Below are 922,746 nucleotides of genomic sequence, written 5' to 3'. Positions count from 1 at the left end.
ATTGAGGCATAAGGGATCACTTCAGGATGAAGTAAAGGACACCTCCAGGAAGGAGATGAGAGTCAGAACAGGATGTGATGACGGGTTAGGATGGCCAAAGGAACAACTTCAGGAAGAAGTATAAAGGACAATGCTGACGGAATACAGCAATCAAAGGATGGATGCAGGGAGCAACATAGTAGCTGGATTGCTGCAAGTAAGACCTCAGGGCGCGACGAAAGTCGCGCCCGTTCTTTTTTGTGCTATTCCCAAAGTAATGTATCAAATGACAACGTGTTAAATTTGATTCTTTGAGGATGACTTGCTTTTATTCGCACCTCGCACCTCGCACCTCGCACCTCGCACCTCGCACCTCGCACCTCGCACCTCGCACCTCGCACCTCGCACCTCGCACCTCGCATCTCGCACCTCAATGGTATGGACTCCCCACCTTACTGACATTGTCAGCTACAGTTATAGCGTCAACCAAAAAGGAGCCCATACCATGAATAAGCCTAGCACTATTTGTATTGATCTCGCTAAAAACGTTTTTCAAGTTGCATTGTTTAATCAACATGGAAAATTAAAGTCTAATCAAAAAATGTCTCAAGCTAAAATGGTCACATTTATAGCCCAATATCCCGCATCTATGATTTATATGGAGGCGTGTGGCTCTGCTCATTATTGGGGGAGATATTTTCAAAATAATAAGCATCATGTTCATCTTCTCCCACCTCAAATTGTCAGGATGTATCGAGCGGGTAATAAAAATGATGCAAATGATGCTCTTGCTATTTATGAAGCAGCCCAACGTCCAGACATACACTTTGTTTCAGTCAAAACAACTGAGCAACAAGATATAGCAAGTGTGTTGCATCTCAGAGAAAGTTATATAAAACAAAGAACAGCGATATCAAATCGGATTAGAGGCTTTGCCTTGGAATATGGAATAAAATTCCCGCAAAGCACCACTAAATTACGTGCTTTACTTCCTCTTGAATTGGAAGATCCTAATAATGGATTAACGTCTTCTGCCCGTTTTGTTTTACATCAGCTTCTTAATCAGCTTATTGAACTTGATAAGCCTATTCAGGAGGTTACTGATTATTTAATTGCTTATGCTAAACAGATACCAGCTTGTCAGTTATTAATGACATTAAGAGGTGTTGGCTGGATAGTTGCCAGCGCACTTTATGCTCGAATGGGCGATGCTTCAGCATATAAATGCGGACGCGATGCAAGTGCCAGTATAGGTTTAGTCCCCGCTCATTCAGGTAGTGGTGGTCATAATAAGCTATTAGGTATAAGTAAAAAGGGAGATCGAACATTACGTGCAGTGGTTGTGCATGGGGCAAGATCTGTCGTTAGTAATATCAAAGATAAATCAGATCAACTTAGTTGCTGGCTTCGAGCCTTACTTGAAAGAAATCATTTTAATAAAGTTGTTATAGCATTAGCCAATAAGACCGTCAGGATGGCTTGTGCCATGCTGAAATCAAACCAACCTTACCAAGAAAAGCTGCCTGCTTAGTAGTGCTTAGATAAGGTTGCGATGTAACATGAAGTACAATATCTCACCAATGTAGTTGCAAGAAACCGTGGATAACGTGTAATCAAAGCAGGCAAGGAAAAATCTGAGAGGCACGACGGTGTTGATACACCTTTAACTCGTATAGAATCCTTGCAACGTGAATGAAGCCATACAGGTTCGGGGTAGCTCCCCATAAAGAAACCGAATATACGTGCACTTGCCAACACGCTTTCTCAAACTCTTGCATTACACGGGGAGCCCATATACGTACCTCGCACCTCGCATTATAATAAATGAGCGTTTTTCTACTTATTTTGTAAGAGATCTCTTACAAGCTTGTGGGATAACTTCGTTATTAAGTCTCACTTATGATGACTGATTATTTATAAAATCCAATGATATCATCATCTTAAATTGATATGTTTATTTGTTAAGATTAATATTAAATAATTAATGGAATATTTAATATTGCGTCATTTTTCTGGTGAGGTAAGATATTGTCATCAGCTGGAGCTGACAAGGATTTAGGAATAGCCACGGAATTGGCCGCTCAGGATGAGCATATAGATGATGCGGACTATCATCTAGCGAGGATGCATAGGCTTCTCTGGGATAGAGGGCTATAGATAGGATATCTATTTGTCAGGATGACAATATTCTAGGATGGAATTGGGACAAATTTCATGATGAAGTTAGGATGACTTCTAGTGGAGTAAAGGACTATGTTGGTGCTATTTTTTATAGAGTGAATTTATTAAAACAGTATAAAACGTTCTGTTTTTAGTCCACAAAACCTAACAATAAAAATTTAAATATCTTTGATTATGAAGTTGGTTAATGATGACTAGTATAGATAAAGCAAAAAAAGGGGGGATCAGCATATTCGCGTTGGCAATGTTAAATATCGTTGCTGTTGTGAGTTTGCGTGGTCTTCCAGCAGAAGCTGAATACGGACTGAGCTCCATTTTTTATTATATTTTTGCCGCCGTTGTCTTTTTAATTCCCGTTTCACTCGTCGCCGCTGAACTTGCTACAGGTTGGTCGGAAAAAGGCGGGGTATTTCGCTGGGTGGGCGAAGCATTTGGTCCACGTTTAGCGTTAGTTGCTATTTTCATGTTATGGATCGAAGTTACTGTATGGTTCCCAACCGCACTGACTTTTGGTTCAGTATCACTTGCGTTCATGGGCCCAGATCAGTCATGGGACCAAGCATTATCCCAGAATAAATTCTTCGTATTGGGAATAGTGTTAGCGATTTACTGGTTAGCTACTTTTATCGCTTTACGTGGTACCGCAGCGTTTTCTAAAGTCGCTAAATGGGGCGGTTTAATTGGTACGGTTATTCCTGGTATCGTGTTAATTATTTTAGGTTTCTCTTACCTATTCTTCTCAGGTCGTCCACCACAAGTGCAATTATCTTGGCATGATGTGATTCCTGACTTTTCTAACTTTAATAATGTTGTTTTAGCTGCCAGTATTTTCTTGTTCTATGCCGGTATGGAAATGAACGCTATTCACGTTAAAGAAGTTGATGACGCACCACGTAACTACCCTATTGCGATTGCGATTGCTGCGATTGGTACTGTGTGTGTATTTGTACTAGGTACACTGGCTATCGCTTTTGTTATCCCTCAAAAAGATATCAACTTAACTCAAAGTTTATTAGTCGCTTACGATGATATGTTTGCTTGGGCGGGTATCAGCTGGGCTGCGCCAATTATGGCTGCATGTTTAGCACTTGGTGTACTTGCAGGGGTTGTCGGTTGGGTTGCGGGTCCTTCATCTGCATTGCTTGTTGTTGCTAAAGGCGGTTATTTACCTCGCTTTTTCCAATATACCAATAAACACGGTATGGCAACGCACATCATGATGGTGCAAGCTTTCTTGGTGACCATTATTTCCGTTGTATTTGTAGTATTACCTTCTGTTCAAGCTGCTTATCAAATTCTAAGCCAATTAACAGTCGTACTTTACCTTATCATGTACTTGTTAATGTTCGCTGCCGCTATTCACTTACGTTACAGCCAACCTAACCGTCCACGTCCATACAAAATCCCTGGTGGTGATATGGGTATGTGGATCATCGCTGGTGTCGGTTTCTCTGGTTCACTATTAGCGTTCATCTTCTCTTTTATTCCACCAAGTCAAATTGCGGTGGGCAGCCCTGAAGAATACGTTGGCTTCTTAGTCGTCTTAACAGTGATCTTCGTATTAATTCCATTGTTTATATACAAAGCTCGTCAACCTCACTGGAAAGATCCAGCAGTGACTGACTTTGCACCCTTTACTTGGGAAATTGAAAACGTTCACCCTGGTGTTATTAACCCATCAGACAAAATTACTCATACCTTGAATCAATAGCGTTAAGGATGCGTCAATGTCACAACTAAATGAAAAGCTTGCTGTCGTTATGCAGCAAGCGCTAGACGAAGCAAAAACAAATATGGCAGGCGACAATGCCTCCTATATTCCTTTTTTAGCTTCCGTACCATCAGAATTAACAGGACTGGCTTTCGTTTCTGTTACTGGTGAAGTGATTCAATTACAAGATGCTGATTATAAATTTGCGATTGAGTCTATTTCAAAAATCATGACGCTCGGGTTAGTGCTTGAGCAATCTGGAGCAGATGCATTACACAGTAAAGTCGGTGCAGAACCTACTGGCATGCCATTTAATTCAGTGCTTGCCCTTGAACTACACCAAGGTAAGCCCTTAACCCCCCTCGTCAATGCAGGCGCTATGGCGACAGTGAGTTTAGTTAAGGCGACAGATAAAGAACAACGCTGGCAGCAGATTTTACATTTCCAATCACTGCTCGCAAACAGTGCGATTACGCTCTCTGATGAAGTCAATCAATCTGAGCAAACCACTAATACTCATAACCGTGCTATTGCATTGTTATTAGAGTCATCTGGTCGTATGTACTCAGAGCCACTTGAAGCTTGTGATGTTTATACTCGCCAATGTTCCACCCTATTTAATGCGGTAGAACTAGCAACAGTAGGGGCCACACTGGCTAATGGCGGTAAAAATCCATGTTCAGGTGAACAGTTAATTCAACCTCAAAATATTCCCCATATTCTTGCAGAAATGGCGATGGAAGGTCTTTACGATACCTCTGGCGACTGGGCATATGATGTTGGTCTACCCGGTAAAAGTGGTGTCGGTGGTGGTTTATTAACAGTGATACCCAACATTGGCGCACTCGCAGCATTTTCACCACGACTAGACCCATTTGGCAATAGTATTCGTGGTCAGCAAATGATTAAACATGTTACTCAAGCAATGGCTTGGAACTTATTTAGCAGTAAGCAACATTAAGGTAGGAAGAAAATTATGGCTCTTCATGAAGTAAACCGTCAATCAGGTAATGATCCAATCTTTGGTTCAGAAGCGATTAATAACGTTGCGGCAACTACCAAGCTACCTCAGCAAGAACAAGCACCCAATGTGATCTATCAAATGATTCGCGATGAACTTTATCTCGATGGTAATTCACGTCAAAACCTAGCCACGTTTTGCCAAACATGGGAAGAAGACGAAGTTCATAAATTAATGGATCTATCTATTGATAAGAACATGATAGATAAAGATGAATACCCTCAATCAGCAGAAATAGAAGGACGTTGTGTCCATATTTTAGCGGATTTATGGAATTCACCTGAATCAGTAACAACCGTTGGTACTTCAACAACAGGTTCGAGTGAAGCCTGTATGCTTGGTGGTTTAGCAGCACTTTGGCGTTGGCGTGAAAAGCGTCGTGCGCTAGGTCAACCAACAGATAAACCCAATATGGTTTGTGGTCCTGTTCAAGTATGTTGGGAAAAATTTGCCCGCTACTGGGACGTAGAAATGCGTGAAACTAAAATGGACGAAGGGCATTATTTCATGACCCCTGAAGACATGTTAGAACTTGTTGATGCTAACACCATTATGGTTGTGCCTACTTTTGGCCAAACCTTTACAGGGCTATACGAAACCGTAAAACCATTATCAGATGCACTAGATACTTATGAGCATGATACTGGTAACTCAATTGATATTCACGTTGATGGTGCAAGCGGCGCAATGTTAGCACCTTTCTGTGCACCAAATATTGAACCTTGGGACTTCCGCCTTGAACGCGTGAAATCAATCAGTACTTCTGGCCATAAATTTGGTTTATCACCACTAGGTGTGGGCTGGGTTGTATGGCGCAATAAAGAAGATTTACCTGAAGGCTTAATCTTCCATGTTAACTACCTTGGTGGTGACATGCCTACTTTTGCACTAAACTTCTCTCGCCCTGCGGGTCAAATTATATCTCAATACTATAATTTCCTTCGCTTAGGCTTTGAAGGTTACCAACGTATTCATAATGCAAGCTACGATGTGTGTGAATATTTAGTTAAAGAGCTTAATAAGTTTAATCTATTTGAGTTCTTATTTGATGGTAATCGAGAAAAAGGGATCCCTGCAATTTCATGGCGCTTAAAAGCTGATGTGAATGTACCGTTTACTCTTTATGATGTTGCTGATCGTTTACGTACTCGTGGCTGGTTAGTACCTGCTTATAGCCTGCCTGCAAATGCTCAGGAAATTGTGGTGCAACGTATATTAGTTAAACAAGGTCTAACCGTTGATCTTGCTAATCTATTAATCGCTGACTTTACCCGCTCTATTGAATTTCTTACTTCACATGCAGCCTCTCAATGTACTGCTGAAGATGTAAAAACATTTGATCATAGCGGTCGATAATATTTTCTCATCTCACATATAAACATCATAAAAAAGGTCGGATTTCCGGCCTTTTTTTATTTTTGAAAACACTATCACCATTTTTACTCTCTGGTATGAACACCACTGCATGTTAGTATCAAGTTTAAATTTATTCCCGTGATATTAATATGTTATAGGCTTATTTATGCTAATTCACACCATTGAAATTATCTGTATCGTTGCCTTTGCATTAAGTGCTGTAATAAGTGAAGCTAACATAGGTAAAGATATCGTTAGTGTCATGGTATTAGGTTGGATAACAGCACTTGGTGGCGGTACTGTACGAGATATTATTCTTTCAACAGGACAAGTATTTTGGATTAGGGATCCCTCTTATTTTTGGACGGCACTGATTACTTCTTTTGTCGGCTTTTTCCTCGCGCCCCACCTTCGTAAAATAAAAGCCGAACGTTTGATCGTTGTACTCGATGCCATTGGAATTGCAATGTTTTCCGTACTCGTCACTAAGAATATGGTTGCCGAGCATTATGCAGGTTATGTTGCAGTTACTATGGGAATGATCACCGCAGTCTTTGGTGGTGTATTACGTGATGTTATTCTGGCTCGGCCAACAATGTTCAATAATACTGAATTTTATGCCAGCCCAGTCATTATTGGTTGCTACCTTTATATTCTTCAAATTAAATTTTCAATCAGTCCTAATATTGCCACTCTAACCAGTATTAGCTTTATTATTATTGTAAGAATGTACATTGTGATCAAAAAAATCACCTTCCCTAATTGGTTACTCTTAAAATAATCCATCTATACTATGCTGAAATAGATGGATTATTTGCGCTTTCCTTTCGAGATGACGGATGATAGCCACACTATCGTTGCCATTTTCTACAGATGTAAAATATGCCTAATCTTTCGATTCAGGTTTCTTCAATAATGTGACGTGGACGGGACTTGCTATACCGAACATCAGCGCGCCCCCTGAGTGTCAGGCCACTAAGCTAAGGTTCCCAATAAAAAGTTAATCAACTGAACTACCACTCCGTAGTGTCTATTCAGCATCATATTACTTTTAGACAGACGAAAAAAAACCTGAATCTTTCGATTCAGGTTTCTTCAATAAATGTGAAGTGGACGGGACTTGCTATACCGAACATCAGCGCGCCCCCCGGCGTGACTGGCCGCTAAGCTTCCCAATAAAAAGTTAACCAACTGAACTACCACTTCGCAGTGTCTATTCAGCTTCATTTTACTTTTAGACAGATGAAAAAAAACCTGAATCTTTCGATTCAGGTTTCTTCAATAATGGCGGAGTGGACGGGACTCGAACCCGCGACCCCCGGCGTGACAGGCCGGTATTCTAACCAACTGAACTACCACTCCGCAGTGTCTATTCAGCATAAATGCAACTTGTTGTCTCTACCTTTATAAAAAGATAAAAACGAATTTGAAGCCTGGCGATGTCCTACTCTCACATGGGGAGACCCCACACTACCATCGGCGCTATTACGTTTCACTACTGAGTTCGGCATGGGATCAGGTGGGTCCATAACGCTATGGTCGCCAAGCAAATTCTGGTTTATTTATTGTCTTATGACAATAAATAGCAATCTGGGAAAATCTAACTAGTTGTTCTCAACACGCATTCAAGTGTTTGTAGAGTCCGTCTCTTCTCTTATGAGAAGGAAAACCCCTTGGGTGTTGTATGGTTAAGCCTCACGGGCAATTAGTATCAGTTAGCTCAATGCCTCGCAGCACTTACACACCTGACCTATCAACGTTGTAGTCTTCAACAACCCTTTAGAGACCTTAAAGGTCTAGGGATGACTCATCTTGAGGCTCGCTTCCCGCTTAGATGCTTTCAGCGGTTATCGATTCCGAACTTAGCTACCGGGCAATGCATCTGGCGATACAACCCGAACACCAGCGGTTCGTCCACTCCGGTCCTCTCGTACTAGGAGCAGCCCCTCTCAATCATCCAACGCCCACGGCAGATAGGGACCGAACTGTCTCACGACGTTCTAAACCCAGCTCGCGTACCACTTTAAATGGCGAACAGCCATACCCTTGGGACCGACTTCAGCCCCAGGATGTGATGAGCCGACATCGAGGTGCCAAACACCGCCGTCGATATGAACTCTTGGGCGGTATCAGCCTGTTATCCCCGGAGTACCTTTTATCCGTTGAGCGATGGCCCTTCCATTCAGAACCACCGGATCACTATGACCTGCTTTCGCACCTGCTCGAATTGTCATTCTCGCAGTCAAGCGGGCTTATGCCATTGCACTAACCTCACGATGTCCGACCGTGATTAGCCCACCTTCGTGCTCCTCCGTTACTCTTTGGGAGGAGACCGCCCCAGTCAAACTACCCACCAGGCACTGTCCGTAACCCCGATAAGGGGTCAACGTTAGAACATCAAGCATACAAGGGTGGTATTTCAAGATTGACTCCACAACCACTGGCGCGGTTGCTTCAACGTCTCCCACCTATCCTACACATGTAGGGTCAATGTTCAGTGCCAAGCTATAGTAAAGGTTCACGGGGTCTTTCCGTCTAGCCGCGGGTACACAGCATCTTCACTGCGATTTCAATTTCACTGAGTCTCGGGTGGAGACAGCGTGGCCATCATTACGCCATTCGTGCAGGTCGGAACTTACCCGACAAGGAATTTCGCTACCTTAGGACCGTTATAGTTACGGCCGCCGTTTACCGGGGCTTCGATCAAGAGCTTCGACCGAAGTCTAACCCCATCAATTAACCTTCCGGCACCGGGCAGGCGTCACACCGTATACGTCATCTTTCGATTTTGCACAGTGCTGTGTTTTTAATAAACAGTTGCAGCCACCTGGTATCTGCGACTCCCGGCAGCTTAGAGAGCAAGTCTCATCACCGCTAGGAGCGTACCTTCTCCCGAAGTTACGGTACCATTTTGCCTAGTTCCTTCACCCGAGTTCTCTCAAGCGCCTTGGTATTCTCTACCTGATCACCTGTGTCGGTTTGGGGTACGATTTCTTATAACCTGAAGCTTAGAAGCTTTTCCCGGAAGCATGGCATCAATGACTTCACTACCGTAGTAGCTCGACATCGTATCTCAGCCTTAAGATGAACCGGATTTGCCTAATTCATCAGCCTACATACTTGGACCTGGACAACCGTCGCCAGGCTCACCTAGCCTTCTCCGTCCCTCCATCGCAATTATAAGAAGTACGGGAATATTAACCCGTTTCCCATCGACTACGCCTTTCGGCCTCGCCTTAGGGGTCGACTTACCCTGCCCCGATTAACGTTGGACAGGAACCCTTGATCTTCCGGCGAGGGAGTTTTTCACTCCCTTTATCGTTACTCATGTCAGCATTCGCACTTCTGATACCTCCAGCACACTTTACAATGCACCTTCAACGGCTTACAGAACGCTCCCCTACCCAATGTGAATAAATTCACATTGCCGCAGCTTCGGTGTATAGCTTAGCCCCGTTAAATCTTCCGCGCAGGCCGACTCGACCAGTGAGCTATTACGCTTTCTTTAAATGATGGCTGCTTCTAAGCCAACATCCTGGCTGTCTGAGCCTTCCCACATCGTTTCCCACTTAGCTATAACTTTGGGACCTTAGCTGGCGGTCTGGGTTGTTTCCCTCTTCACGACGGACGTTAGCACCCGCCGTGTGTCTCCCGGATATTACTTACTGGTATTCGGAGTTTGCAAAGGGTTGGTAAGTCGGGATGACCCCCTAGCCTTAACAGTGCTCTACCCCCAGTAGTATTCGTCCGAGGCGCTACCTAAATAGCTTTCGGGGAGAACCAGCTATCTCCGAGTTTGATTGGCCTTTCACCCCTAGCCACAAGTCATCCGCTAATTTTTCAACATTAGTCGGTTCGGTCCTCCAGTAAGTGTTACCTCACCTTCAACCTGCCCATGGCTAGATCACTCGGTTTCGGGTCTAATCCTAGCAACTATGACGCCCAGTTAAGACTCGGTTTCCCTACGGCTCCCCTAAACGGTTAACCTTGCTACTAAAATTAAGTCGCTGACCCATTATACAAAAGGTACGCAGTCACCCAACAAGTGGGCTCCTACTGCTTGTACGTACACGGTTTCAGGTTCTATTTCACTCCCCTCACAGGGGTTCTTTTCGCCTTTCCCTCACGGTACTGGTTCACTATCGGTCAGTCAGGAGTATTTAGCCTTGGAGGATGGTCCCCCCATGTTCAAACAGGATATCACGTGTCCCGTCCTACTCGATTTCACTAATAATGCATTTTTGGTTACGGGGCTATCACCCTGTATCGCGGAACTTTCCAGAACCTTCACCTAACGCAGAACTAGCTTAAGGGCTAATCCGGTTTCGCTCGCCGCTACTACCGGAATCTCGGTTGATTTCTCTTCCTCGGGGTACTTAGATGTTTCAGTTCCCCGGTTTGCCTCATTAACCTATGTATTCAGTTAATGATACTTGCTTATGCAAGTGGGTTTCCCCATTCGGAAATCCCAGACTCAAGAGGCTTTTACTGCCTAATCTGGGCTTATCGCAAGTTAATACGTCCTTCATCGCCTCTGACTGCCAAGGCATCCACCGTGTACGCTTAGTCACTTAACCATACAACCCCAAGAGGTCTTGTATGTTCAAACAACCAAGGTTTGCGTTTAATACTCCGATCAAGAAAATATTAAACATTGGTTTTTCGCCGGACTCATTTATTTGTCTTCACTTTAAAAAGTAAAAACAAAATCAAGACACTTGAATGTGTGTTGTTTTGAGAACTCGTTTTTATTCAAAGAATAAAAACATTTTTTAAAATTAATCTTTCGATTAAATTTACTAGTCAGCTTTCCAGATTGTTAAAGAACATGTAATCATCGTTAGATAACCACTTTCTAATCACATTCATTACTTTGAATGTATTTAGAAAGTGGTGGAGCTATGCGGGATCGAACCGCAGACCTCCTGCGTGCAAGGCAGGCGCTCTCCCAGCTGAGCTATAACCCCAACGATTTAAAAGACTATACCATCACTTTTTCTGGGAGAAAAAGTGGTGGGTCTGAGTGGACTCGAACCACCGACCTCACCCTTATCAGGGGTGCGCTCTAACCACCTGAGCTACAGACCCAAGTCTTTTTACGTTCTACATTTTAACCAAGCAATCTGTGTGGACACTGCATAAAACAGCATAAGTCTTTAGGTAAGGAGGTGATCCAGCCCCAGGTTCCCCTAGGGCTACCTTGTTACGACTTCACCCCAGTCATGAACCACACCGTGGTAAACGCCCTCCCGAAGGTTAAGCTATCTACTTCTGGTGCAGCCCACTCCCATGGTGTGACGGGCGGTGTGTACAAGGCCCGGGAACGTATTCACCGTGACATTCTGATTCACGATTACTAGCGATTCCGACTTCATGGAGTCGAGTTGCAGACTCCAATCCGGACTACGACGTACTTTGTGGGATTCGCTCACTATCGCTAGCTTGCAGCCCTCTGTATACGCCATTGTAGCACGTGTGTAGCCCTACTCGTAAGGGCCATGATGACTTGACGTCGTCCCCACCTTCCTCCGGTTTATCACCGGCAGTCTCCCTGGAGTTCCCACCATTACGTGCTGGCAAACAAGGATAAGGGTTGCGCTCGTTGCGGGACTTAACCCAACATTTCACAACACGAGCTGACGACAGCCATGCAGCACCTGTCTCAGAGTTCCCGAAGGCACTAAGCTATCTCTAGCGAATTCTCTGGATGTCAAGAGTAGGTAAGGTTCTTCGCGTTGCATCGAATTAAACCACATGCTCCACCGCTTGTGCGGGCCCCCGTCAATTCATTTGAGTTTTAATCTTGCGACCGTACTCCCCAGGCGGTCTACTTAACGCGTTAGCTCCGAAAGCCACGGCTCAAGGCCACAACCTTCAAGTAGACATCGTTTACGGCGTGGACTACCAGGGTATCTAATCCTGTTTGCTCCCCACGCTTTCGCATCTGAGCGTCAGTCTTTGTCCAGGGGGCCGCCTTCGCCACCGGTATTCCTTCAGATCTCTACGCATTTCACCGCTACACCTGAAATTCTACCCCCCTCTACAAGACTCTAGTCTGCCAGTTCAAAATGCTGTTCCGAGGTTGAGCCCCGGGCTTTCACATCTTGCTTAACAGACCGCCTGCATGCGCTTTACGCCCAGTAATTCCGATTAACGCTCGCACCCTCCGTATTACCGCGGCTGCTGGCACGGAGTTAGCCGGTGCTTCTTCTGTTGCTAACGTCAAACAGCTAAGCTATTAACTTAACTGCCTTCCTCACAACTGAAAGTACTTTACAACCCGAAGGCCTTCTTCATACACGCGGCATGGCTGCATCAGGGTTTCCCCCATTGTGCAATATTCCCCACTGCTGCCTCCCGTAGGAGTCTGGACCGTGTCTCAGTTCCAGTGTGGCTGATCATCCTCTCAGACCAGCTAGGGATCGTTGCCTTGGTGAGCCATTACCCCACCAACTAGCTAATCCCACCTGGGCTAATCCTGACGCGAGAGGCCCGAAGGTCCCCCTCTTTGCTCCGAAGAGATTATGCGGTATTAGCTATCGTTTCCAATAGTTATCCCCCACATCAGGGTATATTCCCAGGCATTACTCACCCGTCCGCCGCTCGTCAGCAAAGAAAGCAAGCTTTCTTTCTGTTACCGCTCGACTTGCATGTGTTAGGCCTGCCGCCAGCGTTCAATCTGAGCCATGATCAAACTCTTCAATTAAAGTTTTGTTGTTTCTTTCGAAACGGCTCAATGAATACTGACTTCAAAACTACCTTAGTAATTTTAAAGCTATTACCGCTTCCGTTTCTACAAATAGGAACAGAATGGTAATGAATTGACTGTGCCGCTTTCTTATTTTTACTTTTTATAAAAAAGTAAAACAAAAAAGCAATCGAACTATTTCTAGCTCTAGGTCACTCAGTTCATTGATAAATCTTTCGACTTAACTATTCAACGAGTGCCCACACAGATTGCATGGTCAAATTGTTAAAGAACATACTGACTTTCGGTAACCGCTTGCGCCGTCGTCCGTGTCAGTGAGGTCGTATTATAGGGAGATTCTTGTTGCTGACAACCTTATTTTTATCTTTTTCTTTCGTTCGCTCAATCATTAACCCATAACGATAAATTACGACAAATAAAACAGCTTTCATTATAAATAGTGTTTATTTTTGACAAATTCCAATACTAAAAAAACGCCTTAGCACATGCATGCTAAGGCGTTTATTAACAATAATTGATTATTTTAAGCCATCATTTTTTAATTACGCTTGTTTAGCAACAATCTTATCGTCTGCTACTGACAGTACGATTGGTTTACCCGGCATAAATTTACCTGATAACAAATCTTGTGCTAATGGATTTTCAATATATTGCTGTATTGCACGTTTTAATGGACGCGCGCCAAATACAGGATCAAAACCAGCATCAGAAATTAACTCTAACGCACTCTCTTCAACCTCTAACTGGAAATCTTTCTCTGCTAAACGTTTTTCCAAGCGCGCAATTTGAATAGATGCAATATGCTTAATGTTCTCTTTACCCAATGGGTGGAACACAACTGTTTCATCAACTCGGTTAATGAATTCAGGGCGGAAATGTTGACCCACCACTTCCATCACTAATGCTTTGATACCCTCGTAGTCCAAACTACCAAAATGTTCTTGAATACGATCAGAACCCAAGTTAGACGTCATAATGATCACCGTATTGCGGAAATCAACCGTACGACCTTGGCCATCAGTTAAACGTCCATCATCTAATACCTGTAATAGAATATTAAATACATCTGGATGGGCTTTTTCAACTTCATCAAGCAAAATAACGGAATATGGACGACGACGAACCGCTTCAGTTAAATAACCACCTTCTTCATAACCAACATAACCTGGAGGCGCACCAACTAAACGTGCCACTGAGTGTTTTTCCATAAACTCAGACATGTCTATACGCACCATCGCATCTTCACTATCAAACATAAAGTTAGCTAGTGACTTACACAATTCAGTTTTACCTACACCCGTTGGGCCTAAAAATAAGAATGAACCAATTGGACGTTGTGGATCAGACAAACCTGCACGACTACGACGAATTGCGTTAGCTACAGCTTCAACGGCTTCTTCTTGGCCAATAACACGATTATGTAGCTCATCTTCCATGCGCAATAACTTATCACGCTCACCTTCTAGCATCTTAGCAACCGGAATACCTGTCGCTTTAGAAAGTACATCGGCAATTTCAACATCGGTTACTTTATTTTTAAGTAACGTCATATCTTGCATTTCTGCTTGCGCCGCTAAATCTAGTTGCTTTTCAAGTTCAGGAATACGACCGTACTGTAACTCTGACATGCGATTTAGATCACCCGCACGACGAGCAATTTCAACATCAGTACGGGCTTGTTCAAGCTCAGCTTTAATATGTTGAGTACCAGATAAAGAGGCTTTTTCAGCATTCCATACTTCTTCAAGTTCAGAATATTCACGCTCTTTAATATCTAATTCTTCAAGCAAATCACTTAACCGTTTTTGGCTAGCATCATCACTTTCTTTTTCTAATGCTTGCTGTTCAATCTTTAATTGAATAATACGGCGCTCTAAACGATCCATTGATTCAGGTTTAGAGTCAATTTGCATACGAATACTTGACGCTGCTTCATCGATAAGATCAATCGCCTTATCGGGCAATTGTCGATCTGAAATATAGCGGTGAGATAATGTCGCCGCCGCAACAATAGCAGGATCGGTGATCTCTACATGGTGGTGAAGCTCATAACGTTCTTTTAGACCACGTAAAATAGCAATGGTATCTTCAACACTTGGCTCATCCACCAGCACTTTTTGGAAACGACGTTCCAACGCTGCATCTTTTTCTAAATACTGGCGGTATTCATTTAAGGTTGTCGCACCAACGCAGTGAAGTTCACCACGAGCAAGCGCAGGTTTTAGCATATTACCAGCATCCATTGAGCCTTCGCCTTTACCAGCGCCAACCATAGTATGGATTTCATCAATAAACAAAATTACGCGACCGTCTTCTTGAGACAGTTCGTTTAATACTGCTTTTAAACGTTCTTCAAATTCACCACGAAATTTAGCACCTGCAATCAAAGACCCCATATCTAATGATAATACGCGTTTGTCACGTAAGCCTTCTGGCACTTCACCATTAACAATCCGTTGCGCTAAACCTTCAACAATCGCCGTTTTACCCACACCCGGTTCACCAATGATCACGGGGTTATTTTTAGTACGACGTTGCAGAACTTGAATAGTACGACGAATTTCATCATCACGACCAATCACAGGATCTAATCGACCTTGCTCTGCACGTTCTGTTAAATCAATCGTATATTTAGCTAATGCTTGACGGTTTTCTTCTGCGTTTTGATCATCCACTTTTTGTCCACCACGAATTTGATCAATCGCTTTACTTATCTGATCTGCTTTTAAACCAAGTTCACGTAATAAATCCCCTACAGGGCCTTTATCATTATCAACCGCAGCTAAAATAAAGAGTTCTGACGAAATAAATTTATCATTACGTTTTTGTGCAAGCTTGTCACACATGTTTAATAACGTGCCCATGCTATTGGATAGTTGTACTTCACCACCAATACCTGTCACTTTTGGAATACGCTCTAGTATCTCACCCAAACGCGAACGAAGCTGAGTAGAATCTACATTCAAAAGGGTAAGTAAGGGACGTACTGTACTGCCTTCTTGGTTTAATAATGCAACCATAAGATGAGCAGGTTCAATGTACTGATGATCACGCCCTAAAGCTAATGACTGTGCATCAGAAATAGCGGCTTGGAACTTACTGGTAAATCGGTCAAGACGCATAGGTCCCCCAATAATAAATTTAATAACCTGTTACTAGTTATATGGTAGTTCGTAGGGGTTTTTCAAGGCTCTTAAAGCGCAAAATAATGCTGCAAAAAAAGCGGGTATATTGTTAGCCAATATACCCGCTTCTTATTTGTCATTAATACTGAAAAATTAACGCAGCCAAATCAATGAAGCTTGACGTCCAGTGACAGCTTGACGACGATAAGAATAAAACAACTCATCGTTATTAAACGTACAGTATTCACCGCCATAAATAGCGCTAATTCCGTGCTGTTGTAAGCGCTGTCGTGCTAATAAATATAAATTAGCTAGCCACTTATCACCATGAGCAATAAAAGCATCAGCAGCATTAGCGTCAACATCAATAAACTGCTCACGTACTTCACTGCCAACTTCAAACGCTGTCGGGCCGATTGCCGGTCCCATCCAAGCCATAATATCAGCACTAGGACAGGAAAATTTAGCAATGGCATTATCAATCACTCCGGCAGCAAGTCCCCGCCACCCAGCATGAACAGCTGCCACTTCAGTTCCTTGCTTATTACACAATAGAACAGGCAAACAGTCAGCCGTCATGATGGCACAGGCTAAGCCAGGCACACGGGTAAAACTACCATCGGCATCGATAACTTCTGTTAACGGCGTAGTAATATCAATCACAATCGGACTGTGAATTTGATTTAACCATGCTGGCTCTGCCGTTAACCAACAATGCTGTTTCAGTAATTGACGATTTGTTAGTACAGAACTGACATCATCCCCAACATGCAATCCCAAATTGAGTGCATTGTAGGGTGCAGAACTGACACCGCCAAAACGGGTTGTACTTACCGTTAACACATTCTCTGGAGCTGGCCAGTTAGGAATAATGGTTTGCATTAATAAATATCTTCGTTATTTTCAGCGTTGTCTTTACGTAAAATATCAATCATCGCAACCATGTCGTTTGGTAATGGTGCATGCCATTCCATTAACTCACCCGTCATTGGGTGTGATAGACGCAACATACGTGCGTGCAATGCTTGACGATCAAATGAACGTAACGCATGAATAAATTCATCAGATGCATGACGTGGCGGACGAGGACGACCACCGTAGATCACATCACCAATCAGCGGATGACTCATGTATGACATATGCACACGAATTTGGTGAGTACGACCGGTTTCTAGACGTAACACAATACGTGTATGCTCACGAAAACGCTCAGCAACACGGTAATGAGTAATTGCATCTTTACCTAGCTCATGTACTGCCATACAAATACGTTTAGTAGCATGACGCCCAATTGGTTTTTCAATCGTACCGCCGCCCGTCATTTGACCAATAGCAATGGCTTCATATTCACGGGTAATTTTACGTTTTTGTAGTGCGCGCACTAAACGTGTTTGTGCCTGAATAGTTTTAGCTACGACCATTAAGCCAGTCGTGTCTTTATCCAAACGGTGCACAATACCCACACGTGGTACTTCAGCCAATGCTGGGTAATGATATAACAGCGCATTTAGCACTGTGCCATCGGGTGTACCCGCACCAGGGTGAACCACAAAATCACGTGGTTTATTGATCACTAAAATGTCGTCATCTTCATAAACAACATCAAGTGGAAGGTCTTGCGCAATCCAGCGCATTTCATCTTCGATTTCGGCTTGAATAAATAATTCTTCACCACCCATCATTTTTGAACGTGGTTTGTTGTCAATTTTACCGTTTACTGAAACCATGTCCTTTAGAATCCACTCTTTGATACGAGAGCGGGAATAATCGGGATATAATTCAGCAATAACCTGATCAAGGCGCTTGCCTAGTTGGCTTTCGCTAACTGTATTTGTTAATTCTATTTGCTGTGCCATAACGAACTTTTTTAAAAAGCGTGAGACTAATTGCCATACGCTGCGTAAAATGTACCAAGCTTAATAAAACGATGCTTGATGTAAACTAATATAATGTCATTGTATCTGTTAACGGCTCAGTCCGTAATGGATCGAGCAAAATAAAATTTTTATCAAGGAAACTGACGCCGTAATGAAACGCCTGACAATATCAACTTTTCTTGCTGTAGCCTTGCTTTCAGGCTGTTCCAGTACTGAGAAAGTCATTCCTGATGTTCCACCATCAGACTTATATTCTACTGCCCAGCAAGCTTTGCAGAGCGGTAATTGGAATAACGCTATCGAGCGCCTAGAGGCAATGGACTCTCGTTATCCATTTGGTGCTTACTCAGATCAAGTACAATTAGATTTAATCTATGCCTACTACAAAAATGATGATTTGCCATTATCTCAAGCCACAATTGCGCGTTTTTTACGCTTAAATCCAACGCATCCACAAGCGGATTGGGTTTATTATATGCGTGGTCTAACGCACATGGCGCAAGATCGTAGCTTTATGCATGACATGTTCAATATTGATCGTTTTGATCGTGATCCAACCCCTTCACGCCAAGCATTTCGCGATTTTAAATACCTATTAGAACGCTTCCCTGATAGTCAGTATGACGCAGATGCGAAAGCTCGCATGGTTTTTTTAAAAAACCAACTTGCTGAATATGATCTAGCTGTTGCTGATTTTTATGTGCGCCGTGAAGCATGGATTGCAGCGATCAACCGTTGCCAACAAGTACAACGCTTATACCCAGACACAAGTGCTGCACGTAAGTCACTATTACTTGAAAAAACAGCGTATGAGAAATTAAAACTGGATAAAGAAGTCTCTCGCACAGAAGCGATGATCAAACTTAACCCAGTAAAATAAAGACCATCACAATGCAGCAATAAAAAATGGCAGCTCAATGAGCTGCCATTTTTATGAATATGTTAATAATAAATATTTACTTCATTCAATAACGTTAAAACTCCAACCGCATAACTAGCGCACAAAAAACACTCAACAGGTTGAAATAAAACGTATTTACTCCCTAGTTAGCACTAGCCACCAGCAATAAATCTTTCTCCATATTGCCTTAGTTTATCAATAAAGCTCAAGTGTTTTTTAGATACTTTTTTGCAACAAACCTACTTTGGTCACATTTTTTTCGCTAAAAAATCACTAACGACAACAGTGTGACACAGATCACGTTATTAGTTAGTAATTTTAGTAATCTGAAGTTAACCCAACGAAGGGTAGCAAACGAGGAAGATAAATATGACATTAGAAATCACTGGCAAAAACATCGATATCACCCCGGCTATCCGTGAGCGTTTTGAATTTAAATTCGATAAGTTAGAAAAACTTCAAGTACCGCTAATTAAAAAACATATCATGATTAGCAAAGAGCCAAGCAAGCTATTTAAAATTGAGGCCTCTGTTAGCATTGCTGGAGGACAATTAGTCGCTTCTGCAGAGCATGAAGACTTGTTTGGTGCGATTACAGATCTTTACCAAAAACTTGATCGCCAATTGAAGAAACAAGCTCATAAACCAAATGCACGTCGTGCAAGTCATAGCGAAAAACCAGCAGAAGCTGAAGATACAACTGAATATGATGACGAAGTAGAATTTGATGAAGCATAATCGTTAATGATTAAGAGGATTTAAAACAGCCCTGCCAATGCAGGGCTGTTTGCTTTGGGCTTGACAAAAAAAGCCACCCTGCCTAATGTGGACTGCAATGATAAAACGATAATATACCGCTTTCAGGTTTAAGAAAGCCGATCATAATAGGGATCGCTATGACCGATAACACACGCTCTTCATTGGATGAGATTCGCAATAATGTCACTCGCATCGATAATGCATTATTAGCACTTTTGGCTGAACGACGCATACTAAGTCTTGAAGTCGCTAAAAGTAAAATTAATACCGCTAAACCCGTTCGTGATCAAGCACGTGAGCAAGCATTGCTATTACGCTTAATCGACACGGGAAAAGAACATCAACTTGATCCACTATACGTTACTCAAATTTTTCACACCATCATTGAAGACTCGGTTCTCTATCAACAAGCTTACTTACAGCGCTTACTTAATCCAGAAAATGCTTCCCCAACAGCACGAGTCTCTTTTTTAGGTGCCAAAGGATCATATTCACACCTTGCAAGCCGCAATTATTTTAGCCGCAAACAAACCCAATTAGTGGAAATTAGCTGTTCATGTTTTCGAGATATCGTCAATGAAGTAGAAACAGGTCATGCCGATTATGGTGTACTACCAATAGAGAACACCAGCTCTGGCTCAATCAATGAAGTGTATGACTTATTACAACACACCAGTTTATCAATCGTCGGGGAAATAACCCAGCCAATAGAACATTGCTTATTGACTGCTGTTGATACACAAATAGAACAAATAGACACCCTATATTCCCATCCACAACCCCATCAGCAATGCAGCGAATTCCTTCATGGAATGGGAAAAATTAATCAACAATATTGCCCAAGTACTGCCGATGCTATGTTAACGGTTGCTGAGCTAAAACAACCTAATATTGCGGCTATTGGTAATGCATCTAGTGGTGAAATTTACGGTTTGACCCCAATTAAAACCAACATTGCTAACCAACAAGAAAATTTTACCCGTTTTATTGTTGTTGCCCGTAAGCCCGTTAGCGTCAATTCATTAATTCCAGCCAAAACAACATTGATTATGTCAACCGCACAAGCTGCGGGCTCATTAGTTGAATGTTTAGTGGTGCTTCGTAATGCCAAAATAAATATGACTAAACTGGAATCTCGCCCAGTCATTGGTAATCCATGGGAAGAAATGTTCTATGTTGATGTCGAGATCAATTTAAAAGATCCACTAATGCAACAAGTCTTAGAAGACCTCACCCGCTTAACCCGCTTTATTAAAGTCTTAGGCTGCTACCCGAGTGAAAATGTGACCCCGACTGAAGTTGAATTCAGCGAATAATAATACTGAGGAAAGTGCATATTAGCGTCATTAAAAAAGCCCACCTTCATGATTAAACGTGGGCTTTTTAGTAAGTAAGTTCTGAAATTGAACGCTATTTATTTATGTCGAGTTGAATCATTCGCCTGTCTAAGTAGTCCTTGGCTCTCGACTAAAAAATGCTGTGCATAGTCACCAAACCAATGCTCAACCTGTCCAAAAGCTTGTTTAAAGGCCACTTTATCTTGGCGCTCTAACATATCAATTGCTTCACCAAAACGCTGATGGAAACGTTTGATCATCGCTAAGTTCTGAGGTGCTGACATAATAATATCAGCATATAACTGCGCATCTTGAGCAAATAACCGTCCAACCATGGCAAGTTCTAAGCGGTAAATCGGCGAGCTTAGTGACATCAATTGTTCTATTTTTGGGTCTTCTTCGGCTAAATGAACCCCATAAACGAACGAGGTAAAGTGACGTAAAGCTTGAATCAACGTCATCCCCTGATCATGTTCAATCGCACTAATACGGTTTAATGATGCTCCCCAAATCTGAATCTGCTCCAACAACCATTGGTAACTTTCAGGGTTACGGCCATCACAGTAAACAACCACTTGCTTGGCTAAACTTGGAATATCAGGGCCAAACATTGGATGTAAACCAACCACAGGCCCTGAGTGCACTTCTAACATCGCTTGCAGTGGGCCACTTTTAACCGACGTAAGATCAGTGAGAATACAATCATCAGGCAAATTACCTAATTTGGTAATGATTGCTTCTGTCATATGAATTGGGACAGAAACAACCACCATTCCCGCATCATGCAATATCTCATCTGCTCGATCCCAGTCTTGGCTACCGAGTAAACGTACTTGGTAACCAGACAAGGTAAATAGACGTTGGAACAATTGCCCAAGTTGACCATAACCACCAATAATCACAATTGGACGTAATTGCGGATTTAAACATTTAAACCCAGAGTCATTTTCACTGGAATATGATTCCCGCATCGTGCGCCGTAACACATCTTCAATCAGATCAGCAGGTACACCTTTTGACTCTGCTTCTTGACGGCGAGATGCCAACATTGCCGCTTCACGATCAGGGGCATAAATAGGCAATCCATGTTGGCTCTTAACAACACCAACTTGTTCGACTAACGCTAAACGGCGCGCTAATAGCTCCACCATTTGACGATCAACATCGTCTATTTGATCTCTTAATATGCTTAACTCAGCAACCATGACTTTTGACATCCGTATTTATCCAACTGCAACTATAATGCAAAGGGTTATTTAATTCTATTTTGTAGAAACGGCACTAACTCTTGATGGGCTTTTCGTAATACTTGTTCTGTTGTTTCCCAACTAATACACGCATCGGTAATTGAGACCCCGTAAGCCATATCTTGTAATGGTAAATCTGCGCTTTGACTCCCTTCATTAAGGTGACTTTCAATCATTAAACCAATAATTGAACGATTGCCTTCTCGAATTTGATGAATCACATCTGTCGCGACTAAAGGCTGACGCTGATAATCTTTAAGAGAGTTTGCGTGGCTACAGTCTATCATCAGCGATGGCGTCAGACCTGAGGCTGTCATTTCTGTTTCGCACTCAGCCACTGATACAGAATCATAATTGGTTTGTTTACCACCACGTAAAATAACATGACCATCAGGATTACCTTGCGTTGCAAGTAGAGCAACTTGTCCATTAGGATTAATCCCCATGAACTTATGTCCAGATGCTGCCGCTTGCATTGCATTAATAGCCGTCGCTAAGCTGCCATCAGTGCCATTTTTGAATCCGACTGGCATCGATAATCCGCTCGCCATCTCACGGTGTGTTTGTGACTCAGTAGTGCGAGCACCAATAGCAGACCAGCTAAACAAGTCACCTAAATATTGGGGGCTGATCGGATCAAGAGCTTCAGTCGCAACAGGTATTCCCTCTTCAACTAAATCAATCAGTAATTGACGCCCAATATGTAGCCCTTCTTCAATTTCAAACGAACCGTCAAGATAAGGATCGTTAATTAATCCTTTCCAACCCACTGTTGTACGCGGTTTTTCAAAATACACCCGCATCACAATATAAAGCTGGTCATCTAATTCAGCCGCCAAGCGTTTTAACTTTTGAGCATATGCTTTCGCTTGTTCAATATCATGAATCGAGCACGGCCCACATACCACCAATAAGCGATGATCGCGATGATGAATAATATCGGCAATCGTTTGACGTGACTGCTCAATAAATGCCAACGCCGTACTAGATACTGCCATCTTACGTTTCAATTGCGCAGGCGTAATTAATACGGATTCTTCTGCAATATGAATGTTGTTTAAGCCATCTTTTTCCATCAGTGATCTCTGCCAGTTATAAATATTCTATCACCAACATAACAACTGCATCATCACCTTTGCAACAACTTGTAAACATAAAATGCCATTTGTAAACTTTTATTTACAAATGGCATTCTAATTGGTTTCACAACTTTTTATTATGACAGCTATCTCAAACGCTATTGAATTAAAAACGCGGCTCCATTGTCCCATAGCGTTCAAAGCCTTGTTGCCACTTAGTGACATATAAACCTTCTTGATGACGACGATATTCACATACACCCCAATTTACTTTTCCTTGCTCACCTAATTTAAAAAGATGTTCTAAGCTGCAATATTGATCCAATCCTTGTAAGTACCCTTTCTGATAGCTGTCATAATCAAATACCATTGTTGAATCATATTTTTGAGTGATCGTTGCGAGCGTATCACTTGATAATTTTTCACTACCAGAAATACCATTATAAAAGCCTAATTGATGAAAATCGCCATTCAAAACTAATTTCTTTTGCGTCACACATCCCGTCATTAAAGCAGTAATCACAATCGGTAATAAAACTTTATCTATCATTTTCAATTCCTTTTAGAAAAACACATCAACAGCTATACCACATTAAAAACGTGCTTATATTAGCAAATATCGAGAGAAGTTATTATTGAACACTAATGCATATCACATTCATAACATTATCTTAAGAAGCTAAAAATTGAAACCATTACACTGGTTGGCAGCAGAAATAATGCAATCCCTTTTAGTTGAGTCACACATTAGATAACGAGGATATATATGGCGTGGTTTTTACTCTGTGTTGCTGCCCTAATTGGCGGCTATTTTATTTATGGTAGCTTTATTGAAAAAGTCTTTGGTGTAAATGTTAACCGCCAAACTCCCGCTTATACCAAGCAAGATGGAGTCGATTATGTCCCGATGTCTAATAATAAAGTCTACTTGGTGCAGCTATTAAACATTGCGGGGGTCGGTCCTATATTTGGTCCGATTATGGGCGCACTTTACGGCCCGGCGGCAATGTTATGGATTGCTCTAGGCTGTATTTTTGCGGGCGCCGTCCACGATTATTTCTCAGGCATGCTTTCAGTTCGTAACGGTGGCGCATCAGTCCCCACATTAACAGGACGCTACTTGGGTAACGGTGCAAAACATTTTATGAATATCTTTGCTATCGTACTGTTACTGCTTGTGGGGGTTGTATTTGTTTCAGCGCCAGCAGGAATGATCACTAATTTAATTAACGATCAAACTAACTTAAATGTCTCGATGACCACCATGGTCGTGATTATTTTTGGTTACTATATTTTGGCTACAATTGTACCGGTAGATAAAATCATTGGTCGTTTTTATCCTTTCTTTGGTGCGTTACTCATTTTCATGTCTGTTGGATTAATTACTGCAATCGGCATTTCAGATGAACATCAATTATTAGGTGGCTTTGAAATCAATCACATGTTCACTAACATGAACCCTAATGACTTACCATTATGGCCAGCACTGTTTATTACCATTGCATGTGGTGCTATTTCAGGCTTCCATGCCACTCAATCTCCACTAATGGCACGCTGCATTGAAAACGAACAAAATGGTCGATTTATTTTTTATGGTGCCATGATTGGGGAAGGTATTATTGCGCTAATTTGGTGTGCACTAGCGCTATCATTCTTTGGTTCAATTGAAGCACTCTCTGACGCCGTCGCTAACGGTGGTCCCGGTAATGTAGTCTATAGCTCATCGTTTGGCTTGTTAGGCGTTTTTGGTGGCATCATTGCCTTTCTTGGAGTGGTAATTTTGCCGATCACTTCGGGTGATACTGCATTCCGTTCTAGCCGTTTAATTTTGGCTGAATATTTCAATATGGATCAAAAGCCATTACGTAATCGTTTATTAATGGCCATGCCACTGTTTGTATTAGGCGCCATTTTAACCCAAGTCGATTTTGCGATTATTTGGCGTTACTTTGGCTTTGCAAACCAAACCACAGCTGTAATGATGTTATGGACAGCATCGGCTTATCTATTACGACTTGATAAATTACATTGGGTAGCAACCATTCCTGCAATGTTCATGACCACGGTATGTATCTGTTTTATTCTCAATAACGATCAACTGGGCTTTGGCTTGCCAATGGCGGTATCTACCATTATCGCCATGATAGCGACAATCGGTATTACATTGATGATCATTAAAAAATCACAAGGTAAAGGCGTGATTGATTGTGATGAAGAGCAGCCAACAACGTCTCCTTTATCGTCAAAAAGCTAACCTCTGGTAACTAACAGATAGCAATACAAATAAACCAGTGCTTAGCGCTGGTTTTTCTTTACTCAAATTTAAAGTAAAAAAAAGCCCACCATATAGGTGGGCTTTTCGATAAACGTCAGACGCTTATTATTTCTTAGTAAGCTTCTCGCGGATACGTGCTGATTTACCAGAACGCTCACGTAGGTAGTACAACTTGGCACGACGTACTGCACCACGACGTTTAACAGTAATGCTGTCAACTACTGGAGAGTGAGTTTGGAACGCACGCTCAACGCCTTCACCGTTCGACATTTTACGAACAGTAAATGCTGAATGTAGACCACGGTTACGGATTGCGATTACAACGCCTTCAAAAGCCTGTAGACGCTCACGGTCACCTTCTTTTACCTTAACTTGTACAACAACAGTGTCACCTGGTGCGAAAGTCGGTAGGTCTGTTTTTAGTTGCTCTTGCTCAAGAGCTTTAATGATGTTACTCATTTGGTATATACCCTAGAATAAACTGATACTAAATTAATTAAATGCTTGCTTTATATTCGCGGATAAATTCCGCGAGCAAGAATTCCTGATCGTCAGTCAGAGCTAGGTTTTCCAGGAGCTCTGGTCTTCTCAGCCATGTACGGCCTAACGATTGCTTTAATCGCCAGCGACTAATTTCTTTATGATTGCCAGACATTAATACCGCAGGTACTTCATGCCCGTCCAACAATTCAGGTCTTGTATAATGAGGACAATCTAACCAACCATTTGCAAAAGAATCTTCTTCTGCTGACGTAAAATCACCCAGTACACCCGGAACAAACCGAACCACTGCATCAATCAACGTCATGGCAGGTAATTCGCCACCCGTTAACACAAAATCACCGATAGACCATTCTTCGTCTACCTCTTGCTGGATAATGCGCTCATCAACCCCTTCATAGCGACCACAGATAAGAATTAAATTCTCTGTCTGCGCTAACTCCTCAACACCAGCTTGATCCAGCTTACGGCCTTGAGGGGAAAGGTAGATTACTTTAGCCTGACCTTTTGCAGACTTTTTGGCAGTGTGAATGGCATCGCGCAAAGGCTGTACCATCATTAACATACCTGGTCCACCACCATACGGTCGATCATCCACCGTACGATGTTTGTCGTGCGTAAAATCACGAGGATTCCACGTATCAACACTCAAAAGGCCTTTTTTTACCGCCTGGCCTGTTACCCCATAATTGGTAATGGTAGAGAACATTTCAGGAAAAAGACTGATTACTCCAACCCACATATGCTCACTCGCTTAATTACCGGAGGTTAAAACTCAGGATCCCAGTCAACTTCGATCCGCTGAGCAGTGCGATCAATCAACTTGATGACCTGCTCATCGAGGAACGGGATTAAACGTTCCTTCTGTCCGAAAGCATCCTTAAGATTTGCCTTAACAACTAACACGTCGTTTGAACCTGTTTCCAGGATATCAGTGACTTTACCTAGGTCGTAACCTTCAGTAGTGACAACTGACATACCAAACAACTCACGCCAGTAGAATTCTTCATCTGACAATGCGGGTAGTTGATCAGCCAAAACTGCTACTTCAACATTAGTGAAAACTTGTGCATCCTCGCGGATATCCATGCCTTCTAGTTTAGCAACAAGACCTTGACCGTGGCGTTTCCATGATTCAACATGGATTTCCGTCCACTCGCCTTTGATTTTAATCATCCAAGGGGTGTAGGAAAAAATACTTTCAGATTGTTCGGTGTAGGAAAAAACTTTGAGCCAACCCTTGATACCGTAGGTGGCACCCAGTTTACCGACAATAATGTGGTCTTGGTTTTTAATACTCATCGTTTTTCTCTTGTACCTAAGTACTAATTAAGCTACAGCTTTAGCTGCATCTTTGATTAGTTTAGCTACACGATCAGTCGCAGATGCGCCTTGACCTAACCAGTGGTTTACGCGATCTAGATCTAAACGTAAACGCTCTTCTTGACCCTTAGCTAGTGGGTTGAAGAAACCGATTTGCTCGATGTTTGCGCCGTCACGTGGAGCACGTGCGTCAGCAACAACGATTTGATAGAATGGACGCTTCTTAGCGCCGTGACGTGCCAAACGAATGGTTACCATATCGTCCTCTTTGCATTACTGTAAATTAAATGACCCCGCTATAATAACGAGGTCCGTGCCAAAATAAAGCCTCGGAATTTTACCCTTTGGGGCGACGAATGCAACTGCTTTAGTTACTTTTTCACCGTTTAAGTAGAATAAAAGCTTTAAAACCATTAAAAATCAGACTATTAACGGCCTGGGAACATACCGCCACCAGGCATCATGCCTTTTATTTGACGCATCATATTCTTCATTCCACCCTTTTGCATCTTTTTCATCATCTTTTGCATCTGGGTAAATTGCTTCAATAAACGGTTCACATCTTGTACTTGAGTACCAGAACCAGCAGCAATACGCTTCTTACGTGAGCCTTTAATTAACTCAGGTCGAGCACGTTCGCCTTTCGTCATTGAATTGATGATAGCTTCCATTTGCATGAAGATTTTATCGTCAACTTTATCTTTCATATCACCGGGTAATTGCGACATACCAGGAAGTTTGTCGAGCATGCCCATCATGCCGCCCATGTTTTTCATTTGCTGAAGCTGGCTACAGAAATCTTCAAGATCAAACCCTTTTTTATCTTTAAATTTCTTAGCTAATTTTTCTGCTTCTTTTTTATCAACGTTACGTTCTAGATCTTCGATCAACGATAAAACGTCACCCATACCTAAAATACGGGAAGCAACACGGTCAGGATGGAACGGTTCTAAAGCATCTGTTTTTTCACCGACACCTAAAAACTTAATTGGTTTACCTGTAATATGACGTACAGATAATGCCGCACCACCACGTGCATCACCATCAACCTTGGTTAAAATAACACCAGTTAGTGGCAATGCATCATTAAATGCTTTCGCTGTATTGGCCGCATCTTGACCCGTCATGGCATCAACCACGAACAGAGTTTCAACCGGATTTAGCGCTTGATGGATGTCTTTGATCTCACCCATCATTTCTTCATCAACGTGCAAACGGCCTGCGGTATCGACAATCACCACATCATAGAACTTGGTTTTTCCGTGTTCTAGCGCTGCTTTTACAATCGTTAATGGTTTTTGCTCAACGCTTGATGGGAAGAAATCCACACCAACATCGGTTGCCAATGTTTCAAGCTGTTTGATTGCCGCTGGGCGGTAAACATCGGCAGAAACAACCAAAACTTTCTTTTTGTCACGCTCTTTTAAAAGCTTACCTAATTTACCTACACTGGTGGTTTTACCCGCACCTTGTAAACCAGCCATTAAGATAACAGCAGGCGGTTGGCAGCTTAAATCAAGTGCTTCATTGCCTTCGCCCATTACAGATTCTAGTTCAGATTGAACAATCTTAATGAATTCTTGGCCAGGCGTGAGGCTTTTTGATACTTCAGTACCTACTGCACGCTCTTTTACACGCTTAACGAATTCGCGAACAACAGGTAGCGCAACGTCGGCTTCGAGTAATGCCATCCGCACTTCACGCAAGGTATCCTTTATATTGTCATCCGTAAGACGACCACGGCCGCTGACATTTTTAAGCGTTCGCGATAAACGCTCGGTTAAATTTTCGAACATGTGGTGCTACTCGCTCGTTACGCAACTCAATCAAAATTGCAAAATTATCAAAATTACTGCAAGTATACCGCAAAAAAGCTCGGTCTTTCATGTAAACCCACAGCTCTTTTTGGGATTACATTGGCGACGAAGGTTTGAGCAGGGTATAATTGCTGCCTCTAAATATTAAAAATAGCTATTCGTTACTAAGGAGCTCTCTGGTTGACTATGGACATGCTAATTGCCATCCCTGCAGTATGCTTTTATATCATTGCACTGCTGCTTGTTGTCCCAGGACTTGCTAACAATAATGGTATTAAAACTCAACCGGTTTTTATTACCGCCATTATTGCTATTGCCTTACATTTGCTATTACTTAAAGATCTTATTTTTGCCACAACGGGTCAAAACCTCAGTATCCTTAACGTTGCATCACTGATTAGCGTTATTGTTGCCAGTTTAACCACGCTTGCAATGTTAAAAATGCGGATTTGGTTCCTATTACCTGTTGTATACAGCTTTGCTGCGATTAACTTGTTTGCCGCCACTATGTTACCTGGTGCCTTTATTACCCATTTAGAAGCCCAACCGCAAGCTTTAGTGCATATTTCTATCGCATTGTTCTCATATTCAACGCTAATGATCGCAACTTTATATGCGTTACAACTGGCTTGGCTTGATCATAAATTAAAGCATAAAAAAAGCTTACAGATTAATCCTAACATTCCACCATTAATGATGGTAGAGCGCCAACTTTTCAAGATCATTATCGTCGGTTATAGTTTATTAACCGTCACACTGATCAGCGGCTACTTCTTTATTGGCGACATTATTGCCCAAGGTAAAACCCATAAAGCCATTCTATCTTTACTGGCTTGGATAATTTACAGCGTACTGTTATGGGGACATTACCGCCAAGGCTGGCGCGGGCGTAAAGTCGTTTGGTTTAGCCTCGCCGGTGCTTTTTTACTGACATTAGCCTATTTCGGAAGCCGTTTTGTCAAAGAAATTATCATTGGTAGCTAGTTACGCTACAGACACCTAAATTATTGCTACACTTATTTTTATAATAGCTGCTGCTTTATCTATATATTGTTCAGTTATTCAATGACTAACAATATTTGCTTAATCTGTTAAGGACTGCCCCTTTTGGACCAAATTTCCACAGGCTTATTATTTGCTTTACTTGCTCTTATGATCATCATTTCAGCTTACTTTTCAAGTTCTGAAACGGGAATGATGACCCTCAACCGTTATAAGTTACGCCACCTTGCCAGTCAAGGACATAAAGGGGCTCAGCGAGTAGAGAAACTCCTTTCACGTACCGACCGTTTATTAGGCTTAATTCTGATCGGTAATAACCTGGTTAATATTATTGCATCAGCCATTGCGACCATTATTGGCATGCGCCTTTACGGTGATGCTGGCGTCGCTATTGCAACGGCAGTATTGACTATTGTGATCCTTGTTTTTGCTGAAGTAACCCCAAAAACAGTAGCAGCACTGTATCCAGAAAAAGTCTCTTATACTAGCAGCATCTTACTTAACATATTAATGAAATTACTCTACCCATTAGTATGGTTTGTTAATGGCATTACGAATGGCTTCTTGTTTATTCTAGGTGTCAAAAAAGATAACGATACCGCATCAAATATTAACTCTGAAGAGCTGCGTACTATTGTTAATGAAGCGGGTTCACTGATCCCTCGTCGTCACCAAGATATGTTGATTTCTATTCTTGATTTAGAAAATGTCACCGTAGAAGAGTTAATGATTCCCCGCAATGAAATCGCGGCGATCAATGTCAATGATGATTGGAAATCCATTGTGCGCCAGTTAAGCCATTCGGCACATGGCCGTATTGTCTTATATCGCGACAGTATTGATGAGGTGGTTGGTATGTTACGTGTCCGTGAAGCCTACCGCTTAATGATGGATAAGAATGATTTCAGCAAAGAAAACCTACTGCGTGCCGCTGATGAAGTGTATTTCATTCCAGAAGGTACACCGCTCAATATTCAGCTATTAAAGTTTCAACGCAATAAAGAGCGTATCGGTTTGATTGTTGATGAATACGGTGATATTCAAGGTTTAATCACTGTTGAAGATATTCTAGAAGAGATCGTCGGCGAGTTTACCACCTCAATTGCACCTACGCTGGCCGAAGAGATTACCTTACAAAAAGATGGTAGCTTATTAATTGAAGGCAGTGCCAATATTCGCGACCTTAATAAGAGCTTAAACTGGCAATTACCAACAGATGGGCCTCGTACATTAAATGGCTTTATTCTTGAACATTTAGAATATATTCCAGATGAAAAGATCAAAGTTGATATTAACGGTCATAAAATGGAAATCATTGAGGTTGCTGGTAATATGATTAAATTAGTTAAAGTATTGCCGACAAACAATAATCCAGAGAAACAATCTAAAACAGAACAAAAGCTTAACAACCACTGATCGCACTAGTTTCAATTAATAATCAAAGAAATAGTACTTAAAGAAGAAAGCCGCATTATGATTTTATACACAATGCGGCTTTTTTTAGTATTCAATATTTGTGATTATTTTACGTGTAACTGCTGCAACATTGCTTCAGGTAAAGCAAGAGCATCATTTTTATTGACCTCAATACCCGCATTGATAATCGCAGTTGCAATCGCTTTTGCTTCTGTTAACGAATGCATACTATAAGTACCGCATTGGTATTCATTGAGCTCAGGTATCTGCTCTTGAGTCGCGACGGCTAGCACATCGTTCATTGCCGCCAACCAAGCTTGAGCAACAGTTTGTTCGGTTGGTGTGCCAATCAAGCTCATGTAAAAACCGGTACGACATCCCATCGGTGAAATATCAATAATTTCCACGGTGGCTGAATTTAGGTGTTGACGCATAAAGCCTGCATACAAATGCTCTAACGTGTGAATACCACGCTCACTGAGAATATCGGCATTAGGACGACAAAAACGCAAATCAAACACGGTAATCGTATCGCCTTTAGGGGTTTGCATGGTCTTGGCGATCCGAACTGCTGGCGCATGCATTTTAGTGTGATCGACAGTAAAGCTATCAAGTAACGGCATTGCTTACTTCTCCTTGTCTTAAAAATAAATCCTAGCACCTAATTACTGCAGTGCATATTCCAATTAACCTACCACCAACTTTTATTGTTATCGAGCTCTTTGCGGCATTGTTTTAGTTGCCAGCCGTAGTTTTTTGATTGCTGTTCAACCTTACGAGCGACTTTCATTAACCACGGTTTACTTCGATAAGTACCGCGTTTATAACCACCACGGCCATCGTGATAAGCTAAATATTGTCCATACGCATCCCATTTAGAAACACCTAATTGACGTTGTGTTTCATGGGTATACCAACCAATAAATTGTATTGCATCATCAAAACTACTGCGTGAACCACCATGCCCAGTGTGTTTTTGAAAATCAGCCCATGCAGGATCTTGCGCTTGCGCATACCCATACGCACTACTCACCCGTCCCCATGGAATAAATCCAAGCACATAGTCTTTAGGCGGTAATGCATCATGACGGTAACTACTTTCTTGCTTCATGATTGCCATCACAACATTAATCGGCGTACCCCATTTTTGCTGCATATCGACAGCATCTTCATACCAATCAGGGTATTGACGAAAGATGCTGCATAAATTTGATTGGTTACTTGGCGGTGGTGTCGCACAACCACTCACAATCAAAGCCACCACTGTCAGTAATAGTAATCGTACACGTAAGCGCATTTTTTACCTTATATTATTAATCACGAATTTTGATCAAAAAAAAGCTGACACTTAGAAAATGTCAGCTTGATATGATGTCTTATTTGGTTAACATCGGTATTTCTACATCAACATCTGCAAAATAATCTGCTAAGAACTCATCAAATGAAAGTGTGTCACTTTGTTCAATCTGATGTTGTTTAATCACCGATGCCGCCACCTCTTGCTCAAACGTCGCTTGATCATAAAAACGGAATGCTTGTTGTGCTAATTGCTTCGCATGCGCCGTTGCATAATAATCACCAAGAGGACCAATACCTTGATAAGTTTTAATCTGATCAAGTAGCTTAGCTGAAAACGTTAACTGTGGATCTTCGATCCAAGTTAATAAGCGTTGGTGAGTTTGCTGGTATTTATCGTTACCGTATAAACCATCAAGTGTAATCGCAACTTGCTCTAATTCAGCAAAAACACGACGTCCCCAGGCTTTAAGCAGTAGTTCTTCACCATCACAACCAATTTTAAGCAGTAATTCTGGATTACGGCCATCAACAACCACTTTATTCCAATTCTCACGCCAACATGCTAATTCACAATCAGTCATATCAGGCGAGGGTGTTAGTGTTGCCCAGATTAAAAATAGATCAAGAAAACGCACCTGATCTTCATCAATACCAATCGGACTAAATGGGTTCACATCAAGTGAACGCACTTCAATATACTCTACACCGGCACGCTTTAATGCTTCTGATGGTTTTTCACCACTTTTAGCTACACGCTTAGGACGAATAGGCGCATACAACTCATTTTCTATTTGTAATACATTACTGTTGAGTTGCTGACGTTTACCATCAACCATCACTCCTAACTCAGAAAATTCTTCCGATGGGGTGTGAATAGCACTGTTAAGTCCGGTTAAATATTGGTCAATACTATTGAATCCAATTTTCAACGAGCTTTGGGCGTGGTTGGTATAGCCTAAATCACTTAACCGTAATGCAGTTGCATTCTCTAAAAAGTAAGTACCTTTACCTACTTTTTCAAATGATGCTTTTAATGCTTCATTTTGAATAAATGAACCACATAGCGCAGGTGATGAACCAAATAAATACGGAATTAACCATCCAAAACGATAGTAGTTACGAATCAAACCAAAGTACGCATCAGAAACTGAGTCTTGGCGTTGCTGCTCTGTTTGATCGCCAAATAGACTATCCCAAAAAGTATCAGGGAAAGAAAAATTAAAATGCACCCCAGAGATAATTTGCATCACACTACCGTAACGGCGTTTTAAGCCTTCACGGTAAAGGGTTTTCATTTGACCAGTATTTGAACTGCCGTACTGTGCTAATTCAATCTCATCTTGGTCACCAACAAAACATGGCATAGACATCGGCCATAAGCGCTCGCCAGCCATATGGCTTAATGAAAACTTATGAATATCGTCTAATTGTGCAAGTAGATCGTCAACATCACGAGAAACTGGCGTAATGAATTCTAATAAGGATTCAGCAAAATCAGTGGTGATCCACTTATTTGTTAATGCCGAACCTAAAGCTGTAGGATGTGGCAATGAAGAGACTTGTAAATCTTCTGTGATACGCAAAGACTCACGCTCAAGACCACGCCCTAACTGTGTTAATGCTTCAGGATTTTTGGCAACCTGTTGCAACCTTTCGGAAAAAGTCATGAAGGCTATTCTCGTTGTTATCTAATTGAAGAAAACAGGGTAATCATTATTTAGCAGGATTACCATGCTTTATAGTATTAATGATTGTGAAACATATGCACTACACAGTAACAGTCTTTAACTTAATAAAGACTGATACTGTGAGTCTATATTACTGATTAAGTGCTAATTGATGAATAGGTAAATCTAAGGTCTTTAATTGTGGTAATAATGCTTTTGCATCCCCAACAATAACTATTTGATAATCTTTAGGGTTAAACCACTTTTTCGCTAATTTATCCATTTCAGCTTTCGTAATTGTCGCCACAATCTGGTTTCGTTGAGCCACAAAATCTTTGGGTAGATCATAATTAAGTATAGTACCTAATAACGCCGCTTTTTTAGCTGGCGTTTCATAGCTTAATGCATCTTGTTGACCAACAGCTAACCGCATAAATTTCACTTCTTTATCCGTTAAACCCGTCATGCTCATGCGTTTTAATTCCGCCATAAACTCTTTGATCGCGGGCAAGGTTGCATTCGCACGTACTTGCGCATAAAAACTTGCCATACCAATTTCACGTCCACCGGTTAAATACCCGCCAGCACCATAGGTATAGCCTTTATCTTCACGCAAGTTCATATTTAAACGGCTATTAAAATTACCCGCTAAATTGAAATTAGCCAACTGGGTCTTAAATAACTCACCCGTAGCATCATAAGCTAAGCCTTGACGCACAAATCGAATCACCGTTTGTGGCGCATGGGGTTTATTCACTAACCATACAGCTTGTTGTGATAGCTGAGGCAATATTGGCGTCGAGAATACAGGTTTAGGTTGTCCTTTCCATGCAGCTAAAGGTGCTAAATCGGTATTTAACGTTGTTGAGCTAATATCACCAACAACAACAACATCAGCACCATTAGGAGTGTAATAACGCTGATAGAAGTCCTTAACATCTTGTAATGTAATATTATTAATCGATGCTTGAGTCCCTTCTGTCGAACGGCTAAATACCGTGCCTTTAAACAACACATCACGCGTAGCTTGGCTTGCTAACCAGTCAGCACTTTGATGTTCATAAACAATGCTTTCAAGCATCTGTTTCTTTAAGCGTTTAAAATCAGACGCTGTAAAATTAGGCATCAATAGTCGTTGTTCAAACAAAGCCAGTGTTTGAGGTAGATTCTTCGTCAGCGTAGTTAATGAAATTGTAGAGCCATAAAGTCCAGCATTAACAGTAATACTACTGCCTAAGGTATCCAGTTGTGATGCCATCGCTTCCGCAGTTAACTTCTCGGTGCCTTCATTCATCATCGCGGCGGTCAATTGTGCTAATCCCGCTTTACCTTCAGGCTCAACTCGGCGTCCTGCTGGCACCTCTAACTGTAAAGTAATAGTTGGGGTTTCTTTATATTCAGTCCCAATAACATTAATGCCATTGGCTAATTTAAATTCATATAAACTTGGCATCACTGCCTTAACTGGGGTCGATGCTTGTGGCATCACACTACGATCAAAGTTATCTGTTACCGTTCGATAAGCCAGATCTTGTTCTTTGATCTTATGGTGTTGAGATAAATGGCGAGGAGCAGGCGTAAAGTTAGGCTGCGCAGCCTGTAGTTGTAATTGCCCCTTAGGTACCACGCTTAAACTCACGCTTGGCTGCTGGTATAGGTATTTATTGTAAGCAGCCATCACACTATCAGTCGTGACTCGATTAACATTTGCGAGCTCTGTCGGTAAATAGTTAGGGTTACCAAAAAAGGTTTGATAAGCCGCTAATTGTGATACTTTTCCTGCCACACTTTGCAAACCATAAATGGCACTTGCAGCAACGGAGCCTTTAATTTCATTCAGTTGTTGAGAGTTAATACCTTGAGTTTCAATACTATTAACAACAGCCATCACCTTAGTACGCAGTTGCTTTAAATTACCCTGATTACCACTTGGAGCCATAGCATAAACATACATAGTACATGCTAGCTCAGCACAATCTTGAAAAGCGCCGGCATCAACAGCATCACCAGTCTTAACTAATTTTTGATACAGTAAGCTATTAGTACCACTACCAATAATTTGTCCAAGCATATCCAATGACGACTGATCTTTCGCGCCAAGATACGCCGTTGGCCAGCCCATCATAAGCATTGGTTGTTGAATATTATCTTCAAGGGTAATAAAGCGATCATGTGCTAATTTTGCCGGTTGTTTCGGCGCATTTTTAACTTCAGGTCCACGTGGAATCGAGCCAAAATATTGATTAACCCATGCTAATGTTTGGGCTTTATTAATATCACCACCAATGGTGAGCGTTGCATTATTAGGCCCATACCAACGCAAGAAAAAGGCTTTAAGATCATTAACATCAACCCGATCAAGATCTTCTACATAACCAATGGTTTGCCATGAATATGGATGACTACGTGGATATAGTGCCTCGCCCATTTTCTCATAAATCAACCCATAAGGACGATTTTCAAAGTTCTGAGCACGCTCATTTTTAACCGTTGAGCGTTGAATTTCAAATTTACGCTGCGACACCGCATCTAATAAAAAGCCCATACGATCAGACTCTAACCACAGCATTTTTTGGAGTTGATTGGCGGGTACCGTTTCGTAATAATTAGTACGATCACGGTTAGTGCTACCATTAAGAGTACCACCGGCTTCAGTTATTAAACGAAAATGCTGTTGATCGCCAACATGTTTTGAGCCTTGGAACATCATATGTTCAAAGAAATGGGCAAAACCTGACTTTCCTTGCTGTTCACGTGCAGAGCCGACATGATAAGTAACATCGACATTCACCAGTGGATCTGAATCATCAGGCGACAAAATAACGATAAGTCCATTTGCCAATTGATATTTACTGTAAGGAATGACAGCTTTACCTGATACCGCCTTCACTTGCTCAATAAATTTAACGCCTTGCGGTAAATTATTATTTAATGAAGTCTCTTCGCTCCATTGACTACAGCCAGCTAATGAAAGTAATGCTGCACTTAAAACCCACTTTTGCACGTTAATATCTTCCTTACACAGATAATCCGGGAAATAACCCTAGCACAATCACGGCCAAGGCAACATAGCGGATCATTTTCCCAATAAAAATAGCGACAGCACACCACCAAAAACGCATTCGCAACCATCCGGCGGCTAAACATAATGGATCACCAATCAATGGCATCCAGCTTAACAGTAAGCTCCAATAACCGTATTTCTTTAACCATAATAATGCATTATTGCTGTGTTTATTGTCTGCTGTCTTATCTGGCAGTAATAAACCTAACCAATAATTAGTTAAACCACCAAGGGTATTACCAATGGTCACCACGGCCACAATTTGCCAAACAGGATTATCTCCTACCTTTAACGCCGCAATAAGATTAGCCTCAGAGCCGCCAGGTAGTAACGTCGCACTTAAAAACCCCGTCGCAAACAGTACCCATAATCCAAGATCACCGTTCATTAATTCTGTCATTAAGTTGTTATCTCATTAATTAACAATACACATTCCACCATCACTTAATCTATTACGTTTCAATCATACAAACTATTTAACGTTGATAATACCAAGTCGATTAATCGGTTGTTATTTAGTCTTTTATTTCATAGTGCAATAACGATGGCGATGAAAAATGGATTTTAGCCATAAGCCAGCCAGTCACTCAGAAGGGTATTTTTTAAAAGAAAAGGTAATAAAACGATCAAAATGGAGGCATAAAAAAAGCCCAGCCTAAGCTGAGCTTTTAAATGATGGTGCGCGCGGGAGGATTCGAACCTCCGACCGCCTGGTTCGTAGCCAAGTACTCTATCCAGCTGAGCTACGCGCGCACTAATTCTGTTACAACAACAAACATTGAGGTTTATTGCTTTTAAATGATGGTGCGCGCGGGAGGATTCGAACCTCCGACCGCCTGGTTCGTAGCCAAGTACTCTATCCAGCTGAGCTACGCGCGCACTAATTCTGTTACAACAACAAACATTGAGGTTTATTGCTTTTAAATGATGGTGCGCGCGGGAGGATTCGAACCTCCGACCGCCTGGTTCGTAGCCAAGTACTCTATCCAGCTGAGCTACGCGCGCACTAATTCTGTTACAACAACAAACATTGAGGTCTATTGCTTTTAAATGATGGTGCGCGCGGGAGGATTCGAACCTCCGACCGCCTGGTTCGTAGCCAAGTACTCTATCCAGCTGAGCTACGCGCGCACTAATTCTGTTACAACAACAAACATTGAGGTCTATTGCTTTTAAATGATGGTGCGCGCGGGAGGATTCGAACCTCCGACCGCCTGGTTCGTAGCCAAGTACTCTATCCAGCTGAGCTACGCGCGCACTAATTCTGTTACAACAACAGACATTGAGGTCTATTGTTTTTAAATGATGGTGCGCGCGGGAGGATTCGAACCTCCGACCGCCTGGTTCGTAGCCAAGTACTCTATCCAGCTGAGCTACGCGCGCACTAATTCTGTTACAACAACAGACATTGAGGTCTATTGTTTTTAAATGATGGTGCGCGCGGGAGGATTCGAACCTCCGACCGCCTGGTTCGTAGCCAAGTACTCTATCCAGCTGAGCTACGCGCGCACTAATTCTGTTACAACAACAGACATTGAGGTCTATTGCTTTTAAATGATGGTGCGCGCGGGAGGATTCGAACCTCCGACCGCCTGGTTCGTAGCCAAGTACTCTATCCAGCTGAGCTACGCGCGCACTAATTCTGTTACAACAACAAACATTGAGGTCTATTGCTTTTAAATGATGGTGCGCGCGGGAGGATTCGAACCTCCGACCGCCTGGTTCGTAGCCAAGTACTCTATCCAGCTGAGCTACGCGCGCACTAATTCTGTTACAACAACAAACATTGAGGTTTATTGCTTTTAAATGATGGTGCGCGCGGGAGGATTCGAACCTCCGACCGCCTGGTTCGTAGCCAAGTACTCTATCCAGCTGAGCTACGCGCGCACTAATTCTGTTACAACAACAAACATTGAGGTCTATTGCTTTTAAATGATGGTGCGCGCGGGAGGATTCGAACCTCCGACCGCCTGGTTCGTAGCCAAGTACTCTATCCAGCTGAGCTACGCGCGCACTAATTCTGTTACAACAACAAACATTGAGGTCTATTGCTTTTAAATGATGGTGCGCGCGGGAGGATTCGAACCTCCGACCGCCTGGTTCGTAGCCAAGTACTCTATCCAGCTGAGCTACGCGCGCACTAATTCTGTTACAACAACAGACATTGAGGTCTATTGCTTTTAAATGATGGTGCGCGCGGGAGGATTCGAACCTCCGACCGCCTGGTTCGTAGCCAAGTACTCTATCCAGCTGAGCTACGCGCGCACTGGGTTTCTTTTTTGGGAATTCATTCCCAGAAACCATTCCTTTTAGCTATAAAAGGAATTATGCAATCGCCAAATCTTACCTTGCGGTAATTTTTAACAAAAGCAAAGAATGGCGGTGAAGGAGGGATTCGAACCCTCGATACGGGATAAACCGTATACTCCCTTAGCAGGGGAGCGCCTTCAGCCTCTCGGCCACCTCACCACACAAATTGGTATAAGTAACACGTTAATTTATATTATTAACCTATTGCTTAAATAATGGTGCGCGCGGGAGGATTCGAACCTCCGACCGCCTGGTTCGTAGCCAAGTACTCTATCCAGCTGAGCTACGCGCGCACTGGGTGTTTCTTGCTAAAGAAAACACCATATTGATATCAACATCGTTGCCATCAATAAAGAATGGCGGTGAAGGAGGGATTCGAACCCTCGATACGGGATAAACCGTATACTCCCTTAGCAGGGGAGCGCCTTCAGCCTCTCGGCCACCTCACCACACAATTCGGTGCAAGTAACAAGTGATACTAGTCGCTAAAACTAACATGACTCATTGCTTAAATAATGGTGCGCGCGGGAGGATTCGAACCTCCGACCGCCTGGTTCGTAGCCAAGTACTCTATCCAGCTGAGCTACGCGCGCACTGTGCTTCGTTACCGTTGCATTATCCCAAATTAAGATAATTAAATCAATAAGAAAGCGTTCACAATATCCATTAAAAAATAATGGCGGTGAAGGAGGGATTCGAACCCTCGATACGGGATAAACCGTATACTCCCTTAGCAGGGGAGCGCCTTCAGCCTCTCGGCCACCTCACCACGTTGTGGAGGCACATATTACTGTTAGCCCAAAATAAGTCAAACACTTTATTGATAAAAACCAATACTCGCCGCACGAATGAACACTTAGTAAGCAATGCGATAATTAATGCAACGTAACCAGAAAAATATTCACTTTATGGGATTGATCAGGTATTCAAAAATGGGCCCCAAAAACATCGCCTTTGACTCTATTTAATCACGACTTACAGGATGTTACTTTTCTACAGGCACAAAAAAGGCCAGGATAATTATCCTAGCCCTCTTCGAATCAGTAGTTACCAGTACTCGGAGTACCAGCTTCTTTTTCTGCTTGAATTCGCATGTATATTTCTTCACGGTGAACAGATACTTCTTTAGGTGCGTTAACACCAATACGTACCTGATTTCCTTTAACACCAAGAACAGTAACAGTTACTTCGTCACCGATCATTAGAGTTTCACCTACACGACGTGTTAAAATTAGCATTCGAGTGCTCCTTGAGTAATCTCAGTCTTATAAGAATTTAACGTTTTATCCAATAAAATTCACAATTTCGTAAATAGCCGTGGCTCAAGAAACAGCAAGATGCGATAGATTACCGAAACACGGGTTATCGACCACAAATTTTTCATGGATTAAATCAACAGCTGTAAGATGATCATCTTCATTAATCAATAAAGATAAACATTTCTTATCACCCTGATATGTATGCACTGTAATGCCAGCCTCTTGCAGCACCTTTTGAATTGACTCCAAATGTTGCTGAATATCCTTTCCAATCAAGGAAAGTATAGAGACCATACCAATATGGCGCATTTTGCTATCAAACACTAGCCTTAAACGCGCTAAATCATCATTAGAAATGACGATTTGTGATATGTCATCACTAGAATTAGTTGATAAATTCCAAGCTGTCAAACCATATAAGTCCAACTGCTCATTAAGAACAGTTGCTGGTAGTGTAATGTTAACTAAAACCTGCTGCCTTTGGAGCGCAACGCCAATGATGTTTTGATTACTCATTACATCAAAATTCACTAACGTTCCCTGCCCTTCCTCAAATGAAGAAAGAACTCGTAATGGAACGCGATGTTGGCATGCATACTCTACAGACTGTAATTGTAGCACTTTTGCCCCTAGGCGCGCCATGCAAGTCATGTAATCAAAGTGAATAACATCCAAACGAGCCGCACTTGGTACAATTCTTGGATCGGTAGAATACACTCCGTCAACATCTGTGAAGATTTGACATTCGTCGGCATTAAGCGCACTTGCAATAGCAACCGCAGTGGTATCTGACCCGCCACGCCCCAAGGTTGTGATATTGCCATCGATATCACGCCCTTGGAAACCGGCCACGACAACAATGTTGTCTTGGCCAAGTAATGTGGTCATATTCTGGGTTTCAACCTCATGGATTGTGGCATTATTAAAGTTGCTATCAGTATGGATAACAACTTGATCTGCCGTCAATGAGGTCGCACTATAGCCTCGTTTATTCAACGCCATAGCTAATAAGGCAATTGATACTTGTTCACCCGCAGCAAGTAAAACATCTAACTCTCGCGGTGTAGGAATCGCATCAATTTGCTTAGCTAAGCCCAATAGCCGATTAGTTTCACCAGCCATTGCAGACAATACAACAACCACTTGGTGGCCACACTGGCGAGCTTTTATCACTCGCTCAGCAACGGCTTCTATTCGTTCAATACTACCAACTGATGTACCACCAAATTTCTGCACTAATAGTGCCACATTACCTCTCCAGTGATTACAGTTTGTCAGCTAGCCATGGTGCAACAGTTTCTAATGCCGCAGGCAATGCTGCTGCGTCAGTACCACCAGCTTGTGCCATATCAGGACGACCGCCGCCCTTACCACCAACTTGCAATGCAACCAAATTAACTAGCTCACCCGCTTTGACTTTGCCAATTAAATCTTTAGTCACACCAGCGATTAAACCGACTTTACCTTCGCTAACATTACCTAATAACACCACACCACTGCCTAGTTGATTTTTTAACTCATCAACCATGCCACGTAATGCTTTGTTATCAGCGCCGTCAAGTTTCGCAATTAACACTTTAACGCCATTAATTTCTTGCGCTTTATTGATTAAGCTTGCGCCTTCTTGCGCAGCTAACTTGTCTTTTAGTTGCTGAATTTCTTTTTCTAGTTGTTTGCTGTGTGATACTAAGGCATCCACTTTGCTAACAACAGACGCCACGTCAGACTTCACTAAACGTGCAGTTTTCGCAAGCATCATGTCTTCAGTGTGCATTGCCGCAATTGCGCCTACGCCAGTTACCGCTTCAATACGGCGAATACCCGCAGCGATACCACTTTCAGATAAGATCTTAAACAGACCAATATCACCAGTACGGTTAGCGTGAACACCACCACAAAGCTCCGTTGAGAAATCACCCATGCTCAGTACACGTACTTCGTCATCGTATTTCTCACCAAACAATGCCATCGCGCCTTTTGCTTTCGCAGCATCAATGTCCATGATGTTGGTATCAATGCTATGGTTAGCACGAATTTGTTCGTTAACCATATTCTCAACAGCACGTAATTGTTCAGGTTTAACTGCTTCTAGGTTTGAGAAGTCAAAACGAAGGCTATCCGCTTTTACTAATGAACCTTTTTGAGCAACATGATCACCTAAAATAGTACGCAATGCTGCATGCATTAAGTGCGTTGCTGAGTGGTTAAGGCTAATCGCTTGGCGACGCTCAGAGTCAACAGCAGCAGTCAATGATTGACCCACTGTTAATGAACCTTCAACTAATTGACCTTTATGACCCGTTGCAGCACCAAATTTTTGCGTATCAGCAACGTTGAACACCACACCTTCAGCCGTTAATAAACCGCTATCACCACACTGGCCGCCTGATTCTGCATAAAATGGTGTGTTTGATAATACAACCAATGCATCTTCGCCAGCATTAATGGTGTCAACAGCATTACCATCGCGATATAGCGCAACAATCACACCTTCGCCATCCGTCGCGCTGTAACCACAGAACGTCGTTTCAGCATCCACTTTGATAGCGTCATTGTAGTCAACACCAAAGTTACCCGCATCACGAGCACGTTGACGTTGAGCTGCCATTGCTGTTTCAAAACCGTCTTCGTCGATTGAGAAGCCACGCTCACGAGCAACATCGTTAGTTAAATCCGCAGGGAAACCATAGGTATCATAAAGTTTAAATACCGTTTCACCGTCAAGTACATTACCGTCGATGTTATCTAATGCTTCATTAAGAATAGTTAGACCACGATCAAGGGTACGACTAAAGTTATCTTCTTCAATCTTTAATACTTTTTCTACTAGCTCTTGTTGTGCTTTTAGCTCAACGCCAGCCGAACCCATGATCTCAGCCAATGGGCCAACAAGTTTGTAGAAGAATACGCCCTCTGCTCCTAGCTTGTTACCGTGACGCACTGCACGACGAATAATACGGCGTAATACATAACCACGGCCTTCATTTGATGGCATTACACCGTCAGCAATAAGGAAAGCACAAGAACGAATATGGTCAGCAACAACGCGTAGTGATTGATTAGACAAGTCGTCATAACCAATAACCGCAGCTGCTTCTTTAATTAGTGTTTGGAAGATATCGATTTCGTAGTTTGAGTGTACACCCTGCATGATTGCAGCAATACGCTCAATACCCATACCTGTATCAACAGAAGGCTTAGGTAGCGGTTCCATTGTACCGTCAGCTTGACGGTTGAACTGCATAAATACGTTATTCCAGATCTCGATGAAACGGTCACCATCTTCTTCTGGTGTACCTGGACGGCCACCCCAGATGTGATCACCGTGATCATAAAAGATTTCAGTACATGGGCCACAAGGACCAGTGTCGCCCATTTGCCAGAAGTTATCTGAAGCAAAAGGTGCACCTTTGTTGTCACCAATACGTACGATGCGATCCGCTGGAATACCAATTTCTTTATTCCAGATTTCAAACGCTTCATCATCACTTTCATAGATAGTAACAACAAGACGATCTTCAGGAAGCTTTAGCTCTTTGGTTAAAAATTCCCACGCATAACCAATTGCATCATGCTTGAAGTAATCACCGAAGCTGAAGTTACCTAACATTTCAAAGAAAGTATGGTGACGGGCTGTAAAGCCTACATTTTCAAGGTCGTTGTGTTTACCGCCCGCACGCACACAACGCTGAGCGCTTGTCGCACGTGTGTAGTTACGCTTTTCAAGACCTAGAAATGTATCTTTAAACTGGTTCATACCTGCGTTAGTGAACAACAACGTTGGGTCATTCGCAGGTACAAGAGATGAGCTTTCCACGATCTGGTGGCCTTTGCTCTCGAAAAATGCAAGATACGCGCGGCGAATCTCATCAGTGCTCATGTACATTGGCAAATCCTGAATTAATGCTTGGAATAGAAAGACAGAAAAACGCCTCATGACGAATTTCTTCGATAACCGTTCAGCCCTCAAACCACAGGAACAATGAACAATCACCATCTAATAATAAAACTAAGATAAATTTTTTGGGGGCTATTGTAAAACAACGGTAGCTATTACGGGAAATGATATGTGCCGAAATGTATCAAATAATCCCCATTGGAACACCGTCTCGATATTGTTCCCGCATGTAAACTATTCATTTACCCTATGAGCTAATACCTATAATGGCGATAAATTAAGCATTATCGCCATTGTCGTTCCATGTAGCATCGATGTTTTTAAAAAGTGAATGCATTAATATTATTTATTAATTTCTTTTTCTGACAGCCCTTGTACTGAATGCAATAGCGATGCCACGATAGAGTCACTATCGATACTTTCACCATTTAATAACCGTGCCAGAATATCACTTGCAAACTGCTGCGGTGAAATCACAATGTCAGGATTAACACTTTTCACTTTATTTATATTTTTACTTTCGTTTACCAGTGCAACTGTTCGTGCTGAACTGGCTAATTCAATCGCTGATAACACAATAAATGCATTGTCAGCATCATCATCACTCAGTGCCAGTACGGCCTTGGCATTCATCACCCCAGCTTGAGTTAAAATAGCGCCATCACTGTAATCACCAACGACCACATCTAACCCCTCCAACTGATCTTTAGCGACTTGCTGAATACGAGGCGATACGATCACCGTAATAGGTTGCTTACGTTCGGTTAATTGCTTAATGGTATTCACAGCGAGGCTGGATAAACCACAAATTATAAAGTGATTAGTACGATCCATTTTTTTACTATTACCTTTAACTAGTCGTTCAAAACCACTATGAACAACAGGGCCTAACACTGACGTTGCCGATGTGGCAAAGACGGTAATACCAGACACAACCACTGAAATAGTAAATAATCGTGCTGGCTCAGAAACAGGAACTATATCGCCATATCCCACCGTAGACATAGTTTCTATCGCATAATAAAACGCGGTCAATAAACTGGTGATCTTGGGATTAAATCCATCGCCAAAATACAATGCACCATAGGTTGATGTTAATAATAGAGTGATCACACTGATTAACGCAAAGATACTACCGGCGGCAACACTGCTTTTAGAAAAGTATTTACGCACCATAAATAAGAGAATTAACGAGGCAATTCCATAATGAATATTATGCGTTTGCTGAGGATGAATATGATCAGTATAAAAAATATTGATCAACATTAAGATAAAACTGATCATCCACGATATTCGTGCTCTAAAAAATAGACCTACCGAACTCATAACAATAAAAACACCTAACATAAAGTAAGGCGCATTAATCAAAAAGCTCGCATTTATCTGCTCATAATCTCGAACGTTAAACAGCGTTAACAAATCAATCGGTAATCCGTAAATCGTATGAAAAATAAGACCACTATTACCGAGAACAAATAAAGCCACAAAAATATGGCGCAGCGTGTAAAGCCATTTAGTAAACCGTCGAATAATATTCCCGATCCAACGTATTAACGACACGTGTTCTTTCATTACAAATACGCCTACCTACTAAACCTGAGGACTCAATTCAATGACCAATAAAAATAACGCTAACTATCAACTTGGCATATTAAAGCAGAAAACACGCTAAATTTGTCAATTAAATTAGCGTCTATAAATATCATTATTACCTAAATTGAGCCCATAAAAAAACCCAGCACAATGGCTGGGTTTCTATCGACGTATTATATATAGATACGCTAAATAGTCATTTGATTAAAAAGCATCACCGTCTTCAGCATCAAGAGCTGCAACATCTGGTGTTTCTGTTTCAGCAACGGCAGGCGTTAGCAGTAAATCACGTAATTTTTTCTCAATCTCAGCAGCAATTTCAGGGTTTTCAACAAGGTATTTGCAAGAGTTTGCTTTACCTTGACCGATTTTATTGCCTTGGTAGCTATACCAAGCACCTGCTTTTTCAACTAATTTATGCTTAACACCCAGGTCAATTAATTCACCATTACGGTTAAAACCTTGGCCATACAAAATCTGTGTTTCCGCTTGCTTAAACGGTGCCGCAATTTTGTTCTTAACAACTTTTATGCGGGTTTCGTTACCTACAACTTCATCACCATCTTTAATTGCGCCAGTACGACGAATATCAAGACGAACAGAAGCATAGAACTTCAATGCGTTGCCACCCGTTGTCGTTTCTGGGTTACCAAACATTACACCAATTTTCATACGAATTTGGTTAATGAAGATACACATACAGTTAGACTGTTTAAGGTTACCGGTTAATTTACGCATTGCCTGTGACAACATACGTGCTTGTAAGCCCATATGTGAATCACCCATTTCACCTTCAATTTCAGCTTTTGGTGTAAGGGCTGCTACGGAGTCAACAACGATTAAGTCAACCGCACCTGAACGAGCTAGTGCATCAACGATTTCTAATGCTTGCTCACCTGTATCGGGTTGAGAAACAAGAAGTTGGTTAATATCAACACCCAGTTTTTCCGCATAAATTGGATCGAGTGCGTGTTCAGCATCAATAAATGCACACGTCTTACCTGCTTTTTGAGCCGCGGCAATCGTTTCTAAGGTTAAGGTTGTTTTACCTGAAGATTCTGGGCCGTAGATTTCTACGATACGTCCCATTGGTAGACCACCAGCACCGAGTGCAATATCAAGTGATAATGAACCCGTTGAAACAGTTTCGATATCCATAGTACGGTTATCGCCCAATTTCATAATTGAACCTTTACCGAACTGCTTCTCAATCTGGCCTAACGCTGCGGCAAGAGCCTTTTGCTTGTTATCGTCCATTCGACTCTCCAACGGATGCTAAAATAAAGTAACTAAACTGGGTATGAGACTTAGTATACTGTCTATTCATACAGTGTCTAGTTCTGGTTTGTTTTTTTTTGTTAAATACGATTTTTTAAGAATAGGATCACGAATCCATCACCTTATTAATACGACAAATCAAACCTGATAATGCTTCTGCTATCGCTTGTTGTCTAACTTGCTGGCGTGATCCACTGAATAAGCAGCATCGCGTTTGTTGCCAACCCGTCGCATCAGCCCAAGCAAACCATACTGTACCCACAGGCTTATCTTCACTGCCACCATCAGGGCCAGCAATTCCACTGATCGCCACACTAATATCCGCACGTGAAGCAGCTAAAGCGCCGCAAGCCATCTCAAATACAACCGCTTCACTGACTGCCCCAAACTCAATTAGTGCTTGCTCAGTAACGCTTAACATTTGCTTCTTGGCTTCATTGCTATAAGTAATAAATGCGCGATTAAACCATGCAGAGCTTCCCGGAATATCAGTAATAGCAAAAGATACTCCACCACCAGTACAAGACTCGGCGGTGGTTGCCACCCACTGTTTAGCGGTTAGTGCTTCACCAAGTTCATAAGCCAATTGTTCAATATTTACCATGAGTGCCTCCAAGCTGGTCTCTATTTATTGTCTTTAATACATTGATGTATATCAGCTAACTTTACGCCTGTTACTCACCATTGCAAAGATGAGAAAAAAAGTCCAATGGCTACTTTGCCCGATCCACTGATTCACGTATCCTTAGGCTTCATTATTTTATTGGTCGAGCTACGCCAAGTAGTCGACGTTGAACCAGCAAGAGTAGGCAATATCGTGACGATAAAAGGCTTAGAAAAACATACTCCTATGATGCAGCAGTTCCTTCGGATCAAAGCTGAAAACCCTGATATTTTATTGTTCTACCGCATGGGCGACTTCTATGAGATGTTTTTTGATGATGCCAAACGAGCTTCACAATTACTTGATATCTCGCTGACCAAACGTGGCGCAACCAATGGCGAGCCGATTCCAATGGCAGGTGTACCTTACCATGCAGTGGAAGGTTATTTGGCTAAATTGGTTCAACAAGGGGTATCGGTTGCGATCTGTGAGCAGATTGGGGATCCCGCCACCAGCAAAGGTCCTGTAGAGCGTAAAGTTGTCCGTATCGTTACGCCAGGTACCGTCAGTGATGAAGCTTTACTGAACGAACGTCGTGATAACCTTATTGCCGCTATTTATACTGCCAATAATAAATTCGGCTACGCAACGCTTGATATTACCTCTGGCCGCTTTATGTTAACCGAGCCTGCAACTGAAGAAGAAATGCAAGCCGAGCTACAACGCACGAGCCCCGCTGAACTGCTTTATTCTGAAGATTTTACCTATTTACATTTGGTCGAACCGTTCAAAGGTAAACGTCGTCGTCCAATTTGGGAATTTGAATTAGAAACCGCACGCCAACAACTAACATTACAGTTTGGAACGCGTGATTTAGTGGGGTTTGGGGTTGAGAATGCCAACTTAGGCTTATGTGCTGCGGGTTGTTTGATGCAATATGTCAAAGATACCCAACGTACCGCTCTGCCGCATATTCGTGCAATCATCCTTGATACTCAAGATCATGCCGTTATTTTAGATGCCGCAACCCGCCGTAATTTAGAATTAACTCAAAACTTAGCGGGCGGTTTTGATAATACTCTGGCTGAAGTGTTAGATCATACCGCAACCCCAATGGGTAGCCGCTTACTCAAGCGCTGGTTACACCAACCGATTCGCGATCAACACCAATTAAATAGCCGTTTAAATGCCATTGAAGCATTCAAAGACAGTGGCATGTTTGTCGATACGGCAAGTGTCTTACGTCATATGGGTGATTTAGAACGTATTGTCGCTCGATTAGCTTTACGCTCAGCGCGTCCTCGTGATTTAGCGCGTATGCGCACTGCAATGCAATATTTACCTGAATTAGCACAATTATTAGCTGACATTCCACAGCCTCGCATTGGTGAATTAGCACAACACAGTGCGCCAATGGATGATCTATGCCAACTACTCGAGCATGCAATCATCGAAAACCCACCCGTTATTATTCGTGATGGCGGGGTGTTAGCTCCGGGCTATAATGCGGAATTAGATGAATGGCGTGACTTAGCTGATGGTGCTAAACAATATTTAACCGATCTTGAAACCCGTGAACGTGATCGCCACGATATTGATAGTTTAAAAGTGGGCTTTAATCAGGTTCACGGTTTCTTTATTCAGGTCAGCCGTGGTCAAAGCCACTTAGTTCCAGATCACTATATTCGTCGCCAAACCTTAAAAAATGCTGAACGCTATATTATTCCTGAATTAAAAGAGCACGAAGATAAGGTGCTAAATTCAAAATCAAAAGCATTAGCGCTTGAGAAAAAGCTGTGGGAAGAATTATTTGATCAATTGTTACCGCATTTAGAACGGTTACAGTTAGCTGCAAGTGCCTTATCTGAATTAGATGTACTAGCAAACTTAGCTGAACGTGCTGATAGTTTAAATTACTGCCGCCCACAATTGACCACCACCACAGGCATTAATATTACTGCGGGTCGTCACCCGGTGGTTGAGCAAGTATTAAGTGAACCGTTTATTGCTAATCCAATCGCGTTACACCAAGATCGTCGCATGTTGATCATTACCGGTCCAAATATGGGCGGTAAATCAACTTACATGCGCCAAACTGCGTTGATTGCATTAATGGCACATGTCGGATCTTTTGTGCCAGCAGAAGCGGTTACTATCGGTCCACTGGATCGTATCTTTACCCGTATTGGCGCATCAGATGATCTTGCGTCTGGTCGTTCAACCTTTATGGTCGAAATGACAGAAACCGCGAATATTCTCCATAATGCAACCAAACACAGTTTAGTATTAATGGATGAAATTGGCCGAGGCACCAGTACCTATGATGGCTTATCTCTCGCGTGGGCAAGTGCAGAATGGCTAGCAGATAAAATTGCAGCAATGACATTGTTTGCCACTCACTATTTTGAGCTCACTGAATTACCGTCTTTACTTTCAGGCCTCGCCAATGTTCATCTTGATGCGATAGAGCATGGTGACAATATTGCCTTTATGCATAGTGTTCAAGACGGTGCAGCCAGTAAATCTTATGGTTTAGCGGTAGCAAGCCTTGCCGGTGTACCCAAAGCGGTAATCAAACGAGCCAAAATAAAATTAAAGCAATTAGAGGCACTGGGACATCAAAAAGCCCAACCATCAGTAGCAATTGCAGGACAACCACCACGAGAAGAACATCAACTGAGTTTGATTCCAGAGCCAAGCGAAGTCGAAGAAGCATTAACAAATGTTAATCCTGACGAGCTAACGCCGCGCCAAGCATTAGATGAACTGTATCGTTTAAAAGCACTATTACGCTAATATTAAACCGTAATCTATTGAAAACATAACATCAAAAAAGGACGCAAAAGCGTCCTTTTTTATGATTACAATGAGCATTTATTCGCGTAAAAATGTAAATAAAAAGACCGCTAATATTAATACTCACAACGGTGTTGTACTACTATTTCATGATTACAGATTACGACTAACCATAAGATGTCTTAATAAAGCATCTTGATTAAATTTCTTGATTAAAAAGTGACTCAATACTTAACCCTTGATGGGTTAACATATCACGTAAACGACGTAATCCTTCAACCTGAATCTGACGTACTCGCTCACGCGTTAAGCCAATTTCACGACCAACATCTTCTAATGTCGATGCTTCATAACCTAATAAACCAAATCGACGCGCTAATACTTCACGCTGTTTCGGGTTAAGATCTTGTAGCCAATGGACGATTGAATTTTTAATATCGTCATCTTGAGTTGATGTTTCAGGACTACCGCCTTTTTCATCAGGAATAATATCCAGCAAAGCTTTTTCAGAGTCACCACCGATAGGGTTATCGACCGAACTTACACGCTCATTAAGACGTAGCATACGGTTCACATCATCGACAGATTTTTCAAGTTGCTGTGCAATATCTTCAGCGGTTGGCTCATGATCAAGCTTTTGCGCTAATTCACGTGCGGTACGTAAATAAACATTAAGCTCTTTCACAACATGAATCGGTAAGCGAATAGTGCGGGTTTGATTCATGATCGCCCGTTCAATAGTTTGACGGATCCACCATGTCGCATAAGTTGAAAAGCGAAAGCCACGTTCAGGGTCAAATTTTTCAACCGCACGAATCAGCCCTAAATTTCCCTCTTCAACCAGATCAAGTAATGCTAACCCACGATTACTGTATCGACGTGATATTTTTACGACTAAACGAAGATTACTTTCGATCATTCGTTTACGTGCGACTTCATCACCTCGCAATGCACGGCGAGCATACAACACTTCTTCTTCAGCAGTGAGCAAAGGAGAATATCCAATTTCACCTAGATAAAGTTGGGTTGCATCAAGTGCTTTCGCACTTGTCTCATATTTGGAGATATCAACATCTTCTGTCGATGCTGACGTATCAGAATTATTATCAGTTGGCACCACTAAACTATTAAGTTCCATGCTGTCATCTAATGTCAATGATTCAAGTTTTTTGGCTGTGCTGCTTCTACTCATAGCGCCTCCCAGATGGCGAGTTAAAGACATTACAACGTCATGATGTCATCTCTAATTTATACGTTTCTCTCTATTTTTATTATGGCGTACTACTTAGGAAGAAAGCGCATTGGATCGACAGACTTGCCTTTATAGCGAATTTCAAAGTGTAATCTAACGCTTGATGCACCAGAACTACCCATTGTTGCGATTTCCTGGCCAGCTTTAACTGATTGTTGTTCTTTGACTAAGATTTTATCGTTGTGCGCATAAGCACTGAGGTAATCTTCACTGTGCTTAATGATGACTAAGTTACCGTATCCTCGTAGTGCATCACCTGCATACACGACTTTACCTGCTGAGGTTGCTCGAATTGGAGTACCACGAGCAGCGGTAATATCGATACCTTTATTGCCATTATCTGCATTTGAGAACACAGCAATAACTTTTCCTTTCACCGGCCAAGCCCAACCAGAACTTGAAACATGTACGGTAGGTTTTGTTACTACGGGTTTAGTTACTACCGGCTTGGTTGTTACAGGTTTGTTAACTTTTGTTTTTTCAGAGTACTCTTTTGCTTTCGGCTTAGCAACTGGTTTATTGGTTGTTTTTTGCACGACAGGTTTTGGTGTTACTGTTTTCGGTAAGGTCTGGGTTACCGTTTTCGTCGTTGAAGGTATAACCAGAGGCATTACCACAACACTCTTTGACGGGGTTGGGATTGTGCGCGTTGGTACAGTGATATGACTATCCGATGTTGGAATGGCCAATCGTTGTCCCGGATAAATAGTATAGGGATAAGGTAAACGGTTTAGCTTTACGATGTCTTTAACATCGCGCCCCGCCATGTAAGAGATAAAATACAGTGTATCTCCTCTCTGAACGGTGTAATAGCGGCCATGAAAGCTACCACGTTGTAGTTGTGAATAATCTTTACTAAGGTTTGAAACAGGCGCAGGCGTATGACTACTACATGCAGATAGCAGCATCACACACGTGGCTGCTAGCAAAGAAGGTTGAATTATTTTTTTCATCATACGCTCAATACTCATGGTTTACGCCAAATCTCCAGCCACTAACGGCACAAATTTAACAGGTTCGATATCCGTTTCAATAAACTGATCGCCGTTGCGAACAATCAATCTTAACACTTGTTCTGAATAACCTACGGGTAATATTAATCGGCCGCCATCAGCAAGTTGGGTTAAGAGGCTCTGGGGAACCTCACTTGGCGCAGCGGTCACAATAATAGCATCAAATGGGCCTTTACTTTCCCAGCCCTGCCATCCATCACCATGTTTGGTTGAAATATTATACAATTCTAATTGCTTAAAACGTCGTTTTGCTTGCCATTGCAAACCTTTAATTCGCTCAACAGAGTAAACATGATCGGCTAATTGTGCTAATACTGAAGCTTGATAACCTGATCCTGTACCAATTTCTAGCACTGAAGATTGCGCTGTCAATGCTAATAACGACGTCATTTTAGCAACAATATAAGGCTGTGAAATCGTCTGACCACTGCCTATTGGTAACGCATTATTCTCATACGCTTGATAAGAAAATGCCTCATCAACAAAAAACTCTCTCGGTATTGCCGCAATTGCGCGCAACACTCGTTGATCAGTAATACCGCGAGCCATTAATAATGCAATTAAGTTATCAACTTGCCTCTGATAACGCATAGTTATCGGATCTCCACCGTATGCATCCAGCTTTCTAGCCCGGCTATTGCATCATGCGCAGTCAGGTCGACTTGTAACGGAGTAATTGAAACTTCCCCGTGTTCAATCGCAAAAAAATCAGTACCTTCTGCTGCATCTTGGGTATCACCAGGAGGACCTAACCAATATAAGGGATTACCCCGAGGATCAGTTTTCTTTATCATGCTTACGGCACGATGACGCGCACCTAAACGGGTTGTCTTCCACCCTTTTAGTTGTTCAAAAGGTACATCAGGCACATTAACATTAATAATTTTATGCGCTCCAACTAAGGGGTGCATAACCATCTTTTCAATCAGGATTTTAACAACTTGAGCGGCAGTTTCAAAATGGGTCTCACCCACTAATGATACCGCAATCGCAGGCACACCTAAAAAATAGCCCTCAGTTGCCGCGGCAACGGTGCCCGAATACAGCACATCATCACCTAAATTTGCACCGTGATTAATGCCTGTGACCACAATGTCAGGGCGTACATCTAACCATTCAGTAAGTGCAAAATGGACACAGTCAACTGGCGTCCCCTGCACTGCAACCTTATTATCACTTTGCTGACGAATACGTAATGGGTAATCAATGGTTAACGAATTAGAGGCTCCTGATCGATTACGATCAGGAGCTACCACCGTTACTTCACCAAGATCACTAAGGACCTTGGCTAACGTATTTATACCTTCAGCAAAAATACCGTCATCATTGCTGATCAGTATTCTCATCATTCATACCTTCTGATTCTAGTGGCATGATTAACTCACGCACGACCGACGTCGCAAAACTACCAGCAGGTAAAGCAAAAGAAAGAATCACACCATTATCATCAAACTGCCATTGCATATCCTGAGGCAATAATAACAATGGACGACGATCATGACGCATGCGATTATCACGAACCAATGCCACCAGAGCTGGCTCTTGTTCAACAATCGCTAATTCAAATGCTTGTGCATCTGCTGTTGTAGGTAATGCATTATCACCCAATAATGGCCCTGTAATTGCCAGCTCACCGTTAATTACTTGTTGCTGTAATTCAGGAGTAATGGTTTCTGCAATAAAAGTACGATCATCACCCGCGGCTTGCAAGCAATCACCCAGCATGATTTCACGAGTAAGATTTTGCTCAATACGCGCTGATAATACTTGGTTAAACATCCAAGAACGAGCAGCAGATAAGTAAAAACTGCGTTTACTCTTATCACGAACGCGGAATTCATTATTACCCCAAGCGCGTGCTTTAATGACATTATTGCCACCATAGCCAAAACGTTGTTGACCAAAATAGTTAGCAACGCCTTGTTGTTTAACCAGTTCTAAACGCTCAGCCAATGCTTGTGGCTGATCTAAATCAGTTAGACGTAATTGGAACCAGTTACCTTGAAGGTCTCCTGGACGTAATTTTTTATCATGACGAGTGGTTTCAAGCACTTCAATACCGGGATGCTCAGCTTCAAACTGGGTTAAATCAGGATCGGCTTTACCTGGCAAATGAACACTAATCCATTGCTCAGTCACTGCATGGCGATCTTTAAGACCGGCCCAGCTCACATCACGCGATTTCACACCACAGGCTTTGGCTAATTCGTTTACTACATATTTGGTATTTTCGCCCGTTTTGCGAATTTTAACCATTAAGTGCTCGCCAGTACCACTGAAGGTAAAACCTAACTGCTCGTTAACGATAAAATCTTGTGGGTTTGCCTTAATATTTCCTTGGCAAGTTGGCTGTTCATGCAGCCACTTAAAACAATCCATTACGTTTGCAGAGGTGTTATTTGTCGACATGATGTGATTATACCTTTTTAATTAAAACAACTGCTTCACAAGCAATGCCTTCTTTACGTCCAGTAAAACCTAAACGTTCAGAAGTGGTTGCCTTAACATTAATATTGGTGATATCTGTTTCCAGATCATCGGCAATAGCTTGGCACATCGCAATGATGTGTGGTGCCATTTTAGGTGCTTGGGCAATAATTGTGACGTCCAGGTTACCAAGACAATAGCCCATTGCCTTAACCTTGTTGTAGACATCACGCAGTAAAAATCGACTATCTGCACCCGCCCATTCTGCATCGGTATCAGGAAAGTGACGGCCAATATCACCCGCACCAATGGCTCCTAATAACGCATCACAAACAGCATGCAAAGCTACATCACCATCAGAATGTGCAATTAAACCTTGTTCATAAGGAACGGCAACGCCACCAATAATAACTGGACCTGCGCCACCAAATTTATGCACATCAAACCCATGACCAATACGCATTAATGTTGTTCCTTTAATAAAAGTTGAAGATAGAACGCAGCCAACGCCAAATCCTCTGGCTGAGTCACTTTAAAATTATCACTGCGACCCGCAACAAGCAGTGGCATATAACCACAAAATTCAAGCGCTGACGCTTCGTCAGTAATGGTTGCGCCTTGTGCTAAAGCCGTTGTTAACGATTGGCGTAATTGCCCAGCACGAAACATCTGTGGTGTGAGTGCATGCCATAAATTATCACGTTCAACAGTATGAGAAATATGAGCCTGAGCTGACTGTTGATGACCGCGTTTCATGGTATCACGTACAGGTACTGCTAAAATTGCGCCACTGTCACTATTCACAGCGGAGGTTATTAAAGCGCGTAAATCTGCTCGACGAACACATGGTCGCGCAGCATCATGCACTAATACCCATGCATTATCATTGTTAATGGCAGCTAAACCAGCAAACACTGAATCAGCCCGTTCAGCACCACCATTCACCACTGTAATGCGAGGATCTGTAGCTAATGCTAGCTGTGGAAAATAAGGATCATCAGCGCTGATAGCAATCACTACCTGCGTAATTTCAGGTAAATCCAATAATCGATCAACGGTATGTTCTAAAATCGTTTTACCTTCAATATGAAGATATTGCTTTGGGCGATCGGCCGCCATTCGACTACCGACTCCAGCCGCAGGTACTACGGCAATAAATTCTTCAGTCATCATCAACTTCACTCACAACAAAAAAATGCAGTCTTTAGTTATTATCGCCAAGCACGCGAATAAAGGTTTCGCCGGGCTTAATTAAGCCTAAATCATTACGCGCACGTTCTTCCACTGCTTCTTTGCCACCGTGAAGATCTTTAATTTCTGCGTACATTTGTTGATTTCGTTGTTGTAATTCAGTATTCGCTGCTTGCTGTAAAGCAACGCTTTCTTTTACTGCGGTATATTCATTCATACCGTTTTTACCATCCCAAAAGTCGTACTGCAGCCAAGCTAAAAGCACTAGCAGGATAATGATAAACAGACGCATGGTTCCCCTTCAAAATTAGCGTAGATGTCAATGCCACCGAAATACATTCCAATAAACCGCTCGTGACGAGTTATTGGAATGCAGACTGCGAAAACGTAATAATCCCATAATCGGCTTATGGTGACCACTATTATGGTTATAGAGTTGATGTAGTGCTAGTTGAGTGTCAAATTTGCTGTTAAATCAAACAAAAAACATTTTTTAAGCGATATTTATAGCAGCATCACTTTTTAGTAAAAAAAAACCGCCTCCTAAGAGACGGTTCGATTTAGGCTAATTGAGCAAGCTCAATTATAGGCTTAAAAGAATTAAGCTTGGCCTTTAACTTCTTTCAGACCGTTGAAAGCAGCGCGCTCGCCTAGTGCTTCTTCGATACGGATAAGTTGGTTGTACTTAGCAACACGGTCAGAACGGCTCATAGAACCAGTTTTGATTTGACCTGCAGCTGTACCTACCGCTAGATCAGCGATAGTTGCGTCTTCTGTCTCGCCTGAACGGTGAGAGATAACAGCAGTGTAACCAGCATCTTTAGCCATCTTAATTGCAGCTAAAGTTTCAGTTAGAGAACCGATTTGGTTAAGCTTGATTAGGATTGAGTTAGTGATGCCTTTCTCAATACCTTCAGCGAAGATCTTAGTGTTTGTAACGAATAGATCGTCACCTACTAGTTGAATCTTGTCACCTAGTAGTTCAGTTTGGTGCTTGAAGCCAGCCCAATCTGATTCGTCTAGACCATCTTCGATAGAAACGATAGCTGGGAACTTCTCAGTAAGATCTTTCAGGAAGTAGTTAAACTCTTCTGAAGTGAATTGCTTACCTTCACCTTTAAGGTCGTAGATGCCTTGTTCTTTGTTGTAGAACTCAGAAGCAGCACAGTCCATAGCTAGAGTAATATCTGTACCTAGCTCGTAACCTGCAGCTTCAACAGCTTCTTGAATTGCTTTAAGAGCAGCTTCGTTTGACTCAAGGTTTGGAGCGAAACCACCTTCGTCACCAACAGCTGTGCTCATGCCCTTAGACTTAAGAACTTTAGCTAGGCTGTGGAATACTTCAGAACCCATACGTACAGCTTCACGAAGTGACTTAGCACCTACTGGCTGAATCATGAACTCTTGAATATCAACAGTGTTATCTGCGTGCTCACCACCGTTGATGATGTTCATCATTGGTAGAGGCATAGAGAACTGACCAGCAGTACCGTTTAGCTCAGCAATGTGCTCGTATAAAGGCATGCCTTTAGATGCAGCAGCTGCTTTTGCGTTAGCAAGAGAAACAGCTAGGATTGCGTTAGCACCAAAGTTAGACTTGTTTTCAGTACCATCAAGGTCGATCATAAGTTGGTCGATTGCAGCTTGATCAGTCGCGTCTTTACCCATTAGTACTTCAGCGATTGGACCGTTAGCAGCAGCAACTGCCTTAAGAACACCTTTACCAAGGAAACGAGATTTATCGCCATCACGAAGCTCAAGAGCCTCACGAGAACCCGTAGAAGCACCAGACGGCGCAGCAGCCATACCAACGAAACCACCTTCTAGGTGAACTTCAGCTTCAATTGTTGGGTTGCCACGTGAGTCAATGATTTCACGAGCTAGAACTTTAACGATCTTAGACATTGTGTTTCCTCTGCTTTATCTTCAAATTAAAAGCTAAATAAAATAGCTGCAACGGTAGTTGTTGCAGCCATCAGTAATCCTTACTTATCAGAATCACCGCGGTGGTATACACCAGCAGCTTTAACAAAACCTTCAAATAATGGGTGACCATCACGAGGTGTTGATGTGAATTCTGGGTGGAACTGTGCAGCAACGAACCATGGGTGGTTCGGAATTTCAATAATCTCAACGAGCTTCTTATCAGCAGATAGACCTGATACTTTCAGACCAGCCTTCTCTAGCTTTGGTAGCAAGTTGTTATTAACTTCGTAACGGTGACGGTGACGCTCATGGATTGACGCTTGAGCGTACAATTCACGTGCTTTTGAACCGTCTTGAAGATGACATAACTGAGAACCAAGACGCATTGTGCCGCCTAGATCAGATTTTTCAGTACGCTCTTCTACATTACCTTCACTATCAACCCACTCAGTGATAAGACCAACAACTGGGTGTTTAGTTTCAGTGTTAAATTCAGTTGAGTGCGCATCAGCCATGTTCGCTACATTACGAGCAAACTCGATCAACGCTACTTGCATACCTAAACAAATACCTAGGTATGGAATTTTGTTTTCACGTGCATATTGAGCCGTCAGAATTTTACCTTCGATACCACGATGACCAAAGCCACCCGGTACTAAGATTGCATCTAGGTTAGCAAGCACTTCGGTGCCTTTAGACTCAACATCTTGAGAATCAATATATTTGATCTTCACTGAGATACGGTTTTTCAGACCCGCGTGCTTAAGCGCTTCGTTAACTGATTTGTATGCATCAGGTAGTTCAGTATATTTACCAACCAGACCAATAGTTACTTCTGCTGTCGGGTTAGCTTCTTCATAAATAACTTGTTCCCACTCAGATAGATCAGCTTCTGGCGCAGTAATACCAAAACGCTTACATACCAAGTCATCAAGACCTTGAGCTTTAATAAGTTGTGGGATTTTGTAGATTGAATCTACGTCTTTCATTGAGATAACCGCTTTTTCCTGCACATTACAGAACAGAGCAATTTTTGCACGCTCGTTTGCAGGAATAATACGATCACTACGGCAAACCAAAATATCTGGTTGAATACCGATAGAAAGTAATTCTTTTACTGAGTGTTGAGTTGGCTTAGTTTTCACTTCACCAGCAGCAGCAAGGTAAGGCACTAATGTCAAGTGCATAAACATGGTGTTTTCACGGCCGTGTTGTACTGCAAGCTGACGAATAGCTTCCATAAATGGTAGTGATTCAATATCGCCAACTGTGCCACCGACTTCAACAATCGCTATATCATGACCCGCAGCACCAGCAATCACACGCTCTTTAATTTCGTTTGTGATATGTGGAATAACCTGAATCGTTGCACCTAGGTAATCACCACGACGTTCTTTACGTAGTACATCAGCGTACACACGACCAGCAGTAAAGTTATTACGCTTAGTCATTTTGGTACGAATGAAACGCTCGTAGTGACCTAAATCAAGATCAGTCTCTGCACCGTCTTCCGTAACGAATACTTCACCATGCTGAGTAGGGCTCATTGTGCCTGGATCAACGTTAATGTAAGGGTCTAATTTCATCATGGTCACATTAAGACCACGTGCTTCTAGAATAGCTGCCAAAGATGCTGCAGCAATGCCTTTACCTAGAGAGGATACTACTCCGCCCGTAACAAAAATATAATTCGTTGTCATGTTAAACCTGGAAGATTGGTGTAGAGGATAAAGTGTATCTGGACGGGAAATTAGTATACCAGACACCATTTATCGCCACAACGTGAAAAACTATCACACACCCCTAAGATTTTTTTTGTCTCAAATCAAGGAAGTGATATGCGCGTTATTTTCACCCCATTTCGATACTTTTAGCCACTAAATCACTATACCGTTATAGCATATACATCCCAAATGGGAATAGTTATTTATTGCATTCGTGTTGTTTTACTTTATCCCACTCAAGATCTAGCTCAGTTAATGAGCATTGCTCTAGTGACTTACCTTGTTCTAGCACATTTTTTTCAACTTGGCGAAAACGTCGCTCAAATTTTTTATTTGCTTGTTGGAGTGCATGTTCAGGTTTTACCTCGAGATGGCGGCTTAAATTAACCACTGAAAAAAGTAAATCTCCCATCTCTTCAGCTATCTTATGTTGATCTTGTGGCGTTTGAATGACCTCTGCCATCACTTCATCCAACTCTTCCGTCACTTTATCTACCACAGGCCCTAGGCTATCCCAATCAAAACCTTGGCTTGCACAGCGTTGCTGAATTTTATCTGCACGAGTCAATGCCGGTAATGCTAAAGGGATATTAGCGAGCAAACTTTCATCTTGTAATTTTTGTGCTCGTTCTTTGGCTTTTTCAGCTTCCCAATTTTGTTTAACCGCCGCTTCATTATCAAATTGCTTATCACTAAAGACATGCGGATGGCGACGGATTAACTTGTCACTGATCCCCGTAACCACATCATTAAAGTCAAACAAACCCTGTTCCTTGGCAAGCTGACTATAAAAAACCACTTGAAACAATAAATCGCCCAACTCTTCTTTTACATCAGTCCAATTTTTTTGCTCTATCGCATCAGCTACTTCATATGCTTCTTCAATGGTATGAGGCACGATTGAATCAAAGTTTTGTTTTAAATCCCACGGACACCCCGTTTGAGGATCGCGTAATTGACTCATAATGCTTAATAGCTGTTCTATCTGAGGGCGAATTTTATCATCCATATTATCTACTCTTTATAAATGGCGCCATTAGATCACACTAACAGCGCCATAACATTGATAGTTAATAGTAGAAAACTAATTCAATGATTCATAGTCACGATTATTGATTATGGTGACAGTTTCCATGATGGTTTCCGCCATCACTGTCATGATGACGACACTCACTGTTATGACGGTAATTACTGTCTTCATTGTCATAATGATTACAATCGCCATTGTGATGATTATAGTCATCGTTATTATGATGATTGCAATCACCATTATGGTGGTGGTTGTCATCGTTGCTATGATGATTACAGTCGCCATTATGGTGGTGGTTATAGTCGTTATTATCATGATGCTGACAGTTGCGATCATGCTGATGAGCATTATCATTGCTTACAACATATTGAGAACAACGGCCGTCATTACAATCGTGATCAGCCACTGACTCAGCAAATACCGACGTTGAAAATAAGAGACTAACAGCCACGAATACCATTTTTACAGCATGAGTTTTAACAATATTATCAAACGTATATAAGTTCATAATTTATCCTAATAAATGTATATTATTTTGTAATGTCCGATGACAGTTCAATTAAGAACAACCTAGCACTATTTTATTTTCAAATCCTTTAATGCACTGAATACATAAAATAAAAAACATCAATTGTTTAATGGCTTCTGTCGGAACATTCATAAAATCATTATCAGGGATAATAAATAATGCACAGAGTAAGATTATATTTAATATACTTTTCTGTGTTACTACATTGAATATCGTTTTTTTCATTACAACTCTCCAATAGCGCTATATAAATAGAACTATAAATATCACTTCAACAATATCACCTATATCTATAAGTTAGATTGATGATATTAATGTAAATAGCATTACTGAATCGAAAAATAATATAATATTTATTCGAATATACAGTAAGTAACAAACTATTAGGCAATAGGAGGTCGATATATTGATGGTGCTATTGTAATTATCATTTCATCTTGAATAGCTTCAATCGGTGCTAATTGACTCACACTCGCTATTTTCAAAGGCAAAGCAGGTATAATATGTAACACACTACTAATATTAGTATGCGTGACTATTTGGCAGCACTGGCAATGAGAACAGTCTTTACAATTCAAACAGCAGTTATTATTCACCGCAGAAGTTGAAGATGTATCTTTATTCTGTATTGAGGCACTAGATGATAATTCAGTTATGATATGTGGGGTTTGATTTATAAATGCAGCATTCACACTACTGCTTAAAAAAAGCAGAGTGGTAAATAAAATAAACACCAATTTATGTAATTTCAAAAAATACATAACACATCATCATAAGTAAGATGATTAAATATTATCCTGTCACCTTATATGAGTCAATATTTTTAATAATTTTCATTTTTTATAATAATATCTATATTTATCGAATTATAAAATACCAACACACAGTTATATAAAAACAATATCTATTTCAAACAAACTATCATGCTCTTGTTTTGCTTTATTTAAATATAAAAATGGGCAGCTAATGCTACCCATTTTTAATATCTATATTATACAGTTAACCATATAAACGTTTAGCTTGGGCAACATCTTTTACTTGTTCAATTCGATTTAACACCCGTCCTAAAACGTCTAAATCTGTTAATTCAAGTTCAAAGTCCATGATCGACATTTGCTTTTTATAATCAACCCGGCTCTTCATGCCCGCCACTTTAACTTTTTCATTCATCAAGGTATTGGTCAGCTCTTTAAGCAGACCATTACGCTCAGAAGCAGTCACGCGAACAGTAATAGTATAATTACCAATAAAACCACCGCCCCACACCGTATCAATAATACGCTCTGGTGCATGGTGACGTAGTTCTTCTAACTGCTCACAGTCATGACGGTGAACAGAAATACCTCGTCCTTGCGTCACAAAGCCTTGAATATCATCACCAGGAATTGGCTGACAACAACGCGCTAAGTGAGTCATTAAATTATCAACCCCTTCAACAACGACTGAATCACGGCGTGGCTTTTTGGTTGTATGCGACGCTTTTTCACTGGCTTCAGATAGTTTATCAAGCAGTTGTTGATCTTCTTCTTCCGCTGTAGGTTTGTTAATTAGCGCATTAATATGATTGATAATTTGATTGATCCGCAGATCACCACTACCAATACCAGCATACAGCTCTTCTGGCGAATTAACATTAAAGCGTTTACTGGCGTAAGAGTGTGCATCTTTTAGCGTTGCATGGATCTTACTCAGCTCCGCTTCAAGAATTTCTTTACCGGCAATAATATTTTTATCACGATCTTGCTTACGGAACCAAGCATGAACCTTGGCTCGCGCACGACTAGAGGTCACAAAGCCTTGATTAGGGTTTAACCAATCACGAGAAGGGTTAGGTTCTTTTTGCGTGATAATTTCAACCTGATCCCCCATCTGTAAATGGTAAGTAAACGGTACAATTCGACCTTCTACTTTTGCACCAATACAACGGTGCCCCACTTCAGAGTGAATATGATACGCAAAATCTAACGGCGTTGCATTTGATGGCAAATCAACCACGTCCCCTTTTGGGGTAAAGGCATAAACACGATCATCAAACACTTGGCTTCGAAGCTCATCCAGCATTTCGCCAGAATCTGACATTTCTTCTTGCCATACCAGTAACTTACGTAACCAATTTATTTTTTCATCATAAGCAGACTGAGCACCACCAGAAGCTGCAGGGCCTTCCTTGTATTTCCAATGCGCAGCAACCCCTAACTCAGATTCTTCATGCATTTGCTTAGTACGAATCTGAATCTCAATTGTTTTACCTTCAGGGCCCAATACAACCGTATGAATAGATTGGTAGCCGTTAGGTTTAGGATTAGCGACATAATCATCAAATTCTTTAGGTAAATGCCGATATTTGGTGTGCACAACCCCTAACGCGGCATAACAATCTTGCAATTCTTCAGCGACAATGCGTACGGCACGCACATCAAACAGCTCATCAAACTCTAAGCTTTTCTTCTGCATTTTGCGCCAAATGCTGTAGATATGTTTAGGTCGACCTTGCACTTCTGCACGAATATTTGAGGCACGCATTGCGTCCGACAAATCATCAACAAAATGCATGATGTAGCCTTCACGATCAATACGACGTTCGGAAAGCTGTTTGGCAATTTGCTTATAAACTTCGGGATGTTGATAACGGAAAGCGTAATCTTCAATTTCCCATTTTAATTGCCCGATACCCAATCTATTTGCTAACGGTGCATAAATATTGGCACACTCTTGTGCCGCGATACGACGCACCGCATCAGGTTCATTTTTCACTTCACGAAGATTACAAATACGCTCCGCTAGCTTAATAACGACACAACGGAAATCATCAACCATCGATAACAGCATTCGACGAATACTATCAACTTGTGCTGATTGGGCCGCTTCTTCTGCCGTCGATTTAAGTTGGCTAATAGCACACATTTGTTCAACACCTTCTACTAAATGCAGAATAGTGCCGTTGTAATCTTCTTTTACTTGCTCATGGCTATAACAACCCGCTTCAACTAATGGATATAGCATTGCCGATATTAGCGTATCGGCATCCATGCTTAACGTCACCAGAATCTCAACCATTTCACGACCGCGCCATAACAGCAACGGACCATTATCGTGATCGATAACCAGTTCCTGACAACGTAGATAAGTTCCTTCTAAACGTCCAAACGTTTTTGCATCTAAACGTAAACTTTCGACCCATGAGGCGAGCTCAAATATCGTGTTTTGTTTTAGATGTGCTCCACGTACTGCGACCATGTCTCTGTCCTGTTTTCTATTTAATGGCAATAGCAGTAATTGCTATAACTATTTTTTCTGCTTTTTTTGAGCCTTTACAAACAATGCCATAGATTCTAAATGCCCAGTGTGTGGGAACATATCCAACATACCAAGGCGCTCTAATTGATAACCTTTTTGCAATAACACTTGGCTATCACGAGCCAATGTTGCGGGATTACATGATACATAAACCACTTTATTCGGTGCTAGCTTAACCACATGATCCATCACTCCAGCAGCACCTGCACGCGCAGGATCGAGTAAAATTTTATCAAATTGCTCTTGTGCCCACACCAATTTAGTCACATCTTGTTCTAAATTCGCTTGATAGAAAGTGGCATTATATTGCGCATTAGCTTGAGCATTGTCTGTCGCGCGTAAAACCATATCATCAATGCCTTCAACCCCAACCACCGCTTTAGCATATTTTGCTAATGGCAGGCTAAAGTTACCTAGACCACAGAATAAATCTAACACTCTATCTTGTGGCTGAACATCAAGCCATTTAATCGCTTGTGCTACCATTTTAATGTTCACATCACGATTGACTTGAATAAAATCTTTAGGTGAAAACGTCAGTTTAAGATCATCAATTTCATAGTAAGGTTGTTCACCATGAGATTGAATAAGTTGATCGGTTTCTGGCGCTAAAAACAACATCACATTGTGTTGGATAGCAAATGCATCAATAAGTGCACTATCGTCAGCATTAAAAGGCGCAAGATGGCGAATTAACACCACACAACCATTATCAGCATGGGTCAATTCAATATGACCAACAAAACGGCGGCCTTTTAGATTTTGTAATAACTCGCGTAATGACGGTAATAAATCATTCAACGGCTGAGCTAATACTGGACACAGATTAACATTAACAATGTCATTACTTTGCTTTTTGCGGAAACCAAATTGTAACTGACCGTTATTTTCAACACGCACGGCAAAACGAGCACAACGACGATAATGCAACGGCTCACTGATAATTGGTGGCTGCTGAATACAATCAGCTTGATCAATAACAGCAAACTTTTCCATTAGTTCACTCAGCGCTTGTTGTTTAGCTGTCACTTGGCCTTGATGCGATAAATGCTGCAAATTACAACCGCCACACTGGTCATAGATCGCACAATGGGGTTTAATACGGGCATTACTGTCTGAAAGGCGCTTAATCACTTTAGCACGAGCATAATTTTTTTTATCTTCCGTTAACTGTACTACCGCCGTTTCAGTGGGAAGTAAGCCATCAACAAAGACAGATTTGCCCTGTAGATGACCAATACCAGCACCGAGGTGATCTAAGCGGCTAATCGTGATTTCTTTATGTTTGGTGTCAGTTGTACGTTTTTGAGGCTTAAAAAAGCGTGCCATAGTGTTTTGCTCACTGTTCAGACATTGAGTATTTGTTGCATAGCCCTAGTTTATTTAAACTAGGAATATAGATGGGTGCTAATTCTCCCACAGAATCGCTTGCTTGTAATTAAGAGAACCATGACCAAATATGGACTTCGTGCCAGGGTCTTTACCCTGACATTAGCACCAACACTGATAATCGGCCTGTTATTGAGCGCTTTTTTTACCATGAGCCGCTATCAAGATCTTGAACATCAATTGATTTCAACAGGTACCAGTATTATTGAGCCGTTAGCAATTTCGGCTGAATATGGCATGACCGAAAAGAATCGGGAGGCTATTCGACGCCTGATCGGTTACACCCATCGTAAACATTCCGACATTATTCGAAGCATTGCTGTTTTTACGGATCACAATAAAATTTTTGCGACCTCTAACTTTCACCGTAATTTTGCTTCTTTTATGTATCCAGACGATAAGCCAATTCCACGTTTGCTTGATACTCAGCTCAACGATAATACCCTTATTTTACGTACCCCTATTTTAACTGAAGGCCAATTTGGTTCAAATACGAGTGCTAGCTCATTAGGGAAACCATTGGGTTATATCGCCATTGAACTTGATCTCAGTTCATTACGATTACAACAATATCAAGAAGTGTTTACCGCTCTAATGGTATTACTGCTTGGACTTAGCCTATCGTCTTTGTTTGCTTATCGGTTAATGCAAGATGTGACTCGTCCCATTTCTCATATGATCAGTGTCGTTGATAGAATTCGGCGTGGACACCTTGATGTTCGAATCGAAGGTCAACTCCTTGGTGAACTTGATACCCTTAAAAACGGCATCAATGCGATGGCAATTTCACTGTCTGAATATCATATTGAAATGCAACAAAGTATTGATCAGGCCACTTCCGATTTACGTGAAACTCTTGAACAACTTGAAATTCAAAACGTTGAGTTAGATATTGCCAAAAAACGGGCTCAAGAAGCGGCACGGGTTAAGTCTGAATTCTTAGCCAACATGTCACACGAATTACGTACCCCACTTAATGGTGTGATTGGTTTTACTCGTCAAATGTTAAAAACCAAGCTCAACACCAACCAACAAGATTATCTACTGACGATTGAAAACTCGGCCAACAACCTGCTCACTATCATTAATGATATTTTAGACTTCTCAAAACTAGAAGCAGGTAAATTATTATTAGAAAATATACCGTTTGATTTCACTGATGCACTTGATGATGTGATGCGTCTACTTGCGCCAAGTGCCCATGAGAAAGGCTTAGAATTAACCCTTAAAATTGACACTCGTATACCACCAAGCTTAATAGGTGATCCATTGCGTATCCAGCAAGTGGTCACTAACTTAATCGGTAACGCGGTTAAGTTTACTGAAACAGGCAACATTGATGTATCTGTCGAGCTCAAATCTGAGCATGATAATAATATCGAACTGCAATTTATGGTGCGTGATACTGGTATCGGTATTTCAGAACGTCAACAAGCCCAGCTCTTCCAAGCCTTTAGCCAAGCTGATGCGAGTATCTCTCGTCGTTATGGCGGCACCGGTTTAGGGCTAGTGATCACCCAGAAACTGGTCAGCCAAATGGGGGGCCAAGTCAGCTTGACGAGTCGTCTTCACCAAGGTTCGACATTCTGGTTTAGCATTCGCATGCACAAAACAGATTTACCTGTATCACAACTTATTGATACAACATCATTAATGGGTAAAAAATTACTGCTTATCGAGCCCAATATGCAAGCCGCCTCGGTGGTTCAGCAGCGGCTAATTAATGCTGGGGTTCATGTGACTTATCGCTCAACCATGCCGGAAGATATTGAACACCATGATTTTGCATTATTGTGTTTATCGCCATGTGAACAACCACCGATAGCAGTCTTGTTTAATCATATCTTTAAAGCCGAGCAGATTGCCGACAAAGTTCTGGTTTGCTTACCGACAACTGAGCTCGCACTATCAGAAAAACTGACTAATACCGGGGTTGAGATTTGCCTTGGTAAGCCAATTGCTTCACGTAAGCTGTTTGAAGCATTATGCGATAACAACGACGAACATAATGAACCAGAGCTCCCTGCATTAACTACGCCACTGGCGCCAATTCAAGCATTAACGGTCATGGCGGTTGATGATAACCCTGCCAACTTAAAGTTAATTTCAGCCCTGTTAGGTGAACGTGTCGAAACCGTGATCACTGCCACTGGCGGTAAAAAAGCGGTTGAATATGCTCACCAAAAAACATTTGATCTGATCTTTATGGACATTCAAATGCCAGAAATGGACGGCGTGACCGCTTGCCAAGAAATACATAAAACTAACCTCAACCACAATACGCCGATTATTGCCGTCACAGCCCATGCAATGGCTGGTGAACGAGAGCGATTAATCAATGCGGGAATGGATGATTATCTTACCAAGCCTATTGAAGAGCATATTTTGCAGCAAATTTTGGCGAAGTGGATCTCACCAAGTGATCATCAAGGTGTGGCATCAATATCCTCCTCCAATACCACCATTGATATTATTCAAGCGCAGCAAGATACACCATTAACCATTGATAATAGTATTAGTTTTGATTGGTCACTGGCACTTAAACAAGCGGCAGGCAAAGAAGATTTAGCCCGTGACATGCTGCAAATGCTATTGGATTATATGCCTGAGGTGGAATTATTAGTCAATGAAGCGCTGGATGGTAAACAAGTCGAGTTATGGCCTTCAATCCATAAACTTCACGGTAGCTGTGCTTACAGTGGCGTACCACGCTTAAAATACCTCTGCCATACTATTGAGACCGAGCTAAAAGCAAATGCAGCCATGGTAGATATTGAGCCAGAACTATTAGAGCTTATTGATGAAATGGACAATGTGGTTAAAGCTTCTAAGCAATATCGGCATTAATACTACGCTTATCTGATACCATCATATGATCATCAAGAAGATGATAACAAAAAAGCGCTAGTTGATAAGGCTAGCGCTTTTTTATCAGCCATCATTACGATGAGATCAACTTTCAATGATCACGGTTGCTACTGCATAACGACGCTCATCGGCAATAGTCAGATGCACGTGTTGTCCTCCCATTGCGGTCAGTAATAATAATGCCTGACCTGAGAAAGTAACCAATGGCTTACCACGCTCATCGTTAGTCACGCTAAAATCTTGAAAAGATACGCCACACGCAATCCCAGTTCCTAATGCTTTAGAGGCCGCTTCTTTAACCGCAAACCGCTTTGCTACAAACCGAGCGCGTAGCTTTAATCGATAGTATTGTTCAAGTTCAGAGGCTGATAACACCCGCTCAGCAAACCCATCGCCAGTGCGAGTGAGCACTTTTTCAATCCGTTCAATTTCAACGATATCAGTCCCTAAACCTAAAATAGCCATTAACCACGCGCTTCCTGCATTAATGAACGCATATCTGTGACCGCTTTTTCAAGGCCATCAAACATTGCACGTCCCATAATAGAATGACCAATATTAAGTTCATACAGCTCAGGTAACGCGGCGATAGCTTTAACGTTATGATAAGTTAAACCGTGCCCGGCATTGACTTTAATTCCTAGACTCGCAGCATAGGTTGCTGCCACTGCAATTTTTTCAAGCTCTGCGGCTTGAATTTCTTCAGTGGTCGCATCGGCATAATGACCAGTATGTAATTCAATAAATGGCGCACCTGTCGCTAACGCAGCATCAATCTGCCGTTTATCAGCATCAATAAATAACGACACTTTAATACCAACCGCCGCAAGTTTGGCTGTTGCTGCTGTGATTTTCTCACATTGCCCCGCAACATCTAAACCGCCTTCAGTGGTAAGTTCCGCACGTTTTTCAGGTACTAAACACACGTATTCAGGTTGAGTTTCAATTGCAATCGCCACCATTTCATCAGTGACCGCCATTTCTAAGTTCATCCGTGTTTGTAATGTTTCTCGTAAAATTCGAACATCACGATCATTAATATGGCGACGATCTTCACGCAGATGCACCGTAATACCATCAGCACCCGCGCGCTCTGCCACTTCGGCAGCATGAACAGGATCAGGGTAACGTGTACCACGAGCATTACGTAACGTTGCAATATGATCGATATTAACACCCAGTAGAATGTTGTTCATTTTCCGATACTCCTTGTTCGAGGGAGAAACAATTCCCGACTTTTTAATGGCTTTGAACCAAGATACGGCTTTAGTGCTATGCGTGTAAAGCGCTTCGCCGCACGAAGTTGTTCAGGGGTTTCAAAACATCTCGCAGCAAGTGCTTTTAATTCATTACCTCGAAAAGTCAATTGGGTTATTTTCATTGAGGCAATAAAACCACGTTGTTCGCGGTAGTTGTATGTCATCAGATCATCAACGGCTAATCCACTTCCTGCACAATGTAGAAAATCGATACCGTAGCCAAGGTGATGCAATAAAGCGAGTTCAAAACGCCGCAATGCTGGTTCTGGATTATCCGCTTGTGCAAGCTCACGTAACACATTCAAATAATCAAGAAACAACACCGGATAAGGGGTGTGATTTTCTAATACTCGCGCAAGAACTTCATTAACGTACATCGCGGAATATAAAATATAGCTGCGCAGTGGCAAGCCGATACTGATAGGCTCAGCATGGGTAAGGACAGGCATACTTCCTTTACCACTCCATTTCATAAACAATGGCGTGAAAGGTTGTAATGTACCTTTAAGATTAGAACGCTTACGACGCGCGCCTTTAGCAAGTAGGGTAAGACGGCCATAATCCTCGCTAAATACATCGAGGATCAGGCTCGTCTCACTATAATGACGATAATGAAGGACAAAACAACGCTGTAAGCCCTCCATTACTATCCTTATAGATCGTCAATGTAACCTAAGCTGCGCAATGCACGTTCGTCATCTGCCCAACCTGATTTCACTTTAACCCAAAGTTCTAAATACACTTTGCGTTCAAATAGATCTTCCATATCTAAACGGGCTTCACGACCAATAACTTTGATCTTATCGCCGCCTTTACCGATCACCATTTTCTTCTGGCCTTTACGCTCAACCAAAATCAAACCATTGATATCAAAACCATTTGTTTCAGGGTTGAAATCAAAACGCTCAATTTCAACGGTGACTGAATATGGTAATTCTTCACCTGTAAAGCGCATTAGTTTTTCACGAATAATTTCTGACGCCATAAAGCGCTGTGAACGATCCGTTACATACTCTTCAGGGAAGTAGTATTCACATTCAGGTAAATGATCATGAACAATTTTTTCAATTGCCGCAATGTTGGTGCCTTTCTTTGCCGACATAGGAATAACATCAACAAACGGCATTTTTTTCGCTAATTCCTGCAAATGCGGGAATAACTCATGCTTTTCTTTAATGTTGTCGACTTTGTTGATCAACAATACTGTTGGCAGCTCACTTTTCATAAGCTTATTCAGTACCATCTCATCATCAGCCGTCCACGTCGTGCCATCAACAAGGAATAGCACTAATTCAACGTCGGTTAATGAACTGCTAGCAGCACGGTTCATTAAACGGTTAATCACACGTTTTTCTTCAATGTGCAAACCTGGAGTATCAATATAAACAGCTTGATACCCATCACGAGTGTCAACACCCATAATACGGTGACGTGTCGTTTGAGGTTTACGTGAAGTGATAGACAGTTTTTGTCCCACTAAACGGTTAAGCAAGGTTGATTTTCCGACGTTCGGTCGACCAACGATGGCAATAAAGCCACAATGTTGTTTATCTGTCATGATTCCAACTGATTAAGTGCAATTTCTGCTGCTGCCTGCTCTGCCTTGCGCCGACTGCCGCCTTTACCAATTACAGGCTCATCCAAACCTGTGACATCACACTGTACAGTGAACTCTTGGTTATGAGCTTCACCTTGTACCTTAGTTACAGTATATGCAGGTAATGGTAAACGGCGACCTTGTAAGCATTCTTGCAGGCGTGTTTTTGGATCTTTTTGGTTGATGCCTGGTTCAATTGTATCAAGACGTGATTTATACCAAGCCAATACGACTTGACGCACTGTCTCAACATCACTATCTAGATAAACCGCGCCAATGATTGCTTCAACACAGTCAGCCAAAATAGAATCACGACGGAAACCGCCACTTTTCAGTTCGCCTGGGCCCAATAGTAAGTAATCGCCTAGTTCGAACTCACGTCCTAACTCTGCCAAGGTCTTACCACGAACTAGTGTTGCGCGCATTCGGCTCATATCACCTTCATCCACATTAGGAAAACGGTGATATAAGTCATCAGCAACAACAAAACTTAAAATAGAATCGCCTAGAAACTCTAGGCGCTCGTTGTGGGTGCCATTAGCACTGCGATGTGTCAGTGCTAATGTCATCAACTCACAATTATTAAACTGGTAGCCCAGCTTGCGCTGGAGCCTATTCGCTGGAGTTGTCATTTTCTCTCGATTATTTAATGCTACCGATACGATTAAAACGTACGCCGGTAGGGATCCAAGATGGAAGTAAACTATCAGGCTTGCGATCAAAATCAAAGCTCATCCAAATAGCTACCGCCTTGCCGACTAAGTTCGCTTCTGGTACAAAACCCCAGTAACGACTATCAGCACTATTGTCACGGTTGTCACCCATAACAAAATATTCACCTTTTGGTACAATCCACTCACCGATCCCTGGGCGAGGTACGTAAGCCATACGGTTATCACGTCGCGATGGATTGATCAAAATATGATGATTTACATCACCAAGGTGTTCGTTATATTCAATCAGACGTGTCATACCTTGGGTAAATTCACTGTCTTTCATGTTCGTTAATTTCACAGGCTTACAAACAGAAGTGCCTTGTGGCTGAATGCATAGTTTTTTGTCAGCGCTGTAACGAATTAAATCACCTGGTAAACCAACAACACGTTTAATGTAATCAATCTTTGGATTAGGTGGATAACGGAATACAATCACATCACCACGTTTAGGCTCACCAGTATTTAAAAATTTATGATCAAAAACAGGATCACGTAACCCGTAAGCAAATTTTTGAACCAGAATGAAATCACCCACATACAGGGTTGGTAACATTGACTTTGATGGAATCTGGAACGGTTCATAAATAAATGAACGGAAGATCATGATCAATGCAATAACAGGAAACATTGAGCTTGCAGACTCAACCCAACTAGGCTGAGGTGCAACACGTGCAATTACTTCAGCATCAACTTGACTACCGGCTTTTTCAGCTGCGGCTGCAATTTTTAATTGTCGCTTTGGTGCCCATAGAAATTTATCTAGCGCCCAAATAATACCGGTAAAGATCGTCGCTAAGACCAGTATTATTGAAAATGTATTTGCCATGTTATCCCTTAGGTTTAACGCAATTAACCACAACTATTTGTTTATTGTGACTAATTTAAAACTTCTAAGTAAAAGAAAGTGCTATTTAACAGGTTAAATAAGCACTTTCTAATTACATCTAGACTGTTATAAACAAAGAAAGGTTACTACTTATCTTTGCCCACATGAAGAATTGCTAAGAAAGCTTCTTGTGGTAATTCAACATTACCGATTTGCTTCATGCGCTTCTTACCGTCTTTCTGTTTCTGTAGTAGCTTCTTCTTACGGCTAATATCGCCACCATAACATTTTGCGATTACGTTTTTACGCAATTGCTTCACGGTTGAACGTGCAATGATATGAGCACCAATAGCGGCTTGAATAGCAATATCAAACATTTGACGAGGGATAAATTCTTTCATTTTCTCAACAACATCACGACCACGGGTCTGTGAGTTTTCTTTATGAGTAATGATAGCTAACGCATCAACACGCTCGCCGTTCAATAGAATATCGACTCGAACCATGTCTGATTCTTGGTAACGCTGGAAATTGTAATCTAGCGATGCATAACCACGCGAGGTTGATTTCAAACGGTCAAAGAAATCCAGTACCACTTCTGACATCGGAATATCATAAGTTAAGGCTACTTGATTGCCGTGATAAACCATATCAACTTGCGTACCACGCTTTTCAATACATAGGGTAATAACATTACCTAAGTATTCGCTTGGTACCAGAATATTACAGCGAGCAATAGGCTCACCCATAATTTCAATGTCATTGACAGCCGGTAATTTTGACGGACTATCAACATACAACATGGTGCCGTCAGTTTTCTTCACTTCATATACTACTGTTGGTGCAGTAGTAATCAAGTTCAGATCATATTCACGCTCTAGACGCTCTTGAATAATCTCCATGTGGAGCATACCCAAGAAACCACAACGGAAACCAAAACCAAGTGCTGTCGAGCTTTCTGGTTCATAAAACAATGACGCATCGTTTAGGCTTAATTTACCTAACGCATCACGGAAGTTTTCGTAATCATCAGATGATACAGGGAACAAACCTGCGTATACCTGAGGTTTTACTTTTTTAAAGCCAGGTAATGCGGTCTCACAACCGCCTTTAGCTAGCGTTAATGTATCACCAACTGGCGCACCTAGAATGTCTTTAATACCACAAACAACCCAGCCAACTTCGCCAGTATTTAGTTCAGTAGTATCAATTTGTTTTGGTGTAAAGATACCAAGACGATCAACACCCCAGATTTGACCTGTGGTCATCACTTTAATTTTGTCGTTTTTCTTTAGCTTACCGTTTTTAACACGCACCAAAGATACAACACCTAAGTAATTATCAAACCATGAGTCAATAATTAGTGCTTGTAGTGGTGCGTCAGGATCACCCTCAGGTGCAGGAATTGCTTCAACGATTTTTTCTAAAACTTCGTCAACACCAACACCTGTTTTTGCTGAACAACGCACAGCATCAAGCGCATCAATACCAACAATGTCTTCAATTTCTTCGGCTACACGCTCAGGATCGGCAGCAGGAAGGTCGATTTTATTTAAAATCGGCACTACTTCCAAGTCCATTTCCATAGCGGTATAACAGTTAGCTAAAGTCTGAGCTTCTACACCCTGACCCGCATCAACGACCAACAATGCACCTTCACAAGCTGCAAGTGAACGCGATACTTCATACGAGAAGTCAACGTGTCCAGGGGTGTCGATAAAGTTTAATTGATAAGTTTCACCATCTTTAGCCGTGTAATCAAGCGTAACGCTCTGGGCTTTGATAGTAATACCGCGTTCGCGTTCAAGATCCATTGAATCTAAAACCTGTGCAGCCATTTCTCGATCAGAAAGGCCGCCACAGACTTGAATTAGACGGTCGGATAAGGTCGACTTACCATGGTCGATATGTGCGATAATCGAAAAGTTACGAATGTGCTTCATGAATGGCGTGACTGCTCGTGATTAAAATGAATGGGATCTTACGATCAAGTTGACGGATTCTACCGAATTTAAACGCTACTCGCTATCTTTCGATGCGGCATTTATCAGCTTATCTGCTGAAATGGGTAACCCTAGCACTCGAATAAGGCTTGGTTTGTAGGCTGCATCCCCATCGAATTTCTTGGCATAATAGCGTGCAATCATTAATCCTACTGTGGTAGCAACAGCAGCCGACACAATAACACCGAGTTGGTTACTGGCTGCTAAATCAATAAAAATGTATTGCCCAACTAAACTGCCGCCAATTAAAAATAGCAGCGGCAACATATAAACTAATAATGCTGAACTCAACATACTACGCTCAGACAAGCCGATTTCAACCACTTGTCCGAGGGTTATTTTTTCATTGGTCGCAATATTTATCTGATGAGAACGCCCAGGCATGGCTTTTGTCACAATACCTGTGCCGCAACTATCACTCGAAGCACAATGACCACAACTGGTTTGTTGCTGACAACTCACGGTTATATGGCCGGCTTCAACAGCGACAACCGTCGCTAATGTTCTCATCATGATTATTTACTCGTTTGGGTAACCTCAGCTTTAGTATTATCAAAGGTTACATTTTCTGCAATTCGTCGCGCCGTTTCTGGTGGTATATCACCGACAACTGTTATTTCTTTGTTGCCATCAACTCTGGTGGTTAAGGTACGACGTCCTTGACGAACTAATTGTCCTCGCCCAACAAAATTATCCACATCAGAAACATACACAGAGAAACTAAATAAACCATCACTGTACATTCGGCTTTCAACCGCACGTTCAGTTAATAATAATCGATGACGATTACCAGCAATTAATGTGAAACCATTTGGTAACCACTTCACGGCCCATTCAAGTTTTTTCTGTGGCTGTTGTGGCAATTGTACCACAGCTGGCAATTTAACTTGATCAAGCTTACTGAGCATTTCGGCAACTTTAGGGTTCACAACAAATGAGACCACTCTAAATTGCTCAAGTAGGTCACCTTCACGATCCAATAAATCAGCTCGCATCACTAAGTGCGTAGTTTGATCAATCCACAATAAATAAGAATAGCGATTACCATCTTTAGGGGCGACACGAACAACATCACAAGCAACACCCGCTTCACGAGCGCGTCCCATGGCAATAAAATCGTAGAAATTAGCCAGTCGATCTATATTGGCTTTCATTAGCGGCAATATTGGCGCGACCATTTTATTACTTTTAATGGTAAAAGGATCAAGCCCCGGCTCAAAGTAACTAACTTCATCACCCCGTTGAATCACCTCTTGTGGTGGACCACTAAGAAACAACAAGTGCGCGTAACTTTGACCATTCTCTAACGCATGCCGATAACGCAAGGTATCAATGCTATTTTTCTTAACCCAAATGTATGACATCTCATAACTAAGATCTCGGCTGGCTTGGCCCATTTGATGCAACAAAGCCTCTGTTGAAGGTTTAACCGCTTCAGCAGAGGCTTGGAGTGGCAATAATAGGCTGACCAATGCAAGCGCACCGACCAGTATTTTTTTCATTAATCCGCCACTGATTTATTAGGATGTAGCTGTGAATGATCAATACTGCCATCTTCAGCATTGAAGCGAAGCTGCAGTTCATAATCTTGTAACATCGAATTAATTCGACGTCGTTGTTCCATTAACTGTGATTCAGATGGTGTCTGATTATTATCAACCATACTGGTATTTAAGCTCACAGGTTCAGCTTTACCTGTAAATGGAATAGTTTGTAGTACTGGTACATCATTACTGGTTGTCGTTGTAAGGTTGCTACCATTACCGTCATATTGTTGAACGCCAACAATTACCGCTAATGAAACACATGCAGCCACTGCAACCTGACCAAACTGGGATAGCCAAGCGGGTAATGTCCGCTTCGCTTTAAATGGGGTCGGTTGTTCTTCAGTAATCATCGGCTGAGTAACAGTCTCAATATGCGTGATCACAGCACCTGTGTGTGCCGGTTCAGCCTCTAACGCTAACGCGACATTTCCTGCAATATTCCATTGTTTGCATTGCGGTGCATCGCCACGCATAACATCACCAATTAAGTTGAAGTCATGCCAACTTTGCTCGCTATTTTTGTCAACGGTCAGCGCATTGATAATGCTCTGATCCAAATCTTCGCCATCAAGCAATGCCGAAATTTTTTCTTTATCAGCCATTTTTTCCACCGTTTGGTGCAACATAATTATTGTTGCATAAGGGGACGAATACGTTTTTCGACCATCTCTCGAGCACGGAATATACGTGAGCGAACTGTACCTACTGGACATCCCATTACTTCAGCGATTTCCTCATAGCTTAGACCATCCAGTTCACGCAATGAGATCGCTGTTTTAAGATCATCGGGTAATGCTTCAATCGTACTAAAAACAACCCGTCTTAATTCTTCAGACAACATTTGGTTCTCAGGGTTCGAAATTTCTTTAAGCGCATTTCCACTTTCATAATATTCCGCGTCTTCGGCATCGACATCAGATGCAGGCGGACGACGCCCCTGAGCAACTAAATAATTTTTTGCTGTATTAACCGCGATGCGATAAAGCCACGTATAAAATGCACTTTCACCACGAAATGTAGGTAAGGCGCGATATGCTTTAATGAACGCTTCTTGGGCAACATCTGGTACATCACCAGAATTGCTAACGTAACGAGAAACAAGGTTACAAACTTTATTCTGGTACTTAATAACCAGAAGGTTGAATGCTTGCTTATCTCCCCGCTGTACTCGCTCAATTAATACCTGATCAGTTTGCTGCTCGCTCATTCGAGCGTGTACTCCCATGTCTACGGTTAGTAATATTGCATTCATCTCACGATAATTTACCCAATAATGGCGCAAATTCGTTATTGATGCACAATGGTTTATTTAGATTGTCCTGCCACTATAAGCGTTAGTCTCACCGTAAATAAAACACTGACTTATGAAATATTTATGAGCATGAGCACTACTTAAGACCGATGGATAATGGCAAAGTTCCACCGTTAAAAAAATAATTTTATGTTTTGGTTACCGTTAGGTTATTCATTGTAACAAAAACACCAAAAAAACAGATCTAATCACAGCAGTCATTTTACCTGAAATAATAACACTGACGAGGATCTGTGACTGAAAAAAGTAAAAAATCACAAAGACATGAAATAATCACTGTGTTATTTGTTAACAATAATACAGCTAAAGCAGCGTATCTCAGTGATATTTATGCTACCAAAATCCAAACAAACATGCGTTTTAATAACAATTTTGGTAGCATGAAATAAGATTATCACATGGACATGTAATCACTATGAACCAACCTCATCAACACGATAGCGACATTTTAGTCATTGGTAGTGGCGCAGCAGGGTTATCGCTCGCACTCCACTTAGCGCATCTTGGTAAAGTCACAATTTTATGCAAAGGGCCACTCAGTGAAGGAGCAACCTATTATGCTCAAGGAGGTATCGCTGCCGTTTTTGATGAATCAGACAGTATTGCATCCCATGTTGAAGATACCTTAATTGCTGGTGCTCACCTTTGTGACCAAGACGTCGTACAATTTATTGCTGAAAACGCCAAGCAGTGTGTGCAATGGCTGATTGATGGTGGAGTACCCTTTGATCGTGAAGACTCAGATTCAGACGATCACCCACGTTATCACCTAACGCTTGAAGGCGGTCATAGTCATCGTCGTATTCTTCACGCTGCTGACGCCACCGGAATGGCAATGCAAACCTCACTTCAAGAACAAGCCCGCAACCACCCTAACATTACTATCCTTGAACGTCATAATGCACTTGATGTTATCACTGAGAAAAAAATAAATCCGCACTCAAAAACCAACCGAGCACTGGGTGCCTATGTATGGAATCGTGACAAAGAATGTGTTGAAACCCTCGCAGCGAAATTTGTCGTCTTAGCCACAGGTGGTGCATCTAAAGTATATCAATATACCTCAAACCCAGATGTTTCATCGGGTGATGGTATTGCTATGGCATGGCGCGCAGGCTGCCGTGTTGCTAACCTTGAGTTTAATCAATTCCACCCCACGTGTTTATTTCACCCTAAAGCACAAACCTTCTTATTAAGTGAAGCTTTACGTGGCGAAGGCGCTTATTTACGTCGCCCTGATGGCAGTCGTTTTATGCTTGATTTTGATGAACGCGCGGAACTGGCGCCACGGGATGTCGTCGCCCGTGCGATCGACTATGAAATGAAGCGTCTCGGTGCCGATTGTATGTACCTAGATATTAGCCATAAGCCTGCCGATTTTGTCAGAAACCACTTTCCAATGATCGCTGAAAAATTACAAGGCTATGGTATTGATATTACGACTGATATGATTCCAATTGTGCCCGCTGCGCACTATACCTGTGGCGGGGTCATGGTTGATAAATCAGGTAAAACCGATATTGACGGTTTATATGCCATTGGAGAAGTGAGCTATACCGGTCTGCATGGAGCTAACCGTATGGCATCAAACTCCCTACTTGAATGTGTCGTTTATGCATGGTCAGCATCACAGAATATAGAACAACAATTTAATGCCATCTTACAACCGCAACAGTTACCTTGTTGGGATGACAGCCAAGTGACCAATTCAGATGAAGAAGTGGTGATCCAACATAACTGGCATGAATTACGATTATTTATGTGGGATTACGTCGGTATTGTACGCTCAACCAAACGTTTAGAACGCGCAATGCACCGAATTGAATTACTGAAACATGAAATCGATGAGTATTACAGCCATTTCCGGGTTTCAAATAACCTGTTGGAATTACGTAATTTACTACAAGTTGCTGAACTGATTGTTCGGTGTGCGATGGCACGTAAAGAGAGTCGCGGGTTGCATTATACGCTTGATTATCCTGAACTTGATGAACAAGCAACAGCAACAATTTTAGTGCCTAACAATCATTAATCGTTAGCAATCAACTGTTTTTATTATTAATACCTGTGATGCTAATTTCAATATTAGCATCATGGTTTATTGTGGCCGGAGTCAGGTTTTAATAGCCCTAAATGGGTCATCATTTTTAATTGTCGATACTGAGCTGCGTCACAACCGTCATAGCCAATAATTAACCATTGATTTCTATGGTGTGTAATCGACAACACCACCAGCCAGCGCGTAACCAGTTTAACCGCTATCACCTTTCCAGCTTGATCATACCAACGAATATTACCATCACTATAAAGCCGTAAAGGGCCTTGTTGAGCTAAATAATAGTGATAGCTTCGTTGCCATTCAAACAGCAATGCTTCAGCAAACAAGTAACTAAGTGGTAAAAATACGGGCGGGACAATCAATAAGAATAGCACTGCACTGAAGTAAGATAGACTCAGCGCAGTGTTTAGTCGCGGGGATAAGTTAAGCTTTAGATCAACGTAGCTTGCTGTTGTTATGGGCAACAATTTTATCAACCATCATCGCATGAGCTGCGTTATCACTACGCCCATGCTGCATCATCCATTTAAATAAATCAGGATCATCACATGTTAGTAGAGAAATAAAATCACGTTGCTCTTGTTCTGATAAATCATCAAAACACTCTTCAAAAAATGGCATCACCAACACGTCTAATTCAAGCATACCACGACGACATGCCCATTTTACGCGAGCTTTCTCTTCTGCACCTAACATACATAACCTCTATTGCGTGCCTAATGGCTCACTGATAATCGAATACTGTGCGTATTTCCGTTACAAATAGAGTAACAGCCATGCTCAATAACGACCATGCGCTAGCACAAATAATCCTTCAAGATGAGACCTAGCCCACCATAATCGCCCCCCACAAAAACATCCAATTAACCCATCGTGTAACCATGGTTAATTATTTTGTTCAGTTGGTATAACATAGTGTAATCATTACAGCATTTGTGGATACCATTATGAACACTTGGTCAACTCAATACACCTTTACCCCGTTCGCATTAAGCACAACTGATTCGCTACCTGATTTAGCAATGATCAACCTCAGTGATTGGGGAATGGTGACACTCGTTGGCCCTGACAGTAAGTCCTACTTACAAGGTCAGTTAACTTGTGATGTAGTGTCATTAAGCGCCGATAAATCAACCGTTGCCGGTCACTGTGATGCCAAAGGAAAATTACGCACCATTATGCGCGTTTTCCATTACCAAAATGGTTATGGTTTAGTACAACGTCAAAGTGTAATGACAAGCCAACTACCTGAATTAAAAAAATATGCGGTGTTTTCTAAAACAGAAATAACCCAAAGTTCAGCGATTATTTTAGGGCTTACAGGCACCCAAGCTCAAACCACCATTGATAGTCATTTCAATGGCGATGCCGATGTACGTCATAACGATACTGCCACGGCTATAAAAGTCGATAACGCGCGCTGGTTAATTATCACCACCGCGGAACAAGCTGACAGTGTTATCACCAACTTGGCACCAACAGCAACCTTAACAACCACTGAATTGTGGAATCTCTATGATATTAAGGCAGCACAACCTCGCATTGATAACACCACCGAACTTGAATTCATTCCTCAAGCGGTAAACTTACAAGCGGTTGATGGTATTAGCTTTAAAAAAGGCTGCTATACCGGCCAAGAAACGGTTGCGCGTGCTAAGTACCGTGGTATCAATAAACGCGCGATGTATATAGTGACAGGTGCAGCGACCCAATGCCCACAAGCGGGTGACGCATTAGAACGCAGTGTTGGTGAAAATTGGCGTAAAGGAGGTACGGTTATTTGCGGCTATCACTATGCTGATGATCAAGCAATTGCATTAGTGGTGTTACCTAACGATCTCGACGATGACAGTCAGTTCCGCTTTGCTACTACCCCTGACGCACTTTGGCATAAACTCGACTTACCGTATGATCTTAATGCCGAATAATTTGATTAATACCGCAGTAACGCAGTTACTTGATAACGAAGGGGTTGATTACCGCTTGCTGCCACACACGAAGCCGGCAAAGACCATTGCCGAAGCCGCAGCAGAACGCGGGGTTGATCCGCAGCACATGGTGAAATCGATATTACTCAAAGATATGTCAGGTTTTCATGTACTAGCATGTGTTCCAGGGCCACAATCGGTTGATCCTAAAAAGGTACGGGCGCTATTAGGTTGTCAGCGAATGACTTGTACCGATGCCACTGAAGTAGAAAAAGTCACGGGATTAGTCATCGGCACAGTGGCACCTATAGGGCTAAAGCGTCCATTAGTGATTGTTTTTGATGCCACTATAACCGCTATTAAGCATGTTAATATCAGTAGTGGTGATCGAATGGCTGGCATTGAAATCGCGACTGATGATTTATTGATATTATGTGATCCTATGGTCGCTGATATTTGTCGAGAACAGGCTTAATTAGTGACACCTAGACCAACGGTATGAATGAAAATACCGTTGGTTTACTTACTCGGTAAAGGAATAGGCTATGGCTAACCATCACCACCACGATATTAATTGGCGCGGTGTCGACCTTAATTTATTGATTGCCTTTTCTGCATTAATGGACACCCGCAGTGTAACCAAAGCCGCCAATAAATTAGCCATTGGTCAATCAGCAATGAGCCATAATTTATCGCGTTTACGCAATTTATTAAATGACCCTTTATTTGAGCGTCATGGTCATCAAATGCTGCCCACTCAAACCGCTTTAGAACATGCCACTACTGTCGATATGATTTTGTCATTAGTCACCAATGAACTACTGCGACCAAGTACATTTATTCCTGCTGATTTTTGTGGCACCTTTAAAATAGGTCTAACTGATTATGCCGAATTATTATTTGCCCCCGCACTGTATGATGCAATTCATCATCAAGCACCACAATGTCAACTGAGCTTTTTTAATGTCGATCGTCATAGTTATCACACCGATTTTAATCAACATCGAATAGATGTGGTTATCGGTTCAATGACAGATATGGGAAAGGATATTGAACATCAATATTTATATACCGAAGATCATGTGTGCCTTTATGATCAATGCGCAACGGGGCTTAATGATAACGTTACACTCGATCAATACAGTCACCACCCCCATGCACTTGTAAGTCCGGATGGTAAATTAACTACTCAGGTTGATGACCAATTACAACAACAAGGATTTGTGCGTCAAGTCGCAGTGGGATCACATAACTTTCTCACCATTCGACACTTACTAAGCGGTCGCGATTTAATTTGTGTAGTGTCACGTTTGATGGCGCAGCTGGATATTTTCAATGACCAATTAACCCAATGCCTTCCCCCTGTTGCGATAGCTGATTTTGATATTCGATTACTATGGCTACATCGCAACAGTAATCACCCTCGCAATCAATGGTTACGCCACCTTGTTGCCCAAACGGTGATAACCCAAGTCGAACAACTTCGAGCAGGTCAATAAACCAATAAAGAAAAGAGCGCGGCAGAGCATATTTACTCTGCCAATGGCTGTTGTTGCTATACCAATACAATTACTGCGCGCGGCTATTTGGCTCTTGAATTTGATAAAGTTTATGTTCATCGCAAGGTTCATCGCAGTTACACTCTTTATTGACGCCAACATTAGCCAAACCGCCACAACTGCCACTGATAGTTTGACGTTTAACAAACCACCCAATCGCCATTGCTAATATCACCACCAAGAAAATACCTAACGTCAGAAAAAATGTAGTCATCATTTTAATCCTCCAATTTTTCCTAACTGATTAAAACTGGTCGCGAGCATACCGACTTTAGCCACGGCAGGCGCCGATTTTTTAGTGCCACAGCCACAACCACATGCACCTTTTTCACGTTTACAAGCACGACCTTGATCGGCAGTCACTAATGCTTCTTTGCTAATACCACCCGCTAAAAAAGTCGCTAATGATGTTCTCGGCGGTACCCGACTAACACTAAATCCAGCTTGCAACAAACGTGCTAAAGATCGAGTACCAATATTACCCAGAACAATTTCATTGACGTTCAGTGCCGCAAGCTGACGCTGGAGTATTTTTTTATGTTTGCATCCCAGCTCTCGACTACCACTATTTTCAATGCGATCCACCAGCAGACCTTGTTGATCATAAATAGCAAATATTGCCGCTTTACCGAAATGGCCTGCAATCTGATCTCTTGGCGTTAACGCTATCGCTATTAACATACATTATTCCTCTGTGTTTTTAAGGGTGTCGGTTACCAATTCTAATGCCATTCCCATTACTAACGCCTGTGCAACTTTGTGTCGGCCTCGTGCCACAATATTGCCTAATGTTTGTCGAGAAACACCTAACTGTTGAGCTGCTTCAAGTTGCTGTAAACCCAACATATCGACCAATCTTAGCGCCTCTAATTCATCACTGGCTAAAATAAGTCGAGGTAATTGCTTCATCGGAACCCCATTCGGTTTAAAGCAACTATAAGCTGGCCGGCAACGGATCTTTCTTTCAATTTTAGGTCTTGCCATGGTGATGATAACCTCGCTAATGAGGTTTATTATTGGCATATGCCAAAAACCTAGTATTGATCTAGGATCATAAATGATGATCTAAGTGATTTTTTTAATAAAAAACACTAAACAGCTATCAACTTAAAATTTTAAAAATCAGCATAAAATATCGAAACCAACACTAACTTATTATTAACATTACTGATTACAAATCACTCACAATGTTTAAACGGTAATCCACTTACCTTCATTTGCCGCTAACATCGTCAAATAGGTAGCGATCATCATTCATTAACCAGCCTTATGTAACAATCAGTGGTAATAAGAAACACCAAAAAATCATTATAATCAGAACATTATTCTAGATATGTTATTTAAACTTATTCAATTCGCCAACAAATGAAATTTATCGTTAAATTTATGCTAATAATGTCACAGAAGTGTCATAAGAATTAGCGTATACTTATTCGCGTTAATCGCCAGGAAGGTCGGAGTTAAACTGTATTATGCGGATGTTCAAACGCTACTTGCCGAAACTAATTGCCAAGCATGTTAGTCGTATATTTAAAGGAAGAATTTATATTGATGGCCGTGGCGGCTATCATTTTGAGAAAGGAATATTGTTGGTGCCATTAAAAGCACAACAGCATCATTACGATACAGTGAACGAGGTTAACTTAGAAATTAAGCGTCTACGTGAAATTTACTAAGCCAATCCTTTAGAATTAAAGCCTCTCGAATAAAGCCCACTACAGTATGTGGGCTTTAATGTTTTTACGCTATTCATCATCAACAATCGTCGCTAAATAGTCCTCAGCATCCAACAACTCATCCACATCCGCATCTGTATCAATTCGAATTTGAAATAACCACCCATCACCATAGGGATCATTATTGACTAATTCAGGTGCAGCCTCGAGCTCGTCATTAACAGTGATAATCGTGCCCGTACATGGTGCATAAATATCGGATGCTGCTTTTACGGATTCAATAATGGCACATTCTTCTCCGCCATCAATAGCCGCCCCACTGTCAGGAAGGTCAATAAATACCATATCACCAAGTAAGGCTTGAGCATGATCACTAATACCAACGGTATAAATTCCATCACCTTCATCACGTAACCATTCATGCGTATGAGTAAATTTTAATTCTGAGGGCACATAGCTCATTCTCACATCCTTTTTAAGCTCACAATTAATAGGTCGTTATCACTCTATTTACTGTAGGTGAAAAAATATCTTTTGCTCAATTTGAGAACAAAAAAAACCGTAACAAAAAATTTATTACGGTTTAATAAATAATCACTCAGTTCAGTGGCTGATTACAGCTTATTTATAGCGCGCTAATTCAGGTAATTCGCCACTTAATCCTAATGCTCGACGCATGAATTCATCTTTAACGCCTGGGGCATTATTAGCAAATAACATTCCTAAATCACGTACCAGTTTTTTCGCTGGATGAGCGCCATCAAACAAGGATTTAAAACCTTGCATCGCGGTGATCATTTTCGCTGCTTCCGCTTTACGCCAGCGTTCGTAATGACGTAAATTAACCTGCTTACCAATGTCTTTTTCCGCTTGCCACAAACCAATGATCTCTTGCGCTAAGGCCGCTGCATCTAATAAGCCTAAGTTAACCCCTTGCCCAGCTAACGGATGAATCGTGTGGGCTGCATCGCCAACTAACGCGACCCGTTCACGTACAAAATCTTGAGCATAACGCATTTTTAGAGGAAAGGTTTGGCGCTCACCTTCCACGCGACACAAACCCAAACGGTGATCAAAAGCTGTCGTTAAATGCTGATTAAACTCTTCATCACTAACATCACACAGCTGCAATGCTTGCTCAGGTGGTAATGACCACACAATCGAACATAAATCTTTTTCAGCTAAAGGTAAAAAGGCCAACGGACCATCAGGACGAAAAATTTGACGGGCGGTTTGTAAATGAGGCTCATCACAACGGATATTGGCCACTAATGCACTATGACCATAATCCCGCTGTGTCAGAGGAATATCTACATGTTGGCGTAACCATGAATTGGCACCATCAGCACCAACCACTAATTTAGCGGTGAGGTTTTTACCAGAGGCTAAAGTCAGCCATGCTTCCGTTTCCCCAAAAGCAATATTTTGGCAGCGGTCAGGGGCAATGACGGTCACGTTATGTTGTTTGTTAACCTGTTCTAACAATGCTAATTGCACTACTCGATTTTCAACAATATGACCTAAATCCGGTTGTGATAGTCGCTCAGCGTCAAAATCAATATGGGCAAAACTGTCTTGCTCCCACACTTCCATTTTGCTGTAAGGGCTCATTCGGCGACAGCAAATACCTTCCCACACCCCCACGCTACGTAAAATGCGTTCACTAGCACGGCTCAATGCCGATACACGAATATCAGGCAAAGCGGCTAATTCAGGATTCGGCAATTGACCTTCAATCACCGCTATACGTAATTCAGTATCGGCTAACGCTGCGGCCAGTGTTAAACCAACCATTCCACCACCGATAATGGCGACATCAACATTTTGCATCATAGCTATCGTTTTACCTGTCCCATGGCACGGCGTAACAGCGGTGCTTGAAGTGTGTTAGAAAGGCTCATGGTCATCAAGCCCAGATTACGTCCAGCAACCAGTGCGGGATTATCATTTGCAAATAAGCTTACCAGCCCGGCGGTCATGGATACCGTCGCTTGACGATCAGGTAAACGGCGTTCACGGTAACGACCTAATACGGTGGGTAAACCAATATCAGCACCACGCTGAACGCCAGCTGCAATTTCTTCCGCCAGAGTCATCACATCACGTAAACCAAGATTAAACCCTTGTCCAGCAATAGGATGAAGCGTTTGAGCCGCATTACCAATCACCGCAGTACGGTGTGAGACTAGCCGCTGTGATTGACGTAAAATCAAAGGGTAGCAATGACGCTCACCAACCACTGTTAGTGCCCCTAAACGCCAGCCAAACACGGCTTGTAATTCTGCTAAAAATTGCGCATCCGATAATGCCATAATGCGCGCTTGTTGCTGCGGTTCAATGCACCACACCAATGAACTCCGTCCTTGAGCCATCGGCAACAATGCCACAGGACCATATTTAGTAAAGCGTTCAAAAGCTTGGCCTTGATGTGGCTTAGCAGTGGTAATGTTAGCAATAACCGCGACTTGCTCAAAATCATGTTCATCACGACCAATATGCAATAAATCACAACAATGTGACGTCGCACCATCAGCAGCAACCACTAATTTAGTACGTAGCCGTTTTCCAGTATTTAAACGCACCAATGCCTCAGCCTGAGTACGCTCAATATGTTCAACTTTAGCAGGACAAAACAGATCAATCTGAGGACGAGTCGCTAACTGGTGGTGAAAAATTTTACCCGCATCAGCTAGCTCAATCACATAACCTAGCGCATCAACCGCCAATTGTTGTGCTGACAACTCAACCATTCCCGCATGACCACGATCCGACACATGAATATGTTCAATTGCCGTCGCAACCTTTGCTAAGGCAGGCCAAAGCTGAATCGCATCTAATAATCGACTTGAACCATGAGACAACGCAATACTGCGTGCATCATAGCCAGGATGCCCATGCTGATCAGCCGCTACCGCTTCAACAACCGCGATATGTAATTGATGCTGCGTTAATTCATCCAGTGCAATTGCTAGACATGCACCCACCATTGCGCCACCCGCAATAACCACATCATATTGCTTCACATTTTGTCCCTTTCGCCATCGAAATAATTAGTGAAGAGTTGGCATTTCGTCAGCATTATCATCATTGACAAGGCGTTGACCTAATTCAGAATGACAACTCAAGACACACATACGTACATGTTCAAGCACTTGTTCAAATAAAGCCGCTTGATCTTCAAGATCTTCGTCTTCATCAATACCAAGTTGTGAGATCTCTTGTAAATCAGCCAGTGCTTCAGTTATTTCCTCAGATAATTGATTTTTTTGCAAATCCATTAGTCCTAAACCAGAAATAAAACTGTTTACCCACTCAGTTAATGCTTCAGCGCGAGTGGCTAACGGCTCGTCATCATCAGGCATCAATAATGAAAATTCAAATCCACCACCAATCAACTCATCAGCCGTCGTTGTAAATAGCGTCCGTACCATCATTTTGGCGCCGTCTGTCATCGGCTGACCTTCATTGGCGTAATCACAAACAGGACCGACCCAACTTTCATCATCAACAGCTAAACCACCACAAATCATTCCACTGAGTAAACCATGTAATTCAGCAGGCATAGCAGCCAAGCCTTGTTGTTTTAATTCAGCTTCAACAGCTTGGTATGTTGGTAGGGTTATTTCACTCATGGTTTATCACCTTTTTAATTGGCGCGATTTAAAATTAATAGTTTTGTGACCATTACTGAATGAATAGAGATGTCAGTAATTAACGTTACATTTTTGAAATTGTACCAAACAATAATCACACACATGGCTTAGTTAGTATAATAAATAGCGATGAGCGAATGCTGGCACTGTGTTATGCTAACACTTAAGCCTAGTTCGGCAAATGATAACACTGGCGAGAACGTTCAATCCTTAATCAACTCTATGATGAGTGTGATTAATATCTGTTTAGTCAGATGCTATTGAACTGAAACCGAGACATAGCCGCTTGCATCTTAGGTAGGGTTTTTCTATATTGACTCTAGTCGCAAGCGGAATGAATACCCATTCTGGCACGGAGCAAATCGAAGGTTTATGAGTACTCAGGCTGTAGAAATTCAAGTATTGGGCAGAAAGTTAAAAGTGAATTGCCCAATAGGTCAAGAAGATGCATTACGTGCCGCGGCGGCAGATTTTGACCAGCGCTTGAAAGATATGTCTGCGCGTAGTAGTGTATCCGTAGAACAATTATTGATCTTTACTGGTCTCAACATCAGTAACGAGTTGCATTTAGAGCGACAAGAACATAATCGCAATGCTGAATTAATATCCAATAAAATCAATTCACTAGAAGAAAATTTGGATAAAGTATTGCAATATCAGCCAAAGCGTTGATAATGAATTGACCCTGGGGTGTACGTCAGTGAATGAACGTCCCCGAGCCGATAAGCAAATACCCAGGATTGGCTTTTTTATTAACTATTGAGCATGCTCAGCCCGACTGAGAAGCCTACGGTTAATGTTGCTAATCCACCTTGAACATCTGGTTCAAGGGCCTTATTTCGCAACGGCACCTTGGGGACATCCCTTTCGTGTATTTCACTTTATTTGTTAGTATTCTCACTCTACAATCTTTAGACACTCACCGTTCATGGATTGGATACTCAAGTGATAACGCCCCCCATTTCCAACTCACAACCATTACGCCAACAACTACGACAACACATTCGTCACGCTAGGCGTCAGTTATCTTCTCTACAACAACAACATGCTGCTCAACAATTATCCCAACGTTTACAAACCTTACCTTTAATTCAACACAGCCAACATATTGCACTTTATCTCGCGACAGATGGTGAAATAGATCCACAGCCGTTTATTGATTGGTTATGGCAACAAGGAAAATCCGTTTACTTGCCAGTATTGCACCCTTTTAGCAAAGGGCATTTACTGTTTTTGCATTATGACGCAACCACGCCAATGACCACCAATCGTTACCATATTCGTGAGCCTAAATTAGATTTACGTCGAGTTAAACCTATTGCTGAGCTTGATATTATTTGTACCCCATTGGTCGCCTTTGATAGCACAGGCCAACGACTTGGTATGGGGGGGGGATATTATGATAGAACCCTAAGCCAGTGGCACCACTATCGCCAAGGGCCTTATCCAATTGGGATTGGTCATGATTGCCAATATATACCGCAATTACCTAACGAAGAATGGGATGTGCCATTGCCCTTAATTATTACCCCTAACCATCAATTCAGCGAGTGATCACATCCTCAACGCAAACGTTTGGCTTTTGGATAAAAAAACTGAATGTAATTGTATGTTATTCATAAAGTTATATTTTTAGTTTTAAGTTTGCAGCCATTAACCATAGAATCCAACTGACGAAATCACTTCGGTTAGCTATAATCACCTTTCGCATAATTGAGGTCATTACGAGGAGAACGGCATGACACAAGATGAAATGAAAAAAGCAGCGGGTTGGGCAGCACTTGAGTACGTAACGAAAAACAGTATTGTTGGTGTAGGTACTGGTTCAACCGTTAATCACTTCATCGATGCCTTGGCAACTCGTAAAGAAGAGATCAAAGGGGCGGTTTCAAGCTCTGTTGCTTCAACTGAGCGCCTAGAGCAAATTGGCATTAAAGTCTTTGATGCTAACGATGTTGCTAGTCTTGATATTTATGTTGATGGCGCAGATGAAATCAATGCTGAATTTGACATGATCAAAGGTGGCGGCGCCGCATTAACTCGTGAAAAAATTGTCGCGGCTATCGCAGAAAAATTCATCTGTATTGTTGATAACACCAAGCAAGTTGATGTCTTAGGTCAGTTCCCATTACCAGTAGAAGTCATTCCAATGGCGCGATCTTTCATTGGTCGTGAACTGGTAAAACTTGGGGGTGACCCAGTCTACCGTGAGGGTGTGATCACTGATAACGGCAATATCATTCTTGATGTTTACAACATGGCAATTACCGATCCTAAAGCAATGGAAGACAGCATCAACGCCCTACCCGGTGTCGTGACTGTAGGCCTTTTTGCTCATCGTGGCGCTGATGTATTAATTGTTGGCTCACCGGAAGGTACTAAAATCATCCAAAAATAATGATTAGTTCGTTATTTGATTACAAAACGGCAGCTATTGATCGTTCGCGAATCATTAGCTGCCGTTTTTTATTGGCTTTTTTGTAATATTCTTACCCATAGTGGTTAATTTTTGATACTTTATTAAACAGACACCATCAAACATTTAACTATTTAGCTACTGAAAGGCAATATTTACCACAGTCAAACTAAGGCAAGATTGTCATTCTCAGTCGCCACGTTTTTAAGGATAAGAACTTATGGCAACCGTATCACTCAATAAAGAAAAGATAAAAATTCTACTCCTTGAAGGTCTCCATCCTTCAACAGTAGAAGTATTGCAGCAAGCAGGTTATAGCAATATTGATTACCACAAAGGCTCTCTTGAAGGTGAACAACTATTAGAAGCAATCAAAGATGTCCACTTCATCGGTATTCGCTCTCGTACCCAATTAACACCGGAAGTCTTTGCTGCAGCGAAAAAGCTAACCGCTGTCGGTTGTTTCTGTATTGGTACCAATCAAGTTGATCTCAATGAAGCAATGATACGCGGTATCCCTGTTTTTAATGCCCCTTTTTCAAATACTCGCAGTGTTGCTGAACTGGTTCTTGGTGAAATTTTATTACTATTACGTGGTATTCCTGAAAAAAATGCCAAAGCTCATCGTGGTGAATGGTTTAAATCAGCTGATAATGCATTTGAAGCACGAGGCAAAACCCTTGGCATCATTGGCTATGGTCACATTGGAACTCAATTAGGTATTCTTGCGGAAAACTTAGGCATGAGAGTCTGCTTCTACGACATTGAAACCAAACTTTCACTCGGCAATGCGACTCAAGTTAGTTCATTATCTGAATTACTCAATAAATCAGATGTAGTGAGCTTACATGTTCCAGAAACAAAAGGAACAGCAAACCTCATGGGTGTTGAAGAATTCGCACGTATGAAACCCGGTTCTATTTTTATCAATGCCGCTCGTGGCACCGTGGTCGATATAGATGCTCTCTGTAGCGCTTTAGAAAGCAAACACATTGCAGGTGCAGCCATTGATGTATTCCCTGTTGAGCCGCAAACCAATAACAATCCATTTGAATCCCCTCTGATGCAATTTGATAACGTGCTTTTAACTCCACATATTGGTGGTTCTACTCATGAAGCTCAAGAGAATATCGGTATTGAAGTTGCAGGGAAACTGGTGAAATACTCCGATAATGGCTCAACATTATCAGCGGTTGGCTTTCCTGAAGTATCATTGCCAGAACATCACAGTGGTTGTTCTCGCCTTCTTCATATTCACCACAACCGCCCAGGAGTATTAAATCAAATCACCACTATTTTTGCGTCAGAAGGCATAAACATCGCCGCCCAGTTCTTACAAACAGGTGCAGAAGTTGGCTATGTCGTGATTGATGTTGAAACGGAACGTTCAAAAGAAGCATTACAGCAACTAAAATCAATTGAAGGTACGATTCGTGCCCGTATTTTGCACTAGAATCATAATCATTTAAAAATGACAAAGGAGAGCATGGCGCTCTCCTTTTTTATTTATAGCTAGTTTATTTTTATGAACCGCTTATTTTTCAGCTAACTTAAAGATCACATTAACACTGTCTTTAATTACGATACTGTTATCAGTATAGCTTTGATCAACAGATCCTTTACTCATACTGCTATACATCACCGCATCATTACTGCGGCGGTACGGCATTGATTGATTATTCGTATTATAATCAATCTGCCAGACGCCATCGATTTTATTACCAAAACCTTGTGCTAATGAAGCCGCTACTTGCTTAGCGTTCTCAATTGCTTTTTGACGTGCTTGTTGTTGGTATTTTTCAGTATTTGATATTTTCAAATCAATATTGTTTATTTGATTAATCCCATCACCTAACGCGTCATCTAAATACGTATTTAGCTTCGTTAGTTGATGCACCGTCACCTCAATATTACGACTCGCTTTAAAGCCGGCTAGTTCCGGTTTTTGATCTTTTGGATAAGCGTATCGCGCTGACAATGATATGTTGGCGCTATTAATGTCTTTTTTATTCACACCTGCTGCTTGTAAACGCTCAATAAACTTAGTGACAGCTTGATCGACGGCTAACTTAGCATCAACCGCTGTTTTCTTAGTTTCAACCACATTGACAGAAAAAACCGCCATATCCGGTTTAACCGTCACTTCGCCACGGCCCGTTGTTTCTAAATGAGGAAATGGAATATCTGCCGCCATTGCAGCAGTTGAAACAAACGCACTAGCGCCAAGTACTATCGCTAACAATTGTTTTTTCATTATTCATCCTTTTATTGATCGCACAGCAGGGGTATTTATTGATACCAACATTAATAAATATATTGTTGTTTATCTGTAAAATAAGAAGGCTATGCTAACAAAGCCTTTTTATAATGAACACTGTTTTTTAGTTGCAATTCAGAAACCATTCAGTAATGGTACTGTTTTAACATCATCATTAATGCGACGATTAGCGTTAATTAGAATAAAAAAAAGAAGCCCGTAGGCTTCTTTTTTTAGTGTCATATAATTAAAGTTTGAGCGAATTAAGCGCCAACTTTATTTACATGCACATCCATCTGTGGGAACGGAATTTCGATACCTTCTTTATCAAGCTCTTCTTTAATCGCTTGGTTTAGATAGAAATATACAGCCCAGTAATCAGGCGTATTAACCCATGGACGTACCACAAAGTTAACAGAAGAATCAGCAAGTGCAACCACACCAATAGTTGGTTCAGGATCTTTAAGCACGCGGGTATCAGACGTTACAACACGACGTAATACTTCTTTTGTTTTTTGTAAATCAGCATTGTAAGAAACACCAATCACTAAATCGATACGACGAGTATCATTACGAGAGAAGTTAGTAATTGGGTTACCAATAATGTGTGCGTTTGGCACGATAACTGTTTTGTTATCAGGCGTACGTAATTCAGTAGAGAAGATCTGAATCGATTCAACAGCACCAGCAACACCTGCAACTTCAACGTAGTCGCCAGATTTGAATGGGCGGAAACCAACAATCAACACACCTGCTGCAAAGTTTGATAATGACCCTTGAAGTGCAAGACCAATAGCAAGACCTGCGGCACCAATAACCGCAACCACTGATGCAGTTTGAACACCAATACGACTTAATGCTGCAATTAAAACAATAACGAATAGCACATAACGTACTAAGCCATGGATAAACTCAACAACTGCATTGTCCATGTCTTTTTTGCGTAAAATTTTCGCAATTGAACCCGCAATGAGTTTAACAATGATATTACCAATAAATAAAATCAGTAATGCTGAAACAATGTTCACCGCATATTGAACTAATAGATCTTGGTTTTTAGAAATCCAATTGCTTGCATGCATAACACCATTAGTCAGTGAATTATCGGATATATTTTCAACAACCTTGTCAGTAACGCTCTCTGTCATGAAGGTATCTCTCTCAAAGTATAACAATAGTAAAATGTTGCTAATGCGTAAATCATACCGTAACTAGTAAAAAAATAACACCTTTGCAACAAATGTGATATTAGACAATAATCGCTAACAACAATGCTGTGATTAGTATAATTATCAGCATTGAGTATTCTAACATCAAAGAAACGGTGCATTATTAATCCTTTATTAGCCAAATGGCTAGTAAAAAAAATCGAACAATCATAAAAAAATATAAATTATCAACGTATAACGAATAATGCTAACCACTTATTAGATACAAAAAAAGTCCACCGAAGTGGGCTTTTTCACATTTTATCTTGTAACGAAATCGATATTATAGAACGTCGATTGCGTTTAGGTCAGAGAATGCTTTCTCTAGACGCTCAACCATTGATACTTGACCTGCACGTAACCATACGCGTGGATCGTAGTATTTTTTGTTTGGCGCTGACTCACCCGTTGGGTTGCCGATTTGACCTTGTAGGTAATCGTGGTTAGCAGCTTCGTAACGACGGATACCATCCCATGCAGCCCACTGTGTATCAGTATCGATGTTCATTTTAACAACACCGTAACCGATTGACTCTTGGATTTCAGCTTCAGAAGAACCTGAACCACCGTGGAATACGAAGTTTAGAGTGTTAGTCGGTAGACCAAACTTCTCTGAAACGTATGTTTGAGAATCACGTAGGATAGTTGGAGTAAGTACAACGTTACCTGCTTGGTAAACACCGTGTACGTTACCGAAAGATGCAGCGATAGTGAAACGTGGGCTAACTGCGTTTAGTTTCTCGTATGCGTATGCAACGTCTTCTGGAGAAGTGTATAGGTCTGATGCGTCCATGTGAGAGTTATCAACGCCGTCTTCTTCGCCACCAGTACAACCTAATTCGATTTCTAGTGTCATGTTCATCTTAGCCATACGCGCAAGGTATTTAGCTGAGATTTCGATGTTCTCTTCTAGAGACTCTTCAGAAAGGTCTAGCATGTGAGAAGAGAATAGAGGCTTACCAGTTTGTGCGAAGAACTCTTCACCCGCGTCTAGTAGACCGTCGATCCAAGGAAGAAGTTTCTTAGCTGCGTGGTCAGTGTGAAGAATTACAGGAACGCCGTAAGACTCAGCAACTGCGTGAACGTATTTAGCACCAGCGATAGCACCAAGAATTTGAGGGCCTTGACCTTCAAGTTTAAGGCCTTTACCGCCGAAGAATGCAGCACCGCCGTTAGAGAACTGAACGATAACTGGCGCTTTAACTTTAGCAGCAGCTTCAAGAACAGCGTTTACTGAATCAGTACCGATACAGTTAACAGCAGGTAGAGCAAAATTGTTTTCTTTTGCTACAGCAAATACTTTCTGTACGTCGTCGCCAGAAATAACACCAGGTTTTACAAAATCGAAGATCTTAGACATAACAATAGTCCTATATTTTACTTTGTTGTCTGTGGAAAAATTCTTGTGCAAACGTTTGCGATAAGCTTCTATTTTACTGAAACATAACGTCTATCACAAACATTTAAACGCGGAAACTGACACTATTATTACAAATATACCCAGTTTCCACGCCAAATAAATTATGCTTTAGCGCGTGCTTCTAGCATTTCAACAGCAGGCAATTTTTTGCCTTCAACGAACTCAAGGAACGCACCGCCACCAGTAGAGATGTAAGATACTTTGTCTTTGATACCGTACTTGTCGATAGCCGCTAGAGTATCACCACCGCCAGCTACAGAGAAACCTGCAGATTGTGCGATTGCGTTAGCAACAACTTCAGTACCTTTACCGAATTGCTCAATTTCAAATACGCCAACTGGACCATTCCAAAGAATAGTTTTTGCGTTCATGATGATGTCAGCAAGTGCTTGAGCTGAATCAGGACCAAGGTCAAGAACCATATCGTCAGCAGCGATTTCAGTTGATGGTTTGATAGTTGCAACAGCTGAGTCAGAGAACTCTTTCGCACATACAACATCAGTTGCTACTGGAATGTCAGTGTGTGCCATTAGCTCTTTAGCAGTAGGGATAAGGTCTGCTTCGTAAAGTGACTTACCTACATCGTTGCCTTCAGCTGCGATGAATGTGTTAGCAATACCACCACCAACAACGATTTGGTCAGCAATCTTAGATAGTGACTCAAGAACAGTTAGTTTAGTAGATACTTTAGAACCACCAACGATAGCAACCATTGGACGTGCTGGGTTATCCATTGCTTTACCTAGCGCTTCTAGTTCGCCAGCAAGTAATGGACCTGCACATGCTACAGGTGCAAACATACCTACGCCGTAAGTAGATGCTTGTGCACGGTGAGCCGTACCAAATGCATCCATTACGAATACGTCACAAAGTGCAGCGTATTTTTTAGATAGTTCGTCTTCGTTCTTCTTCTCGCCCTTGTTGAAACGTACGTTCTCAAGAACAACAAGCTCGCCTGCGTTTAGCTCAAGACCATCAAGGTAATCTTTTGCTAATTTAACGTCACAATCTAGTGCATCGTTTAAGTAGTTAACTACAGGCTGTAGAGAGAATTCTTCTGCGTATTCGCCTTCCGTTGGACGACCTAGGTGAGAAGTAACCATTACTTTAGCGCCCGCTTCTAGGCAACGCTGAATAGTAGGTAGAGATGCAAGGATACGTGCATCTGAAGTTACTTTACCGTCTTTTACTGGCACGTTTAGGTCAGCACGAATAAATACACGCTTACCAGCTAGATCCAGATCAGTCATCTTGATTACAGACATGTTTTGCCCTCTCAACATTATTTAAAATAAAAGTTCATAAATTTCATGGCCCGGCGTCACTGCCAAACCCAATAATTCTTACTACTTATTTTGTCGGCGTAGCAACAGAATGATCTGTTGCAGCCATTGCTAACGCAGTATCTAACATACGATTTGCAAACCCCCATTCATTATCACACCACACCAACATTTTGATTAAATGCTGCCCACTCACGCGGGTTTGAGTGCCATCAACAATCGCGCTATGGGGATCGTGATTGAAGTCAATCGACACCAAGGGTGCTTCGGTATAAGTCACTATACCCTTTAATGTACAACGAGACGCATTCAATAATGCTTGATTTACGTCATTAACTTTCACGTTTGTTGTAACAGTAACCGTTAAATCCATGGCGGTGACATTTATTGTGGGCACCCTCACAGAAATAGCTTCAAATTTGTCAGAAAACTTCGGAAAAATACGACCGATACCTAAATGTAATTTGGTATCTATTGGAATAATGGATTGGCTAGCAGCACGCGTTCGGCGTAAATCAGGATGATAAGCATCAATAACTTGCTGATCATTCATTGCAGAGTGAATTGAGGTTATAGCACCCGTTTCAATACCGAAACAATCATCCAACACTTGAATGATGGGCACGATGCAATTCGTCGTACAAGAGCCATTAGAAACAATCGTGTGTTGCTGGGTTAACTGTTGATGGTTAACGCCATATATCACAGTAAAGTCAATATCATTGGCAGCAGGATGGGAAAATAACACTTTGTTAGCACCAGCATCAATGTGGGCTAAACCATCAGCACGAGAACCAAACTTACCGGTACAATCAAGAACAATATCGACGTCCAAATCGTGCCAAGGTAACAATTTAAGTTCCGGTTGATGAAGCAGGCGAATTTGATCGCGGTGACCATTTTCATGGGCAATAAAAAGATGCTCCTGATCATGACTGACAGGCTTACCGAATCGTCCATGGCTTGAATCATACTGAAGCAGGTGAGCCATTGCTTCCGGCTCTGCTAATTCATTGATTGCCACGACGTTAATCTGGTGATGTTTACCACTCTCGTACAGTGCACGTAACACACTGCGACCGATGCGGCCGAATCCATTTATTGCGACTTTTAGTGTCATATCCGTGCTACAAAAAAACCAAGCGGCGTTAGTGTATACCAACCAAGTTTGAGAATCACCATAATTGTGACAACTCTCACTGCGTTTAATTAAATATGTTCATAATCAAACATATAATCACATAAATAACCTTAATAAAAAGATAAAATATGAATAATTAACCACCAAAATCTATTATTCATGTAAAAGATTTATCATAAAAATTGGCTTATTTAGGGTGTTTTCTACCAATAACCGCCACCAAACAAAATAAAAATAGCGACAGATTTATCAGATAAATAATGACAAGTACTATGGGATAGAACGATATATAAATATCGTTATGTCTTTGCTGTATCCCCTCTATCAACATGCAACTATTTATACAGCTTATTTATTTTAAAATAACATTGAGCGTATCTATTTGTAGCGGCTATTTTCGCAACACGATAAAAGCAGAGCCTCGTTCTATTAATTGCGACTAACAAAGCAATCAATACAGTTAAGATTGCAAAAATACGCTTAGCCACTCAATGGGATCACACATACTCCTTTACAACCCTGCATTTTAAATAAATAATCGTCACGCGCTGTTGCTCTGCGTTATTAATGAAACATCAAGTAAAAGTAAAACCCTTAGAATATCTTCGTCAATGTTGTCATCCTCTGTGTTTCCCTTAGCTTCATCGTCGCATTTAATAGTTACGCTTATCAGCACTCACATTTTTTATCTTTTGAATATTAAGGGTTACACATGTCGCATAAAGCAACAGGTTTAGTGAAGTGGTTTAGTGAAGAAAAAGGTTTTGGCTTTCTAACTCAAGACACAGGCAATGCTGACGTGTTTGTTCACAGCAGCGGCATTGCTGATAAAACATTAACCAAGCTACCAGAAGGCAAAAAAGTGTCTTTTGATGTAGAGCAAGGTCAAAAAGGCCTACAAGCGATCAACGTTGTGATTCTGTAGTAACTAAAAAATGCTGCTGATACATTAGTAGCATTTTATTTTTATCACACCCTCTTATTTTCAATAACTATAAACAATTAAAATCATAATTAATTTAATATATAAAGTTCAATGTTAATTAGCCAGCATTATAAGTAAAATATAAAAACCATTCATCATCTACTATTCAACAATATTACATATAATCTAACACCTCATCATGTTTTTGTTTAATCATATAATTTAAATTAATGTCATGTTTTTGTTAATGTTATTTGTAATATATTAATATCACCTCAACAACCATATAATATTTTAAAATTATATTTTATGAGGTTCCAATGAAATTCAGGGAAGATATAAACGGTTTAAGAGCAATAGCCGTTATTGCTGTTGTGCTATTTCATTTTAACAGTTCGCTCATACCAGGTGGTTTCGCTGGTGTTGATGTGTTTTTTGTTATATCTGGTTTCTTAATGACTAGCATTATATTTAGAGGACTAGAAAATAATAATTTTTCAGTGCTTTCTTTTTATAAAGCGAGAGCAGTAAGGATCATCCCTGCATTATTAGCAGTTTGTATTACCGTACTTATATTCTGTTGGTTCTTTCTAATGCCATTAAAGCTTGAAGCTTTAGGTCGGCATGTCATTGGTAGCATTAGTTTCTTATCTAATATATTTTATTGGAAAGAATCAGGCTACTTTGACACCTCATCACAAACTAAATGGCTCTTACATACATGGTCATTATCTGTCGAATGGCAGTTTTATATTCTCTACCCTATTGCTTTAATTATTCTCAAAAAAATATTCTCTCTTAACAGCATTAAAAAAATCCTAATTTTAACAACGGTTATCGGGTTAAGTATAAGTATTTATGCATCCTATTACTGGCCATCTCCTGCTTATTTCTTATTACCTACACGCGCATGGGAAATGTTAGCGGGTGGTCTAGTCTTCTTATATCCTATAGAGTTAAGCCAACCTAGAAAAAAACATCTCGAATGGATTGGATTACTTTTAGTTTTACTCTCTTATGTATTTATATCTAAGTCAGATATGTGGCCAGGATACTTAGCTCTAATTCCTGTCGTTGGCGCTGCATTAGTTATCCTTGCAAATAATAGCAACAGCCCTATTACCAGTAATAAAATAATGAAGAATATTGGTTTATGGTCTTATTCTATTTATTTATGGCATTGGCCAGTTGTTGTTATTGGTCATTACTTTAATATTAAATATTGGGCTGTTATCGGTATTCCATTATCAGTATTACTAGGCTTTATTAGTTATACTGTTATAGAAAAAAACAAAGTAAGCCTAAAAGCAATTATCCTACCCTTTATTTTAATTCTAGGGTTAGCATATACCGTCTCATCAAATATTGGTCTGTTTTACAATATTCCGACAATAAATTTAAAGGCGATTACTACAAATACAAAAACAGATCATAATAGCGCTTATACATGGGCTCATATTAGAACTTTAGATAAAAAAGATTTTGTAGAACAAAACAAAGAAAAAGTTTTAGTCATTGGTGATTCTCAAGCTGGAGATTTCACAAACAGTCTTTATGATGCTGATTTAAATAAAAATATTGAGATAGTGTCACGAATTGTTGAAGCAGATTGTGGCTTTTTCTACTTACCACCAGCAGAACAAAATATTGCCTTTAGTCAATCTCCAACGATTAAAGGCAATCAAATGTGGCAAAATAAATGTCGAACATTTATAAAAAATGTCGATAAAGGTGATGTTGTTGAACAAGCTAACGTTATTATTTTAGCGATGTATTGGCGTGATGTTAATATGAATTGGATATTCAAATCGATTCAAAATATTCGCGCTAAAAACCAACATGCAAAAATCTATGTTATTGGCGGCAAATCATTTAATGCTCAAATATCAACGTTAGCCTATGAAGCTTACAATAAAAAATTAGATCTTAGTCGTTATGCAAAAGCAAATATTGCTAGCAATGTTCGTGAAAACCGCGCTGTACAAAACGAACAATTTGAAGCAAAAGCTAAGTTACCTGAATATAACTATAATTTTATTAATATGACCACCATTATGTGTCATAGCGATCGTTGTGATGTTGTCGATAAAGAAGGTAATAGTTTTTACTTTGACAGTCGCCATACAACACGTGCAGGTACAAAATACATCGCTGAACAATTACATAAGCAGCAGTTATTCAATGAAATATTAGCACCTGAAAATCAATAATTATTTCAGTTCGGTTGCTATACAAAACTGCAACGTGGTTTTTATATAAAACATCACAAGGCCGCTAAGTAAATTAGCGGCCTTTTTATATTCATACAATAAGCCAAAGAAAGCTTACAAAAATGTAAACTACAGGCAAACTCAGTGTATAGATCGTTCGGTATTATTCTCGTATCAAAACACACCTGAGGATTTTACAATGACTAATAAACGCTTTGCTATGCTACTAATTCCTGCAGTACTGTTATCAACGTCAGTATTTGCAACCACAACACCAGCATCAACAACACAACCAATCAACACTGCAACGACTCAACAACAAGGTTTTAGCGGTCCAACGGTTGGTTTAAAAACAGTAAAAGCTGTACTTGATGCGGGTATGTTCAGTGATGATACGCCAGTAACATTAACTGGCCACATTACAAGTTCATTAGGTGATGAGCATTATCAATTCACCGATAGTACCGGTTCAATTACAGTAGAAATTGATCATGACAAATGGTTTGGCGCACACGTCACACCACAAACAAAAGTCACCATTCAAGGTGAAATTGATAAAGAGTTTAACCATACTGCAATTGATGTGAATCATGTTCGCGTTGTGGGTTAATCTTCCCTTTACTGTCACTAGGCTGCGAGCTTGTAAAATCTATCGCTTGCAGCCTCATTATTAATAGCGTGTTAATTTCATATAAATCTTGCCGACATAAAGATAAACTTTACTATCATACTGTTTACCAGCATCTAATCTAATGCTGGTTGTATCATTCAGCATTAACAATCCATGTATATACCAAATAACGGACACACGTTATTAAATACTAGAAAATGCCATTATTTAAGTTTTTTAGCGCTGCAACGGCTTATTTAAATATTCATTAATTGTTTTTATCTTATTGTAAGGTTGCCATTATGCAAATACTGCTTGTCGAAGACGATGATAGTTTAAGTCGTTATATTGAAAATGGACTCACAGAAGCGGGACATCATGTGCAGTGTATTGATAATGGGAAATTTGCCCTTTCAATATGCATGTCAGAACAATTTGATATCGCCATTGTTGATCGGATGTTGCCAGGATTAGATGGGTTATCATTTGTAAAAGCACTTCGCGCATCCAAAATTTCAATGCCGGTTATCTTTCTCACCTCATTAGGTGGTATTGATGATCGCGTTGATGGCTTAGAAGCAGGCGGAGATGACTACTTAACTAAACCCTTTGCCTTTTCAGAATTACTAGCTCGCATATCAGCCTTATCTCGTCGCTCATCAACACTCTCTGAAGCAAAACCCAGTGAATTAGTTTATGGCGATCTCAGTCTTAATTTATTTGATCATACCGCGATCCGCCAAGGACAAGTCTTAACTCTGCAACCAAAAGAGTTTCGTATTCTTGAACTCTTTCTGCGTCATCCAGGACGCGTCATTATTCGAACCATGTTATTAGAGCACGTTTGGGATATCTATTTTGATCCCCAAACCAGTGTGGTGGAAACTCACATTAGCCGTTTACGTAATAAGCTTGAAAAACCGTTTGGTGATCAGCTTATTCATACCGTTCGAGGGGCTGGCTACAAGTTAGAACACAAACTTGGGAAAAACGCCTAATGCATCCTTTTATCACGCAACTTCAACAACGATTGCCGACCCCTGTATGGTTACGCAGTTCTGCTATGCAGCAAGGACTGATGTTTATCATGGTGTCAGTGGTGAGTTTAATTTTGATGTCGAGCCTCACTATTGCATATATTGATTATCATCTTGATGAAGTAAATAACAACATTGAACATAACGTTGAAGCCTTTATGCTTGGCACCACCACCGAGATCAACAAAGAGCCCATTGATGAAGATGATGTTATCGACGTTTTGGCAACGGGTTTTATCCTATCCGGTATTCTAGTTGTACTTTGCAGCTCAGCTATCGTGATTTATATGACGCGACGCAACCAAGCAAAAATTGATCGCATTGAAACGGTATTACGCGCCGCCGCTGATGGTGAGTTATCAGCCAGAACCATGATGTCGAGCCAAACAAATGATCTCACTCGTATCGGCTCAACCGTTGACGAAATGTTGTCACGCTTACAAAGTGTAGTAGCTGCAATGAGCGATATATCCTCCAATATTGCTCATGAATTAAAAACCCCGATTACGCGCTTACAATATAATTTACAAACCCTAAGTGAGATGGCTGACGCACACGGTGATAAGCTTGATGATGATTTTTCAGAACAACTACAACTGTCACTCAAAGAATCAAACCGGTTAGCGAATATCTTTGATGCTTTACTGCGTATATCTCAAATTGAATCAGGTAATAGACGCCAACGTTTTGAAACCATAAATGTGGTTGACCTCGTCCACACCATTGCTGAAATTTATACCGATGTTGCTGAAGATGCGAGCATGACCTTGACCCTTAATACTCAAAAAGAGCCTATTTTCATTCAAGGCGATAAAGAGTTACTGATTCAACAATTTGCTAATTTGGTAGAAAATTCACTGCGCTATTGCCCGCAAGCAAGTCAATTAATACTCTCGTGCCACACTGAGCAAGATAATGTAGTGATCACCATGGCAGACAATGGTCCCGGAATTGATGACCAAGAAAAACAGCGCGTATTTGAGCGTCTTTATCGAATTAACAAATCCCGCAATGATGGCGGCTTAGGTATCGGGTTAACCTTAGTTAAAGCAGTGACAGATTTACACCAAGGCGAAATCAAACTTTATGATTGTCATCCCGGACTTGGGGTCGAGATTCGTTATCACTGTTAGTCACTTTTGCTATCGCATAAAAATATGAGATGACAGCACCAAATGAATAAAAATACCGCCTTGAGGCGGTATTTAACAGTATGTCTATTTATGCGTACTAGTAGACTTAACTCATTATTAAACAACATGCCCCTCTTGAAAACGGGTTAACAACGATTGAACATAACTTGGTAGCTCGAAAAAGGCTAAATCTCTAGATCTAAATAATTTGCCTCCTAACTTTTTGGGATGACCTCATTAAGAAGAGAAAACAACTCTTTGTAGTTCAATAATTTTATCAATATCCATCTTTTTACAACCCATATGAAATCGCGTTAGTTCTCCGATTGCTAACCCTGATAGAGTTACAGCTAAATTTAGAAAGGGCTTACTATACTCAGCTGGTCTGAGGTTTGTTAAGGCATCACCACTATATTGAATTGAAACCAGTTGAATACCATTATGGGTATAATCATTTTGTTCAACGATAAGAGGGGAAAGCTTGGTTGAAAGAAAAGCACAGTCTTTGAAGGTTGGTACTGCATCTTCAACCAGTTCAATTAGTTTATCAATACGCTTCGGGAAGTGCATCGAACTATCGTTTTTTATCTCTTGATCATCAACACAGTAAACTACCCACATTGCCCTCAGATAAGCTTCGGTTGCGGGCCTAGCTAAAGCTGCCATTGATGATGGTAGGAACTCTTTATCTAATACACAGATAGAAATACAGTGCTCAATCGCTATATTAAAAAGAGGCACAGCTAAGTTAGCTCGTTTGCTTGAACGGTACTTAAACTTATTTAGTTCTATATGAATCGCATGGAAATATTGAAATATTTCATTGGGTATTTGTTTAGGTAATTCTTGTGTCATTTTAAATCAGCCTTACTGCAAACAAAGTGATAGGGTAATGTCTTGCTTTATGACAGTGTTTTATAAGCAAAAATACAACAGAAAAATCACGCTACAATAATCTAATTAATTTTTAATATTAAGCTGTTAATTGCACTTTATCCCTTTCATTAGGTGAGCTATATATTTGATCCGATACACGAAAAAGTCCAGATACAACAAAGGCCGCATAAGCGACCTTTCAAGTTTGGTACATGTAACGGATGTTATGTTCAATCAGAACACAGAGAATCAACTTAACCCGTATTGTTATATATCTTGTCGCAAGTATTTGTTAACTAAAACAATTCCATTATTAGTTAACCTACCTCCTTTAAGGTCTACCAGCCCAGCACGAACTAAATGAGCTTTTCCCCATTTACGCTTAGGTTCCTCGCCTTGTGATAAAGCTACAAGTTCATCAATATCAGCTTGAGACAAACCGTAAAGACTAGAGATAATTTCACTACTAGTTTTAATTAAAGATTCAGCCTCTTCATCTTTCCCATCAGCTTTTAGTTGAGCTGCTTCTGATACTTTATCTTGCATTATTTCTTGCAGCGAGAGTTTAAACGAAACGTCCCCTACTTTCCCCTCTAATCCAGCTGCACGTTCAAGTAACGCAGTAATAGTCTTTTTAAAAACGACCAGAACTATCAAAGTGACAGATGGCCATACAAGAATACTTACTGTTTGATTAATTTGAGAGTAAAGCTCTAAATCTATCATATTGCTCTTTGCTTGTTATTAGGTTTTCAGGTTGTAAGTATATTTCTACTTGCTGTAAAACAAATTGTTCAAAAGCCGCTTTGTTGAAATCTAAGCCGACAAGAAAACACTGATCAATATCATTCGGATAGAAGCTTCTAGAAGCATCGCCAGTAGGCTCAATTAGACCCAAAACCAGCGGCCCTGAAATATGATACTGTGTACTAAATCCGCCAGGGCCATAATAACCATGAAGTGAAAAACGGAATCTCATCCCTTCTTTAGAAATATTATTCTCGACCCAAAAGCCGAGTTCTTTTAACTTAACTTCTGCATTTCCTAATATTTCATTAATTTCAGGAATATTGCTCTCAAAAGCTTGTTGTTCATCCTCTGAAATAAGCTGACGCTCTTCATTAGTTAGAATGAAGTCTTTGCTCGCTGTAACTAAATGTTTAATTCTTTCCCAATTTTCCATATAACCTCTTTGATACATAACATTGTATTAAACGATCGGAGATCTTCTTCTTTATGCTACCAGATACTTACAAATTTTCGATAGGCATTATGCCCAGAAACAACAAAAGCCGCTTAAGCGACCTTATGACTTAGATTTATTTTAAATCTGGATATTTTTATCAATCCATCTCGCCATAAATCACTTATCAATCTGATAGATCCCAAATACCCCCTAAATCGTCCCTAAAAACGATTTTAAGACCACAAATACCGATCACTCGACACCTAGTATGACTTTTATCTAAAAACGGCTGTATTTAACATATTGCATCTAACATGCACTACGGGATCACCGTTCATACAAAAACACTCCCAAAGTCAGCATTTTAAACGGTTTTGTTAAGCTAAATGAGGCTAAAACTAACGTTATTATATTGTTATTAGTGTTACTTAATTCCAAAATTCCCATTTGAACGTTATTTGGTAGCCACTTATGCAAAAATCAGCTTTTCTACTCAGCTAACATCATCGCCACGAGCCGCATTTGAATATCTTCCTAGCGACCAACTCAATAATATTCAGATGCAAAAAAGGTCGCCTGAGCGACCTTTCTACAATTCATATCATCAAAGATGACTTACCACGCTAAACCACACGCGCTCGCTTTTGCTTTCGCAAGGCTGTAATACTTACGCTTAACAAGGTAATTACCGTCGTTTTTAAGCCCTTCAACACGTAGCCACTTATTTTTGCCAAAACGTGCTTTTACCGGAACACCAACGGCGAAACGCTTACCCGATTGATATTTTGCAACATAAAAACTATCACGAACTTTGAAGATATAGCCATTCTTACCACAAATTCGAGCACTCTCAACACGGCCTTTTTTAGTCGCGCCCCAGTTACCCCAATCATCAGCATGGCTAGGTAGAGAAGTCATCGCGGCTAAACCAAGTAGTAATCCTAAAATAGCTTTTTTCATCACAACACTCTAAAAAGTAAACTTATGAGTTTATTTTAATCATAATCAAAAGAAAGAAAAGAGAAATAATCCAAAAACGTGAAAATTGACAAACGTCAGCAAAATACAACGTTAACAGCATGAGTAAATATTGAAATATAACCAAAAGGTATGGTTTTGAGCCTGTGTGGTTTTTTATGGAAAATGTGATTAAATCAAAACATCAATATTAGGCTCAAACGTAAAAAAGGCTTTGAACAATAAGTTCAAAGCCTTCTTAGAAATATGTTAAAAGGTTAAGGAAAAACCTTAGCGCTAACTTTACTTAGTCATGTTGCCGCTTTTGTACATAGGAGCGAATACAGGCGTGTAAAGTGCAATAATTTTATTAACGATACCAGTCATTTCTTTTTCCTCAATAAACTAAGCTTTTTTAATAGAACAACCATAGCCTAACCATTGACTCTATAAGGCTTGCGGTCGTGTTTCAATGAGGCTAATTATAGATATTTCATTAAACTTTGAAAGTGATAAAAACAGCCATTTCAAATTAGTTTTAATAATGTGAAATACTGTTATATCTCCACTCTATTTATAATGTTTAATCAAAATTATCAGCATAAAAAAAGACCGCAATTAGCGGTCTTTAAAAGCGGTAGTTAATAGGGAAAACTTACCCTAGTAACGCATTGGCATTATTAACAATGTTTTCAACAGTAAAGCCGAACATATTAAATAACTCATCAGCTGGTGCTGACTCACCAAAAGTTGTCATGCCAATGATGCGACCGTTCAAGCCAACATATTTGTACCAGTAATCCGCAATACCCGCTTCAATCGCAATACGTGCGGTGACGTTTGCAGGTAATACAGTTTCACGGTAAGCCGCACTCTGTTTATCAAACAAATCTGTCGCAGGCATTGAAACTAACCGTACTTGGCGACCCGCAGCGGTTAGCTCTGCATATGCTTGCGCTGCAATACCCACTTCAGAACCTGTTGCAATTAAAATAAGCTCAGGTGTAGCAGCACAATCTTTAAGAATATAACCACCTTTAGTGATATTCGCGACTTGCTCAACGTTACGATCCTGCTGATCAAGGTTTTGACGAGAGAAAATCAACGCTGTTGGACCATCTTTACGTTCAATCGCATATTTCCAAGCAACCGCTGATTCAACCTGATCACAAGGACGCCATGTACTCATGTTCGGGGTTAAACGCAGTGATGCGACTTGCTCTACTGGCTGGTGCGTTGGACCATCTTCACCCAAACCAATCGAATCGTGAGTGTATACCTGAATATTTTGCACCTTCATCAGTGCCGCCATACGCAATGCATTACGTGCGTATTCCATAAACATTAAGAAGGTTGCCCCATAAGGAACAAAACCACCGTGTAATGCAATACCGTTAATAATGGCTGTCATACCAAATTCACGCACACCGTAATGAATGTAGTTACCCGATGCATCTGTCGGTGTCAGTGATTTAGAGCCAGACCACATAGTTAAGTTAGATGGCGCTAAATCGGCAGAACCACCCATAAATTCAGGTAATAACTGACCGTACGCTTCTAGCGCATTTTGTGATGCTTTACGTGATGCGATATTGGCTGGGTTAGCTTGCAGATCTGCAATAATACGTGATGTTTCCGCTTCCCAATTCGTTGGTAAGTCACCGTTCATACGACGGCTAAATTCAGCGGCTAGCTCAGGGTAAGCTGCGCTATAAGCGGCAAACTTTTGATCCCATGCGATTTCTTTAGCGTTACCGGCTTCAATGGCATTCCAATTAGCAGCAATATCAGCAGGAATTTCAAATGGGCCGTGGTTCCAACCTAGGAATTCACGCGCTGCTGCAATTTCTTCAGCACCTAATGGCGCACCATGACAATCATGAGAACCGGCTTTATTTGGCGAGCCAAAACCAATGATGGTTTGGCAACAAATAAGGGTTGGTTTAGTGGTTTCAGCTTGTGCTGCAGCAATCGCGGCATTAATCGCATCAGCATCATGGCCATCAACGGTTGAAATAACATGCCAGCCGTAAGCTTCAAAGCGCTTGGCGGTGTCATCGGTAAACCAACCTTCGACTTCACCATCGATTGAAATACCATTGTCATCCCAAAAAGCAATTAACTTACCAATACCTAGAGTGCCTGCTAATGAACATGCTTCGTGAGAGATACCTTCCATCATGCAGCCATCGCCCATAAAGGTGTAGGTGTAGTGATCAACGATCTCATGCCCTTGCTGGTTAAATTGCTCAGCCATGGCTTTTTCTGCCAATGCCATACCAACCGCATTGGTAATACCTTGACCTAAAGGACCTGTCGTGGTCTCAACACCCGGCGCATAACCATATTCTGGATGGCCAGGTGTTTTTGAATGTAATTGACGGAAATTTTTAAGATCATCAATCGATAAATCATAACCTGTTAAATGAAGCAGAGAATAAATCAGCATAGAACCATGACCGTTTGATAATACAAAGCGATCACGATCAGCCCAGTTTGGATTTTGTGGATTATGATTCAAATGATCACGCCACAATACTTCAGCAATATCTGCCATTCCCATCGGCGCGCCCGGATGACCTGAGTTCGCTTGTTGCACACCATCCATACTAAGTGCACGAATTGCATTGGCTAGTTCTTTACGAGACACCGCATTGCTAGAAGACATATCTGCTCCAAATAGTCATAAAATAATAAATTACGAACAAATAGTTACCATTTTTATTAATGATCACTTAATTTCGTTTCAATATTGTCTCAAATAGATGCCATTGACTGCAAACGTTTTCGTTTTTAAAAAAACCAATTTATTCAATAATATGCAATCAGTCTAAATTTAAGTTTTTGTATTTAAAATGGTAACAATAAAAAGCTTCTTCTTTCACCAATGCCGGTTTTCGCTAAATCCTTACAGATTACATTGTTGATTTTATAACTGGTCGGGGTATTATAGACGTCTAGACGGAGGTAGCTCCATACATATAAACGTATGGAATGCAGTGCAGTATCAGTATTACCGCTACCGTTCTACCAAATTTATGAATATAAGTGAGACCATCAATGGCTAAACATCTGTTTACTTCTGAGTCGGTATCAGAAGGTCATCCAGATAAAATTGCAGACCAAATTTCAGACGCAGTCTTGGATGCAATTTTAGAGCAAGATCCAAAAGCACGTGTTGCTTGTGAAACTTACGTAAAAACTGGCATGGTAATGGTCGGTGGCGAAGTAACAACATCAGCTTGGGTTGATATCGAAGAAATCACTCGTGAAACAGTGCGTGAAATCGGTTATGTTCACTCAGACATGGGCTTTGATGCTAATTCTTGCGCTGTTTTAAATACCATTGGTAAGCAATCACCAGATATCAACCAAGGCGTTGATAAAACTGACCCTAAAGAACAGGGCGCTGGCGACCAAGGTATTATGTTTGGTTATGCAACCAACGAAACCAAAGAGTTCATGCCTGCACCAATCACTTATGCACACCGTCTTGTTCAACGTCAAGCGCACGTACGTAAGAATGGCAGCCTACCTTGGTTACGTCCTGATGCTAAATCTCAAGTAACATTTGAATACGATCAAGGTAAGATTGTTGGTATTGATGCCGTTGTATTATCAACCCAACACAGTGATTCAATTTCAACAGCCGATCTTCGTGAAGCGGTAATGGAAGAGATCATCAAGCCAGTATTACCACAAGAGTGGTTACGTAAAGATACTAAATTCTTTATTAACCCAACCGGTCGTTTTGTTATCGGTGGCCCAATGGGTGACTGTGGTTTAACGGGTCGTAAAATTATCGTTGATACCTACGGCGGTGCAGCACGTCACGGCGGCGGTGCATTCTCAGGTAAAGATCCATCAAAAGTTGACCGTTCAGCAGCATACGCAGCACGTTATGTAGCGAAAAATATCGTTGCCGCAGGTATGGCTGAGCGTTGTGAAATTCAACTTTCATACGCTATCGGTGTTGCTGATCCAACATCTATCATGATTGAAACGTTCGGTACTGAAAAAGTACACCAAGATATTATTATTGAAGCGGTTCGCCAGCACTTCGACCTACGCCCATACGGCCTACAAGAAATGCTAAACCTACTTCAGCCTATCTACAAAAAGACGGCTGCATATGGTCACTTTGGTCGCGAAGAATTCCCTTGGGAAAAAACCGACAAAGTAGAAGCGCTACGCGACTTCGCTAAACTTAAATAATAATAAATTTAAGTTTATCAATAATTAAGGGGCGATTATTCGTCCCTTTTTTTATACATAAAATAAAATAATCGTTACCGTTTATATTGCGGTGTATAGTCACCCATGATTATTGAGTGCCAATATAGAAAGTAACAGGGGATATTTTTGGTGATGACTCCGCTACAAAAGCAAGTACTTACTCACGTAGAGTATTGCATTGTTCATGCTAACCAGCGTTTGAATAAACGCCTAACTATGCCTAAGGTTAATTTTAATCAACGCGGTAAAATAGCAGGCACAGCCCACCTACAAAAATGGGAATTACGCTTTAACCCAATATTATTGGCTGAAAACCCTGACGCTTTTATTAATGAAGTTGTTGCTCATGAAGTCGCGCATTTAGTGGTGTTTAAATTATTTGGCCGCGTTCGTCCTCATGGTCGTGAATGGCAAATAATAATGACTGAAGTTTTCAATGTCGCCCCCAAAACCACTCACAACTTTAATGTCAGTTCAGTGGCTGGAACAACCTTTATTTACCACTGCCCATGTAGTGAATACCCACTAACTATTCGCCGCCATAATAAGGTGCTACGAGGCCAAGCCAGCTACCATTGCCGTAAATGTCGCCAACCGCTACAGCTCAAAGCATCGTAATTTGAGTCGTATTTAAACGACCTCGATAATTTTTATTATTCGTTCCTCGCCACACTGATTTTTGCCCTCTCTTCTGTCGTCAACCATGGTAATATCTTTTATTACCCAACAATTACTACAGATGACCGCATCATGAGAATTCCACGAATTTACCACCCACAACCTTTACCTAGCCAAGGTACGGTTATGCTTAGCGACGATGCAGCTAACCATGTTGGCCGTGTAATGCGGATGCAAGTTGGGCAACAAGTATTACTGTTTGATGGCAGTAATGCAGAGTTCCCCGCTGTTATTAGTAGCGCCAGCAAAAAAAGTGTTGAAGTTGAGATTCAAGCGCGTGTGGAACATAGCATTGAATCACCATTAGATATTCACTTAGGCCAAGTGATTTCACGTGGTGATAAAATGGAATTCACCATTCAAAAATCAGTTGAACTGGGTGTGAATACTATTACACCGCTTATTTCAGAGCGTTGTGGCGTTAAACTTAATGCTGAACGCTTTGAAAAGAAACTGGAACAGTGGCAGAAAATCGCAATTGCAGCTTGTGAACAATGTGGTCGTAATGTGGTACCCACCATTCGCCCTGTAATGAAGCTAGAGCAATGGTGCGCTGAAGAATATAATGGTTTAAAACTAAATTTACACCCTCGTGCGCATTATTCAATTAACATCCTCCCTACCCCAGTAACCAAAGTACGGTTATTGATCGGTCCTGAAGGTGGCTTGTCAGCTGAAGAGATCAGCATGACAGAGCAATATAAATTCGACGAAATTTTATTAGGCCCACGTGTGTTACGCACTGAGACTACCGCAATGACAGCCATTACCGCACTGCAAGTTCGCTTTGGTGATCTTGGCTGAGTAATCAGGAGAAAACAATGATCAAGCTAGGTATTGTGATGGACCCTATCGAGTCTATCAATATCAAAAAAGATTCGACCTTTGCCATGATGATGGAAGCTCAACGTCGTGGTTGGGAATTACACTACATGGAAATGAGTGATCTTTCTTTAGAGCAAGGTGTCGCAATTGCACGTACTCGCACTGTAACTGTAAAAAAAGATCCAAACGATTGGTTTGAATTTCATAATGAGCAAGAGATTCCACTCGCGGATCTTGATGCGGTATTAATGCGAAAAGATCCTCCGTTTGATACTGAATACATTTATGCGACTTACATTCTTGAGCGCGCAGAAGATAACGGTGCATTAATCGTTAACAAACCGCAAAGCCTACGTGATTGTAATGAAAAATTATTTACCGCATGGTTCCCAGAACTAACGCCAACCACGATTGTGACCCGTCGTGCCGACAAACTAAAAGCATTCCATAAAGAACACGGTGATGTGATCCTAAAACCGCTTGATGGCATGGGTGGTTCGTCTATCTTCCGCGTAATGAAAAATGATCCTAACGTATCGGTGATAATCGAAACGCTAACCGCAATGGGTCAAAACTACTGTATGGCACAAACATTCGTGCCTGATATCAGTAACGGTGATAAGCGTATTTTAGTGGTTGATGGCGAACCAATGCCATACTGCCTTGCGCGTATTCCAGCTAAAGGTGAAACTCGCGGTAACTTGGCCGCTGGCGGTCGTGGTGAAGCGCGTCCAATTAGCGACACTGATCGTAAAATTGCAGAAACTGTTGCGCCAATTTTAAAACAGAAAGGCTTGATCTTTGTTGGTCTTGATGTGATTGGCGATAAACTCACTGAAATTAACGTAACCAGTCCAACCTGTATTTGTGAAATTGAAGCTGCATTTGATATTTCTATCACAGGTAAATTAATGGATGCGATTGAACGCCGTATTAACGCTAACTAAGATCACCTAAGCGCTAAACATCAGCCATAATCAAACCAAGAACGCAGCGATTATTTTTTATCGCTGCTTTTTATTATCAACACCATCATCGGTGCTGACGTGTATTTAATGGTGTTGTAAATGAACCTGACCAATTATTTTCTAGTGGCAATGCCCACTATGGAAGATCCAAATTTTAAGCATAGTGTCATTTATGTTTGTGAACATAATGATGAAGGTGCAATGGGTATCATCATTAATCAGCCGATTGAAATTTCAATTGTCGACATGCTTGATCAAATTAATATTGAACGTACACAACCATTAATTGACCCGATAAGTATTGAAGCGCCTGTACTTAATGGCGGGCCTGTCGCAGAAGATCGCGGCTTTGTATTACACTCGATTTCAGCTGATTATAACTCCAGTATTACTATCACGCCTCAACTTGCCGTTACCACCTCATTAGATATTTTGGCTCAACTGGGCACCCAGCAAGCACCACAACAGTTTATTGTGGCCCTTGGTTATGCGGGTTGGGATGTCGGTCAACTTGAGCAAGAATTAGCGAATAATAATTGGCTAACCATTGAAGCAGATAGCGATATTATTTTTTCCACTCCGATAGATCAGCGCTGGCAGCAAGCCCTTGCAAAATTGGGTATTAGCCCAGCGAATCTGTCATCAGATATAGGCCATGCATGAGTCAATCTCGCAGCGTATTAAGCTTTGATTACGGCACCAAAAGTATTGGTGTTGCTATCGGTCAAGAACTTACTGGTACTGCCAGTCCCCTCGCCGCTTTAAAAGCCAAAGATGGTATTCCTAATTGGGATGACATTGAAAAGATCCTTAAAGAATGGCAACCCGATTTAATCGTGGTGGGATTACCATTAGATCTTGAAGGTAAAGAACTAGAAACTATCGCACCACGGGCCAAGAAATTTGCTAATCGTATTCATGGTCGATTTGGTTACGCGGTTGAATTGCACGATGAACGTTTAAGTACTGTAGAAGCAAAAGCAGATTTATTTGAACGCGGTGGTTATCGTTCATTAAGTAAAGGTAACATCGATTCACAATCAGCCGTGGTCATTTTGGAAAGCTGGTTTGAGCGTCAATATGGCGCTTAATTTCATCTGATTTAACCTTTAAAAAATCAGCTATAAACCAATAAAAAAGACAAACGAAAATTATCGTTTGTCTTTTTTTTATGCAGTACAGCTTTTGCAAATAAGATCATCACAAAGCTGATCTCTATTTTTGAGCACCACTACTGTCTTACTCAAAGCCCTATGATTACTTGCTTGATCAGCTTGTACAGCTTTTGGATCATTTAAACCCAAAAGCTATTTTAGTAAACGTCATTTATTAGAATAAAAAACAAATAACATTAAAATCAATAAATTAAACAAAAAATACATTACTATCCATTGTGGCGATTAATTTCACCATGATGATCCTTTTGCAAAAGGATCATCATAGGCTTTATTAATTTTCTAATGCCACACCCGATAAGCTATTCAATGAATTAGCATCAGGATCACCCACTTTGATCATCAACCGTAAATCGTTAGCAGAGTCGGCGTGATGAAGTGCATCTTGCTCGCTGATCTTTCCTTCATTAAATAATGCATACAATGATTGATCAAACGTTCTCATTCCAGCTTCAGTCGATTTGGCCATTACACCTTTAATTTCATACAACTCACCGCGTCGAATTAAATCTGCCACTCGTGGTGTATTAAGTAATAACTCATACACACCATGACGCCCCTCTCCATTAGCATCTGCGATTAATTGCTGCGCCAAAATACATTTTAAATTAAGTGATAAATCAAATAAAAATTGATCACGTCGCTCTTTAGGCACTAAATGTAAAATACGTTCTAATGCTTGGTTAGCATTATTGGCATGCAAAGTTGCCATACATAAATGGCCCGTCTCAGCAAAATTCATCGCGTATTCCATGGTTTCACTAGTACGAATTTCACCGATTAAAATCATGTCTGGCGCTTGGCGTAAGGAGTTTTTTAGCGCCACTTCATAACTGGCAGTATCCAGTCCAACTTCGCGCTGAGTCACAATGCATTTGTTGTGCTTGTGAACAAATTCAATCGGATCTTCAACCGTTAAAATATGACCACTTCGATGCTGATTTCGATAACCTGTCATTGCCGCCATCGAGGTTGATTTTCCCGATCCCGTAGCACCAACAATAAGAACTAAACCTCGCTTTGAAAGTGCCAGTCGTTCCATATCTATGGGTAATTTCAAATCACTCATTTGTGGTATTTGGGTTTCAATACGACGAATCACCATTCCAGGTAATTCTTGTTGCCAAAAAGCACTGACACGAAATCGAAGGTCATTACGAACTAAAGCAAAATTAGCTTCTTTGGTGCTAAAAAATTCTTGTCTAAGGTTCGTATCCATAGCTTGATCAAATAGGCTATCAACACCACTTCGATTTAACACTTCACCGACACTATGTAAATTACCATCAATTTTTAATAAGCAAGCTGAAGCAACAGTGATGTATAAATCAGAAGCTTTTTTAGCTACCATTTGCTCAAGAATGTCATCTAACGTCATGTGGTTATTCCTTTAACTTTCTTAAAAATTGCTTTTGCTACGATCCAGAACACGACGTCCTTCTTCAGCTTCGACCATTCCTTGTGCCACCAGCATTTTTACACTTTGCTCCATAGTCTGCATGCCAAGTGAAGAACCGGTTTGAATCATTGAATACATCTGAGCAATTTTATCTTCACGGATTAAATTTCGAATAGCGGGGGTAGCCATCATCACTTCATGACAAGCAACTCGCCCACCAGAAGTACACTTCAATAAATTTTGAGCCACAACCGCGCGTAATGATTCAGATAACATTGAACGTACCATCGATTTATCATGGCCGGGAAAGACGTCAATAATACGATCGACCGTTTTAGCCGCTGAGCTAGTATGCAAGGTGCCTAAAACTAAATGTCCGGTTTCAGCCGCCGTTAATGCCAAACTAATCGTTTCTTGATCGCGCAACTCACCCACCACAATCACATCGGGATCTTCACGTAACGATGACCGCAGGGCATTTTGAAAGCTCAGCGTGTCACGATGCACTTCACGTTGGTTGATCAAACAACTTTTACTGGTATGGACAAATTCAATCGGATCTTCAATCGTCAAAATATGGCGTTGATAGTTGCTATTGATGTAATCTATTAAGGCGGCAATAGTGGTTGATTTACCCGAGCCCGTTGCGCCCGTCACTAACACGAGACCACGGTTAAGCTGGGCAATATCATAAAAAACCTCAGGCACATTCAATGATGCTAAAGTAGGAATATGAATAGGGATGGTACGCAGCACAGCAGAACAACCGCGCGATTGATGAAAAGCGTTAATCCTAAAACGGCCGATATCAGGTAATTCAAAAGAAAAATCGACTTCTAATTTTTCTTCATACTCTCGACGTTGGGCATCGTTCATAATATCAAAAATCAATCGATGCACTTCACTGTGAGTTAAAGCAGGCAAACTGAGCTTTCTTACATCGCCATCAACTCTTATCATTGGTGGAACACCCGCAGAAAGATGCAGATCTGATGCGTTATGCTTTACACTAAAATCGAGTAATTCGGTGATATCCATAAACAACTTTCCTCAAGAATCAATTATGAACAGTATCAAGCAAAATATTACACAGGTCATCAATGAGATGGCACTCGCAACTGAAAAATGCGGCAGAAACATCGATTCGGTGCAATTGTTAGCGGTAAGTAAGACCAAGCCCGTTGTAGCGATCGAACAAGCAATTGACGCAGGTCTGGTTGCTTTTGGTGAAAATTACGTTCAAGAAGGGGTTGATAAAGTCAATTACTTTGCGAGTCACCCCGCCGCGGAGAAATTAGTGTGGCATTTTATTGGTCCAATTCAGTCCAATAAGACTCGTCCCATCGCTGAGCATTTTGATTGGGTGCATTCAATTGATCGCCTTAAAACAGCGACACGCTTAAATGAACAACGACCAGCAACCATGGCACCGTTAAATGTGTTGTTACAAGTTAATACCAGTGGTGAAGCGAGTAAATCTGGTATCAATGCTGATGAAGCAATGGCACTTGCGGCGGAAATTGCCACCATGCCACGATTAGTTTTACGCGGATTAATGTCGATTCCACAACCTGAAACCGATTATGATAGTCAGTTCGCTGCATTTAAAAAACTGGCGGATTTATTAGAACAACTGAAGCCACACCATCCACAGCTAGATACACTATCAATGGGCATGAGTGGTGACATGGAAGCGGCAATTGCAGCTGGCAGCACTATGGTTCGAATTGGCACTGCTCTGTTTGGTGCACGTGATTACGGCAGCCAAGCTTAACAATAATTTTTAGATCTTAACGATAGTCTTCAATTACGGTCAACGACTCAGCCTACTTGTTTGCGCGTCGTACCAACAGCAAAGGATATTACATGGAACAGCGTTCTATCGCCTTTATCGGTGCCGGTAACATGGCCCGTTCAATCATCGCTGGATTAATTGCCAGTGGTTATGACGCGAGTAAAATTACCGCGACAGCGCCAAGCAAAACCCGTCTCGCACCGTTAAGCGCTGATTTTGGTATTCATACCGATAGTGATAACCTACGTGCAGCGCAACAAGCTGATGTCATCGTACTGGCAGTGAAACCACAATTAATGGCTGAAGTGTGTTTGCCATTGCAAGCGGTAGATTTCAGTAATAAATTAGTGATCTCTATTGCTGCAGGTATTAATAGTGCGCGGCTAGCAACCATGCTTGATAGCCAATTACACTTAGTACGCGTAATGCCAAACACACCAGCATTAATTGGTAAAGGCATGAGCGGTTTATATGCAGATGCAACATTAGCGCCGCAAGATCATCAGTTTGCCAGCCAGCTATTACAAGCCGTCGGGGAAATTTGCTGGGTTAAACAAGAAGCAGATATCAATGGTATTATTGCCGCAGCAGGCAGTGCGCCCGCTTACTTCTTCTTGTTTATGGAAGCGATTCAACAGCAAGCGATGGCACAAGGTTTTGATGAACAAACAGCACGACTGCTCGTTCAACAAACCGCATTAGGCGCAGCAGAAATGGTGCAAGCAAATCCTGACACGGATCTGGCTACACTACGTCAGCAAGTGACTTCTAAAGGTGGCACTACAGCAGAAGCGATTAATACGTTCAATCAGCATCATTTAACAGAAATCGTGGCTAAAGCAATGCAAGCTGCTGTTGCTCGTGCTCAAGAAATGGAACAATTGTTTTAAGGTTTAATTATGAATTCACTCGCTTTTTTAATTACCACAGTCTTTGATCTCTACATCATGATTGTGTTGCTACGTGTTTGGTTACAATGGTCACGAGCAGATTTTTATAACCCGTTCTCACAATTTATTGTCAAAGCAACTCAACCAGTTGTGGCACCGCTACGTCGTGTGATCCCATCAGTGGGTTCATTTGATATGGCAACCATCTTGTTTGGTTACCTATTGTGTGTGGCTAAGTTTGTTTTACTGCAATTGGCGCTAACAGGTGGAGCATCAGCATTTAGTCCAATGTTCTTATTCTTTGGTCTATTAGCATTCTTAAAAGCCGCTGGCGGTTTATTATTCTGGGTACTATTAATTCGTGCCATTTTAAGTTGGGTAAGCCAAGGTCGCAGCCCAATGGAATATGTCATGCACCAACTAACAGAACCACTAATGGCACCGATTCGTCGCGTTCTGCCAGCGATGGGTGGTCTTGATTTAAGTATTCTGGTGATCTTCTTAGGCTTGCAGTTTGCTAACTATTTAATGGGTGATTTAATTGGTCCAATTTGGTTCCAGTTATGAGTGATAATGCTGTATTTCGCCAAGGTGATGATGTCGTTATTCGACTTTACATTCAACCTAAAGCCAGCCGTGATCAAATAGTTGGTCTGCATGGTGGTGAAGTTAAAATTGCCATTACAGCCCCCCCGGTTGATGGTAAAGCGAATGCACATTTAGCCAAATACTTAGCCAAGCAATTTAAAGTAGCAAAAGGATTAGTGCACGTGGAAAAAGGCTTTCAAGGTCGCCATAAGCAAATCCGTATCGAAGATCCTAAGCAGATCCCTGAAACTATCGCTAATTTAATGCAATAGCTTTGCTGCCAGTTACTATTGTTAAAAAAGCGAATATCATTCTGATGTTCGCTTTTTTTATATTCAATCATCCCTCATAACATAACCTTGCTGAGTGCTCGACTTTGTTATTATTCCCACAACGGCTATCATAGCGGCCATTAACGAATGAACGTTTTCAAAAGGCATCAATATGAGCAAACTGGTACTGGCAACAGGCAATCAAGGCAAAGTAAAAGAAATGGCTTCCCTACTTGCTGACTTTGGATTTGATGTGGTCGCTCAAAGCGATTTTAATGTTTCAGAAGTAGCAGAAACAGGCACCACGTTTATTGAAAATGCGATCATCAAAGCGCGCCATGCTGCCAAAGAAACTGGTTGTGCTGCGATTGCTGATGATTCAGGACTTGAGGTTGATTTCCTACAAGGTGCGCCGGGTATTTATTCAGCTCGTTTTGCCGGTGAAGGTGCAACGGATGCCGAAAACATTGATAAATTACTTGCAGCAATGGACGGTGTTCCAGAAGCACAACGTAGTGCGCGTTTCCATTGTGTCTTAGTGATGATGCGCCATGAAAATGATCCTACACCGCTAGTGTGTCATGGCTCGTGGGAAGGTAGTATTTTAACTGAACGTCATGGCGACAATGGCTTTGGTTATGATCCGATTTTCTGGGTACCTGAAGATCAATGTGCTTCAGCGCAACTTGACCCAAGTCGTAAAAAGCAACTATCACACCGTGGTAAAGCACTTCAACAACTTTTCAGTGCACTAAAAGGCTAACTCATGCTTGTTCCTCCACCACTCAGCTTATATGTTCACATTCCTTGGTGTGTCCAAAAGTGCCCCTATTGCGACTTTAATTCGCATGCGCTAAAAACTGAATTGCCAGAACTTGATTATATTGATGCGCTCATTGATGATCTCGAAACCGATCTGATGGCATATCAATTAGTGAATGGTCAACGACCACTGCATTCAATTTTTATTGGTGGTGGTACGCCAAGTTTAATTTCTCCCTCTGAAATTGGTCGCTTACTGGCCGCCATTGAAAGCCGTATTCCATTTAGTGACACTATTGAAATCACCATGGAAGCCAATCCAGGTACGGTTGAAGCCGGACGCTTTGATGGTTATCGTCAAGCAGGGGTAAACCGAATTTCAATTGGCATTCAAAGTTTCCAAGACGATAAATTACAACGTTTAGGCCGTATTCATGGCAGCCAAGAAGCAATTAAAGCAATTGAACTGGCAAAATCTGCCGAATTAAACAGTTTTAATACTGATCTGATGCATGGCTTACCTGATCAATCTATTACTGATGCGATCAGCGATCTTAAGCAAGCGATCGCACTCGATCCACCACATTTGTCTTGGTATCAACTTACGATTGAACCCAATACCCTGTATTACTCAAAACCACCGACATTACCTGATGACGATGATTTATGGGATATTTTTGAGCAAGGTCATTCCTTGCTAACTGCTGCGGGTTACCAGCAATATGAAATTTCTGGTTACAGTAAGCCCGGAAAGCAATGCCAACATAATCTTAATTATTGGCGCTTTGGCGATTACTTAGGTATTGGCTGTGGCGCGCATGGAAAAATCAGTTTTGATGATGGGCGTATTATTCGCACCGTAAAGGTCAAACATCCTCGTGGATATTTACAAGCGAATAAGCCTTATTTAAGCGAGCAAATTGCGGTGGCTGATAGCGAACGTCCATTTGAGTTTTTCATGAACAGATTTCGATTATTAGAAGCGTGTCCAAAGCAAGACTTCATTGATCGTACTGGTTTACCGTTGACGACCATTGAAGCCAATATTGATTGGGCAATTGAGCAAAATTATTTACAAGATAATGGCGATCAATGGCAGATCACCGAGCATGGTAAATTATTCTTAAATGATTTATTAGCCGCTTTTGTTGAAGACGATGAATAATTAACCCACTCGTAAATCTTCAATATCTCTCATCAAAATAATCAAAAAAAGCGATCTCATCCTGTGAATCGCTTTTTTTAGTTACCGCTCATCAAAGATCAAAATAACTAAGCTGCTTATTCTAAACTGACACTCCGCCAGTTTTTCAACGCTGGAATCTGTTGTCGAATTTGATTTTCTTTATCAATACGCACTGCCGCAAAATTACATAGCGTCGTATCAATATGTTGACCATGAGATAAAACATATGGCAAATCAGTGGTGATCGTCTGATAGTATTGTGCCAATAATTCAGTTTGTTGCGGGCCTAAATTTACTTTATGAATATCAAAATAAAGCTGACCATTATCTTTAATCGTAAAGGTCTGTGTGTCTTGCTCTAGTATTAATTTTTCATCGGTAAAACTGACATTATTTTGCCACAATGGCTGACACTCGACAGCCATAACGGATGAACTAATGCTCAATCCAAATAACAACCCACAGCCATTTTTTATATATCGTTTAATATTCATAAATAATACTCGCTTCCCTGAAAAAGTGGGTTGCGACATATCATTTCGATATATACCCACTAAAAAATAGAACGTCCAATCCGTGCTGATAACTTTTCTAATGCTGCGGTACCCACCAGAGAATTCCCTGATTGATCCAATTCTGGCGACCACACCGCTATTGTCATTTCTCCCGGTACAATCGCTACAATACCGCCACCAACACCTGATTTACCCGGCATACCAACGCGGTAAGCAAACTCGCCCGCGCCATCATATAACCCGCATGTCGCAAGCAATGCATTTATATGCTTACTTTGAGTTTGGCTAATAATTGGCGTTTTTGCACCTAAAGGCTGACCTTTATTTGCTAAATAAGAAAATGTACGCGCTAAATCGACGCAACTCATTTTTAATGCACAGTAGCTAAAGTAGTTATTTAACACTGGCATGACTTCATTATTGAAGTTACCAAATGACCGCATCAGATAAGCAATCGAAGCATTACGATCACTGTGTTGCATCTCTGAGTTCGCTACAATTTTGTCGTAAACAATCTGTGGGTTACAGGATAATTCACGTACTAATTCAAGCATGCGATATTGCGGCGCACACAAGCGGCTATACAACATGTCAGAAATCACAATCGCGCCGGGATTAATAAATGGATTTCGAGGAATACCATTTTCTAATTCCAACTGAATCATTGAATTAAATGCCTGACCTGAAGGCTCTTTCCCTACTCGCGCCCATAACTCATCGGGTTCATAAAGTGCCATCGCTAATGTCAGTGATAAAACTTTGGAGATTGATTGAATAGAAAAGCTTTCTTGGCTATCGCCAGCTTGAATAATTTCACCATCGTTATAACACACAGCAATGCCTAATTTATTCGCAGGAACTTCAGCTAAAGCTGGAATATAGTTAGCGACTTTCCCTTGACCAATCAATGGTCTAACTTCATCTAAAATGCCATTGAGTAAGGTCTCTGTCGGCTTCATTTATTTCATCTCCAATAACAAAAAAGCCAACAAAAGTTGGCTTTCTAAATAAATAACGCAATCACTGCTGTCACTCTACTCGACGGTCACAGCAATCTCTGCAATTATTCAGTACGCATGTACTTCATATCCCATACGCCATGACCTAGGCGATGACCACGTGCTTCAAACTTAGTTAAAGGACGATCTTCAGGGCGAGCAATGTAAGCACCATCAGTGGCAGTATTTTTGTAGCCAGGTGCCGCATCCATTACTTCAACCATATGCTCTGCGTAGTTTTCCCAATCAGTTGCCATATGGAAAATACCACCAATTTTAAGCTTTTTACGTAGCATTTCAGCAAATTCAGGCTGAACAATACGGCGCTTATGGTGACGTGCTTTATGCCATGGGTCAGGGAAGAACAACTGTACCATATCAAGGCTGCCATCAGGAATCATGTGTTCAAACACTTCCACACCGTCATGACACATTACGCGTAAGTTAGTTAAATTAGCCGCTTCAGCGCCCATCAAACAGTGACCTACACCTGGACTATGAACTTCAATACCCACATAGTTTTTCTCTGGCGCAGCTTGTGCCATTTCAACTAATGATGCACCCATGCCAAAGCCAATTTCTAACACAACTGGCGCTTCACGGTTAAAGACTTGTGTCCAGTCAAGCATTTCAGTGGCGAAATCAATACCCATGGCTGGCCAGTTTTTTTCCATCGCATGTTCTTGACCCTTGGTTAAACGGCCTTCACGACGAACAAAACTACGGATCTTACGAACCATTTTGCCTTCATCGGTAAATTCAGTCAGAGTTACGTCACCTGACTTTTTTGAAACTTCGCTCATGCTAACTATCCAAACAAAAAAAGAAACGGAACGGCATTATCCAAACTTATAGGCTCAATTCAAGTCTATCAAGTGTGACAATCGCCAGTTTATGATGCAATCTTAGTCAATAACGTCATTATAGACGCCATAACATTGATGACTTGCAGTATAAGGGATCGTTCCCACGGACTCCAATTTTCCGCAAGATCATTCCATAATAAAGCGCAAGCTGGCATTTTTTAAGCCCATTAAGTAAAGTGAGTTCACCGTGAGTACAGCTTTTTCCGACGCTATTCTAGCGTGGTATGATAAATTCGGTCGAAAAACCCTTCCATGGCAACATCAAAAGACCCCCTACAAAGTATGGCTATCTGAAATCATGCTGCAACAAACCCAAGTTGCAACAGTGATCCCTTATTTTGAACGTTTTATGGCACGCTTTCCAACGGTGGCAGATCTTGCCGCAGCCGAGCAAGATGAAGTGTTACATTTATGGACGGGCTTGGGCTATTACGCTCGAGCACGCAATCTTCACAAAGCAGCCCAATTAATTGTCGCTGAGCATAATGGCGAATTTCCGACAACGATTGCAGAAGTTGAAGCCCTGCCGGGTATTGGACGCTCAACCGCCGGTGCAGTGTTATCGCTATCATTAAAACAGCACCATTCGATTTTAGATGGCAACGTTAAGCGTACTTTAGCGCGCTGTTATGCGATTGAAGGTTGGCCGGGGAAAAAAACCGTTGAAAATGCGTTGTGGGACATAGCCATTGAAAATACGCCACCGATGGGTGTCGAACGCTATAATCAAGCGATGATGGATATGGGCGCGATGATTTGTACTCGCAGCAAACCTAAATGCGATTTGTGCCCCATTGAGGCCCAATGTATTGCAAAAGCTCAACAGCGTCAGACAGAATTTCCGGGAAAGAAACCTAAAAAAGTAATGCCTGAAAAGCAAACTTGGTTCGCGATTTTACGTTATGGCGACAAAGTATGGCTGGAACAACGCCCACAAGTGGGTATTTGGGGCGGCTTATGGTGCTTCCCGCAACATGATAGTGACGATCTCGATGATCTGTTATTGCAGCAATTAGGTCAGCCGCAAACACTGATCGCCAGCCAACAACAGCTAATAGCATTCAGACACACCTTTAGTCATTATCACCTCGATATTGTGCCCGTTTTATTTACCTTAAACACACTCCCTGATGTGATCCATGAGCGCCAAGGACAATGGTATGATCTCCATGATCCCGCTAAAATAGGCCTTGCAGCGCCAGTGCAAAAGATCCTTGATGGGCTGTTATACCTTTAGCTATAAATAAATTTATCACTAGTTACATTTTCACCTCATAAGATCCGCTTTTATGATGTCATTTTAAAATGTAACTAGTTACTATCTTTACCCCCTAACCTATTATTAATCCATTCTATTATGAAAAAATTAAGCTACTTCTTCGCCACTATTCTAACAAGTTGTTCTTTTTTCGCATCCGCAGCGCAAACGATTGCTATCGTTGGTGCTATGGATGCTGAAATTACCAATTTACTGCCACATATTAAAAACAAGCACACAGTTACTATCGGTCAACATCTGTATTATCAAGGACAAATCGGTAAACATTCGGTTGTTGTCACTCGTTCAGGTGTCGGTAAAGTGAATGCTGCCGTCACAACCACAACGTTAATACGTGAATTTAAAGTCGATAAATTGATCTTTACAGGTATTGCCGGCGCGGCAGCATCTCAACTATCACCAACCGATGTTGTGGTTTCAACCGCATTGGTACAACATGATGTCGATTTAACCGTTTTTGGTAATAAACCCGGTCACATGGATGGATTTGATGATCGCTACTTTTATGCAGATCCACAATTAACCGCTCAAGCATTTGCGGCAGCACAACGGGTTCTTGATAATCAAAAAGTATTTCAAGGAATTATTGCAACAGGTGATCAATTCATTGCTGATAAACAAAAAGTAAAGTTTATTCATAATGAATTCAATGCAATGGCTATTGAAATGGAAGGTGCGGCAGTGGCACAAGTTGCCTTTATGTTTAACAAACCATTTGTTGTTATTCGTACCATTTCAGACAAAGCTGATGGATCAGCACACTTTGACTACCCTAAATTAAAACAAATAACCGCTGATAATTCCGTAGCGATCACCTTAGCTATGCTAGACACTCATTAAACCATACCAACCCAGCAAACCGTGTAATCCACACTGATTACACGGTTGTTATTCCTGTCTCGACCCTAGCCGCTACTGGCCGAGTCTGGTATAACTATTGCTATAAATACAGCAATTATAGATACAGCCATCTCGCTGTAATTTAATAATGAATGCATAAGGAATATTCCATGAGCCGTACTGTTTTTTGTGTCCGTCTACAGCAAGAAGCTGAAGGTCTAGATTTTCAATTGTACCCAGGTGAACTTGGCCAACGCATTTTTGATACGGTATCAAAGCAAGCATGGGCACAATGGCAAGCCAAGCAAACCATGCTAATCAATGAAAAAAAACTCAATATGATGAATCCTGAACATCGTCAATTACTTGAGACAGAAATGGTGAATTTTTTGTTTGAAGGTAAAGATGTAGTGATTGATGGTTATACACCACCAGAAAAATAACATTTAAATCAAATAGATATTCCGCCGTAATCTCAACGGCGGAAAGTACTAAAAATGTAAAAAATCACGCCACAACGAACAAAAAGCCAACACTCAAACATAATAATCGTTTTTTATTAAAAAAAGAGTTGACGAAAAGGCTCAAAACCCTTTTAATAGCGCCCCGTTGCCTTGATAGCTCAGTCGGTAGAGCAGAGGATTGAAAATCCTCGTGTCGGTGGTTCGATTCCGCCTCGAGGCACCATTTCTTCTCTTTTGAAGTTTGGTGTTAAGCAACGATAAAATCTGTTCCCTCTTAGTTCAGTTGGTAGAACGCCGGACTGTTAATCCGTATGTCACTGGTTCAAGTCCAGTAGAGGGAGCCACTATTTATTTCTTGGCTCAATAGAGCGGAGAGATTACAGAATTAATGTGCCGACTTAGCTCAGTAGGTAGAGCAACTGACTTGTAATCAGTAGGTCACCAGTTCGACTCCGGTAGTCGGCACCATTTATTCTCTTACTTTGGTAAGAAATGCAACAATGGCAATTATATTGCTGTGTTTGCCTTGATAGCTCAGTCGGTAGAGCAGAGGATTGAAAATCCTCGTGTCGGTGGTTCGATTCCGCCTCGAGGCACCATATTAAAATTTGATACGATTCGTCGTGTTGAATAGTAAAAGTTAATTCCCTCTTAGTTCAGTTGGTAGAACGCCGGACTGTTAATCCGTATGTCACTGGTTCAAGTCCAGTAGAGGGAGCCAAATTTATTTCTTCACTCAATAGAGTAAAGGAATATAAAAGAATTAATGTGCCGACTTAGCTCAGTAGGTAGAGCAACTGACTTGTAATCAGTAGGTCACCAGTTCGACTCCGGTAGTCGGCACCATTTATTCTCTTACTTCGGTAAGAAATGCAACAATAGCAATTATATTGCTGTGTTTGCCTTGATAGCTCAGTCGGTAGAGCAGAGGATTGAAAATCCTCGTGTCGGTGGTTCGATTCCGCCTCGAGGCACCATATTAAAATTTGATACGATTCGTCGTGTTGAATAGTAAAAGTTAATTCCCTCTTAGTTCAGTTGGTAGAACGCCGGACTGTTAATCCGTATGTCACTGGTTCAAGTCCAGTAGAGGGAGCCAAACAAGAAAACCTTGTCGAAAGACAAGGTTTTTTTTCGTCTGTACTTTAGTGAAACAAACTTTATTGATCAAATCTTTGACTCCCTACTCGATAATTCCCTCTTAGTTCAGTTGGCGGCACTTTATGAGAAGCTTGGCGGACTGCTAATCCGTATGTCACTGGTTCAAGTCCAGTAGAGTGAAGCCAAACAAGAAAACCTTGTCGAAAGACAAGGTTTTTTTTCGTCTGTACTTTAATAAAATTCCCTTCTCGAAAGCTGAGGTACGGACTATCCGCGATCTATTCACAGCGTGATTGAGCCTAAAAGACACCAGCCAAAATAATCAATCCACAACGCGCGAATAGTAGATTCCCTATCTCGTTCGTAACCTCACTGTAGGGAATGACGGGATAGCCCATCATTCACATCTCGAAAGCTGAGGTACAAGGGCTATCCGCGATCTATTCACAGCGTGATTGAGCCTAAAAGACACCAGCCAAAATAATCAATCCACAACGCGCGAATAGTAGATTCCCTATCTCGTTCGTAACCTCACTGTAGGGAATGACGGGATAGCCCATCATTCACATCTCGAAAGCTGAGGTACAAGGGCTATCCGCGATCTATTCACAGCGTGATTGAGCCTAAAAGATGCCAGCCAAAAACAATCACTCTACAACGCGCGAATAGTAGATTCCCTATCTCGTTCGTAACCTCACTGTAGGGAATGACGGGGTAGCCCATCATTCACATCTCGAAAGCTGAGGTACAAGGGCTATCCGCGATCTATTCACTGCGTGATTGAGCCTAAAAGACACCAGCCAAAACAATTAATCTACAACGCGCGAATAGTAGATTCCCTATCTCGTTCGTAACCTCACTGTAGGGAATGACGGGGTTAGTTTGGCATTCATTTAGCCCATTATTCACATACCGAAAGTTGAGGAACAAGGCTATCCGTGATCTACTCACAGCATGATTGAGCCCAAAAGACACCAGCCAAAACAATCAATCCACAACGCGCGAATAGTAGATTCCCTATCTCGTTCGTAACCTCACTGTAGGGAATGACGAGGTAAGACTTGTATGCCACCTCAAAAATGTCGCAGCTTATTATCCGCGATCTATTCACAACGTGATTGAGCCTAAAAGATGCCAGCCAAAACAATCACTCTACAACGCGTGAACAGTAGATTCCCTATCTCGTTCGTAACCTCACTGTAGGGAATGACGGGGTTAGTTTGGCATTCATTTAGCCCATGATTCACATACCGAAAGTTGAGGAACAAGGCTATCCGCGATCTATTCATAACGTGATTGACCCAAAAAGACACCAGCCAAAACAATCAATCCACAACGCGAGTAGATTCCCTATCATCCTTGCGGGTATTTACTATAAAAAATGACGATGATTGCTATCCGCGTAAGCATAAAAATACCAGTCAAAAATAATTAATCGCCGTGTGAGAGAACAATGAGGATCACTTTTGACGGTTTTCAGTATTAATTATTCTTTTTCAAAGACTAAAATTTGTTATTTTTTATGCTTACACTCACTTTTTAACGCTCACTATCGAATTGGTATTAATAGTGTCGATAACTACAAAAACATATAAAACCAAACATTCACGTTCAAAATACCAACAATAAGAACAAAAAAGATAATGTTAGTAACTATTTAAAAAAAAACCATTGACGAAAAGGTCAAAAACCTTTTTAATGCGCTCCGTTGCCTTGATAGCTCAGTCGGTAGAGCAGAGGATTGAAAATCCTCGTGTCGGTGGTTCGATTCCGCCTCGAGGCACCATTTCTTCTCTTTTGAAGTTTGGTGTTAAGCAACAATAAAATCTGTTCCCTCTTAGTTCAGTTGGTAGAACGCCGGACTGTTAATCCGTATGTCACTGGTTCAAGTCCAGTAGAGGGAGCCACTATTTATTTCTTGGCTCAATAGAGCGGAGAGATTACAGAATTAATGTGCCGACTTAGCTCAGTAGGTAGAGCAACTGACTTGTAATCAGTAGGTCACCAGTTCGACTCCGGTAGTCGGCACCATTTATTCTCTTACTTCGGTAAGAAATGCAACAATAGCAATTACATTGCTGTGTTTGCCTTGATAGCTCAGTCGGTAGAGCAGAGGATTGAAAATCCTCGTGTCGGTGGTTCGATTCCGCCTCGAGGCACCATATTAAAATTTGATACGACTCGTCGTGTTGAATAGTAAAAGTTAATTCCCTCTTAGTTCAGTTGGTAGAACGCCGGACTGTTAATCCGTATGTCACTGGTTCAAGTCCAGTAGAGGGAGCCAAATTTATTTCTTCACTCAATAGAGTAAAGGAATATAAAAGAATTAATGTGCCGACTTAGCTCAGTAGGTAGAGCAACTGACTTGTAATCAGTAGGTCACCAGTTCGACTCCGGTAGTCGGCACCATTTATTCTCTTACCTCGGTAAGAAATGCAACAATAGCAATTATATTGCTGTGTTTGCCTTGATAGCTCAGTCGGTAGAGCAGAGGATTGAAAATCCTCGTGTCGGTGGTTCGATTCCGCCTCGAGGCACCATATTAAAGATAATGACTTAGCTCATTATTTAAAAAGAATTTAGTGTGCCGACTTAGCTCAGTAGGTAGAGCAACTGACTTGTAATCAGTAGGTCACCAGTTCGACTCCGGTAGTCGGCACCATCTTTTGAAAACCTCATCTTTGATGAGGTTTTTTTTCGTCTGGAGAAAAGAGGAACGGGTTCGAGGGTTCGAGGGTTCGAGGGTTCGAGGGTTCGAGGGTTCGAGGGTTCGAGGGTTCGAGGGTTCGAGGGTTCGAAATTTTTAACACCAGCAATATTATTGTCAATAATAATCTTGCTACTGCCCTTATTCGTCTCTAAAAAACTCGTCCCTGCTGTTACGCCTATCTTCTGCTCTTCCTCGTCTCTAAAAACCTCGTCCCTGCTATTACGCCTATCTTCAGCTCTTCCTCGTCTCTAAAAAACTCGTCCCTGCTGTTACACCTATCTTCAGCTCTTCCTCGTATCTAAAAACCTCGTCCCTGCTATTACGCCTATCTTCAGCTCTTCCTCGTCTCTAAAAAACTCGTCCCTGCTGTTACCCCTATCTTCAGCTATTCCTCGTCTCTAAAAAACTCGTCCCTGCTGTTACACCTATCTTTTGCCCTTTCTCGTCTCTAAAAAACTCGTCCCTGCTGTTACCCCTATCTTCAGCTCTTCCTCGTCTCTAAAAAACTCGTCCCTGCTGTTACCTCTCTTCTACTCACCCGCAAACATATGTTTAATCCATGTTGCGGGCTGATTATCATGGCACTTCGCTTTTAAATCCCCATTGCGATCCCATGCAGGTAACGCAACATTACCATTACAATCAAACCGCAGACTGCCATTTGATGTTCGCTGATACTTAATCGTCGTAATGTAAGGTGGCCAGCCAATATTTAACGGCACCGGTTGACGGCGAGCAAGATAATCAGCATAAACCCGTAATGCACCACTAGAGCCCGTCAAACGCACAGGGGTGTTATCATCCCTTCCAACCCATACTACGCCAACCTCGCGACCATCAGCCCCAGCAAACCAACTATCACGGTTATTATCCGTTGTTCCCGTTTTACCCGCTAACTTAGCCGAACTAAATTTACTCTGAAGAAAACGGGCAGTGCCTTGGCTAACCACTTTTTTCATATCATAAGTTGTCAACCAAGCTGCTTGCTCAGGAACCACTTGCTCAATCTTAGACTGATGTTGGTACAGGACTCGTCCTCGACTATCAACAACGGCATCCAAGCTGTATAGCGGCGCTTTACGGCCGTTATTGGTAATACTCTGGAACATTTGTGCAACTTCAAACGGTGATAAACTAAATGCGCCTAATAATATTGAGGGTAAGTGTGGAATCTCATCCCGCTTAACCCCCAGTTTAGCCATGGTGTTAATCACCGTTCCTAACCCGACTTTTAAACCTAAATTTACCGTCGGCACATTTAATGAATGCGCTAAAGCATAATATAACGGCACTTGACCACGAAATTTACGATCATAGTTTCTTGGTCGCCACGATGTGCCCTTACTGCCCTTTAGCACAATGGCACTATCATTTAGTGTTGTCGCCAAAGTAAACTTCTGTGGCTGACTCAACGCTGCTAAATAAACAGCAGGCTTAGCAAGCGAGCCTATTTGACGACTGGCATCCAGCGCACGGTTAAATCCAGCGTAGCCAGGACGGCTACCACCAATCAGTGCTCTTACTGCACCATATTGACGATCAACCACTACCATTGCCGTTTCAACGTTGACACCAGCTTTTTTATTTAACCGTGGCACCATCACCGCAATGGTTTTTTCTGCGGCTTGTTGCGACACTGGATCAAGAGTACTGAAAATACGTAATCCTTTACCTGATTTGTAAATATCACCAACATCTTGTTCTAGTTCACGTTGCAATTGTTGAAAATACGCTGGCTGACGACTGGCTATCTTAGGGGTCTTTTGAATACCTAATGGCTCTGATACGGCTTTTTCATATTCAGCACCTGTAAGGTAATTATTTTTCAGCAGTAACATCAACACTAAATCACGACGTTTCATGGTGCGTTCCGGATGACGCCACGGATTAAATTGTGATGGCCCTTTCACCATTCCAACCAACATCGCGAGTTGATCTGGTCGCAGTTCTTCTAACGGACGCCCAAAATAAAAGCGTGCTGCAAGAGGGAAACCATGCACTTCTTTGGCACCATTCTGCCCAAGATAAATTTCATTTAAATAAGCTTCTAAAATCCGATCTTTACTGTAACGATAATCAATAATAACGGCGATATACGCTTCACGTACTTTGCGCCATAAACTACGTTCACGGCTTAAAAATAAATTTTTCGCTAACTGCTGAGTCAGCGTACTGCCCCCTTGCACGGTATGTCCCGCTTTGAGGTTAACCACCACCGCCCGTAAAATTGCCAGCGGTGACACTCCTTCATGCTGATAAAAATCACGATCTTCGGTTGTTAGCAGTGCATCGATTAATAATGGTGGAAATTGATCCCGCGCCATGAAGATCCGTTGCTCATTACCTGTAAGCCCTAACATCCCTAATAGCTTTGGTTCTATCTTGAGGGTTTTTAATGATTTCTTGGTTGTCAGATCGGTAATGGTAGCCAGAGTGCCGCCTGAAAAAGTCAGCATGACATGTTGTTGCGGCTGCGGATCATCAACAAACTTAAAGGGACGACGCATTAATTCAATGCGGGTTGACGATGCAGAATACTCGCCCATACGCTGGGGCGTTGCTACTTTATGATATTGCAATACATTCAATTCATGGCGAACATCACTTAAGGTCATTGCTTGACCCGCATGTAAGGTCAGCACACGACCATAGACAACCGAAGGTAGATCCCAAATTTGGCCATCCATTTTATTGCGTACCACCGTATCTAAATAGATACCAATAACCAATAAAATAGCGATCACAACTAGCATTATTTTAAAACTTAAACGCCCAAGTTTTCGCAGCCATGGATGAGGCGTGGCGTCTTTTTTAGAAGGCTTTTTTTTTGCGGGCGTTTTTTTTGCTGCTGGTTTTTTAGGAGATGCTTTTTTTGCTGCAGGTTTTAACGCCGCTTTTTTTTTCGAAGGCGAGGGAGTTTTCGCGGGTGTTTTTTTAGGTTGCGACAACTTAATCATAATCAATCAACTACCATCATTCCTATATTTAAGCTGGCAGCAATAACACTGCCCAGCATCATTAATGTAAATTTACCGTAACACTATACCTGATTATATATACAGGTATCGAGCTTGTTTATCGTCATTAAAGGTATTTTTTAATTTTGCGGGTTGGAATATGATTTGCAGGATCATCAGGCCATGGATGCTTGGGATAACGCCCTTTCATTTCTTTTTGAACGTCCTTGTATGATCCCGACCAAAAACCCGCTAAATCTTGCGTGATCTGCAATGGTCGTTGCGCTGGTGATAACAACTCCAGCACTAAAGCCACTTTACCGTTAGCGATAGTCGGCGTTGTTGGCTCACCAAACATTTCTTGTAACTTAACCGCCAACACGGGTTGTTGCTGTTCTTGATAACGGATCGTTATATTTGATCCCGTTGGCACTTGATAATGGGTTGGCAATAATTGATCGAGTTGTTGTTTATTATTCCAACCAAGATAAGCTTCTAGTGCCATCGCCATATTGACTTTTTGTAAGCCTTTTAACGTCGTAATCCCGTTTAGATAAGGCAATAACCATTGTTCCGCATTAAAGAGTAAACTCGCCTCGTCTAACGCTGGCAAACCAAGTTCAGGTAACCATTGATTGGCACAACGACCACGAATCAATAATGCATTGGCTTTTTCTGTCCAATGTAAAACACTCAATCCTTTACGTTTAACTGCGTTGAGTAATGCTTCACTGGCTAATGCGGGATCTGGCGTGGCAGCAAGGCTACGCGCGACAATTAATTTGCCACAATAAATTCGATGCTCAGCACTTAAACGGCCTTTTTTATCATCCCAATCGAGCCAATCACATTCAGTAAACAATAACGGTAAGGTTTGTTGTAATACACTGACGTCAGCTGCAATGGCTGAGAAAATACGACTATCACCTTGACGGGTTTTAACAACATCAGCCACCACTAACAATGGTTGAGAAGCAAGGCCTTGGCTACTATCAAGTCCTACCCCTTGACCATTGGCTAACTGATAACGACCATCATCAGTGCGGGACTGCGCAATACGATCAGGAAAACCAACCGCAAGTAAAATAGCCGCCCAATGATTATTAACCTTGAGCGGTGTATTTTTAGATACCGCTAGCGTTGTAAGGTGTTGTTGCGCCCGTTGCAAATAAGCATGACTTCTAGCGAGTTTCTTGGTCTCAAGTAAGTGCAGCTGAAACGCTAAATCTGGATTATCAATCCCACGTGGTGGATCTTCTAATAACGCCACCAGCATTGCTGCTGTCGTTACAATAGTGAGATCTTGTTGCTGATGTGCGCTTTGTTGAGCAAAAGCCAGCATTGCACCATGACGTGGATCTGCGCCTATAGTTTGCATCACTTGCCCACGTGGTGTTTGCTGACCACGTTCATCAATCGCGCCTAATTGCTGCAATAATTGCTGAGACTGTTGCAATGCAATCATTGGTGGCACATCTAGCCATTGTAAGTCTTGTGGATCATGACATCCCCATTGCACCAACTCCATCGCCAGCGCGGTTAAATCACTGCGCAAAATTTCAGGTTGAGGTGTTGCTGGTTGACGTTGTAATAATTCCTCACTGTACATCCGTAAACAAATACCCGCTTCTAAGCGTCCAGCACGACCCGCACGCTGCTCTGCCGATGATTGAGCAATACGTACTTGCTGTAAGCGACTAATCCCTGTTTTTGGCTCCCACTGTGCGATCCGTTCAAAACCACTATCAACCACTAATCGAATTCCCTCAATGGTCAAACTGGTTTCGGCAATATTGGTCGCCAGTACTACTTTGCGTTGACCAATTGGAGTAGGATTAATGGCTTGCTGTTGTTGTTCGATGGGTAACTGACCATACAACGGACAAATATTGATAGGGCTATTGTTATTGGTTGTCGATAAACGTGCAGCCAATGCTTGCGCGAGGCGTTTTATTTCACCAACACCGGGTAAGAACGCTAATACCGAACCGGATTCTTGCGCGAGTAACTGGCTAATCGCAGCCGCCATGTGATCAATTACATCCCGAGGGTCATTAACATGTTGGTAGCGATATTCCACCGGAAAACAACGTCCTTGTGACTCAACATAAGCCGCTGTAGGAAGTAGCTGCGCCAATGCGGTTTGATCTAGAGTGGCTGACATTACCAATAATTGTAAATCATCCCGCAGGGCTTGCTGAACCTCAATCGCTAACGCTAATGCAGTATCGGCATGAATACTGCGCTCATGAAACTCATCAAAAATAATTAGCCCAATTCCAGCCAGTTCGGGATCATGCTGCAACATTCGCGTCATAACGCCTTCCGTCACAATCTCTAACCGTGTTTGGGCACTGACTTTAGTTTCACCACGCACTCGTAAGCCAACAGTTTGACCAACACCTTCACCCAATTGCTGCGCCAAATAACTCGCAATGTTTCTCGCCGCTAACCGTCGCGGCTCCAACATAATAATTCGCCCCTCGATGGTATTTATTTCCAACAACGCCAATGGCAAACGGGTTGATTTACCCGCCCCTGGTGGAGCTTTTAAAATTATTTGAGTATGGTTAGCGAGTGCCGCAAACAAAGTAGCTAAAACGTCATCAATAGGGAGTTGTGACAAGGGCGTCACCTTATGTCATGATCAAAACAGAATCACATTGTAACGAAAGCCTACCGACAACTAAAAATAATAATCCATACTTGAGGCCAAAATGAAATTTGCTCCGCCACTACACGCAGCCACTTTAATTAAACGTTACAAACGCTTCTTAGCTGATATCACATTAGATGATGGTGAGATTAGAACCATTCACTGCGCCAATACTGGTGCGATGACGGGGTGTGCAGAACCTGGGACCACGGTGTGGTATTCAACCTCTGATAATAAAAAACGCAAATACCCTAACAGCTGGGAATTAGCGCAAACAAAGCACAATGATTGGATTTGTGTTAACACCATTCAAGCCAATCATCTGGTTAAAGAAGCGATAGAACAACAACGTATCATTGAACTCAATGGTTACGATAATTTACGTACTGAAGTGAAATACGGTACTGAAAATAGTCGCATTGATTTATTACTTGAATCACAAACTCGTCAGCCCTGCTATATTGAAGTAAAAAGTGTGACTCTGCTGGCTGATAATGGCCAAGGTTATTTTCCAGATGCGGTTACTACTCGTGGTCAAAAACATTTACGCGAACTGACCGAAATGGCACAACAAGGATCACGAGCGATTTTATTTTTTGCGGTGTTACATACGGGAATTAATCAGGTCAATGTTGCGCAGCATATTGATCCAGAATACGCGCGATTATTACACCAAGCTATCAGTGCGGGAGTGGAAATTCTTTGCTATCGAGCAACTATCAATGCTGCTGAAATAAAACTCGAAGACTGTATACAATTTCAGCATTTGACATAAAAAATGCTGTTTTCTTCACATTGACGTAGAATTGAAGTTATACATTAATTGCCACGCAGTAACCTTTCTGGTATAGATACCGCCCAAAATTAACCAGTGACGGTTATTAGGTACATTAGGAGATGCTATATGCCAGAGACCAACGTTAAAAAATCACTAGGCATCCTGGCTATTGCTGGGGTTGAACCTTATCAGGAAAAAGCTGGCGAAGAATACATGGGCGAAGCTCAATTAGAGCATTTCCATAAAATTCTATCAGCATGGCGTAACCAACTTCGCGTTGAAGTTGATCGCACTGTAAACCACATGCAAGATGAAGCCGCTAACTTCCCCGATCCAGTGGATCGTGCCGCACAAGAAGAAGAGTTCAGCCTTGAACTTCGTAATCGTGACCGCGAGCGTAAACTGATCAAGAAAATTGACAAGACAATCAAGCGTATCGAAGAAGATGATTTCGGCTTCTGTGATTCTTGTGGTGTAGAGATCGGCATTCGCCGTCTTGAAGCTCGTCCAACTGCAGATCTTTGCATCGACTGTAAAACACTTGCAGAGATCAAAGAAAAGCAAATGGCTGGCTAATTACGCCTTTAATCAGGTCAAAGCTAATTTTAGAGGGAGCGTAAGCTCCCTCTTTCGTTTACACTAGCGCTCAAAATAACACGCTGTAATTAACCTAATGGTTGTTTACTTACCGATGTCGCACGAGCTCTGCCTTGTAGTCATAACCACGCGTTATAGATAACTAGGCACCAAACTGAATAGTGCTCTCATTGCAGAGAGTCTTATTCAGTTTGGAGGGAATATATCTTGTCATATTTACCCCTGACTCTGGGCGACATTTACATTGCCGTACCAAGTTAGATAATAATCTATTTGGATTTTATAACCGTTCATTAATGTATGACTAACACAAATCAATATGTCGGTCGTTTTGCACCATCGCCCTCAGGGCCATTGCATTTCGGATCGTTAATTGCAGCTCTTGGTAGCTACCTCCAAGCAAAATCTCAGCAAGGGAAATGGATAGTTAGGATCGAAGATCTTGATCCACCTCGCGAAATGCAAGGGGCAGCTGATGATATTCTGCGCACACTGGAAGCCTTTGGTTTTATGTGGGATGGCAATATCATCTACCAAAGTTTACGTCTTGACGCCTATCAGGCTCAGATCGAAACTTGGTTAGCACAAGGGAATGCATATTATTGTCAGTGTAGTCGAAAAGACATTAAACAAACGGGCGGCTATTACCCTGGTACCTGTCGTACCCTCAATCAACGGCACAGCAATGGTGCGGTTCGATTACAAGTAGACACACCAATAACCCATTTCGATGACCGATTACATGGCCGTATCGAATTGCCATTAGCATTGGCGAGTGAAGATTTTATCATTCGTCGCCGCGATGGCTTATTTGCTTATAATCTTGCTGTAGTGCTAGATGATATCGAACAAGGGATCACCGAAGTTGTACGCGGTGCAGATTTAATTGAGCCTACTGGGCGTCAAATTGGTCTGTACCGACAACTAAGATATCCTGAAGTGAGCTATTTGCACTTACCGCTCGCCATTACTGACAATGGCAATAAATTGTCAAAACAAAATCATGCGCCAGCGATTGATAAACACAATCCTCGGCCTGCATTAATGGCAGCGCTACGCTTTTTAGGCTTTTCGCCTCCGACAGAGCTTGTCACAGAAAGCGTAGAACAAATTTTACAGTGGGGCATCACTCATTGGCAGCTCAAGCAGCTACCAAAGACGACTGCTATCACACTAGCATTCTAAAATAGTCTGCCGTGATATATCATACACGGCTGTTTGTTGAACCATGTGCACAAAATGGGGTGTATTATCTTTAATCGAGTAGCCAACTTTTGCCGTAAAGTATTGAATCGCGACAGTAGTACTCGCGTTCCAGAGGAACAAACTTTGCAAGTTTACCAACGCCCAGAGCACGGCATTTCACGAAAAGATATCAGCGAAAATGCGCTGAAAGTACTATATCGTCTAAACAAAGCTGGTTACGACGCTTACCTTGTTGGTGGCGGCGTCCGCGATTTATTGCTCCACAAACAGCCGAAAGACTTCGATATTGCAACCAATGCAACACCTGAAGAAATCAAAAAACTGTTTCGTAACTGTCGTTTAATCGGCCGTCGTTTCCGTCTTGCTCACATCCTATTTGGACGTGACATTATTGAAGTAGCAACCTTTCGAGGCCACCACTCAGACGCGCCAATACAAGTGACACCGCCTAAAGATAAGCAAAAACCACAGCTCTCTTCTCGCAGTGAAGAAGGCATGTTATTACGTGATAATGTTTACGGCACCATCGAAGAAGATGCAGAGCGCCGTGACTTTACTATTAACGCACTTTATTACAGCGTTAAAGACTTCACCGTTACTGACTATGCCAAAGGTATTGAAGATCTCAATAATCGTGTAATTCGATTAATGGGTGATCCAGAAACCCGTTACCGTGAAGATCCTGTACGTATGCTACGAGCGGTACGCTTTGCTGTTAAGCTAGACATGGATATAGATCCTGTTACCGCTGCGCCAATTCGTGAACTCGCAACACTGATGCAAGATATTCCATCTGCGCGTCTGTTTGAAGAAAGCCTTAAGCTACTGCAATCGGGTCAAGGTCTAGAAACTTACCGTATGCTGCGTGAATACAACTTATTCCAGCAGTTATTCCCCATTTTATCTGACCATTTCACGGAGAATAACAGCAGCAAAACAGAGAAAATGATCGAGCATATCCTTGCCTCGACCGATAAACGAATGGCTGAAGATAAACGTGTTAATCCAGCCTTCATTTATGCTGCAATGCTGTGGTATCCAATGATGACCCGTGCAGAAGAAGTCTCTTTTGCCAGTGGCTTATCATTCTATGATGCCTTTATGGTTGCCAGTAACGATATTCTTGACGAACAAGTGCGCTCCATTGCGATTCCACGTCGCCATACCACGACCGTTCGCGATATCTGGCAGCAACAATTGCGCTTTAGTCGTCGTAGCGGTAAACGTGCCTTTAAGACCATGGAACACCCTAAATTCCGTGCCGCTTATGATTTCTTAGAAATGCGTAGCTTGTTTGAAGGCAGCGATATCAAAGAATTAGCACTATGGTGGAATGAGTTCCAAGACGCAGATTACAACCAACGCGGTCAAATGGTAACTCACATCAATGATGGTGGTGCTCGTCGTCCACGTCGTCGTCGCCCACAGCAACCACGTCGTAAAAAACCACAAGTAAAATCATGATTCGCGCTTATATTGCGATTGGTAGTAACTTGGGCGATCCTGTCGCCCAAGCTCAAACTGCTATCAAAGCACTGCAACACCTACCAAATACACAAGTTATTAGCGTATCCTCACTGTACAGCAGTACACCTATGGGACCGCAAAATCAACCTGATTACATAAATGCGGTTGTTGCTATCGACACCACATTAGCTCCGCTTGAGTTGCTTGATCACACTCAAGCAATTGAGCTCGAACAAGGACGTGTTCGCAAAGATGAACGCTGGGGTCCACGGACACTAGATCTCGATATTCTTTTATATGGTGATCTACAGCACCAGTGTGAGCGCTTAACCGTGCCGCACTATGGAATGAAAGTACGGGAGTTCGTACTGTATCCACTTGCCGAAATTAACCCTGCTTTAGTTTTGCCTGATCACACTTCTTTATGCACGTTATTGACTCAGGTTAACCGTAATGGCTTAGCTATTTGGCAAGCATAAATTCATCAGAGCGAGAAAGAAGCTATGAAAAAAATCACCATCAACGATCTCCTAAAATGGAAGCAAGAAGGTCGTAAATTTGCATCAGTAACAGCATACGACGCGAGTTTTTCTCAATTATTTGAGCAGCAGAATATGCCGGTTATGTTAGTCGGTGACTCGTTAGGCATGGTTCTCCAAGGCCGTAACGATACCCTTCCAGTAACCATTGATGACATCGCTTACCATACGCGTAGCGTTCGTGCAGGCAGCCCTAACTCGCTGCTAATGGCTGACATGCCATTCATGACCTTCGCAACCCCAGCACAAGCTTGTGAAAATGCCGCAAAACTAATGCGCGCAGGGGCAAATATGGTCAAAATCGAAGGTGGCGCTTGGGTTGCTGAAACAATTTCAACCCTTACACAACGAGCTGTCCCTGTATGTGCTCACCTTGGTTTAACACCTCAGTCTGTCAATATTTTTGGCGGTTATAAAGTTCAAGGCCGCAATTTGGATCAAGCTGAGACAATGGTTAATGATGCCATTACCCTCGCTAAAGCTGGTGCCCAAATCATCGTATTGGAATGTGTTCCAGCAAGCCTTGCTGAACGTATTACCAAGGCGGTGGATGTGCCTGTAATTGGTATCGGTGCGGGTAATGCGACCGATGGCCAAATACTGGTTATGCACGACATGTTTGGTATTTCTGCAAACTACATGCCGAAGTTCTCTAAGAACTTCCTTGCAGAAACAGGAGATATGCGTGCTGCGGTTACTAAATACATTGAAGATGTTGAGTCTGGTGCATTTCCAGGATCTCAGCATACCTTTGAATAAGGAATAAGAGATGCAAACATTCGCCGATATTGCCCAGTTAAGAGAGCAAATTACGACGTGGCGCCGCGCAGGCCGTCGAATTGCCTTTGTTCCAACCATGGGTAACTTACATGAAGGCCATCTTACGTTAATGCGTAAAGCACGTAAGCATGCTGATGTTGTTGTTGCGAGTATTTTTGTTAATCCAATGCAGTTTGAAAAAACTGAAGATTTAACCAATTATCCACGTACTCTTGAACAAGATATTGCTAAGTTACAACAGCAAAATATGGTGGATGTGGTATTTACTCCAACCCCAGAAATCATGTACCCAGCCGGACTTAATAATCAAACTTACATTGATGTCCCTGGATTATCGACTATTTTAGAAGGCGAATTACGTCCAGGTCATTTCCGTGGCGTAGCAACCATCGTTAATAAACTATTTAATATCGTCCAACCCGATGTAGCTTGTTTTGGCGAGAAAGATTACCAACAATTGGCGCTTATTCGTCAAATGGTGATTGATCTAGCTATGGATATTAAAATTGTTGGCGTACCAACAGTACGTGAAATGGATGGCTTAGCCATGAGTTCACGTAACGGTAACCTTACCGTTGATGAACGCCAACGTGCACCTGTTTTAGCCCGTACAATGCGTTGGATCAGCAGCCAAATGCGTGGTGGTCGTAATGACTATGACGAATTAATTGTTGATGCTAACGATCAACTCCGTGCTGCAGGCCTGCAACCAGATAAAAGCTTTATCCGTGATGCAGTAACCTTATTGCCTATCACTGACACAACCCAACAAGCGGTTATTTTAATGTCAGCACAATTAGGTAAAGCACGTTTAATCGACAACCAAGTAGTAGACTTATCCCCTGCTGTCGCGGTTGAAGAAGACGTCGCTGAAGCTAATTAATAGCTAAAGGCTGACTAAAAAAATACCGCCCGTTAACCATTAACGGGCGGTATTTTTTTAACTATTATTTGTTAGGTAGCTTAAGCTCGTGCTCAATACGCTTATGAACGTAAGCCAATCCCACGAGAAATCAGGTAATAAGCCACACCATAAAGTGCAATAACAAACACACTTAATACCGCAAATGACGTTCCAATACCCACATCAGACACCCCTAAAAAACCATATCTAAAGGCATTAACCATATACACAATCGGATTGACCTTTGACACCACTTGCCACACTTCAGGCAATAGATTAATTGAATAGAACACACCACCAAGATACGTTAATGGGGTTAACACAAAGGTTGGAATAATACTGATATCATCAAAAGTACGTGCAAAAATAGCGTTAATTAATCCACCCAATGAAAACACAATCGATGTCATCACTACCGTTGCAATGATCACCCATAGATGAGCAATATTGAGTGAAACAAACAACAATGACACCACAGAAACAATCAACCCAACACCTAACCCACGCAGCACACCACCGCCAACATAACCGGCAATAATGATATAGTTAGGTACTGGTGCAACGAGTAACTCTTCGATGTTATGTTGAAATTTGGCACTAAAAAAAGAGGAGGCAACATTAGAATAAGAGTTAGTGATCACCGACATCATAATCAGTCCGGGCACAATGTATTCCATGTAGCTAAAGCCTTCCATGTCACCAATGCGCTGCCCAATCAAATTACCAAAGATAATAAAATACAGCGTCATCGTAATCGCGGGTGGTACCAAGGTTTGTACCCAAATTCGAGTAAACCGATGAATTTCTTTGGTAATTAAACTTTTAAATGCAATCCAATATTGTTTTTTCATTCTTTATCACCTGCCATAGCAGAAGGTCGATCTGTATTAACTAGGTTTACAAATAACTCTTCTAAACGGTTACTCTTATTTCGCATTGAACGCACCACAATACCTTGAGTCGTTAAGGTGCTAAAGACGCTGTTTAAGTCATCGCCTTTATTAAGATCGACTTCAAGAGTATTACTGTCTATCAATCGACACTCACCCACCGCAAGAGTTGGTGTAACTGTTGTGGTATCAATATCTAAAATAAAGGTTTCTAATTCAAGCTGGCTCAATAAGGCTTTCATTGAGGTGTGCTCAACTAACTCACCATGATTAATAATACCGATATTGCGACACAACATTTCGGCTTCTTCAAGGTAATGAGTGGTTAAAATGATCGTTACCCCTTCACGATTAATACGCTGGAGAAAGGTCCACATTGAGCGACGTAGTTCAATATCAACCCCAGCGGTAGGCTCGTCTAAAATCAACAACTTTGGCTCATGCATTAATGCTCGAGCAATCATTAATCGACGCTTCATACCACCAGAAAGATTACGAGCACGATCATGACGTTTACCCCACAAATCTAATTGGGTTAAATATTTTTGTGCCCGTTGTTTCGCCAGTGTTCGTTCAACCCCATAAAAACCCGCCTGATTAACAACAATCTGTTCAACGGTTTCAAAAGGGTTAAAATTAAATTCTTGTGGCACTAGGCCAAGCTGATTTTTAGCATCCACTTTTTGAGTATCTAAGTCATAACCAAAAATACTCACGGATCCCGAAGTTTTATTAACCAGCGAGCTAATAATCCCGATGGTGGTCGATTTACCCGCACCGTTAGGCCCAAGCAAAGCAAAAAAGTCTCCTTGCTCGACATTAAGACTCATATTTTTCAGCGCCTTTACGCCGCCTTTGTAAGTTTTGCTTACATTTTTTATTTCTAAAGCGTTCATTATATGCAATCTTTCTGTTAAATATTTATAGGCTAGTGACAAAACACTAACAACTAATCCGATTTGCTATCAGCGCAGCTTGTGTATAGTAAGGAACATATTAATATAAGGCATTATCATGGCAGATATAAAGCAGCTCTTCGCAAACAACCTTTCATGGTCAGAAAACATTAAGGATGAAGATCCGGAATTTTTTTCTCACCTCGCAGAAGCACAACACCCACAATATCTTTGGATTGGCTGTTCTGACAGTCGAGTTCCAGCTGAACGCCTAACCGGTTTAACCTCCGGTGAATTATTTGTACACCGTAATGTTGCCAACCAAGTTATCCATACTGATTTAAATTGCTTATCCGTGGTTCAGTACGCGGTTGATGTACTTAAAGTTAAGCATATTATCATCTGTGGTCACTATGGCTGCGGCGGTGTTACTGCCGCCATCGAAAACCCACCTTTAGGGCTTATCAATAACTGGTTATTACACATTCGCGATCTGTACCTTAAACACCGTTCAGATCTGGGTAGCCTACCGCGTGAAAAGTGGGATGACAAATTGTGTGAGATTAATGTTGCCTCTCAGGTTTATCATCTCGGCAATTCCACTATCATGCAACAAGCATGGGATCGAGGCCAAGATGTCAAAATTCATGGGTGGATTTACGGTACCAGTAACGGCATTTTAAAAGATTTGGGCGTAACTGCGACCAGCCGTGAAAGTCTTGAAATCACTTATCAAGCAGCGATGTCATCGTTATTACCGCCATTTGAAGAGCAAGTAATGCAGCATCAAGCCACGCTAGAAAATAACAAATAACGAATAACAACCATAAAAAAAGCGACCATGATGGTCGCTTTCTTTATTTTATTCTGCGTCTGGAATAACTTTACCAATGAACGGTAAATGACGGTATTTTTGTGCGTAATCGATGCCAACACCAACCACGAACTCATCTGGAATAACAAAGCCGTACCAATCAACTTTCACATCAACTTCACGACGTTCTGGCTTATCTAATAGCGTACAGATGCTGATTGATTTTGGTTCACGTAGCGATAGAATTTCGCACACTTTACTTAAAGTATTACCAGTATCGATAATATCTTCCACCAATAGCACATCTTTGCCTTTGATGTCGTCATCTAAGTCTTTCAAAATACGCACATCACGATTACTTTGCATAGTATTGCCGTAACTTGATGCTGTCATGAAATCCACTTCATGCGGAATATCAATCGCACGTGCTAAATCTGCCATAAAGACAAATGAGCCACGTAGTAAGCCAACCATTACTAGGTCTGTCGAGTCTTTATAATGTTCCGTGATCTGCTTCCCTAGCTCTTTGATGCGTTCCTGGACATCCTGCTCAGAAATCATTACTTCGATTGTGTGCTTCATTTTATTCTCCATCAACGCGACCGCGTTAGCCTACTGAGGCTATATATTCCAAAGGTCGTTATTGTAGCATTCATTCATCTTAAGCGTTATTTAATCAATAGTGTCCAAAATCCGAAACACTTATTGATAGTTCAGTTTGAATCAACTCAGTTGCTGCTGTAGTGTTTATGTATAAAAAATAAACATAAATACGCTAAATACAAACAGGGTTAGGGAATAAATAATTATGGATACGATTACCAAGAAACCACGTACACGCTTATCACCAGAAAAAAGAAAGCAACAACTGCTTGATTACTCAATTGAAGTTTTCTCTCGTCGCGGTATTGGTCGTGCAGGCCATGCTGATATTGCAGAAATGGCAAATGTATCAGTGGCGACTGTTTTTAACTATTTTCCAACACGAGAAGCATTGGTTGAACAAGTCTTAATGGAAGTTTCAACCCAATTTAATGACTTGCTTACCGAATGTATTGGCGCTTCTAATAAAACCTTACATGCGCGTCTTACTTGCATCACAAATAATTTGATTGATACCGTACTAGAGCAACAAGATTGGATTAAAGTATGGTTTGAATGGAGCACATCCGTACGTGAAGAGGTGTGGCCACAATTTATTGAAAGCAACAAAAAGAACCTCAAGCAAGTGCAGCACGCCTTTTCTCAAGCAATCGATAGCGGTGAAATCACGTCTAATCAAACCCCTGAGAACTTAGCCAAAATGCTGCATGGCATGTGTTATGTGATTTACATGCAAGCAAATCAGCACCCAGATCAAGATATTTTACGTGAACAAGCGCAAACTTATCTGCAAGTGCTTACGCAGAAAAACTAACTAAATAGCTAATGCAAACAATCAAGGCTTGCTCTCACAAGCCTTGATTTATTTATGCTTGAGCAAATATAACCACGGAATGTGGAATCACATTCACCGTTACTCGCTGACCGACATTTAATAATAAATTAGAATTAATCACTAATTTATGCCCTTCAAATTCAACGATGTAACGACAACTGTCTCCCATAAACTGCTGTTCAATTATCACCGCACTACCTTCAGTTTCCGGCATCACAGTCAAATGTTGTGGTCGTAATAACCAATCCACATCAGTACCAGTCATCAATGGTGGTTCTGCCGCGCATGTTTGCTCACCAAATGGGGTCAGTAATTGTTGATTTGCTGTCACAGTTGCTGGTAGATATGATCCGACACCTAAAAATTCAGCCACAAAACGACTACTTGGTTGATAGTAAAGTTCAGTCGCCGTTCCAAATTGTTCAATTACGCCATGGTTCATTACCGCCATTTTATCAGCAAAGGCAAACGCTTCTTCTCGACTGTGGGTTACAAAAATAGCGGTAACACCTTGGTCTTTAAATATTTGGCGAATATCACGAATCAAGCTATGGCGCACTTGAGTATCAATATTAGAAAACGGCTCATCCAATAAAATTAAATCCGGTTCATTGGCTAATGCCCGTGCAATCGCAACCCGCTGTTGTTGCCCCCCCGATAACTGGTGTGGATAACGATCATCAAGCTCCGTTAAATGTACCAATTCTAGCATCTGCTTAATCTTGGCTGTCACTCGCGGTTTATCCCAATGGCGCAAACCAAACGCTATATTTTCAGCCACCGTTAAATGAGGAAATAAGGCATAATCTTGAAAGATCATACCGATATTACGTTGCTCTGGAGGTAAACATAATTGCTGATCCACAATGGTACGGTCATTGATTGCCATGCTGCCATTAGCAAGTGGTAATAACCCTGCGATGGCTTTTAATAAGGTTGTTTTGCCACAGCCACTCGCGCCAAGCAAACACACAATTTCACCCCGTTCTACCGCTAACGACAAATCTTGTAAGATTGGCTGTCCATGGTAACAACAACTAAGATCAGCGACGGATAATGCATGTTTCATTAATGTTTTTGCTCCAAAGAACGATTAACCATAACCAGCGGAATCAAGCCTACAATAACTAATAAAATAGCGGGAAAAGCCGCCACTTCTAACTGTTCATCAGAAGCGAAATTAAACACGTAAGTAGCTAAGGTTTCAAAATTAAACGGTCGCAATAAGATTGCCGCATTGAGTTCTTTCATTGATTCAATAAATACCAGCAAACCGGCAATTAAGCATCCTCGACGAATCAAAGGTAAATGCACTTTACGTAACATTGGCGTCGATGCATAACCCATGGTTTTTGCCGCCATATCTAACGAGGGTGGAATTTTCACTAAACTACTTTCAATGCTACCAATCGCTACCGCAGCGAAGCGCACCACAAAGGCAAAGATAATCGCAAACATTGACCCAGAAAAAATCAGCCCAGGACGCCCCAGATCTAAGCTTCGAGCAATATCATTCACTAAATGATCAGCACTGGTTAGAGGGATCATCACGCCAATCGCTAATACGGTACCGGGTACAGCATAACCTAATGACGCTAATCGCATCGGTATAGTGCTGACACTACGACCATCTAAGCGTTGATAAAAATTAACCATTAAAGCAAGACAAACAGCCACCATAGCCGCCGCCAATGACACCATTAAGCTATTAAAACTGTAGGTCTTAAATTGTGCGGTCCAACTTACTGAGAAATAATCAATGGCGTAATAACCTAATTGCAGCATTGGTAAAATAAATGCACATCCAACTAATCCCCAACACCAACCTACCGCCAGCCATTTTTTCCAGCCACTTAATTGATATTTAGTATGGCTGTCATTGCCACATTGTTGTTGAAACATTTTTTGCTTACGACGACTAAAACGCTCGCTACTGATCAGTAAAAAAATAACCATCAACATAATTGCAGAAATTTTAGCGGCAGCATTGAGATTAGAATAGCCAAGCCAAGTATCGTATACCGCTGTCGTGAGGGTATTTAAAGCAAAATAACTCACGGTACCAAAATCACCCAAGGCTTCCATTGCTACTAATGACACACCAACAGCAATCGCAGGCCGCGCTAGTGGTAATGAAATTCGACAAAAACTTTGCCAAGGTGAACAACCTAATAATCGTGCTGATTGAAGCAGGTTATTACTTTGCTCCATGAACGTGGCACGGACTAATAAATACACATACGGATATAACACCAGCGCTAAGACAAAACATGCGCCCCATAATGAGCGTAAGTCAGGGAACCAGTAATCACTAACATGCTGCCAACCAAAAAAGTCACGCAACCAAATTTGAATTGGACCTGCATAATCAAACCAATGGGTGTAAAGGTAGCCGACGATATAACCAGGCATTGCGAGGGGTAAAATAAGTGCCCATTGAAGTATTTTTTCGCCCGGTAAACGGCACATCGCCATTAACCATGCACTTGGAAGCCCAAAAACTAAGGTAAGTAACACCGTACCAACCACCAGCCCAAGGGTATTTAACGCATAGGTAGACATCACTGTATTCATCAAGTGTGAAAACACCTGATCTGAATTACCCATGGCAGTAATAAATATAGCGATAATAGGCAACACTAACAACGAGCCAAACAACCAACTATTAACCCGCCAAAATAAAAACTTTTCTTTCATTTACTACTACTTAGTACGTTTTTCAATATATTTAAGCCCACAACATCAGGCCTCTTTATCAGTAAATTTACTCACTGAAAGTAAGCATGAGAAGCTACCACAACTTATTGCAAAAGAGACTAAGTTAAACTGAAAAATGGGGCTTTACACCCCATTTATTTTGTAACTAATTACAGATCAAACTTCACTTCATCAAGCAATTTAATCGCAGCTTTATGGTATTGTGCAACTTGATCAAGTGATACATCATCAGCTTTAAATTCGCCCCATGATGCGACTAACTCTGAACGCTTAACACCCGCTTTTACTGGGTATTCATAGTTCACTTCAGCGTACATTTGTTGGGCTGTGGTTGCCGTTAAGAATTCCATTAACTTTAGCGCATTATCTTTATTCGGTGCGTATTTCGCCATTGCCATACCGCTGACGTTAACATGAGTACCGTTACCTTGTTGGCCTGGGAAGTTAATTTCAACCGCTTCTGCCCATGCTTTTTGGTTTGGATCGTTAACCATTTTTCCTAGGTAGTAGCTGTTACCAATGGCGATATCACATAAACCTTCTTTCACCGCTTGTACTTGACCACGGTCATTACCTTGAGGCTTACGCGCTAAATTCGCTTTCACACCTTCAAGCCAAGTTTTCGTTGCCGCTTCACCATTGTGGGCAATCATCGCTGAAACAAGTGAAACGTTATATGGGTGCTTTCCTGAACGCGTACAAAGTTTACCTTTCCATTCAGGCTTAGCTAAATCACTGTAATCAAAAGATGCGGGTAATTTACCGATGCGATCTTTTGATGAATAAACATTACGAGAACGCAGTGTTAATGCAAACCACTCATCTTCATTATCACGAAATTGTGCCGGAATATTCGTATCAATAACTTTGCTATCAACAGGCTGAACCAACTTTTTATCCGACAATTCCACTAAACGGCTAATATCGGTTGTCAGTACCACATCCGCAGGACTGTACTCACCTTCTTGCTGAAGTTTTTCAGCAATGCCTTCTTTAGCAAACTTAACGTTAACCTTAATACCCGTCTCTTTGGTGAACTCATTAAACATTGGCTCAACAAGGAATGGCTGGCGGTATGAGTAGACATTGACTTCTTCCGCCGCTGTCGCGATTTGAGGTGCGGTCAAACCGAAGAAAACAGCGGTAGCTAAAAGTTTTTTCATTGCTAAATCCCTTAATGCAAAATGTAATGATAATATTTCTCAATTAGATTAATAAAGGATTATACGTTTTTCACATTCGAACACAATCGAGCTGTAACACTTCATTACAAAAAAACGCCACCGCAAGCGATGACGTTTTTTTACACTTTAACAGCACTTAAATGCAGCCATTATTACTATTTTACACTGACAAATTCAGGATAAGCATCAACACCACAGTCATGTGAGTCCATACCTTCAAGCTCTTCATCTTCACTGACACGAATACCAATAGTGAATTTCAATATTCCCCATACCACTAAACTTGCACCAAATACCCAGCCAAAGATAACTGCAGCACCAAATAACTGAGTCATGAAATCGGCATCTGGATTACTTAACGGCACCATCATTAAGCCAAATAAACCACACACGCCATGAACAGAAATCGCACCGACGGGATCATCAACTTTTACCTTATCAAAGCCAATAATACTAAACACCACTAATGCTCCTGCAACACCACCAATCGCAACTGCAGCTAATGGTGATGGTGATAATGGGTCAGCAGTAATGGCAACCAAGCCGGCCAATGCGCCGTTAAGAATCATAGTAAGGTCAGCTTTACCCCATAAGATTTTACACACCGCAAGAGCAATAATGGCACCAGCAGCAGCGGCGGCATTAGTATTTAAAAATATTTGTCCAACAGCGGTCGCATTCTCAAAATCAGACAGCATTAACTGTGAACCACCGTTAAAGCCAAACCAACCAAACCATAGAATAAATGTACCGACAGTGGCTAAGGGCATGTTTGAACCAGGAATAGGGTGCACTTCACCGTTTTTACCGTATTTACCTTTTCGAGCGCCAAGCAGCAATACACCCGTTAATGCAGCGGCAGCACCTGCCATATGAACGATACCAGAACCAGCAAAGTCACTAAAACCCGCTTCAGAAAGGAAACCACCGCCCCATGTCCAGTAACCTTCAACCGGATAAATAAAGCCAGTTAACACCACTGAAAATAATAAAAATGACCACAACTTCATACGCTCAGCAACCGCACCTGATACTACTGACATTGCGGTAGCAACAAAGACGACCTGAAAAAAGAAATCAGATTCTAAAGAGTGATCTGCGCCTTCAGCTTGAGTACCAATTAATGCGCCAAATGAGGGTAACCAACCACCGCCGCTGTTATCGACATACATGATGTTATAGCCGACTAATAAAAATGTCGTACACGCAATGGCGTATAAACAAAAGTTCTTGGTGAGTATTTCAGTAGTATTTTTTGAACGGACTAAACCTGCTTCTAACATGGCAAAACCTGCTGCCATCCACATCACTAATGCACCTGAAATCAAAAAGAAAAATGTATCGAGTGCGTAGCGTAATTCAATTACTGTCGTTGATAATTCCATGGTAACCTTCCCTTATACCTGATGTTTATGATCCTATATCCATGCTGCGACTAAAGCGCCTCTCTGTCTACTTCTCCTGTTCGAATACGTACGGCATGTTCAAGATCATAAACAAATATTTTGCCATCACCGATTTTTCCTGTTTGCGCAGCCTTGCTGATAGCATCAACAATATCATCCAAATTTTCTGCCTGAGTCGCGATTTCTAATTTTACTTTAGGCAAAAAATCAATTTGGTATTCAGCGCCACGGTATAATTCGGTATGCCCTTTTTGACGCCCAAATCCTTTTACTTCTGATACAGTCATTCCTTCAACACCGACAACGGCCAATGCTTCGCGTACATCATCTAATTTAAATGGCTTAATAATCGCATTAATTATTTTCATGATTTGCTCCTTACTTTCAATGTATTCCCCATTATGATTAAACAACAAACAATCATCGTGCCAATTATTTAACTCACTGTTTAATAAAGAAATTAAAAAACAAATCACCATAAACAAAAAAAGGCCGCACCATATAGGTGCAGCCTTTTCACTGTAATATAGCATCTAACGGCTACTGATAAATAACCTGATTAAAAACGGATCACAAATGCTCGCCAAGCTTCTAATGCTTGTGCTAAATCTTCAAAACCACACACCGACATACTTTCTTCATCATAAAAATGAAAATCTTCTTCAAAATCTTCATCTTCTTCAGAAAACAGACAGTTAGCTTGAACCAAAGCTTCGTTATCTTGTAAGCATAACGTCAGTTCATCACCCGTTAATCGCCATTCTTTAGTGCTATTTTTCAATGCACTAAGTTGATCTATTACCATATCTATTTTTTCGACATCCTTGCCAAGCTCGTCAATGATCCAATGACCTAATACCTCATGGCCCATTGAAAAAATGGCATGATAACTACCGTCCAAGGTATTTTTTTTAAATTCGTAATCCATACCTTTAGTACCCCATCTCTGATCATCTTCGTTGTTAACTGCTACACTGCTCGCAGAATGCGCTTGGCGCCCATTGTCAGGATCTCTCACTAAAATGCAACTCAATACCACCATTGCTCGACAAATCGTTGCCCGTACTATGAAAATCATTAAGCATTCAGTCAATGTAATGGATTGTCATGGGCGCATTATTGGCTCGGGCGACCCACAACGTCTAAACCAATACCATGACGGTGCTATTTTGGCGCTGAATAACCACCATATTATCGAGATAGATCAAGCAACCTCTCAACAACTGCAAGGGGTAAAACCAGGCATCAATCTGCCAATTATGTTTCAGCAACAAGCTATTGGTGTCGTAGGTATTTCAGGGGATCCTGATGACGTGCGTAATTATGGTGAATTGGTCAAAATGACAGCCGAGCTAATTGTTGAGCAAGCCGCTTTAATGACCCAAGTGGAATGGCATAAACGCCACCGAGAAGAGTTGGTGATGCAGCTCATCAATAACGATAACCTTGATGACATGCAGCTAAATACGATTGCTGAGCGATTAGAAATCGAACTCGAACAACCACGGATTGCGACTGTCATTAAAGTGCTACCTCATGATGGTGAAGCTTTTTCTTTAGAAAACTTGCAGCATTTAGTTCATCTGCTGGAATACCCTGAACGGGATAACTTAGTGGCAATTAGTTCAGTTTCTCGCAACGAAGTGGTGGTACTGAAACCAATCACACTTACTAACAAAGGTTGGTCACGGGATCTTGAACAAAAACGGGTTTATAAGCTGCTAAAACGTATTAATAAAGAAGCCAATTACACCATTAAAATTGCGCTAGGCGATTATTTCCCGACAATTCAAGGGCTGGCACAATCTTATTTAACCGCCACTGCAACCATGGAAGCAGCACTTAATCACCATCAACAAACATCACAACAGGTATTTTTTTACCAAGATCATATTCTACCTGTGCTCCTCAATAAAATAACCGCAGAGGCGTGGCGTTACCAACAACTGCAAGCGCCACTTGAAAAATTAAAGCACCATGATCCGCGTGGAATCTTAGTCAAAACCCTAACGGCATTTTTTGATCAAAATTGTGATTTAGCTCAAACCTGCCAAGTGCTACATATTCACCGAAATACACTTCGTTATCGACTTGATAAAATCGAGCAACAAACCAACTTACAAATCAATAAGATAAGCGACATCACTCGCTTGTATTTAGCTATCATTAGTCAATCATAATTAACGTAATTTGTGCAAATGCATAAATTACTAGCAAGCTAACCACACTTTATTTGTTAGTTTGCCTAAAGCTTCTCATTTCAAAATTCACTACAGTGCAGCCATCTTAACTTTTCACTGGAATGGAACAATGGTTGAAGTCTCCACCCTTGGTGCCCTCGCAGCACTGGTCGTCGCTATCGGACTGATCTTAAAACGCGTACCGCCCGCTTATGGCATGATCATTGGTGCTCTGGTGGGCGGCATTGTTGGTGGTATCTCTTTAACCGATACCGTCACCATGATGATTGGTGGCGCTCAAGGTATTGTCACTGCTGTATTACGTATTCTCGCCGCTGGTGTCTTGGCTGGCGTCTTAATTGAATCCGGTGCCGCAACCTCCATTGCAGAAACAATTGTCAAAAAAGTGGGTGAAACGCGCGCGTTATTAGCCCTTGCGATGGCAACCATGATCCTTACTGCGGTTGGCGTCTTTGTGGACGTTGCGGTTATTACTGTTGCCCCAATTGCATTAGCCATTGCCCGTCGTGCCGATCTTTCTAAAATGGCGATCCTATTAGCGATGGTCGGTGGCGGTAAAGCGGGTAACGTTATGTCACCCAATCCTAACTCTATTGCTGCGGCAGATGCGTTTAATGTCCCTCTAACATCCGTCATGGCAGCAGGTGTTATTCCAGGACTGTGTGGAATGTTATTTGCTTACTTTATTGCTAAAAAATTAGTCAATAAAGGCAGTAAAGTCCAAGCCCACGAAGTTATTGATGTTGATTTGAGCCGTTTACCCTCTTTTGCTACCGCCATTGTTGCTCCATTAGTTGCCATTGCATTATTAGCCCTACGTCCTATCGCTGGTATTAATGTCGATCCACTTATCGCCCTTCCATTAGGCGGTTTAATGGGTGCAATTGCCATGAAGCGTTTCCGTGATACCAACCACTTTGCGGTTTCTGGATTAAACCGCATGGCGCCAGTGGCGGTGATGTTACTAGGTACTGGTACTCTCGCGGGCATCATTGCCAATTCAGGCTTAAAAAGTGGCTTAATTGATGTGTTAACAGCATCGGGATTACCCTCTTACTTACTCGCGCCTATCTCTGGTGCCATGATGTCACTAGCCACAGCATCAACCACAGCGGGTACTGCGGTAGCCTCAAGCGTGTTTAGTCATACTATTTTAGAATTAGGTGTCCCAGCCATTGCAGGTGCGGCAATGATCCATGCTGGCGCCACCGTATTTGACCATATGCCTCACGGTAGCTTCTTCCATGCGACAGGCGGCTCAGTTCATATGGATATGCATGAACGTTTAAAACTAATCCCTTATGAAACCGCTGTTGGCTTAATGATTGCTACCGTTTCTACACTTATCTTTGGCGTATTTGGCTTCACTATTTAACAAGGCTGATTGATTATGAAAATTATTATTGCTCCTGACTCATACAAAGAAAGCCTGACCGCAATGGAAGTGGCAACTGCAATTGAAGCAGGATTTCGCCAAGTGATGCCAACGGCTGAATACATTAAATTACCAATGGCTGATGGCGGCGAAGGCACGGTGCAATCATTGGTTGATGCCAGTAACGGCACCATCATAGAGCACGCAGTTACAGGTCCTTTGGGAACCCAAGTTAACGCTTTTTTTGGCCTCATGGGTGACGGTAAAACTGCGGTTATTGAAATGGCAGCGGCATCTGGCTTGCACCTTGTTAGCCCTGACCTGCGTAACCCAATGCTCACGACGAGTTATGGTACTGGCGAATTGATTCTAGCGGCACTGGATCACGGGGTTAACCATATTATTGTTGGTATCGGTGGCAGTGCGACCAATGACGGCGGTATCGGTATGGCGCAAGCACTTGGCGTACAGCTATTAGATAGCAACGGTCAAGCGCTTAAATTTGGTGGTCAAGCATTAGCACAACTGGCAACCATTGATATCACAACGGTCGATCCGCGTCTTGCCAATATAAAACTGGAAGTGGCGTGTGATGTTGATAATCCCCTTTGTGGTGAAAAAGGGGCATCACAGGTGTTTGGCCCTCAAAAAGGAGCTACCCCAGCAATGGTTGCCGCACTTGATCAGCATCTTGCTCACTATGCCGCAATCATAAAACAAGACTTAGGTGTAGATATTAAAAATACAGCAGGAGCAGGTGCTGCTGGCGGTATGGGCGCGGCGTTATTAGGTTTATTTAATGCTCAATTACGCTCAGGCATCGAGATCGTGATCGACGCGGTTAACTTGGGCGATATTGTTCAGGATGCAGATCTAGTGATCACAGGTGAAGGACGTATTGATAGCCAAACTATTCATGGTAAAACGCCGATTGGCGTCGCACGTACAGCCAAGCAATACCATAAACCCGTAATTGGTATTGCAGGTTGTTTAAGCCAAGATTGTGGCGTGGTTTATGATCATGGAATTGACGCGGTATTTAGTGTTGTTCCCGCAGCGATGAGCCTTGAACAAGCCTTTAGCAATGCGGCAATCAATGTTGAATTAACCGCCCGTAATGTAGCAGCAATGTATTGCTTGAACCGCTAATGCATTGGCTCATAAATAATTAAGCAATACTAATAAAAACGCCGCGATTATTCGCGGCGTTTTTCGCTCTTTATTTTTATTCAATAACCGTTACATCAACAATAATGTCAATTAAACCGGTTGCTGAATAATGACTTCATCAGCTTTGTTAGTGTAATCCGCCATGCGATCAAAATTGAGATAACGGTAAGTATCAGCCGCTGTTGCATCAATCTGTTTAGCATAAGTTAGGTATTCATCCATAGTTGGAATACGACCTAAAATAGCCCCGACCGCGGCTAACTCAGCCGAAGATAAATACACATTGGCACCATTACCTAAACGGTTAGGGAAGTTACGGGTCGAGGTCGACATTACCGTAGCTTTATCTTTTACTCGTGCTTGGTTACCCATACACAATGAACATCCCGGTGTTTCAATACGTACTCCAGCACGACCAAAAATACCGTAATAACCTTCTTCGGTAAGCTGGTCTTTATCCATCTTAGTTGGTGGTGCCACCCATAAACGCGTATCTAGTTGGCCACCAAATTTCTCAAGTAACTTACCTGCCGCACGGAAATGACCAATGTTAGTCATACATGAGCCGATAAATACTTCATCAATCGCGGTTCCCGCCACCTCAGACAATAAACGCGCATCATCAGGATCATTCGGCGCACACAGAATTGGCTCTTTAATGTCTGCCAGATCAATCTCGATCACATGCGCATATTCAGCATCTTTATCTGCGGTCATTAACTCAGGATTGGCTAACCATGCTTGCATCGCAGTAATTCGGCGCTCAATGGTACGACGATCACCATAGCCTTTAGCGATCATCCACTTCAGCATTACAATATTTGAGTTTAAATATTCAGTGATCGATTCTGGCGATAATTTAACGGTACAGCCTGCAGCACTTCGCTCTGCCGATGCATCAGAAAGTTCAAACGCTTGCTCAACCGATAAATGCTCAACCCCTTCAATCTCAAGTACACGACCTGAGAATTCATTGATCTTACCCGATTTTTCAACCGTTAATAGCCCTTGCTGAATAGCAAAATAAGGAATCGCATGAACCAGATCTCGCAGGGTAATCCCCGCTTGCATCTCACCTTTAAAACGCACCAAAATAGATTCCGGCATATCAAGCGGCATCACGCCCGTTGCCGCAGCAAATGCCACTAAACCAGAACCCGCAGGGAATGAAATACCTAATGGGAAACGAGTATGTGAATCGCCCCCCGTACCAACAGTATCTGGCAATAACATGCGGTTAAGCCATGAGTGAATAACACCATCTTTAGGACGTAATGCCACTCCACCACGATTCATAATAAAATCAGGCAATGTATGGTGCGTATTAACATCAATCGGTTTTGGATAAGCAGAAGTATGACAGAAAGACTGCATGGTTAGATCGGCAGAAAAACCTAAACAGGCTAAGTCTTTCAGTTCATCACGTGTCATGGGGCCGGTGGTATCTTGCGAACCAACGGTGGTCATCTTAGGCTCACAATAGGTGCCAGGACGAACCCCTTCAACACCACACGCTTTACCGACCATCTTCTGCGCTAGAGTATAACCTTTACCGTTATCTTTAACGGCCACAGGACGACGGAACACATCAGATGCAGGCAAGCCTAACGCTTGACGGGCACGATCGGTTAGGCCACGACCAATGATCAATGGAATTCGCCCACCCGCACGCACTTCATCAATCAAGACCTCGGTTTTTAGTTTAAAGGTTGAGACCAATTCATCGTTATCATGACGACGCACTTCACCTTTAAACGGATAAACGTCAATCACATCGCCCATAGCAAGTTTTGTTACATCAACTTCAATCGGTAATGCACCAGCATCTTCCATAGTATTAAAGAAGATCGGCGCGATCTTACCACCAAGCACGTAGCCACCAGCACGCTTATTAGGTACGTAAGGAATATCATCCCCCATAAACCATAGCACTGAGTTAGTTGCTGATTTTCGTGATGATCCGGTTCCCACGACATCACCAACATACACTAATTGATGACCTTGTTGTTTAAGGGCCTCAATTTGCGTAATCGGACCAATCACTCCCGCTTGATCGGGTGTGATCCCTTCACGCTCAATTTTTAGCATCGCTAATGCATGTAACGGAATATCCGGTCGTGACCACGCATCAGGCGCAGGAGATAAGTCATCAGTATTGGTTTCACCACTGACTTTAAATACGGTAAGAGTGATTTTTTCAGCAAGAGCAGGCTTAGATAAGAACCACTCGGCATCAGCCCATGATTGCATCACTTGCTTGGCAAAAGTATTGCCCGCTTTGGCTTTTTGCTCAACATCATAGAATGAGTCAAACATCAGTAAAGTATGAGATAGCGCACTAACAGCGATAGGGGCAAGCTCAGCATCATCAAGTAATGACACTAGTGGTTCGATATTGTAACCACCTTGCATGGTCCCTAATAACTGCGCGGCCTTGGTTTTGTCAACTAATGGCGATTGTGCTTCACCAGTAGTGATTGCAGCCAGAAAACCCGCTTTTACATAAGCAGCTTCGTCCACACCCGGTGGAATACGGTTTTCTAATAAATCCAGTAGTGCCGCTTCCTCACCTTGCGGCGGGGTTTTTAATAGCTCAATCAGAGCGGCAACCTGTTCAGCATTAAGAGGTTGAGCAACAACCCCCTCTGCCGCACGCTCTTCGACGTGTTTACGGTAGGCTTCAAGCACGACATATTCCTCTTATATTGGCTCGACGATAACGCCGAACATCCTTGGAAGTTAAATGATCTCTCACTGATCAGTCATTGCGATTTAATCTATACCTGACATCTTAACGGCTAATTAGAGATCAAAACTGTTAAATACCATAGCATTTTTAACCTAAAATTAAAATAAGTCGATGTTTTACAACATTCACAGTTTTAATAAATATCGCCTCAGTCACCGCTAAATATTGATAACCCTGCCACTAAATCTCATGTGACAAGTATCAATATTGCTCACTAAAGTTAGCGCTAGCTCATATTGCGCGCCATAAATCACTAAAGTTTTTTCATAAATACGCCGATACATAAGCCTGTATTTTCATTTCACCGACCATCATGACGTAACCACGTATGGTCTGTTCATTTGCTCATAAATATAAGCCGTCTTATGAATTACAAACATTTAAGCATCAAATCAAAACTGATCATCGCCATCACCATGGCGGTACTCGCTTCAACGACCTTAGTCAGTGTCCTTAGTCAAAGCCAAGTTCGCGCAGCCATTACCACTCGAATCTTAGACTTAGAATTGCCCTCGATCTTGTTGCAAATTCGTAATAATGTCGAAAAAGAAGTCACTCAGTTACAATCAGCCGCAGAGCAACTTGCCAATAACAGCTACGTTATCGACAGTGTGTTAGCCACCAAAGCCCCGCAAGATAAAACCCGTTTAGTCAAAGAATTACGTAATATTCAGCATCAATACCAGTTATTAGATGTCTCTATTGCTAACCGTCACAACGGCGATTACTGGAACCAAAATGGTTTTTTACGCCAACTGACCCCTCAACAAGATCAATGGTTTTTTGACGCTATTCAAGCGAACCACACTCGCAGCCTCAGTATCTTTAGAGAAAAAACTGGTGAGGTAAAACTGTTTGTTAACTATCAGCAACCACAGGGTGATACTTTAGCGGGGCTCTCTAAATCTCTTGATGATATGGCAAGTTTTATTAGTCAATTTAAAATTGAACAAACCGGATTTGTCTATTTAGTCGATAGTAAAGGCACCATTAAAATCCATCGTGATAACGACAAAATGTTAGGTCACAATTCAATTACGACCTTATTTGATTCAACCGTGGCCACCACCTTATTAAATAAACAAAGTTTTAGTGTGATAGAAACAAAGAGTAATAATGAAGATGTCTTTTTAGCAGCGAGCTACATTCCCGCCATGGATTGGTATGTGATTGGCGAACTTCCAAAAAAAGAAGCCTTTGCTGCCCTCACGACTATTCGTAATCAAGTTATTTTATTTACCGCCATTATTGCTGCAATCTTTATTGTTATCGCTATTTTTCTCGCCAGCAGTATTACTCGCCCAATTAAAAACCTAGCATTAATGTTTAAGAATCTTGGTGAAGGCGATGGTGATTTACGCCACCGTTTAAACGTTGAAGCTAATGATGAAATTGGACAATTATCATCAGGATTTAATGGCTTTATTGGTAAGATCCACCATTCAGTGATTGACGTTGCAGAAACGGGGAACGCCCTTCGTCAAGCGGCAGAATCAGTGGCATCTCAAGCTCAATTAACCCTTGATAATAGCCATAGCCAACGCGATAGAACCTTATTGGTTGTAACTGCAATCAATGAAATGGGAGCAACGGTTAATGAAATTGCCAGTAATGCCGCCCTCGCCGCCGAATCGACTCAACAAGCCGAACAACAAACCCATGATGGTCAGCAAGTGGTGAGCGAAGCCCGCAATACCATTAATCAACTGTCATCCGATATCGGTCAGGTTAGTGATGTGATTGATTCATTGGCTAATAACACTCAATCTATTGGCAGTATTTTAGATGTGATTCGAGGAATTTCAGAACAAACAAATCTGTTGGCATTAAATGCTGCCATTGAAGCGGCACGAGCGGGAGAACAAGGACGCGGGTTTGCCGTGGTTGCAGATGAAGTTCGCAATCTTGCTAGTCGAACGGCAACTTCGACAGATGAAATTCAAACGATGATTAACCGCTTACAACAAGAAGCATCAAATGCCGTTAGTGCAATAGAGCAAAGTCGTCAGCTATCAGACAATGGCGTCTCAGCATCTGATCAAGCCTCTACCGCTTTAATTTCCATTGCGGATCGTATTAGCTTAATTGCCGATATGAATACTCAGGTCGCAACCGCAACCGAAGAGCAATCAATTGTGGTGCGCGACATTAATTGCAATATTGAAGAGATCAATGAAACCACTCAGTTAACCGCAGAAACAGCAGCGCAACTGGCAGATTCTAGCCAATCATTACGCCAACTTTCACAGCGTTTGGATGATATGGTCGGCACTTTTAAATTGTAATTATCAACCTTACATCGCTATCGGTTTATGCAGCTATAACTAACAAAACTATAGCTAACAAAAAAGCGCCATCAGGCGCTTTTTTATTTACAAAGCATTAAGCAAGAATTACTTGTTACGCTTTACTGCTTTTGCATTTGGCAGGTCAGTGATTGAACCTTCAAATACTTCTGCTGCAAGACCAATTGATTCATGCAATGTTGGGTGAGCGTGAATTGTTAATGCGATATCTTCCGCATCACAACCCATCTCGATCGCTAGACCGATTTCACCTAATAATTCACCACCGTTAGTACCTACGATAGCACCACCGATAACGCGGTGAGTGTCTTTATCGAAGATCATCTTAGTCATACCATCAGCACAATCAGATGCGATAGCACGGCCAGATGCAGCCCATGGGAATGTAGCAACTTCGTAGTTAATGCCTTCAGCTTTCGCTTCTTTCTCAGTCTTACCTACCCACGCCACTTCTGGCTCAGTGTAGGCAATTGAAGGAATAACTTTAGGATCGAAGTAGTGCTTCTTACCTGAAATAACTTCAGCCGCTACGTGACCTTCATGCACACCTTTGTGAGCAAGCATAGGTTGACCAACAACGTCACCAATCGCATGAATGTGAGCAACGTTAGTACGCATTTGCTTATCAACGTGAATAAAGCCACGTTCATCAACATTGATACCTGCTTTCTCAGCATCGATTAGCTGACCATTTGGTACACGACCGATAGCAACAAGCACTGCATCATAACGTGTTGGTTCCGCAGGTGCTTTCTTGCCTTCCATTGAAACGTAGATACCGTCTTCTTTAGCTTCAACTGCTGTCACTTTCGTTTCAAGCATTAGGTTGAATTTCTTCGCAATACGCTTAGTGAAGACTTTAATGATATCTTTATCAGCTGCTGGAATAACTTGATCGAACATCTCAACAACGTCGACATCAGAACCTAGCGCGTGGTAAACCGTACCCATTTCAAGACCAATGATACCGCCGCCCATAATCAGTAACTTTTGAGGTACTTCTTTAAGCTCTAGCGCATCTGTTGAATCCCAAATACGTGGGTCTTCATGTGGAATGAAAGGCAGTTTAATTGGGCGTGAACCCGCAGCGATAATTGCATTGTCAAAAGTAACAGTCGTTTGACCATCAACACCTTCAACAACGATTGAATTAGGGCCAGTAAATTTACCGTAACCGTTAACCACGTTAACTTTACGCATCTTAGCCATACCGCCAAGACCGCCAGTAAGTTGGGTAATTACTTTATCTTTCCATAGACGGATTTTATTAATATCGGTTTGTGGCTCACCGAAAATCACGCCATGTTCAGCCATCGCTTTTGCTTCTTCGATCACTTTCGCTACGTGAAGCAGAGCTTTTGATGGAATACAACCGACGTTAAGACATACGCCGCCAAGAGTATTAAATTTTTCGATTAGAACCGTATCTAGACCTAAGTCTGCACAACGGAATGCCGCAGAATAACCAGCAGGGCCTGAACCCAACACCACTACCTGGGCTTTAATTTCTTTGCTCATCATGACCTCGTTGTAAGTCTTTTATCCCTAACAGGCTATCAGCTACGCTGTACTTTTTAATGCTAAATTCACCGTCAAATTGAGTAACAAGTTTACAGACCTGTTAACAACATGAAAAATAAATTACTGCAGCCTGTGAGCTAAACAACAATTCCATGCCTACTTAAGGTAGGCATGGCGTTGTGGATGTGAAACCTTATAGTACCAAACGACGGATGTCAGATAGACAACCATTTAAGTAAGTAATGAAACGTGCACCTTCAGCACCATCAATCACACGGTGATCGTATGATAGTGATAATGGCAGTTGTAGACGCGGTTCAAACTCTTTACCGTTCCATACTGGCTTCATTTCAGACTTAGATACACCAAGGATACCTACTTCTGGCGCATTCACGATTGGTGTGAACGCAGTACCACCTAAGCCACCTAGGCTTGAGATAGTGAAACAGCCACCTTGCATATCTGATGCAGTTAGCTTACCAGCACGTGCTTTCTTAGAGATAGTCATTAGCTCTTCAGATAGCTCGTAAATACCTTTCTTGTTCACGTCTTTAAATACAGGAACAACCAAGCCATTCGGTGTATCTACCGCGATGCCGATGTTGATGTATTTCTTCAAAATCAAGCTCTCGCCATCATCTGATAGTGAAGAGTTGAATGAAGGGAACGCTTCCAGTGCTTTCGCTGCCGCTTTAAGAATGAACACTAGTGGCGTGATCTTCATGCCAGAGTCTTTCTTCGCTTCGATAGCGTTTTGGTCTTTACGGAATGCTTCAAGCTCAGTGATATCTGCATTATCCCACTGTGTAACGTGTGGAATCATTACCCAGTTACGGTGCAGGTTCGCGCCAGAAATCTTCTTAATACGAGACAGCGGCTTAACTTCAGTGTCACCAAACTTGCTGAAGTCAATCTTCGGCCAAGGTAGTAGACCTAGAGCTGCGCCATCGCCTTTACCTGAAGCCGATGCTGCAGCACCAGATTCAAGACGCTTAAGTGCATCTTTAACGAAGCTTTGAACGTCTTCTTTCAGAACGCGGTTCTTACGGCCTGTACCTTTAACTTTCGCAAGGTTAACGCCAAACTCACGTGCTAGACGACGAACAACAGGTGATGCATGTGCATAATCGTTGTTTTCTTCAAAATCGCCCGTTGTTGCAGCAGCTGGAGCTGATGCAACAGGTGCCGCTGTAGGTGCAGGTGCTGCCGCTTGAACAGGAGCCGCCGCAACTGCAACCGGTGCTGCGCCAGCAACTTCAAAGATCATGATTAGCGAGCCAGTAGAAACCTTGTCGCCAGCAGCGATTTTGATTTCTTTGATAGTACCTGCAAACGGTGCTGGTACTTCCATTGATGCTTTGTCGCCTTCAACAGTAATTAGAGATTGCTCTTCTTCTACTGTATCGCCAACCGCAACCATGATTTCAGTGACTTCAACTTCATCACCGCCGATATCAGGCACGTGAACTTCTTTTGCTGCTGCAACAGCAGGTGCCGCTGCTACAGGTGCTACTGCTTGAGCAGGAGCCGCTACTGGCGCTGAACCAGCAACTTCAAAAATCATCACTAGTGAGCCAGTTGAAACTTTATCACCTGTTGCGATTTTAATTTCTTTTAGTACACCAGCGAACGGTGCAGGTACTTCCATTGATGCTTTATCGCCTTCAACGGTAAGTAGTGATTGCTCTTCTTCGATGCTGTCGCCGATAGCAACCATGATTTCAGTGACTTCAACTTCATCACCGCCGATATCAGGCACATGTACTTCTTTAAGCTCAGCTGCTGCCGCTGCCACAGGTGCGGCAACTGGTGCTGCTTCTGCTACAGGCGCTGCTACCGCTGCGCCTTCAGCTTCAAAGATCATGATCAATGAACCAGTAGAGACTGAATCACCCACCGCGATTTTAATTTCTTTTACGATACCCGCTTGAGAAGCAGGCACTTCCATTGATGCTTTATCGCCTTCAACAGTGATCAGTGATTGTTCTTCTTCAACCTTGTCGCCAACGCTAACAAGAATCTCAGTTACTTCAACCTCATCCGCACCGATATCAGGTACATTAATTTCGATTGCCATTATATTTGCCTCTTACGCGTATAGCGGGTTGATCTTGTCTGCATCAATGTTGAATTTAGCAATTGCATCTGCAACAACAGAATTCTCAATGTCACCACGTTTTGCCAATTCAGAAAGTGCAGCAACAACAACGTAGCCTGCATTAACTTCAAAGTGACGACGTAGGTTAGCGCGGCTGTCTGAACGACCGAAGCCATCAGTACCTAGTACTTTAAATGACTCAGAAGGCATGAACGCGCGAACTTGTTCTGCGTAGTTCTTCATGTAGTCAGTTGCAGCGATTGCAGGCTCAGAACCCATAACCGTTGTGATGTAAGGTACTTTCTGCTCCGCTTGTGGGTGCAGCATGTTATAACGCTCTACATCTTGACCGTCACGGGTTAATTCGTTGAATGATGTTACTGAGTAAACATCAGATGCAACACCGTAATCATCACTTAGAATTTGAGCCGCAGCGCGCACTTCATTCATGATAGTGCCAGAGCTCATTAGCTGAACTTTATTGCTACCAGCATAAGATTCTAACTTGTAGATACCCTTACGAATGCCTTCTTCAGCGCCTTCAGGCATGCCAGGCATTGCGTAGTTCTCATTCATTACTGTTAAGTAGTAATAAATGTTCTCTTGGCTCTCACCGTACATGCGACGAATACCGTCTTGCATGATAACCGCTAGCTCGTAAGCAAACGTTGGATCGTAAGAGATACAGTTTGGCACTGTGTTAGCCATAATGTGTGAGTGGCCATCTTCGTGCTGTAGACCTTCGCCGTTCAGGGTAGTACGACCTGCAGTAGCACCTAATAGGAAGCCACGAGCTTGTTGGTCACCTGCCATCCACGCCATGTCGCCAACGCGTTGGAAGCCAAACATTGAGTAGTAAATGTAGAACGGAATCATTGGTAGGTTGTTAGTGCTGTATGATGTTGCAGCAGCAACCCAAGATGCCATTGAACCTAATTCGTTGATACCTTCTTGCAGTACCTGACCTGAGTTTGCTTCTTTGTAGTAAGAAACAACGCCACGGTCTTCTGGAGTGTAAGTTTGACCCGCAGGGTTGTAGATACCCACTTGACGGAACAGACCTTCCATACCAAATGTACGCGCTTCATCACAGATGATTGGCACGATGTTCTTACCGATATTCTTATCTTTCAATAGAATATTAAGCGTACGAACGTAAGCCATTGTGGTAGAGATTTCACGCTTTTGCTCAACCAGCAATGGTGCAAACTCTTCTAGCTCAGGTACTTTAAATTCTTGAGTGAACTTAGGGCTACGCTTAGGTGTGTAACCTAATAGTGCTTCACGACGAGCGTGTAGGTAGTTGTACTCTGCAGAGCCTTGTTCAAGCTCTAGGTAAGGCAATGATTTAATTGCTTCATCAGAGATAAGATCTTGTAGACCTAAACGATCACGTAGGTATTGAACATGAGTCATGTCCATTTTCTTCACGCCGTGAGCGATGTTCTTACCTTCTGCTGCTTCACCCATGCCGTAACCTTTAACAGTTTTAGCAAGAATAACAGTCGGCTTACCTTGAGTATCTTTTGCATTAGTAAATGCAGCAAATAGCTTAGATGAATCGTGACCACCACGTTTCAGCTCAAAGATTTGCTCATCTGTCATGTCAGCAACCAGTGCTGCAGTCTCAGGGTATTTACCAAAGAAGTGCTCACGTACATAAGCGCCATCTTTAGATTTAAATGTCTGGTAGTCACCATCGATAGTTTCGTTCATTAACTGAAGTAACTTACCAGTAGTGTCTTTAGCTAGCAGTGAATCCCAGTTGTTACCCCAGATCACTTTAACCACATTCCAGCCAGCACCTTTAAATAGGCCTTCTAGCTCTTGAATGATCTTACCGTTACCCATAACCGGACCATCTAGGCGCTGTAGGTTACAGTTGATAAGGAAACATAGGTTATCTAGCTTCTCACGCGCAGCGAAAGAAATCGCACCACGTGATTCTGGCTCATCCATCTCGCCGTCACCTAGGAACGCGTAAACACGTTGCGCTGAAGTGTCTTTAAGACCACGGCCTTCTAAATATTTAAGGAAACGCGCTTGGTAGATCGCAGAGATAGGACCTAGACCCATAGATACCGTTGGGAACTGCCAGAATTCAGGCATTAACTTAGGGTGTGGGTATGAAGGAATACCTTTGCCATCAACTTCTTGACGGAAGTTATCAAGCTGATCTGCTGTTAAACGGCCTTCAACGAAAGCACGAGAGTAGATTCCTGGAGAGATGTGACCTTGGTAATAAACCAAATCGCCGCCATCCACGTCATTAGGTGCGCGGAAGAAGTGGTTAAAACATACTTCATAGAAAGCCGAAGCAGACTGGTAAGACGCCATGTGGCCGCCTAGGTCTAAATCTTTCTTTGAAGCACGCAATACGATCATGATCGCGTTCCAGCGAATGATAGAACGGATACGACGCTCTAGCGTAGTATCACCTGGGTACGCAGGTTCTTGCGCCGCAGGAATCGTATTAATGTAATTAGTGTTGATGCCTGTTGCCATATCAACACCATCTAAACGTGCTTTATCCAATACTTGCTCTAGTAAGTACTGTGCGCGTTCAACACCTTCTTCACGGACTACTGATTCAAGGGCTTCTAACCAATCTTGAGTTTCCAGTGCATCCACGTCACTCTTCATGACTTCAGACATGCGATCTATCCTTTCGTTATAATCAATCAACTAAACTAACAATGTCGCGACTTGCAAATGGCCTTTGGCTGATAAAGAACCCTAGTCAAGCCCGTCCTTGCGTTGCTGGATTCGGCGAAGAGAGCGTTGACGCCTGCTATCTTCTCGCGATAAATCCAACAAAGTTTCCTCAATGTAAGCCAAATGTGCATGGGATGCTTCACGCGCCTTTTTAGGCTGTTTTGAAACAATCGCCGCAACAATATTGGCCCTATGTTTGCTCACCTTATCCACCACCGCTTGATGACGATTAAGGTATTCAAAATTCTGTAATACGTTCTGTTCCAACAATGGCGCTAAACTACGAATAATGTGCAATAACACCACATTATGTGCCGACTCTGTAACCGCAATAAGGTATTGCATTACCGCAGTTGCTTCGGCGGCTAAATCGCCTTGTTGTTGTGCTTGTTGAATCCGCACATGACAATCTTTAATACGATCAAAGTCATCATCATTACCACGCAGGGCCGCATAATATGCCGCTAATCCCTCTAGCGCATGGCGCGCCTCAACTAAATCTAATTGTGTTTCTGGATGTGCTGCTAATAAATCGAGCAGTGGCTCAGAAAAACTTTCCCATAAATTTTCTGTCACAAATGTGCCGCCACCTTGACGACGCGTCAGTAAATGTTTGGCTTCTAAGCGCTGAATCGCCTCACGAACAGAAGGGCGAGAAACATCAAATTGCTTTGCTAGTTCACGCTCAGGAGGCAGTTGTTGTCCCGGAGATAACGTCCCTTCAACAATCAAACACTCAAGCTCTTTTTCGATAGCCTCACAAAGTTTGGGTTGGCGAATACGTTTATAGGTCATTATGATGAATGCTTCTTATAATCAATCTGCTTCATAACAAAACTAACAATACGGGTAATTGGTATTACCAATTTGCTGACGTGGAAAGTTTACAGAAATAATCGTGAAAGTCCACACTCAACTTGATTGAAATCATAGAACGCGTATTCGTTAACACAACTTAAACACATATAACCACATCAAATAACAATCAATCAGACACTAAGCGACCAACTAAATTCCATTCTGATGCTAAGTAAAACAAGATTTAGATAAAAAGCCTATGATTTATCAGTACTAATTAACCAATCTATTAATAATTCATATTTTACAATTGGGCTTTATAGCCATGCCAATCAAACACTAATCCGGGGTCAGTTTTACGTCCCGGCGCAATAAATTCATGCCCGGTAATTCGCTGGCGTGTAATAGCAGGATATTGCTGCATTATTTTTTGGGTAAGAGTGGCTAATGTTTCATACTGACACGATGTAAAAGGTAAATAGTCACAACCTTCAAGTTCAATGCCAATCGAATAATCGTTACATTTATCACGTCCTTCAAAGCAAGAAATTCCCGCATGCCATGCTCGCGCATTAAATGGTACGAACTGAATAATACTCCCATCACGGCGAATCAAACAGTGAGCCGAAACGCGGAACTGATGAATTAATGCGAAATAAGCATGTTCGTTAGGATCAAGCCGCCCCGTAAATAACTGCTCAATGTAAGGTCCACCAAACTCCCCCGGCGGCAAACTAATGTTATGCACCACCAGCAGTGAAATATCATCATCAGGGCGAGTATCACAAAATGGCGATGGCACGTGTTTAACGTCATCAAGCCAGTGATCGCGATTAATGGTTAAAGTCATATCAACCTCAAAGTAAAGAAATAGGTATCGAGTATCGTAGGAAAAACTAAAACTATCTCTCTGTAAATAGTCACGGAAAAAAAGATTCCACACGCCCCCAGCTCTTCCTGCATTCCCTCGCTCCTCGAAAACTATCAACCTCACCTCTGTTTCCCTCGTAACTCTTAACCTCATCCCTCGCTACTCGCCCTTGCTTCCCTCGCCCCTCGAAAACTATCAACCTCATCACTCGCTACTCGTCCCTGCTTCCCTCGCCCCTAACCCCCGACTAACCTCCTCGCCCCTTTCTCCCCTCGAAAACTGAATCTATTCCCTGTATGCTTTTGCTATCACTCGCGGTAATTCACTTACCGGCAAACTCTTGCAATGGATACGACATGACGACTATGGAACAGAAACACGACAGCAGTGCTCGCCTTACTTACCTTAAACAGCAACTACCGCTAGAAATCACTCGCGCCGTTGCTGATACTCTGCGTGAAGATTTAGGTGGTGAGATTGATGCTAGCCGTGATATTACCGCCAATTTAATTGCGGCGGATAGTCACAGCAGCGCCACCATTATTACCCGTGAATATGGCGTTTTTTGTGGTCAACTGTGGGCCGATGAAGTGTTTGCCCAATTGGGCGGTGAAGTGGTGATTGAGTGGCAGGTTGCCGATGGTGAGGTAGTCAAACCCAATCAAGTGTTATGTACTCTAAGTGGGCCATCACGAGTATTGCTCACTGGTGAGCGTAATGCGATGAACTTTATTCAAACCTTATCAGGTTGCGCCACTCTTACCGCCGAATATGTCAACCAACTGGTCGGCACCAATACCCGTTTATTAGATACCCGAAAAACTGTTCCCGGCTTGCGCAGCGCCCTCAAATATGCGGTCAGTTGTGGTGGCGGTTTTAACCACCGCATTGGCGTGTTTGATGCCTATTTGATCAAAGAAAATCACATCATGGCTTGCGGTGGCATTGAAAAAGCAATCGCCACGGCCAAACAATTAAACCCCGGCAAACCGGTAGAAATAGAAACCGAATCGCTCGCCGAATTAGAACAAGCAATTGCCGCTGGCGCGGATATTATTATGCTGGATAATTTTTCATTAGAGATGATGCGTGAAGCGGTAAAAATTAACGCCGGCCGCGCGGCTTTGGAAAACTCTGGTGATATTACTCTGAATAATATTCGCGAATGTGCGTTAACGGGTGTAGATTATATTTCAGTCGGTGCGCTAACCAAGCATGTGCGAGCAATGGATTTGTCGATGCGGTTTAGGTAGTCTGCGAGGAAGAGCAGGTAATAGAGGGGCGAGGTTTCTAGCCCTCGAGGTGCGAGGAAGAGCTGTTTTTATCTCGCCACTCGTCTCGCCCCTGCTTCCCCTCGCCCCTGCTTCCCCTCGTCCCTGCTTTCCCTTTGCCCTACTTTTCCTGCTCTCCCTCGCCCCTTATTCACCTCACAACCTGCCTCGTTTCTGCGCCCCAACTCCAGCCCTATTTTGCAACCGCTGCAACAATCACATAAATAATTCAAACTGCACCGAGCAATACCACCCCTGTTATTCAATCAAGCACTTAAGCCTTTTATTCTAGTTCCACAGCACTACCCCTTTGTCCACATTGGACGACTTAAAACCTTCAAGGAATGGAATATGAAAAAGCAACAAGGCTTTACCCTTATTGAACTGATGATCGTGGTAGCGGTGATCGGTGTGTTATCGGCAATTGCAATTCCTAAATATCAACAATATGTAGAAAAAGGAGCTATTGCAGCGGCTCTATCATCAGCAACAGCTTTAAAAACTAATTATGAAGATTATCTTGCAGTCAGCGGAGCTGCACCAACAACATCAGCTGCAATTGGAGCAACAAAATTTAGCCTTGGAACTGTAACAGTAACCTCTGGTGCAATAGCAGTAGCTGTTACTGAAGGTGGCGGTAAAGGAGCAGGAGTTACTCTAACTAGAGCGGATAATGCTTGGACATGTGCCGTTAGTGCATCAAGTGCAACTATAAAATTAAATGGCTGTACAACTAACGAAACTAGTAGCTAATGCAAACAAACCTCGCCTCGATCCTGTTCCAAGCTGAGTTAATCAGCGCCGAACAAGAGCAACAAATTGTCGAGTCGGTGACGGCGGAAGGGATTAATGTCCCGACCGCCATTACTCGTCTAGGAATCATGGCGGATGATGAACTAGCACGTTCATTATCACACCTGTTCAATCTTGATCGGGTTGATGTCCACCACTATGACTTTCAAGGTTGCTGTCAAAGTGTCTACCAACGTGAACTGGTGTTACGCCATCGCGTGCTGCCGCTTGCGCAAGACAATAGCACCCTTTTCGTCGGCCTTAGCGATCCTACCAATGTCGAGGCGCAAGATGAATTTCGCTTCGCTATTGGTAAGAACGTTGAAGCACTATTATTAGACAACAAACAACTTGAATCGGCGATTCGCCGAGTTTACGGTAGTGATATCGGTGATGTTGGTAACAGCCGCCAAATCAGTGATGAAGATTTAGGTAACTTAATTGATATCAACGATATTGAACTTGATGAAGCCACCGATTTAAGCCAAGACAGCGCTCCGGTTACTCGTTATATCAACCAAGTATTAATGGATGCTCTGCGCCGTAAAGCATCCGACATTCACTTTGAACCCTATGAAACCAGCTATCGAATTCGGTTTCGTTGTGATGGTATTTTGCATCAGCATTTAACACCACCAGCCAGTTTATCGCGGCGGTTATCAACCCGTTTAAAGGTAATGTCCAAGCTCAATATTGCCGAACGTCGTCAACCACAAGATGGCCGCATCAAACTTAAATTATCCGATTCACTGGCAATTGATCTGCGAGTTTCTACCCTACCAACCTTGTGGGGCGAAAAAGTAGTACTGCGTATTTTAGACAGTTCCAGTGCCAGCTTAAACATTGATATTTTAGGGTATAGCGACGCTCAAAAGCAGGCTTATTTAACCGCGCTGCAACGCCCGCAAGGGATGATTTTAATGACTGGCCCCACTGGTAGTGGCAAAACCGTGTCGCTCTATACCGGTTTAAGTATTTTAAACACTGACGAGCGCAATATTTCTACCGCCGAAGATCCGGTTGAGATCAACCTCCAAGGTATCAACCAAGTTCAAATCAATAATCAGGCTGGACTTGGATTTGCTGAAGCATTGCGATCGTTTCTACGTCAAGACCCAGATGTAGTAATGGTCGGTGAAATTCGTGATCTTGAAACCGCCGAAATTGCGGTTAAAGCGGCGCAAACTGGGCACTTGGTGTTATCAACCCTGCACACCAACTCAGCTGCGGAAACCATTACCCGTTTAACCAACATGGGCGTCGAAGATTTTAACCTTGCCTCATCACTGAGTTTAATTATTGCGCAGCGGTTAGCACGTCGATTATGCAGTCACTGTAAGCAACCGCATCTACTTGATGACTTAACTTGTGAACGCTTAAAACTGCCACTTAACACTAGTGTTTATCAAGCCCATAAAGAAGGCTGTGATGATTGCAACAAAGGCTATGTTGGCCGAGTGGGTATTTATGAAGTGATGCAATTTAGCCGTGAAATTGCTGAAGCATTAATGCAAAACGCCACCAGCTTACAATTAGAAGATATTGCTGCCAGCCAAGGCATGCAACGACTACGCGAATCAGGAGTAGATAAATTAGTTGAAGGCATTACTAGCCTTGTCGAATTACAACGGGTACTACAACTCTAATAACATCACTCGACTTTACTTCCCATCACTGTATTTTTAAAAAGGATCTCTTATGGTTGCTGCCACTAAAATTCGTTACTACCAATGGCGGGGCATCAATCAAGCCGGACGTAAAGTCTCAGGCGTCACAATGGGATTTCAAGAACAAGAAGTCCGTCATCAGCTCACCGAGCAAATGATCAATATTAAAAAGATCAAACGCACCTCTCCCGGCACCTTAGATCGACTTCGTAACCAAATGAAGCCCGAAGATGTCACCATGGTGACACGTCAATTATCGACCATGGTTGAATCAGGCGTTCCTGTAGTACAAGCATTAACCTTAATGGCTAACAGTCACCACAAAGCAGAAATGCGCGCTACCCTAATTCAGGTGACCAACCAAGTTGAAGCCGGATCATCATTAGCCAAAGCAATGCGCTCTAGCTCGCCATTGTTTGATAAATTTTATTGTGACTTGGTCGATACGGGTGAGCAAACCGGTCACCTTGGGCAAGTATTTGGCCGCATTGCGGTGTATCGCGAAAAAGCCGAAGCAATGCGTAAAAAAATCATCAAAGCGATGATCTACCCTTCGATGGTCTCTATCACCGCCATCTTAGTTACAGTGTTAATGCTGGTGTTTGTTATTCCACAGTTTGCGGCTATTTTCAGTGGCTTTGGCGCAGAACTGCCATGGTTTACGCGCCAAGTCATGAAGGCTTCAGACTTTCTCATTGATTATGGTTATTATCTTGGCGGTGGCATTGTGCTGACCATCATCATCTACCGTTATTGCTATCGCCAGTATTATGGTTTTCATTATCGTGTCGATAAACTGAGCCTAAAGCTACCTATTGTTGGTGGAGTATTACTTAAAGCGACCATTTCTCGTTTTGCTCGCACTCTCGCCACCACCTTTAATGCTGGTATCCCACTGTTAACTGGCATTCAATCGGCGGGAAAAACCAGTAATAATCTTTATATCGAACAAGCGATTGATGAAGTTTATAACAGTACCGCCGCCGGTATGCCATTATACTTAGCCCTGCGTCAAGCCGATGTTTTTCCAGAATTAATGCTGCAAATGGTGATGATTGGTGAAGAATCGGGGGCACTTGATGATATGCTCAATAAAATGGCACAGTTATACGAAGATGATGTTGATAATACTGTCGATAATCTGGGCCAAATTATGGAACCGTTTATTATCATTATTCTTGGTATCATTATCGGTGGTTTATTAGTCGCGATGTACATGCCTATCTTTACGCTAATGAGCGTTATAGGGTAATTACACTCTAATCAATAGCCGTGACATTAACGTTATCAAATGTATTTTTTAAGAGAGTATTGCATGGCTGTACTGAGTTATTACCCGTGGCTGTATCCACTGTTTGCTACGATTTTGGGTTTATTGATTGGTAGTTTTTTAAATGTGGTTATTTATCGGCTACCGATCATGATGGAACGTCAGTGGCGTCAAGAATGCCATGATTGCTTTCCTGAACTTGATGTGCCACTTCAAAATGATCCAACGCCATTTAATCTCAGCGTTCCCCGTTCTCGTTGCCCTCACTGCAACCATGCCATTAGTGCACTAGAAAATATTCCGCTTATTAGCTGGTTAGTATTAAAAGGCAAATGCCGCGAGTGCCATGCGCCAATCAGTAAGCGCTATCCCGCAATTGAACTTCTGACCGCGATTATTAGCTTAACCGTTGCGCTCATGTTGCCGCCAACATGGTGGGCTGTTGCTGTTTTAGGCGCAAGCTTTGCTCTGATCGCGCTGACCTTTATTGATATCGACAAAATGCTACTGCCGGATCAAATCACGCTACCATTGATGTGGACGGGAATTTTATTGGCTTTAAGTGGTATCAGTCCGGTTTCATTAACTGATTCTATTATTGGCGCAATGGCGGGGTATTTATCGCTGTGGTCGGTATTTTGGGCGTTTAAATTACTGACCAAAAAAGATGGCATGGGCTATGGTGATTTTAAACTACTGGCGGCGATTGGCGCATGGGTAGGCTGGTCATTATTGCCATTTGTGGTGCTACTGTCTTCTCTAGTGGGCGCAATATGCGGCATTATCATGCTACGTATCAAGCAGGAAGATCAACAAACCCCGTTCTCTTTTGGACCATACCTTGCTGTCGCTGGCTGGATTGCTATGCTATGGGGCCAACCAATTTTAAATTGGTATGTTGGCTCTTATTTAGGATTCTGATTGATGACAATTGTAATTGGTTTAACTGGTGGTATTGGCAGTGGTAAAACAACCGTTGCCAATATGTTTGCTGACTATGGCATCGATTTAATTGATGCCGATATTATCGCCCGTGAAGTAGTGGCAGTCGGCAGTGTCGGTTTAGCCCGCATCACGGAAAAATTCGGTAATCACATACTGCTTAGCGATGGCAACCTTGATCGTAGCCAATTAAGAACCGCTATTTTTAGTGATCCACAACTCAAAAACTGGCTCAATCAACTGCTTCACCCGTTGATACGTGAAAAGATGTTAGCTGATATAGAGCGTGCTACATCGCCGTATTGTCTGCTGATTGTGCCGTTAATGATCGAGAATAACCTGCAAACCCTAACCGATCGATTACTGGTGGTTGACGTTGACCAACAAACACAGATAATGCGTACCCAGCAGCGAGACAATGTATCGCTTGAGCAAATAAAAAATATTCTTGCAGCGCAAGCTTCGCGCCAACAACGGCTCGATGCTGCCGATGATATCATTTGTAATAACGGTGATAATCAGGCACTGTTGACGCAAGTTGCTCAGCTACATCTGCATTATCTTGCTCTAGCGCAAGCAGCAAAATAACGCTTAGCGCGCATTCATTATTTTTTGGCTTCCACTGGTTTCCGTTATGCAAATACATCGCTATGAACACCCTCTCAATGAAAAAGTGCGTATTTACCTACGCCTAGAACACTTACTCAAACAATTACATGACAGCAGCGACCTTAGCGACCCATGGCAATATACGATTTTCTTTAATGCCTTATTTGATCTGTTAGAGTTAATAGAACAAATTCCGGTTAAAACTGATCTTGCGAAAGCGCTCGATAAGCAAAGCACTAAATTAAAAGCATGGTTAGACTATGACGGTGTTGATCCAACCGCGATTCAATCATTACTCGATAACATGAGTCATGCTCAGAAAAACTTATTAGCTGCACCACGTTTGGGCCAAAGCCTACGTGAAGATCGTTTTCTAAGCTCGATTCGTCAACGTTTCTCAATTCCTGGTGGCACTTGTAGTTTTGATCTGCCAGCGCTGCACTTTTGGCGTCAAATGCCATTAGAAGAACGTCAACAAACGACTCAAGCATGGCTTGACCAATTAGCTGAAGTCGATGAAGCACTCAAGCTATGGCTACACTTAGTCCGTCAATCAGCACAATACCAACCACAATCAGCACATAATGGTTTTTTCCAAAATGATGCAAGCCTATCGTGTTTACTTCGTATTGAAATCGATGCAAGCTATGGTGTTTATCCTGTAGTATCAGGTCATCGCAGCCACTTCTCTATTCGCTTTTCTCCTTATGAAGAAGGCTCGACAGTGGCAAGTAATATCGACTTTAAACTAGCTATTTGCTGAGGTAACTATGTCACAATCTCAACCGACAGTGGTGAAATGCCCAACCTGTAAAACGGATGTAGTGTGGGGCGAACAAAGTCCATACCGTCCATTTTGCTGTAAACGCTGCCAATTGATCGATCTTGGTGAGTGGGCAGATGAAGAGAAATCCATTGCAGGTGCACCTGATATGTCAGATGCCGATGGTTGGTCAGAAGATACCTACTAACTCTTCATTCAGCGACAAAGTAACGGATAACTGATTAAGGGCGAGCCAATGTCGACATTAGCTCGCCCTTTTTAATAACAATATTTTTCTTGTCTGATTTTATGTAGGTACGATCTTATGTCAAAAGAAGTTATGCCTAAAAAACGTGTTTGGATCGCAGCAGGGATCATTTTAAATTCAACCCAAGATCACATCTTTATTACTCGTCGCCACGCCAATGCTCATCAAGGTGGATTATGGGAATTTGCAGGCGGCAAAGTAGAAGCCAATGAGACTGCTGAACAAGCGGTTATTCGTGAACTTAACGAGGAAGTAGGGATTCAAGTCACTACGCTAACGCCATTGATTAGCCTTGCTCATGATTACCCTGATAAAGCCTTACAGTTTGATTTTTTCGCCATCACAGCATTCACAGGTGAAGCATGTGGTAATGAAGGCCAAGCCGGATTGTGGGTCGCCATTGACGATCTTGAGCAATACCCATTCCCTGAGGCTAATGCGGCGGTATTGGCGAAGATAGTTGAGGTTTATGGGGGATAATTTATTCCGTCATCCCGGAAATTGAGGTACGAAATTATCCGGGATCTACTCACAATGAGCTTGAGCCTAACAGATACCAAAAATAATATTAACTCTACGGCGTATGAATAGTAGATTCCCTATCTCGTTCGTAACCTCACTGTAGGGAATGACGGTAGGTTTCTTACACTAAAAATTACAGCCATAAAAAAAGGTCGCTCAAAAGCGACCTTTTTTATTACAGCTTAACGGCGATCTTAGTCGATCTTACCGTGACACTGCTTGTATTTCTTACCAGAACCACATGGACAAGGCTCATTACGGCCGACTTTACGCTCTTCGCGTTCAAACGTACCTTGATGGCCATCGTCTTCTGCTTGAGATGATTCATCAACAATCTGATTGTCAGCATTTTGATGTTGGAATTGTTGACGACGCGCTAGCATTTCTGCCATTTGACGACGTTCTTCTTCCATGCGATCAACTTCTTCCTGCTGCTGTACTCGTACCTTACTTAGGATAGAAACAACATCACTCTTTAAGTTATCAAGCATCTCTTCAAACAGTTCAAACGACTCACGCTTGTACTCTTGCTTAGGGTTCTTTTGTGCATAACCACGTAGGTGAATACCTTGACGAAGATGATCCATCGCCGCTAGGTGTTCTTTCCATAACGTATCGAGGTTTTGCAGCATAACCGTTTTCTCAAAGTTACGTAGCACTTCAGCGCCAACAACTTGTTCTTTTTCACGGTATAGCTCAAATGCTTTTTCGATGATACGTTCACGCAACGCTTCTTCATAAAGCTTATCTTCAGTGTCTAACCAATGTTTGATTGGTAGCTCTAAATCAAAGTCTTCTTTTAGACGCGCTTCTAGTCCGTCGATATCCCACATTTCTTCTAGCGATTGCTGCGGAATGTAGTTATCAATGATGGCATTCAACACGTCTTCACGGTTGTGCTCAATCATTTCACTGATATCGTTCGCATTCATCAACTCATCACGTAGTTCATACACTACCTGACGCTGATCGTTAGCCACATCATCAAATTCAAGTAATTGCTTACGAATATCGAAGTTACGTCCTTCAACTTTACGTTGCGCGTTTTCGATAGCTTTTGATACCCATGGGTGCTCAATCGCTTCGCCTTCTTCCATACCCAGCTTCTTCATCATGCCTGAAACACGATCAGAGGCGAAGATACGCATTAGGCCATCTTCCATTGAAAGATAGAAACGAGAAGAACCTGCATCACCCTGACGACCAGCACGACCACGTAACTGATTATCGATACGGCGTGATTCATGACGCTCAGTACCAAGAATGTGTAAACCACCCGATGCTAATACGGCATCGTGTTTGATTTGCCAATCAGCACGAATTTTAGCAATTTGCTCAGCCGTTGGATCAGTTAGCTTCTCAACATCTGATTTCCATGAACCACCCAACATGATATCGGTACCACGACCGGCCATGTTAGTTGCGATAGTTACCGCACTTGGCGCACCCGCTTCAGCGATGATGTCTGCTTCTTTTTCGTGGAATTTCGCATTCAATACGTTGTGCTTGATACCGGCTTTTTTCAGTGCGTTTGATAATAGCTCTGATTTTTCAATCGACACAGTACCGACAAGACATGGCTGACCGTTTTTAACACGCTCGGTAATATCTTCACTGATCGCGGCAAATTTTTCAGCTTCAGTCATGTAGACTAAATCGCCGTTATCAATACGTGCCATTGGACGGTTAGTCGGTAGCACTACTGTATCTAGATTATAAATAGACTGGAATTCAAACGCTTCAGTATCCGCTGTACCTGTCATACCAGATAATTTTTCGTATAAACGGAAATAGTTCTGGAAGGTAATCGATGCCAAGGTTTGGTTTTCGTTTTGAATCTTAACGCCTTCTTTCGCTTCAACAGCTTGGTGAAGACCTTCAGACCAACGACGACCTGGCATAGTACGGCCAGTATGCTCATCGACAATGACAACTTCATCGTCTTGCACAATATAATCGACGTCTTTTTCAAACAACACGTGTGCACGTAAACCGGCATTAACATGATGTAGTAAACTAATATTAGCTGGAGAATAAAGGGTATCGTTCTCTGCCATAATATCGTTGGTAATCAACAATTCTTCAATGAATTCTTGACCCGTTTCGGTAAAGTGCGCTTGCTTTGATTTTTCGTCAACGGTGTAGTGACCTTCACCACGGTAATCGGCGCTGTCTTCTTTATCTTGACGTACCAATAACGGGATTAGCTTGTTCACTTTGATGTACATTTCTGAGCTATCTTCAGCAGGACCTGAGATAATCAGCGGTGTACGCGCTTCATCGATTAGGATGGAGTCAACTTCATCGACAACCGCGAAGAAGCGTTCACGTTGAACACGATCTTCAGGGCGGAATGCCATGTTGTCACGTAGGTAATCAAAACCAAATTCGTTGTTAGTACCGTAAAGTACATCGGCGGCGTAAGCTTCTTTTTTCGCTTGCGGTGACATATTTGGTACGTTAACGCCAACAGTCATGCCGAGGAATTCAAATAATTCACGGTTAGTTTCGGCATCACGCGCGGCTAGGTAGTCGTTCACTGTTACGATGTGAACACCTTTACCGGTAAGAGCGTTAAGGTATGACGGCAATGTTGCAGTAAGAGTTTTACCCTCACCAGTACGCATTTCAGCAATTTTGCAGTCATTTAGAACCATGCCACCCAGTAGCTGGACGTCAAAGTGACGCATGCCATAGACACGGCTTGATGCTTCGCGAACAGTCGCAAAGGCTTCTGGTAGTAGTTGATCTAGCGTTTCGCCTTGATCTAAACGCTCACGAAATTCAGCTGTTTTTGCTTGCAGCTCATGATCTTGTAGGCTTTCAAACTGAGGTTCTAGCTTATTGATTTGATCAACAATTTTGCGCATACGACGCAGAGTGCGGTCGTTACGGCTACCGATAACTTTAGTCAGTAGTTTTGATAACATGGTGATGCCGTTTTCTCTTTGTTATATCAGCGTTTCTATTGCTGAATCGCTTAATTCGGGTTTCATTCCTTGGGGGACCTAAGCCATCCCTATCCCACAGGAATCGTCACAACGGTGACTAAGAGGTTAATCCTAAAACGTGTAATATTGATATTGTGTCGCGATAGTCGCTTTTCAAGGGCTAACATTACTATCCTAGCAAAAAGCATCACGCTCAATGCTAAACTAATACAATTTATTGCCGCTTCAGTACAAAAAATCCAATGCTTGCTGTTGCCAGGCAGACATATCATTCAACATATACTAACCTATATGCCTGATATGATAAGTCATATTAGTGTCATCGCCTATGATAAAAGCCACAGCAAATGTTTTTATCTTTGAAAAATTAAGATCATATCCGCAAAAGTGACATTTTTATTCTGTTGCATATTCAGGAACTAAAATCATGAGAGATCATCGTCCACAAACCGCAGCACATCTACTTGATAGTGATGGTCTAACATCGATTCAACAACGGGCGGCGGCGTTAAGTAAACTTGATAGCGCAGTAAAAGCCCATCTCAATTGTGCCGAACATTGCCGCGTCAGTAATTACCGCCAAGGGGTACTGATCATTGAAACGGCATCTGCGGCGTGGTCAATGCGACTCAATTATGAACGTTACCAATTAATAACCAAATTACGTGAAAAACTATTACCTAAATTGCAAGATATTGAAGTAAAAGTAAATCCAACCCTTGCAGCAGTCGCTATTCGTAAGCAAGACAAAATTCCTGATATTATTCAAAAGCCAATCAGTGATGTGGCTGCACAACATTTATTAGCCACCGCTGAAAATGCACCGAATAAAGTCAAAGCTTGCCTTGAACGGTTAGCAAAGTTGGCGAAAAAGAAAACCAGCTAAATCACAAATAGCAGATACAAAAACGCCGAACAAATATGCTCGGCGTTTTTTAATACAAGGTAATTGCGTGATTTACGCCAATACCATACCCGGTTGAGCAAAAGTGACTGGCACTTCACGCTCATCTTCAAAGGTTGACCACTCATAGGCTTCTTGATCAGCCAATACTGCACGCAGTAGTTGGTTGTTCAGCGCATGACCTGATTTATAAGCGCGCATTTCACCAATGATATTATGACCACACATGTAAAGGTCACCAATGGCATCCAATACTTTGTGAGTGACAAGTTCATTGTCAAAACGCAAACCGTCATCGTTCAGGATACGGTAGTCATCCAGTACAATTGCGTTATCAAAGCTACCACCAAGACACAAGTTTTGTGACTGAAGGTATTCGATATCGCGCATAAAACCGAAAGTACGTGCACGGCTAATCTTTTTAACAAAAGACTGGCTTGAAAAATCTAACACTAGACGCTGCTGATCTGAATCAATCGCAGGGTGGTTAAAGTCGATAGCAAAATCGAGACGGAAACCGTTATAAGGTACGAGTTCCGCCCACTTGTCGCCATCTTCAATGCGAACAGGCTTTTTAATACGTAAAAAACGCTTTGGCGAATTTAGCGTATCAATACCTGCTGATTGAAGCAGGTAAATAAATGGGCTTGCGCTACCATCCATAATAGGAATTTCAGGTGCATCAACTTCGATAATCACATTATCGATACCCATACCGGCTAGTGCAGCATTCAAGTGCTCAACAGTTGAAATGCGCACGCCTTGTTCATTCACAAGAGCGGTACATAACATGGTATCGCGCACTGAGTCTGCATTTGCAGGGAAATCCACAGGTGGATTAAGGTCAGTACGGCGATAAATCACGCCAGTATTTGCGGCTGCAGGACGCAGGATAAGCGTCACTTTACGTCCAGAGTGGAGGCCCACACCAGTCGTCTGCACAATGCTTTTAAGTGTACGTTGTCTGATCATCTGCTTTATATCTCAACGGTTAAACAAACTTTTGCTTGCAAACTTATTAGGTGAATAGAAACTATTCTCAACACCGAATTGGTGAATTGAACACTTATCATACCATAACCTAAAAAATATCCAAAATAATTCACTGCGGATACAAAAGAGCATCTTTTGTGGTGAAACAAAAGATGCAACTCTTACTCAGCTAAATTAGCCGCCACAATCAATATGTTGGCTATTTTAGTCCGCTTGCTTACGCAAGAATGCAGGGATATCTAAGTAGTCATGATCCGCACCCTGAGCTTTAGCTTGTTGAGTTTCAACAGGCTTCTCTTCAGCGATTGCAGCAGGTTTTTCCTGTGCAACAGCAGGGGCTGGTTTTGATGACGTTACTAATGTGATATCAGGCTTACACTCTTTACCAATGCCTGTTGCCACTACGGTTACACGTAGCTCATCAGTCATATCTGGGTCAAGTGATGTACCGATAACCACAGTTGCGTTATCAGAAGCGAATGCTTTCACTGTGTTACCCACAGTTTCGAATTCGTCTAGACGCATGTCCATACCAGCAGTAATGTTAACTAAAACACCACGTGCGCCAGCAAGATCGATATCTTCTAGTAATGGGCTAGAAATTGCCATTTCAGCAGCTTCTTCAGCACGGTCATCACCAGCAGCAACACCACTACCCATCATTGCATGACCCATTTCCGACATTACGGTACGTACGTCCGCAAAGTCGACGTTGATCATGCCTGGGCGAGTGATTAGCTCAGCAATACCTTGAACCGCATTCTTAAGTACGTCGTTTGCTTTCGCAAAGGCATCAAGTAATGTGATACCACGACCAAGTACTTTAAGTAGCTTTTCGTTAGGAATAGTAATTAATGAATCAACATGCTTAGAAAGCTCATCAATACCTTGCTCTGCAAATGCCATACGCTTCTTACCTTCGAAGCTAAATGGTTTAGTCACAACAGCAACAGTAAGAATACCAAGCTCTTTCGCTACTTCAGCAATGATTGGTGCAGCACCAGTACCGGTACCACCACCCATGCCCGCTGCAATGAAGATCATGTCAGAGCCTTCAAGCTCTTTCTTGATTGCTTCACGATCTTCTAGCGCTGAATCACGGCCCACTTGTGGGTTTGCACCCGCACCCAAACCTTTAGTGATATCACCACCGATTTGAATAACAGTACTTACGCTTGTTTTACGAAGAGCTTGTGCATCAGTGTTAACACTAATGAACTGCACGCCTTCAATAGACTCACGTACCATGTGATCGACTGCATTACCGCCGCCGCCGCCAACGCCAATGACCTTAATTACAGCTTCATCAGACATTTCCATCATCGGTTCAAACATTTGTTCTCTCCGTTATCCTGTTCGCATCAGGTTTAAAAATTCTTTTCGAACCAACCACTGATTCGTGAAAATAGCCCAGTTACCGAGCGTTTCGGTTCTTGTGCATTTTCATCAAATGATTGACTATCCTTTCCGTAGTGCAGTAATCCTACTGCAGTAGCATAGGGTGGAGCCTGAACATAGTCAGTCAATCCACTCAGATCAAGAGGCTGACCAATACGTACTTGATTGCGGAAAACCCGCTCAGCACATTCAGTTAAACCTTCCATTTGCGCAGCGCCCCCGGTAAGGACGATGCCCGCTGCTAGGTGGTGTTTAACACCAGCCTCTCGCAATTGATCTTGTACGGTTAGTAATTTTTGATTTACTAACCCTAGCAATTCACTATATCGAGGCTCTATTACTTCTGCTAGTGTTTGACTTTGCAAGCTTCTAGATGGACGACCACCAACACTCGGTACATCAACCTTAGCATCTTTGCTCACCAATTCACTCAGTGCACAACCGTATTTCACTTTAATATCTTCAGCGTCACCCGGCGGTGTACCAAACGCATAAGCAATATCACTAGTCACAACATTACCAGCATAGGGAATTACTTCCGCATGACGTAATGCGCCACCAGACCAAATGGCAAGATCCATTGTACCGCCGCCGATATCGACCACGCATACGCCGAGCTCACGCTCATCTGGGGTCAGTACAGCATGGCTTGCTGCTAATCCTGAGAAAATCAGATGATCAACAGTTAAACCACAACGCTCTACTGCTTTAACGATGTTGCGTGCCATGTCGTTATGACAAGTGATCAAATGAACACTTGCTTCCATACGAACACCTGATAAACCAACTGGGTTTTTAATGCCCTCTTGGTAATCAATCGCAAATTCCTGAGGAATTACATGCAACGTACGTTGCTCATCGCTTATTTTTACTGATTTCGCCGTATGAATAACATTATCGACGTCATCTTGAGTCACTTCTTTATCAGAAATAGGCACCATGCCTTTTTCTGTTTGGCAACTAATATGTTTACCTGATAGCGATAAACACACGGAACCAATTTGGCAATCAGCCATGAGTTCAGCCTGATCAACAGCACGCTGAACTGACTTTACTACTGACTCGAGGTCATTAACCCCACCTTTATCCATTCCGCGTGATGGGCTGCTACCCACACCAATGACATTAACATTGCCATCAGGTAGGACCTCCCCAACCAAAGCGCAAACTTTGGAAGTGCCGATATCAAGACCAACTATGAGTTTTTTATCTGCAGCCTTAGTCATCAGTGCACGCTCTTATTTTTTATCCGGCGCATGTTTATCATACTCCGGCATTGTTTTCCAACCCACAGCTGCGCCAGTATCATAACGCAAATCTACATAATCAATCGGCTTACCCTGCTTTAATAACTCAGGATAAATCTCGATAAAACGTTTTATACGTTGCATTCGAGCGTCATGCCCCAATTCAAGTCTAATGCCGTTTGTTAATACCACGCGCCAAGCACGACGTTCATTAAATGATAATGACGCAATCCCAAAACCCGCTTTTTTCAGTACCGGACGCATTTCACGCAATCCAGCTAAAACTTCTTCGCTACTGCCTTTTGGGCCAATCAGGTTGGTTAACCCTAATCCTGCCACTTGCAATGCTGGTGCTTTAAAAACAGCCCCTGCACGATTAACTAAATAGGTTCCGTTCCATTCAGCGACAGGTTGATTTTCAACCAAAAACACTTTAATGGTATTCGGCCATTGTTTACGTACAGCAGCTTGAGCAACCCAAGGCAATGCCTCGACGGATGCTTGAATACTATTTACATCTTGGGTCATAAAACTACCCAGATGATGAAGATGTAAAATTGACTGTCTGACATCATCTTTAGTCAGATAATGTAGCTGCCCTTGAATGACTAAATTTGACAAGGGTAATCGGTTTGCATCTGTCATCCAGTCTTTGGTAGCACTGACAAGCCAAACCGTAAAACCAATGACAAAGAGAAAAAACGCTAATCCGCCCCAACGCTTCAAACCACGAGGAGAGGATGATATATGCTCTTTATTTACGACTTGTTCAGTCATCGCGTGTCTATTTACCTTACCATTTAAGCCAAACCATTCCATAAAGGTATTTTATGATGGTGCGCTCAGTCAGGTATAACGAGCAAAGTTAAACGATTATACCGAGCAACTCGACCCACTCCAACACTCATAAGGCGTTTTCCGAGCATAACCTGACAATAAATTTATCTATTTGTCGAGAAATCGCAAAAAATAGCGATCACTGGCACTGGAATTACCCTTTTACAGCCAGTGATCGGTGTTTATGCTCTCGATCAAAGCAAAAAATACCAATTAAGCATCTTGACGCATAGCTGGAATATTCAGCTGTAATTCAGCCAATTGGCGGGCTATTTTGCCAACATCACCCGCGCCTTGTGTCAGAACCAAATCATCATTTTGGATAATATTGGCTAATACTGCAGGCAAATGCTCTGCTTGTGGCACAAAGATAGGATCAATTTTCGCGCGTGAACGGATTGTACGACACAACGAACGACTATCAGCACCAGCAATCGGGGTTTCACCCGCAGCATACACATCCAGCATCACTAGCACATCGACTTGCTCTAATACATTAGCAAAATCATCGTATAAATCACGGGTACGACTGTAGCGGTGGGGCTGAAATATCATCACTAAACGCTTATCAGGCCAACCTGCACGTGCAGCTTGAATAGTAACATCCACTTCGCTTGGATGATGACCATAATCATCCACCAGCATCACGTTACCATTACCCGTTTCAAACTCACCTAAGTGATCAAAACGACGCCCTGTGCCTTCAAATTCAACTAAAGCGCGCATGATAGCATCATCACTGACACCTTCTTCAGTTGCCACTGCAATTGCAGCCGTTGCATTCAATGCGTTGTGTTTACCTGGAATATTAAGCGTAATATTCAATGCCGGCTTATCATTACGCAATACCGTAAAATGACCTTGTTGGCCCGTTTGAGTATAGTTAACTAAGCGCACATCGGCATCTTCAGCAAAACCATAAGTCAACATTGGACGACCAACACGTGGTAATAATTCACGTACCACTGGATCATCAATACACATTACCGCTAAACCATAAAATGGCAGGTTATGGAGGAAATCAATAAAGGTTTGTTTTAACACTTCAAAGTCGCCACCATAAGTATCCATATGATCAGCTTCAATGTTAGTGACTACACACACCATTGGTTGTAAGTGTAAAAATGACGCATCGCTTTCATCAGCTTCAGCGATTAAATACCGACTACAACCTAAACGCGCATTAGTTCCAGCACTTTTAACTAAACCGCCGTTAACAAACGTTGGATCAAGACCCGCTTCAGAATAAATCTGTGTCGTCAGTGCGGTGGTAGTGGTTTTGCCATGCGTTCCCGCAATCGCAATACCATGACGGTAACGCATTAACTCAGCCAGCATTTCAGCACGGCGCACAACAGGAATACGTAACTCTGTTGCGGCTAATAATTCTGGATTTTGTTTGTTGATAGCCGTTGATGCCACAACCACACTGGCGCCAGTGACATTTTCAGGCGCATGACCAAAAAAGATTTCCGCGCCTTTTGCGGTTAGACGATTGGTCACGGCATTGGGTGCGATATCAGAACCACTAATACGGTAACCTTCGTTAACCAATACTTCTGCGATGCCGCTCATGCCAGCACCACCAATACCAACAAAGTGAATTCGTTCGACTCGGCGCATCTCAGGCACCATAGTTCGAATCTTTGCTAATTGCTGGTTATCCAGTTTACTCATCACTTTGTTCCTGTTTAATTCTTTGCTAGTGATTTAATCACATCGGCAACACGTTGGTCTGCGTCAATGATAGCAGCATTACGCGCCGCACAAGCCATGTGCTCAAGCGCAATACGATTTAATAAATTAATTTGTTGGGCTAAGCCATCAACCGTCAATTGCGGTTGTTCAATCATTTTAGCGGCACCACATGCGACTAAATGTTCGGCATTTAAAGCTTGTTGGCGATCTTTGTGCATAAACGGAATAAAAATAGCGCCAACACCCGCTGCCGATAATTCTGATACCGTTAGCGCACCAGAGCGGCAAACAACCAAATCAGCCCAGCCATAAGCAGCGGCAACATCGTCAATAAATTCAGTCACTTTATGGGGTGTTTGACAATGCTTCACATAAGCTTCTTGTGTCGATTGCTGACTGCCTTTACCCGCTTGATGCCAAATGGTGACGTTATCCCCTAGAATCCCTGCTACTTCTGGCATGGTCTGGTTTAAAATACGTGCCCCTTGACTACCACCCATCACCAATACGCGAATTGTCCCAGTGCGTTCAGCAAAGCGTTGTTTAGGTGCAGGCAATAATGTTACATCTTCACGAACCGGATTACCGACCACTTGCTTATCTTTGAAAGCACCGGGAAAAGCTTGCAGCACTTTGCTGGCAATTTTAGCCAACCACTGATTGGTTAGCCCAGCTACGGCATTTTGCTCATGCAATACCACTGGAATACCCAGTGACCATGCAGCAACACCACCAGGTCCACTGACATACCCCCCCATACCAAGCACTACATCCGGTTGCCATGCTTTGATATATTTACGCGCTTGAATAATCGCTTTAATAATTTTAAATGGCGCACCTAATAACGATACAATACCGCTACCACGTAATCCTTTTACTTTAATAAAATCGATATCAATACCGTGTTTAGGCACTAAATCCGCTTCCATACGATCGGCGGTACCCAACCAGCGAATTTCCCATCCTTGTTGCTGCAATCGACGTGCAACTGCTAGCCCAGGAAAGACGTGACCGCCAGTACCACCCGCCATCACCAATAAACGTTTATTCTTTGTCATTAGAATGCTTTTTATCTTGTTCTAGTTGTGAATTATCAGCAGTTGCAAGCACTTGAGAATCTAAAGAGACTTGTTCAACTGCTACTTCCATATTATCGAGTGCTTCATCATCAACCTCTGCAGGTTGCTCTGATGCAAATTTAGCAGCGACCCGCTGTTCAAAATCAATTCGAATCAAAATCGCCACCGCAGCAGCCATGATAAAGAGACTTGAACCACCATAACTGATCAGGGGCAAGGTTAAGCCTTTGGTCGGTACGATACCCGCAGCGGCACCAACGTTAACCAAGGTTTGAAACGCAAACCAAATACCAAAGCCAAACGCCAAATAACCACCAAATAAAAGCCCGCTTTCTAGACATTTACGTCCAATAGCAATCGCTTTAAACACTAATGCAAACAATAATGTTAAAACAACGATTACTCCAGCTAAGCCTAATTCTTCGGCTAAAACAGCAAATACAAAGTCAGTATGTGCTTCTGGTAAGTAAGCCAGTTTTTGAATCGAGTTACCCAGTCCTTGCCCAAACCATTCTCCACGACCAAATGCCATTAATGATTGGGTTAGCTGATAACCACTACCATAAGGATCTTGCCATGGATTTAAAAACGAGGTTACCCGTCGCATACGGTAAGGTTCAAAGGCTATCAACATCCCAATGCCAACTAAGGCAGTTGCGAGCATGACTAAGAATTGCCATAACCGCGCACCCGCAATAAATAGCATCCCGATGGTACCGACAAACATGACCACGAACGAACCTAAGTCAGGCTGTTGTAGCAACAGAAAGCCCATAATACCCAGTACGATTAATGGCTTAGCAAAACCGATAAAACTGCCACGGACTTGGTTATATTGACGAACTAAATAGCCCGCAAGAAACACAAATAATGACAGTTTGGCAACTTCCGCCGGTTGCAAATTAAACACCCCTAATGGTATCCAACGAGCAGCACCATTAACCGAGTGGCCGATAGCCAATACTACAATCAATAAAAAGATTGAAATCAATAGCATTGGCACACTGTACTTTTCCCATTTAGCTAATGGGATCCGCATAACAAACGCAGCGATCACTATCGAACAGACTAAAAAGAAGCCATGACGAAGTGCGAAAAAGAAAGGAACACCCGTAAGACGAGTAGCGACAGGTATGGATGCTGACGTTACCATTACTAACCCTGTCATCATCAGGGCTATTGCTATCCACACCAATTGGCGGTCATACAGAATCGGTTTAGCGGGTTTTAAAAACCAACCGCAAACTACCGATAATCCGTTACGGGCCATTTTAAACATTACATTTTTCCTGAGATTGAATCTTGTAGCCGAATGGCTTGTTCAACGAAAGCATCACCGCGTGCCATAAAGTTGGCAAATTGATCCCAACTGGCACACGCCGGTGATAATAAAACCATATCGCCAGCTTGTACGGTAGCTGCTGCGCGATCCATTGCCTCACTCATGGTGTCGACATTTATCGCGTTTTCAACTAAATCACTGAATAAATGTCCATCACGACCAAAACAATAAAGTTGTACATTTAAGTCAGCCAGAATCGGTTTAAGTTCACTGAAATCAGCGCCTTTACCGTCACCACCCATTAATAAATGCAGTTTACCTGCCAATTGCAAGCCCGTTAATGCTGCAACGGTACTAGCAAGGTTGGTTGCCTTTGAATCATTAACCCATTTAACACCGTGGCAATTCACTGCCAACTGACATCGATGAGCTAATCCAGTATAACGGCGCATTGTTTGGCAAGCGGCAGTGCGATCAATACCGACCGCATCGGCTAATGCTAATGCTGCTAAACAGTTCGCCACATTATGACGGCCAACTAACGCAATTTCGCTGACAGCCATTAATGGCTCACCCGCAATCGCTAACCATTCCGCGCCATCAACAGTAACCAATCCATAATCAGCATTATCAAAACCAAAGCTGGTCATATTGCCGTTAAAATCAGGCTTGGTAGCAAGATCGTCACGGTTATACACCGCCAATTTAGCATGATCAAAAATACGCATTTTGGCATTGCTATAATCAGCTAAACCACCCGGATAACGATCCATATGATCTTCCGACAAGTTGAGATATACCGCAGCATCAACAACCAAGGATGACGTAGTTTCTAACTGAAAACTGGATAACTCAAGCACGTACAGATCGTGATTTTGAGCCAACATATCTAAAGCCGCAAAACCAATATTGCCACCAACACCGACATTAACACCGGCTTCTTTAGCCATTTCACCGACTAAACTGGTGACGGTACTTTTACCGTTAGAGCCTGTGATCGCAACCACGGGTTTATTCACCGCACGCGCAAATAACTCAATATCACCCACAATCTCAATATTTGATTGCGCGGCTAACAATAACTCTGGCGTTGCTAATGCAATCCCTGGGCTGGCAACGATTAAATCAGCATCAAGTAGCCATTGTAGGTTCCATTGACCCGCGCACACATCGACACCCGCAGGTAATTGTTCTTGGCCTGGCGGATTATCACGGGTATCAATTACTTTAATATCCAGCAATTGTGGTAATCGTACTAAATGATTCACCACCGATAGACCTGTCATACCAAGTCCAATCACAACAACCTTGTTAATACCTACCAAGCCATTCATGTTAACGCACCTTCAATGTAGCTAACGCAATCAATACCAGCATCAGTGTAATGATCCAGAAACGGACAATAACCCGTGGTTCTGGCCAACCTTTTAATTCGTAGTGGTGGTGAATCGGTGCCATACGGAAAATACGTTGTCCGCGTAGCTTAAACGAACCAACTTGTAAAATAACCGATACTGTTTCCATCACGAACACACCGCCCATGATCACCAATAGAAACTCTTGGCGAACTAACACCGCAATAGTACCTAATGCGCCGCCTAATGCTAATGAGCCTACATCGCCCATAAACACTTGAGCTGGGTAAGTGTTAAACCATAAGAAACCTAAACCAGCACCAACAATAGCAGTACAAAGAATAACTAACTCACCCGCATTACTTAAATAAGGAATATGTAAGTATTCTGCGTAGTTGTAGTTACCGGTTGCCCATGCAATAAAGGCAAAGCCCGCCGCAACCATCACGGTTGGCATAATAGCTAAGCCATCAAGACCATCGGTTAAGTTAACCGCGTTACTGGTACCAACAATGACAAAATACGTCAGAACAATGTAAGACAGACCCAATTGTGGCATCACATCTTTAAAGAAAGGCACCACTAATTGGGTTGCAGCGGTATCTTTACCGTAAGCATAAAGCACAAAAGCCACCACAAGTGCGATGGCTGATTGCCAAAAATATTTCCAACGCGCAATTAAGCCATCGGTATTTTTACGCACAACTTTGCGGTAATCATCAACAAAACCAATTGCGCCATAACCCAACATCACAGCCAATACAGCCCATACGTAAGGGTTACTAAGATCACACCACAATAATACGGTTAACGTAATTGCAGCTAAAATCATCAGTCCGCCCATGGTTGGCGTACCGCGTTTACTAAAATGCGATTCAGGGCCATCATTACGTACAATCTGACCGATTTGCAGCATCTGCAAACGTGCGATCATGCGTGGACCTAACCATAACGAAAATAATAACGCCGTTAAAATACTCATGATGGCGCGGAACGTCAGGTATTCAAACAGACGGAAAAAGGGGATTGAGGACTGAAAGTGGTCAGCTAACCAGTAAATCATTATTTATCTTCCTGCAATGCAATAATAACATCTTCCATTCGAGAGCTACGCGCGCCTTTGGCAAGCACAGTCACTTGAGGAGTATGGGATTGGCTAATTTGTTGGTGTAATTGTTGTTTAAGTTCGTCGATCAATGCGGCTTTATCACTAAAGTGCTGACCGTTATTCAGTTCACTGACCACAGCACTGGCACGACCAAAAGTCATCACGCCATCAAACTGTTTATCACGTGCATATTCACCCACTTCACGGTGTAAGCTTTCGCTTTCTTCACCAAGTTCGGCCATATCACCCAAAATAAAGTAACGCTTACCGCTGAAACTGTGCAGCACATCAATCGCCGCTTTCACAGAAGCAACACTGGCATTATAAGTATCATCAATTAACCGTAACCCAGACGGCAGCGTGGTGATAGCTAAGCGACCTTTAACATTAACAACGCGCTCTAATCCTTGCTTTACATCAGCAAGCGTCGCACCTAATGCCATAGTCAATGCGGCGGCTGCCAGTGCATTGCTAACATTGTGAGTGCCCGCTAACGTTAAACTAATATCAATCGCGCCCATTGGGGTTTGCATTGTAAAACAAGCCAACCCCTGAGAGTTAATGTTTATATTCGCGGCAAAATAATCAGCATTGGCTTGTGTCGCCGAGAAGTTACTTACACTGTGGTTTGCCAGTGATGGTTGCCACATTGTGAGCTGATTAGAATCAAGGTTAATAACCGCCTGCCCTTGTGCCGTCAATCCTTCAAAAATCTCACCTTTCGCTTTAGCAACACCTTCTAATGAGCCAAACCCTTCAAGATGCGCTGCCGCAAGGTTATTGATCAATGCCACGTCAGGTTTAACTAAAGCGGTGGTATAAGCAATTTCACCTAAATGATTAGCACCAAGCTCAATCACGGCATAATTATCCGCAGCTGTTAAACGTAATAATGTTAACGGCACGCCAATATCATTGTTAAAATTACCGGCAGTAGCCAGCACTTGTCCTTTAGTGGCTAAAATTGCCGCCGCCATTTCTTTAACGGTGGTTTTACCACAACTGCCTGTTAGCGCCAGTGTTTTTAAACCGTGTTCAGCGGTCATTTTAGCTTTAAGCCATGCCCCTAATTGGCCAAGTGCTTGATGGGTATCAGCAACAACCAATTGTGGAATATCGACAGCTAACGGTTTACTGACCAATAATGCTTTCGCCCCATTATCAACGGCATTTTGACAAAAATCATGAGCATCAAAACGCTCGCCAATTAAGGCAATAAAAAGGGTATTATTATCAATGGTACGAGTATCTGTTGATACTGCTGCAATCTCAGCATCCGCGCCAATAAGTTCAGCATTGAGTACTGACTGTAAATGACTTAGTTGAACCTTTATCATGCCTGTTCTCTAAATAATGCGGCCACAGTTTCGCGGTCTGAATAGTGGATCGTGCGATCAGCTAAAATTTGGTAATCTTCATGGCCTTTTCCAGCCACTAAAATAATATCATTTGCTGCTGCCTGTTGAATTGCATAAGCACATGCTTGAGCCCGATCATGAATCACTGTTGCCGTCGCCGCAGCAGTTAATCCGGCTTGCATATCCAACATGATTTGCTGTGGATCTTCACTACGAGGATTATCATCAACAAGAATAATATGATCGGCATATTGTTCTGCAATCGCGGCCATCATTGGGCGCTTACCGGTATCACGATCACCACCACAACCAAATAAACACCACAGTTTGCCTTCACAATGCACCCGTAAAGCTTGCAGGGCTTTTTCTAGTGCGTCTGGCGTATGGGCATAATCAACCACCATCATCGCTTTATCGCCAAGCGGTGATTGAAACACTTCCATTCGCCCAATAACCGCTTGTAAACGCGGAGCTACGGCTAATAATTCAGGCAATGAATGGCCACTAACTAACAATGTCGCCAATGCTAATAATAAATTGGTCGCATTAAATGAGCCGACTAATGGCGCAGTAAATGTGCCGTTACCCCAGCTAGACTCAAAGCTAATGGTGACACCTTTAGTGCTAAAATCGACTGCGGTTGCCCATAACTTTGATCCACCATGGAATGCCACAGCTTCAGCATTCATCGCAACTGCAACCGCTTGAGGTAAATCTGCAAGCCATTGTTGACCGACTACATCGTCAGCATTGATAACCGCAACACCACTGTCATGTTCGGTAAATAAACTTTTTTTCGCCGCCGCGTAATGTGCCATATCACCATGATAATCAAGATGATCTCGACTAAGATTGGTAAAGATACTCGCCACAAAATGTAATGCACTAACTCGACCTTGCACTAAGCCATGTGACGACACTTCCATCGCTGCAAAATTAGCGCCTTGTGCGACCAATTCAGCTAATGTCTGCTGAATTTCAATCGCACTACCCGTAGTATTGGCTGCTGGGCGTAGATCCGTTAACAAACCATTGCCTGTCGTACCCATCACACCAGCGCGATAACCAACTAAGTCAGCCCATTGTGCTAATAATTGGCTAATGGTGGTTTTACCGTTAGTGCCGGTTACTGCATACAACTTAAGCTTGTTATTCGGTTCAGCATAAAAGCGCCCAGCAATGGCTGATAACTTATGACCAAGATTATGCAAATAGATAATAATGATCCCATTGTTAAATAGGATCTCACCGTCAGTGGCAACATCATCCGCTTCTGCAATAATCGCGCTCGCACCAGCGGCAATCGCGTTATCTATAAAGCGACGGCCATCAACGGTATGACCATTAACCGCAGCAAATAAGCACCCAGTGGTAACTTGGCGGCTATCTAATGTCATTGCGGTTAATGCCAACTGTAAATATTCAGCTGGCACCTTATTGGCTGTTAGCCAAGGCGCTAATACCGCGCCTAATTGTACTTCCTGTTTAACCAATGCCATGACTCACACTCATTTATCTATTTTTAGCGTATCCGCATCTGGCGGCACGTTTAGAATTTGTAATGCACCACCAAGTACTTTTGATAAAATTGGCGCAGCAACCGCACCGCCATAGAATTTATCGCCTTTAGGTTCATTAACCATCACTACAATCGCTAACCGTGGATGACTAATAGGTGCCACGCCAACGGTATAAGAGAAGTAATCATTACCATAGCCACCAGCAATCGCTTTTTTCGCAGTACCGGTTTTAACACCAACACGGTAACCAGGAATGGCCGCTCGCCAACCACCACCACCACCCGCTTTATCAGTCACAGATTCAATCATTAACAGAATTTTCTTAGCGATTTTAGGATCAAGCACTTGCTCTCCCGGCACCACTTTTTCTGTTTTTAGAATCGATAACGGGCGTTTAATACCATAAGCACCGAGCGTGGTGTAAGCATGCAGTAATTGAATTGGTGTTAATGAAATACCGTAACCATACGCTAAAGTGGCACGACCAATGTCAGACCAACGATAACGATTCGGGAAGTGGCCCGTTGTTTCACCAATCAAGTTAATCCCTGACGGCTCATCAAAACCAACTTTACGGTACGTATCAAGAATATCTTCGACAGGCATCGCTAGCGAGAGTTTACTCACACCGATATTACTCGATTTTTGTAAAATACGCTGGACGGTCGCTAGTGGTTCAATGCGTGATACGTCAGTGATCACTTTGCTGCCAACACGGAAATGCTTACTTTGCGGAATCTTAATTAGCGTATGTTCGTTCACAACCCCATTTTTAAGGGCGGTATATACCACAAATGGCTTCACCGTTGAGCCGGGCTCAAAAGTATCAGTGATCACGCGGTTACGCATTTTATACGGCTGACGATCATTGCGATCATTAGGGTTAAATGACGGCGCATTGACCATCGCTAGAATCTCACCAGTACGCACATCTGAAATCGCAATACTGACTGAAGTGGCTGGAATATCCATTACCCCTTCTTTTGCAGCACGGTAAGCGATCGCTTGAATACGCTGATCAATACTTAGCTCAAGCGGTTTACCCGGTTGACGACTTTGTTGGGAGATATTTTCGACAACACGGCCATAGCGATCTTTACGCACAGTACGGCGACCCGGTTCACCCGTTAGCCAACCATCATAGGTTTTTTCGATACCATCAAGTCCATGACCATCAATACCTGTAAAACCAATTAATTGTGCACTCACTTCACCTGATGGGTAAAAACGACGTGATTCTGCTTTTAGACCAATACCCGGCAATTTCAGTTTTTTAACGTAATTTGCCATCGGCGGGCTAACTTGACGAGCAAGATAGATAAAACGACGGGTCTTATTTTTTTCTAAGCGGCGTAATAATTTTGCGCGGTCAAGGTCGAGTACATCGGCCAGCGCGTTCCAACGGTTGGTTTCACTTAAACCACCATGTTTAAATATTTCGACGGGATTGGCAAAGACGGCTTGTACGGGCACACTAACGGCAAGTTGCTCACCGTTACGATCTGAAATAATACCGCGTGCAGAAGGCATTAATTGTACTCGTAATGAACGTGCATCACCCTCTTGAATCAGACGGCCAGGTTCTAATACCTGAATGTAAGCAGCACGTGCAATTAAGCCAAAGAAACCTAATAGAATAAAGCCACAGACGACGATAAAGCGCCATTTTAGAAATGGCGTACTCTTAGGACTAACCTGCGTCTTTTTATTTGAACGGTTAAATAATTTCATCTTTTAATGTATAACAATTTCATTATCGACAGATGGACGTTGCATTTTGAGCTCAGTTTCAGCTAATCGTTCAATGCGACTGTGTTCTGCAAGTGAGTTTTCTTCAAGTATTTGATTTCGCCATTCAACATCATAGGTTTCACGTTGCATTAATAGCTTTTCTTGCTGCGCAATTAATTGACGTGACTCATGAGTAATGTAGACAACAGACAAGGCAGAAATGAGGATAGTGAAGGCTAGAATCAGCGGTACCAACCCGACCGTGACGAGGTCTCGTCCGATCAGGCTAGCCAGATTCATTGAAGATTCTGTTGTTTTCATAGACGCTCGGCCAAACGTAGCACTGAACTACGAGCGCGCGTGTTATAACCAAGTTCATTTTGTGATGGTTTAATCGCTTTACCGATAGGTTTCATATCCGCACAACCCAGTGCTTTAATTTGATCTTCGGTTAATGGTAAGCCAGCAGGAACATCTGGACCTTTGCTTTGCTTACGAATAAAGCGTTTTACCATGCGATCTTCCAATGAATGGAAACTGATCACGGATAAACGACCACCCGATGCAAGAGTATGCATTGCACCATGTAAAGCGGTGTCAATTTCTTCTAATTCACTGTTAATGTAAATTCGAATCGCTTGGAAACTGCGGGTTGCAGGATGCTTATGTTTGTCTCTAAATGGTGATACTTCAGCAATCAGACTCGCTAATTCACGCGTACGTGTTAACGGCTCTTTATCTGGGTTTTCACGATAATCAACAATACCGCGGGCAATACGTTTAGCGAAACGTTCTTCACCAAACTCTTTTAATACCCATGCAATATCATCAGCATCCGCTTCTGCTAGCCATTCAGCCGCAGACATACCTGATGTTGGATCCATACGCATATCCAGTGGGCCGTCACGCATGAAGCTAAAACCACGTTCAGCATCATCAAGTTGCGGTGACGAAACACCTAAATCAAGTAATACACCGTCAACACGACCAATCAGATCACGTTCTTGCATGTATTTTTCCATACCCGAAAATGGACCATGGATAATTTCAAAACGTGGATCATCAATTTTTTGCGCTTCTGCAATCGCTTGAGGATCGCGATCAATACCGTACAGGCGACCGTTCTCACCTAGTTTTGAAAGAATTAAACGGCTATGACCGCCGCGACCGAAAGTACCATCGATATAGATACCGTCGGGTTTAATCGCTAACCCGTCTACTGATTCATTAAGTAAAACGGAAACGTGCTCAAATTGCTCAGACATAAATATAATTTCAGCTAAAGTGAAAGCTCACTAAGGCGCGGGGAACATTCCGGCGCATCCTCAGCCTGAAGGTCGATATCATGTTCAATTTGCTGTTGCCATAAAGGCGCAGACCAGATTTCAAATTTATTTAACTGGCCAACGACCACTATTTTATTCGCTAACTGAGCATATTGTCTTAACGTCGGTGGAATTAATATCCTTCCCTGCGCATCCAGTTCACATTCGCTAGCATGGCCAAGCAACAATCGTTGTAAGCGGCGCTCTGCGGGGTGAAGGCTAGATAGACGTACTAATTTAGCTTCAATTCGTTCCCATTCATCGATGGGATATAGCAACAAGCAACAAAACTGGTGATCGATAGTACAAACAAAGTGTCCCTGACATTGTTCAATTAATGCAGCCCGGTAACGCTTCGGCATTGCCCAGCGACCTTTGTCATCAATAACAATGTTAGTGGCACCTCTTAACATTTGGGGATCTCGGTTAAATTACACGATAAAAAGAGTACGTTAATCACTCACTTTAGCAGAATAACAACAAAGATAATAAGACAACACCACTTTTCCCCACAAATTCCCACACAAAGTGTACGTATGAGACAAAAACGATGTCAAGCAATTGGCAGTAATTCAGACACACTTCTAACAGTGGTCGAGTAAACCTGATTGCGAAATGTAATTTTGGCGGAAAAAAAACGAAAAAAAGGTGGTGCTTGTAATCAAACACCACCTTCTCTAAATGTAGGGAGTCGGTCGATAAGCCGGGTTTTGTTCCGCTTTCGCGGCGGCAATCATTCGTCTAGGTCTGCAATCGCTCACAGACTCAAGCAACCTACCCGTCCCCAACGCGGGCCGCGCCATTAGGGACCTATTTGGTCTTGCTCCGGGTGGAGTTTACCCTGCCACAAACTATTACTAGCCGCGCGGTGCGCTCTTACCGCACCCTTTCACCCTTACCTGTGCACCATTGCAAGCAATGGGCCATCGGCGGTTTGCTCTCTGCTGCACTTGTCGTGGGCTTGCGCCCCCCAGACGTTATCTGGCACCCTGCCCTGTGGAGCCCGGACTTTCCTCCCCTCCATTGATTTCCCGAAGGTTACCAACGAAGCAGCGATTACCTGACCAACTCCGCGGCGAATTGTATAAGACAACGCTCACAGTTACCAGTGAAAAAATCACCAAAATTACAGCTTGAACAAAAAACCAACGGCTGATTTTTAATTCGTAGATAAAAACCACGCTATATCACACAGTAAGTAAACTGCCGCCTGCAAATATCCGCTTATTCTAGATTTTCAAGGCCCCACTTATACAATGCATTTTTCTTCCCGCCATGAATTTCAGCCGCCAAAGCTGCTGCTTTTTTAAGAGGCAACTCTTTTGCAAGCAAGGTCAGTGTACGTAAAACCTCAACTGATAATTCGTCTTTCTGAGCGCGATGCCCTGCAACTAAGACCACCATCTCACCACGAACACGATTACTGTCTTCTGCAATCCAATCGATCAACTCGCCAAGAGGCGCGCCATGGATAGTTTCATAAGTTTTTGTTAACTCACGCGCTAATACTACTTGGCGATCAGGGCCAAGCACGGCTAACATATCACTTAGGGAATCATTAATACGATGTGGCGATTCATAAAAGATCAATGTTCGCGCATCATCAGCTAATGCTTGAAAACAATCGCGGCGACCTTTACTTTTCGGAGGAAGAAAACCTTCAAAGCTAAAACGGTCAGAAGGTAAACCAGAACCACTCAAGGCTGTAATTACAGCACATGGACCAGGTAATGGCACAACTTTAACACCCGCATGACGACAGCGATTAACAAGATGATACCCTGGATCACTGATCAGCGGCGTACCAGCATCGGACACAAGCGCAATGCTAGTACCTGCCTGAAGTTTCTCAATCAAAAAGTCAGCTTTTTGCTGTTCATTATGATCGTGAAGCGCAAAGGTGCGGGTCGAGATAGAGAAATGGGACAACAATCGCGATGTATGACGTGTATCTTCAGCAGCAATTAAATCTACGTTTGCTAATACGTCTAATGCGCGCTGCGTTATATCAGCAAGATTACCGATAGGTGTTGGTACGATGTACAAAGTTGCGACATCTACCATGCCTGAATTGCTCTCACTCATTTGTCTAAGATCTCATCTGCAATTAATATCAAGAGTAATTTGTCACAGTTGAATAAATTCAATGCCCAATTTTACCCATAAGCGTAAAAGTGTATCACGACTGATGGCGCCTGTAGCCCTTGCTGTTGCTTTAGCAGGGTGTAGCACGCCAAACCTGTACAATAATCAGGTGCCATTAACGGATATCACTGCGGTAGCCGCTCAAAGCTCAGCCGCCTATTTAAGTAAAGCCAATACCAGTGATGGCGCAGAGCGTACTAACTGGGAGATCATGGCCGTTAAAGCAATGATCCTCGAAAATAAATGGCAACAAGCCGATCAATGGATTGCTAAATTATCACAGCAATCTATGAGCCCAACTCAAATTGCGGAATGGCAACTCGCGCGTGCAATGGTACGTGAGCACCAAGGGCAACCACAAGCGGCACTGAACAGTTTAAACTTTCAGCCATCGTGGTCACTAACCAAGAGCCAGTATCAACGTTATTACATGCTACGCGCTAACTTATTGGAACAATTGAATCATCCGTTCCAAGCCGCACGCGAGCGTACAAAACTTGATTTCTATTTAGATCACTCACAAAAAGCCGCTAACTGGCAGCAAGTTTGGCATGACCTATCAGGTTATACCAATGCTCAATTAGGCAGTGTTAAGCTAACGGATAACGACAGTGTGCTCAAAGGTTGGGTTGAACTCGCGATGTTGAAAAACAGTGCGACATTGCCACCAATGCAACTGAAACAAGCCATCGAACAATGGTTATATCGTCATCCTAGCCATCCAGCAAACCAATATTTACCGGCCGATTTAAAAGCGTTAATCGAAATGAAAGCCGTTAAGCTGGATAATATTGCTTTGTTATTGCCACTTTCAGGCCGTTTTGCCGCACAAGGTAAAGCGGTTCGCGATGGTTTTATCAATGCTATGATGGATGATAAAAGTCGTGATACAAATAATGAGCTCAATATTTATGATACTGAAGCTCAATCAATACCTACTATCATGGCACAACTACAACAAAACGGTACTCAGTTTGTTGTAGGGCCATTACGCAAAAATGTTATTACTGCATTCCAGCAAGATAATACTAGCCATATCAACATGCTAGCATTAAACATGCCACCACAAATCAGTAATAATAAGCCTAATGCTTGTTATTTTGCGCTATCGCCAGAACAAGAAGCCCAACAAGCGGCTGAACGTATTTATGCTCAAGGTCACCGTAACCCTACTGTATTAGTACCTTCCAATAGCTATGGTCAACGCGTTGCACAAGCATTTAGCCAACAATGGGCTCAGCTTGATGGTCAACCAGCGTTAACGGTTAGCTTTGGTAATCAGGCGCAAATACCACAACAAATAAGAAGTGCTTTTGGTCGTGGTGCAGGCAGTCATGCTGATGCAATCTATATGGTCGCAAGCCGCAATGAATTGATGATGCTAAAACCGTTCATTGAAGCTGCTATGCCGCCAACGGGTGATCCAGCACAGATCTATGCGAGCTCACGCAGTAACCCAGACAGCCATAACACTAACCGTGAATTACGCGGTATTGAAATTAGCGACATTCCATTACTGATCAATCCACATTCAGCTTATATGGAACGCTTTAATCAATTGTGGCCAAATCAAGGCAACACCAGTATCCGTTTACATGCCTTTGGTATGGATGCTTACGCAATCGCCAAGCAATTACCTGAGATGCGTGCTAATCACCATCACAGTATTCAAGGTGAAACAGGACAACTGGCGGTAAATAACCAATGTGTTGTGCAACGACAAATTGATTGGGGTAAATTCAGTAGTGAAGGCATTACTCCACTATCAACCACTCAAATGCCAGCAGCCACTATCTCTGATATGCCAGATAGCATAGACCTGATCAGTGGTGATACGCCTGCCCAGTAAGCGTCAGATTGGCCAAGCCTATGAACTAATGGCGGAACAATATTTGTGCCGCCATCATCTGACCCCTATCGCTCGAAATTTTAGCTGTCGTAGCGGTGAGATTGATTTAATCATGCAACAAGGTAAGTGTTTGGTGTTTATTGAAGTAAAATACCGAACGCAATCTCATTATGGTTCTGCAGTTGAAGCGGTTAATTGGCATAAACAACAAAAGCTCAAACGAGCGGCTTTTTTTTGGATGCACAAAAATGGCTTCTCAATTGAGCATTGTCAATTTCGTTTTGATGTCATTGCCATCCAAGGTCACCACCACCATATTGAGTGGTTTACTAATATATTAGTTGAAGGTTAGTCATGCTAGATAGCATTCGAGAAAGTTTTACCGAAAGTATTCAAACCCAAATTGCAGCAGCGGAAGCTTTACCTGATGCGATTTCAAAAGCCGCTCAAGTGATGGTTCAAAGCTTATTAAATGGCAATAAGATTTTAAGTTGTGGTAATGGTGGCTCTGCAGCCAATGCTCAACAACTCGCATCATGCTTAATCAACCGTTTTGAAATTGAACGTCCAAGCCTGCCTGCCCTTGCATTAACCGCAGATACTACCGTTTTAACGGCCATTGCTAACGATTATCACCACGATGAAGTTTTTTCAAAACAAGTTCGTGCGTTAGGCCAAGCGGGAGATATTTTATTAGTGCTATCAACCAGTGGTAACAGTAAAAATATCATCAAAGCCATGGAAGCGGCACTCGCACGAGATATGAACATCATCGCCTTAACAGGTAAAGATGGCGGTGAAATGGCGGGATTATTAGGCGTGCAAGATGTTGAAATTCGTATTCCATCCCAACGCACGGTGCGGATTCAAGAAGGTCACTTATTAACGATTCATTGTTTATGCGATTTGATTGATCAAGTTTTATTTCCACATAACGAAGGCTAATCAATGAAGTGGTTATTGACGTTACTCGTTATATCTAGTCTATCGCTATCAGGATGTTCGGTTTTTTCAACCAATGATCCGCGAAATAACACTCAACATTGGCAAGATCAAAAAATAGACATGGATATTGCTGGTATTGCTCATACTCGTGAATACACCAAGCAATTGAGCATAGATAGCGTAGCCTTAAATGGCACGGTATTGGTGGTTGGTCAAGCGACATCACAGCCGCTTAAACAAGCCTTTATCAATCAAGTACGCCATATTCCTGATGTTGATCGTGTTTATGATCAAATCCAAGTACGTCCCTTGTTAACAATGGCAAACATCAGTGAAGATGCTTGGCTAACCACTAAAGTAAAGTCGCAACTGATTGCTAGTAAGCAACTAACCAATGTAGTTATCAAGGTGATCACGGAAAATAAACGGGTATTTTTATTAGGTTATGTCGCTCCAGAACAAGCCACAATAGCAACCAATGTTGCGCGTAATGTCTCAGGGGTTGAACATGTTATTACCCTGTTTGAAAAACCGTTAACGCACTAATCCCCTTGTTGATTATCAAGCGAAAAAAAACGCAGCCACTGGCTGCGTTTTTTGTTGTAGCTGATTGCCAATATTATTTGACAACACGTAAGCTTGGACGACCACGTGGACGTGGTGGCTCATCATCAGGTTCATCACCTTCAGCCGCTTCAGTAACGACTGCAAATGGTGACACTGAAGGAGCAACAACATCATCACTGCTCTCGTCTTCTAACGCTTGCTCATCATCATAGATAGCAGTATCAGTATCATATGCTGCTTCTGGCTCGAACATAGTTCCTGCACCGTTTTCACGCGCATAAATAGCCAACACAGCATACATAGGTACGATAACTGAGTGTGGACGACCACTGAAACGCGCACTAAAGCTTACCGCTTCATTGCTCAGTTCTAAGTTGCCCACCGCCATTGGAGCGATGTTAAGGATGATTTGACCATCACTCACAAACTCCATTGGCACCTTAACCCCAGGTAAAGTCGCATCAACGACTAAATGTGGCGTTAGGTCATTATCAACCAACCAATCATAAAACGCGCGCAACAAATAAGGGCGGCGCGGCGTCATATTTTCGATATCCATAATTACTGGCCAGCTAAACGCATTTCACGTTCAGCTTCAGTTAAAGAAGCAAGGAATGAATCACGTTCAAATACGCGCGTCATGTATGCTTTCACTTCTTTAGCACCAGTACCACTTAGCTCAATACCCATTTCAGGTAAACGCCATAGTAGTGGAGCAAGGTAGCAATCAACTAAGCTAAATTCATCACTCATAAAGAATGGGTATTCAGCAAATACAGGTGCTAACGCTAATAACTCTTCACGTAATTGCTTACGTGCTTTATCGGCTTCATCAGCAGTACCTGAGTTAATCTTATTCGCTAGTGAGTACCAGTTACGTTCAACACGGTACATCATTAAACGACTATTACCACGGGCAACAGGATAAACAGGCATTAGAGGTGGGTGAGGGAAACGCTCATCCAAGTACTCCATGATAATGTTAGCTTGGTATAGCGCTAATTCGCGATCAACCAATGTTGGAACTGAACTGTATGGGTTCAGTTCTAACAGATCTTCCGGCAGGCTCATTGGATCAACCAGCTCAATTTCAACACTAACGCCTTTTTCAGCTAGTACGATACGCACCTGATGGCTGTAGATGTCTGAAGCATCAGAATACAGAGTCATCACAGAGCGTTTATTGGCAGCAACAGCCATCAACCCCTCCAGTATATTTAATACACAAAAAGCAATGGAGGCTTGAGCCCCCATTGCGAGATTCTTAACCCACTAGATTACCTTATCAGTGGACATCACGCCAATATTCTTTCTTCAACAACACAGTTAATACTAAGAATATAACAATAAATCCCATCACCCACAGCCCTAATCGCTGTCGTTCCAACTTCATTGGCTCAGCGGAATAATCTAAAAAATTCACCAAATCACGTACCGCAGTATCGTATTGTTGTGAATTTAAGCGGCCACTGCCATCGGTTTCAATGCCCATCAAAACTTGAGTTGGACTGCCATCGATCATTTGAGTTTCATAGATTCTACGCGGTACCCCTTGTAATTCTTCTAATACATGGGGCATTCCAACACTAGGAAAAAGGCTATTATTCACTCCAAACGGACGCTCAGGATCAGCATAAAATGAATGTAAATAAGTATATAACCAATCAGTTCCTCGCACCCTTGCCACCATAGTCAAATCAGGTGTAGGCGCACCAAAAGAAGCTGCAGCGTATTGTTTTGACATTGCATTTGTCATTAAATCGCCAATTTTTGCATTCGGGTTAAACATTAAATTTTGCTGCATAAGATCCAAAGGGATCCCTAAATCTGTAGCAACCCTTTCATAACGTTGATATTGAGTCGAATGACAACCTGCACAATAATTGATAAACAATTGCGCACCACGTTGTAAAGACGCTTGATCGGTTAAATCATTATTTGCAGCTTGTAAATTGGCGCTTCCACCACCAGCAATAGCACTGGTCGACAGCCACAGCAGTAATGCTACAATCCATTGTTTCATTTGAAGTTCACCCTCTTCGGTAGCGGTTGAGTCGCTTCATTTTTACTGTAGAAAAACAACACAATAAAAAACATAAAATAGGTAAAACTAAACATCTGCGCTAATACTGTAAATAATGGAGTAACAGGCAACGCCCCTAAAATGCCCAACGCAATAAAACTCACCGTAAACTGAGCCAAATTAATCAAATGCCATTTACTGCGATAACGGAACGAGCGCACTCGACAACGATCAAACCATGGTAACAAGAACAGAAAGATGATCGCAGCCCCCATCGCTGCAACCCCAAGTAGCTTATCAGGCACAGCGCGTAAAATGGCATAAAACGGAGTGAAGTACCAAACAGGAGCAATATGCTCAGGCGTTTTCATCGGGTTAGCCGCTTCAAAATTTGGCGCTTCTAAAAAATAGCCGCCCATTTCAGGTGCAAAAAAGATCACATAACTAAAGAACAGTGCAAATATAGCGACGCCAATCAAATCTTTTACCGTCCCATACGGATGAAAGGGGATCGAATCAATAATATCGTATTTTTTAGTATAGTCTTCATGAAACGTAAACTGGGTCTGATAATCATCGCCTTGGCTACCTTTCGGTAACTTAGTATCAATGCCATCAGGATTATTTGAGCCTACCTCATGCAACGCCAGCACATGTAATACCACCAGCAATAACAACACTAACGGTAATGCAATAACATGCAATGCAAAGAAACGGTTAAGGGTTGCGCCAGAAATAACATAATCACCACGAATCCATAAGGTGAGATCATCGCCGATCACAGGGATCGCACCAAACAAGGAAATGATAACCTGTGCCCCCCAATAAGACATCTGCCCCCACGGTAGCAAATACCCCATAAAAGCTTCAGCCATTAGCACTAAAAAGATCAACATTCCAAACAACCATAATAGCTCGCGTGGTTTTTGATAAGATCCATAAATTAGGCCACGGAACATATGTAAATAGATCACCACAAAAAATGCGGATGCGCCGGTCGAATGCATATAGCGTAATAGCCACCCATACTCAACGTCACGCATGATGTACTCAATGGAGGCAAATGCACCATCGGCTGACGGTACGTAATTCATGGTTAGCCAAATTCCCGTAATAATCTGATTCACCAGTACTAGCATCGCTAAAGAACCAAACACATACCAAAAGTTAAAGTTCTTTGGCATTGGATATTGAGACAAATGCTTACGGTATGCATTGGTTACAGGTAATCGTTTATCGATCCAATCAACTAAGCCCGCCATTATGCCGTCTCCTTATCAAGCCCAATCAAAATGGTGTCATCGTTCAAAAATTGATGTGGCGGCACCACCAAATTAAGTGGAGCTGGAACGCCTGCAAATACTCGCCCTGCCATATCAAAGGTTGAACCATGACATGGACAAAAAAAGCCAGCGGCAATACCACTGACTTGATCACTAAAGCTATTGGGTAAATACGTTGGCGAACACCCAAGATGAGTACAGATACCGACAGCTAAAAATATTTCAGGCTTTAATGAACGATAAGCATTTTGGGCATAATTCGGCTGCTGTGGTTCATCTGAATCGGGATCTCGAAGTTGATTATCATGGGTGGTTAACTGTTGTAAGGCGGCCTTACTGCGGCGCACAATCCACACAGGCTTTCCTCGCCATTCAACACGAATCATTTGTCCATCAACTAATTTACTAATGTTGACTTTAACTGGAGCACCAGCCGCTTTCGCTTTTTCACTGGGGTTCCATGATTTAATAAATGGGATTGCAATTGCAACCGCACCAATACCGCCAACAACCGATGTTGTCGCCGTTAAAAAGCGACGTCTTCCATTATTTATTCGCACATTGCTCATCCATTTTCTCCAATAGCTCCTGCTTGGATTTTTTATTGGTTCTTTTTTTATATCCCTGATATTTAACTTGAGGCCTAACTAAAAAGAATACAGTAACAATTTTGCTACAGTTTTAAATTATCGCCAACATCTAAAGAATAAGTAAAGGTCAACATATTCACAAGTTCAAGCCCTTGTTTAGCAACAAATGTTGGATATAGGGTGTTTTTCGTTATTATGCATGGGTGTTTATAGGAAAACAGCAGGTGCGAGGTGCGAGGTGCGAGGTGCGAGGTGCGAGGTGCGAGGTGCGAGGTGCGAGGTGCGAGGTGCGAGGTGCGAGGTGCGAGGTGCGAGGTGCGAGAATATTCTATTGAAGATAAGAAACAATACTTTCATAGAAAATAATCAAAAAAAAAGCCCAACCCGAGGGCTGAGCTTTTCTGTACACAGTAAACCAGATATAAAATCTGGAAGCGTAATATTAACGCTTAGAGAACTGTGGACGACGACGTGCTTTACGTAGACCAACTTTCTTACGCTCAACGCAACGAGCGTCGCGAGTAACGTAGCCAGCTGCACGTAGAGCAGGACGTAGAGTTTCATCGTATTCCATAAGAGCACGAGTGATACCGTGACGGATAGCACCAGATTGACCAGTGATACCACCACCTTTAACAGTGATGTATAGGTCAAAATTCTCAGTCATACCTACAAGCTCAAGAGGCTGAAGAACTACCATGCGCGCTGTTGGGCGGCTGAAGTACTCTTCGATGCTACGCTTGTTGATTACGATGTTGCCAGTACCCGGTTTGATGAAAACGCGAGCTGCTGAGCTTTTACGGCGACCAGTGCCGTAGTATTGATTCTCTGCCATTGTCATAATTCCCAATTAGATGTCTAGTACTTTAGGCTGTTGTGCAGCATGGTTGTGCTCAGTACCTGCGTAAACTTTAAGCTTACGGAACATAGCACGGCCTAGAGGACCTTTTGGAAGCATGCCTTTAACAGCAGTTTCAATAACCATTTCTGGTTTCTTAGCAATTAGCTTATCAAAGCTGATTGACTTAAGGCCGCCGATGAAGCCAGTGTGGTGGTGGTACATTTTATCTGTACGCTTTGCACCAGTTACTGCTACTTTCTCAGCATTGATAACTACAATGTAGTCACCAGTGTCAACGTGTGGAGTGTACTCCGGCTTGTGCTTGCCACGTAGACGAGAAGCGATTTCAGTTGATAGACGACCTAGAGTTTTACCTTCAGCGTCAACAACATACCAGTCACGTTTTACAGTTTCTGGTTTAGCAACGAAAGTTTTCATGCTAATTAATACCCATTATTTAAATAGTTTCACTTACTAGAACCATCGAATGATGATTCCTCTGTTAAGAGCCCAGTCATCACCCCTTCGAGTGGGTGGCACTCCTGGCTTTCGCCATACAGGTACGGTGGGTCGCAAGATTATAGAGAAGGGTGCGGAAAAAATCACCTTTTTTCCCAAAAAAATTGTTTTTTTTTCATATCGACGCTCATTAATTGCTAATTAGGCCAATAAATCACAATTTAAAGTGTGTTAATTACCCTTTAGATATGACGAATCTTAAAAAAACGAATTTCCCTTTATTCATCGACCAAATGAGGTCGAGCTAAATATTGTTCACTTTGCATTTCAATTAGCCGCGAACAACAGCGTTTAAATTCAAACAGTAATCGTCCGTTAGTATAAAGCTCAGTTAAAGGCACTTCCGCGGAGATAATTAAGGTGACATGGCGTTCATAAAACTCATCCACCATCGCAATAAAGCGCCGAGCGGCATCTTGGTGCTCAGTCATCACGCGAACATCAGCAACTAACACTGTGTGGTACAGCTGAGCGATTTCAATATAATCATTTTGACTGCGCGCCGTTTGGCATAATTGATAAAAACTAAATTGCACGATGCCATTCGCCTCACGTTGAGCCGTGATTGAGCGCTGATTAATAACAATTGTTTTCTCACTATAACGAGGCTCAAAACTTAGCTGTTCAAAATAATCCGCTAAATTTTGATTAGCTTGCGGCCCTAACGGTGAATAATATATTGCCGCTTGCGCCAATGACCGTAAGCGATAATCAATCCCCGCATCAACATTAACCACCTCACAATGTTGCTCAATAAGTGCAATCGCAGGTAAAAATCGTGCACGTTGCAAACCATTTCGATATAACTCATGGGGAGCGATGTTCGACGTTGCGACTAAAGTAATGCCGCGTTGAAATAAGGCTTCAAGTAACGTTGCCAAAATCATCGCATCGGTAATATCACTGACAAAAAATTCATCAAAACAAATAATATCGGTTTGTTGTTTAAAATTATCCGCCACATGATCCAATGGATTCTCAATGCCATCAAGTTGTTGCAGCTGTTGATGAACCCGATACATAAAACGGTGAAAATGAATTCGCATTTTTCGTTGGGTTGGCAAACACTCAAAAAAGGTATCAACTAAATAGGTTTTTCCACGTCCGACTCCACCCCAAAAATACAGCCCTCTAACTGGCACGATATCTGCTTTAGTCTTTGGTGTTAACAATGTTGACGATAGCAATAATGCTTTGGTTGCAGAAGATAATCGTTGCCATCGCGTCGTAATGGGTAATGGTGCAACAGGTTCCAGCAACCGATGATATAAATCATCCAGATGCGTAACGGCATTGGCTTGGGCTGGGTCTGCAAAAAAATCAATACGTTGCAGATCGGCATGGTATTGCGTGAGCGGTGTCAGCGTCGTCATTTGATGAGATCCCTTTTCATCTATTACTGGAATAATCACAGCATACGTCATCACAATATATGATTGAATCAGTATCATGCGTAACTAGCTCAAGGTATAGTAGTAGCGTTATTACGCTCGAACAAACAGCGACTTGACTGAAAAACACGTATTAACACTAAAATCACAAGGAGTTATCATGGTTATGAGTTGGATTATTGCAATTGCTATTTTTATTGCGGGAATCTTTGTTGGTTCCATTATAAGTCGGTTAACAAACAAAAACCAAAATCAGCACTCGTCATTAAAAAAAGATCTCGATAAATCAAAATATGAATTAGAGCAATATCGCCAAGAACTTGTCGACCATTTTGCTCGTAGCGCTGAGTTACTCGACAATGTATCTAAAGATTACGGTAAGCTCTATGAGCACATGGCCAAGACATCAGCGGAGTTGATGCCTAATTTACCGACCCAAGACAATCCATTTGCACAACGAATCACCACCTTAGAGCCAGTGGAAAACGACACCCCCATTGAAGATGAAGTAATGGATCACCAACCGCGTGACTACGCCAATGGTGCAACCGGCTTGTTTAGTGATAAGCCAACCACCATTAAAGATAACGATATGGCGGCATCAGCACAGTCAGCAAAAGCAAGCTAGTCGTCACTTATACGATCAATACTTCGCTTCAAAAGCATAATTTGGGGAACTTAATTCCAGTTAACAAGTCATAATTTAACTTGTTAACTCGGAGTTAAATCATGCGTAAAAAAAACCTTTTCGTTATTAGTGCATTAGCGTTAACTGTTAGTACGCTTATGGCACCACTGACAGCGAATGCTGCTCTTCCTATCACGGTAAGTAATCAATCTGTGCCTAGTCTTGCGCCCATGCTTGAGCAAGTCACACCAGCCGTTGTCAGTATCGCCATAGAAGGTAAACAAGTTTCAAAGCAACATGTACCAGACGCTTATCGTTTTTTCTTCGGCCCTGATTTCCCAACTGAGCAAGTTCAAGAACGTCCTTTTCGAGGGCTAGGATCTGGCGTTATTATTGATGCTAATAAAGGCTATATTGTTACTAATCAACATGTCATCAATAACGCTGATAAAATCATGGTTCAACTATATGATGGCCATGAAGTTACCGCAAAACTGATTGGCAGTGATAAATCATCTGATATTGCTTTACTGCAAATCGACACGCAAAAAAAATTAACCGCAATTAAATTAGCGAATTCCGACAAATTACGTGTGGGTGATTTTGCGATTGCGATTGGTAACCCTTTTGGTCTTGGACAAACAGTGACTTCTGGGATTGTGTCCGCTTTAGGTCGTAGTGGCTTAAACCTTGAAAATATAGAAAACTTTATTCAAACCGATGCTGCAATTAATAGTGGTAACTCTGGCGGCGCACTGATTAATCTCAATGGTGAATTAATCGGTATTAATACAGCGATCCTTGCGCCTGATAAAGGCAACGTCGGTATTGGTTTTGCCATTCCATCCAATATGGTAAATAACCTTACAGCGCAAATCATTAAATTTGGTCAAGTTCGCCGTGGTACCTTGGGTGTACAAGGACGTGAACTAACCGCAGAATTAGCACAAACATTTGGCTATGACACCAATCAAGGTGCCTTTGTAAACCAAGTAATGCCAAATTCTGCCGCCCAAAAAGCAGGCTTAAAAGCAGGCGACATTATTATTGCAGTAAATGGCGATCCTATTCGTTCATTCAGTGAATTACGAGCAAAAGTAGCGACATTGGGCGCGGGTAAAACCCTCACTTTAAAAGCTATGCGTAACGGTAAATTACAACAATTCACGGTCACGTTAAGTGCCAGTGCTGACAACCTTGTTAATGCTGATGATCTTCACTCAAGCTTAAGTGGTGCGCAATTTAGTAACACCACCGTTAATGGTAAAGCGCACGGCGTTGAAGTTACACAATTAACAAAGGGCTCATTGGCTGCGCGTTCAGGGTTATTAAAAGGTGATATTATTATTGGTCTTAACCGCCTTGTTATTAATAATCTGGGTCAATTACGTAAAGCATTGGCGCATCCACCCAAGGTTATCGCACTTGAAATTCAACGCGGCAATAATGTGCTGTATCTTATTATTCGTTAATTTTAACGTATCAATACGCGTGAAGGTCTGATTGTGGGACGAATTTAACAACGGCATCAATGCCAATAGTTGGTCTCACCTAAGAGGGGTGCTATTCTGTTAGCACCTTTTTATTTCTCATTTTATAAGGACTGTTAATGCTAGCATTTCTTGGTCGTTCAATTTTTCTCGGCCTTATCACTGCTATTATTGTTCTGATTGCAGTCCCTGATTTACGTCCGACGACGCCAGTGTCCTTATCATTACCCGATAACAACTCAACCCCGCTTTCTTTTAATTATGCTGTGCGACGAGCGTCACCTGCCGTAGTTAATATTTATAATCGTCGCTATGACAACAGTAATAGCCAAGAACGAGAATTGCGCACCCAAGGCCTTGGCTCCGGTGTCATCATGAGTGATAAAGGCTATATCGTTACTAACTATCATGTTGTGGCACATGCAGATCAAATCATTGTTGCGCTACAAGACGGTCGAGTACTGAATGCACAATTAATTGGCTTAGACCAACTAACGGATCTGGCTGTATTAAAAATCAATGCCGATAACCTACCCGTTATTCCGGTTAATTCACACTATAAAGCTGCTGTTGGTGATGTGGTATTGGCAATTGGTAATCCCTATAATCTTGGTCAAACAACCACCTTTGGTATTATCTCCGCCACGGGCCGTTCTGGCATGAGTTTTTATGGACCACAAGATTTTTTACAAACAGACGCGGCGATAAATAAAGGTAATTCAGGCGGAGCACTGGTTAACACTGACGGCGAGTTAGTGGGCATTAACACCGCTTCTTTTCAGCAAGCTACCGACATTGAAACCTATGGTATTTCATTTGCGATTCCCTACCAGTTAACAATTAAGATCATGCAAAAACTGATTGCTGATGGTCGAGTTATTCGAGGTTGGATTGGCATTCAAGGACGTGAAATCAACCCACTAATGGCGCGACTTTATGATGTAGCGAAAGTGAATGGCATTATTGTTGATGGCATGGATCCAACTGGCCCAGCATCAAAAGCAGGGTTTAAGAAAAATGATATTGTGATTGAGATAGCAGGTAAAGAAGTCACTAATGTGCAAAGTGTGCGTGATATCGTCACGGATATTCGCCCTGGCACCCATATTGAAGTGAAGATTCTACGTAACGGTAAGCCAATGATGATCCCGGTTACGGTTGCCAATCGACCTCCACTAGCGAACCCTCCCAAATAATAACAAATAACAGTCACAAAAAAGCCTCGCACGGTGCGAGGCTTTTTTATTGCTTGAAACCAATATCACTTATTCAGAGATACGTTCGATATTCATTCCTAGCGCACTGAATTTTTGCTCGATAAACTCGTAACCACGATCGATATGGTAAATACGATCAACAATGGTTTCGCCTTTAGCAATACTGCCCGCAATCACAAGACTTGCAGATGCACGTAGGTCAGTTGCCATCACTTGTGCGCCACTCAATCCATTAGTGTCACCACAAATCACGGTATTACCTTCGATTTCAGCGTGAGCACCCATACGAATTAATTCAGGAATATGCATGAAACGGTTTTCAAAAATCGTTTCAGTAATGATGCCTGTGCCTTTGGCCATTAAGTTTAATAGCGAAAATTGCGCTTGCATGTCGGTTGGGAACCCCGGATGCGGTGCAGTGCGAATATTCACCGCTTTAAGCTCACGATCTGTCATATCTAGACTGATCCAATCATCGCCAGTTTCAACTAATGCACCCGCTTCTTCTAGTTTTGCTAATACCGCTTCAAGAAGTTCAGGCTTAGTGTTGCGACAAACAATCTTACCACCAGAAACAGCAGCAGCGACTAAGAAAGTACCGGTTTCGATACGGTCTGCAACCACTTCATGATAACCGCCAGCAAGACGATCAACACCTTCGATGGTGATGGTTGCCGTGCCTGCGCCTGTAATTTTCGCACCGATAGCATTAAGGAATGCTGCAGTATCTTCAATTTCAGGTTCACGAGCTGCGTTTTCAATCACGGTTGTACCTTCTGCTAACGTTGCCGCAGACATAATAGTAACCGTTGCACCCACACTGACTTTATCCATCACGATATGGGCACCTTTAAGACGACCATCGACAGATGCTTTTACATAACCTTCATCAAGTGTGATTGTTGCACCAAGTTGCTCAAGACCCACAATATGCAAATCAACTGGGCGCGCACCAATAGCACAACCACCAGGTAATGATACTTGACCTTGACCAAAACGAGCCACTAGTGGACCTAATGCCCAAATAGAAGCACGCATTGTTTTTACAAGATCATACGGCGCACAATACTCATTAACATCACTTGCATCGATATTAACAGATGAGCCATTACGCGAAACTTTCACGCCTAAACGTGACAGTAATTCCATCGTAGTATCAATATCACGTAGCTGAGGAACATTGGCAATTTCTACCGGACCGTCAGCAAGTAACGCGGCAAATAAAATCGGTAAGGCTGCATTCTTTGCGCCAGAAATAGCCACTTCACCGCTTAATGGGCCGCTGCCCTGAATACGAAACTTTTGCATCATTTAGCTCTCTATAACGACATTAATTTTTTATCACGCGCCCACTCTTCAGGCGTATATGTTTTAATACTTAACGCGTGAATGTCGTTTGCTGCAATACGATCCATTAATGGACCATAAATTGTTTGTTGTTTCTTTACACGGCTCATGCCGTCAAATAGTGTACCCACTGCGATCACTTGGTAGTGGCTACCTTCACCTTTAACGATGATTTCATCAACGTCTAAAGCGCTTTCTAGAATTTGTTTAATCTCAGAGATTTCCACAAGCTATCCTCTCTACAGCTTACTCCATGCAAGCTGTTAACATTGGTTCGATATGGCTTAAGCGAAACAGCGTTTTAAGCTGTTGAGGTACATTGTGCAACATAACGCGACTCCCTGCTTGCTTAAGGTGCTGGCACAAATGCAGTAACATCACCATACCAGCAGAGTCTACTCGAGATAAATCAGCAAGATCGAGCACGAGCTGCTCATTATGTGGCATCCATTCGCTTCTTTGACGCCAAAAAGCTGGCACTGTGTCACGATCTAACGACCCTGACAAGCGGTATTGCCCTTCAGCGACAACCTGCCAACAAATCTTATCAGCAGTCATGGTTATTTGTTCTCAATTTGGATCGGTTTCGCCGCCAAATCACGTAAACTTTGTGTCACCGCATCAATACCTTTAGTACGTAGCTGTCCACTCCATTCACTTTGCTTAGTAGAGAGCATACTGACACCTTCAGCAACCATGTCAAATCCCTGCCATTCTTTGGTTTTTTTATTCAATCGTAATTTAAAATCAAGGCGAATAGGCGGGCGCTGAGGATCAATAATATCAACGCGAACCGAAATAATACTGCGATCAGCTGGAACGGGCTTAGGTGATTCAAGTTCGATTTTTTGGTCGGTATATTGAGTCAAAACCTGTGCGTACGATGCCACTAAATAATCAGTGAAAGCCGCTGTGAACGCATCACGTTGCTCTGCGGTTGTATTACGTAGATTAGAACCTAACACTTTGTAAGCTGCATAACGGGTATTAATATACGGCAATAATTCTTGCTTAACGATCACCCGTAGTTGTTCTGGGTTTGCTTGAATTTTTGCTTGTTCCGCTTTTAAAGTACCAAATAAATGCGCGGATACTTTGTCCATCATTTTATAAGGATTGCTCTGATCAATCGTTGCTGCTTGAGCTAGCATTGGCACGGCCAGTAAACACAACATTAAGCCACGTACAAATTTCATGGTGGTTCTCCTCATTACTTCTTATCGCCGCCAAGGCTATACAGCACTTGACCAATCATATCTTCTAATACTAACGCAGATTTAGTGTCTTCAATTAAGTCACCGTTATGTAGCATTTCAGTGTCAGTATCAACAAATCCAGGACTAATACCTAAGTATTGTTCACCTAATAGACCTGAAGTCAGAATAGATGCAGAACTGGTTTCAGGGAAATAACCAAACTTTTTATTAACGTCTAAAGTAACAATTGGCACATACGTCTGTTCATCAAGGGTAATCGACGTTACTTCACCTACAGTAACCCCTCCCACCTTAACGGGAGAACGTACTTTTAAACCGCCAATATTGTCAAAATGGGCTTTCAAAGTATAAGTTTCAGCACTACCAAAACTTTGTACGTTAGCCACTTTAAACGCCAACACTAATAAAGCACTAATGCCGGCTAGCATAAACACACCAACCCACAATTCTAATCGTTTATTTTGTTGCATTGTTTTTATCCATGTAATTTATGCCGTCGTATGCATGCGGCTAAGTGAATGTTTAGCTACCAAACATTAATGCTGTTAACACAAAATCAAGTCCAAGTACCGCCAGTGATGAATTCACCACTGTACGGGTTGTTGCACGGCTGATCCCTTCCGACGTCGGTACGGCATCATAACCATTAAAGACTGCAATCCATGTAATCACGATAGCAAATACGATTGATTTGATAATGCTATTACCAATATCAGTACTGAAATCAACCGATGATTGCATCACCGACCAGAAACTGCCGTAGTCAATGCCCTTCCAATCAACACCAACAAGTTGTGCGCCCCATAAACCAATAAGCGAGAACATCAACGCCAACAATGGCATCGAGATAACCCCCGCCCAAAATCGCGGTGCAATCACGCGGCGTAGAGGATCAACCGCCATCATTTCCATGCTTGATAGTTGTTCGGTGGTTTTCATCAACCCAATTTCAGCCGTTAACGCAGAGCCCGCACGACCAGCAAATAACAACGCCGTTACCACCGGGCCTAATTCTCGCAATAATGATAATGCGACCATTTGACCAAGGCTGGTTTCAGCGCCGTAACCAGCAAGAACTAAATATCCTTGCAGGCTTAATACCATGCCGATAAATAATCCTGACACGAGAATAATCGCCATCGATAGCACGCCAACTGAATACAATTGTCGAATCAATAGCGGCAACATTTTTATCGGCTGAGGCTTACACACTAATGCCCCATATAACATCAAGCTTGCACGACCACATGCTTGGCACTTTTCAATAGTCGCTCGTCCCAATCGGGAAATAGCATTAATTATCATTTTTTGCTCATATTATCGGTTGTCATTTACTGATGTTAGCAACAGCCTTGATACGGCTTACTCACCAAATAAATCATCACTTAATGATTGTGCAGGAAATTGAAACGGTACTGGACCATCCGCATCACCATCTAAAAATTGGCGCACTTGAGGGTTAGTATCTGCGCGTAATTGATCCGGTGTACCACAACCTATGATCTTCGCGCCTGAAAGAATATAGACATGATCTGCAATACTCATTACCTCTGGCACATCATGCGAGACAATCACCGACGTAATATTTAACGCTTGGTTAAGATCGCGGATTAACTTAACTAACACGCCCATGGTAATTGGATCTTGGCCAACAAACGGTTCATCGTACATCATCAAATCAGGATCAAGTGCAATTGCGCGCGCCAATGCTGCTCGTCGAGCCATGCCACCTGATAACTCATTTGGCATTAATTGAGCCGCCCCTCGCAAACCCACAGCTTCTAATTTCAATAGCACTAAGGTGTGCAATAAATCTTCAGGTAATTGAGTATGCTCACGCAATGGAAAGGCAACATTTTCAAACACAGTCATATCGGTAAATAAAGCACCCGATTGAAACAGCATACTCATTCGTTTACGCGCTTGATAAAGTTCACTGCGACGTAATGTGGGTATATTCCATTGATCAAACCATACCTCACCATTATCTGGCGCAATCTGACCACCAATCAAACGTAATAAGGTCGTTTTGCCGATCCCTGACGGCCCCATAATAGCGGTGACTTTTCCACGCGGGATATCAAGACTAATATTATCAAAAATACGTCGATCACCACGGGAAAAGCTCAGATTTTTAATCGAAACCAGTACATCATCATTGAGCATTATGTTTATGTTACCTCTCGCTAACTCGTTTGCGTAAGCGATGAATATTGATGTTATTTGACATAATAGCGTTTCATGCCACTTGATAATAAACAACTTAAAAACAATCAGTAGACATTATAAAAATAGAGCGTTGATGATAGGAGGAATTAAACGTCAACTCAACCTAAGCGCTGTATTATCACGCGTTAATGATGAATTTTTATCAAAAATAATATATTTACGATAAAACTGACACTAACGGCATAATTCCATTCTAAAACAAATCAACCTCATTATCATTCACCTAAAATAAAACATCGTTTTAATAGTGTAAATAGATAAGCCACTTTTTCTAACCTTAATCGGTTCTGATTCAGCAGCAGTTAATCAAGCCATCCCCCTAAAACCACCTCAGATGATAATTAGTATTGGCTTATGCTTCCCTTTTGCATGAGTTAACGTCAAAATTGGCAACTCAAATTGTAAATATTTCATCAATTGACTAAAAATCGCTTTTTTAGCGGGTCGTACTAAAAAGGAATTAACATGCTAGAAGCCATTGTGTTGCTCTGTATCGGATTAGCTTTACTGGTTTGGAGTGCAGATAGATTGGTATATGGTGCAGCTGCATTAGCGAAAAACTTCGGTGTTGCACCACTGGTTATTGGTATGACTATTCTGGCAATGGGATCTTCTGCGCCAGAAATGATGGTTTCAGCCACCGCTGCACTGGCCGATAAAACAGATACCGCGGTAGGTAATGTACTGGGATCAAACATTGCCAATATTGCGTTAATTCTCGGTATTACGGCAATCATAAAGCCCCTCTGCATTAGTTCGACTATTATTCGCCGCGAATTACCCATAATGCTGGGTGTTACGGTTATTGCTGGCGCGATTTTATGGGATAATTATTTAAGCCGTCACGAAGGCATTATTCTTGCGGTTCTATTTGCTATTTTCTTAGTGGTGATGCTTAAAATCAGCCGCGACAGTAAAAGTGATCCATTAGTAGAAGAGCAACAGTCAGAAATTCCAACTGGCGTCACTAATACCAAGGCCATTATCTGGGTATTTATTGGCTTAGGCATACTTCTATACTCTTCAGATATGGTAGTGGGGTCAGCAGTTACTATCGCTAAATACTACGGTATGAGTGACTTAGTTATTGGTTTAACCATCATTGCTGTTGGCACCAGTTTGCCTGAGCTTGCCGCATCTGTCGCGAGCGTATTTAAAGGCGAAGATGACATGGCGGTGGGTAATATTATTGGCTCAAATATCTTTAATATTCTTGCGGTAATGGGCATTCCAGGGTTACTGAACCCATCAGCATTAAGCCCACTAGCTATGAGCCGTGATTTTTATGTTATGTTGGCTATTTCCATTCTATTACTACTAATGGCTCTCGGTAAACGCCGCCTGATTAATCGCATTGAAGGTGGAATATTAGTGATTTGCTTTATTGCTTATCAAGCATTTTTATTTCTTAATATCGCCGCATAACAGGAGCTTTCTCTGATGTCTGGTCAATTTGATTTTTGCAGCCATGGTAAAAAAGTACTCGATACTGAATTACAAGCACTTGAAAAAATCCGTTGTTACATTGATAACAGCTTTACCCTTGCCTGTGAGTTAATTCTGCACTGCCAAGGTAAAGTGATCGTAATGGGAATGGGTAAATCAGGTCATATTGGACGGAAAATAGCCGCAACATTGGCCAGCACAGGGACCCCTGCATTCTTTGTTCATCCGGGCGAAGCAAGCCATGGTGATTTGGGAATGATCAAAAAAAATGATGTCGTGATTGCAATTTCAAACTCAGGTGAAGCCGCAGAAATTCTTGCATTACTGCCCGTTATCAAACGTCTAGGCATTGCCATGATCAGCATGACAGGCAAACCTGAATCAAGTATGGCTAAAATGGCGCAAGTGAATCTTCAAGTCACGGTAGATAAAGAAGCCTGCCCCTTGAATCTCGCACCGACCTCAAGTACAACGGCTACCCTTGTTATGGGAGATGCGGTCGCAATTTCAGTAATGGAAGCCCGCGGGTTTACTGCTGACGATTTTGCACTATCTCATCCCGGTGGTGCGTTAGGACGTAAATTATTGCTTCGTATTGCAGATGTCATGCACAGTGGTGAGTTACTACCTATGATTGAAGAGCATGCCAGTATTAAAGATGCGCTATTGGAAATATCACACAAAGGCTTAGGAATGACGGCAATTGTTGATCATAACCAACAATTACGTGGTATTTTTACTGACGGTGATTTACGCCGTTTGTTGGATAATCATATTGATATTCACAACACCAGTATTGGTCATGTGATGTCAACCAATCCACAAACGATTTCACCACAGCTATTAGCCGCAGAAGGGCTAAAATTAATGGAAGATAACAAAATTAATGGCTTATTGGTGACAGAAAATAACCAATTAGTTGGCGCACTCAATATGCATGATTTACTTAAAGCCGGTGTCCTGTAGCACTATTATATCTCTGTAAATCATCGGTAACACCAAAGAAAATAAAGGCTTAAGTCTATGACTTTTAAAAAGCTATTCTATGTACTGTTAATGATTATATGTGCATGGCTCGGCTACTATCTACTTGAACAACATTGGAAACAAGATGTTCAAGTTAAACCTAATGACGAAAAACCAATGTTTATTGGTAATAAAGTCAGTAATACCAGCTTTGATTTGAAGGGTACTCGTCAATATCAAATTGATGCTGACCATCTTGAGCATTTTAATGTTAGTGGTGAAACCACATTTACTAAACCTGTTTTGTGGGTCTTTAAGCAAGGGCTAAATGCAGAATGGCGAGTCAGTGCTAACAATGCCAAACTAGAACAAGATAAAATTTTACACTTACAAGGTAATGTTCGTATTTTCAATCTATTACCTGATTCAGATGTTCAAGTCATTAAAACAGATAGTTTACGCTTAAATTTAGTCAATAAAGACTTTAGTACCGATGATCATGTCACCATCAATGGTCCTGTTTTCCAAAATCAAGGCGATGGCATGAAAGGCAACATGGATCGAAATGTGGCAACTCTTCTAAAAAATGTAAAAGGTAGATATGAACCGACTAAAAATTAATACTCTACTATGCTTGTTGTGTATCAGTGCACCAACATGGGCAATGAAAAGTGATACCAAGCAACCCATTTATATTGATTCAGACAGTCAACAAGTTGATATGCCGAATAATATTGTTACGTTTATCGGCAATGTGAAGTTACGCCAAGGAACAATTGATATTCGTGCGAACAAAGTAGTTGTAACGCGACCAAACACTAAGTCGCAACAACAAACAATCATGGCATATGGACAACCAGCAACATTCCATCAAGTGATGGACGATGGTAAACCTCTTGATGGCGAAGCGCTTAAAATGCGTTATGAAACCGCCACTGAACGCCTAAAAATGACCGGCAAAGCAGAACTTAATCAAGATGGGAGTAATATTAAAGGTAATATCATTACTTACAATATTCGCGACCAACGTTTGGTAGCAGAAAGCGGTAACCAAGAGCGTGTCACCACCGTGATCTTACCAAGTCAATTAAACAATAATAAGAAATAAACATTATTTATGGCTATTCTAAAAGCTGAACACCTTGCAAAAAGTTACAACGGTCGCAAAGTCGTTTCCGATGTGAGCCTTGAGGTTGAATCAGGAAAAATTGTTGGTTTACTTGGTCCCAATGGTGCAGGTAAAACCACCTCATTTTATATGATCGTTGGCTTAGTTGGCCGCGATGAAGGCACAATTACCATTGATGGTGAAGACATCAGCCTTCAACCGATGCACAATCGTTCACGAATGGGTATTGGTTATTTACCCCAAGAAGCATCGATTTTTCGTCGTCTGACGGTTTATGACAACTTAATGGCTGTTTTAGAGACGCGTAAAGAGCTCACCAAAGAAGGCCGTCAAGATAAGGCCGAAGAACTGTTAGATGAGTTTAATATTCAACATATTCGCGATAGTTTAGGACAAGCATTATCAGGTGGTGAACGACGCCGAGTTGAAATTGCACGTGCATTAGCAGCAAACCCTAAGTTTATTCTGCTTGATGAACCGTTTGCAGGTGTCGATCCAATTTCAGTTATTGATATCAAAAAGATCATTAAACATTTACGAGATCGTGGATTAGGGGTATTAATTACCGATCATAACGTTCGCGAAACATTGGATGTTTGTGAACACGCTTATATTGTAAGCCAAGGCCATCTGATCGCTAATGGTACTCCAGATCATGTACTCAATCATGAGCATGTTAAGCGGGTTTATCTCGGTGATCAGTTCCGTCTATAGCATTCACCATTGGCTATTGATTACAGATAATAACAACAATAACAATAAGGTGTATCAACGTTAATGAAAACTTCGCTCCAACTTAAGCTCGGTCAACAGTTAGCAATGACGCCTCAATTGCAGCAAGCTATTCGCTTGTTGCAACTCTCGACATTGGAACTCCAACAAGAGATCCAAGAAGCGCTTGATGGTAACCCTCTCCTAGAGCTCGATGAAACCAATGAAGCGGATGAAATAAACACTAACAATGAAACCTCAACCGCAGAAGCCAGCACCAATGACGCGAGTGAAAATCTCGACGATATAGAGAGTTTTGATACCGCTGAAGTACTTGAATCCCGTGAATTACCCACTGAACTTCCGGTTGATAGTACTTGGGATGATATTTACAGTGCAGGAACAGGCAGCGCGGGCATTGCTATTGATGATGACATTCCAATTTATCAAGGTGAAACTACTGAATCATTACAAGACTATTTAATGTGGCAAGTACATTTAACCCCATTTAGCGAAACGGATCTCGCGATAGCAACAGCGATCATTGATGCAGTTAATGACAAAGGTTATCTCAGTTGTAGTACTGCTGAAATTTTAGAAAACTTTGAAGATGAAGATCTCGATGTTGAGCTTGATGAGGTAGAGGCGGTACTTAAACGCGTACAGCAATTTGACCCTTTAGGGGTTGCTTCTCGCAACTTACAAGAATGTTTACTGCTTCAACTCGCCACTTATCCAGCACAAACTCAATGGCTTGCCGAAGCTAAAATACTGTTGAGTGAGCACATTAATTTATTAGGTAATCGCGATTATCGACAATTGATGCGCGAAACCAAACTCAAAGAACCTGAACTTAAAGCGGTTATGGAGCTGATTCACAGCTTAAACCCTCGTCCAGGTAATCATGTCGTTTCAACCGAAACTGAATACGTTATTCCCGATGTCTCTGTCTTTAAAGATAATGGCAAATGGGTTGTTAGTATCAATCCTGACAGTATTCCTCGTATTAAAGTCAATCAGCAATACGCCGCATTAAGCAATAACACTCGCAATAGCGCTGATGGTCAATTTATACGTACTCACCTTCAAGATGCCAAATGGCTGATTAAAAGCCTTGAAAGCCGCAATGAAACCTTGTTGAAAGTCGCTCGTTGTATTGTCGAGCAGCAACAAGATTTTTTTGAATTTGGTGAAGAAGCGATGAAGCCGATGGTCCTCAATGACATCGCACTCGCGGTTGAAATGCACGAATCCACCATATCTCGAGTTACGACGCAAAAATATATGCATACACCTCGAGGTATTTTTGAATTGAAATACTTCTTCTCAAGTCATGTCAGTACGGATAATGGCGGTGAATGTTCATCGACAGCTATTCGCGCACTGGTGAAGAAACTTGTTGCTGCTGAAAATCAGGTTAAACCCCTGAGTGACAGCAAAATTGCGACTTTATTGGCTGAACAAGGGATCATGGTTGCACGACGAACTATCGCCAAATACCGTGAATCGTTGGGAATTCCGCCATCAAATCAGCGAAAATGTCTGATCTAAATCGGATCAGCGCCAACAAAAGGAAGATGTCTATGCAAATCAATATTACCGGACACCATGTTGATGTAACCGATTCATTACGAGAATATGTCAGTACTAAGTTTGACAAACTAGAGCGTTTTTTCGATAAAATCAATACCGTTCAAGTGATCTTAAATGTCGAAAAGCTCCAACAAATAGCCGAAGCAACCCTGCATATTAATTCAGGAGAAATTCACGCTAAAGCTGATTCTGAAAATATGTATGCCGCGATTGACGAATTGACTGATAAACTGGTCCGTCAATTAAACAAACACAAAGATAAACTCAATAGTCACTAATCATGCAACTGAGTAACGTATTGAGCCTGGACTGCACCAAAAGTGCAGTCCCTTGCTCCAGTAAAAAACGCGCGCTTGAGCTCATCAGTGAGATCGCCGCAACACATCTTGATCAAAATCCGCAGCCATTATTTGAATGTATGCTCAATCGTGAAAAATTGGGTACCACAGGTATTGGTAACGGGATTGCAATTCCTCACGGCCGAATCAGTAACAGTGATCATGCGATTGCAGTGCTTATTCAATGCCAAGAGCCGATAGATTTTGATGCTATAGATGGTCAACCTATTGACCTGTTATTTGCACTTCTGGTACCAGAAGAACAATGTAAAGAGCATTTATCGACCCTTGCTAGCATGGCTGAAAAACTGGGCAATAAGAAAATTTGCAAACAGTTACGCAATGCAACAACCGATCAAGAATTATATAACATACTGATTAATGAAGAATAAATCAGCATCTCTCCACACACAAAAGGTAGCTTAACCATGAGGTTAATGGTTGTTAGCGGCCGTTCAGGTTCAGGTAAATCTGTCGCGCTTCGCGTGTTAGAAGATTTAGGTTATTACTGCGTTGATAACCTTCCCGTACACCTACTGCCGCAATTTGTAAATGATATTGCCAATAACGAACAAGATATTGCGGTTAGCATCGATATTCGTAATATGCCGCCACATCAGGGTGAACTTGACGCTATTTTCAAAAATTTACCCAATGATGTTGATATCAACGTTATTTTCCTCGATGCCGATGATAAAGAACTGGTTAAACGTTTCAGTGAAACACGTCGTTTACACCCACTCTCGCGCCATAACATGAGCCTTGAACAAGCCATTCAATCAGAAGCGGTATTGCTTGGCGAGCTGAAAGAACATGCTGACTTAGTGATTGATACCACTAAGAGCTCTATTCATGATTTAAGCGAAACAGTGCGGGCACGAGTACTTGGTCGTGAAGCTCGTGAATTAGTGTTAGTTTTTGAATCGTTCGGCTTTAAACATGGTCTGCCTTCTGATGCTGACTATGTGTTTGATGTGCGTTTTTTGCCAAACCCACACTGGGTGCCAGAGCTTAAACCTCAGACTGGCCTTGATCAGCCCGTTAAAGATTTTTTAGCCGCTCACGCTGAAGTCAATAAACTAAACTACCAGCTACGAAATTTCCTTGAAACATGGTTACCAATGCTAGAGAAAAATAATCGCAGTTATGTCACCGTTGCCATTGGTTGTACTGGCGGGCAACATCGCTCGGTGTATATCGCGCAACAATTGGCTGATTATTTTACTCAACAAGGTCAACAAGTGCAGGTACGTCATCGCACGCTGGAAAATTATAAATGACCATTAGCCGCGAATTATTTATTCGTAACCGTCTCGGGCTTCATGCTCGAGCGGCAATCAAATTAGTTGAGTTAGCACAAAGTTTCACAGCCATCGTTACAATCACTAATGGTGATAACAGCGCAACGGCAGACAGTGTGATGGGCTTACTCATGCTGGACTCCGCTCAAGGTCAAAAGATCATGGTTAGCGCAGAAGGCCAAGATGCAGAATCAGCATTAATCGCCATTTCAACCTTAATTGAAGCTGGGTTTGATGAAGAAAGTTAATTGGCTAAATTAAAAGCCATAAATTACCACTGTTAAATCTTTTGTTCTTAGTGGTGTTAATCATTTTTAACACGTGATACTTTGCTCTTAACTGCGTTTTTTAGCCGCGATTAGTAGCCAACACTCATGAAATGTAGAGATATCACAATTATAATCATGCGTAATACCAATACTTCATCAGTTTATGCGCTAATTAAATAGTAATCAGCACAAGACAAAGACTCACTGATTACGTTAAAATTCAGCTTATTGCGCCATCAAATATAAGTGGGCCTAATACCTATGGCGGATGTATTAGAACAAGATCAAACCCATCACACACTCCAAGAAGTCAATAAAGCGCTCGAAAATGGCATGTTTGTTCATGTTCGCCGGTTACTCCAAGACATGGAGCCGGAGGATATTGCACACCTGTTAGAAGCCTCGCCACCGAAAGAACGTCAAGTCTTATGGCAATTGACGGATCCGGAAGAGCAAGGTGAGATCCTTGATGAACTCTCTGAAGATGTAAAAGATGGCATCGTCTCGCAAATGGAACCAGAAAAGCTGGCAGCCGTTACCGAGGGGATGGAAAGCGATGATGTCGCCTACGTACTTCGTAGCCTCTCTGATGAGCGTTATCAAGAAGTATTGGCACAAATGGATGCCACCGATCGTCATCGTATCGAAAAAGCACTCGCCTATCCGGAAGATACTGCCGGTGGGATGATGAGTACCGATTTTATCACCATTCGAGGTGACGTAACCGCCGATGTGGTACTACGTTATTTACGTATGCGTGGTGAACTACCAGAAGCCACTGATGCTTTGTATGTGGTTGATGAAAATCAAATTCTGATTGGTCATTTGTCACTATCAACGCTCATCACCACTCAGCCTGACATTGAAATTAAAGATGTTATGCAAGACGCTGATGAAGCGATTGCCGTCGATATGGCAGACAGTGAAATAGCCAATATATTTGAACGTCGAAATTGGTTGTCAGCACCTGTCGTTGATACCAATAATCATCTGTTAGGTCGTATCACTATCGATGACGTGGTTGACTTGATCCGTGAAGAAGCGGAACACTCAATGATGACCATGGCGGGTATGGATGACGATGAAGATACCTTTGCACCAGTATTAAAGTCAGCCAAGAGCCGCAGTATTTGGCTTGGGGTTAATGTACTGACAGCGTTAGCAGCCGCATCTGTATCCAATATGTTTGAACACACTTTACAACAGATGGCGACCGTTGCGGTACTAATGACAATTGTTCCATCAATGGGTGGTGTGGCGGGTAACCAAACCGTAGCACTGGTTATTCGAGGCCTTGCTGTCGGTCACATTGGTGATACCAACACCCGTTGGCTACTGAGTAAAGAAGCCCGTGTCGGATTAATTAATGGCTTAGTATGGGCATTAATTATTGGCTTAGTGGTCTTTATTTGGAAAGGGAGCTTAATACTCGGCGCGATCATGGCCGGCGCAATGCTAGCAAACTTATTTGTTGCCGGCGTTGCTGGCGTATTAATTCCAATTGGTCTTAAAAAACTAAAAATTGACCCAGCACTTGCTGGCGGTATGGCACTGACAACCTGTACTGATATTGTTGGTTTAATGGTGTTCTTAGGTCTAGCGACCATTTTTATTACACCTTAATTAGTGATAATTGATTGATAAAAAAAGTCCAAATCAAGTGATTGATTTGGACTTTTTTATTGCGCATAAATTACGTCATTAACAACGATTACTCACCCGCAATCTTCATCGAATCTAACAGCATAGAACCCGTTAGAATCTGACTTCGTGTTTCAGTATCACTGCCAATAGCAACAATATTTTGCATCATGTCTTTAAGATTACCTGCGATGGTAATTTCAGAGACAGGATATTGAATTTGACCATTCTCAACCCAGAAGCCCGCAGCACCACGAGAATAATCACCCGTGATAATGTTCACTCCTTGGCCCATCAATTCAGTCACTAACAAACCGCGATCCATCTTTTTCAGCATTTGCTCAAAGCTTTCGCCTGTTGATGAAACCAACCAGTTATGAATGCCACCAGCATGACCTGTTGGCTGCATTTTCATCTTACGAGCAGCATAGCTGGTCAATAAGTATGTTTGCAGTGCGCCACCAGTGATAATTTCACGATCATAGGTCGCAAGACCTTCGCTATCAAACGGGGTACTTGCCATACCACGTAAAATATGAGGACGTTCACTAATATTTAGCCACTCTGGGAAAATTTGCTCACCCAGTTTATCTAATAAAAATGATGATTTACGGTATAAATTCGCACCGCTAATTCCCATCACTAAATGACCAAAAAGACCGGTAGCAACATCTGCAGCAAACATCACTGGCGCTTCACGAGTAGTGAGTTTTTGTGGATCAATACGACTTACGGTACGTTCTGCAGCATGACGACCCACACGTTCTGGGGTCCACATATCAGAGGCTAAACGTGAAGTGGTATAACTATAATCACGCTCCATATTGCCGTCTTTGCCTTCACTGATCACACAGCAACTAATGCTATGGCGACTAGAAGCATAACTGGCTAACATGCCATGACTATTACCGTAAACACGTACGCCGTAATGGCTATCGTAACTGGCACCATCGCTTTGTTTTACGCGAGGATCAAAGGCAAGCGCCGCTTCTTCTGCTGCAATTGCAATTGCAGCAGCACGATCAGGCTCTGGCTCATCAGGGTGAAATAAGTCTAAATCAGGAATATTACGCGCCATCAATTCCGCAGGGCCTGGGCCTGCAAACGGATCTTCAGAAGTGTAATTTGCAATATCTAAAGCAGCAGCAACCGTTTGAGCAATAGCCGCTTCACTTAAATCAGAAGTTGATGCGCTACCTTTACGGTGACCGCGATACACAGTAATGCCAAGTGCACCGTCACTATTAAATTCAACGTTTTCAACTTCGCACATACGAGTAGAAACACTGATACCTGTTGTTTTGTTAATGGCTACTTCGGCTGCATCAGCCTGTTTACCAGCAACTTCAAGCGCTTTTGCTACTGCGGCTTCAAGTTCAACACGCTGTTGAGCGACCTGTTCTCTTACGTCCATACAATCACTTAAGGTTAGGGTTTAGCTTATTAGTTATAGAATAATGTAATTTACGCCCAAAATCGTTATTAAACTGATAAAATAGAACTATTGATACAATGAGTGAGCCCATTTATGAGCCGTAAAAACAAAAAAGCCCCTTGGGATGAAGAAGAAGAAATCATCTGGGTAAGTAAATCCGAGATGAAACGCGACATGGAAGAGTTGCAAAAAATTGGCGAGGCGCTAGTTGAATTAACACCTAACGCTCTTGCGAAAGTGCCATTAGATGAAGAAATGATGGCCGCAATAAAAGACGCACAACGCTTTAGTAAAGAAGCGCGTCGTCGTCAGTTGCAGTTTATTGGTAAGCAGATGCGTCATATGGATCTTGAACCAATTCAAGCAGCACTCGACAAATTAAATAATAAGCACTCTCAGCACACCGTTGCTCTTAAAAAGCTTGAAATTAAGCGTGACAAGTTGATTGAGAATGGTGACAGCATGCTAAATGCTATTTTGGTTGATCATCCCGATGCTGATCGCCAACACCTACGCCAGTTAATGCGCCAAGCAACAAAAGAAAAGGCCCAAGAAAAACCGGGCAAAGCATACCGTGAGATTTTCCAATATCTAAAATCTCTCTACCTTGCTGATTAATCTCGTCGATTAAGATACTGATGAATAAAAAATGCCAGCATTTCTGCTGGCATTTTATTTTGTTGAAACACGCTTATTATAAAAAGCTGTGTTGCAATAGAAACTTACTCAGTACCACCTACGGTCATTGAATCAATCTTCAGTGTTGGTTGACCAACGCCTACAGGCACGCTCTGACCCGCCTTACCACAAACACCAACCCCACGATCAATATCAAGGTCATTACCGACCATAGACACTTGTTGCATCGCTTCAATACCACTGCCAATTAAGGTTGCACCTTTAATTGGGCGAGTAACTTTGCCGTTCTCAATCAAATATGCTTCAGAAGCCGAGAACACAAATTTACCTGAAGTAATATCAACCTGACCACCACCAAAGTTTGGTGCGTAGATACCATTTTTCACACTGGCGATAATTTCTTCAGGTGTATGCTCACCTGGCAGCATATAAGTATTGGTCATACGCGGCATCGGTAAATGAGCATAAGATTCACGACGGCCATTACCTGTCGGAGCAACACCCATTAAACGCGCATTAAGCTTATCTTGCATATAGCCTTTTAGCTTACCACCTTCAACGAGTACATTATGTTGCGCAGGCGTACCTTCATCATCGATATTAATTGAGCCACGACGATCAACTAATGTGCCGTCATCAACAATAGTACATAACGATGACGTCACTTGTTGGCCTATTTGCCCGGCAAACATTGATGAACCTTTACGGTTAAAGTCACCTTCTAAACCGTGGCCTACAGCCTCATGCAACAACACGCCAGGCCAGCCTGCACCCAAGACAATCGGCATCGTTCCCGCTGGCGCGGCATCAGCTTCAAGATTCACTAATGCTTGGCGAATAGCTTCATCAGCAAAGAAAATCGCTTGGCTTTTACCCGTGGCATCTTCTGTTAAAAATTGTTCATAACCATAACGACCACCGCCACCGGCACTACCACGTTCACGCTTATCGCCTTTCTCAACCAAAACCGTAATGGATAATCGTACTAATGGACGAATATCCGCCGCATAAGTGCCATCAAGCGCTGCAACTAAGACTTCTTCATAAACGCCATTAATACTGGCAGAGACTTCGGTCACTAACGGCTCTTTGGTACGAATATAGCGATCAATTTCTTCAAGTAAGGCTATCTTTTGAAATTTATCAAAACTGCCCAATGGATTAATCGGAGAATAAATACCAGACGATGCCATTGGCGTGAATGTTTGTACTTTGCCATCACCACCTTGACGCACAATGCCACGAGCAGCTTTTGCACTTTGAGTTAATGCTAATAGATTAATTTGATCTGAATAAGCAAAGCCTGTTTTCTCACCCGCAACAGCACGAACACCGACACCACGATCAATATTAAACGAGCCATCTTTGATGATACTGTCTTCTAAAACTAACGACTCATGCCAGCATGACTGAAAATATATATCAGCATAATCAACATCACGGGTAGCAATTAAGCCAAGAATATTATGCAATTCATCACGACCAAGACCAGATTGGTCTAGCATGGTACTTTCTACAGTGTTAAGGGTCATTAATTTGCTCTTAGTTATTGAATATGACTGAACACCAATCGGGCATGATCAGCCACTGGCATATTGGTACGGATCTTATGTGCTAATTGTAAATCAACATTTGCCGTCAGAACACCCGTTCCTTGTTGTTGACACGCAACCACTTGACCCCAAGGATCAACAATCATTGAGTGCCCCCAGGTTTCTCGCGTTTCATTATGCTCGCCCCACTGCGCTGCTGCTACAACCCAACACTGAGTTTCAATGGCACGGGCTCGCACTAATACTTCCCAGTGAGCACGTCCAGTTAACTTAGTGAACGCTGCTGGAATCACTATAATATCAGCACATTGCTGACGTAATTGACTGTATAACTGTGGAAAGCGAATATCATAACAAATGGATAATCCTAGCTTACCAAAAGGCGTATCAATGACTTTAATTTCATCGCCAGCTTTAAAGGTATCAGACTCACGGTAACTATGGTGTTTATCGGCAACATCTACGTCAAACATGTGCATTTTATTATAGTGCGCATGTAACTTACCTTGATCATCAAATAAGATAGCAGTAGTCGTAATGCTACCATCGGCTTGAAGAATAGGCATCGAGCCAATCAGTAGCCAAATACCTAATTGTTGAGAATATTGAGACAATTGCTGCTGTAGCGGGCCATTACCGAGTGGTTCAGCCCAACGTTGATAATCGGCTTTGCTACCAAAAACGACACTATTTTCAGGAGTAACAACTAATTTAGCCCCTTGAAGTTGCAACCCTTGCATAAACTTTTTTAGCTGGCTCAGGTTACGCTCAGGATCAGTGCCTGAATTCATTTGTACTACACCAATTTTGGTCATGGCAATCTCCCTGAACTATTCTGAAATACATCAGATTTATCAAACGTCATAACGCTCGTGACAAGCACAACTTAAACACGCTTGTGCTTACAAGCACTTACTCTTTAAAACTATTAGTCTCTGGTATTTTATATTCACCTTCCAGACGAGAACGCTCGACAACCTTTGGCGATGCTATTGGCCCTGTGACTTGGTAATTCACTTGAGTAATAACATCTAATACAGGTGATAACACGGTTGATATTGCAAACACATACAATGCGACTTGTGGTGCCACTGCAAATGCGGTCATCACAGGTAATCCCGAGGTGAAATCAGGAATAAATTTAACGTTAGCATTTACCTTTTCATCAATCAGATTCACTTTACCGTTGATATACATATCACCCGCTAACGCCTGCATCTTAATATTATCGCTATCAAAAATACCGTCTTTAATGGTGCCGTTACCACGAATATAATTAAAGGCTAAGCCATTATCAAATACCCCCGAAAAATCGAGTTTCATTTTTCGAATAATTGAATCTAGACTAAATAACCCTAATAGTCGTCCTGCACCACCGACACCACTGACGATACCTTTTCCAATGTCCGTCTTCACCGTACCATTTAATGTTGTACGATCAATACCCCAAGGCGTACCTTGCCAGTTAACTATGACATGCGTATTAAATGGCGCATTTTGCACACCACCAGAAATACCAAATCGATCAAGTAAATCGGTACTGTTAGTGCCACTAATAACAGCATCAAGTTTAGTGTGATTCTGATGTTGACGTATACTCCAGTCACCAGAAGCCATTAATTTCACATTTCCCGATTGAATCTTAAGCTGCTGCAATTGTAGTTGCTTATTATGCTTACTTAAGGTCGCAGTGACCGATCCCAAGCGATAACCTTGTAACCAAGCATCAGCAATCGACAAATCTATCGCAGGTATGGCAGCCATGATGCTGCTATCGTTCGCGGTAACTACCGTTGATTGTGGTTTTGCCGTTAAGATAGGGCTTAATAATTCCGCGGGCGGTTGCTGATTTAATTGAGGAAGATTAAGGTGTAACGATTTTAAAATAACATTTAGTGGCTGATTTTTTATCCATGAGATATAACCATTCGCTTCTTGTGACGCTAACTTAATTGACCACCCACGAGCATGCGTTGCAACAGTATCAACCTGATGCCAGTTAAGCCCACCTAAAGTTAATTGACCAATTTTAGCCATCACTCGTGTCGGCAATGGTACTGAAAAAGTAGGGCTATTCGTCGTCGATGTTGCCGATGTTCTCATCTCACTATCACGTAATCGTTTTGCTATAGCTAACCACTGATCGGCATTAAACTCACGGCTGTTAATCTGTACTAACTGCCCTTGGAGTGATGACGTTAATAAGTTCTTAGCACCGACAGTAAGATTGCTGGCGGTAATTTTAGGCACTGATGCCAGTAAAGAAATCTGGCCTTGATAAGCAATATTTGGCAGATCAGCGTTAACCTTTAATTGATTTTTATCACCCTCAACCTTTACCGTAAGCGCTGATGCGGTATGTTTTCGTTGCTGTAATGGGTAAGGAAGCTGGCTACTAACATCAGTCAATGGCACCTTAACACCTACCGTATAGTGAAAACCTTGAGGCTTAATATCAACCCCAACTAAACCTTGCCAATCACTACTACCGCTTAGGTTATCTAATAACGTTGCGGGTAAATAATCGTGTAACTTAGCCAATTGCCATTGCCCACCGACATTAACATTAACTTTATAATCAGCCGATTTTTCAACGTTATCACCATCAAATCCAAAGGTGATCGGTTGTTGGTAAAGTATCCCTTTCAGCCCTTGTGCTTTTATTGCACTATTATTAAAAATCAAACTACCAGTGACATTTTCAATCGCTAAATGAGGCGTCGTTAATGTAATCGGGTTATGGTTAAAATACACCTTACCGCTAGCATCAACATTGCTACCATTAAACGGAATATCCAAATTAAGCTTGGCAGTAACAGGGCCAGTCACATCAATAGCAGTCAGTGCACTACCAACAGAATTGGCTAAAGGACTCTTCAACATATATTGATGAACTTGAGGCCCTGTCGCAGCAAGATCTATTGCCAGTTTAAGATGCCCATTAGGCGCTAAATCTGCCTTTCCAATTACTTTAGAGCTACTCGCACCTAGGGTCTTCACATGATTAGCGTCAAGGTACATTTTGTCATTTTCAAATAACAACTTAAGTTGAAGATCGCGCAGCAGAGGCCATTCAGGATCAAAACTAAACTTAGCCTGTGTTAACGGTACAAATGCTTGAAAAACACCATCATGATGCTGATAAGGAAAGGCATTAAGAGCGCCATACCATAAAATACGAGCAGACTTTACCTTTCCGCCTTTAATTGCGGTTGATAAATAATCAGTCAAGCTATCGCCTAAGGCTGGGCGAGGTAAATAACGCCAAGTTTGACCCGCATCAACCACATTGGCTTCACCAAATAAAGATAACCATGGCGAACCTGTAGCTGGAATATCAACGCGAGCTTGTCCAGCAAAGGTTAAGTCAGGTGTAGCCACGGCAAGTTGATCACTCCATAACGTTGTTTGCTGTCCATCTCGATGCCAATACGCCTGCACTTGAGCTTGGTTAATTTTTAAAGGCTTAGCGAATACTTTTTCATAAGCAAAACTATCTGCCGCAACATCCAGTGTGATCTTCCCTTGCTGACCATTACCAGCAATAGCAGCATTTAAATGATTAATACCGGGAATCCATTGCCAGGGTTTAACACTTAATTGCTGCATCTTAAACGAAAAACGCGGAACTTCATTTGCTTCACCCGCAACGCGAATATGCGTTAACAATCCACTCGGTTTAAGATGTTGAACTGCATTTACTAGCTTATTGGTTGGTGGTAAAAAATTAATTAATGGTAATAATCGTTGCAGCGCAATATTACTTAATGCCAGTTTCCATTGTTTTAATTGGTCATGCTCACCAAAACGTAGTTGACCTGCAATATCAAACGTTGGCCATACGACATCATCGGTATAAATAACAAATTGTTCAGTATCAACACGCCATGTTCTTGAGCCATCAGCCAATCGAATTGGCCTTAATGCCACCAGCCCATGTTTAATTCTAACCTGATGTTGTTGATGACCAACTTGCCAATCAATAATACTATTATCAACTTTAGCTTTACCGGTTGTAATCTGACCGTTATTGAGGCTCAGCCACGCTTCAACCCCAATTTCGCTATTTGTAATATTTGCCACGCCAGCCAGTTGTTTATTCAGCCACGGTGTTACGGATACATGCTTGCCTTTGACATACAAAGAACCAGATAAACTATCAAGCCCCCCTTGCTCTGAGATATTTGCTTTAACTGCTAGTTGCCCCAGATCGGTATTAGTAAAATTAATTGTCCCTTGTGCTAGATGGCGACCATCCACATTTGCCCAATCAAGTTGTTTAATATTTAGTTGTTGTTGAGCGCCAGATGGAGCAATAAAAGACACGGATGAATCAAGGAGTTGAAACTGGCCTAATCGCGTGAAAAACAATTGTTCCAAACGCTGAGCTAAGCTGATATCTGCAACATGAGAGGATGACGACGCAGATTTTATATGGGTAAGATCAAGAGCAACCTGACTTATCGCTACTTGTTTAAAAATGGGCCGTAGATGCAGTGCCGAATGCCAAATATCAAAATAAAATGAAACCTGACCAATATTAGCCAACGGTTGAGAATGTGGTTGAGCAGCAACGGTAACGCCCGTTAATGTGATAGCAGGCCCAGCAGCTTGCCAACGTCCATCAATATGCACTAATTGTAGGGAAATATCCGCCTGCTGTGACACCCAATGGGCTATCGGCTGGCGGTAATCATTAAGATGAGGAAGCAGTAACCTTAGACTAGTGACTAATGATGCTAATAATAACGCTACAATCACTATCAACCATAACCCACCGCGTACAAGACGTACGAGTATTTTCGGCACTATTACTTCCTCATTAATATGTTACATCATAACTACATCAAACTGCTCTTGAGTATAAAGAGGCTCTGGTTTAATTTTCACTTGTTTACCAATAAACACTTCCAACTCAGCAAGCGCATGGTATTCATCACCCGCTAAAGCATCACCGACAGCCGATGAAACATAAACCACGAACCGATCTGCATCATAGGCACGATTAACACGGGTGATTTCACGTAAAATTTCGTAGCACACACTCTCAACTGTTTTCACCGTACCGCGACCTTCACAAGACGGACAAGTATTGCATAGTACATGCTCAATACTCTCACGGGTACGCTTACGGGTCATTTCGACTAACCCTAACTGGGTAAAACCATTGATATTGGTTTTAACGCGATCAAATGACAATGCCTGCTCTAACGCTTGCAATACGCGACGTTGGTGCTCTTCTAGTGCCATATCAATAAAATCGATAATAATAATACCACCTAAATTACGTAATCGTAATTGGCGAGCAATAGCTTTCGTCGCCTCGATATTGGTATTAAAAATGGTTTCATCCAGATTACGACGACCAACAAATGCTCCGGTATTGATATCAATGGTGGTCATGGCCTCCGTCTGATCAATGATCAAATAGCCACCGGATTTCATTTCTACTTTACGATCAAGTGAACGCTGAATTTCAGCTTCGGTGTCATAAAGATCAAAAATAGGCTGATCACCTAAATAATATTCAATATTTTCGGTAACCTCAGGCACAAACTCATCAGTAAATTCTTTGAGTTTATCAAACGCCACTCGCGAATCGACCTGAATATGGTTAATTTCAGTGCCGACAAAATCACGTAAAATACGCTGCGCTAATCCAAGCTCACCATATAGCATTGAACGAGGTTTGTATTTCGCTCGACGCTCGATGACCTTACGCCATAAATGCTTAAGGAATGCCGCATCTTGTGCAACTTCATCCGGATCTGCGCCTTCTGCGGCGGTGCGAATAATAAACCCACCAAGATGATCACAATGCTGTGACACTGCTTTCTTCAATCGATCACGTTCTTTTTCACACGCAATCCGTTGTGATACACCAACATGACTTGCACCAGGCATAAACACTAAATAACGCGATGGTAACGTAATATCGGTGGTTAAACGCGCCCCTTTCGTTCCTAGAGGATCTTTAACCACTTGGACTACGATATCTTGGCCTTGACGGACCAACTCTGAGATATCGCGCACTTTAAATTGTTTTTTTTCATTTTCCGCCACACATTCAGTGTGAGGAACAATGTCTGATGCATGTAAAAAAGCCGCTTTATCTAAACCGATATCAACAAATGCAGCCTGCATTCCCGGTAAAACGCGACTAACACGTCCTTTATAAATATTGCCAACGATGCCTCGCTTTGATTCACGTTCAATGTGAATCTCTTGCAAAACACCCCCTTCAATCATTGCGACCCGTGTTTCACTCGGCGTCACATTTATTAGCAGCTCAGTGCCCATGGTTGCCTCTACTTATAATTTTAAAAAATCTTGTACCATGATGTCGGTTTCCACTAACGGTAACCCCATCACAGCGTAATAGCTGCCGTCGATACGGGTAATAAATTTGCCACCTATGCCCTGAATACCATAGCTTCCGGCTTTGTCTTGCGGTTCACCACTTTGCCAGTATTTTTTAATATCGTTATCAGACAGAGTTTTAAACCACACTTGGGTGGTAACTAAACAGGTTTGGCTATGCGATGGTGTCGCTAAGGTGACAGCTGTCATGACTTGATGTTGCCGTCCTGATAATAACCTCAGCATACGCGCAGCATCCTCAAAATCGACAGGTTTTTCTAGAATTTGTTGATCTACTACAACAATTGTATCAGCCCCCAGTACTGGGATGTCATTATTCGCCGCTTTTACACCAGCAAAAGCTTTATCACGCGATAAGCGTTGAACATATTGAGCAGCTGTTTCTTGAGCTTGATGACATTCTTCAACATCTACCACCACCCGTTCAAAGTTATAACCAAGTTGGGTTAAAAGCTCCATTCGACGTGGCGAACCAGAGGCGAGATAAAGTTGAATAGACATCATAATTATCCTTTTTAAATAATATGTTGATCAGCAATAATTGTTAAATCATTACACCAAAAGAGCAAAGGGGGACACCAATTGGCTCCCCCTATAATATTAATAATAACTAACGAATAGCGAATTTACGTCGAATTCGGCGTAATAATAAGAATAACCACGGCCATAATATAAAGTTTAATAGCACCGCAAAGAATTGCTGTGGATAAAAACTAATATTTGAAACTAAATATTCCGCCCAGAATTCAATTAACTTAGCCGCCAATGACAATAACGCTATCACAATTGCTTGCTGCCATAATGATAAATTACGTAAGACTCTAAAATTAAGCGCAATAATATAAGCAATTACAGACAACATTAAGCCGCGTACACCCAACGTTGAACCTAAGGTTAAATCCCACAGTAGACCGACAACTAACGCAGTACCAACATTAACGCGATGCGGTAATGCTAACACCCAATAACACGTCACAAGCACAACCCATGACGGCCGAAACGGTTCTAACTCTCCCGGCCACGGTACGGCTTGTAACACCAATGCAAATAGAAATGACAGCCAAATCCAAATTCGACCATGTGCTTTATTCGTTGGCATTGTTCACCTTCCTTGGCGCTGGTACCGCTGGCTCCGTTAGATTTACGGCTGGGGCGGTCAGTGTCACAGGATCCGTTGTATTAACGGGTGTCACTGCAGTTGCTATTGGCGCACCTTCAGCAGTTACCGCCGTTTGATCTTTCATTTTTGTGCGATCAGTTGGCCATACCAATAACAAATAACGTAAGCGATCAAACTGGACTGTGGTCTTGGCTGTAATTTGCGCAAATGGGCGTTTATTATCAAAGGTAAATGATGTCACTCGCGCCACAGGATAACCTTCAGGATAACGTCCACCTAAGCCAGAGCTCACCAGTAGATCACCCTTTTTAATATCGGTACTACTTGGTACATGTTCTAATAAAATCTGATGGTTACGTCCACCACCAGTCGCAATAACACGAATATCATTACGCACTACCTGCACAGGAATTGCATTAGTAGGATCAATGAGCAATAACACGCGACTATTATGCGCGCCAACATAAGACACTTGGCCGACAATACCTTTATCATTGATCACCGGTTGGCCTTCATAAACGCCATCGACACGGCCTTTATTTATCATCACTTGATAACTATAAGGATCAGAGTCAACCGCCATTACTTCAGCAACCATTTTACGTTCATCACGCACAAATGGAGAGCCGAGTAAATCTCTTAAACGCTGGTTTTCTTGCTGTAATTGATCGAGTAATAACACATTACTTTTCATGACTAATAAATCACGTTTTAATGCTTTATTTTCAGTCAATAGTCGTTGATGAGAACTGAATTGCCCACGCAGGACATCTAACATTTCACGCGGTAAGTTTGCCGCATATTGCAGCGGTGCGACCGCCGAATTCAATAAATAACGAATATTGGCAAAAGCACCAAGACGACTATCGGCTAGCATTAAGCTAGCCGATAATAATATGGCAAGAAACAGGCGTAATTGCAGAGATGGACCTCTGCCAAATATAGGTTTCATATAACACTATAACCTGTTTAATTAGGATCCTATGATGGTCTTATTCTTCGCTGAAGAGATCGCCACCATGCATATCGATCATTTCAAGCGCTTTACCGCCCCCACGAGCTACACACGTTAATGGATCTTCTGCCACAACAACAGGAATACCTGTTTCTTCAGTAAGAAGACGATCAAGATCGCGTAATAATGCACCACCACCAGTTAATACCATGCCGCGCTCTGAAATATCAGACGCTAACTCTGGAGGACATTGCTCAAGCGCAACCATAACCGCAGATACAATCCCCGTTAACGGCTCTTGCAATGCTTCTAAAATCTCGTTGGAATTCAACGTAAAGCTACGTGGAACACCTTCAGCAAGGTTACGGCCACGGACTTCAATTTCACAGACTTCATCACCAGGATAAGCCGAACCAATTTCGTGCTTAATACGCTCAGCAGTTGCTTCACCAATCAAGCTGCCGTAGTTACGACGTACATAGTTAATAATCGCTTCATCAAAGCGATCACCACCAATACGAACAGATGATGAATACACCACACCGTTTAATGATATAACCGCAACTTCAGTAGTACCACCGCCGATATCGATCACCATTGAGCCCGTTGCTTCAGATACCGGCATACCAGCACCAATTGCCGCCGCCATTGGTTCATCAATAAGGTAAACTTCACGCGCACCGGCGCCTTGCGCTGATTCACGAATAGCACGGCGTTCAACTTGGGTTGAACCACAAGGTACTGCCACTAATACACGTGGACTTGGACGTAAAAAGCTATTGTCATGCACTTGTTTAATAAAGTGCTGCAACATTTTTTCAGTCACGTAAAAATCGGCAATAACGCCATCTTTCATTGGACGAATCGCGGCAATATTACCTGGCGTACGGCCAAGCATTAATTTGGCATCATGGCCTACTGCAGCAACACTTTTGGTTGCCCCCGCGCGATCTTGACGAATAGCCACAACAGAGGGTTCATCAAGAACAATTCCTTGTCCTTTGACATAAATAAGGGTGTTGGCAGTGCCCAAGTCAATAGACAAGTCATTGGAAAACATGCCACGAAGCTTCTTAAACATAGTCTTCAGCTATTCCTGCAAGCGTTAAAAAATCGTAAATTGCGCTCAATGTATCAAGTGCACCTTAGTGAAACAAGACATGGATCGCTAAACCGCGTCCAGACACGCAATTTATTTACTCGATGGGTTGATTGAGACCTTTTTCAGCACGATAAATGATTCTATCATTGCCTCGATAGCTGCCAAAGGTCACCAACCCTGATGGATCCTCGTCACCAATCCCGCGCCAGTTAAATGTTAGCCATGGCTGATTGGTCGTTTTAGTCGTCGAACAACCAATATTCATTGCTGGCTGAGCAGCAATTCTTAACCAAAATCGAAGTTGTTGTTTTAAATAAGTGTCATTTTCTTCTAGTGCGGGCAATACCTTTAAAGAATAATTCTCACCTCGTAAGACTTTGCTGACAATAATCCCTAAATGAGCTTGCTGATGTGGCTTTGAGGTATAAATAATGTGTTTACATGACCACTCACTATTAAATCGTGAACGACTATCATCACTATTCACTTCAAATTGATGGCCATTCCAATACTCAACTTTAAGTGGCATCGTTAACGGCTGATCAAATACGCCATTCACATTTTCTAATACCATGCGACCATAGCGGCTATCAACCGAACCATTAAGTGGTGTAGTTAATTGTTGTGGTTGATTATAGCGTTGTAATAACTGCGTCTTATCCGCAAAATCTGTACATCCCAATGTCGAGCATTCTGAACGAGATTGCACTGATAATCCAAGCCCTACCGTAAACGGACCATCAGCAGTCGTTATCACTGCTGCTGAATGATTACCGTTTTGAGGTAAACGCTTGAACGTCAGCTCACCATCAGTAATGGTTAATTGTGCTTGTTGCCAGTCATGCTGCCAACCATCCACTAAATTAGATTGATCAAGCCGTAAGCTGAGATCATTGGGACTGTTTTTCACATGAAGATCAACCGCAGTTAATTGCAAATTTTCTTTCAATGTCGAATCAAATGCACCGTAATTACGTGTCGGTTTACCCGCTGCATTTTGTGCTTCAATGGTCGCATTGACGTTGAAGGCTTGATCCATATAAGTAAATGGGGATGATTCAGTATGAGCATTGATGATACTACTGTCTTTAATCACCAATTGTTTTGGATAAAAACGTCCAATGGCACGCTGACTGGGGTTTATTGTCATACCGAGATAATTCGAGGATGTCATGGCTAGCTTCACGCTTCCCACTTCACTCCACCGTAAATCCGTAAACAGCAGTGCAGTAGTATCATGATATTGATTATTTTTTTGATAAGTGCGCCCACTTAGCTCACCTTGAACCCCATTTTTGGGCGTTGCAATCCCTGCTATTTTAGCGGTCACTGTTGCAACTGGCGCGTCTTGAGCAAAAAAGTTAGCCGTAATCGGTCGCTGGCAATATTGATCTTGATTAACATCAATGATCGCCGCCTTTTCGTGAATATCACCAGCTTGCCATTGTAAGGGTTTCGCTCGAACAACAAACCCATCACCAGCCGCTCCCAAGCCATTGCCACTATTGATAGTACCTTTAAAACTAGCTCCTGCTTGAGGGCACATCGCAAAGGTCCATGGTCGAGAGTGAATCATCACCGAGCCATCTAATTGAGTCCAATCATCAGCTTGAAATTTTGCGGATGCTCCAATGTCACAGCCTTGCTCACGATTACACTCACGATCGATAATATTCAGCACGACTTTACCTGCATCTGAATATCTTAATTGGCCCAGAGCTATCCCTTTTTTAAACACTAACTGCGCCTCATCTGTTGACCAGGAGCGTTGAGGATTCGCGCGTAATTCAACCTTGCTATTAGCTTGAGTCGCAGGAGCGATGAACTGAGTATTCAATGATAATATTCTTGTACCACTGTAACCCGTCGCAACAGCATTATTATTTTTTTTATCAGCACAAGCCATTGCTTTTACAGTAATATTATAAGGCTTATTAGCGATTATTTTTAAAGGGGTACGACTGATTTCAAACTTAAAAGGCACAATGGTATATTGACCCATTGCCGTCGCTAATGTGTTTGCATTTTGGCGTAAAATTCCATTAACAGCAATGTTGCCTATATAATTTTCACTTTTTAACCATAACCTAGCAACGCCATTAATTACTCTCACATTAATAGGCTCTGAGGCATCATTAGCGTTAGTATTATCATTTTCAGACGAAAACCAATAAGCAAGATTAGGTTTATTTAAACTCGTTGATACAACAATATTGCCATTATAAGTCGAGTCTATTTGATAATTGTTTTTTCGATGCACATTCAATGTGATTGGTAACCTATCACAGCTCAATGTATTTGCTTTTTCAGGGGTAATAACCAAATCATATTCTTTCTCTTGCACACAGGTTCCCCCCGCCCAAATATTACTGTCGGTATCAATTCGTAAATTACGCGCCGTTACTGCACCACGTAAAGTTTGAGGCCGATCGGCAATATCCACCTTATTAGCATAATTTGCAGAGATGTTAATATTGCCGGCAGAATACAAATAACCCACCATCTCAACTGTACTGGATAAGTTAATTGAGGCTTTTATTTCAACATCAGAAACAAAATAATTCGCATCATTATTAGTACCAAATATATACAGTTCATCAGGCGAACCGCCCTTATTAACATTTCCACTTAACGCTGCTTGTTCGACATAAACAATTGCTTGCTGGCCTTTTGCTACCGTAATATTGGCGCCTTGCATCACCAATAATTGTTTTATTTTATAGATACCGCCTTGTAATTGAGTTCGAGTTTTTGAACCTAATTCAACTTTTAAATAATTCCCTGGCGGTAACATTAAAATATTATTATCGCCATAACTCTCAATACATTGATCGCGATATTGCTCTAATTCTGGATCACTACATACAATATCACTCGACGGAATATTATAAGTAGGCATTATTGGCATTTTTTTAGATCTGACTATCAAGCTCGAGTCCACTTCACAGGCCCATTGACTTGATAGATTTTGACATGATTTATCTCTATCTCCTCCTTGATCAATAAAATGGTTAAAACCTAATTGATATTTTTTATTATTTTCAGATTTAAAATAGGGATATTGAAACCCCATCCTTATTAATTGACCATCTAATTTTGTTTTTGAATGCGACTGTGCAACTTGCGGAAAATATTCACAATAGTTCGTCTGATTTGATGCTGTAGCGTTCACTGCAAAAGTTGCGAATAAAGCAGCCCATAGCCAAATTATAAGTTTTGAAATAAGTGTCATCGCGCTAGTCCTTTAACCCATACTTGTTGCTGGCGAACAACTTGATATTGACCACTACCACAGCGACCGATACTGCGTAATTGAATACGACGAGTTGTCTCTGCGCCATACTCATCACACTCAATAGCAACCTTACAGCCATCAAAATCTACCAACGAAATTTGAGTCGGTACATCCTCACAAGCCAACATTTGCTGAGGATTTCCAATCGGAAATAAGGCATTTAAGCTAATTTCAATACCGCTATGCGCAACGAACCATGCGCGAGTGCCCAATACTTCTTGCGTTGTTGTAACGACTTGAGATGCATTTATTTTGATCATCGCAGCAGCCATCATCGACATGACTGTAATAATAAAAATTGCGACAACCAAAGCACTACCAGATTGTGAGATTAATGAAACAGAAGATTTACGGCGCATTCATCACCTGTACAGTATGGTTATAGCGGCTCGATTCACCATTACGAATAAAGGTAAATTGCCACGCAACTAAGGCACTGCGTGCAAGGGCGGCATGATCCAATTCAAATAAAGACAAGCTCCCATCAATATATTGAGCTAACACAATGGCTGCTGATTCAGTACCAACGTTGTCAATCGTAGTGCGTGTTAGGCTATTATTTTCAATACAAAAGCGTACAGTTTGAATATAAGTATAAAAACGTGATGCCAATGAACCACTCGCAAAACGATATTGCCCATCAAGTTCAAATAACCATTGATTAGCCGCTGTTCCTTTATTTATCGCGGTTACCGTAGCAATCTGCTCACTACCTGATTCAAAATCGAGCCATTTATGTGGGTTAATAGTCACCATCATTCCCACTTGAAATTGGGGAGCTGTTGTCTGTGTCATAAAAGCGGTAATGGTAGTAATGTCAGTTAAGGTTGGATTACTATAATCACCACTGTATTGAATGGGCCTAAACGATAAGCATCGTCCATTAGCAGTAAGTTGCAGACTATTGGGGACGGCATTACGTAATTCTCGCGTTAAACGTTCAACGGCAAATCGCGCTTGAGATTGTAATTGTTCACGATCACGAGTGTGTAAATAACCTTCAGTACCCAAACTCACAAAGCGGCCAATACCCAGCGTGATAATGCTCATCACCACTATCACCATCACTAATTCAATTAAGGTAAATCCTTGCGATCGCCCTAATAACATTAATAATTACCTCGATAAGCAGCAAACTGATAACGCCCATAACGACCACTATCAACCACCATATTAATACGCTTATAATTATGCGGAGTAGCCGCAATAGCCGACAGAGAGTCAGGAGTATTCGTTAAGCTGCTATCGTAAAAAACAGCTATTGTCACCGTAAAATGACTGTAATCGGCGGCAATTGAATCACCAACGGCATTACTTAACGCCACGCCATTACCGTCCTCACATACTGCTGATTTTCCCTGCCAACAACCGATATAATCATCAACCGTAATAAACTGCTGCCGTTCATAATTAGGTTTTAAATCTAAAACACACGGGTTTGTAATCGCCTTTCCTTGCAAATCCTGAGTATCATCACAACGGATCTGCTCACCATTATCATCACTATTTATATCAAATTTACGCGATAAAATTTCCGTCATCATTGCATTAGCAAGTGCCGCTGCACGTGCTTGGTAATGAGATTGGGCTGATAGAGTAATTTGCGGAAATAAAAATCGGCTTAAAACAACCATCGCAACAGCAAAAATAACCAATGTGATGATCATTTCAATCAGTGTAAATCCACGTTGAACTTGGCCACAATGACGTTTCATCAACACGCTCCACTGTGAATATAACCTTCTGAGTTAATACACAATTGTGCTTGGTTATTATTAGTTGCCGTAAAAGTGATCTCACACTCAGCCCCCACCAAACACTGACGCTGACCTTGTATATTCACGGGCTGACCTAATAAGTTAAAACGCAAAATATAATTGGGAAGAATAGTGATTTGTTCTGTAGTCGCGATCAGATAATTAGTGCTATTTTTTCGCGTCGCACAACCAAATAACGATTCGGTAATAGTTAAGGTAGCGCATGTTAATTGCTGTTGCTGCATGGCGCTAATTTGAATTTGACGCGCAATGGTAATCGCTTGATCACGCATTAACTCAGCACTAAAGTTTGATTTAGAAGCATAGCGACTGACAGCGGTAACGGAAATAATCGCCAATACAATAATCACCATCACCAATTCAATCAAGGTGAACCCTTGTTGTCGCGCCACAGCGTTAACCTTTGCTCAATAGTATTTAATGATGCTATTTCAAATAAAAATAACATCATTAAATAGCGCTCCGCAGAGCGCTAGTTATTAATTAGCTGAAGAATCACACCCTGAGCCAAATGTAACCTTTGTAGAAGCCGCTGATGATGGACTTGTTGCTTGGGTATAAGTTACAACACACTGAGTGGCATTAGCTGCTGTACTTTCATATGAATAAGCAATGCTAGCACCATTACCAGTAGTTATTTTTATAACTTTCCAGTCTTCTGCAAGACCAGTAACTGCCGAAGTCAATGCAGCCGATGTTGCCGCCGGATAGCCATAAACAATATCAATATTATCCACAGAACCTGAGACTGCAGCTTCTTTACCTTGAATAGCAGCCTTACCGTAAGTAATACCTGCTGCACCTTCAATCGCACCTTTTAAGCCTTGCAATGAAGACGCACGCGCATCATCTTGAAGGTTCAAAAATTTAGGAGCCGCAGTAACGGCTAAAATACCTAAAATAACAATCACAACCACGAGTTCAATTAATGTAAAACCGTTTTGACGTTTCATAATGTCATCCTTTTCCCTGTGTATTCACTTCAACTCGACCTTGAGTCGGTATGTAAGTAAATGAATGCCCTGCAATCACATTAATTGCATTCAAGCACTAAATATTCGATATAATAAATAGTTTTATTTTCATTCGTTATTGAAGCTAATGACCAATATTAAATTATGCTCAATCAAAATAATGACCGTCGAAAATAACCACCAATGGTAACAATAGCGGTTTTTTACTAAAAAAATCATATTTACAAACAACAACTCAATGGACATTAATAACTAAATAACAATAACTAACACAATCAGTAATGGGTGTTTAACTGCATTAATTATAATTATTTATAGTAATATAAATAATTACTAAAATACGCGATTAGTTTCGCATCCAGATAAAATATTACAATTTATTATTTGTAAGAAATTAATAACTAACTAAGTGATAATACCAATTTATATAACCATTATTCTTTTACAGAATACCAATGAACGTTAATTTCCCTATCAACTAAATTAACTGTTAATATATTTATTAATTATCAAAATAATAATTCAAGCAATTATTACAACAATATTAAAAAGCTGTTATTTATTCGCTATTATCCAGCATTAGCAACATCTAACATTCCCCACATCGGTAAAAAGATACCAAGGGCAAGTAATAACACCATGGCTGATACCACCACTAATAACAGCGGTTCGATACGGGCAGTTAACGTCGCTAAGTCATAATCAACTTCACGGTCATAAAAATCAGCAGCTTCTAATAATAATTCGTCAATTTGCCCAGTCTCTTCACCAACGGCAATCATCTGTAGTACTAATGGCGTAAAAATATCAGTATTAGCCGCGGTTATTGCAATGCTACTGCCACTTTCAATGCCTAATTTCATGTCTAATAACCGCTGCTCTAAAAAGCGATTATCTAATGCTTCTGCGGCCATTTTTAAGGCTTGATTTAATGGAACACCAGCACGCATCATTAGCGCAAAAGTACGAGAAAATCGAGCCATCAAAGCACGGTTAATAATAGTTCCGATAATAGGCGTTTTTAATCGCCACAGATCCCATTGCCGTTGTCCTTGGGGTGTATTACGCCACAACCTTATTCCAACCCACATTGCGCCAATGCCAATAACCATCAATGGCCAATAATAAACAAACAGATTTGAGGTCAATATTAATACTTGAGTCGGCCAAGGTAAATCAACCCCAAACCGAGCAAACATACCGGCAAATTGGGGAATAACTTGAGTATTTAACACCACCATTGCCAGCCCAATCGCAATCATAACAAACATCGGATAGCGAATTGCAGATTTAATCTGGCGCCGAGTATCCATTTCTTGTTGATAGTAATTCGCCAACTGCAATAGGGTTTGATCTAACCGTCCTGTATTTTCACCAACATGGATCATCGACACAAATAAATCAGAAAATACCCGTGGATGTTGCTGCATTGCCGCAGACAGCGAATGACCATTGGTCAGTTCAGTTGTCACATCAGCTAAAGTTGAGCGTAATAATAAATGACTGGCACTTTGCTCTAAGCCTTTAAATGCACGTAACAATGGTACTCCAGCTTTGGTTAAGCTATAGAGCTGGCGACAGAAAATCACCAGAACTTCAATGGGTAACTGCCGTTGCCATAACCCATCAAACGTTAATGATGGACGATGATGTGTTGCCAGTTTAATTTCTAATGGGATAATTCCTTGGCGTAATAATTGATCGGTTGCCGCCGATTGAGTTAAAGCTTCGACCTGTCCGCGTAAAATCGTCCCTTGAGCACCACGACCACGATAATTAAATCGTTTCATTTATATATCACCCAATATAGCCATCATAAAAATCCCCTTCCGCTAATGTCATCACTTCATCTAAGCTAGTGATACCCGCGTAAGCTAAGGCTAAGGCTGACTCAACCAATGGCTTATAACCAGCACTTTGTCGTGCGATTTGACTAAATAGAACCGCATTATTATTGCGTAATGCATCCATCATAGATTGGTCAAATTCTAATAATTCAAATACCCCAACACGACCTTTATAACCGGTAAAGTTACAACTTTGACAACCTAAACCTAAGTTAAAATGGTGTAATCGCTCATTAAAATCACGCGCTTGTAACCAACTTTTCTGCTCGTTTTCCAAGACTGCCTCTTGTGTACAATCTGGACATACACGGCGTACTAAGCGTTGTGCTAATACGGCTCTTACTGCACTCGCAACTAGGTATCCTGGCGCCTGCATATCAATCATTCGCAATGCACTATCAATCGCATTATTGGTGTGTAAAGTCGAAAGCACTAAGTGGCCTGTTAATGCCGCACGTAAACCAATTTCAACGGTTTCCTGATCACGCATTTCACCCACTAAAATCACATCAGGATCTTGGCGTAAAAAAGTTCGTAAAATCGAAGAAAAAGTCAGCCCAATTTTATTATTAACTTGTACTTGATTAACGCGCGACAACCGATATTCAACCGGATCTTCTGCGGTAATTAATTTTTTACCCGGTTTATTGAGCTCATTAAGCGCACCGTATAAGGTCGTCGTTTTTCCTGATCCTGTTGGCCCGGTAACTAAAATCATGCCATGCGGACGCTTTAACTGGCGCCGAAGCCGTAACAGAAGATCATCAGGCATACCAATATGATCTAAATCGAGAATTCCAGCGGATTGATCAAGTAATCGCATCACTACCGATTCACCGTATTGCACCGGCATTGTTGAGAGACGAATATCAATCGAATGATCGCGAATTTTTATATTAAAACGTCCATCTTGAGGTAATCGTTTTTCTGATATATCCAGCCCACTCATTAACTTAAGCCGTAATACTAATGCCGCAGCAACACTATTTTCATTAAGTAATGTTTCATGCAAAATGCCATCGATCCGCTGCCGAATACGAAGTACGTCTTCATCTGGCTCAATATGAATATCTGACGCCCCGACTTGCAGGGCATCTTCAAATAAGGAATTGATCAGCTTAACCACTGTCATTTCATCATTATCACTATCATCAAATCCAAACCCATAATGAGTCTGAGTTTGATGCTCAGCATTTAGTTGCTCAGCAAACGACGCAATTTCTTTAGTTCGGCGATAATAACGATCAAAAGCCGTAATTAACTGTCGTTCAGGCACAATAACAAACTCAACCTGATACTGTTGTAATTGGTTAAGTAAGGCTTCCTGCATAGCAAGATCGGCAGGATCACTCATTGCGATACGTAACACATCACCACGACGACCAATCACCAACGCACGTAAACGTCGCGCATGCACTTCTGATAATAAATTCACGGCGTCGCTATCAATAACAAGCCGAGTTAAATCGACCAACGGAATATCAAGCTGTCGTGCTAAAAACTGCAACATTTGTTGTTCGCTAAGGAACCCCATACCAATTAAGGTATCACCTAATTTACGGCCCGTAAGTTGCTGCTGTTGAAGAGCTTGGTCCAGTTGTTGCTGCGCAATAATATGATCATCAACCAACAGATCACCTAGTCGTTTACGTAAGCGTATTTGCATCTGTTAGCGCCTTTTTATTTGTAATGCCATAATTCGTTGCTGAATAAATTGTTGTGATGCTGCAGAAAGACCACCATGTACCGCGCCTTGACGATAAGAGGTCAACGCTGCCATAAATTGCTGACTTCGTTCTTGTGCAATCGCAAGCCCTAACCACCAGCGGCCATCCGCCGCATCATGTAATACTAATTGTTGGTAACTACTAAGCGCTAAAGCGGTATTTTGTAACTGCTGAGCCAAAGCGGCTCGCATCGCCAAAAAAGCTACTGTATCAACATGTTGCGGTTGTTCTAATACCGTTAATGCCGCTTGTGGTTGTTGCTCGTTAACCAATAGCTTGGCTAAAGTTAAGCGTAATTCAGTATTGTGAGGTTGGCGTTGTAACCCTTGTTGTAACATTGCTACAGCTTGACGGTTATCACCACGTCCATAATATAACGCGGCTAATTTTTGACGAGCAACAACCCATTCAGGACGATACTTTAACGCGGCTTCAAGATGCACAATCGCTTGGCGACTATTGGCTTGGCGTAATACTTTTTCAGCTTTGTTATATTCAACCATTGCCAGTTGTGCGGGGGTTAATGCTACCGTTTCAATCGATAATCGACTTACTTTACGCTTAGGCGTTACCGCTACATCTTTTGAGGATGGAGAAACCGTTGTCTTTATCGTTACTTGTTGCTCGGCTAATGCTTGGTGATAACCGCTGTCATAGCCTTGTTCGTAGGAACTTGCGAGCTCTTGTTTAATATCAAGAGCATCAAGAGCGGGTTCAGCGACGGGCATTGTCGCCAAAAGTGCTGACTCAGCATTCGTTAATATTGGCGACGATGATATTGGCACCTCTTGTGATATCTGTTCTGGTATTGATAACTCTGGTTTATTCGAGACTTGTTTTTTTATTGGAACTGGTCGCATAGGTAAAGTCGATACCACAGGTACAGTAGCGACAGGGAAAACAGAGGGAAGGAGTACTGGCGTAACGATGGATCGCTGCCAATAGATAGTGCCACCAGCAAATAACAAAATGACCGCCATTAAAAGAATAGCGCGACCATAGCGACCACGCTTATTGGGTAACGGTGTGATCGTTGCAGCCTGTAGCTGCTTAGGTTCTGCATGAGATTGTTGTGCCAAAGCACTCAAACGGCGGTTTAGCTCACTCATAAATATTTCCATCCTAACCAGCGCCACCACATACAACTTGATTGACGTGCAGCAACAGTATCAGTAATCGCTATATTAATATCTTGTCGACAAAGAGAATGACGCTGTTGACTATAAGCCGCTAATAATGATTTGTGTGCTAATTGATTAATCAACCTTGGAATACCACCACTGGCAAACCAAATCGCTCGTGCTTGAGCGATGGAAAATAACCCAGTACAACGCCCAGACAATAGCAATCGATGCTCAATATAAGCGACAGCTTCAGCTTCATTTAATGGTAATAACGTCGCTCGTAACGTAATTCTTTGTTGTAGCTGACGTAGTTGATGATGGGCTAAACGTTGATCTAATTCAGGCTGACCAATTAATACAATATGAAGTAGTTTTTCAAATTCAGTCTCAAGGTTGCCTAATAAACGAATCATTTCTAATGCGTCATCAGTCAATGCTTGAGCTTCATCAATAACGACAACCACCGCATGACCATTAGCTTTACGCTGCAACAATTGATCATGAATATCAACCGTTAGTCGATGGCGATCACCATCAAATTTAAGCCCTAATTCAGAGGCTAATGCTACTTGTAGCGTCATTCCACATTGAGCAGGCGTTGGCAAATACACTAAATCAAATTGTGAAGGCAGACGATTGATTAGCATGCGACAAATAAGAGTTTTCCCCGTCCCAACCTCACCGGATAACTGCATTATTCCATCCCCCATTGCCAACCCAGCTAATAGGGTATCAATAGCTGTTAAATGGGACGGCAAAGCATGAAATAAAGCAGTATTAGGGGTAAGTAAAAATGGCGCTGAATGAAGACCAAAGTGCGATAAATACATAGGTTACTTATCTTCTGGAAACCATTCATTAACCAATGAACGTGAACGTTCAATCTCTTGTTGCCACGTTTGATCGCTGACAACTGTTGGTTTCAATAAAATAACTAATTCTGTTTTTTGCTTCACTTTATTAATGTTACGAAACAAATTACCCACCACTGGAATATCACCTAATAGTGGTACTTTTGAAACTTGATCTGTCATTGCGGTTTTCATCAAGCCACCAATCACAACCACATCACCACTACGTGCATGAATAATTGAATCAGATTCACGAATAGTACTTTTCGCTAATGGTAGTTGGTAAACCCCAAATTTAGCGCCAAGATCGACCGCTTTGATCTCGTTTTTAATATCAACCACCGCCGGATGAACATGCAATAACACCCCACCTTGATCATCTATTTGAGGGGTGACATCTAATGAAATCCCTGAGAAAAAGGGCGTTAATTCAATATCAGGTGCCGCAGTGCTGTTATCACCAGAAACATTACTGCTAGATACATTGGTGACAAAATATTCATCACCACCCACTTTGATCACCGCTTTTTGATTATTTGCCGCCGTCACTCGTGGGCTTGATAGCACATTAAGATCCCCCTGAGTTTCAAGAAAACTTAATACTGAAGTAAAGTTACCATCACTGATCGTAATATTGGTTTGGCCACCAAGCAGATTTGAAACCGCATTACCGCCCGGTAATGCAGCAATGGCAGAGGCATCAATGATAGGTGTTGAACCAACCACAATATTGGTTCCGCCAATACTGCGACTGATATTCTGCCAATTAATTCCTTGCTGATAGCTGTCATTCAACGTTACTTCCATGATCTTGGCTTCAAGTACCACTTGTCGAATTAAACGTTGTTGTGAAATACCCAAAAATTGTTTTACTTCACGTAATTCATTGGGAAAAGCACGCACAGAAATCAAGCCTGCCTGTGGCGAGACCATCACATTTCGACCATCACCATGACCAATCATACCCCGTACAACTTTTTCTAGCTGTTGCCAAAAGTCACTTTCAGAGGTGGTTTTTATGGTTGTTCCACCTGTAGTAGTACTGAGATCTTGATTTAAAATGGCATCATTATTGTCAACATCTACGCTGGTATTGTTTTCATTTGCTATTGAACCGGTCGTAATTGAGGTTAAGGACACCCCTTGACGCTGCAACTGTAAATAATCAACAGCAATAATATCGGTGCGCAGTGTGGCAGGAAAAACCTGAATAATATTACCTTTACGGGTAATGCTATACCCATAAACATCATCAACAACATTGAGCACTTCATCTAACGTGACATCTTTTAACTGCAAGCTAATCAAGCCACTAACATTTGGATGGATCACTATATTAAATGGTGTGCCTTGCACTAAACTCGAAAAGAATACGTTGGCATCGACATTACGGGCATTCACTCGAAATCGTTTTTCTAATGCATGCGTAGGCAGCACTTGATCGGTATCGAGTGCGGGCATTAAATCAGCATTGACCGCGTCAGGTAATGCAAGCAGTGGTCGACTGGCGGCATCATTAGCTGCTTGGTTAAGTGTTTGTTGTATAGCAACTGGAGCTTGGTGCCCCATTTGGGTAGAGCACCCCATTAATGAAGTGATAACCACACCAAGTATGATTCGTTGCATATTTTTATATCCCTTCATTGCTTAATATCGGTGCTAAATAGCGACAATTGCCACTGTTTTTTATTGCGGGTTAATATCACTGAACTGTCATTAATTCGACTGACTCTATAGCCTGTTATATAACTGCCAACCGCAACTATTTGACCACTTAAAATGGCACGACATTGCGGCTCACAAATAACACTTTGTAATTGAGGTAATGCCGAACGCGAGTGGAGTGATGATGATCGTTGTTGTGGCCATGATAATGGTGCCGTAGGATCTTGCTGCGCGTGTACCTTTATCCCATAAAATAAACAGCAGATAACACATCCTGTTACTGTATATTTACCCACCAATAAAATCCTTACTTTCACCTAATGTATAGAGTTCTAGCTCAATACTAGCCCATGGATATCGTGTTACTTGATAGTTTAAATTGCGCCAATAATACTTCACGGGTAACGCTTCAATCTGGGTTAAATAACGAATTACATCAAAGTATTTCCCTTCAAATGTCATTCGTAATGGATGAATAAAATAGCCTTGATCATTACCATTCATCAGTTGCATCGCAGGTAATGACACCATCGTTTGTAAACGCAAACCATGACTGTGACGTAATACTTGTTCCAGTAAATACGGCATTTTAGTGGGTGAAACTAATCGACCTATCGTCTGTTGTAACTGCAGTTCTAATTGCGCATTTTTACTAGTCAATAAATTGATTTGATTATCAATTTTTTTATTGGGGCTTTGTGTTAATTTTTGCTGTAAACGCTGAATATCATGTTTAACCGTTATAATATTATTGGCCGTAACACGAATAGTATTGGTCTGATTTTGCAATTGCAGCCATTGTGGTTCAAGCACCATAAACACCCCAATGAAGAAAATTGCAATCCAACCAGAAATTGCAATCAGCCATTGTTCACGTGCAGATAAACCACTGAATCGTTGTTGCCATTCACACCAGATAATCTTCATCTAAAGCGCCCCTTGTATACGTTGGGCTTGCAAGGTGAAGGTAACTTGGTTGTCCTTATCTCGGCCAATATTAAGTAACTGAAATCGCCGTTGAGCCAAGGTCGAATAACGATTAAATGTCCCTAACCAACGTGGCACGGCCTCAGGCGAGCGAGCCACACCGTGTAAATCCATAGCTGTACCCGAAATTGAAATACGTTCAATAGCGACATCCTTAGAAGCCGCTTCAGCCAATTGCACTAATACCTGACCATAACCAACCATCAAACTGACATCATGATTCGCAACCGCTTTTAACGTCGCTTGTTTTGCCGTAATTTCCTGTTCTAACGCACTGAGATGTTGCTGCTTTATGGGGCTAACAACATGTAATAAAATTTGTTTTTGAGTTAACATTAATTGCTGTTGAACTGTCGTTAGTTGCGCCTTATTAGCGATAAAGGTGGGTGCTAATTGATGTAATTTAAAACTATAAACAGCACTCGTTAAGCCAATAATAAATATCAGCGTTAACCAACTAAGCAACATATTATTAAGTGTTAACCATTGACGTTTGGGTTGCAGATGTTGTGAATAGAAATTAATTGAAGACGAAAAACCTTGTTGTAATCCTGCCCAAGCAATCCGAGTTCCCGTCGATGATAATAAAGATAATCGAGGTTCAATCGCTTGCACAATAACATTTAAACGCGCATTTAACGCCAGTGCTAATTGCTGACTATCATCATTATCACAACTAATTAATAACTGACTGATCGGGTTATCACGCAGTTGAGCGCTCAAAAAATCCAATGAACGTTGTAGTTCTAATGCTAGGCTATCAAGTTGTAATGCTTGGATATCTGAATCAACAGCGGCCACTAGAGGCACAGCAAAGCCACGTAATTGACGTTGAAAAATGAGTTTCTGTTGACTAAATGCAGTTAATTGTAAATCACCATTACCATAGCGATGCACCACTAATTGGCTTAAGTGTTGGGCTGTAAATTCACCCCAAACAACACTTTCAACCGTCATGCAACCGACATCACAACCAACAGATTGACACGCAAAGACAATTTTATTCACTTGTTGGCGTGTAGTAACAACAACCTGAATCCGATCGTTGTTTAAACTATCAAACCCATCCGCAACAATATCATCAGGTGATTCATTGACTAAATCTTTAACCAAATAAGGTAAAGCTAAAATTAATTCATCATCACTTAAATTAGGTTTATCAATCAATAAACTTTGGTATAAACCACGGCCTAAAATAATGGCGATTTGACTGCCTGCCAATTGGTGGCGAGTAATCAGTATTTCAATTGCGCTCGACCACTCAGTCACTGCTTCAATTGATACCGAATCAATAATGACATCGCTACCATCCCCTGCAACCAAAACAACCGCATCAGAAAATAGAGCAAGAGCAACATTTAATGCGGAGGGTTTACGTAAAAAAAACGGAGCAAGAGCGCGCAGAATCATGATAAAAGTAAGCCAAAAATTAGAGCCGAATAACAGCCCGCACTTTAGGTAAAGACTTACTGCTTCACAATAATAATGTATGAAATGTCAGATCTGTATCACCTTAAATGATAACTTTCATATTAACTGATTCACGATAATGATTATTAAGCTTAATTAGTGGTTACTATTGACTCCTCTGCAGCAAAAAGTCGTCCTTGTGCAGCAACGACACCAAGTTGTTGTAATACTCGCCATTCCTTATTCGTTTCCACACCGACCGCGATAACTTTTGCATCACTGTTGGCACAGGCTCCTAGCATACTTCGAACGAATAATTGATTTTCTTGGCGTTGATGAATATCTCGCACTAAACCACGGTGTAATTTAATGTAATCAGCTTGAATGTCTTTTATATAGTAAGTACTAACAATGGTTCTGCCCGCTTGCGAAACAACAAGTTTACAACCAAGCCCGGTTAACACGCGTAATACAGGTCGAATGGCATCAAGATGTTTAACCAACATACTTTCTGATACTTCAAACAATAATCGATTTAATACTGGCCGTGGTAATTGCAACAATTCATCTCGTAGCCATTTGACAAATTGTTTGTCCCGTAAACTGATAGTGGTGACATTGACCGCATAGCTGTTCTCTGCCGATTGTTGTTTGAGTAGCAATAGAGTTTGAGCAATCACCGCCCTATCAAAACGAATCGAATAACCCACTTGTTCAACGGCCGACATAAAATGTGATGCTTTGATGATATCCCCATTGTCATCGATAATTCGAGCTAACAAAGCGTAGCTCATTAGCTGATTATCCTCAGCCATAATAATCGGCTGCTGATACAATAATGGCCCGCCTTGGGTTAGCGTTTTATCTATCAATGTTCGCCAGCGCACATTACCGCGTGATTTATCCCATTGATGATCTTTATTAAAGCTATTCCAACTGTTGGCGCCTTGTAACTGCGAACTGCGCAAAGCGGTATCAACTTCATCCATGATCCGTCCACGGCGATCACCACCATGGAAGTATGTCACGCCAATATGACACCAATTATCTTTTTCCATTGGCGATGGCGGAGACAAACGCTCCACAGCATTTAATAATTGGTTGGTAAATATTTTAATTTCTTTGGCTGGTTGCTGCGGAATAAGGATTGCAAACTCAGCATCAAAATAACGCGCAAGGACGGTGTCAGGAAAACGCTGAATAAAATTTGATAAAATAACGCTGATTTCCTGTAACAACTCATCAGCAATGGTTTTTCCTTGCTCGGTACACATTTCCTCCCAGTCACTTAAACGCAATAAAATCACGGCGCCATGGCTGTCTTGGTCTTGTACCATTGATTGCAATCGACTATCAAATAACACCCGATTAGCCGTCCCCGTTAATTGATCTAAAAAAGTATGGGTACGAATAAAAGTATCAAATCGACTTCGTTCTTGACGGGCATCTTTAAGTTCTCCAATTAATTGGTCAAGCGCTAAACTTGCTGTTGCTGGCCATTCATAATCATTGCCTTCAGCATATTGCTCAACCCGGCCCGCCAAAATCATTCGCCCACGCTCTTCTAATAACTCAGAGCCATAAAGCTGGGTTCGCAACCAATGCACCCCACGTATTAAGCCAACAATAACAATCAACATCGCCAGAGAAATGGAAGACATTGCCCCCAAAGAATAGGTAAATTCACTATAGAGAGGGATCGCCGCAATCGTGACTTGATAACCGGGGTGTGATGGCAGTTGATATTGATGATGGTAAATAATATTCGGGTCAGGCACTATTTGATTGCCATTAAAATCAAATACTGTTTTATTAGCATCGCTAATTGATAACGAGACCACATTACTCGCTTGTAATAGCGTCGGTAGCCAACGAGGTAATGCTTGAGCTCCTTGAGGGTCAGTTAATTCTTGATCAATAACCGTCACTACCCCATCAAGATAATGCACTAATGAATCTTGACCGAGTTTACGGAAACTCAATGCACCACCAATAAAAATCACTAAAATCGCGCAAATCACGATCATGGTAACAAAGGCAACTAAGCGATTTGTTAACTTCATCCTTGAGGCTTTTCTCATAGCATCCTTACTTTACATATGCCATTCATATCATTAGGTAATAATCAAACGATCTTAATCATTTTTTCCTTGCTAAGCATACGCTACATTAGACCTGTTAATCGATTATTAATATTGTAATAAAGGAATAATACTTTTATGGACTGGATCACCTGTGCCAATAGCTTTATTACCGTGGTAGAACATGGTTCATTAGCGCAAGCCGCAAACAAACTCAATACCTCAAGTTCTGCCCTCTCAAAACGATTATCTTGGCTAGAAAAACAATTAGGAGTACAACTATTAAAACGCACTACTCGCCACTTAACCGTAACAGAAGCAGGTCAATTGTTTTACCAACGTAGCGCTTTGTTAGTCAATGACTGGCAACAAATGCTAGCAGAAACCACCGCAACTTATGGCGAAGTTGGCGGTATTTTGCGTTTAGGCGCCCCCCTTGCTACGGGCAGCCGCTTATTGGTGAGCTATCTGGCTGAGTTTAGCCACAGTTACCCTAATATAAAGATTGAGCTCCACACGGTAACGCCAGGGCAATTACCTGATCTAAACCTCGATGTCTTCATTAGCCGAGAGATCACTGAATTTAACTCCTCCAGCTATATCGCCACCAAATTACTTAGCTACAGTAATGGGTTTTATGCTGCGCCTACGTACCTTGAAAATAATCCTAAAATCACCTCGCCAGAACAACTATGCCAACATAATTACCTACTGTTTGGCGAACAAGATCACCAACAAGATCATATTTTTGAACATAATCAACGACTTTTATTACAAGGTAATTTCATTACCACCAACCCAGAAGCATTAGTTGCAGGGGCGGTTGCTGGCATGGGGTTAATTTTAACGAGTAGACAAACAATAAAACGCGAGTTAGATAATGGCTTGTTGGTTCCGGTACTACCAACGTTAAAGCAACCAACCAATGCCATTTACGCATATTACCCAAAGCTAAATTATCATCATGTTAAAACGAAATTATTTATCGATTTTATCAAACAAAAAGCAACTACAATGGAACCTATTCATTGATCACTTTTTCAAATAGCCCGCTTTTATTGTTATCTTTAACGATGAATTATTTCATCAGGATCATTTTTTAATGATTCAAATAACACCATTTGATTACCGCTTAATACTTGAATCTTTTTATTTTGAGGCAATTGATAAACATTCAATGAGGGTAATTGTGCGGTTTTAACACCAATCCAATTCGAGAAAATCGACATAAAATTAAAAGCACTAATTTGCTTATTCAACATTATATGCTGGTGAATATCACTGGCAATTTCAATTAGTGGTACTTCATAATTTTGTTTATATAAATCACCATGCACTAATTGTGTCTTTCCTTTAATAGCGCTGACATTATTTAAACCATGATCAGAAAAATACATTAACGAATAACTATCTTGAGTTGCTTTTAAATCATTTACTATTGTTTTAATAATGGTATCTGTTTGATTATAAGTAGATAAATAACAAGAAAGATCTTTATCTTTTAAGTTATAACTGTCTTTTTTAATCCGATCACAAAAATTCTCATGTGACCCCATAATATGCACCACGATTAATTTAGATCCATCATAAGGTTGATCTAATGCACGTTTGAATAACGGTAATAAAGCGTAATCGCTAGTGTTATTGGTTAGGAAGTTACCTTTTTTCAAAAAATGTTTTTCTGATGCATGGACAGCTATTGCTGAAACAGCGGTATCATACTTACCGATAAACCCTTGATTTGATAACCATATCGTTTTCATTTTAGCAGCATTGGCTAAGGTAATTATATTATTAACAGGGTGCAAATCTAAACCACGACTAATACCTAATGTGCGTGGTAATGATACCGCGGTATGAGATGCTGTCGACAAATAACCATTCACAAATACACCCGGAGTTGTCGCTAAAAAAGGCGTGGTATTAAGTGGATAACCATAACTCGACATATAATCTTTGCGCATACTTTCACCTATGATTAAGACATAAGTTTTATAACGCGGTTTCATTTTTAAAATAGTCCAATTAGCACTTTGATGAATACTATTTTTCAATGCATCTATTTGCTTAATATAGTGTTCTGTACTTTTATAACAATGACTTATAAATAAACTAAGTGATGAAAAATAAAAACAAACACATCCAATTATAAATACTGATTTACGCCACTTAAATTGAAATTCAACCCGTATTAAATAATAACCAAAGGCCATTAACAACGTTATATTTAGAAGCCATACTTTTATTGGAATAGCGAATAAAAATTCAATACTTTCACGTTTATTAGTTTCAAGTAGTGATGCAATAATACCAATATTAGGGCGACCATAAATATAACCCGTTTGAAAATATAATGTAGCAATCAAACCTATTGGAAAAATAAGTGACCATTTCAGCCATCGTTTCGATGACAAAAAAATCAATGCTAGAAATAAGCATCCGCCGACGATTATTATTTTATTCTCATATCCAACACCGATTGTAAGTAATAAAGCGAATAATAATGTAATAACGGCATTCAAATATTTCATAAACATAATAAGGAAAACAAATAAAGACAGAGGGAATATTTTAACGTAGGTGTGATACTTTTAACACACAAAAAAACCCAGCAAGTATGCTGGGTTAATAAATATAAGTAAGCGAAATATCATCGCTTATTATTTAACCTTGGATTTGTATACGATTCCTCTAGAACGGAATATCGTCATCAAAATCCATTGGTGGCTCATTGTATTGTTGCTGTGGTTGCTGTGGAGCTGACTGTTGTGGTGCAGACTGATGTTGCTGAGGCTGCTGTGGTGCATAATTTTGCTGTGGCGCAGCAGCTGGTTGTTGAGGTTGACCCCAATTACCTTGGTTCTGCTGTTGTTGTTGGCCACCCATTGGTGCACCTTGGCCGCCATTACGGCCGCCTAGCATTTGCATTACACCGTTAAAACCTTGCACAACCACTTCAGTAGTGTATTGATCTTGGCCTTGTTGATTCTGCCATTTACGTGTTTGTAATTGGCCTTCGATGTACACTTGTGAACCTTTACGTAGGTATTCACCTGCGACTTCTGCTAATTTGCCAAACAATGCTACACGGTGCCATTCTGTTTTTTCACGTTGCTCACCGGTAGACTTATCACGCCAAGACTCAGAGGTTGCAATAGTAATGTTAGCTACTGCACCACCGCTAGGCATGTAACGAATTTCTGGATCATTTCCTAAGTTACCGATTAAAATAACTTTATTTACGCCACGACTGGCCATAGTTCACTCCAAAGCTGATAGCGACGGTTCTAGGTATTCATAGCCGCTTAGTGAAAGTTTATACTCAATCGCGCAGTTTATCATGTCAGCAAGGTCAAGGCATAGCGCCAAAGTATGTCAAGGGGCGCAATTATCCATGTCACATAGGATATATATAACAGTAAAAACATAACCAATATCTATGTGATGTTATCTATATCATCATTTAAACGAGTAAAACTGTCATTTTTATGACACTTACCAATCATTTTAAATATATGATGGTTGGTAAATAAGAGTATTACTAATTGTTGTTATATAAATATTCGCTAATTTTATTTTAATAAAATGGCAAATTTATTGACAAACACATTAGAGTTGACGTTTGTTATATTAAAAACAAATCAATACGGCATAAATATAATAGTATTAGAAATAATATTGCAACTTTATAAATAATAAATCGTCATCAATATAAGTATTATTACTGGCATTAACAATTAAAGGTTATACATCTTATAATTATTATATTTTGTGAGTCTGGCTATGATATTAAGTTGCTTTATTGTTTAAAATCTCTAACATTATGCACAATTTATTTTAGCGTTAACAAAACAATAACGATTATTGTTTTGTTAATTCTCAAAAACGAAATTAGCAGATAGATTTCAATCTGCACTTGGCACATTATCAATTACATTAAATCTAGGACACACTATGATCAAGAAATGTCTATTTCCAGCAGCAGGCTACGGTACACGTTTTCTTCCAGCAACAAAATCAATGCCAAAAGAAATGATGCCAGTCGTAAACAAACCATTGATTGAATACGGTGTTGAGGAAGCGATCCAAGCTGGCATGAACGGTATGTGTATCGTTACTGGTCGTGGTAAGAATACCTTGATGGACCACTTTGATAAGAACTACGAGCTAGAACATCAAATCAGTGGTACAAACAAAGAAGATCTATTGTTTGATATCCGTCGTGTGATTGATTCAGCTAACTTCACTTATATTCGCCAAGGTGAAATGAAAGGCCTAGGTCACGCTATCCTTATGGGTCGTGAGTTAGTAGGTAACGAACCTTTCGCTGTTGTACTTGCAGATGACCTTTGTGTAAACGAAGAGCAAGGTGTATTGGCTCAAATGGCGGCGCTTTATAAGCAATTCCGTTGTTCAATCGTTGCTGTTGAAGAAGTGCCAGAAGAAGATACTCATAAATACGGTGTTATCGCAGGCCAAATGATTCGTGATGATCTATTCCGTGTTGATAACATGGTAGAAAAACCAGAACCAGGTACAGCACCAAGCAACCTTGCTATTATCGGTCGTTACATTCTAACACCTGATATTTTTGATATCATTGAAGAAACAGAACCAGGTAAAGGCGGTGAGATCCAAATCACTGATGCCCTACTAAAACAAGCACAATCTGGTTGTGTACTTGCATTTAAATTTAAAGGTAAGCGTTTTGACTGTGGTAGCGTAGATGGTTACATCGAAGCAACAAACTACTGCTACGAAAACATTTACAAAAAAGACCAATCTTCTGAGCTAGCAAAGCAACAAACTAGCAAAAAGTAAGTTATCTATACCTTTAAAAAATCCCGCTATGTAGCGGGATTTTTTTTATCGCTACTGTGTTTTTATTCAGTATCTTTTGCTCATTAAATCCGGCTATGAAATACTACTCACTTACAATCAAGCAAAACAATAGTGATGGGTATGGATTACATAGAAGTACAGGGTGCGCGCACCCATAATCTCAAAAATATCAATATTTCCATTCCTCGCGACAAGCTCGTTGTTATCACGGGCTTATCTGGTTCGGGAAAATCATCTTTAGCATTTGATACTTTATATGCTGAAGGTCAACGGCGCTATGTCGAATCACTGTCGGCTTATGCTCGTCAATTTCTATCGTTAATGGAAAAACCTGACGTTGATCATATTGAAGGCTTATCACCCGCCATCTCGATTGAACAAAAATCAACCTCACATAACCCTCGTTCTACCGTCGGTACAATCACTGAAATATATGATTATCTACGCTTGCTCTATGCCCGTGTAGGAGAGCCTCGCTGCCCAACCCACAATGTTACTCTGGCTGCACAAACCGTCAGTCAAATGGTTGATCAGGTACTTACTATGGACGAAGGCAGCAAACTGATGCTGCTTGCGCCAATAGTAAAAGAGCGCAAAGGCGAACATGTCAAAACTCTCGCCAATCTTGCCGCTCAAGGTTACATTCGAGCGCGAATTGATGGTGATGTGTGTGATCTTTCCGATCCACCAACGTTAGAACTCCATAAAAAACACACCATTGAAGTGGTTGTTGATCGATTTAAAGTGCGTGATGATCTGCAATTACGTTTAGCTGAATCGTTTGAAACAGCATTGGAGCTTTCTGGTGGCACCGTAATTATAGCCCCCATGACAGCTGACGATACTTCAGAACAGGTCTTTTCAGCTAATTTTGCCTGTCCACATTGTGGCTACAGTATGCAAGAGCTTGAGCCGCGATTATTTTCGTTTAATAACCCAGCGGGGGCTTGTGGCACTTGTGATGGTTTAGGAGTTCAACAATATTTTGATCCTGAACGCGTGGTCCAAAATGGTGAACTCAGTTTAGCGGGTGGTGCAATTCGTGGCTGGGATAAACGTAATTTTTACTACTTCCAAATGCTCAAATCATTAGCTGAACATTTTAAGTTTGATGTTGAAGCACCTTTCGATACTTTACCTAAAAAAATTCAAACACTGATTTTAAATGGCTCCGGCACCACAGATATTGAATTTAAATATATTAATGATCGTGGTGATATTACCGTTCGTCGACATCCATTTGAAGGTATTTTAAATAATATGGAACGCCGTTACCACGAAACAGAATCTAATTCTGTTCGTGAAGAACTGGCTAAATTTGTATCGACTAAGCCTTGTGCTAGCTGCCATGGTTCTCGCCTACGCCAAGAAGCACGTCACGTTTTTATTGGTGAAACCAACCTACCTCATATTTGTGACATGAGCATTAGTGAAGCATCCGCTTTCTTTGATAGCTTAACATTAACAGGCCAACGGGCTCAGATTGCTGCTAAAATTCTCAAAGAAATCAATGAACGTTTAAGTTTCTTAATCAATGTAGGTCTCAACTACCTCAGTTTATCTCGCAGTGCTGATACCCTTTCAGGGGGTGAAGCTCAGCGTATTCGACTCGCAAGCCAAATTGGTGCGGGTTTAATGGGCGTGATGTATGTCTTGGATGAACCCTCAATTGGTCTCCACCAGCGTGATAATGAACGGTTATTAAAAACCCTAATTCATCTACGTGATCTTGGTAATACCGTGATTGTGGTTGAGCACGATGAAGACGCTATTCGAGCGGCTGATTATGTGATTGATATCGGTCCAGGTGCTGGTGTTCATGGCGGCGAAATTATTGCCGAAGGTAGTGTTAAAGATATATTAAAGTCCAAAAAATCATTAACAGGACAATATCTTAGCGGTAAAAAATCAATTGCAATTCCAGCACAACGAGTACCATTTGATCCCGCTAAAACAGTCAAGCTTTTAGGGGCCAGCGGTAATAATCTTAAAGATGTTAACGTCGAAATTCCAGTTGGATTACTAACCTGCATTACAGGTGTTTCGGGATCAGGTAAATCAACCTTGATCAATGATACTTTCTTTAAGATCGCCCACCAGCGACTCAATGGTGCCACAACAGGCACACCGGCTCCCTATAAAGAAATTCAAGATCTAGAACATTTTGATAAAGTGATCGATATTGATCAAAGCCCAATAGGTCGTACACCTCGTTCAAATCCAGCTACTTATACGGGTATTTTCACCCCTATTCGTGAGCTATTTGCTGGTACTCAAGAATCCCGTTCTCGAGGTTATAAACCCGGTAGATTTAGCTTTAACGTTCGCGGTGGGCGCTGCGAAGCATGTCAAGGTGATGGTGTTATCAAAGTTGAAATGCACTTTTTACCTGACGTTTATGTCCCATGCGATGCGTGTAAAGGTAAACGCTATAATCGTGAAACGCTAGAAGTACGCTATAAAGGCAAAAGTATTGATGAAGTTTTACAGCTCACCGTTGAAGATGCACATCAGTTCTTTGAACCCGTTCCAGCAATTGCACGAAAATTGAAGACATTAATCGATGTCGGCTTATCGTATATTCGTCTCGGACAAGCAGCAACAACCTTATCAGGTGGTGAAGCACAGCGGGTTAAACTAGCTAAAGAGTTATCTAAACGTGATACAGGTAAAACCCTCTATATTTTAGATGAACCCACAACAGGCTTACACTTCCACGATATTCAGCAGTTGCTAACGGTACTCCATAAACTACGTGATCGTGGCAATACCATCGTTGTTATCGAACATAATCTCGATGTAATAAAAACCGCTGATTGGGTCATAGATCTCGGTCCAGAAGGCGGTAATGGCGGTGGTGAAATTATTGCAACAGGTACTCCCGAACAAGTTGCACTTGTTGCTGGATCCCATACTGCGAGGTTTCTTAAGCCTCTACTTAACATCTAATTATAAAGTGTAATTAAGCCCTATCAAACAGGTTGGCAATAGTCAGCCTGTTTGTTTTTTTACTCAGGACTCACCATGACAGTGTTACAACTTCAAGGTACGAAATTAGAACAGAAACGGATTTCTAAGCCTTTATCTTTAGTGCGATTATTCTTAGCCAGCGTTGGTATATTTTTTATCGTTGCAATGCACTACTTTCAGCACAACCCTGGCGGTTCAGGACTTGAGCTATCTTTTAATGCCAGTGCATGGATTCCATTTAGCTTTGCCATTAGTTGCGGTTTATTAGAAATTTGTCGTCAAAAAATTTGGCGTTACTCTCGTATGACGTTAATTTTATTTGGTAGCTGTCTACTTCTGTCACTTCCCGTTTTTTATGCTAATGCCGATGGCTTTGGCACTTCAAACCGCTTACTCACCCTCTGGGCTGGTTTTTTATTTTTCATTAGCTTACAACAGTTTGTTTTTACTCATAATCAACGCCAACGACTCTTGTGGTTTATCACGATTGCAGTATTGATCGAAGCGGCTTTTGGATGGTATCAATTTTTAGGATTATCTGCGCACAACCGTTTTGGTTATGACGTTATTGCTAACCGCCCTTACGGTATCTTCCAACAACCCAATGTGATGGCAAGCTTCTTAGCGACAGGGCTTGTTATTGCCGCTTATCTATTAGCACGCTTACCCCGCTATCGAGGTAAATGGGCCTGGCAACACCTTATCTTACTCGCTGTTCCTGTCGTAACGATTCCACTACTGGTGGTACTAAACTCACGTACAGGTTGGTTGGGTGCAAGCATTGGTTCATTATTAATGCTGCCTTATTTGTTTCGCTTTGCGGCAAAATATCAACAGCGTATGTGGGGCTTAATGTTATTATTAGGCATGGCATTAGCATGGCAATTTAGTTCAACTACCAACAGCTCTTTTTCACAGGATGTTCGTATCACATTAGATAGTCCACGAGAAATACATATACCACAAGCTTATGAAATGTTTACCACTAAGCCCCTAACAGGTTATGGCTATGGTAAATTTGAAGTCACCTACATCACCCAAACCGCATTATGGCATCAGCGAGATCCATCGCATCAAGCTGCGGGGATACCAAGCTTAGATCACCCGCATAATGAATTACTTTTTTGGGCTGTAGAAGGTGGAATTGTACCGTTGCTGGGGTTAATCATTGCAGCATTAGCGGTCATGATTAGCATCAAGAAAGCCCCAAATAGTACTCAGTTAGCGTTAGTTGGCTTATTTTTCCCAATCGTATTACATACGCAACTGGAATATCCGTTTTATCACTCACTTGCCCATTGGATCATGTTTATTATTTTGATCTTCTGGGTCGATAATCTCACCACCAAATACCATCGCTATCAAACTCAATATGTACTTGCACTTAAAGTCAGTGCCATCACAATACCGATAATGGTAACCAGTTTTATGATCACCACCTTATATTCAGGATGGTTACTGACTAAGTTTGAAACAACACGTCCAGTTGATATCAATTATTTAGTCAAAGTGAATAATCCATGGGCATGGCAAGATCGCTTTGAGTGGGATTTACACCACACCCAATTACAAGTTGGGATCGCCACCAATAAACCCCAATTGGTGACAGATTATATTATTTGGGCTAATCAAAAAGCCCTCACTTGGCCACGACCAGCGTTATATCAGAACTTAGTATTAGCATATAACGATCAAGGTAACACTGCTCAAGCTGAGCAAGTGGCGGCAGAAGCACAACAACTATTTCCAAGCCTCACACAACTTAGCGCCGCAACAACCACAACGTCACCAGCAAAGTAACCATGACGAACAACCATCAATGGCGAACGCTATCGCTATTGATGGTTCATCACTACTTTATTTCAATGTGCTTTCAAGGGCTTTAAGGCATAAAGCGACATTTTCACTGCGCGCAGCATAACCCATCAATCCAATCCGCCATGCTTTACCTGCAAGCGAGCCTAATCCTGCACCAATTTCTAGATTATAACGCTCTAATAAAGTCGATCTTACCGCGGCGTCATCGACGCCTTCTGGAATATAAACCGCATTAAGCTGAGGTAGCCTATACTCCTCTGCAACCACAAATTCAATCCCTAGCGCTTCAAGTCCAGCCTTTAATTCAAGATGCGTCCGTTGATGTCGTTGCCAAGCTTGCTCTAACCCTTCGTTATGTAACAACACTAAAGCTTCATGTAGAGCGTATAAACTATTAACAGGCGCAGTATGGTGATAACTACGTTTACCTTCACCACTCCAATACCCCAGCACTAAACTTTGATCTAAAAACCAACTTTGCACTGCTGTTTTACGTTGCTGAATTTTATTTATAGCTTGCTCGGAAAACGTCAGTGGCGATAATCCAGGTACACAAGATAAACACTTCTGACTACCAGAATAAACCGCATCAAGTTGCCACTCATCCACCAGCAACGGTACGCCACCTAAAGATGTTACGGCATCAACAATGGTTAAACAGCCATACTTTCGTGCAATTTCAGCCAAGGTTTTTGCATCAGATAATGCGCCAGTTGACGTTTCTGCATGTACAAAAGCAACAATTTTAATATCAGGATCGGTCTGTAATGCTTGTTCAACCAAAGCAGGAGATACAGGCTCGCCCCATGCATTATCAACCATAATGGCTATACCGCCACAGCGTTCAACGTTCTCTCGCATACGATCGCCAAATACACCATTACGGCAAACTAATACTTTATCTCCCGCCTCAACCAAATTAACAAAACAGGCTTCCATACCCGCACTACCTGGCGCTGACACCGCAATCGTAAACGTATTTTTCGTTTGAAATGCATATTGTAGTAGCTGCTTGAGCTCATCCATCATTTTAATAAATAGCGGATCAAGGTGACCAATTGTCGGTCGGCTTAGTGCTTGTAATACTTGTGGATAGATATCAGAGGGCCCCGGTCCCATAAGTGTTCTTTGAGGCGGTATAAAACTGGTGATAGGCATAGATTCAACTCCATTAAATCATGATTATTATCAATAGGGTGATGGAAAGATTAATCGTTATTACAGAGTATTAGAGCAATGCCAAAGCTGCAAGTAACGACCTGAGATCCTGTTAGTTATACCTACTTTTTGTTAACTATCGAGAAATTATCATTTAACAATTGACAACTAAGGGCGATTTCCTATTCAATAACAACAGTGATTATTCACGACAGAAGAGGTGCGTTACCTAGGTAGCAAAATTGAAGGGCCCAACCCTAAATCAATTTTGTGAGGGAGAGTAGCGCCGAGATATCACCTGTTTGGGGCAGATGATATCGGCTATGAGAGTTGAATCTCTCAGGCTGTCATCTAAGTCAGGTTGACTATGATGGGGAGCTTCTGGGTAGCCGCACCAGCGTTACTGCCTATTACCTCCTCGACAATGGACGTCGGGAATTCTTCCGAAGCAAAAAGTCTACTTTGCAGTATTTACGATATAAGGGAGAACACCGTAATGAGCATGCTTTCGACCACCACAACCAACCCAGTGATTGTGGCCAAATTTGGTGGCACCAGTGTCGCCAACTATGCCGCGATGTGTCGCAGTGCCAATATTGTTATTGCCAATCCACACACCAAAATAGTGTTAATAAGTGCTTGCTCAGGCGTGACCAATGTACTGGTCGCCTTAGCCAAAGGCATTAGTGATACCACTTTACGCCAACAACATTTACAGCAATTAACCGATACTCACCAACAAATACTGGATCAGCTTCAACATCCACATACGGTTAGTGGTGCTATTGATACTTTGTTTGATGATATTGCCTCCGCCTCAGCACAGGCTGCGATAGCATCATCACCACAACTTACCGATAAATTAGTCAGTCATGGCGAGCTATTATCAACTTACCTTTTTAGCCAAATTTTAGTTGAGATGAATGCTGCTGCGATACGATTTGATATTCGAGATGTAATGCGAACAGATAATCAATTTGGCAAAGCGATTCCACAGCCAGCACTTATTCGTCAATTAGCTCAACAACATTTAGTGCCACTTATCGATACTCAGATTGTGGTTTCACAAGGCTTTATTGGCCGTGATGAGCTTGGCAATACCACCACACTAGGGCGAGGTGGCAGTGATTATAGTGCAGCATTAATTGCAGAAGCCGTTGATGCGACCACGCTAGAGATCTGGACCGATGTTCCGGGAATGTACACTACCGATCCTCGCATTACAGCTGCAGCAAAACCGATCAAAGAAATCAGCTTTAGTGAAGCCTCTGAAATGGCCAATTTTGGTGCTAAGATCCTCCATCCATCAACACTGGTTCCAGCCATTCGCCACCAAATTCCAGTATTTATTGGTTCATCAACAGCGCCGCAACAAGGTGGAACATGGATCAGAAAAACCGTGAATCAAGCGCCACTCTTTAGAGCACTAGCATTGCGTGGAAATCAGACTATGGTGACACTCACCAGTCTTAATATGTTTCAAGCTTATGGCTTTTTAGCCGAAGTGTTTCGTATTTTGGCAGAACATAAAATCTCGGTCGATTTAATAACCACCTCAGAAGTCAGTGTCTCGTTAACGCTCGATCAAACCGATACTGGCGGTGGTGCCCCAACATTACCTTCCGCTGCCGTTGAACAATTAAATCAATTGTGCCGTGTTGATATTGAACAGGGATTATCGTTAGTGGCGTTGATTGGTAATCATATGAGTGACAGTAAAGGCTCAGCCAAGCATATCTTTGGCGCACTTGATGCGTATAATTTACGCCTTATTTGTTATGGTGCTAGCCCGCATAATCTGTGCTTTTTAGTCCATGAAGCCGATGCTAAATCAGTCATAACAACCCTGCACCAACAACTTTTAGAATAATCACTATCAGCATCAACGAGAAAAAAGATAAAAAAAAGGCGCAATGTTTGCGCCTTTTTTATTTTAACCTAATGATTATTTTACAAATTAGGCCCTAACCACTTTTCAGCTTCGATCAAATCCCAACCTTTGCGATCAGCATAACTTGCTAACTGATCATGCTGGATCTGTGCGACAGCAAAGTAGCGCGCATCTGGGTGTGAGAAATACCAACCAGATACTGCAGCCCCCGGCCACATGGCATAACTTTCGGTCAACACCATGCCAGTATTGGCTTCTGCATCCAATAACTGCCAAATCGCCCCTTTTTCGGTATGTTCAGGACAAGCGGCATACCCAGGAGCTGGACGAATACCTTGGTACTTTTCACGAATCAAATCGTCATTATTAAGATCTTCATCAGCGGCATAACCCCAGATTTGTTTACGTACCATTTGATGCATACACTCAGCAAACGCTTCTGCAAGTCGATCCGCCACCGCCTGAATCATGATCGCATTATAATCGTCACCTTGCGCTTTAAACTGATCAGCAATATCGTATTCACCAATCCCACCCGTCACTGCAAAAGCACCAATCCAATCGGCTTTGCCGCTTTCTTTTGGGGCAATATAATCAGATAAACAATAATTTGGCCCTTTGGGCTTCTTGGTTTGTTGGCGTAAACCATGCAATATCGTTAGTACTTCAGTACGAGTATCATCGGTATATACTTCAATATCATCACCAATATTATTGGCAGGAAATAACCCACACACGCCATTAGCTTTGATCATGCCTGTACGTTCAATGTCATCAAGGATCTTATTAGCGTCGTTAAATAACTTGGTTGCTTCAACCCCAACAACTTCATGGCGTAAAATGGTTGGATATTTACCACTCAATGACCAAGTCATAAAAAAGGGTGTCCAATCGATATATTGGCGTAATTTAGCCACCGGGAAATCGGTAAAAGTATGCACACCCGCTTGTTTTGGTTGCGGCGGCGTATAATTTTCCCAATCAAGCATTACCGCATTTGCACGAGCTTGATCTAAGGTGATTGGAGGCGTTCGTGGCTTTTTACGTGCATGCTGTTCACGTACAACATCATATTCAGCAGCTAGGCGCTCAACAAATGCTGGCTTCTGGTGCTCTGATAATAATGCCGAACAGACACCAACAGCGCGTGAGGCATTAGAGACATACACCACCGGTTGTTGATAATTTTGTTCAATCTTCACTGCAGTATGCGCTTTTGAAGTGGTGGCACCACCTATCAATAATGGCACCTCAAACCCACGTCGCTGCATTTCTTTGGCAACATGTACCATCTCATCAAGTGATGGCGTAATCAAACCACTCAGTCCAATAATATCAACGTTTTGTTCTTGGGCGACCTGCAATATTTTATCGCATGATACCATCACACCTAAATCAATAATTTCATAGTTATTGCATTGAAGTACGACTCCAACAATGTTCTTACCTATATCGTGAACATCGCCTTTTACTGTGGCTAATAAAATTTTACCGTTGGTATATCCCGCTTGTTTTTCGGCGTTGATATAAGGTTCTAAATAGGCAACAGCTTGTTTCATAACGCGAGCGGATTTAACCACTTGAGGCAAGAACATCTTGCCTTCACCAAACAAGTCTCCGACGACATTCATACCCGCCATTAGTGGACCTTCAATCACTTCTAATGGCTTGCTTGCATTGGCTCGCGCAAGTTCAGTGTCTTCAACAATAAACTCAGTAATGCCTTTAACCAGCGCATGTTCTAAGCGCTTTTCAACTGGCCAGCTACGCCATTCTTGCTGAGTCCGATCTTCTTCAATCGCACCGCTATCACGATAGTTAGCGGCAATATCAAGCAAGCGATCGGTACTATCATCACGCCGATTAAGTACCACGTCTTCAACGGCATTACGTAATTCATCAGACAGATCATCATAAATAGCTAACTGACCTGCATTAACGATCCCCATATCCATGCCATTTTTAAAACAATAATATAAAAACACCGCATGGATAGCTTCTCGAACCGGATTATTGCCTCTAAATGAGAACGAGACATTAGACACTCCACCCGAAACCATCGCGTGAGGTAACGTTCGTTTAATATCAGCAACAGCCTCAATAAAATCGACCGCATAGTTATTGTGTTCTTCTATACCTGTCGCAACCGCAAAGATATTGGGATCGAAAATAATATCTTCCGGTGGAAATCCCACTTCATCGACAAGAATATGATAAGCATTAGTACAAATTTCAATTTTACGCTCACGTGTATCAGCTTGGCCTTCTTCATCAAAAGCCATCACAATCACTGCGGCACCATAACGACGTAGCAACTTAGCTTGAGCTATAAAATTCTCTTTACCTTCTTTGAGTGAGATAGAATTAACTATTGGTTTGCCCTGAACACATTTCAGTCCAGCTTCAATGATCTCCCACTTTGATGAATCAACCATAATTGGCACTTTAGCGATCTCAGGCTCAGTCGCACACAAATTAAGAAAGCGCACCATTGCCGCTTTCGCATCCAACATGCCTTCATCCATGTTGATATCAATGATTTGAGCACCAGCTTCAACTTGCTGCCGAGCAACCTCTAGCGCTTCATCATAAAGTTCATCTTTAATTAAGCGTTTAAAACGTGCAGAGCCAGTAACATTGGTTCGCTCACCAACGTTAACAAATAAACTTTCAGCCTCAATGGTCAGCGGTTCTAATCCCGATAACCGACAGGCAATTTTAATCTCAGGTAATACGCGAGGTTTAATATTTTTAGTCACTTGGTACATCTGCCGAATATGCTCCGGTGTCGTACCACAGCAGCCGCCAACCAAGTTTAAAAAACCTTGCTGAGCCCACTCTTTAATATGCTCAGCCATTTCATCAGCTTCAAGATCATATTCACCAAACGCATTAGGCAACCCTGCATTAGGATGAGCGGAAACAGCACACTCTGAAATACGGGATAACTCAGCCACATATTGACGTAACTCATCAGGACCGAGGGCGCAATTTAAGCCAAAGGAAATCGGCTTTACATGGCGCAAAGAATTATAAAAAGCTTCAGTAGTTTGACCTGAAAGCGTACGTCCAGAGGCATCGGTGATGGTTCCTGAAATCATCACCGGAAGCTCATAACCAAGCTCGTCAAAAACCCCTGTGACAGCAAAGGCACACGCTTTAGCATTCAAAGTATCAAAAATAGTTTCGATCAAAATAATATCGACCCCACCTTTAATAAGCGCATGCGTTGACTCGCTATAAGCAATTACCAACTCATCAAAAGTAACATTACGAAACCCAGGATCATTCACATCAGGAGAGATTGAACAAGTGCGGTTAGTAGGGCCTAGCACACCCGCCACAAAACGGGGTTTATTCGGCGTTTGTGCTGTCCACTCATCCGCCGCCTCACGAGCAAGGGTTGCCGCCGCAAAATTAATTTCGGCACTGAGGCTTTCCATATCATAATCAGCCATCGCAATGGTGGTCGCGTTAAAGGTGTTGGTTTCTAAAATATCAGCGCCAGCTTCTAAATATTCCAGATGAATATCTTTAATTAGCTGTGGTTGGGTTAATACTAATAGATCGTTATTCCCTTTAAGATCTGCATGCCAATCATTAAAACGTTGGCCACGGTAATCTTGCTCGTCAAGCTTATAACTTTGAATCATGGTGCCCATACCGCCATCAATGATCAAAATCTGCTGTTCAAGTCGCTTATGCAGTACATCCTTGTCTTTTAACACTACATTATATCCTTATAATCCATTACAGCTTGATAACATCCTATCACAATTCAAATAGGAATCTAGACGTCTAAACATGTACAATGGCAAAATAAGTTAATTAACGGTAGCCATTACTAACTGATGGTTTTACTATCACAAACAATTAAATCTACTCAATAATTTAATCTAGAGGTTTTGCATGTCGGTTTACAACACCCTCTGCTTCCTAGCTGCAGCAGCCATGCTGATAGCTTTTATAAACAGTAAGATAGGTAAGATGCAAACCACCATCGCCATTACGGCTGGTTCACTTATCTTATCGCTACTTATCATTTTTGCAGGTCATAATGGCTGGTTTCATCTTGAAGATATTGCTTCAACCCAAATGGGAAAAATCAACTTTGAAGACTTTCTGTTAAAAGGGATTTTAGGATTTTTGCTCTTTGCAGGTGGGCTTGGTATTAAATTGCCACACCTCAAAGAGCAAAAATGGGAAATCACAACTTTAGCATTAGGCTCTACCCTATTTTCAACCTTTTTTATTGGCTTTAGTTTGTGGGGTATTTGTCAGTTACTGGGGATCCAACTCGATCTTATTTACTGCTTACTGTTTGGTTCTTTGATCTCACCAACCGATCCGATTGCTGTACTTGCTATCGTTAAAAAAATGAATGCACCTCGACGAATTTCGACCCAAATCGAAGGTGAATCATTATTTAATGATGGGTTTGGTTTAGTTATCTTTGTGACGCTATTTACCATCGCCTTTGGCAATCAAAGTCCAACTGTCTTAAGCGTCAGCCAATTATTCATACAAGAAGCAATTGGCGGCATTATTTATGGTTTCATTCTAGGTTTAATCTTCCATTACCTTATCTGCTCGACCAATGACCACTCAATGGAATTATTATTAACCATCGGTATACCAACGGCAGGTTATGCTTTTGCCGAAATCATCCATGTATCTGGTCCACTTGCCATGGTTGTCTCTGGCATAATGATCGGTAACTGGACTCGCTATATTGGATTTTCAAAAGAAAGTGAAGAACACCTTGATCACTTTTGGGAATTAGTTGATGAATTTCTAAACGGTCTATTATTCTTACTTATTGGTATGACCATGCTTGAATTTAGCTTTCACCAAGAAGACTGGATTCTAATGACAATTGCAGTACCACTGGTATTACTAAGCCGTTATTTAAGTGTAAAGCTGCCTTATATTGGCTTTAGCCATTACCGTCAATACAATCCAATGTCAGTTAAAATTCTAACATGGGGTGGTTTACGAGGTGGTCTAGCACTAGCGATGGCAATGGCTGTACCTGCGGGTGTTATTGTTATTCCAGAAAAAGATATAGATGTGAGAGAAATCATCCTAGTCATGACTTACTCTGTAGTGGTGTTCTCTATTTTGATTCAAGGTTCAACTATCACCTCATTAATAGAAAAAGCCAAGCTATGGGAAAGCCAAAATAAACATTAATTTCTGTCTCACTCATAGATAACAAAAAGGCCAGCTAATTAAGCTGGCCTTTTTATTAATCTTTAGTAAAACTGGCTTCTGAAAAGTGCGCCAAATCATAAGGTGTCTGTTGATAAACACAATAGTTAAGCCAATTGCTAAAAAGTAAATGACCATGACTACGCCAACTCGCAACAGGCGTGCAATTAACATCATCATTAGGATAATAATTTACAGGAACCGATGGTTCCATTCCCTGTTCACTGTCACGAACATACTCATGATGTAATGTGTCAACATCATATTCAGGGTGACCGGTGACAAAGACATTACGCTTATCTTTAGTCGCAGCTAAATAAACCCCTGCTTGATCAGATGTCGCTAAAATATCTAAGTCAGTATGCTTATTTAAATAGTCAGCTGAAAAATCAGCATAACGAGAATGAGGGGCAAAAAAAGTATCATCAAAGCCTCGTAACACTGGATGGTGGCAATCATGGATACGATGATGATAAACCCCAGACAATTTTTCTTTACGTGTACGCTTAGGTAAATCATACAACAACTTCAATCCAGCTTGAGCAGCCCAGCAGACAAACAATGTTGAGGTCACATGATCCTTAGCCCAATTCATAATCAGCTGAATTTCTTCCCAATACAGTACATCTTCAAACTGCACTAACCCTAGTGGTGCTCCCGTCACAATCAAACCATCAAAATTACGATCTTTCACCATTTCAAATTGACGATAGAACGTATCTAAATGTTCTTGAGGAGTATTTTTTGTTGGTCGGTTATCAATCCGTAATAACTCAACATCAACTTGTAATGGACTATTAGAAAGTAAGCGTAAAAACTGAGTCTCAGTCTCAATTTTCTTTGGCATCAAGTTTAGTAATAACACTTTCAGTGGTCGAATTCCCTGACTGGCAGCACGCGCTTCCGTCATAACAAAGATATTTTCACTTCTCAAAATATCTGTTGCAGGTAAACGATCCGGTATTTTAATTGGCACTTTGGTTTTCTCCTTACCCCAAAATAGCTTTAGCCGTCTAGATATCTAGTTAAAGCTATAGAAAAAACAATATTGGTGCAAGTAAAATTCAACAACCCCAACCGATACTAAAGTGTGATTTTAATAAATAAATGAAAAATATTAGGAGGAATAAAAATATTGATAGGCTAGAAATGAAAAAACCCAGCCGAAGGCTGGGTTTTAAAGAGGTATTTAGCAATGTCCTACTCTCACATGGGGAGACCCCACACTACCATCGGCGCTACAACGTTTCACTTCTGAGTTCGGCATGGGATCAGGTGGTACCGCTGTGCTATGGTTGCTAAAAAAATAAATGGTGCTAGTACCCAGAGTCGAACTGGGGACCTCACCCTTACCAAGGGTGCGCTCTACCAACTGAGCCATACCAGCACACAAAGCTGTTATGAATCTGCAAGTGCAAATTCTAAAATTTGAAGCCTGGCGATGTCCTACTCTCACATGGGGAGACCCCACACTACCATCGGCGCTATTACGTTTCACTACTGAGTTCGGCATGGGATCAGGTGGGTCCATAACGCTATGGTCGCCAAGCAAATTCTGGTTTATTTATTGTCTTATGACAATAAATAGCAATCTGGGAAAATCTAACTAGTTGTTCTCAACACTGCATTCAAGTGTTTGTAGAGTCCGTCTCTTCTCTTATGAGAAGGAAAACCCCTTGGGTGTTGTATGGTTAAGCCTCACGGGCAATTAGTATCAGTTAGCTCAATGCCTCGCAGCACTTACACACCTGACCTATCAACGTTGTAGTCTTCAACAACCCTTTAGAGACCTTAAAGGTCTAGGGATGACTCATCTTGAGGCTCGCTTCCCGCTTAGATGCTTTCAGCGGTTATCGATTCCGAACTTAGCTACCGGGCAATGCATCTGGCGATACAACCCGAACACCAGCGGTTCGTCCACTCCGGTCCTCTCGTACTAGGAGCAGCCCCTCTCAATCATCCAACGCCCACGGCAGATAGGGACCGAACTGTCTCACGACGTTCTAAACCCAGCTCGCGTACCACTTTAAATGGCGAACAGCCATACCCTTGGGACCGACTTCAGCCCCAGGATGTGATGAGCCGACATCGAGGTGCCAAACACCGCCGTCGATATGAACTCTTGGGCGGTATCAGCCTGTTATCCCCGGAGTACCTTTTATCCGTTGAGCGATGGCCCTTCCATTCAGAACCACCGGATCACTATGACCTGCTTTCGCACCTGCTCGAATTGTCATTCTCGCAGTCAAGCGGGCTTATGCCATTGCACTAACCTCACGATGTCCGACCGTGATTAGCCCACCTTCGTGCTCCTCCGTTACTCTTTGGGAGGAGACCGCCCCAGTCAAACTACCCACCAGGCACTGTCCGTAACCCCGATAAGGGGTCGACGTTAGAACATCAAGCATACAAGGGTGGTATTTCAAGATTGACTCCACAACCACTGGCGCGGTTGCTTCAACGTCTCCCACCTATCCTACACATGTAGGGTCAATGTTCAGTGCCAAGCTATAGTAAAGGTTCACGGGGTCTTTCCGTCTAGCCGCGGGTACACAGCATCTTCACTGCGATTTCAATTTCACTGAGTCTCGGGTGGAGACAGCGTGGCCATCATTACGCCATTCGTGCAGGTCGGAACTTACCCGACAAGGAATTTCGCTACCTTAGGACCGTTATAGTTACGGCCGCCGTTTACCGGGGCTTCGATCAAGAGCTTCGACCGAAGTCTAACCCCATCAATTAACCTTCCGGCACCGGGCAGGCGTCACACCGTATACGTCATCTTTCGATTTTGCACAGTGCTGTGTTTTTAATAAACAGTTGCAGCCACCTGGTATCTGCGACTCCCGGCAGCTTAGAGAGCAAGTCTCATCACCGCTAGGAGCGTACCTTCTCCCGAAGTTACGGTACCATTTTGCCTAGTTCCTTCACCCGAGTTCTCTCAAGCGCCTTGGTATTCTCTACCTGATCACCTGTGTCGGTTTGGGGTACGATTTCTTATAATCTGAAGCTTAGAAGCTTTTCCCGGAAGCATGGCATCAATGACTTCACTACCGTAGTAGCTCGACATCGTATCTCAGCCTTAAGATGGTCCGGATTTGCCTAAACCATCAGCCTACATACTTGGACCTGGACAACCGTCGCCAGGCTCACCTAGCCTTCTCCGTCCCTCCATCGCAATTATAAGAAGTACGGGAATATTAACCCGTTTCCCATCGACTACGCCTTTCGGCCTCGCCTTAGGGGTCGACTTACCCTGCCCCGATTAACGTTGGACAGGAACCCTTGATCTTCCGGCGAGGGAGTTTTTCACTCCCTTTATCGTTACTCATGTCAGCATTCGCACTTCTGATACCTCCAGCACACTTTACAATGCACCTTCAACGGCTTACAGAACGCTCCCCTACCCAATGTGAATAAATTCACATTGCCGCAGCTTCGGTGTATAGCTTAGCCCCGTTAAATCTTCCGCGCAGGCCGACTCGACCAGTGAGCTATTACGCTTTCTTTAAATGATGGCTGCTTCTAAGCCAACATCCTGGCTGTCTGAGCCTTCCCACATCGTTTCCCACTTAGCTATAACTTTGGGACCTTAGCTGGCGGTCTGGGTTGTTTCCCTCTTCACGACGGACGTTAGCACCCGCCGTGTGTCTCCCGGATAGTACTTACTGGTATTCGGAGTTTGCAAAGGGTTGGTAAGTCGGGATGACCCCCTAGCCTTAACAGTGCTCTACCCCCAGTAGTATTCGTCCGAGGCGCTACCTAAATAGCTTTCGGGGAGAACCAGCTATCTCCGAGTTTGATTGGCCTTTCACCCCTAGCCACAAGTCATCCGCTAATTTTTCAACATTAGTCGGTTCGGTCCTCCAGTAAGTGTTACCTCACCTTCAACCTGCCCATGGCTAGATCACTCGGTTTCGGGTCTAATCCTAGCAACTATGACGCCCAGTTAAGACTCGGTTTCCCTACGGCTCCCCTAAACGGTTAACCTTGCTACTAAAATTAAGTCGCTGACCCATTATACAAAAGGTACGCAGTCACCCAACAAGTGGGCTCCTACTGCTTGTACGTACACGGTTTCAGGTTCTATTTCACTCCCCTCACAGGGGTTCTTTTCGCCTTTCCCTCACGGTACTGGTTCACTATCGGTCAGTCAGGAGTATTTAGCCTTGGAGGATGGTCCCCCCATGTTCAAACAGGATATCACGTGTCCCGTCCTACTCGATTTCACTAATAATGCATTTTTGGTTACGGGGCTATCACCCTGTATCGCGGTACTTTCCAGAACCTTCACCTAACGCAGAACTAGCTTAAGGGCTAATCCGGTTTCGCTCGCCGCTACTACCGGAATCTCGGTTGATTTCTCTTCCTCGGGGTACTTAGATGTTTCAGTTCCCCCGGTTTGCCTCATTAACCTATGTATTCAGTTAATGATACTTGCTTATGCAAGTGGGTTTCCCCATTCGGAAATCCCAGACTCAAGTGGCTTTTACTGCCTAATCTGGGCTTATCGCAAGTTAATACGTCCTTCATCGCCTCTGACTGCCAAGGCATCCACCGTGTACGCTTAGTCACTTAACCATACAACCCCAAGAGGTTTCGTATGTTCAAACAACCAAGGTTTGCGTTTAATACTCCGATCAAGAAAATATTAAACATTGGTTTTTCGCCGGACTCATTTATTTGTCTTCACTTTAAAAAGTGAAAGCAAACACAGACACTTGAATGTGTATGTTTTGAGAACTCGTTTTTATTCAGAGAATAAAAACATTTTTTAAAATCAATCTTTCGATTGAATTTACTAGTCAGCTTTCCAGATTGTTAAAGAGCATGCAATTATCTAACGATAACCACTTTCTAATGATTTTCAGCGACAACAATACGGACTTAACAAAGGTATTCTTCATTAAATCTGCGATTCCGTGCAGAAAATTCTTAGAGAGTGGTGGGCGATACCGGGCTCGAACCAGTGACCCCCTCCTTGTAAGGGAGGTGCTCTCCCAACTGAGCTAATCGCCCACGATAGTATCTTATTTATTTTCACTTTTTAAAGTGAAAGCAAATAATATTTCCTTCGTGGAAAGGAAATGGTGGGTCGTGCAGGATTCGAACCTGCGACCAATTGATTAAAAGTCAACTGCTCTACCAACTGAGCTAACGACCCAATTTGCACTTCAAAGAGAAGTGGCGTCCCGTAGGGGAGTCGAACCCCTGTTACCGCCGTGAAAGGGCGGTGTCCTAGGCCTCTAGACGAACGGGACAATGTTCATAACGTAAGTTGTTGGGCAACTTACGTCGGCTCTTTTACATTTCGACCAAGCAATCTGTGTGGACACTGCATAAAACAGAAAAGTCTTTAGGTAAGGAGGTGATCCAGCCCCAGGTTCCCCTAGGGCTACCTTGTTACGACTTCACCCCAGTCATGAACCACACCGTGGTAAACGCCCTCCCGAAGGTTAAGCTATCTACTTCTGGTGCAGCCCACTCCCATGGTGTGACGGGCGGTGTGTACAAGGCCCGGGAACGTATTCACCGTGACATTCTGATTCACGATTACTAGCGATTCCGACTTCATGGAGTCGAGTTGCAGACTCCAATCCGGACTACGACGTACTTTGTGGGATTCGCTCACTATCGCTAGCTTGCAGCCCTCTGTATACGCCATTGTAGCACGTGTGTAGCCCTACTCGTAAGGGCCATGATGACTTGACGTCGTCCCCACCTTCCTCCGGTTTATCACCGGCAGTCTCCCTGGAGTTCCCACCATTACGTGCTGGCAAACAAGGATAAGGGTTGCGCTCGTTGCGGGACTTAACCCAACATTTCACAACACGAGCTGACGACAGCCATGCAGCACCTGTCTCAGAGTTCCCGAAGGCACTAAGCTATCTCTAGCGAATTCTCTGGATGTCAAGAGTAGGTAAGGTTCTTCGCGTTGCATCGAATTAAACCACATGCTCCACCGCTTGTGCGGGCCCCCGTCAATTCATTTGAGTTTTAATCTTGCGACCGTACTCCCCAGGCGGTCTACTTAACGCGTTAGCTCCGAAAGCCACGGCTCAAGGCCACAACCTTCAAGTAGACATCGTTTACGGCGTGGACTACCAGGGTATCTAATCCTGTTTGCTCCCCACGCTTTCGCATCTGAGCGTCAGTCTTTGTCCAGGGGGCCGCCTTCGCCACCGGTATTCCTTCAGATCTCTACGCATTTCACCGCTACACCTGAAATTCTACCCCCCTCTACAAGACTCTAGTCTGCCAGTTCAAAATGCTGTTCCGAGGTTGAGCCCCGGGCTTTCACATCTTGCTTAACAGACCGCCTGCATGCGCTTTACGCCCAGTAATTCCGATTAACGCTCGCACCCTCCGTATTACCGCGGCTGCTGGCACGGAGTTAGCCGGTGCTTCTTCTGTTGCTAACGTCAAACAGCCAAGCTATTAACTTAACTGCCTTCCTCACAACTGAAAGTACTTTACAACCCGAAGGCCTTCTTCATACACGCGGCATGGCTGCATCAGGGTTTCCCCCATTGTGCAATATTCCCCACTGCTGCCTCCCGTAGGAGTCTGGACCGTGTCTCAGTTCCAGTGTGGCTGATCATCCTCTCAGACCAGCTAGGGATCGTCGCCTTGGTGAGCCATTACCCCACCAACTAGCTAATCCCACCTGGGCTAATCCTGACGCGAGAGGCCCGAAGGTCCCCCTCTTTGCTCCGAAGAGATTATGCGGTATTAGCTATCGTTTCCAATAGTTATCCCCCACATCAGGGTATATTCCCAGGCATTACTCACCCGTCCGCCGCTCGTCAGCAAAGAAAGCAAGCTTTCTTTCTGTTACCGCTCGACTTGCATGTGTTAGGCCTGCCGCCAGCGTTCAATCTGAGCCATGATCAAACTCTTCAATTAAAGTTTTGTTGTCTCTTTCGAGACGGCTCAATGAATACTGACTTCAAAACTACTAATGTAATTTTAAAGCTATTACCATTCCAACAGAATGGTAATGAATTGACTGTGCCAAATAACCGTAGTTATTTGTATTGGTCACTCAGTTCATTGATAAATCTTTCGACTTAACTATTCAACGAGTGCCCACACAGATTGCATGGTCAAATTGTTAAAGAACGTTGACTTTCAATGCCTTAGCGCGTTACGCTTCAGCAAGTCAGGTGGCGTATAATACGCTTTTCTGATATTCAGTCAAGACAAAATTTTATTCTTTTTTATCAATCGATTAAAAAGTAAAAACTTTCTGTTGACATCGCTCACATTACAATCAGCAAGAGCGAAATAAAAGCCCGTTCATTGAACGGGCTTTCATAAATTTGAGCCTGGCGATGTCCTACTCTCACATGGGGAGACCCCACACTACCATCGGCGCTATTACGTTTCACTACTGAGTTCGGCATGGGATCAGGTGGGTCCATAACGCTATGGTCGCCAAGCAAATTCTGGTTTATTTATTGTCTTATGGCAATAAATAGCAATCTGGGAAAAATCTGACTAGTTGTTCTCAACACGCATTCAAGCGTTTGTAGAGTCCGTCTCTTCTCTTTAGAGAAGAAAAACCCCTTGGGTGTTGTATGGTTAAGCCTCACGGGCAATTAGTATCAGTTAGCTCAATGCCTCGCAGCACTTACACACCTGACCTATCAACGTTGTAGTCTTCAACAACCCTTTAGAGACCTTAAAGGTCTAGGGATGACTCATCTTGAGGCTCGCTTCCCGCTTAGATGCTTTCAGCGGTTATCGATTCCGAACTTAGCTACCGGGCAATGCATCTGGCGATACAACCCGAACACCAGCGGTTCGTCCACTCCGGTCCTCTCGTACTAGGAGCAGCCCCTCTCAATCATCCAACGCCCACGGCAGATAGGGACCGAACTGTCTCACGACGTTCTAAACCCAGCTCGCGTACCACTTTAAATGGCGAACAGCCATACCCTTGGGACCGACTTCAGCCCCAGGATGTGATGAGCCGACATCGAGGTGCCAAACACCGCCGTCGATATGAACTCTTGGGCGGTATCAGCCTGTTATCCCCGGAGTACCTTTTATCCGTTGAGCGATGGCCCTTCCATTCAGAACCACCGGATCACTATGACCTGCTTTCGCACCTGCTCGAATTGTCATTCTCGCAGTCAAGCGGGCTTATGCCATTGCACTAACCTCACGATGTCCGACCGTGATTAGCCCACCTTCGTGCTCCTCCGTTACTCTTTGGGAGGAGACCGCCCCAGTCAAACTACCCACCAGGCACTGTCCGTAACCCCGATAAGGGGTCGACGTTAGAACATCAAGCATACAAGGGTGGTATTTCAAGATTGACTCCACAACCACTGGCGCGGTTGCTTCAACGTCTCCCACCTATCCTACACATGTAGGGTCAATGTTCAGTGCCAAGCTATAGTAAAGGTTCACGGGGTCTTTCCGTCTAGCCGCGGGTACACAGCATCTTCACTGCGATTTCAATTTCACTGAGTCTCGGGTGGAGACAGCGTGGCCATCATTACGCCATTCGTGCAGGTCGGAACTTACCCGACAAGGAATTTCGCTACCTTAGGACCGTTATAGTTACGGCCGCCGTTTACCGGGGCTTCGATCAAGAGCTTCGACCGAAGTCTAACCCCATCAATTAACCTTCCGGCACCGGGCAGGCGTCACACCGTATACGTCATCTTTCGATTTGGCACAGTGCTGTGTTTTTAATAAACAGTTGCAGCCACCTGGTATCTGCGACTCCCGGCAGCTTAGAGAGCAAGTCTCATCACCGCTAGGAGCGTACCTTCTCCCGAAGTTACGGTACCATTTTGCCTAGTTCCTTCACCCGAGTTCTCTCAAGCGCCTTGGTATTCTCTACCTGATCACCTGTGTCGGTTTGGGGTACGATTTCTTATAATCTGAAGCTTAGAAGCTTTTCCCGGAAGCATGGCATCAATGACTTCACTACCGTAGTAGCTCGACATCGTATCTCAGCCTTAAGATGAACCGGATTTGCCTAATTCATCAGCCTACATACTTGGACCTGGACAACCGTCGCCAGGCTCACCTAGCCTTCTCCGTCCCTCCATCGCAATTATAAGAAGTACGGGAATATTAACCCGTTTCCCATCGACTACGCCTTTCGGCCTCGCCTTAGGGGTCGACTTACCCTGCCCCGATTAACGTTGGACAGGAACCCTTGATCTTCCGGCGAGGGAGTTTTTCACTCCCTTTATCGTTACTCATGTCAGCATTCGCACTTCTGATACCTCCAGCACACTTTACAATGCACCTTCAACGGCTTACAGAACGCTCCCCTACCCAATATGACAAGTCATATTGCCGCAGCTTCGGTGTATAGCTTAGCCCCGTTAAATCTTCCGCGCAGGCCGACTCGACCAGTGAGCTATTACGCTTTCTTTAAATGATGGCTGCTTCTAAGCCAACATCCTGGCTGTCTGAGCCTTCCCACATCGTTTCCCACTTAGCTATAACTTTGGGACCTTAGCTGGCGGTCTGGGTTGTTTCCCTCTTCACGACGGACGTTAGCACCCGCCGTGTGTCTCCCGGATAGTACTTACTGGTATTCGGAGTTTGCAAAGGGTTGGTAAGTCGGGATGACCCCCTAGCCTTAACAGTGCTCTACCCCCAGTAGTATTCGTCCGAGGCGCTACCTAAATAGCTTTCGGGGAGAACCAGCTATCTCCGAGTTTGATTGGCCTTTCACCCCTAGCCACAAGTCATCCGCTAATTTTTCAACATTAGTCGGTTCGGTCCTCCAGTAAGTGTTACCTCACCTTCAACCTGCCCATGGCTAGATCACTCGGTTTCGGGTCTAATCCTAGCAACTATGACGCCCAGTTAAGACTCGGTTTCCCTACGGCTCCCCTAAACGGTTAACCTTGCTACTAAAATTAAGTCGCTGACCCATTATACAAAAGGTACGCAGTCACCCAACAAGTGGGCTCCTACTGCTTGTACGTACACGGTTTCAGGTTCTATTTCACTCCCCTCACAGGGGTTCTTTTCGCCTTTCCCTCACGGTACTGGTTCACTATCGGTCAGTCAGGAGTATTTAGCCTTGGAGGATGGTCCCCCCATGTTCAAACAGGATATCACGTGTCCCGTCCTACTCGATTTCACTAATAATGCATTTTTGGTTACGGGGCTATCACCCTGTATCGCGGTACTTTCCAGAACCTTCACCTAACGCAGAACTAGCTTAAGGGCTAATCCGGTTTCGCTCGCCGCTACTACCGGAATCTCGGTTGATTTCTCTTCCTCGGGGTACTTAGATGTTTCAGTTCCCCCGGTTTGCCTCATTAACCTATGTATTCAGTTAATGATACTTGCTTATGCAAGTGGGTTTCCCCATTCGGAAATCCCAGACTCAAGAGGCTTTTACTGCCTAATCTGGGCTTATCGCAAGTTAATACGTCCTTCATCGCCTCTGACTGCCAAGGCATCCACCGTGTACGCTTAGTCACTTAACCATACAACCCCAAGAGGTCTTGTATGTTCAAACAACCAAGGTTTGCGTTTAATACTCCGATCAAGAAAATATTAAACATTGGTTTTTCGCCGGACTCATTTATTTGTCTTCACTTTAAAAAGTAAAAACAAAATCAAGACACTTGAATGTGTGTTGTTTTGAGAACTCGTTTTTATTCAAAGAATAAAAACATTTTAAAATTAATCTTTCGATTAAATTTACTAGTCAGCTTTCCAGATTGTTAAAGAACATGTAATCATCGTTAGATAACCACTTTCTAATCACATTCATTACTTTGAATGTATTTAGAAAGTGGTGGAGCTATGCGGGATCGAACCGCAGACCTCCTGCGTGCAAGGCAGGCGCTCTCCCAGCTGAGCTATAACCCCAACGATTTAAAAGACTATACCATCACTTTTTCTGGGAGAAAAAGTGGTGGGTCTGAGTGGACTCGAACCACCGACCTCACCCTTATCAGGGGTGCGCTCTAACCACCTGAGCTACAGACCCAAGTCTTTTTACGTTCTACATTTTAACCAGGCAATCTGTGTGGACACTGCATAAAACAGTATAAGTCTTTAGGTAAGGAGGTGATCCAGCCCCAGGTTCCCCTAGGGCTACCTTGTTACGACTTCACCCCAGTCATGAACCACACCGTGGTAAACGCCCTCCCGAAGGTTAAGCTATCTACTTCTGGTGCAGCCCACTCCCATGGTGTGACGGGCGGTGTGTACAAGGCCCGGGAACGTATTCACCGTGACATTCTGATTCACGATTACTAGCGATTCCGACTTCATGGAGTCGAGTTGCAGACTCCAATCCGGACTACGACGTACTTTGTGGGATTCGCTCACTATCGCTAGCTTGCAGCCCTCTGTATACGCCATTGTAGCACGTGTGTAGCCCTACTCGTAAGGGCCATGATGACTTGACGTCGTCCCCACCTTCCTCCGGTTTATCACCGGCAGTCTCCCTGGAGTTCCCACCATTATGTGCTGGCAAACAAGGATAAGGGTTGCGCTCGTTGCGGGACTTAACCCAACATTTCACAACACGAGCTGACGACAGCCATGCAGCACCTGTCTCAGAGTTCCCGAAGGCACTAAGCTATCTCTAGCGAATTCTCTGGATGTCAAGAGTAGGTAAGGTTCTTCGCGTTGCATCGAATTAAACCACATGCTCCACCGCTTGTGCGGGCCCCCGTCAATTCATTTGAGTTTTAATCTTGCGACCGTACTCCCCAGGCGGTCTACTTAACGCGTTAGCTCCGAAAGCCACGGCTCAAGGCCACAACCTTCAAGTAGACATCGTTTACGGCGTGGACTACCAGGGTATCTAATCCTGTTTGCTCCCCACGCTTTCGCATCTGAGCGTCAGTCTTTGTCCAGGGGGCCGCCTTCGCCACCGGTATTCCTTCAGATCTCTACGCATTTCACCGCTACACCTGAAATTCTACCCCCCTCTACAAGACTCTAGTCTGCCAGTTCAAAATGCTGTTCCGAGGTTGAGCCCCGGGCTTTCACATCTTGCTTAACAGACCGCCTGCATGCGCTTTACGCCCAGTAATTCCGATTAACGCTCGCACCCTCCGTATTACCGCGGCTGCTGGCACGGAGTTAGCCGGTGCTTCTTCTGTTGCTAACGTCAAACAGCCAAGCTATTAACTTAACTGCCTTCCTCACAACTGAAAGTACTTTACAACCCGAAGGCCTTCTTCATACACGCGGCATGGCTGCATCAGGGTTTCCCCCATTGTGCAATATTCCCCACTGCTGCCTCCCGTAGGAGTCTGGACCGTGTCTCAGTTCCAGTGTGGCTGATCATCCTCTCAGACCAGCTAGGGATCGTCGCCTTGGTGAGCCATTACCCCACCAACTAGCTAATCCCACCTGGGCTAATCCTGACGCGAGAGGCCCGAAGGTCCCCCTCTTTGCTCCGAAGAGATTATGCGGTATTAGCTATCGTTTCCAATAGTTATCCCCCACATCAGGGTATATTCCCAGGCATTACTCACCCGTCCGCCGCTCGTCAGCAAAGAAAGCAAGCTTTCTTTCTGTTACCGCTCGACTTGCATGTGTTAGGCCTGCCGCCAGCGTTCAATCTGAGCCATGATCAAACTCTTCAATTAAAGTTTTGTTGTTTCTTTCGAAACGGCTCAATGAATACTGACTTCAAAACTACCTTAGTAATTTTAAAGCTATTATCGTTCCAACAGAACGATAATGAATTGACTGTGCCAAATAAACTTCTCTATAAATAGATTGGGTTATTTGTATTGGTCACTCAGTTCATTGATAAATCTTTCGACTTAACTATTTAACGAGTGCCCACACAGATTGCATGGTCAAATTGTTAAAGAACATACTGACTTTCGGTAACCGCTTGCGCCGTTGTCCGTGTCAGTGAGGTCGCATTATAAGGAGATATTTAAAGCTGACAAGCATAATTTTAAAAAATAAATTCGTTTGCTTAGATTAAAACCAGATATGGCATTAATTGGTATTTTTATAATCTATTTGTTATTGATGACAATTTTTAACTCGTTATAAACAGTTGGCAATTAAAGGTATATCTATCGCTATTTGATAAAAATAATCACACCAATGATATTTATAAATGATAATAACTAACAATGAATGTTCAAAACTAGCAACAAAGAAAATTTAATAGTAAGGAGAGAGGAAATATAAATATAAACGAAGTAGCAGTAGCAGTAGCAGTAGCAGTAGCAGTAGCAGTAGCAGTAGCAGATATTATGAAAACAATACTAATAAAAACTCAAAAAAAAAAGCCGAGTCCAAAGGACTCAGCTTTTTTCTTATTTAACGGCTAGTGCTTATTCAGCAGTAGCTTCTTCCTTTGCAGGACGGTCAAGTAACTCGATGTAAGCCATAGGAGCTTTATCACCAGTACGGAAACCGCACTTCATGATACGAGTGTAACCACCAGGACGCGCTGCGAAGCGTGGACCTAGTTCGTTAAATAATTTCGCAACAACTTCGTTATCACGAGTACGAGCGAATGCAAGACGACGGTTAGCAACACTGTCGGTCTTAGCTAGGGTAATCAAAGGCTCAATTACGCGACGTAGCTCTTTTGCTTTAGGCAAGGTAGTCTTAATTAATTCGTGACGTACCAGAGAGCTAGCCATGTTGCTGAACATCGCTTTACGATGACTGCTGTTGCGGTTGAGTTGACGACCACTCTTACGATGGCGCATGACCTAATCCTTCTAACTAGATATCAGTAAACTATTAATCTTCAGCGATTGATGCAGGTGGCCAATTTTCTAGGCGCATACCTAGAGATAGACCACGAGATGCCAATACATCTTTGATTTCTGTCAAAGACTTCTTACCAAGGTTTGGCGTTTTAAGAAGCTCAACCTCAGTACGCTGAACAAGATCACCGATGTAATGGATCGCTTCTGCTTTCAGACAGTTAGCAGAGCGAACAGTTAGTTCAAGATCGTCTACAGGACGCAGTAGGATCGGATCGAACTCCGGCTTCTCTTCTTTCTCTTCAGGAACTCGTACATCGCGAAGATCTACAAACGCATCCAATTGTTCAGCAAGAATTGTTGCTGCACGGCGGATAGCTTCCTCAGGATCAAGTGTACCGTTAGTCTCCATATCGATTACAAGCTTGTCTAGGTCAGTACGTTGTTCTACACGTGCTGCCTCTACCGCGTAAGCGATACGGTCCACTGGGCTGTAAGTAGCATCTACTAACAAACGACCAATTGGACGCTCATCTTCTTCAGTGTGAATACGAGCTGATGCTGGTACGTAGCCACGACCACGTTCTACCTTGATGCGCATGCTTAATTCAGCATTGTCATCAGTTAAATGGCAGATTACGTGTTCTGGGTTCGCAATCTCAACATCACCATCATGGGTGATGTCACCTGCAACAACAGGGCCTGCACCAGATTTGTTCAGAGTAAGAATAACTTCATCTTTACCCTCAACCTTAACGGCTAGACCTTTAAGGTTAAGAAGAATTTCAAGGATATCCTCCTGAACGCCTTCTTTGGTGCTGTACTCATGTAACACACCGTCGATTTCAACTTCTGTTACAGCACAACCTGGCATAGAAGATAATAAAATACGACGAAGAGCGTTTCCTAGAGTGTGGCCGAAACCACGCTCCAACGGCTCTAGAGTTACTTTTGCGTGCGTAGAGCTGACTTGTTCGATGTCAACTAGACGCGGCTTAAGAAATTCTGTTACAGAACCCTGCATTGTGTCCTCTCTTAACTGTAGCCTTACTTAGAGTAAAGCTCGACGATCAGGTGTTCGTTGATGTCGGCAGACAAATCAGAACGTTCTGGAAGACGCTTAAACGTACCTTCCATCTTGCTGCTGTCTACTTCGACCCAAGTCGGTAGTTCACGCTGTGTAGCAACTTCAAGAGCTGCTTTAATGCGTGCTTGGTTCTTAGCTTTCTCACGAATGCTAACAACGTCGTTTGCCGCTACCTTGAAAGAAGGAACGTTTACGACTTGACCGTTAACTAGAATCGCTTTGTGGCTTACCAATTGACGAGATTCAGCGCGAGTTGCACCAAAGCCCATACGGTAAACTACGTTATCTAAACGACCTTCAAGAAGCTGAAGCAAGTTTTCACCTGTGTTACCCTTGATGCGGGCAGCTGTCTTGTAGTAGTTACGGAATTGTTTTTCTAGTACGCCATATGTACGACGAACTTTCTGCTTCTCACGAAGCTGAACGCCGTAATCAGATAGACGACCGCGACGAGCACCATGTTGGCCCGGAGCGTTATCAATCTTACACTTGGTATCAATCGCACGTACACCAGACTTAAGGAATAAGTCAGTGCCTTCGCGACGGCTAAGCTTTAGCTTAGGACCCAAATATCTTGCCATTTTCTTTCTCCAATATTCCTAGAAACTAAACGTTATACGCGACGTTTCTTAGGTGGACGACAACCGTTATGAGGGATCGGAGTCGCATCAACAATGTTAGTGATACGGAAACCCGCTGCGTTTAGAGCGCGGATTGTAGACTCACGACCAGGACCAGGGCCCTTAACCATAACTTCTAGGTTCTTAACGCCATATTCTTTGGCCATTTCACCACAACGCTCAGCAGCAACCTGTGCAGCGAACGGAGTAGATTTACGAGAACCACGGAAACCTGAACCACCTGCAGTTGCCCATGAAAGAGCATTACCTTGACGGTCAGTAATGGTTACGATTGTGTTGTTGAAAGAAGCATGGATGTGCGCAACGCCATCGGCTACTTGCTTGCGTACGCGCTTACGAGCGCGAGTTGGTTGTTTTGCCATTGTACTCTACCTTATCCGACTATTTTTTGATCGGCTTGCGCGGACCCTTACGGGTACGTGCGTTGGTTTTAGTACGCTGTCCACGTAGAGGTAGACTGCGACGGTGACGAAGACCACGGTAACAACCAAGGTCCATAAGACGCTTGATGTTCATGGAAATTTCACGACGAAGATCACCTTCTACAGTGTATTTAGCTACACCATCACGCAGTAGATCGATCTGTTCTTCAGTTAGTTCACTGATCTTAACATCTTCAGCAATACCCGTTTCAGCTAGAATAGCTTGAGAACGAGTCTTACCGATGCCGTAAATCGCAGTTAATGCGATTACAGCGTGTTTCTGATCAGGAATGTTAATGCCTGCAATACGGGCCACTATTCACTCCTAGTACTTTACAAGAATAACCGCTGCAGAGCCCGTTCAGGATACGCAGCGGTGGTACAATTCTTTTGCACATAACAAAAGATGGTTGACTAATTTAGCCAACCTATCTTCAATTTGCAAGAAATATTTCTGCTAATTAGCCTTGGCGTTGTTTATGCTTTGGCTCACTGCAAATCACACGCACAACACCGTTGCGCTTGATAACTTTACAGTTACGGCAGATTTTCTTAACGGAAGCACGAACTTTCATTGCTAAACTCCGTAAATATGGAAAACTAAACTTAGCGGCCGTAGCCTTTCAGATTAGCTTTTTTCAATACTGACTCATACTGTTGAGACATCAAATGTGTCTGAACTTGAGCCATGAAATCCATGATAACAACAACTACGATTAGTAGGGAAGTACCACCAAAATAAAAGCGGACATTCCATGCAATCATCATGAACTCGGGGATCAGACAGATAAAGGTGATATACAACGCACCCGCTAGGGTTAGTCGAGTCATTACTTTATCAATGTACATTGCGGTCTGTTCACCCGGGCGAATACCAGGTATGAATGCTCCAGACTTCTTCAAGTTATCTGCTGTCTCGCGAGGGTTAAACACCAACGCGGTATAGAAGAAACAGAAGAATATAATTGCAGCAGCGTAGAGCATTACATAAAGTGGCTGTCCTGGACTAAGTGCAAGTGAAATATCACTTAACCAGCCAAGACCTTCACTTTGTCCAAACCACTGAGCCAGTGTGCCTGGAAACAGAATAATACTCGATGCGAAAATTGCTGGGATTACACCTGCCATGTTGATTTTCAACGGTAGGTGTGTGCTCTGCGCTGCGAAGACACGACGGCCTTGTTGACGCTTAGCGTAGTTAACGACGATACGACGTTGACCACGTTCCATGAACACTACAAAGTAAATCACAGCAAAAGATATAACCGCAATTAATAGTAGAAGAAGTACGTGCAATTCACCTTGACGCGCTTGCTCTACGGTCTGTCCAATAGCTGGCGGCAAACCAGCAACGATACCAGTGAAAATAATCACAGATATACCGTTACCAATGCCACGCTCGGTAACTTGCTCACCTAACCACATTAAGAACATGGTACCAGTAACCAAACTAACCACGGCAACAAAATAGAAACTAGGACCTGGATTATGTACCAGGCCTGGAATCATACTTGGTAACCCCGTTGCAATACCAATTGCTTGGAAGGTTGCCAATACAAGCGTACCGTATCGGGTGTACTGACTAATCTTACGACGGCCAGCTTCACCTTCTTTCTTCAACTCAGCCAAGGCTGGATGAACTACTGTTAGCAACTGGACAATAATGGACGCAGAAATATACGGCATTATGCCCAGAGCTAAAATAGAAGCACGCGAGAGTGCACCACCAGAGAACATGTTAAACATCTCAATGATGGTACCCTTTTGCTGCTCGAACAGACTGGCAAGTACAGCAGCGTCAATACCAGGAATAGGCACAAAGGATCCAGCTCGGAATATTAATATCGCACCTAATACAAAGAGAAGGCGTGACTTAAGCTCTGCTAGGCCACCTTGTCCACTACGAAAATCTTGTCCTGGTTGTTTAGCCATCTGTACCTCATCCTCGAGTTAATTATTCCTCGATTTTACCGCCAGCAGCTTCGATAGCAGCTAAAGCGCCTTTAGTAACGCGTAGGCCTTTCACTGTTACTGAACGAGCGATATCACCAGAAAGTACAACTTTCACGAACTTAATGTCCTTAGTGATAACATTCGCAGCTTTTAGTGTTTCAAGGCTTACAACATCACCTTCAACTTTCGCTAGCTCAGCTAGACGAACTTCAGCAGTTACTAGGCTCTTACGAGACGTAAAACCGAACTTTGGTAGACGCTGTTTCAAAGGCATTTGACCGCCTTCAAAACCTGGGCGAACAGAACCACCTGAACGTGATTTCTGACCTTTAACACCACGGCCACAAGTTTTACCTAGACCTGAACCGATACCACGGCCTACGCGCTTCGCAGAAGGCTTAGAACCAGCGGCCGGTGATAGAGTATTCAAACGCATACTGATTACTCCTCAACTTTAACCATGTAGTGAACTTTATTGATCATGCCGCGTACGCAAGCAGTATCTTCAAGTTCAACAGTGTGGTTGATGCGACGAAGGCCTAGGCCGCGCAAAGTAGCTTTATGCTTCGGTAAACGACCGATAGAGCTCTTTGTTTGGGTTACTTTAATAGTTTTAGCCATGTCGATTACTCCAGAATTTCTTTAACAGAAAGACCACGTTTTGCCGCGATCATTTCTGGAGAGTTCATTCCACTTAGACCCAAAATTGTTGCGCGAACAACGTTAATTGGATTAGTAGAACCGTATGTTTTTGCTAGTACGTTACGGATACCCGCAACTTCTAGCACTGCACGCATTGCGCCACCGGCGATGATACCAGTACCTTCTGATGCAGGCTGCATGTACACTTGAGAACCAGTGTGACGGCCTTTAACAGCGTGGTGAAGAGTACCTTCGTTGATTGCGATCGTAACCATGTTACGACGTGCTTTTTCCATCGCTTTCTGGATTGCAGCAGGCACTTCACGTGCTTTACCGTAACCGAAACCGATGCGACCGTTACCGTCACCAACTACTGTTAGTGCAGTAAAGCTGAAAATACGACCACCTTTAACCGTTTTTGAAACACGGTTAACAGCGATCAGTTTTTCATTCAAATCTGATTGTGTCTTTTCGTTAGCCATCTTCCGCCTACCTTAGAATTTCAGACCAGCTTCACGAGCAGCTTCTGCTAGTGTCGCGATACGGCCGTGGTATTGGAAACCAGAGCGATCAAATGCAACGTTAGAGATGCCTTTTTCAATCGCGCGCTCAGCAATAGTTTTACCTACAACTGCAGCAGCGTCTTTGTTTCCGGTACTCTTAACTTGCTCACGGATCGCTTTTTCTAAAGTAGAAGCGGCTGCGATAACCTCAGAGCCGTTCGGTGCGATTACCTGAGCGTACACGTGACGTGGAGTACGGTGTACAACTAGGCGAGTTGCGCCCAGTTCAGCAATCTTACGACGTGCTCGGGTCGCACGACGGATACGAGATGCTTTCTTATCCATAGTGTTACCTTACTTCTTCTTAGCTTCTTTAGTACGCACAACTTCGTCGGCGTAACGAACACCTTTACCTTTATAAGGTTCAGGGCTACGGTAAGCGCGAATATCAGCAGCTACCTGACCAACCAACTGCTTATCAGTACCCGTAAGTACGATTTCAGTTTGTGATGGACATTCAGCTTTGATACCTGCTGGAAGTTCGTGCTCAACTGGATGAGAGAAACCTAGAGTTAGACCTACAGCGTTGCCTTTGATAGCAGCACGGTAACCTACACCCTTAAGAGTCAGCTTCTTAGTGAAGCCTTCGGTAACACCAACAACCATGTTGTTAACTAGTGCACGAGCAGTACCTGCTTGTGCCCAAGCTTTATCGAACCCTTCACGAGGACCGAAAGTAACTTTGTTCTCTTCCAAAGTTAGAACTACTGCTGGGTTCATAACACGAACTAATTCGCCTTTTGAACCTTTAACAGTAATTTCCTGACCGTTAAGATTAACTTCTACGCCGGCAGGGAAAACTACTGGTGCTTTTGCAACACGAGACATGTTCTACTCCTATTATGCTACGTAGCAGATAATCTCACCGCCAAGACCCGCTTTGCGTGCAGCGCGGTCGGTCATAAGACCCTTGGAAGTGGAAATAACAGCAATACCAAGGCCACCCATCACTGATGGTAGCGCACCTTTTTTCTTGTAGATGCGTAGACCAGGACGTGAAACACGTTGGATTTGCTCAATAACTGGATTAGCTTCGAAGTACTTAAGTGTAACTTCTAGCTCTGGCTTAACGTCACCTGTTACAGTGTAGTCAGCCACGAAACCTTCTTCTTGTAATAATGCTGCAATTGCAACTTTAAGCTTAGAAGATGGCATTTTTACAGCAACTTTTTTCGCTGCCTGACCGTTACGAAGACGGGTCAGCATATCCGAAATCGGATCTTGCATGCTCATAAGTTAATACTCCGTGATTCTGAATTGCTTACTGGATTACCAGCTTGCTTTACGTAGACCCGGAATCTCGCCTTTCATGCAAGCTTCACGAACCTTGATACGGCTAAGACCGAACTTACGTAGGTAGCCGTGTGGACGTCCAGTCTGGTTACAGCGATTACGCTGACGAGACTTCGCAGAATCACGTGGTAGTGACTGAAGTTTAAGCACTGCATTCCAGCGATCTTCTTCAGACGCATTCACGTCGCTAATTAGAGCTTTTAGCGCAGCACGCTTTTCAGCGAACTTAGCTACTAGCTTGGCACGTTTAGCTTCACGTGCCTTCATTGATTCTTTAGCCATTAGTAACCCTTACTTTTACTTACGGAATGGGAAGTTAAAAGCAGACAGTAGAGCTAGAGCTTCTTCATCAGATTTAGCAGAAGTTGTGATTGTGATGTCTAAACCACGTACACGATCTACTTTATCGAAATCGATTTCTGGGAAGATGATCTGCTCACGAACGCCCATGCTGTAGTTACCACGACCATCGAATGATTTCGGGTTTAAACCACGGAAATCTCGAATACGAGGTACAGCAATTGAAATTAGACGCTCGAAAAAGTCCCACATACGCTCGCCACGTAAGGTTACTTTACAGCCAATAGGGTAGCCCTCACGGATCTTAAAGCCTGCAACTGACTTGCGTGCTACTGTGATTAGCGGCTTCTGACCTGCAATTGCAGTCATGTCAGCAGCAGCGTTTTCTAGCAGCTTCTTGTCGTTGATAGCTTCGCCCACACCCATATTAAGTGTGATCTTTTCGATCCTTGGGACTTGCATGATACTCTTGTATTCGAACTTGCCAGCAAGGTCTTTTACAACAGTCTCTTTGTAGTAATCATGCAGTTTCGCCATAGTACTACTCCAAACTTACTTGATAGTTTCGCCAGTCGATTTAAAGAAACGAACTTTTTTGTCGTCTTCAAATCGGAAGCCTACACGGTCCGCTTTACCTTGACCGTTAACGATAGCAACATTAGACGCATCGATCGCAGCTTCCTGCTCAACGATACCGCCTTGAACACCCATTGCCGGAACCGGCTTCTGGTGTTTCTTAACCATGTTGATACCTTCAACGATAACTTTACCGGTTGCTAGAACCTTAGTTACTTTACCAGTCTTGCCTTTATCTTTACCAGCAAGAATGATAACTTCGTCGTTACGACGGATTTTAGCTGCCATTATAGTCGCTCCTTAAAGTACTTCTGGCGCTAGTGATACAATCTTCATGAATTTCGTATTACGAAGTTCACGAGTCACAGGGCCAAAGATACGGGTACCGATAGGTTGCTCAGTGTTGTCGTTCAACAATACGCAAGCATTACGGTCAAAGCGAATGACAGAGCCATCTTGACGACGAACGCCTTTACGGGTGCGTACAACCACCGCTTTCAGTACATCACCTTTCTTAACTTTACCGCGTGGAATTGCTTCCTTTACAGTAATCTTGATGATGTCACCGATATGTGCATAGCGACGGTGAGAACCACCCAGAACCTTAATACACATTACGCTACGTGCGCCGGAGTTATCCGCAGCATCAAGCATACTTTGCATTTGGATCATGTTAGTGCTCCGCTAATTTAAAACATCTAGACCCAAATCGAGTCGATATGCCTTTTCTTCAAAGGCGGCGAATAATAACACCATTTTCGACCGATGGGTAGATAAAAAAATGAACGGCCCTAAGTTTTTCAGGGCCGCTTACTTAAGTAGTTGTTAGTACGTATTAAATACGTGCTTTCTCAACTACGCGTACCAAAGCCCAAGACTTAGTCTTTGACATTGGACGGCACTCGCGAACTTCAACCATGTCGCCTAGGCCACATTCGTTGTTTTCATCGTGTGCATGAAGCTTAGTCGTGCGTGTGATGTACTTACCGTAAATCGGGTGCTTCACTTTACGCTCGATAGCAACAACAATAGACTTATCGCCTTTGTCGCTAACTACACGACCAAGCTGAGTACGGATTTGATCGCTCATTATGCGCCAGCCTTCTCAGTCAGTACAGTTTTAACACGTGCGATATCACGACGTACAGTTTTAAGATTGTGAGTCTGCTGTAGTTGACCAGTCGCAGCTTGCATGCGCAAGTTAAACTGTTCACGTAGCAAATTCACAAGCTCTGCATTAAGCTCTTCAACGCTTTTAGCGCGTAGATCTAGTGCATTCATCACATCACCGCCTTAATTACGAATGTTGTCTTGATTGGTAGCTTACGTGCAGCAAGATTAAATGCTTCACGAGCTAATGTTTCAGGAACACCACCCATTTCGTATAGAACTTTACCTGGTTGAATCTGTGCAACCCAGTACTCCACACTACCTTTACCTTTACCTTGACGAACTTCAAGAGGCTTAGATGTGATTGGTTTGTCTGGGAATACACGAATCCAGATTTGGCCCTGACGTTTTACATGACGAGTCATAGCACGACGTGCAGCTTCGATCTGACGAGCAGTTAGACGACCACGGCCGACTGCTTTAAGACCAAATGTACCAAAGCTTACATCAGTACCGTTCGCTAAACCGCGGTTACGGCCTTTAAAGGCCTTGCGGAATTTAGTGCGTTTAGGTTGCAGCATCAATAAACTCCTTATTTACGGCTTTTGCGCTGCTTCTTAGGCTTGTCAGCCTTTGGCTCTTCAACCGGCATGCCGCCTAGAACTTCACCTTTGAAGATCCAAACTTTAACGCCGATAACACCGTATTGGGTGTGAGCCGAAGAAGTTGCGTAGTCAATGTCAGCACGAAGAGTGTGTAGAGGCACACGGCCTTCACGGTACCACTCAGTACGTGCAATTTCAGCACCGCCTAGACGGCCGCTTACTTCAACTTTGATACCTTTAGCGCCAAGACGCATAGCGTTTTGAACTGCACGCTTCATCGCGCGACGGAACATTACACGACGCTCTAGTTGAGACGAAATACTGTCTGCTACTAGTTGACCATCTAGTTCTGGTTTACGTACTTCAGCGATGTTGATCTGAGCTGGAACGCCCGCGATCTTCGCAACTGCTGCACGTAGTTTCTCTACGTCTTCGCCTTTCTTACCGATTACTACGCCTGGACGAGCAGTGTGAATAGTCACACGGATGCTCTTCGCAGGACGCTCGATAACGATGCGTGATAGAGATGCTTTTGCTAGTTCCTTAGTAAGGAACTGGCGTACCTTGAAATCGCCGTCTAGGTTGTCAGCGAATTCTTGGCTGTTAGCAAACCAAGTGGTATTCCAAGGCTTACAGATGCCTAAACGAATACCATTAGGATGTACTTTCTGACCCATTGCTTTCTCTCCTAGTCTCTTAGCGGTCTGCTACAACAACAGTGATGTGGCTAGAACGCTTCAAGATGCGATCGGCACGGCCTTTAGCACGAGGCATAATACGCTTCATGGTAGGACCTTCGTCAACGAAGATTTTAGCAACATTAAGATCATCAATGTCTGCGCCTTCGTTGTGTTCTGCGTTAGCGATAGCTGACTCTAGAACTTTCTTGATTAAATCAGCAGCTTTTTTGTTGCTGAAATTAAGAATTTCTAGAGCTTGAGCAACTGGCTTACCGCGCAGTTGATCTGCAACCAAACGAGCTTTTTGCGGCGAAATGCGAGCAAAGCGATGTTTAGCGATAGCTTCCATTACCTACTCCTTAGCGCTTTTTAGCTTTCTTATCCGCAGCATGACCGCGGTAAGTACGTGTTGGTGCAAATTCGCCTAGCTTGTGACCGATCATTTCTTCAGAAACGAAAACAGGAACGTGCTGACGACCATTATGGACAGCGATGGTCAAACCGATCATCTGAGGGATGATCATTGAGCGACGGGACCAAGTCTTAACAGGCTTTTTGTCTCCGCTTTCCAACGCTTTCTCTACCTTCTTCAGCAAGTGTAGGTCAATGAATGGACCTTTCTTGAGAGAACGTGGCATGGCGTATCCTCTTTATAATTACTTATTACGACGACGTACGATGTACTTGTCGGTGCGCTTGTTGCTACGAGTCTTATAACCCTTAGTTGGAACGCCCCAAGGTGTTACTGGATGACGACCGCCTGATGTACGACCTTCACCACCACCATGTGGGTGATCCACTGGGTTCATTACAACACCACGTACAGTTGGACGAACACCGCGCCAGCGTGAAGCACCAGCTTTACCTAGCTCACGTAGCATGTGTTCTGCGTTACCAACTTCACCTAGAGTCGCACGACCGTCAGCAAGAACTTTACGCATTTCACCAGAACGTAGACGTAGAGTCACATAAGTGCCTGCACGTGCAATGATCTGAGCGTATGCACCAGCTGAACGAGCCAGCTGTGCACCTTTACCAGGCTTAAGTTCAACACAGTGTACTGTTGAACCTACTGGGATGTTGCGCATTGGTAAAGTGTTACCAACTTTGATAGCAGCATCTTCGCCAGACTGGATCATATCACCAGCTTGGATACCTTTAGGTGCGATAATGTAGCGGCGCTCACCGTCTGCGTACAGAACTAGAGCAATGTTTGCGCTACGGTTTGGATCGTATTCTAGACGCTCAACTTTCGCTGGGATGCCATCTTTAGTACGTTTAAAGTCAATTAGACGGTAGTGTTGTTTGTTACCACCACCAATATGACGTACTGTGATACGACCGTTATTGTTACGACCACCAGTCTTAGAGTTTTTCTCTAGAAGTGGTGCGTACGGCTTACCCTTATGCAGGTCAGAGTTAACCACTTTAACTACGTGGCGACGACCTGGGGAAGTCGGCTTACATTTTACAATAGCCATTCTTCTTTGCTCCTAGCCTTACTCTGCACTACCAGCGAAGTCGATGTCTTGACCTTCTTTCAAGATAACATACGCTTTCTTCACGTCTGAACGACGGCCTTGGCGCATACCTTGACGTTTGGTCTTACCCTTAGTGATAAGAGTATTTACAGACTTAACTTCAACCTCAAACAGTTTTTCAACTGCTGCTTTGATCTCTCTCTTTGTCGCAGTAATAGCAACTTTAAACACGATAGTATTCGCGTTTTCAGCAGCCATTGATGCTTTTTCAGAGATGTGCGGAGCACGTAGAACTTTTAAAATACGCTCTTCAGTGATCATGCTAGCATCTCCTCGATTGCTTTAACTGCTGCTGCAGTCATTACAATTTTATCGAAAGCGATCAAGCTAACTGGATCGATTGCCGCTGCGTCACGTACGTCTACTTTGTATAGGTTACGTGCTGCAAGGAATAGATTCTCATCTAGTTCGCCAGTTACGATTAGTGCATCAGTTAGCTCAAGCTCTTTAAGCTTAGCAACTAGTGCTTTTGTCTTTGGTGCTTCTAGAGTGAAGTTTTCAACAACGATTAAACGCTCTTGACGAACTAACTCAGAAAGAATGCTCTTCATAGCACCGCGGTACATTTTCTTGTTTACTTTTTGGCTGTGATCCTGAGGACGAGCAGCGAAAGTAACACCACCAGAACGCCATAGCGGACTGCGGATTGTACCTGCACGAGCGCGACCAGTACCCTTCTGGCGCCATGGCTTAGCGCCACCACCAGAAACGTCTGAACGAGTCTTCTGAGCACGTGTACCCTGACGAGCACCTGCTGCAAACGCAACAACTACTTGGTGTACAAGCGCTTCATTGAAATCACGCCCAAAAGTAGTTTCGGAGACAGTTAGCGCGTTAGCGCCTTTGACTACCAATTCCATTACTAACTCCTCGACGTTACGCTTTAACAGCTGGTTTAACGATCACGTTACCGCCTGTAGCACCAGGGACTGCACCTTTAATAAGAAGCAGATTGCGCTCAGCGTCAACACGTACGATCTCTAGGTTTTGAGTCGTTACACGCTCAGCACCCATGTGACCAGCCATTTTCTTGCCTTTAAATACACGACCTGGAGTTTGACATTGGCCAATTGAACCCGGAGCGCGGTGAGACAAGGAGTTACCATGGGTCATATCTTGAGTACGGAAGTTCCAGCGCTTAATAGCACCTTGGAAACCCTTACCTTTAGATGTACCAGTAACGTCTACTTTTTTAATTTCGTTAAAGATTTCAACACTTAGCTCAGCGCCAACTGCGAATTCTTCATTATTTTCTAGACGGAATTCCCAAAGACCGCGACCAGCTTCTACACCTGCTTTCGCAAAGTGACCAGCTTCTGGCTTAGATACGCGGCTAGCTTTCTTAGTTCCAGCTGTTACTTGAATAGCGTTGTAACCGTCAGTTTCTACAGATTTAACCTGAGTAACGCGGTTGTTTTCAACTTCAACAACAGTAACTGGAATAGAAATGCCATCTTCGGTAAAGATGCGGGTCATGCCCACTTTACGACCGATTAGACCAATCATTCTCTTATCTCCCCTTAACCTAGGCTGATCTGTACGTCAACGCCAGCAGCTAGATCTAGACGCATCAGAGCATCAACAGTTTTGTCTGTAGGCTCAACGATGTCGATAAGGCGCTTGTGTGTACGAATTTCGTACTGGTCACGTGCGTCCTTATTAACGTGTGGAGAAATAAGAACAGTGAAGCGCTCTTTGCGAGTAGGAAGAGGGATTGGACCCTTAACCTGTGCGCCAGTACGCTTAGCTGTTTCAACGATTTCCGCAGTAGACTGGTCGATCAAACGATGATCGAAAGCCTTTAGGCGGATACGAATACGTTGGTTCTGCATTAGACAGAGCTCCAAATAAAAATTACACAAACAATATCGCCACTCACGTTCGTAAAGACGAAGGAATGTCGATTGATTTATGTGAACGTAGCATCCCTATCGGATGCATTGTCAGCCAATTTAATGACTGCGAACATAAGTCAGAGTATTCATTATGAAACATACTCGGCATAACCTGTAGTACGTCTCTCCTCAATGCTTATTGGTTCACAACAGCGCTTACAAGACTTTGTCTCTGGCAGTGGTGAGCATTATACAGATCACATTTTTGAAAGCAAGCCTTGATCGATAAATAAACAATCATTCAATTATTAATCTATATTATCAATAACTTAGTGCCTTTACATGTGGCTGTTTAATAGCAAAAATTAACCACTTCTGTTTTTTAGATATAAAAAAAGGAAGCCGAAGCTTCCTTTTTATTCAGTACTTAGTTATGCACTAATTGCTATTAAGCAATGATAGTTGCAACAACACCAGCACCAACTGTACGGCCACCTTCACGGATAGCAAAACGTAGACCTTCATCCATCGCGATAGGTGCGATTAGAGTAACAGTCATAGAGATGTTATCACCAGGCATTACCATTTCAACGCCTTCTGGTAACTCGATAGTACCAGTTACGTCAGTTGTGCGGAAGTAGAACTGTGGACGGTAACCTTTGAAGAAAGGAGTGTGACGACCGCCTTCATCTTTAGAAAGAACATAGATTTCTGAAGTGAAAGTAGTGTGTGGAGTGATTGAACCTGGCTTAGCAAGAACTTGACCACGTTCAACGTCATCACGCTTAGTACCACGTAGAAGAACACCAACGTTCTCACCAGCACGGCCTTCGTCAAGAAGCTTACGGAACATCTCAACACCAGTACATGTAGTAGTGATAGTGTCGTGAATACCGATGATAGCTACTTCGTCACCAACTTTAACGATACCTTGCTCAATACGACCAGTTACAACAGTACCACGGCCTTGGATTGAGAAAACATCTTCGATTGGAAGGATGAATGGTAGATCGATAGCACGCTCTGGCTCTGGGATGTAAGAATCTAGAGCTTCAGCTAGTTCAACAATCTTAGCTTCCCACTCAGCTTCGCCGTTAAGCGCGCCTAGTGCAGAACCCATGATTACTGGGCAATCATCACCTGGGAAATCGTACTCAGAAAGAAGTTCACGAACTTCCATCTCTACTAGTTCAAGTAGTTCTTCATCATCAACCATGTCACACTTATTCATGAATACGATGATGTAAGGAATACCAACTTGACGACCAAGTAGGATGTGCTCACGAGTTTGAGGCATAGGACCGTCAGTTGCAGCAACAACTAGGATACCACCATCCATTTGAGCAGCACCAGTGATCATGTTTTTAACATAATCGGCGTGTCCAGGACAGTCTACGTGTGCGTAGTGACGAGTAGGAGTATCGTATTCTACGTGAGAAGTAGAGATTGTGATACCGCGCTCGCGCTCTTCAGGAGCGTTATCGATAGATGCGAAGTCTTTAGCAACACCACCGTACACTTTTGCAAGTGTAGTACAGATAGCAGCTGTTAGAGTTGTTTTACCGTGGTCAACGTGACCGATTGTACCAACGTTAACATGCGGTTTTAGACGTTCAAATTTTTCTTTAGACACAATTGTGTTCCTTCCTAGTTAAGATACGCCCCCTACTAGGTCGGGGACGGCTCTGAAGTTTGTATTTTATGCGCCAATAGCCATTGACGCAATAATGAAATTAAATACGTTCAGCAATAATTTTATCAGTAACGTTCTTTGGCATTTCAGCGTACTCGCTAAACTCCATAGAATAAGACGCGCGGCCTTGTGTTGCTGATCTTAAATCAGTTGCATATCCGAACATTGCTGATAGTGGAACTTGCGCACGAATAATTTTAATACCCGCGTTGCCTTCTTCCATACCTTCGATCATGCCGCGGCGACGGTTAAGGTCACCAACAACATCACCCATCCAATCTTCTGGCGTGGTAATTTCAACTTTCATCATCGGTTCAAGCAATACTGGAGTTGCATCAAGTGCACCTTGTCGTAATGCCATTGAACCTGCGATTTTAAATGCAATTTCGCTTGAATCAGTGTCGTGGTAAGAACCATCAACTAATGTCGCTTTGACATCAATCATTGGGTAGCCTGCTAGCACGCCACTCTTCATTTGTTCTTCGATACCTGTAGCAACAGCACTAATGTATTCTTTAGGTACGCTGCCACCAACAATTTCATCTACGAATACGAAACCTTCACCCGGTTCTGATGGTTCAAGCTTTAGCCACACATGACCATATTGGCCACGGCCGCCAGTTTCACCAGCTTGACGAATGAATTTACCTTCAACTTTAGTATTACCACGAATAGTTTCACGGTAAGCAACCTGGGGTTTACCCACGTTACAGTTGACGTTAAATTCGCGCTTCATACGATCGACGATGATATCTAGGTGAAGCTCACCCATGCCAGAAATTAGAATCTGACCTGATTCAACATCGGTCTCAACGCGGAAAGATGGGTCTTCTGCAGCTAGTTTATCTAGCGCGATTGTCATCTTATCTTGATCAGCAACAGAACGTGGTTCAACCACAATCTGAATAACCGGTTCAGGGAATTCCATGCGCTCAAGGATCACTTTATGATTTTGATCGCACAAGGTATCGCCTGTCGTTGCAAATTTAAGACCAATGGCTGCCGCAATGTCACCAGCGCGCACTTCTTTGATCTCTTCACGTTTATTCGCATGCATCTGAACAATACGACCTAAACGCTCACGTTTTTCTTTTACAGTGTTGAAAACAGTATCACCTGAATTAACAACACCTGAGTATACGCGCATGAAAGTTAACGTACCTACGAACGGGTCGGTTGCGATTTTGAACGCTAGTGCTGAGAATGGTTCGTCATCACTTGAATGACGCTCAACAGGGTTACCGTGTTCGTCTTCACCAGTAATTGCTTTTACTTCAGTTGGTGAAGGTAGGAAATCAACAACAGCATCGAGTACGGCTTGAACACCTTTGTTCTTAAATGCAGAACCACAAGTTGCCAGCACGATTTCGTTGTTTAGGGTACGTTGACGCAGACCAGCTTTAATTTCAGCTTCAGTCAGTTCACCTTCTTCAAGGTATTTATCCATTAGTTCATCATTAGCTTCTGCTGCTGATTCAACTAAGTTCATGCGCCACTCTTCTGCTAACTCTTGCATGTCAGCAGGAATATCTTCATAGGTAAAACTGGTACCTTGATCAGCATCAGACCAGTTAATGGCCTTCATTTTGATCAGGTCAATTACACCTTTAAATTCATCTTCAGTACCAATATTTAATTGCAGAGGCACTGGTGTTGCACCAAGACGGTGTTTGATCTGCTCGATAACGCGGAAGAAATCTGCGCCCGTGCGATCCATCTTGTTGATAAAAACAATACGAGGAACTTCATATCGATCGGCTTGACGCCATACAGTCTCAGACTGAGGCTCTACACCTGAAGCACCACAGAACACAACAACAGCACCATCAAGTACGCGCAGTGAACGTTCAACTTCAATGGTGAAGTCTACGTGTCCTGGAGTATCAATAATGTTGATTCGGTGCTCGTCGAACTGCTTGTCCATACCACGCCAAAAGGTGGTCGTAGCAGCAGATGTGATAGTGATACCACGTTCTTGCTCCTGCTCCATCCAATCCATAGTAGCAGCGCCGTCGTGTACTTCACCAATCTTGTGAGATAGACCTGTATAAAACAGGATGCGCTCGGTAGTGGTTGTTTTACCGGCGTCAACGTGAGCACAGATACCGATATTACGGTAGCGCTCGATAGGCGTTTTGCGAGCCACGGTTGTATCCTCTTACTAAGGTGAACCTTAGAAAATGGTTTAGGCACAGCAGGAAAACCTGCTGTGCCCAAGCGGTATTACCAGCTATATTACCAGCGGTAATGTGCGAACGCTTTGTTCGCATCTGCCATACGGTGAACGTCTTCACGTTTCTTAACAGCAGAACCTTTGTTGTCAGCTGCATCTAGCATTTCGCCTGCAAGACGCTGAGCCATAGATTTTTCACCACGCTTACGCGCAGCTTCAACTAACCAACGCATAGCTAGTGCATTACGACGTACTGGACGTACTTCTACAGGCACCTGGTAAGTTGAACCACCCACACGGCGAGATTTAACTTCTACCGCTGGACGTACATTTTCAAGAGCTTTTTCGAATACAGATAAGTGTTCTTCACCAGAACGCTCAGCCATAGTTTCTAGTGCAGAGTAAACAATTTTTTCTGCAGTAGATTTCTTTCCGTCAACCATTAGGATGTTAACGAATTTTGCCAGCAATTCTGATTTGAATTTAGGATCTGGAAGGATCTTACGCTGACCGATTACGCGACGACGTGGCATGGATTATCTCCGTTGTCTTCTTCAGGTTATCCAAAACTTTTCAGTTTCTTCAAAATTAAATAATTTTAGTGTTTGGCCTTACTTAACGGAATCCATTAAGACTTAGGACGCTTCACACCGTACTTAGAACGACCTTGTTTACGGTCATTAACGCCTGCACAGTCAAGTGCACCACGAACAGTGTGGTAACGAACACCCGGTAAGTCTTTAACACGACCACCGCGGATAAGAACAACTGAGTGCTCCTGAAGGTTGTGACCTTCACCGCCGATGTATGATGTTACTTCAAAACCGTTTGTTAGACGAACACGACAAACTTTACGTAATGCTGAGTTCGGTTTTTTAGGTGTAGTAGTGTAAACACGAGTACATACACCACGTTTCTGTGGGCACGCTTCTAGTGCTGGCACGTTGCTTTTTACAACTTGCTTAGCACGTGGCTTACGTACCAACTGGTTAATAGTTGCCATTAAATAGCTCCTGATTGTTACTTTCGTAAGGTGAAAAATCTGCCTCCCAACAACAGGAGGACGCGAAATTTTAGGCATCGCACCTAAAGGTGTCAAGATCTAACCAACGATCAATTAAGTGATCATTTCTTAAACAATCACTTTTTTGTCCATATATTGTTACTAATAATGGCTTGTTACGCCCATTTCATGTGCTTGTCATGTCTTTCAGTAAGCAAAACAAAACCTTTATAATCAATAACATCTAGATCTTTATCACATTTATCTTGCAAACCACGCGCAATAATATCGGCTTCTAGTAAATAAATTTTTACGCCGATATTTTTTATTAAATCAAAGTAAATATTTTCGCTCAAGGCGACAATTACAGCGTCTTCGAGCAATAAGATCTCATCACCAGCGCAAATAAACTGTAAACATTGTGCCAATGAGTGGCTCTGAAATGGTGATCGGGTCACAGTATGTAACATCGGCACCTCAAAATGTGAGAATTTGGTGGCAACAATGCAATCTTGTCACCAGCTCAGAATGGGGACAGATATTTACGTCAATTAATAAATCATCAACGCTTAATCCGCGTTCAATTAATGACTGCTGACAAACATAAATATTTTCGATGTCATACAAAGGTAGCATTTTAAAAGTCGCGATATAATTACGACTTAAAATAGCATTCGGCTGCTGATGTTTAAGCAGTTGTAATACCCCATCACCAAGAAAAAATACATCTAATGCTTCAGTGTAAGCAGAAGCCGCCAATAGCGCATCTAAACCTTCACGACCACAACTGCTACCATGAGGTGGTTGACGAAAAACAAACCCTAAGTTATTCACTCGATTAACCTCAAAATTGAATCACGCGATCTGCACTAAGTAATACTTCAGCTAAACCACCCAATCCAGCCGCTTCAAACCCATAGGCTAAATTATGACTGGGCAATTGATGTTGTTGTGCTTCTTGTTCACCAATAATGCCACGTCGTAATGCTGCAGCCACGCAAGTATGTAATTCAACCTGATGTGTTTGCGCCAACTGCTGCCATGCAGCAACCAGATCAAATTCATCGGATGCGGGTACTGTCAGCCCATTACCATTTAAAACACCATCTTGATAAAAGAATACGCGAGTTAAGGTATGTCCTAGCTCAATAAGTGCACATGAAAATTGATAAGCTGAACGTGCGGCTTGAGTACCATAGGCTGGGCCATTAACAACAATGGCGTAAGTTAAACTCACTTGTCACCATCCTCTGTTTTTCGCTGACGAATATAAAGATAAACAGTGTGCTTTGAGATATTCAATCGATCAGCAACACGGTTAATTGCATCTTTGATGTCAAAAATACCCTTATCAAATAGCTCCATCACTATCTGACGATTTTTAGCATTATTAGATACATTCTTATCTGCGTTTATTTCTTCAATAGTGCGTTCAACGGTTTGATCCACCAATTCATCAACATCACTGGCAAAGTTTACTTTTGATGCTGCTTGTTTGGCTTCATCCGTTGGCATAAACGATTGCAGTATTTGGGTAAATGGCACATCAAGATTAACGTTAATGCACAACAACCCGATAACTTTATTATCACCATTACGAATCGCAATAGTGATTGATTTCATTAAATCACCACCTTTAGCGCGCGTGAAATAAGCACGTGAAAAATTCCGTTCTGAATTTTGAATATCACGTAAAGAGCGTAACGCAAGATCGGTGATCGGTGATCCTACTTTACGACCTGTATTCTGACCATTGGCTATTTTGATGGCCGAGGTATTTAAATCGGCTAAGGAGTGCAGAACAATTTCACAAAATGGCCCAATTAATGCGGCTAAACCGTCAACAACCGCTTCATACGCGCGCAGAATATTATCATCGTGTTCAGAAAAAATTCGTCTGTCAACGATGTCACTATCAACAATTATCTCTGTTCCAAAATTATCTACTGAAATCACGATATCACCTTCCATTTTGCTGCTTATCTACAATGCGATCGCCCTGATCTATCACCACAAGCATTCAATATAATTGATAAAATTTAAAATCTTCTCAGTAAGTTTATCAGATAATTGAACAAAAAAGACCCGACATATGCCGGGTCTGGATCAACAGTTACGCTTTTTTGTCACTAGAAAGTGATAACTTATTGCGTTTTTGTCGCTGTAGTTGTTGTTTTTACTGCTTCAACAACTGGCTGTTGAGCTTGCTTAGCATCTTTGATGCTTAATAATTCTACTTGGAAAACTAGAGTAGAATTAGCAGGAATGCTTGGATTAGCTTGTGCGCCATATGCAAGTTGTGGCGGAATAACAAATTCAAACTTAGAACCAACAGGCATTAATTGTACGCCTTCAGTCCAACCTGGAATCACTTGATTTAGTGGGAAGGTTGCTGGTTGGTTACGTTGGTATGAACTATCAAATACAGTACCGTCAGTTAGCATGCCTTTGTACTGCACTTCAACAGTATCAGTTGCAGCAGGTTTTGCGCCTGTACCTTCTTTCTCAACTTTGTACATCAAACCAGATTTAGTGGTAACTACACCGGCTTCTTTAGCAAATTTAGCGCGGAACTCTTCACCTGCTTTAATGTTCTTTTCAGCGTCAGCTTTTGCTTTCTGCTCAACAATCTTTGCAACACGTTGATCAAGAGATTGTAGTGCTTGTTGAGTTTGCTCTTGTGTCATCAGGCTCTTACCTGCAAACACATCTTCAACCCCCGCAAGTACATCTTGACGGTTCAGGTTAAGGCCAAGTTCTTTTTGTTGATCAAGGTTAGCTGATAGGTATTGTGCTAGTGATGCACCAATAGCATACGCTGCTTTTTGATCTTCAGTTTTAAATTCAACTTTAGCAGCATCCGTTGTTGCAACAGCAGCTGAAGCCGTTGTTTGTTCAACTTTTGCAGGCTCAGCAGGCTTGTTGGTGTCTGCTTTATTATCGTCCTGACAACCCACAGCAAGGAAGATTGTTGCTGCTAATACAGACATCTTTAAAATAGGCTTCATGTATTTCTCCATCAGTCATTGAGGTCATGCCTCACTTTTACACTGTGTTTATTAGTATGAGTATGAAAACAAAATTATATCAATATACTACTACCAGTCTGATTAAGTAACTGTAAATACTTAGCGCTGCAGTTATTTAATCAGATTCATTTCTTCTATCTAGTTACCCTAATAAAGCGGAACCAGAGCTTAATGTACAAGAAATTTTTGTCAGTTAGTCTACTTTTCTCTACCTTTGCCTTAAGCGGTTGTTTTCTATTTAATTCAGAACTCCAACGCTGGCATCTTGCTCAACAAGGTAGCACGAGCTTAAGCCTTAGTCGTGATGGCCGTTTTGCACTTATTAGTACAAACATACAAGGTATCGCGCTATGGGATTTACAGCAAAACAAAAAGTTAGCTGATTTTGGTTCTCAAGATCAATATCACAATAGCGTGATAACAAGTTATATATCTGATAACAATCGTTATGCCATAACCGCAACAACTCAAAATTTTGCCGTATGGGATTTGGGATGGTCACAAGCCCATGGGTTATGGTCAATTGATAACGCAAAAATTCAAGATGTCGCTATTGCCAATAATGGCACTGACGTATTGTTAGCATTAAATAACGGTAAAGCCTTGTTTATTGATCTGACAAATGGTCGACGGCTCGAATTTTTAGCGCATCGAAACAATGTTAATAGTGTTGCCCTTTCTGCCAATGGCCGCTATGCCCTTTCTGGAGGCAATGATCACCACGCCTATTTATGGGATACCCGCAGCGGACAGATTATTTATTCATTTAAGCATAGCAGCCGTGTCAACCAAGTCGCACTGCAACGCGATGGAAAATTCGCTTTTTCTGCTACCGATAATAATGACAATATTATTTGGGATTTAACTACGGGTAACAAAATCACTCAATTAGCGATGAAAGTACGTTATCAAACCCTTTCAAGTGCACGTTTTTCTGATGATGGTCAATTTTTGGTAACGGGATCACCGTCACGCCGAGTCGAATTATGGCGCACAGATAATGGTGAAAATATCAAAAATTGGCGTGCGGAAGTACAGCCAGGGGCTCGACCCGCCACAGCAGTGGTGTATGATGTCGCTATTAGCCCTACAGGTAATGTTGTCGCTGGCTCATCTGCTGGTTACGCTCAAGCCTGGTCAACCGACTGAAAGATATCCCATGAATGAGATACAACAACTACAAAGCCGTCTTGATGAACTCGAGATGAAACTCGCCTTCCAAGAACAGACCATTGATGAATTAAATGATGCACTAACGAAGCAGCAATTTATGATTGATCGAATGGAAGTACAACTTAAGTTTATGGTCGGTAAAGTTAAAGGTATGCAAACCTCTAATATGGCAGATGAATCAGAAGAAACACCTCCACCACATTATTAAATAGAGATTCGAGGTTCGAGGTTCGAGGTTCGAGGTTCGACAAGATAAAAACAAAAAAGGAAGCCGAGGCTTCCTTTTTTTATGATCACAATAAATGTGATTAGTGAGAACAGCCGCAGCCGCCCTTACCTTCGCCACCGCAACAACCTTCGTCGTTACCGTGATCATGGTCGCCGCCACAGCAATCGTCGTCACCGTGATCGCCACAACCGCCTTCACCACCACAACAACCGCCACCTTGGTGTAGGTGACCGTGTTCAATTTCTTCTTCAGTTGCAGCACGTACAGCAACAACTTCAACGTCAAAACCAAGTGTTTGACCAGCAAGCATGTGGTTACCATCAACAACAACTTCGTCGCCGTCAACTTCAGTTACTTCTACAGGGATTGGACCTTGATCAGTATCAGCTAGGAAACGCATACCAACAGTGATTTCATCAACACCTTGGAATACATTTGCAGGAACACGTTGAACCATTTCGTCCATGTGCTCGCCGTAAGCTTCTTCAGGAGCAACAGTGATTTCAAACTTGTCGCCTGCCACGTGGCCTTCAAGCGCTTTTTCCAGACCAGGAATAAGGTTGTTGTGACCGTGTAGGTAATCAAGAGGTACTTCAACTGTTGATTGATCGACAACGATACCTTCTTCAGTTTTCACTTGGTAAGCTAGGCTTACTACTGTGTCTTTAGCGACTTTCATGTTAACTCCAAAATTTAAGCTTGGGGTGATAGTTTTTGTTCCCATATCATACAGGATAATACCATTGAGATGCCATTATCACATTAGTCTGGTTTAAAAATCCCTATCACTTGTTGTTTGGTTGCTGAAGAAAGTTGTTCACTTTCTTTTACTGACTGTGGCAAACGTGTATCAAGGTGATGACACAGTGCACATTCAATATGTTCAATGTCATGTTGTTGCCACCAGCGTAATGTATCTTGTGCTTGGCAATTCGGACACACTGCACCTGCAATAAATCGTTTCTTGATCATTGAATCATTCCTTGATTAATCCCAATCTTGGTGGCGTTGTTGCTCACCACGCATTTCACGATCAAAAATATCTTCCAACTCTTTACGAGCCTCTTTTTGACGTGATGCTAAATTGACATCTTCACTATGCTGAGGCAGTAAATCACGTAATGCTTGGCTATCGATTTTACGAAAATGCGCCTGAGCACGATTCGCTTTATAAGGATGTATACCCAAAGATATGAGGGCTTGGCGACCTAAATCAAGGGCACCTTCAAATGTTTCACGTGAAAAACATTCAACCCCATGACTTAATAACTGATGGGCTTCAACTCGACTACGTGCGCGCGCCATTAATTTCAATCGAGGAAAGTGCTGTTGGCATAACGCGACCACTTCCATCACTTCATTTGGGTCATCCGTACAGATAATCAAGGCTTCAGCATTCTCTGCTCCCGCCGAACGTAATAAATCCAATTGCGTCGCATCACCGTAATAGACCTTATAACCAAATTTACGCAAAAATTGAATTTGACTGGGATCGCGCTCTAATACAGTAACGCGAATTTTATTGGCAAACAGTAGCCGTCCCACCACCTGCCCAAATCGACCAAACCCGGTAATAATGACGCGCGGCTGGCGATCAATGACATCCGAAACTGGTTGCTGTGAATTTTCTGCTTGAAAGCTACGGCGATACCACTGTTTTTGTAGCTGTAAAATTAATGGCGTCGTCATCATCGATAAACTAACAACCACTAATAACAACGGTGCTAACTCACCACTTAATAATCCATCAGCTTTAGCTGCCGTAAACAACACAAAAGCAAACTCTCCACCTTGGCTTAAAATAACCGCCATTTGACTACGCGATTTTTCACCAACGCCAAACAGGCGCGCCAATAGATAAAGAATACCAGTCTTAAGGGTCACTAAGCCAATAACTACCGCAAGGATCTGTAATGGGTATTGTAATAACAACCCCAGATTAACCGCCATGCCAACCGAGATAAAAAACAATCCCAGTAATAATCCTTTGAATGGTTCGATAGCTATTTCAAGTTCATGCCGATATTCACTTTCAGCCAGTAATACACCCGCTAAAAATGCACCAAGTGCCATCGACAAACCGATCATCTGCATTATCAATGCAATACCAATGACTAATAATAACGCGGCCACGTTAAATAACTCACGCACACCACTCATCACCACATAACGAAATAACGGCCGCAACAAAAAGTGGCCAGCAACTAAAAACAGTACAATGCAGCCTAACATCCAAATGCCATCCAGCCAGGTGCCACCAGCATTACCTGCCAGCAATGGTAATAACGCTAACATTGGAATAACCGCGATATCTTGAAACAGCAGTACGGCAAATCCTGATTGACCCGTTTCGCTACCACTTAATTGTTGTTCGTCTATCACCCGTAATGCAATCGCAGTTGACGATAATGCCAACCCCATGCCGATAACAATCGCATCACGCCAACCAAGCTCAGGAAAAAACCATCGCCAGCCAAGAGCAATTGCAGCAATAACCAGCGTCGAGATCACCACTTGGCTGCCACCTAATCCTAAAATTGGCTTACGCATTTGCCATAATTTTTTCGGGTTAAGTTCCAAACCGATAAGGAACAGTAACAACACCACCCCAAACTCAGAAAAGTGCAATATTGCATCCACATCAGAGATTAATCCCAATCCCCATGGTCCAATACCAATGCCAGCAATGAGATACCCCAATACCGAACCGAGACCTAATCGTTGTGCTAACGGTACCGCAATAATGGCTGCCCCTAAAAAAATCACCATCACCACTAAAAAGTCATTATCCATGGCTGGCTCCTGTGGCTAATGGTAATTGCGGATCGTATTGATGAGGGTTGATTAACCACTGCCGATACCATCGTGCGTACTGTTGTCGCTCCAATTCTGGAATTCGCCGAGCCCAATGCACCACTAATGGCGGCAACCATTGCATTCGGCAAAGATCAGCACACAATTCAAACGGCTTTAAAATATCGTCAATACTACATCGGTTATAGCCATCAGGACTGTAAGCTTCCGCAGCACCGCCAGTGGTGATCACTGAGCGCCAATATTTACCTGCCGTCGCTTTGCCATCACCATGGGCAAACCCTTTGGTTAACACTCGATCAAGCCACTCTTTCAATAGTGACGGACAAGAGTACATATACAATGGATGTTGAAATATGATCACATCATGCGCCACTACCCGTGCTCGTTCAGCGACCTCATCAATAAAAAAATCAGGATAAGTGGCATATAAATCATGCACAGTAACATGAGGTAGTTGCTCTATTTCATTGAGTAATGTTTGATTCGCAACGGATTCTTGAGGATCGGGGTGAGCAAAGATAATTAATATTTTTAAATCGGTCATATTGTCCTTTGCACGTCGTTAAATGATCCAAGTAATACTTTGCTAGAGTATTACGGTGCCCAATTGTTAACTATCATACCTAATTGTTACTTAATATGATCATTTAGTTGGCTTTTCTATTTTATACAAACCAGCATCTCCCCCATGTAAGTACCGTGTTAACTCGGTGTCAGGTTAGCCACTGGTTCAAGTTTGGGTTAGACTCCTGAACATAATTCCAGTTTAATTTTGTGGAGCGGGCACGTCCCCGGCGCTATCGATGATTATCTTCTCAGATATCCAACTTCTACGTGGTGGTAAAGTTCTGCTTGAAAATGCCACAGCAACCATTAACCCTGGCGATAAAGTCGGTCTGGTGGGTAAAAATGGGTGTGGTAAATCAACCCTATTCGCATTACTCAAAAATGAACTCAGCTTAGATGGCGGTAATTGTCAGTTTCCAAGTAATTGGGAATTAGCGTGGGTAGCCCAAGAAACTCCAGCACTGGAGCGAGCGGCAATTGAATATGTGATTGATGGTGATCGCGAATACCGCGAACTTGAACGTCAATTAATCGCAGCAGAACTGGCTGATAACGGCAATAAAGTCGCTGAACTGCATGGTAAAATTGATACCATTGGTGGTTATAGTATCAATGCTCGTGCAGCAGAATTATTGAATGGTTTAGGCTTTTCACAACATCAAATGCAGTGGAACTTAACCCAGTTCTCTGGTGGTTGGCGCATGCGTTTAAACCTTGCCCAAGCACTGCTATGTCGTTCTGACCTATTATTACTCGATGAGCCAACCAACCACTTAGATCTTGATGCGGTAATGTGGCTTGAGAAGTGGCTTCAAAGCTACCGTGGCACACTAGTACTGATTTCTCATGACCGCGATTTCTTAGATCCGGTTATCAACCGCATTATTCACGTTGAAAACCAAACCATGAACAGTTACACCGGTAACTATTCCTCGTTTGAAGTTCAACGTGCAGAAAAACTGGTATTGCAACAAGCAATGTTTCAAAAGCAGCAGAAGCAAATGACGCACATGCAGTCATATATCGAACGCTTTCGTTACAAAGCCAGCAAAGCACGCCAAGCGCAAAGCCGTATTAAAGCATTAGAACGGATGGAGAAAGTACTACCAGCGCAGCTTGATAACCCATTTACGTTTGAGTTTAGAGAACCCAGCGCACTGCCAAATCCAATTTTGATGATGGATCATGTCGCTGCTGGTTATGATGATTTACTGATTCTAGAAAAGATCCGCTTAAACTTAGTACCGGGAAGCCGAATTGGATTACTGGGGCGTAATGGTGCCGGTAAATCAACCTTAATTAAAATGCTCGCAGGTGATTTACCCGCTAAAGCCGGTGATATGGCGTTCTCACAAGGGGTTAAAATTGGCTACTTCGCTCAGCATCAATTAGAAACTTTATACCTTGATGACACCCCGGTCCAACACATGGCACGTATCGCGCCAAACTCAACCGAACAACAACTGCGTGATTACTTAGGCAGTTTTGGTTTTATTGGCGATAAAGCACTAGAGAAAGTCGGTCCTTTTTCTGGGGGTGAAAAAGCGCGCTTGGTATTAGCGTTAATTGTTTGGCAACGTCCAAACCTATTGTTACTCGATGAACCGACTAACCACCTTGACTTAGATATGCGTCAAGCACTGACCTTCGCGTTGCAATCTTATGAAGGCGCAATGGTTATTGTTAGTCACGACCGTTACTTACTCCGTGCAACGACCGATGATTTATACTTGGTTCACGATCGCCAAGTAGTGCCTTTTGATGGTGATTTAGGTGATTACCACAAGTGGTTAGGCGAACAGCAACGCAATGAACGTCGTGAGCAGCAAGCAGCAAAACCTGAAACCAATAAAGACAATAGTGCTGCATCACGTAAAGAACAAAAACGTTTAGATGCTGAGTTCCGTAAACAAACCGCACCGATTCGCAAAGAGATCACTAAGCTTGAAAAGCAAATGGATAAGCTTAATGCGATCATCACCGCTGCAGAAACAGCATTAAGTGATAGCACCATTTATGAGCCTGAAAATAAAGCGCAAATGAATGAACAGTTGAAGCTTCAAGGCGATGCTAAATCCGATCTTGAAGACATTGAAGTCGCCTGGATGGAACTACAAGAACAACTAGAAGAAATGGAAAGCCAGCTTAACGCTGAGTGATCATTTAACGCCGTAGTGATAGTTTTATTACTCCGGCGTTTTTATTAAGATCAAGGACATTACATGCAACCATTTAGCGCTGCTACCGGATTAGGTAATCCTCACTTACAAACCTTATTACCTCGCTTTATTCGTCGCCAGCCCCTCTTTACCCCTATCACTCAACGCCTTGAAATGCCTGATGGCGATTTTATCGATCTTGCTTGGACAGAGCAGCCAGACCACACTAACCATCATCAGCCATTGATGATTTTATTACATGGTTTAGAAGGCAGTTTTAACAGCCCTTATGCTAATGGCTTATTGATGGCCGCCAAACAGCAAGGCTGGCTTGGAGTAATGATGCATTTTAGAGGCTGCAGCGGTGAATTAAATCGTCATCCACAAAGCTATCATTCCGGTGACATCAAAGATGTACGCTTCTTCATTCAATGGCTACGGCAGCAATTTCCACAACGCCCATTTATGGCTGTTGGGGTATCTCTGGGTGGTAATGTATTGATTAATTACTTAGCTAACTACCGTGACAATAGCGAACTGATTGCCGCTCAAGCGATTTCACCACCACTTAACCTTGCCTCCTGTTCTGATCGTATTCAGCAAGGGTTCTCACGAGTATATCAACGCTACTTACTAACATCGCTTAAACGCACCATTGCCAAAAAGATTGAACGTCAGCCTCACACTATGCCCATTAATCAGCAACAGTTAGCATCGATTAACAATGTGTGGCAATTCGATCAAGCAGTAACAGCACCATTACATGGCTTCAAAAATGCTAATGACTACTATCAACGTTGCAGTGGCTTACTGCAACTGACAAATATTCGTCGTCCTTTACGAATCATTCATGCTAAAGATGATCCGTTTATGAACAGCGATGTTATTCCATCACAGCCATTACCCGCCAACATTCGTTATGATTTATCAGCCACCGGTGGTCATGTCGGTTTTATCAATGGCAGCTTACTCAAACCACAATTTTGGTTAGAGCACACAGTGCCTGCATGGTTTCAACAACAATTAGATCAACATCAAACAACCCAACCAAATAATGACTGACTTTCTTTCATGCTAATTTTAAGAATATACTGCGGCTATTATTTTATTAGTCATTTAAGAAGTTGTAATGATTATCCCTTGGCAAGACATCGCACCAGAAACACTCACTAACCTTATCGAACAATTTATTTTACGAGAAGGCACTGATTATGGCGAAGTTGAAATCAGCCTCAGTGATAAAGTGGCTTATGTACGACGCCAATTACAATCTGGTGATGCTGTAATTGTTTTCTCTGAATTGCATGAATCAGTAGATATTAAGCTCCGCAATCAAATGTAATCACTACATTATTGTAGCGATAACCATTAAAACTTGGTATCAGTTGCATTTTTATCACTTAATACCGACATTTTAGCAAACATGTAGTAACATTTATCGCTGACCATTATTTGTTATTAAACCTGTGCTAATCACAACAACAAGGTGAGTTATGTCGGTAAAACACCCTATTATTGCTGTCACTGGTTCATCAGGCGCGGGTACGACCACCACCTCTGAAGCCTTCCGCAAAATGTTTAATATGATGGACATCAACGCCGCATGGTTAGAAGGCGATAGTTTTCATCGTTTTACTCGCCCAGAGATGGATTGTGAGATTCGTAAAGCCAAAGAACAAGGTCGTCATATCAGCTATTTCGGTGCAGAAGCCAATGACTTTGAACAGTTAGCCCACTTTTTCGAGCAATATGCTCAAGACGGCAGTGGCAAGTTTCGGCGTTACTTACATACCTTTGATGAAGCCGTACCTTATAATCAAATGCCGGGTACTTTCACGCCTTGGCAACAGTTAGCTGAAAATACTGATGTGTTATTTTATGAAGGGCTACATGGCGGTGTGGTTGATGGTGAAACCAATGTCGCTCAGCATGTTGATTTACTGATTGGGATGGTGCCCATTGTAAACTTAGAGTGGATTCAAAAGATCATTCGCGACACTCGCGACCGCGGTCATTCAAGAGAAGCGGTGATGGAATCAATTGTGCGCTCAATGGATGACTATCTTAATTACATCACACCCCAATTTTCTCGCACCCATATTAATTTTCAACGAGTCCCTACCGTTGATACGTCAAACCCTGTCAGTGCGAAAGGTATTCCAAGTTTAGATGAAAGCTTTGTCGTGATCCGGTTTCGTGGCTTAAAAAATGTCGACTTTCCACATTTATTGGCGATGATTCAAGGCTCATTTATGTCACGCCACAATACCCTTGTGGTTCCTGGTGGGAAAATGAGTTTTGCGATGGAACTGATTATGCGACCGTTGCTTGAACAACTCATTGAAAATGGAAAAATAGCGTAAGCATTATTTCTTGTATGATACTCAGAAGTAAGTATCAGACGTAGCTCTCACTACTCGTTGATAAACGGTTACTGATATCAGCAACCGTCATCGTCATCGAGTTACGCCACAACAATCTCATAGCTGTGACTCATTTCAACACCTTTACCTAGCATCAAACAAACTGAGCAATATTTTTCAAGCGAGTCAGCCACCACCTTACTCACTAGTGCATCATTTAAATCATGGCCAGTAACAACAAAGTGTAAATTGGCATGAGTGAAAATTCGTGGCGCTTGTTCACGACGTTCGGCGAAGATATTCACTTCACAAGCCGTGATCTGCTGTTGTAAATCTTGTAAACCACTAACAACATCCACAGAGCTACATCCCCCGGCAGCCATTAATACCAACTCCATTGGACTTGGCCCTTTTTCACCACCGTTACCATCTAAAACGACACTATGGCCCGATGCTGATTGGCCAACAAACGTCATGTTTTCTACCCATTTTACACGTGACTGCATTTTTATATCCTTGAGCTATATTATTTAAAATTTGATCTTATTTTTGTTGATAATTCCATCGATGTAAACGTTATTTATTTTGTTTAATGCTAATTGTGTTGCATATTTCTATTGCTAGAATTGGAGAGCAAAATCACTTTGAAACGGTGCTTTTGGTAACTAAGTCACAACGATGTGATCATGTGCACACTTATCTCTCATAAATGAGCGGGTCATCGAGATCAATATCAAGAAAAAGCCCCAAAAAAAGGATACACTCTAAACCAGTTTAAGTTAGCTCGCAGCCCATCAGCTGAGTGAATAACTCTGCCAACGCACAGTTTTGTCGAGTTATCTTTACAGAACATATTGTTGGGCAACATATGCAGAGGAAGTTAGTAATATGGTTCCAGGTAAACCGCAAACAGATCCAACTTTAGAGTGGTTTCTTTCCCATTGTCACATTCACAAATATCCATCAAAGAGCACGTTAATTCACGCAGGTGAAAAAGCAGAGACTTTGTACTACATCGTGAAGGGTTCTGTTGCTGTATTAATCAAGGATGAAGAAGGTAAGGAGATGATCCTTTCTTACCTAAACCAGGGCGACTTTATTGGTGAACTCGGCTTGTTCGAAGAAGACCAAGAACGTACAGCTTGGGTTCGCGCAAAAAGCCCTTGTGAAGTTGCAGAAATTTCATTTAAAAAATTCCGTCAATTAATTCAAGTTAACCCAGATATTCTAATGCGTCTATCTGCTCAAATGGCATGTCGTCTACAAGTGACAAGTCAAAAAGTGGGTGATCTTGCGTTCCTTGATGTTACAGGTCGTATTGCACAGACATTACTGAATCTTGCAAAACAACCTGATGCAATGACACACCCTGATGGCATGCAAATTAAGATCACTCGTCAAGAAATTGGTCAGATCGTAGGTTGTTCTCGCGAAACAGTCGGCCGTATTCTTAAAATGCTAGAAGAGCAAAATCTTATTTCTGCTCATGGCAAGACTATTGTGGTTTACGGTACACGCTAATTATTTTAGTCATACCAAAATCACCGATGAAACCGCAGCTTATGCCTGCGGTTTTTTTTTATCACTCCCCAGATGATCACCGTAAAACAATCATTGAACACTCAGGCATTAGTGTTAAATTTTAACTTGTAATAACATCTATTTATGCTACATTTTGCTCACAAATGGATTTTAAATCGATGATGGTCAATATGGATATTGAACGCTTTTCAGTTAACAGTTACACCACGGTACCTGGGATATTAACTAGTCAGCCAACAACCATTGAAATGACAGGGTTTAGTGATAGTCGCTGTTATCTCGAACAACAAACCGGATTACGTCGCTGCCCTGCAGATGAATCAGGTGTTTGGGCTTCACCACTGGATAACTAACCCTTCAACAACAGTGCTTATGCGCTAAGCACTGTTTATTTGGCTTACAATTAACGATCTGTACTTTCAAAAATTTTATTCGCCGAAGCAACCACAAACCCTGAATATAACTCACCATTCGCTTGGGGATGGCGTTTTGCAAATTCATAAAATCCACCAGGGATGTTATGAATACCATCTCGAAAACTGACCCCCACCTTGTCAGCCATGGTTGCTGATTGTTCCAACATCACCTCAGCATTACCTTTTATTTCCCCGCCCGCTTGATTAATAACAAACTGGTTATGGCGCAATAAATGATTAACCTCTTCAAGATTAGAGAACTGTTCTAATTGATTAATACTCACCGTAAAATGGTTAGCGCCAAAACCGTGTGCCGCAACCCACGCTGCATATTCACTTTCAGCCGCTAAAAATTGATAGGTCGCAAAGTCAAGTTGCCATGGACGGCCACGATAAATAAAATCAGGTTGGCGAAAATAATCATCATCAACCTGATCAAGCAAGGCTCGTATCGTATGTTGTAATTCAGCCGAGCACCCCGCTAATTGTAATTCGCTAATAAAGACTTTTGGCAACACCGGGTTTGCATGAATAAAGGATTCGGCATACAGCTTTTTGGCACTAAAATGATATTTTGCTTGCGGTTGGTAACCCAAAGCAATAAATGGCGCAGCCAGTACGGCTAAGCCACACTTCGGTAACCCAAAGCTGCGCAATGCAATATGATCATTAAGTAATGCTGTGTCCTCGGTTAACAACTGCTGTATTTGCACCGCTGAAGGGCATAAGCGGTGACTATAATCGTGCCATAAACCATCAAAAAGTTGGGTAATAGATTCCATAATCAGCCTGCCTATTGAAAGCATTATCACTCATTAAACCTTAGCTCAAGCTTACTCCTGGCGCTAATTGAGACGGTAATTGCACATCATCCCCTTCAACAGACGCCATAGGATAAGCACAATAGTCCGCAGCATAATAAGCACTTGGGCGAAGATTTCCTGATGCGCCTGGGCCACCAAAAGGTGCATCACCACTCGCTCCCGTTAAGGGTCGGTTTCGATTCACAATACCAGCACGAATATGTTCAATAAAATAGAGCCATTGTTGCTCATCGGTTGAAATGAGCCCTGCCGCTAAGCCATAGCGAGTTTGATTGGCACTGACTACCGCTTGAGTAAAATCAACATAACGACTAACGTGTAATAGTGGTCCAAAATATTCTTCATCCGCAAGTTCAGTAATAGCACTAACATCGATAATCGCAGGCGTCACAATTGCGCCTTGTCCCCGCGTTGCCGTTAATAAAGCAACGCCACCAGCATCCAAAAGTTGTTGTTGATGCAATATGATGTGATCCGCCGCCACAGCAGAAATTAATGGCCCCATAAACGGTGCAGGGGTTGCAAAGGGATCACCCACCAGCAATTGTGAAGCGACCGTCACTAAACGGGCTAACAGAGCATCGCCAGCTTTTCCTGTGGCGATATATAATCGCCGTGCACAAGTACAACGCTGTCCAGCACTTAAAAAAGCCGATTGAATGATGGTATATACCGCCGCATCAATGTCACCATACTCTTGGCCGATCACTAATGGATTATTACCTCCCATCTCTAAAGCCAACATAGTTTGCGGTTGCCCCGCAAATTGTTGATGTAACAAATGCCCCGTTTGCGCACTCCCGGTAAACAATACTCCAGCCACTCCCGTTGCCATGGCTAACGCCGCTCCCGTTGTACGTCCACCTTGTACTAAATTAATCACCCCATCAGCAATACCCGCTTGTTGCCATAATTCACACATTCGTTGAGCGGTATTAGGTGTCAGTTCTGAGGGTTTAAATACCACGGTGTTACCCGCTAACAATGCTGGAATAATATGGCCATTAGGTAAGTGTGCGGGGAAGTTATATGGTCCAAATACCGCCATCCCCCCCAAAGGACGATGGCGAACAATCATGGTAGTTTCGGCCTGCTGACGCTGACGAATACCCGTTCGCTCATGATAAGCTTGCGTTGATAACCCAACTTTGGCAATCATCGCCGCGATTTCCGTGGTACTTTCCCATACTGGTTTACCTGTTTCTGCCGCAATAATATGTGCCAATTGTGATTGATGTTGTTGCAGTAATTGAGCAAAGCGTTCAATAACGGCTAAGCGCTCATTAAACGTCGTATTTCGCCAGTTTAAAAACGCTGAATTTGCAGCAGCAACAGCATTCTCAACTTGCTCTACACTCGCAGCATTACCTTGCCAAACCACATCATCATTATAAGGATTGAGTGATTGAAATCGCTCACCATCGCCCACTAGCCATTGATTATTAATCCATAAGCTCATTCGTCTCTCCTTTTATGGTTGGGCTATTAACCTTACTTCATCACCCATTTCCACATTAAGTGCAGCGGCAACCTCAGCGGTCATCATGGCTTGTCCTTGTGCAGTAATCGCAATAGAAGCCACAACCGCTCGAAACCCTGCTAACTGACCATTTGAGATAAGATAATGTTGTTGGCTGCTATGTTCACCAATATTGACCGAATAGCGCTGCGAATGACGCACAGTTTCAATATTACGCACGTCACATTCAACACTAGGACCGGCATCAAAAATATCAACATAACCGCGACAACAAAATCCTTCTTGTTCTAACAGTTGTAACGCGGGACGAGTATTAGTATGTACTTTCCCTATCACCGCTTGTGCTTCTTTGCTAAGTAAATTGACGTAAATCGGTAATTTAGGCATTAAATCAGCAATAAAGCCTTTGCGGCCAATACCGGTTAAATAATCTGCATAAGTAAAATCAATCGAAAAAAAATGTTCTTTCAGCCATTGCCAAAAAGGGGAATTCCCCTGTTCATCAGAGACACCACGCATTTCAGCAAAAGCCACCTTAGCAAATCGCTGTTGATGATCAGCCATCAATAAGAAACGTGACTTTGACAATAAGCGTCCGTTAGTACCTTGACGCCACTCGGGCAATAAAAATAAGCTACACAGCTCAGTTTCCCCAGTGTATTGGTTACCCAATGTCAGTACCTTAACAATGTTGTGTACGCCTAACTGACGCGAAGCATGGGTCACAGTACTTAAATGGTAATTATAAAAAGGCACATCAAGTCCAACCGTCGCTTCAATTGCTGTTGTACCAACTACTTGATTGGTATCACTATCAACGGCGACCAATAGATAACTTTCCTGGCCTGGAGAGGTAACACTGGCATTAAAACTGGCTTGAGAATGTTGGATACGGCGACGAAGTAAATCTTCATTGATGGGTAATGATGTAAAACCATGACCAGAGGCTTCTGCACATTGCATCAGTGCAGGATAATCAGCGGCAGTAATAGGACGAATAATGAGCATAGCATTCCCTCCTAAATATAGACAATGACTCCTGCCATTGTCTCGCTCAACATCAGCGTTAGAATGGGGCTATTGGTGTTAACTAACCCCGTAATAGCAATTCAATCACAGCTCAGCAGAATGCAGTTCATATAACGTTGCAATTGCCGCTTCTAAGCGTTGCATTCCTTCATCGATATCTTTTTTATCAATTACCAATGAAGGCGTAAAGCGCACCACATCAGTGCCCGCAACTAATACCATTAACCCTTCTTTACCTGCGGCAACTAAGATATCTCGTGCTCGGCCTTGCCATTGTGGGCATAACACCGCCCCAAGTAATAACCCTTTACCGCGAATTTCACTAAAAATAGGATAACGATGATTAATCTGCATGAGCCCATCACGGAACCATTGTTCGCGCTGTTTCACGCCAGCTAATACTGCGGGCTGACTAATGGTATTGATCACCGCTTCAGCAACCGCACACGCAAGAGGATTACCGCCATAAGTTGAACCATGGGTCCCCACTTTAAGATGGGCTGCAAATGCCGTTGTTGTCAGCATTGCAGCAACAGGGAAGCCGCCACCTAATGATTTTGCTGTGGTCAAAATATCTGGGGTAACACCAAGACCTTGGTAAGCAAACAAGTCTCCCGTACGGCCATTACCCGTTTGCACTTCATCAAAGATCAACAGCGCATGGTGTTTATCACACAGCTCACGTACCCCTTGCACGAACTCAATCGTTGGGATAATGACCCCACCCTCACCTTGTAAAGGCTCCATCATCACAGCACAGGTTTTATCTGACATTAATTCAGCAATTGCCGCTAAATCATTATAAGGAATATGGGTAACTGCTTGGGGTTTAGGACCAAAACCATCGGAATAAGTACTTTGGCCACCGACCGTCACGGTAAAAAAGGTACGTCCATGAAAACCATGATGAAAGGCGATAATTTGATCTTTATCGGCACCAAAGTTATCAACGGCATAACGACGCGCTAATTTTAATGCGGCTTCATTGGCTTCTGCGCCAGAGTTAGCGAAAAAGACTTTATCAGCAAAAGTGAGTTGGGTCAGTGTGTCAGCTAAGCGCAACGCGGGCTCATTGGTCATCACATTACTTAAATGCCACAATTTTTGTGCTTGCTCTGTTAATGCTTCCACCAGCACCGGATGGCAATGGCCCAAACAACTGACCGCAATCCCCCCCGCGAAATCAATATATTCCCGTTGCTGTTGATCCCATAAGCGCGAGCCTTGTCCACGAACGGGAATAATATCCATCGGCGCATAGCAAGGTACCATGACCTCATTAAACAATGAACGTTGCAGCTTCTCTTCTGTTGCCATCACACTATCCTTCTGTGCTGTATGCCGTATTATTAATAGTATTTACATTTTATTAACCTTTTGCCAAGCAAGTTAATGCTTTTTATTTCAGCAAAAGTGTTAATAAATGAATACACTAGCAATAGTTATGCATTATTTACGGAAGATTATTAACCACTATCATTGACCAACACTCTTTCCTCTAAGGAAATAATTCTTATCAAATGCATAAAATTGCATTTCAACAAAAACGAAACGACTCAAATAACAAAGATAAGCAGTGATAACAACAGAAAAGCGTACTTACTCACGCAGTAATAAGTACGTTAGAAGAACAGTAGAGGAATTAGCGTTGCAGAAAATTAGCCAGCAATTGATGGCCTTGTTCGGTCAAAATGCTTTCTGGATGAAACTGTACCCCTTCAAGTGCCAGCGTTTTATGTCGAATACCCATAATTTCATCAAATTCACCGTTTAATTCTGTCCAAGCGGTGATCTCAAAACAATCAGGTAATGTTGCCGCTTTAACGACCAAGGAATGGTAACGCGTCACTGTTAGAGGATTATTAAGCCCCTTAAAAACACCACAATCAGTATGATAGATAGGTGACGTTTTACCATGCATAACCTGACGAGCACGTACTACATCGCCGCCAAATACTTGCGCAAGTGATTGGTGCCCAAGACACACACCGAGAATCGGTAATTTACCTGCGAAATATTCAATAGCTTGCAAAGAGATACCCGCTTCATTAGGCGTACAGGGACCAGGAGAAATGACTAAATGCGTGGGAGCTAACGCCTCAATTGCCGCAATATCAATTTCATCATTACGCACAACAACGACTTCAGCGCCTAATTCACAAAAGTATTGATAAAGGTTGTAAGTAAAGGAATCGTAGTTATCAATAAGTAACAACATACTACAACTAAGCTCTTATTCTTTTACTGCCAACGGCAGTAATTAACCCGCGATAAAAAAGCAGAGCCTTAGCCCTGCTTTATTATCATTGTTATTGCCTGCACTTATGGGCGAGCAACAAAACCGACTGCATGATAAGCTTTTTTCAACACTTCAGCAGCACGCGCAGATGCTTTATCCGCACCGGCTTTCATCACGCTATCAAGGTAAGCACGATCATGACGAATGCGTTGGTATTCAGCCTGTACAGGCTCAAGCATTGCGACTAATGCTTCACCGACATCTTTCTTAAATGGACCATACATTTCAACACCAGCATACTGCGCTTCAATTTCAGCAAACGTTTTGCCTGTTGCGCCAGAATACAAGCCCATTAGGTTTGAAATACCCGCTTTTTGTTCAATATCATGCGCGATACGAGGCGGCATTTCTGCGTCTGTTTGCGCTTTATTGATTTTCTTTAGAATTGACTTAGGATCTTCAAGTAACGTAATAACGTTCTTACGGTTATCATCTGACTTCGACATTTTCTTAGTCGCATCTTGTAAGCTCATTACGCGTGCACCTACCGTTGGAATATACGGTTCAGGTACTTGGAAAATTGGGCTTTGCTCTGTGCCATAAAGATTATTAAAACGGGTTGCGATATCACGCGCTAATTCTAAATGTTGCTTCTGATCGCTACCTACAGGCACTTGATGAGCGCCATACAATAAAATATCGGCAGCCATCAGTACTGGATAACCAAATAAACCCGCGTTAACGTCATTTGCGTGACGGGCTGATTTATCTTTAAACTGAGTCATGCGGCTTAGCTCACCCATTTGGGTATAGCAGTTTAATAACCAGCCCAGCTGTGCATGCTCAGGTACATGAGATTGTACAAACAAGGTGCTTTTCTTTGGATCAACACCAACGGCTAAACAAATCGCAAGTGCATCGAGAGTTGCTTCATGAAGGGCTTTGGGATCTTGGCGTACAGTAATGGCATGTAAATCAACCACGCAGTACTGACAATCATAATCATCCTGCATCTGTTCCCACTGACGCAGCGCACCAAGGTAGTTGCCGATACTCAATTCACCAGAAGGCTGTACGCCACTTAATACAATGGGTTTACTCATGATCAGGCTGTCCTGTTAATATCTGTAATTGTATTGACGAAAGGTACTAATAACGTGGTTATCAGTACCTAATGTTATTGGTTTTTAGTGTACACCGTAATGTACTAGCAGCCTAGTTTAACCACATCAAGTAATTGCTTGAAGTGATCACAGACAACATCTGGCTGACTATCACTGATAGGTTGACCATAGTTATAACCATAAGTCAGCCCAAGCGAGCGACAACTAGCAGCTTGCGCCGCTAAAATATCGTTACGCGAATCACCCACCATCAGTAATTCAGTGGCTGCAACATGGTGTTTTTCCATCAACCAATGTAATGCGTAAGGATCTGGCTTTTTCAATGGAAAGGTATCACCGCCAATCACATCAACAAAGTAAGCACTCAAACCATGTTCTTCAAGTAAGTGAGGCACAAATTGTGATGGCTTATTCGTCACCACCGCCATCAAAACACCCGCTTGATGTAAATTAGCTAATGTCGTTTTCACATCCGCATATAGCGCACTTTTTTGGTGACCGCCTGCTGCATAATAATGATCAAATAGTTCACGTGCTTGACGCTGTAATTGCGGATCAATCTCAGGATCAATATCGATACTACGGCTTAATGCGCGACCAATTAAAATATCAGCCCCGTTGCCAATCCAAGTCGTCACCTGTTCAACCGTCACACCTTCACGGCCAAGATGACGCATAGTCAAATCAGCCGCATCGGCTAAATCAGGTACGCTATCTAACAACGTACCGTCTAAATCAAACGCTATAAATTTAATATTTTCAATCATGTTTTCAGAAACCATTAACGCTTAGCCTCAGCTAACTGTGCACGCATATTATCAATCGCAATTTTATAATCAGGTTCATTAAAAATAGCAGACCCCGCAACAAACATATCCGCACCTGCTGCTGCGATTTCCGCAATATTATTAACGTTAACACCACCATCCACTTCTAAACGAATATCTCGCCCTGAAGCATCAATACGCTGACGTACTTGACGTAATTTATCTAGCGTACTTGGAATAAATGATTGACCACCAAAACCAGGATTTACAGACATGATCAAAATCATATCCACTTTATCCATAATGTAATCAAGGTGGTGTAGCGGTGTTGCGGGATTAAATACCACCCCGGCTTGGCAACCATGTTCTTTAATCAGTTGCAAACTACGGTCAAGGTGATCGGTCGCTTCAACATGAACAGTGATCATGCTTGCGCCAGCTTTGGCAAAATCAGGAATAATACGATCGACAGGTTTTACCATTAAATGAACATCAATTGGCGCGGTAATACCATAATCGCGTAATGCTTGACAGATAGGCGCACCAAACGTCAGGTTAGGGACAAAGTGATTATCCATAACATCAAAATGCACCACATCAGCACCAGCGGCCAATACGTTTGCTACATCTTCACCTAAGCGGGCAAAATCAGCAGACAAAATAGATGGAGCGATCAAAAAGTCCTTCATGGTTAGCCTCTTTACACTAGCGATAAAAACACAGGCTCGGCGTACCAAGCTCATAAATTGCTGTCAGTCTACCCGATCCCCTAGGTGTTGTCTTAATGGATTTATTTATTACTGTAGTTAGCAATAATTATCAGTGTTACTACCAACATAGGCACTACAATCTAGCTAGCATTTAAATAAAACACTCACAGGAAAGCCGATGAATAAACACAGCAAAGCGGTGTGGCAAGTAATAAAGAGTGTCTTAGCAGCATTGTTTGGCGTGCAATCACAACAACAGCACCAACAAGACTTTCAACATTCAAGTCCATGGTTATTTATTATCATTGGAGGGATTGTTATCGTGCTGCTAGTGATCATATTGATTGCTATCGCGCATCAAGCAATAGCAATCTAAAATCAGGAGGAATTATTCGTTATCGGCAATAAGCGGGGTTTTAAATAACGCCAGTAGTTCATCAACCTTATTGCGGCCGCTGCCATTACGACTAATCGTGCGCTTAACCCTTACTACGGATAAATCAGCACCGGTATATAAACGACGAGTTAACGGCGTATCATGATTAGAAATCAATACTGCTATATCGCGTTCAGTAGCGGCTTTCTCTGCGATATTAGCTAAGGTCGCTTGATCATCCAAACTAAAACCATTACCAGAATAAGAGGTAAAATTAGCCGTAGTTGATAATGGCGCATACGGTGGATCACAATAAATCACACTGCCTTTACGCGCCCGTGAAAATGTCTGGCTGTACCCTTCACAAATAAACGTCGCACGTTTAGCTTTTTCTGAAAAATAATACATTTCAGCTTCAGGGAAATACGGTTTTTTGTAAGAGCCAAAAGGAACGTTAAACCCGCCCTTTTTGTTATAACGACATAAGCCATTAAAACCATGACGATTTAGATAGAGAAAATAAATCGAACGCTGATAAGGATCAGTACTGTTATTAAAGTCTTCTCTAATACTTAAATATGCTGCTTTAGTATTATATTCAGGCGTAAATAATCGACGTACATCTTCAATGTATCGCTCAGGCTCTTGCTTAATAATATTATATAAATTAATTAGATCTGGGTTGATATCCGCCAGCAAATAATGCTCGTAATCAGTATTTAAAAACACCGAACCAGCACCGACAAAAGGCTCAACCAATTTACGCGCAGGCGGTAGGTGTCGTTTAATATCCTCGACCAGAGAGTACTTACCCCCAGCCCACTTCAGGAATGCACGATGCTTTTTCATTAAGCTGACCCACCACCACTTACAAGAATGTCACGAAAGGTCGCGGATTGTACCTCATTTACACCCTGCGCTGATACCAATTCACATAAATAACTACTATTTATGGCTTTATTTTAAGCGATCTATTTCTTGCGTGATCTTACGATAAGATTTTAACCATGGTTTTAGCTGTTGTAATGCAGGTGATAATTGATTTTTTGCAGTGCGTGCCTGACTCGCGGTAGCGTAATCTCCGGTCACAACAATAAACCATGACTGCTGATTACGTACCGTTTGGTAAACTATCGCATCCATTACATTATGGGTTGTAATAAATTCTGCAGCAGCGGCAAGGCTCTGAGTTGCCGCCAGTTGTAACGCATAATGTGTTGGCTTTACGGCAATTAATCGTTGTTTATCTGCGGCTAATTTAAGTGACCAATCTAACTTAGAGACAGGCGATGATGTAACACTAACAGCCGCTGGCGTTTTGATTGCTTCTGTCGCAATGACAGGCGATTTTTCAGTCATTTCTGTAGCTTCTGTAGCTTCTGTAGCTTCTGTAGCTTCTGTAGCTTCTGTAGCTTCTGTAGCTTCTGTAGCTTCTGTAGCTTCTGTAGCTTCTGTAGCTTCTGTAGCTTCTGTAGCTTCTGTAGCTTCTGTAGCTTCTGTAGCTTCTGTAGCTTCTGTAGCTTCTGTAGCTTCTGTAGCTTCTGTAGCTTCTGTAGCTTCTGTAGCTTCTGTAGCAGCAGGATGATCGTCCAACGTGTGATCGTCAATAATGGCATCAATTTGTTGATCAGAGATAACAACCCGCTCTTGACCCTTGATGTCATCTTGACGCCCCACAGTTAACCCCTGTGGATTAACTTGTGGTGGTAATGGCTCTTTATCAATTGTTACCGCCGCAGGCACAGGAGGCTGAGGTGCCGTTATCGTTGCCGATGCAGACTCACTACCAGAGCGGGATGCCATAAAGAAATAACCGCCCGCAATTAAAACAAAGATCACGCCACCAATTACAATCGGTAATAACGGCTTCTTTTTCATATTTGAATTCATGGTTATCCCTTCTGCTTGCGGAAGATTATGTAATACGCCCGGACGAGGAAGCGCCATTAGTAAGCGCTGTTTTAATGAACGCCGACAAGGGGCATCTAATCCATCGGACGTCATTAGCATATCACTAAATAGCATCACTTCTTGCTGACTAAAATCATCAATATCAAGTTCAACAGGAGTAATACCTGAGCCATGAGCGACATGGGCTAAAGTTTGATTCAACTCGCCACTATTGGCAAATAGCACAATATTCAGTTGTCGCTCTGGATGTTGATTGGCATATTGTGCCAATGCCCACAATTCAGCAATTAACGTTGGGCTCAGACACTGGGCGTCATCAATCACCACCATTAATTTATAATGTTGGTTCGCTAATAGATGCTCAACACTCTGACATAAAGAGTCATGTTCATTAAACATAGCGTGGCTAACAAATTGTTGTAGCAGTAAGGTACGATGTTGAACGTCTGTTTGTCCATGCTGACACATCAATAATACTTGATGACAATCGGTGGCGTAATCTTCAAGAAAAGCATGGGCAAGCCAAGTTTTACCTGAGCCAGGAGCACCAGAAAGGTGAATGAGGTGAGAGCTAAACCGAGTAATGAACTGTACTCGAGTCAGCAACTGGATCTGACTTTCCAGATCCAGACTTTTTCGTTTTGTCATGCGAGTTATCAATTGGTTACAGTTTAGCGACCAATTACATCCTGAAGCACATCAAAAGGAACATCAGCCACAACCTCAGCACTGCCAATCGATGTTGGCAACACTAAGCGTAGCTGACCTGACAATACTTTTTTATCACGCATCATATGCTTAATAAAATCGTCAAAAAACATTGTATCAGGAGCAACAACGGGCAAATTTGCTCGTTGATGTAATGCAATAATACGCATTACATCAGCATCACTGATTAATCCCTGCTTTGCGGCAGTATGTGCTGCGAGAATTGTACCTACTGACACCGCTTCGCCATGCAGCCAATTACCGTAGCCCATTTCTGCTTCAATCGCATGACCAAAGGTATGGCCAAGATTAAGTAATGCCCTAACGCCTGATTCTTTTTCGTCGGCAGCAACAACATCGGCTTTAATTTGACAGCAACGGCTAATGGCGTAACACAACGCCTCGTTATCCAGTGCATGTAACCGTTCAATGTTATTCTCTAACCAAACAAAAAAATCATGATCGGCAATAATGCCGTACTTGATGACTTCTGCCAATCCTGCTGCTAACTCTCGTTGCGGCAAGGTATGTAAACAATAATTATCAATAATTACTGCTTTAGGTTGGTAAAAGGCACCAATCATGTTTTTACCCAGACGGTGATTAACCGCAGTTTTTCCACCAACAGATGAATCAACTTGTGCTAACAACGTGGTTGGCACCTGAATAAAATCAACCCCTCGCTGATAACTCGCAGCCGCAAAGCCAACGATATCACCAATTACGCCGCCGCCTAAAGCAACTAAAATCACATCGCGGCCATAATTACCTTCCAGTAAAAATGTCATGATGTGATTAAACGTATCAAGGGTTTTGTATTGTTCACCATCAGGCAGAGAAAGTAGTGCCACTTGGCACGATAATGAACTGATGGTTGCTATTACCTTATCCGCATATAACGGGGCAACAGTATCATTACTGACCACAACTACTTGCTTGCCTGCAGATATCGCAGATGCAAACAACGCCGAGTTGTCGAACAACTCGGCGCCAATTGAAATAGGGTAGCTTCTGTCATCTAAATTGACATTGATCCGTTCCATGGTCAGCTTCTCTTTTTAATGAATTAACGCTCTTCCAACATCTTGATGATTTGGTTAGCAACTACCTTCGCACTCTGATCATCAGTACGAACAACGTAGTCAGCAACCTCTTCATACAATGGGTTACGCTCTGCTGCTAGTTCTTCAAGTACTTCACGAGGTGTGTCAGTTTGAAGTAACGGGCGTTTTTTATCACGTTGAGTACGAGCTAATTGTTTTTCAATAGTCGTCTCTAGATAAACAACAATACCACGAGCAGAAAGGCGATTGCGGTTCTCTTTGTTAATAACAGAGCCGCCACCCGTTGCGAGAACAATACCTTGTTCTTGTGTTAGGTCATCAATTACAGCTTCTTCGCGAACACGGAAACCGTCTTCACCTTCAACATCAAACACCCAACTAATATCAGCGCCAGTACGTTCTTCGATCACAGTATCTGAATCAAAGAATTCCATATGCAGCTGTTGTGCAAGGTGTCTACCAATAGTGCTTTTGCCGGCACCCATAGGGCCAACCAAGAAAATATTTCGTTTTTCAGCCATTTTTAGCAATTTACGCGCGGTTAATAAAACGACACCACCCGCAGGCTCTATGTAATATAAGCCCGAGGCGCCAAGTTCCTCACATATAATTCGTGATAAGACAGAAAATTATCTCAGGACTGACTACTATTTTGCAATAGCTAGTCGACATCAATCGATATTTTATTAAGCCTGTCTTACCCACAGAGGTTGCCATAATGGCTTACCCGAGGTCAGAGGTCAATCGTATTAAGCTCGTAAATATCCTAATAATTGCCGAATAACATGCTCAACACCCATTCAACGGGCAAAGGTAACCAATAGAAATAAAACAACTTTTAGCGAGACTCACCCTGCTGAAGCATTGTTTAGAAGCATTATCAGCAAGGTGATTAGGTAAGTGAAAAATTATTGCATCACAATCTTTGGCGTCACAAAAATCAATAATTCACGTTTTCCAAGTTCTTCCATTTTATGCCTAAATAATGCACCAAGTACTGGAATATCACCAAGAATAGGTACTTTACGAACACTATTGTTGACTTGATTTTGATAAATACCACCTAATACAACTGTTTCACCGTTATTGACTAACACCTGTGTTCCAATACGTTGCGTTTTAATTGCAACCGCCGTACCGACGCCAGTTGGCACTTCTTCACCTTTACTGTCTTGCGTGACTTCTAAATCCAATACCAATTTATTATCGGGCGTGATTTGAGGGGTTACCATCAAGCTCAGCACCGCCTTTTTAAAATCAACCGACACCGCACCACTTGATGATGCTTCAAGATACGGAATTTCGGTACCTTGCTCGATATAAGCCGCTTTTTTATTGGTGGTCATTAAGCGCGGACTGGAAATAATCTCAGCTTTACGCTCTGATTGTAATGCTGATAATTCTAAATCTAACAATACATTACCCAGTTTTGCCACCTGAAAAGCAATACTAGAAGCACCCGCTTGAGTCGCACCTAAGTTCACATTAAGGAAATCATCAACGGTGGTATCATCAAGCAAACCAGAACTACCAAGGTTACCTTCAATTGAACCACCAATGGTAGTATCACCATCAATACTCGACACGCCCCAACGAACACCAAGCTCATCAATATTACCTTCATCAATGGTAACGATACGCGCTTCAATCTGTACTTGTTTGACTGGAATATCAAGTGCAACTACGATGTCTTTAATACTGGCTATATTTTCAGGAGTATCTTTAATTATCAATGCATTAGTACGTTCATCAACATGCAAAGAACCGCGTTCTGACAGCATCCCCACACCATCACTCGATCCACTTAATAACGCCGAAATGTCCGTTGCCTTGGCATAGTTCACTTGAATAAGCTCAGAGCGTAAACTCGCTAATTCTTGTTGTTTGCGTGCAGTTTCCATCACTTGATGTTCATTAGCCGCTAATTCAGCTTTAGGGGCAACTAATAACACAGAGCCACGGACACGTTTATCTAATCCTTTCGCTTGCAGGATAATATCGAGCACTTGCGGCCATGGCACATTATCTAAACGCAACGTAACGTTACCGCTCACCGTATCAGCAACCACCAAGTTAAAATCATTATAATCAGCTATTAACTGTAAGACATTACGCACCGGAATATCTTGAAAGTTTATAGAGATAGGTTTGCCTTTGTACGACACATTACCTTTGTTTGCCGTTGTTGCCGTTTTAGCTTGAGTACGTTTAATTAACGTCACTTCAAGGTTATTGCCTCGAATACGATAATCGTAATCATAACCACCAGTCATATTAAACATAAACCGCGCCCCACGAGGCACATTGCTAGTATCAATGCTATTAACGACCGTAGCAAAATCAATTACATCTAAAGTGTGTATTTGCTCATTGGTTAACTGAGTATCAAAAATATCCAGCTGTAATTGCTTACCTTGACGGCGAATATCAACCAATGACTGCGGCTGTTTTAACTTAACAGTTAATACGCCTCGACCTTTACCATCACGATGAAATTCAATATCTTGAACTTGATTAGTAATGCCACTCGCTGGCGCTGCTGTAACACTGGTTACCGTCAGCAACCCGCAGCACATTAACCATACACTGACGAAAATCTGGCGGCTAAGCCCCCATGTATTCCCTTTCATAACTCATCCTTGATTAATGCTGAACTAAAGCCAGCTTTGCAGGCCGTGTTAGCCAACAACCTTTGCCATCGGGTAATGTTTCTTCTATTTCAATGAGCTTATCACTCACCTTTATTACTTTGCCGCGATTAAGCCCAACAAACTGTCCTGGCTTAATTTTTACTAACTCGCCTTTAGGGGTATAAACCAGCCCCCACAATTGATGCTGATGTCCAATCGCCCCTTTCATCGAAAGTTGCTCTAATGGAAACGTTTCTAACGGCGTTGGCTTGTGATCAGCTAATGGTTGCCAACAACTACTATTCGCTTGTTTCGCCAATAATAGCTCTGGCCTTGGCCGTAAAAATGGCACTCGTTTACTGGTCATTACAAATGATTCAGCGACAAAAATATAAGGATCAGCCAATGGTTTTACTTTTGCTTTAGCATTGGTATGTGTTTTGGCAATAAACTGCTCAATTGAATCAGTGTTAGCCTGACACCCCATTAATCCGAATCCTAACGGTAACAGCCATAATAGTGTTCTCATAAGATCCTCATTACTGTGGGGTTTTAAAACGGTATGTCGTAGCAGAGACTGTTAACGACAACAATTCATCAAAACCTTGCTTATCCACCCGTCCCAACTCAACATTACGCAAGTTAACTATTCGTGGCAGCTGGGCTATCGCTTCAGCAAACTGACCAATCTGTTGATAAGAGCCCGTTAGCTGCATATTTAGCGGCAATTCATAATAAAGGTCATGTTCGATGCGTGATGCCCACTTAATTGACTGGAAGATCAATCCGTTTTTAACACCAATATCGTTAATACTTGCCAGTAAGCTCGCTAATTCTTGCTCTTCTGGTAATTGCTCTATCACCTCTTGATAGCGACGATTAAGCTCCGCAACTTGTTCTTTTACACGAGGTAAAGCAGCCACTTGAGCAGCACGACTGACCAACTGAGACCGCAACGTTATTTCCTGCTGTTTTTGCTGTTCTAACGCCTCAGTTAATGGTGTTAACCAATACCAATAGCCTAACATTGAGAGCAATATTGCCAACACCGCAGCAATTAAACCTTGTGGCAATAATGGCCATTCCGTGATTTCATCAAGCTCTAATTCACGCCAATCAATCATTGTTTTTCTCCACTATTGCAGTAGGAAAGGTCGCCTTTAACGGCTTGTTATTAATTACTGGCGTAGTTAAATCAAAAGAGGCATTGAACTGTGATTTTTGCTGTTTATCTGCACTTTTAGTGGTAACTAAAGAGTGCATCTCAATATTTTGAAACCACGGTGATTGCTCCGCTTTACCTAATAACGCGGCAAGGTGGCCATTGGTATCACCAAAGCCGTCAACTTTGACCCGCTGCGAAGCTAAATTGACGCCATCTAGATATACGCCAGCGGGTACCACTTCGGGTAACTGATTAAGTAACTGCGTGACGCGATTACGCGATAATTGAATATCGACAATCACCTTTAATCGCAACTCAATAGCATCACGCTGTTTATCTAATAACGGTAAGAAAGCCAATCGCTGCTCTAAGCTGTCCAATTCTTGCTGTAACTGATCATTACGGCTTTGCTGCTGCAATTGTTGATTTTCAATGTATTCACCAATTGCGCCATTCCCTATAAAGGCCACCACCACACTGGCCAACAATAACCCGATAAAACGCTGTTTATGTTGTTTGCGCCGCTGCTCTCGCCACGGCAATAGATTGAGTTTATCGATCATGCTAGCCCTCGCAGTGCTAAGCCTGTAGCAACGGCATATTGACTCGACATCGAATGCGGTAATTCAACTTTTTTAGCACAGCTAAAATGCTGAAATGGGCTCACCCAGGTTACATCCAGTCCAATCAAACGTTGCAGCAAAGATTCAGACACCAAACTTTGCCCGCCGCCACAGAGCCATAAACCTTTAATGCCACTACGCGGATGGGTTGAGTTATACAATTGAATTTGGCGCTTTAATTGTTCCGCTAATTGTTTGGTAAATTGTTCTGAATGGTTGCTTCCAAGATCGGTTACTGCTTCTTGATCCTCAAACAAACCCGTACCAAATCGAATTTCACGATGATAAGCCGCACTACCTTGAGGTTTCATACAAAACTCAGTATGACGTTTACCTACATCAACGACGCCCCATTGGTTATAATGGCTGCCCATTTCAGCAAGGTATTCCGCTAACCATAATAAAGCATGAGTTTGCAGCTCCATTACCTTAGGCTTAAAACCTAACTTTAATAATGAGTTTAAACGGTTATCTATAGTCTCTCGGCGAGAAGCAAACACTTGAAATGGTGTCGTCGACGCTGAGTCACTAAAGCGATCACTGATAAGAGGAAAATAATCGAAACACAGCTCTTCCACCGGGAACGGCGAAGCCGCACCCAATGCTTGCACTATGGCGAATTCAGCCTCTTCTTCGCTGAGGTTGGTATCTAATTGAACAACTTTGCTGATCACAGCACTATCAGGTAAGGCTAAGGTAACGGCTTTGGCTTGCCATGGTAATTGCTTTTTAATTTGACGCATTGCTGACAACAGCTCAGCATTATTCACGCTATGCTGATCGTTTATGACAGTTTTAGTCAATTCAACTTCAACAAATGCAGCTAACTCAAACTGCTCTTTTTTTTGTTGTAGCACCACAGCTTTTATACTGTGATTACCAATATCTACCCCAACACTTAATGGGTTCCGAAACATCCGTGTTATGCTCCCATGTGGCGAAAAAACAAACTATTTCGAATAAACACCATCAACGGCATTAATTAATTTTTTGTTATCTTTATACTTGAAGGTAAAAGATAATAGATAATGACCGCCAGAACGATGGCGTAACGGGAAATCTCAAGTGAAGTTCATAAAGCGATTACTAATACTTGCAATAATTTGCATCACTCTTGGAGTGGGTACAATTTTTGGTTTTTATTTATACCTAAAACCAGACCTACCAGATGTTGCTAAATTAAAAAATATAGAACTGCAAACACCATTAAGGGTGTACAGTGCTGATGGTGAACTGATCTCACAGTTTGGTGAGAAACGTCGTATACCATTAACGCTAAAACAAATGCCACCACTACTGGTCGATGGTTTTATTGCGACCGAAGACAGTCGTTTTTATGAGCATCACGGTGTCGATCCGATTGGTATCGCTCGCGCCGCTTTTGTGATGCTAACCTCTGGTCACGCTCGTCAAGGTGCCAGTACGATCACACAACAGCTTGCACGTAACTTTTTCTTATCCAATAAAAAAACCTTCTCTCGTAAAATTCGAGAAGCATTTATTGCGATTCATATCGAGCAAATTTTAACGAAAGATCAAATTCTTGACCTTTATTTGAATAAAATTTACCTCGGTTATCGTGCTTATGGTGTCGGTGCTGCTGCACAGGTTTACTTCGGTAAAAGTGTTGATGAGCTAACATTAAGTGAAATGGCTGTTATTGCCGGCTTACCTAAAGCGCCATCAACCATGAACCCTATTTACTCCATCGATCGCGCGACAACTCGTCGTAATGTGGTTCTTGATCGTATGTTTAAAGAAGGTTACATCACTCAAGCACAAATGGATCAAGCGCGTTCAGAGCCGATTGTTTCCCATTACCATCGCGCTGAAATTCAATTGTATGCACCTTACGTTGCAGAACGAGCACGTGCATGGATGGTTAACCGTTATGGTGAAGATGCTTACACCAAAGGGATGGATGTTTACACCACCATTAACGCCAAGCTACAACATGCAGCTCAGCAATCTGCCGTTGATAACCTGCTAAGTTACGATGAACGTCATGGTTACCGTGGTGCAACTGCGGTGATATGGAAGCCAGGGCAAACACCACTGAATGCCAATCAAATTGTTGAAAAGCTAAGTAGCCAGCCAACTTACGGTGAGTTAATTCCTGCGGTCGTTACTCAGGTTAAGCAACAAACTGCAACAGTAGTGACCAAACAAGGTCAAACCATAACCTTAAATTGGAATGGTATGAAATGGGCGCGTAAGTTCCAGACAAATAGCGCTCAAGGACCAGCACCAACGACAGCGGCTCAAATCTTAACTGCAGGTCAACAAATCTGGGTTCAAAATAAAGCCACAACAGTTGCAGCAACGGCTGACACCGCCGCGGTAACAACTGACCATTGGGTATTGAGCCAAGTACCAGGAGCTAACACCTCGTTTGTTGCAATGTCACCAAACAACGGCGCCATATTGGCGATGGTCGGTGGTTTTAATTACACCCAAAGTAAGTTTAACCGTGCTACACAGTCAATTCGTCAAGTTGGTTCTGGCATCAAGCCCTTTATTTACTCAGCAGCCATTGAAAAAGGAATGACGCTAGCCACGCTAATTAATGATGCGCCGATAACTAAATGGGATAAATGGCAAGGTACCGCATGGCGACCAAAGAATGCTGATGGTCGTTATGGTGGCCCGACCCGTGCTCGCATTGGTCTAGCACGTTCTATCAACGTAATGGCAATTCGTGTATTACGTCTAGCAGGTTTAGATTTCACCATTAACTACCTCACTCGGTTTGGTTTTAAACGAGCTGATCTTCCTCGCGCAGAACCATTAGCGTTAGGTGCTGGTAGTTTAACGCCACTAGAATTAGCCCAAGGTTATTCTGTATTTGCTAACGGTGGTTATGCGGTTAAACCATTCCTTATCAATAAAGTTGATAATAGTAATGGTGAATTGATCTACAGTGCTAATCCTAAAATTGTTTGTGACGATGTTTGCCAAAGTGAAAATCCACAAGCGAAAATGCAAGTAGCACTCGCAACTGCCGCTCAAAATGCGCCAATCCAAAAAGTGCCATCATCGACAGCTGAAAAACCAACATTGGCACAGCTAGAGCAAGTGATCACACCACCTGAAGTACGTTATGCACCTGAAGTGATCAGTGAGCAAAATGCATTTCTTGTTCGTCAAATGTTGACCAGTAACATTTGGGGTGAGCCCGGTCATCCGTATGGAACTGGCTTTAGAGCTCGCGTATTAGATCGACATGATATTGGTGGTAAAACAGGTACAACTAATGATTCGAAAGATGCTTGGTATACCGGTTTTGGGCCTAATATTGTTGCAACTACTTGGGTAGGTTTTGACGATCACCGTCATGCATTAGGTCGTACTAGCTATAATAAAAACCTTGGTAAAAATCAGGTAATGGGGGGTGAATACGGTGGTAATGCCGCACAACCAGCATGGATTAACTTTATGCGTACTGCATTGAAAAATACGCCAGAGCAACCACTACAGGTTCCTGCTGATATCGTTAAAGTCCGTATTGACCGTGCAACGGGTAAACTGTCTGATCGAGATGGTTCAAGATCAATGTATGAGTATTTCATCAAGGGTACTGAGCCAACACAATCAGCTCGCCAAGTAACCTCTGAGCAAAAGTTTGATACTGAAACGGCTGAAGAGCTATTCTAATTACGGTTTCTAACCGCAATCAAAAAGAGCGCCTATTGGCGTAATGCTGATCAGTTAAGCCCAAAATGATCAGTTGAACGATCCTGTAGATGTGTAAAAATCCAAGTGTATTTAATGCACTTGGATTTTTTTATGTTTTTAAGACAAGCACTTGAACAGATACATGCCTTCTCAGCTGATAAATTAAACGGCTTATCAGACTTACTTTGTCCAACACTTATTGACCAATGCCTTCTAGATACAGGTGTTACAACTATTCGAAAACGAAGATTACCAATGGAGTTAATGGTTTGGAGTGTCGTTGGTATGTCACTTTATCGACATTTGTCGATGAGCAAAGTGGTGTCTCAATTAGACATCCTATTACCAGGAAAAAAGCCATTTGTTGCCCCAAGTGCTGTGATTCATGCTCGTAAGAAATTAGGGCATGAACCAGTAGAAGCTGTCTTTAATAAAACACAACAGTTGTGGCATGAGAAAACACCTCATCCGGATTGGCATGGTCTCACATTGCATGCTGTCGATGGTGTTGTCTGGCGTACGCCAGACACAAAAGAAAATGACCAAGCATTTTCAAGAACAGGCAATAAAACAACAACATCCGATTATCCTCAAGTGCGTATGGTTTGCCATATGGAACTAACTAGCCACCTTTTAAATAGCGCTGCATTTGATTCTGTTTCTGTCAGTGAGGTTGATTTAACAGCCCAACTCATTGAAAAAGCGCCAGATCATAGCCTAACGCTGTTTGATCGTGGTTTTTACGCCTTAGGCTTACTGCATAAATGGCAAAGTACGGGGCAAGAAAGGCATTGGCTTATCCCATTACGTAAAGGCGCCCAATACAAAACGTTAAGAAAGCTAGGTAAAGGCCAAGAACTCATAGAGTTAACCTTGTCGCCACAAGCTCGAAAAAAGTGGATTGATGCGCCCGTGACAATGGAAGCACGCTTAGTGACAACCACGATCAAAGGTCGCGAAGTGAAATTATTAACGTCAATGACCGATCCCAAACGTTATATAGGCGCTGATATTGCAGAGCTTTATAGCCACCGTTGGGAGATTGAGCTGGGTTACCGAGAAATGAAACAATATATGTTACAAGGAACGATAACGTTAAGAAGCAAAACGCCAGCGCTAGTGACTCAAGAATTATGGGGAATGTTATTAGCTTATAACTTGTTACGGTTCATGATGTGCCAAATGGCATACTCATTAAAAAGTGTCATGCCGTATCAAATAGGCTTTAAGCAAGCCTCGATATTCTTAACAAGCCAACTTCAACTATTACCAGCGGTTGCAGCTGGTCGGTATCCTGAAATATTGAGATATATACTTGATATGGCAGAAAGCTTTGTACTACCAGAAAGGCAGGAAAGAAGTTATCCAAGGGCAGTAAAGAAAAGGCCTAGTCGCTATGCGACTAGGCCTTCAAGGAAGCGTAAATTATCTTAATTCACATGCATTACGCCTATTGGCGCTCTTTTTTTGCTCAAATATCATGTTTGATAATGAGTATTAACTATTGTTGTTTCTTATTGCTGCACATGCTTTTCAAAAATATCAGGCATTTTAGCCTTTATCACTGCTGCTAATTTCTCATAACGTGATTTTAATGGTGAGCCAGGACGATAAGCTAAGGTTATTAAACGGGTTGGCTGTGGATGCTCAGCTTCGATGTAACACACACCATCACGACAATGTTCTTTCGGGGTTGCTAACTGAGGCAATAAAGTAATCCCACTGCCCGCAGCGACCATATTACGTAGTGTTTCGAGACTGGTCGCTTTAAAACGACCATCATCACGGGCACCAGCAGCAAAACAAAAACCTAATGCTTGATTACGTAAACAGTGGCCATCTTCCAACATTAATAAGGTTTCACCATGTAAGCGTGACATATCAATTTCTTTCTCTTGTGCCCATTGATGTGTTTCAGGCACTGCAAGCATCATAGGTTCATCATACAAAGGCAACTCAATAAACGGCTCGCTCTCTTTGACTGACGCTAAAATCATGCAGTCGAGCTTACCCTCTTCAAGTTGTTGCACTAATTGATGTGTTTGCGCTTCATGTAAAAACAGCTCTAACTCAGGAAAGGCTTCTTTAAGCGTTGGAATAATTTGCGGCAATAAATATGGACCAACCGTTGGAATAAAGCCAATATGTAACGGGCCGGCCATGCTTTCTCCTTGTAAACTAGCAAGTTCGGTCAATATTTTGACCTCAAGCAACACTTTTTGAGCTTGGGCGACTAAACTCAATCCCGCATCGGTAAAAAGTACGCGACGACTGGTTCGTTCTAACAACGACACCCCTAGTTCATCTTCTAATTTACGAATTTGACCACTTAGGGTTGGCTGACTGACGTAACATGCTTCAGCGGCTTTACGAAAATGCTTATGTTCAGATAGGGCGACAAGGTACTCAAGATCTCGAATATTCATTAGCTAAGGTTACCAATAGGAATCAACTATCAAAACCATAGCAGTAAACGATTAGAACTATCAAGAGTAAAATCGCATAATTACTTCATCAATATGGAGAACATATTTACGAAGCTCCGATTGCATTAAATTTATTTATATTTTTTAAGGAATCACATTATGTTCGCATCTAAAGAAGGTCAGCCAGTACCTCAAGTTACTTTCCACACTCGTAAGGGTGATCAATGGGTAGACGTAACAACTAATGAGTTATTTGCTAATAAAACAGTGGTTGTATTTAGCCTGCCAGGCGCATTTACACCAACATGTTCTTCTAGCCACCTACCTCGTTATAACGAGCTAGCATCAGTATTTGCTGACAATGGCGTTGACGACATTCTATGTGTATCGGTTAACGATACGTTCGTAATGAATGCATGGAAAGCAGATCAAGAAGCAGAAAATATCACTTTTATTCCTGATGGTAATGGTGAGTTCACTAACGGCATGGGCATGTTAGTTGAAAAAGACGACCTAGGTTTTGGTGCGCGTTCATGGCGTTACAGCATGCTGGTTAAAAACGGCGTGGTTGAGAAAATGTTCGTTGAAAACGAAGAACCAGGCGACCCATTCAAAGTTTCTGACGCTGATACAATGTTAAACTACATTGCACCTGAGCAAAAACTACAAGAATCAATCACTGTATTCTCAAAGCCTGGTTGCCCTTTCTGTGTTAAAGCAAAACAGAATCTAATCGACAAAGGCCTACAGTATGAAGAAATCATTCTGGGCAAAGACGCAACCACAGTTTCTCTACGTGCAATTACAGGCCGTAGCACTGTGCCTCAAGTCTTCATCGGTGGTAAACACATTGGTGGTAGCGAAGAACTGGAAATTTTCTTAGGCTAAGCAATAGTCATTAGCTACAAAAATGTATGGTCCGCCTCGTTATTGCAAGTGCAAATTTCGATAACGAGGTTGGTTTGCGCTAATGTATTCGGAGTTTAATTGAAGTTAACTTACTTAAACTTCATCTCCACGATAAGCTCCGCGCCAGATAATCCTTAAAAAGCCGAAAGTGTATAATCACTGTTTTTTGTATCAGGTCCTTTATCTGGTGGTTTAACCGTTCTGTTATCTCTCTACACATGCAAATCTGATTAATTTAGTTTTCTAAATGGCAATCCAGTTACCATTACTGACCAAGCGATCCTTGCCAACTTATTAGCTAACGCCACAACTACAACATTAAATGGTTTTCGTTTTAATAATTCTGTTATCCAATCCCCAAAAATAGCTTCAGCTATTTTTGGCCTTGATATCAAAGCTCGTGCTCCATGAATAAATAATGTCCTTAATGACTTATTCCCTCGTTTACTGATACCCAGCAGTGTGGATTTCCCTCCTGTTGAATATTGACGAGGAACTAAGCCTACCCATGCTGCTAAATGTCGTCCATTTTTAAAATCTTTTGGTGATGGTACTTCTGATAAACATGCGCTCGCAATCATCGGTCCAATACCTGGGATAGTTTGTAATAATTCACCCATTTCTGATTCTTTCAAAACTGCTTTTATCTTTTTATCTTGCTCAGCAATCTTTTGATGTAAATATTGATAATGCTCATAAAGAACAGCTAATTCTTGAAGCAAAAGTGGTGGTAAGGTGTGATTTTTATCGGCAAGCCATTGAAATAATTTTCCCATGGCAGCGTGTCCACGAGGAAAATTGATACCAAATTCAAGTAGTAGTGCACCAATGCGACACATCGTTGCTGTTTGTTCTTTAATAAACCCAGAACGGATACGTTGTACTGCAGATAAAATTTGGGATTCTTCAGTTTTGACACTAACAAAACGCATTGAAGGTCTAGCAGAAGCTTCAGCGATAGCATCAGCATCAATGTAGTCATTTTTGTTAGTTTTCACATAGGGTTTAACGTATTGAGGAGGGATTAGTTTGGTGTTATGTCCAAAAGATTGGCACTTTCTTGCTAGCCAGTGAGATCCAGCACAAGATTCCATCGCAACAGTAGTTTTATCAAGTTGAAGCAATATTTTTAATAGTTGAGCACGGTTACATTTTTTGCGATATACCTCACGGCCCGCATAATCGTGCCCAATTAGATGAAATGAAGTTTTGCCTAAATCAATACCAAGTACTTTAATCAACATGATGGTTCGCCTCTCTAGATACTCACAACTAAAGCCTAGCGGCTTTAGAGTGAGGCGGACCATCTAATTAAGCCCTTACTTTACAATAAAGTGAGGGCTTTTTGATATCAATCCATCGCGAATATTGAGCTAAGCAACATTCACCGTTGGAATATGCTGAGCTTGATCAAGCCAGACCTCTAGAGCGACCTCATCACATGCATGTTGACGTGGGCAACGATCACAGTCTTTCATTACTTTCTCTGGTAATAAGGCTTTTGAGGTTGGCGTAAAACCACGTTTCATAAAGAATTCAGGCACTCGAGTTAACACAAATACTTTTTTAATCGCCATTTGAGTGGCTTTATCAAGCAAATGTTCAACAATCGCTTTTCCCTGGCCTTGCTGTTGCCAGCCCGCTTCAACCCCTAAAGATCGTATCTCAGCCAGTCCAGAATCATAGACATACAATGATGCACACCCGGTTACTACACCATGATTTTCAGCCACTGCAAACGAGCCAATATCGCGCACTAACTCATTACGATTACGCGGTAAATTCTCACCTAGTCCCGCCCAATACACCACCATGCCTTCAATAGCATCAAGATCGGTGAGTCGTGCGCCTCGTACTTTAACATTAGGCGAATAACGCTTATCAAGCCGCTTCTCTGCTTGACCAATGGCATAGTCAACTTGGTTTGGTGCAACACCACCTAAAGCACACCGTTTATCTAAACATGATTCAATGGTCAAAATCGGATAGACATCATTTTCAATCACCGTCGAAAATTGTTTCATCTCCTCAAGAGAGAGTTCTTCTAACGCACAGCCTTTGGCAATCGCGGCCACCACAGCCACTCCAACAATATGATGCGCTTCTCGAAAAGGGATCCCTTTCGCCACTAAATAATCGGCTAGTTCGGTCGCATTTGAATAACCTTGCATCGCCGCTTCTAAAGTACGATCTTGATTAATCTTGATCCCTTCAAAACATAATGCAGCTATTTCCATACAATCATGCCAGCTATCTAACGCATCAAATAGCCCTTCTTTATCTTCTTGCATGTCCTTATTGTAAGCCAGCGGTAATGCCTTAACGGTCATCATCATCGCCGCCATCGCGCCATACACTCGGCCACACTTGCCACGAATAAGCTCTAGGGCATCAGGATTTTTCTTTTGCGGCATCAATGATGAACCAGAGGTCACCGCATCATCAAGTTCAATAAAATTAGATTCGCCAGAATTATAGAAAATTAAATCTTCTGCCATTCGTGATAAATGCAACATTGAAATTGATGCGGTGGATAATAATTCCATCACGTGATCACGATCAGACACCGAATCAAGACTATTACGGGTTGCTCGCTGAAAACCAAGGTTATGGGCTAACACTTCACGATCTATCGGATACGCCGTTCCCGCCAGTGCGCCAGAGCCTAACGGACAGGTATCAAGTCGCGTCATTGCATCATTCAACCGGGAATGATCACGCTCTAGCATTTCAACATACGCTAAACACCAATGGGCAAAAGTGACGGGCTGCGCTCGTTGCAAATGGGTATATCCAGGTAATACCGTTGCTTGATGCTGGCGGGCGACGGTAACTAACTGTTGCTGTAATTTATCCAACATCAACAATAATTGCTGACCTTGCTGACGGCACCACAGTTTAAGATCCGTCGCCACCTGATCATTACGTGAACGACCCGTGTGCAGTTTTTTACCCAAATCCCCCACTTTAGCAATCAGCTGTTGCTCCACCCAACTGTGAATATCTTCAGCATCGGAAGCGAGAATTTGTTCAGGATCTTCCATTACCGCTAATTTAAGTTCATTTAGTGCCAATTCAAGCTGTTGTTGCTCTGTTTCAGTAAGTACATTCACTTGGCGCAGGGCTTTTGACCAAGCTATTGAACCGACAATATCTTGCTCTGCGAGTCGATAGTCAAAACGCAACGAATCATTAAATTGCTTAAATCTGATGTCAGCTGCCTGACTAAACCGCCCACCCCATAATGCCATGCTGAATCTCCTATTACTGTCTAAGCGAAGTCATATTGAGAAGCTTACGTTGCAATGAATAGCGTCATCATTACAGCGCAAGCAACAATATTGATTGGATTATTTATTTTTGACTATTAAGCGCACGAATACGGCTAGCCAAAGAATACAAACGAATAAAACCGCCAGCATGACTATGATCATAAACATCATCTTCACCAAACGTAGCAAACTCTTCCGAGTACAAACTATTGCCTGAACGCTTTTGAATAACGGTGGCTTGGCCTTTATATAGTTGAATCACGACTTCACCCGTTACATCTTGTGCCAACGTATCAGCCGCGGCTAACAACGATTGGCACAATGGCGTAAACCAGCGGCCATCATAAATAAGATGCGATGCTTTAAGACCAATGGTTTGACGGAACTCAAACGACTCTTTATCAAGCACTAATTGTTCAACGGCACGCAATGCTTCCATCATGATGGTACCGCCTGGGGTTTCATAGCAACCCCGAGATTTGATTCCTACGAGACGGTTCTCAACAATATCAATCCGTCCAATTCCGTGCTCGGCACCTTTGCTATTGAGATAATTAAGCGCGTTATAAGGCGTCATCGGCTCACCATCAACCGCAACCACTTCACCTTTTTCAACTAAAACAGACACCGTTTCAGCGATATCAGGCGCCTGTTGTGGATCTTTAGTCCACACCCAACATAACTCATTAGGTGCATTCCACGTATTTTCAAGTACACCACCTTCAGTTGAAACGTGCCATGCATTAGCATCACGTGAATAAATTTTTTCTAACGATGCAGTACAAGGAATATTACGCTCAGCCAAATAATCAAGCAGTGCTTCACGGCTACGTAAATTCCATTCACGCCATGGTGCAATCACTGTCAATTGTGGCGCAAGAGCCGCAAATGCCCCTTCAAAGCGCACCTGATCATTTCCTTTACCTGTACAACCATGACATAACGCATCAGCACCAACTTCTAATGCACACTCCACTTGCGCTTTAGCAATAATGGGACGCGCCATTGAAGTGCCCAGTAAATATTTACCTTCGTAAGTTGCTCCCGTTTTAAGGGATGGGTAAATATAATCTTTGACCATCTCTTCTTTTAAATCAGCGATGTAACATGCAGATGCACCAGAGGCGAGTGCTTTGGCTTCAATGCCAACCAACTCTTCTTCACCTTGACCGACATCTGCCACAAACGCGACCACTTCACAGTCATAGTTCTCTTTTAGCCATGGAATAATGGCTGAAGTATCTAAACCACCTGAATAGGCCAATACCACTTTGTTAATCTTGCTCATCTGCTGCTCTCCTTTTCAGCCTTGTCGCGGTCATCCCGTTCAGGCACTATTTTCAAAAATATTAATTCGTCGTAATACATCAATGAACTGTCATCAATACAGGCTAATCACCCATTAATGGCACCGTAAATCGAGTCCCGATACTGTCGCCCGCTAATAAAGCATTAAGCTTGTCGGGATAACGCCAACTGGCGACTTCAATCGAACGGCCTAGCGCTTTAGCCGCTGTAAATGCTGCTCGTACTTTTACGATCATGCCATCGGTGATCACAGCTTGTGCAATTAATGCTTCTGCTTCCGCTTCCGTTAACTGCTTAATTAAATTACCTTTACCATCAAGTACACCCGTCACATCAGACAGCAACACCAACTCACCACCAACAGCCGCAGCAACGGCAACCGCCGCTTGATCAGCATTAACATTCATCATTTCACCCTGAGCATCGAGCCCAATAGAGCTAATGATTGGTACAAAACCTAACTGCATAATTTGACCCACTAAAGCGCCGTTATTTGGTTCAGCATGTCCCACAGCGCCTAACTCTGGATCTAATTGACTAACTGTACATAAACCGCCATCAGCTAAACTTAATCCTACAGCTGCCACGCCAGCTTTAACCGCTTGCCCTTGCAGCATTTTATTGGCAGTACCAGCTAACGCACCGGTAATCAAGCCAATTTGATCACTAGGAGTAACCCGTAACCCTTGTTTTTTAACTGTCGGCAATTGCAATTTTTTCATCAGGTCATCAACAAGATAGCCACCACCATGAACAAATAAGATCGGGCGTTGTGACCGCGATTGGTACGCATTGATGGTTGAAAACAATCGCTCTAAGGTGACATTACATTCCAATGCAGCACCACCAAGTTTAATCACTAAAGGAACTTGATTCATTGTGTTACTCCTACACCAACGCGGTTAATTGAGGGAATCCATTGCGAATATTTATGCATTGAACTGCTTGTGATGAAGCCCCTTTCAATAAATTATCAATCGCGGCAGTTAAAATAATATGCTCACCTTGAACCTGCCAGCCGATATCACAAAAACAGCTACCAACAACATCATCCAACTTAGCGGTATTATGGTTAAGTAGCCGTACCGCATGTTGATCGGTCGGGTTTAGATAGGCTGATGCCATTGCTGCAGTCACTTCTTCTGCGGTTACACCATCGGTTAATTTAGCGGTAATAGTAGCTAAAATACCGCGTTTAAAATTCCCGAGATGAGGCGTGAAAATAATATCGCAATTAAGATGATGGGCAATTTCAGGCTGGTGTCGATGCGTAAACAAGCCATAAGCCTGTAAGCTCACCTCACAAAAACTATTGGTCATGGTGGCTTTACGACCCGCACCCGACACACCACTGACGGCATTTATCACTGGCCATTGATCGCAATCAAGCAGACCTGCAACGAGCAATGGTTTTAACGCTAATTGAGATGCGGTGGGATAGCACCCAGGAACCGCAATTAATTGGGCTTGGCGAATTTGATCATGATTCCATTCAGCTAACCCATAAACAGCACTGTCTAGCAATGCCTCATATTGGTGCTTAAAACCATAATATTGATCATAGAAACCATCCGCTTTCACTCTAAATGCACCTGACAAGTCAAACACCTGACAACCCATATTTAGACATTCAGCTGCAATATCATGACTCACTTCGTGGGCAGTAGCTAACAACACAATATCGATGTTTGCCACTGCCATTCTAATATCTGTTAGCGGCTGCAACGGTAAATCAACCACACCATGCAATTGACCATGCAGCGCACTTAATGGTTTACCTGCATCAACACTAGTGGCTGAAACATACAAACCGCAAAGTGTTAATTGCGGATGACGACTTACTATTTTTGCCAGTTCTGCGCCGGTATACCCACTGGCGCCAACAATAACCGTGTTTAACATCGCTCATTCCATATCATTGTAGTGTTATCGAGCCGTCATCAAATAATTGGAGCTATGGCTAAGTAGTGATGATTGTCATAACGGCTAACAGAGGTGTGCTGTAAACAGCATAGAAAAGGCACGTAAAAGCACCTAAGGCAAAAGACTTAGCGTCGTCGAAGGGAGGAGATAAAGGCAGAGGTATAGATTTGGTTCATGATAATAACTTCCTGCATCGAACAATAAACCCTGAGCGTTCCGTTACTCAAGGATAAATAAACAGCTAACACCATTTATTCATAAATTTGAATTAATATGTTTACTGATTAAATTACATACTGTCAATAGTGCGACGATAAAAAAATATATTTTATTAGCTTTTCATTAACTTTTACAACATTAAACCATAACAGAACTAATTATTTTTAATGGCGTTTTTTTGCCCTATCTCTTTAATAATGAACAAAAATGTGGGCTGACACAGGCAGGAATGAAACAAAATTACAAAATTCAATCAAGATTATGACCAAAATCAATATCGATAGTTTTTATTAGCGATAAATACAATCTCTGTTGACCTGTTACTAACTTCACGGCTAGATTGTGGGGTAAAGGTTAAATTGGATGTAACAAAATTACGAGATGGATACGATATGAACGAGAAATACAGTGCGTTAACAAGTAATGTCAGTATGCTTGGCCATTTGCTGGGTAATACGATCAAAACAGCCTGCGGTGATGAACTCTTAGAAAAAGTTGAAACGATTCGCAAACTTTCTAAATCAGCAGGCACAGGTAATCAAGATGACCGCGAGAAACTGATTGCTGAATTACAAAACCTACCCGATGATCAATTACTTCCTGTAGCTCGAGCTTTTAGTCAATTCCTTAATCTCACCAATATTGCAGAGCAATACCATACGATTTCACGCCAACGTGAAACGACATTATGCAGCCCAGATGCACTCGATGAATTGTTTACTAAATTAGTCCAGCATGATGTTAACCCTGCTGATTCTTTAGTGGCGATTAATGAATTAAATATTGATTTAGTTCTTACCGCGCACCCAACAGAAATTGCACGCCGTACCATGATCCATAAATTGGTACAGATTAATAAATGTTTATCACAATTAGAATTAAGCGAATTATCAACCGCTGAACGTGCACGTGTTGAGCAACGCTTAGAACAACTGATTGCTCAAGCATGGTATTCCGATGTTATTCGCCAGCAACGCCCAACCCCACTTGATGAAGCAAAATGGGGTTATGCCGTGGTTGAAAATTCATTGTGGCAAGCGGTACCAGAGTTTGTACGCCTGTTTGATGAAAAACTGCAACAGCATTTAGATAAGAAACTACCATTAGACGCAGCGCCAGTAACCTTCTCCTCATGGATGGGCGGCGACCGCGATGGGAACCCATTTGTAACGTCTGATGTTACCCATGAAGTTTTACGCCTTTCTCGTTGGAAAGCGGCCGAACTTTATCTTGGTGACGTGCAAGAATTGATCAATGAATTATCAATGATTCAATGTAATGCTGAGGTGCGAGAGCTCGCAGGTGAAGCACATGAACCTTACCGTGCAATTTTAAAACAACTACGTACTAAACTGATTATTACTCGAGACAGCTTAGAAGCACAAATCAACGGTAATGCTCCCCTTTCTAAACATATTATTAATGATGTTGCTGAGCTATGGGATCCACTATTTGCGTGTTACCAGTCATTACATCAATGTGGTATGGCGATCATTGCTGACGGCTTACTGCTTGATTCACTACGTCGTATCAAATGTTTTGGTGTGCATCTGGTTAAACTGGATATTCGTCAAGAAAGCACTCGCCACGAAAATGTTATTTCAGAGCTAACGCGTCACCTTGGTTTAGGTGATTACAGTCAGTGGTGTGAACAAGATAAGATCGCGTTCTTAGTTCGTGAATTATCGTCTAAGCGACCATTACTACCACGAAAGTGGGAACCATCAGCTGACGTTCAAGAAGTACTCGAAACCTGTAAAGCAATTGCAGAACAACCACGTGAAGCATTGGGTGCCTATGTTATTTCAATGGCACGTACAGCATCTGACGTATTAGCCGTTCACTTATTACTGCAAGAAGCAGGTTGTCCATTCCGCATGGATGTGTGTCCATTATTTGAAACACTTGAAGACTTAAACAACGGCGCTGATGTTATTGAACAACTGCTTAATATTGACTGGTACCGTGGTTTTATTCAAAACCATCAGATGGTGATGATTGGCTATTCTGATTCAGCCAAAGATGCAGGTGTAATGTCAGCGGGATGGGCGCAATACAGTGCGATGGAAAAACTGGTCGATGTCTGCGAAAAAGCAGACGTTGAAATTACCTTATTCCATGGCCGTGGCGGTAGTATTGGTCGTGGCGGTGCACCCGCTCATGCGGCATTGTTATCTCAACCACCACGTAGCCTAAAAGGTGGTTTACGTGTAACCGAACAAGGCGAGATGATTCGCTTTAAGCTCGGTTTACCTGAAGTGGCAATTAATAGCCTCAGCCTTTATGCCAGTGCAACGTTAGAAGCAAACTTACTACCACCACCAGCACCGAAACAAGAATGGCGCCATATTATGGACCAACTTTCTCATGTTTCCTGTGAATCGTACCGTAATGTAGTTCGAAACACGCCGGAGTTTATTCCTTATTTCCGCGCCGCAACGCCAGAGTCTGAACTAGGTAAGTTACCGCTGGGCTCTCGCCCTGCAAAACGTAATCCTAATGGTGGCGTTGAAAGTTTACGAGCTATTCCATGGATTTTTGCTTGGAGTCAAAACCGTCTCTTGTTACCAGCATGGTTAGGTGCGGGTGAAGCGATTCAACACTCGATTGATAATGGTGATACTGCACAACTAGAAGAAATGTGCCGTGAATGGCCATTTTTCTCGACTCGCTTAGGTATGCTAGAAATGGTGTACAGCAAAACCAGCTTGGGTATCACAGAGTACTATGATCAACGTTTAACTGATGAAGCTTTATGGCCGCTTGGTAAACAATTACGTTCACAGTTAGTGCAAGATATTAAAGCTGTATTAACCGTTGAAAATAATGATCATTTGATGCAGCAAGACCCATGGGGTGCTGAGTCTATCCGTCTACGTAATATTTATGTTGAACCACTTAACATGTTGCAGGCTGAATTACTTTACCGTACTCGCCAGCAAAAAGAGTTACCAATAGAGCTTGAAGAAGCATTGATGGTAACCATTGCAGGTATTGCAACAGGTATGCGTAATACTGGCTAACCCTCGATAAATAACCATAAGGCTATCTTCGGATAGCCTTTTTTTTTAATCGTTATTTACAATGTTGTTAAAATATATTGTAAATTCTCAACTATGATACAGCATTATATTGCTTATAAAGACTAAGATAGAAAAGTATCAATATGAGAAAAGATGAATATATTTCAATCAAGTTATTATTTTTTTAGCGCTAAATTAACTTAGTGATAGTTCACAAGATAATAAATTGAAACGCCTCAGTAACAGATAATTGAACTAGAAGTATCGATATTGAGTCAATTAATGATATTCTATGCGACCGCAATTAGGCAGTGCAATAGCACGATTATAAATTAAAAACGTCACCTGAAGCGTTACATAATCTAAGCCCTATTGTGTTTTTTTATTTTATATATTTAACGGATAGAAGAGATGTCACTACCACATGTAATTTTAACAGTGCTTAGCACTCGCGAAGCGACTGGTTACGATATAACCAAAGAATTTTCACACAGTATCGGTTATTTTTGGAAAGCGAGCCACCAGCAGGTGTACCGTGAACTCAATAAAATGGCGACGAATGATCAAGTAACCTGCCGTCTTGAACCTCAAGATGGTAAACCTGATCGTAAGGTATATTCGATTACCGATCTTGGCCGTCAGGCACTATTTGAGTGGTTCCAAGAACCAGCACGTAATCCAACCACGCGTGATGAGTTTTCTGCAAAACTATTGATTTGTGGTGTTCACAATTCAGTACCAATGCAGCAGCAACTTGAAGCTTTAATTGATGAATCACATATTTTAATGGGTCATTATCAAGAGCTAGAGCAAATTCATTTTAGCGATTACAAAAACATGGATCGTCAACAACGTCTCGACCGTTTAACCTTGCGCCGCGGGCTTCATAACCGCCAAGCTTGGATATTATGGGCTGAAGAAGTTCTCGCTGAACTGAAAGATATGGACAGTGAAAATAGCGCAATCGCTATTAACTAAATCAATATCAAAAAATAAAGCCGCAGTTTAAACTGCGGCTTTTTATTACTACTAATACGGTATACGCCTACAACATCGTCGCTAAGCGATTGATATCAGATATTAACGCCCCAGCTGTTACATCTCGTCCAGCCCCAGGACCTCGAATCACTAATGGATTCTCGCGATACCATAGGCTTTCAATTGCAAAAATATTATCACAAGGTAGTAAGTTTGCTAATGCATGCTCATGAGGTAATGCTTCTAAGCCAACATATGCTTTACCATGGCGATCTAAACGGGCCACATAACGTAAAACTTTATCTTCACGAGCTGCTCGTGCTAATTTTTCAGCTAATACACCATCAAGTTCTGGTGCTTGCTCAAAAAACGCATCAACCGTTAATTTACGTAAACACGGCGGAACCAATGATTCAACGTGCACTTGCTGTGGGTCAATTTCAAACCCCGATTCACGAGCAAGAATAACCAGCTTACGCATCACATCGCTGCCATCCAGATCATGACGCGGATCGGGCTCAGTTAACCCCTGCTGCCACGCCTGTTCAAGCAATTCAGAAAACGGCTGTCGACCATCAAATTGTTGAAACAACCATGATAATGTGCCAGAAAAAATACCCGAGATAGCTAAAATACGATCGCCACTTTCGCGCAGATCGCGTACGGTATGATTGATAGGTAAACCAGCACCAACCGTCGCGTTATACAACCAATAACGGCTACTTTTAGCAAACGCATCAACCACCGCCTGATACTCTATCGTCGCCGCTGATCCTGCGATTTTATTAGCAGAAATAAGGTGTAATCCACTCGCTGCAATATGTGGGTATAACGCAGCTAACTGATGACTTGCGGTTACATCAACCACAACCACATCATCATAATCAACCGCTGCTAGCTGAGACAATAACTGCGGTAATTGATAATCTGTTGCCTGATCTTGAAACTGCTCTAATGCTGTTTGCGGCGTAATTCCAACACTATTAATCCAACATTGATGCTGACCAACAATGCCAATCAAATTAAATTGCATGCCGTGTCGTAGCTCTAATGCCGCTTTTTCACGACCAAATAACCCCAACCAATGTTTTCCTATATTGCCTTTACCACACAACACAATACCCACGCTTTTTTGCGCTTGAAATAACGCTTGATGGATATCATTGACTAACTTATCCGTTTCAATATCACGTAGCACTGCCACTAAACTTAAACCTGATTCAGCCTCAGTCATAAATTCAACGGGTAAGCCTTTAAGTTGCTGATAGAAACCATGGCAATGATTAGGATTATTCAACACGCCAGCACCAACTGCCGCAACCATTGAAAAGCCTTCTCGTAATCGAAGTTCAGCCGCAACGCCACTATCTTGCAATAGCCCTAGCACGCTATTTACCATTTCTTGGGTATAGGCCAAAATAATTCGCCGCTTACCTTTATCCATAGTTTGAGCCAACGGCTGTAATTGCGCTCGATCTAATAATAACTGCACATCTTGTTGAGTATGTGCCAACGCCATTCCTTGCGGTACATCAAGCTCAATTAAACACACATCATTGAGTGATGAAATAATTTTAGCCCCACGACCAGATGCTAATACCCTTTCAACCCGTGTTGATCCAGATTCAGGTTGATGACTACAACGTAAGGTTAAATCAAGACTACTTTGGGCGACGGGTTGAAGTGTTCGGCTATGTAAAACTGGCGCAGCAAGACGTGCTAATTCATTGGCTTCATCTAATCGTAATAAGGGCAATAGACAAGCATTGGTGACCTTATGAGGATCGGCACTATAAACACCCGCGACATCACTCCAAATTGTTACTCGGTCAACCTTGGCTAAAGCACCAATAATCGTCGCAGAATAATCAGACCCATTACGACCAAGTAACACCGTTTGCTGGTGCTGATTCGCCGCCATAAAACCAGTGATCACTAATCGTTGCTGTTGATATTGCGCTAACAATTGATCCAATAAGGGTGCAGATAAGACTTTATCCACTTCAGGCTGCACCGCATGATCGGCCCGTAAAAATAAACGTGAATCAATATCTATCGCCGCTAATTGGCATTGGTTTAATAAGGCACTTAATAACCGTGCAGACCATAATTCACCATGACCTAAAACCGCATTTTTCACCTCGGCCGTCATGGTTAATTGTCCCCACTGAGCAATTAACGCCAACTCCGCATATAACTGCTGTTGTAGTGGCTCTGCGTCTTGAGGATCAAGTAACTCATTGATCAATTGCTGCTGAAATACTCGAATAGAGAGTAAGGTTTCATGGGCTAAGCGGCCATCAGTGACTAATTGTTCTAGCCATAATAATAATTGATTGGTGGTTTTCCCTGCCGCCGATACCACCACTAAATCATTATAATTAGAATACGCACGTAAAATATCAGCGACACGACGATAACAATCAGCATTGGCAAGGCTACTTCCGCCAAATTTATGTAATTGGCGCAGATCTTTTTTCATCAGCAGCCCTCCTTTGCAATAGCGAACGCCTGTTTAAGATCAGCAATCAAATCTTGTGGGTCTTCTAAACCTACCGATAACCGTAACAAAGAAGTAGAGATCCCAGCGGCTCGTTGCGCTTCATCACTCATGGCACGGTGAGTCATTGAAGCCGGATGAGCAATTAAACTCTCCGTCCCCCCTAATGATTCTGCCAATGAAAACAATTGTAATGTTTTAACAAACAACGCCAGTTGTTGATAACTTCCAGCAAATTCAAAACTCATCATCGAGCCAAAACCACGTTGCTGACGCTTCGCTATCTCATGCCCAGGATGGGTGGGCAAACTTGGATGATAAATAGTGCCAACCAAGGGTTGTTGCTGCAAATAAGCCAGCACTGCTGCCCCATTTTCTTCATGCATCCTCATTCGAGGCGCCAATGTTCGCAATCCACGCAAGGTCAAATATGCATCAAAAGGGGCTCCTGTCGCCCCAATACAATTAGCCCACCAACTTAGATTTTCAGCCGCAGCTTGGTCTTTAGCAATTAAAACACCCCCGATCACATCAGAGTGACCATTAATGTATTTAGTGGTTGAATGCACCACAAAATCAGCCCCAAGCGATAACGGCTGCTGTAATAATGGCGATAGGAAAGTGTTATCAACGGCAACTTGGCAACCAACCACCTGTGCTTGTTGGCAAACCACCGTAATATCAATCACGCGCACTAAAGGATTTGAGGGAGTCTCAAGCCATAACAACGTCGGCTTTTGTGCCAATGCTGCCGCTAAGGCATCAGGATCCGACTGATCTATAAACAGGACCTTAAAGTCCCCTTTTTGAGCGCGGGTATTAAACAATCGATAACTGCCACCATAACAATCATGGGGAGCTATCAATAAATCATCAGGCCCTAAAAGCGCAGACACCAATAAATTCATCGCAGCAGTACCACAACTGGTGACGACGCCCCCCGCGCCGCCTTCCATATCACTCAGAGCATCAGCTAATGTATTTCGAGTTGGATTGCCTGAACGGGAATAATCATATTGCGGTAACTCACCTAGCGCAGGAAAACTGTAGGTGGACGTTAAGTAAATTGGCGGCACAACTGCATTATATTGTGAATCAACGTCAATACCGCTACGAACGGCAATAGTCGCAGGCTGCTTATCACTCATAATAACGTTCCTTGTTATAAGGGGGTGAACCCTGTAAATAAATAATGATGGCTGTTAACAACCTTAACCACATCAAAACAAGACGTCAACACCTCTAGACGTCTATATGTCTTTGCTTATAGCGGTAAATCCCGCTAAAATTCAGTCATTGAAAAAAATAGTCGTGATCTAGCAACTGTTGTCTATCACTGTAGAGGACAAATCAGTGATGTTCACGTAATATCGCCGCCTATCATGACTATGTACTAACAACCGTCATCGCGACATTGTTATCATCATTAATTAAACATCGCTGAGAAGGTAAAACATGGCAAAGTGGAATGGCGAATATATTAGCCCTTATGCAGAACACGGTAAGAAAAATGAACAAGTAAAAAAAATTACAGTGTCTATTCCATTAAAGGTTCTCAAAATTCTTACTGATGAACGTACTCGCCGTCAGGTCAATAACCTGCGCCACGCTACCAACAGTGAACTACTCTGTGAAGCTTTCCTACATGCCTACACAGGACAACCACTACCCACTGATGATGATATTCGTAAAGATCACCCCGACGATCTGCCCGCAGAAGCGAAAGCATTGATGGAAGCGATGGGTATCAGCTACGAAGACATTAATGAATAATATGGACATGAAATAGCAAAAAACCAGCACTTCTGCTGGTTTTTTTATAATTGCCAAATCTCAGCCATAAAAAAAGGGATGCTTGCGCATCCCTTTTTTGTAAATTCATCTGGCAAATAATTACTTGCTAGAAAGCGCACCAAAACGCTTGTTGAATTTGTCCACACGACCGCCAGAGCTAACTTGACGTTGCTTACCAGTGTAGAATGGGTGACACTTATCGCATACATCAAGGTTGATGTCTTTGCTCATAGTAGAGTTAAATACGAAAGTGTTGCCGCAAGAACAACGTGCGTTTACTGCTTTGTATTCTGGGTGGATACCTTGTTTCATGGGGAAACCTCAAGTTAAGGCCGTGTCGCTCTCCCGATCCAAAGCCGGGCACCACACGTGGTTAATAAAATAGTCTGTCGTTAATTTACGACAAATCAGGCGGCGTATAGTAATCAATCATTCCACAGAGATCAACTCAGTCACTGTTTTTTTATCGCTCTTTTATTGATCACTAAAACAGTCAATAATAGTTGCAACATAGCAGTACTTATCCCTTATCACGTGATCTGTTACTATTTAGTACAAGCTCAATTAAAGCGATAAAATATGAACCACCCAATAGCACGCGTTGCTTTACCTGTCCCACTTGATAAAACTTTTGACTATCTCATCAAACCCAACACCACTCCAATTATTGGTGGTCGCGTGCTGGTGTCTTTTGGTCGACAACGATTAGTCGGGATTGTGGTTGCTATCGGGCATGATTCTGATTTTCCTATTCAACAGTTAAAACCTATTCAGCAAGTATTAGATAATCAACCTTTATGGCAACCTGCTTTATTTAGCTTATTAAAATGGGCCAGTAGCTATTATCAATATCCATTAGGTGATGCCCTTGCCAATGCGATGCCTGCATTACTGCGTAAAGGTCGAGAAGCATCAACCACGCCACTAAAGTATTGGCACCTAACTGAAACAGGTCGAGATCAGCCGCTAAATGGCTTAAAACGCGCGCCTAAACAAGCACAAATCCTAAATCTATTACGTCATGGTCCACTCAGTCATGAAAACTTACTCACTCATGACGTCAGCAGCACCACCCTCAAAACTGTCGAGCAAAAAGGTTGGATCAGCGAACAACAACATCAACCACAACAACGTCAGTGGCTGCCACAATTTGAAATTACAGAACAGAAACCACGTTTAAACGAAGAACAAGCATTAGCGATTGCAACGGTAAACAGTAATCCAGGATTTGGTTGTTATCTACTCGATGGTGTTACAGGCTCAGGCAAAACCGAAGTTTATCTTAATTTACTTGAGCCCATTTTAGCGGCGGGTAAACAGGCGTTAATTTTAGTGCCAGAAATTGGCCTAACACCACAAACAATCAATCGTTTTAAGCGCCGTTTTAAGGTGCCATTAGAAACCGTACATTCGGGTTTAAACGATAGCGAACGCATGGCGGCATGGCTTGCTGGACGAGATAATCAAGCTGGAATCATTATTGGCACCCGTTCGGCACTGTTTACACCTTTTGCTAACCTTGGCATTATCATTGTCGATGAAGAACATGATGCTTCATATAAACAACAAGATAGCTTACGTTACCACGCTCGTGATCTAGCCGTAATGCGAGCCAATAAAGAAAATATTCCGATAGTGTTAGGTTCAGCAACGCCAGCACTGGAAACACTGCATAACGCCCAAACAGGCAAATATCACTATCTGACACTCTCTAAACGTGCAGGTAATGCGAGTGCTGCACGTCATGGTGTTATTGATGTCAAAGGCCTGTATTTAAACGCGGGGTTATCAGCACCATTAATTGCAGAAATGCGTAAGCACCTCAATGCGGGCAATCAAGTGATGCTGTTTCTTAATCGGCGTGGATTTTCACCCGCGATGATGTGCCATGAGTGCGGCTGGATCGCAGAGTGTGATCGTTGTGATGCGTATTACACCCTCCATCAGCAATCAGGGGAATTACGGTGTCATCACTGTGCCACTCAGCGGCCGATCATGCACCAATGCCAGCAGTGTGGTTCTACTCAGTTGTTACCTGTTGGTGTGGGTACAGAACAACTTGAAGCCCAATTAGCCGAATTATTCCCTGAATTTAAAACAGTACGTATTGACCGTGATAGTACTCGTCGTAAAGGGGCATTAGAAAACTATTTAGAAGCCATTAAAAATAATGAATATCAAATTTTAATTGGCACCCAAATGCTTGCTAAAGGCCACCACTTTCCCAATGTAACCTTAGTGGCATTAATTGATGTTGATAGTGCATTATTCAGTAATGATTTTCGTGCCTCAGAGCGATTAGCACAGCTGTTTATTCAAGTTGCAGGTCGTGCAGGTCGCGCCAGTAAACCAGGATCAGTATTATTACAAACCCACCATCCAGAACATCAACTGCTACAATCATTACTGCATAAAGGCTATGGCGTTTTTTCTCAGGCTGCATTAACGGAACGTCGTCAAGCATTGTTGCCACCGTTTACTCACTTAGTGTTATTGCGTGCAGAAGCCAATGATAGCGACCTTGTGTGCCAGTTCTTACAACAAGTAAGAGGGATTTTTGAAGCAAGCCCAGTGTATGACCAAGACTGTTGTGTTTTAGGGCCAAATCCAGCTCCCCTTGCTCGTCGTGCTGGACGATTTAGATGGCAATTAATTTTACAAATACCTAATAGAAATAAACTTCAACAAATACTCAGTATTGCTAAGCCTGCAATTCAGCTCTTACCGTTAGCGAAAAAAATTAGGTGGTCGATTGATGTTGAACCGCAAGATTTAACTTAAACTACACAATGCGATGCATCTCACATAGCGAATGTAATTTATGCTATTGAAAGCATGTTTCAGCTTATGCATCCATTCTACAATATGTATATGAATTGACGTTTTTCAGTCAGTTACAATTAGTTGGCGAGCATATCTGAATACATTTTTGCGTCAGATAGCCAACTGTAAATTAGTAAGATATAGCACAAGAGGAAAGCACTATGGCGACAATGAAGGACGTTGCCCAGCTAGCCGGGGTATCAACCGCGACAGTTTCACGCGCGCTCATGAACCCGGAAAAAGTATCGGCCTCAACCAGGAAAAAGGTCGAGCAAGCCGTAATGGAAGCTGGATATTCACCAAACTCACTAGCACGCAATTTACGCCGCAATGAATCGAAAACTATCGTTACCATTGTTCCCGACATCTGTGATCCCTACTTCACAGAAATCATTCGTGGTATTGAAGAAGCGGCAATGGAAAATGGTTATTTAGTGTTGCTCGGTGACAGTGGTCAGCAACAACGTCGTGAAAATTCATTCGCTAATTTAGTCTTTACTAAACAAGCTGATGGTATGTTGCTATTAGGTAATAATTTACCGTTTGACGTCAGTAAACCTGAACAAAAAAATCTGCCGCCATTAGTCATGGCATGTGAATATGCGCCGGAACTTGAATTACCAACAGTGCACATTGATAACTTAACCGCTGCCTTTGATGCGGTGAATTACTTGACTCAAATGGGCCATAAGCGCATTGCTCAAATCACCGGACCTGATAAAGCCGCTTTATCACAATTTCGTCAGCAAGGTTATCAGCAAGCTCTTCGTCGTGGGGGCATCACTCTAAACCCGGCTTACACCATTAAAGGTGATTTTAGTTTTGCTGCAGGTGCTCGTGCAATCACAGCATTACTTGCTTTACCCGAACCACCAACAGCATTATTTTGCCACTCTGATGTCATGGCTATTGGTGCCATGCAACAGGCGAAACGATTAGGTTTACGCGTACCACATGATATTTCTATTGTTGGTTTTGATGATATTCAATTTGCAGAATATTGTGATCCACCATTAACGACGGTCTCACAACCACGGTATGAAATTGGCCGTCAAGCAATGTTAATGTTGCTAGAATTACTCAAAGGTAAAGATGTTCAGGCAGGGTCGCGATTATTAGACGCCAAACTGGTTATTCGTGAAAGTGCAGCGCCACCTAGTCGTTAATTGATCGCCCCCATATTTGACACGTTACTGCACAGAGATCATAAAATCTGGCATCTTTGTTACAATATGGGGTTAATTATCAACGAAACAGCGATAATAACTGGTCAGGATCAATCCAACTTTGTAACATAGCGTCCTATCTATCTACCCAAACTAATTTGTCGATATCGTGGCTACTAAAGATTATGTAAAACGTGGGCGCTCTGCGAAACCAGCGTCACCAAAAGCAAAAGCTAACCCTAAAGGCAAAAAAGTGCCGACAACTGGTTTTCCAACCAAGTGGGCAGCTTTCGCTGTTATTTTAGTGTGTGGGCTGATTACGAGTTTATTTTTCCTTTCTGGTACTGATGTTCCTGAACAGAAACCAGCGATTCCTGCGGCTATTGTTATCAAACCGCAGCAACCTGCAAAAGTTAATACCAATGCCTTACCGCCAAAACCAGAAGAAAAATGGCGTTATATTCAAGAGTTGGAAAATAAAAAAGTCATTGTTCCTGAATTAACCCAGAAAAAAGTCATTGTAAAAGAGAAGCCAGCTAAACCTTACTTATTACAATGCGGTGCTTATCACAGCCAATCTCAAGCAGATGAGCGTAAGGCGATGATTGCGTTTCAGGGCTTAAACAGTCAAATAAAAGTATCAACCAACAATAAAGGTACTTGGTACCGTGTTGTACTTGGTCCTTACAAAAATAAACGCTTAGCAATGAATGATCAGAATAAATTACAACAACATGGTATTAGCCCTTGTGCAATTTGGTTCTGGGAATAATCATCATTAGTATGAATAACAATAAAGGATGCCATCATGGCATCCTTTTTTATTCTCTAAAACTTAACATCACCACGCCCAGCAATTGTTATATACACCTTGAAAACCTGCCTCCCTATCCCCAGATCTAATAGCATTAATGATCCCGGCTAACGTCGGAGCTGAATCAAAGAGGGTTTAACGTGACAACTATTGTATCTGTTCGTCGTAACGACAAAGTCGTAATTGCTGGTGACGGCCAAGTCTCACTTGGCAATACGGTAATGAAAGGCAACGCTCGCAAAGTTCGTCGTCTCTATAATAATAAAGTACTTGCCGGTTTCGCTGGCGGCACCGCGGATGCCTTTACTTTATTTGAACGTTTCGAACGTAAATTAGAAATGCACCAAGGCCATCTATTGAAATCAGCTGTTGAGTTAGCCAAAGATTGGCGTACCGATCGTGCCCTACGTAAGCTTGAAGCTTTATTAGTTGTTGCTGATGAAACCGGCTCATTAATCATTACAGGTAATGGTGATGTCGTACAGCCTGAGCATGATTTAGTGGCGATTGGTTCGGGTGGTAATTTCGCTCAAGCTGCCGCTATTGCATTATTGGAAAATACAGATCTTAGCGCCCGTGAAATTGCTGAAAAAGCGCTAAATATTGCGGGTGATATTTGTGTGTTTACTAACCACAATCACACTATTGAAGAACTAGAAACTAAGTAAGGAAGTTGCAATGTCTGAAATGACTCCTCGCGAAATCGTTCATGAGCTTGATCGTCATATTATCGGTCAAGACAAAGCCAAGCGAGCGGTTGCGATTGCACTGCGTAACCGCTGGCGTCGTATGCAGCTTCCTGAAGAGCTGCGTGTAGAGGTAACCCCTAAAAATATTTTAATGATTGGTCCAACCGGCGTTGGTAAAACAGAAATTGCTCGTCGATTAGCGAAATTGGCAAATGCACCATTCATTAAAGTTGAAGCAACTAAATTTACTGAAGTGGGTTATGTCGGCAAAGAAGTTGAAACGATTATTCGTGATCTAACTGATGTCGCTGTAAAAATGGTACATCAACAAGCGACTGAAAAAGTCCGTGTACATGCTGAAGAATTAGCAGAAGAACGTATTCTTGATGTGTTATTGCCACCAGCACGCGATGCTTGGGGACAAAACGAAGAAGTCGCAACAGAATCAACAACGCGTCAATCTTTCCGTAAAAAATTACGTGAAGGTAAACTTGATGATAAAGAAATCGAGATTGATATTGCAGCCCCACAAATGGGTGTTGAAATCATGGCGCCTCCTGGCATGGAAGAAATGACCAACCAGTTACAAGGCATGTTCCAAAATCTTGCTGGTAACACCAGTAAAAAACGCAAAATGAAAATCAAAGATGCGTTAAAAGCGGCAACAGAAGAAGAAGCAGCTAAACTGGTAAACCAAGAAGAATTAAAAGAACAAGCGATTTTCGCTGTTGAAAACAACGGTATCGTCTTTATTGATGAAATAGATAAGATTTGTAAGCGTGGCGAATCATCCGGCCCTGACGTTTCTCGTGAAGGTGTACAACGTGATTTGTTACCATTAGTTGAAGGCAGTACGGTATCAACGAAGCATGGCATGGTTAAAACAGACCATATTCTGTTTGTAGCATCAGGTGCATTCCAAGTTGCTAAGCCATCAGATTTAATTCCAGAACTACAGGGTCGTTTACCGATCCGTGTTGAATTGGATGCACTGAGCAGCCATGACTTTAAACGTATTCTTACTGAGCCAAAAGCATCGTTAACACAACAATACGTGGCGTTAATGGCAACGGAATCAGTCGATATCGAATTTACGGCTGATGGTATTGAAAGCTTAGCGGAAGCTGCATGGCAGGTAAATGAGCGCACAGAAAATATTGGTGCACGTCGTTTACATACAGTTATGGAACGTCTAATGGAAGAAATTTCTTATGATGCGAGTGAAAAATCTGGCGAGAAATTCCTTATCGATAACGCGTATGTACAAGCACGTTTAGGCGAATTCGTTGCAGATGAAGATTTAAGTCGCTTCATTTTATAATCGAATTAGACTGACGATTAACCTTATAAACGGTGCGTTTTATCGCACCGTTTTTTTTGTTCTTTAACAAACATTGATGGGATAAATTTGCGCCTGACCAAATTTACGCCATAATACCTTTTCAGTATTCACTTTAAGTATCTAATTTATGAACTCACCCTCTTCACTGACAATTTGGTTAGATGCCGCAAGACCAAAAACCTTACCCCTTGCCATCGCCTCTATTGTCTGCGGTAGCGCAGTAGCAAAATGGCACGACAATTTTTCTGCAAGTATTGCAGCTCTTGCGCTATTAACTGCCTTGTTATTACAAATTCTATCTAACCTTGCTAATGATTATGGCGACGCCGTTAAAGGCACAGATAATGATGACCGTTTAGGTCCACAACGGGCAATACAATCAGGCTTAGTCACCGCAGCAACAATGCGTAAGGCGATGATTATTAATATCGTTCTTACCGCAATCAGTGGCTTAACCTTAATTTTAATTGCTTGTAAGAACCCGCACGATATTGTCGGTTTTTTAATCCTTGGTTTGCTGGCGATAGCAGCATCAATTGCCTATACCGTCGGTAATAAGCCTTATGGTTATCGAGGCCTTGGCGATCTATCTGTACTGATATTTTTTGGTTGGCTAGGTGTTGCAGGTACATATTACCTTCAAACGGGACAAATTGATTCATTGATCATGTTACCGGCAACTGCATGTGGTTTATTGGCGGTTGGTGTACTAAATATCAATAACCTACGTGATATTGATAATGATAAAGCGTGTGGTAAACAAACTTTAGTGGTGCGTATGGGGCCGCAATGGGGCCGTAGATATCACCTCGTATTACTCTCTACTAGTGTGATATTTTTCAGCTTATTTGCCCTATTAGAAGTAAAATCTCTTTTTGGATGGCTATTTATTTTAAGCCTACCATTATTGATTAATCATGGTCGACAAGTGTACCGCTCAACCAATGGTGCCGCTTTGCGACCAATGATGGCAACCATGGTGAAGTGTGCGTTAATCACCAACCTATTATTTGCAATTGGTATGGTATTAGCTTAATCACTGATACAAATTGCAATGCGATATCAACTGGTTATAATTTAAACAAACCATTTTTGTTTTCAGCTACCAATAAGAAGCCTGCCCATGGAATATAATACCTCTGAGCTTTGTGATATCTATCTCGATCAAGTTGATGTGGTTGAACCAATGTTCAGCTCTTACGGTGGCCGTAGTTCATTTGGTGGTCAAGTCACGACCATTAAATGCTTTGAAGATAATGGGGTTATTCATGACACCTTATCTCTACCAGGCTCTGGACGGGTATTGTTAATCGATGGTGGTGGCTCATTACGGCGTGCTTTAATTGATATCGATCTCGCTCAATTGGCGGTTGAAAACCAATGGGAAGGATTAATTATTTATGGCAGCGTGCGCCATGTTGATGAACTGGATAGACTCGATCTAGGCATTCAGGCACTAGCAGCAATTCCGGTCGGTGCTGATCAGCAAGCCATTGGTGAAGTTGATGTTGCGGTGAATTTTGGTGGGGTTACTTTCTTACCTGAAGATTATATTTATGCAGACAATACTGGGGTTATTTTATCACCCGAAGCGTTAGACATAGACTAATCAGTCCCTCACAAGACAGTGACCAGACATAAAAAATCGGCTCGGTATATTGCCCATTAAGGGAGCTATACCGAGCCGATAATCGTATTAAAATAAATACGCGATTATTCTACGCTATCCATTTTACCTAGCAACGTACGTACGCGATCTTGCCATACGTTATGCTCGCCACGTAGCTTTTCGTTATCTTGAACAAGACTCTCACGACCAGAACGTAGTTCTTGTGCTTCCATAGCTAGGCTATCATTTTTTTCTTTTAGTTCATCAATTTCCATTTGTAGTAAAGAAATTGAATCCACAGCCATTTGAACTTTGGCTTCCAATTTTTCCAACATTTCTAGAGACATATTGTTCACCTGATCTATGCCCATATATTTACCTTAACAATTCAAGGTAATCTCTACGGACAGGGTTATATATATTTATATCGCTATTCTAACGAGGCATTGGCTTGCTGACATCTACATTTCCATCACATTCGTGCAAATGAATGAAATTCATACAAGTCTGATGTAATTATTGCAAAGTCAGCCAATATCAGCCTTATTTAGGCGCTAAAAACAGCTAAATTCAACGACCTCAGCATATTTCCATTACCTTATATCTTTAATGCCTCGTTTCACATTCCGCTATCAATAATGTGGTATCTATGAACTTTCTCAAATTCTGTTCCACATTACCATGATAATTTACTCCTGCGATTTTATATGCCGCAGTTATCGTGAATAACGATGATTACTACATCTGCCTAATATCACTATCAATGATCTCAAGCCATCAACCCGACAATAAAAAGCCACCAAACGCTCACTTTGGAAAACAATTTACGCTCGAACGCACATTTTTGAGCCGTTATTATTTTAAAAAAAAGTAACTATTGTAAATTACAGCGCATGAAGGATAACGCAATACCCTACATTACCCATCAAAAGGACTGACAATATGACAAGTTCCAAACCTAATGCGCTCGTCGGAGAATGTTTTGCGGAATTTATTGGTACTGGATTACTGATATTTTTTGGCGTTGGCTGTGTCGCTGCCCTGAAATTAACCGGTGCAGATTTTGGTCAATGGGAAGTCAGTATTATGTGGGGACTTGGCGTTGCCATTGCCATTTATGTCACGGCGGGGGTTTCTGGCGCCCATTTAAACCCAGCGGTAACTATTGCGTTAGCCAGTTTTCATGGCTTCAATAAACGAAAAGTCCTGCCTTATATTATGGCGCAGATATTAGGGGCTTTTGCCGCTGCCGCCTTAGTTTATGGGCTATACAGCAACTTATTTACTGACTATGAAGCCAGCCATAATATTGTTCGAGGAACAGTTGCTAGCCTTGATACCGCCTCTATTTTTTCAACATTCCCTCACCCATCATTAAGTTTTGGTGGCGCATTTGCCGTTGAATTTACTATTACCGCTGTATTAATGTTTGCCATTTTAGCTATTGGTGATGATAAAAATGGAGCACCACGTGGTGCTATGGGGCCACTGCTTATTGGCTTATTAATTGCTGTTATTGGCGGTTCTTTAGGTCCACTTACCGGTTTTGCAATGAACCCCGCCCGTGATTTCGGCCCGAAACTACTGACCTTCTTTGCCGGTTGGGACACGGTGGCACTCACTGGTGCTAAAGATATTCCTTACTTTATCGTCCCTATCCTGGCGCCAATTTGTGGTGCACTTTTTGGTGGCTGGGCCTACCCTAAACTGATTGGGATTTATCTACCAGGCAACAAATGTACCCTACCGAATAAATGTGAAGGCAATACTGATACACCTGCAGTTGAAGCATAAAATTTAATCCATCAACACCATAAAGAGGCATTACCTCGCCTCTCAATTAAAACTGACTCTATATAATAAAGATAACGAGGAACTCATCATGACTACTGAACGAAAATATATTGTGGCGTTAGATCAAGGAACAACCAGTTCTCGAGCCGTTGTGCTCGATCACAATGCCAATATCGTTTGTTCGTCACAACGCGAATTCACTCAAATTTATCCTAAAGCTGGTTGGGTTGAACATGATCCTCTTGAAATTTATGCGACCCAAAGTTCAACTATGGTGGAGGCATTAGCTAAAGCGGGTATTCGTAGCGATCAAGTCGCTGCAATCGGTATTACTAACCAACGTGAAACCACCATTGTATGGAATAAAAAAACCGGTAAACCCGTCTATAACGCTATCGTATGGCAATGTCGCCGTACCGCCGATATGTGTGAAGAGTTAAAACAACAAGGCTTAACGGATTATATTCGTGAAGCCACAGGCTTAGTGGTTGATCCGTACTTCTCTGGCACCAAGGTTAAATGGATTCTAGATAACGTTGAAGGCGCACGCGAACAAGCTGAAGCGGGCGAATTATTATTTGGTACTGTCGACACTTGGTTGATCTGGAAAATGACTCAAGGGCGTGTATTTGTTACTGATTACACCAACGCCTCTCGTACCATGCTATTTAATATCAACACATTACAATGGGATGAAAAGTTACTTTCAGCCCTAAATATTCCATTATCAATGATGCCTGAAGTTAAACCCTCATCTGAAGTTTATGGCCAAACCAACATTGGTGGTAAAGGCGGTACCCGTATTCCTATCGCAGGTATTGCGGGCGATCAACAAGCAGCATTATTTGGTCAAATGTGTGTTTCAGCAGGCCAAGCTAAAAATACTTATGGCACCGGTTGTTTCTTATTAATGAATACCGGCAAAGAAAAAGTCACCTCACATAATGGACTATTAACGACTCTCGCTTGTGGCCCTAAAGGTGATGTTGCTTACGCCCTTGAAGGGGCAGTCTTTATGGGTGGCGCTTCCATTCAATGGTTACGTGATGAAGTTAAGCTACTCAGTGATGCTAACGATTCAGAATACTTTGCAGAAAAAGTGGGCAGTGCTAATGGCGTCTATGTTGTACCTGCATTTACTGGTTTAGGTGCACCATATTGGGACCCCTATGCCCGAGGTGCGATTGTCGGACTAACTCGTGGCGTTAATTCTAATCATATTATTCGTGCCACCCTTGAAAGTGTTGCTTACCAAACTCGCGATGTACTTGATGCAATGCAGGCAGATTCAGGCATTAAACTTGATATTTTACGGGTTGATGGTGGCGCTGTTGCCAATAACTTCTTAATGCAATTCCAAGCAGATATTTTAGCAACAGAAGTACATCGTCCAAAAGTTACCGAAGTCACCGCACTTGGTGCGGCGTACTTGGCGGGTCTGGCAATTGGCTTCTGGGATAGCATTGATGAGCTTCAACACAAATCACAATTAGATCGAAGTTTTACCCCATGTGAAGATGATAAAAAACGTAATCGTCGTTACCGTGGCTGGCAACGTGCGGTTGAATGTGCCAAAGGTTGGGCGTTTGACGAAGAAGAGGATGACGACGCGTAAATATCACCTTAATACCCTCTAAGATCAGGCCTGCTTATTTATAGCGGGCCTTTTTTATTTTTATTACAACTACATAATCCTAATTCCGTTGCGTTAGATCATCAATCCACTGCCTAGACAATCTAATTTCCCACCGTGTTGATAAGCCAATTATGCTAGAATTTGCGCAGAATTTTTATATCCTTGAACCTACCGATTTCTATATCTGGAGTTATCATGAAAGGCGATTTAGCAATAGCATTTGCTCGTGTTACCGAAGGCGCAGCCCTTGCCGGCCATAAATGGTTAGGCCGTGGCGATAAAATTGCAGCAGACAATGCCGCAGTTGAAGTTATGCGTACCCTGCTTAACCACACTAATATCAATGGCGAGATTGTTATTGGTGAAGGTGAAATCGATGAAGCACCAATGCTTTATATTGGAGAGCATGTGGGTTGTGGTGGTTGTGCTGTTGATATTGCAGTCGATCCTATCGAAGGTACGCGTATGACAGCAATGGGGCAAAATAATGCCCTCGCTGTACTTGCCGCAGGTGAAAAAGGTAGCCTGTTAAAAGCACCAGATATGTACATGGAAAAATTGGTTGTTGGCCCACAAGCTAAAGGTGTTATCGATCTTGATAAACCCTTAGCTGACAACTTTGCCGCTATTGCTACAGCACTGAACAAACCACTGAGTGAGCTGGTTGTTACTATTCTTGCTAAGCCTCGTCACGATCAACTTATCACTGAAATGCATGCCATGGGTGTGCGTGTATTTGCTTTCCCTGATGGCGATGTTGCAGCATCTATTCTTACATGTATGCCTGAAAGTGATGTTGATGTGATGTATTGCATTGGTGGCGCACCGGAAGGAGTCGTTTCAGCTGCCGCTATTCGCGCATTAGGTGGTGATATGCAAGGCCGTTTACTGCCTCGCCATCAAGTAAAAGGCGACACTGAGGAAAACCGCCGTTTAGGTGAAATAGAAATTCGTCGTTGTGAAGAAATGGGCATTGAACCAAACACACTACTACGCCTTGAAGACATGGCACGCAGTAATGATGTGATCTTTGCTGGTACAGGGATTACTAAAGGTGATTTAGTTGAAGGTATTCAGCGTCAAGGTGATATCGCCACCACTGAAACACTATTGATTAGCGGCAAATGCGGCACCATGCGCCGTATACAATCACGCTATGACTTAAACCGTCAACATGACGCAGTTAAGCAACATACGCTTTAATGTTATCAATGAAAAATGCACTTCGGTGCATTTTTTATCTCTCTTAGCGCACCTTACCTGCCTAACCCTAACCTTATTTTCAGATCACTCACATCATAAATACGCCATTCTTAAACCTAAGAAGTCCTACGTTTAACTCATTATTATATTGTAAAGATATTGCTTTATTTAATAAGCTGATCCCATAATATAACAAGAGCAACAATGATGACTGATTATGAAAACTATTGAAAAAATCCTCTATCACATCAAATATGATGGTCCCGTTACAGCCAAAGTATTAGCTGATAAATTTCAGTTAACCACCATGGGTATTCGTCAACATCTACAATCGATGGAAGAACAAGGCTTAGTGGATGCTTATGATGTAAAAGTCAAAGTCGGCCGCCCAACGCGCCATTGGCAACTTACATCTCAAGGCCACCAACAATTTAGTAATCATCATGGCGAACTTGCCGTACAAACCCTAGAAGCCGTCAGTGATTTATTTGGTCAGCAAGGGCTACAAGCCATCATTGAAAAACGAGAACAACAAACATTAACTCATTACCAAGCAGCCATTGCTGATTGCCCTGATTTAAAAAGTAAACTCGTCGCACTTACAGAGTTACGTCAACATGATGGCTATATGGCTGAGCTTACCAGTGACGAAAACGGCTTTTTATTAATTGAAAATCATTGCCCTATTTGTCTTGCTGCAACTCGCTGCCCATCACTTTGCCACTCTGAGCTGGCTATTTTCCAACAACTATTAGGCGAGCAGACACATATTCAACGTCAAGAACACATTATTACAGGCCAAAGGCGCTGTGCTTATCGAATAACATCCAAATAACGAGGAGGCCACTATGGCTGATTGGATCCCTGCACAAGTTATTGCTAACCGTCACTGGAACCAAGATTTATTCAGTTTATCGCTACGCGCGAACATTGAACCGTTTAAAGCGGGACAATTTACTAAACTTGGCATAATGATCGGTGATAATTTGATCCAACGCGCCTACTCGTTTGTAAACCCACCTCAAGATTCTGACATTGAAATTTATGCCACTCGCGTTGCTGATGGTTTGCTGTCGCCACGCTTGCATGCATTACAAACTGGCGATACCGTTCAAATATCAGCACGGGCCAGTGGCTTTTTTACCCTCGATGAAGTGCCGACGGGTCAGCACTTATGGCTGTTTGCAACCGGAACAGCAATTGGGCCTTATTTGTCAATTTTAGGGCAAAAAGAGGTTTGGCATAAATACCGTAAGATTATTGTGATCCATGCGGTACGTTATGCTGCCGATCTTAGTTATCAAGCTGAAATCAGTGCCCTCAAACAACAATATGGTGATCAGCTTATTGTGCAACCATTTGTTAGCCGCGAACCAGCCCCATTATGTTTGACAGGGCGCATACCACAAGCGATTGCTGATGGATTATTAGAACGTCACGTAGGTTTATACCTGACCCCTGAAAATAGCCAAGTTATGCTCTGTGGTAATCCACAAATGGTACGTGATACTAAAGCGGTACTTGAAGCGAAAGGGTTAACTAAAAACCTGCGTCGTAAACCAGGACAAATTACCATGGAACACTACTGGTAATCCTTATTCTACCCTATATTGCACCTCATTGAGCCTGAAGCGTCAGGCTCAATCTCAACCATAATAAGAACACCATCGCGGCTAGCAACTATCATTATGATAGATCCTAAATCAAGGAATAGCGGATGCACTCACTGCCTGACTTCGACCAACTGGTACAACTGGCTACCACCGATCCCCACCAGTTTGCATTATTACGCCAACGGTTAATTGACCAAACCATTGCCCAAGCCAACCCAAGTATGCAACCTCGATTACAGGCACAACAAAGCCATATCGATCGCCTCATTAACCACGCTAAAAACCCACTCCATCGCAACATTTTGTTGCAGCAAGAATTACAACGTCAATTACAACGTTTCAATCAAGCACTCCAATCACAATCGCCACCACAACAAGCAAAAATACTGCCATTAAAATGACAAAATCATTGGATACCCTTGGTAGCATATTCCGCCAATACGTTACAAAAAAACGACAAAAAACTGCATATATTGAAATATTTTTCTATTTGTAGTTCACTTTTTGTCTCGAAAAGGGTACAACCAAGCACATTAATGATTTTGAACAGTAAAAATTCAGTTCCGACTGGTATATTTTTACGTAGTTAAGTTAATTACGTCATTTAAATTTGGAGAAAAACTATGCGCCATCCTGTAGTTATGGGTAACTGGAAACTAAACGGCAGCAAAGAAATGGTTGTTGCTCTACTAAACGGTCTTAACGCTGAACTTGAAGGTGTTACAGGCGTAGACGTTGCAGTTGCTCCACCAGCACTTTTCATTGATCTTGCAGAGCGTACACTGACTGACGCTGGCAGCGCAATCATCCTAGGTGCTCAAAACTCTGACCTACATAACAGCGGTGCATTCACTGGCGACATGTCTCCAGCTATGCTGAAAGAATTTGGTGCTACTCATATCATCATCGGTCACTCTGAGCGTCGTGAATACCACCACGAGTCAGACGAATTTGTTGCTAAGAAATTCGCATTCCTAAAAGAAAATGGTTTAACACCTGTTCTTTGTATCGGCGAAACTGACGCACAAAACGAAGCTGGCGAAACAATGGCTGTTTGTGCACGTCAAATTGACGCTGTAATCAACACTCAAGGCGTTGAAGCTCTTGAAGGTGCTATCATCGCTTACGAACCAATCTGGGCTATCGGTACTGGTAAAGCAGCTACAGCTGAAGATGCACAACGCATTCACGCAGCAATCCGTGCTCACATTGCAGAGAAATCTGAAGCAGTTGCTAAGAACGTTGTTATCCAATACGGCGGTTCTGTTAAGCCTGAAAATGCTGCAGCTTACTTCGCACAACCAGACATCGATGGTGCTCTAGTTGGCGGTGCAGCACTTGACGCGAAAAGCTTTGCAGCTATCGCTAAAGCAGCAGCTGAAGCAAAAAAATAATCTTTCTTAATGATTGATGAAATCAAGGCCACCTACGGGTGTAATGCATGTGAATTAAGATAATTTACGCTTCCTTGAAGGCCTAGTCGCATAGCGACTAGGCCTTTTCTTTACTGCCCTTGGATAACTTCTTTCCTGCCTTTCTGGTAGTACAAAGCTTTCTGCCATATCAAGTATATATCTCAATATTTCAGGATACCGACCAGCTGCAACCGCTGGTAATAGTTGAAGTTGGCTTGTTAAGAATATCGAGGCTTGCTTAAAGCCTATTTGATACGGCATGACACTTTTTAATGAGTATGCCATTTGGCACATCATGAACCGTAACAAGTTATAAGCTAATAACATTCCCCATAATTCTTGAGTCACTAGCGCTGGCGTTTTGCTTCTTAACGTTATCGTTCCTTGTAACATATATTGTTTCATTTCTCGGTAACCCAGCTCAATCTCCCAACGGTGGCTATAAAGCTCTGCAATATCAGCGCCTATATAACGTTTGGGATCGGTCATTGACGTTAATAATTTCACTTCGCGACCTTTGATCGTGGTTGTCACTAAGCGTGCTTCCATTGTCACGGGCGCATCAATCCACTTTTTTCGAGCTTGTGGCGACAAGGTTAACTCTATGAGTTCTTGGCCTTTACCTAGCTTTCTTAACGTTTTGTATTGGGCGCCTTTACGTAATGGGATAAGCCAATGCCTTTCTTGCCCCGTACTTTGCCATTTATGCAGTAAGCCTAAGGCGTAAAAACCACGATCAAACAGCGTTAGACTATGATCTGGCGCTTTTTCAATGAGTTGGGCTGTTAAATCAACCTCACTGACAGAAACAGAATCAAATGCAGCGCTATTTAAAAGGTGGCTAGTTAGTTCCATATGGCAAACCATACGCACTTGAGGATAATCGGATGTTGTTGTTTTATTGCCTGTTCTTGAAAATGCTTGGTCATTTTCTTTTGTGTCTGGCGTACGCCAGACAACACCATCGACAGCATGCAATGTGAGACCATGCCAATCCGGATGAGGTGTTTTCTCATGCCACAACTGTTGTGTTTTATTAAAGACAGCTTCTACTGGTTCATGCCCTAATTTCTTACGAGCATGAATCACAGCACTTGGGGCAACAAATGGCTTTTTTCCTGGTAATAGGATGTCTAATTGAGACACCACTTTGCTCATCGACAAATGTCGATAAAGTGACATACCAACGACACTCCAAACCATTAACTCCATTGGTAATCTTCGTTTTCGAATAGTTGTAACACCTGTATCTAGAAGGCATTGGTCAATAAGTGTTGGACAAAGTAAGTCTGATAAGCCGTTTAATTTATCAGCTGAGAAGGCATGTATCTGTTCAAGTGCTTGTCTTAAAAACATAAAAAAATCCAAGTGCATTAAATACACTTGGATTTTTACACATCTACAGGATCGTTCAACTGATCATTTTGGGCTTAACTGATCAGCATTACACCTACGGGTGGCCTTTTTATTATCGCAAATAAAGTACAGCATCAAAAAAATCACCCGATAAAAAAAGGCCGATATAAATATCGACCTTAATGATTTCAGTATCTTTATAACGTAATTTTAGAACAGCTTTTCAGCCAACTCATATAAATCGTTACGTACTGGACGACGCATATTTTCAATCGCATCGATAATGTCATGGTGAACCAGTTTTTCGCATTGAATACCAACGCAACGACCGCCTTCACCTTGCTGTAGTAGCTCAACCGCATATGCACCCATACGAGATGCTAATACACGGTCAAATGCATCAGGCTGACCACCACGTTGAATATGGCCTAATACTGTTGCACGAGTCTCACGGCCAGTTTCAGCTTCAATGAATTTAGCCAGTGCGTTAACATCTGTCATTAATTCAGTGATAGCGATAATTGCGTGTTTCTTGCCTTTCGCGATACCTCGATTGATATGCGCAATCAGTTGATCTTTATCAAGACCAGTTTCAGGGGTAATGATGTACTCACAACCACCAGCAATCGCAGACATTAGTGTTAGATCACCACAATGGCGACCCATTACTTCAACAATTGAAATACGCTGATGAGAAGATGACGTATCACGTAGACGGTCAATAGCGTCGATAACAGTGTTCATTGCTGTCATGTAACCGATAGTATAATCAGTACCTGCAACATCATTATCAATCGTACCTGGAATACCAATACAAGGGTAACCCATTTCAGTTAGCTTCTTCGCACCCATGTATGAGCCGTCGCCACCGATAACAACCAATGCATCAATACCGTGCAATTTCAGATTCTCAATCGCTTTTTCACGAATTTCCACTTCACGGAATTCAGGAAAACGAGCTGAACCTAAAAATGTACCGCCTTTGTTAATTACATCGGATACACTTTGACGATCAAGTTTTTCAATGCGGTTATTGTATAGGCCATGGTAGCCATCAAAAATACCGTAAACTTCTAGATCTTCTGTCAACGCTGCACGAACTACGCCGCGAACCGCTGCATTCATACCAGGTGCGTCACCACCACTGGTCAAAACACCAATCTTCTTAATCATGGTTACCCTCTGACTTTGGGAATTGAAAAATCAAATCCAACACGACATACCGAGGTTCCCCTTCTCGATATCACAATCAATACTTATCAGACTGTGTTCGTGAAAACTGAAATTTTCCTACTTATGTAGAAGTATTACAATTTAAATGGAATATTTTGTTGATTCATATCACGCTAGCACATCACTTCCCCGTCATCGATACTTATCATCCGTCATCATGATTATTGTAATAATTTTTTGAATAAACCAATCATAACTAACAATCGCGGGTACCGTTAATGGTTGTAGAAATGTAGACAATAGCTAATATCACGCAGTATAGCTGTTTTATGATAAAAATTAATAACGAAACCTACCATAAAAATACAATCACTGCTTTATTCTGAGGCCATTTCAGAGTAAAGATCTTAAAAAAATCACCGAATAATAAACTTAATATCAAAAACAAAAAAAGCCACAGTAAAGACTATGGCTAATGGATGGCGTCGAACGCTTATCTATTGATGTTTAGTGACTATTTTTAGCCTCTAATCGCATTAAATGCTTTTCAGCTCGTTGTTGCTGTAGTTCAGCATATTTCTGCTTCTGCTCTGGCGTCAAAATATTAAGCATCTTATGACGTTGTTCTAGCATTGCCACACGGCGTTCAACCTGTTGCTGTGACATCTTTTCAGCAATGGCACGTACTGCTGATTCATCAAAATTACTCGCTAATACCAACTTATCTAATTGCTGACGCTCAGCCAACATCGTTTTATGATTCTCTACTCGCTGTGCTTGATGCTCGCTACGATTCGCTTGGCGTAACGTTTTCATTTCTTGTTGTTGGGCAGCAGTAAGATCTAACTGACTAAAAATTTTGCCACCATGATGACCTTTCATCATTCGGCCTTGGTGATCTTGATGATCTTGACCTGCAAATGCAGACATAGAACCCAGTGCTAATGGCAATGCCATTGCGATAACAAGTGTTTTATTAAATATTTTCATCGTTGTTTCTCCAGCACTATCATTGAATAAATTGCCATCGTATATGGCTTGGTAGTTATCATAACGGCTGGAAAGTAAAATGCTGTCTAGCAAATGTAAACTAGCGTAAAGCTAATGCAGCTTAACTTGGCGTACCAGCAAAGATTAGCGATACTAAGCCAACTTGATTGAGTAACCACCTTTGCATTTCAGGACACCATTATGGCAAAAATTCTCTTAGTTGATGACGATATAGAACTAACCGCACTTCTTAAAGATATTCTTGAACTAGAAGGGTTTGAGGTAGAAGAAGCGAATAATGGTCTTGAAGGGCTAGCAAAAATCGACAACAGTATTGATTTAATCTTACTTGATGTGATGATGCCAAAAATGAATGGCACCGAAATGTTACGCCGTTTACGAGAAAAACATACCACTCCGGTGATGATGTTAACCGCTAAAGGTGATGAAATTGATCGCGTACTCGGACTTGAACTTGGTGCTGATGATTATTTACCGAAACCCTTTAGTGATCGTGAATTACTGGCACGTATGCGAGCGGTGCTAAGACGTACTCAACCAAATACCGAAACAAAAGCCAATCACAGTGAATGCCTTACCTATCAAGATCTCACCATTTATCCTGGTCGACAAGAAGTACTATACAATCAACAGCCGATTGAAATGACGGGTACCGAATTCGCACTTCTAAGCTATTTTGTTCAACACCCAGGTAAGATTATTGCAAAAGAAGAGTTAAGCCTTGAAGTACTTGGAAAACGTTTTGCTCAATTTGATCGCGCAATAGATATGCACGTTTCAAATTTACGTAAAAAATTACCCATGCGTAGCGATGGCAAACCGCTAATAAAAACCTTGCGTGGTAAAGGTTATTTATTAATTGAGGCTATCTAATGAAAATCCCCGGGTTTACTCACCTTTATGGGCGTATTTTCGCTATATTCTGGACCACATTATTAGTGGTCGTCATCACTCTCGTCTTGATGTTTCAATATGATCCACGCTCAGTACAAACGATACCTGATCATCAATTAGTGCGTTTTCAATCTCAAGCAGAGCAAATCAATCAACGTTTAAATACCCCCTCGCCATCAAGTCATACTAGCCTTATTACACGAATAAAAACCCTGACGCATCGCCGAGATAACCATCGTAGTCAACTTTATTTTACAACCATTGATGGCGATATTATTGCGCCACAAAAACACACTAAAGCGCTGCGTAATTTTATTACGATTGCCGATAATCCAAGTAAACCTCAACAACGACTTTATGGACGCTGGCTCATTGCGGGTCCATTTGAGATCACCACTGAACAACAATCATTGTATATGTATCGTGGTCAAGTATGGCGCGGCTCTCCGCCCTTCTTCGTTCAAATAATGGATAAACCCTTTAAATTATTATTATTTACGATGTTAGTCAGTACGCCTTTTTTATTATGGCTGGCATGGGCTGTCACCCGTCCAGCACGACGCTTACAACAAGCCGCTGAACGGGTAGCCCGCGGAGAATTTGAAGCGGATCCGACCTTAGAACAAGGGCCTCAAGAGTTTAAACAAGCGGGGGCCAGTTTTAATCAAATGGTTGATGCACTTAACAATATTATTAGCGGTCAACAACGGTTGTTATCTGATATTTCACATGAATTACGCTCCCCCTTAACGCGATTGCGTATGGCGACAGCTTTAGCACAACGCAAACAAGGTCAAAGTAACGAACTATCCCGCATTGATACTGAAGCAGAACGATTAGAAAAAATGATCAGTGAGCTATTAGAGCTATCTCGTATGCAGGTCAATAGTCATCAACAACAACAAATCATCGACAGTCACAGCTTATGGTATGAAATGTTGGAAGATGCCCGCTTTGAAGCAGAACAACACCATAAAACATTAACCTATAATCAACTTCAAGCTTGGCCATTAAAAGGCAACCCAAATTTATTAATCAGTGCCTTAGAAAACGTTATTCGTAATGCAATTAAATATGGCAATAACGTTATTGAAGTTACCTTTACGCCTCAACAACAGCAATTACTGATCACCATTGATGATAATGGTGAAGGTGTGCCTAATGATGAACTTGATGATATTTTTAGGCCCTTTTATCGCGTTTCAACTGCCCGCGATCGTAGTAGTGGTGGAACGGGCTTAGGATTAGCGATAACAGAAAGTGCATTACGGCAGCATAGTGGCAATATCAAAGCAACATCAAGTCCATTAGGTGGTTTACGGATCAGTATGACACTACCGTTAGCCCGTTAAGACACAAGGTTAACCTTACGTATAAAGATGATTGCTTGTTGCCGTTACGCTTGTCACAATATGACCTCTTTTTGCACCAAATGAAGCTGAATAACTATGTTTGATATTGCGTTATATGAACCTGAAATCGCCCCCAACACTGGCAATATTATTCGCCTTAGTGCTAATTGTGGTGCCAACTTACATTTAATTGAGCCACTTGGATTTGATTTAGAAGAAAAGAAATTACGTCGGGCAGGTTTAGACTATCACGATCTAACCCATGTTTACCGCCATAAAAACTTTGATGCATTTATGGAAGCGATGGCGGGACGTCGTATTTTTGCTTGTACGACTAAAACCACTAACTACCATGTTAATGCGAAATTTGGCGAAGGTGATGTGTTACTTTTTGGTCCTGAAACTCGTGGCTTACCCGCTGAATTTATTGCCAGCCTACCATTGGAACAACGACTTCGTATTCCAATGCAACCCGATAGCCGCAGCTTAAATCTTTCAAATGCTGTCGCGATTATTGCGTTTGAAGCATGGCGTCAATTAGATTTTAATGGCTCTATTTAGTATTTTTAATCAATGAGCACCAAAAAGGCGATCATTCGATCGCCTTTTTTATTCATGATATTAATGACTTATAAATTAATCATTATCACTTAGTCAATATGATTAAATACGTCATCACTGCCATTAAACTGTTGATCCATCTCAGTTGCAGGCTTTGCCGTTTTAGGACGACCAACAATAATTGCGGGCACACCAGCAACCGTCGTATGTGGTGGTACTGGTTCTAATACCACCGAGCATGCACCAATTTTAGCCCCAGCACCAACTTCAATGTTACCCAGTACTTTAGCTCCGGCACCGATCATTACCCCTTGACGAATTTTAGGGTGACGATCACCACTTTCTTTACCAGTACCGCCTAACGTCACATCTTGCAAAATCGATACTTCATCTTCAATCACCGTGGTTTCACCGATCACGATTCCAGTCGCATGGTCAAACATGATGCCACAACCGATCTGTGCTGCTGGGTGAACATCAACCTGACAAGCCACGGATATTTGGTTTTGTAAATATACCGCGAGTGCTTTACGGTTTTGCTTCCATAGCCAATTGGCTACGCGATACCCCTGCAAAGCATGACAACCTTTAAGGTAAAGTAATGGAATAGAGTAAGCATTAATGGCGGGATCACGCTCTACAACCGCACGAATATCACAAGCGGCAGCTTCAACAATATTACTATCACTAACGAATGCTTCTTCTATTACCTCACGTACTGCCATTGCTGGCATCGAGGGTGTTGCCAGTTTATTGGCTAAGATATAACTCAATGCTGACGCTAAATTTTCATGCTTAATAATTGTGGCATGATAAAAACTGGCAAGCATAGGTTCTTGTTCGGCTTGTTGTCGTGCTTCTTGCTCGATCTCTAACCATAACTGATATTGCTGACATTCCTTCACGAGTCCCTCGGTTCCACTTCTTTATATTAATCAAACCAATGCCATCATTAATCATCAATTAATCGGCGCTTTAATAGGGTATACGTTACACAATCAAAAATACTGAACGTTATTGTATTTTAGTACAGTTATAAAAAATAACGCGAGCCTAAGCTCGCGTTATTTTATAGATATCAGTTATCACCCTGAACAAGCAACTTTATTCGTACTTTTTCTCACGTGCGAGTAAATCTTTTGCTGCTTCTCGAGCGTCTTTACCAAGATAAAGTACTTGATAAATTTGTTCGGTAATTGGCATTTCAACCTGATGGCGTTGTGCTAATAACCACACTTCTTTGGTATTACGATAACCTTCTACTACTTGACCAATATCTTGCTGAGCTTGTTCAACACTACAGCCATGACCGAGCGCTAAACCAAAGCGGCGATTACGGGACTGATTATCAGTACATGTCAAAACTAAATCACCCAAACCTGCCATTCCCATAAAGGTTTCTGGTTGCGCACCAAGCGCGGCTCCCAAACGGCACATTTCAGCTAAACCACGGGTAATTAACGCCGTACGGGCATTGGCACCAAAGCCAATACCATCAGACATTCCTGCACCAATCGCGATCACATTTTTAACTGCGCCGCCCAGCTGCATTCCAATAAAATCACTGTTGCTATAAACACGGAATGTCTTATCACAATGAATTTTTTGTTGTAAATCAGCCACAAAATCAGTATCAGGTGAAGAAACAGCAATCGCAGTAGGCATACCTGCAGCTAACTCTTTCGCAAAAGTTGGTCCAGACAATACCGCAAGTGGTATTTGATCACCCAACACCTCAACTGCAACATCTTTAAGTAGACGCCCTGTATCAGGTTCTAATCCCTTCGTTGCCCAACAGATACGAGAATCTGGACGCAAGAAAGGTTTAATTTGTGCTAATACGCCACCAAAAACATGGCTTGGTACAACAACTAACACATCACGACTACCTTGAATGGCTGCTTGCAAGTCTGACGTTAAAATTAACGACTCAGGAAAGCTTACCCCAGGAAGAAACGCTTCATTGGCACGATCGATTTCCAATTGCGCCATATGGTGCGGCTCATGGCCCCACAAAATGACATTGGCACCATTTCTGGCTAATGCAATTGCTAATGCTGTCCCGTAAGATCCAGCGCCTAACACTGCCATCGAAATCGTATTATTAACGTTCATTATATTGGTCACTTTTACAAATTAAGCTTCTGAATTAGCAGTATTTGCTTCAGCTTGGTTTTCTAAGTAGTTCATGAATAAAGCATCAAAGTTTACTGGTGCTAGGTTCAATTGTGGGAACGTACCTTTAACCACTAGGCTAGAGATTGTTTCACGTGCATATGGGAATAGGATATTCGGGCAGAACGCACCTAGACAATGTGCTAGTTGTGGCGCTTCCATACCAGCAACAGTGAAAATACCACCTTGTTGTACTTCACATAGGAATGCATTTTCTTCTTCGTTCTTAACCGTTACAGTTAGACGAAGTACCACTTCATATACACCTTCAGCTAATTCACGGCTTTGAGTATCAAGATCCAATTTCACATCAGGATTCCATTCTTTTTGGAAAACGTCTGGTGAATTTGGCGCTTCAAAAGACACATCTTTTAGGAATACGCGTTGAATTTGGAAGTTTTGTTGTGCTTCGGTATTTGCTGCTTCAGCCATTTTTGGAGTCCTTTATAAATACTCGCTACCACGAGTTATTAATTATACTAGCAACTGTGCATTCCACAGGCTGCATCAATTTAGATCGTCATTTCACATTCATAACACTGCAAAATCACATCGAATAAAATTATTTTTTCTTGCTTGCAACAAGCGGTAAGTTAGCTTCATTCCAAGCAATAAGACCGTCTTTTAAAACGTTAACGTTAGTAAAACCATCTTTACTTAGTTGGTTTGCAGTCTCTTGCGCTACTTGACCCGTCTTACATATAACAATAATTGGGGCAGCTTTGTGTTTTTCAAGCTCTGGGGTGTTTTGACGTTGGATTTGACTTGGTAAAATGTGAACTGAACCTACAATATGACCTTTACGGAACTCATCACGGCTACGAATATCAAGGAATACGCCCTCTTCGTTATTGACTAATGCCGTCGCTTCATTAATGCCAATTGTTTTATATTTAGCATTTTTCTCTTTTACCATCATGCTAATTAGTGCGATAACAATACCAATCCAAGCCAATGATAAAACAGGGTTACTTGTTAAAAATTCAATATATTGATGCATTTACTTTACTCTGTTGTCATGGTTCGCTATCGCAAGCCATGATATTACGGTTTAAAAAAATGACTGTGAGTATACCTAGGTTGCTGATCTTGTAACAGCGACCTTGAGTATAAAAGCTTATTGACTGATGACCTATCAATGAAATAGAAAAAAACTGTGATCCAGAGCTTACACTTTAATGAATAAATGCCTATATTCGACGGGGAGTACAAACAAGCAAGCAAAGATTTAGTTGCATCTACTGCTACTGCTTTGATGTGCTTTTGTAGTAAAATCGTGATAATTATTATATCAATTACCTTAAAAGGTATTTAGAACACTGAGCCTATTAAGGTAATTGATGTATTTTATTTAATTCGAAGAGGGACAGGATATGTCTGCGAAGAAACCACTTGCACTTGTTATTTTAGATGGCTGGGGCTACCGCGAAGATAACTCAGATAACGCAATTGCAAACGCTAACACACCCGTAATGGATGCGTTAATGGCGAACAATCCCAATACACTTATCGCAGCGTCAGGCCTAGAAGTAGGTCTACCTGAAGGCCAAATGGGTAACTCTGAAGTGGGTCATACCAATATTGGTGCTGGCCGTGTGGTATATCAAGATCTTACTCGCATTACTAAAGCCATTGGCGATGGTGAATTCTTTGAAAATGAAGCGCTTGTTAATGCTATTGATAAAGCAGTAAATACAGGTAAAGCGGTTCATATTCTAGGCCTTGTTTCTCCAGGTGGCGTACACAGCCACGAAGACCACATTGCAGCAGCAATTGAAATGGCTGCTAACCGTGGTGCAGAGAAAATTTACCTACATGCATTCCTTGATGGTCGTGATACACCACCACGTAGCGCGCAGCACTCACTAGAGCGTTTCGATGCCCTATTTGCAAAACTAGGTAAAGGCCGTACCGCTTCTCTTGTAGGTCGTTACTACGCAATGGATCGTGATAACAACTGGGATCGCGTTGAAGTTGCTTACAACTTACTAACTGCTGCTAAAGGTGAATTTACCTTTACTAACGCAACTGAAGGTCTAGCTGCCGCTTATGAGCGTGGCGAGAATGATGAGTTCGTTAAAGCAACTGAACTACGTGCTGAAGGCCAAGAAGCAGCAATCATGGCTGATGGCGATAGCGTTATCTTCATGAACTACCGTGCTGACCGTGCACGTGAAATCACTCGTACATTTGAGCCTAACTTCACTAGCTTTGCTCGTGCTCAGTTCCCTCAATTAGCTGATTTCGTAATGCTAACGCAATATGCTGCAGACATTGAGCTAACCACAGCTTTCGCACCAGCAAGCCTAGAAAACACATTAGGTGAGTGGCTATCGAAGAAAGGTAAAAAACAGCTACGTATTTCTGAAACAGAAAAATACGCACACGTGACCTTCTTCTTTAATGGCGGTAAAGAAGATGAATTTGACGGTGAATCTCGTTCACTCGTTGCATCACCAAAAGTGGCAACTTACGATCTTCAACCTGAAATGAGCTCACCAGAGCTAACTGAAAAATTAGTTGCTGCAATTAAGAGCGGCGAATTTGACGTTATTATCTGTAACTACCCTAACGGTGATATGGTTGGTCACACTGGCGTTTACGATGCTGCTGTTAAAGCGTGCGAAGCACTTGATAGCTGTATTGGTCAAGTTGTCGCTGCAATCAAAGAAATGGATGGTCAGTTATTAATTACTGCCGATCACGGTAACGCAGAAATGATGGTTAACCCTGAAACCGGTGGTATCCATACAGCACACACTAACTTACCAGTGCCATTAATTTACGTGGGTAATAAAGACCTTGATCTTAAGCCAAACGGTAAGCTATCTGATCTAGCACCAACTATGCTATCGCTAACAGATATCGAAATCCCTGCAGAGATGTCTGGTCAGGTGCTATACAATCTGAAATAATTATCCCATGCGGGATATTATTAATAGACACCTCAACCTAAAAATCCGCGCCAGTGCTTTATGCACTGGCGCTTTTCTATGCGTGGTATTTGCAGCCCCATGTGCAGCATCCAGTCAAAAACAGCTTGATGGCGTAAAACAGGAAATATCACGCCAAAAAAATCAGCTGGATAGTAAACAGCAAAACTATGCTGTATTACAAAAACAACTTAAACAACACGAACTGGATATCGCTCAAACTGCCAATAAAATCCACCAAACTAATGACCAATTGACAACAATAACCCAATCAATTGCCAAGTTAGAACAGCAACAACAGCGACTACAACAACAGCAACTGCAACAAATTGGTGTATTAAAAACGCTAATCAATGCGCAATACCGCCAAGGAAATAATAGTGATCTAGCCAATCTGCTCAGTGGTGAAAATACGGCAAAATTAGACCGTATGACAACCTATGCCGAGTATGTCAGCAAAGCACGCGCATCCGCTATTGATGCACTGGATGCGACCAAAACAGAATTACAACTTAAAATCCATACCCTTGCAGAACAAAAAGCTGAACGCCAACAAGCTCTAGCTGAACTTAACCAGCAAAAACAAAAACTTGATAGCCAACAGCAATCGCGTCAACAAACACTAAATAAAATAAAATCACAGATCCATACCAGTACTGAGGCTCTCGCTGATTTACGAGCGGATGAGCAAAACATGCTCAAGGCAATTGCCAAAGCGAAAGCAGAAGCTATTGCTCGAGCAAAAGCTGAAGCCGCAGCACGCGCAAAAGCTGAAGCCGAAGCTCAAGCCCGTATTGCAGCAGCGAAAGAGGCAAAAGCACGAGCGATTGCAGAAGCACAAGCAAAACAACTCAAAGCACGCTACGCTAAAATGCAAGTACCAATGGATGGATTAGCACGCTATAAAGGTAAACTGCAATGGCCCCTTCGCGGACCCATCATTCACAATTATGGCGCGCCATTACAACGTGAACTGCATTGGAAAGGGATGGTCATCAGTCAACCGATTGGTAGCCAAGTCAAAGCGATATACTCAGGTAAAGTCGTCTTTGCCGATTGGCTGCGTGGTTATGGCTTAATAATTGCCATTGATCACGGTAAAGGTGATATGAGTTTCTATGGTTATAACCAAACGCTACTCAGAAAGATTGGTGATTCAGTGCAAGCTGGGGAGCCGATAGCCTTAGTGGGTGACAGTGGTGGCCAAGAACAACCCGGATTATATTTCCAAATCCGCCGTAAAGGCACGCCCGTCGATCCTCGACCATGGTTAACGCGCTAGATTAAGCGTTTAAACTAAAAAGGTTGGCAATGAGCCAACCTTTTTTTATCACAAACCACGGGTAGTGATCTTTTGTTGTTGTTCTAAATACTGTTGTTCTTGCTCTAAATAATAGTGCTGTAAGGAAGCAACCCGCTGCTGACCTAACTCTGTTGCTAGTGGTCGTACAATATTTAGCATTTGTTGAACACCATGATAAATCACTGTTTGAGTAATTTTAGCCCCTGGTGCTTGAGTGGTTTGATAGCTGATCCAAGATGAAGCAACCAACTTTAGCGTATCAGCTAATACTTTTAGATCAATATCAGCAAGTGCAAGTAGACCAGCATCACGAAAATTAATCATTATCTGGCTAATATTAACCTGTAACTGAGTCTGCACTGCCAAATATTTATCTTGAAGAACAGCATCTCGACGTAAAATATCCGGTAAATTGGCATAGAAGAAACGGTAACGCCACATCAATAAAAATACCGCATCAAGATAACGTAACAAGCTTGCCTCAATCGCCTCTACCACAGCAACAGGTTCAAAACTCACCTTTAAATCAATGGCATATTGGTCAAATATACAATGAATAATTTGCTCTTTATTACGAAAATGATAATACAAATTACCGGGGCTGATCCCTAAATCAGCAGCAATATGATTAGTGGTCACACTAGGTTCACCATCCTCATTAAACAACGCTAATGCTGCATGAATAATTCGATCTCGGGTTTTCATTTCATTATCATCCTTCGCCCTTGCAGTGAATATAATGTTATCATAATTTAGTGTTTATCCACTTAGTGAAGCTATAAAAACCATGCCTTTATTTCATCCTATAAAGAGGGATCATCTTCATTAAGTAAATGATTTATTACTACGGATACACCAACATAATGGTTAACTACGTTGTCATTTTCTCTCCTGTTTAATAAAGGTAGAATATAAACAAGATGACCGTAATAATAACGAAAACATAAGTACTCAAATACATGATGGCAGATATTCGCCAACACTATAACTTCGTGAGATAGATGTAATTCATATGACTAAAAACCATTACGACAAGCAAGCATATAACCCTCAGTTTGAGTGGTCTTTTGTGCACCCGCGTTATTGGGGAACATGGCTCGCAGTGATGATTGCTTCACTATTGAGCTTACTGCCTCATGGTGCACGACGTTCATTAGCGACTGTTTTTGCAAAACAAGCTATCAAACTAAAAAGTGGCGCCAACCATCGCGCGCGCGTCAATCTAAAGATGTGTTTCCCTGAAAAATCAGACGCTGAACGCGAACATATTTTATTGCAAAACCTGATCACTGCCGGCAGCTTTCTGTCTGGATTCGCATCACTATCAGTGCGTAATAAAGCATGGCTTGAACAACATACCGTTATTCGTGGCATGGAAAACCTCACCAGCCTTACAGAGCAGCAGCAAAGTGTCATTTTGTTGGTACCGCATACTTGGGCAATTGATATTCCAGCAGTACTGTTAGCATCGCGCGGATTACCCGTTTCAGCAATGGCAAAAAAACAAAAGAACCCAGTTTCTGATTGGCTTATGCATCGCCAACGGGTGCAATATGGTGGTCGTGTTTATGAGCGAAGTGGTGGTATTAAGCCGTTTATTAAGTCCATTCGAGAAGGTTATTTAGGTTACTACTTACCAGATGAAGACTTAGGTCCAGAGCACAGTGTATTCGTTGATTTCTTTGGTACCACCAAAGCGACAATGGCAGGTCTTGGTCGCTTATCAAAATTAAGCCGCGCTAAAATTGTACCGTTATTTGCAATGTACAACAGTGAAACTGGCATGTATGAATTGGACTTTTATCCTGCACTGCCCTTCCCTGCAGAGACAGAAGAACAAGATGCACGAATGATGAATCAATGTATTGAACAATATGTTAATCAGCGCCCAGAACAATACATGTGGATTTTACGCTTGTTGAAGACGCGTCCGAATAGTAATGAGAAACCTTATGCTAAAAGATAACATAATAGAAAGAAGCGCTAATTTTGTAATTCTTCTGCCGATACTTTGGATTTTTACTGGTTTATTTTATTTTGAAAATGGTAATAAAACATTAGTCTCTTTAACATTGATATCAGCGTTAATATCTTTCATTATATACCGTAATACCATTTTAAAAGAAAACATTAAAAACAAGTATTTATGGATTATGTTTTTACTTTTAATTTTATCTATATCCTTTGATATTTTAAATATAGTAAACCCATTAAATATTCGCTCAATGAGTATAATTTGTGTATTAGCTGCTTTTATGCCTTATCGATTACTATCAAAGAAAACACTATCATTAATTATATTTATCGGAAGTTTATGTTCGTTATTATACGTAATTCATATAACTTTCATATTAAAAACACCTCGCGAATTTTGGCCCATAAATGCAATTCCTTATTCTACCTATATTTGTGTTATTGGCGTACTAGCATTAGTTAACATGTTATATATTAAACATAATGCATTAAAAGCTCTATCTTTAGTCGCTGTTATTTTCAGTATTACTGCTGTCATGTTATCAGAAACAAGAGGAGCTATGATTGCTCTACTACCAACACTTTTAGGAATATCCTTATATTATGTATTTTCTAAAGGTTATAAAAAGAAGACATTAATTTATACGTTAATATTTTCACTTTTAGTCATTGGTATGAGCTTACCTATTTTAAAAGATCGCTTATATGATGCTACAAAAAATGAGCTTATTGCTTTTAATACCGGACATGAAAACACATCTATTGGTATCCGTTTTAATTTATGGAAAGCAGGATTGATCTTAATTAAAGAATCACCGTTCCATGGTATTGATAATAATATGAAAGAAGATATTCAACAATTAGTTAACCAGCACAAAATATACAACAATGATTACTCAAAATTTAGTCATTTTCATAATCAATATATAGATGTAGCTGCAAAATGGGGGCTACAAACTCTTACTGCTTTACTGTTAATTCTGCTCATTCCAGTTTTTAAAATCAATAAAAAAAACACTTACACAAGTGTTAGTTTTATTTCTATAACTTCGATATTAATGATTGCAGGCTTAACAGATCCTCCATTAATTAATACACCGTTGTTTATTATGTTTTTTTCTTTATTTACATTGTTATATGGGTTAAATAAAAAACCCATAAATAATTAATTTATAGCCTCAACTAATTCAATATACTTCTCTGCAATTAATTTTGCAGAGAATCGTTCATAAAGATAACATGGTATTCTTTGTTCATTGCTTAATAATATAACATCCATTTTTTTTGCGATAACTTCTGAATCAAATTTAAAAATTAAATTATCCTTTAAACTATCTATTAATATTTCATTAGGCCCACTAGGGCAATCAGTACTGATTACTGAAGTATGGCAAATCAACGCTTCAACCAAAACATTACCAAAACCTTCATGATTAGAGGTTAAAACTAATACTCTTGCTTTACGCATTATTGAATAAGGATTTAAGCAGAAAGGGAAAAATAACACCTTATGATTAATACCTAACTTTATGGCTTGCTGCTTTAATTCAGCCTCTAAACTACCCTCACCTATAATCACTAAAGGTATATTAGTCTTCATTTTACTCACGCTTTCTAATAACAGCGGAATGTTTTTTTGCATCTCTAATCGCCCCACAAATAAAATATAATCTTGAGGCAATTTATATATCGGTTCTTCTAATGACAATTGTTTGATTTTTTCAATGTCAAAAGGATTATAAATGGTAGAAATAGATAAAGCACTACTATTAGTTTTTGCTTTAACAAAATCACGAATACCATTTGAGACACAAATAACATGTTTAGCTTTAATTTTTTTAGATAACTTTCTTCTGAATTTTAATTTATCAAACCAATTCTTATTATTATAGGTATACTCATCTGAATTATGAATACAATGAATAAGTTTAGGGTTATCTATATATGAAATAATATCATTAGTCTCACCATGAACAGAAAAAACAGCATCAAACTTATCGTTATTCTCTTCTAGTCTCTCAATACAAGATAGAAACTTTTCAACATACTGCTTTGATTTTTTAAAGCTCACTCTTTTTTCAATATCAAGGCTATGATGTAAGATTCCTGAAACTAACTCTAACTCTTGAGCACCATTTAATGTGATTAGCTCGCACTGATGCCCCATGTTAACTAATGTTTCTGCTAATCGAAGAGTTACAACTTGCACGCCTTCGATTTTCAAATCCCGTAAAAAGAAACCAATTCTCATACCAAAGCCTTTAAAATAGTTGCCCGGGCCAAAACTAAATCCAACCAGTCAAACTCATTTACATGAACACAATCATTATCGCTGAAAGGTTTACGATTAAGCAAACGCTGCGAATACTTTCCTAAAGGCTTCCATTCTTCATAATTTTGCATGTTGTGACGATAAACACCAATCACAGGCTTATTGAGTGCCGATGCCATATGTACCACAGCAGTGTCTGGAGTAAAGGTAAAATCAGCAATATCAATAATAGCCAATGACACCTCAAAACTTGCAGAAAAATCAGGTGACAAAACCATATCATCCTTTATTGACGCGACTAAACGCGCAATAAATTTATCCTCTCCAGGCGTCGGGATAATAATCAATAAATCATCAGGAAACTGCTGTCGCCATTTACAGATCAATGTCTTCGCATGCTCAAATGAAAAACGACGATATTTACTTGAGCCAAAAAAATTAATACCAACTACATGTTTAAATTTTTGTTGTGATTGATTAATCAATTGCTGTAAAGCAACTCGCTGCAGACTAAATTCAGCAATAGGTAACAGGCATTGATCATCAATTGGTTGAGATACAAGTTGCTGTGCGGCAGCAATGTATCTATCTTTAAAATGAAGATATTGCGGTGCAACTTCAACATCAAATAAATGATATTGTTGTTTATTAAAGCCAAGATAATGCTTTGCTTTAAACTGAGAGGATAGGCACAAATCTTTATGACTACAATTCGTACCGAGATCGACAAATAGATCAAACTTACCAATATTATTGGCAATTATTTGCTTTCTCTGTGCTTTACTATAAAAAATATAGTCATCAGCAGGAGCGGCTTTCTCTAACCATAACTTTGTCGTGGCGCCAGTTAAAACGGTAATATGAATATCAGGACGATATTGACGTAACACCTTAATGAAGCCACCGCACATAATGGCATCACCTAACTTATTATCCCAACGCAAGAGCAAGACGGATTTGATCTTCGATGATTCAAAATCTATCTCTTGCTCGCGCTTATCGTATACTTTTCGATAAAGATTAAGTTTTAATGCTTTCACTTTATTACGGATTAAGCGCCATCCTGCCTTTATTTTTTTTACACCATTCATATAACAGTTCAGCCGTCGCAAATATATAAATATAAATTATGAATAACAACACTAAAAATCAGTTTGAATCATAATAGCTATCGAGACGTTATATTAACTAACGCACATAAGAAACTAGAATATAATCGTGTTATTAACTTTTTCATTCTTACTTGTGGCTGCATCATTTTTTGCTTACGGCAACCTATCGTAGAATGTTTATCACCACCAGGTTTTACAGGTGCCGGATCAAGTCCATAAATCGCTTGTCGATGTAAATATGTATTACGAATAAACACATCTACAGGTAATATCATTTTTTCACTTGCATCCAAAAATGCCTGTGCACAAGATGGTGTGATAAAATACCCCGTTGTACATTGAGGTACCTTTAAGAATTTAACTAACTTAACCTCATTCTGCTGGACAACCGAATAAAACAATTTTGTTTTCCATGGCTCAAGTCGAATAAAATGGTGCTTATTCGTCCATAATTCAGCCGTCTCAATTAACGCACAAAAATCATCTCGAAGAATAAAATCATCTTCAAGAACAACAACAGGCTTATCAAGTTTAATGACTTGTTGCCAAGCTAAAATATGACTCGCGTAACAGCCTAACTCTCCAGCCAAAGCTTTGCGGCCCCTATGACGAATAAAGCTACTTTCATCATAACGCTGCAACAAGGGATCAAGCCCTAACCGACCATCAACAGCATCAATAATATCATAGCTAATCTCATGTCTCTTGAGTATCGCCTCTGCATTATTTCTTCTGGTTGTTGAAGAAGCGAGACTAATAAGAAGTACTTTCATCATATCCTTTTAAATCACTCATTGTACTTATCAATAGCAAAAAATAGTGGTGACTTTATTATTTGTAATAACTAACTTTTATTTAAAAAAGTAATTATCTACACTATAAAAATTCAGACCAATATTTCATAATGTTTTCGTGTATTGTAACCTATAAAAATATCTACAAGCGCTTATCAACTTCTTCTTACTAAATATTGAGATCTACAATGAAAATAATGGTATTCAGTTCATACATGGATGCATGGAACAGCGTTAGACCTGAAGCTGAAATGATCATTGCAATGGCACAACAAGGCCATCAAGTGACGGTTGTAACTCAAGGTAATGCTGATTATGTAGCCCGCTTTCACGAACAAGGCATTAAAGTTATTGATGGATACCCAACCAAAAAAATATGCTGTGACACCATTAAACTTCTTCGCCATGAGCTTAAACAAAACCAATACGATATCGTTTATGCGACCAATTCACGAACCATTCCAAATGCAGCCTTTGCTTGTATCGGTTTTCCTGCCACAAAACTCGTGACTTACCGAGGAACCGTTGGCGGTTTATATCGCCATGATCCTAGCGCGTATTTAACCCACCTTCATCCACGCGTAAATGGTATTTCATGTGTGGCAGATAAAGTACGAGAGGATGTCGTTAAACAGGTGTGGTTCAATAAAAATAATGTTGTTGCTATTCACAAAGGCCATAATCTGTCCTGGTACCAAACTCAAGCAGCCGATTTAAGCGCCCTAAATATTGCCGCCGATGACTTCGTGATTATTTGTGTTGCTAATGCACGTCCAAGTAAAGGTGTACACGTATTATTAGAAGCAATGCAATATCTAGTAAAAGAGCCCAATATTCATTTATTACTGGCAGGGCGTGGCATTGATACCACAACGAATCAACAACTTGCTCAACAAGCACTTTATCCCAATAATATTCACTTTCTTGGCTACCGCACGGATGTACCGGAATTAATGGCAGCAGCTAATGTACAAATTCAACCCTCAGTCAGTGGTGAAGGACTACCCAAAACAGTCATTGAGGCGATGGCAATGGCCGTGCCCTCAATTGTTACGACGACTGGAGGTAATGCTGAAATCGTAGAGGATGGCATTTCTGGATTTGTAGTTGAAACCCATAACGCCCATGCAATTGCAGATAAAATTAACTACCTTTATCATCATCATAATGAAGCAAAAGCAATGGGGCTCAAAGCTCAGAACTATATTGCTACCACGCTATCCGTTGACAATACAGCAAAGCAACACTTGGCATTTTTTAAACGTCTATTAGCTCAAGAATAGAATAATAATCCTGCTTACTGTTACAGTTGGTAGGATTATTTATTAATAGATATTTTTTTCTGTCGTTGTTGTAATCGACGTTTGTTTTCAATACGTGCTGGAAAAACATATAAACAGCGCTGTAAAAATAATTTACACTGATCAAATGTAGAGTATTGAAGCTCAAAACTAGGATCACAATATTTTTTATAGAGTTGCTGCCATTCTTTAAATTGCCAATGCGCCACTTTACCTTTAGTTCTTGATACACGCGCTTTTTCAGCAAATTTACGGCATAAACCTACACCCACTTGCTGTGGTTCTGCAATAACAAAGTTATTAGCAAAACAACGATCTGAAAAAAGCTGTTTTTCTGGATTATTATCTAGTAATCCATTTAGAGTAAAGCGCGGATCAAAGTGCTGCATCGCTCGAATAAATAACACCTGAGTACAATCAATTGAATAATCAGGAAAACCAATATTATAAGGAGTATCTTTGGTCGCGATAAAATTCTCGATCAAAGGCATATTCCAACAAACCATGACATCTTCTGTTCGACCAAAATAGAAAAAATCACTCATGTGAAAGATAACGGGTAACCCTTTTGCATAACGTCGAGTAAAAGTATTAATTACTACAACTTTTTCATTGAAAAAACGGGCTTGCTCACACCGCTTTGGAAAAGCTTGTTGCAAATGAAGAAACGCATCAGAGATTAAATAATTGTCACTACGTAATTTCATCGCATAAGGTGTAGTCACCTGCTCTAACCCACTCAGAGTTGAGATAATTTGACGATTATTATTAAACGTTTGTGGTGTACCATCTACATTATAAGCGCGAACATTAGTTCCAGGATCATCACATAAAACTAACTGATCATAATCTAAATCAGTAAGATCTTGATTATGCCAAGTCGATAAAATTATCTTTGCTCCTGGAAGAAATTGACGCACAGAGTTCAAACACTTTCGCGTAATCCCTGACTCTTGCTCTCGATCACTAAAAGTTTGAACAGGTCCTTGAACCACAACGGTTATATCTTGAGGATTTATCTCACGTTTATTATTCATTACCCGCCCACTGTTTGATTCTTTTTAATGAGTAGTCATATATTAACTACGTATTCAAATACCTCGATAAATAGTGATTCGAATTTTAACTGATAACAACTATGTATCCTAGTTAACATTGCTATATTTAGTGATTATAATTAGCGTTTATATGTAAAAAAATAACACTAAAAACTCATACCCCTCCCCCTATATAAACTCTGGTATAATTATATAAAAAATAAATTCCATTATTTTTCATCATGATAAATGAACATAATACTCAGATTAAAAAGGAAAAAACATTTCATGAAAAAATTGGTTATCGATCTAGACGGAACACTCACAGCAGCAAATACAACAGATTACCGTCTTGTTTCACCGAATCAAGACGTCATAAACCAATTAATAAAATATCAACAACAAGGATTCAGTATTACTATTTTCACAGCCCGTAATATGCGTACTTATGAAGGTAATATCGGAAAAATAAACATTCATACCCTACCAATTATTGTAGAATGGCTAGACAAACATAATGTACCTTATGATGAAATCATTGTTGGTAAACCATGGTGTGGCCATGATGGGTTCTACATTGACGATCGCGCAATTCGCCCCTCTGAATTTGCATCACTGTCCGTTGATGAGATCAATAACTTACTTGATAAGGAAAAAATGAAGTGTTCTTGATTATGTCGGCAGCATATGTTGGCCAAGATTTAAAATCTGAATTTGGCAATATACCACCAAGTTTATTACCTCTTGGCAATCGTCGCTTATTTCAACATCAAATAGCTGCAGCTCCCAAAGGAAAAACTCTTTATTTAAGCCTACCTGAATCTTATAACTTACCGGATATTGATGCGAAATGGCTTCAACAACAAAATGTTACTGTTCTTTCAATTCCGGATAACATTTCACTCGGAGCATCACTGGTTATTGCTTTAAATCTCATAGAGAAGCCACTCAATACCAATCTTGAAGTCTTATTTGGTGATACCTTAATAACACCTTTGCATGCGATTGAAAATTCAATTACTGTCTCTCAAGTAGAAGATAGTTACAATTGGTCTGCAGTAACAAATAGCCGACAACATTGGATTCAGAATGTTAATGATGATCTCGACCACAGTAAAAATAATGTAGTGAGTGGCTATTTTCACTTCAGCCAGCCTCGTCAACTTATTCGTTGTATCACTCAAAGTCATTGGGATTTTCTTGAAGGTTTGAACCGCTATAATCAACTGGTTGGCCTAACGACGGTACGTACAGCTAACTGGCTTGATTTTGGTCATGTAAATACGTATTACCGTTCAAAAGCAAAGTTCACTACTCAACGTGCTTTTAATCAATTAAAAATATCACCTGAATGGTGTGAGAAAAGCAGTATTAACGGCTTAAAAATTAAAGCAGAAGCGAATTGGTTTCGACATCTTCCCCCTATGATGCGTAACTATATTCCACAATATATGGGTCACAGTGAAGAGCAGGGTCGGTTTAGTTATCGTCTTGAATACCTTCATCATACTGCACTAAATGAATTATTCGTTTTTGCTAATTTGCCTACCGTGATATGGCGTAAAATTATCCATAGTAGTTTAGCCTTTTTAACAACATGCCAGCAATATACACAACCTACCGATCAAGTTTCAGCATCATTAGAACAATTGTTTGGTGAAAAAACATCACAACGCCTTAATGAATTTTGCCAAGATCGTAATTATTCTTTAACTACAACATGGTGTTATAACAAGCAACACCCTATTTCATTACAACAATTAGTCACTGACAGCCATCAATACTTACCCAAATCTACAACAATTGCGACTGTCATGCATGGTGACTTTTGTTTTAGTAATATTTTATATGACTTTAGAACTAACCGTATAAAAACCATCGATCCTCGAGGCATAACACCTGATGGTACCATGACTCTATTTGGAGATATTCGCTATGATATCGCCAAATTAAGCCATTCAATACTCGGATTATATGACTGGATTATTGCAGGCTATTACCATGTCAATATGACTGATAACACGATAAGTTTTGATATCGCAGGTCTCGAACAACATCAAGAAAATCAACAAATGTTCATTGAATTAGTGAATGATACATTTAACTTATCGGCCGTTAATCTATATGCGATGCAAATTCAATTATTTCTATCTATGTTGCCTCTTCATGCCGATGATCCCCATCGCCAAGATGCACTAATGGCAAATGCATTCCGCCTTCATCAACTCATGGTAGCACAAACATTATGATAGTTATTCCCATGGCTGGATTAAGCTCACGTTTTTTCAAAGCTGGCTATACCCAACCAAAATACATGTTAGAAGCCCACAATCAAAGCTTATTTGATCATGCTGTAACAAGCTTTAAGGCGTTATTTGAAACTGAGTTATTTGTCTTTATTATTCGAGATATTTACCACACTCGTCAATTTATTGAGGCACGTATTGCTGCTCTTGGTATCAAGCAATATCATATTACGGTTCTTAATCAAGAGACTCGTGGTCAAGCAGAAACTGTAGCCCTTGGCCTTGCAGACATTAACTATCAAGGACCGATCACTATTTTTAATATTGATACTTTCCGCCCTCATTTTATCTATCCCGATCTCACCACATTAGGTGATGGCTATTTAGAAGTATTTGAAGGCAGTGGTGATAATTGGTCATTTGCTAAACCTGCAAAAACAGGATCAACACAAGTAATAGAAACAGCAGAAAAAAGACCAATTTCAAACCTTTGCTGTACAGGTCTTTATTATTTTTCGGATATAAATGACTATCATTATGCTTATAATGATTACATTTCTCGACCTGTAACAGAATGGGAGAAAGGCGAACTTTATGTAGCGCCACTTTATAATATTCTCATCCGTGAAGGTAAAGAAATCCATTATAATTTGATAGCACGCAAGCAAGTTATTTTTTGTGGTGTACCTCAAGAATATCTCGATTTTTTAAATCAATAATTAATTCACCATCATTACAACTCGGTAACTTATTTATGACTAAAATTTTAATCATTGGACCATCGTGGATTGGCGATATGGTAATGTCACAATGCCTCTATATTGATTTAAAAAAACAACATCCTAACTGTATCATTGATGTAATGGCACCAGGCTGGTGTAAAACCGTATTGGCACGTATGCCCGAGATCAACAAGGCAATTGAAATGCCAATTGGTCATGGTGACTTTAATTTCTTTGCTCGCTATCAATTAGGCAAGATCTTACGTGATGACCATTATGATCACGCTTATATTCTACCAAACTCAGCAAAATCAGCCTTGATCCCGTTTTTCGCTAGCATTCCAAACCGTACTGGCTGGAAAGGTGAAATGCGTTATGGACTACTTAATGATTTACGTAATAACAAAAAATCATTCAATTTAATGATCGAGCGTTACATTGCATTAGCACACCCTGCATCGACAATGACTGGTTCAGGCTGCTTAACAGATATGCCATTCCCAGCGCTAACTGTTGATACTAACAATCAACAACAAGTACTTGAAAAATTTAACGTCGACCAAACTCGTACATCCATTGCACTCTGCCCAGGAGCCGCTTACGGTTCAGCTAAATGCTGGCCAATAGATCACTACACTTCAGTTGCTAAAAGTCTTATCGAAACGGGCTGTAATGTTTTACTATTTGGATCTAAAAATGAGGACAAGCTTACCAATCAAATTAAGCAATCTTTACCCCTCGAAGCACAACAGTATTGTCACAATTTAGCAGGTAAAACATCGTTGACAGATGTGATTGATCTACTTGCTTTTTGTCGCACTGTCGTTGGTAATGACTCAGGTTTGATGCATGTCGCCGCAGCGGTTCAGTGTAATGTTGTCGCACTTTATGGACCAACGACACCAAATTACACTCCACCACTAACCGATAAAAAAGTTATTCTACACACTGATATCAGCTGCCGACCGTGCTTTAAACGTGAATGTCCACTTAAACATAATAAATGTATGACTGAGATTTCACCACAACAAGTCATCACCGCTATTAGTCATTTACAGACATTATGATTCGAACTTTATATACCTTATTGTTAGCCTTGATTGCTCCCATCTTATTATGGGGGCTGTACCGAACCAAACCTGGCAAACCCAATTTTGGTACTCGTTGGAAAGAACATTTCGGCCTGACCCCTCGACTCACGACTACTACAGATCCTATTTGGATCCATGCAGCATCAGTCGGTGAAGCTATTGCGATCGTACCGGTTATCAAAGCACTTAAACAAAGCTATCCTGAACAAGCTATTGTAGTGACAACTACCACCAGCACTGGCGCTGAGCAAGTGGCTAAATTAGGTGACTTAGTTGAACATCGTTATATGCCAATTGATTTTTCGTGGTGTGTGCGTGGATTTTTAAAAACAATCAAGCCAAGATTATTGCTTATCGTTGAAAAAGAATTATGGCTCAATACATTAAGCTGTGTTCACAATCAAAAAATTCCAACGATTATTGTTAATGCACGCTTATCCGAACGCTCAGCTAAGCGCTATCACTCATTTAGTTTCTTCACTCATCAATTACTCAATAAAATAGATAAAATATTGTGTTTACATGATGATGATGCTCAACGCTTTATCGATATTGGTGCGCAACAACATCAAATCGCGGTTACTGGCTCAATCAAATACGACATTACCATTGCAAACACTGTTTTTGAGCAAGCTCAGAGTCTACGCCAGCAACTCGGTAAGCAGCGGCCTATTTTTGTTGCCGCAAGTACCCATCAAGGTGAAGATGAACAAGTACTTGATGCTTATCAACTGGTACAGCAACAATTTACAAATGCATTAGTAATTATTGTGCCTCGCCATCCGCAACGATTTGATAGTGTGGCAAAACTTGCAATAGATCGTGGTTTAAATGTTCATCGTCGCACAGACACCACCCCAATTAAAGCGAACACTCAATTATATCTCGCTGATACAATGGGGGAAATGTTAGTCATGCTAGCGACAGCTGATGTGACGTTTATGGGGGGAAGTTTAGTTGGTGAAAAAGTGGGTGGACATAATCTATTAGAGCCAGCAGCGGTGGCGAAACCAGCCATTACCGGCCCAAGTTTTTATAATTTTGAAGATATTACTCAACAACTATTAGCCGCAGGGGCAATTGAAATTTGTCAAGATAGCCACCAGCTCGCATTGCAACTAATCGCGTTATTTAATGACCCCGAACGCCAACAAAAAATGGGTGCACAGGGCCAAAGGATCGTATTAGAAAATCAAGGTGCCGTGGACAAAACAGTCACTAATATTAGCCCGTATTTAACCAATCATTAGTACTAACCAATAGTAATACGCAGCTGACTTTTGTTAGCATAACCATTACATAAAGCGGTCCAATCATCTTCGCACCACTTAATCGCACGTTTATCGACTTCTTTGAGAAAAGAGCGCTTTAAACGTGTCAGATTATCCACTTTCCAATCATCACCGTCGCGACAATCACATTTATCAAAATCAATCAGCCATGGACGCTGACTATCGTCTAATAAAATATTATGAGCATTTAAATCGGTATGGCAGACTTGCAAATCATGCATTTTACCAATCATTTCCCCAATATCATGCCACACTGTTGCCGCGACGGTGTGGCTTTGTAGCAATGCCACTAAATCACGACTATTGGCAACCTTCTCCACCAAAATATCCGCTTTATATGTCAGACCTTTTTTAACTGCACGCGCAGCTACGGGACGTGGCACATTAACCCCACCATCACGTAATAATTTTAATAATGCGAGCTCTGCCCCACTGCGAGTGGTATGCCAATTAGAGAACCAATAGCTGTCATTATTCACTTTAGCAAACAACCCACCACGATGATAATGACGTAATGCCATCTCCAGTTTTTCATCGGCAACAAACCATGTTGTACCACGCCCCTCGGCGGAACCAATAACTGCATCACGCTGACGCCAATACTCAATATCAAAGCAACCATGCGGATCTGCACTTAGATAATCGCTATCAAACCAAATGACCTGGTTGTTACTGATAATTTCCTGCACTACAGCCTCTCTCGCATTTATTGTTGAATATTTTACAATTTCAATGGCTAGCGGCATAATTCACCGACCACTTTTAATAAGGTAATCTTATGGCTCTATTCTCAACGCCACCACGTTCAATTTGTATTTTACGTTTATCAGCTATTGGTGACGTATGCCATGCGATTGCGGTTGTTCAAGCTATCCAACACCAGTGGCCAACGACTGAAATCACTTGGGTTGCTGGTAAAGTTGAGGCTCAGCTAATCAATGCATTACCCAATATTAAGGTGATCAGTTTTGATAAAAAAGCTGGCTGGCATGGCATTAAACAGGTTTGGCAACAACTGAAATCACACCGTTTCGATGCGCTGTTAGATATGCAAGTTGCCCTACGTGCAAGTGTACTATCTTTAGGTATTAAAGCTAAGTATCGTATTGGGTTTAGTAAAAATCGCACCAAAGAAGGCCAATGGTTGTTTACTAATAAGCACTTACCCAATACTGACAGTGTTCATGTACTCGATAACATGGCGAATTTTGCGCGTTACATTGGGGTTCCTTTTACCACCCCAGAATGGAATATTCCGCTGACAACTGAAGATAACAGTGTTGCTGAACAATATATCCACCAGCCAACATTAGTGATCTCACCCGCCGCCAGTAAAGATGAACGAAATTGGCTTCCTGATCGTTATGCGGCCATCGCTGATTATGCAGCAACCAAAGGCTTAGCTGTGATTTTATGTGGCTCACCCAGTGACCGTGAGCAACAATTAGGCCAACACATTATTAGCCTCAGTAATGCACCAATTATCAATTTAATCGGCAAAACAACCCTATTACAACTTACGGCATTATTGCGAGCAGCAACCGTGGTGTTAGCACCAGATTCAGGTCCAGCCCATTTAGCAACCACACAAAACACACCCGTCATTGGACTCTATGGTCATAGTAATCCAGCGCGCACTGGACCGTATTTATCATTGCCATATACGGTCAGTGTTTACCAGCAAGTCGCTGAACAACATTACGGCAAACCATTAGGTGAGTTACCATGGGGAGCACGCGTCAAAGGGAGCGATATCATGCCGCAAATTAGTGTTGCGATGGTCAGAGAAAAACTTGATCTCATTCTATCGTTATCATCACCGATGTCATAAGCTTCAAAGGAAAACACATGAGCGTATCAGCACACAAACCGACACTTGGTGTTGCATTAATTGTTAAAAATGAAGCTAAACATCTTGCAGCTTGTTTAGACACAGTTAAAGACTGGGTCGACGAAATAGTTATTCTAGACTCAGGCAGCACAGATGAAACAGAAACTATTGCTCGTCGTTATACAGACAAGTTTTATGTCAATACACCATGGCCTGGGTTTGGTAGGCAACGCCAACTTGCTCAACAATATGTTAGCAGTGACTATGTATTATGGCTCGATGCTGATGAACGCGTCACACCAGAGCTAAAACAATCAATTCAAAATGTATTGCAAGATAATCAACATAATGTGGTTTATAGCGTTAATCGTTTAAGTACTGCGTTTGGAAAATTTATTCGCCACGCTGGCTGGCACCCAGATTGGATTGTACGGTTATATCGCCCTCAAGAAACTCACTATAATAATGTTCAGGTACATGAATCCGTAATAATTCCTTCTAGCTGCCAAGTAATAAAAATCGTCGGAAACTTAGAACATTATACCTTTGATGATTTTTTCGAATTCCAAAAAAAACAATCAAAATATGCCGAACTATGGGCCAAAGAAAAGCACTTACAAGGAAAAAAAACTTCTGTAGCATCAGCTATTGGACATGCGCTTTTTAGCTTTATACGTACCTATTTTATCAAACAAGGCTTCCTTGATGGTAAACATGGTTTTATTATTGCCTGTATTAATGCGCAATATGTACTAAATAAATATCTTGGCCTTTACCTTAAACAAAATAAGTAACCCATTATGACAACTCGCGTTATCTACCCTGGCACTTTTGATCCAATCACTAACGGTCATCTCGATCTTATCGAGCGCGCAGCTGCAATGTTTGATCATGTCATTGTTGGTGTCGCTTTCAACCCTAGCAAAAAGCCGTTATTCAGTTTAGAAGAGCGAGTAGAGCTGGCTCAGCAAATTACAGCCCATTTAACCAATGTTGAAATTGTTGGTTTTTCAGGTCTACTTGTAAATTTTGCCAAAGAGCACAATGCTAATATTTTAGTTCGTGGGTTACGAGCGGTGTCCGATTTTGAATATGAATTTCAACTCGCTAATATGAATCGTCGTTTGATGCCTGAACTTGAAACAGTTTTTTTAACCCCAGCTGAAGAAAATTCATTTATTTCATCGACCATTGTAAAAGAGGTCGCATTACATAAAGGGGATGTAAGTCAGTTTGTTGATCCTCTGATCACACAAGCCCTATTTGCTAAATTCGTAAAATAATAAAAAAAGGGAGCACATTGGCTTAATGCATGTGAATTAAGATAATTTACGCTTCCTTGAAGGCCTAGTCGCATAGCGACTAGGCCTTTTCTTTACTGCCCTTGGATAACTTCTTTCCTGCCTTTCTGGTAGTACAAAGCTTTCTGCCATATCAAGTATATATCTCAATATTTCAGGATACCGACCAGCTGCAACCGCTGGTAATAGTTGAAGTTGGCTTGTTAAGAATATCGAGGCTTGCTTAAAGCCTATTTGATACGGCATGACACTTTTTAATGAGTATGCCATTTGGCACATCATGAACCGTAACAAGTTATAAGCTAATAACATTCCCCATAATTCTTGAGTCACTAGCGCTGGCGTTTTGCTTCTTAACGTTATCGTTCCTTGTAACATATATTGTTTCATTTCTCGGTAACCCAGCTCAATCTCCCAACGGTGGCTATAAAGCTCTGCAATATCAGCGCCTATATAACGTTTGGGATCGGTCATTGACGTTAATAATTTCACTTCGCGACCTTTGATCGTGGTTGTCACTAAGCGTGCTTCCATTGTCACGGGCGCATCAATCCACTTTTTTCGAGCTTGTGGCGACAAGGTTAACTCTATGAGTTCTTGGCCTTTACCTAGCTTTCTTAACGTTTTGTATTGGGCGCCTTTACGTAATGGGATAAGCCAATGCCTTTCTTGCCCCGTACTTTGCCATTTATGCAGTAAGCCTAAGGCGTAAAAACCACGATCAAACAGCGTTAGGCTATGATCTGGCGCTTTTTCAATGAGTTGGGCTGTTAAATCAACCTCACTGACAGAAACAGAATCAAATGCAGCGCTATTTAAAAGGTGGCTAGTTAGTTCCATATGGCAAACCATACGCACTTGAGGATAATCGGATGTTGTTGTTTTATTGCCTGTTCTTGAAAATGCTTGGTCATTTTCTTTTGTGTCTGGCGTACGCCAGACAACACCATCGACAGCATGCAATGTGAGACCATGCCAATCCGGATGAGGTGTTTTCTCATGCCACAACTGTTGTGTTTTATTAAAGACAGCTTCTACTGGTTCATGCCCTAATTTCTTACGAGCATGAATCACAGCACTTGGGGCAACAAATGGCTTTTTTCCTGGTAATAGGATGTCTAATTGAGACACCACTTTGCTCATCGACAAATGTCGATAAAGTGACATACCAACGACACTCCAAACCATTAACTCCATTGGTAATCTTCGTTTTCGAATAGTTGTAACACCTGTATCTAGAAGGCATTGGTCAATAAGTGTTGGACAAAGTAAGTCTGATAAGCCGTTTAATTTATCAGCTGAGAAGGCATGTATCTGTTCAAGTGCTTGTCTTAAAAACATAAAAAAATCCAAGTGCATTAAATGCACTTGGATTTTTACACATCTACAGGATCGTTCAACTGATCATTTTGGGCTTAACTGATCAGCATTAGCACATTGGCTCCCCTTTCTTCTCAATCTTCACAGCTTACTTATTATAATACGCACGATACCACTCAACGAAAGCCTGTACGCCTTGTTTTACTTCAACCGCAGGCTTATACCCCGTTGCTGCAAATAAATCATCAGTATCAGCATACGTCATGTAAACATCGCCCGGCTGCATGGGCATAAAGTTTTTCTTGGCTTCAACACCTAATGATGCTTCTAGTGCTTCAACATAGTCCATTAATTTGACCGGGCTACCATGACCAATGTTATAAATACGATATGGTGCAGAGCTGGTTGCTGGTGAGCCCGTCTCTACTGTCCACTCAGGATTTGGCTGTGGAATCACATCCTGAATACGCATCACACCTTCAACAATATCATCGATATAAGTAAAATCACGGCTCATATCACCATTGTTATAGATATCAATTTCCTTGCCTTCCATGATCGCATTAGTAAATTTAAACAATGCCATATCTGGACGTCCCCACGGACCATATACCGTAAAGAAACGTAGGCCTGTGGTTGGAAGACCATAAAGATGAGAATAACTGTGCGCCATCAATTCATTGGCTTTTTTAGCTGCGGCATACAATGATACCGGATGATCAACACTGTCGGCAGTATCAAACGGCATTTTTTGATTTAAGCCATACACCGAACTTGATGAAGCATAAACCAAGTGCTCTACTTTATTACGACGACAACCTTCAAGGATAGTCAAATAGCCAATTAAATTACTATCACCATAAGCCATTGGATTATCTATTGAATAACGAACGCCCGCTTGACCCGCTAAATGAATAACACGATTAAATTGATGCTCAGCAAATAAGCCTGCGATCCCTTCTCGATCCGCAAGATCCATTTCAATAAAGGTAAAATCTGGGTGTTCAATACGGGCTAAACGTGCGTGTTTAAGTGCCACTTCGTAATAATCATTAAGATTATCGATACCAACCACTTGATGGCCTTGTTGACATAAACGCTCGGTAACAGCACTACCAATAAAACCAGCAACACCGGTCACTAAATATTTCATTTCCTAGCCCTTAAAGTAATATCAACATGCAATTTATTTTATAAATCATTTAGCAATGATAGCAATTCCCACCATTATTTTTGCTCAATAAAAATGAACCCATCGTTAACGAAAACTAACTAGACAATTGAGTTAACCCTGACAGTCAGCACAGAAAACAGTGGCTCGCTGCCCCAGCTTTATTTCAGTTAAAAGCTCACCACAACGAGGGCAAGGCTGACCCCCTTTACCATAGACTTGCAACTCTTGAGCAAAATATCCAGGCTTACCATCTGCATTTTTAAAATCTTTTAAGGTCGTGCCACCTTGAGCAATAGCTTTTTGTAAAACGGTTTTGATTTCAGAAACTAATAACTGCAATTGTGCGATTGAGACTTTTCCTGCTGGCGATTGCGGATTTATCCCCGCGGCAAACAATGACTCATTGGCATAAATATTACCTACACCCACTACGATATGATTATCCATGATCAGTAATTTAATCGCTTTACGCTTTCCTTTTGCTTTGGTAACTAAGTAATCCACATTAAAATCGTCACTCAATGGCTCTGGGCCCATTTTCTCTAGCACAGTATGACTTTCCCCTGCCTGTTGCCATAACCATGCGCCAAAGCGGCGAGGATCGTTATAACGTAGAATCTCACCACTGCCTAAAACGACATCGACATGATCATGCTTCTCTACGGCAGAACCCGCAGGTAAAATACGTAAACTACCTGACATACCAAGATGGACAATTGCATACCCAATATCGGTTTCTAATAATAAATATTTTGCTCGGCGCGTGACTTTTCGAATCACTTGGCCCTCAATACTTTTAATTGCATCAGGAATCGGCCAGCGCAAACGGGCATTACGAATAATTATTTTTGTCACTGTTTGTCCAACAACGTGGGGAGTGATCCCCATACGAGTCACTTCCACTTCAGGTAATTCAGGCATCGTTATCTTGCTCCAATAATCATTATAATTTTGACGATAATGGTGGAAAGAGAAAATCAGCATCGACCGTCACCGCTAACCACTGTCCGCTACCGTTGTTAAACAACCAAAAATAAGGTAATTGATAGGCAGTGATCCGTTGTGGCAGAGAATGACCAACCAGCCACACTTCAATCGTGCGCGGCGTTGTCAGCTGACTTTTTAAAGCAGCTAACTGGTGCTCACTTACCTTTGTCCCCACTAATGTTTGCCAGCGTGAAATCAAAGTAGCAATATCAAACGTCACCGTAGGTTGGCTTTGCCATCCCGTATCAGCATGCTGAAAAGTGATTGCAGGCAACAATAAACGTTGAATAATACGATTTTGCGCAAATAATGGGATCACCGTTGATGATGATACAGACGCGGTAGGTATTATTAGACGAGTACGAATAAGCTCTGGCAGCTGTATGACAGCGATAAAAACTAAAACACCAATAATGATGACGTTATTCCATCCACGTCGCGTTAACCGCATGCTCAGGCGCTCCTATGCGTCTTTATTGATGCGGGTTAAGATAACATTGCCATCATCAATAACAACAGACAATTAGATTATTGTTTAATGACGAGAATAAAATTTATCGCAAGAAAGCAGGGAAAGCAGGGAAAGCAGGAAAGCAGGAAAGCAGGAAAGCAGGAAAGCAGGAAAGCAGGAAAGCAGGAAAGCAGGAAAGCAGGAAAGCAGGAAAGCAGGAAAGCAGGAAAGCAGGAAAGCAGGAAAGCAGGAAAGCAGGAAAGCAGGAAAGCAGGAAAGCAGGAAAGCAGGAAAGCAGGAAAGCAGGAAAGCAGGAAAGCAGGAAAGCAGGAAAGAATACCGAATTTTAAATATAAAAAAACCCAGCTAGGCTGGGTTTTTATCAAAGATTTAAAAATCAATTACTTGATTTTAGCTTCTTTGTAAAGCACGTGCTGGCGAACTACTGGATCAAATTTCTTGATCTCAAATTTGCCTGGCATGTTGCGCTTGTTCTTGTCGGTAGTGTAGAAGTGGCCTGTACCAGCTGATGATACTAGACGGATCTTCTCACGAATGCCTTTAGCCATTGTTCAAATTCCTCTAAACGTTCTCGCCGCGGACACGCATCTCTGCAAGAACGGTATCAATACCTTTCTTATCAATGATACGCATACCTTTAGCAGTAAGACGTAGTTTAACGAAGCGTTTTTCGCTTTCTACCCAGAAACGATGAGTTTGCAGGTTCGGCAGAAAACGACGCTTGGTGGCATTACGTGCGTGTGAACGGTTGTTACCCGTTACAGGACGCTTACCAGTTACTTGGCATACTCGGGACATTACTGTCTTCTCCAAATCGTTTCGCTCGATATCTACCATGGAAATTTAATGTGAAATGCAATTTCACATATAACCACAGCTATCAAAGGTCGCGCATTATACTAAGTCAAAACCAGTTGCTCAAGTCCCGAGCAGATCCTTTCTCACTTTTTTTTTCGATAATTGTCTATTTTATAGCCAACCGCGCTCGGAAAAGGAAATAACATCCCCTTCACCGACAACAAAATGATCCAGAACACGAATATCGACTAAAGCCAGCGAATCGCTGATCTTGCGGGTTATTCGATGGTCAGCCTGACTAGGTTCAGCAACGCCTGATGGGTGATTATGCGCTAAAATTAACGCGGCTGCATTAAGTTCTAACGATCTTTTTACAACTTCACGTGGGTAAACACTCGCACAATCGAGTGTTCCTTCAAATAATATCTCTCCCGTAATCACTCGGTGTTGATTGTCTAGGAATAGGATATAAAAGGCTTCGCGCTGTTTATGACGTAATTTTTTGACTAAATATTGGCGAGTATTTTGTGGGTTTGTGAGCGCACTATCTTTTTTTAAAATTTCTTCTAAATATCGATCCCCCATAGCTAAAACGGCCTTTAAAAGTGCAAATTTCGCTGGGCCTAAGCCTTTAACCTGACAAAAAGTTTCTTTATCTGCCGCCAGCAAAGCGCGTAATGAACCAAATTCTTGTAATAAATACGTCGCCAATTCCAACGCATTCATTCCTTTTATGCCTGTACGTAAAAAAATAGCTAATAATTCGGCATCAGTAAGCGCATCACTACCGTGAGATAATAATTTTTCTCGCGGTCGAGATGCTAATGGCAATTGCTTAAGCGACATATTCCCTCCTGTATTGATCAACTATTAGCAAAACAGGCTGCTACTTTTATACAACTTCACAACCAATGTTCCATGAAAGCGTCTCCAAAGTTTATGCTTAACACCTCGCATTACAGCAATAGAACCTCGAAACGATCACCTCTAAAGATAAAACGATGAATTGCAGTCAATGACCGTTAATACGTTTGATGCTATCGTGTCTGCAAAATTTATTGGCATCTAAACACAGGCAAAACCATGCAAACTCTGGCAGGAAAAAAAATCCTTCTCGGCATTAGCGGCGGTATCGCTGCCTATAAATGCGCCGAACTCACTCGTCGTTTAATTGAACGCGGCGCACAAGTTCAAGTCGTCATGACCAAAGCGGCCCAAGAATTCATTACACCATTAACGATGCAAGCTGTGTCAGGTAACCCCGTTTCAAGTAGCTTATTAGATCCTTCTGCAGAGGCATCAATGGGGCATATTGAATTAGCTAAATGGGCTGATTTAGTATTATTAGCACCAGCAACTGCTGATTTAATTGCGCGCATCAGTGCGGGTATGGGTAATGACTTACTTTCTACACTGTGTTTAGCAACAGATGCGCCAATTGCCGTCGCACCAGCGATGAATCAACAGATGTACCGCAATGTGGCCACCCAAGAGAACCTTGCGACTCTGCAACGTCGAGGGTTGATGTTATGGGGCCCGGCGAGCGGTGAGCAAGCATGTGGTGATGTTGGTCCGGGACGAATGCTAGAGCCAATGCAATTGGTCCATCACTGTGAAGATTTTTTTCAAGCGCCAGATCTTAGAGAACTAAATATTATTATTACCGCGGGCCCAACTCGTGAAGCTATTGATCCTGTACGTTATTTAAGTAATTACAGCTCAGGAAAAATGGGATTTGCTATTGCAGAAGCAGCAGCGAAGCGTGGTGCTAACGTCACCTTAATTAGTGGGCCGGTTAATCTTACAACCCCAGTCGGTGTCACTCGTATTAATATCAATAGCGCTGAAGAGATGCACCAAGCCGTATTAGAGCGTGCAATAAATAATAATATTTTTATAGCTTGTGCCGCTGTGGCTGATTTCCGCCCTGCACATATCGCAACACAAAAAATGAAAAAACAAGATGGCAATGACGACATGGTCATTCAGCTAGTAAAAAATCCAGATATTGTTGCCAGTGTTGCAGCGCTCACTGAAAATCGCCCATTTACTGTCGGTTTTGCAGCTGAAACACAAAATGTCGAACATTATGCTCGTGATAAATTAGCCAATAAAAACCTCGACTTAATTTGTGCTAACGACGTATCCGTCCAAGGACAAGGCTTCAATAGCGACACTAACGCCTTACATTTATACTGGCCTAATGGCGATAAAACATTACCATTAGCCTCTAAAACCGATCTTGGTCAGCAATTGCTTACCGAAATTGTTAGCCTTTATCAACATGTCACGCACTAGAGCATAATTATGAATACTATCGATCTTAAAATTCTTGACCCACGCGTTGGAACAGAGTTTCCATTACCTGCGTATGCAACGACAGGTTCAGCTGGACTGGATTTACGTGCATGTCTTGATCAAGCATTAATCGTTGCCCCAGGTGAAACCCACCTCGTACCAACAGGTTTAGCTATTCATATTGGCAACCCTAATCTAGCGGCAACAATTTTACCGCGTTCAGGTCTTGGTCATAAACATGGTATTGTTTTAGGTAACCTTGTCGGTCTGATTGATTCTGATTACCAAGGTCAATTGATGGTATCCGTTTGGAACCGGGGTGATACCACCTTCACTATCGAGCCGGGCGATCGTATTGCACAGTTAGTTTTCCTTCCTGTGGTACAAGCGCAATTTAATATCGTTACGGATTTTGATGATGCAAGCCATCGTGGTGAAGGCGGTTTCGGTCACTCAGGCCGAAAATAAAACCACCTCAATCAATACATGCCAATTATGCTTTTAACGCATAAAGCGATTTTGATGATAAAATAACCGATAACGATCAAGCACAAAGCGCAACTTTTGACGGTGGCGCTTTTTTTGCTGATAAACTGCATACATTTACCATCGATCGCTTTTCACGACGCAATGGCATCGCTAAGATAGGCGGGTTTCATGCTGTCCATGGACAGTCTCATTTTGCAAAGGAACGATAATTCATGGCTGGCACCAAAAAAAGCAATCGCCGCGAAGAGATACTTCAGTGTCTTGCTCATATGTTGGAATCTAATCAAGGAAGCCAACGTATTACGACCAAAATGCTGGCGGCTAATGTTGGGGTCTCGGAAGCTGCACTCTATCGCCACTTCCCAAGTAAAGCACGGATGTTTGAAGGCCTGATTGAATTTATCGAAGATTCAATTACTACTCGAATTAACCGCATTCTTGATGACGAAAAAGATACCCTTACTCGTCTGCGTATGGTGCTACAACTAATCTTAATGTTTGGTGAACGTAACCCTGGCCTCAGTCGTATCATGACAGGTCACGCACTGATGTTTGAACAAGATCGCTTACAATCACGCATCAACCAATTATTTGAACGTATTGAATCACAGTTACGCCAAATACTAAAAGAACGTAAATTACGAGAAGGTAAAGGCTTTCCTGTTGATGAATCGATTTTAGCAGCACAGCTATTAGGTCAAGTTGAAGGCAGTCTTAGTCGTTATGTTCGTTCAAGCTTTAAATATAAGCCAACTGAAAATTTTGATGACTACTGGCAATTGCTTAGTGGTCAGTTAGGTTAATCACACTGACAAACCACATTATAAAGCACCATAAAAAAAGCGAGCGTCCATTGACCCTCGCTTTTTTATAATAACTAGTTAATTAAACGGTTATTCAACGCCGTATTGAACACGGTAGGCCGTTACAGCAGCTAAATGCTGCTCCATACCTGTTTGCTCACTTAAATACGTGACCACATCGCCTAGCGACACAATTGAAATGACTGCACAACCAAAATCACGTTCAACTTCTTGAATCGCAGACAATTCACTTTGGCCCTTTTCTTGACGATCGATAGCGACTAACACACCCGCTAAATCAGCACCGTTCGCCTTAATAATTTCCATTGATTCACGAATAGCTGTGCCTGCGGTAATAACGTCATCAACTAACATAATGCGCCCCACAAGGTCACTCCCAACAAGATTGCCACCTTCACCGTGATTTTTCGCTTCTTTACGGTTAAAACAATATGGCGTATCTACATCATGGTGATCCGCTAATGCAACAGCGGTGGTAGTTGCAATGGGAATCCCTTTATACGCAGGGCCAAACAACACATCAAATTCAATGTTAGCGTCAACCAATGCTTCAGCATAGAAACGGCCTAGACGTGCAAGATCACGACCAGTATTAAATAAACCCGCATTAAAGAAATACGGACTCTTACGGCCGGACTTCAGAGTGAACTCACCAAACTTTAAGACACCTTTCTCTAGGGCGAATTCGATGAACTGACGCTGATATGCTTTCATTGTGGCTCCTTAAACGACTTTCGTGTTTTACAATGTTGAAATGGACACAACCTTTACATTGCGAAGAATGTAAAACTGTTGCAGCTAAAACTTATGACTATTCCTATAGCCTATAAATTTTAGATAAAAAAAAGCGGCTCCTTAATAGGAACCGCTCAATAACTAATTTTCTAATACTTGTTTCTGCATCGAAATAATATCGGATATACCGTCTTTCGCCAGCGCTAACATTGCCAATAACTCTTCATGACTGAATGCCTCGCCTTCAGCCGTACCCTGAATTTCAATCATTTTACCGTCTTCGGTCATGACCACATTCATGTCAGTTTCAGCAGCTGAATCTTCAAGGTACTCAAGATCGCAAATTGGTTCACCTTTATAGATACCAACCGAAACAGCAGCAACCATGCCTTTAAGTGGGCTTTTCTTAATCATGCCTTTTTCAAGCATATAATTAATTGCATCCACTAAAGCAACCATCGCACCTGTAATAGAAGCAGTACGTGTACCGCCATCAGCTTGAATCACATCACAGTCAACCGTGATCATTTGTTCACCAAGGACTTTTAAATCAACCGCAGCACGTAAACTACGTGCAATCAGACGCTGAATTTCCATGGTGCGACCGCCTTGCTTACCACTCGCGGCTTCACGACGGTTACGGGTATGGGTTGCACGTGGCAACATACCGTATTCTGCAGTCACCCAACCTTGGCCTTTACCTTTAAGCCAACGCGGCACATTTTCTTCAACACTGGCAGTACAAATTACTTTGGTGTTGCCAAATTCAACTAATACTGAACCCTCAGCATGGGCTGTATAGTTACGAGTAATAGTGATTGGACGTACCTGAGTGGCACTTCTTCCGCTTGGACGCATCGGGATTTCCCTTTGGCTGGATGATATTAACCGGCGATTATAGCGACATCTCAATCCCAGTGCACGAGAAAACCACCGCTTAAACGATAGATTCAACCTTGTTTTGCATTCACAACAGTAGCCCGCAAGCGACGATTTCGCATATAATGATAAAACTCGGTTACGACGCATCGCTATTGTTATTAGAAGACCTGACTTACCGTTAAATGCGCTAAGTTTAGCCGCCGCAACCATCATAACCTAAGGGCCACAAGCCAATGATCCATAGTATGACTGCCTACGCCCGTCGCGAAATAAAAGGCGACTGGGGTACTGCTGTGTGGGAAATCCGCTCAGTAAACCAACGTTATCTTGAAACCTACATTCGTATGCCAGAGCAATTCCGTAGCCTTGAGCCGGTATTGCGTGAACGTTTTCGTAAACGTTTAGCACGAGGCAAAGTCGAATGTAACCTTCGCTACGAAGCCAACACTGCCGCTAATACTGAATTGACAATCAATGAAGCACTAGCCAAACAAGTTATTAATGCAGCTCGTTGGGTAACAGAAACTGCGGGTGAAGGTAATATTGGTCCATTCCAAGTGCTTAATTGGCCAGGAGTGATGGAAGCACCAGAACAAGATTTAGATATGATTAATAAAGATCTATTAACTGGCTTTGAGCTAGCAATGGATGATTTTATTGCCGCCCGTGCAAGCGAAGGCGATAACATGAAACAATTAATCGATCATCGTTTAACCGCTATTTCAACAGAAGCCATTAAAGTTCGTACGCTAATGCCACAGATAATGGTATGGCAACGCGAGCGTATTATGTCACGTCTTGATGAAGCAAAAGTCGATCTTGATAGTAACCGTATTGAACAAGAGCTGATCATGCTGGCACAGAAAAGTGATGTCGCCGAAGAGCTTGATCGCCTTGACTCTCACGTAAAAGAAACCCAAAAGATTCTTGCTAAAGGTGGCGCATGTGGCCGTCGTCTAGATTTTATGATGCAAGAATTTAACCGTGAATCAAACACATTGGCATCAAAATCAATTAATACTGACGTCACAGCATCTGCCGTTGAACTAAAAGTATTGATCGAGCAAATGCGTGAACAGATTCAAAATATTGAGTAAGTAACCCTTGCCCAAACTTTCCAAGCTGATGCTATTTAGCTTGGAAAGTTGTTTGAAAATGTAGTCTGATTATGAAATATCATTAAAGCCAGCTAGGCTTAAGTTGTATTGACTCAATAAAAAGATGAATTTTCAAGCAATCAGCTAATTTCAATTATGCGCAGATCGTGATAATCTTCGCGCCCTTCTATCACTGAGTGAAAATAGGCAATGAGCAAAGGTACTCTATACATCGTGTCGGCCCCAAGTGGTGCTGGAAAATCAAGTTTGATTAATGCCCTTCTTGAAACTAACCCGACCTATGACATGAAAGTATCCGTGTCCCATACGACTCGTGGCATGCGCCCGGGCGAGGAAAACGGCGTTCATTACAATTTCGTTAGCGTAGAAGAATTTACCGACTTGGTAGAACAAGGTGCATTCCTTGAGCATGCCGAAGTGTTTAGCAATTACTATGGTACTTCTCGTCCATGGATTGAACAGCAATTGAATAAAGGCATTGATGTCTTTTTAGATATCGATTGGCAAGGTGCGCGTCAAATCCGTAAACTAATGCCTATCGCCAAGAGCTTATTTATCCTACCTCCGTCAAAAGAGGAATTGGAGCGTCGACTTAATACCCGTGGTCAAGACAGCGAAGCCGTTATTGCCCGTCGTATGGAAGAAGCTCGTTCAGAAATTTCACACTATAACGAATACGATTATGTAATCGTTAATGATGATTTCGATGTCGCGTTAATTGACTTTAAAGCAATTATTCGTGCAGAACGATTGAAGCAAGACAAGCAAACTGCTAAATATAGAAGCATGTTGACTGCGCTACTAGCAGATCAGTAAGTTATTTTGTACAATTTTCTATTCCTAATTTAATAACCACTGGAGTCCTCCATGGCACGCGTAACCGTTCAAGACGCTGTTGATAAAATTGGCAACCGTTTCGATCTGATCCAAATTGCTGCTCGCCGCGCACGTCAAATGCAAACCGGCGGTAAGGATCCATTGGTTCCTGAAGAAAACGACAAATACACAGTAATTGCACTTCGTGAAATCGAAGAAGGCCTAATTACTAAAGATATCCTTGATGCTCGCGAGCGTCAGGAACTGCAAGAGCAAGAAGCAGCTGAATTAGCTGCGGTAAGTGCTATTGCTGGCGACCATCACCGTTAATCAGGGAACCAGGCGAATTGTATCTTTTTGATAGCCTGAAAGAAGTCGCAACCAAGTACCTGTCGGAGCCTCAAATTGAGGTGCTTCGACAGGCTTATCTTGTTGCTCGCGACGCCCATGAAGGCCAAACTCGTTCAACCGGCGAGCCTTATATTATCCATCCAGTTGCGGTCGCCCGTATTCTGGCGGAAATGCGTCTCGATATTGAAGCATTGATGGCAGCATTGCTGCACGACGTGATTGAAGATACCGAGGTCACTAAAGAGGATCTAGCCTGCCGCTTTGGCGATACTGTTGCCGAATTGGTTGATGGCGTCTCTAAACTCGATAAGCTCAAATTTCGCGATCGTAAAGAAGCGCAAGCTGAAAACTTCCGCAAAATGATCATGGCAATGGCGCATGATATTCGCGTTATTCTAATCAAACTTGCCGATCGTACTCACAACATGCGCACGTTAGGTGCTTTACGCCCTGATAAACGACGTCGTATTGCTCGTGAAACCCTTGAAATCTTCTCTCCGCTTGCCCACCGCCTTGGTATCCATAACATCAAATCTGAACTTGAAGAGCTTGGCTTTGAAGCGTTATATCCCAACCGCTACCGCGTCCTAAAACAAGTCGTCGCAGCAGCCCGTGGCAATCGCAAAGAAATCATTACTAAAATTCACGCTGAAATTGAGGGTCGCCTCAGTGATGCGGGAATAACCGCGGTCGTTTCTGGTCGTGAAAAGAATTTATACTCCATCTACAACAAGATGAAGAATAAAGAACAACGCTTCCATTCGATCATGGATATCTACGCCTTCCGCGTTTTAGTCGATGATCTTGATACTTGCTACCGAGTATTAGGTCAGGTACATAATCTGTACAAGCCACGCCCAAGTCGAATGAAAGATTATATCGCCATTCCAAAAGCCAATGGCTATCAGTCGCTGCATACCTCACTGGTTGGCCCGCATGGGGTACCGGTTGAAGTTCAGATTCGTACTGAAGACATGGATCAAATGGCGGATAAAGGGGTTGCAGCCCATTGGACATATAAAGACGGTGAAGCCCCAGGCACCACTGCTCAAATTAAAGCCCAACGTTGGATGCAAAGCCTGCTTGAATTACAGCAAAGCGCCGGTAGCTCATTTGAGTTTATCGAAAACGTCAAATCTGATCTTTTCCCAGATGAAATTTACGTTTTCACCCCCAAAGGCCGCATTGTTGAATTGCCAGTTGGTGCCACGGCGGTTGATTTTGCTTACGCCGTGCATACTGACATTGGTAATACCTGCGTTGGATCTCGCGTCGATCGCCAACCTTATCCATTAAGTAAGCCGCTGAAAAATGGTCAAACCATCGACATTATCAGCGCCCCTGGTGCTCGACCTAATGCCGCATGGCTTAACTATGTGGTGACATCACGTGCGCGTACTAAAATTCGTCAAATTTTAAAAACTATGCGTCGTGATGAGTCAATAACCCTCGGCCGTCGTCTACTGAATCATGCCTTAGGCGGTGTGAACATGCAGACAATTGCGGAAGAGAATATCGCCAAAGTATTAAGCGATCTTAAACTAGAAACTGTCGATGATTTACTGACAGAAATTGGTTTGGGTGAACTGATGAGTGTGGTTATTGCGCGCCGATTATTGGGTAATGCCGACGAACTGACGGCGAAAAACAGCGATCGTCGATTACCGATTCAAGGTGCCGATGGTATTTTGCTAACCTTTGCTAACTGTTGCCATCCGATTCATGGTGATTCTATTGTAGCCCATGTAAGCCCAGGCAAAGGCCTTGTTATTCACCGTGAAGAGTGTGCCAATATTCGGGGCTATCGTAAAGAACCGGATAAGTACATGGCGGTTGAATGGAGTGAAGATTTTGAACAAGAGTTTGTCACTAACCTCAAAGTCGATATGCAAAATCACCAAGGTGCATTGGCTGATTTAACCAATACTATCGCTGCAACTGGCTCTAATATTCAAGGTTTATCAACCGAAGAAAAAGATGGCCGTTTATATACGATTACTGTTCGCCTGACGACTAAGAGCCGTGTGCACTTAGCTAATATCATGCGTCGTATTCGTATTATGCCCGACGTCGTTCGTGTTGCTCGCCAAAAGAATTAACACTATCAGCGTGATAGCTTGTTAATGATATGAATAAAACGCCCACTTGTGGGCGTTTTGTGTATTTGGATTCCGATCCATATTATTATAACGTCATCCTTATTCTCATAAATAGTATAACCAGATGACGCCAGATCGCTTTCAACGAATTCATCAAGTCTTAGCCACTCGCCAACCTGATCTCACCGTGTGTATGGAAGAAGTCCATAAACCCAACAATGTCTCTGCCATTATTCGTACCGCCGATGCAGTTGGGGTTCATAAAGTGCATGCCGTATGGCCCAAAGAAGCGATGAAAGTATTGAGTCATACCTCAGCGGGAGCTCGTAATTGGGTTGAACTTGAAACTCACACAACAATGGTCAATGCCATTAGCGCCTTAAAAGCTCAGGGAATGCAGGTGCTTGCTACCAATTTATCGACCACTGCCGTCGATTTTCGTGAGATTGATTACACAAAACCGACCGCGATTATTCTCGGCGGCGAAAAAAATGGGATCACCGCTGAAGCATTAGCACTGGCAGACCAAGACATCATTATTCCAATGGTAGGCATGGTACAGTCACTCAATGTTTCCGTTGCAAGTGCATTAATTTTGTATGAAGCACAACGCCAACGTCAAAATGCGGGTATGTATGATCGCACCACCACCTTACTTGATGACAATGTAGTCAATCGCATTTTATTTGAGCGTGGTCACCCAGTATTAGCCAATGTCGCTAAACAGAAAAACTTACCTTACCCACAATTAGATGATCAAGGCCAAATTGTTGCTGATGAACAATGGTGGGCTGCAATGCAAGCGAAGAAAATCAAACATCCCGTCGCAGCTAGCGAAATTAAAAAGGACTAACCATGAGCGGACAACTCCTCAACACTGTCGCCCTCACCGAACTGGCAGGTGTTGGCGCAAAAATGGCAGAAAAACTCCATAAAATTGGGCTTAATAATGTTCAAGATGTGCTGTTTCATTTGCCACTTCGTTATGAGGATCGCACCCGCATTTGGCCGATTAATCGCGTCTCTCCTGGCCAATTTTTAACGGTTCAAGGTGAAGTTAGCCATTGCAGTATTCAATTTGGCAAACGTAAGATGTTGACAGTAAAAATTGGCGACACTACAGGCTCAGTGACATTAAAGTTTTTTAATTTTAATGCCGCGATGAAAAATAGCTTTAGCCAAGGCAAACAAGTTAAAGCCTATGGTGAAATTAAAGGCAGCCAATTTGGATTAGAAATCATTCATCCTGATTACCGCCTTTTTTCAGAGCCGACCGAATTAAGTGTCGAAGAAACCCTCACTCCGGTATACCCAACCACTGATGGTTTACGCCAAACAACATTACGTAATTTAACCGATCAAGCCTTAGCTCTACTTGAAAAATCAGCCGTAACAGAATTACTTCCAACCGGGTTATACGATCAACAAATGACCCTTGCTCAAGCATTACAATTGATGCATCGTCCTACAGCTGATATCTCATTAGAACAACTTGATGCAGGAAAGCACCCCGCTCAGAAACGACTTATTTTAGAAGAATTATTGGCCCAAAATTTATCGATGCTGGCGCTACGTAGTAAAAGTCAGCAACATCAAAGTTGGTCATTAACACCGCAAGATAGCCTTAAACAGCAATTGCTTGCCAGCTTACCGTTTACGCCCACTGGCGCCCAACAACGAGTGGTAGCAGATATTGAGGCAGATCTAAACCAATCACAGCCAATGATGCGCTTAGTACAAGGGGATGTAGGCTCAGGTAAAACCTTGGTTGCAGCCCTTGCCGCTTTACGCGCTATTGAACATGGCTATCAAGTTGCATTAATGGCGCCGACAGAATTATTAGCAGAACAGCATGCACTTAACTTTGCCCAGTGGCTTAACCCGATGGGGATTAAAGTTGGCTGGATGGCAGGTAAGCTCAAAGGCAAAGCCCGTGAAAAAGAGCTGCTGCAAATTGCCAGTGGTGAGGCCAAAATGGTGGTTGGTACCCATGCCTTATTTCAAGACCAAGTAGTGTTTAATAACCTCGCGCTGATTATTATTGATGAACAACACCGCTTTGGCGTCCATCAACGGCTTGATCTTCGCGAAAAAGGCGCAACAAATGGACGTTACCCGCATCAATTAGTCATGACTGCAACCCCGATTCCGCGCACTCTTGCCATGACAGCTTATGCCGACATGGATACCTCGGTGATTGATGAATTACCGCCAGGACGAACGCCAATTCAAACAGTAGCGTTGCCTGATAGCCGTCGTCCGCAAATAATTGAACGTATTCGTGCCGCATGCCAACAAGAAGGTCGACAGACTTATTGGGTATGTACTTTAATCGATGAGTCAGAAGTACTAGAAGCACAAGCCGCTTCAGATACTGCCGATGAATTAACGCGCTTACTGCCAGAACTTAAAGTAGGTTTAGTTCACGGTCGCATGAAGCCCAAAGAGAAACAAGCCATTATGGCAAGCTTTAAAGCTGGGGAAATTGATTTACTGGTAGCGACTACCGTTATCGAGGTTGGGGTTGATGTACCCAATGCCAGTTTAATGGTGATTGAAAACCCCGAACGACTTGGACTCGCTCAATTACACCAGCTTCGAGGTCGTGTTGGTCGAGGTCAAATTGCCAGCCATTGTGTGTTGCTTTATCATGCGCCACTGACCAAAACAGCTCAGAAACGTTTAGCGGTATTACGTGAAAGCAGTGATGGCTTTGTCATAGCGCAACGCGATCTTGAAATTCGAGGCCCTGGTGAATTACTGGGTACTAAACAAACCGGCATTGCTGATTTTAAAGTGGCTGATTTAATTCGCGACCAATATTTGATTCCTCAAGTCCAAAAATTAGCCCGCTATATTCATGACCAATATCCTGATAACGCCAGCGCTATTATCGATCGTTGGATAGGTCAACGTGAAAATTACTCTAACGCTTAACTCCTCTTTTATCACGGTTATAACAGCCAAAAGTAATTAACCGTGATTCACTTCCTCTTAATATTTAGACCTAGCAGCCTCCATTATTAAAAACAAAGCAAACGATTGCTATTTTTCAAAAGATCACTACAATAGCGACAAAATTTTGCCACTTTACGCTCTGCCAGTGTTGATTTGGTTCTGAGTAACAGCAATCACAGATCACCGCCAACAACACAATAATCGCCCATTCAGCGCGAATAATGGATTTCAGAGTGCCAGTTAGGATCACGTATGACTCAGCATCACACTAGCGCAACGCCAAAAAATTCTGACCTTATTTACCGCTTAGATGATAGGCCACCACTACCACAAACGTTGTTTGCTGCCACACAACATTTACTGGCAATGTTTGTTGCGGTCATTACGCCATCGTTGATCATCTGCCAATCACTAGGCTTATCCGCGAGTGATACTAATACTATTGTCAGTATGTCATTACTGGCATCAGGGATAGCTTCTTTTATTCAAATTAAAACCTTTGGCCCAATTGGCTCTGGTTTATTATCAATTCAAGGTACCAGCTTTAATTTCTTGGGGCCTATTATTGGTGCAGGCCTAGCCCTTAAAGCTGGCGGTGCTGATATTCAAACCATGATGGCGGCTATTTTTGGGACCATTATTTTTGCCGCTTTTACTGAAGTGTTTATCTCTCGCATTTTACAACACGCCCAACGCATAATTACGCCATTAGTGTCTGGTATTGTGGTGACATTAATCGGTTTAACCTTAATTCAGATTGGCCTAACCTCGATTGGTGGCGGTTACAGTGCAATTGCCGACGGTAGCTTTGGCAGCCTTGATAATCTGATGTTAGCAGGCACGGTATTAGGCTTTATCGTATTACTCAACCGTGTTAAAAATCCTTATTTACGGGTGTCATCTATTGTCATTTCAATGGCGGCGGGTACTTTGCTTGCATGGTCACTAGGGATGATAAATACCAACATCACCACATCTGATACCCTAATCGCAATTCCAATGCCAATGCAATATGGACTTAGTTTTGATTGGGGTTTATTGATTCCGTTAATGATAGTGTTTGCGGTTACGTCACTGGAAGCCATTGGCGATATTACGGCAACCTCAGAAACATCTGAACAGCCGGTAAAAGGGCCGTTGTACTTAAAACGAATCAAAGGCGGCGTTCTTGCTGATGGCCTTAACTCAGCCATGGCTGCTGTGTTTAATAGCTTTCCTAATTCAACCTTTAGCCAGAACAATGGCATTATTCAATTAACAGGCGTGGCGAGCCGTTATATCGGCTACTTTGTCGCAGGAATGTTGGTTCTACTAGGGTTATTTCCTGATGTAGCAAGCTTGGTTCAATTGATTCCAGAGCCAGTATTGGGCGGCGCAACCATTGTCATGTTTGGCACCATTGCCGCATCAGGGATTCGTATAATTTCACGCTGTCATCTTGATCGCCGTGCGATTTTAATCATGGCATTATCGTTTTCAATGGGATTAGGCATCGCCCAAAAACCTGAAATACTGCAATTCTTACCGGAGATAGTAAAAAGTATTCTTTCTTCTGGTATGGCTGCTGGCGGTATTACTGCGATTTTATTAAATATTATTTTACCAAACGAACATGCTGAATCGATTGAACTGATTGATGAAGCAACCGCAACTGAACACTAATTATTACCTCATAAAAAAACCCGCTTTTCACAATGAAAGCGGGTTTTTATTTCACCAATAACCACGTTGACTGCGTTACAGAAGATTACTTCAATTTATGTAACGGCAAACTGATCTCAACTCTTAAGCCACCATCGCTGCGGTTACGCACCGAAATTGAACCTTCATTTTGATCAACAATTCGCTTCACAATCGCCAATCCTAAACCCGTACCTTCAGTTTCACTGCCACGGGCAGAATCACCACGAGTTAATGGTTGGAACATCTTAGTGACTTGATCCGGGGCAATACCGGGCCCGTTATCTTCAACACAAAACCATGCTGACTTACGATCAGCCGAAGCACCACTGGAAAGTTTAACCCAGCCATTACCGTAGCGTTGGGCATTTATCACCAAGTTTGCAACTGCACGTTTAAGGGCAACAGCATTGACTGAAACAGTGCCGGGAATCAGCGTTAATTGCTGCTCGATAACATTGCCATAGCTACCTTCAGTATGAGCAACATCTTCTAACAGCAAATTAAGATCAACATCTTCTTCGGCTTGTTTTTTAGTCGATTTAAGATAATCCATAAACTGACTAATAATAGCATTACACTCTTCAGTGTCAGTGATCATCGAATCAGCTAAATAACTATCTTCTGCTGACATCATCTCTGTCGCTAACCGAATCCGGGTTAATGGCGTTCGTAAATCATGGCTGACACCAGCCATCAATAGCGCTCGATCATCTTCAAGCTGTTTAATCCCTTGTGACATTTGATTAAAAGCTTTGGTTACTGAGCGAATTTCCGATGCACCTTGTTCAGGTAATTGTGGTGGGGTTTCCCCCCGTCCGACCTGCAACGCGGCTTGCTCCAATTCGACTAAAGGCCGATTTTGAATACGAATAAATAACCATCCGCCAGCAATCACTAAAAAGGCAATAATTAAGCTATAACGAAATAAAGGAGAAAAATCATCTTCTTGCAATTCAGACAACGGAATACGCATTAAGAAATTTGGCATCGCATCGGTTTTCATCCATAGCACATAACTATGGGCACCAAGCAATAACCGCACATCAGTCGGCGAATGTAATTCACGCGACATTTCTTCACTCAAATAAGTGATATGAGTGGCATCATGAAATTCTGCTGCACCGGGTGAATTAGGCGCATGTAACGTCACACCTAATTCTTCAAGTAACTCTCGTCGAATAGGACGATCAAGATAGATGGTTTGGCCATTAGCCATCTTAATATTTTCTTTCAGCATCAATTTTACTTCGTACGCTAAAATACGATTAAACTGCTGAATACTAGGAAGTAGCGCGTAATTGACGATTGTCAGATATGAAAAAATCTGGCTTGCGATTAACAAGCCAGCTAATAATATCAGTGTTCGCGCAAAAGTACTTTTGGGCGATAACCGCATGGCTTACGCCTCACGACCATCAGGGACAAACACGTATCCTAAACCCCATACCGTTTGAATATAACGCGGACGACTAGGATCTTCTTCAACCATTCGACGTAGACGTGAAATCTGCACATCAATTGAACGTTCCATTGCTGAATATTCACGACCACGCGCCATGTTCATCAATTTATCCCGTGACATTGGCTCACGTGCATTAGTTACAAGGGCTTTTAATACCGCAAACTCACCCGATGTCAGTGGCATAGGAGCATCACCGCGGAACATTTCACGGGTGCCAAGATTTAGACGGAATTCACCGAACTCAATCACTTTACTGGAAACACTTGGCGCACCCGGCGCTTCAATGGTTTGACGACGTAAAACAGCGCGAATACGGGCAAGTAATTCACGTGGATTAAACGGTTTTGGTAAATAATCATCTGCACCGACTTCAAGCCCGACAATACGATCAACTTCATCGCCTTTCGCCGTTAGCATTAGAATAGGCAGCATATTGTTAGCATTACGTAAGCGACGACAAATAGATAAACCATCTTCACCTGGTAACATTAAATCCAATACCATCAGGTGAAAAGTTTCACGTGCAAGTAAACGATCCATTTGTTCGCCATTAGCGACACTGCGTACTTGAAACCCTTGCTCAGAAAGATAACGCTCAAGTAACGCACGTAAACGCATGTCGTCATCGACCACTAAAATCTTATAATTTTCCTGCATTTTTCACCTTCATCGATCACGATAACGTATTGTTACTAAATGTACGCAGTCGTAATAACTAACGTTTAATTTAGCGGTGAGCATCTTCACCTCAATCACGGTTGCCTAAGAACATTCAACCAAATCAATCGAAGTGAACATTATCACAGCCTATATTGATTATAGGGGAGTAATTATTACCGACACACACTAATTACGGCATAATAATGATTATAACATGCTAATTATTATCATGATTGTGTTATTAGTATTATCATCATCTCTAACAACATCCCTTTTGATATGCCTTTATAGCATGGTGATTCAACTCTGAACACTACTTTACTTGAGAGATTAATTTACGACGTAAACAAGATCACATTTCACTAATTCGCGCCCCGTTAACAATTAATTCCTTCAGCGAATTACCCCCCATTTAACGGTCATATTTTATCGTGCTATTGCTTTCTATTTTACCTTAGCGATGATAGAACAATGCCAAACTATTGTTTGAGAATAATGATGAGAACCAATTTAATTACCCGGGAAGGGTTTGATAAATTAGAACAAGAATTAAATTATTTATGGCGTGAAGATCGCCCTGAAGTCACCAAAAAAGTAACTTGGGCGGCAAGTTTAGGTGATCGCAGCGAAAATGCGGATTATCAATATAATAAGAAACGATTACGTGAAATTGATCGTCGAGTACGCTTTTTACGAAAACGTTTAGAAGCGGTTAAAGTTATTGATTACTCCCCTCAACAAGACGGCAAAGTCTTCTTTGGTGCTTGGGTCGAGATTGAAAATGAGGCGGGTGAACAAAAAACCTTTCGCATCGTGGGCCCAGATGAGATCTATGGCCGTAATGATTACATCTCGATCGACTCCCCAATGGCACGCGCTTTATTAAGTAAGCAGGTTGACGATGATGCAGTAGTACCAACGCCACTAGGCAAAAAAACATGGTTTATTAATCGTATTCGTTACCATGATTAAATCACATCGAAACCAACCGCCAACCCGCTATTATTAGTAACAGACAATAAAAAATGACTCACTTTATGCAGTCTGACACACTCTTCACCGCGGTTGACTTGCCAGATCAAGATTCAGCCGTAGAATGGACGCTTAACGATCAACAAGAGAAATCAACGGATGAGCAACGCTATCAACCACCAGATCGCCACCGAACTGAATGTACGCACGGAACAAGTCAATGCGGCCGTCACCTTACTTGATGACGGCAACACAGTGCCTTTCATTGCCCGTTACCGTAAAGAAGTTACTGGCGAATTGGATGACACTCAACTTCGTAATTTAGAATCACGTTTAGGCTACTTACGTGAACTCGATAGCCGCCGTCAGGTCATTCTAAAATCCATTACCGAGCAAGGTAAACTCACGCCTGCACTAGCGGCTGAAATTAATAGTGCTGACAGTAAAACTCGTCTTGAAGATCTCTACCTGCCTTACAAACAAAAACGCCGCACCAAAGGTCAGATTGCGATTGAAGCTGGTATCGCTCCCCTGGCTGAACTGTTATGGAATCAACCTCAACACTCACCAGAAACCACAGCAGAACAATATTTAAATCCAGAGCAAGGCTTTGCTGATAGTAAAGCGGTGCTAGATGGTGCACGTGCCATTTTGATGGAACAGTTTGCTGAAGATGCAGCACTACTTGAAAAAATCCGTCGTCAACTAAATACTTATGCTGAACTTACTTCACGTATCATTGAAGGTAAGGAACATGACGGCGCTAAATTTAAAGATTACTTTGACTATAACGAGCTGATTAAAAACATTCCGTCCCACCGTGCGTTAGCATTATTCCGTGGTCGTAATGAAGGCTTTCTACAACTATCACTGAATGCTGATCCCAATAAAGACCAAGCCGTTCGTAGTTCATATTGTGAAATCATCATTGCTGAGCATTATAACGTTACTCTGGGCACTCAAGCAGCAGATGCATGGCGCAAACAAGTGATCAGTTGGACATGGCGCATTAAGATTTTAATGCACATGGAAACTGAGCTTATGAGCGTTTTGCGTGAAAAAGCTGAAGATGGCGCAATCCAAGTTTTTGCTGATAACCTGCATGACTTATTAATGGCAGCACCTGCGGGTCCACGAGTCACACTAGCACTTGATCCCGGTTTACGAACAGGCAGTAAGATTGCCGTAGTTGATGAAACTGGTAAAGTTTTAGATACCGCCACCATCTACCCTCACCAACCACATAATAAAATTACTGAATCAACCAAAGTCGTTGTCGCGCTGATCAATAAGCATAACGTTAATTTAATTGCGATTGGTAATGGCACTGCTTCACGTGAAACAGATGCATTTGTCGCAAAGCTTATTAAAGATAATCAGCTTAAAGTACAAAGTGTAATGGTCAGTGAAGCCGGTGCATCAGTTTACTCAGCATCAGAATTAGCCGCCAAAGAATTTCCTAATATGGATGTGTCGATTCGTGGTGCGGTCTCCATTGGTCGTCGTCTACAAGACCCATTGGCAGAGCTAGTTAAAATCGATCCGAAATCCATCGGTGTTGGCCAATACCAGCATGATGTTAGCCAAAGCATGCTTGCTAAACGTTTGGATGTCGTGGTCGAAGACTGTGTAAACGCCGTTGGTGTTGATGTAAACACGGCCTCCGCAGCATTACTAACACGTGTTGCTGGTTTAAATGCCACTATTGCCCAGAACATTGTCAACTATCGAGATGAAAATGGCCGCTTTGATGCACGTACAGCCCTTAAAAAAGTCGCACGTTTAGGGCCAAAGGCATTTGAACAATGTGCGGGTTTCTTACGAATCATGAACGGTAAAAATCCTCTTGATGGCTCTGCGGTTCACCCTGAGTCTTATGCGGTCGTTAAAGCAATATCAGCAGCCAATAACAAACCTGTTGACGCTATTATTGGTAATAGTGACTTTTTACGTAACCTTAATGCTATCGATTATACTGATACTCATTTTGGTTTACCGACCGTAACAGACATTATTAGCGAACTCGATAAACCCGGTCGCGATCCACGTCCTGAGTTCACAACGGCCACCTTTGCTGATGGTATAAATGAAGTAAAAGATTTAATACCAGGAATGGTATTAGAAGGCGTGATCACCAACGTGACCAACTTTGGCGCTTTCGTCGATGTTGGTGTGCACCAAGATGGTTTGATCCATATCGCTGCTCTATCTGATAAATTTATTTCAGATCCACGAGAAGTGGTTAAAGCAGGTGATGTGGTTAAAGTTAAAGTGATGGAAGTTGATATTCAGCGTAAACGTATTGCAATGACGATGCGTTTAAGTGATGAGCCTGGACAGGAAAAGCCCACTCGTCAATCAACGCCAGCACCTCGCCAGCAACCATCTCATCAGCAGCCACGTCAAACCAACACATCTGCACCACAAAAGAACTCACCTCCAATGGGCGGTGCTTTTGCTGCGGCATTTGCTAACGCTAAGAAAAAATAATTACCACTGATGTCATGGTACCTCTCAACAGCCAGCCATTAACGCTGGCTGTTGTTTTAGATAACACTAAGATATTGCGTGGGAGGATTGGGCAATGTCGCTTGCGCGTAATGATGGCTCACAACACCTTTGGTGCGTTCACTGGCACTGATGAGCGCTAATTGTTGTAATAATTCTCGGGGAAGTTCAATGTGCATCGAATAACCTAATGGCTGATCTGGTGTCACATAATTCCCCAACGAAAGAACCGCCACTAGCTGTGCTAACTGCTGCTGATAACCTTTAAAAGTCATCGCTTGTGGTTGCGCATAATCAGGATGTTCACTTGGGTCCCAACTCGGTTTATTACGTTGCTTCTCTTCTGCACTAAGGGCATTTTCAGCGGCTGCCGCCCCACTTTCAACAATCGGTACAATCTTTTCACGCACACGGTTATCCCGCGCAACTTGATCCGTTAATGGATTAATAGTCGTCGCTAATACTGGTGTTGTTGATTGTAACGGCGCAATCACCATAGTAGATAATCCATTGTCACTATGCTCGAAATACAGTTATATCATCTTAGTCATAATATCGACCGCTCACGTTAATTATTTACCTATACCGACCGTTATAAATTTCATTGTCTGACGTAAAGCACTAAAACTGATTAATCTATGAATGTCTTTATTACTGTAATAAATTCATCCAAATGAGAAATAAACGGTGCATGAGATGCGTTAGCAAAAACATAACGTTGTGATTGAGGATATAACACGCTTAATTGCGATTCAGTTTTAATCGGCACAAGAGCATCTAATCGACCGTACACACGCAACCATGGTTGTGATAATGCTGTCAGTGATTGGCGTAAGTCAATGTTCTCTAATAATTCTAGCCCTAGCGTTAAGGCGGCTAATTGCGGTTGCGGCCGAGATAACACTGCTGCTTTTAATTGGCGAATATCCTCTTTTGCTGTTTGACTCCCCAAAGCCTGTAATACTAAAAAGCGTTCAATAGTGAGTGTGAAATCAGTGACGAGCTGGGTTTGAAAGTTAGCCAGAACGCGAGGTTGAATACCAGTCCAATCTGTTCGAGACATAAAACAGGGTGAGCTTGCAACGGTAATCAATTGTGTGACCCGTTGTGGTGCAGTCAAGGCCACTTGGCTGGCAATAATGCCACCTAATGACCACCCGAGCCAAACAGCGTGAGTCGGGGCTTGTGCCAATAACACATTCACGATGTCAGTTAATGATGGCGCAACAATCGCGGCATTATCACCATAACCAGGAAGATCGCACCAATGAACACAATAGTGCTGACTTAGTTGTGGGATCACATCTTGCCATACACCCGTATTCATTCCCCATCCATGAATGAGAACCAGATCAGGTCCTTGGCCTTCACTGTGCCAATTAAGCAGTGATGTCATTTATATTTCCTTGCATCAATTGTGAATGAGTAATAATGATGCCAAACAGAATGCCATCATGGCGAGATAATTTATATCATTTGTTATTTCGACATTGCGGCTTGTGCCAACTCCCTTTAGCCCACGCTGAACATTATTGGTGTCAGCACTGTATCTCACATTTTCCATCACCGCCCTATTGTCACCATTGTGGTTCAACCACCCTAACCAGCGTCGCCCATTGTGGTCATTGCCTCACCCAACCGCCACGTTGGCATCGTCTTTACCGTTTAGGTGAATATCGCCCCCCACTACAACAACTGGTACATCACCTAAAATTTTGCGGAAAATTTTGGCTGGCACGACCATTGGCACAACAGTTGGCCCACCAAATTACTCAGCCAGCCCCTCTCTTATTGCCCGTTCCTTTGCATTGGCGACGTTACAGCCAGCGTGGTTTTAATCAGAGCCATCAACTGGCATTGGCCCTTGGCGCAATTTTAAATAGTCGCGTTAATCACCGTGTATTTCAGCGTTTACGACATACTCAACCCCAGCAACAACTGACACAAAACCAACGGCGACATAACTTACACCATGCGTTTCAATTGCGACCAATAACATTACCAGACCATGTCGCTATTGTTGACGATGTTGTCACTACGGGTGCGACCGTCGATCAGCTCACTCGATTACTGATTCAACGTGGCGTTAAACAAGTCGATATTTATACGTTATGTCATACTGAACAATCAGTTAATTAATATTGCGCAAAAAAGACGCGCATTAATTAATAAAACGTGGTCAAATAAAAAATGTCGCTTTAGAGATGCGACAATCACTCACAAAGAGTAGAATGAATAAAACTTACTAAATAAGTCAGGTATTACATCGTGTCCATGATCACTATTACTGAAAACGCTCAGCAGCACTTTAGCAAGCTTCTTGCTCAGCAGCCTGAGGGTACTAATATCCGTGTTTTTGTTGTAAACCCAGGCACTCAAAGTGCTGAATGTGGCGTATCCTACTGCCCACAGGATGCGGTTGAAGCAAGTGATACAGAAATGAAACTTGAGCTATTCTCTGCTTTTATTGATGAATTAAGCCTTCCCTTCCTTGATGACGCTGAAATTGATTTTGTTACTGACAAAATGGGTTCACAGCTAACATTAAAAGCACCTAACGCAAAAGTGCGTAAAGTGGCTGATGATGCATCATTAATTGAACGCGTTGATTACGTATTACAAACGCAAATCAATCCTCAGCTTGCAGGCCATGGTGGTAATGTATCATTGTCTGAAATTACTGAAGATGGTGTTGCCATTCTACAATTTGGCGGCGGTTGTAATGGTTGTTCAATGGTTGATGTCACGCTAAAAGAAGGCATCGAAAAAGAGCTATTAGCACAATTTGAAGGCGAGTTAACGGGTGCACGTGATATTACCGATCACGCTCGTGGCGATCATTCTTATTATTAATCGTTTTGAGCCACTCATTACAGATAGCAAAAAGCCGCATCGATATGCGGCTTTTTTATTAACTTATTTTAAGACAAGACATTAAACGTCAATCAAGTACAGTAATCGTGACATTTCGTTTACCCCATTTCCGGGCTGCCTTTATATCGTTGCCCATATAAATATCAATCTTATTATGCCAACGGCGATGCATTTTATCTAACACAACATATTCCCCAGAGAGTCCTTGAATGGTAATTCGAGAACCCTTTTTAAGTCCCTTGCGGAGTAAATCACGCGATATAGCCACAGCTTTCATTCCGGGCTTTAAACGCACTCCCCAAGCAGTAAGATTGGGATGATGATTAGTTTGTACTGCTACTGAGTTATAAGCACTCGCGGTAACACGTAATGTTTTGACTGAATGAGCTGAGCTTTGAAAGCTAAAAAACAGTGACAATAACAGAATAAAATAGATCGACTTTTTCATTGTCTACACGCCTTGAGAATCAAAACGTGGTATTAAACCAAAAATAGTTAATCAAGAATATATTTACCGATCAATCCCAACAATAAAAAATACTCATAATAAAACGTTTTATGCCCTAATAACGGTAATAGTTACCCGCCGTTTTCCCCACTTCTTAGCCGCTCTAACATCTTTACCCATATAGATATCTATTTTGCGATTCCAACGATGATGCATTTTATCTAGCACCACGTACTCACCGGGTAAACCTGAGATTTTAACTTTAGAACCACGCTTTAATCCCATTTTGAGTAAATCACGAGAAACAGCGATGGCTTTCATGCCAGGTTTTAAACGATCCTCCCAAGCGGCAATGCTTGGATTTGAATCCGTTTGTGCTCGTACTGAATTATATGCTGTTGCTGTAACATTTAATTTCTTGAAACTACTGGCATAGCTATGAATACTGAAGGTTAAACTCAGTACCAGTAAAAAATAACCTATAATCTTAGTTGTCATTCGCACCACCTGGATAAGAAGTGAACGCATTTAAGCAAATCACAATCAGGATTGAAAGACTTTTTTGTACAAAAAATCATCAATAGTATACTTTGTAAATATAACTTATTGTTTATTAAGCATGTGGCAAAAATATATTTTTTCGCCATAAAGAGATAAATCTCACAGCTAATATTCCCCCTCGTAACGCCATAAAACCAATCATTGCCGCCCATAAAGCATGATTACCATAGCTACTCATTGCCCACCAAATCGCAAAAAAACCACACGTAGCTAAAAACATACTGTTACGCATGTCTCTACCTCGTGTCGCTCCAATAAAGACTCCATCCAATAAAAAACACCACATTGCAACCAAAGGCACTGCCGTTAACCAAGGTAAATATTGATCCGCTTGTTGTTGTACCGCTGGAATATCAGAAATTACACCAATAATTTGGGTTCCAAAGAGTACAAAAATAGCGGTTAGCACTAATGAGATTAATAAACTCCAAAATGTAGTTCCCACCAAATAACGCTCTAGCTGACCTTTATTTCTAGCCCCTACTGCTTTCCCTACTAAAGCTTCCATCGCATAAGCAAAGCCATCCATTGCATAGGAAACTAACATTAGGAAACTCATTAACACAGCATTGGCAGCTACAACATTATCGCCTAGGTGTGCCCCTTGAAAAGTCATAAAAGTAAAAGTGGCTTGTAAACATAAACTACGTAAAAAGATGTCACGATTAAGTTTAAGTAATCGTCCCATACCATGGCGAACACTGGCTAACTTTTGTTTTAACGGGGGTAATCCTAACTGTAGCCATTGTTGAGCCACAAACCACAATCCCAATATCATGCCACTATAATCGGCAATCACTGACGCTGCCGCGGCACCTTGTACTTTCCAACCAAAACCCAGTACAAACAACAAATCTAGCGCTATATTGACAACGTTCGTTACAATTAATAGCCACATCGGTAATTTGGCATTTTGCATACCAAGCAACCAACCCATGATTACAAAATTAGCGAGAGCAGCAGGCGCGCCCCAAATACGAATAGAGAAATATTGTGCGGCATACAGTTTGACTTCACTGCCAGCACTACTAAAGTGAAAAATAACTTGGCTTACTGGTTGGTGTAATACAACTAATGCGACACCAAATAGCCACGCCAACGCCATGCCTTGAACAAAAATTACGGCTTGGGCATCTTTATCGGCACTACCTTGCGCTTGTGCAGTAATGCCAGTGGTGGCCATCCGTAAAAAGCCAAGCAGCCAAAAAGTCACATTAATCATGGTGCCGCCAACAGCCACACCACCTAAATACCACGATTGATCAAGATGGCCGATCACCGCAGCATCGACTAATCCAAGTAAGGGGACGGTAATATTAGATAGCACCATAGGCAGTGCTAATGCGAAAACTTGATAATGCAGTGATTTATCTTTTAATGCAGCCAGCACACTCGTCCCTTACTTGAGGTTAAATAAGGGCTTAGTGTACCTATTTGAAGACAGTGACAACAGTCTGATCCTAGTAACAACAGAGCAACTGCTCACATTACTAGTATTTTACTCCCCAGTTTAACCACCAATGATCAACCAATAACACTACAAACAATGTTAATAAATGCCAGATTGAATACTTAAATGTCGCCCAAGCGTGACCAGTACTATCAAAGAATTTAAGTTTAATCGCATACCCAATAAAGCCAAGGTTCAAGACACTACTACCGATAAGATAAACATAGCCACTCATGGCGGTTAACCACGGTAATAATCCAACGGCAAACAATAACAAGGTATAAAACAACACCATGGTTTTTGTGTATGCAATGCCATGTGTCACCGGCAACATTGGAATGCCAGCTTTAGCATAATCATCACGCCGATGGATCGCCAATGCCCAAAAATGGGGCGGCGTCCACGCAAACACTAACATTACTAATAATAACGCGTGGGGATTCAAACTTCCCGTCACGGCAGTCCAACCCAGTAATGGTGGTGCCGCTCCGGCTAAACCGCCAATCACAATATTTTGCGGAGTTGCATGCTTTAACCACACAGTATAAATCACCGCATAACCAACTAAACTTGCCATCGTCAGCCATGCGGTTAAGGGGTTAAGCTGCCACAATATAATAAACCCCGAGACCATTAATACACATGCAAACAACACCGCTTTTGAGGTTGCTATGCGTCCTTTAGCTAATGGACGATGATAAGTACGTGCCATTTGAGCATCAAAGCGACGATCAAGCACATGATTAAACACAGCAGCGGCGGCTGATTGCAAACCGATCCCTGCTAACCCTAATATCACCACCTCTATCGTTGGCACCGTAGGTACAGCAAGACACATACCGACTAAGGCTGTTAACAATAACATTGCCACTACTTTAGGCTTAGTCATGGAGAGATAATCACGCCAGATTGCCGTTGGTGCTGATAATGTATTACCACGCTCAAGCCATTGTAATTTATCCATGAGATTGATCCTCCCTTAACGGTTGTTCTATGCAGAGTGATGATTGCGAACAACGCCTTACTCGATAGTTAACCGTTACCATCGCCACTAATAACCCCAACCCAGTAATGTTATGTGCGACCGCAACAGCAATAGGCAAACTGGCAACAACATTGGTCACGCCTAATGCAATTTGTAGTGTCAGCAACAACACCAAAACCAAACTATTACTTCGTAATGCGGGCTGTAACCAACATAACCACGCCATCGCTAATACCACCACAGTTGTTACTATCGCACCAAGGCGATGTACCACATGAATGGAAACTCGCTGTCCGTAATCAAGCACCCCATATTGATAACTATCATGCTGTGGCTGTATTAATAAAAAAGCTTTACTATCAAATAACTGCTGCCAATTAGCTTCACAAATAGGTAATTGACTACACACTAAGGCTGCATAGTTAGCGGCGGTCCAGCCCCCTAACGCTATTTGGCAAACGACCACCACTACACTGAATATTGCTACTATTCGCAGCCTAGAGACTGTTTTTAATTCAATATGAACCATATTAACGAGAGGTGAAGATAGCTGTAACCGTAATAACCACAGTAAGCAAACAATGGTAAAGCCCCCTAATAAGTGTGCCATTACCACCACAGGCATAAGCACTAAAGTCACCGTCCACATACCTAATACGGCTTGAAAGATAACCATTAATAGCAACAACACTGGCAATAATTTAGGTCGGGATGATTGTCGCCATGCCATAAGATTGATAGCTAAAATAAACACACCTAAACTACCTGCGATATAGCGATGTAGCATTTCATTCCAAGCTTTTTGAGGTTCAAGTGGTGTTTGAGGGAAATAGTCAGCGGCCGTTTGCTGTTCAGCAACCGTTTGAGGTACAGTTAAAAAACCGTAGCAACCAGGCCAATCAGGACAACCAAGACCTGCTTCCGTTAAGCGAGTAAACGCACCTAATGCCACCACGGCTAGTGATAAAACAAAACTAAAACTAACGAGATAAAAGAAGTATCGATCATTATTGTTGGTGGTAATCATTTGTTATCCTCCATAATAACCGCAATGACTTAGCCAATTTTTGAGACTTTTAGCAGCCTTTTTAAGTCACGTAATACATCTTTACCCTGCTTTAAGATAGCCACTTCGCCGGCAACTAAGGGATATGCCATTAACAGATTACCGTGCGGATCAGCAATATAAATCGAGGTTAAACCATATTCTAATTGGGCTAATTGCTGCCGTAATGCGGCATTCACTGGGTGCTGTTCTAATCCCTGTAATAAGGCATGAGATGACGGTTGTTGATCAGCAACAAGAACCACACTTTGTAGCCGCCCATTATCAGCGCCAGCGGCTTGCGGCACTTGACGTAAATTAAATAATGCCCCTTGGCAGCGTTCGTCACAGGCAGATGGTAACCAATAAATCAGTTGCCATGTTTGTGGTTTTGAAAATGCAGTTATCGTCATTGTTGGGTGTAGCAGCTGGCCTCGATTCATCACCCCACCTTGATACCATTGCTGCTGTAATATCACTTTTGCAATAATAATCGGTAGTGCAAACACTAAGGCAATCACTAATAATAATTGATATTTTTTCATTCTTCGCGCTCCCTGCGTAACCATAATAAAGAAATAACACCGACAGCAATCGCGAGTAGAAACCACTGTATCGCATAACCATAATGTTTCTTAGGCCCCATCACGACAGGTTGCCATGTTTGAATAAGAGCGGTTGGACTTGAAGCTGATATTTGAATAACCCAGGGTAATAACGGCTGTTGCAATCGTTGAGAAAGCCATTCTAATTCAATATTTTGCACACGTAGTGGCCATTGCTGTTGAGTAGAGTCAGGTTTAAATTGCAACAGTTTCTGAGCCGGAGCAATCACGCCATGAATCACTGTACGCCCTTTAAATTGAGGCAATATCGGTAATATTTCACGGTATGGTGGTGCAGCAATCCAACCAACATTAACTAATATTCGTTGTTGTTGACTGATAAATGGTAAATAGAGGTGATACCCCGAACGACCACGATAAAGTTGGTTATCCAACAAAATAGGATGTTGATTATCAAATTCACCTTCCAGTGTCACGCTGTGCCATAACGGCTCAGCAGGTAGCTGAACTAAATCAACAATCATGCTGTGTTGGCGATCTCGAATTTGTGATTGCAGCTGTTTTTTTTCATCGGCACGACTCAATTGCCACCAGCTAAGTTTGAGTAGCAAACTTACCACTGCAATAGAAAAAACAATAAAAGCGACAGTTCGCAACATTACCTCTCCTTATTATCGCTAACCGTTAAAACCCGCTATGCTTAAAACAACCACAAAGGAGCACATTAAATGCTGATTAAATTGTTATTTATCATATTATTACTATTGATGGTAATGTGCTTATTTCGTGCATTACCAGCCATCATTAAAGGCCAATCATCACGTCCGTTATCGCATTACCTTGGGCGTCGATTACTGATTGCAGTGATATTATTTGGACTGGTAGTTATCGCTTTAATGACCGGAGTTATTCAACCAAACCCAAGCCCATACACGCTATAACTTATTATCCTGTAATCATTTATTTAATCAGTCGCGGTTATAAAATATAAACAAACACAAACAAGCATAACCACACCACATCAACAAAATGCCAATACCAAGCTCCAGCCTGAAAAGCGAAATGATGATTAGGGGTAAAATGGCCTTTTAATACTCGACACCACACTATAAATAATAAGATGGCACCTAAAGTGACATGCACACCATGAAAGCCAGTGAGCATAAAGAAAGTATTGCCGTAGACACCACTTTCTAAACGTAGATTTAACTCATGATAAGCATGGATATATTCCACCGCTTGTAGATAAACAAACACGCCACCAAGTAGTACTGTGACTAATAAAAACAGACTTAATCGACGCCGTTGATTATTTTCTAATGCAAGATGAGCAACATGGAGGGTTATTGATGAGGTAAGCAGAATAATCGTATTATACAACGGTAATCCAATCGGCCCCATAGCTTGCGTTTCAGTACCATCTGGCGTTAACACTAACGGCCAATCGGCAATAAAATCAGGCCACAACACCATATTGGTCATTGCATTATTACTGGCGCCGCCAAGCCATGGCACAGCAATCATTCGTAGATAAAATAACGCCCCAAAAAACGCACCAAAAAACATCACTTCAGAAAAAATAAACCAACTCATGCCTTGTCGAAACGAGCGATCCATTTGAGTACTATATAAGCCTCCCATCGATTCCGTAATAACATCTCGAAACCAGCCAATCAACATCAGCAAAAGCAGTCCAACCCCAGTTAATAAAATCCAGGGGCCTTGTCCTGCTAATAAATCCCCCACAGTTGCGCCTGCACCTAAAGCAATTAAAAATAATGCTACAGCGCCTAAAATAGGCCACCCACTCGCTTCAGGAACATAATATTCATCAGGATTTACTACCGCTGGCTGCTCGGAGTCATTATAAGAATTCGACATTTTTCACCTCATTCTCTTGCTCAGTCAATTGAGGAAGGGGTTGCACGTCAGGGGTCACGTCATAAAGCGTATAGGCTAATGTCAGCACCGTAATATCGCGCGGTAAATCAGGATCGACATAGAACACCAACGGTAATTGCGCTTGTTCACCCGCAGCTAGTGGCTGATGGTTAAAACAGAAACATTCAATTTTATTAAAATATTTCGCCGCAATGCCGGGAGTTACCGAGGGTACAGCTTGTCCAATTGACGGCTGTGAATTGAGATTTTTAGCATCATATTTAATGATTTTTGTTTCCCCTGGGTGAACATCAACTTGCGTCACTTGTGGTGTAAATTGCCACTTCACATTTGGATTAATATAAGCAACAAACTCAACCGTCACGGTTCGACTACGATCAACATTGTCGCTAACCTTGGTTGGTGTGGTTGCTGTTTTGCCATTAATTCCTGTGATATCGCAAAAGACGTCATATAACGGCACTAACGCAAACGCAAATCCAAACATGGCTATTGCTGCAAACACCAATGCAATAACAGAGCGTTTCGATTGCGATTCCATATCAGCCTCCGTTAATCAATTTTAGGTGGCGTTGAAAAGGTGTGATACGGCGCCGGAGAAGGAACGGTCCATTCCAACCCTTCAGCACCTTCCCACGGTTTTGATGCTGCTTTTTCTCCTCCGCGAATACACTTCACCACCACTGCAACAAATAACAGCTGCGATAAGCCAAATAAAAACCCACCAATACTGACCACCGCATTGATATCAGCAAACTGCAATGCATAGTCAGGGATTCGCCGAGGCATTCCCGCTAATCCCAGAAAATGCATTGGGAAAAATAAAATATTGACTGAAATTAATGAGCACCAAAAATGCCATTGAGCTAGGCGTTCATTGAACATATGCCCGGTCCATTTAGGGAGCCAGTAATACGCTGCTGCCATAATCGAAAAAATAGCCCCAGACACCAATACATAATGAAAGTGAGCCACCACAAAATAGGTATCATGGTATTGAAAATCAGCCGGCGTAATAGCTAACATCAATCCCGAAAAGCCACCAATGGTAAACAACACAATAAACGCAATCGCAAATAGCATCGGCACTTCAAAGGTCAATGAGCCGCGCCACATAGTGGCTACCCAGTTAAACACTTTCACCCCCGTCGGCACAGAGATCAGCATGGTGCAGTACATAAAAAACAGCTCTGCCGCAACAGGCATACCAGTGGTAAACATATGGTGTGCCCACACCAGAAAACTCAGTCCAGCAATCGAAGCGGTTGCATACACCATGGAGCTATAACCAAAGAGTTTTTTACGCGAAAATGCAGGGATAATGGCCGAAATAATACCGAAACTCGGCAAAATCATAATATAAACTTCAGGGTGACCAAAAAACCAAAAGATGTGTTGAAACATCACCGGATCGCCACCACCCGCGGCATCAAAAAAACTGGTACCAAAATATTTATCGGTTAATACCATGGTTACCGCACCCGCTAACACCGGCATTACCGCTATCAATAAAAAAGCGGTGATTAACCATGTCCACACAAACAACGGCATTTTCATGTAAGTCATGCCCGGAGCGCGCATATTGATAATGGTGACCACCACATTAATCGCCCCCATGATCGAACTGATACCCATAATATGAATCGCAAACACAAACAATCCAGTACTCGCAGGGCTATAGGTGGTTGATAACGGTGCATAAAATGTCCAGCCAAAATTCGGGCCGCCGCCTTCCATAAATAATGATGCCAACAACAAACTAAAGGCAAACGGTAGGATCCAAAAACTCCAATTATTCATCCGTGGCAATGCCATATCTGGCGCACCAATCATTAATGGAATCATCCAATTAGCTAAACCAGTAAAGGCTGGCATCACCGCACCAAATACCATAATCAAACCATGAACGGTGGTCATTTGATTAAAAAAGTTAGGCTCAACTAATTGTAATCCGGGCTGAAATAACTCAGCACGAATAACCATCGCCATCGCTCCGCCAATAAAAAACATCGACAAACTAAACAGCAAATACAACGAACCAATGTCTTTATGGTTAGTGGTAAAGATCCACCGTTTAATTCCCTTTGGCGGATGATGTTCATGGTGATCAACGCTAGGTTGGTGAGGCGATATATCCGTCATGCTGGTCATTCCTTATCACTACAGTCCATTTTTAATTGCTTGAACATCGGCGGCTTGCACGGTTTCTCCGGTATTATTTCCCCAAGCATTACGTTCATAGGTAATCACGGCCGCTAATTCTTTAAGGCTTAATTGCGGGCCAAAAGCTTGCATCGCCGTCCCCGTACTGCCATGCACCACAATTTTGATATGTTCAATACGCTGCTGCGGATCAATCGATACCCCTTCAGCCGCTAATGCAGGAAAAGCCCCCGGAATCCCTTCACCATTGGCTTGATGACACATCGCACAACGGTTGTTGTAGGTTTTTTCACCCAAAACCATTAATTCATCCATCGGCATGGTCATATCTAATAACCGCTGCTCTTGCTCACGTGCTTGACGTTGACTCGCTTGGGTTTGTTGCAGCCATTGGTCGTACTCTGGTTGTGTTTTTGCAATCACCACAATTGGCATAAAACCATGATCTTTACCACACAACTCCGCACACTGACCTCGATAAATGCCCGGCTCGTCAATGCGTGTCCATGCTTCATTAATAAACCCCGGATTAGCATCTTTTTTAACGGCAAACGCAGGTACCCACCAAGAATGGATAACATCTTGTGACGTCACTAAAAAACGGATTTTTTTGTTAATCGGTACCACTAATGGATAGTCAACTTCTAACAGATAATTGGCTCTTTTCGGGCGTTGGTTATCAATTTGAGCAGCACTGGTCGCGAGGTGAGAATAAAACTCAACGTCTTGATCAAAATAGCGGTAATGCCATTTCCATTGTGAGCCTGTCACTTGAATAGTGAGATCAGATTTAGAGGGGTCTTCCATTGCAAGTAAGGTTTTCGTAGCGGGAATAGCCATCGCAATTAAGATGATAAAGGGGATCAGCGTCCAAATAATTTCAACTTTGGTACTTTCATGAAAAGCGGCCGCAACAGCACCTTTTGATTTTCGATGGTGAAAAATAGACCAAAACATGGCCCCAAATACCACCACACCGATAGCAATACAGATATAAAGAATCGTCATATGTAAACCAAACACATCTTGGCTTATTGCGGTAACACCCCGCGTCATATTAAATTGCATTGTTTCACTCATTGATGGAGATGAAAATACAATTAATCCACTACTACCGATCAGTTTACGCACCATCGTCCTGACCTCCTTTGTCGGCGACATTCCACCTTCCACAGCACATGCAGCGACACTTTTATTCACCCGCAGCAAAGCTAAAATAACATTCCTCTATGTTTAACTTAGGCACTAAACAGCAATAGCGCAAAAAAACGCTACAAATAATTACTAACAAACTAGTAGATAAGCTAATGATATTCTAAGAAAAATAATCTTAAATAATTTTACGAAGCAAAAAAAAGCGCAGCTTATGCGCTACGCTATTTGGTGTTGACTCAATCTGTCGTTAGTGGATAGTTACATCCAATCAGCGTTACGGATCACGCCAACAGCAATACCTTCAATGGTTAAGTTTTGATGCTCTAAATCAACCTTAATCGGCGAAAATTCTTCATTTTCAGCATGAAGTAATACTTTTGAGCCCTGCTTATCCAGTCGTTTAACCGTCACTTCATCATCCACACGAGCAACAACAACTTGGCCATTATGTACATCTTGCGTTTTATGTACCGCCAGTAAATCACCGTCCATAATGCCGATGTTTTTCATGCTCATACCATTCACACGCAATAAGAAATCGGCGCGAGGTTTAAACAAGCTTGGATCAACCTCATAATGCGCTTCAACATGCTCTTGCGCTAAAATAGGTTCACCTGCAGCCACACGGCCAATTAAAGGTAATCCTTTTTCATCGGCAACATCATCCGCAATTAATAAGCGGATTCCACGTGATGCGCCAGGAATAATTTCTAATACACCTTTACGGGCTAAGGCTTTTAAATGTTCTTCTGCTGCATTAGCAGAACGGAAACCAAGTTCACGTGCAATTTCGGCACGTGTTGGTGGCATTCCACAGTCATCAATCTTTGCTTTGATTAAATCAAAGACTTGTTGTTGTCGCGGCGTTAACGGCTTCATGAGTCACCTGTCTTTTTATACAGTTGCTGTGAGTATATCCAGTGTTCAAAGACAATAAAAGCCAATTGTTTACGAAAACAGCAATTTGAGTAGGAATTCAAAGCCATTCAGTCACTTGGATTGAAAAAATATAATGCTATTATTTGTGGCAATAATTCTAACAGAATCAATCATCTTTACTTAACTGGTCATGCCAGATCGATTTTTAATCCAAAAGTAGTCATAAAAATAAACCATGACTTAGTTAAAAAAGTGGTATTTTAACGTTTATTTACCGCATATCTCCTGCATGAAAGCTGTATTTTTCTGCTATTGTGCGGCGCATTAAGATTCAGAGGCTAATTATATCTATGTCAAGCGGGCAGAAAATCTATCAACAATTATTAAAATTGCCACTTTCTTTGTTGGTAAAACCTCATTCGATTCCATCCGATCCAGTTGCTGACCTAGAACTCGATTTAGCACGCCCAATCGTCTATATATTGCCGTATCGGTCTAATACTGATCTATTAACTCTACGTAGCAGTGCACTTGCATCAGGCTTACCGGACCCATTATCGCTATTAGAAATTAATGACCAATCATTTCCACGCTTTGTTTGTGTTGCTGAAAACCCAAGTGTATTTGGTAATAAAACTGGTTTACCACAAGATTCAATTACACTTTTTAGTGAGCTATTGGAATTACATAAACAAGACAGTGAATTAAATATTCAATTAATTCCAGCGTCTATTTTATGGGGTCGTGCTCCAGGTAAAGAATCAAAAAATAAACCTATTTTACGTCCCCTTAATGGTCCTAAAAAAATCTGGGCAATTGTCGGTCATGGTCGTGACTGTGTTGTCCGTCTAAGTACACCGGTATCTCTTCGCTATATGGCAGATAACCACGGTACTGATGATGCGATTGCACAAAAATTAGCGCGCGTGGCAAAAATTCACTTTTCGCGTCAATTACTCGCAACATCAGGCCCTCGATTGCCAGATCGAAAACAACTCTTCAAACGTTTATTAGCATCAAAAGCGATTGATAAAGTAGTACAAGAAGAAGCATTAAGCCGTCAAGTACCTGTTGAAAAAGTGCGTCGTGAAGCGATTGCGATGATGGAAGAAATTGCGGCTGATTTTTCTTACCCATTAATTAAAAATGGTGAACGTTTCTTAGGTTGGCTGTGGAATAAGCTTTACCAAGGGCTTAACATCACCAATGCGCAGCGTATTCGTCGCTTAGCACAAGATGGCCATGAAATTGTTTATGTTCCTTGCCACCGTAGCCATATGGATTACTTGTTACTGTCTTATGTGCTGTACCAAGAGGGCTTAGTGCCACCGCATATTGCCGCAGGTATAAACCTTAACTTCTTCCCTGCGGGCCCAATTTTCCGTCGAGGTGGTGCATTCTTTATTCGCCGTAGTTTTAAAGGAGATCGCCTTTATTCGACGGTTTTCCGCGAATATTTAGCGCAATTATTTGCTAAAGGTTACTCAGTTGAGTATTTCAGTGAAGGCGGCCGTTCTCGTACAGGGCGTTTACTTCCCGCGAAAACAGGCATGTTATCAATGACCATCCAAGCGATGTTACGCGGCTTAAATCGCCCTGTGACCTTGGTACCGGTTTATATTGGTTACGAGCACGTAATGGAAGTTGGTACGTATGCCAAAGAACTACAAGGTAAACGCAAAGAAAAAGAAAATGTCGGCCAAGTGCTGCGAACGCTACGTAAATTACGTAATTTTGGTAAAGGCTACGTTAACTTTGGTGAGCCGTTATCACTCAATCAATATTTAAACGATAACGTGCCAGAGTGGCATCAAGACATCAATCCAATAGAACCACAGCGTCCAACCTGGCTCTCTCCAGTAGTAAATGACTTAGCGGTTAAGATGATGACCCATATTAATGATGCAGCCGCCACTAACGCCCTAACATTATGTGCGCTAGCACTGTTGTCATCTCGCCAACGAGCATTAAGCCGTAGTTCATTAGAGCAGCAAATTGAATGTTATCTTGAACTGCTACGTAATGCACCGTACTCAAGTCATTGCACTACGCCAAAAGATAATGCCACTCAATTGGTTGATCATGCGATTACCATGGATAAATTCTTGGTTGAGCGTGACGTACTCGGTGAAATTATCTCACTGGATCGTGAGCAATCAATCTTAATGACTTACTATCGCAACAACATTATTCACTTGTTTGCGCTACCGTCACTAATTGCTCATATGGTGATACAACAACAATGCTTAACCCGAGCTGAAATCCATCAAAAAGTTGAATTATTGTATCCGTTCTTAAAAGCTGAATTGTTCTTACGTTTTGATGCAGAGCAATTAACGCTAGAAATTGATCGTCTAATCGCAGAGCTTGTTCGCCAGCGATTATTACTACTTAATGGTGACAGCATTGCGATTAATAATGCTCGAATTGGGCCATTACAACTGCTAGCTCGTACCATTACTGAAACCTTACAACGTTACGCCATTGCACTGACGCTACTCAACGCTGATCCGCAATTACCAAAAACCGATTTAGAACAACAGAGCCAAGTGCTTGCTCAGCGTTTAAGTCGCTTACATGGTATTAATGCTCCTGAGTTTTTCGATAAAGGCGTATTTAGTACATTAGTCAAAACGTTACGTAATGAAGGCTACCTTAATGATGAGTGTCATGCTGTGACACAACCGGTAGAGAAACTGGCAGATTTATTGACGTCATTAGTTTCACCTGAAGTGAAATTAACCATTCAAGCTGTGATGCAGCCAGATGAAGAACCAACCAACGACTAACGGTTCGCCATAAAAAAAGCGCCTAACGGCGCTTTTTTTATGCTCCAAGATCATGGCTATTGATCGCTTATTGCCATAATACACTCAGGCTAATACCGATAAATATCACCATTCCGACGTAATTATTATTTAAAAATGCTTTAAAACATTGTTCACGTTGGCGGCCTTGAATCAGCATTTGTTGATAAACAAACAAAGCTGAAGCTAATAACAATGCCCAATAATAACCTTGATTTAATTGTAAAATACCACCGATAGCAATCAATAACATGATCGTTGCTAACTGTAATAAGCCCACAATTAATTTATCAAACCGACCAAAAAGAATCGCGGTGGATTTAATTCCAACCTTGAGGTCATCATCACGATCAACCATCGCATACAGCGTATCGTAAGCAATGGTCCATAAAATATTGGCTGCAAATAATAACCATGCCACGGCAGGTAACGCACCCGATTGAGCAGCGTATGCCATCGGAATTGACCACCCAAATGCCGCCCCTAATACCAATTGTGGTAAATGAGTATAACGCTTCATAAATGGATAAGCCGCAGCCAGTATTACAGCGACTACCGACAACATAATGGTAAGGTTATTCATGGTGAGTACTAATAAAAACGACACTAACACCAATAAAATAAATAACCCTAACGCTTCACGTTCAGAGACTTTCCCTGATGGCATTGGACGATTAGCGGTACGCTTTACATGGCCATCAACATTGCGATCTGCAAAATCATTGATCACGCAACCCGCGGCGCGCATAAACACCACCCCCAGTACAAACACCACTAATACATCTAATTTAGGAAAACCATCCCCAGCTAAAAATAACGCCCACAAGGTTGGCCATAACAACAATAAACTGCCAATTGGGCGATCAAAACGGGCTAACTGCCAAAAAGCTCTGGCCTTGGTTATTTCTAACATCCTTTTTCCTTAGCATATACTGGCGATTCGGTTAAGAATAGCTCCGCCACCAGCATTGGCTTTTCATTGATCCATAATCGCGAACGTCGTGCCCATCGAGGCTGCTGTTGAGTGCCAAGATTGGCGACTTCCAAAGCGTCACGGCGTGAATTTCTATCATTAAAAACACGATAACCTAACGGTATATTGCCTAAATCGACAAGGTCTTGCTCTGCACCACTTAAGGTTGTCATTGGGATCAACGTTCGCGCAAATACCCATGGTTGTTGATCACCATAAAGCATCACTTCTCGTTCTAAACAATCACTGTCACCGACAAGCTGCCGTTCCATTACTGACAGATGGCTGTTGCTGATCATTGTCTGCGCTAACACCGTCACTGTAAAATGTTGACAATATTGTGCCAATCGACGTGACAATGATGCCGATTCTAGCAACCAGGCTCCATGTGATGTTTGTTCTAATGCCCATGATTGCACCGAGTACCATTTAGCACTTTGAATCAGGGGACTGTACAACTGCTTGAATTCCGACATTTTTTATACTACAAAATTAACAAACACGTGATCAAAACACTTGGTAGAAAGCGGTTAATTTATTACCATATTGATCTGCTATTGTAGCAAGAGGTAACGACTTCGAATATCGTTAACGCTAGTAGATTACACCTTGTTGCGTCTAAATGTCCCTAACTGCATGAGTATCATGATGAAAAAAACTGTTTTTGTAGTAAGTTTCTTGATGGCGATAACATTCCTTTCGCCAATCACTTATGCAAAACAGCCCGCAACTGAGTTGACTCAGTCAGGTATTACTTATTACACCTTAACACCTGATATCATAACTAATTATGTTATTAATGGTACTCGTCTCGGGTATATTCGACTCCAAGTTGACTTAATGCTCACCGACAATAATCAACGGGCTAACATTGAACACCATGCGCCACTGATTCGCGATAGCATTATCAGCATTATTAACCAACAACCGGAACAACAAATAAAATCCTTAGCTGGACGTGAAAAAATTCGTCAGTTAAGTAAACAAAAAATTAACCAATTATTAGTTGTTGAAACGGGTCAGACCGCGGTCAATGAACTGTTGTTTACTAAGTACTTATACCAATAATTACCCATAAAAAAAGCGCCCAAAGGCGCTTTTTTTATAGCCGTTTTCTATAATAATGGCTATGCGGCGGCGATCACTGCTTGTGGTTGGTGCTCAGTAATATAATCACCAATCAATTGTTGTTGTAATGGCGTTAAATACAAACCTAATTTACTTCGACGCCATAGCGCATCAGTTGCGGTTTGTACAAACTCATACGCCATTAAATAATCCAGCTCACACTGATAAACCCCTTCACCGAAATGTTGTCCCATTTCAGCTTCAGTGGTGATTCCAGCAAATAACGTCTCTGCTCGAATACCATAATTATGTGCGATGCGCTGACAAGTAAACGTCGTTAACCATGGGTACTGTTGCTGCAACTGTGCGGCTAATTTATCACCATCAAAATTAGCACTGCCCCCTGGCAAATAACTGTCTTTAGTCCAAGATGGGCCCATTTGAGAATAAAATGGCGCTAACTTAGCTAACGCTGATTCTGCCAATTTTCGATAAGTAGTGAGCTTACCACCAAAAACCGACAGTAAAGGCGCTTCATCTGCTTGCTGCTCTAACTCTAAGGTATAATCACGTGTCACCGCTTGTGGGGAATCGGATTCATCATCACACAATGGTCGAACGCCACTCCAACTCCATACCACATCTTCTCGCTGGCATTGGTGCACAAAATGGTTGTTATACACCTTAAGTAAATAATCAATTTCTTGATCATCAATAGCGACATCACGTGGATCACCATGGTATTCAACATCGGTGGTACCTATCACCGAGAAGCGATCCAAGTATGGAATCACAAACACAATCCGGTTATCTTCATTTTGAAGAATATACGCTTGTGGTTGATCATGCACTCGTGGCACCACAATATGGGAGCCTTTAATTAACCGAATATTACGTGGCGAAATCAAATCAGTGCTGTGATCATAAAACGATTTCACCCAAGGTCCGGTCGCATTCACCAACCCATGCGCATAACGTTGAAAAACCTCACCCGACAACTGATCTTTAATGGTGACACGCCACAAATCCCCTTCTCGAACGGCTTGTTCTACTCGACAGCGATTGCGTACTTCAGCGCCTTTTTGGTCAGCTTCCATCGCATTTAAAATCACCAGTCGCGCATCATCAACCCAGCAATCAGAGTATTCAAAACCTTGTTTAATCGAGGGTACTAATACTGATTCAGCACCAAATGATAACCCTTTACTGGCAGGAAGAGTGGTGCGTTTTCCTAGGTGATCATATAAGAATAATCCAGCACGAATCATCCATGCGGGACGTAAATGCGGTTGATGTGGCAGTCGAAAACGCATGGGTTTGGCAATATGGGGCGCTTTTTTAAGTAGCACTTCCCGCTCAGCTAAGGCTTCTGCTACTAATCGAAATTCATAATGCTCAAGGTAACGTAAGCCACCATGAATTAACTTAGAGCTTGCTGATGAGGTCGCAGAAGCAAAATCATCTGCTTCATAAAGACCGACACTCAACCCGCGACCTGCGGCATCAGCAGCAATGCCAGTACCATTAATGCCGCCACCAATCACAATTAAATCTAACGTTTGACTATTTTCGAGGCCGCTTAATGCTACTGTCATAATATTCACACCTATTCAATCAAACATAACAAAACGAACTATAAATGTTCGTTCGAAAGTAATTAATTTGATAATAGCGTATATATTGATCTAATCCAGCCTTAGTTAATATTGTTGTGACATAAGTTTGATCATTAGCGCAAATTTGATGTTTATCGCTATTTGGGCAAAAAAAACGGGCTTCTTTAATAGAAGCCCGTTAGTGCAGTCTTTATTTATCGCGGTAAGCGTTTACACCACCACTTCAAAATGGATCTCATTTTCCTGCAACCGTTCAACAAGGCTGACAGGAGGAAGTTGGTCAGTAAACAGCATATTAACTTGGCTAATATCGCCTAAATTCACCATCGCATTACGACCAAATTTAGTATGATCAACACCTAACATCACACAGCGACTATTTTCAATGATCGCTTGCTTAACGCGAACTTCATGGTAATCAAAATCTAATAATGAACCATCAAGATCAATACCACTGATACCTAGAATGCCAAAATCTAACCGAAATTGTGACACAAAATCGAGAGTTGCTTCACCGACAATACCACCATCACGATTACGTACCTCACCGCCGGCTAAAATAACGCGAAAGTCTTCCTTCGCCATCAATAAACTGGCGACATTCAAGTTATTGGTGACAATCCGTAAATCCTTATGATTCATTAACGCGCGAGCCACTGCTTCTGGAGTGGTACCAATATCAATGAATAAGGTTGCGCCATCTGGAATATGACTCACCAATGCTTGAGCAATACGATCTTTTTGCTCTAATTGTAATACCTGACGGGTGGTATAAGCAGTATTCACTGAACTGGAAGGAACCGTTGCACCACCATGATGACGGCGAATTTTATTTTCATCAGCCAATTCATTAAGATCACGACGAATAGTTTGTGGGCTTACATTAAAACGTGCCACAAGATCATCCGTACTGACGTATCCCTGACTCATAACTAAATCAATAATTTCTTGATGACGTTTACTTTGCTTCACGGCTGAGAAAGCTCCTATCTATACCTGCCATATTCAGCAATGAAAGGTAATAAAAACAAGGCTTCGCCAATGCGAAGCCTTTTTATATTACCTACAGCTCAACTAAGAAGCCAAATTTAATCACCCATTTTGCTGTTGTAACTCAAGTTGTTGCTGTTTATAGGCCTTCTTTTCACCAATCATAGTGATAATAAAGAAGAAAATAGCAAGCACACACGAGGCCGTTAGAACAATAAAGCCACCATCCCAACCAAAATGATCAACGGTATAACCAAGCAATGCGTTTGCAGCAACCGCCCCCCCTAAATAACCAAATAGCCCGGTTAATCCAGCGGCGGTTCCTGCGGCCTTTTTAGGTGCCAGTTCTAACGCATACAAACCAATTAACATTACCGGGCCATAAATAAGGAAACCAATCGCAACCAATGCCATCATATCGACACTTGGATTACCCGGAGGATTCAACCAGTAGACCAATACCGCAACGGTCACTAGGGCCATAAATAAAATTCCGGCAGGCGCACGACGACCTTTAAACAGCTTATCAGATATCCAACCACATAATAATGTGCCCGGGATCCCTGCCCACTCATAAAGGAAATAGGCCCATGATGATTTATCTACGGTAAAACCTTTAGCTTCGCCTAAATACACGGGAGCCCAATCTAAAACACCATAGCGAATCAAATAAACAAACGCGTTCGCAATCGCAATGAACCACAATAATTTATTATTAAAGATATATTTAAAGAAAATTTCTTTCGCCGTCATCTCTTGTTCAAACGACTTATCATAACTTTCAGGATAATCATCTTTGTATTCTTCAATCGGTGGTAAACCACAAGATTGCGGAGTGTCACGCATCACTAAGATGGTAAACCCAGCCACCAGCAGCGCAAAGAAAGCCGGAACATAGAAAGCAGAACGCCAATCATCATTAAACGCCCATAAACCAAATATAAATAATGGACCAATTAAACCGCCACCAACGTTATGGGCCACATTCCATACCGAAACCAATCCACCTCTTTCTTTATGTGACCACCAGTGAACCATGGTTCGCCCACACGCTGGCCATCCCATCCCTTGAAACCAGCCATTTAAAAATAACAGCACAAACATCGCTGTAATGCTGCCTGTCGCCCATGGCATAAAACCAAAGCACAGCATCACTATTGATGACAATATCAATCCTGAGGCTAAAAAGAAGCGAGGATTGGATCGATCCGATACATTCCCCATTAAAAATTTAGATAAGCCATAAGCAATTGATACTGCCGCTAACGCAACCCCTAATTCACCGCGACTATAGCCATATTCTTCAATCAAATAGGGCATTGCTAGCGAAAAGTTTTTACGCACTAAATAGTAACCGGCATAACCAAAAAAAATACCAACAAACAATTGCCACCGTAACCGCTTATAGACCGGATCAATACTGCCATCAGGCAAGCGCTGTTTATGCGCTACGGGGGTAAATAAACCAAACATAGATGTTCCTTTCTGTTATCTCACTACTGTAGGGCAGCGTGTGCCGTTGACGTATATCAATACGTTGCTGGCATCTTATGGGGATTGTTTTTGGATTTAACACTACAAACAATCGTTTTATTTTCGATATCGATCAAAACAACACGAATTATTGCGCGAATGGTTGATTAAAAATGTGAAAACAGTCAAAGACAGACAGATAAATATGAATAGATATGAAAATAACGCGGGTTTATATCAACATTGGACTCACTATCAAATAATCAACAGCTTTAGTTAATATCAATATAATAATCACTACCACAGTGATATTAGTAGGCTTAACATCACCGTGGTAGTTGCAGGGGAAACAAGCACAAAGCTAGTGTTTAGAACGCAGTAATTTAGCATCCACGAAAGCAATCGCACAGCCAGTTAATAGTCCCATTAGATGAGCCATATTGGCAATTGCAATCCCAGCCGGTTCAGCAAAACCAATAACAAGCCACACCAACATAAACACCACGTAAGAGCGAGCAATCACTAACCCACGCTGTGGTGCAAGCCAACCCATCCACCAGATATAACCTAATAAGGCATAAACGACTCCAGATAAGCCACCAAAATTAGGTCCATCCAACCAGAATTGACCAAAACCTGAAATCAATGATGAGATCAAAAATAACTGGACGAGTTTTGCAGAACCACTATGGCGTTCAATCTGCCCACCTAAAAGCCACCACCACAAACAGTTAAAAATCACATGCAGCGCTGAGAAATGGAGCAAGGCATGACTAAAATAACGCCACAGCTGCCATTGATCGCCATTCATAAATGGGAAATGGAACCAATTAAATAACAGTGATTCAAACCCTAATAACCACAATCCGTAAATAACCAGTGATGCCACCATCACCAACAAGGTAAATGGACCCGCTTGCGCTTTGACCATCGACACTAAACTAGGGCTGGAATAATCAAATTTTGCAGTACGGCTTTCTGCAACTTGCCATGATGCTTCTTGATATTTACTATCATTGGGATTAGCAATAAATGCCTTTAATTCAGCTTCGGCTTCTATCAGATATTGGCTATCAGATAACCATAGTGCGAACTTCCCTTCAGGCTCTGGCGCTAAAGTCAGTTCAATACCTCGCGAAGCCATATAATCAATAAATGCTTGCGCATGACGAGGGTTATAAAATTCAGCTAAGCGATGCATAGTTATCACTCTAATGGGTAGGACATAAATAAGTAGTAAAAACGGCAACGTGTAACTTAAATACACGTAACATCTGCCAATTTATTCTTATTTTATCAATGGCAAACTTAACTAAGCTTGTACCATAGGTAAGGCTTCACGACGCCAAGCTTCAAAACCACCATCAATGCTATACACCTGCTCATAACCCTGATTAGCTAAATATTGCGCGGCGCCTTGACTGCTGACACCGTGATAGCACATCACTAACAATGGTTGTTCAAAATCAACTTCATCCATCAATGTTACCATTGTATCGTTAGTAAGGTGAAAGGCTGCTTGAGCATGCGCTAGTGCATAAGACTGGGGATCGCGAATATCAACCAATACGGCTTGTGGTTGTTGTAATAATTGCAGGGCATCTTGTACTGAAATATGTTGAAACTGTTCCATGGGTCTTCCTTTTAAGAGTGACAATATCGTGAATAGCAATGGCTGAAATGCTATTTATGATCACGATCGATGCTATCGAAATGAGATCGACAACACACGATCCTGACAATTGATCTGCTCAAAACGGCAGTTAATGACTATTGTACCTCAGCTTAACTGCGGTATCTCCCACCAAAAAATAAGGTTTTATCCACATAATAACCATCCGTAACAACAATAACAGTTCAATACCAACAAGGGGTTATTGCTGATTATAATTACCAACCGCACACAAAGTAACCACCTGTGGAAAAATCTGTGGATTGCGTTGATAATGTGGTTTGCTATAAAAAGATCCACTATATGTAGATCGGATCCTACTATAAGCTGTGGATAAGTCAGCTAAGCATACACACAACTATTCACAAATGTGACCTATGACACATAAAATCAGGTAGATAACCGCAGCTGATCAAGTCACGATTATCCACCGCCAATTAAGGCGATCAACAGCTACAAAAATGTATGGTCCGCCTCGTTATTGCAAGTGCAAATTTCGATAACGAGGTTGGTTTGCGCTAATGTATTCGGAGTTTAATTGAAGTTAACTTACTTAAACTTCATCTCCACGATAAGCTCCGCGCCAGATAATCCTTAAAAAGCCGAAAGTGTATAATCACTGTTTTTTGTATCAGGTCCTTTATCTGGTGGTTTAACCGTTCTGTTATCTCTCTACACATGCAAATCTGATTAATTTAGTTTTCTAAATGGCAATCCAGTTACCATTACTGACCAAGCGATCCTTGCCAACTTATTAGCTAACGCCACAACTACAACATTAAATGGTTTTCGTTTTAATAATTCTGTTATCCAATCCCCAAAAATAGCTTCAGCTATTTTTGGCCTTGATATCAAAGCTCGTGCTCCATGAATAAATAATGTCCTTAATGACTTATTCCCTCGTTTACTGATACCCAGCAGTGTGGATTTCCCTCCTGTTGAATATTGACGAGGAACTAAGCCTACCCATGCTGCTAAATGTCGTCCATTTTTAAAATCTTTTGGTGATGGTACTTCTGATAAACATGCGCTCGCAATCATCGGTCCAATACCTGGGATAGTTTGTAATAATTCACCCATTTCTGATTCTTTCAAAACTGCTTTTATCTTTTTATCTTGCTCAGCAATCTTTTGATGTAAATATTGATAATGCTCATAAAGAACAGCTAATTCTTGAAGCAAAAGTGGTGGTAAGGTGTGATTTTTATCGGCAAGCCATTGAAATAATTTTCCCATGGCAGCGTGTCCACGAGGAAAATTGATACCAAATTCAAGTAGTAGTGCACCAATGCGACACATCGTTGCTGTTTGTTCTTTAATAAACCCAGAACGGATACGTTGTACTGCAGATAAAATTTGGGATTCTTCAGTTTTGACACTAACAAAACGCATTGAAGGTCTAGCAGAAGCTTCAGCGATAGCATCAGCATCAATGTAGTCATTTTTGTTAGTTTTTACATAGGGTTTAACGTATTGAGGAGGGATTAGTTTGGTGTTATGTCCAAAAGATTGGCACTTTCTTGCTAGCCAGTGAGATCCAGCACAAGATTCCATCGCAACAGTAGTTTTATCAAGTTGAAGCAATATTTTTAATAGTTGAGCACGGTTACATTTTTTGCGATATACCTCACGGCCCGCATAATCGTGCCCAATTAGATGAAATGAAGTTTTGCCTAAATCAATACCAAGTACTTTAATTAACATGATGGTTCGCCTCTCTAGATACTCACAACTAAAGCCTAGCGGCTTTAGAGTGAGGCGGACCATCTAATTAAACCGACACTAAGGTCGGTTTTTATTGCATCGATTAATGACACTTATTAGTAAAAATCACCAACGGCATCTTTAAGCTTCTTCATGGCATTTTTTTCTAGCTGACGAATACGCTCAGCAGAAACGCCATAACTATCAGCTAAATCTTGTAGCGTCGACTTTTGATCGTCAAGCCAGCGCGAACGAACAATGTGCTGACTGCGTTCATCAAGACTGGCTAATGCTTGTGATAAGCGATTATTGGCATGATTTTCCCAATTACTTTCTTCATAACTCAAGGCAACATCTGAGCCTTTATCTTCAAGGAAATAAGCGGGAGCCATCGGCGTTGAGTCACGTTCATCGTCATCATTTTGCATTTCAAACGTCGGATCTTGTGCCGCTAAACGTGATTCCATCTCACGTACTTCAGCCGGCTCTACACCGAGCTGTTCAGCGACCATATTCACTTCATCATTATTAAACCAACCTAAACGCTTCTTTGATTTACGTAAATTAAAAAATAATTTCCGTTGCGCTTTGGTGGTAGCAACTTTAACGATACGCCAATTACGTAGTACATATTCATGGATCTCAGCTTTGATCCAATGTACCGCAAACGACACTAATCGAACGCCGACTTCAGGATTAAAGCGTTTAACCGCCTTCATCAAGCCAATGTTGCCTTCTTGAATTAAATCAGCAATAGGTAAGCCATAGCCAGAATATCCACGCGCAATATGTACTACGAATCGTAAATGGGACATCACTAACGCTTTAGCAGCATTAATATCACCGTCATAGTGTAGAGCTTCAGCAAGCTCCTTCTCACGCTCAGGCGTTAGCATTGGATAACGGTTTACAGTCTGAATATAACTTTCAAGACTATCCGCCGAAACTAGAACTAATTTCGACATCTCATTTGACATTCGAAAACCTCGTGTAATTTTTGTGCGATCACAACGGTTATTGAGCATGTGCTAACGTTGTGTGAACCGACAATGATGCCTGTAAACATAGTTAAAATGCAAGCCGTAGCGCAAATATATATGCTTATAAGCATCATTTTTTCTTATCGTATTGTTTTAAAATCCTTAACAACAGCGCTTATACCGGGTTAATTTCACGTAAATGACGCCCAGCTGCTAAACGAGCAGCCATCAGACCAAGGAAGGTTGCGACCATTATCATGATCACGCTTTCATCCCAACTAAGTCCCAACATTCTAAAATTACTGCCATATAAATTAGATAGCTGTGCAACAGCATCACCTAATAATAAACTCACCCCTTGGGTTAACCCCCATGCAATTAATGCGGCAATCAAGCCATACCACACCCCGACATACAGATAAGGGCGTAGAATATAACTATTGGTTGCACCCACCATTTTCATGACTTGGATTTCATCTTTATGGCTAAGCACCTGTAAACGCAGCGTGTTACCAACAATTAAGAACACTGCAAATAACATTAAGCCTGACATTAATAACGCTAATGCAATCGCTAATTGTTGAATAGCGGCTAAGCGCTGTAGCCAGTCACGATCTAAACGCACTTCTGCAACGTGATTTTGCTGGCCTAATTTTGAAGCTAATTCATTGGCTTTAGCCGTTGTCTGCCAATCACTTTTCGGCTCAACAATCACTACCGCGGGTAAAGGATTATTTTGCTCGTCAAACAAACTGAGGGCTTTATCAAAGCCACCATTTTGGCGGAACTGTTCTAATCCTTGATCGGCAGTAATATATTTAACGCTATTAACTTGTGACCAGTTTTTAATTTTATCAGCCAGAGCCTGACCATCGTCATTAGTCGTATCATGCTGTAAATACAAAGTTATTTGACTTGGGTTTTGCCATGCGTCAGCAACTGCTGTAATATTTTTTGCCATTAAATAAAAAGTACATGGCAAGGTTAATGCGACAGCTAACACCGCAAGGGTTAAAAAATTCCCCAATGGACGGCGAAACATGTCTTTTAATGCAGAGCTTGCTTGTTGGCGATGAATTGCAAAAAAACCAATAGATTTACGCGCCATGTGCAAGCTCCCTTAAATTACCTTTATGTAGATCTAAACGACGATAATCACGGCTAGCAAGCAATGAGGTATCATGCGTTGCCATCAATACGGTGACACCAACGCGATTAAATTCTTCAAATAATCGCAACACTTGTTGTGATAATTCTGCATCCAAGTTACCCGTTGGTTCATCAGCCAACAGTAACATTGGTTTGTTAACAACAGCACGCGCAATACCCACGCGCTGTTGCTCACCACCAGATAATTGGATAGGCAAACATTTCGCCTTATCCAATAATCCAACTTTATCCAACGCTGCGCTCACACGACGTTTGATATCATGTTCATTCATTTGCTCAACCCGTAATGGCAACGCAATATTATCGAAAACACTGCGATCCATTAAAAGCTTATGATCTTGAAAAATAATACCAATATTGCGGCGCAAAAATGGGATTTGCTTATTTGGCAATCGAGTGATGTCGTGACCATTGAACCAGATCTTGCCGTCACTTGGACGCTCAAGGGCACAAATTAACTTCAGCAGGGTACTTTTACCGGCCCCAGAGTGACCCGTTAGAAAAGCCATATCTGCTGGTTTAAGGTGAAAATCTACTTTTTGTAGGGCTTGCCTACCACCACGATAAGCTTTACTTACCTGCTGAAATCGAATCACTTTATCATTCCTCGTTGCTAAATAACGCTTCTATAAACTCATCGGCCGCAAACGGTCGTAAATCATCAATCCCTTCACCAATACCAATATAACGAATCGGAATATTAAATTGATCAGCAATTGCAAAAATAACACCACCTTTAGCAGTACCATCTAATTTAGTAATAGTGATCCCCGATACTGGCGCCACTTCACTAAATAATTTGGCCTGACTAATGGCATTTTGACCTGTACCAGCATCTAATGTCAGCATAATTTCATGCGGTGCTTCGATATCAACCTTCTGCATTACTCGCACAATTTTACGCAACTCTTCCATTAAGTTGCCTTTGTTTTGCAAACGCCCTGCGGTATCAGCAATAACAACATCAATGTTTTTCGCTTTAGCGGATTCAATCGCATCAAAGATCACTGACGCACTATCGGCACCGGTATGTTGAGCAATCACGGGAACATGATTACGCTCACCCCAAACTTGTAACTGCTCAACGGCAGCTGCACGGAAAGTATCACCTGCCGCCAACATTACCGATTTGCCTTCCGCTTGGAATTGCTTGGCTAATTTACCAATGGTGGTCGTTTTACCGACACCATTTACACCAACCATTAAAATAACATACGGCTTTTTAGTCATATCAACCACTAATGGCTGCTCAACCTTTGCCAGCATTTCACCCAACTCATCTTTTAATAAACCGTATAATGCTTCACCATCATGCAATTCACTACGAGACGCTTTATCTGTCAGGTTATTAATGATCTTTAATGTGGTATCCATCCCCACATCAGCAATTAATAATTGCTCTTCTAGTTCTTCAAATAACTCATCATCAATTTGTTTACCACGGAACAAACCAAAGAAACCAGCACCAAAGTTGGTTTTTGTGCGTTTTAAACCACGCATTAAACGGCTAAAAAAGCCTTCTGATTTTGGTTTTTCTTGTTCAACAGCAGTGGTAACCACAGCCACATCAGTATCATCTGTCGTGGTAATGGTCTCACTACCACTTACCTCTTCAGCGGTTTCCTCAACTGATGTTAGTAATAACTCACTATCATCATTAGGTTCATCAGCTAAAGGTTGTTGGGTATTGGCTGCGATTACATTTTCATCATCAATGACACTGTCTGTTACTAAGGTGTCTTTTTGATGATCATTTTCTTGCAACGTTGCAGCCAATTGGCGATCATTCGTTTCAGCTACTAATTCTGATTCGATGGGTGTTTCTAGCTCAAGTTCATGATTATGACTGGCTTTCAACGGCTCATCGTCAGAGGAATGTGTTGATTGTTGGCTATCAACCGAGCCATCAACTACTGATTGATCAGTAGCTTGTTCCTTTGGTGCGTCGTTATCTTCAGAGCTAAATCCTAGCCATGAAAATAATCCGCGTTTCTTTTTTTCTGCCATTGGCAAATCCTAGCGCTTGATTGGTACAATTTACGGCCTAAAAACAGGTGTATACTATCATTTTCTTAACGGTCAAAAAAATCTATGACGCAGCGAAGACAGCAAACAACTCGCAAAACACAAAATAATCGTCCTGGTGGGTTCGTTAGAATCATCAGCGGACAATGGCGTGGACGCAAATTACCCGTTCATGATGTCGAAGGACTCCGTCCAACCACTGACCGTGTCAAAGAAACACTTTTCAACTGGTTAGCGCAAGACATTTATCAATCTAAATGCCTTGACCTCTTTACTGGTAGTGGTGGTTTAAGTTTTGAAGCACTTTCTCGTGGTGCAGAAAGCGTTACGATGCTTGAGCTTGATAAAAAAGCCGCCGCACAACTTGAAATCAACCTCAACACAGTAAAAGCGACCAATGCCACCGTAGTAAATGGCGACAGTTTACGCTTTTTGTCACAAACAGGTACGCCACACGATATTATTTTTATCGATCCACCGTTTAGAAAAGATCTTATTCAGGATGTTATCACAGCGTTAGAAAATAATGGCTGGTTAACACCACATGCAATGATTTATATTGAAGCAGAAAAGGAATTAGGTCAGTTGGCAATCCCTAGCCACTGGCATTTACATCGCGAAAAAAACGCAGGCCAAGTGTGCTACCGTTTATTTGCTAGAGAGGAACTATGAAAGCACTGATCATTACTGCCAAAATAGCGATAGCCTTAGTATGGCTGATATTATTTATTAACATCGTCCACCCTTTCCCTGGGGTTTCTGCAATAGCACTTTATATCATGACCGCATTTTTATTCATGATGCACGGTTTGCAAATGCTGATTTTCGTTGGTGCGTTTGGTGATAAAATCAATATGTCGCGTTGGGAGCATTGGTCAATTTTAATTTTTGGTATCTTCGCGCTGCTTGATATTCGTCGCAAGCACATGATGTAATATCCATTGAGCGGGCAACATCACTGGTGCTCGCTTTTATTTCTTTTATTCCAAACACTGACGCATTATTCTTCACGATCATGCTGACAATGCCAACATAATTCAAATTGCCCCTGATTCACTTCACCACAATGACCACAATACCAATCAAGATAATCGTTACGTAAATAATTACCAATCACCACTAACGCTTGTTGCCATTGAGACCCGATCACCCATAACTGCACCTCAACCACACTCATCGGTAACTCTCCTGCTGCCGCGGCCAATGCTTCCCCAGTCAACCGTACTGATATCCCTGTGTTTTCTAACAATCCTTTTAAACTATGTGCTTCTAAACTATTACCTGCGCTATATACACATTGCCATTGTTGATCCGTCATACTCCTGCTCCAATAAACGGACTAATCATCATTTAAAGATAGCAATAGATAATCAAATCTCTGTCTCTAATATTAAACCCATTTTATGATGTCAGTAGCCAAATCACTACGTAAAGTAAATAAAACAACCTCACAAAAACACATAAAAACCCCAAAAACAACTAATATAAAAATAAAAACCCACTCAAAAAAAGCAATAAAATACAAAAGGTTATTTTTTAAACATCACAAAAAAAACAAAAATAATATATAAAACCAACCAACATTGAATAAAAAGATAAAAACAACGTATTAAATATTTAAAAATAATGAAAAACCAACAACTTAGCTGTTTTTCATACAAAACCTATAACCCCCAAAAATGATAAATTTAAAAAATAACACCAAAACAGCATTACAGTTAAATATCTCCATTTTTTGCGTATTTATAACAAAAATCATTAAGAGTGATAATCAACCCTCACAATAAAACAAAAAACCGCATTAAAAACAAAGAGTAAACTAAATAAGAAAAGCAAATAACACTAATTAACATAAAAATAACACCAAAGAAAACACTGTTTTAATGGTGATAAAAGGCTTTTATTGTCACTCTAAAATGTTTTTATCCAAGATAATCACCACTCAACCTTGTCAAAACGGTTAAAAACATGTTATCTTTGTTGTCAAGATAAAAAACACACCACCTCCAAGGATTGAAAACATGCTGACACATTCACAAAAACAAGGCCTTGTAATGATTGCTGTTGTTGTTGGTCTAATGACACTACCTATTATTTACTAAGCCTCATTCAAGAAACAAAAAAATAGCGCCTAATGGCGCCATTTTTTTATCTATACCCTGAATATTCAGCATTGTTATAACGTAATGTGCTGCCAATGATAAAAATAGAACCCCAACGCCGCTAACGTAATCCCACCCAAAAGCAAAACAGCAGCTCCCCACACTAAGCGACTACTGCGTGGCATTAATTCCATTTCACACTCAGCACATAAATCCATAAACAATTGATAATTCTCAGTATCAAAGCCATCTTCCGTCATTAACTTCTGATGTATTATATTGATTTCATTTAATTTACTAGAGATTTCATCAGGAAAGCGATTATCACAACTCTCAACTAATTGAGTTAAGTCAGAGCCTTTCGCGTGATAATGTTGGCGTAATAAGTCTTCTAACCGACGTGATCTCTCAATGACTTGTTCAATATCCATCATCACCTCCCTAAATATTCAATTATGATTACCTTACCTAAGCTACCCATTCAACATAGTGTTTTAGTAAAATAATTGTATTCAGATCACGATTTTATTATCCATAGTTAGGTATGTATAAATTTGCTGTGAATAATATCGCTGTATTTATTTAATATAGCTGATTAACGACCAAGGAGCTTGGAGATGCCGACATGGATTATTGTCGTACTATGCCTACTATTACTACTGGCATTAACCTATTTTATCTATAACTATCGCCGTCATATCTTAGGTATTGATGCACCAGAAAAAAAGATTGAAGTTCAGATTTTAGATAAACAAAGTAACCGTATTATTGGTGCCCAACCAGGAGAGGAAGATGAAGAATATTGGTTTTATGTACAACCGTTAACAGGGGGGCCTAAACGTGAATTCATGATTGGCATTCATTATTACCATGCGCTTAATCCTGGGGACATCGGCACCATGACCTACCGTGGCCAACAATTCATTCATTTCGCGTTACAACGCCAATAAATATCGCACTGTTTGCTCATTGTCTAATGAGCAAACAGATGATAAATGCGGTTATGGCACCAACCACGCCGTATAACGATGACGACTCAACAACCAACTGGTCGCTAAAGCTAAACTCGCAGCAATTAATGTCCATACTGGAATCGCAATTAATGGATTGGCAAAATAAAGATCATATTGACGTAATGGCCACAAAAAGATCGGATGGATCAAATACACACCAAGGCTATATTTACTTAACCAGCCTAATTTAGTCTGAGTCGACGCACTAAACTTATTACTCACCGCTCGACAAAGTAAGAATACCGTTGCTGCAACCACCGCTGTATTCAAGGTTTTATATGACATCCAGCGAGCGACTTTATATTCATCAGCAGCAAAACTATGACTGATCACATTATAGTCAGTTGCGACAACCGCAATCAGTGCTAATGGCAATAACACCTTTAAACTTGGCCAACGGTATTGATACAGGCAATAACCAAGTAATAAATAGCCGCTATATAATAAATAGGTTTCACTCCATAAACCGTCAATATAAAACAGATATAAACCGGTGATCAGCAGCCATACCATAATGACCCCCTTCACTTGTCCTGGTTCTGCTTTTTGTACCCACCACTGAATAACCGGAATAACCAAATAAAGCGGAATGAAATAATAGAAAAAACCAAGATGATAATAGGTTTCATGGGTCGGTAGTTTTTTCAGTACCGACCAACTTAATGCGCTATCAAAACCATTAACCGTTAGACCAGAGAAGAAGGCATAGAACACCGACCATACTAAAAAGGGAATCAGTACTTTGCCAAACCGACGTTTAATATAGTAGACGGGATCAAAAGAACGTTGATCACTAAGCATAAGAGCACCAGTGATCATAATAAACACCGGTACAGCCCAGCGACTAAGGCTATTAAACGTAATTGCACTCATCCACTGCCAATCGGGTATCTGACCAATTTGATCTCGATAGGGGCCAAGGACATGGATCACGACAACTGCCAAGGCAGCAACCACTCGCAGTAAATCAAAAAATCCTATTTTTTCTCTCACCAATGGCCCCTTATATAAAAAGCAGATACAAAAAAGCAGAGCCATAATCATTTACGGCTCTGCTTTGAATATAGCAGTCACTTAGCAGCAAGTATCTATCACAGTGATGAATTAACCGATAACTCACTCATTGTTGACAGCAATTTTACCTGATAGTTAAGGCTGTTGACGTGTGGCAGCTAATACAATTTCACGCACACATAAATTTTGAGGCTGGTTATAAGCATAGCTAATCGCGTTGGCAATATCTTGCGGTGCAATTACACCCCCCATGCCTTGTTTCCATTCTTGGTAGCCTGCTTTAATCGCATCACTACTAGTATGGCTTAATAACTCAGTTTCAACAGCGCCAGGGGCAATAGTAATAAAGCGCACATTATCATCTGCCACTTCTTCACGAATATTTTCAGTGATAGCGTGTACCGCAAATTTAGTACCGCAATAAGCTGCATGATTAGGGAATGTTTTACGACCAGCGATTGAGCTGATATTAATAACAGTACCTGTTTTACGTGCTTTCATGCCCGCAAGAACCACATGAATACCGTTTAGCATCCCCATTACATTGACATTAAACATGGTTTGCCATTCGGTAGGATCCTGCTCATCAGCAAGACCAAGTAGCATCATACCAGCATTATTAATTAAGCAATCTACTGGGCCAAATTTTTGCTCAGCTTCAGCAACTGCCGCCGCAATTGCTTTAACATCCGTTACATCTACTTTGCGGCACAATGTATTAGGTAGGTTTAGTGCTTCCATCGCTTCAACACGACGTGCTAAAAGTAATAGCGGATACCCTTCCGCAGCTAATTTACGCGCAGTAGCTTCACCAATACCTGAACTTGCACCCGTGATCACAACTAAAGATTTCGACATGTTTTTTTTCCTCTAGAATAAACCGCACTATTGATGCAGCCAGCTAAGATGCTGTTGATGGCAATAACTATAGAACGAATTACCACAGCTGAAAAATATCTATTTCCTTGGTTTATCATCAACAAAAACTATGGATAACAACAAACCGTCATAAGTTTCAGCAATGTGATAGGCTAACAAGGTCTTTTTCAATCGAGTATTAACGGATGGATTTACGCTTATTACGATTTTTTATTGCTGTTTATGAAGAAAAAAATATCACCTTAGCCGCAGAACGATGCTGTGTGTCTCAACCATCAATATCGAGTGGTATCAAGCAATTAGAGCAAGAGTTAGCGACTCAGCTTTTTATTCGTCATAAAAAAGGGGTTAACCTTACCGATGAAGCACACTACCTTTATCCATTAGCGATTCGATTGTTAAATGACGTTAATACCCTGCCGCAACTCTTTCAGCAACGTACTGAACGTTTACCGCTAACACTAGCTAATTTTGCCGATCTTAGCCAAAGTCAGTTAGCGATTGTATTAGCACAACTGCACCAGCAAATTCCTAATCTTTTAATTGAATTAGTCGATCATGATAAAAAAGTCGATGCGCGATTAACACTAGACATGTTCAAAGCTGAAGATGAGATTTTTCTGCCATTATGGGATGAAGATTATGTGCTGTGTATGTTGCCCGATCACCCACTAGCAAGCCTAACTAGCGTATCGCCACAGCAATTACACCAACATGATTTTATTGAATGTCCGCCGTGTGAGGCTCACCAACAAACCATAGGCTTACTGGCATGTGATGGTCTATCGGTTAATTTAGTGGCAAAAGCTGAACATAAAACCCAAGTAATGCATTTAGTACAAGCTGGATTAGGGATCTCTTTTCTACCAACGGGTGTCCTAGAAAGTGCGACCCAATTGGTTACTGTTCCTCTAGAAGGTCCACGTATGTTCCGTCGCTTAGGGTTATGCTATCCCGCCACTAAAACGTTAAATCCAGCGTTAGCAGCTTGCATTAAAGTATTAAGCCAACAGGTTGCAATTGACCATCAATCCAATGGTTAAGTTTTACCTATCACAGCAATAAGAAAAATCGAATTTTTTATTGCTGTAAATCTGTTTATTCTGAAATTAGAGCAAAGTCAGTTAAATAGATTAAAATAAATAGGTTATGCAATGAATACAATCCAACCCACTTCCCATGCCTTGGTTGTCGAAGGTGGTGCAATGCGTGGCATTTTTGCTAGCGGTGTACTTGATGCATTCCTTGAAAATAACTATTTACCGTTTGATTTTGCTATTGGCGTCTCAGCCGGAGCGACAAATTTAATTGGGTATTTAAGTGGTAATTACGGCCGTAGCCATAAGATCATTACTCAATATTCTCGTGATCCCCAATTTATTAATTTTTCTCGTTTTACCCATGGCGGTCATTTAACCGATATTGACTGGTTATGGCGCACAACTTCACGTTATTTACCGTTAAACCTACTCAAATATGAACAACGTCAAATTCCCCTTTATGCGACCACAACCAATCTAGAAACAGGTGCCGCTGAATATATTAAGGTAACGCGCCATAATATTATGCCGCTAATGGAAGCAACCTGCGCCCTACCCGTCGCTTATCGTCATAATCCAACCATTGATGGCGTTGCAATGAGTGATGGCGGTATTGGCGATTCAATTCCAGTTATTGAAGCGTATCGTCGTGGAGCACGTAAGATCACGGTAATTTTATCAAAACCACTAGGGTTTCATAAACACGACACCAAATTACCATGGCTAATCAAATCAATGTTTCATGATCACCCAGCCTTTGCAGAAGCCGTGATGACGCGTCCTAGCCGTTATAATGCAGCGCTTGATTTCATTAATCATCCGCCAGCAGATTGCACCATTACCGTTATTGCCCCTAATCACAATTTTCATGTTGGCCGCCTAACTCGCAACCTCAATAAATTAGAACAAGGTTACTTACAAGGAAAACAAGCAGGCCATCATGTCTGTGGCATTATTCCTTGTGAAGGTGATCATTGCGATCCTGAACCGTTAGTTGCCTAAGCCATCGTGCATTCATAGATTAAATCTATCATTACAATAGATAGCAACAGTTATATCTATCAAGACTATTTACCTATACTAACTTCATCAAAACGAAACCTGCTTTTGTTTTTAACCATTTTATGAGGAATGTACCATGGCTCACCAAACCAATTTAATCGGTCTTGACAGTGATAAAGCCCAAGCGCTGGCTGCTGACCTCAATCAACTGCTTTCTAACTACCAAGTATTTTATATGAATACTCGGGGTTACCATTGGAATATCAAAGGCCAACAATTTTTCGAATTGCATTTGAAATTTGAAGAAATTTATACTGATTTGCAAATCAAAATTGATGAATTAGCAGAACGTATTTTAACCCTTGGTTACACACCCGATCACAGCTTCAGTCGTTATTTAACGGCAAGTGACATCAAAGAACACCAAAATGTCAGTGATGGTCAGCAAGGAGTGCAAGGCTTAGTCGATGGATTCAGCATTCTACTTGGTCAACAACGTCGCATTCTTACGGCGGCAGGCGATGCAAGTGATGAAGGAACAGCGGCATTGATGGGCGATTATATTCGCGAGCAAGAAAAATTATTGTGGATGCTTAATGCTTATCTGCAATAACTAAAATTAACACTACAAAATGTTAGTAAACTAGTCACTGGCTAACATTTAAAAATATACGAGTGTCATACCCGTGTATTTCTATCCAAGGCGATCCGCCTGACTAACGTAATACATTATATGGTTCTTTTGGGGTCTTTACGGCCCCGTTTTTTTATTCATTTGAATAATCAAGTTGAGTACATTTTTCTGCCCATGCAACGGCTTGTAAATAACTCTCTTGTACTTGCTGTTCTGATACTCCTAACTCACCAGCGGCTAATGTCACTTGCTGCCAATCCGCTTTATCAAAAGCATCAACAACATTAAGCACCATCCCTAAGTCTCCTTGGCGATGTAATAATGCCAGTTTAATATGTGGCTGCAGTTTTAATAACACCAATAATTCAGCTAACGAGCTATCTAATAACGCATCCAACAATGAGAACATTCCTGCCAAAAAAGCTTGTTCAGGCGGTATCATTAATGAGCTGTAATGTACCAATTTCTCACACATTTTGGCACGTTGTAATGACAGTACATACAAAGCTTTAGGCTTATCTAATGCTGCATGTGCAGTGGCAACAACGCCAACAAACATCCGTAATTTTTCTTCGCCTAAATAAACTAAAGCCTGATGAAAAGAGCTGATCGGCTCAATCAAGCGTCGGTTTGCATTATTCACATAACGTAATAACAAATAAGACAATGACACATCACTACTGATGATCATTTCAATATCGGAAAAATTCACAGGCTCAGTACTAATAGCCTGTAATAATTGAATAGTTGTTAACTCAGAGGAGGCAACTTTGCGTCGTTTAAGAAGCTCAGGGCGACTAAAATAATAACCTTGGAACAGGTCAAACCCAGCAGTAAGAGCAACCTGAAAGTCATCATATGATTCTACTTTTTCAGCTAAAAACTTCACCTTCATATGATGATTATTACGCACAAAATCACACGCTTTATCCAAGCCAAGCATCAATAGATCAAGCTTAATAATATGTACATAACGAAAGAAACGTTGCCATCTTACATCGTATTCAAAATCATCCAGCGCAATAATATAGCCTTTGTGGTAAAGATGTTTGATGGCTGAAAATAATTCATCATCGGGAATGCAGGTCTCTAATATTTCAATAACCACTTTGCTCTTTGGTAACAGTAACGGCATTAAACTCACTAAGCAATGTTGAGGAAAATTAATGAAGTTTCGTTGTCCTTTAAAAGTACGTTCATTACCAATTGCCATATAGTTTTCAAGTACAAGCCGACATGTTGCTTCGTTAGCCTCTATTACAGGAAAAGCATTGCACTCTCCATTACGAAATAGCAGCTCATGACCAATCGTTTGTTGACGACGGTTAAAAATGGGCTGACGAGCGACGTAAGAAAACATTGTAATAATACCTTTTAGATCACAGCAATTAATGACACATTAATTCAAGACTAACCCCACTTTTATTACGCACGAGCCAATGCAAGCAATGCTCCACAACCAATAAACATCGAACCAAAAATACGATTAAGACGCGTCATTATCGTAGCTGAACGAATATAGTGGGTAAAACGTGACGCCAAGCAGACATAAAACAACATTACACTGGCATCAATCACCAATGTCGTTATACCTAAAATTAATAATTGTGGTAATTGTGGCTGCGTAGCATTTATAAATTGCGGAAATAGTGCCACTAAAAAAACAATCGTTTTAGGGTTAGTTAAATTCACCAAAACTGCACGCTGAAATAAACATCCAGCAGTGACTGACTTATCAACATTTTCAAGTGATAACGCATTGTGCTCACGCCACTTTTGAATACCTAACCAGACTAAATACGCGGCACCAATCCATTTTATCAGCGAGAAAGCCACTGCTGATTGCGCTACTAATGCACCTAATCCAACTCCAACAAGCACGATATGAACCGCCATTCCCAATTGTAACCCCACAATAGATGCTAACGACTTACGCCAGCCATACACCATGCCGTTACTGATGGAATTAACCGTTCCAGATCCTGGAGCAAAACTAAATACGATGGCTGCAACAACATAGGTTAGCCAAATCTCCACACTCATTGATATTCCCTTATTATTATATCAAGCTATTATAAGGCTGTGTTATACCTCGACATTAGATAAACAAGCAACTTATTGCTTTATTACGCGGTGGGCAATAAATAAGGTATACTGGCAAATATGATAATAAGCAACGAGATAGCTCGTTCGCAAAACTATCATTCAATTCTTTGCCTCGTAGTTCACAACTTTCGGAAACGTTATGACCCACTCCGCCTTGCATTTTTCACAAGAAGCTAGCTTCAGTAATATGATGGCAGGCCCAATTACTGCGCTATGGCAACAACGGCATGAAGGCACGTTGCAAGGTGTCAATCAGTGCCAATTAAGTTGGGTTAGTTTAACGCCGGGTACCAGCAATAAAGTCATTGTGATTGTGAATGGGCGCATTGAAAGTTACTACAAATACCAAGAACTATTTTTTGATTTAATCAATCAAGGCTACCATATTTACGCCCTTGATCACCGTGGCCAAGGCATGTCACAACGATTAACGGCAGATCCTGAAATGGGGTATGTTGATCAATTTGATGATTACGTTACAGATCTGCATACCTTCATCACCGATATTGTCAAACCTCAAGGTTATCAACATCACTTTCTATTAGGTCATTCGATGGGGGGAGCTATCAGTAGTCTACTGCTTGCTCGTCATCCTAAACTGATTGATCGAGCGGTATTAAGTGCACCAATGCATGGTATTCATCTTAAACCCAGTTTGCGTTTTTTTGCTGAGCCATTAGCACGCTTTAATGATTACATTCATCGCCAACCCACTTATGCACCAGGACAACGCGCTTACTACCCAAAACCGTTTGCAAATAATCCACTGACACACAGCGAAACGCGTTTTCAATGGAGCAAAAGTTTATACCAACAACAACCCCAATTACGTTTAGGGGGTGCCAGTAATCGTTGGGTGTGGCAAAGTATGGCCGCGACCCGTCACTGTATTGCTGAAGCTAAGAACATCATCACTCCAACCTTAATATTACAAGGTAGTGCCGATCATATTGTCGATAACCAAGCCCATTATCATTTCTGCCAACACACGCCTAATTACAGTCAAATAGTCACGATCGCTGATGCTCGTCACGAATTATTATTTGAAAAAGACCAATATCGTAATATTGCTTTAATGGAAATTTGCAACCATTTTGCGGCATCATAATAGTAAATAAATTCAAAAAGACTACGCCATCACAAAAATAAAAGCGGAAATATTTATTACTAACATCAACCCCTTTTTATCTCTCATAGTAGTTTAAGATTAGCGACTCACATTTGATCTCGTTATCTTTATTTTCGCTATATTTCTATTTATTGAGAGTTTTCATGTATCAAATCGTTGCTTCAGATTTAGATGGCACCTTACTAAATCCCGACCATAAAATTGCGCCATTTACTCGCGATGTATTACAGCGCCTTGACCAACAACAAATAAATTTTGTCTTCGCCACTGGCCGTCATCATATCGATGTCGAAGAAATACGTGAAAAATTAGCTATTCCAGCTTATATGATCACCTCTAATGGTGCTCGCGTACATAACAGCCAAGGCGAACTGGTCTTTCAACAAGATCTAAGTGCTGACGTTATTCGTGGTGTAATTGAACTTGTTAAAGACGATCCTGCATTACATATTCATATGTATTGTGGCGATCAATGGCTTTTAAATCATGATAATGAACAGCTAAAAGAGTTCCATGATAGCTTTAGTTATCACTTGTATGATGCCAATAATCCCCCAGTAGAAAACGTGGCTAAAATCTTTTTTACTCGTGATGACGAAGATCATGAAGCGTTAGTGAAATGGGAACAGTGTTTCAATACCCATTTTGGTGATAAAGCCAACGTCGCCTTTTCAACTCCCTGGTGTCTTGAAGTAATGGATGCGGGAGTGTCAAAAGGTCATGCACTTAAAGCCGTCGCTGAAGCTCTGGGTTACCAACTGGCTGACTGTATTGCATTTGGTGATGGTATGAATGATGCTGAAATGTTAGCAATGGCCGGTAAAGGTCTGGTAATGGGAACCTCACACGAAAAAGTGAAACAGGCATTACCAAATAATGAAGTTATTGGCTCAAACGCTGACGAAGCAGTAGCACATTATTTAGAACAGCATTTATTAACGCGCTAATTTGGCCGTTTTTATGCTTGAAAAATCTAAATCAGTGACAGTCATAGCGCTCTATGTTGTCACTGTTTTATTTAAAACTGTCCCGTCATGGCTAATATGTGTTGCCATTGCGCCGCTGTTACTGGCATCACACTGAGTCGATTGCCTCTTTTCACTAATGGCATTTCAGCTAACTCAGGCGTCTTTTTCATTCGTGCTAAGCTTACTAATCGCAAATGTTGTTGGTATTCAATATCCACCATTACCCACGGTGGTTTTTCACAGCTGGCCTTGGGATCAAAATACGCACTTGTTGGTTCAAATTGAAAATGATCAACATAGGCTTCTTTCACCACTTTCGCGATACCAACCACACCGATAGCTTTGCAAGAAGAATGATAAATCAGCACTAGATCACCATATTTAACCTCATCGCGTAGCATATTTCTGGCTTGGTAATTACGCACCCCTTCCCATGGTGAAACTTTTTGTTGTTTTAAGGTGTCTATTGAAAAGGTATCTGGTTCGGTTTTAAATAACCAATACGCCATAGATTTTCCCTCATTACGCTAATTTCAATGTTGAAATTGAGCCTACCATAGAGAGTACATAATGCCATACCCACGTTTATCACTTGCATTACTGCTAGCGGCAACCACCTTATCGGGCTGTGCTAGCTGGATACCCGCTGCTTTTAAAAGCGATCCTGCAGAGTCACAATGGGTGGGAAATTATAAAAGTGATACTGAAATGGGTCTAACGACACATCTTCACTTAGCTGACGATCATGACGCAACAACGACTTACACTTATACTAATGGTGATCCTGATTTATTAGAAACAGGTCATTGGCAAGCAATCAATACCACCACAGTCAAAGTCACAATGACTACCCATCAAGGACGCCCATTAAATAGCGAACGCATTTATAGTTATGATCCTCATAGTGAACAATTAAGCACAAAACAAGAAACTGTCGATGGTCAAACTTATGAACTTGGCGTTGAAGGGTTAATTCTGCAACGCCAATAACGATCAATATTATTCTCTATCGTGACTCAAAGGTGGCGTTATGCCACACTGCCACCTTTATTGTTTACTATGAGAAAAATCATGGCTTGCCAGCGTTGCGGTTTTCAATTTAATTGTATTTGTGACATCGAACCACAATTACAATCAGCGGCCGATTTTATCCTGCTAACTCATCCTCGTGAATGCAACAAAGACACTAATACTGGCGTATTAATGACTCGAACTCTACCCAGTTGTCGCGTTGAAATGTGGCACCGCACACAACCACCACAACGATTACTAGACCAACTACAAAATCCTCATTATCAAGCATGGTTAGTCTTTCCAAGTGATGAACAACATTTGGCACAACCTTTAACATTACCAACAGCAACCGATGCAAAAATATTATTAATAATTCTAGATGCAACTTGGCAAGAAGCCCGCAAAATGGTGCGTAAAAGTCCATGGCTAAGCCAATTACCTCGTATTGCAATCACCCCTCAGCAAACATCTAACTACGCTTTGCGTCGCAATCAACAACCAGGACATCTATGTACCTGTGAGGTCGGTATTGAATTATTAAATTTATTGCAACAACCTCAAGCGGCACAACAACTACAAACCTATTTTAATCATTTTATTAATACCTACCACGCCGATAAAAGTGGTCACGCAAAATAACCACCGTTGCGATTAAACTATCTAACAGTTGTTTTTGTAATATCAGATTTACTGCTTTATTTTCTAAATAAAAAGGCTCAAATTAGAAATAACCATTTTATACACCGTATTTTTAGTGAAGCAGATACCATGAAAACCAAAATTCTTGCTGTAGTAATAATAGCTTCGACCTTAGGTCTTGCAGGCTGTGCGGCCAATCCTTATGGCAATGCCTACAATGTAAATGATGCTCGCCAGATGCAACAAGTTTACTACGGTACAGTGGTGCGAACCCAAGCTGTGACGCTAAACGGTAATGGTAATGGCATCGGCACCTTAGCTGGCGGCGCAATTGGCGGCATTCTTGGTTCTGGCGTTGGCGGTGGTAAAGGCGCTGAAATAGCCTCTATTGGTGGCGCATTGCTGGGTGGATTCTTGGGCAATGAAGCAGGTAATCAAGTAACCAAACACAATGGGGTTAACTTAACCATAAAAATGGATAGTGGTCGCACGGTATCTATTGTGCAACAAGTTAATCCTCAAGTTATGTTTCATACCGGAGAGCGAGTACAAGTTAACCTTAGTGATGATGGTACTTCGCGAGTAACACCTGCATAAAAATAGTGCTATTATTTTGATAAAAGGAGTTGCGACTCCTTTTTTATTATTCAAAAAAAGCCATATTTGAAAGTCATCACTGACTAAAATCCCTTGCTCTTCCTCGGTAGCTTCATACCAATCTGTACGTTTATTGGTAGGTAATCCTCTCAAAGATAGAGAGTCGCGGTTATTATGGCGCATTATTAGTAAAATAAATGCCCACATAACAAGGCATGCAACCTCACTATTAATGCATAACTATTTTATGCTTACAGTTGCAAACGTGGAGTTTGTAGCATAATCACTATCTAGTTATCAGTTCAAGCTACTGTTATTAATGCTTTTTAATTATTAATCCTTATAGCCTCATAATGGAATGTTAATTTTCACGAAATTAAGCAATCGAATAACGATACTCTTTATTAATTTACTCTCTAAATATGCAACGTTTCTTTGCGCTTTTACGGTTTTTTTTTTATCAAAATAGCAGCATCATAGCACTCGTTAAATAAGTAAACGGTGATGAGATTAAGTAATTCCAGCAATGAAAAAGTATATTTAATTTATTTTTTTGGTTAGGTAAGACAATCAAAAAAATAATTTAATTATTTATCGGCGTTGAATTTTTTAATTAGCATGACTTTATTTTCATTACGATAAATAAACTATTTTTATAGCGTTTATATCCTCCTCAATCATAGGTGAATATAATGTCATCAGATACTGGCACTAAAAAAATGGGTCTTGTCGGCTTAACTGTACTTGTTGCAGTTAACATGATGGGTTCCGGTATTATTATGCTACCAGCAAGCTTGGCGCAAGTTGGTGCAATCTCAATGTTATCTTGGGTTGTTACTGCGCTAGGTGCAATGTGTATTGCTTACACATTCGCTAAATGTGGTGCATTTTGTAAACGCTCTGGCGGTATGTCAGCTTACGCAGAAGAAGCACACGGAAAATCATCTTTCTTCATCTCTTCTTACACTTACTACGTGTGTTTGGTGATTAGCTGTGTTGCTATTGCCGTTTCTTGTTTAGGTTACATCAAACCATTTATGCCTTGGCTAGATACACCTATGCACACTTTCTACGGTGTAGTCGCTATCCTTATCTTCACTATGGTAGCTAACTTTGGCGGTGCAAAAATCACAGGTCAAATCTCAACCTTTACTGTTTGGGGTATTATTATTCCTGTTGCAGGTCTATCTATCATCGGTTGGTGGTGGTTCGATCCACAAACATTCATGAGCGCATGGAACCCACATCATGACACAGCTATGCACTCAGTATCTTCTGGTATCGCATTGACTTTATGGGCTTTCCTAGGTATTGAATCTGCAGGTGCTAACTCTGATGCGGTTGAAAACCCAGAGCGTAACGTACCCCTTGCAGTACTGTTTGGTACTGGTTTCGCAGCGATTGTTTACATTGCTTCAACGGGTGTTATTCAAGGTATTATTCCTAACTCAGAACTAGCAGCATCAACTGCACCGTTTGGTCTTGTATTCAGCCACATGTTTAACCCAACAGTAGGTAACATTGTTACACTGGCAGCAGTTGTTGCATGTCTAGGCTCACTACTTGGCTGGCAGTTCACTAACGCCCAGGTTTCTAAAGCCGCGGCTGATGAAGGTCTATTCCCTAAAATCTTCTCTAAAACAAACAAAGCAGGTGCACCGATTGCAGGTATGTTAATCATGCTTGCGGCTGAGATTATTCTTGCAGTAATGACTATCTCTCCTAACTTGATCAGTCAGTTCAACGCACTATTGAACCTAGCCGTATTCATTAACATGGTACCTTACATCCTATCGATGACTGGCCTTGAAGTACTACTTCGTAAAAACGTGGTATCTCAAAAGCAATACCGTCTTGGTGCAACCGTGGGTACATTAGCGGTTCTATACAGCATCTACGGTGTGTACGCTTGTGGTGCGACAGCCGTATTCGGCGGTACTATCCTGACACTGCTTGGCTACATCTTCTACGGCTTCATCGCAGCTCGTGATACTAAGCCAGAAGTGAAAGCAAACTAATTTTAAAGATTTAATAAATTCGATACTAAAGCAATTTATTAATAACTAACTAGAACGGAAATGGGAATAAATAATAAATACACTGACAATTAATTATCACTATTAATAAACAGTATTATTTATTCCCTTTCTAAAATATTCGGTCAGGCCTTTTAATTTTTCATAGTTAATATGTCGAGTTAAAACACACCTGTTATCCACCATTTTATTCAGGCGTTATTATGAACAATAATAGTAGTACAAATAAAATGCGTGCTCTTGTTATCGAGCACCAAAATATTACTCCAAACAGCTTTGCAGACCGTGCAACTAAGTCGCTTGTTGCTGAACTACAAAACCGTACTATCGAAATCATCACTGCTACTTCTTACGAAGATGCACGTGCGGTTATTCTGTCTACTCAAATTGACAGCCTAGTATTAGCACTAGAAAAAACTGAAGAACAAATCGTTAACTCTCATGAAGAAGTTGATTTGTTAGCAGCACTACAAGCACGTCAATCTGAAGTGCCAGTATTTCTACTAGCAGAACGCGCACGTACTTCTATTCTTAACAACCGCCAGTTAATGGAACGTGTTGATGAGTGTTACTCTGTACTAGAAGACACTGCTGACTTCGTTGCTGGCCGTATCGTTGCTTCAATGCGTCGTTACCGTGCACAAGTGTTACCACCGTTCATGAAAGCGATGATGCACTACAACGATATCCATGAATACTCATGGTCTGCTCCAGGTCACCAAGGTGGTATTGGTTTTACTAAGACCCCTGCTGGTAACCAATTCTTTGAATTCTTCGGCGAAAACTTGTTCCGTACCGATATGGGTATCGAACGTGCTGCACTAGGTTCATTACTTGACCACAGTGGCGCATTTAAAGATTCTGAAGTTGAAGCAGCTAAGATCTTCGGTGCTCATCAGTCTTACTCTGGTATCGTAGGTACTTCAGGTTCAAACCGTACTATCATGCAAGCATGTATGAAAGATGATGACATCGCTATTTGTGACCGTAACTGTCACAAATCAATTGAACAAGGTCTGATCCTAACGGGCGCACGTCCAATCTACATGGTACCTAGCCGTAACTGTTACGGTATCATCGGTCCGATCAGCAAAGTTCAAATGAGCAAAGAAGGCATCGCGCTTAAAGCGAAAAATGCGGGCATTCCTTTCAACGCTGATGAGAAAAAAGCAAGCTACGCTGTAGTAACTAACTGTACTTACGACGGTTTATGTTACCACTCAGAAGTGACTGAAGCGCTACTAGGCGAAAGCTCTAGCCGTATTCACATGGATGAAGCTTGGTTTGGTTACGCACGTTTTAACCCTATCTATAAGGGTCACTACGCAATGCGTGGCGATGCTAAAGACCACACTGGTCCTACAGTATTTGCAACTCACTCAACACACAAGTTATTGAATGCATTGTCTCAAGCATCATACATTCACGTACGTAACGGTGAAAACGCGATTAACTTCGATCGTTTCAACCAAGCTTACATGATGCACACATCAACATCGCCACTATACGCAATCTGTGCGTCTAACGATGTTGCTGCAAACATGATGAAAGGCGAAAGTGGTCTATCGCTAACTAACGAAGTTAACCGCGAAGCGATCATCTTCCGTCAAAACATGCGTCAACTATTCAACGATTACACCGCTGAAAACGATTGGTTCTTCAAGCCTTGGAACGCTGAAACTGTTACTGAAATGAATGGTGACAAGGTTAATTTCGAAGACGCTTCTGTTGAGTCTCTAATGACTATCCAACAGAACTGGAAATTGACTCCTGGTGACAAGTGGCACGGCTTTGACGAAATCGACAATGACTGGTGTATGCTTGATCCAATCAAAGTTAGCTTGCTAACTCCAGGTCTTGACGACAACGGTAACTTCCTAGAAACAGGTGTTCCAGCAGCACTTGTAACAGCTTACCTAAGCCATTTCGGTATCGTACCAACACGTACTACTGACTTCCAAGTAATGTTCCTATTCTCAATGGGTATTACTAAAGGTAAGCGTGACACCTTGATCAACACATTGTTGTCGTTCAAACGTCACTACGATGCCAACGCAGATATCGAAACATTATTGCCTGAGCTAGTTGCTTCTGCTCCAGAAGTTTACCGTGGTCTTGGTCTGAAAGATCTTGGCGAACGTATGTACAAGTACCTAGTACGTCACAACCCAAGCCAAGTGCTAAACCACGCTTACTCAAGCCTTCCAGTAATGGAAGTGAAACCACGTACTGCTTACCAGTTCGTAGTTTCAGATGACGTAGAGCTAGTGGCTTCAGATAAACTTGTTGGCCGCGTTGCAGCGAACTCTGTTATCCCTTACCCACCAGGCATTCCAATGCTTATGGGTGGCGAAAACTTCGGTGATGATACAAGTCCTCAAATCCAGTACTTGAAAGCACTAGAAGCATGGGACGCTGAGTTCCCTGGTTTCGAACACGAAACTGAAGGCGCAGAAATCGAAGACGGTAAATACCACGTTCTTTGTATCAAAAAAGAAGCACTATAATCGCTTAATGCATTAGTGTGACAGCCTATCAATCCCTCGTTGGTAACAGCGGGGGATTTTTTTATCGGTACAAATTTAGCCATAATCTTAGCGCTCAGGTTGCATTAACCTATCTATAGCTAATTATAATTTATACAAATTAAATATTTCTTAACCCATCATTCAAAAAAAAAATCAATTTTTAATGATGAATTTATTCTCACTGATAAAGCATAACTATATTTTGTGCTATTTTTGATTGATTTTAAATTACCACCCAGTGAGAATTTCAACTCATTGTAAATAAAGGCCTTTAATCACAAAAAAATGCAACAAATTACATTTTTACACCATTTGTTAAAAATAATGGTCGAATAATGATACTAAAACTAATCATACCCACTAAAAATGCAATGATTCATTCCGTTTTTACGGTTTTAATTTTAAAGAATCAGCGCATTATATGTCTCGAAAGCGAAGTTGTTTATTCCATTTAAAATATATTTCTTATGCTGAGAACTATATTTTAATTATTTTATAATAAGTAAAATAAAATAATTAACTTCCTTTATATAATAAATAACTCCCCATGGATCTGGTTTTATTTATATTAATATAAATCTTATTTTAAATATGATTTACATCCCTTTAAATCACAGGTGAATATAATGTCATCAGATACTGGCACTAAAAAAATGGGCCTTGTCGGCTTAACTGTACTTGTTGCAGTTAACATGATGGGTTCCGGTATTATTATGCTACCAGCAAGCTTGGCGCAAGTTGGTGCAATCTCAATGTTATCTTGGATTGTGACTGCGTTAGGCGCAATGTGTATTGCTTATACATTCGCTAAATGTGGTGCATTTTGTAAGCGCTCTGGCGGTATGTCAGCTTACGCAGAAGAAGCACACGGAAAATCATCTTTCTTCATCTCATCTTATACTTATTACGTGTGTTTGGTTATTAGCTGTGTTGCTATTGCCGTTTCTGCTTTAGGTTACATCAAACCATTTATGCCTTGGCTTGATACACCTATGCACACTTTCTACGGTGTAGTTGCTATCCTTATCTTCACCATGGTAGCTAACTTTGGCGGTGCGAAAATCACAGGTCAAATCTCAGCATTCACTGTTTGGGGTATTATTATTCCAGTTGCAGGTCTATCTATCATCGGTTGGTGGTGGTTCGATCCACAAACATTCATGAGCGCATGGAACCCACACCACGACACTACAATGCACTCTGTATCTTCTGGTATCGCATTGACTTTATGGGCTTTCCTCGGTATTGAGTCTGCAGGTGCTAACTCTGATGCGGTTGAAAACCCAGAGCGTAACGTACCACTTGCAGTACTGTTTGGTACTGGTTTCGCAGCGATTGTTTACATTGCTTCAACGGGTGTTATTCAAGGTATTATTCCTAACTCAGAACTAGCAGCATCAACTGCACCGTTTGGTCTTGTATTCAGCCACATGTTCAACCCAACAGTAGGTAACATTGTTACACTGGCAGCAGTTATCGCATGTATCGGCTCACTACTTGGCTGGCAGTTCACTAACGCCCAAGTTTCTAAAGCAGCGGCTGATGAAGGTCTATTCCCTAAAATCTTTGCTAAAACAAACAAAGCAGGTGTGCCAATTGCAGGTATGTTAATCATGCTTGCGGCTGAGATTCTACTAGCAGTAATGACTATCTCTCCTAACTTGATCAGTCAGTTCAACGCACTATTGAACCTAGCCGTATTCATTAACATGGTACCTTACATCCTATCGATGACTGGCCTTGAAGTACTACTTCGCAAGAACATGGTATCTCAAAAGCAATACCGTCTTGGTGCAACCGTGGGTACATTAGCGGTTCTATACAGCATCTACGGTGTGTACGCTTGTGGTGCGACAGCCGTATTCGGCGGTACTATTCTGACACTGCTTGGCTACATCTTCTACGGCTTCATCGCAGCTCGTGATACTAAGCCAGAAGTGAAAGCAAACTAATTTTAAAGATTTAATAAATTCGATACTAAAGCAATTTATTAATAACTAACTAGAACGGAAATGGGAATAAATAATAAATACACTGACAATTAATTATCACTATTAATAAACAGTATTATTTATTCCCTTTCTAAAATATTCGGTCAGGCCTTTTAATTTTTCATAATTAATATGTCGAGTTAAAACACACCTGTTATCCACCATTTTATTCAGGCGTTATTATGAACAATAATAGTAGTACAAATAAAATGCGTGCTCTTGTTATCGAGCACCAAAATATTACTCCAAACAGCTTTGCAGACCGCGCAACTAAGTCGCTTGTTGCTGAACTACAAAACCGCACTATCGAAATTATTACAGCAACTTCTTACGAAGATGCACGTGCGGTTATTCTGTCTACTCAAATTGACAGCCTAGTATTAGCACTAGAAAAAACTGAAGAGCAGATCGTTAACTCTAACGAAGAAGTTGAACTACTAAGTGCACTTCAAGCGCGTCAATCTGAAGTACCAGTATTTCTACTAGCAGAACGCGCTCGTACTTCTATTCTTAACAACCGCCAGTTAATGGAACGTGTTGATGAGTGTTATTCTGTACTAGAAGACACTGCTGACTTCGTTGCTGGCCGTATCGTTGCTTCAATGCGTCGTTACCGTGCACAAGTGTTACCACCGTTCATGAAAGCGATGATGCACTACAACGATATCCATGAGTACTCATGGTCTGCTCCAGGTCACCAAGGTGGTATTGGTTTCACTAAGACCCCTGCTGGTAACCAATTCTTTGAATTCTTCGGCGAAAACTTGTTCCGTACCGATATGGGTATCGAACGTGCTGCACTAGGTTCATTACTTGACCACAGTGGCGCATTTAAAGATTCTGAAGTTGAAGCAGCTAAGATCTTCGGTGCTCATCAGTCTTACTCTGGTATCGTAGGTACATCTGGTTCAAACCGTACTATCATGCAAGCATGTATGAAAGATGATGACATCGCTATTTGTGACCGTAACTGTCACAAATCAATTGAACAAGGTCTGATCCTAACGGGCGCACGTCCAATCTACATGGTACCTAGCCGTAACTGTTACGGTATCATCGGTCCGATCAGCAAAGTTCAAATGAGCAAAGAAGGCATCGCGCTTAAAGCGAAAAATGCGGGCATTCCTTTCAACGCTGATGAGAAAAAAGCAAGCTACGCTGTAGTAACTAACTGTACTTACGACGGTTTATGTTACCACTCAGAAGTGACTGAAGCGCTACTAGGCGAAAGCTCTAGCCGTATTCACATGGATGAAGCTTGGTTTGGTTACGCACGTTTTAACCCTATCTACAAGGGTCACTACGCAATGCGTGGCGATGCTAAAGACCACACTGGTCCTACAGTATTTGCAACTCACTCAACACACAAGTTATTGAATGCATTGTCTCAAGCATCATACATTCACGTACGTAACGGTGAAAACGCGATTAACTTCGATCGTTTCAACCAAGCTTACATGATGCACACATCAACATCGCCACTATACGCAATCTGTGCGTCTAACGATGTTGCTGCTAACATGATGAAAGGCGAAAGTGGTCTATCGCTAACTAACGAAGTTAACCGCGAAGCGATCATCTTCCGTCAGAACATGCGTCAACTATTCAACGATTACACCGCTGAAAACGATTGGTTCTTCAAGCCTTGGAACGCTGAAACTGTTACAGAAATGAACGGCGACAAAGTTAATTTCGAAGACGCTTCTGTTGAGTCTCTAATGACTATCCAACAGAACTGGAAATTGACTCCTGGTGACAAGTGGCACGGCTTTGACGAAATCGACAATGACTGGTGTATGCTTGATCCAATCAAAGTTAGCTTGCTAACTCCGGGTCTTGACGACAACGGTAACTTCCTAGAAACAGGTGTTCCAGCAGCACTTGTTACTGCATACCTAGGTCGTTTCGGTATCGTACCAACACGTACAACTGACTTCCAAGTAATGTTCCTATTCTCAATGGGTATTACTAAAGGTAAGCGTGACACATTGATCAACACCTTGTTGTCATTCAAGCGTCACTACGATGCTAACGCAGATATCGAAACATTACTGCCTGAGCTAGTAGCGTCTGCTCCAGAAGTTTACCGCGGTCTAGGTCTTAAAGATCTTGGTAACAAGATGTTTGAATACTTAGTACGTCACAACCCAAGCCAAGTACTGAACCACGCGTACTCAAGCCTTCCAGAAATGGAAGTGAAACCACGTACTGCTTACCAGTTCGTAGTATCAGATGACGTAGAGCTAGTACCTTCTGACAAGCTTGTTGGTCGTGTTGCAGCGAACTCTGTTATTCCTTACCCACCAGGCATTCCAATGCTAATGGGTGGCGAAAACTTCGGTGATGATACAAGTCCTCAAATCCAGTACTTGAAAGCACTAGAAGCATGGGACGCTGAGTTCCCTGGTTTCGAACATGAAACTGAAGGCGCAGAAATCGAAGACGGTAAATACCACGTTCTTTGTATCAAAAAAGAAGCACTATAATCGCCTAATGCGATAATGTGACTACCCTATCAAATCCCTCGCTGGCAACAGCGGGGGATTTTTTTACGACTATCAAATGTGCAGGATGTGCAGGATGTGCAGGATGTGCAGGATGTGCAGGATGTGCAGGATGTGCAGGATGTGCAGGATGTGCAGGATGTGCAGGATGTGCAGGATGTGCAGGATGTGCAGGATGTGCAGGATGTGCAGGATGTGCAGGATGTGCAGGATATTCTTAGAAGAAAGGTGCCTAATAACAATGCATAGATATAAAAAATGCCGGCCTTAGCCAGCATTTTATTAGCGAGTAACGTATCGAATTATAAAGCGATAACGTTCGCTGCTTGTAGACCTTTCTGGCCTTGCTCAACGTCAAATGATACTTTCTGACCTTCAGCTAATGTTTTAAAGCCTTCAGAAACGATAGCACGAAAGTGAACGAATACGTCAGCGCCGCCATTGTCTTGAGTAATGAAACCAAAACCTTTCTCTTCGTTAAACCACTTAACAGTACCGATTGTTTTTGATAATGACATTGAATGTCCCTTAATTTGAATCTGAGTAAATTATCGCACACTGCAATAATCTGAAATGATAATATTCATATAAATCACTGCACTACCCTTATACTCATAACCATACCGAATTGTTATGAAGGTGTACTATATTTATATTGTTATTAAATAATGTCATTTGGCGAGATAAGACATTTAATTAAAATCATTTCTTAATTAAATCCCCTGAGGTATTAATAAGAAATGTAGAAATTACCAATTACTTTATTGCTGCTATTTGTAATGTTACCTGCTGATGTTTTTTCACAGTAACTAAATGAGATATCAAGATTATCAACATTACCGTTAATAAGAACATGACGCTTTAATACATCACTGTTTAACTGATGGATATTGGCACTCCAAGTGCGTTGGTTTTTTACTAAATTAAAGTTTACTATCATTATTAACCTCTTGATTTTCATTTGTATTTACAGGGTTTTCTTGACGATTCTGTTGGAACCAAAATCGCTTACGGCCTAATGAACGAGACATAAGTATCCTTAGTTTTTTACTAGCAGAAAAATATTCAGATGATAAAAGGCATCTAACATTATTCATGCTAATTAAGTTTTTGAGTTTTTATTTATAATAAAGTAACGAAGTAAATATGAACGTAACGACAAATACAGAAGCAGATGTTGGAAGTGTTTTATATTTCGATGATATTGTATAAATAATTTTTAAGTTAAAATGGGTGTTATTAAAAGTGACGCAAACGGTACTGCGACCATTTGCGTCGACTTAAAATATTATAAAGCTACAACGTTTGCAGCTTGAAGACCTTTTTGGCCTTGCTCTACTTCAAAAGACACTTTTTGGCCTTCAGCAAGAGTTTTGAAACCTTCAGATGCGATTGCACGGAAGTGAACGAATACGTCAGCGCCGCCATTATCTTGAGTAATGAAGCCGAAACCTTTCTCTTCGTTGAACCACTTAACGATACCAGTAGACATAATGTGTCCCTTAATTTTGATTAAAATTCATAAAAAATTAAACGCGAATAAATCACGATGCGCTGAAAGCTTGAATTATTGAATGTGACGATGAAGCTAAGGGAAACACTAAGGAATGCAACAATAACGAAGATATTCTGAGGGTTTTTCTTTTACTTGATGTTTTCATTAATAACTCTGAACAACAGAGCACCGACATTATTATGTGGTTAGCAATTATTGTAAAGATTTATTTTTTGATAATTATTGAAATAACAATTAACCACATGATATTACTTGGTAAATATTTAATCACTACCAAGCAATATCAATAAAAAAACACCACTTTGGATGAAATTTGAATCTTTTTCAGAACTCAACAGATAACATTGTCGCTTAAAAATTATGCATTTTGACCAGCAACATAACCTGAACTCCATGCCCATTGGAAGTTATAACCACCCAACCAACCACTAACATCCATCACTTCACCAGCAAAAAACAGCCCTTTAATCTGCTTCGATTCCATGGTTTTTGATGATAATTCATCTGTATCAACGCCACCAAGGGTCACTTCAGCAGTGCGATAGCCTTCGGTGCCATTAGGTGCAATATTCCAGTGATGAAAATAGGTGGCTAACTGCTCAAACTCTTTATGATCAAGCTGCTTTAGCGGTTTATCTGTAATGTCGCCACGAGTGATCAATACTTCAATTAAACGCTTAGGCAACAGACGAGATAAAGTATTTTTTATACTTTGATTTGGATGCTGATCTCGTAATTGAAGTAACGTTTCAGCCAGATTAAGCGTTGGTAATAAATCAATACTTACCTTTTGTCCAGGCAACCAATACGAAGATATTTGTAGGACCACAGGACCAGATAAGCCACGGTGAGTAAACAGTAAATTCTCTTTAAAGCTAGTTCCGTCTTCGGTCGTAATCACTGCAGGCACTGCGATACCCGATAGCTCTTCAAAAGCATCTTTATCTTGCTTATGCAGTGTAAATGGCACTAATCCTGCGGTGGTTGGCACCATTTTTAAACCAAACTGGGCTGCAATTTGATAGCCAAATGGGGTCGCACCTAATTTAGGCATCGATAAGCCCCCTGTCGCCACCACCAGCGATTCACAGCTGATCGTTTCACCGTTAACATTCAAACTAAACCCAGTCTCTAATTGGGTAATAGCACTGATATCAGTTTGGTAACGTAAACTGATATTAGGCATATCACATTCAGCCACCAACATTTTGACAATGTCTTTTGCGGAATCTAAGCAAAATAATTGCCCATGATCACGCTCTTCATAATCAATTTCATGCTGACAAACTAACCCAATAAAGTCCCATTGGCTGTATTGTGACAATGCTGATTTAACAAAATGGGGATTACGGCAAACATAATTATTAGCAGCAACATCATTATTGGTAAAATTACAGCGACCACCACCTGAAATTAAAATTTTACGGCCAGGTTTTTTACCGTGATCCAGTACAAGCACTGAGCGTCCGCGCTTACCTGCCGTAGCTGCACACATTAAGCCGGCAGCACCCGCACCAATAATTACTACATCATATTTGTTCGCCATGGATTTCAATCAGCCTTTAATGTCACTAAATAAACGCAAAAAGGATGCTAACTGTTAGCATCCTTTTTCTATTGTTACGGCTATTTTACCTGCCTCTTAACTCAATACCAACAGCTATCCCACCACAAGGATTTATTCGATTAAAATCAAGCTTGTTGATGGCGATCTATCGACGTTAATGCCGTCACCGCAGCCGCTGGCATATCTAAGGTCGTGGTTGGGAACGCAAAATCAGCCCCATGAGCATGAACAATCTCAACGATTTTCAGCATCACATCTTGCTGAACCGCTTTGTATTTGACCCAATCAACGGTTTTAGTAAAGGTGTACACCAAAATATTCAGTGACGATGACCCATAAGTATCAAAACTCACAATCAAGGTTTGGCGCGTTTCAATATCGGCATGGTTTTGAAGCATTTTTTTTATATCATCAACCACCAGCCCCACAACCGCAGCATCGCAATAACGTAAACCAACACTTTGTTTAATTCGGCGATTCTGCATTCGTGACGCATTTTCTACTACCACTGAACTGAAAACTGAATTCGGAACATACAGTGGTCGTTTATCAAAAGTTCGAATCACCGTCATACGAAAACCTATTCGTTCTATCGTACCTTCTATTTGACGATCTGGGCTACGAATCCAATCACCCACTTTAAAAGGTCGATCAAAATAAATCATCATTCCACCAAAGAAATTGGCTAATAAATCTTTGGCTGCCATACCAACAACTAAACCACCAACACCACCAAAGGTCAGCAAACCCGACAAACTTAAACCGAAGTTTTGCATCACAATTAAGCTACTCAATACCATTACAATTAAACGTAATATCTTTGAAATAGCAGTAACGGTAGTGGCATCTCGATGCGGGCGATTGTCTAAAATGGTTTGTTCAATATTGGTAATCAACCGCATCAGAATCCAAATAAAGACCCCGACCAATAATAAGTGACGCAATAAAGCCAAGAAGCCACTTGAATAAGAAGTGATGTTATCAACCATTATTCCTAATGACATCAACCCAGGCCACACCCAAATACACAACGAAACAGGAGCTCGAACGGCATCAATTAACGCATCATCCCAAATAAAATGGGTTTTGTTCGCTATGGTTGCTAGTCGACGTGAAAGTAATAACCATCCGCCCCACAGTAGTGTACTCAACAGCAGCAACAAGCCGATGTTATACATCCAATTAACAGAGGCACCCTTTTCAAGTGATGACCACCAGATGACAAATTGATCCATAGCGACGTTGTTTCCAATACTGAAAAGTAATAAATGAAGTGGTATTAATAAAGTTTAGCTATACCAAGTACATGATATAACACTGAAGAAGGGTATCGCAAAGAGAGTGTCACTGAGGAAGTGACACCTAAACAGAGAGTGATCTTTAAAGCCCGAGAAAAGCCACTGCAAAAATAGCCACAAAGAAAGTGATCATAAAAGTACTGGCCAATACGAACAATTTTCTGACTTTCATGCATTTCGCCATAAATAACGGATCGTGATGTTTTTTATACTGTTGACTACGAATATAATGAAATAAGCGAATTTGTTTACTGACATTACCTTGTGACGAAAAGAAACCACGCCCGTCAACTTGTTGATATAACAATGGATCGCAGTCTCGCATTACCACTAACAAAGAACGTAATGTACTGATATATCGACAAGTATTAACGGTTGCCACCAAAAAAATTGCAACCAAAAGTGCATCACCACTGATCATAGTTATCCCCTCTTTATATCACGTGCTTATAGGGATAAAGGGGCGATGTATCACCCCCTAGAACCACTTTAAGCTTGTGAGTCCATGACTGATGTTGGTGCTGACTCGCCTTTAGCCATTGCAGCTAAATCTTTATCAATAAAGAATAATGCTTTGCCATCTTCACCAACTAACTCAATTTTATCTAAAATGCCTTTAAATAGTTTTTCTTCTTCGTGCTGCTCTGACACATACCACTGTAGGAAATTAAATGTTGAGTAATCTTGAGTAGAAAAAGCAACGTGTGCTAATTCGTTAATTTTTTTAGTGATAAGTTGTTCATGTTCGTAAGTTTCACGAAACACATTTCCAAGAGAAGCAAACTCATGCTTAGGAGCTTCGATGGTACCTAAAATAGGTAACGCACCCGTTTCACTCACATAAGTAAACAAACGTTGCATATGCTCCATCTCTTCAGCAGCATGCACGCGTAAGAACGCAGCGGCACCTTCAAACCCTTTATCTTCACACCATGCACTCATTTGTAAGTACAAATTTGAAGAAAAGAACTCTAAATTAATTTGCTCGTTAAGATTTTCAACCATTGCCTTGGCTAACATTGCACTACTCCTGTTTGTTTAAGTGTAATCAAGACATTGTCACTGTGCATTGTTAAGAATGCAACAAATGAACAAAACGTCCTCAATAAAGGAACGACTATTAGTATAAACCACTAAAATAACAATAAAAACGGCTCAACGTTTACGAAAAATAATTAACCATTTCGTAATCTATAGATGCGATCTAATCGATATTTTTAAGTGTAGACCAGTGCTAACATAGACCATTATTATATGGTTATGGAAGATAAGTGATGGTTTATAAACATATTATCGCTGCTATCGATCTTTCTGAAGATAGCGTCTATCTCGTCAATAAAGCAGCTAAATTAGCGCAATCATTGAATGCTAAACTATCACTGGTTCACATCGATGTTGATTATGCTGATCTCTACACTGGCTTGATTGATATTAACTTAGCAGAAATGCACGAACGTGCTGAAAGCGATGCTCAAACTCGATTACATGAGCTTGCTAATAATGCAGGTTACCCGGTTGCTCACACCTTAGTGGGTAGCGGTGATTTAAGTGAAGAAATTTGTAGCACTATCAAAGATCTTAACGTTGATTTAGTCATTTGTGGTCATCATCAAGATTTCTGGAGTAAAATTTTATCATCGACTCGTCAACTTATTAGCCGCACTCCGGTTGATTTATTGATCGTACCGCTAAAATAACTCATCATAAATATAGCAGTCGTTGTTATAACGACTGCTACTCGTCGTCACGATAGCATACTGTCATTATCATATTCTTCATCGCACAATTTAGTTACACTGCTGTTATCCCCTATCAATACACCCAGTTGCAACAATGAAATACTTATCATTAATAACCCTATTATGGGCATTTTCGTTTAGCTTAATTGGCGTTTATCTTGCTGGTCAAGTTGATGCTTGGTTCTCAGTTTTAACCCGCGTTTGTCTCGCTGCACTCGTTTTTATACCGTTTTTACGTACTAAACATCTATACCCAAAGCTTGCCATCAAATTAATGGTCGTCGGCGCGTTTCAACTTGGGCTAATGTATTGCTTTTATTACCAATCGTTCTTGTATTTAACCGTCCCAGAAGTGCTACTATTTACAATTTTTACCCCCATTTATGTCACTCTGATTTATGACGCATTACATAAACAATTTTCACCATGGTATTTACTGAGTGCGGTGATCGCAGTGATTGGGGCGGCGGTGATTAAATTTGAAGGGATTAACCAACACTTCATTATTGGTTTTTTCATTGTTCAAGGCGCAAACCTGTGCTTTGCGATTGGCCAAGTTGGCTATAAACGCATAATTGAACAAGAACAAACGGATATACCACAACATACCGTGTTTGGCTGGTTTTATTTAGGCGCGGTATGTGTCGCTGTGCCAATGTATTTATTGTTTGGTAATAGTGCCAAATTACCCACAACATCATTACAGTGGGGAATTTTAACCTACCTCGGTGTGATTGCTTCTGGACTGGGATATTTCATTTGGAACAAAGGCGCAACAATGGTCAATGCTGGCGCATTAGCGATCATGAATAATGCTTTAGTGCCTGCCGGTTTAATCGTTAACTTGGTGATTTGGAACCATGATGTCGACTATCCACGACTCATTATTGGTGGCGGGATTATTCTATTATCACTGTGGTTTAATGAAACATGGGTTAAACAAAAAGTTGCCACCCAACGCGCATTAGCTCTCAAAAAATAGTCACAAAAAAGGCGCGATTATCGCGCCTTTCTCATACGATTGATGCGTTAGATAAATGCAAAAGCGTCGGCAAACATATGCTCCCGTAACGCACCTTTTTCTGTACAGAAACGTTCACGCGCGGCACCTGCCATTTCAAAACGACCACACACATAAATATCATAGGCAGATAAGCTTACAAAATCGTCGGCAACTGCGTCCAATACATTACCAATTTTACCCTGCCAACCTTCAGGCGCTGTTTCTACAACAGGTACATAGCTAATATTGGCATATTGCTTTGCCAGTGCTTGCATTTCATCATTAGCATACAGCTGACACACATCTCGCCCCCCCCAATAAACAAAGATTGGCTGAGTTAAACCACGGCTAATACAGTTATCCACCATACTGCGAATATAAGAAAAACCAGTGCCACCTGCGATCATCAACAATGGACGTTGACTTTCATGACGTAACCAAGCTTCGCCATGCGCTGCTTCAATCGTCACAGGTTGGTGAGCCGTTAATGCATTCTTCATCGTCTCAACCACTTCTAGTGCATAAGCATTATGTTCAGCAGCACCAATATGAAGCTCAAGCTCACCTTGACGACAAGGGCTACTAGCAATCGAGAACGGGCGTTTATCTTGTTCTCCCATTACTGCTAATAAGTATTGCCCTGCTTTGAAATCGAGGGCTTGTAATGGCGTTAATAAAATACGGTATGTATTACATGCCAACGGTTCAACTGACTTTACTTCACATTGGATAGACATGGTTTTCCTCTAGTCTAACGATAACACCAAGTCGCTTTCCACTCTCGCAAGACAAGCAAAGATCCAGCCTTGTGCCTGCTCTTGTGGCGTTAACATCGGCTCAAGCTCATAGCTTATTTGACCTTGTTGTTTACGACACATACACATAGCACAAGCACCCACTTGGCAGCGATTAGGAAAAGCGATGCCTGCGTTGAGCGCTGCTTGTAATACGGTTTGCTGCGCATCGGCAGTAAACGTAATGTTATTGGGCAACAGGCGTACTTGGTACATAAAAAATTCTCAATTCAATGACAGGTATTATCATTGAAACATAAAAACATCAGGCGCCTGATTGTTACTCAAGCCCATTGTTAGCGGTTAGTTATTGATCGCTAATTGCGCCCACATTGCATCGACTTGTGCCACAATTTGAGGATCCTTAATAATCGGAGTACCCCATTCTCGTTGGGTTTCAGCGCCAATTTTATTGGTAGCATCAAAACCGATCTTTGAACAACGCTCTGTGGTCGCAGCAGTTAATACCGTATCACGACTTGGATCCATACGGGTTGTAACCGCCCAAATAACATCATTCCAATCGCGCACATTGACATCACCATCACAGATAATCACAAATTTGGCATCGGTGAATTGATTCAAAAAGGCCGAGACTGCGCTCATAACCTGTAGACCTTCACCCACAACGGTTTTATTAATACTCACGATTGCCATGCTGTGATCAGCCGCTTGTGGCGGTAAATAACAATCGATGATCGCAGGAAATTGCTGACGTAAGGCGAGTAATCCAGCATCAACATCATACTCAGCAGGCTTTAATCCGACCGATGTTGCTGCGGTATTCGCTAACTCTGCAGGCCATTTAATGGTGGCATCAATCCCCATTTTTGAGCCTAAGCCCACCACTGGCGACGCAAAATCCAATGAATCAATTGGCGTATTATCAATCAGTAATGTATCTCGAACCGGATCCATACGCGTGGTCATCGCATTGATCACACTCGGCCAATCGCGCGCATTAACATCATCATCACACACAATTACAAATTTAGTGTACATAAACTGACGTAAAAACGACCACACTCCCATCATCACTCGTTTAGCGTGGCCAGGGTATTGCTTCTTCATTGTCACCACCGCCATGCGATAAGAACACCCTTCTGGCGGCAAATAGAAATCAACAATCTCAGGAAATTGTTTATGCAAAATAGGCACAAACACTTCGTTTAATGCTACGCCAAGCACCGCAGGTTCATCCGGTGGACGACCGGTATAGGTACTGTGATAAATCGGATCGTTACGCATCGTAATATGAGTAATAGTGAACACATGGTGGCGCTCAACCTCATTGTAATAACCGGTATGATCGCCGTAAGGTCCTTCATCGGCATATTCTTCAGGGTCGATATAGCCTTCCATCACGATTTCTGCACTGGCAGGTACTTGTAGATCATTACTGATACTTTTAACCACCTCAGTGCGACTACCGCGTAATAAACCGGCAAATGCGTACTCAGACAATGTATCAGGCACGGGTGTTACAGCCCCTAATACCGTGGCGGGATCAGCCCCAAAAGCAACCGTTACTGGAAATTTCTCACCCGGATGGGCTTCACACCATTCACGCATGTCTAACGCGCCACCACGGTGAGCGAGCCAGCGCATAATCACTTTATTTTTGGCAATTTTTTGTTGGCGATAAATGCCTAAATTTTGGCGTTTTTTATTCGGGCCACGAGTAATGGTTAATCCCCATGTCAGCAACGGTGCAACATCACCAGCCCAGCAACTCATGACGGGGATTTTATCGAGATCAACCTCGTCACCTTGCCAAATAATTTGTTGGCAAGGCGCTTTACGAAGTACTTTGGTCGGCATATTAAGCACTTGCTTAAATACCGGAATTTTATTGATTGCATCCCGCAAGCCATGCGGTGGCTCAGGTTCTTTTAAATACGCCAGCCATTCTCCAACTTCGCGTAATTGCTTAACATTGTCACGCCCCATTCCCATTGCAACGCGTTCAGGCGTACCAAACAAGTTTGCCAGTACCGGCATGTCGTAACCTACAGGATTTTCAAACAACAATGCCGGACCACCAGCACGCAGAGTACGATCGCAAATCTCCGTCATTTCCTGATTAGGATCGACAGGATGTTGAATGCGTTGTAATTGCCCTTGTTGCTCTAAATAGGCAATAAAGTCACGTAGATCCTTGTATTTCATAGCGACTACCTGTAGCTAAACTAAGTCAAATGAACATTACTGCCATTGACCTAATGAGAATGATTTTTGCTAGTATAACCAGTTGTGCAGCGGAAAACACCCGCCGATCCAAAAAAGAAAATACCCGTTTAAATTCTGTGGGTTAACCAAAACAAGCTAACCTTATAGTTTGAATTTTAGCCAAAAAAAACGCCACATGAAAGTGACGTTTTTAATTCAATAACCGCTTAAATTACTTATGATTTTTGACGGCGCATTGCGTCAAAGAACTCTTCATTTGTTTTGGTCATTGATAGTTTGTCGATCAAGAATTCCATACTATCTGTTTCACTCATTGGGTGAACAATTTTACGCAGGATCCACATTTTCTGTAGTTCATCAGCTTTCGCCAATAATTCTTCACGACGGGTACCTGAACGATTGATATCAATCGCAGGGAAAACACGTTTCTCAGCAATCTTGCGAGAAAGGTGAAGTTCCATGTTACCTGTACCTTTAAATTCTTCGTAAATAACTTCATCCATCTTAGAGCCAGTATCCACTAGCGCTGTTGCGATGATAGTTAAGCTACCGCCTTCTTCTACGTTACGTGCCGCACCAAAGAAACGCTTAGGACGGTGAAGGGCGTTGGCATCTACACCACCAGTTAATACTTTACCTGAAGAAGGTATAACGGTGTTGTAAGCACGTGCTAGACGTGTAATTGAGTCAAGAAGGATAACCACATCTTTCTTATGCTCAACTAAGCGTTTTGCTTTTTCAATAACCATTTCTGCCACTTGTACGTGACGAGATGCTGGTTCATCAAATGTTGATGCAATAACTTCGCCTTTAACAAGACGTTGCATCTCAGTTACTTCTTCCGGACGCTCATCAATTAGTAATACCATCAACACACACTCAGGGTGGTTGTAAGAAATACTTTGAGCGATATTTTGCAGCAACATTGTTTTACCCGCTTTTGGCGGAGCAACAATCAGGCCTCGTTGGCCTTTACCGATAGGAGAAGCTAAATCTAGAACACGCGCTGTAATATCTTCTGTTGAGCCATTACCACGTTCCATACGCATACGATCGTTTGCGTGCAGTGGAGTTAGGTTTTCAAAAAGGATTTTATTGCGGGCGTTGTCTGGTTTGTCGTAGTTTACTTCGTTTACTTTTAGTAGTGCGAAGTAACGTTCACCGTCTTTTGGTGGACGAATCTTTCCGGCAATGGTGTCGCCAGTACGAAGGTTAAAACGACGAATTTGGCTTGGTGATACATAAATATCATCAGGGCCTGCAAGGTAAGAACTGTCTGCGCTACGCAGAAAGCCGAAGCCGTCTTGCAAAATCTCTAGAACACCGTCGCCAAAAATATCCTCACCACTTTTAGCATGTTGCTTAAGAATGGAGAAGATGATGTCCTGCTTACGTAGGCGGGCCAGGTTTTCCAATCCTAAACTTTCGCTAAGTGATACCAACTTAGGGATAGGTTGGCTCTTGAGTTCTGTAAGATTCATAGTGGTGGGTTTCTTGTCTGTCAAAATCGGGGTTCTATATTAGTTGAGATAAGGATGACCAATAGGGCCTGGTCAAGAAATGAACGGAAATGTAATTTCTGTGCGTTACGTTAACACTAAACGTTCTATCAGTCTAGCATAGTCGCTAGACAAACCATGCACAACTTAGAAATTGTGCATGGCTCGCAATTATGTCACTTATAAGTTCGCGTCTAGGAACTCTTTCAGCTGCGTTTTTGACAACGCGCCGACTTTAGTTGCAGCTACTGCACCATCTTTGAACAGTAATAACGTTGGAATACCGCGAATACCAAATTTTGGCGGTGTCGCCGCATTTTGGTCGATATTTAATTTACCAATCGTTAATTTACCTTCGTATTCATCAGCGATTTCGTCAAGAATAGGGGCAATCATTTTACAAGGTCCACACCATTCAGCCCAGAAATCAACCAGTACCGGGCCCGCAGCATTGACAACATCAGTATCAAAACTTTCATCGGTAAGCTGCACAATCTTATCGCTCATCTTCCACTCCAACAGTGATTTTGTTAGCTGATATTGAATTAACCAGCAAATCGTTATCCTATTTGAATGGAATACGTTTCGTATTGCAACCCTAAGCTGATATTCTATAGCAATGAAGACGACACATATCACAGAGCAGAAATTTGCCGAACTAGGGTTAAACCCCCTAGTACTAAAAGGATTGGAAGAGAAAGGGTTTCATAATTGTACCCCGATCCAGGCCTTGGCATTGCCAGTTGTGCTCACTGGCCATGATATCGCGGGACAGGCTCAAACAGGTACGGGTAAGACCCTTGCCTTTCTGACCGCTACTTTTAACCATCTATTGGAGACACCTGCACCAGCAGAGCGTAAAACCAACCAACCGCGAGCGATCATTATGGCGCCAACGCGAGAGTTGGCGATCCAAATTTTCAATGATGCTTCATCGTTACTAGCAAGTACTGGCCTTAAAGCTGGCCTTGCTTACGGTGGTGAACCTTATGAAAAACAAAAACAAGTGTTTGACGAAGGCGTTGATATTTTAATCGGTACTTGCGGCCGTATTATCGACTTCTATAAGCAACGCGTTATCGACCTTGCCAGCATTCAAGTGGTGGTATTGGATGAAGCCGATCGTATGTTCGATTTAGGTTTTATTAAAGATATCCGTTTCTTGTTCCGTCGTATGCCAGAGCCGAAAGCGCGTTTAAACATGCTGTTCTCAGCAACGTTATCATACCGTGTTAAAGAACTTGCATTTGAGCACATGAACAGCCCAGAAAGTGTTGTGGTTGAACCTGAACAAAAAACAGGTCACCGCATTAAAGAAGAGTTATTCTATCCATCAAACCAAGAAAAAATGCGTTTATTACAAACGTTAATTGAAGAAGAATGGCCTGATCGTGCGATTATTTTCGCCAACACTAAGCATCGTTGTGAAGATGTTTGGGGACATTTAGCGGCTGATGGTCATCGAGTAGGTCTACTTAATGGTGATGTACCACAGAAAAAACGTGAGCGTATTCTAGAAGAATTCACCAAAGGTGATATTGATATCCTCGTTGCAACGGATGTCGCTGCTCGTGGTCTACATATTCCGATGGTTACCCACGTATTTAACTTTGATCTTCCTGATGACGCAGAAGACTATGTTCACCGTATTGGTCGTACAGGTCGAGCGGGTGAAAGTGGTCATTCAATCAGCTTTGCCTGTGAAGAATACGCGATTAACCTACCTGCGATTGAGACTTACATTGAGCATGGTATTCCACAATCAAAGTATGACTCTGACGCGCTTTTAGATGATTTACCTGCGCCGATTCGTCTACAACGTACACCTCGTCAAGGTGGCCGTCGTAATAACCAGCGTCAAGGTCAAGGGCAACCTCGTCAGCGTAATAATCGCCGCCGTCCGCCACAAAACAAACCAGCATAAAATAAGTTAAAGTATCTCTATGGAAAGAAATTCAGTATCACCGCTTTATGCAGCAATTGATTTAGGCTCGAACAGCTTTCATATGTGGGTTGTTCGCGAAGTCAATGGCAGTGTTCAAACACTGGCTAAAATTAAACGAAAAGTACGTTTAGCTGCAGGTTTGAATAATCAAAACGAACTCAGCCAAGAAGCCATTCAACGGGGTCTTGACTGTTTGGCCATTTTTGCCGAACGTTTACAGGATATCAAACCTGATCATATTCGCATTGTCGGCACTGCCGCTTTGCGTACAGCGGTCAATGCTAACGAATTTCTTTCCCAAGCTCACAGTATACTTGGGTATCCTGTCAGTGTGATTGCTGGTGAAGAAGAAGCTCGTATTATCTATCAAGGGGTAGCACATACCTCTGGAGGCAGCGATAAACGCCTGGTGGTCGATATTGGCGGAGCCAGTACCGAAGTCATTATTGGTGAAGGTTTTGATGCCAGTGCACTCACAAGCTTAAAAATTGGTTGTGTTACTTGGCTAGAGCGCTACTTTAAAGATCGCTACCTAACCTCAGTTAACTTTGATGCTGCCATTAACGGCGCAAAAGAAGCGATTGAAACCATTATTGAGCGTTACACTCACCAAGGTTGGGAAACCTGTGTTGGCGCAAGTGGTACAGTGCAAGCACTGCAAGAAATAATGCTAGCACAAGGCATGGATGAAATTATTACCCTGCCTAAGCTGAAACGCCTTCAGCGCCAAGCAATGCAATATGAACGTTTAGAAGACCTTGATATTGAAGGTTTAACATTAGAACGCGCACTGGTTTTTCCAAGTGGATTATCAATCCTAATTGCGCTATTTGAATCATTACAAATTGAATCAATGACCCTTGCTGGCGGTGCGCTACGTGAAGGATTGGTTTATGAAATGATGGATCAAATGCGTCACCATGATGTGTGCTCACGTACAATTAGTAGCATGCAGCAACGGTTTCAATTAGATCATACCCATGCTGATAATGTTAGTAATATGGCATTGGCGTTATTAGCTCAATGTCCTGGCTGGCAATTAGAGTCACCTGCTGAAAATTTACTTCAGGCAGCGGCTAAATTACATGAGATTGGCGCAAGCATTGAATTTAAAAAAAGTGGGGAACATGCGGCTTACTTAATTAAGCACATGGATTTACCTGGCTTTACTCGTGCCCAAAAAAATCTCATAGCTGAACTATTGCGCCGCCATAACGGTCCATTAACCAGCTTACCAGAGCAACATGCGTTATCGGCACCCAGTGCAGCCCGTTTGCTACGCTTACTACGACTAGCGATTATTTTATGCCATCGCCGCGATCAAACTTGTTTACCTCCCTTTAGCTTACGCATGGAAGATAACAAATTGACGTTATTATTATCGGCGAAATGGTTGATCAATAATCCCTTAACCCGTAGTGAACTAACCCAAGAAGCCACCCGCCAAACTGATATGGGCTGGCCAATGGTGGTAACGGCGCAAGACTAATAACACCTAATAATTAAGTTAAGTGGACCATCCTCTTAACGCTATGATCAAAAAAGGCTCCCCAAGGAGCCTTTTTTATTAGCTATCGCTTCGTGATAAGCAAATCTTAGCCAGTAATACCACTGTGGCGTAACATTGCATCTAATTGTGGTTCACGGCCACGGAAGCGCTTAAATAGCTCCATCGGCTCTTCACTGCCACCTTTTTCTAAGATACAGGTGAGGAAATCACTGCCTGTTTGAGTATTAAAAATACCTTCTTCTTCAAAACGAGAAAACGCATCAGCCGACAATAACTCTGCCCATAAGTAACTGTAATAACCCGCACTATAGCCACCTGCAAAAATATGACTAAAGCTATGAGGGAATCGACCCCATTCTGGGCTTGGCACAACAGACACTTTATCTTTAACTTCAAATAACGTTGCTAACACTTGAGCGCCAGTTTCAGGATCATAGTTAGTATACAAACTGAAATCGAACAGACCAAATTCAAGCTGACGTAAAATAAACATCGCTGATTGGAAGTTCTTCGCTGCTAACATTTTATCAAGCATTACTTTTGGTAATGGATCACCCGTCTCATAATGACCTGAAATAAAGGCTAACGCTTCTTCCTGCCAGCACCAATTTTCAAGGAATTGACTTGGTAATTCTACTGCATCCCATGGCACACCATTAATACCTGACACCGCAGCCACATCAATTTGAGTCAGCATATGGTGAATACCGTGACCCGTTTCATGGAACAAGGTTGTGACTTCGTTATGAGTAAATAGTGCCGGTTGATCGCCCACAGGACGATTAAAGTTACACGTTAAATAAGCCACCGGTGTTTGCAAACTACCATCGATGCGAGTGCGACGAACCATGCACTCATCCATCCATGCACCACCACGTTTATGTTCACGGGCATATAAATCTAAATAGAAGCTACCACGCAACATGCCTTGAGCGTCAAAGATGTCATAGAAGGTCACCGATTCATGCCACACTTCTACCCCATGACGTTGTTTTATTTCAAGCCCAAACACACGGTTTAGCACTTCAAATAACCCCGCCACCACTTTTTGCTCAGGGAAATATGGGCGTAATTCTTCATCAGAAATACTGTAACGATGTTGTTTTAATTTTTCAGAATAAAAAGCAAAATCCCACGGTTCTAATTGCTCAATACCAAATTCATCACGCGCATAATCACGTAACTCAGCCACTTCACGCTCACCTTGTGGCTTAGCGCGATCAGCTAAATCGTTTAAAAAGCTCAGCACTTGATCCGTCGATTGTGCCATCTTGGTTGCCAATGATTTCTCACCGTAACTACTAAAGCCCAATAAACGTGCCATTTCATGACTTAGTTTTAGTTTTTCAGCAATGATGTCAGTATTATCAAACTCACCAGCATTTGGACCTTGATCAGACGCGCGCGTACTAAATGCTTGATACATTTCAGCACGTAACTCACGATTATTACAGTACGTCATCACCGGTAAATATGACGGAATATCAAGCGTAAATAGATAGCCTTGCTCATCTTTCGCTTGTGCATTTGCTTGTGCCGCTTGCAATGCTGATGCAGGTAAACCTTGTAATTGGTCAACATCAGTAATCACTTTGCTCCACGCCATAGTGGCATCGAGTACATTATTACTAAAGGTTGAGGCTAATTCAGACAAACGCTTACTGATCTCACCAAAGCGTTGTTGTTGCTCGGCAGGTAACCCAATACCTGACAGCTCAAAGGCTTTAAGGGCATCTGTTACTGCTTTTTGTTGAGCTTGACTTAAATCAGCGAAATCATCACTGGCTCGAATCATCTTATATGCATCATAAAGGCCTTTATGCTGTCCAACCCACGTCGCATAATCAGATAATAACGGCAGGCAACTTTCATATGCTTGGCGCAATTCAGGGCTATTTTTAACCCCATTAAGATGCCCTACTGGTGACCAAATACGCCCGAGGCGATCATCTAACTCAGCTAATGGGCGACAAATTGTGTCCCATGTTGGCATTTGAAATTGAGACAGTACGGCTTCAACGTTATTTCGACAATCAGTGATCGCTTGTTCAACCGCAGGTTTAATGTGCTCAGGTTTAATATGAGCAAATGGAGGCAAATCAGTCATCGTCAACAATGGGTTAGACATACGTTTTTCCTTTATTTTTATCTTCTTCTTAACATGCGCCCGCAATAGATAAATTTCAATCCTTTGCTTGGTTTAGGGTCTAAAAATGCAGAAATAGCGCATTTCCTTAATTTAGATAGTAGCAAAGGTTGGCACCATGGTTGGATATTGCTGAATAATTGACGATAATAGTCACTAGCATCCCTGCTTTAGATACCGATAGAGACTAATTTCATGCTGAGTTATCGCCACAGCTTTCACGCTGGCAACCACGCAGATGTGGTTAAACACATTGTTCAAAGCTTAATTCTGGATGCACTCAAGCAGAAAGATAAACCGTTCGTGTATCACGATACTCACTCAGGTGTTGGTCGCTATGATCTTCAAGATGAGCGCAGCGAAAAAACCGGTGAGTTTAAGCAAGGTATCGCTCGAATTTGGTCACGCAATGATATTCCTACTGAAATTGGCGCCTATATTGATGCCATTAAAGCCATTAATGACACTGACGAATTACGTTATTACCCTGGTTCCCCCAAAGTTGCTCGCGCTCAAATTCGCGACCAAGACCGCATGGTATTAACCGAGTTACACCCAAGCGATTTCCCATTATTGTTACAAGAATTTCGCGGTGATCGTCGCGTTAAAATGTATCAAGAAGATGCTTTTGCTCGTCTAAAAGCGAGTTTACCGCCTAAAGAACGTCGCGGGGTGGTGTTGATTGATCCCCCTTATGAGCTCAAGCATGAATACCAAGATGTGGTGAAAGCGATCAAACACAGCCACCAACGTTGGGCAACAGGCACCTATGCTATTTGGTACCCTGTGGTTTACCGTGAAACTATTGATCGCATGATTAATGGTTTGAAAGACTTAAATATTCGTAATATTCTTCAAATTGAGCTGGGTGTAGAACCTGACACAGAAGAACGCGGAATGACAGCTTCAGGCATGATTGTGATTAACCCGCCATGGAAATTAGCCAGTCAAATGGAGCAAATACTGCCATGGTTACAACAAGCCATTGCACCCAATCATGGTCATCATAAAATCGAATGGATCGTGCCTGAGTAAATTACACTGATAATACTTTGCCTAAAAAACAGCTGCATTGCGGTGTAGCTGTTACATTCCCCACGTGACAATCATCATTTTCGATGGTAAAACATTATATTAATCGATTTTTCCGATTTTAAATCCTCGTCACTCAGCCCAATCTTGATTACACTAGGTGACAGTGAATATTCATAACATCTATTGGAGTAAAGTCATGGCGAAGCATTTTGATTACATCTGTATCGGTGGTGGTAGCGGCGGTATTGCATCAGCAAACCGCGCTGCAATGTATGGTGCTAAGGTTGCAATAATTGAAGCAAAAGCCCTTGGTGGCACCTGCGTTAACGTCGGTTGTGTACCCAAAAAAGTAATGTGGCACGGCGCTCAAATCGCTGAAGCGATCCACCTTTACGCTAAAGACTATGGCTTTAATGTTGATGTGAAAGATTTCAACTGGGCTAAACTGGTTGAAAACCGCGAAGCTTACATCAGCCGCATTCATACTTCATATGACAATGTACTTGGTAATAATAACGTTGAAGTCATCAATGGCTTTGCGACCTTTGTTGATGCTAAAACTATTGCTGTTAACGGTGAACATTACACTGCCGATCATATTTTAATTGCGGTCGGTGGTGAACCAACAATTCCTAATGTACTTGGCGCAGAACACGGTATTGACTCAAACGGTTTCTTTGAACTAACAGCACAACCAAAACGTACTGCAATTGTAGGTGCGGGTTATATCGCAGTTGAGATCGCGGGCGTATTAAGTGCACTCGGCACAGATACCCATCTGTTCGTTCGTAAAGAATCACCACTACGTAGCTTTGATCCAATGATTGTTGATACTTTAGTGGAAGTAATGGCAGCTGAAGGTCCAACCCTTCACACCCATTCAATTCCTAAAGAAGTGGTAAAAGAGGCCGATGGTTCTATCACACTTCATTTTGAAGACGGTAAATCACATAACACCGATTTACTGATTTGGGCGATTGGTCGTCACCCAACCACAGACAAAATCAACCTTCAAGCTGCCGGTGTTGAAACCAACGCTCGTGGTTACATCAAAGTTGATCAATACCAACAAACCAATATTGACGGTATTTACTGTGTTGGCGACATCATGGAAGGCGGTATCGAACTAACCCCAATTGCTGTTAAAGCAGGTCGTCAATTATCTGAGCGTTTGTTTAATAACAAGCCAGAAGCCAAGATGGACTACAAACTGGTACCAACAGTGGTATTTAGCCACCCACCAATTGGTACTATTGGTCTAACAACTCAAGAAGCAATTGATCAATACGGTGAAGACAACGTCAAAGTCTACCAATCAGGCTTTACTGCAATGTACACCGCGGTCACAACCCACCGTCAGCCATGTAAAATGAAATTAGTGTGTGCGGGTGATGATGAAAAAGTTGTTGGCCTACATGGTATTGGTTATACCGTTGATGAAATGATTCAAGGCTTTGGTGTTGCAATTAAGATGGGCGCAACTAAAGCTGATTTCGATAGTGTTGTTGCTATCCACCCAACAGGTTCGGAAGAATTTGTTACCATGAGATAGTCAGATCTCTGACAGTATTAAAAAGGTCGAATTATCGGCCTTTTTATTTTTTACTCATAATACAATTATGCTTATGTTAACTAAAATAAGCATAACAATTAATTTTATAGCATCACCATATTCTTTTTTAATTATTATTCGTCCTTAAAAAGGTCACACCGTTTAAAATATAATTAATTTATTGTTATTTAAAATTATTGATACATATAATGCATACACCCAACAACAGATGGCACTAATAAGCATCACGATGCATTACATAAAAAGATAACAATGAAAAAAATATATTCCTTTTTTATAATTATATTACTAAGCGCTTTATTATCATTATTAATTAGCCATATAACAATTAGATATATAGAACGGAAACAAATAAATAACATCATACAACTATTAGATAACGTTATCTATAAGCCTCAATTGCACATTGAACATGAAAGTAACTTAGAGTTAAATAGCAAAGAACAAAACCAACGTTTTCTAGAAGAAATTGAAATAAAATATCCAGAGATAATGGATATTGCCTACATTTATAATGACAAATATCATTATAATAATAGTGGCATTAATAACCCAGTTCCTGAATATATAAAAAAAATGATCCATAATAATGTTGGGGTTAAGTTATTTGATGACCCTTATAATAAAACCAAAACTAATTATATTTTTAAGTTTGGTTCTGGGTATTATATAATAAACTTCTATTCTAAATTATTAAAAAATTTAAGCCATAATATATTAACTAATTTTTTAGTTATTGACTCAAACTCAATAATACCTAACGGACTTTTATATTATAGTTTGACACATAATGCCAAACATCTACACTCTATTATTATTAGTGGCTTAACCATTAAAAAACTATTAATGGTTTTATCTTTCAATTTCATTATATCTTTATTATTAGTAAATATTATATCATCCCTATTATTATCATATTTTGATAGTAACAAAGTGTTATATCGAAGACTAAAAAAAGCAGCTAACAACAGTGAATTTATACCTTACTTTCAATCTATCTATTCAACCAAGCAACAAAAATTCGTTTCAGCTGAAATCCTATGCCGTTGGAATTATAATGGCATAATTGTTCCGCCCGCTGAGTTCATCACTAATTTAGAAAAAACCAATGATATAAAGAACATTACGTTAAATTTAATAAGAGAAGCATTTAACACACTAAATAAAGCCAATATAAATAAAGATTTCATGCTAAGCTTTAATTTTACTGTATCAATGCTTCTTGATGACAAATTTATGCAAAAAGTTATTACTTTAATTAAAAAGAACCCAAATATAAAAAATAAAATAATAATAGAACTAACAGAAAGCGAAAATAGTTTTATTTATTTGGATGAAATTAATATTGTAATGAAAAAATTAAAAAAAGAATCCATATTATTATCAATTGATGACGTTGGCACTGGATATTCAAATTTACTTACCATTCAAGAATTACCTTTTGACATAATGAAAATAGACAAATATTTCATTTCAGATAAATTTGCAGTATCAAAAAGTAATATGCTTGAGACACTAGCAACATTAGGTAATTCGTTGAATCTTACTATCGTTGCTGAAGGTATTGAAACAGAATCAGAATTAAATAAAATAAAAAAATTCAATATTCACTTATGCCAAGGATTTTATTTTTCTACTCCATGTGATTCAAAAACATTTATATCAAGAACAAAGTCTGAGCCACATTTATACCAATAGTGAGATTGTATTAAATTAACCTTTTCAAAAAACACCTTTTTATAAAAACACCGCTCAAAAGCGGTGTTTTTTATCTATACTAAGAATTGCATCTTAATGATGATGATGTCCATCATTATGGCTATGACCACAACTATAGCTTGGTGCGATAACAGTTTGAATAGGGGTTAAGGTGATTTGTTGTAGTAATTCTTCTGTGCTAACCGTATTCAATAAATGCATATTTTCAGCATTGACAGCCATTGGATCTTCAATCTCACGTTGAATGCTCATCACTTCAATTATTTGTTGAGTAACCGCTTCAGGTAATAATAATTCACGGATCACTTTAAGCTCATTATTACTAGTATCTAACGCCATCATCGATAAGGCTAATGTTGATGTGGTTGGCTGTTGAAAATATTCATTTGGAATCGCTGCAGCATTAAATTGAATATCAAACGCAAGTTCAGCCAACTTAAATACCACCAAGCAACCACCATTTTCAGTTTTCATTAAACCAAATTCTGCGGTCGCTTCTGCCATCATTTGTTGCTCTTCAGCTGTAATGCCAGTTAAACCAATAAAAACGATATTACTCATATCATTACGGAACATCTCAATTACTGCGCCATCACCAGCAACAAACGGGTGTTCATCAATGATCTGACCTACATGAAATTGCTGATTTGAATGTGCTGCCATGGTGTACCTCATCGTTATTTTAGCTCAATCATTTCAGTCTATACGAAATTAACAAGCCGTTATAATATGATCTTATTTTAACCATTACCTTCTGATTAACAATACTATGAAAATCAAAAACACTGTTACCAAATAGTAATGGTTAAACATCGATGTCCATCTAAACAACCCCTAACAACATATCAGGGGTTAAATTTATACTGTTTTTATTGTGCCGGAGCAAAATCAGCTGCTGCAGGACGATGTGCAGTATAAATAGCTTCACCGTCACTTTCAGCATCAAAGATAACCGTAACATCAGGACTAAATAAAATAACATCGCCAACTTCAGCAACATATTTAGTGCCGGCTTCATCACGAACCACAATCTTACCTTTGGTGATCACCTTGTACTCAACAGAATCGTAAAAGTATTCAAATTCAACCCCTGGAGACATGGTGAAATGACCCATCGTTAATGCGTTGCTGTTCGTGGTTACAGCAACCTCTGCCATATCACTTTTTAAGCCTTCAACTTCAAGTAACTTACTGAGATCATTTAATTTAAAAGAGCCTGATTTAATCAGTGTAATACCGGGCTTCGTTGTTAATGTTGTCATGGGTAGTGCCTTATTTTTATAGTAAGACCAAAGTCAATGCAGTGATCTTATTGAGTACAGGTAGTCGATTTATTATTGGATTTGAGTGTCACAAAAATGAATGGCGTCGAATCTGAAATTATTAGCTAAATTCAACCGACTATTTATTTAACTGAGCATCATCTTTAGTAATGCTTTCTGATGGAATGAAGTCTAACTGAACACTTAAAATCAACAATAGCTTAAAAATATAAAGACTATTACTACATGGTAACAATTAACTTAAAATTACATTCAAATGTGACAAATAAATCTTTTGTAGATAGTAAACCTGTATTACATACATAACGTCTTAAAATTGCCACCTCGAATAAAAAACCCAAATAATCGCATAAATAACCAATTTTTTAGTTGCTGACTATTCCATCTATTAAATAAAAACGGTAATCTTCGAATTCTTATTTATGGGATAACAATGAATAGTTATTCTCACAAGACCTCGGGGATACCCCCATTAATTCGGCCGTTTCTACCAGTAGGTTATAGACAAATATGCATCAACAAGCAGTAGCACCACCTAAAAGTATCAATAATTGGTTAATGTTTATCATTCCATCATTAATTGGCGTGTTTTTATTTATGGCACCGATCAACTTTGATGGTGACATTACGATCCCAATCGCCGTATTAGCCAAAACTATTCAAAGCCATTTTGAAAATTCACTGACATCGATTGTGACAGGCGTGATCAGTTTTACTGCCATCATGTCTATTATTACCAAGCTCTTTAAGCCTGGATTTGTCATTCGCAACAGCTTCATCAATGGCTTATTGAACCCGTCTTTAATGTGGTTTATCGTGCAACAGCTTGGCGCTATCTTTGCAGTAATGACTTACTTTAATATTGGCCCGGTGATGTTTCGTAACGATGCCACTGGTGGCTTAGTACTCAATAATTTACTGCCCGTATTATTTTCAGTGTTTATTTTTGCTGGTTTACTGCTACCGCTACTGCTTAATTTTGGCTTATTAGAATTCTTTGGCACTCTATTTACCCGTATCATGCGCCCTATTTTTGGCCTGCCGGGACGTTCATCAGTTAACTGTATTGCTTCGTGGTTAGGTGATGGTTCTGTTGGCGTATTACTGACCAGCAAGCAATATGAATCAGGTATGTACACTCAGCGTGAAGCTGCTGTTATTGGTACTACATTCTCAGCGGTATCCATCACTTTCAGCTTAGTTGTTATCGCTCAAGTTAATTTAGAACATATGTTTGCCCCGTTCTACTTAACCGTATGTTTGGCTGGACTAGTGGCTGCTATTATTGTGCCGCGCTTACCACCATTATCACGTAAGAAAAATGTCTATATTAATGGCACCACTGAATCATCACATGATGAAACCGTACCTGAAGGTCATAACATTTTCTCTTATGGGATTGAGCAAGCACTAAAAAAAGCCGCGGAAGTAAAAAGCTTACCTGCAATTGTTGTTGATGGACTTAAAAACGCCGTTGATATGGTATTTGGTGTACTGCCTGTTGTTATGGCAATAGGTACGATGGCGTTAGTGATCGCTGAAAATACCCCTATTTTTGATTACCTCGGCATGCCATTTATTCCATTCCTTGAATTGCTGCATATTCCAGAAGCAGAAGCGGCATCAAAAACCATCGTGGTCGGGTTTGCCGATATGTTCTTGCCATCAATTTTGGCATCAACCATTCAAAGTGATATGACTCGATTTATCATTGCTGCGATGTCAGTTACTCAGCTAATTTACATGTCTGAAATTGGCGCGCTATTAATTGGCAGTAAAGTACCGGTTAAAGCATGGGAGTTATTTGTGATCTTTATTCTACGTACTTTAGTCACTCTGCCAGTAATTGCGCTAATGGCACATTTGATTTTCTAAATAACACTCTTAATTAATAACAAAAAGGCGACCACTCGGTCGCCTTTCTTCATTTACTCTCAAAATAGAAAATCTAATCTAACCTTTATAAATCTTAGGGTTAAACACATCCCGTAGCCAATCACCCAGCAAGTTAATCACTAACACTAAGGTTATTAATACGACCCCAGGGAAGGCGGTGATCCACCATGAGCCCGAGAAAATATAGTTAAAGCCGATGCTGATCAGTGAGCCTAACGATGGCTGATCCACCGGTAAACCTAAGCCTAAAAATGATAGCGCCGCTTCCGACATAATAGCGTTAGCAACCTGTACCGTTGAAATTACTAAAATCGGCGATAAACAATTAGGCAAAATATGACGGAACATGATCCGTGGTGCTCGAAAGCCCATCACCTTAGCAGCTTCAACATACTCTTTTCTTTTCTCTGCCAAAACAGAGGCGCGTACCGTTCGTGCATACTGTGGCCATTCCGCAAAACCGATAATCACCACTAACATAATCACCGCATATTGGGCGTATGTTTCAGCCCCTAATGCAGTACGAAAAATAGCAGATACAATAATCGCCACCATCATGGTGGAAAACGATAATTGCACATCAGCAACACGCATTAATAAACTATCAATTCGTCCACCAAAATAACCTGCGGTTAAACCAATAATCACCCCCAGCACGAGCTGTAACGCTACTGCTAATAAGCCGATCGTCAGTGATAAGCGCATACCATATAAAATAGTCGAATAAATATCACGACCTTGATTATCAGTACCAAGGCTAAAATTAGCATCACCATCTGCCATCCATGCAGGTGGTAATTCAGAATCCATAATATCGATGGTTGATAAATCATAAGGATTTGTCGGTGCAATAAACGGCGCAAATAAAGCCGCGGTAGCAAAGCTTATAAATATGGCAAAACACACCATCGCCACTTTGTCTTTAAGAAAATAATACACAATATCGGAATTTTTAAAACGCTGCCAACGAGTTGGTGCAACGGTGCTAATACTCTCCATGACTTACGCTCCCTTGCCCGTCAAATCTACTGTTGGGTTAACCAACCCATAAAGCAGGTCAACAATGGTATTGGTGACCACAAAAATGAGTCCTACAAAAATCACATACGCGGTAATAAGTGGAGTATCGACTCGATTAATAGCATCTAAAAATAACAACCCAGTTCCTGGCCACTGAAATACACTTTCAGTCAAAATGGTGTAAGCGATCATGGTGCCAATTTGTACACCACCCACGGTTAATACCGGCAACATAGTATTTTTAAGCGCATGTTGGTAGTAAACCTTATTCATCGGCAATCCCTTTGCCTTAGCAAACTTGATGTACTCTGAACTTAATACTTCCAACATTTCAGAACGCACTAAGCGAATAAACAACGGCAACATAATCGAGGCTAACGCCACACATGGCAGCACTAAATGTTTTAAGCCATCAATAGTAAAGAAACCAGATTCCCAACCCAAATAATTCGCCGTTTCACCACGCCCAAATGAGGGTAACCAACCTAATTCAATTGAGAATACATACATCAACATAATTGCCGTTAAAAACACCGGAATAGAAATACCAATGCTACTAAATGCCATAACAGCTTTAGTAAATACACTACGTGGATGAATTGCGGAATACACACCAAGTGGAATCGAAACTAAAATAATGATCACCGTCGCGCCAAATACGAGTTCAAAAGTTGCGACTAATTTATCTAAAATCACCTCAATCGCAGGGCGCTTAAAAGTATATGAAGTACCTAAATCACCTTGAACGGCATTCCCCAGAAAGCGACTATATTTAGTAACAAACGGATCGTTAAGCCCTAAATCATCACGTAATTGTTGCCGTTCAGCTTCTGATACCGACTGCCCGACGAGCTCTCGTAACGGATCGCCAAGGTTATCCTGAATGGCAAATGCCACCAGACTGATCACAAACATCACTATCAGTGCCTGAAACAGGCGTTTGACCAGAAACGAAAACATTCCCTGCCCCTTTTAATTTCATCCTGAAAAAAATGCCGAAGCAAACCCGCCTCGGCACTCATGCTTAGCTTTATTTACTGCTCATTAATTATTATTTTTCATCGACGACAAGGTCACCAAAATATGGCATTTCCATTGAGTTAACGATCGCACCTGCATGAACATTATTACGTGCTCCCCAAGCGGTACTCTGCCAATGCAGTGGTACAAATGCCGCATCGTTATAAAGCGTAACCTCAATTTGTTTAAGCATCGCAATTCGCTTAGCAGGATCGGTTTCTACATTGGCTGCTGTCACTAACTTATCCACTTCAGGATTAGAATAAAAACCACAGTTATATTGGCCTTGCCCCGTTTTTTCATTACGAGTCATGGTTAAAAATTCAGTCAAGTTAGCGGAGTCTTCAGTGTCAGCATGCCAGCCAATCATCATCATATCGGCAGCACATTTATCAAACTCTGGCCAATATTGCGCTTTAGGTAACGTTTTTAAATCTACCTTAATACCAATTTTGGCTAACATTGCTGCCGCTGCTTGCGCAATTTTTGCATCATTAACATAACGGTTATTCGGTGCCAACATAGTGAGTGTAAAGCCGTTTTCATATCCCGCTTGTTTCATTAATTGCTTGGCTTTTTTAACATCATAACGAGGCACTAACTCGCTATCATGACCTTGGTAACCCGCAGGACTTTGTTGCCCTGCTGCGGTCGCAAACCCTTTCATGATCTTTTTAACAATGCCTTCATTATTAATCGCATGCACAATCGCTTGACGAACACGAACATCTTTTAGTGCTTCGTTACTGGTCTGATTCATTTGAAATGAAATCAAACGGGTGCCAGGAAGTGTCACTAAATCAACCCCCTCAGCACTTTTAAGACGCTTATGATCATTAGGTGCAACATGATCAATCATATCGACCCCACCAGAAAGCAATGCGGCAACACGGGTAGCATCTTCTTTAATAGGTAACAATGAAATAGTGTCAACATTGCCTTTTGAGGCCGTATCCCAATAGCCCGCAAAACGAGTAAATTCAACTTTTACCCCTTGCTCACGATCACTAACAATAAATGGACCCGTGCCCGACATATGGGTTGAAGCAAATGAATTACCGTGTTTAGCCACTTCCGCTTTATCTTTACCGTCTGCGGTCTTACCGCTATAAAACTTACTGTCCATTGGGAAAATGTAGGTTGCAGTTTGAAGTACCAATGGATAAGCGCCTTTAGAGATAATATCGACGGTATAGTCATCGACTTTTTTCATCTCAGAGTAAGGTTCAAAAATAGCTTTAAAATCAGGTGAGGCTTGCAGGCGATTAAAGGTCCAAATCACATCATCTGCGGTAAGTGAATTACCTGAGTGAAATTTTACCCCTTGGCGTAAGGTGAATCGAAACGTATTAGCATCAATACGTTGCCAACTTTGTGCTAGACGAGGTTCAAAATCCATTTTCTGAGTAAAACGAACCAAAGGATCAAACACCATGTGTGACAACTGTAATGTGCCGCCAGACAGTTGCTCATGAGGATCAAGTGAGACCGGATCTGATGCGTAACCGAGCTTTAGATCTGCGGCTGTCACACTAAAACTTAACCCTGCTGCAATCAATGCTAGCGCTAATTTATTCTTGATGGTTTTCATTGCATAACTCCTTTATGCCCAAGCGCCGTCGCTCAGTATTTATTTTATTTATCTCTCATAACAACAAATTAAGCGCGTTGCTGAGGTTTGATTTCTAGTCCTTTAAACTCAGGCATTAATGAAATCAAATGCTGACTATATTGATGTTGTGGTGCAGTAAATAATTGTTCTGTTGGTGCAACTTCTAATAAGGTTCCTTGTTGCATCACGCCAATACGATCACACATTTGACGGATCACGGGTAAATCGTGACTGATAAATAACATCGTCAAATTAAGCTCATCTTGAAGATCTTTTAAGAGGTTTAGAATTTGTGCTTGTACTGAAACATCCAGTGCTGATGTTGGTTCATCACAAATTAATAATCGAGGTCGAGTAGCTAGGGCGCGTGCAATTGAGATCCGCTGCCGCTGACCACCGGAAAATTCATGGGGATATTTAATGCCAGCAGCTCGGCCAAGGCCAACATAATCTAAAAGATCATTCACAATTTGTCGTGTTTGCAATTCATTTTTAGTTAACTTATGGAATCGAATTGGCTCTGCAATAATGTCAAAAATACGCATTCTAGGATTCATTGATGTATAAGGGTTTTGGAATACCATTTGCATTTGACGACGCAGAGGACGACGTTCAGATTCACTTTTTAATGCCGTAAGATCAATACCTTCAAACCGTACCGTGCCACTATTTGGTGGGTATAAACCGGCAATAACACGCGCAATAGTGGATTTACCCGAACCAGACTCTCCCACTAAACCAAAGGTCTCACCTTCTGCAATATGAAAGCTGACATCATTATTGGCTTGCACATATTCACGTCGGCTTTCAAATAATGAATCTTTAGTAATAAAGCGTAAGTTAACATTTTCAACCTCAAGCAACGCGCCTTGATAGGTGCGTTGATCTTGGCTTTGCCCGAGCCAGTGCTGTTTAACATCCAGCGTCGGCGTCTGCTTAACATCTTCGATATACGTCACTAGCGGAAACCGCTTCAACTTAATATCAGAACGCGGTACAGCTGAAATTAAACTTTGGGTATAAGGATGTTGTGGCCGCTGCAATACTTGTTCAGTGGTCCCCATTTCAACTAAGTCACCACGATACATAACAGCAACGCGATCGGTAACATTAGAAACCACTCCCATATCATGGGTCACCAACATACAGCCGACATTTTTCTGCACACATAAGTCACGAATCAAGGTTAATATTTGATCTTGAATTGATACATCAAGTGCAGTGGTCGGCTCATCAGCAATAATTAAGTCGGGTTCACCGGCTAACGCGATAGCAATCACGACGCGCTGTCGCATACCACCAGAAAATTGATGAGGATATTGCTTAATTCGCAGCTGAGGCTCAGGAATACCTACCTGTTCCATCAACACTAAAGCTCGCTTGAGTGCATCAGATTGTGACACTTTTAAATTAGTCACAATGGTTTCAGTTAATTGCTGCTCAACCGTGAATAAAGGATTTAATGAGGTCATTGGATCTTGAAATATAAAACCAATTTTTGATCCACGAACTTGGCGCATTTTATCCGCGCTTAAACCTGATATTTTAGTGCCATCTAAAAACACCTCACCGCTAGCAATTTGCCCGGGAGGGCTTAATAAATCAATAACAGCATTTCCCACCGTCGATTTACCCGCACCAGACTCACCAACAACACCCACAATTTCACCACGATCAATGGTGAATGACAGTGATTTCACCGCTGCATGTACGCCATATCGTGAGGGGTATTCTATACGGAGATTTTTTACTTCTAATAATGCCATTATCAGACTCCACTACTGGCAGCATCCTGCCTATCTGAATAATTGATTCCTTTCCATGCCAATACTATTGTCTGATTGCATGCCTTACTTCAATTTGTCAAAAATATTACAAAAAAGCAACAACACAAAGTAAAAAACTATCACCATTTATATATTTCGCATATTTACCCTATATGAACGCATATATAAACAATAGAGCACTAAACAATAAATTAACCACAACCCACTGAATAGCAACTAATATAGCTCTATCATCAACATAATAATCCAAACAATCATAACCATTAAAAAATACATTTATGAATAAATTTTCAAGAACAACAAAAAATTAAATTAACATTAATTAAACAAAGTATCGCTTTCATTAGAATAACTAGCGACAATAACCATTAAAAATACAAATATCAGTGGATATATCCATTACAACGAACGGTTGCAAAATTTACGCTACCCACCTACGTAGCATATTCGCACTGTTTTCTCATCATTTGATAAAATGGGCAGTACACAATTCAAATAGCTACTATTCAAATCCTGCTAACCTCACTGAGTTGTTGGTCATTTTGAGCTAATAAAAACACAAACATTCCGATTTTTTAATGATACTCAAATCCAATATCAGGAGCCCTCACCCTCTGACCAACTATTTTCTCAAAACTCAGAGATGCGCTACCAAATTGCATTCTTTACCATTTTCTACAGATGAAAAAAAACCTGAATCTTTCAATTCAGGTTTTCTTAATGGTGGTCGGTGAAGAGCTAGATTCTAATATCAGTGAACTCCCGACCCTCTGCATTTCTACACGAAAATCAGCAATACTTTTCTGCAGACGAAAAAAACTGTATCTTTCGATTCAGGTTTCTTAATGGTGGTCGGTGAAGAGCTAGGTTCTAATATCAGTGAACCCCCAACCCTCGGCATTTCTACACGAAAATCAGCAATACTTTTCTGCAGACGAAAAAAACTGTATCTTTCGATTCAGGTTTCTTAATGGTGGTCGGTGAAGAGCTAGATTCTAATATCAGTGAACCCCCGACCCTCTGCATTTCTACACGAAAATCAGCAATACTTTTCTACAGATGAAAAAAAACCTGAATCTTTCGATTCAGGTTTTCTTAATGGTGGTCGGTGAAGAGCTAGATTCTAATATCAGTGAACTCCCGCCCCTCTAGCTTTAAACCAATGATACAGATTTACTTTTCTACAGATGAAAAAAAACCTGAATCTTTCGATTTAGGTTTCTTAATGGTGGTCGGTGAAGAGCTAGGTTCTAATATCAGTGAACCCCCGACCCTCGGCATTTCTACACGAAAATCAGCAATACTTTTCTGCAGACGAAAAAAAACCTGAATCTTTCGATTCAGGTTTCTTAATGGTGGTCGGTGAAGAGCTAGATTCTAATATCAGTGAACCCCCGACCCTCTGCATTTCTACACGAAAATCAGCAATACTTTTCTGCAGACGAAAAAAAACCGTATCTTTCGATACGGTTTTCTTAATGGTGGTCGGTGAAGAGCTAGATTCTAATATTGGGAACCCCCGACCCTCTGCGTTTCGACACAAAAATTAACGATACTTTTCTACCGACGAAAAAAAACCTGAATCTTTCGATTCAGGTTTCTTAATGGTGGTCGGTGAAGAGGGATTCGAACCCCCGACCCTCTGGTCCCAAACCAGATGCGCTACCAAACTGCGCTATTCACCGACAATGTTTAGGCTTACAAGGCCAAGGTCTCTAATAAAAGATAACCTAAAAATGGGGTGGCTAACGAGGCTTGAACTCGCGACAACCGGAATCACAATCCGGGACTCTACCAACTGAGCTATAGCCACCATTGTAAGTGGTCGGTGAAGAGGGATTCGAACCCCCGACCCTCTGGTCCCAAACCAGATGCGCTACCAAACTGCGCTATTCACCGACTAAATCGTTACTAAGAAAACAAACCCTCTGGTCCGCTAATCCTAGAAGCCTGAGATACGCTATAAAACTACGTTATCACTGACTAAATTCTGTGTGCTTGTAAAACAAGCGGGCTTTAAAAAGCCAACATGCTGACTGGGTGATCAACACATTATAATATGGGGTGGCTAACGAGGCTTGAACTCGCGACAACCGGAATCACAATCCGGGACTCTACCAACTGAGCTATAGCCACCAATGTTTTTTTACCATTGCCAATACGACCGGATGATGGTGCGCCCGAAAGGATTCGAACCTTCGGCCTTTGGCTCCGGAGGCCAACGCTCTATCCAGCTGAGCTACGGGCGCCTTGCCCTATCGACGGAGGTGAATATTACGGATCAGAACGCAACTCGGCAAGTGTTTTTTTTTATTTTTCTTCCGCTCGCTGATTTTATCAGCAAATCGATGCTGATTCGTATCATGGTTAGCGCTAGATTAGACTTTATTACTGCTTATAGTTGCTATACTTACAAATGAGTAACATCTATATGTATCCACAATTGCACATAAAAAATAACACATCGTCATCATGAATGACCTTTCCTTAAATAACAGGACGTAGCAAAAGGTGAAAAAATGGATTTATCGTTACGACTATGGCTAATCGCTCTTTGTACTCTGCTCTTTTTCTCAACTACCACCATTGCTGCTGACATGTCAGTTTCAGCAATCAATGATCGAACCAAGCCTGTTGGCAATGTACACCTAGAAGGAACGGCTCCCGCAGTCGTTGTAACGACAACCCCCGCACGAACAGGCCAAGCAGTTTACGACCAATACTGTGCTTCTTGTCATAATTCAGGGTTGATGGGCGCACCGAAAAAAGGCAATGCTGATGATTGGGCGACTCGTGTAAGCCAAGGTGATGCCGTACTCGCTAAGCATGCTATTGAAGGTTTCAATGCCATGCCAGCAAAAGGTACCTGTATGGATTGTAGTGATGATGAAATTATTGCAGCCATCAACTATATGATTAAACCTAACTAAAACGACATCGCCTTATTCGGTTTTATCTAGTCAATGTATTAGAAAATAAAAGAGAAGGGAATCGCTCCCTCTCTCTTTTATATAAACAACCGGTATCCGGTATAAAGTAAGCCTGTATTAGAGGTTATTTCTTAAATAGATTTCGAATATTCGCAATGTGGGCTTGGCCTTTTTGCATGCGTTCTTCTGCCGTAACGGGTTTACGTTCACTTTCCCACTCTAAGTCATCTTGGGGTAACTCGTATAAGAAACGACTTGGCTCTGGTTTGATTAGTTCACCATACTGACGACGTTCTTTACATAACGTGAAAGTAAGTTCCCGCTGCGCACGCGTGATCCCAACATATGCCAATCGACGTTCTTCATCAACGTTGTCTTCATCAATACTGGTTTGATGTGGCAAAATACCTTCTTCAGTACCTATTAAGAACACATACGGAAATTCTAATCCTTTTGAAGCATGTAGCGTCATTAATTGCACTTGATCTGCGTCGTCATTATCTTCACCGCGCTCCATCATGTCGCGCAAAGTTAATCGCTGCACCACCTCTTTAAGGGTTTTGATCTCTTTATCATAGTTATCACCTTCTAAATCAGCGGTGATCCAACTGTATAAATCAGAGACGTTTTTCATGCGCATTTCTGCAGCTTTAGGACTGGCTGATGTTTCGTATAACCAATCTTCATAGTGAATATCACGCACTAATTGACGTACAGCAGCAATGGTATCGCCACGTTCTGCATTATCGGCTAACTGATTAACCCAATGCGTAAAACGTTGCAAAGCTTCTAAACCTCGTCCTGATAAATGTTGTTCTAATCCCATTTCAAAACTGGCTTCAAATAAACTTTTACCACGCATATTGGCGTATGTTCCCAGCTTCTCAAGCGTAACCGGACCAATTTCACGGCGAGGTGTATTCACTATTCGTAGAAAAGCATTATCGTCATCGGGGTTAGTTAGTACTCGCAAATATGCCATCATATCTTTAATTTCAACCCGCGAGAAAAACGATGTTCCACCAGAAATTTTATATGGTATACGGTTTTGCATCAGTGCTTTTTCAAATAACCGTGACTGATGATTACCGCGATATAAAATCGCATAATCTTTATAAGCGGTGTTATTCATAAATCGATGTGCGATCAATTCACCAACGACTTTTTCAGCTTCATGCTCTTCATTTTTAGCCGTGAGCACTTTCAGCATTGCCCCATCCGGGATCGCAGAAAAAAGTGCTTTTTCAAATAAGTGCGGATTATTTGCAATAAGAATATTGGCAGTTCGCAGAATACGACTGGTCGAACGGTAATTTTGCTCAAGCTTAACTACTTTCAGATTGGGAAAATCTTTATTAAGTAAGGCTAAATTTTCAGGCTGAGCGCCACGCCACGAATAGATAGACTGATCATCATCACCGACCACAGTAAATCGCGCTCGTTCGCCAACCAATAACTTCACAAATAGATATTGGCTGGTATTGGTATCTTGATACTCATCCACCAGCAAATAACGAATGCGATTTTGCCACCGCTGACGTACGTCTTGATTATCACGAAGCAACAACACTGGCATTAGAATTAAGTCATCAAAATCAAGGGCGTTATAGGCTTTCATTTGACGTTGATACATTTCATAGCAATGGGCAAACAATTGATCACGTTCAGATTGTGCGCGGCCAGCGGCATCAACTGGCGATAACATGTCATTTTTCCAATTAGAAATCGTTGACTGCAGTTGCTTTAATAAATCTTTATCGCCATCGAGCTCTTCTTCGGTCAATTCTTTCAATAATGCCATCTGATCCTGATCGTCAAACAATGAAAAATTGGCCTTTAAACCCAAATATTTACACTCACGACGCACAATATTAAGTCCCAAGGTATGGAAAGTTGACACCATCAACCCTTTGGACTCTTGACGACCTAATGTTTGACCAACACGTTCTTTCATTTCACGGGCGGCTTTATTGGTAAACGTTAACGCAGCGATATTCCGTGCTTTATAGTCACACTTCTGAACTAAGTAAGCGATTTTATTGGTAATAACACGTGTTTTGCCAGAGCCGGCACCAGCCAAGACTAAGCACGGCCCGGAAACGTATTTTACTGCTTCTGTTTGCCTTGGGTTCAGTTTCATTCGTTATCCTGACGTCATTAAAAATTGGGCGCATGTTGACGCGCTTTAATTACAAATCTATTCACTTTACATGGAATAGTGCTTTCACCATTCATCAACATTTGTTGCAATTTCATTATTTAAAACAACTTAAATAGTAGATTTAGAATAAATTTATTAAATAAGGTCTAAAATAAATCAGAGCAAATAGAACTCAATTCTAAATCAGATTAAATGTTGATTACAAAACAGCAAATAACCGTTACATTACTGTTAAATAATTAAATATATATTTAACAGTACTTATATTGCTTAAATTTAGGAGATTTCATGCGGAAAATCGCAGCTATTGCTACTATTATCAGCTTAACGCTAGGGATATCAGCTTGTGACCAAAACACATCCAAAGACCAACAGCAACAAGCTGCAAAAAGTGTACCTGTAGATACAATTATTGTCAGTTCTCATCCACAAGCTATCCATATCGAACTCCCTGGTCGTAGTAAAGCTTATCTTGAAGCAGAGGTTCGTCCGCAAGTATCAGGTATTATTACTGAGCGTAGCTTTACCGAAGGCGGCGATGTACGTAAAGGAGAATCATTGTATAGCATTGACTCTGCCCCTTATAACGCCGCTTACCTCAGCGCTAAAGCAAGTTTAGCTCAGGCACAAGCAAACCTAGATTCAGCTCAAGCACTTGCTAAACGTAGCCAAACATTGGTTAACCGTGGCGCGATCAGTAAACAAACCTATGATGATAATAAAGCAAAATACAAAGTCGCTCTTGCTGGCATTGAAGTTGCGAAAGCCAGTGTTAACAAAGCGAAGATAGATCTTAATTATACCAAAGTTAGAGCACCAATTGCGGGTCGTATTGGTCAATCATCAGTAACACCAGGTGCATTAGTCAGTGCTGGCCAAGCGCAAGTATTAGCCACTATTCAACAACTCGATCCCATCAATGTTGATATCGCGCAATCAAGTACTCAGCTATTACGCTTGAAGTCTGCGTTAAAGCAAGGCGAACTAAAAGCCAGTGATAATGCTGACGTCGAGTTAATCCTTGAAGATGGTACCGTTTACTCTCATCACGGCAAGCTACAGTTTGCTGAAGTGAATGTCGACCCTAACACAGGCTCAGTTACGCTACGTGCTGAATTCCCCAATCCAGATGGCGTGTTATTGCCAGGAATGTATGTTCGTGCAGTCCTAAACACAGGAACCGACCCTAAAGCAATTTTGGTCCCACAAAAAGCCATTACACGTAACAGTAAAGGCCAAGCCACTACTATGGTTGTTGGTGCAGAAAATAAAGTTGAATCACGCATGGTGACCACAGCAGAAGCAATTAATCATCAATGGCGTATTACTAGCGGGCTTAAAGATGGCGACCAAGTTATTGTGGATGGCTTACAGAAAATCCGCCCGGGGGCTGTAGTTGAACCAACACCAATAACAGTCAATCAGTCACAATAAATAGGGAATAAACTATGGCTCGTTTCTTTATCGATCGCCCTATTTTTGCATGGGTGATCGCTATAATTGTAATGCTAGCTGGTGTGTTATCCATTTTAAAACTGCCAGTATCTCAATATCCTAGCATTGCGCCACCAACGGTTGTAATCAGTGCAAACTACCCAGGTGCTAACGCCAAAACCATGGAAGATACGGTAACGCAGGTTATCGAACAACGTATGACAGGTATCGATCACCTGCGCTACTTGTCATCAACCAGTGACAGTTTTGGTAACACTCAGATAACCCTAACCTTTAATGCTGAAGCTGACCCTGATATCGCTCAGGTACAAGTGCAAAATAAATTGCAATCAGCGTTGCCACTACTACCGATGGAAGTACAGCAACAAGGTGTTAAGGTTAACAAATCAAGCTCAAGCTTTCTGATGGTGGTCGGATTCTATTCAGAAGATGGTTCAATGGATAAAAATGACATTTCGGACTACATCAGTTCCAATGTGTCAGATCCAATGAGTCGTGTTGCCGGTGTAGGTGAAATCCAAGCTTTTGGTGCGCAATATGCAATGCGTATTTGGCTCGATCCGCTTAAACTAACAAAATACAACCTCACAAGTATTGATGTCATTGCGGCAATCAAAGAGCAAAATGCGCAGATCTCTGCTGGTCAACTTGGTGCATCGCCATCACTACCAGGTCAAGAGCTTAACGCAACCGTATCTGCACAAAGTCGTTTAAAAACCCCTGAACAGTTTAAGAACATTATTGTTAAATCGGATTCTTCCGGTGCAAAAGTACATTTAAGTGATGTTGCACGGGTTGAGCTTGGCGCTGAAGATTATTCAGTACAGGTATTTTATAACGGCAAACAAGCCAGTGGTCTAGGTATTAAACTAGCTACAGGCGCAAACGCACTTGCAACAGCTGAAGCCGTAAAAGCCAAAGTTGAAGAATTAAAACCTTTCTTCCCTGAAGGGTTAACTGCCGTTTACCCTTACGACACCACACCATTTGTTGAGAAATCAATTGAAGGTGTAGTACATACGTTATTTGAAGCAGTAGCATTGGTGTTTATCATCATGTACCTCTTCTTACAGAACTTCAGAGCAACCTTGATTCCAACCATCGCCGTACCAGTAGTATTACTTGGTACTTTTGCGGTGCTGTCATTGGCAGGCTTTTCCATCAACACCCTCACCATGTTTGCTATGGTACTGGCCATTGGCTTGCTGGTTGATGATGCGATAGTGGTGGTGGAAAACGTCGAACGTGTTATGCATGAAGAAGGCTTAAATGCCGTTGAAGCTACACGAAAATCGATGGATCAAATTACTGGCGCTTTGGTTGGTATTGCATTAACCCTTTCAGCAGTATTTGTACCAATGGCATTTATGTCTGGTTCTACGGGTGTTATTTATCGTCAATTCTCGATAACCATTGTAACGGCAATGGCACTATCAGTATTGGTGGCAATGATCCTTACCCCTGCACTATGTGCCACTATGCTTAAACCTGTTGAGCATGGCAGTAATGAAAAAGGCTTCTTTGGTTGGTTCAACCGCACTTTTGATAAGTTAACTAGCCGCTATGAATCTAGCGTTGCAGCAATGATCAAGCGCTCAATTCGTGTGATGCTGATTTTCCTTGGCCTAACCGTTGCGGTTGGCTGGATGTTCACCCGTATGCCAACATCATTCTTACCTGATGAAGATCAGGGTATTTTGTTCAGTCAGGCAATATTGCCCGTTAACTCAACTCAAGAACAAACCCAAGAAGTGATGGATAAAGTTTCTGACTTCTACCTAAATCAAGAAAAAGACGCCGTAGCCAGTGTGTTTAGTGTCTCTGGATTTAGTTTTGCGGGTAGTGGCCAAAACATGGGTATGGCATTTATCAGTCTCAAAGATTGGTCAGATCGTCAACTACCCGGCATGGATGTAAAGTCGATAGCAAATCGCTCAATGGCCTACTTCCAACATATCAAAAATGCAATGGTATTCTCATTCGCGCCACCAGCAGTAGTTGAATTAGGTACTGCCAGCGGCTTTGATTTTTATCTTCAAGATCGTAGTGGTCAAGGGCATGACAAACTGATTGCAGCCCGTAACCAATTACTTAAATTAGCGTCTGAAAACCCGAATTTAGTCGGGGTTCGTCCTAATGGTCAAGAAGATGCACCGATGTACCAAATCTCTATCGACCAAGCTAAGATCCGTGCTTTGGGTATTGATATTCAATCAGTGAACCAAGTACTGAGTACCGCATGGGGTAGTTCATACGTTAACGACTTCATCGACCGCGGACGAGTGAAAAAAGTCTTCGTTCAAGGTGATGCAGACTTCCGTATGAAGCCTGGTGATCTTGATACTTGGTATGTCCGAAATAACCAAGGTGAAATGGTACCATTCTCAGCCTTTGCAACAGGTGACTGGCAATATGCTTCACCACGTTTAGAGCGTTTTAATGCCACTCCTGCAGTTAACATTCAAGGTGGTGTTGTTAAGGGCTACAGTACTGGTCAAGCAATGCTCGACATTGAAGCGATGGTGAAGAAATTACCACCAGGCTTTGGTGTTGAGTGGAATGGCTTGTCCTATGAAGAACGCCTATCGGGTAACCAAGCACCAATGCTATATACGTTATCTATCTTGGTGGTGTTCTTAGTTCTGGCAGCGCTTTATGAAAGTTGGTCAGTACCTTTTGCGGTGGTATTAGTCGTGCCGCTCGGCATTATCGGTGCACTATTAGCGATGAATGGTCGTGGTATGCCGAACGATGTTTTCTTCCAAGTGGGACTCTTAACAACGGTAGGTCTGGCGACTAAAAACGCCATCCTGATCGTAGAATTTGCCAAAGAATACTACGAAAAAGGGGCTGGATTGGTGGAGGCAACATTGCACGCCGTACGTGTTCGTCTGCGTCCAATTATTATGACATCACTGGCCTTTGGTCTTGGTGTTGTACCTCTAGCAATCAGTACTGGTGTAGGTTCAGGTGGTAAGAATGCCATTGGTACCGCGGTACTTGGTGGTATGTTAAGCTCGACATTCTTAGGTATTTTCTTTATTCCGATTTTCTTCGTGGTAGTAGAACGTATCTTTAGTCGTGGCAAAGACAAATCAACTACTGATGATACGCCACCGACAAAGCAGCACTAATAATCTAAGCAACAACTAACATTAAAGCCCATGTCTATTTTGATATGGGCTTTTTTTCGTTTTTTCATTGTTACTCTTCATCATACTCCACCAAATAAACCTCACCTCAAATACCTAGCCATTAAAATTAATAATATAAAACCGTAAATAAGGCTTGCGAATCAATAATCAAATTCTACAATAGCGCTGAATGAACATTCATTCATACTAACTGTATTGAATATAAACCACGATGACCGACAAAAAAGAGCGAATATTAGTCGCAACTGAAAAGCTATTAGCAACCCATGGTTTTCATGGACTATCCATGCAAATGGTTGCCAAAGAAGCCCAAGTTGCAACCGGCACTATTTATCGCTATTTCAATGATAAAAATGACTTACTGCATCAACTCCACGAGCATATTTTAGGTTATATCGCGAAAAGAATTAGCCGTAATATTAACGATAGCATGTCACTCAAACAGCGCTACCGTACGATGTGGCTAAACCTGTGGCATATGTCTGTTAATGGTGAGGCACCATTGATTAATCAAGGGCAATTTCAACACCTGCCTCGAGACAATTCTTACGAAAAAAAAGCGCTAAAAAAACAACTATTTAGCTGTGTCAATCAAATGTTTGATGAAGGTAAAGCCTGTTTGTTATTTAAACCGCTTAAGAATGAAATTTTAAGTACACTTAGCTTAGAAACGAGTTATTATTTAGCTCGTCAAAAAATCAATGGTGGATTAGAGATCACCGATAGCGAGCTTAATGCTGCTATTGAGGCCTCTTGGGACGCCATTATTCAGCATTAATATTGTATATTCCGGAGCACTCCTTACAATGAAAAAATGGATCGTGATGTTACTTATTGCCCTTCTGTTATTTGGAAGCGTAATTGGTTTCAATCTTTTTAAAGAACACAAAATAGCTGAGTATATGGCAAATATGCCTGAAGCCAACTATCCGGTTACGGCTACCACAACCAAAGCTGAAGACTGGCACCCTTCACTGCAAGCCATTGGTTTTATTGAACCTATGCAAGGTGTTACTTTAACATCGGAAGCCGCGGGTGTGATCAGCAAGATTAATTTTGAATCAGGCCAAAAGGTAAAAGCGGGCCAACTACTGGTTTCAATTAATTCAAACGTTGAACAATCTAGCTTACAAAGTACAGAAGCAAAACTACCGGCGGTACAAGCATCGTACCAACGCTATAAAGATCTTTATCGTAAAGGCTCTGTATCAAAATCTAGCCTTGATGAAGCAAAAGCTAACTACCTTGCGTTAGTCGCTCAAATCAAATCATTACAAGAATCAATTCAACGTCGTAATATCAGCGCACCTTTTGCGGGTGAAATTGGTTTACGTAATGTGTACTTAGGCCAATACATTCAGCCCGGCACAAAAATCATTCGTTTAGAAGACACAACCACCATGCGTTTCCGCTTCACTGTGCCACAAACGGATATTTCTAAAATTAAAATCGGTCAAACTGTTGATATCAACATTGATGCTTACAAAAACACTGATTTTAAAGGCCAAATTACTGCGATTGAACCGGCTGTTAATGCTCAGACAGGCTTAATTCAGGTACAAGCTGATATTCCTAACAGCGGCGGCATGTTACGTAGTGGTATGTTTGCACGTGCACGTGTGATCCAACCTATCATTGCCGATCAAATTGTTGTGCCTCAAACAGCAATAACTTACACCCTTTACGGCGACACCGTGTATGTACTACGTACCGTTGATGGCAAATTACGCGCCATGCAAACTGTTGTAACAACAGGTTTAAACAAAGGTAACCAAGTACGAATTCTTTCAGGCTTAAAAGCTGGAGAGCAGATCGTGACTAGCGGTCAAATTCGTCTTAGCAACAAGTCATTAGTGCATATCGTTGAAAATGACGCACTGAAGGCTCCTGCTGAAATCCCATTGCTGTAACTGGAGAACACTCAGGATGCGCTTTACTGATATATTCATCAGACGCCCGGTACTAGCAATTTCGATCAGTTTAATGATCGCATTGCTAGGCCTACAGGCGATTTTCAAAATGCAGGTTCGGCAGTATCCGGACATGACGAATACTGTAGTAACCATTAGTACGGCTTATTACGGTGCCAGTGCTGACCTTATTCAAGGTTTTATCACCCAGCCTCTGGAACAAGCAATTGCTCAAGCGGATAACATCGACTACATCACTGCTCAAAGTATTATGGGAATGTCGACGATCACCGTACAGATGAAATTGAACACCAATCCGAACGCAGCCTTGGCGGATATTCTCGCCAAAGTAAACTCGGTGCGAGCTCAATTACCACAAGATACACAAGATCCAACCATTTCACTCTCTACGGGTGGTGGTACCGGGGTACTTTATCTTGGCTTTACCAGTAAAACATTAAGCTCAAGCCAAATCACCGACTACATTGAACGTGTAGTAAAACCGCAATTATTTACGGTAGGTGGTGTGGCAAAAGTAGATATGTACGGCGGTGTACCGTTTGCATTACGTGTATGGCTTGATCCACAAAAAATGGCAGCGTTTAACTTATCTGCTAGCGATGTGACTCATGTATTACAAGCAAACAACTACCAATCTGCAGTTGGTCAAGCCAACAATGATTTCGTGTTGTATAACGGCAGTGCTAACACACAATCAAATAGCCCTGAAACATTAGAAAAACTTGTTGTTTCAAGTAATAACGGTCAAGTGATTCGTTTAGGGGATATTGCAAAAGTAACATTATCACGCAGCAGTGATAGCTACCGTGCAACCGCAAATGGTCAAGAAGCCGTTGTAGGTGCGATTGAAGCGGCACCAAGTGCTAACCCAATCAATATCGCTAAAGACGTGCGTGAGCTGTTACCAACGATTGAACGTAACATGCCAAGTACCATCAAAATGACGGTAATGTATGACTCAACGATTGCGATTAATGACTCGATTCATGAAGTTATTAAAACCATTCTTGAAGCAGCATTAATTGTATTAGTGGTTATTGCCCTGTTTATCGGTTCTCTACGCTCAGTAATTATTCCGATCATCACCATTCCACTATCACTGATTGGTGTTGCACTAGTCATGCAATTATTTGGTTTCTCATGGAACCTAATGACACTGCTGGCTCTGGTACTGGCAATCGGCTTGGTGGTCGATGATGCTATCGTGGTCTTGGAAAACGTTGAACGCCATATCAAACTGGGCCAAACGCCATTTAGAGCCGCCATTATTGGTACTCGTGAAATCGCAATTCCCGTAATTTCAATGACCATTGCTTTAGGTGCGGTATACGCGCCAATAGCATTAATGGGTGGCCTTACAGGTTCATTATTTAAAGAGTTTGCATTAACGCTGGCGGGTGCGGTATTTATATCAGGTATTATTGCCTTAACATTATCACCAGTAATGTGTGCAACCTTCCTTAAAGAAAATGAAGCGCCAAATAAATTTGAGTTAATGGTACATGGCTTTCTTGACCGACTAACGTTACGTTATGAAAAAATGCTAAGTGGCATCATGCACATGCGTTCAGTTGTGATCGTATTTGCTCTATGTGCTTGTGCAAGCTTGCCATTCTTATTTAAATTTATTCCAAGTGAATTAGCACCTGCTGAAGATAACGGTGTAGTGGTATTTATGGGTACAGCACCTGCAAACGCCAACCTTGATTTCATTCAAGACACCATGGATCAAGTTAATAAAGTATTAACAGCAGAAAAAAGTGTTGAGTATGCACAGATCTTCTCAGGTATTCCATCAGCTAACCAAGCGTTTGGTCTGGCAACATTAAAACCATGGAGTCAGCGCGATCAAAGCCAAACTGAAGTGGCAAATGACGTAACTGAAAAAATCAAAAATATTCCCCAAATGGCAATTACTGCTTTCCAAATGCCTAGTCTTCCCGGTGCAGGTTCTGGTTTGCCAGTACAATTTGTAATTACCACACCGAACAACTTTAAGAGCCTCTACCAAGTGGCTGCAGAAATGTTGACTAAGGTGAAAAATAACCCAATGTTCGTTTACTCAGATTTAGACTTAAAGTATGACTCTGCAACGATGAACATTAATATCGACAAAGATAAAGCCGGTGCTTATGGCGTTACCATGCAAGCCATTGGTAATACATTAAGCACAATGTTAGCTGGCGGTGATATTAACCGTGTTGATATTCTGGGTCGTTCTTATAAGGTTATTCCACAAGTTGAGCGTAAAAATCGTTTTAATCCGAAAGATTTAAATAATTATTACGTTAAGACCAGCAGTGGTGATTTGATTCCATTAGGTAGCTTAGTCACCATTACAGTGACACCAGCGCCACCAACCTTACCAAGCTTTAACCAACAAAATGCGGCAACCATTGGTGCGGTATTAGCCCCTGGTACCTCAATTGGTGAAGCGGTAAACTGGTTAAATACCGAGTCAGCTAAAGTATTACCAAAAGGCTATGGCCATGACTACTTAGGCGAAAGCCGTCAGTATGTTACTGAAGGTAATGCACTATATGCGACCTTTGGTCTAGCACTAGCGATTATTTTCTTGGTTCTTGCGATTCAATTTGAATCACTACGCGATCCATTAGTTATCCTAGTTTCGGTGCCATTAGCAATTTGTGGTGCACTGATTGCCCTCGCGTGGGGTGCGACAACATTGAATATTTACTCGCAAATAGGTTTGATAACCCTCATAGGCTTGATAACCAAACACGGTATATTAATTTGTGAAGTCGCCAAAGAAGAACAACTCTACCACGGTAAAAACCGCATGGATGCTGTTATGGAAGCCGCAAAGATCCGTCTTCGCCCTATCTTAATGACAACATGTGCAATGATTGCAGGTTTAGTACCACTACTATATGCATCGGGTGCTGGTGCAGCATCACGTTTCAGTATTGGTATTGTTATCGTTGCTGGTTTATCTATCGGTACCTTATTTACCTTGTTCGTATTACCCGTTATTTATACGTTCTTGGCAAGTGAGCATAAACCGTTACCGGTGTTTGTTGAAGAAGACGATGGTTTAGACAACCACTTTTAATTCACCGAAATAAAAAAGGGCGCTGAATCATCAGCGCCCTTTTCTTTTCACCGCAACCGCAATTACAATAGTTAATAACGATTTTCGCAACGGAGTAAGCGGATCATGTTCGATTCAAAGAAACTTGAGCAAGTAGCTAAACAAATTCAAGACGCAATGCCTAAACCAGTTAAAGATCTAGGCAACGACGTTGAACAAAAAGTACGTCAGGTAATCCAATCACAATTAGGAAAGCTTGATGTTGTCACTCGTGAAGAATTTGATGTGCAAACACAAGTGCTATTACGCACTCGCCAAAAATTGACAGAGCTTGAGCAAAAGATGGCAACATTTGAAGCAAAGCTTAATGCCGAAAATAGCAGTACTGACGCTTAATTCGCGCTGACCCCAATAAAAAAGCCCAGTTCTTATCAAACTGGGCTTTTTTTTTTAATTACTATGTTAAATGAAGATTAACCACCAACAGCAATATGCTTCATATCTTTCATGTAACCTCGTAGCTGTTTACCGATCACTTCAACAGGGTGATTACGTAATGCTTCATTTACTTCAATTAGCTTTTGATTATCAACAAAATTTGTTGTTGTCGCCAAACCTTTACCAATAACATCCGTGGTTACTGTTGCCATAAAATGATCACGTAATAACGGTGTCGCAACATTAGCAAACAAATAGTTACCATATTCAGCAGTATCAGAGATCACTACATTCATCTCATACAAACGCTTACGTGCAACCGTATTGGCAATCAGTGGTAACTCATGCAATGATTCATAATAGGCCGACTCATCAATAATACCTGAGGCTGTCATCGCCTCAAAAGCAAGCTCAACCCCTGCACGCACCATTGCAACCATCAAAATACCGTTATCAAAGTATTCTTGCTCTGAAATATGAAGGTTTGACACTGGGTAGTTTTCAAATTGTGTTTCAGCGGTCTCGCCACGCCAACCTAATAGCTCTGCGTCATCGTTAGCCCAGTCAGCCATCATCGTACTAGAGAAGTGACCTGAGATAATATCATCCATATGTTTGTTATATAGCGGACGCATCAATTCTTTTAATTGCTCTGATAGATCAAAAGCTTTTACTTTTGCTGGATTTGAAAGGCGATCCATCATATGTGTCACACCACCAAACTTCAGTGCTTCAGTGATCGTTTCCCAACCAAATTGCAGCAACTTACCGGCATAATCAGGTGCAATACCATCAGACAGCATTTTCTCATAACACACAATCGAGCCCGCTTGTAGCATGCCACAAAGAATAGTTTGTTCACCCATCAAATCTGATTTCACTTCAGCAACAAATGATGACTCCAGTACTCCAGCACGATGCCCTCCCGTTGCAGCAGCCCATGCTTTAGCAATTTCAAGACCATCAGCTTGGGGATCATTTTCAGGATGCACAGCAATCAAGGTTGGTACACCAAAGCCACGCTTATATTCTTCACGCACTTCCGTGCCTGGACATTTAGGTGCAACCATAACAACCGTTAAGTCTTTACGAATTTGCATCCCTTCTTCAACGATATTAAAACCATGCGAATACCCCAATGCTGCACCATGCTTCATTAATGGCATCACTGTTTCAACAACGTTTGTATGTTGCTTATCCGGTGTTAGATTAACGACTAAATCGGCCTCTGGAATCAGTTGCTCATAACTTCCTACTTCAAAACCATTATCACGCGCATTTTTAAATGATGGACGTTGCTCATCAATCGCAACTTGGCGTAAAGCGTAAGCCACATTCAACCCAGAATCTCGCATGTTAAGACCTTGGTTTAAACCTTGCGCACCACATCCGACAATAACCACCTTTTTACCTTTAAGGTAATCAGCTTCAGTAGCAAATTCTGCACGATCCATAAAACGACAACGACCCAGTTGATCTAACTGCTGGCGCAAATTTAAGGTATTGAAATAATTAGCCATAACAACAAACTCCGTGAAATATATTTATCCCTAGTTCGATATTTATTTATCGAATAGATTGATAGTAGATCAGGAAAATTGTTGCGCAAAGTGATATATTCACAACAATCAATTGCAAATCATGCAACATAAGCCAATGAACATTAAAAACTTGCAACTTTTTCTTCACTTAAGTGATTCGCTGAGTTTTCATCAAACCGCGCAGGCGATGCACATTAGTCCCTCAGCCTTGAGCCGTGTCATTCAGCGCCTTGAACAAGAATTAGGGCAGAGTTTATTTTGTCGTGATAATCGTAGCGTTGAAATAACAATGGCAGGAAAAAAACTCATTCCTGTCGCCTCTGCTATTATTTCCAATTGGTTATCACTCAAAACAGAATTAAACAGTGATAGTTCATTACTACAAGGGAAGCTGAAAATATTTTGTTCCGTCACCGCAAGTTATAGCCACCTACCGTCAATATTGACCGCATTTCGCCAACGTTACCCACAAATAGAAATTCAATTATTAACAGGAGACTCAGCTCTTGCGATTGATAAAGTGCTTAACGATGAAGTTGATGTCGCTATTACCGCCAAGCCAGAACAACTTTCAGCAAAATTAAGCTATATCGAATTAGATCATATTCCAATGTCAGTGATTTCACCCGCAATTCCCCCTCCTGCTATTCAACAACAACTCAATAACGGGCCTAATTGGCAAGCACTACCTTTTATTCTCGCAGAGTCGGGACCCGCAAGATCTCGCGCGAATACATGGTTTAAAGACAAGAAAATCACCCCTCCTATTTATGCTCAAATTTCTGGCCATGAAGCCATCGTTAGTATGGTTGCGTTAGGCTGTGGAATAGGTATCGCACCGGATGTCGTTATCAATAACAGCCCTATGAATGATAAAGTACAGCGTTTTCCAGCAGAATTTATTGCACCATTAAGTTTAGGACTGTGCTGTAAACAATCACGCCATCAAGAAAACGTATTAAAAGCACTACTGCAATTATTTTAACATTATTATGTCTATGCCTTGCTTTCACTAATCAATTGCATTGAAAGGATATCCTTATGACTAACGCAATTTTAACGCATTCATATTGTTCTGATTTTTATGCTAAACGTGGTTATCAGTTTTTAAACAACGTTGCGCAAGATTCTGCCGTTCCATCGAACCTTGTTATATTTTCTGTCATGCATTGCTATGAAGGCTCTCTGCCGTACATTAATGTATTAGCACAATTAGCTCACCCTCTGGTTTTTATTCCCAAAAATGCAACCGCAGATGCTAATCCTGCGTTATTACAAACCATAAACCAAATCGCTAACTGTAAAGTGGTAAACCCACGTTATAATAAAGAATCGTTACGTGATCCGCTCTATTGTGAAACTCTCATTCGCCAATATATCACCCAAGATAGCCCTTTTTTAATACTTGATCACGGTGGCTACTTTGCCAATGCCAGTGAACATTTATGTCATGTCTTTCAACAACAATTAATAGGTATTACAGAGCTAACCGCAAATGGATTATATAAATATTGTAATAAAAATATAAAAAAACCATTAGTTACCGTTTCTCATTTAAGTATTAAAACCCCTGCAGATACGGAAGCCTCGGAATGTATCGTTCATTACTCAGATCAAATTTTACGTGAAGAATTTGGGCTTAAAATAAATAATGCCGGATTTTTAAGGATGGGGGTCATCGGGGCTGGTAATCTCGGTAGAGGAATAATAAAACATTTACAAAACAAAGATATTTCTAATATTCACGTCTTTGATCAAGATCCTCGCCGACTCACTCAATTTCCACGCGATGGCGTACAAGTTTGTACACTTAAACATCTAATACAACAATGTAATATGATCTTCTGTTGTACGGGAAATGGGGCATTAACGGCCGAAATATTTGATCATCTAACTCAACCAATTTTCATTACAACAGTAACATCCGCCGATGATGAGCTCAGACTTCCAGATCTCATTACTCAAGGAGTATTAACTCAAGTAAATAGCAATCAACTTGTAAAAGAATATCAAACTCGTCATGGCGTTAGTGTTTACCTGCTTGCTGGTGGTGAATCAGCTAATACTCCTTTCAAAACAGGGATGGGAGACCCAACACTGTATTTATTTGAGGCTGCACACATGTTAGCAGGATTACGGTTATTAAATCAGCCACAACTGTTTACAGATGGAATTCAAGCACTGCCAGATGATGATGAAAAAATGATCGCCCAACAATGGTTAACCCATTTCTATAATTACCAATAAGATAATAAACAACCCCCACTACCTCACACTACAGATTAGAACGTTTCATATAGTAAAGCTTAACGCACAAAGCCCCAATATTACTGTCGAGGCTCTCTTGAATATAACAGGAGTTACGAGGTTCAAACTCCCTACACGCGCTGATTTTCAATATGGTAAATCCGCAGTTCTGCCAATTAACGCTACAAGCGTAAATTACAGATAGCAAAAAGGCTCATATCTTTTGATATGAGCCTTTTTTAATATGGTAGGGGTTACGAGATTCAAACACCTAACACGCGCTGATTTTCGGTATAGCGAACCCGTTACTCTACCAGTTAACACTGCACCCACTTGAGCTAATAATACAAACGAAAAAAAGCCCCGACATTACTGTCGAGGCTTTCTTGAAGATGGCAGGGATTACGAGGTTCAAACGCCCAACACGCGCTGATTTTCGGTATGGCGAATCCGCTGCTCTGCCAGTTGGAGCTACACCTAAATTATATTGACGTAAAAAAGCCCCGACATTGCTGTCGAGGCTTTCTTGAAGATGGCAGGGGTGGAGAGATTCGAACTCCCAACACGCGGATTTGGAATCCGCTGCTCTGCCAGTTGGAGCTACACCCCTGTAGTTATTTTAAAGACTTAACTGTGTCTTAAATAAATGGCGGAGTGGACGGGACTCGAACCCGCGACCCCCGGCGTGACAGGCCGGTATTCTAACCAACTGAACTACCACTCCGCAGTGTCTATTCAGCATAAATGCAACTTGTTGTCTCTACCTTTATAAAAAGGTAAAAACGAAATTGAAGCCTGGCGATGTCCTACTCTCACATGGGGAGACCCCACACTACCATCGGCGCTATTACGTTTCACTACTGAGTTCGGCATGGGATCAGGTGGGTCCATAACGCTATGGTCGCCAAGCAAATTCTGGTTTATTTATTGTCTTATGACAATAAATAGCAATCTGGGAAAATCTAACTAGTTTGTTCTCAACACTGCATTCAAGCGTTTGTAGAGTCCGTCTCTTCTCTTTAGAGAAGGAAAACCCCTTGGGTGTTGTATGGTTAAGCCTCACGGGCAATTAGTATCAGTTAGCTCAATGCCTCGCAGCACTTACACACCTGACCTATCAACGTTGTAGTCTTCAACAACCCTTTAGAGACCTTAAAGGTCTAGGGATGACTCATCTTGAGGCTCGCTTCCCGCTTAGATGCTTTCAGCGGTTATCGATTCCGAACTTAGCTACCGGGCAATGCATCTGGCGATACAACCCGAACACCAGCGGTTCGTCCACTCCGGTCCTCTCGTACTAGGAGCAGCCCCTCTCAATCATCCAACGCCCACGGCAGATAGGGACCGAACTGTCTCACGACGTTCTAAACCCAGCTCGCGTACCACTTTAAATGGCGAACAGCCATACCCTTGGGACCGACTTCAGCCCCAGGATGTGATGAGCCGACATCGAGGTGCCAAACACCGCCGTCGATATGAACTCTTGGGCGGTATCAGCCTGTTATCCCCGGAGTACCTTTTATCCGTTGAGCGATGGCCCTTCCATTCAGAACCACCGGATCACTATGACCTGCTTTCGCACCTGCTCGAATTGTCATTCTCGCAGTCAAGCGGGCTTATGCCATTGCACTAACCTCACGATGTCCGACCGTGATTAGCCCACCTTCGTGCTCCTCCGTTACTCTTTGGGAGGAGACCGCCCCAGTCAAACTACCCACCAGGCACTGTCCGTAACCCCGATAAGGGGTCAACGTTAGAACATCAAGCATACAAGGGTGGTATTTCAAGATTGACTCCACAACCACTGGCGCGGTTGCTTCAACGTCTCCCACCTATCCTACACATGTAGGGTCAATGTTCAGTGCCAAGCTATAGTAAAGGTTCACGGGGTCTTTCCGTCTAGCCGCGGGTACACAGCATCTTCACTGCGATTTCAATTTCACTGAGTCTCGGGTGGAGACAGCGTGGCCATCATTACGCCATTCGTGCAGGTCGGAACTTACCCGACAAGGAATTTCGCTACCTTAGGACCGTTATAGTTACGGCCGCCGTTTACCGGGGCTTCGATCAAGAGCTTCGACCGAAGTCTAACCCCATCAATTAACCTTCCGGCACCGGGCAGGCGTCACACCGTATACGTCATCTTTCGATTTTGCACAGTGCTGTGTTTTTAATAAACAGTTGCAGCCACCTGGTATCTGCGACTCCCGGCAGCTTAGAGAGCAAGTCTCATCACCGCTAGGAGCGTACCTTCTCCCGAAGTTACGGTACCATTTTGCCTAGTTCCTTCACCCGAGTTCTCTCAAGCGCCTTGGTATTCTCTACCTGATCACCTGTGTCGGTTTGGGGTACGATTTCTTATAATCTGAAGCTTAGAAGCTTTTCCCGGAAGCATGGCATCAATGACTTCACTACCGTAGTAGCTCGACATCGTATCTCAGCCTTAAGATGAACCGGATTTGCCTAATTCATCAGCCTACATACTTGGACCTGGACAACCGTCGCCAGGCTCACCTAGCCTTCTCCGTCCCTCCATCGCAATTATAAGAAGTACGGGAATATTAACCCGTTTCCCATCGACTACGCCTTTCGGCCTCGCCTTAGGGGTCGACTTACCCTGCCCCGATTAACGTTGGACAGGAACCCTTGATCTTCCGGCGAGGGAGTTTTTCACTCCCTTTATCGTTACTCATGTCAGCATTCGCACTTCTGATACCTCCAGCACACTTTACAATGCACCTTCAACGGCTTACAGAACGCTCCCCTACCCAATATGAACAAGTTCATATTGCCGCAGCTTCGGTGTATAGCTTAGCCCCGTTAAATCTTCCGCGCAGGCCGACTCGACCAGTGAGCTATTACGCTTTCTTTAAATGATGGCTGCTTCTAAGCCAACATCCTGGCTGTCTGAGCCTTCCCACATCGTTTCCCACTTAGCTATAACTTTGGGACCTTAGCTGGCGGTCTGGGTTGTTTCCCTCTTCACGACGGACGTTAGCACCCGCCGTGTGTCTCCCGGATATTACTTACTGGTATTCGGAGTTTGCAAAGGGTTGGTAAGTCGGGATGACCCCCTAGCCTTAACAGTGCTCTACCCCCAGTAGTATTCGTCCGAGGCGCTACCTAAATAGCTTTCGGGGAGAACCAGCTATCTCCGAGTTTGATTGGCCTTTCACCCCTAGCCACAAGTCATCCGCTAATTTTTCAACATTAGTCGGTTCGGTCCTCCAGTAAGTGTTACCTCACCTTCAACCTGCCCATGGCTAGATCACTCGGTTTCGGGTCTAATCCTAGCAACTATGACGCCCAGTTAAGACTCGGTTTCCCTACGGCTCCCCTAAACGGTTAACCTTGCTACTAAAATTAAGTCGCTGACCCATTATACAAAAGGTACGCAGTCACCCAACAAGTGGGCTCCTACTGCTTGTACGTACACGGTTTCAGGTTCTATTTCACTCCCCTCACAGGGGTTCTTTTCGCCTTTCCCTCACGGTACTGGTTCACTATCGGTCAGTCAGGAGTATTTAGCCTTGGAGGATGGTCCCCCCATGTTCAAACAGGATATCACGTGTCCCGTCCTACTCGATTTCACTAAGACTGCATTTTTGGTTACGGGGCTATCACCCTGTATCGCGGTACTTTCCAGAACCTTCACCTAACGCAGAACTAGCTTAAGGGCTAATCCGGTTTCGCTCGCCGCTACTACCGGAATCTCGGTTGATTTCTCTTCCTCGGGGTACTTAGATGTTTCAGTTCCCCCGGTTTGCCTCATTAACCTATGTATTCAGTTAATGATACTTGCTTATGCAAGTGGGTTTCCCCATTCGGAAATCCCAGACTCAAGAGGCTTTTACTGCCTAATCTGGGCTTATCGCAAGTTAATACGTCCTTCATCGCCTCTGACTGCCAAGGCATCCACCGTGTACGCTTAGTCACTTAACCATACAACCCCAAGAGGTTTCGTATGTTCAAACAACCAAGGTTTGCGTTTAATACTCCGATCAAGAAAATATTAAACATTGGTTTTTCGCCGGACTCGATACAAGACACTTGAATGTGTGTTGTTTTGAGAACTCGTTTTTATTCAAAGAATAAAAACATTTTTTAAAATCAATCTTTCGATTGAATTTACTAGTCAGCTTTCCAGATTGTTAAAGAGCATAACGCAAAAGCGTTAATCAATGCGTGAGCATTAATTAGCACTTTCGCTATTTTCTAATAACTAATTTTACCAAGCAATCTGTGTGGACACTGCATAAAACAGCATAAGTCTTTAGGTAAGGAGGTGATCCAGCCCCAGGTTCCCCTAGGGCTACCTTGTTACGACTTCACCCCAGTCATGAACCACACCGTGGTAAACGCCCTCCCGAAGGTTAAGCTATCTACTTCTGGTGCAGCCCACTCCCATGGTGTGACGGGCGGTGTGTACAAGGCCCGGGAACGTATTCACCGTGACATTCTGATTCACGATTACTAGCGATTCCGACTTCATGGAGTCGAGTTGCAGACTCCAATCCGGACTACGACGTACTTTGTGGGATTCGCTCACTATCGCTAGCTTGCAGCCCTCTGTATACGCCATTGTAGCACGTGTGTAGCCCTACTCGTAAGGGCCATGATGACTTGACGTCGTCCCCACCTTCCTCCGGTTTATCACCGGCAGTCTCCCTGGAGTTCCCACCATTACGTGCTGGCAAACAAGGATAAGGGTTGCGCTCGTTGCGGGACTTAACCCAACATTTCACAACACGAGCTGACGACAGCCATGCAGCACCTGTCTCAGAGTTCCCGAAGGCACTAAGCTATCTCTAGCGAATTCTCTGGATGTCAAGAGTAGGTAAGGTTCTTCGCGTTGCATCGAATTAAACCACATGCTCCACCGCTTGTGCGGGCCCCCGTCAATTCATTTGAGTTTTAATCTTGCGACCGTACTCCCCAGGCGGTCTACTTAACGCGTTAGCTCCGAAAGCCACGGCTCAAGGCCACAACCTTCAAGTAGACATCGTTTACGGCGTGGACTACCAGGGTATCTAATCCTGTTTGCTCCCCACGCTTTCGCATCTGAGCGTCAGTCTTTGTCCAGGGGGCCGCCTTCGCCACCGGTATTCCTTCAGATCTCTACGCATTTCACCGCTACACCTGAAATTCTACCCCCCTCTACAAGACTCTAGTCTGCCAGTTCAAAATGCTGTTCCGAGGTTGAGCCCCGGGCTTTCACATCTTGCTTAACAGACCGCCTGCATGCGCTTTACGCCCAGTAATTCCGATTAACGCTCGCACCCTCCGTATTACCGCGGCTGCTGGCACGGAGTTAGCCGGTGCTTCTTCTGTTGCTAACGTCAAACAGCCAAGCTATTAACTTAACTGCCTTCCTCACAACTGAAAGTACTTTACAACCCGAAGGCCTTCTTCATACACGCGGCATGGCTGCATCAGGGTTTCCCCCATTGTGCAATATTCCCCACTGCTGCCTCCCGTAGGAGTCTGGACCGTGTCTCAGTTCCAGTGTGGCTGATCATCCTCTCAGACCAGCTAGGGATCGTCGCCTTGGTGAGCCATTACCCCACCAACTAGCTAATCCCACCTGGGCTAATCCTGACGCGAGAGGCCCGAAGGTCCCCCTCTTTGCTCCGAAGAGATTATGCGGTATTAGCTATCGTTTCCAATAGTTATCCCCCACATCAGGGTATATTCCCAGGCATTACTCACCCGTCCGCCGCTCGTCAGCAAAGAAAGCAAGCTTTCTTTCTGTTACCGCTCGACTTGCATGTGTTAGGCCTGCCGCCAGCGTTCAATCTGAGCCATGATCAAACTCTTCAATTAAAGTTTTGTTGTCTCTTTCGAGACGGCTCAATGAATACTGACTTCAAAACTACCTTAGTAATTTTAAAGCTATTATCGTTCCAACAGAACGATAATGAATTGACTGTGCCAAAACAACTTACGTTATTTTGTATTGGTCACTCAGTTCATTGATAAATCTTTCGACTTAACTATTCAACGAGTGCCCACACAGATTGCATGGTCAAATTGTTAAAGAACGTTGACTTTCAATGCCTTAGCGCGTTACGCTTCAGCAAGTCAGGTGGCGTATAATACGCTTTTCTGATATTCAGTCAAGACAAAATTTTATTCTTTTTTATCAATCGATTAAAAAGTAAAAACTTTCTGTTGACATCGCTCACATTACAATCAGTAAGAGCGAAATAAAAGCCCGTTCATTGAACGGGCTTTCATAAATTTGAAGCCTGGCGATGTCCTACTCTCACATGGGGAGACCCCACACTACCATCGGCGCTATTACGTTTCACTACTGAGTTCGGCATGGGATCAGGTGGGTCCATAACGCTATGGTCGCCAAGCAAATTCTGGTTTATTTATTGTCTTATGACAATAAATAGCAATCAGGGAAAATCTAACTAGTTGTTCTCAACACGCATTCAAGCGTTTGTAGAGTCCGTCTCTTCTCTTATGAGAAGGAAAACCCCTTGGGTGTTGTATGGTTAAGCCTCACGGGCAATTAGTATCAGTTAGCTCAATGCCTCGCAGCACTTACACACCTGACCTATCAACGTTGTAGTCTTCAACAACCCTTTAGAGACCTTAAAGGTCTAGGGATGACTCATCTTGAGGCTCGCTTCCCGCTTAGATGCTTTCAGCGGTTATCGATTCCGAACTTAGCTACCGGGCAATGCATCTGGCGATACAACCCGAACACCAGCGGTTCGTCCACTCCGGTCCTCTCGTACTAGGAGCAGCCCCTCTCAATCATCCAACGCCCACGGCAGATAGGGACCGAACTGTCTCACGACGTTCTAAACCCAGCTCGCGTACCACTTTAAATGGCGAACAGCCATACCCTTGGGACCGACTTCAGCCCCAGGATGTGATGAGCCGACATCGAGGTGCCAAACACCGCCGTCGATATGAACTCTTGGGCGGTATCAGCCTGTTATCCCCGGAGTACCTTTTATCCGTTGAGCGATGGCCCTTCCATTCAGAACCACCGGATCACTATGACCTGCTTTCGCACCTGCTCGAATTGTCATTCTCGCAGTCAAGCGGGCTTATGCCATTGCACTAACCTCACGATGTCCGACCGTGATTAGCCCACCTTCGTGCTCCTCCGTTACTCTTTGGGAGGAGACCGCCCCAGTCAAACTACCCACCAGGCACTGTCCGTAACCCCGATAAGGGGTCGACGTTAGAACATCAAGCATACAAGGGTGGTATTTCAAGATTGACTCCACAACCACTGGCGCGGTTGCTTCAACGTCTCCCACCTATCCTACACATGTAGGGTCAATGTTCAGTGCCAAGCTATAGTAAAGGTTCACGGGGTCTTTCCGTCTAGCCGCGGGTACACAGCATCTTCACTGCGATTTCAATTTCACTGAGTCTCGGGTGGAGACAGCGTGGCCATCATTACGCCATTCGTGCAGGTCGGAACTTACCCGACAAGGAATTTCGCTACCTTAGGACCGTTATAGTTACGGCCGCCGTTTACCGGGGCTTCGATCAAGAGCTTCGACCGAAGTCTAACCCCATCAATTAACCTTCCGGCACCGGGCAGGCGTCACACCGTATACGTCATCTTTCGATTTTGCACAGTGCTGTGTTTTTAATAAACAGTTGCAGCCACCTGGTATCTGCGACTCCCGGCAGCTTAGAGAGCAAGTCTCATCACCGCTAGGAGCGTACCTTCTCCCGAAGTTACGGTACCATTTTGCCTAGTTCCTTCACCCGAGTTCTCTCAAGCGCCTTGGTATTCTCTACCTGATCACCTGTGTCGGTTTGGGGTACGATTTCTTATAATCTGAAGCTTAGAAGCTTTTCCCGGAAGCATGGCATCAATGACTTCACTACCGTAGTAGCTCGACATCGTATCTCAGCCTTAAGATGAACCGGATTTGCCTAATTCATCAGCCTACATACTTGGACCTGGACAACCGTCGCCAGGCTCACCTAGCCTTCTCCGTCCCTCCATCGCAATTATAAGAAGTACGGGAATATTAACCCGTTTCCCATCGACTACGCCTTTCGGCCTCGCCTTAGGGGTCGACTTACCCTGCCCCGATTAACGTTGGACAGGAACCCTTGATCTTCCGGCGAGGGAGTTTTTCACTCCCTTTATCGTTACTCATGTCAGCATTCGCACTTCTGATACCTCCAGCACACTTTACAATGCACCTTCAACGGCTTACAGAACGCTCCCCTACCCAATATGACAAGTCATATTGCCGCAGCTTCGGTGTATAGCTTAGCCCCGTTAAATCTTCCGCGCAGGCCGACTCGACCAGTGAGCTATTACGCTTTCTTTAAATGATGGCTGCTTCTAAGCCAACATCCTGGCTGTCTGAGCCTTCCCACATCGTTTCCCACTTAGCTATAACTTTGGGACCTTAGCTGGCGGTCTGGGTTGTTTCCCTCTTCACGACGGACGTTAGCACCCGCCGTGTGTCTCCCGGATAGTACTTACTGGTATTCGGAGTTTGCAAAGGGTTGGTAAGTCGGGATGACCCCCTAGCCTTAACAGTGCTCTACCCCCAGTAGTATTCGTCCGAGGCGCTACCTAAATAGCTTTCGGGGAGAACCAGCTATCTCCGAGTTTGATTGGCCTTTCACCCCTAGCCACAAGTCATCCGCTAATTTTTCAACATTAGTCGGTTCGGTCCTCCAGTAAGTGTTACCTCACCTTCAACCTGCCCATGGCTAGATCACTCGGTTTCGGGTCTAATCCTAGCAACTATGACGCCCAGTTAAGACTCGGTTTCCCTACGGCTCCCCTAAACGGTTAACCTTGCTACTAAAATTAAGTCGCTGACCCATTATACAAAAGGTACGCAGTCACATAACAAGTATGCTCCTACTGCTTGTACGTACACGGTTTCAGGTTCTATTTCACTCCCCTCACAGGGGTTCTTTTCGCCTTTCCCTCACGGTACTGGTTCACTATCGGTCAGTCAGGAGTATTTAGCCTTGGAGGATGGTCCCCCCATGTTCAAACAGGATATCACGTGTCCCGTCCTACTCGATTTCACTAATAATGCATTTTTGGTTACGGGGCTATCACCCTGTATCGCTGTACTTTCCAGTACATTCACCTAACGCAGAACTAGCTTAAGGGCTAATCCGGTTTCGCTCGCCGCTACTACCGGAATCTCGGTTGATTTCTCTTCCTCGGGGTACTTAGATGTTTCAGTTCCCCCGGTTTGCCTCATTAACCTATGTATTCAGTTAATGATACTTGCTTATGCAAGTGGGTTTCCCCATTCGGAAATCCCAGACTCAAGAGGCTTTTACTGCCTAATCTGGGCTTATCGCAAGTTAATACGTCCTTCATCGCCTCTGACTGCCAAGGCATCCACCGTGTACGCTTAGTCACTTAACCATACAACCCCAAGAGGTCTTGTATGTTCAAACAACCAAGGTTTGCGTTTAATACTCCGATCAAGAAAATATTAAACATTGGTTTTTCGCCGGACTCGATACAAGACACTTGAATGTGTGTTGTTTTGAGAACTCGTTTTTATTCAGAGAATAAAAACATTTTTAAAATTAATCTTTCGATTAAATTTACTAGTCAGCTTTCCAGATTGTTAAAGAGCATAACGCAAAAGCGTTAATCAATGCGTTTGCATTAATTAGCACTTTCGCTATTTTCTAATAACTAATTTTACCAAGCAATCTGTGTGGACACTGCATAAAACAGTATAAGTCTTTAGGTAAGGAGGTGATCCAGCCCCAGGTTCCCCTAGGGCTACCTTGTTACGACTTCACCCCAGTCATGAACCACACCGTGGTAAACGCCCTCCCGAAGGTTAAGCTATCTACTTCTGGTGCAGCCCACTCCCATGGTGTGACGGGCGGTGTGTACAAGGCCCGGGAACGTATTCACCGTGACATTCTGATTCACGATTACTAGCGATTCCGACTTCATGGAGTCGAGTTGCAGACTCCAATCCGGACTACGACGTACTTTGTGGGATTCGCTCACTATCGCTAGCTTGCAGCCCTCTGTATACGCCATTGTAGCACGTGTGTAGCCCTACTCGTAAGGGCCATGATGACTTGACGTCGTCCCCACCTTCCTCCGGTTTATCACCGGCAGTCTCCCTGGAGTTCCCACCATTACGTGCTGGCAAACAAGGATAAGGGTTGCGCTCGTTGCGGGACTTAACCCAACATTTCACAACACGAGCTGACGACAGCCATGCAGCACCTGTCTCAGAGTTCCCGAAGGCACTAAGCTATCTCTAGCGAATTCTCTGGATGTCAAGAGTAGGTAAGGTTCTTCGCGTTGCATCGAATTAAACCACATGCTCCACCGCTTGTGCGGGCCCCCGTCAATTCATTTGAGTTTTAATCTTGCGACCGTACTCCCCAGGCGGTCTACTTAACGCGTTAGCTCCGAAAGCCACGGCTCAAGGCCACAACCTTCAAGTAGACATCGTTTACGGCGTGGACTACCAGGGTATCTAATCCTGTTTGCTCCCCACGCTTTCGCATCTGAGCGTCAGTCTTTGTCCAGGGGGCCGCCTTCGCCACCGGTATTCCTTCAGATCTCTACGCATTTCACCGCTACACCTGAAATTCTACCCCCCTCTACAAGACTCTAGTCTGCCAGTTCAAAATGCTGTTCCGAGGTTGAGCCCCGGGCTTTCACATCTTGCTTAACAGACCGCCTGCATGCGCTTTACGCCCAGTAATTCCGATTAACGCTCGCACCCTCCGTATTACCGCGGCTGCTGGCACGGAGTTAGCCGGTGCTTCTTCTGTTGCTAACGTCAAACAGCCAAGCTATTAACTTAACTGCCTTCCTCACAACTGAAAGTACTTTACAACCCGAAGGCCTTCTTCATACACGCGGCATGGCTGCATCAGGGTTTCCCCCATTGTGCAATATTCCCCACTGCTGCCTCCCGTAGGAGTCTGGACCGTGTCTCAGTTCCAGTGTGGCTGATCATCCTCTCAGACCAGCTAGGGATCGTCGCCTTGGTGAGCCATTACCCCACCAACTAGCTAATCCCACCTGGGCTAATCCTGACGCGAGAGGCCCGAAGGTCCCCCTCTTTGCTCCGAAGAGATTATGCGGTATTAGCTATCGTTTCCAATAGTTATCCCCCACATCAGGGTATATTCCCAGGCATTACTCACCCGTCCGCCGCTCGTCAGCAAAGAAAGCAAGCTTTCTTTCTGTTACCGCTCGACTTGCATGTGTTAGGCCTGCCGCCAGCGTTCAATCTGAGCCATGATCAAACTCTTCAATTAAAGTTTTGTTGTTTCTTTCGAAACGGCTCAATGAATACTGACTTCAAAACTACCTTAGTAATTTTAAAGCTATTACCATTCCAACAGAATGGTAATGAATTGACTGTGCCAAATAACCGTAGTTATTTGTATTGGTCACTCAGTTCATTGATAAATCTTTCGACTTAACTATTCAACGAGTGCCCACACAGATTGCATGGTCAAATTGTTAAAGAACAATCTTCTTCGAATTATCAAACATTTGACTGTTTAATCGTTTCGTTGAAGTGGACGGCCATTCTAGCGAAATAACATAAAGTGTCAACCACTTTTTTATTTCTTTTATCCAGTCTATCATCCAATCGATTATTGCATAACATCTTCTTTTATAAAGCTGCTCGCGTTCCGATAGAGCAGCAGTATAGAGACAACGACGTTCATCGCAAGTACTTTATGCTTTTTATCAATAAAAACGAACCGTTAGATCAAAAAGCAAACAAAGCGATCAATAATACGATTATAACGTCTTAAATTGGTGGCTAAAATGTGCCACCTTTTGCCAGTCGGTATATTCCACTTCTTTTGTTGTATCAGTTTCGCCCCCCGTAAGCTTCATTATTAACTTAATCATTGTTCGATCAAAAAAGTTATAACGTGGATAGCGTAATGCTCCAGCAAATACGGCCATCATTTTAGGATGCCATGGTGACTTCAATAAGAACTTCTTAACATAAGCACTTGTTGCTGGCGTATCTTTACCTTCTTTACGAGCGGTGAGGTTAACGCAGAAAAAAGCGATCTTTGCTTGTTCAAGGCTAGCTACATTTTGCTCTATAAATTGATATAGCTTTTTATTTAAATGACCATAGCGTACGGAAGCACCAACAAGAATGCGATCATAACCATTGAAATCAATTTTTGGCTCTGAATGGATATCAATATAGTCACATTGATACTGTTCGCCTAAGTCCTGCTCTATATGGTTAAGGATTTTAATCGTTTGTCCTTCACAACTAGAATGCAGTAATAATACCTTTTCCATGATAGCTCCTTTAATTACGCCAAAATGTCGGCGTAAATAAAACTAATAATGTAAACACTTCTAAACGGCCAAATAGCATAGCAATAATGAGGATCCATTTCGCAGAATCATTTATTTGACCAAAATGAACTGCAACTTCGCCTAAACCTGGACCTAAATTATTAAGTGTCGCGGCCACCGCTGAAAATGCAGTTAATTCATCGATACCTGTCGCAATAAGAGCCAACATACACACCACAAACACTAATGCATAAGCCGAGAAAAACCCCCACACAGCATCAACAACTCGTTGTGGTAACGCTTTATGCCCAAGTTTAATGGTGTACACCGCGCGCGGATGTACTAAACGTTTTAATTCTCGAACGCCTTGTAATGACAATAACAACATTCGAATTACTTTCATGCCGCCCCCTGTCGAGCCAGCACAACCTCCTATAAAAGAGGAAAACAGCAATAACACAGGTAGAAATAACGGCCAGTCAGAAAATCCTGTGGTGGTAAAACCCGCTGTGGTAGAAATAGAGACCGTTTGAAATAGCGCTTGATCAAAAGCATCAAAAGAGTGGTCATAAGAATGATGCTTTAATAGCAATCCAAAACAAATCACAAATAGAATAAGTTGCACCACAAAAAATGCTCTAAATTCAGGATCTCGCCAATATGTTTTGAGGTTTATATTACCATTACCAAATGCGGCAAAATGAAGTGAAAAATTACAGGCTGAAATTAAAAGGAAAACCACGGTGATCATATTAATAGTAGGACTATTAAAATAACCGATACTGGCATCATGGGTTGAAAAACCACCGATTGCGATCGTTGAAAAACTATGTGATATCGCATCAAAACCACTCATTCCAGCAAGCCAAAACGCTAATGCACAAGCAATTGTTAATGCTAAATATATATACCACAACGTCTTAGCTGTTTCGGCAATACGCGGTGTCATTTTGCTGTCTTTTACTGGCCCCGGCGTTTCAGCGCGATAAAGCTGCATACCACCGATACCTAGCACGGGTAATATAGCAACGGCTAACACGATAATTCCCATACCACCAAACCACTGTAATAACTGACGATAAAATAAAATCGCTTTAGGTAAGTGGTCAAGACCAACAATGACTGTTGCACCCGTTGTTGTCAGTGCAGAAAATGATTCAAAAAAGGAGTCAGCAACCGACAAATCTGGATTTTTAGACAACAGAAAAGGCACCGCACCTGCGCTGCCAATAACCGCCCAAAACAACACCACAATGAGAAAACCATCACGGGCTTTTAATTCACGCCGATGATAGCGATTAGGAAACCATAACGCTGATCCACCCGCTAGTAATAAAAAGAAGGTGACAACAAAAGGAAATCCAGCACCATCACGGTAAATCAAAGCCACTAAAGCGGGAATGAGCATCGTGACACTAAATAAAGCGAGCAACAGCCCGACGATACGTATAATTGAACGAAACTGCATGGCCTTAATCGGCCCTCATCTGAAAGTACATAATAGAATAAATAAGGGTTAACCCTCTAATGTTGATGTCGCGACGATCCGCCCACCACTACGATTAACCAACTTGGTACTAAACTCAGCCACAATGCGACTATCAAGCGCTAAATGCATACTGACTTGTTGTGCATAATCAGCCTTCAATTGCGTGCCGCTATATTCGCTTAATAATGATTCAACTAATGAAATCTGATTATAATCACAACATAAAAACAACTCACTGATGATGATCTTTTGTTGTGTGGTCAGTAACGTTAATGCTTGTTGTACGCCACCACCATAAGCCTTAACTAACCCACCAGTGCCTAAATGGATCCCGCCAAAATAACGTACAACAACGGCGGTTAGTTCACCGACACCGAATCCGGTTAATTGGGCTAATATCGGTTTCCCTGCTGTACCTGATGGTTCGCCGTCATCACTAAAGCCCCACAACATTGAATCTGTCGGTCTACCCGCAACAAAGCCCCAACAATGATGATTGGCACTTGGATGGGCTAACTTTACTTCGTTAATAAACTGCTTAGCCGCTTCAATCGACGCCGTATGGGCCAAATACGTTATAAAATGGCTTTTCTTGATTTCTTCTTCAAAAGTCACTGATTGCAGTGGGATCAAGTAAGGCTCAAAAGTTGACATAAAACATACCCCATCATCAAAAAACAACGGCAGGATAACATATTCCTATCATGACCCAAGCAATGCTCATTATTGCTTACAATGACACTCATTCTATGAATAATCACCTTTAAGATAATGTATCAACCGACAATGTTAAATAAATGTTTAAATTAATTATTGAATTTGTGGTCATTGCAGTTCAGACTAAATATTAACCACTACAGGTCAAACCAGTTAAATCGCACCAGATCCGTCATAGCATGGAATATATGGAGATAGAACATGATTTACCACGGTGAAACACTCTCTGTACACTACCTTGAAGAAGGGATCGCTGAACTCATTTTTGATGCACCAGCTCCCATCAATAAATTTGATCTCGCCACTCTTGAAAGTTTTAATCGAGCGCTTGATGCACTCTACCAACAACCCAACCTTAAAGGCTTAATCCTACGTTCAACCAAAGCGGCATTTATCGTTGGTGCCGATATTACTGAATTTCTAGGATTATTTGCCCTGCCAGCAGATCAACTGTCAAAGTGGCTTCATCATGCCAATACTATTTTTAATAAGTTAGAAGATTTACCCGTTCCAACCATCTCGGCCATTAATGGTTACGCCCTAGGTGGTGGTTGCGAATGCGTACTCGCGACTGATTTTAGAATTGCAGATCATCAAGCACATATTGGATTACCAGAAACAAAACTCGGGATCATGCCAGGATTTGGAGGGACGGTTCGCCTGCCACGGTTAATTGGCGCTGATAGTGCAATGGAAATAATTACCTCAGGTAAAAATAACAAAGCCGATTCAGCCTTAAAACTAGGATTAATTGATGCGGTGGTTGCCACAGATCTCTTACCAACAGCAGCATTACGTATTATTAAACAAGCTATTGCGGGTGATTTAGATTGGCAGCAACGCCGATCTCAAAAAAAAATGCCATTAAAGCTAACAGCTACTGAAGCATTAATGAGTTTTACCACGGCTAAAGCGATGGTCGCTAATATCGCAGGTAAACATTACCCTGCACCAATGGCGGCAGTGGCCGCAATCGAAACCGCTGCAACCTGCGAACGCACACAAGCTTTGGCTATCGAAAACACTCACTTTGTCACCCTTGCTAAAACCGATGTTGCTCAAGCTTTAGTGGGTATTTTCCTAAATGATCAATATTTAAAAAGCAAAGCTAAACAAGCCATTAAAACAGCCCAACCGATACAACAAGCGATGGTACTGGGCGCAGGAATTATGGGTGGTGGCATTGCTTATCAATCAGTAACAAACCATGTCCCCGTTGTCATGAAAGATATCACCAGCGAGGCCTTAACTCTTGGCATGCAACAAGCCGCTAAGTTGCTCAATAAAAAGCTCACTCGAGGGCGGATTGACGGCTTACAAATGGCGGCAACATTAGCCACCATCACCCCAACCCTGACTTATTCTGATTCCAATCACGTTGATATTGTTATAGAAGCGGTAATTGAGAACCCCACAATAAAAACCGCAGTACTCGCAGACGTTGAACAACAGGTTGCCGATACCACGGTAATCACTTCAAACACCTCAACAATCCCAATTAATTTACTCGCAGCATCATTACAACGCCCTCAAAACTTTTGCGGCATGCACTTTTTTAATCCGGTCCATAAAATGCCATTGGTTGAGATCATTCGCGGCCAACACACCTCAAATGAAACCATCGATCAAGTGGTGGCTTATGCGGCTAAAATGCGCAAAACCCCTATTGTAGTAAATGATTGTCCGGGATTTTTTGTTAATCGAGTTTTATTTCCTTATCTAGCGGCATTTAGTTTACTGCTGCGTGATGGTGGTGATTATCGTCAGATTGATAATGTTATGGAGCAAGATTTCGGGTGGCCAATGGGACCGGCTTATCTGCTCGATGTAGTGGGTATTGATACCGCCCATCATGCTCAAAAAGTGATGGCAGAGGGATTCCCACAACGAATGGCTAAACACGATGCCGATGCTATTGATGTGTTATATGAGCAACAACGCTTTGGGCAGAAGACAGGAGCGGGATTTTTTAATTATCATCTGGATAAAAAAGGTAAACCTAAAAAAACAATTGATCCACACACTGCCCGTTTACTTGCGTCCATTGCAGCAACGTCGACCTCATTTTCAAGCACCACCATTATCGATCGCATGATGATTCCAATGATTAATGAAGTCGTACGCTGCTTAGAAGAAAACATTATTGCGACGCCAGCTGAAGCGGATATGGCATTGGTCTATGGCTTAGGTTTTCCTCCTTTTAAGGGCGGGGTATTCCGTTATTTAGATAACCTAGGTTTAGCCAATTACGTCGCATTAGCCGATAGCCATCAATCACTCGGCCCTTTATATCAAGTACCTGAAGGTCTGCGCGCCAAAGCGGCGGCTGATGAGTGTTATTACCCCACCGTTGCTGCGGCATCATTAAGGAGTTGATTATGAATAATGTGGTGATTGTTGACTGTATTCGTACCCCGATGGGACGCTCAAAAGGCGGTGCATTCCGCCATGTACGTGCTGAAGATTTATCGGCACATTTAATGACAGGATTATTAACCCGTAACCCTCAATTAGATGCGAATAATATAGAAGATATTTATTGGGGATGTGTGCAACAAACCTTAGAACAAGGATTTAATATTGGTCGTAATGCAGCACTATTAGCAGGGATCCCAACCACTGTCGGCGCAACAACCGTTAACCGTTTATGTGGTTCATCCATGCAAGCGCTGCATGATGCCACTCGCGCTATTATGGTGGGTGATGCACAAAGCTGTTTAATTGGTGGCGTAGAACATATGGGTCATATACCGATGACTCACGGGGTTGATTTCCACCCAGGCCTATCGAAAACTGTCGCTAAAGCCGCGGGAATGATGGGATTAACCGCAGAAATGTTAGCGCGAAAATATGATATTAGTCGTGAGCTGCAAGATCAATTTGGCGCACGTTCACACCAGCGCGCTCATGCCGCTACGATTGAAGGTCGATTTACCCGTGAGATTTTTGCTACCGAAGGTCATGATAACGAAGGGATTTTAATTAAATATACTACCGATGAAGTGATTCGCCCCGAAACAACCGTGGCGACACTAAGCCAATTACGCCCGATTTTTGATCCCACCCATGGCACGGTAACAGCGGGAACATCATCAGCGTTATCAGATGGCGCGGCGGCAATGTTACTCATGGATGAACGCCAAGCACGCGCATTAGGCTTACCCATTCGCGCGCGAATAAAAGCCATGGCGATTGCCGGATGCGAACCATCACTCATGGGATTTGGCCCTGTTCCTGCCACTCAAAAAGCATTACAACGCGCAGGGTTAAGTTTAGATGATATTGATATCATTGAGCTCAATGAAGCCTTTGCGGCACAAACATTACCCTGCATTAAAGCACTCGGGTTAATGGATCATCTTGATGAAAAAATTAACCTTAACGGCGGTGCGATTGCCCTTGGTCATCCATTAGGGTGTTCTGGTGCCCGTATCTCCACTACTCTCATCAATCTTATGGAGCAAAAACAAGCCCGCTTTGGTTTAGCAACAATGTGTATTGGTTTAGGGCAAGGCATTGCCACTATCTTTGAACGAATAGAATAATTACACTCAATATATAGCGTGTCGCTTTTGGTCCTATCATGAAAGACATAACATGCAACTTACACATAGATACAATGAGTAAGTTTCATTTTATTCATCAAGATAAGCCGTCTACACTCAATCCTATATTGATTGCTAACCATGATTTTTCCGGAGTATTGCAATGTTTAAAGCACTAGTACTAGAACAAGAAGATAAAAAAACACTCGCAACTATTCGTCAAATGGCAACATCTGAATTACCTGCTGGTGATGTGTTAATTGATGTTGATTACTCTTCATTAAACTATAAAGATGGCTTAGCAATTACCGGTAAAGGTCGTATCGTACGTCAATTCCCAATGGTACCAGGTGTCGATTTAGCGGGCACAGTGGCTGAGTCAAGTGATGATCGCTACCACGTCGGTGACAAAGTAGTACTGACGGGCTGGGGTGTGGGTGAAGGTCACTGGGGTGGCATGGCTGAAAAAGCCCGCCTAAATGCAGATTGGTTAGTACCATTACCCGCAAACCTTGATGGCAAACAAGCGATGATGGTCGGTACTGCAGGCTTAACGGCAATGCTGTGTGTACAAGCTATTGTTGATGCAAATGTAAAACCTGAAGATGGCGAGATTTTAGTCACGGGTGCCAGCGGTGGTGTTGGCTCAGTTGCGATTACTTTACTGGCACAACTCGGCTATAAAGTTGCCGCAGTAACGGGGCGTGCTGAAGCTAATGGCCCATTACTAAAACAACTTGGCGCAACGACAATTATTGATCGTAGTGTGTTTGAAGAACCTGCTCGCCCATTAGATAAGCAATTGTGGGCTGGCGCAATTGATACTGTTGGTAGCAAAGTACTGGCTAAAGTATTAAGCCAAATTAACTACAACGGTGCAGTTGCCATTTGTGGCCTTGCTGGCGGCTTTGATTTACCGACAACAGTTATGCCTTTTATTCTACGTAATGTACGTTTACAAGGTATCGATTCAGTAATGTGCCCATTTGAAAAACGTCAACAAGCATGGCAACGTCTAACTGAGTTACTACCCGCTAGCTACTTTGAACAAGCCTGCCGTGAAGTCGCACTTGAACAAGTAGCAGAATGTGCAGAAGCGATCACCAACGGTCAAATCACCGGCCGCGTAGTCATTAAACTGTAATGATCAAATAATGCAGTATTAATGCCACTGAATGATGGTCGTTAATCAATGAGGTCAGCCATGTGCTGGCCTTTTTATTGATCTCAATATTTCACTACAACAACCCGATATCATGAATACGAGAGTTGATCAGTCGTCCACACTCTTCTTTAATAATAGTACGCAGCCATATTTGCGATGCCGAATGCTCACAACGCGCATGCCATAATAATGAATAATCAAATGGCTTAAACTCAAATGGCAATGGCTTGACGATTAACTGATAACGTTCTGCGACTAAATACGCCAAATCTGCAGGCACCGTCATGATCAATGGCATTTGTTCGATGATCGCTAAAGCCGCTTCTAAATGATAAGCCCGTAATACCATTTTAGGTTGAGGATGACCACGCAACTGTTCATCAATTAACGCTTTAACGCCATCGCTTACCGCTATCATTGCATGGGGATAGGTTAAGTAATCTTGCAAGGTAAGTGGCTTATTTGCTAATGGATGATTCTGGCTCACAAGACAAAACACACTCACTAAGCCTAATAACTGCTGACACAGTGGCTCCATATCAGCACTAGGACGACAAATTGCCATATCACAGCCCCCCGTAGTCAACTGTGACAACACGTTATTATGCTGTAACGGGCTAAATTCTAATGACAGATGGGGTGCTTCTTGATAAATACGCGGCAATGCAAATGGCAGAATAGTTTGCATTGCATAATCCGTCGTCGCAATTTTAAAAGTTTGATCACAAATAGCGGGATCAAAATCATTCGGCGTCAGTAATAATCGTAATGATTCTAACGGTTCATTTAATTGTTCATTTAATTCCAATGCCCGTTGTGTCGGTAGTAATGACTGCCCTTGACGGGTAAACAACGGATCACCGACTAAGTCGCGTAATCGGCCAAGCACTCGGCTCATTGCTGATTGGCTCAAGTTAAGTCTAATAGCTGCACGACTAACACTGCCTTCATCCAATAACACCTTTAACGCAACCAGTAAATTTAAGTCACGCCGATAAACTTCTTCGAGCTCCATAGTTTTACTTCTCTAACGCTATGAATTAATCAAATATGGCAACAGTATGGCGGGATAGATAAAAAAAATCCCGCCTTTTTAAGACGGGAATATTCACGAGCAAGCATCATTCAACGCCGCTAGTGTTATTTTTTTTGTTGTTCTAGCTTATTTTTACTGGCGAACTCAACCCATAATCCAAGGATTGTGGCCAGCAAACCACCAACAGCAAAGAGCCCGGTAGCATGGTGACTAATAAGCATTATAGTGCTAAATGAAATAATGCACAGTACCGCATAAATCATGACACGATCGATTGAAGTTAACATAATATCCCCCTAATCCATTAGAAGAAAGGTTAATGTGATGTTAATAAGGTTACACATTTTATCTAGATTTACCAAGCCTTATTGATTAATTCTTATCCCGCAGTATGATCATAATGTCTACAATAATACGTGTAAATTATGACTGCTAATTTTGAAAATCCGACCCATAGCCTTGATGCTCTCGGCTTACGTTGTCCTGAACCCGTAATGATGGTACGCAAAACAGTCCGAAAAATGGCAACTGATGAAACCTTGTTAGTTATTGCCGATGACCCATCAACGACGCGCGACATTCCCAGCTTTTGTCGCTTCATGGATCACACGCTTATCGCCGCAGAAACAGAAACGCTACCCTATCGTTTTCTGATCAAAAAAGGCGCTGGCAATTAAATCAAATTAAAAAGGCAGCGTTATAAACGCTGCCTTTTTAGTTGTTACTGATTGTGTTGTTGCTGACGTAAGTTTTCGAGTTCATGTTGCACCTGACGTAACTCTTTTTTAAGTGGTAATATATAGCGTAATCGAACCCACGCATCGACAGACAAATAGGTTGTAACAACCGTTCCGACGACCATAGGAAACCACATATCAGTTAACATCATTCCCGCTACATTCAGTGCTAATGCAATATGAAATAACCAACATTGACTTTGCGGTGAGATCGCTGAGAAGCGCGCCATAGAAACCCCCTACATCACCCAACAGAATTTAAGTTAACGATTAATTAACATTAACTCTAGCATGGTAAATCACGATAATCTTTTGCAGCTATCACAGTTACACACTTAAATTAATTCACATTTAATGACGATTTAACCCGCTTAACTTCACATCCAAGTTTCACATGAAACTAACTACACTCAATATAAAATAAAACAAAAAAAACCATGAGCCTGAGCCCATGGTTTCAATATGATGTTAGTTACACACCACTATAATCAATCAATATCAATTAAGCCAATGGAGATAGAATGATCTCAACACGACGGTTTTGAGCACGACCTTGTGATGTTCCATTGGTCGCAATCGGGCTATTCTCGCCACGGCCTTGAGAAACAACACGATCAACATTTACGCCTTGACGGATAAGGTAGTTACCGACCTCACCGGCACGTACTTGTGATAAACGCTGATTATAAGCCGCAGCGCCAGAGCTATCCGTAAAGCCTAAAACGTTTAACTGGGTCTTAGGGTATTCTTTAGCAACTATCGCTACATTATGTAACGCTTCCATCGCACGGCTATTTAATGCAGATTGGTCAACACCAAAGGTAATTTCATTTGGCATATTTAAAATGATGTTATTGCCATTACGGGTAACACTGATGCCTGAAGATGCTAATTGCTGACGCAGTTTAGCTTCTTGTACATCCATGTAATAACCAATACCGCCACCCAAAGCTGCGCCAGATGCTGCACCAATCAATGCACCTTTACCGCGATCATGTTTGCTTGAAGACGCGATACCGATTGCAGCACCCGCTAATGCACCAATGATAGAACCGCCAGTACCTTTTGCAGTTTGGCTCTCACCAGTATAAGGGTTAACTGTTGAACAACCCGCAAGCGTAACAGCAGCAGCAACAGAAATTACCGCAGCACGCACCCAAGTTTTTGATGCCATCACTTGATTTTTTGCCATTTAATTTAAAGACCCATGTTCTTGATACGCACATCGCATACCGAATAAAACTACGTTAATAATCAGACCAACGAGCTATTTGTTAGCGCTATTGTAATCAACCGATACATTTACGCCATCAAAATAATGTCAAATATTCATGAAAACCCAGTGTCCACAAGGGACAATCTGAGGAATTATCTCAAAACAAGCGCCAGATGGATAAAAAACACTCACGGCCCCTACTCGCCTCTGGGTTGGCAATGTATACTTGATAATTAATTATTTCATCCACTAATCTCGCGAAGCTGACAATGCAGAAATACGATATTAAAACCTTTCAGGGCATGATCCTCGCGCTGCAGGATTACTGGGGCCAACAAGGCTGTACAATTGTGCAACCTCTTGACATGGAAGTGGGTGCAGGTACCTCTCACCCGATGACATGTCTACGAGCTCTAGGTCCAGAACCAATTGCAGCAGCGTATGTACAACCATCTCGCCGTCCAACCGACGGTCGTTACGGTGAAAACCCTAACCGTCTTCAGCACTACTATCAGTTCCAGGTAATGCTTAAGCCGTCTCCAGATAACATTCAGGAACTGTACTTAGGCTCACTAGAAGTCCTAGGTGTTGACACTAAAGTACATGACATCCGTTTTGTAGAAGACAACTGGGAAAACCCAACCTTGGGTGCTTGGGGTCTTGGCTGGGAAGTTTGGCTGAACGGCATGGAAGTAACACAGTTTACTTACTTCCAGCAAGTTGGCGGCCTTGAGTGTAAGCCTGTTACTGGCGAAATCACTTACGGTATTGAACGTCTAGCGATGTACATTCAAAACGTTGATTCAGTCTATGACTTAGTTTGGACAGATGGCCCATTAGGTAAAGTAACCTACGGTGATATCTTCCATCAAAACGAAGTTGAGCAATCAACTTACAACTTTGAACACGCTGATGTTGATTTCCTATTTACTTTCTTTGACCAGTGCGAGAAAGAATCACTGAAGCTGTTAGCACTTGAGCAGCCACTGCCATTGCCAGCTTACGAGCGTATTTTGAAAGCAGCACATGCTTTCAACCTTCTTGATGCTCGTAAAGCAATTTCAGTAACTGAACGTCAACGTTACATTCTACGTATTCGTAATGTAACCAAACAAGTCGCTGAAGCTTACTATGCATCACGTGAAGCACTTGGCTTCCCAATGTGTAAAAAAGATAAGTAAGGGATAGCCATGACAGATAAGAATTTCTTAATTGAGCTAGGTACTGAAGAGTTGCCACCCAAGGCACTTCGCACTCTAGCTGAAGCCTTTGCAGCCAACTTTGAAGCGGAGCTAAAAGCCGCTAACTTACCTCACCAAGGTATTAAGTGGTATGCAGCACCGCGTCGCCTAGCACTTAAAGTAACAGCGCTTGCTGAAAATCAACCTGACAGAATTGTAGAAAAGCGCGGCCCAGCGATTGCGGCAGCATTTGATGCAGAAGGTAATGCGACTAAAGCGGCTCAAGGTTGGGCGCGTGGTAACGGCATTACGGTTGATCAAGCTGAACGCATGATTACCGATAAAGGCGAATGGCTACTGTTCAAGCAAGAAGTAAAAGGCCAACCAGCCCAAACATTATTGCCTGAGCTTGTTGCAGCAGCACTGGCTAAACTGCCTATCCCTCGCCCAATGCGTTGGGGTGATAAAGACACCCAATTTATTCGTCCAGTAAAAACACTGACGATGCTATTAGGTGAAGAGCTCATTGAAGGCACTATCTTAGGTGTTGCTTCTGCGCGTACTATTCGTGGTCACCGCTTTATGGGTGAAGCTGAATTTACTATCGATAATGCTGACCAATACCCTGCGATTCTAGAAGAACGTGGCAAGGTAATGGCAGACTACGATGCACGTAAAGCAATCATTCTAGCTGATGCGAAACTAGCCGCTGAAGCGGTTGGTGGTATTGCAGATCTTGATGATGAGCTAGTTGAAGAAGTTACCTCTCTTGTTGAATGGCCAGTCGTGCTGACCGCTTCATTTGAAGAAGAGTTTCTAAAGGTACCTTCTGAAGCGTTAGTTTACACCATGAAAGGTGACCAGAAGTACTTCCCTGTTTATGATGCGGAAGGCAAACTAGTGCCTAAGTTCATCTTCGTCTCTAACATCATCTCAAATGATCCAAGCCAAGTTATCTCAGGTAATGAGAAAGTAGTCCGTCCACGTTTAGCGGATGCTGAGTTCTTCTTTAATACTGACCTTAAGAGCAAGTTAGTTGATCGCCTACCTCAACTTGAGACAGCCATCTTCCAACAACAGCTTGGTACCATTAAAGATAAAACCGATCGTATCACTGAGCTTGCGGGCTACATTGCAGAGAAAATCGGCGCTGATGTCACTAACGCTAAGCGTGCTGGCCTACTGGCTAAGTGTGACTTAATGACCTCTATGGTATTTGAGTTCACTGAAACCCAGGGTGTTATGGGTATGCACTATGCACGTCATGATGGCGAAGTAGAAGATGTTGCACTAGCACTAAACGAGCAATACATGCCACGTTTTGCTGGCGACCAACTACCAAGCACTGGTGTTTCTTCTGCAGTGGCGATGGCTGACAAACTAGATACTATCGTAGGTATCTTTGGTATTGGCCAAGCACCAAAAGGTAGCGACCCATTTGCATTGCGTCGTGCTTCTTTAGGTGTACTACGTATTATCGTTGAAAACGGTTACGACTTAGATCTTGTTGATTTAGTCGCTAAAGCACACTCGTTATTTGGTGACAAACTAACGAATGCTAATGTTGATTCAGATGTAATTGAATTCATGCTCGGTCGTTTCCGCGCATGGTACCAAGATGCAGGCTTTAGCATTGATGTTATTCAAGCTGTACTTGCAATGCACCCTACTCAACCGTCTGATTTTGATAAGCGTGTTAAAGCAGTAAGTCATTTCCGTGATTTAGATGCAGCAGAATCACTTGCCGCAGCCAACAAGCGTGTAGGTAACATTCTCGCGAAATTTGATGGCGAGCTACCAGCGACCATTAACAACAGCTTGTTAGTAGAAACGGCAGAGAAAGAACTAGCACAAAAAGTAGAGACGGTTGTTGCAACACTTGCACCTGTCTTTGCTGCGGGTGATTACCAACAAGCACTAACAGAGCTAGCATCACTTCGTGAACCTGTTGATGCGTTCTTTGATAATGTAATGGTAATGGCTGATGACGAACAACTTAAAGTTAACCGTCTAGCACTGCTTAATCTATTACGTAACCAGTTCTTACAAGTAGCTGATATTTCATTACTACAAAAGTAAGTTTAATCATCACTGGTTCATAATATAAACCACGCTTTGGCGTGGTTTTTTTATATCTGCATTTGATAATTTCACATTGTTCCACGTGAAACACATCGACACAGCCGACCACTACCCTTAGAGCAAACAAAGGGTTTCGCTTCTGATTGCAATCAGGTATTTTGATCTATCGCCCATCACAAATAACGGGCATCGCAAGCACGTAACCCTGCACTGATATAGAGGTCGATAGCACCATGGAATTTTCTGGCTTTGGCGATAAGTTCGCTGGCGATTCAGGCATTACTCAATTAATGCACGATTTAAATGATGGCTTAACCAACCCTGATGCGATCATGCTCGGTGGTGGTAATCCAGCTCAGATTCCAACAATGGTTGATTATTTTAATCAGCTATTAATGGAAATGGCCACCAGTGGCGAATTAACCGCATCGATCACCAACTACGATGGTCCTCAAGGAAAAGACCGTTTTATTAACGCCCTCGCGACGTTGCTTAAACACCATTATGGCTGGAACATCAGCAGTAAAAACATCACTCTCACCAACGGTAGTCAAAGTGCCTTCTTTAATTTATTTAACTTATTAGCAGGCAAATGCCGTAATGGTGCCAGTAAGAAAATTCTATTACCGCTATCTCCTGAATATATTGGCTATGCTGATGCGGGTTTGGAACAAAATATGTTTGTCTCTTACCAACCCACGATTAGCTTATTGGATAATGGCTTATTTAAATACCATATTGATTTTAGTAAGTTGGTTATTGATGACAGCATTGGTGCAATTTGTGCTTCTCGCCCAACCAACCCGACAGGTAACGTGCTGACTGATGATGAAGTCAAACAACTCGATGCGCTCGCTCAAGCACATAATATTCCACTGATTATCGACAATGCTTATGGCATGCCTTTCCCTGATATTATCTTTGCTGATGTCACCCCTTTTTGGAACAGCAATACCATTTTATGTATGAGCTTATCTAAACTGGGTTTACCCGGTATTCGCTGCGGAATAGTGATTGCCAATGAAGAGATTATTACTGCGCTCACCAATATCAACGGTATTATCAATTTAGCACCCGGCAGTTTAGGCCCGGCAATTGCTGATAAGCTAATCGCCCGTAATGATTTATTACGGCTAAGCCATGACGTTATTCGCCCTTTTTATCAGCGCAAAGCACAATATGCCGTGAGTCGATTACAGCACTATATTACTGATCCACGGTTTCGTATTCATAAGCCAGAAGGCGCGATATTTTTATGGTTATGGTGTGATGAATTACCAATCACCACCAAAGAACTCTATCAACGTCTGAAAGTTCGCGGAGTATTAATTGTTCCAGGTGAATATTTCTTTATTGGTTTACAACAACCATGGCAACACAGTCAGCAATGTATACGCATGAACTACGTTCAAAGTGACGAACAAATGGAGCGCGGAATTAAAATTATTGCAGAAGAAATTACACGAGCTTATACCATGGGTTAACCAACCCTATTCTGCCCTCCCCTTTAGTAACAACAATAAAATTACCCTATAAAAAAACGCCGCTATGATTAGCGGCGTTTTTATAACTATTAACCTAATGACAAACTACACGTCAAGGTTAGCTACTTTTAATGCGTTCTCTTCAATGAAGTTACGACGCGGTTCAACTTGATCACCCATCAAACAAGTAAACAGCTCATCGGCCGCAACAGCATCATTGATGGTAACTTGTAGCATACGGCGTACTTCAGGATCCATGGTTGTTTCCCACAACTGGTTCGGGTTCATTTCACCCAGACCTTTATAGCGTTGTAAAGATAAGCCACGACGTGATTCTTTGTTTAGCCACTCAAGCACTTCTTTAAAGCTTGAAACTGGTTGTTTACGCTCACCACGTTGAACAAAAGCAGTATCATCCAATAGACCGTCTAATGCTTCAGAAAGATCCGCTAATTTAGCATATTCTTTTGAGTTCAATAGATCGAAGCTTAATGGGTACTCATGATCAACACCGTGAGTACGCACCACAACCTTAGGTACGAAGACGTTGTTCTCTTCATCACGTAAGATTTCAAACGTAAACTGACTTTCACCTGATTGCTTAGTATTTAGTGCTGCAACAAGGTGAGTTAACCATGCTTCAACTTGCGCGCTATCCGCTAGCATCTCAGTGCTTAAACGAGGTTGGTAAACCAATTCATTCAGCATTAACGCTGGGTAACGACGGCTCATGCGTTCGATCAGTTTCATCGCGCCATTATATTGAGTCACCAATGCTTCAAGTGCTGTACCTGTCATTGCAGGAGCACCATCATTTGCAAACAGAGATGCATTATCTAATGCTAGTGCTGTTTGGTATTGGTTCATCTCTTCGTCATCTTTAATGTATTGCTCTTGCTTACCTTTCTTCACTTTGTAAAGTGGTGGCTGAGCAATATAGATGTGGCCACGCTCAATAAGCTCTGGCATTTGACGGTAGAAGAAGGTCAATAGCAACGTACGAATGTGCGAACCATCGACATCGGCATCGGTCATGATGATGATGTTGTGGTAACGCAGTTTATCTGGGTTGTATTCGTCGCGACCAATACCACAGCCCATTGCAGTGATCAGTGTTGCCACTTCTTGTGAAGATAGCATCTTATCGAAACGGGCTTTTTCAACGTTAAGGATTTTACCTTTTAGCGGTAGAATCGCTTGGTTTTTACGGTTACGTCCCTGCTTGGCTGAACCGCCAGCAGAGTCCCCTTCCACAATATATAGTTCAGAAAGAGCAGGATCTTTTTCCTGACAATCTGCAAGTTTACCTGGAAGGCCCGCTAAATCTAATGCACCTTTACGACGTGTCATTTCACGCGCTTTACGCGCTGCTTCACGCGCACGAGAGGCATCAATAATTTTAGTACAAATGATTTTAGCGTCAGCTGGGCTTTCTAATAAAAACTCAGCAAACTTCTCGTTCATTGCTGATTCAACCGCAGTTTTCACTTCGCTTGAAACCAGTTTATCTTTGGTTTGGCTAGAGAACTTAGGATCAGGTACTTTTACCGAAACAACTGCCACTAAACCTTCACGCGCATCATCACCTGACGTTGCTGCTTTGGCTTTCTTTGAGTAGCCTTCTTTATCCATAAATGAATTAAGAGTACGGGTCAAAGCACCACGGAAACCCGCTAAGTGGGTACCACCATCACGTTGTGGAATGTTGTTAGTAAAGCAGTAAACACCTTCTTGGAAACCATCGTTCCACTGCATTGCAACTTCAACGGTAATGCCATCTTCACGCTCACTATCAAAGTGAAAAACTTTCTGATGGATTGGCGTTTTATTACGGTTTAGGTGCTCGACAAACGCGCGAATACCACCTTCATACATAAAGTGATCTTGCTTACCGTCTTCACGCTCATCAATTAACTTGATAGACACGCCAGAGTTCAAGAATGATAATTCACGTAGACGTTTAGCTAAAATTTCGTAATGAAATTCAATATTGTTGGTAAAGGTTTCTTCGCTTGGCCAGAAACGTAAACGAGTACCGGTTTTGTCAGTATCACCCACTTCAGCCAATGGTGCATCAGGCACACCATGATGGTAAGTTTGCTGATGGATATGGCCTTTACGGTTAATGGTTAGCTCAACTTTTTCAGACAAGGCGTTTACAACAGAAACACCTACGCCATGGAGGCCGCCAGACACTTTGTAAGAATTATCATCGAACTTACCACCAGCGTGGAGTACAGTCATGATAACTTCAGCGGCTGACACCCCTTCTTCTTCGTGAAGTTCAGTCGGAATACCACGACCGTCATCGCTTACAGAAACCGAACCATCTTCGTGGATCGTAACAATGATATCTTCACAGTGACCAGCAAGAGCTTCATCGATAGAGTTATCGACTACCTCAAAAACCATGTGGTGCAAGCCAGTACCATCATCAGTATCACCGATGTACATTCCTGGGCGCTTACGTACCGCATCGAGGCCTTTAAGCACCTTAATGCTTGATGAATCGTAATTGTTGGACATTGAGTTACTCTCGCTTTAATTATCCTGTGTTATCTTGCCGTGTTCGACCATGAACAACTTACCGTTTTCATCAAGCATATCAACCACTTGCTCGCGACTAATAGCACTAATGAACACTTGGGCGTTAGTTTCCTTTAATCGTTGCGCTAACAACGCTCGCCTATGGCTATCCAATTCGGAAGCAAAATCATCAATTAGGTAAATACACTGTTTGCCGGTGGCCTCTGTCAGATGTAAACCTTGCGCTAAACGCAATGCACACACCATTAACTTTAGCTGACCGCGGGACAAAACGTCCTCAACCGGTGTTCCAGCAACTTTAATCCGTAAATCAGCCTTATGGGGCCCACTTACGGTATAGCCAAGCTGACAGTCACGTTCAAAATTACGTTGCAGCAGCTCAGCATACGGTGTCTCTTTTTCCCAGCCACGATAGAAACCGAGCTGGATTTCAAATTCAGGTAAGAACACCTGACATATTTCAGCCGCTTTGATTTTTACGGCAGTAATGTACTCTTGACGCCACACACTGATTTGTTCAGCAAGTAATGCTAGCTCTTGATCCCAATAACTGAGTTCACGGTAACTTCGTGCTTGCTTTAATAATGCATTACGTTGTTTCGTCAGTCGTTTTAAGCGGCTCCATGCATTATAGAACTTTGGTTCAACATGAAACACACCCCAGTCAATAAAAGACCGTCGAAACTTAGGTCCGCCGATCAATAAATCAAATCCTTCTGGGGTAATTAACTGTAATGGTAAAATTTGGGCTAACTGCGCCAACTTTTGATTACCTTCACCACCAATTTTAACTTCGGTAGTACCATCACGTTGCTTGCTAATCCCTAAAGGTAAAGTGAGATCATTGTTATCAGTGACTCGACCATGAATAAACAATTGTTGTTGTTCATGGCGAATAACGCGACTGGTTAAATGACTGCGGAATGAACGCCCATGTCCTAAATAATGAATCGCTTCAAGAACACTGGTTTTACCGCTGCCATTAGCGCCAACCAAAAAATTAAACCCGCTGGCTAACGTAATATCACACTGAGCAATATTACGAAAATCCTGCACTAATAACCGAGTAAGCGCCATAATTACAGTCTAATTGGCATTACTACATACATGGCTTCATCATTGGTTGCATCTTCAATTAATGACGGCGCATTCGCATCCGATAATGACAACCGCACTTGATCACACTTTAGGGTGTTTAATACATCAAGCACATAGCTAACATTAAAACCAATCTCTAAGCTATCGCCCTCATAATCAACATCAAGAAACTCTTCCGCTTCTTCTTGTTCAGGGTTATTAGCAGTAATACGCATTTCACCGTTAGATAAACCGACTCTTACGCCACGAAACTTTTCGTTGGATAAAATCGCCGCTCGTGCAAACGCTTTACGCATTTCATCACAACTTGCTTCAACAAATTTAGTGCTATTTTGTGGCATTACACGACGGTAATCAGGGAAGCGACCATCAACTAACTTAGAGGTAAACACAAAATTACCCACCGTCGCGCGTAAATTTGAATGACCAATTTGAATATTGACTAAGGCTTCAGGGTTATCAAACAACCGCACCAATTCAAGTACCCCTTTACGCGGTACAATAATTTGCTTGGTTGGTAAATCATGACCTGTATCAATCGCACACACAGCCATTCGGTGACCGTCGGTTGCGACTGAACGTAAATGTTGACCATCAGTTTCAAACAACATGCCGTTTAAGTAGTAACGCACATCTTGGTTAGCCATTGAAAATTGGGTGCTATCAATTAACTGACGCATACGACCTTGTTCAATCGTAAACTCAACTTCGCTTTGCCAATCTTCAATATTTGGAAAATCTGTAGCGGGTAATGTCGTTAGTGTATAGCGACTACGACCAGAGCGAATTAACACTCGATCACCTTCATAGATAACCGCGATGGTGGCACTATCAGGTAAACCACGACAAATATCTAAAAATTTACGTGACGGTACTGTCACAGCACCCGCTTCAAAATCGCCTTCTAACGCAATTTTAGCAATGAGCTCCACTTCAAGATCGGTACCCGTCATTGACAAGCATCCATTCTCAACTTGCAGCAAAATATTGCCTAAAATAGGTAATGATGGACGACCACCTAATGCACCAGTCACCTGTTGCAAAGGTTTTAATAAATGTTCACGTTCAACAGTAAATTTCATATTAAGACGACAACGTTCTAATTAGGTTTGAATAATCTTCTTTAATATCGTGGCTTTCTTCACGTAACTGCTCAATCTTACGACAAGCATGGAGCACGGTAGTATGATCGCGGCCACCAAAGGCATCGCCAATCTCAGGAAGACTGTGGTTTGTCAGTTCTTTTGCTAAAGCCATCGCCATTTGGCGAGGACGAGCAACACTACGAGAACGACGTTTAGACAGCATATCAGCCATCTTTATTTTATAATATTCTGCAACAGTCTTCTGAATATTATCAATCGTCACTAACTTTTCTTGTAGCGCTAATAAATCACGCAGTGCTTCACGAACAAAATCAATCGTGATCGCGCGACCAGTAAAGTTAGCATTGGCAATCACACGATTCAACGCACCCTCTAATTCACGCACATTAGAGCGTAACCGCTTTGCAATAAAGAACGCCACTTCGTCAGCCAGACGAATATTATGATCTTCGGCTTTCTTCATTAAAATAGCAACGCGGGTTTCCAGCTCTGGCGGTTCAATAGCAACAGTCAGTCCCCAACCAAAGCGTGATTTTAAACGGTCTTCAACCCCATTAATTTCACGAGGATAACGATCTGATGTCAAAATAATTTGTTGGTTACCTTCTAATAACGCATTGAAGGTATGAAAAAATTCTTCTTGAGAACGTTCTTTATTGGCAAAAAATTGAATGTCATCAATCAAGAGAGCGTCAACACTACGGTAATAACGCTTAAATTCTTCAATGGCATTGTTTTGTAGCGCTTTCACCATATCTTGCACAAAACGCTCAGAGTGCATATAAACCACTTTGGCATTAGGTTTACGATTAGCAATCGCATTACCCACCGCATGCAACAAGTGAGTTTTACCTAACCCCGTACCACCGTATAAAAATAACGGATTGTAAGCCGCACCTGGGTTATCAGACACTTGACGACAAGCAGCAAGGCCTAATTGGTTTGATTTACCTTCCACAAAATTATTGAAATTATGTTTAGGGTTTACATTTGAACGATAGCCACCAGGTGATTCCGTTTGTACAGGAGACGGTGCCGGTTCGTAATGCATTGGCTCAGGTTCAGTGCGAGGTCTTGATTGCGGCAAGGTAAAAACCGGCGGCGCAACAGGTTGAGGTGGCGCAACAACAGGTTTGCTACCAACCTCAAAACGCAGGCTCGGAACATCAGCACCACAAAATTCATTAAGCAGTCGATTGATATTATTAAGATATTTATCACGCACCCAATCTAAAACAAACCGATTGGGAGCAAATAATGTCAATGTATGATCATTTAATTCAGCCTGAAGCGGACGCAGCCACATACTGAATTCTGTCGCAGGGAGTTCTTCCTGAAGGCGTTGAAGGCACTGCAACCATAGCGAAGATGACAAGGTAGACTCCACACTGAATAAACAAAACACAAAAAGGAAGATAATTTTATACTCGCTGAACAAGGATCGCCAGTAAAGAGATCCCAGATCCAGTGAATAAGATCGAACTTATGCACATAGATCTCACAATAAAATGCAAGATCAGCACAATTTAACCCACCTTTACCCACAGCTATATTAACACACCTGCCACAAAGATAAGTCTTTCATTGCCCGTTTAATGCTGTTTTTACTCAATAATGACCATTATATCATCAGCCATTATCATCCACAGGGAAAACCAACTGCTGTGGGTAACCTTTTATAACAATCAGCCCCTCTTTTAGGTGCCGTAAAAAGCATAATCTCAAGCAGTAATATGTCGCTAGCCAAACAAATGGTTATTTCAAATAACTGTTAATTATTATCTTTATGATTAAATATCGAGGTAGGATGCTTTCACCAAATAAAGCCCTATCAAGGTAAGGAAAATACCGAATGAAAAACTGGATAAAAACATTAGTGATCGCAAGTACTTTATTTGCTACTACAACCACCAGTGTTATGGCTGCAACCACAGTAAAAGTGGGCATGTCAGGTCGTTATTTCCCTTTTACTTTTGTTAGTCAAGATAAGCTACAAGGGTTTGAAGTTGACCTTTGGAATGCCATTGGTAAACGCAATGACTATAATGTTGAATTTGTTACCGCCAGCTTCTCTGGTTTATTTGGCCAGTTAGAAACAGGGCGTATTGATACTATTTCAAACCAAATCGCCATCACTCCCGCCCGCCAAGCCAAATTTTTATTTAGTCAACCTTATGTCATTGATGGTGCGCAATTGGTGGTAAGAAAAGGCAATGACAGCATTCACTCAACAGCGGATTTAGATGGAAAAACGGTGGGCGTCAACTTGGGCTCAAACTACGCGCAACTGCTACGTGGTTTACCCAATGCCGATAATATCAACATCAAAACCTATGACAGTGGTATTGAACAAGATGTGGCTTTGGGACGTACCGATGCCTTTGTGATGGATCGTCTATCGTCAGTGGCTGTGATTAATACAAAACACTTACCGTTACAATTAGCAGGAAAGCCATTTGCAACCGTTGAAAGTGCATGGCCATTTTTAAATAACGCCAAAGGTAAATTACTTCAACAGCAAGTGAATCAAGCTTTAGTGGCAATGCGTAAAGACGGCACCCTTACTGCAATATCAAACAAGTGGTTCCATACTGACATCACTCGATAACTCATCGTTTCACCATCACAAACAAAAGTGGTGGTGACTTTATTTACCCCGCTTGCATAGCCAGTACAACGGATCACCATTATGGGTTTTGATTTTAATTATATGTTGTCGTTGATGCCTATTTTGTTGAAATATCTACCAACGACATTATCCATGGCCTCTCTTGGTGCCATTTTTGCACTTTTCCTTGGGTTAGCTATTGCGTTAATTCGTATTTATAAACTGCCGCTACTTAACCCTTTAGCTCAACTTTATATCAGTTTCTTCCGTGGCACACCGTTACTGGTACAACTATTTTTACTGTATTACGGTTTACCACAAGTATTACCAAGTTTAGTTGGATTAGACGCATTCAATGCCGCGGTTATTGGCCTTAGCCTTCACTTTGCCGCTTACATGGCAGAAAGTATTCGAGCAGCGATTATCGGTGTTGACCGCAGCCAACGCGAAGCCAGTCTTGCTATCGGCATGACGGAATCGCAAACCATGTTGCGAATTATTTTACCGCAAGCCACTCGTATCGCTTTACCTTCGCTCATGAACTATTTCATCGATATGATTAAATCGACCTCCCTTGCCTTTACACTGGGTGTACCTGAAATTATGGCAAAAGCACAAATGGAAGCATCATCAAGCTTTAAGTTCTTTGAGGCTTTTCTTGCTGTTGCAATCATATACTGGGTGTTGGTGATAGTGCTTACTCGCTTACAACAATTGGCTGAAACACGTTTAGATAGGGCTTACGTACGATGATCAATATAAACAAACTCACTAAACGTTTTGGCGAACAAACTATTTTTAGCGATCTTGATCTCACTATCAAAAAAGGTGAAATCGTGGCTATCATTGGTCCATCAGGCACCGGAAAATCAACCTTTTTACGTTGCCTTAATTACCTTGAAAGTGCCAATAGTGGCACTATCACCATTAACGATGTGACCGTCGATGGCCAACAGCCTAAAAAAAGTGACATTTTAGCCCTGCGACGCCAAACCGGATTTGTATTTCAAAACTATGCTTTGTTTAATCACCTGACAGCACAGCAAAATATCAGTGAAGGTTTACGCGTCGTTAAAGGCCTTAGTAAACAACAAGCACAGCAACGCGCACTTGATATTTTAACGGACATTGGTTTAGCCGATAAAGCCGATATCTACCCTGCCGCCCTCTCTGGTGGCCAACAACAACGGGTGGGTATTGGTCGTGCTATGGCGTTAGAAGCCGAATTATTATTACTTGATGAACCTACGTCAGCCCTCGATCCACTGTGGGTCAATGAAGTGCTTAACTTGATCAAACAATTGGCAAAACAACAACAAACAATGTTGATCGTCACTCATGAATTACAATTTGCGCGTGAAGTCGCCGATAGAGTGATCTTTATGGCCGACGGTCAATTTGTAGAGCAAGGGCCACCAGAGCAGATCTTTAATCACCCTAACGATCCGCGACTAAAGGCTTTTTTGACTCAAATAGGGATCCAATAAGGATCCTTGAACTTCGCGCTATAAAACGTATAATGCAGCGCCCGTCATTAGATGTGGGTATAATTATTGACTCTTTGTTGGTCAGTGATTACAATTCCGCCTCTTTGTTCGTGGTAATTGTCCAATTATGGCCAATTACATCTAACAAACTTAAAAACTGATCAGTTAATTTAAGGTAAAACCATGAAACGCACATTCCAACCTTCTGTTCTTAAGCGTAAGCGTAGTCACGGCTTCCGTGCTCGTATGGCAACTAAGAACGGTCGTGCAACAATCAATGCACGTCGCGCTAAAGGCCGTAAGCGTCTTTCTAAGTAATCATCGACGATTATTTTGAATAAGTTCGCTTTTTCTCGGGAGTTACGTTTGTTAACTCCCGAACATTATAAAACTGTCTTCCAGCAAGCTCATCGTGCTGGCTCTCCCCACTTGACTATTCTTGCCCGTTCTAACGAACTCGACCACCCCCGTCTCGGTCTGGCTGTTCCAAAAAAACAGATTAAAACTGCTGTCGACAGAAACCGCTTCAAACGCGTTGTTCGCGAAAGTTTCCGTTTAAAACAACATCAGCTTCCAGCTTGCGACTTCGTAGTCATTGCCAAGAAATCAGCCAATGGGTTGAGTAACGAAGAACTATTTACGTTGTTAGATAAGTTATGGCATCGCCTGTCTCGCCCGTCGCGTGGCTAGTCGTAAGACTAGTCCGCTTTTACCAACTGGCAATCAGTCCTCTCCTTGGACCACGCTGTCGGTTCACCCCTACATGTTCTCAATATGCGATCGAAGCTGTAAAAACGCATGGAGCGCGAAAAGGTTGTTGGTTAGCGGCGAAACGTCTATTAAAATGTCACCCTTTAAATGACGGTGGTTACGACCCCGTTCCGCCAACCAAGCATAACGACAGAGAACATTAACCATGGGTTCCCAACGTAATATTCTGTTAATTGCCCTACTGTTTGTCTCATTCTTGCTATTTCAACAATGGCATGGCGACAAAAACCCGCAACCAACGAAGCCGGGTGTAGAGCAACAAGTCAATAACAATAGTGGTATTCCATCACATTCAAGTGATAATCAACCACTGGCTGACCAGAAAACTTCAACTAACTTAATTACCATTAAAACGGATGTACTGGAATTAACAGTCGACACGCTTGGTGGTGATGTTATCAATGCAAAACTACTAAAATACGACAACACCCTAGATTCTAAAGACCCATTTGTTCTGTTAAGTGATACTGACGGCCGCGATTACATTGCGCAATCAGGCTTAATCGGCACTAATGGTTCTGACTCACAAACACATGGTCGCGCACAATACGCGGTGACGGCGAAAAGCTTCGTCATGGCACCAGACCAAAACGAACTACGTGTACCAATGACATTCACTCGTGATGGCATTAGTTACATCAAAACGTTCGTTTTCAAGCGTAACGATTATGCGGTTAATGTTGACTACACTGTCGACAACAAAACTGACAAGCCTGCAACAGTACAAATGTACGCACAGCTTCGTCACCGCCTAGAAAGCAAAACTGGCGGCGGTATTCAAGGCATGGCAATGCACACCTACAATGGTGCGGCATACTCAGCTAATGATACTAAATACAAAAAATACAGTTTTGATGACATCAAAGAGAAGAACCTTAACCAGTCAGCAAATGACGGCTGGGTTGCGATTATGGAGAACTACTTCGTATCAGCATGGATCCCTCGTGATGGCAAAGACCAAACGTCTCAAGTCTACAGCAGCGATAACAACGGTGTAGGTTACATCGGCGTACGTATGCCGTTAGAGACTGTTGCTCCTGGTCAAACAAAAGAAATTAAAGCAACACTATGGCTTGGTCCTAAGTTGCAAAAAGAAATGGCAGCAACAGCCGCTAACCTAAACCTAACGGTTGATTACGGTTGGTTATGGTTCATTGCTAGTCCATTGCATAAATTGCTTTCTTTCATTCACGGTATTGTAGGTAACTGGGGTGTTGCAATCATCATCCTAACGCTAATTGTTCGTGGTGCTATGTACCCACTAACAAAAGCGCAGTACACCTCAATGGCGAAAATGCGCATGCTACAGCCAAAAATTCAGGCAATGCGTGAGCGTTTAGGTGATGACCGTCAACGTCAAAGCCAAGAAATGATGGAACTGTACAAAAAAGAGAAAGTAAACCCACTTGGTGGTTGTTTACCTATCATGCTACAGATGCCAATTTTCATCGCACTGTACTGGGCACTAATGGGATCAGTTGAATTGCGTCATGCGCCATTCTTCGGTTGGATTACGGATCTATCAGCACAAGACCCGTACTACATCCTACCTGTTCTTATGGGTGTATCAATGTTCCTTATTCAAAAGAACAGCCCATCAACAGTAACGGATCCAATGCAGCAGAAGATCATGACCTTTATGCCGGTTATGTTTACTTTCTTCTTCCTATGGTTCCCTTCTGGTCTAGTGCTTTACTGGCTAGTATCAAACGTTGTGACCCTGATTCAACAAACCATTATTTTCCGCGCGTTGGAGAAAAAAGGTTTACACAGCAAAGCTAAATAAGCTGTCCCTGTGAATGAAAGGCGACCTTAGGGTCGCCTTTTTTTATGGGTCAGATTAGGCGTAAGCCCTCACAGTGGTTTACAATCATCAAGTCATTTTCAAGCAAAGCCAAGGTTATGAATCAACATATCGATACTATCGTTGCACAAGCAACACCACCGGGCCGTGGCGGCGTCGGCATCATTCGCGTTTCAGGTCCTAAAGCGAAAGAAGTAGCCCTTGCCGTTGCTGGCCGTGAGTTAAAAACCCGTTACGCTGAATACCTGCCATTTAAAAACGAAGATGGGACCGCGCTTGATCAAGGGATCGCGCTATTTTTTAAAGGCCCTAACTCGTTCACGGGTGAAGATGTATTAGAACTGCAAGGCCACGGTGGCCCAGTATTGATGGACATGATGATCCGTCGCATTCTTAACATTGAAGGCATTCGTCCTGCACGCCCTGGAGAGTTCTCAGAACGTGCTTTTATGAACGACAAGCTTGATTTAGCCCAAGCTGAAGCCATTGCTGATTTAATTGATGCCAGCTCAGAAGAAGCGGCGAAAAGTGCCTTTAAATCACTGCAAGGTGTGTTCTCAAACAAGGTAAATGAATTGGTCGAAGCCTTAATTCATTTACGTATTTTCGTCGAAGCTGCGATTGATTTTCCTGAAGAAGAAATAGATTTTCTGTCTGACGGCAAAGTCAGTGGTGATCTCAATAACATCATGGATCGCTTGGCTGATGTGCGTAAACAAGCCAACCAAGGTGCAATCATGCGTGAAGGCATGAAGGTAGTGATTGCAGGTCGCCCTAATGCTGGTAAATCAAGCCTATTAAATGCCTTATCAGGTAAAGACAGCGCGATTGTGACCGATATCGCAGGTACAACCCGTGATGTATTACGTGAACATATTCACATTGACGGTATGCCATTACACATTATTGATACAGCAGGTTTACGTGAAGCAACCGATGAAGTAGAACGGATTGGTATTGAACGCGCATGGGCGGAAATTGAACATGCCGATCGGGTGTTATTCATGGTTGATAGCACTACCACCGATGCTACCGATCCTAAAGATATCTGGCCTGATTTTATTGAACGCTTACCGGCCAACATGGGCTTAACGGTAATTCGCAATAAAGCCGAACTTACCGGTGAAGTAACGGGCATTACAGAAGTTAATGACTCAACCTTAATTCGCCTCTCAGCACGCACAGGCGATGGTGTCGACGACTTACGTGAACATCTAAAGCAATGTATGGGATTTGCAGGCACGACGGAAGGCGGCTTTATGGCACGTCGTCGTCACTTAGATGCCCTTGAACGTGCAGCTGAACATTTAGTGATCGGTAAAGAGCAACTAGAAGGCTTTATGGCAGGTGAGATTCTGGCTGAAGAATTACGGTTAGCTCAACAGCACTTAAGTGAGATCACAGGTGAGTTTACATCGGATGATTTACTTGGACGTATCTTTACTTCTTTCTGTATTGGTAAGTAAATACTAACCCAATATATCAGCAACAAAAAAACGCCATATATAATTGATATGTGGCGTTTTTTATTATTATTTAGCTTCGGGCGAAGGATAATTTATGCTGATATATTCAGGCTCTTCAATCCCAGCCTGCTGATTAAGCACTCGCGTTAATGCAAAAAAGTAATTCACCAACAAATTACTGAATCGAGGTAATGTTTCAGGCACCTTTTTACCCACCGCATCAACGTTAACTAATTGACGCACCACCTTCTTCGATAAACTCCGACATTGATGTAATTGCACCACCGCGCCTATCCCTCGTGGTAATACAAAGCGCTTATTGTTATCGGTTACTTGGGCGCGAAAATAATGATAATCCGCTTTCAACTTAATAATATCCGCTTCAAAAATACCGCACTTACCTCGAATAGATCCATTGAGGTTAAAAATACGTGGTTGTAACCATGATAAAGATTGTCGCACTTCATCATCTTGCAGTTGTGAAATGGCTAATCCCACATACGTACATAATTCATCGGTGAGAATTTCAAAATCACATAACGGGGAATCTTCAAAAATAAAGGGATAAGCAAGTTCATCAATATCACCCGAAAATTTTAATACCATAACTGTGTTATTCCTTGCCAAATATACGTAATTCTAACAGAAGACGACCATTGACAGCGCTCAAAAAATCACTAACTATGTCCGCAAAATTTGCTTACCAAGGATGAGGTAAGCTCACTATTAGCAGCATATGGAAAATTATGTATTCACGACTTAAAAATTTATTTTTTATAGGCTGCCTATGCACTAGCACAGCCTGTTTAAGTGCACAAACCTCATACCCAATCACCGTCACAGATGCCAGTCAGCACCCACTGACATTAACCACGATGCCGACACAAGTTGACTCTAAAAGCATGTTTAGTGATCAAGTATTAATGGCACTATTGCCCTTAAAAAACATCACCAGTTTAAGTCGTTTAAGTAAGGACCCGACTTATTCAATTATTGCCGATAAAATTCCAGAGACATTACCGCTACGTGATCTAAACGTGGAACGTATCATTGCCGAACGTCCAGATTTAGTGCTGGTGGCCAGTTGGAGTGATGGACCTAAAATTGCTCAATTACGTGCAGCAGGTATCAATGTTTTTGTTATTAAAACCGTTTATAGCCTCAAAAATATTGAACAAAACATTTTATTAATTGGCAAGCTCGTCAATAAAAATGCAGCGGCGATGGCTGTGGTTGACAAGATGAACACCAAACTTAAACAACAGGTTATTATTCCACAGCACAAGCTAACTGCTATTGAATACACCCCCTGGGGCGCATCCAGCAATCATAACTCCACTATCAATACCATTATTAGTCACGCCCAGCTTAACAACGTGATTGCCAATACCAATGGCGATAAATTTGGCCAAGTTCCAATAGCGAAAGAACAACTGTTAGCCCTAAACCCTGATGTAATTATTATTCCAGGTGAAAATAACAATGGCTTTAAACAACAGCTATTACACGATCCAGCCTTGCAAACATTAACGGCCATTCGTGATCGCCGCGTTATCAGCTTGCCACATTCATTACGTTCAACCGATAGCCAATATATTGCCGATGCTATCATCTACCTTAATCATAAGGTTTATCAGTCTCATGTTCACCCATCCATACATTAAACCCGTTCAAGGTCTATTAGCCGTTACCGCATTACTGGTGCTACTCATGCTTTATTTGAGCCTCGGATCAGTTGCCATTCCCATGCATGATATTGTTGCCATGCTTGCCAGTTATATTCAGGGAGGGGAAACCTTAGCTCAGCAACAACATCCCCTCGCCTCAGCCATCATATTACAGATCCGTTTGCCCCGCGCTTGTACCGCTATATTAGCAGGAAGTGCGTTAGCGTTAGCTGGAGCATGCAGCCAAGGTTTGTTTAGAAATCCCCTCGCTAGTCCCGATATCTTAGGTATCAGTGCAGGCAGTAGCTTTGCAGCAGTGGTGGCGATTGTCAGTGGCTTAACGGTCGTCAATCCTGCGTTATTACCCCTTGTTACAGCCATCGGCGCATTAATAACGGCAACAATCGTTTATTTAATTGCTCGTCAAACTCAACAACATGGTTTATTCATCATTTTAGCCGGGCTCGCCGTGTCGAGTTTATTAGGTGGATTAACCATGGGCGTATTGTTAACCGCTCAACAATATGAAGTGAGTGAGTTTGTCTTTTGGACCATGGGAGGATTAGACGCGCGTACATGGCAACAATTATTATGGCCAACCCCCATTATTATCATTACAGGATGGCTACTATTACGCCACGGTCAGACCTTAAATTTACTGGCTTTAGGTGAGCAAAATGCCCACGGCATGGGAATAAATGTTAACCACAGCCGCCGATTATTATTACTACTGACCACCTTACTCACCGCAATGGCCATTGCTGTAGCGGGCCCAATTGGTTTTATTGGCTTAATAGTGCCGCATTTAGCACGGTTACTAATAGGACCGAATAATCGTATTTTATTACCGTTTTCAGCATTATTTGGCGCAATGTTTTTATTAGCGTGTGATCTTATTGCCCGTACCGTTATTGCTCCCAATGAATTAAAAACGGGGATTATCACCGCGGTTATAGGCGGGATCTATTTTATTGCTCTACTCATACGCAGCCAATATAAAGGATTACCATCATGATCCCATCACTGAAAATAACCCAATTAAATTATTACCAAGGATCACAACCATTATTGCAGAATATCAATTTTGCGATTAATCCCGGTGAGTTAGTCGGAATTATCGGCCCTAATGGCGCAGGGAAAAGTACCTTATTAAAATGCCTGAGCGGTTTTGTTGCACCTAAAAGTGGCAATATTTCTCTATTTGAACGCCCTCTCAGCAGCTACAACCATCAACAACGGGCACAATATTTAAGTTATTTACCTCAGCACACCGAACCCGCATTTGGCTTTGTGGTTCAAGATATTATTCATTATGGCCATCACCAATCCTCGTCGATATCAGAACAAAAAATAACAAGCATTATTAATCAGTTAGAGATAAAACCATTATTAAAACGCCCAATCAACCAACTCTCTGGTGGTGAACAACAACGGGTACATTTTGCACGGTTACTGATTCAAAATGCCGCCATTATGCTACTTGATGAGCCCACAGCCAGCCTTGATATTGGCCATGAGTCGCTCTTACTTAATATTTTGAGCCACCATTGCCAACAAGGCAAAAGCGCACTAATTGCCATTCATAACCTTAATACGGCCATCACATTTTGCGATCGTTTATTATTGCTTGAACAAGGCCAACAAATTGCCTTTGATACACCTCAAAACGTATTAACATCCGCCCAAATTAATGCACTTTATCACCACCATGTCAGCGTTATCCCTCATCCAACCACCCAAAAACTGGTTATTTTACCTCGAAAAAACAAGATCATTTAATTATTGCGATCAGTATGATGATCGCAATAATTAAAGATCATAAGCTTGTGCAAACAATAAGGGGATCATGTGGGTAAGATCTTTTATTAAGACCAAATCCCTTTTATCTTCCATCGCCGTAATGATCATCTTAATTGCTATAAAACTTCATTTTTTTGTATAAATACCCACATTTTTTCCCTGTTTCATCCCCACTTGATGCTGGTGGATAAAAAAAATACCCTGTCAGTGAATAAAAATGGTCACTTATGCCATAAAGGCTATCTTTATAGGGTTTGATCTCAGTACAATCTCAAGCTGGTATTCATCATTTCATATCGATGATCCCATCTAACGCCAATTTGAGGACAATTATGTCAACTATTACGCTGATCACTGGCAGCACGCTTGGTGGTGCTGAATATGTCGCCGATCATGTAGCCGATTTACTTACCGCACAAGGTCATCAAACCGATATCACAAACCAACCTCAATTTGATCAATTAAACCAAGACACCATTTGGCTTATTATTTGTTCAACCCATGGGGCCGGTGATTATCCAGATAACTTTATCGCCTTTACAAATGCTCTTGCTGATCAGAATCCCACTCTTGATCAGCTAAAATTTGCCGTTATTGGGCTTGGAGACAGTAATTACGATACTTTCTGCGCTGCAGGTAAAAATATTCAAGCACGCTTACTCTCATTAGGTGCAACACAGCTTGGTGAACGACTTGATATTGATGTTTCAATGACACCAGTACCTGAAGATGCCGCAGAAATATGGCTTGAAGAATGGCAAAATGTATTAAATGATTAAAAAGTGGTCAATAGTTACTCAATTTGAAATCCTATTTAATGCTTTTATCTGTGGATAACTATAGATCTAAACGGTGATCAACCCATAGTTATCCATTTAATAACTTATAGACCCCTCTGCCCCTGTGTATAAGTAGCCATTTTGATCCCAGCCTATCCTCTGGAAGATCCAAGCTACTCCACAACAAATGATCGTCTATAAACACATGATCATAAGGATCATTTAGCGGTTATCCACACGATCAGTGGATCCTAATAGTAGATCTAATAGAAGATCTCTTTAAAAAGATCTTATATATATTTAAGAGACGTAAATGGGCGATCAAATGATCTTGATGAAAGATTCTCTCTTGCCAAGAAACAGGATAGAATGTCCGCCCTTTGCTCTAGTTAACTCACTGGCTATTTAAATACCTGAGGAAGTTTCATGTTTTACCAGGAAAAATTTGATGTCATCGTTGTGGGTGGTGGTCATGCCGGTACCGAAGCGGCACTGGCAGCTGCCCGAATGGGACAAAAAACCTTACTATTGACCCATAATATCGATACGTTGGGCCAAATGTCGTGCAACCCAGCTATCGGCGGGATCGGGAAAGGACACCTGGTTAAAGAAGTTGACGCCCTTGGTGGCTTGATGGCACATGCTATCGATAAAGGCGGAATTCAATTCCGTACACTCAACTCTTCCAAAGGCCCTGCAGTTCGGGCAACACGTGCACAAGCAGACCGTGCACTTTACAAAGCAGCAGTACGTAACGTATTGGAAAATCAGCCTAATTTAATGATTTTCCAACAAGCTGTAACAGATTTAATTGTTGAAAACCATCGCACTACCGGTGTAGTGACTGAAATGGGTTTAAAATTCCACGCAAAAGCTGTGGTATTAACCGTCGGTACATTCCTTGGCGGTAAAATTCATATTGGTCTAGAAAACTACAGTGGCGGTCGTACTGGTGATCCTGCATCAAATGCACTTGCGGATCGTCTCCGTGAATTACCGTTACGGGTTGATCGCTTAAAAACAGGTACTCCACCACGTATTGATGCACGCACTGTTGATTTAAGTATTCTTGAAACCCAACATGGTGATAATCCAACCCCAACATTTTCTTTCATGGGGAAACAATCGGATCATCCTCGTCAAATTCCATGTTTTATTACTTACACCAACGAGCGTACGCATGAGGTTATTCGTAATAACCTTGATCGTAGCCCAATGTATGCTGGTGTGATTGAAGGTATTGGCCCTCGCTACTGCCCTTCAATTGAAGATAAAGTGATGCGTTTTGCGGATAAAAATAGTCACCAAATCTTCATTGAGCCTGAAGGCTTAACCACCAATGAACTGTATCCAAATGGTATTTCTACAAGCTTACCGTTTGATGTTCAGATGCAAATTGTGCGCTCAATGAAAGGATTTGAGAACGCAACCATTATGCGTCCTGGTTATGCGATTGAGTATGATTTCTTTGACCCGCGCGATCTTAAACAAACCTTTGAAAATAAATACATTGATGGATTGTTCTTTGCGGGACAAATTAACGGTACGACCGGTTACGAAGAAGCGGCAGCTCAAGGCCTAATGGCAGGCATGAACGCTGCCCTTCAAACCCAAGACAAAGAAGGTTGGAGCCCACGTCGTGATCAAGCGTACATGGGCGTATTGATCGATGATTTATCAACGATTGGTACTAAAGAACCGTACCGTATGTTTACGTCACGTGCGGAATATCGCTTGTTGTTACGTGAAGATAATGCTGATTTACGTCTAACACCAATGGGACGTGAATTAGGTCTAGTTGATGATGAGCGCTGGGCGCGTTTCAATCAAAAATTAGAAAATATGGAACAAGAGCGTCAACGTTTGAAAGAGATTTGGGTTAATCCAAACTCGAATCATATTGAGAGTTTAAATAAGATCCTTAAGTCACCGATCGTTCGTGAAGCGAATGGTGAGGATCTTCTTCGTCGCCCTGAAGTTACTTACGAACAATTAACGACAATTGAAACGTTCGCGCCAGCACACGAAGACATTGAAGCGCGTGAGCAAGTTGAAATTCAGATTAAATACCAAGGTTATATTGATCGCCAACGTGATGAAGTTGAAAAATCATTACGCCATGAGACCACTAAACTACCTTTTGATCTTGATTACAGCTTAGTGAAAGGTTTATCAAACGAAGTCGTAATTAAGCTTAATGATGCGAAGCCTGAATCTGTAGGCATGGCATCACGTATTTCAGGTATTACACCAGCCGCTATTTCATTACTATTGGTTTATTTGAAAAAACACGGCTTGCTTAAAAAAGGCGAATAAGGGCTCGATAATGAAACAACGTTTAATACAACTTATCGCTCAAACTGACCTGCAGGTCACAGAACAACAACTCGATCAATTGATTGGTTATGTGCAACTGCTGCATAAGTGGAATAAAGCGTATAATTTGACTTCTGTGCGTGATCCTAATGAAATGTTAGTTAAACACATTATGGATAGCATTGTTGTTAGCCAATATTTAGATGGTGAGCGTTACATTGATGTGGGTACGGGGCCGGGTTTACCTGGAATTCCATTAGCAATTATGTGCCCGCATAAATCATTTACGCTGCTTGATAGCTTAGGTAAACGAATTCGATTTATTCGCCAAGTGATCCATGAGCTAAAAATTACCAATGTGACTGCAGTTCAAAGTCGAGTTGAAGAGTTTGATCCCGGTGAAGGTTTTGATGCGGTATTAAGTCGTGCCTTTGCTTCAATGTCAGACATGGTTAATTGGTGTCACCATTTGCCTAAGTCAGGCGGCCAGTTTTTCGCTCTTAAAGGTCAGTACCATCAGGATGAAGTCTCCGATTTACCTGAATGGTGTACTGTTGTTGAAGTTAAATCTTTGCAAGTACCTGAACTTGATGGTGAACGTCATTTAGTTGTTTTAACGGCAAAAGATTAATTGTTGAGGTTTTTTTTGTGGGAAGAATCATAGCTGTTGCAAATCAGAAAGGTGGTGTTGGTAAAACAACATCGTGTGTCAATCTGGCTGCTTCATTGGCTGCTACGCAGCGTAAAGTATTAGTGATCGATCTCGATCCTCAAGGTAACGCTACCATGGCTAGTGGGGTCGACAAATATCAAGTCGAATCTACCGCTTATGATCTTCTTGTTGAAGAAACCCCATTTAATCAGGTTGTTATTAACGAAACCACGGGTGGCTATCATTTGATAGCCGCTAATGGCGATGTAACTGCAGCTGAAATTAAATTGATGGAAGTGTTTTCCCGTGAGACGCGATTACGTAATGCACTGGCGCCTGTTCGTGACAATTACGATTATATTTTTATCGATTGTCCGCCATCTCTAAACTTATTAACAATCAATGCGATGACGGCAGCTGACTCAGTGTTAGTGCCGATGCAGTGTGAATATTTTGCCCTTGAAGGTTTAACCGCATTGATGGACACCATCAGTAAATTAACCGCGGTTGTTAATAGTGATCTCAAAATTGAAGGGTTATTGCGGACCATGTTTGATCCCCGTAACCGACTTTCAAATGAAGTGTCACAACAGCTTAAAAAACACTTTGGTGATAAAGTATATCGCACTGTTATTCCTCGCAATGTTCGTCTTGCTGAAGCGCCAAGTCACGGTCGCCCTGCAATGTATTATGACAAATATTCTAGTGGTGCTAAGGCGTATTTAGCGTTAGCCGGTGAAATGATTCGCCGTGATGAATTAGCACTGCAAGCCCCCCAGGTTGAAGCGTAAGGTTTTCCATGAATTTCAATAAACGAGGCTTGGGCAAAGGCCTTGATGCCCTATTAGCCACCAGCAATGTTGCTCAAGCTAAAAAACAGCAAAGTGATGACAACGCATCACAACAGGCTGCCGTTGATGGTGAATTACGCCAGATTGCAGTTACCGCACTTAAATCAGGTCAATATCAGCCTCGTAAAGCAATGGCGGCTGATGCGTTAACTGAATTAGCGGAATCGATTCGTGCTCAAGGTGTGATTCAACCGATTGTTGTACGCCGTATTGATAGCCAAAGTTATGAAATCATTGCCGGTGAGCGTCGCTGGCAAGCAGCCCGTCAAGCGGGTCTACAGGTTGTACCTTGTATTATTAAAAATGTTGATGATCGTGCTACGGTGGCGATTGCGCTGATTGAAAATATTCAACGTGAAGATCTTAATGCAATCGAAGAAGCGCGTGCGCTAGAACGTTTACAACAAGAGTTTTCATTAACGCATCAACAAGTTGCCGATGCGGTAGGTAAATCACGTGCCGCGGTTTCTAATTTATTGCGATTGAACCAATTATCTGACGCCGTCAAACAATTGGTTGAGCAAAAACAGTTAGAAATGGGTCATGCAAGGGCTTTATTGGCCTTAGACGAGCAACAACAGTTAGCTGCTGCACAAATTATCATCAATAAGTTGTTAACTGTGCGTGAGGCTGAAAAGCTAGTAAAAACGTTATTAAATCCAACTGAAACGCCGGCGAAGTTAGCACCTCAACCTCAAACGGTGGCATTGCAATTAAGTTTGAGCGAGCGTTTTGGTACTAAAGTTGCCGTAAACCAAAATAAAAATGGTAAAGGCAAAATTGTTATTAATTTTGATCAACAAGATAAACTAACGCAAATTCTTACAATGCTTGGTCACGATTTGTGATCTAGTCGCGAGAATTATTAATTCAAGCGTTATGTGAAAGTTGATGGGTTATTTTGTTGTAAAATATAAATGTTTTTTTGCTGCAATAAGATTGCATTCAATCTATTCAGCCGTATAATTTTCGCTGTATTTCCCTGCACTCATGTGTCGTGGAATGGACTCGAGGAACGAATACATGGTATCGGCGCTAGTGAAACCGGGACGCCAATTGGCAAAGCGGTTGCTGTTACTACAATCTGGCGTCGTAGTAGTTACGGCATTAACGGCAGTCTTCGCTGTCAATGTTGACTGGGGAATCTCTGCACTTATCGGTGGTGGTATTTTTGTAATTGCCAATGCCGTATTTGCTATGTGTGCGTTTATGTACAGTGGTGCCAGGAAGGCACGATTAGTCATGGCGTCATTTTATGGCGGAGAAGTGCTCAAAATCCTCATTACAGTCATCCTTTTTGCCGCAGCTTACCTGTATAAAGGGGTGGAACTTGTTCCCCTCCAACTAACCTATTTGCTGGTCCTTGGTATTAATATTTTTGGACCGGTTTTATTCATTAACAACAACAAATAGGATGAGTTATGGCTGCGCCAGGTGAAGCGCTAACGCCGTCAAGCTACATAACCCACCACTTAACTAACTTATCGACTGATAAGCTAGGTTTAGCGAGTGAAGGTAGTTTCTGGACGGTAAATATCGACAGCCTTATTTTTTCTGTCTTAACCGGATTATTCTTTTTATGGGTATTTCGTAAGGTAGCAAAACAGGCGTCATCAGGAGTTCCAAGCAAGTTACAATGTTTTGTGGAAATGATTGTTGAATTCGTTGATACCAACGTTAAAGATACTTTCCATGGCCGCAATCCACTTGTTGCTCCGTTAGCACTAACCATTTTCTGTTGGATTTTACTGATGAACATCATGGACCTTGTGCCAATTGATTTTCTTCCGTATGCCGCACAAAGTGTTGGAATTCCTTATTTGAAGGTGGTTCCAAGTGCTGACGTTAACATCACTATGGCAATGGCGTTAGGTGTATTCGCATTGATGATTTACTACAGCATCAAAGTGAAAGGTCTACTCGGCTTTGCAAAAGAACTGGCTCTTCACCCGTTCAATCACCCAGTAATGATTCCATTTAACTTACTACTTGAAGTGGTATCGCTGATTGCGAAGCCAATTTCTTTAGGTATGCGTTTATTCGGTAACATGTTTGCTGGTGAAGTGGTGTTTATTCTTATCGCGGCGTTGATGCCGTGGTGGGCTCAATGGCTAGGCTCGGTACCGTGGGCTATTTTCCACATCCTGGTCATTACAATTCAAGCATTCGTATTCATGATGTTAACTATTGTGTACCTGTCTCAGGCGCATGAAGACAATCATTAACGATTATTTGTAAATTTTAGATTTTTTATTGGCACTTTAGCCGACAACTATAAACTGGAGATAGTGATGGAAACTTTACTAAGCTTTTCTGCAATTGCCGTGGGCATTATTGTAGGTCTTGCTTCCCTTGGTACAGCGATCGGCTTCGCAATTCTTGGTGGTAAATTCCTTGAAGGCGCTGCACGTCAACCTGAAATGGCGCCAATGCTACAAGTTAAGATGTTCATCATCGCAGGTCTATTGGACGCCGTTCCAATGATCGGTATCGTAATCGCGTTGCTATTCACATTCGCAAACCCATTTGTTGGCCAACTAGCTGGCTAATAAACCGCTGTGATCAGCCTTTCTCAAGAAGGCTGACTCCAGAGTAAATGGACCCTAGCAACCCTTTTTAAGGAGATGCGTTGTGAATATGAATGCAACTTTGCTGGGTCAGGCTATCGCTTTCTTCTTCTTTGTCGTGTTCTGCATGAAATATGTATGGCCGCCAATTATGGAAGCGATTGAAGAACGTCAGAAAAAAATTGCTGACGGTTTGGCAGCAGCAGATCGCGCTGCCAAAGACCTGAACCTTGCACAAGCTAATGCTTCTGATCAATTGAAAGAAGCGAAACGCGCCGCGAGTGAGCTGATTGAACAGGCAAATAAGCGTAAAGCTCAAATTGTCGATGATGCGAAAATTGAAGCCCAAGCTGAGCGTGAAAAGATTCTTGCTCAAGGTCTGGCTGAAATTGAAGCTGAACGTAATCGTGCTCGTGATGAGTTAAGAAAACAAGTTGCAACTCTAGCTGTGATTGGCGCTGAGAAGATCATTGGTCGCTCCATCGATATGGAAGCGCAAACTGATATTCTTAACGAACTCACTGCAGAACTGTAATTAAAGGGGCAAGCACATGTCGGATATGACTACTATCGCACGCCCCTACGCTAAAGCAGCATTTGACTTTGCGGTCGAGAAAGGCGAACTAGCACAGTGGGCAGAAATGCTAACTTTTGCTGGCGCTGTGGCAACTAATGACACTATGCAAGATATTCTTGATAGTGGCTATGCCGCTGACAAGCTCGCTGAAATTTTTGTTTCAGTGTGCGGTGAGCAACTCGATGAATTCGGCCTTAACTTAATTAAAGTGATGGCTGTAAATGGACGCCTCAATGCGCTACCTGATGTCTGTGGTGAATTTATGCTGATGAAACATGAGCATGAAAAAACTATCGAAGCTATGGTGATCTCTGCCATCGTTCTTGATGAAAGCCAGTTAGATGCGATCAGCGCCAAACTTGAGCAGCGTTTAGCACGTAAAGTGATGTTGACCTGCAGTGTAGACGAGACCCTGATTGCTGGGGTCGTAATTAGAGCTGGAGACCTTGTTATCGATAACTCTGTACGGGGAAAATTGAACCGTCTGAGCGATACTTTGCTGTCTTGATTTGGGGAATTGGAGCATGCAACTTAATTCCACGGAAATTAGCGCACTGATCAAACAACGTATTGAAAACTTCAACGTTGTAAGTGAAGCGCGTAACGAAGGTACTATCGTTTCTGTAAGCGATGGTATTATTCGAATCCATGGCCTTGCTGACGTAATGCAAGGTGAAATGATTGAACTACCTGGCGGCCTGTTCGCTTTAGCACTTAACCTTGAGCGTGACTCTGTTGGTGCGGTAGTTATGGGCCCTTATGCTTCGCTACAAGAAGGCATGAAGGTAACCGGTACTGGTCGTATTCTTGAAGTACCTGTTGGCCCAGCACTACTTGGGCGTGTTGTTAACACCCTAGGTCAGCCTATTGATGGTAAAGGTTCAATTGAAACAGAGACATTCTCTCCTGTTGAAGTAATTGCACCGGGTGTAATCGATCGTAAATCTGTTGATCAACCAGTACAAACTGGTTACAAAGCAGTGGATGCGATGATTCCTATCGGTCGTGGTCAGCGTGAGCTGATTATCGGTGACCGTCAAACGGGTAAAACTGCGATGGCTATCGATGCCATCATTAACCAGAAAAATTCTGGTATCTACTCTGTGTATGTGGCTATTGGCCAGAAAGCTTCAACGATTGCGAACGTGGTTCGTAAACTTGAAGAGCACGGCGCATTGGAAAACACTATTGTTGTGGTTGCATCTGCTTCTGAAGCGGCAGCACTACAATACCTTGCACCTTACTCAGGTTGTGCAATGGGTGAATATTTCCGTGACCGTGGCGAAGATGCACTGATCGTATACGATGACTTGTCTAAACAAGCCGTTGCTTATCGTCAAATCTCACTATTGCTGAAGCGTCCACCAGGCCGTGAAGCATTCCCTGGTGATGTTTTCTACCTTCACTCTCGTCTTCTTGAGCGTGCATCACGAGTTAGTGCGCACTACGTTGAGAAATTTACGAATGGTGAAGTGACAGGTAAAACCGGTTCTTTAACTGCGCTACCTATCATTGAAACGCAAGCTGGTGACGTATCGGCGTTCGTACCGACCAACGTTATCTCTATCACTGATGGTCAAATCTTCCTACAAACAGAACTGTTCAATGCGGGTATTCGTCCTGCGGTTGATCCAGGTATTTCTGTATCGCGTGTAGGTGGTGCTGCCCAAACTAAAGTTATCAAGAAGCTTTCTGGTGGTATTCGTACTGCCCTAGCACAGTACCGTGAACTAGCAGCGTTTGCTCAGTTCTCGTCAGACCTTGATGATGCAACCAAGAAGCAACTTGATCACGGCCAAAAAGTGACTGAGTTGATGAAGCAAAAGCAATACTCGCCAATGTCTGTATTTGAGCAAGCTATTGTTATTTTTGCTGCTGAAAAAGGTTTCCTAGGCGATATTGAAATTGCCAAGTTAGCTGATTTCGAAGCTGCGTTGCTTTCATTTGCCAAAGGTCAATTTGCTGAGTTAGTAGCTCAAATTGATAAAACGGGTGCTTACAACGATGAGATTGAAGCGCAGTTCTCGAAACTGCTGCAAGATTTCAAAGCGACCCAAACTTGGTAATTGGTGGGTGATCGCTTAGCGATCACCTTCTAACGGAGAGTGACGATGGCCAGCGCAAAAGAGATTCGTAACAAGATCGGCAGTGTTCAAAATACACAGAAGATCACCAAAGCGATGGAAATGGTGGCCGCTTCTAAAATGCGTAAAACGCAAGAAGCGATGGAGTCATCACGTCCATATGCACAAACTATGCGCAAAGTGATCGGTCACCTCGCCCTTGGTAGCCTTGAGTATAAACATCCTTATCTCGAAGAGCGTGAAGCCAAGCGCGTCGGTTACATCATTGTTTCTACTGATCGTGGTCTGTGTGGTGGTTTGAATATTAACTTGTTCAAACAAGCCATTAATAATGTTCAGACTTGGACTGAAAAAGGTGCGGAAGTTGATCTTGCGCTAATTGGCGCGAAAGCAACGGCCTTTTTTAACAACTACGGCGGTAACGTAACGGCTCAGGTTTCAGGCCTTGGTGATTCACCAACGGTTGACGAGCTGATCGGTACAGTTGGCGTAATGCTAAAGAAATATGATGAAGGTCAATTAGATCGTTTGTATCTGGTATACAACAAGTTTGTAAATACCATGGTGCAAGAACCGGTGATTGATCAATTGTTGCCTTTGCCTAAGTCAGAAGACGAAGAGATGCAGCGCAATCATTCTTGGGATTATATTTATGAGCCCGAGCCTAAACCTTTACTTGATGCTTTATTGGTTCGCTATGTTGAATCACAAGTGTATCAAGGCGTGGTTGAAAACCTTGCCAGTGAGCAAGCGGCACGAATGGTAGCAATGAAAGCTGCAACAGATAACGCAGGTGATCTTATCGATGACTTGCAACTTGTGTACAACAAAGCCCGTCAGGCGGCGATCACACAAGAATTATCAGAAATCGTTTCTGGTGCATCTGCTGTTTAAGGCAAAGAATTAATAAGTTTAGAGGATTAACGATGGCTACAGGTAAGATCGTCCAGATCATTGGTGCAGTAGTCGACGTAGAGTTTCCACAGGACTCTGTACCCAAAGTATATGATGCCCTACATGTTGATGCGAAAGAGAAAGGTACGTTAGTACTGGAAGTTCAGCAGCAACTTGGTGGCGGTGTTGTGCGTGGTATCGCAATGGGTACTTCTGATGGCTTACGTCGTGGTTTGTCTGTAGAAAATACAGGCCGCCCTATTGAAGTACCAGTGGGTACGGCAACACTAGGACGTATCATGAACGTTCTAGGTCAACCCATTGATGAGTGTGGTGAAATCGGTGAACAAGAGCGTTACGCTATTCACCGTCCAGCGCCAAGCTATGAAGAACAATCAAATGCAACCGAGCTACTAGAAACAGGCGTTAAGGTTATCGACCTTATCTGTCCGTTTGCTAAAGGTGGTAAAATCGGTCTGTTTGGTGGTGCGGGTGTTGGTAAGACCGTTAACATGATGGAGCTTATCAATAACATCGCCCTACAACACTCAGGTTTATCAGTGTTTGCTGGTGTGGGTGAGCGTACTCGTGAAGGTAACGATTTCTACTTTGAAATGCAGGAAGCTGGGGTTGTTAACCTTGAGAAGCCTGAAGAATCTAAAGTAGCAATGGTTTACGGTCAGATGAACGAGCCTCCAGGTAACCGTCTACGTGTTGCTTTGACTGGTTTAACCATGGCTGAGCGTTTCCGTGATGAAGGTCGTGACGTACTGTTATTTATCGATAACATCTACCGTTACACCCTTGCGGGAACAGAGGTGTCAGCACTATTGGGTCGTATGCCTTCTGCGGTAGGTTACCAGCCAACACTTGCTGAAGAGATGGGTGTGTTACAAGAACGTATCACATCAACTAAGTCAGGCTCTATCACATCAGTGCAGGCGGTATACGTTCCTGCCGATGACTTGACTGACCCATCACCAGCAACAACGTTTGCTCACCTTGATGCGACAGTTGTTCTATCACGTCAAATCGCATCGCTAGGTCTATACCCTGCGATCGACCCATTGGATTCAACATCTCGTATGCTTGATCCATTGGTGGTAGGTCAAGAGCATTACGACGTTGCGCGTGGTGTTCAAAGTTTACTACAGCGTTATAAAGAGCTGAAAGATATCATCGCAATCCTAGGTATGGATGAGCTATCTGAAGAAGATAAGCAAGCTGTATCGCGTGCGCGTAAGATCGAACGTTTCCTAACGCAGCCTTACCACGTAGCAGAAGTATTTACCGGTTCACCTGGTATTTACGTATCACTAAAAGATACGTTACGTAGCTTTAAAGGTATTTTAGCTGGTGAATATGACGATATCCCTGAGCAGGCATTTATGTACTGTGGTGCGATTGAAGACGTATTAGAAAACGCCAAAAAACTGTAAGCTAATTAGGAGGCGATATGGCAGCGATAACCTTTCACCTGGATGTCGTCAGCGCTGAGAAACGTTTGTTTTCTGGTCGTGCTGAAAATATTCAAGTAACAGGTAGCGAAGGTGAGCTCGGTATTCATGCCGGCCACACGCCGTTGTTGAGTGCGATTACTCCAGGTATGGTACGTATTATTAAGCAAGGCGGTAAAGAAGAGGTTATTTATCTTTCTGGCGGCATGCTTGAAGTGCAACCTGGTATCGTAACTGTACTTGCTGACACTGCTATTCGTGGTATTGATTTAGATACTGCGAAAGCTGAAGAAGCAAAGCGCCAAGCTGAAGAGAGAATTCATAATCAGCATGGTGATATCGATTTTGCCCAAGCAGCCAGTGATCTAGCAAAAGCAATTGCTCAGCTACGCGTTATTGAATTGACGAAACGTTCACGTTAATCATTGAATAACTGCACCATAGAAAGCGACCTTAGGGTCGCTTTTTTTATCGTTGTTCTCTATGTGGTTAACTAATTAATAACGTGCATATATGGTTGTCATTGTTATGGCTTATTTTTAAACATGTATAAATAAAAGTTATTTATAACGAGTTTTTTTGTTGGTTATTTTTTAGTTAAAATATGCAAATCATTCTTAAACCTATGTGCATCTACAGGTACAATAGGGATATATAAACTTTATATGCATTCAGAGGAATACTCGTCATGAGCTTTAGTGCTGTGATTCTTGCCGCGGGAAAAGGCACCCGTATGTACTCTAACTTACCCAAGGTACTTCATACCCTTGCAGGTAAGCCAATGGTTAAGCATGTTATCGATACATGTAATGATATTGGTGCAAATAGCATCAACCTAGTTTATGGCCATGGTGGCGATACCATGCAGCAAGTACTAGCCAAAGAAAATGTTAATTGGGTATTACAAGCAGAGCAACTAGGTACCGGACACGCGGTTAATCAGGCAGTACCAAATCTTGCTGATGATGAGAAAGCATTGATTTTGTACGGTGATGTACCATTAATCAGTGCACAAACATTAGAAAACTTGCTTGATGCTCAACCAAGTGGTGGTATTGCATTACTGACTGTTGTACTCGATGATCCTTCAGGTTATGGCCGTATTGTGCGTCGTAATGGCCCGGTTGTGGCAATCGTTGAAGAAAAAGACGCAACAGAAGAGCAAAAGCTAATTAAAGAAGTTAACACTGGTGTGTTGGTTGCCAATGGTGGTGATCTTAAGCGTTGGTTAGCTTCACTTAAGAACGAGAACGCTCAAGGTGAATATTACTTAACTGATATTATCGAAATCGCACATAACGAAGGCCGTGCTGTTGAAGCGGTACACCCTGCGTTAGCGATTGAAGTTGAAGGGGTGAATAACCGAGTTCAACTGGCGCGTCTTGAGCGTGCATTTCAGAGTATGCAAGCTGAGCGCCTATTAGAACAGGGTGTTATGCTGCGCGATCCAGCACGCTTTGATTTACGCGGTGCACTACAATGTGGTACTGATGTTGAAATCGATGTGAACGTTATTATTGAAGGTAGCGTAAGCATTGGTGATAACGTGGTTATCGGTGCTGGTTGCGTGCTAAAGAATTGTGAAATTGATGATAACAGTATCATTAGCCCTTACAGCGTAATTGAAGGTGCGACTGTTGGTGAAATGTGTACTGTAGGCCCATTTGCACGTCTACGTCCAGGTACTGAATTACTGACTGGTGCGCATGTGGGTAATTTCGTTGAAATGAAGCAAGCACGTTTAGGCCTTGGTTCTAAAGCGGGTCATCTTAGCTATTTAGGTGATGCTGATATTGGCGCAAATGTAAATATCGGTGCGGGTACTATTACCTGTAACTATGATGGTGCTAATAAATTTAAAACAGAAATTGGTGACGATGTATTTGTTGGTTCAGATACTCAGTTGATCGCGCCTGTTAAAGTTGCTGCTGGCGCAACCATTGGCGCTGGCTCAACCATTAACCGTAATATCGGTGAAGATGAGCTAGTGATCACGCGTACGCCTGCACGTACGATCAAAGGTTGGAAACGCCCAACTAAAAAATAGGCTTATTCCATAGCTGAAAAAATGTCAGTTTAAAGTCTTAAAAACAATCAAGCAGAGCCTAAGCTCTGCTTTTTTTTTGGCTTTTTTTGGCTTTTTTTTGACCATGTTTGGTGTTTTGATGGACATATTATTATCCTTTTAGTGCATTTTTTCGTGTCGAAAATTATTTAAAGGGTATTGCAGAATCCTTTTTATTGACGTTATACTGGTTTCAAATCGAAACTTATTGTGTTGTTTAACATTCATGTCGAAACGTAATACTCAGCAGCGTCGTCATGCTATTGCCGTTATGGTCAGTGAGCAAGGCGAAGTTAGCGTTGATGTTTTAGCGCATCATTTTTCTACTTCAGAAGTTACTATTCGTAAAGATCTCGCGGCATTAGAGGTTACTGGCTCACTACTACGTCGTTATGGTGGTGCTATTGCTATGCCTACTGAAATGGTTTCTACCGAACAAGCTGAACAAGTTTCAGTTTGTAAGTTAGCTATTGCTCAAGCAGCAGCAGAGCAAATTCGCGATCACCATAGAATTATCATTGATAGCGGCAGTACCACAGCAGCATTGATTTCATTACTTGGTAGCAAACAAGGCTTAATCGTAATGACGAATGCATTACATGTTGCTAATGCCCTTAACGCGCTTGAAAACGAGCCGACGTTATTAATGACTGGTGGTACATGGGATCCCCATTCTGAATCATTTCAAGGGCAAGTCGCAGAATCTGTATTACGTTCATATGATTTTGATCAGCTCTTTATTGGCGCTGATGGTATTGATGTCGCGCGCGGTACGACCACATTTAATGAATTAATGGGGTTAAGTCGAGTGATGGCTGAAGTATCACGTGATGTAGTGGTGATGGTCGAATCCAATAAGGTTGGCCGTAAGATCCCCAATCTTGAACTTGCGTGGCAAGGAATTAGTACCTTGATCACCGATGATGGTTTAAGTGACGCAGATAAACAAAGTATTGAACAACATGGCGTGCGCGTTATTCGCGCGCCCGTAAACGTATAACATCAAAATAACCAAAGCAGTGGTAAAGGAATTATTATGTGTGGGATAGTGGGTGCAGTTGCACAACGTGATGTAGCTGAAATTTTAATTGAAGGTTTACGTCGTTTGGAATATCGCGGTTATGACTCCGCAGGTGTTGCAATTGTGAATACAGACAATGAGCTTCAGCGTGTGCGCCGATTAGGTAAAGTACAAGAATTGGCTGATGCGGTTGATAATATGCCTTTAAGTGGCGGCACGGGTATTGCGCATACGCGTTGGGCAACCCATGGTGAACCTTCTGAAGCTAATGCCCACCCCCATATTTCTGGCCAACATATTGCTTTAGTTCATAACGGTATTATTGAAAACCATCAGTCATTACGTGAATTATTGCTTGAGCGTGGCTATGTATTTAGTTCGCAAACTGATACTGAAGTGATCGCACATTTAGTCGATTGGGAATTGCGTTCAGCGGCGAATTTGCTTGAAGCCGTTCAAAAAACGGTATTACAGCTTCAAGGTGCATACGGTACGGTAGTGATGGACAGTCGTGATCCTGAACGAGTGGTCGTTGCTCGTTCTGGCAGTCCGCTCGTGATCGGTCTTGGTGTTGGTGAAAACTTTATTGCCTCGGATCAATTGGCGTTATTAAATGTTACTCGCCGCTTCATGTTCTTAGAAGAAGGTGATGTTGCTGAAGTAACACGACGTAAAATCTCAGTATTTGATAGCAATGGCCAAGCGGTTGAACGCGTGGTGAGTGAATCAAATATTGAGCATGATGCGGCGGATAAGGGTCAATATCGTCATTACATGCAAAAAGAGATCTTTGAGCAGCCAAGTGCATTGATCAACACCATGGAAGGCCGTATTAGTAATGATCATGTGATCGTGGAAAGTATTGGCAGTGATGCGACGGCGATCTTTGATAAAGTAGAACACATTCAGATCATCGCTTGTGGTACTTCTTATAATGCCGGCATGGTTGCACGCTACTGGTTTGAATCAATTGCGGGCGTTAGCTGCGATGTTGAAATTGCTTCAGAGTTTCGTTACCGAAAATTTGTTACTCAGCCCAATAGTTTACTGATCACTCTGTCTCAATCAGGTGAAACGGCTGATACATTGGCAGCATTGCGTTTAGCAAAGCAAAAAGGCTATATGGCGGCAATGACCATTTGTAATGTGGCGGGATCATCGTTAGTTCGTGAATCTGACTTAGCCTTTATGACGCGTGCAGGGGCTGAAATTGGTGTTGCCTCGACGAAAGCATTTACTACTCAGCTGGTGGCATTATTAATGTTAGTCACGGCGCTCGGTAAGCAGCAAGGTAATATTGATCGAGTTCAAGAGCAACAAATCGTGACAGCATTACATCAGTTACCGACTCAAATTGAAAAAGCGTTGGCGTTTGATAAACCCATCGAAGTATTAGCTGAAGATTTTGCTGATAAACAACACGCATTATTTTTAGGTCGTGGCGAGTTTTATCCGATTGCTGTTGAAGCATCATTGAAATTGAAAGAAATTTCTTATATTCATGCTGAAGCTTACGCGGCGGGTGAACTTAAGCATGGTCCATTAGCATTAGTTGACGCTGAAATGCCGGTTATTGTGGTGGCTCCGACCAATGATTTGCTTGAAAAGCTTAAGTCAAATATTGAAGAAGTTCGCGCTCGTGGTGGACTGTTGTATGTATTTGCAGATGATGAAGCTGGATTTGAGGAATGTGAGGGTATGAAAATTATCACCATGCCAAAAGTAGATGAGATTATCGCCCCTATTTTCTATACCATTCCGATGCAATTATTATCCTATCACGTTGCTTTAATTAAAGGGACGGATGTCGATCAGCCACGTAACCTTGCTAAAGCGGTAACGGTTGAATAAAACGGTTATTGGTCTTTAAGGCGTAAGATTAACACGTTAAAAAAGGCACCGTGAAGGTGCCTTTTTTTATGTTTGATAGTGATAGCTTGTAAAGCCTAATTATATTGGCACTAATAACGCTTTTTTTGCGAAATAGAAATAACACCCTTCCAAATTTCGAACTGCAATTCAAAATACAAAAAAACGATGCCATTAATGACTAATTGTCTGATTTTTGCTCACTCTTACCCCAAAAAACTTGGCGTGCCATCTGCAAGGAGAGTCACTACTACTAATGCTGATAATTGATGGGTGGAGTAAATAATGGCTGAACGTAAACAAGAAATGGCGCTACGTATCAAAGAAGCGCGAGAATGGAAAGGTTTAACCCAAGTCTATATGGCGCAGCAGTTAAAAGTGGCTCGCCAAACCTATTTAGATTTAGAAACGGGTAAAACTGAGCCTAAAGTTCGCTTATTGGTGGAAATATCAGAGCTTACAGAAAGACCATTAACGTGGTTTATTTATGGTGATTTAGGGCTTGATATTATTGAGAACGAATACAAAGAAGAAATTGATCAATTGGTGCAGTGTTTTGGTTGTCTACCTCATTCAGCAAGGAAAATGATTTTGCAGCAGAGTATTCAGTTAGCGCAGTTTATGATGGAGTATACGCGTACGATCCCGCGTCGATGATAATATTGCAGAGAAAAAAAGCAGCACTAAGGCTGCTTAATGGTGTCGCTATTGGGCGAGAAAAAACTTATATGCGGGGTTGTCAGTTTCATCATGCCAGTGGTAACCCAGCTTACGTAAATGGCAGGTAAATGATAGCAAGTCATGATCGGCTAATTCAAAGCCACATAAGACTCGGCCATAATCTGCACCATGGTTACGGTAATTAAATAAGCTAATATTCCATTGCCCACCTAAGGTCGATAAGAATTTAGCTAAAGCGCCGGGATATTCAGGAAACTCAAAACTATACAAGCGTTCTTGCAATGGTTTTGATGGTCGGCCACCGATCATATACCGCACATGAACCTTGGCCATTTCATCATCGGATAAATCCATAACGGGATATCCTCCCTGATGTAGATCGGCAATAATTTGATCTAATTCAGGTTGTCCTTGAAGTAAGCGTACTCCAACAAAGACATTGGCTAATTTGCTGTCGTTGTAACGGTAGTTAAACTCGGTGACTGCTCGCCCGCCAATGAGGTGGCAAAATTCAAGAAATGCCCCTGGACGTTCAGGAATAGTAACCGCCAATAACCCTTCACGTTTTTCACTTAACTCACACCGCTCTGAAACATAGCGTAAGCCATGAAAGTTAAGGTTAGCTCCAGATAAAATGGCACCTAAATGACGCTGCTGCAGTTGCTGTTGTTCGGCATATTTTTTTAAACCGGCAAGTGACAATGCTCCCGAAGGTTCAGCAATGGCACGTGTGTCTTCAAAAATATCTTTTACTGCGGCACAAATTTCATCACTGCTAACTGTGATCACATCATCAAGATATTGTTCACATAAACGGAAAGTTTCATCGCCAATACGTTTTACTGCAACGCCATCGGCAAACATACCCACTTGATCCAGTGTGACGGGTTGTCCTGCATCTAAAGCTGCTTTTAAACAGGCAGAGTCTTCCGCTTCGACACCGATCACTTTAATTTCGGGTAATAATTGTTTAAGTAATACCGACACTCCCGCGGCTAAACCACCACCGCCAACAGGCACAAACACATAGTCAAGGTGACCATTTTGTTGGATCAGTTCAATCCCTATCGTGCCTTGTCCAGCAATGATAGCGGGGTGATCAAACGGTGGAATAAATGTATAACCATGTTGTTGAGCGAGCATTTCTGCATGAGTTTTTGCTTCATCAAAATTATTACCATGCAGGATCACGTTGCCGCCAAAACCACGTACGGCATCAACTTTAATATCCGGTGTGGTACGTGGCATAACAATGGTGGCACTAACCCCTAACTTTTGGCTTGATAGGGCCAACCCCTGTGCATGGTTGCCCGCAGATGCTGCAATGACGCCTGCTTGACGCTGAGGCTCCGTCAGTTGAGTCATCATGTTATAAGCGCCGCGCAGTTTAAAAGAATGCACCGGTTGGCGATCTTCACGTTTGAGCTGAACATGATTACCGATACGCTCACTGAGACGGGTCATGTTTTGTAATGGTGTGACTTGTGCCACCTCATACACGGGGGCGCGTAAGATATTACGCAGATAATCAGCTCCGCTCAGTAAATATTGGTCGCTAGCAAGTTTGACATCGATCATCAGGTTATCCTTCTAGCTTTGATTTATCACGTACGGCGCCTTTGTCAGCACTGGTTGCGAGTAGCGCATAGGCTTTAAGTGCTAATGACACCTGACGTTCGCGATCGACAGGTTTCCAGCCGCGTAATTCAGTTTCTGCACGGCGAGTGGCGAGAGTGGCATCATCAACCAATAAGTTGATACTGCGATTAGGAATATCAATCGCGATCATATCGCCACTATTAATTAAGCCAATAGTGCCGCCACTAGCAGCCTCAGGTGACACATGACCAATCGATAATCCCGAGGTGCCGCCAGAGAATCGACCATCAGTGATTAGGGCGCACTCTTTACCCAGCCCCATTGATTTTAAGTAGGTGGTTGGATACAACATTTCTTGCATTCCTGGGCCACCTTTCGGGCCTTCATAGCGGATCACAACCACATCCCCTGCTTTGACTTTGCCACCTAAAATACCTTCAACTGCAGTATCTTGGCTCTCAAATACCACCGCCGGTCCGGTAAAGGTTAGGCAACTTTCATCAACACCTGCGGTTTTAACGATACAGCCATCAAGCGCCATATTGCCAGATAACACCGCCAATCCACCTTCATCACTAAACGCAAATTCTCGACTACGAATACAGCCATGTTGACGATCATCATCAAGGGTGTCCCAGCGACAGTTTTGTGAAAACGCTTTAGTGGTACGAATGCCTGCAGGACCGGCGCGGAAGAAATCTTTTACTGCTTGAGATTGAGTTTGGACAATATCGTAATGGCGCAGACTTTCGGCAAAGGTTTCACTCAAAATATTATGGCATTGGTTATGGAATAATCCGGCGCGATCAAGTTCTCCTAAAATGGCATAAACGCCACCCGCACGGTGAACATCTTCCATATGGTATTTAGGGGTTGAAGGGGCAACTTTACACAGTTGAGGCACGCGACGTGACATTTGATCAATATCCGCCATAGTGAAATCCACTTCACCTTCTTGAGCGGCGGCCAATAAATGTAAGACGGTATTACTAGAACCACCCATTGCAATATCGAGTGCCATCGCATTTTCAAAAGCTTGTTTATTGGCAATATTACGCGGTAATGCACTGGCGTCATCTTGTTCATAATAACGTTTAGTCAGCGCCACAATGCGTTTGCCTGCATTGATAAATAACTGTTCACGATCCGCATGTGTTGCCAACATTGAACCATTACCCGGTTGGCTTAAGCCTAATGCCTCAGTTAAACAGTTCATCGAGTTAGCGGTAAACATTCCAGAACATGAGCCACAGGTTGGGCAGGCGGATCGTTCGATCTGCTCACTTTGTTCGTCAGAAACAGAAGGATCCGCACCTTGGATCATCGCATCAACCAAGTCAAGTTTGATCACTTGCTCTGAAAGCTTCGTTTTGCCTGCTTCCATTGGACCGCCAGAAACAAAAATTACCGGAATATTTAACCGCAATGAGGCCATTAACATTCCAGGGGTGATTTTGTCACAGTTAGAGATACACACCATGGCATCGGCGCAATGAGCATTGACCATGTATTCAACTGAATCGGCAATGAGTTCGCGAGATGGCAATGAATACAGCATCCCGCCATGACCCATTGCGATACCGTCATCAACCGCGATGGTATTGAATTCTTTGGCGATGCCTCCTGCTTGCTCAATCTGTTCGGCAACTAACTGTCCCAAATCTTTTAAGTGAACATGACCGGGTACAAATTGAGTAAACGAGTTCACTACCGCAATAATCGGTTTGCCAAAATCTTGATCTTTAACTCCTGTTGCGCGCCATAATGCGCGTGCACCTGCCATATTTCGGCCATGAGTTGTGGTTGCTGAGCGGTACTTAGGCATAACAATAAAATCCTTTTTAGCTCAGCCATCGTCACGATGGCTGACGTCATTAATTAACGCAAACTGTGGCGTATTATTTGGCAGGGTATACGTAGTCTAACCAACCCCATTTATCGTCGGTTTCACCGTTAAAGAGCCCAAAATAATCAGTTTGTAGTTGGTGGGTAATCGGCCCGCGTTTACCTGCTCCAACCGTAATTTTATCCACGCTACGAACAGGAACGATTTCAGCCGCCGTGCCAGTCATGAACACTTCATCGGCTAGGTAAAGGGCTTCTCGAGCGATGTTTTCTTCTCGTACTTCATAGCCTCGTTCTTTGGCGAGTACCATGATGGTATCGCGAGTAATACCCGGTAAGATTGCACTGGTGGTTGGTGGGGTTGAAAGTACGCCATTACGCACTACAAAAATATTTTCGCCTGCGCCTTCTGAAAGATAACCATCAACACTTAAAGCTATGCCTTCGGCATACCCGTGGCGACGGGCTTCACTGCCAACAAGCAGTGATGATAAGTAGTTACCGCCAGCTTTAGCTGCGGTTGGAATGGTATTAGGCGCGGCGCGGTTCCAGCTCGAAATCATCGCATCGACGCCATTTTCTAATGCTTGTTCACCTAAATATGAACCCCATGGGAAAGCGGCAACAATCAGATCCATGATGGTATCAACCGGAGGACAGACGCCTAAACCAACATTACCCACATAACCTAATGGGCGAATATAGGCTGAATTAAGTTTGTTGACGCGAATGGTTTCACGGCAAATTTCCATCAGTTGATCACAGCTATAAGGAATCGGAAAGCGATAGATTTTGGCGGAATTAAGCAGGCGTTGCATGTGTTCAGAGTGGCGAAAAACTGCCGGTCCTTGTGGTGTGTCATAACAACGAATACCTTCAAAAACAGAGGTGCCATAATGCATTGCATGGGTAAGAACGTGAACATTGGCTTCTGCCCAAGGTACGATGTTACCGTTAAACCAAATAAAATCAGCGGTGTTTGCCATGGTGAATTCCCTTTTTAAATTTAATCCAAATTTTCGATTTGTGAGGTCGTAACGGTGGTTACATCCCAGAGTTTTTCTATTTGATTGATCAGAATGCTAATCGGGCGATCACTATCAACAATAATTTCTATCGCGGCGATATTACTATGATGATTTTGGGTCGCATCCACTTTCTTGATCACAAATCCACGATGGCGAATGACCCGTAAAATACGTTCAAGTAATACCGGTTTATCGTTCGCTTTAATGGTAATTAAATATCTATCCATGATTTATGTGTTCTCCAGCATATCCTGATTTGCCGCACCTGGTGGCACCAGTGGCCATACATTTTGTTCTTCATCAATAACCACATGTAACAAATAGGCACTACTGCTTGCTAGCATTTCAGCTAATGCGGGAGCAACTTCTTCTTTACGAGTAATGGTTTTACCTGGAATATCAAATGCACGCGCGAGCATTACAAAATCAGGATTATCATCCAAAATTGTTTCACTGTGGCGACCATCAAAAAACAGTGATTGCCATTGACGTACCATGCCTAAACGTTGGTTATTAATCAGCACCATTTTGACTGGAATTTGGCGGCGTTTAAGGGTGCCAAGTTCTTGTACGTTCATCATAAATGAACCATCCCCCGAGATTAATATCGACTGAGAATCTGGGCGTGCAACACTGGCTCCCATCGCTGCAGGTAAGCCAAAACCCATAGTGCCAAGTCCAGCCGAGGTAATGTAATTTTGAGGTTCACGTGGTTGAATGTGCTGTGCTGCCCACATTTGATGTTGGCCAACATCGGTCGAAACGATGCTATTATTTGGCATCATGTCTGACAGTTGTTTGAGCAGTAAAGGCGCATAAATTAACTCTCCTGGGTGGTCATAACGCCATTTACCGATCTGGCGTAGATGTTCACTATGAGTTAACCAGCGGCTGATATCTTGCCCAAGTTCAAGTTGCGGCAAAATAACATTAATGTCCCCGCGTAAAGATGCATTAGCATGACGCAGTTTATTAAATTCTGCGGCATCAATATCAAGGTGGATCACCTTGGCGTGAGGGGCAAAGGTATCCAATTTTCCGGTAACACGATCATCAAATCGTGCGCCAACAACGATTAATAAATCAGACTCTTGTACGATTAAATTTGCTGCTTTAGTCCCATGCATTCCCAACATACCAAGGTAATGTGGATCATGACGGGCGACTGAGCCTAAGCCTTTAAGAGTACTGACTGACGGCATAGGATTAAGGGTTAAAAATTGACGCAGTGTCGCGGTTGCTTGGGCTATTTGTACTCCACCACCGACATACAGCACGGGTCGCTGACATTGTGCCAATAATTGTTGCGCCATCTCGATAGCGGCAGTTGTCGCTATTGGTAACGGGGGCGGAATTACTGTTGGAAGTACCATTGTTGGTGCTGTTGCCAGTTGCACATCTTTGGCGATATCAACAATAACGGGCCCAGGACGGCCACTTTGGGCAACCACAAAAGCTTCCGCTAATGTGGGGGCGAGCTCGTTAATATCAGTCACTAAATAACTGTGCTTAGTACATGACAGTGACATGCCAATCACATCCATTTCTTGAAAAGCATCAGTCCCTATGTGCGAGCTTGCCACTTGACCGGTAATGGCGACTAATGGCACTGAATCCATTAAAGCGTCAGCTAATCCTGTGACTAGATTGGTTGCACCCGGCCCTGATGTTGCCATGCAGACCGCAACACTTTGGGTCGCCCGTGCCATGCCAATAGCTGCCATCGCAGCCCCTTGTTCATGGCGACATAAAATGTGCTCCACTCCACCATCATAAAGTGCATCATAGATGGGCATGATGGCGCCGCCCGGATAGCCAAAGATGGTTGTTATTCCCTGCTGTTGCAGCGCTTGTACGACTAACTCTGCCCCTGTCATCGCTGCTCCTTGCGTATGTAACTAAAATCAAATCAATGCTGATTACGATTTAAATTTGCTGATTTAAAAAAGCCCCCGAACTTTTCAGTGCGGGGGCTTTACTGTGTTTTGGTCGCATTAACGTACGCCTACACATCCCCTGCGCGGTGAAATAATCACCACGACGACGTTAATAATGAGTACGAGGGATGTTGCGATTGTATGCATAATTGTCCAACTTTTATTGTTTAGTTGTTGCTATACATAAGTGGTAACACAGATCTTCGTCACATGACAAGCAAAAAATTTGGTTTTATAAGTAATTTAGCAGCATTAATGGGGCTTTGATGTAACACCTTCGATAAATTTCATTAACCCCATGGTGTAAATTACCAGTCAGTGGAGTCATCAATGACACTTGCTATTGTTCATAGTCGCGCTTGTGTGGGCGTGGAAGCCCCACCAGTAACAGTTGAGGTCCATTTAAGTAATGGAATGCCCAGTTTCACACTGGTTGGTTTACCAGAAACTACCGTAAAAGAAGCTAAAGATCGTGTACGAAGCGCGATTATCAATGCTCAATTTGAATTTCCATCACGGCGAATTACGGTCAATTTAGCCCCTGCTGATTTACCCAAAGAAGGTGGACGGTTTGACTTACCGATTGCGCTTGGCATTTTAGCGGCATCAGGGCAAATTCCTTCTGATAAATTAGCGCAGTATGAGTTTATTGGTGAATTAGCATTATCGGGTGATTTACGGGCTGTTAAAGGTGCATTACCGGCGGCATTGGCTGCATTAAAAGCCAAGCGGTGTTTAATTGTGCCTGACCATAATGGTGATCAAGTGGCGTTAGTGGCGCAAAAACAACATAAATCAGCCCCTAGTTTGTTAGCTGTATGTGGTTTTTTGTGTGGTCAGCAACAGTTACAGTTATATCTTCAACCGCATGTGATAACGCCTGCAACTACGAATGAACAACGTGATATGCAAGATATTATTGGTCAACAACAAGGAAAACGCGCTTTAGAAATAGCTGCCGCGGGAAGTCATAATTTATTGCTACTTGGTCCACCAGGCACAGGAAAAACTATGTTGGCTTCTCGTTTACGGGATTTATTACCACCAATGACCCACGAAGAAGCCATTGAAACCGCCGCGGTAGCTTCTTTGACTCAGCAATCATTGCATCAAGGTAATTGGCTTAACCGCCCTTTTCGTACACCGCACCATTCAAGTTCAATGGCAGCCCTTGTAGGTGGGGGCTCAGTGCCTAAACCGGGTGAAATTTCACTCGCGCACAATGGGCTATTATTTTTAGATGAAATGCCTGAATTTGAGAGAAAAGTGCTAGATTCATTGCGTGAGCCGTTAGAGTCAGGACAAATTGTAATTTCACGAGCAACGGCAAAAACGACCTTTCCCGCTCGGTTTCAATTAATAGGTGCATTAAACCCTAGCCCGACAGGGTATTACGAAGGCAACCAATCTCGAACTAACCCGCAAGCTATTTTACGTTATTTAAGCCGTTTATCGGGACCATTGCTAGATCGGTTTGATATGTCATTAGAAATTCCCGCATTGCCCCGTGGCACACTAACCACTGGAGGTGATCGTGGAGAACCGAGTTCAGTTATTAAGGCGCGAGTTGATCAGGCTCGTGAGCGCATGCTGGCCCGTTGTGGCAAGGTAAATGCCTTACTTTCGACCCGTGAATTAGATAAATATTGCGGATTATCGTTTAAAGACGCCGAGTTTTTAGAAAATGCATTGCATCAACTTGGATTATCGATTCGTGCTTATCATCGTATTATTAAGGTTGCGCGTACGATTGCAGATTTGGCCGAGCAGGATCAGATTCAGCGTTCACATCTAGCTGAAGCATTAGGGTATCGAGCGATGGATAGATTGTTGAAACAACTTAGCAGTCAGGTCATTTAAAGGAATAACAAAGAGGCTAATTAAAAGCCTCTTTGTTAAAGGCAACCGTTGTAAGCTTCGTGGAATTACTTCTTGAGTAAAAAGTTAACTAATTCAAAATATTCGTCAGCTGATTTAATTTTGCCCGTTTGAACTAAGTATTTATTATTAACCACTACCGCAGGTACACCCGTTAAGCCTGCATCTTCAAAGGCTTTATCAAACCGGCTAACCATTGAGTTAACCGCGAAGCTGTTGAATGCACCATCAAACTCAGCGGCAGGTATACCTTCATCAATAAAAATCTGACGAACTTCTGCTTCGTTTTTTGGTGGTTGATTAAGGGTATGAATACGGTTAAATAATACCGGCACCATTTTATCACTAACGTTTAATACTACCGCCGTTGCAAATGCTTTACTCATGACTTTACCCATTGGGCCGCCCATAAATGACACGTGCATTTTCTGAAGTTTAGCGTTGTCTGGTAGCTTGGTTTTTAATTCACGCATCATTGGCTCAAATTGAAAACAATGTGGGCAATACAATGAGAAAAATTCAGTCACAACAGGGGTTGTTGATTGTGGTTGATCTAATACCTTGTAGTAGTCGCCTTCCGTAAATTTGGCTGCGTGAACAGAAAAAGACAATAAAGCAGCGCTGACTAGCGCAAGTAAGTTCTTCATCATTTTGGGGTTCCTGATTATCCGTGTCGTTAATTAGATATTAGCTGAGTATAATAATTAATAATGTTATTTTATAGTCAATTACCATTGAGGCATAAGCTGTAATGGTGATTCATTAAGGCTGAAAATCTGTTCTTTAAAGGCCAAAACTTGGCCTTCCCAATATTTTGCATCGCCAAACCATGGAAAAGCTCGTGGAAATGCTGGATCTTGCCAGCGCTTTGCTAACCACGCCATATAGTGCACCATTCTTAACGCACGTAAAGGTTCGATTAACTTTAGCTGGCGTGGGTCAAAATCGGCAAATTCATTATAAGCTTCAACTATTGTATCAAGCTGTGCGAGTTGATCGTGACGTTCACCATTAAGCATCATCCATAAATCTTGAATGGCAGGGCCGTTACGAGCATCATCTAAATCGACAAACATTGGTCCATCACGCCATAAAATATTGCCAGGATGACAATCACCATGTAGGCGCAAAGCCGGCCAATCAGTTGACCAATGGCTTTCAATTTCTGTAATTAAGCGATCAAGATCGGCAAAAAAACTGTGTTTTAGGTAATCAGGAATAAAATCGCTATTAGCCAAAATTTGGCGTGGTTGATAAACGTATTCCTCTAAGCCTAATGTTGGACGATGGACAAAGGGTTGGCGTTTACCGACTTGATGAATACGACCTAAAAAGCGTCCTACCCACTCTAATTGATCAAAGTTATCGACTTCAAATTGACGCCCACCGACACTTGGAAAAACAGCAAACCGATAGCCATTATAGTGATGTAGCGTGTTGCCATTGATAGCGATAGGCGCTGCGACTGGAATATCTTGTTGTTCAAGTTCAAGCGTAAACTGATGTTCTTCATCAATTTGGTCATCGCTCCATCGTGCGGGGCGGTAGAACTTAGTCACATAACGTTGACCATCTTCAGCTTTAAATTGATAGACGCGATTCTCATAACTATTAAGTGCCAATAAACCGGACTCAGCATGTACTTCGACACTATCGAGTGCATCGAGCAGTACATCTGGGCTGAGATCTGCAAAACTAAAACTTTGTTTTTCCATGACTGAATCCTGAATCTGGCTTGGAAGAGTGGTTTAGCTTAACCGCGAATAGAATTAAAACAAATTAAACATGATGGTGATGGCGGAAGAGAAGGATTTTCAGCTATAAAAAAAGCCAGTTAGTCATAACTGGCTCCATAAATAATCTAATAGGATTAGTGACTATTTGATAATACCGCGCGCACGTAAAATAGCGGTTTTAAAATCGTTTTCGCAATCTTTAGCAAGACCAGGAATCATGGCGTCTTTATCACTATTGCGCATTTTTAAATGGTAAATTAAGACATCATCAGTCAGTGATTCTAGTGGACCTTGGTATTTTGCTTCTGCTGCTAATTTTAGTAAGAACTCAACTAAGTTAAGATCAGGATCTTTTTTCCACTCAGGGTGCAGTAATTCAATCAGTTCATTAACGCGATGGGTTTTCATTGTTAACTCCGTAGCTTGGGCTGAATCAATCGTTATACGATTGTATTATCATTATTTTAGTGTGGATAAATTATAACAAACCCTGCTCGGTTACAATGAATGTCTTATGCCAAAATATTGTTAATAAAAAAGCAGCCAAAGCTGCTTAATATTAGGGTTAACGTTGTTGCTGTTGACTGTTAATCAGTTCAGGCAATATTTGTTGCTGATCTAATTGTGCATCGGCGCTGGTTAAATGCACGTCAGTCGTGAGCGATTTTTTCGCATTAACCTTAAAATGTGGAGCGTGGGAAGTGGCACGTAAACGTGATGGGCTACGTGGGGTACTTGCATACCTGACGGGGGATGCTGGGCGCATATGTCACCTATTGTCAGGCTCATCCATGGCCAAAAAATTAAAAATATTTCTGAAGGGAAAACTCCCTGCTGGGTAGAACCCATCCACCAGAATATTGCTTGGTTATTAATCAAATCGCGCTGAGGATAGCAACCAGATAATTAAAAGTCGAGCATAAAATGAGCAATAAAATGCTAATATCTAATTATTACGTTGTTTATATAGTAACTATTGCAATAATTGCCCCCTTGATGCACCGTGTCGTTCGATCTTTATCGAAATAAAGGTTACGGCAGTAGCGAGCATTTAGGATTACACTAATTTAGCGCTAGTGAGTAGTACAACAGAAGCCTTGGGAGAGGATCTATGGATCAGCAGCAGCAACGTATTGTTGCCAATCGTAACTTATCTTACCGATTAGCAGAGTCTATTGGTCGTCGTATCTTAATTGGTGATCCTGCCCCTGGCGGTATTTTACCGGGCGAAGTTGAGTTAGGCGAAATGTATGGTGTGAGCCGTACTGCCGTTCGTGAAGCTATAAAAATGTTAGCCGCGAAAGGCATGGTATTGCCTCGTCCTCGTATTGGTACGCGAGTAATGCCAAAGAAAAATTGGAATTATCTTGATCAAGATTTATTGGCTTGGTTAGATTTTGATTCGGACTCACAGTTGATCATGGAGTATCAAAAAGTCCGGTTAACATTAGAGCCTGAAGCGGCGGCATTGGCCGCTGAACATGCAACAGCAGAAGATCGGCTGGAGTTCGAACTACTGATGCACCAAATGCACCAAATGAAAGACAATTTTGATCAAGAGCGTTGGATTGAGATTGATACCCGCTTTCATCAATTGGTTTATTTTTCTTCAGGTAATCATTTTATTAGCCCATTTGGAAACTTGTTCAAAGCGGTGTTTGAAAATTATTTTAGAGTCGTAACCCGCGAGCAAGTGATGAAGCTTGATGTTCATCAGCGGATTGTTGATGGTATATTAGAACATGATCCAGACGCTGCCCGTCAGGCAACGTTAGAGTTATTGCAATAATCAATAAATGATACTACGGAGCCAAATGGCTCCTTTTTTTTATCAATTTCAAAACTGGCACAAATTGACCAACAAAAGGTTGCTTAATTTAAGCTTACAAGTGTAAGCTGAAAAGCAGTAGTTAGTGAATTAAGTGTCTTTTGGGATATATAAACCATGAATAATGTGATCAAACGTGAGCTAGGTTATTCAACAGCGGAAGAAGTCGCGAATAGTGTCAGTCACGGTCTTGGACTGTTGTTTTCAGTGTTTGGTCTGTATTTGTTGCTAGATAAAGCCTTTTCATTGCAAGCTGATACATTAAGTATTGTTAGTTATATTGTTTATGGCGTGAGTATGATTTTATTGTATCTCGCCTCAACCTTATACCACGCCATTCCAAGTACCGCGGCTAAAAAACCATTAAAGATCTTTGACCATTGTGCGATTTATTTATTAATCGCTGGTACCTATACCCCGTTTCTATTAATTGCCTTGCGTACACCTCTAGCACTGGGATTAATGGCTATATTATGGGTATTGGCACTGCTGGGTATTGTGGCTAAAATTATTTTTATCCATCGTTTTAAAAAACTGTCGCTATGGATGTATCTAGCGATGGGATGGGCTTCAGTGATTGTGATTTATCAGTTAGCGATATCATTAGCGCCCGGTGGATTAATATTATTGGCGCTTGGTGGCGTGATTTACTCTTTAGGGGTGGTATTTTACGTTAATAAACGCATTCCGTATAACCATGCTATTTGGCATTTATTTGTTTTAGGTGGCTCAATTTGTCATTTTTGTGCGATTTATTTTTATATTAAACCGTAACTAACCACGGTAGATTTATCCCTAAAAAAAGAGAGCGCTATGCGCTCTCTTATTGTTTTTGAGTCTTATTAAAGCGTGATTAATCACGCCAAAAGGCAGGAGCAAAAACCACTAACACGGTTAATATTTCCAAGCGTCCCATCAGCATGCCTAAACTTAAGGTCCATTTTGATAAATCTGGTAAGCTGGCAAAGTTACCTGTTGGGCCGATCACGGTACCCATACCAGGACCGACGTTAGCCACTGCGGTTACTGCACCGGTAATACTGGTGACCGGATCTAAGCCTTGTAATGCTAATACTGCGGCAATCACAATAATGGTCATGATAAAAGTAAACACTAATGCCACTACTGAACGCACGATATCATCGGTGACTGGACGACCGTTATAGCGTTGAATGAACAGGGCCGATGGGTGAATAGATTGCATGATATGTTTACGTAAAAGTGCAAATGCAATTTGGAAGCGGAAAATTTTAATACCGCCACTGGTTGAACCTGAGCAAGCACCAACCAGTAATGTGAACGCAAAAATAATTGTCGGTAATGGCCCCCAAGCAGTAAAGTCACCTAGACCAAAGCCGGTTGTGGTAACCACTGAGATAATATTAAAAAAGGATAATCTCATCGCATCAAGGACGGAATAACCTTTATTAAAGATCAGACAACCCGCAACAATCAAACTCGCCACCACCACAAATAATGTATATCCCTTAACTTGAGCATCCCCCAACAAGGTGCGAGGATGACGCTTTCTTAATGCTTGAACAAACAATAAGAACGGCAGTCCGCCAGCAAACATAAAGAAGGTTGCTACCCATTGTGCACTGTGTGAAAAGTGGTTCATTGAACCATCAGAGGTTGAATAACCGCCCGTTGAAAGTGTCGTAAAAGCGTGGTTAATCGCATCAAAGGTGTTCATGCCAGCGAGCATAAACGCAATGATACACAGCACGGTTAATATCAAATATACATTGATAATATTTTTAGCGACACTTTTGGTACGGGGGGAACTTTTATCTGACCAGTCTGATGATTCGGTTTGAAAGAGTCGCATACCACCGACGTTAAGCATCGGTAAAATAGCCACCCCCATCACAATAAATCCGACCCCACCAAGCCATTGCAACGTCGAACGCCACAGTAAAATACTGGGTGCCATTTGATCGAGGCCGCTTAATACTGTTGAACCTGTGGTGGTGATGCCTGACATGGTTTCAAAATATGCATCAGTAAAACTGATGTGATTAATAAACACAAACGGCAGCGCAGCAAACGCACTGGCAACCGTCCACACCAGCGTGGTGATCAGGAACATATCCCGCACACTAAGCTTAAATTCGTCAGTTTTCCCGTAAGATAGCAACAAGAACGCCACGGAGTGAGTAATCAGCACTGCCGCTGCGAAATCCATGAAACCTTCGGTGCCAGTAAAAAAGGCCACCAAAGTGGGTACATACATAAACAGGGCTATTTTAGATAGCACCAGTCCGAGTACAAATAATATTGGACGTAAATTAACCATAAGCTGTTACAGAAAGAAAGGGCTCGGTTGGAAAAGACGTTCAACGTCAGGAATATATTTCTTATCAACTAAGAACATAACTACGTGGTCATTTTGCTCAATCATGGTGCGATCGTGGGCAATAAGAACCTCTTCTCCACGAACAACTGCGCCAATGGTTGTACCGGGTGGCAGTTTGATTTCACTGATGGTCCGGCCAACTACTTTTGATGTACTGGCGTCACCATGGGCAATCGCCTCAATGGCTTCAGCTGCACCACGACGTAGCGATGATACGTTAACGATATCAGCTTTACGAACATGGGTTAGTAATGCAGAAATGGTTGCTTGTTGGGGGGAAATCGCAATATCAATGGTGCCACCTTGGACTAAATCAACATACGCACCACGTTGAATCAACACCATTACTTTTTTCGCGCCTAAGCGCTTAGCCAACATGGCTGACATGATATTGGCTTCATCATCATTGGTAACGGCAATAAACACATCAATCTGTTCGATATGTTCTTCACTAAGTAATTCTTGATCTGACGCGTCACCACAGAAGACGATGATGTCTTGCAACATTTCCGATAGGTTTTCGGCACGTTGTTGATTATGCTCGATTAATTTAACACTGTAGTTTTGTTCTAAGCGGCGAGCTAAACCTGCACCAACATTACCACCACCAACAATCATTAACCTTTTATAGGGTTTCTCTAATCGCTGTAGTTCACTCATTACTGAACGGATATGGTTACTTGCTGCGACAAAGAACACTTCATCGTCAGCTTCTATAATGGTGGTACCTTGGGGGCGAATTGGCTGACCCTGACGGAATATGGCTGCTACGCGAGTATCAATGTGCGGCATGTGCTCGCGCAGTGCTGATAATGCGTTACCCACCAGTGGGCCACCGTAATAGGCTTTCACTGCCACTAAGCCGACTTTTTCTTCAGCAAAGCTCACCACTTGTAATGCCCCTGGATATTCGATTAAACGTTCAATGTAATCGGTAACCAATTCTTCTGGCGCAATAAGGTGATCAACAGGAACCGCGTCAGATTGAAATAATTGTTCTTTTTCACGTAAGTATTCTGGTGAACGAATACGAGCAACACGGTTAGGGGTGTTAAATAATGAAAACGCAATTTGGCATGCGATCATGTTAGTTTCGTCAGAGTTGGTTACTGCAACTAACATATCAGCATCTTGCGCGCCGGCATCACGAAGTGTTTGCGGGTGGCTCGCAAAGCCTTGAACAACACGCAGGTCGTATTTATCTTGCAGTTCACGAAGACGTTCTGGGTTCTTATCAACGATAGTTATATCGTTATTCTCGCCAACAAGGTTTTCAGCAAGAGTGCCGCCAACTTGTCCAGCACCGAGAATGATGATTTTCATAGCCTATGCCTGATGAAGTAATGCCAACTAACAGTCACTGTGCCATAAAATCGACAGTAAGTGGCGTATAAAAGAGACTAAAAAGCGGAATCTTGAAGCCAAGTTCCGCTATTATTAGTAATTTATCTTAGTTTGCTTTGGTTAATACTGCATAGTAAAAACCATCCATCGCCTCTTCGCCGGGTAAAATTTGGCGGCCAGGAGAGGCAGGATCGCTATCGATTAAGGCTGCGTCAGCAGTACGGCTTAAGAATGCTTTTACTTGATCGCAGTTTTCTTGCGGTGTGATTGAACACGTTGCATAAACCAAAGTACCGCCTGGTTTTAACTGTAACCACATAGCATCAAAAATCTCAGCCTGTAGCAATGCTAATGCTGCGATATCTTCGCCTCGACGTAACCATTTAATATCAGGATGACGACGAATAACGCCCGTTGCAGAACAAGGTGCATCCAGCAAAATGCGATCAAATTTTTCGCCATGCCACCATTGCTCAGGATAACGTGCATCAGCACATAATACTTGTGCGGTCAGATGTAAACGTTCAAGGTTTTCATGCACTCGTTTAAGACGATTCTCATCACAGTCAATCGCCACCACTTGTGTCGATGGTACGCGTTCCATGATATGAACTGTTTTACCACCAGGCGCGGCACAACAATCAAGAATCAATTCGCCGGGTTGTGGTTTAAGGTAATCCACAGCAAGTTGTGCAGCAGCATCTTGTACTGAAACCCAACCATCACTAAAACCGGGTAATTTAGTGACATCACACGGTGAAATTAAACGCAATGCGTCTGCTGCTTGTGGGTGCAATTCGGTTGCAATACCTTCTGCATCCAATAATGCACGGTAAGTGTCACGATCATGATGGTGACTGTTTACTCGTAACCACATTGGCGCTTTAGTGTTATTAGCTTCACAGATGGCGGCGTAGTCATCAGGGTAGCTGGCTTTAAGTAATTTCAATAACCAACTTGGATGGCCATATTTACCTGCGTCATGACTAACCGCTTGTTCATCTAACGCTTCTTTTTGACGTTGGTAACTACGTAAAATGGCGTTAATTAACCCACGTAATTGCGGTTTTTTAAGGGTTTTTGTGGCATCGACTGTTTCAGCGACTGCGGCATGAGCAGGAATACGCATATAACCTAATTGATATAAACCAACTAAGATTAGGTGATGGAAAACACGTTGTTTACCTGTCAGCGGCTTCTCCATTAATGCTTGAGTGATTGACTCTAATCGAGGTAGCCAGCGTAATACGCCGTAGCAGATTTCCTGCAATAAAGCATGATCACGTTCTCTAATATTCTGCTGCGCTAACGGTAGCGCGGCAGACAATGACTGCCCTTGATCGACGACCTGATATATTACTTTGGCCGCAGCGGCTCTTACATTCATAGCTGTTTCCTGAACGCCGTTGATGCTGGCGATACGTGGTTAATCTGAAAAAGAAAAGCCAGTGACTTAACCCTGGCCTTGGTGTTTAAAGTTGGTTACCGACTTGGAACCATTCTCGACGTGAATTTAATAAATCCGCGACTGACATGGCTTTTTTACCAGGAGGCTGCAGTGACAATAAACGCAATGCACCAGTTGTTGTTGCGACTACGATACCGTGTTTATCTGCCGCTAAAATCGTACCCGGTAGTTGACCTTGATTGTCTTCTTCTACACTGGTTTGCCATACTTTGATAGTTTGCTCAGCAACAGTGAAATGGCTCATTGGCCATGGGTTGAAAGCTCGCACACAACGCTCAATAGCTGCTGCGTCCATAGTCCAATCAATTTGTGCTTCTTCTTTGCTTAATTTCTTGGCGTAGTTTGCTTGACCGTCATCTTGTTTGGTCGCAACCGCAGTGCCATTGGCAATCGTTGTTAAACACTCAATCAATGCACTTGGGCCAAGGTTTGCTAATTTTTCATACATAGTGGCACTGGTATCGGTTGCCGTGATGGGTAACGTTGCGACTTGTAGCATGTCACCCGTATCAAGGCCGATATCCATTTGCATGATAGTGACGCCAGTCTCGCTATCACCTGCCCAAATTGAACGTTGAATAGGTGCAGCGCCACGCCAGCGTGGCAAAATTGAACCATGAACATTAATACAACCGAGTGGTGGTGTATCAAGTACTTCTTGAGGCAATAATAAACCGTAAGCAACAACAACCATAATATCGGCTTCAATAGCTGCCAGTTGTTGTTGAGCTTCAAGGTTACGCAGCGAGGCTGGTTGGAACACTGGAATATCGTGTTCTACGGCGATATTTTTCACCGGGCTTGCAGTGAGTTTTTTACCGCGACCCGCAGGGCGATCGGGTTGGGTGTAAACCGCAACAACTTGATGCTGTGAAGACAATAACGCCGCCAAATGACGGGCGGCGAAGTCAGGCGTACCTGCAAAAATAATGCGTAATGGTTTACTCAAGATAACCTCGAATGGTGATGTTGTTAGATAGAACGTTTTAGTTTTTCTAATTTGCTTTTAATGCGTTGACGCTTGAGTGGCGATAGGTAATCAACAAATAGCTTACCAGCAAGGTGATCTAATTCGTGTTGAATGCAAATAGCAAGTAGGTCTTCTGCTTCAAAGGTCAGCGGGTTGCCGTCACGATCCAATGCGGAAACAGTGATGGTTGCTGCGCGAGGAACAAAACCTCGAGCACTTGGTACTGAAAGACACCCTTCTTCAATGCCTTCATCGCCATGAGCTGCCGTAATTTCAGGGTTAATTAGCACCATTGGCTGATCACGTTGCTCAGAAACATCGATAACCACGATTTGTTGATGAATATCGACTTGAGTTGCAGCAAGGCCGATACCTTCTTCTTCATACATGGTTTCAAGCATGTCATCAATGATCTGCTGAATTTGTGGCGTGATCGCCGCAACGGGCTTGGCTACAGTACGTAGACGGTCATCTGGAAAGATTAAAACTGGCAATAGCGACATAAGGGCTCGAATTCGTTAACGGTTACTAGAAAGATACAGCGTTGTTGGTCTAATTCTAGTCATTTTAGCACTCAAATAACAGTACCGAATGCGCGTGGCGAGGGTTAACCGAAATTAGAGTCATGAAATAAAGACCACTTTTCGCTAAAAAATTAATGTTAGCTCTTAGCAAAGTTCAGGCTTTGTCGATGTAACAGTGGTTATCAAATCGTGATATAAGCCGAAAAGCGCTTGGCAGTGATAGTTAAACAGTCGACATATCAAATAGCTAATGCCAATCTTTGCCAATATGAGTGATTATTTTATTATCGCTAGGTCGCAACTTGTGCAATCGAAGGAACGGATCACATGAGGCAATGGGTTATTATCGCGAGTTTTATTCTTTTTATGCCGTCGTTGGTTGCCGCGCCACAACCACAGCTAAAAAATAGTCATCCTGAAATTTATGTGGTTAAAAAAGGGGATACGTTATGGGATATTTCGGCTGTATTCTTGAATAACCCTTGGTCATGGCCGCAGTTATGGCAAAAAAACAGCTATATAAAAAACCCGCATTTAATTTATCCTGGCGATCGCTTACACCTTATTTGGGTTGACGGTAAACCGCAGTTAAGCCTTAAAAAACAACTTAAATTGTCACCAGAGATGCGCGTAGTACGCCAGCCTATTACTTCGTTGCCTGGTTATTTAATGTTGGCGTATGTGGCTCAAGATAAATTGATCAGTGCTGATGCGGTGACAACCCAACCGCAAATTCTGGGAACCAGTGAAGAGCGCGGCTATCTTTCTGTTGGTGATGTGCTGTGGGCTGATCAGTCATTGGTTCCGACCAGTCAGTGGCGAGTATATCGCTTAGAACAAGATTTTGATCGTGACGACAGTGCTAATGAAACGGCTAACTCTGCCATTAAAGCGACTATATCAACCTTGAAAGAGATTGCAGATGTCACTGTTATTGCAAGTGATGGTGAGATGAGTCAGTTGAAAGTGGATGACTTTCAGCAAGAAATTATTCCCAATGATATTTTATTACCTTTATTAGGCATTGATGGTCAAGCGGATCTGTCATTTTCGCCAACTACGCCGCCCGCGTCGTTATCTGCGACCGTGTTAGGCCAAATAAGTGGCTACAGTTATATTTCAAATTATGATGTGGTGGTATTGGATCGTGGTCATCTTGATGGCATGGTTGCAGGACAAGTGTTTGAGTTGTTTAAGCAAGGGGCTCAGGTACAAGGTAAAAAAGGTCAATATCATTATAAAAATAGCACCTTATTAACGGAGAGTACCCAACTTGGCACCATCGCTGTTGCACAAGCGATGGTATTACGTCCTTATGAGTATTTTAGTTTGGCGGTGGTGCTTAATAATCAGCAACCGTTTAAACCTGGCGTGGTTGCTCAAGCCCCACGTTTGTAATGGTTATGACAGAAACTGAGCTTATTGCATGGTTACAACTTGCGGCTGTCCCTTCATTAGGTGGCAGCCGTATTCAACGCTTGTTAGCTGATTCGACCCCACAACAATTAGCGGCAATGACGGTTGAACAATTACAGCAACGTGGTTTAACGGCAAAACAAATACAGGCGTTTTTGCACCCCAATCCATCGCGGTTACAGTTAGCATTACAATGGCAACAAGTTCCGCACCAGCACATTTTGACCCTCGACTCCCCCCATTATCCTCATTTATTAAAACAAATTTCCTCTCCCCCCCCATTATTATTTGTTCGTGGCGATCTTTGTTGTCTCGGTGCGCCACAAATTGCGGTGATTGGTAGTCGGTCGGCATCGATCGATGGTCGTGAATCGGCGTTCCATTTTTCAAAAGCATTAGCGACTAATAATTATGTCGTGACCAGTGGTTTAGCGTTAGGGATTGATGGTCAAGCACATCAAGGTGCGTTGCAGGCGGGAGGGTTAACCATTGCCGTATTAGGTTCTGGGCTTGATCAAATTTATCCTGCGCGACACCGTTCTTTAGCTGCTAGTATTGCAGAGCAAGGGGCGTTGGTGTCCGAGTTTTGGCCTGATGAGCAACCTCGCCCGCAAAATTTTCCACGACGTAATCGCATCATTAGCGGCTTATCTACGGGAGTGTTGGTGATTGAAGCCGCGCAAAAAAGTGGATCATTGATAACAGCACGTTATGCGTTAGAACAAGGACGAGAGGTTTTTGCGTTGCCCGGTTCGATTCATAACCCTGCCAGCCGTGGCTGTAATGCGCTGATTAAATCAGGTGCTAAACTGGTAGAAAGTCCGGCTGATATTTACGAAGAGGTAGGAAGTCTGACAGAATGTGCAATAAGTAATCAAATAGGTGTGCCTTTAGCAACGAAGGAAAATGAAGAATTGCCATTTCCCGCACTGTTGGCTAACGTAGGCACCGAAGCAACACCCGTAGATGTCGTTGCTGAACGCTGTAAACAACCCATCCACCAAATTTTACCGCAATTATTAGAATTAGAACTGTCTGGTTGGGTGACTGCAGTGCCCGGTGGTTATATCAGAACGAGGAGGGGCTAGTTATGATGGATATTCTTATGTATCTATTTGAAACCTATATTCAAAGCGAAGCAGAGTTGTTAGTCGATCAAGATGAACTCTCTGAAGAGCTTTTACGTGCAGGTTTTCATCAGGATGATATTTACAAGTCATTAGAGTGGCTTGAAAAACTGGCTGCTTTACAAGAAACAGAACACACACCGTATGTTAACCATAGTGCGATAACATCGATGCGCATCTATACCGACAATGAAATGTTGCGAATGGATACGGCTTGTCGTGGTTTTCTACTTTATCTTGAGCAAATTGATGTATTAAATATTGATACACGCGAAATGGTCATTGATCGCGTAATGGAACTCGATACTCAAGAATTTATGCTTGATGATTTGAAGTGGATTATTCTGATGGTGTTGTTTAATGCGCCAGGAAACGAAGCGGCTTATGATCAAGTAGAAGAATTATTATATGGCGCAGAAGATGGAGTTCTACATTAATAATGACAACTGATAGTGATCCATTGTTTTCTGCCCATGAACAGGCGTTACAGCATCAATCATGCCCACAATGTAGTGCTGATTTAGTGATGCGTTTTGGTAAGCATGGGCCATTTTTAGGCTGTGATCATTACCCTGAGTGTGATTATATTCAACCACTCAAACAAAATGATGGTCACATTGTTAAACAGCTCGATGTGCCCTGCCCTGAATGCGCTCAACCATTGGTATTACGCCAAGGTCGTTATGGTATGTTTATTGGGTGTTCGGCATACCCTGAGTGCCATTACCTCGCATCACCAGAAAAAAAACCGCAACAAACACATATTGATTGTCCTGAGTGTCATCAAGGTCACTTAGTTGAACGTAAATCACGTTATGGCAAACTGTTTTATGCGTGTGATAAATATCCACAATGCCGCTTTGCGGTCAACAATAAGCCTGTTGTTGGCGTTTGTCAGCAGTGTGGTTTTGGGTTGTTGATAGAAAAGAAATTAGCGAGTGGCATTAAATTACAATGTGCTGATCGTAAATGTAATGCTTATCAGGATACTGAAAAATAGCGATAATATTGAATAATATCAATAAGCCTGCATTACGATGCAGGCTTTTTTGTTTACGGTATTTAGCGTGGTAATGTCGGAAAATCTTGTGGTGATAACTGCTGCCCTAACAATATTAATTGGTATTGCAGTTGTTCGGGTGTTGCAGCACAAATATTGATATGCCCCATTTTCCGGCCAGCCCGTTTTTCTTTGCCATACCAATGCACATGACAGTTTTCTAAAGCCAATACCGCCCTCGGTACGCTATCTTGTCCTAAAATATTAAGCATGGCGCTTGGACGAATAAGCTCGGTGCCACCTAATGGCAAGTCACAAACCGCACGAAGATGGTTTTCAAACTGACACGTTTGTGCCCCTTGTTGCGTCCAATGGCCTGAGTTATGAACGCGAGGTGCAATTTCATTGACCAATAAATCACCATTAACTTCAAAAAACTCTAAAGCTAATACGCCAATATAATTAAGTTGTTCAGCAACCGCGGTAAACATCTGTTGCGCTTGTTGTTGCAGTGTGGTGTCACCAACAATGGCTGTTGAAAGGCTGAGTACGCCATCAGTGTGTACATTTTCACTGAGGGTATAGGTTTTAATCTCACCTATAGCATTACGAACCCCAATTAAAGACACTTCGCGATCAAAACCTATCCATTTTTCGGCCACAATCGCCTGGTTATTGGTTGCAGCAATGCAGTGCACCATTTCGTTCCATACTGATTCAATTTGATCGTGAGTTTTTAAGCGCCATTGGCCTTTGCCGTCATAACCGCCTAAAGCACTTTTTAGCACCATAGGTAGGCCTAAGGTCGTGATAGCGGTATCGAGATCTGCACGAGTATTAATAACAAAATAGGGCGCATTGGCAACGTTGGCATGATCTAATAATGTTTTTTCGATACGACGATCGCCACCGGCCTTGATGGCATCTGGATGAGGCTTAAATTTACCACTTGCGGCGCAGAGCGATAAAATATCTGAGGGTATATGTTCAAATTCAGCAGTGATCACATCGACAGTAGCAATGGCTTCAATCAGTGAGAGTGATTGGCGTTGTTGAGTCAGTGGGTGTACAACATTAGCACTAACAACATCATAGGCGATGACAGTAATATTTAATGGTGCACCAGCTAACGCCATCATTCGTGCTAACTGCCCAGCACCCAGTACTAATACTTGATTCATTATGCATCCTCAGTAGGATTTGGGTTATCAAGTACGGTATCTGTTTGTTGTTGTCGGAACGCTTCCACTGCAGCTAAAACTTCGGGGTTATGCGTGGCAATGATTTGGGCTGCTAATAATCCTGCATTCGCAGCACCCGCTTCACCAATCGCGAGCGTGCCAACTGCAATCCCTTTTGGCATTTGTACTATCGACAGCAATGAATCCATGCCCTTTAAAGCGCGAGATTGAACGGGAACGCCTAGCACTGGCAAACTGGTAAAAGCGGCAGTCATACCGGGTAAATGTGCCGCACCGCCAGCACCAGCAATAATGACACTAATACCACGGCTACGTGCTGTTTCAGCGTATTCCGCTAATAGGTGAGGAGTTCGGTGGGCTGAAACCACTTTAGTTTCGTAGGCAACATTGAAGCGTTCTAGCATTTCCGCTGCATGTTGCATGGTTGGCCAATCAGATTTTGATCCCATGATAATTCCAACTTTCATTCCAATCTCCTATAGGTAATGAACAACTAAAGTGTAACTTACGCCATTATACGGTGATTTAGCGCAAAGGAAAACGTTTGCGTTGGTAAAGTTACGCTATGATTAACCATCAATGGTGTTGTTACGCATGTGTCGGTATGATGATTACCATAACTAAAAATAAAATATCAGCTGAATAAAAACAGGGGAATTTGTGGCAAATATTACACAAGTCGTTACAGCACTAAAGCAAGGTCAAGTGATTGGTTACCCAACAGAAGCTGTGTTTGGTGTCGGTTGTGATCCTGATAATCAACAGGCTGTTAATAAACTATTGGCATTGAAACAACGGCCAATGGAAAAAGGTTTGATCTTAATTGCCGCTGATTATGAGCAGTTATTGCCGTATATCGATGATAGCCAATTAACACCGCAACAAAAACAAGCGGTGTTAGCCTCATGGCCGGGGCCTGTTACGTGGGTAATGCCAACTAAAGCCAATGTTCCTGTTTTTTTAACGGGCCAGTTTTCGACCATCGCAGTTCGAGTGACCGCGCATCCGTTAGTTCAACAACTTTGTCGTGAATTTGGTAAACCGATAACCTCAACCAGTGCTAATTTAACCGGACTTGAGCCGGGGCGTACAGTGGCTGATGTAGAACAACAGCTAGGGGATCAACTAGCTGCAATATTGAATGGTGAGACGGGAGGACGTAATAATCCTTCTGAAATTCGTGATGCCCAAACGGGTAATATTTTCCGTCAGGGGTAATAAATGATTGATCGTAACCAGATAGATCTAAATAAAACTGCCGTAAAAACTTTTTTGCTTCAACTTCAAGACACTATTTGTCAGGCTTTGGTACAACAAGATGGCAGTGCTGAGTTTGAACAAGATCAATGGCAGCGCGAGCAAGGTGGTGGTGGTCGTAGTCGTGTATTACGCAATGGGGCGGTATTTGAGCAAGCTGGAGTTAACTTTTCTCATGTTTATGGTGATGAGATGCCAGCTTCTGCAACCGCTCATCGTCCAGAACTTGCGGGACGACGGTTTGAAGCGATGGGGGTATCATTAGTGATTCATCCTCATAATCCTTATGTGCCGACATCCCATGCTAATGTGCGATTTTTTATCGCAGAAAAAGACGGTGAAGCGCCGGTGTGGTGGTTTGGTGGTGGGTTTGATTTAACGCCTTTTTATCCGTTTGATGATGATTGTCAGCATTGGCATGATACTGCGAAAGCGATCTGTGCACCGTTTGGTGATGATGTTTATTCACAGCATAAAGCATGGTGTGATAAATACTTCTTTTTACCTCATCGTGATGAAACACGAGGTATTGGGGGGCTGTTCTTTGATGATCTCAACCTATGGGGCTTTGAAAAATGCTTTGCTTATACTCAAGCGGTTGGTCATGGTTTTATTGATGCTTATATACCGATTGTTGCTCAACGGTATGGGTTACCTTATGGTGAACGTGAGCGTGAATTTCAGCTTTACCGTCGTGGGCGCTATGTTGAATTTAACTTAGTGTATGATCGTGGCACCCTGTTTGGTTTGCAAAGTGGTGGTCGTACTGAATCTATTTTAATGTCGATGCCACCTTTAGCGCGCTGGGAATATTGTTATCAACCCCTGCCAGATTCGGCAGAAGCACGTTTGAGTTGTGATTATCTTCACCCTCGAGAATGGTAAATTGGCAGCAGCAATGTTTGGCAGTAATTTCATCCAGTGGTAGGGTCGATATATCGGCCCTTTTATTTGAGTAATGGACTATGGACAAATATATCGTGGTGGGCAATCCCATCAATCACAGTAAATCTCCTTTCATTCATACCCTTTTTGCCCGTCAAACCAGCCAGAAGATGGAATATTGTAGTCAGTTAGTGGCACTCGATGGTTTTGTAACTGCAATGGATGCTTTTTTTGCTGATGGTGGCAAAGGCTGTAATATTACGGTGCCTTTTAAAGAACAAGCCTTTGAGTACGCGACCCAACTTACGCAACGGGCTCAATTAGCGGGTGCAGTAAATACGTTAAAACGCCTCGATGATGGCGGTATATTAGGTGATAACACCGATGGTGAAGGCTTGGTGCAGGATTTATTGCAACAACAGGTCGCACTGAAAGATAAACGTATTTTATTAATCGGTGCTGGCGGTGCTGCGCGAGGGGTGATTTTACCTTTATTAGCTCAGCAGCCACAGACACTCATTATAACTAATCGAACGTTGACCAAAGCCCAACAGTTAGCGGCACTATTTACCGAATATGGTGATATTGAAGCGTTATCTTTTGATGCTTTAGGTGAGCAGAGTTTTGACGTGATCATTAATTCAACTTCAGCGAGTCTGAGTGGTCATGTTCCTGCCGTGCCAACAGCTGTTATCGGTCAACATACCTGTTGTTATGACATGGTCTACGGTTCAAGTGTGACGGCATTTAATCTCTGGGCGCAACAATACAATGCGCTTAAAACGATTGACGGTTTAGGAATGTTAGTCGGACAAGCCGCAGAAAGTTTTATGCTATGGCGAGGATTACGCCCAGGGGCTAAACAAGTACAACGTGAATTAAGACGCCTTTTACAAGAGTAAAATTACATGAACCAAAATATATTATTTGCTGATATTCAAACTTGGCATTCAGATCAGCAAGCTATTCACTTTCCAGCCCAGCAAGGTGGCGCACTGATCAATTGTTGGTTGCCATTATCATGGTTACAACAGCAAAGTGAATGCGCATTATCAACACCAGAAGCTATTATCACGACTTTTATTGAATATCGATTTGATATTGAAGATATTGCTGAAGCCATGATTGAGGATGAAGATTTTAATGATAATGGCGATATTGTTATTAAATAAATAGCATCACCACGACCAGGTATAATTATTGGCTAAGGTATTCATCCTTTAATTGAACATAATTAGTTGCTGATTGAGTTAATGACATTAATTCTTGTTCTGTCAGAGGCCGGATTTGTTTAACAGGACTTCCTATATAAAGGAAGCCAGAACAAAGCCGTTTCTTTGGTGGAACTAAACTTCCCGCTCCAATAATGACATCATGTTCAATAATGGCACCATCTAAAATAATGGTTCCCATACCTACTAAGACACGATCTTCAATCTTACAGCCATGCAACATCGCTTTATGACCCACAGTTACATCATTACCTATAATAAGTGGATATCCATCAGGGTTTGTAGTGCTAACTCGACTAACGTGCAGAATGGAACCATCTTGAATATTACTGCGTTGGCCAATATGAATGTGATTAACATCCCCACGCGCAACAACCAAAGGCCACAAACTACTGTCTGTTCCAATGTTAACCTTACCAATAATGACTGCTGTGATATCTATATAGACATTATCGGCTAGCTGTGGCGTGTGATTTTGGTAATGGCGAAGAGCAAATGTCATAACAATGCTTAATTAGTCAAATTATGGTTTTACCATAACTAATATTTCGAGTGATTAACAACCAAAAAAGTAGCGGTTGATCGTTATTTGGACGTTCGGGCAAATATGACAAATTTATTGTACTTTAGCCCTTGCTAATGTGATCGAACTCTCTATACTACGACCTCACTGACACGGAGCAAGCCATTGGCTAGCAACGAAATCAGTGTTGTTCTTTAACAATTTGACCATGCAATCTGTGTGGGCACTCGTTGAATAGTTAAGTCGAAAGATTTATCAATGAACTGAGTGACCAATACAAATAACTACGGTTATTTGGCACAGTCAATTCATTACCATTCTGTTCCTCTTTGTAGAAACAGAAGCGGTAATAGCTTTAAAATTACATTAGTAGTTTTGAAGTCAGTATTCATTGAGCCGTCTCGAAAGAGACAACAAAACTTTAATTGAAGAGTTTGATCATGGCTCAGATTGAACGCTGGCGGCAGGCCTAACACATGCAAGTCGAGCGGTAACAGAAAGAAAGCTTGCTTTCTTTGCTGACGAGCGGCGGACGGGTGAGTAATGCCTGGGAATATACCCTGATGTGGGGGATAACTATTGGAAACGATAGCTAATACCGCATAATCTCTTCGGAGCAAAGAGGGGGACCTTCGGGCCTCTCGCGTCAGGATTAGCCCAGGTGGGATTAGCTAGTTGGTGGGGTAATGGCTCACCAAGGCGACGATCCCTAGCTGGTCTGAGAGGATGATCAGCCACACTGGAACTGAGACACGGTCCAGACTCCTACGGGAGGCAGCAGTGGGGAATATTGCACAATGGGGGAAACCCTGATGCAGCCATGCCGCGTGTATGAAGAAGGCCTTCGGGTTGTAAAGTACTTTCAGTTGTGAGGAAGGCAGTTAAGTTAATAGCTTAGCTGTTTGACGTTAGCAACAGAAGAAGCACCGGCTAACTCCGTGCCAGCAGCCGCGGTAATACGGAGGGTGCGAGCGTTAATCGGAATTACTGGGCGTAAAGCGCATGCAGGCGGTCTGTTAAGCAAGATGTGAAAGCCCGGGGCTCAACCTCGGAACAGCATTTTGAACTGGCAGACTAGAGTCTTGTAGAGGGGGGTAGAATTTCAGGTGTAGCGGTGAAATGCGTAGAGATCTGAAGGAATACCGGTGGCGAAGGCGGCCCCCTGGACAAAGACTGACGCTCAGATGCGAAAGCGTGGGGAGCAAACAGGATTAGATACCCTGGTAGTCCACGCCGTAAACGATGTCTACTTGAAGGTTGTGGCCTTGAGCCGTGGCTTTCGGAGCTAACGCGTTAAGTAGACCGCCTGGGGAGTACGGTCGCAAGATTAAAACTCAAATGAATTGACGGGGGCCCGCACAAGCGGTGGAGCATGTGGTTTAATTCGATGCAACGCGAAGAACCTTACCTACTCTTGACATCCAGAGAATTCGCTAGAGATAGCTTAGTGCCTTCGGGAACTCTGAGACAGGTGCTGCATGGCTGTCGTCAGCTCGTGTTGTGAAATGTTGGGTTAAGTCCCGCAACGAGCGCAACCCTTATCCTTGTTTGCCAGCACGTAATGGTGGGAACTCCAGGGAGACTGCCGGTGATAAACCGGAGGAAGGTGGGGACGACGTCAAGTCATCATGGCCCTTACGAGTAGGGCTACACACGTGCTACAATGGCGTATACAGAGGGCTGCAAGCTAGCGATAGTGAGCGAATCCCACAAAGTACGTCGTAGTCCGGATTGGAGTCTGCAACTCGACTCCATGAAGTCGGAATCGCTAGTAATCGTGAATCAGAATGTCACGGTGAATACGTTCCCGGGCCTTGTACACACCGCCCGTCACACCATGGGAGTGGGCTGCACCAGAAGTAGATAGCTTAACCTTCGGGAGGGCGTTTACCACGGTGTGGTTCATGACTGGGGTGAAGTCGTAACAAGGTAGCCCTAGGGGAACCTGGGGCTGGATCACCTCCTTACCTAAAGACTTATGCTGTTTTATGCAGTGTCCACACAGATTGCTTGGTAAAATTAGTTATTAGAAAATAGCGAAAGTGCTAATTAATGCAAACGCATTGATTAACGCTTTTGCGTTATGCTCTTTAACAATCTGGAAAGCTGACTAGTAAATTTAATCGAAAGATTAATTTTAAAAATGTTTTTATTCTTTGAATAAAAACGAGTTCTCAAAACAACACACATTCAAGTGTCTTGTATCGAGTCCGGCGAAAAACCAATGTTTAATATTTTCTTGATCGGATTATTAAACACAAACCTTGGTTGTTTGAACATACAAGACCTCTTGGGGTTGTATGGTTAAGTGACTAAGCGTACACGGTGGATGCCTTGGCAGTCAGAGGCGATGAAGGACGTATTAACTTGCGATAAGCCCAGATTAGGCAGTAAAAGCCTCTTGAGTCTGGGATTTCCGAATGGGGAAACCCACTTGCATAAGCAAGTATCATTAACTGAATACATAGGTTAATGAGGCAAACCGGGGGAACTGAAACATCTAAGTACCCCGAGGAAGAGAAATCAACCGAGATTCCGGTAGTAGCGGCGAGCGAAACCGGATTAGCCCTTAAGCTAGTTCTGCGTTAGGTGAATGTACTGGAAAGTACCGCGATACAGGGTGATAGCCCCGTAACCAAAAATGCATTATTAGTGAAATCGAGTAGGACGGGACACGTGATATCCTGTTTGAACATGGGGGGACCATCCTCCAAGGCTAAATACTCCTGACTGACCGATAGTGAACCAGTACCGTGAGGGAAAGGCGAAAAGAACCCCTGTGAGGGGAGTGAAATAGAACCTGAAACCGTGTACGTACAAGCAGTAGGAGCCCACTTGTTGGGTGACTGCGTACCTTTTGTATAATGGGTCAGCGACTTAATTTTAGTAGCAAGGTTAACCGTTTAGGGGAGCCGTAGGGAAACCGAGTCTTAACTGGGCGTCATAGTTGCTAGGATTAGACCCGAAACCGAGTGATCTAGCCATGGGCAGGTTGAAGGTGAGGTAACACTTACTGGAGGACCGAACCGACTAATGTTGAAAAATTAGCGGATGACTTGTGGCTAGGGGTGAAAGGCCAATCAAACTCGGAGATAGCTGGTTCTCCCCGAAAGCTATTTAGGTAGCGCCTCGGACGAATACTACTGGGGGTAGAGCACTGTTAAGGCTAGGGGGTCATCCCGACTTACCAACCCTTTGCAAACTCCGAATACCAGTAAGTACTATCCGGGAGACACACGGCGGGTGCTAACGTCCGTCGTGAAGAGGGAAACAACCCAGACCGCCAGCTAAGGTCCCAAAGTTATAGCTAAGTGGGAAACGATGTGGGAAGGCTCAGACAGCCAGGATGTTGGCTTAGAAGCAGCCATCATTTAAAGAAAGCGTAATAGCTCACTGGTCGAGTCGGCCTGCGCGGAAGATTTAACGGGGCTAAGCTATACACCGAAGCTGCGGCAATATGAACTTGTTCATATTGGGTAGGGGAGCGTTCTGTAAGCCGTTGAAGGTGCATTGTAAAGTGTGCTGGAGGTATCAGAAGTGCGAATGCTGACATGAGTAACGATAAAGGGAGTGAAAAACTCCCTCGCCGGAAGATCAAGGGTTCCTGTCCAACGTTAATCGGGGCAGGGTAAGTCGACCCCTAAGGCGAGGCCGAAAGGCGTAGTCGATGGGAAACGGGTTAATATTCCCGTACTTCTTATAATTGCGATGGAGGGACGGAGAAGGCTAGGTGAGCCTGGCGACGGTTGTCCAGGTCCAAGTATGTAGGCTGATGAATTAGGCAAATCCGGTTCATCTTAAGGCTGAGATACGATGTCGAGCTACTACGGTAGTGAAGTCATTGATGCCATGCTTCCGGGAAAAGCTTCTAAGCTTCAGATTATAAGAAATCGTACCCCAAACCGACACAGGTGATCAGGTAGAGAATACCAAGGCGCTTGAGAGAACTCGGGTGAAGGAACTAGGCAAAATGGTACCGTAACTTCGGGAGAAGGTACGCTCCTAGCGGTGATGAGACTTGCTCTCTAAGCTGCCGGGAGTCGCAGATACCAGGTGGCTGCAACTGTTTATTAAAAACACAGCACTGTGCAAAATCGAAAGATGACGTATACGGTGTGACGCCTGCCCGGTGCCGGAAGGTTAATTGATGGGGTTAGACTTCGGTCGAAGCTCTTGATCGAAGCCCCGGTAAACGGCGGCCGTAACTATAACGGTCCTAAGGTAGCGAAATTCCTTGTCGGGTAAGTTCCGACCTGCACGAATGGCGTAATGATGGCCACGCTGTCTCCACCCGAGACTCAGTGAAATTGAAATCGCAGTGAAGATGCTGTGTACCCGCGGCTAGACGGAAAGACCCCGTGAACCTTTACTATAGCTTGGCACTGAACATTGACCCTACATGTGTAGGATAGGTGGGAGACGTTGAAGCAACCGCGCCAGTGGTTGTGGAGTCAATCTTGAAATACCACCCTTGTATGCTTGATGTTCTAACGTTGACCCCTTATCGGGGTTACGGACAGTGCCTGGTGGGTAGTTTGACTGGGGCGGTCTCCTCCCAAAGAGTAACGGAGGAGCACGAAGGTGGGCTAATCACGGTCGGACATCGTGAGGTTAGTGCAATGGCATAAGCCCGCTTGACTGCGAGAATGACAATTCGAGCAGGTGCGAAAGCAGGTCATAGTGATCCGGTGGTTCTGAATGGAAGGGCCATCGCTCAACGGATAAAAGGTACTCCGGGGATAACAGGCTGATACCGCCCAAGAGTTCATATCGACGGCGGTGTTTGGCACCTCGATGTCGGCTCATCACATCCTGGGGCTGAAGTCGGTCCCAAGGGTATGGCTGTTCGCCATTTAAAGTGGTACGCGAGCTGGGTTTAGAACGTCGTGAGACAGTTCGGTCCCTATCTGCCGTGGGCGTTGGATGATTGAGAGGGGCTGCTCCTAGTACGAGAGGACCGGAGTGGACGAACCGCTGGTGTTCGGGTTGTATCGCCAGATGCATTGCCCGGTAGCTAAGTTCGGAATCGATAACCGCTGAAAGCATCTAAGCGGGAAGCGAGCCTCAAGATGAGTCATCCCTAGACCTTTAAGGTCTCTAAAGGGTTGTTGAAGACTACAACGTTGATAGGTCAGGTGTGTAAGTGCTGCGAGGCATTGAGCTAACTGATACTAATTGCCCGTGAGGCTTAACCATACAACACCCAAGGGGTTTTCCTTCTCATAAGAGAAGAGACGGACTCTACAAACGCTTGAATGCGTGTTGAGAACAACTAGTTAGATTTTCCCAGATTGCTATTTATTGTCATAAGACAATAAATAAACCAGAATTTGCTTGGCGACCATAGCGTTATGGACCCACCTGATCCCATGCCGAACTCAGTAGTGAAACGTAATAGCGCCGATGGTAGTGTGGGGTCTCCCCATGTGAGAGTAGGACATCGCCAGGCTCAAATTTATGAAAGCCCGTTCAATGAACGGGCTTTTATTTCGCTCTTACTGATTGTAATGTGAGCGACGTCAACAGAAAGTTTTTACTTTTTAATCGATTGATAAAAAAGAATAAAATTTTGTCTTGACTGAATATCAGAAAAGCGTATTATACGCCACCTGACTTGCTGAAGCGTAACGCGCTAAGGCATTGAAAGTCAACGTTCTTTAACAATTTGACCATGCAATCTGTGTGGGCACTCGTTGAATAGTTAAGTCGAAAGATTTATCAATGAACTGAGTGACCAATACAAATAACTACGGTTATTTGGCACAGTCAATTCATTACCATTCTGTTGGAATGGTAATAGCTTTAAAATTACTAAGGTAGTTTTGAAGTCAGTATTCATTGAGCCGTCTCGAAAGAGACAACAAAACTTTAATTGAAGAGTTTGATCATGGCTCAGATTGAACGCTGGCGGCAGGCCTAACACATGCAAGTCGAGCGGTAACAGAAAGAAAGCTTGCTTTCTTTGCTGACGAGCGGCGGACGGGTGAGTAATGCCTGGGAATATACCCTGATGTGGGGGATAACTATTGGAAACGATAGCTAATACCGCATAATCTCTTCGGAGCAAAGAGGGGGACCTTCGGGCCTCTCGCGTCAGGATTAGCCCAGGTGGGATTAGCTAGTTGGTGGGGTAATGGCTCACCAAGGCGACGATCCCTAGCTGGTCTGAGAGGATGATCAGCCACACTGGAACTGAGACACGGTCCAGACTCCTACGGGAGGCAGCAGTGGGGAATATTGCACAATGGGGGAAACCCTGATGCAGCCATGCCGCGTGTATGAAGAAGGCCTTCGGGTTGTAAAGTACTTTCAGTTGTGAGGAAGGCAGTTAAGTTAATAGCTTGGCTGTTTGACGTTAGCAACAGAAGAAGCACCGGCTAACTCCGTGCCAGCAGCCGCGGTAATACGGAGGGTGCGAGCGTTAATCGGAATTACTGGGCGTAAAGCGCATGCAGGCGGTCTGTTAAGCAAGATGTGAAAGCCCGGGGCTCAACCTCGGAACAGCATTTTGAACTGGCAGACTAGAGTCTTGTAGAGGGGGGTAGAATTTCAGGTGTAGCGGTGAAATGCGTAGAGATCTGAAGGAATACCGGTGGCGAAGGCGGCCCCCTGGACAAAGACTGACGCTCAGATGCGAAAGCGTGGGGAGCAAACAGGATTAGATACCCTGGTAGTCCACGCCGTAAACGATGTCTACTTGAAGGTTGTGGCCTTGAGCCGTGGCTTTCGGAGCTAACGCGTTAAGTAGACCGCCTGGGGAGTACGGTCGCAAGATTAAAACTCAAATGAATTGACGGGGGCCCGCACAAGCGGTGGAGCATGTGGTTTAATTCGATGCAACGCGAAGAACCTTACCTACTCTTGACATCCAGAGAATTCGCTAGAGATAGCTTAGTGCCTTCGGGAACTCTGAGACAGGTGCTGCATGGCTGTCGTCAGCTCGTGTTGTGAAATGTTGGGTTAAGTCCCGCAACGAGCGCAACCCTTATCCTTGTTTGCCAGCACGTAATGGTGGGAACTCCAGGGAGACTGCCGGTGATAAACCGGAGGAAGGTGGGGACGACGTCAAGTCATCATGGCCCTTACGAGTAGGGCTACACACGTGCTACAATGGCGTATACAGAGGGCTGCAAGCTAGCGATAGTGAGCGAATCCCACAAAGTACGTCGTAGTCCGGATTGGAGTCTGCAACTCGACTCCATGAAGTCGGAATCGCTAGTAATCGTGAATCAGAATGTCACGGTGAATACGTTCCCGGGCCTTGTACACACCGCCCGTCACACCATGGGAGTGGGCTGCACCAGAAGTAGATAGCTTAACCTTCGGGAGGGCGTTTACCACGGTGTGGTTCATGACTGGGGTGAAGTCGTAACAAGGTAGCCCTAGGGGAACCTGGGGCTGGATCACCTCCTTACCTAAAGACTTATGCTGTTTTATGCAGTGTCCACACAGATTGCTTGGTAAAATTAGTTATTAGAAAATAGCGAAAGTGCTAATTAATGCAAACGCATTGATTAACGCTTTTGCGTTATGCTCTTTAACAATCTGGAAAGCTGACTAGTAAATTTAATCGAAAGATTAATTTTAAAAATGTTTTTATTCTTTGAATAAAAACGAGTTCTCAAAACATACACATTCAAGTGTCTGTGTTTGCTTTCACTTTTTAAAGTGAAGACAAATAAATGAGTCCGGCGAAAAACCAATGTTTAATATTTTCTTGATCGGAGTATTAAACGCAAACCTTGGTTGTTTGAACATACAAGACCTCTTGGGGTTGTATGGTTAAGTGACTAAGCGTACACGGTGGATGCCTTGGCAGTCAGAGGCGATGAAGGACGTATTAACTTGCGATAAGCCCAGATTAGGCAGTAAAAGCCTCTTGAGTCTGGGATTTCCGAATGGGGAAACCCACTTGCATAAGCAAGTATCATTAACTGAATACATAGGTTAATGAGGCAAACCGGGGGAACTGAAACATCTAAGTACCCCGAGGAAGAGAAATCAACCGAGATTCCGGTAGTAGCGGCGAGCGAAACCGGATTAGCCCTTAAGCTAGTTCTGCGTTAGGTGAAGGTTCTGGAAAGTACCGCGATACAGGGTGATAGCCCCGTAACCAAAAATGCATTATTAGTGAAATCGAGTAGGACGGGACACGTGATATCCTGTTTGAACATGGGGGGACCATCCTCCAAGGCTAAATACTCCTGACTGACCGATAGTGAACCAGTACCGTGAGGGAAAGGCGAAAAGAACCCCTGTGAGGGGAGTGAAATAGAACCTGAAACCGTGTACGTACAAGCAGTAGGAGCCCACTTGTTGGGTGACTGCGTACCTTTTGTATAATGGGTCAGCGACTTAATTTTAGTAGCAAGGTTAACCGTTTAGGGGAGCCGTAGGGAAACCGAGTCTTAACTGGGCGTCATAGTTGCTAGGATTAGACCCGAAACCGAGTGATCTAGCCATGGGCAGGTTGAAGGTGAGGTAACACTTACTGGAGGACCGAACCGACTAATGTTGAAAAATTAGCGGATGACTTGTGGCTAGGGGTGAAAGGCCAATCAAACTCGGAGATAGCTGGTTCTCCCCGAAAGCTATTTAGGTAGCGCCTCGGACGAATACTACTGGGGGTAGAGCACTGTTAAGGCTAGGGGGTCATCCCGACTTACCAACCCTTTGCAAACTCCGAATACCAGTAAGTAATATCCGGGAGACACACGGCGGGTGCTAACGTCCGTCGTGAAGAGGGAAACAACCCAGACCGCCAGCTAAGGTCCCAAAGTTATAGCTAAGTGGGAAACGATGTGGGAAGGCTCAGACAGCCAGGATGTTGGCTTAGAAGCAGCCATCATTTAAAGAAAGCGTAATAGCTCACTGGTCGAGTCGGCCTGCGCGGAAGATTTAACGGGGCTAAGCTATACACCGAAGCTGCGGCAATATGAACTTGTTCATATTGGGTAGGGGAGCGTTCTGTAAGCCGTTGAAGGTGCATTGTAAAGTGTGCTGGAGGTATCAGAAGTGCGAATGCTGACATGAGTAACGATAAAGGGAGTGAAAAACTCCCTCGCCGGAAGATCAAGGGTTCCTGTCCAACGTTAATCGGGGCAGGGTAAGTCGACCCCTAAGGCGAGGCCGAAAGGCGTAGTCGATGGGAAACGGGTTAATATTCCCGTACTTCTTATAATTGCGATGGAGGGACGGAGAAGGCTAGGTGAGCCTGGCGACGGTTGTCCAGGTCCAAGTATGTAGGCTGATGAATTAGGCAAATCCGGTTCATCTTAAGGCTGAGATACGATGTCGAGCTACTACGGTAGTGAAGTCATTGATGCCATGCTTCCGGGAAAAGCTTCTAAGCTTCAGATTATAAGAAATCGTACCCCAAACCGACACAGGTGATCAGGTAGAGAATACCAAGGCGCTTGAGAGAACTCGGGTGAAGGAACTAGGCAAAATGGTACCGTAACTTCGGGAGAAGGTACGCTCCTAGCGGTGATGAGACTTGCTCTCTAAGCTGCCGGGAGTCGCAGATACCAGGTGGCTGCAACTGTTTATTAAAAACACAGCACTGTGCAAAATCGAAAGATGACGTATACGGTGTGACGCCTGCCCGGTGCCGGAAGGTTAATTGATGGGGTTAGACTTCGGTCGAAGCTCTTGATCGAAGCCCCGGTAAACGGCGGCCGTAACTATAACGGTCCTAAGGTAGCGAAATTCCTTGTCGGGTAAGTTCCGACCTGCACGAATGGCGTAATGATGGCCACGCTGTCTCCACCCGAGACTCAGTGAAATTGAAATCGCAGTGAAGATGCTGTGTACCCGCGGCTAGACGGAAAGACCCCGTGAACCTTTACTATAGCTTGGCACTGAACATTGACCCTACATGTGTAGGATAGGTGGGAGACGTTGAAGCAACCGCGCCAGTGGTTGTGGAGTCAATCTTGAAATACCACCCTTGTATGCTTGATGTTCTAACGTCGACCCCTTATCGGGGTTACGGACAGTGCCTGGTGGGTAGTTTGACTGGGGCGGTCTCCTCCCAAAGAGTAACGGAGGAGCACGAAGGTGGGCTAATCACGGTCGGACATCGTGAGGTTAGTGCAATGGCATAAGCCCGCTTGACTGCGAGAATGACAATTCGAGCAGGTGCGAAAGCAGGTCATAGTGATCCGGTGGTTCTGAATGGAAGGGCCATCGCTCAACGGATAAAAGGTACTCCGGGGATAACAGGCTGATACCGCCCAAGAGTTCATATCGACGGCGGTGTTTGGCACCTCGATGTCGGCTCATCACATCCTGGGGCTGAAGTCGGTCCCAAGGGTATGGCTGTTCGCCATTTAAAGTGGTACGCGAGCTGGGTTTAGAACGTCGTGAGACAGTTCGGTCCCTATCTGCCGTGGGCGTTGGATGATTGAGAGGGGCTGCTCCTAGTACGAGAGGACCGGAGTGGACGAACCGCTGGTGTTCGGGTTGTATCGCCAGATGCATTGCCCGGTAGCTAAGTTCGGAATCGATAACCGCTGAAAGCATCTAAGCGGGAAGCGAGCCTCAAGATGAGTCATCCCTAGACCTTTAAGGTCTCTAAAGGGTTGTTGAAGACTACAACGTTGATAGGTCAGGTGTGTAAGTGCTGCGAGGCATTGAGCTAACTGATACTAATTGCCCGTGAGGCTTAACCATACAACACCCAAGGGGTTTTCCTTCTCATAAGAGAAGAGACGGACTCTACAAACGCTTGAATGCGTGTTGAGAACAACTAGTTAGATTTTCCCAGATTGCTATTTATTGTCATAAGACAATAAATAAACCAGAATTTGCTTGGCGACCATAGCGTTATGGACCCACCTGATCCCATGCCGAACTCAGTAGTGAAACGTAATAGCGCCGATGGTAGTGTGGGGTCTCCCCATGTGAGAGTAGGACATCGCCAGGCTTCAAATTTATGAAAGCCCGTTCAATGAACGGGCTTTTATTTCGCTCTTACTGATTGTAATGTGAGCGACGTCAACAGAAAGTTTTTACTTTTTAATCGATTGATAAAAAAGAATAAAATTTTGTCTTGACTGAATATCAGAAAAGCGTATTATACGCCACCTGACTTGCTGAAGCGTAATGCGCTAAGGCATTGAAAGTCAACGTTCTTTAACAATTTGACCATGCAATCTGTGTGGGCACTCGTTGAATAGTTAAGTCGAAAGATTTATCAATGAACTGAGTGACCAATACAAATAACTACGGTTATTTGGCACAGTCAATTCATTACCATTCTGTTGGAATGGTAATAGCTTTAAAATTACTAAGGTAGTTTTGAAGTCAGTATTCATTGAGCCGTCTCGAAAGAGACAACAAAACTTTAATTGAAGAGTTTGATCATGGCTCAGATTGAACGCTGGCGGCAGGCCTAACACATGCAAGTCGAGCGGTAACAGAAAGAAAGCTTGCTTTCTTTGCTGACGAGCGGCGGACGGGTGAGTAATGCCTGGGAATATACCCTGATGTGGGGGATAACTATTGGAAACGATAGCTAATACCGCATAATCTCTTCGGAGCAAAGAGGGGGACCTTCGGGCCTCTCGCGTCAGGATTAGCCCAGGTGGGATTAGCTAGTTGGTGGGGTAATGGCTCACCAAGGCGACGATCCCTAGCTGGTCTGAGAGGATGATCAGCCACACTGGAACTGAGACACGGTCCAGACTCCTACGGGAGGCAGCAGTGGGGAATATTGCACAATGGGGGAAACCCTGATGCAGCCATGCCGCGTGTATGAAGAAGGCCTTCGGGTTGTAAAGTACTTTCAGTTGTGAGGAAGGCAGTTAAGTTAATAGCTTGGCTGTTTGACGTTAGCAACAGAAGAAGCACCGGCTAACTCCGTGCCAGCAGCCGCGGTAATACGGAGGGTGCGAGCGTTAATCGGAATTACTGGGCGTAAAGCGCATGCAGGCGGTCTGTTAAGCAAGATGTGAAAGCCCGGGGCTCAACCTCGGAACAGCATTTTGAACTGGCAGACTAGAGTCTTGTAGAGGGGGGTAGAATTTCAGGTGTAGCGGTGAAATGCGTAGAGATCTGAAGGAATACCGGTGGCGAAGGCGGCCCCCTGGACAAAGACTGACGCTCAGATGCGAAAGCGTGGGGAGCAAACAGGATTAGATACCCTGGTAGTCCACGCCGTAAACGATGTCTACTTGAAGGTTGTGGCCTTGAGCCGTGGCTTTCGGAGCTAACGCGTTAAGTAGACCGCCTGGGGAGTACGGTCGCAAGATTAAAACTCAAATGAATTGACGGGGGCCCGCACAAGCGGTGGAGCATGTGGTTTAATTCGATGCAACGCGAAGAACCTTACCTACTCTTGACATCCAGAGAATTCGCTAGAGATAGCTTAGTGCCTTCGGGAACTCTGAGACAGGTGCTGCATGGCTGTCGTCAGCTCGTGTTGTGAAATGTTGGGTTAAGTCCCGCAACGAGCGCAACCCTTATCCTTGTTTGCCAGCACATAATGGTGGGAACTCCAGGGAGACTGCCGGTGATAAACCGGAGGAAGGTGGGGACGACGTCAAGTCATCATGGCCCTTACGAGTAGGGCTACACACGTGCTACAATGGCGTATACAGAGGGCTGCAAGCTAGCGATAGTGAGCGAATCCCACAAAGTACGTCGTAGTCCGGATTGGAGTCTGCAACTCGACTCCATGAAGTCGGAATCGCTAGTAATCGTGAATCAGAATGTCACGGTGAATACGTTCCCGGGCCTTGTACACACCGCCCGTCACACCATGGGAGTGGGCTGCACCAGAAGTAGATAGCTTAACCTTCGGGAGGGCGTTTACCACGGTGTGGTTCATGACTGGGGTGAAGTCGTAACAAGGTAGCCCTAGGGGAACCTGGGGCTGGATCACCTCCTTACCTAAAGACTTATACTGTTTTATGCAGTGTCCACACAGATTGCTTGGTCGAAATGTAAAAGAGCCGACGTAAGTTGCCCAACAACTTGCGTTATGAACATTGTCCCGTTCGTCTAGAGGCCTAGGACACCGCCCTTTCACGGCGGTAACAGGGGTTCGACTCCCCTACGGGACGCCACTTCTCTTTGAAGTGCAAATTGGGTCGTTAGCTCAGTTGGTAGAGCAGTTGACTTTTAATCAATTGGTCGCAGGTTCGAATCCTGCACGACCCACCATTCTTTCTCACGAAGGAATTAAAACTATCGTGGGCGATTAGCTCAGTTGGGAGAGCACCTCCCTTACAAGGAGGGGGTCACTGGTTCGAGCCCGGTATCGCCCACCACTCTCTAAGAATTTTCTGCACGGAATCGCAGATTTAATGAAGAATATCTTTATTAAGTCCGCATTGTTGTCGCTGAAAATCATTAGAAAGTGGTTATCGTTAGATAATTGCATGCTCTTTAACAATCTGGAAAGCTGACTAGTAAATTTAATCGAAAGATTAATTTTAAAATATTTTTATTCTTTGAATAAAAACGAGTTCTCAAAACAACACACATTCAAGTGTCTTGATTTTGTTTTTACTTTTTAAAGTGAAGACAAATAAATGAGTCCGGCGAAAAACCAATGTTTAATATTTTCTTGATCGGATTATTAAACGCAAACCTTGGTTGTTTGAACATACAAGACCTCTTGGGGTTGTATGGTTAAGTGACTAAGCGTACACGGTGGATGCCTTGGCAGTCAGAGGCGATGAAGGACGTATTAACTTGCGATAAGCCCAGATTAGGCAGTAAAAGCCTCTTGAGTCTGGGATTTCCGAATGGGGAAACCCACTTGCATAAGCAAGTATCATTAACTGAATACATAGGTTAATGAGGCAAACCGGGGGAACTGAAACATCTAAGTACCCCGAGGAAGAGAAATCAACCGAGATTCCGGTAGTAGCGGCGAGCGAAACCGGATTAGCCCTTAAGCTAGTTCTGCGTTAGGTGAAGGTTCTGGAAAGTACCGCGATACAGGGTGATAGCCCCGTAACCAAAAATGCATTATTAGTGAAATCGAGTAGGACGGGACACGTGATATCCTGTTTGAACATGGGGGGACCATCCTCCAAGGCTAAATACTCCTGACTGACCGATAGTGAACCAGTACCGTGAGGGAAAGGCGAAAAGAACCCCTGTGAGGGGAGTGAAATAGAACCTGAAACCGTGTACGTACAAGCAGTAGGAGCCCACTTGTTGGGTGACTGCGTACCTTTTGTATAATGGGTCAGCGACTTAATTTTAGTAGCAAGGTTAACCGTTTAGGGGAGCCGTAGGGAAACCGAGTCTTAACTGGGCGTCATAGTTGCTAGGATTAGACCCGAAACCGAGTGATCTAGCCATGGGCAGGTTGAAGGTGAGGTAACACTTACTGGAGGACCGAACCGACTAATGTTGAAAAATTAGCGGATGACTTGTGGCTAGGGGTGAAAGGCCAATCAAACTCGGAGATAGCTGGTTCTCCCCGAAAGCTATTTAGGTAGCGCCTCGGACGAATACTACTGGGGGTAGAGCACTGTTAAGGCTAGGGGGTCATCCCGACTTACCAACCCTTTGCAAACTCCGAATACCAGTAAGTAATATCCGGGAGACACACGGCGGGTGCTAACGTCCGTCGTGAAGAGGGAAACAACCCAGACCGCCAGCTAAGGTCCCAAAGTTATAGCTAAGTGGGAAACGATGTGGGAAGGCTCAGACAGCCAGGATGTTGGCTTAGAAGCAGCCATCATTTAAAGAAAGCGTAATAGCTCACTGGTCGAGTCGGCCTGCGCGGAAGATTTAACGGGGCTAAGCTATACACCGAAGCTGCGGCAATATGAACTTGTTCATATTGGGTAGGGGAGCGTTCTGTAAGCCGTTGAAGGTGCATTGTAAAGTGTGCTGGAGGTATCAGAAGTGCGAATGCTGACATGAGTAACGATAAAGGGAGTGAAAAACTCCCTCGCCGGAAGATCAAGGGTTCCTGTCCAACGTTAATCGGGGCAGGGTAAGTCGACCCCTAAGGCGAGGCCGAAAGGCGTAGTCGATGGGAAACGGGTTAATATTCCCGTACTTCTTATAATTGCGATGGAGGGACGGAGAAGGCTAGGTGAGCCTGGCGACGGTTGTCCAGGTCCAAGTATGTAGGCTGATGAATTAGGCAAATCCGGTTCATCTTAAGGCTGAGATACGATGTCGAGCTACTACGGTAGTGAAGTCATTGATGCCATGCTTCCGGGAAAAGCTTCTAAGCTTCAGATTATAAGAAATCGTACCCCAAACCGACACAGGTGATCAGGTAGAGAATACCAAGGCGCTTGAGAGAACTCGGGTGAAGGAACTAGGCAAAATGGTACCGTAACTTCGGGAGAAGGTACGCTCCTAGCGGTGATGAGACTTGCTCTCTAAGCTGCCGGGAGTCGCAGATACCAGGTGGCTGCAACTGTTTATTAAAAACACAGCACTGTGCAAAATCGAAAGATGACGTATACGGTGTGACGCCTGCCCGGTGCCGGAAGGTTAATTGATGGGGTTAGACTTCGGTCGAAGCTCTTGATCGAAGCCCCGGTAAACGGCGGCCGTAACTATAACGGTCCTAAGGTAGCGAAATTCCTTGTCGGGTAAGTTCCGACCTGCACGAATGGCGTAATGATGGCCACGCTGTCTCCACCCGAGACTCAGTGAAATTGAAATCGCAGTGAAGATGCTGTGTACCCGCGGCTAGACGGAAAGACCCCGTGAACCTTTACTATAGCTTGGCACTGAACATTGACCCTACATGTGTAGGATAGGTGGGAGACGTTGAAGCAACCGCGCCAGTGGTTGTGGAGTCAATCTTGAAATACCACCCTTGTATGCTTGATGTTCTAACGTCGACCCCTTATCGGGGTTACGGACAGTGCCTGGTGGGTAGTTTGACTGGGGCGGTCTCCTCCCAAAGAGTAACGGAGGAGCACGAAGGTGGGCTAATCACGGTCGGACATCGTGAGGTTAGTGCAATGGCATAAGCCCGCTTGACTGCGAGAATGACAATTCGAGCAGGTGCGAAAGCAGGTCATAGTGATCCGGTGGTTCTGAATGGAAGGGCCATCGCTCAACGGATAAAAGGTACTCCGGGGATAACAGGCTGATACCGCCCAAGAGTTCATATCGACGGCGGTGTTTGGCACCTCGATGTCGGCTCATCACATCCTGGGGCTGAAGTCGGTCCCAAGGGTATGGCTGTTCGCCATTTAAAGTGGTACGCGAGCTGGGTTTAGAACGTCGTGAGACAGTTCGGTCCCTATCTGCCGTGGGCGTTGGATGATTGAGAGGGGCTGCTCCTAGTACGAGAGGACCGGAGTGGACGAACCGCTGGTGTTCGGGTTGTATCGCCAGATGCATTGCCCGGTAGCTAAGTTCGGAATCGATAACCGCTGAAAGCATCTAAGCGGGAAGCGAGCCTCAAGATGAGTCATCCCTAGACCTTTAAGGTCTCTAAAGGGTTGTTGAAGACTACAACGTTGATAGGTCAGGTGTGTAAGTGCTGCGAGGCATTGAGCTAACTGATACTAATTGCCCGTGAGGCTTAACCATACAACACCCAAGGGGTTTTCCTTCTCATAAGAGAAGAGACGGACTCTACAAACGCTTGAATGCGTGTTGAGAACAACTAGTTAGATTTTCCCAGATTGCTATTTATTGTCATAAGACAATAAATAAACCAGAATTTGCTTGGCGACCATAGCGTTATGGACCCACCTGATCCCATGCCGAACTCAGTAGTGAAACGTAATAGCGCCGATGGTAGTGTGGGGTCTCCCCATGTGAGAGTAGGACATCGCCAGGCTTCAAATTTATGAAAGCCCGTTCAATGAACGGGCTTTTATTTCGCTCTTACTGATTGTAATGTGAGCGACGTCAACAGAAAGTTTTTACTTTTTAATCGATTGATAAAAAAGAATAAAATTTTGTCTTGACTGAATATCAGAAAAGCGTATTATACGCCACCTGACTTGCTGAAGCGTAATGCGCTAAGGTATTGAAAGTCAACGTTCTTTAACAATTTGACCATGCAATCTGTGTGGGCACTCGTTGAATAGTTAAGTCGAAAGATTTATCAATGAACTGAGTGACCAATACAAATAACTACGGTTATTTGGCACAGTCAATTCATTACCATTCTGTTGGAATGGTAATAGCTTTAAAATTACTAAGGTAGTTTTGAAGTCAGTATTCATTGAGCCGTCTCGAAAGAGACAACAAAACTTTAATTGAAGAGTTTGATCATGGCTCAGATTGAACGCTGGCGGCAGGCCTAACACATGCAAGTCGAGCGGTAACAGAAAGAAAGCTTGCTTTCTTTGCTGACGAGCGGCGGACGGGTGAGTAATGCCTGGGAATATACCCTGATGTGGGGGATAACTATTGGAAACGATAGCTAATACCGCATAATCTCTTCGGAGCAAAGAGGGGGACCTTCGGGCCTCTCGCGTCAGGATTAGCCCAGGTGGGATTAGCTAGTTGGTGGGGTAATGGCTCACCAAGGCGACGATCCCTAGCTGGTCTGAGAGGATGATCAGCCACACTGGAACTGAGACACGGTCCAGACTCCTACGGGAGGCAGCAGTGGGGAATATTGCACAATGGGGGAAACCCTGATGCAGCCATGCCGCGTGTATGAAGAAGGCCTTCGGGTTGTAAAGTACTTTCAGTTGTGAGGAAGGCAGTTAAGTTAATAGCTTGGCTGTTTGACGTTAGCAACAGAAGAAGCACCGGCTAACTCCGTGCCAGCAGCCGCGGTAATACGGAGGGTGCGAGCGTTAATCGGAATTACTGGGCGTAAAGCGCATGCAGGCGGTCTGTTAAGCAAGATGTGAAAGCCCGGGGCTCAACCTCGGAACAGCATTTTGAACTGGCAGACTAGAGTCTTGTAGAGGGGGGTAGAATTTCAGGTGTAGCGGTGAAATGCGTAGAGATCTGAAGGAATACCGGTGGCGAAGGCGGCCCCCTGGACAAAGACTGACGCTCAGATGCGAAAGCGTGGGGAGCAAACAGGATTAGATACCCTGGTAGTCCACGCCGTAAACGATGTCTACTTGAAGGTTGTGGCCTTGAGCCGTGGCTTTCGGAGCTAACGCGTTAAGTAGACCGCCTGGGGAGTACGGTCGCAAGATTAAAACTCAAATGAATTGACGGGGGCCCGCACAAGCGGTGGAGCATGTGGTTTAATTCGATGCAACGCGAAGAACCTTACCTACTCTTGACATCCAGAGAATTCGCTAGAGATAGCTTAGTGCCTTCGGGAACTCTGAGACAGGTGCTGCATGGCTGTCGTCAGCTCGTGTTGTGAAATGTTGGGTTAAGTCCCGCAACGAGCGCAACCCTTATCCTTGTTTGCCAGCACATAATGGTGGGAACTCCAGGGAGACTGCCGGTGATAAACCGGAGGAAGGTGGGGACGACGTCAAGTCATCATGGCCCTTACGAGTAGGGCTACACACGTGCTACAATGGCGTATACAGAGGGCTGCAAGCTAGCGATAGTGAGCGAATCCCACAAAGTACGTCGTAGTCCGGATTGGAGTCTGCAACTCGACTCCATGAAGTCGGAATCGCTAGTAATCGTGAATCAGAATGTCACGGTGAATACGTTCCCGGGCCTTGTACACACCGCCCGTCACACCATGGGAGTGGGCTGCACCAGAAGTAGATAGCTTAACCTTCGGGAGGGCGTTTACCACGGTGTGGTTCATGACTGGGGTGAAGTCGTAACAAGGTAGCCCTAGGGGAACCTGGGGCTGGATCACCTCCTTACCTAAAGACTTATACTGTTTTATGCAGTGTCCACACAGATTGCTTGGTCGAAATGTAAAAGAGCCGACGTAAGTTGCCCAACAACTTGCGTTATGAACATTGTCCCGTTCGTCTAGAGGCCTAGGACACCGCCCTTTCACGGCGGTAACAGGGGTTCGACTCCCCTACGGGACGCCACTTCTCTTTGAAGTGCAAATTGGGTCGTTAGCTCAGTTGGTAGAGCAGTTGACTTTTAATCAATTGGTCGCAGGTTCGAATCCTGCACGACCCACCATTCTTTCTCACGAAGGAATTAAAACTATCGTGGGCGATTAGCTCAGTTGGGAGAGCACCTCCCTTACAAGGAGGGGGTCACTGGTTCGAGCCCGGTATCGCCCACCACTCTCTAAGAATTTTCTGCACGGAATCGCAGATTTAATGAAGAATATCTTTATTAAGTCCGCATTGTTGTCGCTGAAAATCATTAGAAAGTGGTTATCGTTAGATAATTGCATGCTCTTTAACAATCTGGAAAGCTGACTAGTAAATTTAATCGAAAGATTAATTTTAAAATATTTTTATTCTTTGAATAAAAACGAGTTCTCAAAACAACACACATTCAAGTGTCTTGTATCGAGTCCGGCGAAAAACCAATGTTTAATATTTTCTTGATCGGATTATTAAACACAAACCTTGGTTGTTTGAACATACAAGACCTCTTGGGGTTGTATGGTTAAGTGACTAAGCGTACACGGTGGATGCCTTGGCAGTCAGAGGCGATGAAGGACGTATTAACTTGCGATAAGCCCAGATTAGGCAGTAAAAGCCTCTTGAGTCTGGGATTTCCGAATGGGGAAACCCACTTGCATAAGCAAGTATCATTAACTGAATACATAGGTTAATGAGGCAAACCGGGGGAACTGAAACATCTAAGTACCCCGAGGAAGAGAAATCAACCGAGATTCCGGTAGTAGCGGCGAGCGAAACCGGATTAGCCCTTAAGCTAGTTCTGCGTTAGGTGAAGGTTCTGGAAAGTACCGCGATACAGGGTGATAGCCCCGTAACCAAAAATGCAGTCTTAGTGAAATCGAGTAGGACGGGACACGTGATATCCTGTTTGAACATGGGGGGACCATCCTCCAAGGCTAAATACTCCTGACTGACCGATAGTGAACCAGTACCGTGAGGGAAAGGCGAAAAGAACCCCTGTGAGGGGAGTGAAATAGAACCTGAAACCGTGTACGTACAAGCAGTAGGAGCCCACTTGTTGGGTGACTGCGTACCTTTTGTATAATGGGTCAGCGACTTAATTTTAGTAGCAAGGTTAACCGTTTAGGGGAGCCGTAGGGAAACCGAGTCTTAACTGGGCGTCATAGTTGCTAGGATTAGACCCGAAACCGAGTGATCTAGCCATGGGCAGGTTGAAGGTGAGGTAACACTTACTGGAGGACCGAACCGACTAATGTTGAAAAATTAGCGGATGACTTGTGGCTAGGGGTGAAAGGCCAATCAAACTCGGAGATAGCTGGTTCTCCCCGAAAGCTATTTAGGTAGCGCCTCGGACGAATACTACTGGGGGTAGAGCACTGTTAAGGCTAGGGGGTCATCCCGACTTACCAACCCTTTGCAAACTCCGAATACCAGTAAGTACTATCCGGGAGACACACGGCGGGTGCTAACGTCCGTCGTGAAGAGGGAAACAACCCAGACCGCCAGCTAAGGTCCCAAAGTTATAGCTAAGTGGGAAACGATGTGGGAAGGCTCAGACAGCCAGGATGTTGGCTTAGAAGCAGCCATCATTTAAAGAAAGCGTAATAGCTCACTGGTCGAGTCGGCCTGCGCGGAAGATTTAACGGGGCTAAGCTATACACCGAAGCTGCGGCAATATGACTTGTCATATTGGGTAGGGGAGCGTTCTGTAAGCCGTTGAAGGTGCATTGTAAAGTGTGCTGGAGGTATCAGAAGTGCGAATGCTGACATGAGTAACGATAAAGGGAGTGAAAAACTCCCTCGCCGGAAGATCAAGGGTTCCTGTCCAACGTTAATCGGGGCAGGGTAAGTCGACCCCTAAGGCGAGGCCGAAAGGCGTAGTCGATGGGAAACGGGTTAATATTCCCGTACTTCTTATAATTGCGATGGAGGGACGGAGAAGGCTAGGTGAGCCTGGCGACGGTTGTCCAGGTCCAAGTATGTAGGCTGATGAATTAGGCAAATCCGGTTCATCTTAAGGCTGAGATACGATGTCGAGCTACTACGGTAGTGAAGTCATTGATGCCATGCTTCCGGGAAAAGCTTCTAAGCTTCAGATTATAAGAAATCGTACCCCAAACCGACACAGGTGATCAGGTAGAGAATACCAAGGCGCTTGAGAGAACTCGGGTGAAGGAACTAGGCAAAATGGTACCGTAACTTCGGGAGAAGGTACGCTCCTAGCGGTGATGAGACTTGCTCTCTAAGCTGCCGGGAGTCGCAGATACCAGGTGGCTGCAACTGTTTATTAAAAACACAGCACTGTGCAAAATCGAAAGATGACGTATACGGTGTGACGCCTGCCCGGTGCCGGAAGGTTAATTGATGGGGTTAGACTTCGGTCGAAGCTCTTGATCGAAGCCCCGGTAAACGGCGGCCGTAACTATAACGGTCCTAAGGTAGCGAAATTCCTTGTCGGGTAAGTTCCGACCTGCACGAATGGCGTAATGATGGCCACGCTGTCTCCACCCGAGACTCAGTGAAATTGAAATCGCAGTGAAGATGCTGTGTACCCGCGGCTAGACGGAAAGACCCCGTGAACCTTTACTATAGCTTGGCACTGAACATTGACCCTACATGTGTAGGATAGGTGGGAGACGTTGAAGCAACCGCGCCAGTGGTTGTGGAGTCAATCTTGAAATACCACCCTTGTATGCTTGATGTTCTAACGTCGACCCCTTATCGGGGTTACGGACAGTGCCTGGTGGGTAGTTTGACTGGGGCGGTCTCCTCCCAAAGAGTAACGGAGGAGCACGAAGGTGGGCTAATCACGGTCGGACATCGTGAGGTTAGTGCAATGGCATAAGCCCGCTTGACTGCGAGAATGACAATTCGAGCAGGTGCGAAAGCAGGTCATAGTGATCCGGTGGTTCTGAATGGAAGGGCCATCGCTCAACGGATAAAAGGTACTCCGGGGATAACAGGCTGATACCGCCCAAGAGTTCATATCGACGGCGGTGTTTGGCACCTCGATGTCGGCTCATCACATCCTGGGGCTGAAGTCGGTCCCAAGGGTATGGCTGTTCGCCATTTAAAGTGGTACGCGAGCTGGGTTTAGAACGTCGTGAGACAGTTCGGTCCCTATCTGCCGTGGGCGTTGGATGATTGAGAGGGGCTGCTCCTAGTACGAGAGGACCGGAGTGGACGAACCGCTGGTGTTCGGGTTGTATCGCCAGATGCATTGCCCGGTAGCTAAGTTCGGAATCGATAACCGCTGAAAGCATCTAAGCGGGAAGCGAGCCTCAAGATGAGTCATCCCTAGACCTTTAAGGTCTCTAAAGGGTTGTTGAAGACTACAACGTTGATAGGTCAGGTGTGTAAGTGCTGCGAGGCATTGAGCTAACTGATACTAATTGCCCGTGAGGCTTAACCATACAACACCCAAGGGGTTTTTCTTCTCTAAAGAGAAGAGACGGACTCTACAAACGCTTGAATGCGTGTTGAGAACAACTAGTCAGATTTTTCCCAGATTGCTATTTATTGCCATAAGGCGATAAATAAAACAGAATTTGCTTGGCGACCATAGCGTTATGGACCCACCTGATCCCATGCCGAACTCAGTAGTGAAACGTAATAGCGCCGATGGTAGTGTGGGGTCTCCCCATGTGAGAGTAGGACATCGCCAGGCTTCAAATTTTAAAAGGCCATCCGTAAGGATGGCCTTTTTTCGTTTATAACGAAAAAAGTAATGACAGATATTCAGTTTGATATATCGTTTCCTGCGTTTCCTGCGTTTCCTGCGTTTCCTGCGTTTCCTGCGTTTCCTGCGTTTCCTGCGTTTCCTGCGTTTCCTGCGTTTCCTGCGTTTCCTGCGTTTCCTGCGTTTCCTGCGTTTCCTGCGTTTCCTGCGTTTCCTGCGTTTCCACTATTCTCTTTATCTTGACGAAAAAAAACCGCCTTGCGGCGGTTATATGTTTGAATGATTATTAGCTTTTCATCATTAGTTGATAGCCAATATAACAAGCAAACAAACTGACGGTTACGTTAAGTACGATGTTTAAGCCAGCCTTAATAAACTCACCTTGCTGCATCATTACAATGTTATCCATTGAAAAGGTTGAGAAGGTAGTTAATGCTCCAAGAAAGCCTAAGCCAATCATTGGGCGCCATGGTGCTGCCTCAATCATTCCTTGATTTAATCCCGACATTAATAGCCCCATAATTAGCGAACCAATAATATTGACGGTTAATGTTCCGTATGGGAAGCCACGGCCAAATAAAATAACGCAAAGCTCCGAAATTAAGTATCGTGAGCAGGCGCCGAATGCACCACCAATTGCGATGAATCCTAGTAATATATATTGGCTCATTGGTATCTCGTTTCAGTTAAAAGTGATAATTAAAAACCGTCATAATAATCGCTTGTTGAGTTGGTTAATACTCTCGATAACTGCAATCATTGATTTAAGCGTAAATTAAAATGTCGGCACATAGTTGGTTGTATAGCTACATTTATAGCATCATAATCACAACTAAGAAATTAACTACTGGGCGTTGGCTCATGGAGATAGGCTATGTCGCTATATCAAACAATATTACTTGCTGTTAATCCTGAAGATAAATTTGCGCATAAATTAATGGTAAAAGCTGGAATCATTGCGGACCAAAATAATGCTGAACTGCATGTTGCTTATGTTGAGCCTGGTGTTGGTAATGTGAGTTTTATTGATGTTGAGATTGAACTGCAAGAAGAGCACGATGCAATTGCTAAACAGCGGATGTCACAATTATCAGAGTTAGCGGCAGCTTCATCTTACCCTGTTTCGGGATTACATATTGCTAATGGTGATATTACTAAGCATATCGAAGAATTAGCTGAAAAAGTTGAAGCTAAGTTGGTTATTACGGGTTATCACAAATCTACTATTCATCTTTTTGGTGATGTAAGTGAAACATTAGCTCAGCACCTTAAGTGTGATGTACTTATCTCACAATAAACATTGTAGTGATTACCATGAAATTAAAAGCCGTGGAAAATTGCACGGCTTTTTGCTATCTGTCACTGTGTGTTGTTCATTGTTAATAAACTGTTGCGATTACAACCAAAGTACTTATACTAATTCACTTACTTGTCGGAGTGCCATATGGCTGAGACCGCATTGCGGGATCCGTTGAACCTGATCAGGCTAATACCTGCGAAGGGAACAAGAGGTTATCTTTACTGCATATCCTTATTGAGGATCACTGTATGTATTTGATGATGCATAACTGTATGCATTGCTCTTGTTTACGCCCATCTGATAAGCATTTTTCCCTATAACATTGAAAGGAAATTGCTGTGTCGAATCGCAAGCAAGCGAGATTGGAAGCGAAACAATTTATCGAGTCATTAACGGCTCAACCCTATCCTAATTCACGAAAAGTCTATATTACTGGTAGTCGTGCTGATATTTCAGTACCGATGAGAGAGATCGCTTTAGCTGATAGCCTTATTAGTGGTCCTAAACAAAGCCCTATTTTTGAACCGAACCAACCGATTCATGTTTATGATACTTCTGGATTTTATACCGATCCCGACCACTCTATAGATATTTATCGTGGTTTGCCCCCTGTGCGCGAAGGGTGGATCATTGAGCGTAATGATACTGAATTATTATCTGAATTAAGTTCTGACTACGCCAATGAACGCTTACATAATCAGAGTTTGGATTCATTGCGTTTTAATCAGCGCGCTCCAACGCGACGTGCTAATAACGGTAAGTGTGTTACTCAACTGCATTACGCCCGCCAAGGTATTGTTACGCCTGAAATGGAATATATTGCGATTCGCGAAAATATGGGGCGAGTGCCCTCTAATGATGAAACGCTAAATCAACAACATCCTGGCGTTAATTTTGGTGCTAATCTTCCTTTACAAATCACGCCTGAATTTGTGCGCCAAGAGGTTGCGGCTGGGCGCGCGATTATTCCTGCAAATATCAATCACCCAGAAGTCGAACCAATGATTATTGGGCGAAATTTTTTAGTAAAGGTTAATGCTAACATTGGTAATTCCGCCGTCAGTTCATCCATTGAAGAAGAAGTTGAGAAATTAGTATGGTCGACCCGCTGGGGAGGAGATACGGTGATGGATCTCTCGACGGGACGTAATATTCATGAAACACGAGAATGGATCATTCGTAATAGTCCGGTACCAATTGGAACCGTACCGATGTATCAAGCATTAGAAAAAGTAAAGGGCGTTGCGGAAAATCTAAATTGGGATGTTTTTCGAGATACGTTATTAGAGCAAGCTGAGCAAGGTGTCGATTACTTCACTATTCATGCTGGTGTTTTATTACGGTATGTACCTATGACGGCTAAACGGGTGACAGGGATTGTTTCTCGTGGCGGCTCAATTATGGCTAAGTGGTGTTTGGCGCATCATCAAGAAAGTTTTTTGTATGAAAATTTCCGCAGTATTTGTGAGATTTGTGCTCAGTATGATATCTCGCTCTCATTGGGGGACGGTTTGCGTCCTGGTTCTATTGCTGATGCCAACGATGAAGCGCAGTTTAGTGAATTACGCACGCTAGGAGAGTTAACCAAAATTGCATGGGAATATGATGTTCAGGTGATGATTGAAGGTCCAGGTCATGTGCCGATGCATATGATTAAAGCTAATATGGATGAGCAACTTAAACATTGTCATGAAGCGCCATTTTATACACTTGGACCTCTGACAACAGATATTGCGCCGGGTTATGATCATATTACTTCTGGTATTGGAGCGGCCATGATTGGTTGGTATGGCTGTGCAATGCTGTGTTACGTGACACCAAAAGAGCATTTAGGATTACCCAATAAAGATGATGTAAAAGTCGGTTTGATCACGTACAAGCTGTGTGCGCATGCGGCAGACTTAGCCAAAGGCCACCCTGGAGCACAAGTTCGTGATAATGCATTATCAAAAGCACGGTTTGAGTTTCGTTGGGAAGATCAATTTAATCTAGGCCTTGACCCACAAACTGCTCGAGATTATCACGATCAAACCTTACCGCAAGAATCTGGCAAAGTGGCTCACTTTTGTTCAATGTGTGGCCCTAAATTTTGTTCAATGAAAATCTCTCAAGAAGTTCGAGATTACGCGAAAACGCTATCACCAATAGATATTACGTTGAGTAATAACCCTCGTGTAGGTATGGAACAAAAAGCGGCGGAATTTCGAGCTCGTGGCAGTGAGTTGTATCACCCTGCTAAAGAGGATTAATCAATGAACACGTTATCGCTTCCCCCTCATCTAATGCCATTATTAATGCACATCGAACCACTGTTAGTACCTGCTGAGTTATACCAACTAGGCGATACAGTGACAGTAACGGTGCATAGCAACGAACCATTAATTGATATCAAAACTATGACTAAGGCATGCTCATTAGCGTTTAATTTTGTTGCTGCAGATGAAGATTGTGCCCCTCCAACGTATCAAATTTGGGATCAGTGGTTCGCCCCTTTTACTGAATTAGCTCAGTTGCAACAAAAAGTCGCTGCAGATCCTAGCTTAGTGGTCTGTGGATTTCCCGTGAATGATGGTTGTGTGGATATTTGGCATCATCAAGGGCAGGCTCGAGCAGTGTATTGTCGTCATAGTGGTGCCAGTGAGGCACAACGGGCAATGTTATTGGTGGCACTTGCGCTTGATTATCCATTGGAAGATGCAGTGGTATTGGCACGTGCTTATGCGCGGAGTTATCACGAACACAGTTATCAAGATCATAATTATCGTACACAAGGTGAGCTTGTTTGGCCGACAGATGCCAAAGTATTTCCTCGTGCTTTAACGATAAATCATCCTCAAATAAAACAACTTGGATGGTTAATTGATGGTCAAGAGGTAGCTCCATTTGCGGCTTTAGGGGCGAGTAAGCTTGGATTATATCCTGTGCTAGAGAGCGCTGATTGGGTTGAGCGGGTATTACAGCTCGGTGTTAAAACTACCCAATTACGGATCAAAAACTCCCAAGTATCCGATCTGGAACACCAAATCCAACAAGCCATTGTTGCTGGTGAGTTAGCTCAAGCTCAGGTGTTCATTAATGATTATTGGCTGCTGGCAATTAAGCATCATGCTTATGGTGTTCATCTTGGTCAGGAGGATCTTGATAGCGCTGATTTAGTTGCGATTCAACAAGCGGGATTACGGCTTGGCATTTCTACCCATGGTTATTATGAAATCTTACGTGCGCTTGAATATCAGCCCAGTTATATCGCTTTAGGCCATATTTTTGTGACATCAACTAAAAATATGCCGTCATTACCTCAAGGCGTGAGCCGATTAGCACTTTATCAAAAATTGATTGGTGATCGAGTACCAATAGTGGCAATTGGTGGCATTACCATTGAGCGTGCAGCAAAAGTGTGGCGCACTGGGGTTTCTGGCGTGGCTGTTGTGAGTGCGATTACTCAAGCTGCCGATCCTGCACTTATGATCACTGAATTGCACAAGATATTGGTGCCTAACGCTGAAGATGTGGCTGCAGGAGGGCGGAATGATAAACACTGCGCTCTCTGACACTGAATTTATGCGTTATAGCCGCCAGTTGATGGTGGCTGATATTGCCGAATCAGGACAGCAACAACTGAAAAATACTCAGGTGTTAATTGTTGGCGGTGGTGGTTTAGGTTCTGCTGTTGGGCTTTATTTGGCGGCGGCTGGCGTGGGTACGATTGTCATTGCTGATGATGACGTAGTTGAAGTGTCGAATTTACAGCGCCAAGTTTTGTATCGTGAAGCAGATGTTGGGTGTAATAAAGCGCAGGCTGCGTGTGCTCAAATGCGGGCGTTAAATCCACTTAATCGTTACCGCGCGGTCACAACGAGATTAGCTGGTTTGCAGTTAGCGTTGGAAGTTGATCAAGCTGATATTGTGGTTGATTGCAGTGATAATTTTTCGACCCGCTATGCGATTAATGATGTCTGTTTTACAGCGAGAAAGCGCTTAGTTTCAGGGGCTGCGATAGGCTGGCAAGGACAGTTAATGACGTTTGACTTTAGAACTGGGATTGGACCTTGTTATCAATGTTTATTGCCTCAAGCTGTACCAAATACGGACAAAGTGCGTAATTGTCGTAGTGGTGGCATTGTGGGGCCTGTAGTAGGAATTATTGGCACCATGCAGGCGCTTGCAGTCATAAAAGCGATTGTTGAGACGAATATGGTTGATGTAAATCACCTTTCTCAATTTGATGGTTCACAAGGGCAGTGGCGTCAATTTGGAATCAATATTGATCAACAGTGTCCCGTCTGTGGTGATCACCACCTTGTTAATGGAGGTACAGTGTAATGACAATGATAACCGTCTGGTTAAATAATCAAGCTGTGGAGTGTCATTCACAACAATGTCTAACCGAGTTAGTTGAGCAATTAACCCTGCCAACGGTGGGCGCTGCAATTGCGATAAATCAAGCCATTGTTACGCGTAGTGAATGGTCAACAACAGTGTTGAACCATAACGATCAGATCACGCTCTTTCAAGTTATAGCAGGAGGCTAACATGCTCACTATTGCCGATAAAATATTTGATTCGCGGTTGTTTACTGGAACTGGAAAATATTCTCATTGTGATGTAATGACCGCATCGTTATTAGCCTCGGAGTCTCAATTGGTTACCATGGCTCTGAAACGGGTCGACTTAGCTCATCAAGCGGATGATATTTTAGCGCCTTTAATGGCTGCTGGAGTCAATCTTTTACCCAATACCTCGGGGGCTAAAAATGCTAAAGAAGCCATATTTGCTGCGCAATTAGCCCGTGAAGCGTTAGGTACTAACTGGCTTAAATTAGAGATACACCCTGATCCCAAATACTTAATGCCCGATCCGATTGAAACCTTGTTAGCTGCAGAAGCGTTGGTGAAACAAGGCTTTGTGGTTTTGCCTTATTGTCATGCTGATCCGGTATTGTGTAAACGATTAGAAGAGGTGGGTTGTGCAGCGGTGATGCCATTAGGGGCACCGATAGGTTCAAATAAAGGCTTAGTATCACGTGATTTTTTGCAAATTATTATCGATCAAGCGCAGGTGCCAGTGATTATAGATGCAGGAATTGGTGCTCCGTCTGATGCTGCCGCGGCAATGGAAATGGGAGCAGATGCTGTCTTAGTTAACACCGCTATTGCGACTGCTGTTGATCCGGTTGCGATGGGAGAAGCATTTAAATGGGCGGTTATTAGTGGTCGTATGGCTTATAAAGCGGGATTAGCGGGTACAGTGAGTCATGCTGTTGCATCCAGTCCATTAACGGCTTTTCTCGATAGTGAATGCTAAGGAGCGAGAATGAGTTTTGTTGATGTATGGCGGCAATTGGATTGGGATGATATTCGCCTATCGATTTACGCTAAAACGGCTGCAGATGTTGAACGTGCACTGGCTAAACCGGATCGTGATCTTGATGATTTTAAAGCGTTAATCTCACCCGCCGCGGAGCCTTATTTAGAATCAATGGCACAACAAGCAGTGTTATTAACTCGGCAGCGGTTTGGTTATGCGATACATTTTTATGTGCCATTATATCTCTCTAATTTGTGTGCTAATGCGTGTACTTATTGTGGTTTTACAATGGAAAATCGAATTAAGCGACGCACATTAACTACCGCTGATATTGAGCGAGAATGTAAAGCGATCAAAGCACTTCAGTTTGATAGTGTGTTGTTGGTAACCGGTGAGCATCAAACTAAAGTTGGGATGGACTATTTCAGGTATACATTACCTCAAATTAAATCCCACTTTAATCATATTGCAATGGAAGTTCAGCCGCTTGAACAGCAGCAATATCGAGAGCTAAAAAGTTTAGGTTTAGATGCGGTGATGGTGTATCAAGAAACTTATCATGCTCGAACTTATGCCAAACACCACTTACGCGGTAATAAAACCAACTTTGATTATCGACTTGAAACACCGGATCGATTGGCACAAGCTGGTATTGATAAAATAGGGATTGGAGCGCTATTAGGAATGGATGATTGGCGCACGGACAGTTTTTTTGTTGCGAGCCATTTGGCCTATCTTGAGCGCCAGTATTGGCAAAGTCGTTATTCGATTTCATTTCCACGTTTGCGACCCTGTACTGGCGGTATTGAGCCTAAATCAATAATGACTGATCGCCAGTTAGTGCAATTAATCTGTGCTTATCGGTTATTTAATCATGACGTTGAGTTATCGTTATCCACTCGTGAATCAGCCTATTTTCGCGATAATGTATTACCACTAGGGGTAACTAGCCTATCAGCGGGTTCAAAAACCCAGCCGGGCGGTTATGCTGATGACACGCCAGAGTTAGAGCAATTTGCAATCAGTGATGATCGCAGTGTGGCAGAGGTTGCTATAGCGGTGAAGCAGCGAGGATTTGAGGTGGTGTGGAAAGACTGGGACGCGGTTTACTCGGGGTAACCACATTTGAAGGTCACAATAAGCCAGTGTAAAAGGTGATGCACTGGCTTTTTTATTATTAATGCGACGTTATTATTAGCGTTGTAATGGTGCTGTTGCTTGAGTTAACCATGCTAAATCATCACCGTTTAAGGCTGGGCTAATAACCTCAAACACGGTGTGGTGGTAATGGTTAAGCCACGCGAGTTCGATATCTGTTAATAAGCTTAAATCAATTAAACGCTTATCAATCGGGGCGCGAGTTAGCGATTCAAATCCCATTACCGACATATCACCTTGGGTTGCCACTTCTACTATCGCTTCAAGGTTTTCAATACGAATACCAAATGCATCTGCGCGGTAATATCCAGGTTCATTAGACAACACCATACCTGGCAATAATGCCGTTGGATTATAGGCTTTAGCGATCCGTTGCGGTCCTTCATGCACACTTAGGAAGTGGCCGACACCGTGACCAGTACCGTGATCATAATCAAACCCATATGCCCATAAATGTTGACGAGCTAACGCATCAAGTTGGCTACCTGTGGTGCCTTTTGGAAAGCGCGCTGATGCTAATGCAATATGACCTTTTAATACTAAAGTAAAGGCTTGCTTCACCTCTTCACCCGGCTGACCAATGGCAATAGTACGAGTAATATCGGTAGTACCGTCTGGATATTGACCACCTGAATCGACTAAGTACACGGTATCCATTTGCAGTTTACTTGGCTGCGGTTGGTTAAGGTGATTGTAGTGGCACATTGCCGCATTGCCTGCTGCCGCTGAAATGGTATCAAAGCTCACATCACTGCAACTTGGATCTAACTGACGGAATTGCCACAGTTGATCTGATAATTGGGCTTCATCCAGTAAATGACCTGTCGCAACTTGCGCATCAATCCAGGCTAAGAATTTACTGATCGCGACGCCATCACGAATATGACACGCTTTCATACCCGCCATCTCGGTGGCATTTTTAGTCGATTTTGGCAGTAAGGTTGGGTTTGCTGCTTCAATTAATAGGGCTCCTGCCTCTGTTAATTGTTGCGCTGCCCATGCGTTACTATTTGTTGAATCAAACAGTACTCGTTTACCTGCAAGAGCGGCTAGCCCAGTTGCTAGTTGCTCCGGTTTACAGATGGTCACGCCAGCACCTACATGGGCGGCAAAGCCTTCTGGTAAGCGGTGATGGTCGATATAAAAATCAACTGAAGCATCGCTGTGAATAATTGCAGCTGAAAGTAATACAGGTAGGCAATGGACGTCATCACCACGAATATTGAGTAGCCATGCAATACTATCGAGCTGGCTTAAAAAGGCAGCATTGGCTTTTTGTGTTGTTAGTAAAGCAGCAATTTGTTGGCGCTTATCTGTACTTGCTTGGCCAACAAATTCAAGCCCCATTAATTGGGCGTCAGACAATACAGGCGCTGGGCGGTCTAGCCATAGTTGATCAATGGGGTTTTCATCAATACACACTAAGGCTAATTCACCATCAATAGTGGTGGTGGCATTTTTAAGCCATGCTGCACTATGAAGGCGAGCATCAATCGCAATTTTGCTACCAGCGGCTAAATTTTCTAATGCCCATTGTACTGGTGGTTGCTCAATAAGATGGCAGTATTGAAATACTTCTGCTGGTACTTGCTTTCGCACTTGCACTACATATCGACCATCAACAAAAACAGCAGCATCATCACGAGTAATAATGGCAGCACCAGCTGAGCCAGTAAATCCAGTTAACCAGTGCAGACGCTCATTATGATCAGGAATGTATTCACCTAAAAACTCATCTTCGTGAGGGATCAATAATGCATCTAACTGATTTTCAGTGAGCCAGTGGCGGATTTGTTCAACACGTTGCGAAATTGCAGCTTGCATGTTTTCGTCCTTTAATTAAAGCATCATCGAGGCGATGACATAAACGGTGAACTTACATAACACCAGCAAACATTCAGCTGAGTAAGTAAGTTAATATAGTTACGTTAGCGTGTTTGGCGGTTGGCTTCAATTAGCGAATCAGTAATTGATTGGCATTTATTATATTTTCGATAGGGCGGTGTTATTTCGGCGAGCATAGGAGCAATAGCAATCATTGCTGATATTCCCCAAAGGAAAAGTGCTATTGAATATATACCATTTCTATTCATATCTCTAAAGCCGTAAACTTGGCGCGATCATCTTTTAGGAACAACATATGACCTCGTCGACACCCCCTACTACCGATACCAAATTAGTCACTTTAATGGTGGTTTTGGTGCTATTTAGCCCGTTGGCTATTGATATTTATTTACCCGCTTTCCCAGCTATTGCCGATAGTTTTGGGGTTAATGCTGTGCGTGTACAAGATACCGTGACATGGTTTATGTTCAGCCTTGGTTTGGGGCAATTATTGGCAGGACCATTAGCGGATCGTTTTGGACGCCGCCCGATTGCGTTAGCTGGGATTGTTATTTATGGTTTTAGTGCCTTAATGGCGTATTTAGCCACCAATTTAGACATGCTTTTAACGGCGCGTTTATTACAAGGGTTTGGTGCTTGTGCGACTTCTGTTGCGGCATTCTCTGCGGTGCGTGATAGTTTTGGTGCTGAAAAAAGTGGTCGTATGATCAGTTACTTAAATGGTGCAATCTGTTTTATTCCCGCTTTAGCACCGTTATTAGGAACCTGGTTAACTCATGAGTTTGGTTGGCGTTCAAATTTTAGTTTTATGGCAGGCTTTGCACTCGTTGCTGGACTGTTCATTATGACGATGTTTAAAGAAACCCGTCCTACGAATACTCATGTGAGTGGTTCAACGTTAAGTCTGAGTCGTTATTGGTCGGTATTACGTGAACCTACTTTTTTATACCATGCGAGTCTGTGCATGTTATCAATGGCGGTTATTTTAGCGTATGTGACGTCGGCTCCGGTATGGTTAATGAGCCATCTTGGGGCAGACATGAACCAATTTACGTTATGGTTTGGCATTAATGCGGCATTAAATATTACAGCATGCATGGTTGCGCCTAAATTTATGGATCGTTTTGGTACGCGAGCAACATTGCAAACCGGATTGATTATTTTAGCTGCCGCTGGTGGTTTAATGTTGGCTCTGAGTACAATCAATCAAGCATGGGCATTTATGGTGCCTATTTTTATCTGCTCATTTGGGTTTGCTTTTGTCTTAGGCTCTGCGGCAGGTAAAGCATTAGCGCCTTTTGGTGATCGTGCAGGTACTGCTGCGGCATTGTTAGGCCTATTTCAGATGAGTGGTGCTGGCGTGATGGTAAGTTTGACTCAGCGTTTAGATTTAGCAACGCCAATGTTGATGACCCTACAGATGTGGTTACTGATTCCTGGTTTATTTGTGTTGTGGTCAAAATGGGGTAAAAGCTGGCATCAAACGGTACTCACAACCGATAAGGTGTGAGTGATTGCGGCCAAAGGTTGCTTGAGTAGACGTTATGATTAAGCCTGTCATTGTGACAGGCTTTATTTTTATGGAGCAAATGATGAAGGGTGTGTTTATGATGTGTTTAACGCGTTGAGTGGCAACAATAAACAGTGATAGTACTATCAATAAAAATCACTGAACTGGACATTTATCCAGTATCGACTTAGCCTTACAACAGAAATGGATGCGTGTTTTTTGTAGAGTATTTGATATGACGGAATGGTTGAGTGGTGGCATGATTTCCCTGTTGGCAGCGATCTCTGGCGCGACAGTGGCGAGTGTTATTACCACGCTATGGTTAAAGGGACGTTTTGAGCAAACAATGCAATTACATCAGCAACAAGCAGGGGCTGATAGTCGATTATTGCAATTACGTGAGCAACAATTACAGCAGCAGTTAAATGAGCGTAATCAAGAACTCGAGCAGATGGATGACGAGCGTGACCGCCTAACCCATGAAATTCGACAACTGCATGGTAATTTATCGGCTGCGGTTGAAAAAATGCGTCATTTTGAAGCGCTTCAAAATGAAAAACTGTATTTATCAGAACAATTAGATAACGCACGAATCATTAATGCTGGTCTTGAAGCAGATTTACGTGAACAAGATGCGCGTCATTTTGAAGAACAAAAATCGGCCGAAGAAAAAATTCAATTATTAGAAAATGCCGAAGAGCGATTACGGGTGCAATTTGAAAGCCTTGCTAATAAATTGTTTGAACACAAAACTCGAAGTGTCGATGAGCAGAATAAAATCAGTCTTCAGCGTTTATTAATGCCATTGAAAGAGCAGCTGGAAGGTTTTAAAAAACAAGTTAACGATAACTTCACACAAGAATCCCGCGAACGTCATACTCTGGTCCATCAAATTAATCATCTTAAACAACTCAATGAGCAAATGGCGCAGGAAGCGGTGAATCTAACTCAAGCGCTTAAAGGTGATAATAAGGCTCAAGGTAATTGGGGAGAAGTGGTACTCGCGCGGGTATTAACCGAATCAGGACTGCGTGAAGGGCATGAATATCAAACCCAAGTCAGCCTAGAAAATGAAGATGGCAAACGCTATCAGCCAGATGTGGTGGTGCATTTACCTCAGCAAAAAGATGTGGTGGTTGATGCTAAAATGTCATTAGTGGCTTATGAACGGTTCTTTAATGCCGACACTGTGGCGGCGCGAGAACTGGCAATGAGTGAGCATATTGCTTCAATGCGAGCACACATGCGAGGTTTAAGCCGCAAAGATTATCATCAGTTGCATGGCGTTCAAAGTTTGGATTATGTATTGATGTTTATTCCGGTTGAACCTGCTTTTCAAGCCGCGATTGCCGCTGATCCTAAACTGATTCGTGATGCAATGGATCTCAATATCATGTTGGTTAGCCCAACGACTTTGCTGGTGGCACTGAGAACCATTAATAATTTATGGCGTAATGAACGTCAAAATCAAAACGCCAAAGAAATTGCTGATCGAGCAAGTAAGTTATACGACAAATTACGCTTATTTGTTACCGATATGGAAGGATTAGGTACGTCATTAGATAAGGCCAGTCAAAGTTATCATAGCGCCATGAATAAATTAGTCAGTGGGCGAGGGAATGTTATTCGTCAAGCTGAAAGTTTTAAGTTATTGGGGGTAGAAGTGAAGCGTGATATTAGCTCGCAATTAGTTGAAAAATCGCAGTCACAGTTGCATGATGCGAGAGGTTTTTCACATATCACTTCAGCGACTGAGTCTGATTTGTAGTGCTTAAAGAGTAAACCACTTTGAGCAAACGACAACCATCAAGTACACTAAGCCAGTTGAATAAATGAATTTAATCCTCGTCAGCTATTTTATTGTGATAATGGAATGAGCGCGAGGACACATAATGGATTGAGCATGACGGACACCACACAAGACACGACCCACTTTGGCTTTCGTACCGTGGCCAAAGAGGAAAAAGCAACCATGGTTGCTGAAGTATTCCATTCAGTAGCGGCAAAGTACGACATTATGAATGATTTAATGTCGATGGGTATTCATCGCGTTTGGAAGCGTTTCACGATTGACTGCAGTGGTGTGCGCCGTGGTCAACGCGTGCTTGATTTAGGCGGTGGTACTGGTGATTTAACCGCTAAATTTTCTCGTATTGTGGGTGACAGTGGACAAGTTATTTTAGCCGACATTAATAACTCAATGCTAAAAGTTGGCCGCAGTAAGCTACGTGATAGTGGCGTGATTGGTAACGTTGGTTATGTTCAAGCAAATGCCGAAGAACTGCCTTTTCCTGATAATTATTTTGATTGTATTACGATCAGCTTCTGCTTGCGTAACGTTACCGATAAAGAACAAGCATTACGTTCGATGTACCGTGTATTAAAACCCGGTGGTCGTTTATTAGTGCTAGAGTTTTCTAAGCCGATTTTAGAGCCTTTATCAAAAATATATGACGCTTACTCATTTCATTTATTACCGAAAATCGGTGAAATCATTGCTCATGATAGCGAAAGTTATCGCTATTTAGCTGAGTCTATTCGTATGCATCCTGATCAAGAAACATTGAAAGGAATGATGGACGATGCTGGGTTTGATCAGACAACCTATTACAACTTAACTGGCGGTATTGTTGCTTTGCACCGTGGTTATAAGTTCTGAGGCCCCTATGCCAATAGATGCATTTGTTACTGGCGCGGTAGAAACAGCGCTTAATCAATTAGTAAAAGACGATGCTGATAGTCAGCGTCGTTTGTCACGCTTACGCGGAAAAGTGATTAGCGTGGTTCTGAATGAATTTGGCAAAACGTTATATTTTGTTTTTAGTCAGCAAATTGATGTATTAGCGGCTTATGAGGGTGAGGTCGATTGTCAATTGGCCCTCAATTTAACGGCGCTGCCTGAATTACGCCAGCAAGCCAATCTCACTCAGTTAATTAAAGCTGATAAGTTATCTCTTGATGGTGACTTACAACTCGCCCAGCATTTTTCTAGTTTATTAGGTGGATTAAAGCCAGATATCGAAGAAAAGCTCGCTTATTACAGTGGGGATGTTGTGGCGCATACGGTGGTTAGCGGCATCAAATCAAGTGGACAGTTTATTCAGCAGCGATTACTAAAACGCCAGCGAAATGTAGCTCAAACACTAACGGAAGAGTGGGAATTATTACCACAGCCATTAGAGATCGCGTATTTTGCTGATCAAGTTGATGACTTGAAATCAGATGTTGCCTGTTTTGAGGCCCGATTAAATCAGCTACTTGAGCGATAATAGCCATGATGACTATTCGTGAATTTAAACGTCTTTACCGTATTATTGAAGTGCAATTACGTTACGGTTTGGATGATTTTATTCCGCAAGACCCACGAACAGTATTGCCAAAAAAATTACGTAAATCGTTATTCTGGATTAAAAATGAATATCCAGATAAACCGTTAGGTGAGCGATTACGGTTAGCGTTACAAGAATTAGGTCCGGTGTGGATCAAGTTTGGGCAGATGATGTCGACTCGACGTGATTTGTTCCCTCCCCATATCGCCGATCAATTAGCGTTATTGCAAGATCAAGTGGCCCCGTTTGATGGTCAATTAGCGAGACGTACGATTGAAGCATCATTAGGTGGCCCGATTGAGCAATGGTTTGATGATTTTGATGAGGTAGCGTTAGCTTCAGCTTCGATTGCACAAGTTCATACTGCGACCATGAAAGAAAATGGCCGTGAAATTGTATTTAAAGTCATTCGTCCTGATATTCGTCCTATTATTGAAGCAGATATTAAGCTGATGTACAGGATGGCCGAGATAGTTTCTCGGCTTCAACCACAAGCACGGCGATTACGTCCAGTTGAAGTGGTAAGGGAATACGAAAAAACCTTACTTGATGAACTGGATTTAATGCGAGAAGCAGCGAATGGCATTCAACTTCGACGTAACTTTGAAGGTGATGACACCCTGTATGTGCCAGAGGTCTTTACTGATTACAGCAGTGTAAATTTACTGGTGATGGAGCGAATCTACGGGATTCAGGTTTCTGACCTTGATGCCTTAAAAGCTAACGGTACTGATCTGAAATTATTATCAGAAAATGCGGTAAATATATTTTTTACCCAAGTGTTCCGTGATAGTTTCTTTCATGCTGACATGCACCCAGGGAATATTTTTGTTTCCTATGAGCACCCACATGATCCACAATGGATAGCATTAGATTGTGGTATTGTCGGCACGCTTAATCGTGAAGACAAACGTTATTTGGCTGAAAACTTACTGGCTTTCTTTAATCGAGATTACCGAAAAGTGGCCGAATTGCATGTTGATTCAGGTTGGGTACCCGCAGATACCAATATTGACGCGTTTGAAGTTGCTATTCGTACCGTGTGTGAACCCATATTTGAAAAGCCGTTATGTGAAATATCATTTGGGCATGTATTGTTGAATTTATTCAATACTGCACGTCGATTTAATATGGAAGTGCAGCCGCAATTAGTGTTGTTACAAAAGACATTGCTTTATGTTGAAGGTCTTGGACGCCAGCTGTACCCACAACTTGATTTATGGGCGACAGCAAAACCATTTTTAGAAGATTGGATGTCACGTCAAGTTGGCCCACAAGCCATTATTGATGCAGTAAAGAGTAAAGCGCCATTTTGGGCTGAAAAGTTACCAGAATTACCTGAATTACTTTACGACAGTTTGCGCCAAGGCAAGGTTATGAATCAACGACTCGATACACTCTATGATAATTTCATGGATAGTCGGCGTAACCAAGGTAAGGCAAGATTTTATTTTGGTATTGGTGCCACCATGATGGTGTGTGCTGCCATACTTTTCGGTGATCATGTTACCACCTATCCTGCTATTGCAGCTGGAGCAGGAGCGGTATTTTGGTTGCTGGGATGGCGAGCCTGTCGACAGTAGTCGCTGTAGGTTTCGCCTATACTTATAGTTGCGTGTAACAACGCACTCCGTTATTAACCACATAAAGCTGAGGTAAAATAAGCATGGGTGGTATCAGTATCTGGCAATTATTAATTATTGCACTGATCATTGTTCTGTTGTTCGGAACTAAGAAGTTACGCACATTAGGTGGCGACTTAGGTTCTGCTGTTAAGGGTTTCAAAAAAGCGATTGGTGATGATGATTCAGCACCTGCAGCTAAAAAAGAAACAACAGATGCAGATTTTGAACAAAAGAAAATTACGGATGAACAGCAAGCAGCTGATCAGACAACAACGAGTCAAAAAGACAAAGAGCAGGTTTAAGACGTGTTTGATATCGGGTTCTGGGAGTTAGTGCTGATCTCCGTGGTGGGATTGGTAGTACTGGGGCCGGAACGTCTACCCGTTGCGATACGTACTGTATCGCAGTGGATAGGTGCAGCCCGTAATATGGCAAACTCAGTCAAAGATGAATTGTCTCAGGAACTGAAAATTCAGGAACTGCAAGCCAATTTAAAAAAAGCTGAGCAAATGGGAATGAAGGACATCGCGCCTGAATTGCAAGAGTCGGTTGATGAACTTAAAAAAGTCGCCTCTGATGTGCAACGTCCCTATGCTGATAAAAGCGAGCAACCCTCAGCAACGACTTCTAATAAGCAGGAATAAATTACATCACTATGTCGACTGTCGAAGATTCGCAGCCGTTATTCAGCCATTTACTTGAGCTGCGTACACGGATCCTGCGCTCTCTCATCAGCGTGCTAGTGGTTTTTGTCTGTATAGTTTGGTTTTCGAAAGACATTTACGCGTTTGTAGCAGCACCTTTGGTTGAACGTATGCCAATCGGTGCCACTATGATTGCAACAGATGTTGCGTCACCGTTCTTTACACCGATAAAACTCACTTTAGTTACCGCTGTGTTTATTGCTGTACCAATGATTTTGTATCAACTGTGGGCGTTTGTAGCTCCTGGTTTATACAAGCATGAACGTAAGCTTATTATGCCATTACTGGTTTCCAGCTCATTGCTGTTTTATGCCGGTGTTGCGTTTGCTTATTTTGTTGTGTTTCCATTGGTGTTTAAGTTCTTTACCAGCGTCGCTCCGCAAGGAGTTGAAGTTGCAACAGATATTTCAAGTTATCTCGATTTCGTATTGTCGCTATTTATGGCGTTCGGTATTGCATTTGAGATCCCTGTCGCGATTATTCTGTTGTGTTGGACCGGTGCTACCGATCCTGAAACGTTACGCAGTAAACGCCCATATATTATCGTGGCAGCGTTTGTGGTCGGTATGTTGTTAACACCGCCTGATATTTTATCTCAGACCTTGTTAGCGGTGCCGATGTGCTTGCTATTTGAAGTCGGCTTATTCTTCTCACGTTTTTACATTCGTAAAGATGATGAAGACGAATATGGCGATGAAGATGAGCCGCAAGACATAAAGAGCATCAGCAAAGAATAGGGTTTATCCCCCTGTGATGATGAAAAAAACCGACCTTGGTGTCGGTTTTTTTATGTCTGTAATAATGTGATTATCACATAGTCAGTCAATTCGAGGCTCGATATACTGAGGTAAAGACGAGTTCATCAAAGAATGGAAAAAAATGATAGATATTGGTATTAATCTGACCAACAGCCGCTTTGATAAAGATCGCGCCGATGTTATTACTCGCGCGCAAGCAGTTGGAGTAAAAGGACTGGTTATTACCGGTACCAGCATTGAAGAAAGTATTGCCGCTCAGCAACTGGCTCAGCAGTGGCCTGATTATTGTTATAGCACTGCAGGCGTTCATCCTCATGATGCAAAATCGGTAACAGATTTCGCTTTACCTCAGATTCGTGCTTTAGCACAACTGTCACAGGTGGTTGCCATTGGTGAGTGTGGGTTGGATTTTAATCGTGATTTTTCACCTCGTCCGCAGCAAGAAGCGGTGTTTGAAGCCCAACTGGCGTTAGCTGCAGAGCTTAACTTACCCGTGTTTATGCATTGTCGTGATGCTCATGAGCGTTTTTTAGCTATTTTAAAACCATGGCGCGATAAATTACCCGCAGCAGTTGTGCATTGTTTTACCGGCTCACAGCAAGAACTCACTGATTGTTTAGCACTTGATTTACATATTGGTATTACCGGTTGGATCTGTGATGAACGCCGAGGCACTGAGCTGCGCCAAATTGTGAAACATATTCCAAGCCAACGGTTAATGATTGAAACTGATAGTCCTTATTTATTACCGCGTGATTATCGTCCTAAGCCTAAATCGAGCCGTAATGAACCGTTGTATTTACCCCATATTGCTGCCGTTATTGGTGAGTGTCGTGGTGAATCAGCCATAGATGTTGTCAATAATTCTTACCAAGTTAGCCAAGCTTTTTTTGCAATTTAATCCCACCTTGGTGGTGTGAGTGATATTATCAATATTCATTAATCTGTAAGGAGTTTACCGTGTCAGTATCTATTCAAGGTGCGTTTCCCGGACGTCGTATGCGTCGAGTCCGTAAGCATGATTTTAGTCGTCGTTTGATGGCGGAAAACCAGTTATCAGTTAATGATCTTATTTACCCAATGTTTGTACTTGAAGGCACTAATCGTCGTGAAAGTGTCGCTTCAATGCCGGGTATTGAGCGTTTATCAATTGATTTATTGTTAGAAGAAGCAGCGTATATCGCCAGTCTTGGTGTGCCTGCAATTGCGTTATTTCCAGTGGTATCACAACCGTTTAAATCTGAATTAGCTGAAGAAGCATATAACGTTGACGGTTTAGTGCAAACTGCGGTTCGTGCATTAAAAGCGCATGTACCAGAGCTGGGTGTGATTACCGATGTCGCTTTAGATCCGTTCACGGTTCATGGTCAAGATGGCATCATTGATGATGAAGGTTATGTGCTTAATGACATCACCACTGAGATTTTGATCAAACAAGCGTTATCTCATGCTGAAGCCGGAGCTGATGTTGTTGCTCCTTCTGATATGATGGATGGTCGTATTGGCGCAATCCGTGAAGCATTGGAACAAGCGGGTCATATTAATACGCAAATTATGGCTTACTCAGCTAAATATGCGTCAAATTACTATGGCCCGTTTCGTGATGCAGTAGGATCAAGCAGCAATCTTAAAGGGGGGGATAAAAAAACCTACCAGATGGATCCTGCTAACAGTGATGAAGCGTTGCATGAAGTGGCAATGGATATCAGCGAAGGTGCTGATATGGTGATGGTGAAGCCGGGAATGCCGTATTTAGATGTGGTACGTCGTGTGAAATCAGAGCTACAAGTGCCAACGTATGCTTACCAAGTGTCTGGCGAATATGCGATGCACATGGCTGCCTTCCAAAATGGTTGGCTTAAAGAGCGTGAAACAGTGATGGAATCACTAATGTGCTTTAAACGTGCTGGTGCTGATGGCGTGTTGACCTATTTTGCGAAAACAGTCGCAGAATGGTTGGCGGTTGAAGGTGTTGAGCGCGGATTAAATTTGAAAAAATAACGTTTATTGAACGTGATAAAAAGCGAGCTAAGGCTCGCTTTTTTTATGGCAAATTTTCACTATGGCTTTACATTTCGATTGATCGGATTTTGTAGTGAAATTAAGGTTTCTGTTGATTGTACTTCTTCAATGGCTTGCAGCTTATTGATCAATACATGCTGCAGTTCTTCAATTGAGTGACACATCAATTTAACAAAAATATTGTAAGCGCCTGTGGTGTAATACGCTTCGACAACCTCATCGAGCTGATTGAGTTTTTCAAGCGCTGAGTGGTAATCACGCGCAGCATAAAGGTTGATACCAATAAAGCAGCATACGTCATAACCTAATAATTTTGGGTTAACTATTACCTCGGTCCCGGTAATAATGTTGGAAGCCCGCATTTTTTCAACCCGCACATGGACAGTTGCAGGGCTGACGTTAAAACGTTTCGCCATTTCAGCATAAGGCACTCGCGCATCCGTCATTAACGCGTTAAGAATGTCGCGATCTAAATCATCGATGCGAACAGCTATATTCATCACAATTCCTTTTCAGCGAGGTAAGTTATTCGCTACTTAAGACCATGGTCTATCTTATCCTTATGTTAGGTTGTGATACCAGAGCCAAGCGTGATTTGTAGTGCTATAATTCGCCGCCTAAAGCTTCTATCTCCAATAATGGGTGAGATAGATATTGTTTGATATCGGAGAATGCAGTGCAACTAGCCTTACTTTGTGAAGTTCCTCAACGTCAGTCTGAATTAGATCAACTCGCCGCCCGCTGGGGATTGACGCATGATGAGCACAGCTGTTTTGCGTTAGTGTTAACCGCTAACCAATTAGAGCTGCGTAAGTTAGATGAACCTAAACTTGGTGCTGTATTTGTCGATTTAGCCAGTGGCGCGGTAGCACACCGTCGTAAATTCGGTGGTGGTCGTGGGCAAGCTATTGCGAAAGCGGTGGGACTAAAAAATGGGTTAACCCCAACGGTATTAGATGCTACTGCCGGTTTAGGCCGCGATGCGTTTGTGCTCGCGTCGTTGGGTTGTAAGGTGCAATTAGTGGAGCGTCATCCGGTGGTCGCAGCTTTACTTGATGATGGCTTAGCCCGTGCGAAAGCGGATCCTGAAATTGGTCATTGGGTCAGTGAGCGGATGCAGTTATTACATGCATCAAGCCAAGATGCATTGTTGCAATTGGCGGCGGATAAAGATTTTGTTGCTCCTGAGGTGATTTATTTAGATCCGATGTACCCGCATAAAAAGAAATCGGCATTGGTGAAAAAAGAAATGCGCGTTTTTCAAACCTTGGTGGGTGCAGATTTAGATGCTGATGAGTTATTTGCGCCAGCGTATGCATTAGCCACTAAACGGATTGTGGTTAAACGTCCTGACTATGCTGAATTTTTAGCAAATGCGAAGCCATCGATGGCGATTGAAACCAAGAAAAACCGCTTTGATATTTATGTGAAAGCGAGCATGAAGAATAATGACGAGCCAAAATAAAAATTTACAAATTTAAGCTTCAAGCGCACACTCTATGCTGGAATTACGAATCATTATCGTTTAATGTTCGTGGAACTGGTTATTTGAGTGAGGGTCTGTTGATGGTTAAATCTTTATGTAAGTATCGTCGTGCTGAAATTGCCGATCAATTTGCGACGATCACTAAGATAGTCAGTGAACCAACATTTATTTGCGCGAGTTGCACCCGTGTGGCGAGTGATAAAAACTATTTATGTAAACCGAGCCGTTTAACCAATACGGTATCAGCAACAGCCGCGACATTGACACCAATGCCAACACCCACGCCGATGATGACGTTGGCGGCCTCAACTGCGCCGACTTCTGATACGATCAATGTGCACCAATTACCGATGCCAACTGCGGTGGGGCAAAGTCGAATTGAGATGGTAACCATTGTTGAACAAGCAGAGGTGCTTGAACAGCCCGATAGGTTGTTAGAACAAACGGAAAAATTGAAAAAATTAGCTAAGAAAAAAAATAAACTCTTAAAAAAAGCGGCTAAAGCGGTGAAGAAGTTTGATAAGCAATTACGTAAAACAAAGCAAACGCTTGGGTTAACATCCTGATTTAGCGTTCACTGCATTATGATCACCAATAAAAAAGCCTCCCTAGGGATAATGCTGATCAGTTAAGCCCAAAATGATCAGTTGAACGATCCTGTAGATGTGTAAAAATCCAAGTGTATTTAATGCACTTGGATTTTTTTATGTTTTTAAGACAAGCACTTGAACAGATACATGCCTTCTCAGCTGATAAATTAAACGGCTTATCAGACTTACTTTGTCCAACACTTATTGACCAATGCCTTCTAGATACAGGTGTTACAACTATTCGAAAACGAAGATTACCAATGGAGTTAATGGTTTGGAGTGTCGTTGGTATGTCACTTTATCGACATTTGTCGATGAGCAAAGTGGTGTCTCAATTAGACATCCTATTACCAGGAAAAAAGCCATTTGTTGCCCCAAGTGCTGTGATTCATGCTCGTAAGAAATTAGGGCATGAACCAGTAGAAGCTGTCTTTAATAAAACACAACAGTTGTGGCATGAGAAAACACCTCATCCGGATTGGCATGGTCTCACATTGCATGCTGTCGATGGTGTTGTCTGGCGTACGCCAGACACAAAAGAAAATGACCAAGCATTTTCAAGAACAGGCAATAAAACAACAACATCCGATTATCCTCAAGTGCGTATGGTTTGCCATATGGAACTAACTAGCCACCTTTTAAATAGCGCTGCATTTGATTCTGTTTCTGTCAGTGAGGTTGATTTAACAGCCCAACTCATTGAAAAAGCGCCAGATCATAGCCTAACGCTGTTTGATCGTGGTTTTTACGCCTTAGGCTTACTGCATAAATGGCAAAGTACGGGGCAAGAAAGGCATTGGCTTATCCCATTACGTAAAGGCGCCCAATACAAAACGTTAAGAAAGCTAGGTAAAGGCCAAGAACTCATAGAGTTAACCTTGTCGCCACAAGCTCGAAAAAAGTGGATTGATGCGCCCGTGACAATGGAAGCACGCTTAGTGACAACCACGATCAAAGGTCGCGAAGTGAAATTATTAACGTCAATGACCGATCCCAAACGTTATATAGGCGCTGATATTGCAGAGCTTTATAGCCACCGTTGGGAGATTGAGCTGGGTTACCGAGAAATGAAACAATATATGTTACAAGGAACGATAACGTTAAGAAGCAAAACGCCAGCGCTAGTGACTCAAGAATTATGGGGAATGTTATTAGCTTATAACTTGTTACGGTTCATGATGTGCCAAATGGCATACTCATTAAAAAGTGTCATGCCGTATCAAATAGGCTTTAAGCAAGCCTCGATATTCTTAACAAGCCAACTTCAACTATTACCAGCGGTTGCAGCTGGTCGGTATCCTGAAATATTGAGATATATACTTGATATGGCAGAAAGCTTTGTACTACCAGAAAGGCAGGAAAGAAGTTATCCAAGGGCAGTAAAGAAAAGGCCTAGTCGCTATGCGACTAGGCCTTCAAGGAAGCGTAAATTATCTTAATTCACATGCATTACTCCCTAGGGAGGCTTTTTTATTAGTATTTGTTTATTAATCAGCGTGTTTAATTAATACAGCCATCATAACGCCAACAATCACAGACACAACAATACCTGAAACAATGATCCAAGGAAGCATATCCATAACAGTTATCCAAATGTTAAATAAAAAGGGTAGAGCGGCTATTGAATCGTGTTTGTTGGTTGGGAGCAATGGGGTAGATATACCTTGTAATGGCTGTTTACATATAGAAACATGTTAATGCTAAAACTGTTATCCAGACGAAAAAAAAGCGCCACTAAGGCGCTTTTTTCAGACTTAAAATTTAAGCTTGATCAGGTTTTGCTAATTGCAGTGCTTGACGAGAAACTTCAGCGGCAGCTTGTTTATCGCCAAGTTGCTCAAGCGTTGCTACCAGATGGGCATAATCGGTGACGTCTGGACGTAACGCGATCGCTTTTTCTAGGTGCTCTTTAGCCGGTTGCCATTGTTGATCAGCCATTAACATCTGCCCTAATGCGCTTTGTAGGGTTGGATTATTACCGTTGTTGGCTAATAAATCTTGTAGGCTCACAATGGCTGGGTGACGATCTGGCAGTGTTAATTGTGGCATTAAGCTAATTAGCGCCTGCTCAGGGTTCTTCTTAACAGCATCACGCAAGATCGGGAAGGCATCTGCATCAGCATGGCGAACCATCATCTGTTTAACAAAGCACGCGACTAGCGCTGGATTATGCTTGTCTTTACGGTTGAGGCTGTTCCAGTAACCCATTAAACCATCACTGCCATTTTGTTGGCTAAGATGGTGCATCTGACCACATTGCGCTTGCACGTCGAGTTGAGCAGCTTCTGCGGCAGTGATGACATCTGCTTTAGTCAATTGAGGTAGCAATACTTGCAGTGCTTTCCAATCTTCTAATTGCAAGTAACACTGCTTTAGTAGGCTTAGTATCATTGGATTACGCGGGCTAGTTGGCTGTACATCTTGCAATGTTGCAAGGGCCTGTTCAAATTGTTGTTGACGAATTTGAAGCTTAGCGCGAGTCAGTGCGACAGCAAGGCTTTCAGTGTCTTGTTCTGCTGCGAGTTGTAAGTATTGATCTCGCTGTTGAGTTTTACCCAGTCCTTGTGCAGCTTCTGCAGCAGCTAAGTAGTTTAGAATTGGCGCATCGCTAAATTTTGCTGATTTAGACAGCATTTTTTCAGCGGCTTTCCAATCACCTTCAGCTACTTTCAATAGGCCTTCTGCGGTATTGCGACGTGCATTGCGAACTTGGCGACCGCTGAACCAACCACGGGTTGAGCTACCAAAAGAAAACAAGCGACGTAAAATAAATTCAAGTACAAAGAAGATCGCAACGATGGCAATCGCAACGATAATCAGTGTTGTTAAACTCATTTCAATGGTTTGATTGGCAAACGAGATCAATACATAACCTTGGTGGCCTGCAAGATCAGGGCTGACAATGATACCGGCAATCAGAGCGATGACCAATAACAACAATTTGACCATTATTTAGTCTCCTCTTTAGTGGTATAAGTTACTACCGCTTTGTTATCAGCTGCTGTATTTTCAGCGGCGGTTGCTTGTTTGATCTGTTTCTCAACCGCTTTTTTTACCGCAGGTGCTGCATTTTTAGTTGTCGCTGGCGTTGCTTTTACGGCAACTGGCTCGCTAAGGGCGGTTATCTTATTGCGTAACACTTTATTTACGAGTTGGGTGATCAAAGCTTGTGATTGCAGCTTGGCAGGGTAATCAACCGCAACATTTTGTTGTTCTAGTTGTTGTAGGCCAGCAATGAAACTTTGTGTTTTTGGTGATGACAAGTCGTAGTATTGTTGTGACCACTTGATCGCCGTTGCAATTGAATCACGGTAAACTTGGCCTTGATCGCGATATACTGCAGCGATAGCTGTCTCAAGTTTGTTGGTAATATTTTGTTGAAGATAGAAATCTTGCTGCGGTGATAATAGCGGTACAACGCTGCCATCACGCTTGCGGTAAGTAATGAAGTTTTCACCAAAGTTTTTCAGTGACGTCATTAAATTATTTTTCCAATCATTAACCGATTGGCTCACTGTTGGATTTTGCTGTGGTTCTGCTTTAGCTAATACGGCATTGGCTAACGGTAAGCTATCAATGCTATTTTCAAGGCTGTTAAGACGCAATACGATGCCATCACGATCAACCACCGTGATTGATTTTAATGCCGTAATGTCATTACTCATTGCTTGACGAAGATTTTTCAAGCTTGGATCATTGAGCTCTGCAATGCGGTGATCCGCAGCTTCAAGTAATAGTGTAGCGCTGGTAACGTCATGCTCAAGCCATAGTTTACGGCCTGCCATTTTAACTAAATAATCAGCTTCAGCTAATAGCCAATCATTAGGCTCTTGACCTTTTAAATCAGCAATGGCTGTTTGAATTGAATCAATTGATTTTTGCTGTTGGCTAATACCTTGCTCAACTTTCTGCTGGGCAGTGCTAAGCTCGTTATTGACCATTGAAATGGTTTGCTGTTGGTCAGCTTGCATTGCAGCTTTCATGGTCGCAATTTGTTGTTGTAAGGCGGCAACTTGCTGCTGTTGTTGTAAACCTTGCTGGTGGCCGTGGTAGTAAAGACCACCGCCTAATGCTAATACTAATGCGATAGCAACCCAACCCGTTTTACTGCCTGATTTTTTTTGTTTAGCGGCCGTAGGCGCTGCTTTGGTCGAGTTTGAAGTACTATTTTTTGAGGCATTAACAGCAGGCTTGTCTTTAGTTACTGGCGCTGCTGTTTGGTTTGTGTTGATTTTTTTGTCTGTCATCCTAATTATTCCATTAGCTTACGTTGCTTTTTAGGAACGTGAATAACGCCTGATTAGCGGCGCTTCCCACGGTGGAAATATGTTTGTAGCCAAGCGTCGATGCTTGGTCTGCGATTCGTCGACTTGGTACGAAAAGGTGGCAATTATAAAGCCAAGCTAAATCTTCAGTTGGAATTAATCCCGTTAAGTATATTAATTGTTCACTGCTTGTGACAACTAGAGCGTGAATTTGCTGTTGTTGCCACTGTTGAGCTAATCGTGTTGCATCGAGAGTCAGCCAGTTGCGTTGATAAGTTTCGCAATAACTGACTTGGGCCTGACGAGCGGTTAATGCTTGATAGATTAATTCGCGGCCACCATTGCCTCGTAAGATTAAGACTCGGCGTTGATGAATATTCGCAAGTTCAGGTAAGGCTAATAGTGCTTCACTATCATGCTGACCTTGTGGTGAACTCACGGGTTGCTGGCAGGCTTGTGTTAACGCTGCCGCGGTCTTATCGCCAACGGCTATATAATGCATGTTTTTTGGCCATTCTGCACCTTGTGATGTCAAGTAATCAGTCGCAAAGCGCACCGCATGATAGCTAACTGCGATGATGTAGTCACCTGGTTGCAGTTGTTGAATTTGTTCTATTAATTTATTTATATATTTTCCTTGCTGAACCTCAAGCAAAGGTTGAGCAATAGCGCTGATCGCCACTTGATTAAGTTGTGCGGCCAATTGATCGCATTCTGGTGCAGGACGGGTGATCAGCACGGTCATTAGGCGTTACCGTATAAGCGATCGAGGATCTCTTTAGCACCGTTAGCTAACAATTCATCCGCTAAGGTTAGACCTAATTGTTCTGCATTTTCAATTGGGCCGCTAATTTCAGCACGAACAATGATGCTACCATCAGGTTCTCCGACAAGTGCACGTAACCAAATTGTGTCGTCTTGTAATTCGGCATAGCTACCAATAGGCACTTGGCAACCACCTTGAAGGCGATTATTCATCGCTCGCTCACATAAAACGCGCGTTGCTGTTGGTTGATGATTGAGTGGTGCAAGCAGTTGGCGTACGCGTTGGTCATCCAAGCGACACTCAATACCTACTGCGCCTTGACCGACTGCTGGGAGGCTAGTTTCAGGGGCAATTTCACAGCGAATACGATCATTCATTTTCAGGCGTTTTAGGCCAGCAGTTGCTAAAATGATGGCGTCATATTGGCCTTCATCAAGCTTACGTAAACGAGTATTCACGTTACCGCGCAAATCGTTAACGATTAAATCGGGACGTTGAGATCGAAGCTGACACTGGCGGCGTAAGCTGGAGGTACCAACAATCGCACCTTGGGGTAAATCATCAATTGAATCGTAGTTGTTTGATACAAAAGCATCACGTGGATCTTCGCGCTTACAGATAGTCACTAAGCCAAGACCTTCGGGGAACTCCACGGGTACATCTTTCATTGAGTGCACCGCGATATCCGCGCGACCTTCTAGCATTGCGATTTCAAGTTCTTTGACAAAGAGGCCTTTACCCCCCACTTTTGCTAAAGGCGTATCTAAAATAATGTCGCCTTTTGTTACCATTGGTAATAGCTCAACAACGAGCCCAGGATGAGCTTGTTCTAGTTCAGCTTTGACAAATTCTGCTTGCCACATAGCTAATGGGCTTTTACGTGTCGCAATGCGAATCGGTTGAGTTGTCATCATAGTAAAGAGGGTCCGTTAACCAAGGTTATTATTTTTTCTGTCGAGTATCGTACCACTATCTAAGCATGGATGATAATTCGTGTATTGCGGTTCCTGATTCCAAGCGTTATTGTGTAGCTAATGGGACGAGAAAATGTGATATTTATCGCAATAAGTCGTTGCTCAGTTACTAATTACAGCTTCAGTATTGGTTGTTCGTTACTGAGACGATTTAACGTCTTACTATTATGGATGAATCATAGACAGTTGTTATTGGCCATGCATGGCATTATCTTTACCGTAGGTATTAAAAATGATACATTGATCACGTTTTTTTCTCATTTTGAATAAAATTTACGCTATTAATATCAAACTGCGGGCCGCACTAACACTGCTAGCTCTTGGAAGAGTAATTTGCAAAATTATATCAAGACGCTAAAAGGTAGACTGGACTCACTGACTGAGCTTCGCATTGAACGTGCGCGGTTGGCCATGAGTGAACCGTCGGTACAGATTTTTGATCTGTTGCCTGTCTTATTACATTATAACCACCCAGCCTTGCCCGGGTATCTTGATCAACAAGTACCGCAGGGAATTGCGCATTTTGTCGCCACTGACGTGCAACAGCAATTTATTAATGATTGTGCACGCGCGACACTGATGCCCGTGGATCCGATCGTGGTTGCTGATGCTGACTGCCCAATTACCGGCCTTTATGCCATGGGTAGTACTTCTTCTATGGGGCAAAGTCTCACCAGCGATCTTGACATTTGGGTGTGCATTCCCACCTCATTAAACTGTCAAAGCCGAGAAGCACTCGACAGTAAATGTAGCTTGGTTTCTAAATGGGCGATGGAACAAGGGGTTGAAGCTAACTTCTTTTTGATCGACGAAAACCGTTTCCGCGACAATTTTTCTGAAGCCATGACAGGTGAAAACTGTGGCTCAAGTCAGCATTTATTACTTCTTGATGAATTCTACCGTTCTGCAGTATGTCTAGCAGGTTTACCTTTATTATGGTTTATGGTGCCACCAGAGATGGAAGAGTGCTATGACCAATATATCGATGATCTAGTTGCGAAAGGCTATATTGAGCGTGACCAATGGATTGATTTTGGTGGCTTGATGCGTATTCCTGCCGAAGAATATTTTGGTTCTAGTTTATGGCAGCTCTACAAAAGTATCGACTCGCCCTATAAATCGGTATTAAAAGCGATTTTGCTTGAAGCCTATTCATGGGAATACCCGCATACACAATTATTAAGCCTTGATGGTAAGCGCCGTTTCTTTGCCGAAGATCGCAGTGAATACTGTATGGATGCTTATTATTTGATGCTTGAAAAAGTGACCCGTTATTTAGAGCGTATTGATGATCATCGTCGACTCGATTTAGTTCGTCGCTGTTTCTATCTTAAAACCCATGAGAAATTAACCCGTAAACCGACGTCAGGTTCTGTGGAGTGGCGTCGACAGGCATTACAGCATTTAACCGAGCAATGGCAGTGGTCGACAGAGGTTGTTGCGGCGCTTGATAATCGCCGTAATTGGAAAGTCACCCAAGTTAAGCAAGCGCATAATGAATTACTTGATGCATTGATGCTCAGTTATCGAAATCTGATTCGTTTTGCTCGGCGCAATGATATTACTTCGGCGATTAGCCCTGAAGATATCAGTATTCTGGCGCGTAAATTATATGCTGCGTTTGAGGTTCTGCCTGGAAAAGTGACCTTATTAAATCCACAAATATCACCGGATTTACATGAGCCTGATCTGAGTTTTATTCAAGTTCCTGAAGGGCGAACCAATACTGCGGGTTGGTATTTATATAAGCAGCCGATAGAAGCGAAATATATTTTAGGCCAGCCATCATTAGAGCATAACCGCTACTTATCGAAATTAGTCGCGTGGAGCTATTTTAATGGTTTGCTAACAGAATCGACCCATTTGCACACCGTGGCACGTAATGCTGATATGGATTTGGATAAGCTGTATCAATTGGTGAGTGATATTCGAAATACCTTTCCAATTCGTCGTCCACATCCAGGTTTACAAGCATTATCAAGCCCGTGTGAGATTCGTCAATTAGGGTTGTTTGTTAATTTAGAAAATGACCCAACGACGGAACTGAAAAATCGATCGGTACGGTTTGATTTTAAAACCACTGATATTTTTAGTTATGGACCAGAACAGAAATGTTTAGTTGGCAGTGTTGATTTGGTCTACCGTAATTCGTGGAATGAAGTACGAACCCTAAATTTCAGTGGTAATTATGCGATGCTGGATGCGTTGAAAACCATGCTCGGTAAAATGCACCACGATGCGATTCCACCAGAAGCGATTGATGTGTTCTGCTATAGCAAACATATGCGGGGGTTAATTCGTAACGTGGTCTATCAATTGGTGGCTGAGTGTATTGAAATGCGCTTAAAACCCGTTGAAGAAGAAAAACGACGTCGTTTTAAAGCGGTGCATATGGCTGATGAAACCTATGGTTTGTTCTTTGAACGCCGTGGTGTTTCTGTACAGCGATTGGAAAATTCAGTCGATTTTTATAGCTGTATTTCATCGAATAAAGTCAGTGATATTCCTAAAGTGGTGATGGGTAAAACCGATGAGCCGCATCCACCGGAAATTGTTGATGCTTATGCCAGTGAAGGGTTGATTCAGTTCTTTTTTGAAGATTGTGAGCAAGGTTTTAATATCTACATTTTAGATGAAACCAATCAAATGGAAGTGTATCGCCAATGCAATGGCAATAAAGATGAGATGGTGCATGGTGTAAACCGTTTTTATACCTCATCGCAAGATCGTTTTAGTTATAGTGCTAATTTTATTAACTTTAATTTACCTCAGTTTTACGATATCGCACATAACGACAAAGGTGAGCTACAAGTATTGCCGTTTAAGAGTGGCCAAGTGTCTCGCCGTCAGGATAATACTGAATCGACAAATAATGGCATTAGCTTTAATTAATCTTATTGTTTGTACTGTATCGAAAAAAAAGCCTTCATTATTGAAGGCTTTTTTTATGGCTGTAATGCAACAAAAGCGTATTACCAAGTGACAGTCTCACCTGCATGTAAGCTGCATTCTTGTTTTAATAGCGCAAATAATTCGGTATTGCTACGAGTACAACGCCATTCATTACCGGTGTATTTAAAGTGGTAACCACCTGATTTTGAAGCTAACCATAGTTCGTGTAATGGTTCTTGGCGGTTAATCACAATTTGACTACGGTTGGCAAATTCAAGTGTAAGCACGTTGCCAGTGGTTTCTGGTTCAATATCAACACCGGATTCATCGATGCCTTCTTCGATCTGCATTAGAGCGAGATCGGCCAGTTGGTGGAATTCAGTATCATTCATCCTATTGCGTCCTATTGCTTTTCTTGTTCTTGGTGCGATTATAGAGGTCATTGGACGGATAATCACTGGCTTTGAATTATGCATAAAGGTTTATTAGCAATTTTGGTCTTAGGATCGTTAATTTTAGCTGGCTGTGGCCAAAGTGGCCCACTTTACATGCCAAAAGACGCACCACAACAACATCAGCCACAATAATAAGTTAGCTGCGATGGTGATTGCGTCGCAGTTTAATCGTCAACCAGACAGGGAAGGACAACATTGGATTATTTTAATTACCAGTCAGATGGGCAATTATGGGCGGAAGACGTCGCATTGGCCAAGTTAGCAACACAATATGGCACTCCGCTGTATGTGTACTCACGAGCAACGTTAGAACGCCATTGGCATGCCTTTGATCAAGCGGTTGCGACCCATCCACATTTGATTTGTTATGCGGTAAAAGCAAACTCTAACCTTGGGGTATTAAATGTCCTTGCACAGTTAGGTTCTGGGTTTGATATCGTGTCTTTGGGTGAGTTAGAACGTGTTTTAGCAGCGGGCGGCGATCCGGCTAAAGTGGTTTTTTCTGGCGTGGGTAAAACAGCGCAAGAAATGCAACGTGCACTTGAGCTGGGAATTAAATGTTTTAATGTTGAATCTGAGCCTGAATTAGATAGGTTAAACTATGTGGCGGGTCAATTAGGGAAAATTGCCCCGATCTCATTACGCATTAACCCAGATGTTGATGCTAATACTCATCCTTATATTTCAACGGGTTTGCGCGATAATAAATTTGGTATTGCGCGTGAACGTGCACTGGACGTTTACCAATTAGCGCACCAATTACCGCATCTTAACGTGGTCGGTATGGATTGCCATATAGGCTCTCAGTTGACGGAAGTAAAACCTTTTATTGATGCAACTGAACGGTTGTTAGCATTAGTTGATGAGTTAAAATCGGCTGGAATTGAGATTAAACATTTGGATCTCGGTGGTGGCTTAGGGGTGACATATAACGATGAACAACCCCCATTACCCGCAGAGTATGCGACCGCATTGTTATCCCGTTTGGCGGCTTATCCTGAACTTGAATTAATTTTTGAGCCAGGGCGAGCGATTGCTGCGAATGCGGGTGTATTGCTGACCAAAGTGGAATTTTTAAAGCATACTGAATATAAAAACTTTGCCATTGTTGATGCGGCGATGAATGATTTAATTCGGCCGACATTATATTCCGCTTGGCAAGATATTGTGCCAGTGATCCCACGTCAGGGTGAGCGTCAGTGTTATGATTTAGTGGGGCCTATTTGTGAAACCGGTGATTTTATTGGTAAAGATCGTCATTTATGCTTAGCGCCAAATGACTTACTTGCGGTAAGGTCTGCGGGTGCTTATGGTTTCGTGATGGCATCTAATTATAATTCTCGCCCTCGTGTTGCTGAAGTGATGGTTGATGGTGAGCAAGTACATTTAGTGCGTGCTCGTGAAACGTTAGACCAACTTTGGCAGCATGAATATCTCGTTGAATGATTGTCGTCGCAACTGATGCTTAATAATTAAGGAACATCATGCAGATTAACTTCTCCAAAATGCATGGGCTCGGCAATGACTTTGTTGTTGTAGATTGTGTAACACAAAATGTATTTTTTTCACCGGATGCGATTCGCCGTTTAGCGGATCGTCATCGTGGGATCGGTTTTGACCAATTATTGGTGGTTGAACCGCCTTATGATCCTGAAACGGACTTTCATTACCGTATTTTTAATGCTGATGGTAGTGAAGTCGAACAATGTGGCAATGGCGCCCGTTGTTTTGCTCGCTTTGTTTCAATGAAAGGTTTAACCAACAAATACCATATTTCCGTGAGTACTAAAGCAGGAAAAATGATATTGAAGTTGGAAAGTGACGGCCAAGTTACGGTTAACATGGGCGCCCCTAATTTTGAACCCGCTAAAATTCCGATGCGAGCGAAACAGGCAGAAAAAACCTATTTATTGCGTGTTGGTGAACAAACGTTATTTTGTGGTGCTGTCAGCATGGGTAACCCACACTGTGTCACGATTGTCGATAGTGTGGCGACAGCTGCGGTTGAAAAGCTGGGGCCATTACTGGAATCTCATGAACGTTTCCCTGAGCGAGTGAACGCAGGTTTCATGGAAGTGATTGATCGTGGCACCGTGAAATTACGTGTTTATGAACGTGGTGCGGGTGAAACTCAGGCTTGTGGCAGTGGTGCTTGTGCCGCTGTTGCTGTTGGTCGTAGCCAAGGTTTACTCGATGAAAATGTTAAAGTCTGCTTACCGGGTGGTGATTTATATATTCGCTGGGCAGGTGAAGGCAAACCGTTATTTATGACCGGTCCCGTTGCCCATGTGTTTGATGGCCAATTTATTCAATAATGATCTTTAACGAGGGTCATTGTTATCAATGACACTCATGATCGAGGTTTATGTGAATACGCTTCCCCCAAGTTTTGAACAACCTCTGGCTCGTTTTTATGAATATTTGCGTAGTGAACGTGAACTGAGTTTGCACACGCAACAGAACTATAAACGTCAATTAACTTGTATTGCAGAACAATTGCTAGAGCTAGGGGTTGAAAACTGGCAGCAAGTTGATGCGGGCTGGGTGCGCCAAATAGCCAGTAAAGGTATGCGTAGTGGTCTTAAAGCCAGTAGTTTAGCAATGCGGTTGTCAGCTTTACGCAGTTTTTTTGATTATATGGTGCATCAGCAACTATTGCCGGCCAACCCAGCTAAAGGCGTGGCTGCACCACGCAAAGCACGTCCGTTACCCAAAAACCTTGATGTTGATGAAATGAATCAATTACTTGAGGTTAAGGATGACGATCCATTAGCGATTCGTGATCGCGCGATGATGGAATTAATGTATGGTGCCGGATTACGTTTATCGGAATTGGTTAATTTGAATGTCCGTGATATTAGCTTAACTAAAGGTGATTTGCGGGTTATTGGTAAAGGCGATAAAGAACGGGTTGTGCCTTTTTCAGGTTTGGCGCGTGAGTGGGTAGCGAATTGGCTCAAGTTGCGTGACAATATTGCCCACGCTGATGAAACAGGGTTATTTGTGTCTAAACTCGGCCATCGCATTTCAAACCGTAATGTACAAAAAAGAATGGCAGAATGGGGCCAGAAACAGGCCGTATCCAGTCATATTAATCCGCATAAATTACGGCATAGTTTTGCAACCCACATGTTGGAATCTAGTGGTGATTTACGTGCTGTACAAGAGTTATTGGGTCATGCAAACTTGACCACCACTCAAATTTATACCCATCTTGATTTTCAGCATTTAGCCAAAGTCTATGATGCTGCTCACCCACGCGCGAAACGCCGTTAGTGTTTTATCGCGTGTTCACTCTCAGGAACTCCCATGCAGTTTTATCGTCAGTTAGGCCAGATTAACGCCCTTACTTTTGATCTTGATGACACCTTGTATGATAACCATCCGGTGATCGTGCGTGCAGAACAAGCGATGTTTGATTGGTTAGCACAGCTATTACCCGCGTCAATGGTGATCAGCCGTGATGATTGGCAACGCTTAAAACAGCAACTTGCTGCGGTTGATTCTAGTTTGAGTCATGATGTCAGTGCGTGGCGTTATGAAGCGTTAAAAATTAACTTTATGCAGTTGGGATGGCGGCTTAAAGATGCTGAATTAGCGGCCCGCCAAGGGTTAGATTTGGTGCTAGTTGAGCGCAACAAAGTTGATGTTCCCGCTGAAACTCACCGTGTGTTGGCATTGTTGAGTGCTAAAGTTCCGTTGGTCGGGATCACTAATGGTAATGTCGATCCGCAACAGATTGGTTTGGCCGATTATTTTAGTGCTATTTACCAAGCAGGACGCGATGGGTTAGCTAAGCCGAAAGCTGATTTATTTACCTGTGCGATTAATCATTTAAATATTCCGGCTGAGCAAATTTTGCATGTTGGTGATCATTTGCATACAGATGTTTTTGGTGCCAAACAACAGGGTTTACAAGCTTGTTGGTATAACGACCAGTCGCGAGTATTAACGTCGACCCCGAGTAATTGTTTACCTGATATTGAAATTAGTGCGCTTGCTGAATTATTACCATTAGTCGGCTTAACGACAGAGTAAATGTCCACGATTTAGCACCCAGCGCGATTAGCCTTGTTGGGTGCTTAGCCGTTTACGGTATGATATTGCTATTTCGATAATGCTGACTTATCCAGTGATCGACTGAGAGTTTACCTGCGCCCCAGAATATAGTAACTAATAACATCATTCCCCATAATTGGTGATCATAAAACCCTTGCGGCCATAAAGCAGGGTATGACACTACCGCAATAATATTAAAACCAAATAATAGTATGGCCATCGGTCGTGCGAATAGTCCAAGTACTAAAAAAATCGGCACTATTAATTCAATCGCTGTTCCACTATAGGCCGCCCATTGCCAAGGTAAGACAGGCACCTGATATTCGTATTCAAATAAATACAGGGTGCTATCCCAACTACCATATTTGATCAGTCCTGATTTAAAGAACGCAATGGCAACCCAGACGCGACTAAAAAGTAACAGTAATGGTTGTAGCGGTTGTACGAGTTGTTGAAAAAAAGTGTCGATGGTACGAATAAAATTAATCATCACTATTAACCTTACGAATATCGTCAATTAAGTGGTGGTGTAATAACTGTGGTAGTAGATCTAATTGCGTTGTTGTTAACGCGGCAATTGGACGTTGCTGCTGACAATCAGTGACTAAAGTGACTAATTCTGGCGTGACATGCTGCTGCCAAATTTGCCATTGGTAATGTTGCATCAGGGCGGTTTGCGGCTGATTAATATCCAGCGTTGCTAATAATTGGTGTTGATCTGAATGCGGATGGTTAACGATTTCCCACAGTGACACCACCGCATATTGGCTGCTAAAGGTGTCGGTTGAGGTTGGAATATGAAAATAATATTGCTGTGAAGTAATAGAATTGGCTTGATGTTCAAGTTGACGTAATTTTTGCAGTGGTAAGTTGCCAGCGTGGCAAGCTAAACGGCTGACACAATCGCGTTGCCATTCTAGCCGTGCGAGATCAACTAAATAAGGCAGAGTGGAAACCAATGTTGGTTGAGCGGCAATGGTATCGCTAAAGTGAGCACCATAAATAGTGACATCCCCTTGTGATAACGGATGATTAAGTATGTGCTGTCGCGCGAGGTGGTTGAAACAATCATCACCAACCATGGCGCTAACGGTAGCATAGACAGCTGCCAGAACATCGGTTAAGCCAATAATAAAATTATTACAGTACAGTTGTAGTCGTTGCTCTGCACTGAAATGGTCATTGACGATAGTGGTGGTTAAATCATGCGGTTGATAATGCAATGCCGCCGCAAACTGATGTTGTAATTGCTGCAAATTAGGCGTGGTTGCAGATGATGGCATTGGCTAACTCCTTATCGATAATGGCTTGAGCCTTATCGGCTTCAGCCAATAATATTGCCAAGGGTGGAATATCTGCATCCCATTCAATTAATGCTGGCGTCTCACTACCATGACAGTGAACCCACTGTTGATATAAGAGCCACACTTCATCACTGACGGGTTGGCTATGCGTATCAATCCAGATTTCACCTTGAGGCAGTTGTTTACGAATAAAGCCCGCAAGATGTATCTCTTGCACTACTGCAGGATTAATAGCCGCTAAATAAGTTTGGCAATCAAAACCATGGTTAAAACTGCTGACATAAATATTGTTTAAATCTAATAACAACCCACAGTCTGTTCGTTGTTGCACGGCCATTAAAAATTCCCACTCTGGAATGGTTGAGTGTTGAAACTGTAAATAGCTTGATGGGTTTTCAATTAACATTGGCCGTTGAAGTACATCTTGAACTTGAATCACTTTATTGCAAAAATTATTGAGGGCTTCTTCGGTATAAGGTAATGGTAAGAGATCATTAAAATAGTGACCATCAACTGAACTCCAACTGAGATGATCTGAAATTAAGAACGGCTCTGTTTCAGTAACTAATTGTTTGAGTTGTTGTAAATGATGAACATTAAGTGGATCGGCGGATCCTAATGACAGCCCAATACCATGACAGCTAATCGGATAATGAGGCTGTAATTGGCGTAGTTGTTGGCGTGCTAATGAATGGGGGTTGAAATAGTTTTCACTGTGGATTTCCAGCCAGCCCAGTTGTGGCCGTTGAGTGATCATTTCAATAATATGAGGTGAGCGTAAGCCCACCCCAATTGATTGCTGGGATGAAAAGTCCACCAAGTTATGCTTCCTCAGTTGATCCGCCATGGAGGCGATCACATAACCCTTTTGGAACGACCACAAACGCATCTTTCTGAGCATCTTCTTTAGCCGAGCCTGCGCAAGAGCTGGTTTTAGTAGCGCAGTCATTTTTACCCGCTTTACTGACGCCATAACATTTTTCTTTAGCCATTTTTTTGCCCATTTCGTCAGCGACGGCGGTTGTTGAAGCTAATGTTCCTGCTAACGCAATTAATCCAGTCATTGCTGATGCTAAGGCTATATTGGTCTTTTTCATGATAGTTCCTTGATTATGATTGAGTGTTGGTTTGCTACGCGTTGGTATTTTTTTAATGGCGTTAATGCGCCTTCAGAATAATAGACAGGGTAACCACGATATTTATTACACTGGAATGTTAATTATTTTAGTGTTGATGTTGTTTTTATGTTTCTGGTTTTTGCGAAAATCGATACAAAGATATCGAAGCAATCTTTATCGGGGCTGGTATAATCGTCACCATTGTATAAATAACCAGTAGATAGCGATGGACGTTTCACTTCTATTAGATGGCCTCAATGACAAACAACGCGAGGCGGTGGCTGCGCCGTTGGGTAATCACCTAGTATTGGCGGGAGCAGGTAGCGGTAAAACCCGTGTGCTAGTGCATCGCATTGCTTGGTTGTTGGCGGTTGAACAAGCATCACCGTACTCGATTATGTCGGTCACGTTTACTAATAAAGCGGCCGCAGAAATGCGGGGTCGAATTAATGAATTAATGCACGGCTCAAGTGCAGGCATGTGGAATGGCACCTTCCATGGTTTATGTCATCGCATGTTACGCGCCCACTATTTGGATGCGCGCCTACCTGAAGATTTTAATATTCTTGATTCTGATGATCAGATGCGGTTATTACGCCGCTTGATTAAAGCGCAGAATTTAGATGAAAAGCATTGGCCTGCCCGTCAAGGTGCGTGGTATATCAACGGCAAGAAAGATGAAGGTTTACGCCCGCAGCACGTTGAAACCTATAATGATCCAGTTGAGCAAACGTGGTTACGCATCTATACCGCTTACCAAGAAGCCTGTGATCGTGCGGGGATGGTTGATTTTGCCGAGTTATTACTGCGCTCGTTTGAGTTATTACGCGATAACAAACATATTCGTGAACATTACCAAGCACGCTTTAAACATATTTTGGTGGATGAGTTTCAAGACACCAACAATATTCAATTTGCATGGCTACGGTTAATGGCGGGTCCTGATTGTCATGTGATGATCGTCGGTGATGATGACCAATCTATTTATGGTTGGCGTGGCGCACAAGTTGAAAATATTCAGCGTTTTTTAAGTGATTTTAATAACGCATCCTCAATATTTTTAGAACAGAACTACCGCTCGACTGCCAATATTCTTAATGCTGCCAATGAATTAATTGCCAATAATACTGCTCGTATGGGTAAGAATTTATGGACTGAAGATGGCGATGGCGAGCCAATTTCTTTGTATTCTGCTTTTAATGAACTCGATGAAGCCCGCTTTGCTGTTGGTAAAATTAAAGAGTGGCGTGAACAAGGGGGAAGCCTCAGTGATACCGCCTTCTTATACCGCAGTAATGCGCAATCGCGAGTATTAGAAGAAGCCTTAATTCAAGCGGGCATGCCATACCGTATTTATGGCGGCATGCGCTTCTTTGAACGCCAAGAAATTAAAGATGCGTTGTCTTATTTGCGTTTAATTGCTAACCGTAATGATGATGCTTCGTTTGAGCGGGTGGTTAATACACCGACGCGTGGTTTGGGTGATCGCACTTTAGAGACGATTCGTTTAGCAGCACGTGATCGCGGTTTAACCATGTGGCAATCAAGTCTAGCGCTATTAGATGAAAAAGTGCTAGCGGGACGCGCGGCAAATGCATTACAGCGTTTTATCGAATTAATTAATGCCTTAGAAGACGATACTGCTGAATTGCCAATGTACCAACAGACGGATGATGTCATTCGTCACTCTGGTTTGCGGGCAATGTATGAGCAAGAAAAAGGCGAAAAAGCGCAAGCACGAATTGAGAACTTAGAAGAATTAGTCACTGCAACCCGTCAGTTTGAAATTCCAGAAGAAGCCGCTGAAATGAGTCCATTATCTGCTTTCTTAGCCCATGCGGCTTTAGAGGCGGGTGACGGTCAAGCGGATGCCTTTGAAGATGCGGTGCAATTGATGACCATGCACAGTGCTAAAGGTCTAGAATTTCCGATTGTCTTTATGGTGGGGGTTGAAGAAGGGATGTTCCCAAGCTCACGTACCATTGAAGAAGCGGATCGGTTAGAAGAAGAACGTCGCTTGTGTTATGTCGGCATGACACGAGCAATGAAGAAACTGTATATCACTTATGCTGAAATGCGCCGCTTATATGGTAAAGATAACTTCCATAAACCGTCTCGTTTTATTCGTGAAATTCCTGAGCAATATGTTGAGGAAGTACGAATGAAGGCGCAGGTATCACGTCCGGTGAGCAGTGGCCGTTTTAGCCAAACTCAAGTGAATAATAATTTCAATGAGACCGGTTTTAGTCTAGGACAGCGGGTGCAGCATGCTAAATTTGGTGAAGGCACAATCATTAACTTTGAAGGTAGTGGCGCCCAAAGTCGAGTGCAAGTCGCCTTTAATGGTGAAGGGATTAAGTGGCTAGTGACCCAATACGCGAAGTTAACCGCCCTATAATATCTTTAGAATAAATAAGCCCGCCAGTGATGACCTATATGGTTAATCATTGGCGGGCTTTTTTATGTGTTGAGGTTGCTATTGAGCGATGACCTTACCTTCGCGACGCGGATCAGCGGCACCAATTAACTGTTTTGGCGCAATACTGATCGCTTGAATACCCGAGTTAAGATCTTTGACTGCGGTTTTATAACCTAATTGTTCAAACTTAGGCGCCCATGCTGCGGCTGAGGTATTTTGCTCAAGCTCAAAGGGACCAAAGCGATTATTGATGTTAGGTAAGTTAATGGCTTGCTGTAAATCCATTCCCCAATCAATGTAAGCCACTAAGGTTTTAGCAATATAACCAATAATTTGACTGCCGCCAGGTGAGCCAATGGCTAACACCGGTTGATTATTATGCATCACAATTGTCGGTGCCATTGACGAGCGTGGTCTTTTGCCCGGTTCAATTCGATTTGCTATCGGTTGACCATCAATGTGGCTGCGAAATGAAAAGTCGGTTAATTCATTATTAAGTAAGAAGCCACCGACCATTAACCGTGAACCAAAACTGTTTTCAATGGTTGAGGTCATAGAGACCACATTTCCTTGGCGATCGACTATCGCAAAATGGGTGGTTGACGGTAATTCAATGGCTTCATCGGTCGTTTGAAGGTTGGCATGATCCCATGGTGGTGATCCTGCATCGACGGTGGTTAATTTTTTATTAGTGGCTAACAATTGTGCCCGCTGATGAATGTAAGCCGTATCAAGTAAGCCTTTGGTTGGCATCGGTACATAATCACTGTCGGCCATATAACGGCCGCGATCAGCAAACGCTAATCGAGATGCATCACCAATTAAGCGCCAACTATTAATATCCTTAGCGCCCATTTTAGCTAATGGGTAATGATTGAGCATCGCCATTATTTGGCCAAGCGTTAATGCGCCAGAACTGGGTGGTCCCATACCACAAATTTGATATTGGTGATAAGGCGCGCAGATTGGTGCCCGTTGTTTAACCTTATAACTGGCTAAATCAATGCTACTGAGGACACCGGGATTACCAACGGCATTTTGGACGGTATTAACAATTTCGCGTGCAATGTCGCCTTGATAAAATGCTTTTGGGCCATAATCAGCAATTTTACGCAGGGTATCGGCATAAGGTTGATTAATTAATTTTTGGCCCGCTTGAATCGGTTGACCTTGGGGATCAAAAAAATAATTTTTAGTGACAGGCCAGCGTTGCAGGTGTGTGGCATCTTTCGCGACTAATGCAGCTAAACGAGGGCTAACAATAAAGCCATTTTTAGCCAGTTTGATGGCCGGTTGAAACAGTTGTTTCCACTTTAATTTTCCGTATTGGTGATGACTATTCCACAATAATTTTATCGTACCAGGTGTACCGACAGATCGGCCCCCGACAACCGCGTCATAAAATGCTAAGGGCTGCCCATTTTTGTCCTGAAATAAGCGTGGCGTGACCGCAAACGGTGCGGTTTCACGACCATCAAAGGTCGTCATTTGGTGGTTGTCGTTATCCCAATACACTAAAAAACCACCGCCACCAATACCGGATGATTGTGGTTCAACCAAGCCTAAAACTAATTGGGTGGCAACCATCGCATCAATGGCATTCCCTCCTCGACGCAACATTGCCGCTCCAGCTTCACTGGCATAGTGATTCGCACTAGCAATCATCCATTGTTTACCTTGGACTAATTGTGATGGCTGTTGAGCGACGCTGGTTTCAGGAATGATGTTATCACTCAGCTGTTGCGCAGAAACGGTAAAGATCGGAACTGCGCAACTGCACATGGTGGCAAAACGTAATAGTGTTGACGTGATTTTGAGCATAACAGATCCTTGTAATCAGCAACGCAAAAGAGGGGGGACGCTATGTAGTCTTTTAATGTGATTAATGATGGCAGAAAAACCCCCGTATATCTCATTATTTTTAAAAATTATTAGTGATATTTTAATTAAAGATGTCGGTTTTAATGAATTACAGCCGTTGTTATGACTGTAACTAAATAAATATCCAAGATAACTTAAGTAATAAACCGTTAAATGTTGAGGTTAATGTAGCAGTTGTTGAATAACTGACCGATGACAAATAAGTAAATGAGTAAATAGTGATGGTTTTATTTTCTTATTAATTATCTAGTTAATTAATATATTGATAGCGGTAGTCGAAAAAGTAGAACAAGAGAACACGCTAAAATGGATAAAATTAGCAGCAACTAAGGATTGAGGCCGAAAAGGGTATTGATAACGGTTAGTGTGCTGCTGTTTTCGGTGTGGTTATATAGCTGGGCTCTCGCTGAATATGTGTTTTTAGTATGAGAGTGTGATCAGCAAAGCGAGGGGCTAACTCGCATCTACTACTCATTTAGGTATAGAATGGCAGCCCTGTTTAGCGAAGAGTCTTACCATGTCTGTTGTTGTTCCTTTGCCCGTGACGCCATCATTATTATCTAGCCAAGAAATTTTGCAGGATGTGTTTGGCTATCAAGAATTTAGGCAAGGCCAACAAGCAGTGATTGAAGCGATCACTGCGGGTAATGACTGTTTGGTGATTATGCCCACTGGTGGCGGTAAATCTCTGTGCTATCAAATTCCGGCGTTAATGCTGTCGGGATTAACCTTGGTGATCTCACCGCTAATTTCGTTAATGAAAGATCAAGTCGACCAATTGAATGCCAATGGTGTCAGTGCTGGCTGTATTCACTCAGCAATGTCGCGTGAAGAGATTCAAGCGACGTTTGATGCGATGCAAAATGGCGAGTTGCAATTAGTTTATGCTTCACCTGAACGGGTGTTAATGCGGGATTTTATTGAACGGTTGCAGCAACTGGATTTAACGATGGTGGCAGTGGATGAGGCCCACTGTGTTTCTCAATGGGGACATGATTTTCGACCAGAATATGCAGCATTAGGGCTACTAAAACAGCAATTTTCACCGTTGCCTGTGATGGCGTTAACGGCGACGGCTGATGACGCAACACGACAAGACATTATTAGTCGCTTGGGGTTAACCGATCCTCATTGTTATTTAGGCAGTTTTGATCGACCTAATATTCGCTATACCCTCTGGGAAAAACATAAACCGTTAACGCAATTAAGCCGCTATTTGGCGACGGTGCGCGGTCAGTGCGGGATTATTTATTGTAATAGCCGCAAGAAAGTGGAACAGATTAGCGAAAAATTGTGTGAAAGTGGCATTCGTGCCGCGGCGTATCATGCGGGCATGGAGTATCAACAACGCAGCGCTGTTCAAGAGGCTTTTCAGCGAGATGATATTCACGTGGTTGTGGCGACGGTCGCATTTGGGATGGGAATTAATAAACCCAATGTGCGGTTTGTGGTCCATTTTGATATTCCGCGCAACATTGAATCGTATTATCAAGAAACAGGACGAGCAGGACGCGATGGTTTACCTGCTGAAGCGCTGCTGCTTTATGATCCAGCCGATTTAGCGTGGTTACGCCGTTGTGTTGATGAAAAACCTCATGATGCACAGCGTGAGGTGGAATTACATAAATTACATGCGATGGGAGCTTTTGCTCAAGCGCAAAGTTGTCGTCGCCAAGTGTTATTACATTATTTTGGTGAAGATCAACGTCAACCTTGTGGGAACTGCGATGTGTGCCTTGATCCCCCGCAACAATTTGATGCCGTTGAAGCCGCTCAAAAAGCCTTATCCTGTGTATACCGTGTGAATCAGAATTTTGGTATTACCTATGTTATTGATGTTTTACGAGGTATGCAAAATCAACGTATTCGTGAATATGGCCATGATAAATTAACCACTTATGGTATTGGACGTGACTATAGCCATGAATATTGGGTGAGTATTTTACGCCAATTAATTCATCGCGGTTTTTTAACTCAAAATATTAGCCGCAATTCGGTGTTACAACTCACCGAGCAAGCGCGACCATTATTACGTGCTGAAATGGCGTTATCATTGGCGGTGCCACGGCTGGATACTGCGGTTCGTAGCAGTAAAGTAGATCGAATGGCCAATCGTCAGTATGACAAAAAATTATTTGCCAAGTTACGTAAGTTACGCAAAGCCATTGCTGATGAGGAAGATATTCCACCTTATGTGGTCTTTAATGATGCCAGTTTAATGGAAATGGCAGAACGATTACCCAGTTCAAAAGGTGAATTTTTAGCGATTAATGGGGTTGGCCAGCGTAAGTTAGAAAAATTTGGCATCGTATTTTTACAATTGATTGGTGATCATTTAATGGCGGTCGATGAACATAACTAATGGAAGCTAATAATGGATTATGATTTTAGTCAAACGGAAATAAATATTGAGCAAGGCACGTTAGCGATAACGCTTCCTTTGTTTGAGTTTGATAATTTTCCAGCGGTCGCTAAGGTATTGTTGCAGCGCCTAGATGCAATATTAATAGAGCAAGAGCCAAGTGCCGACCTTCAACAATGGCTAATTGATGTTGAAGGCTGCCAGTTATTACTTAAAGCTGAATATTACAGTGCATCGATGTGGTTGGAGTTACTGACCTTAAATGACATTGAGCATTTAATTTTTATTCAACAGTTATTGTCTCACTACTAGGCAAATAAATGCTGTGCTGTATAATCGCCGCCCTGGTGTTGCTAGTGGTTACCACTGGCAATGAAAATGTTTGGGTTCCCTCCCCCCAATGACAAAAAGGTCTTTCATGACTGCTTTATCCAAATCCAACGCAACAACATCTAATGTAACAACAACTGTTTTTTCTGCAGCCCAACAGCACAAGGCATTATCATATTTGGTTGCGTTTCATTTGTTAGTGATCGCCTCCAGTAATTATTTAGTCCAATTACCGTTTACTATTTTTGGTTATCACACCACTTGGGGTGCGTTTACCTTTCCGTTTATTTTTCTCGCGACTGACCTGACGGTACGCATTTTTGGTGCTGGTATGGCACGAAAAATTATTTGGCGGGTAATGGCGCCAGCACTAATTGTGTCGTATGTGTTATCTGTGCTTTTTTTTCAAGGCCAATATCAAGGCTTTGCTCATTTGGCCGAATTCAATCTTTTTGTTGCCCGTATTGCGATCGCGAGTTTTATGGCGTACCTATTAGGGCAAATATTGGATGTGTCGGTGTTTAATCGCCTGCGCCAAATGAAACAATGGTGGATCGCACCGACAGCGTCGACCATTATAGGTAATGCGCTTGATACACTCGCTTTTTTCAGTATTGCGTTTTATCACAGCCCAGATGCATTTATGGCTCAAAATTGGACTGAAATTGCGCTGGTGGATTACAGCTTTAAATTAATTATTAGTTTGGGGTTATTTGTACCTTTATATGGGGTACTGCTTAATTATTTAATTAATAAGCTAACCACATTAAAACAATCATCACTGCCGAATACGGCAAGCGTGATTAAATAGCGATGATTGATTTGTAGAATAAAGAATAAATCGGCTGCGGCCGATTTTTTTTACGTTTTTTAAGTCAATAAAGGGATGCTAATAATGACTGAAATAGTGGTGCGGATTGGAACGGTAGATGAAGCGGTTACCGTATTGGCAGGGATTAATGAATTAAGCTCTGGTGTTGATGCTACGACGATACGGCAACGATTTTCTCATCAGCCAGCGTTGATTTTGGTGGCTGAATATCAACAACAATTAGTTGGTGTGAAAATTGGTTATGCTTTATCTGATCACGTTTTTTATAGCTGGCTTGGGGGTGTATTAGCCTGTGGACGTGGACTGGGTATTGCTCAAAAATTATTAGAAGCCCAAGAAGCATGGGTAGTGGCACAATCACAATATACGGTGATTAACGTTAAATCACGTAACTGTTTTCCAGCGATGTTACGGCTATTGTTTAGAAATGGCTATGCTATTGAAAATATGGAAAAGAAAGGGCAATTATGTGATTATCGATTATGTTTTACCAAGAAGGTTAACTAACAGTTTTCATTCCAAATGAAAATTATTCTCAATTAAGTATTGCAACTTAGTTGAGAATGGTTATTATTAACGGGCTTTCAAACAACAGAGAAACCCCTTTTTCTGTTGCTTGGGCACGACATTGCTCACATTGCTTCCAGTGTACTTCAGCTTGGTAATGGTGCTTAGTGTAGGGCTAAAAACCGATTACTACTTCTGCTGAGCGACGCATCACACAGTGCGTCGCTTTTTCTTTTTTAAGTGGTTAGTTTTTATTATGTCGCTTAGGCTAATTTTATTAACTCTCGTACCAGTTTATTAATCCCTGTTGCCGCTTCACTGATATTGGTTGCCAACATATAAGCCGGCGTAGTTAATAGACGTCGTTTCTGATCCAATACAAAATCATCAACAGGGCACTGAATATGCTCACCCCCCATGGCGTTAAATGCGGCTGCGGTGTCAGGATCATCACCGATCGTAGCCTTTGCGCCTGGGCCATAGATCTGTGGGATCAATGTTGGTGCAATACATAAATAGCCTGTAGGCTTATTGGCTTGAGCAAAAGCTTGGCAGGCCAGTTTAACGTCTTCATTGATCTGACATGCACTGCCATGAAGGGCAAAATCAGATAAATTGTTAGCAACACCAAATCCGCCAGGAACCAGTAGTGCATCGTAGTCATTAATGTTTAATTGAGTGACATTTGAAATATTGCCACGTGCAATTCGTGCTGATTCGATTAAAACATTACGAGTTTCATGACTCACCTGACCGTTAAGGTGATTAATGACTTGGTGTTGATCGATGTTAGGAGCAAAGCAGTGCCAGCTTGCTCCTTGTTGCTCAATCGCCAATAAAGCTAATACCGCTTCATGGATCTCGGTTCCATCAAATACACCAGAACCGCTTAAAATTACCGCAATTTTCTTCATAATGGCATCCTAACTAATCAAATAGACTTATATTGTTGTTATTATTGGCTTGGTTAAGATTATCTAGCTAAGGTTGTCCACAATCAATGATCAATATGGGATCGAGGATCTAATTTAAGCTTTCTTATTAAGTATATGAAAATAAATACAATCATGAGTAATTTTTATTTTCAGATAAAAAACGATCAACTGGAGTAAATTAAATACTAACAAAGTTATCCACAGAAAATGGACGAATAACACAAAACAGCAGTTAACAGTTGCGGTTGAGCATGGCATTCTAGTAAATATTGCATTTTTTCTGTGGTGTAGGGATAAAATTGGTCGATAATAGACCTAACCTGAACTACTTTCGCTCGGATATAAGAATAACCCTATGGCTACGATTCCTGAAAATCCATTGATCCTTATTGATGGATCCTCTTACCTTTATCGCGCTTACCATGCCGCACCCAATTTCACTAATTCAGACGGTGAACCAACAGGTGCAATTTATGGTGTGGTTAATATGTTACGCAGCATGTTACGTCAGTTTTCAACTGATCGTATTGCGGTTATCTTTGATGCTAAAGGTAAGACATTCCGTGATGATATATACCCTGAATATAAAGCTAATCGCCCACCGATGCCGGATGATCTTCGCGGTCAGATTGAACCATTACATGCAGTGATCAAGGCGATGGGATTGCCGTTGATCGCGATCTCTGGCGTTGAAGCGGATGATGTGATCGGTACGTTGGCAACTCAGGCTTCTAAACAGGGAATGCCGGTATTGATCAGTACTGGTGATAAAGACATGGCGCAACTGGTTGATCAACATGTTACTTTGATCAATACCATGACGGATGTAGTGATGGATGCCGCTGGCGTTAAGGACAAATTTGGTATTGGCCCTGAGCTGATTATCGATTACTTAGCGTTAATGGGGGATAAGGTTGATAATATTCCTGGCGTTCCTGGTGTCGGTGAAAAAACGGCGACAGCATTATTGCAAGGTCTTGGTGGCTTAGATACTTTGTATGCCAATCTTGATGATATTGCGCCGCTAGGCTTTCGTGGCTCAAAAACCATGGCTAAAAAGCTGCTTGATAATAAAGAAGCGGCTTACATGTCGTATAAATTAGCGACTATTAAGCTGGATGTTGAATTAGAACTTGCCCCTGAACAATTATGCAAAGGCGTACCAGACACTGACGCACTGACTGAATTATTTGGTAAATTACAGTTCCGTCGCTGGCTAACTGAAATGTTGGATGGCAGTGATGGTCGCATTGTTGCTGATGAAAGTGCCGCAACCACCACAACTGAGCCAAAAGTTGTTGCACCAACCATTGATCGTAGTGGTTATGAAACCGTACTTGATGAAGTAAGTTTTAATAACTGGGTAGCCCAGTTAAAAAATGCCGACGTATTTGCGTTTGATACTGAAACCGATGGTCTTGATTACATGACAGCCAATTTAATTGGGGTTTCATTTGCGGTAGAAGAAGGTAAAGCGGCTTATGTCCCTGTGGCTCACGATTATTTAGATGCGCCAGCGCAACTTGATCGTGATTGGGTGTTAGCACAATTAAAACCATTATTAGAAGATAAGACTTTAGCTAAAGTCGGTCAGAATTTAAAATTTGATGCCAGCATTGTTGCGCGATATGGCATTGATATGCAGGGTATTAAATTTGATACCATGCTTGAATCTTATGTTTATAACAGCGTTGTCGGTCGCCATGATATGGACAGCCTTGCGCTGCGTTATCTTGAGCATAAAAATATCAGTTTTGAAGAGATTGCGGGTAAAGGTAAAAAGCAATTGACCTTTAACCAAATCGATCTTGAGCAGGCGGGTCCTTATGCTGCTGAAGATGCTGATATTACGTTACGCCTTCACCATGCGTTATATCCAAAAGTTGCCGCTGATGAAAAGCTGAATAAAGTGTTTGAAACGATTGAAATGCCGTTAGTCCCTGTTTTATCTCGTATGGAACGTACTGGTGTTTATATTGATAGTGCTTTGTTAGGCGCGCAATCTATCGAGTTGGCACAAAGGTTAGATGAAATTGAAAAACTGGCTTACGAATTAGCAGGTGAAGAATTTAATTTAAGTTCTCCTAAGCAATTACAAGCAATCTTGTTTGAGAAAATGGCTTTACCAGTTATTAAAAAAACTCCATCAGGCACACCATCGACCAATGAAGAAGTGCTACAAGAACTTGCTTTAGATTACCCATTACCAAAATTATTATTAGAATACCGTGGCTTAGCAAAACTAAAATCCACTTATACTGATAAATTGCCCAAAATGGTGAATGTAGCAACAGGTCGAGTTCACACGTCTTATCACCAATCTGGAACCGTAACGGGACGCTTGTCTTCAAGTGAGCCGAACCTGCAAAATATTCCGGTTCGTAATCAAGAAGGACGTCGTATTCGTCAAGCGTTTGTTGCCAAACCGGGCTATAAAATTCTTGCTGTCGACTACTCTCAAATTGAATTGCGTATTATGGCGCATCTTTCTGGTGATCCAGCATTATTGGATGCATTCCGTCATGGTAAAGATATTCACGCAGCAACGGCGGCGGAAATTTTAGGATTAGCGATTGATGATGTGAGTACCGAACAACGTCGACGTGCAAAAGCGATCAACTTCGGACTGATTTATGGCATGAGTGCATTTGGTTTAGCCAAGCAACTTGATATGGGTCGTAATGAAGCACAAGATTATATGAATGTGTATTTTGAACGCTACCCTGGCGTTTTAGAATACATGGAAAGTACCCGTAATAGTGCGGCTGAGTTAGGTTATGTTGAAACTCTATTTGGTCGTCGTTTGTATCTTCCTGATATTAAAGCGCGTAATGGCTTACGTCGTAAAGCTGCTGAACGCGCAGCGATTAACGCCCCAATGCAAGGTACTGCGGCTGATATTATTAAATTAGCCATGATTGCGGTTGATGAATGGGTACAACAGCAACCACAAGGGCAAGTTAGTTTGTTAATGCAAGTACACGATGAATTGGTGTTTGAAGTAGAAGCCTCAGTATTAGACAGCGTTACCGCTAAAGTACGCGAGTTAATGGAGCAAGCGGCAACCTTAGCCGTACCATTAATTGCCGATGCAGGTTGTGGCGATAACTGGGATCAAGCTCACTAATTAATCAGGTTGTATCTTGATTATAAAATTATAGCTGATCGTAAGATTGGCTATTTTTTTGTTAAAATTAACAACACTTATGTAAAAATTACTTACAATATTATGAAAAAAAACTACAACAAAGACTTCCAAAAACTGAGCAATTGATATACAGTTGATGACGTAGGGTACAGAGGTAAGATGTTCTATCTTTCAGACCTTTTGTTTCACGTTATTGGATTTGGCTGATTCAGCTGCCCCAGTCTATTTATTGGACTGGGGCGTTTTTTATGGTGCCAACATCAAATTTATCTGCGTTATAACGATATTCTCGCATTAATTTCCTGTTTTATTATTTCTATCTCGATGTTTATCGCGGCTTATTTGTGTTTGTTTTTTACACTAAAGTGACAAGATTGCTGATTTTTTATGATAAGCCTCACTTATTTTTGGTTGGTTGATCTATCTTTGAGGCTGATTTGTATTTGTTAGCGCATTTTTTAGAGCAAATACTTTAAATTTAAAATGGGCAGGCTATAATAGTCACAGCTTCTTGTTCATATTTGGTTTTGTGGGTTAGTGATGATCACTAGCCGACAAACAAAGACATGGAATAGCCATTCTCGACATTGAGAATGGCTTTTTTTTTGGTTTTTTTTTAAACAACCAATGATGTAATTTTATTCCACAAAAAGATTAAATTATTAACAATTAGCAAACTTGTTTTTTGTCTAAAATAATGTGTTGTCATCAATTGGATTAGCAGAATTTAATCGGGGGAGTATTAGGAGTACGACGATAGATGTCTTTTAAGATGATGTACTGCAAGCGGTGATCATGAGTTTTATCGAGTGAAATGTTCACCATTAACCCCACCAAAAATGATGGGGCTAGATGTTATTTATTGCATTGTGTAATGGTTTTATTCTGCAGAGGGTAGATTAAAAACATCACTATCGTCAGCGGCCAGTACACGTTGACGTTCTAGTTCTGGTGCATACCATTCATCAAGTTTACGACGAACTTGATCAACGCCAATCCCTTTCAATGAAGAGAAAGCTTCAACCTGAACGTTACCGCCAAATTCTTTCGACATTTCACGGATTTTTAATACTTGTGCTTTACGCGCACCGCTTTTTAATTTGTCAGCTTTAGTTAGCAATACTAAGACTGGCAAACTGCTTTCAATCGCCCAATTAATCATTTGCTGATCAAGATCTTTCATTGGGTGACGAATATCCATCAGAACCACTAAACCTTGTAAACATTCACGGCGTTGTAGGTATTCACCTAATGCTTTTTGCCATTTCAGTTTGAGTTCAAGTGGTACTTGAGCAAAACCGTAGCCAGGTAAGTCAATCAAGTTACAGCCGCCAATGACTTCAAACATGTTGATTAATTGAGTACGGCCCGGGGTTTTGGAAGTACGAGCCAAACCTTTTTGATCGGTTAGGCGATTTAGTGCACTTGATTTACCCGCATTGGAGCGACCAGCAAATGCGATCTCAACGCCGGCATCTTGTGGCAAGTGACGAATATCCGGTGCACTTGTGATAAAACTGGTATTTCTATAGTTGAGAGGTTGATTCACTGTTAACTCCGTCAAGCGCTTATGTTGTAAAAAAAGCGCTTTTTTGTGAAATTGTCTAAGATATATTAAACCGTGTTTGGTTTATGGTCGTATTGTATACCATGTCACTGAGCATTACTTGTGGTACGGAAGCTCTATAATTATAAATGGAATGTCATGAAAAAATTAGTTTTAATATTTACCCTTGTGGCAAGTTATTCTGCTTGGGCACAAGGTGATGTCGATGCGGGTAAATTAAAAGCTACCACCTGTGTTGCATGCCATGGTAGTGACGGTAATGCAACAATAGGTCAATACCCGAAGTTAGCAGGTCAACATGCTGATTATTTAGCGAAGCAACTTGCTGATTATAAATTAGCAGTGACCAGCAGTGGCGCTCAAGGTCGTAGTAATGCGGTTATGGCGGGTATGGCTGCTGCACTCTCCGCTACCGATATGGCTGATCTTAGTGCTTATTTTTCCTCTCTACCTCTTTCTGGCAATACCACCCCTAAAAATGTCATTGCGATAGCTGAGCCTTTATACCGTTTTGGTGATCCTGAGCGGGGTATTGCCGCGTGTATCAGTTGTCATGGCCCACGCGGTAATGGCACCAGTTTATCGGGTTTTCCCAAAATTTCGGGCCAAAATGCACAATATACTCAATTACAGTTACAAGCATTTCGCTCCAGTGCACGTAATAACGACCTCAATGCCATGATGCGCTCGGTGGCTGTTAAGCTCAGTGATGATGAGATTTCAGCACTCTCCGCTTACGTTGGTGGTTTACATTAGAAGTAAAATGATCCTTATGATGACAAACGTTGCTTAATATTACTGTTTATTAATATTTTAGTAACGGTGGATTCGCCTGTAGGGTTGTAAGAGATCGACCATTGCAAAGGGAGGTTATAATGATTTGATTTGTAGTCGATTATTTTTTTGTTTTATAGAACAGAGACTTGTTTATTGACGACAATTGCAGATTAAAAAGTGTGATCTTGATACATTGTTTTAATGATGGCTTCAGGTAAATTACTCCCTGTCGACAAGGAGTGTGACACAGGAAGGAAGCGCTAGGATAGCTTAAGCAGTGACGCTTAAAGGAATCACAGGAAGTCTGGTCAGGAGACTAGGGTAGACGCTGGATGCGTAAGGATTGTCAAGGTAGACACTCAAGGAAAGAGCGTAGCTATTATAATATAGCTCAGGTACATCAGGATGATGTATCGCATAAGGATGGTGGTATAGTTATTGGAGCGTAACATTGCGATAGGGATCGCCAACTTAGGATGAGTTGTGAAGCCATGGATGGGTATAAATGGACGCGAAAAATCACTAGGATAGTGACGAACGATATTGGCATGGATAGCAATTATAATAAATGGATATTTGTTAAACCGGGACGTTGCTTGCTGGTTACGGAAAGACTAGACAGAATTATAAGCTCATAGCTTACCCCATAGAGCGATAGGTGCAGACCTGTCGCTTTTTTTTTCGTCCAAATTTCATGGTAAGTGATGGTTATTATTATGATTTGGATGTGATATTTTACTTTTAGTTTCGATAAAATAGCCGAATAAATTGAACAATTTGTCAGCAGAACTACATCTTAACCGCAATTGGGTATAGAATAGCCCGCTCGATTTTGCACCGCTGCTGCTGTTCGTCAACATTCAGTCGTTGTGGAGAAGACAATGGATAGATGTCCACTTTGTAAGAGTAAAGATAATCGCTGGTTGGTGGCAGACACTAAACGTGATTATTTTCGTTGTTTACACTGTGCATTAATTTATGCCGATCCAACAACTCATTTAACGTCGTTCCAAGAAAAATCTGTTTATGATCAACATCGGAATAACCCTGATGATGCAAGTTATCGACAATTTTTAGGGCGATTAGCAACGCCACTTGTAACTCGATTACCATCACCACCGTTATTGGGGTTAGATTTTGGTAGCGGTCCAGGGCCGACCTTGTCAGTGATGTTGGCTGAAATGGGGTATACTATGACAATCTACGATCCCTATTTTGCGGCACAACCCGCGGCATTAGACGGTCAGTATGATTTTGTTACTTGCACAGAAGCAATCGAGCATTTTTATCAGCCTGCGAAGGAATGGGGGCTGTTGCTACGTTTAGTCAAACCCGGCGGTTGGATTGGGATCATGACCAAACTAGTAACCGACACTGATGCCTTTGGGCATTGGTACTATAAGAACGACCCAACCCATGTTAGCTTTTTTAGTCATGATACGTTTTGCTTTTTAGCGCAACGAGATGGTCTTGAAGTTGAGTTTGTTGGAAATGATGTGATTTTGCTGAGGAAACCCCAGTAATGACCCGTAAGAAAAGAGCGCGCACCGTAGGTTCAGAAGGCCCTGCTGTATACCGTGAGAAATCAAATAGTAAAGTTGATGTTGAGACACGTGAACGCCAAAAAGCGAAAAAACGTAAAGGCTTAAAATCAGGAAGTCGTCATTCTGCTGTTGAAGATAATAAACAGCGTAATGGTGGTCAGAAAAAAGATCCACGTTTAGGTAGTAAAAAATTAGTTCCGCTAATTGTTGAGCCTAAAAAGCCCCAAACAAAACAGCAACGTCGTTTATCTGCTGAGCAAGAACTTGCGATGCTAGAAAATGATGCACAATTGATGGTATTACTCGATCGAATTGATGCTGGTGAAAAATTAGGTTCTGGCCTACAAAAACAAGTTGATCTTAAGTTAGACCGTATTGAACGTCTAATGAAGCAACTTGGTTTATTAGATGATGTTGAAGAAGAAGCATCAGCGCCTGTTGCAAAAAGTGCTAAATCTAAACCTCGTTCAGATGATGATTTATTAGCGCAATTTGAAAATATGGATTTTGATAATTTCGATAAGGAGTAACCGTTGCAGGGAATCACACTTCTATTTGTTATTGGTGGCGTCATTGTTGCTGGATTAGCACTTTACGCTGGATTGTTATTAGCTAAGCTTTATAAACAGCAACAACGGCATAAATTGTTTTTGGCACGTGCTGCTGAGCAACAAGCTGAAGCAATCAAAGCTAGAAACGACAATATATTAGAAAGCGTCTTTATTATCGCAATGGCATGTAAACAAGAACAATGTGATATGTCTGAAGCCGCGATTCGGTTATATAAATTAATGGAAGTGTTGCAAGCAGATAAACAAGTTGATTTTGCCGCAACGTATCCGGCCTTAACCGACTTGTACCAAGTGGTTAAAGATATGCCGCGAGGCGATGCGCGCCAGCTAATAGAAAAACAAAGCCGAATGCGACTCGATCTTGAACGCATGAAAGCGGAGTCCCGTCTACAAGCTGAGATTAAACTTGAATTGGATGCCATCCTGTCAACTAAGGTTTAACTCGTCATCGTTATTATTAACACCGCCATTTATTGGCGGTGTTTGTTTTTGTTCAGAGTGTAAATTGAGCAGCAGGGAAGGGATGGGTTTTACTTTTCACCAAATGGTGACACACTCTAGTTATTCTACATTCACACATTGGAACAATGTCATGTCAAATGAGCAGATTATTTGGGATCAGGCCCTGATTGAAAAATATAATTATTCAGGCCCGCGTTATACTTCTTACCCGACCGCACTAGAATTTAATCAAGCATTTACTTCTACTGAATTTGAGATGGCATGTCAGCAATATCCTGATCGTAAACTATCGCTTTATATCCATATTCCCTTTTGTCATAAGCTTTGTTATTACTGTGGCTGTAATAAAATCATTACTCGCCATCAGCACAAAGCCGATCAATATTTAGATGTGCTTGAGCAAGAAATTAAGCAACGTGCGACTTTGCTTGGCGATCGTCATGTTAGCCAGTTACATTTTGGTGGTGGTACGCCGACATTTTTAACAGCAACTCAAATTACTCGGTTAATGACAGCACTACGCAGTGCATTTAATTTTGATGCTGATGCTGAAATCAGTATTGAAGTTGACCCTCGTGAAATTGAATTGAGTATTCTTGATCACCTTCGCAGTGAAGGCTTCAACCGTTTAAGTATCGGAGTGCAAGATTTTAACAAAGATGTACAGAAGTTAGTTAACCGTGAGCAGGATGAAGATTTTATTTTTGCGATGGTAGAGCGTGCACGTGAATTAGGTTATCGCTCAACTAACCTCGATTTAATTTATGGCTTACCATTACAAACTCAAGCATTATTTGCTGAGACATTGCAGCAAGTATTAACTATGAAGCCTGGGCGATTATCGGTGTTTAACTATGCCCATATGCCGACTTTGTTTGCAGCCCAACGTAAAATTCATGAAGATCAGTTACCGTCAGCGACAGAAAAATTAGCGATTTTACAAGATACGATTGCAACGTTAACGGGGGCAGGGTATCAGTTCATTGGCATGGATCACTTTGCACTACCAAATGATGAGTTAGCTGTTGCGCAGCGTGATGGTATTTTGCACCGTAACTTCCAAGGCTACACCACTCAAGGTGATTGTGACTTGTTGGGTATGGGGGTTTCTGCTATTTCAATGATTGGTGATTGTTATGCGCAGAACCAAAAAGAGTTGAAGTTGTATTATAGTCAAATGGCAGAGCAGCAAACGGCATTGTGGAAAGGGGTAACCTTAGACGCGGATGACTTGTTACGTCGTGAAGTCATCAAAGCACTCATTTGTAATTTCCAGTTAGATAAACGAGCGATTGAAACTGAATTCAATATTGATTTTGATAGCTACTTTAGCGAAGACTTACAATTATTGCAGACATTCATTAATGATGAATTAGTGACTGTGGGTGACAATATTATTTATGTTGAGTTAAAAGGCCGTTTATTGATTCGTAACATTTGTATGTGTTTTGATAAATATTTACGTGTTCGCGCTCGTCAACAGCAATTCTCACGTGTGATTTAAGCCTTACTCATGTGCTATAAAAAACGCCTCGGTTTCACGTGAAACCGAGGCGTTTTGTTATGTGTATCATTGGTCGTTAGCGCAGTATTATTATCACTTGTTATGATTAGCCACGTTTACTGGCAATATCACGTAGCGCCTGCTTTTCTGTCGCAGATAAGAATGCTAGTTCTAGTCCATTGATTTGCGCTTGACGAATTTGAGCGCCGCTTAAGCCAACTTTTGGCGCAGCAACTTCATATTCATATGGTAATTCAATGCCTTCAACCGCAGGATCATCGGTATTTAAGCAAGCTAAAATACCGTGCTCAAGGAAAGCTTTAACAGGGTGTTGAGTAATGTCTGCTACAGTACTGGTTTGAATATTAGAAGTAATGCAAGATTCAATACCAATGCGATGTTCAGCAAGGTAATCCATTAATTTAGGATCGTTAACCGCTTTGACACCGTGACCAATACGGACAGCGCCAAGCTCATTGATTGCTTGCCACATACTTTCAGGCCCAGCTGCTTCACCCGCATGCACCGTGATTTGTAATCCTGCATCACGTACTTGTTTAAAGTGCGAGATAAACTGAGTGCCGGGTTGGCCAAGTTCATCACCTGCAAGGTCAATCGCAACTAATTGGTCTTTGTGGCTAAGCAGAGCATCAAGTTCTTGTTGGCAAGCTTGAGTACCAAAAGTACGGCTCATGATACCAATCAGGTTCGCTTTAATACCAAAGTCACGGCAACCTGCGGCAACACCATCCGCAACAGCTGCTACAACACCAGCAATCGGCAGGTTGTGTTTCATCGCCATATAGTACGGTGAGAAACGTAATTCAGCGTAATCAATTTGAGCATTAAGTGCGTCTTCAACGTTCTCGTAAGCAACACGACGACATGCCTCTAAATCACCTAATACCGCTACACCCCAATCTAATTTACTTAAGAAGGCAACTAAACTTGGTTCCGCTTCAACAATTTGCACGTGTGGGCGCAAGGCTTCAATTTCTGTTGCTGGCAGGGCAATATTAAATTGCTGACCAAGTTCTAAGATAGTTTGGGGACGAATATTGCCATCAAGGTGGCGGTGAATATCCGTTAGTGGAAGATCTTTGTTTATCATGATTATTATACTTTCCAAAGATAATGGTGACCTAAGTATACGCAATCACTAAATGACATTCACCACTGTTGCAGATAAATGTGCATTGGTGCAAATTGATACCACCGTCAGATCGTACTATTATCATAAATTTTAATCATGAATGTGTAATTCTTTCAGTTTGCGGGTGAGGGTATTTCGGCCCCAACCGAGTAATTTTGCCGCTTCTTGTTTATGACCATGAGTGTGCTGTAAAGCTGTTTCCAGCAGAATTTTTTCAAACTGTGGCAGTGCTTCTGCTAATAAGTCAGTTTCGCCTTGCTGCAAAGCATGTTGCGCCCATCGTTCTAAGCCTTGATGCCAGTGTTGAGGTTCTGTATCGGCACTGGTGGTAACTGTTGTCTCGGTGATTTCTAGCGGTAAATCTGATGGCAATATTTCATTACCACTGGCCATGACAGTGAGCCAACGACAGATATTTTCTAATTGACGCACATTACCCGGCCACGGTAGTTGGGTTAGCTTTTCTGCGGTTTGTGGGTGCAGTGATTTTACTTCGACGCTGAGTTCATCAGCGGCACGTTGTAAAAAGTGGTGTGCCAGTTGAGGAATATCTTGGCGACGATCTTTGAGTGATGGCAAATGAACTCGAATCACATTTAGACGGTGAAAGAGGTCTTCACGAAAATCACCAGCGGCAACCAGTTGTTCTAGATGTTGGTGTGTGGCCGCAATAATACGTACATTGACCTTAACTGGTGCATGTCCACCAACGCGATAAAATTGCCCATCAGCTAATACACGGAGTAATCGTGTTTGAATGTCCAATGGCATATCACCAATTTCATCGAGAAACAAAGTGCCGTCATTGGCTTGTTCAAACCGACCTTGGCGAACACTATTGGCGCCGGTAAAAGCCCCTTTTTCGTGACCAAACAGTTCTGATTCGATTAAGTCTTTAGGTATCGCAGCCATATTGAGCGCAATAAATGCGTTATTACTGCGTGGGCTGTGACGATGCAATGCATGGGCAACTAATTCTTTACCTGTGCCAGATTCGCCATTAATGAGCACTGAAATGGATGAGCGAGATAAGCGTCCTATCGCACGAAACACCTCTTGCATCGCAGGTGCTTCACCAATGATTTCGGGAACCTGTTTTGGTTCTATCGTTGGTTGTTGCTGACGTTTTTGCTCTTGGCTATGGCTGAGGGCGCGCTCAACTAAGGTGACGGCTTCATCAATATCAAATGGTTTGGGCAGGTACTCAAACGCACCGCGTTGATAAGCATTAACTGCGGCATCAAGATCAGAATGTGCCGTCATAATAATCACTGGGAGAGTGACGTAATCTTGCTGAAGTTGTTTTAGTAATGTAAATCCATCAGTGCCAGGCATTTTAATATCAGACACTAATACGTCGGGTACACTGCGCTCTAATGCGGCCAATACGCTATCAGCATCAGCAAACGTTTCGCATTTCATACCGGCATTGATGAGGGTGCGTTCTAATACCCAACGAATGGAGCTGTCATCATCAACAACCCAGATTAATCCTTTGCTCATAATAAAATTCCTATGGTTGTCAGTGTTATGACTTAATCGGTAAATGAATAGTGAAATTTGTATGCCCCGGCCAGCTAAAGACTTCAATTTTTCCTTGATGCTGATCGATCAAATTTCGAGCGATGGATAGACCTAACCCCGTTCCACCTTCGCGGCCAGTCACCATGGGATAAAATAAGGTGTCTTGAATATCGGCGGGAATACCTGGGCCATTGTCGATGATTTCAATGGTGGCGGTAACACGGTGGCGTACCCCTTGAATTAAACTTTGATGCGCAGTGCGGGTTTTTAATTTAATGGTACCGCCCCTTTGACCTTTCAACGCTAATGCCGCGTTACTAACAATATTTAATAATGCTTGTTCCAGTTGTTCAGCATCCATATTGATGTCGGGTAAACTGGGGTCGTAATCACGTTCAATATTGATCGTGTCATCAGTTTCGAGATTGACGAGTTGACGCACTTTTTCTAGCACTAAATGAATATTGTCGGTTTTGCGAATTCCCGGTCGTTGCGGGCCTAACAAGCGATCGACTAAATTGCGTAACCGATCCGCTTGCTCAATGATCATTTGGGTATATTCGTGATAGCTTTTATCGGGTAAGGTTTTTTCAAGTAATTGTGCAGCCCCACGTAAACCCCCGAGCGGATTTTTTATTTCATGGGCCAAGCCTCGCACTAATTCTTTAGCAGCTTGTTGTTGCGCATGTTGATTTAACTCTTGGCTAATACGACGTTGTTGATCAATCGGTTTTAATTCTAAGAGAATCAGCAGCTGTTTTTGCCATGAGATGGGACTGGCATTTGCTCCCAATAAGTGCCGTTGACCATCTATCACAAACGTAACATCGCTATCTGCGAGTCCTTGACCGCTGTGAAGGGTTGCTTTGACTTGCTCAAGATCGAGTGAGCTGTATTGCAATAATTTAGCTAATGGTGAATCGATTAAGCGCCGCTTACTGGACGATAATAATTGTTCAGCTGCAGGATTGACGTAACGAATCACTAACGCTTCATCAAGTAGCACAATGGCGGTGACTAAATTGTCGAGAATTATGGGTGTAAAGCTGGTATTCACAATCATTATCCTTATCGATAGCTAAGCAAAAGATCGTTGGTGCAGATGCACACCCGTCGCCGTTAGCTGATGCACCAAAATGGTGCATGTCAGTGTACTCGGTTTAACAGCGAACAGGCAGGATTTATTGTAAATAGGCGTTAACGAGGTTGAATTGGACTGTTTTTAGGACGTGCCTGTGATACGCGATGTAAATAAACCGTAATACTTTCAGATGAAGCAAGGATCTTGCCATTTTTAAGTAATTGGATTTGAATTTGATGACTGCCTCGATCGATATTGGTCAACAGCCAAGTTAAGTCGGTTTGAGACCCGCCATACGCTTTACCATCTATCACTAGCTGTGCTTGCAAGTGTTTATTAAGCTTACGGTTACTGACTGCTCGCACTTTAATATCACCGTCATTACTGCGAATGGTTTGCTGATGCACTGGGGCTAGCAGGCTAATGGTAGCGGCAGGAAGTGGGGGTTCAATATCGGTAGCAATTGATATTAGTTCGACATTGTCTGCTTGAGTCATGTTGATTGACGTTGATTGCATGCTGGGTTGTACTTCAGTGACGGAAAGTTCAACTGTACTGGCTTGGGGAGTTCCGGGAGTATCACTAAAATGGACTACACCATTATCATCAGTCCAAGAATAAATTGTTGTTGCTACGGCGGTACTCGCAGCTGTTGTAAATAACAGCATAGATACCAGATTAATGAGTTTCATCCGTTAACTCTCCAGCAAGACCTTGATGGTCAATAAGTCCTTTATTGTTGCCGCTTTTGTTATGGGAGCAAGATCAAAAAGGCCTGCGTGTGAGGCAGGCCTAAATCTTCACTGTTCAGTTTAAATGTATTACTTAAACAGAGTAGTAAAGTTCAAATTCTAATGGGTGTACTGCCATATTGATTTTCTCTACATCTTGCTCTTTTAGGGCGATGTAAGAATCAATAAAGTCGTTAGAGAATACGCCACCAGAGGTTAAGAATTCACGGTCTTCGTCAAGCGCTTGTAGTGCACCTTGTAGTGACTCAGCTACTTTTGGAATCTCTGCCGCTTCTTCTGCTGGTAGGTCGTATAGATCTTTATCCATTGCTTCGCCTGGGTGGATCTTATTAGCGATACCATCAAGGCCAGCCATTAGCATTGCAGCAAACGCGAGGTATGGGTTGGCTGCTGGATCACCAAAGCGTACTTCGATACGACGTGCTTTTGGACTTGGTACGACAGGAATACGGATTGATGCAGAACGGTTACGCGCTGAGTAAGCCAGCATAACAGGTGCTTCGTAGCCTGGGACTAGACGCTTGTATGAGTTAGTTGCTGGGTTAGCAAACGCATTGATTGCACGTGCGTGTTTGATGATACCACCGATGTAGAACAGTGCCATTTCTGATAGGCCGCCGTACTTATCGCCTGCAAATAGGTTAACCCCATCTTTAGCCAGTGACATGTGAACGTGCATACCAGAGCCATTATCACCAACCAGTGGTTTAGGCATAAAGGTTGCTGTTTTACCAAACGCGTGTGCCACGTTATGAACAACATACTTATAAATCTGAATTTCATCAGCTTTATTGGTTAACGTATTGAAACGGGTTGCGATTTCGTTTTGACCTGCGGTTGCTACTTCGTGGTGATGAGCTTCAACAACCAGTCCCATCTCTTCCATGATCAAACACATTGCAGAGCGAATATCTTGTGATGAATCAACAGGAGCAACGGGGAAATAACCGCCTTTAACGCCAGGACGGTGACCTTTGTTACCACCTTCAATTTTTGTGCCGCTGTTCCATGCCGCTTCAATGTCATCAATCTTAAAGAATGAACCAGACATATCAGTATTGAATCGAACGTCATCAAATAGGAAGAATTCTGGCTCAGGGCCCACTAAAACATTGTCAGCAAAACCAGCTGAACGCATGAACTCTTCTGCGCGTTTAGCGATTGAGCGAGGGTCACGATCGTAGCCTTGCATTGTTGCAGGCTCAAGAATATCACAACGAATGTTTAGGGTTGCGTCTTCTGTAAATGGGTCCAGTACCGCACTTGCTGCATCAGGCATCATCACCATGTCTGATTCATTAATGCCTTTCCAGCCAGCTACAGAAGAGCCATCAAACATTTTACCTTCTTCAAAAAAATCAGCATCGATTTGGTGAGATGGAATAGAAATGTGCTGCTCTTTACCTTTGGTATCGGTAAAACGTAGGTCAATAAACTTAACTTCATTTTCCTGGATCAGCGCTAGTACGTTTTCAACTGACATCTTGAGTAACCTCCGGTGTTATTTAGGGCGATGGCCGCAAACTTAAGTGCTCATACTGTGGTGAGCGAATCTGAAAGTATTAAAGCGAAAACCATGCCAACTTTTAAAAGCCCCTAATAATGCGTGTTTAAGGCAATTAGGTGACTTTTTCCTTTCCTGGTTTGCACTATTATGGTGAGCGTTTGCACCGGTTTGGTGCAACAATGGTGCATATTGAAAGTGATACAATATTGACCAATATACTTCGCCATTTAATAGTTCCATTACTATGGTGATGAGGGCAAATATTGTCAATCAACCCAGAGATAATTAGGTATTTTTATTGCTAAATAATCGTCATTAAGCTGTAACTAAAAAGTGATCAAGATCGCATTTTTGATTGGTTTTAGACTAATTTATCGTATCAATATGAGGGTTAAGAAAAATAAAAATAGCCAAAAAAGTGAGTAAAAATGCGGCTCTAGAGGAAGTTGCGAAAAAAGCTGGTGATATAAATCACATATTTCGTGGGTTTTGGAGTAAAATCTGTTAAATTATGAGCCGTTTTTTTAATCAAGTAGCCTCTATTAAGACGCTGCATGTTCTGAGTGAATGTGAAACTAATGTCTAATCAACTGATCGATAACTTAAGAAATATCGCAATTATTGCTCACGTTGACCACGGTAAAACTACCCTGGTTGATAAACTTCTACAGCAATCTGGCACGTTAGAGGGTCGCGGCGAAGCCGAAGAACGTGTGATGGATTCTAACGATATCGAAAAAGAGCGTGGCATTACCATTCTTGCTAAGAACACAGCAATTAATTGGAATGACTACCGCATCAATATCGTAGACACCCCTGGACACGCAGACTTCGGTGGTGAAGTTGAGCGTATCATGTCTATGGTTGACTCTGTATTACTGATCGTTGACGCGGTTGATGGCCCAATGCCTCAAACACGTTTCGTAACGCAAAAAGCGTTTGCATACGGTCTTAAGCCAATCGTTGTAATCAACAAGATTGACCGTCCAGGTGCACGTCCTGAGTGGGTTATGGATCAAATCTTTGACCTATTTGACAACCTAGGCGCAACTGATGAGCAACTAGACTTCACAACAGTTTACGCATCAGCGCTAAACGGTTGGGCAACAATGGAAGAAGGCGTAACTGGCGAAGACATGGAACCATTGTTCCAAGCTATCGTTGATAACGTTGCAGCTCCTTGTGTTGACGTTGACGGTCCACTACAGATGCAAATCTCTCAACTAGATTACAGCTCTTACGTTGGTGTTATCGGTGTTGCTCGTATTGCTCGTGGTACTGTTGCTGCAAACCAACAAGTAACTATCATTGGTGCTGACGGTGCTAAGCGTAACGGTAAAGTAGGTACAGTTCTAGGCTACCTAGGTCTTGAGCGTCACGAAGTTGCTGAAGCGAAAGCGGGCGATATCGTTGCAATCACAGGTCTTGGCGAGCTTAAGATTTCTGACACTATCTGTGACGTGAATACTGTTGAAGCATTACCTGCATTGTCTGTTGATGAACCAACAGTAACAATGACTTTCCAAGTAAACACTTCTCCGTTTGCTGGTAAAGAAGGTAAGTTCGTTACTTCACGTAACATCCTTGAGCGTCTACAAAAAGAATTAGTACACAACGTAGCATTGCGCGTTGAAGAAACTGAAAGCCCAGACCGCTTCCGTGTTTCAGGCCGTGGTGAACTTCACCTATCTATCCTGATTGAAAACATGCGTCGTGAAGGTTACGAGCTAGCAGTATCTCGCCCAGAAGTTATCATCAAAGAAGAAGATGGTAAGCTAATGGAACCGTTTGAAGTTGTAACTATCGATGTGGTTGAAGAGCATCAAGGTAGTGTAATGGAGAAAATCGGTATCCGTAAGGGTGAGCTAAAAGATATGGCACCAGATGGTAAAGGCCGTGTTCGCATGGACTTCATGATGCCTTCTCGTGGTCTTATCGGTTTCCAAACAGAATTCCTAACAATGACTTCTGGTTCTGGTCTTATCTACCATACGTTTGATCACTACGGTCCTCACAAGGGCGGTACTATCGGTCAACGTGCTAACGGCGTATTGATCTCTAACGGTACTGGTAAAGCGGTAACTTACTCGCTATTCAACCTACAAGAGCGTGGCCGTCTGTTCTCTGAGCACGGTGACGAAGTATATGAAGGTCAGATCATCGGTATTCATAACCGTGCAAACGATCTAACTATCAACTGTCTACGTGGTAAGCAGCTAACAAACGTTCGTGCATCTGGTACAGATGAAGCACAAACGCTTTCTCCTGCTATCAAGTACACTCTTGAGCAAGCTCTAGAATTCATCGATGATGACGAGCTAGTAGAAGTAACACCAGAAAGCATTCGTATCCGTAAGAAACTTCTTACTGAAAACGATCGTAAGCGCGCAGGTCGTGGTAAGTAATTACCGCTAATCTGAACGATTACTAATACAATCCCTCGCTTGGCAACAAGCGGAGGATTGTTGTATCTGGAGTATGAAAATATTCTTGGGACAAAAAATATTTAAACAAAAAAAGAGCTAACATGGTTAGCTCTTTTTTATGGTTATAGTATCGCAATTGTGCTGATTACTTTTTCAAGTGACCAATAAAACGATTTGATTCTGCAATGGCACTGTTCATATCACGAATAGCACCAGAGATTTCGGTTTGTAATGCATTAAACTGCCCTTGAAGTGAGCCTATTGCTGCCGCATTGAGGTTATGCTTAAGATATAGGGTGTTATCACGTAAAGTGTCTAAAACAGGCTCCATTTTCTTCTCAGCGCGTTTCATCGCAGATAGCATTTTATTGTAAGATACTTTTGTCGTTTGTAATTTACGTTGGCTATCACGTTTAAGGTTGGCACTTTTATACAATGACAGTTCTTGCTGCCATTCTTCAAACATAGCGTTGGCGACATCTTCAATGGCGGCAATACGATCATTAACATTTTTAACCGCGGCTTCACTGCTTTGATATTGGCTATCAATATCTTGATAAGCCGATTCAAGATCGCCACCATCAAATTGATTGAGTGCTTTTAGGCCATCAAGGGCGCTGGTAAATTGTTTTTGAGCGTTCTGTTGCGCTTGATTGGCATCTTCAACCCGATCAACCATGATATCGCGTTTATAAACCCCGACTTTTTCCATGGCTGAGTAGTAAGCTGTTTGACAGCCTGAAAGTAGGCTAACACTTAGAAAAAGTGCAATAAAATAGGGCATGTTTTGCTCCTTGGTGAAAGATGAAAAATAACAAAAATCACATTACCACTGAGTGCTAACGCAACGATTCCAATAGATAAACTACAGTTACAGCGTGTCACGATAACATGGCTGTATTTGATAACGTATAGGTAGAATTCTCTATTATGGCTGACAAAAAACAACCTGTGAAATTTGTATTGTGGCAGCGATTGCCGCGAATAATGGAATATTTCAGCTATTTAATCCAGCGTGTAAATCATGACCGTTTAACTGTAATTGCAGGATCAATGGCTTATGTGAGCTTACTGTCATTAGTACCGTTATTAACCGTAATAATTTCGGCATTGTCGGTGGTGCCCGCTTTTGCTGGTGTTGGTAATCAAATACAGCAGTTTGTTATTACACATTTTGTACCAGCCGCCAGTGCGGTTGTGACCACTTATCTTAATGAATTTATTGTTAATGCCGGCAAAATGACCGTGGTTGGTATCGGGGCCTTATTTGTGGTTGCAATGATGTTGATTTCTTCAATTGATAAGTCGTTAAATTATATTTGGCGGGTGAAGAAAAAACGGCGTTGGATTATATCATTGGCGGTTTATTGGATGATCCTCACTTTAGGCCCGATTCTTTTGGGCTCAAGTATTGCATTGAGTTCCTATGTTGGCTCGTTGGTCTTGTTTGAACATCAAGCATTGCATGGTGTGGTGCAGCAGTCATTGCAATGGCTACCGTCAATGATGTCTGGTTTGGCTTTTTTATTGCTCTATGCGCTAGTGCCTAATTGTAAGGTGCTATTTAAACATGCGTTGCTAGGGGCGTTATGTAGTAGTGTCTTGTTTGAGTTGAGTAAAAAAGGGTTTGTGATTTATTTAGCACATTTTCATTCCTACCAAATGATTTATGGCGCATTGTCGGTGATCCCTATTTTGTTTGTATGGGTGTATTTGTGTTGGTGTATCGTATTATTGGGAGCAGAGATCACCGCAAGTTTAGGTGAACGTGGTTTTTGGGATGTTACTCAATCTCAATCACAATTACCGCCAACGACTGCAGTGACCAGCCGTGACCATGATTATAATGAAGATTAAGGAACAACAATGATTGCGTTAATTCAACGGGTAAGTGAAGCCTCAGTGACTGTTGATGGCACAGTAACGGGTGCTATTGGCTCTGGTTTGTTGGTGCTATTAGGGGTTGAAAAAGGTGATGATGAAACCAAAGCCCAAAAACTGCGGGACAAAGTGTTGGGTTATCGTATCTTCAGTGATGCTGACGATAAAATGAATCTTAATGTTCAGCAGGCGCAAGGTAGCGTGCTGGTGGTATCACAATTTACGTTGGCGGCAGAGACTAAAAAAGGTATGCGTCCTGGATTTTCGACAGGAGCTGCGCCGATTGAAGCTGAACGCTTGTACCAATATTTTGTCGAACAATGTAAGGCACAGCCAATTGTAACTGAAACGGGCGTGTTTGGCGCCGATATGAAGGTGGCATTAGTTAATGATGGACCGGTAACGTTTTGGTTGCAGGTTTAAACCTAGGGTTGTGAATTTACGCTTTTAATGGCTGTAGACAATTGAGAAGAGAGGGAATGCATGTTTCGATTAGTCACTCCGCAAACCGAACAACAGTTTGCACGTTATTATCATTTTCGTTGGCAAATGCTACGTCAACCATGGCAAATGCCGTTGGGATCAGAGCGTGATGCTTATGATGATGTCAGTGCACATCGAATGTTAGTTGATAATGATGACAACGTGGTGGCAATTGGACGTTTGTATATTACGCCAGATAATGAAGGGCAAGTGCGTTATATGGCAGTTGATACGGCGGTACAACACCACGGGCTAGGTGGAATGGTGTTAATGGCACTGGAATCGCTAGCACGTTATGACGGCGCTAAACGGTTAGTGTGTAATGCCCGTGAAGCGGCTATTCCCTTTTATATTAAAAATGGTTTTGAGAGTCGTGGTGAGTTAAGTGATGAGAGTGGTCCAATGCGGCATCAGCAAATGGTGAAACCACTGTCACCGTTGACAGATGTTGCTCGTCAGCCTCAATGGTGTCAGGAACTACAATCATTATGGCAAAGCCAGATACCGATTAGTGACAAAATGGGGATTAAAATTAACCAATACACCGGTTATCGATTTGAAGTTAGCGCGTTGTTCAATGCCAATATTAATCCCAATGAATTTATGTTTGCTGGCAGTATTTTTACCATGGCAACCTTAGCGGGCTGGGGCTTTATTTGGTTGTTGCTTAAAGAACGAGGCTTACAAGGTAATATTATTTTAGTTGATAGCCACATTCGTTACTCTGCCCCAGTCACTGAGCGTCCAATCGCGGTCACCACCCTTGAGCATTTACGTGGTGATTTTGATCGTATCACTCAACAGCGCAAAGGACGGATCACGGTTGATGTTAATGTTCAATGTGGCAAAACGGTTTCATCCACTTTTACAGGAACGTATTTAGTGTTACCTGTACACAATGAATCAACCGTTGAACTTGATACGCCTTGATGCCATGAACGGATCAGTTGCTGACAGCCCGTGGTTAATGTCAGTTGAAATTGCTGCTGTTGGGAATTGACAAGATTCCATTGCCCCGCCATGTTTAATCCAAAATTATCACCAGTAATGGTTAATGGCGATAATTGGATGGTGCCATCTTGTGCCGTTATTGTCAGTGGCGGCGTTGTGAGTTGTAGCGGTGATGCGACAGTAGGCGTTGTTGCTGATTGACTCTCGACGGTAATATTCGATTGCTGCCATTGGGTTAATAATTGTTGAGGGGTGATGTTATCTAATGCCAATTGACGCAAGGCAATATTAGCACTACCTGTTAAATGCGTATTAAAATCACGCCAACTACTGGCGTGACCGTTGAGTTTTATTTGGGTGTCGATTGCCCCTGTTAGTGGAAGCGGTAATGCTAACCAACGGTATAATATTTGGGCGGGTATGGTGTCGCCCATCATGGTTAATTGCCATGGTCTGTGCGGTGTTTCAAGTGACATTCGCGCGCGCGCTTTTAACATGCCGTGTTTAAATGGTAATACCAATTTATCTAACTGCCATTGACCAGCATTACTGTGCATGGTCGCGATGGCTTGGTTCATCACAATTTGATTGATACTGCCAAAGCCTAAGTTAGCCTCAATAGAACCTTGCCATAATCCCCACTGATTATTTTGTTTCAGTACCGTGTCTTGTGCATCAATATCAATGCCCGCTAATTGAAACGGAATATGAGAGGTTGATGAGGTGATTTGACTATTATTAATGTTGATTTTTTTTGCTATCACATCGGTGTATTGCTGCTGCCATTGTTGCCATTTCTGGTGCCAATTCTTCCCTACAAACCATTTAATACCACTGGCTTTTAGATCATTAATAAATAGTTGCTGTGGATCGATCCAGCCATCAACACGAACAAAACCTTGCATAATATGAGCTGACATACCGTGGCTGATTATTTGCTGAGGCATAAATTGTAATTCAGCTAATGGTTGCTCAAAATTAAGTTGTTGCCATTGGGCATGGCCGGCACTAAACGATAAGCGACTGTCTTTTTGCTGCCAGTAAGTGAGTGGCCACTGCCAATTTTTCAACGATAAATTAATATCATCGGCTCCCCACTGTGGTAACTCAATACTACTGTTGACTATATCGATACGGTTAAATGTAATGGTTTTTAAGCCTGTGATGGGGTGGCTAAGTTGCTGTCGCCAAGTATCAAATAATTGTTGGTCTTGTAGGTGAAAGCGACTGATAGTGAGTTGGTCTACCGTTAAATTGTGACTGTGATTATCTAGCTGAGCTTGGGCGGTGACCGTCGCTTGGTGCCACAGACCTGAAATACCATTAAATTGCCATTGTTGATCGTGTTTGTCAGCATTGAGTAGCAGTTGTTGTAATTGTAATTGGTGCCACTGGATGCTGGTGGCGCTCATTTTAAAGCTGCCGTTAAAGCTCTGCCACCACGGTGTATTTGGTTGAGGTGTTTGCCAATTATCCATTTCAATTACCCCGTGTTTAATCTTAAATTCAGGGGTGTTTATATTGGTGTTATTGAGTATTAAGCGCTTAACCGTTACGGGTGACGATTGACTGAATAGTGGCATGTTAACTGCGGTAATATTATTAATCTGAACACCGTCAAAGACTGGTTTATGGTCAGTAAGGCTGGATTTGGATAACCATAATGTAATGCTATCAGCGTTAAGCAATACCTGTTGGTGCTGGGTGATTTCTGCTCGTTCTAATGTGATTTGATAAGGCGTTCGAATATCGTAATCAATCTTTTTAGCGAACACTTGGTAAGGTGATAGGTGTGTGAGGGCAAAATTTAATAATGGTTGATTATAACGTGTATGTAATAACCCAACCAAAGTGGTCAAACTCACAACGACAATTAATATAAAAATAAGCACTACTTTGCTCAACAGTCGCATAATTTTTCCTTGTAAGCGGAAGGCATCAAATCAATATAAAGGCTTGTTGAGGGTGGGCGAAAAACCATTTTTTAGCAAGTGCTTTGACGGAGGCATTAATGTGAAATATGGTGATAAAAAAACAGCCCCTAATAAAAGAGGCTGTTAACGGATAATCCAATGAGGAGTGAAATTAACCGAGTTGTGGGCCTGCTGTGACTAATTGTTGGCCTTCTTGAGTATCAGTGTACTTATCAAAGTTAGTAATAAAGCGATTAGCTAAATCTTCAGCTTTGCTTTGCCACTGCAGTGGATCAGTGTAAGTATCACGTGGATCAAGAATCGTTGGATCAACACCTGGTAATGATGTTGGCACCGTTAGATTAAAGATTGGAATTTGCTTAGTATTTGCTTCATCAATTGAGCCATCAAGGATTGCATCAATGATTGCACGTGTATCTTGAATTGAAATACGTTTACCTGTGCCGTTCCAACCTGTGTTTACTAAGTAAGCTTCAGCGCCTGCAGCTTCCATACGCTTAACTAATACTTCTGCATATTGAGTTGGGTGTAGGGTTAGGAATGCATTACCAAAACATGCAGAGAACGTTGGTGTTGGTTCAGTAATACCACGCTCAGTACCCGCTAACTTAGCGGTAAAACCTGAAAGGAAGTGGTATTTTGTTTGCTCTGGTGTCAATTTAGATACTGGCGGTAATACACCAAAAGCATCAGCTGATAAGAAGATCACTTTATTGGCATGACCGCCTTTTGATACTGGCTTAACGATATTTTCGATATGGTAAATTGGGTACGAAACACGAGTGTTTTCAGTTTTTGAGTTATCGTCAAAATCAATTGAACCATTACCACGAACAGTAACGTTCTCTAACAAGGCATCACGACGAATGGCATTGTAGATATCAGGTTCTGCTTCTTTTGATAGGTTGATAGTTTTTGCGTAGCAACCACCTTCAAAGTTAAATACGCCGTGATCATCCCAGCCATGTTCATCATCACCAATTAATGCGCGTTTAGGATCGGTTGATAGGGTTGTTTTACCTGTGCCTGAAAGACCAAAGAATACTGCCACATCGCCTTCTTGGCTCATGTTGGCTGAACAGTGCATCGATGCAATACCTTGCAGTGGTAAAAAGTAGTTCATCATCGCGAACATACCTTTCTTCATCTCACCGCCGTACCATGTACCACCAATTAACTGCATTTTTTCGCTAAGGTTGAAAACGGTGAAGTTTTCAGAGTTCATGCCGTGTTCTTTCCACTTAGGGTTGGTGCATTTTGAGCCATTCATGATCACAAAATCAGGTTCAAAATTTTCAAGTTCAGCGTCTGTTGGACGAATGAACATGTTTTTCACAAAGTGTGCCTGCCATGCGACTTCCGTGATCACGCGAATACAAAGGCGAGTATCAGGGTTAGCACCACAATAACCATCAACAACAAAAAGGCGCTTGTTCGATAGTTGGTTGGTGACTAATTCTTTAAGATCTAGCCACGCGGTTTGAGTAAGGGCTTTGTTGTCATTCTTACCTTGATCTGACCACCACAATGTATCTTTGGTAGTGTTATCACGCACAATAAATTTATCTTGTGGTGAACGACCTGTAAAAATGCCTGTATCAACAGATACAGCACCCAGCTCAGTAACTATACCGCGCTCGTAACCTTCAAGTTCTGGTTTGGTTTCTTCATTGAAAAGAACTTCGTATGATGGGTTACGAATAACATCTGTAACATTGGTAATACCGTATTGGGATAAATCCATGTTGTTTGCAACCTTATTATCGACACAAGTAGTGATCATTGGTGCTCCTAGGGTAAGATGTTGTTTAACTGTCAATCATGCTAACAACCCTAAACCGCTAAATCAGGGACGGTCATCAAAAAACCGACCATCATTTTGTTAATTTTAGGTAAAAATGTCGAGATCGCGAGGGGTTTTATTTTGCTAAAATGTTAAATTTTATTTGTTGTGATAGTGGTCAATTTTTACGCTGCGTGATTGCAAAAAAAGCACAAATAAAGTTGAAATGTAAACTCGTATACGGTGTGGCGATGACAGGATTAAAAATAACAATAAAAAAAAGCCGGCATTATTAGCCGGCCTTTAATGACAAAATGATGTGAGGTAGCGAATTAGTGAATTTGATCACTATCAGCAGCGCTAGCACTATTGTCACGTAGTGCTGCTACATCAATACTATCGAAATCATAGCTAGTGCCACAATAGTCACAATGCAGTGATACTTTGCCATCGTCAGCAATAATTTTATCAATCTCTGCTGGTTGAACACTCATGATTGCCGCGGCACTACGCTCACGTGAACAACCACATTCAAAGCTTACTGGTTGTGGTTCAAATAATTGCACTTGCTCTTGGTGGTAAAGACGATATAGCACATCTTGTGCTTCAAGCGTAAATAGCTCATCATCTTTAACTGTTTCAGTTAGCGCTTCTAAATGTTCAAAGTCGCCTTCTGTGCCGGTGCCATCTGGCATGATTTGTAATAACATTCCCGCCGCTTTTACTTGGTCGTCAATTGCGCCAGTACGTAACCAGATACGGGTTTTTAATTGCTCTGAATTTTTGAAGTAACTTTCAAGACACTCAGCCAGTGTATCGCCATCAAGACCCACAACACCTTGGTAACGCTCACCCTTGGTCGGCGTAATGGTGATCACCATATGACCTTTACCCATTAAGTCATGAATAGTTCCCGCTTTTACATCGCCATTCCAGCGCGCTACACCACGTAGTTGCTGATTATGATCGCCGTTGATTACCGCTAAGCTTACAGGACCATCACCTTGTACTTGAACGGTAATAGAACCTTCAAATTTTAAGGTTGCCGTTAATAGGCTGGTTGCTACCAATAATTCACCCAATAATGTTGCTACGGGTGCTGGGTAGTTTTTATCCGCAATAATTTGTTGGTAAGTTTGACTTACTTGTACCAATTCACCGCGAACAGCTGCGCCGTCGAAAAGGTAACGGTTTAAACTATCGTTTGTCATGAGTATGTATTCTCCAACTATAGAGCCAACCCAATAAAGGGATAAAATGAACAGTAATTACTTTATGGTCAACGCCGCAACCAAGGCGGGTTAAACCGTTGCAATAAAGCACTCATTGTTGAAATTATAATTTAATAGGTTGGCACTGAGTTATTTATTCAGATGCGTTAATATTTTTGAATCGCATAATATCGCGACGTTGCTTTTTATCCGGTCGTTTTTCTGGACTTGGATTGTCATAAGCATTGAGTTTGCGCATTTTTGCTGTCTGTTCGCGGGCTGTAATACTTTCAGCCGTTTCTCGATAGAGCAGTTGTGCTTCTGGTGCGCCACGGCGGCAGTCAGAAATTTGTTCGATGATAAGGATTTTTTCATCGTTACCCTGCCGTAATTTTACCGTTGCGCCAAGCTCAATAATTTTACTTGGTTTTGAGCGTTGGCCATTGTACTGCACTTTACCGCCATCGATCATAGTGCGAGCAATTGAACGTGTTTTGTAAAAGCGGGCAGCCCATAACCATTTATCAAGACGAACCTGTTTAATATTCGAGGTGTTTTGACCCATCACGGTGCCTTTATTTGCTGAAACGATAAATTATCACATTCTGCTAATAACAACAGTAGTGCGACTATTTATTATAAATGGTGATATTAACCTAGGATTTCAATCACTGAATTAGAATTTATTACAAAAAATCAGTAAATTCTTAGATACTATGGCGTTTTGTTTGGATTATTAAATAGTATTTCAATGATTAACAGGCGATCATAGTCCATTCAATTTTAGAGTGCGGCTGCACTGTATTTCTCTGTTTAATGGTAGTTGGTATTTTAACAATGGATTTCACTATGCTTGCTTCAAAATGGTTTGCGACTGCAGCAACCAAACGCCCGTTATCATTACAATCTGTCACGCGTATTTTAACTTGTGGTTTGGTTGTGATATTGGCTTGGGTTATGGGGCGTTTAGTGTGGTCTATTGTCGAACCTGCTCCCATTGTTGCTCGTTGGCAACCTCTTGCGGTAACTGTGAATACCACCCAACAACAAATACCCGTCAATGAATTATTAAGCTTAAATTTGTTTGGTCGCTATCAAGCAAATGCCGCGCCTGTTACCAAAACACCGGTTAAACAAGATGCTCCTCAAACGCAATTACGATTAACGTTAGTGGGGGTGGTTGCCAGTTCAACGCCAGCAAAAGCTTTGGCTGTGGTGACCAATAACGGTAAGCAAAATACCTATGGCATCAATGAAGTGATTGATAATACGCGCGCAACCTTAATAGCTGTCTATAACGATCGCGTGATTATTCGAAATAATGGTCGTGACGAAACATTAATGCTTGAAGGATTGAAATTTACTAAGCCTTCGGCAGTGGCCATTGCAGCGCCAAAGAAAAACCGTGGCAATAGCGCTGAACTTGCCAAAATAAAACAAGAAATTTTATCTGAGCCACAAAGCTTATTTAGCTACATTCGTTTATCTCAGGTAAAAAAAGACGGCCAAATTGAAGGCTATCGCGTTAATCCAGGAAAAAATAGAATTTTATTTGATCAAGTCGGTCTTAAAGCCAATGACCTTGCAGTGAGTATTAACGGTAATAGTCTGACCGATCCTGCAATTATGGCCAAACTTTGGGGTGAGTTGTCTTCAGCCTCTGATTTTACACTGACGGTTGAACGCAACGGTCAGTTACATGATATCCACATAGAGCTGCAATAACACTTTAGTGCTTAGCTTGAAATGAATATGCGATTACGCAGGAGTTTTTTGTGAAAAAATGGATGGGAAAAAGTGCCCTATTGTTAGCGAGTGGCTTGTTGTGTAGTCAAGCAATGGCTGATGAATTAAGTGCCAACTTTAAAGGGACTGACATTCAAGAATTCATCAATATTGTTGGCCGCACCTTGCATAAAACAATCATTATTGATCCGGCTGTACGTGGGCAGGTCAATGTGCGCAGTTATGACTTATTGAATGAAGAGCAATATTACCGTTTCTTCCTTAATGTGCTTGATGTCTATGGTTATGCTGTTGTGACCATGGAAGATGGCGTCATGAAAGTTATTCGTGATAAAGATGCCAAAACAGCGGCGATTCCAGTGGTTGGCGCGAATGACAAAAACATTCCTGGTGATGCGGTTGTGACCCGTGTTATTGCGGTGAAAAATGTTTCAGTACGTGAGCTTTCGCCATTATTACGCCAGCTAAATGATAATGCTGGTGCGGGTAATGTGGTTCATTACGATCCTGCTAATATCATTATGATTACGGGTCGTGCTGCGGTTGTTAATCGCTTAGCTGAAATCATTGAGCGCGTTGACCGTGCTGGTAATAAAGACGTTACCGTCGTCTCGCTTAATAATGCATCAGCATCAGAAATGGTCCGCATTATTGATTCGTTGAATAAAAGTGCTGAAGCATCATCAACCCCGGGCTTTCTTATTCCTAAAGCTGTTGCCGATGAACGCACTAACTCAGTATTAATTTCTGGTGATCCTAAAGTACGCGAACGCTTAAAAAATCTGATTCATCGTTTAGATAAAGAGATGGCTGTCAGTGGCAATAGCCGCGTGTTTTATCTTAAATATGCCAAAGCTGAAGATTTAGTCGATGTCCTTAAAGGGGTATCTGAGAATGTGCAAGCATCAACGAAAGGCAGTGGTGGCCAAAGTCAGGGCTCAAATAAAGATGATGTCATGATCTCTGCTCATGCGCCAACGAACTCATTAATTATTTCAGCCCCCGCTGATGTGATGAAGCGTCTTGAATCCATTATCTCTCAACTGGATATTCGTCGTGCTCAAGTCCACATTGAAGCGATGATTGTAGAAGTACAGGAAGGTGAAGGGGTCGACTTTGGGGTTCAGTGGGGCTCTCAAGATGGTGGTGTGGTTCAGTTTGGTAACAGCAGTGCACCGATTGGGGGATTATTATCAGCCCAAGAAGCAGGTAAAGATACCACCACCACAGAAACACGTTACGATTCTGATGGTAAACCTTACACTTACCAAACTACTGAAAGTGGTGATTTAGCACCAATGGCAACCTTCCTTGGTGGTGTTAAAGGCGCTGCGGCGGCTATTGCATTGGGCGATTGGACAGCGCTGGTAACAGCGGTACAAGCGAACCGAAATGTAAATGTACTATCAACACCGAACGTGACCGTTTTGGATAACCAAGAAGCGAATTTATCGGTTGGTCAAGAAGTGCCGGTGACGACAGGTTCACAAACAGGTTCAAATAACGATAACCCATTTACCACCGTAGAACGTAAAGATGTCGGTATTCAACTGAAAGTCACGCCACAAATTAACGAGGGTGACTCGGTACAAATGAAGATTGAACAAGTGGTATCACAAGTTGCCGATGCAAATGGTGCGGTTGATATTCGATTTGATAAGCGTGAACTAACAACGTCAGTATTAGTTAAAGATGGCAACATGATTGCACTGGGTGGTTTGATGCAAGAGAAAACCCTTGAGTCAGAGCAAAAAGTGCCGATTTTAGGTGATATTCCGGTATTAGGGGCGTTATTCCGTTCGACCAATAACCAAACTGAAAAAACCAACTTGATGATTTTTATTCGTCCAACGATTTTACGTGATGGCATGAGTGCCGATGGCATGACGCAGCGTAAATATAACTATATTCGCGCCCAACAGTTGTATCAAGCGGATAAAGGCATGCGTTTAATGGATGCTGAAATGCCGGTTATTCCCAAATATGGTGATGACATGGCATTGCCAGCAGAAGTTCGAGCGTTTGTATCACAGTTGGAGAAACACTAATGGCAGATGAGTCTTTGGCGTTAGAAACAGCAGTCTTATTTCGATTGCCGTTTTCTTTTGCTAAGCGCCATCATGTTGTGATTGAAGCCAATCAACAAGGATGGCAGTTGTATTATTGCGGTCAATTATCAGCCATCGTATTAGCGGAAGTACGACGGGTGGTTGGCGAGGGTTTTTATCCGGTTGCACTATCAGAGTCGCAATTTGAGCAAAAGCTTACCGATGCTTATCAACGTGATTCGTCAGAAGCTCGCCAATTAATGGAAGATTTAGGTTCTGACAGTGATGACTTTTTCTCGTTAGCGGAAGATCTTCCTGAAACGGAAGATTTGCTAGAGTCGGAAGATGATGCGCCAATCATTAAATTGATCAACGCGATGTTAGCCGAAGCCATCAAAGAAGGGGCGTCTGATATTCATATCGAAACCTTTGAAAAAGTATTGTCGATTCGTTTTCGGGTCGATGGCATGTTGCGCGAAGTACTTCAACCCAGCCGCAAGCTAGCACCGTTGTTAGTGTCACGTATTAAAGTCATGGCAAAATTAGATATCGCAGAAAAACGGATTCCACAAGATGGTCGTATTTCATTACGTATCGGTGGCCGTGCGGTAGATGTGCGGGTGTCAACCATGCCGTCGTCACATGGCGAACGGGTGGTATTGCGTCTACTAGATAAAAATGCCACTCGTCTTGATTTACATAGTCTTGGTATGACCGCTACAAACCATGAAGCGTTTAGAAAGATCATTGATCGCCCGCATGGGATTATTTTGGTCACCGGTCCTACGGGTTCGGGTAAATCAACTACCCTATATGCTGGCTTGCAAGAGTTAAACAGTGCAGAGCGCAATATTCTAACGGTTGAAGATCCGATTGAATTTGATATCGATGGTATTGGTCAAACGCAGGTAAACAGTAAAGTTGATATGACGTTTGCACGTGGTTTGCGAGCCATTCTTCGTCAAGATCCTGATGTGGTTATGATTGGTGAGATCCGTGATTTAGAAACCGCAGCGATTGCCGTTCAAGCCTCATTAACGGGCCATATGGTGCTATCAACGCTGCACACTAATACCGCTGTTGGTGCGATCACTCGTTTGCGTGATATGGGAATCGAACCTTTCTTGGTGTCATCATCGCTATTGGGTGTACTAGCTCAGCGATTAGTCCGTACTTTATGTGCTGAATGTCGTCAACCTTATGAAGCTGATACTGAGCAGAAGAAACTGTTTAGATTAGCAGCAACAGATAGCTTGACATTGTATCGCCCTTGCGGCTGTGACAAATGTAATTTTAAAGGTTATCGCGGCCGTACGGGTATTCATGAACTGTTGCAAGTGGATGAGCGTGTACAAGAGCTAATTCATGCGGAAGCTGGCGAACAAGCGATTGAAAAGTATGTCCGTCAGACCACGCCTAGTATTCGTGATGATGGTTTAGATAAAGTGCGCCAAGGGATTACCACCCTTGAAGAAGTGATGCGCGTGACCAAGGAAAGCTAATGGCGGCATTTGAATATAAAGCATTAGATGCCAAAGGCCGCCATAAAAAAGGTGTGCTAGAGGGCGATACTTCGCGTCAAGTTAGGCAGCAGCTACGTGAAAAAGGGCTAGTGCCGATTGAGGTTAATCAAACTTCAGGCCAAGGTAAAAAAACAGCGTCTGCACCCAGTAAGTTTACTTTTAGACGCGGTATTAGTACCAATGAATTAGCACTGATCACGCGTCAGTTAGCGACCTTGGTACAAGCCTCAATGCCATTGGAAGAATGCATTAAGGCGGTGGCGGAACAAAATGAAAAGCCGCGCTTGAAAAATATTTTACTCGCGGTGCGTTCACGAGTGGTTGAAGGTTATACCTTGGCTGACAGTATGGCGGAATACCCACATGTGTTTGATCAATTATTCCGCGCCATGGTGGCAGCGGGTGAAAAATCAGGGCATTTGGATACCATTTTAAATCGTTTAGCTGATTACAGTGAAAATCGTCAACAAATGCGTAGCAAGCTTCAACAAGCGATGATTTACCCATTAATGTTAACGTTAGTGGCGGTGTCGGTGGTGGCGTTCTTGTTGGCAACGGTGGTACCGAAAATTGTTGATCAATTTGTACAAATGAACCAAGGCTTACCCGCAATTACGGAAGTGTTATTGGCTGCCAGTAATTTCGTGCAACATTGGGGATTGCTGGTGGTGATTGTGATTGTGGCTTTAATTGCTTTAATCAAAACAGCCCTTAAAAAACCCGCTTTTCGTATGAAGTGGGACCGTACCATCTTGCGTCTGCCTGTTATTGGTAAAGTTGCACGGGGGTTGAACACCTCTCGTTTTGCTCGAACACTCTCTATTTGTACTTCAAGTGCGATCCCATTATTAGATGGTATGAAAGTCGCGTCAGACGTGATGACTAACACTTATGTTAATAAGAAGATTTTAGATGCGGCAGATCGAGTCCGTGAAGGAGCAAGCTTACGGGTTTCGCTGGAAAAAACGGCACTGTTTCCACCGATGATGTTACATATGATTGCCAGTGGTGAACGCAGTGGTGAGCTTGAGCAAATGCTGACTCGTGCGGCGGATAACCAAGATCGTGATTTTGAATCATTAGTGAATATGGCGTTAGGGGTGTTTGAGCCGTTATTGATTGTCGCCATGGCAGGGGTGGTGATGTTTATCGTTATTGCGACCTTGATGCCGATTATTGAATTAAACAATATGGTTGGAATGTAATTTTTCTTTTGGAGGGTAAATAATGCAACAAAAACAACGTGGTTTTACGCTGTTAGAAGTAATGGTCGTTATTGTGATTCTAGGGGTATTGGCAAGCTTAGTGGTGCCAAACCTATTAGGAAATAAAGAAAAAGCAGACCAACAAAAAGCGGTAACCGATATTAGTTCTTTAGAACAATCATTGGAAATGTACAAGTTGGATAACAGCGTCTTTCCAACCACAGATCAAGGTTTAGATGCGTTGGTTACTAAGCCATCATCGTCACCTGAACCACGTAACTACCGTGATGGTGGTTACATTAAGCGTCTACCTAAAGATCCATGGGGCTATGAATATCAATACGTGATGCCTGGTGAACACGGTGCGGTTGATATCTTTAGTCTTGGTGCTGATGGTCAAGAAGGCGGTGACGGTATCAATACAGATATCGGTAACTGGAACATGTTGAACTACAAGAAATAAAGCTAAAAATGATGATGAAACGGAATGCAGGTTTTACTCTAATTGAAATTATGTTGGTGTTAGTGTTATTAGCCACCAGTGCGGTCGCTGTGGTATCGACGTTACCCAATAATAAACGTGATGAGGTCAAAGAACAGGCGCAACGCTTTCATCATTTAGCTCAACTCTTGGGTGAAGATGCAATGTTAAATGGGGTCGATTATGGTATTCGTATCGAACCCCATCAATACCATTTTTTAAAATTAACTCAAGATGGTTGGCAGCCGCTAGAAGACGTTAAATTTTTTACTGATGTCAAACTTGAGGCCGGTATTACGACAACAGTGGCTATTGGCGGAGCATGGAAAGATAAGGACCGACTTTTTAAATCTGATTCAATGTTTAAAAATGACGACATATTTAAAAAGCCTGATCAGGAACAGAAACAACTACCGCCACAAATTGTGGTGATGGCGAGTGGTGAATACACCCCATTTACGGTCAGTTTTGAAGTTGATAAGCAACATCAATTTTGGCAAGTTGTTGCGGATGAAGTGGGGAATTTAGTGTTATTAGCCCCAGGGGAAACATTGGAACAATACCTGTCTGCGCAAGCGTTATCAGCGCAGGAGCGATCGTAATGAAACGCTCACAAGGGTTCACATTGTTAGAAGTGTTGGTTGCGTTAGCTATTTTTGCCGTCGCAGCATTAAGTGTGGTGCGAGCAGTCAGTCAAAACTTAAATAGCTTAGGTTATTTAGAACAGAAAACGCTGGCATCAATGGTGGTTGATAATGAATTAGCGCAATTGCATTTAAGTGGCGAGTACCCAAGCTCAGTTAAGCGTGGTAAATCAACTTTAGCCGATCGAGAATGGTATTGGACTGTTACTAGCTCTAAAACACAACAAAAGCTCTTGCGCCAAATTGAAGTCTCGGTGGCTACCGATTCGCAGCGCAAACATTCAGTTATTACGGTAAAGACCTATGTCAGCAATTAATTATCGACGTCAACAAGGGTTTACTTTGTTGGAAGTTCTGGTGGCGATTGCGGTATTTGCGATGTTGAGCTTATCTGCCAATCAAGTGTTAACCAATGTGTTGCGCAGTGATGCGCAATCTAAAGATCACAATCAACGCTTACAAGCCATTCAACGCACCATGATCATGATGGATAATGATTTTCGACAGATTGTGGCGCGTAAATTTAGATCTGATGCTGAAAAACCAACGGATAATATTCTCCAGGCGAGTGAGTATTTATTAGATTCAAGCAGTGAAGGAATCACTTTTGTTCGTGGTGGTTGGCAAAATCCGCAAGCAATGTTTCCTCGTGGTGATGTTACGCGTGTCGGTTATCGTATTATCGACGATAACTTAGAGCGGGTATGGTTTCGTTACCCTGATACTGTGACGGGGGCTAAGCCGTTGGTACGCGTGTTATTAACGGGTGTCACCGATTTAAAGTTTGAATTTTATTATGATAAACAATGGCACCAAAAATGGGATAAAGCCAAGACCTTGCCTGCGGGTATCAAAGTTATTATGACCTTAAAAAAATTGGGTGAGATTGAGCGGATTTATTTATTACCCACTTCTTCGTTGACGAGTAACAAGCAGGAGCAAGAGGGATGATAAAGCAACGCGGGGTCGCACTGATTGTGGTGTTATTGCTTGTTGCCTTGATGAGTTTGTTAGCGGTACAAATGACAGAGCGGTTGCAACTCAATTTTCATCGCGTTCAAAACCAAGTCGAGCATCAACAAAGTTATTGGTACAGCTTAGGAATTGAAGCATTAGCATCACAAGCTTTAAAACAAAGCCTTAAAGACAGTAAAACCGTAAACTTAACCCAAGCATGGGCTGTCGGTGAGCAAAGTTACCCTCTAGACAGTAATGCGGTAATCAGTGGCAATTTAACGGATAAACAGACCTGTTTTAATCTTAATGCTTTTAAAAATATTAAGGCGAGTGCTGGTAGTAGTAAGCAGCCTTTTTTAGTGAAGTATTTACAAAACATTCTTACAGAATCAGGTGTAGATGACTACGAAGCTGAAGTGATCGCAGATTCAAGTTGGGAGTTTGTGGATGATAACACCACAGTTGAGTCAGCTTACGGCGCGGAAGACAGTACTTATGAAAGCTTTCAGCCTCCTTATGTAACTGCCAATGATTGGCTGGCTGATGGCAGTGAGTTTAGAGCGATTAACGGTGTATCGAATAAAATTTATGAGCAACTCAAAGGGTTAATCTGTGCGTTACCGACCGATGAGATGTTGCTTAATGTGAATACCATTACCGAAAAACAAGCAGTGTTGCTGTCTGCCTTATTTGCACCGTCGTTATCATTAGATGATGCGAAAAAAATTATTCGTGATCGTGATAATAAGCATACTGTGTGGGACAGTGTGGCTGATTTTATGAAGTTAGTGCCACAACCGCCAGTGAAAAATGCGGATTCAGGAAAAGATAAGACGGCAACTGAAATGGAAAAATATTTAACTGTTACCAGTCATTATTTTTCGTTAGATGCTGAAATAAAAGTAGACCGTGCCCGAGTGCGAGCCGTGGCATTATTTAATCGTGATGATAAGAACAAGGTGACGGTCGTTCGTCGCCAGTATGGAGGAATCCGTGAGCGAATTTCTGACGATAAGGCTAAGTAGCCGGCCGGAAATGCCGGTGCAATGGCTAGTCTGGTCGCCACTGCAAAATGAAGTGATAGCCTCGGGTCAGTTAGCTGATATTAACCAACTAGGTGAATTAACTGAATATGCTATTACTCGTCCTGTTTATGGTTTAGTACCAACCAGTGAGATGCTGTTAACACAAGTCGCGATCCCTGCCGGCAGTAGCCGTCAGTTAGCGGCAGTATTACCGTATTTACTTGAAGAAGAGCTGGCTCAAGATGTCGATAGTTTACATGTGCAATTATTGAAACGTGATAATGATATTGCGACAGTTGCAATTATCGAGCACCAAAAAATAGAGGCATGGTTAGCGGCATTTAGTGAATGTGGCATTGAGCTTAAAAAACTGATTCCAGATTGTTTATGTTTGCCTATGTTTAATGATGGCTATAGTGCGGCTGAAATTGATGGACAATGGCTCATTCGACAATCAGAAGCAATGGGCGTGTGTGCTGACTCTAGTTGGTTAGGTGCATGGATCACCGCTCAAAAAGCACCCATAATCATTGAAACCCCTGTCGATACTGCTGACGACGACAATGGTGATACTGCCGTCGAGGTTGAAGCAGAACTATTAGCTGAAGAAGTCGAATCGATTGTTGCGGCGACGGAGAGTTTGGCGCAAGTGACGATTCATCACTATACGCCAGCACCATCAAACACCCCAGGTCATTGGCAACCACAAGCGCCGGAATTGGTAATGCAGCTGTTGGCGATAGGGGCTGCAGAATCTAAAGCTACCTTGTTATCAGGGCCGTATAAACCACAAGCAGCATGGCGTAAGCATTTACAACCATGGCGCAAAGTTGCAATCACGGCGGCAGTGGTATTAATTGCGCTTATTGGTGAGCAAGTACTAACTACGCAGCGTTTAGAACAACAAGCAAATGCGTATCGAGCTGAAAGTGAGCGTATTTTTCGTCAAGTTTTGCCACAGTTTAAACGTATTCCTTCGCAGAGTTATTTGAAAAATCAAATGAATGCGGCATTAAAGAGTTTAGGTGGACATGGTGAACAAAATGGCATGCTAATGTGGTTAAGCGAATTAAAGCCCGCATTAACGAAAGTGCCAACGATTAAGATTGTTAACCTTAAATATGATCAAACTCGAGGCGAATTGCGCTTGCAGGCAACGGCGGCAGGATTTCAAGATTTTGAACAATTACGCAGTGCATTAGCGACCCAGTTTGTGGTTGATCAAGGCCAGTTAACCAAAGAAGATAATTTAGTTAGTGGCGCTGTGGTATTGAGGAGAAAAGCCTAATGGCAGAGATAAAGTCATGGTGGAAAGCCCTCAGTCAACGAGAACAACATTTACTGCTTGGGGCTGGCAGCGCGTTAGTGATTGCAATTCTTTATTGGGGAGTATGGCAACCGTTAAATCAACGTGCAGCTGATGCTCAAAATAAAATCAATCAACAGCGTCAGTTATTAAACTGGGTTGAGCATAAAGCGAATCAAATTACAGCACTTAAACGTGCGGGTGGAACGGTAAATGTGAGTGATGAGGGACTTAACCAAGTTATTAATGAAACCACGACGCGATTTAAAATTGATTTGATTCGAATGCAGCCACGTAATGATGCGTTACAAGTGTGGGTGCAACCACTGCCGTTTGATACGCTTGTTAATTGGCTGGTGTATTTGCAGCAGAGTTTCGGTATTAATACGCAGTTTATTGATCTCTCAAAAACCGATAAAAACGGTATGGTTGAAGTTAACCGTTTGCAGTTAGGGCGAGGATAAGCGTGAAATTTAAATTAGCGATTGGTGTCAGTTTTGGTGCGGTATTTATAGCAAGTTTAGTCACTCATCTTCCCACCAGTTGGTTGTGGCAGTCTGCGCCTAAAATACAAGGTCTCGCTATAGAAGGGATATCAGGTACACCATGGCAAGGATCGGCAGCCAATGTACGCTGGCAAAATCAACCTTTTGGTCGGTTGCAATGGGATATGCAATTAGGACGATTATTGCAAGGTGAATTAGCGTTTAATGTTCGCTTTGGTAAAGGCAGTGAATGGCAGTTACAAGGACAAGGTTTAGTGGGTTACAGCTTATCTGGTCCATTTGCTGAAAAACTGCTGTTATCGATGCCTGCGGCGCAAGCCGTATCACAAGCGCAGCTTCCTGTTCCAGTATCTATCGATGGTAATTTAGAACTCACGGTTAGAAATTATCATTATGCTGCCCCTTATTGTAAAACGTTGAATGCAACATTAGCTTGGGTTCAAGGTGCGGCAGAAACGCCGATGGGAACGATTAAACCTGGGCCTGTTTTTGGTGATCTTAGTTGTGAAAAAGGTGCGATTGTCGCTAAAGTAAAGCAAACCTCGTCGAATGTGAGTAGTGACTGGCATGCTAATTTAGCCACTAACCGTCATTATAAACTTAATGGTTGGTTTAAACCTGGGGCAACGTTCCCTGAGAAGTTAGCGGCACAATTAAAATGGTTAGGCGACCCTAACACCAAGGGGCAGTATTCACTGAAGTATTCAGGACGTTTGTAGCGTTGGTTACCGTTTTAATTATTAATTTATTAATAATAGGCAGTCGATTACGGCTGCCTTGTTATTTCTGATGATTATTTACTTTTAATTCGCGTAAGCTTTTCTTATTCTGGTAATGCTTTTCATTAAACAGGGCCTTATAAATGGCGTTCAGCAAAGATAAACCCCAAATCTTAGCAGCCGAGGTTGTAGCACAATCACGACTCTTTAAAATTGAATCATTGGATTTACGTTTTTCTAATGGTGTCGAGCGTACTTATGAGCGTATGCAGCCAAGTGGTCGTCATGCGGTATTAATCGTACCTGTCACTGCTGATGGTGATTTATTATTGATTCGTGAATATTCTGCCGGTACTGAGCGTTATGAATTAGGTTTTCCGAAAGGATTAATTGATGCTGGTGAAAGTGCATTAGCAGCGGCAAACCGTGAGTTAAAAGAAGAAATAGGCTTTGGTGCACAGCGATTGCATCCCTTAAAAGAAGTGATTTTAGCGCCATCGTATTTTTCAAGTCGAATGACATTGTTTGTGGGACAAGATTTATATCCTGAGCGTTTAGAAGGTGATGAACCTGAGCCTCTAGAAATTGTACGGTGGCCATTAGCTCAAGCAGAAGAGCTACTTAATCACCTAGATTTTGCCGAAGCGCGTAGTATCAGTGCCTTATTTTTAGCGCTGAAGTATTTAGCTTGCGAGGAATGACCAATGACATTAAACCATCTTATTACTGATGTTATCGATATTGCCCAAGAATCAGGTCGGTTGATCTTAGATATTTATCAACAAGGACAGTTTGAGCAGCAAATCAAATCAGATAATACGCCAGTAACTAGCGCTGATTTAGCGGCTAATAAATTAGTGATTGAGCGATTATCCCAATTAACCCCTGACATTCCCGTACTGTCAGAGGAAGACACCGCAATAGCATTAGCTGAACGTAGTCAGTGGCCCCGCTATTGGTTAATCGATCCCTTAGATGGTACTCAAGAGTTTATAGCGGGTAGTGGTGATTTCGCGACAATTATCGCGTTAATTGATAATAATAAGCCGGTAATGGGAGTGGTGTATGCGCCTGTATCTGGCGTGACGTATTATGCGGCGCAAGGTCAAGGGGCACATAAAATAACTGCGGCTGGTGAAACCAGTACGATCTCAACGACTAAACATCAGTTGCCATTACGTGGGTTAACTATCGCTATTAGCCGTCGACAAGATATTGATACCACTAAGGCGCGGTTTGATAGCCAATATCATTATGATCTCGTTGCATTAGGCTCTGCTTCGCTAAAAGCTTGTTTAGTTGCGGAAGGGGGCGCTGATTGCTACCTACGATTAGGGCCTACGGGTGAGTGGGATACTGCTGCGACTCAGTGTATTGTTGAAGAAGCGGGCGGACGTATTTTTAATACCCATATAACGCCATTATCTTATAACCAGCGTCAGACTTTAGAAAATCCAAACTTTATTGTGCTTGGCGATGAGCAATTACCGTGGGCATCGATTCTAACGGCAGATGATCGCTTAATGGGCGCAGAATAGTTCATCGACCACATACAAAAACGGAGCCTCAATGGTTCCGTTTTTTGTGTCGGTTATTTATGGCTCACCAATAAGAGACTATCAATGGTGATTCTAGAACAAACGGTTAAGGCCATTTAATGCCGCAACGCGAAACGCTTCTGCCATGGTTGGATAGTTAAAGGTGGTATTGGCAAAATATTCAATGGTATTGCCTTCCCCTTTTTGCTCCATGATAGCTTGGCCGATATGAATGATTTCAGCCGCTCGTTCACCAAAGCAGTGAATACCTAAAATAGCTTTGGTTTCACGGTGAAATAATATTTTCAAACTGCCGACTTCTGTACCTGCGATCTGAGCTCGAGCTAAATGTTTAAATTGCGAGCGACCCACTTCATAAGGAATTTTTGCAGCGGTTAACTGTTGCTCTGTTTGGCCGACAGAACTGATTTCTGGCAGGGTATAAATTCCGGTTGGAATATTTGCAATTAATTGTCCTTGCGCTTTACCGGTACTGATTGCTTGCGCGACAAAACGTCCTTGATCATAGGCGGCACTGGCTAGGCTAGGGTAACCTATAACATCACCCACGGCATAGATATGCTCAACTGCGGTTTGGTAGTTATTATTCACCTGTAGTTGCCCACGAGAATCAGCCTCTAAACCGACCTTATCTAGGGCTAGTTTGTCAGTATTACCGGTACGGCCATTGGCATACAGTAAGCAGTCTGCTCGCATTTTCTTACCTGATTGCAAGTGCAGAATAACCCCGTTATCTGTAGCTTCAATAGTTTCAAAAACCTCATCATTACGAACCATAGTACCCGTATTACTAAGGTGATAAGACAACGAATCAGACATCTCATTATCAAGAAATTCTAATAGTCGTTGGCGAGTGTTAACCAAATCAACTTTGACCCCAAGTCCTCTAAAAATAGACGCGTATTCACAGCCAATAACCCCAGCGCCATAAATTAAAATATGTCGAGGATCATGGGCTAATTGTAAAATTGAATCGCTGTCATAAACACGGGGATGCGTGAAATCAACGGTAGCGGGTTGGTAGGGACGAGAGCCCGTGGCAATAATAAATCGCTCAGCACTAAAATGGTCAACACTGCCATCATGGGTGGTAACACTGACACTATATGAGCTAATAAATTGCGCTTCACCATGAATGATTTGGCAATGGTTGCGATCATAAAACCCTTGTCGCATTCGAGTTTGTTTACTCACAACTTCAGTTGCGTGGTGCAATATTTGACTAAAGGTTCGGTGGAGGGTCGAGGTGTCATTACAATACAGAGGATTTTGGTTAAATTCGATAATACGACTGACGGCATGACGTAATGATTTTGATGGAATGGTTCCCCAGTGGGTGCAACCGCCTCCGACACTGTCTTCGCGTTCGATAATTGCGACTTTAAATCCAGCCTTCGTTAGCCCCATTGCCGCCCCTTCACCGCCAGGACCACTACCAATAATGATGACATCAAAATGGTTTTGAGAAGCAGGTAGGTTATTTGTCATAAAGTCATTCCTTGATTATGTCTTTCCATTTTACATTAACATTATGGTAACGATTTACCAGATAACGATGCATGGGGGAATGACGATATCTCGAAGCGGCTCACGAAGTTTTTATCATTAATCAATCGGTATGGATCGAGATTGGTTATTAAACCAGCGCCACGTTTTGTGACGTAAAATCGTAATTGATCTCAATCTAGCTTTGCGTCAGTCGCGCTCTCGCTTTACTATGTGAGAGTCTCGCGTCGTTGCTATGGCGCAGATGTTACTGTGTAAACAGAGTATCATTGTAATAAAATCACAGAGAAGCAGATAATTGATGGGAATTAGGGCTCAGCAAAAAGAAAAAACTCGGCGTTCATTGATTGATGCCGCTTTTAGCCAGTTAAGTGCCGAGCGAAGTTTTTCTAATTTAAGTCTACGTGAAGTTGCGCGTGAAGCGGGTATTGCTCCAACATCATTCTACCGTCACTTTAAAGACATGGATGAATTGGGGTTAACCATGGTTGATGAGGGGGGGTTAATTCTTCGTCAATTAATGCGTCAAGCTCGACAGCGTATTGCTACTGAAGGCAGCGTGATCCGTACCTCGGTAGAGACTTTTATGGAATTTATAGAAAGTAGTCCTAACGTATTCCGCTTACTGCTTCGTGAGCGTTCTGGTACATCAACGGCTTTTCGTGCTGCGGTTGTACGAGAAATACAACATTTTGTGGCTGAACTGACTGAGTATCTTGAAGCGAAAACTGGGGTAACTCATGAAGAAGCTTATACACAAGCTGAAGCGTCAGTAACATTGGTCTTTAGTTCAGGAGCAGAGGCCCTTGATCTAGATTGTCATGCTCGTGCTGAGCATGCAGAAAGACTGATTATGCAACTTAGAATGATTGCAAAAGGTGCTTATTGGTACCGTAAAGAGCGTGAGCGTCGAGAGCTCAGGCAGAAACTATAATCTTATTTTGATTTTGGTGAAGTATATATGGAAAAGCAACAACTTAAAGCTGAGCGTAAGACACTTATTTTGTCTGTAATAACAGGTATTTGTGGCTACGGTACTTTGGCGGTATTGTTTTCAAGTTATGTAACATTCTCTATTTTCCCTGTCTTGGCATTTGCTATGGCAGTGTACTGTTTATATCAAGAATACATGCGTAAACCGATGGCAGAAGGCGTGCCTGCACTTGCTAGTGCATGTTTCTTCGTTGGGGTATTTGGTTATGCGGCATTTATTCGTGCTGAATACCCTGATATGGGATCAAATTTCATTCCATTAATGATTACATTGGCATTGCTATTTTGGGTGTCGTACAAAATGGGTGTCATGGATAAGAAAGACCAAAAAGCAGCGTAAGTAATACTTGCTGTTATTTGAAAAAGAAAAAGGCGCTGATAGCGCCTTTTTTATTTTTATCTTTTGAGGATCACTGCTTATTTGCGCTCTAGTAATACACCGGCTTCCATATGGTGGGTGTAAGGGAATTGGTCAAATAAGGCAAATCGAGTAATATTGTGGGTTTCAGTTAAGATGGCTAAATTGTCACGTAATGTCTCTGGGTTACATGAGATATACATGATGTTGTCGTAGCCTTGTACCATGCGGCAAGTACCATCATCCATACCTGAACGTGGTGGATCGACAAAAATGGTGTTGCAGTTATAGCTTTGTAAATCAACATTCTGATCTTTTAGACGACGGAATTCACGTTTACCTGCCATTGCATCAGTAAAGTCTTCCGCAGACATACGAATAATTTGTACGTTTTCAATATTGTTTACCGCAATATTGTATTGTGCTGAATCAACCGATGGTTTTGCTAGTTCAGTTGCCAGTACTCGCTCAAAGTTTGGTGCAAGTGCTAATGAGAAATTACCATTACCACAATACAATTCCAGTAAATCACCTGCACTGTCTTGAGTACAATCGACAGCCCATTCCAGCATCTTCTGTGCAACTTCACCGTTAGGTTGGGTAAAGCTATTTTCAACTTGCTTGTAAGTCAGTGCTTTATCGTGAACCTTTAATTGTTCAATAACGTAATCTTGATCTAAGACGATTTTCATCTTACGCGCACGACCGATAAGGTTTAGTTTAAACCCTTCATCATTTAAGCGTTGCTTTAGCTGTTTGGCTGCGACTGTCCATTCATCATCAAGTTGACGGTGATACAACATCGAAACTAAAATTTCACCACTTAACGTAGATAAGAAATCTACTTGGAACAGTTTGTGACGCAGGGTTTTTATTGGCTTAATTGCTTCAAGCAACATTGGCATTACATCATTAATTAAACGACTTGCAGCCGGGAATTGATCAACACGGTATTTTTCACGGGTGTGTTGATTAAACATGATGTAATACAGCTCTTCGCCTTCGTGCCAAACACGAAACTCTGCACGCATACGGTAATGCTCTGCAGGAGAGGCAAACACCTCTAATTCAGGCGTTTCAAAATCACTAAGTAGATCTTGAATACGCGCTGCTTTTTCATCCAACTGGGGCTGGTAATCAGCGATATTAAGGACGGTGGATGTCATAGTGTGTGCCTCGACTGCTCAAAATAAGACCGCAGATTTTATTGTATTGCACACTGATGTCCAGTGTTGATCCAAATTAAAATATTCATGTATCCAAAAATTCATAACTAATACCAAACAAAACTAGACATAAAAGCAATACAACACTAGCATTCGCGCTGTGCTGGTTAAGCCTTGGAAGGCTCGGGAATACGGTGTGAATCCGTAACTGACGCGCAGCGGTAATAGAGAACGAACGCACATGGATGTAATCCAAACACTGTTGATGCTCCCTACAAATAATCACAGTATTATTTAGTATAGTGGCAATGGGAAGTTGTTGCCTAGGCGACCTGATGGTCATGCTCTTAAGTCCGAATACCAACCAGCAAGACAAGCATATTGCTTTGTTATAAACGCGACTTAGGACAATTGTAATGAAAAAATCCCTTTTAGCAGCGACGGTAGCGTCGTTGTGTCTCCCTTCTTTTGCTTCATTTGCAGCAGACACTACATCTGATGATGTGATGGTGGTAACCGCTAACCGCTTTGAACAACCTATAACCTCAGTATTAGCTCCTTTTAATGTTGTGACTCGTCAAGACATCGATAAAGTACAAGCTAAAACACTCACTGAAGTGTTGAGCTTATTACCTGGGGTACAGATCACTCAAAATGGTGGGCGTGGGCAAAGTTCTAGTATCTTTGTTCGTGGTGCAAACTCAGATCAAGTTTTAGTTTTGGTTGATGGTATTCGTATGGCTCGCTCCGTGGCGGGTAATGTAGATTTCAATCAAATTCCATTAACTCAAGTACAGCGGATTGAATTTACTCGTGGTGCTCGCGCGGCAATTTATGGCTCTGAAGCTATTGGTGGTGTGATCAATATCATTACCTTAACAGGAACAGATACGCCATCAAAAACGAAATTAGATTTGGGTATTGGTAGCCATAATTATCAAGAGGCGAATGTTTCTGGTGCGTATAAAATCGGTGATAATAGCGTATTACAAGTTGCAGCCGGTTATGAAAACGATAAAGGCTATAATGTTCATCCTCAACCAGGATTGAATGATGGCGATAAACATGGTTTTGATAGCCGTAATGCATCATTAGCACTGCATCACCAATTTACCGATCAAATTTCGGGCTTTGTCGCTACTCGTTGGTATAAAAATCATTCCCAATATGATGGGTCAAGTGTGTATTCTGGCCATCAGTATGTGAGATCAGAAACTGAATTTAATGATTATTCTGCGGGTTTAAAATATGCGCAGGATAGCTATAAGTCATCGTTGATTCTTGATTACCAAAAACAAGATAATCTTGACCTGATCGATAAAACCAACGCCGTTAATCGTAAGGACCAATATCACCAACGTAATGTTCAATGGCATAACCAATATCAATTACTATCAACATTGTCAGTGAGTGGCGGTATTGATTGGCGCCAAGAGCAGTGGAATGATTTAACGGGGTTTGCGGGTAATAAAGTACGCGATAATACTGGTTATTATGCGATTGGCTTATGGGATTACTCTCCAGTTAGTATCGAAACCAGTGTTCGTCTGGATGATAATCAGCAGTATGGTACCCATTCAACGTATAATATTGCTGGTGGCTGGTATTTAAATGACAATATTCAGTTACGTGGTTCGTACGGCACAGCATTTAAAGCCCCTAATCTTTACCAACTTTACGTTAAAAGTGCTTGGTCAACGGGTAACCCTAATTTAAATCCGGAAACATCAAAAAATATCGATGTTTCGCTGCATGCTGATTACGATATTGCGAGCGTTGCTGTTACGGCTTATCAAATGCGCATTGATGATTTAATTGCTTATGTCGGCGGCACGCCATCGTATGACAACGTTAAAGGGGAAAGTAAAATTAAAGGTGTTGAAGTCGAAGCTGACTTTGATACGGGTATTATTACTCACCAGCTAAACTTTGATTTTAAAGATCCTCGAGATAGTGAAGGCCAACAGCTTATACGTCGTGAAAAATTCTCATTTAAATGGGTCGGTAGCGCGAGTTATGGTGATCTAGATACCGCAGTGACGTACCAGTATCACGGTAAACGACCAGATATTTCAGATACTGAGCTATCAGCATATGATACGTGGGATATTGCCTTAACATACTGGCTACAACCCAAGCTTGCTTTAAAAGGGCGAGTAGCGAACCTTTTAAATGAAGACTACGAAACAGCTGGTGGTTACGTAATGCCGGGTCGAACTTACTATACCAGCATTAATTATCAGTTCTAATGTGTGATTTTTTATAGTTCAAGGCCGCCATTGTGCGTAATGCTGATCAGTTAAGCCCAAAATGATCAGTTGAACGATCCTGTAGATGTGTAAAAATCCAAGTGTATTTAATGCACTTGGATTTTTTTATGTTTTTAAGACAAGCACTTGAACAGATACATGCCTTCTCAGCTGATAAATTAAACGGCTTATCAGACTTACTTTGTCCAACACTTATTGACCAATGCCTTCTAGATACAGGTGTTACAACTATTCGAAAACGAAGATTACCAATGGAGTTAATGGTTTGGAGTGTCGTTGGTATGTCACTTTATCGACATTTGTCGATGAGCAAAGTGGTGTCTCAATTAGACATCCTATTACCAGGAAAAAAGCCATTTGTTGCCCCAAGTGCTGTGATTCATGCTCGTAAGAAATTAGGGCATGAACCAGTAGAAGCTGTCTTTAATAAAACACAACAGTTGTGGCATGAGAAAACACCTCATCCGGATTGGCATGGTCTCACATTGCATGCTGTCGATGGTGTTGTCTGGCGTACGCCAGACACAAAAGAAAATGACCAAGCATTTTCAAGAACAGGCAATAAAACAACAACATCCGATTATCCTCAAGTGCGTATGGTTTGCCATATGGAACTAACTAGCCACCTTTTAAATAGCGCTGCATTTGATTCTGTTTCTGTCAGTGAGGTTGATTTAACAGCCCAACTCATTGAAAAAGCGCCAGATCATAGCCTAACGCTGTTTGATCGTGGTTTTTACGCCTTAGGCTTACTGCATAAATGGCAAAGTACGGGGCAAGAAAGGCATTGGCTTATCCCATTACGTAAAGGCGCCCAATACAAAACGTTAAGAAAGCTAGGTAAAGGCCAAGAACTCATAGAGTTAACCTTGTCGCCACAAGCTCGAAAAAAGTGGATTGATGCGCCCGTGACAATGGAAGCACGCTTAGTGACAACCACGATCAAAGGTCGCGAAGTGAAATTATTAACGTCAATGACCGATCCCAAACGTTATATAGGCGCTGATATTGCAGAGCTTTATAGCCACCGTTGGGAGATTGAGCTGGGTTACCGAGAAATGAAACAATATATGTTACAAGGAACGATAACGTTAAGAAGCAAAACGCCAGCGCTAGTGACTCAAGAATTATGGGGAATGTTATTAGCTTATAACTTGTTACGGTTCATGATGTGCCAAATGGCATACTCATTAAAAAGTGTCATGCCGTATCAAATAGGCTTTAAGCAAGCCTTGATATTCTTAACAAGCCAACTTCAACTATTACCAGCGGTTGCAGCTGGTCGGTATCCTGAAATATTGAGATATATACTTGATATGGCAGAAAGCTTTGTACTACCAGAAAGGCAGGAAAGAAGTTATCCAAGGGCAGTAAAGAAAAGGCCTAGTCGCTATGCGACTAGGCCTTCAAGGAAGCGTAAATTATCTTAATTCACATGCATTACGCCATTGTGCGGCCTTTTTGATGGTGATAAATATGAAACAAAGCGTGATTATTAGTTGGTCATCAGGTAAGGATTCAGCATTAACGTTATGGCGGTTAATGAACGATCCTAATTATGAGGTTATTGGACTTTATACGACTTATGTGGGTAACGATGTTCCTTTTCAAGCAACGCCAATTGAGATTGTTAAACAACAAGCCTTGCTCATCGGTTTACCTTTAGTGTTAATTGAATTACCGAAGGTGTTTCCCGCTAATGATGTTTATCAACAAGCGATTGTTGATGGGTTGAAAAATTGTGAGTTACAGTTTGATAGTGTCGCTTTTGGTGATTTGTTTTGTAATGGTATTGTCGATTATCGCCGCCAATATATTGAACCTGCAGGCTGGGCCTGTGTGTTTCCATTGCTTGGACAACCTAGTCATCAGCTAGCGAATGAAATAATTGAATGTGGTATTAAAACAAAATTGGTTACCATTGATAGTACCCAATTGGATATACATTTCTGCGGGCGTTGGTTTGATCATCAATTATTAACTGAATTACCACCGACCACTGATCTCTGTGGTGAGAATGGAGAGTTTCATTCGTTAGTTGTCGATGGCCCTTTTTATCAACAACCACTTAATCTGACTTGGTTAGAGTGTGAGACTGATTCACGGTTTTGTTATCAACGCTATACACTGGTAGAGACTGACTCATCGCAGTATCATAACGACTCGATATCGTAATAAGGTAAGTGGTAGTGAAAAAAGTTGTCATTTTTGATTCAGGGGTGGGCGGTTTATCGGTGTATCAAGAGATCCATGCTTTACTACCTCAAGTACAGTTTATTTACGCTTTCGATAATGCCGCTTTCCCCTATGGTGAATTAGATGACGCAACATTAATAAAGCGTACTAATTATATTGTGACGTTATTAGCTAATCAGTATCAGGCTGATTTGGTGGTTATCGCCTGTAATACGGCCAGTACTATCGTTTTGCCTTCGTTACGTCAGCAGTTAACAATACCCGTCGTTGGCGTTGTTCCAGCAATAAAACCTGCCGCATTGATTAGCCAAACAAAATCGATTGGTTTATTAGCAACACCTGCAACCGTTAATCGAGCTTATACTCATCAATTAGTACAACAATTTGCTAATGGCTGTGAAGTTAAGATGATTGGTTCGACCCGATTGGTGGAGATGGCAGAGCAAAAGCTACGCGGTAAGTCGGTTGATATGGATGAATTAGCTGAAATTTTAGCACCATGGCAAGGTACTGTAGATAGTATTATTTTAGGTTGTACGCATTTTCCACTAATAAAACAAGAAATCCTATTGGCGCTAAGACATCAAGTAAATGTTATCGATTCAGGTAAAGCGATCGCTAAGCGCGTGGCATTATTATTAGCGTTACCAACTGAAGTAATGTCACCTATAACGCCGCTGATAAAGAACGTTACATATAGCAGCGCCGCAACATCAGATGCTGCGGCGCTGAATAAAAGCTTAAATGAAATGCAATTAGATATTATTCAAGATCTAAACTATCCGCATTTTTAGGTTCATTAGCTTCACGTACTTTTAGGGTACGTTGGCCATATTCTTGGTTGTTGAGTTGATCAATGGCATGTTCTGCGTCTTGACTATTCATAACAACAAAACCAAAGCCTCTACGTTTACCTGTGCGTTTATCCTTCATTAGACGCACAGCAAAAACATCGCCATGCTCTGCAAAAAGGTTTTTTACGTCGCTCTCATTAGCACGGTAAGGAAGGTTGCCAACATAAAGGGTTTTGCTACTTTGAGAAGGATCTAATTCATCGAGGATGAGATTTTTATTTTCTTGCATAAAGTGCAACGCCAATCCTGTTAGCATCGCACCAAGCGCAAAACTAATGGCTGGTGGAGTACTACTGAACATACTAAAGATTAAGGCGCCAATGATAGCGATAGCAATCACTGTTATTGTGGTTTGGTTATTTGATTTCATATTTAAAGTACATCTCAAAAGGGAAAGAGAAGAATGCGTTAATGGGTGTTTTAACATCAAGCTTACAATGATGCCAATTTTAATGGTCTGTAATCCATAATAATTGAGTATAAATATACTCGTATGAGCTTATTACAAACACATAGTTCACATTAGATGAAATAATCAGCAATTACATTATTTTTTTTTAAAAAGGCTTGTCAGAGTGATCAAAGTCTCTATAATGCGGCTCCATCGAAAGGCGGTACGGTTAAACAGCCGATCAAGTTCAAACTTTTGATACTAGCTTTAAATTAAATAATTAGTTTGTAATTCGATGAATATCAAGATGATTGTTTTGCAAAAACATTTTCTTTTTACTTCTATAGTGAGAAGAGAGTCAATAAGATATTTTAAACTAAAATTTCTTCTTGACTTTATTTGGATGGTGCGTATCATACGCCACCTGACTTGCTGAAGCGCAAAGCGCTAAGGCATTGAAAGTCAACGTTCTTTAACAATTTGACCATGCAATCTGTGTGGGCACTCGTTGAATAGTTAAGTCGAAAGATTTATCAATGAACTGAGTGACCAATACAAAATAACGTAAGTTGTTTTGGCACAGTCAATTCATTATCGTTCTGTTGGAACGATAATAGCTTTAAAATTACTAAGGTAGTTTTGAAGTCAGTATTCATTGAGCCGTTTCGAAAGAGACAACAAAACTTTAATTGAAGAGTTTGATCATGGCTCAGATTGAACGCTGGCGGCAGGCCTAACACATGCAAGTCGAGCGGTAACAGAAAAGAAGCTTGCTTCTTTTGCTGACGAGCGGCGGACGGGTGAGTAATGCCTGGGAATATACCCTGATGTGGGGGATAACTATTGGAAACGATAGCTAATACCGCATAATCTCTTCGGAGCAAAGAGGGGGACCTTCGGGCCTCTCGCGTCAGGATTAGCCCAGGTGGGATTAGCTAGTTGGTGGGGTAATGGCTCACCAAGGCGACGATCCCTAGCTGGTCTGAGAGGATGATCAGCCACACTGGAACTGAGACACGGTCCAGACTCCTACGGGAGGCAGCAGTGGGGAATATTGCACAATGGGGGAAACCCTGATGCAGCCATGCCGCGTGTATGAAGAAGGCCTTCGGGTTGTAAAGTACTTTCAGTTGTGAGGAAGGCAGTTAAGTTAATAGCTTGGCTGTTTGACGTTAGCAACAGAAGAAGCACCGGCTAACTCCGTGCCAGCAGCCGCGGTAATACGGAGGGTGCGAGCGTTAATCGGAATTACTGGGCGTAAAGCGCATGCAGGCGGTCTGTTAAGCAAGATGTGAAAGCCCGGGGCTCAACCTCGGAACAGCATTTTGAACTGGCAGACTAGAGTCTTGTAGAGGGGGGTAGAATTTCAGGTGTAGCGGTGAAATGCGTAGAGATCTGAAGGAATACCGGTGGCGAAGGCGGCCCCCTGGACAAAGACTGACGCTCAGATGCGAAAGCGTGGGGAGCAAACAGGATTAGATACCCTGGTAGTCCACGCCGTAAACGATGTCTACTTGAAGGTTGTGGCCTTGAGCCGTGGCTTTCGGAGCTAACGCGTTAAGTAGACCGCCTGGGGAGTACGGTCGCAAGATTAAAACTCAAATGAATTGACGGGGGCCCGCACAAGCGGTGGAGCATGTGGTTTAATTCGATGCAACGCGAAGAACCTTACCTACTCTTGACATCCAGAGAATTCGCTAGAGATAGCTTAGTGCCTTCGGGAACTCTGAGACAGGTGCTGCATGGCTGTCGTCAGCTCGTGTTGTGAAATGTTGGGTTAAGTCCCGCAACGAGCGCAACCCTTATCCTTGTTTGCCAGCACATAATGGTGGGAACTCCAGGGAGACTGCCGGTGATAAACCGGAGGAAGGTGGGGACGACGTCAAGTCATCATGGCCCTTACGAGTAGGGCTACACACGTGCTACAATGGCGTATACAGAGGGCTGCAAGCTAGCGATAGTGAGCGAATCCCACAAAGTACGTCGTAGTCCGGATTGGAGTCTGCAACTCGACTCCATGAAGTCGGAATCGCTAGTAATCGTGAATCAGAATGTCACGGTGAATACGTTCCCGGGCCTTGTACACACCGCCCGTCACACCATGGGAGTGGGCTGCACCAGAAGTAGATAGCTTAACCTTCGGGAGGGCGTTTACCACGGTGTGGTTCATGACTGGGGTGAAGTCGTAACAAGGTAGCCCTAGGGGAACCTGGGGCTGGATCACCTCCTTACCTAAAGACTTATACTGTTTTATGCAGTGTCCACACAGATTGCTTGGTCGAAATGTAAAAGAGCCGACGTAAGTTGCCCAACAACTTACGTTATGAACATTGTCCCGTTCGTCTAGAGGCCTAGGACACCGCCCTTTCACGGCGGTAACAGGGGTTCGACTCCCCTACGGGACGCCACTTCTCTTTGAAGTGCAAATTGGGTCGTTAGCTCAGTTGGTAGAGCAGTTGACTTTTAATCAATTGGTCGCAGGTTCGAATCCTGCACGACCCACCATCTTCTCCTCGAAGATGTAAAAAATCGGAGGGCGATTAGCTCAGTTGGGAGAGCACCTCCCTTACAAGGAGGGGGTCACTGGTTCGAGCCCGGTATCGCCCACCATCTTCTCTTCGGAGAACTTCTTTTGAAGTAAAATATTGGGGTTATAGCTCAGCTGGGAGAGCGCCTGCCTTGCACGCAGGAGGTCTGCGGTTCGATCCCGCATAGCTCCACCAATGTCCCGTTCGTCTAGAGGCCTAGGACACCGCCCTTTCACGGCGGTAACAGGGGTTCGACTCCCCTACGGGACGCCACTTTTTAAACGTATTTTTCTTAAGTAAAGAGGGTAAAGTGCTTTTAAAAAGTGGACGTCGAAAGATAGACACATGCTCTTTAACAATCTGGAAAGCTGACTAGTAAATTTAATCGAAAGATTAATTTTAAAAAATGTTTTTATCTTAGGATAAAAACGAGTTCTCAAAACAACACACATTCAAGTGTCTTGATTTTGTTTTTACTTTTTAAAGTGAAGACAAATAAATGAGTCCGGCGAAAAACCAATGTTTAATATTTTCTTGATCGGAGTATTAAACGCAAACCTTGGTTGTTTGAACATACGAAACCTCTTGGGGTTGTATGGTTAAGTGACTAAGCGTACACGGTGGATGCCTTGGCAGTCAGAGGCGATGAAGGACGTATTAACTTGCGATAAGCCCAGATTAGGCAGTAAAAGCCTCTTGAGTCTGGGATTTCCGAATGGGGAAACCCACTTGCATAAGCAAGTATCATTAACTGAATACATAGGTTAATGAGGCAAACCGGGGGAACTGAAACATCTAAGTACCCCGAGGAAGAGAAATCAACCGAGATTCCGGTAGTAGCGGCGAGCGAAACCGGATTAGCCCTTAAGCTAGTTCTGCGTTAGGTGAAGGTTCTGGAAAGTACCGCGATACAGGGTGATAGCCCCGTAACCAAAAATGCAGTCTTAGTGAAATCGAGTAGGACGGGACACGTGATATCCTGTTTGAACATGGGGGGACCATCCTCCAAGGCTAAATACTCCTGACTGACCGATAGTGAACCAGTACCGTGAGGGAAAGGCGAAAAGAACCCCTGTGAGGGGAGTGAAATAGAACCTGAAACCGTGTACGTACAAGCAGTAGGAGCCCACTTGTTGGGTGACTGCGTACCTTTTGTATAATGGGTCAGCGACTTAATTTTAGTAGCAAGGTTAACCGTTTAGGGGAGCCGTAGGGAAACCGAGTCTTAACTGGGCGTCATAGTTGCTAGGATTAGACCCGAAACCGAGTGATCTAGCCATGGGCAGGTTGAAGGTGAGGTAACACTTACTGGAGGACCGAACCGACTAATGTTGAAAAATTAGCGGATGACTTGTGGCTAGGGGTGAAAGGCCAATCAAACTCGGAGATAGCTGGTTCTCCCCGAAAGCTATTTAGGTAGCGCCTCGGACGAATACTACTGGGGGTAGAGCACTGTTAAGGCTAGGGGGTCATCCCGACTTACCAACCCTTTGCAAACTCCGAATACCAGTAAGTACTATCCGGGAGACACACGGCGGGTGCTAACGTCCGTCGTGAAGAGGGAAACAACCCAGACCGCCAGCTAAGGTCCCAAAGTTATAGCTAAGTGGGAAACGATGTGGGAAGGCTCAGACAGCCAGGATGTTGGCTTAGAAGCAGCCATCATTTAAAGAAAGCGTAATAGCTCACTGGTCGAGTCGGCCTGCGCGGAAGATTTAACGGGGCTAAGCTATACACCGAAGCTGCGGCAATATGAACTTGTTCATATTGGGTAGGGGAGCGTTCTGTAAGCCGTTGAAGGTGCATTGTAAAGTGTGCTGGAGGTATCAGAAGTGCGAATGCTGACATGAGTAACGATAAAGGGAGTGAAAAACTCCCTCGCCGGAAGATCAAGGGTTCCTGTCCAACGTTAATCGGGGCAGGGTAAGTCGACCCCTAAGGCGAGGCCGAAAGGCGTAGTCGATGGGAAACGGGTTAATATTCCCGTACTTCTTATAATTGCGATGGAGGGACGGAGAAGGCTAGGTGAGCCTGGCGACGGTTGTCCAGGTCCAAGTATGTAGGCTGATGAATTAGGCAAATCCGGTTCATCTTAAGGCTGAGATACGATGTCGAGCTACTACGGTAGTGAAGTCATTGATGCCATGCTTCCGGGAAAAGCTTCTAAGCTTCAGATTATAAGAAATCGTACCCCAAACCGACACAGGTGATCAGGTAGAGAATACCAAGGCGCTTGAGAGAACTCGGGTGAAGGAACTAGGCAAAATGGTACCGTAACTTCGGGAGAAGGTACGCTCCTAGCGGTGATGAGACTTGCTCTCTAAGCTGCCGGGAGTCGCAGATACCAGGTGGCTGCAACTGTTTATTAAAAACACAGCACTGTGCAAAATCGAAAGATGACGTATACGGTGTGACGCCTGCCCGGTGCCGGAAGGTTAATTGATGGGGTTAGACTTCGGTCGAAGCTCTTGATCGAAGCCCCGGTAAACGGCGGCCGTAACTATAACGGTCCTAAGGTAGCGAAATTCCTTGTCGGGTAAGTTCCGACCTGCACGAATGGCGTAATGATGGCCACGCTGTCTCCACCCGAGACTCAGTGAAATTGAAATCGCAGTGAAGATGCTGTGTACCCGCGGCTAGACGGAAAGACCCCGTGAACCTTTACTATAGCTTGGCACTGAACATTGACCCTACATGTGTAGGATAGGTGGGAGACGTTGAAGCAACCGCGCCAGTGGTTGTGGAGTCAATCTTGAAATACCACCCTTGTATGCTTGATGTTCTAACGTCGACCCCTTATCGGGGTTACGGACAGTGCCTGGTGGGTAGTTTGACTGGGGCGGTCTCCTCCCAAAGAGTAACGGAGGAGCACGAAGGTGGGCTAATCACGGTCGGACATCGTGAGGTTAGTGCAATGGCATAAGCCCGCTTGACTGCGAGAATGACAATTCGAGCAGGTGCGAAAGCAGGTCATAGTGATCCGGTGGTTCTGAATGGAAGGGCCATCGCTCAACGGATAAAAGGTACTCCGGGGATAACAGGCTGATACCGCCCAAGAGTTCATATCGACGGCGGTGTTTGGCACCTCGATGTCGGCTCATCACATCCTGGGGCTGAAGTCGGTCCCAAGGGTATGGCTGTTCGCCATTTAAAGTGGTACGCGAGCTGGGTTTAGAACGTCGTGAGACAGTTCGGTCCCTATCTGCCGTGGGCGTTGGATGATTGAGAGGGGCTGCTCCTAGTACGAGAGGACCGGAGTGGACGAACCGCTGGTGTTCGGGTTGTATCGCCAGATGCATTGCCCGGTAGCTAAGTTCGGAATCGATAACCGCTGAAAGCATCTAAGCGGGAAGCGAGCCTCAAGATGAGTCATCCCTAGACCTTTAAGGTCTCTAAAGGGTTGTTGAAGACTACAACGTTGATAGGTCAGGTGTGTAAGTGCTGCGAGGCATTGAGCTAACTGATACTAATTGCCCGTGAGGCTTAACCATACAACACCCAAGGGGTTTTCCTTCTCATAAGAGAAGAGACGGACTCTGCAAACGCTTGAATGCGTGTTGAGAACAACTAGTTAGATTTTCCCAGATTGCTATTTATTGTCATAAGACAATAAATAAACCAGAATTTGCTTGGCGACCATAGCGTTATGGACCCACCTGATCCCATGCCGAACTCAGTAGTGAAACGTAATAGCGCCGATGGTAGTGTGGGGTCTCCCCATGTGAGAGTAGGACATCGCCAGGCTCAAATTTATGAAAGCCCGTTCAATGAACGGGCTTTTATTTCGCTCTTACTGATTGTAATGTGAGCGACGTCAACAGAAAGTTTTTACTTTTTAATCGATTGATAAAAAAGAATAAAATTTTGTCTTGACTGAATATCAGAAAAGCGTATTATACGCCACCTGACTTGCTGAAGCGTAATGCGCTAAGGCATTGAAAGTCAACGTTCTTTAACAATTTGACCATGCAATCTGTGTGGGCACTCGTTGAATAGTTAAGTCGAAAGATTTATCAATGAACTGAGTGACCAATACAAATAACTACGGTTATTTGGCACAGTCAATTCATTACCATTCTGTTGGAATGGTAATAGCTTTAAAATTACTAAGGTAGTTTTGAAGTCAGTATTCATTGAGCCGTCTCGAAAGAGACAACAAAACTTTAATTGAAGAGTTTGATCATGGCTCAGATTGAACGCTGGCGGCAGGCCTAACACATGCAAGTCGAGCGGTAACAGAAAGAAAGCTTGCTTTCTTTGCTGACGAGCGGCGGACGGGTGAGTAATGCCTGGGAATATACCCTGATGTGGGGGATAACTATTGGAAACGATAGCTAATACCGCATAATCTCTTCGGAGCAAAGAGGGGGACCTTCGGGCCTCTCGCGTCAGGATTAGCCCAGGTGGGATTAGCTAGTTGGTGGGGTAATGGCTCACCAAGGCGACGATCCCTAGCTGGTCTGAGAGGATGATCAGCCACACTGGAACTGAGACACGGTCCAGACTCCTACGGGAGGCAGCAGTGGGGAATATTGCACAATGGGGGAAACCCTGATGCAGCCATGCCGCGTGTATGAAGAAGGCCTTCGGGTTGTAAAGTACTTTCAGTTGTGAGGAAGGCAGTTAAGTTAATAGCTTGGCTGTTTGACGTTAGCAACAGAAGAAGCACCGGCTAACTCCGTGCCAGCAGCCGCGGTAATACGGAGGGTGCGAGCGTTAATCGGAATTACTGGGCGTAAAGCGCATGCAGGCGGTCTGTTAAGCAAGATGTGAAAGCCCGGGGCTCAACCTCGGAACAGCATTTTGAACTGGCAGACTAGAGTCTTGTAGAGGGGGGTAGAATTTCAGGTGTAGCGGTGAAATGCGTAGAGATCTGAAGGAATACCGGTGGCGAAGGCGGCCCCCTGGACAAAGACTGACGCTCAGATGCGAAAGCGTGGGGAGCAAACAGGATTAGATACCCTGGTAGTCCACGCCGTAAACGATGTCTACTTGAAGGTTGTGGCCTTGAGCCGTGGCTTTCGGAGCTAACGCGTTAAGTAGACCGCCTGGGGAGTACGGTCGCAAGATTAAAACTCAAATGAATTGACGGGGGCCCGCACAAGCGGTGGAGCATGTGGTTTAATTCGATGCAACGCGAAGAACCTTACCTACTCTTGACATCCAGAGAATTCGCTAGAGATAGCTTAGTGCCTTCGGGAACTCTGAGACAGGTGCTGCATGGCTGTCGTCAGCTCGTGTTGTGAAATGTTGGGTTAAGTCCCGCAACGAGCGCAACCCTTATCCTTGTTTGCCAGCACGTAATGGTGGGAACTCCAGGGAGACTGCCGGTGATAAACCGGAGGAAGGTGGGGACGACGTCAAGTCATCATGGCCCTTACGAGTAGGGCTACACACGTGCTACAATGGCGTATACAGAGGGCTGCAAGCTAGCGATAGTGAGCGAATCCCACAAAGTACGTCGTAGTCCGGATTGGAGTCTGCAACTCGACTCCATGAAGTCGGAATCGCTAGTAATCGTGAATCAGAATGTCACGGTGAATACGTTCCCGGGCCTTGTACACACCGCCCGTCACACCATGGGAGTGGGCTGCACCAGAAGTAGATAGCTTAACCTTCGGGAGGGCGTTTACCACGGTGTGGTTCATGACTGGGGTGAAGTCGTAACAAGGTAGCCCTAGGGGAACCTGGGGCTGGATCACCTCCTTACCTAAAGACTTATACTGTTTTATGCAGTGTCCACACAGATTGCTTGGTTAAAATGTAGAACGTAAAAAGACTTGGGTCTGTAGCTCAGGTGGTTAGAGCGCACCCCTGATAAGGGTGAGGTCGGTGGTTCGAGTCCACTCAGACCCACCACTTTTTCTCCCAGAAAAAGTGATGGTATAGTCTTTTAAATCGTTGGGGTTATAGCTCAGCTGGGAGAGCGCCTGCCTTGCACGCAGGAGGTCTGCGGTTCGATCCCGCATAGCTCCACCACTTTCTAAATATATTCAAAGTAATGAATGTGATTAGAAAGTGGTTATCTAACGATGATTACATGTTCTTTAACAATCTGGAAAGCTGACTAGTAAATTTAATCGAAAGATTAATTTTAAAAATGTTTTTATTCTCTGAATAAAAACGAGTTCTCAAAACATACACATTCAAGTGTCTGTGTTTGCTTTCACTTTTTAAAGTGAAGACAAATAAATGAGTCCGGCGAAAAACCAATGTTTAATATTTTCTTGATCGGAGTATTAAACGCAAACCTTGGTTGTTTGAACATACAAGACCTCTTGGGGTTGTATGGTTAAGTGACTAAGCGTACACGGTGGATGCCTTGGCAGTCAGAGGCGATGAAGGACGTATTAACTTGCGATAAGCCCAGATTAGGCAGTAAAAGCCTCTTGAGTCTGGGATTTCCGAATGGGGAAACCCACTTGCATAAGCAAGTATCATTAACTGAATACATAGGTTAATGAGGCAAACCGGGGGAACTGAAACATCTAAGTACCCCGAGGAAGAGAAATCAACCGAGATTCCGGTAGTAGCGGCGAGCGAAACCGGATTAGCCCTTAAGCTAGTTCTGCGTTAGGTGAAGGTTCTGGAAAGTACCGCGATACAGGGTGATAGCCCCGTAACCAAAAATGCATTATTAGTGAAATCGAGTAGGACGGGACACGTGATATCCTGTTTGAACATGGGGGGACCATCCTCCAAGGCTAAATACTCCTGACTGACCGATAGTGAACCAGTACCGTGAGGGAAAGGCGAAAAGAACCCCTGTGAGGGGAGTGAAATAGAACCTGAAACCGTGTACGTACAAGCAGTAGGAGCCCACTTGTTGGGTGACTGCGTACCTTTTGTATAATGGGTCAGCGACTTAATTTTAGTAGCAAGGTTAACCGTTTAGGGGAGCCGTAGGGAAACCGAGTCTTAACTGGGCGTCATAGTTGCTAGGATTAGACCCGAAACCGAGTGATCTAGCCATGGGCAGGTTGAAGGTGAGGTAACACTTACTGGAGGACCGAACCGACTAATGTTGAAAAATTAGCGGATGACTTGTGGCTAGGGGTGAAAGGCCAATCAAACTCGGAGATAGCTGGTTCTCCCCGAAAGCTATTTAGGTAGCGCCTCGGACGAATACTACTGGGGGTAGAGCACTGTTAAGGCTAGGGGGTCATCCCGACTTACCAACCCTTTGCAAACTCCGAATACCAGTAAGTACTATCCGGGAGACACACGGCGGGTGCTAACGTCCGTCGTGAAGAGGGAAACAACCCAGACCGCCAGCTAAGGTCCCAAAGTTATAGCTAAGTGGGAAACGATGTGGGAAGGCTCAGACAGCCAGGATGTTGGCTTAGAAGCAGCCATCATTTAAAGAAAGCGTAATAGCTCACTGGTCGAGTCGGCCTGCGCGGAAGATTTAACGGGGCTAAGCTATACACCGAAGCTGCGGCAATATGAACTTGTTCATATTGGGTAGGGGAGCGTTCTGTAAGCCGTTGAAGGTGCATTGTAAAGTGTGCTGGAGGTATCAGAAGTGCGAATGCTGACATGAGTAACGATAAAGGGAGTGAAAAACTCCCTCGCCGGAAGATCAAGGGTTCCTGTCCAACGTTAATCGGGGCAGGGTAAGTCGACCCCTAAGGCGAGGCCGAAAGGCGTAGTCGATGGGAAACGGGTTAATATTCCCGTACTTCTTATAATTGCGATGGAGGGACGGAGAAGGCTAGGTGAGCCTGGCGACGGTTGTCCAGGTCCAAGTATGTAGGCTGATGAATTAGGCAAATCCGGTTCATCTTAAGGCTGAGATACGATGTCGAGCTACTACGGTAGTGAAGTCATTGATGCCATGCTTCCGGGAAAAGCTTCTAAGCTTCAGATTATAAGAAATCGTACCCCAAACCGACACAGGTGATCAGGTAGAGAATACCAAGGCGCTTGAGAGAACTCGGGTGAAGGAACTAGGCAAAATGGTACCGTAACTTCGGGAGAAGGTACGCTCCTAGCGGTGATGAGACTTGCTCTCTAAGCTGCCGGGAGTCGCAGATACCAGGTGGCTGCAACTGTTTATTAAAAACACAGCACTGTGCAAAATCGAAAGATGACGTATACGGTGTGACGCCTGCCCGGTGCCGGAAGGTTAATTGATGGGGTTAGACTTCGGTCGAAGCTCTTGATCGAAGCCCCGGTAAACGGCGGCCGTAACTATAACGGTCCTAAGGTAGCGAAATTCCTTGTCGGGTAAGTTCCGACCTGCACGAATGGCGTAATGATGGCCACGCTGTCTCCACCCGAGACTCAGTGAAATTGAAATCGCAGTGAAGATGCTGTGTACCCGCGGCTAGACGGAAAGACCCCGTGAACCTTTACTATAGCTTGGCACTGAACATTGACCCTACATGTGTAGGATAGGTGGGAGACGTTGAAGCAACCGCGCCAGTGGTTGTGGAGTCAATCTTGAAATACCACCCTTGTATGCTTGATGTTCTAACGTTGACCCCTTATCGGGGTTACGGACAGTGCCTGGTGGGTAGTTTGACTGGGGCGGTCTCCTCCCAAAGAGTAACGGAGGAGCACGAAGGTGGGCTAATCACGGTCGGACATCGTGAGGTTAGTGCAATGGCATAAGCCCGCTTGACTGCGAGAATGACAATTCGAGCAGGTGCGAAAGCAGGTCATAGTGATCCGGTGGTTCTGAATGGAAGGGCCATCGCTCAACGGATAAAAGGTACTCCGGGGATAACAGGCTGATACCGCCCAAGAGTTCATATCGACGGCGGTGTTTGGCACCTCGATGTCGGCTCATCACATCCTGGGGCTGAAGTCGGTCCCAAGGGTATGGCTGTTCGCCATTTAAAGTGGTACGCGAGCTGGGTTTAGAACGTCGTGAGACAGTTCGGTCCCTATCTGCCGTGGGCGTTGGATGATTGAGAGGGGCTGCTCCTAGTACGAGAGGACCGGAGTGGACGAACCGCTGGTGTTCGGGTTGTATCGCCAGATGCATTGCCCGGTAGCTAAGTTCGGAATCGATAACCGCTGAAAGCATCTAAGCGGGAAGCGAGCCTCAAGATGAGTCATCCCTAGACCTTTAAGGTCTCTAAAGGGTTGTTGAAGACTACAACGTTGATAGGTCAGGTGTGTAAGTGCTGCGAGGCATTGAGCTAACTGATACTAATTGCCCGTGAGGCTTAACCATACAACACCCAAGGGGTTTTCCTTCTCATAAGAGAAGAGACGGACTCTACAAACGCTTGAATGCGTGTTGAGAACAACTAGTTAGATTTTCCCAGATTGCTATTTATTGTCATAAGACAATAAATAAACCAGAATTTGCTTGGCGACCATAGCGTTATGGACCCACCTGATCCCATGCCGAACTCAGTAGTGAAACGTAATAGCGCCGATGGTAGTGTGGGGTCTCCCCATGTGAGAGTAGGACATCGCCAGGCTCAAATTTATGAAAGCCCGTTCAATGAACGGGCTTTTATTTCGCTCTTACTGATTGTAATGTGAGCGACGTCAACAGAAAGTTTTTACTTTTTAATCGATTGATAAAAAAGAATAAAATTTTGTCTTGACTGAATATCAGAAAAGCGTATTATACGCCACCTGACTTGCTGAAGCGTAACGCGCTAAGGCATTGAAAGTCAACGTTCTTTAACAATTTGACCATGCAATCTGTGTGGGCACTCGTTGAATAGTTAAGTCGAAAGATTTATCAATGAACTGAGTGACCAATACAAATAACTACGGTTATTTGGCACAGTCAATTCATTACCATTCTGTTGGAATGGTAATAGCTTTAAAATTACTAAGGTAGTTTTGAAGTCAGTATTCATTGAGCCGTCTCGAAAGAGACAACAAAACTTTAATTGAAGAGTTTGATCATGGCTCAGATTGAACGCTGGCGGCAGGCCTAACACATGCAAGTCGAGCGGTAACAGAAAGAAAGCTTGCTTTCTTTGCTGACGAGCGGCGGACGGGTGAGTAATGCCTGGGAATATACCCTGATGTGGGGGATAACTATTGGAAACGATAGCTAATACCGCATAATCTCTTCGGAGCAAAGAGGGGGACCTTCGGGCCTCTCGCGTCAGGATTAGCCCAGGTGGGATTAGCTAGTTGGTGGGGTAATGGCTCACCAAGGCGACGATCCCTAGCTGGTCTGAGAGGATGATCAGCCACACTGGAACTGAGACACGGTCCAGACTCCTACGGGAGGCAGCAGTGGGGAATATTGCACAATGGGGGAAACCCTGATGCAGCCATGCCGCGTGTATGAAGAAGGCCTTCGGGTTGTAAAGTACTTTCAGTTGTGAGGAAGGCAGTTAAGTTAATAGCTTGGCTGTTTGACGTTAGCAACAGAAGAAGCACCGGCTAACTCCGTGCCAGCAGCCGCGGTAATACGGAGGGTGCGAGCGTTAATCGGAATTACTGGGCGTAAAGCGCATGCAGGCGGTCTGTTAAGCAAGATGTGAAAGCCCGGGGCTCAACCTCGGAACAGCATTTTGAACTGGCAGACTAGAGTCTTGTAGAGGGGGGTAGAATTTCAGGTGTAGCGGTGAAATGCGTAGAGATCTGAAGGAATACCGGTGGCGAAGGCGGCCCCCTGGACAAAGACTGACGCTCAGATGCGAAAGCGTGGGGAGCAAACAGGATTAGATACCCTGGTAGTCCACGCCGTAAACGATGTCTACTTGAAGGTTGTGGCCTTGAGCCGTGGCTTTCGGAGCTAACGCGTTAAGTAGACCGCCTGGGGAGTACGGTCGCAAGATTAAAACTCAAATGAATTGACGGGGGCCCGCACAAGCGGTGGAGCATGTGGTTTAATTCGATGCAACGCGAAGAACCTTACCTACTCTTGACATCCAGAGAATTCGCTAGAGATAGCTTAGTGCCTTCGGGAACTCTGAGACAGGTGCTGCATGGCTGTCGTCAGCTCGTGTTGTGAAATGTTGGGTTAAGTCCCGCAACGAGCGCAACCCTTATCCTTGTTTGCCAGCACGTAATGGTGGGAACTCCAGGGAGACTGCCGGTGATAAACCGGAGGAAGGTGGGGACGACGTCAAGTCATCATGGCCCTTACGAGTAGGGCTACACACGTGCTACAATGGCGTATACAGAGGGCTGCAAGCTAGCGATAGTGAGCGAATCCCACAAAGTACGTCGTAGTCCGGATTGGAGTCTGCAACTCGACTCCATGAAGTCGGAATCGCTAGTAATCGTGAATCAGAATGTCACGGTGAATACGTTCCCGGGCCTTGTACACACCGCCCGTCACACCATGGGAGTGGGCTGCACCAGAAGTAGATAGCTTAACCTTCGGGAGGGCGTTTACCACGGTGTGGTTCATGACTGGGGTGAAGTCGTAACAAGGTAGCCCTAGGGGAACCTGGGGCTGGATCACCTCCTTACCTAAAGACTTATGCTGTTTTATGCAGTGTCCACACAGATTGCTTGGTTAAAATGTAGAACGTAAAAAGACTTGGGTCTGTAGCTCAGGTGGTTAGAGCGCACCCCTGATAAGGGTGAGGTCGGTGGTTCGAGTCCACTCAGACCCACCACTTTTTCTCCCAGAAAAAGTGATGGTATAGTCTTTTAAATCGTTGGGGTTATAGCTCAGCTGGGAGAGCGCCTGCCTTGCACGCAGGAGGTCTGCGGTTCGATCCCGCATAGCTCCACCACTTTCTAAATATATTCAAAGTAATGAATGTGATTAGAAAGTGGTTATCTAACGATGATTACATGTTCTTTAACAATCTGGAAAGCTGACTAGTAAATTTAATCGAAAGATTAATTTTAAAAATGTTTTTATTCTCTGAATAAAAACGAGTTCTCAAAACATACACATTCAAGTGTCTGTGTTTGCTTTCACTTTTTAAAGTGAAGACAAATAAATGAGTCCGGCGAAAAACCAATGTTTAATATTTTCTTGATCGGAGTATTAAACGCAAACCTTGGTTGTTTGAACATACAAGACCTCTTGGGGTTGTATGGTTAAGTGACTAAGCGTACACGGTGGATGCCTTGGCAGTCAGAGGCGATGAAGGACGTATTAACTTGCGATAAGCCCAGATTAGGCAGTAAAAGCCTCTTGAGTCTGGGATTTCCGAATGGGGAAACCCACTTGCATAAGCAAGTATCATTAACTGAATACATAGGTTAATGAGGCAAACCGGGGGAACTGAAACATCTAAGTACCCCGAGGAAGAGAAATCAACCGAGATTCCGGTAGTAGCGGCGAGCGAAACCGGATTAGCCCTTAAGCTAGTTCTGCGTTAGGTGAAGGTTCTGGAAAGTACCGCGATACAGGGTGATAGCCCCGTAACCAAAAATGCATTATTAGTGAAATCGAGTAGGACGGGACACGTGATATCCTGTTTGAACATGGGGGGACCATCCTCCAAGGCTAAATACTCCTGACTGACCGATAGTGAACCAGTACCGTGAGGGAAAGGCGAAAAGAACCCCTGTGAGGGGAGTGAAATAGAACCTGAAACCGTGTACGTACAAGCAGTAGGAGCCCACTTGTTGGGTGACTGCGTACCTTTTGTATAATGGGTCAGCGACTTAATTTTAGTAGCAAGGTTAACCGTTTAGGGGAGCCGTAGGGAAACCGAGTCTTAACTGGGCGTCATAGTTGCTAGGATTAGACCCGAAACCGAGTGATCTAGCCATGGGCAGGTTGAAGGTGAGGTAACACTTACTGGAGGACCGAACCGACTAATGTTGAAAAATTAGCGGATGACTTGTGGCTAGGGGTGAAAGGCCAATCAAACTCGGAGATAGCTGGTTCTCCCCGAAAGCTATTTAGGTAGCGCCTCGGACGAATACTACTGGGGGTAGAGCACTGTTAAGGCTAGGGGGTCATCCCGACTTACCAACCCTTTGCAAACTCCGAATACCAGTAAGTACTATCCGGGAGACACACGGCGGGTGCTAACGTCCGTCGTGAAGAGGGAAACAACCCAGACCGCCAGCTAAGGTCCCAAAGTTATAGCTAAGTGGGAAACGATGTGGGAAGGCTCAGACAGCCAGGATGTTGGCTTAGAAGCAGCCATCATTTAAAGAAAGCGTAATAGCTCACTGGTCGAGTCGGCCTGCGCGGAAGATTTAACGGGGCTAAGCTATACACCGAAGCTGCGGCAATATGAACTTGTTCATATTGGGTAGGGGAGCGTTCTGTAAGCCGTTGAAGGTGCATTGTAAAGTGTGCTGGAGGTATCAGAAGTGCGAATGCTGACATGAGTAACGATAAAGGGAGTGAAAAACTCCCTCGCCGGAAGATCAAGGGTTCCTGTCCAACGTTAATCGGGGCAGGGTAAGTCGACCCCTAAGGCGAGGCCGAAAGGCGTAGTCGATGGGAAACGGGTTAATATTCCCGTACTTCTTATAATTGCGATGGAGGGACGGAGAAGGCTAGGTGAGCCTGGCGACGGTTGTCCAGGTCCAAGTATGTAGGCTGATGAATTAGGCAAATCCGGTTCATCTTAAGGCTGAGATACGATGTCGAGCTACTACGGTAGTGAAGTCATTGATGCCATGCTTCCGGGAAAAGCTTCTAAGCTTCAGATTATAAGAAATCGTACCCCAAACCGACACAGGTGATCAGGTAGAGAATACCAAGGCGCTTGAGAGAACTCGGGTGAAGGAACTAGGCAAAATGGTACCGTAACTTCGGGAGAAGGTACGCTCCTAGCGGTGATGAGACTTGCTCTCTAAGCTGCCGGGAGTCGCAGATACCAGGTGGCTGCAACTGTTTATTAAAAACACAGCACTGTGCAAAATCGAAAGATGACGTATACGGTGTGACGCCTGCCCGGTGCCGGAAGGTTAATTGATGGGGTTAGACTTCGGTCGAAGCTCTTGATCGAAGCCCCGGTAAACGGCGGCCGTAACTATAACGGTCCTAAGGTAGCGAAATTCCTTGTCGGGTAAGTTCCGACCTGCACGAATGGCGTAATGATGGCCACGCTGTCTCCACCCGAGACTCAGTGAAATTGAAATCGCAGTGAAGATGCTGTGTACCCGCGGCTAGACGGAAAGACCCCGTGAACCTTTACTATAGCTTGGCACTGAACATTGACCCTACATGTGTAGGATAGGTGGGAGACGTTGAAGCAACCGCGCCAGTGGTTGTGGAGTCAATCTTGAAATACCACCCTTGTATGCTTGATGTTCTAACGTCGACCCCTTATCGGGGTTACGGACAGTGCCTGGTGGGTAGTTTGACTGGGGCGGTCTCCTCCCAAAGAGTAACGGAGGAGCACGAAGGTGGGCTAATCACGGTCGGACATCGTGAGGTTAGTGCAATGGCATAAGCCCGCTTGACTGCGAGAATGACAATTCGAGCAGGTGCGAAAGCAGGTCATAGTGATCCGGTGGTTCTGAATGGAAGGGCCATCGCTCAACGGATAAAAGGTACTCCGGGGATAACAGGCTGATACCGCCCAAGAGTTCATATCGACGGCGGTGTTTGGCACCTCGATGTCGGCTCATCACATCCTGGGGCTGAAGTCGGTCCCAAGGGTATGGCTGTTCGCCATTTAAAGTGGTACGCGAGCTGGGTTTAGAACGTCGTGAGACAGTTCGGTCCCTATCTGCCGTGGGCGTTGGATGATTGAGAGGGGCTGCTCCTAGTACGAGAGGACCGGAGTGGACGAACCGCTGGTGTTCGGGTTGTATCGCCAGATGCATTGCCCGGTAGCTAAGTTCGGAATCGATAACCGCTGAAAGCATCTAAGCGGGAAGCGAGCCTCAAGATGAGTCATCCCTAGACCTTTAAGGTCTCTAAAGGGTTGTTGAAGACTACAACGTTGATAGGTCAGGTGTGTAAGTGCTGCGAGGCATTGAGCTAACTGATACTAATTGCCCGTGAGGCTTAACCATACAACACCCAAGGGGTTTTCCTTCTCATAAGAGAAGAGACGGACTCTACAAACGCTTGAATGCGTGTTGAGAACAACTAGTTAGATTTTCCCAGATTGCTATTTATTGTCATAAGACAATAAATAAACCAGAATTTGCTTGGCGACCATAGCGTTATGGACCCACCTGATCCCATGCCGAACTCAGTAGTGAAACGTAATAGCGCCGATGGTAGTGTGGGGTCTCCCCATGTGAGAGTAGGACATCGCCAGGCTCAAATTTATGAAAGCCCGTTCAATGAACGGGCTTTTATTTCGCTCTTACTGATTGTAATGTGAGCGACGTCAACAGAAAGTTTTTACTTTTTAATCGATTGATAAAAAAGAATAAAATTTTGTCTTGACTGAATATCAGAAAAGCGTATTATACGCCACCTGACTTGCTGAAGCGTAATGCGCTAAGGCATTGAAAGTCAACGTTCTTTAACAATTTGACCATGCAATCTGTGTGGGCACTCGTTGAATAGTTAAGTCGAAAGATTTATCAATGAACTGAGTGACCAATACAAATAACTACGGTTATTTGGCACAGTCAATTCATTACCATTCTGTTGGAATGGTAATAGCTTTAAAATTACTAAGGTAGTTTTGAAGTCAGTATTCATTGAGCCGTCTCGAAAGAGACAACAAAACTTTAATTGAAGAGTTTGATCATGGCTCAGATTGAACGCTGGCGGCAGGCCTAACACATGCAAGTCGAGCGGTAACAGAAAGAAAGCTTGCTTTCTTTGCTGACGAGCGGCGGACGGGTGAGTAATGCCTGGGAATATACCCTGATGTGGGGGATAACTATTGGAAACGATAGCTAATACCGCATAATCTCTTCGGAGCAAAGAGGGGGACCTTCGGGCCTCTCGCGTCAGGATTAGCCCAGGTGGGATTAGCTAGTTGGTGGGGTAATGGCTCACCAAGGCGACGATCCCTAGCTGGTCTGAGAGGATGATCAGCCACACTGGAACTGAGACACGGTCCAGACTCCTACGGGAGGCAGCAGTGGGGAATATTGCACAATGGGGGAAACCCTGATGCAGCCATGCCGCGTGTATGAAGAAGGCCTTCGGGTTGTAAAGTACTTTCAGTTGTGAGGAAGGCAGTTAAGTTAATAGCTTGGCTGTTTGACGTTAGCAACAGAAGAAGCACCGGCTAACTCCGTGCCAGCAGCCGCGGTAATACGGAGGGTGCGAGCGTTAATCGGAATTACTGGGCGTAAAGCGCATGCAGGCGGTCTGTTAAGCAAGATGTGAAAGCCCGGGGCTCAACCTCGGAACAGCATTTTGAACTGGCAGACTAGAGTCTTGTAGAGGGGGGTAGAATTTCAGGTGTAGCGGTGAAATGCGTAGAGATCTGAAGGAATACCGGTGGCGAAGGCGGCCCCCTGGACAAAGACTGACGCTCAGATGCGAAAGCGTGGGGAGCAAACAGGATTAGATACCCTGGTAGTCCACGCCGTAAACGATGTCTACTTGAAGGTTGTGGCCTTGAGCCGTGGCTTTCGGAGCTAACGCGTTAAGTAGACCGCCTGGGGAGTACGGTCGCAAGATTAAAACTCAAATGAATTGACGGGGGCCCGCACAAGCGGTGGAGCATGTGGTTTAATTCGATGCAACGCGAAGAACCTTACCTACTCTTGACATCCAGAGAATTCGCTAGAGATAGCTTAGTGCCTTCGGGAACTCTGAGACAGGTGCTGCATGGCTGTCGTCAGCTCGTGTTGTGAAATGTTGGGTTAAGTCCCGCAACGAGCGCAACCCTTATCCTTGTTTGCCAGCACGTAATGGTGGGAACTCCAGGGAGACTGCCGGTGATAAACCGGAGGAAGGTGGGGACGACGTCAAGTCATCATGGCCCTTACGAGTAGGGCTACACACGTGCTACAATGGCGTATACAGAGGGCTGCAAGCTAGCGATAGTGAGCGAATCCCACAAAGTACGTCGTAGTCCGGATTGGAGTCTGCAACTCGACTCCATGAAGTCGGAATCGCTAGTAATCGTGAATCAGAATGTCACGGTGAATACGTTCCCGGGCCTTGTACACACCGCCCGTCACACCATGGGAGTGGGCTGCACCAGAAGTAGATAGCTTAACCTTCGGGAGGGCGTTTACCACGGTGTGGTTCATGACTGGGGTGAAGTCGTAACAAGGTAGCCCTAGGGGAACCTGGGGCTGGATCACCTCCTTACCTAAAGACTTATACTGTTTTATGCAGTGTCCACACAGATTGCTTGGTCGAAATGTAAAAGAGCCGACGTAAGTTGCCCAACAACTTGCGTTATGAACATTGTCCCGTTCGTCTAGAGGCCTAGGACACCGCCCTTTCACGGCGGTAACAGGGGTTCGACTCCCCTACGGGACGCCACTTCTCTTTGAAGTGCAAATTGGGTCGTTAGCTCAGTTGGTAGAGCAGTTGACTTTTAATCAATTGGTCGCAGGTTCGAATCCTGCACGACCCACCATTTCCTTTCCACGAAGGAAATATTATTTGCTTTCACTTTTTAAAGTGAAAATAAATAAGATACTATCGTGGGCGATTAGCTCAGTTGGGAGAGCACCTCCCTTACAAGGAGGGGGTCACTGGTTCGAGCCCGGTATCGCCCACCACTCTCTAAGAATTTTCTGCACGGAATCGCAGATTTAATGAAGAATACCTTTATTAAGTCCGCATTGTTGTCGCTGAAAATCATTAGGAAGTGGTTATCGTTAGATAATTGCATGCTCTTTAACAATCTGGAAAGCTGACTAGTAAATTCAATCGAAAGATTGATTTTAAAAAATGTTTTTATCTTCGGATAAAAACGAGTTCTCAAAACAACACACATTCAAGTGTCTTGTATCGAGTCCGGCGAAAAACCAATGTTTAATATTTTCTTGATCGGATTATTAAACGCAAACCTTGGTTGTTTGAACATACAAGACCTCTTGGGGTTGTATGGTTAAGTGACTAAGCGTACACGGTGGATGCCTTGGCAGTCAGAGGCGATGAAGGACGTATTAACTTGCGATAAGCCCAGATTAGGCAGTAAAAGCCTCTTGAGTCTGGGATTTCCGAATGGGGAAACCCACTTGCATAAGCAAGTATCATTAACTGAATACATAGGTTAATGAGGCAAACCGGGGGAACTGAAACATCTAAGTACCCCGAGGAAGAGAAATCAACCGAGATTCCGGTAGTAGCGGCGAGCGAAACCGGATTAGCCCTTAAGCTAGTTCTGCGTTAGGTGAAGGTTCTGGAAAGTACCGCGATACAGGGTGATAGCCCCGTAACCAAAAATGCATTATTAGTGAAATCGAGTAGGACGGGACACGTGATATCCTGTTTGAACATGGGGGGACCATCCTCCAAGGCTAAATACTCCTGACTGACCGATAGTGAACCAGTACCGTGAGGGAAAGGCGAAAAGAACCCCTGTGAGGGGAGTGAAATAGAACCTGAAACCGTGTACGTACAAGCAGTAGGAGCCCACTTGTTGGGTGACTGCGTACCTTTTGTATAATGGGTCAGCGACTTAATTTTAGTAGCAAGGTTAACCGTTTAGGGGAGCCGTAGGGAAACCGAGTCTTAACTGGGCGTCATAGTTGCTAGGATTAGACCCGAAACCGAGTGATCTAGCCATGGGCAGGTTGAAGGTGAGGTAACACTTACTGGAGGACCGAACCGACTAATGTTGAAAAATTAGCGGATGACTTGTGGCTAGGGGTGAAAGGCCAATCAAACTCGGAGATAGCTGGTTCTCCCCGAAAGCTATTTAGGTAGCGCCTCGGACGAATACTACTGGGGGTAGAGCACTGTTAAGGCTAGGGGGTCATCCCGACTTACCAACCCTTTGCAAACTCCGAATACCAGTAAGTAATATCCGGGAGACACACGGCGGGTGCTAACGTCCGTCGTGAAGAGGGAAACAACCCAGACCGCCAGCTAAGGTCCCAAAGTTATAGCTAAGTGGGAAACGATGTGGGAAGGCTCAGACAGCCAGGATGTTGGCTTAGAAGCAGCCATCATTTAAAGAAAGCGTAATAGCTCACTGGTCGAGTCGGCCTGCGCGGAAGATTTAACGGGGCTAAGCTATACACCGAAGCTGCGGCAATATGAACTTGTTCATATTGGGTAGGGGAGCGTTCTGTAAGCCGTTGAAGGTGCATTGTAAAGTGTGCTGGAGGTATCAGAAGTGCGAATGCTGACATGAGTAACGATAAAGGGAGTGAAAAACTCCCTCGCCGGAAGATCAAGGGTTCCTGTCCAACGTTAATCGGGGCAGGGTAAGTCGACCCCTAAGGCGAGGCCGAAAGGCGTAGTCGATGGGAAACGGGTTAATATTCCCGTACTTCTTATAATTGCGATGGAGGGACGGAGAAGGCTAGGTGAGCCTGGCGACGGTTGTCCAGGTCCAAGTATGTAGGCTGATGAATTAGGCAAATCCGGTTCATCTTAAGGCTGAGATACGATGTCGAGCTACTACGGTAGTGAAGTCATTGATGCCATGCTTCCGGGAAAAGCTTCTAAGCTTCAGATTATAAGAAATCGTACCCCAAACCGACACAGGTGATCAGGTAGAGAATACCAAGGCGCTTGAGAGAACTCGGGTGAAGGAACTAGGCAAAATGGTACCGTAACTTCGGGAGAAGGTACGCTCCTAGCGGTGATGAGACTTGCTCTCTAAGCTGCCGGGAGTCGCAGATACCAGGTGGCTGCAACTGTTTATTAAAAACACAGCACTGTGCAAAATCGAAAGATGACGTATACGGTGTGACGCCTGCCCGGTGCCGGAAGGTTAATTGATGGGGTTAGACTTCGGTCGAAGCTCTTGATCGAAGCCCCGGTAAACGGCGGCCGTAACTATAACGGTCCTAAGGTAGCGAAATTCCTTGTCGGGTAAGTTCCGACCTGCACGAATGGCGTAATGATGGCCACGCTGTCTCCACCCGAGACTCAGTGAAATTGAAATCGCAGTGAAGATGCTGTGTACCCGCGGCTAGACGGAAAGACCCCGTGAACCTTTACTATAGCTTGGCACTGAACATTGACCCTACATGTGTAGGATAGGTGGGAGACGTTGAAGCAACCGCGCCAGTGGTTGTGGAGTCAATCTTGAAATACCACCCTTGTATGCTTGATGTTCTAACGTCGACCCCTTATCGGGGTTACGGACAGTGCCTGGTGGGTAGTTTGACTGGGGCGGTCTCCTCCCAAAGAGTAACGGAGGAGCACGAAGGTGGGCTAATCACGGTCGGACATCGTGAGGTTAGTGCAATGGCATAAGCCCGCTTGACTGCGAGAATGACAATTCGAGCAGGTGCGAAAGCAGGTCATAGTGATCCGGTGGTTCTGAATGGAAGGGCCATCGCTCAACGGATAAAAGGTACTCCGGGGATAACAGGCTGATACCGCCCAAGAGTTCATATCGACGGCGGTGTTTGGCACCTCGATGTCGGCTCATCACATCCTGGGGCTGAAGTCGGTCCCAAGGGTATGGCTGTTCGCCATTTAAAGTGGTACGCGAGCTGGGTTTAGAACGTCGTGAGACAGTTCGGTCCCTATCTGCCGTGGGCGTTGGATGATTGAGAGGGGCTGCTCCTAGTACGAGAGGACCGGAGTGGACGAACCGCTGGTGTTCGGGTTGTATCGCCAGATGCATTGCCCGGTAGCTAAGTTCGGAATCGATAACCGCTGAAAGCATCTAAGCGGGAAGCGAGCCTCAAGATGAGTCATCCCTAGACCTTTAAGGTCTCTAAAGGGTTGTTGAAGACTACAACGTTGATAGGTCAGGTGTGTAAGTGCTGCGAGGCATTGAGCTAACTGATACTAATTGCCCGTGAGGCTTAACCATACAACACCCAAGGGGTTTTCCTTCTCATAAGAGAAGAGACGGACTCTACAAACGCTTGAATGCGTGTTGAGAACAACTAGTTAGATTTTCCCAGATTGCTATTTATTGTCATAAGACAATAAATAAACCAGAATTTGCTTGGCGACCATAGCGTTATGGACCCACCTGATCCCATGCCGAACTCAGTAGTGAAACGTAATAGCGCCGATGGTAGTGTGGGGTCTCCCCATGTGAGAGTAGGACATCGCCAGGCTCAAATTTATGAAAGCCCGTTCAATGAACGGGCTTTTATTTCGCTCTTACTGATTGTAATGTGAGCGACGTCAACAGAAAGTTTTTACTTTTTAATCGATTGATAAAAAAGAATAAAATTTTGTCTTGACTGAATATCAGAAAAGCGTATTATACGCCACCTGACTTGCTGAAGCGTAACGCGCTAAGGCATTGAAAGTCAACGTTCTTTAACAATTTGACCATGCAATCTGTGTGGGCACTCGTTGAATAGTTAAGTCGAAAGATTTATCAATGAACTGAGTGACCAATACAAATAACTACGGTTATTTGGCACAGTCAATTCATTACCATTCTGTTGGAATGGTAATAGCTTTAAAATTACTAAGGTAGTTTTGAAGTCAGTATTCATTGAGCCGTCTCGAAAGAGACAACAAAACTTTAATTGAAGAGTTTGATCATGGCTCAGATTGAACGCTGGCGGCAGGCCTAACACATGCAAGTCGAGCGGTAACAGAAAGAAAGCTTGCTTTCTTTGCTGACGAGCGGCGGACGGGTGAGTAATGCCTGGGAATATACCCTGATGTGGGGGATAACTATTGGAAACGATAGCTAATACCGCATAATCTCTTCGGAGCAAAGAGGGGGACCTTCGGGCCTCTCGCGTCAGGATTAGCCCAGGTGGGATTAGCTAGTTGGTGGGGTAATGGCTCACCAAGGCGACGATCCCTAGCTGGTCTGAGAGGATGATCAGCCACACTGGAACTGAGACACGGTCCAGACTCCTACGGGAGGCAGCAGTGGGGAATATTGCACAATGGGGGAAACCCTGATGCAGCCATGCCGCGTGTATGAAGAAGGCCTTCGGGTTGTAAAGTACTTTCAGTTGTGAGGAAGGCAGTTAAGTTAATAGCTTGGCTGTTTGACGTTAGCAACAGAAGAAGCACCGGCTAACTCCGTGCCAGCAGCCGCGGTAATACGGAGGGTGCGAGCGTTAATCGGAATTACTGGGCGTAAAGCGCATGCAGGCGGTCTGTTAAGCAAGATGTGAAAGCCCGGGGCTCAACCTCGGAACAGCATTTTGAACTGGCAGACTAGAGTCTTGTAGAGGGGGGTAGAATTTCAGGTGTAGCGGTGAAATGCGTAGAGATCTGAAGGAATACCGGTGGCGAAGGCGGCCCCCTGGACAAAGACTGACGCTCAGATGCGAAAGCGTGGGGAGCAAACAGGATTAGATACCCTGGTAGTCCACGCCGTAAACGATGTCTACTTGAAGGTTGTGGCCTTGAGCCGTGGCTTTCGGAGCTAACGCGTTAAGTAGACCGCCTGGGGAGTACGGTCGCAAGATTAAAACTCAAATGAATTGACGGGGGCCCGCACAAGCGGTGGAGCATGTGGTTTAATTCGATGCAACGCGAAGAACCTTACCTACTCTTGACATCCAGAGAATTCGCTAGAGATAGCTTAGTGCCTTCGGGAACTCTGAGACAGGTGCTGCATGGCTGTCGTCAGCTCGTGTTGTGAAATGTTGGGTTAAGTCCCGCAACGAGCGCAACCCTTATCCTTGTTTGCCAGCACGTAATGGTGGGAACTCCAGGGAGACTGCCGGTGATAAACCGGAGGAAGGTGGGGACGACGTCAAGTCATCATGGCCCTTACGAGTAGGGCTACACACGTGCTACAATGGCGTATACAGAGGGCTGCAAGCTAGCGATAGTGAGCGAATCCCACAAAGTACGTCGTAGTCCGGATTGGAGTCTGCAACTCGACTCCATGAAGTCGGAATCGCTAGTAATCGTGAATCAGAATGTCACGGTGAATACGTTCCCGGGCCTTGTACACACCGCCCGTCACACCATGGGAGTGGGCTGCACCAGAAGTAGATAGCTTAACCTTCGGGAGGGCGTTTACCACGGTGTGGTTCATGACTGGGGTGAAGTCGTAACAAGGTAGCCCTAGGGGAACCTGGGGCTGGATCACCTCCTTACCTAAAGACTTATGCTGTTTTATGCAGTGTCCACACAGATTGCTTGGTTAAAATGTAGAACGTAAAAAGACTTGGGTCTGTAGCTCAGGTGGTTAGAGCGCACCCCTGATAAGGGTGAGGTCGGTGGTTCGAGTCCACTCAGACCCACCACTTTTTCTCCCAGAAAAAGTGATGGTATAGTCTTTTAAATCGTTGGGGTTATAGCTCAGCTGGGAGAGCGCCTGCCTTGCACGCAGGAGGTCTGCGGTTCGATCCCGCATAGCTCCACCACTTTCTAAATATATTCAAAGTAATGAATGTGATTAGAAAGTGGTTATCTAACGATGATTACATGTTCTTTAACAATCTGGAAAGCTGACTAGTAAATTTAATCGAAAGATTAATTTTAAAAATGTTTTTATCTTCGGATAAAAACGAGTTCTCAAAACATACACATTCAAGTGTCTGTGTTTGCTTTCACTTTTTAAAGTGAAGACAAATAAATGAGTCCGGCGAAAAACCAATGTTTAATATTTTCTTGATCGGAGTATTAAACGCAAACCTTGGTTGTTTGAACATATAAGACCTCTTGGGGTTGTATGGTTAAGTGACTAAGCGTACACGGTGGATGCCTTGGCAGTCAGAGGCGATGAAGGACGTATTAACTTGCGATAAGCCCAGATTAGGCAGTAAAAGCCTCTTGAGTCTGGGATTTCCGAATGGGGAAACCCACTTGCATAAGCAAGTATCATTAACTGAATACATAGGTTAATGAGGCAAACCGGGGGAACTGAAACATCTAAGTACCCCGAGGAAGAGAAATCAACCGAGATTCCGGTAGTAGCGGCGAGCGAAACCGGATTAGCCCTTAAGCTAGTTCTGCGTTAGGTGAAGGTTCTGGAAAGTACCGCGATACAGGGTGATAGCCCCGTAACCAAAAATGCATTATTAGTGAAATCGAGTAGGACGGGACACGTGATATCCTGTTTGAACATGGGGGGACCATCCTCCAAGGCTAAATACTCCTGACTGACCGATAGTGAACCAGTACCGTGAGGGAAAGGCGAAAAGAACCCCTGTGAGGGGAGTGAAATAGAACCTGAAACCGTGTACGTACAAGCAGTAGGAGCCCACTTGTTGGGTGACTGCGTACCTTTTGTATAATGGGTCAGCGACTTAATTTTAGTAGCAAGGTTAACCGTTTAGGGGAGCCGTAGGGAAACCGAGTCTTAACTGGGCGTCATAGTTGCTAGGATTAGACCCGAAACCGAGTGATCTAGCCATGGGCAGGTTGAAGGTGAGGTAACACTTACTGGAGGACCGAACCGACTAATGTTGAAAAATTAGCGGATGACTTGTGGCTAGGGGTGAAAGGCCAATCAAACTCGGAGATAGCTGGTTCTCCCCGAAAGCTATTTAGGTAGCGCCTCGGACGAATACTACTGGGGGTAGAGCACTGTTAAGGCTAGGGGGTCATCCCGACTTACCAACCCTTTGCAAACTCCGAATACCAGTAAGTACTATCCGGGAGACACACGGCGGGTGCTAACGTCCGTCGTGAAGAGGGAAACAACCCAGACCGCCAGCTAAGGTCCCAAAGTTATAGCTAAGTGGGAAACGATGTGGGAAGGCTCAGACAGCCAGGATGTTGGCTTAGAAGCAGCCATCATTTAAAGAAAGCGTAATAGCTCACTGGTCGAGTCGGCCTGCGCGGAAGATTTAACGGGGCTAAGCTATACACCGAAGCTGCGGCAATATGAACTCGTTCATATTGGGTAGGGGAGCGTTCTGTAAGCCGTTGAAGGTGCATTGTAAAGTGTGCTGGAGGTATCAGAAGTGCGAATGCTGACATGAGTAACGATAAAGGGAGTGAAAAACTCCCTCGCCGGAAGATCAAGGGTTCCTGTCCAACGTTAATCGGGGCAGGGTAAGTCGACCCCTAAGGCGAGGCCGAAAGGCGTAGTCGATGGGAAACGGGTTAATATTCCCGTACTTCTTATAATTGCGATGGAGGGACGGAGAAGGCTAGGTGAGCCTGGCGACGGTTGTCCAGGTCCAAGTATGTAGGCTGATGAATTAGGCAAATCCGGTTCATCTTAAGGCTGAGATACGATGTCGAGCTACTACGGTAGTGAAGTCATTGATGCCATGCTTCCGGGAAAAGCTTCTAAGCTTCAGATTATAAGAAATCGTACCCCAAACCGACACAGGTGATCAGGTAGAGAATACCAAGGCGCTTGAGAGAACTCGGGTGAAGGAACTAGGCAAAATGGTACCGTAACTTCGGGAGAAGGTACGCTCCTAGCGGTGATGAGACTTGCTCTCTAAGCTGCCGGGAGTCGCAGATACCAGGTGGCTGCAACTGTTTATTAAAAACACAGCACTGTGCAAAATCGAAAGATGACGTATACGGTGTGACGCCTGCCCGGTGCCGGAAGGTTAATTGATGGGGTTAGACTTCGGTCGAAGCTCTTGATCGAAGCCCCGGTAAACGGCGGCCGTAACTATAACGGTCCTAAGGTAGCGAAATTCCTTGTCGGGTAAGTTCCGACCTGCACGAATGGCGTAATGATGGCCACGCTGTCTCCACCCGAGACTCAGTGAAATTGAAATCGCAGTGAAGATGCTGTGTACCCGCGGCTAGACGGAAAGACCCCGTGAACCTTTACTATAGCTTGGCACTGAACATTGACCCTACATGTGTAGGATAGGTGGGAGACGTTGAAGCAACCGCGCCAGTGGTTGTGGAGTCAATCTTGAAATACCACCCTTGTATGCTTGATGTTCTAACGTTGACCCCTTATCGGGGTTACGGACAGTGCCTGGTGGGTAGTTTGACTGGGGCGGTCTCCTCCCAAAGAGTAACGGAGGAGCACGAAGGTGGGCTAATCACGGTCGGACATCGTGAGGTTAGTGCAATGGCATAAGCCCGCTTGACTGCGAGAATGACAATTCGAGCAGGTGCGAAAGCAGGTCATAGTGATCCGGTGGTTCTGAATGGAAGGGCCATCGCTCAACGGATAAAAGGTACTCCGGGGATAACAGGCTGATACCGCCCAAGAGTTCATATCGACGGCGGTGTTTGGCACCTCGATGTCGGCTCATCACATCCTGGGGCTGAAGTCGGTCCCAAGGGTATGGCTGTTCGCCATTTAAAGTGGTACGCGAGCTGGGTTTAGAACGTCGTGAGACAGTTCGGTCCCTATCTGCCGTGGGCGTTGGATGATTGAGAGGGGCTGCTCCTAGTACGAGAGGACCGGAGTGGACGAACCGCTGGTGTTCGGGTTGTATCGCCAGATGCATTGCCCGGTAGCTAAGTTCGGAATCGATAACCGCTGAAAGCATCTAAGCGGGAAGCGAGCCTCAAGATGAGTCATCCCTAGACCTTTAAGGTCTCTAAAGGGTTGTTGAAGACTACAACGTTGATAGGTCAGGTGTGTAAGTGCTGCGAGGCATTGAGCTAACTGATACTAATTGCCCGTGAGGCTTAACCATACAACACCCAAGGGGTTTTTCTTCTCAATAAGAGAAGAGACGGACTCTACAAACGCTTGAATGCGTGTTGAGAACAACTAGTTAGATTTTCCCAGATTGCTATTTATTGTCATAAGACAATAAATAAACCAGAATTTGCTTGGCGACCATAGCGTTATGGACCCACCTGATCCCATGCCGAACTCAGTAGTGAAACGTAATAGCGCCGATGGTAGTGTGGGGTCTCCCCATGTGAGAGTAGGACATCGCCAGGCTCAAATTTCGTTTTTATCTTTTTATAAAGGTAGAGACAACAAGTTGCATTTATGCTGAATAGACACTGCGGAGTGGTAGTTCAGTTGGTTAGAATACCGGCCTGTCACGCCGGGGGTCGCGGGTTCGAGTCCCGTCCACTCCGCCATTATTAAAGAAACCTGAATCGAAAGATTCAGGTTTTTTTTCGTCTGTAGAAAATGATTATCATAATGAGGTAGTGAAGTTGGTTAATACTCTTCTCTATATTATTCTAATCTGTAAAATTAACTGTTCAGGTTAATCCAATCTCTTGAACACATTTTAGTGTTGTTGTAACCAACTCCAATCTTGTTCTACTGGGTTAAGTTTAGGGAAATAGGGTGGAAGTCTGATGATACTGAGATTATTAAACTGATTGGCAATATCGATAGTGTGCCAATTTGCATCATTTTTCACCAAAAACCTCACCAATTCCTCTTGCTGGGCATACTGAACCCAATAGATAACATATTCTAAATAGTGTTGTTTTATCGCTCTTAGTTGAGTTTCTCGCTCAGCTTAAAAGACGGGTAGTCGTATTCTGTTGTCCAAACCTTACTTCATATTGAAACCATACATTGACCTTATTGAATCCTATATGCTCTGTGATCTTAAGGATTGTTTTAATTTTAAATTTTTGAAATTATCCTGAATTTGTTGTGATTATTTCGAATGTTTTTACCGTGACGTTATCCACGAAAAGCCCGCGCGCTTAAGTAGATAATAGATAGAATCTGGATGGTAGTTTTTATCAAATTCTTTGAGAATGTAAGCGTGAATATCCGTTCCTATTAATTGCCCACCAGAAGAGTCTTAAGCTTTAAGTTTAATATAATTAGATAGCTACTTACGTTGTTTAGGCGTGAGAAATGCAGGACACCACTACGCAGTTTTTCTTGGAGTGCTTTAAGGCAAGTAATCTCATTTTTATTTGGATTGTTTTTTATCTATAGAAAGTGGTTATGTTGTGCGGTAATTCAGTTGATTAATACCCCTACCATTATTTGGTATTCTCTCTAGTTATGGAGGTCATTATGTATTGGAAAGCTATATTTATGATTTTGCGCAGGGATTTGAATGTGTCTAAATACTGAAATAGGATGGCAGAGATAACTAATGAGAAGATGAGTTCTAGGGCGAGAAAGTCTAGTGGGTTGATGATAACGACAAGCGCAACAATAATCGTTATTGCTGCGCTTGATATTAGCGTTATAAAATTTGATTAAGGATATGATCGGCTTTAATTCGGCGAATTCGCTTAATTAATTTCTTCACTTGCAGTGGATAGCTGTCGATTTTCTCGATTTGTTTATAGCTACCAATTAATGTGGTGTGAGTCAGTATACAATCTATTTCTTGCTGAGTTTGCGGTGCGAGAAGTTGATTTTTATCATGAATAAGAATGGCATTTTCTAAGTCAAGTTTCCATGCTCGAGGGTTTAAGTTATTACCTGTCACCAGCATGTATTGATCGTCGACCCAGATCCCTTTGAGATGGAAGCTATTATTATCATGTTTCCATAGATGAATCGCCAATTGGCGACTTGCGATTGCTGCTTCGTTACTTTTTGCAAAATTACGTAAGTTTACTTCATAAAGGTAAGGTAAACCTGCAATAGTTTTAAACGGCTCTGACGGTGGAATATAAAAGTCGTTTGCTGTTTTGTCACCAACAACAATAGTAACCTTAACACCACGTTTGAGGGCTTTAATAACTTCTTTGCTGACGCCGCGAGGGAAATTAAAATAAGGCGTGCAAATAGTTAGTTTATTCTGTGCACTGGCAATTAAAGTGCAAATATCTTGATTAAGCTGATTACGACGTTTACCTAAACCAATTAATGGCGTTAAACCTACTTCATCTGCTGCAATAGCTTCTGATACGTAGTGGTAGCTTGCTTGTTGCAATTCTGCTCGAAGATCTTTTATTGCACTTTTTAATGATTTTGTGTCAGGGCGTACTGCTTGGTTTAGACAATTGACGGCATCACTTTCAACTAAGGTTTCAGTGATAAATTGTGCCATGCTATTTGCTAATTTGTTATTTTTTATAACGTGATAGCGGTCGTAGCGGTAGCGGTCGTGTTGTGCGAGATAAACATCATTAAGGCTAGCACCGCTGTATATTACGGTATCATCGATAATGAAGCCTTTTAGGTGTAAAACGCCAAAGACTTCACGATTTCGAACAGGTACGCCGAGGACTTCAATAGAATGCTGATATTTCTCGGCATATTCACGGTATAACGCGGCATTACCATCAGATTGACTTGCGCCTATAAGACCACGCTGAGCACGGTGCCAATCAACGAATACTTTAATATCTAATGCCGGGTTACGTTGTTTTGCTTCGTATAGCGCTGTCAAAATACCGCGACCAGCTTCATCATCTTGTAGATAAAGTGCAACAATATAAATACGTTGCTGTGCTGAATCAATTTCTTGGTACAAACGCTCCCTGAAAGAACTCGCGTCAAAAAGAGTCTCTAAATTTTCGGGCTTGTGCGCAATACGCGGCAGCTGATCTATTTGCTGCCTGTTAGCAATAGCTGAATCCATTATCGCCTCGTTTACACGATCTATAAGAAGATAAATTTGAGTTAAGGATCGAATTATATCAGAAAAAATAGCAAGTCAACCTATCTCATTGTCAGATATATAACTGCCTCACTAAATTGTGATTATGGTTGAACTTTATATTGCATTGGAATGAGTTTTTTTCCGCTATTACAATAACGTCCAAAGCGTTGTTGTAGATCATGAGGTAGCTGCTGAGGTGATAATGTAATAAACCCTACGTGTTGATATAGGGCTTCAAGTTCTATAAACGCAAAGCAATAACACGGTTTTTGTTTTATTTGTGGTATGGCGTGCTGAAGTAAATGAGTTGCTATTTTTTGACCGCGGAATTCAGGTTTAACGAGCATGCCTGTTAATAGTTGTAACTCGCCTATAGATTTAAACCTAACACAACAAACAATACCTTGTGGTGATTCTCCAACCCATAAAATTTCATCACGTTTGGCTTTCCCTGCGGGATAAAAATCTTTATAGAGTTTATTGACGATGGGTAATCGAATTAAATTTAGTTGCTGATAGTGGACTTGGCTCATGGGAAAACACTGCGTTGTGAGATTGAATCGGGTAAAATGAATCAAATAGTATAAAGATATGGTCCCAAATTAACATGAAAGTTTTACATGATCATGGGTTAGCGCCTTATCATACCTTTGGTATTGATGTTACTGCCACACAGATTATTGAAGCTGAAAATATTGATGATTTCATTCATATTTGGCACGATGCAAGTTTTAATAATATGGCTAAATTAGTTGTAGGACACGGTAGTAATTTACTTTTTTGTGAAGACTATCAAGGCGTGGTTATTCTTAATCGTATTAAAGGTATTACGCAAACAGAAACGTCAACGAGCTTTTGTTTACATGTTGGTGGCGGTGAAGATTGGCATCAATTAGTTTGTTGGTGTGTAGATCGTAATATTGGTGGTTTAGAAAATTTAGCGTTAATTCCTGGTTGTGTAGGATCATCACCAATTCAAAATATTGGTGCTTATGGTGTCGAGCTTAAAGATGTATGCCAATATGTCGATGTGCTTGATGTTATCACTCAGGAGATTAAACGCTACGACGCAGCATCTTGTCAGTTTGGTTACCGAGACTCTATTTTTAAGCATCAATTAAAAGATGGTCATATCATTGTTGCAGTTGGTTTTTGTTTGCCAAAAATGTGGCAACCTAAAATCGCGTATGCACCTTTAAATCAATTTGATATAGCAACGGTTACTCTTCGACAAGTGTTTGATACTGTGTGCGAAGTGCGTAAAGCAAAATTACCCGATCCCGCGGTGATTGGTAATGCTGGCAGTTTTTTTAAAAATCCGATTATTACAAAGAATATGCTAAATAAGCTACAGGTTAATTATCCAACCATGCCTAGTTATGGTGTTGATGACCAGCATGTGAAATTAGCGGCAGGTTGGCTGATTGATCAGTGTGGCTTAAAAGGCTATCAGGTGGGCGGTGCTAAAGTACATCCCCAGCAAGCGCTGGTATTAACTAATATTGGTACGGCAACAGCGCAAGATGTTATTAGCCTTGCACAATATGTGGTTGATAGTGTAGCAGCAAAATTTGATATAGCATTGGAACATGAGGTGCGGTTTATGGCAGCTAACGTTGAAACGCATTTGGCCGAGATACAAGCATAATGAAAGAACATTCAACCCGTTTAGCCCTTATTCGTTTATTAGCTGATGGCCATTTTCATTCTGGTGAAAAATTAGGTCTGGCGTTGGGAATGTCGCGTGCTGGCATTGCTAAACAAATTAAAATTATTCAGCAGTGGGGCCTTGATTTATATAGTGTTCAAGGTAAAGGTTACTGTTTAGCTGCACCAATTGAATTACTTGATAGTCAACGTATTACTAAATTGGTGAGTTGTCCTCAATTAGAGTTGATTCCTGTAATCGATTCCACTAATCAATATTTACTTAATCAGATCGATCAATTACCGAGTGGGGCTGTTTGTTTGGCTGAATATCAACAGGCAGGTCGTGGTCGACGTGGTCGGCAGTGGCAATCGCCTTTTGGTAGTAATTTATATTTATCTACTTATTGGCGTTTAGAGGCAGGTGTTGCGGCGGCGATGGGGTTAAGCTTGGTGGTTGGTGTGGCGATTGCTGAAGCGTTACAACAACTTGGTGCGCCTGATATTCGCGTAAAATGGCCCAATGATCTTTATTATCATGATCAAAAGCTAGCGGGAATTTTAGTTGAAATGACCGGCAAGGCGGGTGATGCTGCGCATTTAGTCATTGGAATTGGGTTGAATATTGCGATGCCTACGGCTGCGACAGCAATGATAGATCAAGCTTGGACTAATCTTAGTGCTGCATGTTTACCATTGCCATCACGTAATGTGCTAGCTGCGACGTTAATTGAGCGCATTCATCAAACCCTAACCGAATATGAAGAGGTTGGTCTCTGTGGTTTTGTTGAGCGTTGGAATAGAATAGATAATTTTTTAAATCGGCCAGTTAAACTGTTGATTGGTGATCGTGTAATTGAAGGCATTGCTCGCGGTATTAATGAGCAAGGGGCCTTATTACTGGAAAATGATGGTGATATTACTGCTTATGTTGGTGGTGAAATCAGCCTTAGAGGTTGTTAATGCAGTTATTAATTGAAGCGGGTAATACTTACGTTAAGGTTGCCCTATTACAAGTAAGTGGCCGAGTTGAGCTGATTGGTAAATATCCAAGTAAAAAATTAGAGTTAGTATTAGATCCTATTTTAGAACAAAAGATTAAACGGATTGTTTTTGCCAGTGTTGGACCCGTTGAAGTGGATAATACGATTCAGCGTATTGCACAAGTTGCGAATATCCCCGTGTTACAAGTAAAAACGATGCGTAAAGATTTTGGAGTTAAAAATGGTTATAACGAGTACCAATATTTAGGGGTTGATCGTTGGCTAACATTAGTTGCTATTCATCAAAAGTTTAAGCGTCCTACGGTTATCGTTGATATTGGTACGGCATTAACATTTGATGTTTTAAGTGGTGATGGAAAGCATCTTGGTGGCTGGATCGCACCAGGTTATCAGTTAATGATGAAAGTGGTACTGGAAAATACCACCAAGGTGTTTTCTGATCATGACCATAATGATCGCCTAAGTCTTGCTGACAATACGGCTGATGGCCTTAAAAATGGTTGTCGAGCGGCATTGATTGGCTTGATTGAATATGGCTTAAAAGAAGCCCGTGAAAAACTTGCTGTAGAGCCTGAAGTGGTGCTGTGTGGTGGTGGGATTCGTCATCTTCCTTTAGATGATATTAAAAATTATAATCATCGCTCAGAATTGGTTCTTGAAGGGCTTGCTTTGTATGCGAAATGTCGATAATGGATAAAATTACGTCAGTTGATAAAAAAAGCATAAAAAAAAAGCACTAAAGTATTGCATCAAAAATCATCATTATCTAGAATGCGCATCAATTAAGCCGACTTAGCTCAGTAGGTAGAGCAACTGACTTGTAATCAGTAGGTCACCAGTTCGACTCCGGTAGTCGGCACCAGTTTCAAGAATTTCGGTGGGGTTCCCGAGTGGCCAAAGGGAGCAGATTGTAAATCTGCCGGCACTGCCTTCGAAGGTTCGAATCCTTCCCCCACCACCATTATTCAAATAGTTAAATAGCGCTACGAGTAAAAAAAGTTTTTGCGGGCATCGTATAATGGCTATTACCTCAGCCTTCCAAGCTGATGACGCGGGTTCGATTCCCGCTGCCCGCTCCACACTTCTTGTGTGCTGATATAGCTCAGTTGGTAGAGCGCACCCTTGGTAAGGGTGAGGTCGGCAGTTCGAATCTGCCTATCAGCACCACTCTTCAGTCAATATTTATCAATTTGTTATATACTCAACAAACCCATGTTTGGTTGTGTGGTCGTAATGCCACTAAATACCGTGCCCAGAGGGACTATCCATGTCTAAAGAAAAATTCGAACGCGTAAAACCGCACGTTAACGTTGGTACTATCGGCCACGTTGACCACGGTAAAACAACTCTAACTGCTGCTATCTGTACTACACTTGCAAAAGTGTACGGTGGTACAGCGAAAGATTTCGCATCAATCGATAACGCTCCTGAAGAGCGCGAGCGCGGTATCACAATTTCTACTTCTCACGTAGAATACGATACTCCTACTCGTCACTACGCACACGTAGACTGTCCTGGACACGCCGATTATGTTAAAAACATGATCACTGGTGCTGCTCAAATGGATGGTGGTATCCTAGTTGTTGCTGCAACTGACGGTCCTATGCCTCAAACTCGTGAGCACATCCTACTTGGTCGTCAAGTTGGTATTCCTTACATCATCGTATTCATGAACAAGTGTGACATGGTTGATGATGAAGAACTACTTGAACTAGTAGAGATGGAAGTTCGTGAACTTCTTTCTGAGTACGATTTCCCAGGTGATGATTGCCCAGTAATCATGGGTTCTGCACTAGGCGCACTTAACGGTGAAGCTGAGTGGGAAGCTAAGATTGTTGAACTAGCTGAAGCTCTAGATTCTTACATTCCAGAGCCAGAGCGTGCTATCGATCTACCATTCATCCTTCCAATCGAAGATGTTTTCTCAATCCAAGGCCGTGGTACTGTTGTAACTGGTCGTATTGAGCAAGGTATCGTACGTGTTGGTGACGAAGTAGCTATCATCGGTATCAAAGACACTATCACTACTACATGTACTGGTGTTGAGATGTTCCGTAAGCTTCTTGACGAAGGCCGTGCTGGTGAGAACGTTGGTGTTCTTCTACGTGGTACTAAGCGTGATGACGTTGAACGTGGTCAAGTTCTTGCTAAGCCAGGTTCAATCACTCCACACACTACTTTCACTTCAGAAATCTATGTTCTTTCTAAAGATGAAGGCGGTCGTCACACTCCTTTCTTCAAAGGTTACCGTCCACAGTTCTACTTCCGTACAACTGACGTAACTGGTACTATCGAGTTACCAGAAGGCGTTGAAATGGTAATGCCTGGTGATAACATCTCTATGACTGTTACTCTAATCGCACCTATCGCGATGGATGAAGGTCTACGTTTTGCTATCCGTGAAGGTGGCCGTACAGTTGGTGCTGGTGTTGTTGCAACTATCGTTGCATAAGTTACGCTAATATCGTTGAATTAAATTTGACGATAGAGTACTAAAAAGGGCATCATTTGATGCCCTTTTTCTACACTTCAACTTGAAACTGCGTGTTTTTTGTCCAAAGTGTAGAAGTGAAATTTCGTAAAGATGAAGTTTTTAATAATGTTATTAAAGGCTTAGACCTTTTTCTTCATCCTGACCTCGCCCTCGCGGGGTCATTTTCGTCTAGATGATTAAGACTAGTTACAGGTTGGTTGTATGAAAGCGAATGCCGAAAACCAAGAAAGCGAAAGCAAAATGGATGGCCTGAAATGGGTCGTGGTTTTTGCTTTGCTAGCTGCTGCTGTGGTTGGTAATTACCTATACAGTGATGTTTCTGTTGTTCTGCGCTCTTCTGCCGTGGTAGCCCTTGTGGTTATTGCTGGTATTTTTGCCGCACTAACAGCTAAAGGTAAATCCGTGATTACGTTTGCACGTGAGTCACGCATGGAAGTCCGCAAAGTAGTGTGGCCTACTCGTCAGGAAGCTACGCAGACAACCTTTATTGTTCTAGCAGTCACTGTCGTAATGGCATTAGCCCTTTGGGGTATTGATGGCATTATGGTCCGTTTAGTGCGCCTAGTTACTGGCGCGTGAGGTAAGAATTCATGATCGAAGCTCCAAAGAAACGTTGGTATGTAGTACAGGCTTTTTCAGGTTTTGAAGGCCGTGTAGCGCAATCACTACGTGAACATATCAAAATTCATGGTATGGAAGAGCACTTTGACGAGGTTTTAGTACCGACGGAAGAAGTGGTAGAAATGCGTGCCGGTCAACGCCGTAAGAGTGAGCGTAAGTTCTTCCCAGGCTATGTACTTGTACAAATGGTGATGAACGATGAAACGTGGCACCTTGTACGTAGTATCCCTCGTGTAATGGGGTTCATTGGTGGTACTTCTGATCGTCCAGCTCCGATTTCTGATAAAGAAGCAGATGCGATCTTAAACCGTTTACAACAAGCTAGTGAATCTCCAGTACATAAAACAGTATTTGAGCCTGGTGAAGTGGTACGTGTGACAGATGGTCCATTTGCTGACTTTAATGGTACGATTGAATCAGTAGATTATGATAAGAGCCGTGTTAAGGTTTCTGTATCAATTTTCGGTCGTGCAACACCAGTAGAATTAGAGTTCGGTCAAATCGAAAAGAACTGATCAAATTCTGTTCAACTCGTATTGTCAGGGGCGTGGAATTAGGCTATAATTTCGCGCCCTTTCGTTAGACGGGGAGTCTATTTGTTTAAAAATAGACGTTTGAACCCAAAATTAGGTATATAGCAATGGCTAAAAAAGTAGAAGCTTACATTAAGCTGCAAGTTGCAGCTGGTGCAGCGAATCCAAGTCCACCAGTTGGTCCAGCTCTTGGTCAACATGGTGTAAACATCATGGAATTCTGTAAGGCGTTTAACGCTAAGACTGACTCAGTAGAGAAAGGTCTTCCGACTCCAGTTGTTATCACTGTTTACAGTGACCGTTCTTTCACGTTCATCACTAAGACACCACCTGCTGCAGTTCTTCTGCTTAAAGCTGCTGGTCTTAAGTCTGGTTCTGGCCGTCCGAACACTGACAAAGTGGGTACTGTAACTGAAGCTCAGATCCAAGAGATCGCTGAGACTAAAGCTGCAGACATGACTGGTGCTGACATTGAAGCTATGAAGCGTTCAATTGCTGGTACTGCTCGTTCAATGGGCCTAGTGGTAGAGGGTTAAGATAATGGCTAAACTGACTAAGCGCATGCGCGTTATCCGCGACAAAGTAGATGCTACTCGTGAATACGACATCACAGAGGCTGTTGCTCTTCTTAAAGAACTAGCTACTGCTAAATTCGTTGAAAGTGTTGACGTTGCTGTTAACCTTGGCATCGATGCACGTAAATCAGACCAAAACGTTCGTGGTGCAACTGTACTACCTAACGGTACTGGCCGTGACATCCGTGTTGCTGTATTTACACAAGGCGCAAACGCTGAAGCTGCTAAAGAAGCTGGCGCTGAGCTTGTAGGTATGGAAGATCTAGCTGCTCTTGTTAAGAAAGGCGAAATGAACTTTGACGTTGTTATCGCATCTCCTGATGCAATGCGCGTTGTAGGTCAACTTGGTACCATTCTTGGTCCACGTGGTCTTATGCCAAACCCTAAAGTTGGTACTGTAACTCCTAACGTTGCTGAAGCAGTTAAAAATGCTAAAGCTGGTCAGGTTCGTTACCGTAACGACAAAAATGGTATCATTCACACTACTATCGGTAAGGTGAACTTTGATGCCGCTCAACTACAAGAGAACTTAGAAGCTCTTCTAGTTGCACTGAAGCGCGCTAAGCCGTCTTCAGCGAAAGGTACTTTCATTAAGAAAGTAAGCATCTCTACCACTATGGGTGCAGGTGTAGCGTTAGATCAGAACTCTCTGAAAGCTAACGTAGCGTAAACTAATTTGCAGAAGCGATAAGTTAGTGTATAATTTGTCGCTTCCGAATTCGTGGCTGAGGTTGATTGTTTTCAATTAACCTCCGTCAAAGACCGTAGGTGTTTTTCGGAACTTAATTTACCTACGTAGACGGTGCCAGAACATGATTGATGTAAGTCTTTTTTGGATCTGCGCCGTAAAACTCTCCTGTCAACCGGCAGTGAGTGGTGTAAATACTGGGGTTACCCAGAAATTATCCAGGAGCAAATCCAATGGCATTAAATCTTCAAGACAAAAAAGCAATTGTTGCTGAAGTCAACGAAGCTGCCAATGGTGCCCTGTCTGCAGTTGTTGCTGACTCTCGCGGTGTTAGTGTGTGTGCAATGACAACTCTACGTAAACAAGCTCGTGAAGCTGGTGTTTACCTAAGAGTTGTTCGTAACACATTAGCACGTCGTGCAGTTGAAGGTACTAACTTCGAATGTCTACAAGACGTTTTCGTTGGTCCTTCACTAATCGGCTTCTCTAATGAGCACCCAGGTGCTGCAGCGCGTCTTTTCAAAGACTTCGCTAAAGAGAATAAAAGCTTCGAGATCAAAGCTGCTGCATTCGAAGGCGCTATTGCCAACGCTGATGTACTAGCAACTCTACCAACTTACGACGAAGCTATCGCACGCCTAATGATGTGCATGAAAGAAGCGTCTGCTGGTAAACTTGTACGTACTATCGCGGCTGTACGTGATCAGAAAGAAGAAGCTGCAGCTTAATTGCCGCGCTTTATCTGATTACTATTTATACTTATTGTTGACTTTAAAAGAGAATTGTTATGTCTATCACTAACGAGCAAATCCTAGACGCAGTTGCAGAAATGTCTGTAATGCAAGTTGTTGAGCTTATCGAAGCTATGGAAGAGAAATTCGGTGTTACTGCTGCTGCTGCAGTAGTTGCAGGCGGCGCAGCTGCAGACGCAGCTGAAGAGCAAACTGAATTTGACGTAATCCTAACAGCTGCTGGCGCTAACAAAGTACAAGTTATCAAAGCTGTACGTGGCGCAACTGGTCTTGGTCTTAAAGAAGCTAAAGCTGTAGTTGACGGCGCTCCTGCTGCTGTTAAAGAAGGCGTAGATAAAGCTGAAGCTGAAGCTCTTAAAGCTCAATTAGAAGAAGCTGGTGCTTCTGTTGAAGTTAAATAATTATTATTTGATTTCATAGCCTTTTATGGCTATTGGCTGGTGGCAAAAATGCCACCGGCCTTTTTGCGCTATAGACCGGTGGTATTTTTACCTTGTTTTGTATCCACTGTCTGCGTAAAAAATATTCTAGTTTCATTAGAATATTCCTACTATAAAAAACAACGATTAGTCACTACCCCCGCATGTGATATGGGGTAGTTTGGATCACTTATCAGCGATCTGAGGAACCTATGGTTTACTCTTATACCGAGAAAAAGCGTATCCGTAAGGATTTTGGTAAGCGTCCACAAGTGTTGGATGCACCATACTTGCTATCGATCCAGCTTGATTCTTTCCAAAAATTTATCGAGCAGGATCCAGAAGGGCATTACGGTCTAGAAGCTGCCTTTCGCTCTGTTTTTCCAATCCAGAGCTATAATGGCAATTCCGAGCTGCAATACGTTAGCTATCGTCTCGGTGAGCCGGTCTTCGATGTCAAAGAATGTCAAATTCGTGGCGTAACTTATTCTGCTCCACTACGCGTGAAGCTACGTCTGGTCATGTATGATCGAGATGCGCCGGCTGGCACCGTAAAAGACATTAAAGAACAAGAAGTTTACATGGGCGAAATTCCGCTCATGACAGATAACGGTACATTCGTTATTAACGGTACCGAGAGGGTTATCGTATCTCAGCTGCACCGTAGTCCTGGTGTATTCTTTGACAGCGATAAGGGTAAAACCCACTCCTCAGGTAAAGTGTTATATAACGCTCGTGTTATCCCTTACCGTGGTTCATGGTTGGATTTCGAGTTCGATCCTAAGGATAATCTATTCGTACGTATCGACCGTCGTCGTAAATTACCTGCGTCTATTATTCTTCGCGCACTTAACTACACAACTGAACAGATTCTTGACATGTTCTTCGATAAGATTAATTTCGAAGTACGCGGCAAGTCTCTAGTTATGGAGTTAGTACCTGATCGTCTACGTGGTGAAACTGCAAGCTTTGATATCGAAGCAAACGGTACTGTTTACGTAGAGCAAGGTCGTCGTATCACTGCTCGTCATATTCGTCAATTGGCGAAAGATGGCATTGATAGCATCGAAGTACCTGTTGAATATATCGTTGGTAAAATCGCAGCACGTGATTACATCAACGAAGAAACTGGCGAACTGATTGTTACGGCTAACCAAGAATTAAGCTTGGAAGCATTAGCACTTCTATCTCAGGCTGGTCATAAGTCTATTGAAGTTCTATTTACGAACGATTTAGACCATGGTCCGTACATGTCAGAGACACTACGTGTTGATAACAGTACTGACCGTCTAAGTGCATTGGTAGAAATCTACCGTATGATGCGCCCTGGCGAGCCACCAACACGTGAAGCAGCTGATCAATTATTTGAAAGCTTGTTCTTCTCAGAAGATCGTTACGATCTTTCTGCTGTTGGTCGTATGAAGTTCAACAGTTCTCTTCTTCGTGAAGAAATAACTGGTCCTGGTATCCTGAGCAACGACGACATCATTGAAGTGATGAAGAAGTTGATCGATATCCGTAACGGTAAAGGTGAGGTTGATGATATCGACCACCTTGGTAACCGTCGTATTCGCTCTGTGGGCGAAATGGCTGAAAACCAATTCCGTGTAGGTCTAGTTCGTGTTGAGCGTGCTGTTAAAGAGCGTCTAAGTTTAGGCGATCTTGATGCAATCATGCCTCAAGACTTAATCAACGCGAAGCCTATTTCTGCGGCAGTGAAAGAGTTCTTTGGCTCTTCTCAGTTGTCACAGTTTATGGACCAGAACAACCCGTTGTCAGAAGTTACTCACAAACGTCGTATCTCGGCGCTTGGTCCAGGTGGTCTGACTCGTGAACGTGCTGGCTTTGAGGTTCGAGACGTACACGCGACTCACTACGGTCGTCTATGTCCTATCGAAACTCCTGAAGGTCCAAACATCGGTCTAATCAACTCGCTATCTGTATTTGCGCGTTGTAACCCTTACGGTTTCTTGGAAACACCTTACCGTAAAGTTGTAGACGGAAAAGTTTCGGATCAAATCGAATACTTATCAGCAATTGAAGAAGGCCTATACGTTATTGCACAGGCAAACGCCGCGCTTAACGAAGATGGTTCTTTTGCTGACGAATTGATCACTGCTCGTCAGAAAGGCGATTCAGGTCTGCACCCACGTGACCATGTTCAATACATGGACGTTGCAACCAACCAGGTTGTATCTGTGGCGGCATCCCTAATCCCGTTCCTAGAACACGATGATGCTAACCGTGCCCTTATGGGTGCGAACATGCAACGTCAGGCTGTACCTACTATCCGTGCTGATAAGCCGTTAGTTGGTACTGGTATCGAGCGTCAAATCGGTGTTGATTCAGGTGTAACTGCTGTTGCTAAACGTGGCGGCCAAGTTCAGTCTGTAGATGCTTCTCGTATCGTTATCAAAGTTAACGAAGACGAATTGATTCCTGGTGAAGCAGGTATCGATATCTACAACTTGACTAAGTACACCCGTTCTAACCAGAACACATGTATTAACCAGCGTCCAACTGTACTACCTGGCGAGCCAGTAGCACGTGGTGATGTTCTTGCTGATGGTCCTTCAACAGACCTTGGTGAGCTTGCGCTTGGTCAAAACATGCGTATCGCGTTCATGCCTTGGAACGGTTACAACTTCGAAGACTCCATCTTAGTTTCTGAGCGTGTAGTTCAGGAAGATCGTTTCACTACTATCCACATTCAAGAGCTTTCTTGTGTGGCACGTGATACGAAGTTGGGTTCTGAAGAAATCACTGCAGACATCCCTAACGTGGGTGAAGCAGCGCTTTCTAAGTTGGACGAATCAGGTATCGTTTACATCGGTGCAGAAGTGAAGGGTGGTGACATCCTAGTTGGTAAAGTAACCCCTAAAGGTGAAACACAACTGACGCCTGAAGAGAAGCTTCTACGAGCTATCTTTGGTGAAAAAGCTTCTGACGTTAAAGACTCATCTCTACGTGTTCCTGGTAGTGTTACTGGTACGATCATTGACGTACAAGTATTTACTCGTGATGGCGTTGAGAAAGACAAGCGTGCTCTTGAAATTGAAGAGATGCAGCTGAAAGAAGCGAAGAAAGATATCACAGAAGAATTCCAGATCCTTGAGGGTGGTCTTCTTGCTCGTGTTCGTACGCTTCTACTATCTGCAGGTTACGGCGAAGATAAGATTTCTTCAATGAACCGCGATACGTTGTTTGCACAAACGCTTGACGACGAAACTTTACAAAACCAATTGGAACAGCTTGCAGAACAGTATGATGAACTGAAAGCTGAGTTCGATAAGAAGTTTGAAACTAAACGTCGTAAAATCACTCAGGGTGATGACCTAGCACCTGGCGTACTTAAGATTGTTAAAGTATACCTAGCTGTTCGTCGTCGCATTCAACCTGGTGATAAGATGGCAGGTCGTCACGGTAACAAGGGTGTAATCTCTAAGATCAACCCTGTTGAAGACATGCCTTACGATGAAAAAGGTCAGACTGTTGATATCGTACTAAACCCATTGGGTGTACCGTCACGTATGAACATCGGTCAGATCCTCGAGACTCACTTAGGTCTTGCGGCGAAAGGTATCGGTGACAAACTTAACGACATGCTGAAAGAACAGCAGGAGTTACATAAGTTCCGTAACTTCCTACAACGTGTTTACAATCTTGGTGATACTCGCCAGAAGGTTGACATTGCTGAACTATCAGACGACGAAGTACGTACACTTGTACAAAACCTTCGTAAAGGTCTACCTATTGCAACTCCTGTATTTGATGGCGCACCTGAATCATCAATTAAAGAATTGCTACAGTTAGGTGATCTACCAACGTCTGGTCAGCTGAAGTTGTTTGATGGCCGTACTGGTGATGCATTTGAGCGTCCTGTAACTGTTGGTTACATGTACATGCTTAAACTGAACCACTTGGTTGATGACAAGATGCACGCCCGTTCTACCGGTTCTTACAGCCTTGTTACTCAGCAGCCGCTGGGTGGTAAAGCTCAGTTCGGTGGTCAGCGTTTCGGTGAGATGGAAGTATGGGCGCTTGAAGCATATGGCGCAGCTTACACCCTTCAAGAAATGCTAACCGTTAAGTCAGATGACGTTAACGGCCGTACGAAGATGTATAAAAACATCGTTGACGGTGATCATCGTATGGAACCTGGTATGCCGGAATCATTCAACGTATTGTTGAAAGAAATCCGCTCGTTGGGTATCAACATCGAGCTGGAAGACGAATAAGATTAGGTTAGTCACCTATACTTATTAGTTACTCCGGTATAAATATGAAGGCGCCAGTAGTCCTGGCGCCTTTATGGGTCAACTCCTCACAGGAGCCGAATGTGAAAGACTTACTTAAGTTTCTGAAAGCACAACATAAGACCGAAGAATTTGATGCTATCAAAATCGGTCTAGCTTCACCTGACATGATTCGTTCATGGTCTTTTGGTGAAGTTAAAAAGCCAGAAACAATCAACTATCGTACCTTCAAGCCTGAGCGTGACGGTCTTTTCTGTGCACGTATCTTTGGCCCGGTAAAAGACTACGAGTGTCTTTGTGGCAAGTACAAGCGCTTGAAGCACCGTGGTGTGATTTGTGAAAAATGTGGTGTTGAAGTTACTCAGACTAAAGTACGCCGTGAGCGTATGGGTCACATTGAGCTTGCTTCACCTGTTGCCCACATCTGGTTCTTAAAGTCACTACCATCTCGTATCGGTCTGTTAATGGACATGCCTCTACGTGATATCGAACGTGTACTTTACTTTGAATCATACGTAGTTATCGAACCTGGTATGACCAACCTTGAGCGTAGCCAACTGCTTTCTGAAGAGCAGTACTTGGATGCACTTGAAGAGTGGGGCGACGAGTTCGACGCGAAGATGGGCGCAGAAGCGGTTAAAGCACTTTTAGGCAATATGGACCTAAATGCTGAAATCGAAAACATGCGTGAAGAGCTAGAAGAAACTAACTCTGAAACCAAGCGTAAGAAATTAACCAAGCGTCTTAAATTGGTTGAAGCATTCCTACAGTCTGGAAACAACCCTGAGTGGATGATCCTGTCTGTACTGCCAGTATTACCGCCGGATCTTCGTCCGTTGGTACCACTAGACGGCGGCCGTTTCGCGACTTCAGATCTTAACGATCTTTACCGTCGTGTTATTAACCGTAACAACCGTCTGAAGCGTCTACTTGACCTGGCTGCTCCTGATATCATCGTACGTAACGAAAAGCGTATGCTGCAGGAATCTGTTGATGCATTGCTAGATAACGGTCGTCGTGGCCGCGCTATCACAGGCTCTAACAAGCGTCCTCTGAAATCTTTGGCTGACATGATCAAAGGTAAGCAGGGTCGTTTCCGTCAGAACTTGCTTGGTAAGCGTGTTGACTACTCAGGTCGTTCTGTTATCACAGTAGGTCCATACCTACGCTTGCACCAGTGTGGTCTTCCTAAGAAGATGGCACTAGAGCTATTTAAGCCATTCATCTATGGCAAGCTAGAGACTCGTGGTCTTGCGACTACTATCAAAGCTGCTAAGAAGATGGTTGAGCGCGAAGAAGCGATCGTTTGGGATATCCTAGACGAAGTTATTCGTGAGCACCCAGTAATGCTTAACCGTGCACCAACATTGCACCGTCTAGGTATTCAGGCATTTGAACCAACACTAATCGAAGGTAAAGCGATTCAGCTTCACCCACTAGTTTGTGCGGCATACAACGCCGACTTCGATGGTGACCAGATGGCGGTTCACTTGCCATTGACTCTTGAAGCACAGCTTGAAGCACGTGCTCTAATGATGTCTACCAACAACATCCTTTCACCAGCATCTGGTGATCCGATCATCGTACCTTCTCAGGACGTTGTATTGGGTCTTTACTACATGACGCGTGATCGTATCAACGCGAAAGGTGAAGGCATGTACCTTGCTGGACCAGCGGAAGCTGAGAAAGCATACCGTACTAAGACTGCAGAGCTTCACGCTCGCGTTAAAGTACGTATCACTGAATTTGTGAAAGATGAGCAGGGTAACTTTGTCGAGAATACTGGCTTAGTTGATACTACTGTTGGTCGTGCAATGCTATGGCCTATCGTTCCTAAAGGTTTGCCATTTAGTCTTGTTAACACTGAAGCACTTGGTAAGAAGCAAATTTCTAAGCTTCTTAACACTTGTTACCGTAAGTTGGGCATGAAAGATACTGTTATCTTTGCTGACCAAATTATGTACACAGGTTTTGCTTACGCGGCACTTTCTGGTGTGTCTGTTGGTATCGACGATATGGTTGTACCTGCGGCTAAGTACACTAAGATCGCTGAAGCTGAAGCAGAAGTTGCTGAAATTCAAGAGCAGTTCCAGTCAGGTCTTGTGACTGCTGGTGAACGTTACAACAAAGTTATCGATATCTGGGCTACAGCCAACGAACAAGTTGCTAAAGCGATGATGGATAACTTGTCTTTTGATACCGTTATTAACCGTGACGGCGTTGAAGAACAACAGAAATCGTTCAACAGTGTATACATGATGGCCGATTCTGGTGCGCGTGGTTCTGCTGCACAGATTCGTCAGTTGGCGGGTATGCGTGGTCTGATGGCTAAGCCGGATGGCTCAATCATCGAAACGCCGATCACTGCGAACTTCCGTGAAGGTCTAAACGTACTCCAGTACTTTATCTCTACACACGGTGCTCGTAAGGGTCTTGCGGATACCGCACTTAAGACAGCGAACTCAGGTTACCTAACGCGTCGTCTAGTAGACGTTGCGCAAGACGTGGTAATCACAGCAGATGACTGTGGTACTCACGCTGGTATCACCATGATGCCTCTTATCGAGGGTGGTGATGTTAAGGAACAACTAGGCGATCGTGTTCTTGGTCGTGTTGTTGCTGAAGATGTCTTTATTCCTGGTACAGAAGAAGTTCTAGCACCACGTAATACACTTCTTGATGAGAAGTGGTGTGAGATTCTAGAAGCGAACTCTGTTGACCAAGTTAAAGTACGTTCTGTTGTAACGTGTGAAAACGACTTCGGTTGTTGTAAGTTCTGTTACGGTCGTGACCTTGCTCGTGGTCACCTGATCAACTCAGGTGAAGCAGTAGGTGTTGTTGCAGCGCAGTCTATCGGTGAACCTGGTACACAGCTAACAATGCGTACGTTCCACATCGGTGGTGCGGCGTCAGCAGCAGCTGCAGATAATAAGATCGTAGTGAAAACTACGGGTTCTATGAAACTGCACAATGCGAAGTTCGTAACTAACAACGCTGGTAAGCTTGTAATTACTTCTCGTGCATCTGAGCTAAGCATCATTGATAAGCTTGGTCGTACGAAAGAGAACTACAAACTGTCTTACGGTACGTTGCTAACTAAAGGTGATGGCGCCGAGGTTGTTGCTGGTGAAACAGTAGCAAACTGGGAAGCTCACACCATGCCAATCATCACTGAAGTGGCTGGTCGTATCCAGTTCGTTGATATGATTGATGGCGTAACAGTTTCTCGTCAAACAGATGATCTAACAGGTCTATCTTCAAGCGAAGTAACTGATCCAGCAGCACGTCCAGCAGCAGGTAAAGATATGCGTCCAGCTATCAAACTTGTTGATGCCGATGGTAACGATGTAATGATCCCTGGTACTGAAATGCCAGCTCAATACTTCCTACCGGGTAAGGCGATTGTTCAGCTTGACGATGGCGCTATGGTTGGCATCGGTGATACGTTATCACGTATTCCGCAAAAATCTAGCGGTAACAAGGATATCACGGGTGGTCTACCACGCGTTGCTGACTTGTTTGAAGCTCGTAAGCCTAAAGAACCCGCTATCTTGGCAGAAATTACCGGTGCAGTATCATTCGGTAAAGAAACTAAAGGTAAGCGTCGCTTGATCATCACTCCAAGTGAAGGTCAACCGTACGAAGAGATGATCCTGAAGCATCGCCAACTTAACGTTTTCGAAGGTGAAAAAGTTGAGAAGGGTGACGTAATTGCCGATGGTCCAGAAACTCCGCACGATATTCTACGTCTACGTGGTGTTCACGCAGTAGCAGAATATATCGTTAACGAAGTTCAGGAAGTTTACCGTCTACAAGGCGTTAAGATTAATGATAAGCACATCGAGACTATCATTCGTCAAATGCTACGTAAGGTAACTATCACTGTTGCTGGTGACTCTGACTTCCTCGAAGGCGAGCAAGTTGAATTCTCTCGCGTAACGATTGCTAACCGTCAGCTAGAAGCTGAAGGTAAGACACTAGTAAGCTTCTCTCGTGACTTACTTGGTATCACTAAAGCATCGCTTGCGACTGAGTCATTCATCTCAGCAGCATCGTTCCAGGAAACAACGCGCGTACTAACAGAAGCAGCTGTTTCTGGTAAGCGTGATGAGCTTCGTGGTCTGAAAGAAAACGTAATCGTGGGTCGTTTGATTCCAGCGGGTACTGGTTTCTCTTACCACCAACGTCGTCAGAATCAACGTAATGTTGAACTGGAGCCAGTAGCACCACAAGTTGATGCAGAGCAAGCCTCTCAAGACTTAGCGGCACTATTGAATGCAGGTCTTAACGACGAGAATTAATTCTTATCGTGACTGATTCTAAAAGGCATCCTTCGGGGTGCCTTTTTTATTGGCTGCGATTTAAGGTTTAGTTTGGGGTTGAGTTAGAAAGTGGGGAAAATGATCCCGAGGTGCGAGGAATAGGTGGCAGCAAGGTCACTGCCACAATAATGAGTGATGTTGCTATGGGGGCTGGTGGTTAAGCACCAGGAGGACAAGCAAGGCTATCACTGATTAATTCAATTAACTTATCTTCTAGCGCAAAGCGAGATTCCATTAATTCACCAAGCTGTGATAAATCATCATCAAGGGTATTTAATGAATCATTATCATTGATGGCGCCATAGCGGTCATTGAAGTTTAATAATGGTTCGGTTGTTAGAGTGATTTTTGCATAGAGGGCAGACATTTCTTCCGTGGGTGAAAAGCCTGTTTGATGCCAGCGTGCCATTACGTTATCGTAAATCTTGAAGTGACCCGCTGAAATATAATCAACGAGATCTTCGCTAAACAAACATAATTTGGACGCGGTAGGTAGGTGACGGTTTTCATCATTGGGTGTGATGCCGATTAGCTTACAGTAATCGATCAAAAGTTGCTGGCGCATCATTAGCCATTGATCAATAACATCGTTATGGCCGCCCCATTCTTTTTTAACTTGTTCAAATTTACTAAGCATGAGCACATCCTCATGATCTATCAGCATCTTAATGTCGATGCTTGTGCGATCCGGCTCTTGATATAAGAGATATGGTTTCGGATAAATATTCCGTTTCAAGATTAGATTGCCAGTAAATTTACGTCGCTGCAAGGATGAAAGTAATAAAAATGTTAAAAAATGAGAATATTGCTTATTGGTGTGTGATTAGAAATGGCAAGTTATTGTTGCAAAAAGGGTGTTTGCCTTTATGTTCAAGTGAGCAGCTTGTTTGTAGTACCGTAAGTAAACGTATTGTGGGGTATTTTAATGCAATACCTGTGTATTGGTTAGTTGAAGAAAGTGGTTTTGATGAGGCTGATTTCTTTAATTTAAGATGCTTACTGGCAGGTGATAGTACGTTATTTGCTTTGGCGGGAAGAGCGATACAATTAGCGTATATGCAGCACAGTCAGCGTTTCTGTTGTCATTGTGGGCACATGTTGCAATTAGACGCCAATGTACTGGCAATGCAGTGCTCAAGCTGTAATAGCGTGCATTATCCTCGAGTGTCACCTTGTATCATTGTCGCTGTACGCAAAGGTAGCCAATTACTATTGGCTCAACATCCACGCCATAAAACCGGTATGTATACTGTGATTGCGGGATTTATTGAACCGGGTGAAACTGCAGAACAATGTGTTGCTCGTGAAGTGCTAGAAGAAACAGGGATAACGGTTAACAATATTCGTTATTTTGATAGTCAGCCGTGGGCATTTCCATCCAATTTGATGTTGGGGTTTATTGCAGATTATGCTGGTGGCGAGATCAAACCTGATTATGAAGAATTAACCGATGCCATATGGGCAACCGCAGATCAATTACCTGAAATAGCCCCGGCGGGAACCATTGCACGACGACTTATTGATACTGCTTTGATGATTAATGGTGTAAACGATACGCATTAATCAGAGCGGGATAAACAATTGCACTCGGTTGTTAAGATTAATGAGTGCTACAATATGACCCAGAATTAACCCGTGGAGTCTCAAATGAGCGAATTAAAGAATGACCGCTACCTACGTGCGTTGCTAAAGCAGCCTGTAGATTGCACACCTGTATGGATGATGCGTCAGGCTGGACGTTACTTACCTGAGTATCGTGCAACACGCGGTGTTGCTGGTGACTTCATGTCGCTATGTAAAAATGCTGAATTAGCCAGTGAAGTTACCCTTCAGCCTTTGAAACGTTTTCCATTGGATGCGGCAATTTTATTTTCTGATATTTTAACTATTCCTGATGCAATGGGATTGGGATTATATTTTGAAGCCGGTGAAGGCCCTAAATTTAGTCACCCAATTACCTGCAAAGCTGATGTTGAACGCATTGGTATTCCTGATCCTGAAGGCGAATTGCAATATGTGATGAATGCAGTACGCCAAATTCGTCATGATTTGCAAGGTGAAGTGCCATTAATTGGTTTCTCTGGTAGCCCATGGACACTAGCGACATATATGGTTGAAGGTGGTAGTTCTAAAGCTTTCACTAAGATCAAAAAGATGATGTACGCTGAGCCGCAAACATTACATTTATTGCTAGATAAATTGGCTGATAGTGTGATTGAGTATTTAAATGCTCAAATCAAAGCTGGTGCGCAAGCGGTAATGGTATTTGATACGTGGGGCGGTGTATTAACCCCTCGCGATTACAATGAATTCTCATTACGTTACATGCATAAAATTGTCGATGGTTTAATTCGTGAGAATGATGGTCGCCGTGTACCTGTGACGCTATTTACTAAAAATGGTGGCATGTGGCTTGAGCAAATTGCCGCGACGGGTTGTGATGCAATTGGCTTAGATTGGACGATTGATATTCATGATGCTAAACGTCGTGTTGGTGATAAAGTTGCCCTTCAGGGTAATATGGATCCATCAGTACTTTATGCTCAACCTGAACGTATTCGTCAAGAAGTTGCGACTATCTTAGAAGGTTTTGGTGATACAGGTACCGGTCACGTATTTAACTTAGGCCATGGTATTCATCTTGATGTGCCACCTGAAAACGCGGGTGTGTTTGTTGATGCGGTGCATGAGCTATCAAAGCCATACCATAAATAATTATTGCTTTAGAAGTACGCTGTAAGCGGTGTATTGAAGCTTAGGTTGATAAAAACCACACCATCTTGGTGTGGTTTTTTTTGTCATTATTTTATGGCGTTTAAAAAAGACATACAAAGCAAGTAGGATCTTGCTAGGATCGTCATTGTTATATAAGTGTAAACTACTGATAGTGTTAATGGTTAGTGGTCTAATCTATTAATAACCTCTTTTAAAATCAATAAGATAGTTAAGTTTTTGCTGTTGTTGAAAACGGAAGTAGTTAGCTTTAAAGATAGTAAATACTTGTTCTGGAAAGCTTTCTGCTGCAATGTGCGGCGTAATGGTGATCTTTGGGTGGTGCCAAAAAATGTGATCTGGCGTAAGGGGTTCTGTTTTGAATACATCAATAAAGGCATGAGTAATATATTGTTGCTCAAGTGCCATTATTAGTGCTTGTTCATTAACAGCATTACCTCGACCGACATTGAAAAATAGCGCATTTTTGCAACAACTAAAGCTATCTTGATCAAAAAGATCATCGGTGTCAGCGGTTGCGGGTAAAACTGAAATGACATAATCGGCTTGAGTCAGAGCGGTGTTTAAGTCGGTAATAGCATAGGTTTGCTGAAAATCAGCGCTGGCAGCGATACCATTGCGGTTTACACCAATGATATGGCAGCCAAGTACTGTTCCAACCTTTGCTAAGTGTTGCCCAATAGTGCCTGTGCCGATAATCACCATGGTTTTACCTACCATGGATTGATAAGGATGTGATTGCCAATGTGATTGCTGTTGTTGCACTTTATATTGATGAAAATGACGCTGGTGGTTGAGAATATGGCCTAAAATATATTCGGCGATCAACGGACCAAAGATCCCGCGAATATTAGTCAGTTGATAATTTTGTCTAATCTCGGGTTTAATCAGCGCATCAATACCAGCATAAGTGGATTGTAGCCATTGTAGATGTGGATATTTTGCTAAATGGGGGGCTATCAATGGAGGATCTGCAAGCAATACGGTGGCTTGTTGCGGATCTTCTGTTATTTTCAACAGAGGTAGCTGCGCGTTAGTCAGCAATTGTACATAACGTTGCTGTTGCCGAGAGACGATCTTAACTTTGATCATGCTTTTCCTTTTGTAGCTTTCGTTTATCAAGTAAACTTCAACCTAAATCACTACTGTAGATTATCCCATGCTTAAGAATCCAATCCAGTTACGTTTAGAAAAATTAGAACCTTGGCAACATCTGACTTTTATGGTGTCGTTATGTGAGCGTATGTATCCGAACTACGCTTTTTTCTGTGCTGAAACACAGTTTACTGATGGTCAACGTTACCGAGTGATCTTAGATAGCGTGTGGGAGATCCTCACGGTTAAAAATGCCAAAATTAACTTTGAAAGTCAGCTTGAAAAGTTAGAAGACATGGTACCAAGTGAAAACGATTATGATCTGTATGCCGTGCGCCCCGCGATTGATGCTTGTGTAGCACTTGCAGATCTTTTACATGCGATGTTAGATCGTGATCTGATGATGGAAACTGTCGTTAAGTTAAGTGCTCTATCTGCCGAAACTGTGGCGGATTTAGAGTCTGCACAAACAGGCATTGAAATTACTAACGACAATCAAAAACAAAATGAAGCAGTATGCGCAGAGTGGGATACTCAGTGGGAAATTTTCCGCGCGCTAAAAGAAGCAGAGCGTCGTGATATCGATTTAATTAAAGATCTGCGTGCGGAGTTACGTGATGAGCCAATTAGTAATATCGGTATTGAATGTAATTAATCGTTATTAACGAAATAAAAAAAGAAGCCGATGGGCTTCTTTTTTTTTATTCAGTGTTATTTTTTTTAGTGTGATTTAGGTTAATTATTATTTGAACTGTAATGAATAAATGCTGTTTGTGATGTGATAATTAGGCAATTGATGTTTTATGTTAAAAAAATGTTGAATTAACTTCAGTTGTTTATGCTAATTTGAAACTTTAAAAGCAGTGAATATGACTGCTTGGAGGATAAAGTTTACGCCATTCCACTTATTTTGTTTTGGCTATTGTAATCGTAGTCCGTTGGCGTTTATAACATAACCACTGCGTAGCGCTTCAGTTACGCCATTCGTGGTCTGTTAGTTAGAAGGAGGCAAATATGAAACATTCTACTGTAACCGTTGTTATATCTTGCTTCAGTCCAACTATCGTTGCTATTTGCAAATCAATGGCGACTTCGCTCCTCCTGCTCTCTTTGAATCTTATTCAAGGCTGACAGGCCATACCTATTTTTCTGTCAGCTTGTGAGCAAGCTAGCAGGATCTACTACGTAACATCCCATCTCGCTTTCTCCAAGCTGCAAAGTAATTACCAAGGAATACTATGTTAAGTGCACGTAATATCGCCGCCTTAGGCTTCATGACTTTTGCCATGTATTTAGGCGCGGGAAATTTAATTTTTCCTCCTTATTTAGGTTACCAAGCTGGAGATAATTTTCTTAGCGGTATGGCGGGCTTTTTATTAACAGGCGTTGGCTTACCTGCAATAGCATTAGTGATTGTGGCTTGGGTACGCGGTTCTGATAACTTAACCGCTGCGTTGCCTAAACCATTAGCAACTGGCTTTTGGGTGATGTTGTTTATTGTTATCGGTCCAGCCTTTATTATTCCTCGTACTATTACCGTTGCTTATCAATTTAGTTTGGCGCCATTTATTGGTGATAGTGGCTTAATTCCATTTTCAATTGTGTTTTGTTTCGCGGCGATTTTATTTTCGTTATATCCAGGGAAGTTGGTAAATAGCTTGGGGAAATGGTTAACACCAGTATTGTTGACTATTTTAACGATTATGGCCGTGGTTGCGTTGTTGTATCCATCAGGAGAGGTGCATGTTGTTTCTGGCCCTTATGCGACTGGCGCGATGGCAGAGGGAATGACACAAGGTTACATGACGATGGATGCACTTGGTTCGATTGGCTTTGGCTGGGTGATCTTTAGAGCGATTGAAGGGATGGGGGTTAAGTGCCCTAAAGCTATCGCTAAATATACTTTTATTGCTGCGATCATGTATGCATCAGCGATGGCATTAGTGTATTTGTCATTGGCGTATATTGGTGTGACCAGTGCAGACTTAGGCACTGGCTTTGCAAATGGCGGTGAAATATTAACGGCATTTACTAACTTACATTTTGGCGCTTTTGGTACCATCATTTTAGGGTCGGTATTGGTGCTAGCTTGTTTGACGACCGCGATTGGTGTGACAACAGCAGGCAGTGAATTTTATAGTCGCAGCTTTAGTAAAGTCACTTACTCTAAAAGTGTGTGGGTAATTATGGCGCTATCAGGTCTTATTGCGAATGTTGGTTTAGCACAGTTATTAGAAGTGACCTTACCTGTTGTGGTGGCATTACACCCCATTGCGATTGTGTTATTAATGATTGCGCCACTGCGCCATCAATTATCTCAAGCTGCGGTATTGACGGTGGTGGCAACCGCTGCGGTATTTGGTTGTGTTGATGCGGCTCATATTCTTGGTGTGATGCCTACGGCGGTTGATAACGCTTTAACGGCACACTTACCGTTATATCATTATTATGCTGGCTGGGTTTTACCGACAGTATTGGTGTTGATAGCGGGCTGGATGGTGAGTCGTCTGAGTGGTTATAGTTATTGTGTGGATAACAACTGATCGGTAAATTGTAATTAGCTGTTATCGTTATTAATGACAGAAGAAGAATAATAAAAAGGGACCGTTTATGGTCCCTTTTTTGTGGCTAGTATTAATGATGTGTTTTAAATATCGTCATCATTATTTTCAATCATCTTATGTTTTTTCTTCCACTTATCCCAACGTTGATAAGCTAACTGCTGCATGTCGGTGTTTTTATCGGCTTCATCAACGATTTCTTCGCCAACTAAACTTTCAAAAATATCTTCCAGAGTAACAAGCCCTTGGACAGTGCCGTATTCATCAACGATAAGAATTAACTGTGAGCGCTCTTTCATTAAGCGCTCAAATGCCTTTGGTACACTGACATTATTCATTATTACTGGTAGAGGGCGCATTAATGCTCCCAGCTCTTGACCACCTTTACCTGCTTGGCTTTCTGCAAACAATTCTAAGCGATGCACAAACCCGACAATGTTGTCGCTTTGCTCGCTGAACACTAATGGGCGTGAGAACGGGCTACTTTTATGTTTGGTTAAAAATTCGTTGATGGTTTGCTCAGCATTGACACGGAATAATACCGGACGCGGGGTCATGATCTTGGTGACGCTGACATCTTTAAATTGCAGTAGGTTGGTGAGGATTTTCGACTCGCCAGCACCCAATTCGCCTGATTCGTGGGCTAGCATTGCCATGGCTGATAATTCATCTCGTAGCTTGGGTTGGACGTGACCATGCGCCAAACGACGGGTGATTTGTTCTGATATCCATACGAGTGGCATTAATACAATCACCATCCAACGTAATAAAATGGCACTGGTTGGTGCTAATTGACGCCAATAGGTTGCACCAATAGTTTTAGGAATGATTTCTGACAGTAATAAAATACCAACGGTAAGTGCACCAGAGAATACCCCCAGCCATTCACTACCAAAGACAACGGTCGCTTGCGCACCTGCGGTTGCAGCACCCACGGTATGGGCCACAGTATTTAGGGTTAAGATTGAGGCTAAGGGTCGATCTATATTATCTTTGAGTGCGGCAAGTTTAGCTGCTGCGGGGTGGTTTTGTTGACGTAAAGTACCGATATATCCCGGCGAAATACTCAATAAAACCGCTTCTAAAACGGAACAAATAAACGACACCCCTATTGCTACAGAGATGTAAATCGTAAGCAGTACCATATCAACCTGTCAATTAATCAGCGAATTTCGGCTATATTAATCGGGGCTGGTGGAAATAAAAACAACTCTTTTTTGAATGTTATTAGTAACATTTTGTGAACTTTAGCTCAGTTTATGGTTAAAGAGTCTCCATTTAGACAGATAAAAGCCGACAAACCTTTGCCACACAGGCTTCTTTTGAATTAGAGTTGGGCGGTATTAAGCCCAAAACCTTAGAAGGGAAACCTAATGAACAAGACCCAACTGATTGACCTGATCGCAGAAAAAGCAGATTTGTCGAAAGCACAAGCAAAATTAGCATTGGAAGCTACTCTTGAAGGCGTTACTGATGCGCTAAAAGATGGCGACCAGGTTCAACTAATTGGCTTTGGTACATTTAAAGTGAATCATCGTGCAGCTCGCACTGGCCGTAACCCTCAAACAGGTGCGGAAATTCAAATTGCTGCTGCTAACGTTCCTGCGTTTGTAGCGGGCAAGGCACTTAAAGACGCGTTAAAGTAATTGAAAATAGCGCCGGTTTGCATTTGCGACTGGCGTTTTTTTTATGACACGTCTAACGCTTTCTCTGGCGGTTGTATTTTTACTTACAGGCTGTGCGGCAAGCGACATGGCTGAAAATGCAGTAATTACGCCTAAAACTGTCACTGTTGCTCAAATGGCAACTGATGGCCCTCATTTTTATTGGTATACCTTTCGTCCTGATCAGCCTATAACGCTCAGTGAGCGTGTTTTCACTCCAAATCAAGGACAATATCAAGCTAACTACCGTTGGCGTTCAGGACAGCTGTTTGAGCTCTATCAACAGGGTCAGCAACGTATCGATGGCAGCCTTATTCCATTTCAGTTGCAATTACGATTTGATAGCCATGGTTTAGCGGTATTTCAGCGTTACCAGCAAGGGCAAAATATCCTTCCGCTATCCAATGAGAAAATTGATAAATTACGCCAGCAAGCACAAGCATTAGCAGCCACCGTCGAACAACTGTCTGATCGTCAGCAAACATGGGTACAAGGGCATTGGCAACAGCAGCAATTTATTCCGTGTCAGCAGCAACAACCGATCGAGGTAGTTGCTCAAGCGTCGGCTGAAAAACTATCAGGTCAGGGGTATATGGCCGTCAGTGGTCAATTACGACAACAGCAATTGGTGGTTGATGATGTGTTACTGCAACGCCAACAGCAGCAGTGTTTGGTAGCACCGAATTTATTGAAAGACTGATCTGTTTCATTTCTGTTCAATATTTATTCGTTATAAAAAAACGCGCCCTGTGAGCGCGTTTTTTTAGGATTGACGTGGAGGGGTTATTGTTCGCGAGCAATGGCACGATAGCCAATATCATCACGATAGAACATGCCATTCCATGAGATTTGCTGTGCTAATGCATAAGCACGTTGTTGTGCTGCTAGAACGGTATCACCCATTGCCGTCGCACATAACACTCGGCCACCATTAGTGATGACATCACCGTGAACATTATTGGTGGTACCTGCATGGAATATTTTTTCTCCCGCTAATTCTTGTTGAGGTAAGCCGTTAATAATATCGCCTTTGTTATAATCGGCAGGATAACCGCCAGCAGCTAGTACAATTCCAATAGCCGCGCGAGGATCCCATTTTGACTCAACGCTATCAAGTTTGCCATCAATGGCAGCTAAGCAAAGCTCAACCAAATCTGATTGCATCCGTAGCATAATCGGTTGCGTTTCTGGATCGCCAAAACGGCAGTTATATTCAATCACTTTTGGGGTGCCGTCAGCCATTACCATCAAACCGGCGTAGAGAAAGCCAGTGTAAGGAGCGCCTTCTGCCGCCATACCTTCAACGGTAGGATAGATCACTTCTTTCATCACGCGATCATGAATTTGTTGCGTAACAACGGGGGCTGGTGAGTAAGCGCCCATACCGCCAGTGTTGGGACCTGTATCGCCATTACCGACGCGTTTATGATCTTGGCTGGTGGCCATCGGTAAAACGTTTTTACCGTCGACCATGACGATGAAGCTGGCTTCTTCGCCATCAAGAAACTCTTCTATCACAACCCGATGTCCGGCTTCACCAAAGGCATTACCAGCTAACATATCGCGTACAGCAGCTTCGGCTTCTTGTTCTGTCATGGCAACAATTACGCCTTTACCTGCCGCGAGACCATCGGCTTTGACTACAATCGGTGCGCCTTTTTGTTTTAAATAAGCTAAAGCAGGTTCAATTTCAGTAAAGTTTTGGTAATCAGCGGTTGGAATGTTGTGGCGAGCTAAAAAATCTTTAGTGAACGCTTTAGAACCTTCAAGTTGCGCTGCGGCTTGAGTCGGGCCAAAAATGGCTAATCCAGCAGCACGAAAGGCATCAACGACACCAATCACTAATGGTACTTCTGGGCCAACAATAGTCAGTTCGATGTGATTGTTCTGCGCAAACGCAACTAAACCAGTAATATTCTCAACGCTAATATCAATATTTTCTAATTTTGGTTCAAGGGCAGTGCCAGCATTACCTGGGGCGATGAAGATTTTTTCTACCGTTGGATTTTGTGCGACTTTCCAACCCAGTGCGTGTTCGCGGCCACCGTTACCAATGATCAGTACTTTCATCGTTAATCCTTATTGCTTTACGCTAAATACTTAAAAATCTCTGCTCTTTATAATAAAAGAGCAGAGACTAAATCGACATTGTTTGCTCACTTAAGTCAGTGATAACAACTTAGTGGCGGAAGTGACGCATACCAGTAAACACCATTGCCATGCCGTGTTCATCTGCCGCTGCAATGACTTCATCATCACGCATAGAGCCTCCCGGTTGAATAACACAGGTAATCCCCGCTTCTGCTGCGGCATCAATACCATCACGGAAAGGGAAGAACGCATCTGATGCCATCACACTGCCCGCCACTTCCAGATTTTCGTCAGCGGCTTTAATGCCGGCAATTTTGGCAGAATAAACGCGGCTCATTTGACCGGCACCGACACCGATAGTCATATTGCCTTTGGCATAGACAATCGCGTTCGATTTAACATATTTCGCCACTTTCCAGCAAAATAGTGCATCACGTAATTCGTCAGCGGTTGGTTGGCGCTTTGATACCACTGTGAGATCATTTACCGATACCATGCCTTGGTCACGATCTTGAACTAATAAGCCACCATTGACACGTTTAACATCAAAACCGGTAGTTTTAGTCGACCATTGACCACACTCAAGTAGGCGTAAGTTTTTCTTAGCAGCGATAATCGCTGTTGCTTGTGGTGAGACTTTAGGCGCAATGATCACTTCAACAAATTGGCGATCAACGATAGCTTGTGCGGTTGCTGCATCAAGTTCACGGTTAAAAGCAATAATGCCACCAAAGGCAGAGGTAGGGTCGGTTTTGTAAGCGCGATCGTAGGCTTCAAGCAGATTCTCACCTAGAGCGACACCGCATGGGTTGGCGTGTTTTACAATCACACAGGCAGGAAGGTCAAATTCTTTAACACACTCAAGTGCCGCGTCAGTATCGGCAATGTTGTTGTATGAAAGCGCCTTACCTTGTAGTTGCGTTGCTGTAGCAACCGAGGCTTCTTGTGGGTGTGCTTCAACATAGAATGCGGCTGCTTGGTGGCTGTTTTCCCCGTAGCGCATATCTTGTTTTTTCTCGAACTGTTGATTGAAAGTGCGGGGGAACGTTGACTCTTGATCTCCTTCTTTGTTATCGCCGTAAGAAGGCACCATAGTACCGAAGTAGTTGGCTATCATACCGTCGTAAGCGGCAGTATGTTCAAATGCAGCAATAGCTAAATCAAACCGTGTCGCCTGAGTTAATGAGCCGTTATTGGCACTCATTTCAGTAAGGACGCGATCATAATCGTCAGCATTGACCACAATCGTTACGTCTTTGTGGTTTTTAGCCGCTGAGCGCACCATGGTTGGCCCGCCAATATCAATATTTTCTACTGCATCTTCTAAACTGCAATGAGGGTTAGCAACGGTTTCGGCAAACGGATAGAGGTTAACTACCACCATATCAATGGGGTTTATACCGTGTTGTGCCATGATCGCATCATCAATGCCACGGCGGCCTAAAACACCACCGTGTACTTTAGGGTGTAGGGTTTTTACACGGCCATCCATCATCTCAGGAAAGTGGGTGTAATCTGAAACCTCAGTAACTGCAATGTTTTGTTCTGCAAGTAAACGAGCGGTACCACCCGTAGATAAGATCTCTATGCCGCGATTGGCGAGGCCGTGAGCGAATTCAACAATACCAGTTTTGTCTGATACGCTGAGCAGCGCACGGCGAATAGGACGAACGTTTTCCATTGCTACCATCTCTCTAATACACAGTGAATAGGATATTTTTCAATACCAATCTACTGGGATTAGATTGGCGTTGAGAAATATCCTCGGCTAAAATCGAGCAAAGCTAAAAATAAGTAAACGATATGTATCAATCTGATGCCTATTCTACATGAATATCGATATTGCGCAAACGTTTGCTATTTGAGTGTGATCACTGAAATATCGAGGTAGTCGAAAGGACGTTTAAATGTATTTAATAGGGCAACTAGCAAAATTATGTAATGTCAGTAGTGATACATTACGTTTTTATGAAAAGAATGGGTTGATTGAACCTGCGGGTAGAAGTGACAGTGGTTATCGCCTCTATAGTGAGGATAACTTATCACGGGTTAAATTTATTTTACGGGCAAAAGCGATTGGTTTGAGTCTCGGTGAAATATGTGAGTTATTGGATATTCGTCTTGAAGCAAGTCAACATAGTTGTGCTGAAGTTAAAGCGATTACGCAGGCTAAATTGAATGAAGTGGATAGTAAAATTGCTGAACTACAACGGATCCGTGGCGCGTTAAAAAAGATCAATGACGCTTGTTGTGGTCATCGTAATGATGACGCTAGCCATTGTTCTATTCTTGGTGCGTTGAATGACAGTGATGATATGGCAAACCCTGAAGTAAAACCTGAGCCTTGTCATTCAGGGCAATGCCAATGTGGTCATTAATCGCTGGTGGCTTGTTTGACATTACTGATCACATCTTTGGTTGTGTCTCGAAAGAAATGACCAGTAGCTTTGGTTGCATCACGAGTAGCATGACCGACCTCAGTTAAGCCTTGTTTGAGATCTTGCTTATTTTGGCTTGAACAACCGACTACAGCAAAGGTGCTTATAATAAGGGCTGCGATGGTTATCTTTTTCAATGTCAATAATTCCAACAAATAGCGATGGGCTCCAGTGTAGTACTTTTTAGTGTAGATCCAAGTGAAAACTGGCCCAGTACGTCATATTTTTGACGAATATTTTTCGTTAGTGGTTCATTTGAAATTGTGATAGTTTCAGGGCTTCTAAAATTTGCTTTACCTGTTTAGCAATAAGGAAATTCAATGTTAAAAGTGAATGAATATTTTGATGGCCAAGTGAAATCTGTTGGCTTTGAATCTGCCGGTGATCATGCCAGTGTTGGTGTGATGGTAGCAGGTGAATATACTTTTTCAACCGCGGCCCCTGAGCGTATGACTGTCGTAAAAGGCGAGCTTACCGTAAAACTTCCGGGTCATGTTGATTGGGAAACTTATGGTGCTGGTGATGATTTTGAAGTGCCTGGTGATAGCGCATTCCATGTAAAAGTGACCAAGACCACAGCCTACTTGTGTGATTACCTATAAGGTATATCGCTGCTAAATTATAAATAAAAAAGCTTCGTTATGGCGAAGCTTTTTTATTGGTTGCGGTTATTAGGCTGAATCGCGGCAGATAAGTTGTGGTGTGAGGATTATATGCTGAACGGCACTATCATTTGCTTTCATTCGCATAAGTAAGCGCTGACCAGCTTGATAGCCAATATTTCTGACGGGTGAACTTACAACGGTCAATGATGGTTGGCTTAATGTGGCTTCTGCAATATCATCAAAACTAATGATCGCGACCTGTTGATCAATATAATTATCTTTTCCAACACTTTTCCCGCACCGTTTGACACCATATATAGCCCCTAATGCGACAGTGGGACTATGACATAAGATCGCGGTTATTTTGGGGTGCTGAGTTAATAACTGCTGTACCGTTGTTGCTGCATGTAATTGTTGATTTCCAGCTTCAATGATCCATTCATTTTTAAATGGCAATCCATATTGGATCAATGTACTACCAAAGCCCCCTAAGCGTTCTGCACGCGTTAAAGACTCCCCAGATCCTCCCACATAAGCGATATGACGATGGCCTTGCTTAATTAAATATTGACTGGCAATAACAGCAGCTTGGTGATTATCTGGAGCGATATAATCAACGTCGTTGTTAACTGTTGCTCGTGCTAAACAGATGGCAGGGATCCCTGCTTGTTGTGCCATGGTAATAACCGTTGCGGTTGCTTCTCTTTCAGGGCTAAAAGCGATACCTGCGACACCTTGCTGAATCATCGATTGTACACATTGGATTAGTTTTTGCGGATTATGATTCGATTGCGCTAAAAATAATAAATACCCTTGTTGTTCTAATACCTCACTAATACCTGCGGTAATCTCTGTATAAAAAGGATCGGTAATATCGGCTAATACCAATCCGATCAAATTGGAGTGAGATGTGCGTAAATTTGCCGCCGCAGTATTACGAACATAGCCTAAATCAGCGACAGCTTGATTCACTTTATCAATGGTTGCGGTTGATATTCGACCTTTATTACTGAGCACTAATGAGACGGTAGAGACAGATACATCAGCATAGGCTGCGACATCAGTTATTTTTATTTTGGGTGTCTTACTCGCCATAAGTGAATGTTTCCTATTCATGTTGTTGCATTTGAAAATGTTAGATTGATAGTGATTATTCTAACAGGATCACAAATTTGGAAATGGGTGCTAACGCGCTATATTTCCGTGATCTTGTTAGCGATAAAAATAGGTAAAACGTTTTATCATTGATTGCGTAATTTATCAAAAGCGTTGGCAGAAGTCTTGAGCTCATCTTTGTCGACGTTTTTTTTCAATAAAGAGCTAAAACGATTTACCTCTTTATTATTGACGTTGACTGTATCGGTAGTGAGTGATTTATTATGGCTAAATCTGCACCTAAAACGACGCTGTGGGAATTTTTCCAAAGCTTAGGTAAAACCTTCATGCTTCCTGTCGCATTATTGGCGTTCTCAGGTATTTTATTGGGGATCGGTAGTTCACTGTCGAGTGCTGCTGTAAAAGAGAGCATGCCTTTTTTAGATAACACCATTTTGCAATTATTGTTTATGTGGATGACTAAAATTGGTCTAGTGGCCTTTATTTATCTACCTATTATGTTTGCGGTTGCGATTCCTCTGGGGCTTGCGCGAGAAGAAAAGGGCGTCGCTGCTTTTGCTGGCTTTGTCGGTTATTCCGCATTAAATCTTTCGATTAATTTCTATTTAACCGTTGCGGGTGTTATTGGCGATCCAACGGCAGAAAAAGCGTATGGGGTTAAGTCAATTCTTGGGGTTGAATCGATTGATACTGGTATTTTAGGGGCGGTCATTGTCGGTATTATCGTTGCTAAACTGCATGCACGTTTTTATACCTATAAGATGCCGGATGCATTGGCTTTCTTTGGGGGGGCGCGTTTTGTTCCTATCATTTCAACTTTAGTCTTGGGTGTGGTTGGTTTAGTCGTTCCTGTGGTGTGGCCATATTTCGCGATGGGTATTACTGGTATTGGTAACTTGATTTCTCATGCTGGTCCGTTTGGTCCATTCTTATTTGGTACTGGTGAACGCTTGTTGTTACCTTTTGGTTTGCATCATGTTTTAGTTGCTTTAGTACGTTTTACTGAGGCGGGTGGTTCGTTAGAAGTGTGTGGTAAAACGGTCAGTGGTGCGCTGAATATTTTCTATTCAGAACTAGCATGTCCAACGTCTCAAGGCTTCTCTGGCTCTGCAACTGCCTTTTTATCACAAGGTAAAATGCCGGTCTTCTTAGGGGGGTTACCTGGTGCAGCTTTAGCGATGTACCATTGTGCGCGCCTTGAGAATCGTAGCAAGGTTAAAGCATTATTATTATCAGGTGTGATTGCTTGTATTATTGGTGGTATCACCGAGCCATTAGAATTTTTGTTCCTGTTTGTTGCTCCTGCGTTGTATGTCGTGCATGCGATTTTAACTGGAGTTGGCTTTATGGTGATGGGCTTGCTTGGGGTAACGATTGGTAATACTGATGGTAATATCATCGACTTCTTAATTTTTGGTGTGCTACAAGGCACGGCAACAAAGTGGTATTTAGTGCCGTTAGTTGCTGCGATTTGGTTTGTGGTTTATTACAGCGTGTTCCGCTTTGCAATTACGCGTTTTAATCTTAAAACGCCAGGGCGTGAAGTTGAAACTGAAGCAGCATTGGCCTTTGCTGTAACGGGTGAAAAAACCACCGGCTATAAAGGCGATATAATTTTAGCGGCATTAGGCGGGGCTGATAATTTAGTCTCGTTAGATAACTGTATTACGCGGTTACGCTTATCGGTTAATGATATGAGTTTAGTCAATGATGCTGTTCTAAAGGCTAATGGTGCTTTAGGGGTGGTTAAGCTTGATGAACATAACTTACAAGTGGTGATTGGGCCACAGGTTCATATGGTTAAAAACGAAATTCAAGGACTGCTACCTGTTAGCGCATAACGTAACGAGCGGAGCTTAACGCTCCGCTTTTTTTTGACATTTTTTAAGGTTACTTGCGAGGTTGTTATGTTTGATTTTTCTACGCCTGTGAATCGCTACGGTACTTATTGTACGCAATGGGACTATGTGGCTGATCGTTTTGGTAGCGATGATTTATTACCCTTCACGATTTCTGATATGGATTTTGCTGTTGCGCCGTGTATTCAACAAGCGTTAACGACACGGTTAGCTCATGGCGTGTTTGGCTATAGTCGTTGGAACCATCATGATTTTAAGTCTGCTATTACAGGATGGTTTTCTCATCGTTATCATACTGAAATAAATCCTGATCATATTGTTTATGGACCATCGGTTATTTATATTATTTCGCAGCTGGTACAGCAGTGGACTGAAACTGGCGATGGTATTTTAGTTCATACTCCTGCTTATGATGCCTTTGCGAATATGATTCAGGCCAACCAACGGCAGTTGCTCACTAGTCCATTACTGAAAACTCATCGTGGTGGTTACGAGATTGATTGGCCACAGTTTGAGGCGCAAGCTGCACGTGCTGAGTGTAAGGTCTTGCTATTGTGTAGTCCTCAAAACCCGACAGGGCGGGTGTGGACACGGGCTGAACTTAGTCGTATGGCGCAGATCTGCCAGTTGCATCAAGTGAAAGTCATTTCTGATGATATCCATATGGATATGGCTTTTAATGAGTATATTCCATGGCCAGCAGTAGCAATGGATGATAATTGGGCATTAGTATCTTCAGGCTCCAAGTCATTTAATATTCCTGCATTAACAGGTGCCTATGCCTTTATTGCGGATTCTGTGGTTTGTGAGCGTTATTTAATCCAATTGAAAGCTGCACATGGTTTATCGTCACCGTCTATTTTAGGTGTTATTGGGCATATAGCGGCCTATAACGATGGTGAGGAGTGGCTAGAGAGCTTGAAAGAATATCTACAAGCGAATTTACACTATGTGGCACAGCAGCTTGAATACGCGTTTCCTGAGCTTAACTACTGCGTACCGCAAGGAACCTATTTGGCATGGATTGATTTACGTCCTCTTAATGTTGATATGGATGCATTACAGCATTTATTAATTAATGAGTACCGCGTTGCGATTATGCGTGGTGATACTTATGGCGTGGAAGGAATTGGGCATGTGCGTTTAAATGTTGGATGCCCACGTAGCAAGGTGGAAATTGGTGTACAAGCGCTGGTCGCTGCATTACATCAACTGGTAAAGCGTTAATTGTTGTTATTGATATTTAATGTTATTGAGACGATGACCTTGTTAAGGCAAGTTACGTTGCAGTAGTGAGTGCGGCCAATAACGTATAATTGGCTGCACTTCTATATCCTGAGTGAATACATATTTAGGCGGGTACGATATAATTAAGCACACTTTTATGTACTAAGTGAAGATTAATTATGCGCAAATGCAGTAAGTGTCAGTCTTATGATATTGACAGAAAACATCGAAAATTCTTCCAACGTTTGTTTATTAAACGTGTCACCATTTGTAATGAATGCGGTCATATCCATAAAGACTTTAAGTATACGTTTTTAAATAAATCAGATAACTAAATTTTGAGCCTGATATATTTTAAGCCGTATGCGCATTTTTTATTGTTATAAATCGCTGTTGTACAGGGATCATTTTATTTATATGAATGGCGTTTTTATCAAATGATAAAAATAAATGTTAATGTCGAGAGGGGCTTAACGCTCTATTGATGATTAAATGGCATTATTTGCACCAAACAACACCGCCATTATTATGCAACTTGTTTTACTTTGAGTGTATTTGAAGTATGCTTTACGTTGTATATTGTGATGTTAAAGGGGTGAATGTGAGTCAATGCAATAACTGTCAATCATATGATATTGAAAGAATACACCGCAAATTTTACCAGCGCCTTTTTATTCGACGTATTGTTCAGTGTCGCCAATGTGATTATGTGCAGAAATTTTTCAAATATGCGTATTGAAATTAAATATAGCTAGTGTGTTTTTCCTTCTATAATGAAAAAGCCCATTTCATCATCACGATGAAATGGGCTTTTTTACAATCATTAAACCAGTGTGGTTTAGTTCATGCCGTATTTCTTTAGTTTCTTACGTAGCGTACCACGGTTGATACCCATCATGGTTGCAGCACGTGTTTGGTTACCACGAGTGTATTGCATGATAGTGTCTAGTAGTGGTTGTTCAACTTCTGCAAGCACAAGCTCGTACAGATCGTCGACTTCCTGACCATTTAATTGAGCAAGGTAGTTTTTAAGGGATGCCTTCACTGAATCACGTAATGGTTTCTGTGTGATTTGGTCTTGTGAAGTTACAGTTGTTACTGTTAACGCTTCGGAAGTCAGATTTTGTTCGAACATAATTCTGTAAGCTCTTCTAGTATTTATGCAACGTTTTCGAAGTAGCCTTGCAGCGCATCGATTTGCTGTTGAGCATTCTCGAGTGCGTTGAAGGTCCGGCGGAAATCACCTGCAGGTGCATGTTCTTTCAAGTACCAAGACACGTGTTTACGTGCAATGCGTAATCCTAGGTAATCACCATAAAATTGGTGAAGTGCCTTAACATGCCCCAACATAATTTCGCTAACTTCATCAATTGACGGCGCAGCGAGGTGTTCACCGGTTGTTAAGTAATGATGGATTTCTCTAAAAATCCACGGCTTTCCTTGTGCAGGTCGGCCAATCATCAGAGCATCGGCACCCGTATAATCGAGTACAAAGCGTGCTTTCTCCGGGCTATCGATATCACCGTTAGCGATAACTGGGATCGAGATGGCTTGTTTCACCGCTCTAATGTAGTCATATTCCGCTTCACCTTTGTACATACAAGCTTTGGTACGTCCATGAAGGGCGAGGGCTTGTATGCCGCATTGTTCGGCGAGTTTGGCTATGTTGACACAGTTCCTGTTGTCCAGATCCCAACCGGTACGGGTTTTAAGCGTCACGGGAACATCTACTGCGTCCACGACTGTACGAAGAATATCTTCGATAAGATTGGGATACTGCAATAGCGCAGAACCTGCTAATCGTTTATTTACTTTCTTGGCTGGGCATCCCATGTTGATATCGATGATTTGCGCACCGTTCTCAACACTGAATTGCGCAGCTTCGGCCATCAATTTTGGATCAGCCCCTGCTATCTGAACCGAGCGAATCCCTGATTCACCTTCATGAACCATACGATTGAGCGATTTAGACGTTTTCCAGAGATCTGGATTCGACGACATCATCTCGCTAACAGCCATGCCTGCACCGTAGCGAAGGCATAATTCACGAAATGGCCGATCGGTCACACCCGCCATTGGCGCGACTATCAGTTGGTTTTTAAGTTGATATGGACCGATATGCAAAATGTCTCTACCTGACTGTGCCAGTAAGGGCGCGCATTTTACGCATTTTTTACGCTGCTGAAAAGGCCAATAATTGAGCATGATGATTTTGTTTGTCAAAATCGCATGATTTTCAATCAATTGACCCGTTAAATTAATTAATAATAATCAACAGCAGCAACCAATTACCGTAATTTTTATGCTTTATGACCCGAGATACGACACCACTCTTCGCGTGCCATTACTGGATCTAATGTGATTTCATCGCTGTAGTAAGTCGCAACATCTTCAGCTTGGCTTTCAAGCACACCTGAAATTGCTAGGTCACCACCATTTTTTACCAAGCTCTTAATCACTGGTGATAATTCACGCAATGGGCCGGCTAGAATGTTAGCAACTACCACATCGGCTTGAATACCTTGTGGTTGATCTTGTGGCAGATATAGCTCTAGATTATCTGAAACACCATTGCGTTCAGCATTATCACGAGAGGCTAAAATAGCTTGTGGATCGATATCAATACCAATCACTTTTGCAGCGCCTAATTTCAGTGCGGCAATGGCTAAAATACCAGAACCACAACCAAAATCGATGATGGTTTTACCGGTTAGATCTTGACCGTCTAGCCACTCAAGACACAATGATGTGGTTGGGTGAGTACCTGTACCAAATGCTAAACCTGGGTCTAACAGTACATTAACGGCTTCTGGTTCTGGTGCTTCACGCCAGCTTGGACAGATCCATAAACGACGACCAAAACGCATTGGGTGGAAGTTATCCATCCATTCACGTTCCCAATCTTTATCTTCTAACTGCTCGATTTTATATGCAAAATCATCAGCAATAAGTGGGCTGTTTTTTAGCATGTTCAGCACGAAATCCATGTCGGCTTCAGCATCATACAAACCAATCACATCAGTATCGCCCCATAGGCGGGTTTCGCCTGGCATTGGCTCGAAAACTGGCGTGTCTTGTGCGTCAAGGAAAGTGGCAGATAGAGCACCAGTCTCTTCCATTAGCATGTCGCCAATTGCTTCTGCATTCTCTGCAGTAGCGTTCAGTTTAATTTGAATCCAAGGCATGGTTTATTCGCTTATTTTGTGACTACTTGAACATAGGGGGCGCAGTTTAGCATGAAATTTCACCAATCCCCATTAGCAGATGCTAAACAACCGATAAAAAAAGAGAGAGCCGATTGGCTCTCTCTGGTTAATTTACGGCTATGTTGGTGTAATTACCGATGAAATATTAGTTAACCTTGATGGGTTTCAATTTATTTGGGCGAACATAACTGCCGATGATAAATGCGAGTAAACCAATAATTAATGTGGGAACAATTGCATGCATCCCCCCCATATCAGGCTTGCCTAATGATAGCGCTAGATAGGTTGTTAATCCGACAATCATTGAAGCAAAGGCACCCGTTGCTGAGGCTTTTTCCCAATAAAGGCCGAGTACTAATGGCCACAGGAATACTGCCTGTAAACTACCAAACGCCAATAAATTGAGCCAGATAATCATATTGGGCGGGTTCATTGCTGCCACAAACACCAGTGCCGAAAAAATAGCAGTTACCCATAACGATAATTTAGGTAGCTTGGTTTCAGCGGCTTCACCTTCAGCAATCTTAGGATTGATATAATTAATATATAAATCTTTAAGTAAGGTTGCTGACGCTTGAATTAATTGAGAGTCAATGGTCGACATAATAGCCGCCATCGGTCCGGCTAAAAAAATCCCCGCAACCGCTGGTGGCAATACTGTCACCATTAAGGTTGGCATGATTTGGTCTGGACTGGCGATATTAGGCACAATGGCACGGCCGAGTGCGCCAGCTAAGTGCATACCGAACATTAATAGGGCAACCATGATAGTGCTGATTACCATGCCTTTATGCAGTGAACGGCTGTCTTTGTAAGACATACAACGAACTGCGGCGTGAGGTAAACCTATTACGCCAAAACAGACTAAAATCCAAAAGCTCAGCATAAAAGGTTGGCTTAAAAAATGCTGAGGTCCGTAAGGAGAGACTAATGCTGGATCAATACTGTGTAGTTTGGTGACGAGTGCACCAATACTGCCGCCCGTGTGAACGATCCCGACTAGCAGCGCGATCGTACCAATGATCATCATGATCCCTTGAATGGTATCGGTCATGACGACTGCGCGAAAGCCACCAATGGTGGTATAGAGCCCAACCGTGATCGCAAATAGCATTAAACCATGAGTATAAGATAGCCCTGTAACGGTTTGTAGTAAGCGTGCTCCGCCAACAAATTGCACCACCATGGTGCCAAAAAAGGCCAATAATAATGATAAAGAGGCGAAAATCACTACGCCTTTGTGTTGGTAGCGAGCATATAAAATATCATTGAGGGTTAACGCATTGTGACGGCGAGATTCAATGGCAAATTTTTTACCAAGCACACCTAATGTTAACCATGCTGCAGGGAGTTGGATCATGGCGAGTAATACCCACCCTAGGCCCATTTTATAAGCGGCTCCTGGTCCACCAATAAAAGTACTGGCACTGGCATAGGTTGCCGCTAGGGTCATAGCGAGAACAAAACCGCCCATACTGCGGCCACCGACGAGATATTCAGTTAAGAAGTTCCCTTTACCTTGAAAACGGCGAGTATAGAGTGCAACGCCAAAAACAGCGGCTAAATACAGTACTAAAGGAATGATAAGTTGGCTATTCATGTGGTTTATCGTCTGTTATTTCAAGAGGGAGATCACGGTAAATAAATTTCACCATCAAGGCACACAGGATGGTAAAAACAATTGGGCCGACAATGCATGACAGTAAAAACCACAATGGGAAACCAAAATAAAGGGTTGGCATACTGAGATCATTGATAGCGGGGGCAAACCCATAGGCGGAAACATACCACCAAAGAAAATAAGCTAACGCGAGTCCTATCGCCCAGTACGCTTCTTTATGTGCTTGGCGGTAGCGGGCAGAAAGCGTTTTCATGCGGTTTCTCCAGTTATTATTGATAAAGAATCTACTACTGAAGGATGAGGATCAGTGGTAGCGGTCAAAAAAGGGGGCTATTGTGGCAAAAGATAGGGGTTTATGCCACGCCTAGAACGCCAACCAATAAGGGATGGCAGCGTTAAAAATAAAAAAGGCCACCCTTAGGCAGCCTTTTGATGTCATATAACGTTATTACTGTAAACCAAGCTTCTTCTCAAGGTAGTGGATGTTAGCGCCACCTTTTTGGAAGTTCTCATCAGCCATAATATCTTGCTGAAGCGGAATATTGGTTTTAATACCATCAATGATCATTTCACTTAATGCATTACGCATACGTGAGATAGCCACATCACGGTTTTCACCATAAGCGATTAACTTACCAATCATTGAATCATAGTAAGGCGGTACAGTATAACCAGTATAGATGTGAGATTCCCAACGAATACCCATACCACCTGGAGAGTGGAAACGTGTGATCGTACCTGGGCAAGGTAGGAAGCGCTCAGGATCTTCTGCGTTAATTCGACATTCAACCGCGTGACCTCGAATTTGAATATCTTTTTGGCTAAATGACAATGGTTGACCTGCCGCAATACGTAATTGCTCTTTAATCAGATCAACACCGGTTACCATTTCAGTCACTGGGTGTTCAACTTGAATACGGGTGTTCATTTCAATGAAGTAGAATTCACCGTTTTCATATAGGAACTCAAATGTACCTGCGCCACGGTAATTGATTTCTAAACATGCACGTGTACAACGTTCACCGATGTATTTACGCATTTCTTCAGTGATGCCAGGTGCAGGTGCTTCTTCAACTACTTTTTGGTGGCGACGTTGCATTGAACAGTCACGTTCGCCTAAGTGAATTGCGCCACCTTGGCCGTCAGCAAGAACTTGAACTTCGATATGACGTGGGTTTTCAAGGTATTTTTCCATGTAAACCATGTCATTATTAAAGCAAGATTTTGCTTCTGCACGAGTCATCGCAATCGCTTCAGTCAGTTCTTTTTCAGAACGAACTACACGCATACCACGACCACCGCCGCCACCAGAGGCTTTAATGATAACTGGGTAACCAATACGCTTAGCGAAAGATTTATTTTTCGCTTCATCGTCATCAAGTGGGCCGTCAGAACCGGGAACACAAGGTACACCGGCTTTTTTCATGGCGTTAATTGCTGAAACTTTATCACCCATTAGACGAATAGTTTCTGCTTTAGGGCCAACAAAAATAAAACCTGAACGTTCTACTTGCTCTGCAAAATCTGCATTTTCAGACAGGAAACCGTAACCTGGGTGAATCGCTACTGCGCCAGTGATTTCTGCCGCACTGATAATGCGAGGAATATTAAGGTAGCTATCAATACCACGAGCAGGACCAATACAAACAGATTCATCTGCTAATAGTACGTGCTTAAGATCACGGTCAGCGGTTGAGTGAACCGCAACGGTTTTAATACCTAGTTCTTTACATGCGCGAAGAATTCGAAGTGCAATTTCACCTCGGTTCGCAATTACTAATTTATCTAACATAGCCAGGAGCCTCGATTACTCGATGATTACAAGCGGTTGGTCGAATTCAATTGCATCGCCTTCTTGAGCAAGAATTGCAACGATTTTACCTGCTTTGTCTGCTTGAATTTGGTTCATCATCTTCATTGCTTCAACGATACATAGTGTATCGCCAATGTTGATTGATTGACCGACTTCAATGAAGTTCTTTGCTTCTGGGCTTGGTGCACGGTAGAAAGTACCTACCATTGGTGAAAGCACTTTATGACCAGGTGCAACAACAGGTGCTTCTGGTGCTTGGAATGATGCAGGAGCTTCTGCTACAGGTGCTGCTTGAACAGGTGCCGCCATAGGAGCAACAGCATATTGTTGTGGCATAGCAGTGACGGGAACACTACGACTGATTCGAACAGATTCTTCACCTTCAGAAATCTCTAGCTCTGCAATACCAGATTCTTCAACCAGTTCAATTAGCTTCTTAATTTTACGAATGTCCATTATTTTTCTCTTTATATATTGTTCAGTTAGCTATCTGCATGCAGGCGATTAATCGCTGCCTGTAGGGCGAATTCATAACCGTCAGGGCCAAGGCCACAAATCACGCCTACCGCTTTATCCGATAAGTAAGAGTGATGACGAAAAGGTTCACGTGCGTGAACGTTAGATAAATGTACTTCAATAAACGGAATAGCAACCCCAAGTAAGGCATCACGAATAGCAACGCTAGTGTGAGTGAAAGCTGCTGGGTTTATAATAATGAAATCCACGTTAGCGTAGGCTTGGTGAATCGCATCAATTAACTCGTGTTCCGCATTTGATTGAATGTGTTCTAATGCCACGCCTAAATCGACGGCTTTGGTCGTTAATTTCTGAACCAGTTGCGTGAGTGTTTGCTGGCCATAATGTTCAGGCTCACGCAGACCTAATAAATTTAGGTTGGGTCCATTAATCAGTAAAATTCGTTTAATGGTTGGCATCTTGAGGTCTCATCACTTGTTTATGAGGTTAAACTCGAACAACTTGTGGCTATCTACAAGTTGACTTCCATGTGTCCGTTTTTTTACTACCAAACATTAATTGTGAACCAATTATAGAGAATTCAACGCAAATCGCAGCAAAATACTGGTCTAATCACCACTTTTTGCGCGAACAGGTGTAAGCCGTTGTAAGAATGTTAGTAGATGTTAATACGTTTATCCTACGTCAATGTAACGTAACTAAGTGCAAGAATTTAGTAATAAAACTGTGTTTTCGTCAGTTATTATTACGGTGTGATAATTGGGCTTAAAAAAGATCATTAATAAGCTTATTTAATGAGGCTTTTTTAAAAAATATTATCAATATCGAATAGGTTAACGCGATATTTTAGCGTTAACTAGCTTATCCTAAGCTGAATTCGATTTAAATTATCATTAATAACTGCATAAAAAAAGACCACAGTTGCGGTCTTTTGATCTTAGTTAGATTGCTTTTTTAGGGATAAGCACGATTTAGAATAATTGTTGTTTTTCTGCTATCAGTTTATCAACCACACTTGGATCTGCGAGTGTTGATGTATCCCCTAGAGATCCAGTATCTCCGGTTGCTATTTTGCGTAGAATTCGGCGCATAATTTTACCAGAGCGAGTTTTAGGTAATGAATCTGTCCAGTGAAGAAAATCAGGAGTAGCAATTGGCCCTATTTCTTTACGTACCCAATCTTTAACTTGTTTATGTAATTCAGCACTTGGATATTCACCATCATTAAGGGTGATATACGCGTAAATCGCTTGACCTTTGATGGCATGAGGGACGCCGACGATCGCCGCTTCTGCTATTTTATCAAAAGCGACTAAAGCCGATTCAATCTCAGCGGTTCCCATACGGTGACCTGAAATATTTAGCACATCATCAACTCGACCTGTGATCCAATAGTAACCATCTTCATCACGTCGAGCGCCATCACCAGAGAAATACATTCCGGGAAAGGTTGAGAAGTAGGTTTGTTCAAACCGTTCGTGATCACCCCATAATGTACGCATTTGTCCCGGCCATGAATCGGTCATTACAAGGTTACCGTCAGTCGCACCGTCAAGGATATTACCGACGTTATCAACTAATGCTGGTTGTACACCAAAAAATGGTCGCGTTGCTGAGCCTGGTTTAAGTGTCGTTGCACCAGGTAGTGGGCTGATAAGAATGCCGCCAGTTTCTGTTTGCCACCAGGTGTCAACAATCGGGCAACGGCTATCACCAATGGTACGGTGATACCATTCCCATGCTTCTGGGTTAATTGGCTCACCGACAGATCCCATGATCCGTAATGATGAACGGTGAGTTCCTGTAATCGCTTCATCACCTTTTGCCATTAACGCGCGAATTGCAGTGGGGGCAGTATAGAGGATGTTGACTTGATGTTTATCAACCACTTCACTCATTCGGCTAGTGGATGGATAATTCGGTACACCTTCAAATAAAACCGTGGTCGCGCCATTGGCAAGAGGGCCATAAACCAAATAGCTGTGACCTGTGATCCAGCCAACATCGGCAGTACACCAATAGACTTCACCGGGTTGGTAGTCAAAAACATATTTAAAGGTCATGGTGGCATAAACCAGATAGCCACCTGTGGTGTGCAACACGCCTTTAGGCTTACCTGTTGAACCGGAGGTGTAGAGAATAAACAGTGGGTCTTCAGCATTCATTGGCTCAGGTGCGCAGTGATTAGAAGCGACAGCTGTTGCTTGATGCCACCACACATCACGTTCACTGTGCCATTCAATGTCACCACCAGTGCGTTGAAAGACCACTACTTTTTCAACGCTGGTAACCAATGGATTAGCGAGAGCATCATCAACATTTTGTTTTAAAGGAACGGCTCGCCCACCACGCACCCCTTCATCAGCGGTGATCACAACTTTTGCATTAGAATCAATAATACGACCAGCGAGGGCTTCAGGGGAAAAACCACCAAAGACAATAGTATGTACCGCGCCAATACGAGTACATGCCAGCATGGCAACCGCAGCTTCTGCGACCATTGGCATGTAAAGGCATACAACATCACCTTTACGTACCCCTTGGCTTTTAAGGGCGTTAGCAAATTGGCAGACTTGTTGGTAAAGATCATTATAGGTTAGGGTGGCATCATCATTAGGATCATCGCCTTCCCAAATAATCGCCGCTTGATCGCCACGATCAGCAAGATGGCGATCAATACAATTGGCTGAAACGTTAAGTTCACCATCTTCAAACCATTTTATGCTGACATGACCACTATCAAATGAGGTGTTTTTCACTTTGGTGTATGGGGTGATCCAATCAATGATTTGACCATGCTGACGCCAGAAGCCTTGAGGGTTAATCGTTGATTGTTGGTACATCTCACGATATTGGTCGTGGTTGATATGGGCGTTATTCACTATTGCATTATCAACTGGATAAATATGAACCTCACTCATCCCTGTTCTCCTTGAGTTTTTTCCCTTACTGGGGTGATGGTCGTGATATTGAATAACCACCGTTTTAAGTGATATTAATGGTTAAAGTGGAGGATTCTCACGGTCTCGACAATTAGACTTTAGGATGAGATCACGGTGTAATTTGATGAGCTTATGCTGTTGCACGTGGGTTACATTGTATTTTGTGCACTGCTTATGCCATTAACTGAATAATGGATTGATATTGAGTGTGATCGCTGTCGCAATTAGGTTGCGAATATTTGTTATTTTAGAGTAAACATCACTGAACCATTGCGGCGTTGTGGTTAATTTACGGCATAATAGAGCGGTTTTTCATCTACCACACTTTGAGATTTATTATGTTTAAAAGTAAGCCTTATGGCTGGACATCCCAATATCTATTGGGATTTTTCTTTTCTTATGGGGTCTATTTACCCTTTTGGGCGATTTGGTTTAAACATATAGGGGTCGATGATTCTGATATTGGCTTGTTACTAGGCTTAGGTTTTGCTGTGCGTTGTATTGCTAATTTAGTGATTACACCACGGATCCATAAAGTCGAACATTTAATTCCAGCCTTACGTGGCTTTACGTTACTAGGGTTAGTGGCATGTATTATTTATATTGTGTGTGGTGGTAACCTCTGGGCTCTGGCAGCCGTCACGGTGTTGTTTAATTTATCTGCTGGTCCTATCGTACCTATCTCTGATGCAATAACAAACCACTATGCTAAAGAAGGCCATTTAGATTATGGACGTACCCGTTTATGGGGGTCTATTGCCTTTATTGCAGGCTCTACCGTTGTCGGCATTCTCGCGCAACGTTATGGGGCTGATATTATTCCTTGGGTTGCATTAGCAGGCTTAGGTTTCGCACAATTAATGGCAGCCCGTAACCCTGCGGTGATGCCTGTTGATGTTGATAGCCATCAGCAAACACGTCCTGCATTAATGAATATTTTACGTGATAGTTCAGTGATTAAATTAATGCTAATTGCAGCATTATTGCAGGGGAGCCATGCAGCATATTATGGTTTTAGTTCGATTTATTGGCAGAAAATAGGCTTTAATGAATCGGTGATTGGTTACTTATGGAGTTTTAGTGTTGCCGCTGAAGTCGGCATGTTTCTGGTAAGTAAGCGCTTATTTGCTAACTGGTCTATTAATAATATGTTCCGTTTAGCTGCTGTGGGCGTGTTAGTACGTTGGGGCCTAACGGCGACCATTACTGATCAATGGGCAATGTTTGCGGTGCAGTCATTACACAGCGTGACATTTGCTGCGGCTCACTTAGCCGCAATTCGTTATATCGAGCGTTCACCTAGCAATCATATGGTGGCACTACAGTCATTGTATAATGCGATTCCGCTAGGGGCGGTGATGGCAATTCTAACCTCAATCAGTGGTTGGGTTTATGGTGATTGGGGGGCTGATGTGTTCTGGGTCATGGCCGTTATGGCTGTGCCTGTATTCTTCATCCGTTTACCATTACCAGGTAAGCAGCCACAGACACTTACACCACAAATGAATCAAGCCTAAGTACACGCTTGTAAGTCCAATCTAAATAGTAATAACGAGCGCATCCTTTAATGGATGCGCTTTTTTTATTGCTAAAAATACCGCTAGTGGCCGCTGAAAATACATCTTCGCTTCATTTTTGTGACCGATCTCAATTGAGCCAAGGTTAATAACTCCGTTACAGTGGTACAAGGACAATGAAGGAAGATTGAGAATGGATGCACAAATTACTGTAAGGGAGCTTGAACTCTTAGCAGCAAGGTTTGTTGGACGTAAACGTATTCAACACGCTTTTGCTCAATTTTCCAAGCAGCAACAATGTCAGCTTGTTGCTGAACAGCAAGCATCACCTGCAATGATTTCACATACAGAACAAGTGCTAGCATCTGTTTTTGGTGAGCTATCGGCAAAGTTGGTGCTTACTTCTGCATTGCAAGGCCGTGACATGCAATTAGAGGATGTGGCAACCATTGTTGATGAAGCGTCTGAGATATTTGATTTTAGTCGTGGTTTATTACAAGGCGCAATTGAACATATTAGTCAGGGCATCGCTGTGGTTGATAACCAATTACGGCTGGTGGCATGGAATCAACGTTACCTTGAGTTATTTTCATTTCCGATTGGATTAATTCAGGTAGGACGTCCGATTGCTGACGTGATTCGGCATAATGCCAATCAAGGGTTGTGTGGTAGTGGCGATTCGGAACTGCATGTTGCCAAGCGAATTCAGCATCTACAACAAAGAACTCCGCATACTTCATCCCGAGTTCGTGCTGATGGACAGGTTATTGAGGTTCAAGGTAATCCAATGCCAAATGGTGGCTTTGTAATGAGTTTTAGTGATATTACGGCGTTTCGCCAAGCTGAAATGGCATTAAAAGAATCAAATGAAAACCTAGAAGCGCGAGTAAAAAAACGCACGCAACAATTAGAACAATTAAATCAGCAATTGGTTGTTGCAACTCAACAGGCAGAATCTCAAGCGCATTCTAAAAGCCGATTCTTAGCTGCGGTCAGCCATGATTTAATGCAACCGCTTAACGCCGCTCGATTATTTTCATCATCACTCGTTGAGGTAAGTTCTGATCCACAAAGTGCTCGTCTCGCGGCTCATATCACTAGTGCGTTAAGCGCTGCTGAAGATTTGATTGGCGATCTATTAGATGTTTCACGCCTAGAAGCCGGTAAGCTGGAAGCTCACGTTATGCCACTACGAGTCAGTGATGTATTGAGTGTATTACAAGCTGAATTTGGTGTATTAGCTCAACAACAGCAGATCGATTTTAGCGTGGTGATGAGTGAGGCGGTGATCCTTTCGGACAGTAAATTACTTCGGCGAGTATTACAAAATTTTCTAACTAATGCTTTTCGCTATAACCCTAAAGGACGGGTTTTATTAGGTGTACGTCGTCAAGGTGAACGGATTTTAATTGAGGTTTGGGATAATGGTCCGGGTATCGAGCGTGAGAAGCAGGCTGATATATTTGATGAATTTACCCGCATGGATCAGACGGAGGCTGAACACGGTTTAGGATTAGGGCTTGCGATTGCTCGTGGAATATCTCGTGTATTACACCATCCATTAGGGCTACGGTCATGGCCGCAGCAAGGCACTGTCTTTTCTTTATCTGTACCACGAACCACAGCATCAATCTTGCCTCTATCTGCAATGGTATCACCGTCAGCATCGAGCTCGTCATTAGGTGGATTGAAGGTACTTTGTATTGATAATGAACCTGAGATTCTAGATGCGATGATGACGCTATTAGAATTGTGGCATTGTGAGGTACGTATTGCCGAGAATAAAATACAGACTCTAACGTTATTAGCTGAGGGTTGGCAGCCTGAGGTGATCATCAGTGATTATCATCTTGCAAAGCACCAAACAGGATTAGAAATATTACAACTATGCCGATCTCAACTTAAACTCCCTTTTAAAGGTGTCTTGATTAGTGCTGATAGGCTAACTGAAAAACAAGCATTGATTCGTCAACAAGGGTTTAGTTTTTTAAGTAAGCCGGTTAAGGCACTTAAATTACGGGCGATATTAAATCAATGTTTGCTGAGTAAGCGTGTTAAGTGTTGATGATAAATACCGGTAATGACGCTCACATTAGAGCGTCATTAGGTCAGTGGATAAAAGTGAGATCAATGGCGGCATTGGTGAGTATTATTGGGCGAGTGAATGAAGTTCTAATTGTTGTAATAAGATCACCGCCTGAGTGCGATTTTTAACGTCAAGTTTTCGAAAAATAGCGGTTAGATGTGCTTTGATTGTTGCCTCTGAGACATTGAGATCATAGGCAATTTGTTTGTTGAGTAAGCCTTCTGTCAGCATGGTTAATACTTTATATTGCTGTGGGGTTAACGTCGCAATTTTAGTGGGTAACTGCTGGTGGATATAATGGGTGTCATTGAGGGTTGTCGGAAAGTAAGGTTCACCATTAATGATTTGTTTTAAGGCATTTAGCAATACCTGCATATCACTCGATTTAGGGATAAAACCAAATGCACCATGGTTATAAACTTGCTGCACAACTTCCGTTTCCTCACTCGCTGAAATAACCACAATAGCCAGTTCTGGGTACTGTTGTCGTAACTGGATCAGACCTGATATGCCATTAGATCCCGGCATCTTGAGGTCGAGTAACAGTAAGTCGATATCCTTCGTTTTCTCTAATAGTGAAAATAACGAATTCTGCGAATCAGCTTCTAGGAGGTGGGTATCACTGATGGCCATATGAATCGACTGCAAGAGAGCGTTACGAAACAAGGGATGATCATCGGCGATAACAATGGTGTATTGAACGTCCATAGTTGAGCCTATTTCTTATTATTAGTGTTTTACGCTAACATTTCAGTAACAAAGGCGCAATTTACTCACCGTTGAGATTGGATCTTGATCATGCTTGAGTACGCGCTTTTGTAATTTGAGGGGTTATTGCGCATGGTTTTGTGAGGCTGATGAGGGTGTGGGGAAAATGATCGCTTGTTGTAAATGACGACTAAAACTATCGGCATTAATAAAACCATTTATTTTTACTTGTGGTAATGGATTTCCTTGTGTATCCCAGAATAATAAACTGGGAAAACCAATTACGTTAAGGTGATGCATTAATGCAATATCAGCACGGGTATTGGCCGTAACATTGGCTTTCAAGCGCGTGAATTTTTTGAGTTGAGGAATAACATTTGCAGCAGGGAATGTCTGTTGAGTTAAAGCTATACAGGGCGAGCACCATTCTGCATAAACATCGAGTAGTACTGGACGTTGTTGTTGAGTGGCTACTTTAAGTGCCTGTTTGAGTTCAGAGATTGAATTAACGGCTGTAAAGGTAAGTATAACGGGGTTTGGTTTACTATTAAGTAAGTAGCCACTCACTATGGTTATGGCTGTTATGATTAATATCACTAAGACATGTTTTGTTTTAATATTTGCCACCCAATAACATCCTTATTGTCGTTGGTTTGGTTATACGTAAGCACATATGACCTTATCATCAGTTTAGCAATGATTTATGACCTGCAAAAAAAAAGCTGCTCGAAAGCAGCTTTTTAATCATTCATTATTAATAGCCAATTATAAAATAAAGCTACCAAACAAGAAGCCTAAAGCCACTGATGTCGAAATAGTAACAACCCCAGGAACAAAGAATGGGTGGTTAAAGACCAAATTACCAATTCTCGTTGAGCCGGTGTCATCCATCTCTACTGCCGCGAGTAGCGTTGGGTAAGTCGGTAATACAAACAGTGCACTAACAGCCGCAAAAGAAGCCACCATAGTTAATGGTGCTACGCCAATAGCAAGAGCCGCTGGCATTAATGCTGTTGTGGTTGCGCCTTGTGAATAAAGTAACATTGAAGCAAAGAATAGAATTAATGCTAGCATCCAAGGGTGGCTACTTAATAGTGAACCCGCCACTTCTTTAATACCATCAACGTGCGCATTTACGAACGTCGCGCCAAGCCATGCCACACCAAGTACACAAATACAAGCTGTCATGCCAGAACGGAATGTTGGTGCTGATGGAATTTCAGCTGCATCAATTTTAGTTACCCATACTGTTACCGCAGCAGATGTTAACATCACGGCGATGATCGCTTCGTTACGACCCAGTGTTGGATCGGTAATTAAACCGATAGAGTGAGAGATAGCTGCGGCATAACAAACCACAAGTACAATTGCAGTAATAAAGATATAGGTCGCTTTGCGTGCGGTTGGTTTAATCTCACGTTTACCTTTTTGCTCAATGTTAACTAAGCCTTTTGCTAAACGATCTTGATAAACGGGATCATCTTTTAGTTCACAACCCATAAAGTTAGCGACAAAAGCGCCGACCATACAAGCAATAAAGGTTGTTGGAATACAAATAGCAAGTAGAGTTATGTAACTCACACCCACAGGTTCAAGGATACCAGAGAAGAACACCACAGCTGCAGAAATAGGTGAAGCAGTGATCGCGATCTGTGATGCAATAACGGCAATAGAAAGGGGACGTGAAGGGCGAATGCCTTGGCCTTTAGCTACTTCGGCAATAACAGGAAGTGTTGAAAAAGCCGTGTGTCCAGTACCTGCTAATACTGTCATCAAATAAGTAACGATAGGTGCATAGAAAGTGATGCGTTTAGGGTGTTTTCGAAGGAAGTTTTCAGCAATTTCTACTAGCCAATCCATACCACCGGCAACTTGCATTGCTGCAATAGCGGTGATTACTGACATGATAATAAGAATAACATCGATAGGGATTAATGATTCACTGGTGGGCATACCAAAAACGAGTGATAACACCAACACACCAGCACCGCCGGCAAAACCGATACCAATACCGCCAATTCTCGAACCTAAATAAATAAAGCCCAGAACGACCAAGAGTTCAATTCCAGTCATAGAATTTTTCCTGTCTAAAGTTTAAAAGATAAAAATCAAAAAGAGGATTTAGTTGCAAAAAAAAAGCGGATAATCAAGTGACAATCCGCTGGTATTCTCAGGCGTTAACGTGTTTAGTTATAACGTTTAGCTTTATATTGAGGATGCATTAAGTTCTCGATAGAGAAGATATCATCTAATTGCTCTTCAGTCAGCAATCCACGCTCAAGCACGACTTCGCGTACGCTCTTACCTGTTTCAGCACAAATCTTACCAACAATGTCACCTTCGTGGTGGCCAATGAATGGGTTTAAGTAAGTAACGATACCGATTGAGTTAAAGACGTAGCTTTCACAAACTTCTTTATTAACAGTAATGCCTTCGATGCACTTATCACGTAGGTTGATACATGCATTTTTAAGTAGGCTAATTGACTCGAAAATCGCTTGACCAATAACGGGCTCCATTACGTTTAACTGTAATTGACCCGCTTCTGCTGCAAAAGTAATAGTGGTGTCGTTACCAATAACTTTAAAGCAAACTTGGTTAACCACTTCAGGGATAACTGGGTTTACTTTCGCTGGCATGATTGAAGAGCCCGCTTGCATTTCAGGTAGGTTAATTTCGTTTAGACCAGTACGTGGGCCTGAAGAAAGTAAACGTAAGTCGTTACAAATTTTAGATAATTTAACGGCAGTACGTTTTAGTGCGCCGTGAACCATTACGTAAGCGCCACAGTCTGATGTTGCTTCGATTAAATCTTCTGCAGCAACAACAGGTAAACCTGTAATTTCAGCAAGACGTTGAACTGATAGTTGTTGGTAACCTGTTGCTGCGTTTAGACCAGTACCGATCGCTGTTGCGCCAAGGTTAACTTCAAGTAGTAGTTGTGCTGTGTATTGAAGGTTTTTGATTTCTTCTTTTAGTAGTACGCCGTAAGCATGGAATTCTTGACCTACCGTCATAGGCACTGCGTCTTGAAGTTGAGTACGGCCCATTTTCAATACACTAGCAAATTCAGTTGCTTTAACATCAAATGCTGTTTTTAGGTAATCTAGTGCTTCTAACATGCTGATGATGCTGTTGTAAACGGCAACACGGAAACCTGTTGGGTAAGCACAGTTAGTAGATTGTGATTTGTTTACGTGATCATTTGGGTTAACGATGTCGTAACGACCTTTCTCTTCACCCATGATTTCAAGTGCAAGGTTAGCAATAACTTCGTTGGTGTTCATGTTGACTGATGTGCCAGCACCACCTTGGAAAACGTCTGATGGGAATTGATCCATGCAACGGCCGCTTTCAAGAATAAGATCACAGGCTTGAACAATGTAATTACCAATGTCAGAAGGAATAGCGCCAAGCTCTTTGTTGGCCATTGCTGCTGCTTTTTTGGTGAAAACCATACCACGTACAAATTCAGGAACATCAGAAATTGTTGTGTTAGAAATATTGAAGTTCTCAATTGCGCGTAGAGTATGAATACCCCAGTAAGCATCTGCAGGAACATGGCGTTCGCCAAGTAAATCTTCTTCTATACGAGTTGCGACATTGATTGTTGCTTTATTTTTTTCAAGATCAATCATCTGAGACATAATATAGCCCTTTGCAAAACTTCATAATTAAAATCAATAAGTAAGCCAACAGTTGTAGCGATAATCCATTGTCGCAAAGTTGTGGCGAGATGATCATACCTGACACCTTAATTGGTGCCGATAATACTCCCCTCAACCGCTAAAAACATAATCCAGATCACTTTTTACGAGGGCTTGTTAATCTTTGCACAGAAACGCGATCTCTTTCACACTTTCTGTTAACAGTAGCGCGTCATTTTACACGTAAAATGAATAAAAATGACAAGATGTGAACAAATTGTAGGTGTGGCTTTGTATTTTTTGGAACCAACTCAAATTGTGTTTTTGTTGCATTTGTTAACATATTTGAAGTGAAGAATGAAATTTGTCATGAGTAATTAAACGGATAATCAGGTAATGTCTATGGTAGAGCATCAGCATAAAATCATTTAAAGATAAGGGGCGGGGTGTGTTTCCACTACTAATGTTACTGTTTATTGTGGTGCCAATGGTTGAAATTGGCTTATTCATTCAAGTGGGTGGCTTATTGGGATTATGGCCAACAATAGCCATTGTTTTTTTTACCGCAGTGATTGGCGCTTCGTTAGTGAGAAGCCAAGGTATTGCGACGTTAACGTCGGTTCAAAACAAGTTGCAACAAGGCGAAATGCCAACCCAAGAAATTGTCGAAGGGATGTTGCTTGCGGTTGCGGGTGTTTTATTATTAACACCTGGATTTATGACTGATGCGTTAGGTTTAGTTTTATTATTGCCGCCGTCACGGGCTAAAGTAGCACAATTATTAATGCAAAAAGTCACGTTAAAAAGTAACTTTACTCATTTTGGTGGCGGTTTTTCACATCATCGTCATTCAAATGATGCTGCTAATGGTGATGTATTTGATGGTGAATATGAGCGCACAGATAATCATGATAATAACAATTCCCAGCATCGTTTACCGTAGCCGCAACATTAAATAAACAAATATAGTATTAATAAAAAAGCAGCCATGGCTGCTTTTTTTTATTCATGCTATTCATATTAATTAAGCAAGTGATAGCTGTTTTTTTCGTAGTTTTCGAGCATATAAATAAGCACCAATGCCGCTGATCATATTGGCGATGGCGATACCAATAAAGAGCCCTTTGGTACCATAAAGATGACTGCCAAACCATGCGAGAGGCACTAATAACACAAAGAGTCGTAATAGATTCCAGCATAGAGCATTAATGGTTTTGTGTAGCGCATTGAGGGCGCTAATTAGCAACATACAAATTGCCTGTAATCCATAACTTGCAGGCACCACTAATAAGTAATGCCACAGCTGATTTTGAACCATGGCATCTTTTGAAAAAAGTGCAGCCAGTGGCATGCTCAGAGGCACCATTGCAACAAATACCAGTAGTTGAAATCCAATAGCAAAATGCATTGCGGCAAATAATGCACTAAATGCGCGCTGTGGCTTTTGTGCGCCTAAGTTTTGTGCCATAAAAGGCATTAATGCAGAGCTAAGTGCCATCATGACTATCACTAATAATGATTCAACTCGCATTGCTGCGCCATAAGCGGCCACCGAAGCTGTGCTTTGGCTTGCTAGCATCGCCATTAATAAGGCGCCAGAAAGTGGATTTAGGGCTGTCGATAAACCAGCAGGTACACCAATGTGTAATATTTGCTGCCAATCGCTTTTTAATGCATGCCATTGCGGAACAATCAGTAATTTTTCGCGGTTATAAAGCAGATGTAGTGAAACAATAAGCGCAAACACCCAACTTATGCCACTGGCAATAGCAGCACCTTTTACACCTAAAGCAGGAACCGGACCATAACCAAAGATCAATAATGGATCTAATAAGCCGTTCATGACCCCCGCGATCACCATGATCTTGGCGGGACTTTTGGCATCGCCAGTGGCACGAATAGCACTATTGCCAGCCATCGGGATCACCAGTAATGGGATCGCGATGTACCACACTGTCATATATTGTTCGATAATGGGCAATAACTCAGCTGACGCACCCATTAAAGTAAATAACGGTTTAATAGTGAGCAAACCGATAATCGATCCTATGATCATCAACAATAGACTCAGTAACAATCCGTGATTGGTTATACGTGCGGCACTGTGATTATCACCTTGACCAAGCATGCGTCCAATACTGGTTGATATGCCAACGTTCATTCCCATAGTGATACAGTTCAAGCCAAAAGTGACGGGAAAGGTAAAACTGACGGCGGCGAGTGCATTGGTACCCAATCGTGAAATGAAGAAAGTATCAACTAAGTTGAACATTAAAATCGCGATCATGCCAAACACCATTGGCACGGTTAAACGTCGTAATGCGTCATGAATGGGAGCCGATAATAATCCATGTTTATCTGACTTGGGTAATGTTGCCATAATGGTCTCAAAATAAGGATGCCTGCATACCCTAATGCAAAGTGTGTGATCGGGCAAAATTTCTCAAATAAATAACAAAAAAAAGCGCTCTTAACCTTGGGATTTAGAAATTAGACCCAACATCTTAACCATATAGAAAGTCATACAAGTGAGTGCTTGTGGGCTTCAAATCATGGACATTACCTTAATTATCAGGAGAGACGACCAATGAACATTCGTCCTTTACACGACCGAGTTATCGTTGAACGCCAAGAAGTTGAATCTAAGTCTGCCGGTGGCATCGTGTTAACTGGTTCTGCGGCTGAAAAATCTACTCGCGGTAAAATCCTTGCTGTAGGTAAAGGTCGCATTCTAGAAAATGGCACCGTACAACCACTAGATGTACAAGTGGGCGACGTGGTTATTTTTGCAGAAGGCTACGGCACTAAGACTGAAAAAATTGACGGTAAAGAAGTTCTTATCATGTCTGAAAATGACATTATGGCAATCGTTGAATAATCCGATCACATTAAATTAAGAATTAAGAAAGGAAATCCCAAGATGGCTGCTAAAGACGTTAAGTTTGGTAACGACGCACGAATTAAAATGCTAGAAGGTGTCAACATTCTGGCTGATGCGGTAAAAGTAACATTAGGGCCTAAAGGTCGCAATGTTGTGCTTGATAAATCATTTGGTGCACCCACTATCACTAAAGATGGTGTATCTGTAGCGCGTGAAATTGAATTGGAAGACAAGTTCCAAAACATGGGCGCACAAATGGTTAAAGAAGTGGCTTCGCAAGCGAATGACGCGGCGGGTGACGGTACAACAACAGCAACAGTACTTGCTCAAGCAATTATTGCTGAAGGTCTAAAAGCTGTTGCTGCGGGTATGAACCCAATGGATCTTAAGCGTGGTATCGACAAAGCGGTTATTGCTGCGGTTGAAGAACTAAAAGCATTATCTGTTCCTTGTGCTGATACTAAAGCAATCGCGCAAGTAGGTACTATCTCTGCAAACTCTGACACAACTGTTGGTAACCTTATTGCAGAAGCAATGGAAAAAGTAGGCCGTGACGGTGTTATTACGGTTGAAGAAGGTCAAGCACTTCAAGACGAGCTAGATGTTGTTGAAGGTATGCAGTTTGACCGTGGTTACCTATCTCCATACTTCATCAACAACCAAGAAGCGGGTTCTGTGGATCTAGAAAGTCCATTTATCCTATTGGTTGATAAGAAAGTATCGAATATTCGTGAGCTTCTTCCTGCACTAGAGGGCGTAGCAAAAGCATCTCGTCCACTACTTATCGTTGCAGAAGACGTTGAAGGCGAAGCGCTAGCAACATTGGTTGTGAACAACATGCGCGGTATCGTTAAAGTTGCTGCTGTTAAAGCGCCTGGCTTTGGTGATCGTCGTAAAGCAATGCTACAAGATATTGCAGTCCTAACATCGGGTACTGTTATCTCTGAAGAGATTGGTCTAGAGCTTGAGAAAGTTCAACTAGAAGATCTTGGTCAAGCTAAGCGTATTACTATCACTAAAGAAACCACTACTATTATTGATGGTGCTGGTGAAGAAACCATGATTCAAGGTCGTGTTGCACAAATTCGTCAACAAATCGAAGATGCAACCTCTGACTATGACAAAGAAAAACTTCAAGAGCGTGTCGCTAAACTTGCTGGCGGCGTAGCTGTTATCAAAGTCGGTGCAGCAACTGAAGTTGAAATGAAAGAGAAGAAAGATCGCGTAGAAGATGCATTACATGCAACTCGTGCTGCGGTTGAAGAAGGTGTGGTTGCAGGTGGTGGTGTAGCACTTATTCGTGCTGCATCTAAAGTTGTTAACCTTGTTGGTGATAACGAAGAGCAGAATGTGGGTATCCGCGTAGCACTTCGTGCAATGGAAGCACCACTTCGTCAAATCGTGAAGAATGCGGGTGATGAAGAGTCTGTTGTTGCTAATAACGTTCGTGCTGGTGAAGGTAACTATGGTTACAACGCTGCAACGGGCGAATACGGCGATATGATTGATATGGGTATTCTTGATCCTACAAAAGTAACCCGTTCAGCACTTCAGTTTGCAGCGTCTGTAGCGGGTCTTATGATCACTACTGAAGCAATGATCACTGATAAAGCCTCTGATGCTCCTTCTATGCCTGATATGGGTGGCATGGGCGGTATGGGTGGCATGGGCGGTATGATGTAATCCATTTATAACAGTAGAGATAACGGTCTCTTTGTTATAAAAATTCGCGTCATAAAAAAGTCGAGCATAGCTCGACTTTTTTATTGCCATTATTTTGTCTTCTTTCATTTATTGTTACCTATCTTATGTGCACAGTTCATTGGGAATATTCCTCGAAAAGCTGCACAAAAATAAAATCAATTAAAAACAATTACTTATAGTGTTATTAAATAATAATGTAATATTTTAATAATTAGTGCACCTATTAGCTGTTTTTTTGATTAAAAGGTGATCGTGTTTTAATGGTTAGGCGTAATTATATTTCTTTATTATAGAGATAGAGCCAAGTGCTTAATAAATTAAAACGGATGATGATTGGACTAAGTATATGGATAAAAAATAAAATAAAATGAAGTTCAGCTTTGTATGTTAATTTAATCTTTTTACTGTTTATCGTTATTTAAATTGTTTTAGGTGTTATTTGATAATTTATTATATTTTTTAACTAAATATATATTTTTGATTAATTAATTACATTTTGTATTTATATAATAATATGCTAGTTGTATTGCTTTTAGTTGCCAATAATGTATTTAGTTGAACGGTACAAAATTATATTAAAATTTCATAGTGCTGGTTAAAAACGGGGGTAAATGTAATTATTCACAGAGAGGTAATAGCGACTAAGTTAATACAACATGCTTAAGGACAGTTCACACGGTAAAAAGCATGAAAAGCTGTACGTGTTTTTTATTGTTTATAATCAAAGAGTTAACTGTATATTGAGTTGTTAAGTTGGAACGTTTAAATTAGTACATAAAAAAGCTGATATCATCACATATCGCTGTACATGTTGATTGAAATTCGCTCAACGGTGACAGTCAATCTTGTCGGCATAAAAAAGCCCCTGTAATAAACAGAGGCAATCTAAATATGTATGCGAGAAAAGATAGCTTTTACTCGTTAGGTAGATGTTCTTGATTTAAAGCGACCCATGCAGCCATAAAGCAAATCACAAATGATTGAATGTAACCTCGTAAATCAACATCACCTTGTACTAGCACATCATCAGCATTTGGTTCCATGTTGAATGAAACCTTGCTTTCTTTGATGCTAAAGAAGACACGGCCAATTAAAACAAAATTGTCACCATTATCATCTGGGTTATAGACCATTCCTGCACCAATTTGATCGTGCTCTGTAATTTGTAAGGCACTGAATGCTAATTTTTCTGCGCCTTCAAAGCCAAAGCCGGCATAACGCTTACCTTGTTCTGGCTGTTGCAGTAATTGTGAAAGTAGCTGGGTGTAAGTGGTAAGCGCTTCAGCTGGAACGTCATTAGTATTTACCTGCCCCATACTATATGCCTGTTCATCTTCTACCATTTCAACGGCATAATTAAAATCAATCATTACTTATCCTTTCTTTGTTTTATGAACACTATATGGCTTATACGTTAACGTAATTCGATTGTACGAGGTAGTACTAATCAACACCTTGATTACTGAGTGTTTTAAAGATCACATTTATTATCGATAACAGTCTTTTTGAGGGCGGTATTGAAGCGGATTTTTTTGAATAATATAGCAATACTGAGTAATTGCAACATCGTAAATCTAAAGCTTTAGTTCGTCGAGTAAAAAACAAAAAAAGCTGTACGGTTATTTTTTGATTAATATCAATGGCTTATGGAGGTCATTTTCTTTTACAATAAGATGTTGAAAATGTACACCTTTTAGCTGTTTTGTTTTCAAAAACATGAACGTTATTAGCTAAATGATAAAAAAAGCAGCCATGTGAGGGCTGCTTATTAAATTCATAATGATTGTAATTTATTGATTTTGTAGGTGACGACGGCTCTTTCCTGCATTTTTTTCAATATAATCAATGATCATACCTGCAATATCTTTGCCTGTTGCTGCTTCAATACCTTCTAGACCAGGAGAGGAATTTACCTCCATGATCAGTGGTCCGCGTTTAGATCGTAATAAATCAACGCCAGCGACACTGAGCCCCATAGCTTTTGCTGCAGCAATAGCCGTTTTACGTTCTTCGGGTGTAATGCGAACTAATGATGCGCTACCACCACGGTGTAAGTTTGAACGGAACTCACCTTCTGCTGCTTGACGTTTCATTGAAGCGATAACTTTATCGCCAATCACAAAACAACGAATATCTGCACCGCCAGCTTCTTCTATATATTCTTGAACCATGATGTGAGCTTTTAAGCCCATAAATGCTTCAATAACACTTTCCGCTGCTTTTTGAGTTTCCGCAAGTACGACCCCAATGCCTTGAGTGCCTTCTAATAGTTTGATAACTAATGGCGCACCGCTAACCATTTTAATCAAGTCCAATACATCATCAGGCTTACTTGCAAAACCTGTAATTGGCATGCCAACACCTTGGCGACTCAATAATTGTAATGAACGTAGTTTGTCACGAGAGCGTGAAATCGCAATAGATTGATTTACAGAAAACACATCCATCATTTCAAATTGACGTAATACAGCACAACCATAAAAGGTAATGTCTGAGCCAATACGGGGAATGATGGCATCAAAGCCAATAAGATCAGTACCTTCAAAATGAATTGATGGTTGAACTGAGTTGATATTCATATAACAGCGAAGGGCATTGATAATAACCGCTTCATGGCCTCGTTGTTGACAAGCCTCACGCAAACGGCGGGTTGAATATAAGTTTGCGTCCTGTGACAAAATGCCAATTTTCATTGCGATACTCATGTTAGGGAGCGAGTTGGCAGCAGCGACGACGTTTGGCGAACGCCTAATACGATAAAGGGCTGCTGTATGAGGCGCGACTATGCACGTAAATCAGTAAAAAATCGAGATCTGCCACGATGATTTTTTTTAATGGTGAAGTGTAATAAAATTGGTAGATAATTAAAAGTAATATCATAGGCTAATAGCTTTTTAGATATATAGCTAGTAAAGCTGTACAAGCTGTACGGTTATTATAAAACAATGGGTTACGTCGCTTTATTGTATGGCCTATTATAGGCAAAAAGACAAGTGTATGTTTTTGGTGTTTTTAGCTAGAAAAGCTGTACGTTGTGAGTTTTTCGCTAATATTGAGGTGGAGATTTTGCTGACTCGTAATAACAAGTCAGCATTAATTCGATGCAATAATCAGAGAAATTAGGTGGCGAAGGGCAAGAATATCAATCAATAGCGGTTATTCAAGGTGAAGATCGAGTGGGGTTTTGCTGCTTCTACCGCCTATTTCACGGGTTAATGTTGGAACTAAATAGCCCGAAACATTATTGATTAATCCGGCCATTAAGATACGTGCCTGTTGATCACTGACAAAGAAGTGTGCAGCGCCTTGTACGTGATCCAGTACGTGTAAGTAGTACGGTAATATTCCAGCATCAAATAAGGCTTCGCTGAGGTCTGTTAGCGCTGTGACGGAGTCATTAACCCCTTTAAGGAGCACACTTTGGTTTAACAAGGTAACCTTAGCCTGCTTGAGCTGTGTCATCGCCGAGGTTAGCTGATTATTGATTTCATTGGCATGGTTAATATGGGTCACCATGATAATTTGTAAACGACTGCTAGCAAATAACTCACACAGTGCTGGTGTGATGCGATGTGGGATCACAACGGGTAAGCGGCTGTGAATACGCAACCGTTTAATATGTGGAATTGCGGCAATATGTTCGAGCAACCATGTTAATTCGTGATCTTTAGCCATTAGTGGATCACCACCAGATAAGATCACTTCGTTAATGTGTGGTTGGGTTGCGATGTAATCAATACTTTGCTGCCAGACGGTTTTATTGCCTTTGTTATCTTGATAAGGAAAGTGGCGTCGAAAACAATAACGACAATTTACTGCACAACCGCCTTTAACGATCATCAACACACGATTGTGATACTTGTGTAATAGCCCTGGAATGGGGTTATCTTGTTCATCAAGAGGATCGGTTGAGTAGCCTGGATGAACCTCAAATTCTTGCTCTAACGGCAGTACTTGGCGCAACAATGGATCGTATGGGTTGCCAACTTCCATTCTTTCGACAAAACTTATAGGAACACGAAGCGCGAATAAATTTTTAGCAGCAAGGCCTTTTTGCCAAGGTGTTGGATCAATTTTAAGCCAATTGAGTAGCTTTAAGGGATCAGATATCGCATTAGCTAGATCATTCAGCCAGTTTTGCTCAACAGATGGCACGTTTCGGGGTATGATATGCGACATTAAATACAACTCGAAGATGTTAAGAGGATTAGAATGGCGTCTTTCAGCACCAATGAATTCCGCAGCGGAATGAAAATTATGCTTGATAATGAACCGTGTGTCATTATCGAAAACGAATTTGTTAAACCTGGTAAAGGTCAAGCGTTCAACCGCGTACGAATCCGTAAACTTATTTCAGGTAAAGTTCTTGAAAAAACGTTTAAATCAGGCGAATCAGTTGAAGCTGCGGACGTAATCGATACTGAACTTGATTACCTATACAACGACGGTGAATTCTACCATTTCATGAATAATGAAACATTTGAGCAAATCGCAGCAGACGTTAAAGCTGTTGGTGATAATGCGAAATGGTTAGTAGAAAACGATGCGTGTACGCTAACGCTTTGGAACGGTAACCCTATCGTTGTTACTCCTCAAAACTTTGTTGAGCTTGAAGTAACAGAGACTGATCCTGGTCTTAAAGGCGATACACAAGGTACTGGTGGTAAGCCAGCGACACTAACTACAGGCGCTGTAGTACGTGTTCCTTTATTCATCGCAATTGGCGAGGTTATCAAAGTTGATACTCGTTCAGGTGAATACGTAAGCCGTGTGAAGTAAATTCATATTGAGCTTTAAAAAAGGTCGCTTTGGCGGCCTTTTTTGTTGGCTGAAATTCAGGGTTATGATGTTTTAAATCTTTAAATAACAGCCATAAAAAAAGCACCGCAAGCGGTGCTTTTTTAGATTGTGTATCAGTGATTATTTAATCATGAACACAAAGATGATTGATAGGGCAGTCACTAAGAACGCAGCAGCGTAACAAGCGATTTTACCTACAACACCAGTATGAAACTTAAGGTCATGCATACCATGGTGTAGACGGTGCATACCATGCCACATTGGTAGTGATAGGGTTGCAATCACAAATAATGCGCCAATAAAGCTGGTTGCGAAATCTGCAGCGCGATCGTAGCTAACGGCTTCTGGGCTAATAATACCCAGTGGAACCATGATGCCAAGCACTAAAATAGTGACTGGCGTGATCATTGCAAACCAAGTACCACCGGCACCAAATAAACTCCACCATACTGGCTCATCGGAACGTTTTGGATGTAAATTAATCACGAGCGGCTCCTTAAACTAGCGCTAAAACAATGGCAGTGATGACAGCAACAACTGCCCACTGTGCAAGAACGATAATTTTCTTATCGAGTTTCTTGCCTTTGATGCGAATTGGCACCACTTGCGGCATCATGCTAAAGAACGTTTGTGCGTGGAATAAACTTCCCGCTAACGCAATAATATTTAGAATGATCACAATAGGGTTAGCCATAAAGTTTAGCCAACCTTGCCATGCTTCAGGACCTTTTACTAAACAACCTAAGCCAAAGGTTAAGCAGATAGTAAAGAAAATTAGCGGTAATACAGTTGCTTCACGCAGCATGTAAAAACGGTAGAAAGAACTGTCTTTCCACCAAGTACGCGTCATTTCACGAACGTAAGGTTTACGGTTGCTCATCCTTATGCCTCCTGAGGCTTCAACATTGCAATAACGAAATCTTTTGATGATTCCACTTTGCCTTGGTTTACAGCTGCTGCTGGATCAACACTCTTTGGACATACTTCAGAACAGTAACCCACGAATGTACAGCCCCATGCACCATTTTCACTGTTGATCAATTCCATACGCTCATGTTGACCATGGTCGCGGCTATCAAGGTTATAACGGTGTGCAAGTGTTAGTGCAGCAGGACCGATAAATTCAGGGTTTAAACCGAATTGTGGGCATGCTGCGTAGCAAAGGCCACAGTTAATACAGCCAGCAAATTGCTTGTACTTTGCCATTTGCTCTGGTGTCTGAAGGTTCGTGCCGTCTTCAGGCGTACGATCGTTGCCGATAATGTAAGGCTTAATTGCTTCAAGACGCTCAATAAAGGGAGTCATATCGACAATTAAATCTTTTTCAATGGCAAAGTTAGCTAATGGTTCGATTTTAACGCCATTAGGATAATCACGCAGGAAGCTCTTACAAGCCAACTTAGGCACGCCATTAACCATCATGCCACATGAACCACAGATCGCCATACGGCAAGACCAACGGTAGCTTAGATGCTTATCAAGGTGGTCTTTGATGTAACCAAGCGCATCAAGTACTGACATCGTTTCATTGAACGGTACTTCAAATGCTTGTAAATACGGTTCTGCATCTGTCGCTGGGTCATAACGCAGAATTTCAACTTTTTGAATGCGATTGTCTGACATTATGCCTTTTCCTCTTGAGCTTCTGACTGTGCTGCTTGCTGCGCTTTTTCATGTGCTTCGTGAGCTTCAGCTTCCGCACCATATAAACGCGCTTTTGGCTGTGATTTCGTGATCTTCACATCGCTATAATCAATAATTGGCGCATCGCCATTGTTGTAGAATGCCAAACTATGTTTTAGGAAATTTACATCATCACGTTCAGTACAACCGTCATCTAAGCGTTGGTGCGCACCACGAGATTCTGTACGTAGAATCGCTGAGTGTGCCATTGCTTCTGCAACATCAAGACCGTAACCCACTTCAATGGCATATAGCAGGTCAGTGTTAAAGACTTGGCCTTTATCTTGAATGCTAATATGTTTAAAGCGTTGCTTAAGTTCTGCTAGCTTATCAATGGTTGCTTGCATCAAATCTTGTTGACGATAAATACCACAACCCGCTTCCATGGTGTGACCCATTTCAGTACGGATTTGAGCCCAGTTTTCATCACCTTCTTGTGCCATTAGGGCATCAATACGTGCTTGTACTGCGTCTATTTGGGTATTGATTGAAGCATCGTTCCAACCTTTGAATTCTTCAGCGCGTTTAACTGCGTGTTCACCCGCAACTCGACCAAATACTACAAACTCAGCCAGTGAGTTTGAGCCTAGGCGGTTAGCGCCGTGAAGACCAACAGAAGCACATTCACCAACAGCAAATAGACCTTTAATACGGGTCTCACAGGTACCGTTAGTTTCAATACCACCCATGGTGTAGTGTACGGTTGGGCGAATTGGAATTGGCTCTTTTGCTGGATCAACGTTTACGTATGCTTTAGCGAGTTCACAGATGAACGGTAGACGCTCATGTAAGTACTCTTCACCAAGGTGGCGTAAATCAAGCATTACTACATCACCTAGTGGGTGCTGAATAGTGTTGCCTTTTTGCTGCTCATGCCAGAATGCTTGTGAAACTTTGTCACGAGGACCCAGTTCCATGTATTTGTTTTTTGGCTCGCCTACTGGTGTTTCAGGGCCCATGCCATAATCTTGTAGGTAACGGTAACCGTTTTTATTAACGATAATACCGCCTTCACCACGACAACCTTCAGTCATCAAAATACCAGTGCCTGGTAAACCTGTTGGGTGGTATTGAACAAATTCCATATCACGTAGTGGTACACCGTGGCGGAACGCCATTGCCATACCGTCGCCTGTTACAATACCGCCGTTAGTATTACAGTGGTAAACGCGACCTGCACCACCAGTAGCTAGAATCACTGATTTTGCTTTAATACAAACCAGCTCACCTTCCGCCATGTGAATCGCAATTAGACCTTGAACTTCGCCATCTTCAATTAGAAGATCAACCACGAAATATTCATCGTAACGTTTGATTTGTGGGTATTTGATAGAAGTCTGGAATAGGGTGTGTAGCATATGGAAGCCAGTTTTATCTGCCGCGAACCATGTACGCTCAACTTTCATACCACCAAAACGACGTACGTTCACTTCACCGTTTTCTTTACGGCTCCATGGGCAGCCCCATTGTTCCATTTGAATCATTTCGCGGGTTGAATTCTCTACGAAATATTCAACCACATCTTGTTCGCATAGCCAGTCACCACCACCAACGGTATCGTTGAAGTGATTATCAAAGCTATCTTCGTCTTTGATAACAGCAGCAGAGCCACCTTCAGCTGCAACTGTGTGCGAGCGCATTGGGTAGACTTTTGAAATAAGTGCAATTTCTAGTTCTGGGTTTGCTTCTGCAGCAGCGATGGCAGAACGTAGGCCTGCACCACCCGCGCCAATTACAGCGATATCTGTGGTAATAGTCTTCACAGCTATCCTCCGAAGGTAAGACGGTAAAAAAATGAAAAGGTACGTCATGCGTACCTATCCTTGAAATCCAGCGCGTATTTTATGAAACCTCATTAAGAGAAAATATGATGTAGACGCGTCTTTTTAACGAAATAATCAAAAAATGTAATCTGATTACAGACTTTGTGATTATTGTCACAAATTTTCATGTTTATTCATTGTTAATAGTTTGTTTTCTTTGGCGTCAATTGTTTATGGCTCATTAATAATGTGTTTCATGATGTCGTTGTAATGCTTGGTGGCAAAAGATTTAATAAGCCATAGGCTGCACAGAATGGATGTTTAATTCGATTATTACGCTAGTGGTTGTGTGTTATTTGTTATTACTATGAAAGTCGAGAGGGGGGGCAGTGTCTATTTTGATGATAATAATATGACATTTTATTAATGCTGTTCATTTATATTCATAATCATTCGTGGTTATAAGCAAATATAATTAGAGCAATACTTGGTTAAGATCGTGACTTTGTTAAAATCAGGTCATTATTTCCTTTTATATAAGAAGAAACGGCTATGTCTCAGCCTTGGCAACCTACCGCAGATATCTCTCAATTAAAACAGCGAGCGGTTTTACTCGCGACTATTCGTCAGTTTTTTGCCGATCGTGATGTTATTGAAGTGGATACACCTGCGATGAGTCAGGCGACGGTAACGGATGTACATCTACATGCGTTTAAAACCCAATTTGTCGGCCCTGGCTATGCTGCTGGCCAAACGTTGTATTTGATGACCAGTCCTGAATTTCACATGAAGCGCTTACTGGCAGCGGGCAGTGGTGCTATTTACCAGATTTGTAAGTCATTTCGTAATGAAGAATCTGGGCGTTATCATAATCCTGAATTTACAATGCTAGAGTGGTATCGACCTGGGTTTGATCATCATCAGTTAATGGCTGAGATGGATTTGTTGTTACAACAAGTATTAGGCTGTGACGCTGCAGAAAAAATGACCTATCAACAAGCCTTTATTGACGTGTTAGCGGTGTGTCCACTTGATGGTTCTATGGCTGAGTTAAAAGCCGTTGCTGCTCGACTTGGGTTGGCGGATATTGCAGAACCAGAGCAAGATCGCGATACCTTACTACAGTTATTATTTAGCGTTGGTGTTGAAGCTCAAATCGGTAAAAAAGTACCAGTTTTTGTGTATGACTTTCCCGCATCGCAAGCAGCTTTGGCGCAGATAAATCCGCAAGATTCACGTGTGGCTGAGCGATTTGAGGTTTATTTCAAAGGCATAGAATTAGCCAATGGCTTTCATGAACTTGCTAATGGTGATGAGCAGTTACAGCGCTTTGAAGATGATAACCAAAAACGAATTAGTATGGGGCTACAACCTCAGCCGATTGACATGCACCTTGTTGAAGCATTACGGGCTGGATTTCCTGATTGTGCTGGGGTTGCATTAGGTATCGATCGCGTGATTATGCTGGCATTAGAGCGCGATCATATTGATCAAGTCACCGCTTTCCCGATTGAAATAGCGTAAATATTATTCTTATCTTACAGCTTGATTCCAAAGATGTAGACGTAAAAAAGCACGGTAATGATAACCGTGCTTTTTTGTCATCAAATATCCAGTATGTACCAGTTGATATTAGTAATGATTAATCACTTGTTTCATACTGAGGGAACGTGCATTTTATATCGAAGATCTGATTTGGCGTAATAATGATTAAGCTAAACGACGAGTTGGATTTCAAGGCGTTTTAACCGTAAAACAACTATACCGCTCCCTTGTTATTATTGCAACTGATTATCATTTACATTTGTTTGTTAGTCGATCACAATCCGCGCATTGATGGGTTGTAATGGACGATTATTGTCTCCCATCATTTGATTAAGCTGTTCTATTTGAGCGGCAGAACTGGTGAGATGACTTTGCATAACATACCAACGAACACCTTCTGTACATGGCGGTGTCGTTAACGATCCATTATAACGAAAATACTGACGTTCACGTGGCAGTAGTGCGTTAGGGGTCAGATCACCGTTAAAGTCAATTGTTTCACCCTTGGTTGGAATGGTTTTTAATAAGGTGGTTAATTCATTATTTGCACGAGGTCCATTTTCAAACATCACTGAAATAACCGCAATATGGCCGCTGGCATCAACGTTAACAAAATGCGCTTCTAACGGATATTGTTTGCCATCAATATAGTTTTCAGAGGGGGTATGAAAATGAAACTGTTTAAGCGTGTACGTATCACCATCAATCACCAAGGTATTATCGCCACTTACATTGGCTTCTATCGTGTGACCGTTATTGGTTAAGCTGGTGATTTTGCCATCATAGCTAATTTGTAATGGCTGTGTTTGGGCTTGAATTGGTGATTGGATGTCAATCGGACTTTGGTTTTCGCCACCACAAGCAGGGTAACTGTCAACCCAATGTTCAGTACCTTGTTGATCGCCATATCCCCATGCGGCATTGGCGTGTGCAGAAAGAGAGAAGCAAGTCGCCAATGCGAGTACTAACGCTGATACTGTATTTTTTTTCATGATGATTACCTTTGAGTATGCGAATTATCTCGACCTAATCGTAGCACTTGAACGGTGAGACGATGGACTAACGTTAACATAGTAATCTTTTGATTTGATATTGAAAATACGATGGGGGAATAGAGCTAAATTGCAGGTGTAATATAAATGAGATAATGGCACTTATCGGAATAATGATGTTCAGTATTGGGTGTTAATGAGAATACGGAGTAATGTTCACTCCGTATCTCAATATCTTTATATTATTTAACTAAATATTCAGCGTAAGGTTGTCCCATGCGCGTAACTTGACGAGGCTGCATGTTTTCTACAAAACGGATGCTGTCTTTAGGAAATAAATTGATCACGGTAGAACCCAGTTTGAAACGACCCATTTCTTGACCTTTCTTTAAACTGATCGCTTGTTCACCCGTGGTTGGGTAATCCCAGCGGCGAACTTCAGGGCCCGTTGGTGGTGTTACCGTTCCCGCCCACACTGTTTCAATACTGCCCACTATCGTTGCTCCAACTAGCACTTGAGCTAATGGACCAAATTCAGTTTCAAATACACACACCACACGTTCATTACGGGCAAATAAATTTGGCACGTTAGCTGCGGTCAGTGGGTTTACAGAGAAGAGATCGCCGGGAATATAAATCATTTGGCGTAATACACCATCACATGGCATATGCACACGGTGATAGTCACTTGGTGAAAGGTAGAGTGTTGCAAATTCACCATCAATAAATTCATCCGCTAATGTACGATCACCACCAAGTAGTTCACAAGCATCAAAATAATGGCCTTTAGCTTGGAATAAACGTCCAGCTTTAATCGGGCCTAATTGGCTCACGCAAGCATCTGCAGGATGGCTAATGATATACTGGTCGTTATTAATTGGACGAGCCCCTTCCATGAGTTCACGCACAAAAAAAGCGTTAAAGGTTGGATAGGCACTCGGATCAGGATTACGCGCTTCTGCCATATTGACGTTATATTGCTTGATGAACCAACGAATAATGGTAGTGGTGAGTTTTCCACCTTCAAAAGCCGCCAGTTTACCCACAAGACGGGTTAAAGCATGTTTCGGTAGACTATATTGAAGGCCAATCTTAATCTTATCTAACACAATTATTCTTCCAGTAAATATTAATTAATCAATAAGTTAGTTATTCTTTGCTTATTTGGAAGAATAACGTCAACCCGCAATAATACCGAACTATTTTAATAATGTCAGTTATTCTGGCATTACCGAGGTCGTGGATAAGTTAGGCTTGTCGGTGCTAATTTGGATCGCAGCAGATAAAAAATAAGCCTAAATAAAAATAAATTTCGTTTAGGCTTTATCTTGGTTATCAGTTTGGCTTATTGCGTGAAAATTGGCGATTTGCCACATTTTCCGACATGCTTTCAATAATCTTATGATAACTGTTATAGCGATCGCGACTAATATCACCACGTTCAACTGCTTCGCGAATGATACAACCGGGATCATTGCCGTGTTTACAGTCACGGAATTTACAGCCACCTAAATATTGACGAAATTCAACAAAAGCCTCTGTAATCTGTTCAGGCTCTAAATGCCATAAACCAAATTCGCGCACTCCCGGTGAGTCAATTAAATCACCGCCATCAGCGAAATGATACAACCTTGCTGCGGTTGTGGTGTGTTGGCCTAAACCTGAGTTTGTTGAAACATCACCAATATCCGCTTCAACTTCCGGCATCAGAGCATTAACCATACTTGATTTACCTACACCAGATTGGCCAGCAAAAATACTGACATGATCTTGTAAATCAACTTTAAGATCATCAAGCCCTTCACCCGTATCAGTACTGACTAAACGTACGCTATAACCAATGTTTTGGTATTGCGTTAATTTACGTTCAACGTCAACCCGTTGTTCTGGTGTAAGTAAGTCAACTTTATTGACCACAATTAATGGCTTAATGCCGATAGTTTCTGCTGCAATAATGTAGCGGTCAATAATGTTAAGCGATAGCTCTGGCAATATTGATGACACAATCACAATACGGTCAACGTTAGCAGCTACAGCTTTTACACCATCGTAATAGTCTGGGCGAGTCAACATTGATTTGCGTTCATGTACCGCTTCTACAACACCAGCAATACCTTGCAATGCTTCAACACCGGGACGCCATACGACGCGATCGCCAGAAACAAGGCTCTGAATACTACGACGTAGGTTACAACGGTGAATAATACCCGTTTGTGGATCTTCAACATCAGCGTGTTGACCAAAACGAGTAATGACCAGCCCTTCACGGGCATTTTCCAACAGGGCTTCATCCCATTGGACTTCATTTTTAGCGCGATCTAGGCGCTTATTTTGGTTAGAGCGAACGCGTCGGCTCTGACCTTGAGTAAGTTTTTTCTTTTTTGCCACAAGAATATCGTTCTGTTTGGTTGGCTTTCGGTATTATCATACATGGTTTAGTCACAAAAGAGGCAATATCGAATGACAATCAGCGATCAGAACCTTATTTGGATAGATCTGGAAATGACCGGATTAGATCCAGAAACTCATAAAATCATTGAAATCGCTACAGTTGTGACAGATCCACAGCTTAATGTGTTGGCAGAAGGCCCTGTTTTAGCTATTTATCAGCCAGAAGCTGAATTAGAAAAAATGGATGATTGGTGCACAAACACACACACTAATAGTGGTTTAGTCGAGCGTATTCGTCAAAGTACGATTACAGAAGCTCAAGCCGTTGCTCAAACTATCGATTTCTTAGAACAATGGGTACCTAAAGGCGCTTCACCTATTTGTGGTAATAGTATTGGGCAAGATCGTCGCTTCCTATATAAGCATATGCCGAAGCTTGAACAGTATTTTCATTACCGTTATCTTGACGTGAGTACACTTAAAGAATTAACTCGCCGATGGAAGCCTGAGCTACTGGATGGCTTTTCTAAACAAGGTAGCCATTTAGCATTAGATGATATTCATGATTCTATTGCTGAGTTACGCTATTATCGTGAGCATATTTTCAATATTTGATGTGAAAATAAGCAGTTAGAAAATAATCTGCGTTTTTTGGTTTAAGAACTATTGCATCCCGTAGTTTTAGTCGTATAATGCGCAGCCTCGAAAGGAGATAACGAGTTTGTTTCCTTTTGTTGAAAATCGGACGCGGGGTGGAGCAGCTTGGTAGCTCGTCGGGCTCATAACCCGAAGGTCGTTGGTTCAAATCCGGCCCCCGCAACCAACTCTTTTTAAAAGAGATGTGATGCGACACTAGCTCAGCTGGTAGAGCGCAACCTTGCCAAGGTTGAGGTCACGAGTTCGAACCTCGTGTGTCGCTCCAATTTGTAGTTCATGGCGTAAGCGGTGAACGTTAGGTGAAAGACCTAGCTATGCGACACTAGCTCAGCTGGTAGAGCGCAACCTTGCCAAGGTTGAGGTCACGAGTTCGAACCTCGTGTGTCGCTCCAATTTGTAGTTCATAGCGTAAGCGGTGAACGTTAGGTGAAAGACCTAGCCATGCGACACTAGCTCAGCTGGTAGAGCGCAACCTTGCCAAGGTTGAGGTCACGAGTTCGAACCTCGTGTGTCGCTCCAAATTATTGTTTATGGCTTAGGCGGTAAACAAAAATAGTTGTCACCACACTTTAATGGTGAAAAAAATCGGACGCGGGGTGGAGCAGCTTGGTAGCTCGTCGGGCTCATAACCCGAAGGTCGTTGGTTCAAATCCGGCCCCCGCAACCAATTCTCTTTTTAAGAGATGTGATGCGACACTAGCTCAGCTGGTAGAGCGCAACCTTGCCAAGGTTGAGGTCACGAGTTCGAACCTCGTGTGTCGCTCCAAATTATTGTTTATGGCTTAGGCGGTAAACAAAAATAGTTGTCACCAAACTTTAATGGTGAAAAAAATCGGACGCGGGGTGGAGCAGCTTGGTAGCTCGTCGGGCTCATAACCCGAAGGTCGTTGGTTCAAATCCGGCCCCCGCAACCAATTCTCTTTTTAAAGAGATGTGATGCGACACTAGCTCAGCTGGTAGAGCGCAACCTTGCCAAGGTTGAGGTCACGAGTTCGAACCTCGTGTGTCGCTCCAAATTGATATTCATGGCTACGGCGGTGAGTAAAAATAGTTGTCACCAAACTTTAATGGTGAAAAAAATCGGACGCGGGGTGGAGCAGCTTGGTAGCTCGTCGGGCTCATAACCCGAAGGTCGTTGGTTCAAATCCGGCCCCCGCAACCAATTCTCTTTTTAAAGAGATGTGATGCGACACTAGCTCAGCTGGTAGAGCGCAACCTTGCCAAGGTTGAGGTCACGAGTTCGAACCTCGTGTGTCGCTCCAATTTAAATCTTTGCAATGTACACTAGTTCAGCTGGTTGTGCGCAATATTGCCAAGGTTGAGGTCACGCCTAGTTCCTTGAAGATCGGGAACCTCGTGTGTCGCTCCAAATTATTGTTTATGGCTTAGGCGGTAAACAAAAATAGTTGTCACCAAACTTTAATGGTGAAAAAATCGGACGCGGGGTGGAGCAGCTTGGTAGCTCGTCGGGCTCATAACCCGAAGGTCGTTGGTTCAAATCCGGCCCCCGCAACCAATTCTCTTTTTAAGAGATGTGATGCGACACTAGCTCAGCTGGTAGAGCGCAACCTTGCCAAGGTTGAGGTCACGAGTTCGAACCTCGTGTGTCGCTCCAAATTATTGTTTATGGCTTAGGCGGTAAATAAAAATAGTTGTCACCAAACTTTAATGGTGAAAAAAAGTCGGACGCGGGGTGGAGCAGCTTGGTAGCTCGTCGGGCTCATAACCCGAAGGTCGTTGGTTCAAATCCGGCCCCCGCAACCAATTCTCTTTTTAAGAGATGTGATGCGACACTAGCTCAGCTGGTAGAGCGCAACCTTGCCAAGGTTGAGGTCACGAGTTCGAACCTCGTGTGTCGCTCCAATTTAAATCTTTGCAATGTACACTAGCTCAGCTGGTTGTGCGTAATATTGCCAAGGTTGAGGTCACGCCTAGTTCCTTGAAGATCGGGAACCTCGTGTGTCGCTCCAAATTATTGTTTATGGCTTAGGCGGTAAACAAAAATAGTTGTCACCAAACTTTAATGGTGAAAAAATCGGACGCGGGGTGGAGCAGCTTGGTAGCTCGTCGGGCTCATAACCCGAAGGTCGTTGGTTCAAATCCGGCCCCCGCAACCAATTCTCTTTTTAAAGAGATGTGATGCGACACTAGCTCAGCTGGTAGAGCGCAACCTTGCCAAGGTTGAGGTCACGAGTTCGAACCTCGTGTGTCGCTCCAAATTGATATTCATGGCTACGGCGGTGAGTAAAAATAGTTGTCACCAAACTTTAATGGTGAAAAAAATCGGACGCGGGGTGGAGCAGCTTGGTAGCTCGTCGGGCTCATAACCCGAAGGTCGTTGGTTCAAATCCGGCCCCCGCAACCAATTCTCTTTTTAAGAGATGTGATGCGACACTAGCTCAGCTGGTAGAGCGCAACCTTGCCAAGGTTGAGGTCACGAGTTCGAACCTCGTGTGTCGCTCCAATTTAAATCTTTGCAATGTACACTAGTTCAGCTGGTTGTACGCAATATTGCCAAGGTTGAGGTCACGCCTAGTTCCTTGAAGATCGGGAACCTCGTGTGTCGCTCCAAATTATTGTTTATGGCTTAGGCGGTAAACAAAAATAGTTGTCACCAAACTTTAATGGTGAAAAAATCGGACGCGGGGTGGAGCAGCTTGGTAGCTCGTCGGGCTCATAACCCGAAGGTCGTTGGTTCAAATCCGGCCCCCGCAACCAATTCTCTTTTTAAGAGATGTGATGCGACACTAGCTCAGCTGGTAGAGCGCAACCTTGCCAAGGTTGAGGTCACGAGTTCGAACCTCGTGTGTCGCTCCAATTTAAATCTTTGCAATGTACATTAGCTCAGCTGGTTGTGCATAATATTGCCAAGGTTGAGGTCACGCCTAGTTCCTTGAAGATCGGGAACCTCGTGTGTCGCTCCAATTTAAATCTTTGCAATGTACATTAGCTCAGCTGGTTGTACATAATATTGCCAAGGTTGAGGTCACGCCTAGTTCCTTGAAGATCGGGAACCTCGTGTGTCGCTCCAATTTAGTTATCATCGGACTTATCGATGAACTACTACTGTGAAGTATTAGTCTTAATGTGGTATTCCTGAGGTATTCGATTACCGATATCATCAGTGTACTGCTTCAAGTGTTTCTAGTTTATCTACGAAGCCCACTTAGAAGCAATCAGCTTCGATTACATCATCTGCTATTGATTATGCAACCTAACGGTTGTTTTTTTCATCTTAGCTATTTGCAAAGATGTTTGTAATATCAATATTGTCATATATGACAAACGCTCTTTTCTTAGCATTGATTAAATTGTACTTACCGCCATACACATTGTGGTTTATCTTGTGTTTTTTCAAAAACAGAAGATGTGATAAGTTATTATTTTAGTAAGTGTTTTAAATTTATTGCACCGTTAGATCACAGTTAAATTAACAGAGTTATCCACATAAGAATATCTGTGGGTAAGTTGGTTGATTAGATGTGATAGGTAGGTGTGAATAACTTTAGGAATAGTGATGTTTGTAAAATTATACGCTTTATTCAGTAAGAATAATTAACAGGGTAACTCTTTGTTTTTTATGTTTAATTTTTCATTTATCTACAATTTGCACACAGTTCATTTAATCCTTCCTTTTGCGGGATAACCATCTTGATTATGTTATCCACTCCCTGTGTTTAATCTTTCTTTTTACTGCCTATTTTGACGTCATTTAAAAAGTTTTCCACATATACCCAGAGTACCTAGAATGCTATGCGTCTCGAGGTAAGCCTTTTTCTATAATTCGTACTAAACGCTTAGTGGCATTAGGTAGAACATCAATAACCATTTGTTGGCGTTTTTGATGTTGTTGTTCTAAAGCCCATTCAATATGGACATCGACGAGCGGGTGCTCACCCTGACGAGCGTTCAATGCATCGATGATGTCAGTTTGATAAGGCGCATTGCCTAACGCAATCGTAATATTTCGTAACCACTGAGTATGACCAATACGGCGAATGGCTGAGCCTTCTGTATTTTTTAAGAACGTTGCTTCATTCCATTGATAGAGTGTGACGAGATCTTGCTGAAATAATACATCACGGCAGTGATAGTCCGTTTCTGTTGTTATTTCACCGTTACGGCTAAAAGGGCAAACTAATTGGCAGTCATCACAACCATAAATTCTATTGCCCATTGCTGCTCGATATTGCTCTGGAATAATACCGTCAAATTCAATGGTGAGATAAGATATACAACGTCGTGCATCAACGACGCCAGCCTCAATAATGGCACCTGTTGGGCAACTAGTCATGCAAGCCACACATTTTCCACATTGATTGGTTGTCGGAGTATCAACCGGTAACGGCAAATCAATTAATAGTTCTCCTAAGAAGAACCATGAGCCCGAATGATCGTTAAGAATTAAAGAATGTTTTCCTGTCCAGCCTAATCCCGATTTTTCAGCAAGTGGGCGTTCCAATACTGGAGCCGAATCAACAAATGGTCGACAGCCAAATTCACCCACAACACTTTCAATACGTTGGCCTAATTGTTTGAGGCGATTTCGAATTAATTTATGATAATCACGCCCAAGCGAATAACGACTAATATAGGCTTTTGTTGGTTGTTTTAAGGTTTGAGCAAACCCAGCTTGTGGTGGTAAGTAATTCATACGAACACTGATGACACGTACCGTTCCAGGAAGTAATTCCTGAGGACGAGCTCGCATCATTCCGTGGCGCGCCATCCACTCCATATCACCATGGTAACCAGCATCAAGCCATCGCTGTAGCTGTGCTTCGTGCTGTGTTAAATCGATATCACAAATCCCGACTGCCTGAAAGCCAAGTTCTTGCCCCCAAATTTTAATTTGCAGTGCGAGTTGTTGATAATCGATACTCATAGCGTCAGTCTTATAGCCAGTAAAAATCAGGGAACGGATTCTAGCACATTATTATTTTAGAATAGCCATTAGTAGCAATAATGATAGGGATAACTCCGTAGTTGCTATGGTTAGCTCAGTCACAAGCTGACATGCTGTTGTCAATGGCTGGAATAATAGCTGAGATAATAATGACAGAGTATAAAGCTGCACCACTGCTGAATATGTGGATGACACAAATTGAATGCTGTTACTTTATTGCGGTAAAATTAAAATAGTCATTTTTCGAGGCAGATCATAATCTCGTGCACTATATCTCTCGATATATCGAGGTTTTGATTTATCGTAAAGCAGCAGATTTATGTGCGCAAAGCAGCGAGCGTGGTATGCTGGCTACTGATCTTTTTCCGTTTATTCGTCAATTAGTCAATCCAAGATAAAATATAATGCAAACATTTGAAACTTCTCTTGCTGATGAGCAGGCAACGGTAGATTTTGGCCTTAAATTGGCTAAAGCCTGCACGCAACAAACAACAATATACCTTCATGGTGATTTAGGTGCAGGTAAAACGACATTTAGCCGTGGTTTTATTCGTGCTATGGGCCATCAAGGTAATGTGAAAAGTCCGACTTATACGTTAGTTGAACCGTATGATCTTGCTCCTTGGCAGGTTTATCACTTTGACTTATATCGTCTTGCTGATCCTGAAGAATTAGAATTTATGGGGATCCGTGATTATTTTACTAAAGATGCTATTTGTTTAGTGGAATGGCCAGAAAAAGGAATTGGAATGCTGCCTGATGCTGACCTTGAGTTGGAATTACGCTATCACGGCGAACAAAGAACAGTATTAGTGACGTCGAATACGGATTATGGTTCAACGTTAATCAACCACTTAAAATTAGGCTAATTAGAATGGCGTTACGGACGTATGCAAATCTTCTAATTTTGGGAGTGGGATTAGTTAGTTCTACCGCGTTTGCAAATGAACTAAAGGGAGTGCGGGTATGGCCAGCTCCTGACGAAACACGTGTTGTATTAGATATGCAAAGCAAAGCGGATTATTCGCAGTTTATGCTATCAAACCCATCACGATTAGTGATTGACTTAAACAAGACTTCACTAAAAACAAAATTGCCAATAACAGTGGCTAAGAGTGAAATCTTAACCACGGTTCGTAGCAGCAATGCGCCTGAAAAAGGCACGACACGGTTGGTGTTTGAGCTTAAGCGTACCACTAAACCTAAAATTTTCTCATTATCACCAACCCCTGATGGTAGCTATGGCTATCGCTTGGTAATGGATTTACCTAATGGTTCTGGTGCAGGTGCTGCGGATAAAGAAGAACGAGCGGAAGAAAAAGCCACTGAAAATAACTTAGCCAAGTTGCCATCTGGTACGGCTGATATTGTGGTCGCGGTTGATGCCGGCCATGGTGGTGATGATCCTGGTTCTATTGGTCCAACACATAAATACGAAAAAAACGTGACCTTAGCCGTTGCCCGAAAATTAGCGGCAAAAATTAATGCCACAACGGGTATGCGTGCAGTCATGACTCGTCGTGGTGACTATTATGTAGGATTAAGTAAACGTTCAGAGATCGCACGTAAAAATAAAGCGCTACTACTGGTTTCTATTCACGCCGATGGCTTTAGTTCACCTAAACCTCGTGGTGCATCTGTATGGGTATTGAACACCCGTCGTGCTAATACTGAGATCGGTCGCTGGTTAGAGCAAAGTGAGAAACAATCAGAGCTACTGGGTGGTGGTGATGTGTTATCCAGTAATCCTAAAGATAAATATTTAGGTCGTGCGGTGCTGGATCTGCAATTTAGTTATTCGCAGAAAGAAGGCTACGATGTTGCTAAGCGTGTATTGTCGAATTTACGTCATATTGCACGTTTACATAAAACTGTACCGCAATATGCAAGTTTGGCCGTATTAAAATCACCTGATATTCCATCATTATTGGTTGAGACGGGCTTTATTACTAACCCAGTAGAAGAACGTCAATTAACGTCAAATGCTCATCAAAACCAACTAGCAAATGCGGTTTATAAAGGTATTTTACAATACTTCACGGCTCATCCACCTGAAGGTACCTTATTTGCTTCGCGTTTAAATGCCGGTGGCATGAAGCATAAAGTGACATCGGGACAAATATTGAGTGGTATTGCGGCTAAATATGGTTCATCGATGGCAGCCATTAGATCGGCGAATCATCTGAAATCAAACTCAGTGAATATTGGTCAAATGTTGTTGATTCCAGGTAGTGGCATCAAGACAGCCCCTACAGGAAATACAACGGCACCAAAAGCCGTGGTTAAACATACATCATCAACACGAGTGATTTGGCACACAGTAAGTCGAGGTGAGTATTTAGGTAAGATTGCAGCTCGTTACGGTACGACAATGAGCAGCATTCGTAAGCTTAATCATTTAAAATCTGACAATGTGATGCGAGGTCAGAAGTTAAAAATAGCGGTACCAGCGACTAAAACCGTTCGTCACCGTGTTGCTCGTGGTGAGTTTCTAAGTAAGATTGCGGCTAAATATGGGGTGTCAGTAGCAACTATTCGTGATGCGAATAAGCTACGTTCTGATAAACTAGCTGTAGGACAGACGCTAATCATTCCAAGAAGTTAATTATGCCGATTCAGATTTTACCCGCTCGGCTGGCTAACCAGATTGCAGCGGGTGAAGTTGTTGAACGCCCCGCATCGGTAGTCAAAGAGCTTGTTGAAAATAGTATAGATGCCGGTGCCACTCGAATTGATATTGATATCGAAAAAGGTGGTAGCCGGTTAATTCGTATTCGTGATAATGGTAAAGGGATTGCTAAGGATGAACTTGGCTTAGCCCTAAGTCGCCATGCCACGTCAAAAATAGCCTCACTTGATGATCTTGAAGCCATTGTAAGCTTAGGGTTTCGTGGTGAAGCACTCGCGAGTATCAGTTCAGTTTCACGCCTCACCTTAACCTCCCGTACTGAAGACCAAACAGAAGCATGGTCAGCCTATGCTGAAGGTCGTGATATGGAGGTTCAATTAAAGCCAGCCGCTCACCCCGTTGGTACGACACTGGAAGTGTTAGATCTATTTTTTAATACACCAGCGCGGCGTAAGTTTTTACGGACAGAAAAAACAGAATTCACCCATATTGATGAACTGATTAAACGCATTGCTTTAAGCCGCTTTGATGTTGCAATAACATTGCGTCATAACGGTAAACTGGTGCGTCAGTATCGTATTGCGGATAATACATTACAACAAGAACGCCGTTTGGCCGTAGCTTGTGGGCCTGCCTTTTTACAACATGCATTAGTGGTTGAATTAGCACATGGCGATTTGAAATTATCGGGTTGGGTTTGTAGTCCGCAAGGCGCGCGTAGCCAAAATGATATTCAATATTGCTACGTTAATGGCCGCATGATGAAAGATAAATTAATCAATCATGCTATTCGACAAGCGTATGAATCGAGTTTACGCTCGGAGCAATATGCCGCTTATGTGTTGTATATTGAAGTTGATCCACATCAGGTCGATGTTAATGTCCATCCAGCTAAACATGAAGTGCGTTTCCATCAAGCACGCTTAGTACATGATTTTATTTATCAAACACTGCAAAGTGCATTACAACAAGCTGCAGATATTGAGGATGTCCATCAGTATCAGACACCAGTAAGAGCCAGTGCGCATGCACATACTGAAGTGATTACAGCTCCGATTGATCGCGTATCTCAAACCATTGCAGCGATGCCTGATTATCCCAACAAAGCTGACTCTGATAGTTGGTTGACGACTCAACCATCAATGACGACAGCCTCAGTATCGGCTACCAATCTTGATGGTAATGTGACACCTATTTCTACACCTAAAAAAACTTTATTAGTAAATTCAGTTAGTAAAGATACTCAACAAAGCTATAGTCAAAAGAGTAGTCCAACATTATCACCATCATCAACCACCGCTAAGCGCCAACAAGGTACGTCTGATTATTCCCCTTCTCGTCATTATGGTGAGCCAGGGCCAACGGCGGCAGAAGTTAACGCTTATCAACGGTTGATAACACCGGATAATTCAGACGTTACGCCGTTAATATCGACACGAAGTGCAGAACCGAAAGCATCGACTCGAATAGCTGAACCGCGACGTGAATGGGGGGCACCGAGTCAACCGATGGCAATAAAGCCGACTAAGCGTTCTCATGGTAACGAGGTTGGACTAGGAAAAGCGCTGGCAATTGTTGATGAGCAATTTCTATTGTTAAGCCAGCACCATCAGATAATGTTATTAAAATTATCGGTTGCAGAGCACTTACGTTATGTTGGGCAGTTGCAATTAGCAAAAACGGAAGGTTTAAAACCTCAGCCATTATTAATTCCATTGGCGGTGCCCGTTGAGGCGGAATTAATGCAGTGCGCAGAGCAGCATGGACAACTACTTAAACAATTAGGGATCCAACTGAAAGCCAAAGGGCGCAATAGCATTATTATTCTGTCAGTTTGTATGCCACTAAGGCAACAAAACTTACAACAGTTAATCCCAAATTTGTTAACCTATCTTCATGCCGTGAGTGATGATCCTGATGCTCAAGGATGGGATAACCTTTTATTCTGGCTCGCTAAGCAATGTTATATGTCAGTAACAAACTACACTTTAGCACAAGCGATTCAGTTAATTACCGAATTAGAGCAGCTATGGGGAGATCAATTAATGACATTTAATACACAACTTGTTCGCCCTGTTGATATGCAAGCAGCGATAGAAGCATTTAAGTAATTTATGACTAAGCCACAAGTTATGACTAAGCCACAACCACAAGCAATTTTTTTAATGGGCCCGACAGCGTCAGGTAAAACTGATCTAGCGATTCGGTTACGAGAACAGTTACCTGTTGAGTTGATAAGTGTCGATTCAGCCCTTATTTATAAAGGAATGGATATTGGCACTGCGAAACCAGATGCGCATGAATTGGCACTAGCACCGCACCGTTTAATCGATATTCGTGATCCAGCGCAAAGTTATTCTGCTGCAGACTTTCGTACGGATGCACTAAAAGAAATGGCTGATATAGTGGCTGCGGGGCGGATTCCTTTGTTGGTCGGTGGTACTATGTTGTACTACAAGGCATTATTGGAAGGTTTGTCACCATTACCAGCGGCAGATAATGCTGTGCGCGCTGGTATAGAAAGTGATGCTGAGACTCGAGGGTGGCAAGCTCTGCATGATGAATTAGTGCAAATTGATCCTGTTGCAGGTGCCAGGATCCATCCTAATGATCCACAGCGATTGTCTCGTGCATTGGAAGTGTTTCGCATTTCAGGTAAAACACTAACTGAGTTAACGAAAACTCAAGGTGAATCGTTACCTTACAAGGTTCACCAGTTTGCAATTACGCCCACGGATAGGGCTGTACTGCATCATCGTATTGAGCTTCGGTTCAAAAAAATGATCGAAGCAGGGTTTGAGCAGGAAGTACGGGCATTGTATGACCGTGGTGATCTTCACCTTGAACTTCCTTCTATTCGCTGCGTTGGTTATCGACAGATGTGGGAATATTTGGACGGGAAACATGACATAGATGAAGCGGTCTTCCGTGGTATCTGTGCTACTCGTCAATTGGCAAAGCGTCAAATCACTTGGCTTCGTGGCTGGAAAGATTTGACTTGGTTGGATAGTAGTGATGTTGATAGCGCGTTACAAACCGTCACAAACTCAGTTAGATGTGATGTTTAATTAACGTGTATACTCTGAACTGCTTTGCGTATTTTTAGTTTTTGTTCGTTGCTAATACAACTACAAACAAATAAGGAAAAGAAATAATGGCTAAGGGGCAATCTCTGCAAGACCCGTTTTTGAATGCGCTGCGTCGTGAAAGAATCCCGGTCTCTATTTACCTGGTAAACGGTATCAAACTACAAGGCCAAATTGAATCATTTGATCAATTTGTCATTCTACTTAAAAACACCGTCAACCAGATGGTTTATAAGCATGCTATTTCAACTGTTGTACCCGCTCGTCCGGTGAATCATCATCAGACGGGTGATCGTCCAGCAGGAAGTGATCGTCCAGAAAAAACAGAAGAGTAAAATTATTTTCAAATAAGGAGCTGATTACTTGTTTGACCGTTATGAAGCTGGTGAGCAGGCTATTCTTGTTCATATTAACTTCACTCAAGATGAGGAATGGGAAGATCTTAGCGAATTTGAAATGCTAGTATCTTCCGCTGGTGTTAATGCGCTGCACGTGGTTACGGGCAGTCGTAAAACACCACTTCCTAAATATTATGTCGGTGAAGGTAAAGCACAAGAAATAGCTGATGCCGTAAGCGCTGTTGATGCAGATATTATTATTTTCAATCATGCATTGTCACCTGCACAAGAACGAAACTTAGAGCAGCTTTGTCAATGTCGCGTGATTGATCGTACCGGGTTAATTCTCGATATCTTCGCTCAACGAGCACGTACCCATGAGGGTAAATTGCAAGTTGAATTAGCACAATTACGTCATCTATCAACCCGATTAATTCGTGGTTGGACTCACCTTGAGCGACAAAAAGGTGGTATTGGTCTTCGCGGGCCAGGTGAAACTCAGTTAGAAACCGATCGACGTTTATTACGTGAACGTATTAAAACTATTTTGCGTCGTTTAGATAAAGTCGCTAAACAACGTGATCAGGGGCGTCGAGCGCGAAACAGAGCAGAAATCCCAACGGTGTCATTAGTTGGGTATACCAATGCGGGTAAATCAACATTATTCAATCGTATTACCGATGCTGGGGTATATGCAGCCGATCAGCTGTTTGCTACCTTAGATCCAACATTACGTAAGATTGAAGTTGCAGATGTCGGTGCAGCGATACTTGCAGATACTGTTGGTTTTATTCGTCATTTACCCCACGATTTAGTGGCTGCGTTTAAAGCAACATTAAAAGAAACACAAGAAGCAGATCTATTGCTTCATGTGGTTGATGCCAGTGATGATCGCTTTCGTGAAAACATTGAGGCGGTAGATACCGTTCTTGATGAAATCGATGCCGGCGATGTTCCTGTTTTACAGGTTATGAATAAAATTGATAACTTGGATAATGCACAACCACGAATTGAGCGTGACGAAGAGGGTTTACCTCGACGAGTTTGGGTATCAGCCATGGAAGGGCAAGGCATTGACTTGTTATTCCAAGCCTTAACAGAACGCCTTGCAGGAACGATGATAAAACACAGCTTGCGTCTACCGCCTGAAATGATTGGACGGTTACGCAGCAAGTTTTATCAGATGGGATGTATTGTGCAAGAAGAGTATGAATCAGATGGCTGTTTAATGATTGATATTCGCTTACCGATGGCAGAATGGTCGCGGTTACAAAAAAGAGAAAGTACTTCGTTAGATGACTACATCGTTGCTTAATGGATTGCTGAGTAATAAAAACTGTCGTCATATCACATTGATGGAGTTCTATAATGGCGTGGAATGAGCCTGGTAACAACGGCGGCCGTGATGATAAAGACCCTTGGGGTAATAAAAATCATGGTGGACGTGAACAAGGACCACCTGATCTGGATGAAGTTTTCTCAAAACTGAGTCGTAAGGTTGGTGGTGTGTTTGGTAGTAAAAAAGGACCAACAGGCAGCGGTAGCTCTGTAGGTTTGGGTGCTGTTGCAGTTTTAGCTGTGGCTGTATGGGGATTTTCAGGCTTTTACACCGTAAGTGAAGCAGAGCAAGGTGTTGTGCTGCGCTTTGGTAAGTTTGATCAAATCGTCAAGCCTGGTTTGAACTGGAAGCCGACTTTTATTGATGAAGTCATCCCAGTTAACGTACAAGCAATTCGTTCGCTACGAGCTTCTGGCTTAATGCTAACCAAAGACGAAAACGTACTGAAAGTTGAGATGGATGTTCAATACCGTGTTGATAACGCTGAGAAGTATTTATTCAGTGTGACCAATGCTGATGATAGTTTGCGTCAAGCAACAGATTCTGCACTGCGTGCGGTTATCGGTGATTCAACCATGGATCAAGCGTTAACAACAGGCCGTCAGACTATTCGTGCGAATACTCAAGCTGCAATCAATAAAATTATTGCAAAATATGACATGGGTATCCGTGTTGTGGACGTTAACTTCCAAAGTGCGCGTCCACCAGAGGCTGTAAAAGATGCCTTTGATGATGCTATTGCGGCACGTGAAGATGAAGAACGTTATGTTCGTGAAGCAGAAGCTTATAGTAACGACATTTTGCCAAAAGCAACCGGTCGTGCTGAGCGTCTGAAGAATGAAGCAGAAGGTTATTCTGAGCGTGTTATTAATGGTGCTTTAGGTGATGTTGCACAGTTTGATAAGCTGTTGCCTCAATATGAAGCGGCTAAGAAAGTAACCCGTGAACGTATGTATCTTGATACGATGGAACGTGTTTACAGCAATACCAGCAAGGTGTTAATTGATACTAAGTCTGGTGGTAATAACGTGATGTATTTACCGCTAGAGAAATTAATGAATCAATCAAATAACCAAGCGAAAAAGCCGGCAGATTCTAGCCGATTAAGTGGTATTGAATTGGAAAAAGTGGAAACACCGACACCAGTCGCTCCAACACCACGCGCTGATACTGGCCGTCAAGGGAGATATTAATTATGCGTAAGTTAATCATCCCAGTAGTTGTGATTTTTATTGCACTATTATTGATGTCTATGTTTGTCGTGAAAGAGGGTGAGCGCGGTATCGTGGTGCGTTTCGGTCGTATTCTTAAAGATAACAATACCGAAATTGCACGTATTTACGAACCTGGTTTGCACTTTAAAGTCCCTGTGTTTGACCGTGTGCACGATCTTGATGCACGAATTCAAACCATGGACGACCAAGCTGACCGTTTCTTAACTGCTGAGAAAAAAGACGTTATCATTGATACTTACGTAAAGTGGCGTATTAAAGATTTCGGTAAATATTACTTAGCAACAGGTGGTGGTAACACATCAACTGCAGAATCACTGTTGAAGCGTAAAGTTGTTGATAGCTTACGTGCCGAAATTGGTGCGAAAGAGATCAAGCAAATTGTATCTGGAGAAGACAGCATTTCAACACCAGCGACACCGTCTGATATTGCCCAAACGAAAGCTGCTAAAGCTGCTCTAGCGGTAATTGAAGGTGTGGTACCGGTGAAGAAAGTTGAAGGACAACGTGATCAAATCATGGCTGATGTACTTGAAGAAACGCGCGAAAGTGCGAAAGATTTAGGTATTGAAGTAGTTGATTTCCGTATTAAGAAAATCAACTTACCTGATGAAATCAGTGAGTCTATCTATCGTCGTATGCGTGCTGAGCGTGAGTCAGTGGCACGTAGCTACCGTTCTCAAGGCCGTCAACGTGCTGAAGAGCTTCGTGCTCGTTCAGAACTTGAAGTGGCAACAGTTTTGGCTGACGCAAAGCGTAAAGCACAAGTTGTACGCGGTGACGCAGATGCACAAGCGGCTGAGATTTATGCGAAAGCATATAATCAAGATCCTGAGTTTTACAGCTTCTGGCGTTCTTTGAAGGCATATGAAAATAGCTTTAATTCGAAAAACGACATTCTTGTTGTTGATCCGAATAATGAGTTCTTTAAATACATGAACCATTCAGAGCTATCAGCAAAGTAAGCTCGCTTTCATAACAGCGCAATCGTTATAATAAAAGACAAGGCCTTCGCCTTGTCTTTTTTTTTGGATGAAATATATGATGAATACCGTTTTGCTAGCTATTGGTTTAGTGTTAGTTGTTGAAGGGTTAGGGCCATTATTTTCCCCTCACGGATGGCGGAATATGGTCAGTCAATTAAGCCAACAAGATGATAATACATTGCGTCGCATAGGTGGATGTTTGGTGGTGGCTGGCAGTGTTATTGCGTATATGATGTATTTGAGAATGTAGAAAAATAGCCATAAAAAACAGATAAAGCTTATCAAAGATGAAATGTATTAAGCCAAAAATGACTGCAAGCGGGCGGTTAAGGTGCTAGAATCCTTTTTTAACTACGATAGATGAAGAAAGATGGCAAATAATGTAGTCGTTCTTGGCACCCAATGGGGTGACGAAGGTAAAGGTAAGATTGTTGACCTGCTGACCGAAGATGCAAAATATGTAGTTCGCTACCAAGGCGGACACAACGCCGGTCACACCCTAGTTATTGACGGTGAGAAAACTGTTCTTCACCTGATCCCATCAGGTATCCTACGTGACAATGTTAAATGCATCATCGGTAATGGTGTTGTACTTTCTCCTGATGCACTAATGAATGAGATGGGTCCACTAGAAGCTCGTGGTATTCCTGTTCGTGAGCGTCTGTTCCTATCAGAAGCTTGTCCACTAATTCTTCCTTATCATATTGCTCTTGACCAAGCTCGCGAAGCGGCTCGTGGTAAAAAAGCAATTGGTACAACAGGTCGTGGTATCGGTCCTGCTTATGAAGATAAAGTTGCTCGTCGCGGTCTTCGCGTTGGTGATTTATTCGATAAAGCGGCTTTTGCTGAAAAGCTAAAAGAAGTAATGGCATACCATAACTTCCAGCTTGAGAACTACTACCACGCTGAACCTGTAAGCTATGAAGAAGTACTAGAAAAAGTACTTTCTCAAGCTGATCTATTAACATCAATGGTTATCGATGTAACGAAAGAACTTGATGATGCGCGTCTACGTGGCGACAAGATCATGTTTGAAGGTGCACAAGGTACACTGCTTGATATCGATCACGGTACTTACCCATACGTAACCTCTTCTAACACAACCGCTGGTGGTGTTGCTGCAGGTTCTGGTTTTGGTCCTCGTCACTTAGGTTACATCCTAGGTATCGCGAAAGCGTACTGTACACGTGTTGGTGCAGGTCCTTTCCCGACTGAACTATATGATGGTCTAGAAAAGCAAGATCCTATCGGTAAACACCTAGGTACTGTTGGCCATGAGTTTGGTGCAACAACAGGTCGCCTACGTCGTACTGGTTGGTTCGATGCTGTCGCTATGCGTCGTGCGGTACAAATCAACTCTATCTCTGGTTTCTGTCTAACTAAATTAGACGTACTAGATGGTCTAGAAGAGCTGAAAATCTGTACTGGTTACAAAACTAAGTCTGGCGAACTTCTAGAAGTTTCTCCAATGGCGGCTGATGCGTACGAAGATCTAGAGCTAATCTACGAAACAATGCCTGGTTGGAGCGAAACAACATTTGGTGCTAAGACACTGGATGCGCTTCCACAAGCTGCACTTGATTACATCGCACGTATTGAAGAGCTAACAGGTGTGCCAATTGATATTATTTCAACTGGCCCTGATCGTAACGAAACGATCGTTAAAGTACATCCATACGGTGAATAATCACTGGCGATAACTTTAAGCAAAAAAACCAGCTTTCGAGCTGGTTTTTTTATAGCTAAAAATTTGGTGTTAGGTGACATCAGCCATGATTAAAGTTTCGTTTTACCTTGCCGATAGAGAACTATTCGACGTGCGAGGAATGTAAATGAAACACTTACTGATGACCGTTGCTCTTGGGCTAGTAACACCCGCCTATGCCCTTGCTGTTGTGGGAGAAGCGGTGCCTATTTACACTGAAGATCAACTTAGCGTGTGGTTTACGACAAACCAGCATTTGCGCCAAGTAAAAGCTGATGATTGTCAGTTAGTACAAGACATTCAAGCCCGTGCGGAAAAAACGGAATCACCGACCTATCAATTTCTTTACGGCGATATGTTAGCGTGGGGCGTGTGTGTGCCAAAAGATGTTGAACAAGGTGTGTATTATATGCGTGCTGCTGCTCAACAAGGTGTGCCTGTTGCGTTAGAACAATTAGGGCGTTATTACGCTCAAGGTGTTATTTTGCAACAAGATAAACAGCGCGCTATTCCTTATTTACGTGAAGCTGCTGCTCTTGGGAATATTCGTGCTCGCATTCAATTAGCCCAATTATTGATTGCTGATAATGGCAGCCCGTTAGATTTTGAAGATGCGTACCGATGGTTATATCAAACTGTGACCACCGATAAATACCAGTACCAACAATTACACCGATTACGGCACCAACTAGAACAAAAGATGCCAGCTAATATTATTGCGCGCGCTAAACGACGTTCATCTTTTTGGTAGTTATGGGTATAGATTTCAATAAAAACAGCACCTTATTAGGTGCTGTTTTTAATTGAGGCGCTGTAATTATGCGGACGGTAATTAAAAATATTACAGTACTTTATGCGGCCCAAAACATTCATAGTGAATGCGATCGCTAGTTACACCCAGTTCAATTAACTGTTTAGCGATAAATTGCATAAAGCCAACTGGACCACAGCAATAAAAATGCATTTCAGGATCTGAAATTTGAGTAGCAATTTTATCAAGCTCGATCAAGCCTTGGTAATCATAATCTTCTACTTGACGATCGCCACTCGTTGGCGCGTTGTACCATGTTAATGCTGAAATATGCGAATGTTGATTTGCCAGTATTTTTACATGATCTTTATAAGCGTGTTGCTGACCATTTTCTGTTGCGTGTAACCAATTCACTGGCGCTTGATGTTGGGTCAGTGTTTCAAGCATGGCGAGCATTGGCGTTAAACCCACACCCGCTGAAATTAACGTTACGGGGGTTTGTGGATTAACATCCAAGAAAAAATCACCAGCAGGAGCTACCAGTTTGATCTTATCGCCAACATTAATTTTATCATGAAGGTAGTTTGATACCGTACCTTGGGTTTCGCGTTTTACAGAAATACGGTAATGATTGCTATTAGGTGCTGACGATAAGCTGTATTGACGAATTTCTTGGTTCGCTAATTCTTGTGCATTGATATAAATGCCAAGATATTGCCCTGGTTTGTAAGTCGCAACTTGACCGCCATCTGTCGGTGTAAAAGTAAAGCTGGTGATTAATTCACTGTTAGGCTGCTTACTTGTTACCACAAATTCACGCGTGCCACGCCAGCCACCGACTTTATCATCGCTTTCTTGATAGATTTCTTGTTCACGATTAATAAAGACATTAGCTAATACCCCGTAAGCCTCTCCCCATGCGTCTAATACTTCTTGGCCGGGGGCTAATAATTCATCAATAGTGGCTAATAGATGATGACCTACAATCTGATATTGATCGGCTGTAATTAAAAAACTGGTATGTTTTTGAGCTATTTTTTCGACGGCAGGTAAGAGTACTGCTAAGTTATCAATATTATTAGCATAAGCACAGATAGCGTTAAATAATGCTTGCTGTTGGCTTGATGGAGTGTTTTTATCTGGGCCTTGTTGATGGCTCATATTAAAAATATCTTTAAGTTCAGGGTTATGTTGAAACATACGCTGATAAAAATGTTGAGTAACGGCAGCGCCTGCAGCGGCAATCACAGGTGCGGTCGATTTTACGATATCAATGGTTTTTTGAGTGAGCATGACTTTCTCTTTTGTAAGTTGTATTTATAATATATGTTATAAGTTGTATCTGATCTGTATCTTTTAGTCAAGAACAAGATTAAAATAGCAACAGGAGGAGTGAATGTGCAGTTAACCAGTTTTACCGATTATGGCCTACGAGCCTTGATATACCTTGCCAACTTGCCTGAAGGTGAGTTAACAAGTATCACAAAAGTAACCGACACCTATGGCGTGTCGCGCAACCACATGGTCAAAATTATTAATAAATTGGGCCAATTAGGTTATGTAGAAACCGTACGCGGAAAAAATGGTGGTATTCGATTAGGAATGCCTGCGGGAAATATTGTATTAGGGCATGTGGTAAGGGCGATTGAACCGTTACAAATCGTCAATTGTGCGCCTGATTTTTGTAATATTACTCCGGCATGTCAGTTAAAGGGGATCCTTGCTGATGCGCGTAATGCTTTTTTAAATGAGCTAGATAAGTACACATTATTGACTTTGGTAGATAATAATCCACCATTGCGTGTCTTATTGGGATTGCCTGCAGAACACTAAGATCATCCAACGATAATGGTCTAGCATCACACTACTCTCTATTATTTAAGTGGAATAGGTATTTATTGCCTGTTCCCATCTGTTCACCTAAGAGCTGGGTATACTTAAAGTATGGCTGGCCAACAGGAACTGTTTATGTCTAAAGGTACTACCGATTTACCGGTTGATCCTTTTCGCGAACGCGAAGCATCTAATTACGAAAATCCTATTCCAAGCCGTGAATTACTACTTGATGTAATTCGTGGTTTTAGTACACCCGTTAGTCGCGACCAGTTATTTACTGCGTTAAAACTTGAAGGTGATGATCACTATGAAGGCCTACGTCGTCGCTTACGTGCGATGGAACGTGATGGCCAATTAATTTTTACGCGCCGTCAGTGCTATGCATTGCCTGAACGTTTAGATTTAATTAAAGGGTACGTTATTGGCCACCGTGATGGTTTTGGCTTCTTACGTCCAGAAGGTACTTTCAGTAAAGATACTGATTTATTATTACCCGCTCACCAAATGCGCAGTGTGATCCATGGTGACTACATTTTGGCACAAGCCGAAGGCGAAGATAAACGTGGCCGTCGTGAAGGCCGTGTAGTGCGTGTATTAGCTGAGTCAACGACTCAAATTGTAGGCCGTTTCTTCCTTGAAGATGGCATGGGCTATGTCGTACCTGATGATTCTCGTATTGCGCAAGATATCATTATTCCACAAGACGTTCGCCAAGGTGCCCGTATGGGTAATGTGGTGGTGGTTGAGATTAATCAGCGTGCCACTCGCCAACATAATGCGGTCGGCCGTATTGTTGAAGTACTGGGTGAAAACATGGCACCGGGTATGGAGATCGAAATCGCCCTGCGTACTCATGATATTCCCCATGTGTGGCCATCAGAAGTCGACAATCAAATTAAGCACCTGACTGAAGAAGTGCCAGAAGAAGCGAAGCTTGGCCGTGTCGATTTACGTCAATTACCCTTGGTAACTATTGATGGTGAAGATGCACGTGACTTTGATGATGCGGTTCATTGTCAGCGTAATCCTGATGGTGGCTGGCGTTTATGGGTCGCGATTGCCGATGTCAGTTATTACGTGCGTTCTAAATCAGCATTGGATAACGAAGCCCTAAAACGTGGTAACTCGGTTTACTTTCCAGCCCAAGTTATTCCAATGCTACCTGAAGTGCTTTCAAATGGTCTCTGTTCACTGAACCCGCAAGTCGATCGCTTGTGTATGGTGTGTGAAATGACCGTTTCTGAGAGCGGTAAGCTGACGGGTTATAAGCACTATGAAGCGGTAATGAATTCACATGCGCGTTTAACTTACACTAAAGTAAGTAACATGCTGGAAGGTGACGAAGAATTACGTCAACGTTACGCGCCTTTAGTACCGCATCTTGAAGAACTTTACAGCATGTTTAAAGCGCTGAAAGTGGCGCGTGAAGCGCGTGGTGCGATTGAATTTGAAACCGTTGAAACTAAGTTTGTCTTCAATGCTGATCGTAAGATCGAGAACATCGTACCGCTAGTGCGTAATGAAGCACATAAAATCATCGAAGAATGTATGATTTTAGCCAATATCGCTTCAGCACAATTTGTTGAAAGTGCCAAAGAGCCTGCGTTATACCGTGTTCACGACACTCCAGGTGAAGAACGTTTACAAGGTTTCCGTGATTTCTTGGGCGAGCTAAGCCTAGAGTTAGGCGGTGGTTTAGAGCCAAGCCCGAAAGATTACGCAGCATTAGCGAATTTAATTCAAGATCGTAATGATCGTGAATTAATTCAAACCATGCTATTACGCTCTATGAAACAAGCGATCTATCAAGCAGATAATATTGGTCACTTTGGTTTAGCCCTAAGCCAATATGCTCACTTTACGTCGCCAATTCGTCGTTATCCTGACTTAACCTTGCACCGCGCCATTAAATTCTTAATTGCTAAGCAAGCCGGCAATACTAAGAACGATACGCCAACCGGTGGTCATCATTATTCATTTGATGAAATTGATGTGATTGGTGAGCAGTGTTCTACCACTGAACGTCGTGCTGATGACGCTACTCGTGATGTGTCTGATTGGCTCAAGTGTGAGTACATGCAAGATCATCTTGGCGATGAGTTTGAAGGTGTGATTGCTAACGTTACTGGTTTTGGTTTCTTTGTCCGTCTTAATGAACTTAACATTGATGGCTTAGTGCATATCTCAAACCTAGCTAACGACTACTACCAGTTTGATCCTGTGGGTCAACGTTTAGTAGGCGATAGCTCAGGCGTTATTTATCGTTTAGGTGATACGGTTCAGGTCAAAGTGGCGGCTATTAACTTAAATGATCGTCAATTAGATTTTGATATTGTTGGCGCTGAGCGTAAACAACGTGGTGCGGGTAAAACTGCCAAAGGGCGTGAGAAAAAGCAACGCATGCGCAAAGCTGAAGGCCTTAAACGTCAGGGAATGCCTGCATTTAAAGTTGAAAATGGCGAAGCGGTAGCCGATGAATCACGTTCTAAAAATAAACGTGAGCGTTCTTCTGTACGCAAAAAGTTAAAAGAAGGCGCGATTCCAGCTGCTGATGCTAAAGATGCTAAAAAGAAAAAGCCAAGAAATAAAAAACCACGTAAGTTAACGGATGAAAAGCCGCTGACTGATCCAAAAAAGAAACCCAAAGTTCGCAAGAAGAAAAAGCAACGTGCGGGTAAATCTGAACGTGCAGCAAAGAAGAGTTAATCCATGAGTAATGATATGATTTTTGGCATCCATGCCGTTAAAGCCGTGCTTGCATCTGATCCGGTACGTTTTATTGAAGTATTCGTACTTAAAGGACGTGAAGATGATCGTTTACTGCCGCTAATTACTGAGTTGCAAGACTTAGGTATTACGATTCAAGAGGCGGGCCGTAAAGCATTAGACGACAAAGTTGATGGTGCTTCTCATCAAGGTATTATTGCGCGTGTACGTCCGGGTAAGCAATATAACGAAAACAACCTTGAAGACTTATTAGCAACCAAAGAAAATCCGTTACTGCTGATTTTAGATGGTGTGACAGATCCTCATAACCTTGGTGCGTGTTTGCGTAACGCTGATGCTGCTGGTGCTGTGGCTGTGATTGTGCCCAAAGATCGCTCGGCACAGTTAAATGCGACCGCAAGTAAAGTGGCTTGTGGTGCGGCTGAAATTATGCCGTTAGTGCGTGTCACTAACCTTGCTCGTACTATGCGTGCGCTACAAGATAAAGGCGTATGGATTGTGGGTACAGCAGGTGAAGCGACTCATGACATTTACCACAGTAAACTCACAGGGCCATTGGCGATTGTGATGGGCGCTGAAGGTGAAGGTATGCGTCGTTTAACGCGTGAAACCTGTGATGATTTGATTAAGATTCCAATGGCGGGATCAGTATCGAGTTTGAACGTATCTGTAGCGACTGGTATCTGTTTATTTGAAGCTGTACGTCAACGCGGATAATGCGTGATTAAGCGCGAATAACTGCATAATTATTTAAACCCATTCAGCACTTACTGGATGGGTTTTTTATTATGGATTGGTATGAAAAATGAGCATTAAACAAGGCTGTTACTAAGCAATAGACGTGATCTGCTGAGGTTAGGGTTCATTTCATTGAAAAACGGCGAGTGGTGATAAAATAAGCTTGCCTAGATTGATCATTCTCTGTACTATCCGTCATCCAAATTCTCGGTTCTTTTTTTTAGTTCCTTGCTTCCCCAGGATAACCGAGCCGACAAGGGAAGCTGAATAATCCGTAAGGAGCAACCTATGCGTCATTACGAAATCGTATTCATGGTGCACCCTGATCAAAGCGAGCAAGTTGCTGGCATGATCGAGCGTTACACTGCTGCTATCAAAGATTCTGGTGGTCAAATTCACCGTCTAGAAGATTGGGGCCGCCGTCAAATGGCTTACCCAATTAACAAATTGCACAAAGCACATTACGTTCTTATGAACGTAGAAGCTAAGCAAGATGTTGTTGACGAGCTTGAGTCAAACTTCCGCTTCAACGACGCAGTGATCCGTAACATGATCATGCGTACTAAACACGCTGTTACTGAGCCATCTCCTATGATGAAGGCTAAAGAAGAGCGTTTTACTAAGCGTGAAGATCGTGCTGAAGCACAATCTGAAGGCGAAGCAGCTGCTGAGTAATTTGTCTTAATGACTAATCGTCTGGTGTTGACTGGCACTATTGCCAAGCATCCCAAACGAAGCCAATCCCCGGCAGGCATACCTCATTGTCACTTTGTGCTTGAGCATCGCTCTGTGCAGCGGGAAGCTGATTTACCACGTCAAATATATTGTTATATTAACGTGGTAATCAGTGGTAAAGGTCAACAAGTACTCACTCAAGATTTAGTTGTCGGAAGCAATATTAAGGTGGAGGGATTTATCTCTTACCAAACCGGCCGTAATGGTATCGGGAAATTAGTTTTGCATGCCGATCACATTGACTTAATTTAGATCAGGAGATAGCCCATGGCTCGTTTCTTCCGTCGTCGTAAATTCTGCCGTTTTACAGCAGAAGGCGTACAAGAGATTGACTACAAAGACGTAGCAACTCTAAAAAACTACATCACTGAAGCTGGTAAGATTGTACCTAGCCGTATCACTGGTACTCGCGCTAAATACCAGCGTCAGCTAGCTCGCGCTATCAAGCGTTCTCGTTACCTAGCACTTCTACCGTACACAGATAAGCATCTGTAAGCGGCAGTCGTTTTTAGAACTTTATAGAGGACAAGATAATGCAAGTTATTCTACTTGATAAAATCGCTAACCTAGGTGGCCTTGGCGACCAGGTTAACGTTAAAGCGGGCTATGCTCGTAACTTCCTTATCCCACAAGCTAAGGCAGTTATGGCGACTAAAGCGAACGTTGAAATGTTCGACGCACGTCGTGCAGAGCTAGAAGCTAAAGTTGCTGAGCAACACGCTGCTGCTCAAGCACGTGCTGAAGCACTTAACGTACTTGAAGGTGTAGTTATTGCATCTAAAGCTGGTGACGAAGGTAAACTATTCGGCTCAATCGGTACTCGTGACATCGCTGATGCAGTTTCTGCAGCTGGCGTTGCACTTGTTAAGAGTGAAGTACGTCTACCTGAAGGTGCACTACGTACGACTGGCGAATTTGAAGTTAGCGTTCAGCTAAGCTCAGACGTATTCGCAACTGTTAAACTAAACGTTGTTGCTGCAGAGTAATCGCTTTTAGCTTTAATAGTAAAAAACCAGCCTTCGGGCTGGTTTTTTTATGTCTGTCGTTTAGCTTTTGATGTTTTACAGTGTGTAAATCAATGACACTGTAGTGGTGCTATCGGAATTTTGCATGCCTTCAGGTACCCAAGAATAAGACGTTTGCGTGTAGCCTAAGTTTAAGGCGATATTATCAGTGATCGCATTAGTGGCATTTAACGTGCTTTCTAAAGTGGTGTTACTACGCCCTGAAATGACGTTAAATTTCGCACTGAGTGTAAGCGTTTTTAATGGCTTCCACTGAATATCGATAGTGCTTTGCAGTACCATTTCATTAACGACTTCTTGTTTAACAATACTGTCGCTTTTAATTTCATCAAGATTTGGATCTTGGTGACGAAAGCCGGGACCTATATCCACTAAAGTTTGAAAGGTCTCATAACTAAATAATCGATAACCGATACCGGTTGAAAAGATCGAGTCTGCGTAATAAGGCCCATAACGGTCATCAATATAGCTTCCATTACCATAAAAATAGTAGCCATCACGAATCATCCGTTTTGACTTTAAGCTCACTGACATCTTACGTTTGTCTTCTTCACCGTCTTTTTTTGCCATAATGAACTTGGCATCACCGTTAGTTTGATAGCGGCCTTTGGTGTAAGTTAGCGCAACATTACCATTTAATGTTTGGGAGTCAGAGTTGCCAGAAAGAGATTGATAACCTAAGCCGATAGTACTGGTTAGCGGCGATGGTTCATTCGGTGCTTTAGGCGTTGATTCTTCACTGGCATTAGCTGCGGTAGTGGCAAGCAAAAGTAATGTGAGTATATATCTTGCCAAAAGTCCTCCGCTGGCAGGGTAGTTTGAATATCAGAATATTGATGCCGCATTCTAGCGTAAATTTGTCAGCTTTTGGTTAGGAATCGTCGTCATACTTTTCGTAAAACTAAAAAGGAGGATAATTGTTAGACTGGGAAGTGATCAATCATAATCGTTTATAGCTACGCAGACGGAGGGGATAGGTTATACTGTCGAGCTCCGTTCTTGGTTTTGGTAAATGCACAGTTGTTATGACAGATAATCGTAAATCGAAACAATTAAAAGATAATCAAATGGACGCCCTTAAAATGCCACCCCATTCGCTTGAAGCTGAGCAATCAGTGCTAGGCGGCTTGATGTTGGATAATGAGCGTTGGGATACTGTTGCTGAAAAAGTGGTTGCTAAAGACTTTTACAGCCGTCCTCATCGGATTATTTTTGAGGCAACCGCAGCCTTATTGGAAGGTGGACAGCCACTTGATTTGATCACGCTGTCTGAACATCTTGAGCGTTCGGATAAACTTGATGATGTAGGCGGTTTTGCTTACCTTGCTGAATTGGCTAAAAACACCCCTTCTGCCGCAAATATTTTAGCGTATGCTGATATTGTTCGTGAGCGAGCCTTGATCCGTGACATGATTGGCGTGGCTAACGAAATAGCCGATGCGGGTTATGATCCTCAAGGGCGTACCAGTGAAGATTTGCTGGATATGGCCGAAAGTAAAGTTTTTGCGATTGCCGAACAACGTACTAATGATAAAGAAGGCCCGCAAAACGTCGATACTATTTTAGAGCGTACGCTTGAACGTATCGAGTTGCTATACCAATCACCACAAGATGGTGTAACAGGTGTATCAACAGGCTTTACTGATTTAAATAAGAAGACCGCGGGTTTGCAGGGGTCTGATTTGATTATTGTTGCTGCGCGTCCATCGATGGGTAAAACCACCTTTGCGATGAACTTATGTGAAAACGCCGCCATGGATCAAGAAAAACCGGTGTTGATTTTCTCACTAGAGATGCCTGCCGAACAGATCATGATGCGTATGTTGGCATCATTATCTCGCGTTGACCAAACTAAAATCCGTACCGGACAATTGGACGATGAAGATTGGGAGCGTATATCATCAACAATGGGTATTCTGATGCAAAAGAAGAATATGTTCATTGATGATAGTTCCGGCTTAACACCGACAGAAGTACGTTCACGTGCGCGTCGTATTGCGCGTGATAATGGTGGTCTTAGTATGATCATGATCGACTACCTTCAGTTGATGCGTGTGCCAGGACTACAAGAAAACCGTACGTTAGAAATTGCCGAAATTTCACGCTCGCTTAAAGCATTAGCGAAAGAATTAAATGTGCCTGTTGTTGCCCTCTCTCAGCTTAACCGTTCGTTAGAGCAACGGGCAGATAAGCGTCCTGTAAACTCTGATTTGCGTGAATCTGGCGCCATCGAGCAGGATGCTGACTTAATCATGTTTATATACCGTGATGAGGTTTATCACGAAGACAGTGCCCTCAAAGGGATCGCTGAAATCATCTTAGGTAAACAACGTAATGGTCCAATTGGTACTGTGCGTTTAACGTTCCAAGGCCAGTTCTCTCGCTTTGATAACTATGCTGGTCCTGCCTTTGATGAAGAGTAAGCCTTAAAAATTATTTAGGATATTGGATGAAAGCTGCAACTGCACATATTGATACCCAAGCTTTGGCACATAATCTGAGTCAAATCCGCCTGCAGGCACCAAACAGTAAAATTCTGGCGGTTGTTAAAGCCAATGCATACGGACATGGGTTGCTAGATGTGGCGACAAGCCTTATCGATGTTGATGCTTATGGTGTGGCGCGTATAGAAGAAGCCTTAATACTACGTGCTGGTGGTGTAGTAAAACCGATTCTATTATTAGAAGGTTTTTATGCGTCAACGGATCTTCCAGTATTGGTAACCAATAATATCCATACCGTGGTGCACTCGATTGAACAGCTGGAAGCGCTTGAGCAAGCCGAGTTAGATGCACCTGTACGAGTATGGGTGAAAATAGACACAGGTATGCACCGCTTGGGATTACGCCCTGAGCAAGTGCCTGAGTTTATGCAGCGCTTAAATGACTGCGATAATGTTGCTAAACCATTACGTTTTATTAGTCATTTTGGTAATGCTGATAATCTAGAGAGTGATATTACCGTAAATCAAATTGCGTGTTTTTCAACGCTGACTCAACCTTATCAAGGTGAACGCTCATTAGCCGCGTCGGCGGGTATTTTAGCGTGGCCTGATAGTCACTTTGAATGGATTCGTCCTGGCATTATTATGTATGGCGTATCGCCATTTGATGAATTAGAGCGTGCAGCATCAAACTATAACTTACAACCTGTTATGACGTTAACATCGAGCTTAATTGCCGTACGTGATGTTAAAAAAGGCGAACAAGTTGGTTATGGTGGTATTTGGACTTGCGAACGTGATACCAAGATGGGCGTTATTGCCATCGGTTATGGCGACGGTTATCCCCGTTGTGCCCCCAATGGAACCCCTGTTGTTGTCAATGGGCGTATCGTTCCAACTGCAGGCCGCGTTTCAATGGATATGTTAACTGTAGATTTAGGACCGAATGCGACCGATAAAGTTGGCGATGAAGCGATTTTGTGGGGTAAAGGTTTACCGGTTGAAGTTGTCGCTCAATATACGGGTGTGATCGCGTATGAGTTAATGACTAAGTTAACGCCTCGAGTCGCAATGACTTATTCATAATAAAAAATGAAATGTAAGCAGACATGGCCGCGATTTTAGTTCGCGGCTTTTTTTTTCCATTTGTTATTATTCACCTTGTACTGTAATAACGATTCGCCGTGAGCCTCCATGATCTCGGTGTTCACCTAAGTAGATCCCCTGCCATATACCTAAAGCCAGTTGACCATCAGTGATGGGAATGGTGACACTATTGCCTAGTAATGCGGTTTTAATGTGCGCAGGCATATCATCATCACCTTCATAGGTGTGTTGATAAAAAGGGGCGCGTTCGGGGACACTATGATTAAAATGAGCCTCCATATCATCGCGAACCGTTGGATCGGCATTTTCATTAATGGTTAAGCTGGCTGATGTATGTTGAATAAAACAATGCACGATCCCAACCTTTAATGATTGAATTATTGCCAAATTTTGCTCTATCTCGGTGGTTATTAGATGAAAACCACGCGCTCTCGGGGTAAGATGAATCGTTTTTTGATACCACATAGCTATTTACCTATTGGTGAAACCTTTTAATTTAATTAACGATTACCATTATCATCTTGCTTATAAATACAGGTATGATGCATCATACTTTCGTGACCTGACGCAATGACGATCGTACGATGTTAACGTCATAATTGGTTGTAGCTGAAGCATTATTAGAGACCTAGTCATTTAGGGTCAATAGCATAGATCGAGGATCTTTCGAAGGCGGTATGATTCGAGGGATGAACATAACAAAATCAGGAACATTACTATGTTAAAGAACATCAATCCAACGCAAACTAAAGCGTGGCAAGCACTGACTGCCCATTTTGAACAAGCTCAAGATTTTGAATTAAGCGATTTATTTGCTAATGATAGCGAGCGTTTTGCCAAATTTTCTGCTCAGTTTGGTTCTGATATTTTATTAGATTACTCTAAGAACCTGATCACTGAAGAAACTTTGACTAAGTTGTTTGCATTAGCAAAAGAAACTGAGCTTGATGCTGCCATTGCGGATATGTTCAACGGTGTGAAAATCAACCGTACTGAAGATCGTGCTGTACTCCATGTTGCGTTACGTAATCGCAGCAATACGCCAATCATTGTTGATGGCGAAGATGTTATGCCTGCGGTTAATGCCGTATTAGCAAAGATGGAAAGCTTCACTAACCGTATTGTAAGTGGTGAGTGGAAAGGTTACACCGGCAAAGAAATTACCGATGTTGTTAATATCGGTATCGGTGGTTCAGATCTTGGCCCTTACATGGTGTCAGAAGCATTAGCTGCGTACAAAACACGCCTAAACATGCACTTTGTTTCTAACGTTGATGCGACACACATTGTTGAAACATTAAAAGACTTAAACCCTGAAACAACGTTGTTCCTTATTGCATCTAAAACCTTTACTACCCAAGAAACTATGACTAACGCATTGTCTGCGCGTGATTGGTTCTTAGCAATGGCGGAAGATAAAGCACACGTTGCAAAACACTTTGCAGCGCTTTCTACTAATGCAGAATCTGTGGCTGAATTTGGTATCGATACCGATAACATGTTTGAGTTCTGGGATTGGGTTGGTGGTCGTTATTCACTATGGTCAGCGATTGGTCTTTCTATTAGCTTGGCAGTAGGTTTTGATAACTTTGTTAAGTTATTAGAAGGTGGTCATGCAATGGATAACCATTTTGCAACCGCGCCACTAGAGCAAAAATTACCTGTAATTCTAGCCTTAATTGGTATTTGGTATAACAACTTCCATGGCGCAGAAACTGAAGCAATTCTACCTTACGATCAATACATGCACCGTTTCCCTGCTTACTTCCAACAAGGTAACATGGAATCAAACGGTAAATATGTTGACCGTGGTGGCAAGCCTGTGGATTACCAAACTGGTCCTATCATTTGGGGTGAGCCAGGAACGAATGGTCAACATGCGTTCTATCAACTTATTCACCAAGGTACGAAGTTAATTCCATGTGACTTTATTGCACCTGCTATTAGCCACAATCCACTGGGTGATCATCATCCAAAATTAATGGCTAACTTCTTCGCGCAAACTGAAGCATTAGCATTTGGTAAGAGCCGTGAGACAGTAGAAGCTGAATTTGTGGCTGCCGGTAAATCACAAGCAGAAATCGATGAGCTTGCTGAATTTAAAGTGTTTGAAGGTAATCGTCCAACAAACTCAATTCTGCTTAAAGAAATTACGCCATACACATTAGGTGCATTAATTGCATTGTATGAGCATAAAATCTTTACCCAAGGTGTTATTTGGAACATCTTCAGCTTTGACCAGTGGGGTGTAGAACTTGGTAAGCAATTGGCTAACCAAATTTTACCAGAGCTAAACAGCAATGAAGGTGTTGTAAGCCACGATAGCTCAACGAATGGTTTAATTAATGCTTTTAAACAATGGCGTGCATAATGCCTCTTATTGGTTAATGTAATTAACCGATAAAATAAAACGCCGCAGTCGTTATGATTGCGGCGTTTTTTATTTTTGGCGTTAGCTCAATTATAGCGTGATAACGTCGCTAGCTTGTGGGCCTTTCTGACCATCAGTTACGATAAATTCAACACTTTGGCCTTCACGTAATGTTTTACGTCCTTGCGCTTGAATAGCACTGAAGTGAACAAACACATCTTTACCATCGGCAGCAGAAATAAAACCAAAACCTTTATCATCGTTGAACCACTTTACGGTTCCAGTCAGTTTACTCATGTACGTCTTTCCCTTATAGACTAATCGTAATAGTTACAGTTTATAGGTAACTAGGTGCTTATGACGGATTCAGTCTAGATCGAATTTATGACAATGAGTAGTGTTTTATTGTGCTTTTATGTCTTAGCTAACGTTAATTCACTTTAAAGAGAAAGGCGCTGTCAGGAGGGGGAGAAATATCAGAAGGTGCCATCACGAATTGTGACAGCACAAAAGATGTATTAATCGTTTTTAGTTTGCTGACATTTGTGACAAACACCATGACTTTCAACAACGTGGTGCTTGATCATAAAGCCATACTGTTCTGATTTTTGACGTAAAAGTTTCGCTAATTCATCATCATGGATTTCTTCAACAAACCCACATTTATCACAAATTAATAATTGTGAACAATGATCAGCATGGCCGAGTACACAACACGCAATATAGCTGTTGGTTGATTCTACTTTATGTACGAAACCTTGCGCTAACAGAAAATCTAGGGCGCGATATACTGTCGGTGGTTTTGCTTGGGGTTCTGATGCTTTGAGTAAATCGAGTAACTCATAAGCACTAATAGAACTATGATGATTAATGATCAGTGCCAGTACTTTTAATCGCTGCGGGGTCATTCTTACCCCTCGTTGCTCACAGAGCTGTTGTGCTTTAGCTAGCAGTTGAGTTTGAACCGTCATAGAGCCTCAAAAAAACGTCATTGAGTTTATATTTTATCACAGCTGTCTAAAAACATACTCACACTTAGCAAGTAACTGTAATAAGAGCAAAGATTCCGTGTAAATGATCACGTTATACTAAGAAGAATAAAAAAGAATGTCACAAAATGGATGCATTACAAAGGTGAGGACATCTATGTTGATTATGTATTATAAAAACTAATGCCAAGGTTGCGTTTTTTTTCATTTCTCAAGTGATTTAAAATACCTATAATGACGCCCATCGAAACGTGACCGACGCCTTAAATATTCGTGATTAGGCAATGGTTATACATAAAATGCTTAATTTTTAAGGTAAAAAAAATGTCTGTTATCATTACTAAAATTGTTGCTCTTTACACGCCTGTATTCTCTACAATGTACAAAAGCGGTAATATGACTAAGTAACATTTTGTCGTAGGGTCAATCATCGACCGACAGCGAAAAGAATTTAGAAAAAGGCCTTGAACATTGTTCAAGGCCTTTTTTGTTATTTAAAAAAGAGGTTTTATACCTTAATTGTTGGAATATTGAGCCTGTTGATTACGACGTAATATCTTGAATCAGTAAATAAATATAAATTTTAGTTCTGCTGATCAAATATCAATTATTTATATAATTTTTATAAAATACAATTATTTGGAAGATTTAGGAAGTTGTGATGTAAGCTGTTTTTTACTTGCCTTCAATCTGCAATATTATCTCGTCATTAATGTTAAATGGAGAGAGAAAAGATGAGCGGTATTATCAAATTATCACGTAACACAGCAACAGCTCCCTACGATTTAGCAGCAACACAAACTGTTGCGTTTTCGCATTACAATAATATTTCTGCACAATTACCGATTGATGTTAAAAGTGGAAAAATTATTGATGGCGGTGTCACTGAACAGGCGGCACAATGCCTAAAAAATATTAAGGCTATTGTCGAAAGTATTGATCATTCAATGCATGATGTTATTAAAATTAATGTGTATCTTAAAAATATCAAAGATCTTGAGTGTGTTGATGATGTTTATGCGACATTTTTCCCGCGTTATTTACCGACACGTACTGTGATGAGTGTAGCAGCATTACCTATGTCTGACGCATTAGTCCAAATGGATGCCGTGATATCTAATGGTGAAGGCTCTGGTACACAAGCTCCCTGTGATCTTGTTAAAATTGCACGCAATACAGCCAGTGCCCCTAACTGTGATGTATCGACTCATACTGTTGCCTTTTCGCATTACAACCATATTTCAGCTCAATTACCACTTGATCCTAAAACAGGGAATATGATCGCTGGTGGCGTAAAAGAGCAGACCGGGCAGTGTTTAAAAAATATTAAGAGTATTCTAGAAGCGATTGATGTGCCTGCTGACGATATCGTGAAAATTAATATTTATCTTAAAAATTTGGCCGATATTGATGTTGTCAATGAAGTTTATCGTTGTTACTTCCCTGATGCGGGAATTGCGCGAACATGTGGCTATATGCCAGCCAGATCAGTGATTGTCGTAGAAGGGTTACCAATGGGCGCATTAATACAGATAGATGCAACGGTTTCTCATGGCGATGGAACACCACCACAAGCAGTTGAAGATCGTCATGGCTTGGTGATCGAAGCGAATAATACACATGCTGCTCCTCAAACTGCATTATCTTCTCAAACGGTGGCATTTTCACATTACAATAATATTTCTGGGCAGTTACCGTTAAACTCGATGACAGGTAAGCTTGTTGATGGTGGTGTTAATGAACAAGCAAGACAATGCTTAGTGAATATTAAAGCGATAGTTGAAAGTGTTAACCATGTAATGGACGATATTGTGAAGGTTAATATTCAACTAAAAAATATGGCTGATCTTGATGCGGTTAATGATGTTTATATGACGTTCTTTAATGAGCAGCTTCCTGCTAGAACTGTTATTGGTGTTTCTACCATCGCGATGGGTGCTTTAGTACAAATGGATGCAATTGTATCTAATGGCGAAGGTACTCCGCCTGCCGTGTAATAAAAAGAGTCACGATAAATGATGTTGTTATTATAAAAAGCCATATTAATGAATATGGCTTTTCTTGTTTATATACCTTACTTCATACCCCATTACGAATATTAAGCATTATTAGACCGATTATGGGCTAAAGGGGATTCAAGTCTAATCATGGTGACAATAGTTATTTTAGGGTAGAATCCGCGCCTCAAAAGATATTTTAGGGACCGTTTATGCCTCCTAAACTGTCCCTTATCCATCCCTTATCACTAACAATAGTCGACATTGGATGAAGTATATTGCAATACCCGTAAGTGGTATTTGCCATAACCACTTAATATGTAAGGAATATTGTAATATGTATCCATCTGCTCGTTTTTCTGTCGCTCCCATGCTTGATTGGACTGATCGTCATTGCCGTTATTTCCATCGTTTAATGAGTAAAGAAGCTCTGTTGTATACCGAAATGGTAACGACAGGTGCAATTATTCACGGTAAAGGTGATTTTCTGGCGTATAACGAAGAAGAGCATCCATTAGCATTACAACTGGGTGGCTCAAATCCGGTTGATCTTGCGCGTTGTGCCAAATTAGCAGCAGATCGTGGTTATGATGAGATCAACTTAAACGTTGGTTGTCCATCTGATCGCGTTCAAAACGGCATGTTTGGTGCTTGTTTAATGGGTGAAGCTGAGTTGGTGGCGCAATGTGTTGCTGCAATGCGTGAAGTCGCTGATATTCCTGTTACTGTTAAAACCCGTATTGGTATTGATGATCAAGATTCGTATGAGTTCTTAACTCATTTTATTCAAACCGTATCAGAAAAAGGCGGTTGTGATAATTTTACTATTCACGCCCGTAAAGCATGGCTAAAAGGCTTAAGCCCAAAAGAAAATCGTGAAATTCCAGAACTTGATTACCCACGAGTTTACCAATTAAAGCAAGACTTTCCACAGTTAACCATGGCAATCAATGGTGGTATTAAAACTTTTGAAGAAATGGAACAGCATCTTAAATATATGGATGGTGTAATGGTCGGTCGTGAAGCTTACCAAAGCCCTTACCTGATGGCTGAAGTGGATCAGCGTTTATTTGGTAGTAACCGCCCAGTGATGAAGCGTCGTGAAGTGGTTGAAGCTATGTATCCATATATAGAGCAACAATTGGCGAACGGTTCATACTTAGGCCATATTACTCGTCATATGCTAGGTTTATTCCAAAATATGGCGGGAGCTCGTCAATGGCGTCGTTATATTAGTGAAAATGCCCACAAGCCAGGAGCGGGTATTGAAGTGGTACAACAGGCATTAGCGAAAATTCCTGCCGAGTTAGATGTGTAGTTATACACACTATTAACGTGATTATAGTGGTGAGTTTTACTTAGTATTAGGTGAGATTGACCAATAAATAGTAAACGCCAATTCATTATTGAATTGGCGTTTTTTATCTATATGAAAAATAAGCTAAAATATTTATATTAGAGTTGGCGTGAATTGTGCAATATTGTAAGTAATAATAAAGATAGCACTGGGGTTTCATGTGGATACCGCAGTTATAAAAAAGGATAATCTATGTTTGAGTTCCTATTTTTGGTTGCTTTTACATTGGTACTGATATTTACCGGTGTTAGTTTAATTGGCGTTCTGATTGCGGTTGCAGCAGGTTTTGCGGTAATGGCTGTTGTTGGTATGTTAGGGCTCGTCTTTAAATTATTACCGTGGATCGTATTGATAGCATTAGGTATTTGGTTCTTCCGTGAGCGTAATGCTGACAAGCAGCATCAAGATCGGATGTCACGTTACCGTCGTCACTAATGCAATTGGTTGCAAATAACAGCTATTGATTGCGATTGATTGCAGAGTTTTCATACTGCTTCTGATATAATTTTGTGCGATTAATTACATAAAATGATAAGAGCGGAGACTCGCATGAAAAAAGTGGTGCTTTCACTTGCAGCAGCAATGACGCTAGCAGCAGCCCTTCCAGCACAAGCAGATACTTTACTAGGTGTTAAAGTAGGTGCGGATGCATGGTTTACAAACGCAAAAGTAGCTGGTCAAAAAAGTGACGATACATCAACATCTTACTATGCATCTTTTGAGCACTTTATTCCTTTAGTGCCAAACGTAATGGTACGTTACAACAATATTGACACTGGGAATGTGAATTTTGAGCAAAGTGATTTCACGGCTTATTATGAAATTCTTGATAACGATTTAGTCGCATTGGATTTAGGTGTAACAATGACTAAGTTTGCTGGTGTTCAAATTCAACACCAGAACAGCTTTAGTGATTGGCAGCCAACAGTTTATGCTGCTGCTGAGTTAGGTATTCCAGCAACACCATTATCAGTATTTGCTCAAGCGAATGCGGGTAAATACGATGGTACAAGTTTGTTTGATGGCCAAGCGGGTGTGAAATTCACATTAGATTTAATTGCAGCAGATCTTAACCTTCGAGCAGGTTACCGCATGATGGATTATGACTTTAAAAAATCAACATCTGGTGATGTTGACCTAGATGGTTGGTTTGCTGGCGTAGAAGTTGATTTCTAATTAACTTCAGCTTTCATTGTGTGATCTAATTATAAAACCACGATTATTTCGTGGTTTTTTTATTGGCGCTAATCCCATTTATGTACCACTTTTAAAGGTAAGCAAACTGATTATATGTGTGATGCACAATATCAGTATTAGGGAGGAGTAAGTGATGACATTAACTGAATTGAAACACCTATACGCTGACCAAGATCTTGTTGAGGCACTCATCGAACCATCAATTAATAGTGGTTATATCGTTGAATTTCGTCATCGTCGCGGCGGTTTGGTGCCATTAACTGATATTAGTGGTAGTGAACAATGCTATGGTGATGTTGATAGTGCGACTCAACAAGCATTTGAAGTTGGTTTTCAACAAGTTAGAATTGCTGACGAATATTAAATCCTGCCTTTATTTCTCTATTCTAAAACCAAATAGTGTTATCGCTATTTGGTTTTTTTGTACGATTAACCTTACAAATGGTTATAAAACATTCTTATCTATTCTTTCTTGTTATTAGTTTAAATGGCTACTCTAACATAACGCAATGAATAGGGATCGTCGTGCTATGTCAATCAACCAACTATCAGCTTTAGCTAGCCCACTTAATGATCAACAAATAGATCAGCTTAAGCTAGCCGCAGCAGAATCATCACCACAACAACTGGCTTGGATCAGTGGCTATTTTTGGGGGTTGAGTCAATCTCAATCATCAACAACGGCAGCTGTTCCTGCATCAAATGTACTGGCCGCTGCAAAACCTGCGGGTAAACTAACCATTATTTATGCCTCGCAAACAGGCAATGCTAAAGGTGTCGCTCAAGCGTTACAACAGCAAGCTCTCGCACAAGATATTGCGGTGAATCTTGTGTCGGCGGGGGACTATAAGGGGAAAAATCTTAGTAAAGAAACTCACGTTATTATTATTGCTTCAACACATGGAGAAGGTGAAGCCCCCGACGATGCAATAGAACTGCATCAGTTTTTACAGTCAAAAAAAGCCCCCCAATTATCGAATTTACACTACAGCGTGATTGGGCTCGGCGACTCTAGTTATGAATTTTTCTGCCAAACAGCTAAAGATTTTGATCGCTACTTAGCAAAACTGGGTGCGAAGCCGATGCTTGATCGCCTTGATTGTGATGTTGACTATGAAGCGGCCGCCGCAGAGTGGCGTACACAAGTATTAGCCAAAACCAAACAAACCTTATCAACCGGTGAAGCAGAAGTTGTTCAGTTACCCGTGGGACAAAAGGCCACAGCTGTTGCGACTTACACTAAGCAAAATCCTTATACCGCCAGTTTATTAGTAAGCCAGAAAATCACTGGTCGCCATTCAGATAAAGATGTACGCCATATTGAAATTGATTTAGAAGGTTCAGGTTTAAGCTATCAAGCGGGGGATGCTCTGGGGGTGTGGTTTGACAATGATCCACAATTAGTTGATGCCATATTAGCGAAACTTGACTTAGATGCTGCAACTTCGGTGGATGTTGATGGCAGTAACTTATCTATTCGTGATGCGTTGATTAGCCATTATGAAATTACCGCATCAAATCCACAGTTTGTAACTAAATATGCAGAAATATCTGGCAGTAAAAAATTACAAAAGCTGGTGAATGATCGTGAAAAATTGCGTGAGTATGCGGCTAATAACCAAATTATTGATGTTTTAACGGCTAAGAAGACGGTATTAACTGCCACCCAATTAATCAGTTTATTACGTCGTTTAACGCCCCGTTTATATTCCATTGCTTCCAGCCAACAAGAAGTGGGCGAAGAAGTGCATTTAACGGTCGGTGTGGTTGAATTTTCCCAAGGCGATGAGCAACGCCAAGGTGGCGCATCAAGTTTCTTAGCGCAACGTCTAGCAGAAGGCGCAGCGGTGAAAGTATTTGTTGAAACCAATAATAACTTTAAGTTACCAGTTGATGATAATACGCCAGTGATCATGATTGGTCCGGGAACGGGTATTGCACCGTTCCGTGCTTTTGTGCAAGAGCGTGATAACCGTGAAGCACAAGGTAAAAACTGGTTATTTTTTGGTGATCGAACTTTTACTGAAGATTTTCTTTACCAAGTTGAATGGCAGAAATATCTAAAAGACGGAGTGGTGGATCAAATAGATGTCGCATTTAGTCGAGATCAAGCCGAGAAAATCTATGTTCAACAGCGCATTTTAGAACAGGCACCACAAGTGTGGCAGTGGTTACAAGCAGGATCGCATGTTTATGTGTGTGGTGATGCAACCCACATGGCCAAAGATGTTCATCAAGCCTTGTTAACCGTTATTGAACAACAAGGAAAGAAAACGCGCGAGCAAGCCGAGCAGTATCTCAATGAGCTGCGTAAAGATAAACGCTATCAAAGGGATGTGTACTAATGACAGAGCAAAAATTATCAGACAATGAACGTCTAAAACGTCAAAGCAATTTTCTTCGTGGCACCATAGAGCAAGATCTTGATGATCGTATCACCGGGGGATTTAGCGCTGATAACTTTCAATTAATTCGCTTTCATGGCATGTATCAGCAAGATGATCGTGATATTCGTGCTGAGCGCGCTAAACAAAAATTAGAACCGCTTCAAAATGTGATGTTACGGGCGCGAATGCCGGGGGGCGTGATCACTCCTGAACAATGGTTAGCGATTGATAAATTTGCTGATGAGCATACCTCGTATGGCAGTATTCGTTTAACGACCCGTCAAACATTTCAGTTCCATGGAGTGCTGAAACCTAACATTAAACTGATGCACCAAACACTAAATAGTATTGGTATTGATTCCATCGCAACGGCGGGAGATGTAAACCGTAACGTGTTGTGTACCACCAACCCTGTTGAATCTGAGCTTCATCAACAAGCGTATGAGTGGGCAAAAAAAATCAGTGAACATTTACTGCCGAAAACACGTGCTTATGCCGAAATTTGGTTAGACGGTGAAAAGCTTGAAACAACCGATGAAGAACCCATTTTAGGCAGTAATTATTTACCGCGTAAGTTTAAAACGACGGTGGTTATTCCGCCGCAAAATGATGTTGATGTCCATGCTAATGACCTCAATTTTATCGCAATTTCCGACAATGGGAAGTTGGTAGGTTTTAATGTGTTAGTTGGCGGTGGCTTAGCAATGACCCATGGTGACCATGCCACGTATCCGCGCCGTGCTGATGATTTCGGGTTTGTACCTTTAGATAAAACCCTTGATGTCGCGACTGCTGTGGTTACTACTCAACGTGATTGGGGAAACCGTTCTAACCGTAAAAATGCCAAAACTAAATACACTATTGATCGGGTTGGCGTGGAGGTATTTAAAGCAGAAGTTGAGTCTCGAGCCGGGGTTACCTTTGAAGTCAGTCGATCGTATGAGTTTACCGATCGTGGTGATCGTATTGGTTGGGTTGCGGGCATTGATGGTAAGCACCATTTAGCGTTATTTATTGAAAATGGCCGTTTATTGGATACACCGAATAAACCTCTTAAAACCGGTATGGCAGCAATAGCCAAGGTCCATGGTGGTGATTTTAGAATGACGGCCAACCAAAATCTGATTGTTGCTGGTGTGTTAGCAAAAGACAAAGCTAAGATCGAGAAGATCGCGCGTGATCATGGTTTGATGGATGACAGTGTCAGTGAGCAGCGAAAAAACTCAATGGCATGTGTGTCTCTGCCAACTTGTCCGTTAGCCATGGCGGAAGCCGAACGCTTCCTACCTGAATTTGTGACTGATGTTGAAGCGGTATTAGCGAAGCATGATTTAGCCAAAGATGAGAATATTATTTTACGGGTAACCGGGTGTCCTAATGGCTGTGGGCGCGCGATGTTGGCTGAAATAGGCTTAGTGGGTAAAGCGCCTGGACGATATAACCTTCATTTAGGTGGTAACCGTAATGGTACTCGAGTACCTAAAATGTACCGCGAAAATATTACCGTAGCTCAAATAATGGATGAGATAGATAGTTTAGTCGGTCGTTGGTCGACGGAGCGTCAAGAAAATGAAGGCTTTGGTGATTTCACTATTCGTGCTGGCATTATTGATGAAGTAAAAATATCAATGAGGGATTTTTATGCCTAGATTTCAACTGGCTGAGTTACTTGAACTGCCAAAAGTGAGTCAAATTATTCAGCTGGCTGAAATTAATGCCACGCTGGAAACAATGACAGCTCAACAGCGAGTGCAATGGGCGCTTGATAATCTTGAGGGCGAGTTTGCATTAGCATCTAGCTTTGGGATTCAATCGGCAGTTATGCTGCACTTAGTGACGGAAGTTCGATCAAATATTGCGGTGATATTAACGGATACCGGGTATTTATTTACCGAAACGTATCAGTTTATTGATAGTTTAACTAAACAACTTAATTTGAATTTATATATTTATCGCGCTCAACACAGTGCTGCATGGCAAGAAGCACGTTATGGTCAATTATGGCTGCAAGGTGTTGAAGGTATTAAGCAATATAACCAATTAAACAAAGTAGAGCCGATGCGGCGGGCATTGAGTGAGCTGAATGTTGGAACATGGTTTTCAGGATTACGTCGTGAGCAAGCCGATTCTCGTGCGACGTTACCTGTATTAGCGATTCAAAATGGTCGTTTTAAATTTTTGCCTGTGATTGATTGGACTAATGACGATATTGATGCTTACTTGCTGCAACATCAATTACCTTATCATCCGTTAAAACACCACGATTATTTATCTGTCGGTGATATTCATACTACGGTGAAATGGCAGCCAGGAATGACAGAACAAGAGACGCGCTTTTTTGGTTTGAAACGTGAATGTGGTTTGCATGAAGACAATGACACTGAATCACAAGGTTCAGGGATTTAGTTTCATTTTGTGTTGGGTTTATCAATAAAAAAACAAGGCAGCGTATCGACGCTGCCTTGTGGGTTATTCAGATAGAGAATAAGATTATTTTGCTGCCGCAGCAGGAGCCCATACTTTATCTAATGCGCCTAAAAGAGCATTACTTGCACCTTGTTGGCCTAAGAATTGGGTAATAACGGGAATAAACTTATTGATCATCGCAGGATCCATTCCTAGAACTGAGAACACTTTATCAATGTTAGCTTGGTTGCTAAGTAGCTGGCCAAGTCCCATTGGTAATGAGTCCGTTAATTTTTCAGCGCCAGGGATCAATTTAGCCAGTTCGCTTCCTTGTGGACCTGAAAGTTGACTTGCAGCCATGCCTAGTAATGCGCCTGCACCACCGGCTGCTTGTTCAGGTTTAACACCGAGTTCAGAAATCAGGGTTTTTGTTAGCGGGTTTTCTGCAACTTGGCTAACCACTTGATCGGCACTTTCGCCACCGAAAATATCAGATAAGCTAAAAGCGTAACTCATGGCGCTTGATGATAGCAATGCAACTGCTGCAACAGTCGTTACGATACGATGTTTTTTCATGGGGAGACTCCTTAGTAAAGATTAATACCGAAGTCTTTTAAATCAGAAATTGACTTGGGTATGTCAATCCTAGTGAAGATTTGTCTTGTTGCAATGATTTTTTGTTATTTGAATGACGTATAGGTATAAAAACGGCGCTCATAGCGCCGTTTATTTATTTGTTCAAGCTTGATATCTTATAGGATATCTAATAGCTCTACTTCAAATACTAGTGCTGCATACGGAGGGATTGCAGCACCTGCGCCGCGCTCACCGTAAGCTAGGTTTTGTGGAATAGACAGTTTCCACTTAGAACCTACAGGCATCATTTGAAGAGCTTCAACCCAACCAGCAATAACGCCAGTTACAGGGAATTCTGCAGGTTGACCACGAGATACAGAGCTGTCAAAAACAGTGCCATCTGTTAGCATACCGTGGTAGTGCACACGAACTTGCTTGTCTGAAGTTGGAATTTCGCCAGTACCTTCAACAAGAACTTCGTACTGAAGACCAGAATCAGTTACTGTAACTTCTGCACGTTGTGCATTTTCAGCTAGGAATGCTTCGCCATCAGCTGCTGCTAGTTTAGCTTGTTCTTGACGAGCTGCATCTGCTGTTGTGTGAAGTTCACGTAGTGCATTGTTGATGTCATCAACTTCGATTTCTGGCATTTCGCCAGCTAGAGAAGTTGCGATACCTTTAGCAATAGCTGCTACGTTTAGGCCTTCAAGACCGCTTTGTGCTAGTTGTTGGCCCATTTGTAGACCAATACCGTAGCTTGCTTTAGTCTCAATTGTATCTAGTTTAACGTCAGACATTATTGTCATCTCTTAATGTAGAATGAATTAAAGCAGGCAGGATAACAGTTTAGCCCCCATCGGGTAAATGTTTGTAACTAATATTCGCTAATTGCGTGACATATGAAGCTTTGGAGTGCTGTATATGGGAAAGGTAAATCGCCGTTCAAATAAAAAAAACGCTAACCTGCAACCACCAATGAAACTCAATTTTGGTGCAATAAAGGCAAAGTGCAGTGAGCGTGTATCTGGTGTATGTCAGGTATGGCAGCGTTTCCCTCGGTTTCATCGTTGGGCGTTAGTCGTTATTGTGCCCGTATTTATTGGTGCGCTAATGCTGCCATCAACCAAAGAATTAGAAGGTCAATCTGACGGTGTACCGATGCGGCGTGATATTGCCTTAAATTTAGGCAATAGTGATGTGGCAAGTCAGGTGACGTCGGAGCCTAATACTCAAACTGAAAATAATCCAGATGGCAATGGTAAGCACAGTGCGGTTAAACGTACCGATGTTGTATTAGACAGCGCTGATATTAAAGAAGATTCAGGTATGAAAGCGAGGGGAGGCATGGAAGATCGCGGCCCAGCACCTGAGCGTAAACCGATGACTTCAAAAATCTATCCGATTAATGGTGGTAAGGTCTACACCATTGATACCGCTACTCATAAACCCGTGGTCGCTGCAAAAGCTGCGGTAAAGACAGCGCCAGTATCAACGCCAAAGGCGACTCAGCAGCCAGCAGGTGCCGCGAACCAATGGTACAGTTATAAAGTGCCTGCTGGGGATACGTTAGCCAATATTTTCCGTAATAAAGGATTACCACTCGGTGATCTTTATGCTATTGCGAAAGTTGAAGGTGCGGGTAAACCGATTAGCCGTATTCAAGCAGGGCAGACATTACGTTATCGTCAAAACAGCCGTGGTGAAATTAGTGGCTTACAAATTTTAGGTAATGGTGTTTCTGCTTCGTATGCAGTTAATGCTAGTGGCCGTTTTTATCGTCAATAAATTTGCAATGGTTATACGTTAAAATAATAAGCCGCCAGTTAAGGCGGCTTATTATTTTTAAGTGATAAATGTTTAATCTGCGTTATGGCTTATGTTCTGTGGTGAGCGACGGATTTTCGGCCATGGTGCCATTGGAATAATGATCAATAGAATACCTAACCCCGTGAGTAGATCGGGGATCTCGTCAAACCAAAGATAACCAAATATCGCGACAAAAATCAGCCCAGAATACTCCGCAAGTCCAATCTTATAAGTCTCACTTTGACGGTAAGCCGCAACACAACAGCCTTGATAACCTAATGTAAATAACGCACTTGCAGCAATCAATAACCATTGTTTGGGCTGTAATGGCTGCCAATATTGGTAGGCTAATAGGCTTGATATGGGTAACGATAAAATACCTGTCCAAAATAGGGTACTGATAATCGGTTGTTGTGGGGGCAGCTTACGTACTAAAACATTGTATAGCGCTAATGTTGAGGCGGTGCCTAATGCGGCAAATGCGGCCCAATGAAATTGATCGGGGCGTAGCACAATGACGATACCAATAAACCCGACCGCAGTTGCTAATACTTTTTCTTTATTTGGTCGCTCACCTAATACCAGCATTGATAATGGCAGCATGAGTAATGGTGCGGCGTAAAATAAGGCATTGGCGGTAGCTAATGGAAGGTAAGTTAAGGCAATCAGCAGCATGCCACTACCCGCTAATACAAGATGGGCACGGATTGCATTCACCTTCCAATGCCCAATATCACGCTGAGCGGGGGTTAATTGTAACCATAATGGTGCAATTAGGATCACGCTCAATAATTGGCGAATAAACATGTACTGAAATGCCGATACGCTACCGTCTAATAATTTTACCGCCACATCAGACAGTGACGACGATAAATTACCGCAAATTAAAATAGCAATACCGATTGAAACCGCAGACCAGCGCATTAGGTGGGATCTTGTAATAACTGCATATCAACATGGGGAATGCCATCTTCAAGGTACATATCTGACGTTTGGGTAAATCCATGAGACTGATAGAACGCCACTAAATATTGTTGAGCGCCAATTTCAATTAGCTGCTGTGGCCAAATTTTCTCGGCATGGGTTAATCCCTGACGTAATAATTGATGTCCTAAACCATGCTTACGCTGACTTGGTGTTACTACAACTCGTCCAATACTGACATTATCATAAGTAACACCAGGGGCTAATAAACGTAAGTATGCGACGAGTTCATTGTTTACGTAACCTAACAAATGGAACACATTTGGAGCGCGGTCGTGATCATCAAGATCGGGATACACACAATTTTGTTCAACGCAAAAAATCTCTGAGCGTAGTTTTAATAGATCATAGAGCTGGTGGGTTGTTAATTCGTCAAAGGGTAAACACTGCCATGTCGTCATGGTTAAGATCCTGAATTCGGTATGATGTGAGTAGTGTACCGATTTACGCCAAAAATGAAGTTAACAATGGTTAATTTTTAAGATTAATTTCACCACTCGCGAGCCGTTTTTTGATTCGACTTAAACTAATGGAAGTAATACCTAAATAAGAAGCCAATTGGTAATCGGTTATGCGCCCAACTAACTCGGGGAAATGATCACTAAACAGTTGTAACCGTTGCTTCGGAGTATGCATGAGCATAAAGCGTTCTTTGTGCTCTTTATGCAGTAATTGACGTTCTAATAAGGTCTGATACAACGGGTGCTGCTGCTGACGCCATTGCTGAAATAGGGTAATGGGTAACATGATTAATTGGCTGGCAGATAATGTTTCTAATAAATAGGCTGAGGGCGCGTCATTAATTAAGCTTTCAAAGCCAATAATAACATCTTGATCCCAATAGAACTCTTTACTGAATTGTTTACCTTGTTCGGTTAAATAACACGCATGGCACAAACCGTTTAATAAAAAGTAGCAATGGGTTGGGGTTTGCCCTTGGTGTAATAAAATATGACGAGTCGGAAGATCTAGTGGTTCAGCAACGGCAATGACATCGTTGATAGTGGCGGTATCTGCACCTAGCTGAGTTAAGAAAGCCGCTAATTCAGAATGGTTATTTAAAGGCATAAGCGAGTTAATGAATAAAAAGAATGATAGTGGCAGTGTATCAAAAAAATACCGCAACCAAGGCTGCGGTATATAGATATTTTATTGAGGGGAATTATTTACGCGTTTGAAGATCTAATTGATAAATAGCAAACCCACCCGGCGTGGTGTTGACTTGTTGCATTGGGTATTGGCCTTTATCTTTAATAAATTTCGCTGCTTTATCACTGTTCGCTGTTTCAAATTGAATCTTTAACTTCTTATCACTTTTCAGTGGTGTGAAGTGCCAGTTATTATCTGCACTTGGAACAACTTGACCTTTCTGTTTGCTCACGCGACTGATGTAATCTGATAATACAGTGCGATTTTCATCCGGTGAGGCAAAGGCAACGAACGCTTCACCTGTACCTGCAAACTTACCGCTGTACGCGCGGTAATTATTGGTCGCGATTAAGAACGTTTGCTCTAAATCAATCGGTTTGCCATTAAAGCTTAAATCTTTAATACGATTAGCGGTTGGATTAATCAGTTTACATTCACCGTCGTATTTTGCTGGTTGTGAAATATCAATGTTGTATTTTACGCCATCAATGACATCAAAATTGTAAGTACGGAAACCATCCCAGTTAATAAGTCCTTGTGGCTTCTCACTGTTAATATCAATTTGATTAAATTGTGCCGCGGAACATTCTAGCCATTCTTGAACATCTTTACCTTTTACCTTCATCGCAACAAGGGTATTGGGGTATAAGTATAAGTCAGCCGCGTTACGGAATGTTAGTTGGCCTGCTTCTACTTCGGTGTAGTTGCCTGCGTCATTACCACGACCGCCAGCTTTAAATGGGGCAGCTGCTGATAATACGGGTAAACCATCAAGGTCGGGGTCACCTTGAATAAAGCGTTCAACGTAATCTTTTTGGGCCAAGTTAACAATTTGTACTGTTGGGTCGTCTTGAACCAAGGCTAAATAGCTGTACATTACATCACTGGCTTTACCAATCGGCTGGTTAACAAAGTCACGGGTAGCGTTATGATCAATTTTTACTGCCGCGACTAATTTTGGATCGGCTTTGATTAATGATTTTTGGTTGGCTTTATCAAAGATAGGACGCGCTTCAGTTTGGGCTGAGGTCACCTTCCAGCTATTACCTTCTTTGTCTAACACCAAATCCATAATACCCACATGATCACCCCAACGACCAGGCATTACTGCAGGAATACCATTGATGGTGCCTTTGTTGATGTCAGCACCTGGTAGATTTGCAAAATCTTTACTTGGGAATACCGCATGCGAGTGACCAAATGCAATCGCATCAATCCCTTTTACTTGGGTTAGGAAGTAGACTGAGTTTTCTGCGCCGACTTTATAAGGGTCTGCTGAAACGCCAGAGTGTGGAATGGCGATAATAATATCAGCGCCTTCGGCTTTCATTTGAGGAATGAATTTCTCTGCAGTTTGCTTAATGTCTTTTGCTTCTACTTTGCCTTCAAGATTGTTTTTATCCCACACCATAATTTGTGGCGGAACAAAGCCAATGTAACCAATTTTTAGTTTTTGGTTGTTGCCATCGTTATCTTTAAAGGTGTAATCCTGAATAAGGTAAGGGGTAAATAAATTTTTACCGGTTTTTAAATCATAAACATTGGCATTGATATAAGGGAAATTTGCCCCCTCAATACTGGTATCAAGGAACTCAAGCCCATAGTTAAATTCATGGTTACCAATATTACCTACCGCATAACCGAGTTGGTTCATCACTTTATAGACAGGGTGCACTTCGCCTTTTTTAATACCTTTTGCTGCCATGTAGTCACCCATAGGGCTACCTTGCAACAAATCACCGTTATCGACTAACACACTATTAATGACTTCAGCGCGTGCTTTTTCAACCAAGGTCGCTGTACGGACTAACCCCGTTTTATCAGTCGGCTTATCTTTGTAGTAATCGTAATCCATTACATTTGTATGAATATCTGTTGTTTCAAGAATACGTAATTTAATCGTTTCTGCATTTGCGGGGCCTGCTAGTAATAGCAAACCGCCTAAAACAGCGATTGATAAAGGCTTAACAGATAGTGTCATGTGTTTCTCCAAAGGGTAGGTAAGGAAAGCGTGCCTAAAATAACAAATCTTATGCAGTTACTATCTGAACCCGTCACATAATTGTGCTTTAACTCTCATTTTTTATATGCATAACCATTATTAAGCGGTGAAAGAATCGCAATATTTGATTCAAAACGAAATGGTGTTGATTAAATTAAGAAAGAAAAGGCATAACTTAGGTTCGAAGTGATATTTGAATATTCTTCATTTTGCTTACTGCTAGCTATTTATATCTGCTTTATATTTATTTGCGGTTGATCATTCTATTCGATCATGAAATTAGGATTGTTGAATTAATAACCAAACTTTTTGATATAAAAAATGAAACTTTAGAATTTCAAGTAATATCACGAGCTCTCTATAGTGGTTACAGAACACCAAGGAGAGTTAACAATGGATTATTTACCAATATTTGCGGATTTAAAGCGTCGACCCTGTTTGGTTGTCGGTGGTGGTAATAGCGCATGGCGCAAAACTCAAATGTTATTAAAAGCGGGTGCCGATGTGGGGGTTATCGCGTCTAAGCTTAATGCTGATTTTACCACGGCGATTGCTGCTAACCAGATCCGCTTTGTTGGTGACACATTTTCTCCCGCGAATCTTGATGGGATTTTTCTAGCCATTGCCGCAACGCCACATAAAGCGCTGAATGCTCTGGTTTACCAATCAGCCAATCAACGTCAAGTGTTAGTGAATGTTGTTGATGATACTCAACGTTGTAGTTTTATTGTGCCTTCTATTGTTGACCGCTCACCGATCATTGTTGCTATTTCATCATCGGGTAAAGCACCCGTTTTAGCGCGTTTATTGCGTCAAAAACTAGAAGCAACATTGCCACAGCATTTAGGCAAAATGGCGACTATTGCAGGCGGTTTTCGTGACTATCTTGCCACCAAGATTTCTACCTTTTCTAGCCGTCGCGCCTTTTGGGAGCAAGCATTTAATGGTCGCTTTGCAGATTTGGTTGCTGTCGGTCGTCATAGTGAAGCCCAACAAGCATTACATCAACAGTTACAACAGCACACGTCACCTGTTGGGCAAGTTGCGTTAATTGGTGCCGGCCCTGGTGATGCGGGGTTACTAACTTTACGTGGTTTGCAATTAATGCAGCAAGCGGATGTGGTGTTGTATGACTACCTTGTTTCCGATGAAGTGATGGCGTTGGTACGTCGTGATGCAGAACTTGTTTGTGTTGGTAAAAAAGCGGGCTTTCACAGTGTGCCGCAAGAGCAAACCAACCAATTGATTGTTGAATATGCCCAACAAGGCAAACGTGTAGTGCGACTTAAAGGTGGTGATCCGTTTGTATTTGGTCGTGGTGCAGAAGAATTAGAAGTGCTGGTGGAGGCGGGGATTGATTTTCAAGTTGTTCCCGGCATTACAGCCGCCGCTGGTGCCACTGCTTATGCAGGTATTCCATTAACCCACCGTGATTATGCTCAAACAGCAATGTTTATTACTGGGCACTTAAAGCCTGATGGTAAACAACTTGATTGGTTAACATTAGCGCGTGGTAATCAAACATTAGTTATCTACATGGGGCTAATGAAATCCAGTCATATTCAACAGCAGTTATTACAACACGGCCGCGCCCCTAATACCCCAATCGCGATTATTGAACGTGGTACACAAGCCACTCAAAAAGTATTAACCGGACAATTACATGAACTTGCTGATCTAGCACAACATGCTGCATCACCATCATTAATTGTGGTCGGTGAAGTTGTAAAGCTATCACATAAATTAGCTTGGTTCACAACAAAGGAACAGTTACAGCCGCAACCTGAAGCGGCAGTGAAACTGGCATAACATGGAGAGAGTGATGGACCCGAAACGTTTAACCCACCTCAAGCAGCTTGAAGCCGAAAGTATTCATATTTTGCGTGAAGTTGCGGCTGAGTTTGATAACCCAGTCATGATGTATTCCATAGGTAAAGATTCATCCGTGATGTTGCATTTAGCCCGTAAGGCTTTTTATCCGGGTAAAATTCCATTTCCACTATTGCATGTCGATACCACATGGAAGTTTCGCGAAATGATTGAATTTCGAGACCGTGCCGCTGAAAAATACGGTTTTGATTTATTAGTCCATCAGAACCCAGAAGGGGTGGCGATGGGTGTTGGACCTTTTACTCATGGTTCATCAAAGCATACCGACATTATGAAAACCCAAGGCTTAAAACAAGCTCTCGATAAATATGGATTTGATGCTGCGTTTGGTGGCGCTCGGCGTGATGAAGAGAAATCACGTGCGAAAGAGCGAGTGTATTCATTCCGCGATAAAAACCATAGTTGGGATCCAAAAAACCAACGTCCTGAATTATGGAAAACCTATAACGGTCAAATTAATAAAGGTGAAAGCATTCGCGTGTTTCCACTCTCCAATTGGACTGAACTTGATATTTGGCAATATATATTCTTAGAGCAAATTGAAATTGTGCCACTGTATTTATCCCAAGTACGCCCCGTTGTTGAGCGAGATGGAATGTTAATCATGGTTGATGATGAGCGACTAGAGTTACAACCGGGCGAAACGATTCAACAAAAAAGTGTCCGTTTTAGAACCTTAGGGTGTTATCCATTAACGGGAGCGGTGGAATCAACGGCTGATACGTTACCGGGGATCATTGAAGAAATGCTGGTGGCGACATCCAGTGAACGTCAAGGACGAGCTATCGATCACGATCAATCTGGCTCAATGGAATTGAAAAAACGCCAAGGTTATTTCTAAGGAGAGAATAATGAACAGTGTCATAGAACAACAGGTGGCAGAGCTTGGAATCGAAGCTTATCTCGATCAGCATCATAATAAATCTCTGTTGCGATTTTTAACTTGTGGCTCCGTAGATGACGGTAAAAGTACCTTAATTGGTCGTCTGCTGCATGATTCTCACCAAATTTATGAAGATCAACTAGCCGCAATTCATACTGACAGTCAAAAAGTCGGTACCACGGGTGATAAGCCAGACTTAGCGTTATTAGTCGATGGTTTGCAAGCTGAGCGTGAACAAGGGATCACCATTGATGTTGCTTACCGTTACTTCTCGACCAAAGCGCGTAAGTTTATTATTGCTGATACCCCAGGGCATGAGCAGTACACCCGTAATATGGCAACTGGTGCTTCAACCTGTGATGTGGCGGTTATTTTAATCGATGCTCGTAAAGGGGTATTAGATCAAACCCGTCGTCATTCTTATATCGCTAGTTTACTCGGTATTCGCCAATTTATTGTGGCAGTTAATAAAATGGATTTGGTTGATTTTGACCAAACACGGTTTGAAGAAATTCAGCAGCAATACCTTCAGTTTTCAAAAAAGCTCAATCCTAATATCAATATTCAATTATTGCCATTATCTGCCTTAGAAGGCGATAACGTTGTTAGTCAAAGTGCCAAGATGGCGTGGTATCAAGGCGAGCCATTGTTAACATTATTAGAGCAAGTTGATTTATTCACTGATGATGACTCACCAGTGTTACGTTTTCCGGTTCAATATGTAAACCGTCCTAATCTCGACTTTCGTGGCTTTGCTGGCACATTAGCCTCAGGCGAACTAAAGGTAGGGCAACGAGTAACAGCATTACCATCAGGAAAAACATCAACCGTAGAGCGAATCGTAACTTTTGATGGTGATTTAGCATTTGCAACTAAAGGTCAAGCCATTACGGTTACCTTAGCGGATGAAATTGATATTAGTCGTGGTGATACGTTAATTGCAGCCGAAGACGAAGTGCCATTAAGTAATAATGTACTGGCTGATATCGTGTGGATGGGGGAAACCGCATTAACGCTGGGACGTCAGTATGATATTAAAGTGGCAGGTAAAAAAACGCTAGGTAGTGTAAGTGCGATACGTCATCAAGTTGATATTAATAGTCTTGATACCTTTGCAACCGAGACATTACCCCTTAATGGCATTGGTTTATGTGAGTTCAACTTACATGATGCAATTGCCGTTGATAGCTATCAAACTTGTAAAGATACTGGCGGGTTTATCATTATTGATCGATTAACCAATGTCACTGTTGGTGCTGGTTTAATTCGTGAACCATTAGCCATCGATAACAGTCGTCGTTATTCAACGTTTGAAGTTGAATTTAATGCACTAGTCCGTAAGCATTTTCCGCATTGGGATGCAAAAGATATCGGTCAATTACTGGAGTAATGTGAATGAGCTGGGAACAAGCTACTGTGCTGGCAATGCTAGTAGTGATTATTCTCTGCTTGCTCACTACGAAGATTAAACCTGCGTATTTATTTGCTGGCTGTGCATTTATTGGTTTTCAAGCGAACTTAATTGAATTACCTGCTATTGCCGCAAATTTTACCAATTCATCATTATTAACCTTAGTGTTATTAATCTTGGTCTCCATTGCTCTTGAAAAAACCCGCTTAATTAGTTGGGTTGGGCGGCAAATTTCACAAGGTGATCATAGCTCTGTTGTGGCTAAGCTGGGCTTATCGACCGCATTATTGTCCTCCTTTACCAATAACACTGCGGTGGTGGTGTCATTAATAGGGGCGATAAAGCGTAATCAACGCCATGCCCCCTCTAAATTATTACTGCCGTTATCTTATACCGCTATTTTAGGTGGCACATTAACGCTAATTGGTACATCAACGAACCTTATTATTAATAGTTTTGTAGAAGATATTGGTTTACCTAGCCTGGGCTTTTTTGCACCCACCATGATTGGCTTAGCGGTGTTAGTTATTGGATTAATGATTTTAATTCCACTGAGTTATTTTTTACCGAATAACGACGATGACAGTGAAGAACAGCTGCCTTATTTCTTAGAGGCGCGAGTAAAAAGTCATTCACCGTTAATAGGAAAGAGCGTCACTGAAAATGGACTACGTGCATTACGACGTTTATTTTTAGCTGAGCTTATCCGTGAGGGTAAGACTATAGCCCCTGTTTGCCCTGAAACTAAATTACAAGCCGGAGATCGATTATTGTTTTGTGGTGATATTGAAAGTGTTACCACCTTACAAGAAATAGAAGGACTGCATTTATTTGGTCAGCACCATCTTAATGGTCAATCGATGATGGAGGTTGTGGTCAGTCATTCTGCTGCTATTTGTGGTCGTACCTTAAAGAGCACTCAATTTCGTGAAAACTTTGATGCGGTCGTGGTCGCCATCCGTCGCGGTCATGAACGGTTAGCTGGTGGCTTGGGTAATATTGAATTACGCGCGGGTGATACGTTAGTTATTGTACCGGGGAAATTGTTTAACCAAAAACAAGCCATGCTGGAACGCGAGTTTGTGCTAGTTAATGGTCTTGATTCAAGTGCACGTTTAGACCGTTACCGCAGCACAACAGTATTGGTCGGTTTTTTAAGTGTGATTGTATTGGCTTTAGCGGATTGGCTGCCATTGATTAAAGGGTTAGCCGTTTATTTGGTACTGCTGGTGGGATTAGGGATTATTTCCTTTGGTGAGCTTCGACGTCGATTTCCGATTGATATTGTAGTTATTGTTGGATCAGCATTAACGCTGGCACAATTAATGATAACCAGTGGTTTATCACAGCAAATGGGCCAAGCACTTATTACCGCATTTAATGGCTGGGGAGTGTATGGCGGATTAATTGCAGTTTACTTACTTACATTAATACTAACTGAGTTGATCACTAATAACGCTGCCGCTGCATTAGCGTTCCCAATAAGTTATAGCTTGGCGCTGGGCTATGGTATCGATCCGATGCCTTTTATTATGGCGGTACTGTTTGGCGCTAGTGCGAGTTTTATTTCGCCGTATGGTTATCAAACCAATCTACTCGTGTATAGCGTCGGTAATTATAAAATTCGAGATTATTTAAAACTGGGGTTACCGCTTTCAATTGTGTATTCCACTGTAGTGTTGATCTTGATCCCAGTCGTCTTCCCTTTTAACTAAATTAACAATGGAATATGTTATGAATACGACCACGAAGCCCCATGACGATAACAATAATATTGTCTGGCATAGTTATAGTGTGACTAAAGATCAGCGAGGACAGCAAAAGCAGCAGCAGCCTTGCGTGTTATGGTTTACTGGATTAAGTGGTGCAGGTAAGTCGACTGTTGCTGGTGCTCTTGAACATAGACTCTTGGCATTGGGTTATCATACCTATTTATTAGATGGTGATAATGTTCGCCATGGTTTGTGTAAAGATCTTGGTTTCTCTGCTCAAGATCGACGAGAAAATATCCGTCGAATTGGTGAAGTCGCTGTGTTAATGGCAGATTCAGGATTGATCGTACTGAGTGCGTTTATATCTCCTCATCGTGAAGAAAGACAAATAGTACGAGATTTACTGCCACAAGGTGAGTTTATTGAAGTGTTTGTTGATACCCCTTTAGCTGAATGCGAAAAGCGCGATCCTAAAGGGTTATATAAAAAAGCACGAGCGGGTGAAATAAAGCAATTTACAGGTATTGATGCAGAGTACCAATCGCCTTTACAACCTGAAATTCATTTAGCCGCTGATAGTCATAATATTCATGAATTGGTTGATCAATGTATTAACGCTTTACGTAGTCGAAGTATTATTGCGTGATCATCGGTAATAGGAGTACCGTAAGTGACAACATTACTTGATGCTATATACACTACCGCATTGGATGCGGGTAAATCGATAATGGCGCATTATCACAGTAATATAGCGATTGAAAATAAAGCAGATAATAGTCCGGTCACTATTGCTGATCTTGCTGCAAATGAAATTATCATTAATCAGCTACAACAACTGACACCCGATATTCCTATCTTATCTGAAGAGTCGCCACAGACCGATTGGCAACAGCGTCAACATTGGCAATCTTTTTGGCTGGTGGACCCATTGGATGGCACCAAAGAATTTATTAATAAGAACGGTGAGTTTACCGTTAATATTGCGCTGATTGAAAATGGGAAACCTATTTTAGCTGTTGTTTATGCTCCCGCATTAAATAAAGCATGGCTGGGTGATGGAAAAACAGCTTGGCTAATGACTAAAGCAGGTAAAGAGGTTATTCGTCTTTTACCTTCAACTATACCAACTGTGGTTGGTAGTCGTTCACATCCTTCGGTTGAGTTAGAGGCTTATCTTCAACAACTAGGAGATCATAAATTAGTGGCAGTGGGATCATCATTAAAGTTTTGCTTAGTGGCTGAAGGGCGAGCTCAATATTACCCGCGTTTAGGACCAACAATGATGTGGGATACTGCAGCTGGTCAATGTATCGCTGAAAGCGCAGGCGCTACAGTGAATGATCTGGATGGTTTTCCCCTTCGTTATGATCGAGAGTCACTATTAAATCCTTATTTTGTTGTCTCTTAACTATATACAATCAACTAAATGTCATGGATTGATTAAATACTCAACATTATTTTTAAATAGCGACTATTGTTTAATAGCGTTATTGTATGAATATTGACTCTTTTGTGGCTTTTGGTTGGTATTACTAGCATTCGCATTAAAAAAGCAAATAAACAATTGTCATCCTTCCTGTTATCTCTATAATGCACCCCAACGACACGGAATACGTGCGGTTAGTAAGTTATTTACAACCTGTGTGTAACTTGTCGATAAGCGGTTTATAAAAATCATTGCGGTAATTGACGGTTCTTGTCTTACATTAAGCTATGAAAACTGCAGTCTTGACTCGAATATTATTCGAGTGGTTGAAAATATAATTTATTTTTAACGCAGGACAGGTCAATAAAGGGTTTGTTAAATATAATTTTAAAAAACTTGTTGACTTTAAACTGGCGCGGAGTAATATACGCAGCCTCAGCCAATACGATGTATTGTGCTAACGTTCTTTAACAATTTGACCATGCAATCTGTGTGGGCACTCGTTGAATAGTTAAGTCGAAAGATTTATCAATGAACTGAGTGACCAATACAAAATAACGTAAGTTGTTTTGGCACAGTCAATTCATTACCATTCTGTTCCTCTTTGTAGAAACAGAAGCGGTAATAGCTTTAAAATTACTAAGGTAGTTTTGAAGTCAGTATTCATTGAGCCGTCTCGAAAGAGACAACAAAACTTTAATTGAAGAGTTTGATCATGGCTCAGATTGAACGCTGGCGGCAGGCCTAACACATGCAAGTCGAGCGGTAACAGAAAGAAAGCTTGCTTTCTTTGCTGACGAGCGGCGGACGGGTGAGTAATGCCTGGGAATATACCCTGATGTGGGGGATAACTATTGGAAACGATAGCTAATACCGCATAATCTCTTCGGAGCAAAGAGGGGGACCTTCGGGCCTCTCGCGTCAGGATTAGCCCAGGTGGGATTAGCTAGTTGGTGGGGTAATGGCTCACCAAGGCGACGATCCCTAGCTGGTCTGAGAGGATGATCAGCCACACTGGAACTGAGACACGGTCCAGACTCCTACGGGAGGCAGCAGTGGGGAATATTGCACAATGGGGGAAACCCTGATGCAGCCATGCCGCGTGTATGAAGAAGGCCTTCGGGTTGTAAAGTACTTTCAGTTGTGAGGAAGGCAGTTAAGTTAATAGCTTGGCTGTTTGACGTTAGCAACAGAAGAAGCACCGGCTAACTCCGTGCCAGCAGCCGCGGTAATACGGAGGGTGCGAGCGTTAATCGGAATTACTGGGCGTAAAGCGCATGCAGGCGGTCTGTTAAGCAAGATGTGAAAGCCCGGGGCTCAACCTCGGAACAGCATTTTGAACTGGCAGACTAGAGTCTTGTAGAGGGGGGTAGAATTTCAGGTGTAGCGGTGAAATGCGTAGAGATCTGAAGGAATACCGGTGGCGAAGGCGGCCCCCTGGACAAAGACTGACGCTCAGATGCGAAAGCGTGGGGAGCAAACAGGATTAGATACCCTGGTAGTCCACGCCGTAAACGATGTCTACTTGAAGGTTGTGGCCTTGAGCCGTGGCTTTCGGAGCTAACGCGTTAAGTAGACCGCCTGGGGAGTACGGTCGCAAGATTAAAACTCAAATGAATTGACGGGGGCCCGCACAAGCGGTGGAGCATGTGGTTTAATTCGATGCAACGCGAAGAACCTTACCTACTCTTGACATCCAGAGAATTCGCTAGAGATAGCTTAGTGCCTTCGGGAACTCTGAGACAGGTGCTGCATGGCTGTCGTCAGCTCGTGTTGTGAAATGTTGGGTTAAGTCCCGCAACGAGCGCAACCCTTATCCTTGTTTGCCAGCACGTAATGGTGGGAACTCCAGGGAGACTGCCGGTGATAAACCGGAGGAAGGTGGGGACGACGTCAAGTCATCATGGCCCTTACGAGTAGGGCTACACACGTGCTACAATGGCGTATACAGAGGGCTGCAAGCTAGCGATAGTGAGCGAATCCCACAAAGTACGTCGTAGTCCGGATTGGAGTCTGCAACTCGACTCCATGAAGTCGGAATCGCTAGTAATCGTGAATCAGAATGTCACGGTGAATACGTTCCCGGGCCTTGTACACACCGCCCGTCACACCATGGGAGTGGGCTGCACCAGAAGTAGATAGCTTAACCTTCGGGAGGGCGTTTACCACGGTGTGGTTCATGACTGGGGTGAAGTCGTAACAAGGTAGCCCTAGGGGAACCTGGGGCTGGATCACCTCCTTACCTAAAGACTTATGCTGTTTTATGCAGTGTCCACACAGATTGCTTGGTAAAATTAGTTATTAGAAAATAGCGAAAGTGCTAATTAATGCAAACGCATTGATTAACGCTTTTGCGTTATGCTCTTTAACAATCTGGAAAGCTGACTAGTAAATTTAATCGAAAGATTAATTTTAAAAATGTTTTTATTCTCTGAATAAAAACGAGTTCTCAAAACATACACATTCAAGTGTCTGTGTTTGCTTTCACTTTTTAAAGTGAAGACAAATAAATGAGTCCGGCGAAAAACCAATGTTTAATATTTTCTTGATCGGATTATTAAACGCAAACCTTGGTTGTTTGAACATACAAGACCTCTTGGGGTTGTATGGTTAAGTGACTAAGCGTACACGGTGGATGCCTTGGCAGTCAGAGGCGATGAAGGACGTATTAACTTGCGATAAGCCCAGATTAGGCAGTAAAAGCCTCTTGAGTCTGGGATTTCCGAATGGGGAAACCCACTTGCATAAGCAAGTATCATTAACTGAATACATAGGTTAATGAGGCAAACCGGGGGAACTGAAACATCTAAGTACCCCGAGGAAGAGAAATCAACCGAGATTCCGGTAGTAGCGGCGAGCGAAACCGGATTAGCCCTTAAGCTAGTTCTGCGTTAGGTGAAGGTTCTGGAAAGTACCGCGATACAGGGTGATAGCCCCGTAACCAAAAATGCATTATTAGTGAAATCGAGTAGGACGGGACACGTGATATCCTGTTTGAACATGGGGGGACCATCCTCCAAGGCTAAATACTCCTGACTGACCGATAGTGAACCAGTACCGTGAGGGAAAGGCGAAAAGAACCCCTGTGAGGGGAGTGAAATAGAACCTGAAACCGTGTACGTACAAGCAGTAGGAGCCCACTTGTTGGGTGACTGCGTACCTTTTGTATAATGGGTCAGCGACTTAATTTTAGTAGCAAGGTTAACCGTTTAGGGGAGCCGTAGGGAAACCGAGTCTTAACTGGGCGTCATAGTTGCTAGGATTAGACCCGAAACCGAGTGATCTAGCCATGGGCAGGTTGAAGGTGAGGTAACACTTACTGGAGGACCGAACCGACTAATGTTGAAAAATTAGCGGATGACTTGTGGCTAGGGGTGAAAGGCCAATCAAACTCGGAGATAGCTGGTTCTCCCCGAAAGCTATTTAGGTAGCGCCTCGGACGAATACTACTGGGGGTAGAGCACTGTTAAGGCTAGGGGGTCATCCCGACTTACCAACCCTTTGCAAACTCCGAATACCAGTAAGTACTATCCGGGAGACACACGGCGGGTGCTAACGTCCGTCGTGAAGAGGGAAACAACCCAGACCGCCAGCTAAGGTCCCAAAGTTATAGCTAAGTGGGAAACGATGTGGGAAGGCTCAGACAGCCAGGATGTTGGCTTAGAAGCAGCCATCATTTAAAGAAAGCGTAATAGCTCACTGGTCGAGTCGGCCTGCGCGGAAGATTTAACGGGGCTAAGCTATACACCGAAGCTGCGGCAATATGACTTGTCATATTGGGTAGGGGAGCGTTCTGTAAGCCGTTGAAGGTGCATTGTAAAGTGTGCTGGAGGTATCAGAAGTGCGAATGCTGACATGAGTAACGATAAAGGGAGTGAAAAACTCCCTCGCCGGAAGATCAAGGGTTCCTGTCCAACGTTAATCGGGGCAGGGTAAGTCGACCCCTAAGGCGAGGCCGAAAGGCGTAGTCGATGGGAAACGGGTTAATATTCCCGTACTTCTTATAATTGCGATGGAGGGACGGAGAAGGCTAGGTGAGCCTGGCGACGGTTGTCCAGGTCCAAGTATGTAGGCTGATGAATTAGGCAAATCCGGTTCATCTTAAGGCTGAGATACGATGTCGAGCTACTACGGTAGTGAAGTCATTGATGCCATGCTTCCGGGAAAAGCTTCTAAGCTTCAGATTATAAGAAATCGTACCCCAAACCGACACAGGTGATCAGGTAGAGAATACCAAGGCGCTTGAGAGAACTCGGGTGAAGGAACTAGGCAAAATGGTACCGTAACTTCGGGAGAAGGTACGCTCCTAGCGGTGATGAGACTTGCTCTCTAAGCTGCCGGGAGTCGCAGATACCAGGTGGCTGCAACTGTTTATTAAAAACACAGCACTGTGCAAAATCGAAAGATGACGTATACGGTGTGACGCCTGCCCGGTGCCGGAAGGTTAATTGATGGGGTTAGACTTCGGTCGAAGCTCTTGATCGAAGCCCCGGTAAACGGCGGCCGTAACTATAACGGTCCTAAGGTAGCGAAATTCCTTGTCGGGTAAGTTCCGACCTGCACGAATGGCGTAATGATGGCCACGCTGTCTCCACCCGAGACTCAGTGAAATTGAAATCGCAGTGAAGATGCTGTGTACCCGCGGCTAGACGGAAAGACCCCGTGAACCTTTACTATAGCTTGGCACTGAACATTGACCCTACATGTGTAGGATAGGTGGGAGACGTTGAAGCAACCGCGCCAGTGGTTGTGGAGTCAATCTTGAAATACCACCCTTGTATGCTTGATGTTCTAACGTTGACCCCTTATCGGGGTTACGGACAGTGCCTGGTGGGTAGTTTGACTGGGGCGGTCTCCTCCCAAAGAGTAACGGAGGAGCACGAAGGTGGGCTAATCACGGTCGGACATCGTGAGGTTAGTGCAATGGCATAAGCCCGCTTGACTGCGAGAATGACAATTCGAGCAGGTGCGAAAGCAGGTCATAGTGATCCGGTGGTTCTGAATGGAAGGGCCATCGCTCAACGGATAAAAGGTACTCCGGGGATAACAGGCTGATACCGCCCAAGAGTTCATATCGACGGCGGTGTTTGGCACCTCGATGTCGGCTCATCACATCCTGGGGCTGAAGTCGGTCCCAAGGGTATGGCTGTTCGCCATTTAAAGTGGTACGCGAGCTGGGTTTAGAACGTCGTGAGACAGTTCGGTCCCTATCTGCCGTGGGCGTTGGATGATTGAGAGGGGCTGCTCCTAGTACGAGAGGACCGGAGTGGACGAACCGCTGGTGTTCGGGTTGTATCGCCAGATGCATTGCCCGGTAGCTAAGTTCGGAATCGATAACCGCTGAAAGCATCTAAGCGGGAAGCGAGCCTCAAGATGAGTCATCCCTAGACCTTTAAGGTCTCTAAAGGGTTGTTGAAGACTACAACGTTGATAGGTCAGGTGTGTAAGTGCTGCGAGGCATTGAGCTAACTGATACTAATTGCCCGTGAGGCTTAACCATACAACACCCAAGGGGTTTTCCTTCTCATAAGAGAAGAGACGGACTCTGCAAACGCTTGAATGCGTGTTGAGAACAACTAGTTAGATTTTCCCAGATTGCTATTTATTGTCATAAGACAATAAATAAACCAGAATTTGCTTGGCGACCATAGCGTTATGGACCCACCTGATCCCATGCCGAACTCAGTAGTGAAACGTAATAGCGCCGATGGTAGTGTGGGGTCTCCCCATGTGAGAGTAGGACATCGCCAGGCTCAAATTTATGAAAGCCCGTTCAATGAACGGGCTTTTATTTCGCTCTTACTGATTGTAATGTGAGCGACGTCAACAGAAAGTTTTTACTTTTTAATCGATTGATAAAAAAGAATAAAATTTTGTCTTGACTGAATATCAGAAAAGCGTATTATACGCCACCTGACTTGCTGAAGCGTAATGCGCTAAGGCATTGAAAGTCAACGTTCTTTAACAATTTGACCATGCAATCTGTGTGGGCACTCGTTGAATAGTTAAGTCGAAAGATTTATCAATGAACTGAGTGACCAATACAAATAACTACGGTTATTTGGCACAGTCAATTCATTACCATTCTGTTGGAATGGTAATAGCTTTAAAATTACTAAGGTAGTTTTGAAGTCAGTATTCATTGAGCCGTCTCGAAAGAGACAACAAAACTTTAATTGAAGAGTTTGATCATGGCTCAGATTGAACGCTGGCGGCAGGCCTAACACATGCAAGTCGAGCGGTAACAGAAAGAAAGCTTGCTTTCTTTGCTGACGAGCGGCGGACGGGTGAGTAATGCCTGGGAATATACCCTGATGTGGGGGATAACTATTGGAAACGATAGCTAATACCGCATAATCTCTTCGGAGCAAAGAGGGGGACCTTCGGGCCTCTCGCGTCAGGATTAGCCCAGGTGGGATTAGCTAGTTGGTGGGGTAATGGCTCACCAAGGCGACGATCCCTAGCTGGTCTGAGAGGATGATCAGCCACACTGGAACTGAGACACGGTCCAGACTCCTACGGGAGGCAGCAGTGGGGAATATTGCACAATGGGGGAAACCCTGATGCAGCCATGCCGCGTGTATGAAGAAGGCCTTCGGGTTGTAAAGTACTTTCAGTTGTGAGGAAGGCAGTTAAGTTAATAGCTTGGCTGTTTGACGTTAGCAACAGAAGAAGCACCGGCTAACTCCGTGCCAGCAGCCGCGGTAATACGGAGGGTGCGAGCGTTAATCGGAATTACTGGGCGTAAAGCGCATGCAGGCGGTCTGTTAAGCAAGATGTGAAAGCCCGGGGCTCAACCTCGGAACAGCATTTTGAACTGGCAGACTAGAGTCTTGTAGAGGGGGGTAGAATTTCAGGTGTAGCGGTGAAATGCGTAGAGATCTGAAGGAATACCGGTGGCGAAGGCGGCCCCCTGGACAAAGACTGACGCTCAGATGCGAAAGCGTGGGGAGCAAACAGGATTAGATACCCTGGTAGTCCACGCCGTAAACGATGTCTACTTGAAGGTTGTGGCCTTGAGCCGTGGCTTTCGGAGCTAACGCGTTAAGTAGACCGCCTGGGGAGTACGGTCGCAAGATTAAAACTCAAATGAATTGACGGGGGCCCGCACAAGCGGTGGAGCATGTGGTTTAATTCGATGCAACGCGAAGAACCTTACCTACTCTTGACATCCAGAGAATTCGCTAGAGATAGCTTAGTGCCTTCGGGAACTCTGAGACAGGTGCTGCATGGCTGTCGTCAGCTCGTGTTGTGAAATGTTGGGTTAAGTCCCGCAACGAGCGCAACCCTTATCCTTGTTTGCCAGCACGTAATGGTGGGAACTCCAGGGAGACTGCCGGTGATAAACCGGAGGAAGGTGGGGACGACGTCAAGTCATCATGGCCCTTACGAGTAGGGCTACACACGTGCTACAATGGCGTATACAGAGGGCTGCAAGCTAGCGATAGTGAGCGAATCCCACAAAGTACGTCGTAGTCCGGATTGGAGTCTGCAACTCGACTCCATGAAGTCGGAATCGCTAGTAATCGTGAATCAGAATGTCACGGTGAATACGTTCCCGGGCCTTGTACACACCGCCCGTCACACCATGGGAGTGGGCTGCACCAGAAGTAGATAGCTTAACCTTCGGGAGGGCGTTTACCACGGTGTGGTTCATGACTGGGGTGAAGTCGTAACAAGGTAGCCCTAGGGGAACCTGGGGCTGGATCACCTCCTTACCTAAAGACTTATGCTGTTTTATGCAGTGTCCACACAGATTGCTTGGTAAAATTAGTTATTAGAAAATAGCGAAAGTGCTAATTAATGCAAACGCATTGATTAACGCTTTTGCGTTATGCTCTTTAACAATCTGGAAAGCTGACTAGTAAATTTAATCGAAAGATTAATTTTAAAAATGTTTTTATTCTTTGAATAAAAACGAGTTCTCAAAACAACACACATTCAAGTGTCTTGTATCGAGTCCGGCGAAAAACCAATGTTTAATATTTTCTTGATCGGAGTATTAAACGCAAACCTTGGTTGTTTGAACATACAAGACCTCTTGGGGTTGTATGGTTAAGTGACTAAGCGTACACGGTGGATGCCTTGGCAGTCAGAGGCGATGAAGGACGTATTAACTTGCGATAAGCCCAGATTAGGCAGTAAAAGCCTCTTGAGTCTGGGATTTCCGAATGGGGAAACCCACTTGCATAAGCAAGTATCATTAACTGAATACATAGGTTAATGAGGCAAACCGGGGGAACTGAAACATCTAAGTACCCCGAGGAAGAGAAATCAACCGAGATTCCGGTAGTAGCGGCGAGCGAAACCGGATTAGCCCTTAAGCTAGTTCTGCGTTAGGTGAAGGTTCTGGAAAGTACCGCGATACAGGGTGATAGCCCCGTAACCAAAAATGCATTATTAGTGAAATCGAGTAGGACGGGACACGTGATATCCTGTTTGAACATGGGGGGACCATCCTCCAAGGCTAAATACTCCTGACTGACCGATAGTGAACCAGTACCGTGAGGGAAAGGCGAAAAGAACCCCTGTGAGGGGAGTGAAATAGAACCTGAAACCGTGTACGTACAAGCAGTAGGAGCCCACTTGTTGGGTGACTGCGTACCTTTTGTATAATGGGTCAGCGACTTAATTTTAGTAGCAAGGTTAACCGTTTAGGGGAGCCGTAGGGAAACCGAGTCTTAACTGGGCGTCATAGTTGCTAGGATTAGACCCGAAACCGAGTGATCTAGCCATGGGCAGGTTGAAGGTGAGGTAACACTTACTGGAGGACCGAACCGACTAATGTTGAAAAATTAGCGGATGACTTGTGGCTAGGGGTGAAAGGCCAATCAAACTCGGAGATAGCTGGTTCTCCCCGAAAGCTATTTAGGTAGCGCCTCGGACGAATACTACTGGGGGTAGAGCACTGTTAAGGCTAGGGGGTCATCCCGACTTACCAACCCTTTGCAAACTCCGAATACCAGTAAGTAATATCCGGGAGACACACGGCGGGTGCTAACGTCCGTCGTGAAGAGGGAAACAACCCAGACCGCCAGCTAAGGTCCCAAAGTTATAGCTAAGTGGGAAACGATGTGGGAAGGCTCAGACAGCCAGGATGTTGGCTTAGAAGCAGCCATCATTTAAAGAAAGCGTAATAGCTCACTGGTCGAGTCGGCCTGCGCGGAAGATTTAACGGGGCTAAGCTATACACCGAAGCTGCGGCAATATGAACTTGTTCATATTGGGTAGGGGAGCGTTCTGTAAGCCGTTGAAGGTGCATTGTAAAGTGTGCTGGAGGTATCAGAAGTGCGAATGCTGACATGAGTAACGATAAAGGGAGTGAAAAACTCCCTCGCCGGAAGATCAAGGGTTCCTGTCCAACGTTAATCGGGGCAGGGTAAGTCGACCCCTAAGGCGAGGCCGAAAGGCGTAGTCGATGGGAAACGGGTTAATATTCCCGTACTTCTTATAATTGCGATGGAGGGACGGAGAAGGCTAGGTGAGCCTGGCGACGGTTGTCCAGGTCCAAGTATGTAGGCTGATGAATTAGGCAAATCCGGTTCATCTTAAGGCTGAGATACGATGTCGAGCTACTACGGTAGTGAAGTCATTGATGCCATGCTTCCGGGAAAAGCTTCTAAGCTTCAGATTATAAGAAATCGTACCCCAAACCGACACAGGTGATCAGGTAGAGAATACCAAGGCGCTTGAGAGAACTCGGGTGAAGGAACTAGGCAAAATGGTACCGTAACTTCGGGAGAAGGTACGCTCCTAGCGGTGATGAGACTTGCTCTCTAAGCTGCCGGGAGTCGCAGATACCAGGTGGCTGCAACTGTTTATTAAAAACACAGCACTGTGCAAAATCGAAAGATGACGTATACGGTGTGACGCCTGCCCGGTGCCGGAAGGTTAATTGATGGGGTTAGACTTCGGTCGAAGCTCTTGATCGAAGCCCCGGTAAACGGCGGCCGTAACTATAACGGTCCTAAGGTAGCGAAATTCCTTGTCGGGTAAGTTCCGACCTGCACGAATGGCGTAATGATGGCCACGCTGTCTCCACCCGAGACTCAGTGAAATTGAAATCGCAGTGAAGATGCTGTGTACCCGCGGCTAGACGGAAAGACCCCGTGAACCTTTACTATAGCTTGGCACTGAACATTGACCCTACATGTGTAGGATAGGTGGGAGACGTTGAAGCAACCGCGCCAGTGGTTGTGGAGTCAATCTTGAAATACCACCCTTGTATGCTTGATGTTCTAACGTTGACCCCTTATCGGGGTTACGGACAGTGCCTGGTGGGTAGTTTGACTGGGGCGGTCTCCTCCCAAAGAGTAACGGAGGAGCACGAAGGTGGGCTAATCACGGTCGGACATCGTGAGGTTAGTGCAATGGCATAAGCCCGCTTGACTGCGAGAATGACAATTCGAGCAGGTGCGAAAGCAGGTCATAGTGATCCGGTGGTTCTGAATGGAAGGGCCATCGCTCAACGGATAAAAGGTACTCCGGGGATAACAGGCTGATACCGCCCAAGAGTTCATATCGACGGCGGTGTTTGGCACCTCGATGTCGGCTCATCACATCCTGGGGCTGAAGTCGGTCCCAAGGGTATGGCTGTTCGCCATTTAAAGTGGTACGCGAGCTGGGTTTAGAACGTCGTGAGACAGTTCGGTCCCTATCTGCCGTGGGCGTTGGATGATTGAGAGGGGCTGCTCCTAGTACGAGAGGACCGGAGTGGACGAACCGCTGGTGTTCGGGTTGTATCGCCAGATGCATTGCCCGGTAGCTAAGTTCGGAATCGATAACCGCTGAAAGCATCTAAGCGGGAAGCGAGCCTCAAGATGAGTCATCCCTAGACCTTTAAGGTCTCTAAAGGGTTGTTGAAGACTACAACGTTGATAGGTCAGGTGTGTAAGTGCTGCGAGGCATTGAGCTAACTGATACTAATTGCCCGTGAGGCTTAACCATACAACACCCAAGGGGTTTTCCTTCTCATAAGAGAAGAGACGGACTCTACAAACGCTTGAATGCGTGTTGAGAACAACTAGTTAGATTTTCCCAGATTGCTATTTATTGTCATAAGACAATAAATAAACCAGAATTTGCTTGGCGACCATAGCGTTATGGACCCACCTGATCCCATGCCGAACTCAGTAGTGAAACGTAATAGCGCCGATGGTAGTGTGGGGTCTCCCCATGTGAGAGTAGGACATCGCCAGGCTCAAATTTATGAAAGCCCGTTCAATGAACGGGCTTTTATTTCGCTCTTACTGATTGTAATGTGAGCGACGTCAACAGAAAGTTTTTACTTTTTAATCGATTGATAAAAAAGAATAAAATTTTGTCTTGACTGAATATCAGAAAAGCGTATTATACGCCACCTGACTTGCTGAAGCGTAATGCGCTAAGACATTGAAAGTCAACGTTCTTTAACAATTTGACCATGCAATCTGTGTGGGCACTCGTTGAATAGTTAAGTCGAAAGATTTATCAATGAACTGAGTGACCAATACAAAATAACGTAAGTTATTTGGCACAGTCAATTCATTACCATTCTGTTGGAATGGTAATAGCTTTAAAATTACTAAGGTAGTTTTGAAGTCAGTATTCATTGAGCCGTCTCGAAAGAGACAACAAAACTTTAATTGAAGAGTTTGATCATGGCTCAGATTGAACGCTGGCGGCAGGCCTAACACATGCAAGTCGAGCGGTAACAGAAAGAAAGCTTGCTTTCTTTGCTGACGAGCGGCGGACGGGTGAGTAATGCCTGGGAATATACCCTGATGTGGGGGATAACTATTGGAAACGATAGCTAATACCGCATAATCTCTTCGGAGCAAAGAGGGGGACCTTCGGGCCTCTCGCGTCAGGATTAGCCCAGGTGGGATTAGCTAGTTGGTGGGGTAATGGCTCACCAAGGCGACGATCCCTAGCTGGTCTGAGAGGATGATCAGCCACACTGGAACTGAGACACGGTCCAGACTCCTACGGGAGGCAGCAGTGGGGAATATTGCACAATGGGGGAAACCCTGATGCAGCCATGCCGCGTGTATGAAGAAGGCCTTCGGGTTGTAAAGTACTTTCAGTTGTGAGGAAGGCAGTTAAGTTAATAGCTTGGCTGTTTGACGTTAGCAACAGAAGAAGCACCGGCTAACTCCGTGCCAGCAGCCGCGGTAATACGGAGGGTGCGAGCGTTAATCGGAATTACTGGGCGTAAAGCGCATGCAGGCGGTCTGTTAAGCAAGATGTGAAAGCCCGGGGCTCAACCTCGGAACAGCATTTTGAACTGGCAGACTAGAGTCTTGTAGAGGGGGGTAGAATTTCAGGTGTAGCGGTGAAATGCGTAGAGATCTGAAGGAATACCGGTGGCGAAGGCGGCCCCCTGGACAAAGACTGACGCTCAGATGCGAAAGCGTGGGGAGCAAACAGGATTAGATACCCTGGTAGTCCACGCCGTAAACGATGTCTACTTGAAGGTTGTGGCCTTGAGCCGTGGCTTTCGGAGCTAACGCGTTAAGTAGACCGCCTGGGGAGTACGGTCGCAAGATTAAAACTCAAATGAATTGACGGGGGCCCGCACAAGCGGTGGAGCATGTGGTTTAATTCGATGCAACGCGAAGAACCTTACCTACTCTTGACATCCAGAGAATTCGCTAGAGATAGCTTAGTGCCTTCGGGAACTCTGAGACAGGTGCTGCATGGCTGTCGTCAGCTCGTGTTGTGAAATGTTGGGTTAAGTCCCGCAACGAGCGCAACCCTTATCCTTGTTTGCCAGCACGTAATGGTGGGAACTCCAGGGAGACTGCCGGTGATAAACCGGAGGAAGGTGGGGACGACGTCAAGTCATCATGGCCCTTACGAGTAGGGCTACACACGTGCTACAATGGCGTATACAGAGGGCTGCAAGCTAGCGATAGTGAGCGAATCCCACAAAGTACGTCGTAGTCCGGATTGGAGTCTGCAACTCGACTCCATGAAGTCGGAATCGCTAGTAATCGTGAATCAGAATGTCACGGTGAATACGTTCCCGGGCCTTGTACACACCGCCCGTCACACCATGGGAGTGGGCTGCACCAGAAGTAGATAGCTTAACCTTCGGGAGGGCGTTTACCACGGTGTGGTTCATGACTGGGGTGAAGTCGTAACAAGGTAGCCCTAGGGGAACCTGGGGCTGGATCACCTCCTTACCTAAAGACTTATGCTGTTTTATGCAGTGTCCACACAGATTGCTTGGTAAAATTAGTTATTAGAAAATAGCGAAAGTGCTAATTAATGCAAACGCATTGATTAACGCTTTTGCGTTATGCTCTTTAACAATCTGGAAAGCTGACTAGTAAATTTAATCGAAAGATTAATTTTAAAAATGTTTTTATTCTTTGAATAAAAACGAGTTCTCAAAACAACACACATTCAAGTGTCTTGTATCAAATAAATGAGTCCGGCGAAAAACCAATGTTTAATATTTTCTTGATCGGAGTATTAAACGCAAACCTTGGTTGTTTGAACATACAAGACCTCTTGGGGTTGTATGGTTAAGTGACTAAGCGTACACGGTGGATGCCTTGGCAGTCAGAGGCGATGAAGGACGTATTAACTTGCGATAAGCCCAGATTAGGCAGTAAAAGCCTCTTGAGTCTGGGATTTCCGAATGGGGAAACCCACTTGCATAAGCAAGTATCATTAACTGAATACATAGGTTAATGAGGCAAACCGGGGGAACTGAAACATCTAAGTACCCCGAGGAAGAGAAATCAACCGAGATTCCGGTAGTAGCGGCGAGCGAAACCGGATTAGCCCTTAAGCTAGTTCTGCGTTAGGTGAAGGTTCTGGAAAGTACCGCGATACAGGGTGATAGCCCCGTAACCAAAAATGCATTATTAGTGAAATCGAGTAGGACGGGACACGTGATATCCTGTTTGAACATGGGGGGACCATCCTCCAAGGCTAAATACTCCTGACTGACCGATAGTGAACCAGTACCGTGAGGGAAAGGCGAAAAGAACCCCTGTGAGGGGAGTGAAATAGAACCTGAAACCGTGTACGTACAAGCAGTAGGAGCCCACTTGTTGGGTGACTGCGTACCTTTTGTATAATGGGTCAGCGACTTAATTTTAGTAGCAAGGTTAACCGTTTAGGGGAGCCGTAGGGAAACCGAGTCTTAACTGGGCGTCATAGTTGCTAGGATTAGACCCGAAACCGAGTGATCTAGCCATGGGCAGGTTGAAGGTGAGGTAACACTTACTGGAGGACCGAACCGACTAATGTTGAAAAATTAGCGGATGACTTGTGGCTAGGGGTGAAAGGCCAATCAAACTCGGAGATAGCTGGTTCTCCCCGAAAGCTATTTAGGTAGCGCCTCGGACGAATACTACTGGGGGTAGAGCACTGTTAAGGCTAGGGGGTCATCCCGACTTACCAACCCTTTGCAAACTCCGAATACCAGTAAGTACTATCCGGGAGACACACGGCGGGTGCTAACGTCCGTCGTGAAGAGGGAAACAACCCAGACCGCCAGCTAAGGTCCCAAAGTTATAGCTAAGTGGGAAACGATGTGGGAAGGCTCAGACAGCCAGGATGTTGGCTTAGAAGCAGCCATCATTTAAAGAAAGCGTAATAGCTCACTGGTCGAGTCGGCCTGCGCGGAAGATTTAACGGGGCTAAGCTATACACCGAAGCTGCGGCAATATGAACTTGTTCATATTGGGTAGGGGAGCGTTCTGTAAGCCGTTGAAGGTGCATTGTAAAGTGTGCTGGAGGTATCAGAAGTGCGAATGCTGACATGAGTAACGATAAAGGGAGTGAAAAACTCCCTCGCCGGAAGATCAAGGGTTCCTGTCCAACGTTAATCGGGGCAGGGTAAGTCGACCCCTAAGGCGAGGCCGAAAGGCGTAGTCGATGGGAAACGGGTTAATATTCCCGTACTTCTTATAATTGCGATGGAGGGACGGAGAAGGCTAGGTGAGCCTGGCGACGGTTGTCCAGGTCCAAGTATGTAGGCTGATGAATTAGGCAAATCCGGTTCATCTTAAGGCTGAGATACGATGTCGAGCTACTACGGTAGTGAAGTCATTGATGCCATGCTTCCGGGAAAAGCTTCTAAGCTTCAGATTATAAGAAATCGTACCCCAAACCGACACAGGTGATCAGGTAGAGAATACCAAGGCGCTTGAGAGAACTCGGGTGAAGGAACTAGGCAAAATGGTACCGTAACTTCGGGAGAAGGTACGCTCCTAGCGGTGATGAGACTTGCTCTCTAAGCTGCCGGGAGTCGCAGATACCAGGTGGCTGCAACTGTTTATTAAAAACACAGCACTGTGCAAAATCGAAAGATGACGTATACGGTGTGACGCCTGCCCGGTGCCGGAAGGTTAATTGATGGGGTTAGACTTCGGTCGAAGCTCTTGATCGAAGCCCCGGTAAACGGCGGCCGTAACTATAACGGTCCTAAGGTAGCGAAATTCCTTGTCGGGTAAGTTCCGACCTGCACGAATGGCGTAATGATGGCCACGCTGTCTCCACCCGAGACTCAGTGAAATTGAAATCGCAGTGAAGATGCTGTGTACCCGCGGCTAGACGGAAAGACCCCGTGAACCTTTACTATAGCTTGGCACTGAACATTGACCCTACATGTGTAGGATAGGTGGGAGACGTTGAAGCAACCGCGCCAGTGGTTGTGGAGTCAATCTTGAAATACCACCCTTGTATGCTTGATGTTCTAACGTTGACCCCTTATCGGGGTTACGGACAGTGCCTGGTGGGTAGTTTGACTGGGGCGGTCTCCTCCCAAAGAGTAACGGAGGAGCACGAAGGTGGGCTAATCACGGTCGGACATCGTGAGGTTAGTGCAATGGCATAAGCCCGCTTGACTGCGAGAATGACAATTCGAGCAGGTGCGAAAGCAGGTCATAGTGATCCGGTGGTTCTGAATGGAAGGGCCATCGCTCAACGGATAAAAGGTACTCCGGGGATAACAGGCTGATACCGCCCAAGAGTTCATATCGACGGCGGTGTTTGGCACCTCGATGTCGGCTCATCACATCCTGGGGCTGAAGTCGGTCCCAAGGGTATGGCTGTTCGCCATTTAAAGTGGTACGCGAGCTGGGTTTAGAACGTCGTGAGACAGTTCGGTCCCTATCTGCCGTGGGCGTTGGATGATTGAGAGGGGCTGCTCCTAGTACGAGAGGACCGGAGTGGACGAACCGCTGGTGTTCGGGTTGTATCGCCAGATGCATTGCCCGGTAGCTAAGTTCGGAATCGATAACCGCTGAAAGCATCTAAGCGGGAAGCGAGCCTCAAGATGAGTCATCCCTAGACCTTTAAGGTCTCTAAAGGGTTGTTGAAGACTACAACGTTGATAGGTCAGGTGTGTAAGTGCTGCGAGGCATTGAGCTAACTGATACTAATTGCCCGTGAGGCTTAACCATACAACACCCAAGGGGTTTTCCTTCTCATAAGAGAAGAGACGGACTCTACAAACGCTTGAATGCGTGTTGAGAACAACTAGTTAGATTTTCCCAGATTGCTATTTATTGTCATAAGACAATAAATAAACCAGAATTTGCTTGGCGACCATAGCGTTATGGACCCACCTGATCCCATGCCGAACTCAGTAGTGAAACGTAATAGCGCCGATGGTAGTGTGGGGTCTCCCCATGTGAGAGTAGGACATCGCCAGGCTAAAATTTATGAAAGCCCGTTCAATGAACGGGCTTTTATTTCGCTCTTACTGATTGTAATGTGAGCGACGTCAACAGAAAGTTTTTACTTTTTAATCGATTGATAAAAAAGAATAAAATTTTGTCTTGACTGAATATCAGAAAAGCGTATTATACGCCACCTGACTTGCTGAAGCGTAATGCGCTAAGACATTGAAAGTCAACGTTCTTTAACAATTTGACCATGCAATCTGTGTGGGCACTCGTTGAATAGTTAAGTCGAAAGATTTATCAATGAACTGAGTGACCAATACAAAATAACGTAAGTTATTTTGGCACAGTCAATTCATTACCATTCTGTTGGAATGGTAATAGCTTTAAAATTACTAAGGTAGTTTTGAAGTCAGTATTCATTGAGCCGTCTCGAAAGAGACAACAAAACTTTAATTGAAGAGTTTGATCATGGCTCAGATTGAACGCTGGCGGCAGGCCTAACACATGCAAGTCGAGCGGTAACAGAAAGAAAGCTTGCTTTCTTTGCTGACGAGCGGCGGACGGGTGAGTAATGCCTGGGAATATACCCTGATGTGGGGGATAACTATTGGAAACGATAGCTAATACCGCATAATCTCTTCGGAGCAAAGAGGGGGACCTTCGGGCCTCTCGCGTCAGGATTAGCCCAGGTGGGATTAGCTAGTTGGTGGGGTAATGGCTCACCAAGGCGACGATCCCTAGCTGGTCTGAGAGGATGATCAGCCACACTGGAACTGAGACACGGTCCAGACTCCTACGGGAGGCAGCAGTGGGGAATATTGCACAATGGGGGAAACCCTGATGCAGCCATGCCGCGTGTATGAAGAAGGCCTTCGGGTTGTAAAGTACTTTCAGTTGTGAGGAAGGCAGTTAAGTTAATAGCTTGGCTGTTTGACGTTAGCAACAGAAGAAGCACCGGCTAACTCCGTGCCAGCAGCCGCGGTAATACGGAGGGTGCGAGCGTTAATCGGAATTACTGGGCGTAAAGCGCATGCAGGCGGTCTGTTAAGCAAGATGTGAAAGCCCGGGGCTCAACCTCGGAACAGCATTTTGAACTGGCAGACTAGAGTCTTGTAGAGGGGGGTAGAATTTCAGGTGTAGCGGTGAAATGCGTAGAGATCTGAAGGAATACCGGTGGCGAAGGCGGCCCCCTGGACAAAGACTGACGCTCAGATGCGAAAGCGTGGGGAGCAAACAGGATTAGATACCCTGGTAGTCCACGCCGTAAACGATGTCTACTTGAAGGTTGTGGCCTTGAGCCGTGGCTTTCGGAGCTAACGCGTTAAGTAGACCGCCTGGGGAGTACGGTCGCAAGATTAAAACTCAAATGAATTGACGGGGGCCCGCACAAGCGGTGGAGCATGTGGTTTAATTCGATGCAACGCGAAGAACCTTACCTACTCTTGACATCCAGAGAATTCGCTAGAGATAGCTTAGTGCCTTCGGGAACTCTGAGACAGGTGCTGCATGGCTGTCGTCAGCTCGTGTTGTGAAATGTTGGGTTAAGTCCCGCAACGAGCGCAACCCTTATCCTTGTTTGCCAGCACGTAATGGTGGGAACTCCAGGGAGACTGCCGGTGATAAACCGGAGGAAGGTGGGGACGACGTCAAGTCATCATGGCCCTTACGAGTAGGGCTACACACGTGCTACAATGGCGTATACAGAGGGCTGCAAGCTAGCGATAGTGAGCGAATCCCACAAAGTACGTCGTAGTCCGGATTGGAGTCTGCAACTCGACTCCATGAAGTCGGAATCGCTAGTAATCGTGAATCAGAATGTCACGGTGAATACGTTCCCGGGCCTTGTACACACCGCCCGTCACACCATGGGAGTGGGCTGCACCAGAAGTAGATAGCTTAACCTTCGGGAGGGCGTTTACCACGGTGTGGTTCATGACTGGGGTGAAGTCGTAACAAGGTAGCCCTAGGGGAACCTGGGGCTGGATCACCTCCTTACCTAAAGACTTATACTGTTTTATGCAGTGTCCACACAGATTGCTTGGTAAAATTAGTTATTAGAAAATAGTGAAAGTGCTAATTAATGCAAACGCATTGATTAACGCTTTTGCGTTATGCTCTTTAACAATCTGGAAAGCTGACTAGTAAATTTAATCGAAAGATTAATTTTAAAAATGTTTTTATTCTTTGAATAAAAACGAGTTCTCAAAACATACACATTCAAGTGTCTGTGTTTGCTTTCACTTTTTAAAGTGAAGACAAATAAATGAGTCCGGCGAAAAACCAATGTTTAATATTTTCTTGATCGAAATGTTAAACGCAAACCTTGGTTGTTTGAACATACAAGACCTCTTGGGGTTGTATGGTTAAGTGACTAAGCGTACACGGTGGATGCCTTGGCAGTCAGAGGCGATGAAGGACGTATTAACTTGCGATAAGCCCAGATTAGGCAGTAAAAGCCTCTTGAGTCTGGGATTTCCGAATGGGGAAACCCACTTGCATAAGCAAGTATCATTAACTGAATACATAGGTTAATGAGGCAAACCGGGGAACTGAAACATCTAAGTACCCCGAGGAAGAGAAATCAACCGAGATTCCGGTAGTAGCGGCGAGCGAAACCGGATTAGCCCTTAAGCTAGTTCTGCGTTAGGTGAAGGTTCTGGAAAGTACCGCGATACAGGGTGATAGCCCCGTAACCAAAAATGCAGTCTTAGTGAAATCGAGTAGGACGGGACACGTGATATCCTGTTTGAACATGGGGGGACCATCCTCCAAGGCTAAATACTCCTGACTGACCGATAGTGAACCAGTACCGTGAGGGAAAGGCGAAAAGAACCCCTGTGAGGGGAGTGAAATAGAACCTGAAACCGTGTACGTACAAGCAGTAGGAGCCCACTTGTTGGGTGACTGCGTACCTTTTGTATAATGGGTCAGCGACTTAATTTTAGTAGCAAGGTTAACCGTTTAGGGGAGCCGTAGGGAAACCGAGTCTTAACTGGGCGTCATAGTTGCTAGGATTAGACCCGAAACCGAGTGATCTAGCCATGGGCAGGTTGAAGGTGAGGTAACACTTACTGGAGGACCGAACCGACTAATGTTGAAAAATTAGCGGATGACTTGTGGCTAGGGGTGAAAGGCCAATCAAACTCGGAGATAGCTGGTTCTCCCCGAAAGCTATTTAGGTAGCGCCTCGGACGAATACTACTGGGGGTAGAGCACTGTTAAGGCTAGGGGGTCATCCCGACTTACCAACCCTTTGCAAACTCCGAATACCAGTAAGTAATATCCGGGAGACACACGGCGGGTGCTAACGTCCGTCGTGAAGAGGGAAACAACCCAGACCGCCAGCTAAGGTCCCAAAGTTATAGCTAAGTGGGAAACGATGTGGGAAGGCTCAGACAGCCAGGATGTTGGCTTAGAAGCAGCCATCATTTAAAGAAAGCGTAATAGCTCACTGGTCGAGTCGGCCTGCGCGGAAGATTTAACGGGGCTAAGCTATACACCGAAGCTGCGGCAATATGAACTTGTTCATATTGGGTAGGGGAGCGTTCTGTAAGCCGTTGAAGGTGCATTGTAAAGTGTGCTGGAGGTATCAGAAGTGCGAATGCTGACATGAGTAACGATAAAGGGAGTGAAAAACTCCCTCGCCGGAAGATCAAGGGTTCCTGTCCAACGTTAATCGGGGCAGGGTAAGTCGACCCCTAAGGCGAGGCCGAAAGGCGTAGTCGATGGGAAACGGGTTAATATTCCCGTACTTCTTATAATTGCGATGGAGGGACGGAGAAGGCTAGGTGAGCCTGGCGACGGTTGTCCAGGTCCAAGTATGTAGGCTGATGGTTTAGGCAAATCCGGACCATCTTAAGGCTGAGATACGATGTCGAGCTACTACGGTAGTGAAGTCATTGATGCCATGCTTCCGGGAAAAGCTTCTAAGCTTCAGATTATAAGAAATCGTACCCCAAACCGACACAGGTGATCAGGTAGAGAATACCAAGGCGCTTGAGAGAACTCGGGTGAAGGAACTAGGCAAAATGGTACCGTAACTTCGGGAGAAGGTACGCTCCTAGCGGTGATGAGACTTGCTCTCTAAGCTGCCGGGAGTCGCAGATACCAGGTGGCTGCAACTGTTTATTAAAAACACAGCACTGTGCAAAATCGAAAGATGACGTATACGGTGTGACGCCTGCCCGGTGCCGGAAGGTTAATTGATGGGGTTAGACTTCGGTCGAAGCTCTTGATCGAAGCCCCGGTAAACGGCGGCCGTAACTATAACGGTCCTAAGGTAGCGAAATTCCTTGTCGGGTAAGTTCCGACCTGCACGAATGGCGTAATGATGGCCACGCTGTCTCCACCCGAGACTCAGTGAAATTGAAATCGCAGTGAAGATGCTGTGTACCCGCGGCTAGACGGAAAGACCCCGTGAACCTTTACTATAGCTTGGCACTGAACATTGACCCTACATGTGTAGGATAGGTGGGAGACGTTGAAGCAACCGCGCCAGTGGTTGTGGAGTCAATCTTGAAATACCACCCTTGTATGCTTGATGTTCTAACGTTGACCCCTTATCGGGGTTACGGACAGTGCCTGGTGGGTAGTTTGACTGGGGCGGTCTCCTCCCAAAGAGTAACGGAGGAGCACGAAGGTGGGCTAATCACGGTCGGACATCGTGAGGTTAGTGCAATGGCATAAGCCCGCTTGACTGCGAGAATGACAATTCGAGCAGGTGCGAAAGCAGGTCATAGTGATCCGGTGGTTCTGAATGGAAGGGCCATCGCTCAACGGATAAAAGGTACTCCGGGGATAACAGGCTGATACCGCCCAAGAGTTCATATCGACGGCGGTGTTTGGCACCTCGATGTCGGCTCATCACATCCTGGGGCTGAAGTCGGTCCCAAGGGTATGGCTGTTCGCCATTTAAAGTGGTACGCGAGCTGGGTTTAGAACGTCGTG

Annotated in this window: 761 protein-coding genes, 96 tRNA genes, 54 rRNA genes, 2 other RNA genes, 1 pseudogene and 3 riboswitches; of the genes and pseudogenes, 463 read left to right on the top strand and 451 right to left on the bottom strand. The window is 42.6% G+C overall.

The annotated features are described in order from the left end of the window. Nucleotides 1–484: 484 nt before the first annotated feature. The 5 genes from ACJZU6_RS04570 (at nt 485) to ACJZU6_RS04550 (ending at nt 7,029) form a co-directional block, all read left to right on the top strand. On the top strand, nt 485–1,510 hold the full coding sequence (locus tag ACJZU6_RS04570) for an IS110 family transposase (RefSeq protein ID WP_408900052.1): 1,026 nt from the start codon (nt 485–487) through the stop codon (nt 1,508–1,510). 837 nt (nt 1,511–2,347) lie between these two features. Then, complete coding sequence (gene gadC, locus ACJZU6_RS04565; RefSeq protein ID WP_370738024.1) at nt 2,348–3,871, top strand: putative glutamine/gamma-aminobutyrate antiporter GadC; 1,524 nt, start codon at nt 2,348–2,350, stop codon at nt 3,869–3,871. 16 nt (nt 3,872–3,887) lie between these two features. Then, nucleotides 3,888–4,832: a glutaminase A gene (glsA, locus tag ACJZU6_RS04560; protein ID WP_107276821.1), complete on the top strand. Its 945-nt coding sequence runs from the start codon at nt 3,888–3,890 to the stop codon at nt 4,830–4,832. A 15-nt stretch (nt 4,833–4,847) separates the two neighbouring features. Then, complete coding sequence (locus tag ACJZU6_RS04555; protein WP_080158963.1) at nt 4,848–6,248, top strand: glutamate decarboxylase; 1,401 nt, start codon at nt 4,848–4,850, stop codon at nt 6,246–6,248. Between the two features lie 166 nt (nt 6,249–6,414). Beyond that, nucleotides 6,415–7,029, top strand: coding sequence for a trimeric intracellular cation channel family protein (locus ACJZU6_RS04550; protein ID WP_080158962.1), 615 nt, complete (start codon nt 6,415–6,417; stop codon nt 7,027–7,029). 504 nt (nt 7,030–7,533) lie between these two features. On the opposite strand, the gene ACJZU6_RS04545 is transcribed toward ACJZU6_RS04550, so the two are convergent. From ACJZU6_RS04545 to rluD, 9 genes are all read right to left on the bottom strand, one after another. Further along, nucleotides 7,534–7,610, bottom strand: a tRNA-Asp gene (locus tag ACJZU6_RS04545). 69 nt (nt 7,611–7,679) lie between these two features. After that, nucleotides 7,680–7,795: ribosomal RNA gene (gene rrf, locus ACJZU6_RS04540) — 5S ribosomal RNA — on the bottom strand. 137 nt (nt 7,796–7,932) lie between these two features. Continuing rightward, nucleotides 7,933–10,825, bottom strand: a 23S ribosomal RNA gene (locus ACJZU6_RS04535). 314 nt (nt 10,826–11,139) lie between these two features. Continuing rightward, nucleotides 11,140–11,215: transfer RNA gene (locus tag ACJZU6_RS04530), tRNA-Ala, on the bottom strand. Between the two features lie 44 nt (nt 11,216–11,259). Beyond that, a tRNA-Ile gene (locus ACJZU6_RS04525) sits at nt 11,260–11,336 on the bottom strand. A 73-nt stretch (nt 11,337–11,409) separates the two neighbouring features. Next, nucleotides 11,410–12,954 (bottom strand): 16S ribosomal RNA (locus ACJZU6_RS04520). A 545-nt stretch (nt 12,955–13,499) separates the two neighbouring features. Next, on the bottom strand, nt 13,500–16,079 hold the full coding sequence (clpB, locus tag ACJZU6_RS04515; RefSeq protein ID WP_080158177.1) for an ATP-dependent chaperone ClpB: 2,580 nt from the start codon (nt 16,077–16,079) through the stop codon (nt 13,500–13,502). A 156-nt stretch (nt 16,080–16,235) separates the two neighbouring features. Beyond that, nucleotides 16,236–16,964, bottom strand: coding sequence for a peptidoglycan editing factor PgeF (gene pgeF / locus ACJZU6_RS04510; RefSeq protein ID WP_080158178.1), 729 nt, complete (start codon nt 16,962–16,964; stop codon nt 16,236–16,238). Then, on the bottom strand, nt 16,964–17,938 hold the full coding sequence (rluD, locus tag ACJZU6_RS04505; RefSeq protein WP_080158179.1) for a 23S rRNA pseudouridine(1911/1915/1917) synthase RluD: 975 nt from the start codon (nt 17,936–17,938) through the stop codon (nt 16,964–16,966). The genes pgeF and rluD overlap by 1 nt, the downstream gene beginning before the upstream one ends. 172 nt (nt 17,939–18,110) lie before the next feature. On the opposite strand from rluD, the gene bamD reads away from it, so the two are divergent. The 3 genes from bamD (at nt 18,111) to pheA (ending at nt 20,935) form a co-directional block, all read left to right on the top strand. Further along, nucleotides 18,111–18,839: an outer membrane protein assembly factor BamD gene (gene bamD, locus ACJZU6_RS04500; RefSeq protein ID WP_080158180.1), complete on the top strand. Its 729-nt coding sequence runs from the start codon at nt 18,111–18,113 to the stop codon at nt 18,837–18,839. A gap of 390 nt (nt 18,840–19,229) precedes the next feature. Beyond that, nucleotides 19,230–19,598: a ribosome hibernation-promoting factor, HPF/YfiA family gene (gene hpf / locus ACJZU6_RS04495; protein WP_080158181.1), complete on the top strand. Its 369-nt coding sequence runs from the start codon at nt 19,230–19,232 to the stop codon at nt 19,596–19,598. Nucleotides 19,599–19,756: 158 nt separating this feature from the next. Then, nucleotides 19,757–20,935, top strand: a complete 1,179-nt coding sequence (gene pheA / locus ACJZU6_RS04490; protein WP_327770218.1) for a prephenate dehydratase — start codon at nt 19,757–19,759, stop codon at nt 20,933–20,935. A gap of 98 nt (nt 20,936–21,033) precedes the next feature. Here pheA and tyrA read toward each other — a convergent pair whose 3' ends face one another. The 3 genes from tyrA to ACJZU6_RS04475 all read right to left on the bottom strand — a co-directional run bounded on the left by tyrA (nt 21,034) and on the right by ACJZU6_RS04475 (nt 23,832). Next, entirely contained in the window at nt 21,034–22,161 is a 1,128-nt protein-coding gene (gene tyrA / locus ACJZU6_RS04485) for a bifunctional chorismate mutase/prephenate dehydrogenase (protein ID WP_080158386.1), read from the bottom strand. 47 nt (nt 22,162–22,208) lie between these two features. Beyond that, a complete protein-coding gene (locus ACJZU6_RS04480; RefSeq protein WP_107277166.1) occupies nt 22,209–23,279 on the bottom strand; it encodes a 3-deoxy-7-phosphoheptulonate synthase in 1,071 nt (356 codons plus the stop codon). Nucleotides 23,280–23,448: 169 nt separating this feature from the next. Next, on the bottom strand, nt 23,449–23,832 hold the full coding sequence (locus tag ACJZU6_RS04475; RefSeq protein ID WP_408900700.1) for a DUF2799 domain-containing protein: 384 nt from the start codon (nt 23,830–23,832) through the stop codon (nt 23,449–23,451). Between the two features lie 216 nt (nt 23,833–24,048). Here ACJZU6_RS04475 and ACJZU6_RS04470 point away from each other — a divergent pair, with 216 nt between their 5' ends. After that, nucleotides 24,049–25,536 carry a carbon starvation protein A gene (locus ACJZU6_RS04470; RefSeq protein ID WP_408900699.1) on the top strand — a complete coding sequence of 496 codons (1,488 nt, stop codon included), beginning with the start codon at nt 24,049–24,051 and terminating at the stop codon, nt 25,534–25,536. A 126-nt stretch (nt 25,537–25,662) separates the two neighbouring features. Here the strand turns inward: ACJZU6_RS04470 and rplS are convergent, their stop codons facing one another. The 5 genes from rplS to ffh form a co-directional block, all read right to left on the bottom strand. Further along, nucleotides 25,663–26,016 (bottom strand): 50S ribosomal protein L19, encoded by a 354-nt coding sequence (gene rplS, locus ACJZU6_RS04465; RefSeq protein ID WP_080158185.1) that lies wholly within the window; start codon nt 26,014–26,016, stop codon nt 25,663–25,665. Nucleotides 26,017–26,053: 37 nt separating this feature from the next. After that, nucleotides 26,054–26,800 (bottom strand): tRNA (guanosine(37)-N1)-methyltransferase TrmD, encoded by a 747-nt coding sequence (trmD, locus tag ACJZU6_RS04460; protein WP_408900698.1) that lies wholly within the window; start codon nt 26,798–26,800, stop codon nt 26,054–26,056. A 26-nt stretch (nt 26,801–26,826) separates the two neighbouring features. Further along, a complete protein-coding gene (gene rimM / locus ACJZU6_RS04455) occupies nt 26,827–27,360 on the bottom strand; it encodes a ribosome maturation factor RimM (RefSeq protein ID WP_080158187.1) in 534 nt (177 codons plus the stop codon). Between the two features lie 27 nt (nt 27,361–27,387). Then, nucleotides 27,388–27,639, bottom strand: a complete 252-nt coding sequence (gene rpsP, locus ACJZU6_RS04450; protein WP_080158188.1) for a 30S ribosomal protein S16 — start codon at nt 27,637–27,639, stop codon at nt 27,388–27,390. Nucleotides 27,640–27,809: 170 nt separating this feature from the next. Beyond that, entirely contained in the window at nt 27,810–29,177 is a 1,368-nt protein-coding gene (gene ffh, locus ACJZU6_RS04445; protein ID WP_408900697.1) for a signal recognition particle protein, read from the bottom strand. Nucleotides 29,178–29,384: 207 nt separating this feature from the next. Here ffh and ACJZU6_RS04440 point away from each other — a divergent pair, with 207 nt between their 5' ends. Then, on the top strand, nt 29,385–30,182 hold the full coding sequence (locus ACJZU6_RS04440) for an inner membrane protein YpjD (RefSeq protein WP_080158190.1): 798 nt from the start codon (nt 29,385–29,387) through the stop codon (nt 30,180–30,182). Between the two features lie 123 nt (nt 30,183–30,305). After that, entirely contained in the window at nt 30,306–31,616 is a 1,311-nt protein-coding gene (locus tag ACJZU6_RS04435; protein ID WP_080158191.1) for an HlyC/CorC family transporter, read from the top strand. Between the two features lie 104 nt (nt 31,617–31,720). Here the strand turns inward: ACJZU6_RS04435 and luxS are convergent, their stop codons facing one another. From luxS to pncC, 29 genes are all read right to left on the bottom strand, one after another. Next, nucleotides 31,721–32,239, bottom strand: a complete 519-nt coding sequence (gene luxS, locus ACJZU6_RS04430; protein WP_080158192.1) for an S-ribosylhomocysteine lyase — start codon at nt 32,237–32,239, stop codon at nt 31,721–31,723. Nucleotides 32,240–32,307: 68 nt separating this feature from the next. Continuing rightward, entirely contained in the window at nt 32,308–32,913 is a 606-nt protein-coding gene (locus ACJZU6_RS04425) for a hypothetical protein (protein WP_080158193.1), read from the bottom strand. A gap of 79 nt (nt 32,914–32,992) precedes the next feature. Beyond that, nucleotides 32,993–34,582 (bottom strand): glutamate--cysteine ligase, encoded by a 1,590-nt coding sequence (gshA, locus tag ACJZU6_RS04420; protein ID WP_408900696.1) that lies wholly within the window; start codon nt 34,580–34,582, stop codon nt 32,993–32,995. Nucleotides 34,583–34,733: 151 nt separating this feature from the next. Next, on the bottom strand, nt 34,734–37,586 hold the full coding sequence (locus ACJZU6_RS04415) for a M16 family metallopeptidase (RefSeq protein ID WP_408900695.1): 2,853 nt from the start codon (nt 37,584–37,586) through the stop codon (nt 34,734–34,736). Between the two features lie 13 nt (nt 37,587–37,599). Continuing rightward, nucleotides 37,600–38,046 carry a YqaA family protein gene (locus tag ACJZU6_RS04410; protein ID WP_080158196.1) on the bottom strand — a complete coding sequence of 149 codons (447 nt, stop codon included), beginning with the start codon at nt 38,044–38,046 and terminating at the stop codon, nt 37,600–37,602. Nucleotides 38,047–38,322: 276 nt separating this feature from the next. Continuing rightward, nucleotides 38,323–38,399: transfer RNA gene (locus ACJZU6_RS04405), tRNA-Arg, on the bottom strand. A 49-nt stretch (nt 38,400–38,448) separates the two neighbouring features. Continuing rightward, nucleotides 38,449–38,525, bottom strand: a tRNA-Arg gene (locus ACJZU6_RS04400). A gap of 49 nt (nt 38,526–38,574) precedes the next feature. Further along, a tRNA-Arg gene (locus ACJZU6_RS04395) sits at nt 38,575–38,651 on the bottom strand. A gap of 49 nt (nt 38,652–38,700) precedes the next feature. Beyond that, a tRNA-Arg gene (locus tag ACJZU6_RS04390) sits at nt 38,701–38,777 on the bottom strand. Nucleotides 38,778–38,826: 49 nt separating this feature from the next. Then, nucleotides 38,827–38,903, bottom strand: a tRNA-Arg gene (locus ACJZU6_RS04385). Between the two features lie 49 nt (nt 38,904–38,952). Beyond that, a tRNA-Arg gene (locus tag ACJZU6_RS04380) sits at nt 38,953–39,029 on the bottom strand. A 49-nt stretch (nt 39,030–39,078) separates the two neighbouring features. Beyond that, nucleotides 39,079–39,155: transfer RNA gene (locus ACJZU6_RS04375), tRNA-Arg, on the bottom strand. 49 nt (nt 39,156–39,204) lie between these two features. After that, a tRNA-Arg gene (locus ACJZU6_RS04370) sits at nt 39,205–39,281 on the bottom strand. 49 nt (nt 39,282–39,330) lie between these two features. Beyond that, a tRNA-Arg gene (locus tag ACJZU6_RS04365) sits at nt 39,331–39,407 on the bottom strand. A 49-nt stretch (nt 39,408–39,456) separates the two neighbouring features. Next, nucleotides 39,457–39,533, bottom strand: a tRNA-Arg gene (locus tag ACJZU6_RS04360). 49 nt (nt 39,534–39,582) lie between these two features. Next, a tRNA-Arg gene (locus ACJZU6_RS04355) sits at nt 39,583–39,659 on the bottom strand. Between the two features lie 49 nt (nt 39,660–39,708). Next, a tRNA-Arg gene (locus tag ACJZU6_RS04350) sits at nt 39,709–39,785 on the bottom strand. Nucleotides 39,786–39,834: 49 nt separating this feature from the next. Continuing rightward, nucleotides 39,835–39,911, bottom strand: a tRNA-Arg gene (locus tag ACJZU6_RS04345). A gap of 112 nt (nt 39,912–40,023) precedes the next feature. After that, nucleotides 40,024–40,115 (bottom strand) — tRNA-Ser (locus tag ACJZU6_RS04340). A gap of 57 nt (nt 40,116–40,172) precedes the next feature. After that, nucleotides 40,173–40,249, bottom strand: a tRNA-Arg gene (locus ACJZU6_RS04335). 64 nt (nt 40,250–40,313) lie between these two features. Next, nucleotides 40,314–40,405: transfer RNA gene (locus ACJZU6_RS04330), tRNA-Ser, on the bottom strand. A 67-nt stretch (nt 40,406–40,472) separates the two neighbouring features. Then, nucleotides 40,473–40,549 (bottom strand) — tRNA-Arg (locus ACJZU6_RS04325). 84 nt (nt 40,550–40,633) lie between these two features. Beyond that, nucleotides 40,634–40,725: transfer RNA gene (locus ACJZU6_RS04320), tRNA-Ser, on the bottom strand. A gap of 271 nt (nt 40,726–40,996) precedes the next feature. Next, complete coding sequence (gene csrA / locus ACJZU6_RS04315) at nt 40,997–41,194, bottom strand: carbon storage regulator CsrA (RefSeq protein WP_036793345.1); 198 nt, start codon at nt 41,192–41,194, stop codon at nt 40,997–40,999. 84 nt (nt 41,195–41,278) lie between these two features. Continuing rightward, complete coding sequence (locus tag ACJZU6_RS04310; RefSeq protein WP_080158197.1) at nt 41,279–42,463, bottom strand: aspartate kinase; 1,185 nt, start codon at nt 42,461–42,463, stop codon at nt 41,279–41,281. 16 nt (nt 42,464–42,479) lie between these two features. After that, nucleotides 42,480–45,101: an alanine--tRNA ligase gene (gene alaS, locus ACJZU6_RS04305; RefSeq protein WP_080158198.1), complete on the bottom strand. Its 2,622-nt coding sequence runs from the start codon at nt 45,099–45,101 to the stop codon at nt 42,480–42,482. A 354-nt stretch (nt 45,102–45,455) separates the two neighbouring features. Beyond that, nucleotides 45,456–46,685 (bottom strand): voltage-gated potassium channel protein, encoded by a 1,230-nt coding sequence (gene kch, locus ACJZU6_RS04300; RefSeq protein WP_080158199.1) that lies wholly within the window; start codon nt 46,683–46,685, stop codon nt 45,456–45,458. Between the two features lie 225 nt (nt 46,686–46,910). Continuing rightward, complete coding sequence (gene recA / locus ACJZU6_RS04295) at nt 46,911–47,963, bottom strand: recombinase RecA (protein ID WP_080158200.1); 1,053 nt, start codon at nt 47,961–47,963, stop codon at nt 46,911–46,913. A 127-nt stretch (nt 47,964–48,090) separates the two neighbouring features. Further along, complete coding sequence (gene pncC, locus ACJZU6_RS04290; protein WP_080158201.1) at nt 48,091–48,588, bottom strand: nicotinamide-nucleotide amidase; 498 nt, start codon at nt 48,586–48,588, stop codon at nt 48,091–48,093. Between the two features lie 213 nt (nt 48,589–48,801). Here pncC and mutS point away from each other — a divergent pair, with 213 nt between their 5' ends. Beyond that, nucleotides 48,802–51,384, top strand: a complete 2,583-nt coding sequence (mutS, locus tag ACJZU6_RS04285; protein ID WP_408900918.1) for a DNA mismatch repair protein MutS — start codon at nt 48,802–48,804, stop codon at nt 51,382–51,384. 199 nt (nt 51,385–51,583) lie between these two features. Here mutS and rpoS read toward each other — a convergent pair whose 3' ends face one another. The 14 genes from rpoS to rlmD all read right to left on the bottom strand — a co-directional run bounded on the left by rpoS (nt 51,584) and on the right by rlmD (nt 67,102). Beyond that, on the bottom strand, nt 51,584–52,576 hold the full coding sequence (rpoS, locus tag ACJZU6_RS04280) for an RNA polymerase sigma factor RpoS (protein ID WP_080158202.1): 993 nt from the start codon (nt 52,574–52,576) through the stop codon (nt 51,584–51,586). An 89-nt stretch (nt 52,577–52,665) separates the two neighbouring features. After that, complete coding sequence (locus ACJZU6_RS04275) at nt 52,666–53,589, bottom strand: peptidoglycan DD-metalloendopeptidase family protein (RefSeq protein ID WP_408900917.1); 924 nt, start codon at nt 53,587–53,589, stop codon at nt 52,666–52,668. Between the two features lie 21 nt (nt 53,590–53,610). Next, nucleotides 53,611–54,240: a protein-L-isoaspartate(D-aspartate) O-methyltransferase gene (locus tag ACJZU6_RS04270; RefSeq protein ID WP_080158203.1), complete on the bottom strand. Its 630-nt coding sequence runs from the start codon at nt 54,238–54,240 to the stop codon at nt 53,611–53,613. A gap of 2 nt (nt 54,241–54,242) precedes the next feature. Then, a complete protein-coding gene (gene surE, locus ACJZU6_RS04265; RefSeq protein ID WP_080158204.1) occupies nt 54,243–54,995 on the bottom strand; it encodes a 5'/3'-nucleotidase SurE in 753 nt (250 codons plus the stop codon). After that, nucleotides 54,973–56,028 carry a tRNA pseudouridine(13) synthase TruD gene (gene truD / locus ACJZU6_RS04260; RefSeq protein WP_080158389.1) on the bottom strand — a complete coding sequence of 352 codons (1,056 nt, stop codon included), beginning with the start codon at nt 56,026–56,028 and terminating at the stop codon, nt 54,973–54,975. Before truD ends, surE begins: the two co-directional genes overlap by 23 nt. A 37-nt stretch (nt 56,029–56,065) precedes the next feature. After that, a complete protein-coding gene (ispF, locus tag ACJZU6_RS04255; protein WP_080158205.1) occupies nt 56,066–56,539 on the bottom strand; it encodes a 2-C-methyl-D-erythritol 2,4-cyclodiphosphate synthase in 474 nt (157 codons plus the stop codon). Then, the gene (gene ispD, locus ACJZU6_RS04250) at nt 56,539–57,246 is read right to left on the bottom strand and encodes a 2-C-methyl-D-erythritol 4-phosphate cytidylyltransferase (protein ID WP_408900916.1); all 708 of its coding nucleotides are present in this window, start codon (nt 57,244–57,246) and stop codon (nt 56,539–56,541) included. The genes ispF and ispD overlap by 1 nt, the downstream gene beginning before the upstream one ends. Nucleotides 57,247–57,280: 34 nt before the next feature. Beyond that, entirely contained in the window at nt 57,281–57,559 is a 279-nt protein-coding gene (gene ftsB, locus ACJZU6_RS04245; protein ID WP_080158206.1) for a cell division protein FtsB, read from the bottom strand. Nucleotides 57,560–57,867: 308 nt separating this feature from the next. Beyond that, nucleotides 57,868–59,172, bottom strand: coding sequence for a phosphopyruvate hydratase (eno, locus tag ACJZU6_RS04240; RefSeq protein WP_107276742.1), 1,305 nt, complete (start codon nt 59,170–59,172; stop codon nt 57,868–57,870). Nucleotides 59,173–59,252: 80 nt separating this feature from the next. Continuing rightward, nucleotides 59,253–60,893, bottom strand: a complete 1,641-nt coding sequence (locus tag ACJZU6_RS04235) for a CTP synthase (RefSeq protein WP_080158208.1) — start codon at nt 60,891–60,893, stop codon at nt 59,253–59,255. Nucleotides 60,894–61,116: 223 nt separating this feature from the next. Beyond that, nucleotides 61,117–61,926: a nucleoside triphosphate pyrophosphohydrolase gene (gene mazG / locus ACJZU6_RS04230; RefSeq protein WP_408900694.1), complete on the bottom strand. Its 810-nt coding sequence runs from the start codon at nt 61,924–61,926 to the stop codon at nt 61,117–61,119. 100 nt (nt 61,927–62,026) lie between these two features. Continuing rightward, nucleotides 62,027–62,455 carry a hypothetical protein gene (locus ACJZU6_RS04225; protein WP_408900693.1) on the bottom strand — a complete coding sequence of 143 codons (429 nt, stop codon included), beginning with the start codon at nt 62,453–62,455 and terminating at the stop codon, nt 62,027–62,029. Nucleotides 62,456–63,475: 1,020 nt separating this feature from the next. Then, a complete protein-coding gene (relA, locus tag ACJZU6_RS04220) occupies nt 63,476–65,713 on the bottom strand; it encodes a GTP diphosphokinase (RefSeq protein ID WP_080158212.1) in 2,238 nt (745 codons plus the stop codon). A gap of 48 nt (nt 65,714–65,761) precedes the next feature. After that, on the bottom strand, nt 65,762–67,102 hold the full coding sequence (rlmD, locus tag ACJZU6_RS04215; RefSeq protein WP_080158213.1) for a 23S rRNA (uracil(1939)-C(5))-methyltransferase RlmD: 1,341 nt from the start codon (nt 67,100–67,102) through the stop codon (nt 65,762–65,764). Between the two features lie 120 nt (nt 67,103–67,222). Between rlmD and barA the strand changes: the two genes are divergently transcribed. After that, a complete protein-coding gene (gene barA, locus ACJZU6_RS04210; RefSeq protein WP_408900692.1) occupies nt 67,223–70,009 on the top strand; it encodes a two-component sensor histidine kinase BarA in 2,787 nt (928 codons plus the stop codon). Nucleotides 70,010–70,114: 105 nt separating this feature from the next. Here barA and acpS read toward each other — a convergent pair whose 3' ends face one another. The 11 genes from acpS to rpoE all read right to left on the bottom strand — a co-directional run bounded on the left by acpS (nt 70,115) and on the right by rpoE (nt 79,185). Continuing rightward, nucleotides 70,115–70,495, bottom strand: a complete 381-nt coding sequence (gene acpS, locus ACJZU6_RS04205; RefSeq protein ID WP_080158215.1) for a holo-ACP synthase — start codon at nt 70,493–70,495, stop codon at nt 70,115–70,117. Further along, complete coding sequence (gene pdxJ / locus ACJZU6_RS04200; protein ID WP_080158216.1) at nt 70,495–71,226, bottom strand: pyridoxine 5'-phosphate synthase; 732 nt, start codon at nt 71,224–71,226, stop codon at nt 70,495–70,497. The genes acpS and pdxJ overlap by 1 nt, the downstream gene beginning before the upstream one ends. Next, nucleotides 71,223–71,933 carry a DNA repair protein RecO gene (gene recO / locus ACJZU6_RS04195; RefSeq protein WP_080158217.1) on the bottom strand — a complete coding sequence of 237 codons (711 nt, stop codon included), beginning with the start codon at nt 71,931–71,933 and terminating at the stop codon, nt 71,223–71,225. The genes pdxJ and recO overlap by 4 nt, the downstream gene beginning before the upstream one ends. A gap of 8 nt (nt 71,934–71,941) precedes the next feature. Further along, nucleotides 71,942–72,847: a GTPase Era gene (era, locus tag ACJZU6_RS04190; RefSeq protein WP_080158218.1), complete on the bottom strand. Its 906-nt coding sequence runs from the start codon at nt 72,845–72,847 to the stop codon at nt 71,942–71,944. Next, the gene (gene rnc / locus ACJZU6_RS04185; RefSeq protein ID WP_080158219.1) at nt 72,844–73,518 is read right to left on the bottom strand and encodes a ribonuclease III; all 675 of its coding nucleotides are present in this window, start codon (nt 73,516–73,518) and stop codon (nt 72,844–72,846) included. The genes era and rnc overlap by 4 nt, the downstream gene beginning before the upstream one ends. 10 nt (nt 73,519–73,528) lie before the next feature. Continuing rightward, complete coding sequence (lepB, locus tag ACJZU6_RS04180; protein WP_107276739.1) at nt 73,529–74,428, bottom strand: signal peptidase I; 900 nt, start codon at nt 74,426–74,428, stop codon at nt 73,529–73,531. Nucleotides 74,429–74,574: 146 nt separating this feature from the next. After that, entirely contained in the window at nt 74,575–76,371 is a 1,797-nt protein-coding gene (gene lepA, locus ACJZU6_RS04175; RefSeq protein WP_107276738.1) for a translation elongation factor 4, read from the bottom strand. A 75-nt stretch (nt 76,372–76,446) separates the two neighbouring features. Further along, nucleotides 76,447–76,944: a SoxR reducing system RseC family protein gene (locus tag ACJZU6_RS04170; protein WP_080158222.1), complete on the bottom strand. Its 498-nt coding sequence runs from the start codon at nt 76,942–76,944 to the stop codon at nt 76,447–76,449. Between the two features lie 2 nt (nt 76,945–76,946). Continuing rightward, nucleotides 76,947–77,933, bottom strand: a complete 987-nt coding sequence (gene rseB / locus ACJZU6_RS04165; RefSeq protein WP_080158223.1) for a sigma-E factor regulatory protein RseB — start codon at nt 77,931–77,933, stop codon at nt 76,947–76,949. Continuing rightward, entirely contained in the window at nt 77,933–78,580 is a 648-nt protein-coding gene (locus ACJZU6_RS04160) for an RseA family anti-sigma factor (RefSeq protein ID WP_080158224.1), read from the bottom strand. Before ACJZU6_RS04160 ends, rseB begins: the two co-directional genes overlap by 1 nt. A 26-nt stretch (nt 78,581–78,606) precedes the next feature. After that, on the bottom strand, nt 78,607–79,185 hold the full coding sequence (gene rpoE, locus ACJZU6_RS04155) for an RNA polymerase sigma factor RpoE (RefSeq protein ID WP_080158225.1): 579 nt from the start codon (nt 79,183–79,185) through the stop codon (nt 78,607–78,609). Nucleotides 79,186–79,705: 520 nt separating this feature from the next. Here rpoE and nadB point away from each other — a divergent pair. After that, on the top strand, nt 79,706–81,322 hold the full coding sequence (gene nadB / locus ACJZU6_RS04150; protein WP_080158226.1) for an L-aspartate oxidase: 1,617 nt from the start codon (nt 79,706–79,708) through the stop codon (nt 81,320–81,322). Nucleotides 81,323–81,381: 59 nt separating this feature from the next. On the opposite strand, the gene ACJZU6_RS04145 is transcribed toward nadB, so the two are convergent. Together ACJZU6_RS04145 and ACJZU6_RS04140 are read right to left on the bottom strand one after the other, a co-directional pair. Further along, nucleotides 81,382–81,816 carry a protein YgfX gene (locus ACJZU6_RS04145; RefSeq protein WP_408900691.1) on the bottom strand — a complete coding sequence of 145 codons (435 nt, stop codon included), beginning with the start codon at nt 81,814–81,816 and terminating at the stop codon, nt 81,382–81,384. Further along, entirely contained in the window at nt 81,785–82,045 is a 261-nt protein-coding gene (locus tag ACJZU6_RS04140) for a succinate dehydrogenase assembly factor 2 (RefSeq protein ID WP_080158228.1), read from the bottom strand. The genes ACJZU6_RS04145 and ACJZU6_RS04140 overlap by 32 nt, the downstream gene beginning before the upstream one ends. A 251-nt stretch (nt 82,046–82,296) precedes the next feature. Here ACJZU6_RS04140 and ygfZ point away from each other — a divergent pair, with 251 nt between their 5' ends. From ygfZ to ACJZU6_RS04125, 3 genes are all read left to right on the top strand, one after another. Next, the gene (gene ygfZ / locus ACJZU6_RS04135) at nt 82,297–83,277 is read left to right on the top strand and encodes a tRNA-modifying protein YgfZ (protein ID WP_080158229.1); all 981 of its coding nucleotides are present in this window, start codon (nt 82,297–82,299) and stop codon (nt 83,275–83,277) included. Continuing rightward, nucleotides 83,267–83,752 carry an aminoacyl-tRNA deacylase gene (locus ACJZU6_RS04130; RefSeq protein WP_408900690.1) on the top strand — a complete coding sequence of 162 codons (486 nt, stop codon included), beginning with the start codon at nt 83,267–83,269 and terminating at the stop codon, nt 83,750–83,752. Before ygfZ ends, ACJZU6_RS04130 begins: the two co-directional genes overlap by 11 nt. A gap of 70 nt (nt 83,753–83,822) precedes the next feature. Then, a complete protein-coding gene (locus ACJZU6_RS04125) occupies nt 83,823–84,776 on the top strand; it encodes a LysR family transcriptional regulator (RefSeq protein WP_297479455.1) in 954 nt (317 codons plus the stop codon). A gap of 70 nt (nt 84,777–84,846) precedes the next feature. Here ACJZU6_RS04125 and nqrM read toward each other — a convergent pair whose 3' ends face one another. From nqrM to ACJZU6_RS04110, 3 genes are read right to left on the bottom strand one after another with little or no spacing between them, the layout of a single operon-like run. Beyond that, complete coding sequence (nqrM, locus tag ACJZU6_RS04120) at nt 84,847–85,050, bottom strand: (Na+)-NQR maturation NqrM (RefSeq protein ID WP_080158392.1); 204 nt, start codon at nt 85,048–85,050, stop codon at nt 84,847–84,849. Next, nucleotides 85,050–85,517, bottom strand: coding sequence for a NifB/NifX family molybdenum-iron cluster-binding protein (locus ACJZU6_RS04115; RefSeq protein ID WP_107276735.1), 468 nt, complete (start codon nt 85,515–85,517; stop codon nt 85,050–85,052). The genes nqrM and ACJZU6_RS04115 overlap by 1 nt, the downstream gene beginning before the upstream one ends. A 3-nt stretch (nt 85,518–85,520) precedes the next feature. Continuing rightward, a complete protein-coding gene (locus ACJZU6_RS04110) occupies nt 85,521–85,820 on the bottom strand; it encodes a DUF134 domain-containing protein (protein WP_080158232.1) in 300 nt (99 codons plus the stop codon). A 488-nt stretch (nt 85,821–86,308) separates the two neighbouring features. On the opposite strand from ACJZU6_RS04110, the gene ACJZU6_RS04105 reads away from it, so the two are divergent. Next, nucleotides 86,309–86,512, top strand: a complete 204-nt coding sequence (locus tag ACJZU6_RS04105; protein WP_080158233.1) for a DUF1107 domain-containing protein — start codon at nt 86,309–86,311, stop codon at nt 86,510–86,512. A 69-nt stretch (nt 86,513–86,581) separates the two neighbouring features. Here ACJZU6_RS04105 and gcvH read toward each other — a convergent pair whose 3' ends face one another. The 4 genes from gcvH to ACJZU6_RS04085 form a co-directional block, all read right to left on the bottom strand. Next, nucleotides 86,582–86,974, bottom strand: a complete 393-nt coding sequence (gcvH, locus tag ACJZU6_RS04100) for a glycine cleavage system protein GcvH (protein WP_408900689.1) — start codon at nt 86,972–86,974, stop codon at nt 86,582–86,584. A gap of 159 nt (nt 86,975–87,133) precedes the next feature. Further along, a complete protein-coding gene (locus ACJZU6_RS04095) occupies nt 87,134–88,345 on the bottom strand; it encodes an FAD-dependent 2-octaprenylphenol hydroxylase (RefSeq protein WP_408900688.1) in 1,212 nt (403 codons plus the stop codon). 2 nt (nt 88,346–88,347) lie between these two features. Beyond that, nucleotides 88,348–89,535 carry a 2-octaprenyl-6-methoxyphenyl hydroxylase gene (gene ubiH, locus ACJZU6_RS04090; RefSeq protein WP_107276733.1) on the bottom strand — a complete coding sequence of 396 codons (1,188 nt, stop codon included), beginning with the start codon at nt 89,533–89,535 and terminating at the stop codon, nt 88,348–88,350. Nucleotides 89,536–89,562: 27 nt separating this feature from the next. Then, entirely contained in the window at nt 89,563–90,144 is a 582-nt protein-coding gene (locus tag ACJZU6_RS04085; protein ID WP_080158236.1) for a YecA family protein, read from the bottom strand. A 393-nt stretch (nt 90,145–90,537) separates the two neighbouring features. Here ACJZU6_RS04085 and zapA point away from each other — a divergent pair, with 393 nt between their 5' ends. From zapA to serA, 5 genes are all read left to right on the top strand, one after another. Beyond that, nucleotides 90,538–90,837, top strand: coding sequence for a cell division protein ZapA (gene zapA / locus ACJZU6_RS04080; protein WP_080158237.1), 300 nt, complete (start codon nt 90,538–90,540; stop codon nt 90,835–90,837). Between the two features lie 7 nt (nt 90,838–90,844). Beyond that, a non-coding RNA gene (gene ssrS, locus ACJZU6_RS04075) (6S RNA) lies at nt 90,845–91,028 on the top strand. An 85-nt stretch (nt 91,029–91,113) separates the two neighbouring features. Next, nucleotides 91,114–91,719: a 5-formyltetrahydrofolate cyclo-ligase gene (locus tag ACJZU6_RS04070; protein ID WP_235865957.1), complete on the top strand. Its 606-nt coding sequence runs from the start codon at nt 91,114–91,116 to the stop codon at nt 91,717–91,719. 184 nt (nt 91,720–91,903) lie between these two features. Then, nucleotides 91,904–92,563: a ribose-5-phosphate isomerase RpiA gene (gene rpiA, locus ACJZU6_RS04065; protein ID WP_107276732.1), complete on the top strand. Its 660-nt coding sequence runs from the start codon at nt 91,904–91,906 to the stop codon at nt 92,561–92,563. A 238-nt stretch (nt 92,564–92,801) separates the two neighbouring features. Next, nucleotides 92,802–94,034 carry a phosphoglycerate dehydrogenase gene (serA, locus tag ACJZU6_RS04060; protein ID WP_080158239.1) on the top strand — a complete coding sequence of 411 codons (1,233 nt, stop codon included), beginning with the start codon at nt 92,802–92,804 and terminating at the stop codon, nt 94,032–94,034. An 81-nt stretch (nt 94,035–94,115) separates the two neighbouring features. Here serA and ACJZU6_RS04055 read toward each other — a convergent pair whose 3' ends face one another. From ACJZU6_RS04055 to epd, 5 genes are all read right to left on the bottom strand, one after another. Then, on the bottom strand, nt 94,116–94,835 hold the full coding sequence (locus tag ACJZU6_RS04055; RefSeq protein ID WP_080158240.1) for an oxidative stress defense protein: 720 nt from the start codon (nt 94,833–94,835) through the stop codon (nt 94,116–94,118). 266 nt (nt 94,836–95,101) lie between these two features. Further along, nucleotides 95,102–95,986 carry a small-conductance mechanosensitive channel MscS gene (mscS, locus tag ACJZU6_RS04050; RefSeq protein ID WP_408900687.1) on the bottom strand — a complete coding sequence of 295 codons (885 nt, stop codon included), beginning with the start codon at nt 95,984–95,986 and terminating at the stop codon, nt 95,102–95,104. A gap of 343 nt (nt 95,987–96,329) precedes the next feature. Continuing rightward, nucleotides 96,330–97,406 carry a class II fructose-bisphosphate aldolase gene (gene fbaA / locus ACJZU6_RS04045; protein WP_080158242.1) on the bottom strand — a complete coding sequence of 359 codons (1,077 nt, stop codon included), beginning with the start codon at nt 97,404–97,406 and terminating at the stop codon, nt 96,330–96,332. Between the two features lie 161 nt (nt 97,407–97,567). After that, nucleotides 97,568–98,731 (bottom strand): phosphoglycerate kinase, encoded by a 1,164-nt coding sequence (locus ACJZU6_RS04040; RefSeq protein ID WP_080158243.1) that lies wholly within the window; start codon nt 98,729–98,731, stop codon nt 97,568–97,570. Nucleotides 98,732–98,816: 85 nt separating this feature from the next. Continuing rightward, entirely contained in the window at nt 98,817–99,869 is a 1,053-nt protein-coding gene (gene epd, locus ACJZU6_RS04035; protein WP_408900686.1) for an erythrose-4-phosphate dehydrogenase, read from the bottom strand. A gap of 733 nt (nt 99,870–100,602) precedes the next feature. Here epd and ACJZU6_RS04030 point away from each other — a divergent pair. The 5 genes from ACJZU6_RS04030 (at nt 100,603) to ACJZU6_RS04010 (ending at nt 105,805) form a co-directional block, all read left to right on the top strand. After that, nucleotides 100,603–100,815, top strand: a complete 213-nt coding sequence (locus tag ACJZU6_RS04030) for a cold-shock protein (protein WP_080158245.1) — start codon at nt 100,603–100,605, stop codon at nt 100,813–100,815. 320 nt (nt 100,816–101,135) lie between these two features. Then, nucleotides 101,136–103,025, top strand: a complete 1,890-nt coding sequence (locus ACJZU6_RS04025) for an acyltransferase family protein (protein WP_408900685.1) — start codon at nt 101,136–101,138, stop codon at nt 103,023–103,025. A gap of 199 nt (nt 103,026–103,224) precedes the next feature. Then, nucleotides 103,225–103,635 carry a NirD/YgiW/YdeI family stress tolerance protein gene (locus tag ACJZU6_RS04020; RefSeq protein ID WP_408900684.1) on the top strand — a complete coding sequence of 137 codons (411 nt, stop codon included), beginning with the start codon at nt 103,225–103,227 and terminating at the stop codon, nt 103,633–103,635. Nucleotides 103,636–103,937: 302 nt separating this feature from the next. Next, complete coding sequence (locus ACJZU6_RS04015) at nt 103,938–104,633, top strand: response regulator transcription factor (RefSeq protein ID WP_408900683.1); 696 nt, start codon at nt 103,938–103,940, stop codon at nt 104,631–104,633. Continuing rightward, a complete protein-coding gene (locus ACJZU6_RS04010; RefSeq protein ID WP_408900682.1) occupies nt 104,633–105,805 on the top strand; it encodes a sensor histidine kinase in 1,173 nt (390 codons plus the stop codon). The genes ACJZU6_RS04015 and ACJZU6_RS04010 overlap by 1 nt, the downstream gene beginning before the upstream one ends. A 237-nt stretch (nt 105,806–106,042) precedes the next feature. Here the strand turns inward: ACJZU6_RS04010 and ACJZU6_RS04005 are convergent, their stop codons facing one another. The 5 genes from ACJZU6_RS04005 to tkt all read right to left on the bottom strand — a co-directional run bounded on the left by ACJZU6_RS04005 (nt 106,043) and on the right by tkt (nt 111,492). Continuing rightward, nucleotides 106,043–106,660: a DUF6988 family protein gene (locus tag ACJZU6_RS04005; protein ID WP_408900681.1), complete on the bottom strand. Its 618-nt coding sequence runs from the start codon at nt 106,658–106,660 to the stop codon at nt 106,043–106,045. A 288-nt stretch (nt 106,661–106,948) separates the two neighbouring features. Next, the gene (locus ACJZU6_RS04000; RefSeq protein WP_408900680.1) at nt 106,949–107,407 is read right to left on the bottom strand and encodes a hypothetical protein; all 459 of its coding nucleotides are present in this window, start codon (nt 107,405–107,407) and stop codon (nt 106,949–106,951) included. Then, nucleotides 107,376–107,864, bottom strand: a complete 489-nt coding sequence (locus ACJZU6_RS03995) for a hypothetical protein (RefSeq protein WP_107305008.1) — start codon at nt 107,862–107,864, stop codon at nt 107,376–107,378. The genes ACJZU6_RS04000 and ACJZU6_RS03995 overlap by 32 nt, the downstream gene beginning before the upstream one ends. Before the next feature lie 618 nt (nt 107,865–108,482). Then, nucleotides 108,483–108,827 (bottom strand): hypothetical protein, encoded by a 345-nt coding sequence (locus ACJZU6_RS03990; protein WP_327772614.1) that lies wholly within the window; start codon nt 108,825–108,827, stop codon nt 108,483–108,485. Nucleotides 108,828–109,479: 652 nt separating this feature from the next. Continuing rightward, nucleotides 109,480–111,492, bottom strand: a complete 2,013-nt coding sequence (gene tkt, locus ACJZU6_RS03985; protein ID WP_408900679.1) for a transketolase — start codon at nt 111,490–111,492, stop codon at nt 109,480–109,482. 392 nt (nt 111,493–111,884) lie between these two features. Between tkt and metK the strand changes: the two genes are divergently transcribed. The 6 genes from metK to ruvX all read left to right on the top strand — a co-directional run bounded on the left by metK (nt 111,885) and on the right by ruvX (nt 116,622). Then, nucleotides 111,885–113,039, top strand: coding sequence for a methionine adenosyltransferase (gene metK, locus ACJZU6_RS03980; RefSeq protein WP_107276722.1), 1,155 nt, complete (start codon nt 111,885–111,887; stop codon nt 113,037–113,039). A gap of 153 nt (nt 113,040–113,192) precedes the next feature. Beyond that, entirely contained in the window at nt 113,193–113,678 is a 486-nt protein-coding gene (locus tag ACJZU6_RS03975; protein ID WP_408900915.1) for a SprT family zinc-dependent metalloprotease, read from the top strand. A gap of 132 nt (nt 113,679–113,810) precedes the next feature. Continuing rightward, nucleotides 113,811–114,542 (top strand): 16S rRNA (uracil(1498)-N(3))-methyltransferase, encoded by a 732-nt coding sequence (gene rsmE, locus ACJZU6_RS03970; protein ID WP_408900678.1) that lies wholly within the window; start codon nt 113,811–113,813, stop codon nt 114,540–114,542. Nucleotides 114,543–114,559: 17 nt separating this feature from the next. Next, on the top strand, nt 114,560–115,510 hold the full coding sequence (gene gshB / locus ACJZU6_RS03965; RefSeq protein WP_080158256.1) for a glutathione synthase: 951 nt from the start codon (nt 114,560–114,562) through the stop codon (nt 115,508–115,510). Nucleotides 115,511–115,630: 120 nt separating this feature from the next. Then, complete coding sequence (locus ACJZU6_RS03960; protein ID WP_080158257.1) at nt 115,631–116,194, top strand: YqgE/AlgH family protein; 564 nt, start codon at nt 115,631–115,633, stop codon at nt 116,192–116,194. Continuing rightward, nucleotides 116,191–116,622 carry a Holliday junction resolvase RuvX gene (ruvX, locus tag ACJZU6_RS03955; protein WP_036793273.1) on the top strand — a complete coding sequence of 144 codons (432 nt, stop codon included), beginning with the start codon at nt 116,191–116,193 and terminating at the stop codon, nt 116,620–116,622. The genes ACJZU6_RS03960 and ruvX overlap by 4 nt, the downstream gene beginning before the upstream one ends. A 358-nt stretch (nt 116,623–116,980) precedes the next feature. On the opposite strand, the gene ACJZU6_RS03950 is transcribed toward ruvX, so the two are convergent. Together ACJZU6_RS03950 and ACJZU6_RS03945 are read right to left on the bottom strand one after the other, a co-directional pair. Beyond that, entirely contained in the window at nt 116,981–118,084 is a 1,104-nt protein-coding gene (locus tag ACJZU6_RS03950) for a PilT/PilU family type 4a pilus ATPase (protein ID WP_408900677.1), read from the bottom strand. A 21-nt stretch (nt 118,085–118,105) separates the two neighbouring features. Then, a complete protein-coding gene (locus ACJZU6_RS03945) occupies nt 118,106–119,143 on the bottom strand; it encodes a type IV pilus twitching motility protein PilT (protein WP_080158259.1) in 1,038 nt (345 codons plus the stop codon). 25 nt (nt 119,144–119,168) lie between these two features. On the opposite strand from ACJZU6_RS03945, the gene ACJZU6_RS03940 reads away from it, so the two are divergent. The 6 genes from ACJZU6_RS03940 to hemW all read left to right on the top strand — a co-directional run bounded on the left by ACJZU6_RS03940 (nt 119,169) and on the right by hemW (nt 123,577). Then, on the top strand, nt 119,169–119,879 hold the full coding sequence (locus ACJZU6_RS03940) for a YggS family pyridoxal phosphate-dependent enzyme (protein WP_408900676.1): 711 nt from the start codon (nt 119,169–119,171) through the stop codon (nt 119,877–119,879). Nucleotides 119,880–119,971: 92 nt separating this feature from the next. Further along, entirely contained in the window at nt 119,972–120,790 is an 819-nt protein-coding gene (gene proC / locus ACJZU6_RS03935; protein WP_080158261.1) for a pyrroline-5-carboxylate reductase, read from the top strand. 9 nt (nt 120,791–120,799) lie between these two features. Next, nucleotides 120,800–121,357 (top strand): YggT family protein, encoded by a 558-nt coding sequence (locus tag ACJZU6_RS03930; protein ID WP_080158262.1) that lies wholly within the window; start codon nt 120,800–120,802, stop codon nt 121,355–121,357. Next, complete coding sequence (gene yggU / locus ACJZU6_RS03925; RefSeq protein ID WP_045037795.1) at nt 121,354–121,650, top strand: DUF167 family protein YggU; 297 nt, start codon at nt 121,354–121,356, stop codon at nt 121,648–121,650. The genes ACJZU6_RS03930 and yggU overlap by 4 nt, the downstream gene beginning before the upstream one ends. A gap of 172 nt (nt 121,651–121,822) precedes the next feature. After that, nucleotides 121,823–122,413 (top strand): XTP/dITP diphosphatase, encoded by a 591-nt coding sequence (locus ACJZU6_RS03920; RefSeq protein ID WP_080158263.1) that lies wholly within the window; start codon nt 121,823–121,825, stop codon nt 122,411–122,413. Nucleotides 122,414–122,416: 3 nt separating this feature from the next. After that, nucleotides 122,417–123,577 (top strand): radical SAM family heme chaperone HemW, encoded by a 1,161-nt coding sequence (gene hemW, locus ACJZU6_RS03915; RefSeq protein ID WP_408900675.1) that lies wholly within the window; start codon nt 122,417–122,419, stop codon nt 123,575–123,577. A 116-nt stretch (nt 123,578–123,693) separates the two neighbouring features. Here hemW and ACJZU6_RS03910 read toward each other — a convergent pair whose 3' ends face one another. The 3 genes from ACJZU6_RS03910 to trmB all read right to left on the bottom strand — a co-directional run bounded on the left by ACJZU6_RS03910 (nt 123,694) and on the right by trmB (nt 125,914). After that, nucleotides 123,694–124,092, bottom strand: coding sequence for a DUF2884 family protein (locus ACJZU6_RS03910; protein ID WP_158258949.1), 399 nt, complete (start codon nt 124,090–124,092; stop codon nt 123,694–123,696). Nucleotides 124,093–124,151: 59 nt separating this feature from the next. After that, complete coding sequence (gene glsB / locus ACJZU6_RS03905) at nt 124,152–125,072, bottom strand: glutaminase B (RefSeq protein WP_080158266.1); 921 nt, start codon at nt 125,070–125,072, stop codon at nt 124,152–124,154. A 104-nt stretch (nt 125,073–125,176) separates the two neighbouring features. Then, the gene (gene trmB / locus ACJZU6_RS03900) at nt 125,177–125,914 is read right to left on the bottom strand and encodes a tRNA (guanosine(46)-N7)-methyltransferase TrmB (protein WP_080158267.1); all 738 of its coding nucleotides are present in this window, start codon (nt 125,912–125,914) and stop codon (nt 125,177–125,179) included. Between the two features lie 250 nt (nt 125,915–126,164). On the opposite strand from trmB, the gene mutY reads away from it, so the two are divergent. The 20 genes from mutY to ACJZU6_RS03800 all read left to right on the top strand — a co-directional run bounded on the left by mutY (nt 126,165) and on the right by ACJZU6_RS03800 (nt 132,323). Continuing rightward, nucleotides 126,165–127,214: an A/G-specific adenine glycosylase gene (gene mutY, locus ACJZU6_RS03895; RefSeq protein ID WP_408900674.1), complete on the top strand. Its 1,050-nt coding sequence runs from the start codon at nt 126,165–126,167 to the stop codon at nt 127,212–127,214. A 120-nt stretch (nt 127,215–127,334) separates the two neighbouring features. Beyond that, the gene (locus tag ACJZU6_RS03890) at nt 127,335–128,096 is read left to right on the top strand and encodes a 5'-methylthioadenosine/adenosylhomocysteine nucleosidase (protein WP_408900673.1); all 762 of its coding nucleotides are present in this window, start codon (nt 127,335–127,337) and stop codon (nt 128,094–128,096) included. A 170-nt stretch (nt 128,097–128,266) separates the two neighbouring features. After that, nucleotides 128,267–128,539 (top strand): oxidative damage protection protein, encoded by a 273-nt coding sequence (locus ACJZU6_RS03885; protein WP_080158270.1) that lies wholly within the window; start codon nt 128,267–128,269, stop codon nt 128,537–128,539. Between the two features lie 168 nt (nt 128,540–128,707). After that, nucleotides 128,708–128,783 (top strand) — tRNA-Phe (locus tag ACJZU6_RS03880). 45 nt (nt 128,784–128,828) lie between these two features. Then, nucleotides 128,829–128,904: transfer RNA gene (locus ACJZU6_RS03875), tRNA-Asn, on the top strand. Nucleotides 128,905–128,952: 48 nt separating this feature from the next. Then, a tRNA-Thr gene (locus tag ACJZU6_RS03870) sits at nt 128,953–129,028 on the top strand. Nucleotides 129,029–129,083: 55 nt separating this feature from the next. After that, nucleotides 129,084–129,159: transfer RNA gene (locus tag ACJZU6_RS03865), tRNA-Phe, on the top strand. A gap of 46 nt (nt 129,160–129,205) precedes the next feature. Continuing rightward, nucleotides 129,206–129,281: transfer RNA gene (locus ACJZU6_RS03860), tRNA-Asn, on the top strand. A gap of 49 nt (nt 129,282–129,330) precedes the next feature. Next, nucleotides 129,331–129,406, top strand: a tRNA-Thr gene (locus ACJZU6_RS03855). A gap of 55 nt (nt 129,407–129,461) precedes the next feature. Further along, nucleotides 129,462–129,537 (top strand) — tRNA-Phe (locus ACJZU6_RS03850). A 46-nt stretch (nt 129,538–129,583) separates the two neighbouring features. Next, a tRNA-Asn gene (locus tag ACJZU6_RS03845) sits at nt 129,584–129,659 on the top strand. Nucleotides 129,660–129,754: 95 nt separating this feature from the next. Next, nucleotides 129,755–129,846: transfer RNA gene (locus ACJZU6_RS03840), tRNA-Ser, on the top strand. Nucleotides 129,847–131,371: 1,525 nt separating this feature from the next. Further along, nucleotides 131,372–131,447: transfer RNA gene (locus ACJZU6_RS03835), tRNA-Phe, on the top strand. A gap of 45 nt (nt 131,448–131,492) precedes the next feature. After that, nucleotides 131,493–131,568 (top strand) — tRNA-Asn (locus ACJZU6_RS03830). Between the two features lie 48 nt (nt 131,569–131,616). Beyond that, a tRNA-Thr gene (locus tag ACJZU6_RS03825) sits at nt 131,617–131,692 on the top strand. 55 nt (nt 131,693–131,747) lie between these two features. Beyond that, nucleotides 131,748–131,823: transfer RNA gene (locus tag ACJZU6_RS03820), tRNA-Phe, on the top strand. Nucleotides 131,824–131,869: 46 nt separating this feature from the next. After that, nucleotides 131,870–131,945, top strand: a tRNA-Asn gene (locus ACJZU6_RS03815). A 49-nt stretch (nt 131,946–131,994) separates the two neighbouring features. Further along, a tRNA-Thr gene (locus ACJZU6_RS03810) sits at nt 131,995–132,070 on the top strand. Nucleotides 132,071–132,125: 55 nt separating this feature from the next. Beyond that, nucleotides 132,126–132,201 (top strand) — tRNA-Phe (locus tag ACJZU6_RS03805). Nucleotides 132,202–132,247: 46 nt separating this feature from the next. Then, nucleotides 132,248–132,323: transfer RNA gene (locus ACJZU6_RS03800), tRNA-Thr, on the top strand. Between the two features lie 578 nt (nt 132,324–132,901). On the opposite strand, the gene mrcB is transcribed toward ACJZU6_RS03800, so the two are convergent. Continuing rightward, the gene (gene mrcB / locus ACJZU6_RS03795; RefSeq protein WP_408900672.1) at nt 132,902–135,124 is read right to left on the bottom strand and encodes a penicillin-binding protein 1B; all 2,223 of its coding nucleotides are present in this window, start codon (nt 135,122–135,124) and stop codon (nt 132,902–132,904) included. A 46-nt stretch (nt 135,125–135,170) separates the two neighbouring features. Here mrcB and ACJZU6_RS03790 point away from each other — a divergent pair, with 46 nt between their 5' ends. Continuing rightward, nucleotides 135,171–135,374, top strand: coding sequence for a hypothetical protein (locus ACJZU6_RS03790; protein WP_408900671.1), 204 nt, complete (start codon nt 135,171–135,173; stop codon nt 135,372–135,374). Nucleotides 135,375–135,455: 81 nt separating this feature from the next. Here ACJZU6_RS03790 and hrpB read toward each other — a convergent pair whose 3' ends face one another. After that, nucleotides 135,456–137,954, bottom strand: a complete 2,499-nt coding sequence (gene hrpB / locus ACJZU6_RS03785) for an ATP-dependent helicase HrpB (RefSeq protein ID WP_408900670.1) — start codon at nt 137,952–137,954, stop codon at nt 135,456–135,458. Between the two features lie 91 nt (nt 137,955–138,045). Here hrpB and sfsA point away from each other — a divergent pair, with 91 nt between their 5' ends. The 7 genes from sfsA (at nt 138,046) to panC (ending at nt 144,234) form a co-directional block, all read left to right on the top strand. Further along, nucleotides 138,046–138,759, top strand: coding sequence for a DNA/RNA nuclease SfsA (gene sfsA, locus ACJZU6_RS03780; protein ID WP_408900669.1), 714 nt, complete (start codon nt 138,046–138,048; stop codon nt 138,757–138,759). A 129-nt stretch (nt 138,760–138,888) separates the two neighbouring features. Next, nucleotides 138,889–139,338, top strand: a complete 450-nt coding sequence (dksA, locus tag ACJZU6_RS03775; protein ID WP_080158274.1) for an RNA polymerase-binding protein DksA — start codon at nt 138,889–138,891, stop codon at nt 139,336–139,338. 321 nt (nt 139,339–139,659) lie between these two features. Then, on the top strand, nt 139,660–140,544 hold the full coding sequence (gene gluQRS / locus ACJZU6_RS03770; protein WP_408900668.1) for a tRNA glutamyl-Q(34) synthetase GluQRS: 885 nt from the start codon (nt 139,660–139,662) through the stop codon (nt 140,542–140,544). A 54-nt stretch (nt 140,545–140,598) separates the two neighbouring features. Further along, nucleotides 140,599–142,029 carry a polynucleotide adenylyltransferase PcnB gene (pcnB, locus tag ACJZU6_RS03765; RefSeq protein WP_107276481.1) on the top strand — a complete coding sequence of 477 codons (1,431 nt, stop codon included), beginning with the start codon at nt 140,599–140,601 and terminating at the stop codon, nt 142,027–142,029. Continuing rightward, on the top strand, nt 142,026–142,511 hold the full coding sequence (gene folK, locus ACJZU6_RS03760) for a 2-amino-4-hydroxy-6-hydroxymethyldihydropteridine diphosphokinase (RefSeq protein ID WP_080158277.1): 486 nt from the start codon (nt 142,026–142,028) through the stop codon (nt 142,509–142,511). The genes pcnB and folK overlap by 4 nt, the downstream gene beginning before the upstream one ends. A 24-nt stretch (nt 142,512–142,535) precedes the next feature. After that, nucleotides 142,536–143,330 carry a 3-methyl-2-oxobutanoate hydroxymethyltransferase gene (gene panB / locus ACJZU6_RS03755; RefSeq protein WP_080158278.1) on the top strand — a complete coding sequence of 265 codons (795 nt, stop codon included), beginning with the start codon at nt 142,536–142,538 and terminating at the stop codon, nt 143,328–143,330. A gap of 10 nt (nt 143,331–143,340) precedes the next feature. Beyond that, nucleotides 143,341–144,234 (top strand): pantoate--beta-alanine ligase, encoded by an 894-nt coding sequence (panC, locus tag ACJZU6_RS03750; protein WP_080158279.1) that lies wholly within the window; start codon nt 143,341–143,343, stop codon nt 144,232–144,234. 101 nt (nt 144,235–144,335) lie between these two features. Here the strand turns inward: panC and ACJZU6_RS03745 are convergent, their stop codons facing one another. Both ACJZU6_RS03745 and ACJZU6_RS03740 read right to left on the bottom strand, forming a co-directional pair. Further along, complete coding sequence (locus tag ACJZU6_RS03745) at nt 144,336–145,106, bottom strand: ABC transporter permease (protein WP_080158280.1); 771 nt, start codon at nt 145,104–145,106, stop codon at nt 144,336–144,338. Continuing rightward, nucleotides 145,103–146,041 (bottom strand): ABC transporter ATP-binding protein, encoded by a 939-nt coding sequence (locus ACJZU6_RS03740; RefSeq protein ID WP_408900667.1) that lies wholly within the window; start codon nt 146,039–146,041, stop codon nt 145,103–145,105. Before ACJZU6_RS03740 ends, ACJZU6_RS03745 begins: the two co-directional genes overlap by 4 nt. A gap of 118 nt (nt 146,042–146,159) precedes the next feature. Between ACJZU6_RS03740 and can the strand changes: the two genes are divergently transcribed. Next, complete coding sequence (can, locus tag ACJZU6_RS03735; RefSeq protein ID WP_080158282.1) at nt 146,160–146,855, top strand: carbonate dehydratase; 696 nt, start codon at nt 146,160–146,162, stop codon at nt 146,853–146,855. 48 nt (nt 146,856–146,903) lie between these two features. Here the strand turns inward: can and hpt are convergent, their stop codons facing one another. Continuing rightward, nucleotides 146,904–147,437 (bottom strand): hypoxanthine phosphoribosyltransferase, encoded by a 534-nt coding sequence (gene hpt / locus ACJZU6_RS03730; protein ID WP_080158283.1) that lies wholly within the window; start codon nt 147,435–147,437, stop codon nt 146,904–146,906. Between the two features lie 226 nt (nt 147,438–147,663). Between hpt and ACJZU6_RS03725 the strand changes: the two genes are divergently transcribed. Then, nucleotides 147,664–148,272 carry a TetR/AcrR family transcriptional regulator gene (locus ACJZU6_RS03725; protein ID WP_080158284.1) on the top strand — a complete coding sequence of 203 codons (609 nt, stop codon included), beginning with the start codon at nt 147,664–147,666 and terminating at the stop codon, nt 148,270–148,272. A gap of 52 nt (nt 148,273–148,324) precedes the next feature. On the opposite strand, the gene ACJZU6_RS03720 is transcribed toward ACJZU6_RS03725, so the two are convergent. From ACJZU6_RS03720 to ACJZU6_RS03695, 6 genes are all read right to left on the bottom strand, one after another. Further along, a complete protein-coding gene (locus ACJZU6_RS03720; RefSeq protein ID WP_408900666.1) occupies nt 148,325–149,362 on the bottom strand; it encodes an ABC transporter ATP-binding protein in 1,038 nt (345 codons plus the stop codon). Next, entirely contained in the window at nt 149,362–150,990 is a 1,629-nt protein-coding gene (locus tag ACJZU6_RS03715; RefSeq protein ID WP_408900665.1) for an ABC transporter permease, read from the bottom strand. Before ACJZU6_RS03715 ends, ACJZU6_RS03720 begins: the two co-directional genes overlap by 1 nt. A gap of 170 nt (nt 150,991–151,160) precedes the next feature. Beyond that, nucleotides 151,161–152,174 (bottom strand): Fe(3+) ABC transporter substrate-binding protein, encoded by a 1,014-nt coding sequence (locus tag ACJZU6_RS03710; RefSeq protein ID WP_327769975.1) that lies wholly within the window; start codon nt 152,172–152,174, stop codon nt 151,161–151,163. Between the two features lie 176 nt (nt 152,175–152,350). Next, nucleotides 152,351–153,580, bottom strand: coding sequence for an ammonium transporter (locus tag ACJZU6_RS03705; RefSeq protein ID WP_408900664.1), 1,230 nt, complete (start codon nt 153,578–153,580; stop codon nt 152,351–152,353). A gap of 50 nt (nt 153,581–153,630) precedes the next feature. Continuing rightward, entirely contained in the window at nt 153,631–153,969 is a 339-nt protein-coding gene (locus ACJZU6_RS03700) for a P-II family nitrogen regulator (RefSeq protein ID WP_080158289.1), read from the bottom strand. 191 nt (nt 153,970–154,160) lie between these two features. Continuing rightward, nucleotides 154,161–154,529 (bottom strand): YacL family protein, encoded by a 369-nt coding sequence (locus ACJZU6_RS03695; RefSeq protein WP_080158396.1) that lies wholly within the window; start codon nt 154,527–154,529, stop codon nt 154,161–154,163. A gap of 94 nt (nt 154,530–154,623) precedes the next feature. Here ACJZU6_RS03695 and ACJZU6_RS03690 point away from each other — a divergent pair, with 94 nt between their 5' ends. From ACJZU6_RS03690 to ACJZU6_RS03680, 3 genes are all read left to right on the top strand, one after another. Continuing rightward, on the top strand, nt 154,624–155,781 hold the full coding sequence (locus ACJZU6_RS03690; RefSeq protein WP_408900663.1) for a sugar diacid recognition domain-containing protein: 1,158 nt from the start codon (nt 154,624–154,626) through the stop codon (nt 155,779–155,781). A gap of 130 nt (nt 155,782–155,911) precedes the next feature. Further along, nucleotides 155,912–157,177, top strand: coding sequence for a GntP family permease (locus tag ACJZU6_RS03685; protein WP_408900662.1), 1,266 nt, complete (start codon nt 155,912–155,914; stop codon nt 157,175–157,177). A 15-nt stretch (nt 157,178–157,192) separates the two neighbouring features. Next, nucleotides 157,193–158,326, top strand: a complete 1,134-nt coding sequence (locus tag ACJZU6_RS03680) for a glycerate kinase (protein WP_408900661.1) — start codon at nt 157,193–157,195, stop codon at nt 158,324–158,326. Nucleotides 158,327–158,437: 111 nt separating this feature from the next. Here ACJZU6_RS03680 and acnB read toward each other — a convergent pair whose 3' ends face one another. Further along, nucleotides 158,438–161,035, bottom strand: coding sequence for a bifunctional aconitate hydratase 2/2-methylisocitrate dehydratase (acnB, locus tag ACJZU6_RS03675; protein WP_408900660.1), 2,598 nt, complete (start codon nt 161,033–161,035; stop codon nt 158,438–158,440). A 426-nt stretch (nt 161,036–161,461) separates the two neighbouring features. On the opposite strand from acnB, the gene ACJZU6_RS03670 reads away from it, so the two are divergent. Beyond that, on the top strand, nt 161,462–163,381 hold the full coding sequence (locus ACJZU6_RS03670; RefSeq protein WP_107276471.1) for a methyl-accepting chemotaxis protein: 1,920 nt from the start codon (nt 161,462–161,464) through the stop codon (nt 163,379–163,381). 108 nt (nt 163,382–163,489) lie between these two features. Here ACJZU6_RS03670 and lpdA read toward each other — a convergent pair whose 3' ends face one another. The 5 genes from lpdA to ampD all read right to left on the bottom strand — a co-directional run bounded on the left by lpdA (nt 163,490) and on the right by ampD (nt 171,384). Further along, on the bottom strand, nt 163,490–164,920 hold the full coding sequence (lpdA, locus tag ACJZU6_RS03665) for a dihydrolipoyl dehydrogenase (RefSeq protein WP_408900914.1): 1,431 nt from the start codon (nt 164,918–164,920) through the stop codon (nt 163,490–163,492). A gap of 196 nt (nt 164,921–165,116) precedes the next feature. Then, entirely contained in the window at nt 165,117–167,000 is a 1,884-nt protein-coding gene (aceF, locus tag ACJZU6_RS03660) for a pyruvate dehydrogenase complex dihydrolipoyllysine-residue acetyltransferase (RefSeq protein ID WP_408900659.1), read from the bottom strand. A gap of 12 nt (nt 167,001–167,012) precedes the next feature. Further along, nucleotides 167,013–169,676, bottom strand: coding sequence for a pyruvate dehydrogenase (acetyl-transferring), homodimeric type (gene aceE, locus ACJZU6_RS03655; RefSeq protein ID WP_080158297.1), 2,664 nt, complete (start codon nt 169,674–169,676; stop codon nt 167,013–167,015). Between the two features lie 81 nt (nt 169,677–169,757). Further along, complete coding sequence (pdhR, locus tag ACJZU6_RS03650; RefSeq protein WP_080158298.1) at nt 169,758–170,531, bottom strand: pyruvate dehydrogenase complex transcriptional repressor PdhR; 774 nt, start codon at nt 170,529–170,531, stop codon at nt 169,758–169,760. Nucleotides 170,532–170,838: 307 nt separating this feature from the next. Next, complete coding sequence (gene ampD, locus ACJZU6_RS03645) at nt 170,839–171,384, bottom strand: 1,6-anhydro-N-acetylmuramyl-L-alanine amidase AmpD (protein ID WP_408900658.1); 546 nt, start codon at nt 171,382–171,384, stop codon at nt 170,839–170,841. Between the two features lie 386 nt (nt 171,385–171,770). Here ampD and nadC point away from each other — a divergent pair, with 386 nt between their 5' ends. The 9 genes from nadC (at nt 171,771) to mutT (ending at nt 179,467) form a co-directional block, all read left to right on the top strand. After that, on the top strand, nt 171,771–172,658 hold the full coding sequence (nadC, locus tag ACJZU6_RS03640; protein ID WP_408900913.1) for a carboxylating nicotinate-nucleotide diphosphorylase: 888 nt from the start codon (nt 171,771–171,773) through the stop codon (nt 172,656–172,658). Between the two features lie 369 nt (nt 172,659–173,027). Then, entirely contained in the window at nt 173,028–173,429 is a 402-nt protein-coding gene (locus tag ACJZU6_RS03635) for a prepilin-type N-terminal cleavage/methylation domain-containing protein (protein ID WP_408900657.1), read from the top strand. Then, entirely contained in the window at nt 173,429–175,114 is a 1,686-nt protein-coding gene (pilB, locus tag ACJZU6_RS03630; protein ID WP_408900656.1) for a type IV-A pilus assembly ATPase PilB, read from the top strand. The genes ACJZU6_RS03635 and pilB overlap by 1 nt, the downstream gene beginning before the upstream one ends. 52 nt (nt 175,115–175,166) lie before the next feature. Further along, a complete protein-coding gene (locus ACJZU6_RS03625; protein ID WP_107276463.1) occupies nt 175,167–176,387 on the top strand; it encodes a type II secretion system F family protein in 1,221 nt (406 codons plus the stop codon). Between the two features lie 63 nt (nt 176,388–176,450). Continuing rightward, complete coding sequence (locus ACJZU6_RS03620) at nt 176,451–177,326, top strand: prepilin peptidase (protein ID WP_408900655.1); 876 nt, start codon at nt 176,451–176,453, stop codon at nt 177,324–177,326. A 3-nt stretch (nt 177,327–177,329) separates the two neighbouring features. After that, complete coding sequence (coaE, locus tag ACJZU6_RS03615) at nt 177,330–177,935, top strand: dephospho-CoA kinase (RefSeq protein ID WP_080158304.1); 606 nt, start codon at nt 177,330–177,332, stop codon at nt 177,933–177,935. Nucleotides 177,936–177,981: 46 nt separating this feature from the next. Further along, nucleotides 177,982–178,719: a cell division protein ZapD gene (gene zapD, locus ACJZU6_RS03610; protein ID WP_080158305.1), complete on the top strand. Its 738-nt coding sequence runs from the start codon at nt 177,982–177,984 to the stop codon at nt 178,717–178,719. Between the two features lie 7 nt (nt 178,720–178,726). Continuing rightward, nucleotides 178,727–178,927: a DNA gyrase inhibitor YacG gene (gene yacG / locus ACJZU6_RS03605; protein WP_080158306.1), complete on the top strand. Its 201-nt coding sequence runs from the start codon at nt 178,727–178,729 to the stop codon at nt 178,925–178,927. A gap of 132 nt (nt 178,928–179,059) precedes the next feature. Continuing rightward, nucleotides 179,060–179,467, top strand: a complete 408-nt coding sequence (mutT, locus tag ACJZU6_RS03600) for an 8-oxo-dGTP diphosphatase MutT (RefSeq protein ID WP_080158398.1) — start codon at nt 179,060–179,062, stop codon at nt 179,465–179,467. 236 nt (nt 179,468–179,703) lie between these two features. Here mutT and secA read toward each other — a convergent pair whose 3' ends face one another. Continuing rightward, nucleotides 179,704–182,439: a preprotein translocase subunit SecA gene (secA, locus tag ACJZU6_RS03595; RefSeq protein ID WP_080158307.1), complete on the bottom strand. Its 2,736-nt coding sequence runs from the start codon at nt 182,437–182,439 to the stop codon at nt 179,704–179,706. Between the two features lie 448 nt (nt 182,440–182,887). On the opposite strand from secA, the gene ACJZU6_RS03590 reads away from it, so the two are divergent. After that, nucleotides 182,888–183,346 (top strand): DUF721 domain-containing protein, encoded by a 459-nt coding sequence (locus ACJZU6_RS03590; protein WP_408900654.1) that lies wholly within the window; start codon nt 182,888–182,890, stop codon nt 183,344–183,346. Between the two features lie 72 nt (nt 183,347–183,418). Here the strand turns inward: ACJZU6_RS03590 and lpxC are convergent, their stop codons facing one another. The 17 genes from lpxC to rsmI form a co-directional block, all read right to left on the bottom strand. Beyond that, nucleotides 183,419–184,336, bottom strand: a complete 918-nt coding sequence (gene lpxC / locus ACJZU6_RS03585; RefSeq protein WP_045028092.1) for a UDP-3-O-acyl-N-acetylglucosamine deacetylase — start codon at nt 184,334–184,336, stop codon at nt 183,419–183,421. Nucleotides 184,337–184,561: 225 nt separating this feature from the next. Then, a complete protein-coding gene (gene ftsZ / locus ACJZU6_RS03580; protein WP_327767615.1) occupies nt 184,562–185,692 on the bottom strand; it encodes a cell division protein FtsZ in 1,131 nt (376 codons plus the stop codon). A gap of 32 nt (nt 185,693–185,724) precedes the next feature. Further along, entirely contained in the window at nt 185,725–186,981 is a 1,257-nt protein-coding gene (gene ftsA / locus ACJZU6_RS03575) for a cell division protein FtsA (RefSeq protein WP_080158310.1), read from the bottom strand. 12 nt (nt 186,982–186,993) lie between these two features. Further along, nucleotides 186,994–187,779: a cell division protein FtsQ/DivIB gene (locus ACJZU6_RS03570; RefSeq protein ID WP_080158311.1), complete on the bottom strand. Its 786-nt coding sequence runs from the start codon at nt 187,777–187,779 to the stop codon at nt 186,994–186,996. Nucleotides 187,780–188,052: 273 nt separating this feature from the next. Next, a complete protein-coding gene (gene murC, locus ACJZU6_RS03565; protein ID WP_080158312.1) occupies nt 188,053–189,516 on the bottom strand; it encodes a UDP-N-acetylmuramate--L-alanine ligase in 1,464 nt (487 codons plus the stop codon). Nucleotides 189,517–189,530: 14 nt separating this feature from the next. Continuing rightward, nucleotides 189,531–190,595, bottom strand: coding sequence for an undecaprenyldiphospho-muramoylpentapeptide beta-N-acetylglucosaminyltransferase (murG, locus tag ACJZU6_RS03560; RefSeq protein WP_408900653.1), 1,065 nt, complete (start codon nt 190,593–190,595; stop codon nt 189,531–189,533). Next, nucleotides 190,582–191,895, bottom strand: a complete 1,314-nt coding sequence (gene ftsW / locus ACJZU6_RS03555; protein ID WP_408900652.1) for a cell division protein FtsW — start codon at nt 191,893–191,895, stop codon at nt 190,582–190,584. Before ftsW ends, murG begins: the two co-directional genes overlap by 14 nt. Then, on the bottom strand, nt 191,895–193,232 hold the full coding sequence (gene murD / locus ACJZU6_RS03550) for a UDP-N-acetylmuramoyl-L-alanine--D-glutamate ligase (protein WP_408900651.1): 1,338 nt from the start codon (nt 193,230–193,232) through the stop codon (nt 191,895–191,897). The genes ftsW and murD overlap by 1 nt, the downstream gene beginning before the upstream one ends. A gap of 1 nt (nt 193,233) precedes the next feature. Beyond that, nucleotides 193,234–194,316, bottom strand: coding sequence for a phospho-N-acetylmuramoyl-pentapeptide-transferase (mraY, locus tag ACJZU6_RS03545; protein WP_080158316.1), 1,083 nt, complete (start codon nt 194,314–194,316; stop codon nt 193,234–193,236). Further along, nucleotides 194,316–195,698 carry a UDP-N-acetylmuramoyl-tripeptide--D-alanyl-D-alanine ligase gene (gene murF / locus ACJZU6_RS03540; RefSeq protein ID WP_408900650.1) on the bottom strand — a complete coding sequence of 461 codons (1,383 nt, stop codon included), beginning with the start codon at nt 195,696–195,698 and terminating at the stop codon, nt 194,316–194,318. The genes mraY and murF overlap by 1 nt, the downstream gene beginning before the upstream one ends. After that, a complete protein-coding gene (gene murE, locus ACJZU6_RS03535; protein WP_408900649.1) occupies nt 195,695–197,218 on the bottom strand; it encodes a UDP-N-acetylmuramoyl-L-alanyl-D-glutamate--2,6-diaminopimelate ligase in 1,524 nt (507 codons plus the stop codon). Before murE ends, murF begins: the two co-directional genes overlap by 4 nt. A 9-nt stretch (nt 197,219–197,227) precedes the next feature. Further along, complete coding sequence (locus ACJZU6_RS03530; protein WP_080158319.1) at nt 197,228–198,970, bottom strand: penicillin-binding transpeptidase domain-containing protein; 1,743 nt, start codon at nt 198,968–198,970, stop codon at nt 197,228–197,230. A 3-nt stretch (nt 198,971–198,973) separates the two neighbouring features. After that, nucleotides 198,974–199,291 (bottom strand): cell division protein FtsL, encoded by a 318-nt coding sequence (ftsL, locus tag ACJZU6_RS03525; RefSeq protein ID WP_080158320.1) that lies wholly within the window; start codon nt 199,289–199,291, stop codon nt 198,974–198,976. Then, on the bottom strand, nt 199,288–200,235 hold the full coding sequence (gene rsmH, locus ACJZU6_RS03520) for a 16S rRNA (cytosine(1402)-N(4))-methyltransferase RsmH (protein ID WP_080158321.1): 948 nt from the start codon (nt 200,233–200,235) through the stop codon (nt 199,288–199,290). Before rsmH ends, ftsL begins: the two co-directional genes overlap by 4 nt. A gap of 14 nt (nt 200,236–200,249) precedes the next feature. Continuing rightward, entirely contained in the window at nt 200,250–200,708 is a 459-nt protein-coding gene (gene mraZ / locus ACJZU6_RS03515; protein ID WP_080158322.1) for a division/cell wall cluster transcriptional repressor MraZ, read from the bottom strand. Nucleotides 200,709–200,978: 270 nt separating this feature from the next. Next, nucleotides 200,979–201,367, bottom strand: an RNA gene (gene rnpB, locus ACJZU6_RS03510) — RNase P RNA component class A. 152 nt (nt 201,368–201,519) lie between these two features. Further along, nucleotides 201,520–202,380 carry a 16S rRNA (cytidine(1402)-2'-O)-methyltransferase gene (gene rsmI, locus ACJZU6_RS03505; RefSeq protein ID WP_080158323.1) on the bottom strand — a complete coding sequence of 287 codons (861 nt, stop codon included), beginning with the start codon at nt 202,378–202,380 and terminating at the stop codon, nt 201,520–201,522. Nucleotides 202,381–202,483: 103 nt separating this feature from the next. Between rsmI and ACJZU6_RS03500 the strand changes: the two genes are divergently transcribed. The 4 genes from ACJZU6_RS03500 to ACJZU6_RS03485 are packed head-to-tail and all read left to right on the top strand — an operon-like array spanning nt 202,484 to nt 205,780. Further along, nucleotides 202,484–204,289, top strand: coding sequence for a penicillin-binding protein activator (locus tag ACJZU6_RS03500; protein ID WP_408900648.1), 1,806 nt, complete (start codon nt 202,484–202,486; stop codon nt 204,287–204,289). Further along, nucleotides 204,267–204,641 carry a YraN family protein gene (locus ACJZU6_RS03495; RefSeq protein ID WP_107276453.1) on the top strand — a complete coding sequence of 125 codons (375 nt, stop codon included), beginning with the start codon at nt 204,267–204,269 and terminating at the stop codon, nt 204,639–204,641. The genes ACJZU6_RS03500 and ACJZU6_RS03495 overlap by 23 nt, the downstream gene beginning before the upstream one ends. Before the next feature lie 2 nt (nt 204,642–204,643). Then, entirely contained in the window at nt 204,644–205,234 is a 591-nt protein-coding gene (locus ACJZU6_RS03490) for a phosphoheptose isomerase (RefSeq protein WP_080158325.1), read from the top strand. 3 nt (nt 205,235–205,237) lie between these two features. Then, nucleotides 205,238–205,780, top strand: coding sequence for a BON domain-containing protein (locus ACJZU6_RS03485; protein WP_080158326.1), 543 nt, complete (start codon nt 205,238–205,240; stop codon nt 205,778–205,780). Nucleotides 205,781–205,853: 73 nt separating this feature from the next. Here the strand turns inward: ACJZU6_RS03485 and sspB are convergent, their stop codons facing one another. The 8 genes from sspB to zapE form a co-directional block, all read right to left on the bottom strand. Continuing rightward, entirely contained in the window at nt 205,854–206,360 is a 507-nt protein-coding gene (sspB, locus tag ACJZU6_RS03480; RefSeq protein ID WP_080158327.1) for a ClpXP protease specificity-enhancing factor, read from the bottom strand. Between the two features lie 2 nt (nt 206,361–206,362). Beyond that, complete coding sequence (gene sspA / locus ACJZU6_RS03475; protein WP_080158328.1) at nt 206,363–207,001, bottom strand: stringent starvation protein SspA; 639 nt, start codon at nt 206,999–207,001, stop codon at nt 206,363–206,365. Nucleotides 207,002–207,086: 85 nt separating this feature from the next. Next, entirely contained in the window at nt 207,087–207,824 is a 738-nt protein-coding gene (locus tag ACJZU6_RS03470; protein WP_408900647.1) for a cytochrome c1, read from the bottom strand. Next, nucleotides 207,821–209,086: a cytochrome bc complex cytochrome b subunit gene (locus ACJZU6_RS03465; protein ID WP_080158330.1), complete on the bottom strand. Its 1,266-nt coding sequence runs from the start codon at nt 209,084–209,086 to the stop codon at nt 207,821–207,823. The genes ACJZU6_RS03470 and ACJZU6_RS03465 overlap by 4 nt, the downstream gene beginning before the upstream one ends. Continuing rightward, the gene (gene petA, locus ACJZU6_RS03460) at nt 209,086–209,676 is read right to left on the bottom strand and encodes a ubiquinol-cytochrome c reductase iron-sulfur subunit (protein WP_408900646.1); all 591 of its coding nucleotides are present in this window, start codon (nt 209,674–209,676) and stop codon (nt 209,086–209,088) included. Before petA ends, ACJZU6_RS03465 begins: the two co-directional genes overlap by 1 nt. A gap of 463 nt (nt 209,677–210,139) precedes the next feature. Continuing rightward, entirely contained in the window at nt 210,140–210,532 is a 393-nt protein-coding gene (rpsI, locus tag ACJZU6_RS03455; protein WP_036793177.1) for a 30S ribosomal protein S9, read from the bottom strand. 15 nt (nt 210,533–210,547) lie between these two features. Continuing rightward, complete coding sequence (rplM, locus tag ACJZU6_RS03450; RefSeq protein WP_060998308.1) at nt 210,548–210,976, bottom strand: 50S ribosomal protein L13; 429 nt, start codon at nt 210,974–210,976, stop codon at nt 210,548–210,550. A 299-nt stretch (nt 210,977–211,275) separates the two neighbouring features. Continuing rightward, nucleotides 211,276–212,421 carry a cell division protein ZapE gene (gene zapE / locus ACJZU6_RS03445; protein WP_408900912.1) on the bottom strand — a complete coding sequence of 382 codons (1,146 nt, stop codon included), beginning with the start codon at nt 212,419–212,421 and terminating at the stop codon, nt 211,276–211,278. A 193-nt stretch (nt 212,422–212,614) separates the two neighbouring features. Here zapE and zapG point away from each other — a divergent pair, with 193 nt between their 5' ends. The 3 genes from zapG (at nt 212,615) to degS (ending at nt 215,762) form a co-directional block, all read left to right on the top strand. Continuing rightward, nucleotides 212,615–213,076, top strand: a complete 462-nt coding sequence (zapG, locus tag ACJZU6_RS03440; RefSeq protein WP_080158401.1) for a Z-ring associated protein ZapG — start codon at nt 212,615–212,617, stop codon at nt 213,074–213,076. 101 nt (nt 213,077–213,177) lie between these two features. Then, the gene (locus tag ACJZU6_RS03435; protein ID WP_408900645.1) at nt 213,178–214,548 is read left to right on the top strand and encodes a Do family serine endopeptidase; all 1,371 of its coding nucleotides are present in this window, start codon (nt 213,178–213,180) and stop codon (nt 214,546–214,548) included. A gap of 137 nt (nt 214,549–214,685) precedes the next feature. After that, on the top strand, nt 214,686–215,762 hold the full coding sequence (degS, locus tag ACJZU6_RS03430; RefSeq protein ID WP_080158334.1) for an outer membrane-stress sensor serine endopeptidase DegS: 1,077 nt from the start codon (nt 214,686–214,688) through the stop codon (nt 215,760–215,762). A gap of 69 nt (nt 215,763–215,831) precedes the next feature. On the opposite strand, the gene murA is transcribed toward degS, so the two are convergent. The 7 genes from murA to mlaF are packed head-to-tail and all read right to left on the bottom strand — an operon-like array spanning nt 215,832 to nt 220,513. Next, nucleotides 215,832–217,091 (bottom strand): UDP-N-acetylglucosamine 1-carboxyvinyltransferase, encoded by a 1,260-nt coding sequence (murA, locus tag ACJZU6_RS03425; RefSeq protein WP_080158402.1) that lies wholly within the window; start codon nt 217,089–217,091, stop codon nt 215,832–215,834. Nucleotides 217,092–217,102: 11 nt separating this feature from the next. Further along, nucleotides 217,103–217,357, bottom strand: coding sequence for a BolA family iron metabolism protein IbaG (gene ibaG / locus ACJZU6_RS03420; protein WP_045030117.1), 255 nt, complete (start codon nt 217,355–217,357; stop codon nt 217,103–217,105). Between the two features lie 19 nt (nt 217,358–217,376). After that, nucleotides 217,377–217,688 (bottom strand): lipid asymmetry maintenance protein MlaB, encoded by a 312-nt coding sequence (locus ACJZU6_RS03415; RefSeq protein WP_080158335.1) that lies wholly within the window; start codon nt 217,686–217,688, stop codon nt 217,377–217,379. Between the two features lie 2 nt (nt 217,689–217,690). After that, nucleotides 217,691–218,326 carry a phospholipid-binding protein MlaC gene (gene mlaC / locus ACJZU6_RS03410; RefSeq protein ID WP_080158336.1) on the bottom strand — a complete coding sequence of 212 codons (636 nt, stop codon included), beginning with the start codon at nt 218,324–218,326 and terminating at the stop codon, nt 217,691–217,693. 14 nt (nt 218,327–218,340) lie between these two features. Then, a complete protein-coding gene (gene mlaD, locus ACJZU6_RS03405) occupies nt 218,341–218,817 on the bottom strand; it encodes an outer membrane lipid asymmetry maintenance protein MlaD (RefSeq protein ID WP_080158337.1) in 477 nt (158 codons plus the stop codon). Between the two features lie 52 nt (nt 218,818–218,869). Then, the gene (gene mlaE, locus ACJZU6_RS03400) at nt 218,870–219,652 is read right to left on the bottom strand and encodes a lipid asymmetry maintenance ABC transporter permease subunit MlaE (protein ID WP_080158338.1); all 783 of its coding nucleotides are present in this window, start codon (nt 219,650–219,652) and stop codon (nt 218,870–218,872) included. Nucleotides 219,653–219,709: 57 nt separating this feature from the next. Further along, nucleotides 219,710–220,513 (bottom strand): phospholipid ABC transporter ATP-binding protein MlaF, encoded by an 804-nt coding sequence (gene mlaF / locus ACJZU6_RS03395; protein WP_080158339.1) that lies wholly within the window; start codon nt 220,511–220,513, stop codon nt 219,710–219,712. 528 nt (nt 220,514–221,041) lie between these two features. On the opposite strand from mlaF, the gene ACJZU6_RS03390 reads away from it, so the two are divergent. From ACJZU6_RS03390 to mgtE, 11 genes are all read left to right on the top strand, one after another. Then, the gene (locus ACJZU6_RS03390; protein WP_080158340.1) at nt 221,042–222,001 is read left to right on the top strand and encodes a calcium/sodium antiporter; all 960 of its coding nucleotides are present in this window, start codon (nt 221,042–221,044) and stop codon (nt 221,999–222,001) included. A 15-nt stretch (nt 222,002–222,016) separates the two neighbouring features. Next, on the top strand, nt 222,017–222,988 hold the full coding sequence (locus tag ACJZU6_RS03385; RefSeq protein ID WP_080158341.1) for a KpsF/GutQ family sugar-phosphate isomerase: 972 nt from the start codon (nt 222,017–222,019) through the stop codon (nt 222,986–222,988). Nucleotides 222,989–223,045: 57 nt separating this feature from the next. Beyond that, a complete protein-coding gene (gene lptC / locus ACJZU6_RS03380) occupies nt 223,046–223,609 on the top strand; it encodes an LPS export ABC transporter periplasmic protein LptC (RefSeq protein WP_080158342.1) in 564 nt (187 codons plus the stop codon). Then, complete coding sequence (gene lptA, locus ACJZU6_RS03375) at nt 223,590–224,096, top strand: lipopolysaccharide transport periplasmic protein LptA (RefSeq protein ID WP_408900644.1); 507 nt, start codon at nt 223,590–223,592, stop codon at nt 224,094–224,096. Before lptC ends, lptA begins: the two co-directional genes overlap by 20 nt. Before the next feature lie 9 nt (nt 224,097–224,105). Further along, nucleotides 224,106–224,831: an LPS export ABC transporter ATP-binding protein gene (gene lptB, locus ACJZU6_RS03370; protein WP_080158344.1), complete on the top strand. Its 726-nt coding sequence runs from the start codon at nt 224,106–224,108 to the stop codon at nt 224,829–224,831. A 63-nt stretch (nt 224,832–224,894) separates the two neighbouring features. Then, complete coding sequence (locus tag ACJZU6_RS03365; RefSeq protein ID WP_080158345.1) at nt 224,895–226,379, top strand: RNA polymerase factor sigma-54; 1,485 nt, start codon at nt 224,895–224,897, stop codon at nt 226,377–226,379. Nucleotides 226,380–226,411: 32 nt separating this feature from the next. After that, on the top strand, nt 226,412–226,699 hold the full coding sequence (gene hpf / locus ACJZU6_RS03360; RefSeq protein WP_080158346.1) for a ribosome hibernation promoting factor: 288 nt from the start codon (nt 226,412–226,414) through the stop codon (nt 226,697–226,699). A 2-nt stretch (nt 226,700–226,701) separates the two neighbouring features. After that, the gene (gene ptsN, locus ACJZU6_RS03355) at nt 226,702–227,151 is read left to right on the top strand and encodes a PTS IIA-like nitrogen regulatory protein PtsN (RefSeq protein ID WP_080158347.1); all 450 of its coding nucleotides are present in this window, start codon (nt 226,702–226,704) and stop codon (nt 227,149–227,151) included. Between the two features lie 36 nt (nt 227,152–227,187). Further along, nucleotides 227,188–228,039 carry an RNase adapter RapZ gene (gene rapZ / locus ACJZU6_RS03350; RefSeq protein WP_080158348.1) on the top strand — a complete coding sequence of 284 codons (852 nt, stop codon included), beginning with the start codon at nt 227,188–227,190 and terminating at the stop codon, nt 228,037–228,039. Next, nucleotides 228,036–228,308, top strand: a complete 273-nt coding sequence (locus tag ACJZU6_RS03345) for an HPr family phosphocarrier protein (protein WP_080158349.1) — start codon at nt 228,036–228,038, stop codon at nt 228,306–228,308. Before rapZ ends, ACJZU6_RS03345 begins: the two co-directional genes overlap by 4 nt. Nucleotides 228,309–228,590: 282 nt before the next feature. Then, nucleotides 228,591–229,952, top strand: coding sequence for a magnesium transporter (gene mgtE, locus ACJZU6_RS03340; RefSeq protein WP_080158350.1), 1,362 nt, complete (start codon nt 228,591–228,593; stop codon nt 229,950–229,952). Nucleotides 229,953–230,040: 88 nt separating this feature from the next. On the opposite strand, the gene pmbA is transcribed toward mgtE, so the two are convergent. Beyond that, nucleotides 230,041–231,384, bottom strand: a complete 1,344-nt coding sequence (gene pmbA / locus ACJZU6_RS03335; protein ID WP_107277023.1) for a metalloprotease PmbA — start codon at nt 231,382–231,384, stop codon at nt 230,041–230,043. A gap of 114 nt (nt 231,385–231,498) precedes the next feature. On the opposite strand from pmbA, the gene yjgA reads away from it, so the two are divergent. Then, a complete protein-coding gene (gene yjgA / locus ACJZU6_RS03330; protein WP_107277024.1) occupies nt 231,499–232,023 on the top strand; it encodes a ribosome biogenesis factor YjgA in 525 nt (174 codons plus the stop codon). A gap of 104 nt (nt 232,024–232,127) precedes the next feature. Here yjgA and tldD read toward each other — a convergent pair whose 3' ends face one another. The 23 genes from tldD to csrD form a co-directional block, all read right to left on the bottom strand. Next, nucleotides 232,128–233,576: a metalloprotease TldD gene (tldD, locus tag ACJZU6_RS03325; protein ID WP_327763961.1), complete on the bottom strand. Its 1,449-nt coding sequence runs from the start codon at nt 233,574–233,576 to the stop codon at nt 232,128–232,130. Between the two features lie 14 nt (nt 233,577–233,590). Then, nucleotides 233,591–234,412, bottom strand: a complete 822-nt coding sequence (locus tag ACJZU6_RS03320; RefSeq protein WP_408900643.1) for a carbon-nitrogen hydrolase family protein — start codon at nt 234,410–234,412, stop codon at nt 233,591–233,593. Between the two features lie 97 nt (nt 234,413–234,509). Then, nucleotides 234,510–238,406 carry a YhdP family protein gene (locus ACJZU6_RS03315; protein WP_408900642.1) on the bottom strand — a complete coding sequence of 1,299 codons (3,897 nt, stop codon included), beginning with the start codon at nt 238,404–238,406 and terminating at the stop codon, nt 234,510–234,512. A 21-nt stretch (nt 238,407–238,427) separates the two neighbouring features. Further along, a complete protein-coding gene (gene rng / locus ACJZU6_RS03310) occupies nt 238,428–239,897 on the bottom strand; it encodes a ribonuclease G (RefSeq protein ID WP_408900641.1) in 1,470 nt (489 codons plus the stop codon). Between the two features lie 12 nt (nt 239,898–239,909). Next, nucleotides 239,910–240,479: a Maf family protein gene (locus ACJZU6_RS03305; RefSeq protein WP_408900911.1), complete on the bottom strand. Its 570-nt coding sequence runs from the start codon at nt 240,477–240,479 to the stop codon at nt 239,910–239,912. 109 nt (nt 240,480–240,588) lie between these two features. Beyond that, nucleotides 240,589–241,077, bottom strand: coding sequence for a rod shape-determining protein MreD (gene mreD / locus ACJZU6_RS03300; protein ID WP_107277027.1), 489 nt, complete (start codon nt 241,075–241,077; stop codon nt 240,589–240,591). After that, complete coding sequence (mreC, locus tag ACJZU6_RS03295; protein ID WP_408900640.1) at nt 241,064–242,050, bottom strand: rod shape-determining protein MreC; 987 nt, start codon at nt 242,048–242,050, stop codon at nt 241,064–241,066. The genes mreD and mreC overlap by 14 nt, the downstream gene beginning before the upstream one ends. A 40-nt stretch (nt 242,051–242,090) precedes the next feature. Then, nucleotides 242,091–243,134, bottom strand: a complete 1,044-nt coding sequence (mreB, locus tag ACJZU6_RS03290) for a rod shape-determining protein MreB (RefSeq protein ID WP_408900639.1) — start codon at nt 243,132–243,134, stop codon at nt 242,091–242,093. 115 nt (nt 243,135–243,249) lie between these two features. Continuing rightward, nucleotides 243,250–246,054 (bottom strand): DUF6701 domain-containing protein, encoded by a 2,805-nt coding sequence (locus tag ACJZU6_RS03285; RefSeq protein ID WP_408900638.1) that lies wholly within the window; start codon nt 246,052–246,054, stop codon nt 243,250–243,252. A 329-nt stretch (nt 246,055–246,383) separates the two neighbouring features. Then, complete coding sequence (locus ACJZU6_RS03280) at nt 246,384–246,809, bottom strand: hypothetical protein (protein WP_080158361.1); 426 nt, start codon at nt 246,807–246,809, stop codon at nt 246,384–246,386. Then, the gene (locus ACJZU6_RS03275) at nt 246,799–247,560 is read right to left on the bottom strand and encodes a PilW family protein (RefSeq protein WP_408900637.1); all 762 of its coding nucleotides are present in this window, start codon (nt 247,558–247,560) and stop codon (nt 246,799–246,801) included. The genes ACJZU6_RS03280 and ACJZU6_RS03275 overlap by 11 nt, the downstream gene beginning before the upstream one ends. Then, a complete protein-coding gene (locus ACJZU6_RS03270; protein WP_408900636.1) occupies nt 247,560–248,165 on the bottom strand; it encodes a prepilin-type N-terminal cleavage/methylation domain-containing protein in 606 nt (201 codons plus the stop codon). Before ACJZU6_RS03270 ends, ACJZU6_RS03275 begins: the two co-directional genes overlap by 1 nt. After that, a complete protein-coding gene (locus tag ACJZU6_RS03265; protein WP_408900635.1) occupies nt 248,165–248,620 on the bottom strand; it encodes a type II secretion system protein in 456 nt (151 codons plus the stop codon). Before ACJZU6_RS03265 ends, ACJZU6_RS03270 begins: the two co-directional genes overlap by 1 nt. 87 nt (nt 248,621–248,707) lie before the next feature. Continuing rightward, on the bottom strand, nt 248,708–249,181 hold the full coding sequence (locus tag ACJZU6_RS03260; protein ID WP_408900634.1) for a type II secretion system protein: 474 nt from the start codon (nt 249,179–249,181) through the stop codon (nt 248,708–248,710). Between the two features lie 590 nt (nt 249,182–249,771). Next, the gene (locus tag ACJZU6_RS03255) at nt 249,772–250,992 is read right to left on the bottom strand and encodes a type II secretion system F family protein (RefSeq protein ID WP_080158366.1); all 1,221 of its coding nucleotides are present in this window, start codon (nt 250,990–250,992) and stop codon (nt 249,772–249,774) included. Between the two features lie 7 nt (nt 250,993–250,999). Next, the gene (locus ACJZU6_RS03250) at nt 251,000–252,715 is read right to left on the bottom strand and encodes a GspE/PulE family protein (RefSeq protein WP_408900633.1); all 1,716 of its coding nucleotides are present in this window, start codon (nt 252,713–252,715) and stop codon (nt 251,000–251,002) included. 3 nt (nt 252,716–252,718) lie between these two features. Further along, entirely contained in the window at nt 252,719–253,885 is a 1,167-nt protein-coding gene (locus tag ACJZU6_RS03245) for a tetratricopeptide repeat protein (RefSeq protein WP_408900632.1), read from the bottom strand. Further along, nucleotides 253,882–254,730: an ExeA family protein gene (locus ACJZU6_RS03240; RefSeq protein ID WP_408900631.1), complete on the bottom strand. Its 849-nt coding sequence runs from the start codon at nt 254,728–254,730 to the stop codon at nt 253,882–253,884. Before ACJZU6_RS03240 ends, ACJZU6_RS03245 begins: the two co-directional genes overlap by 4 nt. A gap of 3 nt (nt 254,731–254,733) precedes the next feature. Next, nucleotides 254,734–256,377, bottom strand: coding sequence for a pilus (MSHA type) biogenesis protein MshL (gene mshL / locus ACJZU6_RS03235; protein ID WP_408900630.1), 1,644 nt, complete (start codon nt 256,375–256,377; stop codon nt 254,734–254,736). A 14-nt stretch (nt 256,378–256,391) separates the two neighbouring features. Further along, on the bottom strand, nt 256,392–256,712 hold the full coding sequence (locus ACJZU6_RS03230; protein ID WP_408900629.1) for an MSHA biogenesis protein MshK: 321 nt from the start codon (nt 256,710–256,712) through the stop codon (nt 256,392–256,394). Then, complete coding sequence (gene gspM, locus ACJZU6_RS03225; RefSeq protein ID WP_408900628.1) at nt 256,705–257,343, bottom strand: type II secretion system protein GspM; 639 nt, start codon at nt 257,341–257,343, stop codon at nt 256,705–256,707. Before gspM ends, ACJZU6_RS03230 begins: the two co-directional genes overlap by 8 nt. Then, entirely contained in the window at nt 257,344–258,813 is a 1,470-nt protein-coding gene (locus ACJZU6_RS03220; protein WP_408900627.1) for a PilN domain-containing protein, read from the bottom strand. A 152-nt stretch (nt 258,814–258,965) separates the two neighbouring features. Then, nucleotides 258,966–260,894, bottom strand: a complete 1,929-nt coding sequence (csrD, locus tag ACJZU6_RS03215) for an RNase E specificity factor CsrD (protein WP_080158374.1) — start codon at nt 260,892–260,894, stop codon at nt 258,966–258,968. Nucleotides 260,895–261,032: 138 nt separating this feature from the next. Between csrD and ACJZU6_RS03210 the strand changes: the two genes are divergently transcribed. Beyond that, nucleotides 261,033–261,926, top strand: a complete 894-nt coding sequence (locus ACJZU6_RS03210; protein WP_080158375.1) for a LysR family transcriptional regulator — start codon at nt 261,033–261,035, stop codon at nt 261,924–261,926. Nucleotides 261,927–261,961: 35 nt separating this feature from the next. Here ACJZU6_RS03210 and ACJZU6_RS03205 read toward each other — a convergent pair whose 3' ends face one another. Both ACJZU6_RS03205 and ACJZU6_RS03200 read right to left on the bottom strand, forming a co-directional pair. Further along, on the bottom strand, nt 261,962–263,308 hold the full coding sequence (locus ACJZU6_RS03205; protein WP_408900626.1) for a phosphoethanolamine transferase: 1,347 nt from the start codon (nt 263,306–263,308) through the stop codon (nt 261,962–261,964). 277 nt (nt 263,309–263,585) lie between these two features. Then, nucleotides 263,586–264,152 carry a single-stranded DNA-binding protein gene (locus ACJZU6_RS03200; RefSeq protein WP_327772397.1) on the bottom strand — a complete coding sequence of 189 codons (567 nt, stop codon included), beginning with the start codon at nt 264,150–264,152 and terminating at the stop codon, nt 263,586–263,588. Between the two features lie 696 nt (nt 264,153–264,848). Here ACJZU6_RS03200 and galU point away from each other — a divergent pair. From galU to ACJZU6_RS03185, 3 genes are all read left to right on the top strand, one after another. Beyond that, nucleotides 264,849–265,715 (top strand): UTP--glucose-1-phosphate uridylyltransferase GalU, encoded by an 867-nt coding sequence (galU, locus tag ACJZU6_RS03195; protein ID WP_408900625.1) that lies wholly within the window; start codon nt 264,849–264,851, stop codon nt 265,713–265,715. Nucleotides 265,716–265,856: 141 nt separating this feature from the next. Next, entirely contained in the window at nt 265,857–268,685 is a 2,829-nt protein-coding gene (gene uvrA / locus ACJZU6_RS03190) for an excinuclease ABC subunit UvrA (protein ID WP_408900624.1), read from the top strand. A 75-nt stretch (nt 268,686–268,760) separates the two neighbouring features. Continuing rightward, nucleotides 268,761–270,506 carry a Wzy polymerase domain-containing protein gene (locus ACJZU6_RS03185; protein WP_408900623.1) on the top strand — a complete coding sequence of 582 codons (1,746 nt, stop codon included), beginning with the start codon at nt 268,761–268,763 and terminating at the stop codon, nt 270,504–270,506. A 57-nt stretch (nt 270,507–270,563) separates the two neighbouring features. Here the strand turns inward: ACJZU6_RS03185 and ACJZU6_RS03180 are convergent, their stop codons facing one another. Continuing rightward, nucleotides 270,564–271,682 carry a pyridoxal-phosphate-dependent aminotransferase family protein gene (locus tag ACJZU6_RS03180; RefSeq protein ID WP_408900622.1) on the bottom strand — a complete coding sequence of 373 codons (1,119 nt, stop codon included), beginning with the start codon at nt 271,680–271,682 and terminating at the stop codon, nt 270,564–270,566. Nucleotides 271,683–271,889: 207 nt separating this feature from the next. Then, a riboswitch (Lysine riboswitch) is annotated at nt 271,890–272,071 on the top strand. 113 nt (nt 272,072–272,184) lie between these two features. On the opposite strand from ACJZU6_RS03180, the gene lysC reads away from it, so the two are divergent. After that, on the top strand, nt 272,185–273,552 hold the full coding sequence (gene lysC, locus ACJZU6_RS03175) for a lysine-sensitive aspartokinase 3 (protein ID WP_408900910.1): 1,368 nt from the start codon (nt 272,185–272,187) through the stop codon (nt 273,550–273,552). 80 nt (nt 273,553–273,632) lie between these two features. On the opposite strand, the gene metH is transcribed toward lysC, so the two are convergent. Then, nucleotides 273,633–277,301, bottom strand: a complete 3,669-nt coding sequence (gene metH / locus ACJZU6_RS03170; protein ID WP_408900621.1) for a methionine synthase — start codon at nt 277,299–277,301, stop codon at nt 273,633–273,635. A gap of 181 nt (nt 277,302–277,482) precedes the next feature. Between metH and ACJZU6_RS03165 the strand changes: the two genes are divergently transcribed. Beyond that, a complete protein-coding gene (locus tag ACJZU6_RS03165) occupies nt 277,483–278,766 on the top strand; it encodes a sodium:proton antiporter (RefSeq protein WP_080158384.1) in 1,284 nt (427 codons plus the stop codon). A 55-nt stretch (nt 278,767–278,821) separates the two neighbouring features. Here ACJZU6_RS03165 and metA read toward each other — a convergent pair whose 3' ends face one another. The 51 genes from metA to fkpA all read right to left on the bottom strand — a co-directional run bounded on the left by metA (nt 278,822) and on the right by fkpA (nt 313,600). Continuing rightward, nucleotides 278,822–279,760 (bottom strand): homoserine O-succinyltransferase, encoded by a 939-nt coding sequence (gene metA / locus ACJZU6_RS03160; RefSeq protein WP_408900620.1) that lies wholly within the window; start codon nt 279,758–279,760, stop codon nt 278,822–278,824. 211 nt (nt 279,761–279,971) lie between these two features. Beyond that, nucleotides 279,972–280,087: ribosomal RNA gene (rrf, locus tag ACJZU6_RS03155) — 5S ribosomal RNA — on the bottom strand. Between the two features lie 8 nt (nt 280,088–280,095). Then, a tRNA-Thr gene (locus ACJZU6_RS03150) sits at nt 280,096–280,171 on the bottom strand. Nucleotides 280,172–280,217: 46 nt separating this feature from the next. After that, a 5S ribosomal RNA gene (rrf, locus tag ACJZU6_RS03145) occupies nt 280,218–280,333 on the bottom strand. A 138-nt stretch (nt 280,334–280,471) separates the two neighbouring features. Further along, nucleotides 280,472–283,365: ribosomal RNA gene (locus ACJZU6_RS03140) — 23S ribosomal RNA — on the bottom strand. A 362-nt stretch (nt 283,366–283,727) separates the two neighbouring features. Beyond that, a tRNA-Val gene (locus ACJZU6_RS03135) sits at nt 283,728–283,803 on the bottom strand. Nucleotides 283,804–283,872: 69 nt separating this feature from the next. Next, a tRNA-Lys gene (locus ACJZU6_RS03130) sits at nt 283,873–283,948 on the bottom strand. Between the two features lie 21 nt (nt 283,949–283,969). Next, nucleotides 283,970–284,045, bottom strand: a tRNA-Glu gene (locus ACJZU6_RS03125). A gap of 100 nt (nt 284,046–284,145) precedes the next feature. Further along, nucleotides 284,146–285,690: ribosomal RNA gene (locus ACJZU6_RS03120) — 16S ribosomal RNA — on the bottom strand. Nucleotides 285,691–286,110: 420 nt separating this feature from the next. After that, nucleotides 286,111–286,226 (bottom strand): 5S ribosomal RNA (gene rrf / locus ACJZU6_RS03115). Nucleotides 286,227–286,364: 138 nt separating this feature from the next. Beyond that, nucleotides 286,365–289,256: ribosomal RNA gene (locus tag ACJZU6_RS03110) — 23S ribosomal RNA — on the bottom strand. A gap of 312 nt (nt 289,257–289,568) precedes the next feature. Then, a tRNA-Ala gene (locus tag ACJZU6_RS03105) sits at nt 289,569–289,644 on the bottom strand. A gap of 44 nt (nt 289,645–289,688) precedes the next feature. Continuing rightward, a tRNA-Ile gene (locus ACJZU6_RS03100) sits at nt 289,689–289,765 on the bottom strand. A gap of 73 nt (nt 289,766–289,838) precedes the next feature. Next, nucleotides 289,839–291,383, bottom strand: a 16S ribosomal RNA gene (locus ACJZU6_RS03095). Nucleotides 291,384–292,091: 708 nt separating this feature from the next. Further along, nucleotides 292,092–292,475, bottom strand: a complete 384-nt coding sequence (gene rplQ, locus ACJZU6_RS03090) for a 50S ribosomal protein L17 (protein WP_045032685.1) — start codon at nt 292,473–292,475, stop codon at nt 292,092–292,094. A 34-nt stretch (nt 292,476–292,509) separates the two neighbouring features. Continuing rightward, a complete protein-coding gene (locus ACJZU6_RS03085; RefSeq protein WP_036789646.1) occupies nt 292,510–293,499 on the bottom strand; it encodes a DNA-directed RNA polymerase subunit alpha in 990 nt (329 codons plus the stop codon). A 23-nt stretch (nt 293,500–293,522) separates the two neighbouring features. Next, a complete protein-coding gene (gene rpsD / locus ACJZU6_RS03080; protein WP_061000877.1) occupies nt 293,523–294,143 on the bottom strand; it encodes a 30S ribosomal protein S4 in 621 nt (206 codons plus the stop codon). 32 nt (nt 294,144–294,175) lie between these two features. Further along, nucleotides 294,176–294,565, bottom strand: a complete 390-nt coding sequence (gene rpsK, locus ACJZU6_RS03075; RefSeq protein WP_005370963.1) for a 30S ribosomal protein S11 — start codon at nt 294,563–294,565, stop codon at nt 294,176–294,178. 19 nt (nt 294,566–294,584) lie between these two features. Further along, nucleotides 294,585–294,941 carry a 30S ribosomal protein S13 gene (gene rpsM, locus ACJZU6_RS03070; protein ID WP_005370966.1) on the bottom strand — a complete coding sequence of 119 codons (357 nt, stop codon included), beginning with the start codon at nt 294,939–294,941 and terminating at the stop codon, nt 294,585–294,587. A gap of 145 nt (nt 294,942–295,086) precedes the next feature. After that, on the bottom strand, nt 295,087–295,200 hold the full coding sequence (gene rpmJ, locus ACJZU6_RS03065; protein ID WP_000868186.1) for a 50S ribosomal protein L36: 114 nt from the start codon (nt 295,198–295,200) through the stop codon (nt 295,087–295,089). A 31-nt stretch (nt 295,201–295,231) separates the two neighbouring features. After that, on the bottom strand, nt 295,232–296,557 hold the full coding sequence (gene secY, locus ACJZU6_RS03060) for a preprotein translocase subunit SecY (RefSeq protein ID WP_045038820.1): 1,326 nt from the start codon (nt 296,555–296,557) through the stop codon (nt 295,232–295,234). Between the two features lie 22 nt (nt 296,558–296,579). Then, a complete protein-coding gene (gene rplO / locus ACJZU6_RS03055; RefSeq protein ID WP_036789641.1) occupies nt 296,580–297,014 on the bottom strand; it encodes a 50S ribosomal protein L15 in 435 nt (144 codons plus the stop codon). Between the two features lie 5 nt (nt 297,015–297,019). Then, on the bottom strand, nt 297,020–297,199 hold the full coding sequence (rpmD, locus tag ACJZU6_RS03050; RefSeq protein ID WP_045032680.1) for a 50S ribosomal protein L30: 180 nt from the start codon (nt 297,197–297,199) through the stop codon (nt 297,020–297,022). Between the two features lie 5 nt (nt 297,200–297,204). Next, on the bottom strand, nt 297,205–297,702 hold the full coding sequence (gene rpsE / locus ACJZU6_RS03045; protein ID WP_036789639.1) for a 30S ribosomal protein S5: 498 nt from the start codon (nt 297,700–297,702) through the stop codon (nt 297,205–297,207). A 12-nt stretch (nt 297,703–297,714) separates the two neighbouring features. Next, nucleotides 297,715–298,068, bottom strand: a complete 354-nt coding sequence (gene rplR, locus ACJZU6_RS03040; protein ID WP_036789636.1) for a 50S ribosomal protein L18 — start codon at nt 298,066–298,068, stop codon at nt 297,715–297,717. A gap of 9 nt (nt 298,069–298,077) precedes the next feature. Then, nucleotides 298,078–298,611 (bottom strand): 50S ribosomal protein L6, encoded by a 534-nt coding sequence (gene rplF, locus ACJZU6_RS03035; RefSeq protein ID WP_036789632.1) that lies wholly within the window; start codon nt 298,609–298,611, stop codon nt 298,078–298,080. Between the two features lie 12 nt (nt 298,612–298,623). Next, nucleotides 298,624–299,016 (bottom strand): 30S ribosomal protein S8, encoded by a 393-nt coding sequence (rpsH, locus tag ACJZU6_RS03030; protein WP_036789627.1) that lies wholly within the window; start codon nt 299,014–299,016, stop codon nt 298,624–298,626. A 36-nt stretch (nt 299,017–299,052) separates the two neighbouring features. Then, on the bottom strand, nt 299,053–299,358 hold the full coding sequence (rpsN, locus tag ACJZU6_RS03025) for a 30S ribosomal protein S14 (protein WP_005370985.1): 306 nt from the start codon (nt 299,356–299,358) through the stop codon (nt 299,053–299,055). 15 nt (nt 299,359–299,373) lie between these two features. Beyond that, the gene (rplE, locus tag ACJZU6_RS03020) at nt 299,374–299,913 is read right to left on the bottom strand and encodes a 50S ribosomal protein L5 (RefSeq protein WP_036789621.1); all 540 of its coding nucleotides are present in this window, start codon (nt 299,911–299,913) and stop codon (nt 299,374–299,376) included. A gap of 15 nt (nt 299,914–299,928) precedes the next feature. Then, nucleotides 299,929–300,240 (bottom strand): 50S ribosomal protein L24, encoded by a 312-nt coding sequence (gene rplX / locus ACJZU6_RS03015; RefSeq protein WP_036789611.1) that lies wholly within the window; start codon nt 300,238–300,240, stop codon nt 299,929–299,931. Nucleotides 300,241–300,252: 12 nt separating this feature from the next. Further along, on the bottom strand, nt 300,253–300,624 hold the full coding sequence (rplN, locus tag ACJZU6_RS03010; RefSeq protein ID WP_045032667.1) for a 50S ribosomal protein L14: 372 nt from the start codon (nt 300,622–300,624) through the stop codon (nt 300,253–300,255). 163 nt (nt 300,625–300,787) lie between these two features. Then, on the bottom strand, nt 300,788–301,042 hold the full coding sequence (rpsQ, locus tag ACJZU6_RS03005) for a 30S ribosomal protein S17 (protein ID WP_036789606.1): 255 nt from the start codon (nt 301,040–301,042) through the stop codon (nt 300,788–300,790). Then, complete coding sequence (rpmC, locus tag ACJZU6_RS03000; protein ID WP_036789604.1) at nt 301,042–301,233, bottom strand: 50S ribosomal protein L29; 192 nt, start codon at nt 301,231–301,233, stop codon at nt 301,042–301,044. The genes rpsQ and rpmC overlap by 1 nt, the downstream gene beginning before the upstream one ends. Then, entirely contained in the window at nt 301,233–301,643 is a 411-nt protein-coding gene (gene rplP, locus ACJZU6_RS02995) for a 50S ribosomal protein L16 (protein WP_080159320.1), read from the bottom strand. The genes rpmC and rplP overlap by 1 nt, the downstream gene beginning before the upstream one ends. A gap of 11 nt (nt 301,644–301,654) precedes the next feature. Beyond that, on the bottom strand, nt 301,655–302,344 hold the full coding sequence (rpsC, locus tag ACJZU6_RS02990) for a 30S ribosomal protein S3 (protein WP_036789594.1): 690 nt from the start codon (nt 302,342–302,344) through the stop codon (nt 301,655–301,657). Nucleotides 302,345–302,363: 19 nt separating this feature from the next. Next, on the bottom strand, nt 302,364–302,696 hold the full coding sequence (gene rplV / locus ACJZU6_RS02985; RefSeq protein WP_005302797.1) for a 50S ribosomal protein L22: 333 nt from the start codon (nt 302,694–302,696) through the stop codon (nt 302,364–302,366). 10 nt (nt 302,697–302,706) lie between these two features. Beyond that, complete coding sequence (rpsS, locus tag ACJZU6_RS02980) at nt 302,707–302,985, bottom strand: 30S ribosomal protein S19 (RefSeq protein WP_005302795.1); 279 nt, start codon at nt 302,983–302,985, stop codon at nt 302,707–302,709. Nucleotides 302,986–303,003: 18 nt separating this feature from the next. Then, nucleotides 303,004–303,828 (bottom strand): 50S ribosomal protein L2, encoded by an 825-nt coding sequence (rplB, locus tag ACJZU6_RS02975; protein ID WP_045038830.1) that lies wholly within the window; start codon nt 303,826–303,828, stop codon nt 303,004–303,006. Nucleotides 303,829–303,846: 18 nt separating this feature from the next. After that, a complete protein-coding gene (gene rplW, locus ACJZU6_RS02970; RefSeq protein WP_036789589.1) occupies nt 303,847–304,149 on the bottom strand; it encodes a 50S ribosomal protein L23 in 303 nt (100 codons plus the stop codon). Next, nucleotides 304,146–304,748, bottom strand: a complete 603-nt coding sequence (gene rplD / locus ACJZU6_RS02965; RefSeq protein WP_036789587.1) for a 50S ribosomal protein L4 — start codon at nt 304,746–304,748, stop codon at nt 304,146–304,148. The genes rplW and rplD overlap by 4 nt, the downstream gene beginning before the upstream one ends. 16 nt (nt 304,749–304,764) lie before the next feature. Continuing rightward, the gene (gene rplC, locus ACJZU6_RS02960; protein ID WP_036789584.1) at nt 304,765–305,394 is read right to left on the bottom strand and encodes a 50S ribosomal protein L3; all 630 of its coding nucleotides are present in this window, start codon (nt 305,392–305,394) and stop codon (nt 304,765–304,767) included. Nucleotides 305,395–305,408: 14 nt separating this feature from the next. Continuing rightward, nucleotides 305,409–305,720, bottom strand: coding sequence for a 30S ribosomal protein S10 (rpsJ, locus tag ACJZU6_RS02955; protein WP_002541412.1), 312 nt, complete (start codon nt 305,718–305,720; stop codon nt 305,409–305,411). Between the two features lie 451 nt (nt 305,721–306,171). Further along, nucleotides 306,172–307,356 carry an elongation factor Tu gene (tuf, locus tag ACJZU6_RS02950; protein ID WP_107276051.1) on the bottom strand — a complete coding sequence of 395 codons (1,185 nt, stop codon included), beginning with the start codon at nt 307,354–307,356 and terminating at the stop codon, nt 306,172–306,174. Between the two features lie 100 nt (nt 307,357–307,456). Continuing rightward, nucleotides 307,457–309,562 carry an elongation factor G gene (fusA, locus tag ACJZU6_RS02945; protein ID WP_080158723.1) on the bottom strand — a complete coding sequence of 702 codons (2,106 nt, stop codon included), beginning with the start codon at nt 309,560–309,562 and terminating at the stop codon, nt 307,457–307,459. Nucleotides 309,563–309,651: 89 nt separating this feature from the next. Then, the gene (rpsG, locus tag ACJZU6_RS02940; protein ID WP_080158724.1) at nt 309,652–310,122 is read right to left on the bottom strand and encodes a 30S ribosomal protein S7; all 471 of its coding nucleotides are present in this window, start codon (nt 310,120–310,122) and stop codon (nt 309,652–309,654) included. A 95-nt stretch (nt 310,123–310,217) separates the two neighbouring features. Next, nucleotides 310,218–310,592: a 30S ribosomal protein S12 gene (rpsL, locus tag ACJZU6_RS02935; RefSeq protein WP_004399892.1), complete on the bottom strand. Its 375-nt coding sequence runs from the start codon at nt 310,590–310,592 to the stop codon at nt 310,218–310,220. A 176-nt stretch (nt 310,593–310,768) separates the two neighbouring features. Continuing rightward, nucleotides 310,769–311,062, bottom strand: a complete 294-nt coding sequence (gene tusB / locus ACJZU6_RS02930; protein WP_080158725.1) for a sulfurtransferase complex subunit TusB — start codon at nt 311,060–311,062, stop codon at nt 310,769–310,771. A gap of 7 nt (nt 311,063–311,069) precedes the next feature. Next, nucleotides 311,070–311,426: a sulfurtransferase complex subunit TusC gene (gene tusC / locus ACJZU6_RS02925; RefSeq protein ID WP_408900619.1), complete on the bottom strand. Its 357-nt coding sequence runs from the start codon at nt 311,424–311,426 to the stop codon at nt 311,070–311,072. Nucleotides 311,427–311,436: 10 nt separating this feature from the next. Next, nucleotides 311,437–311,829 (bottom strand): sulfurtransferase complex subunit TusD, encoded by a 393-nt coding sequence (gene tusD, locus ACJZU6_RS02920; protein WP_080158727.1) that lies wholly within the window; start codon nt 311,827–311,829, stop codon nt 311,437–311,439. Beyond that, nucleotides 311,826–312,548 carry a transcriptional regulator gene (locus ACJZU6_RS02915; RefSeq protein ID WP_080158806.1) on the bottom strand — a complete coding sequence of 241 codons (723 nt, stop codon included), beginning with the start codon at nt 312,546–312,548 and terminating at the stop codon, nt 311,826–311,828. The genes tusD and ACJZU6_RS02915 overlap by 4 nt, the downstream gene beginning before the upstream one ends. Nucleotides 312,549–312,736: 188 nt before the next feature. After that, entirely contained in the window at nt 312,737–313,600 is an 864-nt protein-coding gene (fkpA, locus tag ACJZU6_RS02910; protein ID WP_107276048.1) for an FKBP-type peptidyl-prolyl cis-trans isomerase, read from the bottom strand. Between the two features lie 192 nt (nt 313,601–313,792). Between fkpA and ACJZU6_RS02905 the strand changes: the two genes are divergently transcribed. Both ACJZU6_RS02905 and ACJZU6_RS02900 read left to right on the top strand, forming a co-directional pair. Next, nucleotides 313,793–314,770: a WD40 repeat domain-containing protein gene (locus ACJZU6_RS02905; protein WP_080158729.1), complete on the top strand. Its 978-nt coding sequence runs from the start codon at nt 313,793–313,795 to the stop codon at nt 314,768–314,770. Nucleotides 314,771–314,780: 10 nt separating this feature from the next. Then, nucleotides 314,781–315,002, top strand: coding sequence for a SlyX family protein (locus ACJZU6_RS02900; RefSeq protein ID WP_045035979.1), 222 nt, complete (start codon nt 314,781–314,783; stop codon nt 315,000–315,002). A 100-nt stretch (nt 315,003–315,102) separates the two neighbouring features. Here the strand turns inward: ACJZU6_RS02900 and slyD are convergent, their stop codons facing one another. From slyD to kefG, 4 genes are all read right to left on the bottom strand, one after another. Then, nucleotides 315,103–315,702 carry a peptidylprolyl isomerase gene (gene slyD / locus ACJZU6_RS02895; protein ID WP_045028976.1) on the bottom strand — a complete coding sequence of 200 codons (600 nt, stop codon included), beginning with the start codon at nt 315,700–315,702 and terminating at the stop codon, nt 315,103–315,105. Nucleotides 315,703–315,785: 83 nt separating this feature from the next. Next, complete coding sequence (locus ACJZU6_RS02890; RefSeq protein WP_080158730.1) at nt 315,786–315,995, bottom strand: YheV family putative zinc ribbon protein; 210 nt, start codon at nt 315,993–315,995, stop codon at nt 315,786–315,788. A 15-nt stretch (nt 315,996–316,010) separates the two neighbouring features. Further along, nucleotides 316,011–317,816 carry a glutathione-regulated potassium-efflux system protein KefB gene (gene kefB, locus ACJZU6_RS02885; protein WP_408900618.1) on the bottom strand — a complete coding sequence of 602 codons (1,806 nt, stop codon included), beginning with the start codon at nt 317,814–317,816 and terminating at the stop codon, nt 316,011–316,013. Further along, nucleotides 317,809–318,384 carry a glutathione-regulated potassium-efflux system ancillary protein KefG gene (kefG, locus tag ACJZU6_RS02880; protein WP_080158732.1) on the bottom strand — a complete coding sequence of 192 codons (576 nt, stop codon included), beginning with the start codon at nt 318,382–318,384 and terminating at the stop codon, nt 317,809–317,811. Before kefG ends, kefB begins: the two co-directional genes overlap by 8 nt. Nucleotides 318,385–318,643: 259 nt before the next feature. Here kefG and ACJZU6_RS02875 point away from each other — a divergent pair, with 259 nt between their 5' ends. The 4 genes from ACJZU6_RS02875 (at nt 318,644) to ACJZU6_RS02860 (ending at nt 322,929) form a co-directional block, all read left to right on the top strand. Continuing rightward, nucleotides 318,644–320,566: an ABC transporter ATP-binding protein gene (locus tag ACJZU6_RS02875; RefSeq protein ID WP_107276045.1), complete on the top strand. Its 1,923-nt coding sequence runs from the start codon at nt 318,644–318,646 to the stop codon at nt 320,564–320,566. Nucleotides 320,567–320,629: 63 nt separating this feature from the next. Beyond that, a complete protein-coding gene (locus ACJZU6_RS02870) occupies nt 320,630–321,628 on the top strand; it encodes a hydrolase (protein WP_107276044.1) in 999 nt (332 codons plus the stop codon). A 67-nt stretch (nt 321,629–321,695) separates the two neighbouring features. Then, a complete protein-coding gene (locus ACJZU6_RS02865) occupies nt 321,696–321,908 on the top strand; it encodes a YheU family protein (protein ID WP_080158735.1) in 213 nt (70 codons plus the stop codon). Between the two features lie 151 nt (nt 321,909–322,059). Beyond that, on the top strand, nt 322,060–322,929 hold the full coding sequence (locus ACJZU6_RS02860) for a phosphoribulokinase (RefSeq protein WP_080158736.1): 870 nt from the start codon (nt 322,060–322,062) through the stop codon (nt 322,927–322,929). A gap of 101 nt (nt 322,930–323,030) precedes the next feature. On the opposite strand, the gene ACJZU6_RS02855 is transcribed toward ACJZU6_RS02860, so the two are convergent. Further along, a complete protein-coding gene (locus ACJZU6_RS02855) occupies nt 323,031–323,435 on the bottom strand; it encodes an OsmC family protein (protein WP_080158737.1) in 405 nt (134 codons plus the stop codon). A gap of 382 nt (nt 323,436–323,817) precedes the next feature. Between ACJZU6_RS02855 and crp the strand changes: the two genes are divergently transcribed. Beyond that, nucleotides 323,818–324,450: a cAMP-activated global transcriptional regulator CRP gene (crp, locus tag ACJZU6_RS02850; protein WP_036789513.1), complete on the top strand. Its 633-nt coding sequence runs from the start codon at nt 323,818–323,820 to the stop codon at nt 324,448–324,450. A gap of 179 nt (nt 324,451–324,629) precedes the next feature. Further along, the gene (locus tag ACJZU6_RS02845) at nt 324,630–324,824 is read left to right on the top strand and encodes a hypothetical protein (protein ID WP_235865966.1); all 195 of its coding nucleotides are present in this window, start codon (nt 324,630–324,632) and stop codon (nt 324,822–324,824) included. A 50-nt stretch (nt 324,825–324,874) separates the two neighbouring features. Here the strand turns inward: ACJZU6_RS02845 and ACJZU6_RS02840 are convergent, their stop codons facing one another. The 8 genes from ACJZU6_RS02840 to rpe form a co-directional block, all read right to left on the bottom strand. Then, nucleotides 324,875–325,669, bottom strand: coding sequence for a DUF1338 domain-containing protein (locus ACJZU6_RS02840; protein ID WP_080158738.1), 795 nt, complete (start codon nt 325,667–325,669; stop codon nt 324,875–324,877). A 40-nt stretch (nt 325,670–325,709) separates the two neighbouring features. Next, a complete protein-coding gene (astD, locus tag ACJZU6_RS02835) occupies nt 325,710–327,170 on the bottom strand; it encodes a succinylglutamate-semialdehyde dehydrogenase (RefSeq protein ID WP_408900617.1) in 1,461 nt (486 codons plus the stop codon). A gap of 12 nt (nt 327,171–327,182) precedes the next feature. After that, entirely contained in the window at nt 327,183–328,199 is a 1,017-nt protein-coding gene (gene astA, locus ACJZU6_RS02830; protein ID WP_408900616.1) for an arginine N-succinyltransferase, read from the bottom strand. A 105-nt stretch (nt 328,200–328,304) separates the two neighbouring features. After that, nucleotides 328,305–329,537, bottom strand: a complete 1,233-nt coding sequence (locus tag ACJZU6_RS02825) for an aspartate aminotransferase family protein (RefSeq protein WP_408900615.1) — start codon at nt 329,535–329,537, stop codon at nt 328,305–328,307. Between the two features lie 325 nt (nt 329,538–329,862). Continuing rightward, nucleotides 329,863–330,438 carry an aminodeoxychorismate/anthranilate synthase component II gene (locus tag ACJZU6_RS02820; protein ID WP_080158742.1) on the bottom strand — a complete coding sequence of 192 codons (576 nt, stop codon included), beginning with the start codon at nt 330,436–330,438 and terminating at the stop codon, nt 329,863–329,865. A 104-nt stretch (nt 330,439–330,542) separates the two neighbouring features. Next, nucleotides 330,543–331,562, bottom strand: coding sequence for a tryptophan--tRNA ligase (gene trpS, locus ACJZU6_RS02815; protein WP_080158743.1), 1,020 nt, complete (start codon nt 331,560–331,562; stop codon nt 330,543–330,545). A gap of 104 nt (nt 331,563–331,666) precedes the next feature. Continuing rightward, the gene (locus ACJZU6_RS02810) at nt 331,667–332,350 is read right to left on the bottom strand and encodes a phosphoglycolate phosphatase (RefSeq protein WP_408900614.1); all 684 of its coding nucleotides are present in this window, start codon (nt 332,348–332,350) and stop codon (nt 331,667–331,669) included. Nucleotides 332,351–332,364: 14 nt separating this feature from the next. Next, nucleotides 332,365–333,039: a ribulose-phosphate 3-epimerase gene (gene rpe, locus ACJZU6_RS02805; protein WP_080158744.1), complete on the bottom strand. Its 675-nt coding sequence runs from the start codon at nt 333,037–333,039 to the stop codon at nt 332,365–332,367. A gap of 199 nt (nt 333,040–333,238) precedes the next feature. Between rpe and ACJZU6_RS02800 the strand changes: the two genes are divergently transcribed. Continuing rightward, nucleotides 333,239–333,436: a DUF2970 domain-containing protein gene (locus tag ACJZU6_RS02800; protein WP_408900613.1), complete on the top strand. Its 198-nt coding sequence runs from the start codon at nt 333,239–333,241 to the stop codon at nt 333,434–333,436. 12 nt (nt 333,437–333,448) lie between these two features. Here the strand turns inward: ACJZU6_RS02800 and dam are convergent, their stop codons facing one another. From dam to pilM, 9 genes are all read right to left on the bottom strand, one after another. Next, entirely contained in the window at nt 333,449–334,285 is an 837-nt protein-coding gene (gene dam / locus ACJZU6_RS02795) for an adenine-specific DNA-methyltransferase (RefSeq protein ID WP_408900612.1), read from the bottom strand. Nucleotides 334,286–334,393: 108 nt separating this feature from the next. After that, nucleotides 334,394–335,995 (bottom strand): AAA family ATPase, encoded by a 1,602-nt coding sequence (locus ACJZU6_RS02790; RefSeq protein WP_408900611.1) that lies wholly within the window; start codon nt 335,993–335,995, stop codon nt 334,394–334,396. A 23-nt stretch (nt 335,996–336,018) separates the two neighbouring features. Next, complete coding sequence (aroB, locus tag ACJZU6_RS02785; RefSeq protein WP_408900610.1) at nt 336,019–337,098, bottom strand: 3-dehydroquinate synthase; 1,080 nt, start codon at nt 337,096–337,098, stop codon at nt 336,019–336,021. 23 nt (nt 337,099–337,121) lie between these two features. Then, nucleotides 337,122–337,640: a shikimate kinase AroK gene (gene aroK, locus ACJZU6_RS02780; RefSeq protein WP_045035958.1), complete on the bottom strand. Its 519-nt coding sequence runs from the start codon at nt 337,638–337,640 to the stop codon at nt 337,122–337,124. Between the two features lie 387 nt (nt 337,641–338,027). After that, nucleotides 338,028–339,749 (bottom strand): type IV pilus secretin PilQ, encoded by a 1,722-nt coding sequence (locus ACJZU6_RS02775; protein ID WP_080158749.1) that lies wholly within the window; start codon nt 339,747–339,749, stop codon nt 338,028–338,030. Nucleotides 339,750–339,762: 13 nt separating this feature from the next. Next, nucleotides 339,763–340,278 carry a pilus assembly protein PilP gene (locus ACJZU6_RS02770; protein ID WP_080158750.1) on the bottom strand — a complete coding sequence of 172 codons (516 nt, stop codon included), beginning with the start codon at nt 340,276–340,278 and terminating at the stop codon, nt 339,763–339,765. A gap of 10 nt (nt 340,279–340,288) precedes the next feature. After that, nucleotides 340,289–340,873, bottom strand: coding sequence for a type 4a pilus biogenesis protein PilO (locus tag ACJZU6_RS02765; protein WP_080158751.1), 585 nt, complete (start codon nt 340,871–340,873; stop codon nt 340,289–340,291). Further along, nucleotides 340,866–341,477: a PilN domain-containing protein gene (locus ACJZU6_RS02760; protein ID WP_107276034.1), complete on the bottom strand. Its 612-nt coding sequence runs from the start codon at nt 341,475–341,477 to the stop codon at nt 340,866–340,868. Before ACJZU6_RS02760 ends, ACJZU6_RS02765 begins: the two co-directional genes overlap by 8 nt. Next, complete coding sequence (gene pilM, locus ACJZU6_RS02755) at nt 341,474–342,454, bottom strand: type IV pilus biogenesis protein PilM (protein WP_080158753.1); 981 nt, start codon at nt 342,452–342,454, stop codon at nt 341,474–341,476. Before pilM ends, ACJZU6_RS02760 begins: the two co-directional genes overlap by 4 nt. 148 nt (nt 342,455–342,602) lie before the next feature. On the opposite strand from pilM, the gene ACJZU6_RS02750 reads away from it, so the two are divergent. Together ACJZU6_RS02750 and ACJZU6_RS02745 are read left to right on the top strand one after the other, a co-directional pair. Next, complete coding sequence (locus ACJZU6_RS02750) at nt 342,603–345,191, top strand: penicillin-binding protein 1A (protein ID WP_080158754.1); 2,589 nt, start codon at nt 342,603–342,605, stop codon at nt 345,189–345,191. A 132-nt stretch (nt 345,192–345,323) separates the two neighbouring features. Continuing rightward, nucleotides 345,324–346,646, top strand: coding sequence for an IS4 family transposase (locus ACJZU6_RS02745; RefSeq protein ID WP_408900531.1), 1,323 nt, complete (start codon nt 345,324–345,326; stop codon nt 346,644–346,646). A gap of 80 nt (nt 346,647–346,726) precedes the next feature. On the opposite strand, the gene oxyR is transcribed toward ACJZU6_RS02745, so the two are convergent. Then, nucleotides 346,727–347,638, bottom strand: coding sequence for a DNA-binding transcriptional regulator OxyR (gene oxyR / locus ACJZU6_RS02740; protein WP_080158755.1), 912 nt, complete (start codon nt 347,636–347,638; stop codon nt 346,727–346,729). Between the two features lie 159 nt (nt 347,639–347,797). On the opposite strand from oxyR, the gene ACJZU6_RS02735 reads away from it, so the two are divergent. Continuing rightward, nucleotides 347,798–348,526, top strand: coding sequence for a glutathione peroxidase (locus tag ACJZU6_RS02735; protein WP_080158756.1), 729 nt, complete (start codon nt 347,798–347,800; stop codon nt 348,524–348,526). Nucleotides 348,527–348,777: 251 nt separating this feature from the next. On the opposite strand, the gene ACJZU6_RS02730 is transcribed toward ACJZU6_RS02735, so the two are convergent. From ACJZU6_RS02730 to argC, 5 genes are all read right to left on the bottom strand, one after another. Next, nucleotides 348,778–349,794 (bottom strand): IS110 family transposase, encoded by a 1,017-nt coding sequence (locus ACJZU6_RS02730; protein ID WP_408900906.1) that lies wholly within the window; start codon nt 349,792–349,794, stop codon nt 348,778–348,780. A gap of 126 nt (nt 349,795–349,920) precedes the next feature. Further along, nucleotides 349,921–351,798 carry an argininosuccinate lyase gene (gene argH / locus ACJZU6_RS02725; RefSeq protein WP_408900609.1) on the bottom strand — a complete coding sequence of 626 codons (1,878 nt, stop codon included), beginning with the start codon at nt 351,796–351,798 and terminating at the stop codon, nt 349,921–349,923. 103 nt (nt 351,799–351,901) lie between these two features. Then, nucleotides 351,902–353,107: an argininosuccinate synthase gene (locus ACJZU6_RS02720; protein ID WP_080158758.1), complete on the bottom strand. Its 1,206-nt coding sequence runs from the start codon at nt 353,105–353,107 to the stop codon at nt 351,902–351,904. Nucleotides 353,108–353,210: 103 nt separating this feature from the next. After that, nucleotides 353,211–354,005 (bottom strand): acetylglutamate kinase, encoded by a 795-nt coding sequence (gene argB, locus ACJZU6_RS02715; protein WP_408900608.1) that lies wholly within the window; start codon nt 354,003–354,005, stop codon nt 353,211–353,213. Nucleotides 354,006–354,015: 10 nt separating this feature from the next. Beyond that, nucleotides 354,016–355,029: an N-acetyl-gamma-glutamyl-phosphate reductase gene (gene argC / locus ACJZU6_RS02710; RefSeq protein WP_408900607.1), complete on the bottom strand. Its 1,014-nt coding sequence runs from the start codon at nt 355,027–355,029 to the stop codon at nt 354,016–354,018. 632 nt (nt 355,030–355,661) lie between these two features. Here argC and ppc point away from each other — a divergent pair. Next, a complete protein-coding gene (gene ppc / locus ACJZU6_RS02705; RefSeq protein ID WP_080158761.1) occupies nt 355,662–358,292 on the top strand; it encodes a phosphoenolpyruvate carboxylase in 2,631 nt (876 codons plus the stop codon). Nucleotides 358,293–358,703: 411 nt separating this feature from the next. Then, nucleotides 358,704–359,270 (top strand): PadR family transcriptional regulator, encoded by a 567-nt coding sequence (locus ACJZU6_RS02700; protein ID WP_080158762.1) that lies wholly within the window; start codon nt 358,704–358,706, stop codon nt 359,268–359,270. Nucleotides 359,271–359,337: 67 nt separating this feature from the next. Here ACJZU6_RS02700 and ACJZU6_RS02695 read toward each other — a convergent pair whose 3' ends face one another. Beyond that, a complete protein-coding gene (locus ACJZU6_RS02695; protein WP_080158763.1) occupies nt 359,338–361,752 on the bottom strand; it encodes a bifunctional aspartate kinase/homoserine dehydrogenase II in 2,415 nt (804 codons plus the stop codon). Continuing rightward, entirely contained in the window at nt 361,752–362,918 is a 1,167-nt protein-coding gene (locus ACJZU6_RS02690; protein WP_408900606.1) for an O-succinylhomoserine (thiol)-lyase, read from the bottom strand. The genes ACJZU6_RS02695 and ACJZU6_RS02690 overlap by 1 nt, the downstream gene beginning before the upstream one ends. A gap of 307 nt (nt 362,919–363,225) precedes the next feature. On the opposite strand from ACJZU6_RS02690, the gene metJ reads away from it, so the two are divergent. Next, nucleotides 363,226–363,543 carry a met regulon transcriptional regulator MetJ gene (gene metJ / locus ACJZU6_RS02685; protein WP_036789456.1) on the top strand — a complete coding sequence of 106 codons (318 nt, stop codon included), beginning with the start codon at nt 363,226–363,228 and terminating at the stop codon, nt 363,541–363,543. Nucleotides 363,544–363,663: 120 nt separating this feature from the next. Here metJ and rpmE read toward each other — a convergent pair whose 3' ends face one another. After that, entirely contained in the window at nt 363,664–363,876 is a 213-nt protein-coding gene (gene rpmE, locus ACJZU6_RS02680; protein WP_080158765.1) for a 50S ribosomal protein L31, read from the bottom strand. 267 nt (nt 363,877–364,143) lie between these two features. Between rpmE and priA the strand changes: the two genes are divergently transcribed. The 7 genes from priA (at nt 364,144) to rraA (ending at nt 372,007) form a co-directional block, all read left to right on the top strand. Further along, entirely contained in the window at nt 364,144–366,345 is a 2,202-nt protein-coding gene (gene priA, locus ACJZU6_RS02675; RefSeq protein WP_080158766.1) for a primosomal protein N', read from the top strand. Between the two features lie 182 nt (nt 366,346–366,527). Beyond that, complete coding sequence (gene cytR, locus ACJZU6_RS02670) at nt 366,528–367,553, top strand: DNA-binding transcriptional regulator CytR (protein ID WP_255418369.1); 1,026 nt, start codon at nt 366,528–366,530, stop codon at nt 367,551–367,553. A gap of 169 nt (nt 367,554–367,722) precedes the next feature. Beyond that, nucleotides 367,723–368,325 (top strand): SPOR domain-containing protein, encoded by a 603-nt coding sequence (locus ACJZU6_RS02665; protein ID WP_080158768.1) that lies wholly within the window; start codon nt 367,723–367,725, stop codon nt 368,323–368,325. A 182-nt stretch (nt 368,326–368,507) separates the two neighbouring features. Further along, nucleotides 368,508–369,035, top strand: a complete 528-nt coding sequence (hslV, locus tag ACJZU6_RS02660; protein WP_080158769.1) for an ATP-dependent protease subunit HslV — start codon at nt 368,508–368,510, stop codon at nt 369,033–369,035. A 10-nt stretch (nt 369,036–369,045) separates the two neighbouring features. Then, complete coding sequence (gene hslU / locus ACJZU6_RS02655; protein WP_080158770.1) at nt 369,046–370,377, top strand: HslU--HslV peptidase ATPase subunit; 1,332 nt, start codon at nt 369,046–369,048, stop codon at nt 370,375–370,377. Between the two features lie 148 nt (nt 370,378–370,525). Then, the gene (locus ACJZU6_RS02650; RefSeq protein WP_408900605.1) at nt 370,526–371,434 is read left to right on the top strand and encodes a 1,4-dihydroxy-2-naphthoate polyprenyltransferase; all 909 of its coding nucleotides are present in this window, start codon (nt 370,526–370,528) and stop codon (nt 371,432–371,434) included. Nucleotides 371,435–371,521: 87 nt separating this feature from the next. After that, nucleotides 371,522–372,007, top strand: coding sequence for a ribonuclease E activity regulator RraA (gene rraA, locus ACJZU6_RS02645; protein ID WP_080158772.1), 486 nt, complete (start codon nt 371,522–371,524; stop codon nt 372,005–372,007). A 104-nt stretch (nt 372,008–372,111) separates the two neighbouring features. Here the strand turns inward: rraA and zapB are convergent, their stop codons facing one another. Beyond that, a complete protein-coding gene (gene zapB, locus ACJZU6_RS02640; RefSeq protein ID WP_036789682.1) occupies nt 372,112–372,354 on the bottom strand; it encodes a cell division protein ZapB in 243 nt (80 codons plus the stop codon). A gap of 595 nt (nt 372,355–372,949) precedes the next feature. Here zapB and ACJZU6_RS02635 point away from each other — a divergent pair. The 7 genes from ACJZU6_RS02635 to tpiA all read left to right on the top strand — a co-directional run bounded on the left by ACJZU6_RS02635 (nt 372,950) and on the right by tpiA (nt 379,647). Continuing rightward, nucleotides 372,950–373,801 (top strand): MIP/aquaporin family protein, encoded by an 852-nt coding sequence (locus ACJZU6_RS02635; RefSeq protein WP_080158773.1) that lies wholly within the window; start codon nt 372,950–372,952, stop codon nt 373,799–373,801. An 88-nt stretch (nt 373,802–373,889) separates the two neighbouring features. Then, complete coding sequence (gene glpK, locus ACJZU6_RS02630) at nt 373,890–375,416, top strand: glycerol kinase GlpK (protein WP_080158774.1); 1,527 nt, start codon at nt 373,890–373,892, stop codon at nt 375,414–375,416. 216 nt (nt 375,417–375,632) lie between these two features. After that, nucleotides 375,633–376,640: a class II fructose-bisphosphatase gene (glpX, locus tag ACJZU6_RS02625; protein ID WP_408900604.1), complete on the top strand. Its 1,008-nt coding sequence runs from the start codon at nt 375,633–375,635 to the stop codon at nt 376,638–376,640. 217 nt (nt 376,641–376,857) lie between these two features. After that, nucleotides 376,858–377,475 carry a metalloregulator ArsR/SmtB family transcription factor gene (locus ACJZU6_RS02620; protein WP_080158776.1) on the top strand — a complete coding sequence of 206 codons (618 nt, stop codon included), beginning with the start codon at nt 376,858–376,860 and terminating at the stop codon, nt 377,473–377,475. A gap of 13 nt (nt 377,476–377,488) precedes the next feature. Continuing rightward, complete coding sequence (locus ACJZU6_RS02615; protein WP_080158777.1) at nt 377,489–378,232, top strand: ferredoxin--NADP reductase; 744 nt, start codon at nt 377,489–377,491, stop codon at nt 378,230–378,232. 125 nt (nt 378,233–378,357) lie between these two features. Next, nucleotides 378,358–378,654 (top strand): DUF3135 domain-containing protein, encoded by a 297-nt coding sequence (locus tag ACJZU6_RS02610; protein ID WP_080158778.1) that lies wholly within the window; start codon nt 378,358–378,360, stop codon nt 378,652–378,654. Between the two features lie 222 nt (nt 378,655–378,876). Then, nucleotides 378,877–379,647 (top strand): triose-phosphate isomerase, encoded by a 771-nt coding sequence (gene tpiA, locus ACJZU6_RS02605; protein ID WP_080158779.1) that lies wholly within the window; start codon nt 378,877–378,879, stop codon nt 379,645–379,647. A 54-nt stretch (nt 379,648–379,701) separates the two neighbouring features. Here the strand turns inward: tpiA and ACJZU6_RS02600 are convergent, their stop codons facing one another. The 3 genes from ACJZU6_RS02600 to ACJZU6_RS02590 form a co-directional block, all read right to left on the bottom strand. Further along, a complete protein-coding gene (locus ACJZU6_RS02600) occupies nt 379,702–381,024 on the bottom strand; it encodes an IS4 family transposase (RefSeq protein WP_408900531.1) in 1,323 nt (440 codons plus the stop codon). 210 nt (nt 381,025–381,234) lie between these two features. Then, complete coding sequence (pfkA, locus tag ACJZU6_RS02595; RefSeq protein WP_080158780.1) at nt 381,235–382,197, bottom strand: 6-phosphofructokinase; 963 nt, start codon at nt 382,195–382,197, stop codon at nt 381,235–381,237. A 507-nt stretch (nt 382,198–382,704) separates the two neighbouring features. Next, on the bottom strand, nt 382,705–383,187 hold the full coding sequence (locus ACJZU6_RS02590) for a CpxP family protein (protein ID WP_080158781.1): 483 nt from the start codon (nt 383,185–383,187) through the stop codon (nt 382,705–382,707). Nucleotides 383,188–383,388: 201 nt separating this feature from the next. On the opposite strand from ACJZU6_RS02590, the gene ACJZU6_RS02585 reads away from it, so the two are divergent. From ACJZU6_RS02585 to ACJZU6_RS02575, 3 genes are all read left to right on the top strand, one after another. Further along, the gene (locus tag ACJZU6_RS02585; protein WP_408900603.1) at nt 383,389–384,081 is read left to right on the top strand and encodes a response regulator; all 693 of its coding nucleotides are present in this window, start codon (nt 383,389–383,391) and stop codon (nt 384,079–384,081) included. Beyond that, entirely contained in the window at nt 384,081–385,454 is a 1,374-nt protein-coding gene (cpxA, locus tag ACJZU6_RS02580; protein WP_080158783.1) for an envelope stress sensor histidine kinase CpxA, read from the top strand. The genes ACJZU6_RS02585 and cpxA overlap by 1 nt, the downstream gene beginning before the upstream one ends. A gap of 96 nt (nt 385,455–385,550) precedes the next feature. Next, nucleotides 385,551–386,015: a tRNA (cytidine(34)-2'-O)-methyltransferase gene (locus tag ACJZU6_RS02575; RefSeq protein WP_080158784.1), complete on the top strand. Its 465-nt coding sequence runs from the start codon at nt 385,551–385,553 to the stop codon at nt 386,013–386,015. 89 nt (nt 386,016–386,104) lie between these two features. On the opposite strand, the gene cysE is transcribed toward ACJZU6_RS02575, so the two are convergent. The 4 genes from cysE to ACJZU6_RS02555 form a co-directional block, all read right to left on the bottom strand. Then, a complete protein-coding gene (gene cysE, locus ACJZU6_RS02570; protein WP_080158785.1) occupies nt 386,105–386,920 on the bottom strand; it encodes a serine O-acetyltransferase in 816 nt (271 codons plus the stop codon). 199 nt (nt 386,921–387,119) lie between these two features. Then, nucleotides 387,120–388,130 (bottom strand): NAD(P)H-dependent glycerol-3-phosphate dehydrogenase, encoded by a 1,011-nt coding sequence (gpsA, locus tag ACJZU6_RS02565; protein WP_107276020.1) that lies wholly within the window; start codon nt 388,128–388,130, stop codon nt 387,120–387,122. A 21-nt stretch (nt 388,131–388,151) separates the two neighbouring features. Beyond that, a complete protein-coding gene (secB, locus tag ACJZU6_RS02560; protein WP_060997786.1) occupies nt 388,152–388,622 on the bottom strand; it encodes a protein-export chaperone SecB in 471 nt (156 codons plus the stop codon). Between the two features lie 130 nt (nt 388,623–388,752). Beyond that, on the bottom strand, nt 388,753–389,190 hold the full coding sequence (locus ACJZU6_RS02555) for a rhodanese-like domain-containing protein (protein ID WP_080158786.1): 438 nt from the start codon (nt 389,188–389,190) through the stop codon (nt 388,753–388,755). A 373-nt stretch (nt 389,191–389,563) separates the two neighbouring features. On the opposite strand from ACJZU6_RS02555, the gene gpmM reads away from it, so the two are divergent. Further along, complete coding sequence (gpmM, locus tag ACJZU6_RS02550) at nt 389,564–391,105, top strand: 2,3-bisphosphoglycerate-independent phosphoglycerate mutase (protein ID WP_408900602.1); 1,542 nt, start codon at nt 389,564–389,566, stop codon at nt 391,103–391,105. A 7-nt stretch (nt 391,106–391,112) separates the two neighbouring features. After that, on the top strand, nt 391,113–392,405 hold the full coding sequence (gene envC, locus ACJZU6_RS02545; protein WP_408900601.1) for a murein hydrolase activator EnvC: 1,293 nt from the start codon (nt 391,113–391,115) through the stop codon (nt 392,403–392,405). Nucleotides 392,406–392,453: 48 nt separating this feature from the next. Here envC and ACJZU6_RS02540 read toward each other — a convergent pair whose 3' ends face one another. Beyond that, the gene (locus ACJZU6_RS02540) at nt 392,454–393,131 is read right to left on the bottom strand and encodes a TetR/AcrR family transcriptional regulator (protein ID WP_080158788.1); all 678 of its coding nucleotides are present in this window, start codon (nt 393,129–393,131) and stop codon (nt 392,454–392,456) included. A 307-nt stretch (nt 393,132–393,438) separates the two neighbouring features. On the opposite strand from ACJZU6_RS02540, the gene lpxM reads away from it, so the two are divergent. Together lpxM and ACJZU6_RS02530 are read left to right on the top strand one after the other, a co-directional pair. Next, nucleotides 393,439–394,392, top strand: a complete 954-nt coding sequence (lpxM, locus tag ACJZU6_RS02535; protein ID WP_408900600.1) for a lauroyl-Kdo(2)-lipid IV(A) myristoyltransferase — start codon at nt 393,439–393,441, stop codon at nt 394,390–394,392. Next, entirely contained in the window at nt 394,379–395,569 is a 1,191-nt protein-coding gene (locus ACJZU6_RS02530; protein WP_327769906.1) for an O-antigen ligase family protein, read from the top strand. Before lpxM ends, ACJZU6_RS02530 begins: the two co-directional genes overlap by 14 nt. Here the strand turns inward: ACJZU6_RS02530 and ACJZU6_RS02525 are convergent. From ACJZU6_RS02525 to ACJZU6_RS02515, 3 genes are all read right to left on the bottom strand, one after another. Beyond that, nucleotides 395,566–396,651: a glycosyltransferase gene (locus ACJZU6_RS02525; protein ID WP_408900599.1), complete on the bottom strand. Its 1,086-nt coding sequence runs from the start codon at nt 396,649–396,651 to the stop codon at nt 395,566–395,568. The two genes, ACJZU6_RS02530 and ACJZU6_RS02525, sit on opposite strands and share 4 nt — an antisense overlap. Further along, the gene (locus tag ACJZU6_RS02520; RefSeq protein ID WP_327769904.1) at nt 396,648–397,763 is read right to left on the bottom strand and encodes a glycosyltransferase family 9 protein; all 1,116 of its coding nucleotides are present in this window, start codon (nt 397,761–397,763) and stop codon (nt 396,648–396,650) included. Before ACJZU6_RS02520 ends, ACJZU6_RS02525 begins: the two co-directional genes overlap by 4 nt. Before the next feature lie 77 nt (nt 397,764–397,840). Continuing rightward, nucleotides 397,841–398,560 carry a glycosyltransferase family 25 protein gene (locus ACJZU6_RS02515; RefSeq protein WP_408900598.1) on the bottom strand — a complete coding sequence of 240 codons (720 nt, stop codon included), beginning with the start codon at nt 398,558–398,560 and terminating at the stop codon, nt 397,841–397,843. 206 nt (nt 398,561–398,766) lie between these two features. Between ACJZU6_RS02515 and ACJZU6_RS02510 the strand changes: the two genes are divergently transcribed. Next, complete coding sequence (locus tag ACJZU6_RS02510; protein WP_327768251.1) at nt 398,767–399,861, top strand: glycosyltransferase family 4 protein; 1,095 nt, start codon at nt 398,767–398,769, stop codon at nt 399,859–399,861. A 35-nt stretch (nt 399,862–399,896) separates the two neighbouring features. Here ACJZU6_RS02510 and ACJZU6_RS02505 read toward each other — a convergent pair whose 3' ends face one another. After that, nucleotides 399,897–400,916: a WavE lipopolysaccharide synthesis family protein gene (locus ACJZU6_RS02505; protein ID WP_408900597.1), complete on the bottom strand. Its 1,020-nt coding sequence runs from the start codon at nt 400,914–400,916 to the stop codon at nt 399,897–399,899. A gap of 288 nt (nt 400,917–401,204) precedes the next feature. Here ACJZU6_RS02505 and ACJZU6_RS02500 point away from each other — a divergent pair, with 288 nt between their 5' ends. The 5 genes from ACJZU6_RS02500 to waaA are packed head-to-tail and all read left to right on the top strand — an operon-like array spanning nt 401,205 to nt 406,225. After that, nucleotides 401,205–401,588: an HAD hydrolase family protein gene (locus ACJZU6_RS02500; protein ID WP_327768249.1), complete on the top strand. Its 384-nt coding sequence runs from the start codon at nt 401,205–401,207 to the stop codon at nt 401,586–401,588. Next, on the top strand, nt 401,579–403,165 hold the full coding sequence (locus ACJZU6_RS02495) for a capsular biosynthesis protein (protein WP_327768248.1): 1,587 nt from the start codon (nt 401,579–401,581) through the stop codon (nt 403,163–403,165). Before ACJZU6_RS02500 ends, ACJZU6_RS02495 begins: the two co-directional genes overlap by 10 nt. Then, nucleotides 403,162–403,881, top strand: a complete 720-nt coding sequence (locus tag ACJZU6_RS02490; RefSeq protein WP_327768247.1) for a glycosyltransferase family 2 protein — start codon at nt 403,162–403,164, stop codon at nt 403,879–403,881. Before ACJZU6_RS02495 ends, ACJZU6_RS02490 begins: the two co-directional genes overlap by 4 nt. A 35-nt stretch (nt 403,882–403,916) precedes the next feature. Then, nucleotides 403,917–404,951 (top strand): lipopolysaccharide heptosyltransferase II, encoded by a 1,035-nt coding sequence (gene waaF, locus ACJZU6_RS02485; protein ID WP_327768246.1) that lies wholly within the window; start codon nt 403,917–403,919, stop codon nt 404,949–404,951. Then, entirely contained in the window at nt 404,945–406,225 is a 1,281-nt protein-coding gene (gene waaA / locus ACJZU6_RS02480) for a lipid IV(A) 3-deoxy-D-manno-octulosonic acid transferase (protein ID WP_408900909.1), read from the top strand. Before waaF ends, waaA begins: the two co-directional genes overlap by 7 nt. A 2-nt stretch (nt 406,226–406,227) precedes the next feature. Here waaA and ACJZU6_RS02475 read toward each other — a convergent pair whose 3' ends face one another. Further along, nucleotides 406,228–406,956, bottom strand: a complete 729-nt coding sequence (locus tag ACJZU6_RS02475; protein ID WP_327769902.1) for a 3-deoxy-D-manno-octulosonic acid kinase — start codon at nt 406,954–406,956, stop codon at nt 406,228–406,230. An 89-nt stretch (nt 406,957–407,045) separates the two neighbouring features. Here ACJZU6_RS02475 and ACJZU6_RS02470 point away from each other — a divergent pair, with 89 nt between their 5' ends. Genes ACJZU6_RS02470 through coaD form a run of 3 tightly spaced genes read left to right on the top strand, consistent with a single transcriptional unit; the run spans nt 407,046 to nt 409,381 of the window. Then, nucleotides 407,046–408,098: a glycosyltransferase family 9 protein gene (locus ACJZU6_RS02470; RefSeq protein ID WP_327769901.1), complete on the top strand. Its 1,053-nt coding sequence runs from the start codon at nt 407,046–407,048 to the stop codon at nt 408,096–408,098. 17 nt (nt 408,099–408,115) lie between these two features. Then, a complete protein-coding gene (locus ACJZU6_RS02465; RefSeq protein ID WP_327763824.1) occupies nt 408,116–408,892 on the top strand; it encodes a glycosyltransferase family 2 protein in 777 nt (258 codons plus the stop codon). Nucleotides 408,893–408,898: 6 nt separating this feature from the next. Next, nucleotides 408,899–409,381 (top strand): pantetheine-phosphate adenylyltransferase, encoded by a 483-nt coding sequence (gene coaD, locus ACJZU6_RS02460; protein ID WP_327769900.1) that lies wholly within the window; start codon nt 408,899–408,901, stop codon nt 409,379–409,381. Nucleotides 409,382–409,417: 36 nt separating this feature from the next. Here the strand turns inward: coaD and ACJZU6_RS02455 are convergent, their stop codons facing one another. The 4 genes from ACJZU6_RS02455 to ACJZU6_RS02440 form a co-directional block, all read right to left on the bottom strand. Next, nucleotides 409,418–410,740 carry an IS4 family transposase gene (locus ACJZU6_RS02455; protein WP_408900531.1) on the bottom strand — a complete coding sequence of 441 codons (1,323 nt, stop codon included), beginning with the start codon at nt 410,738–410,740 and terminating at the stop codon, nt 409,418–409,420. Between the two features lie 127 nt (nt 410,741–410,867). Next, entirely contained in the window at nt 410,868–411,872 is a 1,005-nt protein-coding gene (locus ACJZU6_RS02450; protein WP_408900596.1) for an NAD-dependent epimerase, read from the bottom strand. A 132-nt stretch (nt 411,873–412,004) separates the two neighbouring features. Next, nucleotides 412,005–412,814, bottom strand: coding sequence for a bifunctional DNA-formamidopyrimidine glycosylase/DNA-(apurinic or apyrimidinic site) lyase (gene mutM, locus ACJZU6_RS02445; protein ID WP_408900908.1), 810 nt, complete (start codon nt 412,812–412,814; stop codon nt 412,005–412,007). 22 nt (nt 412,815–412,836) lie between these two features. After that, nucleotides 412,837–413,331: a hypothetical protein gene (locus tag ACJZU6_RS02440; protein WP_408900595.1), complete on the bottom strand. Its 495-nt coding sequence runs from the start codon at nt 413,329–413,331 to the stop codon at nt 412,837–412,839. An 87-nt stretch (nt 413,332–413,418) separates the two neighbouring features. On the opposite strand from ACJZU6_RS02440, the gene ACJZU6_RS02435 reads away from it, so the two are divergent. Further along, the gene (locus ACJZU6_RS02435; protein ID WP_408900594.1) at nt 413,419–413,757 is read left to right on the top strand and encodes a hypothetical protein; all 339 of its coding nucleotides are present in this window, start codon (nt 413,419–413,421) and stop codon (nt 413,755–413,757) included. On the opposite strand, the gene rpmG is transcribed toward ACJZU6_RS02435, so the two are convergent. The 3 genes from rpmG to radC all read right to left on the bottom strand — a co-directional run bounded on the left by rpmG (nt 413,733) and on the right by radC (nt 414,996). Further along, entirely contained in the window at nt 413,733–413,900 is a 168-nt protein-coding gene (rpmG, locus tag ACJZU6_RS02430; RefSeq protein WP_005371942.1) for a 50S ribosomal protein L33, read from the bottom strand. The two genes, ACJZU6_RS02435 and rpmG, sit on opposite strands and share 25 nt — an antisense overlap. Before the next feature lie 13 nt (nt 413,901–413,913). Then, nucleotides 413,914–414,150, bottom strand: coding sequence for a 50S ribosomal protein L28 (gene rpmB / locus ACJZU6_RS02425; RefSeq protein ID WP_045039707.1), 237 nt, complete (start codon nt 414,148–414,150; stop codon nt 413,914–413,916). Between the two features lie 171 nt (nt 414,151–414,321). After that, nucleotides 414,322–414,996 carry a RadC family protein gene (radC, locus tag ACJZU6_RS02420; protein ID WP_080159200.1) on the bottom strand — a complete coding sequence of 225 codons (675 nt, stop codon included), beginning with the start codon at nt 414,994–414,996 and terminating at the stop codon, nt 414,322–414,324. 237 nt (nt 414,997–415,233) lie between these two features. Here radC and coaBC point away from each other — a divergent pair, with 237 nt between their 5' ends. From coaBC to slmA, 3 genes are all read left to right on the top strand, one after another. Next, nucleotides 415,234–416,448 carry a bifunctional phosphopantothenoylcysteine decarboxylase/phosphopantothenate--cysteine ligase CoaBC gene (coaBC, locus tag ACJZU6_RS02415; protein ID WP_408900593.1) on the top strand — a complete coding sequence of 405 codons (1,215 nt, stop codon included), beginning with the start codon at nt 415,234–415,236 and terminating at the stop codon, nt 416,446–416,448. Nucleotides 416,449–416,457: 9 nt separating this feature from the next. Continuing rightward, nucleotides 416,458–416,916 (top strand): dUTP diphosphatase, encoded by a 459-nt coding sequence (gene dut / locus ACJZU6_RS02410; protein ID WP_080159202.1) that lies wholly within the window; start codon nt 416,458–416,460, stop codon nt 416,914–416,916. A 233-nt stretch (nt 416,917–417,149) separates the two neighbouring features. Beyond that, nucleotides 417,150–417,740, top strand: coding sequence for a nucleoid occlusion factor SlmA (slmA, locus tag ACJZU6_RS02405; RefSeq protein ID WP_036789332.1), 591 nt, complete (start codon nt 417,150–417,152; stop codon nt 417,738–417,740). Between the two features lie 90 nt (nt 417,741–417,830). Here the strand turns inward: slmA and pyrE are convergent, their stop codons facing one another. Both pyrE and rph read right to left on the bottom strand, forming a co-directional pair. Next, nucleotides 417,831–418,475, bottom strand: a complete 645-nt coding sequence (gene pyrE, locus ACJZU6_RS02400; protein WP_080159203.1) for an orotate phosphoribosyltransferase — start codon at nt 418,473–418,475, stop codon at nt 417,831–417,833. Nucleotides 418,476–418,637: 162 nt separating this feature from the next. After that, nucleotides 418,638–419,354: a ribonuclease PH gene (gene rph / locus ACJZU6_RS02395; protein WP_080159204.1), complete on the bottom strand. Its 717-nt coding sequence runs from the start codon at nt 419,352–419,354 to the stop codon at nt 418,638–418,640. A 257-nt stretch (nt 419,355–419,611) separates the two neighbouring features. Here rph and ACJZU6_RS02390 point away from each other — a divergent pair, with 257 nt between their 5' ends. The 7 genes from ACJZU6_RS02390 (at nt 419,612) to ACJZU6_RS02360 (ending at nt 428,382) form a co-directional block, all read left to right on the top strand. Next, the gene (locus tag ACJZU6_RS02390; RefSeq protein WP_408900592.1) at nt 419,612–420,475 is read left to right on the top strand and encodes a YicC/YloC family endoribonuclease; all 864 of its coding nucleotides are present in this window, start codon (nt 419,612–419,614) and stop codon (nt 420,473–420,475) included. Nucleotides 420,476–420,685: 210 nt separating this feature from the next. Then, nucleotides 420,686–421,312 (top strand): guanylate kinase, encoded by a 627-nt coding sequence (gene gmk, locus ACJZU6_RS02385; RefSeq protein ID WP_045035896.1) that lies wholly within the window; start codon nt 420,686–420,688, stop codon nt 421,310–421,312. 51 nt (nt 421,313–421,363) lie between these two features. Continuing rightward, nucleotides 421,364–421,642, top strand: a complete 279-nt coding sequence (rpoZ, locus tag ACJZU6_RS02380) for a DNA-directed RNA polymerase subunit omega (protein WP_036789323.1) — start codon at nt 421,364–421,366, stop codon at nt 421,640–421,642. A gap of 17 nt (nt 421,643–421,659) precedes the next feature. Further along, nucleotides 421,660–423,762, top strand: coding sequence for a bifunctional GTP diphosphokinase/guanosine-3',5'-bis pyrophosphate 3'-pyrophosphohydrolase (spoT, locus tag ACJZU6_RS02375; RefSeq protein WP_408900591.1), 2,103 nt, complete (start codon nt 421,660–421,662; stop codon nt 423,760–423,762). A 124-nt stretch (nt 423,763–423,886) separates the two neighbouring features. Next, nucleotides 423,887–424,615 carry a tRNA (guanosine(18)-2'-O)-methyltransferase TrmH gene (gene trmH / locus ACJZU6_RS02370; RefSeq protein ID WP_107276004.1) on the top strand — a complete coding sequence of 243 codons (729 nt, stop codon included), beginning with the start codon at nt 423,887–423,889 and terminating at the stop codon, nt 424,613–424,615. Nucleotides 424,616–424,617: 2 nt separating this feature from the next. Next, on the top strand, nt 424,618–426,699 hold the full coding sequence (gene recG / locus ACJZU6_RS02365; protein WP_107276003.1) for an ATP-dependent DNA helicase RecG: 2,082 nt from the start codon (nt 424,618–424,620) through the stop codon (nt 426,697–426,699). A 273-nt stretch (nt 426,700–426,972) separates the two neighbouring features. Continuing rightward, a complete protein-coding gene (locus ACJZU6_RS02360) occupies nt 426,973–428,382 on the top strand; it encodes a uracil-xanthine permease family protein (RefSeq protein ID WP_327779857.1) in 1,410 nt (469 codons plus the stop codon). A gap of 85 nt (nt 428,383–428,467) precedes the next feature. Here the strand turns inward: ACJZU6_RS02360 and envZ are convergent, their stop codons facing one another. Then, nucleotides 428,468–429,799, bottom strand: coding sequence for a two-component system sensor histidine kinase EnvZ (envZ, locus tag ACJZU6_RS02355; RefSeq protein WP_080159210.1), 1,332 nt, complete (start codon nt 429,797–429,799; stop codon nt 428,468–428,470). Between the two features lie 3 nt (nt 429,800–429,802). After that, on the bottom strand, nt 429,803–430,522 hold the full coding sequence (gene ompR, locus ACJZU6_RS02350) for a two-component system response regulator OmpR (RefSeq protein WP_060997756.1): 720 nt from the start codon (nt 430,520–430,522) through the stop codon (nt 429,803–429,805). Nucleotides 430,523–431,023: 501 nt separating this feature from the next. Between ompR and greB the strand changes: the two genes are divergently transcribed. Both greB and ACJZU6_RS02340 read left to right on the top strand, forming a co-directional pair. After that, a complete protein-coding gene (greB, locus tag ACJZU6_RS02345) occupies nt 431,024–431,497 on the top strand; it encodes a transcription elongation factor GreB (RefSeq protein ID WP_080159211.1) in 474 nt (157 codons plus the stop codon). A gap of 159 nt (nt 431,498–431,656) precedes the next feature. Beyond that, nucleotides 431,657–433,987 (top strand): Tex family protein, encoded by a 2,331-nt coding sequence (locus tag ACJZU6_RS02340; protein WP_408900590.1) that lies wholly within the window; start codon nt 431,657–431,659, stop codon nt 433,985–433,987. Nucleotides 433,988–434,043: 56 nt separating this feature from the next. Here the strand turns inward: ACJZU6_RS02340 and ACJZU6_RS02335 are convergent, their stop codons facing one another. Both ACJZU6_RS02335 and bioH read right to left on the bottom strand, forming a co-directional pair. Beyond that, nucleotides 434,044–434,502 carry an ATP-dependent Lon protease gene (locus ACJZU6_RS02335; protein ID WP_327769892.1) on the bottom strand — a complete coding sequence of 153 codons (459 nt, stop codon included), beginning with the start codon at nt 434,500–434,502 and terminating at the stop codon, nt 434,044–434,046. A 134-nt stretch (nt 434,503–434,636) separates the two neighbouring features. After that, nucleotides 434,637–435,401, bottom strand: a complete 765-nt coding sequence (gene bioH / locus ACJZU6_RS02330) for a pimeloyl-ACP methyl ester esterase BioH (protein ID WP_327769891.1) — start codon at nt 435,399–435,401, stop codon at nt 434,637–434,639. A 35-nt stretch (nt 435,402–435,436) separates the two neighbouring features. Between bioH and ACJZU6_RS02325 the strand changes: the two genes are divergently transcribed. Both ACJZU6_RS02325 and nfuA read left to right on the top strand, forming a co-directional pair. Then, nucleotides 435,437–436,144 carry a phosphoribosyltransferase family protein gene (locus ACJZU6_RS02325; protein WP_408900589.1) on the top strand — a complete coding sequence of 236 codons (708 nt, stop codon included), beginning with the start codon at nt 435,437–435,439 and terminating at the stop codon, nt 436,142–436,144. A gap of 129 nt (nt 436,145–436,273) precedes the next feature. Continuing rightward, a complete protein-coding gene (gene nfuA / locus ACJZU6_RS02320) occupies nt 436,274–436,858 on the top strand; it encodes a Fe-S biogenesis protein NfuA (RefSeq protein WP_199190754.1) in 585 nt (194 codons plus the stop codon). 88 nt (nt 436,859–436,946) lie between these two features. Here the strand turns inward: nfuA and ACJZU6_RS02315 are convergent, their stop codons facing one another. From ACJZU6_RS02315 to ACJZU6_RS02285, 7 genes are all read right to left on the bottom strand, one after another. Further along, nucleotides 436,947–437,327 (bottom strand): 3D domain-containing protein, encoded by a 381-nt coding sequence (locus ACJZU6_RS02315; protein ID WP_080159217.1) that lies wholly within the window; start codon nt 437,325–437,327, stop codon nt 436,947–436,949. 108 nt (nt 437,328–437,435) lie between these two features. Further along, entirely contained in the window at nt 437,436–437,825 is a 390-nt protein-coding gene (locus ACJZU6_RS02310; RefSeq protein WP_408900588.1) for a 3D domain-containing protein, read from the bottom strand. A 115-nt stretch (nt 437,826–437,940) separates the two neighbouring features. Then, entirely contained in the window at nt 437,941–439,278 is a 1,338-nt protein-coding gene (dinF, locus tag ACJZU6_RS02305; RefSeq protein WP_080159219.1) for an MATE family efflux transporter DinF, read from the bottom strand. A 100-nt stretch (nt 439,279–439,378) separates the two neighbouring features. Further along, nucleotides 439,379–440,302, bottom strand: a complete 924-nt coding sequence (gene cyoE / locus ACJZU6_RS02300; RefSeq protein ID WP_408900587.1) for a heme o synthase — start codon at nt 440,300–440,302, stop codon at nt 439,379–439,381. Beyond that, complete coding sequence (locus tag ACJZU6_RS02295; RefSeq protein ID WP_080159221.1) at nt 440,295–441,350, bottom strand: heme A synthase; 1,056 nt, start codon at nt 441,348–441,350, stop codon at nt 440,295–440,297. Before ACJZU6_RS02295 ends, cyoE begins: the two co-directional genes overlap by 8 nt. Before the next feature lie 29 nt (nt 441,351–441,379). Then, nucleotides 441,380–441,913 carry a cytochrome oxidase gene (locus ACJZU6_RS02290; protein ID WP_327769888.1) on the bottom strand — a complete coding sequence of 178 codons (534 nt, stop codon included), beginning with the start codon at nt 441,911–441,913 and terminating at the stop codon, nt 441,380–441,382. Further along, nucleotides 441,910–442,593 (bottom strand): SURF1 family protein, encoded by a 684-nt coding sequence (locus tag ACJZU6_RS02285; protein WP_235865985.1) that lies wholly within the window; start codon nt 442,591–442,593, stop codon nt 441,910–441,912. Before ACJZU6_RS02285 ends, ACJZU6_RS02290 begins: the two co-directional genes overlap by 4 nt. 69 nt (nt 442,594–442,662) lie before the next feature. On the opposite strand from ACJZU6_RS02285, the gene ACJZU6_RS02280 reads away from it, so the two are divergent. Beyond that, nucleotides 442,663–442,875, top strand: coding sequence for a DUF2909 family protein (locus tag ACJZU6_RS02280; RefSeq protein ID WP_408900586.1), 213 nt, complete (start codon nt 442,663–442,665; stop codon nt 442,873–442,875). Between the two features lie 37 nt (nt 442,876–442,912). Here the strand turns inward: ACJZU6_RS02280 and ACJZU6_RS02275 are convergent, their stop codons facing one another. The 5 genes from ACJZU6_RS02275 to lexA form a co-directional block, all read right to left on the bottom strand. Further along, nucleotides 442,913–443,815 carry a cytochrome c oxidase subunit 3 gene (locus ACJZU6_RS02275; protein WP_408900585.1) on the bottom strand — a complete coding sequence of 301 codons (903 nt, stop codon included), beginning with the start codon at nt 443,813–443,815 and terminating at the stop codon, nt 442,913–442,915. Beyond that, nucleotides 443,799–444,377: a cytochrome c oxidase assembly protein gene (locus ACJZU6_RS02270; protein ID WP_080159225.1), complete on the bottom strand. Its 579-nt coding sequence runs from the start codon at nt 444,375–444,377 to the stop codon at nt 443,799–443,801. Before ACJZU6_RS02270 ends, ACJZU6_RS02275 begins: the two co-directional genes overlap by 17 nt. An 11-nt stretch (nt 444,378–444,388) precedes the next feature. Then, a complete protein-coding gene (gene ctaD / locus ACJZU6_RS02265) occupies nt 444,389–445,978 on the bottom strand; it encodes a cytochrome c oxidase subunit I (protein WP_080159226.1) in 1,590 nt (529 codons plus the stop codon). An 18-nt stretch (nt 445,979–445,996) separates the two neighbouring features. Beyond that, on the bottom strand, nt 445,997–447,133 hold the full coding sequence (coxB, locus tag ACJZU6_RS02260) for a cytochrome c oxidase subunit II (RefSeq protein ID WP_408900907.1): 1,137 nt from the start codon (nt 447,131–447,133) through the stop codon (nt 445,997–445,999). A gap of 279 nt (nt 447,134–447,412) precedes the next feature. Then, nucleotides 447,413–448,033: a transcriptional repressor LexA gene (lexA, locus tag ACJZU6_RS02255; RefSeq protein WP_080159228.1), complete on the bottom strand. Its 621-nt coding sequence runs from the start codon at nt 448,031–448,033 to the stop codon at nt 447,413–447,415. A 350-nt stretch (nt 448,034–448,383) separates the two neighbouring features. Here lexA and plsB point away from each other — a divergent pair, with 350 nt between their 5' ends. After that, the gene (gene plsB / locus ACJZU6_RS02250) at nt 448,384–450,822 is read left to right on the top strand and encodes a glycerol-3-phosphate 1-O-acyltransferase PlsB (RefSeq protein ID WP_408900584.1); all 2,439 of its coding nucleotides are present in this window, start codon (nt 448,384–448,386) and stop codon (nt 450,820–450,822) included. A 67-nt stretch (nt 450,823–450,889) separates the two neighbouring features. Here plsB and ubiA read toward each other — a convergent pair whose 3' ends face one another. Further along, entirely contained in the window at nt 450,890–451,753 is an 864-nt protein-coding gene (gene ubiA / locus ACJZU6_RS02245) for a 4-hydroxybenzoate octaprenyltransferase (RefSeq protein ID WP_080159230.1), read from the bottom strand. Further along, nucleotides 451,747–452,289 (bottom strand): chorismate lyase, encoded by a 543-nt coding sequence (locus tag ACJZU6_RS02240; RefSeq protein WP_080159231.1) that lies wholly within the window; start codon nt 452,287–452,289, stop codon nt 451,747–451,749. The genes ubiA and ACJZU6_RS02240 overlap by 7 nt, the downstream gene beginning before the upstream one ends. Nucleotides 452,290–452,458: 169 nt before the next feature. On the opposite strand from ACJZU6_RS02240, the gene ACJZU6_RS02235 reads away from it, so the two are divergent. After that, nucleotides 452,459–452,881: a flagellar basal body-associated FliL family protein gene (locus tag ACJZU6_RS02235; RefSeq protein ID WP_408900583.1), complete on the top strand. Its 423-nt coding sequence runs from the start codon at nt 452,459–452,461 to the stop codon at nt 452,879–452,881. A gap of 59 nt (nt 452,882–452,940) precedes the next feature. On the opposite strand, the gene glpD is transcribed toward ACJZU6_RS02235, so the two are convergent. From glpD to ftsY, 10 genes are all read right to left on the bottom strand, one after another. Continuing rightward, a complete protein-coding gene (gene glpD, locus ACJZU6_RS02230; protein ID WP_080159233.1) occupies nt 452,941–454,476 on the bottom strand; it encodes a glycerol-3-phosphate dehydrogenase in 1,536 nt (511 codons plus the stop codon). Between the two features lie 231 nt (nt 454,477–454,707). Further along, nucleotides 454,708–455,469: a DeoR/GlpR family transcriptional regulator gene (locus tag ACJZU6_RS02225; RefSeq protein WP_080159234.1), complete on the bottom strand. Its 762-nt coding sequence runs from the start codon at nt 455,467–455,469 to the stop codon at nt 454,708–454,710. Between the two features lie 120 nt (nt 455,470–455,589). Then, a complete protein-coding gene (gene glpT, locus ACJZU6_RS02220) occupies nt 455,590–456,960 on the bottom strand; it encodes a glycerol-3-phosphate transporter (protein WP_080159235.1) in 1,371 nt (456 codons plus the stop codon). 361 nt (nt 456,961–457,321) lie between these two features. Then, nucleotides 457,322–458,161, bottom strand: coding sequence for a rhomboid family intramembrane serine protease GlpG (gene glpG, locus ACJZU6_RS02215; protein ID WP_080159236.1), 840 nt, complete (start codon nt 458,159–458,161; stop codon nt 457,322–457,324). Nucleotides 458,162–458,272: 111 nt separating this feature from the next. After that, nucleotides 458,273–458,593, bottom strand: coding sequence for a thiosulfate sulfurtransferase GlpE (gene glpE, locus ACJZU6_RS02210; RefSeq protein ID WP_080159237.1), 321 nt, complete (start codon nt 458,591–458,593; stop codon nt 458,273–458,275). 729 nt (nt 458,594–459,322) lie between these two features. Further along, entirely contained in the window at nt 459,323–460,339 is a 1,017-nt protein-coding gene (locus tag ACJZU6_RS02205; protein ID WP_408900906.1) for an IS110 family transposase, read from the bottom strand. A gap of 113 nt (nt 460,340–460,452) precedes the next feature. Then, the gene (gene rpoH, locus ACJZU6_RS02200) at nt 460,453–461,313 is read right to left on the bottom strand and encodes an RNA polymerase sigma factor RpoH (RefSeq protein ID WP_080159238.1); all 861 of its coding nucleotides are present in this window, start codon (nt 461,311–461,313) and stop codon (nt 460,453–460,455) included. A gap of 178 nt (nt 461,314–461,491) precedes the next feature. Continuing rightward, complete coding sequence (ftsX, locus tag ACJZU6_RS02195; protein ID WP_408900582.1) at nt 461,492–462,424, bottom strand: permease-like cell division protein FtsX; 933 nt, start codon at nt 462,422–462,424, stop codon at nt 461,492–461,494. After that, nucleotides 462,414–463,082 carry a cell division ATP-binding protein FtsE gene (ftsE, locus tag ACJZU6_RS02190; protein WP_080159240.1) on the bottom strand — a complete coding sequence of 223 codons (669 nt, stop codon included), beginning with the start codon at nt 463,080–463,082 and terminating at the stop codon, nt 462,414–462,416. The genes ftsX and ftsE overlap by 11 nt, the downstream gene beginning before the upstream one ends. 4 nt (nt 463,083–463,086) lie before the next feature. Then, nucleotides 463,087–464,493 (bottom strand): signal recognition particle-docking protein FtsY, encoded by a 1,407-nt coding sequence (gene ftsY, locus ACJZU6_RS02185; protein ID WP_394166995.1) that lies wholly within the window; start codon nt 464,491–464,493, stop codon nt 463,087–463,089. Nucleotides 464,494–464,577: 84 nt separating this feature from the next. On the opposite strand from ftsY, the gene rsmD reads away from it, so the two are divergent. Continuing rightward, on the top strand, nt 464,578–465,183 hold the full coding sequence (gene rsmD / locus ACJZU6_RS02180) for a 16S rRNA (guanine(966)-N(2))-methyltransferase RsmD (RefSeq protein WP_408900581.1): 606 nt from the start codon (nt 464,578–464,580) through the stop codon (nt 465,181–465,183). Then, entirely contained in the window at nt 465,180–465,446 is a 267-nt protein-coding gene (locus ACJZU6_RS02175; RefSeq protein ID WP_036789251.1) for a DUF1145 domain-containing protein, read from the top strand. The genes rsmD and ACJZU6_RS02175 overlap by 4 nt, the downstream gene beginning before the upstream one ends. 65 nt (nt 465,447–465,511) lie before the next feature. On the opposite strand, the gene ACJZU6_RS02170 is transcribed toward ACJZU6_RS02175, so the two are convergent. After that, nucleotides 465,512–465,829 (bottom strand): putative signal transducing protein, encoded by a 318-nt coding sequence (locus ACJZU6_RS02170; protein ID WP_080159243.1) that lies wholly within the window; start codon nt 465,827–465,829, stop codon nt 465,512–465,514. 858 nt (nt 465,830–466,687) lie between these two features. Then, on the bottom strand, nt 466,688–467,047 hold the full coding sequence (locus ACJZU6_RS02165) for a DUF4145 domain-containing protein (protein ID WP_408900580.1): 360 nt from the start codon (nt 467,045–467,047) through the stop codon (nt 466,688–466,690). A 183-nt stretch (nt 467,048–467,230) separates the two neighbouring features. On the opposite strand from ACJZU6_RS02165, the gene ACJZU6_RS02160 reads away from it, so the two are divergent. After that, complete coding sequence (locus ACJZU6_RS02160; RefSeq protein ID WP_080159245.1) at nt 467,231–467,563, top strand: DUF2500 domain-containing protein; 333 nt, start codon at nt 467,231–467,233, stop codon at nt 467,561–467,563. Between the two features lie 51 nt (nt 467,564–467,614). On the opposite strand, the gene ACJZU6_RS02155 is transcribed toward ACJZU6_RS02160, so the two are convergent. Both ACJZU6_RS02155 and ACJZU6_RS02150 read right to left on the bottom strand, forming a co-directional pair. Further along, nucleotides 467,615–468,619, bottom strand: coding sequence for an acyltransferase (locus tag ACJZU6_RS02155; protein ID WP_107275991.1), 1,005 nt, complete (start codon nt 468,617–468,619; stop codon nt 467,615–467,617). Between the two features lie 156 nt (nt 468,620–468,775). After that, nucleotides 468,776–469,498, bottom strand: a complete 723-nt coding sequence (locus ACJZU6_RS02150) for an SDR family oxidoreductase (RefSeq protein WP_080159247.1) — start codon at nt 469,496–469,498, stop codon at nt 468,776–468,778. A gap of 206 nt (nt 469,499–469,704) precedes the next feature. On the opposite strand from ACJZU6_RS02150, the gene ACJZU6_RS02145 reads away from it, so the two are divergent. The 3 genes from ACJZU6_RS02145 (at nt 469,705) to ACJZU6_RS02135 (ending at nt 472,174) form a co-directional block, all read left to right on the top strand. Next, on the top strand, nt 469,705–470,562 hold the full coding sequence (locus ACJZU6_RS02145) for a LysR family transcriptional regulator (RefSeq protein ID WP_408900579.1): 858 nt from the start codon (nt 469,705–469,707) through the stop codon (nt 470,560–470,562). Nucleotides 470,563–470,673: 111 nt separating this feature from the next. After that, complete coding sequence (locus ACJZU6_RS02140; RefSeq protein ID WP_080159249.1) at nt 470,674–471,561, top strand: patatin family protein; 888 nt, start codon at nt 470,674–470,676, stop codon at nt 471,559–471,561. Nucleotides 471,562–471,697: 136 nt separating this feature from the next. Next, nucleotides 471,698–472,174: a Dps family protein gene (locus tag ACJZU6_RS02135; protein WP_080159250.1), complete on the top strand. Its 477-nt coding sequence runs from the start codon at nt 471,698–471,700 to the stop codon at nt 472,172–472,174. Nucleotides 472,175–472,328: 154 nt separating this feature from the next. Here ACJZU6_RS02135 and ACJZU6_RS02130 read toward each other — a convergent pair whose 3' ends face one another. Together ACJZU6_RS02130 and rhtB are read right to left on the bottom strand one after the other, a co-directional pair. After that, nucleotides 472,329–473,555 carry an EAL and HDOD domain-containing protein gene (locus ACJZU6_RS02130; protein ID WP_080159251.1) on the bottom strand — a complete coding sequence of 409 codons (1,227 nt, stop codon included), beginning with the start codon at nt 473,553–473,555 and terminating at the stop codon, nt 472,329–472,331. 65 nt (nt 473,556–473,620) lie between these two features. Further along, entirely contained in the window at nt 473,621–474,238 is a 618-nt protein-coding gene (rhtB, locus tag ACJZU6_RS02125) for a homoserine/homoserine lactone efflux protein (protein ID WP_080159252.1), read from the bottom strand. Nucleotides 474,239–474,440: 202 nt separating this feature from the next. On the opposite strand from rhtB, the gene ACJZU6_RS02120 reads away from it, so the two are divergent. Then, the gene (locus tag ACJZU6_RS02120; protein WP_107275987.1) at nt 474,441–475,409 is read left to right on the top strand and encodes an alpha/beta fold hydrolase; all 969 of its coding nucleotides are present in this window, start codon (nt 474,441–474,443) and stop codon (nt 475,407–475,409) included. 164 nt (nt 475,410–475,573) lie between these two features. Next, a complete protein-coding gene (locus ACJZU6_RS02115) occupies nt 475,574–476,377 on the top strand; it encodes a Cof-type HAD-IIB family hydrolase (RefSeq protein ID WP_408900578.1) in 804 nt (267 codons plus the stop codon). 71 nt (nt 476,378–476,448) lie between these two features. On the opposite strand, the gene ACJZU6_RS02110 is transcribed toward ACJZU6_RS02115, so the two are convergent. After that, complete coding sequence (locus ACJZU6_RS02110) at nt 476,449–476,907, bottom strand: EVE domain-containing protein (RefSeq protein ID WP_408900577.1); 459 nt, start codon at nt 476,905–476,907, stop codon at nt 476,449–476,451. A gap of 61 nt (nt 476,908–476,968) precedes the next feature. On the opposite strand from ACJZU6_RS02110, the gene ACJZU6_RS02105 reads away from it, so the two are divergent. The 8 genes from ACJZU6_RS02105 to ACJZU6_RS02070 all read left to right on the top strand — a co-directional run bounded on the left by ACJZU6_RS02105 (nt 476,969) and on the right by ACJZU6_RS02070 (nt 487,956). Next, on the top strand, nt 476,969–477,388 hold the full coding sequence (locus ACJZU6_RS02105; RefSeq protein WP_107275986.1) for a hypothetical protein: 420 nt from the start codon (nt 476,969–476,971) through the stop codon (nt 477,386–477,388). 81 nt (nt 477,389–477,469) lie between these two features. Beyond that, nucleotides 477,470–478,051 carry a tRNA-uridine aminocarboxypropyltransferase gene (locus ACJZU6_RS02100; RefSeq protein WP_080159256.1) on the top strand — a complete coding sequence of 194 codons (582 nt, stop codon included), beginning with the start codon at nt 477,470–477,472 and terminating at the stop codon, nt 478,049–478,051. Nucleotides 478,052–478,180: 129 nt separating this feature from the next. After that, nucleotides 478,181–478,648 (top strand): glycine zipper 2TM domain-containing protein, encoded by a 468-nt coding sequence (locus ACJZU6_RS02095; RefSeq protein WP_080159257.1) that lies wholly within the window; start codon nt 478,181–478,183, stop codon nt 478,646–478,648. A gap of 692 nt (nt 478,649–479,340) precedes the next feature. Continuing rightward, nucleotides 479,341–480,666: a putrescine-ornithine antiporter gene (potE, locus tag ACJZU6_RS02090; protein WP_408900576.1), complete on the top strand. Its 1,326-nt coding sequence runs from the start codon at nt 479,341–479,343 to the stop codon at nt 480,664–480,666. Between the two features lie 221 nt (nt 480,667–480,887). Beyond that, entirely contained in the window at nt 480,888–483,191 is a 2,304-nt protein-coding gene (gene adiA / locus ACJZU6_RS02085) for an arginine decarboxylase (RefSeq protein ID WP_408900575.1), read from the top strand. Between the two features lie 647 nt (nt 483,192–483,838). Then, the gene (potE, locus tag ACJZU6_RS02080) at nt 483,839–485,164 is read left to right on the top strand and encodes a putrescine-ornithine antiporter (protein WP_408900574.1); all 1,326 of its coding nucleotides are present in this window, start codon (nt 483,839–483,841) and stop codon (nt 485,162–485,164) included. Between the two features lie 221 nt (nt 485,165–485,385). Further along, complete coding sequence (gene adiA, locus ACJZU6_RS02075; RefSeq protein WP_408900573.1) at nt 485,386–487,689, top strand: arginine decarboxylase; 2,304 nt, start codon at nt 485,386–485,388, stop codon at nt 487,687–487,689. A gap of 87 nt (nt 487,690–487,776) precedes the next feature. After that, on the top strand, nt 487,777–487,956 hold the full coding sequence (locus tag ACJZU6_RS02070) for a hypothetical protein (protein ID WP_408900572.1): 180 nt from the start codon (nt 487,777–487,779) through the stop codon (nt 487,954–487,956). Nucleotides 487,957–488,009: 53 nt separating this feature from the next. Here ACJZU6_RS02070 and ACJZU6_RS02065 read toward each other — a convergent pair whose 3' ends face one another. The 7 genes from ACJZU6_RS02065 to ftnA all read right to left on the bottom strand — a co-directional run bounded on the left by ACJZU6_RS02065 (nt 488,010) and on the right by ftnA (nt 493,108). Further along, complete coding sequence (locus ACJZU6_RS02065) at nt 488,010–488,225, bottom strand: cold-shock protein (protein WP_080159262.1); 216 nt, start codon at nt 488,223–488,225, stop codon at nt 488,010–488,012. A gap of 212 nt (nt 488,226–488,437) precedes the next feature. After that, nucleotides 488,438–488,647 carry a hypothetical protein gene (locus ACJZU6_RS02060; RefSeq protein ID WP_327765371.1) on the bottom strand — a complete coding sequence of 70 codons (210 nt, stop codon included), beginning with the start codon at nt 488,645–488,647 and terminating at the stop codon, nt 488,438–488,440. 348 nt (nt 488,648–488,995) lie between these two features. Further along, the gene (locus ACJZU6_RS02055; protein ID WP_005372118.1) at nt 488,996–489,199 is read right to left on the bottom strand and encodes a cold-shock protein; all 204 of its coding nucleotides are present in this window, start codon (nt 489,197–489,199) and stop codon (nt 488,996–488,998) included. 382 nt (nt 489,200–489,581) lie between these two features. Further along, nucleotides 489,582–490,769 carry an NAD(P)/FAD-dependent oxidoreductase gene (locus ACJZU6_RS02050; protein WP_408900571.1) on the bottom strand — a complete coding sequence of 396 codons (1,188 nt, stop codon included), beginning with the start codon at nt 490,767–490,769 and terminating at the stop codon, nt 489,582–489,584. Between the two features lie 146 nt (nt 490,770–490,915). Continuing rightward, on the bottom strand, nt 490,916–492,025 hold the full coding sequence (locus ACJZU6_RS02045) for a mechanosensitive ion channel family protein (RefSeq protein ID WP_394167650.1): 1,110 nt from the start codon (nt 492,023–492,025) through the stop codon (nt 490,916–490,918). A gap of 145 nt (nt 492,026–492,170) precedes the next feature. Next, nucleotides 492,171–492,509, bottom strand: a complete 339-nt coding sequence (gene uspB, locus ACJZU6_RS02040; protein ID WP_199190817.1) for a universal stress protein UspB — start codon at nt 492,507–492,509, stop codon at nt 492,171–492,173. 68 nt (nt 492,510–492,577) lie between these two features. Continuing rightward, complete coding sequence (ftnA, locus tag ACJZU6_RS02035) at nt 492,578–493,108, bottom strand: non-heme ferritin (protein WP_080159266.1); 531 nt, start codon at nt 493,106–493,108, stop codon at nt 492,578–492,580. Nucleotides 493,109–493,362: 254 nt separating this feature from the next. On the opposite strand from ftnA, the gene ACJZU6_RS02030 reads away from it, so the two are divergent. After that, entirely contained in the window at nt 493,363–493,785 is a 423-nt protein-coding gene (locus ACJZU6_RS02030; protein WP_080159267.1) for a universal stress protein, read from the top strand. A gap of 136 nt (nt 493,786–493,921) precedes the next feature. After that, nucleotides 493,922–494,809, top strand: coding sequence for a carboxylate/amino acid/amine transporter (locus ACJZU6_RS02025; RefSeq protein ID WP_107277160.1), 888 nt, complete (start codon nt 493,922–493,924; stop codon nt 494,807–494,809). Nucleotides 494,810–494,856: 47 nt separating this feature from the next. Here the strand turns inward: ACJZU6_RS02025 and fre are convergent, their stop codons facing one another. The 5 genes from fre to trxA form a co-directional block, all read right to left on the bottom strand. Beyond that, entirely contained in the window at nt 494,857–495,567 is a 711-nt protein-coding gene (gene fre / locus ACJZU6_RS02020; protein WP_080159269.1) for an NAD(P)H-flavin reductase, read from the bottom strand. Between the two features lie 9 nt (nt 495,568–495,576). Then, nucleotides 495,577–495,840: a 2Fe-2S iron-sulfur cluster-binding protein gene (locus ACJZU6_RS02015; RefSeq protein ID WP_080159270.1), complete on the bottom strand. Its 264-nt coding sequence runs from the start codon at nt 495,838–495,840 to the stop codon at nt 495,577–495,579. Between the two features lie 87 nt (nt 495,841–495,927). Then, nucleotides 495,928–497,793, bottom strand: a complete 1,866-nt coding sequence (gene ubiD / locus ACJZU6_RS02010) for a 4-hydroxy-3-polyprenylbenzoate decarboxylase (RefSeq protein WP_408900570.1) — start codon at nt 497,791–497,793, stop codon at nt 495,928–495,930. Nucleotides 497,794–498,029: 236 nt separating this feature from the next. Beyond that, on the bottom strand, nt 498,030–499,295 hold the full coding sequence (rho, locus tag ACJZU6_RS02005) for a transcription termination factor Rho (protein ID WP_080159272.1): 1,266 nt from the start codon (nt 499,293–499,295) through the stop codon (nt 498,030–498,032). Nucleotides 499,296–499,493: 198 nt separating this feature from the next. Further along, entirely contained in the window at nt 499,494–499,820 is a 327-nt protein-coding gene (trxA, locus tag ACJZU6_RS02000; protein ID WP_036789189.1) for a thioredoxin TrxA, read from the bottom strand. A 112-nt stretch (nt 499,821–499,932) separates the two neighbouring features. On the opposite strand from trxA, the gene rhlB reads away from it, so the two are divergent. Together rhlB and gppA are read left to right on the top strand one after the other, a co-directional pair. Further along, entirely contained in the window at nt 499,933–501,237 is a 1,305-nt protein-coding gene (rhlB, locus tag ACJZU6_RS01995; RefSeq protein ID WP_080159273.1) for an ATP-dependent RNA helicase RhlB, read from the top strand. Nucleotides 501,238–501,256: 19 nt separating this feature from the next. Further along, nucleotides 501,257–502,747, top strand: coding sequence for a guanosine-5'-triphosphate,3'-diphosphate diphosphatase (gppA, locus tag ACJZU6_RS01990; protein WP_408900569.1), 1,491 nt, complete (start codon nt 501,257–501,259; stop codon nt 502,745–502,747). A 106-nt stretch (nt 502,748–502,853) separates the two neighbouring features. Here the strand turns inward: gppA and prlC are convergent, their stop codons facing one another. Beyond that, complete coding sequence (gene prlC / locus ACJZU6_RS01985; RefSeq protein WP_408900568.1) at nt 502,854–504,896, bottom strand: oligopeptidase A; 2,043 nt, start codon at nt 504,894–504,896, stop codon at nt 502,854–502,856. 213 nt (nt 504,897–505,109) lie between these two features. Here prlC and ACJZU6_RS01980 point away from each other — a divergent pair, with 213 nt between their 5' ends. From ACJZU6_RS01980 to ACJZU6_RS01970, 3 genes are all read left to right on the top strand, one after another. Next, entirely contained in the window at nt 505,110–505,949 is an 840-nt protein-coding gene (locus ACJZU6_RS01980; RefSeq protein WP_080159276.1) for a 23S rRNA (adenine(2030)-N(6))-methyltransferase RlmJ, read from the top strand. Nucleotides 505,950–506,145: 196 nt separating this feature from the next. Then, nucleotides 506,146–507,501, top strand: coding sequence for a glutathione-disulfide reductase (gorA, locus tag ACJZU6_RS01975; protein ID WP_408900567.1), 1,356 nt, complete (start codon nt 506,146–506,148; stop codon nt 507,499–507,501). Nucleotides 507,502–507,774: 273 nt separating this feature from the next. Then, on the top strand, nt 507,775–509,220 hold the full coding sequence (locus tag ACJZU6_RS01970) for an EAL domain-containing protein (protein ID WP_408900566.1): 1,446 nt from the start codon (nt 507,775–507,777) through the stop codon (nt 509,218–509,220). Nucleotides 509,221–509,313: 93 nt separating this feature from the next. On the opposite strand, the gene ACJZU6_RS01965 is transcribed toward ACJZU6_RS01970, so the two are convergent. Both ACJZU6_RS01965 and ACJZU6_RS01960 read right to left on the bottom strand, forming a co-directional pair. Then, nucleotides 509,314–509,904, bottom strand: a complete 591-nt coding sequence (locus tag ACJZU6_RS01965) for a hypothetical protein (protein WP_408900565.1) — start codon at nt 509,902–509,904, stop codon at nt 509,314–509,316. Between the two features lie 206 nt (nt 509,905–510,110). Continuing rightward, nucleotides 510,111–510,503, bottom strand: coding sequence for a hypothetical protein (locus ACJZU6_RS01960; RefSeq protein WP_408900564.1), 393 nt, complete (start codon nt 510,501–510,503; stop codon nt 510,111–510,113). Between the two features lie 531 nt (nt 510,504–511,034). Between ACJZU6_RS01960 and ACJZU6_RS01955 the strand changes: the two genes are divergently transcribed. Continuing rightward, nucleotides 511,035–512,399, top strand: a complete 1,365-nt coding sequence (locus ACJZU6_RS01955; RefSeq protein ID WP_107277154.1) for a YjiH family protein — start codon at nt 511,035–511,037, stop codon at nt 512,397–512,399. 78 nt (nt 512,400–512,477) lie between these two features. Here the strand turns inward: ACJZU6_RS01955 and ACJZU6_RS01950 are convergent, their stop codons facing one another. From ACJZU6_RS01950 to ACJZU6_RS01910, 9 genes are all read right to left on the bottom strand, one after another. After that, nucleotides 512,478–513,419 (bottom strand): ABC transporter permease, encoded by a 942-nt coding sequence (locus ACJZU6_RS01950; RefSeq protein WP_408900563.1) that lies wholly within the window; start codon nt 513,417–513,419, stop codon nt 512,478–512,480. A 3-nt stretch (nt 513,420–513,422) separates the two neighbouring features. Further along, complete coding sequence (locus ACJZU6_RS01945) at nt 513,423–514,400, bottom strand: ABC transporter permease (protein ID WP_080159284.1); 978 nt, start codon at nt 514,398–514,400, stop codon at nt 513,423–513,425. A 91-nt stretch (nt 514,401–514,491) separates the two neighbouring features. Further along, the gene (locus ACJZU6_RS01940; RefSeq protein ID WP_408900562.1) at nt 514,492–516,051 is read right to left on the bottom strand and encodes an ABC transporter substrate-binding protein; all 1,560 of its coding nucleotides are present in this window, start codon (nt 516,049–516,051) and stop codon (nt 514,492–514,494) included. Between the two features lie 68 nt (nt 516,052–516,119). Beyond that, nucleotides 516,120–517,838, bottom strand: coding sequence for a dipeptide ABC transporter ATP-binding protein (locus ACJZU6_RS01935; RefSeq protein ID WP_408900561.1), 1,719 nt, complete (start codon nt 517,836–517,838; stop codon nt 516,120–516,122). Between the two features lie 1,629 nt (nt 517,839–519,467). Next, a tRNA-Pro gene (locus ACJZU6_RS01930) sits at nt 519,468–519,544 on the bottom strand. A 52-nt stretch (nt 519,545–519,596) separates the two neighbouring features. Beyond that, nucleotides 519,597–519,672, bottom strand: a tRNA-His gene (locus ACJZU6_RS01925). Nucleotides 519,673–519,681: 9 nt separating this feature from the next. Then, nucleotides 519,682–519,758, bottom strand: a tRNA-Pro gene (locus tag ACJZU6_RS01920). 161 nt (nt 519,759–519,919) lie between these two features. Beyond that, a tRNA-His gene (locus ACJZU6_RS01915) sits at nt 519,920–519,995 on the bottom strand. A 36-nt stretch (nt 519,996–520,031) separates the two neighbouring features. After that, a tRNA-Arg gene (locus ACJZU6_RS01910) sits at nt 520,032–520,108 on the bottom strand. A 270-nt stretch (nt 520,109–520,378) separates the two neighbouring features. On the opposite strand from ACJZU6_RS01910, the gene ACJZU6_RS01905 reads away from it, so the two are divergent. Next, a complete protein-coding gene (locus ACJZU6_RS01905) occupies nt 520,379–520,789 on the top strand; it encodes a c-type cytochrome (protein WP_408900560.1) in 411 nt (136 codons plus the stop codon). A 124-nt stretch (nt 520,790–520,913) separates the two neighbouring features. Here the strand turns inward: ACJZU6_RS01905 and rep are convergent, their stop codons facing one another. After that, complete coding sequence (gene rep / locus ACJZU6_RS01900) at nt 520,914–522,929, bottom strand: DNA helicase Rep (RefSeq protein ID WP_408900559.1); 2,016 nt, start codon at nt 522,927–522,929, stop codon at nt 520,914–520,916. Nucleotides 522,930–523,238: 309 nt separating this feature from the next. On the opposite strand from rep, the gene ACJZU6_RS01895 reads away from it, so the two are divergent. The 6 genes from ACJZU6_RS01895 to ubiK all read left to right on the top strand — a co-directional run bounded on the left by ACJZU6_RS01895 (nt 523,239) and on the right by ubiK (nt 532,939). Continuing rightward, nucleotides 523,239–524,384, top strand: a complete 1,146-nt coding sequence (locus ACJZU6_RS01895; RefSeq protein ID WP_408900558.1) for an efflux RND transporter periplasmic adaptor subunit — start codon at nt 523,239–523,241, stop codon at nt 524,382–524,384. Nucleotides 524,385–524,398: 14 nt separating this feature from the next. Further along, a complete protein-coding gene (locus ACJZU6_RS01890; protein ID WP_080159290.1) occupies nt 524,399–527,539 on the top strand; it encodes an efflux RND transporter permease subunit in 3,141 nt (1,046 codons plus the stop codon). Nucleotides 527,540–527,771: 232 nt separating this feature from the next. After that, on the top strand, nt 527,772–528,338 hold the full coding sequence (locus ACJZU6_RS01885; RefSeq protein ID WP_408900557.1) for a TetR/AcrR family transcriptional regulator: 567 nt from the start codon (nt 527,772–527,774) through the stop codon (nt 528,336–528,338). A gap of 28 nt (nt 528,339–528,366) precedes the next feature. Next, on the top strand, nt 528,367–529,470 hold the full coding sequence (locus ACJZU6_RS01880) for an efflux RND transporter periplasmic adaptor subunit (RefSeq protein ID WP_107277224.1): 1,104 nt from the start codon (nt 528,367–528,369) through the stop codon (nt 529,468–529,470). Between the two features lie 16 nt (nt 529,471–529,486). Next, entirely contained in the window at nt 529,487–532,564 is a 3,078-nt protein-coding gene (locus ACJZU6_RS01875) for a multidrug efflux RND transporter permease subunit (RefSeq protein ID WP_107277223.1), read from the top strand. A gap of 105 nt (nt 532,565–532,669) precedes the next feature. Beyond that, nucleotides 532,670–532,939: a ubiquinone biosynthesis accessory factor UbiK gene (gene ubiK, locus ACJZU6_RS01870; protein WP_080159293.1), complete on the top strand. Its 270-nt coding sequence runs from the start codon at nt 532,670–532,672 to the stop codon at nt 532,937–532,939. A gap of 77 nt (nt 532,940–533,016) precedes the next feature. Here ubiK and ilvC read toward each other — a convergent pair whose 3' ends face one another. After that, entirely contained in the window at nt 533,017–534,501 is a 1,485-nt protein-coding gene (ilvC, locus tag ACJZU6_RS01865) for a ketol-acid reductoisomerase (protein WP_408900556.1), read from the bottom strand. A gap of 136 nt (nt 534,502–534,637) precedes the next feature. On the opposite strand from ilvC, the gene ilvY reads away from it, so the two are divergent. Together ilvY and ACJZU6_RS01855 are read left to right on the top strand one after the other, a co-directional pair. Further along, nucleotides 534,638–535,507 carry an HTH-type transcriptional activator IlvY gene (gene ilvY / locus ACJZU6_RS01860; RefSeq protein WP_080159297.1) on the top strand — a complete coding sequence of 290 codons (870 nt, stop codon included), beginning with the start codon at nt 534,638–534,640 and terminating at the stop codon, nt 535,505–535,507. 56 nt (nt 535,508–535,563) lie between these two features. After that, complete coding sequence (locus tag ACJZU6_RS01855; protein ID WP_080159295.1) at nt 535,564–536,769, top strand: NAD(P)-binding domain-containing protein; 1,206 nt, start codon at nt 535,564–535,566, stop codon at nt 536,767–536,769. Nucleotides 536,770–537,302: 533 nt separating this feature from the next. Here ACJZU6_RS01855 and ACJZU6_RS01850 read toward each other — a convergent pair. From ACJZU6_RS01850 to ACJZU6_RS01800, 11 genes are all read right to left on the bottom strand, one after another. Further along, nucleotides 537,303–537,379: transfer RNA gene (locus ACJZU6_RS01850), tRNA-Trp, on the bottom strand. 37 nt (nt 537,380–537,416) lie between these two features. Continuing rightward, nucleotides 537,417–537,493: transfer RNA gene (locus tag ACJZU6_RS01845), tRNA-Asp, on the bottom strand. Nucleotides 537,494–537,562: 69 nt separating this feature from the next. Further along, nucleotides 537,563–537,678: ribosomal RNA gene (gene rrf, locus ACJZU6_RS01840) — 5S ribosomal RNA — on the bottom strand. Nucleotides 537,679–537,817: 139 nt separating this feature from the next. Then, nucleotides 537,818–540,711: ribosomal RNA gene (locus ACJZU6_RS01835) — 23S ribosomal RNA — on the bottom strand. A gap of 336 nt (nt 540,712–541,047) precedes the next feature. Continuing rightward, a 16S ribosomal RNA gene (locus ACJZU6_RS01830) occupies nt 541,048–542,592 on the bottom strand. Between the two features lie 423 nt (nt 542,593–543,015). Then, nucleotides 543,016–543,131 (bottom strand): 5S ribosomal RNA (gene rrf, locus ACJZU6_RS01825). A gap of 137 nt (nt 543,132–543,268) precedes the next feature. Continuing rightward, nucleotides 543,269–546,160, bottom strand: a 23S ribosomal RNA gene (locus tag ACJZU6_RS01820). 335 nt (nt 546,161–546,495) lie between these two features. After that, nucleotides 546,496–548,040, bottom strand: a 16S ribosomal RNA gene (locus ACJZU6_RS01815). Nucleotides 548,041–548,536: 496 nt separating this feature from the next. Next, complete coding sequence (gene hemG, locus ACJZU6_RS01810; RefSeq protein WP_327772804.1) at nt 548,537–549,061, bottom strand: menaquinone-dependent protoporphyrinogen IX dehydrogenase; 525 nt, start codon at nt 549,059–549,061, stop codon at nt 548,537–548,539. Between the two features lie 10 nt (nt 549,062–549,071). Continuing rightward, nucleotides 549,072–550,529 carry a TrkH family potassium uptake protein gene (locus tag ACJZU6_RS01805; protein WP_107237715.1) on the bottom strand — a complete coding sequence of 486 codons (1,458 nt, stop codon included), beginning with the start codon at nt 550,527–550,529 and terminating at the stop codon, nt 549,072–549,074. Nucleotides 550,530–550,577: 48 nt separating this feature from the next. Next, on the bottom strand, nt 550,578–551,204 hold the full coding sequence (locus ACJZU6_RS01800) for a YigZ family protein (RefSeq protein ID WP_045037242.1): 627 nt from the start codon (nt 551,202–551,204) through the stop codon (nt 550,578–550,580). A 264-nt stretch (nt 551,205–551,468) separates the two neighbouring features. On the opposite strand from ACJZU6_RS01800, the gene fadB reads away from it, so the two are divergent. The 3 genes from fadB (at nt 551,469) to ACJZU6_RS01785 (ending at nt 555,956) form a co-directional block, all read left to right on the top strand. After that, nucleotides 551,469–553,643 carry a fatty acid oxidation complex subunit alpha FadB gene (gene fadB / locus ACJZU6_RS01795; RefSeq protein ID WP_408900555.1) on the top strand — a complete coding sequence of 725 codons (2,175 nt, stop codon included), beginning with the start codon at nt 551,469–551,471 and terminating at the stop codon, nt 553,641–553,643. Nucleotides 553,644–553,645: 2 nt separating this feature from the next. Then, nucleotides 553,646–554,812: an acetyl-CoA C-acyltransferase FadA gene (gene fadA, locus ACJZU6_RS01790; RefSeq protein ID WP_045040460.1), complete on the top strand. Its 1,167-nt coding sequence runs from the start codon at nt 553,646–553,648 to the stop codon at nt 554,810–554,812. Nucleotides 554,813–554,975: 163 nt separating this feature from the next. Next, nucleotides 554,976–555,956 (top strand): MDR family oxidoreductase, encoded by a 981-nt coding sequence (locus tag ACJZU6_RS01785; RefSeq protein WP_297482477.1) that lies wholly within the window; start codon nt 554,976–554,978, stop codon nt 555,954–555,956. Nucleotides 555,957–556,050: 94 nt separating this feature from the next. On the opposite strand, the gene ACJZU6_RS01780 is transcribed toward ACJZU6_RS01785, so the two are convergent. Together ACJZU6_RS01780 and ACJZU6_RS01775 are read right to left on the bottom strand one after the other, a co-directional pair. Continuing rightward, the gene (locus tag ACJZU6_RS01780) at nt 556,051–556,992 is read right to left on the bottom strand and encodes a LysR family transcriptional regulator (protein ID WP_107277111.1); all 942 of its coding nucleotides are present in this window, start codon (nt 556,990–556,992) and stop codon (nt 556,051–556,053) included. Between the two features lie 125 nt (nt 556,993–557,117). Beyond that, the gene (locus tag ACJZU6_RS01775) at nt 557,118–557,300 is read right to left on the bottom strand and encodes a hypothetical protein (protein WP_080159032.1); all 183 of its coding nucleotides are present in this window, start codon (nt 557,298–557,300) and stop codon (nt 557,118–557,120) included. 138 nt (nt 557,301–557,438) lie between these two features. On the opposite strand from ACJZU6_RS01775, the gene tusA reads away from it, so the two are divergent. Then, nucleotides 557,439–557,690 carry a sulfurtransferase TusA gene (gene tusA / locus ACJZU6_RS01770; protein WP_080159033.1) on the top strand — a complete coding sequence of 84 codons (252 nt, stop codon included), beginning with the start codon at nt 557,439–557,441 and terminating at the stop codon, nt 557,688–557,690. Between the two features lie 44 nt (nt 557,691–557,734). Here tusA and ACJZU6_RS01765 read toward each other — a convergent pair whose 3' ends face one another. Next, a complete protein-coding gene (locus tag ACJZU6_RS01765) occupies nt 557,735–557,980 on the bottom strand; it encodes a hypothetical protein (protein ID WP_408900554.1) in 246 nt (81 codons plus the stop codon). Between the two features lie 272 nt (nt 557,981–558,252). After that, on the bottom strand, nt 558,253–558,942 hold the full coding sequence (locus tag ACJZU6_RS01760) for an OmpA family protein (RefSeq protein WP_080159035.1): 690 nt from the start codon (nt 558,940–558,942) through the stop codon (nt 558,253–558,255). Nucleotides 558,943–559,235: 293 nt separating this feature from the next. Here ACJZU6_RS01760 and glyQ point away from each other — a divergent pair, with 293 nt between their 5' ends. From glyQ to ACJZU6_RS01745, 3 genes are all read left to right on the top strand, one after another. Then, nucleotides 559,236–560,147 (top strand): glycine--tRNA ligase subunit alpha, encoded by a 912-nt coding sequence (gene glyQ / locus ACJZU6_RS01755; protein WP_036789134.1) that lies wholly within the window; start codon nt 559,236–559,238, stop codon nt 560,145–560,147. A gap of 9 nt (nt 560,148–560,156) precedes the next feature. Then, entirely contained in the window at nt 560,157–562,226 is a 2,070-nt protein-coding gene (glyS, locus tag ACJZU6_RS01750) for a glycine--tRNA ligase subunit beta (protein ID WP_408900553.1), read from the top strand. A gap of 236 nt (nt 562,227–562,462) precedes the next feature. Then, nucleotides 562,463–563,713, top strand: a complete 1,251-nt coding sequence (locus ACJZU6_RS01745) for a valine--pyruvate transaminase (RefSeq protein ID WP_408900552.1) — start codon at nt 562,463–562,465, stop codon at nt 563,711–563,713. Nucleotides 563,714–563,818: 105 nt separating this feature from the next. Here the strand turns inward: ACJZU6_RS01745 and gyrB are convergent, their stop codons facing one another. The 4 genes from gyrB to dnaA are packed head-to-tail and all read right to left on the bottom strand — an operon-like array spanning nt 563,819 to nt 569,839. After that, on the bottom strand, nt 563,819–566,239 hold the full coding sequence (gyrB, locus tag ACJZU6_RS01740; RefSeq protein ID WP_080159038.1) for a DNA topoisomerase (ATP-hydrolyzing) subunit B: 2,421 nt from the start codon (nt 566,237–566,239) through the stop codon (nt 563,819–563,821). A gap of 15 nt (nt 566,240–566,254) precedes the next feature. After that, nucleotides 566,255–567,337 (bottom strand): DNA replication/repair protein RecF, encoded by a 1,083-nt coding sequence (gene recF, locus ACJZU6_RS01735; protein ID WP_327770133.1) that lies wholly within the window; start codon nt 567,335–567,337, stop codon nt 566,255–566,257. 2 nt (nt 567,338–567,339) lie between these two features. Continuing rightward, a complete protein-coding gene (gene dnaN, locus ACJZU6_RS01730) occupies nt 567,340–568,440 on the bottom strand; it encodes a DNA polymerase III subunit beta (protein ID WP_080159040.1) in 1,101 nt (366 codons plus the stop codon). A 1-nt stretch (nt 568,441) separates the two neighbouring features. After that, nucleotides 568,442–569,839: a chromosomal replication initiator protein DnaA gene (dnaA, locus tag ACJZU6_RS01725; protein ID WP_080159041.1), complete on the bottom strand. Its 1,398-nt coding sequence runs from the start codon at nt 569,837–569,839 to the stop codon at nt 568,442–568,444. 477 nt (nt 569,840–570,316) lie between these two features. Here dnaA and ACJZU6_RS01720 point away from each other — a divergent pair, with 477 nt between their 5' ends. The 8 genes from ACJZU6_RS01720 (at nt 570,317) to mnmE (ending at nt 576,600) form a co-directional block, all read left to right on the top strand. Continuing rightward, nucleotides 570,317–571,072 (top strand): amino acid ABC transporter substrate-binding protein, encoded by a 756-nt coding sequence (locus ACJZU6_RS01720; RefSeq protein ID WP_080159042.1) that lies wholly within the window; start codon nt 570,317–570,319, stop codon nt 571,070–571,072. Nucleotides 571,073–571,153: 81 nt separating this feature from the next. Beyond that, nucleotides 571,154–571,825 carry an amino acid ABC transporter permease gene (locus tag ACJZU6_RS01715; RefSeq protein ID WP_080159043.1) on the top strand — a complete coding sequence of 224 codons (672 nt, stop codon included), beginning with the start codon at nt 571,154–571,156 and terminating at the stop codon, nt 571,823–571,825. Next, the gene (locus ACJZU6_RS01710) at nt 571,822–572,559 is read left to right on the top strand and encodes an amino acid ABC transporter ATP-binding protein (protein WP_080159044.1); all 738 of its coding nucleotides are present in this window, start codon (nt 571,822–571,824) and stop codon (nt 572,557–572,559) included. Before ACJZU6_RS01715 ends, ACJZU6_RS01710 begins: the two co-directional genes overlap by 4 nt. A 183-nt stretch (nt 572,560–572,742) precedes the next feature. Continuing rightward, nucleotides 572,743–572,877 (top strand): 50S ribosomal protein L34, encoded by a 135-nt coding sequence (rpmH, locus tag ACJZU6_RS01705; RefSeq protein ID WP_006233350.1) that lies wholly within the window; start codon nt 572,743–572,745, stop codon nt 572,875–572,877. 15 nt (nt 572,878–572,892) lie between these two features. Further along, complete coding sequence (rnpA, locus tag ACJZU6_RS01700; RefSeq protein ID WP_080159045.1) at nt 572,893–573,249, top strand: ribonuclease P protein component; 357 nt, start codon at nt 572,893–572,895, stop codon at nt 573,247–573,249. Further along, nucleotides 573,216–573,473 (top strand): membrane protein insertion efficiency factor YidD, encoded by a 258-nt coding sequence (gene yidD, locus ACJZU6_RS01695; RefSeq protein WP_080159046.1) that lies wholly within the window; start codon nt 573,216–573,218, stop codon nt 573,471–573,473. The genes rnpA and yidD overlap by 34 nt, the downstream gene beginning before the upstream one ends. 2 nt (nt 573,474–573,475) lie before the next feature. Beyond that, complete coding sequence (gene yidC / locus ACJZU6_RS01690) at nt 573,476–575,116, top strand: membrane protein insertase YidC (RefSeq protein WP_080159047.1); 1,641 nt, start codon at nt 573,476–573,478, stop codon at nt 575,114–575,116. 116 nt (nt 575,117–575,232) lie between these two features. Next, nucleotides 575,233–576,600 (top strand): tRNA uridine-5-carboxymethylaminomethyl(34) synthesis GTPase MnmE, encoded by a 1,368-nt coding sequence (gene mnmE / locus ACJZU6_RS01685; RefSeq protein ID WP_080159095.1) that lies wholly within the window; start codon nt 575,233–575,235, stop codon nt 576,598–576,600. A gap of 66 nt (nt 576,601–576,666) precedes the next feature. Here mnmE and ACJZU6_RS01680 read toward each other — a convergent pair whose 3' ends face one another. Next, nucleotides 576,667–577,206: a cobalamin adenosyltransferase gene (locus ACJZU6_RS01680; protein ID WP_080159048.1), complete on the bottom strand. Its 540-nt coding sequence runs from the start codon at nt 577,204–577,206 to the stop codon at nt 576,667–576,669. 140 nt (nt 577,207–577,346) lie between these two features. Between ACJZU6_RS01680 and ACJZU6_RS01675 the strand changes: the two genes are divergently transcribed. The 21 genes from ACJZU6_RS01675 to ACJZU6_RS01575 all read left to right on the top strand — a co-directional run bounded on the left by ACJZU6_RS01675 (nt 577,347) and on the right by ACJZU6_RS01575 (nt 597,856). Next, the gene (locus ACJZU6_RS01675) at nt 577,347–578,264 is read left to right on the top strand and encodes an ABC transporter substrate-binding protein (RefSeq protein ID WP_408900551.1); all 918 of its coding nucleotides are present in this window, start codon (nt 577,347–577,349) and stop codon (nt 578,262–578,264) included. Continuing rightward, nucleotides 578,242–579,282 carry a FecCD family ABC transporter permease gene (locus ACJZU6_RS01670; RefSeq protein WP_408900550.1) on the top strand — a complete coding sequence of 347 codons (1,041 nt, stop codon included), beginning with the start codon at nt 578,242–578,244 and terminating at the stop codon, nt 579,280–579,282. The genes ACJZU6_RS01675 and ACJZU6_RS01670 overlap by 23 nt, the downstream gene beginning before the upstream one ends. After that, the gene (locus tag ACJZU6_RS01665; RefSeq protein WP_107277105.1) at nt 579,279–580,046 is read left to right on the top strand and encodes an ABC transporter ATP-binding protein; all 768 of its coding nucleotides are present in this window, start codon (nt 579,279–579,281) and stop codon (nt 580,044–580,046) included. The genes ACJZU6_RS01670 and ACJZU6_RS01665 overlap by 4 nt, the downstream gene beginning before the upstream one ends. Nucleotides 580,047–580,399: 353 nt before the next feature. Beyond that, nucleotides 580,400–580,846: an FMN-binding protein MioC gene (gene mioC, locus ACJZU6_RS01660; protein WP_408900549.1), complete on the top strand. Its 447-nt coding sequence runs from the start codon at nt 580,400–580,402 to the stop codon at nt 580,844–580,846. Nucleotides 580,847–581,272: 426 nt separating this feature from the next. Continuing rightward, the gene (gene mnmG / locus ACJZU6_RS01655; RefSeq protein WP_080159053.1) at nt 581,273–583,162 is read left to right on the top strand and encodes a tRNA uridine-5-carboxymethylaminomethyl(34) synthesis enzyme MnmG; all 1,890 of its coding nucleotides are present in this window, start codon (nt 581,273–581,275) and stop codon (nt 583,160–583,162) included. A gap of 10 nt (nt 583,163–583,172) precedes the next feature. After that, nucleotides 583,173–583,793, top strand: coding sequence for a 16S rRNA (guanine(527)-N(7))-methyltransferase RsmG (rsmG, locus tag ACJZU6_RS01650; protein ID WP_080159054.1), 621 nt, complete (start codon nt 583,173–583,175; stop codon nt 583,791–583,793). A 17-nt stretch (nt 583,794–583,810) separates the two neighbouring features. Next, nucleotides 583,811–584,605: a ParA family protein gene (locus tag ACJZU6_RS01645; RefSeq protein ID WP_080159055.1), complete on the top strand. Its 795-nt coding sequence runs from the start codon at nt 583,811–583,813 to the stop codon at nt 584,603–584,605. Nucleotides 584,606–584,613: 8 nt separating this feature from the next. Further along, nucleotides 584,614–585,513 (top strand): ParB/RepB/Spo0J family partition protein, encoded by a 900-nt coding sequence (locus tag ACJZU6_RS01640; protein WP_408900548.1) that lies wholly within the window; start codon nt 584,614–584,616, stop codon nt 585,511–585,513. A gap of 175 nt (nt 585,514–585,688) precedes the next feature. Continuing rightward, nucleotides 585,689–586,078: a F0F1 ATP synthase subunit I gene (locus tag ACJZU6_RS01635; RefSeq protein WP_080159057.1), complete on the top strand. Its 390-nt coding sequence runs from the start codon at nt 585,689–585,691 to the stop codon at nt 586,076–586,078. Between the two features lie 8 nt (nt 586,079–586,086). Further along, on the top strand, nt 586,087–586,890 hold the full coding sequence (gene atpB, locus ACJZU6_RS01630; protein WP_080159058.1) for a F0F1 ATP synthase subunit A: 804 nt from the start codon (nt 586,087–586,089) through the stop codon (nt 586,888–586,890). 66 nt (nt 586,891–586,956) lie between these two features. Next, nucleotides 586,957–587,214, top strand: a complete 258-nt coding sequence (atpE, locus tag ACJZU6_RS01625) for a F0F1 ATP synthase subunit C (protein WP_012551447.1) — start codon at nt 586,957–586,959, stop codon at nt 587,212–587,214. A gap of 82 nt (nt 587,215–587,296) precedes the next feature. Continuing rightward, entirely contained in the window at nt 587,297–587,767 is a 471-nt protein-coding gene (gene atpF, locus ACJZU6_RS01620) for a F0F1 ATP synthase subunit B (protein WP_080159059.1), read from the top strand. A 16-nt stretch (nt 587,768–587,783) separates the two neighbouring features. After that, the gene (gene atpH, locus ACJZU6_RS01615; protein ID WP_080159060.1) at nt 587,784–588,317 is read left to right on the top strand and encodes a F0F1 ATP synthase subunit delta; all 534 of its coding nucleotides are present in this window, start codon (nt 587,784–587,786) and stop codon (nt 588,315–588,317) included. Nucleotides 588,318–588,333: 16 nt separating this feature from the next. Next, nucleotides 588,334–589,875, top strand: coding sequence for a F0F1 ATP synthase subunit alpha (gene atpA / locus ACJZU6_RS01610; RefSeq protein WP_080159061.1), 1,542 nt, complete (start codon nt 588,334–588,336; stop codon nt 589,873–589,875). Between the two features lie 45 nt (nt 589,876–589,920). Continuing rightward, nucleotides 589,921–590,787: a F0F1 ATP synthase subunit gamma gene (gene atpG, locus ACJZU6_RS01605; protein ID WP_080159062.1), complete on the top strand. Its 867-nt coding sequence runs from the start codon at nt 589,921–589,923 to the stop codon at nt 590,785–590,787. Between the two features lie 32 nt (nt 590,788–590,819). After that, nucleotides 590,820–592,226 (top strand): F0F1 ATP synthase subunit beta, encoded by a 1,407-nt coding sequence (gene atpD / locus ACJZU6_RS01600; protein ID WP_080159063.1) that lies wholly within the window; start codon nt 590,820–590,822, stop codon nt 592,224–592,226. 17 nt (nt 592,227–592,243) lie between these two features. Beyond that, the gene (locus ACJZU6_RS01595; protein ID WP_080159064.1) at nt 592,244–592,666 is read left to right on the top strand and encodes a F0F1 ATP synthase subunit epsilon; all 423 of its coding nucleotides are present in this window, start codon (nt 592,244–592,246) and stop codon (nt 592,664–592,666) included. A gap of 266 nt (nt 592,667–592,932) precedes the next feature. Further along, the gene (glmU, locus tag ACJZU6_RS01590) at nt 592,933–594,291 is read left to right on the top strand and encodes a bifunctional UDP-N-acetylglucosamine diphosphorylase/glucosamine-1-phosphate N-acetyltransferase GlmU (protein ID WP_080159065.1); all 1,359 of its coding nucleotides are present in this window, start codon (nt 592,933–592,935) and stop codon (nt 594,289–594,291) included. Between the two features lie 244 nt (nt 594,292–594,535). After that, the gene (locus ACJZU6_RS01585; RefSeq protein ID WP_107277150.1) at nt 594,536–595,309 is read left to right on the top strand and encodes a DeoR family transcriptional regulator; all 774 of its coding nucleotides are present in this window, start codon (nt 594,536–594,538) and stop codon (nt 595,307–595,309) included. Nucleotides 595,310–595,345: 36 nt separating this feature from the next. Further along, nucleotides 595,346–597,181, top strand: a complete 1,836-nt coding sequence (gene glmS, locus ACJZU6_RS01580) for a glutamine--fructose-6-phosphate transaminase (isomerizing) (protein ID WP_408900547.1) — start codon at nt 595,346–595,348, stop codon at nt 597,179–597,181. A gap of 303 nt (nt 597,182–597,484) precedes the next feature. Beyond that, on the top strand, nt 597,485–597,856 hold the full coding sequence (locus ACJZU6_RS01575; protein ID WP_408900546.1) for a helix-turn-helix transcriptional regulator: 372 nt from the start codon (nt 597,485–597,487) through the stop codon (nt 597,854–597,856). 48 nt (nt 597,857–597,904) lie between these two features. On the opposite strand, the gene ilvA is transcribed toward ACJZU6_RS01575, so the two are convergent. The 5 genes from ilvA to ilvG form a co-directional block, all read right to left on the bottom strand. Continuing rightward, nucleotides 597,905–599,458, bottom strand: a complete 1,554-nt coding sequence (gene ilvA, locus ACJZU6_RS01570) for a threonine ammonia-lyase, biosynthetic (RefSeq protein ID WP_080159069.1) — start codon at nt 599,456–599,458, stop codon at nt 597,905–597,907. Nucleotides 599,459–599,462: 4 nt separating this feature from the next. After that, nucleotides 599,463–601,304, bottom strand: a complete 1,842-nt coding sequence (gene ilvD / locus ACJZU6_RS01565; protein ID WP_080159070.1) for a dihydroxy-acid dehydratase — start codon at nt 601,302–601,304, stop codon at nt 599,463–599,465. Nucleotides 601,305–601,377: 73 nt separating this feature from the next. Further along, nucleotides 601,378–602,310: a branched-chain-amino-acid transaminase gene (gene ilvE / locus ACJZU6_RS01560; RefSeq protein ID WP_327770141.1), complete on the bottom strand. Its 933-nt coding sequence runs from the start codon at nt 602,308–602,310 to the stop codon at nt 601,378–601,380. A gap of 20 nt (nt 602,311–602,330) precedes the next feature. Further along, the gene (ilvM, locus tag ACJZU6_RS01555; protein ID WP_080159072.1) at nt 602,331–602,579 is read right to left on the bottom strand and encodes an acetolactate synthase 2 small subunit; all 249 of its coding nucleotides are present in this window, start codon (nt 602,577–602,579) and stop codon (nt 602,331–602,333) included. A gap of 3 nt (nt 602,580–602,582) precedes the next feature. Continuing rightward, the gene (gene ilvG, locus ACJZU6_RS01550) at nt 602,583–604,229 is read right to left on the bottom strand and encodes an acetolactate synthase 2 catalytic subunit (protein WP_080159073.1); all 1,647 of its coding nucleotides are present in this window, start codon (nt 604,227–604,229) and stop codon (nt 602,583–602,585) included. A gap of 390 nt (nt 604,230–604,619) precedes the next feature. Between ilvG and ACJZU6_RS01545 the strand changes: the two genes are divergently transcribed. Further along, entirely contained in the window at nt 604,620–606,149 is a 1,530-nt protein-coding gene (locus ACJZU6_RS01545; protein ID WP_080159074.1) for a YifB family Mg chelatase-like AAA ATPase, read from the top strand. 65 nt (nt 606,150–606,214) lie between these two features. Here ACJZU6_RS01545 and ACJZU6_RS01540 read toward each other — a convergent pair whose 3' ends face one another. The 4 genes from ACJZU6_RS01540 to ACJZU6_RS01525 form a co-directional block, all read right to left on the bottom strand. Further along, nucleotides 606,215–606,817 carry a thiol:disulfide interchange protein DsbA/DsbL gene (locus ACJZU6_RS01540; RefSeq protein WP_080159075.1) on the bottom strand — a complete coding sequence of 201 codons (603 nt, stop codon included), beginning with the start codon at nt 606,815–606,817 and terminating at the stop codon, nt 606,215–606,217. 78 nt (nt 606,818–606,895) lie between these two features. Beyond that, nucleotides 606,896–607,882, bottom strand: a complete 987-nt coding sequence (locus tag ACJZU6_RS01535) for a serine/threonine protein kinase (RefSeq protein WP_080159076.1) — start codon at nt 607,880–607,882, stop codon at nt 606,896–606,898. Nucleotides 607,883–608,044: 162 nt separating this feature from the next. After that, nucleotides 608,045–608,311, bottom strand: a complete 267-nt coding sequence (locus ACJZU6_RS01530) for a YihD family protein (protein ID WP_080159077.1) — start codon at nt 608,309–608,311, stop codon at nt 608,045–608,047. A 157-nt stretch (nt 608,312–608,468) separates the two neighbouring features. Beyond that, nucleotides 608,469–608,669 carry a hypothetical protein gene (locus ACJZU6_RS01525; RefSeq protein ID WP_080159078.1) on the bottom strand — a complete coding sequence of 67 codons (201 nt, stop codon included), beginning with the start codon at nt 608,667–608,669 and terminating at the stop codon, nt 608,469–608,471. Between the two features lie 345 nt (nt 608,670–609,014). Here ACJZU6_RS01525 and ACJZU6_RS01520 point away from each other — a divergent pair, with 345 nt between their 5' ends. Both ACJZU6_RS01520 and ACJZU6_RS01515 read left to right on the top strand, forming a co-directional pair. Then, nucleotides 609,015–609,692, top strand: a complete 678-nt coding sequence (locus ACJZU6_RS01520) for a FadR/GntR family transcriptional regulator (RefSeq protein WP_107277146.1) — start codon at nt 609,015–609,017, stop codon at nt 609,690–609,692. Nucleotides 609,693–609,848: 156 nt separating this feature from the next. Next, nucleotides 609,849–610,505, top strand: a complete 657-nt coding sequence (locus ACJZU6_RS01515) for a PAQR family membrane homeostasis protein TrhA (RefSeq protein WP_080159080.1) — start codon at nt 609,849–609,851, stop codon at nt 610,503–610,505. Between the two features lie 79 nt (nt 610,506–610,584). On the opposite strand, the gene ACJZU6_RS01510 is transcribed toward ACJZU6_RS01515, so the two are convergent. The 5 genes from ACJZU6_RS01510 to def form a co-directional block, all read right to left on the bottom strand. Next, nucleotides 610,585–612,030 carry a TrkH family potassium uptake protein gene (locus ACJZU6_RS01510; protein WP_080159081.1) on the bottom strand — a complete coding sequence of 482 codons (1,446 nt, stop codon included), beginning with the start codon at nt 612,028–612,030 and terminating at the stop codon, nt 610,585–610,587. Between the two features lie 6 nt (nt 612,031–612,036). Next, nucleotides 612,037–613,413 (bottom strand): Trk system potassium transporter TrkA, encoded by a 1,377-nt coding sequence (trkA, locus tag ACJZU6_RS01505; protein WP_408900545.1) that lies wholly within the window; start codon nt 613,411–613,413, stop codon nt 612,037–612,039. A gap of 127 nt (nt 613,414–613,540) precedes the next feature. Next, the gene (rsmB, locus tag ACJZU6_RS01500) at nt 613,541–614,821 is read right to left on the bottom strand and encodes a 16S rRNA (cytosine(967)-C(5))-methyltransferase RsmB (RefSeq protein ID WP_080159082.1); all 1,281 of its coding nucleotides are present in this window, start codon (nt 614,819–614,821) and stop codon (nt 613,541–613,543) included. 85 nt (nt 614,822–614,906) lie between these two features. After that, a complete protein-coding gene (gene fmt / locus ACJZU6_RS01495; RefSeq protein ID WP_107277144.1) occupies nt 614,907–615,851 on the bottom strand; it encodes a methionyl-tRNA formyltransferase in 945 nt (314 codons plus the stop codon). Nucleotides 615,852–615,874: 23 nt separating this feature from the next. Continuing rightward, entirely contained in the window at nt 615,875–616,375 is a 501-nt protein-coding gene (def, locus tag ACJZU6_RS01490; protein WP_080159084.1) for a peptide deformylase, read from the bottom strand. A gap of 348 nt (nt 616,376–616,723) precedes the next feature. Here def and ACJZU6_RS01485 point away from each other — a divergent pair, with 348 nt between their 5' ends. The 4 genes from ACJZU6_RS01485 to ACJZU6_RS01470 are packed head-to-tail and all read left to right on the top strand — an operon-like array spanning nt 616,724 to nt 619,939. Then, the gene (locus ACJZU6_RS01485) at nt 616,724–617,794 is read left to right on the top strand and encodes a LysM peptidoglycan-binding domain-containing protein (RefSeq protein WP_080159085.1); all 1,071 of its coding nucleotides are present in this window, start codon (nt 616,724–616,726) and stop codon (nt 617,792–617,794) included. Further along, nucleotides 617,794–618,900, top strand: coding sequence for a DNA-processing protein DprA (gene dprA / locus ACJZU6_RS01480; protein ID WP_408900544.1), 1,107 nt, complete (start codon nt 617,794–617,796; stop codon nt 618,898–618,900). Before ACJZU6_RS01485 ends, dprA begins: the two co-directional genes overlap by 1 nt. 2 nt (nt 618,901–618,902) lie before the next feature. Further along, a complete protein-coding gene (locus tag ACJZU6_RS01475) occupies nt 618,903–619,376 on the top strand; it encodes a DUF494 family protein (RefSeq protein ID WP_080159086.1) in 474 nt (157 codons plus the stop codon). Nucleotides 619,377–619,378: 2 nt separating this feature from the next. Continuing rightward, the gene (locus ACJZU6_RS01470) at nt 619,379–619,939 is read left to right on the top strand and encodes a topoisomerase DNA-binding C4 zinc finger domain-containing protein (RefSeq protein WP_080159087.1); all 561 of its coding nucleotides are present in this window, start codon (nt 619,379–619,381) and stop codon (nt 619,937–619,939) included. A gap of 62 nt (nt 619,940–620,001) precedes the next feature. On the opposite strand, the gene ACJZU6_RS01465 is transcribed toward ACJZU6_RS01470, so the two are convergent. Both ACJZU6_RS01465 and purE read right to left on the bottom strand, forming a co-directional pair. Next, nucleotides 620,002–621,120: a 5-(carboxyamino)imidazole ribonucleotide synthase gene (locus ACJZU6_RS01465; protein WP_408900543.1), complete on the bottom strand. Its 1,119-nt coding sequence runs from the start codon at nt 621,118–621,120 to the stop codon at nt 620,002–620,004. After that, the gene (purE, locus tag ACJZU6_RS01460; RefSeq protein ID WP_080159089.1) at nt 621,120–621,608 is read right to left on the bottom strand and encodes a 5-(carboxyamino)imidazole ribonucleotide mutase; all 489 of its coding nucleotides are present in this window, start codon (nt 621,606–621,608) and stop codon (nt 621,120–621,122) included. The genes ACJZU6_RS01465 and purE overlap by 1 nt, the downstream gene beginning before the upstream one ends. Nucleotides 621,609–621,801: 193 nt before the next feature. On the opposite strand from purE, the gene tsaC reads away from it, so the two are divergent. The 4 genes from tsaC to ACJZU6_RS01440 all read left to right on the top strand — a co-directional run bounded on the left by tsaC (nt 621,802) and on the right by ACJZU6_RS01440 (nt 624,455). Continuing rightward, nucleotides 621,802–622,359 carry an L-threonylcarbamoyladenylate synthase type 1 TsaC gene (gene tsaC, locus ACJZU6_RS01455; protein WP_408900542.1) on the top strand — a complete coding sequence of 186 codons (558 nt, stop codon included), beginning with the start codon at nt 621,802–621,804 and terminating at the stop codon, nt 622,357–622,359. Nucleotides 622,360–622,362: 3 nt separating this feature from the next. Continuing rightward, nucleotides 622,363–623,283, top strand: a complete 921-nt coding sequence (gene hemF, locus ACJZU6_RS01450) for an oxygen-dependent coproporphyrinogen oxidase (protein WP_408900541.1) — start codon at nt 622,363–622,365, stop codon at nt 623,281–623,283. An 80-nt stretch (nt 623,284–623,363) separates the two neighbouring features. Next, the gene (gene aroE, locus ACJZU6_RS01445) at nt 623,364–624,185 is read left to right on the top strand and encodes a shikimate dehydrogenase (RefSeq protein ID WP_107277139.1); all 822 of its coding nucleotides are present in this window, start codon (nt 623,364–623,366) and stop codon (nt 624,183–624,185) included. A 6-nt stretch (nt 624,186–624,191) separates the two neighbouring features. Next, nucleotides 624,192–624,455 carry a DUF1488 domain-containing protein gene (locus tag ACJZU6_RS01440; protein ID WP_080159093.1) on the top strand — a complete coding sequence of 88 codons (264 nt, stop codon included), beginning with the start codon at nt 624,192–624,194 and terminating at the stop codon, nt 624,453–624,455. A gap of 25 nt (nt 624,456–624,480) precedes the next feature. On the opposite strand, the gene ACJZU6_RS01435 is transcribed toward ACJZU6_RS01440, so the two are convergent. Then, on the bottom strand, nt 624,481–625,017 hold the full coding sequence (locus tag ACJZU6_RS01435) for a gamma carbonic anhydrase family protein (protein WP_080159094.1): 537 nt from the start codon (nt 625,015–625,017) through the stop codon (nt 624,481–624,483). Nucleotides 625,018–625,460: 443 nt separating this feature from the next. On the opposite strand from ACJZU6_RS01435, the gene ACJZU6_RS01430 reads away from it, so the two are divergent. The 19 genes from ACJZU6_RS01430 to ACJZU6_RS01340 all read left to right on the top strand — a co-directional run bounded on the left by ACJZU6_RS01430 (nt 625,461) and on the right by ACJZU6_RS01340 (nt 647,898). Continuing rightward, a 16S ribosomal RNA gene (locus ACJZU6_RS01430) occupies nt 625,461–627,005 on the top strand. Nucleotides 627,006–627,340: 335 nt separating this feature from the next. Beyond that, a 23S ribosomal RNA gene (locus ACJZU6_RS01425) occupies nt 627,341–630,234 on the top strand. Between the two features lie 137 nt (nt 630,235–630,371). Further along, nucleotides 630,372–630,487: ribosomal RNA gene (gene rrf, locus ACJZU6_RS01420) — 5S ribosomal RNA — on the top strand. Between the two features lie 420 nt (nt 630,488–630,907). Next, nucleotides 630,908–632,452, top strand: a 16S ribosomal RNA gene (locus tag ACJZU6_RS01415). Nucleotides 632,453–632,818: 366 nt separating this feature from the next. Continuing rightward, nucleotides 632,819–635,712: ribosomal RNA gene (locus ACJZU6_RS01410) — 23S ribosomal RNA — on the top strand. A 137-nt stretch (nt 635,713–635,849) separates the two neighbouring features. Then, nucleotides 635,850–635,965: ribosomal RNA gene (gene rrf, locus ACJZU6_RS01405) — 5S ribosomal RNA — on the top strand. A 421-nt stretch (nt 635,966–636,386) separates the two neighbouring features. After that, a 16S ribosomal RNA gene (locus ACJZU6_RS01400) occupies nt 636,387–637,931 on the top strand. A 101-nt stretch (nt 637,932–638,032) separates the two neighbouring features. Then, a tRNA-Glu gene (locus tag ACJZU6_RS01395) sits at nt 638,033–638,108 on the top strand. Between the two features lie 21 nt (nt 638,109–638,129). Next, nucleotides 638,130–638,205: transfer RNA gene (locus tag ACJZU6_RS01390), tRNA-Lys, on the top strand. A gap of 31 nt (nt 638,206–638,236) precedes the next feature. Further along, nucleotides 638,237–638,312 (top strand) — tRNA-Val (locus ACJZU6_RS01385). Nucleotides 638,313–638,674: 362 nt separating this feature from the next. Next, nucleotides 638,675–641,568, top strand: a 23S ribosomal RNA gene (locus tag ACJZU6_RS01380). A gap of 137 nt (nt 641,569–641,705) precedes the next feature. Continuing rightward, nucleotides 641,706–641,821 (top strand): 5S ribosomal RNA (gene rrf, locus ACJZU6_RS01375). 421 nt (nt 641,822–642,242) lie between these two features. Continuing rightward, a 16S ribosomal RNA gene (locus tag ACJZU6_RS01370) occupies nt 642,243–643,787 on the top strand. A 101-nt stretch (nt 643,788–643,888) separates the two neighbouring features. Then, nucleotides 643,889–643,964: transfer RNA gene (locus tag ACJZU6_RS01365), tRNA-Glu, on the top strand. A 21-nt stretch (nt 643,965–643,985) separates the two neighbouring features. Continuing rightward, a tRNA-Lys gene (locus ACJZU6_RS01360) sits at nt 643,986–644,061 on the top strand. Nucleotides 644,062–644,092: 31 nt separating this feature from the next. Beyond that, nucleotides 644,093–644,168: transfer RNA gene (locus ACJZU6_RS01355), tRNA-Val, on the top strand. 329 nt (nt 644,169–644,497) lie between these two features. Further along, nucleotides 644,498–647,389 (top strand): 23S ribosomal RNA (locus ACJZU6_RS01350). Nucleotides 647,390–647,527: 138 nt separating this feature from the next. Then, nucleotides 647,528–647,643: ribosomal RNA gene (gene rrf, locus ACJZU6_RS01345) — 5S ribosomal RNA — on the top strand. Nucleotides 647,644–647,703: 60 nt separating this feature from the next. Continuing rightward, complete coding sequence (locus ACJZU6_RS01340; RefSeq protein ID WP_408900540.1) at nt 647,704–647,898, top strand: hypothetical protein; 195 nt, start codon at nt 647,704–647,706, stop codon at nt 647,896–647,898. 43 nt (nt 647,899–647,941) lie between these two features. On the opposite strand, the gene crcB is transcribed toward ACJZU6_RS01340, so the two are convergent. After that, complete coding sequence (gene crcB, locus ACJZU6_RS01335) at nt 647,942–648,325, bottom strand: fluoride efflux transporter CrcB (protein ID WP_045036888.1); 384 nt, start codon at nt 648,323–648,325, stop codon at nt 647,942–647,944. A 204-nt stretch (nt 648,326–648,529) separates the two neighbouring features. Here crcB and ACJZU6_RS01330 point away from each other — a divergent pair, with 204 nt between their 5' ends. The 7 genes from ACJZU6_RS01330 to thiH all read left to right on the top strand — a co-directional run bounded on the left by ACJZU6_RS01330 (nt 648,530) and on the right by thiH (nt 655,381). After that, complete coding sequence (locus tag ACJZU6_RS01330; RefSeq protein WP_080158811.1) at nt 648,530–648,952, top strand: universal stress protein; 423 nt, start codon at nt 648,530–648,532, stop codon at nt 648,950–648,952. 126 nt (nt 648,953–649,078) lie between these two features. Further along, nucleotides 649,079–649,176, top strand: a riboswitch (TPP riboswitch). A 117-nt stretch (nt 649,177–649,293) separates the two neighbouring features. Further along, entirely contained in the window at nt 649,294–651,204 is a 1,911-nt protein-coding gene (gene thiC / locus ACJZU6_RS01325; RefSeq protein WP_408900539.1) for a phosphomethylpyrimidine synthase ThiC, read from the top strand. Between the two features lie 3 nt (nt 651,205–651,207). Beyond that, on the top strand, nt 651,208–652,506 hold the full coding sequence (thiE, locus tag ACJZU6_RS01320) for a thiamine phosphate synthase (RefSeq protein WP_408900538.1): 1,299 nt from the start codon (nt 651,208–651,210) through the stop codon (nt 652,504–652,506). Next, nucleotides 652,484–653,278, top strand: a complete 795-nt coding sequence (locus tag ACJZU6_RS01315; RefSeq protein ID WP_080158814.1) for a HesA/MoeB/ThiF family protein — start codon at nt 652,484–652,486, stop codon at nt 653,276–653,278. Before thiE ends, ACJZU6_RS01315 begins: the two co-directional genes overlap by 23 nt. Beyond that, nucleotides 653,278–653,487 carry a sulfur carrier protein ThiS gene (thiS, locus tag ACJZU6_RS01310; RefSeq protein WP_235865969.1) on the top strand — a complete coding sequence of 70 codons (210 nt, stop codon included), beginning with the start codon at nt 653,278–653,280 and terminating at the stop codon, nt 653,485–653,487. The genes ACJZU6_RS01315 and thiS overlap by 1 nt, the downstream gene beginning before the upstream one ends. Nucleotide 653,488: 1 nt before the next feature. Next, nucleotides 653,489–654,259 carry a thiazole synthase gene (locus ACJZU6_RS01305; protein WP_408900537.1) on the top strand — a complete coding sequence of 257 codons (771 nt, stop codon included), beginning with the start codon at nt 653,489–653,491 and terminating at the stop codon, nt 654,257–654,259. A gap of 9 nt (nt 654,260–654,268) precedes the next feature. Next, nucleotides 654,269–655,381 (top strand): 2-iminoacetate synthase ThiH, encoded by a 1,113-nt coding sequence (thiH, locus tag ACJZU6_RS01300; protein ID WP_408900536.1) that lies wholly within the window; start codon nt 654,269–654,271, stop codon nt 655,379–655,381. 75 nt (nt 655,382–655,456) lie between these two features. On the opposite strand, the gene ACJZU6_RS01295 is transcribed toward thiH, so the two are convergent. Further along, nucleotides 655,457–657,244 (bottom strand): aminopeptidase P family protein, encoded by a 1,788-nt coding sequence (locus tag ACJZU6_RS01295; RefSeq protein ID WP_408900535.1) that lies wholly within the window; start codon nt 657,242–657,244, stop codon nt 655,457–655,459. 316 nt (nt 657,245–657,560) lie between these two features. Between ACJZU6_RS01295 and ACJZU6_RS01290 the strand changes: the two genes are divergently transcribed. The 10 genes from ACJZU6_RS01290 (at nt 657,561) to hemB (ending at nt 667,192) form a co-directional block, all read left to right on the top strand. Next, a complete protein-coding gene (locus ACJZU6_RS01290; protein WP_080158818.1) occupies nt 657,561–658,775 on the top strand; it encodes a multidrug effflux MFS transporter in 1,215 nt (404 codons plus the stop codon). Between the two features lie 235 nt (nt 658,776–659,010). Continuing rightward, nucleotides 659,011–660,543, top strand: coding sequence for a DNA recombination protein RmuC (gene rmuC / locus ACJZU6_RS01285; protein ID WP_408900534.1), 1,533 nt, complete (start codon nt 659,011–659,013; stop codon nt 660,541–660,543). A 135-nt stretch (nt 660,544–660,678) separates the two neighbouring features. Continuing rightward, nucleotides 660,679–661,434: a bifunctional demethylmenaquinone methyltransferase/2-methoxy-6-polyprenyl-1,4-benzoquinol methylase UbiE gene (ubiE, locus tag ACJZU6_RS01280; protein WP_080158820.1), complete on the top strand. Its 756-nt coding sequence runs from the start codon at nt 660,679–660,681 to the stop codon at nt 661,432–661,434. A gap of 7 nt (nt 661,435–661,441) precedes the next feature. Then, complete coding sequence (locus tag ACJZU6_RS01275; protein WP_408900533.1) at nt 661,442–662,044, top strand: SCP2 domain-containing protein; 603 nt, start codon at nt 661,442–661,444, stop codon at nt 662,042–662,044. Between the two features lie 5 nt (nt 662,045–662,049). Next, the gene (ubiB, locus tag ACJZU6_RS01270; protein WP_199190812.1) at nt 662,050–663,687 is read left to right on the top strand and encodes a ubiquinone biosynthesis regulatory protein kinase UbiB; all 1,638 of its coding nucleotides are present in this window, start codon (nt 662,050–662,052) and stop codon (nt 663,685–663,687) included. Between the two features lie 83 nt (nt 663,688–663,770). Continuing rightward, complete coding sequence (tatA, locus tag ACJZU6_RS01265) at nt 663,771–664,031, top strand: Sec-independent protein translocase subunit TatA (RefSeq protein WP_080158822.1); 261 nt, start codon at nt 663,771–663,773, stop codon at nt 664,029–664,031. Between the two features lie 3 nt (nt 664,032–664,034). Beyond that, nucleotides 664,035–664,373, top strand: coding sequence for a Sec-independent protein translocase protein TatB (gene tatB, locus ACJZU6_RS01260; RefSeq protein WP_065168413.1), 339 nt, complete (start codon nt 664,035–664,037; stop codon nt 664,371–664,373). Between the two features lie 11 nt (nt 664,374–664,384). Further along, nucleotides 664,385–665,170, top strand: a complete 786-nt coding sequence (gene tatC, locus ACJZU6_RS01255) for a twin-arginine translocase subunit TatC (protein WP_080158823.1) — start codon at nt 664,385–664,387, stop codon at nt 665,168–665,170. 142 nt (nt 665,171–665,312) lie between these two features. Next, nucleotides 665,313–666,092 carry a TatD family hydrolase gene (locus ACJZU6_RS01250; RefSeq protein WP_080158824.1) on the top strand — a complete coding sequence of 260 codons (780 nt, stop codon included), beginning with the start codon at nt 665,313–665,315 and terminating at the stop codon, nt 666,090–666,092. A gap of 59 nt (nt 666,093–666,151) precedes the next feature. Continuing rightward, the gene (gene hemB / locus ACJZU6_RS01245; protein WP_408900532.1) at nt 666,152–667,192 is read left to right on the top strand and encodes a porphobilinogen synthase; all 1,041 of its coding nucleotides are present in this window, start codon (nt 666,152–666,154) and stop codon (nt 667,190–667,192) included. A gap of 59 nt (nt 667,193–667,251) precedes the next feature. Here hemB and asnC read toward each other — a convergent pair whose 3' ends face one another. Beyond that, nucleotides 667,252–667,713, bottom strand: coding sequence for a transcriptional regulator AsnC (gene asnC / locus ACJZU6_RS01240; RefSeq protein ID WP_080158826.1), 462 nt, complete (start codon nt 667,711–667,713; stop codon nt 667,252–667,254). Nucleotides 667,714–667,889: 176 nt separating this feature from the next. Here asnC and ACJZU6_RS01235 point away from each other — a divergent pair, with 176 nt between their 5' ends. The 3 genes from ACJZU6_RS01235 (at nt 667,890) to ACJZU6_RS01225 (ending at nt 670,728) form a co-directional block, all read left to right on the top strand. Beyond that, nucleotides 667,890–668,678, top strand: coding sequence for a class I SAM-dependent methyltransferase (locus ACJZU6_RS01235; RefSeq protein WP_080158827.1), 789 nt, complete (start codon nt 667,890–667,892; stop codon nt 668,676–668,678). A 101-nt stretch (nt 668,679–668,779) separates the two neighbouring features. Next, nucleotides 668,780–669,265 carry a hypothetical protein gene (locus tag ACJZU6_RS01230; RefSeq protein WP_080158828.1) on the top strand — a complete coding sequence of 162 codons (486 nt, stop codon included), beginning with the start codon at nt 668,780–668,782 and terminating at the stop codon, nt 669,263–669,265. Between the two features lie 140 nt (nt 669,266–669,405). Further along, complete coding sequence (locus tag ACJZU6_RS01225) at nt 669,406–670,728, top strand: IS4 family transposase (RefSeq protein WP_408900531.1); 1,323 nt, start codon at nt 669,406–669,408, stop codon at nt 670,726–670,728. A 322-nt stretch (nt 670,729–671,050) separates the two neighbouring features. Here the strand turns inward: ACJZU6_RS01225 and ACJZU6_RS01220 are convergent, their stop codons facing one another. Genes ACJZU6_RS01220 through hemC form a run of 4 tightly spaced genes read right to left on the bottom strand, consistent with a single transcriptional unit; the run spans nt 671,051 to nt 675,231 of the window. Further along, nucleotides 671,051–672,238, bottom strand: a complete 1,188-nt coding sequence (locus tag ACJZU6_RS01220) for a heme biosynthesis HemY N-terminal domain-containing protein (RefSeq protein ID WP_080158829.1) — start codon at nt 672,236–672,238, stop codon at nt 671,051–671,053. After that, complete coding sequence (hemX, locus tag ACJZU6_RS01215) at nt 672,238–673,536, bottom strand: uroporphyrinogen-III C-methyltransferase (protein ID WP_408900530.1); 1,299 nt, start codon at nt 673,534–673,536, stop codon at nt 672,238–672,240. The genes ACJZU6_RS01220 and hemX overlap by 1 nt, the downstream gene beginning before the upstream one ends. Before the next feature lie 13 nt (nt 673,537–673,549). Beyond that, the gene (locus ACJZU6_RS01210; protein ID WP_408900529.1) at nt 673,550–674,299 is read right to left on the bottom strand and encodes a uroporphyrinogen-III synthase; all 750 of its coding nucleotides are present in this window, start codon (nt 674,297–674,299) and stop codon (nt 673,550–673,552) included. Continuing rightward, nucleotides 674,299–675,231 (bottom strand): hydroxymethylbilane synthase, encoded by a 933-nt coding sequence (gene hemC, locus ACJZU6_RS01205; protein WP_080158894.1) that lies wholly within the window; start codon nt 675,229–675,231, stop codon nt 674,299–674,301. The genes ACJZU6_RS01210 and hemC overlap by 1 nt, the downstream gene beginning before the upstream one ends. Before the next feature lie 396 nt (nt 675,232–675,627). Between hemC and ACJZU6_RS01200 the strand changes: the two genes are divergently transcribed. Beyond that, on the top strand, nt 675,628–678,186 hold the full coding sequence (locus ACJZU6_RS01200) for a class I adenylate cyclase (RefSeq protein WP_080158832.1): 2,559 nt from the start codon (nt 675,628–675,630) through the stop codon (nt 678,184–678,186). 80 nt (nt 678,187–678,266) lie between these two features. Here the strand turns inward: ACJZU6_RS01200 and cyaY are convergent, their stop codons facing one another. Continuing rightward, the gene (cyaY, locus tag ACJZU6_RS01195; RefSeq protein WP_080158833.1) at nt 678,267–678,578 is read right to left on the bottom strand and encodes an iron donor protein CyaY; all 312 of its coding nucleotides are present in this window, start codon (nt 678,576–678,578) and stop codon (nt 678,267–678,269) included. Between the two features lie 78 nt (nt 678,579–678,656). Here cyaY and lptM point away from each other — a divergent pair, with 78 nt between their 5' ends. The 5 genes from lptM to yigB all read left to right on the top strand — a co-directional run bounded on the left by lptM (nt 678,657) and on the right by yigB (nt 682,679). Continuing rightward, nucleotides 678,657–678,773 (top strand): LPS translocon maturation chaperone LptM, encoded by a 117-nt coding sequence (lptM, locus tag ACJZU6_RS01190; RefSeq protein WP_080158834.1) that lies wholly within the window; start codon nt 678,657–678,659, stop codon nt 678,771–678,773. A 63-nt stretch (nt 678,774–678,836) separates the two neighbouring features. After that, a complete protein-coding gene (gene lysA / locus ACJZU6_RS01185; protein ID WP_327772654.1) occupies nt 678,837–680,087 on the top strand; it encodes a diaminopimelate decarboxylase in 1,251 nt (416 codons plus the stop codon). Between the two features lie 38 nt (nt 680,088–680,125). Continuing rightward, entirely contained in the window at nt 680,126–680,956 is an 831-nt protein-coding gene (gene dapF / locus ACJZU6_RS01180; RefSeq protein WP_080158836.1) for a diaminopimelate epimerase, read from the top strand. 52 nt (nt 680,957–681,008) lie between these two features. Beyond that, nucleotides 681,009–681,917 carry a tyrosine recombinase XerC gene (gene xerC / locus ACJZU6_RS01175; protein WP_369926031.1) on the top strand — a complete coding sequence of 303 codons (909 nt, stop codon included), beginning with the start codon at nt 681,009–681,011 and terminating at the stop codon, nt 681,915–681,917. 33 nt (nt 681,918–681,950) lie between these two features. Further along, complete coding sequence (gene yigB / locus ACJZU6_RS01170) at nt 681,951–682,679, top strand: 5-amino-6-(5-phospho-D-ribitylamino)uracil phosphatase YigB (RefSeq protein ID WP_080158838.1); 729 nt, start codon at nt 681,951–681,953, stop codon at nt 682,677–682,679. Between the two features lie 52 nt (nt 682,680–682,731). Here the strand turns inward: yigB and ACJZU6_RS01165 are convergent, their stop codons facing one another. From ACJZU6_RS01165 to ACJZU6_RS01150, 4 genes are read right to left on the bottom strand one after another with little or no spacing between them, the layout of a single operon-like run. Next, complete coding sequence (locus ACJZU6_RS01165; protein WP_080158839.1) at nt 682,732–683,190, bottom strand: DoxX family protein; 459 nt, start codon at nt 683,188–683,190, stop codon at nt 682,732–682,734. Beyond that, complete coding sequence (locus ACJZU6_RS01160) at nt 683,183–683,983, bottom strand: DNA-binding domain-containing protein (protein WP_327767881.1); 801 nt, start codon at nt 683,981–683,983, stop codon at nt 683,183–683,185. The genes ACJZU6_RS01165 and ACJZU6_RS01160 overlap by 8 nt, the downstream gene beginning before the upstream one ends. Beyond that, nucleotides 683,958–684,851 carry a DUF692 domain-containing protein gene (locus tag ACJZU6_RS01155; RefSeq protein ID WP_408900528.1) on the bottom strand — a complete coding sequence of 298 codons (894 nt, stop codon included), beginning with the start codon at nt 684,849–684,851 and terminating at the stop codon, nt 683,958–683,960. The genes ACJZU6_RS01160 and ACJZU6_RS01155 overlap by 26 nt, the downstream gene beginning before the upstream one ends. Then, nucleotides 684,826–685,101 (bottom strand): DUF2282 domain-containing protein, encoded by a 276-nt coding sequence (locus ACJZU6_RS01150; protein ID WP_080158842.1) that lies wholly within the window; start codon nt 685,099–685,101, stop codon nt 684,826–684,828. The genes ACJZU6_RS01155 and ACJZU6_RS01150 overlap by 26 nt, the downstream gene beginning before the upstream one ends. Before the next feature lie 247 nt (nt 685,102–685,348). On the opposite strand from ACJZU6_RS01150, the gene uvrD reads away from it, so the two are divergent. Beyond that, complete coding sequence (gene uvrD, locus ACJZU6_RS01145; protein ID WP_408900527.1) at nt 685,349–687,520, top strand: DNA helicase II; 2,172 nt, start codon at nt 685,349–685,351, stop codon at nt 687,518–687,520. Nucleotides 687,521–687,598: 78 nt separating this feature from the next. Here uvrD and ggt read toward each other — a convergent pair whose 3' ends face one another. After that, nucleotides 687,599–689,323: a gamma-glutamyltransferase gene (gene ggt, locus ACJZU6_RS01140; protein WP_408900905.1), complete on the bottom strand. Its 1,725-nt coding sequence runs from the start codon at nt 689,321–689,323 to the stop codon at nt 687,599–687,601. 616 nt (nt 689,324–689,939) lie between these two features. Here ggt and recQ point away from each other — a divergent pair. The 4 genes from recQ to ACJZU6_RS01120 all read left to right on the top strand — a co-directional run bounded on the left by recQ (nt 689,940) and on the right by ACJZU6_RS01120 (nt 693,453). Continuing rightward, the gene (recQ, locus tag ACJZU6_RS01135; RefSeq protein ID WP_080158845.1) at nt 689,940–691,784 is read left to right on the top strand and encodes an ATP-dependent DNA helicase RecQ; all 1,845 of its coding nucleotides are present in this window, start codon (nt 689,940–689,942) and stop codon (nt 691,782–691,784) included. Nucleotides 691,785–691,796: 12 nt separating this feature from the next. Next, a complete protein-coding gene (locus ACJZU6_RS01130; RefSeq protein ID WP_080158846.1) occupies nt 691,797–692,096 on the top strand; it encodes a DUF3630 family protein in 300 nt (99 codons plus the stop codon). 106 nt (nt 692,097–692,202) lie between these two features. Continuing rightward, nucleotides 692,203–692,925, top strand: a complete 723-nt coding sequence (locus tag ACJZU6_RS01125; RefSeq protein ID WP_080158847.1) for a 7-cyano-7-deazaguanine/7-aminomethyl-7-deazaguanine transporter — start codon at nt 692,203–692,205, stop codon at nt 692,923–692,925. Between the two features lie 84 nt (nt 692,926–693,009). Beyond that, on the top strand, nt 693,010–693,453 hold the full coding sequence (locus tag ACJZU6_RS01120; protein WP_297481268.1) for a GNAT family N-acetyltransferase: 444 nt from the start codon (nt 693,010–693,012) through the stop codon (nt 693,451–693,453). Nucleotides 693,454–693,716: 263 nt separating this feature from the next. Here the strand turns inward: ACJZU6_RS01120 and elbB are convergent, their stop codons facing one another. After that, nucleotides 693,717–694,367 carry an isoprenoid biosynthesis glyoxalase ElbB gene (gene elbB / locus ACJZU6_RS01115; protein WP_408900526.1) on the bottom strand — a complete coding sequence of 217 codons (651 nt, stop codon included), beginning with the start codon at nt 694,365–694,367 and terminating at the stop codon, nt 693,717–693,719. Between the two features lie 376 nt (nt 694,368–694,743). Between elbB and polA the strand changes: the two genes are divergently transcribed. Continuing rightward, a complete protein-coding gene (gene polA / locus ACJZU6_RS01110; protein ID WP_080158850.1) occupies nt 694,744–697,515 on the top strand; it encodes a DNA polymerase I in 2,772 nt (923 codons plus the stop codon). Nucleotides 697,516–698,416: 901 nt separating this feature from the next. Here the strand turns inward: polA and yihA are convergent. Then, a complete protein-coding gene (gene yihA, locus ACJZU6_RS01105; protein ID WP_080158851.1) occupies nt 698,417–699,085 on the bottom strand; it encodes a ribosome biogenesis GTP-binding protein YihA/YsxC in 669 nt (222 codons plus the stop codon). Between the two features lie 156 nt (nt 699,086–699,241). Between yihA and ACJZU6_RS01100 the strand changes: the two genes are divergently transcribed. The 5 genes from ACJZU6_RS01100 to hemN all read left to right on the top strand — a co-directional run bounded on the left by ACJZU6_RS01100 (nt 699,242) and on the right by hemN (nt 703,962). After that, the gene (locus ACJZU6_RS01100; RefSeq protein WP_080158852.1) at nt 699,242–699,859 is read left to right on the top strand and encodes a cytochrome c; all 618 of its coding nucleotides are present in this window, start codon (nt 699,242–699,244) and stop codon (nt 699,857–699,859) included. 902 nt (nt 699,860–700,761) lie between these two features. Then, nucleotides 700,762–701,403: a class I SAM-dependent methyltransferase gene (locus ACJZU6_RS01095; RefSeq protein ID WP_327780077.1), complete on the top strand. Its 642-nt coding sequence runs from the start codon at nt 700,762–700,764 to the stop codon at nt 701,401–701,403. Continuing rightward, on the top strand, nt 701,403–701,954 hold the full coding sequence (gene yihI / locus ACJZU6_RS01090; protein WP_080158854.1) for a Der GTPase-activating protein YihI: 552 nt from the start codon (nt 701,403–701,405) through the stop codon (nt 701,952–701,954). The genes ACJZU6_RS01095 and yihI overlap by 1 nt, the downstream gene beginning before the upstream one ends. Before the next feature lie 3 nt (nt 701,955–701,957). After that, a complete protein-coding gene (locus tag ACJZU6_RS01085; protein WP_080158855.1) occupies nt 701,958–702,437 on the top strand; it encodes a DUF2489 domain-containing protein in 480 nt (159 codons plus the stop codon). Nucleotides 702,438–702,588: 151 nt separating this feature from the next. Then, complete coding sequence (gene hemN / locus ACJZU6_RS01080) at nt 702,589–703,962, top strand: oxygen-independent coproporphyrinogen III oxidase (RefSeq protein ID WP_080158856.1); 1,374 nt, start codon at nt 702,589–702,591, stop codon at nt 703,960–703,962. 106 nt (nt 703,963–704,068) lie between these two features. On the opposite strand, the gene add is transcribed toward hemN, so the two are convergent. From add to glnA, 5 genes are all read right to left on the bottom strand, one after another. Then, entirely contained in the window at nt 704,069–705,073 is a 1,005-nt protein-coding gene (gene add / locus ACJZU6_RS01075) for an adenosine deaminase (RefSeq protein WP_080158857.1), read from the bottom strand. Between the two features lie 132 nt (nt 705,074–705,205). Next, nucleotides 705,206–706,618, bottom strand: a complete 1,413-nt coding sequence (gene glnG, locus ACJZU6_RS01070; protein ID WP_107276931.1) for a nitrogen regulation protein NR(I) — start codon at nt 706,616–706,618, stop codon at nt 705,206–705,208. A gap of 25 nt (nt 706,619–706,643) precedes the next feature. Beyond that, nucleotides 706,644–707,702 (bottom strand): nitrogen regulation protein NR(II), encoded by a 1,059-nt coding sequence (glnL, locus tag ACJZU6_RS01065; protein WP_107276932.1) that lies wholly within the window; start codon nt 707,700–707,702, stop codon nt 706,644–706,646. 134 nt (nt 707,703–707,836) lie between these two features. Beyond that, a complete protein-coding gene (locus ACJZU6_RS01060; RefSeq protein ID WP_080158859.1) occupies nt 707,837–708,412 on the bottom strand; it encodes a DUF4124 domain-containing protein in 576 nt (191 codons plus the stop codon). 133 nt (nt 708,413–708,545) lie between these two features. Continuing rightward, nucleotides 708,546–709,955 carry a glutamate--ammonia ligase gene (glnA, locus tag ACJZU6_RS01055; RefSeq protein WP_080158860.1) on the bottom strand — a complete coding sequence of 470 codons (1,410 nt, stop codon included), beginning with the start codon at nt 709,953–709,955 and terminating at the stop codon, nt 708,546–708,548. A gap of 602 nt (nt 709,956–710,557) precedes the next feature. On the opposite strand from glnA, the gene typA reads away from it, so the two are divergent. Then, complete coding sequence (gene typA, locus ACJZU6_RS01050; RefSeq protein WP_327767896.1) at nt 710,558–712,384, top strand: translational GTPase TypA; 1,827 nt, start codon at nt 710,558–710,560, stop codon at nt 712,382–712,384. Between the two features lie 166 nt (nt 712,385–712,550). On the opposite strand, the gene ACJZU6_RS01045 is transcribed toward typA, so the two are convergent. Then, nucleotides 712,551–713,189 carry a DUF2959 domain-containing protein gene (locus tag ACJZU6_RS01045; protein WP_080158862.1) on the bottom strand — a complete coding sequence of 213 codons (639 nt, stop codon included), beginning with the start codon at nt 713,187–713,189 and terminating at the stop codon, nt 712,551–712,553. 146 nt (nt 713,190–713,335) lie between these two features. On the opposite strand from ACJZU6_RS01045, the gene ACJZU6_RS01040 reads away from it, so the two are divergent. Genes ACJZU6_RS01040 through ACJZU6_RS01030 form a run of 3 tightly spaced genes read left to right on the top strand, consistent with a single transcriptional unit; the run spans nt 713,336 to nt 715,699 of the window. Further along, nucleotides 713,336–714,262, top strand: a complete 927-nt coding sequence (locus ACJZU6_RS01040; protein ID WP_327770067.1) for a virulence factor BrkB family protein — start codon at nt 713,336–713,338, stop codon at nt 714,260–714,262. 9 nt (nt 714,263–714,271) lie between these two features. After that, nucleotides 714,272–714,709, top strand: a complete 438-nt coding sequence (gene dtd / locus ACJZU6_RS01035; protein WP_080158864.1) for a D-aminoacyl-tRNA deacylase — start codon at nt 714,272–714,274, stop codon at nt 714,707–714,709. A 60-nt stretch (nt 714,710–714,769) separates the two neighbouring features. Beyond that, a complete protein-coding gene (locus ACJZU6_RS01030; protein ID WP_080158865.1) occupies nt 714,770–715,699 on the top strand; it encodes a bifunctional GNAT family N-acetyltransferase/hotdog fold thioesterase in 930 nt (309 codons plus the stop codon). Here the strand turns inward: ACJZU6_RS01030 and ACJZU6_RS01025 are convergent. The 4 genes from ACJZU6_RS01025 to hslR form a co-directional block, all read right to left on the bottom strand. Then, on the bottom strand, nt 715,606–717,633 hold the full coding sequence (locus ACJZU6_RS01025; RefSeq protein WP_408900525.1) for an AsmA family protein: 2,028 nt from the start codon (nt 717,631–717,633) through the stop codon (nt 715,606–715,608). The two genes, ACJZU6_RS01030 and ACJZU6_RS01025, sit on opposite strands and share 94 nt — an antisense overlap. Nucleotides 717,634–717,805: 172 nt before the next feature. Beyond that, nucleotides 717,806–719,437: a phosphoenolpyruvate carboxykinase (ATP) gene (pckA, locus tag ACJZU6_RS01020; RefSeq protein ID WP_080158867.1), complete on the bottom strand. Its 1,632-nt coding sequence runs from the start codon at nt 719,435–719,437 to the stop codon at nt 717,806–717,808. Nucleotides 719,438–719,769: 332 nt separating this feature from the next. Next, complete coding sequence (hslO, locus tag ACJZU6_RS01015) at nt 719,770–720,648, bottom strand: Hsp33 family molecular chaperone HslO (RefSeq protein ID WP_080158868.1); 879 nt, start codon at nt 720,646–720,648, stop codon at nt 719,770–719,772. Nucleotides 720,649–720,802: 154 nt separating this feature from the next. Then, a complete protein-coding gene (hslR, locus tag ACJZU6_RS01010) occupies nt 720,803–721,213 on the bottom strand; it encodes a ribosome-associated heat shock protein Hsp15 (protein WP_080158869.1) in 411 nt (136 codons plus the stop codon). A 284-nt stretch (nt 721,214–721,497) separates the two neighbouring features. Between hslR and gspC the strand changes: the two genes are divergently transcribed. The 14 genes from gspC (at nt 721,498) to cysQ (ACJZU6_RS00940) (ending at nt 734,346) form a co-directional block, all read left to right on the top strand. Beyond that, on the top strand, nt 721,498–722,373 hold the full coding sequence (gene gspC, locus ACJZU6_RS01005) for a type II secretion system protein GspC (RefSeq protein WP_327767901.1): 876 nt from the start codon (nt 721,498–721,500) through the stop codon (nt 722,371–722,373). A gap of 50 nt (nt 722,374–722,423) precedes the next feature. Next, a complete protein-coding gene (gspD, locus tag ACJZU6_RS01000) occupies nt 722,424–724,442 on the top strand; it encodes a type II secretion system secretin GspD (RefSeq protein ID WP_080158871.1) in 2,019 nt (672 codons plus the stop codon). Beyond that, a complete protein-coding gene (gene gspE / locus ACJZU6_RS00995; protein WP_107277194.1) occupies nt 724,442–725,944 on the top strand; it encodes a type II secretion system ATPase GspE in 1,503 nt (500 codons plus the stop codon). The genes gspD and gspE overlap by 1 nt, the downstream gene beginning before the upstream one ends. Next, nucleotides 725,944–727,170: a type II secretion system inner membrane protein GspF gene (gene gspF / locus ACJZU6_RS00990; protein WP_080158873.1), complete on the top strand. Its 1,227-nt coding sequence runs from the start codon at nt 725,944–725,946 to the stop codon at nt 727,168–727,170. Before gspE ends, gspF begins: the two co-directional genes overlap by 1 nt. Before the next feature lie 22 nt (nt 727,171–727,192). Next, on the top strand, nt 727,193–727,633 hold the full coding sequence (gene gspG / locus ACJZU6_RS00985; RefSeq protein ID WP_080158874.1) for a type II secretion system major pseudopilin GspG: 441 nt from the start codon (nt 727,193–727,195) through the stop codon (nt 727,631–727,633). Nucleotides 727,634–727,644: 11 nt separating this feature from the next. After that, complete coding sequence (gene gspH / locus ACJZU6_RS00980; RefSeq protein WP_408900904.1) at nt 727,645–728,253, top strand: type II secretion system minor pseudopilin GspH; 609 nt, start codon at nt 727,645–727,647, stop codon at nt 728,251–728,253. Next, entirely contained in the window at nt 728,253–728,612 is a 360-nt protein-coding gene (gspI, locus tag ACJZU6_RS00975) for a type II secretion system minor pseudopilin GspI (protein WP_408900524.1), read from the top strand. Before gspH ends, gspI begins: the two co-directional genes overlap by 1 nt. Beyond that, nucleotides 728,599–729,246 (top strand): type II secretion system minor pseudopilin GspJ, encoded by a 648-nt coding sequence (gene gspJ, locus ACJZU6_RS00970; RefSeq protein WP_080158877.1) that lies wholly within the window; start codon nt 728,599–728,601, stop codon nt 729,244–729,246. The genes gspI and gspJ overlap by 14 nt, the downstream gene beginning before the upstream one ends. Beyond that, a complete protein-coding gene (gene gspK, locus ACJZU6_RS00965; protein ID WP_080158878.1) occupies nt 729,243–730,277 on the top strand; it encodes a type II secretion system minor pseudopilin GspK in 1,035 nt (344 codons plus the stop codon). Before gspJ ends, gspK begins: the two co-directional genes overlap by 4 nt. Beyond that, nucleotides 730,246–731,565 carry a type II secretion system protein GspL gene (gspL, locus tag ACJZU6_RS00960; RefSeq protein ID WP_327770072.1) on the top strand — a complete coding sequence of 440 codons (1,320 nt, stop codon included), beginning with the start codon at nt 730,246–730,248 and terminating at the stop codon, nt 731,563–731,565. Before gspK ends, gspL begins: the two co-directional genes overlap by 32 nt. Then, nucleotides 731,565–732,047 (top strand): type II secretion system protein M, encoded by a 483-nt coding sequence (locus tag ACJZU6_RS00955; protein ID WP_080158880.1) that lies wholly within the window; start codon nt 731,565–731,567, stop codon nt 732,045–732,047. Before gspL ends, ACJZU6_RS00955 begins: the two co-directional genes overlap by 1 nt. A 2-nt stretch (nt 732,048–732,049) precedes the next feature. Next, entirely contained in the window at nt 732,050–732,808 is a 759-nt protein-coding gene (locus tag ACJZU6_RS00950) for a type II secretion system protein N (RefSeq protein ID WP_408900523.1), read from the top strand. A 143-nt stretch (nt 732,809–732,951) separates the two neighbouring features. Beyond that, nucleotides 732,952–733,509 carry an ADP compounds hydrolase NudE gene (gene nudE / locus ACJZU6_RS00945; protein ID WP_107238088.1) on the top strand — a complete coding sequence of 186 codons (558 nt, stop codon included), beginning with the start codon at nt 732,952–732,954 and terminating at the stop codon, nt 733,507–733,509. 3 nt (nt 733,510–733,512) lie between these two features. After that, on the top strand, nt 733,513–734,346 hold the full coding sequence (cysQ, locus tag ACJZU6_RS00940; RefSeq protein WP_080158883.1) for a 3'(2'),5'-bisphosphate nucleotidase CysQ: 834 nt from the start codon (nt 733,513–733,515) through the stop codon (nt 734,344–734,346). 93 nt (nt 734,347–734,439) lie between these two features. Here cysQ (ACJZU6_RS00940) and sthA read toward each other — a convergent pair whose 3' ends face one another. After that, nucleotides 734,440–735,855, bottom strand: coding sequence for a Si-specific NAD(P)(+) transhydrogenase (gene sthA, locus ACJZU6_RS00935; protein WP_080158884.1), 1,416 nt, complete (start codon nt 735,853–735,855; stop codon nt 734,440–734,442). Between the two features lie 319 nt (nt 735,856–736,174). On the opposite strand from sthA, the gene fabR reads away from it, so the two are divergent. Both fabR and ACJZU6_RS00925 read left to right on the top strand, forming a co-directional pair. Further along, nucleotides 736,175–736,807, top strand: a complete 633-nt coding sequence (gene fabR / locus ACJZU6_RS00930; RefSeq protein ID WP_080158885.1) for an HTH-type transcriptional repressor FabR — start codon at nt 736,175–736,177, stop codon at nt 736,805–736,807. 27 nt (nt 736,808–736,834) lie between these two features. Continuing rightward, the gene (locus tag ACJZU6_RS00925; protein WP_080158886.1) at nt 736,835–737,206 is read left to right on the top strand and encodes a YijD family membrane protein; all 372 of its coding nucleotides are present in this window, start codon (nt 736,835–736,837) and stop codon (nt 737,204–737,206) included. Between the two features lie 77 nt (nt 737,207–737,283). Here the strand turns inward: ACJZU6_RS00925 and trmA are convergent, their stop codons facing one another. Further along, on the bottom strand, nt 737,284–738,390 hold the full coding sequence (gene trmA / locus ACJZU6_RS00920; RefSeq protein ID WP_080158887.1) for a tRNA (uridine(54)-C5)-methyltransferase TrmA: 1,107 nt from the start codon (nt 738,388–738,390) through the stop codon (nt 737,284–737,286). Between the two features lie 147 nt (nt 738,391–738,537). Beyond that, a riboswitch (cobalamin riboswitch) is annotated at nt 738,538–738,774 on the top strand. A 32-nt stretch (nt 738,775–738,806) separates the two neighbouring features. Between trmA and btuB the strand changes: the two genes are divergently transcribed. From btuB to murI, 4 genes are all read left to right on the top strand, one after another. After that, on the top strand, nt 738,807–740,639 hold the full coding sequence (gene btuB, locus ACJZU6_RS00915; protein ID WP_408900522.1) for a TonB-dependent vitamin B12 receptor: 1,833 nt from the start codon (nt 738,807–738,809) through the stop codon (nt 740,637–740,639). Nucleotides 740,640–740,767: 128 nt separating this feature from the next. Continuing rightward, nucleotides 740,768–742,090, top strand: coding sequence for an IS4 family transposase (locus ACJZU6_RS00910; RefSeq protein WP_408900521.1), 1,323 nt, complete (start codon nt 740,768–740,770; stop codon nt 742,088–742,090). Between the two features lie 46 nt (nt 742,091–742,136). After that, nucleotides 742,137–742,835: an ATPase gene (locus ACJZU6_RS00905; protein WP_080158889.1), complete on the top strand. Its 699-nt coding sequence runs from the start codon at nt 742,137–742,139 to the stop codon at nt 742,833–742,835. Nucleotides 742,836–742,849: 14 nt separating this feature from the next. Next, the gene (murI, locus tag ACJZU6_RS00900) at nt 742,850–743,650 is read left to right on the top strand and encodes a glutamate racemase (RefSeq protein ID WP_080158890.1); all 801 of its coding nucleotides are present in this window, start codon (nt 742,850–742,852) and stop codon (nt 743,648–743,650) included. Here the strand turns inward: murI and ACJZU6_RS00895 are convergent. Continuing rightward, nucleotides 743,619–744,080 carry an RNA-binding protein gene (locus ACJZU6_RS00895; RefSeq protein ID WP_080158891.1) on the bottom strand — a complete coding sequence of 154 codons (462 nt, stop codon included), beginning with the start codon at nt 744,078–744,080 and terminating at the stop codon, nt 743,619–743,621. The two genes, murI and ACJZU6_RS00895, sit on opposite strands and share 32 nt — an antisense overlap. Before the next feature lie 707 nt (nt 744,081–744,787). Here ACJZU6_RS00895 and ACJZU6_RS00890 point away from each other — a divergent pair. From ACJZU6_RS00890 to ACJZU6_RS00745, 30 genes are all read left to right on the top strand, one after another. Continuing rightward, nucleotides 744,788–746,332 (top strand): 16S ribosomal RNA (locus ACJZU6_RS00890). Nucleotides 746,333–746,433: 101 nt separating this feature from the next. Beyond that, nucleotides 746,434–746,509: transfer RNA gene (locus tag ACJZU6_RS00885), tRNA-Glu, on the top strand. Between the two features lie 21 nt (nt 746,510–746,530). After that, a tRNA-Lys gene (locus tag ACJZU6_RS00880) sits at nt 746,531–746,606 on the top strand. Between the two features lie 29 nt (nt 746,607–746,635). Further along, nucleotides 746,636–746,711, top strand: a tRNA-Val gene (locus ACJZU6_RS00875). 37 nt (nt 746,712–746,748) lie between these two features. Next, a tRNA-Ala gene (locus ACJZU6_RS00870) sits at nt 746,749–746,824 on the top strand. Nucleotides 746,825–746,826: 2 nt separating this feature from the next. Further along, a tRNA-Glu gene (locus ACJZU6_RS00865) sits at nt 746,827–746,902 on the top strand. Nucleotides 746,903–747,226: 324 nt separating this feature from the next. After that, a 23S ribosomal RNA gene (locus tag ACJZU6_RS00860) occupies nt 747,227–750,120 on the top strand. A 137-nt stretch (nt 750,121–750,257) separates the two neighbouring features. Further along, nucleotides 750,258–750,373: ribosomal RNA gene (gene rrf / locus ACJZU6_RS00855) — 5S ribosomal RNA — on the top strand. 420 nt (nt 750,374–750,793) lie between these two features. Further along, a 16S ribosomal RNA gene (locus ACJZU6_RS00850) occupies nt 750,794–752,338 on the top strand. A gap of 73 nt (nt 752,339–752,411) precedes the next feature. Further along, a tRNA-Ile gene (locus ACJZU6_RS00845) sits at nt 752,412–752,488 on the top strand. A gap of 44 nt (nt 752,489–752,532) precedes the next feature. Continuing rightward, nucleotides 752,533–752,608, top strand: a tRNA-Ala gene (locus tag ACJZU6_RS00840). A 311-nt stretch (nt 752,609–752,919) separates the two neighbouring features. After that, a 23S ribosomal RNA gene (locus tag ACJZU6_RS00835) occupies nt 752,920–755,813 on the top strand. Between the two features lie 137 nt (nt 755,814–755,950). Beyond that, a 5S ribosomal RNA gene (rrf, locus tag ACJZU6_RS00830) occupies nt 755,951–756,066 on the top strand. A 420-nt stretch (nt 756,067–756,486) separates the two neighbouring features. Then, nucleotides 756,487–758,031, top strand: a 16S ribosomal RNA gene (locus ACJZU6_RS00825). A gap of 73 nt (nt 758,032–758,104) precedes the next feature. After that, nucleotides 758,105–758,181, top strand: a tRNA-Ile gene (locus ACJZU6_RS00820). A 44-nt stretch (nt 758,182–758,225) separates the two neighbouring features. Continuing rightward, nucleotides 758,226–758,301, top strand: a tRNA-Ala gene (locus ACJZU6_RS00815). A 311-nt stretch (nt 758,302–758,612) separates the two neighbouring features. Next, a 23S ribosomal RNA gene (locus ACJZU6_RS00810) occupies nt 758,613–761,506 on the top strand. A 137-nt stretch (nt 761,507–761,643) separates the two neighbouring features. Then, nucleotides 761,644–761,759, top strand: a 5S ribosomal RNA gene (gene rrf / locus ACJZU6_RS00805). 420 nt (nt 761,760–762,179) lie between these two features. Further along, nucleotides 762,180–763,724, top strand: a 16S ribosomal RNA gene (locus ACJZU6_RS00800). Nucleotides 763,725–763,825: 101 nt separating this feature from the next. After that, nucleotides 763,826–763,901 (top strand) — tRNA-Glu (locus ACJZU6_RS00795). Nucleotides 763,902–763,922: 21 nt separating this feature from the next. Beyond that, nucleotides 763,923–763,998 (top strand) — tRNA-Lys (locus tag ACJZU6_RS00790). Nucleotides 763,999–764,067: 69 nt separating this feature from the next. Further along, nucleotides 764,068–764,143, top strand: a tRNA-Val gene (locus ACJZU6_RS00785). A 330-nt stretch (nt 764,144–764,473) separates the two neighbouring features. Further along, nucleotides 764,474–767,367 (top strand): 23S ribosomal RNA (locus ACJZU6_RS00780). A gap of 137 nt (nt 767,368–767,504) precedes the next feature. Continuing rightward, nucleotides 767,505–767,620: ribosomal RNA gene (rrf, locus tag ACJZU6_RS00775) — 5S ribosomal RNA — on the top strand. 420 nt (nt 767,621–768,040) lie between these two features. Beyond that, nucleotides 768,041–769,585 (top strand): 16S ribosomal RNA (locus tag ACJZU6_RS00770). Nucleotides 769,586–769,658: 73 nt separating this feature from the next. Further along, a tRNA-Ile gene (locus tag ACJZU6_RS00765) sits at nt 769,659–769,735 on the top strand. Nucleotides 769,736–769,779: 44 nt separating this feature from the next. After that, nucleotides 769,780–769,855 (top strand) — tRNA-Ala (locus ACJZU6_RS00760). Nucleotides 769,856–770,165: 310 nt separating this feature from the next. Continuing rightward, nucleotides 770,166–773,059, top strand: a 23S ribosomal RNA gene (locus tag ACJZU6_RS00755). 138 nt (nt 773,060–773,197) lie between these two features. Continuing rightward, nucleotides 773,198–773,313, top strand: a 5S ribosomal RNA gene (gene rrf / locus ACJZU6_RS00750). Between the two features lie 69 nt (nt 773,314–773,382). Further along, nucleotides 773,383–773,459: transfer RNA gene (locus ACJZU6_RS00745), tRNA-Asp, on the top strand. Nucleotides 773,460–773,614: 155 nt separating this feature from the next. Here the strand turns inward: ACJZU6_RS00745 and ACJZU6_RS00740 are convergent. From ACJZU6_RS00740 to ACJZU6_RS00725, 4 genes are all read right to left on the bottom strand, one after another. Beyond that, nucleotides 773,615–773,761, bottom strand: a complete 147-nt coding sequence (locus tag ACJZU6_RS00740; RefSeq protein WP_408900520.1) for a transposase — start codon at nt 773,759–773,761, stop codon at nt 773,615–773,617. A gap of 249 nt (nt 773,762–774,010) precedes the next feature. Beyond that, a complete protein-coding gene (locus ACJZU6_RS00735; protein WP_408900903.1) occupies nt 774,011–774,112 on the bottom strand; it encodes a winged helix-turn-helix domain-containing protein in 102 nt (33 codons plus the stop codon). Between the two features lie 429 nt (nt 774,113–774,541). Further along, complete coding sequence (gene pssA, locus ACJZU6_RS00730) at nt 774,542–775,891, bottom strand: CDP-diacylglycerol--serine O-phosphatidyltransferase (RefSeq protein ID WP_080159324.1); 1,350 nt, start codon at nt 775,889–775,891, stop codon at nt 774,542–774,544. A 122-nt stretch (nt 775,892–776,013) separates the two neighbouring features. Continuing rightward, entirely contained in the window at nt 776,014–776,445 is a 432-nt protein-coding gene (locus tag ACJZU6_RS00725) for a GNAT family N-acetyltransferase (protein ID WP_408900519.1), read from the bottom strand. Between the two features lie 74 nt (nt 776,446–776,519). Here ACJZU6_RS00725 and murB point away from each other — a divergent pair, with 74 nt between their 5' ends. From murB to rpoC, 16 genes are all read left to right on the top strand, one after another. Continuing rightward, the gene (gene murB / locus ACJZU6_RS00720) at nt 776,520–777,560 is read left to right on the top strand and encodes a UDP-N-acetylmuramate dehydrogenase (RefSeq protein WP_080159323.1); all 1,041 of its coding nucleotides are present in this window, start codon (nt 776,520–776,522) and stop codon (nt 777,558–777,560) included. Next, the gene (gene birA / locus ACJZU6_RS00715; RefSeq protein WP_080159322.1) at nt 777,560–778,522 is read left to right on the top strand and encodes a bifunctional biotin--[acetyl-CoA-carboxylase] ligase/biotin operon repressor BirA; all 963 of its coding nucleotides are present in this window, start codon (nt 777,560–777,562) and stop codon (nt 778,520–778,522) included. The genes murB and birA overlap by 1 nt, the downstream gene beginning before the upstream one ends. After that, complete coding sequence (locus tag ACJZU6_RS00710) at nt 778,522–779,253, top strand: type III pantothenate kinase (RefSeq protein WP_080159321.1); 732 nt, start codon at nt 778,522–778,524, stop codon at nt 779,251–779,253. The genes birA and ACJZU6_RS00710 overlap by 1 nt, the downstream gene beginning before the upstream one ends. A gap of 96 nt (nt 779,254–779,349) precedes the next feature. Continuing rightward, a tRNA-Thr gene (locus ACJZU6_RS00705) sits at nt 779,350–779,425 on the top strand. A 14-nt stretch (nt 779,426–779,439) separates the two neighbouring features. Next, nucleotides 779,440–779,524 (top strand) — tRNA-Tyr (locus ACJZU6_RS00700). 43 nt (nt 779,525–779,567) lie between these two features. Beyond that, nucleotides 779,568–779,642, top strand: a tRNA-Gly gene (locus ACJZU6_RS00695). A 12-nt stretch (nt 779,643–779,654) separates the two neighbouring features. Beyond that, nucleotides 779,655–779,730, top strand: a tRNA-Thr gene (locus tag ACJZU6_RS00690). 100 nt (nt 779,731–779,830) lie between these two features. Next, a complete protein-coding gene (tuf, locus tag ACJZU6_RS00685) occupies nt 779,831–781,015 on the top strand; it encodes an elongation factor Tu (RefSeq protein ID WP_107277200.1) in 1,185 nt (394 codons plus the stop codon). Nucleotides 781,016–781,258: 243 nt separating this feature from the next. Next, nucleotides 781,259–781,636: a preprotein translocase subunit SecE gene (gene secE / locus ACJZU6_RS00680; RefSeq protein WP_080158720.1), complete on the top strand. Its 378-nt coding sequence runs from the start codon at nt 781,259–781,261 to the stop codon at nt 781,634–781,636. A gap of 11 nt (nt 781,637–781,647) precedes the next feature. Further along, entirely contained in the window at nt 781,648–782,193 is a 546-nt protein-coding gene (gene nusG / locus ACJZU6_RS00675; RefSeq protein ID WP_045038844.1) for a transcription termination/antitermination protein NusG, read from the top strand. Nucleotides 782,194–782,318: 125 nt separating this feature from the next. After that, entirely contained in the window at nt 782,319–782,747 is a 429-nt protein-coding gene (rplK, locus tag ACJZU6_RS00670; protein ID WP_080158719.1) for a 50S ribosomal protein L11, read from the top strand. A 4-nt stretch (nt 782,748–782,751) separates the two neighbouring features. Continuing rightward, complete coding sequence (gene rplA, locus ACJZU6_RS00665; protein WP_327765303.1) at nt 782,752–783,456, top strand: 50S ribosomal protein L1; 705 nt, start codon at nt 782,752–782,754, stop codon at nt 783,454–783,456. A gap of 251 nt (nt 783,457–783,707) precedes the next feature. Beyond that, on the top strand, nt 783,708–784,202 hold the full coding sequence (rplJ, locus tag ACJZU6_RS00660; protein ID WP_036788959.1) for a 50S ribosomal protein L10: 495 nt from the start codon (nt 783,708–783,710) through the stop codon (nt 784,200–784,202). Between the two features lie 59 nt (nt 784,203–784,261). Beyond that, a complete protein-coding gene (rplL, locus tag ACJZU6_RS00655) occupies nt 784,262–784,627 on the top strand; it encodes a 50S ribosomal protein L7/L12 (protein WP_065168453.1) in 366 nt (121 codons plus the stop codon). A 230-nt stretch (nt 784,628–784,857) separates the two neighbouring features. Further along, nucleotides 784,858–788,883 carry a DNA-directed RNA polymerase subunit beta gene (gene rpoB, locus ACJZU6_RS00650; protein ID WP_327765304.1) on the top strand — a complete coding sequence of 1,342 codons (4,026 nt, stop codon included), beginning with the start codon at nt 784,858–784,860 and terminating at the stop codon, nt 788,881–788,883. A gap of 101 nt (nt 788,884–788,984) precedes the next feature. Further along, nucleotides 788,985–793,202, top strand: a complete 4,218-nt coding sequence (gene rpoC, locus ACJZU6_RS00645; protein ID WP_080158716.1) for a DNA-directed RNA polymerase subunit beta' — start codon at nt 788,985–788,987, stop codon at nt 793,200–793,202. A gap of 178 nt (nt 793,203–793,380) precedes the next feature. On the opposite strand, the gene ACJZU6_RS00640 is transcribed toward rpoC, so the two are convergent. Beyond that, entirely contained in the window at nt 793,381–793,860 is a 480-nt protein-coding gene (locus ACJZU6_RS00640; RefSeq protein WP_080158715.1) for an Rsd/AlgQ family anti-sigma factor, read from the bottom strand. 149 nt (nt 793,861–794,009) lie between these two features. Between ACJZU6_RS00640 and nudC the strand changes: the two genes are divergently transcribed. Together nudC and hemE are read left to right on the top strand one after the other, a co-directional pair. Continuing rightward, a complete protein-coding gene (nudC, locus tag ACJZU6_RS00635) occupies nt 794,010–794,786 on the top strand; it encodes an NAD(+) diphosphatase (RefSeq protein ID WP_408900518.1) in 777 nt (258 codons plus the stop codon). 84 nt (nt 794,787–794,870) lie between these two features. Then, nucleotides 794,871–795,938, top strand: a complete 1,068-nt coding sequence (gene hemE, locus ACJZU6_RS00630) for a uroporphyrinogen decarboxylase (RefSeq protein WP_408900517.1) — start codon at nt 794,871–794,873, stop codon at nt 795,936–795,938. Nucleotides 795,939–796,136: 198 nt separating this feature from the next. Here hemE and ACJZU6_RS00625 read toward each other — a convergent pair whose 3' ends face one another. Beyond that, nucleotides 796,137–797,048: a D-2-hydroxyacid dehydrogenase gene (locus ACJZU6_RS00625; RefSeq protein WP_408900516.1), complete on the bottom strand. Its 912-nt coding sequence runs from the start codon at nt 797,046–797,048 to the stop codon at nt 796,137–796,139. A 67-nt stretch (nt 797,049–797,115) separates the two neighbouring features. Here ACJZU6_RS00625 and ACJZU6_RS00620 point away from each other — a divergent pair, with 67 nt between their 5' ends. After that, complete coding sequence (locus tag ACJZU6_RS00620; protein ID WP_080158711.1) at nt 797,116–797,706, top strand: YjaG family protein; 591 nt, start codon at nt 797,116–797,118, stop codon at nt 797,704–797,706. A 583-nt stretch (nt 797,707–798,289) separates the two neighbouring features. Beyond that, a complete protein-coding gene (brnQ, locus tag ACJZU6_RS00615; protein WP_408900515.1) occupies nt 798,290–799,594 on the top strand; it encodes a branched-chain amino acid transport system II carrier protein in 1,305 nt (434 codons plus the stop codon). Between the two features lie 104 nt (nt 799,595–799,698). Here brnQ and ACJZU6_RS00610 read toward each other — a convergent pair whose 3' ends face one another. Beyond that, complete coding sequence (locus ACJZU6_RS00610) at nt 799,699–800,757, bottom strand: CNNM domain-containing protein (protein ID WP_080158709.1); 1,059 nt, start codon at nt 800,755–800,757, stop codon at nt 799,699–799,701. Between the two features lie 228 nt (nt 800,758–800,985). Here ACJZU6_RS00610 and hupA point away from each other — a divergent pair, with 228 nt between their 5' ends. Together hupA and ACJZU6_RS00600 are read left to right on the top strand one after the other, a co-directional pair. After that, nucleotides 800,986–801,258: a nucleoid-associated protein HU-alpha gene (hupA, locus tag ACJZU6_RS00605; RefSeq protein WP_036788936.1), complete on the top strand. Its 273-nt coding sequence runs from the start codon at nt 800,986–800,988 to the stop codon at nt 801,256–801,258. A 43-nt stretch (nt 801,259–801,301) separates the two neighbouring features. Then, nucleotides 801,302–801,976 carry a DUF1481 domain-containing protein gene (locus tag ACJZU6_RS00600; RefSeq protein ID WP_080158708.1) on the top strand — a complete coding sequence of 225 codons (675 nt, stop codon included), beginning with the start codon at nt 801,302–801,304 and terminating at the stop codon, nt 801,974–801,976. Between the two features lie 83 nt (nt 801,977–802,059). On the opposite strand, the gene purD is transcribed toward ACJZU6_RS00600, so the two are convergent. Together purD and purH are read right to left on the bottom strand one after the other, a co-directional pair. Next, nucleotides 802,060–803,346: a phosphoribosylamine--glycine ligase gene (gene purD, locus ACJZU6_RS00595; protein ID WP_327770154.1), complete on the bottom strand. Its 1,287-nt coding sequence runs from the start codon at nt 803,344–803,346 to the stop codon at nt 802,060–802,062. Between the two features lie 109 nt (nt 803,347–803,455). After that, on the bottom strand, nt 803,456–805,048 hold the full coding sequence (purH, locus tag ACJZU6_RS00590; RefSeq protein WP_408900514.1) for a bifunctional phosphoribosylaminoimidazolecarboxamide formyltransferase/IMP cyclohydrolase: 1,593 nt from the start codon (nt 805,046–805,048) through the stop codon (nt 803,456–803,458). A gap of 226 nt (nt 805,049–805,274) precedes the next feature. On the opposite strand from purH, the gene zntR reads away from it, so the two are divergent. Then, nucleotides 805,275–805,745 (top strand): Zn(2+)-responsive transcriptional regulator, encoded by a 471-nt coding sequence (gene zntR, locus ACJZU6_RS00585; RefSeq protein WP_408900513.1) that lies wholly within the window; start codon nt 805,275–805,277, stop codon nt 805,743–805,745. Here the strand turns inward: zntR and ACJZU6_RS00580 are convergent. Further along, the gene (locus tag ACJZU6_RS00580; RefSeq protein WP_408900512.1) at nt 805,742–805,942 is read right to left on the bottom strand and encodes a hypothetical protein; all 201 of its coding nucleotides are present in this window, start codon (nt 805,940–805,942) and stop codon (nt 805,742–805,744) included. The genes zntR and ACJZU6_RS00580 overlap by 4 nt on opposite strands. A 183-nt stretch (nt 805,943–806,125) precedes the next feature. Between ACJZU6_RS00580 and ACJZU6_RS00575 the strand changes: the two genes are divergently transcribed. Next, complete coding sequence (locus tag ACJZU6_RS00575; RefSeq protein WP_036788928.1) at nt 806,126–806,407, top strand: pyrimidine/purine nucleoside phosphorylase; 282 nt, start codon at nt 806,126–806,128, stop codon at nt 806,405–806,407. A 69-nt stretch (nt 806,408–806,476) separates the two neighbouring features. On the opposite strand, the gene malI is transcribed toward ACJZU6_RS00575, so the two are convergent. After that, the gene (malI, locus tag ACJZU6_RS00570) at nt 806,477–807,505 is read right to left on the bottom strand and encodes a Mal regulon transcriptional regulator MalI (protein WP_080158703.1); all 1,029 of its coding nucleotides are present in this window, start codon (nt 807,503–807,505) and stop codon (nt 806,477–806,479) included. Nucleotides 807,506–807,789: 284 nt separating this feature from the next. On the opposite strand from malI, the gene malX reads away from it, so the two are divergent. Further along, nucleotides 807,790–809,367 carry a maltose/glucose-specific PTS transporter subunit IIBC gene (gene malX, locus ACJZU6_RS00565; protein WP_080158702.1) on the top strand — a complete coding sequence of 526 codons (1,578 nt, stop codon included), beginning with the start codon at nt 807,790–807,792 and terminating at the stop codon, nt 809,365–809,367. A 66-nt stretch (nt 809,368–809,433) separates the two neighbouring features. After that, entirely contained in the window at nt 809,434–810,612 is a 1,179-nt protein-coding gene (locus ACJZU6_RS00560) for a MalY/PatB family protein (protein WP_408900511.1), read from the top strand. A gap of 838 nt (nt 810,613–811,450) precedes the next feature. Here the strand turns inward: ACJZU6_RS00560 and fis are convergent. From fis to acs, 9 genes are all read right to left on the bottom strand, one after another. Then, the gene (gene fis, locus ACJZU6_RS00555; RefSeq protein ID WP_005372656.1) at nt 811,451–811,747 is read right to left on the bottom strand and encodes a DNA-binding transcriptional regulator Fis; all 297 of its coding nucleotides are present in this window, start codon (nt 811,745–811,747) and stop codon (nt 811,451–811,453) included. Nucleotides 811,748–811,770: 23 nt separating this feature from the next. Further along, the gene (gene dusB, locus ACJZU6_RS00550; protein ID WP_080158722.1) at nt 811,771–812,736 is read right to left on the bottom strand and encodes a tRNA dihydrouridine synthase DusB; all 966 of its coding nucleotides are present in this window, start codon (nt 812,734–812,736) and stop codon (nt 811,771–811,773) included. A gap of 176 nt (nt 812,737–812,912) precedes the next feature. Continuing rightward, nucleotides 812,913–813,797 carry a 50S ribosomal protein L11 methyltransferase gene (prmA, locus tag ACJZU6_RS00545; RefSeq protein WP_080158700.1) on the bottom strand — a complete coding sequence of 295 codons (885 nt, stop codon included), beginning with the start codon at nt 813,795–813,797 and terminating at the stop codon, nt 812,913–812,915. 166 nt (nt 813,798–813,963) lie between these two features. Next, a complete protein-coding gene (gene panF / locus ACJZU6_RS00540; RefSeq protein ID WP_080158699.1) occupies nt 813,964–815,418 on the bottom strand; it encodes a sodium/pantothenate symporter in 1,455 nt (484 codons plus the stop codon). Beyond that, entirely contained in the window at nt 815,411–815,692 is a 282-nt protein-coding gene (locus ACJZU6_RS00535) for a YhdT family protein (protein WP_080158698.1), read from the bottom strand. Before ACJZU6_RS00535 ends, panF begins: the two co-directional genes overlap by 8 nt. A gap of 195 nt (nt 815,693–815,887) precedes the next feature. Continuing rightward, nucleotides 815,888–817,231, bottom strand: a complete 1,344-nt coding sequence (accC, locus tag ACJZU6_RS00530) for an acetyl-CoA carboxylase biotin carboxylase subunit (protein ID WP_080158697.1) — start codon at nt 817,229–817,231, stop codon at nt 815,888–815,890. Nucleotides 817,232–817,246: 15 nt separating this feature from the next. Beyond that, complete coding sequence (gene accB, locus ACJZU6_RS00525; RefSeq protein ID WP_080158696.1) at nt 817,247–817,708, bottom strand: acetyl-CoA carboxylase biotin carboxyl carrier protein; 462 nt, start codon at nt 817,706–817,708, stop codon at nt 817,247–817,249. 26 nt (nt 817,709–817,734) lie between these two features. After that, entirely contained in the window at nt 817,735–818,187 is a 453-nt protein-coding gene (gene aroQ / locus ACJZU6_RS00520; RefSeq protein ID WP_080158695.1) for a type II 3-dehydroquinate dehydratase, read from the bottom strand. A 513-nt stretch (nt 818,188–818,700) separates the two neighbouring features. Beyond that, complete coding sequence (gene acs / locus ACJZU6_RS00515; RefSeq protein ID WP_408900510.1) at nt 818,701–820,650, bottom strand: acetate--CoA ligase; 1,950 nt, start codon at nt 820,648–820,650, stop codon at nt 818,701–818,703. A gap of 359 nt (nt 820,651–821,009) precedes the next feature. Here acs and ACJZU6_RS00510 point away from each other — a divergent pair, with 359 nt between their 5' ends. Next, nucleotides 821,010–822,188, top strand: coding sequence for a 3-phenylpropionate MFS transporter (locus ACJZU6_RS00510; protein WP_408900509.1), 1,179 nt, complete (start codon nt 821,010–821,012; stop codon nt 822,186–822,188). A gap of 199 nt (nt 822,189–822,387) precedes the next feature. Beyond that, nucleotides 822,388–824,253 (top strand): annotated as a pseudogene (locus ACJZU6_RS00505) (PAS-domain containing protein); the annotation flags it as partial. Between the two features lie 84 nt (nt 824,254–824,337). On the opposite strand, the gene ACJZU6_RS00500 reads toward ACJZU6_RS00505, so the two are convergent. The 4 genes from ACJZU6_RS00500 to aspA all read right to left on the bottom strand — a co-directional run bounded on the left by ACJZU6_RS00500 (nt 824,338) and on the right by aspA (nt 828,629). Then, nucleotides 824,338–824,982 (bottom strand): response regulator transcription factor, encoded by a 645-nt coding sequence (locus ACJZU6_RS00500; RefSeq protein WP_080158691.1) that lies wholly within the window; start codon nt 824,980–824,982, stop codon nt 824,338–824,340. Nucleotides 824,983–825,105: 123 nt separating this feature from the next. Next, nucleotides 825,106–825,609, bottom strand: a complete 504-nt coding sequence (locus ACJZU6_RS00495; protein ID WP_080158690.1) for a thioredoxin family protein — start codon at nt 825,607–825,609, stop codon at nt 825,106–825,108. A 138-nt stretch (nt 825,610–825,747) separates the two neighbouring features. Continuing rightward, nucleotides 825,748–827,055 (bottom strand): anaerobic C4-dicarboxylate transporter, encoded by a 1,308-nt coding sequence (locus tag ACJZU6_RS00490; RefSeq protein WP_080158689.1) that lies wholly within the window; start codon nt 827,053–827,055, stop codon nt 825,748–825,750. A 113-nt stretch (nt 827,056–827,168) separates the two neighbouring features. Continuing rightward, a complete protein-coding gene (gene aspA, locus ACJZU6_RS00485; protein WP_080158688.1) occupies nt 827,169–828,629 on the bottom strand; it encodes an aspartate ammonia-lyase in 1,461 nt (486 codons plus the stop codon). Between the two features lie 448 nt (nt 828,630–829,077). Here aspA and ACJZU6_RS00480 point away from each other — a divergent pair, with 448 nt between their 5' ends. Continuing rightward, entirely contained in the window at nt 829,078–829,572 is a 495-nt protein-coding gene (locus ACJZU6_RS00480; protein ID WP_080158687.1) for an FxsA family protein, read from the top strand. An 81-nt stretch (nt 829,573–829,653) separates the two neighbouring features. Here ACJZU6_RS00480 and ACJZU6_RS00475 read toward each other — a convergent pair whose 3' ends face one another. After that, a complete protein-coding gene (locus ACJZU6_RS00475) occupies nt 829,654–831,009 on the bottom strand; it encodes an MATE family efflux transporter (RefSeq protein ID WP_408900508.1) in 1,356 nt (451 codons plus the stop codon). 207 nt (nt 831,010–831,216) lie between these two features. Here ACJZU6_RS00475 and ACJZU6_RS00470 point away from each other — a divergent pair, with 207 nt between their 5' ends. Both ACJZU6_RS00470 and groL read left to right on the top strand, forming a co-directional pair. After that, nucleotides 831,217–831,507 (top strand): co-chaperone GroES, encoded by a 291-nt coding sequence (locus ACJZU6_RS00470; RefSeq protein WP_036788874.1) that lies wholly within the window; start codon nt 831,217–831,219, stop codon nt 831,505–831,507. A gap of 42 nt (nt 831,508–831,549) precedes the next feature. Next, entirely contained in the window at nt 831,550–833,193 is a 1,644-nt protein-coding gene (groL, locus tag ACJZU6_RS00465; protein ID WP_080158685.1) for a chaperonin GroEL, read from the top strand. A 935-nt stretch (nt 833,194–834,128) separates the two neighbouring features. On the opposite strand, the gene ACJZU6_RS00460 is transcribed toward groL, so the two are convergent. The 3 genes from ACJZU6_RS00460 to epmB form a co-directional block, all read right to left on the bottom strand. After that, nucleotides 834,129–834,584, bottom strand: a complete 456-nt coding sequence (locus ACJZU6_RS00460; protein ID WP_080158684.1) for a molecular chaperone GroEL — start codon at nt 834,582–834,584, stop codon at nt 834,129–834,131. Between the two features lie 420 nt (nt 834,585–835,004). After that, nucleotides 835,005–835,907 (bottom strand): 30S ribosomal protein S6--L-glutamate ligase, encoded by a 903-nt coding sequence (gene rimK / locus ACJZU6_RS00455; RefSeq protein ID WP_408900507.1) that lies wholly within the window; start codon nt 835,905–835,907, stop codon nt 835,005–835,007. Between the two features lie 463 nt (nt 835,908–836,370). After that, the gene (gene epmB, locus ACJZU6_RS00450) at nt 836,371–837,393 is read right to left on the bottom strand and encodes an EF-P beta-lysylation protein EpmB (RefSeq protein WP_080158682.1); all 1,023 of its coding nucleotides are present in this window, start codon (nt 837,391–837,393) and stop codon (nt 836,371–836,373) included. A gap of 33 nt (nt 837,394–837,426) precedes the next feature. On the opposite strand from epmB, the gene efp reads away from it, so the two are divergent. Further along, a complete protein-coding gene (gene efp / locus ACJZU6_RS00445) occupies nt 837,427–837,993 on the top strand; it encodes an elongation factor P (RefSeq protein ID WP_045038111.1) in 567 nt (188 codons plus the stop codon). A gap of 141 nt (nt 837,994–838,134) precedes the next feature. Here efp and frdD read toward each other — a convergent pair whose 3' ends face one another. Genes frdD through frdA form a run of 4 tightly spaced genes read right to left on the bottom strand, consistent with a single transcriptional unit; the run spans nt 838,135 to nt 841,460 of the window. After that, nucleotides 838,135–838,500 carry a fumarate reductase subunit FrdD gene (gene frdD, locus ACJZU6_RS00440; RefSeq protein WP_080158681.1) on the bottom strand — a complete coding sequence of 122 codons (366 nt, stop codon included), beginning with the start codon at nt 838,498–838,500 and terminating at the stop codon, nt 838,135–838,137. A gap of 10 nt (nt 838,501–838,510) precedes the next feature. Beyond that, nucleotides 838,511–838,894, bottom strand: coding sequence for a fumarate reductase subunit FrdC (gene frdC, locus ACJZU6_RS00435; RefSeq protein WP_080158680.1), 384 nt, complete (start codon nt 838,892–838,894; stop codon nt 838,511–838,513). Nucleotides 838,895–838,896: 2 nt separating this feature from the next. Continuing rightward, on the bottom strand, nt 838,897–839,637 hold the full coding sequence (locus ACJZU6_RS00430; protein WP_080158679.1) for a succinate dehydrogenase/fumarate reductase iron-sulfur subunit: 741 nt from the start codon (nt 839,635–839,637) through the stop codon (nt 838,897–838,899). Continuing rightward, nucleotides 839,637–841,460: a fumarate reductase (quinol) flavoprotein subunit gene (gene frdA, locus ACJZU6_RS00425; RefSeq protein WP_080158678.1), complete on the bottom strand. Its 1,824-nt coding sequence runs from the start codon at nt 841,458–841,460 to the stop codon at nt 839,637–839,639. Before frdA ends, ACJZU6_RS00430 begins: the two co-directional genes overlap by 1 nt. A 552-nt stretch (nt 841,461–842,012) precedes the next feature. Between frdA and epmA the strand changes: the two genes are divergently transcribed. Beyond that, on the top strand, nt 842,013–842,984 hold the full coding sequence (gene epmA / locus ACJZU6_RS00420; protein ID WP_408900506.1) for an elongation factor P--(R)-beta-lysine ligase: 972 nt from the start codon (nt 842,013–842,015) through the stop codon (nt 842,982–842,984). 287 nt (nt 842,985–843,271) lie between these two features. Here the strand turns inward: epmA and ACJZU6_RS00415 are convergent, their stop codons facing one another. The 3 genes from ACJZU6_RS00415 to rsgA form a co-directional block, all read right to left on the bottom strand. Next, nucleotides 843,272–843,997 carry a carbonic anhydrase gene (locus ACJZU6_RS00415; protein ID WP_144396202.1) on the bottom strand — a complete coding sequence of 242 codons (726 nt, stop codon included), beginning with the start codon at nt 843,995–843,997 and terminating at the stop codon, nt 843,272–843,274. Nucleotides 843,998–844,239: 242 nt separating this feature from the next. Beyond that, nucleotides 844,240–845,106 (bottom strand): archaetidylserine decarboxylase, encoded by an 867-nt coding sequence (gene asd, locus ACJZU6_RS00410; protein WP_107277089.1) that lies wholly within the window; start codon nt 845,104–845,106, stop codon nt 844,240–844,242. Between the two features lie 226 nt (nt 845,107–845,332). Continuing rightward, the gene (rsgA, locus tag ACJZU6_RS00405; protein WP_080158674.1) at nt 845,333–846,385 is read right to left on the bottom strand and encodes a small ribosomal subunit biogenesis GTPase RsgA; all 1,053 of its coding nucleotides are present in this window, start codon (nt 846,383–846,385) and stop codon (nt 845,333–845,335) included. Between the two features lie 72 nt (nt 846,386–846,457). On the opposite strand from rsgA, the gene orn reads away from it, so the two are divergent. From orn to ACJZU6_RS00300, 21 genes are all read left to right on the top strand, one after another. After that, nucleotides 846,458–847,003: an oligoribonuclease gene (gene orn, locus ACJZU6_RS00400; protein ID WP_080158673.1), complete on the top strand. Its 546-nt coding sequence runs from the start codon at nt 846,458–846,460 to the stop codon at nt 847,001–847,003. A gap of 131 nt (nt 847,004–847,134) precedes the next feature. Continuing rightward, a tRNA-Met gene (locus ACJZU6_RS00395) sits at nt 847,135–847,211 on the top strand. 23 nt (nt 847,212–847,234) lie between these two features. Continuing rightward, nucleotides 847,235–847,310 (top strand) — tRNA-Gly (locus ACJZU6_RS00390). A gap of 51 nt (nt 847,311–847,361) precedes the next feature. Continuing rightward, nucleotides 847,362–847,437, top strand: a tRNA-Gly gene (locus tag ACJZU6_RS00385). Between the two features lie 51 nt (nt 847,438–847,488). Next, nucleotides 847,489–847,564: transfer RNA gene (locus tag ACJZU6_RS00380), tRNA-Gly, on the top strand. Between the two features lie 71 nt (nt 847,565–847,635). Beyond that, a tRNA-Met gene (locus ACJZU6_RS00375) sits at nt 847,636–847,712 on the top strand. A 23-nt stretch (nt 847,713–847,735) separates the two neighbouring features. After that, nucleotides 847,736–847,811 (top strand) — tRNA-Gly (locus ACJZU6_RS00370). 71 nt (nt 847,812–847,882) lie between these two features. Next, nucleotides 847,883–847,959, top strand: a tRNA-Met gene (locus tag ACJZU6_RS00365). A gap of 24 nt (nt 847,960–847,983) precedes the next feature. Continuing rightward, nucleotides 847,984–848,059: transfer RNA gene (locus ACJZU6_RS00360), tRNA-Gly, on the top strand. A 71-nt stretch (nt 848,060–848,130) separates the two neighbouring features. Then, nucleotides 848,131–848,207, top strand: a tRNA-Met gene (locus ACJZU6_RS00355). A gap of 24 nt (nt 848,208–848,231) precedes the next feature. Then, nucleotides 848,232–848,307, top strand: a tRNA-Gly gene (locus ACJZU6_RS00350). A gap of 177 nt (nt 848,308–848,484) precedes the next feature. Beyond that, a tRNA-Met gene (locus ACJZU6_RS00345) sits at nt 848,485–848,561 on the top strand. Nucleotides 848,562–848,584: 23 nt separating this feature from the next. Then, nucleotides 848,585–848,660: transfer RNA gene (locus tag ACJZU6_RS00340), tRNA-Gly, on the top strand. Nucleotides 848,661–848,732: 72 nt separating this feature from the next. Continuing rightward, nucleotides 848,733–848,809 (top strand) — tRNA-Met (locus ACJZU6_RS00335). A gap of 23 nt (nt 848,810–848,832) precedes the next feature. Then, a tRNA-Gly gene (locus ACJZU6_RS00330) sits at nt 848,833–848,908 on the top strand. Between the two features lie 177 nt (nt 848,909–849,085). Beyond that, nucleotides 849,086–849,162: transfer RNA gene (locus tag ACJZU6_RS00325), tRNA-Met, on the top strand. 24 nt (nt 849,163–849,186) lie between these two features. Continuing rightward, nucleotides 849,187–849,262: transfer RNA gene (locus ACJZU6_RS00320), tRNA-Gly, on the top strand. Between the two features lie 71 nt (nt 849,263–849,333). Next, nucleotides 849,334–849,410, top strand: a tRNA-Met gene (locus tag ACJZU6_RS00315). Between the two features lie 23 nt (nt 849,411–849,433). Beyond that, nucleotides 849,434–849,509 (top strand) — tRNA-Gly (locus ACJZU6_RS00310). 177 nt (nt 849,510–849,686) lie between these two features. Further along, nucleotides 849,687–849,763: transfer RNA gene (locus ACJZU6_RS00305), tRNA-Met, on the top strand. Between the two features lie 23 nt (nt 849,764–849,786). After that, nucleotides 849,787–849,862 (top strand) — tRNA-Gly (locus ACJZU6_RS00300). A 934-nt stretch (nt 849,863–850,796) separates the two neighbouring features. On the opposite strand, the gene queG is transcribed toward ACJZU6_RS00300, so the two are convergent. Continuing rightward, complete coding sequence (gene queG, locus ACJZU6_RS00295) at nt 850,797–851,930, bottom strand: tRNA epoxyqueuosine(34) reductase QueG (protein WP_107277048.1); 1,134 nt, start codon at nt 851,928–851,930, stop codon at nt 850,797–850,799. Nucleotides 851,931–852,355: 425 nt separating this feature from the next. Between queG and tsaE the strand changes: the two genes are divergently transcribed. The 11 genes from tsaE (at nt 852,356) to motX (ending at nt 864,017) form a co-directional block, all read left to right on the top strand. Beyond that, nucleotides 852,356–852,820, top strand: coding sequence for a tRNA (adenosine(37)-N6)-threonylcarbamoyltransferase complex ATPase subunit type 1 TsaE (gene tsaE, locus ACJZU6_RS00290; RefSeq protein ID WP_080158671.1), 465 nt, complete (start codon nt 852,356–852,358; stop codon nt 852,818–852,820). A gap of 5 nt (nt 852,821–852,825) precedes the next feature. Further along, nucleotides 852,826–854,556: an N-acetylmuramoyl-L-alanine amidase gene (locus ACJZU6_RS00285; protein WP_408900505.1), complete on the top strand. Its 1,731-nt coding sequence runs from the start codon at nt 852,826–852,828 to the stop codon at nt 854,554–854,556. Nucleotides 854,557–854,558: 2 nt separating this feature from the next. Beyond that, a complete protein-coding gene (mutL, locus tag ACJZU6_RS00280) occupies nt 854,559–856,691 on the top strand; it encodes a DNA mismatch repair endonuclease MutL (protein ID WP_408900504.1) in 2,133 nt (710 codons plus the stop codon). 21 nt (nt 856,692–856,712) lie between these two features. Next, a complete protein-coding gene (miaA, locus tag ACJZU6_RS00275) occupies nt 856,713–857,648 on the top strand; it encodes a tRNA (adenosine(37)-N6)-dimethylallyltransferase MiaA (RefSeq protein ID WP_080158721.1) in 936 nt (311 codons plus the stop codon). An 86-nt stretch (nt 857,649–857,734) separates the two neighbouring features. Continuing rightward, nucleotides 857,735–858,001 (top strand): RNA chaperone Hfq, encoded by a 267-nt coding sequence (hfq, locus tag ACJZU6_RS00270; protein WP_080158668.1) that lies wholly within the window; start codon nt 857,735–857,737, stop codon nt 857,999–858,001. Nucleotides 858,002–858,029: 28 nt separating this feature from the next. Further along, nucleotides 858,030–859,319 (top strand): ribosome rescue GTPase HflX, encoded by a 1,290-nt coding sequence (gene hflX / locus ACJZU6_RS00265; protein ID WP_107277052.1) that lies wholly within the window; start codon nt 858,030–858,032, stop codon nt 859,317–859,319. A 53-nt stretch (nt 859,320–859,372) separates the two neighbouring features. Beyond that, nucleotides 859,373–860,536 carry an FtsH protease activity modulator HflK gene (gene hflK, locus ACJZU6_RS00260; RefSeq protein WP_408900503.1) on the top strand — a complete coding sequence of 388 codons (1,164 nt, stop codon included), beginning with the start codon at nt 859,373–859,375 and terminating at the stop codon, nt 860,534–860,536. 2 nt (nt 860,537–860,538) lie between these two features. Next, a complete protein-coding gene (gene hflC / locus ACJZU6_RS00255) occupies nt 860,539–861,540 on the top strand; it encodes a protease modulator HflC (protein ID WP_080158665.1) in 1,002 nt (333 codons plus the stop codon). A 76-nt stretch (nt 861,541–861,616) separates the two neighbouring features. Further along, on the top strand, nt 861,617–861,811 hold the full coding sequence (locus tag ACJZU6_RS00250; protein ID WP_080158664.1) for a DUF2065 domain-containing protein: 195 nt from the start codon (nt 861,617–861,619) through the stop codon (nt 861,809–861,811). Between the two features lie 120 nt (nt 861,812–861,931). Continuing rightward, complete coding sequence (locus ACJZU6_RS00245; RefSeq protein WP_080158663.1) at nt 861,932–863,248, top strand: adenylosuccinate synthase; 1,317 nt, start codon at nt 861,932–861,934, stop codon at nt 863,246–863,248. A 145-nt stretch (nt 863,249–863,393) separates the two neighbouring features. Continuing rightward, nucleotides 863,394–864,017, top strand: a complete 624-nt coding sequence (gene motX / locus ACJZU6_RS00240) for a flagellar protein MotX (RefSeq protein WP_408900502.1) — start codon at nt 863,394–863,396, stop codon at nt 864,015–864,017. Between the two features lie 90 nt (nt 864,018–864,107). On the opposite strand, the gene hmpA is transcribed toward motX, so the two are convergent. Beyond that, nucleotides 864,108–865,310 carry an NO-inducible flavohemoprotein gene (gene hmpA, locus ACJZU6_RS00235; protein ID WP_408900501.1) on the bottom strand — a complete coding sequence of 401 codons (1,203 nt, stop codon included), beginning with the start codon at nt 865,308–865,310 and terminating at the stop codon, nt 864,108–864,110. A 105-nt stretch (nt 865,311–865,415) separates the two neighbouring features. On the opposite strand from hmpA, the gene nsrR reads away from it, so the two are divergent. The 7 genes from nsrR to rplI all read left to right on the top strand — a co-directional run bounded on the left by nsrR (nt 865,416) and on the right by rplI (nt 871,039). After that, nucleotides 865,416–865,850 (top strand): nitric oxide-sensing transcriptional repressor NsrR, encoded by a 435-nt coding sequence (gene nsrR / locus ACJZU6_RS00230; RefSeq protein WP_080158660.1) that lies wholly within the window; start codon nt 865,416–865,418, stop codon nt 865,848–865,850. Between the two features lie 135 nt (nt 865,851–865,985). Further along, complete coding sequence (rnr, locus tag ACJZU6_RS00225; RefSeq protein WP_080158659.1) at nt 865,986–868,559, top strand: ribonuclease R; 2,574 nt, start codon at nt 865,986–865,988, stop codon at nt 868,557–868,559. Between the two features lie 3 nt (nt 868,560–868,562). Continuing rightward, nucleotides 868,563–869,297 carry a 23S rRNA (guanosine(2251)-2'-O)-methyltransferase RlmB gene (rlmB, locus tag ACJZU6_RS00220; RefSeq protein WP_080158658.1) on the top strand — a complete coding sequence of 245 codons (735 nt, stop codon included), beginning with the start codon at nt 868,563–868,565 and terminating at the stop codon, nt 869,295–869,297. Nucleotides 869,298–869,606: 309 nt separating this feature from the next. Next, complete coding sequence (gene rpsF / locus ACJZU6_RS00215; protein ID WP_045038396.1) at nt 869,607–869,993, top strand: 30S ribosomal protein S6; 387 nt, start codon at nt 869,607–869,609, stop codon at nt 869,991–869,993. A 9-nt stretch (nt 869,994–870,002) separates the two neighbouring features. Next, entirely contained in the window at nt 870,003–870,305 is a 303-nt protein-coding gene (priB, locus tag ACJZU6_RS00210) for a primosomal replication protein N (protein WP_036788812.1), read from the top strand. A gap of 15 nt (nt 870,306–870,320) precedes the next feature. Continuing rightward, nucleotides 870,321–870,548 (top strand): 30S ribosomal protein S18, encoded by a 228-nt coding sequence (gene rpsR / locus ACJZU6_RS00205; protein ID WP_005421136.1) that lies wholly within the window; start codon nt 870,321–870,323, stop codon nt 870,546–870,548. A gap of 38 nt (nt 870,549–870,586) precedes the next feature. Beyond that, nucleotides 870,587–871,039 (top strand): 50S ribosomal protein L9, encoded by a 453-nt coding sequence (gene rplI, locus ACJZU6_RS00200; RefSeq protein ID WP_080158657.1) that lies wholly within the window; start codon nt 870,587–870,589, stop codon nt 871,037–871,039. A gap of 75 nt (nt 871,040–871,114) precedes the next feature. On the opposite strand, the gene ACJZU6_RS00195 is transcribed toward rplI, so the two are convergent. Beyond that, nucleotides 871,115–871,873, bottom strand: a complete 759-nt coding sequence (locus ACJZU6_RS00195; protein ID WP_080158656.1) for a YdiY family protein — start codon at nt 871,871–871,873, stop codon at nt 871,115–871,117. 230 nt (nt 871,874–872,103) lie between these two features. Between ACJZU6_RS00195 and ACJZU6_RS00190 the strand changes: the two genes are divergently transcribed. Together ACJZU6_RS00190 and alr are read left to right on the top strand one after the other, a co-directional pair. Beyond that, nucleotides 872,104–873,501, top strand: coding sequence for a replicative DNA helicase (locus ACJZU6_RS00190; RefSeq protein WP_408900500.1), 1,398 nt, complete (start codon nt 872,104–872,106; stop codon nt 873,499–873,501). A 26-nt stretch (nt 873,502–873,527) separates the two neighbouring features. Then, nucleotides 873,528–874,607, top strand: coding sequence for an alanine racemase (gene alr, locus ACJZU6_RS00185; protein ID WP_080158654.1), 1,080 nt, complete (start codon nt 873,528–873,530; stop codon nt 874,605–874,607). A 66-nt stretch (nt 874,608–874,673) separates the two neighbouring features. Here the strand turns inward: alr and ACJZU6_RS00180 are convergent, their stop codons facing one another. Continuing rightward, nucleotides 874,674–875,093, bottom strand: a complete 420-nt coding sequence (locus ACJZU6_RS00180; protein WP_080158653.1) for a secondary thiamine-phosphate synthase enzyme YjbQ — start codon at nt 875,091–875,093, stop codon at nt 874,674–874,676. Nucleotides 875,094–875,346: 253 nt separating this feature from the next. Between ACJZU6_RS00180 and pgi the strand changes: the two genes are divergently transcribed. Continuing rightward, a complete protein-coding gene (gene pgi, locus ACJZU6_RS00175) occupies nt 875,347–876,999 on the top strand; it encodes a glucose-6-phosphate isomerase (RefSeq protein WP_080158652.1) in 1,653 nt (550 codons plus the stop codon). 90 nt (nt 877,000–877,089) lie between these two features. On the opposite strand, the gene ACJZU6_RS00170 is transcribed toward pgi, so the two are convergent. Then, nucleotides 877,090–877,296, bottom strand: a complete 207-nt coding sequence (locus ACJZU6_RS00170) for a cold-shock protein (protein WP_080158651.1) — start codon at nt 877,294–877,296, stop codon at nt 877,090–877,092. Between the two features lie 221 nt (nt 877,297–877,517). Beyond that, nucleotides 877,518–877,970, bottom strand: coding sequence for a zinc uptake transcriptional repressor Zur (zur, locus tag ACJZU6_RS00165; RefSeq protein ID WP_080158650.1), 453 nt, complete (start codon nt 877,968–877,970; stop codon nt 877,518–877,520). 752 nt (nt 877,971–878,722) lie between these two features. Between zur and ACJZU6_RS00160 the strand changes: the two genes are divergently transcribed. From ACJZU6_RS00160 to ACJZU6_RS00125, 8 genes are all read left to right on the top strand, one after another. Further along, nucleotides 878,723–879,985, top strand: coding sequence for a RidA family protein (locus tag ACJZU6_RS00160; protein ID WP_327768346.1), 1,263 nt, complete (start codon nt 878,723–878,725; stop codon nt 879,983–879,985). A gap of 337 nt (nt 879,986–880,322) precedes the next feature. Beyond that, nucleotides 880,323–881,303, top strand: a complete 981-nt coding sequence (gene dusA / locus ACJZU6_RS00155) for a tRNA dihydrouridine(20/20a) synthase DusA (RefSeq protein WP_080158648.1) — start codon at nt 880,323–880,325, stop codon at nt 881,301–881,303. Nucleotides 881,304–881,534: 231 nt separating this feature from the next. Next, nucleotides 881,535–881,777, top strand: a complete 243-nt coding sequence (pspG, locus tag ACJZU6_RS00150) for an envelope stress response protein PspG (RefSeq protein WP_080158647.1) — start codon at nt 881,535–881,537, stop codon at nt 881,775–881,777. 114 nt (nt 881,778–881,891) lie between these two features. Then, nucleotides 881,892–882,518 (top strand): TIGR04219 family outer membrane beta-barrel protein, encoded by a 627-nt coding sequence (locus tag ACJZU6_RS00145; protein ID WP_080158646.1) that lies wholly within the window; start codon nt 881,892–881,894, stop codon nt 882,516–882,518. A 154-nt stretch (nt 882,519–882,672) separates the two neighbouring features. After that, nucleotides 882,673–882,903: a thymidylate kinase gene (locus tag ACJZU6_RS00140; RefSeq protein ID WP_080158645.1), complete on the top strand. Its 231-nt coding sequence runs from the start codon at nt 882,673–882,675 to the stop codon at nt 882,901–882,903. A 166-nt stretch (nt 882,904–883,069) separates the two neighbouring features. Further along, nucleotides 883,070–884,884 (top strand): assimilatory sulfite reductase (NADPH) flavoprotein subunit, encoded by a 1,815-nt coding sequence (locus ACJZU6_RS00135; RefSeq protein WP_408900499.1) that lies wholly within the window; start codon nt 883,070–883,072, stop codon nt 884,882–884,884. Continuing rightward, nucleotides 884,884–886,575, top strand: a complete 1,692-nt coding sequence (gene cysI, locus ACJZU6_RS00130) for an assimilatory sulfite reductase (NADPH) hemoprotein subunit (protein ID WP_408900498.1) — start codon at nt 884,884–884,886, stop codon at nt 886,573–886,575. The genes ACJZU6_RS00135 and cysI overlap by 1 nt, the downstream gene beginning before the upstream one ends. Beyond that, the gene (locus ACJZU6_RS00125; RefSeq protein ID WP_080158642.1) at nt 886,568–887,332 is read left to right on the top strand and encodes a phosphoadenylyl-sulfate reductase; all 765 of its coding nucleotides are present in this window, start codon (nt 886,568–886,570) and stop codon (nt 887,330–887,332) included. Before cysI ends, ACJZU6_RS00125 begins: the two co-directional genes overlap by 8 nt. Nucleotides 887,333–887,416: 84 nt before the next feature. Here ACJZU6_RS00125 and ACJZU6_RS00120 read toward each other — a convergent pair whose 3' ends face one another. Both ACJZU6_RS00120 and ACJZU6_RS00115 read right to left on the bottom strand, forming a co-directional pair. Next, complete coding sequence (locus tag ACJZU6_RS00120) at nt 887,417–887,908, bottom strand: DUF2780 domain-containing protein (protein WP_107277059.1); 492 nt, start codon at nt 887,906–887,908, stop codon at nt 887,417–887,419. 176 nt (nt 887,909–888,084) lie between these two features. Next, nucleotides 888,085–888,705, bottom strand: coding sequence for an FKBP-type peptidyl-prolyl cis-trans isomerase (locus ACJZU6_RS00115; protein ID WP_080158640.1), 621 nt, complete (start codon nt 888,703–888,705; stop codon nt 888,085–888,087). A 124-nt stretch (nt 888,706–888,829) separates the two neighbouring features. On the opposite strand from ACJZU6_RS00115, the gene ACJZU6_RS00110 reads away from it, so the two are divergent. Beyond that, nucleotides 888,830–889,693 carry a LysM-like peptidoglycan-binding domain-containing protein gene (locus tag ACJZU6_RS00110; protein ID WP_080158639.1) on the top strand — a complete coding sequence of 288 codons (864 nt, stop codon included), beginning with the start codon at nt 888,830–888,832 and terminating at the stop codon, nt 889,691–889,693. 72 nt (nt 889,694–889,765) lie between these two features. Here ACJZU6_RS00110 and ACJZU6_RS00105 read toward each other — a convergent pair whose 3' ends face one another. The 4 genes from ACJZU6_RS00105 to ACJZU6_RS00090 all read right to left on the bottom strand — a co-directional run bounded on the left by ACJZU6_RS00105 (nt 889,766) and on the right by ACJZU6_RS00090 (nt 893,828). Next, complete coding sequence (locus tag ACJZU6_RS00105; protein ID WP_408900497.1) at nt 889,766–890,638, bottom strand: DMT family transporter; 873 nt, start codon at nt 890,636–890,638, stop codon at nt 889,766–889,768. Further along, the gene (locus tag ACJZU6_RS00100) at nt 890,638–891,099 is read right to left on the bottom strand and encodes a GNAT family N-acetyltransferase (protein WP_045040771.1); all 462 of its coding nucleotides are present in this window, start codon (nt 891,097–891,099) and stop codon (nt 890,638–890,640) included. Before ACJZU6_RS00100 ends, ACJZU6_RS00105 begins: the two co-directional genes overlap by 1 nt. A 70-nt stretch (nt 891,100–891,169) precedes the next feature. Next, on the bottom strand, nt 891,170–891,766 hold the full coding sequence (locus ACJZU6_RS00095) for a Crp/Fnr family transcriptional regulator (RefSeq protein WP_107277062.1): 597 nt from the start codon (nt 891,764–891,766) through the stop codon (nt 891,170–891,172). Between the two features lie 94 nt (nt 891,767–891,860). Beyond that, a complete protein-coding gene (locus tag ACJZU6_RS00090) occupies nt 891,861–893,828 on the bottom strand; it encodes a bifunctional 2',3'-cyclic-nucleotide 2'-phosphodiesterase/3'-nucleotidase (protein WP_408900496.1) in 1,968 nt (655 codons plus the stop codon). A 414-nt stretch (nt 893,829–894,242) separates the two neighbouring features. Between ACJZU6_RS00090 and cysG the strand changes: the two genes are divergently transcribed. The 17 genes from cysG (at nt 894,243) to ACJZU6_RS00005 (ending at nt 922,746) form a co-directional block, all read left to right on the top strand. Then, the gene (gene cysG / locus ACJZU6_RS00085) at nt 894,243–895,658 is read left to right on the top strand and encodes a siroheme synthase CysG (RefSeq protein ID WP_408900495.1); all 1,416 of its coding nucleotides are present in this window, start codon (nt 894,243–894,245) and stop codon (nt 895,656–895,658) included. A gap of 13 nt (nt 895,659–895,671) precedes the next feature. Continuing rightward, nucleotides 895,672–896,580 (top strand): sulfate adenylyltransferase subunit CysD, encoded by a 909-nt coding sequence (gene cysD, locus ACJZU6_RS00080; protein WP_107237932.1) that lies wholly within the window; start codon nt 895,672–895,674, stop codon nt 896,578–896,580. A 10-nt stretch (nt 896,581–896,590) separates the two neighbouring features. Continuing rightward, on the top strand, nt 896,591–898,012 hold the full coding sequence (gene cysN, locus ACJZU6_RS00075; RefSeq protein WP_408900494.1) for a sulfate adenylyltransferase subunit CysN: 1,422 nt from the start codon (nt 896,591–896,593) through the stop codon (nt 898,010–898,012). 5 nt (nt 898,013–898,017) lie between these two features. Beyond that, nucleotides 898,018–899,748: an SLC13 family permease gene (locus tag ACJZU6_RS00070; protein ID WP_408900493.1), complete on the top strand. Its 1,731-nt coding sequence runs from the start codon at nt 898,018–898,020 to the stop codon at nt 899,746–899,748. 19 nt (nt 899,749–899,767) lie between these two features. Continuing rightward, nucleotides 899,768–900,391 carry an adenylyl-sulfate kinase gene (gene cysC, locus ACJZU6_RS00065; protein ID WP_408900492.1) on the top strand — a complete coding sequence of 208 codons (624 nt, stop codon included), beginning with the start codon at nt 899,768–899,770 and terminating at the stop codon, nt 900,389–900,391. A gap of 24 nt (nt 900,392–900,415) precedes the next feature. Continuing rightward, nucleotides 900,416–901,153, top strand: a complete 738-nt coding sequence (gene cysQ, locus ACJZU6_RS00060) for a 3'(2'),5'-bisphosphate nucleotidase CysQ (RefSeq protein WP_080158629.1) — start codon at nt 900,416–900,418, stop codon at nt 901,151–901,153. Between the two features lie 715 nt (nt 901,154–901,868). Continuing rightward, nucleotides 901,869–903,413: ribosomal RNA gene (locus ACJZU6_RS00055) — 16S ribosomal RNA — on the top strand. A 366-nt stretch (nt 903,414–903,779) separates the two neighbouring features. Further along, nucleotides 903,780–906,671: ribosomal RNA gene (locus tag ACJZU6_RS00050) — 23S ribosomal RNA — on the top strand. A 137-nt stretch (nt 906,672–906,808) separates the two neighbouring features. Continuing rightward, nucleotides 906,809–906,924 (top strand): 5S ribosomal RNA (rrf, locus tag ACJZU6_RS00045). Nucleotides 906,925–907,344: 420 nt separating this feature from the next. After that, a 16S ribosomal RNA gene (locus tag ACJZU6_RS00040) occupies nt 907,345–908,889 on the top strand. 335 nt (nt 908,890–909,224) lie between these two features. After that, nucleotides 909,225–912,118 (top strand): 23S ribosomal RNA (locus ACJZU6_RS00035). 137 nt (nt 912,119–912,255) lie between these two features. Beyond that, nucleotides 912,256–912,371 (top strand): 5S ribosomal RNA (gene rrf / locus ACJZU6_RS00030). A gap of 421 nt (nt 912,372–912,792) precedes the next feature. Then, nucleotides 912,793–914,337 (top strand): 16S ribosomal RNA (locus ACJZU6_RS00025). Nucleotides 914,338–914,680: 343 nt separating this feature from the next. Next, nucleotides 914,681–917,574: ribosomal RNA gene (locus ACJZU6_RS00020) — 23S ribosomal RNA — on the top strand. A gap of 137 nt (nt 917,575–917,711) precedes the next feature. After that, a 5S ribosomal RNA gene (gene rrf, locus ACJZU6_RS00015) occupies nt 917,712–917,827 on the top strand. 422 nt (nt 917,828–918,249) lie between these two features. Beyond that, nucleotides 918,250–919,794 (top strand): 16S ribosomal RNA (locus ACJZU6_RS00010). Nucleotides 919,795–920,160: 366 nt separating this feature from the next. Beyond that, nucleotides 920,161–922,746, top strand: a 23S ribosomal RNA gene (locus tag ACJZU6_RS00005).

Origin of the sequence: Photobacterium piscicola (assembly GCF_046058925.1) — a bacterium.
Classification (GTDB): domain Bacteria; phylum Pseudomonadota; class Gammaproteobacteria; order Enterobacterales; family Vibrionaceae; genus Photobacterium; species Photobacterium piscicola.
The sequence above is the reverse complement of the archived record's forward strand: the minus strand, read 5'-3'. Positions and strand labels throughout refer to the sequence as shown.

What these genes read in the sequence shown, in the direction of transcription:
- mraY (WP_080158316.1), bottom strand. Translation starts at nt 194,316, where the DNA reads ATGATTTACTGGTTAGCTGACCACTTTCAGTCCTCAATCCCCTTTTTC.
- ACJZU6_RS01160 (WP_327767881.1), bottom strand. Translation starts at nt 683,983, where the DNA reads ATGCCATCATCTGCAACCACGCCTAATTTGCAGCAATTACAACATCAG.
- gshB (WP_080158256.1), top strand. Translation starts at nt 114,560, where the DNA reads ATGATCAAGCTAGGTATTGTGATGGACCCTATCGAGTCTATCAATATC.
- rsmB (WP_080159082.1), bottom strand. Translation starts at nt 614,821, where the DNA reads ATGAATGTAAGAGCCGCTGCGGCCAAAGTAATATATCAGGTCGTCGAT.
- glyS (WP_408900553.1), top strand. Translation starts at nt 560,157, where the DNA reads ATGACAGATAAGAATTTCTTAATTGAGCTAGGTACTGAAGAGTTGCCA.
- era (WP_080158218.1), bottom strand. Translation starts at nt 72,847, where the DNA reads ATGACAGATAAACAACATTGTGGCTTTATTGCCATCGTTGGTCGACCG.
- hslU (WP_080158770.1), top strand. Translation starts at nt 369,046, where the DNA reads ATGTCTGAAATGACTCCTCGCGAAATCGTTCATGAGCTTGATCGTCAT.
- hemN (WP_080158856.1), top strand. Translation starts at nt 702,589, where the DNA reads ATGTCAAATGAGCAGATTATTTGGGATCAGGCCCTGATTGAAAAATAT.
- ACJZU6_RS01025 (WP_408900525.1), bottom strand. Translation starts at nt 717,633, where the DNA reads ATGCGACTGTTGAGCAAAGTAGTGCTTATTTTTATATTAATTGTCGTT.
- glpD (WP_080159233.1), bottom strand. Translation starts at nt 454,476, where the DNA reads ATGACAGTAGCATTAAGCGGCCTCGAAAATAGTCAAACGTTAGATTTA.
- ACJZU6_RS02100 (WP_080159256.1), top strand. Translation starts at nt 477,470, where the DNA reads ATGGCTTGCCAGCGTTGCGGTTTTCAATTTAATTGTATTTGTGACATC.
- purE (WP_080159089.1), bottom strand. Translation starts at nt 621,608, where the DNA reads ATGAAAGTTGGAATTATCATGGGATCAAAATCTGATTGGCCAACCATG.
- zapG (WP_080158401.1), top strand. Translation starts at nt 212,615, where the DNA reads ATGAGTTGGATTATTGCAATTGCTATTTTTATTGCGGGAATCTTTGTT.
- secE (WP_080158720.1), top strand. Translation starts at nt 781,259, where the DNA reads ATGAAAGCGAATGCCGAAAACCAAGAAAGCGAAAGCAAAATGGATGGC.
- ACJZU6_RS00600 (WP_080158708.1), top strand. Translation starts at nt 801,302, where the DNA reads ATGACACGTCTAACGCTTTCTCTGGCGGTTGTATTTTTACTTACAGGC.
- ACJZU6_RS02055 (WP_005372118.1), bottom strand. Translation starts at nt 489,199, where the DNA reads ATGTCTACTGGTATCGTTAAGTGGTTCAACGAAGAGAAAGGTTTCGGC.
- csrD (WP_080158374.1), bottom strand. Translation starts at nt 260,894, where the DNA reads ATGAGAAAAGCCTCAAGGATGAAGTTAACAAATCGCTTAGTTGCCTTT.
- ACJZU6_RS01095 (WP_327780077.1), top strand. Translation starts at nt 700,762, where the DNA reads ATGGATAGATGTCCACTTTGTAAGAGTAAAGATAATCGCTGGTTGGTG.
- glsA (WP_107276821.1), top strand. Translation starts at nt 3,888, where the DNA reads ATGTCACAACTAAATGAAAAGCTTGCTGTCGTTATGCAGCAAGCGCTA.
- zntR (WP_408900513.1), top strand. Translation starts at nt 805,275, where the DNA reads ATGTATTTAATAGGGCAACTAGCAAAATTATGTAATGTCAGTAGTGAT.
- ACJZU6_RS01545 (WP_080159074.1), top strand. Translation starts at nt 604,620, where the DNA reads ATGACACTTGCTATTGTTCATAGTCGCGCTTGTGTGGGCGTGGAAGCC.
- ACJZU6_RS02470 (WP_327769901.1), top strand. Translation starts at nt 407,046, where the DNA reads ATGGCTCTATTCTCAACGCCACCACGTTCAATTTGTATTTTACGTTTA.
- trkA (WP_408900545.1), bottom strand. Translation starts at nt 613,413, where the DNA reads ATGAAAATCATCATTCTCGGTGCTGGACAAGTTGGCGGCACTCTTGCT.
- glnL (WP_107276932.1), bottom strand. Translation starts at nt 707,702, where the DNA reads ATGATTGTGAATACCAGCTTTACACCCATAATTCTCGACAATTTAGTC.
- ACJZU6_RS00475 (WP_408900508.1), bottom strand. Translation starts at nt 831,009, where the DNA reads ATGGCAACATTACCCAAGTCAGATAAACATGGATTATTATCGGCTCCC.
- atpA (WP_080159061.1), top strand. Translation starts at nt 588,334, where the DNA reads ATGCAACTTAATTCCACGGAAATTAGCGCACTGATCAAACAACGTATT.
- fadB (WP_408900555.1), top strand. Translation starts at nt 551,469, where the DNA reads ATGATTTACCACGGTGAAACACTCTCTGTACACTACCTTGAAGAAGGG.
- rplB (WP_045038830.1), bottom strand. Translation starts at nt 303,828, where the DNA reads ATGGCTATTGTAAAATGTAAGCCGACTTCCCCAGGTCGTCGCCACGTA.
- ACJZU6_RS02050 (WP_408900571.1), bottom strand. Translation starts at nt 490,769, where the DNA reads ATGGCGAACAAATATGATGTAGTAATTATTGGTGCGGGTGCTGCCGGC.
- barA (WP_408900692.1), top strand. Translation starts at nt 67,223, where the DNA reads ATGACCAAATATGGACTTCGTGCCAGGGTCTTTACCCTGACATTAGCA.
- ACJZU6_RS03485 (WP_080158326.1), top strand. Translation starts at nt 205,238, where the DNA reads ATGAAGTGGTTATTGACGTTACTCGTTATATCTAGTCTATCGCTATCA.
- ACJZU6_RS01785 (WP_297482477.1), top strand. Translation starts at nt 554,976, where the DNA reads ATGTTTAAAGCACTAGTACTAGAACAAGAAGATAAAAAAACACTCGCA.
- rsmI (WP_080158323.1), bottom strand. Translation starts at nt 202,380, where the DNA reads ATGAGTGAGAGCAATTCAGGCATGGTAGATGTCGCAACTTTGTACATC.
- ACJZU6_RS03945 (WP_080158259.1), bottom strand. Translation starts at nt 119,143, where the DNA reads ATGGATATCACCGAATTACTCGATTTTAGTGTAAAGCATAACGCATCA.
- epmA (WP_408900506.1), top strand. Translation starts at nt 842,013, where the DNA reads ATGTCTCAGCCTTGGCAACCTACCGCAGATATCTCTCAATTAAAACAG.
- ACJZU6_RS04225 (WP_408900693.1), bottom strand. Translation starts at nt 62,455, where the DNA reads ATGAACTTATATACGTTTGATAATATTGTTAAAACTCATGCTGTAAAA.
- cysG (WP_408900495.1), top strand. Translation starts at nt 894,243, where the DNA reads ATGGATTATTTACCAATATTTGCGGATTTAAAGCGTCGACCCTGTTTG.
- gspM (WP_408900628.1), bottom strand. Translation starts at nt 257,343, where the DNA reads ATGAAGATTATCTGGTGTGAATGGCAACAACGATTCAGTGGTTTATCT.
- ubiB (WP_199190812.1), top strand. Translation starts at nt 662,050, where the DNA reads ATGATGACTATTCGTGAATTTAAACGTCTTTACCGTATTATTGAAGTG.
- ACJZU6_RS01225 (WP_408900531.1), top strand. Translation starts at nt 669,406, where the DNA reads ATGTTTTTAAGACAAGCACTTGAACAGATACATGCCTTCTCAGCTGAT.
- rpsQ (WP_036789606.1), bottom strand. Translation starts at nt 301,042, where the DNA reads ATGAGCGATCAAATCCGTACTCAGCTTGGTCGTGTAGTTAGCGACAAA.
- tldD (WP_327763961.1), bottom strand. Translation starts at nt 233,576, where the DNA reads ATGACCCTTAACACTGTAGAAAGTACCATGCTAGACCAATCTGGTCTT.
- gspC (WP_327767901.1), top strand. Translation starts at nt 721,498, where the DNA reads ATGCTTGCTTCAAAATGGTTTGCGACTGCAGCAACCAAACGCCCGTTA.
- dapF (WP_080158836.1), top strand. Translation starts at nt 680,126, where the DNA reads ATGCAGATTAACTTCTCCAAAATGCATGGGCTCGGCAATGACTTTGTT.
- ptsN (WP_080158347.1), top strand. Translation starts at nt 226,702, where the DNA reads ATGCAACTGAGTAACGTATTGAGCCTGGACTGCACCAAAAGTGCAGTC.
- gmk (WP_045035896.1), top strand. Translation starts at nt 420,686, where the DNA reads ATGAGCAAAGGTACTCTATACATCGTGTCGGCCCCAAGTGGTGCTGGA.
- glpX (WP_408900604.1), top strand. Translation starts at nt 375,633, where the DNA reads ATGAAAGGCGATTTAGCAATAGCATTTGCTCGTGTTACCGAAGGCGCA.
- murA (WP_080158402.1), bottom strand. Translation starts at nt 217,091, where the DNA reads ATGCAAAAGTTTCGTATTCAGGGCAGCGGCCCATTAAGCGGTGAAGTG.
- hpt (WP_080158283.1), bottom strand. Translation starts at nt 147,437, where the DNA reads ATGAAGCACACAATCGAAGTAATGATTTCTGAGCAGGATGTCCAGGAA.
- ftnA (WP_080159266.1), bottom strand. Translation starts at nt 493,108, where the DNA reads ATGTTAGCCAAGGCAATGGTTGAAAATCTTAACGAGCAAATTAATTTA.
- ACJZU6_RS02490 (WP_327768247.1), top strand. Translation starts at nt 403,162, where the DNA reads ATGATAGTTATTCCCATGGCTGGATTAAGCTCACGTTTTTTCAAAGCT.
- ACJZU6_RS03250 (WP_408900633.1), bottom strand. Translation starts at nt 252,715, where the DNA reads ATGCAAATACGCTTACGTAAACGACTAGGTGATCTGTTGGTTGATGAT.
- ACJZU6_RS00905 (WP_080158889.1), top strand. Translation starts at nt 742,137, where the DNA reads ATGAAACAAAGCGTGATTATTAGTTGGTCATCAGGTAAGGATTCAGCA.
- gspH (WP_408900904.1), top strand. Translation starts at nt 727,645, where the DNA reads ATGATGAAACGGAATGCAGGTTTTACTCTAATTGAAATTATGTTGGTG.
- uvrA (WP_408900624.1), top strand. Translation starts at nt 265,857, where the DNA reads ATGGATTACATAGAAGTACAGGGTGCGCGCACCCATAATCTCAAAAAT.
- ACJZU6_RS04555 (WP_080158963.1), top strand. Translation starts at nt 4,848, where the DNA reads ATGGCTCTTCATGAAGTAAACCGTCAATCAGGTAATGATCCAATCTTT.
- ACJZU6_RS03280 (WP_080158361.1), bottom strand. Translation starts at nt 246,809, where the DNA reads ATGCGCCGTAAATCTTCTGTTTCATTAATCTCACAATCTGGTAGTGCT.
- rseB (WP_080158223.1), bottom strand. Translation starts at nt 77,933, where the DNA reads ATGAAAAAAATACTGGTCGGTGCGCTTGCATTGGTCAGCCTATTATTG.
- glmS (WP_408900547.1), top strand. Translation starts at nt 595,346, where the DNA reads ATGTGTGGGATAGTGGGTGCAGTTGCACAACGTGATGTAGCTGAAATT.
- trxA (WP_036789189.1), bottom strand. Translation starts at nt 499,820, where the DNA reads ATGAGCGATAAGATTGTGCAGCTTACCGATGAAAGTTTTGATACTGAT.
- ubiD (WP_408900570.1), bottom strand. Translation starts at nt 497,793, where the DNA reads ATGAAATACAAGGATCTACGTGACTTTATTGCCTATTTAGAGCAACAA.
- glpT (WP_080159235.1), bottom strand. Translation starts at nt 456,960, where the DNA reads ATGTTTGGTTTATTTACCCCCGTAGCGCATAAACAGCGCTTGCCTGAT.
- envC (WP_408900601.1), top strand. Translation starts at nt 391,113, where the DNA reads ATGCGGGATATTATTAATAGACACCTCAACCTAAAAATCCGCGCCAGT.
- rpoS (WP_080158202.1), bottom strand. Translation starts at nt 52,576, where the DNA reads ATGAGTAGAAGCAGCACAGCCAAAAAACTTGAATCATTGACATTAGAT.
- ACJZU6_RS00170 (WP_080158651.1), bottom strand. Translation starts at nt 877,296, where the DNA reads ATGAGTAAACTGACTGGAACCGTAAAGTGGTTCAACGATGATAAAGGT.
- ACJZU6_RS01935 (WP_408900561.1), bottom strand. Translation starts at nt 517,838, where the DNA reads ATGGCATTATTAGAAGTAAAAAATCTCCGTATAGAATACCCCTCACGA.
- cysQ (WP_080158883.1), top strand. Translation starts at nt 733,513, where the DNA reads ATGACATTAAACCATCTTATTACTGATGTTATCGATATTGCCCAAGAA.
- ACJZU6_RS01575 (WP_408900546.1), top strand. Translation starts at nt 597,485, where the DNA reads ATGGCTGAACGTAAACAAGAAATGGCGCTACGTATCAAAGAAGCGCGA.
- ACJZU6_RS03635 (WP_408900657.1), top strand. Translation starts at nt 173,028, where the DNA reads ATGAAAAAGCAACAAGGCTTTACCCTTATTGAACTGATGATCGTGGTA.
- ACJZU6_RS03920 (WP_080158263.1), top strand. Translation starts at nt 121,823, where the DNA reads ATGAGCAAACTGGTACTGGCAACAGGCAATCAAGGCAAAGTAAAAGAA.
- lepB (WP_107276739.1), bottom strand. Translation starts at nt 74,428, where the DNA reads ATGGCAAATACATTTTCAATAATACTGGTCTTAGCGACGATCTTTACC.
- ACJZU6_RS00125 (WP_080158642.1), top strand. Translation starts at nt 886,568, where the DNA reads ATGCCTAGATTTCAACTGGCTGAGTTACTTGAACTGCCAAAAGTGAGT.
- rpmE (WP_080158765.1), bottom strand. Translation starts at nt 363,876, where the DNA reads ATGAAACAAGGTATCCACCCAGAATACAAAGCAGTAAACGCACGTTGT.
- ACJZU6_RS04015 (WP_408900683.1), top strand. Translation starts at nt 103,938, where the DNA reads ATGCAAATACTGCTTGTCGAAGACGATGATAGTTTAAGTCGTTATATT.
- mlaF (WP_080158339.1), bottom strand. Translation starts at nt 220,513, where the DNA reads ATGCTCAATGATGATGTACTGGTTTCGATTAAAAATCTGAGCTTTTCC.
- ACJZU6_RS01305 (WP_408900537.1), top strand. Translation starts at nt 653,489, where the DNA reads ATGCTCACTATTGCCGATAAAATATTTGATTCGCGGTTGTTTACTGGA.
- ACJZU6_RS03695 (WP_080158396.1), bottom strand. Translation starts at nt 154,529, where the DNA reads ATGGATTACGAATTTAAAAAAAATACCTTGGACGGTAGTTATCATGCC.
- pgeF (WP_080158178.1), bottom strand. Translation starts at nt 16,964, where the DNA reads ATGCAAACCATTATTCCTAACTGGCCAGCTCCAGAGAATGTGTTAACG.
- ilvD (WP_080159070.1), bottom strand. Translation starts at nt 601,304, where the DNA reads ATGCCTAAGTACCGCTCAGCAACCACAACTCATGGCCGAAATATGGCA.
- yjgA (WP_107277024.1), top strand. Translation starts at nt 231,499, where the DNA reads ATGAGCCGTAAAAACAAAAAAGCCCCTTGGGATGAAGAAGAAGAAATC.
- thiS (WP_235865969.1), top strand. Translation starts at nt 653,278, where the DNA reads ATGACAATGATAACCGTCTGGTTAAATAATCAAGCTGTGGAGTGTCAT.
- groL (WP_080158685.1), top strand. Translation starts at nt 831,550, where the DNA reads ATGGCTGCTAAAGACGTTAAGTTTGGTAACGACGCACGAATTAAAATG.
- ACJZU6_RS01045 (WP_080158862.1), bottom strand. Translation starts at nt 713,189, where the DNA reads ATGCCCTATTTTATTGCACTTTTTCTAAGTGTTAGCCTACTTTCAGGC.
- recF (WP_327770133.1), bottom strand. Translation starts at nt 567,337, where the DNA reads ATGGCGCTTACTCGGTTATTAGTGCAGGATTTTCGTAATATTGCTCAG.
- asnC (WP_080158826.1), bottom strand. Translation starts at nt 667,713, where the DNA reads ATGAATATAGCTGTTCGCATCGATGATTTAGATCGCGACATTCTTAAC.
- epmB (WP_080158682.1), bottom strand. Translation starts at nt 837,393, where the DNA reads ATGTCGCATATCATACCCCGAAACGTGCCATCTGTTGAGCAAAACTGG.
- lptB (WP_080158344.1), top strand. Translation starts at nt 224,106, where the DNA reads ATGGCTATTCTAAAAGCTGAACACCTTGCAAAAAGTTACAACGGTCGC.
- fkpA (WP_107276048.1), bottom strand. Translation starts at nt 313,600, where the DNA reads ATGAAGCCTATTTTAAAGATGTCTGTATTAGCAGCAACAATCTTCCTT.
- ACJZU6_RS01210 (WP_408900529.1), bottom strand. Translation starts at nt 674,299, where the DNA reads ATGACCGTGCTGATCACCCGTCCTGCACCAGAATGCGATCAATTGGCC.
- ACJZU6_RS01940 (WP_408900562.1), bottom strand. Translation starts at nt 516,051, where the DNA reads ATGAAAACCATCAAGAATAAATTAGCGCTAGCATTGATTGCAGCAGGG.
- atpH (WP_080159060.1), top strand. Translation starts at nt 587,784, where the DNA reads ATGTCGGATATGACTACTATCGCACGCCCCTACGCTAAAGCAGCATTT.
- bioH (WP_327769891.1), bottom strand. Translation starts at nt 435,401, where the DNA reads ATGACATCACTGCTTAATTGGCACAGTGAAGGCCAAGGACCTGATCTG.
- rplQ (WP_045032685.1), bottom strand. Translation starts at nt 292,475, where the DNA reads ATGCGCCATCGTAAGAGTGGTCGTCAACTCAACCGCAACAGCAGTCAT.
- recQ (WP_080158845.1), top strand. Translation starts at nt 689,940, where the DNA reads ATGTCTGTTGTTGTTCCTTTGCCCGTGACGCCATCATTATTATCTAGC.
- rplF (WP_036789632.1), bottom strand. Translation starts at nt 298,611, where the DNA reads ATGTCTCGTGTTGCAAAAGCACCAGTAGTTTTCCCTGCCGGCGTAGAA.
- hflC (WP_080158665.1), top strand. Translation starts at nt 860,539, where the DNA reads ATGCGTAAGTTAATCATCCCAGTAGTTGTGATTTTTATTGCACTATTA.
- recA (WP_080158200.1), bottom strand. Translation starts at nt 47,963, where the DNA reads ATGGACGATAACAAGCAAAAGGCTCTTGCCGCAGCGTTAGGCCAGATT.
- rplC (WP_036789584.1), bottom strand. Translation starts at nt 305,394, where the DNA reads ATGATTGGTCTAATCGGTCGTAAAGTGGGCATGACCCGCATCTTTACC.
- nadC (WP_408900913.1), top strand. Translation starts at nt 171,771, where the DNA reads ATGGAACAGAAACACGACAGCAGTGCTCGCCTTACTTACCTTAAACAG.
- ACJZU6_RS01470 (WP_080159087.1), top strand. Translation starts at nt 619,379, where the DNA reads ATGACAACTGATAGTGATCCATTGTTTTCTGCCCATGAACAGGCGTTA.
- envZ (WP_080159210.1), bottom strand. Translation starts at nt 429,799, where the DNA reads ATGCGGTTATCGCCCAAAAGTACTTTTGCGCGAACACTGATATTATTA.
- secY (WP_045038820.1), bottom strand. Translation starts at nt 296,557, where the DNA reads ATGGCTAAACAACCAGGACAAGATTTTCGTAGTGGACAAGGTGGCCTA.
- mlaD (WP_080158337.1), bottom strand. Translation starts at nt 218,817, where the DNA reads ATGCAACAAAATAAACGATTAGAATTGTGGGTTGGTGTGTTTATGCTA.
- mreB (WP_408900639.1), bottom strand. Translation starts at nt 243,134, where the DNA reads ATGTTTAAGAAGCTTCGTGGCATGTTTTCCAATGACTTGTCTATTGAC.
- lepA (WP_107276738.1), bottom strand. Translation starts at nt 76,371, where the DNA reads ATGAAGCACATTCGTAACTTTTCGATTATCGCACATATCGACCATGGT.
- ACJZU6_RS00575 (WP_036788928.1), top strand. Translation starts at nt 806,126, where the DNA reads ATGTTAAAAGTGAATGAATATTTTGATGGCCAAGTGAAATCTGTTGGC.
- ACJZU6_RS02585 (WP_408900603.1), top strand. Translation starts at nt 383,389, where the DNA reads ATGGCAAAAATTCTCTTAGTTGATGACGATATAGAACTAACCGCACTT.
- ilvC (WP_408900556.1), bottom strand. Translation starts at nt 534,501, where the DNA reads ATGGCTAATTATTTCAATACCTTAAATTTGCGCCAGCAGTTAGATCAA.
- typA (WP_327767896.1), top strand. Translation starts at nt 710,558, where the DNA reads ATGTCTAATCAACTGATCGATAACTTAAGAAATATCGCAATTATTGCT.
- argB (WP_408900608.1), bottom strand. Translation starts at nt 354,005, where the DNA reads ATGAATCAAGTTCCTTTAGTGATTAAACTTGGTGGTGCTGCATTGGAA.
- rhlB (WP_080159273.1), top strand. Translation starts at nt 499,933, where the DNA reads ATGAAGACGACACATATCACAGAGCAGAAATTTGCCGAACTAGGGTTA.
- rpsN (WP_005370985.1), bottom strand. Translation starts at nt 299,358, where the DNA reads ATGGCTAAAGAATCAATGAAGGCACGTGAAGCTAAACGTGCCAAGCTA.
- ACJZU6_RS01540 (WP_080159075.1), bottom strand. Translation starts at nt 606,817, where the DNA reads ATGATGAAGAACTTACTTGCGCTAGTCAGCGCTGCTTTATTGTCTTTT.
- ACJZU6_RS01595 (WP_080159064.1), top strand. Translation starts at nt 592,244, where the DNA reads ATGGCAGCGATAACCTTTCACCTGGATGTCGTCAGCGCTGAGAAACGT.
- ACJZU6_RS00625 (WP_408900516.1), bottom strand. Translation starts at nt 797,048, where the DNA reads ATGATCAAAGTTAAGATCGTCTCTCGGCAACAGCAACGTTATGTACAA.
- ACJZU6_RS03670 (WP_107276471.1), top strand. Translation starts at nt 161,462, where the DNA reads ATGAATTACAAACATTTAAGCATCAAATCAAAACTGATCATCGCCATC.
- ACJZU6_RS03240 (WP_408900631.1), bottom strand. Translation starts at nt 254,730, where the DNA reads ATGTATTTATCGCACTTTGGTCTTCATTCAGCGCCATTTTTACTTACC.
- ACJZU6_RS04570 (WP_408900052.1), top strand. Translation starts at nt 485, where the DNA reads ATGAATAAGCCTAGCACTATTTGTATTGATCTCGCTAAAAACGTTTTT.
- oxyR (WP_080158755.1), bottom strand. Translation starts at nt 347,638, where the DNA reads ATGAATATTCGAGATCTTGAGTACCTTGTCGCCCTATCTGAACATAAG.
- ctaD (WP_080159226.1), bottom strand. Translation starts at nt 445,978, where the DNA reads ATGACGGATATATCGCCTCACCAACCTAGCGTTGATCACCATGAACAT.
- degS (WP_080158334.1), top strand. Translation starts at nt 214,686, where the DNA reads ATGCTAGCATTTCTTGGTCGTTCAATTTTTCTCGGCCTTATCACTGCT.
- rplI (WP_080158657.1), top strand. Translation starts at nt 870,587, where the DNA reads ATGCAAGTTATTCTACTTGATAAAATCGCTAACCTAGGTGGCCTTGGC.
- ACJZU6_RS02135 (WP_080159250.1), top strand. Translation starts at nt 471,698, where the DNA reads ATGGCTCACCAAACCAATTTAATCGGTCTTGACAGTGATAAAGCCCAA.
- ACJZU6_RS01525 (WP_080159078.1), bottom strand. Translation starts at nt 608,669, where the DNA reads ATGCGCCCAGCATCCCCCGTCAGGTATGCAAGTACCCCACGTAGCCCA.
- ACJZU6_RS01710 (WP_080159044.1), top strand. Translation starts at nt 571,822, where the DNA reads ATGATCAATATAAACAAACTCACTAAACGTTTTGGCGAACAAACTATT.
- ACJZU6_RS02065 (WP_080159262.1), bottom strand. Translation starts at nt 488,225, where the DNA reads ATGTCATTATCAAAAACAATCGGTACTGTTAAGTGGTTTAACGAAGAG.
- rpmC (WP_036789604.1), bottom strand. Translation starts at nt 301,233, where the DNA reads ATGAATGCACTAGATCTACGCGCTAAAAGCGTTGAAGAGCTTAATGCA.
- dprA (WP_408900544.1), top strand. Translation starts at nt 617,794, where the DNA reads ATGGTTATGACAGAAACTGAGCTTATTGCATGGTTACAACTTGCGGCT.
- ACJZU6_RS03415 (WP_080158335.1), bottom strand. Translation starts at nt 217,688, where the DNA reads ATGACTGCTGATAAGATTTGTTGGCAGGTTGTCGCTGAAGGGCAATAC.
- murC (WP_080158312.1), bottom strand. Translation starts at nt 189,516, where the DNA reads ATGAGTAAACTGGATAACCAGCAATTAGCAAAGATTCGAACTATGGTG.
- ACJZU6_RS00105 (WP_408900497.1), bottom strand. Translation starts at nt 890,638, where the DNA reads ATGCGCTGGTCTGCGGTTTCAATCGGTATTGCTATTTTAATTTGCGGT.
- ACJZU6_RS01475 (WP_080159086.1), top strand. Translation starts at nt 618,903, where the DNA reads ATGATGGATATTCTTATGTATCTATTTGAAACCTATATTCAAAGCGAA.
- rpoB (WP_327765304.1), top strand. Translation starts at nt 784,858, where the DNA reads ATGGTTTACTCTTATACCGAGAAAAAGCGTATCCGTAAGGATTTTGGT.
- coaE (WP_080158304.1), top strand. Translation starts at nt 177,330, where the DNA reads ATGACAATTGTAATTGGTTTAACTGGTGGTATTGGCAGTGGTAAAACA.
- ACJZU6_RS01530 (WP_080159077.1), bottom strand. Translation starts at nt 608,311, where the DNA reads ATGAAAACCCATCGCGTTAATGAACTGATTGAATTACTGCACCCTGAG.
- ACJZU6_RS02120 (WP_107275987.1), top strand. Translation starts at nt 474,441, where the DNA reads ATGACCCACTCCGCCTTGCATTTTTCACAAGAAGCTAGCTTCAGTAAT.
- pmbA (WP_107277023.1), bottom strand. Translation starts at nt 231,384, where the DNA reads ATGGACGTAAGAGAACAGGTCGCTCAACAGCGTGTTGAACTTGAAGCC.
- ACJZU6_RS01435 (WP_080159094.1), bottom strand. Translation starts at nt 625,017, where the DNA reads ATGACATTTGCTCTTCGCCATTACCAAAATCACACGCCACAGCTAGCC.
- ACJZU6_RS02115 (WP_408900578.1), top strand. Translation starts at nt 475,574, where the DNA reads ATGTATCAAATCGTTGCTTCAGATTTAGATGGCACCTTACTAAATCCC.
- prlC (WP_408900568.1), bottom strand. Translation starts at nt 504,896, where the DNA reads ATGTCTAACCCATTGTTGACGATGACTGATTTGCCTCCATTTGCTCAT.
- rplL (WP_065168453.1), top strand. Translation starts at nt 784,262, where the DNA reads ATGTCTATCACTAACGAGCAAATCCTAGACGCAGTTGCAGAAATGTCT.
- lpxC (WP_045028092.1), bottom strand. Translation starts at nt 184,336, where the DNA reads ATGATCAGACAACGTACACTTAAAAGCATTGTGCAGACGACTGGTGTG.
- ACJZU6_RS02390 (WP_408900592.1), top strand. Translation starts at nt 419,612, where the DNA reads ATGATCCATAGTATGACTGCCTACGCCCGTCGCGAAATAAAAGGCGAC.
- rplV (WP_005302797.1), bottom strand. Translation starts at nt 302,696, where the DNA reads ATGGAAGCTATCGCTAAACATCGCTTTGCTCGCATTTCGCCGCAAAAA.
- slyD (WP_045028976.1), bottom strand. Translation starts at nt 315,702, where the DNA reads ATGAAAGTCGCTAAAGACACAGTAGTAAGCCTAGCTTACCAAGTGAAA.
- orn (WP_080158673.1), top strand. Translation starts at nt 846,458, where the DNA reads ATGACAATCAGCGATCAGAACCTTATTTGGATAGATCTGGAAATGACC.
- rpsK (WP_005370963.1), bottom strand. Translation starts at nt 294,565, where the DNA reads ATGGCAAAACAACCAACTCGCGCTCGTAAGCGCGTACGCAAGCAAGTA.
- ACJZU6_RS02600 (WP_408900531.1), bottom strand. Translation starts at nt 381,024, where the DNA reads ATGTTTTTAAGACAAGCACTTGAACAGATACATGCCTTCTCAGCTGAT.
- rpsH (WP_036789627.1), bottom strand. Translation starts at nt 299,016, where the DNA reads ATGAGCATGCAAGATCCGATTTCGGATATGCTGACCCGTCTTCGTAAC.
- ACJZU6_RS00100 (WP_045040771.1), bottom strand. Translation starts at nt 891,099, where the DNA reads ATGACGACATGGCAGTGTTTACCCTTTGACGAATTAACAACCCACCAG.
- ACJZU6_RS04055 (WP_080158240.1), bottom strand. Translation starts at nt 94,835, where the DNA reads ATGAAAAAACAATTGTTAGCGATAGTACTTGGCGCTAGTGCGTTTGTT.
- rng (WP_408900641.1), bottom strand. Translation starts at nt 239,897, where the DNA reads ATGGGCACTGAGCTGCTAATAAATGTGACGCCGAGTGAAACACGGGTC.
- ACJZU6_RS04005 (WP_408900681.1), bottom strand. Translation starts at nt 106,660, where the DNA reads ATGACACAAGAATTACCTAAACAAATACCCAATGAAATATTTCAATAT.
- rpmG (WP_005371942.1), bottom strand. Translation starts at nt 413,900, where the DNA reads ATGGCTAAAGGCATTCGTGAGAAGATCCGTCTAGTATCATCAGCTGGT.
- trmH (WP_107276004.1), top strand. Translation starts at nt 423,887, where the DNA reads ATGACGCCAGATCGCTTTCAACGAATTCATCAAGTCTTAGCCACTCGC.
- aroQ (WP_080158695.1), bottom strand. Translation starts at nt 818,187, where the DNA reads ATGCCAACCATTAAACGAATTTTACTGATTAATGGACCCAACCTAAAT.
- ACJZU6_RS02615 (WP_080158777.1), top strand. Translation starts at nt 377,489, where the DNA reads ATGGCTGATTGGATCCCTGCACAAGTTATTGCTAACCGTCACTGGAAC.
- nudE (WP_107238088.1), top strand. Translation starts at nt 732,952, where the DNA reads ATGGCGTTCAGCAAAGATAAACCCCAAATCTTAGCAGCCGAGGTTGTA.
- csrA (WP_036793345.1), bottom strand. Translation starts at nt 41,194, where the DNA reads ATGCTAATTTTAACACGTCGTGTAGGTGAAACTCTAATGATCGGTGAC.
- rsmD (WP_408900581.1), top strand. Translation starts at nt 464,578, where the DNA reads ATGACGCAGCGAAGACAGCAAACAACTCGCAAAACACAAAATAATCGT.
- ACJZU6_RS02515 (WP_408900598.1), bottom strand. Translation starts at nt 398,560, where the DNA reads ATGATGAAAGTACTTCTTATTAGTCTCGCTTCTTCAACAACCAGAAGA.
- tatC (WP_080158823.1), top strand. Translation starts at nt 664,385, where the DNA reads ATGTCGACTGTCGAAGATTCGCAGCCGTTATTCAGCCATTTACTTGAG.
- ACJZU6_RS02890 (WP_080158730.1), bottom strand. Translation starts at nt 315,995, where the DNA reads ATGATCAAGAAACGATTTATTGCAGGTGCAGTGTGTCCGAATTGCCAA.
- ACJZU6_RS03700 (WP_080158289.1), bottom strand. Translation starts at nt 153,969, where the DNA reads ATGAAAATAATTAATGCGATTATTAAGCCATTTAAATTAGATGATGTA.
- ACJZU6_RS01585 (WP_107277150.1), top strand. Translation starts at nt 594,536, where the DNA reads ATGTCGAAACGTAATACTCAGCAGCGTCGTCATGCTATTGCCGTTATG.
- lpdA (WP_408900914.1), bottom strand. Translation starts at nt 164,920, where the DNA reads ATGAGCAAAGAAATTAAAGCCCAGGTAGTGGTGTTGGGTTCAGGCCCT.
- glnG (WP_107276931.1), bottom strand. Translation starts at nt 706,618, where the DNA reads ATGAGCAAAGGATTAATCTGGGTTGTTGATGATGACAGCTCCATTCGT.
- pssA (WP_080159324.1), bottom strand. Translation starts at nt 775,891, where the DNA reads ATGGATTCAGCTATTGCTAACAGGCAGCAAATAGATCAGCTGCCGCGT.
- ACJZU6_RS03680 (WP_408900661.1), top strand. Translation starts at nt 157,193, where the DNA reads ATGAAAATTATTATTGCTCCTGACTCATACAAAGAAAGCCTGACCGCA.
- ACJZU6_RS02700 (WP_080158762.1), top strand. Translation starts at nt 358,704, where the DNA reads ATGTCACTACCACATGTAATTTTAACAGTGCTTAGCACTCGCGAAGCG.
- ACJZU6_RS00725 (WP_408900519.1), bottom strand. Translation starts at nt 776,445, where the DNA reads ATGAGCCAAGTCCACTATCAGCAACTAAATTTAATTCGATTACCCATC.
- rapZ (WP_080158348.1), top strand. Translation starts at nt 227,188, where the DNA reads ATGAGGTTAATGGTTGTTAGCGGCCGTTCAGGTTCAGGTAAATCTGTC.
- motX (WP_408900502.1), top strand. Translation starts at nt 863,394, where the DNA reads ATGAAACACTTACTGATGACCGTTGCTCTTGGGCTAGTAACACCCGCC.
- hslR (WP_080158869.1), bottom strand. Translation starts at nt 721,213, where the DNA reads ATGGGTCAAAACACCTCGAATATTAAACAGGTTCGTCTTGATAAATGG.
- yigB (WP_080158838.1), top strand. Translation starts at nt 681,951, where the DNA reads ATGCAGTTTTATCGTCAGTTAGGCCAGATTAACGCCCTTACTTTTGAT.
- coaD (WP_327769900.1), top strand. Translation starts at nt 408,899, where the DNA reads ATGACAACTCGCGTTATCTACCCTGGCACTTTTGATCCAATCACTAAC.
- ftsB (WP_080158206.1), bottom strand. Translation starts at nt 57,559, where the DNA reads ATGCGTCTGTTTATCATTATCCTGCTAGTGCTTTTAGCTTGGCTGCAG.
- rep (WP_408900559.1), bottom strand. Translation starts at nt 522,929, where the DNA reads ATGAAACTGAACCCAAGGCAAACAGAAGCAGTAAAATACGTTTCCGGG.
- ACJZU6_RS01040 (WP_327770067.1), top strand. Translation starts at nt 713,336, where the DNA reads ATGGCTGACAAAAAACAACCTGTGAAATTTGTATTGTGGCAGCGATTG.
- rplP (WP_080159320.1), bottom strand. Translation starts at nt 301,643, where the DNA reads ATGCTGCAACCTAAACGCACTAAATTCCGCAAGGCCTTTAAAGGCCGT.
- ACJZU6_RS02285 (WP_235865985.1), bottom strand. Translation starts at nt 442,593, where the DNA reads ATGTTGCGAACTGTCGCTTTTATTGTTTTTTCTATTGCAGTGGTAAGT.
- zapB (WP_036789682.1), bottom strand. Translation starts at nt 372,354, where the DNA reads ATGTCTCTAGAAATGTTGGAAAAATTGGAAGCCAAAGTTCAAATGGCT.
- ACJZU6_RS01165 (WP_080158839.1), bottom strand. Translation starts at nt 683,190, where the DNA reads ATGATTAATTTTATTCGTACCATCGACACTTTTTTTCAACAACTCGTA.
- cyoE (WP_408900587.1), bottom strand. Translation starts at nt 440,302, where the DNA reads ATGGATAAATTACAATGGCTTGAGCGTGGTAATACATTATCAGCACCA.
- ACJZU6_RS04140 (WP_080158228.1), bottom strand. Translation starts at nt 82,045, where the DNA reads ATGTTAGGTGCAGAAGAGAAAGCTCGCGTAAAATGGGCATGTCGTCGT.
- miaA (WP_080158721.1), top strand. Translation starts at nt 856,713, where the DNA reads ATGACTAAGCCACAACCACAAGCAATTTTTTTAATGGGCCCGACAGCG.
- rplK (WP_080158719.1), top strand. Translation starts at nt 782,319, where the DNA reads ATGGCTAAAAAAGTAGAAGCTTACATTAAGCTGCAAGTTGCAGCTGGT.
- hslO (WP_080158868.1), bottom strand. Translation starts at nt 720,648, where the DNA reads ATGACAAACGATAGTTTAAACCGTTACCTTTTCGACGGCGCAGCTGTT.
- adiA (WP_408900575.1), top strand. Translation starts at nt 480,888, where the DNA reads ATGAACAATAATAGTAGTACAAATAAAATGCGTGCTCTTGTTATCGAG.
- ubiE (WP_080158820.1), top strand. Translation starts at nt 660,679, where the DNA reads ATGACGGACACCACACAAGACACGACCCACTTTGGCTTTCGTACCGTG.
- rpsC (WP_036789594.1), bottom strand. Translation starts at nt 302,344, where the DNA reads ATGGGTCAGAAAGTACATCCTAATGGTATTCGTTTAGGCATCTGTAAG.
- ACJZU6_RS02735 (WP_080158756.1), top strand. Translation starts at nt 347,798, where the DNA reads ATGTTCGCATCTAAAGAAGGTCAGCCAGTACCTCAAGTTACTTTCCAC.
- rsmH (WP_080158321.1), bottom strand. Translation starts at nt 200,235, where the DNA reads ATGTCTGAGCAATTTGAGCACGTTTCCGTTTTACTTAATGAATCAGTA.
- ACJZU6_RS01980 (WP_080159276.1), top strand. Translation starts at nt 505,110, where the DNA reads ATGCTGAGTTATCGCCACAGCTTTCACGCTGGCAACCACGCAGATGTG.
- hemF (WP_408900541.1), top strand. Translation starts at nt 622,363, where the DNA reads ATGATTGATCGTAACCAGATAGATCTAAATAAAACTGCCGTAAAAACT.
- ACJZU6_RS02765 (WP_080158751.1), bottom strand. Translation starts at nt 340,873, where the DNA reads ATGATTGATTGGCGTGAATTAGAGCTTGATGAAATCACGGAATGGCCA.
- zapA (WP_080158237.1), top strand. Translation starts at nt 90,538, where the DNA reads ATGAGTACTCAGGCTGTAGAAATTCAAGTATTGGGCAGAAAGTTAAAA.
- hemC (WP_080158894.1), bottom strand. Translation starts at nt 675,231, where the DNA reads ATGACAACTCAACCGATTCGCATTGCGACACGTAAAAGCCCATTAGCT.
- ACJZU6_RS01805 (WP_107237715.1), bottom strand. Translation starts at nt 550,529, where the DNA reads ATGCAGTTTCGTTCAATTATACGTATCGTCGGGCTGTTGCTCGCTTTA.
- ACJZU6_RS01780 (WP_107277111.1), bottom strand. Translation starts at nt 556,992, where the DNA reads ATGGAGCTCGAAGAAGTTTATCGGCGTGACTTAAATTTACTGGTTGCG.
- cysD (WP_107237932.1), top strand. Translation starts at nt 895,672, where the DNA reads ATGGACCCGAAACGTTTAACCCACCTCAAGCAGCTTGAAGCCGAAAGT.
- pcnB (WP_107276481.1), top strand. Translation starts at nt 140,599, where the DNA reads ATGGGGTGTATTATCTTTAATCGAGTAGCCAACTTTTGCCGTAAAGTA.
- ACJZU6_RS01100 (WP_080158852.1), top strand. Translation starts at nt 699,242, where the DNA reads ATGAAAAAATTAGTTTTAATATTTACCCTTGTGGCAAGTTATTCTGCT.
- ACJZU6_RS00500 (WP_080158691.1), bottom strand. Translation starts at nt 824,982, where the DNA reads ATGGACGTTCAATACACCATTGTTATCGCCGATGATCATCCCTTGTTT.
- fadA (WP_045040460.1), top strand. Translation starts at nt 553,646, where the DNA reads ATGAATAATGTGGTGATTGTTGACTGTATTCGTACCCCGATGGGACGC.
- kefB (WP_408900618.1), bottom strand. Translation starts at nt 317,816, where the DNA reads ATGGATAATGACTTTTTAGTGGTGATGGTGATTTTTTTAGGGGCAGCC.
- brnQ (WP_408900515.1), top strand. Translation starts at nt 798,290, where the DNA reads ATGTTAAGTGCACGTAATATCGCCGCCTTAGGCTTCATGACTTTTGCC.
- ACJZU6_RS01120 (WP_297481268.1), top strand. Translation starts at nt 693,010, where the DNA reads ATGACTGAAATAGTGGTGCGGATTGGAACGGTAGATGAAGCGGTTACC.
- ACJZU6_RS01875 (WP_107277223.1), top strand. Translation starts at nt 529,487, where the DNA reads ATGCGCTTTACTGATATATTCATCAGACGCCCGGTACTAGCAATTTCG.
- ACJZU6_RS00415 (WP_144396202.1), bottom strand. Translation starts at nt 843,997, where the DNA reads ATGAAAAAAAATACAGTATCAGCGTTAGTACTCGCATTGGCGACTTGC.
- ACJZU6_RS01665 (WP_107277105.1), top strand. Translation starts at nt 579,279, where the DNA reads ATGATCCCATCACTGAAAATAACCCAATTAAATTATTACCAAGGATCA.
- btuB (WP_408900522.1), top strand. Translation starts at nt 738,807, where the DNA reads ATGAAAAAATCCCTTTTAGCAGCGACGGTAGCGTCGTTGTGTCTCCCT.
- ACJZU6_RS02840 (WP_080158738.1), bottom strand. Translation starts at nt 325,669, where the DNA reads ATGGAATCTATTACCCAACTTTTTGATGGTTTATGGCACGATTATAGT.
- ACJZU6_RS02510 (WP_327768251.1), top strand. Translation starts at nt 398,767, where the DNA reads ATGAAAATAATGGTATTCAGTTCATACATGGATGCATGGAACAGCGTT.
- cysC (WP_408900492.1), top strand. Translation starts at nt 899,768, where the DNA reads ATGAATACGACCACGAAGCCCCATGACGATAACAATAATATTGTCTGG.
- ACJZU6_RS04030 (WP_080158245.1), top strand. Translation starts at nt 100,603, where the DNA reads ATGTCGCATAAAGCAACAGGTTTAGTGAAGTGGTTTAGTGAAGAAAAA.
- ACJZU6_RS02315 (WP_080159217.1), bottom strand. Translation starts at nt 437,327, where the DNA reads ATGAAAAAGTCGATCTATTTTATTCTGTTATTGTCACTGTTTTTTAGC.
- gpsA (WP_107276020.1), bottom strand. Translation starts at nt 388,130, where the DNA reads ATGAACGTTAATAATACGATTTCGATGGCAGTGTTAGGCGCTGGATCT.
- hupA (WP_036788936.1), top strand. Translation starts at nt 800,986, where the DNA reads ATGAACAAGACCCAACTGATTGACCTGATCGCAGAAAAAGCAGATTTG.
- folK (WP_080158277.1), top strand. Translation starts at nt 142,026, where the DNA reads ATGATTCGCGCTTATATTGCGATTGGTAGTAACTTGGGCGATCCTGTC.
- thiE (WP_408900538.1), top strand. Translation starts at nt 651,208, where the DNA reads ATGAACACGTTATCGCTTCCCCCTCATCTAATGCCATTATTAATGCAC.
- rpoE (WP_080158225.1), bottom strand. Translation starts at nt 79,185, where the DNA reads ATGAGCGAGCAGCAAACTGATCAGGTATTAATTGAGCGAGTACAGCGG.
- rplJ (WP_036788959.1), top strand. Translation starts at nt 783,708, where the DNA reads ATGGCATTAAATCTTCAAGACAAAAAAGCAATTGTTGCTGAAGTCAAC.
- ACJZU6_RS00135 (WP_408900499.1), top strand. Translation starts at nt 883,070, where the DNA reads ATGTCAATCAACCAACTATCAGCTTTAGCTAGCCCACTTAATGATCAA.
- aroB (WP_408900610.1), bottom strand. Translation starts at nt 337,098, where the DNA reads ATGGAACGGATCAATGTCAATTTAGATGACAGAAGCTACCCTATTTCA.
- glyQ (WP_036789134.1), top strand. Translation starts at nt 559,236, where the DNA reads ATGCAGAAATACGATATTAAAACCTTTCAGGGCATGATCCTCGCGCTG.
- ACJZU6_RS01680 (WP_080159048.1), bottom strand. Translation starts at nt 577,206, where the DNA reads ATGGTATTAAAATTTTCGGGTGATATTGATGAACTTGCTTATCCCTTT.
- ACJZU6_RS02280 (WP_408900586.1), top strand. Translation starts at nt 442,663, where the DNA reads ATGCTGATTAAATTGTTATTTATCATATTATTACTATTGATGGTAATG.
- lptM (WP_080158834.1), top strand. Translation starts at nt 678,657, where the DNA reads ATGCATAAAGGTTTATTAGCAATTTTGGTCTTAGGATCGTTAATTTTA.
- rimK (WP_408900507.1), bottom strand. Translation starts at nt 835,907, where the DNA reads ATGAAAATTGGCATTTTGTCACAGGACGCAAACTTATATTCAACCCGC.
- ACJZU6_RS00110 (WP_080158639.1), top strand. Translation starts at nt 888,830, where the DNA reads ATGGGAAAGGTAAATCGCCGTTCAAATAAAAAAAACGCTAACCTGCAA.
- lptC (WP_080158342.1), top strand. Translation starts at nt 223,046, where the DNA reads ATGACTTTTAAAAAGCTATTCTATGTACTGTTAATGATTATATGTGCA.
- pckA (WP_080158867.1), bottom strand. Translation starts at nt 719,437, where the DNA reads ATGATCACTACTTGTGTCGATAATAAGGTTGCAAACAACATGGATTTA.
- ACJZU6_RS02860 (WP_080158736.1), top strand. Translation starts at nt 322,060, where the DNA reads ATGTCGGTAAAACACCCTATTATTGCTGTCACTGGTTCATCAGGCGCG.
- ACJZU6_RS01670 (WP_408900550.1), top strand. Translation starts at nt 578,242, where the DNA reads ATGTTCACCCATCCATACATTAAACCCGTTCAAGGTCTATTAGCCGTT.
- ACJZU6_RS01515 (WP_080159080.1), top strand. Translation starts at nt 609,849, where the DNA reads ATGAATAATGTGATCAAACGTGAGCTAGGTTATTCAACAGCGGAAGAA.
- ACJZU6_RS02505 (WP_408900597.1), bottom strand. Translation starts at nt 400,916, where the DNA reads ATGAATAATAAACGTGAGATAAATCCTCAAGATATAACCGTTGTGGTT.
- ACJZU6_RS03490 (WP_080158325.1), top strand. Translation starts at nt 204,644, where the DNA reads ATGCTAGATAGCATTCGAGAAAGTTTTACCGAAAGTATTCAAACCCAA.
- ACJZU6_RS02875 (WP_107276045.1), top strand. Translation starts at nt 318,644, where the DNA reads ATGATTATCTTCTCAGATATCCAACTTCTACGTGGTGGTAAAGTTCTG.
- ACJZU6_RS02335 (WP_327769892.1), bottom strand. Translation starts at nt 434,502, where the DNA reads ATGGTGATTGCGCCGTTACAATCAACAACACCAGTATTAGCGACGACT.
- ACJZU6_RS04270 (WP_080158203.1), bottom strand. Translation starts at nt 54,240, where the DNA reads ATGCGTTATCAGAGGCAAGTTGATAACTTAATTGCATTATTAATGGCT.
- ACJZU6_RS01340 (WP_408900540.1), top strand. Translation starts at nt 647,704, where the DNA reads ATGACAGATATTCAGTTTGATATATCGTTTCCTGCGTTTCCTGCGTTT.
- luxS (WP_080158192.1), bottom strand. Translation starts at nt 32,239, where the DNA reads ATGCCGTTACTTGATAGCTTTACTGTCGATCACACTAAAATGCATGCG.
- ACJZU6_RS03570 (WP_080158311.1), bottom strand. Translation starts at nt 187,779, where the DNA reads ATGACTGAACAAGTCGTAAATAAAGAGCATATATCATCCTCTCCTCGT.
- mgtE (WP_080158350.1), top strand. Translation starts at nt 228,591, where the DNA reads ATGGCGGATGTATTAGAACAAGATCAAACCCATCACACACTCCAAGAA.
- argH (WP_408900609.1), bottom strand. Translation starts at nt 351,798, where the DNA reads ATGGCATTATGGGGTGGGCGGTTTAGTCAGGCAGCTGACATCAGATTT.
- ACJZU6_RS00160 (WP_327768346.1), top strand. Translation starts at nt 878,723, where the DNA reads ATGAGCGGTATTATCAAATTATCACGTAACACAGCAACAGCTCCCTAC.
- priB (WP_036788812.1), top strand. Translation starts at nt 870,003, where the DNA reads ATGACTAATCGTCTGGTGTTGACTGGCACTATTGCCAAGCATCCCAAA.
- gppA (WP_408900569.1), top strand. Translation starts at nt 501,257, where the DNA reads ATGGAAAGAAATTCAGTATCACCGCTTTATGCAGCAATTGATTTAGGC.
- purD (WP_327770154.1), bottom strand. Translation starts at nt 803,346, where the DNA reads ATGAAAGTACTGATCATTGGTAACGGTGGCCGCGAACACGCACTGGGT.
- ACJZU6_RS03995 (WP_107305008.1), bottom strand. Translation starts at nt 107,864, where the DNA reads ATGGAAAATTGGGAAAGAATTAAACATTTAGTTACAGCGAGCAAAGAC.
- ACJZU6_RS04025 (WP_408900685.1), top strand. Translation starts at nt 101,136, where the DNA reads ATGAAATTCAGGGAAGATATAAACGGTTTAAGAGCAATAGCCGTTATT.
- ACJZU6_RS03705 (WP_408900664.1), bottom strand. Translation starts at nt 153,580, where the DNA reads ATGGAATTATCAACGACAGTAATTGAATTACGCTACGCACTCGATACA.
- zur (WP_080158650.1), bottom strand. Translation starts at nt 877,970, where the DNA reads ATGACGGTTCAAACTCAACTGCTAGCTAAAGCACAACAGCTCTGTGAG.
- elbB (WP_408900526.1), bottom strand. Translation starts at nt 694,367, where the DNA reads ATGAAGAAAATTGCGGTAATTTTAAGCGGTTCTGGTGTATTTGATGGA.
- ACJZU6_RS02235 (WP_408900583.1), top strand. Translation starts at nt 452,459, where the DNA reads ATGATGAAAAAAACTGTTTTTGTAGTAAGTTTCTTGATGGCGATAACA.
- ACJZU6_RS02160 (WP_080159245.1), top strand. Translation starts at nt 467,231, where the DNA reads ATGCCGACATGGATTATTGTCGTACTATGCCTACTATTACTACTGGCA.
- ACJZU6_RS02150 (WP_080159247.1), bottom strand. Translation starts at nt 469,498, where the DNA reads ATGTCGAAATCTTTAGTTGTGATCACGGGTGCAAGTTCAGGTATTGGT.
- ACJZU6_RS01955 (WP_107277154.1), top strand. Translation starts at nt 511,035, where the DNA reads ATGCATCAACAAGCAGTAGCACCACCTAAAAGTATCAATAATTGGTTA.
- tusA (WP_080159033.1), top strand. Translation starts at nt 557,439, where the DNA reads ATGACTGCTAATTTTGAAAATCCGACCCATAGCCTTGATGCTCTCGGC.
- ACJZU6_RS03590 (WP_408900654.1), top strand. Translation starts at nt 182,888, where the DNA reads ATGAGAGATCATCGTCCACAAACCGCAGCACATCTACTTGATAGTGAT.
- ACJZU6_RS04425 (WP_080158193.1), bottom strand. Translation starts at nt 32,913, where the DNA reads ATGCGCTTACGTGTACGATTACTATTACTGACAGTGGTGGCTTTGATT.
- ACJZU6_RS01535 (WP_080159076.1), bottom strand. Translation starts at nt 607,882, where the DNA reads ATGGAAAAACAAAGTTTTAGTTTTGCAGATCTCAGCCCAGATGTACTG.
- mnmE (WP_080159095.1), top strand. Translation starts at nt 575,233, where the DNA reads ATGAATCAACATATCGATACTATCGTTGCACAAGCAACACCACCGGGC.
- uspB (WP_199190817.1), bottom strand. Translation starts at nt 492,509, where the DNA reads ATGATCAGTGGTGATGCACTTTTGGTTGCAATTTTTTTGGTGGCAACC.
- ACJZU6_RS02360 (WP_327779857.1), top strand. Translation starts at nt 426,973, where the DNA reads ATGACTCAGCATCACACTAGCGCAACGCCAAAAAATTCTGACCTTATT.
- cysN (WP_408900494.1), top strand. Translation starts at nt 896,591, where the DNA reads ATGAACAGTGTCATAGAACAACAGGTGGCAGAGCTTGGAATCGAAGCT.
- ampD (WP_408900658.1), bottom strand. Translation starts at nt 171,384, where the DNA reads ATGACTTTAACCATTAATCGCGATCACTGGCTTGATGACGTTAAACAC.
- rpoZ (WP_036789323.1), top strand. Translation starts at nt 421,364, where the DNA reads ATGGCACGCGTAACCGTTCAAGACGCTGTTGATAAAATTGGCAACCGT.
- ACJZU6_RS03940 (WP_408900676.1), top strand. Translation starts at nt 119,169, where the DNA reads ATGAACAGTATCAAGCAAAATATTACACAGGTCATCAATGAGATGGCA.
- ACJZU6_RS02275 (WP_408900585.1), bottom strand. Translation starts at nt 443,815, where the DNA reads ATGTCGAATTCTTATAATGACTCCGAGCAGCCAGCGGTAGTAAATCCT.
- ACJZU6_RS01520 (WP_107277146.1), top strand. Translation starts at nt 609,015, where the DNA reads ATGGATCAGCAGCAGCAACGTATTGTTGCCAATCGTAACTTATCTTAC.
- ACJZU6_RS00560 (WP_408900511.1), top strand. Translation starts at nt 809,434, where the DNA reads ATGTTTGATTTTTCTACGCCTGTGAATCGCTACGGTACTTATTGTACG.
- ACJZU6_RS03910 (WP_158258949.1), bottom strand. Translation starts at nt 124,092, where the DNA reads ATGAATATTAAACGATATATAAAAAATGGCTGTGGGTTGTTATTTGGA.
- ACJZU6_RS02900 (WP_045035979.1), top strand. Translation starts at nt 314,781, where the DNA reads ATGAATGAGATACAACAACTACAAAGCCGTCTTGATGAACTCGAGATG.
- argC (WP_408900607.1), bottom strand. Translation starts at nt 355,029, where the DNA reads ATGTTAAACACGGTTATTGTTGGCGCCAGTGGGTATACCGGCGCAGAA.
- aceF (WP_408900659.1), bottom strand. Translation starts at nt 167,000, where the DNA reads ATGGCAATCGAAATTAATGTACCTGATATCGGTGCGGATGAGGTTGAA.
- rsmG (WP_080159054.1), top strand. Translation starts at nt 583,173, where the DNA reads ATGAAACAACGTTTAATACAACTTATCGCTCAAACTGACCTGCAGGTC.
- gspJ (WP_080158877.1), top strand. Translation starts at nt 728,599, where the DNA reads ATGTCAGCAATTAATTATCGACGTCAACAAGGGTTTACTTTGTTGGAA.
- eno (WP_107276742.1), bottom strand. Translation starts at nt 59,172, where the DNA reads ATGTCTAAGATCGTTAAAGTTCTAGCTCGTGAAATCATTGACTCACGT.
- ygfZ (WP_080158229.1), top strand. Translation starts at nt 82,297, where the DNA reads ATGAACACTTGGTCAACTCAATACACCTTTACCCCGTTCGCATTAAGC.
- trpS (WP_080158743.1), bottom strand. Translation starts at nt 331,562, where the DNA reads ATGAGTAAACCCATTGTATTAAGTGGCGTACAGCCTTCTGGTGAATTG.
- ACJZU6_RS04410 (WP_080158196.1), bottom strand. Translation starts at nt 38,046, where the DNA reads ATGACAGAATTAATGAACGGTGATCTTGGATTATGGGTACTGTTTGCG.
- frdC (WP_080158680.1), bottom strand. Translation starts at nt 838,894, where the DNA reads ATGAGCAACCGTAAACCTTACGTTCGTGAAATGACGCGTACTTGGTGG.
- ACJZU6_RS01465 (WP_408900543.1), bottom strand. Translation starts at nt 621,120, where the DNA reads ATGAATCAAGTATTAGTACTGGGTGCTGGGCAGTTAGCACGAATGATG.
- rpsI (WP_036793177.1), bottom strand. Translation starts at nt 210,532, where the DNA reads ATGGCAGAGAATCAATACTACGGCACTGGTCGCCGTAAAAGCTCAGCA.
- atpG (WP_080159062.1), top strand. Translation starts at nt 589,921, where the DNA reads ATGGCCAGCGCAAAAGAGATTCGTAACAAGATCGGCAGTGTTCAAAAT.
- ACJZU6_RS01760 (WP_080159035.1), bottom strand. Translation starts at nt 558,942, where the DNA reads ATGGCAAAAAATCAAGTGATGGCATCAAAAACTTGGGTGCGTGCTGCG.
- aceE (WP_080158297.1), bottom strand. Translation starts at nt 169,676, where the DNA reads ATGTCTGAAGTCATGAAGAGTGACGTGGATGCACTGGAAACTCAAGAT.
- ACJZU6_RS02525 (WP_408900599.1), bottom strand. Translation starts at nt 396,651, where the DNA reads ATGAGAATTGGTTTCTTTTTACGGGATTTGAAAATCGAAGGCGTGCAA.
- ACJZU6_RS00070 (WP_408900493.1), top strand. Translation starts at nt 898,018, where the DNA reads ATGAGCTGGGAACAAGCTACTGTGCTGGCAATGCTAGTAGTGATTATT.
- murB (WP_080159323.1), top strand. Translation starts at nt 776,520, where the DNA reads ATGAAAGTTTTACATGATCATGGGTTAGCGCCTTATCATACCTTTGGT.
- pdhR (WP_080158298.1), bottom strand. Translation starts at nt 170,531, where the DNA reads ATGACCTATAAACGTATTCGCCAACCCAAACTTTGTGAGGCTATCGAA.
- ACJZU6_RS04000 (WP_408900680.1), bottom strand. Translation starts at nt 107,407, where the DNA reads ATGATAGATTTAGAGCTTTACTCTCAAATTAATCAAACAGTAAGTATT.
- ACJZU6_RS03185 (WP_408900623.1), top strand. Translation starts at nt 268,761, where the DNA reads ATGACAGTGTTACAACTTCAAGGTACGAAATTAGAACAGAAACGGATT.
- rpoH (WP_080159238.1), bottom strand. Translation starts at nt 461,313, where the DNA reads ATGTCAAATGAGATGTCGAAATTAGTTCTAGTTTCGGCGGATAGTCTT.
- ACJZU6_RS03255 (WP_080158366.1), bottom strand. Translation starts at nt 250,992, where the DNA reads ATGAAACGATTTAATTATCGTGGTCGTGGTGCTCAAGGGACGATTTTA.
- def (WP_080159084.1), bottom strand. Translation starts at nt 616,375, where the DNA reads ATGTCGCTATTGCCAGTTTTAATCTTTCCAGATGACCGTCTACGTACT.
- ACJZU6_RS03245 (WP_408900632.1), bottom strand. Translation starts at nt 253,885, where the DNA reads ATGAGTGAGCTAAACCGCCGTTTGAGTGCTTTGGCACAACAATCTCAT.
- yggU (WP_045037795.1), top strand. Translation starts at nt 121,354, where the DNA reads ATGAGTGATAATGCTGTATTTCGCCAAGGTGATGATGTCGTTATTCGA.
- ACJZU6_RS03085 (WP_036789646.1), bottom strand. Translation starts at nt 293,499, where the DNA reads ATGCAGGGTTCTGTAACAGAATTTCTTAAGCCGCGTCTAGTTGACATC.
- ACJZU6_RS02105 (WP_107275986.1), top strand. Translation starts at nt 476,969, where the DNA reads ATGCCATACCCACGTTTATCACTTGCATTACTGCTAGCGGCAACCACC.
- ubiK (WP_080159293.1), top strand. Translation starts at nt 532,670, where the DNA reads ATGTTCGATTCAAAGAAACTTGAGCAAGTAGCTAAACAAATTCAAGAC.
- zapD (WP_080158305.1), top strand. Translation starts at nt 177,982, where the DNA reads ATGCAAATACATCGCTATGAACACCCTCTCAATGAAAAAGTGCGTATT.
- dksA (WP_080158274.1), top strand. Translation starts at nt 138,889, where the DNA reads ATGCCAGAGACCAACGTTAAAAAATCACTAGGCATCCTGGCTATTGCT.
- ACJZU6_RS03220 (WP_408900627.1), bottom strand. Translation starts at nt 258,813, where the DNA reads ATGATTCTGCGCGCTCTTGCTCCGTTTTTTTTACGTAAACCCTCCGCA.
- ACJZU6_RS01060 (WP_080158859.1), bottom strand. Translation starts at nt 708,412, where the DNA reads ATGAAACTCATTAATCTGGTATCTATGCTGTTATTTACAACAGCTGCG.
- mrcB (WP_408900672.1), bottom strand. Translation starts at nt 135,124, where the DNA reads ATGCTAGTTGTGATCGCTATTTTATTGGTTATTGGTATCTATTTAGAT.
- sspA (WP_080158328.1), bottom strand. Translation starts at nt 207,001, where the DNA reads ATGGCTGTTGCTGCCAATAAACGCTCTGTGATGACTCTGTATTCTGAT.
- secB (WP_060997786.1), bottom strand. Translation starts at nt 388,622, where the DNA reads ATGGCTGAAGCAGCAAATACCGAAGCACAACAAAACTTCCAAATTCAA.
- lysC (WP_408900910.1), top strand. Translation starts at nt 272,185, where the DNA reads ATGCTTTCGACCACCACAACCAACCCAGTGATTGTGGCCAAATTTGGT.
- alr (WP_080158654.1), top strand. Translation starts at nt 873,528, where the DNA reads ATGAAAGCTGCAACTGCACATATTGATACCCAAGCTTTGGCACATAAT.
- acpS (WP_080158215.1), bottom strand. Translation starts at nt 70,495, where the DNA reads ATGGCTATTTTAGGTTTAGGGACTGATATCGTTGAAATTGAACGGATT.
- ACJZU6_RS00460 (WP_080158684.1), bottom strand. Translation starts at nt 834,584, where the DNA reads ATGATTGATTTTAATTATGCCGTTGAAATGGTAGAAGATGAACAGGCA.
- coxB (WP_408900907.1), bottom strand. Translation starts at nt 447,133, where the DNA reads ATGGTGCGTAAACTGATCGGTAGTAGTGGATTAATTGTATTTTCATCT.
- hmpA (WP_408900501.1), bottom strand. Translation starts at nt 865,310, where the DNA reads ATGCTCACTCAAAAAACCATTGATATCGTAAAATCGACCGCACCTGTG.
- tpiA (WP_080158779.1), top strand. Translation starts at nt 378,877, where the DNA reads ATGCGCCATCCTGTAGTTATGGGTAACTGGAAACTAAACGGCAGCAAA.
- ACJZU6_RS00245 (WP_080158663.1), top strand. Translation starts at nt 861,932, where the DNA reads ATGGCAAATAATGTAGTCGTTCTTGGCACCCAATGGGGTGACGAAGGT.
- ACJZU6_RS03990 (WP_327772614.1), bottom strand. Translation starts at nt 108,827, where the DNA reads ATGAAAAAAGCTATTTTAGGATTACTACTTGGTTTAGCCGCGATGACT.
- ACJZU6_RS02145 (WP_408900579.1), top strand. Translation starts at nt 469,705, where the DNA reads ATGGATTTACGCTTATTACGATTTTTTATTGCTGTTTATGAAGAAAAA.
- potE (WP_408900576.1), top strand. Translation starts at nt 479,341, where the DNA reads ATGTCATCAGATACTGGCACTAAAAAAATGGGTCTTGTCGGCTTAACT.
- surE (WP_080158204.1), bottom strand. Translation starts at nt 54,995, where the DNA reads ATGAGAATACTGATCAGCAATGATGACGGTATTTTTGCTGAAGGTATA.
- ACJZU6_RS03975 (WP_408900915.1), top strand. Translation starts at nt 113,193, where the DNA reads ATGACTCCGCTACAAAAGCAAGTACTTACTCACGTAGAGTATTGCATT.
- ftsX (WP_408900582.1), bottom strand. Translation starts at nt 462,424, where the DNA reads ATGGCGCGTAAATCTATTGGTTTTTTTGCAATTCATCGCCAACAAGCA.
- ACJZU6_RS04110 (WP_080158232.1), bottom strand. Translation starts at nt 85,820, where the DNA reads ATGGCAAGACCTAAAATTGAAAGAAAGATCCGTTGCCGGCCAGCTTAT.
- rplR (WP_036789636.1), bottom strand. Translation starts at nt 298,068, where the DNA reads ATGGATAAGAAAGCATCTCGTATCCGTCGTGCGACCCGAGCACGTCGT.
- ACJZU6_RS02310 (WP_408900588.1), bottom strand. Translation starts at nt 437,825, where the DNA reads ATGACAACTAAGATTATAGGTTATTTTTTACTGGTACTGAGTTTAACC.
- proC (WP_080158261.1), top strand. Translation starts at nt 119,972, where the DNA reads ATGGAACAGCGTTCTATCGCCTTTATCGGTGCCGGTAACATGGCCCGT.
- ACJZU6_RS00910 (WP_408900521.1), top strand. Translation starts at nt 740,768, where the DNA reads ATGTTTTTAAGACAAGCACTTGAACAGATACATGCCTTCTCAGCTGAT.
- alaS (WP_080158198.1), bottom strand. Translation starts at nt 45,101, where the DNA reads ATGTACATGAGCACTGATGAGATTCGCCGCGCGTATCTTGCATTTTTC.
- ACJZU6_RS00190 (WP_408900500.1), top strand. Translation starts at nt 872,104, where the DNA reads ATGACAGATAATCGTAAATCGAAACAATTAAAAGATAATCAAATGGAC.
- ACJZU6_RS03690 (WP_408900663.1), top strand. Translation starts at nt 154,624, where the DNA reads ATGCAACTCAATACCACCATTGCTCGACAAATCGTTGCCCGTACTATG.
- rpmD (WP_045032680.1), bottom strand. Translation starts at nt 297,199, where the DNA reads ATGGCTAAAACTATTAAAGTAACCCAAACAAAGAGCTCTATCGGTCGT.
- ACJZU6_RS00470 (WP_036788874.1), top strand. Translation starts at nt 831,217, where the DNA reads ATGAACATTCGTCCTTTACACGACCGAGTTATCGTTGAACGCCAAGAA.
- rlmD (WP_080158213.1), bottom strand. Translation starts at nt 67,102, where the DNA reads ATGGCACGCTTTTTTAAGCCTCAAAAACGTACAACTGACACCAAACAT.
- ACJZU6_RS02770 (WP_080158750.1), bottom strand. Translation starts at nt 340,278, where the DNA reads ATGAGAACACTATTATGGCTGTTACCGTTAGGATTCGGATTAATGGGG.
- glsB (WP_080158266.1), bottom strand. Translation starts at nt 125,072, where the DNA reads ATGAAGCCGACAGAGACCTTACTCAATGGCATTTTAGATGAAGTTAGA.
- malI (WP_080158703.1), bottom strand. Translation starts at nt 807,505, where the DNA reads ATGGCGAGTAAGACACCCAAAATAAAAATAACTGATGTCGCAGCCTAT.
- relA (WP_080158212.1), bottom strand. Translation starts at nt 65,713, where the DNA reads ATGGTCGCAGTACGTGGAGCACATCTAAAACAAAACACGATATTTGAG.
- efp (WP_045038111.1), top strand. Translation starts at nt 837,427, where the DNA reads ATGGCGTCTTTCAGCACCAATGAATTCCGCAGCGGAATGAAAATTATG.
- dtd (WP_080158864.1), top strand. Translation starts at nt 714,272, where the DNA reads ATGATTGCGTTAATTCAACGGGTAAGTGAAGCCTCAGTGACTGTTGAT.
- rlmB (WP_080158658.1), top strand. Translation starts at nt 868,563, where the DNA reads ATGAGTAATGATATGATTTTTGGCATCCATGCCGTTAAAGCCGTGCTT.
- nusG (WP_045038844.1), top strand. Translation starts at nt 781,648, where the DNA reads ATGATCGAAGCTCCAAAGAAACGTTGGTATGTAGTACAGGCTTTTTCA.
- ubiA (WP_080159230.1), bottom strand. Translation starts at nt 451,753, where the DNA reads ATGTTAGAAATAACCAAGGCCAGAGCTTTTTGGCAGTTAGCCCGTTTT.
- pdxJ (WP_080158216.1), bottom strand. Translation starts at nt 71,226, where the DNA reads ATGAACAACATTCTACTGGGTGTTAATATCGATCATATTGCAACGTTA.
- ftsZ (WP_327767615.1), bottom strand. Translation starts at nt 185,692, where the DNA reads ATGTTTGAACCGATGATGGAAATGTCTGATGAAGCTGTAATTAAGGTC.
- hpf (WP_080158346.1), top strand. Translation starts at nt 226,412, where the DNA reads ATGCAAATCAATATTACCGGACACCATGTTGATGTAACCGATTCATTA.
- ACJZU6_RS04170 (WP_080158222.1), bottom strand. Translation starts at nt 76,944, where the DNA reads ATGATGAGAACATTAGCGACGGTTGTCGCTGTTGAAGCCGGCCATATA.
- accB (WP_080158696.1), bottom strand. Translation starts at nt 817,708, where the DNA reads ATGGACATTCGTAAAATTAAGAAGCTAATTGAACTGGTTGAAGAATCT.
- rraA (WP_080158772.1), top strand. Translation starts at nt 371,522, where the DNA reads ATGGAATATAATACCTCTGAGCTTTGTGATATCTATCTCGATCAAGTT.
- acs (WP_408900510.1), bottom strand. Translation starts at nt 820,650, where the DNA reads ATGAGTGAGGTTCATATTTATCCAGTTGATAATGCAATAGTGAATAAC.
- ACJZU6_RS04550 (WP_080158962.1), top strand. Translation starts at nt 6,415, where the DNA reads ATGCTAATTCACACCATTGAAATTATCTGTATCGTTGCCTTTGCATTA.
- rnr (WP_080158659.1), top strand. Translation starts at nt 865,986, where the DNA reads ATGTCTAAAGGTACTACCGATTTACCGGTTGATCCTTTTCGCGAACGC.
- murD (WP_408900651.1), bottom strand. Translation starts at nt 193,232, where the DNA reads ATGAATGGCTTGGTAGGTATTAACAAGGTTGTTGTGATTGGACTTGGT.
- ACJZU6_RS03270 (WP_408900636.1), bottom strand. Translation starts at nt 248,165, where the DNA reads ATGAAACGTCATTGTGGCCAAGTTCAACGTGGATTTACACTGATTGAA.
- priA (WP_080158766.1), top strand. Translation starts at nt 364,144, where the DNA reads ATGAACCACCCAATAGCACGCGTTGCTTTACCTGTCCCACTTGATAAA.
- pyrE (WP_080159203.1), bottom strand. Translation starts at nt 418,475, where the DNA reads ATGAAAGCATATCAGCGTCAGTTCATCGAATTCGCCCTAGAGAAAGGT.
- rpsE (WP_036789639.1), bottom strand. Translation starts at nt 297,702, where the DNA reads ATGGCTAACGAAAAGACACAATCAGATTTGAATGAAAAACTGATCGCT.
- ACJZU6_RS01885 (WP_408900557.1), top strand. Translation starts at nt 527,772, where the DNA reads ATGACCGACAAAAAAGAGCGAATATTAGTCGCAACTGAAAAGCTATTA.
- murG (WP_408900653.1), bottom strand. Translation starts at nt 190,595, where the DNA reads ATGACAAAGAATAAACGTTTATTGGTGATGGCGGGTGGTACTGGCGGT.
- potE (WP_408900574.1), top strand. Translation starts at nt 483,839, where the DNA reads ATGTCATCAGATACTGGCACTAAAAAAATGGGCCTTGTCGGCTTAACT.
- ACJZU6_RS02440 (WP_408900595.1), bottom strand. Translation starts at nt 413,331, where the DNA reads ATGCGGTTAACGCGACGTGGATGGAATAACGTCATCATTATTGGTGTT.
- mnmG (WP_080159053.1), top strand. Translation starts at nt 581,273, where the DNA reads ATGTTTTACCAGGAAAAATTTGATGTCATCGTTGTGGGTGGTGGTCAT.
- ACJZU6_RS01315 (WP_080158814.1), top strand. Translation starts at nt 652,484, where the DNA reads ATGATAAACACTGCGCTCTCTGACACTGAATTTATGCGTTATAGCCGC.
- ACJZU6_RS03685 (WP_408900662.1), top strand. Translation starts at nt 155,912, where the DNA reads ATGGTTGAAGTCTCCACCCTTGGTGCCCTCGCAGCACTGGTCGTCGCT.
- fabR (WP_080158885.1), top strand. Translation starts at nt 736,175, where the DNA reads ATGGGAATTAGGGCTCAGCAAAAAGAAAAAACTCGGCGTTCATTGATT.
- trmB (WP_080158267.1), bottom strand. Translation starts at nt 125,914, where the DNA reads ATGAGCGAAGTTTCAAAAAAGTCAGGTGACGTAACTCTGACTGAATTT.
- ilvA (WP_080159069.1), bottom strand. Translation starts at nt 599,458, where the DNA reads ATGATCGATGTCAAACTTGCTAGCGACCAATATTTACTGAGCGGAGCT.
- rnc (WP_080158219.1), bottom strand. Translation starts at nt 73,518, where the DNA reads ATGACAACTCCAGCGAATAGGCTCCAGCGCAAGCTGGGCTACCAGTTT.
- polA (WP_080158850.1), top strand. Translation starts at nt 694,744, where the DNA reads ATGGCTACGATTCCTGAAAATCCATTGATCCTTATTGATGGATCCTCT.
- ACJZU6_RS02110 (WP_408900577.1), bottom strand. Translation starts at nt 476,907, where the DNA reads ATGGCGTATTGGTTATTTAAAACCGAACCAGATACCTTTTCAATAGAC.
- ACJZU6_RS02455 (WP_408900531.1), bottom strand. Translation starts at nt 410,740, where the DNA reads ATGTTTTTAAGACAAGCACTTGAACAGATACATGCCTTCTCAGCTGAT.
- sfsA (WP_408900669.1), top strand. Translation starts at nt 138,046, where the DNA reads ATGAAATTTGCTCCGCCACTACACGCAGCCACTTTAATTAAACGTTAC.
- mutT (WP_080158398.1), top strand. Translation starts at nt 179,060, where the DNA reads ATGCCTAAAAAACGTGTTTGGATCGCAGCAGGGATCATTTTAAATTCA.
- glpG (WP_080159236.1), bottom strand. Translation starts at nt 458,161, where the DNA reads ATGCATCGCTTAGCTGAATTTTATAACCCTCGTCATGCGCAAGCATTT.
- ACJZU6_RS02845 (WP_235865966.1), top strand. Translation starts at nt 324,630, where the DNA reads ATGATGGTCAATATGGATATTGAACGCTTTTCAGTTAACAGTTACACC.
- mlaE (WP_080158338.1), bottom strand. Translation starts at nt 219,652, where the DNA reads ATGATAATTAATGCTATTTCCCGATTGGGACGAGCGACTATTGAAAAG.
- ffh (WP_408900697.1), bottom strand. Translation starts at nt 29,177, where the DNA reads ATGTTCGAAAATTTAACCGAGCGTTTATCGCGAACGCTTAAAAATGTC.
- ACJZU6_RS03715 (WP_408900665.1), bottom strand. Translation starts at nt 150,990, where the DNA reads ATGAAAGAAAAGTTTTTATTTTGGCGGGTTAATAGTTGGTTGTTTGGC.
- rpsP (WP_080158188.1), bottom strand. Translation starts at nt 27,639, where the DNA reads ATGGTAACCATTCGTTTGGCACGTCACGGCGCTAAGAAGCGTCCATTC.
- rpsL (WP_004399892.1), bottom strand. Translation starts at nt 310,592, where the DNA reads ATGGCAACTATTAACCAGTTGGTACGTAAGCCACGTGCTAAGCAAGTT.
- dnaN (WP_080159040.1), bottom strand. Translation starts at nt 568,440, where the DNA reads ATGAAATTTACTGTTGAACGTGAACATTTATTAAAACCTTTGCAACAG.
- pgi (WP_080158652.1), top strand. Translation starts at nt 875,347, where the DNA reads ATGTTAAAGAACATCAATCCAACGCAAACTAAAGCGTGGCAAGCACTG.
- ACJZU6_RS02175 (WP_036789251.1), top strand. Translation starts at nt 465,180, where the DNA reads ATGAAAGCACTGATCATTACTGCCAAAATAGCGATAGCCTTAGTATGG.
- metK (WP_107276722.1), top strand. Translation starts at nt 111,885, where the DNA reads ATGGCTAAACATCTGTTTACTTCTGAGTCGGTATCAGAAGGTCATCCA.
- petA (WP_408900646.1), bottom strand. Translation starts at nt 209,676, where the DNA reads ATGAGCAATGTGCGAATAAATAATGGAAGACGTCGCTTTTTAACGGCG.
- ACJZU6_RS00115 (WP_080158640.1), bottom strand. Translation starts at nt 888,705, where the DNA reads ATGTCTGACGTTAAACTAGATACAATTGAGACTAAAGCAAGCTACGGT.
- rpmH (WP_006233350.1), top strand. Translation starts at nt 572,743, where the DNA reads ATGAAACGCACATTCCAACCTTCTGTTCTTAAGCGTAAGCGTAGTCAC.
- ACJZU6_RS03320 (WP_408900643.1), bottom strand. Translation starts at nt 234,412, where the DNA reads ATGACCAAAATTGGTGTAGTACAAATGAATTCAGGCACTGATCCTGAG.
- atpB (WP_080159058.1), top strand. Translation starts at nt 586,087, where the DNA reads ATGGCTGCGCCAGGTGAAGCGCTAACGCCGTCAAGCTACATAACCCAC.
- panC (WP_080158279.1), top strand. Translation starts at nt 143,341, where the DNA reads ATGCAAACATTCGCCGATATTGCCCAGTTAAGAGAGCAAATTACGACG.
- ACJZU6_RS03435 (WP_408900645.1), top strand. Translation starts at nt 213,178, where the DNA reads ATGCGTAAAAAAAACCTTTTCGTTATTAGTGCATTAGCGTTAACTGTT.
- rpsG (WP_080158724.1), bottom strand. Translation starts at nt 310,122, where the DNA reads ATGCCACGTCGTCGCGTAATCGGTCAGCGTAAGATCCTTCCAGATCCT.
- ACJZU6_RS00145 (WP_080158646.1), top strand. Translation starts at nt 881,892, where the DNA reads ATGAAAAAAGTGGTGCTTTCACTTGCAGCAGCAATGACGCTAGCAGCA.
- ACJZU6_RS02590 (WP_080158781.1), bottom strand. Translation starts at nt 383,187, where the DNA reads ATGAAAATATTTAATAAAACACTTGTTATCGCAATGGCATTGCCATTA.
- cyaY (WP_080158833.1), bottom strand. Translation starts at nt 678,578, where the DNA reads ATGAATGATACTGAATTCCACCAACTGGCCGATCTCGCTCTAATGCAG.
- ACJZU6_RS02290 (WP_327769888.1), bottom strand. Translation starts at nt 441,913, where the DNA reads ATGAAAAAATATCAATTATTATTAGTGATTGCCTTAGTGTTTGCACTA.
- ACJZU6_RS01485 (WP_080159085.1), top strand. Translation starts at nt 616,724, where the DNA reads ATGAGGCAATGGGTTATTATCGCGAGTTTTATTCTTTTTATGCCGTCG.
- ACJZU6_RS02520 (WP_327769904.1), bottom strand. Translation starts at nt 397,763, where the DNA reads ATGAATGGTGTAAAAAAAATAAAGGCAGGATGGCGCTTAATCCGTAAT.
- ACJZU6_RS04470 (WP_408900699.1), top strand. Translation starts at nt 24,049, where the DNA reads ATGGCGTGGTTTTTACTCTGTGTTGCTGCCCTAATTGGCGGCTATTTT.
- uvrD (WP_408900527.1), top strand. Translation starts at nt 685,349, where the DNA reads ATGGACGTTTCACTTCTATTAGATGGCCTCAATGACAAACAACGCGAG.
- clpB (WP_080158177.1), bottom strand. Translation starts at nt 16,079, where the DNA reads ATGCGTCTTGACCGATTTACCAGTAAGTTCCAAGCCGCTATTTCTGAT.
- gspF (WP_080158873.1), top strand. Translation starts at nt 725,944, where the DNA reads ATGGCGGCATTTGAATATAAAGCATTAGATGCCAAAGGCCGCCATAAA.
- mlaC (WP_080158336.1), bottom strand. Translation starts at nt 218,326, where the DNA reads ATGAAATTTGTACGTGGCTTAATGTTGTGTTTACTGGCCGTGCCAATG.
- ACJZU6_RS02340 (WP_408900590.1), top strand. Translation starts at nt 431,657, where the DNA reads ATGAGCAACGCTATCAACCACCAGATCGCCACCGAACTGAATGTACGC.
- ACJZU6_RS00955 (WP_080158880.1), top strand. Translation starts at nt 731,565, where the DNA reads ATGGCAGAGATAAAGTCATGGTGGAAAGCCCTCAGTCAACGAGAACAA.
- ACJZU6_RS02450 (WP_408900596.1), bottom strand. Translation starts at nt 411,872, where the DNA reads ATGAAATATTTAGTGACCGGTGTTGCTGGTTTTATTGGTAGTGCTGTT.
- mazG (WP_408900694.1), bottom strand. Translation starts at nt 61,926, where the DNA reads ATGGATGATAAAATTCGCCCTCAGATAGAACAGCTATTAAGCATTATG.
- purH (WP_408900514.1), bottom strand. Translation starts at nt 805,048, where the DNA reads ATGGAAAACGTTCGTCCTATTCGCCGTGCGCTGCTCAGCGTATCAGAC.
- prmA (WP_080158700.1), bottom strand. Translation starts at nt 813,797, where the DNA reads ATGCCTTGGATTCAAATTAAACTGAACGCTACTGCAGAGAATGCAGAA.
- ACJZU6_RS02855 (WP_080158737.1), bottom strand. Translation starts at nt 323,435, where the DNA reads ATGCAGTCACGTGTAAAATGGGTAGAAAACATGACGTTTGTTGGCCAA.
- rluD (WP_080158179.1), bottom strand. Translation starts at nt 17,938, where the DNA reads ATGGCACAGCAAATAGAATTAACAAATACAGTTAGCGAAAGCCAACTA.
- gyrB (WP_080159038.1), bottom strand. Translation starts at nt 566,239, where the DNA reads ATGTCCAACAATTACGATTCATCAAGCATTAAGGTGCTTAAAGGCCTC.
- ACJZU6_RS01720 (WP_080159042.1), top strand. Translation starts at nt 570,317, where the DNA reads ATGAAAAACTGGATAAAAACATTAGTGATCGCAAGTACTTTATTTGCT.
- ACJZU6_RS04475 (WP_408900700.1), bottom strand. Translation starts at nt 23,832, where the DNA reads ATGATAGATAAAGTTTTATTACCGATTGTGATTACTGCTTTAATGACG.
- rmuC (WP_408900534.1), top strand. Translation starts at nt 659,011, where the DNA reads ATGACGGAATGGTTGAGTGGTGGCATGATTTCCCTGTTGGCAGCGATC.
- ACJZU6_RS03890 (WP_408900673.1), top strand. Translation starts at nt 127,335, where the DNA reads ATGAAAAAATTAAGCTACTTCTTCGCCACTATTCTAACAAGTTGTTCT.
- ACJZU6_RS02690 (WP_408900606.1), bottom strand. Translation starts at nt 362,918, where the DNA reads ATGAGTGATAAGCAGCCTGCGACTATTGCCGTTCGTAGCGGTATTGAC.
- ACJZU6_RS02530 (WP_327769906.1), top strand. Translation starts at nt 394,379, where the DNA reads ATGCTAAAAGATAACATAATAGAAAGAAGCGCTAATTTTGTAATTCTT.
- ACJZU6_RS02820 (WP_080158742.1), bottom strand. Translation starts at nt 330,438, where the DNA reads ATGTTGTTACTTATTGATAACTACGATTCCTTTACTTACAACCTTTAT.
- birA (WP_080159322.1), top strand. Translation starts at nt 777,560, where the DNA reads ATGAAAGAACATTCAACCCGTTTAGCCCTTATTCGTTTATTAGCTGAT.
- ftsA (WP_080158310.1), bottom strand. Translation starts at nt 186,981, where the DNA reads ATGACTAAGGCTGCAGATAAAAAACTCATAGTTGGTCTTGATATCGGC.
- mutL (WP_408900504.1), top strand. Translation starts at nt 854,559, where the DNA reads ATGCCGATTCAGATTTTACCCGCTCGGCTGGCTAACCAGATTGCAGCG.
- ACJZU6_RS03470 (WP_408900647.1), bottom strand. Translation starts at nt 207,824, where the DNA reads ATGAAACAATGGATTGTAGCATTACTGCTGTGGCTGTCGACCAGTGCT.
- radC (WP_080159200.1), bottom strand. Translation starts at nt 414,996, where the DNA reads ATGTCGCTTAAGCAATTGCCATTAGCATCTCGACCGCGAGAAAAATTA.
- ACJZU6_RS01330 (WP_080158811.1), top strand. Translation starts at nt 648,530, where the DNA reads ATGTCGCTATATCAAACAATATTACTTGCTGTTAATCCTGAAGATAAA.
- trmD (WP_408900698.1), bottom strand. Translation starts at nt 26,800, where the DNA reads ATGTGGGTTGGAGTAATCAGTCTTTTTCCTGAAATGTTCTCTACCATT.
- ACJZU6_RS04040 (WP_080158243.1), bottom strand. Translation starts at nt 98,731, where the DNA reads ATGTCTGTAATCAAGATGACTGATCTGGATCTAGCTGGTAAGCGTGTA.
- hemG (WP_327772804.1), bottom strand. Translation starts at nt 549,061, where the DNA reads ATGGAAAAGGTATTATTACTGCATTCTAGTTGTGAAGGACAAACGATT.
- ACJZU6_RS02825 (WP_408900615.1), bottom strand. Translation starts at nt 329,537, where the DNA reads ATGGCAACAGAAGAGAAGCTGCAACGTTCATTGTTTAATGAGGTCATG.
- ilvY (WP_080159297.1), top strand. Translation starts at nt 534,638, where the DNA reads ATGAACATTAAAAACTTGCAACTTTTTCTTCACTTAAGTGATTCGCTG.
- fis (WP_005372656.1), bottom strand. Translation starts at nt 811,747, where the DNA reads ATGTTCGAACAAAATCTGACTTCCGAAGCGTTAACAGTAACAACTGTA.
- panB (WP_080158278.1), top strand. Translation starts at nt 142,536, where the DNA reads ATGAAAAAAATCACCATCAACGATCTCCTAAAATGGAAGCAAGAAGGT.
- ilvE (WP_327770141.1), bottom strand. Translation starts at nt 602,310, where the DNA reads ATGGCAAACACCGCTGATTTTATTTGGTTTAACGGTAACATCGTACCT.
- waaF (WP_327768246.1), top strand. Translation starts at nt 403,917, where the DNA reads ATGACTAAAATTTTAATCATTGGACCATCGTGGATTGGCGATATGGTA.
- ACJZU6_RS03500 (WP_408900648.1), top strand. Translation starts at nt 202,484, where the DNA reads ATGGCGCCTGTAGCCCTTGCTGTTGCTTTAGCAGGGTGTAGCACGCCA.
- rplN (WP_045032667.1), bottom strand. Translation starts at nt 300,624, where the DNA reads ATGATCCAAATGCAAAGTATGCTTGATGCTGCGGATAACTCCGGCGCA.
- ACJZU6_RS02045 (WP_394167650.1), bottom strand. Translation starts at nt 492,025, where the DNA reads ATGGATCAATTTGTCATCTGGTGGTCATCACTTGAAAAGGGTGCCTCT.
- ACJZU6_RS01715 (WP_080159043.1), top strand. Translation starts at nt 571,154, where the DNA reads ATGGGTTTTGATTTTAATTATATGTTGTCGTTGATGCCTATTTTGTTG.
- coaBC (WP_408900593.1), top strand. Translation starts at nt 415,234, where the DNA reads ATGCAAACTCTGGCAGGAAAAAAAATCCTTCTCGGCATTAGCGGCGGT.
- ACJZU6_RS00140 (WP_080158645.1), top strand. Translation starts at nt 882,673, where the DNA reads ATGACATTAACTGAATTGAAACACCTATACGCTGACCAAGATCTTGTT.
- ACJZU6_RS01640 (WP_408900548.1), top strand. Translation starts at nt 584,614, where the DNA reads ATGAATTTCAATAAACGAGGCTTGGGCAAAGGCCTTGATGCCCTATTA.
- tyrA (WP_080158386.1), bottom strand. Translation starts at nt 22,161, where the DNA reads ATGGTTGCTGAGTTAAGCATATTAAGAGATCAAATAGACGATGTTGAT.
- ACJZU6_RS03165 (WP_080158384.1), top strand. Translation starts at nt 277,483, where the DNA reads ATGTCGGTTTACAACACCCTCTGCTTCCTAGCTGCAGCAGCCATGCTG.
- pilM (WP_080158753.1), bottom strand. Translation starts at nt 342,454, where the DNA reads ATGTTTCGGAACCCATTAAGTGTTGGGGTAGATATTGGTAATCACAGT.
- ACJZU6_RS00120 (WP_107277059.1), bottom strand. Translation starts at nt 887,908, where the DNA reads ATGAAAAAACATCGTATCGTAACGACTGTTGCAGCAGTTGCATTGCTA.
- ACJZU6_RS04105 (WP_080158233.1), top strand. Translation starts at nt 86,309, where the DNA reads ATGCGGATGTTCAAACGCTACTTGCCGAAACTAATTGCCAAGCATGTT.
- gcvH (WP_408900689.1), bottom strand. Translation starts at nt 86,974, where the DNA reads ATGAGCTATGTGCCCTCAGAATTAAAATTTACTCATACGCATGAATGG.
- ACJZU6_RS02270 (WP_080159225.1), bottom strand. Translation starts at nt 444,377, where the DNA reads ATGGAATCGCAATCGAAACGCTCTGTTATTGCATTGGTGTTTGCAGCA.
- aspA (WP_080158688.1), bottom strand. Translation starts at nt 828,629, where the DNA reads ATGTCTCAGATGATTGATCTTGAAAAAAATAAAGCAACAATCAATGTC.
- tatA (WP_080158822.1), top strand. Translation starts at nt 663,771, where the DNA reads ATGGGTGGTATCAGTATCTGGCAATTATTAATTATTGCACTGATCATT.
- ACJZU6_RS04440 (WP_080158190.1), top strand. Translation starts at nt 29,385, where the DNA reads ATGGACATGCTAATTGCCATCCCTGCAGTATGCTTTTATATCATTGCA.
- plsB (WP_408900584.1), top strand. Translation starts at nt 448,384, where the DNA reads ATGTCAAGCGGGCAGAAAATCTATCAACAATTATTAAAATTGCCACTT.
- rplD (WP_036789587.1), bottom strand. Translation starts at nt 304,748, where the DNA reads ATGGAATTGGTAGTCAAAGGCGCTAACGCGCTAACTGTCTCCGAAACT.
- dusA (WP_080158648.1), top strand. Translation starts at nt 880,323, where the DNA reads ATGTATCCATCTGCTCGTTTTTCTGTCGCTCCCATGCTTGATTGGACT.
- ACJZU6_RS02650 (WP_408900605.1), top strand. Translation starts at nt 370,526, where the DNA reads ATGAACTCACCCTCTTCACTGACAATTTGGTTAGATGCCGCAAGACCA.
- crcB (WP_045036888.1), bottom strand. Translation starts at nt 648,325, where the DNA reads ATGAGCCAATATATATTACTAGGATTCATCGCAATTGGTGGTGCATTC.
- fre (WP_080159269.1), bottom strand. Translation starts at nt 495,567, where the DNA reads ATGTCTATCCAATGTGAAGTAAAGTCAGTTGAACCGTTGGCATGTAAT.
- ppc (WP_080158761.1), top strand. Translation starts at nt 355,662, where the DNA reads ATGAACGAGAAATACAGTGCGTTAACAAGTAATGTCAGTATGCTTGGC.
- dut (WP_080159202.1), top strand. Translation starts at nt 416,458, where the DNA reads ATGAATACTATCGATCTTAAAATTCTTGACCCACGCGTTGGAACAGAG.
- ACJZU6_RS02060 (WP_327765371.1), bottom strand. Translation starts at nt 488,647, where the DNA reads ATGATAGTAAACTTTAATTTAGTAAAAAACCAACGCACTTGGAGTGCC.
- ACJZU6_RS04085 (WP_080158236.1), bottom strand. Translation starts at nt 90,144, where the DNA reads ATGAGTGAAATAACCCTACCAACATACCAAGCTGTTGAAGCTGAATTA.
- ACJZU6_RS03530 (WP_080158319.1), bottom strand. Translation starts at nt 198,970, where the DNA reads ATGAAATTATTTAACCGTTCAAATAAAAAGACGCAGGTTAGTCCTAAG.
- ACJZU6_RS02025 (WP_107277160.1), top strand. Translation starts at nt 493,922, where the DNA reads ATGAAATACTTATCATTAATAACCCTATTATGGGCATTTTCGTTTAGC.
- ACJZU6_RS00095 (WP_107277062.1), bottom strand. Translation starts at nt 891,766, where the DNA reads ATGCCTTTAAATAACCATTCTGAATTAGCGGCTTTCTTAACTCAGCTA.
- ACJZU6_RS01130 (WP_080158846.1), top strand. Translation starts at nt 691,797, where the DNA reads ATGGATTATGATTTTAGTCAAACGGAAATAAATATTGAGCAAGGCACG.
- ACJZU6_RS01960 (WP_408900564.1), bottom strand. Translation starts at nt 510,503, where the DNA reads ATGACAACATTAACAACGAAGCCCGGTATTACACTGATTAAATCAGGC.
- tsaE (WP_080158671.1), top strand. Translation starts at nt 852,356, where the DNA reads ATGCAAACATTTGAAACTTCTCTTGCTGATGAGCAGGCAACGGTAGAT.
- ACJZU6_RS02790 (WP_408900611.1), bottom strand. Translation starts at nt 335,995, where the DNA reads ATGACAAAACGAAAAAGTCTGGATCTGGAAAGTCAGATCCAGTTGCTG.
- ompR (WP_060997756.1), bottom strand. Translation starts at nt 430,522, where the DNA reads ATGCAGGAAAATTATAAGATTTTAGTGGTCGATGACGACATGCGTTTA.
- rpsR (WP_005421136.1), top strand. Translation starts at nt 870,321, where the DNA reads ATGGCTCGTTTCTTCCGTCGTCGTAAATTCTGCCGTTTTACAGCAGAA.
- ACJZU6_RS00620 (WP_080158711.1), top strand. Translation starts at nt 797,116, where the DNA reads ATGCTTAAGAATCCAATCCAGTTACGTTTAGAAAAATTAGAACCTTGG.
- rpsF (WP_045038396.1), top strand. Translation starts at nt 869,607, where the DNA reads ATGCGTCATTACGAAATCGTATTCATGGTGCACCCTGATCAAAGCGAG.
- rpsD (WP_061000877.1), bottom strand. Translation starts at nt 294,143, where the DNA reads ATGGCAAGATATTTGGGTCCTAAGCTAAAGCTTAGCCGTCGCGAAGGC.
- glmU (WP_080159065.1), top strand. Translation starts at nt 592,933, where the DNA reads ATGAGCTTTAGTGCTGTGATTCTTGCCGCGGGAAAAGGCACCCGTATG.
- mutM (WP_408900908.1), bottom strand. Translation starts at nt 412,814, where the DNA reads ATGCCTGAATTACCTGAAGTGGAAGTGACTCGTATGGGGATCACTCCC.
- yacG (WP_080158306.1), top strand. Translation starts at nt 178,727, where the DNA reads ATGTCACAATCTCAACCGACAGTGGTGAAATGCCCAACCTGTAAAACG.
- ACJZU6_RS03390 (WP_080158340.1), top strand. Translation starts at nt 221,042, where the DNA reads ATGCTAGAAGCCATTGTGTTGCTCTGTATCGGATTAGCTTTACTGGTT.
- rplW (WP_036789589.1), bottom strand. Translation starts at nt 304,149, where the DNA reads ATGATCACTGAAGAGCGTATTTTAAAAGTTCTACGTGCTCCGCACATC.
- recG (WP_107276003.1), top strand. Translation starts at nt 424,618, where the DNA reads ATGAGCGGACAACTCCTCAACACTGTCGCCCTCACCGAACTGGCAGGT.
- ACJZU6_RS01950 (WP_408900563.1), bottom strand. Translation starts at nt 513,419, where the DNA reads ATGGAGAGTATTAGCACCGTTGCACCAACTCGTTGGCAGCGTTTTAAA.
- ACJZU6_RS03725 (WP_080158284.1), top strand. Translation starts at nt 147,664, where the DNA reads ATGGATACGATTACCAAGAAACCACGTACACGCTTATCACCAGAAAAA.
- ACJZU6_RS02240 (WP_080159231.1), bottom strand. Translation starts at nt 452,289, where the DNA reads ATGTCGGAATTCAAGCAGTTGTACAGTCCCCTGATTCAAAGTGCTAAA.
- ACJZU6_RS01635 (WP_080159057.1), top strand. Translation starts at nt 585,689, where the DNA reads ATGGTATCGGCGCTAGTGAAACCGGGACGCCAATTGGCAAAGCGGTTG.
- hemW (WP_408900675.1), top strand. Translation starts at nt 122,417, where the DNA reads ATGCTTGTTCCTCCACCACTCAGCTTATATGTTCACATTCCTTGGTGT.
- ACJZU6_RS03740 (WP_408900667.1), bottom strand. Translation starts at nt 146,041, where the DNA reads ATGAACGCTTTAGAAATAAAAAATGTAAGCAAAACTTACAAAGGCGGC.
- ACJZU6_RS02575 (WP_080158784.1), top strand. Translation starts at nt 385,551, where the DNA reads ATGTTTGATATTGCGTTATATGAACCTGAAATCGCCCCCAACACTGGC.
- bamD (WP_080158180.1), top strand. Translation starts at nt 18,111, where the DNA reads ATGAAACGCCTGACAATATCAACTTTTCTTGCTGTAGCCTTGCTTTCA.
- ACJZU6_RS01440 (WP_080159093.1), top strand. Translation starts at nt 624,192, where the DNA reads ATGAACCAAAATATATTATTTGCTGATATTCAAACTTGGCATTCAGAT.
- rplX (WP_036789611.1), bottom strand. Translation starts at nt 300,240, where the DNA reads ATGGCAGCTAAAATCCGTCGTAACGACGAAGTTATCATTCTTGCTGGT.
- ACJZU6_RS01230 (WP_080158828.1), top strand. Translation starts at nt 668,780, where the DNA reads ATGGTTAAATCTTTATGTAAGTATCGTCGTGCTGAAATTGCCGATCAA.
- ACJZU6_RS03960 (WP_080158257.1), top strand. Translation starts at nt 115,631, where the DNA reads ATGAACCTGACCAATTATTTTCTAGTGGCAATGCCCACTATGGAAGAT.
- mraZ (WP_080158322.1), bottom strand. Translation starts at nt 200,708, where the DNA reads ATGTTAAGAGGTGCCACTAACATTGTTATTGATGACAAAGGTCGCTGG.
- rpsJ (WP_002541412.1), bottom strand. Translation starts at nt 305,720, where the DNA reads ATGCAGAACCAACGTATTCGTATCCGCCTAAAGGCTTTCGATCATCGT.
- hflK (WP_408900503.1), top strand. Translation starts at nt 859,373, where the DNA reads ATGGCGTGGAATGAGCCTGGTAACAACGGCGGCCGTGATGATAAAGAC.
- pheA (WP_327770218.1), top strand. Translation starts at nt 19,757, where the DNA reads ATGACCGATAACACACGCTCTTCATTGGATGAGATTCGCAATAATGTC.
- yihI (WP_080158854.1), top strand. Translation starts at nt 701,403, where the DNA reads ATGACCCGTAAGAAAAGAGCGCGCACCGTAGGTTCAGAAGGCCCTGCT.
- pspG (WP_080158647.1), top strand. Translation starts at nt 881,535, where the DNA reads ATGTTTGAGTTCCTATTTTTGGTTGCTTTTACATTGGTACTGATATTT.
- ftsY (WP_394166995.1), bottom strand. Translation starts at nt 464,493, where the DNA reads ATGGCAGAAAAAAAGAAACGCGGATTATTTTCATGGCTAGGATTTAGC.
- rpmB (WP_045039707.1), bottom strand. Translation starts at nt 414,150, where the DNA reads ATGTCCCGAGTATGCCAAGTAACTGGTAAGCGTCCTGTAACGGGTAAC.
- ACJZU6_RS01880 (WP_107277224.1), top strand. Translation starts at nt 528,367, where the DNA reads ATGAAAAAATGGATCGTGATGTTACTTATTGCCCTTCTGTTATTTGGA.
- murE (WP_408900649.1), bottom strand. Translation starts at nt 197,218, where the DNA reads ATGGCATTGGTTAAACAGGAAGTACAATTAGGCGCGGTATTAGCGCCT.
- cpxA (WP_080158783.1), top strand. Translation starts at nt 384,081, where the DNA reads ATGAAAATCCCCGGGTTTACTCACCTTTATGGGCGTATTTTCGCTATA.
- ACJZU6_RS01890 (WP_080159290.1), top strand. Translation starts at nt 524,399, where the DNA reads ATGGCTCGTTTCTTTATCGATCGCCCTATTTTTGCATGGGTGATCGCT.
- dam (WP_408900612.1), bottom strand. Translation starts at nt 334,285, where the DNA reads ATGAAAAAGCATCGTGCATTCCTGAAGTGGGCTGGGGGTAAGTACTCT.
- ACJZU6_RS00895 (WP_080158891.1), bottom strand. Translation starts at nt 744,080, where the DNA reads ATGAAATCAAATAACCAAACCACAATAACAGTGATTGCTATCGCTATC.
- ACJZU6_RS02775 (WP_080158749.1), bottom strand. Translation starts at nt 339,749, where the DNA reads ATGAAAGGGAATACATGGGGGCTTAGCCGCCAGATTTTCGTCAGTGTA.
- ACJZU6_RS01970 (WP_408900566.1), top strand. Translation starts at nt 507,775, where the DNA reads ATGAAAAAAATATATTCCTTTTTTATAATTATATTACTAAGCGCTTTA.
- yidD (WP_080159046.1), top strand. Translation starts at nt 573,216, where the DNA reads ATGGCATCGCCTGTCTCGCCCGTCGCGTGGCTAGTCGTAAGACTAGTC.
- gspK (WP_080158878.1), top strand. Translation starts at nt 729,243, where the DNA reads ATGATAAAGCAACGCGGGGTCGCACTGATTGTGGTGTTATTGCTTGTT.
- ACJZU6_RS03745 (WP_080158280.1), bottom strand. Translation starts at nt 145,106, where the DNA reads ATGAAAAAACAATATTGGATTGCATTTAAAAGTTTAATTACCAAAGAA.
- truD (WP_080158389.1), bottom strand. Translation starts at nt 56,028, where the DNA reads ATGGATTGTTTTAAGTGGCTGCATGAACAGCCAACTTGCCAAGGAAAT.
- ACJZU6_RS03930 (WP_080158262.1), top strand. Translation starts at nt 120,800, where the DNA reads ATGAATTCACTCGCTTTTTTAATTACCACAGTCTTTGATCTCTACATC.
- ACJZU6_RS01800 (WP_045037242.1), bottom strand. Translation starts at nt 551,204, where the DNA reads ATGTCAACTTTTGAGCCTTACTTGATCCCACTGCAATCAGTGACTTTT.
- ACJZU6_RS02620 (WP_080158776.1), top strand. Translation starts at nt 376,858, where the DNA reads ATGAAAACTATTGAAAAAATCCTCTATCACATCAAATATGATGGTCCC.
- rplO (WP_036789641.1), bottom strand. Translation starts at nt 297,014, where the DNA reads ATGCGTTTGAATACTCTATCACCGGCCGCTGGTTCTAAGCCTTCTGCG.
- tuf (WP_107277200.1), top strand. Translation starts at nt 779,831, where the DNA reads ATGTCTAAAGAAAAATTCGAACGCGTAAAACCGCACGTTAACGTTGGT.
- glnA (WP_080158860.1), bottom strand. Translation starts at nt 709,955, where the DNA reads ATGTCAGTTGAAAACGTACTAGCGCTGATCCAGGAAAATGAAGTTAAG.
- ispD (WP_408900916.1), bottom strand. Translation starts at nt 57,246, where the DNA reads ATGACTGAAGAATTTATTGCCGTAGTACCTGCGGCTGGAGTCGGTAGT.
- pfkA (WP_080158780.1), bottom strand. Translation starts at nt 382,197, where the DNA reads ATGATTAAGAAGATTGGTGTTTTGACCAGTGGTGGTGACGCACCTGGT.
- rplA (WP_327765303.1), top strand. Translation starts at nt 782,752, where the DNA reads ATGGCTAAACTGACTAAGCGCATGCGCGTTATCCGCGACAAAGTAGAT.
- ACJZU6_RS01290 (WP_080158818.1), top strand. Translation starts at nt 657,561, where the DNA reads ATGACCTCGTCGACACCCCCTACTACCGATACCAAATTAGTCACTTTA.
- ACJZU6_RS03625 (WP_107276463.1), top strand. Translation starts at nt 175,167, where the DNA reads ATGGTTGCTGCCACTAAAATTCGTTACTACCAATGGCGGGGCATCAAT.
- ACJZU6_RS04115 (WP_107276735.1), bottom strand. Translation starts at nt 85,517, where the DNA reads ATGTTAATAGCGATAGCGTTAACGCCAAGAGATCAGATTGCAGGCCAT.
- atpD (WP_080159063.1), top strand. Translation starts at nt 590,820, where the DNA reads ATGGCTACAGGTAAGATCGTCCAGATCATTGGTGCAGTAGTCGACGTA.
- mreD (WP_107277027.1), bottom strand. Translation starts at nt 241,077, where the DNA reads ATGCCAACGAATAAAGCACATGGTCGAATTTGGATTTGGCTGTCATTT.
- rpe (WP_080158744.1), bottom strand. Translation starts at nt 333,039, where the DNA reads ATGAAGGACTTTTTGATCGCTCCATCTATTTTGTCTGCTGATTTTGCC.
- aroE (WP_107277139.1), top strand. Translation starts at nt 623,364, where the DNA reads ATGGACAAATATATCGTGGTGGGCAATCCCATCAATCACAGTAAATCT.
- ACJZU6_RS03260 (WP_408900634.1), bottom strand. Translation starts at nt 249,181, where the DNA reads ATGAAACGTCAAAACGGTTTTACATTAATTGAACTCGTGGTTGTGATT.
- ACJZU6_RS03950 (WP_408900677.1), bottom strand. Translation starts at nt 118,084, where the DNA reads ATGACGTTAGATGACATTCTTGAGCAAATGGTAGCTAAAAAAGCTTCT.
- ACJZU6_RS01745 (WP_408900552.1), top strand. Translation starts at nt 562,463, where the DNA reads ATGGAATTTTCTGGCTTTGGCGATAAGTTCGCTGGCGATTCAGGCATT.
- ACJZU6_RS02030 (WP_080159267.1), top strand. Translation starts at nt 493,363, where the DNA reads ATGGTTTATAAACATATTATCGCTGCTATCGATCTTTCTGAAGATAGC.
- atpE (WP_012551447.1), top strand. Translation starts at nt 586,957, where the DNA reads ATGGAAACTTTACTAAGCTTTTCTGCAATTGCCGTGGGCATTATTGTA.
- ACJZU6_RS02165 (WP_408900580.1), bottom strand. Translation starts at nt 467,047, where the DNA reads ATGATGGATATTGAACAAGTCATTGAGAGATCACGTCGGTTAGAAGAC.
- ACJZU6_RS01945 (WP_080159284.1), bottom strand. Translation starts at nt 514,400, where the DNA reads ATGTTTTCGTTTCTGGTCAAACGCCTGTTTCAGGCACTGATAGTGATG.
- ACJZU6_RS03365 (WP_080158345.1), top strand. Translation starts at nt 224,895, where the DNA reads ATGAAAACTTCGCTCCAACTTAAGCTCGGTCAACAGTTAGCAATGACG.
- ACJZU6_RS03885 (WP_080158270.1), top strand. Translation starts at nt 128,267, where the DNA reads ATGAGCCGTACTGTTTTTTGTGTCCGTCTACAGCAAGAAGCTGAAGGT.
- ACJZU6_RS02555 (WP_080158786.1), bottom strand. Translation starts at nt 389,190, where the DNA reads ATGCATCAATATATTGAATTTTTAACAAGTAACCCTGTTTTATCATTG.
- ACJZU6_RS01965 (WP_408900565.1), bottom strand. Translation starts at nt 509,904, where the DNA reads ATGGCAGCACATTCAAATCAGCAATTTCATGTAGGTCAGATCATTGAT.
- rhtB (WP_080159252.1), bottom strand. Translation starts at nt 474,238, where the DNA reads ATGAGTGTGGAGATTTGGCTAACCTATGTTGTTGCAGCCATCGTATTT.
- metJ (WP_036789456.1), top strand. Translation starts at nt 363,226, where the DNA reads ATGGCAAAGTGGAATGGCGAATATATTAGCCCTTATGCAGAACACGGT.
- gpmM (WP_408900602.1), top strand. Translation starts at nt 389,564, where the DNA reads ATGTCTGCGAAGAAACCACTTGCACTTGTTATTTTAGATGGCTGGGGC.
- ftsL (WP_080158320.1), bottom strand. Translation starts at nt 199,291, where the DNA reads ATGAAAACAACAGAATCTTCAATGAATCTGGCTAGCCTGATCGGACGA.
- ACJZU6_RS01150 (WP_080158842.1), bottom strand. Translation starts at nt 685,101, where the DNA reads ATGAAAAAGACCAATATAGCCTTAGCATCAGCAATGACTGGATTAATT.
- ACJZU6_RS00285 (WP_408900505.1), top strand. Translation starts at nt 852,826, where the DNA reads ATGGCGTTACGGACGTATGCAAATCTTCTAATTTTGGGAGTGGGATTA.
- rpiA (WP_107276732.1), top strand. Translation starts at nt 91,904, where the DNA reads ATGACACAAGATGAAATGAAAAAAGCAGCGGGTTGGGCAGCACTTGAG.
- ACJZU6_RS04130 (WP_408900690.1), top strand. Translation starts at nt 83,267, where the DNA reads ATGCCGAATAATTTGATTAATACCGCAGTAACGCAGTTACTTGATAAC.
- rpsS (WP_005302795.1), bottom strand. Translation starts at nt 302,985, where the DNA reads ATGCCACGTTCTCTCAAGAAAGGTCCATTCATTGACCTACACTTGCTG.
- ACJZU6_RS02635 (WP_080158773.1), top strand. Translation starts at nt 372,950, where the DNA reads ATGACAAGTTCCAAACCTAATGCGCTCGTCGGAGAATGTTTTGCGGAA.
- slmA (WP_036789332.1), top strand. Translation starts at nt 417,150, where the DNA reads ATGGCTGGCACCAAAAAAAGCAATCGCCGCGAAGAGATACTTCAGTGT.
- ACJZU6_RS03385 (WP_080158341.1), top strand. Translation starts at nt 222,017, where the DNA reads ATGTCTGGTCAATTTGATTTTTGCAGCCATGGTAAAAAAGTACTCGAT.
- ACJZU6_RS02905 (WP_080158729.1), top strand. Translation starts at nt 313,793, where the DNA reads ATGTACAAGAAATTTTTGTCAGTTAGTCTACTTTTCTCTACCTTTGCC.
- ACJZU6_RS02465 (WP_327763824.1), top strand. Translation starts at nt 408,116, where the DNA reads ATGAGCGTATCAGCACACAAACCGACACTTGGTGTTGCATTAATTGTT.
- sspB (WP_080158327.1), bottom strand. Translation starts at nt 206,360, where the DNA reads ATGGATATCGAAAATATGACGCCGCGCCGCCCTTATTTGTTGCGCGCG.
- ACJZU6_RS01155 (WP_408900528.1), bottom strand. Translation starts at nt 684,851, where the DNA reads ATGGCGGATCAACTGAGGAAGCATAACTTGGTGGACTTTTCATCCCAG.
- tusB (WP_080158725.1), bottom strand. Translation starts at nt 311,062, where the DNA reads ATGTTACATACTGTGACCCGATCACCATTTCAGAGCCACTCATTGGCA.
- crp (WP_036789513.1), top strand. Translation starts at nt 323,818, where the DNA reads ATGGTTCCAGGTAAACCGCAAACAGATCCAACTTTAGAGTGGTTTCTT.
- ACJZU6_RS03710 (WP_327769975.1), bottom strand. Translation starts at nt 152,174, where the DNA reads ATGAAAAAACTTTTAGCTACCGCTGTTTTCTTCGGTTTGACCGCACCT.
- ACJZU6_RS02015 (WP_080159270.1), bottom strand. Translation starts at nt 495,840, where the DNA reads ATGTACCAAGTACGCCTGTTGCCCAATAACATTACGTTTACTGCCGAT.
- gorA (WP_408900567.1), top strand. Translation starts at nt 506,146, where the DNA reads ATGGCGAAGCATTTTGATTACATCTGTATCGGTGGTGGTAGCGGCGGT.
- ACJZU6_RS01510 (WP_080159081.1), bottom strand. Translation starts at nt 612,030, where the DNA reads ATGGTTAATTTACGTCCAATATTATTTGTACTCGGACTGGTGCTATCT.
- nudC (WP_408900518.1), top strand. Translation starts at nt 794,010, where the DNA reads ATGTTAAAAAATGAGAATATTGCTTATTGGTGTGTGATTAGAAATGGC.
- ACJZU6_RS02720 (WP_080158758.1), bottom strand. Translation starts at nt 353,107, where the DNA reads ATGAGCAAGATTAACAAAGTGGTATTGGCCTATTCAGGTGGTTTAGAT.
- gspI (WP_408900524.1), top strand. Translation starts at nt 728,253, where the DNA reads ATGAAACGCTCACAAGGGTTCACATTGTTAGAAGTGTTGGTTGCGTTA.
- ACJZU6_RS00180 (WP_080158653.1), bottom strand. Translation starts at nt 875,093, where the DNA reads ATGTGGTATCAAAAAACGATTCATCTTACCCCGAGAGCGCGTGGTTTT.
- ACJZU6_RS01895 (WP_408900558.1), top strand. Translation starts at nt 523,239, where the DNA reads ATGCGGAAAATCGCAGCTATTGCTACTATTATCAGCTTAACGCTAGGG.
- ACJZU6_RS02760 (WP_107276034.1), bottom strand. Translation starts at nt 341,477, where the DNA reads ATGATCGATAAACTCAATCTATTGCCGTGGCGAGAGCAGCGGCGCAAA.
- secA (WP_080158307.1), bottom strand. Translation starts at nt 182,439, where the DNA reads ATGTTATCAAAACTACTGACTAAAGTTATCGGTAGCCGTAACGACCGC.
- epd (WP_408900686.1), bottom strand. Translation starts at nt 99,869, where the DNA reads ATGACACTAAAAGTCGCAATAAATGGATTCGGCCGCATCGGTCGCAGT.
- ACJZU6_RS00250 (WP_080158664.1), top strand. Translation starts at nt 861,617, where the DNA reads ATGATGAATACCGTTTTGCTAGCTATTGGTTTAGTGTTAGTTGTTGAA.
- ACJZU6_RS02865 (WP_080158735.1), top strand. Translation starts at nt 321,696, where the DNA reads ATGATTATCCCTTGGCAAGACATCGCACCAGAAACACTCACTAACCTT.
- ACJZU6_RS00490 (WP_080158689.1), bottom strand. Translation starts at nt 827,055, where the DNA reads ATGACTGGAATTGAACTCTTGGTCGTTCTGGGCTTTATTTATTTAGGT.
- ACJZU6_RS02800 (WP_408900613.1), top strand. Translation starts at nt 333,239, where the DNA reads ATGAATAAACACAGCAAAGCGGTGTGGCAAGTAATAAAGAGTGTCTTA.
- ACJZU6_RS03620 (WP_408900655.1), top strand. Translation starts at nt 176,451, where the DNA reads ATGGCTGTACTGAGTTATTACCCGTGGCTGTATCCACTGTTTGCTACG.
- ACJZU6_RS03305 (WP_408900911.1), bottom strand. Translation starts at nt 240,479, where the DNA reads ATGTCTATTCAACTTTATCTCGCCTCTGGTTCGCCACGTCGAATGGAG.
- thiH (WP_408900536.1), top strand. Translation starts at nt 654,269, where the DNA reads ATGAGTTTTGTTGATGTATGGCGGCAATTGGATTGGGATGATATTCGC.
- ACJZU6_RS03285 (WP_408900638.1), bottom strand. Translation starts at nt 246,054, where the DNA reads ATGCCTACTTATAATATTCCGTCGAGTGATATTGTATGTAGTGATCCA.
- nadB (WP_080158226.1), top strand. Translation starts at nt 79,706, where the DNA reads ATGAACCAACCTCATCAACACGATAGCGACATTTTAGTCATTGGTAGT.
- ACJZU6_RS04235 (WP_080158208.1), bottom strand. Translation starts at nt 60,893, where the DNA reads ATGACAACGAATTATATTTTTGTTACGGGCGGAGTAGTATCCTCTCTA.
- lptA (WP_408900644.1), top strand. Translation starts at nt 223,590, where the DNA reads ATGAACCGACTAAAAATTAATACTCTACTATGCTTGTTGTGTATCAGT.
- ACJZU6_RS02540 (WP_080158788.1), bottom strand. Translation starts at nt 393,131, where the DNA reads ATGAAAACCCGAGATCGAATTATTCATGCAGCATTAGCGTTGTTTAAT.
- ACJZU6_RS02130 (WP_080159251.1), bottom strand. Translation starts at nt 473,555, where the DNA reads ATGTTTTCTTACGTCGCTCGTCAGCCCATTTTTAACCGTCGTCAACAA.
- galU (WP_408900625.1), top strand. Translation starts at nt 264,849, where the DNA reads ATGATCAAGAAATGTCTATTTCCAGCAGCAGGCTACGGTACACGTTTT.
- astA (WP_408900616.1), bottom strand. Translation starts at nt 328,199, where the DNA reads ATGCTCATTATTCGTCCTATTACTGCCGCTGATTATCCTGCACTGATG.
- mreC (WP_408900640.1), bottom strand. Translation starts at nt 242,050, where the DNA reads ATGAAACCTATATTTGGCAGAGGTCCATCTCTGCAATTACGCCTGTTT.
- ACJZU6_RS01275 (WP_408900533.1), top strand. Translation starts at nt 661,442, where the DNA reads ATGCCAATAGATGCATTTGTTACTGGCGCGGTAGAAACAGCGCTTAAT.
- recO (WP_080158217.1), bottom strand. Translation starts at nt 71,933, where the DNA reads ATGGAGGGCTTACAGCGTTGTTTTGTCCTTCATTATCGTCATTATAGT.
- pilB (WP_408900656.1), top strand. Translation starts at nt 173,429, where the DNA reads ATGCAAACAAACCTCGCCTCGATCCTGTTCCAAGCTGAGTTAATCAGC.
- ACJZU6_RS02095 (WP_080159257.1), top strand. Translation starts at nt 478,181, where the DNA reads ATGAAAACCAAAATTCTTGCTGTAGTAATAATAGCTTCGACCTTAGGT.
- rph (WP_080159204.1), bottom strand. Translation starts at nt 419,354, where the DNA reads ATGCGTCCAAGCGGAAGAAGTGCCACTCAGGTACGTCCAATCACTATT.
- fbaA (WP_080158242.1), bottom strand. Translation starts at nt 97,406, where the DNA reads ATGTCTAAGATCTTCGATTTTGTAAAACCTGGTGTTATTTCTGGCGAC.
- ACJZU6_RS04160 (WP_080158224.1), bottom strand. Translation starts at nt 78,580, where the DNA reads ATGGCTGATAAAGAAAAAATTTCGGCATTGCTTGATGGCGAAGATTTG.
- ruvX (WP_036793273.1), top strand. Translation starts at nt 116,191, where the DNA reads ATGAGTCAATCTCGCAGCGTATTAAGCTTTGATTACGGCACCAAAAGT.
- ACJZU6_RS03180 (WP_408900622.1), bottom strand. Translation starts at nt 271,682, where the DNA reads ATGCCTATCACCAGTTTTATACCGCCTCAAAGAACACTTATGGGACCG.
- lpxM (WP_408900600.1), top strand. Translation starts at nt 393,439, where the DNA reads ATGACTAAAAACCATTACGACAAGCAAGCATATAACCCTCAGTTTGAG.
- hemE (WP_408900517.1), top strand. Translation starts at nt 794,871, where the DNA reads ATGAGCGAATTAAAGAATGACCGCTACCTACGTGCGTTGCTAAAGCAG.
- ACJZU6_RS01030 (WP_080158865.1), top strand. Translation starts at nt 714,770, where the DNA reads ATGTTTCGATTAGTCACTCCGCAAACCGAACAACAGTTTGCACGTTAT.
- ACJZU6_RS04125 (WP_297479455.1), top strand. Translation starts at nt 83,823, where the DNA reads ATGGCTAACCATCACCACCACGATATTAATTGGCGCGGTGTCGACCTT.
- mshL (WP_408900630.1), bottom strand. Translation starts at nt 256,377, where the DNA reads ATGCAACGAATCATACTTGGTGTGGTTATCACTTCATTAATGGGGTGC.
- queG (WP_107277048.1), bottom strand. Translation starts at nt 851,930, where the DNA reads ATGAGTATCGATTATCAACAACTCGCACTGCAAATTAAAATTTGGGGG.
- nqrM (WP_080158392.1), bottom strand. Translation starts at nt 85,050, where the DNA reads ATGACTACATTTTTTCTGACGTTAGGTATTTTCTTGGTGGTGATATTA.
- ACJZU6_RS00710 (WP_080159321.1), top strand. Translation starts at nt 778,522, where the DNA reads ATGCAGTTATTAATTGAAGCGGGTAATACTTACGTTAAGGTTGCCCTA.
- ACJZU6_RS01765 (WP_408900554.1), bottom strand. Translation starts at nt 557,980, where the DNA reads ATGGCGCGCTTCTCAGCGATCTCACCGCAAAGTCAATGTTGGTTATTT.
- ACJZU6_RS02695 (WP_080158763.1), bottom strand. Translation starts at nt 361,752, where the DNA reads ATGAAAAAAGATCTGCGCCAATTACATAAATTTGGCGGAAGTAGCCTT.
- serA (WP_080158239.1), top strand. Translation starts at nt 92,802, where the DNA reads ATGGCAACCGTATCACTCAATAAAGAAAAGATAAAAATTCTACTCCTT.
- tkt (WP_408900679.1), bottom strand. Translation starts at nt 111,492, where the DNA reads ATGTCTTCTAGCAATGCGGTGTCTCGTAAAGAACTAGCCAATGCAATT.
- ilvM (WP_080159072.1), bottom strand. Translation starts at nt 602,579, where the DNA reads ATGGATAGATATTTAATTACCATTAAAGCGAACGATAAACCGGTATTA.
- trmA (WP_080158887.1), bottom strand. Translation starts at nt 738,390, where the DNA reads ATGACATCCACCGTCCTTAATATCGCTGATTACCAGCCCCAGTTGGAT.
- ACJZU6_RS01855 (WP_080159295.1), top strand. Translation starts at nt 535,564, where the DNA reads ATGACTAACGCAATTTTAACGCATTCATATTGTTCTGATTTTTATGCT.
- ACJZU6_RS02435 (WP_408900594.1), top strand. Translation starts at nt 413,419, where the DNA reads ATGACGAGAATAAAATTTATCGCAAGAAAGCAGGGAAAGCAGGGAAAG.
- ACJZU6_RS02170 (WP_080159243.1), bottom strand. Translation starts at nt 465,829, where the DNA reads ATGACGGATCAACAATGGCAATGTGTATATAGCGCAGGTAATAGTTTA.
- rimM (WP_080158187.1), bottom strand. Translation starts at nt 27,360, where the DNA reads ATGAGTATTAAAAACCAAGACCACATTATTGTCGGTAAACTGGGTGCC.
- ACJZU6_RS04480 (WP_107277166.1), bottom strand. Translation starts at nt 23,279, where the DNA reads ATGGAAAAAGATGGCTTAAACAACATTCATATTGCAGAAGAATCCGTA.
- gluQRS (WP_408900668.1), top strand. Translation starts at nt 139,660, where the DNA reads ATGACTAACACAAATCAATATGTCGGTCGTTTTGCACCATCGCCCTCA.
- astD (WP_408900617.1), bottom strand. Translation starts at nt 327,170, where the DNA reads ATGAGCTTATGGATTAATAATCAATGGCTAGTGGGCGATGGTGAGCGA.
- ACJZU6_RS02325 (WP_408900589.1), top strand. Translation starts at nt 435,437, where the DNA reads ATGATGCCAAACAGAATGCCATCATGGCGAGATAATTTATATCATTTG.
- ACJZU6_RS00925 (WP_080158886.1), top strand. Translation starts at nt 736,835, where the DNA reads ATGGAAAAGCAACAACTTAAAGCTGAGCGTAAGACACTTATTTTGTCT.
- mioC (WP_408900549.1), top strand. Translation starts at nt 580,400, where the DNA reads ATGTCAACTATTACGCTGATCACTGGCAGCACGCTTGGTGGTGCTGAA.
- gspE (WP_107277194.1), top strand. Translation starts at nt 724,442, where the DNA reads ATGGCAGATGAGTCTTTGGCGTTAGAAACAGCAGTCTTATTTCGATTG.
- yidC (WP_080159047.1), top strand. Translation starts at nt 573,476, where the DNA reads ATGGGTTCCCAACGTAATATTCTGTTAATTGCCCTACTGTTTGTCTCA.
- ggt (WP_408900905.1), bottom strand. Translation starts at nt 689,323, where the DNA reads ATGTGCAGTTGCGCAGTTCCGATCTTTACCGTTTCTGCGCAACAGCTG.
- ACJZU6_RS04010 (WP_408900682.1), top strand. Translation starts at nt 104,633, where the DNA reads ATGCATCCTTTTATCACGCAACTTCAACAACGATTGCCGACCCCTGTA.
- rplS (WP_080158185.1), bottom strand. Translation starts at nt 26,016, where the DNA reads ATGAGTAACATCATTAAAGCTCTTGAGCAAGAGCAACTAAAAACAGAC.
- rplM (WP_060998308.1), bottom strand. Translation starts at nt 210,976, where the DNA reads ATGAAAACTTTCGTTGCTAAACCAGAAACTGTAAAACGTGACTGGTAT.
- gadC (WP_370738024.1), top strand. Translation starts at nt 2,348, where the DNA reads ATGATGACTAGTATAGATAAAGCAAAAAAAGGGGGGATCAGCATATTC.
- gshA (WP_408900696.1), bottom strand. Translation starts at nt 34,582, where the DNA reads ATGACTTTTTCCGAAAGGTTGCAACAGGTTGCCAAAAATCCTGAAGCA.
- cysI (WP_408900498.1), top strand. Translation starts at nt 884,884, where the DNA reads ATGACAGAGCAAAAATTATCAGACAATGAACGTCTAAAACGTCAAAGC.
- panF (WP_080158699.1), bottom strand. Translation starts at nt 815,418, where the DNA reads ATGAATAGCCAACTTATCATTCCTTTAGTACTGTATTTAGCCGCTGTT.
- ACJZU6_RS01905 (WP_408900560.1), top strand. Translation starts at nt 520,379, where the DNA reads ATGGATTTATCGTTACGACTATGGCTAATCGCTCTTTGTACTCTGCTC.
- glpK (WP_080158774.1), top strand. Translation starts at nt 373,890, where the DNA reads ATGACTACTGAACGAAAATATATTGTGGCGTTAGATCAAGGAACAACC.
- ilvG (WP_080159073.1), bottom strand. Translation starts at nt 604,229, where the DNA reads ATGACAGGGGCAGAGTTAGTCGTACAAGCGCTGCAACAGCAGGGAATA.
- gspG (WP_080158874.1), top strand. Translation starts at nt 727,193, where the DNA reads ATGCAACAAAAACAACGTGGTTTTACGCTGTTAGAAGTAATGGTCGTT.
- ACJZU6_RS00090 (WP_408900496.1), bottom strand. Translation starts at nt 893,828, where the DNA reads ATGACACTATCTGTTAAGCCTTTATCAATCGCTGTTTTAGGCGGTTTG.
- ACJZU6_RS04020 (WP_408900684.1), top strand. Translation starts at nt 103,225, where the DNA reads ATGACTAATAAACGCTTTGCTATGCTACTAATTCCTGCAGTACTGTTA.
- murF (WP_408900650.1), bottom strand. Translation starts at nt 195,698, where the DNA reads ATGATAAAGGTTCAACTAAGTCATTTACAGTCAGTACTCAATGCTGAA.
- adiA (WP_408900573.1), top strand. Translation starts at nt 485,386, where the DNA reads ATGAACAATAATAGTAGTACAAATAAAATGCGTGCTCTTGTTATCGAG.
- ACJZU6_RS02870 (WP_107276044.1), top strand. Translation starts at nt 320,630, where the DNA reads ATGCAACCATTTAGCGCTGCTACCGGATTAGGTAATCCTCACTTACAA.
- ACJZU6_RS01250 (WP_080158824.1), top strand. Translation starts at nt 665,313, where the DNA reads ATGATAGATATTGGTATTAATCTGACCAACAGCCGCTTTGATAAAGAT.
- hpf (WP_080158181.1), top strand. Translation starts at nt 19,230, where the DNA reads ATGACATTAGAAATCACTGGCAAAAACATCGATATCACCCCGGCTATC.
- can (WP_080158282.1), top strand. Translation starts at nt 146,160, where the DNA reads ATGGCAGATATAAAGCAGCTCTTCGCAAACAACCTTTCATGGTCAGAA.
- rho (WP_080159272.1), bottom strand. Translation starts at nt 499,295, where the DNA reads ATGAATCTTACAGAACTCAAGAGCCAACCTATCCCTAAGTTGGTATCA.
- kch (WP_080158199.1), bottom strand. Translation starts at nt 46,685, where the DNA reads ATGAAAGAACACGTGTCGTTAATACGTTGGATCGGGAATATTATTCGA.
- aroK (WP_045035958.1), bottom strand. Translation starts at nt 337,640, where the DNA reads ATGGCTGAAAAACGAAATATTTTCTTGGTTGGCCCTATGGGTGCCGGC.
- hfq (WP_080158668.1), top strand. Translation starts at nt 857,735, where the DNA reads ATGGCTAAGGGGCAATCTCTGCAAGACCCGTTTTTGAATGCGCTGCGT.
- ACJZU6_RS00640 (WP_080158715.1), bottom strand. Translation starts at nt 793,860, where the DNA reads ATGCTTAGTAAATTTGAACAAGTTAAAAAAGAATGGGGCGGCCATAAC.
- ACJZU6_RS00510 (WP_408900509.1), top strand. Translation starts at nt 821,010, where the DNA reads ATGTTTAAAAGTAAGCCTTATGGCTGGACATCCCAATATCTATTGGGA.
- rplE (WP_036789621.1), bottom strand. Translation starts at nt 299,913, where the DNA reads ATGGCGAAACTGCATGATTACTACAAAGAGACTGTTGTAAAAGACCTT.
- ACJZU6_RS03720 (WP_408900666.1), bottom strand. Translation starts at nt 149,362, where the DNA reads ATGAAACATGCATTATCCGTCGCTGATCTTAGTTGTTGTTACCATGGA.
- sthA (WP_080158884.1), bottom strand. Translation starts at nt 735,855, where the DNA reads ATGACAAATAACCTACCTGCTTCTCAAAACCATTTTGATGTCATCATT.
- malX (WP_080158702.1), top strand. Translation starts at nt 807,790, where the DNA reads ATGGCTAAATCTGCACCTAAAACGACGCTGTGGGAATTTTTCCAAAGC.
- ACJZU6_RS02140 (WP_080159249.1), top strand. Translation starts at nt 470,674, where the DNA reads ATGAATACAATCCAACCCACTTCCCATGCCTTGGTTGTCGAAGGTGGT.
- ispF (WP_080158205.1), bottom strand. Translation starts at nt 56,539, where the DNA reads ATGCGTATTGGTCATGGGTTTGATGTGCATAAATTTGGTGGCGCAGGT.
- ACJZU6_RS04275 (WP_408900917.1), bottom strand. Translation starts at nt 53,589, where the DNA reads ATGAAAAAAATAATTCAACCTTCTTTGCTAGCAGCCACGTGTGTGATG.
- glpE (WP_080159237.1), bottom strand. Translation starts at nt 458,593, where the DNA reads ATGGAACAGTTTCAACATATTTCAGTACAAGATGCCCTGCAATTATTA.
- ftsW (WP_408900652.1), bottom strand. Translation starts at nt 191,895, where the DNA reads ATGTTTAAAATGGCCCGTAACGGATTATCGGTAGTTTGCGGTTGGTTT.
- ACJZU6_RS01675 (WP_408900551.1), top strand. Translation starts at nt 577,347, where the DNA reads ATGTATTCACGACTTAAAAATTTATTTTTTATAGGCTGCCTATGCACT.
- ACJZU6_RS00535 (WP_080158698.1), bottom strand. Translation starts at nt 815,692, where the DNA reads ATGAAAACGCTTTCTGCCCGCTACCGCCAAGCACATAAAGAAGCGTAC.
- ACJZU6_RS03345 (WP_080158349.1), top strand. Translation starts at nt 228,036, where the DNA reads ATGACCATTAGCCGCGAATTATTTATTCGTAACCGTCTCGGGCTTCAT.
- rpmJ (WP_000868186.1), bottom strand. Translation starts at nt 295,200, where the DNA reads ATGAAAGTTCGTGCTTCCGTTAAGAAAATCTGCCGTAACTGTAAAGTT.
- ACJZU6_RS03210 (WP_080158375.1), top strand. Translation starts at nt 261,033, where the DNA reads ATGGACTGGATCACCTGTGCCAATAGCTTTATTACCGTGGTAGAACAT.
- ACJZU6_RS02500 (WP_327768249.1), top strand. Translation starts at nt 401,205, where the DNA reads ATGAAAAAATTGGTTATCGATCTAGACGGAACACTCACAGCAGCAAAT.
- accC (WP_080158697.1), bottom strand. Translation starts at nt 817,231, where the DNA reads ATGTTAGATAAATTAGTAATTGCGAACCGAGGTGAAATTGCACTTCGA.
- kefG (WP_080158732.1), bottom strand. Translation starts at nt 318,384, where the DNA reads ATGACCGATTTAAAAATATTAATTATCTTTGCTCACCCCGATCCTCAA.
- ACJZU6_RS02610 (WP_080158778.1), top strand. Translation starts at nt 378,358, where the DNA reads ATGCACTCACTGCCTGACTTCGACCAACTGGTACAACTGGCTACCACC.
- lexA (WP_080159228.1), bottom strand. Translation starts at nt 448,033, where the DNA reads ATGAAGCCGTTAACGCCGCGACAACAACAAGTCTTTGATTTAATCAAA.
- rsmE (WP_408900678.1), top strand. Translation starts at nt 113,811, where the DNA reads ATGAGAATTCCACGAATTTACCACCCACAACCTTTACCTAGCCAAGGT.
- ACJZU6_RS00430 (WP_080158679.1), bottom strand. Translation starts at nt 839,637, where the DNA reads ATGTCAGACAATCGCATTCAAAAAGTTGAAATTCTGCGTTATGACCCA.
- ACJZU6_RS03200 (WP_327772397.1), bottom strand. Translation starts at nt 264,152, where the DNA reads ATGGCCAGTCGTGGCGTAAATAAAGTTATTTTAATCGGTAACTTAGGA.
- add (WP_080158857.1), bottom strand. Translation starts at nt 705,073, where the DNA reads ATGATAAACAAAGATCTTCCACTAACGGATATTCACCGCCACCTTGAT.
- ACJZU6_RS01775 (WP_080159032.1), bottom strand. Translation starts at nt 557,300, where the DNA reads ATGTTAACTTCAATCGATCGTGTCATGATTTATGCGGTACTGTGCATT.
- ACJZU6_RS02745 (WP_408900531.1), top strand. Translation starts at nt 345,324, where the DNA reads ATGTTTTTAAGACAAGCACTTGAACAGATACATGCCTTCTCAGCTGAT.
- ACJZU6_RS01295 (WP_408900535.1), bottom strand. Translation starts at nt 657,244, where the DNA reads ATGCAAGCTGCAATTTCGCAACGTGTTGAACAAATCCGCCACTGGCTC.
- ACJZU6_RS00610 (WP_080158709.1), bottom strand. Translation starts at nt 800,757, where the DNA reads ATGGTACTGCTTACGATTTACATCTCTGTAGCAATAGGGGTGTCGTTT.
- ACJZU6_RS02810 (WP_408900614.1), bottom strand. Translation starts at nt 332,350, where the DNA reads ATGATTGAAAATATTAAATTTATAGCGTTTGATTTAGACGGTACGTTG.
- ACJZU6_RS03465 (WP_080158330.1), bottom strand. Translation starts at nt 209,086, where the DNA reads ATGGCGGGCTTAGTTGATTGGATCGATAAACGATTACCTGTAACCAAT.
- ACJZU6_RS01125 (WP_080158847.1), top strand. Translation starts at nt 692,203, where the DNA reads ATGACTGCTTTATCCAAATCCAACGCAACAACATCTAATGTAACAACA.
- pncC (WP_080158201.1), bottom strand. Translation starts at nt 48,588, where the DNA reads ATGGTAAATATTGAACAATTGGCTTATGAACTTGGTGAAGCACTAACC.
- greB (WP_080159211.1), top strand. Translation starts at nt 431,024, where the DNA reads ATGAGAACCAATTTAATTACCCGGGAAGGGTTTGATAAATTAGAACAA.
- ACJZU6_RS03275 (WP_408900637.1), bottom strand. Translation starts at nt 247,560, where the DNA reads ATGTTATTAGGGCGATCGCAAGGATTTACCTTAATTGAATTAGTGATG.
- mscS (WP_408900687.1), bottom strand. Translation starts at nt 95,986, where the DNA reads ATGACAGAGAGCGTTACTGACAAGGTTGTTGAAAATATATCCGATAAT.
- hemX (WP_408900530.1), bottom strand. Translation starts at nt 673,536, where the DNA reads ATGACAGACAAAAAAATCAACACAAACCAAACAGCAGCGCCAGTAACT.
- ACJZU6_RS02295 (WP_080159221.1), bottom strand. Translation starts at nt 441,350, where the DNA reads ATGATTACCACCAACAATAATGATCGATACTTCTTTTATCTCGTTAGT.
- ACJZU6_RS01220 (WP_080158829.1), bottom strand. Translation starts at nt 672,238, where the DNA reads ATGGTCAAATTGTTGTTATTGGTCATCGCTCTGATTGCCGGTATCATT.
- ACJZU6_RS04095 (WP_408900688.1), bottom strand. Translation starts at nt 88,345, where the DNA reads ATGATGCAAAATGTTGATGTCGCCATTATCGGTGGTGGAATGGTTGGT.